Origin of the sequence: Chryseobacterium fluminis, assembly GCF_026314945.1 — a bacterium.
In the GTDB taxonomy this organism is placed as follows: domain Bacteria; phylum Bacteroidota; class Bacteroidia; order Flavobacteriales; family Weeksellaceae; genus Chryseobacterium; species Chryseobacterium fluminis.
This window is the reverse complement of record NZ_CP111121.1, coordinates 1-922,746: the sequence shown is the minus strand read 5'-3', so window position 1 is coordinate 922,746 and position 922,746 is coordinate 1. Positions and strand designations below refer to the sequence as shown.

Annotated in this window: 811 protein-coding genes, 7 tRNA genes, 1 other RNA gene and 18 pseudogenes (1 of these 837 only partly in view); 410 read left to right on the top strand and 427 right to left on the bottom strand. The window is 38.2% G+C overall.

Annotation, left to right across the window (positions count from 1 at the left end; translation table 11 throughout):
- The 6 genes and pseudogenes from ODZ84_RS04200 to ODZ84_RS04175 form a co-directional block, all read left to right on the top strand.
- Window positions 1–41, top strand: the end of a protein-coding gene (locus ODZ84_RS04200; RefSeq protein ID WP_266175755.1) for a hypothetical protein. It extends 178 nt beyond the left edge of the window; only the last 41 of its 219 coding nucleotides appear in the window; the start codon falls outside the window, past its left edge; it ends in the stop codon at window positions 39–41.
- Between the two features lie 69 nt (window positions 42–110).
- Window positions 111–626 (top strand): lanthionine synthetase LanC family protein, encoded by a 516-nt coding sequence (locus ODZ84_RS04195; protein ID WP_266175754.1) that lies wholly within the window; start codon window positions 111–113, stop codon window positions 624–626.
- Window positions 627–637: 11 nt separating this feature from the next.
- A pseudogene (locus ODZ84_RS04190) lies at window positions 638–1,285 on the top strand (lanthionine synthetase LanC family protein); the annotation flags it as partial.
- Window positions 1,286–1,301: 16 nt separating this feature from the next.
- Complete coding sequence (locus ODZ84_RS04185) at window positions 1,302–2,129, top strand: carboxypeptidase-like regulatory domain-containing protein (RefSeq protein WP_266175753.1); 828 nt, start codon at window positions 1,302–1,304, stop codon at window positions 2,127–2,129.
- Entirely contained in the window at window positions 2,119–2,892 is a 774-nt protein-coding gene (locus ODZ84_RS04180; protein ID WP_266175752.1) for a peptidase associated/transthyretin-like domain-containing protein, read from the top strand. Before ODZ84_RS04185 ends, ODZ84_RS04180 begins: the two co-directional genes overlap by 11 nt.
- Before the next feature lie 300 nt (window positions 2,893–3,192).
- Window positions 3,193–4,995, top strand: a complete 1,803-nt coding sequence (locus ODZ84_RS04175; protein ID WP_266175751.1) for a BamA/TamA family outer membrane protein — start codon at window positions 3,193–3,195, stop codon at window positions 4,993–4,995.
- An 85-nt stretch (window positions 4,996–5,080) separates the two neighbouring features.
- On the opposite strand, the gene ODZ84_RS04170 is transcribed toward ODZ84_RS04175, so the two are convergent.
- Both ODZ84_RS04170 and ODZ84_RS04165 read right to left on the bottom strand, forming a co-directional pair.
- Window positions 5,081–5,566, bottom strand: coding sequence for a hypothetical protein (locus ODZ84_RS04170; RefSeq protein ID WP_266175750.1), 486 nt, complete (start codon window positions 5,564–5,566; stop codon window positions 5,081–5,083).
- Between the two features lie 167 nt (window positions 5,567–5,733).
- Window positions 5,734–6,663 (bottom strand): YihY/virulence factor BrkB family protein, encoded by a 930-nt coding sequence (locus ODZ84_RS04165; RefSeq protein ID WP_266175749.1) that lies wholly within the window; start codon window positions 6,661–6,663, stop codon window positions 5,734–5,736.
- A 735-nt stretch (window positions 6,664–7,398) separates the two neighbouring features.
- Between ODZ84_RS04165 and ODZ84_RS04160 the strand changes: the two genes are divergently transcribed.
- The 3 genes from ODZ84_RS04160 (at window position 7,399) to ODZ84_RS04150 (ending at window position 12,362) form a co-directional block, all read left to right on the top strand.
- Window positions 7,399–8,718, top strand: a complete 1,320-nt coding sequence (locus ODZ84_RS04160; protein WP_266175748.1) for a PQQ-dependent sugar dehydrogenase — start codon at window positions 7,399–7,401, stop codon at window positions 8,716–8,718.
- Between the two features lie 346 nt (window positions 8,719–9,064).
- On the top strand, window positions 9,065–10,195 hold the full coding sequence (locus ODZ84_RS04155) for an alpha/beta hydrolase-fold protein (protein ID WP_266175747.1): 1,131 nt from the start codon (window positions 9,065–9,067) through the stop codon (window positions 10,193–10,195).
- 181 nt (window positions 10,196–10,376) lie between these two features.
- Window positions 10,377–12,362, top strand: coding sequence for a PAS domain-containing sensor histidine kinase (locus ODZ84_RS04150; RefSeq protein ID WP_266175746.1), 1,986 nt, complete (start codon window positions 10,377–10,379; stop codon window positions 12,360–12,362).
- Between the two features lie 2 nt (window positions 12,363–12,364).
- Here the strand turns inward: ODZ84_RS04150 and ODZ84_RS04145 are convergent, their stop codons facing one another.
- Window positions 12,365–13,309 carry an MBL fold metallo-hydrolase gene (locus ODZ84_RS04145; protein WP_266175745.1) on the bottom strand — a complete coding sequence of 315 codons (945 nt, stop codon included), beginning with the start codon at window positions 13,307–13,309 and terminating at the stop codon, window positions 12,365–12,367.
- A 406-nt stretch (window positions 13,310–13,715) separates the two neighbouring features.
- Between ODZ84_RS04145 and ODZ84_RS04140 the strand changes: the two genes are divergently transcribed.
- The 15 genes from ODZ84_RS04140 to ODZ84_RS04070 all read left to right on the top strand — a co-directional run bounded on the left by ODZ84_RS04140 (window position 13,716) and on the right by ODZ84_RS04070 (window position 41,462).
- Complete coding sequence (locus tag ODZ84_RS04140) at window positions 13,716–15,095, top strand: rhamnogalacturonidase (RefSeq protein WP_266175744.1); 1,380 nt, start codon at window positions 13,716–13,718, stop codon at window positions 15,093–15,095.
- Window positions 15,095–17,950, top strand: coding sequence for a glycoside hydrolase family 2 protein (locus tag ODZ84_RS04135; RefSeq protein ID WP_266175743.1), 2,856 nt, complete (start codon window positions 15,095–15,097; stop codon window positions 17,948–17,950). Before ODZ84_RS04140 ends, ODZ84_RS04135 begins: the two co-directional genes overlap by 1 nt.
- Window positions 17,951–17,952: 2 nt before the next feature.
- The gene (locus tag ODZ84_RS04130) at window positions 17,953–19,275 is read left to right on the top strand and encodes a rhamnogalacturonan acetylesterase (protein ID WP_266175742.1); all 1,323 of its coding nucleotides are present in this window, start codon (window positions 17,953–17,955) and stop codon (window positions 19,273–19,275) included.
- 140 nt (window positions 19,276–19,415) lie between these two features.
- The gene (locus ODZ84_RS04125) at window positions 19,416–22,187 is read left to right on the top strand and encodes a glycosyl hydrolase (protein ID WP_266175741.1); all 2,772 of its coding nucleotides are present in this window, start codon (window positions 19,416–19,418) and stop codon (window positions 22,185–22,187) included.
- Between the two features lie 151 nt (window positions 22,188–22,338).
- The gene (locus ODZ84_RS04120; RefSeq protein ID WP_266175740.1) at window positions 22,339–23,136 is read left to right on the top strand and encodes a DUF4350 domain-containing protein; all 798 of its coding nucleotides are present in this window, start codon (window positions 22,339–22,341) and stop codon (window positions 23,134–23,136) included.
- A gap of 219 nt (window positions 23,137–23,355) precedes the next feature.
- Entirely contained in the window at window positions 23,356–25,236 is a 1,881-nt protein-coding gene (locus tag ODZ84_RS04115) for a rhamnogalacturonan lyase (protein WP_266175739.1), read from the top strand.
- A gap of 2 nt (window positions 25,237–25,238) precedes the next feature.
- The gene (locus ODZ84_RS04110; protein WP_266175738.1) at window positions 25,239–26,015 is read left to right on the top strand and encodes a rhamnogalacturonan acetylesterase; all 777 of its coding nucleotides are present in this window, start codon (window positions 25,239–25,241) and stop codon (window positions 26,013–26,015) included.
- A 55-nt stretch (window positions 26,016–26,070) separates the two neighbouring features.
- Window positions 26,071–27,219 carry a glycoside hydrolase family 88/105 protein gene (locus ODZ84_RS04105; RefSeq protein ID WP_266175737.1) on the top strand — a complete coding sequence of 383 codons (1,149 nt, stop codon included), beginning with the start codon at window positions 26,071–26,073 and terminating at the stop codon, window positions 27,217–27,219.
- Between the two features lie 802 nt (window positions 27,220–28,021).
- Window positions 28,022–29,110 (top strand): L-rhamnose/proton symporter RhaT, encoded by a 1,089-nt coding sequence (gene rhaT / locus ODZ84_RS04100; protein WP_266175736.1) that lies wholly within the window; start codon window positions 28,022–28,024, stop codon window positions 29,108–29,110.
- 295 nt (window positions 29,111–29,405) lie between these two features.
- A complete protein-coding gene (locus tag ODZ84_RS04095; protein WP_266175735.1) occupies window positions 29,406–32,447 on the top strand; it encodes a SusC/RagA family TonB-linked outer membrane protein in 3,042 nt (1,013 codons plus the stop codon).
- Window positions 32,448–32,465: 18 nt separating this feature from the next.
- Entirely contained in the window at window positions 32,466–34,547 is a 2,082-nt protein-coding gene (locus ODZ84_RS04090) for a RagB/SusD family nutrient uptake outer membrane protein (RefSeq protein ID WP_266175734.1), read from the top strand.
- 414 nt (window positions 34,548–34,961) lie between these two features.
- On the top strand, window positions 34,962–37,064 hold the full coding sequence (locus tag ODZ84_RS04085) for a bifunctional aldolase/short-chain dehydrogenase (protein WP_266175733.1): 2,103 nt from the start codon (window positions 34,962–34,964) through the stop codon (window positions 37,062–37,064).
- Between the two features lie 175 nt (window positions 37,065–37,239).
- Window positions 37,240–38,520 carry a sugar isomerase gene (locus tag ODZ84_RS04080; RefSeq protein WP_266175732.1) on the top strand — a complete coding sequence of 427 codons (1,281 nt, stop codon included), beginning with the start codon at window positions 37,240–37,242 and terminating at the stop codon, window positions 38,518–38,520.
- Between the two features lie 403 nt (window positions 38,521–38,923).
- Complete coding sequence (locus tag ODZ84_RS04075) at window positions 38,924–40,309, top strand: FGGY-family carbohydrate kinase (RefSeq protein WP_266175731.1); 1,386 nt, start codon at window positions 38,924–38,926, stop codon at window positions 40,307–40,309.
- A gap of 4 nt (window positions 40,310–40,313) precedes the next feature.
- Window positions 40,314–41,462, top strand: a complete 1,149-nt coding sequence (locus ODZ84_RS04070) for an alpha-hydroxy acid oxidase (protein WP_266175730.1) — start codon at window positions 40,314–40,316, stop codon at window positions 41,460–41,462.
- Between the two features lie 1,061 nt (window positions 41,463–42,523).
- Here ODZ84_RS04070 and ODZ84_RS04065 read toward each other — a convergent pair.
- The 13 genes from ODZ84_RS04065 to ODZ84_RS04005 all read right to left on the bottom strand — a co-directional run bounded on the left by ODZ84_RS04065 (window position 42,524) and on the right by ODZ84_RS04005 (window position 61,214).
- Entirely contained in the window at window positions 42,524–42,967 is a 444-nt protein-coding gene (locus ODZ84_RS04065) for a nuclear transport factor 2 family protein (protein ID WP_266175729.1), read from the bottom strand.
- A 195-nt stretch (window positions 42,968–43,162) separates the two neighbouring features.
- Window positions 43,163–44,209 carry a GntR family transcriptional regulator gene (locus tag ODZ84_RS04060; RefSeq protein ID WP_266175728.1) on the bottom strand — a complete coding sequence of 349 codons (1,047 nt, stop codon included), beginning with the start codon at window positions 44,207–44,209 and terminating at the stop codon, window positions 43,163–43,165.
- Window positions 44,210–44,736: 527 nt separating this feature from the next.
- Window positions 44,737–46,872, bottom strand: coding sequence for a glycoside hydrolase family 65 protein (locus ODZ84_RS04055; protein WP_266175727.1), 2,136 nt, complete (start codon window positions 46,870–46,872; stop codon window positions 44,737–44,739).
- Between the two features lie 119 nt (window positions 46,873–46,991).
- Window positions 46,992–50,576 carry a DUF4450 domain-containing protein gene (locus ODZ84_RS04050; RefSeq protein WP_266175726.1) on the bottom strand — a complete coding sequence of 1,195 codons (3,585 nt, stop codon included), beginning with the start codon at window positions 50,574–50,576 and terminating at the stop codon, window positions 46,992–46,994.
- A 4-nt stretch (window positions 50,577–50,580) separates the two neighbouring features.
- Complete coding sequence (locus ODZ84_RS04045; RefSeq protein ID WP_266175725.1) at window positions 50,581–51,981, bottom strand: glycoside hydrolase family 28 protein; 1,401 nt, start codon at window positions 51,979–51,981, stop codon at window positions 50,581–50,583.
- A 401-nt stretch (window positions 51,982–52,382) separates the two neighbouring features.
- Complete coding sequence (locus tag ODZ84_RS04040; RefSeq protein WP_266175724.1) at window positions 52,383–53,351, bottom strand: NAD(P)H-quinone oxidoreductase; 969 nt, start codon at window positions 53,349–53,351, stop codon at window positions 52,383–52,385.
- A gap of 207 nt (window positions 53,352–53,558) precedes the next feature.
- Window positions 53,559–53,786, bottom strand: a complete 228-nt coding sequence (locus ODZ84_RS04035) for a hypothetical protein (protein WP_266175723.1) — start codon at window positions 53,784–53,786, stop codon at window positions 53,559–53,561.
- Between the two features lie 440 nt (window positions 53,787–54,226).
- Complete coding sequence (locus ODZ84_RS04030; protein ID WP_266175722.1) at window positions 54,227–54,586, bottom strand: prevent-host-death protein; 360 nt, start codon at window positions 54,584–54,586, stop codon at window positions 54,227–54,229.
- A 348-nt stretch (window positions 54,587–54,934) separates the two neighbouring features.
- Window positions 54,935–55,630, bottom strand: a complete 696-nt coding sequence (locus ODZ84_RS04025; RefSeq protein WP_266175721.1) for an ABC transporter ATP-binding protein — start codon at window positions 55,628–55,630, stop codon at window positions 54,935–54,937.
- A complete protein-coding gene (locus ODZ84_RS04020) occupies window positions 55,624–56,970 on the bottom strand; it encodes a DUF3526 domain-containing protein (RefSeq protein ID WP_266175720.1) in 1,347 nt (448 codons plus the stop codon). Before ODZ84_RS04020 ends, ODZ84_RS04025 begins: the two co-directional genes overlap by 7 nt.
- 1 nt (window position 56,971) lies before the next feature.
- Window positions 56,972–58,417 carry an ABC transporter permease gene (locus ODZ84_RS04015; RefSeq protein WP_266175719.1) on the bottom strand — a complete coding sequence of 482 codons (1,446 nt, stop codon included), beginning with the start codon at window positions 58,415–58,417 and terminating at the stop codon, window positions 56,972–56,974.
- 3 nt (window positions 58,418–58,420) lie between these two features.
- Entirely contained in the window at window positions 58,421–60,637 is a 2,217-nt protein-coding gene (locus ODZ84_RS04010) for a TonB-dependent siderophore receptor (protein WP_266175718.1), read from the bottom strand.
- Between the two features lie 223 nt (window positions 60,638–60,860).
- Window positions 60,861–61,214 carry a hypothetical protein gene (locus ODZ84_RS04005; RefSeq protein WP_266175717.1) on the bottom strand — a complete coding sequence of 118 codons (354 nt, stop codon included), beginning with the start codon at window positions 61,212–61,214 and terminating at the stop codon, window positions 60,861–60,863.
- A gap of 421 nt (window positions 61,215–61,635) precedes the next feature.
- On the opposite strand from ODZ84_RS04005, the gene ODZ84_RS04000 reads away from it, so the two are divergent.
- Window positions 61,636–62,772, top strand: coding sequence for a 1-acyl-sn-glycerol-3-phosphate acyltransferase (locus ODZ84_RS04000; protein ID WP_266175716.1), 1,137 nt, complete (start codon window positions 61,636–61,638; stop codon window positions 62,770–62,772).
- A 69-nt stretch (window positions 62,773–62,841) separates the two neighbouring features.
- On the opposite strand, the gene ODZ84_RS03995 is transcribed toward ODZ84_RS04000, so the two are convergent.
- Window positions 62,842–63,063, bottom strand: a complete 222-nt coding sequence (locus ODZ84_RS03995) for a hypothetical protein (RefSeq protein WP_266175715.1) — start codon at window positions 63,061–63,063, stop codon at window positions 62,842–62,844.
- A gap of 475 nt (window positions 63,064–63,538) precedes the next feature.
- Between ODZ84_RS03995 and ODZ84_RS03990 the strand changes: the two genes are divergently transcribed.
- Window positions 63,539–64,105 carry a TetR/AcrR family transcriptional regulator gene (locus ODZ84_RS03990; RefSeq protein WP_266175714.1) on the top strand — a complete coding sequence of 189 codons (567 nt, stop codon included), beginning with the start codon at window positions 63,539–63,541 and terminating at the stop codon, window positions 64,103–64,105.
- A 36-nt stretch (window positions 64,106–64,141) separates the two neighbouring features.
- Window positions 64,142–65,575, top strand: coding sequence for an MFS transporter (locus ODZ84_RS03985; RefSeq protein WP_266175713.1), 1,434 nt, complete (start codon window positions 64,142–64,144; stop codon window positions 65,573–65,575).
- Between the two features lie 167 nt (window positions 65,576–65,742).
- Here the strand turns inward: ODZ84_RS03985 and ODZ84_RS03980 are convergent, their stop codons facing one another.
- Window positions 65,743–68,925, bottom strand: a complete 3,183-nt coding sequence (locus tag ODZ84_RS03980) for a TonB-dependent receptor (RefSeq protein ID WP_266175712.1) — start codon at window positions 68,923–68,925, stop codon at window positions 65,743–65,745.
- A gap of 380 nt (window positions 68,926–69,305) precedes the next feature.
- Between ODZ84_RS03980 and egtD the strand changes: the two genes are divergently transcribed.
- From egtD to ODZ84_RS03955, 5 genes are all read left to right on the top strand, one after another.
- Entirely contained in the window at window positions 69,306–70,289 is a 984-nt protein-coding gene (gene egtD, locus ODZ84_RS03975) for an L-histidine N(alpha)-methyltransferase (RefSeq protein ID WP_266175711.1), read from the top strand.
- A 22-nt stretch (window positions 70,290–70,311) separates the two neighbouring features.
- Window positions 70,312–71,487: an ergothioneine biosynthesis protein EgtB gene (gene egtB / locus ODZ84_RS03970; protein ID WP_266175710.1), complete on the top strand. Its 1,176-nt coding sequence runs from the start codon at window positions 70,312–70,314 to the stop codon at window positions 71,485–71,487.
- A gap of 7 nt (window positions 71,488–71,494) precedes the next feature.
- Window positions 71,495–72,415 (top strand): ABC transporter ATP-binding protein, encoded by a 921-nt coding sequence (locus tag ODZ84_RS03965; protein ID WP_266175709.1) that lies wholly within the window; start codon window positions 71,495–71,497, stop codon window positions 72,413–72,415.
- Window positions 72,412–73,977 (top strand): ABC transporter permease/substrate-binding protein, encoded by a 1,566-nt coding sequence (locus ODZ84_RS03960; RefSeq protein WP_266175708.1) that lies wholly within the window; start codon window positions 72,412–72,414, stop codon window positions 73,975–73,977. Before ODZ84_RS03965 ends, ODZ84_RS03960 begins: the two co-directional genes overlap by 4 nt.
- 137 nt (window positions 73,978–74,114) lie before the next feature.
- On the top strand, window positions 74,115–74,420 hold the full coding sequence (locus ODZ84_RS03955) for a hypothetical protein (protein ID WP_266175707.1): 306 nt from the start codon (window positions 74,115–74,117) through the stop codon (window positions 74,418–74,420).
- 62 nt (window positions 74,421–74,482) lie between these two features.
- Here ODZ84_RS03955 and ODZ84_RS03950 read toward each other — a convergent pair whose 3' ends face one another.
- The 6 genes from ODZ84_RS03950 to ODZ84_RS03925 are packed head-to-tail and all read right to left on the bottom strand — an operon-like array spanning window position 74,483 to window position 81,768.
- A complete protein-coding gene (locus ODZ84_RS03950; protein ID WP_266175706.1) occupies window positions 74,483–74,845 on the bottom strand; it encodes a response regulator in 363 nt (120 codons plus the stop codon).
- 39 nt (window positions 74,846–74,884) lie between these two features.
- A complete protein-coding gene (locus tag ODZ84_RS03945) occupies window positions 74,885–75,457 on the bottom strand; it encodes a chemotaxis protein CheB (RefSeq protein ID WP_266175705.1) in 573 nt (190 codons plus the stop codon).
- Between the two features lie 9 nt (window positions 75,458–75,466).
- The gene (locus tag ODZ84_RS03940; protein ID WP_266175704.1) at window positions 75,467–76,297 is read right to left on the bottom strand and encodes a CheR family methyltransferase; all 831 of its coding nucleotides are present in this window, start codon (window positions 76,295–76,297) and stop codon (window positions 75,467–75,469) included.
- Entirely contained in the window at window positions 76,298–76,663 is a 366-nt protein-coding gene (locus tag ODZ84_RS03935) for a response regulator (RefSeq protein WP_266175703.1), read from the bottom strand.
- Between the two features lie 15 nt (window positions 76,664–76,678).
- The gene (locus ODZ84_RS03930) at window positions 76,679–80,287 is read right to left on the bottom strand and encodes a response regulator (protein ID WP_266175702.1); all 3,609 of its coding nucleotides are present in this window, start codon (window positions 80,285–80,287) and stop codon (window positions 76,679–76,681) included.
- 5 nt (window positions 80,288–80,292) lie between these two features.
- Window positions 80,293–81,768 carry a hybrid sensor histidine kinase/response regulator gene (locus ODZ84_RS03925; RefSeq protein WP_266175701.1) on the bottom strand — a complete coding sequence of 492 codons (1,476 nt, stop codon included), beginning with the start codon at window positions 81,766–81,768 and terminating at the stop codon, window positions 80,293–80,295.
- 1,135 nt (window positions 81,769–82,903) lie between these two features.
- Between ODZ84_RS03925 and ODZ84_RS03920 the strand changes: the two genes are divergently transcribed.
- Together ODZ84_RS03920 and ODZ84_RS03915 are read left to right on the top strand one after the other, a co-directional pair.
- On the top strand, window positions 82,904–83,080 hold the full coding sequence (locus tag ODZ84_RS03920; protein ID WP_266175700.1) for a histone H1: 177 nt from the start codon (window positions 82,904–82,906) through the stop codon (window positions 83,078–83,080).
- Window positions 83,081–83,216: 136 nt separating this feature from the next.
- A complete protein-coding gene (locus ODZ84_RS03915) occupies window positions 83,217–84,779 on the top strand; it encodes a M20/M25/M40 family metallo-hydrolase (RefSeq protein ID WP_266175699.1) in 1,563 nt (520 codons plus the stop codon).
- Between the two features lie 601 nt (window positions 84,780–85,380).
- On the opposite strand, the gene ODZ84_RS03910 is transcribed toward ODZ84_RS03915, so the two are convergent.
- Window positions 85,381–87,504: a Tex family protein gene (locus ODZ84_RS03910; RefSeq protein ID WP_266175698.1), complete on the bottom strand. Its 2,124-nt coding sequence runs from the start codon at window positions 87,502–87,504 to the stop codon at window positions 85,381–85,383.
- 219 nt (window positions 87,505–87,723) lie between these two features.
- On the opposite strand from ODZ84_RS03910, the gene cas9 reads away from it, so the two are divergent.
- From cas9 to ODZ84_RS03880, 6 genes and pseudogenes are all read left to right on the top strand, one after another.
- Window positions 87,724–92,010, top strand: coding sequence for a type II CRISPR RNA-guided endonuclease Cas9 (cas9, locus tag ODZ84_RS03905; protein WP_266177321.1), 4,287 nt, complete (start codon window positions 87,724–87,726; stop codon window positions 92,008–92,010).
- Between the two features lie 2 nt (window positions 92,011–92,012).
- The gene (locus ODZ84_RS03900; protein ID WP_266175697.1) at window positions 92,013–92,534 is read left to right on the top strand and encodes a DUF6155 family protein; all 522 of its coding nucleotides are present in this window, start codon (window positions 92,013–92,015) and stop codon (window positions 92,532–92,534) included.
- Window positions 92,535–92,545: 11 nt separating this feature from the next.
- Window positions 92,546–93,438 (top strand): annotated as a pseudogene (gene cas1, locus ODZ84_RS03895) (type II CRISPR-associated endonuclease Cas1).
- A complete protein-coding gene (gene cas2, locus ODZ84_RS03890; protein ID WP_266175695.1) occupies window positions 93,435–93,773 on the top strand; it encodes a CRISPR-associated endonuclease Cas2 in 339 nt (112 codons plus the stop codon). The pseudogene cas1 and the gene cas2 overlap by 4 nt, the downstream one beginning before the upstream one ends.
- 724 nt (window positions 93,774–94,497) lie before the next feature.
- The gene (locus ODZ84_RS03885; protein WP_266175694.1) at window positions 94,498–94,719 is read left to right on the top strand and encodes a hypothetical protein; all 222 of its coding nucleotides are present in this window, start codon (window positions 94,498–94,500) and stop codon (window positions 94,717–94,719) included.
- 968 nt (window positions 94,720–95,687) lie between these two features.
- Window positions 95,688–96,368, top strand: coding sequence for a YceI family protein (locus ODZ84_RS03880; protein WP_266175693.1), 681 nt, complete (start codon window positions 95,688–95,690; stop codon window positions 96,366–96,368).
- 134 nt (window positions 96,369–96,502) lie between these two features.
- Here the strand turns inward: ODZ84_RS03880 and ODZ84_RS03875 are convergent, their stop codons facing one another.
- A complete protein-coding gene (locus ODZ84_RS03875) occupies window positions 96,503–96,859 on the bottom strand; it encodes a hypothetical protein (protein WP_266175692.1) in 357 nt (118 codons plus the stop codon).
- Window positions 96,860–96,883: 24 nt separating this feature from the next.
- On the opposite strand from ODZ84_RS03875, the gene ODZ84_RS23385 reads away from it, so the two are divergent.
- The 6 genes from ODZ84_RS23385 (at window position 96,884) to ychF (ending at window position 103,836) form a co-directional block, all read left to right on the top strand.
- A complete protein-coding gene (locus ODZ84_RS23385) occupies window positions 96,884–97,219 on the top strand; it encodes a DUF1294 domain-containing protein (protein ID WP_323670681.1) in 336 nt (111 codons plus the stop codon).
- Window positions 97,220–97,461: 242 nt separating this feature from the next.
- The gene (locus tag ODZ84_RS03865; RefSeq protein ID WP_266175691.1) at window positions 97,462–98,010 is read left to right on the top strand and encodes a type 1 glutamine amidotransferase domain-containing protein; all 549 of its coding nucleotides are present in this window, start codon (window positions 97,462–97,464) and stop codon (window positions 98,008–98,010) included.
- Between the two features lie 204 nt (window positions 98,011–98,214).
- Window positions 98,215–100,023 (top strand): translational GTPase TypA, encoded by a 1,809-nt coding sequence (gene typA / locus ODZ84_RS03860; protein ID WP_266175690.1) that lies wholly within the window; start codon window positions 98,215–98,217, stop codon window positions 100,021–100,023.
- Between the two features lie 130 nt (window positions 100,024–100,153).
- Window positions 100,154–101,764, top strand: coding sequence for a family 10 glycosylhydrolase (locus tag ODZ84_RS03855; RefSeq protein ID WP_266175689.1), 1,611 nt, complete (start codon window positions 100,154–100,156; stop codon window positions 101,762–101,764).
- Window positions 101,765–102,017: 253 nt separating this feature from the next.
- On the top strand, window positions 102,018–102,569 hold the full coding sequence (locus tag ODZ84_RS03850) for a ferritin (RefSeq protein WP_266175688.1): 552 nt from the start codon (window positions 102,018–102,020) through the stop codon (window positions 102,567–102,569).
- Between the two features lie 175 nt (window positions 102,570–102,744).
- Complete coding sequence (ychF, locus tag ODZ84_RS03845) at window positions 102,745–103,836, top strand: redox-regulated ATPase YchF (RefSeq protein WP_266175687.1); 1,092 nt, start codon at window positions 102,745–102,747, stop codon at window positions 103,834–103,836.
- 430 nt (window positions 103,837–104,266) lie between these two features.
- Here the strand turns inward: ychF and ODZ84_RS03840 are convergent, their stop codons facing one another.
- The 3 genes from ODZ84_RS03840 to ODZ84_RS03830 form a co-directional block, all read right to left on the bottom strand.
- Window positions 104,267–104,458, bottom strand: coding sequence for a hypothetical protein (locus tag ODZ84_RS03840; protein ID WP_266175686.1), 192 nt, complete (start codon window positions 104,456–104,458; stop codon window positions 104,267–104,269).
- Entirely contained in the window at window positions 104,409–104,570 is a 162-nt protein-coding gene (locus ODZ84_RS03835) for a hypothetical protein (protein WP_266175685.1), read from the bottom strand. The genes ODZ84_RS03840 and ODZ84_RS03835 overlap by 50 nt, the downstream gene beginning before the upstream one ends.
- Before the next feature lie 209 nt (window positions 104,571–104,779).
- Window positions 104,780–104,956 (bottom strand): hypothetical protein, encoded by a 177-nt coding sequence (locus tag ODZ84_RS03830; RefSeq protein WP_266175684.1) that lies wholly within the window; start codon window positions 104,954–104,956, stop codon window positions 104,780–104,782.
- A 155-nt stretch (window positions 104,957–105,111) separates the two neighbouring features.
- On the opposite strand from ODZ84_RS03830, the gene ODZ84_RS03825 reads away from it, so the two are divergent.
- Window positions 105,112–106,050 (top strand): helix-turn-helix domain-containing protein, encoded by a 939-nt coding sequence (locus ODZ84_RS03825; protein WP_266175683.1) that lies wholly within the window; start codon window positions 105,112–105,114, stop codon window positions 106,048–106,050.
- 88 nt (window positions 106,051–106,138) lie between these two features.
- Window positions 106,139–106,903 (top strand): SDR family NAD(P)-dependent oxidoreductase, encoded by a 765-nt coding sequence (locus ODZ84_RS03820; RefSeq protein WP_266175682.1) that lies wholly within the window; start codon window positions 106,139–106,141, stop codon window positions 106,901–106,903.
- Window positions 106,904–107,441: 538 nt separating this feature from the next.
- Here the strand turns inward: ODZ84_RS03820 and ODZ84_RS03815 are convergent.
- The 4 genes from ODZ84_RS03815 to ODZ84_RS03800 all read right to left on the bottom strand — a co-directional run bounded on the left by ODZ84_RS03815 (window position 107,442) and on the right by ODZ84_RS03800 (window position 111,200).
- Window positions 107,442–108,590, bottom strand: a complete 1,149-nt coding sequence (locus tag ODZ84_RS03815) for a methionine aminotransferase (RefSeq protein WP_266175681.1) — start codon at window positions 108,588–108,590, stop codon at window positions 107,442–107,444.
- 100 nt (window positions 108,591–108,690) lie between these two features.
- Window positions 108,691–109,308, bottom strand: coding sequence for a YiiX/YebB-like N1pC/P60 family cysteine hydrolase (locus tag ODZ84_RS03810; protein WP_266175680.1), 618 nt, complete (start codon window positions 109,306–109,308; stop codon window positions 108,691–108,693).
- 43 nt (window positions 109,309–109,351) lie between these two features.
- Window positions 109,352–110,062 (bottom strand): hypothetical protein, encoded by a 711-nt coding sequence (locus ODZ84_RS03805; protein ID WP_266175679.1) that lies wholly within the window; start codon window positions 110,060–110,062, stop codon window positions 109,352–109,354.
- Between the two features lie 421 nt (window positions 110,063–110,483).
- Window positions 110,484–111,200: a LytR/AlgR family response regulator transcription factor gene (locus ODZ84_RS03800; protein ID WP_266175678.1), complete on the bottom strand. Its 717-nt coding sequence runs from the start codon at window positions 111,198–111,200 to the stop codon at window positions 110,484–110,486.
- A gap of 293 nt (window positions 111,201–111,493) precedes the next feature.
- On the opposite strand from ODZ84_RS03800, the gene ODZ84_RS03795 reads away from it, so the two are divergent.
- The 5 genes from ODZ84_RS03795 (at window position 111,494) to ODZ84_RS03775 (ending at window position 117,777) form a co-directional block, all read left to right on the top strand.
- Window positions 111,494–113,377, top strand: a complete 1,884-nt coding sequence (locus ODZ84_RS03795; protein WP_266175677.1) for a DNA topoisomerase IV subunit B — start codon at window positions 111,494–111,496, stop codon at window positions 113,375–113,377.
- A gap of 70 nt (window positions 113,378–113,447) precedes the next feature.
- Window positions 113,448–113,933 carry a hypothetical protein gene (locus tag ODZ84_RS03790; protein ID WP_266175676.1) on the top strand — a complete coding sequence of 162 codons (486 nt, stop codon included), beginning with the start codon at window positions 113,448–113,450 and terminating at the stop codon, window positions 113,931–113,933.
- A complete protein-coding gene (locus ODZ84_RS03785) occupies window positions 113,930–116,521 on the top strand; it encodes a DNA gyrase/topoisomerase IV subunit A (protein ID WP_266175675.1) in 2,592 nt (863 codons plus the stop codon). The genes ODZ84_RS03790 and ODZ84_RS03785 overlap by 4 nt, the downstream gene beginning before the upstream one ends.
- Before the next feature lie 3 nt (window positions 116,522–116,524).
- Window positions 116,525–117,166 (top strand): rhomboid family intramembrane serine protease, encoded by a 642-nt coding sequence (locus ODZ84_RS03780; RefSeq protein WP_266175674.1) that lies wholly within the window; start codon window positions 116,525–116,527, stop codon window positions 117,164–117,166.
- A gap of 458 nt (window positions 117,167–117,624) precedes the next feature.
- Complete coding sequence (locus ODZ84_RS03775) at window positions 117,625–117,777, top strand: hypothetical protein (protein WP_266175673.1); 153 nt, start codon at window positions 117,625–117,627, stop codon at window positions 117,775–117,777.
- On the opposite strand, the gene ODZ84_RS03770 is transcribed toward ODZ84_RS03775, so the two are convergent.
- The 5 genes from ODZ84_RS03770 to ODZ84_RS03750 all read right to left on the bottom strand — a co-directional run bounded on the left by ODZ84_RS03770 (window position 117,767) and on the right by ODZ84_RS03750 (window position 123,713).
- Complete coding sequence (locus tag ODZ84_RS03770) at window positions 117,767–120,259, bottom strand: pectate lyase family protein (RefSeq protein ID WP_266175672.1); 2,493 nt, start codon at window positions 120,257–120,259, stop codon at window positions 117,767–117,769. The genes ODZ84_RS03775 and ODZ84_RS03770 overlap by 11 nt on opposite strands.
- A gap of 484 nt (window positions 120,260–120,743) precedes the next feature.
- On the bottom strand, window positions 120,744–121,592 hold the full coding sequence (prmC, locus tag ODZ84_RS03765) for a peptide chain release factor N(5)-glutamine methyltransferase (protein WP_266175671.1): 849 nt from the start codon (window positions 121,590–121,592) through the stop codon (window positions 120,744–120,746).
- 1 nt (window position 121,593) lies between these two features.
- Window positions 121,594–122,352, bottom strand: coding sequence for a peroxide stress protein YaaA (gene yaaA, locus ODZ84_RS03760; protein ID WP_266175670.1), 759 nt, complete (start codon window positions 122,350–122,352; stop codon window positions 121,594–121,596).
- A gap of 4 nt (window positions 122,353–122,356) precedes the next feature.
- A complete protein-coding gene (locus ODZ84_RS03755; RefSeq protein WP_266175669.1) occupies window positions 122,357–123,067 on the bottom strand; it encodes a CPBP family intramembrane glutamic endopeptidase in 711 nt (236 codons plus the stop codon).
- Window positions 123,068–123,101: 34 nt separating this feature from the next.
- A complete protein-coding gene (locus ODZ84_RS03750) occupies window positions 123,102–123,713 on the bottom strand; it encodes an L-threonylcarbamoyladenylate synthase (protein WP_266175668.1) in 612 nt (203 codons plus the stop codon).
- 101 nt (window positions 123,714–123,814) lie between these two features.
- On the opposite strand from ODZ84_RS03750, the gene ODZ84_RS03745 reads away from it, so the two are divergent.
- The 6 genes from ODZ84_RS03745 (at window position 123,815) to ODZ84_RS03720 (ending at window position 125,422) form a co-directional block, all read left to right on the top strand.
- Window positions 123,815–123,887: transfer RNA gene (locus tag ODZ84_RS03745), tRNA-Met, on the top strand.
- 39 nt (window positions 123,888–123,926) lie between these two features.
- Window positions 123,927–123,999 (top strand) — tRNA-Met (locus ODZ84_RS03740).
- A 39-nt stretch (window positions 124,000–124,038) separates the two neighbouring features.
- Window positions 124,039–124,111: transfer RNA gene (locus ODZ84_RS03735), tRNA-Met, on the top strand.
- Window positions 124,112–124,149: 38 nt separating this feature from the next.
- Window positions 124,150–124,222: transfer RNA gene (locus ODZ84_RS03730), tRNA-Met, on the top strand.
- A 236-nt stretch (window positions 124,223–124,458) separates the two neighbouring features.
- The gene (locus tag ODZ84_RS03725) at window positions 124,459–124,932 is read left to right on the top strand and encodes a hypothetical protein (RefSeq protein WP_266175667.1); all 474 of its coding nucleotides are present in this window, start codon (window positions 124,459–124,461) and stop codon (window positions 124,930–124,932) included.
- Between the two features lie 214 nt (window positions 124,933–125,146).
- Window positions 125,147–125,422 carry a site-specific integrase gene (locus ODZ84_RS03720; RefSeq protein WP_266175666.1) on the top strand — a complete coding sequence of 92 codons (276 nt, stop codon included), beginning with the start codon at window positions 125,147–125,149 and terminating at the stop codon, window positions 125,420–125,422.
- Window positions 125,423–125,538: 116 nt separating this feature from the next.
- Here the strand turns inward: ODZ84_RS03720 and ODZ84_RS03715 are convergent, their stop codons facing one another.
- From ODZ84_RS03715 to ODZ84_RS03690, 6 genes are all read right to left on the bottom strand, one after another.
- Window positions 125,539–126,318: a GLPGLI family protein gene (locus tag ODZ84_RS03715; protein ID WP_266175665.1), complete on the bottom strand. Its 780-nt coding sequence runs from the start codon at window positions 126,316–126,318 to the stop codon at window positions 125,539–125,541.
- Window positions 126,319–126,385: 67 nt separating this feature from the next.
- A complete protein-coding gene (locus ODZ84_RS03710; RefSeq protein ID WP_266175664.1) occupies window positions 126,386–126,595 on the bottom strand; it encodes a hypothetical protein in 210 nt (69 codons plus the stop codon).
- Window positions 126,596–127,457: 862 nt separating this feature from the next.
- Window positions 127,458–127,811 (bottom strand): N-acetylmuramidase domain-containing protein, encoded by a 354-nt coding sequence (locus ODZ84_RS03705; RefSeq protein WP_266175663.1) that lies wholly within the window; start codon window positions 127,809–127,811, stop codon window positions 127,458–127,460.
- The gene (locus tag ODZ84_RS03700) at window positions 127,792–128,310 is read right to left on the bottom strand and encodes a hypothetical protein (RefSeq protein WP_266175662.1); all 519 of its coding nucleotides are present in this window, start codon (window positions 128,308–128,310) and stop codon (window positions 127,792–127,794) included. Before ODZ84_RS03700 ends, ODZ84_RS03705 begins: the two co-directional genes overlap by 20 nt.
- Window positions 128,311–129,300: 990 nt before the next feature.
- Window positions 129,301–130,086, bottom strand: coding sequence for a GLPGLI family protein (locus ODZ84_RS03695; protein WP_266175661.1), 786 nt, complete (start codon window positions 130,084–130,086; stop codon window positions 129,301–129,303).
- Window positions 130,087–130,158: 72 nt separating this feature from the next.
- Window positions 130,159–130,365, bottom strand: coding sequence for a hypothetical protein (locus ODZ84_RS03690; protein WP_266175660.1), 207 nt, complete (start codon window positions 130,363–130,365; stop codon window positions 130,159–130,161).
- Window positions 130,366–131,347: 982 nt separating this feature from the next.
- Between ODZ84_RS03690 and ODZ84_RS03685 the strand changes: the two genes are divergently transcribed.
- Window positions 131,348–131,420, top strand: a tRNA-Met gene (locus ODZ84_RS03685).
- A gap of 102 nt (window positions 131,421–131,522) precedes the next feature.
- Here the strand turns inward: ODZ84_RS03685 and ODZ84_RS03680 are convergent.
- The 5 genes from ODZ84_RS03680 to ODZ84_RS03660 all read right to left on the bottom strand — a co-directional run bounded on the left by ODZ84_RS03680 (window position 131,523) and on the right by ODZ84_RS03660 (window position 136,071).
- Window positions 131,523–132,467, bottom strand: a complete 945-nt coding sequence (locus tag ODZ84_RS03680; protein WP_266172842.1) for an ISAon1 family transposase — start codon at window positions 132,465–132,467, stop codon at window positions 131,523–131,525.
- 28 nt (window positions 132,468–132,495) lie between these two features.
- Complete coding sequence (locus tag ODZ84_RS03675; RefSeq protein ID WP_266172843.1) at window positions 132,496–132,849, bottom strand: ISAon1 family transposase N-terminal region protein; 354 nt, start codon at window positions 132,847–132,849, stop codon at window positions 132,496–132,498.
- Window positions 132,850–132,888: 39 nt separating this feature from the next.
- The gene (locus tag ODZ84_RS03670; protein ID WP_266175659.1) at window positions 132,889–134,337 is read right to left on the bottom strand and encodes a DUF1254 domain-containing protein; all 1,449 of its coding nucleotides are present in this window, start codon (window positions 134,335–134,337) and stop codon (window positions 132,889–132,891) included.
- A 99-nt stretch (window positions 134,338–134,436) separates the two neighbouring features.
- Complete coding sequence (locus ODZ84_RS03665) at window positions 134,437–135,186, bottom strand: DUF6515 family protein (RefSeq protein ID WP_266175658.1); 750 nt, start codon at window positions 135,184–135,186, stop codon at window positions 134,437–134,439.
- Window positions 135,187–135,489: 303 nt separating this feature from the next.
- Window positions 135,490–136,071 carry a hypothetical protein gene (locus tag ODZ84_RS03660; protein WP_266175657.1) on the bottom strand — a complete coding sequence of 194 codons (582 nt, stop codon included), beginning with the start codon at window positions 136,069–136,071 and terminating at the stop codon, window positions 135,490–135,492.
- 300 nt (window positions 136,072–136,371) lie between these two features.
- Here ODZ84_RS03660 and ODZ84_RS03655 point away from each other — a divergent pair, with 300 nt between their 5' ends.
- From ODZ84_RS03655 to ODZ84_RS03645, 3 genes are all read left to right on the top strand, one after another.
- Window positions 136,372–136,539 (top strand): bacteriocin-like protein, encoded by a 168-nt coding sequence (locus ODZ84_RS03655; RefSeq protein ID WP_266175656.1) that lies wholly within the window; start codon window positions 136,372–136,374, stop codon window positions 136,537–136,539.
- 299 nt (window positions 136,540–136,838) lie between these two features.
- A complete protein-coding gene (locus ODZ84_RS03650; protein WP_266175655.1) occupies window positions 136,839–137,681 on the top strand; it encodes a transporter in 843 nt (280 codons plus the stop codon).
- 173 nt (window positions 137,682–137,854) lie between these two features.
- On the top strand, window positions 137,855–138,265 hold the full coding sequence (locus tag ODZ84_RS03645) for a hypothetical protein (protein WP_266175654.1): 411 nt from the start codon (window positions 137,855–137,857) through the stop codon (window positions 138,263–138,265).
- A 212-nt stretch (window positions 138,266–138,477) separates the two neighbouring features.
- Here ODZ84_RS03645 and ODZ84_RS03640 read toward each other — a convergent pair whose 3' ends face one another.
- The 4 genes from ODZ84_RS03640 to ODZ84_RS03625 form a co-directional block, all read right to left on the bottom strand.
- A complete protein-coding gene (locus ODZ84_RS03640; RefSeq protein WP_266175653.1) occupies window positions 138,478–139,608 on the bottom strand; it encodes a serine hydrolase domain-containing protein in 1,131 nt (376 codons plus the stop codon).
- A gap of 153 nt (window positions 139,609–139,761) precedes the next feature.
- Window positions 139,762–140,136, bottom strand: coding sequence for a response regulator transcription factor (locus ODZ84_RS03635; protein ID WP_266175652.1), 375 nt, complete (start codon window positions 140,134–140,136; stop codon window positions 139,762–139,764).
- A gap of 1 nt (window position 140,137) precedes the next feature.
- On the bottom strand, window positions 140,138–141,991 hold the full coding sequence (locus tag ODZ84_RS03630; protein WP_266175651.1) for a PAS domain-containing sensor histidine kinase: 1,854 nt from the start codon (window positions 141,989–141,991) through the stop codon (window positions 140,138–140,140).
- A gap of 284 nt (window positions 141,992–142,275) precedes the next feature.
- Window positions 142,276–142,533, bottom strand: coding sequence for a hypothetical protein (locus ODZ84_RS03625; protein ID WP_266175650.1), 258 nt, complete (start codon window positions 142,531–142,533; stop codon window positions 142,276–142,278).
- A gap of 321 nt (window positions 142,534–142,854) precedes the next feature.
- On the opposite strand from ODZ84_RS03625, the gene ODZ84_RS03620 reads away from it, so the two are divergent.
- Window positions 142,855–143,451: a Crp/Fnr family transcriptional regulator gene (locus ODZ84_RS03620; protein ID WP_266175649.1), complete on the top strand. Its 597-nt coding sequence runs from the start codon at window positions 142,855–142,857 to the stop codon at window positions 143,449–143,451.
- Between the two features lie 462 nt (window positions 143,452–143,913).
- Here ODZ84_RS03620 and ODZ84_RS03615 read toward each other — a convergent pair whose 3' ends face one another.
- The 4 genes from ODZ84_RS03615 to ODZ84_RS03600 all read right to left on the bottom strand — a co-directional run bounded on the left by ODZ84_RS03615 (window position 143,914) and on the right by ODZ84_RS03600 (window position 147,206).
- On the bottom strand, window positions 143,914–144,372 hold the full coding sequence (locus ODZ84_RS03615) for a PA2169 family four-helix-bundle protein (RefSeq protein ID WP_266175648.1): 459 nt from the start codon (window positions 144,370–144,372) through the stop codon (window positions 143,914–143,916).
- Between the two features lie 205 nt (window positions 144,373–144,577).
- Complete coding sequence (locus ODZ84_RS03610) at window positions 144,578–145,024, bottom strand: hypothetical protein (RefSeq protein ID WP_266175647.1); 447 nt, start codon at window positions 145,022–145,024, stop codon at window positions 144,578–144,580.
- A gap of 178 nt (window positions 145,025–145,202) precedes the next feature.
- The gene (locus tag ODZ84_RS03605) at window positions 145,203–145,793 is read right to left on the bottom strand and encodes a YciE/YciF ferroxidase family protein (RefSeq protein ID WP_266175646.1); all 591 of its coding nucleotides are present in this window, start codon (window positions 145,791–145,793) and stop codon (window positions 145,203–145,205) included.
- 144 nt (window positions 145,794–145,937) lie between these two features.
- Complete coding sequence (locus ODZ84_RS03600; protein ID WP_266175645.1) at window positions 145,938–147,206, bottom strand: NAD(P)/FAD-dependent oxidoreductase; 1,269 nt, start codon at window positions 147,204–147,206, stop codon at window positions 145,938–145,940.
- A gap of 341 nt (window positions 147,207–147,547) precedes the next feature.
- Here ODZ84_RS03600 and ODZ84_RS03595 point away from each other — a divergent pair, with 341 nt between their 5' ends.
- The 4 genes from ODZ84_RS03595 to ODZ84_RS03580 all read left to right on the top strand — a co-directional run bounded on the left by ODZ84_RS03595 (window position 147,548) and on the right by ODZ84_RS03580 (window position 150,705).
- A complete protein-coding gene (locus ODZ84_RS03595; protein WP_266175644.1) occupies window positions 147,548–147,997 on the top strand; it encodes a ferritin-like domain-containing protein in 450 nt (149 codons plus the stop codon).
- 72 nt (window positions 147,998–148,069) lie between these two features.
- A complete protein-coding gene (locus ODZ84_RS03590) occupies window positions 148,070–149,764 on the top strand; it encodes an FAD/NAD(P)-binding protein (RefSeq protein ID WP_266175643.1) in 1,695 nt (564 codons plus the stop codon).
- 90 nt (window positions 149,765–149,854) lie between these two features.
- Window positions 149,855–150,169, top strand: a complete 315-nt coding sequence (locus ODZ84_RS03585; protein WP_266175642.1) for a hypothetical protein — start codon at window positions 149,855–149,857, stop codon at window positions 150,167–150,169.
- 119 nt (window positions 150,170–150,288) lie between these two features.
- On the top strand, window positions 150,289–150,705 hold the full coding sequence (locus ODZ84_RS03580) for a hypothetical protein (RefSeq protein ID WP_266175641.1): 417 nt from the start codon (window positions 150,289–150,291) through the stop codon (window positions 150,703–150,705).
- A gap of 130 nt (window positions 150,706–150,835) precedes the next feature.
- Here ODZ84_RS03580 and ODZ84_RS03575 read toward each other — a convergent pair whose 3' ends face one another.
- On the bottom strand, window positions 150,836–151,066 hold the full coding sequence (locus ODZ84_RS03575) for a hypothetical protein (RefSeq protein ID WP_266175640.1): 231 nt from the start codon (window positions 151,064–151,066) through the stop codon (window positions 150,836–150,838).
- Between the two features lie 489 nt (window positions 151,067–151,555).
- On the opposite strand from ODZ84_RS03575, the gene ODZ84_RS03570 reads away from it, so the two are divergent.
- From ODZ84_RS03570 to ODZ84_RS03555, 4 genes are all read left to right on the top strand, one after another.
- Window positions 151,556–151,921: a BlaI/MecI/CopY family transcriptional regulator gene (locus tag ODZ84_RS03570; RefSeq protein ID WP_266175639.1), complete on the top strand. Its 366-nt coding sequence runs from the start codon at window positions 151,556–151,558 to the stop codon at window positions 151,919–151,921.
- Between the two features lie 2 nt (window positions 151,922–151,923).
- On the top strand, window positions 151,924–153,798 hold the full coding sequence (locus tag ODZ84_RS03565; RefSeq protein WP_266175638.1) for a M56 family metallopeptidase: 1,875 nt from the start codon (window positions 151,924–151,926) through the stop codon (window positions 153,796–153,798).
- Window positions 153,799–153,859: 61 nt separating this feature from the next.
- The gene (locus ODZ84_RS03560; protein ID WP_266175637.1) at window positions 153,860–154,765 is read left to right on the top strand and encodes a GLPGLI family protein; all 906 of its coding nucleotides are present in this window, start codon (window positions 153,860–153,862) and stop codon (window positions 154,763–154,765) included.
- A gap of 83 nt (window positions 154,766–154,848) precedes the next feature.
- On the top strand, window positions 154,849–155,415 hold the full coding sequence (locus tag ODZ84_RS03555; RefSeq protein WP_266175636.1) for a sugar O-acetyltransferase: 567 nt from the start codon (window positions 154,849–154,851) through the stop codon (window positions 155,413–155,415).
- Between the two features lie 77 nt (window positions 155,416–155,492).
- Here ODZ84_RS03555 and fsa read toward each other — a convergent pair whose 3' ends face one another.
- Both fsa and ODZ84_RS03545 read right to left on the bottom strand, forming a co-directional pair.
- A complete protein-coding gene (gene fsa, locus ODZ84_RS03550; RefSeq protein ID WP_266175635.1) occupies window positions 155,493–156,146 on the bottom strand; it encodes a fructose-6-phosphate aldolase in 654 nt (217 codons plus the stop codon).
- A gap of 183 nt (window positions 156,147–156,329) precedes the next feature.
- A complete protein-coding gene (locus ODZ84_RS03545) occupies window positions 156,330–156,893 on the bottom strand; it encodes a tetratricopeptide repeat protein (protein ID WP_266175634.1) in 564 nt (187 codons plus the stop codon).
- A 184-nt stretch (window positions 156,894–157,077) separates the two neighbouring features.
- Between ODZ84_RS03545 and pepE the strand changes: the two genes are divergently transcribed.
- The 3 genes from pepE to ODZ84_RS03530 all read left to right on the top strand — a co-directional run bounded on the left by pepE (window position 157,078) and on the right by ODZ84_RS03530 (window position 160,465).
- Entirely contained in the window at window positions 157,078–157,773 is a 696-nt protein-coding gene (gene pepE / locus ODZ84_RS03540; protein ID WP_266175633.1) for a dipeptidase PepE, read from the top strand.
- Between the two features lie 157 nt (window positions 157,774–157,930).
- On the top strand, window positions 157,931–159,304 hold the full coding sequence (gene dacB, locus ODZ84_RS03535; protein ID WP_266175632.1) for a D-alanyl-D-alanine carboxypeptidase/D-alanyl-D-alanine endopeptidase: 1,374 nt from the start codon (window positions 157,931–157,933) through the stop codon (window positions 159,302–159,304).
- 3 nt (window positions 159,305–159,307) lie between these two features.
- A complete protein-coding gene (locus ODZ84_RS03530; protein WP_266177318.1) occupies window positions 159,308–160,465 on the top strand; it encodes a sensor histidine kinase in 1,158 nt (385 codons plus the stop codon).
- A gap of 83 nt (window positions 160,466–160,548) precedes the next feature.
- Here the strand turns inward: ODZ84_RS03530 and ODZ84_RS03525 are convergent, their stop codons facing one another.
- From ODZ84_RS03525 to ODZ84_RS03510, 4 genes are all read right to left on the bottom strand, one after another.
- Window positions 160,549–162,405, bottom strand: a complete 1,857-nt coding sequence (locus ODZ84_RS03525) for a M61 family metallopeptidase (protein WP_266175631.1) — start codon at window positions 162,403–162,405, stop codon at window positions 160,549–160,551.
- A 148-nt stretch (window positions 162,406–162,553) separates the two neighbouring features.
- Window positions 162,554–164,185: a M1 family metallopeptidase gene (locus ODZ84_RS03520; protein WP_266175630.1), complete on the bottom strand. Its 1,632-nt coding sequence runs from the start codon at window positions 164,183–164,185 to the stop codon at window positions 162,554–162,556.
- A 273-nt stretch (window positions 164,186–164,458) separates the two neighbouring features.
- Window positions 164,459–165,286 (bottom strand): twin-arginine translocase subunit TatC, encoded by an 828-nt coding sequence (gene tatC / locus ODZ84_RS03515; RefSeq protein ID WP_266175629.1) that lies wholly within the window; start codon window positions 165,284–165,286, stop codon window positions 164,459–164,461.
- Window positions 165,287–165,416: 130 nt separating this feature from the next.
- A complete protein-coding gene (locus ODZ84_RS03510) occupies window positions 165,417–166,376 on the bottom strand; it encodes a KpsF/GutQ family sugar-phosphate isomerase (protein ID WP_266175628.1) in 960 nt (319 codons plus the stop codon).
- A gap of 158 nt (window positions 166,377–166,534) precedes the next feature.
- On the opposite strand from ODZ84_RS03510, the gene recQ reads away from it, so the two are divergent.
- From recQ to ODZ84_RS03455, 11 genes are all read left to right on the top strand, one after another.
- A complete protein-coding gene (gene recQ, locus ODZ84_RS03505; protein ID WP_266175627.1) occupies window positions 166,535–168,739 on the top strand; it encodes a DNA helicase RecQ in 2,205 nt (734 codons plus the stop codon).
- A 1-nt stretch (window position 168,740) separates the two neighbouring features.
- Window positions 168,741–169,283, top strand: coding sequence for a hypothetical protein (locus tag ODZ84_RS03500; RefSeq protein ID WP_266175626.1), 543 nt, complete (start codon window positions 168,741–168,743; stop codon window positions 169,281–169,283).
- Between the two features lie 10 nt (window positions 169,284–169,293).
- Window positions 169,294–170,379, top strand: coding sequence for a glycosyltransferase (locus ODZ84_RS03495; protein WP_266175625.1), 1,086 nt, complete (start codon window positions 169,294–169,296; stop codon window positions 170,377–170,379).
- Between the two features lie 59 nt (window positions 170,380–170,438).
- On the top strand, window positions 170,439–170,789 hold the full coding sequence (locus tag ODZ84_RS03490; protein ID WP_266175624.1) for a hypothetical protein: 351 nt from the start codon (window positions 170,439–170,441) through the stop codon (window positions 170,787–170,789).
- 288 nt (window positions 170,790–171,077) lie between these two features.
- On the top strand, window positions 171,078–171,404 hold the full coding sequence (locus ODZ84_RS03485) for a hypothetical protein (RefSeq protein ID WP_266175623.1): 327 nt from the start codon (window positions 171,078–171,080) through the stop codon (window positions 171,402–171,404).
- A 125-nt stretch (window positions 171,405–171,529) separates the two neighbouring features.
- Window positions 171,530–172,933, top strand: coding sequence for a dihydrolipoyl dehydrogenase (lpdA, locus tag ODZ84_RS03480; RefSeq protein ID WP_266175622.1), 1,404 nt, complete (start codon window positions 171,530–171,532; stop codon window positions 172,931–172,933).
- Window positions 172,934–173,196: 263 nt separating this feature from the next.
- Window positions 173,197–175,938, top strand: a complete 2,742-nt coding sequence (locus ODZ84_RS03475; RefSeq protein ID WP_266175621.1) for a TonB-dependent receptor — start codon at window positions 173,197–173,199, stop codon at window positions 175,936–175,938.
- Window positions 175,939–175,956: 18 nt separating this feature from the next.
- Window positions 175,957–177,342, top strand: a complete 1,386-nt coding sequence (locus tag ODZ84_RS03470) for a DUF4876 domain-containing protein (protein ID WP_266175620.1) — start codon at window positions 175,957–175,959, stop codon at window positions 177,340–177,342.
- Between the two features lie 6 nt (window positions 177,343–177,348).
- Entirely contained in the window at window positions 177,349–178,920 is a 1,572-nt protein-coding gene (locus tag ODZ84_RS03465; RefSeq protein ID WP_266175619.1) for a DUF6850 family outer membrane beta-barrel protein, read from the top strand.
- Between the two features lie 6 nt (window positions 178,921–178,926).
- Window positions 178,927–180,057 (top strand): cytochrome-c peroxidase, encoded by a 1,131-nt coding sequence (locus tag ODZ84_RS03460; protein ID WP_266175618.1) that lies wholly within the window; start codon window positions 178,927–178,929, stop codon window positions 180,055–180,057.
- An 879-nt stretch (window positions 180,058–180,936) separates the two neighbouring features.
- Window positions 180,937–181,761, top strand: a complete 825-nt coding sequence (locus ODZ84_RS03455; RefSeq protein ID WP_266175617.1) for a CvfB family protein — start codon at window positions 180,937–180,939, stop codon at window positions 181,759–181,761.
- Between the two features lie 104 nt (window positions 181,762–181,865).
- On the opposite strand, the gene pdxR is transcribed toward ODZ84_RS03455, so the two are convergent.
- Complete coding sequence (pdxR, locus tag ODZ84_RS03450; protein WP_266175616.1) at window positions 181,866–183,293, bottom strand: MocR-like pyridoxine biosynthesis transcription factor PdxR; 1,428 nt, start codon at window positions 183,291–183,293, stop codon at window positions 181,866–181,868.
- A gap of 99 nt (window positions 183,294–183,392) precedes the next feature.
- On the opposite strand from pdxR, the gene ODZ84_RS03445 reads away from it, so the two are divergent.
- The 3 genes from ODZ84_RS03445 to ODZ84_RS03435 are packed head-to-tail and all read left to right on the top strand — an operon-like array spanning window position 183,393 to window position 186,333.
- Entirely contained in the window at window positions 183,393–183,893 is a 501-nt protein-coding gene (locus ODZ84_RS03445; RefSeq protein ID WP_266175615.1) for a cupin domain-containing protein, read from the top strand.
- A 56-nt stretch (window positions 183,894–183,949) separates the two neighbouring features.
- Window positions 183,950–184,834, top strand: a complete 885-nt coding sequence (locus ODZ84_RS03440; RefSeq protein WP_266175614.1) for a dihydrodipicolinate synthase family protein — start codon at window positions 183,950–183,952, stop codon at window positions 184,832–184,834.
- 38 nt (window positions 184,835–184,872) lie between these two features.
- The gene (locus ODZ84_RS03435) at window positions 184,873–186,333 is read left to right on the top strand and encodes a catalase (protein WP_266175613.1); all 1,461 of its coding nucleotides are present in this window, start codon (window positions 184,873–184,875) and stop codon (window positions 186,331–186,333) included.
- 171 nt (window positions 186,334–186,504) lie between these two features.
- On the opposite strand, the gene ODZ84_RS03430 is transcribed toward ODZ84_RS03435, so the two are convergent.
- Window positions 186,505–190,413, bottom strand: coding sequence for a DUF7948 domain-containing protein (locus ODZ84_RS03430; RefSeq protein ID WP_266175612.1), 3,909 nt, complete (start codon window positions 190,411–190,413; stop codon window positions 186,505–186,507).
- 182 nt (window positions 190,414–190,595) lie between these two features.
- Between ODZ84_RS03430 and ODZ84_RS03425 the strand changes: the two genes are divergently transcribed.
- From ODZ84_RS03425 to ODZ84_RS03405, 5 genes are all read left to right on the top strand, one after another.
- Window positions 190,596–191,189, top strand: coding sequence for a TetR/AcrR family transcriptional regulator (locus tag ODZ84_RS03425; protein ID WP_266175611.1), 594 nt, complete (start codon window positions 190,596–190,598; stop codon window positions 191,187–191,189).
- 95 nt (window positions 191,190–191,284) lie between these two features.
- On the top strand, window positions 191,285–192,637 hold the full coding sequence (locus ODZ84_RS03420) for a TolC family protein (protein WP_266175610.1): 1,353 nt from the start codon (window positions 191,285–191,287) through the stop codon (window positions 192,635–192,637).
- Window positions 192,638–192,646: 9 nt separating this feature from the next.
- Window positions 192,647–193,708, top strand: a complete 1,062-nt coding sequence (locus ODZ84_RS03415) for an efflux RND transporter periplasmic adaptor subunit (protein ID WP_266175609.1) — start codon at window positions 192,647–192,649, stop codon at window positions 193,706–193,708.
- Window positions 193,709–193,714: 6 nt separating this feature from the next.
- Complete coding sequence (locus ODZ84_RS03410; protein ID WP_266175608.1) at window positions 193,715–196,903, top strand: efflux RND transporter permease subunit; 3,189 nt, start codon at window positions 193,715–193,717, stop codon at window positions 196,901–196,903.
- Between the two features lie 640 nt (window positions 196,904–197,543).
- Complete coding sequence (locus tag ODZ84_RS03405; protein WP_266175607.1) at window positions 197,544–198,521, top strand: IS110 family RNA-guided transposase; 978 nt, start codon at window positions 197,544–197,546, stop codon at window positions 198,519–198,521.
- Between the two features lie 329 nt (window positions 198,522–198,850).
- Here the strand turns inward: ODZ84_RS03405 and ODZ84_RS03400 are convergent, their stop codons facing one another.
- The 3 genes from ODZ84_RS03400 to ODZ84_RS03390 all read right to left on the bottom strand — a co-directional run bounded on the left by ODZ84_RS03400 (window position 198,851) and on the right by ODZ84_RS03390 (window position 200,222).
- Entirely contained in the window at window positions 198,851–199,297 is a 447-nt protein-coding gene (locus ODZ84_RS03400; RefSeq protein WP_266175606.1) for a KTSC domain-containing protein, read from the bottom strand.
- A gap of 231 nt (window positions 199,298–199,528) precedes the next feature.
- Window positions 199,529–199,855: a hypothetical protein gene (locus ODZ84_RS03395; RefSeq protein WP_266175605.1), complete on the bottom strand. Its 327-nt coding sequence runs from the start codon at window positions 199,853–199,855 to the stop codon at window positions 199,529–199,531.
- Between the two features lie 88 nt (window positions 199,856–199,943).
- Complete coding sequence (locus ODZ84_RS03390) at window positions 199,944–200,222, bottom strand: hypothetical protein (RefSeq protein ID WP_266175604.1); 279 nt, start codon at window positions 200,220–200,222, stop codon at window positions 199,944–199,946.
- Window positions 200,223–200,699: 477 nt separating this feature from the next.
- On the opposite strand from ODZ84_RS03390, the gene ODZ84_RS03385 reads away from it, so the two are divergent.
- Window positions 200,700–201,092 (top strand): helix-turn-helix transcriptional regulator, encoded by a 393-nt coding sequence (locus ODZ84_RS03385; protein ID WP_266175603.1) that lies wholly within the window; start codon window positions 200,700–200,702, stop codon window positions 201,090–201,092.
- 237 nt (window positions 201,093–201,329) lie between these two features.
- Here ODZ84_RS03385 and ODZ84_RS03380 read toward each other — a convergent pair whose 3' ends face one another.
- Window positions 201,330–202,121, bottom strand: a complete 792-nt coding sequence (locus ODZ84_RS03380) for a GLPGLI family protein (protein ID WP_266175602.1) — start codon at window positions 202,119–202,121, stop codon at window positions 201,330–201,332.
- Between the two features lie 39 nt (window positions 202,122–202,160).
- On the bottom strand, window positions 202,161–202,427 hold the full coding sequence (locus tag ODZ84_RS03375) for a hypothetical protein (protein WP_266175601.1): 267 nt from the start codon (window positions 202,425–202,427) through the stop codon (window positions 202,161–202,163).
- A gap of 285 nt (window positions 202,428–202,712) precedes the next feature.
- Here ODZ84_RS03375 and ODZ84_RS03370 point away from each other — a divergent pair, with 285 nt between their 5' ends.
- Window positions 202,713–203,105: a helix-turn-helix transcriptional regulator gene (locus ODZ84_RS03370; protein ID WP_266175600.1), complete on the top strand. Its 393-nt coding sequence runs from the start codon at window positions 202,713–202,715 to the stop codon at window positions 203,103–203,105.
- 254 nt (window positions 203,106–203,359) lie between these two features.
- Here ODZ84_RS03370 and ODZ84_RS03365 read toward each other — a convergent pair whose 3' ends face one another.
- The 6 genes from ODZ84_RS03365 to ODZ84_RS03340 are packed head-to-tail and all read right to left on the bottom strand — an operon-like array spanning window position 203,360 to window position 206,863.
- Complete coding sequence (locus tag ODZ84_RS03365; protein ID WP_266175599.1) at window positions 203,360–203,941, bottom strand: hypothetical protein; 582 nt, start codon at window positions 203,939–203,941, stop codon at window positions 203,360–203,362.
- Window positions 203,942–203,966: 25 nt separating this feature from the next.
- Window positions 203,967–204,548: a GDP-mannose pyrophosphatase NudK gene (gene nudK, locus ODZ84_RS03360; protein ID WP_266175598.1), complete on the bottom strand. Its 582-nt coding sequence runs from the start codon at window positions 204,546–204,548 to the stop codon at window positions 203,967–203,969.
- 29 nt (window positions 204,549–204,577) lie between these two features.
- Window positions 204,578–205,483 carry a TIGR01777 family oxidoreductase gene (locus ODZ84_RS03355; RefSeq protein WP_266175597.1) on the bottom strand — a complete coding sequence of 302 codons (906 nt, stop codon included), beginning with the start codon at window positions 205,481–205,483 and terminating at the stop codon, window positions 204,578–204,580.
- 24 nt (window positions 205,484–205,507) lie between these two features.
- On the bottom strand, window positions 205,508–205,852 hold the full coding sequence (locus ODZ84_RS03350) for a hypothetical protein (RefSeq protein ID WP_266175596.1): 345 nt from the start codon (window positions 205,850–205,852) through the stop codon (window positions 205,508–205,510).
- Window positions 205,849–206,451: an HPP family protein gene (locus ODZ84_RS03345; RefSeq protein ID WP_266175595.1), complete on the bottom strand. Its 603-nt coding sequence runs from the start codon at window positions 206,449–206,451 to the stop codon at window positions 205,849–205,851. The genes ODZ84_RS03350 and ODZ84_RS03345 overlap by 4 nt, the downstream gene beginning before the upstream one ends.
- 40 nt (window positions 206,452–206,491) lie before the next feature.
- Entirely contained in the window at window positions 206,492–206,863 is a 372-nt protein-coding gene (locus ODZ84_RS03340; RefSeq protein ID WP_266175594.1) for a hypothetical protein, read from the bottom strand.
- Between the two features lie 245 nt (window positions 206,864–207,108).
- Here ODZ84_RS03340 and ODZ84_RS03335 point away from each other — a divergent pair, with 245 nt between their 5' ends.
- The 7 genes from ODZ84_RS03335 (at window position 207,109) to ODZ84_RS03305 (ending at window position 213,915) form a co-directional block, all read left to right on the top strand.
- Window positions 207,109–207,441: a single-stranded DNA-binding protein gene (locus ODZ84_RS03335; protein ID WP_266175593.1), complete on the top strand. Its 333-nt coding sequence runs from the start codon at window positions 207,109–207,111 to the stop codon at window positions 207,439–207,441.
- Window positions 207,442–207,455: 14 nt separating this feature from the next.
- On the top strand, window positions 207,456–207,914 hold the full coding sequence (locus ODZ84_RS03330; protein WP_266175592.1) for an HRDC domain-containing protein: 459 nt from the start codon (window positions 207,456–207,458) through the stop codon (window positions 207,912–207,914).
- Between the two features lie 436 nt (window positions 207,915–208,350).
- Window positions 208,351–209,709, top strand: a complete 1,359-nt coding sequence (hisS, locus tag ODZ84_RS03325) for a histidine--tRNA ligase (protein WP_266175591.1) — start codon at window positions 208,351–208,353, stop codon at window positions 209,707–209,709.
- Window positions 209,699–210,793, top strand: coding sequence for a leucine-rich repeat domain-containing protein (locus ODZ84_RS03320; RefSeq protein WP_266175590.1), 1,095 nt, complete (start codon window positions 209,699–209,701; stop codon window positions 210,791–210,793). Before hisS ends, ODZ84_RS03320 begins: the two co-directional genes overlap by 11 nt.
- Window positions 210,794–210,888: 95 nt before the next feature.
- Complete coding sequence (locus tag ODZ84_RS03315; RefSeq protein ID WP_266175589.1) at window positions 210,889–211,848, top strand: PH domain-containing protein; 960 nt, start codon at window positions 210,889–210,891, stop codon at window positions 211,846–211,848.
- A 262-nt stretch (window positions 211,849–212,110) separates the two neighbouring features.
- Window positions 212,111–212,941 carry a PH domain-containing protein gene (locus ODZ84_RS03310; RefSeq protein ID WP_266175588.1) on the top strand — a complete coding sequence of 277 codons (831 nt, stop codon included), beginning with the start codon at window positions 212,111–212,113 and terminating at the stop codon, window positions 212,939–212,941.
- Between the two features lie 173 nt (window positions 212,942–213,114).
- On the top strand, window positions 213,115–213,915 hold the full coding sequence (locus tag ODZ84_RS03305; protein WP_266175587.1) for a class I SAM-dependent methyltransferase: 801 nt from the start codon (window positions 213,115–213,117) through the stop codon (window positions 213,913–213,915).
- 52 nt (window positions 213,916–213,967) lie between these two features.
- Here the strand turns inward: ODZ84_RS03305 and ODZ84_RS03300 are convergent, their stop codons facing one another.
- From ODZ84_RS03300 to ODZ84_RS03290, 3 genes are all read right to left on the bottom strand, one after another.
- A complete protein-coding gene (locus ODZ84_RS03300; RefSeq protein WP_266175586.1) occupies window positions 213,968–214,234 on the bottom strand; it encodes a YtxH domain-containing protein in 267 nt (88 codons plus the stop codon).
- Between the two features lie 100 nt (window positions 214,235–214,334).
- On the bottom strand, window positions 214,335–215,177 hold the full coding sequence (locus tag ODZ84_RS03295) for an isoaspartyl peptidase/L-asparaginase (protein WP_266175585.1): 843 nt from the start codon (window positions 215,175–215,177) through the stop codon (window positions 214,335–214,337).
- A 103-nt stretch (window positions 215,178–215,280) separates the two neighbouring features.
- A complete protein-coding gene (locus ODZ84_RS03290) occupies window positions 215,281–216,168 on the bottom strand; it encodes a cyanophycinase (RefSeq protein ID WP_266177317.1) in 888 nt (295 codons plus the stop codon).
- A gap of 200 nt (window positions 216,169–216,368) precedes the next feature.
- On the opposite strand from ODZ84_RS03290, the gene cphA reads away from it, so the two are divergent.
- The gene (gene cphA / locus ODZ84_RS03285) at window positions 216,369–218,999 is read left to right on the top strand and encodes a cyanophycin synthetase (protein WP_266175584.1); all 2,631 of its coding nucleotides are present in this window, start codon (window positions 216,369–216,371) and stop codon (window positions 218,997–218,999) included.
- Window positions 219,000–219,563: 564 nt separating this feature from the next.
- Here the strand turns inward: cphA and ODZ84_RS03280 are convergent.
- The 8 genes from ODZ84_RS03280 to ODZ84_RS03245 form a co-directional block, all read right to left on the bottom strand.
- Window positions 219,564–220,748 carry a hypothetical protein gene (locus ODZ84_RS03280; protein WP_266175583.1) on the bottom strand — a complete coding sequence of 395 codons (1,185 nt, stop codon included), beginning with the start codon at window positions 220,746–220,748 and terminating at the stop codon, window positions 219,564–219,566.
- 103 nt (window positions 220,749–220,851) lie between these two features.
- Window positions 220,852–221,685: a type 1 glutamine amidotransferase gene (locus tag ODZ84_RS03275; protein WP_266175582.1), complete on the bottom strand. Its 834-nt coding sequence runs from the start codon at window positions 221,683–221,685 to the stop codon at window positions 220,852–220,854.
- 31 nt (window positions 221,686–221,716) lie between these two features.
- Window positions 221,717–222,835, bottom strand: coding sequence for a carboxylate-amine ligase (locus ODZ84_RS03270; protein WP_266175581.1), 1,119 nt, complete (start codon window positions 222,833–222,835; stop codon window positions 221,717–221,719).
- A gap of 25 nt (window positions 222,836–222,860) precedes the next feature.
- Window positions 222,861–223,817 carry an ATP-grasp domain-containing protein gene (locus ODZ84_RS03265; RefSeq protein WP_266175580.1) on the bottom strand — a complete coding sequence of 319 codons (957 nt, stop codon included), beginning with the start codon at window positions 223,815–223,817 and terminating at the stop codon, window positions 222,861–222,863.
- Window positions 223,818–223,863: 46 nt separating this feature from the next.
- Window positions 223,864–224,577, bottom strand: a complete 714-nt coding sequence (locus tag ODZ84_RS03260) for an alpha/beta hydrolase-fold protein (RefSeq protein ID WP_266175579.1) — start codon at window positions 224,575–224,577, stop codon at window positions 223,864–223,866.
- A 26-nt stretch (window positions 224,578–224,603) separates the two neighbouring features.
- On the bottom strand, window positions 224,604–225,815 hold the full coding sequence (locus ODZ84_RS03255) for an ATP-grasp domain-containing protein (protein ID WP_266175578.1): 1,212 nt from the start codon (window positions 225,813–225,815) through the stop codon (window positions 224,604–224,606).
- 142 nt (window positions 225,816–225,957) lie between these two features.
- Window positions 225,958–227,373: a M17 family metallopeptidase gene (locus tag ODZ84_RS03250; RefSeq protein WP_266175577.1), complete on the bottom strand. Its 1,416-nt coding sequence runs from the start codon at window positions 227,371–227,373 to the stop codon at window positions 225,958–225,960.
- 63 nt (window positions 227,374–227,436) lie between these two features.
- Window positions 227,437–228,558 (bottom strand): alpha/beta hydrolase, encoded by a 1,122-nt coding sequence (locus ODZ84_RS03245; RefSeq protein WP_266175576.1) that lies wholly within the window; start codon window positions 228,556–228,558, stop codon window positions 227,437–227,439.
- A gap of 213 nt (window positions 228,559–228,771) precedes the next feature.
- Between ODZ84_RS03245 and glgB the strand changes: the two genes are divergently transcribed.
- The 14 genes from glgB (at window position 228,772) to apaG (ending at window position 244,849) form a co-directional block, all read left to right on the top strand.
- Entirely contained in the window at window positions 228,772–230,736 is a 1,965-nt protein-coding gene (gene glgB / locus ODZ84_RS03240) for a 1,4-alpha-glucan branching protein GlgB (protein WP_266175575.1), read from the top strand.
- A complete protein-coding gene (locus ODZ84_RS03235; protein WP_266175574.1) occupies window positions 230,717–232,123 on the top strand; it encodes a glycogen synthase in 1,407 nt (468 codons plus the stop codon). Before glgB ends, ODZ84_RS03235 begins: the two co-directional genes overlap by 20 nt.
- Window positions 232,124–232,654 carry an FEKKY domain-containing protein gene (locus tag ODZ84_RS03230; RefSeq protein WP_266175573.1) on the top strand — a complete coding sequence of 177 codons (531 nt, stop codon included), beginning with the start codon at window positions 232,124–232,126 and terminating at the stop codon, window positions 232,652–232,654. It begins immediately after the preceding gene.
- Window positions 232,655–232,670: 16 nt separating this feature from the next.
- Complete coding sequence (locus tag ODZ84_RS03225; RefSeq protein WP_266175572.1) at window positions 232,671–233,939, top strand: glucose-1-phosphate adenylyltransferase; 1,269 nt, start codon at window positions 232,671–232,673, stop codon at window positions 233,937–233,939.
- Window positions 233,940–234,257: 318 nt separating this feature from the next.
- Complete coding sequence (locus tag ODZ84_RS03220; protein ID WP_266175571.1) at window positions 234,258–235,676, top strand: hypothetical protein; 1,419 nt, start codon at window positions 234,258–234,260, stop codon at window positions 235,674–235,676.
- A gap of 16 nt (window positions 235,677–235,692) precedes the next feature.
- Window positions 235,693–236,184 carry a hypothetical protein gene (locus ODZ84_RS03215; RefSeq protein ID WP_266175570.1) on the top strand — a complete coding sequence of 164 codons (492 nt, stop codon included), beginning with the start codon at window positions 235,693–235,695 and terminating at the stop codon, window positions 236,182–236,184.
- Between the two features lie 51 nt (window positions 236,185–236,235).
- Window positions 236,236–236,730, top strand: a complete 495-nt coding sequence (locus ODZ84_RS03210; RefSeq protein ID WP_266175569.1) for a hypothetical protein — start codon at window positions 236,236–236,238, stop codon at window positions 236,728–236,730.
- A complete protein-coding gene (locus ODZ84_RS03205) occupies window positions 236,731–237,222 on the top strand; it encodes a hypothetical protein (RefSeq protein WP_266175568.1) in 492 nt (163 codons plus the stop codon).
- 122 nt (window positions 237,223–237,344) lie between these two features.
- A complete protein-coding gene (locus tag ODZ84_RS03200; RefSeq protein ID WP_266175567.1) occupies window positions 237,345–237,839 on the top strand; it encodes a hypothetical protein in 495 nt (164 codons plus the stop codon).
- 38 nt (window positions 237,840–237,877) lie between these two features.
- Window positions 237,878–238,369: a hypothetical protein gene (locus tag ODZ84_RS03195; RefSeq protein WP_266175566.1), complete on the top strand. Its 492-nt coding sequence runs from the start codon at window positions 237,878–237,880 to the stop codon at window positions 238,367–238,369.
- A gap of 779 nt (window positions 238,370–239,148) precedes the next feature.
- The gene (locus ODZ84_RS03190; RefSeq protein ID WP_266175565.1) at window positions 239,149–240,153 is read left to right on the top strand and encodes an SRPBCC domain-containing protein; all 1,005 of its coding nucleotides are present in this window, start codon (window positions 239,149–239,151) and stop codon (window positions 240,151–240,153) included.
- Between the two features lie 123 nt (window positions 240,154–240,276).
- Entirely contained in the window at window positions 240,277–243,093 is a 2,817-nt protein-coding gene (locus ODZ84_RS03185; protein ID WP_266175564.1) for a 2-oxoglutarate dehydrogenase E1 component, read from the top strand.
- A 38-nt stretch (window positions 243,094–243,131) separates the two neighbouring features.
- Complete coding sequence (odhB, locus tag ODZ84_RS03180; protein ID WP_266175563.1) at window positions 243,132–244,379, top strand: 2-oxoglutarate dehydrogenase complex dihydrolipoyllysine-residue succinyltransferase; 1,248 nt, start codon at window positions 243,132–243,134, stop codon at window positions 244,377–244,379.
- Between the two features lie 80 nt (window positions 244,380–244,459).
- Window positions 244,460–244,849 (top strand): Co2+/Mg2+ efflux protein ApaG, encoded by a 390-nt coding sequence (gene apaG, locus ODZ84_RS03175; RefSeq protein WP_266175562.1) that lies wholly within the window; start codon window positions 244,460–244,462, stop codon window positions 244,847–244,849.
- A gap of 65 nt (window positions 244,850–244,914) precedes the next feature.
- Here apaG and ODZ84_RS03170 read toward each other — a convergent pair whose 3' ends face one another.
- Genes ODZ84_RS03170 through ODZ84_RS03155 form a run of 4 tightly spaced genes read right to left on the bottom strand, consistent with a single transcriptional unit; the run spans window position 244,915 to window position 247,851 of the window.
- Window positions 244,915–245,469 (bottom strand): 3'-5' exonuclease, encoded by a 555-nt coding sequence (locus ODZ84_RS03170; protein ID WP_266175561.1) that lies wholly within the window; start codon window positions 245,467–245,469, stop codon window positions 244,915–244,917.
- A 1-nt stretch (window position 245,470) separates the two neighbouring features.
- Window positions 245,471–245,986, bottom strand: a complete 516-nt coding sequence (locus ODZ84_RS03165; RefSeq protein WP_266175560.1) for an endonuclease V — start codon at window positions 245,984–245,986, stop codon at window positions 245,471–245,473.
- Window positions 245,987–245,991: 5 nt separating this feature from the next.
- Window positions 245,992–246,960, bottom strand: coding sequence for a glycosyltransferase family 2 protein (locus ODZ84_RS03160; RefSeq protein ID WP_266175559.1), 969 nt, complete (start codon window positions 246,958–246,960; stop codon window positions 245,992–245,994).
- A gap of 6 nt (window positions 246,961–246,966) precedes the next feature.
- Window positions 246,967–247,851 (bottom strand): lysophospholipid acyltransferase family protein, encoded by an 885-nt coding sequence (locus tag ODZ84_RS03155; protein ID WP_266175558.1) that lies wholly within the window; start codon window positions 247,849–247,851, stop codon window positions 246,967–246,969.
- A gap of 79 nt (window positions 247,852–247,930) precedes the next feature.
- Between ODZ84_RS03155 and ODZ84_RS03150 the strand changes: the two genes are divergently transcribed.
- A complete protein-coding gene (locus ODZ84_RS03150) occupies window positions 247,931–248,500 on the top strand; it encodes a thioredoxin family protein (RefSeq protein WP_266175557.1) in 570 nt (189 codons plus the stop codon).
- Window positions 248,501–248,630: 130 nt separating this feature from the next.
- Here the strand turns inward: ODZ84_RS03150 and ODZ84_RS03145 are convergent, their stop codons facing one another.
- The 3 genes from ODZ84_RS03145 to ODZ84_RS03135 all read right to left on the bottom strand — a co-directional run bounded on the left by ODZ84_RS03145 (window position 248,631) and on the right by ODZ84_RS03135 (window position 252,779).
- Window positions 248,631–250,193, bottom strand: coding sequence for an MFS transporter (locus ODZ84_RS03145; protein ID WP_266175556.1), 1,563 nt, complete (start codon window positions 250,191–250,193; stop codon window positions 248,631–248,633).
- 278 nt (window positions 250,194–250,471) lie between these two features.
- Window positions 250,472–251,536 carry an HlyD family secretion protein gene (locus tag ODZ84_RS03140; protein ID WP_266175555.1) on the bottom strand — a complete coding sequence of 355 codons (1,065 nt, stop codon included), beginning with the start codon at window positions 251,534–251,536 and terminating at the stop codon, window positions 250,472–250,474.
- Entirely contained in the window at window positions 251,523–252,779 is a 1,257-nt protein-coding gene (locus ODZ84_RS03135) for a TolC family protein (RefSeq protein ID WP_266175554.1), read from the bottom strand. The genes ODZ84_RS03140 and ODZ84_RS03135 overlap by 14 nt, the downstream gene beginning before the upstream one ends.
- Window positions 252,780–252,895: 116 nt before the next feature.
- On the opposite strand from ODZ84_RS03135, the gene ODZ84_RS03130 reads away from it, so the two are divergent.
- Window positions 252,896–253,801: a helix-turn-helix domain-containing protein gene (locus tag ODZ84_RS03130; RefSeq protein ID WP_266175553.1), complete on the top strand. Its 906-nt coding sequence runs from the start codon at window positions 252,896–252,898 to the stop codon at window positions 253,799–253,801.
- Between the two features lie 191 nt (window positions 253,802–253,992).
- Here the strand turns inward: ODZ84_RS03130 and rplI are convergent, their stop codons facing one another.
- Complete coding sequence (gene rplI, locus ODZ84_RS03125) at window positions 253,993–254,514, bottom strand: 50S ribosomal protein L9 (RefSeq protein WP_266175552.1); 522 nt, start codon at window positions 254,512–254,514, stop codon at window positions 253,993–253,995.
- Between the two features lie 114 nt (window positions 254,515–254,628).
- Here rplI and ODZ84_RS23585 point away from each other — a divergent pair, with 114 nt between their 5' ends.
- Entirely contained in the window at window positions 254,629–254,751 is a 123-nt protein-coding gene (locus tag ODZ84_RS23585; RefSeq protein ID WP_408612426.1) for a hypothetical protein, read from the top strand.
- On the opposite strand, the gene rpsR is transcribed toward ODZ84_RS23585, so the two are convergent.
- The 6 genes from rpsR to ODZ84_RS03095 all read right to left on the bottom strand — a co-directional run bounded on the left by rpsR (window position 254,696) and on the right by ODZ84_RS03095 (window position 260,235).
- Window positions 254,696–254,998: a 30S ribosomal protein S18 gene (gene rpsR, locus ODZ84_RS03120; RefSeq protein WP_027382072.1), complete on the bottom strand. Its 303-nt coding sequence runs from the start codon at window positions 254,996–254,998 to the stop codon at window positions 254,696–254,698. The two genes, ODZ84_RS23585 and rpsR, sit on opposite strands and share 56 nt — an antisense overlap.
- Window positions 254,999–255,028: 30 nt before the next feature.
- Window positions 255,029–255,370, bottom strand: coding sequence for a 30S ribosomal protein S6 (gene rpsF, locus ODZ84_RS03115; RefSeq protein WP_266175551.1), 342 nt, complete (start codon window positions 255,368–255,370; stop codon window positions 255,029–255,031).
- A gap of 152 nt (window positions 255,371–255,522) precedes the next feature.
- Window positions 255,523–256,875, bottom strand: coding sequence for a chloride channel protein (locus ODZ84_RS03110; protein WP_266175550.1), 1,353 nt, complete (start codon window positions 256,873–256,875; stop codon window positions 255,523–255,525).
- Window positions 256,876–257,353: 478 nt separating this feature from the next.
- Window positions 257,354–258,664 carry a dihydrolipoamide acetyltransferase family protein gene (locus tag ODZ84_RS03105; protein WP_266175549.1) on the bottom strand — a complete coding sequence of 437 codons (1,311 nt, stop codon included), beginning with the start codon at window positions 258,662–258,664 and terminating at the stop codon, window positions 257,354–257,356.
- Window positions 258,665–258,727: 63 nt separating this feature from the next.
- Window positions 258,728–259,555, bottom strand: coding sequence for an SAM hydrolase/SAM-dependent halogenase family protein (locus tag ODZ84_RS03100; protein ID WP_266175548.1), 828 nt, complete (start codon window positions 259,553–259,555; stop codon window positions 258,728–258,730).
- Between the two features lie 179 nt (window positions 259,556–259,734).
- Complete coding sequence (locus tag ODZ84_RS03095) at window positions 259,735–260,235, bottom strand: YagU family protein (protein ID WP_266175547.1); 501 nt, start codon at window positions 260,233–260,235, stop codon at window positions 259,735–259,737.
- 199 nt (window positions 260,236–260,434) lie between these two features.
- Here ODZ84_RS03095 and ODZ84_RS03090 point away from each other — a divergent pair, with 199 nt between their 5' ends.
- The 6 genes from ODZ84_RS03090 (at window position 260,435) to ODZ84_RS03065 (ending at window position 265,324) form a co-directional block, all read left to right on the top strand.
- Window positions 260,435–261,391, top strand: coding sequence for a PhoH family protein (locus ODZ84_RS03090; RefSeq protein ID WP_266175546.1), 957 nt, complete (start codon window positions 260,435–260,437; stop codon window positions 261,389–261,391).
- A 318-nt stretch (window positions 261,392–261,709) separates the two neighbouring features.
- Window positions 261,710–262,384 carry a porin family protein gene (locus tag ODZ84_RS03085; RefSeq protein WP_266175545.1) on the top strand — a complete coding sequence of 225 codons (675 nt, stop codon included), beginning with the start codon at window positions 261,710–261,712 and terminating at the stop codon, window positions 262,382–262,384.
- A 133-nt stretch (window positions 262,385–262,517) separates the two neighbouring features.
- Window positions 262,518–263,027: a hypothetical protein gene (locus ODZ84_RS03080; RefSeq protein ID WP_266175544.1), complete on the top strand. Its 510-nt coding sequence runs from the start codon at window positions 262,518–262,520 to the stop codon at window positions 263,025–263,027.
- 211 nt (window positions 263,028–263,238) lie between these two features.
- Window positions 263,239–263,895 carry an outer membrane protein gene (locus ODZ84_RS03075; RefSeq protein WP_266175543.1) on the top strand — a complete coding sequence of 219 codons (657 nt, stop codon included), beginning with the start codon at window positions 263,239–263,241 and terminating at the stop codon, window positions 263,893–263,895.
- Between the two features lie 70 nt (window positions 263,896–263,965).
- On the top strand, window positions 263,966–264,634 hold the full coding sequence (locus tag ODZ84_RS03070; protein ID WP_266175542.1) for an outer membrane protein: 669 nt from the start codon (window positions 263,966–263,968) through the stop codon (window positions 264,632–264,634).
- A 39-nt stretch (window positions 264,635–264,673) separates the two neighbouring features.
- Complete coding sequence (locus ODZ84_RS03065; RefSeq protein WP_266175541.1) at window positions 264,674–265,324, top strand: outer membrane beta-barrel protein; 651 nt, start codon at window positions 264,674–264,676, stop codon at window positions 265,322–265,324.
- 74 nt (window positions 265,325–265,398) lie between these two features.
- Here ODZ84_RS03065 and ffh read toward each other — a convergent pair whose 3' ends face one another.
- Window positions 265,399–266,760 (bottom strand): signal recognition particle protein, encoded by a 1,362-nt coding sequence (gene ffh / locus ODZ84_RS03060; RefSeq protein WP_266175540.1) that lies wholly within the window; start codon window positions 266,758–266,760, stop codon window positions 265,399–265,401.
- A gap of 107 nt (window positions 266,761–266,867) precedes the next feature.
- On the opposite strand from ffh, the gene ODZ84_RS03055 reads away from it, so the two are divergent.
- The 30 genes from ODZ84_RS03055 (at window position 266,868) to ODZ84_RS02910 (ending at window position 297,186) form a co-directional block, all read left to right on the top strand.
- The gene (locus ODZ84_RS03055) at window positions 266,868–267,140 is read left to right on the top strand and encodes a hypothetical protein (protein WP_266175539.1); all 273 of its coding nucleotides are present in this window, start codon (window positions 266,868–266,870) and stop codon (window positions 267,138–267,140) included.
- Window positions 267,141–267,219: 79 nt separating this feature from the next.
- Window positions 267,220–268,347 carry a F0F1 ATP synthase subunit A gene (gene atpB, locus ODZ84_RS03050; RefSeq protein WP_266175538.1) on the top strand — a complete coding sequence of 376 codons (1,128 nt, stop codon included), beginning with the start codon at window positions 267,220–267,222 and terminating at the stop codon, window positions 268,345–268,347.
- A gap of 45 nt (window positions 268,348–268,392) precedes the next feature.
- Window positions 268,393–268,611 carry an ATP synthase F0 subunit C gene (locus ODZ84_RS03045; protein WP_056031560.1) on the top strand — a complete coding sequence of 73 codons (219 nt, stop codon included), beginning with the start codon at window positions 268,393–268,395 and terminating at the stop codon, window positions 268,609–268,611.
- A gap of 100 nt (window positions 268,612–268,711) precedes the next feature.
- The gene (locus ODZ84_RS03040; protein ID WP_259106441.1) at window positions 268,712–269,206 is read left to right on the top strand and encodes a F0F1 ATP synthase subunit B; all 495 of its coding nucleotides are present in this window, start codon (window positions 268,712–268,714) and stop codon (window positions 269,204–269,206) included.
- A 2-nt stretch (window positions 269,207–269,208) separates the two neighbouring features.
- The gene (atpH, locus tag ODZ84_RS03035) at window positions 269,209–269,748 is read left to right on the top strand and encodes an ATP synthase F1 subunit delta (protein ID WP_266175537.1); all 540 of its coding nucleotides are present in this window, start codon (window positions 269,209–269,211) and stop codon (window positions 269,746–269,748) included.
- Window positions 269,749–269,765: 17 nt separating this feature from the next.
- Window positions 269,766–270,260: a hypothetical protein gene (locus ODZ84_RS03030; protein WP_266175536.1), complete on the top strand. Its 495-nt coding sequence runs from the start codon at window positions 269,766–269,768 to the stop codon at window positions 270,258–270,260.
- A 32-nt stretch (window positions 270,261–270,292) separates the two neighbouring features.
- Window positions 270,293–271,870 (top strand): F0F1 ATP synthase subunit alpha, encoded by a 1,578-nt coding sequence (gene atpA / locus ODZ84_RS03025; protein ID WP_266175535.1) that lies wholly within the window; start codon window positions 270,293–270,295, stop codon window positions 271,868–271,870.
- 76 nt (window positions 271,871–271,946) lie between these two features.
- Window positions 271,947–272,816 carry an ATP synthase F1 subunit gamma gene (atpG, locus tag ODZ84_RS03020; RefSeq protein WP_266175534.1) on the top strand — a complete coding sequence of 290 codons (870 nt, stop codon included), beginning with the start codon at window positions 271,947–271,949 and terminating at the stop codon, window positions 272,814–272,816.
- A gap of 363 nt (window positions 272,817–273,179) precedes the next feature.
- A complete protein-coding gene (locus ODZ84_RS03015; protein WP_266175533.1) occupies window positions 273,180–274,535 on the top strand; it encodes a hemolysin family protein in 1,356 nt (451 codons plus the stop codon).
- Between the two features lie 12 nt (window positions 274,536–274,547).
- Complete coding sequence (locus ODZ84_RS03010; protein WP_266175532.1) at window positions 274,548–274,850, top strand: ATP-dependent Clp protease adaptor ClpS; 303 nt, start codon at window positions 274,548–274,550, stop codon at window positions 274,848–274,850.
- A gap of 752 nt (window positions 274,851–275,602) precedes the next feature.
- Window positions 275,603–276,217, top strand: a complete 615-nt coding sequence (udk, locus tag ODZ84_RS03005; protein WP_266175531.1) for a uridine kinase — start codon at window positions 275,603–275,605, stop codon at window positions 276,215–276,217.
- A gap of 11 nt (window positions 276,218–276,228) precedes the next feature.
- The gene (locus ODZ84_RS03000) at window positions 276,229–276,585 is read left to right on the top strand and encodes an FtsB family cell division protein (RefSeq protein WP_266175530.1); all 357 of its coding nucleotides are present in this window, start codon (window positions 276,229–276,231) and stop codon (window positions 276,583–276,585) included.
- 42 nt (window positions 276,586–276,627) lie between these two features.
- On the top strand, window positions 276,628–277,791 hold the full coding sequence (locus tag ODZ84_RS02995) for a methylmalonyl-CoA mutase family protein (protein ID WP_266175529.1): 1,164 nt from the start codon (window positions 276,628–276,630) through the stop codon (window positions 277,789–277,791).
- Window positions 277,788–278,231 (top strand): DinB family protein, encoded by a 444-nt coding sequence (locus ODZ84_RS02990; protein ID WP_266175528.1) that lies wholly within the window; start codon window positions 277,788–277,790, stop codon window positions 278,229–278,231. The genes ODZ84_RS02995 and ODZ84_RS02990 overlap by 4 nt, the downstream gene beginning before the upstream one ends.
- Entirely contained in the window at window positions 278,231–278,635 is a 405-nt protein-coding gene (locus tag ODZ84_RS23375) for a GxxExxY protein (RefSeq protein ID WP_323670680.1), read from the top strand. The genes ODZ84_RS02990 and ODZ84_RS23375 overlap by 1 nt, the downstream gene beginning before the upstream one ends.
- A gap of 50 nt (window positions 278,636–278,685) precedes the next feature.
- A complete protein-coding gene (locus ODZ84_RS02980) occupies window positions 278,686–279,834 on the top strand; it encodes a class I SAM-dependent methyltransferase (RefSeq protein ID WP_266175527.1) in 1,149 nt (382 codons plus the stop codon).
- Window positions 279,835–279,970: 136 nt separating this feature from the next.
- The gene (locus ODZ84_RS02975) at window positions 279,971–280,270 is read left to right on the top strand and encodes a hypothetical protein (RefSeq protein ID WP_266175526.1); all 300 of its coding nucleotides are present in this window, start codon (window positions 279,971–279,973) and stop codon (window positions 280,268–280,270) included.
- Between the two features lie 278 nt (window positions 280,271–280,548).
- On the top strand, window positions 280,549–281,928 hold the full coding sequence (locus ODZ84_RS02970) for a dipeptidase (protein ID WP_266175525.1): 1,380 nt from the start codon (window positions 280,549–280,551) through the stop codon (window positions 281,926–281,928).
- Between the two features lie 288 nt (window positions 281,929–282,216).
- Window positions 282,217–285,270, top strand: coding sequence for a M60 family metallopeptidase (locus ODZ84_RS02965; RefSeq protein ID WP_266175524.1), 3,054 nt, complete (start codon window positions 282,217–282,219; stop codon window positions 285,268–285,270).
- Window positions 285,263–285,796, top strand: a complete 534-nt coding sequence (locus ODZ84_RS02960; protein WP_266175523.1) for a hypothetical protein — start codon at window positions 285,263–285,265, stop codon at window positions 285,794–285,796. Before ODZ84_RS02965 ends, ODZ84_RS02960 begins: the two co-directional genes overlap by 8 nt.
- 241 nt (window positions 285,797–286,037) lie before the next feature.
- A complete protein-coding gene (locus ODZ84_RS02955; RefSeq protein WP_266175522.1) occupies window positions 286,038–286,745 on the top strand; it encodes an SDR family oxidoreductase in 708 nt (235 codons plus the stop codon).
- Window positions 286,746–286,939: 194 nt separating this feature from the next.
- A complete protein-coding gene (locus ODZ84_RS02950) occupies window positions 286,940–287,686 on the top strand; it encodes an electron transfer flavoprotein subunit beta/FixA family protein (protein WP_266175521.1) in 747 nt (248 codons plus the stop codon).
- A gap of 37 nt (window positions 287,687–287,723) precedes the next feature.
- Window positions 287,724–288,671: an electron transfer flavoprotein subunit alpha/FixB family protein gene (locus ODZ84_RS02945; RefSeq protein ID WP_266175520.1), complete on the top strand. Its 948-nt coding sequence runs from the start codon at window positions 287,724–287,726 to the stop codon at window positions 288,669–288,671.
- A gap of 165 nt (window positions 288,672–288,836) precedes the next feature.
- A complete protein-coding gene (locus ODZ84_RS02940; RefSeq protein WP_266175519.1) occupies window positions 288,837–289,436 on the top strand; it encodes a bifunctional nuclease family protein in 600 nt (199 codons plus the stop codon).
- Between the two features lie 21 nt (window positions 289,437–289,457).
- Window positions 289,458–290,738 (top strand): MFS transporter, encoded by a 1,281-nt coding sequence (locus ODZ84_RS02935; RefSeq protein ID WP_266175518.1) that lies wholly within the window; start codon window positions 289,458–289,460, stop codon window positions 290,736–290,738.
- Window positions 290,739–291,216: 478 nt separating this feature from the next.
- Window positions 291,217–291,612, top strand: coding sequence for a hypothetical protein (locus tag ODZ84_RS02930; protein ID WP_266175517.1), 396 nt, complete (start codon window positions 291,217–291,219; stop codon window positions 291,610–291,612).
- A complete protein-coding gene (locus ODZ84_RS02925) occupies window positions 291,609–292,058 on the top strand; it encodes a hypothetical protein (RefSeq protein WP_266175516.1) in 450 nt (149 codons plus the stop codon). The genes ODZ84_RS02930 and ODZ84_RS02925 overlap by 4 nt, the downstream gene beginning before the upstream one ends.
- A 49-nt stretch (window positions 292,059–292,107) precedes the next feature.
- Window positions 292,108–293,286, top strand: coding sequence for an acetyl-CoA C-acyltransferase (locus ODZ84_RS02920; protein WP_266175515.1), 1,179 nt, complete (start codon window positions 292,108–292,110; stop codon window positions 293,284–293,286).
- An 81-nt stretch (window positions 293,287–293,367) separates the two neighbouring features.
- Window positions 293,368–294,858 (top strand): MFS transporter, encoded by a 1,491-nt coding sequence (locus tag ODZ84_RS02915; RefSeq protein WP_266175514.1) that lies wholly within the window; start codon window positions 293,368–293,370, stop codon window positions 294,856–294,858.
- Window positions 294,859–295,032: 174 nt separating this feature from the next.
- A complete protein-coding gene (locus tag ODZ84_RS02910) occupies window positions 295,033–297,186 on the top strand; it encodes a T9SS type A sorting domain-containing protein (RefSeq protein ID WP_266175513.1) in 2,154 nt (717 codons plus the stop codon).
- Between the two features lie 140 nt (window positions 297,187–297,326).
- Here the strand turns inward: ODZ84_RS02910 and ODZ84_RS02905 are convergent, their stop codons facing one another.
- Window positions 297,327–297,857 (bottom strand): hypothetical protein, encoded by a 531-nt coding sequence (locus ODZ84_RS02905; protein ID WP_266175512.1) that lies wholly within the window; start codon window positions 297,855–297,857, stop codon window positions 297,327–297,329.
- Between the two features lie 180 nt (window positions 297,858–298,037).
- Here ODZ84_RS02905 and ODZ84_RS02900 point away from each other — a divergent pair, with 180 nt between their 5' ends.
- From ODZ84_RS02900 to ODZ84_RS02855, 10 genes are all read left to right on the top strand, one after another.
- On the top strand, window positions 298,038–298,970 hold the full coding sequence (locus tag ODZ84_RS02900; protein WP_266175511.1) for a mevalonate kinase family protein: 933 nt from the start codon (window positions 298,038–298,040) through the stop codon (window positions 298,968–298,970).
- A gap of 10 nt (window positions 298,971–298,980) precedes the next feature.
- The gene (locus tag ODZ84_RS02895; protein ID WP_266175510.1) at window positions 298,981–299,910 is read left to right on the top strand and encodes a UbiA family prenyltransferase; all 930 of its coding nucleotides are present in this window, start codon (window positions 298,981–298,983) and stop codon (window positions 299,908–299,910) included.
- Window positions 299,911–299,976: 66 nt separating this feature from the next.
- Entirely contained in the window at window positions 299,977–301,143 is a 1,167-nt protein-coding gene (locus ODZ84_RS02890) for a proline dehydrogenase family protein (protein ID WP_266175509.1), read from the top strand.
- Window positions 301,144–301,357: 214 nt separating this feature from the next.
- The gene (locus ODZ84_RS02885; protein WP_266175508.1) at window positions 301,358–301,501 is read left to right on the top strand and encodes a hypothetical protein; all 144 of its coding nucleotides are present in this window, start codon (window positions 301,358–301,360) and stop codon (window positions 301,499–301,501) included.
- Window positions 301,502–301,696: 195 nt separating this feature from the next.
- On the top strand, window positions 301,697–301,921 hold the full coding sequence (locus ODZ84_RS02880) for a hypothetical protein (RefSeq protein ID WP_266175507.1): 225 nt from the start codon (window positions 301,697–301,699) through the stop codon (window positions 301,919–301,921).
- A gap of 96 nt (window positions 301,922–302,017) precedes the next feature.
- Entirely contained in the window at window positions 302,018–302,182 is a 165-nt protein-coding gene (locus ODZ84_RS02875) for a hypothetical protein (protein WP_266175506.1), read from the top strand.
- 448 nt (window positions 302,183–302,630) lie between these two features.
- Complete coding sequence (locus tag ODZ84_RS02870; protein WP_266175505.1) at window positions 302,631–303,707, top strand: BAR domain-containing protein; 1,077 nt, start codon at window positions 302,631–302,633, stop codon at window positions 303,705–303,707.
- Entirely contained in the window at window positions 303,704–306,343 is a 2,640-nt protein-coding gene (locus tag ODZ84_RS02865) for a hypothetical protein (protein WP_266175504.1), read from the top strand. Before ODZ84_RS02870 ends, ODZ84_RS02865 begins: the two co-directional genes overlap by 4 nt.
- A 63-nt stretch (window positions 306,344–306,406) precedes the next feature.
- Window positions 306,407–307,549 (top strand): glycoside hydrolase family 19 protein, encoded by a 1,143-nt coding sequence (locus tag ODZ84_RS02860; RefSeq protein ID WP_266175503.1) that lies wholly within the window; start codon window positions 306,407–306,409, stop codon window positions 307,547–307,549.
- Window positions 307,524–308,087, top strand: coding sequence for a hypothetical protein (locus ODZ84_RS02855; RefSeq protein ID WP_266175502.1), 564 nt, complete (start codon window positions 307,524–307,526; stop codon window positions 308,085–308,087). The genes ODZ84_RS02860 and ODZ84_RS02855 overlap by 26 nt, the downstream gene beginning before the upstream one ends.
- A 929-nt stretch (window positions 308,088–309,016) precedes the next feature.
- Here the strand turns inward: ODZ84_RS02855 and ODZ84_RS02850 are convergent.
- Window positions 309,017–309,256 (bottom strand): annotated as a pseudogene (locus ODZ84_RS02850) (hypothetical protein); the annotation flags it as partial.
- On the bottom strand, window positions 309,219–309,434 hold the full coding sequence (locus ODZ84_RS23580; protein ID WP_408612425.1) for a DUF4158 domain-containing protein: 216 nt from the start codon (window positions 309,432–309,434) through the stop codon (window positions 309,219–309,221). The gene ODZ84_RS23580 and the pseudogene ODZ84_RS02850, both read right to left, overlap by 38 nt.
- A gap of 542 nt (window positions 309,435–309,976) precedes the next feature.
- Between ODZ84_RS23580 and ODZ84_RS23370 the strand changes: the two genes are divergently transcribed.
- Both ODZ84_RS23370 and ODZ84_RS23575 read left to right on the top strand, forming a co-directional pair.
- Window positions 309,977–310,123 carry a recombinase family protein gene (locus ODZ84_RS23370; RefSeq protein WP_266177313.1) on the top strand — a complete coding sequence of 49 codons (147 nt, stop codon included), beginning with the start codon at window positions 309,977–309,979 and terminating at the stop codon, window positions 310,121–310,123.
- Between the two features lie 8 nt (window positions 310,124–310,131).
- Complete coding sequence (locus ODZ84_RS23575) at window positions 310,132–310,269, top strand: T9SS type A sorting domain-containing protein (RefSeq protein WP_408612382.1); 138 nt, start codon at window positions 310,132–310,134, stop codon at window positions 310,267–310,269.
- Window positions 310,270–310,325: 56 nt separating this feature from the next.
- Here the strand turns inward: ODZ84_RS23575 and ODZ84_RS02840 are convergent, their stop codons facing one another.
- Window positions 310,326–310,865: a helix-turn-helix domain-containing protein gene (locus tag ODZ84_RS02840; protein ID WP_266175501.1), complete on the bottom strand. Its 540-nt coding sequence runs from the start codon at window positions 310,863–310,865 to the stop codon at window positions 310,326–310,328.
- Window positions 310,866–311,666: 801 nt separating this feature from the next.
- Here ODZ84_RS02840 and ODZ84_RS02835 point away from each other — a divergent pair.
- Window positions 311,667–312,776, top strand: a complete 1,110-nt coding sequence (locus ODZ84_RS02835) for a M14 family zinc carboxypeptidase (protein ID WP_266175500.1) — start codon at window positions 311,667–311,669, stop codon at window positions 312,774–312,776.
- Between the two features lie 97 nt (window positions 312,777–312,873).
- Here the strand turns inward: ODZ84_RS02835 and ODZ84_RS02830 are convergent, their stop codons facing one another.
- Window positions 312,874–313,383, bottom strand: coding sequence for a DUF4920 domain-containing protein (locus ODZ84_RS02830; RefSeq protein ID WP_266175499.1), 510 nt, complete (start codon window positions 313,381–313,383; stop codon window positions 312,874–312,876).
- Window positions 313,384–313,730: 347 nt separating this feature from the next.
- Between ODZ84_RS02830 and ODZ84_RS02825 the strand changes: the two genes are divergently transcribed.
- The 3 genes from ODZ84_RS02825 (at window position 313,731) to ODZ84_RS02815 (ending at window position 317,814) form a co-directional block, all read left to right on the top strand.
- The gene (locus tag ODZ84_RS02825) at window positions 313,731–315,146 is read left to right on the top strand and encodes an APC family permease (RefSeq protein ID WP_266175498.1); all 1,416 of its coding nucleotides are present in this window, start codon (window positions 313,731–313,733) and stop codon (window positions 315,144–315,146) included.
- A gap of 325 nt (window positions 315,147–315,471) precedes the next feature.
- Complete coding sequence (locus ODZ84_RS02820) at window positions 315,472–315,912, top strand: GPW/gp25 family protein (RefSeq protein ID WP_266175497.1); 441 nt, start codon at window positions 315,472–315,474, stop codon at window positions 315,910–315,912.
- Window positions 315,913–315,939: 27 nt separating this feature from the next.
- Entirely contained in the window at window positions 315,940–317,814 is a 1,875-nt protein-coding gene (locus ODZ84_RS02815) for a type VI secretion system baseplate subunit TssF (protein ID WP_266175496.1), read from the top strand.
- 225 nt (window positions 317,815–318,039) lie between these two features.
- Here ODZ84_RS02815 and ODZ84_RS02810 read toward each other — a convergent pair whose 3' ends face one another.
- Window positions 318,040–318,612 (bottom strand): Crp/Fnr family transcriptional regulator, encoded by a 573-nt coding sequence (locus tag ODZ84_RS02810; protein WP_266175495.1) that lies wholly within the window; start codon window positions 318,610–318,612, stop codon window positions 318,040–318,042.
- 237 nt (window positions 318,613–318,849) lie between these two features.
- Here ODZ84_RS02810 and uvrA (ODZ84_RS02805) point away from each other — a divergent pair, with 237 nt between their 5' ends.
- The 3 genes from uvrA (ODZ84_RS02805) (at window position 318,850) to ODZ84_RS02795 (ending at window position 322,624) form a co-directional block, all read left to right on the top strand.
- Window positions 318,850–321,681 (top strand): excinuclease ABC subunit UvrA, encoded by a 2,832-nt coding sequence (gene uvrA / locus ODZ84_RS02805; protein WP_266175494.1) that lies wholly within the window; start codon window positions 318,850–318,852, stop codon window positions 321,679–321,681.
- Window positions 321,682–321,947: 266 nt separating this feature from the next.
- Entirely contained in the window at window positions 321,948–322,346 is a 399-nt protein-coding gene (locus ODZ84_RS02800; protein ID WP_266175493.1) for a hypothetical protein, read from the top strand.
- Between the two features lie 143 nt (window positions 322,347–322,489).
- A complete protein-coding gene (locus ODZ84_RS02795) occupies window positions 322,490–322,624 on the top strand; it encodes a bacteriocin-like protein (RefSeq protein WP_266175492.1) in 135 nt (44 codons plus the stop codon).
- Window positions 322,625–323,024: 400 nt separating this feature from the next.
- Here ODZ84_RS02795 and ODZ84_RS02790 read toward each other — a convergent pair whose 3' ends face one another.
- The gene (locus ODZ84_RS02790; RefSeq protein WP_266175491.1) at window positions 323,025–323,561 is read right to left on the bottom strand and encodes a hypothetical protein; all 537 of its coding nucleotides are present in this window, start codon (window positions 323,559–323,561) and stop codon (window positions 323,025–323,027) included.
- Between the two features lie 63 nt (window positions 323,562–323,624).
- Complete coding sequence (locus tag ODZ84_RS02785) at window positions 323,625–324,704, bottom strand: acyltransferase family protein (RefSeq protein ID WP_266175490.1); 1,080 nt, start codon at window positions 324,702–324,704, stop codon at window positions 323,625–323,627.
- 125 nt (window positions 324,705–324,829) lie between these two features.
- Here ODZ84_RS02785 and ODZ84_RS02780 point away from each other — a divergent pair, with 125 nt between their 5' ends.
- The 4 genes from ODZ84_RS02780 (at window position 324,830) to ODZ84_RS02765 (ending at window position 326,763) form a co-directional block, all read left to right on the top strand.
- Window positions 324,830–325,342: a DUF421 domain-containing protein gene (locus ODZ84_RS02780; protein WP_266175489.1), complete on the top strand. Its 513-nt coding sequence runs from the start codon at window positions 324,830–324,832 to the stop codon at window positions 325,340–325,342.
- A 5-nt stretch (window positions 325,343–325,347) separates the two neighbouring features.
- Entirely contained in the window at window positions 325,348–325,842 is a 495-nt protein-coding gene (locus ODZ84_RS02775; protein ID WP_266175488.1) for a GNAT family N-acetyltransferase, read from the top strand.
- Window positions 325,843–325,949: 107 nt separating this feature from the next.
- Window positions 325,950–326,240 (top strand): hypothetical protein, encoded by a 291-nt coding sequence (locus ODZ84_RS02770; protein WP_266175487.1) that lies wholly within the window; start codon window positions 325,950–325,952, stop codon window positions 326,238–326,240.
- A 334-nt stretch (window positions 326,241–326,574) separates the two neighbouring features.
- Entirely contained in the window at window positions 326,575–326,763 is a 189-nt protein-coding gene (locus ODZ84_RS02765; RefSeq protein ID WP_266175486.1) for a hypothetical protein, read from the top strand.
- Between the two features lie 74 nt (window positions 326,764–326,837).
- Here the strand turns inward: ODZ84_RS02765 and ODZ84_RS02760 are convergent, their stop codons facing one another.
- Entirely contained in the window at window positions 326,838–327,152 is a 315-nt protein-coding gene (locus ODZ84_RS02760; RefSeq protein WP_266175485.1) for a DUF4286 family protein, read from the bottom strand.
- Between the two features lie 148 nt (window positions 327,153–327,300).
- On the opposite strand from ODZ84_RS02760, the gene gyrA reads away from it, so the two are divergent.
- The 5 genes from gyrA (at window position 327,301) to ODZ84_RS02735 (ending at window position 333,951) form a co-directional block, all read left to right on the top strand.
- Window positions 327,301–329,892 carry a DNA gyrase subunit A gene (gyrA, locus tag ODZ84_RS02755; RefSeq protein WP_266175484.1) on the top strand — a complete coding sequence of 864 codons (2,592 nt, stop codon included), beginning with the start codon at window positions 327,301–327,303 and terminating at the stop codon, window positions 329,890–329,892.
- Window positions 329,893–329,920: 28 nt separating this feature from the next.
- Complete coding sequence (locus ODZ84_RS02750) at window positions 329,921–330,949, top strand: tetratricopeptide repeat protein (RefSeq protein WP_266175483.1); 1,029 nt, start codon at window positions 329,921–329,923, stop codon at window positions 330,947–330,949.
- A gap of 154 nt (window positions 330,950–331,103) precedes the next feature.
- Window positions 331,104–331,940, top strand: coding sequence for a 1,4-dihydroxy-2-naphthoyl-CoA synthase (locus ODZ84_RS02745; protein WP_266175482.1), 837 nt, complete (start codon window positions 331,104–331,106; stop codon window positions 331,938–331,940).
- Window positions 331,941–332,028: 88 nt separating this feature from the next.
- Window positions 332,029–332,958, top strand: coding sequence for a 1,4-dihydroxy-2-naphthoate octaprenyltransferase (gene menA, locus ODZ84_RS02740; protein WP_266175481.1), 930 nt, complete (start codon window positions 332,029–332,031; stop codon window positions 332,956–332,958).
- A 306-nt stretch (window positions 332,959–333,264) separates the two neighbouring features.
- Window positions 333,265–333,951: a metal-dependent hydrolase gene (locus ODZ84_RS02735; RefSeq protein WP_266175480.1), complete on the top strand. Its 687-nt coding sequence runs from the start codon at window positions 333,265–333,267 to the stop codon at window positions 333,949–333,951.
- Window positions 333,952–334,057: 106 nt separating this feature from the next.
- Here ODZ84_RS02735 and ffs read toward each other — a convergent pair.
- Window positions 334,058–334,155, bottom strand: an RNA gene (gene ffs, locus ODZ84_RS02730) — signal recognition particle sRNA small type.
- Between the two features lie 131 nt (window positions 334,156–334,286).
- Here ffs and ODZ84_RS02725 point away from each other — a divergent pair.
- The 11 genes from ODZ84_RS02725 (at window position 334,287) to ODZ84_RS02675 (ending at window position 344,348) form a co-directional block, all read left to right on the top strand.
- Window positions 334,287–334,886: a DUF4199 domain-containing protein gene (locus ODZ84_RS02725; protein ID WP_266175479.1), complete on the top strand. Its 600-nt coding sequence runs from the start codon at window positions 334,287–334,289 to the stop codon at window positions 334,884–334,886.
- A 17-nt stretch (window positions 334,887–334,903) separates the two neighbouring features.
- A complete protein-coding gene (locus ODZ84_RS02720) occupies window positions 334,904–335,854 on the top strand; it encodes a glycosyltransferase family 2 protein (RefSeq protein ID WP_266175478.1) in 951 nt (316 codons plus the stop codon).
- 297 nt (window positions 335,855–336,151) lie between these two features.
- Window positions 336,152–336,880, top strand: a complete 729-nt coding sequence (locus tag ODZ84_RS02715; RefSeq protein ID WP_266175477.1) for a DUF3667 domain-containing protein — start codon at window positions 336,152–336,154, stop codon at window positions 336,878–336,880.
- A 4-nt stretch (window positions 336,881–336,884) separates the two neighbouring features.
- Window positions 336,885–337,586, top strand: coding sequence for a GIN domain-containing protein (locus ODZ84_RS02710; protein WP_266175476.1), 702 nt, complete (start codon window positions 336,885–336,887; stop codon window positions 337,584–337,586).
- A 77-nt stretch (window positions 337,587–337,663) separates the two neighbouring features.
- On the top strand, window positions 337,664–338,020 hold the full coding sequence (locus ODZ84_RS02705; protein ID WP_266175475.1) for a four helix bundle protein: 357 nt from the start codon (window positions 337,664–337,666) through the stop codon (window positions 338,018–338,020).
- A gap of 259 nt (window positions 338,021–338,279) precedes the next feature.
- Window positions 338,280–339,995 carry a phospho-sugar mutase gene (locus tag ODZ84_RS02700; protein ID WP_266175474.1) on the top strand — a complete coding sequence of 572 codons (1,716 nt, stop codon included), beginning with the start codon at window positions 338,280–338,282 and terminating at the stop codon, window positions 339,993–339,995.
- Window positions 339,996–340,227: 232 nt separating this feature from the next.
- Window positions 340,228–341,481, top strand: a complete 1,254-nt coding sequence (locus ODZ84_RS02695) for a pyridoxal phosphate-dependent aminotransferase (RefSeq protein WP_266175473.1) — start codon at window positions 340,228–340,230, stop codon at window positions 341,479–341,481.
- Window positions 341,482–341,623: 142 nt separating this feature from the next.
- Window positions 341,624–342,214: a hypothetical protein gene (locus tag ODZ84_RS02690; protein ID WP_266175472.1), complete on the top strand. Its 591-nt coding sequence runs from the start codon at window positions 341,624–341,626 to the stop codon at window positions 342,212–342,214.
- Window positions 342,215–342,240: 26 nt separating this feature from the next.
- Window positions 342,241–342,963 (top strand): 3-deoxy-manno-octulosonate cytidylyltransferase, encoded by a 723-nt coding sequence (kdsB, locus tag ODZ84_RS02685; protein ID WP_266175471.1) that lies wholly within the window; start codon window positions 342,241–342,243, stop codon window positions 342,961–342,963.
- A gap of 113 nt (window positions 342,964–343,076) precedes the next feature.
- Window positions 343,077–343,739 carry a histidine kinase gene (locus ODZ84_RS02680; RefSeq protein ID WP_266175470.1) on the top strand — a complete coding sequence of 221 codons (663 nt, stop codon included), beginning with the start codon at window positions 343,077–343,079 and terminating at the stop codon, window positions 343,737–343,739.
- 33 nt (window positions 343,740–343,772) lie between these two features.
- Window positions 343,773–344,348, top strand: coding sequence for a glutathione peroxidase (locus ODZ84_RS02675; protein WP_266175469.1), 576 nt, complete (start codon window positions 343,773–343,775; stop codon window positions 344,346–344,348).
- Between the two features lie 128 nt (window positions 344,349–344,476).
- Here ODZ84_RS02675 and ODZ84_RS02670 read toward each other — a convergent pair whose 3' ends face one another.
- Window positions 344,477–345,133: an NAD(P)H-binding protein gene (locus ODZ84_RS02670; RefSeq protein WP_266175468.1), complete on the bottom strand. Its 657-nt coding sequence runs from the start codon at window positions 345,131–345,133 to the stop codon at window positions 344,477–344,479.
- Window positions 345,134–345,233: 100 nt separating this feature from the next.
- Here ODZ84_RS02670 and ODZ84_RS02665 point away from each other — a divergent pair, with 100 nt between their 5' ends.
- Window positions 345,234–345,587, top strand: coding sequence for an MmcQ/YjbR family DNA-binding protein (locus ODZ84_RS02665; RefSeq protein WP_266175467.1), 354 nt, complete (start codon window positions 345,234–345,236; stop codon window positions 345,585–345,587).
- 50 nt (window positions 345,588–345,637) lie between these two features.
- On the opposite strand, the gene ODZ84_RS02660 is transcribed toward ODZ84_RS02665, so the two are convergent.
- Window positions 345,638–346,558, bottom strand: coding sequence for a bifunctional riboflavin kinase/FAD synthetase (locus ODZ84_RS02660; protein WP_266175466.1), 921 nt, complete (start codon window positions 346,556–346,558; stop codon window positions 345,638–345,640).
- A gap of 204 nt (window positions 346,559–346,762) precedes the next feature.
- Between ODZ84_RS02660 and atpD the strand changes: the two genes are divergently transcribed.
- The 3 genes from atpD to ODZ84_RS02645 all read left to right on the top strand — a co-directional run bounded on the left by atpD (window position 346,763) and on the right by ODZ84_RS02645 (window position 349,534).
- Window positions 346,763–348,271: a F0F1 ATP synthase subunit beta gene (gene atpD, locus ODZ84_RS02655; RefSeq protein WP_266175465.1), complete on the top strand. Its 1,509-nt coding sequence runs from the start codon at window positions 346,763–346,765 to the stop codon at window positions 348,269–348,271.
- Window positions 348,272–348,352: 81 nt separating this feature from the next.
- The gene (locus ODZ84_RS02650) at window positions 348,353–348,634 is read left to right on the top strand and encodes a FoF1 ATP synthase subunit delta/epsilon (RefSeq protein WP_266175464.1); all 282 of its coding nucleotides are present in this window, start codon (window positions 348,353–348,355) and stop codon (window positions 348,632–348,634) included.
- 78 nt (window positions 348,635–348,712) lie between these two features.
- Window positions 348,713–349,534 (top strand): hypothetical protein, encoded by an 822-nt coding sequence (locus ODZ84_RS02645; RefSeq protein ID WP_266175463.1) that lies wholly within the window; start codon window positions 348,713–348,715, stop codon window positions 349,532–349,534.
- 51 nt (window positions 349,535–349,585) lie between these two features.
- Here ODZ84_RS02645 and ODZ84_RS02640 read toward each other — a convergent pair whose 3' ends face one another.
- A complete protein-coding gene (locus tag ODZ84_RS02640) occupies window positions 349,586–350,752 on the bottom strand; it encodes a TlpA disulfide reductase family protein (RefSeq protein ID WP_266175462.1) in 1,167 nt (388 codons plus the stop codon).
- A 167-nt stretch (window positions 350,753–350,919) separates the two neighbouring features.
- On the opposite strand from ODZ84_RS02640, the gene ODZ84_RS02635 reads away from it, so the two are divergent.
- A complete protein-coding gene (locus ODZ84_RS02635) occupies window positions 350,920–351,951 on the top strand; it encodes a sensor histidine kinase (protein ID WP_266175461.1) in 1,032 nt (343 codons plus the stop codon).
- Window positions 351,948–352,664, top strand: a complete 717-nt coding sequence (locus ODZ84_RS02630; protein WP_266175460.1) for a LytR/AlgR family response regulator transcription factor — start codon at window positions 351,948–351,950, stop codon at window positions 352,662–352,664. Before ODZ84_RS02635 ends, ODZ84_RS02630 begins: the two co-directional genes overlap by 4 nt.
- A 12-nt stretch (window positions 352,665–352,676) precedes the next feature.
- Here ODZ84_RS02630 and ODZ84_RS02625 read toward each other — a convergent pair.
- Window positions 352,677–354,861: pseudogene (locus ODZ84_RS02625) on the bottom strand (B12-binding domain-containing radical SAM protein).
- A 254-nt stretch (window positions 354,862–355,115) separates the two neighbouring features.
- Here ODZ84_RS02625 and ODZ84_RS02620 point away from each other — a divergent pair.
- A complete protein-coding gene (locus ODZ84_RS02620; protein ID WP_323136844.1) occupies window positions 355,116–355,439 on the top strand; it encodes a GLPGLI family protein in 324 nt (107 codons plus the stop codon).
- Window positions 355,440–355,484: 45 nt separating this feature from the next.
- Here the strand turns inward: ODZ84_RS02620 and ODZ84_RS02615 are convergent, their stop codons facing one another.
- Window positions 355,485–356,756, bottom strand: coding sequence for an aminotransferase class I/II-fold pyridoxal phosphate-dependent enzyme (locus ODZ84_RS02615; RefSeq protein ID WP_266177445.1), 1,272 nt, complete (start codon window positions 356,754–356,756; stop codon window positions 355,485–355,487).
- Window positions 356,757–356,837: 81 nt separating this feature from the next.
- Complete coding sequence (locus ODZ84_RS02610; RefSeq protein WP_266175458.1) at window positions 356,838–357,875, bottom strand: PLP-dependent cysteine synthase family protein; 1,038 nt, start codon at window positions 357,873–357,875, stop codon at window positions 356,838–356,840.
- A gap of 221 nt (window positions 357,876–358,096) precedes the next feature.
- On the opposite strand from ODZ84_RS02610, the pseudogene ODZ84_RS02605 reads away from it, so the two are divergent.
- The 8 genes and pseudogenes from ODZ84_RS02605 (at window position 358,097) to ODZ84_RS02570 (ending at window position 372,349) form a co-directional block, all read left to right on the top strand.
- Window positions 358,097–361,581 (top strand): annotated as a pseudogene (locus ODZ84_RS02605) (glycosyltransferase family 117 protein).
- An 82-nt stretch (window positions 361,582–361,663) separates the two neighbouring features.
- Complete coding sequence (locus ODZ84_RS02600) at window positions 361,664–363,151, top strand: hypothetical protein (protein ID WP_266175457.1); 1,488 nt, start codon at window positions 361,664–361,666, stop codon at window positions 363,149–363,151.
- 39 nt (window positions 363,152–363,190) lie between these two features.
- Window positions 363,191–363,718, top strand: a complete 528-nt coding sequence (locus tag ODZ84_RS02595) for a DUF1697 domain-containing protein (protein ID WP_266175456.1) — start codon at window positions 363,191–363,193, stop codon at window positions 363,716–363,718.
- A gap of 1,285 nt (window positions 363,719–365,003) precedes the next feature.
- The gene (gene kdsA, locus ODZ84_RS02590) at window positions 365,004–365,813 is read left to right on the top strand and encodes a 3-deoxy-8-phosphooctulonate synthase (RefSeq protein WP_266175455.1); all 810 of its coding nucleotides are present in this window, start codon (window positions 365,004–365,006) and stop codon (window positions 365,811–365,813) included.
- Window positions 365,814–366,011: 198 nt separating this feature from the next.
- The gene (locus ODZ84_RS02585) at window positions 366,012–368,231 is read left to right on the top strand and encodes a TonB-dependent receptor plug domain-containing protein (protein WP_266175454.1); all 2,220 of its coding nucleotides are present in this window, start codon (window positions 366,012–366,014) and stop codon (window positions 368,229–368,231) included.
- 166 nt (window positions 368,232–368,397) lie between these two features.
- Complete coding sequence (locus ODZ84_RS02580; protein ID WP_266175453.1) at window positions 368,398–368,775, top strand: HYC_CC_PP family protein; 378 nt, start codon at window positions 368,398–368,400, stop codon at window positions 368,773–368,775.
- A 101-nt stretch (window positions 368,776–368,876) separates the two neighbouring features.
- Window positions 368,877–369,350: a DUF3347 domain-containing protein gene (locus tag ODZ84_RS02575; protein ID WP_266175452.1), complete on the top strand. Its 474-nt coding sequence runs from the start codon at window positions 368,877–368,879 to the stop codon at window positions 369,348–369,350.
- 176 nt (window positions 369,351–369,526) lie between these two features.
- Window positions 369,527–372,349 (top strand): multicopper oxidase domain-containing protein, encoded by a 2,823-nt coding sequence (locus ODZ84_RS02570; protein WP_266175451.1) that lies wholly within the window; start codon window positions 369,527–369,529, stop codon window positions 372,347–372,349.
- 128 nt (window positions 372,350–372,477) lie between these two features.
- Here the strand turns inward: ODZ84_RS02570 and ODZ84_RS02565 are convergent, their stop codons facing one another.
- The 6 genes from ODZ84_RS02565 to ODZ84_RS02540 form a co-directional block, all read right to left on the bottom strand.
- Window positions 372,478–373,596, bottom strand: a complete 1,119-nt coding sequence (locus ODZ84_RS02565; protein WP_266175450.1) for an FAD-dependent monooxygenase — start codon at window positions 373,594–373,596, stop codon at window positions 372,478–372,480.
- On the bottom strand, window positions 373,596–374,189 hold the full coding sequence (locus ODZ84_RS02560) for a hypothetical protein (protein ID WP_266175449.1): 594 nt from the start codon (window positions 374,187–374,189) through the stop codon (window positions 373,596–373,598). The genes ODZ84_RS02565 and ODZ84_RS02560 overlap by 1 nt, the downstream gene beginning before the upstream one ends.
- Window positions 374,190–374,204: 15 nt before the next feature.
- Window positions 374,205–374,423: a hypothetical protein gene (locus tag ODZ84_RS02555; RefSeq protein WP_266175448.1), complete on the bottom strand. Its 219-nt coding sequence runs from the start codon at window positions 374,421–374,423 to the stop codon at window positions 374,205–374,207.
- Window positions 374,417–374,677: a hypothetical protein gene (locus ODZ84_RS02550; protein WP_266175447.1), complete on the bottom strand. Its 261-nt coding sequence runs from the start codon at window positions 374,675–374,677 to the stop codon at window positions 374,417–374,419. Before ODZ84_RS02550 ends, ODZ84_RS02555 begins: the two co-directional genes overlap by 7 nt.
- Window positions 374,678–374,740: 63 nt before the next feature.
- Window positions 374,741–375,607: a sigma-70 family RNA polymerase sigma factor gene (locus tag ODZ84_RS02545; RefSeq protein ID WP_002979276.1), complete on the bottom strand. Its 867-nt coding sequence runs from the start codon at window positions 375,605–375,607 to the stop codon at window positions 374,741–374,743.
- A gap of 567 nt (window positions 375,608–376,174) precedes the next feature.
- Window positions 376,175–376,966, bottom strand: coding sequence for a S1/P1 nuclease (locus ODZ84_RS02540; RefSeq protein WP_266175446.1), 792 nt, complete (start codon window positions 376,964–376,966; stop codon window positions 376,175–376,177).
- Between the two features lie 288 nt (window positions 376,967–377,254).
- Here ODZ84_RS02540 and ODZ84_RS02535 point away from each other — a divergent pair, with 288 nt between their 5' ends.
- The 4 genes from ODZ84_RS02535 (at window position 377,255) to ODZ84_RS02520 (ending at window position 381,631) form a co-directional block, all read left to right on the top strand.
- A complete protein-coding gene (locus ODZ84_RS02535) occupies window positions 377,255–378,172 on the top strand; it encodes a type VI secretion system baseplate subunit TssG (RefSeq protein ID WP_266175445.1) in 918 nt (305 codons plus the stop codon).
- A 54-nt stretch (window positions 378,173–378,226) separates the two neighbouring features.
- Window positions 378,227–379,126: a TssN family type VI secretion system protein gene (locus ODZ84_RS02530; RefSeq protein ID WP_266175444.1), complete on the top strand. Its 900-nt coding sequence runs from the start codon at window positions 378,227–378,229 to the stop codon at window positions 379,124–379,126.
- Between the two features lie 23 nt (window positions 379,127–379,149).
- Window positions 379,150–380,289: a hypothetical protein gene (locus ODZ84_RS02525; RefSeq protein ID WP_266175443.1), complete on the top strand. Its 1,140-nt coding sequence runs from the start codon at window positions 379,150–379,152 to the stop codon at window positions 380,287–380,289.
- A 169-nt stretch (window positions 380,290–380,458) separates the two neighbouring features.
- On the top strand, window positions 380,459–381,631 hold the full coding sequence (locus ODZ84_RS02520; protein ID WP_266175442.1) for an aminotransferase class V-fold PLP-dependent enzyme: 1,173 nt from the start codon (window positions 380,459–380,461) through the stop codon (window positions 381,629–381,631).
- Window positions 381,632–381,669: 38 nt separating this feature from the next.
- Here ODZ84_RS02520 and ODZ84_RS02515 read toward each other — a convergent pair whose 3' ends face one another.
- Window positions 381,670–382,326, bottom strand: a complete 657-nt coding sequence (locus ODZ84_RS02515) for a metal-dependent transcriptional regulator (protein WP_266175441.1) — start codon at window positions 382,324–382,326, stop codon at window positions 381,670–381,672.
- A gap of 82 nt (window positions 382,327–382,408) precedes the next feature.
- Between ODZ84_RS02515 and ODZ84_RS02510 the strand changes: the two genes are divergently transcribed.
- A complete protein-coding gene (locus tag ODZ84_RS02510; protein ID WP_266175440.1) occupies window positions 382,409–383,443 on the top strand; it encodes a threonine aldolase family protein in 1,035 nt (344 codons plus the stop codon).
- A gap of 42 nt (window positions 383,444–383,485) precedes the next feature.
- On the opposite strand, the gene ODZ84_RS02505 is transcribed toward ODZ84_RS02510, so the two are convergent.
- Both ODZ84_RS02505 and ODZ84_RS02500 read right to left on the bottom strand, forming a co-directional pair.
- Window positions 383,486–383,989, bottom strand: a complete 504-nt coding sequence (locus ODZ84_RS02505; RefSeq protein ID WP_266175439.1) for a hypothetical protein — start codon at window positions 383,987–383,989, stop codon at window positions 383,486–383,488.
- Between the two features lie 191 nt (window positions 383,990–384,180).
- Complete coding sequence (locus ODZ84_RS02500; protein WP_266175438.1) at window positions 384,181–384,738, bottom strand: DUF4256 domain-containing protein; 558 nt, start codon at window positions 384,736–384,738, stop codon at window positions 384,181–384,183.
- 1,215 nt (window positions 384,739–385,953) lie between these two features.
- Between ODZ84_RS02500 and ODZ84_RS02495 the strand changes: the two genes are divergently transcribed.
- From ODZ84_RS02495 to ODZ84_RS02475, 5 genes are all read left to right on the top strand, one after another.
- Window positions 385,954–386,490 carry an RNA polymerase sigma factor gene (locus ODZ84_RS02495; RefSeq protein WP_266175437.1) on the top strand — a complete coding sequence of 179 codons (537 nt, stop codon included), beginning with the start codon at window positions 385,954–385,956 and terminating at the stop codon, window positions 386,488–386,490.
- 120 nt (window positions 386,491–386,610) lie between these two features.
- Window positions 386,611–386,898, top strand: coding sequence for an HvfA family oxazolone/thioamide-modified RiPP metallophore (locus ODZ84_RS02490; protein ID WP_266175436.1), 288 nt, complete (start codon window positions 386,611–386,613; stop codon window positions 386,896–386,898).
- Window positions 386,899–386,973: 75 nt separating this feature from the next.
- On the top strand, window positions 386,974–387,813 hold the full coding sequence (locus ODZ84_RS02485; protein WP_266175435.1) for an HvfB family MNIO-type RiPP peptide maturase: 840 nt from the start codon (window positions 386,974–386,976) through the stop codon (window positions 387,811–387,813).
- Window positions 387,791–388,552 carry an HvfC/BufC N-terminal domain-containing protein gene (locus ODZ84_RS02480; RefSeq protein WP_266175434.1) on the top strand — a complete coding sequence of 254 codons (762 nt, stop codon included), beginning with the start codon at window positions 387,791–387,793 and terminating at the stop codon, window positions 388,550–388,552. Before ODZ84_RS02485 ends, ODZ84_RS02480 begins: the two co-directional genes overlap by 23 nt.
- Window positions 388,553–388,662: 110 nt before the next feature.
- Window positions 388,663–389,070: an HvfX family Cu-binding RiPP maturation protein gene (locus ODZ84_RS02475; RefSeq protein ID WP_266175433.1), complete on the top strand. Its 408-nt coding sequence runs from the start codon at window positions 388,663–388,665 to the stop codon at window positions 389,068–389,070.
- Window positions 389,071–389,216: 146 nt separating this feature from the next.
- Here the strand turns inward: ODZ84_RS02475 and ODZ84_RS02470 are convergent, their stop codons facing one another.
- Entirely contained in the window at window positions 389,217–390,170 is a 954-nt protein-coding gene (locus tag ODZ84_RS02470) for a manganese catalase family protein (protein ID WP_266175432.1), read from the bottom strand.
- A 304-nt stretch (window positions 390,171–390,474) separates the two neighbouring features.
- Window positions 390,475–391,230: an SDR family NAD(P)-dependent oxidoreductase gene (locus tag ODZ84_RS02465; RefSeq protein WP_266175431.1), complete on the bottom strand. Its 756-nt coding sequence runs from the start codon at window positions 391,228–391,230 to the stop codon at window positions 390,475–390,477.
- A 107-nt stretch (window positions 391,231–391,337) separates the two neighbouring features.
- Here ODZ84_RS02465 and ODZ84_RS02460 point away from each other — a divergent pair, with 107 nt between their 5' ends.
- From ODZ84_RS02460 to ODZ84_RS02440, 5 genes are all read left to right on the top strand, one after another.
- Complete coding sequence (locus ODZ84_RS02460) at window positions 391,338–391,700, top strand: winged helix-turn-helix transcriptional regulator (protein ID WP_266175430.1); 363 nt, start codon at window positions 391,338–391,340, stop codon at window positions 391,698–391,700.
- A gap of 105 nt (window positions 391,701–391,805) precedes the next feature.
- Window positions 391,806–392,489: an XRE family transcriptional regulator gene (locus tag ODZ84_RS02455; protein WP_266175429.1), complete on the top strand. Its 684-nt coding sequence runs from the start codon at window positions 391,806–391,808 to the stop codon at window positions 392,487–392,489.
- 194 nt (window positions 392,490–392,683) lie between these two features.
- Window positions 392,684–393,448, top strand: coding sequence for a type I methionyl aminopeptidase (gene map / locus ODZ84_RS02450; protein ID WP_266175428.1), 765 nt, complete (start codon window positions 392,684–392,686; stop codon window positions 393,446–393,448).
- A 237-nt stretch (window positions 393,449–393,685) separates the two neighbouring features.
- Window positions 393,686–396,577, top strand: coding sequence for an AsmA-like C-terminal region-containing protein (locus ODZ84_RS02445; RefSeq protein ID WP_266175427.1), 2,892 nt, complete (start codon window positions 393,686–393,688; stop codon window positions 396,575–396,577).
- A 131-nt stretch (window positions 396,578–396,708) separates the two neighbouring features.
- Complete coding sequence (locus ODZ84_RS02440) at window positions 396,709–396,921, top strand: hypothetical protein (RefSeq protein ID WP_266175426.1); 213 nt, start codon at window positions 396,709–396,711, stop codon at window positions 396,919–396,921.
- 141 nt (window positions 396,922–397,062) lie between these two features.
- Here ODZ84_RS02440 and ODZ84_RS02435 read toward each other — a convergent pair whose 3' ends face one another.
- The gene (locus tag ODZ84_RS02435; protein ID WP_266175425.1) at window positions 397,063–398,031 is read right to left on the bottom strand and encodes a P1 family peptidase; all 969 of its coding nucleotides are present in this window, start codon (window positions 398,029–398,031) and stop codon (window positions 397,063–397,065) included.
- A 768-nt stretch (window positions 398,032–398,799) separates the two neighbouring features.
- Between ODZ84_RS02435 and ODZ84_RS02430 the strand changes: the two genes are divergently transcribed.
- The 3 genes from ODZ84_RS02430 (at window position 398,800) to ODZ84_RS23570 (ending at window position 400,051) form a co-directional block, all read left to right on the top strand.
- Window positions 398,800–399,600 carry a Cof-type HAD-IIB family hydrolase gene (locus tag ODZ84_RS02430; RefSeq protein ID WP_266175424.1) on the top strand — a complete coding sequence of 267 codons (801 nt, stop codon included), beginning with the start codon at window positions 398,800–398,802 and terminating at the stop codon, window positions 399,598–399,600.
- Window positions 399,601–399,736: 136 nt separating this feature from the next.
- Window positions 399,737–399,907: a lmo0937 family membrane protein gene (locus ODZ84_RS23365; protein ID WP_266175423.1), complete on the top strand. Its 171-nt coding sequence runs from the start codon at window positions 399,737–399,739 to the stop codon at window positions 399,905–399,907.
- Window positions 399,908–399,964: 57 nt separating this feature from the next.
- Window positions 399,965–400,051 carry a lmo0937 family membrane protein gene (locus tag ODZ84_RS23570; protein ID WP_408612453.1) on the top strand — a complete coding sequence of 29 codons (87 nt, stop codon included), beginning with the start codon at window positions 399,965–399,967 and terminating at the stop codon, window positions 400,049–400,051.
- A 168-nt stretch (window positions 400,052–400,219) separates the two neighbouring features.
- Here the strand turns inward: ODZ84_RS23570 and ODZ84_RS02420 are convergent, their stop codons facing one another.
- Entirely contained in the window at window positions 400,220–401,209 is a 990-nt protein-coding gene (locus tag ODZ84_RS02420) for an aldo/keto reductase (protein WP_266175422.1), read from the bottom strand.
- A 388-nt stretch (window positions 401,210–401,597) separates the two neighbouring features.
- Between ODZ84_RS02420 and ODZ84_RS02415 the strand changes: the two genes are divergently transcribed.
- Window positions 401,598–403,442 carry a chloride channel protein gene (locus ODZ84_RS02415; RefSeq protein WP_266175421.1) on the top strand — a complete coding sequence of 615 codons (1,845 nt, stop codon included), beginning with the start codon at window positions 401,598–401,600 and terminating at the stop codon, window positions 403,440–403,442.
- A gap of 67 nt (window positions 403,443–403,509) precedes the next feature.
- Here ODZ84_RS02415 and ODZ84_RS02410 read toward each other — a convergent pair whose 3' ends face one another.
- On the bottom strand, window positions 403,510–404,454 hold the full coding sequence (locus tag ODZ84_RS02410; protein WP_266175420.1) for an aldo/keto reductase: 945 nt from the start codon (window positions 404,452–404,454) through the stop codon (window positions 403,510–403,512).
- A gap of 153 nt (window positions 404,455–404,607) precedes the next feature.
- Window positions 404,608–405,519, bottom strand: a complete 912-nt coding sequence (locus ODZ84_RS02405) for a DUF3078 domain-containing protein (RefSeq protein WP_266177444.1) — start codon at window positions 405,517–405,519, stop codon at window positions 404,608–404,610.
- A gap of 221 nt (window positions 405,520–405,740) precedes the next feature.
- Here ODZ84_RS02405 and ODZ84_RS02400 point away from each other — a divergent pair, with 221 nt between their 5' ends.
- The gene (locus ODZ84_RS02400) at window positions 405,741–406,022 is read left to right on the top strand and encodes a hypothetical protein (protein ID WP_266175419.1); all 282 of its coding nucleotides are present in this window, start codon (window positions 405,741–405,743) and stop codon (window positions 406,020–406,022) included.
- Between the two features lie 207 nt (window positions 406,023–406,229).
- Here ODZ84_RS02400 and ODZ84_RS02395 read toward each other — a convergent pair whose 3' ends face one another.
- A complete protein-coding gene (locus ODZ84_RS02395) occupies window positions 406,230–406,937 on the bottom strand; it encodes a DUF421 domain-containing protein (protein WP_266175418.1) in 708 nt (235 codons plus the stop codon).
- Window positions 406,938–407,183: 246 nt separating this feature from the next.
- Here ODZ84_RS02395 and ODZ84_RS02390 point away from each other — a divergent pair, with 246 nt between their 5' ends.
- The 7 genes from ODZ84_RS02390 (at window position 407,184) to ODZ84_RS02360 (ending at window position 417,044) form a co-directional block, all read left to right on the top strand.
- A complete protein-coding gene (locus tag ODZ84_RS02390) occupies window positions 407,184–407,519 on the top strand; it encodes a hypothetical protein (RefSeq protein ID WP_266175417.1) in 336 nt (111 codons plus the stop codon).
- A 488-nt stretch (window positions 407,520–408,007) separates the two neighbouring features.
- Window positions 408,008–410,239 (top strand): TonB-dependent receptor, encoded by a 2,232-nt coding sequence (locus ODZ84_RS02385; RefSeq protein ID WP_266175416.1) that lies wholly within the window; start codon window positions 408,008–408,010, stop codon window positions 410,237–410,239.
- 174 nt (window positions 410,240–410,413) lie between these two features.
- Window positions 410,414–411,931, top strand: coding sequence for a pyridoxal phosphate-dependent decarboxylase family protein (locus ODZ84_RS02380; protein WP_266175415.1), 1,518 nt, complete (start codon window positions 410,414–410,416; stop codon window positions 411,929–411,931).
- Complete coding sequence (locus ODZ84_RS02375) at window positions 411,909–412,958, top strand: IucA/IucC family protein (protein ID WP_266175414.1); 1,050 nt, start codon at window positions 411,909–411,911, stop codon at window positions 412,956–412,958. Before ODZ84_RS02380 ends, ODZ84_RS02375 begins: the two co-directional genes overlap by 23 nt.
- A gap of 11 nt (window positions 412,959–412,969) precedes the next feature.
- Window positions 412,970–414,334 carry a GNAT family N-acetyltransferase gene (locus ODZ84_RS02370; protein WP_266175413.1) on the top strand — a complete coding sequence of 455 codons (1,365 nt, stop codon included), beginning with the start codon at window positions 412,970–412,972 and terminating at the stop codon, window positions 414,332–414,334.
- 77 nt (window positions 414,335–414,411) lie between these two features.
- Window positions 414,412–415,725 (top strand): lysine N(6)-hydroxylase/L-ornithine N(5)-oxygenase family protein, encoded by a 1,314-nt coding sequence (locus tag ODZ84_RS02365; protein ID WP_266175412.1) that lies wholly within the window; start codon window positions 414,412–414,414, stop codon window positions 415,723–415,725.
- Window positions 415,701–417,044 (top strand): MATE family efflux transporter, encoded by a 1,344-nt coding sequence (locus tag ODZ84_RS02360; RefSeq protein WP_266175411.1) that lies wholly within the window; start codon window positions 415,701–415,703, stop codon window positions 417,042–417,044. Before ODZ84_RS02365 ends, ODZ84_RS02360 begins: the two co-directional genes overlap by 25 nt.
- Before the next feature lie 34 nt (window positions 417,045–417,078).
- Here the strand turns inward: ODZ84_RS02360 and ODZ84_RS02355 are convergent, their stop codons facing one another.
- From ODZ84_RS02355 to ODZ84_RS02335, 5 genes are all read right to left on the bottom strand, one after another.
- Window positions 417,079–417,600, bottom strand: a complete 522-nt coding sequence (locus ODZ84_RS02355) for a GNAT family N-acetyltransferase (RefSeq protein ID WP_266175410.1) — start codon at window positions 417,598–417,600, stop codon at window positions 417,079–417,081.
- Between the two features lie 323 nt (window positions 417,601–417,923).
- The gene (locus ODZ84_RS02350; RefSeq protein WP_266175409.1) at window positions 417,924–418,718 is read right to left on the bottom strand and encodes a helix-turn-helix domain-containing protein; all 795 of its coding nucleotides are present in this window, start codon (window positions 418,716–418,718) and stop codon (window positions 417,924–417,926) included.
- A gap of 73 nt (window positions 418,719–418,791) precedes the next feature.
- The gene (locus ODZ84_RS02345) at window positions 418,792–419,373 is read right to left on the bottom strand and encodes a 5'-methylthioadenosine/S-adenosylhomocysteine nucleosidase family protein (RefSeq protein WP_266175408.1); all 582 of its coding nucleotides are present in this window, start codon (window positions 419,371–419,373) and stop codon (window positions 418,792–418,794) included.
- 12 nt (window positions 419,374–419,385) lie between these two features.
- Window positions 419,386–420,084: a DsbA family oxidoreductase gene (locus tag ODZ84_RS02340; RefSeq protein ID WP_266175407.1), complete on the bottom strand. Its 699-nt coding sequence runs from the start codon at window positions 420,082–420,084 to the stop codon at window positions 419,386–419,388.
- A 168-nt stretch (window positions 420,085–420,252) separates the two neighbouring features.
- Window positions 420,253–421,449: an MFS transporter gene (locus tag ODZ84_RS02335; protein ID WP_266175406.1), complete on the bottom strand. Its 1,197-nt coding sequence runs from the start codon at window positions 421,447–421,449 to the stop codon at window positions 420,253–420,255.
- A gap of 891 nt (window positions 421,450–422,340) precedes the next feature.
- On the opposite strand from ODZ84_RS02335, the gene ODZ84_RS02330 reads away from it, so the two are divergent.
- Window positions 422,341–423,129, top strand: a complete 789-nt coding sequence (locus ODZ84_RS02330) for an SDR family oxidoreductase (protein ID WP_266175405.1) — start codon at window positions 422,341–422,343, stop codon at window positions 423,127–423,129.
- Window positions 423,130–423,208: 79 nt separating this feature from the next.
- Here ODZ84_RS02330 and ODZ84_RS02325 read toward each other — a convergent pair whose 3' ends face one another.
- The 4 genes from ODZ84_RS02325 to ODZ84_RS02310 form a co-directional block, all read right to left on the bottom strand.
- A complete protein-coding gene (locus ODZ84_RS02325; RefSeq protein ID WP_266175404.1) occupies window positions 423,209–425,344 on the bottom strand; it encodes a DEAD/DEAH box helicase in 2,136 nt (711 codons plus the stop codon).
- Window positions 425,341–426,657, bottom strand: a complete 1,317-nt coding sequence (locus ODZ84_RS02320; protein WP_266175403.1) for an ATP-binding protein — start codon at window positions 426,655–426,657, stop codon at window positions 425,341–425,343. The genes ODZ84_RS02325 and ODZ84_RS02320 overlap by 4 nt, the downstream gene beginning before the upstream one ends.
- Window positions 426,650–428,137, bottom strand: coding sequence for a tellurite resistance TerB C-terminal domain-containing protein (locus ODZ84_RS02315; RefSeq protein WP_266175402.1), 1,488 nt, complete (start codon window positions 428,135–428,137; stop codon window positions 426,650–426,652). The genes ODZ84_RS02320 and ODZ84_RS02315 overlap by 8 nt, the downstream gene beginning before the upstream one ends.
- A gap of 138 nt (window positions 428,138–428,275) precedes the next feature.
- Window positions 428,276–428,902, bottom strand: a complete 627-nt coding sequence (locus tag ODZ84_RS02310; protein WP_266175401.1) for a chloramphenicol acetyltransferase — start codon at window positions 428,900–428,902, stop codon at window positions 428,276–428,278.
- A gap of 57 nt (window positions 428,903–428,959) precedes the next feature.
- On the opposite strand from ODZ84_RS02310, the gene ODZ84_RS02305 reads away from it, so the two are divergent.
- The 13 genes from ODZ84_RS02305 (at window position 428,960) to pdeM (ending at window position 440,265) form a co-directional block, all read left to right on the top strand.
- The gene (locus tag ODZ84_RS02305; protein WP_266175400.1) at window positions 428,960–429,091 is read left to right on the top strand and encodes a hypothetical protein; all 132 of its coding nucleotides are present in this window, start codon (window positions 428,960–428,962) and stop codon (window positions 429,089–429,091) included.
- A 111-nt stretch (window positions 429,092–429,202) separates the two neighbouring features.
- Entirely contained in the window at window positions 429,203–430,189 is a 987-nt protein-coding gene (locus ODZ84_RS02300) for an aldo/keto reductase (RefSeq protein WP_266175399.1), read from the top strand.
- A gap of 20 nt (window positions 430,190–430,209) precedes the next feature.
- Window positions 430,210–430,500 carry a DUF3861 domain-containing protein gene (locus ODZ84_RS02295; RefSeq protein ID WP_266175398.1) on the top strand — a complete coding sequence of 97 codons (291 nt, stop codon included), beginning with the start codon at window positions 430,210–430,212 and terminating at the stop codon, window positions 430,498–430,500.
- Between the two features lie 21 nt (window positions 430,501–430,521).
- Complete coding sequence (locus tag ODZ84_RS02290) at window positions 430,522–431,376, top strand: NAD(P)-dependent oxidoreductase (protein WP_266175397.1); 855 nt, start codon at window positions 430,522–430,524, stop codon at window positions 431,374–431,376.
- A gap of 63 nt (window positions 431,377–431,439) precedes the next feature.
- On the top strand, window positions 431,440–431,721 hold the full coding sequence (locus tag ODZ84_RS02285; protein ID WP_266175396.1) for a cupin domain-containing protein: 282 nt from the start codon (window positions 431,440–431,442) through the stop codon (window positions 431,719–431,721).
- A complete protein-coding gene (locus tag ODZ84_RS02280; RefSeq protein WP_266175395.1) occupies window positions 431,694–431,984 on the top strand; it encodes a cupin domain-containing protein in 291 nt (96 codons plus the stop codon). The genes ODZ84_RS02285 and ODZ84_RS02280 overlap by 28 nt, the downstream gene beginning before the upstream one ends.
- Window positions 431,971–432,357 (top strand): DoxX family protein, encoded by a 387-nt coding sequence (locus ODZ84_RS02275; RefSeq protein WP_266175394.1) that lies wholly within the window; start codon window positions 431,971–431,973, stop codon window positions 432,355–432,357. Before ODZ84_RS02280 ends, ODZ84_RS02275 begins: the two co-directional genes overlap by 14 nt.
- Before the next feature lie 75 nt (window positions 432,358–432,432).
- Window positions 432,433–433,014, top strand: a complete 582-nt coding sequence (locus ODZ84_RS02270) for a Crp/Fnr family transcriptional regulator (RefSeq protein WP_266175393.1) — start codon at window positions 432,433–432,435, stop codon at window positions 433,012–433,014.
- Window positions 433,015–433,166: 152 nt separating this feature from the next.
- Window positions 433,167–434,243, top strand: a complete 1,077-nt coding sequence (locus ODZ84_RS02265; protein WP_266175392.1) for an SDR family oxidoreductase — start codon at window positions 433,167–433,169, stop codon at window positions 434,241–434,243.
- A 105-nt stretch (window positions 434,244–434,348) separates the two neighbouring features.
- The gene (locus tag ODZ84_RS02260; protein WP_266175391.1) at window positions 434,349–435,371 is read left to right on the top strand and encodes a ligase-associated DNA damage response exonuclease; all 1,023 of its coding nucleotides are present in this window, start codon (window positions 434,349–434,351) and stop codon (window positions 435,369–435,371) included.
- Between the two features lie 68 nt (window positions 435,372–435,439).
- On the top strand, window positions 435,440–437,020 hold the full coding sequence (locus tag ODZ84_RS02255; protein WP_266175390.1) for an ATP-dependent DNA ligase: 1,581 nt from the start codon (window positions 435,440–435,442) through the stop codon (window positions 437,018–437,020).
- Between the two features lie 130 nt (window positions 437,021–437,150).
- A complete protein-coding gene (locus ODZ84_RS02250; RefSeq protein ID WP_266175389.1) occupies window positions 437,151–439,604 on the top strand; it encodes a ligase-associated DNA damage response DEXH box helicase in 2,454 nt (817 codons plus the stop codon).
- A 16-nt stretch (window positions 439,605–439,620) separates the two neighbouring features.
- Entirely contained in the window at window positions 439,621–440,265 is a 645-nt protein-coding gene (pdeM, locus tag ODZ84_RS02245) for a ligase-associated DNA damage response endonuclease PdeM (protein ID WP_266175388.1), read from the top strand.
- 227 nt (window positions 440,266–440,492) lie between these two features.
- On the opposite strand, the gene ODZ84_RS02240 is transcribed toward pdeM, so the two are convergent.
- On the bottom strand, window positions 440,493–440,834 hold the full coding sequence (locus ODZ84_RS02240; RefSeq protein WP_266175387.1) for a helix-turn-helix transcriptional regulator: 342 nt from the start codon (window positions 440,832–440,834) through the stop codon (window positions 440,493–440,495).
- Window positions 440,835–441,474: 640 nt separating this feature from the next.
- Here ODZ84_RS02240 and ODZ84_RS02235 point away from each other — a divergent pair.
- Window positions 441,475–441,933 carry a PPC domain-containing DNA-binding protein gene (locus ODZ84_RS02235; RefSeq protein WP_266175386.1) on the top strand — a complete coding sequence of 153 codons (459 nt, stop codon included), beginning with the start codon at window positions 441,475–441,477 and terminating at the stop codon, window positions 441,931–441,933.
- Here ODZ84_RS02235 and bioA read toward each other — a convergent pair.
- The 5 genes from bioA to ODZ84_RS02210 all read right to left on the bottom strand — a co-directional run bounded on the left by bioA (window position 441,898) and on the right by ODZ84_RS02210 (window position 446,601).
- Window positions 441,898–443,196 (bottom strand): adenosylmethionine--8-amino-7-oxononanoate transaminase, encoded by a 1,299-nt coding sequence (bioA, locus tag ODZ84_RS02230; protein WP_266175385.1) that lies wholly within the window; start codon window positions 443,194–443,196, stop codon window positions 441,898–441,900. The two genes, ODZ84_RS02235 and bioA, sit on opposite strands and share 36 nt — an antisense overlap.
- Window positions 443,184–444,179: a biotin synthase BioB gene (gene bioB, locus ODZ84_RS02225; RefSeq protein WP_266175384.1), complete on the bottom strand. Its 996-nt coding sequence runs from the start codon at window positions 444,177–444,179 to the stop codon at window positions 443,184–443,186. Before bioB ends, bioA begins: the two co-directional genes overlap by 13 nt.
- Window positions 444,179–444,823, bottom strand: a complete 645-nt coding sequence (gene bioD, locus ODZ84_RS02220; protein ID WP_266175383.1) for a dethiobiotin synthase — start codon at window positions 444,821–444,823, stop codon at window positions 444,179–444,181. Before bioD ends, bioB begins: the two co-directional genes overlap by 1 nt.
- A gap of 70 nt (window positions 444,824–444,893) precedes the next feature.
- The gene (locus tag ODZ84_RS02215) at window positions 444,894–445,985 is read right to left on the bottom strand and encodes an aminotransferase class I/II-fold pyridoxal phosphate-dependent enzyme (protein ID WP_266175382.1); all 1,092 of its coding nucleotides are present in this window, start codon (window positions 445,983–445,985) and stop codon (window positions 444,894–444,896) included.
- Entirely contained in the window at window positions 445,978–446,601 is a 624-nt protein-coding gene (locus ODZ84_RS02210; RefSeq protein ID WP_266175381.1) for a hypothetical protein, read from the bottom strand. Before ODZ84_RS02210 ends, ODZ84_RS02215 begins: the two co-directional genes overlap by 8 nt.
- A gap of 64 nt (window positions 446,602–446,665) precedes the next feature.
- Here ODZ84_RS02210 and ODZ84_RS02205 point away from each other — a divergent pair, with 64 nt between their 5' ends.
- From ODZ84_RS02205 to ODZ84_RS02175, 7 genes are all read left to right on the top strand, one after another.
- Window positions 446,666–448,150 (top strand): aminotransferase-like domain-containing protein, encoded by a 1,485-nt coding sequence (locus tag ODZ84_RS02205; RefSeq protein WP_266175380.1) that lies wholly within the window; start codon window positions 446,666–446,668, stop codon window positions 448,148–448,150.
- A 42-nt stretch (window positions 448,151–448,192) separates the two neighbouring features.
- Window positions 448,193–448,783, top strand: a complete 591-nt coding sequence (locus ODZ84_RS02200; protein ID WP_266175379.1) for a TetR/AcrR family transcriptional regulator — start codon at window positions 448,193–448,195, stop codon at window positions 448,781–448,783.
- 28 nt (window positions 448,784–448,811) lie between these two features.
- Complete coding sequence (locus ODZ84_RS02195; protein ID WP_266175378.1) at window positions 448,812–449,159, top strand: hypothetical protein; 348 nt, start codon at window positions 448,812–448,814, stop codon at window positions 449,157–449,159.
- Window positions 449,138–449,311 carry a hypothetical protein gene (locus ODZ84_RS02190; protein ID WP_266175377.1) on the top strand — a complete coding sequence of 58 codons (174 nt, stop codon included), beginning with the start codon at window positions 449,138–449,140 and terminating at the stop codon, window positions 449,309–449,311. Before ODZ84_RS02195 ends, ODZ84_RS02190 begins: the two co-directional genes overlap by 22 nt.
- Window positions 449,312–449,313: 2 nt before the next feature.
- On the top strand, window positions 449,314–449,616 hold the full coding sequence (locus ODZ84_RS02185; protein ID WP_266175376.1) for a DUF3817 domain-containing protein: 303 nt from the start codon (window positions 449,314–449,316) through the stop codon (window positions 449,614–449,616).
- Window positions 449,613–449,972: a rhodanese-like domain-containing protein gene (locus ODZ84_RS02180; RefSeq protein WP_266175375.1), complete on the top strand. Its 360-nt coding sequence runs from the start codon at window positions 449,613–449,615 to the stop codon at window positions 449,970–449,972. Before ODZ84_RS02185 ends, ODZ84_RS02180 begins: the two co-directional genes overlap by 4 nt.
- Before the next feature lie 317 nt (window positions 449,973–450,289).
- Window positions 450,290–450,799, top strand: a complete 510-nt coding sequence (locus ODZ84_RS02175) for a pyridoxamine 5'-phosphate oxidase family protein (RefSeq protein ID WP_266175374.1) — start codon at window positions 450,290–450,292, stop codon at window positions 450,797–450,799.
- 262 nt (window positions 450,800–451,061) lie between these two features.
- Here the strand turns inward: ODZ84_RS02175 and ODZ84_RS02170 are convergent, their stop codons facing one another.
- Window positions 451,062–452,195: an Atu1372/SO_1960 family protein gene (locus ODZ84_RS02170; RefSeq protein WP_266175373.1), complete on the bottom strand. Its 1,134-nt coding sequence runs from the start codon at window positions 452,193–452,195 to the stop codon at window positions 451,062–451,064.
- A 69-nt stretch (window positions 452,196–452,264) separates the two neighbouring features.
- Between ODZ84_RS02170 and ODZ84_RS02165 the strand changes: the two genes are divergently transcribed.
- Complete coding sequence (locus ODZ84_RS02165) at window positions 452,265–453,068, top strand: helix-turn-helix domain-containing protein (RefSeq protein ID WP_266175372.1); 804 nt, start codon at window positions 452,265–452,267, stop codon at window positions 453,066–453,068.
- Here the strand turns inward: ODZ84_RS02165 and ODZ84_RS02160 are convergent.
- From ODZ84_RS02160 to ODZ84_RS02105, 12 genes are all read right to left on the bottom strand, one after another.
- A complete protein-coding gene (locus tag ODZ84_RS02160) occupies window positions 453,065–453,721 on the bottom strand; it encodes a DUF6766 family protein (protein ID WP_266175371.1) in 657 nt (218 codons plus the stop codon). The two genes, ODZ84_RS02165 and ODZ84_RS02160, sit on opposite strands and share 4 nt — an antisense overlap.
- 10 nt (window positions 453,722–453,731) lie before the next feature.
- Window positions 453,732–454,478: an SDR family oxidoreductase gene (locus ODZ84_RS02155; RefSeq protein WP_266175370.1), complete on the bottom strand. Its 747-nt coding sequence runs from the start codon at window positions 454,476–454,478 to the stop codon at window positions 453,732–453,734.
- A 10-nt stretch (window positions 454,479–454,488) separates the two neighbouring features.
- Entirely contained in the window at window positions 454,489–454,989 is a 501-nt protein-coding gene (locus ODZ84_RS02150) for a CinA family protein (RefSeq protein WP_266175369.1), read from the bottom strand.
- A 150-nt stretch (window positions 454,990–455,139) separates the two neighbouring features.
- Window positions 455,140–455,517, bottom strand: a complete 378-nt coding sequence (locus ODZ84_RS02145) for a hypothetical protein (RefSeq protein ID WP_266175368.1) — start codon at window positions 455,515–455,517, stop codon at window positions 455,140–455,142.
- A 13-nt stretch (window positions 455,518–455,530) separates the two neighbouring features.
- Window positions 455,531–455,833, bottom strand: coding sequence for a hypothetical protein (locus ODZ84_RS02140; RefSeq protein ID WP_266175367.1), 303 nt, complete (start codon window positions 455,831–455,833; stop codon window positions 455,531–455,533).
- 273 nt (window positions 455,834–456,106) lie between these two features.
- Complete coding sequence (locus ODZ84_RS02135; RefSeq protein WP_266175366.1) at window positions 456,107–456,721, bottom strand: Crp/Fnr family transcriptional regulator; 615 nt, start codon at window positions 456,719–456,721, stop codon at window positions 456,107–456,109.
- A gap of 281 nt (window positions 456,722–457,002) precedes the next feature.
- Entirely contained in the window at window positions 457,003–457,260 is a 258-nt protein-coding gene (locus ODZ84_RS02130; RefSeq protein WP_266175365.1) for a hypothetical protein, read from the bottom strand.
- A 295-nt stretch (window positions 457,261–457,555) separates the two neighbouring features.
- Entirely contained in the window at window positions 457,556–458,152 is a 597-nt protein-coding gene (locus ODZ84_RS02125; RefSeq protein ID WP_266175364.1) for a Crp/Fnr family transcriptional regulator, read from the bottom strand.
- 4 nt (window positions 458,153–458,156) lie between these two features.
- Window positions 458,157–458,534 carry a bacillithiol system redox-active protein YtxJ gene (gene ytxJ / locus ODZ84_RS02120; RefSeq protein ID WP_266175363.1) on the bottom strand — a complete coding sequence of 126 codons (378 nt, stop codon included), beginning with the start codon at window positions 458,532–458,534 and terminating at the stop codon, window positions 458,157–458,159.
- Complete coding sequence (locus ODZ84_RS02115; RefSeq protein WP_266175362.1) at window positions 458,531–458,989, bottom strand: DUF1569 domain-containing protein; 459 nt, start codon at window positions 458,987–458,989, stop codon at window positions 458,531–458,533. The genes ytxJ and ODZ84_RS02115 overlap by 4 nt, the downstream gene beginning before the upstream one ends.
- On the bottom strand, window positions 458,986–459,522 hold the full coding sequence (locus ODZ84_RS02110) for a YfiT family bacillithiol transferase (RefSeq protein WP_266175361.1): 537 nt from the start codon (window positions 459,520–459,522) through the stop codon (window positions 458,986–458,988). Before ODZ84_RS02110 ends, ODZ84_RS02115 begins: the two co-directional genes overlap by 4 nt.
- Before the next feature lie 150 nt (window positions 459,523–459,672).
- Window positions 459,673–460,815 carry a DEAD/DEAH box helicase gene (locus ODZ84_RS02105; RefSeq protein ID WP_266175360.1) on the bottom strand — a complete coding sequence of 381 codons (1,143 nt, stop codon included), beginning with the start codon at window positions 460,813–460,815 and terminating at the stop codon, window positions 459,673–459,675.
- Between the two features lie 243 nt (window positions 460,816–461,058).
- Between ODZ84_RS02105 and pncA the strand changes: the two genes are divergently transcribed.
- Complete coding sequence (gene pncA, locus ODZ84_RS02100) at window positions 461,059–461,664, top strand: bifunctional nicotinamidase/pyrazinamidase (protein WP_266175359.1); 606 nt, start codon at window positions 461,059–461,061, stop codon at window positions 461,662–461,664.
- A gap of 145 nt (window positions 461,665–461,809) precedes the next feature.
- Here pncA and ODZ84_RS02095 read toward each other — a convergent pair whose 3' ends face one another.
- Complete coding sequence (locus ODZ84_RS02095) at window positions 461,810–462,964, bottom strand: pseudouridine synthase (RefSeq protein ID WP_266175358.1); 1,155 nt, start codon at window positions 462,962–462,964, stop codon at window positions 461,810–461,812.
- A gap of 103 nt (window positions 462,965–463,067) precedes the next feature.
- On the opposite strand from ODZ84_RS02095, the gene aroB reads away from it, so the two are divergent.
- The 6 genes from aroB (at window position 463,068) to ODZ84_RS02065 (ending at window position 468,907) form a co-directional block, all read left to right on the top strand.
- Entirely contained in the window at window positions 463,068–464,114 is a 1,047-nt protein-coding gene (gene aroB, locus ODZ84_RS02090) for a 3-dehydroquinate synthase (RefSeq protein WP_266175357.1), read from the top strand.
- A gap of 458 nt (window positions 464,115–464,572) precedes the next feature.
- Window positions 464,573–465,211, top strand: a complete 639-nt coding sequence (locus ODZ84_RS02085; RefSeq protein ID WP_266175356.1) for a porin family protein — start codon at window positions 464,573–464,575, stop codon at window positions 465,209–465,211.
- A 217-nt stretch (window positions 465,212–465,428) separates the two neighbouring features.
- Window positions 465,429–466,010: a porin family protein gene (locus ODZ84_RS02080; protein WP_266175355.1), complete on the top strand. Its 582-nt coding sequence runs from the start codon at window positions 465,429–465,431 to the stop codon at window positions 466,008–466,010.
- A gap of 279 nt (window positions 466,011–466,289) precedes the next feature.
- Window positions 466,290–466,910 (top strand): porin family protein, encoded by a 621-nt coding sequence (locus ODZ84_RS02075; protein ID WP_266175354.1) that lies wholly within the window; start codon window positions 466,290–466,292, stop codon window positions 466,908–466,910.
- Between the two features lie 292 nt (window positions 466,911–467,202).
- Window positions 467,203–467,877, top strand: a complete 675-nt coding sequence (locus ODZ84_RS02070; protein ID WP_266175353.1) for a porin family protein — start codon at window positions 467,203–467,205, stop codon at window positions 467,875–467,877.
- A gap of 316 nt (window positions 467,878–468,193) precedes the next feature.
- The gene (locus ODZ84_RS02065) at window positions 468,194–468,907 is read left to right on the top strand and encodes a porin family protein (RefSeq protein WP_266175352.1); all 714 of its coding nucleotides are present in this window, start codon (window positions 468,194–468,196) and stop codon (window positions 468,905–468,907) included.
- An 83-nt stretch (window positions 468,908–468,990) separates the two neighbouring features.
- Here ODZ84_RS02065 and purF read toward each other — a convergent pair whose 3' ends face one another.
- From purF to ODZ84_RS02035, 6 genes are all read right to left on the bottom strand, one after another.
- On the bottom strand, window positions 468,991–470,490 hold the full coding sequence (gene purF, locus ODZ84_RS02060) for an amidophosphoribosyltransferase (RefSeq protein WP_266175351.1): 1,500 nt from the start codon (window positions 470,488–470,490) through the stop codon (window positions 468,991–468,993).
- A 200-nt stretch (window positions 470,491–470,690) separates the two neighbouring features.
- The gene (locus tag ODZ84_RS23565; RefSeq protein ID WP_408612369.1) at window positions 470,691–470,861 is read right to left on the bottom strand and encodes a four helix bundle protein; all 171 of its coding nucleotides are present in this window, start codon (window positions 470,859–470,861) and stop codon (window positions 470,691–470,693) included.
- Between the two features lie 87 nt (window positions 470,862–470,948).
- Window positions 470,949–471,668, bottom strand: coding sequence for a phosphoribosylaminoimidazolesuccinocarboxamide synthase (gene purC, locus ODZ84_RS02050; RefSeq protein ID WP_266175350.1), 720 nt, complete (start codon window positions 471,666–471,668; stop codon window positions 470,949–470,951).
- A 21-nt stretch (window positions 471,669–471,689) separates the two neighbouring features.
- Window positions 471,690–472,385, bottom strand: a complete 696-nt coding sequence (locus ODZ84_RS02045; RefSeq protein WP_266175349.1) for a DUF3307 domain-containing protein — start codon at window positions 472,383–472,385, stop codon at window positions 471,690–471,692.
- Window positions 472,386–472,387: 2 nt separating this feature from the next.
- Window positions 472,388–472,993 (bottom strand): SatD family protein, encoded by a 606-nt coding sequence (locus ODZ84_RS02040; RefSeq protein ID WP_266175348.1) that lies wholly within the window; start codon window positions 472,991–472,993, stop codon window positions 472,388–472,390.
- A 175-nt stretch (window positions 472,994–473,168) separates the two neighbouring features.
- On the bottom strand, window positions 473,169–475,034 hold the full coding sequence (locus ODZ84_RS02035; RefSeq protein ID WP_266175347.1) for an endonuclease: 1,866 nt from the start codon (window positions 475,032–475,034) through the stop codon (window positions 473,169–473,171).
- Between the two features lie 192 nt (window positions 475,035–475,226).
- On the opposite strand from ODZ84_RS02035, the gene ODZ84_RS02030 reads away from it, so the two are divergent.
- From ODZ84_RS02030 to ODZ84_RS02005, 6 genes are all read left to right on the top strand, one after another.
- Window positions 475,227–476,366 (top strand): acyl-CoA dehydrogenase family protein, encoded by a 1,140-nt coding sequence (locus tag ODZ84_RS02030; protein ID WP_266175346.1) that lies wholly within the window; start codon window positions 475,227–475,229, stop codon window positions 476,364–476,366.
- Window positions 476,367–476,576: 210 nt separating this feature from the next.
- Window positions 476,577–479,504 carry a reprolysin-like metallopeptidase gene (locus ODZ84_RS02025; protein WP_266175345.1) on the top strand — a complete coding sequence of 976 codons (2,928 nt, stop codon included), beginning with the start codon at window positions 476,577–476,579 and terminating at the stop codon, window positions 479,502–479,504.
- Between the two features lie 514 nt (window positions 479,505–480,018).
- Window positions 480,019–480,486 (top strand): nucleoside triphosphate pyrophosphohydrolase family protein, encoded by a 468-nt coding sequence (locus tag ODZ84_RS02020; RefSeq protein ID WP_266175344.1) that lies wholly within the window; start codon window positions 480,019–480,021, stop codon window positions 480,484–480,486.
- 1 nt (window position 480,487) lies between these two features.
- The gene (locus ODZ84_RS02015) at window positions 480,488–481,054 is read left to right on the top strand and encodes a TlpA family protein disulfide reductase (protein WP_266175343.1); all 567 of its coding nucleotides are present in this window, start codon (window positions 480,488–480,490) and stop codon (window positions 481,052–481,054) included.
- A 2-nt stretch (window positions 481,055–481,056) separates the two neighbouring features.
- Window positions 481,057–481,662, top strand: a complete 606-nt coding sequence (locus tag ODZ84_RS02010; protein ID WP_266175342.1) for a DUF4230 domain-containing protein — start codon at window positions 481,057–481,059, stop codon at window positions 481,660–481,662.
- An 11-nt stretch (window positions 481,663–481,673) separates the two neighbouring features.
- Window positions 481,674–481,862, top strand: a complete 189-nt coding sequence (locus ODZ84_RS02005; RefSeq protein ID WP_266175341.1) for a hypothetical protein — start codon at window positions 481,674–481,676, stop codon at window positions 481,860–481,862.
- A 139-nt stretch (window positions 481,863–482,001) separates the two neighbouring features.
- Here ODZ84_RS02005 and leuB read toward each other — a convergent pair whose 3' ends face one another.
- From leuB to ODZ84_RS01985, 4 genes are read right to left on the bottom strand one after another with little or no spacing between them, the layout of a single operon-like run.
- Complete coding sequence (gene leuB / locus ODZ84_RS02000) at window positions 482,002–483,123, bottom strand: 3-isopropylmalate dehydrogenase (RefSeq protein ID WP_266175340.1); 1,122 nt, start codon at window positions 483,121–483,123, stop codon at window positions 482,002–482,004.
- Window positions 483,107–483,712, bottom strand: a complete 606-nt coding sequence (leuD, locus tag ODZ84_RS01995) for a 3-isopropylmalate dehydratase small subunit (protein WP_266175339.1) — start codon at window positions 483,710–483,712, stop codon at window positions 483,107–483,109. The genes leuB and leuD overlap by 17 nt, the downstream gene beginning before the upstream one ends.
- Window positions 483,713–483,741: 29 nt before the next feature.
- The gene (gene leuC / locus ODZ84_RS01990) at window positions 483,742–485,130 is read right to left on the bottom strand and encodes a 3-isopropylmalate dehydratase large subunit (RefSeq protein WP_266175338.1); all 1,389 of its coding nucleotides are present in this window, start codon (window positions 485,128–485,130) and stop codon (window positions 483,742–483,744) included.
- Window positions 485,131–485,156: 26 nt separating this feature from the next.
- Window positions 485,157–486,320, bottom strand: coding sequence for a 2-isopropylmalate synthase (locus ODZ84_RS01985; protein WP_266175337.1), 1,164 nt, complete (start codon window positions 486,318–486,320; stop codon window positions 485,157–485,159).
- Window positions 486,321–486,467: 147 nt separating this feature from the next.
- Here ODZ84_RS01985 and ODZ84_RS01980 point away from each other — a divergent pair, with 147 nt between their 5' ends.
- The 7 genes and pseudogenes from ODZ84_RS01980 (at window position 486,468) to ODZ84_RS01950 (ending at window position 494,644) form a co-directional block, all read left to right on the top strand.
- Window positions 486,468–488,012 carry a hypothetical protein gene (locus ODZ84_RS01980; RefSeq protein ID WP_266175336.1) on the top strand — a complete coding sequence of 515 codons (1,545 nt, stop codon included), beginning with the start codon at window positions 486,468–486,470 and terminating at the stop codon, window positions 488,010–488,012.
- Window positions 488,013–488,182: 170 nt separating this feature from the next.
- Window positions 488,183–490,101 (top strand): annotated as a pseudogene (gene thrS / locus ODZ84_RS01975) (threonine--tRNA ligase).
- A gap of 143 nt (window positions 490,102–490,244) precedes the next feature.
- Entirely contained in the window at window positions 490,245–490,745 is a 501-nt protein-coding gene (infC, locus tag ODZ84_RS01970) for a translation initiation factor IF-3 (protein ID WP_172625635.1), read from the top strand.
- 646 nt (window positions 490,746–491,391) lie between these two features.
- Window positions 491,392–492,213 (top strand): alpha/beta fold hydrolase, encoded by an 822-nt coding sequence (locus ODZ84_RS01965; RefSeq protein WP_266175335.1) that lies wholly within the window; start codon window positions 491,392–491,394, stop codon window positions 492,211–492,213.
- Between the two features lie 477 nt (window positions 492,214–492,690).
- Window positions 492,691–492,888 (top strand): 50S ribosomal protein L35, encoded by a 198-nt coding sequence (rpmI, locus tag ODZ84_RS01960; RefSeq protein WP_002979658.1) that lies wholly within the window; start codon window positions 492,691–492,693, stop codon window positions 492,886–492,888.
- Window positions 492,889–493,008: 120 nt separating this feature from the next.
- A complete protein-coding gene (gene rplT / locus ODZ84_RS01955) occupies window positions 493,009–493,353 on the top strand; it encodes a 50S ribosomal protein L20 (RefSeq protein ID WP_266175334.1) in 345 nt (114 codons plus the stop codon).
- Between the two features lie 115 nt (window positions 493,354–493,468).
- On the top strand, window positions 493,469–494,644 hold the full coding sequence (locus ODZ84_RS01950) for a M28 family peptidase (protein WP_266175333.1): 1,176 nt from the start codon (window positions 493,469–493,471) through the stop codon (window positions 494,642–494,644).
- A 473-nt stretch (window positions 494,645–495,117) separates the two neighbouring features.
- Here the strand turns inward: ODZ84_RS01950 and ODZ84_RS01945 are convergent, their stop codons facing one another.
- Complete coding sequence (locus ODZ84_RS01945; RefSeq protein ID WP_266175332.1) at window positions 495,118–496,158, bottom strand: zinc-dependent alcohol dehydrogenase family protein; 1,041 nt, start codon at window positions 496,156–496,158, stop codon at window positions 495,118–495,120.
- Between the two features lie 603 nt (window positions 496,159–496,761).
- Here ODZ84_RS01945 and ODZ84_RS01940 point away from each other — a divergent pair.
- Entirely contained in the window at window positions 496,762–497,136 is a 375-nt protein-coding gene (locus tag ODZ84_RS01940) for an XRE family transcriptional regulator (RefSeq protein ID WP_408612452.1), read from the top strand.
- A gap of 102 nt (window positions 497,137–497,238) precedes the next feature.
- Here ODZ84_RS01940 and ODZ84_RS01935 read toward each other — a convergent pair whose 3' ends face one another.
- The 39 genes and pseudogenes from ODZ84_RS01935 to hisG all read right to left on the bottom strand — a co-directional run bounded on the left by ODZ84_RS01935 (window position 497,239) and on the right by hisG (window position 532,905).
- On the bottom strand, window positions 497,239–497,664 hold the full coding sequence (locus ODZ84_RS01935; protein WP_266175331.1) for an ankyrin repeat domain-containing protein: 426 nt from the start codon (window positions 497,662–497,664) through the stop codon (window positions 497,239–497,241).
- 15 nt (window positions 497,665–497,679) lie between these two features.
- Complete coding sequence (locus ODZ84_RS01930) at window positions 497,680–497,883, bottom strand: helix-turn-helix domain-containing protein (protein ID WP_266175330.1); 204 nt, start codon at window positions 497,881–497,883, stop codon at window positions 497,680–497,682.
- Window positions 497,884–497,886: 3 nt separating this feature from the next.
- Complete coding sequence (locus tag ODZ84_RS01925) at window positions 497,887–498,450, bottom strand: DUF2975 domain-containing protein (RefSeq protein ID WP_266175329.1); 564 nt, start codon at window positions 498,448–498,450, stop codon at window positions 497,887–497,889.
- 320 nt (window positions 498,451–498,770) lie between these two features.
- The gene (locus tag ODZ84_RS01920) at window positions 498,771–499,613 is read right to left on the bottom strand and encodes a hypothetical protein (RefSeq protein ID WP_266175328.1); all 843 of its coding nucleotides are present in this window, start codon (window positions 499,611–499,613) and stop codon (window positions 498,771–498,773) included.
- A 1,046-nt stretch (window positions 499,614–500,659) separates the two neighbouring features.
- Window positions 500,660–501,514 (bottom strand): IS5 family transposase, encoded by an 855-nt coding sequence (locus tag ODZ84_RS01915; RefSeq protein WP_266173844.1) that lies wholly within the window; start codon window positions 501,512–501,514, stop codon window positions 500,660–500,662.
- 640 nt (window positions 501,515–502,154) lie between these two features.
- The gene (locus ODZ84_RS01910) at window positions 502,155–502,865 is read right to left on the bottom strand and encodes a hypothetical protein (protein ID WP_266175327.1); all 711 of its coding nucleotides are present in this window, start codon (window positions 502,863–502,865) and stop codon (window positions 502,155–502,157) included.
- A 420-nt stretch (window positions 502,866–503,285) separates the two neighbouring features.
- Complete coding sequence (locus tag ODZ84_RS01905; protein WP_266175326.1) at window positions 503,286–503,588, bottom strand: NTF2 fold immunity protein; 303 nt, start codon at window positions 503,586–503,588, stop codon at window positions 503,286–503,288.
- Complete coding sequence (locus ODZ84_RS01900; RefSeq protein WP_266175325.1) at window positions 503,588–503,764, bottom strand: hypothetical protein; 177 nt, start codon at window positions 503,762–503,764, stop codon at window positions 503,588–503,590. Before ODZ84_RS01900 ends, ODZ84_RS01905 begins: the two co-directional genes overlap by 1 nt.
- An 841-nt stretch (window positions 503,765–504,605) precedes the next feature.
- Window positions 504,606–505,235 (bottom strand): hypothetical protein, encoded by a 630-nt coding sequence (locus ODZ84_RS01895; protein ID WP_266175324.1) that lies wholly within the window; start codon window positions 505,233–505,235, stop codon window positions 504,606–504,608.
- 640 nt (window positions 505,236–505,875) lie between these two features.
- Window positions 505,876–506,184 (bottom strand): annotated as a pseudogene (locus ODZ84_RS23560) (RHS repeat-associated core domain-containing protein); the annotation flags it as partial.
- 290 nt (window positions 506,185–506,474) lie between these two features.
- Window positions 506,475–506,831 carry a hypothetical protein gene (locus ODZ84_RS01885; RefSeq protein ID WP_266175323.1) on the bottom strand — a complete coding sequence of 119 codons (357 nt, stop codon included), beginning with the start codon at window positions 506,829–506,831 and terminating at the stop codon, window positions 506,475–506,477.
- A 4-nt stretch (window positions 506,832–506,835) separates the two neighbouring features.
- A complete protein-coding gene (locus ODZ84_RS01880) occupies window positions 506,836–507,180 on the bottom strand; it encodes a hypothetical protein (protein ID WP_266175322.1) in 345 nt (114 codons plus the stop codon).
- Between the two features lie 73 nt (window positions 507,181–507,253).
- On the bottom strand, window positions 507,254–507,445 hold the full coding sequence (locus tag ODZ84_RS01875; protein ID WP_266175321.1) for a hypothetical protein: 192 nt from the start codon (window positions 507,443–507,445) through the stop codon (window positions 507,254–507,256).
- Window positions 507,446–507,650: 205 nt separating this feature from the next.
- Window positions 507,651–508,145: a hypothetical protein gene (locus ODZ84_RS01870; protein WP_266175320.1), complete on the bottom strand. Its 495-nt coding sequence runs from the start codon at window positions 508,143–508,145 to the stop codon at window positions 507,651–507,653.
- 2 nt (window positions 508,146–508,147) lie between these two features.
- A complete protein-coding gene (locus ODZ84_RS01865) occupies window positions 508,148–508,780 on the bottom strand; it encodes a JAB-like toxin 1 domain-containing protein (protein ID WP_408612451.1) in 633 nt (210 codons plus the stop codon).
- Window positions 508,781–508,801: 21 nt separating this feature from the next.
- Window positions 508,802–509,047: pseudogene (locus ODZ84_RS23555) on the bottom strand (RHS repeat-associated core domain-containing protein); the annotation flags it as partial.
- A 139-nt stretch (window positions 509,048–509,186) separates the two neighbouring features.
- Window positions 509,187–509,942: a hypothetical protein gene (locus tag ODZ84_RS01855; protein WP_266175319.1), complete on the bottom strand. Its 756-nt coding sequence runs from the start codon at window positions 509,940–509,942 to the stop codon at window positions 509,187–509,189.
- A gap of 442 nt (window positions 509,943–510,384) precedes the next feature.
- Window positions 510,385–511,116: a hypothetical protein gene (locus ODZ84_RS01850; protein ID WP_266175318.1), complete on the bottom strand. Its 732-nt coding sequence runs from the start codon at window positions 511,114–511,116 to the stop codon at window positions 510,385–510,387.
- The gene (locus tag ODZ84_RS01845) at window positions 511,098–512,717 is read right to left on the bottom strand and encodes an RHS repeat domain-containing protein (RefSeq protein WP_266175317.1); all 1,620 of its coding nucleotides are present in this window, start codon (window positions 512,715–512,717) and stop codon (window positions 511,098–511,100) included. The genes ODZ84_RS01850 and ODZ84_RS01845 overlap by 19 nt, the downstream gene beginning before the upstream one ends.
- A 143-nt stretch (window positions 512,718–512,860) precedes the next feature.
- The gene (locus tag ODZ84_RS01840; protein WP_266175316.1) at window positions 512,861–513,382 is read right to left on the bottom strand and encodes a hypothetical protein; all 522 of its coding nucleotides are present in this window, start codon (window positions 513,380–513,382) and stop codon (window positions 512,861–512,863) included.
- A complete protein-coding gene (locus ODZ84_RS01835) occupies window positions 513,375–513,704 on the bottom strand; it encodes a hypothetical protein (protein WP_266175315.1) in 330 nt (109 codons plus the stop codon). Before ODZ84_RS01835 ends, ODZ84_RS01840 begins: the two co-directional genes overlap by 8 nt.
- Window positions 513,705–513,948: 244 nt before the next feature.
- A pseudogene (locus tag ODZ84_RS01830) lies at window positions 513,949–514,158 on the bottom strand (RHS repeat-associated core domain-containing protein); the annotation flags it as partial.
- Between the two features lie 368 nt (window positions 514,159–514,526).
- Window positions 514,527–514,991 (bottom strand): hypothetical protein, encoded by a 465-nt coding sequence (locus ODZ84_RS01825; protein WP_266175314.1) that lies wholly within the window; start codon window positions 514,989–514,991, stop codon window positions 514,527–514,529.
- Between the two features lies 1 nt (window position 514,992).
- The gene (locus ODZ84_RS01820) at window positions 514,993–515,472 is read right to left on the bottom strand and encodes a hypothetical protein (RefSeq protein ID WP_266175313.1); all 480 of its coding nucleotides are present in this window, start codon (window positions 515,470–515,472) and stop codon (window positions 514,993–514,995) included.
- Between the two features lie 3 nt (window positions 515,473–515,475).
- Window positions 515,476–515,937: a hypothetical protein gene (locus tag ODZ84_RS01815; protein ID WP_266175312.1), complete on the bottom strand. Its 462-nt coding sequence runs from the start codon at window positions 515,935–515,937 to the stop codon at window positions 515,476–515,478.
- 227 nt (window positions 515,938–516,164) lie between these two features.
- Window positions 516,165–516,469 (bottom strand): annotated as a pseudogene (locus ODZ84_RS23550) (RHS repeat-associated core domain-containing protein); the annotation flags it as partial.
- Window positions 516,470–516,817: 348 nt separating this feature from the next.
- Complete coding sequence (locus tag ODZ84_RS01800; RefSeq protein WP_266175309.1) at window positions 516,818–517,231, bottom strand: hypothetical protein; 414 nt, start codon at window positions 517,229–517,231, stop codon at window positions 516,818–516,820.
- A 22-nt stretch (window positions 517,232–517,253) separates the two neighbouring features.
- Window positions 517,254–517,862, bottom strand: coding sequence for a hypothetical protein (locus ODZ84_RS01795; protein ID WP_266175308.1), 609 nt, complete (start codon window positions 517,860–517,862; stop codon window positions 517,254–517,256).
- A 65-nt stretch (window positions 517,863–517,927) separates the two neighbouring features.
- Window positions 517,928–520,675 (bottom strand): DUF6443 domain-containing protein, encoded by a 2,748-nt coding sequence (locus ODZ84_RS01790; RefSeq protein WP_266175307.1) that lies wholly within the window; start codon window positions 520,673–520,675, stop codon window positions 517,928–517,930.
- Between the two features lie 5 nt (window positions 520,676–520,680).
- Window positions 520,681–524,118, bottom strand: a complete 3,438-nt coding sequence (locus ODZ84_RS01785; protein ID WP_266175306.1) for a hypothetical protein — start codon at window positions 524,116–524,118, stop codon at window positions 520,681–520,683.
- Window positions 524,119–524,130: 12 nt separating this feature from the next.
- Window positions 524,131–525,693, bottom strand: a complete 1,563-nt coding sequence (locus tag ODZ84_RS01780; protein ID WP_266175305.1) for a T9SS type A sorting domain-containing protein — start codon at window positions 525,691–525,693, stop codon at window positions 524,131–524,133.
- Window positions 525,694–525,974: 281 nt separating this feature from the next.
- Window positions 525,975–526,562, bottom strand: a complete 588-nt coding sequence (gene hisIE / locus ODZ84_RS01775) for a bifunctional phosphoribosyl-AMP cyclohydrolase/phosphoribosyl-ATP diphosphatase HisIE (protein ID WP_266175304.1) — start codon at window positions 526,560–526,562, stop codon at window positions 525,975–525,977.
- Complete coding sequence (hisF, locus tag ODZ84_RS01770; protein WP_266175303.1) at window positions 526,559–527,311, bottom strand: imidazole glycerol phosphate synthase subunit HisF; 753 nt, start codon at window positions 527,309–527,311, stop codon at window positions 526,559–526,561. Before hisF ends, hisIE begins: the two co-directional genes overlap by 4 nt.
- Window positions 527,304–528,026, bottom strand: a complete 723-nt coding sequence (gene hisA / locus ODZ84_RS01765) for a 1-(5-phosphoribosyl)-5-[(5-phosphoribosylamino)methylideneamino]imidazole-4-carboxamide isomerase (RefSeq protein ID WP_266175302.1) — start codon at window positions 528,024–528,026, stop codon at window positions 527,304–527,306. The genes hisF and hisA overlap by 8 nt, the downstream gene beginning before the upstream one ends.
- Window positions 528,027–528,028: 2 nt before the next feature.
- On the bottom strand, window positions 528,029–528,607 hold the full coding sequence (hisH, locus tag ODZ84_RS01760) for an imidazole glycerol phosphate synthase subunit HisH (protein ID WP_266175301.1): 579 nt from the start codon (window positions 528,605–528,607) through the stop codon (window positions 528,029–528,031).
- Window positions 528,608–529,702, bottom strand: coding sequence for a bifunctional histidinol-phosphatase/imidazoleglycerol-phosphate dehydratase HisB (gene hisB / locus ODZ84_RS01755; protein ID WP_266175300.1), 1,095 nt, complete (start codon window positions 529,700–529,702; stop codon window positions 528,608–528,610).
- A 38-nt stretch (window positions 529,703–529,740) separates the two neighbouring features.
- On the bottom strand, window positions 529,741–530,766 hold the full coding sequence (gene hisC, locus ODZ84_RS01750; protein WP_266175299.1) for a histidinol-phosphate transaminase: 1,026 nt from the start codon (window positions 530,764–530,766) through the stop codon (window positions 529,741–529,743).
- Window positions 530,763–532,046 carry a histidinol dehydrogenase gene (gene hisD, locus ODZ84_RS01745; RefSeq protein WP_266175298.1) on the bottom strand — a complete coding sequence of 428 codons (1,284 nt, stop codon included), beginning with the start codon at window positions 532,044–532,046 and terminating at the stop codon, window positions 530,763–530,765. The genes hisC and hisD overlap by 4 nt, the downstream gene beginning before the upstream one ends.
- A gap of 1 nt (window position 532,047) precedes the next feature.
- Window positions 532,048–532,905, bottom strand: a complete 858-nt coding sequence (gene hisG, locus ODZ84_RS01740) for an ATP phosphoribosyltransferase (protein ID WP_266175297.1) — start codon at window positions 532,903–532,905, stop codon at window positions 532,048–532,050.
- Window positions 532,906–534,294: 1,389 nt separating this feature from the next.
- Here hisG and ODZ84_RS01735 point away from each other — a divergent pair.
- Window positions 534,295–535,122 carry a hypothetical protein gene (locus ODZ84_RS01735; protein WP_266175296.1) on the top strand — a complete coding sequence of 276 codons (828 nt, stop codon included), beginning with the start codon at window positions 534,295–534,297 and terminating at the stop codon, window positions 535,120–535,122.
- Window positions 535,123–535,164: 42 nt separating this feature from the next.
- Here the strand turns inward: ODZ84_RS01735 and ODZ84_RS01730 are convergent, their stop codons facing one another.
- From ODZ84_RS01730 to ODZ84_RS01695, 8 genes are all read right to left on the bottom strand, one after another.
- Window positions 535,165–536,274 (bottom strand): glycosyltransferase family 4 protein, encoded by a 1,110-nt coding sequence (locus tag ODZ84_RS01730; protein WP_266175295.1) that lies wholly within the window; start codon window positions 536,272–536,274, stop codon window positions 535,165–535,167.
- The gene (locus ODZ84_RS01725; RefSeq protein WP_266175294.1) at window positions 536,271–537,047 is read right to left on the bottom strand and encodes a polysaccharide deacetylase family protein; all 777 of its coding nucleotides are present in this window, start codon (window positions 537,045–537,047) and stop codon (window positions 536,271–536,273) included. The genes ODZ84_RS01730 and ODZ84_RS01725 overlap by 4 nt, the downstream gene beginning before the upstream one ends.
- A gap of 1 nt (window position 537,048) precedes the next feature.
- Window positions 537,049–537,978: a glycosyltransferase family 2 protein gene (locus tag ODZ84_RS01720; protein WP_266175293.1), complete on the bottom strand. Its 930-nt coding sequence runs from the start codon at window positions 537,976–537,978 to the stop codon at window positions 537,049–537,051.
- Window positions 537,979–537,980: 2 nt separating this feature from the next.
- On the bottom strand, window positions 537,981–539,153 hold the full coding sequence (locus ODZ84_RS01715) for a glycosyltransferase family 87 protein (protein WP_266175292.1): 1,173 nt from the start codon (window positions 539,151–539,153) through the stop codon (window positions 537,981–537,983).
- A 30-nt stretch (window positions 539,154–539,183) separates the two neighbouring features.
- Window positions 539,184–539,996, bottom strand: coding sequence for a 2,3,4,5-tetrahydropyridine-2,6-dicarboxylate N-succinyltransferase (locus ODZ84_RS01710; RefSeq protein WP_266175291.1), 813 nt, complete (start codon window positions 539,994–539,996; stop codon window positions 539,184–539,186).
- Window positions 539,997–540,176: 180 nt separating this feature from the next.
- Entirely contained in the window at window positions 540,177–540,746 is a 570-nt protein-coding gene (locus ODZ84_RS01705; protein ID WP_266177441.1) for a C40 family peptidase, read from the bottom strand.
- Window positions 540,747–541,223: 477 nt separating this feature from the next.
- Window positions 541,224–541,297 (bottom strand) — tRNA-Ala (locus ODZ84_RS01700).
- Window positions 541,298–541,334: 37 nt separating this feature from the next.
- A complete protein-coding gene (locus ODZ84_RS01695; protein WP_266175290.1) occupies window positions 541,335–542,156 on the bottom strand; it encodes a hypothetical protein in 822 nt (273 codons plus the stop codon).
- 205 nt (window positions 542,157–542,361) lie between these two features.
- On the opposite strand from ODZ84_RS01695, the gene ODZ84_RS01690 reads away from it, so the two are divergent.
- Window positions 542,362–542,730 (top strand): hypothetical protein, encoded by a 369-nt coding sequence (locus ODZ84_RS01690; protein WP_266175289.1) that lies wholly within the window; start codon window positions 542,362–542,364, stop codon window positions 542,728–542,730.
- 498 nt (window positions 542,731–543,228) lie between these two features.
- Here the strand turns inward: ODZ84_RS01690 and ODZ84_RS01685 are convergent, their stop codons facing one another.
- From ODZ84_RS01685 to amaB, 8 genes are all read right to left on the bottom strand, one after another.
- Entirely contained in the window at window positions 543,229–544,644 is a 1,416-nt protein-coding gene (locus ODZ84_RS01685; RefSeq protein ID WP_266175288.1) for an efflux transporter outer membrane subunit, read from the bottom strand.
- Window positions 544,645–544,735: 91 nt separating this feature from the next.
- A complete protein-coding gene (locus ODZ84_RS01680) occupies window positions 544,736–547,882 on the bottom strand; it encodes an efflux RND transporter permease subunit (protein WP_266175287.1) in 3,147 nt (1,048 codons plus the stop codon).
- 1 nt (window position 547,883) lies between these two features.
- Window positions 547,884–549,068 carry an efflux RND transporter periplasmic adaptor subunit gene (locus ODZ84_RS01675; RefSeq protein ID WP_266175286.1) on the bottom strand — a complete coding sequence of 395 codons (1,185 nt, stop codon included), beginning with the start codon at window positions 549,066–549,068 and terminating at the stop codon, window positions 547,884–547,886.
- A 1-nt stretch (window position 549,069) separates the two neighbouring features.
- Window positions 549,070–549,525 (bottom strand): transcriptional regulator, encoded by a 456-nt coding sequence (locus tag ODZ84_RS01670; RefSeq protein ID WP_266175285.1) that lies wholly within the window; start codon window positions 549,523–549,525, stop codon window positions 549,070–549,072.
- Between the two features lie 117 nt (window positions 549,526–549,642).
- Window positions 549,643–550,155 (bottom strand): GNAT family N-acetyltransferase, encoded by a 513-nt coding sequence (locus tag ODZ84_RS01665; protein WP_266175284.1) that lies wholly within the window; start codon window positions 550,153–550,155, stop codon window positions 549,643–549,645.
- A 183-nt stretch (window positions 550,156–550,338) separates the two neighbouring features.
- Window positions 550,339–550,569 (bottom strand): DUF2007 domain-containing protein, encoded by a 231-nt coding sequence (locus tag ODZ84_RS01660; protein WP_266175283.1) that lies wholly within the window; start codon window positions 550,567–550,569, stop codon window positions 550,339–550,341.
- A gap of 62 nt (window positions 550,570–550,631) precedes the next feature.
- Window positions 550,632–551,957 (bottom strand): L-lysine 6-transaminase, encoded by a 1,326-nt coding sequence (lat, locus tag ODZ84_RS01655; protein WP_266175282.1) that lies wholly within the window; start codon window positions 551,955–551,957, stop codon window positions 550,632–550,634.
- A gap of 101 nt (window positions 551,958–552,058) precedes the next feature.
- The gene (amaB, locus tag ODZ84_RS01650; RefSeq protein ID WP_266175281.1) at window positions 552,059–553,609 is read right to left on the bottom strand and encodes an L-piperidine-6-carboxylate dehydrogenase; all 1,551 of its coding nucleotides are present in this window, start codon (window positions 553,607–553,609) and stop codon (window positions 552,059–552,061) included.
- Between the two features lie 137 nt (window positions 553,610–553,746).
- Between amaB and ODZ84_RS01645 the strand changes: the two genes are divergently transcribed.
- Window positions 553,747–553,944: a hypothetical protein gene (locus tag ODZ84_RS01645; protein WP_266175280.1), complete on the top strand. Its 198-nt coding sequence runs from the start codon at window positions 553,747–553,749 to the stop codon at window positions 553,942–553,944.
- Between the two features lie 110 nt (window positions 553,945–554,054).
- Here ODZ84_RS01645 and ODZ84_RS01640 read toward each other — a convergent pair whose 3' ends face one another.
- The 3 genes from ODZ84_RS01640 to ccsA form a co-directional block, all read right to left on the bottom strand.
- Entirely contained in the window at window positions 554,055–554,243 is a 189-nt protein-coding gene (locus ODZ84_RS01640; protein ID WP_266175279.1) for an Arc family DNA binding domain-containing protein, read from the bottom strand.
- Window positions 554,244–554,316: 73 nt separating this feature from the next.
- On the bottom strand, window positions 554,317–555,183 hold the full coding sequence (locus ODZ84_RS01635; protein ID WP_266175278.1) for an SPFH domain-containing protein: 867 nt from the start codon (window positions 555,181–555,183) through the stop codon (window positions 554,317–554,319).
- 189 nt (window positions 555,184–555,372) lie between these two features.
- Window positions 555,373–558,639: a cytochrome c biogenesis protein CcsA gene (gene ccsA, locus ODZ84_RS01630; protein WP_266175277.1), complete on the bottom strand. Its 3,267-nt coding sequence runs from the start codon at window positions 558,637–558,639 to the stop codon at window positions 555,373–555,375.
- 563 nt (window positions 558,640–559,202) lie between these two features.
- Between ccsA and ODZ84_RS01625 the strand changes: the two genes are divergently transcribed.
- The 4 genes from ODZ84_RS01625 to ODZ84_RS01610 all read left to right on the top strand — a co-directional run bounded on the left by ODZ84_RS01625 (window position 559,203) and on the right by ODZ84_RS01610 (window position 564,811).
- Window positions 559,203–561,770 (top strand): FtsK/SpoIIIE family DNA translocase, encoded by a 2,568-nt coding sequence (locus ODZ84_RS01625; RefSeq protein ID WP_266175276.1) that lies wholly within the window; start codon window positions 559,203–559,205, stop codon window positions 561,768–561,770.
- A gap of 63 nt (window positions 561,771–561,833) precedes the next feature.
- Window positions 561,834–562,481 carry a LolA family protein gene (locus ODZ84_RS01620; protein ID WP_266175275.1) on the top strand — a complete coding sequence of 216 codons (648 nt, stop codon included), beginning with the start codon at window positions 561,834–561,836 and terminating at the stop codon, window positions 562,479–562,481.
- Between the two features lie 121 nt (window positions 562,482–562,602).
- Window positions 562,603–564,057, top strand: coding sequence for an LptF/LptG family permease (locus ODZ84_RS01615; RefSeq protein WP_266175274.1), 1,455 nt, complete (start codon window positions 562,603–562,605; stop codon window positions 564,055–564,057).
- A 130-nt stretch (window positions 564,058–564,187) separates the two neighbouring features.
- Complete coding sequence (locus ODZ84_RS01610) at window positions 564,188–564,811, top strand: hypothetical protein (RefSeq protein ID WP_266175273.1); 624 nt, start codon at window positions 564,188–564,190, stop codon at window positions 564,809–564,811.
- 54 nt (window positions 564,812–564,865) lie between these two features.
- On the opposite strand, the gene frr is transcribed toward ODZ84_RS01610, so the two are convergent.
- Both frr and pyrH read right to left on the bottom strand, forming a co-directional pair.
- On the bottom strand, window positions 564,866–565,420 hold the full coding sequence (frr, locus tag ODZ84_RS01605; protein WP_266175272.1) for a ribosome recycling factor: 555 nt from the start codon (window positions 565,418–565,420) through the stop codon (window positions 564,866–564,868).
- Window positions 565,421–565,515: 95 nt separating this feature from the next.
- Window positions 565,516–566,223, bottom strand: coding sequence for a UMP kinase (gene pyrH, locus ODZ84_RS01600; protein WP_266175271.1), 708 nt, complete (start codon window positions 566,221–566,223; stop codon window positions 565,516–565,518).
- Window positions 566,224–566,635: 412 nt separating this feature from the next.
- On the opposite strand from pyrH, the gene porQ reads away from it, so the two are divergent.
- From porQ to ODZ84_RS01575, 5 genes are all read left to right on the top strand, one after another.
- Window positions 566,636–567,628, top strand: coding sequence for a type IX secretion system protein PorQ (porQ, locus tag ODZ84_RS01595; RefSeq protein ID WP_266175270.1), 993 nt, complete (start codon window positions 566,636–566,638; stop codon window positions 567,626–567,628).
- A gap of 148 nt (window positions 567,629–567,776) precedes the next feature.
- Window positions 567,777–568,451, top strand: coding sequence for a (d)CMP kinase (gene cmk, locus ODZ84_RS01590; protein WP_266175269.1), 675 nt, complete (start codon window positions 567,777–567,779; stop codon window positions 568,449–568,451).
- 93 nt (window positions 568,452–568,544) lie between these two features.
- Window positions 568,545–568,895 (top strand): YtxH domain-containing protein, encoded by a 351-nt coding sequence (locus ODZ84_RS01585; protein WP_266175268.1) that lies wholly within the window; start codon window positions 568,545–568,547, stop codon window positions 568,893–568,895.
- A 78-nt stretch (window positions 568,896–568,973) separates the two neighbouring features.
- Window positions 568,974–569,282 carry a phage holin family protein gene (locus tag ODZ84_RS01580; protein ID WP_266175267.1) on the top strand — a complete coding sequence of 103 codons (309 nt, stop codon included), beginning with the start codon at window positions 568,974–568,976 and terminating at the stop codon, window positions 569,280–569,282.
- A 3-nt stretch (window positions 569,283–569,285) separates the two neighbouring features.
- A complete protein-coding gene (locus ODZ84_RS01575; RefSeq protein ID WP_266175266.1) occupies window positions 569,286–569,786 on the top strand; it encodes a phosphoribosyl-ATP pyrophosphatase in 501 nt (166 codons plus the stop codon).
- Window positions 569,787–569,851: 65 nt separating this feature from the next.
- Here the strand turns inward: ODZ84_RS01575 and ODZ84_RS01570 are convergent, their stop codons facing one another.
- A complete protein-coding gene (locus ODZ84_RS01570) occupies window positions 569,852–570,574 on the bottom strand; it encodes a TrmH family RNA methyltransferase (RefSeq protein ID WP_266175265.1) in 723 nt (240 codons plus the stop codon).
- Between ODZ84_RS01570 and tamL the strand changes: the two genes are divergently transcribed.
- On the top strand, window positions 570,560–573,160 hold the full coding sequence (tamL, locus tag ODZ84_RS01565) for a translocation and assembly module lipoprotein TamL (RefSeq protein ID WP_266175264.1): 2,601 nt from the start codon (window positions 570,560–570,562) through the stop codon (window positions 573,158–573,160). The two genes, ODZ84_RS01570 and tamL, sit on opposite strands and share 15 nt — an antisense overlap.
- On the opposite strand, the gene ODZ84_RS01560 is transcribed toward tamL, so the two are convergent.
- Both ODZ84_RS01560 and ODZ84_RS01555 read right to left on the bottom strand, forming a co-directional pair.
- On the bottom strand, window positions 573,157–573,774 hold the full coding sequence (locus ODZ84_RS01560) for a SanA/YdcF family protein (protein ID WP_266175263.1): 618 nt from the start codon (window positions 573,772–573,774) through the stop codon (window positions 573,157–573,159). The two genes, tamL and ODZ84_RS01560, sit on opposite strands and share 4 nt — an antisense overlap.
- Window positions 573,771–574,895 (bottom strand): flavin reductase family protein, encoded by a 1,125-nt coding sequence (locus ODZ84_RS01555; protein ID WP_266175262.1) that lies wholly within the window; start codon window positions 574,893–574,895, stop codon window positions 573,771–573,773. Before ODZ84_RS01555 ends, ODZ84_RS01560 begins: the two co-directional genes overlap by 4 nt.
- Window positions 574,896–574,927: 32 nt before the next feature.
- On the opposite strand from ODZ84_RS01555, the gene ODZ84_RS01550 reads away from it, so the two are divergent.
- The 17 genes and pseudogenes from ODZ84_RS01550 to ODZ84_RS01470 all read left to right on the top strand — a co-directional run bounded on the left by ODZ84_RS01550 (window position 574,928) and on the right by ODZ84_RS01470 (window position 593,745).
- Complete coding sequence (locus ODZ84_RS01550) at window positions 574,928–575,482, top strand: TlpA family protein disulfide reductase (RefSeq protein WP_266175261.1); 555 nt, start codon at window positions 574,928–574,930, stop codon at window positions 575,480–575,482.
- A gap of 15 nt (window positions 575,483–575,497) precedes the next feature.
- Entirely contained in the window at window positions 575,498–576,469 is a 972-nt protein-coding gene (locus tag ODZ84_RS01545; RefSeq protein ID WP_266175260.1) for an iron ABC transporter permease, read from the top strand.
- 506 nt (window positions 576,470–576,975) lie between these two features.
- Window positions 576,976–577,245: a hypothetical protein gene (locus tag ODZ84_RS01540; protein WP_266175259.1), complete on the top strand. Its 270-nt coding sequence runs from the start codon at window positions 576,976–576,978 to the stop codon at window positions 577,243–577,245.
- Window positions 577,246–577,266: 21 nt separating this feature from the next.
- Window positions 577,267–578,049 (top strand): GLPGLI family protein, encoded by a 783-nt coding sequence (locus ODZ84_RS01535; protein WP_266175258.1) that lies wholly within the window; start codon window positions 577,267–577,269, stop codon window positions 578,047–578,049.
- An 89-nt stretch (window positions 578,050–578,138) separates the two neighbouring features.
- Window positions 578,139–579,683 (top strand): annotated as a pseudogene (locus ODZ84_RS01530) (IS1182 family transposase).
- Between the two features lie 889 nt (window positions 579,684–580,572).
- Complete coding sequence (locus tag ODZ84_RS01525; RefSeq protein ID WP_266175257.1) at window positions 580,573–581,496, top strand: ABC transporter ATP-binding protein; 924 nt, start codon at window positions 580,573–580,575, stop codon at window positions 581,494–581,496.
- Window positions 581,497–581,661: 165 nt separating this feature from the next.
- A complete protein-coding gene (locus ODZ84_RS01520) occupies window positions 581,662–582,111 on the top strand; it encodes a MarR family winged helix-turn-helix transcriptional regulator (RefSeq protein WP_266177439.1) in 450 nt (149 codons plus the stop codon).
- A 21-nt stretch (window positions 582,112–582,132) separates the two neighbouring features.
- Window positions 582,133–584,526 (top strand): 3-hydroxyacyl-CoA dehydrogenase/enoyl-CoA hydratase family protein, encoded by a 2,394-nt coding sequence (locus tag ODZ84_RS01515; RefSeq protein WP_266175256.1) that lies wholly within the window; start codon window positions 582,133–582,135, stop codon window positions 584,524–584,526.
- A gap of 39 nt (window positions 584,527–584,565) precedes the next feature.
- Window positions 584,566–584,919, top strand: a complete 354-nt coding sequence (locus ODZ84_RS01510; RefSeq protein ID WP_266175255.1) for a four helix bundle protein — start codon at window positions 584,566–584,568, stop codon at window positions 584,917–584,919.
- Between the two features lie 44 nt (window positions 584,920–584,963).
- Window positions 584,964–586,142 (top strand): thiolase family protein, encoded by a 1,179-nt coding sequence (locus ODZ84_RS01505; RefSeq protein WP_266175254.1) that lies wholly within the window; start codon window positions 584,964–584,966, stop codon window positions 586,140–586,142.
- 35 nt (window positions 586,143–586,177) lie between these two features.
- The gene (locus ODZ84_RS01500; RefSeq protein ID WP_266175253.1) at window positions 586,178–586,534 is read left to right on the top strand and encodes a four helix bundle protein; all 357 of its coding nucleotides are present in this window, start codon (window positions 586,178–586,180) and stop codon (window positions 586,532–586,534) included.
- Window positions 586,535–586,583: 49 nt separating this feature from the next.
- On the top strand, window positions 586,584–588,362 hold the full coding sequence (locus tag ODZ84_RS01495) for an acyl-CoA dehydrogenase family protein (RefSeq protein WP_266175252.1): 1,779 nt from the start codon (window positions 586,584–586,586) through the stop codon (window positions 588,360–588,362).
- 301 nt (window positions 588,363–588,663) lie between these two features.
- The gene (locus tag ODZ84_RS01490; RefSeq protein ID WP_266175251.1) at window positions 588,664–589,110 is read left to right on the top strand and encodes a phosphohydrolase; all 447 of its coding nucleotides are present in this window, start codon (window positions 588,664–588,666) and stop codon (window positions 589,108–589,110) included.
- 604 nt (window positions 589,111–589,714) lie between these two features.
- A complete protein-coding gene (locus tag ODZ84_RS01485) occupies window positions 589,715–590,461 on the top strand; it encodes a hypothetical protein (RefSeq protein WP_266175250.1) in 747 nt (248 codons plus the stop codon).
- 14 nt (window positions 590,462–590,475) lie between these two features.
- Window positions 590,476–591,228: a hypothetical protein gene (locus tag ODZ84_RS01480; RefSeq protein WP_266175249.1), complete on the top strand. Its 753-nt coding sequence runs from the start codon at window positions 590,476–590,478 to the stop codon at window positions 591,226–591,228.
- Between the two features lie 18 nt (window positions 591,229–591,246).
- Complete coding sequence (locus ODZ84_RS01475) at window positions 591,247–592,002, top strand: hypothetical protein (protein WP_266175248.1); 756 nt, start codon at window positions 591,247–591,249, stop codon at window positions 592,000–592,002.
- Window positions 592,003–593,016: 1,014 nt separating this feature from the next.
- Window positions 593,017–593,745, top strand: a complete 729-nt coding sequence (locus tag ODZ84_RS01470) for a hypothetical protein (RefSeq protein ID WP_266175247.1) — start codon at window positions 593,017–593,019, stop codon at window positions 593,743–593,745.
- A gap of 102 nt (window positions 593,746–593,847) precedes the next feature.
- On the opposite strand, the gene ODZ84_RS01465 is transcribed toward ODZ84_RS01470, so the two are convergent.
- From ODZ84_RS01465 to ODZ84_RS01450, 4 genes are all read right to left on the bottom strand, one after another.
- Window positions 593,848–594,564, bottom strand: a complete 717-nt coding sequence (locus tag ODZ84_RS01465; RefSeq protein ID WP_266175246.1) for a DUF2490 domain-containing protein — start codon at window positions 594,562–594,564, stop codon at window positions 593,848–593,850.
- A 75-nt stretch (window positions 594,565–594,639) separates the two neighbouring features.
- Window positions 594,640–596,451, bottom strand: a complete 1,812-nt coding sequence (locus ODZ84_RS01460; protein WP_266175245.1) for a TonB-dependent receptor plug domain-containing protein — start codon at window positions 596,449–596,451, stop codon at window positions 594,640–594,642.
- 429 nt (window positions 596,452–596,880) lie between these two features.
- The gene (locus tag ODZ84_RS01455; RefSeq protein WP_266175244.1) at window positions 596,881–597,072 is read right to left on the bottom strand and encodes a hypothetical protein; all 192 of its coding nucleotides are present in this window, start codon (window positions 597,070–597,072) and stop codon (window positions 596,881–596,883) included.
- Window positions 597,073–597,311: 239 nt separating this feature from the next.
- Entirely contained in the window at window positions 597,312–598,280 is a 969-nt protein-coding gene (locus ODZ84_RS01450) for an IS1595 family transposase (RefSeq protein ID WP_266175243.1), read from the bottom strand.
- A gap of 251 nt (window positions 598,281–598,531) precedes the next feature.
- Here ODZ84_RS01450 and ODZ84_RS01445 point away from each other — a divergent pair, with 251 nt between their 5' ends.
- Window positions 598,532–599,614, top strand: a complete 1,083-nt coding sequence (locus ODZ84_RS01445; protein ID WP_266175242.1) for a hypothetical protein — start codon at window positions 598,532–598,534, stop codon at window positions 599,612–599,614.
- Window positions 599,615–599,621: 7 nt separating this feature from the next.
- Entirely contained in the window at window positions 599,622–602,414 is a 2,793-nt protein-coding gene (gene uvrA / locus ODZ84_RS01440) for an excinuclease ABC subunit UvrA (protein WP_266175241.1), read from the top strand.
- Window positions 602,415–602,468: 54 nt separating this feature from the next.
- On the opposite strand, the gene ODZ84_RS01435 is transcribed toward uvrA (ODZ84_RS01440), so the two are convergent.
- The gene (locus ODZ84_RS01435; protein ID WP_266175240.1) at window positions 602,469–603,104 is read right to left on the bottom strand and encodes an NAD(P)-dependent oxidoreductase; all 636 of its coding nucleotides are present in this window, start codon (window positions 603,102–603,104) and stop codon (window positions 602,469–602,471) included.
- An 860-nt stretch (window positions 603,105–603,964) separates the two neighbouring features.
- Here ODZ84_RS01435 and ODZ84_RS01430 point away from each other — a divergent pair.
- From ODZ84_RS01430 to ODZ84_RS01420, 3 genes are all read left to right on the top strand, one after another.
- Window positions 603,965–605,386 carry a transcriptional regulator gene (locus ODZ84_RS01430; protein WP_266175239.1) on the top strand — a complete coding sequence of 474 codons (1,422 nt, stop codon included), beginning with the start codon at window positions 603,965–603,967 and terminating at the stop codon, window positions 605,384–605,386.
- A gap of 287 nt (window positions 605,387–605,673) precedes the next feature.
- Window positions 605,674–607,395, top strand: a complete 1,722-nt coding sequence (locus ODZ84_RS01425; RefSeq protein ID WP_266175238.1) for a hypothetical protein — start codon at window positions 605,674–605,676, stop codon at window positions 607,393–607,395.
- 68 nt (window positions 607,396–607,463) lie between these two features.
- Window positions 607,464–610,163 (top strand): hypothetical protein, encoded by a 2,700-nt coding sequence (locus ODZ84_RS01420; RefSeq protein ID WP_266175237.1) that lies wholly within the window; start codon window positions 607,464–607,466, stop codon window positions 610,161–610,163.
- A 187-nt stretch (window positions 610,164–610,350) separates the two neighbouring features.
- Here ODZ84_RS01420 and ODZ84_RS01415 read toward each other — a convergent pair whose 3' ends face one another.
- Together ODZ84_RS01415 and ODZ84_RS01410 are read right to left on the bottom strand one after the other, a co-directional pair.
- Window positions 610,351–611,265, bottom strand: a complete 915-nt coding sequence (locus ODZ84_RS01415; protein WP_266175236.1) for a helix-turn-helix domain-containing protein — start codon at window positions 611,263–611,265, stop codon at window positions 610,351–610,353.
- Between the two features lie 82 nt (window positions 611,266–611,347).
- Window positions 611,348–612,144 (bottom strand): annotated as a pseudogene (locus ODZ84_RS01410) (SDR family oxidoreductase).
- A gap of 139 nt (window positions 612,145–612,283) precedes the next feature.
- Here ODZ84_RS01410 and ODZ84_RS01405 point away from each other — a divergent pair.
- A tRNA-Arg gene (locus ODZ84_RS01405) sits at window positions 612,284–612,355 on the top strand.
- Between the two features lie 58 nt (window positions 612,356–612,413).
- On the opposite strand, the gene ODZ84_RS01400 is transcribed toward ODZ84_RS01405, so the two are convergent.
- The 14 genes and pseudogenes from ODZ84_RS01400 to ODZ84_RS01335 all read right to left on the bottom strand — a co-directional run bounded on the left by ODZ84_RS01400 (window position 612,414) and on the right by ODZ84_RS01335 (window position 628,098).
- Window positions 612,414–613,208 (bottom strand): phosphatase PAP2 family protein, encoded by a 795-nt coding sequence (locus tag ODZ84_RS01400; protein WP_266175235.1) that lies wholly within the window; start codon window positions 613,206–613,208, stop codon window positions 612,414–612,416.
- 27 nt (window positions 613,209–613,235) lie between these two features.
- Window positions 613,236–613,817 (bottom strand): HD domain-containing protein, encoded by a 582-nt coding sequence (locus ODZ84_RS01395; protein WP_266175234.1) that lies wholly within the window; start codon window positions 613,815–613,817, stop codon window positions 613,236–613,238.
- A 296-nt stretch (window positions 613,818–614,113) separates the two neighbouring features.
- On the bottom strand, window positions 614,114–616,075 hold the full coding sequence (locus ODZ84_RS01390) for an LTA synthase family protein (RefSeq protein ID WP_266175233.1): 1,962 nt from the start codon (window positions 616,073–616,075) through the stop codon (window positions 614,114–614,116).
- Between the two features lie 287 nt (window positions 616,076–616,362).
- Window positions 616,363–617,646 (bottom strand): sensor histidine kinase, encoded by a 1,284-nt coding sequence (locus tag ODZ84_RS01385; protein WP_266175232.1) that lies wholly within the window; start codon window positions 617,644–617,646, stop codon window positions 616,363–616,365.
- A 4-nt stretch (window positions 617,647–617,650) separates the two neighbouring features.
- Window positions 617,651–618,328 (bottom strand): response regulator transcription factor, encoded by a 678-nt coding sequence (locus tag ODZ84_RS01380; RefSeq protein WP_266175231.1) that lies wholly within the window; start codon window positions 618,326–618,328, stop codon window positions 617,651–617,653.
- 605 nt (window positions 618,329–618,933) lie between these two features.
- Window positions 618,934–620,205: a threonine ammonia-lyase IlvA gene (ilvA, locus tag ODZ84_RS01375; protein WP_266175230.1), complete on the bottom strand. Its 1,272-nt coding sequence runs from the start codon at window positions 620,203–620,205 to the stop codon at window positions 618,934–618,936.
- Window positions 620,189–621,250 (bottom strand): ketol-acid reductoisomerase, encoded by a 1,062-nt coding sequence (gene ilvC / locus ODZ84_RS01370; RefSeq protein ID WP_266175229.1) that lies wholly within the window; start codon window positions 621,248–621,250, stop codon window positions 620,189–620,191. The genes ilvA and ilvC overlap by 17 nt, the downstream gene beginning before the upstream one ends.
- A 67-nt stretch (window positions 621,251–621,317) precedes the next feature.
- A complete protein-coding gene (ilvN, locus tag ODZ84_RS01365; protein ID WP_266175228.1) occupies window positions 621,318–621,857 on the bottom strand; it encodes an acetolactate synthase small subunit in 540 nt (179 codons plus the stop codon).
- A gap of 11 nt (window positions 621,858–621,868) precedes the next feature.
- Window positions 621,869–623,608 (bottom strand): biosynthetic-type acetolactate synthase large subunit, encoded by a 1,740-nt coding sequence (gene ilvB / locus ODZ84_RS01360; RefSeq protein WP_266175227.1) that lies wholly within the window; start codon window positions 623,606–623,608, stop codon window positions 621,869–621,871.
- A gap of 9 nt (window positions 623,609–623,617) precedes the next feature.
- Window positions 623,618–625,296 (bottom strand): annotated as a pseudogene (gene ilvD, locus ODZ84_RS01355) (dihydroxy-acid dehydratase).
- Window positions 625,284–625,925 carry an aminotransferase class IV gene (locus tag ODZ84_RS01350; protein WP_266175226.1) on the bottom strand — a complete coding sequence of 214 codons (642 nt, stop codon included), beginning with the start codon at window positions 625,923–625,925 and terminating at the stop codon, window positions 625,284–625,286. Before ODZ84_RS01350 ends, ilvD begins: the two are co-directional and overlap by 13 nt.
- Window positions 625,926–625,934: 9 nt before the next feature.
- Window positions 625,935–626,189, bottom strand: coding sequence for an aminotransferase class IV (locus ODZ84_RS01345; protein ID WP_266175225.1), 255 nt, complete (start codon window positions 626,187–626,189; stop codon window positions 625,935–625,937).
- A 365-nt stretch (window positions 626,190–626,554) separates the two neighbouring features.
- Window positions 626,555–626,920: a VOC family protein gene (locus tag ODZ84_RS01340; protein WP_266175224.1), complete on the bottom strand. Its 366-nt coding sequence runs from the start codon at window positions 626,918–626,920 to the stop codon at window positions 626,555–626,557.
- Between the two features lie 149 nt (window positions 626,921–627,069).
- The gene (locus ODZ84_RS01335) at window positions 627,070–628,098 is read right to left on the bottom strand and encodes a M28 family metallopeptidase (protein ID WP_266175223.1); all 1,029 of its coding nucleotides are present in this window, start codon (window positions 628,096–628,098) and stop codon (window positions 627,070–627,072) included.
- An 87-nt stretch (window positions 628,099–628,185) separates the two neighbouring features.
- On the opposite strand from ODZ84_RS01335, the gene ODZ84_RS01330 reads away from it, so the two are divergent.
- Both ODZ84_RS01330 and ODZ84_RS01325 read left to right on the top strand, forming a co-directional pair.
- Entirely contained in the window at window positions 628,186–629,325 is a 1,140-nt protein-coding gene (locus tag ODZ84_RS01330) for an aminotransferase class I/II-fold pyridoxal phosphate-dependent enzyme (RefSeq protein WP_266175222.1), read from the top strand.
- A gap of 106 nt (window positions 629,326–629,431) precedes the next feature.
- Window positions 629,432–630,220, top strand: coding sequence for a GH25 family lysozyme (locus ODZ84_RS01325; protein WP_266175221.1), 789 nt, complete (start codon window positions 629,432–629,434; stop codon window positions 630,218–630,220).
- 141 nt (window positions 630,221–630,361) lie between these two features.
- Here ODZ84_RS01325 and ODZ84_RS01320 read toward each other — a convergent pair whose 3' ends face one another.
- The 3 genes from ODZ84_RS01320 to ODZ84_RS01310 form a co-directional block, all read right to left on the bottom strand.
- The gene (locus ODZ84_RS01320; protein WP_266175220.1) at window positions 630,362–633,085 is read right to left on the bottom strand and encodes a sodium-translocating pyrophosphatase; all 2,724 of its coding nucleotides are present in this window, start codon (window positions 633,083–633,085) and stop codon (window positions 630,362–630,364) included.
- Window positions 633,086–633,308: 223 nt separating this feature from the next.
- A complete protein-coding gene (locus ODZ84_RS01315) occupies window positions 633,309–633,920 on the bottom strand; it encodes an inorganic pyrophosphatase (protein WP_266175219.1) in 612 nt (203 codons plus the stop codon).
- Between the two features lie 21 nt (window positions 633,921–633,941).
- Window positions 633,942–634,454 carry a DUF7935 family protein gene (locus ODZ84_RS01310; protein ID WP_266175218.1) on the bottom strand — a complete coding sequence of 171 codons (513 nt, stop codon included), beginning with the start codon at window positions 634,452–634,454 and terminating at the stop codon, window positions 633,942–633,944.
- Window positions 634,455–634,639: 185 nt separating this feature from the next.
- Between ODZ84_RS01310 and ODZ84_RS01305 the strand changes: the two genes are divergently transcribed.
- A complete protein-coding gene (locus ODZ84_RS01305) occupies window positions 634,640–635,422 on the top strand; it encodes an FkbM family methyltransferase (protein WP_266175217.1) in 783 nt (260 codons plus the stop codon).
- 1 nt (window position 635,423) lies between these two features.
- Here ODZ84_RS01305 and ODZ84_RS01300 read toward each other — a convergent pair whose 3' ends face one another.
- From ODZ84_RS01300 to pdhA, 6 genes are all read right to left on the bottom strand, one after another.
- Window positions 635,424–636,317 (bottom strand): hypothetical protein, encoded by an 894-nt coding sequence (locus ODZ84_RS01300; RefSeq protein ID WP_266175216.1) that lies wholly within the window; start codon window positions 636,315–636,317, stop codon window positions 635,424–635,426.
- Window positions 636,314–636,991 carry a RadC family protein gene (radC, locus tag ODZ84_RS01295; RefSeq protein WP_266175215.1) on the bottom strand — a complete coding sequence of 226 codons (678 nt, stop codon included), beginning with the start codon at window positions 636,989–636,991 and terminating at the stop codon, window positions 636,314–636,316. The genes ODZ84_RS01300 and radC overlap by 4 nt, the downstream gene beginning before the upstream one ends.
- Window positions 636,992–637,029: 38 nt before the next feature.
- On the bottom strand, window positions 637,030–637,611 hold the full coding sequence (locus tag ODZ84_RS01290; protein WP_266175214.1) for a murein L,D-transpeptidase catalytic domain-containing protein: 582 nt from the start codon (window positions 637,609–637,611) through the stop codon (window positions 637,030–637,032).
- An 11-nt stretch (window positions 637,612–637,622) separates the two neighbouring features.
- Window positions 637,623–638,291: an ABC transporter ATP-binding protein gene (locus ODZ84_RS01285; protein ID WP_266175213.1), complete on the bottom strand. Its 669-nt coding sequence runs from the start codon at window positions 638,289–638,291 to the stop codon at window positions 637,623–637,625.
- A 296-nt stretch (window positions 638,292–638,587) separates the two neighbouring features.
- Window positions 638,588–640,204 (bottom strand): pyruvate dehydrogenase complex dihydrolipoamide acetyltransferase, encoded by a 1,617-nt coding sequence (locus tag ODZ84_RS01280; RefSeq protein WP_266175212.1) that lies wholly within the window; start codon window positions 640,202–640,204, stop codon window positions 638,588–638,590.
- A gap of 107 nt (window positions 640,205–640,311) precedes the next feature.
- Window positions 640,312–641,313 (bottom strand): pyruvate dehydrogenase (acetyl-transferring) E1 component subunit alpha, encoded by a 1,002-nt coding sequence (gene pdhA, locus ODZ84_RS01275; protein ID WP_266175211.1) that lies wholly within the window; start codon window positions 641,311–641,313, stop codon window positions 640,312–640,314.
- 126 nt (window positions 641,314–641,439) lie between these two features.
- On the opposite strand from pdhA, the gene ODZ84_RS01270 reads away from it, so the two are divergent.
- Both ODZ84_RS01270 and ODZ84_RS01265 read left to right on the top strand, forming a co-directional pair.
- Window positions 641,440–642,042 (top strand): phosphatase PAP2 family protein, encoded by a 603-nt coding sequence (locus tag ODZ84_RS01270; RefSeq protein WP_266175210.1) that lies wholly within the window; start codon window positions 641,440–641,442, stop codon window positions 642,040–642,042.
- A 9-nt stretch (window positions 642,043–642,051) separates the two neighbouring features.
- Window positions 642,052–642,531 (top strand): BlaI/MecI/CopY family transcriptional regulator, encoded by a 480-nt coding sequence (locus ODZ84_RS01265; RefSeq protein ID WP_266175209.1) that lies wholly within the window; start codon window positions 642,052–642,054, stop codon window positions 642,529–642,531.
- A 180-nt stretch (window positions 642,532–642,711) separates the two neighbouring features.
- Here ODZ84_RS01265 and ODZ84_RS01260 read toward each other — a convergent pair whose 3' ends face one another.
- Window positions 642,712–644,214, bottom strand: coding sequence for a choice-of-anchor J domain-containing protein (locus ODZ84_RS01260; RefSeq protein WP_266175208.1), 1,503 nt, complete (start codon window positions 644,212–644,214; stop codon window positions 642,712–642,714).
- Between the two features lie 170 nt (window positions 644,215–644,384).
- Window positions 644,385–644,783, bottom strand: a complete 399-nt coding sequence (locus ODZ84_RS01255) for an RNA recognition motif domain-containing protein (protein WP_266175207.1) — start codon at window positions 644,781–644,783, stop codon at window positions 644,385–644,387.
- A 307-nt stretch (window positions 644,784–645,090) separates the two neighbouring features.
- On the opposite strand from ODZ84_RS01255, the gene ODZ84_RS01250 reads away from it, so the two are divergent.
- From ODZ84_RS01250 to ODZ84_RS01205, 8 genes and pseudogenes are all read left to right on the top strand, one after another.
- Complete coding sequence (locus ODZ84_RS01250) at window positions 645,091–645,486, top strand: acyl-CoA thioesterase (RefSeq protein ID WP_266175206.1); 396 nt, start codon at window positions 645,091–645,093, stop codon at window positions 645,484–645,486.
- Window positions 645,483–646,043 carry a helix-turn-helix domain-containing protein gene (locus ODZ84_RS01245; protein ID WP_266175205.1) on the top strand — a complete coding sequence of 187 codons (561 nt, stop codon included), beginning with the start codon at window positions 645,483–645,485 and terminating at the stop codon, window positions 646,041–646,043. Before ODZ84_RS01250 ends, ODZ84_RS01245 begins: the two co-directional genes overlap by 4 nt.
- Before the next feature lie 202 nt (window positions 646,044–646,245).
- Window positions 646,246–649,085: pseudogene (locus tag ODZ84_RS01230) on the top strand (heavy metal translocating P-type ATPase).
- A 94-nt stretch (window positions 649,086–649,179) separates the two neighbouring features.
- Window positions 649,180–649,908, top strand: a complete 729-nt coding sequence (locus tag ODZ84_RS01225) for a DUF72 domain-containing protein (protein ID WP_266175204.1) — start codon at window positions 649,180–649,182, stop codon at window positions 649,906–649,908.
- Window positions 649,909–650,037: 129 nt separating this feature from the next.
- A complete protein-coding gene (locus ODZ84_RS01220; RefSeq protein WP_266175203.1) occupies window positions 650,038–650,904 on the top strand; it encodes a polysaccharide deacetylase family protein in 867 nt (288 codons plus the stop codon).
- A 201-nt stretch (window positions 650,905–651,105) separates the two neighbouring features.
- Window positions 651,106–651,768, top strand: coding sequence for a YggS family pyridoxal phosphate-dependent enzyme (locus tag ODZ84_RS01215; protein WP_266175202.1), 663 nt, complete (start codon window positions 651,106–651,108; stop codon window positions 651,766–651,768).
- A 52-nt stretch (window positions 651,769–651,820) separates the two neighbouring features.
- On the top strand, window positions 651,821–653,005 hold the full coding sequence (locus ODZ84_RS01210; RefSeq protein ID WP_266175201.1) for a sigma-54-dependent transcriptional regulator: 1,185 nt from the start codon (window positions 651,821–651,823) through the stop codon (window positions 653,003–653,005).
- Between the two features lie 90 nt (window positions 653,006–653,095).
- Window positions 653,096–654,457, top strand: coding sequence for an MATE family efflux transporter (locus ODZ84_RS01205; RefSeq protein ID WP_266175200.1), 1,362 nt, complete (start codon window positions 653,096–653,098; stop codon window positions 654,455–654,457).
- A 407-nt stretch (window positions 654,458–654,864) separates the two neighbouring features.
- Here the strand turns inward: ODZ84_RS01205 and ODZ84_RS01200 are convergent, their stop codons facing one another.
- The 19 genes from ODZ84_RS01200 to ODZ84_RS01110 form a co-directional block, all read right to left on the bottom strand.
- The gene (locus ODZ84_RS01200) at window positions 654,865–655,398 is read right to left on the bottom strand and encodes an RHS repeat-associated core domain-containing protein (protein ID WP_266175199.1); all 534 of its coding nucleotides are present in this window, start codon (window positions 655,396–655,398) and stop codon (window positions 654,865–654,867) included.
- A gap of 212 nt (window positions 655,399–655,610) precedes the next feature.
- Window positions 655,611–655,835, bottom strand: a complete 225-nt coding sequence (locus tag ODZ84_RS01195; protein ID WP_266175198.1) for a DUF2283 domain-containing protein — start codon at window positions 655,833–655,835, stop codon at window positions 655,611–655,613.
- 12 nt (window positions 655,836–655,847) lie between these two features.
- A complete protein-coding gene (locus tag ODZ84_RS01190; protein ID WP_266175197.1) occupies window positions 655,848–656,018 on the bottom strand; it encodes a hypothetical protein in 171 nt (56 codons plus the stop codon).
- A 444-nt stretch (window positions 656,019–656,462) separates the two neighbouring features.
- Window positions 656,463–657,107: a hypothetical protein gene (locus ODZ84_RS01185; protein WP_266175196.1), complete on the bottom strand. Its 645-nt coding sequence runs from the start codon at window positions 657,105–657,107 to the stop codon at window positions 656,463–656,465.
- Window position 657,108: 1 nt separating this feature from the next.
- On the bottom strand, window positions 657,109–657,624 hold the full coding sequence (locus ODZ84_RS01180) for a hypothetical protein (protein WP_266175195.1): 516 nt from the start codon (window positions 657,622–657,624) through the stop codon (window positions 657,109–657,111).
- A 231-nt stretch (window positions 657,625–657,855) separates the two neighbouring features.
- Window positions 657,856–658,119 (bottom strand): hypothetical protein, encoded by a 264-nt coding sequence (locus ODZ84_RS01175; protein ID WP_266175194.1) that lies wholly within the window; start codon window positions 658,117–658,119, stop codon window positions 657,856–657,858.
- A 162-nt stretch (window positions 658,120–658,281) separates the two neighbouring features.
- Entirely contained in the window at window positions 658,282–658,626 is a 345-nt protein-coding gene (locus ODZ84_RS01170; protein WP_266175193.1) for an SMI1/KNR4 family protein, read from the bottom strand.
- A gap of 323 nt (window positions 658,627–658,949) precedes the next feature.
- On the bottom strand, window positions 658,950–659,363 hold the full coding sequence (locus tag ODZ84_RS01165; RefSeq protein ID WP_266175192.1) for an SMI1/KNR4 family protein: 414 nt from the start codon (window positions 659,361–659,363) through the stop codon (window positions 658,950–658,952).
- Complete coding sequence (locus ODZ84_RS01160) at window positions 659,353–659,676, bottom strand: hypothetical protein (protein WP_266175191.1); 324 nt, start codon at window positions 659,674–659,676, stop codon at window positions 659,353–659,355. Before ODZ84_RS01160 ends, ODZ84_RS01165 begins: the two co-directional genes overlap by 11 nt.
- Before the next feature lie 23 nt (window positions 659,677–659,699).
- A complete protein-coding gene (locus tag ODZ84_RS01155) occupies window positions 659,700–660,017 on the bottom strand; it encodes an HNH endonuclease (RefSeq protein WP_266175190.1) in 318 nt (105 codons plus the stop codon).
- Between the two features lie 301 nt (window positions 660,018–660,318).
- Entirely contained in the window at window positions 660,319–660,615 is a 297-nt protein-coding gene (locus ODZ84_RS01150) for a hypothetical protein (protein ID WP_266175189.1), read from the bottom strand.
- Between the two features lie 21 nt (window positions 660,616–660,636).
- On the bottom strand, window positions 660,637–662,058 hold the full coding sequence (locus ODZ84_RS01145) for an RHS repeat-associated core domain-containing protein (protein ID WP_266175188.1): 1,422 nt from the start codon (window positions 662,056–662,058) through the stop codon (window positions 660,637–660,639).
- A complete protein-coding gene (locus ODZ84_RS01140; RefSeq protein WP_266175187.1) occupies window positions 662,021–664,579 on the bottom strand; it encodes a DUF6443 domain-containing protein in 2,559 nt (852 codons plus the stop codon). The genes ODZ84_RS01145 and ODZ84_RS01140 overlap by 38 nt, the downstream gene beginning before the upstream one ends.
- A 12-nt stretch (window positions 664,580–664,591) precedes the next feature.
- Complete coding sequence (locus ODZ84_RS01135) at window positions 664,592–667,462, bottom strand: hypothetical protein (protein ID WP_266175186.1); 2,871 nt, start codon at window positions 667,460–667,462, stop codon at window positions 664,592–664,594.
- A 5-nt stretch (window positions 667,463–667,467) separates the two neighbouring features.
- Window positions 667,468–667,968, bottom strand: coding sequence for a T9SS type A sorting domain-containing protein (locus tag ODZ84_RS01130; protein WP_266175185.1), 501 nt, complete (start codon window positions 667,966–667,968; stop codon window positions 667,468–667,470).
- Window positions 667,969–667,982: 14 nt separating this feature from the next.
- Complete coding sequence (locus tag ODZ84_RS01125; RefSeq protein ID WP_266175184.1) at window positions 667,983–669,026, bottom strand: hypothetical protein; 1,044 nt, start codon at window positions 669,024–669,026, stop codon at window positions 667,983–667,985.
- A 477-nt stretch (window positions 669,027–669,503) separates the two neighbouring features.
- Complete coding sequence (locus ODZ84_RS01120) at window positions 669,504–669,902, bottom strand: helix-turn-helix transcriptional regulator (RefSeq protein ID WP_266175183.1); 399 nt, start codon at window positions 669,900–669,902, stop codon at window positions 669,504–669,506.
- Window positions 669,903–670,108: 206 nt separating this feature from the next.
- On the bottom strand, window positions 670,109–670,633 hold the full coding sequence (locus ODZ84_RS01115; RefSeq protein ID WP_266175182.1) for a GNAT family N-acetyltransferase: 525 nt from the start codon (window positions 670,631–670,633) through the stop codon (window positions 670,109–670,111).
- A gap of 56 nt (window positions 670,634–670,689) precedes the next feature.
- A complete protein-coding gene (locus tag ODZ84_RS01110; RefSeq protein ID WP_266175181.1) occupies window positions 670,690–671,268 on the bottom strand; it encodes a Crp/Fnr family transcriptional regulator in 579 nt (192 codons plus the stop codon).
- 90 nt (window positions 671,269–671,358) lie between these two features.
- Between ODZ84_RS01110 and ODZ84_RS01105 the strand changes: the two genes are divergently transcribed.
- The gene (locus tag ODZ84_RS01105) at window positions 671,359–672,048 is read left to right on the top strand and encodes an HAD family hydrolase (protein WP_266175180.1); all 690 of its coding nucleotides are present in this window, start codon (window positions 671,359–671,361) and stop codon (window positions 672,046–672,048) included.
- A 36-nt stretch (window positions 672,049–672,084) separates the two neighbouring features.
- On the opposite strand, the gene ODZ84_RS01100 is transcribed toward ODZ84_RS01105, so the two are convergent.
- Complete coding sequence (locus ODZ84_RS01100; protein ID WP_266175179.1) at window positions 672,085–674,487, bottom strand: alpha/beta hydrolase family protein; 2,403 nt, start codon at window positions 674,485–674,487, stop codon at window positions 672,085–672,087.
- A gap of 459 nt (window positions 674,488–674,946) precedes the next feature.
- On the opposite strand from ODZ84_RS01100, the gene ODZ84_RS01095 reads away from it, so the two are divergent.
- On the top strand, window positions 674,947–675,114 hold the full coding sequence (locus ODZ84_RS01095; RefSeq protein ID WP_266175178.1) for a hypothetical protein: 168 nt from the start codon (window positions 674,947–674,949) through the stop codon (window positions 675,112–675,114).
- 90 nt (window positions 675,115–675,204) lie between these two features.
- Here the strand turns inward: ODZ84_RS01095 and ODZ84_RS01090 are convergent, their stop codons facing one another.
- The 6 genes from ODZ84_RS01090 to ODZ84_RS01065 all read right to left on the bottom strand — a co-directional run bounded on the left by ODZ84_RS01090 (window position 675,205) and on the right by ODZ84_RS01065 (window position 680,998).
- Entirely contained in the window at window positions 675,205–675,633 is a 429-nt protein-coding gene (locus ODZ84_RS01090; RefSeq protein WP_266175177.1) for a DoxX family protein, read from the bottom strand.
- A gap of 67 nt (window positions 675,634–675,700) precedes the next feature.
- On the bottom strand, window positions 675,701–676,576 hold the full coding sequence (gene era, locus ODZ84_RS01085) for a GTPase Era (protein ID WP_266175176.1): 876 nt from the start codon (window positions 676,574–676,576) through the stop codon (window positions 675,701–675,703).
- Between the two features lie 223 nt (window positions 676,577–676,799).
- Window positions 676,800–677,642 carry a sugar phosphate isomerase/epimerase family protein gene (locus tag ODZ84_RS01080; protein ID WP_266175175.1) on the bottom strand — a complete coding sequence of 281 codons (843 nt, stop codon included), beginning with the start codon at window positions 677,640–677,642 and terminating at the stop codon, window positions 676,800–676,802.
- Window positions 677,643–677,658: 16 nt separating this feature from the next.
- Window positions 677,659–678,915: a sugar MFS transporter gene (locus ODZ84_RS01075; RefSeq protein WP_266175174.1), complete on the bottom strand. Its 1,257-nt coding sequence runs from the start codon at window positions 678,913–678,915 to the stop codon at window positions 677,659–677,661.
- 129 nt (window positions 678,916–679,044) lie between these two features.
- The gene (locus ODZ84_RS01070) at window positions 679,045–679,962 is read right to left on the bottom strand and encodes a carbohydrate kinase family protein (RefSeq protein ID WP_266175173.1); all 918 of its coding nucleotides are present in this window, start codon (window positions 679,960–679,962) and stop codon (window positions 679,045–679,047) included.
- A 34-nt stretch (window positions 679,963–679,996) separates the two neighbouring features.
- On the bottom strand, window positions 679,997–680,998 hold the full coding sequence (locus tag ODZ84_RS01065; RefSeq protein ID WP_266175172.1) for a LacI family DNA-binding transcriptional regulator: 1,002 nt from the start codon (window positions 680,996–680,998) through the stop codon (window positions 679,997–679,999).
- A 329-nt stretch (window positions 680,999–681,327) separates the two neighbouring features.
- On the opposite strand from ODZ84_RS01065, the gene ODZ84_RS01060 reads away from it, so the two are divergent.
- Together ODZ84_RS01060 and ODZ84_RS01055 are read left to right on the top strand one after the other, a co-directional pair.
- Window positions 681,328–681,894 (top strand): Crp/Fnr family transcriptional regulator, encoded by a 567-nt coding sequence (locus ODZ84_RS01060; protein ID WP_266175171.1) that lies wholly within the window; start codon window positions 681,328–681,330, stop codon window positions 681,892–681,894.
- Window positions 681,895–682,008: 114 nt separating this feature from the next.
- Entirely contained in the window at window positions 682,009–682,338 is a 330-nt protein-coding gene (locus ODZ84_RS01055) for a DMT family transporter (RefSeq protein WP_266175170.1), read from the top strand.
- 136 nt (window positions 682,339–682,474) lie between these two features.
- On the opposite strand, the gene ODZ84_RS01050 is transcribed toward ODZ84_RS01055, so the two are convergent.
- The 5 genes from ODZ84_RS01050 to gpmI form a co-directional block, all read right to left on the bottom strand.
- Window positions 682,475–683,242: a class I SAM-dependent methyltransferase gene (locus tag ODZ84_RS01050; RefSeq protein WP_266175169.1), complete on the bottom strand. Its 768-nt coding sequence runs from the start codon at window positions 683,240–683,242 to the stop codon at window positions 682,475–682,477.
- Window positions 683,242–684,051, bottom strand: a complete 810-nt coding sequence (map, locus tag ODZ84_RS01045; protein ID WP_266175168.1) for a type I methionyl aminopeptidase — start codon at window positions 684,049–684,051, stop codon at window positions 683,242–683,244. Before map (ODZ84_RS01045) ends, ODZ84_RS01050 begins: the two co-directional genes overlap by 1 nt.
- A gap of 100 nt (window positions 684,052–684,151) precedes the next feature.
- Window positions 684,152–684,583, bottom strand: a complete 432-nt coding sequence (locus ODZ84_RS01040) for a BT0820 family HAD-type phosphatase (protein ID WP_266175167.1) — start codon at window positions 684,581–684,583, stop codon at window positions 684,152–684,154.
- 94 nt (window positions 684,584–684,677) lie between these two features.
- The gene (locus tag ODZ84_RS01035) at window positions 684,678–685,658 is read right to left on the bottom strand and encodes an acyl-ACP desaturase (protein WP_266175166.1); all 981 of its coding nucleotides are present in this window, start codon (window positions 685,656–685,658) and stop codon (window positions 684,678–684,680) included.
- Window positions 685,659–685,798: 140 nt separating this feature from the next.
- Window positions 685,799–687,340 carry a 2,3-bisphosphoglycerate-independent phosphoglycerate mutase gene (gpmI, locus tag ODZ84_RS01030; RefSeq protein WP_266175165.1) on the bottom strand — a complete coding sequence of 514 codons (1,542 nt, stop codon included), beginning with the start codon at window positions 687,338–687,340 and terminating at the stop codon, window positions 685,799–685,801.
- Between the two features lie 580 nt (window positions 687,341–687,920).
- On the opposite strand from gpmI, the gene ODZ84_RS01025 reads away from it, so the two are divergent.
- Window positions 687,921–688,244: a translation initiation factor gene (locus ODZ84_RS01025; protein WP_266175164.1), complete on the top strand. Its 324-nt coding sequence runs from the start codon at window positions 687,921–687,923 to the stop codon at window positions 688,242–688,244.
- Between the two features lies 1 nt (window position 688,245).
- Here ODZ84_RS01025 and ODZ84_RS01020 read toward each other — a convergent pair whose 3' ends face one another.
- From ODZ84_RS01020 to ODZ84_RS01010, 3 genes are all read right to left on the bottom strand, one after another.
- Window positions 688,246–689,145: a leucine-rich repeat domain-containing protein gene (locus ODZ84_RS01020; RefSeq protein WP_266175163.1), complete on the bottom strand. Its 900-nt coding sequence runs from the start codon at window positions 689,143–689,145 to the stop codon at window positions 688,246–688,248.
- 52 nt (window positions 689,146–689,197) lie between these two features.
- On the bottom strand, window positions 689,198–691,351 hold the full coding sequence (locus ODZ84_RS01015; RefSeq protein WP_266175162.1) for an alkaline phosphatase PhoX: 2,154 nt from the start codon (window positions 691,349–691,351) through the stop codon (window positions 689,198–689,200).
- A 576-nt stretch (window positions 691,352–691,927) separates the two neighbouring features.
- Entirely contained in the window at window positions 691,928–693,763 is a 1,836-nt protein-coding gene (locus ODZ84_RS01010; protein WP_266175161.1) for a cytochrome-c peroxidase, read from the bottom strand.
- Window positions 693,764–694,109: 346 nt separating this feature from the next.
- Between ODZ84_RS01010 and ODZ84_RS01005 the strand changes: the two genes are divergently transcribed.
- Window positions 694,110–694,964: a nucleoside phosphorylase gene (locus tag ODZ84_RS01005; RefSeq protein WP_266175160.1), complete on the top strand. Its 855-nt coding sequence runs from the start codon at window positions 694,110–694,112 to the stop codon at window positions 694,962–694,964.
- Window positions 694,965–695,013: 49 nt separating this feature from the next.
- Here ODZ84_RS01005 and ODZ84_RS01000 read toward each other — a convergent pair whose 3' ends face one another.
- Both ODZ84_RS01000 and ODZ84_RS00995 read right to left on the bottom strand, forming a co-directional pair.
- Entirely contained in the window at window positions 695,014–695,847 is an 834-nt protein-coding gene (locus tag ODZ84_RS01000) for a hypothetical protein (RefSeq protein ID WP_266175159.1), read from the bottom strand.
- Window positions 695,848–696,043: 196 nt separating this feature from the next.
- Entirely contained in the window at window positions 696,044–697,423 is a 1,380-nt protein-coding gene (locus ODZ84_RS00995) for a hypothetical protein (RefSeq protein ID WP_266175158.1), read from the bottom strand.
- Between the two features lie 567 nt (window positions 697,424–697,990).
- Here ODZ84_RS00995 and ODZ84_RS00990 point away from each other — a divergent pair.
- The 7 genes from ODZ84_RS00990 to ODZ84_RS00960 all read left to right on the top strand — a co-directional run bounded on the left by ODZ84_RS00990 (window position 697,991) and on the right by ODZ84_RS00960 (window position 702,292).
- On the top strand, window positions 697,991–698,290 hold the full coding sequence (locus tag ODZ84_RS00990) for a hypothetical protein (protein ID WP_266175157.1): 300 nt from the start codon (window positions 697,991–697,993) through the stop codon (window positions 698,288–698,290).
- 309 nt (window positions 698,291–698,599) lie between these two features.
- On the top strand, window positions 698,600–699,409 hold the full coding sequence (locus tag ODZ84_RS00985) for an enoyl-ACP reductase FabI (protein WP_266175156.1): 810 nt from the start codon (window positions 698,600–698,602) through the stop codon (window positions 699,407–699,409).
- Between the two features lie 248 nt (window positions 699,410–699,657).
- Window positions 699,658–700,161 carry a hypothetical protein gene (locus tag ODZ84_RS00980; protein WP_323136829.1) on the top strand — a complete coding sequence of 168 codons (504 nt, stop codon included), beginning with the start codon at window positions 699,658–699,660 and terminating at the stop codon, window positions 700,159–700,161.
- A 223-nt stretch (window positions 700,162–700,384) separates the two neighbouring features.
- Complete coding sequence (locus ODZ84_RS00975) at window positions 700,385–700,558, top strand: hypothetical protein (RefSeq protein WP_266175155.1); 174 nt, start codon at window positions 700,385–700,387, stop codon at window positions 700,556–700,558.
- Between the two features lie 169 nt (window positions 700,559–700,727).
- Complete coding sequence (locus ODZ84_RS00970; protein ID WP_266175154.1) at window positions 700,728–701,294, top strand: hypothetical protein; 567 nt, start codon at window positions 700,728–700,730, stop codon at window positions 701,292–701,294.
- 53 nt (window positions 701,295–701,347) lie between these two features.
- Entirely contained in the window at window positions 701,348–701,932 is a 585-nt protein-coding gene (locus ODZ84_RS00965; RefSeq protein ID WP_266175152.1) for a hypothetical protein, read from the top strand.
- Window positions 701,933–701,938: 6 nt separating this feature from the next.
- Window positions 701,939–702,292 (top strand): hypothetical protein, encoded by a 354-nt coding sequence (locus ODZ84_RS00960; protein ID WP_266175150.1) that lies wholly within the window; start codon window positions 701,939–701,941, stop codon window positions 702,290–702,292.
- A gap of 325 nt (window positions 702,293–702,617) precedes the next feature.
- Here ODZ84_RS00960 and ODZ84_RS00955 read toward each other — a convergent pair whose 3' ends face one another.
- Window positions 702,618–702,782, bottom strand: coding sequence for a hypothetical protein (locus ODZ84_RS00955; RefSeq protein ID WP_266175149.1), 165 nt, complete (start codon window positions 702,780–702,782; stop codon window positions 702,618–702,620).
- A gap of 189 nt (window positions 702,783–702,971) precedes the next feature.
- Between ODZ84_RS00955 and ODZ84_RS00950 the strand changes: the two genes are divergently transcribed.
- Entirely contained in the window at window positions 702,972–703,325 is a 354-nt protein-coding gene (locus ODZ84_RS00950) for a hypothetical protein (protein ID WP_266175148.1), read from the top strand.
- On the opposite strand, the gene ODZ84_RS00945 is transcribed toward ODZ84_RS00950, so the two are convergent.
- The 7 genes from ODZ84_RS00945 to ODZ84_RS00915 all read right to left on the bottom strand — a co-directional run bounded on the left by ODZ84_RS00945 (window position 703,303) and on the right by ODZ84_RS00915 (window position 714,906).
- Window positions 703,303–704,742, bottom strand: a complete 1,440-nt coding sequence (locus ODZ84_RS00945; protein ID WP_266175147.1) for a glycoside hydrolase family 30 protein — start codon at window positions 704,740–704,742, stop codon at window positions 703,303–703,305. The two genes, ODZ84_RS00950 and ODZ84_RS00945, sit on opposite strands and share 23 nt — an antisense overlap.
- 35 nt (window positions 704,743–704,777) lie before the next feature.
- Complete coding sequence (locus ODZ84_RS00940; protein WP_266175146.1) at window positions 704,778–705,581, bottom strand: glycoside hydrolase family 16 protein; 804 nt, start codon at window positions 705,579–705,581, stop codon at window positions 704,778–704,780.
- Between the two features lie 244 nt (window positions 705,582–705,825).
- Complete coding sequence (locus ODZ84_RS00935; protein ID WP_266175144.1) at window positions 705,826–708,048, bottom strand: glycoside hydrolase family 3 N-terminal domain-containing protein; 2,223 nt, start codon at window positions 708,046–708,048, stop codon at window positions 705,826–705,828.
- Between the two features lie 9 nt (window positions 708,049–708,057).
- Window positions 708,058–709,518, bottom strand: coding sequence for a glycoside hydrolase family 30 protein (locus tag ODZ84_RS00930; protein WP_266175142.1), 1,461 nt, complete (start codon window positions 709,516–709,518; stop codon window positions 708,058–708,060).
- Window positions 709,519–709,539: 21 nt separating this feature from the next.
- Complete coding sequence (locus ODZ84_RS00925; RefSeq protein ID WP_266175141.1) at window positions 709,540–710,418, bottom strand: hypothetical protein; 879 nt, start codon at window positions 710,416–710,418, stop codon at window positions 709,540–709,542.
- A 16-nt stretch (window positions 710,419–710,434) separates the two neighbouring features.
- Window positions 710,435–711,985 (bottom strand): RagB/SusD family nutrient uptake outer membrane protein, encoded by a 1,551-nt coding sequence (locus ODZ84_RS00920; RefSeq protein WP_266175139.1) that lies wholly within the window; start codon window positions 711,983–711,985, stop codon window positions 710,435–710,437.
- An 11-nt stretch (window positions 711,986–711,996) separates the two neighbouring features.
- Complete coding sequence (locus ODZ84_RS00915) at window positions 711,997–714,906, bottom strand: SusC/RagA family TonB-linked outer membrane protein (protein WP_266175138.1); 2,910 nt, start codon at window positions 714,904–714,906, stop codon at window positions 711,997–711,999.
- A 176-nt stretch (window positions 714,907–715,082) separates the two neighbouring features.
- On the opposite strand from ODZ84_RS00915, the gene ODZ84_RS00910 reads away from it, so the two are divergent.
- The 3 genes from ODZ84_RS00910 to ODZ84_RS00900 all read left to right on the top strand — a co-directional run bounded on the left by ODZ84_RS00910 (window position 715,083) and on the right by ODZ84_RS00900 (window position 718,389).
- Complete coding sequence (locus ODZ84_RS00910; RefSeq protein ID WP_266175136.1) at window positions 715,083–716,276, top strand: MFS transporter; 1,194 nt, start codon at window positions 715,083–715,085, stop codon at window positions 716,274–716,276.
- Window positions 716,277–716,292: 16 nt separating this feature from the next.
- Window positions 716,293–717,081, top strand: a complete 789-nt coding sequence (locus ODZ84_RS00905) for an NUDIX hydrolase (RefSeq protein ID WP_266175135.1) — start codon at window positions 716,293–716,295, stop codon at window positions 717,079–717,081.
- 129 nt (window positions 717,082–717,210) lie between these two features.
- Window positions 717,211–718,389 (top strand): acyl-CoA dehydrogenase family protein, encoded by a 1,179-nt coding sequence (locus ODZ84_RS00900; RefSeq protein ID WP_266175133.1) that lies wholly within the window; start codon window positions 717,211–717,213, stop codon window positions 718,387–718,389.
- A 68-nt stretch (window positions 718,390–718,457) separates the two neighbouring features.
- Here ODZ84_RS00900 and ODZ84_RS00895 read toward each other — a convergent pair whose 3' ends face one another.
- The 4 genes from ODZ84_RS00895 to rsmG form a co-directional block, all read right to left on the bottom strand.
- On the bottom strand, window positions 718,458–721,151 hold the full coding sequence (locus ODZ84_RS00895) for a PD-(D/E)XK nuclease family protein (RefSeq protein WP_266175132.1): 2,694 nt from the start codon (window positions 721,149–721,151) through the stop codon (window positions 718,458–718,460).
- Window positions 721,148–721,690: a DUF922 domain-containing protein gene (locus ODZ84_RS00890; RefSeq protein WP_266175130.1), complete on the bottom strand. Its 543-nt coding sequence runs from the start codon at window positions 721,688–721,690 to the stop codon at window positions 721,148–721,150. Before ODZ84_RS00890 ends, ODZ84_RS00895 begins: the two co-directional genes overlap by 4 nt.
- Complete coding sequence (locus tag ODZ84_RS00885) at window positions 721,691–722,098, bottom strand: hypothetical protein (RefSeq protein WP_266175128.1); 408 nt, start codon at window positions 722,096–722,098, stop codon at window positions 721,691–721,693.
- Window positions 722,099–722,159: 61 nt separating this feature from the next.
- Window positions 722,160–722,795 carry a 16S rRNA (guanine(527)-N(7))-methyltransferase RsmG gene (rsmG, locus tag ODZ84_RS00880; RefSeq protein ID WP_266175126.1) on the bottom strand — a complete coding sequence of 212 codons (636 nt, stop codon included), beginning with the start codon at window positions 722,793–722,795 and terminating at the stop codon, window positions 722,160–722,162.
- A gap of 135 nt (window positions 722,796–722,930) precedes the next feature.
- Here rsmG and ODZ84_RS00875 point away from each other — a divergent pair, with 135 nt between their 5' ends.
- From ODZ84_RS00875 to ODZ84_RS00860, 4 genes are all read left to right on the top strand, one after another.
- Window positions 722,931–724,124 carry a pyridoxal phosphate-dependent aminotransferase gene (locus tag ODZ84_RS00875; protein WP_266175125.1) on the top strand — a complete coding sequence of 398 codons (1,194 nt, stop codon included), beginning with the start codon at window positions 722,931–722,933 and terminating at the stop codon, window positions 724,122–724,124.
- A gap of 224 nt (window positions 724,125–724,348) precedes the next feature.
- The gene (locus ODZ84_RS00870; protein ID WP_266175124.1) at window positions 724,349–724,981 is read left to right on the top strand and encodes a peroxiredoxin; all 633 of its coding nucleotides are present in this window, start codon (window positions 724,349–724,351) and stop codon (window positions 724,979–724,981) included.
- Between the two features lie 121 nt (window positions 724,982–725,102).
- Window positions 725,103–725,408, top strand: a complete 306-nt coding sequence (locus ODZ84_RS00865) for a thioredoxin family protein (RefSeq protein WP_266175123.1) — start codon at window positions 725,103–725,105, stop codon at window positions 725,406–725,408.
- On the top strand, window positions 725,408–725,656 hold the full coding sequence (locus ODZ84_RS00860) for a DUF6952 family protein (RefSeq protein WP_266175122.1): 249 nt from the start codon (window positions 725,408–725,410) through the stop codon (window positions 725,654–725,656). Before ODZ84_RS00865 ends, ODZ84_RS00860 begins: the two co-directional genes overlap by 1 nt.
- Window positions 725,657–725,776: 120 nt before the next feature.
- On the opposite strand, the gene ODZ84_RS00855 is transcribed toward ODZ84_RS00860, so the two are convergent.
- The 3 genes and pseudogenes from ODZ84_RS00855 to ODZ84_RS00845 form a co-directional block, all read right to left on the bottom strand.
- Complete coding sequence (locus ODZ84_RS00855) at window positions 725,777–726,463, bottom strand: Bax inhibitor-1/YccA family protein (protein ID WP_266175121.1); 687 nt, start codon at window positions 726,461–726,463, stop codon at window positions 725,777–725,779.
- A 71-nt stretch (window positions 726,464–726,534) separates the two neighbouring features.
- The gene (locus ODZ84_RS00850; protein WP_266175119.1) at window positions 726,535–726,984 is read right to left on the bottom strand and encodes a peptidylprolyl isomerase; all 450 of its coding nucleotides are present in this window, start codon (window positions 726,982–726,984) and stop codon (window positions 726,535–726,537) included.
- Window positions 726,985–727,021: 37 nt separating this feature from the next.
- Window positions 727,022–728,057: pseudogene (locus tag ODZ84_RS00845) on the bottom strand (acyl-CoA reductase).
- Window positions 728,058–728,116: 59 nt separating this feature from the next.
- Between ODZ84_RS00845 and ODZ84_RS00840 the strand changes: the two are divergent.
- The 6 genes from ODZ84_RS00840 to ODZ84_RS00815 all read left to right on the top strand — a co-directional run bounded on the left by ODZ84_RS00840 (window position 728,117) and on the right by ODZ84_RS00815 (window position 734,798).
- Window positions 728,117–728,467 carry a 4Fe-4S binding protein gene (locus ODZ84_RS00840; RefSeq protein ID WP_048510542.1) on the top strand — a complete coding sequence of 117 codons (351 nt, stop codon included), beginning with the start codon at window positions 728,117–728,119 and terminating at the stop codon, window positions 728,465–728,467.
- A gap of 121 nt (window positions 728,468–728,588) precedes the next feature.
- On the top strand, window positions 728,589–729,650 hold the full coding sequence (gene serC, locus ODZ84_RS00835) for a 3-phosphoserine/phosphohydroxythreonine transaminase (protein ID WP_266175117.1): 1,062 nt from the start codon (window positions 728,589–728,591) through the stop codon (window positions 729,648–729,650).
- A gap of 121 nt (window positions 729,651–729,771) precedes the next feature.
- Entirely contained in the window at window positions 729,772–730,737 is a 966-nt protein-coding gene (locus ODZ84_RS00830; RefSeq protein ID WP_266175116.1) for a D-2-hydroxyacid dehydrogenase, read from the top strand.
- A 3-nt stretch (window positions 730,738–730,740) separates the two neighbouring features.
- Window positions 730,741–731,985: a DUF1015 domain-containing protein gene (locus ODZ84_RS00825; protein WP_266175114.1), complete on the top strand. Its 1,245-nt coding sequence runs from the start codon at window positions 730,741–730,743 to the stop codon at window positions 731,983–731,985.
- Between the two features lie 52 nt (window positions 731,986–732,037).
- Window positions 732,038–733,441: a M28 family peptidase gene (locus tag ODZ84_RS00820; RefSeq protein WP_266175112.1), complete on the top strand. Its 1,404-nt coding sequence runs from the start codon at window positions 732,038–732,040 to the stop codon at window positions 733,439–733,441.
- Window position 733,442: 1 nt separating this feature from the next.
- Window positions 733,443–734,798, top strand: a complete 1,356-nt coding sequence (locus ODZ84_RS00815; RefSeq protein WP_266175110.1) for a M20/M25/M40 family metallo-hydrolase — start codon at window positions 733,443–733,445, stop codon at window positions 734,796–734,798.
- A 301-nt stretch (window positions 734,799–735,099) separates the two neighbouring features.
- Here the strand turns inward: ODZ84_RS00815 and ODZ84_RS00810 are convergent, their stop codons facing one another.
- Window positions 735,100–735,345 (bottom strand): hypothetical protein, encoded by a 246-nt coding sequence (locus ODZ84_RS00810; RefSeq protein WP_266175109.1) that lies wholly within the window; start codon window positions 735,343–735,345, stop codon window positions 735,100–735,102.
- Window positions 735,346–735,921: 576 nt separating this feature from the next.
- Between ODZ84_RS00810 and ODZ84_RS00805 the strand changes: the two genes are divergently transcribed.
- Window positions 735,922–736,179 (top strand): hypothetical protein, encoded by a 258-nt coding sequence (locus tag ODZ84_RS00805; RefSeq protein ID WP_266175107.1) that lies wholly within the window; start codon window positions 735,922–735,924, stop codon window positions 736,177–736,179.
- A 189-nt stretch (window positions 736,180–736,368) separates the two neighbouring features.
- Here ODZ84_RS00805 and ODZ84_RS00800 read toward each other — a convergent pair whose 3' ends face one another.
- From ODZ84_RS00800 to ODZ84_RS00785, 4 genes are all read right to left on the bottom strand, one after another.
- Window positions 736,369–736,578, bottom strand: a complete 210-nt coding sequence (locus tag ODZ84_RS00800; RefSeq protein ID WP_266175106.1) for a hypothetical protein — start codon at window positions 736,576–736,578, stop codon at window positions 736,369–736,371.
- 526 nt (window positions 736,579–737,104) lie between these two features.
- On the bottom strand, window positions 737,105–738,142 hold the full coding sequence (locus ODZ84_RS00795; protein ID WP_266177435.1) for a peptidylprolyl isomerase: 1,038 nt from the start codon (window positions 738,140–738,142) through the stop codon (window positions 737,105–737,107).
- Between the two features lie 78 nt (window positions 738,143–738,220).
- Window positions 738,221–738,736: an FKBP-type peptidyl-prolyl cis-trans isomerase gene (locus ODZ84_RS00790; RefSeq protein WP_266175105.1), complete on the bottom strand. Its 516-nt coding sequence runs from the start codon at window positions 738,734–738,736 to the stop codon at window positions 738,221–738,223.
- Between the two features lie 359 nt (window positions 738,737–739,095).
- A complete protein-coding gene (locus ODZ84_RS00785; RefSeq protein WP_266175104.1) occupies window positions 739,096–740,166 on the bottom strand; it encodes a branched-chain amino acid aminotransferase in 1,071 nt (356 codons plus the stop codon).
- 84 nt (window positions 740,167–740,250) lie between these two features.
- Between ODZ84_RS00785 and mnmD the strand changes: the two genes are divergently transcribed.
- A complete protein-coding gene (gene mnmD, locus ODZ84_RS00780) occupies window positions 740,251–740,934 on the top strand; it encodes a tRNA (5-methylaminomethyl-2-thiouridine)(34)-methyltransferase MnmD (protein ID WP_266175103.1) in 684 nt (227 codons plus the stop codon).
- A 126-nt stretch (window positions 740,935–741,060) separates the two neighbouring features.
- Entirely contained in the window at window positions 741,061–741,477 is a 417-nt protein-coding gene (locus tag ODZ84_RS00775) for an NUDIX domain-containing protein (protein ID WP_266175101.1), read from the top strand.
- A 40-nt stretch (window positions 741,478–741,517) separates the two neighbouring features.
- Here the strand turns inward: ODZ84_RS00775 and ODZ84_RS00770 are convergent, their stop codons facing one another.
- A complete protein-coding gene (locus tag ODZ84_RS00770; RefSeq protein ID WP_266175100.1) occupies window positions 741,518–742,222 on the bottom strand; it encodes a DUF4294 domain-containing protein in 705 nt (234 codons plus the stop codon).
- A gap of 51 nt (window positions 742,223–742,273) precedes the next feature.
- Here ODZ84_RS00770 and chrP point away from each other — a divergent pair, with 51 nt between their 5' ends.
- The 3 genes from chrP (at window position 742,274) to ODZ84_RS00755 (ending at window position 746,335) form a co-directional block, all read left to right on the top strand.
- On the top strand, window positions 742,274–743,347 hold the full coding sequence (chrP, locus tag ODZ84_RS00765; protein ID WP_266175098.1) for a chryseobasin maturation metalloprotease ChrP: 1,074 nt from the start codon (window positions 742,274–742,276) through the stop codon (window positions 743,345–743,347).
- 80 nt (window positions 743,348–743,427) lie between these two features.
- Entirely contained in the window at window positions 743,428–744,078 is a 651-nt protein-coding gene (rpe, locus tag ODZ84_RS00760) for a ribulose-phosphate 3-epimerase (protein ID WP_266175096.1), read from the top strand.
- A gap of 415 nt (window positions 744,079–744,493) precedes the next feature.
- Window positions 744,494–746,335: an alpha-L-fucosidase gene (locus tag ODZ84_RS00755; protein WP_266175095.1), complete on the top strand. Its 1,842-nt coding sequence runs from the start codon at window positions 744,494–744,496 to the stop codon at window positions 746,333–746,335.
- A 64-nt stretch (window positions 746,336–746,399) separates the two neighbouring features.
- Here ODZ84_RS00755 and ODZ84_RS00750 read toward each other — a convergent pair whose 3' ends face one another.
- The 12 genes from ODZ84_RS00750 to ODZ84_RS00695 form a co-directional block, all read right to left on the bottom strand.
- A complete protein-coding gene (locus ODZ84_RS00750) occupies window positions 746,400–746,816 on the bottom strand; it encodes a nucleoside-diphosphate kinase (protein ID WP_266175093.1) in 417 nt (138 codons plus the stop codon).
- Window positions 746,817–747,195: 379 nt separating this feature from the next.
- Window positions 747,196–747,477, bottom strand: coding sequence for a hypothetical protein (locus tag ODZ84_RS00745; protein ID WP_266175091.1), 282 nt, complete (start codon window positions 747,475–747,477; stop codon window positions 747,196–747,198).
- Window positions 747,449–748,375, bottom strand: a complete 927-nt coding sequence (gene rsgA, locus ODZ84_RS00740) for a ribosome small subunit-dependent GTPase A (RefSeq protein ID WP_266175090.1) — start codon at window positions 748,373–748,375, stop codon at window positions 747,449–747,451. The genes ODZ84_RS00745 and rsgA overlap by 29 nt, the downstream gene beginning before the upstream one ends.
- Before the next feature lie 123 nt (window positions 748,376–748,498).
- Entirely contained in the window at window positions 748,499–749,578 is a 1,080-nt protein-coding gene (locus tag ODZ84_RS00735) for a chorismate mutase (protein ID WP_266175089.1), read from the bottom strand.
- A gap of 548 nt (window positions 749,579–750,126) precedes the next feature.
- Window positions 750,127–750,759 (bottom strand): porin family protein, encoded by a 633-nt coding sequence (locus tag ODZ84_RS00730; protein ID WP_266175087.1) that lies wholly within the window; start codon window positions 750,757–750,759, stop codon window positions 750,127–750,129.
- A gap of 16 nt (window positions 750,760–750,775) precedes the next feature.
- Window positions 750,776–751,231, bottom strand: a complete 456-nt coding sequence (locus ODZ84_RS00725) for a hypothetical protein (RefSeq protein ID WP_266175085.1) — start codon at window positions 751,229–751,231, stop codon at window positions 750,776–750,778.
- On the bottom strand, window positions 751,186–751,665 hold the full coding sequence (locus ODZ84_RS00720) for a hypothetical protein (RefSeq protein ID WP_266175084.1): 480 nt from the start codon (window positions 751,663–751,665) through the stop codon (window positions 751,186–751,188). The genes ODZ84_RS00725 and ODZ84_RS00720 overlap by 46 nt, the downstream gene beginning before the upstream one ends.
- A gap of 2 nt (window positions 751,666–751,667) precedes the next feature.
- A complete protein-coding gene (locus tag ODZ84_RS00715; RefSeq protein WP_266175083.1) occupies window positions 751,668–752,045 on the bottom strand; it encodes a hypothetical protein in 378 nt (125 codons plus the stop codon).
- Complete coding sequence (locus ODZ84_RS00710) at window positions 752,042–752,716, bottom strand: hypothetical protein (RefSeq protein WP_266175082.1); 675 nt, start codon at window positions 752,714–752,716, stop codon at window positions 752,042–752,044. Before ODZ84_RS00710 ends, ODZ84_RS00715 begins: the two co-directional genes overlap by 4 nt.
- Window positions 752,710–755,394, bottom strand: coding sequence for a polymorphic toxin type 23 domain-containing protein (locus ODZ84_RS00705; protein WP_266175081.1), 2,685 nt, complete (start codon window positions 755,392–755,394; stop codon window positions 752,710–752,712). Before ODZ84_RS00705 ends, ODZ84_RS00710 begins: the two co-directional genes overlap by 7 nt.
- Window positions 755,315–759,181, bottom strand: coding sequence for an FG-GAP-like repeat-containing protein (locus ODZ84_RS00700; RefSeq protein WP_266175080.1), 3,867 nt, complete (start codon window positions 759,179–759,181; stop codon window positions 755,315–755,317). Before ODZ84_RS00700 ends, ODZ84_RS00705 begins: the two co-directional genes overlap by 80 nt.
- A gap of 38 nt (window positions 759,182–759,219) precedes the next feature.
- Window positions 759,220–759,660 carry a T9SS type A sorting domain-containing protein gene (locus ODZ84_RS00695; RefSeq protein ID WP_266175079.1) on the bottom strand — a complete coding sequence of 147 codons (441 nt, stop codon included), beginning with the start codon at window positions 759,658–759,660 and terminating at the stop codon, window positions 759,220–759,222.
- A 150-nt stretch (window positions 759,661–759,810) separates the two neighbouring features.
- On the opposite strand from ODZ84_RS00695, the gene ODZ84_RS00690 reads away from it, so the two are divergent.
- Window positions 759,811–760,782, top strand: a complete 972-nt coding sequence (locus ODZ84_RS00690; protein ID WP_266175078.1) for a hypothetical protein — start codon at window positions 759,811–759,813, stop codon at window positions 760,780–760,782.
- Window positions 760,783–760,873: 91 nt separating this feature from the next.
- Here ODZ84_RS00690 and ODZ84_RS00685 read toward each other — a convergent pair whose 3' ends face one another.
- The 5 genes from ODZ84_RS00685 to ODZ84_RS00665 all read right to left on the bottom strand — a co-directional run bounded on the left by ODZ84_RS00685 (window position 760,874) and on the right by ODZ84_RS00665 (window position 765,594).
- Window positions 760,874–761,512 carry a hypothetical protein gene (locus ODZ84_RS00685; RefSeq protein WP_266175077.1) on the bottom strand — a complete coding sequence of 213 codons (639 nt, stop codon included), beginning with the start codon at window positions 761,510–761,512 and terminating at the stop codon, window positions 760,874–760,876.
- Entirely contained in the window at window positions 761,460–762,566 is a 1,107-nt protein-coding gene (gene dnaX, locus ODZ84_RS00680; RefSeq protein WP_266175076.1) for a DNA polymerase III subunit gamma/tau, read from the bottom strand. Before dnaX ends, ODZ84_RS00685 begins: the two co-directional genes overlap by 53 nt.
- 98 nt (window positions 762,567–762,664) lie before the next feature.
- Window positions 762,665–763,291 carry a TetR/AcrR family transcriptional regulator gene (locus tag ODZ84_RS00675; RefSeq protein ID WP_266175075.1) on the bottom strand — a complete coding sequence of 209 codons (627 nt, stop codon included), beginning with the start codon at window positions 763,289–763,291 and terminating at the stop codon, window positions 762,665–762,667.
- A gap of 194 nt (window positions 763,292–763,485) precedes the next feature.
- A complete protein-coding gene (locus tag ODZ84_RS00670) occupies window positions 763,486–764,553 on the bottom strand; it encodes an aminotransferase class I/II-fold pyridoxal phosphate-dependent enzyme (RefSeq protein ID WP_323136825.1) in 1,068 nt (355 codons plus the stop codon).
- A 297-nt stretch (window positions 764,554–764,850) separates the two neighbouring features.
- Window positions 764,851–765,594, bottom strand: a complete 744-nt coding sequence (locus tag ODZ84_RS00665; RefSeq protein WP_266175074.1) for a response regulator transcription factor — start codon at window positions 765,592–765,594, stop codon at window positions 764,851–764,853.
- Between the two features lie 102 nt (window positions 765,595–765,696).
- On the opposite strand from ODZ84_RS00665, the gene ODZ84_RS00660 reads away from it, so the two are divergent.
- Window positions 765,697–766,344, top strand: coding sequence for a DUF1349 domain-containing protein (locus ODZ84_RS00660; protein ID WP_266175073.1), 648 nt, complete (start codon window positions 765,697–765,699; stop codon window positions 766,342–766,344).
- A gap of 172 nt (window positions 766,345–766,516) precedes the next feature.
- On the opposite strand, the gene ODZ84_RS00655 is transcribed toward ODZ84_RS00660, so the two are convergent.
- From ODZ84_RS00655 to ODZ84_RS00635, 5 genes are all read right to left on the bottom strand, one after another.
- The gene (locus ODZ84_RS00655) at window positions 766,517–767,779 is read right to left on the bottom strand and encodes a hypothetical protein (protein WP_266175072.1); all 1,263 of its coding nucleotides are present in this window, start codon (window positions 767,777–767,779) and stop codon (window positions 766,517–766,519) included.
- 414 nt (window positions 767,780–768,193) lie between these two features.
- Window positions 768,194–769,453: a hypothetical protein gene (locus ODZ84_RS00650; protein WP_266175071.1), complete on the bottom strand. Its 1,260-nt coding sequence runs from the start codon at window positions 769,451–769,453 to the stop codon at window positions 768,194–768,196.
- A 414-nt stretch (window positions 769,454–769,867) separates the two neighbouring features.
- Complete coding sequence (locus tag ODZ84_RS00645) at window positions 769,868–770,875, bottom strand: hypothetical protein (protein ID WP_266175069.1); 1,008 nt, start codon at window positions 770,873–770,875, stop codon at window positions 769,868–769,870.
- A gap of 420 nt (window positions 770,876–771,295) precedes the next feature.
- On the bottom strand, window positions 771,296–772,300 hold the full coding sequence (locus tag ODZ84_RS00640) for a hypothetical protein (RefSeq protein WP_266175068.1): 1,005 nt from the start codon (window positions 772,298–772,300) through the stop codon (window positions 771,296–771,298).
- Window positions 772,301–772,985: 685 nt separating this feature from the next.
- Window positions 772,986–774,569, bottom strand: coding sequence for a Na+/H+ antiporter (locus tag ODZ84_RS00635; protein ID WP_266175066.1), 1,584 nt, complete (start codon window positions 774,567–774,569; stop codon window positions 772,986–772,988).
- A gap of 431 nt (window positions 774,570–775,000) precedes the next feature.
- On the opposite strand from ODZ84_RS00635, the gene ODZ84_RS00630 reads away from it, so the two are divergent.
- Both ODZ84_RS00630 and ODZ84_RS00625 read left to right on the top strand, forming a co-directional pair.
- Window positions 775,001–775,417 (top strand): hypothetical protein, encoded by a 417-nt coding sequence (locus tag ODZ84_RS00630; RefSeq protein ID WP_266175065.1) that lies wholly within the window; start codon window positions 775,001–775,003, stop codon window positions 775,415–775,417.
- A 320-nt stretch (window positions 775,418–775,737) separates the two neighbouring features.
- Window positions 775,738–776,844, top strand: coding sequence for a pectate lyase family protein (locus ODZ84_RS00625; protein ID WP_266175064.1), 1,107 nt, complete (start codon window positions 775,738–775,740; stop codon window positions 776,842–776,844).
- A 65-nt stretch (window positions 776,845–776,909) separates the two neighbouring features.
- Here the strand turns inward: ODZ84_RS00625 and ODZ84_RS00620 are convergent, their stop codons facing one another.
- Together ODZ84_RS00620 and ODZ84_RS00615 are read right to left on the bottom strand one after the other, a co-directional pair.
- Window positions 776,910–777,710, bottom strand: a complete 801-nt coding sequence (locus ODZ84_RS00620; protein ID WP_266175063.1) for a Cof-type HAD-IIB family hydrolase — start codon at window positions 777,708–777,710, stop codon at window positions 776,910–776,912.
- Window positions 777,711–777,868: 158 nt separating this feature from the next.
- Window positions 777,869–778,741: an AraC family transcriptional regulator gene (locus ODZ84_RS00615; protein ID WP_266175062.1), complete on the bottom strand. Its 873-nt coding sequence runs from the start codon at window positions 778,739–778,741 to the stop codon at window positions 777,869–777,871.
- Window positions 778,742–778,885: 144 nt separating this feature from the next.
- On the opposite strand from ODZ84_RS00615, the gene ODZ84_RS00610 reads away from it, so the two are divergent.
- Window positions 778,886–779,482 carry a T9SS type A sorting domain-containing protein gene (locus tag ODZ84_RS00610; RefSeq protein WP_266175061.1) on the top strand — a complete coding sequence of 199 codons (597 nt, stop codon included), beginning with the start codon at window positions 778,886–778,888 and terminating at the stop codon, window positions 779,480–779,482.
- A gap of 259 nt (window positions 779,483–779,741) precedes the next feature.
- Here ODZ84_RS00610 and ODZ84_RS00605 read toward each other — a convergent pair whose 3' ends face one another.
- The 6 genes from ODZ84_RS00605 to ODZ84_RS00580 all read right to left on the bottom strand — a co-directional run bounded on the left by ODZ84_RS00605 (window position 779,742) and on the right by ODZ84_RS00580 (window position 790,042).
- The gene (locus ODZ84_RS00605; RefSeq protein WP_266175060.1) at window positions 779,742–781,226 is read right to left on the bottom strand and encodes a xylulokinase; all 1,485 of its coding nucleotides are present in this window, start codon (window positions 781,224–781,226) and stop codon (window positions 779,742–779,744) included.
- 13 nt (window positions 781,227–781,239) lie between these two features.
- On the bottom strand, window positions 781,240–781,965 hold the full coding sequence (locus ODZ84_RS00600) for an NUDIX hydrolase (RefSeq protein WP_266175059.1): 726 nt from the start codon (window positions 781,963–781,965) through the stop codon (window positions 781,240–781,242).
- Between the two features lie 538 nt (window positions 781,966–782,503).
- Window positions 782,504–784,231, bottom strand: a complete 1,728-nt coding sequence (locus tag ODZ84_RS00595) for a DUF4041 domain-containing protein (RefSeq protein WP_266175058.1) — start codon at window positions 784,229–784,231, stop codon at window positions 782,504–782,506.
- A 347-nt stretch (window positions 784,232–784,578) separates the two neighbouring features.
- A complete protein-coding gene (locus ODZ84_RS00590; protein WP_266175056.1) occupies window positions 784,579–785,745 on the bottom strand; it encodes a cytochrome-c peroxidase in 1,167 nt (388 codons plus the stop codon).
- Between the two features lie 83 nt (window positions 785,746–785,828).
- Complete coding sequence (locus tag ODZ84_RS00585) at window positions 785,829–787,247, bottom strand: RagB/SusD family nutrient uptake outer membrane protein (protein ID WP_266175055.1); 1,419 nt, start codon at window positions 787,245–787,247, stop codon at window positions 785,829–785,831.
- Between the two features lie 11 nt (window positions 787,248–787,258).
- On the bottom strand, window positions 787,259–790,042 hold the full coding sequence (locus ODZ84_RS00580; RefSeq protein ID WP_266175054.1) for a SusC/RagA family TonB-linked outer membrane protein: 2,784 nt from the start codon (window positions 790,040–790,042) through the stop codon (window positions 787,259–787,261).
- A 311-nt stretch (window positions 790,043–790,353) separates the two neighbouring features.
- On the opposite strand from ODZ84_RS00580, the gene ODZ84_RS00575 reads away from it, so the two are divergent.
- Window positions 790,354–790,965: a hypothetical protein gene (locus ODZ84_RS00575; protein ID WP_266175052.1), complete on the top strand. Its 612-nt coding sequence runs from the start codon at window positions 790,354–790,356 to the stop codon at window positions 790,963–790,965.
- A gap of 184 nt (window positions 790,966–791,149) precedes the next feature.
- Here the strand turns inward: ODZ84_RS00575 and ODZ84_RS00570 are convergent, their stop codons facing one another.
- Window positions 791,150–792,958, bottom strand: a complete 1,809-nt coding sequence (locus tag ODZ84_RS00570; RefSeq protein WP_266175050.1) for a hypothetical protein — start codon at window positions 792,956–792,958, stop codon at window positions 791,150–791,152.
- Between the two features lie 285 nt (window positions 792,959–793,243).
- Here ODZ84_RS00570 and ODZ84_RS00565 point away from each other — a divergent pair, with 285 nt between their 5' ends.
- The 4 genes from ODZ84_RS00565 (at window position 793,244) to ODZ84_RS00550 (ending at window position 796,353) form a co-directional block, all read left to right on the top strand.
- The gene (locus ODZ84_RS00565) at window positions 793,244–794,302 is read left to right on the top strand and encodes a 3-oxoacyl-ACP synthase III family protein (protein ID WP_266175047.1); all 1,059 of its coding nucleotides are present in this window, start codon (window positions 793,244–793,246) and stop codon (window positions 794,300–794,302) included.
- Between the two features lie 614 nt (window positions 794,303–794,916).
- Window positions 794,917–795,681: a DEAD/DEAH box helicase gene (locus ODZ84_RS00560; RefSeq protein WP_266175045.1), complete on the top strand. Its 765-nt coding sequence runs from the start codon at window positions 794,917–794,919 to the stop codon at window positions 795,679–795,681.
- Window positions 795,682–795,696: 15 nt separating this feature from the next.
- Window positions 795,697–796,128 (top strand): cold shock domain-containing protein, encoded by a 432-nt coding sequence (locus ODZ84_RS00555; protein WP_266175043.1) that lies wholly within the window; start codon window positions 795,697–795,699, stop codon window positions 796,126–796,128.
- Window positions 796,129–796,158: 30 nt separating this feature from the next.
- On the top strand, window positions 796,159–796,353 hold the full coding sequence (locus tag ODZ84_RS00550) for a cold-shock protein (RefSeq protein WP_266175041.1): 195 nt from the start codon (window positions 796,159–796,161) through the stop codon (window positions 796,351–796,353).
- Between the two features lie 219 nt (window positions 796,354–796,572).
- Here the strand turns inward: ODZ84_RS00550 and ODZ84_RS00545 are convergent, their stop codons facing one another.
- Together ODZ84_RS00545 and ODZ84_RS00540 are read right to left on the bottom strand one after the other, a co-directional pair.
- Window positions 796,573–797,403, bottom strand: coding sequence for an anti-sigma factor (locus tag ODZ84_RS00545; protein ID WP_266175040.1), 831 nt, complete (start codon window positions 797,401–797,403; stop codon window positions 796,573–796,575).
- Between the two features lies 1 nt (window position 797,404).
- Window positions 797,405–797,974: an RNA polymerase sigma factor gene (locus tag ODZ84_RS00540; RefSeq protein ID WP_266175038.1), complete on the bottom strand. Its 570-nt coding sequence runs from the start codon at window positions 797,972–797,974 to the stop codon at window positions 797,405–797,407.
- 245 nt (window positions 797,975–798,219) lie between these two features.
- Between ODZ84_RS00540 and ODZ84_RS00535 the strand changes: the two genes are divergently transcribed.
- From ODZ84_RS00535 to xth, 4 genes are all read left to right on the top strand, one after another.
- Window positions 798,220–798,789, top strand: a complete 570-nt coding sequence (locus tag ODZ84_RS00535; protein WP_266175036.1) for a fasciclin domain-containing protein — start codon at window positions 798,220–798,222, stop codon at window positions 798,787–798,789.
- A 104-nt stretch (window positions 798,790–798,893) separates the two neighbouring features.
- Window positions 798,894–799,604: a ferritin-like domain-containing protein gene (locus tag ODZ84_RS00530; RefSeq protein WP_266175034.1), complete on the top strand. Its 711-nt coding sequence runs from the start codon at window positions 798,894–798,896 to the stop codon at window positions 799,602–799,604.
- Window positions 799,605–799,629: 25 nt separating this feature from the next.
- Complete coding sequence (locus ODZ84_RS00525) at window positions 799,630–800,445, top strand: ferritin-like domain-containing protein (RefSeq protein WP_266175032.1); 816 nt, start codon at window positions 799,630–799,632, stop codon at window positions 800,443–800,445.
- A gap of 139 nt (window positions 800,446–800,584) precedes the next feature.
- Entirely contained in the window at window positions 800,585–801,358 is a 774-nt protein-coding gene (gene xth, locus ODZ84_RS00520) for an exodeoxyribonuclease III (protein WP_266175030.1), read from the top strand.
- Between the two features lie 65 nt (window positions 801,359–801,423).
- Here the strand turns inward: xth and ODZ84_RS00515 are convergent, their stop codons facing one another.
- Together ODZ84_RS00515 and ODZ84_RS00510 are read right to left on the bottom strand one after the other, a co-directional pair.
- On the bottom strand, window positions 801,424–801,924 hold the full coding sequence (locus tag ODZ84_RS00515) for a hypothetical protein (protein WP_266175028.1): 501 nt from the start codon (window positions 801,922–801,924) through the stop codon (window positions 801,424–801,426).
- Window positions 801,925–802,031: 107 nt separating this feature from the next.
- Complete coding sequence (locus ODZ84_RS00510; RefSeq protein WP_323670690.1) at window positions 802,032–802,949, bottom strand: IS982 family transposase; 918 nt, start codon at window positions 802,947–802,949, stop codon at window positions 802,032–802,034.
- A 337-nt stretch (window positions 802,950–803,286) separates the two neighbouring features.
- On the opposite strand from ODZ84_RS00510, the gene ODZ84_RS00505 reads away from it, so the two are divergent.
- The gene (locus ODZ84_RS00505) at window positions 803,287–805,635 is read left to right on the top strand and encodes a TonB-dependent receptor (RefSeq protein WP_266175026.1); all 2,349 of its coding nucleotides are present in this window, start codon (window positions 803,287–803,289) and stop codon (window positions 805,633–805,635) included.
- Between the two features lie 3 nt (window positions 805,636–805,638).
- On the top strand, window positions 805,639–806,445 hold the full coding sequence (locus ODZ84_RS00500) for a DUF4249 domain-containing protein (RefSeq protein WP_266175024.1): 807 nt from the start codon (window positions 805,639–805,641) through the stop codon (window positions 806,443–806,445).
- A 243-nt stretch (window positions 806,446–806,688) separates the two neighbouring features.
- Here the strand turns inward: ODZ84_RS00500 and ODZ84_RS00495 are convergent, their stop codons facing one another.
- Window positions 806,689–807,921 (bottom strand): PQQ-dependent sugar dehydrogenase, encoded by a 1,233-nt coding sequence (locus ODZ84_RS00495; RefSeq protein WP_266175022.1) that lies wholly within the window; start codon window positions 807,919–807,921, stop codon window positions 806,689–806,691.
- Between the two features lie 852 nt (window positions 807,922–808,773).
- Between ODZ84_RS00495 and ODZ84_RS00490 the strand changes: the two genes are divergently transcribed.
- Window positions 808,774–809,274 (top strand): hypothetical protein, encoded by a 501-nt coding sequence (locus ODZ84_RS00490; protein WP_266175021.1) that lies wholly within the window; start codon window positions 808,774–808,776, stop codon window positions 809,272–809,274.
- 11 nt (window positions 809,275–809,285) lie between these two features.
- Here the strand turns inward: ODZ84_RS00490 and ODZ84_RS00485 are convergent, their stop codons facing one another.
- From ODZ84_RS00485 to ODZ84_RS00455, 7 genes are all read right to left on the bottom strand, one after another.
- A complete protein-coding gene (locus tag ODZ84_RS00485; protein WP_266175019.1) occupies window positions 809,286–809,564 on the bottom strand; it encodes a hypothetical protein in 279 nt (92 codons plus the stop codon).
- Window positions 809,565–809,571: 7 nt separating this feature from the next.
- Entirely contained in the window at window positions 809,572–810,933 is a 1,362-nt protein-coding gene (locus ODZ84_RS00480) for a S41 family peptidase (protein ID WP_266175017.1), read from the bottom strand.
- Window positions 810,934–810,948: 15 nt separating this feature from the next.
- Window positions 810,949–811,689 (bottom strand): hypothetical protein, encoded by a 741-nt coding sequence (locus ODZ84_RS00475; RefSeq protein ID WP_266175016.1) that lies wholly within the window; start codon window positions 811,687–811,689, stop codon window positions 810,949–810,951.
- 152 nt (window positions 811,690–811,841) lie between these two features.
- Window positions 811,842–812,759, bottom strand: a complete 918-nt coding sequence (locus ODZ84_RS00470) for a T9SS type A sorting domain-containing protein (protein WP_266175015.1) — start codon at window positions 812,757–812,759, stop codon at window positions 811,842–811,844.
- A 76-nt stretch (window positions 812,760–812,835) separates the two neighbouring features.
- A complete protein-coding gene (locus tag ODZ84_RS00465) occupies window positions 812,836–814,146 on the bottom strand; it encodes a hypothetical protein (RefSeq protein ID WP_266175013.1) in 1,311 nt (436 codons plus the stop codon).
- A gap of 308 nt (window positions 814,147–814,454) precedes the next feature.
- Window positions 814,455–817,742 (bottom strand): TonB-dependent receptor, encoded by a 3,288-nt coding sequence (locus tag ODZ84_RS00460; RefSeq protein WP_266175011.1) that lies wholly within the window; start codon window positions 817,740–817,742, stop codon window positions 814,455–814,457.
- 51 nt (window positions 817,743–817,793) lie between these two features.
- Window positions 817,794–818,747 (bottom strand): FecR family protein, encoded by a 954-nt coding sequence (locus ODZ84_RS00455; protein WP_266175010.1) that lies wholly within the window; start codon window positions 818,745–818,747, stop codon window positions 817,794–817,796.
- Window positions 818,748–818,986: 239 nt separating this feature from the next.
- On the opposite strand from ODZ84_RS00455, the gene ODZ84_RS00450 reads away from it, so the two are divergent.
- The gene (locus ODZ84_RS00450) at window positions 818,987–819,604 is read left to right on the top strand and encodes an RNA polymerase sigma factor (protein ID WP_266175009.1); all 618 of its coding nucleotides are present in this window, start codon (window positions 818,987–818,989) and stop codon (window positions 819,602–819,604) included.
- 379 nt (window positions 819,605–819,983) lie between these two features.
- On the opposite strand, the gene ODZ84_RS00445 is transcribed toward ODZ84_RS00450, so the two are convergent.
- The 21 genes and pseudogenes from ODZ84_RS00445 to ODZ84_RS00345 all read right to left on the bottom strand — a co-directional run bounded on the left by ODZ84_RS00445 (window position 819,984) and on the right by ODZ84_RS00345 (window position 853,080).
- Complete coding sequence (locus tag ODZ84_RS00445; protein WP_266175008.1) at window positions 819,984–821,474, bottom strand: hypothetical protein; 1,491 nt, start codon at window positions 821,472–821,474, stop codon at window positions 819,984–819,986.
- 1,061 nt (window positions 821,475–822,535) lie between these two features.
- Complete coding sequence (locus ODZ84_RS00440) at window positions 822,536–822,748, bottom strand: hypothetical protein (RefSeq protein WP_266175007.1); 213 nt, start codon at window positions 822,746–822,748, stop codon at window positions 822,536–822,538.
- A 322-nt stretch (window positions 822,749–823,070) separates the two neighbouring features.
- Entirely contained in the window at window positions 823,071–824,045 is a 975-nt protein-coding gene (locus tag ODZ84_RS00435) for a hypothetical protein (protein ID WP_266175006.1), read from the bottom strand.
- A 944-nt stretch (window positions 824,046–824,989) separates the two neighbouring features.
- Window positions 824,990–825,988, bottom strand: a complete 999-nt coding sequence (locus ODZ84_RS00430) for a hypothetical protein (protein WP_266175005.1) — start codon at window positions 825,986–825,988, stop codon at window positions 824,990–824,992.
- A gap of 14 nt (window positions 825,989–826,002) precedes the next feature.
- Window positions 826,003–826,809 carry a hypothetical protein gene (locus ODZ84_RS00425; protein ID WP_266175004.1) on the bottom strand — a complete coding sequence of 269 codons (807 nt, stop codon included), beginning with the start codon at window positions 826,807–826,809 and terminating at the stop codon, window positions 826,003–826,005.
- A 66-nt stretch (window positions 826,810–826,875) separates the two neighbouring features.
- Complete coding sequence (locus tag ODZ84_RS00420) at window positions 826,876–827,061, bottom strand: hypothetical protein (RefSeq protein ID WP_266175003.1); 186 nt, start codon at window positions 827,059–827,061, stop codon at window positions 826,876–826,878.
- A 31-nt stretch (window positions 827,062–827,092) separates the two neighbouring features.
- Window positions 827,093–827,278, bottom strand: coding sequence for a hypothetical protein (locus ODZ84_RS00415; RefSeq protein WP_266175002.1), 186 nt, complete (start codon window positions 827,276–827,278; stop codon window positions 827,093–827,095).
- Between the two features lie 31 nt (window positions 827,279–827,309).
- Entirely contained in the window at window positions 827,310–827,495 is a 186-nt protein-coding gene (locus ODZ84_RS00410) for a hypothetical protein (protein ID WP_266175001.1), read from the bottom strand.
- A 30-nt stretch (window positions 827,496–827,525) separates the two neighbouring features.
- Complete coding sequence (locus tag ODZ84_RS00405) at window positions 827,526–827,711, bottom strand: hypothetical protein (RefSeq protein WP_266175000.1); 186 nt, start codon at window positions 827,709–827,711, stop codon at window positions 827,526–827,528.
- Window positions 827,712–827,742: 31 nt separating this feature from the next.
- On the bottom strand, window positions 827,743–827,928 hold the full coding sequence (locus ODZ84_RS00400; protein ID WP_266174999.1) for a hypothetical protein: 186 nt from the start codon (window positions 827,926–827,928) through the stop codon (window positions 827,743–827,745).
- A 31-nt stretch (window positions 827,929–827,959) separates the two neighbouring features.
- Window positions 827,960–828,133 carry a hypothetical protein gene (locus tag ODZ84_RS00395; protein WP_266174998.1) on the bottom strand — a complete coding sequence of 58 codons (174 nt, stop codon included), beginning with the start codon at window positions 828,131–828,133 and terminating at the stop codon, window positions 827,960–827,962.
- Between the two features lie 23 nt (window positions 828,134–828,156).
- Window positions 828,157–829,242 (bottom strand): hypothetical protein, encoded by a 1,086-nt coding sequence (locus ODZ84_RS00390; RefSeq protein WP_266174997.1) that lies wholly within the window; start codon window positions 829,240–829,242, stop codon window positions 828,157–828,159.
- Between the two features lie 27 nt (window positions 829,243–829,269).
- A complete protein-coding gene (locus ODZ84_RS00385; RefSeq protein ID WP_266174995.1) occupies window positions 829,270–829,887 on the bottom strand; it encodes a hypothetical protein in 618 nt (205 codons plus the stop codon).
- Between the two features lie 1,541 nt (window positions 829,888–831,428).
- Window positions 831,429–831,968, bottom strand: coding sequence for a hypothetical protein (locus tag ODZ84_RS00380; protein ID WP_266174993.1), 540 nt, complete (start codon window positions 831,966–831,968; stop codon window positions 831,429–831,431).
- Window positions 831,969–832,032: 64 nt separating this feature from the next.
- Window positions 832,033–834,186 carry a Hint domain-containing protein gene (locus ODZ84_RS00375; RefSeq protein ID WP_266174992.1) on the bottom strand — a complete coding sequence of 718 codons (2,154 nt, stop codon included), beginning with the start codon at window positions 834,184–834,186 and terminating at the stop codon, window positions 832,033–832,035.
- A 32-nt stretch (window positions 834,187–834,218) separates the two neighbouring features.
- Entirely contained in the window at window positions 834,219–842,384 is an 8,166-nt protein-coding gene (locus ODZ84_RS00370; RefSeq protein ID WP_266174990.1) for a Tc toxin subunit A-related protein, read from the bottom strand.
- Between the two features lie 30 nt (window positions 842,385–842,414).
- Entirely contained in the window at window positions 842,415–848,372 is a 5,958-nt protein-coding gene (locus tag ODZ84_RS00365; RefSeq protein WP_266174988.1) for a toxin TcdB middle/N-terminal domain-containing protein, read from the bottom strand.
- Between the two features lie 14 nt (window positions 848,373–848,386).
- Window positions 848,387–849,889 carry a SpvB/TcaC N-terminal domain-containing protein gene (locus tag ODZ84_RS00360; protein ID WP_266174986.1) on the bottom strand — a complete coding sequence of 501 codons (1,503 nt, stop codon included), beginning with the start codon at window positions 849,887–849,889 and terminating at the stop codon, window positions 848,387–848,389.
- Between the two features lie 677 nt (window positions 849,890–850,566).
- Window positions 850,567–851,085 (bottom strand): CPBP family intramembrane glutamic endopeptidase, encoded by a 519-nt coding sequence (locus tag ODZ84_RS00355; RefSeq protein WP_266174985.1) that lies wholly within the window; start codon window positions 851,083–851,085, stop codon window positions 850,567–850,569.
- Between the two features lie 165 nt (window positions 851,086–851,250).
- Window positions 851,251–852,354, bottom strand: coding sequence for a linear amide C-N hydrolase (locus ODZ84_RS00350; protein WP_266174984.1), 1,104 nt, complete (start codon window positions 852,352–852,354; stop codon window positions 851,251–851,253).
- 275 nt (window positions 852,355–852,629) lie between these two features.
- A pseudogene (locus ODZ84_RS00345) lies at window positions 852,630–853,080 on the bottom strand (hypothetical protein).
- 68 nt (window positions 853,081–853,148) lie between these two features.
- Here ODZ84_RS00345 and ODZ84_RS00340 point away from each other — a divergent pair.
- The 3 genes and pseudogenes from ODZ84_RS00340 to ODZ84_RS23345 all read left to right on the top strand — a co-directional run.
- A complete protein-coding gene (locus ODZ84_RS00340; protein ID WP_266174983.1) occupies window positions 853,149–853,514 on the top strand; it encodes a lantibiotic dehydratase C-terminal domain-containing protein in 366 nt (121 codons plus the stop codon).
- Window positions 853,511–854,131 carry a DoxX family membrane protein gene (locus ODZ84_RS00335; protein ID WP_266174982.1) on the top strand — a complete coding sequence of 207 codons (621 nt, stop codon included), beginning with the start codon at window positions 853,511–853,513 and terminating at the stop codon, window positions 854,129–854,131. The genes ODZ84_RS00340 and ODZ84_RS00335 overlap by 4 nt, the downstream gene beginning before the upstream one ends.
- A 48-nt stretch (window positions 854,132–854,179) precedes the next feature.
- Window positions 854,180–854,386, top strand: a pseudogene (locus ODZ84_RS23345) (cysteine peptidase family C39 domain-containing protein); the annotation flags it as partial.
- 48 nt (window positions 854,387–854,434) lie between these two features.
- Here the strand turns inward: ODZ84_RS23345 and ODZ84_RS00325 are convergent.
- Window positions 854,435–854,650 carry a hypothetical protein gene (locus ODZ84_RS00325; protein WP_266174978.1) on the bottom strand — a complete coding sequence of 72 codons (216 nt, stop codon included), beginning with the start codon at window positions 854,648–854,650 and terminating at the stop codon, window positions 854,435–854,437.
- A gap of 43 nt (window positions 854,651–854,693) precedes the next feature.
- Window positions 854,694–855,353, bottom strand: a complete 660-nt coding sequence (locus ODZ84_RS00320) for a tetratricopeptide repeat protein (RefSeq protein WP_266174977.1) — start codon at window positions 855,351–855,353, stop codon at window positions 854,694–854,696.
- 187 nt (window positions 855,354–855,540) lie between these two features.
- Here ODZ84_RS00320 and ODZ84_RS00315 point away from each other — a divergent pair, with 187 nt between their 5' ends.
- Window positions 855,541–855,936: a transposase gene (locus tag ODZ84_RS00315; RefSeq protein ID WP_408612367.1), complete on the top strand. Its 396-nt coding sequence runs from the start codon at window positions 855,541–855,543 to the stop codon at window positions 855,934–855,936.
- A gap of 40 nt (window positions 855,937–855,976) precedes the next feature.
- Window positions 855,977–857,334 (top strand): IS3 family transposase gene (locus ODZ84_RS00310; RefSeq protein WP_408612347.1). Its coding sequence is split into 2 segments (ribosomal slippage): window positions 855,977–856,312 and window positions 856,315–857,334, totalling 1,356 coding nucleotides; the frame shifts between segments, so codons are not numbered across the junction.
- A gap of 14 nt (window positions 857,335–857,348) precedes the next feature.
- On the opposite strand, the gene ODZ84_RS00305 is transcribed toward ODZ84_RS00310, so the two are convergent.
- The 3 genes from ODZ84_RS00305 to ODZ84_RS00295 form a co-directional block, all read right to left on the bottom strand.
- Window positions 857,349–858,962, bottom strand: coding sequence for an AAA family ATPase (locus ODZ84_RS00305; RefSeq protein WP_266174976.1), 1,614 nt, complete (start codon window positions 858,960–858,962; stop codon window positions 857,349–857,351).
- A 384-nt stretch (window positions 858,963–859,346) separates the two neighbouring features.
- On the bottom strand, window positions 859,347–859,667 hold the full coding sequence (locus ODZ84_RS00300; protein WP_266174975.1) for a hypothetical protein: 321 nt from the start codon (window positions 859,665–859,667) through the stop codon (window positions 859,347–859,349).
- Between the two features lie 28 nt (window positions 859,668–859,695).
- Entirely contained in the window at window positions 859,696–859,953 is a 258-nt protein-coding gene (locus ODZ84_RS00295; protein ID WP_266174974.1) for a helix-turn-helix domain-containing protein, read from the bottom strand.
- Between the two features lie 570 nt (window positions 859,954–860,523).
- On the opposite strand from ODZ84_RS00295, the gene ODZ84_RS00290 reads away from it, so the two are divergent.
- The gene (locus tag ODZ84_RS00290; RefSeq protein ID WP_266174972.1) at window positions 860,524–860,739 is read left to right on the top strand and encodes a hypothetical protein; all 216 of its coding nucleotides are present in this window, start codon (window positions 860,524–860,526) and stop codon (window positions 860,737–860,739) included.
- 143 nt (window positions 860,740–860,882) lie between these two features.
- Window positions 860,883–861,954: pseudogene (locus ODZ84_RS00285) on the top strand (DUF932 domain-containing protein).
- A gap of 837 nt (window positions 861,955–862,791) precedes the next feature.
- Here the strand turns inward: ODZ84_RS00285 and ODZ84_RS00280 are convergent.
- The 15 genes from ODZ84_RS00280 to ODZ84_RS00210 form a co-directional block, all read right to left on the bottom strand.
- The gene (locus tag ODZ84_RS00280) at window positions 862,792–863,232 is read right to left on the bottom strand and encodes a DUF3872 domain-containing protein (protein ID WP_266174971.1); all 441 of its coding nucleotides are present in this window, start codon (window positions 863,230–863,232) and stop codon (window positions 862,792–862,794) included.
- Window positions 863,233–863,241: 9 nt separating this feature from the next.
- Complete coding sequence (locus ODZ84_RS00275; RefSeq protein ID WP_266174970.1) at window positions 863,242–863,802, bottom strand: conjugal transfer protein TraO; 561 nt, start codon at window positions 863,800–863,802, stop codon at window positions 863,242–863,244.
- Between the two features lies 1 nt (window position 863,803).
- Window positions 863,804–864,706, bottom strand: coding sequence for a conjugative transposon protein TraN (gene traN / locus ODZ84_RS00270; RefSeq protein WP_266174969.1), 903 nt, complete (start codon window positions 864,704–864,706; stop codon window positions 863,804–863,806).
- 15 nt (window positions 864,707–864,721) lie between these two features.
- Entirely contained in the window at window positions 864,722–866,014 is a 1,293-nt protein-coding gene (gene traM, locus ODZ84_RS00265) for a conjugative transposon protein TraM (protein WP_266174967.1), read from the bottom strand.
- Entirely contained in the window at window positions 865,977–866,285 is a 309-nt protein-coding gene (locus ODZ84_RS00260; protein WP_266174966.1) for a hypothetical protein, read from the bottom strand. The genes traM and ODZ84_RS00260 overlap by 38 nt, the downstream gene beginning before the upstream one ends.
- Window positions 866,286–866,294: 9 nt before the next feature.
- Complete coding sequence (traK, locus tag ODZ84_RS00255) at window positions 866,295–866,918, bottom strand: conjugative transposon protein TraK (protein WP_266174965.1); 624 nt, start codon at window positions 866,916–866,918, stop codon at window positions 866,295–866,297.
- 13 nt (window positions 866,919–866,931) lie between these two features.
- Window positions 866,932–867,924 (bottom strand): conjugative transposon protein TraJ, encoded by a 993-nt coding sequence (traJ, locus tag ODZ84_RS00250; RefSeq protein WP_266174964.1) that lies wholly within the window; start codon window positions 867,922–867,924, stop codon window positions 866,932–866,934.
- 1 nt (window position 867,925) lies between these two features.
- The gene (locus ODZ84_RS00245; protein ID WP_266174962.1) at window positions 867,926–868,558 is read right to left on the bottom strand and encodes a DUF4141 domain-containing protein; all 633 of its coding nucleotides are present in this window, start codon (window positions 868,556–868,558) and stop codon (window positions 867,926–867,928) included.
- 29 nt (window positions 868,559–868,587) lie between these two features.
- Window positions 868,588–871,095, bottom strand: coding sequence for a TraG family conjugative transposon ATPase (locus ODZ84_RS00240; protein WP_266174961.1), 2,508 nt, complete (start codon window positions 871,093–871,095; stop codon window positions 868,588–868,590).
- Window positions 871,092–871,424, bottom strand: a complete 333-nt coding sequence (locus ODZ84_RS00235; RefSeq protein ID WP_266174960.1) for a DUF4133 domain-containing protein — start codon at window positions 871,422–871,424, stop codon at window positions 871,092–871,094. Before ODZ84_RS00235 ends, ODZ84_RS00240 begins: the two co-directional genes overlap by 4 nt.
- A 10-nt stretch (window positions 871,425–871,434) precedes the next feature.
- Entirely contained in the window at window positions 871,435–871,740 is a 306-nt protein-coding gene (locus ODZ84_RS00230) for a DUF4134 domain-containing protein (protein ID WP_266174959.1), read from the bottom strand.
- A gap of 190 nt (window positions 871,741–871,930) precedes the next feature.
- Complete coding sequence (locus ODZ84_RS00225; protein WP_266174958.1) at window positions 871,931–872,458, bottom strand: hypothetical protein; 528 nt, start codon at window positions 872,456–872,458, stop codon at window positions 871,931–871,933.
- Window positions 872,459–872,515: 57 nt separating this feature from the next.
- Window positions 872,516–873,136, bottom strand: coding sequence for a hypothetical protein (locus tag ODZ84_RS00220; protein ID WP_266174956.1), 621 nt, complete (start codon window positions 873,134–873,136; stop codon window positions 872,516–872,518).
- Window positions 873,137–873,146: 10 nt separating this feature from the next.
- Entirely contained in the window at window positions 873,147–873,542 is a 396-nt protein-coding gene (locus ODZ84_RS00215; protein ID WP_266174955.1) for a DUF3408 domain-containing protein, read from the bottom strand.
- Window positions 873,532–874,314, bottom strand: coding sequence for a ParA family protein (locus ODZ84_RS00210; protein ID WP_266174954.1), 783 nt, complete (start codon window positions 874,312–874,314; stop codon window positions 873,532–873,534). The genes ODZ84_RS00215 and ODZ84_RS00210 overlap by 11 nt, the downstream gene beginning before the upstream one ends.
- A gap of 623 nt (window positions 874,315–874,937) precedes the next feature.
- Here ODZ84_RS00210 and mobA point away from each other — a divergent pair.
- The 3 genes from mobA (at window position 874,938) to mobC (ending at window position 878,720) form a co-directional block, all read left to right on the top strand.
- The gene (gene mobA / locus ODZ84_RS00205; protein ID WP_266174952.1) at window positions 874,938–875,378 is read left to right on the top strand and encodes a conjugal transfer protein MobA; all 441 of its coding nucleotides are present in this window, start codon (window positions 874,938–874,940) and stop codon (window positions 875,376–875,378) included.
- Window positions 875,368–876,612: a conjugal transfer protein MobB gene (gene mobB, locus ODZ84_RS00200; protein ID WP_266174950.1), complete on the top strand. Its 1,245-nt coding sequence runs from the start codon at window positions 875,368–875,370 to the stop codon at window positions 876,610–876,612. The genes mobA and mobB overlap by 11 nt, the downstream gene beginning before the upstream one ends.
- A 107-nt stretch (window positions 876,613–876,719) precedes the next feature.
- The gene (gene mobC, locus ODZ84_RS00195) at window positions 876,720–878,720 is read left to right on the top strand and encodes a conjugal transfer protein MobC (protein ID WP_266174949.1); all 2,001 of its coding nucleotides are present in this window, start codon (window positions 876,720–876,722) and stop codon (window positions 878,718–878,720) included.
- A 32-nt stretch (window positions 878,721–878,752) separates the two neighbouring features.
- On the opposite strand, the gene ODZ84_RS00190 is transcribed toward mobC, so the two are convergent.
- A complete protein-coding gene (locus ODZ84_RS00190; protein WP_266174947.1) occupies window positions 878,753–879,598 on the bottom strand; it encodes an RteC domain-containing protein in 846 nt (281 codons plus the stop codon).
- Window positions 879,599–879,644: 46 nt separating this feature from the next.
- Window positions 879,645–881,351 carry a helix-turn-helix domain-containing protein gene (locus tag ODZ84_RS00185; protein WP_266174945.1) on the bottom strand — a complete coding sequence of 569 codons (1,707 nt, stop codon included), beginning with the start codon at window positions 881,349–881,351 and terminating at the stop codon, window positions 879,645–879,647.
- 275 nt (window positions 881,352–881,626) lie between these two features.
- Here ODZ84_RS00185 and ODZ84_RS00180 point away from each other — a divergent pair, with 275 nt between their 5' ends.
- Genes ODZ84_RS00180 through ODZ84_RS00165 form a run of 4 tightly spaced genes read left to right on the top strand, consistent with a single transcriptional unit; the run spans window position 881,627 to window position 883,847 of the window.
- On the top strand, window positions 881,627–881,848 hold the full coding sequence (locus ODZ84_RS00180) for a hypothetical protein (protein WP_266174942.1): 222 nt from the start codon (window positions 881,627–881,629) through the stop codon (window positions 881,846–881,848).
- A gap of 10 nt (window positions 881,849–881,858) precedes the next feature.
- Window positions 881,859–882,026 (top strand): hypothetical protein, encoded by a 168-nt coding sequence (locus tag ODZ84_RS00175; protein WP_266174941.1) that lies wholly within the window; start codon window positions 881,859–881,861, stop codon window positions 882,024–882,026.
- Window positions 882,027–882,044: 18 nt separating this feature from the next.
- Window positions 882,045–883,526, top strand: coding sequence for a MauE/DoxX family redox-associated membrane protein (locus ODZ84_RS00170; RefSeq protein WP_266174938.1), 1,482 nt, complete (start codon window positions 882,045–882,047; stop codon window positions 883,524–883,526).
- 45 nt (window positions 883,527–883,571) lie between these two features.
- Window positions 883,572–883,847, top strand: coding sequence for a DUF6520 family protein (locus ODZ84_RS00165; protein WP_266174935.1), 276 nt, complete (start codon window positions 883,572–883,574; stop codon window positions 883,845–883,847).
- 35 nt (window positions 883,848–883,882) lie between these two features.
- On the opposite strand, the gene ODZ84_RS00160 is transcribed toward ODZ84_RS00165, so the two are convergent.
- Genes ODZ84_RS00160 through ODZ84_RS00150 form a run of 3 tightly spaced genes read right to left on the bottom strand, consistent with a single transcriptional unit; the run spans window position 883,883 to window position 890,719 of the window.
- Window positions 883,883–886,312 carry an alpha/beta hydrolase family protein gene (locus ODZ84_RS00160; protein WP_266174933.1) on the bottom strand — a complete coding sequence of 810 codons (2,430 nt, stop codon included), beginning with the start codon at window positions 886,310–886,312 and terminating at the stop codon, window positions 883,883–883,885.
- The gene (locus ODZ84_RS00155) at window positions 886,312–887,700 is read right to left on the bottom strand and encodes a RagB/SusD family nutrient uptake outer membrane protein (RefSeq protein ID WP_266174931.1); all 1,389 of its coding nucleotides are present in this window, start codon (window positions 887,698–887,700) and stop codon (window positions 886,312–886,314) included. Before ODZ84_RS00155 ends, ODZ84_RS00160 begins: the two co-directional genes overlap by 1 nt.
- A 10-nt stretch (window positions 887,701–887,710) precedes the next feature.
- Window positions 887,711–890,719, bottom strand: a complete 3,009-nt coding sequence (locus ODZ84_RS00150) for a SusC/RagA family TonB-linked outer membrane protein (RefSeq protein WP_266174929.1) — start codon at window positions 890,717–890,719, stop codon at window positions 887,711–887,713.
- 643 nt (window positions 890,720–891,362) lie between these two features.
- On the opposite strand from ODZ84_RS00150, the gene ODZ84_RS00145 reads away from it, so the two are divergent.
- From ODZ84_RS00145 to ODZ84_RS00120, 6 genes are all read left to right on the top strand, one after another.
- On the top strand, window positions 891,363–891,671 hold the full coding sequence (locus ODZ84_RS00145; protein WP_266174927.1) for a hypothetical protein: 309 nt from the start codon (window positions 891,363–891,365) through the stop codon (window positions 891,669–891,671).
- A 578-nt stretch (window positions 891,672–892,249) separates the two neighbouring features.
- Entirely contained in the window at window positions 892,250–892,738 is a 489-nt protein-coding gene (locus tag ODZ84_RS00140) for a hypothetical protein (protein ID WP_266174925.1), read from the top strand.
- 201 nt (window positions 892,739–892,939) lie between these two features.
- On the top strand, window positions 892,940–893,812 hold the full coding sequence (locus tag ODZ84_RS00135; RefSeq protein WP_266174923.1) for a hypothetical protein: 873 nt from the start codon (window positions 892,940–892,942) through the stop codon (window positions 893,810–893,812).
- A gap of 54 nt (window positions 893,813–893,866) precedes the next feature.
- On the top strand, window positions 893,867–894,364 hold the full coding sequence (locus ODZ84_RS00130) for a hypothetical protein (RefSeq protein WP_266174922.1): 498 nt from the start codon (window positions 893,867–893,869) through the stop codon (window positions 894,362–894,364).
- Window positions 894,365–894,423: 59 nt separating this feature from the next.
- Complete coding sequence (locus ODZ84_RS00125; protein ID WP_266174920.1) at window positions 894,424–895,593, top strand: hypothetical protein; 1,170 nt, start codon at window positions 894,424–894,426, stop codon at window positions 895,591–895,593.
- A 72-nt stretch (window positions 895,594–895,665) separates the two neighbouring features.
- Entirely contained in the window at window positions 895,666–896,016 is a 351-nt protein-coding gene (locus ODZ84_RS00120; protein WP_266174918.1) for a hypothetical protein, read from the top strand.
- A gap of 156 nt (window positions 896,017–896,172) precedes the next feature.
- On the opposite strand, the gene ODZ84_RS00115 is transcribed toward ODZ84_RS00120, so the two are convergent.
- On the bottom strand, window positions 896,173–896,697 hold the full coding sequence (locus ODZ84_RS00115) for a YozE family protein (RefSeq protein ID WP_266174916.1): 525 nt from the start codon (window positions 896,695–896,697) through the stop codon (window positions 896,173–896,175).
- A 229-nt stretch (window positions 896,698–896,926) separates the two neighbouring features.
- Here ODZ84_RS00115 and ODZ84_RS00110 point away from each other — a divergent pair, with 229 nt between their 5' ends.
- From ODZ84_RS00110 to ODZ84_RS00080, 7 genes are all read left to right on the top strand, one after another.
- The gene (locus ODZ84_RS00110) at window positions 896,927–897,448 is read left to right on the top strand and encodes a hypothetical protein (RefSeq protein WP_266174913.1); all 522 of its coding nucleotides are present in this window, start codon (window positions 896,927–896,929) and stop codon (window positions 897,446–897,448) included.
- Between the two features lie 14 nt (window positions 897,449–897,462).
- Window positions 897,463–898,275, top strand: a complete 813-nt coding sequence (locus tag ODZ84_RS00105) for a hypothetical protein (RefSeq protein ID WP_266174911.1) — start codon at window positions 897,463–897,465, stop codon at window positions 898,273–898,275.
- 116 nt (window positions 898,276–898,391) lie between these two features.
- Complete coding sequence (locus ODZ84_RS00100; RefSeq protein ID WP_266174908.1) at window positions 898,392–899,534, top strand: DUF3800 domain-containing protein; 1,143 nt, start codon at window positions 898,392–898,394, stop codon at window positions 899,532–899,534.
- A 28-nt stretch (window positions 899,535–899,562) separates the two neighbouring features.
- A complete protein-coding gene (locus ODZ84_RS00095) occupies window positions 899,563–900,765 on the top strand; it encodes a phospholipase D family protein (RefSeq protein ID WP_266174906.1) in 1,203 nt (400 codons plus the stop codon).
- Between the two features lie 39 nt (window positions 900,766–900,804).
- Window positions 900,805–901,914, top strand: coding sequence for a putative phage abortive infection protein (locus ODZ84_RS00090; RefSeq protein ID WP_266174904.1), 1,110 nt, complete (start codon window positions 900,805–900,807; stop codon window positions 901,912–901,914).
- A gap of 194 nt (window positions 901,915–902,108) precedes the next feature.
- On the top strand, window positions 902,109–904,676 hold the full coding sequence (locus ODZ84_RS00085; protein ID WP_266174902.1) for an AAA domain-containing protein: 2,568 nt from the start codon (window positions 902,109–902,111) through the stop codon (window positions 904,674–904,676).
- A gap of 78 nt (window positions 904,677–904,754) precedes the next feature.
- Window positions 904,755–905,876, top strand: a complete 1,122-nt coding sequence (locus tag ODZ84_RS00080) for a DUF4236 domain-containing protein (protein WP_266174900.1) — start codon at window positions 904,755–904,757, stop codon at window positions 905,874–905,876.
- Between the two features lie 40 nt (window positions 905,877–905,916).
- Here ODZ84_RS00080 and ODZ84_RS00075 read toward each other — a convergent pair whose 3' ends face one another.
- From ODZ84_RS00075 to ODZ84_RS00055, 5 genes are all read right to left on the bottom strand, one after another.
- Window positions 905,917–908,013, bottom strand: coding sequence for a type IA DNA topoisomerase (locus tag ODZ84_RS00075; protein ID WP_266174898.1), 2,097 nt, complete (start codon window positions 908,011–908,013; stop codon window positions 905,917–905,919).
- 15 nt (window positions 908,014–908,028) lie between these two features.
- On the bottom strand, window positions 908,029–909,489 hold the full coding sequence (locus tag ODZ84_RS00070) for a DUF3945 domain-containing protein (protein WP_266174897.1): 1,461 nt from the start codon (window positions 909,487–909,489) through the stop codon (window positions 908,029–908,031).
- 98 nt (window positions 909,490–909,587) lie between these two features.
- Entirely contained in the window at window positions 909,588–909,869 is a 282-nt protein-coding gene (locus ODZ84_RS00065; protein ID WP_266174896.1) for a helix-turn-helix domain-containing protein, read from the bottom strand.
- A gap of 884 nt (window positions 909,870–910,753) precedes the next feature.
- Entirely contained in the window at window positions 910,754–911,599 is an 846-nt protein-coding gene (locus ODZ84_RS00060; protein WP_266177432.1) for an IS3 family transposase, read from the bottom strand.
- Window positions 911,600–911,620: 21 nt separating this feature from the next.
- Window positions 911,621–911,773 carry a transposase gene (locus tag ODZ84_RS00055; RefSeq protein ID WP_266174894.1) on the bottom strand — a complete coding sequence of 51 codons (153 nt, stop codon included), beginning with the start codon at window positions 911,771–911,773 and terminating at the stop codon, window positions 911,621–911,623.
- Between the two features lie 150 nt (window positions 911,774–911,923).
- Between ODZ84_RS00055 and ODZ84_RS23540 the strand changes: the two genes are divergently transcribed.
- Window positions 911,924–912,151 carry a DUF6876 family protein gene (locus tag ODZ84_RS23540; RefSeq protein WP_408612366.1) on the top strand — a complete coding sequence of 76 codons (228 nt, stop codon included), beginning with the start codon at window positions 911,924–911,926 and terminating at the stop codon, window positions 912,149–912,151.
- Window positions 912,152–912,400: 249 nt separating this feature from the next.
- Here the strand turns inward: ODZ84_RS23540 and ODZ84_RS00050 are convergent, their stop codons facing one another.
- The 5 genes from ODZ84_RS00050 to ODZ84_RS00030 all read right to left on the bottom strand — a co-directional run bounded on the left by ODZ84_RS00050 (window position 912,401) and on the right by ODZ84_RS00030 (window position 922,595).
- Window positions 912,401–913,234: an IS5 family transposase gene (locus ODZ84_RS00050; RefSeq protein WP_266174892.1), complete on the bottom strand. Its 834-nt coding sequence runs from the start codon at window positions 913,232–913,234 to the stop codon at window positions 912,401–912,403.
- A gap of 420 nt (window positions 913,235–913,654) precedes the next feature.
- The gene (locus ODZ84_RS00045) at window positions 913,655–914,092 is read right to left on the bottom strand and encodes a hypothetical protein (RefSeq protein ID WP_266174890.1); all 438 of its coding nucleotides are present in this window, start codon (window positions 914,090–914,092) and stop codon (window positions 913,655–913,657) included.
- Window positions 914,092–917,577 (bottom strand): DUF6443 domain-containing protein, encoded by a 3,486-nt coding sequence (locus ODZ84_RS00040; protein WP_266174889.1) that lies wholly within the window; start codon window positions 917,575–917,577, stop codon window positions 914,092–914,094. The genes ODZ84_RS00045 and ODZ84_RS00040 overlap by 1 nt, the downstream gene beginning before the upstream one ends.
- A 5-nt stretch (window positions 917,578–917,582) precedes the next feature.
- Window positions 917,583–921,020, bottom strand: a complete 3,438-nt coding sequence (locus tag ODZ84_RS00035; protein WP_266174888.1) for a hypothetical protein — start codon at window positions 921,018–921,020, stop codon at window positions 917,583–917,585.
- Between the two features lie 12 nt (window positions 921,021–921,032).
- On the bottom strand, window positions 921,033–922,595 hold the full coding sequence (locus tag ODZ84_RS00030; RefSeq protein WP_266174886.1) for a T9SS type A sorting domain-containing protein: 1,563 nt from the start codon (window positions 922,593–922,595) through the stop codon (window positions 921,033–921,035).
- Between the last annotated feature and the right edge of the window lie 151 nt (window positions 922,596–922,746).

Sequence of the window (922,746 nt, the reverse complement as noted above, 5' to 3'; positions counted from 1 at the left end):
ACAGTCCAGGAAGTGGTACAATATTCTGTGATATATTCTAAGTTTACCAACTAAAAAATTATGATGTGCTATATAATTTTTTGTATAGCACATTTTTTAATTATGTTACAATGGAATACAGTCAAAAAACAATAGATTCAATAAAAATTATTAAAGATTTTGTTCTATATATTCAAGAGCCTGATGATTTTTCAATTGGTTCAGGTTTATCAGCTAAAAATCTTTTCTTATATAATTATGCAATAGCGTTTAAAGATGATGAGGTATTAGAGTATGTAATAAGTAGTTTTGAAACAGTGTATGAATCTTTAGAAAATAAGCTTAGTAATTCTGGACTTATTAGCGGCTGTACAGGAATTGTTTGGTTCTATCTATATTTATGTAAGCATGGAGCCTTCGAGCTAGACTCAAATCTTGTTGATTTTTTCGATGAATTTTTTATAAAAGGTACATTGCTCGAAAAAAAAAATGGAAACTATGATTTATTCTATGGCTTTTTAGGATATGCTGTTTATTTTTTGCAAAAATCTAAAATGAGACTATCTAAAAATAATAACCATCTTAATTTTTTTGTTGATTCTTTAGAAGAAATTGCTCAAAAAGATAAAAATGGGATTTTTGGTTAGATAAATATGATAGTACTACTATAAATTTAGGCTTAGCCCACGGGATTCCTTCAATAATATCATTCCTCGGAAAGGTTTACTCACAAACAAAATATGAGAAAGCAAAAATATTAGGTGAACAGGCTGTAAATTGGCTTATTTCTCAAAAAACAGATAAAATAGATTATTGTTACTTCCCAAGCAAAATTAAAATTGATAGTATTCCCAATGCAACTCATACTGGATCACGATTAGCTTGGTGTTATGGAGATTTGAGCATAGCTCATTCTTTAATTACCTTTGGAAAAAACGTTGATAATGAATATATTCAAAAAGAAGGAGAAATTATTTTGCTTAAAACATTAGATCGAAAAGTTTATGATGAGAATTCAAGTATTAATGATAAAGGGTTTTGTCATGGTACATCAGGCGTTTTCTATTTATACAAAAAAATAAATGAATCCTTAAACAAGTACGATGTTACGGAAAAATATTGGAGGAATGAGTTGGTTAAGCAAACAGATTTAGAATCTTTTTATAGCTATATTTTTTATGAAAATAAATATAAATACGCACCTGATATTGGATTAATAACAGGGTTTTGTGGTATCGGTCTTGTATTGCTCAGTATGATAAATGAGAAGCAAGACAATAGCTGGGAAGACATTTTTATGATATAATTAAATAGTAAAATTTATGAAAATTTGTTTTTTCTCTTTATTTATTGGTGTATTTTTAAGTGCACAAACAATAACAGGCAAGGTATTATCTCAATACGACAACAGTCCTGTTCCTTATGCAAGGATTGGTATTGGTAGTGAAGAAAACGGCGCTATTGCGGATGAAAATGGTAATTACAAACTTGATTTAAGTAATATAAATAAAGATTTAAATTTAAATGTACATGTTGGAGGTTTTGAAAAATTTTCAGTGTCAATTAATAGCTTTTTACAAAATAGCAGTCATAATATTCTTTTAAATGAGAAAATAAGGGATATTGCAGAAGTTGTTATTACCCCTAAACAATTTAAAGATAAGCATTGGGGAGTAGACTCTAAATCGAAGAAGATTTTGTTTGCGACATATCCTGAAAGAAAAAAAGAAAAAGAAGAGCAATCTCGCGAATTGGCAATTAAATTTTCAAACAACAAAAAGGTAAAGATTCAAAAAATAAACCTCAATATTTCGGATTTTCAAACAGATGTGCCTGTTAGGTTGAGAATTAATGTGTATGACGAAAAAAATGGTATTCCTAATCAATCTGTTCTGTACAAGGATATTACAGGGATTGTGACAAGAGATTCAATTGTAAATAATACATTTACTCTTGATGTGAGTGATGACGATATTTATGTAAATAGTAATTTTTTTGTTAGCATACAATTTATGAATTTTTTTAAAGGACATATTTTCATTAGTGGCGCATTCTTTAAAACTGTATTTAAAAGAAAGTACTATGGTAGTTGGGAAAAATCAACAATAGCTTCTCCTGCTATTAATATTTATGTAAAAGTTGAAAAGTAAATATATCATTTTCTTTTGTTTTATATTTTTATGTATTGCAAAAACAGTATATGCCCAATCTTTTGTCAGTGGTACAGTCTTATCAGAAGACGGCTTTTTTATTAGTAATGTATTAGTCTATAATATTTCCAATCAAAAAAGTACTTATACCGATTCGGAAGGGAAATTTAATATTGAAGGAAATCTTAGTGAAGAACTTAGATTTATAAAAGAGGGGTATGAAAGAAAATCCGAGAAAATTAGTAATTTATATCCTTTAAAAGTTTTACTTATAAAGAAGCCCTTTGAAATAGAAGAAGTAAGACTAAATGTTCTTTCAGGCAATTTGCTAATGGATTCCAAACGGATCAAAATTGATAATTCTAAAGAAAAATTAGAAAAAGAGATTGGGCTTCCAAAACTCAAAGGAGTTCAAAGGGAAAGAGTGCCTACAGTAAGCAATGATGTTATTGTACCTCTATTATTTGGATCAATAAAAATTGATGCTGTTTATAAATTAATTAGTGGTGATGCTAGAAGAATGAAATCTTTATACAAGTATCAAGATTTACAAGAAAAGGTTAAATGGATCAGAGAAAGAATTGAAGATGATTATTTTGTGAAATTTAAAATTCCAGAAGAGAAAATAGGCGAATTTTTAGAATTCGCAATCCGATCCAATCCTAATATAATTTCAAGCATAAAATCAAATAAAATAGAAGCTGTTCGTTTTGAATTGAATATTTCTATAGATATGTATAGTTCTAGATTAAATAAAAAGTGATGATAGTTTTTACTAGACTTAATCAAGGTTATTTATCATCATAATAATTGATATAGCCATATTGGTATCAAGGATACATCATATTATTTTGAACAAGCAAATCAGATGGTGAATACCCTCCCACAAAAGTGCCCCACCTAATCTCTCTTAAAAAATCAAATAATCCTTTATAGTAGAATTTATGACAATTTAATCCGATAACGGCTGCCTATATTCTCATCTGAAATACTTTTATACTTAATGGGTTTTCACCGTATTGGCTTGTAAATTGATGCGTTGATTTTAATGAATTTTTAATTGATGATGAATAAGTCAGTTGTAATTTTAATTTTCTTTTTAAATTGTTTTGCATATTTGCAGGCACAGGAGAAAAAGGATTCGCTCTATTACAAGATAGAAAAATTTTCAGATCAGCGGAAGGTCACGAAATTTATTTACCGTTTTATTTTTCGTAGAGAAGCAGACTCGGTTTCCGTAAAATCACGAGATGAAAAACTGTCGCAGAAAACGTATCAGGGTAAATATATAAGAAATATTCATATAGAAACCATTGACCCTTTTGGATATCGTTCTGAAGACAAAAAAGAAAACACGAAATGGTATGATTGGTTTACGAACCATCTTCATTCAAACACAAAATCTTCTACGGTTAATAATTATTTACTTTTTAAGGAAGGTGAAGAATACAATGCCCAAAAATTATACGAATCCGAACGTTTGCTGAGAACGATGCACTTCATCAACAGAGTTAATATAAGTGTATCCGACAGTACATCAACAAAAGACTCGATCGATGTTTTGGTTAAAGTTCTGGATTCCTGGAGCCTGAAGCCAAGGCTCAGTTATTCCGGAAGCAGAATAGGCGTTGGGGTTACCGAAGAAAATATATTGGGCTTAGGACACGAACTGAATCTTCTGTACAGGAATGATTCAAAAGAAAAACAGGATTATGTTTTAGGAAGCTATACGGCCTATAATATTTTGGGATCGTATATCAATGCCCAGGTTTTGGGAGAGCGGGATTTTTTTAAAAATGAAAGGGTCAACTTCAATGCCTACAGAGACTTCTTTTCACCATTAACAAAATGGGCCGGTGGTTTTACTTTTGAATATTTTATGCGTAAGGTACTGCTCCCAATAGAGACTGATACAGCGTTCCCGGAAGTTCAGATCAAAGTCTACAGTCAGGATGTATGGGGAGGATATCAGATTCCGGTCTCATCTCATACACATGAAAAAATAACGGGGAATATTGCATTGATCGGGAGATTTCAGAATTATCAGTACAAAGACCGTCCGGAAACAGATCAATACCAGTACTTCAGTTCTTATACCAGCTTTTTGATGTCTGCGGGTTTTATAAAGCGGAACTTCTCGGTTCAGAAAAATATCTTTCAATATGACCTGCCGGAAGATATTGCATATGGCAACTCAGTGAACCTGACGGCAGGGATGCTGTCGAGAAGTCATGAGGTATTGCCGTATGCCGGAATTTCCGCCTCTTACGGAAGTTTTACAAAACTCGGCTATTTTAACGTGAAAGCCCAATTTGGAAGATTTTTTAATGAAGATCCCCGGAACCGGGAATCTTTTCGTCTGGATGGAACGTATTTTACAAACCTTTCGGATTGGAAATTTGCCAAAACAAGGCATTTTTTTTCTCCTACCTTAGCCCTGGGAAATCCACAGCATAATTATTCTTATATCAACCGGATCAACCTTTCTGCGGCGGATGAGTTCCCGGTTTATGATCCGGATTATATCGGGACAAAAAAACTGGTATTGAGATATCAGTTGCAGCTTTTTGTCAACAAAACATGGAAGAATTTTCATTTCAGCCCGTATCTGACTGCGGCAGTGGGCTGGCTGGGTTTACCCGATGATGAGCTGCTGAAGACCAGAACAAATACAAAAATAGGAATCGGTGTTTTAATTAATAATCCTTACCTGGTTTTCAACAGGCTGCAGATTTCTTTTACGTATTATCCCCATGTACCTTTTGATAATAATGCTGTTTTTGATTTTAACAGTAACCGAAATAATACTTTGCCAATCAATACCCTGGCAACTGAGGTACCGCATTTTGTGAATTTTGCAAATTAACCATCGGAATAAAGAATAAAAAACCGCCTGGTCTAAAGTCAGAAGACAAATAAGACCAGGCGGTGATATCCGTAGTTTGGTATGGTTATTTTTTAGGCTTCAGAGAAATATTATCCACGTAAACTGCTTGGTGTACACCATTAAGTAAAACTTTAATTCCTACATGACTGTCTTTTTTCAGAGAGATATAAAATGTTTTTTTATCACCCGTTATTTTGGATGGTTTAGCTATTGAAACAAAGGATTTCGTATCAGCCGGATTATTAATGGCGAACAGTTCAAGACTTGTTTCACCTCCGTTATCTAAAGCATCAAAATTAAGGGTATAAGTTCCGGCACTGATCTTTGGGGTTATCAGATACATATTTTCCCGGGGATCGTTCATCGAATAAAAGATAATTTTCTTATCATTAGGATAAAGCATTGCTTTTCCTGACTTTGCAGTCCAGCATTTATTGATGTCTTTCCATGTATCAAAGTTTTCCGTAATTGTTGTTACCGTTTTGCACTGTGCATTCACTGCTACAGATGTCCCTAGCACAGTCATTCCTGCCAATATTATTTTTCTCATGTATTATTTACTTTTTCTAAGTAAAAATAGTGAAAAAATAGATCAGAGAGTTATTTAGTGATTATTTTAAAGCCAGACTTTAATTTGTTCGAATTTTTTTCATAAGATCATTATTCAGGTTTCGGAAAGTAGGAATCATACGCATTATTTACCTGGTGTTACAAAGCCTATGATTTTGGAAGTTTTTCTACGGTTTCTTCCTCATACAGTTTGGCTTTACTCCATTTGGCATGTTTTGACGGAACGATTTTGTAACCTTTTTTGTAACTGTACACCTTTGTAAATTCGACACCGAAGAAAACAAGCATACAGGAGTAATTGATCCACAACATAATCAGGATCACCGTTCCTGCAGTTCCGAAAGTTGAGGTAGGCTTAAATTCGCTGAAATATAAACTGAGTAAAAATTTACCGAGCGTGAACAAGATGGCAGTTAAAAAGGCACCTCTCCAGACAGGCTTCCAGCTGATTTCGGCATCAGGCAGCATTTTAAACATAAGTGCAAATAAAATCATAACCACTCCAAAACCGATGGCAAAATTGATAATCTCAACAATGATATAAGTTTCTAATCCAAAATACCGTGTAATAAAGTTATTAAATAAGCTGATGGCAGATGACAGTACCATCGTCACCATTAACAGGAACCCCAGAATAAGAATCATTCCCAGGGAATTGGCTCTGTCTAAAATGAATTTTTCCCATGCTTTCTTCGGTGCGGCTTCCACATCCCAAAGGCTGTTCAGTGACTTCTGCAGTTGAAAAAATAGTGTAGTGGAACCAAAAACCAGTGATCCGATCCCTACAATCTTCATCACAATGTTTTCTTTGTCGATGAGTGCTCCCGTTACCATTCCTTCGACACTTTCGGCTGTATCATTTCCCATCAGACCGCTGATCTGATTGCTGATCTCGCCCTGTATGGCTTCCTGTCCGAAAAAATATCCTGCAATCCAGATAATAATGATCAGCAGTCCCGGGATGGAAAAAATGGCATAATAAGCGAGACTTGCTGAGTTTTCGGAGGCCGAAGACTTATTCCATTCGGCAAAGGTCTCTTTTAAAACTTCCCAGAAGAATTTAATATTTTTAATCATATCATATATTTTAAATGGTGTGGTCACTACAGTATGTATTCATCGAAAAACTGAATCTTACTGGTAAATACTCTAAAGTCTTAGCAATGTTTTTGCCATTTTGCAATAATCAATATAAAAACAACTGTTTTTTGGCAACAATGAAGAAAATTGGAAAAGTAAGGAATTGAAGTAATAGAATTCGCCTGGTTATCATATTGCATTGGACTGCCTAAATAATAAGAATCGTAATCTTTATTAAAATGCCGGAGCAGATTAAATAAAAATCCCCGATTGGATCGGGGATAAAAACTAATAACCATGAAAACTCAAATTAAACATGAGAATCAGGTGCAAATTTAAAACAAAAAATAATACTACGCAATCCAGCTTATCTATCGGCGATATTGCCAATTTCATTTGCGATTTTTGACTTTCATCTAAATGGGGAAATAAGATGAATATATTTCATATTTATTTTAAAATATCATTAGATCTTATAATTATAGAATAACATCTATAATTGATCATCAATAGGACAATTTGATTTTATACTGCAACTATATGATATAAAGCAGCTCATAGACCTCATACGGATCTGGGGAATAGTGAAGTGAATTAATGGATTATCCTATACGGAAATGTATCCAGATAAAGTCTATGCCACTAAAATTTAATATATGATTGCTAATTGGCTTATTTTAAGGAATGGTTTTTGTTTTTAACGGAATATTTTAAATACCACATCATAATATTATGAAAAATTACCTTTTACCGGCAGCCGCGCTGCTGATGTTCAGTTGCAACGAAAATAAAAATAAGCCAGCTACAGCAGGTCAGACAGATGAGGCGGTCACCCAAACGGATACATTAAAATTACCTCCTCCGGATGAGAAAAGTGCCAAAAATAAATTCAGTAACGTAATAGGATGGGGGCATGACAAGGCTCCTGCCGCTCCTGCAGGATTTACAGTGACACGGTTTGCAGAAAATATAAAAAGTCCCAGAAATATCATTCAGGGAGAAAACGGCGATGTTTTTGTGGTGCTTTCCAACTCGGAAAGATCGGCCACCGAAAAAATAAAAAATGATATCAGCGGAAAAAGCGATGCTGAGGTCGGGGGAAAATCGGCCAATAAAATATTAGTGTACCGTGATGCCAATAAAGACGGTATTCCGGAATCTTCATCTGTATTTTTGGATAACCTGAACCAGCCTTATGGTATGCTGATTATTAAAGACCGGTTTTATGTAGCCAATACCGACGGACTTTGGGTATATCCCTATAAACCGGGAGAGATGAAACTCACTCAACCCGGAAAAAAAATCGTAAATCTTCCGGCTGGAGGATATAATAACCACTGGACCCGGAATTTAACGACCAACAAGGATCAGTCAAAAATTTATATCTCCGTAGGATCTGGGAGTAACGTCGGGGAAAACGGAATGGAAAATGAGGTAAGAAGAGCCAACATTCTTGAGGTAAATCCTGACGGAACCGGCGAAAAAATATATGCTGCAGGACTCAGAAATCCTGTGGGAATGAGCTGGAATCCTGCAACAGGAGAGCTCTGGACCGTAGTGAATGAAAGAGATGAGCTGGGAGATGAGCTGGTTCCGGATTATCTGACGAGTGTAAAGCAGAATGCTTTCTATGGCTGGCCATACGCTTATTTCGGTAAGAATGAGGATCCGAGACGCAAAGGAGAGAAGCCTGATCTTGTATCTAAAACCATCGTTCCTGATGTGCCGTTGGGAAGTCACACGGCGTCTTTGGGACTCACGTTTTATACCGGTGCCCAATTTCCTGAAAAATATCAAAACGGTGCCTTTATTGGCCAGCATGGGTCGTGGAACCGCTCCTCACTGGTAGGGTACCAGGTGGCATTTGTCCCCTTTAAAAACGGGAAGGCTGCGGGTCCTTATCAGCCATTTCTGACCGGTTTTATAGCGGATGAAGCAAAAGGTGACGTGTACGGAAGACCCGTCGGTGTTCTTCAGCTTAAAGACGGATCATTGCTGGTAGCGGACGATGTCAGCGGAGTTGTCTGGAGAGTATCCTACGGTAAAAAATAATATTTCTAGTAGAATGTTAGATATAAGGAAACCATCTTAAATTGAGATGGTTTCCTATTTTTACTGGACTTTTTCACGATAATGAATGAAGCATATTATATTAAATAACAAAAGCTGTAAGCCATGTACAATTGCAGACAGAGACAATTCGGCTGTTTATCAAGATAATTTATTTATATCTGGCAACGAATAAAAAACGCCTATCCATCTCAACCTATAAAAGGATGGTCGGTTAAAGATCTGTTATTACCAGACTGTTTTGTGATTTTTGTTTAAGTTAGCTTATAAATAATCATTTTTACTACAAATGAATAATTAAGAACTTTTTAAGGTTAAAAGAAATAAAATGAGAAATATTAAAACAATAACTACTATGCTCGGAATGTTTTCAGCGATGATGTTTTCTCAGGAGTTTACCACTTCAGTTACTGCATCAAAAAACAACGGGTTTCCCAAAGTTGATACCAAGGGACATGCATTGTTCAGAGTGCATTTCCCGAAAGCAAATTCAGTGATCCTGGAGGGCGGAGACGGAATGAAAAATATAAAATCGACCACAAAGAAGGAGCAGGATGGCTTCTGGGAAATTTCTGCTGAAGGAATGGAGATTGGATTTCATTACTACTGGTTTAATGTGGATGGCCAGCGTACTAACGATCCGAATTCACAACTCTATTTCGGATACGGCCAGCCCACGAGCGGAATCGAAATCCCGTCAGGTGAAGATTTTTTTCAGGAGAAAAATGTGCGGCACGGGAAAATTGTAAATGACAGTATTTATTCAAAAATTACAGAAAGTAAAAGGAACTTAAAAATTTATCTTCCACCGGGTTACAGGACTAAAAAGTTTCCGGTTTTATACCTTTATCATGGTACCGGAGAAGATATTACCGGTTGGGTAAAACAGGGATATATCAACAATATTCTTGATCATCTTTTTGCAGAAAAAAAAGCACGGGAAATGATTGTGGTGATGGATTACGGCATTGCCCTCAGTTCTGCTGAGGAAAAATTACCGGATAATTATGAAAGAACCGTTATTTCTACTAAAAACCTGGATAAAATTATGGTTGATGAGTTGATTCCATATATAGAAACTAGATATAAAACTAACGGTAAAAGGGCTGTTGCCGGACTGTCCCGCGGAAGCTACCAGGCGATGTACATCGGAGCTGCTCATCCTGAGCTGTTTTCAGCCGTTGGATCCTTCAGTCCTGTTATTTATGAAGGTACACCAGATCATCCTTTTAAAGAACTACCTTTGGATAATGTATTGAAATCAAAACAGAAACCCCTGTTTTTTATCGGAATCGGTGAAAAGGAAGATGCCCGCTTTGTTAAATTTAATCAGACGATCGTTAGTTATCTTTATAAAAATAACTATCCCTATCTTCAGTATACCTCACCCTCTACCTATCATGAATGGCTTACATGGAGAAGATGTCTCTATCAGTTTGCGCAGAAAATTTTTAAATAATCCGGCGTGCATTCAGAAATATAGGCCAATTTAGTTAATTCAGCAATAACGTACCGGAAACCGGACCTGAAGTTCAGAGTTAATGGCCTGAAGATGAGGTTATTCATTTAACTTATTGAAATCAGGCTGTTATATGTGTGCGTAGGCCTTTTAATAATTATATTTGTATAGTTTTAAAAATATGAATTCACCTGATTTAATCGAGCCTGAAGAGTTACTTTCAATCCTTTTTTATTCCCCGAATGCTACTGCGGTCTATACTGGAGCAGACATCAGAATTGTAAGTGCCAACCAGGCCATGCTGAATTTCTGGGGCAAAGACAGATCCGTGGTAGGAAAATTTTTTATCGATGCCATCCCGGAATTGCATGATCAGCCTTTTCTCAGCATGTTAAAAAAGGTTTGGGAAACCGGTGAAACCTATCTGGCGAATGATTATCCTGCCACTCTTGAGATTGAAGGCGTGCTGCAGACCTTTTATTTCGATTTTGAATACAAAGCAATAGTAAATGCCGAAGGTCAGACGATTTACATTCTGCATACCGCCTTTGAAGTTTCGGAGCGGATGCAGTCCCGTAAAATAATTGAAGAAAAATCAAATGCCGAACAGAAGCTGATAGACAATCTCTCTGCACTGAACGAAGAATATATGGCCACCAATGACGACCTGATGGCTAAACATGACGAACTGCTGCTTATAAAAAAAGAGCTGCTCTCTGTAAATCATACATTGGCTGAAAACGAAAAACGATTTAGAATCTTAGTGGAGAAAGCGCCTGTAGCGATGGCCTCATTAAAAGGCGAAGATTTTACGGTGGATATTGTGAATGATATGGTGCTTGCCATCTGGGGAAAAGACAGATCCGTTATCGGTCTTCCTCTGGAAAAAGCATTGCCGGAACTGGAAGGACAGGAATTCATCAGCATTTTACAAAATGTGTATACTACGGGTGAACCATTCTACGGACATGAACTGAAAGCAGTGCTGTCCATTGAAGGTAACATGACCGATCATTATCTTAATTTTGTATATCAGCCTATTCTCGATGAGAATAACCGGACCTCTTCTATTCTTATTGTGGCCAGTGATGTAACAGAGCAGGTGATGGCCAGGGAATCAGTTACTGAAATCAATAATCGTCTCCAGATTGCTCTTGATGCGAGTAGTTTAGGCTCCACAGAAGTGTATCTCCCGACAGGAATCATGCAGAGCAATGCACAGTTTAAAAGGAATTACGGATACGCTCCGGATGAGGAGTTCAATTATCCGGACCTTTTCGAATCCATGCTCCCTGATTACAGGGAAAGTGTCCGGGCACTCGTTCAGGAAGCGATCAGGACGAACGGTGTTTATAAGGCAGAATATCCGGTGAGATGGAGAGATGGCTCCATCCACTGGATCCAGGCCCATGGCCGTCCGCGGTATGATGAAAACGGAGTCGCCAACCGGATGGTGGGTATGACCGCAGATATTACAGACAAAAAGCTTGAAGAACAGCGTAAGGACGATTTTCTGAGTGTAGCGAGCCACGAGCTTAAAACTCCGCTCACTTCTGCGAGAGCTTCAGTGCAGCTTCTGAGTCGCATAAAAGACCGGCCGTATTCATCTACACACCTCAAGCTCATTGATCAGTCACACAGAAGTATAGAAAAAATGTGCAGCCTGGTGGATGACCTGTTGAATATGAGCAGGATGAGCCAGGATCAGCTCATGCTGGAGCCTGTCCATTTTAATGTATATGACCTGCTGAGTAAAAGCTGCAGCCATGTAAGATGGGAAGAAGACTACGAAATGATCTTAATAGGAGACCAAAACCTTGAAGTCTTTGCTGATGAGCACAGAATTGAACAGGTGATTATTAATTTCGTCAATAATGCCATTAAATATGCCCCGGATTCCAAAAAAATTATTTTAAACACGGAGTTTTCCGGCGATTATATCAAAGTATCAGTACAGGATTTCGGGCCCGGTATCGAAGAGCATATCATTCCCCATCTTTTTGACCGCTATTATCGGGCCAACCATCTGGGTAAATCGTATTCCGGCCTCGGTCTGGGATTATACATCTGTTCGGAAATCATCAGAAAGCATTCAGGTGAGATCGGCGCGGAAAGTATCATAGGAGAGGGAAGTACTTTCTGGTTTAAGCTTCCGCATGGAAAGTAATCTTATGGCACACTGATTTTCTTTCCCTGTTCAGGAAAAATATAGTTTATTTTTAAGGGATTATTTTTCAGAAGTTCATTTTTTATCGTCTCAGGATTATTGCCCGTTGGTTTTCTGTGGGTGACAACGATATTCAGTTTTTCAAGATTTCTAAGACCTGTTTTTTCCTTTAGTTTTTGCAGTTCTTCCAACAGCAGGTCAGGCGTTAGATGGCCGAATAATGACTTTTCAGGCTGACTATTGGGGAAAGAAACTTCTATTAAAAGAGTATTGAGCTGTCCTTTCTTAATCAGTGGAGCAATATCGGTCCAGATGTGGTTCAGCCGGTCAGACTTTTCAACCCGGTCAGCACCGGTATCCCCAAAATAAAGCAGGTAATGATGGTCTTTTCTTACAAGAACCGCACTGCTTTTGTAAGGATTCACATGACTGAGTTCATAGGGCTTTAAGAAAAATGAAGTGTTTGTGGCGGCCATTTCTGTTCCTGCCTGGAGCTCATGATAATGATACTTTCCGAGCATGGGTTTCTGTCCCTGATCCGCAAAGTTAATCCAGGTATCCGAGATAAAATAATGATCCTGCAGAATCTGAAGCACCGGTGCAATCGCGTAAATATCCTTTTTGGAATCAGCAGGAGAATTGATGATCATTCCCGAAAGATGATCCAGGTGGCCATGAGAAATAAAATATCCTCTGATCTGGTCTTTCAGAACCGTTTCAGCATTTCCGTTGAGACTTTTTAATTCAATACCTTTTCGTATGCCCGCATTTACCGTTCCTGCATCAAGGCAGAGAAAGGCATTTTCTCCCGGCGTTCCGACAAGATAAGCCGATAAATTATCTTCCTGCTCACCCCCGTAGATTCCCAGAGGAATAACATCAAAATTTTGTGACTGAGAAGCAATTGATAAAAAAACAGCGAATAAAGAAAGTCTTATTTTTTTCATAACAGGTAAAATTAAAAATGAATTTCAGCAGGAATTCAGCGCAAATTTACGTTATTTATCTGATGCTATCTGACTGCATTCGGTGCATTGCTGCTCTTTTATTTTGAAGGAGCAATCTGATTATCCTGGAAAGTCATATTTTTTTGAAGCATTTTCCCGCTTTCTGCTGTATCTTTTTGGTTTCGGGCACATCCTGAGTCCTGAAATTTAATATTTGCTTGGCCCGAAACCAAAAAGGATGTCGCGTCAATCGGGGCTAGGCGGGGCGTTGAGTTCAGAACCTGTCATTGAAAATAAGTACACACGATCTCCATGAAAGAGCAGGATGCTGTACGTTGGTAAAATGTATATTTTTATTTTTGTTAATTGGTTTAATTAAAATAATTCAGGATTTACTGAAAAGACTATGAAATTTCATAATATATCAAAACTCTTCTATACTTCATGTGTTCTTCTTTTTTTTACAGCAAAAGTAAAAAGTCAGGATAAATTTCCGGACGGGACCTTGATTCCGAAATGGTTTAAAGAAAATAAACCTACCAACCTTAATACGTTAGGGAAAAAATACCTTGTTACAGACAACGGCTTGAAAAATGACAGCACTGTTCTTCAGACAAAACAGCTTCAGGCGGTAATCGATCGGGCAGCGCAGAATGGAGGCGGCATCATCGTGATACCCAAAGGAACATTTTTAATAAGCTCGGTGTTTTTTAAACAGGGAACCCATTTGTATCTCGAAAACGGGGCAAAATTAAAAGGAAGCGATGATATCAACGATTTTCCCGTAGTTACAACCCGAATGGAAGGACAAACTGTAAAATATTTTCCGGCTTTAATTAACGCGGACGGATTAGACGGCTTTACCATTTCAGGAAAAGGAACCTTAGACGGAAACGGACTCAGATTCTGGAAATCATTCTGGAAAAGACGAGAATGGAACCCCAAATGTACCAATATGGACGAAATGCGCCCGAGAATCATTTATGTTTCCAATTCCAGAAATGTTCAGATTGAAGGAATTACCGTTAAAAATTCACCATTCTGGAGTACCCACTACTATAAAAGTGATTTCGTAAAACTTTTGAACCTAACCATTTTAGCACCGAAAGAACCCGTAAAAGCACCCAGCACCGATGCGATCGATATCGATGCCTGTACCAATTTCTTAGTCAAAAACTGCTATATGTCTGTGAATGATGACGCCATTGCTTTAAAAGGAGGAAAAGGGCCTAAAGCAGACAGAGCTCCCGAAAATGGAGAAAACAGAAATATTATTATTGAGGACAATACTTTCGGGTTCTGTCATTCTGCATTAACCTGCGGAAGCGAATCCATTCACAATTACAATATCATTTTCAGAAATTCAACGGTAAAAGATGCATCAAGGCTGCTGCATCTGAAAATGAGACCCGACACACCGCAACATTACGAATATATTACGCTTGATAATATCAAAGGTAACGTAAAAACGTTTCTGTACGTAAAAGGATGGAACCAGTTTTTTGATCTGAAAGGCGAAGAAAGACCGAGAACGGGCTTAGCCAATAATGTGGTTTTAAAAAATATAGATATCAGCTGTGAGACGGCATTTTCCGTTGAAAAATCAGAGTTATATGATTTAAAAGATTTCACTTTTGAAAATCTTAACATTAAAGCATTGAAGCCTGAAGTACAGAATCTGAATGCCGTTCAGAATTTAAAGCAAACCAAAGTAAATATTGTCAAAGTAGCTTCCTTAAGCCAGGCATACGATAAAAAAGATGATTCTGACATTGCTGCAAAATAATGAATTTACTATCCAAAATATTCTTTCTCGTATACATAGGTTCACAGATGCTGCAAGCGCAGTCTAAGGAAATTCAATTTCTTAGCGGAAAAGATGCAGAACATACCAAAGAATGGGATTTTTGGATCAGCGGAGGCCGGAAAGCCGGTAAGTGGAGCACCATTAACGTCCCATCTCACTGGGAACAGCAGGGTTTCGGCTCATACAACTATGGCCGGGATTATGTGACGTACGGCCGCAATTTCAGGTTTAATGATGAAACAGGCTTATACAAACATCAGTTTACCGTACCGGATTCCTGGAAACGGAAAAAGATTAGTATCGTCTTCGAAGGTTCGATGACCGATACTGAAGTGAAAATTAACGGGCAATCTGCAGGAGCGATCCATCAGGGTGCTTTTTACGAATTTAAATATGACATTACGGATAAAATAAAATTTGGAAAAAAAAATACCCTCGAAGTCAAAGTTTCCAAAATGTCATCCGATAAATCGGTAAATAATGCAGAACGACTCGCTGATTACTGGATTTTAGGAGGAATTTTCAGACCCGTATATCTTGAAGCAAGCCCACAGGAACATATTTCCTCAACAGCTATTGATGCCAAAGCAGACGGAACGTTCCGGGCAAATATTCATTTGAAGGGAATCAATTCTGCCAATACGGTAAAAGTAGAAATTTTGGATGCCGACAATATAAAGGTCGGTGAATCTCTGATGACCATCAAAAAAGGGGATACCCTGAAGCAGATTCAGCTTTCCGTTAAAAATCCACAGCGCTGGACCGCCGAAACCCCTAATTTATATAAAGCGAGATTTACCTTACATAAAAACAGAAAGATCATCAGTAAAACCGATGAAAAATTCGGGTTCAGAACCATTGAAATCAGAAAAGGGGAAGGGATTTTCATCAATGGAACCAAAGTAAAGATGAAAGGCATCAACCGACATGTCTGGTGGCCCGAAACCGGGCGGGCTGTTACCGCAAATATCGACTTAATGGATGTTCAGCTTATTAAAGAAATGAACATGAATGCCGTTCGGTGCTCCCATTATCCCCCCAATAAATCGTTTTTAAAGATTTGTGATTCTTTGGGATTATATGTTTTGGATGAATTGGCAGGCTGGCAGAAAAAATACAGCACGGAAGTCGGAAAAAAACTTGTGAAAGAGATGGTAATGCGGGATGCTAATCATCCTTCGGTCATTTTCTGGAGCAACGGAAATGAGGGCGGACATAATTTTGATCTCGATGGAGAATTCGCGAAACATGACTTATCCGCACGCCCGGTAATTCATGCCCATCATAAGCCCGGAAATGCTTTCAACGGAATCGACTGCAATCATTACGAAGATTATTACAGTACAAAAAAAATCCTTGAAGGAGAAAATATTTATATGCCCACCGAGTTTTTACACGCTCAGGATGATGGAGGTGGTGGGACTTCACTGGCCGATTACTGGGAACTTCACTGGAATTCCAAAAAAGGGGCGGGAGGTTTCCTCTGGGCCTTTGCCGATGAAGGCCTGGTGCGGACAGATTTTAATAATCAGATCGATGTGAATGCCATTAATGCACCCGACGGAGTTGTGGGACCGCATCGTGAAAAGGAAGGCAGTTTCTATGCCATCCGGGAAATCTACAGCCCTGTCAAAATTGATCTTAAAAAACTGCCTGATGACTTTAAAGGGAATATTCCTGTGGAAAACCGCTATCACTTTACCAATGTAAACGAATGTAAATTTGAATGGAAATTAATGAAGTTTAAAACCCCATTTTCAGCCGATTCCGGCTTTGATATCAATGCAACAGGCAAAATGGTAGCTCCGGACATACATCCTACAGAAAAAGGAATCATACAGCTCAATCTTCCTTTGAACTGGAAAGAGAATGATGCTTTGCTGCTGACCGCAACTGATCCTTCCGGAAAAGAAATCTATACCTGGACCTGGAAAATTTCTTCTAATGATATAATTTCAAAACAGTTTCAGCATACGTTAAATAAGGAATTTCCTGTTTCAGTTTCAGAAAATGATTCTTTATTTATTTTAAAATCAAATGAAAAGGAATTTGCCATCGGGAAAAAGGACGGATTGCTGAAATCAGTTACTGTCGATAAAAAAGGCAAAAAAATGACCTTTAAAAACGGGCCGGTTTTCGTCAACGGGACCATGGAATTATCTTCCGCCCGACTTTTCACAGAAGGAGAAAATCAGTTAATCGAATTGAAGTATAAAAACGGAAACAAAATAATATGGAAACTGAATTCCAACGGAATTTTAGAATTACATTATGAATATTCGATGTCCGGAGATCATCAGTTTTCAGGCGTAAGTTTTGATTATCCGGAGAACTATGTTATCAGCGCAAAATGGCTTGGAAAAGGACCGTATCACGTCTGGAAAAACCGTTGGCAGGGACAGACTTATAATGTGTGGCAGAATCTGAAAAATTCAATACGGACAGGCTCTTCACCGTGGATTTATCCTGAATTTAAAGGCTATTTCGATGATATTTCGTGGCTGCAGCTTGATACCGCTGAAGGAAAAATTACTGTGGGAACCAAAGAAGAAAAAATGTTTGTCAGACTTTTTGATTTTTACGGAATTAACGGAGCAGAAGGGTATCCGAAACTGCCACCGGGAAATATTTCATTCCTGGATGCCATTCCGCCGTTAGGAAATGTCCTCGCATTTAACATTAACGATAAAACCCAATCTTTAGGACCGGAAAGCGAGCCGAATCATCTTGACGGAACTTTTAAAAGAACCCTGTATTTCTATTTCGGTATACCGGAATCGGGTGATGAAAAGAAACAGTTTACCATGCCTGAAGTCAATATTTTAACAGATTAATTATGGGAAAGACGACAGGTTTTTTACTTCTTTTTATCAGTTCGCTGATTTTCGCGCAGCAAACGACTTTCAAATTTGATTTTGGGGGTCACAGAACTGAAAAAGGATTTATTCCGATTAGTCCGGATTCACGATTTGACCCAAAAACAGGATACGGATTTATGGATGTATCCGGTCTTGAATCTGTTGACCGCGGGGGAAATGCATTGACAGGAGATTTTATAACCGGCAAAAAACCTTTTTATTTTTCAGTAGTGCTTCCCGAAGGAAATTATGATATTAAACTGAACCTCGGAGATCCCAAAGGCACTTCCGAGACAACAGTTAGGGTCGAAAACCGCAGGTTGATGTTGAACGATGTTAAAACAAAAGCAGGTGAAGTGATGGAAAAGACAATCACCGTGCACGTAAAAGACAGCATCCTCAGAAATCAGAATGGAGAAAAAATCGGAGTTGTCAAATTAAAGCCGAGAGAAAAAAAATATTTACATTGGGACCGTATGCTGACGATCGAATTCAATGATAAAGCTCCTAAAGTATGCTCAGTAATGATTCAACCCAACAACACCGCAAAAACAATCTATCTGACTGGCGATTCAACGGTAGTGGATGCGCAATATGAACCCTGGGCTTCCTGGGGACAGATGCTGCCTTATTTTTTTGTTTCGAATGAAGTGGTTGTTGCCAATTACGCTGAAAGCGGCGAAACGTTGAAAGCATTTGAAGATCGTCATCGCATCGATAAAATCTGGAACAAATTAAGGCCAGGAGATTATCTGTTGATTCAGTTCGGACACAACGATCAGAAGTATGGAAAAAGTACAAAATCGGGATATGGAAAAAGATTAAAAGAATGGATTCAAAGGGCAAAACAACTGGATGCGATTCCTGTTCTGGTGACCTCAATGAACCGCAGAGTTTTTGATGAAAACAATACAATAGTGAACACGTTGGATGATTTTCCTGATGCGATGAGACAAATTGCAAAAGAAGAAAAGGTTAATTTAATCGATCTTAATGTATTAAGCAAATCACTTTTTGAAGCCATGGGCCCGGAAGGCGCAAAAAAAGCATTCGTATACTATCCCGCAAATACTTATCCGAATCAGCCGGCAGCCCTGGCAGATGATACCCATTTCAATACTTATGGAGCGTACGAACTGGCACAATGTGTCGTAAAATCTATTGTTGATCAAAACCTGTCTCTGAAGAAATACATTTCAAAAAATGATAAGAATTTTAATCCCGATAAACCTGATGATGCTGAAAAATTTCATTGGCCGGAATCTGTTTTTATGGAAGCTTTAAAACCTGATGGAAATTAGATACCGGGAACTTAAAAAAGCAGAACCACGAAGTGGTTCAATACAAATGCCCCGGGCGAAACCCACGGTGTATATAAATAGCATCGGGAAACCGGTAAAATATAAATCGAAGATCATTCGTTTTAAAATCGTCGTTCAAAATGAAAATTAAAAATATAGTCACACTCAGCGTTCTCTGTTTTGCCATCGGAAACCTTTCCGCCCAAAATCCATGGCCGAAATCCACCAATACGGCAAAACCGTGGACACGCTGGTGGTGGATGGGAAGTGCTGTTGACGAAAAAGGTCTGGATAAACAACTGACCGCACTTTCCGGGGCAGGCTTCGGAGGGGTGGAAATTGTTCCGATTTACGGAGCAAAAGGTTATGAAAACCGATACCTCAGCTATCTTTCCCCTGAATGGATGAAGATGCTTCAGTATACCACGGCTAAAGCCAAAAATCTGAACATGGGCGTGGATATGTCTGTAGGTACAGGATGGCCGATCGGAGGTCCACAAGTAAATGAACAGGACGCGGCTACAAAAATGACCGTTCAGCAGTATACCCTGTCAACAGGCCAAAAATTAACGAAAAAAATAGTACTGAAAGACGAAAAACAAAAGAATTTAAAAAACGTAAAACTGGATATTGTAACCGCCTATAATGAGAAAAATGAAGCTTTGGTGTTAACGGATCAAGTTTCTGTTGACGGTTCTCTCCAGTGGAAGCCGGACACGGGCACATGGACCATTTATGCAGTTTTTACAGGTAAAACATTACAAAAAGTAAAACGGGCCGCTCCCGGCGGAGAAGGATATACCCTTGATCATTTCTCGCCTGAAGCCACCAAAGATTATCTGAAAACTTTTGATAAAGCACTCGGAAACTCAAACTACGGAATCCGTTCATTTTTCAACGACAGCTATGAAGTTTATAATGCAGACTGGACTCCCGATTTTAAAGAAGAATTCAGGAAGAGGAGAGGATATGACCTGAGTCCGTACATCAGATATCTGATGACTGATGACGATCATGAAACAACCAGGAGAATAAAATCCGATTATCGCGAGACCATGAGCGAGCTGATTCTGAATAACTTTACCGTTAATTTTACCAAATGGGCCCATTCTAAAAATTCAAAAAATACCAATCAGGCACATGGTTCACCGGGAAATCTGCTGGATTTATATGCTGCCGTCGATATTCCTGAATCCGAAACGTTCGGAAGTACGGTTTTTGATATTCCGGGACTTAAAAGAGACAGCGCAGACATCCAGAAATCCGATACTCCGGATATCAATATGCTGAAATTCGCTTCATCAGCGGCCAATATCACCGGAAAACCATTAATTTCAAACGAGACATTCACCTGGCTTACAGAACACTTTAAAACCTCGTGGTCACAGGCAAAACCAGAAGTGGAGCAGGTTTTTTTATCAGGAATCAATCATGTCTTCTATCACGGGACGACGTATACACCCGCTGATGTACCGTTTCCGGGATGGCTGTTTTATGCTTCCGTAAATTTCGTTCCCGAAAACAGTCTGTGGCCCCATTTGAAAGGTCTCAACTCTTATATTGAAAGAACGCAGTCTGTGCTGCAAAACAGTAAATCAGACAATGAGATCCTGATGTACTGGCCTGTTTATGACCAGTGGGCAAGTCCGAAAGGAAAAGATATGGCTTTTAAAATTCACAATATCGAAAAGTGGCTGCATCCGACTCCATTCTATGAAAACCTGACGAAATTAGGAAAAACAGGCTATTCTATCGATATGATTTCAGATCACATGATTTCTGAATCCGGGGTTGAAAGCCAGAAAATCAAGACGGCAAAAGGGGTTTCATATCAGGTTTTAATTATTCCTGCACTTACCTATTTGCCAGATTCTACCCTGAATAATATTTTAGAATTAGCTAAAAACGGTGCATCAATCATCTTTCAGACTGAGCCGAAAGATATTCCGGGATATTTCGAAGCAGAGAAAAAAAGAAATCACATGAAATCTTTATGGCATTCGATTCCCTTTATCCAACAAGGAACTTTAAAAGCGGCAACATTCGGAAAAGGAAAAATCGTTTTGAGTTCAGATGTTGAAAAAGGACTGGAATATGTAAAGATAGAAAGAGAAAGATTAACAGATACCGGACTGAAATTTATCAGGAGGCAGTTTGAAGACGGAAAATACTATTATATCGTCAATCATACTTCAAAAAACATTAACCAATTAATTCCACTAAATTTTACAGGAAAGCAGGTCGTCCTGATGAATCCTGAGAACGGAGATTCCGGCATGGCGGAAGTTAGAGGAAATACCGTCAGGCTTCAGTTGAAATCGGGAGAATCTGTGATCGTAAGGGCCTCAGAAAACAAGGATTCTTCCCTCTCAAAGTGGAAATACCTGGAAAAAACAGGCAAACCGGTGATATTAAACCAACCCTGGCAGCTCACCTTTAAAGAAGGCGGTCCGGAAATTCCGAAATCCCGGACTTTAAAGAAGCCTGAGCCCTGGACAAATTTCTCCAATGATTTATCAGCGCAAAGCTTTTCCGGAACAGGAACCTACTCATCAACAGTCAGTATAAAAAATAAGAATGCGGATGATTATACTTTAAAATTTGATAAAGTATATGAGAGTGTGAAAGTGATAATTAATGGCCAGGATGCTGGGATTGTCTGGAGTATTCCGTTTGAATTGAATATCGGAAAATATCTGAAAAAAGGAAAAAATACCATTCAGGTTGAAGTCTGTAATCTCATGGCAAACAGAATCCGGTACATGGATCAGCATAAGATCCAGTGGAGGAACTACCACGAAATTAACTTTGTTAATATCGATTATAAGCCTTTTGATGCATCCAACTGGAAAGTACAGCCTTCAGGATTGGATGGTGAAATCCGGATAATACCAATCTATTATTCAAAATAATATTAATGAGTCACCGTGTAGGGCTGAGCTTTTCGAAGCCTTAGTAAAAATGCAGGTAAGTATAGATAATGGATAAAAAAATATACTCTTTAAAAAGAATAATCGCAGCCTACGTTTAAGAAAATAGTCAGTTAAAAGAAATAAATAAAATATGAAACAATACCTGTTAAAAATATTCACAGCAGGAATGCTGATAACATTCGGAGTATCCAATGCCCAAAATAAGCCAAAAGTCGTGTTAGATCATTTTTTCAACAACGAAAAAAAGGAAAACAAGGAAACCAAAGTGCTGGAACCGTGGCATTACACGTGGAACGACACCAGCAACGGCGGCTTTTCTTTACTGGGGGAAATCTTCACAAAGCAAGGTGCCGAAATCAGCATGCTAACAAAAGATCCTTCAAAAAAAGACTTAAAAAATGCGAATATTTACATCATTGTGGATGCAGATACAGACAAGGAAGCCTATGGCGGAAAAGCCAATCTGATCGATCCCACAACGATCGGAAATCTGGAAGAATGGGTGAAAAAAGGAGGGGTCCTGGTCCTGATGAGCAATGATAACGGCAACTCCGAATTCGAACATTTTAATAAGCTCGCCGAAAAATTCGGAATCCACTTTAATGACGACAGTATCAACCGGGTGAAAGGCCGGGAATTCGAACAGGGTAAAGTGATGGTTGAAGAAGGAAATCCAGTGTTTTCAGCTCAGAAATTATACATGAAAGAAGTAAGCACCATTGAAGCACAGTCTCCGGCCAAAGCTTTTTTATCGGCAGAGGGCAGAAATATCGGGGCTGTTGCAAAAGTGGGAAAAGGTACCGTCTTCGCATTAGGAGACCCGTGGTGTTACAACGAATATATCGACGGAAAAAAATTACCCGCTGATTTTACCAATTACCAGGGAACTGAAGAATGGGTCAAGTGGTTGTTAAAACAGGTAAAATAAACTGAACTCGTGCAATCGATTGAATATTTGTTAAAAACTCAATTAAAATTCAGTTTTCATTGACAATGATGATTTAGAATTTAACTTAAATCCTTGTCAAGGTTCAAAACCTTGACAAGGATTGCAATCAACAGGAACTGGCTTTAGCCCTTTTAAGAAAGATGAGTCCAAATTCGGCTTTAGGCAATGCATAAAAATAATAGTTATTAAGTTAGAATTATGAAAATCAAGTACATTTTTATTACCACGGCAATCTTTCTTTCGCAAACAGGTTTCGCCCAAAGACAGATGGAATATCTCAAAAGAGGCGTTGTTGCAATGCCCGCAGAATCAGGGGTTTTTGTTAGCTGGCGTCTTTTGGGAACAGAAGCCCGGAATACGCAGTTTGATGTATACCGCACGGAAAATAATTCTACTGTAAAATTGAATTCAAAGCCATTGCTTAACGAAACCAATTTTTTAGATAAAACCGCAGACAAAGCAAAAAATTACACCTATTTTGTTAAATCCAATACCCGGGATCAGAGTGTTAACCGTGATTCTGCTCAATATACAGCCAATCAGAAACCCTATTTTTCAATCCCTCTGAAAACGCCTGCAGGATATACACCAAATGATGTTTCAGTTGCCGATCTTGATGGTGACGGGGATTATGAAATCATCCTTCACCAAACAGGAAAGTCTCGCGATAACAGCCAGAAAGGCATGACCGATCCTCCCATTATTCAGGCTTACAAGATGAACGGAACGTTTCTGTGGGAAATTAATTTAGGAAGAAATATCAGGGAAGGAGCCCATTATACACAATTTTTGGTCTATGATCTGGATCAGGACGGAAAAGCCGAAGTGGTGATGAAAACGGCAGACGGAAGCAGGGACGGAACGGGTAAAATAATCGGGGATGCCACAAAAAATGAGGTAAATGAAAATGGGTTTATCCTCTCGGGACAGGAATATCTCACGGTTTTTGACGGACAGACCGGAGCGGAAATCAATACGGTAAATTATCAGGTTCCAAGATTTGCAGGCAGCTTAAATCCAACGGATCAACAAATGACGGAAACCTGGGGCGATGCCAAAGGAAACCGGATCGACCGTTTTTTGGGGGCTGTGGCTTACCTGGACGGAAAAACGCCCAGTGTAATTATGTCCAGAGGCTACTACACCAGAACGGCCATTGCGGCCTGGGATTTTAAAGATAAAAAGCTCAGCCTCCGATGGTTATTCGATACCGAAAGTTCAGAAGAAAATAAAAAGTACAGAGGACAGGGCAATCATAACCTGAGTATTGCTGATGTCGATAACGACGGAAAAGACGAAATTGTATTCGGTGCCATGACGGTGGATGATGACGGAAAAATACTGAACAGCACAGGGTACGGCCACGGCGATGCGCTGCATGTAGGAGATCTCGACCCTTCCAATCCGGGATTGGAAATTTTTGATATTCAGGAAAGGTTTGATGATGCAGGAGCCCATTTCAGGGATGGGAAAAGTGGAAAAGTATTATGGAAATTACCCTCCCTGGAATACAGCTCAAAAAGCAAATTTCAGGGTCCGGGAAGAGGCTTGTCTCTAAATATAGATCCTCGCTATGAAGGTTCAGAATGTTGGGCCGCGGGAGCCGGGATCAAAGGACTTTACGATGCCAAAGGGAATAAAATAGGCGATAAAAGTCCGGCCTGCAATATGGGAATTTACTGGGATGGAGACTTTTTAAGTGAAATTCTGGATGGAACGTCTGTTTCAAAGTGGGACTGGAAAAACTCGAAATCAACCCTTATTTTTGATGCTAAAGATTTTAATTGTGAATCCAATAACGGAACAAAAAAAAACCCGTCTCTGGTAGCCGATTTATTTGGAGACTGGCGTGAAGAGCTTATTTACAGAACATCGGATAATCAGGAACTTCGCATTTTCAGTTCTGCGATACCTACGAAACACCGCTTATATACCTTAATGCACAATCCTCAGTACCGGTTAAGTATTGTCTGGCAAAATGTAGGGTACAATCAGCCACCGCACACCGATTATTATCTGGATGAATCGGTGAAAGAAGTTCCAAAACCACCTATTTTCACCATAAATCCTGAAAAATAAATATGAAAATTAAAATTGCTTTTCCGCTTGTAATTCTGATTCTGTTTTTTGGAGTTTCATTTCAAAAACCTCAGCATAAACCTGTCCTCTACATGATCGGAGATTCTACGGTGCAGAACGGTTCAGGAAAAGGATCAGATTCGCTCTGGGGCTGGGGAAGCTTTATCGGTTTATATATAAATTCAGATAAAATCGACATCCGGAATCACGCGAAAGGCGGAAGAAGCAGCCGGACATTTTTAACGGAAGGCCGGTGGGATTCGATTATGAAAACCCTAAAAAAAGGGGATTACGTCCTGATGCAGTTCGGCCATAATGACGAGGGAGAACTGGCAGATACATTGAGAGCGAGAGGTTCGATCAAAGGCATTGGGGAAGAAACAAAAGAAATATATAACCCGATCCGGAAAATAAATGAAACAGTGTATACCTATGGACATTACATGAGAAAATATGTTGATGACACGAAAGCCAAAGGAGCGATTCCCATCATTCTTTCTCCGGTTCCGAGAAATAATTTTAATAAAGACGGGAAGATTGAAAAGGATAAATACGGCGTTTGGGCAAATGAAGTCTCCAAACAAACCGGAACTTATTTTATTGATTTAAATGCGACGGTCATCAAAGAATATGAAGCTATGGGTCCTGAAAAAGTAAAAGAATTCTTCCCGAAAGATCATACGCATACCAACAGACAGGGAGCTGTTCTCAATGCAGAGTCCGTCATAAAAGGAATCAGAACACTGAAAAGTTGCGGACTGAGAAAATATATTAAATAAGCGTTTATAATATAACGTTAATTCCAGCAGAAAATAAAAAATTAAATATTTACGAATGAAAAAACTATTAACAGCCAGCTTTTTTGCTCTAATGATAGGAAGTGCTTCTTCCTGCTCGGCTCAAAAACAAAAAACGGCGCTTCCGGATAAAAAGGAAGTCCTGGAAGTAGCAGAACGGACGAACCGTTATTTTATGAATAAATGGCCGGACGCAGGAAAAGAAATCGTAGGAAAGAAAGTGTGGCCCAGTAACCTGTGGACCCGTGCAGTCTATTATGAAGGATTAATGGCTTTATATAAAGTAGATCCTAAAAAAGAATACTACGACTATGCCATGGAGTGGTCGCAAAAGCATAACTGGGATATGATGCGTGGTACTTATACCCGGAACGCCGATCACCAGGCCTGCGGACAGACGTATATTGACCTTTATGAAATAGACGGTAAAAAGAATCCGGAAAGAATAAAATTCGTGAAGGCCTCGGTAGACAGCATGATGGCTACCACAAAGGTAGATGACTGGTGGTGGATTGATGCGTTGCAGATGAGCATGCCCATTTTTACCAAGCTGGGAAGAATTACCGGTGATAAAAAGTATTTCAATAGAAATTATGAAATGTATGCATATACCAAATACAAACATGGCGGAAATGGGCTTTATAATGCGAAAGACAAGCTTTGGTGGCGGGATAAAAGCTTCGTGCCGCCATATAAAGAGCCGAATGGTGAAGACTGCTACTGGAGCCGTGGGAATGGCTGGGTTGTAGCAGCCCTGGCACGTACATTAGATGATACTCCGAAATCAGATCCTCACTATAAAGAATATCTTCAGGATTATAAAGACCTGCTGTCGGCACTGCTTCCGATCCAGAGACAAGATGGTTTCTGGAACGTAAGTTTACACGATCCAACCAATTTTGGCGGAAAAGAAACCACGGGAACGGCTTTATTTGTATACGGAATGGCGTACGGGATTAATAAAGGTCTGATTGATAAAAAAACATATTTACCGGTTGTAATCAAAGCATGGAATGCTATAGTAAAAGATTCCGTGCAGCCGAATGGCTTTTTGGGATGGGTTCAGGGTACAGGAAAAGAACCCAAAGACGGTCAGCCACTTTCTGTAAACAAAGAACCTGATTTTGAAGATTATGGCCTGGGTTGCGTTTTGCTTGCTGCAAGCGAGGTCTATCAGTTAAAATAAATAATAAAAATCTGTTTGGTTCTATAAAAGATAATCTGTGAATTCAAATAGGATAGAATAAATCATCGATCTGATACTTCAAACCTAACGGGTTTCTAAAACCCGTTAGGTTTTTTAATAGCCGATATTCAACGAGGTTCTCATGTTTAGTATAGGAATTCAAAAGGACAGCATATATTCTGAAACAGGCTAGGATATATGGTAAAACATCAATAAGGCTTTATCCAAATATAAAAACGGGTCAATCATTCCTCGTCTATTAAATCTTGCGATAAATAATGCTCTTCAAACCTAACGGGTTTTCAAAACCCGTTAGGTTTTTTAATAAACCATATTTTACAGGGAGAGGCTGAAGGCCGACTAATTATATTTAATTCAATAAAGCTTTAGCCGAACATAAAGACGGATCAATCATTCCTCGTTTATTAAATCTTGCGATAAATAATGCTCTTCAAACCTAACAGGTTTCTAAAACCCGTTAGGTTTTTTTATAATTTCATGTCGTAACCCGGTTTTTATAAGGACAGACTATTAAAAATGTAAACTATTTTCTAAACAATTATTCTGAAAACGGATATTTACGCTCACGAAAATCCTTTCAATAAATTTAGAATACTGAAAATCTTTACATTAAAAAACTGACCAACTCAAAATAAAAATTATTTATCTGCTATTACCGATATCCGGAAAAAACCTTAGTTTTATTACCGAAATGAACAAAATAAAATATTGGGCATGACACTACCAGATGCGCAATCGATTCCATAGTGTTAATTTTCAAATTCAATCATAAGACAAAAGTATGAACGCATTATTAGGAGTTTTTTTCCATTTCCTAGGAGGTTTTTCCTCGGGAAGTTTTTATCTGCCATATAAAAAAGTTAAAGGCTGGTCTTGGGAAACCTATTGGCTGATCGGAGGGATTGTTTCCTGGATTATTGTACCGCCATTGGCTGCCTTTTTAACGATCCCGAATTTCTGGGAAATTATTCAGAACGAAAGCTCATCGATATTAGGACTTACATTTTTGTTTGGTGCCTTGTGGGGGATCGGAGGTTTCACCTATGGTTTGGGCGTTCGGTATCTCGGTGTGGCATTGGGGAGCAGTATTATTCTGGGACTTTGTATGGTGTTCGGATCCCTGGTACCCTCCATCTACTACGAATTTTCTCCGCAATCAGGAAAAGACAATATCGGCCTGATGTTTTCCAGCCAATGGGGACAGTTTGTTCTACTGGGACTTCTCGTCTGTGTGATCGGAATTGTCATCAGTGGAAAAGCAGGTATGATGAAGGAAAAAGAATTGAAGACCAATTCTTTGGATCCCCACGGAACAGAGGTGAAAACAGAATATAAATTCGGTTTAGGATTAATAGTTTCTATCATTTCAGGTGTTTTGAGTGCCTGTTTCAATTTCGGACTGGAAGCCGGAAAACCTATGGCTGCAGTAGCCAATGAAGCGTGGAAGCTGACGCACACGGGACAGGGAGAATTTCTTTTTCAGAATAATGTTACCTATGTCGTAGTTCTATGGGGCGGAATGGCAACCAATCTCATCGGTTGTCTCTATCTCTCAGTGAAAAACAAGTCGTACACCGATTATAAGAAAAAAAATGTTCCTGTATTCACTAATATTATTTTCTGTGCGTTGGCCGGAACGATGTGGTTTTTACAGTTTTTCTTCTATGGCATGGGAGAAAGTAAAATGGGAAATGGACCAAGCTCATGGATCCTGCACATGGCATTTATTATCTTAATCGCCAATTTGTGGGGCGTTATTATCAAAGAATGGAAAGGCGTTTCGAAAAAAACTATTTCTACCATTGTCGTAGGGATGGCCGTGATGTTTATTTCTATTCTGATCGTAGGGTATGGAAACTCTCTCCGATAGAAATTCACATTTATTTCATTCATATAGTTTCAGAGTTAGAATTTTAACTCACCCAAAGGCGCTGATCTCTTTCAGTGGCCTTTTTTGTATTAATAAGGAAATGAGCTTTTCCTTGATTTTTAATAAATCAAAAATAATATCCTAAAATTAGAGTTATTTTTATTTTTTATTTCAAATATGGTCTCTATTTATGTTAAATTATGAATATTCATAGGCAGGATATTGCAGGATGCCGGAATTTCTTTAACAGTGTACATTGGCTCCATAATAATCGAATGTTACTAAAACTTAATATATGTCTTTAAAAATTACAAATAGGAATTTAAAGCCATTAATTGCCCCTTTATTTCTGCTTGCATCTGGTTTTGTCTTTGGACAAACACAAATTAAAGATACTGCAAAAACAGGAACGAAAGAGATCGATGAGGTGGTGGTTATCGGCTATGGGAAAGTAAAGAAATCTGATCTTACAGGTTCCGTATCTTCCGTTTCTGCAAAAGAACTGGCTGCCACACCGGCGATGAATGCCTTGCAGGCGTTACAGGGAAGAGCGGCAGGTCTGAATATCGTTACGGCAGGCGGTGCTCCCGGAGCTACGGCAAACGTCACGGTAAGGGGAGGCTCTTCCATCACCCAGAGTTCGGATCCGCTTTATATTGTAGATGGTTTCCAGCTGGATAACGCATTGAATGTAATTAATCCTAACGATATTGAAAGTATCGATATTCTCAAAGGTGCTTCCGCCATTGCCATTTACGGAGCCCGTGGCTCAAACGGAATTATTGTAATTAAAACCAAAAGCGGGAAAAAAGGAAGAACGATTATCAATTACAATACTTTCATGTCATTCGACATGCTTTCCAAAAAACTGGATATGGTTTCCAATTCAGAACAGTTTGTAAAATACCAGTACGAGCTGGCACAGCTGCAGGGAAAAACAACACAGTGGAGTAACGCTTTTGATAATAGCCTGGGAACGGATATCCCTGGATTCTATGCAGGAGCATACCAGAGAATAGCAGACCGCTACGGATCCGCGTATGCCTTAGACTGGCAGGAACAGATGCTGGGCGGAACCGGGGTGACGCAGAATCACAACGTTAATGTCTCTGCAGGAAATGACAAGACACAGGCATTCATCAGTTATAATTATAATAAGCAGGAAGGACTTCTCCAGAATTACAGCGAAACAAGAAACTCATTACGTGCCAATATCAATTCAGAATTATATAAAGGCGTAAGAGTAGACTTCAATACCATGTTTACCAATAATTCTGTAAACGGCGGAGGGTCTTATTCCGGAATGAAAAAGATCCTTCTTCAGCCTATTAACGGGGGAACACTATTTACACAGGATCAACTGTTCAATACGCAGACCTTTCCTGATTATTCAGCCCTGGATTCCGGATTTGACACAGAAAATCCATTCATAGAAACCCAGGCGTCAACATCCAACAAACGCACCCGGACATTCGTAGCCAATGCAGGGATCGAATTTGATTTCCTGAAAAACTTTACCTGGAGAACAGCTGGACAGTACAGCTGGATCAACAGCAAGTCTACTTCATTTTCAGACCAGAATTCAAGAGCCTTCCTTACGGATCCTGTAAATACAGGAATCAACGGGAATATAGCCAATGCAGAAACGTTCCGGTACCAGATTACCAATACATTAACGTACAATAAAACGTTCGGGGAAAAACATAAAATAAATGCTCTACTCGGAAACGAAATATGGTACGAAGAGTCAGAAGGAAGCAGCATGAGACTTACCCGATTTCCTTATCCTAACTTCGGACTGGATGATATCGCAAATGCTACCGTTGCCGATAAAAATACAGACCGATCCAGCAACAGCTTGCTTTCCTATTTTGCCCGTGCCAATTATAACTATGACAACCGTTATTTAATTACGGCAACCATACGTGCGGACGGTTCTTCAAAATTTGCAGAAGGCTCACGCTGGGGATACTTTCCGTCAGTCGCAGGAGCATGGCGTGTTTCACAGGAAAGTTTCTGGCAGGATCACAAGATCAATAAAATTGTCAACGATTTTAAATTCAGGATAGAATACGGGGTTACGGGAAACAATGGTGTTTCGAATAATTTATGGAGAACCAATGTTTTGCTTACCGATTATCCGATGAATAATACACAGGGACTGCCTGCCTACGTTACCGGTACAAACTGGGGGAACCGTCCTCTTCAGTGGGAGGAACTCAGAACCACCAATATCGGGGTAGACCTCGCATTTTTTAACAACAGGATCAAGCTGACTTCCGAATGGTATTACAACAATGTCAGCAAAATGCTGTTTGAAAGTCTTCTTCCTGTTTCTACAGGATATTCGAGACAGTACCAGAATATCGGTTCTATGAGAAACAGAGGGATGGAATTTACGCTGAATACGGTAAATATCAAATCCGAAAATTTCAGATGGACGACCGATCTCAATATCTCATTCAACAAATCTAAAGTTCTCTCTCTTGAAAACGGACAGCTGAACAAAACATTCAGTGTCGGAGGAAGCAGGACGGGAATGGTAACGTATTATGCGACCGTAGGACAGGAATTGGGAGATATGTACGGATATGTTTATCAGGGCGTGTACACCACCGATGATTTTACCCAGAATCCGGACGGATCATTAAGTTTAAAAGCAGGGGTCGTAAAACCTTCTTCGGGAACCCCTAAACCCGGGGATATGAAATTTGCTGCTGACAATGAAGCCGGAGATCAGTTCACCAGAAAAATGCAGAAAATAGGAAACGGAACTCCCGACTTTTTCGGAGGAATCAGCAATAATTTCTCTTACAAAGGTTTTGATCTAGCCGTATTTATGAAGTTCAGCGTGGGTAATGATATTTATAATGCTACCAAGCAAAGTTTAAGTCCGTATGCCATGTTCCAGAATGTACCATCAGAATTCGGAAACAATTACTATCATTTAATAGATCCGAATACCGGGCAGGCCACTACAAACCTGGTAAGATTAAAAGAATTAAATCCAAACGAAGGATCAAGCCTTTGGAGTTTAAGCAATACCAACACGGCGAATATCGCTTATCCTTCATCATATTACGTAGAAGACGGCTCTTTTCTGAGGATTTCACAGGTTACCCTGGGATATTCTCTTCCTAAAGACTTTTTAAATAAAGTAATGTTAACCAACGCACGGATCTATTTTACAATTAATAATTTAGCAACCATTACGGGATATTCAGGGTATGATCCGGAAGTTGCGGCTGCAAGCGGTGTAACGGTAACTCCCGGGTACGACAGCTCTACTTTTCCCCGCTCAAGAAGCTATGTGCTTGGTCTTAACTTAACTTTTTAACACCTAATTATTTAAATCATGAAAAATACATATATAACTTCCGGGTTTTTAAGAAAATTAGTCATCATTCCCTCGGTTTTTGTTGCCGTCTCAATGATGAATTCATGCAGCGAAGATTTTCTGGATCAGCCTGCTTACAATTCATTAGATACAGAATCGGTATTTAATAATATAGATACGGCAGAGATGTTTGTTCTGGGCTGCTACAGAGGCCTGGTTCCGACGGAAATGTACTATCAGCTGGGCGCAGGGGATACCGTTATTCACTCTTCAGAAGACGGATCAACGAACAATTCGAAATACAATATCTGTAATTATCAGTATGATGCTTACACTCCCAATACGGTAACCGGGATCTATTCAGCCATGTATGCGGTGATCGAAAGAACCAATATTGCAGTCAGCGGACTGAGCAAAATGGAAGCAAGCACTAAACGTGATATTTTATTAGCTGAAGTAAAAGCGATTCGTGCTTTCTGTTATTATAATTTAATTCGTGTTTACGGAGATGTGCCGGCGGTATTCAAGCCATTGGACGAAATGGATCCGAATGATCCTGCTACACTTTATCCTAAACGTGCGTCAAGAGACGAGATCTACGACCGGATCATTGCTGATCTTCAGGAATCAGCAGCCACCTTACCTAATTTCTCGCAAAGCGGATATGCTACTACAGAACGTTTAGCCAAACAGTCCGCCAATGCATTGCTGGCAAGGATTGCCCTGTACGCAGCAGGATATTCTCTTCGCTGGGACCTCAATACCGGCAGCGGTGCGATGATGTCCCGCCGCAATGACAATGCAAGAGTTCAGCAATTATATCAGATTGCAGATAATGCCTGTGGTGCTATCATTAACGGGGGAACCAACTCGCTGGTTCAGGCGCAGGGCGGCAAAAGCGGCTTTGAGGCCCTGTGGTACAATTTCTGTCAGAGAAAATTTCCGGTGACCAATTCAGAGATCATGTGGCAGATTGCGGAGTATGGAGCCAATACCAACTCTGCCTTCGGCGTATATGCGCATGAGGGTTCCCGTGGAGGAACGTACGGATCAAGAAAAGCACTTCAGTTTGTACTTCCTACCTACTACTTATCTTTCAATCAGGGAGATACGCGTAGAGATGTTTCATGTACTTCTTACAGCGTCTATTTCCTGAACACAGGCAACGCAAGTGATACCTGGGTAAATGCCGGAACCACTTTTTCGTGTATTATGGCCGGAAAATTCAGGATGGGATGGTGTGTTGCCCCTCAGGCAGCCGATGCCCGTAATCTGAATATTCCTATCTTGAGATATGCAGATGTTTTATTAATGTATGCGGAAACTCAGAACTATTTGAACGGAGGACCAACCGCGGCAGGAACCGCAGCACTTATGCAGGTAAGAAACCGTGCAGGAATCGGATCTCTGGCAGTTCCGTCTGGACAGCAGGCCTTTGAAGCGGCCCTTGTTCAGGAGCGTAAATGGGAATTTGCGGGAGAATTTAATCTCCGTACAGATTTGATCAGAATGAATCGTCTGGCCAGTGAAATCAACGCCACGAAGCAGGCCATGAAAAACTTATCAAACAAAACCGGGCCATATGCCAACACCCCTGTTTACCGTCTTTATAAACTCGAAAAGAATGCACAGATTTATGGAGATCCGTATTTGGCATTAAAATATATCGACATTACAAATCCTACGGAAATTGCAACGATCCTAAGTGTTCCTGTTAATGGAAATGCCGCCGCTTTACAGACCTATCAGACCGCTTTGGCAAATATTGTGACCGCGCACGGACAGACGGTATCTGCGGGTGACAAATGGTATCCTACGAATATGTTCCAGGCCTATACCAGTACCTTCAACGGCAATGCAAGAAAAGCAGCAGGGTTTTTAGCAGGGTTTAATCAGTTGCAGATAGGAAATATTATTTACACCAAGCCCACAGGTTCCGCAGAAAACGGAGGAACATATCCGAACTGGATAGAAGGTGGAGGAGATGGCCTTTTCTATGGGTTTGTACCCAATAAAACAGAATTGCTGCCTTTCGCCGCTGCTTCCGCAGGACACCCATTGGTTGATAATCCGAATCTGACTCAGCTTCCGGGGTACTAATTGATGTAAGAAATAAGATTCATTAATCCTGCTTCGTCATCCAACAGATCTGAAAAATTAGGATCGGGAACCGACGGAATGTTGTTCTGACCAGGATCGACGAAAGGAACCATCTATAATGAAGTTAAATATTGAGAAACTTAAGCCTGATGTATAGATATCATTAAATGAAGCAATTTTAATATCTATTTAATGAATACTTTACCTATTCTTAAAGATCATTTTTGAAAAATCACCAAATCATAAAATATTAACCATGAATAATTCCAATCAGATTGATATAAATATAAATTACCATAAAAAAATCAAACGTTAATTTATCTTTAAATTCAGTATTTAGCAGTATAGTACGGGATGCTGTAAAAAATATAACAGTCTAATTTTGGGATACAATTTAGAAATATAAGACCAACAATGGAAAAAGTAAAAACATTCAAATACGTAGACTACCTATGGGATGAAAACAAAGCATCGGCTTTAGGAAACGATCAGGTTGCTTTATTTTTATACCGCTCAAATATTCTCGGGGCAGACTTAAGAATCACCAATTACGGAGGAGGAAATACCAGTTGTAAAACCATCGAAAAAGACCCTTTAACCAACGAAGAAGTGGAGGTAATGTGGGTGAAAGGTTCAGGAGGTGATATCGGAACACTGACAAGAAAAGGCATCGCAGGATTATATACAGAAAGACTACGGAATTTAAAAAATGTTTACCAGGGATTAGAAGATGAAGACAGAATGGTAGGTTTGTTCAATCACTGTATTTTTGATCTGGAAAGCAAAGCACCTTCTATCGATACGCCTCTTCACGGGCTTCTTCCATTCAAACATATCGATCACCTTCACCCGGATGCTTTGATAGCTGTAGCTGCTGCTAAAGACAGTGAAAAAATTACCAAAGAAATCTGGGGAGATACGATGGGCTGGGTGCCATGGCAACGTCCGGGTTTCGATTTAGGACTACAGTTAGAAAAATGTCTGAACGATAATCCGGGAATCCGCGGAATCGTTCTGGGAAGTCACGGGTTATTCACCTGGGGAGATACTTCGTACGAATGTTACATCAACAGCCTTGAAGTTATCGAAATGGCTTCTGAATATATTGCCAGTAAAATAGAAGAAAACGGACAGGTGTTCGGAGGACAGAAAGTTGAAGCCCTGCATACTGTTGACCGCAAAATCAAAGCAGCACAGATCATGCCTCTACTGCGTGGTCTGGCATCTTCAGAAAGCAGAATGGTAGGGCATTTCACAGATAGTGATACCGTGCTGGAATATATTAACAGTAATGACCTGGAACGTCTGGCGCCTATGGGAACGTCTTGCCCGGACCACTTTTTACGGACAAAAATCCAGCCGCTGATTTTAAGTCTTTCCCCTAACGAAGACCTGTCAGACTCGGCATCTATTCTTGAAAAACTGACGCCCCTGTTTGAAAAATACAGAGAAGAATACAAAGAATATTACGAAACATGCAAACATCCGAACAGTCCCGCAATGCGTGATCCGAATCCGGTGATCATCATTTACCCGGGAGTAGGGATGTTCAGTTTCTCAAAAGATAAACAGACCACGCGTGTGGCCAGCGAGTTTTACGTTAATGCCATTAATGTAATGCGCGGCGCAGAAGCTATTTCTGAGTATACCTCTCTTCCGAGACAGGAAGCATTTGATATTGAATACTGGCTGCTTGAAGAAGCAAAACTCCAGAGAATGCCTAAAGAAAAGCCTCTTTCAAGAAAAATTGCGGTAGTTACAGGCGCCGGCGGTGGAATCGGACAGGCCATTGCTGATAAAATGGTTCAGGAAGGGGCTGTTGTAGTTTTTACAGACCTTAATCAGGAAGCACTGGCGTCTGTGACGGCAAAATACAGCAAAGATCAGGCAGTAGGGGTTTCTTGTGATGTGACCAGTGAGCAGGCAATCGCAAATGCCTTTAAAGAAACCGTTTTAGCTTTCGGAGGGGTAGATATTATCGTTCATTCTGCAGGACTGGCCATTTCAAAATCTCTGGAAGATACAACAACCAAAGACTGGGACCTGCTGGAAGACGTTTTGGTAAAGGGACAGTTCCTGATGGTAAAAAACGGTGTTGAAATCATTAAAAAACAAGGTTTAGGAGGAGATATCGTGAACATTGCCAGCAAAAACGGCCTGGTGGCAGGACCCAATAACGTAGCCTATGGAACTGCAAAAGCAGCCCAGCAACATATGACAAGATTACTGGCGGCAGAGCTGGCGGCGGATAAGATCCGTGTGAATGTCGTAAATCCTGACGGAGTAATCGTAGGAAGTAAAATATGGGAAGGTTCATGGGCAGAAGGCCGCGCTAAAGCAAACGGAATTTCTGTAGAAGAACTGCCTGCATTCTATGCAAAAAGAAATTTACTGAACGAAATTATTCTTCCTGAAGACATTGCCAACGGAGTTTTTGCATGTGTCGCTATTTTAGATAAAAGTACAGGAAATATCATCAATGTAGACGGAGGGATGGCCAATGCATTTCCAAGATAAAATCTCAATGCTGAAAAAGAATTATGATTAAATTGGAGGCTTGATATCAATATTAAGCCTTCCATTAATAAAATAAACAGTCCGGAAAGGAAGCCACGGAGTCATAACCTATCATAGTTCATGATAAAGAACAATATTCCGGATAAAACCAATAAATCAGATCAAAAATCAAATCATGATTATAGGAAAAGATATTATAGAACAGTACAATAAAAATGAAGTTGAAAATTTTAATACCGATTTTGATTTTCTACAAAATAAATTAACAAAAACCGGAGCCAACGTTACCGAGATCGTGAATAAAATTGCTGATTTTCAGGTAGCTATTCCGAGTTGGGCATTAGGAGCCGGCGGAACCCGTTTCGGAAGATTTTCTTACGGTGGTGAACCTGCTTCTTTGGAACAGAAACTGGATGATATAGGGCTTATTCATCAACTTACCAATACGGCAGGAGCCGTTTCGTTACATATTCCCTGGGATATTCCCGGTGATGTGAGCGCCATTAAGGAAAAAGCAGCCTCCCATGGACTTCTTTTTGATGCCATGAATTCCAATACGTTTCAGGACCAGCAGGGAGCAGAGCAATCTTATAAATTCGGTTCGCTGAACGCGGTGAATGAAGATTCCAGGGTCTATGCCGTAGAACACAATAAAGAAGTGATCAGAATCGGAAAAGAATTAGGTTCGAAAAGCTTAACGGTTTGGCTGGCAGACGGTGCAAGTTTTCCGGGACAGCTTAATTTCCAGACGGCTTTGTCAAAAACCGAACAGAGTTTAAAGGAAATCTATGCAGGAATGCCTGAAGACTGGAAATTATTCATCGAATATAAACCTTACGAGCCTAATTTTTATTCTACTACTATTCAGGATTGGGGCACCTCATTTATGCTGGCCAATGCCTGCGGGGAAAGAGCGTACACTTTGGTAGATTTAGGACATCATTTACCGAATGCCAATATAGAACAGATCGTTGCTACTTTAATGTATAAAGGAAAATTGGGTGGATTTCACTTCAATGACAGCAAATACGGAGATGATGATTTGACGGTAGGTTCCATGAAGCCATATGCTCTGTTCTTGATATTTAACGAACTGGTGTACGGAATTGAAAACAATCCCCAGAATCCTTATCCTGCCTGGATGATCGATGCAAGTCATAACATCAAGGATCCCCTGGAAGATTTGATCCAGTCGCTGGAAGCCATCTTACTTGCTTATGCTCAGGCACTTTTGGTTGACCAGAAAGCATTGAAGGAGGCACAATTAAATAATGATGTGGTTCGTGCCCAGGAAATTTTGCAAAATGCGTACAGAACAGATGTTCGTCCATTATTAAAAGCAGCACGATTACAGACAGGTGCAGCCCTGGATCCAATCGCAGCTTACAGAAGCCTTAAGGTAAGAGAAAATTTAATTTCTGAAAGAGGTTTAAAGGTGAAAGCAACCGGATTATAATCTTTATAAAATGATAATTTCAACTTTCAGGTGCAATTGAAAGTTTAATTATAAGTATCCTTATATTTTTAATCATTAAGGTTGAAGGTGTTTAGATCATTAGGGTTTTAGGCAGCGATGTCTCGGAAATTAGTGGATTTTTTTCTTTGTAAATTTTAATATCTGAACACTCCTTAATGGTGTGAAAAAAATAAGGTAAACTGAATGCAAAATATAATTTTATGGTTTGTGTTATTAGGTAAGTGAAGACCTTTCCGAACATACAAACATACAGAGAAAACAATCTTTGCGGACTCTGCGTTATGATAAAAAATAAGCAGATACAGACTGTTTCGTCGCTTGTGAACTACGTTCGCAGAACTTCAGTCTGTTGGCAATGACAAAAAATAAATTCATCTCAAGAATGTCTAAAAAAAAGGTAACCATTGTATTTGATATTGGAAAAACCAATAAAAAATTCTTTTTGTTTAATAAGAATTATAAAGAAGTCGTTCGTGAATATACCGAATTACCGCTCACAACAGATGAAGATGGTTATCCCACAGAAGATCTTGTTGCATTGCAAAACTGGATAAAAGATAATTTTAATGCCATTCTTGAAAACGAGAATTTTGAGGTAAAAGCAATTAATTTTTCCACGTATGGTGCAAGCTTCGTCCATCTTGATCAGAAAGGAAACGTTCTGACACCGTTGTACAACTATACCAAACCGATGGATCAGGAAATCCTGGATCTTTTTTATGAAAAACACGGCAGCAAAATGAAAATTGCCCGCGAAACAGCGTCTCCCCAGGCAGGAATGTTAAATTCAGGACTACAGCTGTTCTGGCTGAAATACAAACATCCGGAAACGTTTAAAAAAATCCGTTACAGTCTTCATCTTCCTCAGTACTTATCCTATCTGTTTACCGGGATCTGTGTATCGGAGTTTACCTCCATAGGCTGCCACACCAATTTATGGAATTATGATAAAAATGATTATCACGACTGGGTGTATGAAGAAGGTATTGACAGTCTGTTGGCTCCGATAGTTCCTACTTCGGCAAGTATGAATACTTCTTACAAAAACAAAAAAATTAAAATAGGAGTCGGTATTCACGACAGCTCCTCTGCGTTGTTACCCTATATTTTAAGCAAGAAAAATCCTTTCTTACTTTTGTCAACAGGAACCTGGAGTATATCCCTGAATCCTTTTAATGATGAAAGCCTGAATGATGAAGATATCGAAAACAATTGTCTCAATTATATGCGAATCGATGGGAAGCGGGTAAAAGCGTCCCGTTTTTTCATGGGAAATGAATATAAAATCCAGGTTGAAAAGCTGTGCGCCCATTATGGAAAAGAATATGGTTTCCACAGAGAAGTGCAGTTTGATCAGGAACTGTATCTCCGCCTGATGAAGCATAAAGCCGTTTATTTCCGTTTTGAAGGGATTATTCTGAAAAGAAAAATGATCAGCGAAACAGATTTAAATTCTTTTGCTACATTTGAGGAAGCATATCATCAGTTAATGATAGAATTAATGGATTTACAGATTCATACTATTAAAAACGCGATCGGGAATTCGGAAATAAAAACCATTTATATCGATGGCGGATTTACAGATAACGACGTATTTATGAAGCTGATGTCTCATCATTTTCAGGATTACAGCGTGATGTCTACGCACTCTCCGCTGGGTTCTGCATTGGGCGCAGCCATGGTAATTTCCAATAAAGAGATAGACGAAACTTTTCTGCAGCAGCATTATCAGATGAATTTGCTTCAACCTTTAATTTTTAATTATTAAAATCATGTCATTTCCATTTGATACCCGTTACGCTTCGCTTGAACTTCTCATTGAAAAAGCTAAAAAAAGAATGCCCCGTTTCGCCTTTGAATATCTGGATGGAGGCTGTAATGAAAACATCAACAGGGATCGTAATACAAGCGAACTGAGGGAAGTTCTGCTTCGTCCGCGTTACCTGAATAATTACGCTGAGTCGAGTATGGAAACCGAATTATTCGGGGTGAAATATTCTGCTCCCTTCGGCATTTCTCCTGTCGGCTTACAGGGGCTGATGTGGCCCAATGCTCCTGAGATCTTAGCAAAGGCAGCTTTTAAACATAATATTCCTTTTATATTAAGCACGGTAACGACGAGCAGTATAGAGAGAATTGCGGAATTAACAGAAGGAAAAGCATGGTACCAGTTATACCATCCAAGAGAAGAATGGCTGAGAGATGATATTTTAGACCGCTGTGAAGCTTCGGGATATGATGTTCTGGTTGTTTTGGCAGATGTTCCTACTTTCGGATACAGGGCTAAAGAAATAAGAAACGGATTGGCCATGCCTCCTCAACTGAATTTCCGGAATGTTTCCCAGGCTCTGGCGAAACCGGAATGGTGCCTTGAAATACTGAAGCACGGAGTTCCTGCCTTTAAAACTATGGAAAAGTATATGGATAAGAATATGAACGTGAAACAATTGGGACAGTTCATGAACTCTACCTTTTCCGGGAGATTAAATCCGGACAGAATAAAAGCAATCCGCGATCAATGGAAAGGGAAGTTGGTCATCAAAGGAGTAGCTTCTGATGAAGATGCCGAAGAAGCGGTACGTTTAGGATTTGACGGGATGATTATTTCCAATCACGGGGGAAGGCAGCTTGATGCAGGAGAGTCTACCATTGCCGTTGTAAAAGAAATCAGCGACAAATATAAAAACCAGATCAAAATTATGATGGACAGCGGGGTAAGAACCGGTCCTGATGTAGCCCGTGCTTTGAGCTGTGGCGCTGAATTTACTTTTATGGGAAGAACGTTTATGTATGCCGTCGGTGCCTTGGGTGAAAAAGGCGGTGATCACATCATCGAAATGCTTAAAATGCAGTTCAGACAGGTGATGGAACAGGTTTGCTGTGAAAAACCGGAGGATTTGCAAAATTTCAGAGTAAAATAGTTTTCCTTGAAATGAAAGCCAGCTTGGTGAACTTTAAAATAAAAAAAATTAAAGAATAATTTTATCAATAGAAACGGGCTTCAGCCCGTTTTTTTATGTCAATTTTCGAATTGGCTTCAGCCACAACTTAAACAAAGTTTGAATAAAGATTTAATTTAAAAATTGTCAGATTATAAAGTAAAAAAGTGATAAAGTCGCATATAAAGTCCGTTTCATCAGAATCAATATATTGATTTTTTTTTGCTCATTAAATGATTATGCCTCAAAATAAGACTTTGCGTCAAAAATATATTTTTAAACGCTCCATACAATAAACTCAAGTCATGTATAAGACTCGATATCGAACAGTTGAAGAAGGCAGCTGAAATTATGATTGTGAATATCAAATTTATCACATATATCATCAATAGGAACGGGCTTCAGCCCGTTTTTTTATGGCAATTTTCGAATTGGCTTTAGCCAAAACATAAACAAACTCAATAACAGAAATTAACATCAGAACATACAATTTGAAGGATCAACGCCAATGAAAATTCGCATATAAAGTCAGTTTCAGTGGAACCAAATTGCTAATTCCTTCTTTGCTCCTTAAATTATCGTATTTCAAATTAAACTTTGTGTGAAAAAAAAATTACGGATTATATTTATTATGTAAGAAATTTAACGAAAAGTTTTTTATAACATACCATAGCATTAAAGAGGCAATGGCAAATAAATTTGCTTCGCAAAGCTGACATGCAGCTTCATCATCAATTTGTTGATTCCTCTTTGCTCCTTAAATGATTATGCCTCAAAATAAAACTTTGCGTCAAAAATATTTTTAAACTTTCCATACAATAAACTCTAGTCATATATAGGAATGGATATTGAGCATTTGGAAAAGGGCAGCTGAAATTATGATTTGTGATTATTAGATACATCATATATATCATCAATAGGAACGGGCTTCAGCCCGTTTTTTATTGCAAATTTACAATTGGCTTTAGCCGAAAATTAGGCAATCCTACACGCAGAGATTAAAGCTAGCCCGCGATTCCTATCGATGATAAAAGGTGGATTAATTATTTTTTCTTCTCAGATTTTACGGCCTGTCTTGCCAATAACTTCCAGTTGTTCTTCACTTTTGCCCATACCAGTAAAATATCCAATGTGACATCACCTGGAGCTTTTCCTGCATCAGCAGTGGCAGCATAAAAGTGGTGGCGGACCACCGCTGTATTGCCGACAATATCAATTGTTTGGTTTGTAATGTCAATGGTTACGAAATCTGATTTTTTACTGACCAGTTTTTCGACAAACTCTGTTGCATTGTCGATATGGCCTCCGGAGTGTCCATAAGTTAGTTCCGGTAAGATCAGAGCCTCTAACTCTGTTTTTTCACCATTGACCATGGCTAACCGTAGCTTTTCTGCGACGGCGGAAACGGCGTCTTTATCATTCATTTTCTGTGCGGAAATAGCACTTACCATAAAAAAGCCCAGGGCAAATATTGATTTTTTAATCATATTGAATATATAAAATTTTAATCAAAGTAGTGTAATCGATTACACTGTTCAAAAACTAACTGAAAAAGGGTAGTCTCCTAAATGTCACTTAAAAAGTATTTGAAAATTGTATAAAGCAGTTTTTTAATTAAATGAATAAGTCATACTTTGCTGCGAAATACATTCTGACTAAGTTTAAACCTGTATCGGATCAGTCTATAAAGAATCCCTTTGGATAAATTTGAAAACATTGTTCACCGATTCTTTTTTATTTTTCAGGATCATGTAGGCCGCAGATTCTCCCATGGCTTTAAAATCTGTGGTGATCACGGTAATTCCAAGCAATTCTTTCAGGGGAGTCTCATTATAGGAAATAATTCCGATGTCCTTGCCCAGCTCCAGATTTTTCTGCCGGATCTGTTTCACCAGGTTCACCAGATCACGTTCACGGATGGTGATGAAAATGTCTCTGTCCTGCAGCTCCATATCGGGATAAATCTCATCCAGGATCTCAAAATCAAGTTTAAAGTCTGTACAGAATTTTTCGAAACCGCGGACAATACGGAAAGGGTAGGGATGAATGGACTTATCGGGATAAACCAGAATGATCTTTTCGTATTTCTTAATTTTATCCAGTCCTTCCAGTAAAGCATTGTAAATATCATTTTCAAAATCCTGGAAAATAGAACCATAATCTCCGGAAATATCAGGTTTTGTATTGTCCAGCATCAGCAGTTTGTTTTTCGGAATCTTTTCAATCATTTCAATCACTTCCTGTGTTGAACTCGTGTGTTTTGACTGTTCGTCCCGGAAATGCGGCATAATCACATAATAATCAAATCCGCCAAGGTTCTTTTTAAGAGAATTGATAAAAAGTGTTTCATCACAATGATAGATATACATCTCCACATTACCTTTGGAACCGATTGCATTAACAAAATAATTATAGATCATCATTTTGTAAGTACTAGGCTTATTGATTAAAAAGAAGATATTGATGATGTCATTTTTATTGACCCTTGAAATATAGTAGCCTTTCCCTTTTACAGACTCGATAATTTGTCTTTTCCGTAGCTCTTTGTAAGCTTTTTCAACGGTATCTCTCGACAGAAAACATGATTCGCTCAACTCATTGATGGATGGGATTTTTTCTCCGATCTGGATTTCTCCGCCATCAATTCCATTAAGGATAGAATCTACAATCTGCTTATATTTGGGAACTCTGGAATGTTCATTGATGTTTATTTCAAACGTTTCTGCCATAACTTTTCGGTACAGGGATATTGTTTCTTGTTGGTCAAAGTCAGCTCATGAAAACTGATCATTGACACAAGACAAGGTACAAAAATTTACAATAACTGATAATTATCAGTGTTTTTTATCAAAATAAACATAATTCAATGATTTTCAGTTATTTATTTTTAACCTTAGATTAATGTGTAATATTTCAAAATTACCAATTTATTAACCGAAAATTAAAAATATGCTGTTTTCAGCTTTAAATGACGTCATTCTTTCACAATTCTGAAGCTATTGTCCGGGGTCTTTTAATGATGTTTAACCATGCCATCTTTTTCCTCACGTTGAGAAGATTACCTTGACCCTAGCCCGGATCGTAGCATCTGTCTGAGCTCATTTTCTGTATTTCGGGGCGGCTCGTCGCAGACGAGCCGCCCCGAAATACAGAAAATAGCGAGTGCGAAGAGCCGGAATAGCTCCTGATAAAAAATGAATACAAAAAAAGCCTGCCCCTTTCGGAACAGACTTCAACTAAGTATGAATGTAAAATTTTAAGGCATTTTTTTGAAACCTTCCGCTTTTATTTTCCAGGTTCCATCCTTTGGAAATCCCGGAAATTCGCCGGTAGACTGGTCCCAACCCTCCAGCATCATCGCTACGGTTATTAAAACACCGCCATTCCCCGGAAGATAAATCCGGAGTCTGCCATCCTGGAAATTATGTCCGTTTTTAAGGTAGTTATTGGTTTGAATATTCATAAAAAGAGCATCCAGTGCTTTATCAGGTAGTCCCAATCTTGCAGCATTCATGGCAGTCATCGGAAAATCCCAACCCCAGGTATGGCTCCAGTTCCAACGTTCCCACACGATATCCAGTGTATTCTTCATAATTTTCTTATCGAGTTTGGGAGATTCGGGAACCATTCCCAATGCTCCTAAAACGGCCGGATGATCGGTCATCCATTTAGGATACGTAAAAGAGTCCTTGGCAGACTCCGTAGACAGGTATACACCGTCCTGAACCGGAAGTGGAGCCAGTTTTGTGATGACGTCGTCCCACTTTTTATCTCTTGGCTGGTTTAATCTTTCCTTCCACTCCTGCGCCACCTTCAGGGCCCAATCCCAGTAGGCTACTTCGTAAGTCGGGTTATAGGTATCTTTGGCAGGGAAGACTTCCTGCGCGGGAATCACGCCTTTGCCAAGGTCATAACGCTTTTTTTCTTTATTGTAAGTTGCAAAATCTGCCATAAAATCCGCTGTTGCAAAAACCAGATCCTTATACTTTTCCAGTACCTTTTTATCTTTATGATGACGGTACAGCAATTCAGTCATATAAATGAGATGGGGCTGTTCCCAAATCAGAAAGGCAGCCACTGAAGACGGACTTTCATTCCCCTCATTATCCGACATTTTAATCCAGCGAACTCCTTTATAACCTTGTCTTTCAGCCAGTTTTTTTGCTTTTTCGAATGACCTGAAATAATAATCCAATTGTTTCTCCAGAATTTCCGGTCTTCCCCATAAAGCATAATGAACGCCATGCCACCAATGCATTTCCGTATGAGGCTTACCGTACCAGCTGTTGAAGGTAAGACCTGTTTCCTGCGGCGGATTGCTGCCTCCGCACTGTACTTTGGTTAAATATTCAGATAAGACAACTCTTCTTTCCAGCTCACCGGCCCGGGGATCTGTACTCCCTTCAAAATCAACGGCGGCACCGCTTTCCCAGAAGTTTTTCCATCCCAATGTGCTTTCTTTTTCGGCGTCTGCAAACAGACTTCTGTTATTTTTCGGTTTTGCAGCTGAAAACTCCACACTCAGTTCTATGATTTTACTTTTAGCCGTGGGTTCATATACAAAATGATGCGTTCCTGATTCGCTTAATTTACCTTCCGTAAAATACAGTTGGGTGTAGTAATCAGCAGTCTGCAGCTTATGTTCGATCAGTCCCTGATTAAGACCTGATGAAATTATTTTTGTTGAATGCTGCGCTTCATTTCCGTAAAAAGCGGCTTCATCTAAAAACTGTCCGCTGGGATACGGATAGCGTGCAAAAATCTTTAATCTTTTCTGGCTGATCAAATCTGATTCTATTTTAACTCCGATTTTATCGGAATGCTGGAAAGAAGCGGTCCAAACCTTTACAGGCGTTCCTTCCAGTGAAAATTCGCTGGTAATAATTCCTGTCCACAAATCAATTTTCTGATTGATGTCCTGCAGATCTGAAATCTCAGCTTTTTTACCGTCTTTTTTATAGAGTTCAATCCCGATATTTCCCAATTGCAGGCGATGTTGGTTTACTCTGAAGTATTCCACTGCCTTTTTATTGCGTTCCGGTTCTTTGATCTGTACACTGTATAAGGCTTTCCTGCCGTCATTATTGAAGTCGTATGGTTTCAGCGTTTCTTCAAAGGTATACTTTTCCTTATTGGGAAAACTGTTCCAGCCCCATTCGGATTGGGTTCCCAGGGAAACTCCGTTCTTATAATATTCAGGAAACGACTGCATGCCGGTGATGTCAACCGTGTACGCAAATTTTCCGTTGCCGACCGTTAATGTCGACAGAGTATCTGCCTTTATATTGACTACATTATGTCTCTGAACCACTTTTTTACGGTCGATTTTCTGTGCATGCAGGGACGAAAATCCGAGGCTGAAAAGACTTAAACCTATAACCAGTTTTTTCATTTTTAAATTTATTTAATCTATATTACTGAGACTCCCGCAGATTCAGCCTGATAGCTCTGATACCGGAAGCTTATTCTGATATCGTATAACTTAGCTCGTGAAGTCTATATTATAAAATTTTATTTTAAAACAGTAGCACTCATCATCCCGATGACGACGTCATTACTTACTGCCGTTAGTTGTATATTTTTTAATTCTTTATTCGGATCAATCGGTAGGTCAAGGATTGTAGCAGCGCCACCATCCACCTGTCGGTCTGTAAATCCCTTGATACTGGAATATTTGCTTAAGGTTCCGCCTTTGTATAATTCTCCCGTTTTCAGCTGTACCCGGTACGGAATTTTATCATCCGGAATATCAAAAGCAAAATGATCATCAAACAGATCCTGCTCAATAGGCCACCAGTTGATCGGGTTTTTGAGTTCCAATTCCGTTTCTGAACCATCGGCATACTGAACGGTTATTTTTCCGTTAATAATCTGTGACTGCATCGGGTTGGTAGATCCTGCCATCAGAAAATAGACCTTCCTTCCTTTTCCTGAAACCGGAATATCAACCGATTTCGGGAAATTATCCCACTGGCTGGTAAAGACGATATTTTTATCTGAATGGTCTATTAAAAAAGGAATTCCAAGAAAATCGACGCTGCCGTTCTTTCTTCTGTTCATCAGTCCGCTGTCGTCCAGCGGCGCCGTGATGAGGGGATAACACCAGTTTCCGATTCCCTGCCACGGGAGCTGAAGTGTAGGGACATTCAACCTCGGTGAAATATATTTTTGGTTAAAAATCTCCGTTACCTTTTCGTTATATTTTGTAGCTAAGGAAATGTTGGTGAATTCGCCCCGGTTTTCAATTTCCCAATTGGTAATTTCCGTATTTTGCTTAATTCCGTTGTATTCAAGGAGGACAGAATTGGTGCCTTTGCTTAAAATATCTGCGGGAAGCTCCACATCTGTGGTCTGATCATTCTGAACGGTAAAAGTTTTATTGAACCCGTTAATATTAAGTTTTCCGGTAATCGGACCCGCTGATCCCGACTGGATCTGAAGTTTTTTACCGGCCCATTTTACGTGTAAAGGATAACGGATATCCACATTCACCGGTTGCCACCAGGAGGTTCCGCCTTGTTCCACCTGAACGAAAAATGTTCCTTTTCGCTCTTCATTAATAAGTTCGAGCTGATGAGTGTTTAGCATCCCCGCCAAAGGAAGTGAATTTTTAATCAGTCCCTGGGGATCAGCTACCTGCTTGATTTTTTTCTTTGAATCAAAATTTAATGGCAGAACTTCAGAAATATAATGAACATAATCCGTCTGTTCGGTTTTAAATTCTTTTCCTGAATAAATGATTTCAACTTTAAATTCTGTATCCCTCGGCGTTTCAAACTGCAGAAATGGCTGTAAAACAGAATTAGGATTAATTTTCCAGTTCATCTTTTTTCCATTTACACGCACCGATTTGATTTGAGTATGGCTTACGGGAATCTGCATATCCAGAGCGACCGGTTTCGAATAATTTGATTTGAAATAATAATCAGCTTTTTTTGAACTGCGGTTAAATTTTAATTCCCAATCCGGAAGTTTCAGTTCTGCAAAATTCCATTCTCTTGGAAAGCCGGGTTTTATTTCGATTTTATTTTCCAGTAATTTTGGGTATACCCCGAAAAGTCCTTCCGTTAAAGTTCTTGCGGCCACTCCGACCGGATCAGCAAAATCCCGGTACAGTTCACCCCGAAAAGCATCGTAGTGGGATAATTGTTCAAAATTTCCCGGGCTGATTCCGTAATACATACTTTCAGCCAGATTTCCCTTCCAGAGGCGGTAAGCATCTTCATTTCTTCCGGCCTGCCAATAGGCCAGTGCAGTCTGTAAATTCTCCGCTAAGGCCACATTATTGATTGACCAGTCATATGGCTGCCAGTTGGTGGTCGAAAGGGTATAATAATTATGATCAGCTCCACCTTTCACTTTTACCGGGATCTTCGGAATATGATTGTTGATATACTGCAGGTTCTGATAATCTTCAAACTCATTCAGAATATACGCGTCGGAAACATGATAAACAGACCAGATTCCCGGTTTGTCATGTACGATCTGGTTTCCCAGTGCATCTTTATATTCAGCAAAATACCCTTTGTTTCTGATCCAGAGCTGGTTTTTCATCGCTTTTATAATGCTCTCAGCTTCTTTTTCATAAGGCTGAGGATTTTGACCAATAAGTTTTGCCAGTTTCGCCATCTCACGGTTGGCCCTGTAATGATAAGCAGACGTATGCGTTACTTTGCCACCCGAATATTGCAGCGCATCACTCGCCCATATCGAAGCGTAAGCATCATAAAGATCTCCTCTTTTGAAATTCCGTTTTTCCCAGTCCATGTGGCGAACCATCACCGGCCACATTTTTTTTAAAAATTCAAGATCTCCGGTGTAATTGAAATGCGTAAACATCTGGTCGAAAAATACCAGATTCATGTCATAATGATGCGGTTTGGTATTGTCATTCGGATTCCTTGAAATATAACCGCTTGAAAATACCGAATTCCCCATTTTTTCGGCATGTCTTGCCAAATGTAACGTCGTATCCATTTCTACAGGAGCAAAATCAGGCTTCAGCACCTGCGAATGGGCATAACTTTCAAAGTGTTTTTTTGCACGGTCGTGCCAGCTGAGAACATCCGCCACATACGCACCGCGCCAGGCATTGAGTCTCATTCGCCAGGCCACAGCCCCGTGGAGGTAGGTCGGACTTTCCCAAATTCCGTCTGCAGCGACCGCTAAAGTAGCGCCGAAATTATTTAAATCCGAATCGGGAGTCTTCAGCTGCACCCGGCTGGTTAATTGTATGCGTGATTGCTCTGCTTTATTAAAGAGTGTTTTCAACTCTTCATCTGAAAAGTTTTTGGATGATTTTCCTTTGGCCACCTGGATATAAACCGGATTTTTTTGTGCGGCATAGGTAGCGTAAACAATAGGGGACTGTTTTTTTGTATTTTGAGTAAGTTCAGAAAGTTTTTCCAGTGTCTCAGCATCGGTTAACTGCAGTGAATCCACATTCGAAAAGCTTCCGCTGACGATCTGAGTTTCTTTTTTCCTGTTTACATAATTGAGCTGAAACTGGTTTCCGGTAATTTCATACTGATTGTTGGTACAATATTCCGGAAGCAGGTAGAACCCCGACTCCGGATCGGCGCCGATGTCTCCGTTTCTGCTGAATGTGGTGCCGCTTGCACCCCCATAAACTGCATAAATTTTGGTTGATGTATCTACATGCTCTGTTTCTATTTTTACCACAAGACCTTCTTCTTGGGATTGGGCTAAAACGGTCAGTTTTAAACTTCCGGATCCCAAAGCAGGATCTTTAATCGTATAGAGCATTGATCCCGGACGATAACGGGTTTCAATTTTTTCTGCATGAATTAATTTTTTAATAGAATTTCCTTTTTGAATAACAAACTGGAGATTTCCGCCCATTCCCGGAAGATAGAGTGCAAATTCCGGTAAATCTCCGGCTTCTACCCGGGAGGCGCGGTTATCCCCATACAGCGCACGGTTGAAGCGGTATTTTCCGTTAACTAATAAAAAATCGCCTTTATCTTCTTTATAATGCAGTTCACGCTCATTTTTCTGCCAGTGTTTCGACTGGGAATAGGTAGGGGAGAAGGCTGATAAGACAAGCAGTCCTGCGAGAATTATTTTTCTTCGCATCCTTTTATTTTAATTCGGTTAAAGGCTTACCGTTAACGGTAACGTTCTTTAAAGTCACATTTTTCAGATAATCAACTTTATACGGAATTTCAATTCCGCTCATGGTAGCGTTGATCATGGTAAAATCTGTTACCGGTGAAGATTCGTAGGCATCTGAGAATACCGCATATTTTCCGCCTTTATCCACCGTTAGATTTTCGACCCAGATATTTCTGATGGTCGGAATGTGATTTCCGGGTTTCTCATAATGCATGTTGAAACGTACTGCCGCTTCCTTATAAGCACCCACTTTTGTATTGTAAAAAAATACATTTTCGATGGTTCCGCCACGGCTTGAGCTTGTCTTGATTCTCAAAGCTCTGTCGAGATTCTTACTGTCCATTACATTTCCGACGGCATAAATTTTTTTTGCGCCACCTGCAATTTCACTTCCGATGACCACGCCGCCGTGACCGTCTTTCATTTCGCAGTTTTCGATAATATGATTTTCGGCAGGTCTTCCGATGTCTCTTCCGTCTTCATCTCTTCCGGATTTAATCGCGATACAGTCATCTCCGGTATCAAAATAAGAATCTCTGATCCACACATTTTTACATGCTTCAGGATCAAAACCATCGTTATTAGGGCCATGGCTGATCACTTTTACTCTTTCTACCAGTACATTTTCGCAAAGTACAGGATTCAGATTCCACATCGGCGAATTTTTAACCAAAACATCTGCCATATAAAAGTTTTTGGATTCGTACGGCTGAACAAAATTGGGCCTCAGATAATATCCGTCACCAAAGATTCTTTCTCTTGCAGGTTTTCGCTGAGCCATATATTCGTGAAGCTTGGCACGGGCAGGATTCTGTCTCCCGGGACGGGATTCGTTATACCCATATTTGGTGGCACCACACCAGAACCACCAGTGGTCCAGATCGGCATTTCCGTCTAAAGTTCCTTTTCCCGTAATGGCTATATTCTCTTCTTTATAAGCATAGATAAGAGAAGAGTAATTCATACATTCCATGCCTTCCCATCGTGTGAGAACAATAGGATAGTCGTTGCTGTCCTGACTGAATAATAAGGTGGAGCCTTCGCTCACATGAAGGTTGACGTTGCTTTTTAAATAAATAGCACCCGTCAGAAAGATCCCTTTTGGTACGACAACGCGACCGCCACCTTCTGCATTACATCTTTCAATTGCTTTTCTGAACGCTTCTGTATTTTTGGTTTTTCCGTCACCGATGGCACCAAAATCGGTAACCAGATAGTCTTTTTTTCTGAATTTAGGTTTTACGATCTGTTTTTTCAGCGCCTTGATTTCATTTAAAGGCTGCTGTGATGAGGTCCACGGTTGATATTGAGCGAATCCGGGAGTCGACAGCAAAAGGGCAAAAAGAAGCAGAGCATATTTTTTCATATCGTATGGAATTGTTAAGTTACAGGTCAGCTTACTATTATTTTAATACTTTCCTTTAATAATCGCAATCTATACTATTTGTCGGTAACAATTATCCTGCACTGTCGGCAGTTTACAATTTATTATATGTTTTTGTGTAAAAACAATATCACCATTGTAATCGATTGCATAATTTCAAAGATAAATAATTTATGAGTAAAGGCTTCTCTTAAAATTAAACCGGATACCGTAGAGTTAATTTTTTCCGATATTGCTGATCATTAACATTTCACAAGAGCGTTTTGCTTTTGTATTTCTCTGTAATTCCTAATAATTGTGTTATAATTAATATTGTCTGTTTTGTAAAGGTCGGCCGAAAATCATTCGTATTTATTTTAAATTCGGAGAAACCGCCTTGACACTTACCGGACAAGCACAATTTTGCCCGTATGAGTGCTTTCCTCAAGCAGTCGGTGAGCTTCCGCTGCTTCAGAAAATGGAAAAGTCTTAAAAATAACGGGTTTAAATTTACCGGATTCTATCAGTGGCCAGACATTTTTCCGCACCTCTTTGGCAAGCTGCTTTTTAAAATCATATTCCCTGCTTCTAAGAGTACTTCCGGTGATAGTGAGACGCTTCTGCATCATTTTGGGGATGTTGAGATCCACATGGCTGCCATCTACTGCATTGATGTGCACAAGTCTGCCGTCCGGCCTCAGAATATTCACATTTTTACTTAGATAGCTTCCCCCGATCATATCTAAAATAACATCCACTCCCTTTTCCTGCAGCTCCTGTTCAAAATCCTGTGTCTTATAGTTGATGTAAGCGTCTGCTCCCAGCTCAAGGCATTTGCGGCCTTTTTCTTCTGAACCTACGGTTACAATTACTTCTGATCCCAGTGCATGAGCCAGCTGGATGCCGGTAATGCCAATGCCGCTGTTTCCGCCGTGGATTAAAAGACGCTCACCCGATCGGAGCGCCCCGCGTTGAAAGACATTTGACCAGACGGTAAAGACGGTTTCCGGAAGACTTGCAGCTCCTGTAAAATCCATTCCGGAAGGGACAGGTAAACACTGACCTTCCCGTACGCTGACATATTCTGCATAGCCACCGCCCCCCAGAAGTGCACACACCGTATCACCTGTTTTAAATTCAATAACATCAGGTCCGCACTGAACAATCGTTCCCGAAACTTCAAGACCGGGAATCTCTTGGGGTACGCCTGGAGGAGCAGGATAGTTACCTTCCCGCTGAAAAATATCCAGGCGGTTAAGACCTGCCGCTTTCACTTCAATCAAGACCTGATCTCCACTGATCCCGGGAGTCGGGTATTCTGATAATTTAAGGACGTCCGGAGCGCCATATTTTGTAATAAGTACTTCTTTCATATGAGATATTATTAAGTTAAACTCTGTTCAGAACGGTCACTGTCCGGGAAAAGGTCTTAATCAGAAAAGCACAGGGTCCCGTATATTCATTCTTCAAGGCATACATTCCTCCAGTGTTTATGAATATTTTTTTTGCTAAAACCATCCGTACCTGTTCCAATTATACTTTTCCATATTCATACATGAAATGAACATACCGAAATGGGTTTATTTCTGTTTTTTTAAAAAAAGAATGATTAGATTTTCCTGTAAGTGCTGTTTTTTCGATAATTTTTGTGAAGTTGGGAGTCTCTTCGTGGTGTGAGCATCGGAAGAAGCCTGTCTTGTGGCAGCTGCATCGGCTAAACTGACACCGTGTTCATTAAGGTATCTAAAAAGCGCCGGGGTAGGAGTCGTATGAATTTCGTTGGTGCAAATCCATGTAATATCATCCATTTTTGCAGCGCTTAATTCTTATCGAACCTGAATTTTGTGTGAACGTTTTTAGGAATTGAATCTGAGATGGAAAGCATGCAGCACTAATCTGAACGATGAACATCCGCTAGATAATGCTGTACCATTAAAGCGTCACTAATGATTTGTAAAGTCAACGAAATGAGTTCACCGCCAAAGGAGTAGAAATCGCGCCGATGTGCTGAATCAAATCATTTTTATTTTACATCCAATAAACAATAACTATCAATCATCCCGATCCCGAAAAATAGAACACATGGGTGGCTGTTTTCCGGTTAATAAGACATTTTATATCCAACCAAAAACCAACCAGAGATCATTTAACATCCGGTTCAGAAAAGTTTAATATAAAGCTATCCTGTAAGACAGCCTTAAGATCCGGGCTTTGTATAAGCCCGGTTCAGAAGATTATCAATATCAATCTAATTAAGCTGATAGTTTAAAATGACCAGACTCAGAATGAAATGAACATATTCCTCGTCAACCTCCTTTCTGTTGATCAGTTTGTTTTTATAATCATACGAGTTCAGCTTAGTCGTCAGCCTATGGTACGTTTCAAAATCGGCATCTTTTATCTTTACCTTTACGTTACCGTCTTTTTTATTGATGAGTTCGTCATTCAGCGTTCTGACCTTAAATATAACTTCAAATAATTTCGGATTAAAATTCATCCGTCCTATATATCTTTCCACTATATTTACCTTGAACGTATCGAATACGATTGTATTAAAAACAATGTTAGAATTAGGCTCTTGCGTATTGAGCTCAAGTGTATAGTTCATGAATGTAAATTTTTACAAATTTAATCAGAAGCTGAAAGGATTCAAAATAAAAAAGGCAGTAAGTACAAATAAATCTTTTTTCATAAATCTGTAAAAACTGCCTTTAAGATTTGTTTTGTTATTTTATGTTGCTGATATTGAAATTATTAAACCGTATTTTTTAAATATTTTAAGTTAAAATATGAATTAAAAATATGATCTTAAAAATGAAGATAGCTACCACAAACGGAAAAATTTACGTTAAAATTTCATAAAATATAGAGATTATACGGCTCGGAATTTCTGAATTCACCGGTGAGTGATCCATTTGTTGAGGCACGGAAAGGCGTTTCCTTATGTACTTTAAAACTAAATCGTTTCAAGATATAAATTCTGTAATTCCTCCGCTGAGAATGCTTTAGATGGCAGATTCTGCACCAGTTCGCCCTGTTTCATTATTCCGATATTGGTGGCAACACTCACCGCATTAAAAATATCATGAGTGGCCATCAGTACGGTTCTTCCTTCTTTTCCAAGCTGACGTACAATTTCCGTAAACTCTGCCGTAGCAATTGGATCCAATCCGCTGGTAGGCTCATCCAGCAGCAGGACTTTAGCATCTTTAGCCAGGGCAATGGCAATACCCACTTTCTGGCGCATTCCTTTTGAATAGCCTCCCAATGCTCTGTCGTGGGCAGTTCCCTGCAATCCGGTACGGTGTAACAGAACCGACAGTTCGTTTTTAGTATAGCTAAATCCTGCAATTTTGGAGAAGAAGTCCAGGTTTTCTACTCCTGTAAGGTTAGGATATAATAAAACTGTTTCGGGAATATAAGCGATATGCTTTTTTATTTTCTCGGGATGATTTCTTACAGATATATCATTGATGAATGCGTCACCGGAGGTAGCCTTAATGAGACCCAGAAGAATATTGACCGTTGTGCTTTTTCCGGCACCATTCTGTCCCAGCAGGGCGAAAATTTCACCTTTCTGTATTTCCAGGTTAAGAGACTGAAGCGCTGTAAAATCGTTGTATTTTTTATGTAAATTAATTGTTTTTAACATAGTTTTCTGTATTTAATATTGGAAAGAATAATCAGCAGACCTATAAAAAGCAGATAGGGTAAAAGGAGCTGAATAAAATTTATTTTTTCTGAAGACCTGAAAATGGCTACTTCCTGTAAGGACCAGTTGACAGAATCTGCATTTTTTCCGGAGAAAATAAGGGGATAGAAAAACAGCCGCTTTTTTTCATGAAATTCTTTCAGGGCAGAAGCGTACTGCAGGTGATTCGTCATATCGGTTTTCGATAGGTAGCTCTCATTCAACTGAGTGTGGATATTAGGAAGAAGATAGCCCAGGTAGGTGGAAGCCTGGTTTCTGAGAAGCATCTTTTTTGTGTACTGCTTTGAAGTCGATGCCGCTTCTACATCACCCATATGTTGCATAGCATAATACCAGGTCCAGGTGAATGCTTCATTTTCCTCTATCTTAAATCCTCGGAATTGAGGATATTCTCTGTAAAATTTTTTCATCGTCGGGCCTTTGGCTTCATCCCACTTGTTGTGATAGCCCTCCCTCTGTTGCATAACGGCTTTCAGAGACTCGTGCACAGGATAAAGCTTCTGAATCACCATATTGGTACTCATCGGAATAATAAAATTCATGCCCAGCCATAAGAGCAGAAGGAGTAATGCATTCCGTGCTGAGGATTTTCTGAAAGATATGACCCACCGGCATAAGGTGAACCAAAAAAGAACATAGAGCCATCCGCTTATTACAAAAGCTGCGAAATAGAGATCGGGAGGAATTTTTATCCAGATCGCTGCAACAGCAATCAGTGTACCATAGACCGCACTTACCGCGGTGCATCGGATAAGGATTTTCATATCCAGGAGTTTTCTCAGATTTACACTTTGCACGGAAAGAAGCTTCCAGGTCCCGCGTTCTTCTTCTTCAGAAATCAGATTATAACAGAATGCAATGATGATTAAAGGAAAAAGGAATACCAGAACAAAGCTGAAATCAAAATTTCCGGCAGCCGCACCGGCAGGATTATAAAAATCCGAATTGTAGCGCTGCTCTTCCAGATTTCTTATCGTAACACCCTGAACGGAAGGGTTTAAATCCCTCATTCCGATATTTAAGGCTGCCAGTTTCGGTACTTCGTTCACCAAATTGAATTTAATATAATATAACACAAGCCCTAAATCATCCTGGTGAAACTGAGTATTTCTCCCGATGCTTTCTTTCTGAAATTGGCTGCTTTTTATCATAATGTCTTCATGCCGGTCCAGAAATTTCTGTCCGGTATATATTGCCATTAATCCGGCAAGCAGTAAAAACAGTAAGGCAGCCAGATAAGCTTTGTTACGGTAAAACTGTTTTAATAAATAGTGATTCATTTTACATTAATTTTAATTTTCTTCCGCTTGTTTCTATGATTATAATGCACGCAGCCAGCCAGAAAAATAATGCTGCAATGGGCATCCATTGCTTTTTCATACTCTCTGAAACTGAGGTGTAATGGTAACTGAAGTCGGGGAACTTTTTCCAGTTTTCTCTACCAATAATGGCTGGAGGACCGCCTTTTTCAGGCTTTACATTGCTGATGTGATCAATTTGCAGGTTATTAAGCCTTTGCGCCATTGTATAGCGGTATTCTTCTGCCTGCTCCTGAAACCTGCTGTATGAGTAAAGATCCGTTCCCGTCACGATCATTGAAAAATTTTTAACAGCCATTGCAGGATTCACAAATCCTGAAAGATCGGATAATATCTGTTGGCTCTTATAAATCTCCTGTAATTTTTTCTGATGCCTGATATAGATCCGGGAGCTTATTTTTTCACCCTCTTTCATGATAAAACCGCTGTAGTTAAATGGAAGTTCATTGGTAGTGCTTACTTTATAACGGTTCAGCAGCGAGTCTTTAATCCTTTTAAAATGCGGATCGTCAGGATTGTGGCTGTCCCCGGATTTCAGAATGTCTTTTTCAAGGCCGGTTTCAAAAGCAATACGGGACGGAATGGGATGTACATTCTGAGCTGCAAACTGAATGCCTTTTGGCAGAAAGATAACCAGAAGAAGCCAGCTGCCTATAAGACTGATAAGAGCAGACGACGAGGTTTTGCTGTTGGCAGATACGGCAACCGCTAAGGTGCTGATAAAAAAGTAATAAAGCATATAAGCCTGCAATAATACCAGCACTCTTAAAAAAATGTCGGCTGGGGCTGTCGTCTCTGCCATGAATGCTGCGATAAAAACAACAGGAATGACCGGTAGGAGAAAAATTAATGAAAACTGCCATATTCCCAGGATCTTACCCCAAATAATAACCCTTCCTGAAGCTCCCTGAACGCTCATTATTTTTAGGGTGGCATTTTCACGCTCCTGAACAACAGATCCGAATCCTGAGAATAAAATGATGAGAGGAACGATAGCCTGCAGAATAAAGGCAGCGGTGAAAGCACCGAACCTTACCAGTGTTCCTGAACTTCCGGCTTCAGAAAGATTTGCGGTGTTCTGTTTGTGCGCTTCAAGAAATATGACATTTCCCAGGTAATCATCCAGCCCGTTATCGAAAATACTCAGAGGATGTGCATTTCTGAAAACAAGATAACCGTAATGAGCCATGCGGTGTGGATGCTTATCGGGTCTGTGTTCCCAGCCTTCCCGGATCTCTTCCCGGTACTCTTTTACTTTTGAAATGGTATCGGTATATTTTGTATATCCTATACCGATACTGAATATGCAGAATAGGAAGACCATGATGATCATGATCCGGTTTTGCCTGGTCCTGAGGAGGTCATGTCGGGTTTTCCGCATGATCAGCTGTAGTTTTGAAGTAGCCATAGTTTAAAATTTATAAGTAACTGTTAATAAGTAATTTCTCGGTGCTCCGGGAAAAAGCCTGAGGTAGTTCTGAGCTCCGATCCAATACGTTTTATTGGTCAGGTTATTAATATTGAAAGCCAGCTGAACTGCTGACTTTACAGGAGTATAGTACAGTGCTGCATCTACCGTTGCATAAGCAGGAAGTTTAAAACTTCTTGTAAACCAGGGTATCCTGGAACTCTGATATCCTATTCCTGTTCCGATTCCAAAGTTTCTGACAGCCTTGATCCCTGAAAAATTATAGCGTGTCCAGAAATTCACAGCATTTTTCGAGGTATTTTCTTTTCTTTTTCCAATGAGATTTATATCTGCATCATTGGTAATTTTCGCGTCGATATAGCTGTATCCGCCGTGTATATGCCATTGCGGGAGAATATATCCTGTAAATTCAGCTTCAAAGCCGCGGCTCCGGTCGGCACCACGCTGTATCAGCTCATCAGGCTGAGACGGATTGTTGGCATTGATTAAAATATTTTTCTGATTGATTTCATACGCCGCCATACTCACAGAAATATTCCTGAAGATTTTTGCTTTTATCCCGATCTCTTTCAGATCAGAGGTTAGAGGTCTGAACCTTGCAGCCGATACCGCCCCTGTGAACCCAGCGGTATTGGGCATGAGTGTTACCGTATTGGACTGCGGCTGATACCCGGTGAGATACGTTCCGTAGAGATTGATATTTTCTGTCAGGCTGTACGTAAGACCAAATCTGTACAGCAGTTTGCTGTTTCGGAACGACGATGCGTCAGGTTCTTTAAAACGGGTGATGTCCTTAAACCATTCCTGTCGTATTCCGGATAATATTTTAAATTTTTTCCAGGTAAAAAGATACTGAATATAAGCAGCATGAGTGGTTGTAAGGGCTGAAGGCAGAGGGGTAATGGCATTAAGATGATTAAAGGAAGTATCCTGGTGATTCTGTGCTCCCGGACTTAAATCAAATGGGGTAACATTGGTTTTGGGAAGCAGAATTCCGTTGTAATCCACCGTTTGATAGAGATCTGCATGGGCAGGATCGTAAGAAGAAACTGCCGAGCCGTTTTTTAATAAAAATCCTCTTGCAGCATTCTGCTGACCTCCTTTCCGTTTTTCCCAGGCGTGACTGTCATAGCCGATCAAAGCCTGATGTTCTGTCGGTCCTTTTGTAAAACGAAAATTAAAATAGGCACTGATGTTATCGACTTCCCAACGCTGTTTTCTCTGGATAAACTGCATCATGGCGAGGCTGGGAACCGGATTGTTATTGATATCAGGAACGAAGGAATTAGTGGTGCGGTGCTCCTGCAGATCTTCATTCCAAAACTGCTTCATATAGGAGGCATTGAAGCTTACATGATTATTGAAATTATGTGCAAAACTTCCCATCAGAATCCACTCGCGGGTTTTAAAAAAATCGTCGGGAGCACCAAGATTTAATGTTTTTGGAGTACTGTTAAGATCTGTTCTTCCTGCGACAGCACCAAAAATAGGCTGTCCTCTGTCGAGATTTCCATGCAGATCACTGAAAATCATTTCGATATTTACAGAGGTCTTCCCGTTGGGAACAAAGGTAATAGAGGGAGATATTAAAGTGCCACTGTTATTCACCTTATCTCTGAAGGAGTCAGCCTTCTGATAGGCACCGTTAAAGCGGTACAGCAGCGTTTTGCTCTTATTCAGAGGTCCTGTAAGATCAGCGGCGAGACGATAGGTATCAAAACTTCCTGCCGATGCACTGATTTGGTGGCGCGGACTGGTGAGCGGTTTTTTAGTTACCATATTGATTGTTCCGCCCGGATCTACACTGGACATCGTAATACTTGCAGGACCTTTGAAAATTTCAACACGTTCTATATTGGAGGTCATAGGCTGCAGAAAGTAATACTGCCGGGTACGCATTCCGTTGATGATCTGGCCTTCTTCGTTCTGGCTGATGCCCCGGATGTTATACTGATTGTAATAGCTGGAAGGGGAGACCCCGCTTACATTTTTCATGACATCACCAAGCTGAAAAGCCTGCCGCTCATTGATAAGCTCTTTGGTAACCGTATTGAGGGTGAGCGGAAGATCTTTATTCTTCATGGCTGTTTTAGTGGCCGCAAAAGAATAATCTGAGGTATATTCTTTTGATTTTCTGCCGATAATTTCTACTGTCTGCAGGTTCGCTACAGCAGAATCCTCTGCCGTCTGTGCATTCATCGACGACGAAATAATGATCCCAGCATATAATACCTGCCGGGTAAGGTGGAAATAAAATTAATTATTCCCGCATAATACAAATTATGGGTATGCATAGAAATTTTTGAAACAGGCGTTATTGCCTTATTAATAATTGAATGTATCTGAAATATAAATCCAGATCATCACGAAATGAGAATACAGATTACAGAATAACCTGCAGAGATCTTAGAAGTATAATTTTTTATACTACAACAGAAAAAATGGCGGGTGGTGCCCGGGAACTGAAAAAGTCGAGCAGGCAGCGATACGTAACAGCCTTGGGCTGGGGCAGTTCACTGTTATTAAGAGTATTCAGGGAAAAATCGATGGCCATTGCCTCCGGAAGAATACTTGTGTTCATGTGCATATGCAGCATACATTGGCATTCATCATCCTGAGAAATGGTAGGAGTATTGTCTTTTTGTGAGTCTTTTTTAGGAAATACTTTAGAAGTACTATGTTTGGAATGATCCAGGCTAACCGTTAATCCGCTGATATGGGAAACAAATATCAGCAATAATGAAAAAACAAGAAAACACCTCAGAAATTTTTGCATAACCTAAGCCGCAAAAATACAATTTAATTCTTAAATCTGTTTAACTTTTTAGTTTTATCCGGGTAAAGATGTTTAATATAGACTGTAATAAAGATGCGGCTATTTATGAAGAACCTTCCGGATAAGGCTTACCAAAGCCATATCCATTTGAGTATGATCAGACAGGAAGTATGTATAAGTTTTGTTCTTTTTTCCTCTGTCATAGAAAAAACATATCCTTTGTAAATCATTTACAGTTTCAGGTTTATTGCTAAAAACTTATGTCAGAGCTTATAATGCTGTCCAAAATGGCAGGATTGTATTTCCAGCATAGTTATTGTATCCAGATTTTAAACAATATAAATGGAATTGAACCTGTAAACACTGTTTTTGATCAATATTTTTTTGTTCTTTTGCACTGCGTTTAATTTTAAATAGAAGTATGTCGAAGTTTGATGATATAAGGCCTTTTGATGATCATGAAGTAAATGATGCTCTGATGAGTATTGCCGGGCATCCTATGATGAAATCCCTGATGAATTTTACTTTCCCCGATGAGGATGACCATTTCTGGCTTGAGCTGTTTGAACAGATTCATTCTATTAATGATTTTCAGCAGCACTGTATCTCCCATACCATCCGTCAGATTCTTAAGCAAAGTTGCGAGAATTTAAGCACTTCCGGGTTTGACAGGCTTGAAAAAGACTCCGCCTATTTATTTATATCCAATCACAGAGACATCGTTCTGGATACGTGTCTGCTCAATTTGGTACTATTGGACAAGGGACTCGTAATGACCTCTTCGGCCATAGGAGATAATCTTGTACAGAAGCGTTTCCTGAATATACTGGCCAAGCTGAACCGTAATTTTTTAGTCCAGAGGGGACTGCCGCTCCGTGAACAGCTCAGCAGTTCAAAAGTAATGTCAGAATATATTAGCACTCTTCTGAAGCATGAAAACCGCTCCGTATGGATTGCACAACGTGAGGGAAGGACAAAGGACGGGAACGATACTACGCAGCAGGGTGTTTTAAAAATGCTTGCCATGGCGGCAGGCGATCAGCCGGTAGCCGATTATTTTAAGACCCTGAAAATAATTCCGTTGTCTATTTCATACGAATATGACCCTACGGATGTTCTTAAAATGCCGCAACTGATGGCAGAGTCCCGCAATGAAGTGTATATCAAGGATAAAAATGAAGATTTTACAACAATTCTGAGCGGCGTCCTGGGTCAGAAAAAACGTATTCATCTGCATGCAGGTGAATTGCTAGACCACGAACTGGATACCATAGGATCAGAATCTGACCCTAAAAATAAGCAGCTGCAGGCGATTTCGCAGATTATTGATAATTCTATCATTAAAAACTACAAGCTCTGGCCGACTAATTTTATTGCTTTTGACTTATTTCACAATACAAAGCAATGTGCAGAATATTATACGGAAGACGAAAAGCAGTTATTTGAAAGAAGGATGGAAATGAGGATAGACATCTCAGACACCTTGTTGAAAAACAGCTTTTTAGCCATGTATGCCAATCCTGTTATTAACAAAATGAGACGCAACCTCTTAAACTAATTCTATCTGATCACGAAAGTGGAAAATCCTACACAAAGATGATGCCGGATTCGCTGTGTGCGGTTGATTTTAGGTTGAATAGACAGACCTGTTCTGAAAAATAGTCATTCCTGCGAGCTTATTGCTCTTGGTATTGTAAACAATTTCCACAGTAAAGCATGATATTTCGTAAAGGGCATACTTTAAGTTATCGATAACTCTTTCATTCATGATACGGCCCTGATTGATCACAAGATTATACTGTGTCTGCTGATCCGGTAAGTTCTGAAAATCGTAGTAAGAAATATTCATAGATGGTCGCTTTATAAGATGAGATTAGTTCTGTGAGTAAGTATACAATTTCTTTACCAATTTTATGTTAAAATTATAAATTGATTAATATTTTTCTTAAAAAATTGAAAAAAACTTTTTATGTAAACTACCAAATATATTATTGTTGAAAAATTACCATTCAAAATATCAAGCGGTATGACTGAGGTCATATATTTATAAAGCAATTGAACGTAATTTAGTTTTATAAAATTAAAAACTATTTGACACCTATACTTGTTCCTCTTCAGAAAAAATATATTACTGTTGATATTTCGAAATCTTTTTCTTGTATTTCTTGAATCATTGGTAATCTATTTATCCACACCATTTATTTAGTAGCTTTCAGAATTCCCCTTGAATTTTCAAAGGGAATTTTTGTAAATTAAGGATAAAATAGACATAAATAAAATAGATAGATCTATCTATTTTATTATCTTTGCAGAAAGAGAAAAAAATGAAAAGTAGTAATGGTGTCAGGGAACGGATATTGGAGACAGCATCCCGGTTATTTTATCAGCAGGGATTCAACAGTACCGGAATTAACCAGATTATTGCCGAAGCAGGCATCGCGATCGGGTCACTGTACAAACACTATCCATCAAAGAATCACTTGTTGTACCACTATCTGCAGCATCAGGAAGTAGTCTACTTCAGTGGACTTGATGAATATCTTGCAGAAGTCAGGAAACCTATACAGAAACTTATAAAACTCATCGATTATCGTATTGAAATTCAGGAACAGAGCCACTGTTTTGGATGTCATTTTATTAAAATAAATGCTGAAGCAGGGCGCCATGACGAAAAGGTAACACAACTTGTCACAGAGCATAAAAAAAAGCAGCGCGATTATCTTGAAAGAATAATTTCGGAAATAGAATCGGTACAGGATCTTCCCATGAAAAAACAGAATCTTACAGACGCGGTCTTCCTGATGATTGAGGGAGCGATAGTTTCTGCGAGCATCAACGGAAATGCAGATGATCTCAGAACAACAAAAAAAATAATAAATCAGATGTTCTGATTTATTTTCCCTAAAATAGATAGATCATTCTATATAATGAAAGATAAAAATAAAAATTGGATTCAGCTGGCCATCCTGTTGCTGGTACACCTGATGACCATTGTCGATATATTTATCGTCAATATCGCCATTCCGTCTATTCAAAAGGATATGCAATCTTCCGACAGTATGACTCAGCTTGTGGTGGCGATGTATATGATCGGGTTTGCTTCATTTTTAATAATCGGCGGAAAAGCAGGAGATTATTATGGACGGAAAAATACATTTATTCTGGGTCTCGTATTTTTTATGATCAGCTCCGCAGGATGTGGTTTTGCCCAGACACCCGGACTGCTTATTTTTTTAAGATTCACCCAGGGGGTCAGTGCCGGGTTTATGTCTCCCCAGGTGCTGTCTTATATACAGATTCTGTTCAATGAGCACCGAGAACGCACCTACGCCATGGGTTGGTATGGCATCGCTATCGGAGCAGGAACCATGTTGGGACAATTTCTCGGTGGCTTTCTGGTGGAGCTAAAACCGGTATTTGTGGAACAGGCCTGGCAGTATATTTTTCTGATCAATATTCCGGTTTGTATGGTTACGATAATTCTGGCAAGATCCTATCTAAGCCCTTCAAAAAACGTCGGATCCTATGAAATGGATTATACGAGTGCCTGTATGGTATGCCTGGGGCTGGTGATGCTTATCTTTTCATTAACATTCGGTCTGGAGCAAAACAGCTCTTTCATCATCATTTCTTTACCCTTGTCATGTGCTATTCTTCTGCTGTTTGTCTTCAGGCAGAACATAAGAAAATCAAAAAATAAAGAACCTCTGCTGGATCCTGAACTATTTAAAAACCGGAATTTTAATCTGGCGATTTCGGCAGCTGCTCTTTTTATGATGATGCTGGATGCTTATTTTTATATTCTCGCTCTATATTTGCAAAGAGGATTAGGTTTATCGCCGGGTCATGCGGGATATTTTATTGTATTTCAGGGGGCCGGGTTTATTTTTGCATCGTTATTTTCTGCCAGACTGGTACTTTATTTTGGGAAAAAAATCCTGATTGGAGGGCTGCTGATGATTATGCTGACGCTTATTGTTCAATTGGTTTTATTTTATTTTCGCACCGTAAATGCCGCAGGGTATATTGTCATAGCACTGCATGGATCAGGAGTGGCATTGGTACTGCCGTCATTGGCTACCATTGCTCTTAAAGGTATGCCTGAAAAATTCACAGGAAACGCATCAGGTGTTTATTCTACAGTACAGCAGCTGTTTGGAGCATTAGGAATCGCATGTACAGGTAGAATTTTTTATTATTTTACAGAGAATCATTATGGGGATCAGTCATTATATACCGGTCTTGTATACAGTACCTGTGTGCATGTCCTCTGCCTGACCGGTGTACTGATCATTCTGGTCAGCGTGTCCACATCTATTTTACCGAAGCGTAGAGCATTAAAAAGGCATCCTGATGAATAGAAGATTTTTATTCATGGATACATAACAATCAGCGCTGGTATGACAAGTATATCGTGGGATATGGTCCTACAATACTTTCAGCTGCAGGAAATAAAAAACGAAGAAGCCCGGAAAGAAAATCCGGACTTCTTCTGAAAGAATCTATAGTAAGTAATGAAAGACAATGATTAAAAATTGTATCGTATACCGAGCTGAGCCTGGAATCTTGACGCAAACTGATCAATAGTGTATGGCAATGTCGGTGTTTTAAAATTATAGGTAGGGTCACCTGCGGACGGCTGTCCTGCAGCAATATTTCCTACTTTTGTTAAACCGGCACTGGCTGTCGAATTAAAAGTATTCGGAACGAAATATACTTTCCCCCAGTCTTTATTTAATAAATTGGTAAGGTTAATGATGCTCAATGAAATCTGAATGCTGTTTTTAGATTTTTCACTCAGCCTGATCTCATCCATGATTTTGAAGTCAGCCTGAATGTTCCATGGCGTCACATCTCCGTTTCTTTCCGTGAATTTTCCTCTCCGACTGTTCAGATATTCGTTACTGCTGATGAATTTTTCGTAATCAGCCACCTGCTGTGCGGTGGTCACGGTAATATTGCCTGACGCATCTTTTATCGGAGTGAGATATTTTGCCGCCTCAGCAGCATCTTTGAAAACATACGCAAGACCTGCCGCCTGTCCCGTATTGGCAATGGTGCTGTTGATGAATCCCCAGGAGAACGGATTTCCGGATTGGGCATTAAAATAAACGTTGGCAGAAAGCCTGTTGGACTTTGATATATTGAGAGCATAACCCAGATTCGCGACAATTCTGTTTTTGATCGCAAAATTTGAAGTGGAAAGCTTAGGATCATTAGGAGTCAGGGACTGATTCATCTGCCAGTTGCTTTCCATGGAGTTCCTGATCCCATTGGTAATATCTTTAGCATCTCCGTACGTATAGGCCACGAAGAAATTTAATCCGAACTGGTAAGACTTGGAAAGCTGAGCCGTCAGGTTATACCGGTATCCTTCTTTGGTATTCGACAGCATATAGGCATTTGAAAAATTAGAATTGATATTGGTCGTGTAAACCGGCATTTCATGATTCGTATCGTAGCTGAAATAAGTAACATTGTCCGTTTTGTTGACCTGCTGAAATTTCAGATCATAGAGAACCTTGGTGTAAATACCTTCCAGCGTCAGTTTATACCCTGAAAAAGTATAGTCAAAAGCCAGTGAGCTTCGCCAGACTCTCGGCATTTTAAAATTATTATCAATTAAATCCACCTGCACTTTTGAAGAGTTCTGCCATTTCGGGAAATTTCCGCTTACCAGGGGATCTCCGTTGGCAGCCAGCTGAGCTGCAGTAGGCGCATTATAATCATAACTTCCGAAGCCGACTCCGTCATTATAATAGGCATAACCCAGCCATGCAAAAGGTATTCTTCCGACGAAAATGCCGGAACCTCCGCGCATCACAACCGATCTGTCCTGCGTAAGATCTAATGTAAACCCTAATCTCGGAGAAAAGGTGGGCTTATTCAGATAGTCATTGGTAAGCTGGCTTAGAGGAGTATAGGTATAGGTGTTCCCAAAATTTGGATCCTGAGGAGAGCTGGTTACCTGAGGGCTCATGGCAGGTTTGTCCGGCAAATCTGTGTAATCCACCCGTACTCCCGGAGTCAGTCGTATTCTTCCTAAGTTAATTTCGTCCTGGAAGTACAAGGATAGCAGATTAACTTTATACTGCGCGTAAGGATTATCAAAAAGCGCCTGTCTGTCGGCTCCGTTGAAGGGGTAGGTTCCCCGGATTCTGGATGGATTTGCATTGTAGAAATCATTCAGGCTTTTATACGAAATTCTGCCGTTCAGGGCATTTACAAAACCATAATCAATATTGTAAAGCTCATTATGAGTTCCCAGTAAAAAGGTATGATGACCTGTCTTATAAGTCAGATTATCGGTGATTTCAAAAGTTTTCTGTTTCATATTGAAAACCGTTGCTTCTCTGTCATTTCCCAGCAGGATAGTTCCTCCGTTGTAAGCAATTTCCACCTGTGGAAACATGGAATTTTCTGAAGAGGGATCTCTGTAATCGTGGATTGAAGAATAGCCGACCACCAAATTATTATTCCATCGGTCATTGAAGCGGCTTTTCAGTTCTAGGGTAGTGGTAGATGCATTGTTTTTCTGAACAAAATCCATGCTCGAAAACCGGAAATTGGCGCCGTCTCTTTCCAGGTTGGAAGCTTGCGAAAATACCGTATTGTTTTTAATGGAAAGGGTATGCCTGTTGCTGATTTTCCAGTCTAATTTATTAAAGAGTTTTGCACTTTCGGAGAAATTATTATACTGATTAAAGCTTCCTGCATTAAAATTATATTTATTGCGTACAAAATCAGAAATCTGCTGCGCAACACTTTCGTTCACCAGTGCATTCGGATCGTTGGCATTATAAAAAACAGGATCAGTTCTTTTTGTATACTCCAGATTGGTAAATAAGAAGACTTTATCTCTTACAACGGGTAATCCAACTCTGCCTCCATAAATAAAATCTTCAAAAGAATTCGGCATTTTTGAATTGTCGCCGATCCTGTTTCTTCCTGTGATCGAGGCATTTCGTCCGTAGGCATACAAGGAACCTTCTACGGTATTGCTTCCGCTTCTTGTCACCGCATTAATGCTTCCCCCAAGGAAGTTTCCTAATTTTACATCATAAGGAGCAATATACACCTGCACATCCTGAATTGCGTCCAGGCTGATGGAGTTGGAACGGGTACTGCTTCCAGGCATTCCCGAAGTTCCGGTTTGCCCTCCCAACGACGGACTGAAGCCGATTGCATCATTATTAATGGAACCGTCAATGGTTACGTTGTTGTATCTGAAATTGGTTCCGTTGAACGAGTTATTGGCACTCTGAGGAACAAGTTTCGTGACATCCTGGATTCCCCTGTTGATGTTCGGAAGACCGGAAATCTGAGCCTGACTGATTCCCACCCCGTTTTTAACGGTGGTCCTTTTTGAAGTCAGCTTTACCTCATCTATTGTCTTTTCCTTGTCGCCCAGATCCACTACAGGAAGGTCATTGCTTCCTAATGAGAGCTGAACATTATCGCTGGAGTAGACCAGCATGGAACCATCCCTGATTTCAATATGATAAGGACCTCCCGGCTGAAGATTGTCTAAGCTGAACTGACCTTTGGTATCACTTTTAGTTTCAAAAGTACTGTTGGTAGGCACATGCACTACTTTAACGGTCATTTCGGAAGTTGTTCCTCTTAACCTTCCAAAAATTTTAGAACTGGTTTCCTGCGAGAAAGCAAGGCTGAAAGATAATAATGCGACAGCACAGATTATTTTTTTCATTGTTTTAATACTTCAAAATTGTACTGCAAAAGTATTCTTAACCTCCGGTCAGATACGTTAACATACAGATAATATTACATGACATAATATTTAACATTTCCTTAAAAAAAAATTAAAGGAATTTGATCTTTTAATAATTACTCTTTGTTTTTTATAATTAGGATCTTGTTTTATTTTTTCAGTCTGAAGAAATAAGATGAAATAAAAGCTGCTGTTTGCCAACAGACACCGGAATCTGTAAAAAGTTTCTTTTGTTGATGAAAACAGAAATCTCATCAGAATTATTTTATATATTAATACCACCAAAACAGAGACTTTTAAATTGAACAGCTGACGGCAAGAAAGTTGCAGCGATCTTATAACCACACAAATTAAAACATATGAATCTAATGTTAAATCAACAGCCTCAGGTAGAGTTCAGTTCTGCGGATAACTTTCGCAGAGACGTCCTGGAAGGGTTAAAGACTAATCCAAAACGATTATCCTCAAAATATTTTTATGATAAAAGGGGGGATCACCTTTTTCAGGAGATCATGGCCATGCCGGAATACTATCTTACCAAATGTGAGCTGGATATCTTTAAAAATAAAACGGCAGAGCTTGCTCAGCTCATTATTCCGGGAAATGAACCTTTCGATCTGATTGAATTGGGAGCAGGAGATGCTATGAAATCCACTTATTTACTGCAGTACCTTGTAGATCAGGATATGGATTTTACATACATGCCTATTGATATTTCCGGAAACATACTGTCGGTACTCAATGAAAAATTAAACACTCAGCTACCATCTTTACCTGTCGTATGTCTCGAAGGAGAGTATTTTGAAATGCTTCAGAAAGCAGCTTCAATGTCTTCACGGAAAAAAGTTATTCTGTTTCTGGGAGGAAATATAGGAAATATGAGCATCGAAGAAGCTGAAAGTTTTTGTTTTGATTTAAATAAGAATCTTACCTCTGGAGATATTGTCCTCATGGGGTTTGACCTGATGAAAAACCCGCAGCTTATCCTCGACGCCTATAATGACAAAGCGGGAATTACGGCTGCCTTTAATCTCAATCTGCTGACCCGTATCAACAGAGAACTGAACGGTAATTTTGATATAGAACAGTTTCAGCATTATGAAACGTATGATCCCCAAAGCGGTGCCTGCAAAAGTTATCTGGTAAGCCTGATTGCTCAGGAGGTGCAGATAAACAATGAAACTATTGTATTTGAAGAAAATGAACTTATTGATATGGAGATCTCTCAAAAATTTTCGGACGAGAAAATAAAAGAATTGGGTGAAAAATCCGGATTTCAGGTGATCGGTGAAATTAAAGATTCAAAGAAATGGTTTGTAGATACTGCCTGGCAGGTAAAATAGAACACTGGAAAAACGAAAAAAGATGACACCCAATACTACCATCACCATAGATTTGGTGAAAAAATTTACAGAGATACGGCAGCATTCTGAAAAGATATGTGCCCCTTTAGAAATAGAAGATTATGTTGTACAGCCCATCGTGGATGTCAGTCCTCCCAAATGGCACCTGGGACATACCACATGGTTTTTTGAAACCTTTATATTACTCCCTAACTACCCGGGTTATAAAGTTTTTGATGCACAGTATAATTTTGTATTTAACAGCTACTACGAAACGATAGGATCAAGAGTGATCCGAACCGACAGGGGAAACCTCAGCCGTCCGTCCGTTTCGGATATTTACAGATACCGAAAATATGTAGACCATGAAATGGAGATTTTTCTGCAGAGTGAATACATGACTGAAGCTATTGAATCTTTACTGGAGCTGGGTCTTAATCACGAGCAGCAGCACCAGGAATTACTGATGACGGATATTAAATATATCCTGGGACACAATCCTCTATTTCCAGCTTACAATGCTGAGGAAAAACCAATCACAAATCATTCAGCAGGTCAGAATATGATTGCATTTTCCGCAGGCGTTTATGAAATAGGTTTTCAGGGAGAAGGCTTCTGTTTTGATAACGAGCTGGGAAGACACAAGGTATATCTCGATGATTTCAAAATAGCCGCTCAGTTGGTTACGAATAGAGAATATCTGGAATTTATGGAAGATGGAGGATATCACGATTTTAGATACTGGCATGCGGAAGGCTGGGATTGGGTGAAACAGAACAATGCAGAATCCCCGTTATACTGGCACCTTATCGATGGAGAATGGATGAATTATACGTTAAATGGACTTCAGCCTATCGATCACGATGATGCTGTCTGTCATATCAGTTTTTATGAAGCTTCCGCTTTTGCCGCCTGGAAAGGGATGCGTTTGCCTACCGAAGCGGAATGGGAAATTGCTTCCGCACATTTTGAATGGGGAAGCCGGTGGGAATGGACAAATTCTGCCTATTTACCATATCCCGGTTTTAAAAAAGAACCTGGGGCCGTCGGAGAATATAATGGGAAATTCATGGTTAATCAGATGGTATTGCGCGGCGCGTCTGAAGCAACACCACAAGCACACAGCAGAAATACCTACCGGAATTTCTTTCAGACCAACCTGAAATGGCAATTTACAGGAATACGGCTCGCTCAATAACAGAAAGATGATTAAAGTAGAATCAGTTTCCAAAAGTTTTAACGGTAAGCCTGCCGTAGACTCTATTTCCTTTCAGGCCAACGATCGTGAAATTCTGGTGCTTCTGGGAACCAGCGGGTGCGGAAAAACAACAACACTGAAAATGATCAACCGCCTGGTTGAGGCTGATTCAGGAAACATTTTAATTAATGGCGAGAATATCCGTAACCGGAAAGTCGAAGCGCTCCGGATGGGAATAGGTTTCGTCATGCAGCATTCCGGACTGTTTCCTCATTATACCGTTCAGCAGAATATTGCCGTAGTGCCAGAATTATTACGGTGGGAAAAGAAAGTGACGAAAAGCAGGACCGAAGAGCTTTTGCACAAACTTCATCTTTCCGAAGACGTACTTACCCGTTTTCCCGGTGAGCTGAGCGGAGGGCAGCAGCAAAGAGTAGGAATTGCCAGGGCGCTTATTGCCAATACCCCGGTCCTGCTTATGGATGAACCTTTCGGCGCTTTGGATAATATTACGAAGGCCGATATTCATGCCGAATTTAAATCGCTGGAAGAACTGAAAAATAAAACCATAATCCTGGTAACCCATGATGTGCAGGAAGCATTTGAATTAGGACACCGGATCTGCCTGATGAACAAGGGTAAAATTATCCAGACAGGAACGCCGAAAGATATGTTGTATCATCCTGAAAGTCAATTTGTCAGCGATTTTTTTGCAGAAAACCGTCTTTTACTCGAATATAAAACAGCTAAGCTGAAAGATGTTTCACCCTTTATGAAGGCTCAAGACACATATGAAGGGTTTGATTTCAATGAAACAACAAGTGTCTGGAATGCGCTTCAGAAATTAAGTGCGGATCATAAAGATACGACGCATTATGAGAACCTGATCCGGGCATTCAATGATTACCGAAAATTACAGATCCTATGACACAGCAAAGTTTCTGGCAGTTTATGATGGAGCAGCACGAAAAACTGCTTACCCAGATCGCACAGCATCTCGGATTGACTTTTTTATCCCTGCTTCTGGCGATCGTTATCGGCGTTCCATTAGGAATATTCATCGCCCGGAAAAGAAAATTGTCTACGCCTGTCCTCGGATTGGCAGGAGTTTTACAAACCATCCCGAGTATAGCCCTCTTAGGTTTTATGATTCCGGCATTCGGAATAGGGCCAAAACCGGCCATCATTGCCTTATTGATTTATGCATTATTACCGATCATCCGTAATACCTATACGGGAATCACAGAGGTGAGTCCGGCTGTTGTGGAAGCTGCCAAAGCTCTTGGAATGAATAAGAGGCAGCTTCTGCTCAGGGTAGAGCTTCCCCTGGCAATGCCCGTTATCATTGCAGGGATAAGAACAGCAGCCGTTATCAATGTCGGAGTGGCGACACTGGCTTCATTTGTAGCCGCAGGCGGACTGGGCGAATTTATCTTTGGCGGAATTTCACTCAATAATACAAATATGATCCTGGCAGGTGCGATTCCGGCAGCATTACTGGCTATCGTACTGGATCAGGCCATTGCTGTTCTGCAGAAATCAGGATACAAGCTCTTTCAAAAGTTAAAATATATTATTCCTGCAATAGTTGTCGGGGTAGGAGTAGTCTACGGACTAACCTCTGTTTCGGATGAAAAAATAAAAGCCGGTTTTACTCCTGAATTCATGGGAAGACAGGATGGCGATCTTGGTTTGCGTTCTGTATATGGCCTTCATGTAAATCCTGTCGTGGTCAGCGATGCCATTATGTACAAGGCTGCCTATGAAAGAGAACTTGATCTCATCAGCGGATATTCTACGGATGGGAGGATTAAAGCTTTTAACCTGTATGTCCTGAATGATGATAAAAAAATATTTCCGCCTTACTATGCAGCCCCGGTTATTAAAACCAAAACGCTGGAGAAATTTCCGGAACTGGAAAGAACACTGAATCTGCTGGCCGGGAAATTTAACGATTCCATCATGACGGACCTTAATTACCAGGCCGATTATCTTCATCATACCCCCGAAAAAATTGCTAAAGATTTTTTAATTAAAAATAAATTATACAGAAAGCCAAACAAAGGAAATGCAGGAGCCGTACGTATCGGCTCGAAGATATTCGGTGAGCAGTATATTCTTGCAGAGATGTACAGGATGTTGATCGAAGGCTATACGCAATACCAGGTACAGACCAAGACCGGCCTTGGAGGAACGAAGATCTGTTTTGATGCATTAATGAATGACGCCATAGATTTTTACCCTGAATATACAGGAACCGGGCTTCTTGTCCTGCTAAAACCATCAGCAGAAGACCTTAGAAAAGTGACGCAGAGCCCGGAAAAAACTTACCGGTTTGTTGATTCCGAATTTCAGAAGCAGTATGGAATTCAATGGCTCAAGCCGTTAGGATTTAATAATTCCTATGCATTGATGATGCGGAAGAAACAGGCTCAAGAACTTGGTATTAAAGGAATCTCAGATCTCAAAAAATATTTTGATTCAAATTAAATCTCAAAATCATCATTATGGCACAGATATTACTTATATATGATTTAGGATAAGTCAGAAAAGAGCGCATGCGTTCCGCCTACTTTCCTTAATACACAAAAGCAAATTATTTCGAACACAGCAAAAAAACTCACAGAATGATTGACCACAGAGAAAGTAGAGATCTGGTGTATGAATATTTAATTTTAAATATCAAAAAGAATTTTAACCTGGAGATGAACCTCCTGAATGAATATATCCTGGCAAGCAATATTGTTTCCAAAAGAAAAATTATTGTTCCCACCTTTTCAGATAAAGTTACTGCCCATCCTAATCTGAAAATATTCTTATCTACCCTCATTTTTCAGCTTAACAGTATTGAATACAGCCTTGAGGAACTTAAAAATAAGGTACATTACCTGAGAAACAGGGATTCGGAACTGGGAGAACGCACTGCTGTATAAACAGACAGCCATAATGAAAGATAAAAAGTCCCTGCATCAGGGACTTTTTTGTATAAAGATGATTAGTTTAAATATTTGGCCACTTTCTCTTCCAGGTCATCCAGGTTAAAAGGTTTGGCAACGTAGTCATCAGCCTGGGCCTGTTTTGCCAAAGCTACTATATCGTTATTGGCGGTGACGTAGATCACAGGAATTGTTTTGAATTTCTCATGATTTTTTAAAAGCTTTGTTGCTTCCACACCTCCGATTTTTGGGATCCAGTTATCCATTAGGATAACATCCGGCTGAAAACTGGAAACCCTTTCCAATATGTCATGGGATGTTTCTGAAATTTCGACCTGATAACCGTTTTCTTCAAAAATGATCGTAATCACCTCTAAGATAGTCGTGTCATCATCAAAAATCAAAATTTTCTTCTTGCTCATAATAAGTTCTATTTAATTCTTAATTTATTTCTTTATTTCTTACAACTGATTGATAAAATTAGCCAGATTATCTGGTTTTATTAATAAATCATAGTCAATTTTATCCGCTGCATGTTTCGGCATATAGTCTACCTCTGCCGTTTCAGGATCCTGAATCCATACTGTGCCGTTGTTTTTTTTAATATAATGCAGACCTTCAACGCCGTCGGCATTAGCTCCCGACAATAATACTCCCACGAGATGTTCACCATAAATCTTTGCTGCGGATTTAAAAGTTACATCTATCGATGGGCGTGAGTAGTTCATTTTTTCCGAACTGTCCAGAGACATGATCTTTTTATTTTCAAATAATAAATGATAATCCGCGGGGACGATATATAATGTATTATTTTTGATCTCTGTCTTATCTTCGATTTCAATCACTTCCATTGCTGAAAACTGCTGCAGCAAAACCGGCAGAATGCTCGTAGACTGTGCCTTACGGTGCATGATCAGCAGAATGGGGAACGGTATTCCGGTATCCAGCTTTTTAATCATTTCAAGAATGACCTGCAGGCTTCCCGCAGATCCTCCTATCACAACCATTTCAGTAGTGGTGTTCTGTTTCTTCATGGGAATATTTTAGTTGTGATCTATTTTTTTCCATATTTTCTGATCTTCCACCTGATGATAATTTTTGTCTAATTTAGAAAACCTCAATGTTTCTTTGGACCCTAAGGCCAGAAAACCCAGATTTTCAAGACTGTTGTCAAAAAGCTTAAAAACGCGTTCCTGCAGGCCCCTGTCAAAATAGATCAGCACATTTCGGCATACAATCAGCTGAAAGCTGTTAAAAGAGCTGTCAGAAACCAGATTATGCGTAGATAAAATTAATTTTTCCTGTAAACTTTTATCAAATTTCACACTGTCATAATTGGCAGTATAATAATCTGAGAAATCCTTTTTACCTCCGGATAACATATAGTTTTCAGAGTATAATTTCATTTGCTGCAGAGGAAAAACGCCTGCTCGGGCTGTTTCCAGAACAGAGGGATTAAGATCTGTTCCGTAAATCAGCGACTTATGATAAAGATTGGCCTCTTTTAGTAAAATAGCCATAGAATAAGCCTCTTCTCCTGTAGAACAGCCTGCGACCCAGATTCTGATCAGGGGATACGTTCCTAACTGGGGTAGGATTTTCTCTCTCAACGTTTTAAAAAACTGCGGATCGCGGAACATCTCTGTAACATTCACCGTAATTTCTTCTACAAAACGTTTTAAATATTCAGGGTCATTCAGAATGGTGTATCTGAGCTCTGCAAAACTGGTAAACCTGTCGATCAGGCAAATACGGTTTACCCTGCGTTTAAAAGAAGCCCTGCTGTACTCGGAAAAATCATATCCGTACATATCATAAACATCCTTGATCAAGTATTCTACCTCTTCATCTTTTACGACACTTGGTTCCAGCATTTATGATAATTTTTCTATAGCAGTTATTAATTGATCCACATCGATGGGCTTTGATATATAATCCTGTGCCCCGGCATCCAGGCACTTCTGACGGTCTTCCGGCATGGCCTGGGCAGTTACGGCAATCACCGGAATATGGCTGATGTGTGGCGTGCTCCTTATCATTTTAGTTGCCTCATATCCATCCATTTCCGGCATCATCATATCCATCAGTATAACATTGATCTGGTTATCTTCCTTCAGCATTTCAAGAGCTTCCTGAGCCATCGTACTGCTTACGATCTGAAAACCACGGGATTTCAATGTGAGTTTTAAAGCAAATATATTACGCGGATCATCGTCCACGATTAAAATTTTTTTATTCATCAGAATTTTAGCTGTTTAATTTTCATATAGCCAAACACGCAGCAAAGAGAGTAACTGATCGATATCCACCGGTTTGGAAATATAATCTGAAGCTCCGGCTGAAATACATTTTTCACGTTCGCCGATCATAGATTTTGCAGTGATGGCAATAATAGGTAGCCTTGAATATACCGGCATCTTCCTGATCTCCTTAATCGTTTCATAGCCATCCATCTCCGGCATCATCATGTCCATAAGGACAACATCGATATCTGGATTTTCTTTCATCCTTTCCAATGCCTGCTTGCCGTCCATGGCCAGTACAACTTCTACCTTATATTTTTCCAGCGCTTTTGTTAACGAGAAAATATTCCGGACATCATCATCGGTGATCAGTATTTTTTTACCGCTCAGTACTTCCGTCAAAGATCCTAAAACTTTATTCTTTACGGTTTCCGTATTGTTTTTCTCTTCCACCAGATGTAAAAACAGACCTACCTCATCCAGGATTCTCTGATAGGAATGCGCCGTTTTAACGACAATGGAATCGGCATATTGCTTGATTTTAAGTTCTTCAGATTTAGACAAATTTCTTTCTGTGAAAATGATGATCGGCAGATTTTCCAGACCTTCATAACTTTTAATAGATTCCACAATCTGATATTCATCACCCTTTGAAGTTCCGATATCTAAAATAACACAATCTACCTGATTTCCCGTTAAGGCCTTTACACTGTTTTCCACATTGTTTTCTACCGATAACGAAATGTTAAAGTTGCCCAGGAAATAGGAGAGGGCACTGGCATGTTTTGCATTTTCCTCAACAATCAAAACTTTCTGAGGAGATTTCTGCAGCGCTTCTTCAATTCTTCTGAATACATCGGTCATCTGATCCAGCGCTACAGGTTTGTTGATGAAATCAATAGCACCCTTCATCAGACTTTCCTTTTTTACATGAAGAACAGACATCATGTGAACAGGAATGTGCTTGGTCTGAGGATTTGATTTTAACTCATCCATCACCTGCCAACCGTCTTTTACTGGAAGCTGAACATCAAGTAAAATAGCGGAAGCATGGTACTGAATCGCTGCTGAAACAGCATGATCTCCTCTTACGGCTACTACTCCTTTGTAATTCTGTAAACGGGTATATTTTAACAGCGCTTTTGCAAAATTAGTATCATCTTCAACGATTAAGATTACTTTATCGTCTTTTGTAATCGTGTCACGGTCATCTGCTACATCCTCCGGGATTTGAAGGGTATTTTCTTCCGGTACATGATGTATTTCATTTTCATCTAAAATATTCTGAATTTCCTCAACATCCCCGCGAATGGTTTCTACCAGATTCTGATCCGTTTCATGGTGAGGGGTCTCCGGGACTGCTTTTACAGGAATGATCAGACTGAATTCACTTCCTTCATTCACCTTACTTTTCAGAACCAGCTCACCTCCTAAAAGCCGGGCAATTTCCCTGCTGATAGAAAGCCCCAGACCGGTACCCCCGAATTTTCTGCGGGTAGATCCGTCGGCCTGCTGGAAGGCTTCAAAAATAATTTTCTGCTTTTCTTCTGCAATTCCTATTCCGGTATCTTTAACACTGAAAATAAGAAAATCCTTATTTTTCTGATCTTTTGTAATATTTAAATTAATGCTTCCCTCTTCAGTAAACTTGAGGGCATTGGATAAAAGATTACGTAAAACCTGGTCCACCCGTAGTCTGTCTGTCTCGATCTCCTTTTCAACATCCTGATCTATTTCAATATTGAACTGCAGCTTTTTTTCCTGGAAAACAGGATTAAATAAGTTTTTTAGATCCTTCACCACATCTTCGATCAGAACCTCCAGATATTCGAGGGTCATTTTTCCGGATTCAATTTTTGCCAGATCCAGAATTTCATCAATCAATGTTAAAAGACTGCTTCCCGAGCTTTGGATGACTTTGGCAGATTCTATCTGATCCTCATTTAAATTTTCATCAGGATTTTCAGCCATTAATCTTGAAAGAAGAAGAATGGAATTTAACGGGGTACGAAGTTCGTGTGACATATTAGCCAGGAATTCGGACTTGTATTTCGTGCTTAGCGCAAGTTCTTCCACTTTCTTCTGGATTTCATTATTGCGTTCTGCGATAAGATGGTTTTTATCTTCCAGTAATCTAGAACGTTCTTCGAGCTCGGCATTGGCCTGCATGAGTTCTTCCTGCTGAACTTTAAGCTCTTCTTCCGAAGCCTGGAGTTTCTGAGTCTGCGCTTCCAGCTCGGTGTTCAGGTTTTCCAGCTCAGAATGCTGTACCTGTAATTCTTCAGACTGAGCCTGAGTCTCTTCCAGTAATTGCTGTTCTTTTTCGCGTCCCTTCGCTGCGCTGAGAGCGATTCCGATATTTCTGCTGCACTCTGTAAAATAATCGATTCTGTCGTCTTCAAAATTGGATGTCGCTCCCAATTCCAGGACACCGATATTATGACCATCCGAAAAAATAGGGAGTAATATAATTCCGTAGATCTGTATCGTACTGCTGGCAAAAGTAACCACGAAATCATCTTCATGAAGGTTATTGTAAACCTGAACTTTTCCGCTGTTAAATACCTGGCCTACCATACCTTCTCCGGGTTCGAAAGTTTTTTTCATATTGTTTTCCAGTCCGAAAAACGAATTCAGCTTTAAAATGCCTTCATCATAAAGGTATACTGAACCATTGATACAGTTTCCGTATTCTACCAGCTGATTCAGAGATTCCTGAGCTACCTTTTTAACTGATTTGTTGCCTACCAGAGATTCGTTCAGTAAAGCAAGACCCTTCTGACGCCAGTCACTTTTATTAATCTTGTCAAATGATTTTTTAAGGGAATCTGTCATATGATTCAGAGACTCTACCAGATCACCAAGGTCATCCTGCGAATTGTCGACCGCTCTCTGGCTATAGTCTCCATTAGCCACCCGGTTGGCAATCTGCTGAATAGCACTTACCCTTCTGCTGATCTCAAGATCTTTTGCTTTCAGCTGTCTTTCAAGCTTATCTCTTCGGATTAAATCAGATCTAAGTTTGAAATAAAAGAATGCCGTTACAACGATCGCTGCAATGGCTGAAAAAAGGATAAATAAAACCGTGGTACCAGAAGAGCGGTTAAGGTCTTTGTTCTTAATAGCAAGCTGCGTCTCTTCGTACTGCACAAAATCCCGGGCGATCTGGCGGCATTTGTCCATATAAGTCTTACTCGACAATACCTGTGACTGAGTCATCACAATCCCCTTATGTCTGTTTTCGACAAAATATCTCAGATTGTCGATATTGCGGGTAACGTTTTTTTCCAGACTGTTCAGACGATTCAGCTGCGACTGATCTTTAATATCTAAAGATTTCGCGCGTTCAAATGCCTTAGGATAGTCCACCAGGCTTCTGTTATAGGGTTCGAGAAAGCTTTCTTTTCCCGTTAACTGATATCCTCTGTTTCCTGTTTCTGCATCCAGAAGAGCAATAAGGACATCTTTTACCGCAGTAATGGAACGCCGGCTCTGAGACAGGCTTTCTCTGTGCGCCATCTGATTCTGGATGCTCATATAGGAAGCTATTGAGCTGGCAATGAGAATAACCAGTGAGAGACCCACTCCAAACTGAAGATTTCTTATAATTTTTTTCGGCATGAAAATTAATTTAAAGGTAAAGTGAAATAAAATGTAGATCCTTCATCTACTTTACTTGACACCCCGATATTTCCGTGGTGCTGCTTAATGATTTCTGCACAGATGAACAGTCCGATTCCCATTCCCTGAAACTGAAGTGACGACTCTTCCACACGGTAAAATTTGTGAAAAACGGCATCCTGTTTAAAGTCGGGAATTCCGATTCCGAAGTCGGTCACATTTACCTTTACTTCCTGCTCTTCTTCATCCACAAAAGTCGTAACGATAACCTGATTATTCTGAGGAGAATATTTGATGGCATTGGTTAAAAAATTAATTAAAACCTGCTCAATACGGATTTCATCCAAAGGTATCAAAACATCCGGTTTGATGCCGTGACGTTCAATTTTAATCTGGCGGGTTTCATGGGTCTGCAATATGGTTTCAATCGAATTATGAATGACGCTCTCCAGATTCGTAGGCTTTTTATTGATTTTAAGTTTCCCGTTTTCGATTTTGGAAACATCCAGAAGGTCTGTGATCAGGCTGTTCAGCTTTTCGATCTGATCCTGAACCTTGACCATAAAACCGGCTTCTGCAGTTTCTTTTTCAAGTTTTAGTTTCCGGTCCAGCAGCTGAACATAGGCTTTAATACTCGTTAATGGAGTTTTAAGTTCGTGGCTTGCAATACTCAGGAATTCATCTTTTTCTTTTTCTACTTTCTTCTGGTCATCAATATCCGTAAAGCTGCCTACCCAGTTTTTGATGATGTGGTCATCATAAACGGGAGTGACCCGCAGAAGATGATATCGGAAATCTCCGGTTTTTATATTTTTTATTCTTACTTCCAGCTCAAGGGCTTTACCTTTCTTTCTGCAGCGTTCAAATTCTTCCGTAATACTGAAGTCATCGGGATGTGTTTCCGGAAACTCCTGTTCCGAATCTGAATATTCATGCCATTTGGCATTCACAAAATCTACAACGCCCTCTTCATTCAGGGTAAAAGCAATCTGCGGCAGAGACTCCAGCATCAGATGAAAATGATCGATCTGGGATTTCATGGTAACCTGGGATTCCCTTCTTCCTTTAACTTCCAGCTCCAGGCTTTGCTGCGTTTTTTTCATCGCCAGGCTCTGTTCCTGAAGGTTGTAGAAGGTTTTCACCTTAAGCAGAAGAATTTCGGGATCGATAGGTTTGGTTACATAGTCCTTTCCTCCTGACGCATATCCCCGCGTTATGAACTTTTTTTCGGTACTTACAGCGGATAAAAAAATAATCGGAATTTCTTTGGTTTTACTGTAATCAGATAATGTTTCCGCTACTTCAAAGCCATCCATATCGGGCATCTGCACATCTAAAATGATTAAAGCATAATTATTTTTCAATGCTTTCACCAATGCTTCTTCACCGGAACTGGCTATATCAACCTGAAAATCTTTAGATTCCAATAATTTTTTGAGAGAATAAAGATTGTTTTGGTTATCATCAACAATTAAGATCATAGGGTTTGAAAATAAGTAATTGGATTTGTCATTCTTATCGATTCAAAAATACTCACAAATTTCCAAAAAGCAGCTATTTTTTAATTGTTTTGATTGTATATAGTACGTTTATAAATATTATTACGTTTATTTTAGAACAAATTTCAGTAAAGAAAATCATTGTGAAAATAAACTTGCAGGCAATCAGTAGGTTATCGCTGAAAGCCCTGAAAATCGCTCTGGCAAAGGAAAAAAAGTCTATTCGCGGCATAATGTTTGAATAAATCCAGGCAACACACTTTTCACTTAAATATATTTTCAATGTTAAACTCCTGATATTTTTCAGGAGTTTAATTTTTTTGAAGCAATATGTAGACAAATATTTTTCAGACCGGATTTTATTTCTTATCTGCAAAGAAAAATATAACATTAATTTTATGAATTTTTAAATCTGATCTTTCAAAATATACCTGAAGCGGCACTGCATCATTTTATAGAAAATTGGTCAGGATGGATTACTTTTTAAGATCTGACACCAAGACAGAAGAAGACAGCGAGAAACAAACAGTCTGAGAATCCTAAATAGCAGTAAACTCTACTTTTCCGGGAGATCTTCTCATTCCGCAAAAGACTTTAATTTTCATTAAACTACAACAGATATTTTAAACCGCTACTGCACGAGTCCTTCCCCTACTACCGCGTGGCTTTCTGTATTACCCCTGCTACCGCACGAATCCTTTCGTGTGGTTGTCTGTAGTAAACTCTATTTATATGTTCTGCATGTGATTGAGGTAATAAATACCACACGATAGAATCGTGCGGTAGCGGTTAAAAGATAAAAAATGATTTAAACTTTTATTAATACTTCTGCGGTATTCCTTAATTTGCTGAAATGTATTAATGTCTAAAAAATGAAAGCTGTTTGATTTCCAAAATTTTATCTGCTTTTAAATGCAATCCAAAATTCCTGATTTTCTCAGAACTCTTTTTAAGTTAAAAGTATTATCAGGCTTACGCAAAAACAGATTTTATATAGTTAAAAATCCAGCAAGATTAAAATAAGCTTATAAATTTCCATAATTATGCTAAAGTTTTTACATCATAGTTGGCTGGAATCACCATAAAACCTATATTTGCAGCCTAAATTTTAAAAATAATGAAAGAACTAATTGAAAAAATCAATGCGGAATTTGAAGCATTCGCATCTGAAGCAAACCAACAGGCAGAAAAAGGAAATAAGGCTGCAGGAACAAGAGCCCGTAAATCAGCTTTGGAATTGAGCAAGTTGTTCAAAGAATTCAGAAAAGTTTCTGTTGAAGAATCTAAAAAATAATTTTTTAAACCGGCTACCTGTAGCCGGTTTTTTTATTTTTACCGTGAATGGTTTACGGCGTAATTTCCCCGATATTTCCATTAATTTCATTTAATTTCTTTAAATTCTGTTATCTTTAAGCCCATCAATATATGCTATGAAGATAAACAGATTTTTTACTGTGCCCGCAGTGGTGCTGGCCACGCAGTTTTCTTTTGCCCAGGCAACTGCAGACTCCCAAAATCCAATAATACAGAATTTCGTCAATGAAGTAAGTAACCGTTCTCAATTGGAAGATATGGCGTATGAACTTCTGGACGGGGTAGGGCCGCGTCTGGTAGGAACTCCGGAAATGCTGGCTGCCAATGAGTGGACGGCCAGTAAACTTCGGTCATGGGGAATCGAAGCCCATTTACAGCAGTTCGGCACCTGGAAGGGATGGCAACGAGGAATCACCCATGCAGATATGACGTACCCGAGAGTGAAATCTTTGTCTGCAACTCAGCTGGCGTGGAGTCCGGAAACCAGAAAACCAATTGAAGCAGAAGTGGTGATTCTTCCGCAGGTATCTTCAAAAGCTGAATTTGATCTGTGGCTGTCTTCTGCCAAAGGTAAAATCGTGCTGATGTCCCAATATCAGAAAATCGGCCGTTCCGATGAGCAGATCAAAGAATTTGCAACACCTGAACTTTATGAGAAACTAAAGAAAGAAAAAGAGCAGGCTACCAGAGATTTCCAGAATTATGTGAAAAACATCGGATACGATAATGCAACCCTTCCCGAGGCTCTGGAAAAAGCCGGTGCTGCGGGAGTGGCAATTTCAAACTGGACGGGAATAATGGGAGCCAACAGGATTTTTGGTGCTAAGACCGTCAAAATTCCGATGATCGATATTGATGTGGAGGATTATGGAATGCTGTACAGGATGGCCCGGAAAGCAGCAAAACCCAGAATTAAAATAGAAACCCAGTCAAAAGTTCTTCCTGATGCCAAAACATTCAACACCATCGGGGTGATCAGAGGAAAAGAGAAACCGGACGAGTATGTTATTCTCTCTGCCCATCTGGATTCCTGGGATGGTGCTCAGGGTGCTACCGATAACGGAACTGGAGTATTAACCATGCTTGAGACGATGAGGATCCTGAAGAAATATTATCCGGACAATAAAAGAACCATAATTGTCGGGCTTTGGGGAAGTGAAGAGCAGGGACTGAACGGCTCGCGAGGTTTTGTTGCCGATAACCCCGAAATCATTAAGGGAGTGCAGGCCGTTTTCAACCAGGACAACGGGACTGGCCGCGTAGTGAATATCAGCGGCCAGGGATTTGCAAAGGCTTATGATTATATCGGGAAATGGCTGAATGCCGTTCCGAAAAATATAAAAGACCAGATTAAAACAGATTTTCCGGGAATGCCGGGCGGAGGCGGTTCGGATCACGCTTCATTTGTAGCGGCCGGAGTTCCTGGCTTCTCCTTAAGTTCACTGAACTGGGGATATTTTGGTTATACGTGGCACACAACAAAAGATACGTATGATAAAATTGTTTTTGACGAGGTTAAGAATAATGTCATTCTTACGGCTACTTTAGCATATATGGCTTCTGAAGATCCTGAATTTACCAATCGGGAACGGAGAGTCATGCCGGCTGATGAAAAGGGAGAAGTAGCGAAATGGCCTGAGGCGAAACAGCCGAGAAGGGATTCTAAAAATTATAAATAAACTCACTTTCTATTTTATTAACTTCGTCACTTCGAGTAGGTTTTTGAAAAAAAACCGTATCGAGAAGTGCTGCATCAGGGAAGTAGTTATAATAACTTACTGTACGAACTTCTCGATACACTCCGCTTTGCTTCGCTACTCGAAATGACGAAAGCTGTATATTATTTACCCAAATATCTAATAAGACACCATCGTCACTTCGAGTAGGTTTTTGAAAAAAACCATATCGAGAAGTGCTTCAGGGAAATAGCTATAATAACTTACTGTACGAACTTCTCGATACACTCCGCTTTGCTTCGCTACTCGAAGTGACGGAACGATGTTTTACAGAATAATGGATCAACTTAAATTAACAAAGCTGTATTGATGAACTCCTATATTAAATCAAACACCACCGTCACTTCGAGTAGGTTTTTGGAAACCGTATCGAGAAGTACTGCATCAGGGAAGTAGTTATTACTAAAGTTTTATTGTATACAAAACTTCTCGATACACTCCGCTTTGCTTCGTTACTCGAACTGACGGAACCGAATTGACAATTTAATATTAAAAATTTTCGAAGTTCAGAGGGGTTTGTATAATAATTTTGCTCCAGGAAAAATTATAAAATCATGCTCAACTGTATTCTTTTTCTCGCCTCATCCACCTCAGTAACCCTGACCTGAACGTGCTGGTGAAGTTTTACCACTTCGTTGACATCGGAAACAAAACCTTCTTTAAGCTGGGAAATATGAACGAGACCGCTTTCTTTAATTCCCAGATCGACAAAACATCCGAATGCCGTAATATTGTTGACAATTCCCGGCAGGACCATTCCTGTTTTAAGGTCTGTTATTTTTTTTACCTGGGGATCAAACTCAAAAACTTTGGCTGCTTTTCTGGGATCCAGGCCAGGTTTTTCAAGCTCTTTTAAAATATCTTTAATACTTAAAATTCCGATATCCTCCGTCGTGTATTTCTCAGGTTTTATCTGAGCAATTTTTTCTTTATTGGCGATCAGTTCATGGGTTTTGATGCCCAGATCTTTTGCCATCTGTTCAATAATTCCGTATGCCTCGGGATGGACGGCGGAATTATCAAGCGGATTTTTACCGTTGGCGATTCTCACAAATGCGGCTGCCTGCTGAAAAGCTTTCTCGCCTAATCGCGGAACCTTTTTCAATTGTTTACGGTCTTCGAAAGCACCGTTTTCAGCGCGGTAATTCACGATATTTTCAGCCATCTTTTCTCCGATCCCGGAAACGTAGCTTAACAACGACTTGCTGGCGGTATTTAAGTTAATTCCTACGGAATTTACACATTTCATTACGGTAGAGTCCAGTTCGTTTTTCAACAGGGTCTGATCGACATCATGCTGATATTGTCCCACTCCGATAGATTTAGCGTCTATCTTCACCAGTTCTGCCAGAGGATCTGCCAGCCTTCTTCCGATCGATACGGCCCCGCGGACCGTAACATCATATGTTGGAAATTCATCCCTCGCAATTTTACTGGCAGAGTAGACCGAAGCTCCCGCTTCTGAAACGACAAAAACCTGTAACGGTTTATCAAAGGCAATTTTTTTGATAAAAAACTCAGTTTCGCGGCTTGCCGTTCCGTTTCCGATGGATATGGCTTCTATATGATAGGCATTCACCATAGAACGGATTTTTTTCATCGCCATTCCGGACTCATTCTGCGGAGCGTGGGGATAAATTGTTTCATTATGTAATAAATCTCCCTTTTCATCGAGGCAGACAATTTTGCAGCCGCTTTTATAGCCGGGATCGATGGCCAGAATTCTTTTTTCCCCTAAAGGCGGGGCAAGCAGAAGCTGGCTTAGGTTTTCCGAAAAGATTTCAATCGCTTTTTTATCTGCTTTTTCTTTCGCTTCCTGTAATGTTTCATTGGAGATAGCTGGTTCCAAGAGTCTTTTGTAGCTGTCTTTTACCGCTAAGGAGATCTGTTCTGCCGATTCATTGTCAGATCTGATCACTGCATTTTCGATCAGGTCGATGGCTTCTTCTTTGCCGATGCTGATGCCCGTTTTTACAAAACCTTCCGCTTCTGCTCTTAACATGGCCAGCAGCCTGTGAGAAGGTGTACGGCTGAGGCTTTCTTCCCATTCAAAATACTGGGCGTATTTCTGTGCGCCTTCTTCATCTTTCTTGGCTTTAACCACTTTTGAGGTCACGACTGCTTTGCGCTGAAACAGGCGGCGCAGATTTTTGCGGACATACATATTTTCATTGATCCACTCTGCCACGATATCGCGTGCTCCCTGTAGCGCTTCTTCCTCACCGGAAACCTGGTCATTCAGATACTTTGAAGCCACAAACTGGATATCCTGGGCTTTCTGACTCATTATCATTTTAGCCAAAGGTTCCAAGCCTTTTTCCTTTGCGGCATCCGCTTTGGTTTTTCTTCTTTTTCTGAATGGTAAATAAAGATCTTCAAGCTCCTGAATATCGAAGCTTTCATTTATCTTCTGTCTCAGTTCGGGCGTTAACGTATTTTGCTCTTCAACAGATTTTAGAATAGATTCTTTTCTTTTTACAATGTCCTCAAACTGCTTGTTAAGTTTTGAAATCTGTTCGATCTGGATTTCATCCAAGTTTCCGGTTTTATCTTTTCGGTAGCGGGAAATGAAGGGAATGGTGCAGTCTTCAGAAAGTAATTCCAACGTTGCCCGAATACTTTTTTCCGTTATATTGAGAGTTTGCCTGATATAGCTGATTGTGTTCATTTATTTTTTTGAAAGTGCTAAATTAGCGATTTGAAATAAAAAAGGCGAGTTGCCCCGCCTTAAATGTTTTCACAACGGAATAATCCTTATTGTGAATTGCTTTCAAATTTATTGATACAAATATAGGTGAAAAACTCCAGAGATGATTTACGGGAAATCTCATTTTTGCTGTTTTTTTTCTTTTTATTTTTAAGACAATTTCAAAGAACGTAAAAAATGATGAAAAATATATTAGGCTTAGATTTAGGAACCAACTCCATCGGATGGGCTCTTATCAGACAGGATTTTCAGAATAGACAGGGAGAAATTCTCGGGATGGGAAGCAGGATCATCCCGATGTCACAGGATATTCTGGGAGAGTTCGGAAAAGGAAATTCGGTTTCACAGACAGCTGTAAGAACGGGATATCGGGGGGTAAGAAGATTGCGGGAAAGATTTTTACTGCGAAGAGAGAGACTTCACAGAGTTTTGAATGTTCTCCGTTTTTTACCTCAACATTACGCTTTACAAATCGATTTTGAGAAAAGGTTCGGGAAGTTTAAAGAAGAAACGGAACCTAAGCTGGCGTATGATAATGAAGGTTTTATTTTCAAAAATTCTTTTCAGGAAATGCTTGAGGAATTCAAGGATCATCAGCCTCAACTGTCAGAAAATAATAAAAAAGTTCCTTATGACTGGACCATCTATTATCTGAGAAAAAAAGCACTTACCCATAAAATTGAAAAGGAAGAGCTGGCCTGGATTCTATTGAATTTTAATCAGAAACGGGGTTATTATCAGCTGCGTGGTGAGGAGGAAGAAGAGAACCCGAATAAACGGGTGGAGTTTTACGCTTTAAAAATCACAGATGTTCTGGCAGACGAGCCTCAAAAAGGAAAGTCTGAGATCTGGTATTCTCTGGTTTTGGAAAATGGGTGGATTTACAGGCGTCCCAGTAAAATACCTTTATCTGACTGGAAAGATAAGACAAGAGATTTTATTGTCACCACCGATCTGAATGACGATGGAAGCGTTAAAACCGATAAAGATGGAAATGAAAAAAGAAGCTTCCGTGCGCCGGGTGAAAATGACTGGACGCTGATAAAAAAGAAAACCGAACAGGAAATCGATAAATCCCACAAAACCGTAGGGACCTATATTTATGAGACGCTGCTTGACAATCCGAAACAGAAAATCAAAGGAAAACTGGTCCGTACCATCGAAAGAAAGTTTTATAAGGCAGAATTAAAGCAAATCTTAGAAAAGCAGAAAGAATTTCACCAGGAGCTGCAAAATGATGATCTATACAGTGACTGTATTCGTGAACTGTACCGAAATAACGAATCCCATCAATTGATCCTGAGTAAAAAAGATTTCGTCCATCTTTTTATGGATGATATCATCTTTTATCAGAGGCCTTTAAAAAGTCAGAAATCTTCTGTTTCCAACTGCACCCTGGAGTTCAGAAAATATAAAGATGAAAGTGGATCAGAACATATACAGTACCTGAAAGCGATTCCCAAATCTAACCCATATTACCAGGAATTCCGTCTATGGCAATGGATCTTTAATCTTACCATTTATAAAAAAGACGATGATGAGAATGTGACAGGAGAATTTTTAAATACTACTGAAGATTTCGAAAACCTTTTTGAATTTTTAAATAACCGGAGGGAAGTTGACCAAAAGTCATTACTCAGACATCTTAAATTAAGTGAGAAAACGCATCGCTGGAATTTTGTAGAAGATAAAAAGTATCACTGCAACGAAACCAGGGCAATGATTTCATCCAGGCTGGAAAAGGTCGAAAATATTTCTCAGGATTTTCTGACAAGAGAAACCGAACAGAAGATCTGGCACATCATCTATTCCGTAAATGATAAAACAGAATATGAAAAGGCGCTGAAATCTTTTGCCGCAAAAAATAATCTGGATGAAAATGCATTTTTGGAAGCCTTCAGAAAATTCCCGCCGTTTAAAAGTGAGTATGGTTCTTTCTCAGAAAAAGCAATTAAAAAATTGCTGTCCCTGATGAGATTGGGGAAATACTGGACCTATGAAAATATCGATCATGGTTCCAGGGACAGAATTCATAAAATAATTACCGGAGGATATGATGCAGATATTAAAGATAAAGTAAGAGAAAAAGCAATATATCTGACGACTGAGAATGATTTCCAGGGTCTGCAGCTATGGCTGGCCCAATATGTTATTTACGGCAGGCATTCGGAAGCATCAATGACCGGCAAGTGGAATTCTCCTGATGACCTGGAAGAATTTTTGAAGGAATTTAAGCAGCATTCGCTCCGTAATCCGATAGTAGAACAGGTGATTACGGAAACACTCCGGGTGGTAAAAGATATTTGGATGAAATACGGAGGCGGCACCAAAGACTTTTTCAGTGAAATTCATATCGAGCTTGGGCGGGAAATGAAAAATACGGCTGAAGACCGTAAGCAAATCACCGGTATGGTTATGGATAATGAAAACACGAATCTCCGTATTAAAGCTTTATTAGCTGAAATGATGAATGACCGTTCCGTTGAAAATGTCCGTCCTTACTCACCGATGCAACAGGAAATCCTGAAAATTTATGAAGATGGAATTTTAAAATCCGATATTGACATTGAGGATGATATTCTCAAAATCAGCAAAACGGCACAGCCATCTCCTTCAGACTTAAAAAGGTATAAACTCTGGCTGGAACAGAAATACAAATCTCCGTATACGGGACAGATCATCCCGTTAAATAAACTTTTTACCCCGGAATATGAAATTGAACATATTATTCCGCAAAGCCGTTACTTCGATGACAGTTTCAGCAATAAGATTATATGTGAATCTACGGTGAATAAACTTAAAGATAACTATATCGGTCTTGGATTTATCAAACAATTCGGCGGAACGGTGATTGAATTAGGATTAGGAAAAAGGGTAACAGTTTTTAAGGTGGATGAATATGAAGATTTTGTAAAAAAGCATTACGCCCATAACTGGAGCAAAAGAACGAAACTTCTTCTGGAGGAGATTCCTGAAAAAATGATTGAACGTCAACTGAACGACACGCGCCACATCAGTAAGTATATTTCGGGTGTCCTTTCTCATATCGTGAGGGTGGAAGACGGAACAGATGAGGGGATTAATTCTAAGAATATAGTTCCCGGAAACGGAAAAATTACGACCCGCCTTAAGCAGGACTGGGGTTTAAATGATATCTGGAACGATTTGATCTTGCCCCGTTTTGAAAGGATGAATACACTGACAGATTCAACAGATTTTACTTCGTGGAATGAAAATCACAGGAAGCTTTTACCAACCGTTCCTATTGAATTTTCAAAAGGATTTTCGAAGAAAAGGATCGATCATCGCCATCATGCTCTGGATGCTCTGGTGATTGCCTGTGCTACCAGGGACCACGTAAATTTACTTAACAACCAGTCGGCAAAATCAGATACCCGACGTTACGATCTGAAAAAGAAACTGATGAGCTTTGAGAGAGCGGTTTATCATCATCCGCATACCGGAAATATAGTAGAAAGAGAAATACCGAAACATTTTTTAAAGCCCTGGGATCACTTTACGGTTGACGCTAAAAACAGTTTGGAGAAAATTATTGTCAGCTTTAAACAAAACCTCCGTGTAATTAATAAAGCGACCAATTATTATGAAAAATATGTAGAAAAGGATGGCGTAAAATCCAAGGAGAAGGTGGAGCAGACCGGAACAAACTGGGCCATAAGAAAACCCATGCATAAAGAGACGGTTTCCGGAAAGATTGATTTGCCGTGGGTAAAGGTTCCTAAAGGAAAAATATTGACCGCCACAAGAAAAAGTCTTGATTCTTCTTTCGATTTGAAGTCGATTAATTCTGTCTCTGACACAGGAATTCAGAAAATTCTTAGAAATTATCTGAATGGTAAAGGAAGTCCGGAACTGGCATTTTCTCCCGAGGGAATTGAGGATCTGAATAAAAACATAGAAAAATATAACGACGGAAAACCTCATCAGCCCATCAATAAAGTCAGGGTTTTTGAAATGGGAAGTAAATTTTCTTTGGGGCAGTCAGGAAACAAAAAAGATAAATATGTAGAGGCTGCCAAAGGAACCAATTTATTTTTTGCCGTGTATGAGGATAAAAACAGAAAGAGAAGTTACAAAACAATTCCTTTAAATGAAGTCATTGAAAGACAAAAACAAGGTCTGTCTGTTGTTGAGTTAAAAGGACCCGGGGATTTTTATCTGTGTCCGAATGATTTGGTATATGTTCCTTTAGAGGACGAGCTTGAATATGTTAATCATATTGATTTTAAAAATTTAACACCGGAACAGAGCGGAAGAATATATAAAGTGATAAGTTTTTCGGGAAGTCAGATGTTTTTTTTACGGCAGGACATTGCCACATCCATTGTTAATAAAAAAGAATTTTCTACTTTAAATAAAATGGAGCGTTCGATGGATGGTTTTATGATCAAAGAACACTGCCTGAAACTTAAAGTTGATCGTTTAGGAAATATTATAAAAGCATAATTATGTCAAAAGCAGCATTAAAGAAAGAGCTTCAGAAGCTCACAAAAGAGCAGATTATTGAGCAGATTTTAGACTTGTATGAAAAGAATAAGGCCGTCAAAGAATTTTATCAGTTCTACCTTAATCCTACCAGCGGAAAACAACTTGCCGATAAGTATAAAAAGCTTATCCGTAAGGAGTTTAATGTTGAAAATCCTATGAAAAGCACAGAACGTTTTTCCGTAGCCAAGCGAGTCATTTCAGATTTCAAAAATCTGCAGCCTTCGCCTGAAGATCTTGCGGAAGTTATGCTTTATCTCTCTGAGAGTGCCTGTGAACTTACAGCCCTGTACGGTGATTATTCTATGCAGTTTTATGATTCTGCGTTTAATAATTACAAAGCAGCCCTCGAATTTTTAAAGAAAAACAGGTTACTGCAGCAGTTTCAGGATAAGGCATTGCAGTGTGTAAAATGGTCTTCCTGCTGCGGTTATGGCTTTGCAGACGATATGGAGTATTTATACGCTCAATACTATCCGGAATAAAATCAAAATCAATGATCACCCGTTCCATCTATATCGGCAACCCTGCCTATCTTAAACTCAAAGACGGGCAGATGAAGATTCTCTGCCCGGAAGCAAGAACGGAAAAGGGAAGTATTCCTGTGGAAGATTTGGGGCTACTGATGCTCGATCATTTTCAGATAACGATTTCCCACAACCTGATTCAGAAGATGATGGGGAATAATGTCGTGGTGATAAGCTGTGATGCCCAACATTTACCACACGGAATCATGCTTCCTCTTTACGGACACACCGAACATTCAAATCGGGTGAAGGATCAGCTGGAAGCAAGTGAACCTCTAAAGAAGCAGCTCTGGAAACAAACCGTCGAATGCAAAATTGAAAATCAAAAAAATGTTCTGATGAGGCTGGGAAACTATTATGAACCCATGATCGGTTATCAGAATAATGTGAAAAGTGGCGATATGACTAATATGGAGGGGATCGCGGCCCAGCATTACTGGAAATACCTTATCAGCTTAGATTTTCTCAGGCAACGCTTTGGGGACTCCCCGAATCAGTTTTTCAATTTCGGTTATGCGGTGCTTCGAAGTATTGTGGCAAGAGCAATTGTGGAAACGGGTTTGCTTCCAGTCATGGGAATTTTCCATAAAAACAAGTACAATCCTTACTGCCTTGCAGATGATTTAATGGAGCCTTACCGGCCGTTTGCAGATCTTCTGGTAATGCAGTGGCTGTCGGAAAACCCCGGTTCTGAAGAACTTACCAAAGAATTTAAAGCACATATTCTTCAGATGGCCACTAAAGACGTTTCAATTGATGGTAAAATAAGGCCTTTGCTGGTCGCAGTAAAAACGACTGCAAGTTCATTATACAAATGTTATAAGGGGAAAAGCGCCTGTTATCTTATCCTGAATTAATATGAATGCCGAGAGGTTTAATGCCTACCGAATTATGTGGGTTCTAGTATTATACGATTTACCGACGGAAACCAAAGCCAATATGAAAGATGCCAACCGCTTTCGTAAGGGCCTGATCGATGACGGCTTTACTTTGTTTCAGTTTTCGATGTACGCAAGGCATTGCCCGAGTCGTGAAAATGCTGAGGTACATATTAAAAGAGTAAAGTTTATGCTGCCGAAGGCTGGAAAAGTCGCGATTATGTGTATAACCGATAAGCAATTTGGGGATATTGAAATTTTCTTTGCCAGGAATCGGGAAGAACCTCCACCCACGTTCCAACAGCTCGAATTATTCTGATTTTTTAATTCTAAATATAAAAATAATCTACTGATTTTCAGTAGATTATTTTTTGAGGCTGTGACTGATCACGAAGATAATAAATTTTGAAAGCAATTCACAACTCGTTTCCTAATATTCTTAACTGTTGTAAAGCTGTGACTGATCACGAAGATAATAAATTTTGAAAGCAATTCACAACATACGAAAGCTGGTTTCGGATGGTTATACTGCTGTGACTGATCACGAAGATAATAAATTTTGAAAGCAATTCACAACAGGAGCGGGCGAGGATGCAGGCGGAGCCGAGCTGTGACTGATCACGAAGATAATAAATTTTGAAAGCAATTCACAACAGGAGCGGGCGAGGATGCAGGCGGAGCCGAGCTGTGACTGATCACGAAGATAATAAATTTTGAAAGCAATTCACAACAAGAAGGTCTTACACAGACAGAAATATCTAGCTGTGACTGATCACGAAGGTAATAAATTTTGAAAGCAATTCACAACTGCATCGATGGACGGCTTGAATCAGGTTCTGCTGTGACTGATCACGAAGATAATAAATTTTGAAAGCACTTTACAACAATGTCTCCATGACGAAAATTAATGGTTATACTGTGACTTATCACGAAAAAATTGTTTAAACTTATTCAGGAAAAAAGAGTTCCGAGAAAATTAGTAATTTTGGATTGCAATGAAAAGACTAATAATCTGGAAATCAACATAAAAGATAAATAGAGAAATGGATTTCACCCATTTAAGCAGAAGGAAAAGAGGATTTTCTACAAAGTTTAACTTGGTAAAAATAATTCAGACCATTATAAAACGGCTGAAAACCAGTTGCCAGTGCGGGGAACTTTCGTTAAAGGACTATTTCGGGGAAGAAAATACTGCAGAATTAAGTGTAATTCAGGAGAAAATCAAAGATTTTCAACAAGACTTCAATGTGCTTCTTTCTACGTAAAGCATATTACTTTTATTAACTTAAATGTTTAGAAATCTTTCGGATCTCCTTTGTGGTTTACTAGAGACAATCACACCAAGGGATTCGTAAGGTCGCAGTTTGTAGTTGTTCTCCCACACTTAAATACATTTTAAAAAGTTTAAAAGACACCGCAGAATTAAGTATACATCAGAAGAAAATCAAAGATTTTCAAAAAACTTAAGTGTGCTTCTTCTGCGTAAAGTATATACCTTAATTAACTAAAGTGTTTAGAATCTTTTGGATTTCCTTTGTGGTTTACTACAGACAACCACACGAAGGGATTCGTGCGGTAGCGGTGCAGTTTGTAGTTGTTCTCCCACACTTAAATACATTTTAAAAAATTTAAAAGACACCGCAGAAATAAGTGTACCTCAGAAGAAAATCAAAGATTTTCAAAAAACTTAAGTGTGCTTCTTCTGCGTAAAGTATATTACTTAATTAACTAAAGTGTTTAGAATCTTTTGGATTTCCTTTGTGGTTTACTACAGACAACCACACGAAGGATTCGTGCGGTAGTGATGTTTAAACAGCTGAAGATAATAAATTTTGAAAGCAATTCACACCATTTTTTCTACAATACGATTGAAATCATAAACGGATGTATCTCCTGTCATTTATTTTTGTAACAGAATAATCAATCGGTTTATTCTCAGTTATTAGTTTTTTCCCCGACTTTATCGTTGGGGATTTTATTTTTCTGTTGGATAATATTAAATATCAATCTGATAATGCGTTTAAAATGAGAATGTTATTTGTTTTAAAGCAATTTTTTAATCAATATTTAATCTTATTTCTTTTCCGAATCCAATCGCATTTCTTGATCTATGGTAAGTGGGCACACGGTCTAATTGTTTTATTTTTGACCTGTTAAAAAAAATGATATTCATATTTCTTCTTGAAATTTTAATATCTTAGATTCAATAAATAAACTTTTTACAATAAAAAATATGAAAAAACTTAGCGTCATTGCGTTAGTCGCAGTAGGATTATTGGCAGCCTCATGTAATAAAGAAAAATCAGCGGATACTGCTGCAACTTCAGCTGAACAGACTGTTGCCGAAGGTAAAGGGGAAGTTTTACCCGTAGATGTAGCTGCTTCCGTGGTAAACTGGAAAGCATTTCACAAAGGAGGTTTTGCACCACGTTGGGGGACCATTAATGTAAAATCCGGAGATTTGAATATCGAAGGCGGACAGCTTTCTGCGGGAAGCTTCGTGATCGACATGACCTCAATTAAAGTAGATCCGGCTTCCGTAACGGAGAAAGACAAAAAACCGGCAGACCTTGAAGCTCACCTTAAAAATCCTGACTTCTTTGACGTTGCAAAAAATCCGACTTCTGATTTCAAAATTACAAGCGTAACAGATCTTAAAGATGCTCCGAAAGAGGGCGCTGTTGCCGGAGCCAATAAAACAGTAAGCGGAAACCTTACATTATCCGGGAAAACAGTTAATGTTACGTTCCCTGCAAAAGTGGACGTTACGGAAAACTCAGCAGCAATCCAGGCTAAATTTACCGTAAACAGAACAGACTGGGGTATTAAATTCGGAACAGATGAAACAGACCCTGCAGAATGGATGATCAGCAAAGACATCGAGATCGCAGTAGACGTAAAAGCAAAAAAATAATTGTTAGACCCTATAGTAATGAAGCCGCCTCTTTTGAGGTGGCTTTCTTTTTATCATTTGGGTTTACAAAATTCAGGTTTGTTTATTTATCTTATAACTTCTCACAGATAAAATCACCCATTACAAGGAACAGATCAATTCAAAAACTCAGAGATCTGAATCCGGGTACAGTACTCACTTCCAAGATACAGTGGATTTCCGTGTTTCTCAGACCAGAAGCCGTCTAGAATATCTTTGTTTAAGCACCGGTACACCGCCACTCCCTTATAAACCTCGTGATCATCCCCTTCATAGTTGAAATTGATGACCAGAATCTGGTCTTTGTAGAATCCGGTACCGTTCTGAATATGATCACCAATCATCCATTGGGCAATAATACGGTTATTTTCATCAACGGATAACGTTAAAAAGCCGTGATAGGTAATGTGATCGCCCTCTTCCTGATTGCTCCCCTGAATAGAATAGTTGCCTGCCAGATCCTGTATGGTCATTGATTTGTTTTTTATGAATAACAAATGTATAAAATCTTATGGAAAGCAGTAAAAAGAATACCGCTTCTTACCTTTCTTTTTTTGTTTAGATTTGTACTTATGCTGTATGTCCTGTTAATCATTAACCTCCTCGCTTTTTCAGTCTTTGCCATTGATAAAAGGAAAGCCGTAAAACACACACGAAGAATATCAGAACTTGCTCTTCTCACTCTGGTGTTTTTGGGAGGAACCTTGGGAGCGATTCTGTCAATGATTATTTTCAGGCACAAAATTTCAAAAAAATCTTTTTTACTGAAACTGGGATTGATAATTTTAATGCAGATTGTATTATTATACTTTTTAAATATTCAATTCAGATAAATTTGCCGCGTGAAATTTCGTTCACAGGAAAAAGTTATCATTGTGATGCTCAAGAGCCCGGATAGCAAAGAATTTCCGAATCCTCATAAAATACTTTACTCTACACGCAAAAACGGTGTCAGACCTGATGCCATCTGGGAAGAATTACATTTAAATTTTTAACAAAATTTTATCTTTTACAATCCATGCCACGGCATTATTTTTTCTTGTACTGATATACACACTTAAAAATCATTAATATTATGTCAAAGAAAATTGCGATTTTAGCAACCCATGGATTTGAAGAAAGCGAATTATCATCACCAAAAGAATATTTGGAACAGCAGGGATGGACGGCTCACATTATTAGCCCTGAATCAGGATCCATCAAAGCGTGGGCAGAGAAGGACTGGGGGAAAGAATATCCGGTAGATAAAACGTTGGACGAGGCAAGTGCTTCAGATTATGATGCGCTGGTTTTACCTGGCGGAGTCATTAACCCCGATCAATTGAGAACCAACGAAACGGCTTTGAGTTTTGTGAAAGATTTCTTTCAGCAGCACAAACCGGTAGCCGCAATATGCCACGGTCCGCAAATTTTAATTAATGCCGAGGTAGTAGAAGGCAGAAATCTGACTTCAGTAAACTCAATCAGTAAAGATCTTAAAAATGCAGGGGCCCAGTGGGAAGATAGTGAAGTAGTGGTGGACAAAGGATTGGTAACCAGCAGAACACCGAAAGATTTGCCCGCGTTCAATGCTAAAATGGTAGAGGAGATCAAAGAAGGCAAGCACCAGGAACAGACCTTATAAATGTAATTCTATAAAAATATCCGGGGTTTAAGTTGAAAAACTTAAACCTTTTTTATATTCCTGGTATGCCCGTATGAAGCCCTTGTGACAGGGTACTTTGTGATGATTTCTGATAACGGGCTCATTATGAAATTGTTAAATATTGCATAATCTTTTTAATTAATTCATTTAAAATCACTATTTTTGCCCCCGTAAAAATCATTCATGCAAAACATTAGAAATATTGCGATTATCGCACACGTTGACCACGGGAAGACGACTTTGGTTGATAAGATCATTCACGCTACTAATATTTTCAGAGAAAATCAGGAGAGTGGGGAATTAATTATGGATAACAATGATCTTGAAAGAGAAAGAGGAATCACCATTTTATCCAAGAATATTTCTGTTACTTATAAAGACACAAAAATTAACGTAATCGATACTCCTGGTCACGCCGATTTCGGTGGGGAAGTAGAAAGAGTATTGAAAATGGCTGATGGAGTTATTTTGTTGGTGGATGCCTTCGAAGGACCTATGCCACAGACAAGATTCGTACTTCAGAAAGCATTGGAGCTGGGCTTAAGACCATTGGTGGTTATCAATAAAGTAGACAAGCCAAACTGTCGTCCGGACGAAGTTCACGATCAGGTATTTGATTTATTCTTTAACCTGGAAGCTACCGAAGAGCAATTGGATTTCCCGACGTTCTACGGATCTTCTAAACAGGGATGGTTCAATACTTCACTGGAGCAGACTGAAGATATCTTACCGTTATTAGATGGTATTCTGAAATATGTTCCTGAACCGAAAGTAGAAGAAGGAACATTACAGATGCAGATCGTATCTCTGGATTTCTCGTCTTTCTTGGGAAGAATTGCCATCGGGAAAGTGATCAGAGGGGAGATCAAGGAATCTCAGTGGATCGGATTGGCACAGGCTGACGGTAAAGTGCTGAAAGGTAAAGTAAAAGAACTTTATGTTTTCGAAGGATTAGGAAAGAAAAAAGTGACAGAAGTAAAAGCAGGTGATATCTGTGCTGTGGTAGGTTTTGATGCCTTCCAGATCGGAGACTCTTTTGTAGATCTTGAAAATCCTGAACCATTGCCAAGAACTGCAATTGATGAGCCAACGCTGAACATGACGTTCTCGATCAACAATTCACCTTTCTTCGGTAAAGACGGAAAGTATGTAACTTCAAACCACCTGAAAGAAAGATTAACAAAGGAATTGGAGAAAAACCTGGCATTAAGAGTTCAGCAGACGGATGATGCCAACACTTTCCTTGTATTCGGTAGAGGGATTCTTCACTTGTCAGTTCTAATCGAAACCATGAGAAGAGAAGGGTATGAAATGACCATTGGACAGCCGCAGGTTATTTTGAGAGAAGATGAGAACGGTCAGAAACTGGAGCCGTATGAATCTTTAGTTGTTGATGTTCCTGAAGAGTATGCTTCAAGAGTAATCGATTTGGCAACGCAGAGAAAAGGTGACCTTCACATTATGGAAACTAAAGGTGAAATGCAGCACATGGAGTTTGAAATTCCTTCAAGAGGTTTGATCGGACTGCGTTCTCAAATGTTGACGGCTACTGCCGGAGAAGCAATTATGGCACACCGTTTCACAGAATACAAACCTTTCAAAGGCGCTATTCCGGGAAGAAGTAATGGAGTATTGATCAGCAAGACTCAGGGTCCTGCTACAGAGTATTCTATCGCAAAATTACAGGATAGAGGTAAGTTCTATGTAGATCCGGGTGAGGAGATCTATGCAGGGATGGTAATCGGTGAGCAGAACAAACCGGGTGACCTTGTAGTAAACATCGTAGAAGCAAAACAGCTTAATAACATGAGAGCTTCGGGTAAAGATAAAGATACCGGTGTTGCACCCAAAATCTTATTCTCTCTTGAAGAGTGTATGGAATATATTCAGGCTGATGAAGCAATTGAGGTAACTCCGAATTTCATCCGTATGAGAAAGAAAATCCTTTCTGAAGAAGAAAGAAAAAGAATGGACAGAGGAGCGAAAGCATAATCCCATTCTTAAATATAGATCAGAGCCCCGAAATTTTCGGGGCTTTTTCTATAGAATTAAAAGAAAATGTTTATTTTTTTCCTACGGATTTTGAATAATAAAAAAATAATTTAAAGTAGTTTTGCAAACTATGAGAATGAACAGATTAAAGCTTACCGTTTTGTTGGGAATTTTCGCATCTTACACCAGTTGTTCTGTTCAGAATAACACGGTAAAAACAGCGGCTCCCTCTAAAAATTCTACAAAACCCACCAATAATACTACAAAGCCAAAAGAGCAGGCCGGAACGCCAAAACCTGCCGTAACAGCACCCGCTGAAGAAGTATTCAGGACAACGCTTCCAGAAATCAAAAGAGAATTCCGCGGCGCATGGATTGCCAGTGTGGCCAATATCAACTGGCCCTCTAAGAATACCTTAACCGTTGACCAGCAGAAAGCAGAAGCCATTAATATGCTGGACGTGCTTCAGGAAAACAATTTCAATGCGGTCATTTTTCAGATCCGGCCATCTGCAGATGCCTTATACACCAGCAATATCGAACCCTGGTCTTATTTTTTATCAGGTCGCACAGGCCAGGCTCCTTATCCCAACTATGACCCGTTACAGTTCTGGATCGACGAAGCACATAAAAGAGGTCTCGAACTTCATGTTTGGTTAAATCCATACCGGGCCCATCATACAGGTGGCGGAGCAGTAACAGACCAGTCCATGGTCAATAAACTCTCAGATATGATCGTACGACTTAAAAACGGTACGTACTGGTTCGATCCTGCTGATCCCAAAACACAGGGACATGTCTCTAATGTCGTGAAAGATATTGTCAGAAGATATGATATCGATGCGGTACATTTTGATGATTATTTCTACCCTTATGCAACCTATAATAAAGGCGCAGATTTCCCGGATAATACTACCTGGAATGCTTATGTAAGCGCTGGCGGAACCCTCTCAAGAGCAGACTGGAGAAGAGATAACGTCAATAAATTCGTAGAAAGGATCTATAAAGAAATTCACGCCGAAAAAAATAATGTTAAGTTCGGAATCAGTCCGTTTGGAATATGGAAACCCGGATATCCTGCCGGAGTGGTCGGTTCATCTCAGTACGATGAATTGTATGCAGATGCCAAATTATGGCTTAATAAAGGCTGGGTAGACTATTTTTCGCCACAGCTTTACTGGCCCATTGCTTCCAAAGGACAGCCTTTTGAAGCTCTTTTAAACTGGTGGAAATCCGAAAATACGATGAACCGCCACCTTTGGCCGGGACTCAATACCGTAGAGGTGAAAAGTTCAGACCGTCCTACAGAAATTAAAAACCAGATTGAAATCTCAAGACAGATCCTGGGAAAAGATGCCGGGGAAATTCATTGGAGTATTGCAGGATTAACGAAGAATCCGAACATGCTTCCTGCCTTGAAAAACGGACCTTATAAAGAAAAAGTTCTGGTTCCTGCAACGCCCTGGATAAAAACGGTTCCTCTACAGGCTCCTACATTATTTACCAATGAAAACGGCAGTTTTGTACAGACCAGCTGGAGTACTAAAAATCTAAAAGATGTTTTCCAATGGGTACTTTTTTCACAATATAACGGAGTCTGGGAAACTGAAATTCTAACGCTGGAGCAGCTGTCAAAAGAAATTCCAAAATTTAAAGACGGAAAAAAACTGAACGGCGTCGCCATAAAAGCCATCGACAGACTTGGAAATGAAAGCGATTATACCGCGAAAAAAGTAAAATAGTGGCCTTCCGGGATCAAGATACTAAAAAACCAGTTCCCGCAGAACTGGTTTATCTATTGATAGCCTTTCATGTTGTTTTTAACAGGATCACTCTTTCAATCCGGATCGTTATTTTAGAATAACTATAAATTATTAACTTAAAATATTGTAATTCAATAGATTGTTAGGTTTTTTCTGCAGGCTAGAGCGTTTTCAGGCATATTCTCGGAATCATTTTTGTATCATTATCTCCATCACACAAAAAATATGCATTATGAATACTAAAAGACTTTCCGATATGATGGAAAAAGCACTGAGTGACCAGATGAATAAAGAAATTTTGGCATCACACGTTTTTTTATCGTACGGAATCTGGGCAGATGACAAAGGTTATGGGGGAATTGCCAATTTCCTGTACAGACATGCACAGGAGGAAAGAAACCACTCAATAAAATTTATGGAATACGTACTGAACAGAGGTGGAAAACCAAAAGTAGAGGCCATACCGGCTCCGCCACAGGATCCTGAATCTCTTTCTGCCTGCTTTGACGGTGTTTTCCAGCATGAAGTAGATAATACCACGTCCATTTACAGACTGGTAGACCTTGCACTGGAAGAAAAAGACTGGGCAACCTGGAATTTCATGCAGTGGTTTGTTCAGGAGCAGATCGAAGAGGAAACACTGGCTCAAAACCTTATTGATAAACTTAAAATTGCAGGGGGAGACCGAGCATCGGATGAATCTCTTTTTACTTTGGATAAAGCGTTACAGGATGCACCCAATGACGTTCCACTTGCTCAGGAAGCGACAGGAGCTAATCCTTAGATTAAAATACACCTTACATTATAAAAATCTGTCATCTTCGGCAGATTTTTTTTATTATGAATCTCCCTTTAAAATCACTATCTTTGCCCACTCATAATTCAGGGTTCTGTATGCAGCATATAAGTCTGCAGAAACCTCGAATAAAAATTGAACCTTAAACTTTGAATTTTACAATATGAAATGTGGAATCGTAGGCTTACCCAATGTAGGTAAATCAACTCTTTTTAACTGTCTGAGCAACGCAAAAGCTCAGTCGGCAAACTATCCTTTCTGTACCATCGAACCAAACCTGGGAACCGTTTCTGTACCGGACCAAAGATTGTTTGAACTGGAAAAAATAGTAAAACCTGAAAGAGTTTTACCGGCTGTTGTTGAGATCGTAGATATTGCAGGTCTTGTAAAAGGAGCAAGTAAAGGTGAAGGTTTGGGAAACCAGTTTCTGGCTAATATCCGAGAGTGTGAAGCAATTATCCATGTTCTGAGATGTTTTGATAATGGAAATATTGTTCACGTAGAAGGTTCTGTAGATCCGATGCGGGATAAAGAGATCATCGATATCGAGCTCCAGCTGAAAGATCTGGAGACAGTGGGTAAAGCCGTGGAAAAAGCAAAAAAATTCATCAAATCAGGAAAGAAAGATGATATCCAGACGTATGAAACCCTTCAGAATCTTCAGAAGTTTTTAGAAGACGGAAAAAATGCAAGAGAATTTGAAGCAGATGATTTTGCGAAATCTGTGATTGCAGAAGTTCAGCTTTTAACCAATAAGCCGGTTCTCTATGTTTGTAATGTAGATGAAAATTCTATTAAAAACGGAAACGACTGGATCGGAAAGATTGAAGAAATGGCTAAAAATGAAGGCGCAGAAGTAGTGGTCTTAGCGGCTCAGATCGAAGCAGATATCAACGAACTTGAAACATTCGAAGAGCGCGAAATTTTCCTGGAGGAACTCGGTCTTACAGAGCCGGGAGTAAACCGTCTGATCAGAAAAGCCTACGACCTGTTAAAACTTCAGACGTATTTTACAGCTGGGGTAAAAGAAGTAAGAGCGTGGACGATCGGGCAGGGATGGACGGCTCCTCAGGCAGCCGGAGTGATCCACACTGATTTCGAAAAAGGCTTTATCCGTGCTGAAGTTATTAAGTACGATGACTATATAACCTATGGTTCAGAAGTAAAAATAAAAGAAGCAGGAAAGCTTTCTGTAGAAGGTAAAGAATACATCGTCAAAGACGGTGATATCATGCACTTCAGATTCAACGTATAAGAATTATTAAAGTTAGTTATATAAAAAAAACGCTTCCGATGTATTTCGGGGGCGTTTTTTGCGTCTGCCTGCAAACCCGGAAGCGCAGTGTTTTTAAAAATCTTATGCTAACCGTACAACAACACACGGTTAATGTGTACGAATGACGCCGAATGTCTTTTAGATTTTAGTAAATAATAACGACACCAGCTAAAAGATCATCTCCCACATATTTATTAATCAAAAACTTAAAACGATCTGCGCAATCAGCGTAATCAGCGGGAAAAAAGTATGTAGTTTAAAAATAATTTCCGACGATTTATCAATCAACAATAAATACTGTTATAAAAAACGCCACCCGATGTAATCTGAGTGGCATTTCTGAAAATATTATAAAAGACTTGTTATGGTTCTATCGGAAGTTCAGGTCTGCACTGCAGTTGTGCGCAGTTTATTGAAATTCTCCTGCAGCCGCCAGAGCCGGATCTATGCAGTCTAACAGACCTCCTGTAACCCCTCTTAGCTGTTTCTTACTCAGTTTTTTTCCGTTGGGTAAATCTTGATTTTTGATAAGGTTGATTTTAGTTGGAGAATTAAGGTTCGATCGGAACACGGCACTCAGATTCTGCACATTGTCTTCCATACGCTTTGCACTGGTTGGTCCACGGATCGATACACTGCATCAGGCCTCCGGTGATTGACCTTAGTGCCTTATTGTTTAATTTTTTTCCTCTGATAAGATTTTGGTTTTTCATAGCTGTTGATTTTTAATGACTTAGTGTAAACTAAGATATGAAAATATTTATTATAAATCACATAATGTAGAAAAAAAATACAATGCTATGAATAATATACGGATATGTTTAAATTTAAAAGTATCAGCAATTCTTCAGTTGAAAGGATTCTGACAAAAAATACCGCCCGGTTATCGGACGGTATCTTCTTTCATATATATAAAGTGTGGTTATGGTCTGCATTGTTTCTGAGCGCATGCCGGATGAATCTTTGTACAGACAGGAGCCGGGTCACAGGGCGGATCCGTGCACAGTACAGCTTCCATACAATCATAGAGGCCTCCGGAAATACTGCAAAGCTGTTTTTTGTATAATTTTTTCCCGTGAAATAAATTTTGATTTTTCATGGTTTCTGTTTTGAGTTTGGTAACGCTAATATAAAAAATAATCTTTATATATCACAATAATAAGAATAATTTTAACATACAAAGAAAATTTCAGGAATACTGCTTATAACTGCAAATTTTGTACATTTGATTTATACAAATTGCTGATATAAAGGATGGCACATACTTCATATACTTCACTGGATGATTTCTACAGAGAAATGACGGCAAAATTGGGGAAAGATCTTGAGAGTATTTTTCCGCAAGGTCTTCACAAAGATATTGGACATTTCAATGTTTTCGATATCGCCCAGACCATCGAGAAAGTGAAAACGACTTCCGAGATGCCTTATAATAGGAGGAAATATTATAAGATAAGCCTCATCAGGGGCAAAAACAGGGCAGAATATGCAGATAAGGTCATTCAGATTAAAAATAACGCGCTGCTTTTTGCCACACCAAGGGTTCCTTACCATTGGGTTCCGGAAGATCCTGACCAGTCAGGAAGTTTCTGCGTCTTTACAGAAGATTTTTTTATCAAGGACAAATCCCACAGTACGCTGGAAGATTTACCGATTTTCCGGCCCGGAAGTGTACCGCTTTTTGAAATTGGTGACGAGCTGGCCGATGAGATTGCAGATCTGTATGCTAAAATAAAAAAAGAGATCAGCTCCGATTATATTTTTAAATATGATCTTATCAGAAATTATGTGCTTGAGCTTATCCATTACGGTCAGAAGCTACAGCCAGCTACCAAATTGTCAACCTCAAATGATGCCTCATTACGAGTAGTTACCTTATTTATAGAACTGCTGGAAAGGCAGTTTCCGATAGAAAATTACGAACAGAGGCTGCAGTTGCGGACAGCAAAAGATTATGCCGACAGACTGTCTGTTCATGTGAATTATTTAAATAAAAAATTAAAAGAGAACACAGGAAGGACCACTACTGAGATTATTGCGGAAAGAATCATTCAGGAAGCGAAAATCCTGCTTAAACAGACCCAGTGGAATGTATCAGAGATTGCTTATGCATTGGGATTTGAAGAGATTGCTCACTTCTCCAATTTCTTTAAAAAGAAAACATCGCTGGCACCCTTGGAATTTAGGTCATGATTTGAATTTTGCAAATTTCAGTTTGATTGAAGCAAATGCTTCATCCGTAAAATACAGGATCTTTGTCTTATTAAAAACAATTAGAAAAATGGAAGCAAGAACAAAAATTGCATTAGTAACAGGCGGAAGCCGGGGATTAGGAAGAAATTCCGCGATAAAAATCGCACAAAATGGTCTTGATGTCATCATTACCTACAGAAGTAATAAGGAAGAGGCAGATAAAGTGGTAGCAGAGATCCAGGCAACAGGAAGAAAAGCAATTGCCTATCAGCTGGACACTAAAGATATAAAGAGTTTTGACTCTCTTATCAAAACTGTAGGAGATCATCTTGAAGAAAATACAGGAAGCAGAAACATTGATTATCTTGTCAACAATGCAGGAACAGCCTTATATTCACCGATTTCAGAAGTAACGGAAGAGCAGTTGGATGATGTAGTGGATATTCATTTCAAAGGTGTTTTTTTCCTGACCCAGAAGTTTTTGCCATTCATCAATGACGGAGGCGGCATCATCAACATTTCTTCAGGGCTGGCAAGATTTGCCTTACCGGGATCATCGGTGTATGGTTCTGTAAAAGCAGGCGTTGAAATGTTAACGAAATATATGGCGAAGGAGCTTGGGTCGAGAAAAATAAAAGCGAATGTCATTGCTCCCGGAGCTATCGAAACAGACTTTGGTGGCGGAAGGACAAGGGATGATAAAAATGTCAATGATATGATTTCAGCGAATACTGCTTTGGGAAGAGCAGGGCTTCCTGATGATATCGGTGGGGTAGTAGCTTTTCTATGTACGGAAGATGCCCGTTGGATTACAGGACAGAGAATCGAGGCTTCCGGCGGAATGTTTTTATAATATCGCCATCATAAATATAAAACCGGAGATGTATAATTTCCGGTTTTCTAATATAAGTCTGTTTAAATAATGTATCAAGCCCATTAAGATGTTGAGGTTATAGGAATATCAACGAGATATTTCAGCAACTCAAAATCTTCTTTCAAACAAAACTTTGCGTCAAAAGATCAGTATTATACTTATGAGATAAAGTCTTTCTAAAATTATTTTAATGCAAATATGATGTGACATACTGCTGATTTTTATGAAGCAAAGGCAAATAAATTTGCTTCGCAGAGCTAAATGCATCTTCATCAATCAACTAATTGATTCCTCTTTGCTCCTTAAATAATCATACAGTAAAATAAACTTTGCGTCAAAAAAGATTATGATAAAGATTTAGCTTACCTGCTATGAAATAAGCTTTTAATCAAAAGTTTATCAAACCAATACCATAAGATCTAAAGGTGTAAATACCACTCTGATGAGTAGCAAATAATTAAATATTTGATAACTTACACATGATCGGAAAATAATCACCCGAATGATTAAGATAGGACTATAATCTGGATAGGTTTTCAATAGCCTTTTCCAAGGTTTCCTGTTTTTTGGCAAAACATAAACGGATTACATTCTCATTCAGTTTATTTTTATAAAAAGAAGAAAACGGGACAGTGGCTACTTTATGCGTGACCGTTAATTCACGGGCGAAATCAAAATCGTTTTTGTCAGAGATTTTATCATACCGCAAAGCCTGGAAATAGGTTCCTTCACAATCCAGTAATTCAAAAGAAGTGCCGGCCAGCCCCTGTCTCAGGAAATCTCTTTTTTCCTGGAAAAACCGGTTTAACTGCTTATAATGTTCCTCATGCTTCATATATTCTGCGAGGGCCAGCTGAATTGGGGTGTTCACCGAGAAAACATTGAACTGATGTATTTTCCTGAACTCATCCGTCAGAATTTTTGGTGCGGCACAATATCCGATCTTCCAGCCCGTTACATGGAAAAGCTTTCCGAAGGAAGCCACCATAAGGGTGCGGTCTTTCAGCTCCGGGTATCGGCAGATGCTTAAATGCTGTTTTCCGTCGAAGACGATATTTTCATACACTTCATCACTTAAAATTAAAATAGAGGTTCCCTTTACTATTTTTATTAACTCCTGTAGATCATTTTCTTTTAGAACTCTTCCCGAAGGATTGTTGGGGTTATTCAGAATAATCATTTTGGTATTCTCTGAAACGAGATCTCTTACTTTATTCCAGTTAATTTCATAATCTGGAGCTCTCATTTCGAAACGTTTCACAATGCCTCCGAACAATTCCACGGTGGGCTCATAGCAGTCATAAGCCGGTTCAAAGATGATCACTTCATCATCTTTTTTTACAAAAGTGGCAATGGCGGTAAAAATAGCCTGGGTTCCGCCTGCCGTTATGGTGATTTCAGAATCCGGATGATAAACGGCCTGATGCGAATTTTCGATTTTTCTTGCAATTTCCTCTTTTAAGCTCATCATTCCGCCCATAGGAGCGTATTGGTTAAACCCTTCTTTCATAAAATGGTCTGCCCAATTCAGCAGTTCTAGATCGGGCATAAAATCAGGAAATCCCTGGGATAGATTGATGGCTTCATTTTCATTGGCCAATTGGGTCATCTGGCTGAAAATTGTAGTTCCTACATTGGAAAGTTTCGATAAAGGAAGTTGTATCATGAAAGCGGATGTTTTAGAAGATCGAATTTAATTCATTTTTTGCAATAAAAAAAGACTATCACCAGTGGAGACAGTCTTTTAGATCAGGAAGCTTTAGAAATTATTTAATCCATTCCAGTATTTTTTCAGCCCGGTGGGTATTTTCGAACCCGTCTACCGGAAAATAAGTAAGCGTATCTTTCTGTAAGATCTGTCTGGCCATTCCCGTTACTTTTTTCCGATGTTCAGACATGATCGTAATGTTGTTACGTAGAAGTGTTTTCACTATGAATTCCGAGCAGTAGTATTCTTTATCGCTTTTATCGAAAACATAGTCGAAATTAATATTTTCTTCTTCAGATTTTCTGAGAGATTCGCGGATGCCGTGAAGTTTTTCGGCATCAATATCCTTAAGTCTCCATACCGAAAGATAGTTCAGGTCTTCAGGTTTAATGAAATCGCTGATGTTCTCGATGAATAAATTATGATGGTTCTTTTTATTTTTATCTACATAAACATGGTAAATGATCAGTTGATGATTTTCCACGAAGCCGATTCCAAGGTGGGAGGCATATTTATTTTCAAGATTGAAATCTTTAGCCAGGTTTCCTAATTTTCCTGTCGTACCCCTCTGAATCAGATAAATACTATGATCATTAAAATCAAGTTTTTTTATTTTATCGTCCAGCGTCGGCGTTTTATGAAAAGAAAAAATTACTATTATGAGCAAAGCGCTCATAATAGCAATTACAAAGTTTATTTTTTTTGGAAATGAAATCATATTATTTATCAGTGAATGCTCCGACAATAGATCCTACAAGAATGCCAATGGCTCCTCCGATCACCATACCTACAGGAAAAGCAATGAATCCTCCGACGGCAACACCTACGCCAAAGCCGATCATTCCGCCCCAGATAAAGTTGGCTGTTTTTCCATATACATTTTTCCCGTAATTTCCTTTTTCATCATTTAATTTAAAGTCATTGAGGTTTTTGATGATGGTTTTCTCATAACTCGGGAGCGATTTGAAATCCGAATTCAGATCCAGGTTGGAAACGGAATGCATATTGATCATTTTTGCCAGAGTTTTGGCTCCGGGAGATATGTTGGCCTGCTGTATAAGTGTATCAAAAGGCGTATTCATATTATTGATCGTATTAGTGATAATCTGATTCACCTGGGCTAAGGTAAATCTCTCATCCATCGGAATCTGGGCTTTACTGTAAAATTCATTAAGATCACTTTGAGTCAGTACATATCCCGGCCCGGCAGCCTTTATTCTGTTTCCGATGTAGTTTGCCGCAGAATTAAAAGGATCTGCATTGGTGAAATAATCACCATCGCTGAACTTGGACGAAAGCGTGGTTACATCAGGAAGCGTGTTTACGATTTCCTGTTGTGATTCCGGAGTAACATTGTCTTCGCTGCACGAATAGAAGATCGTAGGTGATGTCACAAGCCCGATTACGGTTAAAAGAGTTTTTGTTTTCATATATTAAGTCGTTTTGTGTCTTAAAGGTATTGGTAAATAGCATGTTACGGTATCGTGAACACGTAAGTATCTATACCTTTTGATTAAGTGTATTTATTTTCCGGATAAATGATTTTTAAGAATGGTTAACCAGTCTGTAAGGTGGGTAGGCAACTAAAGATCATCCGCAGATGATCTTTAGTACATGAAAAACTGAAAATGAGGTTTGATTTTTACACTGATAAATAGTGTTTTAAATGTTGATTCTACATTGCTACGGCTCACAAATTTAAACGTCCGCAGCTATGGTTAGGTATAATGAATAATTGCCTGATAACTGTTTTTTCAAAGATACCAATGTATCGTAATCAGCCTGTTTAAAGCGATAAGTGTCTGTAGTATCATGAGCGGTTGTTGCTGCTTTTTCAGTTCTTGTGAAATATCATGCTATTTTGTGTAAAAAATCATGCTTTTTCCGGACTGAAACATCCAGGACAGAATTATCCGTCATTACGACCTGTCCGCCTTTTCCTTTAATATACTCTTTCAGATGTTCAAGATTGATCAGGTGTTTGTGGTGTATTCTGAAAAAGTTATGATCTGAAAGATGCTTTTCAAAGTCATACAATGTTTTGGAAACAATGACTTTGGTTTTGTCGGCCAGATAAATAAAGGTATAATTGGAATCGGCCTCACAGCGGATAATTTCATCAATATTCACTCTTTTAAAACCCTGTAAAGTCGGAAGATTGATTTTACTCTGGAAAGCATTGGTAATTGCGGTAATTTTATTTTTTCTGAAGTTTTCCGAAGCTCTGTTAACGGCTTTTACGAAATCAAGTTTTTTAACAGGCCTCAGAAGATAGTTGGTGACGCCTTTTTTGATGGCTTCAATCACAGACTTTTCAGAATCTGTGATCAGTATAATCTGTGAATTTTCATAATGACGGATTAAAAGATCGCCGGTATGGTCATCAGTTAATTTTGAATTCAGGAAAATCAGATCTGAAGGTTTTCGTGACAAAAATTCAAAAGCCTGCAGAATGTTATTGGTTTTGAAAGAGATTTCAAATCCAGGAAACTCACTTTTTAATAATAATGAAATATTATCGGCATGATCGTGGTCATCGATGATGCAAGTTTGTAAATTTTGTTCCATAATGCTTTGAGTTTGGTTTGTTAGTTTAGTTAATGTTTGTGTTTAGTAGTAATTTTTCATCTTGTTTTATTGTTTTTCTGTGTTATCATGAAATTGTTTAGTAAATATCGTGTAATTTAATAGATATTAATAATATTTTAAAATCATTTATGCCGATATATTGAATAATGTAAATATAGGATTTCATTAACAATAATGCAACACTTAAACTAAAAAGATATCAAAAATGAATTAAAAATAGCTGGTGTATTTTTACGCAAATTCGTATTTTTGTATGTTTGCTTAAATAACGTATGTCACAAGAAATAAACCCGATCTATTCCGAAGATAATATCAGAACACTGGATTGGCAGGAACATATCCGCTTACGCCCCGGCATGTATATCGGGAAGTTAGGAGACGGATCCTCTGCCGATGACGGTATTTATATTTTACTGAAAGAGATCCTGGACAACTCCATCGATGAATTCAGGATGAAATCCGGTAAGAGAATTGAAATAAAAGTAGACGATGGTAAAGTTACCATTCGTGATTTTGGTCGTGGAATCCCATTGGGAAAAGTAGTTGATGCCGTTTCCAAAATGAATACGGGAGGTAAATACGACAGTAAAGCCTTTAAAAAATCGGTAGGTCTGAATGGAGTAGGTACAAAAGCGGTAAACGCGCTTTCTGATTATTTCAGGGTACGGTCTTTCCGGGAGGGAAGAATGAAAATCGCCGAGTTTTCCCGCGGAATTATTACCGAAAACCATGATGAAAAGGATACCTCAGACAGAAACGGTACTGAAATATCTTTCATTCCTGACGCTGAAATTTTCCAGCACTTTAAGTACAGAAAAGAGTATATTGAAAGGATGCTGCGTAACTATGCGTATCTGAATCCTGGTTTGAAAATTCTTTTTAACGGCGAAATATTCTTTTCCGAAAACGGTCTTAAAGATCTTTTGGATGAAGAGCTGGAGAATGAAACCCTGTATCCGATCGTTCATCTGAAAGATAATGATATTGAAGTAGCGATTACACATACCGATAAGTCTCAGACGGAAACCTATTTTTCTTTCGTGAACGGACAGAATACCACGCAGGGTGGAACGCATTTGAATGCCTTCCGTGAAGCCTATGTGAAAACGGTTCGTGAGTTTTTCAATAAATCTTTTGATGCCTCAGACGTTAGAAAATCCATTGTTGCCGCTATTTCCATTAATGTAGAAGAACCTGTTTTCGAATCTCAGACAAAAACCAAGCTGGGGTCCAATGATATGGGACCAAACGGACCTACGGTGAGAACGTTTATTATCGACTTTCTAAAAAATAAGTTAGATAATTTCCTGCATAAAAATCCTGAGATTGCAGAAGCCATTCAGAGGAAGATTCTGATCTCTGAGCGGGAAAGAAAAGAACTTTCAGGAATCCAGAAGCTCGCCAGAGAACGGGCAAAAAAAGTGTCTCTTCACAACAAAAAGCTCCGGGATTGCAGACAGCACTATAATGATCAGAAAAATGAAAGAAAGGGAGAAACCCAGATTTTTATTACCGAGGGAGATTCCGCATCAGGATCGATCACAAAATCCAGAGATGTAGAAACCCAGGCTGTTTTTTCGCTGAAAGGAAAGCCGTTGAACTGCTACGGATTGACAAAGAAAGTAGTATATGAAAATGAAGAATTTAACCTTCTTCAGGCTGCTTTAAATATAGAAGAAAGTCTGGAAGATCTCAGGTACAACCAGGTTATTATTGCTACCGATGCAGATGTAGACGGTATGCACATCCGCCTGCTGATGATTACATTTTTTCTTCAGTTTTTTCCCGATATCATAAAGAACGGACATTTATTTATTCTTCAGACTCCTTTATTCAGAGTACGGAACAAAAAAGAAACAAGATACTGCTATTCGGAAGCAGAAAGGGTAAAAGCCTTAAATGAACTGGGAAAAAATCCGGAAATAACCCGATTTAAGGGACTCGGAGAAATTTCCCCCGATGAATTCAAGCATTTCATCGGAAAGGACATACGTCTTGAGCCTGTAGTATTAGGAAAAGATCAGACCATCGATCAGCTGCTGGAATTTTATATGGGGAAAAACACCCCGGACCGGCAGGTATTTATCCTTGAAAATCTGGTGGTGGAAGATCCGGATATCGATAAAAAAGAGATATTGGATGAGGTAGAAAGCTAAAATACTCAAAAACTAAAATCAAAAACTAACCTGAAAAACTAAATTAACGAATCAAAAAGAATATAGATATATGAGACTTAGTAACCGAAATAAAGCATCGGCGTATAACATTATCAATACACTGCTGCTTATCCTGCTGGTGTTTGGAATCGCAGCATTTTTGCTGGAAGAGTTCAGATTCCACATTCTGGGCGCGGAAGGTTATCTGCTGATTATCATTCCGGTAATCATGTTGGTAGCTTTCCACCTTAACGGCAGGCAGATTTTTGAATATGACAGTGATGGAGAAGCGCTGCATTTCAGAAACAGAAATATTATTCCGTTTTTGGATAAACCGCTGAGTGATGAATTTCCCAAGTATAAACTGATAAGCTATGAAGTGATCGATATTTTCTTTATGAAAAGATTATATATTAAAATTTCCAGTAAAAATAACGGATCCACCATGCTCAAATACGAAATTTCATATTTAACAAAAAAAGAAGTTAACGACTTGAAACTCTCTTTAAATAAAGTCGTGAAAGCAAATAACGAGAAAAGTACTACACGTAAATGACGACAGAAGAATACTCGCATGAAGGTGAGAGCTTAAAAAAGGTATCGGGGCTTTATAAGGACTGGTTTCTGGATTATGCGTCTTATGTAATTTTAGACAGGGCTATTCCTTCGGTATATGACGGGTTTAAGCCTGTTCAGCGAAGAATCATGCATTCCATGCGTGAACTGGAAGACGGACGATACAATAAAGTCGCCAATATCGTAGGAAATACGATGAAATATCACCCTCATGGTGATGCTTCCATTACAGATGCAATGGTAGGAATAGGGCAGAGAGAACTTCTGATAGATACCCAGGGAAACTGGGGGAATGTTTTTACCGGAGATTCTGCGGCTGCGGCAAGATATATTGAAGCAAGACTTACTCCTTTTGCACTGGAAGTTGTTTTTAATCCCAAAACAACGGAATGGGCCAAATCATATGACGGACGAAATAACGAACCTATTGATCTGCCCGTAAAGTTTCCGCTGTTGCTGGCTCAGGGAGTAGAAGGTATCGGAGTGGGACTTTCCACAAAAATTCTTCCCCATAATTTTAATGAACTGATCAGCGCTTCCGTTGCCTACCTGAAAGGTAAGAAATTTGAGCTGTTCCCGGATTTCCTGACTGCAGGTTATCTGGATGTATCAGAATATAATGACGGGCAGAGAGGCGGAAAAGTAAGAGCCAGAGCCAGGATAACCCAGATGGATAAACATCTGCTGGTTATTTCTGAACTGCCGTATTCAAAAACGACAAGCGACCTGATCGACTCTATACTGAAAGCTAACGAAAAGGGGAAAATTAAGATTAAGAAAATTGAAGATAATACCTCCGATAAAGTCGAGATCTTAATTCATCTTCATAATGATGTTTCGCCCGATAAAACTATTGATGCTCTGTATGCCTTTACAGATTGCCAGGTGACCATTTCCCCGAATGCCTGCGTTATCGTAGGGGATAAACCGATGTTCCTCAACGTATCGGAAATCTTAAGAATGAATACGGACCATACCGTTTCATTGCTTAAGAAAGAACTTGAAATAGAGCTTCATGAATTACAGGAAAGCTGGCATTTTTCTTCTTTGGAAAGAATTTTTATCGAGAACAGAATTTATCATGATATTGAAGAAGTAAAGACGTGGGAAGACGTCCTGAAGACCATTGATATTGGATTAAAACCTCACACGGGACATCTTTTGAGAGCTGTTACCGAAGAAGATATTTTAAAACTGACCGAGATCAGAATTAAGAGAATATCCAGGTTCGATTTAGATAAATTTAAGCAGAACATTGCTTCTCTGGAAGATAAGATAGAGCAGGTAAAACACCATTTGCAGAATCTTATTCAGTATGCTGTTGATTATTATCTGAATATTCAGAAAAAATACGGCAAAGAAAGACAGCGAAGGACGGAACTGAGAATTTTTGACACCATAGATGCTACCAAAGTAGCGGTTGCCAACGAGAAATTCTATGCCAATTTTGAGGAAGGATTTATCGGAACCTCTCTGAAAAAAGACCAGTATTTATTTGACTGTTCGGATATCGATGATATTATTACTTTCAGAAAAGACGGAAGTATGAAGGTGGTAAAGGTTGAAGCTAAAACGTTCATCGGGAAAGATATTCTGCACGTGGCCGTCTGGAAGAAAAATGACAGGAGAACGGTATATAACATGATTTATCGTGAAGGTCGCGACGGACCTTACTATATGAAACGTTTTTCGGTCACCGGAGTAACCCGAAATACCGATTATCCTTTGGCTTCAGATAAAAAAGGTTCGGAGACCCTGTATTTCTCCGCCAATCCCAATGGAGAAGCTGAAACAGTAACCATTTTATTAAAACCGAATCCAAGAATCAGAAAAAATAAAATGGATGTCGATTTCTCAGAATTAGCCATTAAAGGGCGTGATTCTAAAGGTAATCTGGTGACGAAATATTCTATTAAGAAAGTAGATTTGAAGGAAGAGGGAGTCTCTACTCTGGCTCCGAGAAAAATCTGGTTTGATGATACGGTAAGAAGGCTGAATGCAGACGGAAGGGGCACTTTGCTCGGAAATTTCAAGGGCGATGATAAAATATTAACGGTGAACACAAACGGTGAAGCGAAGCTGATCAGTTTTGATCTCGGAAACCGTTTTGACGACCAGTATCTTATCCTTGAAAAATGGAAACCTGCACAGCCGGTGACCTGTATCTATTATGACGGAGAAAAAGACATCTACTTTATCAAAAGATTTTTATTTGAGAATACATCCAATATACAGACCTTTATGCCTTCTGAGCATCCGAAGTCGTTTATTGAAAATGTCATCGTTGCTAACGGGGTGACGGCAGAAATTATTTTTGCCAAAGATAAAGGAAAAGAGCGCGATCCTGAAACGGTTAATGTGGATGAGTTTATCGCAGTAAAAGGAATTAAAGCGATCGGTAACCAGTTTACGAAGTTTAAAGTAAAAGCGATCAACATTACCATACCGGAGCCTGAGGAAGAAGAACCTGAGGTATACGAAGAATCTGAGCCCACCGCAAGTGCGGATGAGGACGGAATGATAGGGGACTTATTTCAAAGCGATGAAAGTCCGGACATTAAAAAATAAAAGATGAATTCAATTGTTTTAGTTATAATCGGAATCACTTGTATTGTCAGTTATTTAGGATTGAACAATATAAGAATGTTTGAAAAATATAAATTTAATGTCAGTGCTATTACTGGCAGAAAAGAATATTTCAGACTGATAAGTTCTGCATTTCTGCATGCAGATTTTATGCATTTGTTTTTCAATATGTTGTCACTGTACTTTTTTCAGGGAGCCATTATCAGTTTTTTTGGTAACGTAGGCTTTCTGATTATTTATTTTGGGTCAATGATATTAGGAAACCTGTTTAGCCTGCTTATTTATAAAAACCAGCCATGGTACTCTGCAATTGGAGCTTCAGGTGCGGTTTCAGGAGTTATTTTTGCATCTATCGCAATGGCTCCCAATGAAATCAGTATTAATTTCCTTCCGGGTTGGCTTTTCGGAACTTTATATTTCGGATACTCGGTTTATATGATGCTTAATCCTAAACAATGGGACAACTTAGGGCATTCAGCACACTTGGGAGGAGCTTTCTTTGGATTAGTTTATTCTATAGTGATGCACCCGGATCTTGCGATGAGTAATATATTATATTTAGGGGTTATGGCACTTCCATTAGCTTATCTCAGTTATCAAATTTTTATAAAAAAGAAGATAAGATAAATTCACAATACATAACCCAATGGCCAGCCATTGGGTTTGTTGTTTTCTAGACCGATTCAATTTTAATATGATCAGCCAGATATTTTGGGAGTTTTTTTACAGAATTCATCAGTTTCGCACTATTTATTTTTTTCTCTGTTTTGCTCTTTGTATAATAATTACAGTTCTTATAAAGAAAATAGGTCAGGACCCTGTTGTAGTCATCAAGCTTTTCGTCCTCAATCATGGAAAGCATTTGAGTTAAAAATAAGTTACTGTCTTTAGATTCAGAAATGGCGCGCCCCAGTCTTCCGATATTTCCGAAATAATGGTTTTTTCAGGGTTCTCGGTCTGGAAAATGATACAGAATAACAGATCATAAAAATTAATATCCAGTTCTTCCAGCTCCCTGATGTAAGTCGGTCGGTCCTTCCATGCGTAGCTGGCATCCTATACCCTTTCAAAAACGGTCATTCATAATGTCGAGATGTGATTTCAGAAAGACCTCCCAGTTAGCCACATCTGCTGACAGTAATGCCATGTTGATACCCTGTATCCGCGGAAATAAAAAAGCCGCTCCGAAAATCCTGGAACGGCCAAACAAAAATGTTGAAGACTATTTTATTTTTTAATTAAAGTCTGACTGAAAATTCCTTTACCGGTTTTAACCGACAGAAAATAAATTCCAGAGTTCAAATCACTGATATCAATGGTTTTTATATTTCCCTTTATTTCTCTGACAATTTTTCCTGTATTATTGGAAATCAGGATCTGTTCGATGGAATTTACGCTTGAAATTGTAAATGTTGTCTGAACAGGATTCGGATAGATAACGGGTTTTTCCGTCACGGTTTCTCCTGCCGTTGATTTTGCCGTTGTAGAATATTGTGTTTTAATATAATACAGATTGGCCACACTTCCTTTGGTAATGGTATGTGATCCGGCTGCCAGATTCTGGACGGTAACTATTCCCGATGCAGCGATGTACGAATTTCCGTCCACTTTTACTGTTCCGGTAAAAGCGGAATCAAAAACTAAATTTAAAGTTGATAAAGCGGTCGTAGTATAGCTAATCGTTGTTGAAGATTCTAATTTCAGTCTTTTCGTTAAAGTAAGTCCGTCGTACGTTGCAGACCCATCCGTTGAGTTCATGTTGGCACTGGAGAAACTGTAAAAAGTACTGCTCAGGTTTGAGGTGGTAAAATTATGAATTTCGCTGCCCTGAGGATTGGGAGTGGTAGAAGTCACCGATATACTTCCTGTTCCGGAAACGGGAGTTCCGGACAGTCCGGATGTCGTCAGGGTAAAATCCACATCAGCAGTCGGAGTTCCCGAAATTGTGACTGTTTTGGCAGACATATTTTTAACAAAACTGATTCCCGAGGCAGGAAGTCCGGTTACCGTAACATCCGCAGCGGTTCCTCCCCAGGTAAAGATCATCGGTGTGATGGCGCTCCCCGGTATCACGGTCTGGTCATTATTGGAAGCTATCTGTAAAGTTTGCTGACTCACCGGTGCTGTAGATTCTCCCTGTACAGAAACCAGAGAAGAAGTGTAATTTTGCAGCAAAGCCATCAATCCCGGATTTACCGCATCAGAAGTATCGTCTGTTGCGTTATTGAAGGTCCACGAAATATCTCCGCCTGAAACTCTTCCGGAATACTGCATTGTTTTATCTCTTGCCACTGCCGGCGCGTCAGGAACCAGTGAACTGACATATAAAGACGCGCTGGTATCAAAATTATTATAGGTTCCTCCGCCCAGGAAAGCTTTGATATTTGTTCCTAAAGTTTCATTTCTTGAGGACGAAACATAGGCATCAAACTGGCTTGAAGCAGTTGCAGAATAAGGAATAAATGAATTCTGTCCCGTCATAAAGTTGTTAAATGCTTTAACAACCCCTCCGTTTTCACCGGAAAAGGTGCCTACCGATCCATTGGCAACATCAGTGCCCTGTTTTGAAGTCAGGATCGGATATTTACAGTTTCTGAAATAGTTTCCTTCCACAAAAACAGAAGAGCCCATCGTAGAGCCTACCCCGTATTTGGAATTTCCGTCATAATAATTGTTGTATACATGAGCCGAATAATACCGGATGCGCGGATGCCTGGAATCAGAATGGTCGAACCAGTTATGATGGTACGTAATATATAATCCTGAAGTGGTTCCTTCGCTTAATCCCAGGAGACTGCTTTTTCCGTTGTCCCAGAAATGGTTATAAGAAAAGGTGATGTAGGTGGACTTCTTAGCATCCAGAGCGCCGTCACCTTTTGCCTGATCAGCATCACCACCGGGTTTTCCGTAAAAGAGATCATTGTTGTGAGCCCAGATATACGTATTGTCCTGCTGTAAGCTTAAATTATCGCCTTCCCCAGCATCGGTGAGCATAAATCCAAGGTTTCGGATCTCAATATTAGTTGCATTTTTAATCCTGATTCCCCATCCGTTGATCACCGCATCTGAGCCGATTCCTTCCAAAGTGATCGACCCTGAAGCATTACTTTTATTTTCAACCACGATATCTCCGTTAAGCAGATAGCCCGGATCTTTTATATTTCCGATAAATCTGATTACCAGCGGACGCGTGTCATTTCCCTTTTTAAATCCGTCAAGAATGGTCTGTAATCCCACGCAAGGATTGGAATTTGCCCCCGTTACATTCAGGGAAACCGTATTTTTCGTAGATTCAGTGATATACAGCACCACTGCGTTAGACTTCAGGGTACCGTCTAGTTGATATGCGCCGGGAACTCTTCCGTTACTGTGGGCGAATCCTGACCTGTCGTGGGGAAGAACAGTAACCGTTGAGGTCGTAGCGGCCGGACCTTCTGCATTACCGGTTACGGGAACAACTTTAATGGTGTAATTTCCTGCAGCTAGTCCGGGAATATCAGCTCTGAAATAAGATCCGTAGTTTCTGATAAGCTGGTTGTCAATGATTTTATTTGTAAGTCCGCCTCCGCTGTAATATACCCTATAACTTTCAGCACCGCTTACCGGAGCCCATTTTACATATGCAGACTCCAGCCAGCCGGTGGCCTGTGTAATCGAAACCTGGGCTTTCAGCATAACAGAACTGGACAGCACCATAAAATAAGTGAAAATTCTTTTCATGATTAATAATTTTTGGATTGATTTAAAATGTATTTGATAATATGTAATCGATTACACACAAATATATATAAATAATTCAATTAAATCATTTTGTTGTGAAATTTCTTTCAAATATGCTGTTAAACCCTTTATTTCAAATAGTTTTAGACAGATCCTTAAAAATATGTTAATCGTATAACCAGTAAGGAAAATATATATCATACATTCCCCAATAACCGATATAGAATCAAAAAAGACATTAAATTATGAAAAATTAAATGTCTCTTTATTGCCGGAATGTGTCTGAACCGGTTGTTAATTAGAAATAAATTGTATGATGATTATATCCTGACATTCAATTGTATTATTTTCTATTATAAAGGCTTTATATCCGTGTCATTTTTATTTGAGTTCATATAGGGAAATGTGATGTCCCGATATATAATATAAGAACATACATTGCTGAATATTAATAGCGTAATAACGTCAGAACCGATTCTTCTTTCTATTTGATACCGAAAATAAAACGGTCATTTCCGGACAGATCTTTTATTAATTGTACCTGTGTAAAATGGTCCTGATACAGCGCCAAAGTTTCAGGACCTAATTTCTGATTGATTTCTAGAAAAAGAAACCCGTTTTTATTCAGATATTTTTTTGAATCTTCAGCGATTTTCCTGTAGAAAATTAAAGCGTCGGAAGTAGGAGAGAAAAGGGCCATCAGAGGCTCGAAACCTTTTACGGAATATTCGATATCCTGTTGTTCATCGATGCCGATATAGGGGGGATTTGAAATGATAACATCAAAGTTTTCCCTAAGGTCATAGCCCAGATAATCGGTGTGGATAAAATGGATGTCGAGCCTGTGAAGATCTGCATTTTTTTGAGCAACCTCAAGGGCTTTTTCTGAAAAATCAATACCGGTAATCTGAGCTTCAGGAAAATATTTTTTTAAGACAAGAGGAATGACACCACTGCCGGTTCCGATATCCAGTATTTTTAAACTTGTGATATCAGTCAAATCCTGAATTTTCCGGATGGTTAACTCCAGAAGTTCCTCTGTTTCGGGGCGTGGAATCAGGACGTTTTCATTGACAAAAAATGACATTCCGTAAAACTCTGTTTCCCCCAGAATATGCTGATAAGGCTTAGAGGTTTTCAGCTCTGAAATGATGTCGAGTAATCTTTTTTCATCTTCCATTAACAGCTGCTGTTCAGAAAATCTTCTCTGCTGAAAAGAATTGAAGCCTACTGTTTTTTCTATAAAAAGAGCACTCAACAAAGCAATTTCCGAATCGGTATACAACCCGGAAAGCACTCTGTTAAAATGGTTTTTAAATTCTGAAATTGTCATATTACCGTGTGAATACCAATTTTACATCAGTTGATTTTTCTTCATCAATTCTGTACCCCTCGTAGTTGAATGCCTTCATTTCGTCCAGAGTCTGAACATTGTTTTCTGCACAGAATCTTACAGCTAAGCCTCTGGCGTGTTTTGTGTAAACCACGATGGTTTTTAGTTTTCCTTCTCTTAATTCAAAAAACTCAAAATCAATGACGGTATGGTTTAATTTTTTACGGTCGATAGCTTTAAAATATTCATTGCTTCCAAGATTTAAAAGAATTTCGTTCTTTTTCATTTCAGAATTAAGCTGTTCTGTAATTCTGTCCCTCCAGAATTCATACAGGTTCTTGTATTCATCAAATTGAAAAGGTCTTCCCATTTCGAGCCTGTACAGCATTACTTTATCGGAAGGTCTCAACAAACCGTATAGTCCGGAAAGAATTCTGTAATTTTTCTGTAGATAATCTACGGCGCTTTTATTCAGTGTTTTGGCATCAAGACCTCTGTAAACTTCGCCTGTAAAGGCAAACATCGCCGGTGCAGATTCTTTTGCTGTAGGTTTTGCTTTCCATTTCTGGTTTCTTTCCCAGTTTTCATCCGCCAGTTTAGGTGAAATTTCCATAAGTTCGGAAAGATATTTAGGTGATTTCTCCTTTAAATGAGAATGGATAAGGGCTGCCTCTTCAATGAATGCGGGACTTGTAGTCTTTAAAAGGTCTGTTGTGTGGTCGACATTCATTAATTTGGCAGGAGATGTTACTATTTTCATAATGTTAAAATGCAGATAAATGTTTAAAATCAATAAAATTCATGATCATCAGGGATATAAAGTCGTACATGAAATGGCAGATTATAAGGATTTTAATGTTGGAGAATTTTTTATAAAAAACGGCAAAGACGATTCCTATAAAGGTTGGTACTGCCACCTGACCCACTGTTCCGTATGTGCTGTGAAGGATACCGAACAAAAGGGCTGAAATAGATATTCCGAGATACCGGCTGTTATAAATTTTTTCAATTCTCGGCTGGATGTATCCTCTCATCAGAAGCTCTTCAACCATTCCCGCTGTTAAGCAGGTAAAAATAATCAGTAAATAATTATTTTTAAATAACAAACTCAGCTTAATTATCTTGTCACTGTATTTTTCGTGCGTGAGCATTTGAATAAAAGCATTTAAAAAAGCGCCCCCGAATAAACATATAAAGTAAAGAGAGACAAGGGCTCCGATATAAAACCCTAATGAATGCTTTTTCTCTTGCCAAAGCAGAAAAGTTTTTTTTTCAATATACAGACTGTAGAGAAAAATAATCAGCAACACCGCCCAAAGAGCGATTCGTGAATAGAAAAATTTTTCAGACGTCATATAGACCGTTCCGGTAATGAAATTAATCAATGGAAAAATAAACAGCATTGCCGAAGCAAGTAAGACAAAGGTAAAAATGATACCTAAGGAATATTTTCCGTTCAGGTTCCGATCGTGCATAAAAATGTATTAACTGCTTTAGAATTGGGCTACCTTAAATAATTCCTTTGCCCTGTCTGATAATTTCGGGCTCTCCGGAAGTAAGGTCCACTATCGTGGATGCCGTATTATCACCATAGCCTGAATCGATAACGATATCTACCAGGTGGTCGTATTTTTCAGCAATAAGTTCAGGGTCCGTAGAATACTCCAAAACCTCATCATCATCCTTAATGGAAGTGGAGGCAATGGGGTGGCCCAGTTTTTCCACGATCAGCTGCGGAATAGGATGATCAGGAACGCGGATACCGATTGTTTTATGACCTTTGTAGGCAAGCGGCAGGCTTTTATTGGCATCAAGAATAAAAGTATATGGCCCCGGAAGATGGCTTTTTAAAAACCTGAAGACAGAAGTATCGATAGGTCTTGTAAAGTCAGAAAGATGACTGAGGTCGTTACAGATGATCGAAAATTTGGACTTTTCAAGCTTTATTTTTTTTAGCTGAGCCAGTTTTTCCATGGCTTTGATATCAAAAATATTGCAACCTAACGCGTAAACGGTATCAGACGGATATATAATCAGTCCGCCGTTGTTTAAAGTTTTAATGACCTCATTAATAAGATTTTCCTGTGGATTATCAGGATAGATTTTCAGTATTTTTGCCATGGATCAAAGATACAAATTATAAAATAGTTTTTATAAAAGTCCTTTATTTAAAAGGAAAATTAGGATTTTAAAAAAATAGCCGTATATTTGCAATCCAATATCGCGGGATGGAGCAGTAGGTAGCTCGTCGGGCTCATAACCCGAAGGTCATCGGTTCGAGTCCGGTTCCCGCTACTAAGATAAGTGCTTTCGGTAAGCACTCTAAAGATACACCGCGGGATGGAGCAGTAGGTAGCTCGTCGGGCTCATAACCCGAAGGTCATCGGTTCGAGTCCGGTTCCCGCTACTAAGATAAGTGCTTTCGGTAAGCACTCTAAAGATACACCGCGGGATGGAGCAGTAGGTAGCTCGTCGGGCTCATAACCCGAAGGTCATCGGTTCGAGTCCGGTTCCCGCTACTAAGACAGTGCTTTCGGTAAGCACTCTAAAGATACACCGCGGGATGGAGCAGTAGGTAGCTCGTCGGGCTCATAACCCGAAGGTCATCGGTTCGAGTCCGGTTCCCGCTACTAAGATTTCTAAAATATAAATGTCGGTTTAACAACAAGTTACACCGATTTTTTTATGTTATCTTTACTTCAGATTTTAAAGACTATACAGTATTGAAATGCCTAACGTACCCTATAAACTACCGAAGATTTATCACGGCGGACAGGACTATGATCTTTCTCAAAGATAGTACGTTTAATACTCTCACGCAGATCCGAAAACTGGGAAGATGAAAAGACAGCCCCAATTTACATGAATGTCAATTAGGGTCTATACAACGGTAAAAGAGAGGTTGGCCAGACTGAAAGCAATCAGAAAAAGTCTTGCAGAATTATTGAAAAAAGGTTATTCTCCATATCCGAGTGAAGATTTGAAAGATGAATCTACGATCAAAAGTTCAATTGAATGGATGTATAAAATAAGAGGCTACTTTGTCAGAAACCTGTATTCCAGATTTCCGGTCAAAAAAAACCAATTTATTAAATATCTTGAGAAAAATGGATATGATGTTATTGCTGCAGATGAATTTCCAAAAAAGTACGCTTTGAATTATCTAAATGAAATAATATTGAAAAATTCAGGGAAATCGCATAATAATCACAAAGTAGCATTATCTTTTCTTTTTGATGTTCTGGAAAGAAACGAAATGATCAAAGATGATTTCATCAAAGAAATTGGAACCAAAGCTCCACGCCAAAAAAAAATTAATCTTATTCAAGCGAACAATTAGAGACACTTTTTGAAGAAATTTCAAAGGATGAAAATTTATTATTGTTCATTCAATTTGTGAGTTATAATTTTTTACGTCCTATTGAAGTAGTGAGGCTAAAATTCGACGATCTAAAAATAAATGAGCAAACCAGCCTTACTTATGGGTTAAAGCTAAAAATAAGCCATTTAAAACGAAGCTGATTCCGAACATCTTATTGAAAGATCTGGAAAAAATGAAATTTGGTGATCCCAATGAACTCATTTTTAAAACAAATGAAAAGGGGATTCAGACAAAAGAGGTAAATCGAAGAAATAATTTTTCTGCAAAATTCAAAGAAATCAAGGATAAACTTCATTTGGGCGAAGAATATACAATTTATTCGTTCAGACCTACATTTATTACAAAGTTATTCCGGGAGTTGAGAAAGGAAAGAACGGAGTTAGAAACTTACGATTTATTGATGAAAGTTACCGGGCACACAACATTAAAGGCATTGAAGGCATATTGACGAGATATTGATGCGGAACTTGCCGAAGATTATTCAAAATTTTTAGAAGAAAAAGAAGATGACAGCCAATAAAAAAGCACCTCTTGAAAAGGTGCTGTCCAACTAATACCATGATCCTAATAAATATTCAGCTCAATAGGATTATATTTTTTTAATGCTTCTTCTGCATTTCGCCTCATATATTCACGATCTTCCGCATTTTCTATATATTGCTCATTCAACCTTAGTTTCCCGGCAAGCCTATTTTTGAAAACTTCAGCTACTTTTTCTTTGGATAAATTTTTGACATTGGTTGCAACGTTGGCCGATTTGCAGGTATATTTTCTTTTTCTAAAGGTATAGAGTGTATAATGATATTCATCCTTAGTATCATATACTTCAGCAATCAAACCAGGCAACCCATTAAATTTATATGGCCCAAACGGGAAAGAGATATCAGTTGAAAACCAAGCGATCCAAGTCCTGCCATATTTTGTTGTCTCTGCTCTCTGACATTTATATCCTGCGACAGTTTTAAATTCATTTTTAATTTTCCAATTTATGTTATTGGGTTCTTCGTAAGCAAAATATGTGTAATTGATTTCATCTGTTACATATAATTTTGCTGATGTTGTTCCAACATAACCGCGAAAATCTGTATTATATTTCATAGCTTCCTCAATCGTATTCAGTTTTTTTTCAACGAGGAGAGAATCAGAAATATATCTATGTAGATCTTTAAAAAAAGAAGAGTTTTCATTGATAAGAAGGGCAAAAGTGGTCTCTTTTTTAGAATTGCTTCCCGTCGATAGCTTATAATTTAACTTATAATCCGCCTCATAAACAACATCAAATTTTTTTTGTGAAAAAACGACAATAACAATTAGTAAGTGAAATAATAATAGAATCTTTTTCATTGTAATATTCTTTTCTAAAATAGAAGACCGCCACGTTTTATGGCGGTCATACATTTTTCTTAATTTCTTAGTGATAATAGATGCGAACAACTACAGCCCCAGATCCAGGACATTGCTCACCATTAACGTCACCAAGATAATTTGCCAATTGATCCATTGACATATGGTTAGCGATTGTTTGGCTAACTTGAATAACTTTTCCGCAAGATGTTCTAAAAGGGAAAGCAGAAACTACACCTGCTACAAATAAAGCTCCTAATAAAATTGCTTTTTTCATAATTGTCTTTTTTTAAAAATTAGTTATTAATTAGACTCAAAATAAAAAATAAATCTAATATAGTGAGAATTATTTTTTTATGTTAAGTCCCTTTGTTTGTTACATTTGCATAGATACTAAAAATGCTATTAAAAAAAAATAAGGTTTTCCGTAATGCTTAATATTAAAGAATAAATTTTATATTTGACATCTTAAATAATTAAAAATGGCAGACAATACAAATAATGACACAGAAAGAATTTCTCATTAAATTGAACAAGCCATTACTCAACTTGAGTATAAAATTGTTGAGCTTAAAACATTAAAGATAGAGCCAGATTTAAGCTACATAAATTCATTTTACAAGGAAAAGACTGAAGAAAATATTAATCAGCTAAATTCCCGAATTAAAGTACCAAAATTAAGCCTCTATTTGTGGATATCATCTTTTGCTATGCTTATTGTTAGTTTTACGGTTTTCTTTTTTGTTTTCTCCAAAATCGAAGAATCTAAAGCAAATGCCATAAAAGAATATAAAAATCAACTTTCTAAAAATAGTGTGATCATGTCTAAAGAAAACGCAGAGCTTTTAAAAGACATGGATTTATGGTTTAAAAGTGATCTTCAGTCTACGAGCAAATTTATTCATTGGCGACATAATCAAAAGTAATGATTATTAAGTATAACGTTTGTATGCCTTTTCCATGCTGATATTATGCGGTTCTCGGCCGTACTGTCTTGCTATCTTCAAAAAACCTGATCCATTGTAATTTTAGCAATGGTAAACCAATCTTTTTCCAGAATAGCATTTTTCAAGTTCCTATCGGTATCAATGAATTTTGCCAGTTGCCAGATCTGATTTTTCAAAGAGACTTTTGCATGATCACATGTCACCAACGGAAGCAAATCCTAATCTTTTGTAATGTATGCCTAAAATCTGAGAAAGGCCAATTGAAGTACTTTTCATTGCTGCATCTTTATCTTTAGCAAAAGCATCATTAAAAGCCTCCCATTCTTTTGTTTGAATATCTACCTTATTGATAGACCATTTACCAGACGGGGCGTAGGGAGCATTTTTTTTGAACCAGGAAGGTTCAAACTGGATCATGATTTTTCCTGTTTTAGAGTCGAATCCTTGTCCTCCGGTTTCTACTTCAATAAAAGAAAGCATGACAGCAAGCTCAAATCCAAACTCCGCTGCGACTTTTTTTGTTAAATCAATTATTTGTTGTTTCATCGATTTTTATTTTAAATATTTTTCTGAATAATTCTGTTTTTCTAAACCAAAGAAAAAATGCAATCAAAATAATAATGATAGATCCCCAGATGATAATTATGGAATAAGCCCCGAACTGCAACCTTTGACCTTTTTCTGTTTTTTTCATCAACTTTTTTAATCCTGGAATTATCACCTTTTTCCATGAGGTTATTATTTTTAGAGTTTTGCTGTTGATTTTCTGAGCTTTTTTTACTTTTTCCTTCGGTTTTCTCCGATTTTGAATTTTCGTTTGATTTGAAAGTGAACTTTGCTTTACCCGATATTTTAAGATACTTTTTTGCGCCTCCTTCCTTAATGACCTGCATTTCAGATGGTTTATCAATTTCAGTTTCACCCTCAATGTCAATATCCGTTTGGTTTTATTCTGTATGTTTATCGAGTTTAGTCTCATTAATTTCTTCCTTCTTATTTGTAAAAACTTCATTATCTGCCTCAGAAATAGTTTTTGAATATTCATTTTGCTCAATTTCCTTTGATTTGGATTGAGTGACGGTTTTTGTTTTGCAGCCTAAGAAAACAACACTAATGATCAGTATTTTTATCAGTTTCACCGGTAAATATTTTTTTATATTGTTTTGGAAAATATTCTTAAAGCAACAATAAAATGAGGCCTATTGAGATCAGGACATTTCCAACCGTCCACGAGAAACGTGTACCATCTGGATTGTAGAAATCGTAACCATTCCAGATATCTACCACAATAGCATACCAGAAAAAGCCTAAACCAATAATAATGAAGGGAAAAGTTTTCTTATAGAAGAAAAAAGAAGCAATAAAGGCCGTTGAAATAAAAACAGCACTATATAAAGTTTCTGAACATGCCCCGCAAAAAATACTCCAATAATTGCCAAAGCGACAATTATCAGATTATGAAGTGATCTTGACTTATTAAAAAAAAAATAGATTAGTTGTTTGCTATAAAAAAAGGGATTAGGAAATTAGTGCCGCTAAACAAAAAAAATCCTATCCCTTGTACCAAGTACTAAGCAAAGATACAATAGAATTAGAAATTGCACCTTATATTCCAATTGGAAAAGAGGTTTCAAATCAAAAGCACCTATTTGTGAGATTATTAACTGTATTTTATATAAACTTAAAACAGGCATTCAGACAAAAGAGGTAAATCGAAGAAATAATTTTTCTGCAAAATTCAAAGAAATCAAGGATAAATTCAATTTGGGCGAAGAATATACAATCTGTTCGTTCAGACATACATTTATTACAAAGTTATTCCGGGAGTTGAGAAAGGAAAGAACGGAGCTTGAAACATATGATTTATTGATGAAAGTTACCGGGCCACAACATTAAAGGCAGTGAAAGTATATTGACGAGATATTGATGCGGAACTTGCCGAAGATTATTCTAAATTTTTAGAAGAAAAAAAAGATTACAGCCCGTAAAAAAGCATCTTTTAAAGAGGTACTTTAAACTAATAACCATGAAAATCCTAATTTATACTTAGTTCAATAGGATTGTAATTTTTTGCTCTTTCCTGAGCTTTTTTCATTAAAAAACGAAGTGTCTCAGCATCAGTAACTAATTTATTATAAGTGTTGGGATCTGCAATCTCCTTTCTTTGATAGTCAAAAATTTTTGATTTTTTAACGGGGGTAGCTTTCGCTTCCATATTTGCAGATTTAGCAAAATATTTTCTTTTTCGGAAACTATACATTGAAAAAACATAGTCCTTTTTATCATCATAAACTTCTAAAATAAGTCCTGGTAATTTATTAAATTTATAAGGACCAAAAGGAAAAGGTATTTCTTTTGTAAACCACGCTATCCAAGTCCTGCCATACCTTTTACAAACGGCTTTTTGACATTTATATTTACCTATCTTTTTGGATTCATTTGAAAGCCACCAATCAATATTATTTACTTCTTCATATTTAAAAGCTTTATTTGATACGGGAACTGTTACATATAGTTTTCCACTAGTTGTACCAATGTATTCTGAAAAATCTGTCGCGTACTTCATTCCAAGTCTAAAATCAGACTTATCATTTAATTTTTTTTCAAATTTTAAAGAATCCTCAATATATTTTTTCATATTCTTATAATATGACTCTTTTTCATTTATTAATAGAGCGAAAGCATCTTCCTGCGTTACTGCATTAACAGTCTGATCTTTGTATGTTAGCTTATAATCAGCTTCATAAACAACATCAAATCCAATTTGTGCTTTAATGAGTGCGACAAAAAAAACTAAAATCAATGTATAATATAACTTCATTGTTTGTATTTTTAATTAAAAAGCAAAATGCAGATAACTCCGCATTTTGCCAAAATCATTTGTTAAATTTAATTAGTGATTGTAAACTACAATACCAACGTCTGTTGTACCACAAGTAATGCCATTCATTAATTTTAACGTGTTTACAACTTGTCCATATGACATTCCATCAATACCAGCTTCATTCACCTGTAATACTACACCGCAAGATGTTCGGAATGGAAATGCTGAAACAACACCAGCTAACAAAATAGCTCCTAATAAAATTGTTTTTTTCATAATACTGTATTTAATAAAATCGTTTCCAATATACTCAATAATTCTATGTATGTGAGAATTATTTTTTTATGTTAAGTGTCTTTACTACTTACATTTGCATATGTGTAAAAAATGTTAATAGAAAATTAGTGGTTCCCGTAATGTTTCAAATATTCAAGAATAATTTTATATTTGACCTCTTAATATAATTGGAATGGCAGAATATACAAACGAAGAAATAGCAATTCAGTAGATGCAATTTTAGATGGTGATAAATTGCTGCTTAGAGAGATTCCAAGAATATATTGGAAAGACAAGTTTCACACTCATAAATGGGATTTTACTTTTTTCCCATTACAATAGGGGATTCATAACAAAATTAAAGAACATAAAGTAGAAGCCGGAGACCTTTTATTATTATCCAGAAACCCTGAGAAAGAATTATATCCTGATTTTTAGATTAATTTAAAAGAATGCGCGATAGCAGTTATACCTGGAAATATGAAGATCCAGAGGATTCAGGTTTAAAAACCTGAGTATTTTAAAACTATAAACAACAGTATTATAGTCAGATTATTGGATAAAATAAAGATTCCCGTAAAAGTGAGAAGATCAGGACGTAAATGTTGAGTTTTCATTCAATTCTAAAGCCGAGGAATTGAATACAATATCCTTTGAAAAATTCAACGGATCATTGACTATTCAAGAGACTTCGTTACCATAGGGCTCAAGAATAAATATTCATTCATTCCGAGAAAAGTTTCGATCTATTATAGTAATGATCGTGGAGGATGAGCTGTAATTTGGGATTATACATCAAAAAAAAATTATGGAGGAGAAGTTCAGTGCAGCAGTGTAGTTATGTTTGATAAGGAGCTACTAAGGCCTACGATCTTCTTGGTTTTCCCAAGAAAAAATAATACAACAAAACGAATACTAACGCGAATATAAAAAGAATATTTGTAGTTTAGGAAAAATAGCTCTATCTTTGCACTCACAATATCGCGGGATGGAGCAGTAGGTAGCTCGTCGGGCTCATAACCCGAAGGTCATCGGTTCGAGTCCGGTTCCCGCTACTAAAATATGAAAAGCCGTCTCTAACCCAGAGACGGCTTTTTTACTTTATTGATTTTCATTATTTTACCTCTTCAATATGGATCATGAACAAAAGTTGGGGACTATGCAAAAAGTTGAGAGAGTCTGAACAGGAAAAATGCTTTGTCTTTTACTCCCCGAAGCTGTAATCTGAAGTTTTTAATTTTAGCATTAAAAGATTCTGCCGAAGCGTTGGTACTTCTTCTGTCGAAAAAGTTTAAGATGCCGCTGTAATGATTCATTATTGTTTTTCTTAAAACTGAGAATGATTTAAAACCTGATGTTTCAACATCCCTGAACCAATGCGCTAACTTTGTCATGGCAATAGATTTGGGAATATTCTGATTGTAAATCTTTCTTAATCCATCCGATAACCCATATGCCTTCTTTAAATCAGGATATTCTGTAAATAAAATTTCAGCTCTCTGCATTTGAGAAGGCGTCCACTTTTCCCTGCTTTTGTAGAGTAAATACCTGCTTCTTGCCAGAAGCTGTTTGCGGGTATCACCGTTTTCAAACGTTTCTATCTCAATAGGCTCCCTGTTTTTCTTTGCTTCATCGAGCAGGCTATTTTCCCATTCTATAGCTTCCCAACGGTAGTTGATCCTTAATTCCTGAAGGGCTTCAGTGGCGAGCTTCTGAACATGGAACCGGTCTATGACCTTAATAGCATCAGGGAAACAGCGTTTGGCAATAAGCTTCATAGACCCGGCCATATCAAGGGTAATTTCCTTTACATTTTTGCGAAGCTTCCTGTTTATTTTCAGAAGCTGCTCAATGACCTCTTCACTCTGTGTACCTTTGATAATGGCAACAATACTGCCTTTCCTGCCTTTTGCTTTTTTGGAAGTAAGAACCGTGTATAATTCTCCCTGGGAAAGAGCAACTTCATCCAGAGACAGAGAAGAGGAGCAATTTTCCGGATAAAGAATCCAATCTTCCGCATGGGGCTTTTGGAGCCAGTCTTTGAACCCGCTTAATGATTTTTTGTATTGCCTGCGGAATGTCTTTCCCTGTACCCCATACATCTCACCGATGGTTTCTAAGGGAAGGGCTTTAGTATCGGCTGATTTTTTTTAAGAACTCCGCAAAGTCCTTTGTCATGCGGGTTCCAACGGCAATGAGATTCCAGTCTCTCTGCAGGATCTTACCAGATTTTATATCGGTCCATCTTCTTCGTCTGATGTGAAGTTTTACAGGTTTTCCACGGAGAGGAAAGTCATTAACCGTGATTTCTTCATGAAAGCCTTTGGATTGTAGATGCAAAGAGGAAAGCTCTTTGGGAACAGTATTTTTTTCCTCAAAATAAAGATGAAGCAATCCTTCTTTTTCTTCAAAATGGGTAATATCAAAGTATTCAACCAGATATTCCGGTAACAGTAATTTTAATAATTCTTTCTCAGATGACATCTGGTAAAATTACATTTATTAATTTTTCTCCCCAACTTTTTATACTGATCCTTCAATATCGGCCATTTTCCAGGCTTTATCGAAAAATCCTTTTTCCGGTCCATAGAAACGGGCTAATAATTCAAATTCCCTGTTCGCTTTTGTAGGTACCCAGTTAGATTCTTTTCCTGCCGGAGCCGTAGCTCCAAAGTAAAGATCTACAGAACCATCACTGTTTTTTTGAAGTCCGGGGGTTGTTGAAGCTCTGCTAAAATATGGAGTGTCCGAAATCAGAGCATGAGTTTCTCTGTCGTATGCAGTAACCGACCAGTATAATTTAACAGGAACATTGGCAGGCAGGTGCAGTTTGTATAACTTTGATCCGTCCAGCGGCCTGTTTTGTTTATCTTTTGTACTCATCAGATAAAACTGACCTGAACCCAGACTCTTGGCACTGAAGTAAGCCATCGAATAACTGGTGGCCCTGTCATCCACCGGATATATGTCCGGTATTTCATAATTACCGGATATTGCTTTTACTACATCCGGTGAGGCAGGCAGAGCCCAATGTGTATCCTTGTAAAAAGGAGGTGTGAAAATAGCTTCATACTGATTATCCACCAGCTGATGTGCATCCCGAATGGCTGCGTTAAGGATTTCCTTTGTTCTGGAATCAGGCGCAAAGGCTTTTCCCTTTTCGATACCGATAGATTTTAATTGGTCAATCATTACCATATCTCTGGTCAGCCAGGGTTCTCTTTGGACAAATTCATTCAATAATTCATAAAACTTTAGATTATAAGGAATTACGTTGCTAAATGGCTGATTAAGTAAATCCAGAAATTTTGTGGCTGGAGGGTTAGCTGCTTGTGAAAATGGATATATTTTAATTTTTTTGCCGTATTCTACAGCTCTTTTAATATCCTGCGGACCTCCGTCCGTAAGATTGGACCTCAATATAGCATATCCTGTAAACGTAGATGAAGGCATAGGAATATAGCCTTGCGGTACTTTTTGATTATAACCTGGAGGCAGAATCAGGTATTTACCCCCTTTTCCTTTATCCACTCCGACAGGTCCAATATCCTGGATTGCCGTCTGCCAGGCATCATCCAGACTTCCGGTCAGGGATGAAGCTCCTTCTGCTGCAGGAATTTCCAAAACTACAGGTCCTTTTCTCACATCATATAGCGGATTGATGTAAATAACATCGGGATTGGGCGTTAAGGTCTGATTCTTAGAATTAATAAGTGCTGACCAATAGATAATTTGGTTAAAACTTCCGTTTGCTCTGACCATGCTTTCTTTCATTAATTCAAAATTAACGGCTGGGATTCCCCAGATTACTGCCTGAACGGCACGGCTGTAAACCAAATGTTCCTTTAGGTCGGCTGGTTTAAAAATTGCCGTCTGTGTAGTGCTGGCAACAGCAGTAGTTTTATTTTGTGCAGTGGTGGTGTTAGAGAATGCCAGCAGGCAGACTGCAGCAATGGTTATGTATGATTTCATATATTATTCTTTTGTTTTATAATGGTGAAAAATTAATTGAGGGAATACTACGATTATTTTGTAGTAATTAAGAAGTGTATAAATACTTCAAAAATGGGTTTATTTTTCCTGCATCACAACATAACTGTTCTTGCCGTCTTTGGAAATAGGCTGATAGTATACATTATCATAAGTCATATATTTCTGTCCGTTTATTGTTTTTTCTTCGGCCCCGTCAGGAAGATGCGGGATTACAGCCCCGACCGGTGCTTTTACGACTTTATATTTCCCGGATGACTTTGCATAATAGGTGCCGCCATAGTAGTAATAGTTGACTCCGGATACAGGGATGGTGATGTATCCTTGCGGGAGTTCTGCAATGCTTGCTCCCATAGGCGCCGGCACTACTCTGTACCCGTTAGATTCTTTTGTGTAATAAACGCCTTTATCATAGTGGTATTGATTGTTTTCCACGGTAATGATAATTGCAGTGGTCGTTAAGGTAGCCAAAAAGAAGCCTATAGGGTGCCAGGTCGGTCCCCAGTAGTAGGGTACAAAAGGATGGTAAAAATAGGGATATGGTACGGGACGAAATCCTACAGGTACCACCCGAACGGGAGTAATAACGTTCACAGGCCGTACTATGCGAGCCGGTGGAACAACATGAGGCGGCGGCGGAACAGGATGCGCGGGCGGAACAACATGAGGCGGCATAACAGGGTGCGGAGGCGGAACTGCACGTGCCGGTCTGACAACCCTGGCAGAACGTACCTTGCGCTGTGCTGAAGCCGTACCCGGAATGAGAATTATTAATAATAACAATCTGATAATACCGGCTGACAATCCTTTTTTTTGTTGATTTATTTTCATATCACAGAGGTGTAAAATATCGTTAAATGGTGGCTGACTAATCCTTTAGAAAAAGAATAAACTCCAATTGTAAATCAAAAATAAATGAAAATACATCGAAAAAAGTATTCTTAAGATAGTTTAACGGTAGATATTGAATCATCCTGAGGCCTTATAAACATTAGTTTTTGAAATCCGAAACTGAAGATAAAATAGATGTTTCCTGATAACCTTAAATTAAAATTATCGGTTCCCAATCATGTAACCGTATAAAAAAAACCTGCTTTATAAGCAGGTTTTCGGATCATTTAATATAAGTAAAAATTATTGTGCCAATTGGCTAAACGGCTTAAGGGCATTGTCATCCGCCGTAGCCTGGCCTAAAAATTCCTTTTTCTGTCCCAGCTTCATTCTTCCTGCAGCATCACTCCCGTTAAAGTATGCTTCATTTAATTTGGTAGCCAATTCAGTCGGTTTGAAGTCGAATTTAGTATCACCCTCTACCCCAAGATATCCGTTCTTTCTGGTAAGGTTAGTGATATAATTATTATAGTTGATCATTGTATCTCTGAACATATTATTATGATACTCCATGCATTTTTTTGCTTTTTTGGAGGAGTTGTTTAAGATACAGTTATTCATATTGCCTCTGTATAAACGCCATTCCAGCTCTACTTTTCCGTATTCGCTGGCTAATGCCGTTTTTCCGTTAGATAAAATATTGGGATCACCTTCCTTGTTGCTGATTTCCTGCAGAGCTTTAATAACTAATGGAACGGTATTTTCAATTTTGCTTTTTGCTTCTCCTATCGTACTGAAATCTGCAGCAGGTGAACCTTTTTTCTGTGCTGTAGTTACATTAAAAATAAGGAGTAATAGTACAATCAATAAATTATATCTTTTCATGAGAAATTTTTAAAGCACTAAAATAAATATATTTTCTCACTTTAAACAAATAGATTTTAATTTTATTTAATAAATTTTAACAATTCTATAATATAAATTGTTCATTATTATAAAAATGATGTTTTCCAAGGCCAAATCATAATGGTAATTCTCTTCATAAAATATTCAGACTAATTTTATTCTTTTACCACATCTGTTAATTCTACATTCTTTATGGAAAATATATAGTTTTATTTATATTAAATCACTTTACTTAGAAATTTATTATATTTGATTACCAAATAATTTAAAAATATCATTATGAAAAATCTAAGAAAGCTAAACAAAGACGATCTGAAAGCTATTCAAGGCGGCAGACCTCCGCTTGGATGTAACGATTGGAACCCACTGGCAACCTGCTGCAGAGCATGGGCGCCTGATTACTGTGGTAATACAACCTGTCCGGATTCACCTCCGCCATTTTGCTAATAACAATTTGTTAATGATTTATTGAGTCTTACAGCTAAAGAATCAATGAATTAAACCAGTGCACAGCCGATGTGACACTGGTTTTTTATGAAGCCGGCTTAAAAGTGAAGCTTTATTTTTAAGTGATATCCGATTGTGCTATGGCGATTCCAAGCTCCATTGAGACATATGACTGAAAGTCAGAATTCGATTCCTTAATCGACTAAAAATAATAAAATACAGCAAAACCATTCAGAATGGCATACCTTTTAATCTACCGACAGATATCAATAAACTTTCTATCATTAAAAAAGATCGATATGAGAAAAAACAGCAGTATTTTAATAATGGTATTCCTTGGAATAGTATTGCCTCTGAAAGGCTTCGGTCAGCAGACTTCCCCTAAAAATTATTCGTTGTTCAATCCTGTTCCGCGTGCAGAAATGAGAGAAATGGAAACAGACCGTCCTGACGTCACAGAATCACCCTATACCGTTGATGCCGGGCATTTTCAGTTAGAGACAGACCTGGTCAGAAATACCATAGAAAGAAGCGATTCCCAGAAGACCAACACTTTGCTTATTAATCAAATGAATATTAAAATAGGGCTCACCGGTTCTACAGCTCTGCAAATAGGCTTTCAGACCTATGGCAGACAAAAAGAAACGGAATTGGACTCGGGTACAAAAACCTTGACGGAAGGGCCCGGAGATCTTACTTTGAGGATTAAGCAAAATATACTAGGCAATAACGACGGTAATTTTGCTCTTGCATTGCTGCCTTATGTAAAGCTGCCTACTTCCCGGTTCGAAGACAGCCGTTTCGAAGGAGGATTGATTGTGCCGATGCAGTATAAGCTTCCCGGGGAATGGAATCTTGGATTTCAGGTCGAACTGGACCGGCTGAAAGATCAGGATCAGAACGCTATGCACACTGAATTTCTGCAAACCCTGACGGTCAGTCACTCTATTACTAAAGGCATTGACGGCATCGCAGAAACATATTACACTTATGATTTCAAATCGCATCATTTTTCAAATTATATCAATGCAGCCGTACAGATGGAAGTCGCAAGAGACTTTAAGCTTGATGCAGGATTAAATTTGGGAATTCAGCATACCGCGGCAAAGCATTATTTTATCGGTGCTTCCTACCGTCTGTAAAATATTGCCTGCTATCTCTTGATTGAACAAGAACGGATGTTAAGCCTGATTTAAAATTGGTAAACGCTAAGACTAAATAATCATATTAATAAAATCAAATTATTTACTGAAATAATTCATCTATAATGGCGCAATTTGTGTATAGAGTTAATCACACCAAAAATTCGAACGATATGTATAAGAAAATTCTTGCAGGTTTAGGTGGAGCAATTGCCCTTAACCTTTTACACGAAGTAATAAGAAAAAATTTTGATAATGTGCCCCAGGTTAATAAAGTGGGAGAGGAGGCTTTAGATAAAGCTTTGACAAAGGTGGATTTAAAAATAACGGATCAGGACCAGCTGTACGCTGCTACGCTTGCGGGGGATGTCATCAGTAACGGATTATATTATGCTACGACGGCTACAAGCGGATATAACATAGCTTCGGGTGTTGTTGCCGGACTAGGAGCGGTTATGCTGCCTCAGAAAATGGGATTGGATGATAAACCTGTTGCTGAAACCAACCAGAAAAAAATTATGACGGTTGCGTATTATCTTTTTGGTGCAGTCGTTACAAAACTCATTTACGACAAAATAAAGTAACACTTTACTCATATATCCCCGGTTCTGGCCGGGGTTTTTATTTTATGGTAATTACTGCAAATAGCGGGATAAAATTTACGATTTTTCTTTTCCATTTGTTGCAGATATGGTTCAACTCTGAAAACCAGTATTCGGATAAGAAGAAACTAACATTCGGATTAATTAAAGGCAATCCTTAATGTGGTTCGGAACTCAATAGTGATCTTGAATGCTCAAGAAAAACGGCTTAACTCTTCTGCCAGTATCTGTACCTGATGAGGTCGCATCTTTTCATCGACACTCAGCCTGTTGTAGAATCCTGTTTTAACGATGACCATGTTTTTTTCAGGTATCATAATAATAAACTGCCCGAGAAAACCATAAAAGAAACGGTATTTCAGATCTTGGTCATCATTGGCCCAGAGCGTAAAACAAAAAGCATCATTGACTTTTGTTGGAGTAAGCAGTTTTCTACAGTATTTTTTACTGATTAACTGTTTACCGTTCCAGTTCCCTTCCTGCATGATGAGCTGCCCTAACTTTGCAAAGTCCCTCGGAGTTGCATGAATGCAGCAGAACGCCTTCTCCATCCCTTTTTCATCAATACTCCATTTGGCAGAACGTTCCATGGCTAATGGTTTCCATATTTTTTCTGAAAGGTAGCCGGCCAGCTCTCGACCGATCGCTTTTTTCAGTGCGATACCCAAAAGCTGTGCTGCAGCACTTTGATATTCATATTCCTGACCCGGCACTTTTGTAATTTCAATATTCAATGCCTGCTCCTGGAGATCGTCTATAAAATACTGCTTGGAGTTTTCTGCAAAAGGATGATGGTATTCTTCTTTCCAGTCCATCCCCGCCTGCATCGTCATCAGATGGCGAAAAGTCAGGAGTTTCCCATATTTGCTGTTCAGATAGCAGGGCAGTACCGAACTGATGAATTGATCTTCGGATTCTAAGTATCCGTCATCAACCGCGCATCCAACCAGGACAGACAGGATGCCTTTAGCCATTGAAAAAGAATTCATTCTTGAAAAAGAAGAATGTTCTTTCCAGTACTGTTCATACAGAAGCTTCCCGTCCCGGATGACAACGAGTGATGATGCTCTGGTTTTTTCAAGTTCCTTACTCAGCGTTTCAGATAGGGAGACTTTATTATAGTTAATATGCCTTTCCCATGCTATTGGATGCAGTGTAGGTACAGTAAGTGAAGGGAATTTTTCCTCATCGTCAGTTGAAGGGGTCAGCGGCCCTTTCTTCAGATTAATAGCCATCGCCTTAAAAATATATCCGTATCCTGAAAGATAAATTACAGCCGCTGTCGCTGAGATTCCGGCTATCAAAGCAGATAATATTTTCTTCATATTTTGTTTGAGCGTTGGATTTGTTACCATGCATACCAGAGAAATAAAAAGACAAACATGGTTTGCCTTTTTATATTCAAAGGTTGTGCCGCGTACATGGTAACGAGCACAAATTTTTACTCTTTTATCATAAGCTTAAAAATATAGATCTTATTAGTCTGTCTTTATATAACCCCGGATTTTGCTCACCATATGATCCATATCAAATGGCTTGGCGATAAAATCATTAGCTCCGGCGTCTAAGGCGGACTGTTCAAGGCCTCTGCTGGCAGACATAATAATGACAGGAATTTCGGTGAGGCTCTCATCTGCCCGTATATGCCTGCAAATATCCCTCCCATCTTCACCGGAAAGCCACATATCCATTAAGATAACATCGGGTCTGGCCCCGGCATACAAAACATCAAGCATATCGGATCCTTTATAGAATTTGGAAACAGTCAGGCCCTCAAACTCCATCATCATTTCGATCGAATCTACGATTGCAGGGCTGTCGTCCAGCACCATAATCTGTGTGGTATTAATCATTTTAAATTTTTATTTTAGGTATTTCGAAAGAAAATTCAGAGCCCTTTCCCTCTACAGAGTGGACATAAATTTTACCTCCGGTTCTTTTTATAATTTCGGATGAGATATACAGACCAAGTCCCAGGCCCGGGAAAGTATATTCTTTTGAACCGCTAACCCGGTAGTACTGTTCAAAAACTTTCTCCTGCTTATCCTGCGGAATTCCTATTCCAAGGTCTTTAACACTAAATCTGACCCTATTGTTTTGTAATGCTGCAGATACAAATACTTCATCCGCATCAGGGGAATATTTAATCGCGTTGCTGATCAGATTGCTCATCACCTGAGAAATTCTGTGCCGGTCTGCCGTTACCATTCCGATACGGTGCTCATGGAAAATGATCTTATGCCTTGCCGTCATTTGTTGCTCGGTAATGACCTCTTCGACCAGCCGGTCAAAATCGAATTCAGATTCACTGAGCTGAATTTTTCCGTTTTGTATTTTTGTAACGTCCAACAGATCGTTAATCAATTCTGTAAGTTTATCGATCTGATCGTTCATCCGCCTGGCTACTTCGGCATTTTTGGGATCCTGCTGCTTTTGCAGTTTCATTTCTATAAACTGTGCATAAAGCTTCAGGCTGGTAAGCGGTGTTTTAAGTTCGTGGCTGGCAATACCGAGAAAATCGTCTTTCTGTTTTTGAAGTTGTTTAAAGTCATCGATATCAGTAAAAGTACCGATCCACTGCACGATTTCTCCATTATCATCAAAACTGGCGACCGCTCTTCCTAAAAACCACCGGTAGGTATCCGGCTTTTTTGGATCCTGAAATTCGTATTCCACCTCGAAAGGTTTTCCTGTTTTTGCGCTTTTTTCCCAGATTTCAAGAATATGCGGGTATACTTCAGGTTTTATGATTTTTCTGATGGCTTCATTGGGGTTTTCCTGTTTGCTGAATCCCGTATAGCTGTACCAGCTGTCATTTATATAGGTAATATGTCCGTATTTGTCACAGGTCCACACAAACTGAGGCATAGAATCTGCCAGATCGCGGTATTTCTTTTCACTTTCCTGGATAGATTTTCTTGCCACAACCTCATCGGTAACATTCACCGCCATGTTGTGGATAGCATACACTTTACCTTCGGAATTTTTTAGCGGTTTATAGGAGAAATTGTAATAGAAAGACTGAAGTTTTCCATCTACAACAAGTTCCACCATATCTTCAGTTGCAGTATAGGTATCGCCCGTTCTGAAAATATCTTTCAGAATTCCGATAAAAGGCTGCCCTTCCAGTTCAGGAAGAGCATCTTCAAGTCTTTTTCCGATTACCGAAGCATCTTTTCCCCAGGTTTTAAGCATGGGGTCGTTAGCAAACTCAATATAAAGGTCTTCAGACCGGTAAATAGCAATTGAGTATTCGGACTGCCTGATCAGATCCTCAAAGCGATATTCGCTTTCTTTAAGTTTTTTCTCGTAAATAATCTGGTCTGTAACTTCTGTAGCGACGATACTGATACCTATTATGGCTTGATCATCATTATAGACAGGCGCGTAAATGAAGTTAAAGAAATGTTCTTCGTACTGGCCGTACTTGTGTAAAAATACAGGCCATTTGTTTCCATTAAATATTTCGCCCTTTTTATATACCTTTTCGAGTATCGCTTCAAATCCTTGTGATTTTATCTCCGGCAGGACCTCAAATAAAGGTTTTCCTATGACCGAACGGTCTCTTCCCCAAAGCTCCAGAATCTGCGGATTGGCATTACTGATCACAAAATTGTCACCCAAAAGCAGAGACATGGCAACGGGTGCCTTACTGAATAAGGTAAGCAATGAATCATGAGAAATATTGTTCGTACTGAAATTTTCCATGCAGAGAGATTATTCTTGCAAAAGTAATTTATATTTCACTTTTTATAAAGACTTTTAGTGCCACTTTTGAAAATCTTTTGCAGCCTGGTAATTGAGAGGTTTATTCGCAGGATTCAGAATTTGCAAAATTTAACAGTCAAAAAGGATTTATTTAAATGAAACTACTCAGTCTTCTATTGGATTAGAAATTAACCTTACCTGTTTTCTGATAAAAATTCCGTGTAAAGAGGCATCAGTCACCTGTATTTGAATAGTGATTACCGTTAAAATCAAATACTGGGATATTAATTTAAACTTGCCGTCTTTTCCAGAGCACGCTGTATCAGTTTAAAAGTCTTTTCAGGAATGTCATCAGAATCTACAGTAATGGTCATATTCTTCAAATCAATAGTAATAGGGATGTCCATGTTTCGGAGTTCCGGACCAAGCGGCTCTAAATCTTTTCTGATAGAATCCTTAAGACCGATAACGGCTGTTTTATAGGCCGTTTCCAGCGGGTGGCTCAGTGAGGCCGGTTTTAAGGTAGTAAAGATAAGGTTCATAAAATAACTTTAATCTTTAAAGCTAAAAAGATAGAGGCTTATAATCTTATGACCCCAGACATATTTATGCAATTTTTATCTGGTAGGCAGTGGCAGCATCGTATTACCGATGCTATCGCTTGTTAAGAATCTATTTCCGGATGCACATTCTGTCATCAGGCACGGGGAAAAAACCGTAGATCTTAAAAAAATGAAACAGATTTTTACTCAGATGCTTATGCTCTGGTCTTTAATCAGTAGTTGCTGTAAAGCAATTTCTTGCCGGTGACTTGTTTTAATTTTTTGAAAAAATAGTACTTTTATAAAAAAATTGATATTAGTATGATTATCCATGAGGATATTTTATTGGAAAGGGGTGCGGTAATAAGAAAATTTAAGGAAGATGAATTCATATTTAGTGAAGGTAATTCTCCAATGTATTATTTTCAGATACAAAGCGGAGTAGTAAAAATTAATAATTTTTTTGAAAATGCTAAAGAATTTGTCCATGGCTTTCCCTTTATAGGACACTGTTTCGGGGAATCGTATCTGCTCACCGAAAAGAAATATGCCATTAATGCAATTGCTTTTACGGACTGCACAGTGCTGAGACTGGATAAAAAATCATTTATTAACCTGATTTATGAAGATCCGGAAATATTTTTTAAGGTGAGCCGGTATACTGCAGAACGTCTTCATTTCCGGTATCTTATTTCATCTTTCCTGGCAATACCGGAACCTTTCATTAAGATTCAGAAGCTACTGGATCATCTTAAGACCTATTTCGGATACCATGAGAAATACAGTTTTCTTGTCCCTTTTACAAGGCTACAGTTGTCATTATTGACTGGGCTGAGAATCGAAACAGTGATCCGTACTTTAAAAAAAATGGAAAAAAACGGGTCGCTTAAAATAATACATTCAAAAATTTATTGCTGATTATAGTTCCTAAGGAGGAAAGATTTAGACAAGTTCATTCCCGGTTACCGCACGCATCCTTACCCCGCTCCCGCACGAATCCTTACTCCGCTACCGCACGAATCCTTTCGTGTGGTTGCCTGTATTACACATAGACTCTAAAAACAACAATATCATCTTAAAGTCTTTTTATAAGACTAATTTTTGCACTGCTGCATCTAAATCTTTGCGTGGAAATCCAAACCTGGTTTTACAGGATTTTGATGCATGTAATAAGTTCTGCAGATGTGATTGAGGTAATAAGTCCCGCACGAAAGGATTCGTGCGGTAGAGGTGAGGTAATATGTCCCACACGAAGAATTCGTGCGGTAGCGGTGAAAAAAAAATACCGGTATCACACCGGTATTTATATTTTTAATGTTTGCTATCCTTCAAATTTCGCATCAATTTCTATTAAAAGGCGGAAAAGATAAGGTTGTGTATCTATTTGCTTTTATAATCTTCAATTTTTTTAAACTGATTGTAAGAGATGTTAAGCTGGTGAAGCTGCTCTGCTACGATCTTTGTGCTTTTTTCACAGAGATCACCACTGTCAAGGGCATTCTGATAGGCATCAATGGCTGCCTGTTCGCCAAAGACAACATTTCCTAAAGTGGATTCTTCACGGTTTCCCATAGTAAACGAATTTTTGATATCGATCCATGTTCTGTGCAAAGCTCCGGCAACAGAAGGAGAATCCTGCGGCGTACCTCCTTTTTCATTAATCAGATCAATCAGTTCATTCTTCATGATCTTTGACTGGGAGATCATGCGGTCGTATTCATCTTTGATATCCGGATACATTTCCCATATCTTTCCCTCGACCTTACCAAACCCTTCAATCCTGTCATTCGTGATCTGCAGCAGATCATTTAAGACGGCAACTGTTTCTGTAGTTTTCATAACATATTTTTTGTGATTAACTGTTTTTGTACAAGAACTGTGCCCTGCCAGGTTTAGATACCTCCCTACGCATTCGGTGATGAGCTGCAGGGCAGAAAGATTTGATCTAACATGATACAGGAGTAAGACTTTTCAGACCCTATTTCAATGGTCTTTCAAATACTGAAAGAATGCTGTTCGAGTGTTCCTGATTTAATAATGACTTCTATCTGCACATCCACACGACCTGATGAGCAGGCACCGGTGCGTCAGTCTTTTTGATAATGACAGAGAAACGGTCCCGGACAAACTTTTTAAACAGTTTACCATGATGATCTCTGTACTCACTGACCATAAAACCTTCTTTGATAAGATCAGTGTGGAAATGATTGATCTCTGCCTCATTATGAGTTACGAGTGATAGGGCAGGGCAGTTTTTTGCGTTAATAAAAACAGTCAGAACCTTAAAGTTTTCATGTGAGTGGTCATTGGAATATACCCTGTTATCCTTATCTTCCATTGCCGGATTTCTTTTTAAGCTGAAGTGGTCGGCAAGCTTGCGGTCAAGATGATGCAGAGGACTTTGGGTTAAGTTTTCGAGATTGTTAACCGTTAATAACTGAGCTGCTAAAAGTTTAGACAAAATAATTAAACAGAATGTTAAAACTTTCATATGTATCATTTACAGCAAAACAAACAAAATAACCAGATATATTTAATGATCGAAGTCATAGAAGTTAAACGATTTCATCAAAATTTTGATTTCCTAGACTATTTTAATGATGTCCTTGCATAAAAAAAGGAGATCCTGAAATATGATCTCCTTTTATTGTTATATGAAGCAGCAGTACTTACAATGCCTTACTGTTGAGATTAGTATCTGCCACTTTGGTAAGAAGCTGATCACATTTTTTCTCCTCATTCAGGGTAGCTAATATATTTTTAAGACATCTGTCTTCTTTTAATACCTTTGCAAACGCAGCCAGTGTGCCGTAAGTAGCAATTTCATAATGCTCCACCTTTTGAGCTGCGGCGATGATTCCTGCGTCCCTTACATTTCCTGCTTCTGTTTCCTCAATGATACTTTTTCCTTCTTCAAGAAGCCCCTGCATCGCATCGCATTTCTTTGCCTGTGCCTTTTTTCCTAGAGCTTTAAAGCAGTCTTCCAGCCTTTCTACCTGACCTTTTGTCTCTGTAATATGTTTGTCGATCGCTTTCTTAAGTTTTTCGCTGGTGGCGTTTTTCATCATGGTAGGTAAAGCCTTTAATAAAGCTTTCTCTGCCCAGTAGATGTCCTTTAACGAATCTTCAAACAAATCCTTCAGTTCTTTGGCGGCATCTTTCTTAGCAGGCGTTTTTTTGGATTTAGCTGCTGTTTTTGCAGATGATTTACTTGCTGCAGCCTTTTTTACGGGAGCTTTCTTTTTTGTTTTAGTTTCCATAATACTATTTTAATGATTTCAGATACGTATCTTCTGCAACTATAAGACCATTTCTCAAAAAATGCTGATTAGTTAGGTGAAAAACGACCAAAATATTTCAATTTCATATCGGTTGGCATTTATTCTGAAGGTTTTATAATAGCTTTATTCCAGATCTGTATTTCTCTTAGGATAAAGAATCAGCCGTATCGACGGGTTATTGGTAATAAACAGCCTGAACCAGTCCAGACCAAGCCTGATTTTGCTTCTGAAAGTAACAAGAGGTAAGATGTGAATAAAAAGCCAGGTAAGCCATGCTACAAAACCTTTAAAAGAAAATTTGGGAAGATCTACCACTGCATTGAATTTCGAAATAATAGCCATACTTCCTTTATCATTATAGCTGAATGCCTCCGGCGTTTTACCTTCTTCAATCCTCACAAAATTTTTGCCAAGATTTTTTGACTGTTGAATAGCCACCTGTGCCAATTGAGGATGGCCCTTAGGAAATTTTTCATCTGAAAATTGGAGACACAGGTCTCCTAATGCATAAATATTATCGGTTCCTTCCACTTTATTATGCTGATCTACCAGAATCCGTCTGCCTTTCCCGATACTTGTGGCCGGAATTCCAGGTGCTTCCCGCCCAATGACGCCCGAAGTCCAGATAAGTGTTTCGGTTTCGATGGTGTTTCCGTCCGATAAAATGACCTTTCCCTCCACATAATCTTTTACAGAAACATTAAGGATAATTTTTACTCCCAGTTTTTCCAGGGTCTCATACGCTGTTTTCTGGGCTACCTTACTCATAGGGCCGAGAAGAGAGGGAAGGGCATCGATCAGGTACAGGTTGGAAAGATTTAGTTTAATCTCAGGATATTCTTTTTTTGCGATATAATTTCCCATTTCTGCAAGCATCCCCGCTAATTCCACTCCTGTAGGCCCTCCTCCTGCGATGACGATATTCTGTAGTTTCTTAGCCTGTCTGATGTCTTTATTTCTGGCCGACTCCTCCAGAGTGAGCAGCATATGATTTCTTAAATAGAGCGCTTCTTCTATACTTTTCATCGGAAGTGAACATCGCTTGACATTTTCCATTCCGAAAAAATTGGATTCGGTACCCATAGCAAGAACCAGATAATCATAGGACAGATCGCCCGTGTCTGTTTTAATGCTCTTTCCGGCAGTATCTACCTCAACAAGGCTGCCCATATGGAAGCTTACATTTTTATAATTTGAAAACAGTCTTCTGAAGGGATAACTGATGTTCGAAGCCTGAATAAATGAAGTTGCAACCTGGTAAATAAGTGGTGGAAAAAAATGATAGTTATTTTTATCAACCAGAGTGATATGAAATCTTTTATCGTTTTTTAAAGATTTGATAAGGTTAATCCCGGCAAATCCTCCTCCGACAATTATAATATGTTTTTTCATAATGATTTATTAATGAATTGGCCTTAAACCAACTTCAAGAATAAGACCAAATTACTGCTATTGAAGGCCTGGTTATTACTTTCATTCGGTGTTTCAGGAATAATTTAACGTACAGCCCGCTTTCAGCCCAATCCCTTTTTATTAACAATAACCATTATGCAGGCTCAGTCAGTCAGATTCCTATTGTCAAAAAATGAAACAGGTAAATGGGAAGCGTTTACTGTTCGATGGCGAATCTCTGAATTTTATTTAACGTTAAAAAAAATCATATAAATTTTAAATTTGTTTAAAATAGGCATGCTTATTGTAAATTATGATGTACACTAATTAAATATTTTAATATGAACAACGAAAACACAGTATCAGTATTAAACGATTTACTGAACATTACAAATGACAGAATTGAAGGATTTTCAAAAGTAGAGGATAAGGTATGGGAAACTCATTCCGCTTTAAAAAGTGATTATGATCAGATGGTTTCACAATCTCAGGTAATGAAAAATGATCTTATTAAGCTGATCACTGAAAAAGGAGGTGAACCTGATAATACGACAAGTACTGCAGGAGCACTTCACAGAACGTGGATTGATGTAAAAAATACATTCACTTCAGATAAAGACGAATCTACCCTTGAAAATGTGGTTTTTGGAGAAAAAGCTGCAATCGACGCTTACCAGGATGCACTGGACAGCGGAAATCTGTGCCCGGAAAGCACAAGAGTAGTATCCGATCATCTACATCATCTGAAAGCTTCTTATAACACCTTCAAAAGTTTAGAAGACATCAAATAAGATAAAAGTAATTTATTGTAAAGAGAGAGTTTTTAACTCTCTCTTTTGCATTTTGTGAAATTAGAGAAACATATGAAAAAAAATGACAGTATTGCTCTGATAGGTGGTGGCCCGGCAGCATTATTTGTGTTCAAACATGTATTATCCGAAAATAAATATCCCCAGAAAATTTTCATATTTGAAAAAAACAGCAGGCTGGGAGCGGGAATGCCTTACAGTACATGCGGATCCAATAAGGAACATGTAGCCAATGTTTCCGCTAACGAGCTTCCTGACCTCTATGAAAGTTTTTCGGATTATCTTCAACGGAAGCACATTCATGATTATCCGGGATTTATGATCTCGCGTAAATTCAATGAATATCAGGTTATTCCAAGACTGTTGCTGGGCGATTATCTGGAGGAGCAATTCAGGAATTATATAAACAAAGCCATACGGGCAGGCATTAAGGTCATAGTCTGTACTGAAACAAAAGTTCTGAATATTATTAAAAAAGCAGATCAAGAGGAGTTTTCAATTATTACCGACAGAGAAAATACAGTCGTGGGTAAAGTGATTATCTGTACAGGACACCATTGGCCCAAAAGGCACGAAGAAATAGTGAAGGGATGGTATGATTCTCCGTATCCGCCGTCAAAATTCACCGGACAGACAGATTTTCCCGTAGCCATACGCGGAACCTCACTAACTGCCGTCGATGCGGTGAAAACATTGGCCCGTCTTAATGGGGAATTTGTATCGAAAAACGATGAACTTGAATTCAAAATTGATGAAAATAGTAAAAATTTTTCGCTTACTCTTTTTTCCAGGAACAGTTATCTGCCTGCATTGCGGTTTCATTCCGAGGGAAGCTCCTATTCAGAAGGCTGGATCATGTCGCCGGATGAGATATACGAATATAAAGAGCGCCACCAGGGATTTGTAGATTTGGAATATGTATATGATCGCCATTTTAAACAACCCCTCAGACAAAGAAACGAAAATTTCTACCATAAGATCAAAGATCTTACGATTGAACAGTTTGTGGAAAAAATGCTCAGTATCAGGGAGGAACTCGATAGTTTTGAGCTTTTTAAAGCTGAATATAATGAGGCCCGAAAATCCATCAGCAGACATGAAAGTATAGCCTGGAAAGAAGTTTTATCAGCATTCAGCTACGCCATTAATTATCCTGCCAAGCACTTCTCGGCAGAAGATATGCTGAGGCTGAAAAAAACACTGCATCCTCTTATTTCCGTTATTATTGCGTCTCTTCCACAGGATTCATATAAAGAGATTATTGCACTGTATAATGCAGGAATAATACAGCTCGTAAGCGTAGGTGATGAGTGCCATATAGAACCACATGATGATGAAGGAGGAATTTTTCACTACAAAGATAAAGAAGGAAATGAGAAGTCCGAACATTATAAACTATATATAGATGCGATCGGGCAGCAGCCTGTTCAGTTTAATGATTTCCCTTTTCAGGGGCTTCGCGACGGCGGTTATATAAGCTCCGGGTACCTCAGATTCAACGATAACAGGACCGGCTACTCGGAATATAGGAAAAACAGTACAGACATTCTGAACCTCAGTCCGGAAAACTACTATCTGAGAGTGGACGGCCTTAATATCAATGATAATTTTCAGGCATTGGATCATTACGGGAAAGCTACCGAAAACCTGTTTATCATGTCCGTCCCATTGATCGCAGGACTGAATCCTGATTATTCAGGTCTCGATTTTTGCGATACGGCAGGCAGGAGAGTCGCAAAAGCGATATAAAATCTTCGGATCACAAATTATTCAGCTGTTTAATAGTGTAAAGAACACCGATTGGCAGAGGATTTGTTTATTACAATAAAAATCACCATTATGAACAACAAAGTTAAAATAGCATTAGCAGTACTTACGGGGTCTGCCATTGTACTTGCCTTCAGAAAGGCTAAAAAAAATAAGGAAGAATTATTTACGGCACCAGATGGGATAAGCTACCGCAAAGATCAGATTTACCGCACGTTTGAAGGGGATCTGTATAAAAACGGTAAGAAGTTCCATTTTAATGTCCCGGAAACTCAGCCTGAAAATAACCTTAAAACTCTAAGTGAGGACTCAGGAAATGTCATCAATAACTATGATTCGCAGATCAAAGAGGTCAATTATCATCAGAAGGGCGCCCGACATCAGTAAATCTTTACGAAACTCCTGTAGAAGGCTGCTACAAACAGATTTTTTTTAAATTTACTGTTCTTTAAAAGGTTTATGGCATAACTTCTGATATAGAGTAGATACACTATAAATCATATATTATGTCGTTGAAAATTAAAGTAGCATTCTGTACACAATGCAAAGGATATCGTTCATCAACTCCTGAAGGTAAAATATCGGTTAACCATCCGGAATTTATTGATCACTTCTTTTACCATGGTGAGCCATGGGTTACATTGGATAGTGATACTTTCGAGAGATGCAGCAGTGATGAAAATGTAGATGTACGGACGGTTGCCCTTGAAAAGCATGCGGAAAATGATAAAATATACTGTCATTGTCAGAAAGAGAATAGTGTACTGAAATTGATCTATCCCGGGTATGAAGCGAAGGAAATAATCGAGCGGTTTGAAGTGGAGACAGATCCCTATTTTAAAGACCTTTATTACACAGCCCGTAATTTTCACGGATTACATTCTCTTCACGGAAAGAATAACGGTTTAGGAATTACCGGATGAGTAAATCATTACTTTTATATCCGGTATAATACACAATTTATGTAAATCTTTGTTATTGCTAAATAAAATAGAACCCAACTTAGGGTTCTATTTTTATTGGTAATCAATAGGACTAAAAGAGATTTTCAAGCTATTTCGTTTCGTCTTTTTTGAAACTTACTACTTCATAGTCATCATCAGCAGTATATTTCTGACAGCTTTCATCGCTAAAGGCCTCCGGATCTTTTAAAAAGTCTTCTATGTATTTTGTACTGTCATCCGTATTGGATGGCGTAATAATGATGTGGTAATTTTGCAGTACAATTTCATCCGCATTCTGAACAGATTCTTTCTTATGCTTTACAGCTTCGTCGTATTTCATAGTATATATTATTGATTTAAATTTCCTTTACCGTAACAATTATTCTAGATATGGAACATGAAGAAACTATGCCAATATATACTTAGTTTTAAAAGATATATTAAATATCTACGACTCTCTGCAGATATGCCTCAAATGAAGCTTACGATTAAAACCGGAGGAGTAAACTTGATTAATCTTATACTAATGCAGCAGATTTCCGTAATCCATTTATACAATAGAAGTTAGCAGTCTCCTAATACGAATTTACAGTAGTTTTTCGATTGTTTTAATCTTCTGAAAATATTTCATACTGCATAATATTAAAATTTAACAAATTTTAATAAATACTAATCAACTGGATAACAGAGGCTTATAAAATTACAATTTTTATCACTAAAAAAATAGTTGTTTTAGTGATTTTTATTTCTACATTTGTATAACTAATTAATTAGTGATATCAATTTTACGTCGATTGTTGTCATCAATAAAGATAAAAATAAACGGGATATGAAAATTCAGACCTTAACGAAAGCAGAGGAGCAGGTAATGCAGTATTTATGGAAACTCAAAAAAGGATTTCTGAAAGATGTCCTGGATCTTTATCCTGAACCTAAGCCGCATACCAATACAGTATCTACGATATTAAAAGTATTGAAGGATAAAGAATTTGTAGATTATAATGTATATGGAAGACAGCACGAATATTTCCCCCTTATTTCTAAGGAACAATATTCGGGAAAAACGATGAAGAGCCTTGTAAAAAACTATTTTAAGGGCTCTTATAAAAGTGCCGTTTCATTTCTGGTGGAAAAAAATGAAATGACTGTAGAGGATCTTGAAATGCTGTTAGACGAACTCAAAAAGAAAGACTAGTCATGGAAGCAATTCTGTATTTCGGAAAAGTAATACTATGTTCCGGTGTAATGTTTCTGTACTATCAGTTGTCTTTAAAAGACAGGACATTTCATCATTATAACAGATTTTATTTGCTATCTGCTCTGTTGATATCGCTGCTGCTTCCTTTGATAAAGGTAGAAGACTTCACCATCGAGGTAAGTGGTGACTGGTATAAACTGATAGACCATGTACAGAATTTTAACATCCATAAAAAAGATAACAATGATTACATTTATTTTCAGAGTATTTTTTCAGCTTTGGGATTGGTTTCTCTCTATTTTGTAGGAAAATTCATTTTTGGGGTCTTTAAGATTCATAAGCTTAAGAGGCAGTTTCAAAAAGAAAGTTTTAACGGTATTAACTTTTACCGTACCAACTTATCGGAAGCGCCATTCTCTTACTTTAAAAACCTTTTCTGGAAGAATTCCATTATGCTGGATTCGGAAGTAGGGGCGCAGATTTTAAAGCATGAAATGGTACACATTGAGCAGCGACATTCATTGGATAAGATCATGATCGAGATCATTACCTCTGTTTTCTGGTTCAATCCTTTTTTTCATATCATTAAAAAAGAAATTAATTTAATTCACGAATATCTGGCTGATAAAAAAGCCGTAAAACAATCGGACACAAAAGCATTTGCGCAGATGCTTTTAGCAAGCCACTTTTCCGGAACACAGTTGCCTGCGACCAGTCCGTTTCTAAGTTCAAACCTTAAAAAAAGACTTAAAATGTTACAAAAGCCTAAAACCCAATTCGGATATGCGCGTAGAATTTTTGCGTTACCGGTATTATTTTCAGTAGCCTTTGCCTATCTGGTAAATGCTAAGAATACGGAAATTAAAGAAACGAATACGGAGATTGAGAAAGCTGTTTTTCAGATTCACGGGAAAAACAAAATAAAACAGGATACCATCACTCCGGAGCCGTCAAAACAGGATGCTGTGGTAACTCCGAAATATAAAAGAGCGGATGATGACAAAAAGATTGCTGATCTCAACAGAAAAATCCAAGAGCAGAGTAAAGCTCTCAAAAATTTCAGTCCTGAAAGTAAGGAGTACAGTAAAAGTCTTGAAGAAATAGGGAAGTTATCCGGTGAAATAGGGAAAATTGCCAGTTCTCAGGATTTTCTTAAATCTGCAATGGTCATTCGGATGGATGGCAAAAATGTGAATATCAATGATTATTTCAAATCTAAAGAATGGAAAGATAAAGTAAAAGGATTGGAAGAAATGAACATCTATATGCCGGATATTCCTGAAATAAATATTGATTTCCCGGATGCTCCACCGCCGCCGCCAGGCTATCCGGATGCTCCCAAAGCACCCGACGCATCGAGGCTGAAAGTATATAAATTTAAGGACATGAAGGATATGAAGTGGACTCCTGAAGCCGATATGGTTTACAGATCAGCCGAACAGGCAAAAGGATCTGCTGCCAGCATAAAGAAAAGAGCCGAACTCGACCGGAAGAGAGCAAAATTAGATCAGAAAAGAGCAAAACTGGACGGGCAGAGGGCGAAGCTGGAAGCTGAAAGAAGAGTTCTGGAAGGGGATCGCGGCAGGGTGTATATGTACGGGAACAATACATTCAAAAATTTTCCTGATGATCAGTTTAAAAAAATCAACACCAATTATAATTATACGATGAACAGTGATAAAAAAGCCATTATCCTTTCGAGTATAAACAATATGAACGGTGATGATATGAAGATTTTTATTGACGGTAAAGAATCTACCAAACAGGAAATGGATGCTTTGAAACCGGACCAGATATCTTCTGTTACCGTAAATAAAAATTCGACAAACGGAGGTGCAGTAACAGGTAAAATTCAGATTCAGACCAAAAAATAAGTTCCAACCGGCTTTGTCTGTATAAAAGATTACACGGACAAAGCCATTTTAAATTAAAACCATGAAAAATATTCTATTTCTTTTAATCTTCCTGAGCATGTTTGCTGATGCACAGGTCAACCGGTTTTATTACGACTATAGATTTATTCCCGACTCCAATCATAAAGAAGATGTAAAAAAAGAAATGATGTATCTGGATATCGACGAAAAAGGATCCATTTACTACAGCAGAGACCGGTTTATAGCAGACTCCACATCCATGGCAGATATCCGCAGGCAAATTAAAAGCGGTTCAGGAAGCCTTAATGTTACCAGAAACGAAAGGGCAGGGCAGGTATCTTATAAAGTGACTAAAGAATATCCCGAGTTTAAAACCTTCCTTTTTACAAGGGTTTCTATGGACCTGTATAAAGTAAAAGAGGATCAGAAACCGGAATGGAAAATCCTTGCGGAAAAGCAGAAAATCGGGGAATACGATACTCAGAAGGCAACTACCACTTACGGGGGAAGAGAATGGATCGCCTGGTTCAGTACAGCGATTCCCTTTCAGGACGGTCCCTATAAATTTTACGGACTTCCGGGGCTCATCGTAAAGCTTGAAGATACAACGGGAAGTCACATCATGACTTTGGTCGGAAACAGGAAAATAGATAGTCCGGTAGTGGAGACGGAATCCGGAATAACGGGAAATTTAAAAATTGTGGGAATTGGCGGAAAAGAACTGGAAATAAGCAAAGATCAGTACCGAAAAGTCTGGAAAGCCTATGTGAATGATCCGTCAAAAAATATGAGAGAAATGATGATGAGAAACAGCGGGGGCGATAACACAAAAATGTCCTTTAAGGTAAAAACTTCAGACGGAAAGGAAATTTCAGATCCTAGTCAGATGTTCAGAGAGATGGAGAAAAAAACGAAAGAATCTTTAGCTAAAAATAATAATCCGATAGAACCGGATCTGGTAAAATAATCATAAATTTTAATATAATGCAGGATGAACGTCATGGTCATCCTGTTTTCTTTTTTATATATTTAAGAATAAATTATCTACTTATGACAGAAAAAGAAAAATGTGCCGCCGGGCTCTTGTACGATGCAAATTACGATCAGGAACTTATTAATGAAAGAATTGTATGCAAAGATCTATGTCTGGAATATAATGGTTTGAAAAATTCTGACACTCAGAAAAGAGAAGAACTTATTAAGAGGATCGTTGGTAAAACAAAAGATAATATTTGTATAGAGCCTTCCTTCTGGTGTGATTACGGCTATAATATAGAAGTCGGAGAAAACTTTTATGCCAATCATAATCTGGTGATTCTGGACTGTGCGCCGGTGAAATTCGGGAATAATGTTTTTATCGGTCCCAATTGCAGTTTCTATACAGCCGGACATCCTTTAGACGCACAACGAAGAAATGAAGGACTTGAATATGCACATCCCATTACTGTGGGTGATAATGTATGGCTGGGCGGAAATGTCGTGATCCTTCCGGGAATTTCAATAGGGAATAACTCCGTCATAGGTGCAGGAAGTGTTGTAACAAAAAATATTCCTGACAATGTAGTGGCTGTGGGTAATCCATGCAGGGTTGTAAAAAATATAACAGAAGAGAACTGATACAGGTAAGCGGATCTGCTGAATATAAATTCCCCCGAAACAAAGTTTCAGGGGAATTTATAATTTATCATTAAAATTTAGGCAAGTTTCTGAGAATCTGCAACGAACTGCGCCAAACCGCTGTCGGTAAGAGGATGTTTTAACAGACTCAAGATCGGAGGAAGCGGAGAGGTGATCACATCAGCGCCGATTTTTGCACAGTCGATAATATGCATTGAATGACGGATCGAAGCTGCTAAAATTTCAGTTTCATACATATAATTATCAAAAATCAATCTGATTTCCTGGATCAGGTTTAATCCGTCAGTTGAAATATCATCAAGTCTTCCCAGGAAAGGAGAAACATAGGTTGCCCCCGCTTTAGCTGCCAGGAGTGCCTGTCCCGGAGAGAAAATTAAGGTACAGTTTGTTTTTATTCCCTTGTCGGAAAAATATTTTAAAGCTTTGATTCCGTCTTTGATCATGGGAATCTTAACTACAATATTCGGGTGAATGGCTGCCAGTTCATCCCCTTCTTTGATCATTTCTTCGTAAGTTGTTGAAAGTACTTCAGCAGAAATATCACCGTCTACGATTTCGCAAATGGCCTTATAGTGGTTTCTGATTGCCTCAGCGCCCTGGATTCCTTCTTTTGCCATTAATGAAGGATTCGTTGTTACCCCATCCAGAATTCCCAGATCTTTCGCCTCCTTGATTTGCTCTAAATTAGCCGTGTCAATAAAAAATTTCATTTGTTTACAGATTTATTTTTACAAAGATAATCATTCCTTTCTGAGTGGGAAATTTTTTAATTTTAGTTATGAGTTATGAGTTATGAGTTATGAGTTATGAGTTATGAGTTAGAAGGTATTAAGATTGATGTGCTACTTTCGGTATATAGCTAAAAAAGATCCGGAAATTTCCGGATCTCTGTTTTATGAATTTAAAGTTTTATTAAGTTTTACAGCGTCCTGGTTGGTAGGATCATATTCTACTGATTTGGCGATATGCTGTTTAGCTTTAGCCGGATCAGTAGTCTGTTCCGAGAAAGCTAAATAGAAATAGGCATACGCCAGGTTTTTCTTATTTTGCTCGATCTCTTCAGGTTTCACAGTGGCAATATACTTTTCATAGGCTAATTTTGCATTGGCATCATCTTTAGCCGACTGATAGGCATACGCCTGGCTGTAATATGACGGAGCCCAGTCTGGTAGAAGTACCGATATCTTTTTCCATGTTTCTACGGCATTGGTCCAGTCTGCAGATTCCTGATAGGCACCTGCCAGTTTAGCTAATGATTCTGTATCTTTGGGATTAGCTTCGATTTGTTTCTTAAGACCTTCGATCGTAGAGTTACCGGTTGTCTGAACTGTTGCTGCCGTTGTAGCTGTATTGGTTGTCGTGTCCGTTTTGGTGGTTTGCGCATTGGCAAAACCCGCGGTTCCTACTAGTATCAAACCTAAAAAAAGGTTTCTCGTATGCATTTTAGTCATTTTCATATTCTTATATTTTTCAATTCGGTAGTTTAAAATTCAATAATAATTCCATAATGACTCAGATTTTAGAACCTTTAAGGTTTTTTAGAAAATATTAACGGATACAGAATTTATTTTATCTTAATTTTTGATTCGTGCAGGTTTCACTTATCTTTGTTACTCAACTATTCTAATCAATATATTTTATATGAATATTATATTAGCCTCAACATCCACTCTTTTCGGGGGAGAATATCTGGAATACCTGAGAGAAGAATTGATCAGATTGTACAAAGGCATAGATGAAATACTTTTCGTTCCGTTTGCAAGACCCGGTGGAATATCTCATGACGAATATACCGCAAAGGCCCGGACGTTCTTTGAAACCATCAACATCAAAGTGACAGGTCTTCATGAATTTGAAGATAAAGCAGAAGCTCTGAATAATGCCCAAGGTTTTTTTACGGGGGGTGGGAATACCTTTTTACTGGTAAAAACTTTACACGAGGAAGGGCTGATGTCTGTTCTGAAGAAGAACGTTGAAAGCGGAAAACCATACCTCGGATGCAGTGCGGGAAGCAATATTGGCGGGCAAAATATGAAAACGACAAATGATATGCCGATTGTTTACCCTCCGAGTTTCGACTGTATGGGACTGGTGCCTTTTAATTTAAATCCACATTATCTCGATCCCAATCCTGATCTGAAACATAATGGGGAAACCCGTGAAACCCGGATCAGAGAATTTTTGACCCAGAACGATCTGAAAGTGGTAGGACTTCGCGAAGGAAACTGGATCAGAAGAAAAGGTGATCAAATAACCGTTGAAGGCAAAGAACTGACCCGGATTTTTGAGAAAGATAAAGCGCCTTACGAGATCGAAGCAGGCAGTGTCATCGAGTAGATATGAAAAGTTCTGTACGGATCTATTAGCTGACTTTTTATATTTTAATTAATTTTAATCGGTGCTTCGACAGGCTCAGTATGACAAAGCTGAAAAGTGCGTCCTGTCTCTGAATGCTCCTGCATAAACATCCTCAACTATTACGCAAACAAATTCAATGAAAAAAACAGTTGCTGTCCTTACCCTGTCCACCCAAATATTTTTTGCCCAGAATATTACCCAGAAGCTTGATGAAGCGACAAAGAATCTGATCAATTCTTCCGGAGCATTGTCTTCCAGTGTTTCTTTTTATGTAGCCGATGAAAATGGAAACCCGATCTACGATTATCAGGGAAATAAAGGGCTCTCTACGGCTTCTACCCAAAAGATATTCACTGCTGCCGCAGCTTTGGAAACGCTGGGTAAAGATTACACCTATCAAACAATTTCAGGATATTCCGGAACGATCTCGGGAGGTCAGCTGAACGGAAATCTTATGATCAGTTCAAATGGTGATCCTACCTTAGGAAGCTGGAGATATGATTCATACAAACCGGAAGATTTTAAGAAAAAATTACTGGAAGCTGTAAAAAAATCCGGAATCAAAACAATCTCCGGAGATCTGGTCGTTGATGATTCATATTTTGACCATCAGACCATTCCGGGTGGCTGGCCTTGGGATGATCTCGGGAACTATTATGGTGCCGGGGTCTGGGGAATCAACTGGCGGGAAAACCAGTTTGATATCCATATTAACGGAACAGATTTTAAAAGCTTTTCTTATCCACTGGAGGGAGTACAATGGCTGAATGACCTGAAAACAGGCGGCAGCTCTGACCAAAGCCTTATTTTTACAGCTCCTCATTCGCAGGTGGCATTAATCAACGGGACTTTACCTGCCGGTAAAACAGTTACCGTGTCGGGAGCTGCTCCAAATCCGCCTTTGCAACTGGGAATGGAAGTAAAACAGTGGCTTAAAGAATCGGGAATTGAGTTTTCAGGAAGGGTAGTCACCAGCTCTCAGCTGGAGATCGAAGGAAAACGGCCCGTCATACTTTCGGGAGATCATACGATTCTTACCTATCAGTCGCCCACACTGGATAAAATTGTATACTGGTTTTTAAGAAAAAGCATCAATTTATATGGTGAGACACTCATTAAAACCTTAGGAAAAGAAAAGAAAGGCAATCCCGGATTTAAAAGCGGAGTTGCTTTCCTGAAAGAATTCTGGAAAGGAAAGGGAATTAATGCAAATATGATCAATTTTGCAGACGGCAGCGGGCTTTCGCCACAGAATTATGTTGCCGCAAAAGCAGAAGTCCAGGCATTACTTTATGCTCGGAAGCAATCATGGTTCGAAGCCTATTATGACGGTTTCCCTACGCAGGATAACGGGATGAAAATGAAAAGCGGAACCATGAGAGACACCAAATCATTTGCAGGATATCATACGGCTAAAAACGGACAGAAATACGTATTTTCGATTATTATCAATAACTATCAGGGAAGCGGAAGTACCGAATTGCAGAAAATCCTGAATGTTTTAAAATAAATTATTTTGAGGAAATCCATCTTTGCCAGGCTGAATAACTGGATTATTTTTACTTTAATGACGATTGTGGTGTTAACGATTGTTATTGCCTCTACCATTCTGATCAATTTTTTACGTAAGGAAGAGATCAAAAGGGTGGATATTCTGGTCAGTGCCCTGAAATTTCAACAGGAAGTACAAAGTCCCAATCTGGAAGTGCAGGCCCTGCTTCTGCAGATCTACAGTTCCAATACGACCATTCCGCTGATCATTTTAGATCAGAACAACCAGATTATCGAGCATAAAAATATTCCCCAGGATGTCGGAGATCATCCGGAAGCAATAAGAGCCCTGGCCAACAAAATGGCTAAGAGTTACGCTCCAATTGAAATTGAACTGGTAAAAGGAAATAAACAGATTGTTTTTTATGACAATTCTCCCTTGCTGAATAACCTTCAGTATTCCCCTTTTATACTGGGCTTTTTTATCCTCTGCTATTTTCTTTTTTCCTTCTGGTTCTTACGGACGATCAAAAAAACAGATGAGGGCTACCTTTGGGCAGGTCTGGCAAAAGAAACAGCACACCAGATCGGCACTCCGCTGTCTTCGATGATCGGATGGATGGAAATCATGAAGCTGGATACGCCTGATTCTGAAGGTGTACATGAAATGGAAAAAGATATAGAGAGACTGCGTACCATATCGGAGAGGTTCTCTAAGATCGGTTCTGTACCTGAGCTCAATGATACCGACTTTAATAATACGATCCGGGAAAATTATGATTACTTAAAGACCAGAATATCCAGGAAAATAAATTTCGGACTCCATCTACCCAATGATAAAATTCTGGTTCCGCACAATAAAATACTGATGAGCTGGGTGATAGAAAATCTGGTTAAAAATGCGGTGGATGCTATGAAGGGAGAAGGGGCGATCTCGATGTCTGTTCTGGAAAGAAATAAAAATATTGTAATCGAAGTGCAGGATACCGGAAGCGGAATGACAAAACAACAGGCAGTAAACGCCTTTAAACCGGGTTATTCGACTAAAAAGAGAGGCTGGGGACTTGGATTGTCACTCGCCAAGAGAGTCATCAAGGAATATCATAACGGTGATATTAAAATTGCGCAGACCGAAGTAGGAAAGGGGACGACTTTCCGGATAACGATCAGGAAAGCATAAAAAAAGTTTTCATGTGAGATTATATTATTCTCCAAATAAAAAAGCGGGGAAATTTCCCCGCAGATTATCTTCTTGTTATGATGTTATTTTTTGCCAGTCAGCCACTGAGTCTGTAATTTCAGTTCTGCCGGAGTAGGACTGGATTTGTACTGCAGTGTTTCTACCGTCAGTTTATCTAACACCGCTTTTCCCTTGAGATCGATTTTCTCAGTTTTGGCGCCGTTTTTTCTTAAGACGGTAACGGTCACATTCTGACCATCCTTGATGGTTTTTGCATATTCTATAAAAGCCTGTACGTTTTTGATATCAATGGTCTTACCATCCAGTGCTGCCACCTCATCTGTAATCTTGAATCCGATACTTTTAGAAAATGGAGACAGTGCTGAGCTTTCGTCAAAGACAAAGGTGTTGTTCTTTTCATTGTATCCGGTCTGGTTAGGATCTTTGACAAACCAGAAAATAGGAGGTGTTTCCTGCTTTTTGATTTCTACTCCCACCTGATTAAGATAGTCTGCATACGGAGTCGGCTGATTCCCTGCAATATATTTAGTGTAAAAATCCTTAATTTGCGGATATCCCGTAACCGTTACCAGTTCATCGATCAGCTTATCATCTTTAAAAGGTTTATTTTCCCCGAATCTCTGGGACAGTTTTCTGATCATATCACGATACCCCATTTCACCATTGGACAGCTTTCTAAGCTCAATATCAAGACACATGGTTAAGAGGGTTCCCTTTTCATAGACATTACGGTACTGGTCTTTATAAGGTTCTTTCAGGATGTTTTTGCTCATGACCGTGAATGGCATGGTGTCATCGTAGTTCTTTGAATTGGTTATTTTTTCGTTGATTCTTTGTAAAAACTCATCCTTGTCGATTAATCCCTCCTGAATCTGGAACAGATTGGCAAAATATTCTGTTCCTCCTTCATACATCCACAAGTGCTGAGACATTTTCGGATCTGCATAATCGAAATAGTGAATTTCTTCGGAATGGGTTTTCAGAGGATTTACCGTATGAAAAAATTCGTGGGAAACAACGTCTGTCAAAGTTTTGTCAATGGCATCTTTCGGCATCATTTCAGGAAGCACAACGCTGGTGGATTCATGATGCTCCAATGCTCCGAAACCTTTGATCTGAGGTCCGTCCGTACCTGCAAGATAAAGCATGATCGCGTATTTCTTATTGGTGTTCATATCCCCTAAGAACTTCTTCTGGGCCATCACCATTTTTTCTAAATTATCTTTAAAATCGGCAGCTTTATATTTTCCGGATGGTGAATACACGCCCAGTACCAGATCCATTCCTCCTGCATTGAAAGTGATGTAGTCAGGTTTGGTGTACATTAACGGAGAATCGGTCACTTTTGCATAATTAGCCAGGGTATACGTGTCAGTAGCATCGGATTTATCCTGATCGACCAGTGCTGTCGTTCCGTAGAAGTCAGCAGGTTTCCGGATCACCAACTGATAAGGTACATCCTGCATCTGATCAATATATCCGACAAATCCATGCGTGTTGACCAGATAGACTTTTCCCTGTTCGATATCTGTTCCCGACGGAGAAAATACAGCTTTATGTTTGGAAGTGTCCATTTCTTCATCAAAACTGTCATTAACCAAGTAAGTCACTTTCGTTAAGTTCTGTGCATTTTTTAAAACGTACGTATTGTCGTTAACTTTGGTATAGGTTAGCTCTTTTCCTTTATTATCATAAAACTTAATCCCTTCGACGAACCTTCCGTAATCGTCTTCTGAATAGGTTCCGGGAACCGTTTTTGGAAAATGGAATTTTACATCACCGGATTTCATCTTTGGAAATTCCATGGTAACGGCTACTTTATCATCTTTTACGTTCACCAGGTCAATCGTCGTCCTGATCGATTGGGCGTTTGATGCAAAAGCAGCCAGAATTCCTACGCTAAGTGCTATTTTTTTCATTGATTTTTGAATTATACTTAAATAGTTGTTGTAAAGATGATTTTGTTACGAACCATCGTATTAAATTTTTCTTAAAATTGTGAAAGATTAATGCAGTGAACTAAAAAAGGCAGCTTCATGGAGCCACAAATCTGCCTTTTTTCTTCAATTACTGTACTTTTTTATAATTGATATAATAATTCCTGTTGAATGTCACCGGCGTTCCCTTTTTAAGCTTTACCGTCTGCCACTGTTCAGTCGGATTAATGATCTGTTCACCATTAATCCGGATAGGGAGCTTCAGATCTTTAACTATATGCGTATATCTGAATTTCAGCGTTTCCCCTTTTTGAGAATATTCCAGCGTCGGAATTTTTACAGTCCTTAAATACTGATTAAAGACACCTGAAAAATCAATCCCGGATTTTTTGTTAATATAATTTTCTATCTGTTCGGTCGTAACCGTCTGATGATAAAAGTCTTTGCTCAGACCTCTCAGAATCTGTCTGAATTTTTCATCATTATTAATCACCTGCCGGATTGTATGGAGCATACTGGCTCCTTTAGGATACATATCGCCACTGCCTTCGTTTCTAACTCCGTACTTCCCGATGACAGGCACATCATTTTCAATTTTATTTCTAAGCCCGATGGCATAAGTTTCTGCGGACTTTTTATCCATATACTTTTCGGTGAATAGCACTTCGGAATACATGGTAAAGCTCTCATGAATCCACATATCTGCCTGATCTTTCGCTGTAATATTGTTGGCAAACCACTCATGGCCGCTTTCATGAATAATAATATAATCCCAGTTCAGACCAATCCCGGTTCCGGAAAAATCGGTTCCCCGATATCCGTTCTGGTAGCCGTTTCCATAAGCTACATTACTCTGATGCTCCATTCCCAAATATGGTGAATCTACAAGTTTATAAGAATCTTCATAAAAAGGATAAGGACCAAACCAGTATTCAAATGCCGAAAGCATCGGTTTTACCTGTTGGAACTGTTTTTTTGCTTTCTCCAAATTATAATCCAGCACCCAGTAATCCAAATCCAATCGGCCTTTCTCTCCCTGAAAAGTATCTTTGAAATTCACGTATTTTCCGATATTCGGGATGATAGAGTAGGCATTGATAGGGTTTTTAACTTCCCAGGTATAAATTGTTTTGTTTCCATCCGTTTTTTTTCCGGTTAATCTTCCGTTTCCGACTCCCACCAGATCTTTTGGAGTAATAATTTTCATAACCATACCATCATCAGGCTCATCACTCCAGATATCTTTTGTCGGAAGCCATACAGAAGCTCCGATTCCTTCATCAGCAACACTCATCCACGGATTTCCGTTCTCATCTTTGGTGAAAACCCAGCCGCCATCCCAGGGAGCATTTTTTGCGATGAGAGGATTTCCGGAATAGGTGACATCAAGGGTGTATTTTTCTCCTTTTTTAAAACTTTTTTTAGTTTTTATCCAAATAAAATCACCTTCCTGCCTGAATTCGGTGACAGGGAAATTGGCCTTCACCTGATCGGCTTTCATCGGCTGTTGAAGATCAATCTGAAAAGTCGGATCAGTAACGTCTTTTACGATTTCGAAACTGATTTTGTTATTTCCTTTAATGCTCTTACGATCAAAATCAGGCTCTACAGACAGATCATATTTTTTTACATCCCAAAAATTACGGAATGCGGTGTTGGAACCTTTTAAAGTGTCCTGCCGGGTGAATGATTTATCTTTTTCGAAGAATTGTCCGAAAACCAGTCCCGATGCAAATAAAAGGGTATATGACAGCTTTTTCATTTGAAATTAATTATTCTTTTCAAAAATAGAAAATTTATGATTGTAATCAGGCAAAACACTAAAATATAATACCTATAGGATTAAAACAAAGCCGGGATCTTTCGCTATACCACAAAACCGAAAGTTATTTATTTAAACTGATCCATGCCTTCCTGTAATGAGCGTTTAAAGTGACCCCATTGACAGAGGCTTTTTAATCTTTTCGATTACTCTCGACAAAAAAATCCCGCAAAAAAATCTGCGGGAATATAGAGTATTCTTTAATTTTTAAATTTACTGCTTGACGGCGGGAAGATTTCCTGCGGCTTTCTGCACCCTTTTATACGTGTATGCACACATCAAGATGCTGAATTCATATAATAATAAAAGCGGAAAGGCTGCCATCATCATGCTCAGTACATCGGCTGGAGTTATGATTGCGGCTACGACCATAATAAGAACGATCGCATGTCTGCGGTAAGTTCTCATAAACATCGGCGTTAAAATTCCAATGCCTGTCAGGAAATAAATAAGAACAGGGAAAAGAAAAATGGCCCCCATCCCTAAAACAACCTGTAAAAACAGAGTTGTATAATCACTCAAGTCATAAAGAGGAACAATAATATCTGATATCTTAAAAATAACTCCGAAATTAACAGCAAAAGGCAGAATTAAGTAATATCCGCACAAAACTCCGGTCATGAATAATATCCAGACCGCATTAATGATAAATATCGAGTTTTTTCTTTCTTTCGGATGCAGGGCAGGGCTGATAAACCGCCAGAGCTCCCAGACAATATAAGGAAAAGCAGCCACCATACCTCCGAAAATAGAAACCGCCATCATGACATTAAACTGCTGATAAAGCTTGCTGGCACGTACCGGAAAATCTTTGGGAAGATGAATGCTGTTTTCTCCTAAAAGCATTCTGGAAAAGTGATTGACAAGCTCAAAAGTAGGAAAATCATTTCTCGTGGGACCAAAGAAAATATGATCCATAATCCAGTTGATATTAAATCCGACAATAAATGCCGCCACAACAATAGCAAGAATCGAGCGGATGAGGTGACCTCTTAATTCTCCAATATGTCCAAGAAAGGACATGTCTTTACCTTCACTCACAGAATAATATTTTTAAGGCTTCAAATTTATGAAATATTTAAAGAAGTTAGAGGATAGAATCCAGAAGTTAATTTTATTGTATGGCATAGCTCCTGATGATCCTGCTTTGCTGGCTCTTTATCTCTGAATTCTAATTAATTCCTTCATCCAGTAACTTATGCAGATCGATAATCCCGAAATATTTTCCGTTTTCGGTAACGATGAGCTGACCGATATTATTATCTTTTAAAATCTTCATGGCTTCCTTTGCCAATGTATTTCTTTCCACTGTCTTAGGATGGGAAGACATAATGTCTTTTGCAAGGACCTTGGTTACATCATCCCCTTTCATCAGCATTCTTCTCAGATCTCCGTCTGTGATCACCCCAATGATCTCATCACCATTGGTTACCACTGTGATCCCGTGTCTCGAGGCACTGATCGAAATGATAACATCTCTCACGGGAGCATCTTCCGTGACCTGAGGTTTTTGCGAAGACAGAAAATCATCAACTTTCGAGATCAGGTTCTTTCCTAAACTTCCCCCGGGATGAAATTTTGCAAAATCATTGGCTTGGAAATCATTCATTTCCATTAAAGAAACGGCTAAAGCGTCTCCCAAAGCCATCTGTAAGGTCGTTGAACTGGTAGGAGCCAGCTTATTCGGACAGGCTTCCATATCTACATGAGTATCTAAAATAACTTCAGAAAATTCTGCCAGTTTGCTGTTTTTATTTCCGGTCATTCCAATAAGCGCAGAAGAATATTCTTTCAGATAAGACACGAGGTTTACAATCTCAGGAGAGTTTCCGGAATTGGAGATACATAAAACCACATCCTGTTTCTGGATGACACCCAGATCTCCGTGGATGGCTTCCGATGCATGTAAAAACTGGGACGGAGTACCGGTAGAGTTCAGGGTGGCCACGATTTTATTGGCCACATGGGCAGATTTTCCGATGCCTACAATGATTAATTTTCCTTGTGCATGGTGTATGATTTCAACGGCTTTTACAAAATCTTCGTCAATTCTGTTTTTTAATTTTTCAAGTTCCGAAATTTCTATTTCTAAAGTGCTTTTTGCTATTGAAATGATCTTGGCTTTTTCCATTTTAATTTTATAGGGTATACAAAAAATCTCTTAAAAAATGTTATATTTTAAAAACAATATTTAATATAAATTTTATTTTTAATAAATTCGTTCGCTTTTATTTTAAGCAAAAAAGTTATAACTTTGGGTGAGATGCAAATTTAGCAATAGAAAATTAGATGAGCGCAAAAAAAGCCAATTTATCAGGCGAATTGAAAAAATATTTCGGGTTTTCTACTTTTAAAGGACAGCAAGAAGAAATTATAGAAAACCTGTTAGAGGGAAAGGATATATTTGTCTTAATGCCTACCGGAGGTGGTAAATCCTTATGCTATCAGCTTCCGGCACTTATTTCCGAAGGTACGGCCATCGTCGTTTCACCACTGATAGCGTTAATGAAGAATCAGGTAGATGCAGTAAACGGTCTTTCATCTGATGACGGAGTAGCACACGTTTTAAATTCATCATTAAACAAAACGCAGACCAAGCAGGTCTTCGACGATATTAAAAGGGGCAAGACAAAACTGCTGTATGTAGCGCCTGAATCTTTGATAAAGGAAGATTATCTGGAATTTTTAAAAGAGGTGAAGATATCTTTTGTTGCCATTGATGAGGCCCACTGTATTTCAGAATGGGGCCATGATTTCAGACCGGAATACCGGAATCTGAAATCCATTATCGATAAAATTGCAGATGTTCCTGTAATTGCATTAACGGCTACGGCAACGCCTAAAGTTCAGGATGATATTCAGAAAACATTGGGAATGACCGATGCCCTGGTTTTTAAAGAAAGCTTCAACAGGCCTAATCTTTATTACGAGGTACGTCCGAAAGTAAATATCGACAAGGAAATTGTACGGTTTATTAATCAGTATAAAGGGAAATCGGGAATTATCTACTGTTTAAGCAGGAGAAAGGTTGAGGAATTTGCTCAGCTCCTCCAGGTTAACGGTATTAATGCACTGCCTTATCATGCCGGTTTAGATCAGAAGGTCAGAGTCGCTAACCAGGATAAATTTCTGATGGAAGAAGTGGATGTGATCGTAGCAACCATTGCTTTCGGAATGGGAATTGATAAACCGGACGTACGTTTCGTCATCCATTATGACTTTCCGAAATCTCTGGAAAGCTATTATCAGGAAACAGGACGGGCAGGCCGTGATGGTGGGGAAGGATACTGTCTGGCATTCTATGATCCAAAAGATATCGAAAAGTTAGAAAAATTTCTGGCTCAAAAGCCGGTTTCCGAGAGAGAAATCGGATTGCAGCTTTTAAATGAGGTAGTAGGTTATGCTGAAACTTCAATGAGCAGAAGACAGTATATTCTGTATTATTTCGGGGAGAATTTCGATCCCGAAAACGGAGATGGAGCGAAGATGTGTGACAATGCATCCCATCCGCCAAAACTCAAAGATGCGACGGATGATCTGAAAAAAGTTCTGCAGCTGATAGACGATAATGCAGAGAAATTTAAATCTAAAGACCTGATCTCTGTTATTGCAGGAAAGGAAACAGCGGTCACCAAATCGTACAAATTAGAACAGAGTTCTTATTTCGGGTTTGGAAAAGAGCAGGCAGATAACTATTGGAAAACGATCATCAGACAGGCCACGGTACAGAACTTTCTGCAGAAAGATATAGAAACCTATGGTGTTCTGAAAATTGCAGAAAGGGGAAGGCTGGTTTTAAACGGAAAACTGGAACATTCTTTTATGATTGCAGAAGACCGCGAGTTTGATCTCTCCCAGACAAAAGCTGAGAGTGACCAGATCCAGATGCAGTCAGCAGGTGGACTGGATCAGAATTTATTTAACTTATTAAAAGAATTAAGAAAAAAGGTAGCCAAGAAATACGGAATTCCTCCTTACACGGTATTTATGGATCCGAGTCTTGAAGACATGACGGTACAGTATCCCATAACGGTGGAAGAAATAGCCAAAATTTATGGGGTAGGAGAAGGAAAGGCTAAAAAATACGGTAAAGAATTCGCTGATTTTATTAATACATATGTAGAGGATAACAATATTGAACGGACTCAGGATATGGTACTGAAACAGGTGGCCAATAAGTCCAGCCACAAAGTTTTTATCATCCAGAGCACCGATAAAAAAATTGATCTTGAAGACATTGCAAGAGCGAAAAACCTTTCCATGGACGACCTTCTGAAAGAAATGGAGCGTATCGTGTACCAGGGTACCAAGCTGAATATCGATTATTATATCGAAGATAATTTTGATGAAGACATTGTAGACGGCTTCATGGAATTCATGAATGAATCTGAAAGTGACAGCATGAAAGTTCTGCTTGACGAATTCGGGGATGAACTTTCTGATGAAGAAGTAAGAATGCTGAGAATAAAATTTATCAGTGACGTAGCTAATTAATATGATTTTAAACAGCAATGAAATAATATTAAAAGAAATTCTTCCCCGGAAGAGTTTCTTTTTTAGTTTAACGGAGAAGCTCAGGATACTGATTTCTTTTGGTTATTTAATTTTTGTGGTGTTTTTTGCAGTAGTTACTTTTAAAACGATTGTATTTTTATTTACCATTCCATTACTTGTCGCGGCATTTTATAATTCATTCTTACGATGGATTCCCGTTTTTTATCACTTAAAAAACAATTATTATCTGATCACCAACCAGAGAATCATTATAGCATCAAGATCAAAGAAAGAAATCATCAGATACAGGAAACTGGAAGAGATCGATCAGGTACATGCTGATATGAATGACCGCTTTTATGGCAATATTATTTTCGGAAAACCTGAAGGCGTCGTAGATAATGCTTCCGGTTATTTGGGAGGCAACCGTGGAATCCTCACTTTTAAAAACGACAGATATGCCTTTCTGAGCATTGAAAATATAGATGAAATTATTGTTTTAATTAATGAATTGGGATTAAAGGTTAACAAAACTTTTTACTAACTTTACACTGATGAAAAAGATCTCCGTTATATTTATTCTGCCGGATCTGGAGACTGGAGGCGCAGAAAGAATCGTTACCACCATTGCCAATCATCTCTCCCGGGATCGGTTTGAACCTAAGATTTTGCTTTTACGTAAGCAGGGAGGCTATCTTAATCTGCTTAAAAAAGACATAGAGGTTATTGATATCAATACCGAAAGAATCAGGCATTCCCTGAAACCTATCCTGAGGGAAATATACAGAAGAAAACCCGATATTGTATTCTCCGGCTTTGGCGAAGTGAATGCATACCTTTCGCTTTTTATAAAACTATTTCCAAAAACAAAATTTATTGCCCGGGAAACCAACGTTGTTACTCAGCATGTGACGCGAAAGGAGATTAAATTTTTCTATAATTTTTACAATAATTACCATAAAATCATCGCACAGAGTGATGATATGATGAAAGACCTTACTCGGAATTTCGGGATAAAACCCGGCAAAGTCGTGAAAATCAACAATCCCGTAGATTTTGATTTTATTGATGAAAGAATGAGGACATCCGTAAGGCCTGAGAGTTTTAGATACAATTGTAAAAATGTAGTGGCTATAGGAAATCTATCGGCAAGAAAAGGGTTTGACAACCTGCTGAAAGTATTTTCAAGGCTTAAAAACGAAAATGTGCTGCTGCATATCCTCGGTGACGGACAGGATCGGGAAATTCTGCATCAGATGAAAGATTTCCTGGGGCTGAAAAATGTGATTTTTCATGGCAGACAGGAAAATCCGTACCAGTTTCTGAAGTATGCGGACCTCTTTATTCTTTCGTCAAGATACGAAGGTTTCCCCAATGTCTTACTGGAAGCGGGGGCCTGCGGTACCTATTCTTTGGCCAATAATTGTCCCGGCGGAATTAATGAGATCATTCAGCATCATATCAACGGAGAGATTGCAGACATCAATAATCATGAAGATTTTTCACAGGCTGTTATGAATATTCTCCATAAAACCTATGATAAAGATGCTATTAAGGACGCTATTAAATCCAGATTTTCAAAAAATATTATTTTAGACCGCTACGAAAAGGTTTTAATGGATTTGATGACCAAATTTTAGTATTGTAGTATGGGTGCTTATTTTCTTACCTTTGGACTTTAAGAAATCCCAATCGATCAATGAATAAAATCCCTAAAATCGGATGTCTTTGCGAAAAACCGACTTCAGACTATACCGAATACAGAAGTTCTGCATTAGGAACAGACACCACCCACGGAAGAAATGCGCAAGTAGCGATTCAGCAGTGCAAACTTTGTCAGAGAATATGGATTCATTATTATGTCGAATTTGAAGGTTCTTCCGGTTCCGGACGATGGTATAAAGGAGTGGTCTCAAAAAAAGACCGCCCGCATATCACCCCGGAAAATGCCGTAGAATATTTGGAAAGCCTCGAATGGTATGTCTATGGAGGGCCGTTTTTTGAAAGTGCAGGTATGTTCGGCCACGGAAAATTGCAGGTCGATGCTTAAGATTTTATTACCACCGTTAATTGCCGTTCAACAGAAGCTGGCAATTATTTTAAAAGCAGTCTTTTTTACATCCAAATAGCTTTATACAGTCTCAATTAATAATATTCAGACTTCTTGTTTTGTATTTGTTTACCGTAAATTTATTAAAGGAGATTAACAACAAAGCTGTTATAATTATTTACCTGAATGAAGATTAATAACACTTTTCATCTGCTTAGAAAAATAAATCTGGCATACGAGCAATTGTAGTTACATTAAATATAATTAAATTGCTGAAATTTTTTAACCATGAATACCGAACTGAAAGAAGAAATTTACCAAAGATATACCCATTATCTGGCCGGCAATTATAATGAAAAATATATCTATCGTCTGATCATCCAGGAAGGCTATCACCAAAACGATGTAGATGAGGTCATGAAGGATATCCATACGGATAAACAGAGAGTCTTGAAGAAAAAAAATAAATACAGATCTGTCATTAGCATTATTTTATACGTATTGGGTACGGTCGTCCTTCTTGCAGGAATACTGCTGACGATTGTGGGAGGCTTCAGATTTGGAATTGCTTTATGTGTCCTTGCAGTCATTATATGGATCAATGCCAACCGGTAATCCCTGTTTTTTTCAAAATACCGGCTTCATCCTTAAACTTGACAAAACTCACTTGGGGGTGTGGCAATTTATCAGTAAATTTGTAATAACTAAAGAGATAATAATAAATAAATTCATATAATAACATGAGTCAATTCGATGTTACCGTAATCGGTTCCGGGCCTGGTGGTTATGTTGCTGCAATCCGTGCTGCACAATTAGGTTTTAATACAGCAATTATTGAAAAATATCCAACTTTGGGAGGAACCTGTCTTAACGTGGGATGTATTCCGTCAAAGGCACTTTTAGACAGCTCTGAACATTTTGAAAATGCCAAGCACAATTTTGCCAGTCATGGAATCATCATCAACGAACCTCAGGCTGATATCGCAAGAATGATCGAGCGTAAAAATGAGGTCATCAAGCAAAATACTGACGGAATCAGCTATCTGATGAACAAAAACAAAATCACTGTTTTTGAAGGAGTCGGAAGCTTCGAATCTGCCACTCAGATTAAAGTGACGAAAAACGACGGTTCTACAGAAACGATCGAATCCAAATATACCATCATTGCAACAGGTTCTAAACCTACTTCTTTACCTTTTATTACATTAGATAAAGAAAGAGTGATTACTTCTACCGAAGCTTTGAATCTTAAGGAAATTCCTAAGCATCTGGTCGTGATCGGTGGAGGAGTGATCGGTCTTGAACTGGGTTCTGTGTATCTGAGATTGGGTGCCCAGGTAACCGTGGTTGAGTTTATGGATAAAATTATTCCGGGAATGGATGGAGCCTTAAGTAAAGAATTAACCAAAGTTCTTAAAAAACAAGGGATGAAATTCATGCTTTCTACAGCGGTTTCTGCGGTTGAAAGAAACGGAGATACCGTGAAAATCACGGCTAAAGATAAAAAAGGAGAAGAAGTAACCGTAGAAGGAGATTACTGCTTGGTTTCGGTAGGGAGAAGACCTTACACAGACGGTCTTGGACTGGAGAAAGCAGGGGTGGAACTGGACGAAAGAGGAAGAGTAAAAACCAATGATCACTTACAGACCAATGTTTCCAATATCTATGCGATCGGAGACGTGATCAAGGGAGCCATGTTAGCCCATAAAGCTGAAGAAGAAGGTGTATTTGTTGCTGAAACTCTGGCCGGACAAAAACCTCACGTAAACTACAACCTGATTCCGGGTGTGGTATACACATGGCCTGAAGTGGCAGGTGTAGGTAAAACCGAAGAGCAACTGAAGGAAGAAGGCGTTGCTTACAAAGTAGGATCTTTCCCGATGAGAGCATTAGGAAGAAGCCGTGCCAGCGGTGATGTAGATGGTTTGGTTAAAATCATTGCCGATGAAAAAACAGACGAAGTTTTAGGAATGCACATCGTAGGCGCAAGAGCGGCTGACCTTATTGCAGAAGGAGTAATTGCTATGGAATTCCGTGCAAGTGCCGAAGATATCGCAAGAAGTTCTCATGCACACCCGACGTATGCCGAGGCTATTAAAGAAGCAGCTTTGGATGCTACAGGAAAGAGACCGATTCATATGTAACATCTGATTTTACACCATTGATATCAATTTAAGAGAGACGAATGTCTCTCTTTTTTTGTTTGAATTTTAGAAATGATTAGTGCCTAGCATGATTAACATTTGCTCGCAGTCGTTAGTTACTGTCTGCTTAGCCAATAATTTGAGTCATCTATCAGCTCTTAGCAAACCCGCAAAATTCTTTTTATGAAATAAATCAAGTTTTAAAAGTAAAATATTATTTTTATTTAGAAAAATTATAAATAATTTTGCCCAAATTTTTAAAATTGAAGAAAAAAGTTTTACTCGTTGCTTTTCAGTTTGTAATTATATCTGTGAGTGGGCAGGCTCTGACAGGAATTGTGGTAGAAGCAGAAAGCAGGAAGCCTGTTTCAGGAGTTAAAGTCGGGATAGAAAATACCGGCATCTGGACCGTTACCGATCAATCCGGAGCTTTTCAGATTAATTACAATGCCAATCAGACTTTGGTCTTCTCCAGGGCGGGTTTTATTGAAGATAAAAAGACCTATACGGTTGTTCCATCTTCCCTGCAAACGTATGCAATGCAGGTGGCTTCTATCAGGATCAAGGAGATTTCATTGGCCGCCAAAAAGAAAAACTATTCTGAAATTGAGATCAAAGAAGAAGCCCTGAAGAACATCCAGGCATTTTCTCTCAATGAAGTTCTGGAACAGATTCCTGGGCAGAAATTACAGAATCTTAACCTGAATGAGTTTAAACCTATCGTCTTCCGTTCGACTCAGCCCACCAGCGTATCTGATCAGGGATTTGGGAATAAGTCTTTCGGAACGGCCATCGTTGTTGACGGTATTCCGATTTCCAATAACGAAAATATGCAGAGTTATACCGGGAATTATTCACCCATCGGAAGATCATGGCAAAATGAAGGTTCTGTTTTTATGCCTAATCTTATCGGTTTCGGAGCGGAAGGCGGATATTTTTCGAATACCAACTACGGTGCAGATTTACGTGAAATTCCGGTTGAAAATATCGAAAGTGTAGAAGTTGTCCAGGGAATTCCTTCTGCAAAATACGGAGATCTGACCTCAGGTCTGGTGACCATTCAGCAGAAAAGCGGAAGAGCGCCTTACAGAGCGTATCTGTCGATGCGGGACGGCACCCAGGAATATAATCTGAATAAGGGATTTCAGTTGAATGAAAAACTGGGATTTTTAAATGTTAATCTTAATTATCTGAGCTCCAATTCTGAACCGAGAACAAAATTCAACAGATATCAGAGGGTTGCGACCAATCTGATGTGGACGGTTTACAGTAAGAATAAAAATATTAAAAACTCGTTATCCGTAGACTACGGGAACAATTTTGACAATGCCAATTTTGAGGAAGAAGATGTTACGAATTTAATTGTAAAAAATAAGAAGAGGGATATCCGCATTTCCAACCGCTTTAACTGGAGATTTAAAGACTGGTTTTTCGATAACCTGGATGTCAATGCCAATTATTCTCAAGGATACCAGAACACCTACCGATCAAGCATTCTCAATAACGGGGGAGATCTTGTGGGAACCAGCATTACTGAAGGGGTTTATACCGCTACCTATTCCCCGCCAAGCTATACCCAGGTTCAGGAAATTGAAGGAAAGCCGGTCTCCATGTTTTTTTCTGCCGATTTAAAAAAGAATGTAAGGACAAAATCCGGCTGGAACCACAATTTCCTAATCGGAACTTCCATGAGAAGCAGCGACAATAAGGGAGCGGGCAGGCTGGGAAGCCCGGAAACCATTCTCAGTCAGTTTGCAGGTGGTGGACAGGCTTTCAGACCTTATAATTACGGAGAAAATGTGAAAGCGGAATATCAGTTTTCGGTATATGCCGAAGATAATATTTTCAGGAAATTCGGAAACTATATTTTCAATCTGAATGCCGGATTGAGATATGATAACCAGTTTGGAGCTTCTGTGCTTCAGCCAAGGGTAAATTCTTACCTGATTTATAAGAATTTCAAGTTCAGAGGCGGATTTGGAATCGCTTCAAAGGCACCTTCTATTAATATGATCTATACAGGACCCAGGTATTATGATATGATTCTGGCAGATTTACGTTTGCCCGGATATTATAACCTGGGCGTGATGCAGACCTTCATTGATTATGCAGACAATAAAAATCTGAAACCTTCTAAAAGTATGCGCTCGGAGGTGGGGATTGATTATAAATTTGCATACGGAAATATTGGTCTAACTGCGTATTACAATAATCTTTACGATGGGTTTACCAATGAAAGTTATGGTGCGAAAAGACAATTGGCGAATCTTCAGATCAATGATAACGGAACGAATCTGCCGACCTATACTATTGCGGGGTATACCAATTATTACTACCTGCAAAGCAGAATGGTGAACGCTTTACAATCCAAGGATAAGGGTCTGGAACTGATGTTGGGACTGGATAAGCTTCCGGTTAGAAATATCAGCATCGATCTGAACGGAGCTTATGTCGAAACCACCAACAGATCTGAAATAGACCGGTATTTTAATAAGAGTGTAAGTCTCGACGGAAGTGTGAAAGGAGATGTGATCTGGGGACTATACAGACCGTTTGATTCAAAATACAGACAGTTTAATGTCAGTGCTGCCTTAAATTATCATCTGCCGAAAGCTGGATTGGTCATTACCTTAAGAAGTCAGCACTATTTAATTGATGATCAGTCGATTTTTAATCCTAAAGACCTGTACGCGTATATCAACAGCAATTTAGACAAAGTATTGCTGACCGGGGAACAGATTGACGATCCCAACCAGTTTGCCAATATCAAAGACACCGGATATCTGGAGGATAATAAAAGTCTGGATAAGGTTTTTCATAATATCAACCTGAAGATCTCCAAAGATTTCCGTAACGGGTTCAGGTTTTCTTTCTATGCCAACAATTTTCTCGACTTAAAACAGACACAGACTACGTTCTCTGAAGTGACCGGAAGATCTACAACGAACCTGAGAGCGGATTTATTAACCCTTTCTTTCGGTGCCAAAATCGAATATCAATTTTAAAATATAATGTCCATCCATATGAAACAGTTATTAAACTATTTTGCAGTACTGATGTTGCTTTTCTCCTGTCGTGATGACGATTTTGGAAATAACAGCAATACCCTGCAGCCAACAAACTTTAAAGTTGAAGTAAAATACGATGCTTCTTACAACGATACAAGCGGCAATGCGAGACGTGTAAAGAATGCTACCGTGGTGATGGTCAACAACAGTTCCGGAGACACCTACACTATCTCTACGGATGCTGACGGTTTTGCCAATTTTTCCAATATCATCCCTGGAACCTACAAAATTACAGTTTCCAAAAAAATGCTCTCCGATGAATTTTATGCTACATTTAATTATGTATCTCCTGCAGCAGAGCTCAGTTTCAACGGAACGCAGGAAGGAGCCACCATTAATGTAAATGTTCAGAGCACGGTAATAGAAGTGAGATCGGCGCGAATCGGTGATTTACTTATCAAGCAGATTTATTACGGCGGTTCCCACATCACACAGGGAGCAGGAATAAGAGATCAGTTTATAGAGCTTTATAACAACTCCAACGAAGTGATCTATGCAGACGGTTTATATCTGGGGCAGCTTTATGGAAAAACAAATACCACCGTTAACAGCTATACCCAGTCAAACGGACAGTTCGACTGGAGCAAATCTATGGGAATGACCATGGGAAATACTGCCAATACAGATTTTGTCTACGCAGATTATGTGATGAGAATTCCGGGGACAGGAACGCAGTATCCGATTTTACCGGGACAGAGCCTGGTTATTGCCCAAAATGCCTTAAATCACAAATCTCCCTTAGTAGACAATACAGGATCACCGATAAATATTTTAAATCCTTCATTAACTATTGATTTAAGCGGATCAGATTTTGAAGTGTATCTGGGAACATTTAATAATTCGATCGGTGAGGCCATTTATAAATTTGATATCCAGAATCCTGCCGTAAAAGACCTGGAAATTGCGTATTGGGGAAGACCCGGAAACTGGAGCGGAAATAATGATTTTATCATGGACAGCCCGGGAAGGGACAGTTTCATTATTTTTAAAATGGATCCAGCAGACTTTACCTCGCTTTCCGACTATTCAGATCCTTCGGTAACCAATGCCACTGTATCAACAAGATATTTTAAACAGATCCCGATCAATGTTATTATAGACGGGGTAGACCTTCAGCATTATAATCCGAACTCGCAAAGACCAAAAATGCTGAATGCTTCCGTAGATGCCTCATTTATCGCAGGTGATCAGGCTTACATTTCCCAGGCAGTGATCCGGAAGACCAAAACGACTATTCCGGCGCAGGGAAATACCCCGGCAAGGAAAGTATTGGAAGATACCAACAATTCAGCAAACGATTTTATAAGACAAACGGCAAATCCAAGAGGTTTCCAACAATAAGAAGTAATGAATTTTAAGATTTTACATGTAGTTTCATTTCTGGCATGCGGTTGTGTATCGGCACAGCTTCACGACAGTATTTTTATTCCGGAAAACCAGATGTATTATAAACAGCTCAATCAGATCTGGGAAAATCCGGTTCAGTTTTCAAAACAGAAATTTTCGGACTTCACGGAAACGGAGCTGAGCGCTGTAGTGAAAGATCTGAATATGAAAAGAACCCAAACTGCCGAAAGCTCAAATGAATTCGGCTTTAAAACGCAGGGGATTTTCAATATTTCTGAAAAACTGAGACTCCTGGGAAGCTTTGATTATCAGTTTGTGACGGAAAAAAATGTAGGCTATAACCTGACGAATGGAAGAACCGAAGACCAGTTTGTACTGAATCCCAATTATCTTTTTGTTCCCAAAAAGGCGAATTGGGAAAACCAGAACTACCATATAAAAGGAGGGATTTCCTATCATCTCTGGAAAGGACTGGAACTGGGAGCAACGGTAGATTACAGAAACCAGAATTCGTTCAGAAAATCAGACCCGCGACCTGAAATCAATACAGCCGATTATTCAGGGAAAATTTTTGCCGGATACCGTTACGGAAACCATCAGTTATCCGTATTCGGAGGATTAGGGAGAAAATCTGAAACATACGATATTATGGCTGTGAATGAATTCATCAATGCACCCGCTAATCCCGAATACTATGTCAGGTTTTCCAATGGTTACGGCAGAATCGTTTATTTTCCTTCTTACACAAATTTCAGTTACAGAACAGTCGACAGGAATTTTGGAGCCGGATATGCATTCGAAAATCAGAAGAATTTTTTCAACATCAATTTTTCGTACAGCAAAGCGATGCAGAATCTCTATGGAAACACCGGAGAATTATATAACCTTCCTACCGGTTCAACGTATTTTGCGGAAAGTCTGGAAAAAATGAAATACCGTCTTGCTAATTATAAGACCGATGCCAATTATTGGTATAAAAGTGAGACAGCAGATTTCATGTCAAACGTAAATTTCCAGAGCATCACCGGGGATAATTACAATAACGCAGAATTCGGGCAGAATTACAGGATGACACTGGACCGATTATCCACAGCAAATAATTTCCTGCTGAAAGATGGAAAAAAAATAAAATTCGGAGCAGTTTTAGAAGGGGTTTATAACGATTTTTCAGCCATTGATCTGTTGGGAATTACCTATAAATATGTAACAAGCCTGAATCTAAATCTGAAGTTCAATAAAGATATTTTCTACAGAGAAACGCAAAAAGTAAACCTTGAAATGGGAGCAATGTCTTATTTTCCGTTAAAGGAAAGCCTGCAGTACACTCCGGCATCATCCAATACTTTGCTGTATGATCATGTAATCAAAAACGATCATGAGTTTGACCGCATGTCGAAATTGGGTCCGCAGTTCGGATTACAGTTTTATCAGAGGGTAAGTGCTAAGACAGACCTGAAAATATTTACTAATTTTGCAGCGCTGTTTCCTTTAAGCATAGATTTAGAGCAAAGCACAGAGTATAACGGAAATCCTAATCTTTATTTCAACGCAGGGATATCATTATTTTATTAGAAGATTATGAAGTATTTTTTATCACTTTCGGCGGTGTTATTTTTAGTGTACTCCTTTTCGGGATTGAATGATCGCCCTCAGAAGGGATACACCCGGCAGGAATTGAGAGATTTATATGGAAACGGAGATCAGAATCTCTGGCCAAAACCTCATCTTTTTGATGAAGCAAAAGAAGGATTCAGGGATATCGGACCCCTTTCAAAACCTGAGTTTCCGAAAGATAATCCTTACTCTGAAGCTAAGGAAGAACTGGGAAAAATGTTATTTTTTGATCCTAGGCTCTCAAAGTCAGGTCAGATTTCATGTGCCAACTGCCATGACCCGGAACTGGCCTGGGCAGACGGAAGAAGGGTAGCGTATGGCCACGACAGACAGCTTGGAACCCGGAATGCACCTACTGTTCTGAATATTGTCTACGCTAAAAAATATTTTTGGGACGGAAGAGCAGCCACCCTGGAAGATCAGGCCAAGGCGCCGATTGAAAATCCGCTGGAAATGAATTTCCACTCGCGACTGGCCGTAAAGACCATCGCTAAACTGAAAGGCTACAAAGAATATTTTCAGAAAGCTTTTGGAGATGATAAAATAACAGAAGAGCATATAACCAAAGCGATAGCCACTTTTGAAAGAACTCTGGTAAGTCCGAAATCAAAGTTTGACCGGTTTGTATCAGGAGAAAAAAAAGCAATGAATGATTCTGAGATCAACGGACTACATTTATTCAGAACAAAAGCGAATTGTATTAATTGTCACAATACACCTTATTTTTCGGATCAGAAATTTCACAATTTAGGATTGACGTATTTCGGAAGGGAATATGAAGATCTAGGATTGTTTGCTGTCTCGAAAAAGAACGAAGATGTAGGAAAATTCAAAACACCTACCTTAAGAGAGGTCAGCCAGACGGCTCCTTATATGCACAACGGGTTGTTTCCCAATATCAGGGGCGTTCTGAATATGTATAATGCCGGAATGCCCGACGAAAAAAGAAACAGGGATAATCCTCTGGCTCCTCACAAATCCAAAATGCTTGAAAAGCTGAACCTTACGGATGATGAGCTTACCGATCTGGAGAATTTCCTGAAAACATTACACAGTTACCAGTATAAGATGCGGGCACCGCAATTACCGAAATAATGAATAAGAAGATCGATCCGGTCTTCTTTTTTCATTAAGCTGTTTAACCTTTTCTATTATCACAAAGGAGATCCGAAAGATTTCTAAATACTTAAGATAATTAAAGTAATATACTTTACGCAAAAGAAGTACACGTAAGTTTTTTGAAAATCTTTGATTTTCACCTGATGTAAACTTAATTCTGCGGTATTTTTTAAACTTTCTAAAGTGTACTTAAGAGTGAGACAGTAAATACCACACACCGCTACCACACGAATCCACACCGCTACCGCACGAATCCACACCGCTACCGCACGAATCCCTTCGTGTGGTTGTCTGTAGTTAACCACAAAGGAGATCCAAGAAATTCTAAACACTTAAGTTAGTTTAAGTAACATACTTTGCGCAGAAGAAGTACACTGAAGTCTTGTTAAAAATCTTCTGATTTTCTTCTGAAGCACACTTAATTCTCTTCCCGAAATAGTCCTTTAACGTAAGTTCCCGCAATTGGCATGCAATTCAAAAATTGCTGAATTTTCGACCTCTTTTTTAAACGACTTCATTGAATACATTTAGTTTTTTTTGGAGCTTTTTCCCGCTTTCCACTGTATCTTTTGGGTTACGGCTCCGCTTCGCTCCGCCGCAACCCAAAAGGATGTCGTTTCAATCGGGGCTAGGGTAGAGGCCTTTTTAAAGAACATCGGAAGAATTGTTGATTCCGGGAGTTCTGAATAAAAATGTCATTTCTATAGACGGGTCTGTTCTTAAAACCGTAAACTATTCAAACCAGGATTCGTATGACTGGCAGTGCTGTGTTTTTGAGTTCTTGCAGATCAGCAGGTGTGGATTATTGCAATTTCACTTTATATTTCCGTACCTTTGCCAACTAATTTATCATACATGCTACTCGGACAGACTCAAACTTTAAAAATTTCAGAAAAAAACAATTCAGGATGGATTTTAACTGATGAATCAGGGGAAAAGGCCTTTTTACCCAAGATTTTCGTTCAGGATGACAAAGAAATCGGAGATGAAATTGAAGTTTTCGTGTACCAGGATGATCATAAGCTGAAAGCCACCACCGAAGTTCCTTTGGCCGAGGTAGGGGAATTTGCAGTAATGAGCTGTGTACAGAGTCTTCCAAGTGGGGCTTTTATGGATTGGGGTATCATTAAAGATCTTTTTATTCCTTACAAACAGCAGAAATCAAAGATCGTTGAAGGAAAAAGATATCTTGTCAACCTCTATATCGATGAAGACCTTGAGTTAATTACCGGAACTACAAAATTCAAAAGAAACCCGCAATATCAGGATTTACCTTTCAAAAAAGGGGATAAGGTGGATCTAATCATGATGAACGAGAGTGAGCTGGGATGGAATGTGGTGATCAATAAAAAATACATCGGACTGATTTATACTTCCGATGTCTTCAAAAAATTATATCCTCTGTCGGAAGAAGGAGGGTATATCAAAGCCATTCGGGAGGATGGTAAAATAGATGTGTCTCTTCAGCCTGAAGGTTTTGAAAACATCGATGAATTCAGACAGAAAGTTCTGGATAAGCTGGAAGAGAACTACGGGTTGCTTCATCTTTCGGATAAATCTACACCGGAAGAAATCAAAGATGAACTTCAGATGAGTAAAAAGAACTTTAAAAAAGCCATCGGTGGCCTTTACAAAGATAAAGTGATCGATATCATGGAAGATAAAATTAAATTATTATAGAAAGACCCGGCCGGAAATTTAAAATTTCCGGCCGGCTTGTTTTTGCAGATGAATAGAATTTCTTCTTATGATTTGTGATTCAACCATTTCTTATGAAGAATTCTTTAATTTTTAAAAAGCAGATCAGCGAGAACTTTTATTCCCGTTTCCAGCTGTGCTTCAGAAAGCGAACCATAGCTCAGGCGGATCCCATTAACCGGCTTACCATAGCTGTAACTGTCCGGAGTAATGATCTTAACGCCTTTGCGCTGAAGTTTTTCGGAAATATCCATCCAGTTTACTTCCTTTCCGGGAACTACCCAAAAGGCTAAACCACCGTCCGGGATATCATAATCTGCCCTGTCGGTAAAATATTTTTTTAATAAAGAGTCGGTAAAATCACGCTTGTTCCTGTAATAATGAGTAGCCTTCTTCAGATGCCTTTTGATAGTACCGTCATTGATCAGCTGGAGAACCGCCTGTTCCATAATAGCGTCGCCCTGTACATCAATAATCTTTCTCAAAGAACCTACCTTGCTTATTAAGGCTATATCGCTGCTGATCAGATAGCCGATCCTAAGGGCCGGAGCTACGACTTTACTCATGGTGCCGATATACACATAATTTTCAAGTTCCGGAAAGCTTACCAACGGAAGTAACGGGCGGTAGCCAAAATGAAATTCATTGTCGTAATCGTCTTCGATGATGGTAAATCCGTATTGATTGGATAAACGGATAAGCTCAAGTCTGCGCTGTAAGCTTAACGTTACCGTAGTCGGGTACTGCCGGTGCGGGGTGGTATAAAGCGCTTTTATTCTTTTACCGGATTTCAGATGAGCGGTCATATCTTCAATAATGAGTCCCTCTTTATCTACCCTTACAGGCAGCAACTTAGCGCCGGCAAGTTCAAAGGCATTCCATGCAGGCTGATACCCGGGATTTTCAATCATTATATAATCGCCGTTTTCCAATAAACATTGTGCCGTAAGATACATCGCCATCTGGCTGCCCCGGGTGATGCAGATTTCCTGCTCATTCACCTGCATTCCTCTCTGATGATTAAGCATATGCACGATGGCTCTCCTGAATTCAATATCTCCCAGTTCGCTGGTATATCCCATCATCTGCCATTTGCCTTTGCGGTTGAAAATCTGGCGGTAGGCTCTCGCCAGTTCTGTAATAGGAGCAATTTTACTGTCGGGGTGCCCATCATCAAAATTGACTTCAAAGATGCTTTTGGGCGCCTCATTGCTCACCAACGTAAAACCGGACTTTCTTGTCAGGGAAAAAACAGGCAGGGTATCGGCAACGAAAGTGCCTTTCCGTTCTTTCGAAACCAGCCATTCCTCATTGAGCAGGACATTTAAAGCCTCGACAATAGTATTCCGGTTAAGATTCAACTCAGCCGCCAAGGTCCTGCTGCCGGGTAAGGCCGTACCGCTTTTTAGTCGTCCAGACTGAATCTGGGCAATGATGGCATCCGCGATCTGCAGATAAATGGCCTTTTCAGAATAATGATCTAAGTGTATTTCTAATTTCCAAGGTCTTAACATCTGGACTAGCTGTTTTTAAATAATCTGTACCATTATGGTAGTCCAAATATAAGGTACTTTTGTGATGCAATAAAGCAAAAATAAAAAAAAATCTATCGTATGTCAAAAACAGAAGTAAAAACAGAAATGGAAAAATCAGTTCAGACAGAGCAAAAACATTTTAGCTCTAAAGATTTTCATCAGACGTTTGCAAGACCGCAGTATGTAAAACCATCGCACGTTATTCACAGAAATGTAGAAAAGGCAGGCGTGCACGACCAGTTTTCTACTGAACGGAAACATCCGGTATTCTTTGTAGACCTGCCAAGCAAAAACGTGAGTATGACTATTGGTGGACTCTTACCGGGTCAGACCACCAATCGTCACCGCCATACCTACGAAACAGTACTCTATGTAGTAGAAGGAAAAGGCTGGACGGAAGTAGAAGGGGAACGTGTAGAATGGCAGGCCGGTGATGCCGTATACATCCCGTCTTGGGCATGGCACAGACACAGAAATCTGAGCGATACAGAATCAGCAAAATACATTGCCTGTGAAAATGCACCGCAACTACAGAATCTTGGTGTGGCCCTTCGTGAGGAAGAAGGCAGAGATCTCTAAACAAAAATCAAAGTCCTCATTCCAGAGGACTTTTCACTTAAAGAAAAATAAATTAAATGAAAAATACACCATTCAAAGGCGTTATCGCTTATCCTATAACACCACTGGACGCCAACGAAAAAGTCAATATTCCTTTATTCAAAAAATTGCTTGAACGCCTCGTGGTTTCAGGTTCACACGGAATTGCTCCGCTGGGAAGTACCGGCGTACTGCCATACCTTACCGATGAGGAAAAGGAAGCCATCACTGAAGCAACCGTTCAGCAGGTAGCAGGCCGTGTTCCTACTTTGGTAGGCGTATCCAATCTGACAACCGAAAAAACCATCTACCATGCTCAGTTCGCGGAAAAAGCCGGAGCCACGGCAGTGATGATTATCCCGATGAGCTACTGGAAACTGACAGATGACGAAATTCTACAGCATTATGATGCGGTAGCTTCTAAAATTTCTATTCCGATTATGGCTTATAACAATCCTGCAACAGGAGGTGTGGACATGTCTGCTGCTTTACTGAAACGTTTGCTGGAAATTCCGAATGTAACCATGATTAAAGAAAGCACCGGTGATATTCAGCGTATGCACTATCTCAGAAAAGAGCTGGGCGAAGAGGTGGCTTTCTATAACGGATCCAATCCCTTGGCTTTGGCTGCCTTTTCAGCAGGGGCAGCAGGTTGGTGTACGGCTGCTCCCAACCTGATTCCTGAATTGAATATCGGCTTATACAATGCGGTACAAAATAACGATCTGGAAACAGCAAGAAATATATTCTACCAGCAGGTCGATTTACTGAATTTTATTGTCGCTAAAGGTTTGCCAAGAGCGATTAAAGCAGGTCTGAACATTTTGGGCGAAGACGGCGGACAATTACGAAGCCCGTTGAAGCCTTTATCCGAAAGCGAGACCATGGAACTGAAAGACATTCTTACAAAAACACGAGGATGATCCTGATTCATTACTATTAAAACAAAAGAGATATATCAATGGAAGAAAAGAAAAAACTGTCGTCTGTTTCAGGCAGACCGATATCCGAAAATCAAAATGTTAAGACCGCAGGAAGGCGCGGTCCTATGCTCCTGGAAGATCATTGGTTCCTTGAAAAATTGTCCCATTTTGCCAGAGAGGTCATTCCGGAGAGAAGGATGCATGCCAAGGGGTCGGGAGCCTTCGGGAAATTTACGGTAACTCATGATATTACAAAATATACCCGTGCAAAATTATTTTCTGAAATAGGAAAAGAAACGGAAGTATTTGTCCGTTTTTCTACAGTAGCAGGAGAAAGGGGAGCTGCAGATGCAGAAAGAGACATCCGCGGGTTTGCAGTAAGGTTTTATACAGAAGAAGGAAATTGGGACCTGGTGGGAAACAATACCCCTGTTTTCTTCATCAGAGACCCTTATCGTTTTACAGATCTGAATAAAGCCGTGAAACGCGATCCGCAAACCAACCTCAGAAGTGCCAATCATAACTGGGATTTCTGGACTCTGTTGCCCGAAGCCCTGCATCAGGTGACAATCACCATGAGTGACAGAGGAATACCGAAATCCTATCGCCATATGGATGGTTTCGGGAGCCACACGTTCAGTCTTATCGATCACCAGAACAAAAGGTTGTGGGTAAAGTTTCATTTTAAAACCGAACAGGGCATTCAAAACCTGACCAATGAAGAGGCGGGAGCCATTATAGCAAAAGACAGGGAGAGCCATCAGCGTGACCTCTTTGATGCGATCCAGAGAGGGGAGTTCCCAAAATGGAAAATGAAGATTCAGATCATGACCGAAGAACAGGCAAATGCCTGCCCTTTTAATCCGTTTGACCTTACAAAAGTATGGCCTCATGGAGATTATCCGCTGATCGATGTAGGAGTTTTGGAACTCAACAGAAATTCCCAGAATTACTTTGCCGATGTAGAACAGGCTGCATTTAACCCTGCCAGTGTGGTGCCGGGAATCAGCTATTCTCCCGACAGAATGCTCCAGGGAAGATTATTTTCATACGGTGATGCCCACCGTTATCGGGTGGGTGTCAATCATCATCAGATCCCTGTCAACAGTCCGAAGTGTCCTTTCCATAATTTTCACAGGGATGGTGCCATGCGGGTAGACGGTAATGAAGGTTCTACGATTCATTATTTCCCTAACAGCTATGGGCAGTGGGAAGAAAGCAAAGAGTTTACCGAACCTCCGTTGGAACTGACGGGAGATGCTTATCATTATGATTTCCGGGAAGATGACAACGACTATTATACCCAGCCTGGCAACCTCTTCAGACTGATGACACCGGAACAGAAAGAAGTGCTGTTCAGCAACACAGCCAATGAGGTGGGCGGTGCAGAGCGCTTCATTCAGGAAAGACATATTCAGAACTGCTACAGAGCGGATGCAGATTATGGAAGAGGAGTGGCAAAAGCTCTGGGAATTGACATATCCGGTTTAAACTTATAAAGCATAACACTCAAACAATACAAAGTAAAATTCTTACAGTGGTATTCACAACACAACGGATAGAATTGTTACCTGTTCATACCTGGAGGTTTACCAGAACGAACGACGCAACCGTAAAAACACATTCATTATAGATAAACGGGCAGAAATTTAAAATTTCTGCCCGTTTTTTTAGTCTCTGTTTTTTACCAGAAGCCATCCCGTATAGATCCTGCCGTCCGAAACTTTAATGGTGTACCAATAGCTTCCTGTAAGAACAGGACTGCCATTAAGTTTTCCGTTCCATTCAAAAGGTTTTTTGATGGTTTTTTCTTTAAACACCAAAAGACCCCTGCGGTCATAAATGTGGATTTCCGTTCCCGGATAGTTTTCAATACCTGCGATTTTCCACAGATCATTTTTTCCGTCGCCGTTCGGAGTAATGGCATTGGGAATATTAAAAATAGAAAATCTTTTTTCTCCGATAATAGATCCTGATTTCGTCCTTACATAAACGATGTACTCTCCCATAGGCAGATTACTGAATACATTAGAATCCTGCCATACAAGATGATCCAGAGAATATTCATAATTCCCGGATACAGACATGCTGATTACTGCTGAGCTGTTATTGATGTTAACAGCCGTAATTTCACCCAGTACAGAATAATTTACCTGAATATGATCCGTAGCATCACAACCGAAATTGTTGGTTACTCTTACAGAATAGGTCCCCGGTGTTGAAACGATGATGGTTTGAGTAGTGGCTCCGGTACTCCATAAGTAGGATGTGAAACCGCTGCCGGCATCTAAAGTTACTGTTTTACCGTTACAGAATTCAATAGTTTCGGGCAGATTAATAACCGGTTTAGGATTTAACGTTATATTTAACCGTATCTTCTTAAAGCATCCGTCCGGAGTCGCTACTTTTACAAAAACGAGTGTGGTGCCGATAGTCAGCGTATAGGCAGATGGATTGGATATCGTATTTCCCGCATTATCAGTAAAAGTAAAAATATAATTGTTCGGGTTGGCGATGATATTGCCTTCATAATGATGAAGATTAACAGTCATTGAATTCGATGTTGTTGCATTACAGAAAGCCTCTGCATAATCGTTGGCAGGAACATTATTGGTAGACAGGGTGACAGAAATCGCTGTTTTTTCAGATTCGCAGTTATTTAAAGTCTGGCTTACAAAATACGTCTGTCCATGAACAAGCAGAGTTGTTAACGGTAAAGTATTTCCGGCTCCGTTATAAAACTGCAGTGCAGCTCCCGTAACTGCCAGATTCGCCAGGGCAGGATTAGCAGATGCGCAGAACTCCTGTGTGGAATTCGCTGCAGGCTTGGGTGTGGTATTTACAGTTACCTGAACAGCTGTTTTATTACTTTCACAGCCATTGATGGTCTGGCTGGCATAATAGGTCTGTCCGTTTATCAGAGAAGTCGTTACCGGCAGAACAGTATTGGCAGCATCATACCACAGTATATTCTGACCCGTTATCTGAATATCTGATATTCTGGGCTGATTTGTTGCGCAGAAAATCTGTGTCTGATTCACAGTGAACGGCAGAGCAGGAGAGGTAACCACTACATTTTGGTTTTGTATGGCTGTATTTCCGTTTCCGTCCTGATATGTCCAGTGGATTGTATATGTTCCCGGGGCTGTATAAGAAAGAGGATCGGTTGTAGTAGCAGTTACAGTTCCCGAGCAATTATCGGTTGCCGTCGGAAAGCTGGAAACTACGGTGTGACAGTCGCCGGTAATATCTGCGAGGTTGGCCACATTCGGAACCGGAGCAATATTGTCACCGACAAATACATTCACGGTGAAACTTCCGTCACAGTCTCCCAATCCCGAGATCTGACAGGTATAGGTTCCCGAAAGGGCTGCTGAAGCATTGGGAATTGTCGGGTTTTGCTGAGTTGAGGTAAAGCCGTTGGGCCCGGTCCAGTTGTAAACAGCTCCACCGGTTGCATTGAGCTGTAGTGTTGAATTAATACAGACCGGAGAATTAGACGTAACTGTAGAATTGGCTGTACAATCCCTGAATTTAGCAACAAACAGGTCGTTAGACGGATGCGAACCTTGTTGCTGGAATGTTCCGGGGGTTGCTATACCCGTTGTATTATTGCTGGACATCCCTGTGAAATAGATATAATCTTCATTATCCTTCGTAATTTCACCTAATTGTGTTCCTCCGTTTCCACCATAAAAAGTTCCCCATTCTTTTACGTTATTAGCATCATATTTGATCATAAATGTTTTGATGTAGGGACCTGTGGAGGTCATGTACGCATTAGGCGTGGCAATATCCGTTTGCCCTACATCCGATAAACCGCTGTAAAAAATATTTCCGTGCGTATCAATATGAGCATCCAGTCCCATTGTGTAACTAAAGGGAAAATAGGTCTTATCTATTACATTTGTACTTAAATTTACTTTCCAGACGCCTGCATTTTTAGCAGGAATATTCAGGTCAAAAAATTCCCCGGCCAGTATCAGTGTATTGTTTATTATTCTGGCCTCTCTGATAAGATCCTGTCCGCTTCTGCCGTAGTAGCTCGATCGCAAAAGAGTGCCTGTTTTGGAGAATTTTAAATACAATCCGTCCGTCACTCCCGAATTGGTTGCCTGAAATGGATTGATCATTTGTATGTTCTGAGATTGAGTGGCTCCGATAACTTCCAAATGGTCAACAGAAGAAAATATTTTAAAAATTGATGTTGCATGATCTGAAGCACCAAAGAAAGTAGACCATTCGGTATTTCCTGAAGGATCCACTGAAGCCAGAAATGCATCCATATATCCTGAGGGGCTTGCCTTGGAAGGTTGTGTAGGATTAAGGACAGGAAAATTAGCACTCATCGTTTCTCCTCCGATATAGACGTGATTCTGATGGTAGGAAATACCTCCGATATTATCATGATGACTTCCGATAAAATCCTTTTGGAAGAGCAGGTTTCCATTAGTATCAAATTTTACCAGGACTACATCTCTGTTTGACTGATAACGTTCTCTAAAACCTGCGGCATAAATATTATTATTTTCATCAAAAGCAACGTCCATAAAAGCGTCATTACGGTCAAAGCCATAATACGTTCCCCAAAGTCTTTGTCCATCTTTAGTTAATTTCATTAAAAAACAATCACTATAAGCGCTTAAACTTTGCTGATACGCTCCGGAAGTCGCGATGTGCGTGAAACTGGTTGTGCCTCCCAAAAGATATCCTTTATTATCTATATCCGTCCGGATTCTTCCCCCTTCTTCTCCGTAACCTCCGGCGTAGCTGCCCCAGATTCTTGTCGGAACCGGATCTATTACGATTGTTTTGTCTGAATGGTCGACCGGAGCATCAAATCCAAAGGTCTGGTTACCCAGATCTTTAAAGGCAACATCAATGTTTTCGATTTCGTTTCCTGAGATCCAGCTGCTTGGAATATTTTCATGCATTTCTCCAAAGCGGATACTCATAGCGATTTTACCATTTTTTATAGCAGTGGCGGCACCACTGAATTTCATCTTAATATCGGAGATTTTTCCACCCGGATTAATAATGAAATTATATTCAACAGGCTTTAAGGAATCGACAGGTTTAAAAAATAATAGGTCGATGTTCTGATAGATATTCCTGTACACGACCTTTTGAAAACGGTGCACGTGCGTTATACCTTTAGGTTTACCAGGAATATTGAAGTAGTTCTCATAATCAGCTGATTTTCCCTGTGCGGTTATTTCAGCATTTTTATTTGAACCGATAAGCTCAATATCGATTCTGTGAACTAATTTCTGGTAAATAAATTCGTCCCAGAAATAGCTTTTTCCATCAGAAATTTTATTCTTATCGTTTTTTGAGAAGTTGGGATTTGATGTTTTTTTAGTTTCATACACATCATAAGAAAATCCGTTGGATCGCAACTGCACGTTCAGTCCCGCAGAATGATATAAATATTTTACATCCGTGTTTTCTTTTCCGTCCTGGTCAATGATCTGTCCTTTGTTTTCGTAGAAAAAATAATCATTGTTTTGTAAGGGCCTGGTTTGAGAAAAAAATAAAGCACAATACATCAGTGTGGAAAGAAATAAAGTTTTTTGCATCGGTTTTTGATTTTCCGGCAAAGATATAAAAACACTTTGTTTATGAAGGATTAACGCTTCTTAATATTAAATAGCAAACTCAAAATATGATGCAAATCATACAAATTTGTTTAATTATTTTGTTTAACAATTTTGTCAAAAATGAAAAAAGATTTAAATTTGCACAAATTTGTTTAACAAAAATGTCAAAACAGGCAAAAAAAGACCAAACACAGGAACTCATCAAAGAGACCGCGAAGAATTTATTCTTCGTCAAAGGAAAGTTTGATGCAACCACACAGGAAATTGCTGATGAAGCAGGAGTGAACAGAACGCTGATTAATTATTACTTCCGTTCAAGAGATAATCTGATCCAGATCATTTTTGATGAGGCTCAGAAAGTGGAACAGGAAAAATCCAAAGTGATTCAGAACTCAGATCTTCCTTTTAAGGAAAAAATGAGCCAGTTTATAGAGCACAGCTTATCGACAAGCCTTCAGTACCCTTACCTGGAAACGTATATCGTCTCCCAGATCAATAAGGGAAACTGCCATAAAAGAGACATTGAAGAGGAGGAGCTTAAAAAACTGTATAAAGACATCAAAAAAGAAATGGAACTGGGAAATATTGAAAGGATGGAACCCATTCAGTTTGTCCTGAATATGGTTTCGTTACTGGTATTTCCAAGTGCAATAAGACCGTTACTGATGGAAAATCTGATGATCAGTGAAAAGAAATTCGATCAGATTATAGCTGCAAGGAAGAACATCATTCTGAATATACTTTTCAAAAACTAATAAAATGTTAAAGTATTTTAAGAAATGATCCGTCCTTTAGAAATAAAAATCATCGAAGATAAAAATTTACAAAAAAATAAACGAAGTATAAAATTATGAAAGGAAAACGTATAACTGCAAAAAAGCTAAAATTGGGTATAGCTGCTGCATTTATGATTTTCGGTTTTTCATCAGTGTCTGCGCAACAGCAGGTTTCTCTACAGGAAGCTATCAAACAGGCGCTTCAGAACAAGGCAGAGGCAAAGAAAGCTGCTTTACAGATTAAAAAAGCCGAATATAAAATTGATGAAGCAAGAGCCGGAGCTTTACCACAGATCAGTGCAACGGCAGGATTAACTTATAATCCTCTCATCCAGGAATCTTTGCTGGAATTCGGAGGAGAAAGAATCAGAGCTCAGCTGGGGCAGCCATGGATTTCCACGGCTTCCGTACAGGTGCAGCAGGCAATTTTTGATCAGAGAGTTTTCACAGGCCTTAAAGCCGCAAAGTCAACAAGAGAATTCTATGTACTGAATGCGCAGCTGACCAATGAACAAATCATTGAAAATGTAGCGACCGCTTATTATCAGGTTTTTGTTCAGGAAGAAAACCTCAAAACGGTAGAGGCAAGTTATGCCAACACGGAAAGAACAAGAAATGTAATCAAGAGTTTGGTGGATAACGGATTGGCAAAAGCCATTGATTTGGACAGAACAAATGTACAGCTTACCAATATCGGGTCAAACAGACAGACATTGATCAATGCTGTAGAGCTCTCAAAAAATTCCCTGAAATTCTATATGGGAATTCCGATTTCTACCGATATCGAACTGGAAGAAAAAACCATAGAGCCGAGACCTGAGCTTATTGCAAGTACCATTAATCTTAATGACCGTACGGAAATTAAGGTTTTAAATAAAAACAGAGAACTTCTGGTATTCAATAAAAAAGCGACGGAAGCTTATCTGTATCCTACCGTAGGTCTGGTTGCCAACTATTCCTGGGGAGGACAAGGCCGAAATTTCCCTTTGATAAGCGGGACAAGCAAGGGCGTGCTGTGGAGCGATTACTCTGCATTGGGACTGAATATCAATATCCCGATTTTCACCGGCGGTGCTACCAGAGCAAAAATCAATCAGGCTGAAGTGGATATTCAGGATCTGGATGTGGATATCGAAAACACCCAGCTGAGCTTAAGTTTAGATTATAAAAATGCGGTTACCAATATCGAAAACGCATTAATCAATATCGAAAGCATGAAAGATAATGTGGGACTGGCTGAAAGAGTTCAGAAAAATACCCAGGCCAATTATCAGTACGGCTTAGCAACCCTTACCGAAGTTCTGGATGCCGAAAATGCTTTAACAGACGCAAAACAGAATTATGCCAATGCACTGTTGGATTACAAACAGGCTGAGATCAAGTTAATAAAAGCAAAAGGAGAGTTAAACACATTACAAAACCCATAATAAACTATAATGAAAAAAACTTTAATATATATCATCGTGGCAGCGGTACTTGTCGGTCTGGCAGCATATAAAATCGCTGATAACAAAAAGAAGCAGGACACCGAGGTAAGAGAAGTGGCCAAGCAGGTAGATAAGATCAACGTAAATGTTGTAACGGTAGCAAGAGAAAATATAGACACCGATTATACGGCAAATGGAACTTTTATCCCGAAGCAGGAGATGAACCAGTCGGCCGAAATCTCAGGACGTATCGTCAATGTTTTGGTGAAAGAAGGATCCAGGGTAGGTGCCGGCCAGGTATTGGCAACCATTAAGAAAGATGCCATCGAGGTAGATATTTCCCAGGCTCAGAATAACTTACAGAACGCCATTATCGATAACCAGCGTTATGAAAATGCCTTTAAGACTGGAGGGGTTACAAAACAGCAGGTCGACAACTCAAGACTACAGCTGAAAAATGCTCAGGCTGCCGTAAGAGCGCAGGGTGTAAAAGTAAATGATACAAGCATCCGTGCCGGAATCAGCGGTACGATTAATAAAAAAATGGTAGAGCCGGGAATGGTAGTAGCTCCTGGAACAGCACTTTTCGAAATCGTGAATATCAATTCTCTGAAACTTTCTGTTTTGGTGGATGAAAGCCAGATCGGAAGAATCGCGTTGGGTCAGGACGTGGCCATTAAGGTCAATGTTTTGCCGGATGATGCGTTCAGCGGAAGAATTACCTTCATTGCTCCTAAAAGTGATGCTTCTTTAAACTTCCCTGTTGAAATTGAAGTTCAGAACAGAGGAAACCTGAAAGCGGGAATGTATGCAACGGCTACTTTCAAAACCAATAACGGTGCCGAAACCCAGAATATGCTTACCGTGCCTGCAGAAGCTTTCGTTAATGGAGTGAGCTCAGGACAGCTATTCATCGTTACCAACGGAACGGCCAAATTAATAAAAGTGCAGACCGGAAAAGTGTATGGCGATAAAGTTCAGATCTTAAGCGGACTCAATGGCGGGGAACAGGTCATTACCAGCGGACAGATCAACCTTGATAACGGTTCAAAAATCAATATCGTAAAGTAAGAGCAGATGAAGTTAGCAGAAATATCCATTAAAAGACCGTCCCTCGTTATCGTACTGTTTACGATACTTACGCTGGGAGGTTTATTAAGTTACTCCATGATGGGGTACGAATTGATTCCGAAGTTTGAGACGAATATGGTGACCATTTCTACGGTATATCCGGGAGCTTCCCCTGCTGAGGTGGAAACTTCGGTTACCCGTAAGATTGAAGACGCCGTTGGTTCCCTGGAAAATGTAAAAAAAGTAGAATCTTCATCATACGAAAGTTTATCGGTCATCATGGTTCAGCTGAACACCGGTGCCGATGTAAACTATGCACTGAATGATGCCCAGAGAAAGGTAAATGCTATCCTGGCAGACCTTCCGGACGATGCAGATCCGCCATCACTGCAAAAATTCTCACTGGATGATCTACCGATCATGACGCTGAGTATCTCGAGTGATAAACTGAATAATAAAGATCTTTATGACCTTTTAGATAAAAAGATAGAACCTATTTTCTCCCGTGTCAACGGGGTAGCCCAGGTGGATCTTGTCGGTGGACAGGAGAGAGAAATCCAGGTAAGTTTAGACGAAAAGAAAATGCAGGGATATGGTCTTGCCATTGCTGATGTACAGCAGGCTATTCTTTCTTCCAACTTAGATTTCCCGACGGGTGCTCTGAAGACCAGAACCTCAAGATCTACGATCAGACTGTCAGGGAAGTACCGTGATATTGCTGAAATGAATAATCTTGTGGTTTCCAATAAAAGCGGGGCACAGGTACGTTTATCAGATATTGCGACAGTTTTCGATACTCAGAAAGATGTAGAGAAGGTTGCGAGATACAACCAGAATTCAACAATTTTACTTCAGGTTAAAAAACAATCTGATGCGAATGCGGTTTCGGTTTCGGAATTAGTTCAGAAAACCATTGCTGATGTTCAGAACAATTATAAAAATCAGGGTATTAAGATCAATATTGTAGATGATACTACAGATTTCACCCTGGAAGCCGCGGATCACGTGATCTTCGATTTATTCTTAGCGATCATTCTGGTAGCCGTTGTAATGTTATTATTCCTTCACAATATCAGAAACGCATTTATTGTAATGGTTTCTATTCCGATGTCGTTAATTGCTACGGTAATCGGGATGTATCTGATGGGATATACGTTAAACCTGATGAGTTTATTAGGACTGTCATTGGTAGTAGGTATCCTTGTAGATGATGCGATCGTAGTACTGGAGAACGTATACCGTCACATGGAGATGGGGAAAAGCAGAATCCGGGCAGCCTATGATGGAGCTTCGGAGATCGGGTTTACCGTAACGGCGATTACATTGGTAATTGTGGTGGTATTCTTGCCGATCGCGATGAGTTCAGGATTGGTATCGGATATCCTGGCACAGTTCTGTGTTACCGTAGTGATTGCAACATTATTCTCCTTATTAGCCTCATTTACCATCATTCCGTGGTTGTCGTCAAGATATGGTAAACTGGTACACCTTTCGGGTAAAAATCCTTTTGAGAGATTTATCCTTTGGTTTGAGAAGCAGTTGGAAAAATTTACCCACTGGATTACAGGAATTTTAGAATGGGCACTGAAAACAACACTGAGAAGAGTGATGACCGTAATCGTAACCTTCATTATATTGGTGTCTTCATTCATGTTGGTAGCATTCGGATTTATTGGAGGAGAATTCTTCCCTAAGATGGACCGTGGACAGTTCCTTGTTCAGATGGAGTTACCAAAAGACGCTTCTGTAGAAAAAACCAATCAGCTGACCCTGGAGGTAGAGAAATACCTTAGAAATGATAAAGACGTAGTAGATATGATTACGACCGTAGGTCAGCAGTCATCAGGTTTCGGGGGAGCGCAGGCTACCTTGTACCAATCTGAGATCCAGGTAATTTTAGTAGATAAATCCGAGCGTAACGAAAGTACAGATATTAAGTCTGCCAAAATAAAGAGAGCGCTGGAAGAGAAATTCACCGGTGTAGAATTTAAAACCGCCCCGATCGGATTAATGGGAGCAGATAATGCCCCTATTGAAATGGTGGTAACGGCTCAGGATAACGAGACGGCAAACAAGGAAGCCAACAGGATTCTTGCATTGCTTAAAAAAGTGCCTGGATCTGTAGATGCAGAATTATCTACCGACTCTGGTAATCCGGAAGTGCAGGTGAATATCGACAGAGATAAAATGGCTTCTTTAGGTTTAAATCTTTCAGGAGTAGGACAAACGATGCAGACTGCATTCAGTGGAAATACCGACGGGAAATTCAGAGCCGGAGAATACGAATATGATATCAATATCCGTTTTGGTGATGCCAACAGACAGTCTATCGACGATGTAAGAAACCTGATGTTTACAAATCCTCAGGGACAGCAGATCAGATTAAGCCAGTTTGCAGACGTAAAAATGGGTTCAGGGCCAAGTTTATTGGAGCGTAGAGACAAGTCGCCTTCTGTAAAGGTGAAATCCAAAGTAGTAGGTCGTCCTGTAGGGGATGTGGCCAACGAATGGGCAGCACAGTTTATGGATAACGAGAAAACAAAACCTGCCGGTGTAAGCTACATCTGGAGCGGTGATATGGAAAACCAGACCGAAGGTTTCGGAACCCTGGGTATTGCATTACTTGCTGCAATTGTACTGGTTTATCTGGTAATGGTTTCGTTGTATGATTCATTTGTCTATCCGTTTGTGGTATTATTCTCCATCCCTCTGGCATTGATCGGGGTTATGGTGATCCTCGCCATCACCGGAAATTCACTGAATATCTTTACAATGTTGGGGATGATCATGTTGATTGGTTTGGTTGCGAAAAATGCGATTATGATTGTCGATTTCGCCAATATGAGAAAAGCAGCAGGGGCCAATACCCACGATGCTTTGATTCAGGCGAACCATGCCCGTCTGCGTCCGATCCTGATGACCACCATTGCGATGATCTTCGGTATGATTCCGATCGCAATTGCAAAAGGAGCAGGAGCAGAGATGAACAACGGATTGGCTTGGGTAATTATCGGGGGTCTGACCTCATCATTATTCCTGACGCTGATCATTGTACCGGTAGTATACTCACTATTCGATTCTATTTTAAGAAGAATGGGTAAACACGAAAAACCGGATTATGAAGCTGAAATGAAAGCTGATTACGAGCACAAAGAACTAAGTGAAGACGGGTATACCCCAAAACACATAGACTAATATCATAACCTTTAATTAACTGTAGAGCGTATCAGAAATGATGCGCTTTTTTTGTCTCTTTGTTATATTTTACTATTACGTTCATTCATCCATGAGCTACGATAAACCACCAACGTCACTTCGAGTAGGTTTTTGAAAAAAACCGTATCGAGAAGTGCTACATCAGACAAATAGCTAATAGAGGATCATGTACAAAACTTCTCGATACACTCCGCTTCGCTGCGTTACTTGAAGTGACGGAAGTGATTATTTTACTATGGAACTTATTTCAATTAGAAAATTATAAATGTGCCTAAATATTTAATGAGATAAGACCGTCACTTCGAGTAGATTTTGAAAAAAAACGTATCGAGAAGTGCTACATCAGACAAATAGCTAATACAGGATCATATACAAAACTTCTCGATACACTCCGCTGCGCTGCGTTACTCCTTTAGATTTGTAGAAATAAAAATAATATATTTATTAACAAGAGAAAAGTGTTTAAGTAAACTATCAAATACTCCGAGTAAAACTCATACTTCGATTAAGACTTAAACACTTTCTTATCAAAAAACTCAGATAGAAATTCGGGATTGTAGCCCATTATTAAGGAGTTAGATAATGATAAGTTTCTCTTTCAATTATCAAAAACAAATTTATGGAAAAAATTTTTATTGGAATTGACATCAGTAAATTAACTCTGGATGTTTTCGTTAATAGTTACTCTACAACACAACATTACCAAATTGAGAATTGTTCGAAAGCTATCAAAAAGTTTTTTAAGAGCTTTCCCAACGATGCAAATACCGTTGTAGGAATGGAGAATACAGGAAGATATAATTTTGAACTTTACGAAATTTTAAGCAGTATGAATCTGCTGGTTTTTGTTATAAATCCACTTCATTTAAAGAAAAGCATTGGTCTTCTAAGGGGTAAGAATGATAAACTCGACAGTCAGAGGATTTGTATTTTTTTAGAGAAAAACCATATGGATTTAGACCCTTGGACTCCTAAATCGTCAGATATTCAAAAAATAAGTTTATTGAATGCCGAACGCAGGCACAGAGTAAAAATAAAAGCAGGTTTATTAAGACAGATGAAAGATTTAAGTTTTCTTAAAAATCATACAGATAAGGAAATTATAAAACTTAATAAGCAACTCATTTTACTTTTAGATAAACAGATTAAAACAGTTGAGAAAAAGATTGTAGAGATTATTGAATCGAATGTAGAATTGAAGGATCAATATAAAAGAATACAGACTGTCCCAGGTGTTGGAAAAGTATTGGCTAGTATGTTAATTGTCAAAACTAATGGATTTACAGAGATTCAATCGGCAAGAAAGATGGCTTGTTATTCAGGAGTAGTTCCGTTTGATCATCGCTCCGGTTCATCAATCTATTACAAACCTCGAGTCTCTACAATGGCTGACAAGGAGTTAAAAAAGATTTTACATTTAGCTGCTTTAAGTTCTATAAGATTGAAAAATGATCTAGCTTCATACTTTCAAAGAAAAGTTTTGGAGGGAAAGAATAAGATGTCTGTGTTAAATGCAATTAGAAATAAAATCATACACAGAGTTTATGCTCTTATAAAAAATAATTCTGTTTATAAAAATAAGTTGCTCACGTCATAGAAATCGAAGTGACGGAAGTGATTATTTTACTATGGAACTTATTTCAATTAGAAAATTATAAATGTGCCTAAATATTTAATGAGATAAGACCGTCACTTCGAGTAGGTTTTTGAAAAAAACCGTATCGAGAAGTGCTACATCAGACAAATAGCTAATAGAGGATCATGTACAAAACTTCTCGATATACTCCGCTTTGCTGCGTTACTTGAAGTGACGGGAACGGTAAACCTTGTGATTGAAAGTAATGGCATGTTATACCGAGGCTAATGGTAAAATAAAAAAAGCTTACGGAATCCTCCGAAAGCTTTAGTATATCTTGTATATGAAAATTAATCAGCCATTACTTCGCCGGACTTCCTATAGACAAAACTTCCATAGATATGTCTTCTCGCAAAACGGCTTGGAGAATCAGAATTTACCATTTTAATATAGGTATTTCTTGGTACTCCGATATATTCGTACATATTTCCGTTCAGATGCTGAACCGTCAACACCGATTTTTCTAAATAAAAATCCTGAATATTAGATTTGGTTACCGTCTCTGTATATTCTTCCTTATATTTTTCCTGGGTTTCCGGATTGATACTTACCAAAAAATGGTAGGCTTCAATCACAGTCTTACTTTTTTCTTCTGCTTCCAGCTTTCCCGCTTCATCATTGATGAATTTATCAGGATGCGTATCTTTCATCGTATTCCTGTAAATGGTTTTCAGTTCTTTCAGTGTAACATTTTTATCAACCTCAAGAAGCTTTCTGTATTCGCCTAATTTTTTCATATGTTCTATCCCTATTTCGGGGTGCAAAATTAAGCAAATTAATTGATAAAGTGTATGTTATTCATTATTAATTTATACAGATTTATGATTCGCTTCATATTTGAAAAGGATATTTACAATTTATTTAACTTATAATTCTTAATTTGTCAGGTGATGCTTAATCAAGCCTCTTTCTTATGCAACGTAATTAGGTGTAAGATATAAGTCTAAGGCAGGCTTATATCTTACAAATTAATTATCATGAAAATATTCATAAGCATATCCTTCTAAATCTCCGCCTTCGGAAATTAAATTATCATTCTCATCAAATATTTTAAAACTTTCCTGCGAATTTCCAATGCTTGCAGAACCATCTAAAGCAAGTAAGATAGTATAGAAAGTATCTGTCAAAAGATCAGAAATCACTTCTTTTAATTTCTCAGTTTGAATTTCACTCAGATTTAATTCTTCGATTTTTGTTGAAACAAGAGTTCTATATTGTGGTTGGTAATTAAAAGTTGAATAGAGGATGTTTTGTTTTTCTTGGTAAAAGTTTTTTACAAATTCTTTGGTCGTCATTATTATTTATTTTTTTCTAAAATTTTTATTCTCCTTTCAAAAGCCTTAACATTAGATTGTTCTTCTTTTTGCACAACTTTCAAACTCCTTAATTCATTGTGGGTATGTGATAATTCTTTTTTAAAGATTCAATTTCAGATGAATCTGAATCTTTAAAAAGTTGAATTCCACTAATAAGTAAAGCTAGTATAGAAAGGATTACAGTAATTAAATTCCATTTTTTTGATTCCCATAAAATTTTCTTTTGATACGATGAATGCCCACCAGCCTTTATAGCTTCTAAACCAAATTTTGTTATATCAAAATATCCCTTTCCTGTAGGAAGAAAATATTCATATCTTTTTCCAAAATTGATAGTGTTTTCCATTAATTTTAGTTCTTTAAGATTGTCTGAATTGAGATTAAATTCTTGGTAATAATCTCTAACATAAAAATTTGTTTTACCCTCAAGCAATTTTAAATAGCTTATTTAATCTCTGTTCATTCATTACTACTATAGTTAAATTTTTAATTACGAAAGTATGTAATATTATATATTCCTAAAAAGAAAATATCAGATTTTCAGTAACAATACCACAAACCAATTCGAAACACTGATATTCAATCTTTTCAAACTCATCAACCATTCAAAAAGATTCGTAGACAAAGTATAAATGATAGAAGCTGAATCTTTATACTTGTTACAGGGAAGGTAAGCAATTTTTAAAAACCATTTCAAATACCCTTAAAAAAGGGCAATAAGTATAAAATACCTGGCTAACAAAAACAAACATTATCCAACCAAAAAACAGCCAAAAAACACAATTTTGCTGTTCTAATTTTTTATATTTGTAAAAAATCAAATATGCAAAAAGAAAAATTACGATCAGTACGAAAGAGAAAAGGCTACACACAGCAGCAGATTGCGGATGTGCTGGCAACGGATGTTTCCAACTACTGCAGAAAAGAAAGCGGAGATGTGAAAATCATCCATGAAGAATGGGCAAAAATAGCCGATTTCCTGAATGTTCCTTTAGAGGAAATCTACGAAGAAGAAGGAGCTTTAACTGTTATTAATAACAATAATTCGACATTTAATGACAGTCCTGGCTCCGGTGCTAGTGCAGGAGGTCAAAATACGAACACTTTCAATAATGAAATGAGTATTGAAATGATCAAGAACTTGCAGGAATATATTACTCTGCTAAAAGAAAAAATCAGCCATCTTGAGGAGAAAGGAAATAATCCGGAGAAATAATAAATCTAAATTCATAAAATAAAAAACACGTCAGACCCGATGTGTTTTTTGTTTTATTGACAGGTAATATCAATAGGAGCGGGCTTTAGCCCGCTTTCCCGGAAACAAGGTAATTGGCTTTAGCCAAAACATAAAATATAAGCAGTCAGATCGTGATTTATAATCTGTGATGAGTGTTTAGTAAAAAAGCATCCCTAGGACTGCTTTTAAAAGATCATAACTATAGTGCAAAAGATATTAATCAAAATAATTGTTATATCGTCTTGCATTTTCATTAATTCGCGCCATATTTTGTGGTGAAAGAGCCATTCCGGTTTGATTGGAAACTGCACCGGCAGGATCGTCTAAAAAGTTTTTTCGGGCCTTTTTATAAGTCTTATAATCCGTGGAAAAGACATCTTTCATAATAAGTATGGGCTTTTCAACTTTTTTCAAGCTTACTAACGTAAATCTTAAAAAATCATTCGTATCATAAACTTCCAATATTAAACCGGGTAAATTTTTAAAGATATAGGGGCCATCCGGAATAGGTACAGCACTTGAAAACCATGCAACATACGTTCTGTTTTTGTACTTTGTTGTTGCTTTTTTGCAAATATAGTTTTCTATTGTTTTTGTCTCATCTTCTATTTTCCAACCCAGCTGATCCTCCAACGGGAAAGAGAACTTTGTTTTAAGTAATTCTTTGAAAATGGTTTGTTTTCCTTTATCAAGATAAACTTCATCTTTGAAATTAACCTTGGGTACATTACGAAGGTCCACAACGATTTTCCCATCAATAGGATTTTCCCACTGTTTCTTGCCTAGTGCTAAGGCTATTGAATCGCTTTTTGCTTTCTGAGTACTTTTAAACAAAGATGTATTGTCTTTTATAAGTAATGAAGAATATTCCTGTAATACATTTGTCCGGTTCAGAGTATCAGGATGGATTTTCACTTTATAAATGACTTCATATTCTGATTGCAAGGTTTGTGACTGCGCTGAAAAGAACTGTATTGAGACTAAGAAAAACAGAAGATAACATTTCATCAGGTAATAGATTTAAAACACAAATAAGAGTGAGAACTATTAAGGACACAAAAATTCATTTAGCAATTGAGCATTGTGAATGTGATCTGCATGAGCCTGGGCATATGTATCAGTCCCGGAGCCCTCACCCCAACAAATAGTGTCGGTAAGGATTTCATTAGTACAGGTAACTAGAATGCCGATAGACTGACATTGCATTTTAGAAACTTCTGTTTTTTCACCAGTCTGCGGCTTGATTTCTACTGTGTTTTTAGCACTTACTAATCCAGCAACTCCAAAGGATGCTAATAAAATGAGTTTTTTCATAAATTTTTAGTTTTTTGGTGTGATAAAGTTATTGAATAATTAGTGTAAATTATCATACAAATATGAATTTAATTTACATAATTTTCATTTTTTATCCTACTATCTAATGAAGTCGGTAAAGTGTTAAGAATTTTTTGATAATATTTGATATAAAAGACATCAGGCCTTGAGATGTTCTTGTATTAACGACAAGCAATATCAATGGGAGCAGACTTTATCCAACCAAAAAACAGCCAAAAAACACAATTTGCTGTTCTAATTTTTTATATTTGTAAAAAATCAAATATGCAAAAAGAAAAATTACGATCGGTACGAAAGAGAAAAGGCTACACACAGCAGCAGATTGCGGATGTGCTGGCAACGGATGTTTCCAACTACTGTAGGAAGGAAAGCGGAGATGTGAAAATCATCCATGAAGAATGGGCAAAAATAGCCGATTTTCTGAATGTTCCTTTAGAGGAAATCTACGAAGAAGAAGGAGCTTTAACTGTTATTAATAACAATAATTCGACATTTAATGACAGTCCTGGCTCCGGTGCTAGTGCAGGAGGTCAAAATACGAACACTTTCAATAATGAAATGAGTATTGAAATGATCAAGAACTTGCAGGAATATATCACTCTGCTAAAAGAAAAAATCAGCCATCTTGAGGAGAAAGAGAAGAATCAGGGTACATAAATACTGACCTACCAGATACAAAGCACATCAGATCCTGATGTGTTTTTTGTTTTATTGACAAGCAATATCAATAGGAGCGGGATTTTGAAGTAACAAACCTTTAAGGTTTAACAGTAACAGATAAATTACTTGTCATTTAAAAATCTATTTAAAAAGATAAAACTCATGAATGATTTCCCGTTTACCCGGACTGATTTTTAATATTGCTGACATGAACGAATTAAGGATTGGGTATTGCTGTTTCGGCTAAGTTCTTAATTAAACTTTCTCTGAAGGACAAAAGTCAGCCTGGCATTTTTTATAAAATCCTCCACCGGAGTATCTTTATTGGCTTCTTTATTTGTGAGTTCTATTAAATACTGAATAGGACCCGGCAGTTTTGTGTCTTTACAGATAAGGTTAAATGCTCTTACTTTCGGATCTGTTTCCAGAAAATCCAGATAATTCATGTCATTGATTCTCATATTATTAACATCAAAAGATGCGCGTGGATCTTTCTGAAGTTTCAAAAATCTTTTCTGTGTCCTGTCGGTGGTTTCAGCAATGAACTTATCCATCTGATAGTCCGTGAGAAGTTGCGGATAGATCAGTCCCTCCTGCAGAATCAGTTTTACCGCTGGGTTTGCTTTATCATAAAAAATAGTTTTATCGTCAAACTCTGCCAGACCATCTTTAACGGATATTTTGCCTTCGAATTTCTTATAATTTTTCTTTTTATAGGCATTTTTATATTGTTCGGTAATGGCTTTGTTTTTTGCAGCAGCCGTTTCTTTTTTTTGGGCAAAAGCTCCGGCAGACAATAGCAGGGACAGGCTTAGGGACAATAGCAGTTTCATAAGGTATGGATTTTAATAAGGGTTTCTATAAAATATTTTTAATTCGAAGGTATTGGATAAGCATAATGGTTTTGGCATCTCTGATTTCGCCGTTATCGATCATTTTTAAAGCTTCCTCAAAAGAAAATTCGAGTACTTCTATATTTTCACCTTCATCGGCGAGTCCGCCGCCCTCTGTCATTTTCATTTCTGCAGCATATTGGGCTATAAAAAAATGAAGAATCTCTGTCACGGAGCCCGGCGACATATAGGCTTCGAAGATCTTTTCTGCTTTCGAAATTTTGTAGCCGGTTTCCTCTTCGGTTTCCCTTTTAATGCATTCTTCGGGATTGTCATTATCCAGCAGCCCGGCGCAGGCTTCGATCAGCATTCCGTCCGGATTTCCGTTGATGAAAGTAGGCAGTCTGAATTGTCTGGTCAGGATAATTTTACCTGAAGCTGTGTTGTATAATAAAATAACGGCTCCGTTTCCCCGGTCATAGGCCTCTCTGCTTTGGGTTTCCCCGGTTCCGTCTTTTTTTGAGATATTGAACGTTACTTTTTTTAAAGTATACCAGTTATCAGATAAAATTTCAGTTTTTTCAATGTTTACTTTTATATCCTGCATTATATTGTATGTATTAATCAGTTTTTTAATTATTGGTTGAGCAAATCTTCCAGCGCCTTTTTCAGATCGGGGAATTCAAAACGGAAGCCTTTCTGCTGTATTTTTTCCGAAGATGCCCTGGAGCCTTCCAATACAGCATCTGCCAGGTCCCCAAAGATAAGTTTTAATACAAAACCAGGAACATTGGGCATCAACAAAGGCTTTTTTAAAACTTCTGCTATTTTTTTTGTTAGATTTTCGTTGGTAGTATGCTGCGGCGAAGTGGCATTATAGCTTCCCTGTACTTCTTTGTTTCTCAGTGCAAACTCGTACATCGAGCAGATATCTTTTATATGAATCCATGGCATATACTGTTTGCCTGTTCCCAAAGGAGAGCCTATGTAATTTTTGATCGTGGGAACCATTTTTTTTAAAGCGCCGTCTTTTTCCGAAAGAACAACGGCTGTTCTCATTTTTACCACCCGCTCTGCGATATTCTGTTCTTTAAAATCATCAGCAGCCTTTTCCCACAGGATAACGACTTCGCTTAAAAAATCATTTCCGGGAGGATCCTGCTCCGTGAAAATTTTCTCGGACGTCACGGTGCCGTAATAATTGATTCCGGAAGCGGAAATGAAGGATTTTAATCTGATGTTTTTCTTCCGCAGGATATTCAGAAGTAGTTTTGCAGATTCTACGCGGCTTGAAATCAACTGCTTTTTTCTTTCGTCTGTCCAGCGCTTTTCGGAAATATTGGCGCCTGCAAGATGAATGATGTGGGAAACATTTTCAAAAGCAGATTCATCGATCGTCTGCCGGTCGATATCCCATTCAAATTCGTTGTGATGTTTCTTTTTTCGGGTCAGAAGCCGGACTTCATATTCTTTACTCAGTTTTTTGGACAGTTCCTTGGCAATCATGCCGCCCGCACCCGTGATCAAAACAACTTCCTTCATACTTTTACAATTAAATTGGTATATCTATGCCTGATTTCTTACGATCAGCACAAAGTCTTCATCCAGAAGTTTATAACCGTAATCGTAAATAAATTTATATTCCGAACCGTTTTTATAAACCTTAATATTGGTGAAATAGTCAAAATCAAAACCTAAGCCATCAAGCTTGGATTTTGAAATTTTTGTTTTTCCGTCGATATTGGTCTCCTTTAATATTCTGTAATTCCTGCGAAGCTTATTGTTGACATTCCGCATCAGATTATTAGAGTCCTTGTTCTGCTGATTGTTGTACGTGTTGCGACAGGCATCGTTGCAGAACTTCTTGTCGGATCTTCCGATGATTTTTTCGCCGCATTCTAAGCAATTCATAATTTATTTTTCATTTTGGGTTTGTGTTTTTTCTGAAGCAGACGCTTAAGCCTGCTGTGGGTAGGGTAGCTTCTGTTGGAGGTAAGGTTGTTAAAAAATAAGGCAACCAGTAATAAGATGATGCATCCGGATAATACCGGGGATATTACGTACCAGTATCCCAGTTCAGGAATTTTTCCTGTGGAGCTTACCGCGATCAGGGCGGTGGCTCCGCCCGGTGGATGAAGCGTTTTTGTATACTGCATCAGTATGATAGAGAACGCTACTGCCAACGGAGCAGAAAGCCAGATGATATCCGGGACGATCTTGTAGACCGTTACCCCTACAATTGCTGAGATAACATGTCCTCCCACCAGATTTCGCGGTTGGGCCAGCGGACTCTGAATCGCGCCGTAGATCAGAACACTCGAAGCTCCGAAAGAACCGATTAAAAAGATATTTTCTGTAGCTGCCAAAGTATGGGACTGCATAAAGGCAATAATTCCAATACCGAAAAATGCTCCCAGAAATGACCAGAAATGTTCTTTATAATCTACCAGTGTTTCCCTGTAAATGACGTATTTTGAAACCCTGAATGTTCTTTTGATGGTCTTCTTCATTTTTATTCTTCTTTATTTATTATCTGAATTAAAAGGTCGGTTAAAATCTTTGTATAATCGCCATTTTCGTCATCGTCAGGATCCGGAATTGTAATTTCGATCCCAAAACATTTTCGTGATAAATTAAAGGGCTTAATATAAGATCTGGATCATCTATCCCATTTCCGTTCTGCTGTCGACACAGGATATATTTTTCTTCCGAAAAGTGAGGTTTTAGATCATTAGTATAGGTCAGTCTTTTATAACCCAATCCCGCAACAAGCCAGATAGTATTCCGAGGATGTATTCTTGGATGAAAACCGAATTTCCGGAGCCAGCCCGGAAGTTTTCTGACGCAGGGCTCAGCTTCATGTTCTTTTTTTATCAGGCCCAGATTGGAAGAGAACTCAAAAATATTAACATTTTTTTTCATAATGAATACTTTATCAAAGATACATAATTATCCGTTTTCAAACGGCTGAACGGAACAATTATATTCGGTAGAAATCATCCGGAATTTTGTATAAAGCAGACCTTCTATCCGTTTTCAAACGACTACAAACGATTTTAAACAATTTATCACCGACTCTGTTTTTCGTAATCCCCAATCTTTGCAACAGAGATTTGAGAAAACAGTGAGCCTCTCAGATCTGAATATTAATCTTAAATTAAAATATTATGTCACTAAGAAACACCGTAACATTAATAGGTTACACAGGAAAAGAAGTAGAAACCGTAAATTTCGATAACGGAAGTTTAAAAGCAAGTGTATCACTCGCTACCAGCGATCACTACACCAATGCAAAAGGGGAGAAAATAGAGGAAACGCAATGGCATACGCTGGTGGCATTCGGAAAAGTCGCCGAAATTTTTCAGAAGTATGTTTCTAAAGGGAAAGAAATTGCAGTAGAAGGCAAATTAACCTACCGGTCATATGACGATAAAGACGGCGTAAAAAGATATATCACCGAAATTAAAGTGGATGAGATTCTGCTTTTAGGAAGTAAATAACGGCAAAAATATACATGATGAAAGTAGAAGTTTTTAAAATCAGACTCGCCCGGGATTTTCTGCACAGAGATCAGCAGGCGCTCAACGCTTTCCTGGAGGGAAAAGAAATTCTAAAAGCAGAAACCGCTTTTGTGAATGATGACAATTACTGGTCTGTCGTTCTGTATTTCGATGAGCCAAAACCCATACAGCAAAATACGGTGAAAGATCCCAAGACCATCAAGTACTCTGCTGAAAGCGACGCGCTGAATTCGGACGAAGAAAAAATTCTGGATGCCCTGAAAGAATGGCGGTCCGAAAAAGCCAGAAAGCAAAGCCTGCCGACTTATTTTATCGCGACTAATAAAGAACTGATTTCCGTGGCTAAATATAAACCCGCCAAAAAGGAAGAATTGCTGGATATCAAAGGTTTTGGAAAACATAAAATCGAAAACTACGGCGAAGAAATTTTAGAAATTCTTGAAAGTACCTGACTTAATATGAGCAGAAACACAAATGATTGAAGTAATGAAATCCGGGGAAGATTATTTCCCGGGTTTTATGATGTTGATAATGAGGTTGTCCAGGTAATACGTCCGGCTTGTCTATCCACAGCTGACGTTTTGAGATAGTAATTTTTGATGTCAATTTTATGATAGCAATATTTATTTGAACTAATAAAACTATTTGCAAGTCAATGAGTTACACTTTATCTCAAATATCATTAAGCAACCTTGGTGAATCTTACCTCTTTGAATGGGCAGAATGAGATAAAGCCCAACATATAAATAAAATATACCTCCGATAAATAAAGACAAAAAACTTTTAGAAAAGTAGTAAAGTAGGGATGAATTGAATATGAAAAAGTCTTTGCAAATCACTATTTTTGCATTCTTATCAAATAGTAATCATCATTTATCAATTATAAAAATGAAACCAGGTTTAGCAAAAGGAACGAGAGATTTTACAGCAGTAGAAGTGTCAAGAAGGAGATTTATTATCAATACGCTGCAGAAGAACTTCGAGCTGTTTGGATTCCAGCCTTTGGAAACTCCGAGCTTTGAAAATCTTTCTACATTAACAGGTAAATACGGAGAGGAGGGAGATCGCCTGATTTTTAAGATATTAAATTCAGGAGATTATACTTCAAAAGTGAACCAGGAAGAATGGGAAAACAAAAACCATCAGAAACTGATTTCTCAAATTTCCGACAAAGCCCTTCGTTATGACCTTACGGTACCTTTTGCAAGATTCGTGGCGATGAATCACAATCAACTGACTTTCCCCTTCAAAAGATATCAGATTCAGCCGGTCTGGAGAGCAGACCGTCCCCAAAAAGGCAGATTCAGAGAGTTCTACCAGTGTGATGCCGACGTAGTAGGAAGTGAAAGCCTGATTCAGGAAGTAGAGCTGATTCAGCTGTACCTGAAATCTTTTGCGGATTTAAAAGTTCCGGTTACCATTCACCTCAACAACAGAAAAGTCCTTTCAGGTCTGGCTGAATATGCCAAAATTACCGATCAACTGATTGATTTTACCGTGGCTCTTGATAAATTGGACAAAATTGGGAAAGAAGGGGTTGTAAAAGAGCTTCTGGAAAGAGGGATAGCCCAGGAATCTGTTGATAAGCTGGATTTCCTTTTTACTCAATCTGATGATGCCCTGGAAAACCTACGGCAACTGAAAGAAAAATTCACAGGAAACGAAGTTGGATTAAAGGGAGTGGAAGAACTGGAGTTTGTTTTAACACAGTCAGTTAATCTGGGGGTTGATATTCGGAATCTGGTTTTTAATATTACTCTGGCTAGAGGTTTAGATTATTATACCGGAGCGATTTTCGAAGTGAAGGCGGATGAAGTGCAGATGGGATCTATCGGAGGCGGTGGACGATACGACAACCTTACGGAGGTTTTCGGTGTGAAAAATATCCCGGGAATCGGAATATCATTCGGATTGGACAGAATTTATCTCGTGATGGAAGAATTAGGACTTTTCCCTGAAGAAGCAGCCTCGAAAGTAGATTACTTATTTGCCAACTTCGGTGGTGAAGAGACTTTGGAGGCTTTAAAATTAATCAAACAGTTAAGAGAAAAAGGGATTTCTGCCGAAATCTATCCTGAGGCTGCAAAAATAGGGAAGCAATTTACCTATGCAGAAAAAAAAGGAATCAGAAATCTTGTTTTTTTAGGAGAAGAAGAGATCAGAAATGGAAATGTAACGTATAAAGACCTCCAGGCCGGAGAACAGAAAACCGTTTCTGTAGAAGAATTTTTAAATAATGAAAAATAGTTTTATTGCGATTCTTATTTTGGCAGGAAGCATCGCAAATGCTCAGTACGTATCTGAAACGATGCCGCCACCACCTCCTGCATTAGACCTTTCTAAACCAAAAGACAATGTCATTTTACACGGAGATGTTAAAGAATTTCCCAGGGAGATTCTGAAATGGGATATTAAAACATTGAGCATTTCGGCTGATAAAGGATTTACAAAAATTCCTGAAGAAATTAAAAACTATAAAAATCTCACTCATTTCAGCATGAGCGGAGGAACAGAGGTTTCAGTCTTTCCGAATGGTTTCAGCAAACTTGAGAATTTAAGAAATATATCTATATACTCTAATTACATTAAGGTTTTCCCACAGCAGTTTCTTAAACTGAATTTAGAAGAACTCTATCTGTTTTGTCCGTATTTGGAAAAACTTCCGGATAATCTCGGAGATCTGGAAAATGTGAAAAAGCTTTCAATTATCGGCAGAGAATATAAGAGTGTCTTTATAAATGATAAAGAGGTTTTTCTTCAACCCTTAAGTCTTCCGAAAAGTATAAAAAAGTTAAAAAAGGTTGAAAGCTTTATGCTTAGTAAAAATATGCTGAAAAGCATTCCTGAAGAGATCGGGGAAATGGACAACCTGGTGAGACTTTATCTGGCAGATAATGATTTGGAAACTCTTCCGGGTAGTATTGCCAGGCTTAAAAAATTAAAAAGCATAGACCTGAGTAAAAATAAATTTAAAGTTTTCCCGGCTGCACTATATGACACTGAAAATGTAGAAGCCGTATATTACAGTGAAAACAGTATTGAATCTTTTCCTGTCGGCATCGATAAAATGAAAAATTTGAAGCACCTTTTTGCAGATAAATGTAAGATATCTTCTCAGGCGCTGGCAGAATTGTGGAATGCGTCGAGTCTGCAAACCCTGGATTTGTCGAATTGTCAGATTCAGAATTTACCTCCCGGATTGGAAAAGCTTACCCACCTGAAAAGCTTAAGCTTTTGGGGAAATAAACTATCCCCAGCTGATCTGGAAAAGCTGAAAAGAAATTTGCCTAATACAAAAGTAACGCTCGTTAATCCATACAAGCCTTTTTAAAACTGAAGGAAGCTCAAAAATTTCCGCCAATATTAAAATACAATTTGTAATTTAGGGTACATCAAGTTATAAAAAACTATTAAACATAAAACCTTATGAATAACATTTGTGGATTGTGCGGAGCGCTTTTAACACCTATGGATACGATTTCAGGTGAAAATAAACTGGCAGACAGCCATATTCTGTGCAATAAATGCCTGAATGAAGCTACCCAAATTAATAAAGATATCATTAATGATCTCAGCCAGTTTTTTCTCCCGGAGATCAGAGGGATTATTCTCCAGGGAAAAATTGAGGGAACCGCTCAGACCGTAACATCACAGTCTGTAGGCTTACAGGGCAATAGTACTCCGGGTTTTGGATTCGGAGGAACGCCGACAAGGCTAGATCATATTCAGGATCAGATCGTCGCGCTCAACGCCAGGCTAAGTATTTTCGTTAATGATGAGGTAAAGGAACTGGTAAATATATTGGAAAACGACGAAAGACTGACCGCCATTGCAGAAGGTCTCGCCATGCCAGGAAAAATAGAAGGTCTTATTTTTTCTACACAGAAAAGAGTGGTTTTTATTGATAAAAAATTCTTTGGCAATGTGCAGAAGGACGAATATTTGTATCAGAATATCTCTTCTGTAGACCACATCGAAAACCTTTTGTATTCTACCCTAAAAGTATTTACCAAAAGTGGTTCGACGGCAAAATTCAAACTTCATAATAAAAATGACGGGAAAACTTTCTGCAATGCGGTCAACTCATATCTTAACGGCTCTGCAAAACCATATATTCCACCTGTGCAACAACAACAACAACAACAACAACAACAACAACAACAGATTCAGGCTTCTTCTTTTAATCTGTATACTCTACAGACTTCAGAATCACCATTTCAGCAGGAAGTTTCAAAACCCGCCGGACAGCATGCGGCAGATAAGGAAAAGGAATCCCCGGAAGTTATTTTCGAGCAGCTGGAAAAACTCGGGAAGCTGAGGGAACTTAGAGTTTTAACTGAAGATGAGTTTGCCGAACAGAAGAAAAAATTATTAAGCAGAATTTAAAATAAATATTAATTTTCAGTCAAAAATTAAAACTCCTACGAAACACTGTGCCCATAGATAGGGTGAGAAGTTATTATGATTGAGATATTTCCGGACGGAAATAAAGGATCAGGTAAGAATGGATTTTGCACTGCGGAGTAAATATTTTCTGGCATCCTTAAGGTTGGGATTGCTGAAAAACGCTGAATTTTAACTGTACGGGAAAGATCAAACACAGAAGACTTGCCGGAAAAGCTTTAAAGATTTAATTAAAATAAAAAAAATGAATGATCATTGCGGATTATGCGGACATCAACTGACCTCGATCGATAAAATGCTTGGTGAAAACAAACTTTCAGACGGTACAGTTCTTTGTAATACCTGCCTGGAAAAAGCAAGTAACATCAATGCAGAACTGCTTTACAATCTTTCTCATTTCAATCTTGATGATATTAATCGTTTATTTCAAAATGGCAAACCGGCTCAGGAAAGAACGGACGAAATCCCAGTTGAATATCTGCCTGCATCCATTAGTTGCCAGCATGGTTTTCTATCCAAAGACCTTTACAGAAAGAGGCTGAAGGAAATAAAACAGCAGCTAGATCAGTTAAAAGCCAATCTTTCTGTTTTTGCCAGAGGTGAGATCAAAGAACTACCCAATATGCTTGCTCCGGACGAGAAAATTTTAGCCGTTACCGATGCACAGTTTTCAAAAACCGTAGATGCAGGCATTTTAGTGGTCACGCAGAAAAGGATTATTTCTCTTTCGAAGGCGATGTTTTCTCCTTCTAAAATTAATGAATACCCTAATGAAAATATTATAAAGGTAAGTTTCGTAAGAAGTTTTTTATCACCCATCATTAAAATTCATACGGACGATACGGTTGTGGAATTTGAATCTTTTCTGAATAAAGACTATGCAGAAGATTTCTATCATTTTATTGAAAAAATCTACAATAAAGAAGAATCTCAAAAAAAGTCGCACAAAGTAGAAACGGTCTCAGCAGAAGCTGTGTTTGAGCAGCTTGAAAAATTAGGACGGTTAAGAGAAAACGGGGTTCTGACAGATCAGGAATTTACATTACAGAAGAAAAAGCTTTTAGATAAACTGTGATACAGATCTTTCGATCATCAAGATGCTGAGTGCCGGGGAACAGTTGTGTATTGAGCGGCTGTAATTGGTGCTTTTCTATCCATCTCAAAAAAGGGCAGCAACAAAAAGTTTTTGAAAATTATATTCAAGGGGGAGCGAGATGATAAATTATAAATTAACTTTAAAATCAAACAATGGAAAATTATTTAGAAGTAAACAAAAATTCGTGGAATGCCAAAGTAGAGACCCACTTGAAGTCAGATTTTTATTTCGTTGAAGAATTTCTTAAAGGAAGAAGTTCACTGAATTCGATTGAGCTGGAACTTCTGGGGGATATTAAAGGAAAAAGCATCCTCCACCTGCAATGTCATTTCGGACAGGATTCTATTTCACTGTCGAGACTGGGAGCAGAGGTTACTGGAATAGATCTGTCGGATAAGGCGATTGAAACAGCAAAAGACCTGGCTGAAAAATGTAATATGGCTACGGAATTTATCTGTACGGATTTATATAGCCTTCCTGAGATATTAGATCGGAAATTTGACATTGTTTTTACCAGTTATGGTACCATAGGCTGGCTGCCGGATCTTAGCAGATGGGCAAATATTATTAATACTTTTTTAAATCCTGGCGGAAGATTTATAATGGCGGAATTTCATCCTGCGGTATGGATGTTTGATGAGGATTTTACAAAAATTTCATATAATTACTTCAATGAAAGCCCAATAATAGAAACTTATGAAGGGACGTATGCCGATCAGTCTGCTAATATTGTTCAGGAGTATGTCATGTGGAATCACTCACTGGCTGAAGTCCTTCAGAATCTTATTCAGAATCATTTCGAAATCAAAGTATTTCAGGAATTTGACTGGTCTCCTTATCCTTGCTTCAGGCATGTCGATGAATTTGAGAAGGGCAAATGGAGAATTCCGCAGTTCGGAAATAAACTTCCTTTAGTATACGCATTAGAAACACAAAAAAAATCATCGCAATAAAAATTGCGATGACCTTTCCCTATATATGAATGTTAAAAAAAACGATTTTTGTTTATACAGTTTCCTGCGCCTGATTTTTTACATCTTCTGCTTTGTTCTGAACCTGAGAAGCAACATCGTTAGCTTTGCTCTGAACCTGAGAAGCAACGTCATTTGCTTTGCTTTTCAAATCGCTTCCCCACTTGTTAAAGTTGTCCTTTGCTGTATTTAACTTATCTTTTACAGCTTGCTGCTCTTCCGGAGTAGATTTTTTGTACTTGTAGTAAGCTAATGCTCCTATACCTAATAAAGCTAACAGTCCTTTAGTCTTATTTCCCATGATTTCTATTTTTTTAAGTGATTAATATTAAAATTTGTTATTAGTAAGTATGTAAAATACGTGCCAAAAAAATAGATTCACTTATAAAATAATGTTAAAATTAACTGAACACTGTAAAATCTGTGCCGTCAAAGCTTGCAAAAGCCATGGTAGGATGCGAATCCTGATGGTAGAGCGTTCCATCTTTATCGATTGCAATAGCACCAGCAAAGCCGTCAATTTTTTTTAATTCTTCAAAAGTTTTATCGAAAGCATTCTTTAATGACATTCCATCTACAACCCTTGTAACAATTTTTGCTGCCGTTGCATTGCTTACAATATCCTCACCTACACCCGTACAGCTTACTGCACAGAACTCGTTGGCATAATTTCCGGCCACCGTTGCCGAATCAGAAATTCTTCCGGGTATTTCAAATCCTTTTCCTCCCGTGGACGTAGCAGCTGCCAGTTTTCCATTGCTGTCCATGGCCACACAGCCTACCGTTCCTTTTCCGCCGTTCTGTAGTTTTTCTTCATATTCTTTTCTCCTCTGTGGAATTTCAGTTGAAAAATTTTCAAAACCGTGTGCTGTTGCATAATTTTTTGCTCCGTTGCCTCCTAAAACGCGGTCATCTTCATTCAGCAAATGTTTAGCCACTAAAACCGGATTTTTAACATCCTGTATGTTTATAACACCGCTTAACTTCTGGGTTTCGCCGTCCATAACAGCAGCACTCATTCTGATGATGCCGTCACTCTGGATCTGCGAGCCTGTCCCGGCATTGTATAACTCATCATCTTCCAATAAGGAAACGGCATACGCCGCCGTATCAAATGCTGAATTGGTCTTCAGATATTCAAAAGCCTTTTGGGCAATGTTTTTCAAAGAATTTTGTTTGGCTGTTTTTACCTCCTGGCTTTGATCGCTTTCGGAAAAAAAACCGCCGTGGATGATTATTTTCATATATATAAAGTTATGACTGGTAATTTAGGGATTATAAGTTCTGATTACGCGAATTCGGGATTAATTTTAATTTTTAATCCTAAGCTATTATTCAAACCCTACTTTATTTGTCCTGAGGAATGGGATTAAACTGCGAGTTTTCGATCGTCAGTGTTTTAGTGGTTAAATCATAGTGATCGTTCATCGACAGGACATGGACGGTTAAGTTGTCAATAGAAATAGGCTCTCCTAAATTGATATTGGTGAGATTTGTATCTTTAATGAACCTACCGTCTACTAAAATGACAAGTCCGGATCCTACAGCAGTCATCACATCATTATGAATGAAAAGTCCCGTATCTTCACCTAAACCGATTCCCAGAGTTCTGGGATTGTTGACAACAGCCTGGAAAAGACGCCCGATTCTTCCTCTCTGTACAAAATGGGTATCAATAATAACATTATCAATTAATCCGAGCCCCTGCGTAGTCTTAATTTCACCTTTCAGCAAGGCTTCGGAGCTGCTACCCTGATAGATCATGTTTTCAGATGCCGCTGCGGCTCCGGCAGAAGTTCCGGAATAAATAAAATCCTGCTCCTGGTATTTTAATAAAATGGTATCATGAAATCTGGTTCCGCCGAGAATTGAGGTCAGCCTCAGCTGGTCTCCACCGGTGAACATCACTACATCCGCGGCATTGGCTCTGGCCACCATCGCATCAGAATTGGCCTCCTCACGGTTGTGAATATCGAGAATATTAACATTCTTAGCACCCAGGAATTCAAAAGCTTTTTTATACTCCGAGCCCACAATCTGCGGAATCTGAGAGGCAGTAGTCACCACTTCGATCACAGAATTTTCTTTGTGCTTAGATTCATTTATAATTTTTCTCAGGATACCTCTTTCAAAGAAATTAAGGTTTTTTTCTATATTCTGATCAAAATCGGTTTCTGCAAAACTTCCTTTATTTACAGCACCTCCGATCACAATCAATTTTCCAACTGGTTTCATCATAGTATGCAAATTTAAAAAATAATTAACATGTGACGAAATCTACGGCAAGATAACTTGATTTTGAGTATTTTATAAATATTCATCATATTCTCACTTTTTTAGTAAATCTTTAAGTGTGGTATAGTTTCGTTTAGGGTTTTGCATTATCTTTGATTTTACAAGGAGTTATTGTTAACTATTAAAAATGCAATTTGATTATGAAAATTGAAAAGATACAGGCATTGCGTGGCCCGAATATCTGGAGTATCAGAAGAAAGAAGCTGATACAGATGAGGTTGGATCTCGAAGAGATGGAAAATTTCCCGACAAATAAGATCGACGGTTTCAGAGAAAGAATAGAAAAATTACTCCCGTCCCTGTTTACCCACCGCTGCTCAGAAGGAGTGGAAGGCGGCTTTTTCCATAGGATAGAAACGGGAACATGGATGGGACATGTTATCGAACATATTGCTTTGGAAATTCAGACCCTGGCAGGTATGGAGACAGGCTTTGGGAGGACCCGTGAAACAAAAACTCCGGGTATTTATAATGTTGTCTTTGATTATATTGAAGAAAATGCAGGAATTTATGCTGCAGAAGAAGCTGTGAAAATCGCAGAAGCTTTAATAGAAGGAAAAGAATATGATATTAATGCCTGTATTCAGAAATTAAAAGAGATCCGCGAAAGAGTACGCTTAGGCCCGTCTACGGGAAGTATCGTGGAAGAAGCGGTTTCAAGAAAAATTCCCTGGATCCGTTTGGGCAACAATTCCCTGGTACAACTTGGATACGGCGTAAATCAGCAGCGTTTTCAGGCTACCATCACAGGAAATACAAGTTCTATTGCGGTAGATATTGCCTGTAATAAGGATCTGACCAAGCGGATGCTTCATGATGCAGCTATTCCGGTTCCTATAGGCGAACTGATCATCGACGAGGAAGGATTGGACAGTGTTGTCAGAAAGATTGGTTATCCTGTTGTCATCAAACCTCTGGACGGAAATCACGGGAAGGGTTCATCCATAAATGTCAATGATTGGGCAGCGGCCAAAATAGGGTTGGAACATGCTCAGAAATATTCAAAAAAAGTAATTGTTGAAAAATATATTACGGGATACGATTTCCGTGTTCTGGTTATCAATAATAAAATGATTGCAGCAGCAAGAAGGGTTCCGGCTCATGTTGTAGGGGACGGCGAATTAAATCTGCAGCAACTGATTGATAAAGAAAATAAAGATCCGCGGAGAGGCTACGGTCATGAAAATGTCTTAACCGAAATTGCAGTTGATAAAGATACCATAGAACTTCTGGAAAAGCTGGAGTATACCCTGGACACTGTGCCCCATAAGGGGGAAGTTGTTTTTTTGAAATCAACTGCAAACCTGTCTACCGGAGGAACTTCCATAGATGTTACAGACATGGTGCATCCTGAAAATATTACTATGGCTGAAAGGATTTCAAAAATTATCGGCTTAGACGTCTGCGGAATTGATATCATGGCGGAAAATCTTACCCAGCCGTTAAAAGAAAGTGGCGGTGCTATTATTGAAGTCAATGCTGCCCCGGGATTCAGAATGCACCTGGCGCCGAGTGAAGGACTGCCGAGAAACGTTGCTGCGCCTGTGGTTGATATGCTGTACCCGCAGGGTAAACCTTTCACTATTCCTATCATTGCGGTAACGGGAACGAATGGTAAAACGACAACGACAAGATTAATTTCACATATTGTAAAGAATAATGGGTACAGAGTAGGATTTACCACCTCTGACGGTATTTACATTCAGAATACCATGCTGACCAAAGGAGATACTACAGGGCCTCTTTCTGCAGAATTTATTCTGAAAGACCCAACAGTAGAGTTTGCCGTCCTGGAAACAGCAAGAGGCGGAATTCTGCGTTCCGGATTAGGTTTTTCACAATGTGATATCGGTGTCCTTACCAATATTAAGGAAGACCATCTGGGCTTAAATGATATTCATAACCTGAAGGATCTTACCAAAGTAAAAAGAGTGTTATTAGACAGCGTTAAGAAAAATGGCTGGAGTGTCATGAATGCTGATGATGAATATTCCATGCGCATTCTGAACGATCTGCATTGCAATGTAGCGATTTTCAGTATGGATGAGAATAATAAATATATCCAGAAATTTGCCAAAGAGGGAAAAATTACCTGTGTGTATGAAGAGGGATTTGTAACGATAAAAAAAGGTGACTGGAAGATCAGGATCGGAAAAGCAAAAGATTTCCCGATCACCATGGAAGGGAAGGCTAAATTTATGATAGAAAATGTTCTGGCTGCCTCTCTGGCAAGTTATCTGCAAGGTTTTGGTATTGAAGATATTTCCAATTCACTGAGAACATTTATGCCAAGTGCCCAACTTACTCCGGGAAGACTGAATGTATTTAACTTTAAAAGTTTTAAGGTTTTAATAGATTTTGCCCATAATCCAGCGAGTTATGAAGCTATTGAAGACTATCTTAAAAATATAGAATCTACCAAAAAAATAGGAATTATTTCCGGCGTGGGAGACCGCAGAGACGAGGATATAAAATTATGCGGAAAAATTGCCGGCAGAATGTTTGACTATATCATCATCAGAAATGAAAAGCATCTTCGTGGTAGAAAAGAAGAAGAGATTAACGGGTTAATTATCGACGGAATCAATGAAGCCGGAAGAGATGTCAGTTATGAAATTATACCTAAAGAAATAGAAGCTCTGAAACATGCCATGGGAATGGCTGAGGAAGGAACTTTCATTACAGCATTAAGTGATGTCATCTCTAATGCAATAGATCTGGTACAGGAATACCAGGCCAGGGAATTTCTGGAAGACACTAAAAATTCTTAAAAAAATACAGGCTGACGATTCGTCAGCCTGTATTTTTTATATAATTACTCGCTTGTTCATACTGAAGTCGTTTAAACTTATATAGGAAAAGAGGTCGCTAAAATTTAGCAATTTTGAATTGTAATTAAGGACTAACAATCGGGAGCTCATCAGCAAAGATAAAATAGAGAAATGAATTTTACCCATTTAAGCAGAAGGAAAAGAGGATTTTCTGAAGTTTGACTTGGTAAAATAATTCAGTCCACTATAAACGGCCGAAAACCGGTTGCCAGTGGCGGGAACTTTCGTTAAAGGACTATTTCAGACAACCACACGAAAGGATTCGTGCGGTAGCGGTGTGTGGTACTTACTGTCTCACACTTAAGTACACTTTAGAAAGTTTTAAAAAATACCGCAGAATTAAGTTCACATCAGGTGAAAATCAAAGATTTTCAAAAAACTTACGTGTACTTCTTTTGCGTAAAACATATTACTTTAATTATCTTAAGTGTTTAGAAATCTTTCGGATCTCCTTTGTGATAATAGAAAAGTTTAAACAGCTTTACTGTTTAAGGGGTGAAAAAGTTATTCTTCTGCAAAAAAGGCATTAGAACTTCCGATCCAGATCGCATCCTTTTTGTTAAAATCTACATTTACCATATCAGCTTTTGTCATTCTTCCCAAATTTTCCAGTAGGATAGGGTGCTCATCATTTTCACGCCAGATATATAATAACCGGATCTCGGCTTTGGAAAACTCACCGTTGATATCCCTGAAAATGGGTTCATACGTTACTTTTCTCTGTAAGATATAGTTTTCTTTATCCTGTATAGCGTCTGTGATTTCTTTTGTCGGATACAGGTCTACGCCACTGCCTGCGAATGAAAATAGGGGTTTTAAAACAAAATCTGCGAGATTTTCAGTTTCCGGAAATTCGTGTAAAAAATAACTCTTCGGCACATATGGATGATCAAGAAGAGGCAGCAGAAATTTTGAAATTTTAAAAAACCAGTTGGGATGCGTAACCCAGGTTACATCAACCTCTTCATGGAAATCGAATTCAGTCTTAAGGTCCGGGATCCGGTCCAGCTCGTCAAAAATAACACGATTATAGATTCTTTTGATTTCAGTCAGTTGTCCCTCATTTTCATAGAATAATGTTCTTCCCTTTTTCTTCACTTTAGTGAGGCAGACGGTTTTTATTCCCAATAATTTTTGTGTTAAAAGAAAATCAATGGCTGTTTTCTGTTTTTCGGGATAAATTTCCAGCAGAATTACATTTTCCGGTTTTTCGTCACCTACAATGAGATCCTTCATATAAGTTTTAAAGTCATCATCAGACAGAGTATTCCTGATGTCTGAAAGAAAAGGATACAGCTCGCAAAAAGTGTCTTCGTAGACTCTCTGGAAAGCATACAGAGAAGGGAAGGCCTGCAGCTCTATCAATTGAGGTTCCGGTTCTCCGTTTCCATTTTTACAGATTCCGAAGTCGATGGTAAAAAAGTGGGGTTTATCCGTATCACCGGGAACCCTGCAATGATCAGGAATGGCTTTTTGTAATACTTTGGTCGGCAGATTTTTAATCTGACCAATAATGCTCTCACTGGCACTCAATAGTTTAGACTCAAAATCCTTCGTTAAAAATAGAGGACTCTCAGAAATTCTGAATCCGGGTTCGATACCGCTTTTTAATTTTAAAATATCTTTGAACTGCTGATATTTTTTCTGCGAAAATTCATGATTAAACTGTGTTCTATATTTTGAAATCATATTTTTTCTGTTGTGATTTTAAAAAATCGGACCATTGTTGTCCGATTTCATAGTGATTTTTTTATATCAATCCCGGCTACATGAGTTGCCTGAACGTCTTTATTTAAACTGTTGCTTCTGTCTGTTGTACAATTCTTCTTCTTGCCAGATCTAAAAATCGGGGTAAAATCTGAGCCTGTGTCAGAATAATTTTATCTTCATCATCCATTCTGTCCATCGTTTCCAGATATTTTTCCATTCCGAAATTTTCAATCATGGCTTCTTTATTTCTGATGTCTTTCAGGTTTTCGATCATGCCTTCAGGATTGGCTTCGGGATGAAACTGGGTTCCGAAAATCTCTTCAGAAAAACGGATGGCCATAACGGCTCTTTCTAAATTGATATGCGGACGGGCCTTTTCGATGGCAACGATCTTCATTCCCAATTCTTCGAAACGCCGGTAATCAGGCTGAATAAACTGAAAAGCCCTGGAATCTACCGCGTAAAAAGGATCCGGAAGGTTTTTAAATAAAAACTCCTGCTTACCCCCTTCCGTTTTGTGAACCGGCATGACGCCGAAAGAATACGATTTTCGTCTGCAGATATTTCCCAATTTCCAATGGATGCTCGCCAGCTGAAAAGAGTGACAGATTAAAAAAAGGTACTTTTTGCAGTCATTATATTGATTGTGTTCAAGAACAGCATTTAAAAAATCTGCAAATTTTTCTTCCCACTCATGTCCTTCCCTGTGTGGATTTCCGGGACCTCCTGAAGAAATAAAGATGTCGAAATCCTGAATATCCGGCACTTCGTTCCTGTATCGTACATCAAAGGTCCGGATGCTTACATTTTCTTCAGCATTTTTCCGGAAGGCTTCGGCGATTTCCCCTATATTTTTAAAGCCCTGATTAACCTGATTATTGTTCATGTCCATTAAAGCAATTCGAATATTTTTCATACCTTATAATTTGTACAAAGTTACCAAATTATTACAGAGAAGGTAAACCATGGGTAATACCATATTCTGTCTCTGAGATCATATAGTCGACAACTTTGGTCAGATCACCGGTCTCCTTAAAGATTTGCAACTGCCGGTCTGCTCCGGTTCCGTTCTCCAAAATTTTCCAGGCATACTCCACCTCATTCCGGCATCCTAAATCGTCTACCACATCATCAATGAATTCCAACAGTTCTTTCAGTAAAAGGGGATAAGGCACCGACTCTTCTTTGCCAAAGTCAATGAGATGAGCTTCGATACCGCTTTTGGAGGCCCGCCACTTATTTTCATTTAACAATAACCTTCGATAACTTCTGAAGCTGAGGTTCTGCTGGTGAAGTTTATAAATTTTTGCCACCAGACTTTGCATAATGGCCGCCAAACAAACTGTTTCCTCGATTCTCAGCGGCATGTCGCAGATCCTGAATTCAATCGTAGGGTAGAAGGGGTGAACCCGAAGGTCCCACCATATTTTTTTGGCGTTATCAATGGTTCCGGTTTTCACCAGAAGATCCACGTAGCTGTCAAATTCCGCTAACGAGTTAAAATAACTCGGAATACCCGTTCTCGGAAATTTCACAAAAATTTCCTGCCGGTATGATTTGAAGCCTGTATTTCTGCCGATCCAGAAGGGCGAATTGGTTGAGAGGGCATACACATGAGGAAGAAAATACCGCATCACATTCTGGATTCTCACTCCTTCTTCACGATTCGGTATTCCTATGTGTACATGGAGTCCGAAGATCAGATTTCCGCGCGCAACGTCTCCCATATCATCTACAATTTTGTTGTACCGCTCTCCGTTGGTGATGGTGTTGTGCTCCCAGTTTGAAAAGGGATGCGTCCCTCCTCCGGAAACCCGGAGACCCTGTTCATGGGCAATTTTTATCAGATGTCTTCTGAGATTTGTTAACTCAGCTCTGGCCTCCTGGATATTCTGGCAGATGCCGGTCTCCATTTCGATCATGGATTCGTGCATTTCATGCTTTAAATTTTCACTTAAAACCGCTTTTCCGCCTTCAATGATTTTTGAAACGTGAGAAACCAGATCTCTGCTCTCAACATCGATGATCTGATATTCTTCTTCGATGCCTATGGTAAACTGATGCATTTTTTTTCGTGTTTTTATTGAGGTTTTATTTTTTTAAGGAATCTTTTACGAAGGTTCCCCAGGCGATATTGGGTTTTCCCGGAACATATACTTTAGCTTTTTCGATGGCCAGTTTTGCTGAATGTTCTACGATCCAGGCAAAATTTTCTTCTCCCACAGAGTTTCTGTCGGCATCAGGAGCCGGATTACAGAAGTCGATGGCATAAGGAATTCCGTCTCTTATAGCAAATTCTACCGTATTAAAATCGTAACCCAGAGCCTGATTCATTTTAATCGTATAGTCATGAATCGTTTTTAGCAGTTTTTCCAGTTTCTTACCCTGTGTCTGGTGAGTCGTAGCGTATCTTAGATGATGGTCATTTCTGGGTTCGTAAGGCATAATGTGAACGTATTTCTGTCCCAGACAATAGACTCTGTAATAATCATCAAACACGATTTCTTCCTGCACCATCATCACCAGCTGCTCTGTTTCACTTAATTTATTCCACAAATCTTCAGGGTTTTCCACGCGGTAGACACTTTTCCAGCCTCCGCCATCATGGGGTTTCATATAAGCAGGGAATCCTACATATTCAAAGATATATTCCCAGTCATGAGGAAATTTTAAATTTCTGAATGATGTTTCGGAAGTGTCTGTGGGTCTTTCATATGAGGGAAGTAAAACTGTTTTGGGGAGAGGTATTCCCAGTTTCGACATCAATGCGTTATTGAAAAACTTTTCGTCAGCACTCCACCAGAAAGGATTGTTGATGACATACGTTCCGTTCAGCGCTGCATTCTTTAGATAGGCTCTGTAGAAAGGAACATCCTGTGAAATCCTGTCGATAATCACTGCATAGCCATAATCTGCTCCCTGTTCAAGCTTATCGATCGTAACTGCCTCTGCAGTAATTTCCCCATTTCCCAATTCGTTCACTTTATCAATAAAAGCCCAGGGAAATGTATCCTCCATACCGAATAGAATTCCTACTTTCTTTGCCATAATTGTATTTTTTATTGTTTTAATATTAATGATTTGAAATTAAATTCTAGGAAAAGAAAGCCCCGATAAATGTTGGAAAAGCCATTCTCCAAAGGGGCCAGTCGTGGCTGATCCAATTTTTTTCATCATACCAGCAATCAATTCCTTTGGCTCTTAAAATATCAGCCATTTCTACATTTTTATCTTTACAGATATCCTGGTCGGAAGTGCTTAAAACAATATGCATATGCTTGTATTTCCAGGCTTCGTCATTTTTTACAAACTCCCTCGGACAATTGAAATAAACCAGTTCGTCAGAATATCCGTCCATAAAATTTCTGATGCTGAAAGCACCTGACAGGCTGAATAAGTGTGACACAACATCCGGAAACCGAAAAGCAAAATTGGCAGCATGATATCCTCCGAAGCTTGCTCCTGCTACAGCGACCCGGTGTGTTTTATGAATTTTCTGAATATATGGAACAAATTCCTGGATCAGAAACTGAACATACTTTTCGTAATTTCGGATCCTCTGCTGTGGAGGAATCTGCTCATTATAAAAACTCTCGCTGTCAATGGTCTGGATATTATATAATTTAATTTTTCCCTGTTCTACAAACCAGTTGACACTTCCGTTTAAATGGAAGTCGTGGTTTTGAGTATACTGTCCCTGTGAAGTCGGAAACATAATAACAGGATATCCGAAATGTCCGGTTATTTCGACTTTAATGCTTATTCCTAATAGGTTTGAATAATAATCTGTGTGTTCTATATGAGGCATATGATGAGATTAATTGAAAATAACGGTTAGCTGGTAGGTTTGCTTTGTGGAGGAATGATGTTGAGAAAATGAGCATGAATTTTTTCTGCTGCCAGATCTAAACGTTCCTGTATTTTCGCAGAATCATCTGATCGGTAAACAATACCGATATGATAATCGATCGGGATGAATTTTACGGCTTCCTCGCATTCAAACTCATGATAATCCGGTTTTTTTTCTTTTATCAAAGCGACGATCAATCCTGAATAATATCCGGCAGGTTTTGCCACGTTATAGTGTTTACCCCTCAACAGGGCATCCTCTATTTTTGCCCATTCTCTCCAGATGTTAATATTGCTGGAAGCTTCCACGAGGTCAGGAATGTGAGCACCGCCCACTCTTGAAGAGGTTTCCAGAAAATACCATTTTCCATCTTCTTTCCCCCGGATAAACTCTGTATGAGTAGCGCCGTTAAGTAATCCGAAACTCTGGAGTACTTTGGCATTTGCTTCTTCAAGGGCTTGAAATTCATCGGAATGTCTGCCTAAAGTTTTTGTTCTGAAAACACCCCCTTCATGGGAAACCTGCATAGGAGGAGCCAGATATTTTGAAGCGGAAGTAAATACAATTTCCTTATTGAATGTCAAACTGTCAACATGGAAAACGTCGCCCGGTTTAAAACTTTCCAATAAAAACAGATGACGCTCTTCTTCCAGTTGGTTTAATGCTTCCCAAAGCTGATCTTTGGTGGTAACTTTTTTTATTCCTGATGCCGAAGCCTCGGAACGGGGTTTCAAAACCCATGGTCCCGGAATCCGGTCAATAAAATGATTCACCTCATCATTGTTGAAAACGGCTGTAAATTCGGGCACGCTGATTCCTGAATCTTTGGCTTTCTGCCTCATCGCCAGTTTATCTCTGAAATAACGATGGGTAGTCTGTCCCATGCCTGGAATTCTGAAGGTTTCCCGGATCAAGGCTGCTTTTTCTACATCGTAATCATCAAGAGCAATAACGGCATCCACCTTTCTGGTCTGCATGAGGTGAGAAAAACCTTGTATTAGATGATCCAGATTCCAGACAGATGGCTTCTGTTCCGGCATATAAAATACTTCATCAATAGCGTGCCATGGCCAATTTCTGTCTCTGAGATTTTCTGATGTTACCAGGATGATTGTATTACCCAGCTCTTTCATCTCGTCCATGAAATCATAGCCTTTGTAATAGCACGAAATACATACTACAGTTTTCTTCTCCATACAATGTTTTTTAATAATCTGTAAATTTTCAAAAACGATATCATGTATTTTTTGGTTATATTATACCTAATATTGCCTGAGGGGGAGGTTTTTGATAATTTACATATCAATGATACAGAGAATTTTTGTAATAAACTAATTTTTAATGATAATTTTCAATTACATCGGTCAGTAGCTGCACGCCAAAGCCGGTGGCAGCCTTTTCTTTCGCATATCCTACATTCCCGAAAGCCACCCCGGCGATATCTAGATGGGCCCATTTCGGATGGTTTTCAATAAATTGCTCAAGGAATTTCGCTGCAATGATACAGTCCCCAAACGGTTTCATGGAAATATTCTTCAGATCGGCTACATCCGACCGGATATCTTCCTGCCAGATATCCCATAAGGGAAGGTTCCAGAGTCTCTGATTGGTTTTGTCACCGGATTTTATAAGCAGGTTTTTCAGTTCCTCATTATTGGAAAAAAGAGCTCCGCAGGTATCCCCGAACATTCTGACGGAACTTCCCGTGAGGGTGGCAAGGTCAATCAGAAAATCCGTTCTATAATTTTTAGCAAGGTAGGAAAGTCCGTCTGCCAGGATCATTCTTCCTTCGGCATCTGTATTCAGAACCTCTATTGTTTTACCATTATAAGCGGTAATGACATCACTGGGAAGAAAAGCATCTTCAGAAATTGCATTATCTGTGATCGGTAAAATAGCAATGATATTAACGGGAAGCTGCATTTCTGCGGCATAGATCAATGTTCCCAGGACTGCCGTAGCCCCTCCCATATCCGACTTCATATAGTGCATATTGTCCGGGTTTTTCAGTGAAATACCTCCCGTGTCAAACAGCACGCATTTTCCTACAAGCCCGAAAGTTTTAGCATTTTTAGCCGTCGTTTTATATTCCAGAATGGTGAACGCGGCATCAAAGGCACTTCCCTGATTAACCGAAAGATAGGCTCCCAATCCCAGTTCTTTACACTTTTTCCTGTCAAATGAAGTATATTTTAAGGCATGTGTTTTAGCAAGATTTTTAAGATAAGAACTGAATATATCAGGCTTCTTAAGGTTAGCAGGTTTATTCAGCCAATCCTGACAGGCGATCTGGCCGTGGCTTAAAGCCAAAGCTCTCTTTTTGACGGTATCTAATTTTTTCTGACTTATGTTTTCAAAATGAATTTCAAATTCTGAATCCCAGAAAGGATGACTGGTATCAGAAGGATATTGATAGGTCCCTATTAATAAACCTTTAATAAATTCTTCAAATTCTTTCTCACTTAAAAAATCTGCGACCATCAAAGTAGGAACCGCACGGATGCTTTTCTTTTGAGCCTGTGTAAATCTGGTGGCTATCTGCTGGATTTCAAAACTTTTAAAACCGGATTTACCTACTCCGATAAAATAGGCAATCCCTTCTTCCTGTGCATTAATAAAAACTTCGTTCTTCTTTCCTGTGAAGAAAACAGAGATATTTTTATTGAAGTTTTTTCCGGATTTTGCCCATTCTTCTTCAGTGAACAGGTGAAATATCTGAGTATAGTGTTTGTTCTTTTTGTTGATTAATTTCATAAGTACTTGTAATATTTCAATTTTTTGCAGCCTCGATCCTTAGTATGACCCGTATGGAGCCTGTTAATTTTTAAAACTTTTTTGTTGCGGTTTTACCTCTACCGGATTTTCTGTATTGTTATAAAAAAGCCATTCGATCGCCCTTGGAAATTCCTGTGACCAATAAAATTCCTGATGAGTACCTTCAGGGTTAATGCTTGTTTTAAACTCAAAATCAAACAGATTTTTTTTCTCCCATTTTTTTAGATATTCCTCAAAAATCCGTATTCTCTTCACCATCTTTGATCCTTCCTGAGCGCCTCCATATAAGTAGATCTTGGTGGTAAACGGTACTCTGAAGTTCATCATCGGAAAATTATTATTGGGCTCAACCCACAGGGACGGAGAAAAAATAAGCAGCTTTGAATAAACTTCAGGATACAGAAAGCCACTGTAGATGCTGATTAAAGCGCCTAGCGAGCTTCCGCCGATCCCGGTGTTGTCCCTGTCCTTTTTTGTGCGGTAATGTTCATCAACGAAAGGTTTTAAAGTGTCGGTGATGAAGCGGATGTATTTCTTTCCCTCTGATCCGTTCGCTACATGGTCATTATCAAAAATATATTCTTTGATTCTTTCTTCGCTTCCATGTTCCACGGCAATGATGATAACATCTCCACGGCCGTATTCTGCCAGAACGGAAAGTTTTTTATCAATTTCCCAGTTTCCGTATCCACTTCCTTCATTGAACAGATTCTGTGCATCCTGAAGGTATAAAACCGGATATCTTTTATCGGAAATATAATAATCATAGGGAAGAAGGGCCCAGATTTTCCTGTAGCGTTCAAGTTGCGGAATGTAAAATTCTTCTGAAATAATTTCTGCGATCGGGAAATATTCTTCTTTGAAAGGACCCCAGTTAAGCCTCCATTTTTCAACTGTATTCAGAGATTTTCCTTCCCATTTTGAGATCTTTCTGTTCGGAGTGATATTCCCATATTTGTCAAGCTCCACATTCTCCCAACCTCCTTTGGTGAATTTATATTCAATGATATCAGGAAGCATCTGCTCGTCTATATCTATCAGAAAAGTGTTGTCATTTACCTGTCTTAGTAGGTATTCGTCATCTTTGGGATTCCAGCCGTTGAAATTTCCTGTAATATAGACTGCTCTGTCATCAGGTTCATCACTATAAAGTTCAAATCGCATCACGTGTGTTTAATCATTTAACCTTTAAAGTTATAAAAAAATATTTTAGATTAATATTTTAAAACGCTGAAACCTTGAATAAAAAAATGATATATTTGATCAATACACTATGAATAGGGAGTTTGTATTAATAATTATTTCAATGTAAATTAACTGTTTTTATTAATATTTTTCGTAGTTTCAAACAATGTATAAATTAAAATTAAAACCGTGATGAATTCGGTTAAAACTTTTTCTCTTTTTACGGACCTTGACGTCTATCTTTTTAAAGAAGGAAGACATTATAAGCTCTATGAAAAATTTGGTGCACATTCTTTAAAAAAAGATGAGGTACAAGGGGTTTATTTTTCAGTATGGGCTCCAAATGCAAAAGAGGTTTCCGTAATCGGAGACTTTAATAACTGGAATGCTAAAGACCATATTCTGTTTCCAAGATGGGATGGATCAGGAATTTGGGAAGGCTTTATTTCAGGACTGAAATGGGGAACACTCTACAAATATGCAATTAAGACTTCTCAGGGAGAAATTTTAGAGAAAAGTGATCCTTATGCCTTAAGCTGGGAACAGAACCTTCAGGCTGCTTCTTTGGTTTCTACCACCTGGTATGAATGGAGTGATAAGGGATGGATGGAAAACCGATGGAAAAAAAACAGCCTGAAAGCTCCATTATCAGTGTACGAAATGCATCTGGGTTCCTGGATGAGAGATGATAAAGATCCGGACCGTTTCCTGAACTATCGTGAAATCGCGCAGAAACTCATTCCTTATATCACTGAAATGGGCTTTACGCATGTAGAATTTATGCCTCTGATGGAATATCCTTATGATCCGAGCTGGGGATACCAGATTACCGGCTTTTTTGCCGCCAATTCACGTTTTGGCTCACCACAGGATCTTATGTTTTTAATCAATGAACTTCACACTTATAATATTGGTGTAATTCTAGATTGGGTTCCATCGCATTTTCCCGGTGACGCCAATGGCCTGCACCGATTTGACGGATCTTATGTATATGAGTACGAAGATCCGCGAAAAGGCTTTCATCCGGACTGGAAGTCTTATATTTTCAATTACGGAAGAAGTGAGGTTAAATCATTTCTGATTTCCAACGCCATGTTCTGGTTGGAGCGATATCATGCAGACGGATTGCGTGTAGACGCAGTAACATCGATGCTTCATCTGGATTATTCCAGAAATGAAGGCGAATGGGAGCCTAATATTTATGGAGGAAATGTAAATCTTGAAGCAAAATCTTTTTTACAGGAGTTTAATACAGCTGTTTATAAAGAATTTGGTGATCATATCATCACTATTGCAGAAGAAAGCTCCGATTTTCCGATGCTTACAAAACCTGTTCATGACGGTGGAGTAGGCTTTGGAATGAAATGGATGATGGGCTGGATGCATGATACCCTGGATTACTTTAAACAAGATCCTCATAACCGGAAGTTTTTTCATCATAAGCTGACCTTTGCTTCGATGTATATGTATAACGAAAATTATATGATGCCTTTATCCCATGATGAAGTGGTGCATGGAAAAGCAAGCCTGATCTATAAAATGAAAGGGGACGAATGGCAGAAGTTTGCCAATCTTCGCGCTTTGTATGTGTATATGTTTACCCTTCCCGGAGCGAAATTACTCTTTATGGGCGATGAATTCGGCCAGACCGGAGAATGGAATTTTAAACAGAGTCTGGACTGGCATTTGTTGAAGTATCCGGTACATAGAGGTTTACAGAACTTGGTAAAAGATCTGAATCATTTGTACAGAGAACAGACCGCTTTTTATGAGAATCAGTTTAACAGCAATGGTTTCGAATGGGTACAGGCAGACGATGTTGAAAATTCGGTCTATATCTATCTCAGAAAAGGAAAGAAAGAAAATGATGTCCTGATGGTGATTTTAAATTTAACACCCAATGCACTGGATTATAAAATTGGCGTGAGTGAAAATTCATCATGGGAAGTTATTTTTAATTCTGATGACGAAAAGTACGGAGGAAGCGGCGTGGTATCAAATATATTTAATGAGCGGGATGCAGAATACGGAGGTTATCCAAAATCAATCGGCATCAATTTGTCACCGCTTGCCGGTATAATTCTTAGGCAGAAAAAAGATAAAAAATATAAACGAAATACATTAAAGATAAGTAATAATGATCATTTATCATCTTAGTACGGAATGTTATCCGATAGCGAAAGTAGGAGGTTTGGCGGATGTGGTGGGTGCTTTGCCTAAATATCAGAACAAAATTAAAGGGATTGATGCTAAAGTCGTTATGCCATGGTACAACAAACCTTTTGTACATCAGCATGAGTTTGACATAGTTTTTGATGGGTTCATTCACCAGGGACCCAATATGCTTCAGGTGCAGGTCCTCAAAGAGAAAAGTGATGCATTGGGATTTGAGTTGTATATGGTGAGAATTCCAGGACTGCTGGATCGTGATAACCCATACGGATATCAGGATGAGAACTTCCAGTTTCTGGCTTTCCAGCACGGGGTTCTGCACTGGCTGAGCGCGATGGAGATTCTTCCGGATGTATTGCACTGTCATGATTATCATACGGGACTCGTTCCCTTCATGATTGAATACTGCGGTGAATTTAAGTTTCTGAAAGGGGTAAAAACCATTGGAACCATCCATAACGGTGAATACCAGGGAATGATGAGCTGGGACATGGCGAATTATATGCCGCATTTTGATTCCTATAAATGGGGACTGCTGGACTGGGACGGGCTATTAAATCCTCTGGCCAGTATGATCAGATGCGCTACCGCTTTTACTACTGTTTCTCAGGGCTATCTCGAAGAACTGTTTGTGAGTTTCAGAGGGCTGGAAGGCCTTGTCCGGCAAGAATTCGGAAAAGCCCATGGAATCATCAACGGGATAGATGCCGAAGTATGGAACCCTGAAACGGACCCTATGCTTGATTTTAATTTCAATATTAAAAATGCGGTTGCCCAGAAGAAGAAAAACAAAGAGAAACTTTGTAAAGAATATGGTTTAAGACCGGAGCTTCCCCTGTTTGCATTCATCGGAAGGTTTGCTACAGAGAAAGGAGCCGATTTTCTTCCTGACGTGGTCTGGAGAAGTATTAAGCAGACGTACGGCGCCTTAAATATTATGATTTTGGGATCCGGCAATACCTATATTGAGAATAAGCTGAAGGAATTTGATTATACCTATAGCAATTTTGCATTGGAGCTGGGATATAAAGAACATCTTTCGCATCAGATCTATGCATCGGCAGATTTTTTACTGATGCCTTCAAGGGTAGAGCCTTGTGGATTAAACCAGATGTATTCTATGAAATACGGCACAGTTCCTATTGTCAGATATACAGGCGGTTTAAGAGATACCGTAAAAGATATTTCTACAGGAGGAGCAGGGATTAATTTTACATATCCCGGAGTAGACGATATTATCCATGCCATTAACAGAGCGTTGAGTATATATAGCGAAAAAGACCTTATGGAAAATCTTATTCATGCTAACATGAATTTTGACTTTACATGGGAAAAATCAGCGGAAAAATACATAGCTTTATATCAAAAGTAAATGTTCAGTAAATTCTCTTTAATATGTTTTGCAACCATGATCATTTCCTGTGGAAATGCTGGAAACCGGTACGGTGACTATTATTGGATTTACAGCTATGGCTATCCCAGATCAGATTTTTATGATGCTGCAGAAGGGATCTCAGAAAAATGGAAGATCAGGTATCATTCAGTTTCAGGATGTGTAATTGATCAGAAGCTTATGGACCGTGTGAATGCCGGGAATAAAAAAACATATGCCGCCATCGAAGAAAAATACGGAAAAGACTGGCGTATCCAGTATGATAGAGAAATAGAGGAATTCATGATGAAGAAGGTAGATGTTATGGATGTGCTTATTTCCAATACATTATTCAGAAATGAGCTCCGAAAATATGGTATACCGATTGATGATGTAAATAAAGAAGTGAAAGAACAGGAGGATGATATTTATAAAGTTGTGGTTTATAATGAAAAGCTCACTGCTGAAAATAAAGTATGCTTCACCGTGCGTGTAAACACTAAGGACAGAACAGTAAATTTAATAAGATAAAAACTCAAGATAAGTTATGAATCACAATGTTATATCCATTGTTTTGGGAGGAGGAAGAGGAACCAGACTTTTTCCATTAACGTATACAAGGTCCAAACCGGCTGTTCCTATCGCCGGAAAATACAGATTGGTAGATATTCCTATTTCAAATTGTTTAAACTCAGGTTTAAATAAAATTCTGGTGCTGACGCAGTTTAACTCGGCATCTTTAAATTCACACATTAAGAATTCCTATCACTTTGATATTTTCAGCAAAGGATTTGTGGATATTCTTGCTGCCGAACAGAATGTGGAAAATGAAAACTGGTACCAGGGAACAGCAGATGCCGTTCGCCAGTCGATGAAGCATCTTGAAAAATACGATTACGATTATATCCTGATTCTTTCCGGCGACCAGCTTTATCAGATGGATTTTAAGGAAATGCTGGACTTTCACATAGAGAAAGGGGGAGACGTAACGATTGCAACCATTCCGGTAAATGCTAAAGATGCTACAGGTTTTGGAATTTTAAGTTCCGACGACGAAGGAAATATCACTTCCTTTGTTGAAAAACCGGGATATGATCTTCTCGATGGCTTAAAGTCTGAAGTGTCAGAAGATAACAAGCATAAAGGAAAAGAATATCTAGCTTCGATGGGAATTTATATCTTTACGAAATCGATTCTGAAAGAGATGTTCGATGAAGGCGCGGGAGATGATTTCGGAAAAGACATCATTCCGAATTCCATCGGAAAATATACAACACTGAGCTACCAGTATGAAGGATATTGGACAGATATAGGAACCATTGAATCATTCTTTGAAGCGAATATCGATCTTTGCCAGGATCTGCCTCAGTTTAATTTATTTTCTTCTTCACCGATTTATACCAGAGCGAGGATGCTGCCACCGTCAAAAATTAACGGTTCATACGTGAGTAAAGCAGTTTTTGGTGACGGATGCATCATCATGGCAGATAAGATTGAAAATTCTGTAATCGGAAACAGAACAAGGGTAGATAAAGGAAGTACGATTGTCAATTCATATGTCATGGGAGCGGACTTTTATCAGAATACTGCTGAAATTGTAGTTAATGATAACGAAGGTCGTCCCAATATGGGAATTGGCAAATACTGTTATATTGAAAAGGCCATCTTAGATAAAAACTGCCATATCGGAGATAATGTAAGAATTATCGGGGGGAAACATCTTGGAGACGGAGATTACGGAACCTATTCGGTACAGGACGGTATCGTAGTAGTGAAAAAAGGAGCGGTGCTCCCGGCGGGTACACATATCGGATGAAATTCCGAGGCCGAAAGATTAAAGCTGCTTAATCCCTTAAAAGGTGTAAAGCTTTATCCGAACTGAAAAGAACCAGGAATGAAATGAATAAATTTAAAACAAGAGTGACCTACAATGGGTCACTTTTTTTCGCTTAGTTGCTATGCCTACTGTGACTAATCTTTGGCTTCATTGTATTTTTTACTTTACTTTTATTTATCATTTTTAGTGTCATTTTTCCATTAAATAGCCAAAATTGGAATTGTTTTGTTAATAAATAATTATTTTTTTATAATTATAAATAATTTTATATATTAGCGATACTAAAAACAACCAAAAATGATGAAGAGAAAAATTATTCTCAGGCTACTGCTATTGCTGGCCTTCAGTGTAACGCTGTATTCCTGCGTACATGATGAGATCAACTCATCTGCCAACCCTTCCAATTACGAATATACCTCCAAAAGTCTCTGGAAAGAGAATGAAGTCTACATCAGGAATGTGATGAAAATCTATCTTGAACACGAGACGGAAATCAAAAAATTAAGCGGAATACCTTATTGGGACTATGCCACCACACTGGAAAGCTATGACGAAAGCTTCCTTATGGTGCCGATTGTAGAAAATAATAAAGTGACCTCTGTACTTCAGGTTCCGAGGCATGGAACAAAAGTGTACTATTATTATACGAATTACAAAAGTCATCTTGACTTTTTTCAAAATTTAATTTTTTCTGAGTATAAAAAAGTTTTACCAACAGAAAAGTCATCTGCTGCAAAAGGAAAAGGAATGAAATGTACAAGAACATTCTATTCTGTTTGGATGCCCAATAATGAAGGAAATTATAATCCCGGAGGTGGTGATGGACATTGGAATACCTATTCTATCGTGAAATGCAGACAAATGATAGATGAGTGCATGGGTGCTGTGAATGAATACGGAGAGTGCCAGGGAGGAGGAGGCAGTAGTTCTGGTGGTGGATACGGTTATCCGGGCGGCGGTGGAAACAACCCCGAGCCACCGAAACTGGATCCTTGCCAGAAAGCAAAGATTCCTATGACACAGGCAAATGCCACTCTGAAAAATTCAGCTTCTCAGCAAAAGATGGATGCCGTTTTAAAAAGTAAGATTCAGAATGCAAATGAGTTTGGAGTAGCCCTGGGAACTGCTGCTAATGGACAGATAGAAATAACTCCGCCGAAAGAAGGGACTTCATCCAGTGTATCTCCTCCGATTGATCAGCTGTCTAATCCTAATTCGGTTTTTGCAACTGCGCATTCAAATGCAGGAGCTTTTGGTGCCCCATCGGGAGGCGACATGTTTTCCCTGTTGGAAAGAATGATAATGTATCCGAACATGCGATATAGCTATGTATATGGAATTGCGAATGGAGTTTCCGAGATCTATGCGTTAGTTATCAACGATCCAGCTCTTGCTGCTGATTTTTTAAACCAATATCCCAGAAGCCAGAATTATGATACGGTGACTCATGATTTTAAGGAAGGAAGTAATTTGTATGAAGATTTTACAGCGATGAGATATATGTATGGATTTGATTCTTCAGGAAATACATCGGGAGAATCTTATGATAAAGATGCAATTGCAATAGCACATATGTTGGAGAAATTCGGTTCAGGAATCAGTATAGCAAAAGCTGATGCAAATGGTAATTTAAAAACAATAAATGCATCAATACAAACAATAACAAAACCTAATGGTACGATTGAAGAAAAACCAACAGTTTCTAAATGCCCATAAATAAATTTAATACCCTATGAAATCAATATTTAAAACAACTCTTATAGCAAGTATATTAATTATATGCAGCAGTAAAGCCCAAACTACAACAGACTATATTAATTTTTATAATACTGTAGTTCCTAAGTTGAAGTCTATAACACCCGGTAAAACACAATTTTATGGACAGCCGTTTTCAATATTTTACAATGAGTTACAAAATAGAAATATAAATTTAGTAGGTTTAGTGTATGATACCAAAATAAAGCCTAGTACAAAATATCATGTTGTTTCATTATTCTTTTGTGATGCAACTATGATTAGTATTGCATCAAAAAACTCATTTCGATATCCTATTATAAATATTACATTTGAAGATGAAATACCTTCACACATTATTAGTGCAATAGAGCAGAATAATTCTCGCTGGAATACATCTCTTATTCAGCTTTTTTCAAACTTAAAGATAGAAAATATTAAATTTATTGGAATAAATGGATACGAAAGTTCAGATAGAACAATAAAATAGAAATATAAGATCGTCATTACTTGGCGGTTTTATTTTGTAAAATAAAGATATATGAAATCAATATTTTTTAAAGTCATGTTAGTTACGAATTTATTTTTAATTTGTAATTGTAAAGCACAAATAGTAAATAATTATATTAATTTTTATAATCATACTATCTCAAATCTAAACCCAATAATTTCCACTAAAAGCCAATATTATAATCTACCCTTTTCAAACTTCTATAATGAATTACAAAATAGGAATATAAACATTCAAGGATGGTTTTATGATACAAAAATATCACCAAGTACAAAATATTATGTTTTAAAATTATTTTTATCAGATTTGAATATGCTTAATATAGCTTCCGAAAACTCTTATCATGATCCTCGTATTTCTATTACTTTTAAGGATGAGATACCAAATCAGGTACAAACTTTGATGGAGCGAAATCACTCCCAATGGAATCCAGTCGTTGCGCAATTTTTTTCTGATATAAAAGTTGAAAGCATTAGATTTATTGGTGTTCGAGGCTATGATAGTACAGATTATTCTGCTAAATAGATGAAATCAACAATATTAAAAACAGTACTTTTATTAAATATATTATTTATATTTAACTGTAGAGCCCAAACTACAACAGACTATATTAATTTTTATAATACTGTAGTTCCCAAATTAAATTCCATAATACCCAATAAAACTCAATTTTATGGACAAAATTTTTCAAATTTTTATAATGAGCTTCAAAGTAAGAATATAAGTATAGTAGGATTTATTCACGATACAAAAATCAAACCTAGTACAAAATATTATGTTATTGCATTGTTTTTCTGTGACAAAGGAATGCTCAATATCGCATCAGAAAATTCATATCAATATCCATGGGCAAAAATAACATTTGTAAATGAAATACCTAATCAAATAGAAGATATGGTAAGACAATACAATGCTCAATGGAATCCAACTTTTACTCAATTTTTCGCAAATATGAAAATAGAGAAAATAGAATTTACGGGAGTAAAAGGATATAGTGTTGAGGATTATTCCGAGTAATTTGATTGTAGATCGTCATTTGATAGCGTTTTAACATCTTTTATTCAGCTCAATTAGTAAAGGCTTTTTTATTATAAGTTGCAACTTGGATTTTTTAATGCCCATAATTAAATTTAACTTGTATGAAATCGACAATGTTAAAAACAGTGCTTCTATTAAATATATTATTTATATTTAACTGTAAAGCTCAAACAACAACTGATTATATTAATTTATATAATAATCTAGTCCCAAAACTAAACTCTATAGTACCAAATAAAACTCAATTCTACGGACAAAATTTTTCTAGTTTCTATAACGAAATACAGAGTAAAAATATTAGTATAGTGGGTTGGATGCATGATACTAAAATTTCACCAAGTTCAAAATATTATGTTTTAAAATTATTTTTTTGTGATATGAATCTAATTAATATTGCAACAGATAATTCATATCAATATCCACGAGTAATAATAACATTCGAAAATGAAATACCTGGTCAAGTACAAAATTTAATGGTACAACATCATTCGACATGGAATACTAATGTGGCACAATTCTTTTCAAATATGAAAATTGAAAATATTCAATTTGTTGGTGTTAACGGTTATAATAGTTCAGATAGAACAGTAAAATAGAAAATAGGCCCCACAATATTTGATTGCTAAATACAGACATGATGAAATTAATATTCAAAATGACTCTTTTTGCAAGTATATTAATTATATGCAGCAGTAAAGCCCAAACTACAACAGACTATATCAATTTTTATAATACTGTAGTTCCTAAGTTGAAGTCTATAACACCGGGTAAAACACAATTTTATGGACAAAATTTTTTGAGCTTTTACAATGAAATGCTAAGTAAAAATATAAGCCCAGTAGGTTGGATTTATGATTCTAAAATAAAACCTAGTACAAAATATTATAAATTAACTTTATTCTTTTGTGATATGGGAATGCTAAGAATTGCTAGAGAAAACTCATTTCAACATCCATGGGTTACCATAACATTTGCAGATGAAATATCTAGTCAAGTAGAAAGTTTAATGACGCAGCAGCATTCTCAATGGAATCTAACTACCGCACAATTTTTTTCAAATATGAAAATAGAGAAAATAGAGTTTACGGGAGTGAAAGGATATAATGTTGAGGATTATTCCGAGTGATATTGAATTTAATATTGAAGTTGTTTGAACTTATTCTGGAAAAAAGAGTTCCGAGAAAATTAGCAATTTTAGATTGCAATGTAAAAGACTAACAATCTGGAATTTCATTAGCAAAGATAAAATAGAAAAATGGATTTTACCATTTAAGCAGAGGGAAAAGGGGATTTTCTAAGAAGTTTGATTTGGTAAAAATATTTCAGATCATTATGAAACGGCTTAAAACCGGTTGCCAGTGGCGGAAACTTCGTTAAAGGAGTATTATAGGGAAGAAACTACCGCAGACTTAATGTGCTTCAGAAGAAAATCAAAAGATTTTTAACAAGACTTGCATTTACTTCTTCTGCGCAAAGTATATTAATTAAATTAACTTAAGTGTTTAGAAATCTGGGATTTCCTTTGTGGTTTGCTACAGACCACCACACGAAGGGATTCGTGCGGTAGCAGGGATTGTGCAGTAGCGGTGTGTGGTACTTATTGTCTCTGTAATCTCACCCATTTTAAGTACACTTTAGAAAGTTAAAAAAAAAACACATAATTAAAGTTCATATCAGTGAAATCAAGATTTTCAAAAAACTTACGTGTACTTCTTTTACGTAAAGTAGATTACTATAATTAACTTAAGTGTTTAGAAATCTTTCGGATCTACTTTGGGATAATAGAAAAGTTTAAACTGCTTTATTATAATTTAAAACAAGAGTGACCTACATATTGGTCACTTTTTTTATTTGTACTACATTTGTGCAATGCGTTTTTTTAAGGTTATAATCATAATTGTTGTCATGCTGGTAGGAGCTTATGCTGCTTCCATGTATTATTTTGTAGATGACAGTAAGAGTTTTAAGATAGAAAAAGAGATAGATTATCCTGTAGACAAGGTATTTGCGCAGTTTAATAATCTGCAGCATTTCACCCGGTGGAATAATTTCTTCACAAGCTCCCAAAGTATGGATATTGATTATTATACTCCATATGAGGGGCAGGGGAGTTCGATCAGCTATGTAGATCCTAAAAACGATACCCAGGGAGAAATGTTTATCCGTTATGAAAACCAGAATAAAACCCTGAGATATCAGCTGTTTGAAAACAAAAATGAAAATCCAACGCTGGTGGATGTTAAATTCAAACCCGTTTCTGCAGAGAAAACAAAAATTATATGGTCCGTTCACACTCCGAAATTATCCGTCCTCAGGAGGGTTGAAAATTTCTGGACAGAAGACCGTTTTGCTGAAAATATTACAAAAAGCATGAACAGTCTCAAAAATGTTTTGGGAAATAAAGTGGAAAAAGACAACCAGATGGCTGCTATAAAGTACGACAGCCTGGTTGTTGAAAGTAAAGAATCATCACTCCTGTTGGGCATTAATGTTAGTACATCCAACAAAAAAGATGCACTGTATAAAAATATTGTGATCAATTATAATAAAATTTATAATTATACGACGATGGATCTGGGTAAAAAAGACGATGAATTCGGTTTTCCGGTCTTACTTACCGATGCGGATAATTATAAAGATAAAGAGGTATCTTATTTTCTTGGAATTCCCCTTTCCAAAAAGTTCGGCGTTACCGATAATAATTTCAGTTTCAGGACCATAAATGCATCCCGGGATTATGTGATTTATTATAAAGGAACTTACGAAGGAAGAGTAAAGGCAATACAACAATTAATCCAGAAAGCAAAGAAGGATAACATGCGTTTTAATGACATCCGTCAGACTTTCTTAGAACGTCCGATGGAAGGGCAGGAAGTCAATATGAAGCTCTCTTTATCCGTTTATCAGTAAATTGTTTACATTTATTTCTTTTATAGTTTTTTTAATAGTCTGAAACGGTTCCAACTCGGTTTTTTTTATTAAATTTGAAGTTTAATTCTACAAACAAATTTTAATAATAGATACACTGTAATAATGGACAGATTTTCATTCCTAAACGCAGCTCATTCTCAGTTAATTGAGGATTTATACCAACAGTACTTAAAATATCCGGATTCTTTGGAGCCATCATGGAAATCCTTCTTTCAGGGATTCGATTTTGCTTTGGAGAACTATGGTGATGACGAAAATATTCAATATATCCAGGCATCATCCAGTTCAGCTCCTGCAGTTCAGCAGGCAGCCCAGGCGGCAGCTAACGGCGAGGTTCCTGAGCACATCAAAAAGGAATTTAAGGTGGTAAACCTTATTGAGGCGTACAGAACGAGAGGGCATTTGTTTACCAAGACAAATCCGGTTAGAGAAAGAAGACATTATACTCCGACATTAGATATCGAAAATTTCGGTCTGGACAGATCAGATTTAAATACAAAATTTAACTGTGCCGTTGAGACTGGGATGAAAGGGCCTGCAACGCTGCAGGAATTAATTCAGCACCTGGAAAATATCTACTGTGATTCTATCGGTGTTGAGTACATTTACATCAATAACGTTGAAGAAAAGGATTTCATCAAGCAGTGGCTGCAGGTCAATGAAAACCATCCGGTCCTTTCTGCCAATGAAAAAACAGAGATCTTACTTAAATTAAATCAGGCGGTAGCTTTTGAAAATTATCTACACACAAAATTTGTCGGGCAGAAAAGATTCTCCCTGGAAGGAGGGGAAACTCTGATCCCTGCTTTAGATCAGCTGATCTCAAGATCGTCGCAGTTGGGAGTTGATGAAGTGGTTTTAGGAATGGCCCACAGAGGAAGACTGAATGTTTTGACGAATATTTTCGGAAAGTCTTATAAGCAGATTTTCTCGGAATTTGAAGGTAAGGAATTTGAAGAAGATGTATTCTCCGGCGATGTGAAATATCACTTGGGATCATCCAAAAAAATAAAGACAGCTTCGGGAGAAGAAGTTTCAATCAACCTGACACCGAATCCATCTCACCTGGAAACAGTGGCAGCCCTTGTAGAAGGAATCTGCCGTGCAAAAGTGGATGATAAGTATAAAGGAGACTATTCTAAGATCTTACCGATCGTTATTCACGGTGATGGTGCATTGGCCGGACAGGGTATTGCTTACGAAGTGGCCCAGATGATGACGCTGGAAGGATACAGGACAGGAGGTACCGTGCATATTGTTGTTAATAACCAGGTATCTTTTACCACCAACTATATGGATGCAAGGTCTTCTACGTACTGTACCGATATAGCTAAGGTTACGGAATCACCGGTAATGCACGTGAATGCTGATGATGCAGAAGCGGTAGTACATGCCATCCACTTTGCAGCCGATTTCAGAGCCAAATTCGGGAAAGATGTATACATCGACCTGTTAGGATACAGAAAATATGGTCATAACGAAGGTGATGAACCAAGATTCACGCAGCCTAACCTGTATAAATTAATTTCCAAGCATCCGAACCCAAGAGAAATTTATAAAGATAAACTGTTAAAGGACAGCATCACTTCCAACGATGTGATTGCTAAAATGGAAGCGGATTTTAAAGGTCTTTTAGATAAAGATTTTGATGCATCCAAAGAAATAGAGAAAAACGTCATGGATGTTTTCATGGCAGATGACTGGACAAACTATCCGATTGGAAAAAGAGGAGCGGTTCAGTTACCGGTAGATACAACATATGACCTGGCAAAACTGAAGGAACTGGCTGTTAAAATGTCAACACTTCCGGCAGATAAAAAGTTCATCAATAAAATCACAAGGCTTTTTGAAAACCGTCTGAAAGCGATTGAAGGAAATTCTCTGGATTGGGCTTTAGGAGAATGGCTGGCTTATGCCACTCTGCTTACTGAAGGGCACAACGTCAGAATTTCCGGAGAAGATGTAGAAAGAGGAACCTTCTCTCACAGGCATGCTGTGGTAAAAACAGAAGATACCGAAGAAGAATATATTCCTCTGAGACATATTTCTGAAACAAGATTCGATGTCTACAATTCTCACCTTTCAGAATATGGGGTTTTAGGTTTTGATTACGGATATGCTATGGCTTCTCCTAATACGCTGACGATCTGGGAAGCGCAATTCGGAGATTTCGTTAACGGAGCGCAGATTATTGTTGACCAATATTTAGCGGCTGCAGAAGAAAAGTGGAAAATCCAGGATGGTCTCGTGATGTTATTGCCACACGGATCAGAAGGTCAAGGCGCTGAACACTCATCTGCAAGACTGGAAAGATTCCTTACCCTTTGTGCCAATGAAAATATGGTGGTTGCTAATATCACTTCACCGGCCAACTATTTCCACCTGTTGAGAAGACAGTTGAAATGGTCGTTCAGAAAACCATTGATCGTGATGAGTCCGAAATCATTGTTAAGACATCCGAAAGTGGTTTCTCCATTGGAAGATTTCGCAACGGGAACATTCCAGCCGATTTTAGATGATCCGACCGCAGATGCCGGAAAAGTGGAAAAAGTAGTGCTTTGTTCGGGTAAATTATACTTTGAGTTGTTAGCTAAAAAAGAAGAGTTAAATGCTGAAAATATCGCTTTAGTCAGATTCGAACAGCTGTATCCGCTTCAGAATGATGCCATAGAGGCGATCTTTAATAAATATGAAAACAGAAAGCAGCTTATATGGGCTCAGGAAGAACCTGAAAACATGGGAGCATGGTCTTATATTTTAAGAAACTTCAGAGATACGGGAATTCAGGTGGTTGCTCCGGTACCAAGCGGTGCTCCGGCTCCGGGAAGTCACAAAATGTTTGAAAAAAATCAGAATGCGGTCATCAACAGAGTATTCGATACCAACGATTCTCCTGTAAAAAGACCTGTAACGGCTTAATTTAAAATAATAATTAATAAAAAAATAAAAAATACGATATGTCAGTTTTAGAAATGAAAGTTCCTTCGCCGGGCGAATCAATTACAGAAGTTGAAATTGCTACCTGGCTTGTAAAGGATGGTGATTACGTAGAAAAAGACCAACCGATTGCTGAAGTGGATTCAGACAAAGCTACCCTGGAATTGCCTGCTGAAGAAAGTGGAATTATTACGCTTAAAGCGGAAGAAGGTGATGTAGTACAGGTAGGTCAGGTAGTTTGTTTAATTGATAGAGATGCTGCAAAACCTGCAGGTGGCGCTGCTCCTGCTGCTGAAACTCCAAAACAGGAAGAAGCTCCAAAAGCGGCAGAACCGGTAAAGCAGGAAGCTCCAAAGCCTGCTGCTCCAACTCAGACTTATGCGACAGGTGCTCCATCTCCAGCGGCTAAAAAAATCCTCGACGAAAAAGGGATTGATGCTTCTCAGGTTTCAGGATCAGGAAGAGACGGTAGAATTTCTAAATCTGATGCCGAGCTGGCAGCGGTACCTGCAATGGGAGGAAATTCATTGACGGCTACAGGCTCAAGATCTACAACCACCACTAAACTTTCAGTTCTTAGAAGAAAAATTGCTCAGAGATTGGTTTCTGTGAAAAATGAAACTGCCATGTTGACCACATTCAACGAAGTTGACATGTCTGAGATCTTTAGACTAAGAAAACAATATAAAGAGGAATTTGCTCAGAAGCACGGTGTAGGACTTGGTTTCATGTCTTTCTTCACTAAAGCAGTTACCAGAGCATTACAGATGTATCCGGATGTTAATGCATCCATTGACGGAGATTTCAAGGTAAACTATGATTTCTGCGATATTTCAATTGCTGTTTCAGGTCCTAAAGGATTAATGGTTCCTGTACTGAGAAATGCTGAAAATATGTCTTTCAGCAGTGTGGAAGCCAATATTAAAGATCTGGCAGTTAAAGTAAGAGACGGTAAAATAACTGTTGACGAAATGACAGGTGGTACCTTCACCATTACCAACGGCGGTACTTTCGGATCTATGTTGTCTACTCCGATTATCAACCCTCCTCAGTCTGCGATCCTGGGAATGCACAACATTATCCAGAGACCGGTAGCCGTAGACGGACAGGTAGTCATTCGTCCGATGATGTATGTAGCCATGTCTTATGACCACAGAATTATCGACGGAAAAGAGTCCGTAGGGTTCCTTGTTGCGGTAAAAGAAGCTATCGACAATCCTGTTGAAATCCTAATGGGAGGAGACGAAAGAAAGGGTCTTGGCTTATAAATTTTAAGTAAATTATAATATAAATTTCTAATCTCGCCTTAAAAAGGCGAGATTTTTGTATTTATTTTAAAAATATTAAGATGATATTTTCAAAAATGACCTCAGATATCAAAGTTTCAGTAGTTCCTGAATATGATAGTAAAAACAGTTATCCGTCTGAAAACCGTTACGTTTTCAAATATAATATTACCATTGAAAATGATGGAAGTTTTCCTATAAAAATCCTCAAAAGAAAATGGTTGATCTTCGACGTCGGTTTCGGATATACGGAAATAATCGGTGATGGAGTGATCGGGCTGACTCCCGAAATCCAGGTAAATGAAAATTTCGGTTATTTTTCAAATGTTATGTTACGTTCAGGAGTAGGGAATATGAGTGGAAAATACCTTGTCAAAAACATGGAAACCGAGGAAAGTTTCGAAATAGACATACCGAAGTTTAACCTTCTGTCCGAGGTTCTGAGTAATTAATTACTCCTTTTTTTCAATATTCAAGATAAGTAAGCTGACGAGAGTTGCCTTATATCCAATAAAGATCAGAGTTTTTTTATCTTAAGCTTCATAAATTCAGAAACTTCCTCATTACTCGTCAGAAATAATTTTTCAAAAGCCAGAAGAGAAATCTTGGCGCAGGCTTCGGCATCGTCTCCTGCTCTGTGGTGATTAAACTGGATCTGGTGATACTCGGCAAGATGTTTTAGGCCATATTTAGGAAGATAGTTCCAAGATTTTTTTGCCAGCTGAATACTGCAGAGATAGTTTAAACTTGGTTTAAACATGCCGTAGTAGTCCAGACAGCCTTTTAAAACACCTGCATCAAAACTCGCGTTATGCGCAATCATAAGAGTTCCGTACATCATTTCCTGTACTTCATACCAGATCTCATCGAAAGATGGAGCATCTTTTACATCTTCCGGCTGGATACCGTGTACCGCCACATTAAATTTATTAAAATAGGGAAAACTCGGAGGCTTTATCAGCCAGGTTTTAGTTTCTACAATTCGCGAATTCTGCACAATGCATATGCCCAGCTCACATGCAGAGCTCCGGTCATGAGTGGCTGTTTCGAAATCTAATGCGCAAAAATCCATTTTAATTAATTTGTCGGGTTAAATGATCAACTTGTTTCAGAAGGGTAGGAATTCTATAGCTTCCGTGCATCATTCTGATCAGATCAGAGGCCATATCCATTTCAATTCCTGCACTTGAAATATAAAGAGGATTTGCACTCATTCCTCTTATCAGAGGTAATTTATAATGTTCTACCGTGGCAAAATTTGTTTTGGCAACTCCTATTACGGGAATTCCACCATTCAGGTAGTCATAGAGATGTTTTCCCAGTCCCGGACCCTTTTCATCATCTACGTAGACAAAACCATCAATAATAATGCATGATATTTTCTGGATCCGGGTTTTTATTTTCTCTAAAAGACTGACAATACAGGGAAGCTCTCTTTTATAAAACTGTCCGGGAATATATTCTTCGACCCCGTTTTTAATTTCAGAAAACTCGAAATCCGGACGGGCCGATTTCCAGTCTTCGAAAGCCAGGCAAATGGTATTGGCCCTGTTTCCGTCAAAATAATAAGTATCAAAAACCAGATTCATCCGTATTATAAAAAATGTTTAAAAACCAGCCATTTGGTCTGATAAAAATGGCTCTTCTGATGCTTTTGCCGAAGCTTCCATGTTCCCGGAGCCTGGGCATAAAAACTAAAATGTGCTCTCAGTACTGCCAAAAAATGCGGAAAGCCCAGTTTTAAGCCAAAATAAATCCCGGCAATACTGTCAAGGCATAATCTGAACAGTATCAGTACGATCAGTTTTGGAAAAGGTAGATTTTTCAGCATCATTGAAAAATTATTCCGGATATTCAGATAGGTTTTCTGAGCACTCTGTTTATTCAGTGTTCCGCCGCCTACATGATATACAGTAGATTTCCCGGTATAAAATATCTTTTTCCCGGTATTGATTAACCGCCAGCACAGATCAATTTCTTCCTGGTGGGCGAAAAATCTCGCATCAAAACCATTCTGTTCCCAAAAATCGTCAGAACGTATGAACAGACTGCATCCCGAAGCCCAGAAAATCTCAGTTTCATCATCGTACTGTCCCTTATCTTCCTCAACGTCATCGAAAATACGCCCTCTGCAGTACGGATAGCCTAGGTTATCCATTAGCCCGCCGGCAGCACCTGCAAATTCGAAATAATTTTTGCGGTTAAAAGACAGAATTTTAGGCTGAACCGCTGCAATAGCAGGATTCCCTTCAAATAGATCCAAAACCGGCGTAATCCAGTTTTCCGTAACTTCCACATCTGAGTTCAGCAGACAGTAGAACTCATTATTTATTTTTTTTAATCCTTCATTATAACCGCCCGCAAAACCATAATTTTTATCATTCCTGATGATTTTGACCTCAGGAAAACGACTCTGTAAAAACGCTGCTGAACCGTCGGTAGAAAAATTATCAATAACATAAATATCAGCTTCCGGAGAATATCGGATAACACTGGGTAAAAATTTCTCAAGCCAGTTTTTACCATTCCAGTTTAATATGGCAACGGCTATTTTTTTCGACATATTGATCTATTTTTTTTCAGCATCATATTTTTTTATCGAGTCCTGATATTTCCACTTTCTATGTGACCACAGATAGTTGTCAGGTCTCTTATGTAAAGTATTTTCCAGCAGCTTATGAAATTTTTTTACCACTTCATTTTCTGTGAATTTTTCCCCGTCAGGATAGATTCTGTGGTAATTCACCTGGTAAAAACCTCTTTTCACCTTCTTCATCTCACAATAAATAAAAATCAGATCCATTCTGGTGGCCAGTTTATCGTAACCGATAAAGGCAGGCGTACGCTGATTTAAGAATTGCAGGCCATAATTTACATGGGCAACATGGGGCGTCTGATCTGCAACAAACATGTAAATAGATTCTCCGTCATTTTTATTTCTGAAAATATTTAAAATAACTTCATTGGCTTCTAAAGCTTCGTTTCCGAATTTATTACGGACTTTCTTCATCTGATCTTCCCAAAAACTGCTGTTGACTTTTCTATATACCGGATGCGAGTTTTTCTGGGGCGTCAAAGTAGCCAGTGCATTCATCCATTCCCAGTTAAAAACGTGTCCTGCCATCAGAATGATATTCTTCCCTTCGTCTTTAGCCTCATGAAATAAGTCCTGATTAATGTGCTGCATTCTTACCCTGGCTTCCGTTTCACTGATGCTGAAGGATTTTATCGTTTCTACAAGATAATCCGAAAAGTTGCGATAAAACTTTTTCCGTATTTCGCCGATCTCTTTTTCAGATTTTTCCGGAAAAGAATTCTGTAAATTCTGTGTGATCACATTTTTTCTGTAACCTACGATATAATAGTTGAGAAAAAAGATGATATCTGAAAAAATATACAATATTTTCAGTGGCAGCTTGGAGATTAAATATAATATTTTGATCAGAAAATTCATAAAACACGCAAATTTACGCATAATAACATTATGGTTCTGTTTTTGCTTTGAATTAGTATTATTTTTTTATTTTTATATTATGAAAAAAATATCGTTAATCGCATTTTTGGGTTTAAGCTTTCTGGCTTTTTCCCAGAAAGTATCCAATACATCAGCAGATAAGACCAAAAGTTCAAAAGCTTTAATTACCAAAGCCGGGTCTGATGCAGAGGCCAAGAAGAGATCTGTGGAGGAGAAGGCAAAATTACCGAAACCTTATGATCCTAAAGCCGATGCAGAAGCCGATCTTACCAAATTGATCGCTCAGGCAAAAGAGGAAGGCAAAAATATTATAATCCAGGCAGGGGGAAACTGGTGTATCTGGTGCCTCAGATTCAACCAGTATGTGCAGACCACTCCTGAACTGAAAGGAATTGTAGACGCCAATTATCTGTACTATCATCTGAATTACTCTCCTGATAACAAAAATGAAAAGGTTTTCGCTCAATATGGAAATCCGGGTGAAAAATTCGGATATCCTGTTTTTATTGTATTAGATAAAGACGGAAATATGATTCATATACAGAGAAGTGATGTTTTGGAAGAAGGGAAAGGATACAGCTTCGAAAAAGTGAAAAATTTCTTCAACGAATGGACTCCAAAGTCATAAAAATAAACCGGGAATATCCCGGTTTTATTATTTAAGGCAGCTTTCTTTATTTTATTAATTTCCTGCTTCTGTAGGGTAGCCCAAACTTTCTTGATTCCCATAGTTTAGACTACAGCAAGTTTTTTTAAAATTACATAATATTTCTCACCGCAATTTTTACCGGATGATATAACAGAATAACGAAAGCCGTTATTAATGCCAGCCAGAATAATCCCGTAAAAATTTCCATATTGGACAGGAGTATCGCCTGTGCATTAATTTTCGACTTGAAAGCTGCGGCGGTCATGGACAGAGATTCATTGACAGGAAGTCTGGTCATGTTTGTTCCGAACAGCTCATTCCATTTTGAGTAAAATAAAGGATTGGTATCCAGCAATGTTGAGCTTAATGCGTCCGAATGTTTTAACGTTAAAAATAACATCAGGTTTTGCATCAAGGCATATCCGATCGCTGTCGTCCAGAATCTGGTGGCCGTTCCTACTGCCGTAGCATTGGAAACATATTGTTCGGGTGTTCCTGCAATTAAAAAGAAAACCAAAGGGGTAAAAAGCAGTCCCTGCCCGACGCCCTGAAGAAATAAAGGCGGACAAATCGTGCTCAGGGTTGTGTCAGGATAAAAAGTATAAGTAAACCATGCACAGTCAATCGCCAAAATGAGAAATCCCGTGAAGAATACCAACCTTGAAGACGCTCCTTTTGTGATACATATTGCAGAAAGGAAAACACCCAGAATGCTTCCCGCAACATTCCAGTACTGGATTTCAACAATGTAGTCCCACGGCCATTTCCAGACGGTTGTCATCACACTGTATACATTATTGATCGATGATCTCAGAATGTAGAAAATAAAAAAAAGAATAATCCCTGCAATCAGGTTTTTAGAGCTGAATACTTCAAAATGAAAAAACGGACGCTGTTGATTTCTCTGTTTTAGCATAAATAATCCTCCAAAAATCAGGAATATCAGAAAACATCCCACAATGATGTCAGATTCGAACCACATCATTCTCTTTCCGTAAATCAACGCGTATCCGCCGGCCTGAAGGCAGATCCAGAGCAGAAACCAGCTTGTAATATCAAGCTGATACAGTGGCTTTTTAGGGAAAAATCTGTTTTTATTAAAAATGGCAAAGGCAATCATCAAAACAAAGACGTGGAAATAGACCATCATTAAAATCATATGTTTAAAATCGTAATCTTCAATGCTGGATTTCATCAGGGAAGTCGTTAATGTGCCCCCGGTGAGAATGATGGTGTACATGAAGGTGTAAGCAATTTCTTTGGCGTGTTTTGTCCTGAGCTCCGCAATGATGAGCGGTAGAAAAATAGCTCCTTCCATCACTCCGAAAATACCTTCCAGAAAGCGGATAACCAGAATAATATGATAATCATTGGTTACCGAAAGCCCGTAAAGAATGAGAATGGAAACGGAAGACATTAACAGTGTATAATATTTTACGCTGAAATAGGCCATAAACCGCTGGATTACTAAGAGGGTAACTACAAATGTCCCGTACATCAAAATCATTAAATACTGGATATCATCTGAGTCTACATCCATAAAAGAAGAGGTGAAGGCGCTGTTCGAGTGTAAGATCGACAAGAGCATCAGGTGGGGAAACAGCGCTACGATCAGAAGCGGAAGTTTCAGCCATTGAGGCACCCATTTGTGATAAATAGTATTATGTTGCATAAGGAGTATACATAAATATAAATAAAAAACGTACTGATCGCATTGAGTCCGTTCCAGGCAAATAATTGCCAGGCGATTTTTAGTAATGAAAATGCGAAAAGACAAAAGGCAATGGGTAAAAAAGTAAAAGATAAAATGGCAAAATTGCTGTTCTGCCTTTTCGCTAAAAATATAATTTAATTGGTTGATTAAATTTGAGAATGAGGGATTGAAAGTTAAATCGATGACCATGTATCTAACTACTACAGAAAACGCTCAAACCCTCTCACGCTCAAACTTTATATTTTCTTTGCACTCACCAGAACATTCATTCCGGAAAGCAGTTTATCGTTGTTCTGATTGTGATCAAGAATAATCTTTACGGGAAATCTCTGTTCGATTTTTACAAAATTTCCCGTTGCATTGTCTGGTTTTATTAATGAGAACTGCGATCCGGAGGCTGGAGAAACCGATACGATTCTTCCTTTAAACTCTATATCGGGATAAGCGTCGGCTGTTATTATGACCTCCTTATTCCGGTCAATCTGTCCCAGTTGGGTTTCTTTGTAATTAGCGATGATCCATTTTTCTTGGCTGACCATCTGAACCAGGGCCTGACCTTCTTTAATCAGCTGACCTTCCTGAATCGTCTTTTTGCCTACCCAACCGTCATAAGGGGCGGTGACTACGGTATACGAAAGAAAAAGTTTAGCATTATTTAAACTTGCCGAGCTTTGCTGAATCTGGCTTTTTACAGGAGCTACTTTTGTTTCCTGCTCATCTACGCTGGCACGGACCGCATTTTTCTGCTGTTCTAAAGCTAAAAGGTTTGCTTTTGCCTGTTCGTACGATGCCTTTACATTTTCAAACTGCTGTTCGGTTGCGGCATCTTCTGAAACCAGGTTTTTATATCGTTTAAAATCCTGTTCGGTTTTCCATATATCAATTTTGGCAGAAGCGATTTTTGCATCAATGATTTTGGTATCGCTTGCCTTTGTACTGACGCCGCTTTCGATCGTGGTAATGTTGTCGGCATTAGCGTGAAGACCGGCTTCAGCCATTTTCACCTGGTTAACGAATTCACGGTTATCAATCACAATCAGGGTATCCCCTTTATGAACAAACTGGTTTTCGTTAAACTTAATTATTTTAATGAAACCTGAAACTTTACTGGAAACAGGGGTAATGTACTGCTCGATTTGTGCATCATTTGTCGTTACATTTTTCTCGAAAAAAGATAAAAGCTGACCATCCCTGTCATTCCGCTGATAATGAGGATCCAGGCGAATACAGTAATGGTTTTGTTGATCCTTTTTTCCTTTCGTGTCAGTTGCTTTCGTGCCATAGTTTTTAAAGGTTTCCAATCGTGTATTGGAGTTGATAATATTTAAGTTGTCGGTTAATTTTTACGGAAATGAGATTAGACTGAGCTTCCAGATATGCATTATCAGCATCAATTAATTCTGTAATTAAGCTTAATTTATTCGCATATTTTGTTTTGACGATACGGTAATTTTCCTTCGCCTGGATAATCGCTTCTTCTGCTATTTTCACTTTCTGATCGGTCTCTTCAAACTTTTTGTACGCTTCATAGACTTTATGCCTGATGTTTTCTTCATTTTCACCGATCTGCAGTTTAGCGAGGTCAATGTTTTCCTTAGCCTCTTGCACTTTATATTTACTTTTATAAAGATTTCCGATAGGATAGGTAAGATTTACCCCGATCATTCCCAAACGGTAAGCATATGGCTCCGGAGGGAAAAACATCATATTCGGATATTTTAAAAAATATTCTCCTCCCGCTGTAATTTCCGGAAGGTAGTCCGCTTTTGTGATCTTTTGATCCAGTTTCTTAAGAGACAGGTTTTTCGTTGCCATTTCAACAGATTCATTTTTATGAAGAGCAGTTTCCGTTAATTCATTAATATAAGGGATGTCCGCATTTTCCGAGATCAGATCTGCTGTATCCACATGCATTTCCTGACTTTCGGGAAGCGAAAGGAGCGTCTTTAACTGATGTTCGGCAATCTGTATATCATTATCGAGTTCGGTCCAGCTCATTTTATGATTCGAAAGCTGTAAAGAGGTTCTCAGGACTTCATTTACGGTAACAACACCATTGGCTTTCAGGGATTTCACTTGTTTGATATTAACGGAATCCTCTCTCATCTTATCGTTAATCAGGCTTTGCTGTTCTTTTAAATGATGGATCTGAAGAAAGGCGGTGATGATTTCCATTGTCAGTTGCCTTTCGTCCCAATGGGTTTTCAATAAAGAAATTTCTGTATCAATGGCCGCTTTCTTTTCATTATTTTTAATCCTTCCGCCCATATACAGAGGAACCGATGCTGAAAGGGTAAAATCATACATGCCGTTGATCACATCATATTTTGTTGCTTTACCGAATACGCCGTTTTCATGCTGAAAAAGATTGGAAACCTGGTGATAGCTTGTATGGAATTCTATGTCCGGAAGTTTTTCCATCTGAAGATCCTTTTCTTTGGTTTCGGACATTTTATGGTTCAGATGACTGATCTGAATTTTTTTATTGTTTTTTAATCCCACTTCTACGGCCTGCTGCAGGCTGAGCTGGTGAAAATCTATCATCTGTGAGTGTAGAAAGTTACTTATCAGTAATAAGCACAACGCAATCCGGTGATATCGGGATACGTTAAATGTCATTTTCATAAATTTATTGAAGGTTTTTTGCTGAATTGATTTCGATGGGGCAAAGTTACGATGCCCGTACAGGGACACGATTTGTGAAAACAGAAAAAGATTTGCTCATTTACGCCAGATCGAAATTTTCTCTATATCTTTATTCTATGAATGACAGTCATTTTGGAGCCGTTGAAGAAACTGACGCTGAGTTTTATATTTACCACGTTCTGACGGGAAGTGTTAAAACGGAGATTCATCATCACAGTTCTGCACAGTTAGTGTACGCAGAAGGAGGTATTGTGCATATTTTTACGGATTCAAAGCACTGGTATCTGCCGGCCAGATGTTTTATGTGGATTCCTGCAGGCACTCCGCATTATATTTTTTCCACGAGTCCGAAAGTAGATCTTTATAATTTTTATTTTAAAAAAGAAGAAGGCGAAAATGGCTTTTATGATGAAATCAATATCTATTCGGTCAGCCATCTACTGAGGGAGATGATTTTATACACAAAAGAATGGGATGGTAAAATAACAAAAAATGATGCGCCTCAATATTATTTTCTTAAAGCACTGAAAGGTATTTTACCCGAAAAGAGGGATAAACAGCTTGCGTTCCCGGTTCAGCATCCTTTTCCCAGTGATGAAACGCTTTTAAAGATTGCACAGTACATCCATGCTAACCTGGAAAAGCATTTAAGCATAGAATCTACGGCAAAGGAGTTTGGGATGAGTACAAGAACCCTTTCGAGAAAATTTAAGGAAATTTTGGGGATGAATTATGTTCGTTTTTTGCGGGCATTAAGAATTACAAGATCATTGGAACTGATGATTGAAGGAAAGTATAATATGTATGAAATTGCGATGATGGTAGGGTACAACAGCCTTTCATCATTCAGCAATATCTTTAAAAAGGTTATCGGGATTCCGCCTACGGAATATCAGCAGAAACTAAAAGGAAACGCTTAAGGCTGAGCGCTGAAGAATTCTACTGTTCAATATTTGATGCTATTGCCAGAAGCGAATGACAAAACAGTCTCAAGCTTTGGGTGAAAATTGAAATTTTCTTTTAAACGGTGACTGGAGTTGCTTTTATAAATACCCATAAAAAAACCACTTCGAGCGAAGTGGTTTATATATTTAAGAAATTTCTTAAAATCTTAAGCTTCTTCAGAAGGAGTTTCTTCTACTTTAGCTACTGGTTTAGGAGCAGCTGGTTTAGGAGCTTCTACCGGTGCGTCAGATACGATGTCGAACTCAAAGTTGTATTCAACATTTCTGTGTAATCTGATGTTAGCCGTAACTTTACCTGTTCTTTTGATCGTGTTTCCAGGAATTTTGATATATTTCTTCTCTACAGAAACTCCGGCTTTCGCTAGAGCAGCAGAAAGATCTGCATTGTTGATAGATCCGAATAGTTTATCTCCTGAACCTACTTTTGCAGGAATAGTGATAGAAGTCTTCTTCAACTGATCTACTACCGCGTTAGCAGCAGCGATTAATTTTGCTTCTTCTTCTTTTCTTGATTCCAGGGTAGCTTCTAAAGCGGCTACGTTTTTAGGAGTTGCTAAAAGTGCATATCCCTGAGGAATTAAGAAGTTTCTTGCGTAACCAGGTTTTACGTTTACCGTGTCGAATTCAAGACCTAAGTTTTCTACGTCTTTTTTTAGAATAATGTTCATTGTTGTTGTCCGTTTTTTAGTTTTAGAGAAAAGAACAAAGAAAAAAGAAGAAAGACGGATGTCTTAAAAATTATTTCTTTTCTTCAATCTAAAAATCGTTAGAATTAATTATTTATTCAGCAACTTAAAAAGAGAAAAAGACCGGAGTCTTTTCTCTTTTCTCTTGTTTCTTTATTTTGTCTTATTTTAACAAGTCAGCTACGTACGGCATCAAAGCAAGGTGTCTTGCTCTTTTGATCGCTGCAGAAACTTTTCTTTGGTATTTCAAAGAAGTTCCTGTGTATCTTCTTGGTAAAATTTTACCTTGTTCGTTTACAAACTGTAATAAGAAATCAGCATCTTTGTAATCAACGTGCTTAATTCCGAATTTTTTGAATCTACAATATTTCTTTTCAGATTTTGTATTGATATCAAGCGGAGTAAGAAACTTTACTTCTGATTCTCCTCCAGCTGAGGCTTGTTTAGCCATATCATCTATTGCCATGTCTTTGTCTTTTTTAAAATTGGGTTAATATTAAGCCTTAGCTGTCTTTACTTTAGTTCTTCTGGTGATCGCATAATCAATAGCATGCTTGTCCAGTTTTGTAGTCAGGTAACGGATTACTCTCTCGTCACGTTTGAATGCTAATTCCAGATCAGCAACTACAGTTCCTTCACCTTTAAACTCGATTAAAGTGTAGAATCCGTTCTTTTTTAATTGAATCGGATAAGCCAGCTTTTTCAGTCCCCAGTTTTCTCTAGCAACGATTTCGCAGTTCTTTTCTTTGATAAGATCTACATACTTGTTCACTGCTTCCTCCACCTGAGATTCAGATAGAACGGGAGTTAAAATGAAAACAGTTTCGTAATTGTTCATAATGTTAAATGAATTTGTTAATTATTTCGAGGTGCAAAAGTAGAGAATATATTTGTAATATACAATATGGAAGCTAATATTTATAAAAATTATTAGCGGTTTGCGAAGGTCAGAATCGGTTTCTATCCATGAATCCTGCGAACCGCTAAGCGTTACGGCTCCTTTCTTATTTCCGAAAGAAAATTTACCTTAATAACATCATACAGAGAATGCCTGCTGACCAGAATAGAAACAATGGAAGAAACCATTCCAGCCAACATTAAGTGGAAGATCAGCGAGTGCCTGTCTGTCATTTCCAGAACGATAATAGCAGAGGTAAAAGGCGCTCTGGTTATTCCTGTGAGAAAAGCCACCATTCCGGCTAGGATCACCACATTGGTTTCATTCGGGGTGAGGCTGATGGCTCCTGAAATTACAGATCCGATACTGGCGCCGGCCGTAAGTGCGGGTGCAAAAATACCTCCCGCGCCACCGGAAGTGAAGGATAGGGCAGGTCCCAGCATCCTGAGAAGGGGAACATACCAGGGTTCATGTTTGTCCTTTGTAAAGAGAACCCGCTCCATAATTTCCTTCCCCGAACCCAAAATTTCCTGATTAATAAAAAAGGCAATAGATGCTATAATAAGAGCACAAACTACCAGAAATGCCACATTTGCCCTGTCTGTTTTCAGCTTTCTCTTTTTCCAGTTGTTCATTCTGAGCATCGTAACGGATAGCTGACTCGCTAAAATACCGGCAATACCGCTCACCAGGATAATGGGGAACATCACCATTAATGATACCTCATTTGTTTTTGGATAACCCAGGTATAAATACGAACCTGCTAAAGTCTGAGCGGTTAATCCTGCGATGATCACTGCGGTGAATAGAGCGGTTTTGAAATAGTTGATATGGGTTTTCGAAAGTTCCTCTACAGCAAATACGATTCCGCCGAGAGGTGTATTGAAAGCTGCGGCAAGGCCTGCTGCCGCCCCCGTCATAATCATATTCTTCTTGGATATTTTCGGCCACCATTCGGGAAGGTATTCGTTAACTTTTCTGAAAACAGAGCCTGCAATCTGAATAGTAGGACCTTCACGGCCTACGGCTCCTCCGCCAATGACCAGAATGACGGAAGAAAGCATTTTAAAAACAATGATCTTTACACTTAATAAACTTCTTATTTTTCTATGTTCTTTGGGATTAGCAAGCTCAACAGCAGCCATGACCTGAGGGATGCCACTCCCTTTAGCATTGGGTGCAAATTCTTTCACCAGCCACCACGACAAGACAAAACCAATCGGAGCAATAACGAAAATCATCCATGAATGCCAGTTCATTATTAAATGCAGAAGACCTTCACCCCACGCAAATATTTTAGCATACAAAACAGCCAAAAAACCAGTAATTACAGATCCGATCCAAAAGGGAATCGCCTGAAGAAGATTGTTCTTCAGCTGTTCGTTCCGGATGTTGTCGAAGGATTTTTTGAGACTTTTTCGTAGGAGAATGAATATTTTCAGCATTTGTTAATTTTGAAATGTGAAAATACGGAAATTTTGCGTCTTTATATTTTCAGTAATATTTTAAATAATTAAATCCGCATCTGCAGTTTGTCTTAAATTTGATATTAATCAATCAACAATTCGGAAAAGAGTATCATGTGATTGGATGTAATTAACCTGTTTTATTAATTAAAATTTGATCTCTTTGAAATGAATAAAGGATAGTTGAAAAATTTAAGAATAACCGGACAAATGTATGTTACGAAGTAATAGCGAGACGTGAAAATAGCAGAAGACTATTGAATGTTCTTTTAGGTTGTGCTTCTCTTTATTTATGAAGATTTTTTTCGATCCGGATGGTATCTGCGGCAGGAGCTTAATATTAATTTTAAACACAAAAAAAACCTCCGAAGAAAATCGAAGGTCTATATTTTAAAAATGTTCCGACAAGCTCATCATGATTATTTAAATCATTTAACTTATCATTCCTCATTTACAATTAAATTTCCGTGTTCAGGTCCCAGTTTTCAAGGTAGTCATGAACATGTTTCAGCATCATTCCACCCAGAGATCCGTCTACCACTCTGTGATCGTAAGAGTGAGACATGAACATCAGCTGACGGATGGCGATTACATCACCATCTTTAGTTTCAAGAACTGCAGGTTTTTTTACAATGGCTCCGATGGCCATGATGGCTACCTGAGGTTGAGGAATAATCGGCGTTCCCATAAGGTTTCCGAAGCTTCCCACGTTAGAAATCGTATAAGTCGCACCCTGAGTATCTTCTGGTCTTAATTTTTTATTTCTTGCTCTGTAAGCCAAATCATTAATGGCTTTCGCTAAACCTGAAAGCGATAGCTGATCTGCATTTTTGATTACCGGAACGATAAGGTTTCCGTCTGGTAAAGCAGTGGCCATACCGATGTTGATGTTCTTCTTTTTAATGATATGATCACCGTTGATAGAAACATTGATCATCGGAAAATCCTGAATCGCTTTTACGATCGCTTTTACAAAAATCGGCATGAAAGTAAGTTTCTCACCTTCACGCTTTTCGAACATATCTTTGTTTTTAGCTCTCCATTTTACAACATTGGTCACATCTGTTTCGATGAAAGAAGTCACATGAGGAGCAATCTGTTTTGCTTTCACCATATTTTCAGCGATGATTTTTCTCATTCTGTCCATAGGAATGATTTCATCACCTGCAGCAGCTGTTATGGTAGCAGCAGGAGCGGAAGCAGCAACGGCCTTCGGAGGTGATGATACCTCTTGTGTCGGAGCAGCCTGTGGCGCCGGCTGGTTTCCTCTGTTCTTAACGTAAGCTAATATATCTTCTTTTGTAATTCTTCCTTCTAAACCGCTTCCTTTAATTGTCTTAAGTTCAGTTTCAGAAATATTTTCCTGTTGGGCAATTGATTTTACCAGTGGAGAAAGGTAAAGATCTCCTGAAAACTCTGTTGATGCAGGGGTCTGAAGTGGCTGCTCAATAGTTTTAATGGTTTCAGGATCCGGAACTGCAGGCGTCTCAGGTGTTGTCTGTTCTTCAGCTGTGTTTCCGCCATCTCCTTCAATTTCTAAAATAGCAATGGCTTCACCCACTTTTGCAACCTCGTCCTTCTGTTTCAGAATCTTGACGATTTTTCCCGAAACCGGTGTGGGAACGTCCGAATCCACCTTATCTGTTGCAATTTCAACTACGGAATCATCTTCTTTTACATTATCGCCTTCGTTGAACAACCAAGTGATAATCGTCGCTTCCATAACACCTTCTCCCATGGAAGGAAGCAATAATTTGTATTCTGCCATTTTTAATTTTTAGATTTTGACAAATATATAAAAAAAATCGGTTTTTTTATGAAATAGATAATTTTAGAAAAATTCAATGTAAATATTTTCTCCGACATTCAGCCCAAACAGAGATTTTGCACCGTTTTTTTTGCTTCCTTTATAGATCGTGAGTTCCAATAGCTGACTGTCATTGAAGATTGCGGCAGACTGTCCGTGATATTCGGTTTCTCTTTCCCAATCTGAAACGACTTCCGTATGGCTCGAAAATACTTTTGAAAGGCTTAGGTTTCTGAATTTTATCGTAAAATTGTCATAGCCTTTGCCCAGCGTTTCAAAGAAATCTTTATTGATATTCGAGATTATATTTCCGAAATTATCAATATACGTGACCTCTCCAATGATCATTTTTTCAGATTCATTATAGACCGGCTTCGGGAACATAAGCTGCTTTATAGAATCGATCTTCCTGCCGATTACTTCCGGGAGGCCACCGTTTGCGAGGTGAACAGCCGCAGGAACAAAAACATCCGTTGAAGTAAAGTTAACAATATCATCAAACCTGTTGTTTAAGGTAATCTCATAGATGGCTTCAGGTTTAATATCAAAAAAAACCAAGCTCAAAATCCCGTTGTCCGCCGCGATAAAATAGGAGCCGTCTGCCTTAAATACGATATTTTTTCTCGATTTATGGTGAAAACTGTCAACGGAGATAATATGGATAGAGCCTTTCGGAAAGTGTTTGTAAGCATTTCTTACAATATATGATGTCTGTATAAGATTAAATGCCTGAATATCGTGAGTAATATCAACAATATTAACCGTCTCATTCAGAGAAAGAATGCTGCCTTTTACAGCGGCAACTCTGTAATCCAAATTTCCGAAATCTGAAGTTAGGGTAATAATTGACATTAGTGGTTTGTAGAATAATAGTATTGCAAATTTATCTAAAATAAAGGAATTAACAGGAATTTAAATCCTTAAAAATATACTAAAATAAAGGGTATACGGGTGAATTGGTTTAAATTAAACAACAGATCTTCAAAACCACAAAAATAAAGAATGATGATATTTACCTTTTGAATTATGTTTTACATGACTGAATTCTGTTTACTCTTAACATATATTCTGACGATTTCTATGGACCAGGCCCATACGATATGACCGAAAAGTTCGGAAAAATGTTCTTCCCAGGGCTGATGGAGCGGAGAGGGGACAATTCCCATTAACGGCATGATGATGACGTGAAAAAGAATATAAATACTTAAGCCATATAATGCTCCCCCTCCCCAGGTTATCATTTTAAAGCGTTCTGCCAGCCGGTAATACATCCATGCAAAGAAAAAGCTGAATCCAAAATGAACGATGAAGCTGAAGACAGGTCTGGCATTTTCATTGTATAGATAAGAATAGTGAGACATTTTTTCAGATACTCCCAATTGTTCCAGTAGGGCCTGAGGTGGATTGGTAAGGTCCCTCTGCGGCGTTCGGGGAGGAAATGGGACTTCCCATCCGAATTTCACGATAGCTGAAAGAAAGCCTCCCAATACTGTGGCTTTATAAAGCCGGAATTTCTGATTTGTATTTTTCATGTCAATGTGATTTTACAGGGATCAATTTACAATAATTGTTTTATATTCCATTGATACATCATCGTGATAATACTTTCATAATGTTCCGTTTAGAAGAGGCGTTCTAATGAATAATGACTAAAATAGCAATTATGGCTAAAAACTTTAAGTTGTATTTGAAAAAAAACTTTAAATTTAAAATCTAAAATAAAAATACTGCATGTTTGAATTAACATATGATCTGGAAGATATCGATGCGAAAATCTTCTATGGGGTGAGCAACCAATATTTCAATTTAATCAAATCAAGCTTTCCTACGCTTAAAATTACGGGGAGAGATCACTATATCTTTGCTGTGGGAAATCAGGAGGCACTAGATATATTTAAACAGAAACTGGATGACATTGTAAAATTTATTTCCAAAAATAATTCGATCGATCTTAAAGATGTTGAAAATATACTGAATATCAGAGACGAAAACGAAAAACAGCTGGTTTTTGACCAGGATATTATCGTAAAGGGAGTTAATGGTAAAATTATTAAAGCCAAAACAACAAATCTTAAAAAGTTAGTAAAGGAAACGGAGAAGAAAGATATGGTTTTTGCCATCGGGCCTGCGGGAACCGGAAAGACCTATACGAGTGTGGCATTAGCTGCCAGAGCATTACGGGACAAACAGGTGAAAAGGATCGTTCTGACAAGGCCGGCTGTAGAAGCCGGAGAAAGCCTGGGTTTCCTTCCAGGAGATCTTAAAGAGAAACTGGATCCGTATTTACAGCCTTTGTATGACGCACTTCGCGACATGATTCCGCATGAGAAACTTGAAGGTTTTATCGAAAAGAAAGTTATTGAAGTGGCTCCGCTGGCATTTATGCGAGGAAGAACACTAGATGACGCTTTTGTGATCCTGGATGAGGCGCAGAATACCACCCATTCTCAGATGAAAATGTTTCTTACCAGAATGGGAATGAACGCAAAATTTATCATCACCGGAGATCCAAGCCAGGTCGATCTGCCTCCGAAACAGCAGTCCGGACTGAAAGAAGCAATGAGGATTCTGAGAGATGTTAAGGAGATTGGATTTGTGCATCTTACGGAGGAGGATGTTGTACGACACCCGGTGGTCAGAAAAATTATCCTGGCCTATAATGAAGAAGATAAGCGGGTAAGAGATTAAGTTTTCGCTATTCATTCATAAAAAGCTACATTCGGAATCAGACCTTTCTGTAAATGTTCAGTTGAGAACGTATTGAAGGATCTGGTTCCGTTTTCTATCTGGAGAGAAAGATGCTGAGTACATGTGCCTAATGTTTGCAGGTTCAAGGCTTTCTTTCAGGAAAATAAATATCTGAAAAATTAAAGATCTTATTTGGAAGAGTGGAATCTTTTATTAATATTGGAGAATCCTGTAAATAAAACAGATTTAATTTTATTAAAATTTGTTAATTACAAAAATAGTATTAGTTTTGCGGCAATTAATTTAAAAACTAATACAATGAAGAAAATTCTACTTCTGGCAGCTGTTGCTGTAATGGGAATTTCGTTAAACGCACAGGAATTTAAATTCGGACCTAAAGCAGGTTACTCTTTATCAATGCTTAAAATAGAAGGCGAGGGAGAGTCTTATAAATTCGATTCAAAATCAACTTTTTACGCAGGAATTTTAGCTGAATATAAAATCAGTGATAAATTTGCAGTACAGGGTGAAGTTCTTTATTCTCCACTTGGAGGAAAGCAGGAAGAAGCTGTTTCTTATACTGAAATGGGGGTTACCGTAACGGGAACTCAAAAATCAGACTGGAAATTCGGAACGGTACAGATTCCTGTGAGTGCTAAATATTATGCGACAGAAAATTTGGCTTTTGGTTTAGGTCTTAACGTGGGGATTGTTACTTCTGCAAAAGTGGAGGTTTCTGCTACGGTATCAGGATCAGCACTGGGACAGTCTTTCTCTGAAACCACCGGCTCTACTGAAGATGTGAAGGATAATATCAATACGTTGAACCTTGCGCCATTTATTGGTGCAGAGTATACATTGGAAAACGGATTGTTTTTTGATGCAAGATATAACTTAGGTGTTTCAAATCTTATTAAGAACCCGGAAGGCAACGAAACCTTAAAAAACAGCTTTTTCCAGATCGGAGTAGGCTTTAAGTTCGGAGGCAACTAACATTATTTTTTTTAAATAAAAGCAAAGCGGTACAAAATTTGTTCCGCTTTTTTCTTGTATTAAATAATATGGTACTATGATCTTTTGTATTTACAGAAGATTTTTAATTTCAATATTTAAAACTTATTAAAAAATGAAAAAACTATTATTGTTGGGTGCTTTTGCACTGTTGGGTGGTGCAATGCAGGCACAGGAAGGTTTCAGATTGGGTGGTCACGTAGGAGCTCCGCTGGGAGACGCAAGTGATGCGGCAAGTGTAACCTTGGGGATTGATGCTGCTTATATGTGGAACATTACCAAAGGACTGGATATCGGAGTCACTACAGGATATTCTCACTTTTTCGGAAAGGATAATGTGGATGATTTTGGTTTTATTCCTGTGGCAGCTTCTGCAAAATATAAATTTAATAAAATTCCTCTATTTGTGGGATTGGACCTTGGAGCAGCTATTTCTACCAAAGATTATATCAATAGTGGTCTGTATGTGGCACCCAGAGTAGGATATCAGATGAAAAAGGCTGAACTGTATTTAGGATTCCAGAATATCGGCAGTAAATATAAAGATCATGGATATCACTGGCACGGTGACGACAGATTTAATTTCGGAGCTGTTAACTTCGGAGCTAATTTCTTCTTAAATTAAGAATATTAAAAAATAATAATTTTCACACTCCGATTGAAAAATCGGAGTGTTTTTGATGAAAAATTTATAGAAAAGTCAAAAGCCTTTATTTAATAGGCTTTACAGCCGAAAATCGCTAATATTTAGCAATGATATTAATCACATTAACAAATTTTAATATTACACTTGCCCAGTGTAATTTTGCTGTCAGAAAGTATTAAAATTTTTTAAAATGAAAAAAGTATTATTAGCGGGTGCTGTTGCACTTTTCGGTTTATCAAATGCTCAGATTGCTCAGGGGACTGTATATTTATCAGGATCTGTTGGATATTCTCAACAAGAGACAAACAACGGGAACAATAAAACGGAAAACTTCAATGTATTACCGACTGTTGGATATTTCGTAGCTCCAAACGTAGCAATCGGTTTAGGAATCGGATACCAGACGCAAAAAGATACAAATATTACAACAACACAATTAGGTGGTACTACTATCGTTACTACTAACGAGGTGAAAGAGCCTGCTTTCGTTGTTGCTCCTTTCGTAAGAAAATACTGGACTTTAAGCGATAAATTATTTATTTTCGGACAATTGGCAGTGCCAATGCAGTTTGGAAAAACTGAAATTGAAAACAGTACAGTAGCTACTACAGGTGCTACAACGTCTACCAATTCAACTTCTACAGAAGCTAAATATACTCAGGTAGGGGTAACAGTAAAACCAGGTTTGGATTATTTCCTAAACAAAAACTGGTCTATTGAAGCGACTATCGGTGAGTTTGGTTATAACAACTACAAGCCAAAAGACGGTGAGGCTACAAATAACTACAGCTTCGGCTTGAACTTATCTTCAGTAACTTTCGGAGTTAAGTATGTTTTCGCTAAATAATTTCAGCTAAAAAGCATTAAAAATAAAGTCCTGGGTTTCTCAGGGCTTTTTCTCATATTAAAACTATACCATGAAAAAATTTAAGTTAGCCTGTGCCATCGTACTTTTCGGGCTTTCCAATGCCCAGATCCAAAAAGGAACAGGATACCTATCCGGGACCATAAATTATACTCAGCAGGAAGATAAAAACATAGATCTCACTGAAAAAAACTTTAAAGTAATCCCGACAGCCGGTCTGTTTGTAGCACCAAATCTGGCGGTAGGAGCAGGGCTAGGGTATATCAACAGGAGAACTGAACATAACTATGATAGCTCTTACGGTTCTTTCGTCAATTTTTTCGACTATACCGGAAAAACAAATGCCGTTGCGGTAGCTCCGTTTATCAGAAAATACTGGAATTTATCAGATAAATTATACTTTTTCGGACAACTTGAAATCCCGATGGAATTCGGAAAAATAAACCAGGATGCCATCGTCACTACTATGGACGGAACGTCCGGATTTATATCAGTACAGACCTTATCCGTTGAAAGAAAATATACTTCAGTGGAAGTGAATGTAAAACCGGGTTTGGATTTTTTTTTTAGCAAAAACTGGTCTGTCGAAGCAACAGTGGGTGAATTCGGATACAGAAATTTTAAGTATAAGAATGAAGACGATACAGACCGTAAAAACTATAAAGCCGGTCTGAACTTATCGGCGGTCTCCTTTGGGGTAAAATATGTATTTGCGAAATAATCAAATTAATATCAACAATAATTTTTTAAATTAAATAACATGAAAAAACTATTATTAGCGGGTGCTGTTGCACTTTTCGGATTATCAAATGCCCAGATGACAAAAGGGGACTGGGTTATAAGCGGAAACACAGGGTTGGGTTTTAATAACACAACCACGACTGTAAAAGTAGGAAGCCAGTCTGCAGACGGGCCGAAAACAAATATCTTTTCAGTTTCTCCTTCAGCAGGGTATTTCGTTATTGACGGATTGGCAGTAGGGATCGATTTGGGTTATATGAGTACGACGACCAAATATGAAGGAAATAAAACGACCAATTCTACTTTTTCTGCCATGCCTACGGCCACCTATTATTTCATGAATTCCAGTAAGCTGGTGCCTTTTTTAGGAGCAGGAATAGGGTATGCTTCCAATAAAACAAAAGTGAACATAACTAACGGAGGAACTATTTTTGATCCTTTACTGATGCAGGATGAAGTGACGACAGACGGTCTTGCCTGGAAAGTGAAAGGAGGAGTAACGTACATGGCTACACCGTCTCTGGGAATTAACCTTGGAGTTTCTTATGACCAGTTTTCAAATAAGGAAACCATCATGAATACGGATGTAAAAACCAATGTAAAAACTTTTGGGGTGAATGTAGGTTTTTCCTATTTTATCAAAGCTAAAGCTCAGAAAGGAGATAAATAATCTGTTTACGTACAATTAAAAAAATCCGGCTCAACACTGAGCCGGATTTTGTATTGTAAATAGTCTGATTGAAATTATTTTCCAAACATTCCTCCCATTCCGGGCATATTTGGCATTTTGCTCATCATCTGCATCATTTGTTTTCCCTGAGGTCCCTGCATCATCTTCATCATTTTACCCATCTGATCAAACTGTTTCATCAGTTGGTTTACATCTTCCACTTTTCTTCCGGCACCTTTTGCAATTCTGCTTTTTCTCTGGGTATTGATAATAGAAGGTCTTCTTCTTTCATCCGGTGTCATAGAATAGATGATCGCCTCAATGTGTTTGAAAGCATCATCACTGATTTCCACGTCTTTGATTGCTTTGCCCACTCCGGGGATCATTCCCATCAGATCCTTCATGTTACCCATTTTCTTGATCTGATTAATTTGTTTTAAGAAATCATCGAAACCGAATTCGTTTTTAGCAATTTTCTTATGAAGTTTCTTAGCTTCCTCTTCGTCAAACTGTTCCTGAGCTCTTTCTACCAGGGAAACAACATCTCCCATTCCCAGAATCCTGTCTGCCATCCTTTCCGGATAAAAAAGATCCAAAGCTTCCATTTTCTCACCTGTAGAAATAAACTTGATCGGCTTTTCAACTACAGAACGGATCGTCAGCGCCGCACCACCACGGGTATCACCGTCTAATTTGGTTAAAACAACACCGTCAAAATTCAAAGCTTCGTTAAATGCTTTTGCTGTATTCACGGCATCCTGACCTGTCATGGAATCCACAACGAAAAGCGTCTCGTTTGGCTTGATAAAATAATGAACCGATTTGATTTCGTTCATCATCTGCTCATCTATGGCCAAACGTCCCGCAGTATCCACAATCACGACATCGTGACCGTTTGATTTTGCAAAACTGATCGCATTCTCCGCAATAGTGGAAGGATTGGTAGAACCTTCTTCTGTGAAAACAGGAACCCCGATCTGGCCTCCCAGTACTTTCAGCTGGTCGATCGCAGCCGGACGGTAAACGTCACACGCTACCAAAAGAGGTTTTTTATTTCTTTTTGTTTTTAAATAATTGGCCAGCTTTCCGGAGAAAGTGGTCTTCCCGGAACCCTGAAGTCCCGCAATAAGAATTACAGAAGGCTTTCCTGAAAGATTGATGCCTTCCTGGGAACCTCCCATAAGGCCTACCAACTCGTCATGAACAATTTTTGTCATTAACTGTCCCGGGGTAAGCGAAGTAAGAACATTTTCTCCCAATGCTTTATCCTGGACTCTCTTGGTAAGATCTTTAGCCACTTTATAATTAACATCGGCATCCACCAATGCTCTACGAATCTCTTTTACGGTTTCCGCAACGTTGATTTCCGTGATTTTTCCTCTTCCTGAAATATTATGAAGCGCTTTGTCTAATTTATCCTGTAAACTATTAAACATATGTATTGTAATTATAGGTCTGCAAAAATAAGGAATTTTTAATAATATATATTATATAACCTGTTGAGATTTGCTTTCTTTATGGATTATAATTTTATTTTTGCAGAATGAATTTATGGGATCATTTGATTGTTGTACTTTTAATAGCAGTTTTTAATGTTGCAGTGTACATCATTTTTAGAAAATATTTGTATCAGAAACCTGATGCAGGGATGAAATTTATTGCCGTAAATATTGTAAAAGATATTATCTGGCTCATCGTTTCGCTGGCAGTTATTGATAAGACAAGAGATAATTTTCTCTTTATTGTTATCTGCTTTATTATCGCATCATTCCTTATATATATGCCTATAATAAAACTCATTAACAAATCTCACTAAAATTGATGATAAAAATCAATTTTTAATATTGGTAGAGTTTAATAAAATCGATATATTTGCACACGATTAAAAAAGAGATATGAACAGAAAAATTTCTTCATTATTTTTCGCATTTTTATTTATGTTTATGAGCAGTTTAGCGAGTGCACAGCATGAATCGGAGGGTGAGAAATCAGCTGAAAAAGTAGAGCACAAAGAAGCAGGAGAGAGCTTTAATGCAACCAAGATGATCATGGAACACATCGGGGATTCCAATGAATGGCATTTATGGACTACAAAGGATGACAGTGGTGAAGAGCATCACGTTTCTGTTCCGTTGCCTGTTATTATTAAAGATAATGCGGGTTGGCATACTTTTCTTTCCAGCAGTATTGCTCACGGTCATGAACATGTCGGGTATACGTTAGAAGAAGGTCAGGTGGTTTCTACTAAAGGAACTGAAAAAGCAACGTTATTTTCAATCATCAGCGGAAAGCAAAAAGCAGATCAGGTATTTTTTGATCTATCCATTACCAAAAATGCAGCTTCCATGTTGTTGTCAGTGATTTTTATGGCGGTTATCTTTATCGGAATGGCCAGAAACTATAAAAAATCTCAACTGCCGAAAGGTGCCGGGAAATTATTGGAGCCTGTTATCGTATTTATCAGAGACGAAGTGGCCATTCCAAACATTGGTTCGGTTAAATATAAAAGATATATGCCTTATTTATTAACGGCTTTCTTCTTTATCTGGTTCAACAATTTATTCGGACTGATTCCTTTCTTTCCTTTTGGAGCAAACCTTACAGGAAATATCGCCATCACTGCGGTACTGGCAATCATTACCTTATTAATTACATTATTCAGTGCCAATAAAGATTACTGGAAACATATCTTTATGCCGCCGGTTCCTCTTTTGTTGTACCCTATTATGGTACCAATCGAGATTATCGGAATCTTCACAAAGCCTTTCGCTTTAATGATGCGACTTTTCGCTAACGTTACAGCAGGACACATTATGATTTTGGCGATCATTTCACTGATCTTCATTTTCAAATCTCCGCTTTTAGGATTTGCTTCGGTACCACTGGCATTATTTGTTTCAGTACTGGAATTACTGGTAGCGGCATTACAGGCGTATATCTTCACAGTATTATCAGCATTATTTATTGGTATCGCTGTGGCGGAACACGAGCATGAGCACGGACACGAGGAGCACGCTCACTAATTAAACAAAATTTAAAATAATTTTAACTAATATAATTTATTTATTATGGACATGTCAACTGGAGCAGGTTTAGTTTACGTAGGTATCGGTTTAGCAGTACTAGGTGTAGGTCTAGGTATCGGTAAAATCGGAGGTCACGCAATGGATGCTATCGCGAGACAGCCAGAGCAGGCTGGTAAGATTCAGGGAGCAATGCTTATTGCTGCTGGTCTTATCGAAGGTGCTGGTCTTATTGCGATTATCTTTGGTGCTTTCATCAAGTAATCTATCCTCAAAAAAACATTCTTAGCAGTGAAGCGGTTGGCTGCTGCTAAGAATTTTAAAAACAATCCATAAAATAACACTTAAAAAAGAATTTACAGATATGGGAATTATTGAACCTGGAATTGGACTTTTGTTTTGGATGACTCTTACGTTTGTTATCCTATTGTTTCTTCTTGCAAAGTTCGCTTGGAAACCAATTGTTAATGCCGTAAACGACAGAGAAACTTCTATTGTTGATGCATTAAACCAAGCTAAACTGGCTAAAAAAGAAATGGAAGAACTTAAAGCGGATAACGAAAGAATCATTCGTGAAGCTAAAGTCGAAAGAGATGCTATCCTTAAAGAAGCTAGAGAAATTAAAGATAGAATCGTAGGGGAAGCTAAAGATGCTGCAAAATCTGAAGGAGATAAAATGATCGAAGCTGCGAAGCAAACCATCGATGCTGAGAAAAATGCTGCGATGGCAGATATCAAAACTCAGATCGGTGCTTTATCAGTAAACATTGCAGAATCTATTTTGAAGCAGAAACTGGATAACAGTGAAGCTCAAAACGAATTAGTTCAAAATTATTTAAACAAATCTAACCTTAACTAATAATGCTTACATCTAAAGTAGCTAAAAGATACGCACAAGGTTTACTTGATTTCACTAATGAGTCAGGGCAAACGGCTACTGTATTTTCTGAAATGAAAGATGTAGTAAAGATCATGGCTGAATCTCAGGATTTAAACAAATTCTTTAATACGCCTTACATCGATTCTAAAAAGAAAGCAGAAGTAGCCAAGGAGATTTTCAAAAGTTTATCTCCTTCTTCACAGAATTTGATTACCTTGGTGATCAGACAGGGAAGAGAAAATCAATTGAAAAATATCGCTCAGGAGTTTATCAATAAAGTGGAAGATATCAACGGAGTACAGAGAATCACTCTTACGACAGCGACTCAGCTTTCAAAAGAAAACCTTGACCAGATTTTAAAATCTACCAACCTGGTGAATGCTGATTCCAACTACGACTTGAAATTGCACGTAAAACCAAATATTCTTGGAGGTTATATTTTGAGAGTGGGTGACCAGTTAGTAGATGCTTCAGTGAAATCTAAACTTAATCAGGTTAAAAAGGATTTCCAGTTAAACTAAAAATACATTCTTGTATTATGAAGAAAATTTTATTTAGTTCAATGCTTGTCGTCTCTTGTTTCGCTTTTGGACAGGATATAAAAATGAAAAAGGGCATTATTACCATAGACGGTAAAGAATGGGCTAAGTATGACGGTTGCGGAATGTTTGATTCTGAATGCAACATTCAGTATAAAGACAGTGAAGTCGCGGTGATTCTTCATAAAACCAATGATATTGCGAAGAGGGATAAATATAATAAAGAAGGTGAAGTATCATGGTGTGAGGTAAAGTTTTTGGGAACAAACTTATCATATGAAGTAATTGAAACCAATAAATCTACCGTTAAAGCCCTTTATAAAACCGGAGTATTCAATGAAGACGGAAGTTTTAATATGGAAAAAGTGAACAGGCTTGTTGAAAAATACGGCCAGCAGTTTTCTAAGCGGTATTACCAGAACAATGCTACCCAGACCGTAATTATTCAGGACACAAGACCCGCAAGCGGTGTTAATATTAGTATAGGAAAATAATATTATTTTAAAAAAGAAAAAACAACCATACAATGGCAGAAATAAATCCGGCAGAAGTATCTGCGATCTTAAAACAGCAATTGGCCAACTTCGATACTCAATCAAACGTTGAGGAAGTAGGTACAGTTTTAACCATCGGTGATGGTATTGCTCGTGTATACGGGTTAGAAAACGTACAATACGGAGAGTTGGTGAAATTTTCTAGTGATGTAGAAGGTATTGTACTGAACCTTGAAGAAGACAACGTAGGGGTTGCTTTGTTAGGGGAAAGTAAATTAGTAAAAGAAGGAGATACAGTAAGAAGAACAAACAGAATCTCTTCTATCAAAGTAGGAGAAGGAATGTTAGGAAGAGTAGTGGATACTCTTGGTAACCCTATCGATGGTAAAGGTCCTATTACTGGGGATTTATACGAAATGCCACTGGAAAGAAAAGCGCCTGGAGTTATCTTCAGACAGCCGGTAACTGAGCCTTTACAGACAGGTATCGTTGCAATCGACTCTATGATCCCTGTAGGAAGAGGTCAGAGAGAGCTAATCATCGGTGACAGACAGACCGGTAAAACGACTGTTGCGATCGATACGATTATCAACCAAAGAGAATTTTTCGATGCAGGTAATCCTGTATACTGTATATATGTAGCTATCGGACAGAAAGCGTCTACGGTAGCACAAATCGTTAAAACACTTTCTGACAAAGGCGCTTTAGCCTATACAGTGATCGTTGCTGCTAACGCATCAGACCCGGTTCCGATGCAGGTATACTCTGCAATGGCAGGAGCCTCTATCGGTGAGTTCTTCAGAGACACCGGAAGACCGGCTTTGATCGTTTATGATGATTTATCCAAACAGGCGGTTGCCTACCGTGAGCTTTCCCTGCTATTGAGAAGACCACCGGGCCGTGAAGCTTATCCTGGAGACGTTTTCTATCTTCACTCAAGATTATTGGAAAGAGCGGCAAAAGTTATCGCTGATGATAAAATTGCAAGCCAGATGAATGATTTACCTGAGTCTTTAAGACCAATTGTGAAAGGAGGCGGTTCATTAACAGCACTTCCGATCATTGAAACGCAGGCAGGTGACGTTTCAGCTTATATTCCTACAAACGTAATCTCTATTACAGACGGACAGATCTTCTTGGAGTCTGATCTATTCAACTCAGGGGTACGTCCTGCGATCAACGTAGGGATCTCTGTATCAAGGGTAGGAGGTAACGCTCAGATCAAATCAATGAAAAAAGTGTCCGGTACACTTAAATTGGATCAGGCGCAGTATAAAGAACTGGAAGCATTTGCTAAATTCGGTTCTGACCTTGATGCTTCTACTTTGGCAGTAATCTCCAAAGGAGAAAGAAACGTTGAGATCCTTAAGCAGCCGGTAAACTCTCCGCTTCCTGTAGACAGCCAGGTAGCCATGATCTACGCCGGAACTGAAAACTTACTGAGAAACGTTCCTATCAGAAAAGTAAAAGAATTCCAAATCGAATATATCGAGTTCTTAAGATCTAAGCATCCTGATACCATGGCTGCTATTAAAGCCGGGAAAATCGATGATTCTATCACAGGTGTTCTTAAGCAGGCTGCTAATGATTTAGCTTCTAAATATAACTAAAAAATTCAATGTTTAAGGTTTAGAATTCAATGTTTTAAACCTTAAACTTTAGACCTTAAACCTTGAACCAAAATTAATGGCAAACTTAAAAGAAATACGAGGCAGAATTACTTCAATTTCATCTACGATGCAAATTACACGTGCTATGAAGATGGTTTCGGCAGCGAAACTTAAAAAAGCACAGGATGCAATCGTGATGTTAAGACCTTATTCTGAAAAACTACAGGAGATCATCCAGAATGTAAATTCCAGCTCAGATCCTGACCAGGTTTCTATTTATGCTCAGAAAAGAGAGGTTAAAAGAATACTTTTTATTGCCGTTACTTCAAACAGAGGTTTGGCAGGTGCCTTTAACTCTTCTATTGTTAAAGAGCTGAATGCACAGTTTCAGAATAAATCACAATATGAGGTTGAAGTACTTTCTATCGGTAAAAAAGCTTACGATGCAGTAAGAAAGACCCGTACAGTATACTCAAACGAAAGTGCTGTTTTTGATAATCTGAACTTTGATAGGGTGGCTAATGTTGCAGACGCAGTAATGACCAGCTTTAAAGAAGGTAAATTTGATGAAGTGTATGTTATTTACAATAAATTTGTGAATGCAGCTACGCAGGAAGTAACGACAGAGAAAGTTCTTCCGATTACCATGGCTGACGTTGATGATGCAGAATCTCATGTAGAAACTGATTATATTTTTGAACCGAACAGAGCCGAAATCTTAGATAATCTGATTCCGAAATCTATAAAAACTCAGATTTTTAAAGCGGTTTTAGATTCAGTAGCATCAGAACACGGGGCTAGAATGACTGCGATGCATAAAGCAACGGATAATGCTCAGGCTCTTAAAAATGATCTTGTCATTTTCTATAACAAAGCAAGACAGGCAGCTATTACAAACGAAATCCTGGAAATCGTTTCAGGAGCAGAAGCTTTAAAAAATTCATAAAGAATTATTTTAAAAATACTGAAGCATCGATTTAATCGGTGCTTTTTTGTTGCTTATGGCCGTAGACTTAAATTTTCGTATTAATTTATTGATCACATCAGTAAAATGGTCTATCATGTCAGAATATTTTTTCTGTACGGTTTAATCAAAATTCAGCCGAAGTGACAAAATCTGATGATGAAAGCCTTTTTCATGAAATCAGGAATTTAAAATTTAATTAAAAATTAAATTTCATCGCAAATATAGGTTAAACAGCTGTAGCGGGCATTATCATACTTCTAATATTGAGGAATTATCTTTGCATGGGCGCAGGTTATTTTTATTTTATATATCTTTGTACCAATAAATTTATATAATTTCTAAATGGACTCGGACATAGTCAGGCTTTTGGTAGCCTTATTACTTGTATTATTAAATGGCTTTTTCGTAGCCGCAGAATTTTCAATTGTTAAAGTTCGTTACTCTCAAATCCAGCTAAAGGCAGCCGAAGGAAACTCAATGGCTAAGCAGGCTGAGCATATCATCAAGCATCTTGATGAATATCTTTCTGCCACTCAGCTCGGAATTACATTAGCCTCTCTTGCCTTAGGTTGGGTAGGGGAAAGCGCTCTTCATCATGTTGTGGAAAGTCTTTTTCATTCCCTGAACGTAGAGATGGCCCAGGCTACGATCACCACGATCTCAGTTGTTACCAGTTTTGTACTGATTACGGTTATGCATATTGTATTTGGAGAATTGATTCCTAAATCAATAGCCATCAGGAAATCGGAATCAACAACCATGGCAACCGCTGTTCCGTTGCGTGTTTTTTATACGGTTTTCAAACCATTTATCTGGTTGATGAACCTGATGTCGAATACCTTTTTGAGATTGGTTAAAATTCATCCTGCCTCAGAACAGGAGATTCACTCTACAGAAGAACTACAGCTTTTGGTAAAACAGAGTGCTGACAGTGGAGAGATTGAAGAAGAGAATTATGAGATCATCAAAAATGCATTTGATTTTACCGATCATTCCGCGAAACAGATCATGGTTCCCCGCCAGAATATCACTTCGATCGATTTTGAAGAAGATATTAATGAAATCATCAATAAAATCATGGAAAGCGGCTATTCCCGTATTCCGGTATATGTGAATTCCATTGATAATGTGATAGGAATCCTGTATACGAAAGAAATCATCCGGGAATTCGTTAAACGGAAAGGTGAGCTTAGTCACGATGATCTTAAGGAATTAATGCGGGATGCATTTTTTGTAGTGGGAAGCAAAAAGATCTCAGACTTACTGAAGATTTTCCAGCAGAAAAAGCAGCATCTTGCGATTGTTATTGATGAGTTCGGAGGTACGGAAGGTATCATTACCCTTGAAGACATTCTTGAGGAGCTGGTGGGAGAAATTCAGGATGAAGAGGATGATGAAGAAAAAATAGTTGACAAAATAGGTGATGATACTTATTGGGTTCAGGCGACGCAGCCTCTTGACGAAATCAATGAATTTCTACCGAAGAAACTGCCCCTTTCGGAAGAAAGTGAGTATAACTCATTAGCAGGCTTCATTCTTCATGAGCTTGAAGATATTCCGGAGGAAAACCAGGAGTTTGACCTTGAAAATTATCATTTCAAGATTCTGAAAATGAATAATAAGAGTGTTGAGATTGTAGAATTGGTTTATAAACAGCCAAACAATTTAAATGATCTGATTGATATCGTGGAAGTTTAAAACTAACTAAAAATGGTTTATAACAATATAAAAGATTACGAAAACCCAAAACGTCAGTATGAAGAGGAAGTACTGGTTTTGGATGAAACGGATGATGTCTACAAATTGATTTTACATAATGACGAAATTCATACTTTTGATTATGTGATTGATTGTCTGATAGAAATCTGCAAACATACAACAGAACAGGCCGAACAATGCACCATGTTGGTTCATTATAAAGGCAAATGCACCGTAAAAACAGGCTCTATGGATATCCTGAAGCCGATGCATGAAAGATTAATTTCAAGAGAATTAACAAGCGAAATCGTATAGAAAGTCCGGCAGAAATGCCGGATTTTTTTGTGGACCGCTTACAGGACTTTTCTCTGACTGAAAGTTACTGTCCCGGTTATCATACGCAAAGCGGGAACAAAGCATCTTTTAAATTAAAATATTCTATGATCCTGTGCAGGGACAATCCTTAATATCAGTTTCTTCCTGATAGCATTAAAACACCGCTACCGCACGAATCCTTCGTGTGGTAGAGCTTATTAAACAGAGTTTCGGATTTCCAAGCAGTGATTTTAGATTCCGCAGTGCAAAAATTATTCTGATAAAAGATACTTTAGAAGACAGTGTTGTCTTAGAATCTATGGGTAATACAGGCTACCACACGAAAAGATTCGTGCGGTAGCGAGGAAAGGATTCGTGCAGTAGCGAGGAGAAATGCTTGGGCTAATAGTTTTACTGTCCTGTTAGTTAGGTCTATAATCTGGAAAAATCTACAAATTAAAGAATAGCCTTATCAGAAAAAGATCACCGCTGCCGCACGAATCCTTTCGTGCGGTACTTATTACCTAAGCCCATCACATTCGAATCTGCAACGCAGTATTATAGTCAAATATAACAGTCCTGAGTACAAAACTGATTAATACCATAATTTTATCCGCTGTATCATTAAAAATTATCGCCACTTCTTCGCCTGATTATATTTTTCAGAATAAACCTTCCATCTTGGTGCTTCCTTTTTCCCGCTTTTAAATAAAATAGTATATTTGTACCAACTATAAAGAAACTCAATAAGAATGCTTGTAATAGGAATTGCAGGAGGTACAGGATCCGGCAAAACTACAGTTGTTGACAAAATACTTCAACAGCTGGATATCGAAGGAATGAATATCCTTTCTCAGGATAATTATTATCACGATAATCATAATCTGACCCTTACAGAAAGGGAAGCCTTAAATTATGACCATCCAAAATCGATCGATTTTGAACTCATGTTAAAACATGTAAAAGCACTGAAAAATAATGAAGCGATCGAGCAGCCGATTTACAGCTTTGTTACCCATTCCAGAACAGGCGATCATGTCACGGTAGAACCAAAAAATGTACTGGTGGTAGAAGGAATTCTGGTGCTTACCAACAAAGAATTATTAAAAGAGTTTGATCTGAAAGTATTCGTTCATGCAGATTCTGATGAAAGACTGATCCGAAGAATCAGAAGAGATACCCAGGAAAGAGGAAGAGATCTGAATGAGGTATTACACCGCTACCAGACGACACTCAAACCTATGCACCAGGAATTTATCGAACCTTCTAAAAATGAAGCAGACCTGATTATTCCGAACATGAAACAAAATTCAGTAGCGATCGATTTTCTGACTACTGTAATTAAAAATTCGTTGAGAAAGCACTAAAAAATACGGTAATGGCTGAAAAAAAATTAATAAAAGACATACAACCCACATCAGATACAGTGAGGTTTATTAAGCATTATGTACTTAATAAATATGTGCTGACGATCTGTCTGTTTCTGGTGTGGATGATTTTTTTTGATAAAACTTCTTTTCTTGTGATTAATGAACTCAACGGTGAGATTAACAAGTACGAAGAACAGCTGGAGTATTATAAAACAGAATACGAAAAAAATGATGCTTTCTACAAGAAGCTGATGAACAATAAATCTGAAAAAGAAAAATACGCACGGGAAAATTATTTTATGAAAAAACCGAATGAAGAAATTTTCATTCTGGTGGTCGACAGTACAGAAGTCGCAAAAAAATAAGCACTCATCACGTATAACCCTGAACGCATAACTCTACCCTAAATGGCAAATACAGATACCTTCTCAGGCTGGGAAAATTTAGTAAAAAAGCAACTTAAAACTGAAGATATTTACTCCATTCTCAAAAAAGATAATTTGGAAGGAATTGAGGTGAAGCCTTTTTATGATTCCGTAAAAAAGCCTTTGGTAAACCTTCCGAAAATAGAGGAAAACACACATCTGGTTGCCAGATATCACGAGAGTCTGGAAGAGGATGTATTTGCATTTATTCTGGATCATAATGTGGAGGGGCTTCAGCAGAAGACTATTTTCGTTAACAACAAAGATCTGGCTGGCCATATCAGTCCCACAGAGGAAGATCAGTATTTTTCTCTCATCAATGTCTTTGATGAAAAAAATGCACTGATTGATGATCAGCTCGTCAAAGAACTCTTAGCAAAGCAGTTTAAAAGAAATATCTGTATCGATATCGCGCTTCACCAGAATGCAGGAGCAGCTATTGACCAGCAGTTAGGATTCGCTCTTGCCCAAACCAAAGAACTGGTTGAATTATACGGACCTGAGATCATCAGTAAACTCGTTTTCAGACTGGCAGTGGGAGGGAATTACTTCTTTGAAATGGCGAAATTGAGAGCCTTTAAGATTGTTTTCAACCAATTCTCAAAAGAATACGGTTTAGATGAAATACCTTATATTTTCGCAGAGACTTCATTGAGGAATAAAGCGGTTTCAGATATTGAAAATAATCTGATCCGTTCCACACTGGAGCTTGCTTCAGCAATGATCGGCGGTGCGGATGCCGTTTTCAGCAATAATTATCTGGTAGACAGAAGTACGGATAATTCTGAGGAAATATCTTTTAAACAGCAGATCGTTCTGGCGTATGAAAGTATCATCAACGTTTTTGAAGACGCGGCGAATGGAAGTTATTATGTAGAAGATATTACGCAGCAGATTGCAGAAAAGGCCTGGGCATTGTTCGTGGAAATTGAGGCGGATGGTGGCTATCTTGAACTTTTAAAGAAGGGAATCATACAGAAAAAGATCTATGATCATGCAATAGAAGAGCAAAAGTGGGTAGAAGAAGGAAAGATAAAGCTGATTGGCGTTAATTTATATCCTAAGCTGGACGTCAGAAAGTCTGTTGAAGATCTTTATGACGAGAAAGAAATAAGAGCAGTACGTTGGGCAGAAATGTATGAATGATGAGAGAAAAATTAATTGATTTATTTGAATATACTTTTCATTTTAACAATGAAATGATCAGAATTATCTCTGACAATCTTCCCAAAGCTGATGAAAAGACCGTACGCTTAATCAACCATATCCTTAATGCCCAGCAGATCTGGAATGCAAGGATTCTCGGTGAAAAAACATTTGAAGTCTGGCAGATTAATCCTTTTGATAGTTTGGAAGAAATTAATCAGCAGAACTTTAAGAACAGCATTCAGATTATTGAAAATTATGATCCTGATCAAAGGAGAGAATATCATAATTCAAAAGGAACAGCATTCGAAAACAGTATCTTTGAAATGCTTTTTCAGGCGGTCAATCACTCGACCTACCACAGAGGGCAGATCAATTCTCTGCTAAGGCAAAATGGCATTGAGCCTGTAGTAACGGATTATATTTTTTATAAAAGATAATGTCACTCCTACGGATTTCGCAGATTTCCACAGATTTTTTACATTTTTCGGAAACAGACACGAATGAGAGAAAATGTATTTTTTCTGTTTATAACGAGTTGGGGCCAGGATTATTAGAAAAAGTATATGAGAAAATAATAATCTACGCATTGAAAAACTTAGGATTACATGTTAATAGTCAAGTTCCTATTTTTATCCATTACAAAGATATGTTGATCGAATCGAGCTTTATTGCTGATATTATAGTGAATGACAAATTTATTATTGAAATAAAATCAATTTCAGAAATTAATAATGTTCATCACAAACAGTTGTTGACTTATTTAAAGCTGACAGGACTAAAGTTAGGAATATTAGTTAATTTTAATACCGATCATATAGATAAAAATATTTTCCGGAAGTAAATGGAATATTCTAAAATAAGCATAATGATCTGTGAAAATCTGCGAAATCTGTGGGGAATACAATATTAAACAAAGAAATTCAGGAATATATCCATGCAAATCTGTCTGCCGATCTGCATTCCTTATTATTAAAAAAATCTCCGTTTCCGGAAGTCTCTATGTCGGAAATCGTTCAGCAGATCAAAGGGAAACAGGTAGCAGAGAAAAAATTTCCTTTTCTGTTGGAAAAAGGCATTATTTTCCCTCCACAGCTAAGCCTGGAGCAATCTTCATCAGAAAAAACGGCCGTTTACAAATCCGGAATTTTAAAAGGTAAAAAACTAATTGACCTTACCAGCGGTTTTGGAATAGATGCCTATTATATGTCCCGGAATTTTGAAGAAACCATTTTGGTAGAGCAGAATAAGGATCTGTTGGAAACCGTAGCGCACAACTGGAATGTCCTGGGCAAAAAAGCAAGGTTCATCAACCAGAAACTGGAAGATTTTTTACCTGCACATCAGGAATATTTTGATACGGTGTATCTGGATCCGGCCAGAAGGGATGCTCAGAAAAATAAAGTCTTCTTATTAGAACATCTATCTCCCAATATCATCGAAATACAGGAAAAACTGCTTTCTATTTCCAAGCAGGTAGTTGTAAAATTATCACCGCTGATTGACCTTAAATATTTGATCTCGGTTCTACCGGACATCTTCAGAATCGACATCATCGCTGTAAAAAATGATGTGAAGGAAGTCGTTATTTTTTTATCCCGGGAAAATTCCGGAAATATCAGCTGTACCTGTGTAAATCTTGAAAGTGGTGAATCTGACTTTGAGTATCGGTTTGAGGATGAAGAAAATGCAGTTTCTGAGTATGCTGAACCCGGAAAATACATCTATATTCCCAACAATTCCATTTTAAAGGCCGGTATTTTTAATCTGATTTCACAAAGTTTCGGATTGAAAAAGCTTCACCCGAATACTCATCTGTACACTTGCGACGAAAAGAAACCTGATTTTCCGGGGAGAATTCTTGAAATGGAAATAATTGAAGCCAGGCAGATTAAAAAGAAAGAACAGTTTAATATTATCTCCAAAAACTATCCTTTAAAACCTGAAGAAATTAAGAAAAAATATAGTTTAAAGGATGGAGGCAAAGAGTATCTTATTTTTACCCAATCCAAAAAAGGCAAAATAATTTTAAAATCAGTATAAAAATGTTGCCGAAAAAAGGAGGATTTCTTAATTTTGGGCAGTTAAAAAATTAAACGTGAAATCGCCTGCTGTAAAAACAATGGTAACCGGCTAAAATGATGCGATTCCATATGACCTTTAAAAATAAATTTTACATATGAAAAAATTAGTTATATGTTTAGCCCTTGCTACAGTAGCGGTAAGCTGTAAAAAAATTCAGGCTGGCGGAAATAAGAGTGTTATTAAGCTTGAAGAAGGTGTTGACAGATATTCTGACGATGAGCAGACCAGCGGTGAGCAGGACAATCTTTCTGAATACAGAGGAGATGCACATGATGGGCACGAAAGGTCTGATAGTACAGATACTACCCGTGCTGCAGCTCAGCCGCAGGACGGAAGACATTCTGACGCGACTCCAATTCCGGAAGGATCTCAGAACCCTAAGGCTGAACATTAATTATTCAGTAACAATATAAAAGATGTCCTGCAGAAATGCAGGATATTTTTTTGGAGCTTTATCCCGCTTTCCATTACAATTCCTCATGACGCGGCTCCGCTTTGCTCCGCCGCTTCATTGCGGGATTTTCATTACAATCGGGGCTAGGGTGGCAGTAACCCGTTTCCTGTTCAGGAAATGAAAACAAAGTCTGTACAAAATCAACCTGAGGAAAATTATATGTTTTTGTTTGCTCCTGCTCGGCATTTTTTTTACTTTTAACAAAACAAAATTTTACAATGCAAGAGACATTAAATTACATTAACGAAAACAAACAGCGTTTCGTGGATGAATTATTTGAGTTATTGAGGATTCCTTCTATTTCTGCAGATCCGGCCTATAAAGATGATGTATTGAAGTGTGCGGATGTGGTGGCAGAATACCTGAAGAATGCAGGTGCAGATCAGGTCGAAGTTTGCCAGACCAAGGGATATCCCATTGTTTTCGGAGAAAAAATTTTAGATAAAAGTTTACCAACTGTGCTGGTATACGGACATTACGATGTTCAGCCTGCCGATCCTCTGGAATTATGGACAAAGCCACCTTTCGAGCCTTATATTGAAAAAACGGATCTCCATCCGGACGGAGCAATCTTTGCAAGAGGTTCCGCAGATGATAAAGGACAGTTTTTCATGCACTTAAAAGCTTTTGAAGCAATGATGAAGACCAATGCGCTACCTTGTAATGTTAAATTTATCCTGGAAGGTGAAGAAGAAGTAGGTTCGGTGAGCCTAGGAGATTTCGTTAATGAAAATAAAGAGAAACTGTCTTGCGACTGTATTTTAATTTCGGATACCCACATTTACAGCAATGAGCAACCGACCGTTACAACAGGTTTAAGAGGTTTAAGCTATGTAGAAGTCGAAATTGAAGGACCCAACAGGGATTTGCACTCCGGACTATATGGCGGGGCAGTTCCGAATCCTATTCATGTGCTTTCCAGAATGATCGCAGAATTAATCGATGAAGACGGGCAGATCACGATCGACGGTTTTTATGACAACGTGGAAGATGTTTCGGATGCAGACAGAGCAGATATGAATAAACTGAAGGATAATCCGGAAGAATTCAAAAAATCGATCGGTTTAGAAGACGTTGAAGGTGAGAAAGGATATACTACCCTGGAAAGAACTTCTATCCGTCCTACCCTGGACTGCAATGGGATCTGGGGCGGTTATACAGGAGAAGGAGCTAAGACGGTGATTCCTTCAAAAGCATCTGCAAAAATTTCCATGCGTTTAGTTCCTTACCAGACTCCGGAAGAAATTACTGAGAAATTCACAAAATATTTCAATAAAATAGCTCCGGATAATGTGAGGGTTAAAGTGACTCCGCATCACGGCGGGATGCCTTATGTGTTACCGACTGATACCAAAGAGTTTTTAGCCGCTAAAAAAGCCATGGAATCTACATTCGGTAAAGAAGTTCTTCCGTATAGAGGAGGGGGAAGCATTCCCATAACTTCAATGTTTGAGAAGGTTTTAGGCGCCAAATCCGTGTTGATGGGCTTTGGTCTGGATTCCGATGCCATCCATTCTCCAAATGAACATTATGGGCTATTCAATTTCTACAAAGGGATTGAAAGCATTCCGCTGTTCTTCGAGAACTATTCGAAATAACAGATTCCTGATATCATGAACGCTCCCGTAAAACGGAGCGTTTCTTTTTTGTAATGCATACATTATATTACTGTTAACGAAGAAATATGATCCGGCTTATAAGTATCAGTATGTCGTGATAAGTGTTTTCATATTAATTATGTAGCGTTGCACTGCCGTATAATTTAAATAACTCCGGAAAATTTTAAGAATAATCTACACAACTTAATAGGCTCATAGATAAAAAGTTAATTCTTCTTTGCAATAAATAATTTTCATATGCTAAATTTGCATACAAAAAACAGATGTATGAAAAAATTGTTATTATTATTCCTTCTGATCATTGGATTTCAAAGTTTCTCACAGCTTGTGCAGGTTCCCGTGTATACGGTCAAATCTTCACAGCCGGCACAGCCAGGGAATGAAATAGACAAACTGCTCGACGGAAACACTGCGACCATGTATCATTCGAAATGGTCTCAGAACGGTATTCCGGATGAGCTGCAGTTTTATTTTACGTCCAATGTCACCAGCATAAAAAAACTGGTTTATACGCCGAGGCAATCTGGCGGGACAAACGGGATGTGGACCAAGATCAATATTTCTTACAGTACACAGGTGGCACCTAATACTTTCATTCCGGTAACCACCGATTTGATCTGGGCTGCTACTATACAGGATAAGGAAGTTATTTTTCCAACGGCCATTCAGAATCCTTACAGTATTAAAATTTCTGTAAATGCAGGAGTGGGAAACTTTTCGAGCTGCGCAGAAATGAGATTCTTTTCAGAATCACAACCTGTGATCAATGATGGGACAGACTGCATAATCAATACATCGGAACTGAATGTAAATGGCGCCAGTGATATAAAGGCTACAATTATACCCGCCGGAACAACGGCATCATCTTACCAGTCCGGAGAAAACATAGATAAATCTTATGATAACGACGTAAATACACTGTATCATTCTTCATATGGCAGTACCACTTTCCCGGTAGTGTTAAATTACAGATTAGACGGTGCTACCCCTGTTGATTATCTGAAATATACCCCGAGAGTCAACGGAACTAATGGTAGATTCGGAGGCGTGACCATCAGTTATAATACCTTATCAGACCCTACGTTCATCACCCTGATGTCGTTCGATTTTCAGAATTCTTCTGTTCCGGTAAATGTTTATTTTCCCAGCCAGATCACGCCTCTTAATATAAGAATTACAGTAAACAGCGGACTGGGAAATTTTGCAAGCTGTGCCGAAATGGGCTTTTATACAATAGGAAATGCGAACCCTTATACCCATATTTTTGCAGATAATATTTATTCGACATTACGGCCATCTGTTACACAGGCAGATATAGATGCCATGACCTCGCCATTCTATAAAGGTTTGGCACAATGTCTTTTCAACGGGACTTATGTCCGTAAATATAGAGTTCAGAATTATAAGGTTTATCCAACCATAGCTGCTACTACGGGTAATTTAAAGGTGGGAACCGGCTACGACAGCTTTGAAAATCCTACAGGAATTGTATTTGCCGAGGGGAACAAGGTGGCGCTGTTTGTTCAGAATATCCCTTCAGGAGTCAATGTTTCATTGCAGGTAAAGGATTTTTCTACCACCATTAATGGTATTACATCCTACTATGAGCTGCGTAATGGTCTGAATGTATTACAGCTTACCAACACCGGATTAGGATACATCAGCTATTACAATACCGATACGACATTGCCTGATATTAAAGTCAATATTGTTTCGGGTAGGGTAAACGGTCTGTATCACTATCAGAATTCTACACTGAGTGACTGGCAGGCAAATTTGACGAATTCTGCGTACCATATGATCGATGTTGTGGGGAACCATTCGCATTTGGTTTATAAAAAAAGCATGCTGAAAACTTATGCCGCTTTCAATCCTGACGAACTGATTTCAAAATATGACCTTATCGTAAAAAATGAATGGCTCGTGATGGGGCTGTATAAATATAATTTGGTCCCAAAAAACCGAATGTTCAGCTATAGTAATAATGGCGGGGGCTGGTACGCAGGTGGATTAGGCATAAATATGGATGCTACATGGGGCGAAGAGAGTCTGGCTGGTGCCGGTAAGTTGTCGCTTTGGGGAATTGCTCATGAATTTGGCCATGTAAATCAGGTGAGACCGGACCTCAAGTGGATCGGTACTACGGAAGTTACCAATAATATGCATAGTGCCTGGGTAGATTATCAGATGAATCCCGAAAACGACGGGATGTCCCGTCTGGAAAGAGAATCTTTACCACCACAGACAGGAATGGCCAGTGTGGTGGGAGGAAGAATAAATGGAGCCATTTTAAATACAGTTGTCAACAAGGAAGCCCTGCAGGGAAATGCCGATACGGATGTCTTTAAAGTACTGGTACCGTTCTGGCAGCTTGAATTATATTATCAATTGGCCGGAGCTTCACGCAATGCACCCGTCCTCTCCTTTAATTACCCTTCCAGTTATACGGGCGTAGATTATGCACATTGGTTTGGAATAGTGGCCAATATGGCAAGGAATTATAATGCTTCAGGCGTTTCAAACGGGGAACTGCTTCTGAATTTTGTGAAAAATACCTGCTCTGCCGTACAGGAGGACCTCACTGAATTTTTTACCAAAACCGGGTTTTTAAAACCGATAGACAGAGCTATTGATGACTACGGTATCGGACAGCTTACCATCACCCAGGCTCAGATCGATGCAACTATAGCGCATATAAAGGCTCAGAACTACAAAAACCCTGTGTCGCCGGTCATACATTATATTTCATCGCGGAATGTTGCAGCTTTCCGGGATCATCTTTCTCTGAGCGGACAGACAGGGCAGGGAGTGGTCTTAAGTAACAGCTATCTTACCGTACAGCACAGTGTCTGGAAAAATGCAGTTGCTTATGAAACTTTGAATGCTAATAACGAACTGATCTATGTATCCGTCAAAGGTACAGGAGATACCACCGACCAAACGACAAAAGTTTACTATCCTTCTGATGCGGCCGCCGTATATGCAATAGGGTATAATGGAGAGAAAATCCGGGTCTATCCCTCCACCTGCACAAAACTTCCTGCAGGAGGTACGCCTGATACCTATACTACAATAGGAATATCGATTCAGGAAAAACAGCCAGGCTGGCAGGATAAAATTTCGAACGGGCACCTTGCAATGCAGTCCAAAGCAAAAGGATTCGTTGTTACAAGGATAAATCATGTAAGTACCATACCGGCTGCCTCAGACTCTATTTCGGATCCGAAAGCAGGAATGCTCTTATACGACATACAGGATAAATGTACAAAATTATTTAACGGAACCACGTGGAACTGTATTAAAAAAAGCTGCAATGATTAAAAATATAATATATATAGCCACAGTACTGAATGTGTTTGGTTTTGCTGATGGCCAGATTGCCATATCAAAAGATAAAATTAACGGGAACAGTACCATACTGGATTTTGAAGATTCCCCTTCTAACAGGAAAGGAATTATTCTTCCTTCTGTAGAGAATGTTTCAGGAGCCCTGGCAACAGTTACTTCTCATAACAACGGCACATTTTTGTTTGATACAAGTGATGATAAGGTAAAAATGTATGAAAATGAAATTTGGGTCGATCTGAGTGACAGCGGAGACGATTCTCAGATAACCCCTAATCCCTCACCTGATTATTCGACTACACAGGGAATCATTATCAACTCTCACACCAGCAATGCAAAAGGAGTCATTGTTCTGGAATCCGACAATAAAGCGATGATTCTTCCTAAGATACAGAATCCGCACTTAAACGTCAAAAGTCCTTATCCCGGGATGATGTGCTATGATACGGCAAGCAATTCCCTGGCTATTTTTAACGGCAGGGAATGGAGTTACTGGAAATAAACTATTGAATCTTTCCTACAAAGCGATTGCTTCTTTCATGGATAAAAAGAAAGTCCTGCAAATCTTTCTTTGCCTGCTTTTCAAATGGAAATATGGATTCAGATGATCCGCTGAGTTATTTCCGGAATGGCGGGTAACTTTCGAAAAATTCACTGAAAATAAATTACTGATAAATCTTAGGTTAATAAAACGCTCTATTTGGGGCGTTTTTATTATTTTTAAGAACTTAAATCCATAAATTATGATCGAAAATAAAGTTGCCTATATAACAGGAGGAACCAAAGGGATCGGTTTCGGAATTGCCAGGATATTACTTGAAAATGGAGTTTCAGTGGCATTTTCCGGAAGGAAAAGAGATGACGTTGAAAAAGCTGAGCATGAACTTCAGCAGTATTCCGATAACGTTCTGGGAATTGTTTCGGATGTCAGAAGTCTGGAAAGTGAAGAAGAAGCCATAAGGTATATTAAAGAGAAATTCAGAAGACTGGATTTTGTTATTGCCAATGCCGGCTTAGGTATTTTCAAGCCTGTAGACCAACTTTCCGCTGAAGAATGGAATGATATGATCGACACAAATCTGACAGGCGTTTTCTATACCTTAAAAGCTTCAGTGGAAGAACTGAAAAAGACACAGGGGTATTATATTACCGTATCAAGCCTGGCCGGAGCCAATTTCTTTGAGAACGGAACAGGTTATAACGCTTCAAAATTCGGAGTCGTAGGATTTACCCAGGCCGCAATGATCGATTTAAGAAAATACAATATCAAATCAACCGTCATTATGCCCGGATCCGTAGCCACCAACTTCAATGGAAATGTTCCTTCAGAAAAAGACGAATGGAAGATTCAGCCCGAAGATATGGGAAATCTGGTTTTGGATATTTTAAAAATGAATCCCCGTGTTTTGCCGAGTAAGATCGAATTTAGGGCAACAAAACCAGCAAAGTAGAGATTTTAATGCATTGAATAGTAAAATAATAAGTGCTATGCATGCATAATATTTTTTTTATTTATATTAGCAACAATTAATTAAAACAAAATCTCTGTATAGAATCCCCGATTTTATACTGGAAGAGAAACAAAAAAATAGGAAACATGAAACCGTAAGGTCTCATGTGGCGGGTAAAAAAATTAAAACAACATATGAAAATATTAGTTTGTATAAGTAGTGTTCCGGATACTACTTCCAAGATTAACTTCACAGCAGATAAATCTGCTTTCGACAAAAATGGAATTCAATGGGTAATTAATCCTTTGGATGAATTTGCATTAACAAAAGCAATAAAGCTGCAGGAAGCTCAAGGCGCTACCGTAACCGTGATGAATGTAGGAGATGCAGCTACTGAGCCTGTGATCAGAAAAGCACTGGCTATCGGTGCCAATGATGCGGTAAGAGTAAACCTTGATCCCAAAGACAGCTATTCTACGGCAAAAGAAATCGCTGCCGTTGCTCAGAACGGTGCCTACGATTTGATCCTTTGCGGTAAAGAATCTCTTGATTATAATGGAGGTTCTGTTCCGGGAATGGTTGCTCAGTTATTAAATCAGCCTTTTGTCAATGCATCAGTAGGTCTGGACGTAAACGGAACTGAAGCTACTGCTGTAAGAGAGATTGAAGGAGGAAAAGAAACTATTTCTGTGAAACTTCCGGCCGTAATTGCCGGTCAGAAAGGATTAGTGGACGAAAAAGATCTTATTATTCCGAACATGAGAGGAATAATGTCTGCAAGAACCAAACCTTTACAGGTGGTAGAAGCTACTTCTTCAGAAGTGAAAGTTCAGGGCGTATCTTACGACAGCGTTCCTCCAAGAGCAGCTGTAAAAATGGTTTCCCCTGATAATTTGGATGAACTGGTGAGGTTACTTCATGAAGAAGCTAAAGTAATCTAATCTTAACCCCAAACATTAAACTTTAAACAAAAAAATCATGGCAGTATTCGTATACGCAGAAAATATAAACGGAGTTTACAAAAAAGCAGCTTTCGAAGCAGTTTCTTACGCTAAAGCTGTTGCCGATAAGGCAGGAGATACCGTTACGGCAATCTCGGTAAACCCCACAGATTCTTCAGATTTACTATATAAATATGGAGCATCTAATGTCATCAATATCAAAGACGAAGGTCTTAAAAGTTTCTCAGCCAAAGCTTATGCCCAGGCTGTAAGTGAAGTGGCAAACGGTAATATCATTGTTTTCCCTCACACTACAGATGCTTCTTCCATAGCACCGATGCTGGCAGTAATGAACGGCCACTCTTTAATTACCAATGTTTTGGAAGCTCCGGAAAGTCTTGCTCCTGTTCAGGTAAAAAGAAGAGCATTCTCAGGAAAAGGGTTCATGCATGCAAAATCTGAAGCGGCAGGGGTCATTCTTACTGTTTCTCAGAATGCATTCGGAGTTAAAGAAAATGCCGTGTCAGGTTCTGAAGAAGTGAAAAACCTTTCAGTTGCCAATGAAGATACCAAGGTGATTTCTCACGAGCAGAGCTCAGGAAAGCTGGATCTCAAGGAAGCTGAAATCGTAGTTTCTGCAGGAAGAGGACTGAAAGGCCCTGAGAACTGGGGAATGGTAGAAGATTTAGCTAACGTTTTGGGTGCTGCCACAGCCTGTTCTAAGCCAGTTTCAGATATCGGATGGAGACCTCACACAGAACATGTGGGACAAACCGGGAAAGCGATTGCTCCGAATCTGTATATTGCCATCGGTATTTCCGGTGCCATTCAGCATCTGGCCGGAGTAAACTCTTCTAAAACAATTGTTGTGATCAACAGTGATGCGGAATCTCCTTTCTTCAAATCAGCTGATTACGGTGTTGTAGGTGATGCTTTTCAGATAGTTCCTGCATTAACTGAAAAAATTAAAGCTCTTAAAGGATAAATAAGAGAATGACAATAGCCGCTCAGTCTGCTTATCAGTTTTATGTACTGCAGGTAAACCGACAACGGAGCTCATTCACAATTCACATATAAAAGCCCTTTCCGGGCTTTTATTTTTGTCTAAAAGTAAATCCTACAATAAAAAAAATGATTTATATTTGTAGCTATGGATTATAAACAGCTAATTATTCGCGGAATATCGTACAGCCAGACCCAATCCGGGGCGTACGCATTATTATTGGAACATGAAGAGACACATATAAAATTACCTGTTGTTATAGGAAATTTCGAGGCTCAATCCATTTCTCTCGGTCTTGAGAAAGACATTCATCCGCCTCGTCCTCTTACCCATGACTTATTTACAAAGTTTATTGTTTCTGCCAATTACGAATTGGTCTCCGTGATCATTTATCAGATCGTAGACGGCGTTTTCTTCTCAAATATCAATTTCAGAAACAAAGAAAATGATGAAGAATTAATTCTTGATGCCAGAACTTCAGATGCGGTGGCTATGGCCGTAAGATTCGATGCCCCTATTTTTACAACGCAGCAGGTCTTGAACGAAGCCGGAATACTTCTGGAACTGGAAGACGTTTCCAAAGAAGAAGAAGCATTTTCTGAGACCGTTCCCGCTGAAGATAATTTGAGATCTATCTCTATGGAAGAGCTCCAGAAATTACTGGATGAGGCCGTTAAAGAAGAAGATTACGACACGGCCCTTGAAATTCAGGAGGAGATCAAAAGGAGAAAGAAAAGAATTGACTAAAAGATATTTTTTATACTAACTATGAATTTAAAACTACGACTTACCATCCTGAGCTTTCTCCAGTTCGCGGTTTGGGGAGCTTATTTAACCTCTATGGGGAATTATTTAGGCTCAGTGGGATTGGGATCTAAAATAGGACTGTTTTATGCGATGCAGGGAATCGTTTCTATTTTTATGCCTGCCCTGATGGGAATTATTGCTGACAGATGGATACAGGCTCAGAGATTACTGGGAATATGCCATCTTTTGGCAGCCGGTTTTCTGGTAGCAGCCGGATATTACGGGATGGCAGCGGGTGCTGATGTGGAATTCCCTAAACTGTTTCTTCTGTATAGTTTAAGTGTGATGTTCTATATGCCTACGATAGCGCTTTCCAACTCAGTAGCCTATACCGTGCTCGTTAATAATAATTTTGATACCATCAAAGCCTTTCCGCCAATCCGTACTTTTGGGACCATCGGTTTCATCTGTGCTATGCTATTTGTGGATTTTACAGGATATCAAAATAACTATTCTCAGTTTTTTGTGTCGGGGATTTTAGGAGTTGTCCTATTCATTTATTCCTTTACATTACCGAAATGTCCTACCAATAAAAGCGAAGAAAAGCAGAGCCTTTATGATGCCCTGGGATTAAAAGCCTTCAGTCTGTTTAAAGACAAAAAAATGGCCGTCTTCTTTATTTTTTCAATGTTATTGGGTGTTTCACTTCAGATTACAAACGGATATGCTAATCCGTTTATAACAAGTTTTAAAGATATTCCTTCTTTCAGCGACTCCTGGGGAGCCAATCATGCCAATGCGTTGATTTCTCTCTCTCAGGTATCCGAAACGGCCTGTATTCTTTTAATTCCTTTTTTCCTCAAGAGATTCGGGATCAAAAAAGTAATGCTAATGGCGATGTTCGCATGGGTACTGAGATTCGGACTATTCGGACTTGGAAATCCGGGTGGAGGAGTATGGATGTTTATTTTATCAATGATCGTCTACGGAATTGCATTTGATTTCTTCAATGTTTCAGGATCCTTATTTGTTGACAAAGAAACAGATAAGAGCATCCGTTCAAGTGCACAGGGCGTTTTCATGATGATGACGAATGGGTTCGGAGCTACAATCGGTATGCTGGGAGCCCAGGAGGTAGTTAATCATTACGTCTTTTCACAGACAGATCCTACCTTACAGCTTCAGGGCTGGCAAACCTCATGGTATATTTTTGCAGGATATGCCCTGGTCGTGACCATCTTATTTGCGATTATTTTTAAGCATAAACATAATCCGGAAGAATTATCTGCTATAAAACATTAATTTATTTAATTAATTTTCAAAATATTGAGATGCGCTTTTCCAGAAAAGCGCATTTTTTTATGGGTAAAACCTTTAAGTTTCTATCGTATAGTTACTGAAACTGATCCTGAAGAATAAACACAGATGTCATTATTCTCATAAGTATTATACAGAGTTTTCCAACAGTATTATTGCATATAAGCAGAACGAACTCTCTTATTTTCAATTCAGTCTGAAAAGATTTAATGTATTGATGTAAAAATATATTACGGCTATATTAATAATAATGTCCGGTCGAACAGCAAATATGGATTGCAGTCCGGATCGGGAAGTGTAGATTCAGATTTTTAATTAATTAATATTTTGATATTTTTATTAAAGAATAATTAAATTTTGCCTGTTTTTTTTATCATCTGTAGATCATTGAAGCCAATCAGTTAATTTTAAAACACACTCATTTAAAGTGTGTTTTTTTTTGTATTTTGGTACTTTAAGAATTATGAAAAACATTCAGTTATTAGCATTAATAGTCGTTGTAGTTGGCAGTTTTCTTCCATTGGTTCATGTTCCGGTCATCGGAAACTGGGATTACTGGAAGTTAGACCATTCGTTAGCGATTATATGCTGGATTCTTTCTGCAATTGCCTTATTGGGGATTGTGAATAATAAATCTAAAATAGTAAGAGCATCAGGAATTGCTCTGGTTCTGTTCTTTATTTTCACCCTGGCAGCTGTAAAAATGCAGTCACTGCAGTATTTCAGTTTTCTTCCATTTAAATCATGGCAGGAAACTTTCGCAGGAGTAGTAAAATTAAAATGGGGCTGGATCGTAGAATTTCTAGGTGCTTTCGTACTGATTTTCGTTAAAAATAATAATAAAAAGACACAGATATGAATGATGTAAAAACAATTTCCGTTGCCCTGTTGTTGCTGGGAATTTCCTCCGTTAATGCTCAGAAAAAAAACGATCCTAAAAAACATGAAACCGTACAGAAAAAGCCGGTGGATAGTCCTGCCAAATGCAGTAATATAAAGGAAGGAACATTTTTGCGGACTAACTATCCAAAAAATCTCTGGTATATGACTGTAAAGAATAACGTGCAGACAGAGTTTTATAATGATGGTAAAGACTACATTAAATCTACAGTCGTTTTTATAGATGACTGTAATTATAAAGTAATTGTCCTTGAGAAAACAGAACAGAATAATCCGATAAAGGTGGGTGATGTTTACAATAATAAGGTCATTGCCACTCAGGATAACTATATCAAGATCAATTCTCAGCTCAATGGAGAGCAGTTTGATCTGGTATTGATGAAAGTGAAAGAAAACAAAAAATAGAAATATAAAAATGAGATCGAAAGACCTCATTGATCAAAAAAGTATACACATGAAAGAAGTATTCATCGTTTCCGCAGTAAGAACTCCAATGGGTAGTTTTCTGGGAAGCTTATCCACTGTTCCTGCGACGAAATTAGGAGCTGTTGCCGTGAAAGGAGCATTAGATAAAATAGGTCTTGATCCGAAAAATGTTCAGGAGATCTATATGGGAAATGTACTGCAGGCTGGCGAAGGACAGGCTCCTGCCCGTCAGGTAGCTATAGGTGCCGGACTTTCTATTGAAACGCCTTCTACGACGGTAAATAAAGTTTGTGCATCGGGAATGAAAGCTGTGACCATGGCTGCACAGGCAATAAAAGCCGGCGATGCTGATGTAATCGTTGCCGGTGGTATGGAAAATATGTCTTCTGTTCCGCATTATTATAATGCTAGAAATGCCACCAAACTAGGAGATGTAAAGATGTTGGACGGAATGGTTTTAGACGGTCTTACGGATGTTTACAATAAAGTTCATATGGGTGTATGTGCAGAAAAATGCGCTACAGACTATAGTTTTACAAGAGAAGATCAGGATAATTTTGCTGTTGAATCTTACAGGAGATCGGCAAAAGCATGGAGCGAAGGCAGGTTTGCTGATGAGGTTGTTCCCGTTACCATTCCTCAAAGAAAGGGCGATCCTGTTATTTTTGCGGAAGATGAAGAATACAAATCCGTAAACTTCGACAGATTACCGACTCTTCCTACCGTATTTAAAAAAGAAGAAGGAACGGTAACAGCTGCCAACGCTTCTACACTGAATGACGGTGCTTCTGCCCTGATTCTTGTTTCTAAAGAAAAAATGGAAGAATTAGGTCTTAAGCCTTTAGCTAAGATCATCTCTTATGCAGATGCTGCTCAGGCACCGGAAGATTTTACAACAGCCCCTTCGAAAGTACTTCCGATTGCTCTTAAAAAGGCAGGGTTAGCACTTACAGATATCGACTTTTTCGAATTTAACGAAGCTTTCTCTGTGGTAGGTCTGGCCAACAATAAAATCTTAGGATTAGATGCCTCAAAAGTGAATGTAAACGGTGGTGCGGTATCGCTTGGCCACCCGCTTGGAAGTTCCGGCTCAAGGATTATTGTTACCCTGATCAATGTATTAAAGCAAAACAATGCCAAATACGGAGCTGCAGCGATCTGTAACGGCGGCGGCGGGGCTTCTGCCATTGTCATTGAGAACCTGTAATTTTAACAAAATAATAAAAGAAAATAAAAACCGCCGAATATTCAGCGGTTTTTATATTTTTGTGCTACTAATATTTAATGAATGTCTGAAATTGAAAATCAACAGCCTAAACATATAAAGAACAACCCAAAGATTATGAAGGCCTGGGCCGTATATGACTGGGCCAACTCTGTATATTCACTGGTTATTACCTCTACTATTTTTCCGATTTATTATTCTATCCTTACCACGGCTTATGAAAAGAAAGAATATGTAGAAGAGACAAAATCCTGGATCGACGTACCGGTAAGGCATATGATTAAAGTTTTCGGAAGAGAATATCAGCCGGATGCGGTGTACGGATATTCACTTACCATCTCTTTCTTTATTGTTGTTTTATTGTCTCCGTTTTTATCTTCGCTGGCAGATACGATCGGAAACAAAAAATCTTTCCTGCAGTTTTTCTGTTATCTGGGTGCCACATCCTGTATGGGATTGGCCATGTTCACGGGAATGCACAATGTATTTTTAGGTTTGCTGTTCAGTATCACGGCGAGTGTAGGATTCTGGGGAAGTCTGGTGTTTTATAACTCTTTTCTGCCGGATATTGCAACAAGGGATAAGCAGGACGCGCTTTCTGCAAAGGGATATGTTTACGGATATATCGGTTCTGTAGTGCTGGTGGTGATCTGTCTGTTATTGATTCAGGTATTTGCTAAAGGGGCAGCTCAGCAGCTGTTATTTACAAGAATCAGTTTCTTACTGACCGGGGCCTGGTGGTTTGGTTTCTCTCAGTATACCTTTAAACATCTTCCCCAGTTTGGTGATGTAAAAGAAAAGCTTCCGAAAGATCTGGTATTGTTAAACTATAAAAATATTTTTAAAACACACCAGGACCAGGGAGGTTTCTTTGAGGTTCTGAAAGATAACCTGAGCTTTTATAAAGATATTGCCAAAGAAAGTTTTCATGAGCTTTTTAAAGTCGGAAACGAATTATTTAAAGATAAAAACCTGAAGTTTTTCCTTTCAAGTTTCTTTTTTTACAGTGTAGGGATGCAGACTATTTTCCTAATGGCCACCTTATTCGGAAAAAGCGAAATTAATCTTGCACAGGATAAATTGATCGCGACGCTTCTGGTAATTCAGATTGAAGCGATTATCGGGGCCGTTATTTTCTCAAGACTGTCAAGAAAAATCGGGAATAAAAATGTCATTTCTATTGCGATTGTCCTATGGATCGTAGCTTGTTTATGGGCATATTTTCTCAATAAGGAAAATCCGACAGTAGAGTATCAGTTTTACGGGGTAGCGGCAGTGGTAGGTCTTGTAATGGGAGGTCTTCAGGCCATGTCGAGATCTACGTATTCCAAACTTCTTCCTGAGGATTCCATGGAGAATACCACATTTTTCAGTTTCTATGATGTTCTGGAGAAAATGGCCATCATCTTGGGAACTTTCATTTTTGCAACGCTGATTGAGCATTTTAATAATATGAGATATGCAGCTTTGTCCATGACTATATTTTTTGCCATCGGATTAGTTCTGATACGCTTTCTTAAGGTCAAGATGCTAAAAGACAGAGATACATTATAAATTTAAAGACGTTACAAATAACGTCTTTTTTTAGTTCCGTACTGAAACAACGGAGAATGATCATGTACAATGATATGCTTTTGTGCTTTTTTTTTGATAAAATGAGTAAATAATCATATTTATTTTTCAGATGTATATTTTTTTTGTTTATTTGTACTTAAATAAAATACAGAAATGATAAAAAAAATTCTACTCTTATGCATTTTACAATGCTCAATGCTTGGTCTTTCTCAGAATTTAAGACCGGTTGCTCAAAAAATTTCAGAATATCATAATCGGGGAAAAGCTTTCCAAAGATATGAGCTGTTTGAACTGAATTCCCAATCTGAAAAACTATCCGAGTACAGAAAATCAGCCACCGACATCACGGTTATCAGAGTAAAACCTAAAGAACTCAAACGGATTGTATCTGATAAACCTGAGACTGTTGAAATTTCGTTCCCTTTTGACGGGAAACTGTTAACAGTTGAGCTTTATAAAAACCAAATCTTTACTAAAGATTTCAAAGTGACGACAGACAAGGGAGAAATTGTTAATTATAATCCCGGAGTCTATTACCAGGGAATCGTGAAAGGGGATAACAGGTCGGTTGCAGCGTTCAGTTTCTTTGATAATGATATCGTAGGAGTAGCTTCCACTCCTGAATTGGGAAACATAGTTGTCGGCAAAGTCAAAAACAGTGAAGATTTTGTAAGTTATTCAGAATCAAAACTGACCGGACTTAATCCTTTTATCTGCGGGGCCGATGAATTGAAGGAAAATCAGATAACAAAAGGTTCTTTTGATCCTGATAAAAAGGTGATTACCCAGAACTGCGTAAGAATATACTATGAAGTTTGTTATAATCCTTATCTCAATAACGGCTCGGATCCTGTTACAACGACCAACTGGTTAACGGCCGTTCATAACAATATCGCTACCCTTTATACAAATGATGACGTCAGAATTGCACTAAATGAAATTAATATCTGGACAACCCAGGACCCCTACACGGGATCTCCGAATGATAATCTTGATAGTTTCAGAACCAACAGGCAAATATTTAATGGTGATCTCGCTCATTTGGTCAATTCACCAACTACGACGAGTGTTGCTTTTCTGAATTCCTTATGCAGTTCCTATAACCATGCATACTCCGGGATATCACAAAACTATAATAATGTTCCTGTATATTCCTGGACGATCGGGGCCATGACACATGAAATGGGGCACAGTTTCGGATCACCTCATACTCATGCGTGTGTCTGGAACGGAAATAATACCGCGATTGACGGTTGTGGTGCACTGGCAGGCTACAGTGAAGGCTGTACGGGACCTATTCCATCAGCAGCCGAAAAAGGCACCATGATGAGTTATTGTCACCTGATTTCAGGAGTCGGCATCAGTTTCAGCAACGGGTTCGGACCGCAGCCGGCAGCCTTAATACGGAATACCATAGATTCAAAAGCCTGTATCGGTACAAATTGTACAACTGCATGTCCTATTACCGTAACAGAAATCAATATTTCGGATATTACCGATAACTCTGCCACCGCTGCCTTTACAGATGCTGTTTCTTCTTCATGGAAATATAGATTAACGACAATAGACGGTACCGTAATTTCTTCAGGAATTACCACTATGCAGACATTAAACTTTACAAATCTTCAACCGGCAACTTATTATATTTTCTCCGTAGGAACAGACTGCTCCGCCGGATATCAGAGAACACAGATATTTTTGACCGATACAGACTGGTGCAGCGGTACCTTATTTACTGACTCGGGAGGGGAGACCGGAAATTACGGAGATAATGAGACATTTGTCAAAACATTTTATCCCACAGCCGGAAATTCTCTTACTATGACTTTTACGGAGTTTTCATTAGAACAGGGATATGATTTTATGTATATTTATAATGGTCCGTCTGTTTCTTCTCCATTATTCGCAACCGGGGGCAATTTGACCGGAAATTCAATACCAGGGACCTTTACTTCTACCCATTCTTCGGGAGCTATCACCGTAAGGTTTGTTTCTGACCCTGCAGAAAATCACAGTGGCTGGAAGGCCAATTTTTCGTGTGCTGTTTTAGCGGTAGAAGATGTCGACACAAAAGACAATACAGTACATATTTATCCGAACCCTGCCAAAAATATAATGATAATCACTTCGAAGAGTGCTTTAAAGGCGTTTAAAATATATGATGAAGCAGGAAGATTAATTAAGTCACAGTCATCCTTAAAGGGAAATAAGCAGGAAGTAGATATTTCTTCGATACAGACAGGAAGTTATGTTGTAAGCGTAGAAACGGAAAAAGATAAGGTTATTAAAAAACTGATAAAACATTAACAGCGCTTCCGATATTATACAGAACAAGGCCGTCTCACAACTCGTGAAAACGGCCTTTTCAATGAAATTTACGGTACCCCTAGACATGAAGGTTTCGTATGTACGATTCTCAACACACATCTATCAGTGAGGCTAATCCTTTATATTTTATAATGGAGATAATAGTCTTCAATAATAATAAGACCATTTTCAAGAAAGTCGTCTATACCGAAATCCAGATCTTTTTTATCATCATCATTCTCATAAAATACAGTAATATACAGAACAATAAACCGGTCCTTCAAAGGAAAATAGACCGACTTAAAAATCTTTTTCTCCTTTTCAAAATATTCGGTGTACACCAAGGATTCCCTGCCACTGATCTCCGGTAGGGATTTTACCCATTTTCCGTCTTCATCCATATCATCAAACCGGGCTTTTATATACGCCTGTGGTTTCATTTTCATGGCAGCAGATTCGAGTCTGATACTGATATACGGGGTATCCTCAGAGGTATAAGAACCGTCTTTCTGCTGAATATAGGGTTTCTGATCAGATTTTCTCATGATATAGATCTTATGTTTTCCAAGCTTTATAATGGCGACAGGAGTCTTTTCGATAATGGTATCCCTTGACCTGTTCTGACCGAAAACAAGACCTGATAACAATAAAAAAAACAAAATTTTTTTCATTAAAAACAGATGTTAGATTAATTTCGGCAAAAGTAATGATTAATTAACATATTGATCTTTATTGCATCTTCGTGAGAATAGGGGAATGAGAAATCTGTTAAAAAAATATGAAATTTCGGCGTGAATTTTGCTAACATTGAGGAGAATAATTTTTAACTTTGTAAAAAGATTTATTGTCAGATGACGAATCCTCTATTTTATGCAAAAATAATTTTGTTTGGAGAATACGGAATGATCGAAGATTCCCAGGGTCTTGTGGTGCCGTACAGCTTCTACAAAGGGACCTTAAAGTTTTCTGATTCAGAAACCGCTTCCCAATTTGAAGAAAAATCAAATAAACATTTACAAGAATATTCCGGTTATCTTACAGAATTAGATCTTCCTGCAGGGTTTAAATTAGACGTTGAAAGGTTCAAAAATGATATTTCAAACGGTCTTTTTTTTGACTCCAATATTCCGCAAGGGTATGGTGTAGGAAGTTCCGGAGCTCTGGTTGCTGCAATATTTGAAAAATATGCTGTTCAGAAGCATGAGCCGGAAAGCATTTCCAAAGATAATCTGAAGGCTTTGAAAGCTGTTTTTGGACAGATGGAAAGTTATTTCCACGGCAAAAGTTCCGGAATGGATCCGTTGATCTGCTATATGAATCTGCCGATTCTCATCGAAAATAAAGAAAACCTCGGCAGGGTTTCTATCCCTAAAGGAGAAGAGGGAAAAGGGGCCATCTTTCTGATCGACTCTGGAATTACCGGTGAAACGGGACCTATGATCCAGATTTTCTTTGAGAAAATGAAAACTGAAGGCTTCCGTAAAACGATGAAAGAAGAATTCATCCGCTATAACAATGCATGTATTGATTCTTTTCTGAAAAAAGATATGAATCCGTTCTTCAGAAATCTGAAAAAGCTTTCCTATTGGGCATATGAACATTTCCGTCCGATGATTCCTGAAAGTATTTTTAATATCTGGAAAAAAGGATTGGATTCTAATGCGTATTATCTGAAATTATGCGGAAGCGGCGGCGGCGGCTACATCTTAGGCTTTACCAAAGACTATGAAAAAGCAGAAAAAATGCTTGACGGCTTCCAGAAAGAGGTGATTTACAGATTCTAAAATGTTGTGAATGAATTCTGAAAAAGAAACTTCCCAACAGAAAAATTATATCCAAAAATCTCTGTTTTACAGATTTTCACAATTTGTGGGCTTTCTTTTGGGAGCTCGCTTTTTTGTTGCCTTATTACTTACTTTTGCCCTTTATGTTTCAACGTTTTTCCTATTTAATCAGGATGAAAGTTTCAGAAAATTTGTCTTTGATTTTAAAGTGCACGGGATTATTTTCTGCACCGTCTTAACCATTTTGGCAGGAGGAACGATTAATCAGTTTTATGATTTTGAAAAAGATCATATCGTGAAACCTTTCAGAACCAGAATTCAGAGTTTCATTAAACAGAAATACTTTTTGTATGCCTATCTGGCCCTGACTATTATATCGCTGAGTGTTGCCTGGCTGATCTCTCATAAAGTATTTGTGTTTTTTCTGATCTATCAGTTTTTTATGTGGTTTTACAGTCACAAATTAAGCAGGATTCTATTGGTCAATAACCTTACTTTCGTCAGTCTTACCTTATACCCGTTCTTCGGAATGATGGTTTATTACGAAACTTTTTCAAAGAAAGTGCTGCTTATGGCTATTTTCTTGTTCCTGATACTTTTATGTATTGATATCGTAAAAGATGCACTGACCAAGAGTGTCGATAAAGCTTTTGGATATACTACGATTCCCAATTATTTTAACAGCAGGACCTACAAAGGAATTATAATTTCTTTATTAACGGTAACGATTGCCGTATCCATGAAACTCATTATGAGAACAGGCATCGCCGGATTTATGGCATATTATTTTACAGGAGGATTATTTGTAATGATTGCCTGTGTTTACCTGCTTTTAAATTCCTCCAGAAAAAGTAATTTCCTGACGCTCAATATTCTGCGGCTTTGGGTTTTTGTAGGTATTATTGCGATGCTTCTGAACGGGATCGAAGGTAAATTGTAGAAGATTTTCTTTAAAAAGACTGAGGTTATTCTTACATTTGCAGAACCTTAAATTTATATAAAAGTAATGCCCATTTTTAACGATACTAAAGTTGCATTTGCAGATAAATCTGATGCACAGTTAAAGAAAGCGTACTGGATGTTCAAAATGATTGAGCAGCCTACTCTTACCACTCTAGGAACTTCTGTTCTTAATTTTTCTATTCATAACAACCTTCCTTTCGTTACCGGAATTGTTAAAAACACTTTGTTTGAGCAATTTTGCGGCGGAGAAACACGTGAAGAAAGTATGAAAGTAGTAAAGCAGCTTTTTAAAAGAGGCGTTGGAAGTATTTTCGATTATTCAATTGAGGGAAAAGAGGATGAGGCAACTTTTGATGCCGTTTGTAAAGAAATTAAAGATATTGTAAGGTTTTCTGTCGGAAATCCGGCCATTCCCTTTATTGTTTTTAAGCCTACCGCTTTTGGACGGATTGATCTTTATGAAGCCGTAGGGAAAAATGCCGAACTTACTTCCAGTCAAAAAGAAGACTGGAGCAGAGTTGTAAAAAGGTTCGATGAGGTATGCAGGCTGTGCCATGAAAATGATAAAAAAGTAATGGTGGATGCGGAGGAAACCTGGATGCAGGATGCAGCAGACCGGCTTTGTGAGGAGATGATGGAAAAGTATAACCAGGAAAAACCCATTGTCTGGAATACCATCCAGATGTACAGAACCGGCAGGCTGGAATATATGGAACAACACCTGAAAAGAGCCCGCGAGAAAAATTATTTTATCGGATATAAGATCGTCCGCGGAGCATATATGGAGAAAGAGCGGGCAAGAGCGGGAGAAAAAGGATATGCAGATCCTATTCAGCCTACGAAGGATGCTTCTGATAAAAACTATAATGCCGGAATTGATTTTGTGATGAATCATCTGGACAACGTTTCCGCTTTCTTCGGAACGCATAACGAGATCTCTTCAGAATTGGTGATGGATAAAATGAAAGCAGCATCTTTGGAAAACGGTAATCCGCATGTATATTTCGGACAACTTTACGGAATGAGCGATAATATTACATTCTACCTTTCTGATAAGAGGTATAACGTAGCTAAATATCTTCCTTACGGACCTGTAAAAGATGTCGTACCATACCTGACCAGAAGAGCTCGCGAAAACACCTCCGTAGCAGGTCAGACCGGAAGAGAACTGGGGCTTATTAAGAAAGAACTGGAAAGAAGAAAGAAATAGTCATCCTTCCCTTATGATATAAAACTTCACATAAATCTGTGAAGTTTTTCTGTTTTTTATAGGTCTAGAGCAGAGATTATTCCCTAAAGTTCAAATATTCTAAAATTAACAAATCATATGAAATATTGCAATATTGGTAATTATTATTTATTAAATATAAGTTTTAATTGTTGATATAATTATATTTTATTACCACTATAAGAATTAATATCCCATGAAAAAAACTTTACTTGCCGCTATAGGGCTTATAGCACATTTAACCTTAGCACAAACTTATAATAACGGAGGTTTAAGTACCGGTGCTACGACTAAAAGCGGAGTTGCCGCACCCGCAGGATATACCTGGTCTGAAGTTTAGAATAATACAGGAAATACAACAGAATCCAATACAAGTGCCGGTTATGGAGGGACGTACAGTTCTGCTACAGCCAGTTTTTTCCTGGCGGACGATTTTACCATTCCGGCAAATACACAATGGCAGATCACCAGCATAGATTTCTTTGCATACCAAACCGGATATACAGGACTTGCAGCTCCGTTTACGACTGCCAGAGTGAATATCTACAGCTCGGATCCGTCAGTAACGGGTGCAGTTAGTGTTTTCGGTGACGATACGACCAACCGGTTTGCTTCGGGAGCAGATTCGAATATGTACAGAATCTTTAATACCCAGGTTCCGGTGGGTTCAACGCCCGGTACCACCAGAAAAATCTGGAGAATAACCGCTAATACTCCTGTAACGCTTACTTCAGGAACCTACTGGGTGAAATATCAATAACAGAATACAGTATCTGCAAGCTCAGGATTCTCACCTGCCGTTACGATTCCGGGAACCCGCGGTTTAGCTGGTTTTAATGCTAAGCAGTATGATGCGGTGGCCGGAACATGGGCTCCTGTCATTGATGACGGAAATCCATCAACAGCAGTGGATTATCCTATGGATATGCCGTTTATAGTGACTTTTACTACTTCCGGCTCGTTAGGAACAAATGAGGTGATGCAGTATGATAACCGAATTCAGGTATATCCAATCCTGTAAAGGGGTCAGTCGACGAAACGGAAAATATAGCACGTTAAGAATAAAACCTATTGGGAATGAATATTTGATAGATAAAATCAAAATCATCTTTTTTCTCTACAGAGGAATTCTGAGTTCACATAAAAATTACTAAGCTTTAAACTTCTAAAATTAAAGCCTGCAAGAAACTTAATTATATCACCAAGGCTTTTTCAAGCTAATTTTCAAAATCTTCAAATTTTTTCAAAAAATTTCCACCAAAATTATAACACGTCAAGTTTCGTCGCTTTCCTGATTGATATTTACAGTATAGAAAAACACAGAAAATGAAACTCGAATTTAAAACTCATGGTGGACATATCTTAGCCTGAATACCACCTAAAAAAAATAAGGCTAAAACCTGAAGATACTCTAATAAAAAGAGGCTTCAAATCTTAACCTTTTATAAAACTAAAACAAATTTACACAAATGTCTACAAACAACAATGCGTCACAAACGCTTTTCAGATTCGTAAGTTTAAGAAACCCACAACTTACAGAAACCAAAGAAAGAAACTTGGGATTTATTCACAGACCGAAAGGGGCAAAAGGAGTTTTTGACACAGCCGTTACCGGAATGTCTTCAAGATCTTCAAAATTTGTAGAAATGGCAAAAGCAGCCAGAAATTTCAGTAATGCCGGATTCGAAACCGAAAAGAAAATTGAAGAGGGAGTTTTCGGAGAACTTCTTAACATCGGAAGGAAGCTTTCAAAGAGAGAAGTTCTTGATAATAGCGAATTAATTTTTGTTAAAGATTATTATAAAAATCTTATTGACACTAACAAAGAGCTTACTGCTACAGGTATTAAAATCTTTGTTCAACTTTGGGACAATTATATTTATCAGATCGTTACTCAGGGAGATTTTTATGTTAAGGAGGCGATCAGTCATGTTTTAATGGCAATTCATGTTGGTTTTGCCCAAAGTCTGGATTTATTTGATCAGGTAGCCGTAGATGTGAACTTAGAACAACTATTGGAAAAAGCATTCGACGGTAAAATCGTATTACCAAAATATCTGTTTTCTGAGGATTTAGGAACAGCAGGTTCAGTTTCTTCAGGAAGGTCTGGAGAAGATTTAAATCCTGATTTGACAGCGAAAACAACACAAAGATTGGAATCCGAGGCAAAAGCTGCATTAACCGCAAACAAAGCACTCCACAAAAAAGAAGCTTTGGAAAAACTGAATGCAGAGTTGGAGAAACTTCAGAGAAAATATCATAAATCCCGTGAGCAAGCGTATCAGGAAGAATATGCAAAATATCAGGAAGAAAACAGGGATGCCTTAGAACTATATGAAAGAAAGTTAGCTGAGGTCGACAGTAAAATTACAGAGGCAACTCCGGAAGAAGAAAAAATCCGTCTTTACGAAGAATTAAGAAAATATGAAGTGAAACCTTTTGAATTTTCATATCAGAATGAAATTAATATAGGAGAATTAAAAGAGAAACTTTCCCGGAATCTTTTGCGCTTTTCGTATCACTTTTTGCAGAATTTGATGCATTGACAGCTTTTGAGGTTGCAACTGAAGAAGGAATCAGAATTCTTTCTGAAAATACATTAAGAGTAGGAGCCCAGACTATTGTTCTTGACGATGAGATTCAAACCTATTCAGATGTTTTGAATGTTATTGCGAATAATATTTCAACAAGCATGCAAATAGCTTTGGAAAATTCTCCTCTTTCACAACAGCAATATGTGAATATTGGTGGAGCATCTGTTCCTGTTGTTAATACTACAGCAAGAACACCGATGGCGTATAGCTTTTTTGCTCACAGTGTCTTAGGACTTTCCGGATCAGGAGGATTTATTAATTTCTCTTTTGAAGTTGAAGATGCTTCGTGGAACGTTGCCAATGCCAAAATTATGGCTACAACAGACACCGCAGGAAGCTTTGAAGAAAGCTACAGCAACATTTCTGTAATAAATAATAAAATTACTTTACCTTTAAGTTTAGTAAATAAGTTCAGGGTAGATGTAGTTTTCAAGATAGAAATTATTTTCGATAACGGAAGTGTAGCGTATGCAGACCTTGGTCAGCAATATATAAAAGGAGATGTAACTCTTACCGGAATGCTTACCCTGAAAAGAGCTGCCATTGAAAATCCTCAAGAACCTGAAACCGTAACCATTCAGAAACGTAAAAATTTCGGAATTAAAAGATTGGGAATTGCAGATTACCTGAAAGTAGTACAAAGTGTTCACGCCTACGTTCCGGGAGAGGTTTCCAATATCGAGAATGTTATGGCAAGTGAGTTGAGACACAAATCTTCCGTAGCAAGGGATTATTCCGAAATTACCGATACGACTTCCAAATCTCAGGAAACCGAAAAAATTTCCGATACTACTAAAACCTCCAGAACAGATATGCAGACAGAGGTTGCCAAAGAACTGAATAAACAGCAAAGTATTACAGCATATACAAGATATAGCTACGGAACTGATGCTATGAAATTTGAAATTGGAGCCGATTATGCCAATAATACAGCGCAGCTCGACAGTACAAGACAGGCGATGATGAAATCTCAGGAAATCACGGAAAGAGCAATGGAAAGAGTTCTTACTAAAATCTCCGAAGAAAGAATACAGAAAATCATCAAGGAATATACGGAAACCAATGTACACGAATACGATAACCGTGGAAAAGTAACCAATACGGATAATCCTGATGCGGCACAGCCAAAACACATAACCGGTGTTTACAGATGGATTGATATGAAGTATAAGAACCAGATTTACAACTACGGAAAACGTACGATGTTTGAATTTATGGTTCCGGAACCTTCAAGATTACACCGTCTCGCTCTTACTGTAGCCAAAGCACAGGTACTTACCGCCCCCGTAGATCCAAGAACTGCTCCGGAAAGAGCATGGACAATGCCGAACCCAAAATCTGCTACAGTGGAACAAATCCAGCATTGGGCGCAAATCTATGGAGTGTCGTTAGGTGCTTTCCCTGCTGCTACAAAACAGGTAATACACAATGCTGCAAGTGTACCACAAACCAATGATGATTTTGGGGTAGATTATTCTCAGATAACAATTCCGGATAACTATGCTGCAAAAAATGCAAGTTTTAGCTGTAGATCATCCAGAAACCGAGGTGGTGGATGGGAAGGGTCACGTTATTCTGAAATTGTTTGCTCTAATTTAAAAGGGGATATGAACGGACTCTCTACTCGTGGAGATGTTAATTTTGATTATGGAGTATCCGGTCTTAATCTAACGGGAAATGTCTCTTTCCAGGTAAAAGGACATAATGTTAGAAATTATAACATTAAAGTAACGGTAAACTGCGAGCTGAGTGATGAATTCATCAATGAATGGAAAACAGAAAGCTTTAATGCAATTATAAGGGCTTATGAAGAAGCTTATCAAAAATTCTTAGAAGAACAGTCAAGATTGGATGCCGAACAAAAGGAAAAAGAAGAGGCAGCGAAAGAAAGACAGGGGAATTACTACCGTTACATGGAGCATGATACCTTGAAACACAACTGTATTGCTTACTTATTACAGGATTATCTTACTACGCTTGGACAGGTAATGACCAACGGAGCTCAGGATACTACCAGAATGGATAATTTCCAGGTATATCTTAATGACAATCTGGATCAGTACGCGGCTTTAGCGAAGTTTATGGAACAGGCTTTTGAATGGGAAATAATGGATTATACATTTTATCCTTACTATTGGGCAAACCGTAAAAGCTGGCAGGAATTTTACCTGACTGAAAGTATGGATCCATTGTTCAGAAGTTTCTTACAGGCAGGTATGGCAAGAATTATTGTTACCGTAAAACCGGGCTTTGAAGCCGCTGTGCAGTTCTTCCTTGAAACAGGATTGATCTGGAATGGAGGCGCGGTTCCTGTCATTGGAGATCCTATGTATATGTCTATTGTGGATGAAATGAGACAGCCAACCGGAGAGCCTCAAGGGAAATACTGGATCACAAGAGTTCCTACGACACTTACTATTTTACAGGATAAATCTACCGGATTGCCTGTTGATAAGCCACTTCCGATCTTCCCTGAAGATGACCCTAAGAATTGTGAAAATCCTAAGGAACTGGAGTTTGAAACGAGTTTTGAGCAGAGAGATATTCAGTTATCTCATGGAGATAAGGAAACAAGTACTTTGGATTAAACATAACGAAATGGTGGTGTAACTGCCACCATTTCTATTTTTTTAACAATTAAAATTTACAAAATGAGTATAATAAAACCATTAGGAATTCATAAAATAAAAGCGTTAGGCCTAAATAATACTGATGGTGTTGAAAATCCACCAAATAAAAAACTAAACATTAAATATATTTCTTGCTCAAAAGATAACGATTTTATATATTTAAATTTTGAGATTGAAACAAAAAAATTAAATAAAGGAAATGCTACGATTTTTGTTCAAGAAATGAATGCAACCAATGAATTTGCCGTATCTCCGTACAATTTAAATGTTCAATCTAATGGAAAAACTAATGTAAAAACATCGTTTCCAATAAATAAAAAATTTGATAGATACTTATGGCAAGATGGCTTTGTATATCAAGCAACAGTTACTTGTGATGGGCTTTCTGGAAAAACAGAAGAATTTAAGTTAGTGTTTTCAAACCAAATTACAAAAGATAAAACCTGCTTTTGTAATAGAGGAATAACATCTGAAGAATTAAAAAATATTATTATTGAATTACGAAAGCAAGAAGTTTATATTGAAAATGGTAAATTAATAAGAGATGTAAAAGGGAATCCCATTTTAAAAAATGGCAAAAAGCAATTTAGAGATATTACAATGTATGATGAGTTACATGAAGATTTATTTAATTTAGACTATCCAGAAAAGTTAAATTCTTCGGATGCTAATTTTAATAAATTTGCTGAAGCTTTGAATAAAGTTTTTAAGGACTACGATATAAATACTTGTATTAGAAAAATTCATTTTTTAGCACAATGTTATCATGAAACTCAAAGATTTACCATTACTTATGAAAAGAATCCCAATTCTAATGTTAGTGGAGGAGCTTTTTATAGAGGAAGAGGTTTGATACAGCTTACTCATGATTATAACTATGAGAAATTAAGAAAGGCCTTAAAAATCAATTCAACATTGAATGAATTCGTTCCGAGAGTTGCAAAAGAAATTAATTTTGCATGTCAGGCATCTGGATACTTCTGGAAAAATATTGGTGCTAAAACAGGCAATATAAATCAATATGCTGATAAAGATGATGTTTTAACTGTTTCAAGAGAAATTAATGGCTATGTAAGTGTCCCAAATGGCTTCAATGATAGAAAATTATTTACTGATATTTTAAAAAAAGTAATGAGATATGACACATGTAAAAATAAAAAATAGTGTTATTGTATTAGCCATATTATTATTCAATGGTTGTAAAAAACAAAATGAATATTCAATCCAAAAACAAGAGGTTAAGAAACCTCTTGTTTTCAATGTGCAATTTCAAAAATTTGAAAATATGCAATTGGCCTATAATGAAAAAAAGATTCTGGTGGACTCAGCTATTTGGAAAGATCATTTGCAGGATAATATAGTATATTTTAAAATCAATTTTGAAAACTTAAAAAAAGAGGCTGTAATATTAAAAACAACTTTAGCCGCATCTAAAATTCCAATTTTTTTAAAATATAGAAAAGGCGCAGAAGATAAAGTAATATTAGAGATAGTTCAACAGGCCAATACTGTATATTCAGATTCTATCATTCTTAAAAATGATAAAACAATTGATTTCCCAATTGTTGAAAATGCTTATAGAATAGGTTATCAACATACTGGCATTGACGAAATCTGTCAACTAAAGGTAAATCAGCATCATGATACTATTGATATTTCTAGCCAGAAAATGGAAAATTGTATTGAGAAAAAAAGAAAATGAAAATAATTATTGGATTATTCACCGTTTTTATGGTTTGTTCATGTAGCCAACAGAAAAAAATGAAAGATATTAAAGATAATATACTATATGAAGACCAGCAAGGTAATATTTATTTAAAGAGAGAAATTGATATTATTAACGGGAAAAATTCACAAAATAATCAATTTCGATTTTTTGATTTGGTTTTTTATAAGGATAGTACTTATCAATTAAAGAATATTGTTGATATTAAAACTTTCATTTTGTTAAATCTGTTACAGATACAGTTCCATTGAGTAAATTTGATGTTTTTGAGGATAAGATGCATACTTATAAATTTCAACATTTACCGCCAACTTCACCAGAAATTAAAGCGATGGATAAATAATAGTAAGTCGCCACATTTTAATATGAGGCGACTCGTTATCATTATTTTGGGGACATTATTTAATTATTTGTTCAGTACATTCGAATCATTTTTTTTCTTTATCAATATCATTTCATAAAGAGCAAAATTAACCAATACAATTAATTTAAAATCGTATAAGAATGTTGTAGGTAGTAAAGATCCTGTAATAGCTACAAAACAAAGATCCGATGTTTTTATCATTCATTTCTATAATTTCATCGATAATAGAAGCTTTGGTCCAGAAGTATTGCGACTAAAGTTGCATATCTCCGGGATTTTTCAAAATCCCTTAGATGTTGTAGTATCATCTGTCACTTCTCTGGCTATTTTTAGTAATCGGTTTTGATGAATATTCGTACAAATGTCTTTCGGGAGATTAATTTCTTTTATTGTCTCAACCTCTTTATATGAATCAGTAAAAATTTGGAATTGACTGCCTGTGGGGATTGCCTGAGCCAATTTAGTTGACTAATACTGCTTTTTTCCTGTAAGTTGAGAAAAGCATCTAATAACTGTTTCTGATGATTGGACAATGAATAACTCAGCGCATCATAGATTTGCTTTTCTGCATTAATAAGAACTTCTGAGCAAAGCCTTTCAACTGTTCCAGTTGCAGGAAGTAAGATTTTATTTTTACGAAGAAATTAACTAATTCTTCTGCCACAACAAATCCTTTATCTGTTTTGAGAGCTAATTCTTGTAACAACCCTTTGTAGACAGTATAATCTCTGGTTGTAAATATTCTAAATCCATAAACAGATTGCAGTATTCTTATATGTTCTCTCCTTTTTTGTTAGTTTTCCCATTCTAAAACATTTATTCCTAGTTGACTGCCAATAAACTGTAAGATTTTTCGAAGGATATAACTCAAGAGCTAAAATAATCCCCGGATATCTCATATAACTAAGATTGACTGCAAATCCCAACTTATTGGTGTTTGTTCTACATTGATTTTTAATATTGAAAAATCATTTTCCGATAAAAAATAGTTGATGATTAATTCTTCGTCAGTTTCTGGAATTTTAATTAACTCTTTTATCTCAAAGTCTGATAATACTTGTTTCTAGAGATACAAATATTTTTTCTTCAGTAAATTAAAACGTCCGTTACTTGTACTTTTTTGTGTTTTCTGAAAATTACGTTTTAAAATAAAACTAAGTAAAAAAAACTAATATAATAAATTGAGTATATTTATTAAATTTTTAACGAAATTATCTATACTTATGAAAATTGGACATATCAGAATATCAACACAGGACCAAAATTAAAATCTGCAGGAAGGCGCTTTAAATAAATTAGGATGTGAAATGATTTTTTTAAGGAAACAGTTTCGGGGAGCTAAAAAGGAAGACCACAACTCAAAAAATTATTAGAGCAAATTCGTAAGGATGATGTTGTTGTTATATAAATTGGACAGACTTGGAATATTTTTAAAACATCTGTTAGAAATTGTCGAAATATTAAATCTAAAAATGTAGCTCTATAAAGCTTACATGACAATATAGACACTACGACTCCGCAAGGAAGATTATTTTTTAATATTTCTGCATCCTTTGCAGAATTTGAAAAGGATTTAATCCGGGAGAGAACAAAAGGAGGATTGGAGGCAGTTCCGTTTCGTCGACTGACGCCTAAAGGACTATTTTAAAATTAATAATGGATGTATCCGGTAAACTTATAAGAACATTAAAAGGGGCTGATGAATATAATGTTTCTGATCTGCCAAAAGGAAATTATATTTTAAAAATAAAGAGCAGCGAGCTGACAAAAATTACAAAACTATTAAAGCAATAGCTTTAGTTTTCTTCTTCAAATATTTTTTACCTGGTCATTTCAGTGATCAGGTTTTTTTATGGTTCAAAACTTTCAAATTTTCCATTTTCGTAGAATATTACAATACGCTTTATCTTATTATTTTGATTACCAATTGCTTGATTAATGATCTGATCATTTGAATTCTCTAATCGCTGAGAATTGGATATTTTATCTGACGACGTATCATGATCACGAATAAACGATTCTGCGGGATTCTGTTTTCCGGGTTCCGGCTGAGCTTCTTCGCTTCCAAAGTCGTCATCATTATTCATCATCATGAAAAGGTCGGGTAGAGAAGTAGGAACGGTCTTTTCAACTTTAGGCTCTTCTTCCAAATCTTCTGTTACTTCGGGTAATTCGGACTTGAGCATATCGCCTTCTCCCGTTACCAGCCAATCCCAAAGAATTTCCGGAAAGCGGGACTTTATTTTTATGATGAATTCTAACGAGGGTTTATTTCTCCCTGAAGTAATATGTGAAATTGACGAACGCTGAACATCGATCTCATCGGCAAATTCCGATGGCGTAAATCCTGAATACTCGATAACTTTTGAAATTCTTTCATTTAGACTCATATAACGATCATTTAATCACTTTACAAATGTAAAAAATATAATTTACAAATGCAAATCATATCTATGTACAAATGTAAATAATAGCGGGATACAAATGTAAACATTATATAACATTGATTAACAGTGTTTTATAATACTGTAAACAAGTCCTTCTAATAATAAACCCTTTTATACTCTATGTTTTTTCTGATAAAAGCTTATAAGTTATGGATAAGTTTCCAGCGATAATTTTAGATCTGCAGCCATAAAAGATATCTTTGTACAACAATTTTTATGAATGGTAAATAAGAGGAAATAGGGAACCAATAGCCCTGTCCATAGGCCCAAGAGCACTATTTACGGGTGTAATTTATATTTAATTTTCATTACGAGATACTTTTTAAAGACGATATCTAAAGTTTGGAGATATAGTTGTATTATGTTCTTTAGGGTGAATTTACATCATTAAATTAGCGAAGTTATCAGAGGATAAAATTACAAATGTTCTAAAATAACACTTAATTTACATTTGTATACTGTAACTTTTTAGGAATTTATCCACAAACATCTGTTTAATATTTAATTCCTCAAAACTCATTAATACCATTTTTCAGATCTTCAAGTTAAGTTTAAAATTTAATTTATTTAAAGTCTGTAAATAACTGATTTTAAATAAATTATATACTATATATTATATAATTGGCAATCCACAATTTTATCCACAGACAAAATGTCACACAGCTCTGTTTTATTAATTTACATATGTTAATTTTAATTTTTCCTTAAAAATGATTAAATTTGACTCTTGTAAACTCTTAAGCAATGAATTTTGAACAGATTTATCAGCCGCATTCTGATTTCCCCAATCGTTATATTTCTCCCGAAAAATTATTTTCTTATCTACAGATGAATCTCAAGGATTATATTCAGGAAATTGGAAAATCCTATTTGAATAAGCCCATTTACAAATTAACAATGGGGACAGGAACGATTAATGTTCTTGCCTGGTCCCAGATGCACGGAAATGAATCTAATGCGACCCACGCCATGCTCGACTTACTGAACAGTCTGGACAAAGCTCCTGAGTTGAAAGAAGGATTATTCAGTAAAATAAAACTGGACTTTATTTTTATGCTTAATCCGGACGGCTCTGAAAAATGGACCCGACTGAATGCAGCCGATATAGATCTGAACCGGGACTTTCATAATGAATCCAGCAAGGAGATTAAATTCCTTAAAAATACCGTAGCTTTAAAAAAATATGATTATGCTCTGAATCTTCACGAGCAGAGAACTATTTTTACAACCGACGGAATTCATCCTGCGACCTTGTCTTTTTTAGCACCCTCGGAAAATGTGGAACGCACAGTTACCGATAACCGGAAAAAATGCATGGCCGTTATAGCGGAAGTATATCAGCAGCTGAAGGAATTAATTCCCAATCAGATCGGAAGATATTCTGATGAGTTTTATCCGACCTCAACAGGAGATAACTTCATCAAGGCAGGAATGCCTACTATTTTGTTCGAAGGGGGACATGTTGCAGAAGACTATACCAGAAAAGAAACCCGGAAATATTATACCATTGCCTTATACTATGCATTGAAAGCGATAGGTAATTTAAACTCTGATATTACAGGTTGGGAAACCTATCTGGATATTCCTGAAAATCAGGAAACGCATTACGACATCGTGTACAGGAATGTAAAACTGAATACGGACCATGAATGTATTCTGGATGTTGCTGTACAGTACCGCGAAATTATAGAGCCGGGAAAAGAGGAGATTTCATTTGTTCCGTTTGTTATGGAAGTAGGAGATATTAAGAAAAGAAAAGGCTGGCTCGAGATCGACTGTACCGGAAAGAAATTTGTCTCCGCGACTAAATATCCTAAATTGGATACCGAAGTAAGCTTTACAATCGAAGAATAAAAAAAGGCTGTCCGGATTTGGGACAGCCTCTTTTGTATATAAGTTTTTTAATGCAGTAATTAAATATAATAGGCGGACATTAAAAATTTATCAAATCTTAGTTCACGACTTTAATTCCGTTAGCTACAAATCTGATCTCTTCTTTGGGAGTTGTGATCGCATCGATTTCAGATTGCGGTTTTTTAGCATCTTCAGCATAGTGCTTCTGCTCATCTACAGAAGTTACTTTTCTTTCAGCAGTTCCGTCAAGAACAACCGTCTTGCCTTTCAGAGCAGTAGGAACAAAGAATGCATAATCTTTCATTTTTACAAAAAACTGGGAATTATCCTCAGTCTGGATTGTTAACCAGCATCCCTTTTTTTCGCAGACATCGGTCACCTTTCCTTTTACCGCTATATTTTCAACTTTTTTATTGTCTTTTTTCAGCTTTTTGCTTAATTTATCTACAGAAATGGCCTTTGATTCAGCACCGGAAGCGACTCCGCCTCCATAGACATCACCTGCCAATGCATTTCCTGCGGGAGGTCCTGATTTTTTTGTCTCCTGGGCAAAAGCCAAAGTAGAGATATTTACTGCTATGACAAATGCTATCGATTTGAATTTCATTTTTAATATTTTTTCAAAAATACTAATAAATATCGAATCATAAATCTTTAAAATCTGAGAAATGAAAAAATTCATTTTTTATGCACACTGATATCATTAAAATAAAATTTTCTAAGGGACTGGGTGGATCGTAAACTTTCCACTAAATAAAATAACTCGTTTTACGGCAAGAATTTATTTGCAGTAAAACTGCTGAATCTTAAAACCAGAATCTGCTTATGTCGTAAAAACCGGATTAAAGCTCCGGCATTTTGTTATACGAGCAAAAAAATATAGTTTTCTCAATTATTCAAACAAAATAAAAAAACAATCTTAGATTTATTTATATTTGACCTCTATACTCAGCTATGCAAAAAAAACTAAAACTTTGGGACGCCATTATGTTGGTAATGGGTTCAATGATAGGCAGCGGAATTTTCATCGTAAGTGCCGATATGATGCGAAACCTGGGCTCGGGCTACTGGATGATCGTAGTCTGGGTGATCACAGGAATTATGACAGTAGCTGCAGCGATAAGCTATGGTGAACTTTCTGCCCTGTTCCCGAAAGCCGGCGGTCAGTATACCTATCTGAAAGAAATCTTCGGAAAAAAGATGGGCTTTCTGTATGGATGGGGACTATTTACGGTAATTCAGACCGGTACCATTGCTGCAGTGGCGATGGCATTCGGGAAATTCACAGCTTATCTTGTTCCCGCACTTAATGACGCGGCGCCCATTTTCCAAAGTGGAACATTTAAAATTACATGGATTCAGATTCTGGCAATAGCAACGATTATATTATTGACACAGCTGAACACAAGAGGGGTTGAAAGCGGAAAGATGCTTCAGAATATTTTTACAGGCTCAAAAATAATTGCCCTTTTGGGATTAATTGCTGCCGGATTTATTCTGGTTGATTTTTCTCATTTAGCAGAAAATTTCAGCTTAGGCTACGATTCATTTAATAATCTTAAAAAGGACAGCTTAGGGAATTTTCTGAGAGCAGGCTGGGAACCTATCGGTGGAATGACTTTGTTGGGAGGAATTGCAGCTGCAATGGTCGGTTCCGTATTCAGTTCGGTGGCCTGGGAAAGTGTAACTTTTGTTTCAGGAGAGATCGAAAACCCGAAGAAAAATGTTGTAAAATCAATGATTTACGGAACTACTGCCGTCATGATTTTGTATATTGCCGTAAATTATGTATATCTGAACGCCCTGGATAGAGATGCTATTGCATTTGCTGAAAATGACAGGGTAGCAGTCGCTGCGTCCCACTTTATTTTCGGAAGTGCGGGAACCGTAATTATTGCCGTTCTGGTAATGGTATCTACATTCGGCTGTAACAACGGGCTGATCCTGGCCGGAGCCAGAGTTTTTCAGACGATGGCAAAAGACGGAATGTTTTTCAGGCAGGCTGAAAAAAATAATAAGAATGAAGTTCCCGCCAATGCCTTGTGGATGCAGGGGATCTGGGCATCTTTATTATGTCTCAGCGGACAGTATGGGAATCTTCTGGATATGATCTCTTTCGTAATTGTTTTATTTTATATGATTACTGTGTTTGGAGTCATTTATTTACGATTGAAGCAGCCGGATTTAGAAAGACCCTATAAAGCCTGGTTGTATCCGGTGACGCCGTTTATTTATCTTCTGATCGGGACCGGATTCTGTATTTTACTGCTAATTTACAAACAGCAATATACCTGGCCGGGGTTTGTAATGGTGTTACTGGGGCTCCCGGTATACTATTTTATTAACCGGAATAAAAAAGCTGTAGAATAAATGGTAGCAGCATCATCTAACCGGCAGTTTTCTATTTTTAGTATTCTTCATTCATGGTTGGAAGCTCCGTTGGATTACCCGATCTGAAACAATTAGTTCTTAATCTTCCGGCATCTGCGGATTGATCCGGAAATAATATTTTCACAATTGCCACTTTTTTTTCATGACAGCCTCAATCAAGGAGGTGACCGATGAAGTCCCGGGTCATTCCTGAAAATTTCTACCATCATTTTAAAATTTTATCTTATCCGATTTTGCTAAAAATTGTTTAATTTGGTATTGAATTTTAAACAAGACTGTGAAGTAAAATTAAGAAGTTGAAATCATGGACACACCAAATTACAGAATGCCTTTTGTGCCGTCAGCATTAATGACAGATGGGGGAAGTATCGACACCTGCGATATGGGTGAAAGTATTGCCCACAATATTATGCTGCTGATCACTACCAAAAAAGGTGAAAACAGATATGACGAAAATTATGGAAACGATGTTTGGAATCTGGAATTCGATAACGGTATTACCAGTGCTGTCTGGGAAAACGTTTTTATTAAAAGCTTAAGAAGGCAGATACACGAATATGAACCCCGGATTGTTCAGCCGCAGATCGATGCCCATATCCAGATTGTGGAACATAGTTATGACACAAAAGAACACACCGAAATCAAAAAAAAAGTAAAAATTGCGATCAATGCAAAAATGGAAGAATCCGGAGAACGCTTCAGCTTCATGACAGAATTGTTTTTGAGCCCAATGTCGATCGATTAATCCCTTCCTTTAACTGTAACCCAACTTATGAATTTAGATCAGAATATATATTCGAAAGAATCGGTAAAAGCCAGAATGCTTCAGAATGCAACCAAAGTATGGGGGCTGAAAAGTCCGCAGTCTCTGGATCCTTTTGTTAAACTGCTGATTGATGCATTCAGTACAGAAGTTTTCAAAGCCAATAATGAAATACAAACCGTTAATGCCAGAATTCTGGAGAAACTGGCCAAACTGCTGACGCCGTCTATTTATACCCATCCGATTCCGGCACATTCCGTAGCATTTACCCAGCCTTACGACTCTTCGGAAGTTCTTTTGGAACATACTGAGTTTTTCTTCAGGAAACAGATGACTTCCACCGTAAAATCAGAATCTGATAAACAGATCAATATTCCTTTTACGCCTATTGGAAATATAAGAATCAATAAGGCACAGACTTCAATTATGTTTGTCGGAAATACCTGTTATAGTATTGATGACAGACTGAATAAAATTCCGATCGCACGATTTCAGGGAAAACCTGAAGATTACCGAAAGGTAACCATCGGAATAGATGTTACCCAATATTCTTTTGAAACATTTCCGAAATATTTAAGCATTTATTGCCTGAACCCTGCATTTGAGCACCTGGATTTTGTATATAAGCTACTGCCGTATATTTCCGTAAAAAGTAATGATAATCCTTTATTTATCAGGGAAGGGCTTAGCTATCTTCCAAATCCTCAGGCAGAGGGATATGAGCAGATGTTCCGGGAACAGTCTATTCAGAATAAAGTGATCGAAGATGTTAAAAGTATTTATCACCATAAATTTATTGAAGTCACAGGACTTTCAGAGTATTTATTTTCGGATGCCGGAAAGCTACCGGGCAATCTTGAATTTGTAGATTACAAAGAAGAAATATTAAAATATATTGACGGGAAGCGTTATTTATGGCTGACATTTGAATTTCCTCCTCAGTTTTCAGCAGAAATTCTTGATAATTTTTCTTTTGTGCTTAATGCTTTCCCAATTTATAACCGGGGCTGGAAAAAAACAGAATACAGTTTGGATATTATGGGAAATAATATACCATTGGTCACCGATGAAGGCGAACATTTTTTATATGTTGATGAGGTTCAGGACGGAGAAGGCAGAAAATATACGGAAATCCCTTTTACCCCGAATGATGATCTTAAAAAAGGATTGTATACGGTACGAAAAGGAGGTATGGAGCGCTTTACCAATAGAAATGCCGTAGATATGATTGCCAATGTCCTTGAATTAACCCGCGATGAAATTGCTGCGTTTTCGTTGCTGAACAGAGATAATGTAAAAGGGGTCTTAAGCGAGATGTCCGATAAGATGAAGTCGATGGTACAGAAAGTAAACAACGCCAAAAGAAGTGTTAAGCAGGAACTGAACTATGTTATCATGGAGCCTGTAGACAAAACCGATCATACCTATGCTTCATTTTGGATCACGCACTGTACTCTGGCCAATCATATGCGTCCCGGAACGGAACTTTCCAATCAGCTGAAATCGCAGACGCTGGTACTTTTGACAGAAACCATCGGCGGTGCTGAAGAACAAAAAGGAACAGACAGCATCCAGGCTTATAAATATGCCTTAACGACCAGGGACAAAATAATCTCTCTGGAGGACGTGAAGAACTACTGCAGAATGATTTTAAAGGATGAACTGAAGGAAGTAAAAGTGGTCCGTGGGACCATGATCAGCAATAAACCCAAAGAAGGTTTTGTAAGGACAGTGGAAGTGGAAGTAATTCCCCAGAATTATTCGTTCTACGGCAGAAGCTATTGGGAAAATATGGCCAATATCCTCAGGAACCAGATCGTTTCAAAAGCCATTGACGGTATCGAATATGTGGTGAAGGTAACGAATGAAGATTCGGAATTCTAAGATCACTATGGTCTTTTCCCATGGCTATAAATAATTAATAAGTTTCGGGCAAACCGAAGGTTTGCCCGAAACTTATGTAAAGCAACCTATCACAATTAACGATTCATAAGAATCACCGCTCTGTTTTCCAACAGAGGAACTACCTGTTACAGAACACTCGTTTTAAAATGTCCAGAACTACGGTGTATTTCCCACAGTTATAGATTCAAAGAATAGTTATAGCATTTATTTATGAGTATTCGAATATAATCTGCTCAGCGTTTCCCTGCTTACCCCAAGATATTCCGCAACATATTTTTTCGGAATTTCAGAGATAAGGTCCGGATATAATCTTACAAAATCTTCATACCGTTGCTGGGGTGTACTGGAAAGAAGAACAATGATTCTCTGTTGTAATGCAATATAGCCATTGGTCAGTTTTACTCTGAAGAAATGCTCCATTTTATGAAGCTCTGAAGATAATTTTTCCCGCCCTTCCAGTGTAAGACAGGCCACGGCTCCGTCCTGTAAACATTCTACAAACATGGTGGCGTTGTTTTGCTTAAAAAATCCGATGTAATCCGTCATCCACCAGTCTCTTTTCGCAAACTGAAGAATATGTTCTTTCCCGTTAGGATCGATGTAGAAAACCTTATAAACTCCTTCTAAGGTCAGAAATTCATATTTTACCTCATCACCTTCGTGAACCAGGAACTGATTTTTCCGGACGTTTTTAAGTATAAAAAAACCTTTGATATAATCAAACTCCTCATCCGTAAGTGGAGTTATGGCTTCAATATGTGCACGGAGTCTGTTCATGACAGTAAATGTAATTAAATTTTGATTAAGTCCCTACATAATTTAAATCGCAGGATCCTTCCGGTAGCTTAGGAGAAGTGTTCAGGAAATGAATGCTTCTGTATTGAATATTGAAATGGATTTTAAATAAAAACCCCCGTCTGTTCCAATAATAAACTAACATTTTTTAACACAAAGAATTCCTAAAAATTCCGTAATTTTGCCCTTCGTGATTTTCAGGTAAAATCACACCAAATTATGAGTAAATCAACAGAATATATAGAAGTCTACGGCGCACGAGAGCATAACCTTAAAAATATCAATGTTAAAATTCCACGAAATGAACTGGTCGTCATTACCGGACTTTCAGGAAGCGGAAAATCATCATTGGCATTTGACACTATTTTTGCAGAAGGTCAGCGTCGGTATATTGAAACTTTTTCTGCCTATGCAAGGCAGTTTTTAGGAGGCCTGGAACGTCCTGATGTCGATAAGATCGAAGGGCTGTCACCGGTAATTGCCATTGAGCAGAAAACAACCAACAAAAATCCGCGTTCCACCGTAGGAACAGTGACGGAATTATATGATTACCTGCGTCTGCTGTACGCAAGGGTTTCCGATGCCTACTCACAAACGACAGGTCAAAAGCTGGTAAGCTATACCGAAGATCAGATCCTGGAAACCATTAAGGAAAATTATAAAGGCGAAAAAATTATGCTGATGGCACCCGTCGTTCGTTCCAGAAAAGGTCATTATCACGAACTTTTTGTGCAGATGGCAAAGAAAGGATACGGACAGGCAAGAATAGATGGTGAACTGCAGGATATTGAATATGATTTGAAGCTGGACCGTTACAAAACCCATGATATCGATATCGTAATCGACCGTTGGATCATTGGAGAGAGTGCTTCCGAAACCAGAATGGAAAAATCGTTGCGAACAGCCATGGAAATGGGGGAAGGCCTGATCGGAATCCAAAAACTGGGAGACACCGCTATTGAATATTTCTCTAAAAACCTGATGGATGCGCAGACCGGCCATTCACTGGCTTTACCGGAACCGAATACTTTTTCCTTTAACTCTCCGAAAGGAAGCTGCCCGGGATGTAAAGGCCTGGGGACGATAAAGAAGATCAATACCGATTATTTTGTAGAAAACCCGAAATTATCAATCAATCAGGGAGGCTTATTGCCTTTAGAAGATATTAAGTCCAATAAATGGATCCTTGCCCAGATCAAAAATATTCTTGAAATTTTCGGCTTGGGACTGGCGACGCCTTTTAAGGACATTCCGGAAGAAGCATTGGATTACATCTACAACGGTTGTAATAAAGAATTTAATAAAGACTTAAAATACGCAGGAATTACAAAAAAAATCAAGATCAGTTTTGACGGTCTTATTCCTTTTATGGAAGAACTGATCGAAGAAAGGGAATCTTACGAAGCTATTTTACTGGAAAGACACTTTACCACTGAGGAAACATGTCCGGAATGTAAAGGAACGCGCCTTCAGTCTTCCAGTCTGAGTTTTAAAATCGATGGGAAAAATATCGCTGAAGTAAACGGGCTGAGCCTGTCTGATCTGAAAGAGTGGCTGGCAGATGTTAAAGATACGTTTTCCGAAAAAAATAAAATCATTGCTTACGAGATCTTAAAGGAAATAGAAACCAGACTGCAGTTTTTACTGGATGTGGGTCTGGATTATTTAAGTCTCAGCAGAAGCTCTAAAACCCTGTCGGGCGGTGAGTCTCAGAGAATCCGTCTGGCTACACAAATTGGTTCTCAACTGGTAAATGTTCTGTATATTCTCGATGAACCCAGTATCGGACTTCACCAGAGAGATAATGAAAGACTTATTGCTTCCTTAAAGAATCTTAGGGATATTGGCAATTCTGTCCTGGTCGTTGAACACGACAAAGATATGATCCTGGAAGCCGATGAGGTACTGGATATCGGTCCGAGAGCCGGAAAATTCGGCGGAGAAATTCTGTGGCAGGGAAAACCGAAGGATCTGTTGAAAGCAGATACCATCACGGCCCAGTATATTAACGGAAAAAGAAAGATTGCCATTCCCGAAAAGCGAAGAGAGGGAAATGGTAAAAATATCCTGTTAAAAGGAGCGACAGGGAACAACCTTAAAAATGTTACCCTTAATATCCCGCTTGGAAAACTGGTGGTGGTTTCTGGAATTTCAGGGAGCGGAAAATCTTCACTGATCAACGGAACGCTGTATCCGATCCTGAACAAACATTTTTACAGGGCGGTTCAGGAGCCATTACCCTATAAAAAGATTGAAGGCCTCGAAAACATTGATAAAATAGTAGATGTCGATCAGACTCCGATTGGAAGAACACCCCGCTCCAATCCTGCGACGTATACCGGAATGTTTACGGATATCAGAAATCTGTTTGCCGAATTACCGGAAAGTAAAATCCGAGGGTATAAACCCGGAAGATTTTCTTTCAATGTGAAAGGTGGAAGATGTGAGACATGTCAGGGTGGCGGTCTGAAAGTTATCGAAATGAATTTTCTACCCGATGTGTATGTTCACTGTGAGACCTGCAACGGAAAACGTTTTAACAGGGAAACACTCGAAGTCCGTTACAAAGGGAAGTCTATTTCAGATGTTCTGGACATGACGATCGATGAAGCGGTAGAATTTTTCCAGCCTATTCCTAAGATTTTTGCAAGAGTGAAAACCCTTCAGGATGTCGGTTTGGGATATATTACACTGGGACAGCAGTCGACAACGCTTTCAGGTGGAGAAGCCCAGCGTATCAAGCTGGCAACGGAACTGGCAAAAAGACAGACTGGAAATACCCTCTATATCCTTGATGAGCCTACGACAGGACTTCATTTTGAAGATGTGAAAATTCTCATGGATGCTATTAATCAATTGGTGGAATTAGGAAACTCATTCATCATTATTGAACATAATATGGATGTGATAAAACTGGCAGATCACATCATCGACGTTGGTCCTGAGGGAGGAAAACATGGCGGACAGATTGTTGCACAGGGAACTCCTGAGGAAATTGTAAAATCCAGAAAGAGTTTAACAGGGAAGTTCCTGAAAAGAGAATTGGAATAAGATACAATTTGACCTGCATTATAAGCATCCGCTTATAAATTCATTTAAAAAACAAAAAGCCACTCTTAAAAGTGGCTTTTTTGCGGTAAGTATAACGGCCAATATTAATTTTTCACATATTTTATAAAATAATACATTGTAAATCAGTGTGTTAATGCTTTATGTTAACCCAATGTTAACTGATTGTGAATTTAATGTAAATTATTTTATTAACTTTGGTTATAGGTACAAAATAATCTTAGTATAATATTTAAAACCAAATCATTATGAAAAATAAAATTCAGGCATTAGTTTTTTCTCTTCTTGTTTATGGAGGAATTGCTGTAATCAATACCGCTAAAGCACAAACAACCAATAACAATACGATTCAGGAAATTAAGCTTAATAAAAGTGATGCTTTGGATGAGGTCCGGAATGAACTGATTGGTAATTTTGATTTTACCAATGAGGAATATAAGCAGGGTACGGTGAATTCAGAGGTGAAGTTTGCTATTTCAGAAGATGGGAAAATAACCAATGTTCATTCTACAGGAGACTGCAAAAATGTGAGTAAGGAAATAGAAAATGTTCTGACTAATCTAAAGGTTAACCGTAAAAAATTAAAAGAAAATATGACGGCTTATACTTATGTGATGCCGGTAACCATTGAAATCTATAACAGGTAAAAAAATATAAAATTTGCATAATAAGCCACGTAGAATAAATCCTGTGTGGTTTTTTTAGTGTAAATAATGAAATTTTTGAATAAAAATCTGTAATAAAAAGTAAATGTTTTCGTTTTAACTTTAACCAGCAAAATTAAAACAATATGAAAAATTTAAAGAAACTTAACAAAGCAGAATTGAAATCCGTGTATGGCGGACAGCCGAAAAAGTATTGTGTTTATTGTGAATGGATGAACCAGGTTGTTTGCAGTGAAGTTCCAATTTCACAATGTCCTTAAAGTGTGGTATCTCACTTACCGCTAATTCCACAGGTGAGAATTCTAAACCATTTTGGCACAGCAAGTAAATGAAATAATGAGAGAGGCCGTTTTCACAGTTGTGAAATGGCCTCTTTTAATTAATAAAATATATTACTTTTATGTCCTTTCATGAGGTTCTTTATTCGCTTCCAGAATGAAAGATTCCAATTGCTGTTTAAGGGTAGGTTTCTCATTGAAAATAATATTATCAACCTTCCATCCTCCATCATTAATGAGCTGAATTGTATTATCTCACTTACCGCTAATTCCACAGGTGAGAATCCTAAACCATTTTGGCACAGCAAGTAAATGAAATAATCAGAGAGGCCGTTTTCACAGTTGTGAAATGGCCTCTTTTAATTAATAAAATATATTACTTTTATGTCCTTTCATGAGGTTTTTTATTCGCTTCCAGAATGAAAGATTCCAATTGCTGTTTAAGGGTAGGTTTCTCATTGAAAATAATATTATCAACCTTCCATCCTCCATCATTAATGAGCTGAATTGTATTTTCCCACCTGACAGCCGGATATAATTTGTCCTCTGATTTATATTCATCAATCTTAAGTTCTACAATAGCCTCCGCATTATTTCCTGTTACGGTTATCTTTTCTAATTTTTGTGTTGTAGTATCAGGCACCCCTGTAAAGATAAAACTTTCAATTGCTGCGGGCTTATCACTTGGATTTTTACTCTTTTTTATATTTTCAACATCTGCATCAGCCACTTGATTGGCGGCCTTAAGCAGATCTTTTAAGCCAGGAGAAATCAATTCTTTTAAAACAAGAGAATCCTGAGAGGATGCATATTTATAGAATTGATCAATAGCAGAGGTAATTTCAGTTTCATTGGATTTTCTGTTTGTACAACTGCCTAACAGCAAGAGAATGCTTAGGCAAAAAATAAGTTTTTCCATAATTTGTATGTTGTGTTTTTAAATAATCGGAACAAATTCAAAATGAATGCCAATTTCTGAAGATCATGATTTGTTAATCTCGTATTTCTTTTTCAGATTCAGGAAAAACCGTTCATAAGTTACAAAAGAAATCCAAGAGACAGATATAGTCAGCAAAAATACGCAGGAGTATAGCGCAGCATTATAAATATATCCATTATCTATTCTGGGAATATATTGTATAAGCAGGATAATAATAATCCAATGAAAAAGATAGATTCCATAAGAGATCTTTCCTAAGAACCTGGTGATTGGAAGGTCTATATTGATTTTGGAGTGATGTACGATTTGATATATTGAGAAGGCAAATAAAACAGCGTACAGTTCATCATTTAAATGACCTGTATGAAATTTAAAGAACCACAGTACGAAGGGCAATGCGGTTAAAAAATAAATAACCAACCTGTTTTTTAGAACAGCCGGGAATTTAATTTCATTTCTTTTAAAATAAATAAAACCTAATAACACCCCTATTCCCATACAATTGAACTTTGTCCCGTAAAAGAAACGGCTGATGAAAATTCCGAAATCAGTATTTTTTACAAAAAACAGATTAATAAATTTTAACCCAAACGGTAACAGGGTAAACAAAAGGGTCAATAAAATAATATAGCTGAAAATTCTTTTACTTTTAGAAATAATAATAAATATCAGAGGCCAAACCATATAAAACTGCTCTTCAACGCCGATAGACCATATCTGCGGGCTTACATCCCAGGTCTCGCATATAGCATAACTGATATTCGGGGCTATAAACAGAGGCAATAAAATTCTTATCAATGAATAATCAGGGGTAAAAATTACATAAGAGAGGAATAAAATGAGATAGTAAAGCGGCCAGATTCTTAAAATTCTTCTCAGATAAAAACTTTTAAGGTTGATTGTTCCGGTTTTATTTTCTTCAATGAGCAGGAGATAAGTAATAAGAAAGCCGCTGATCACAAAAAATAAAATGACCGAAAGATGTCCGTCCGGATAAATCAGGCTCGGATGGTCAATAAGGTTGCTGATGTGGTGATTCTGTTTTATAATTTCGATATGGTCTACAACCACAATGGTTGCTGCTAATGCCCTTAGTGTATCTAATCCTTTTAAATATTTCATTATTACTACCTGATTGAAGGCAAATTTAATGTTTATATTTAGAAACAAAGAAATTCATTCATGCCAGAAATTATTCTGAAACGAAACGGTAAAAATTAATACATTTGATTGATAAATAATATTTCATGGACCCGATTCTTAGTGTCGTTGTGCGCTCACTTTGCGTTTACCTTTTCATGGTAATTGCCATCCGTCTGTTTGGTAAGAACCAGCTCTCCCAGCTTAATGCAGGAGATGTGGTATTGCTGTTGCTGATCTCGAACGCGGTTCAGAACGCCATGGTAGGTCCGGATACCTCTTTGCAGGGAGGTCTTATTGCTGCTTTGGTTTTATTTGTGGCTAATTTTATTTTAAAAAGACTGATGTTTTCGAGTTCGTCTTTTGAAAGCTTTATGGAAGAAGACCCCGTGATTCTTATAAAAGACGGGGTACTGGACAAGCAGGCTTTAAACAAAGTTAAAATTACCAAAGATGAACTAGAGGAGGCCATTAGAGAACATGGAGCCGATAAAATAGAAAATGTGAAATTATCCATTTTAGAAGTGGACGGAAATATCAGTGTGATCTCAGAAGATGAGAAGAATAAACAGACTCGCTATTCAAGAATTAAAAGAAAAAATAAAAGAAAATATTACTGAAGATAATGAATTACGAATTGAGAGAGATGCTTCCTTCCGATGAAGCCAGAGTATTGGAAATTTTTCAACAGGGCATAGATGGAAAATCAGCTACTTTTGAAACAACCGTACCTACTGCCGAAGCGTGGAGTATGGATTATTTCAAAGATTGCCGCTGGGTTCTGGAAAATGAGAACAATGAAGTGGTGGGCTGGTGCGCTTTGAAACTGATCAGCAGGAGAGAGGCTTATAAAGGAGTAGCGGAAGTAAGCATCTATTTCGATAATAATTACCAGGGCAGAGGATTGGGTTCGGTTTTACTCAAAAAGATCATTTTGGACAGCGAAAGCCATGGTTTCTGGACTTTGCAGACGAGCATCTTTTCGGATAACGAAGCATCATTACAATTTCATCTTAAAAATGGATTTCGTACGGTAGGGATTAGGGAAAAATTAGGCAAATTAGATGGAATATGGAAAGATGTTATTCTAATGGAAAAAAGAAGTGAAATAATTTCTTAAATCAGAAAAAATAATAAAATTTCTTAAAATTTCAAAATGATTTAATAATAATACTTTATTGGCATTTGTATTGCTGATTTTTTCCATGAAATTTGAAATATTTTGTTATGAATTTTTTAACTAAAGCATTGGGATTTTTCCTGATCATTTTCTGCTTTGCTGTTTATGAAGCTTCACCCATGCAGAGAGGGCATGGCCGGGGTCACGGTCACGGTCCTAAATATTCGAAACACCGTTATCACGGTCCGCACAGACCTCATTACAGACCGGTAGCCTATCACAGACCGCCGGGACACTTTTATAAAAAACGGTATTATAAACCTGTAAGACACCGACATTACTCTCACCGGCCTCAAAGGGTCTATCACAGCAGACCTGTCGTGATTGTCAACCTATAAATAACACAATGACTGCTATCCGGCAGTCATTTTTTTAGGAGTTAAAGCTGAAATCCCGGAAAATAGTATTATTAATATCTCAAAGTTCAATCTTAATTTTTTAAAGCTTAATCCTGCTTTTGCTACTCGCTTTTGGCTTTTCGGGTTTCGGCGGCGGCAGAGCCGCCGCCGAAACCCGAAAAGCGCTTACATATATACTCAATAGAGGTCAGTTAAAACCGCAAAAAAAAGCTTAAGAATTTCAATATTAATAGAATCACAGATGTTTTTGCCTGCAGAAAATAATTTGGCATCGGTATTGGTTAATGTACGTAAACCAAAAAATAAAAATAATATGAAATCTGTTATCAAAATTTTCGGAGTATTTATTTTGGCTTATGCAACAAGTGCCTGTCATCCTCCGCCACGTCCTCCGCGTCCTCCGCAACCACCGAGAAGACCTCACGGAATGCTGGAGAAAAATTTAGAGCAAGCTAAGGCGGATCTTATCTTTGAAAAAAAATCTGTGAATAAACCATCGTGATTTAATGCATAGAAAAAGTCCTGAATATTTTCAGGACTTTTATATTTATAAAAATTTCAGTTTAAAGATTTAATCTAAAACCTGGACGTTCTCGGGTTCAGAAATGTATTGAATATCATCACCTCCTGGCCGAACCTGGCTTCAATTCTTTCCGAAATATTTTCTAACTCACTTTTAACGAAATCTTCCCGCAGATCATTATTATCAAACATCAGCAGAAGATTGTAATTTTTGCCCTCATCAATAAAATCACTGTGAACTTCAGAAAGAATATATTTGTCGACATCCATCAAGTTTTCGGTCATCAGAATCAGGGTCTCATCGATATAATTTTCCCATTCTTCAAGATTATTTTTAGTACAGTGGAAAGTTATACTTAATACGCTCATATTTTATGATTTTTTAAGATTTTATGGATAAATTCTGCTGCAAAAATCGACAAATTTTTCGTAAATTAGCACGTTAATAAAAAAACGAAATAGATAATTTTCAGACATACAGCTAAGGGTCTGATTATCATTATAATAAAATTTGTTTATGCAAAAAGAAGGAGAAAGACTGATTCCTATCAACATTGTTGATGAAATGAAGTCATCTTATATCGATTATTCGATGTCGGTTATCGTATCAAGAGCGTTACCTGATGTAAGAGATGGCTTGAAACCCGTTCATAGAAGAGTGCTTTATGGTATGTATGGATTAGGGGTTTTTTCTAATCGAAAGTATTTGAAATCTGCGAGAATTGTTGGAGATGTTTTAGGTAAATACCACCCGCACGGAGACTCCTCTGTATATGATGCAATGGTGAGAATGGCTCAGGACTGGAGCTTACGCTACCCTCAGGTAGATGGTCAGGGTAACTTCGGTTCAATGGACGGTGATCCGCCTGCAGCAATGCGTTATACCGAAGCCAGACTGAAAAAAATCTCCGATGAGGTTCTTTCGGATTTGGATAAAGAAACGGTAGATTTTCAAAACAACTTTGATGACAGTTTAACAGAGCCAACCGTAATGCCTACAAAAATTCCAAATCTTTTGGTAAATGGTACTTCAGGTATTGCAGTAGGGATGGCAACCAATATGGCGCCTCACAACCTTACAGAGGCTGTGAATGCAATCTGCGCTTATATTGATAATAGAGAAATTACGATTGATGAACTCATGCAGTATATTATTGCTCCGGATTTTCCAACTGGTGGAATCATCTATGGTTATGATGGAGTAAGAGACGCTTTCCACACAGGAAGAGGAAGGGTGGTTCTGAGAGCAAAAGTAAGTTTCGAAGAGATCGGAAACAGAAATGCGATTATTGTTACCGAAATTCCTTACCAGGTAAACAAAGCTGAAATGATCGCACGAACAGCTGAGCTGGTGAAAGATGAGAAAATACCCGGAATCTACGAAATCAGAGACGAATCTGACAGAAAAGGTCTCCGTGTTGTTTATGAATTGAAGAATGATGCTATTCCCAATGTTGTTTTAAATTTATTATACAAATATACTTCCCTTCAGACTTCATTCAGCGTTAATAATATTGCTTTGGTTCATGGAAGGCCGGAACAGTTAAATTTAAAAGATATCATCCACCATTTTGTGGAACACAGACATGAAGTTATTATAAGAAGAACTCAGTTTGAGCTTAAGAAAGCGAAAGAAAGAGCACACATCTTAGAAGGTTTCATGAAAGTGATCGGATCGCAGGATTCTTTAGACAGAGCGATTGCCATCATCCGTCATTCTGCAAATCCTCAGGGAGCAAAAGAAGGATTGATTGAGGCTTTTGAACTTTTCGATATTCAGGCTCAGGCTATTCTTGATCTGCGTCTTGCCCGTCTTACAGGAATGGAGCTTGACAAAATCCGTGATGAGTACGATACCATCATGAAGGAAATTGCCAACCTGGAAGATATTCTCGCTAATGAGCCGAGAAGATTTGAGATCATTAAAGAAGAGCTGGTGGAGATCGGTGAAAAATATGGTGACGAAAGAAGAACTGAAATCGATTATTCTGGAGGTGAAATGTCTATTGAAGATATCATTCCTAATGAATCGGTGGTTCTTACCATTTCGCATGCAGGCTATATTAAAAGAACATTACTTTCGGAATACAAAATCCAAAGTAGAGGCGGTGTCGGAAATAAAGCAGCGACAACGAGAGATGCTGACTTCCTTGAGTATATTGTTTCCGCGACCAATCACCAGTATATGTTGTTCTTCACAGAAAAAGGAAGATGTTACTGGTTAAGGGTATTCGAAATTCCTGAAGGCTCTAAAACGGCTAAGGGTAGAGCGGTGCAGAACTTAATCAACATCGAACCGGATGATAAGATTAAAGCTTATATCAGAACCAATAACCTGAAAGATTCTGAATACGTAAACCAGATGAGCGTCGTAATGGTTACTAAAAACGGAACGATCAAGAAAACATCATTGGAAGCCTATTCAAGACCTAGGATAAATGGGGTGAATGCTATTGAGATCAGGGATAATGACCAGTTATTGGGTGCCTATCTGACCAACGGAACTTCCCAGATCATGATTGCTACGAAAAATGGAAAATGTATCCGTTTCCCTGAAGAGAAAGTAAGAGAAGTTGGAAGAGGATCAATCGGAGTGCGTGGTATCAGTATGGAAGATGACGATGAAGCGATCGGCATGATCGTCGTGAACGATATTGAAAAAGAAACAGTGCTTGTAGTATCTGAAAAAGGTTACGGTAAAAGAACTGCCGTAGAGGATTACAGAATTACCAACAGAGGAGGAAAAGGTGTAATCACCCTGAACATTACTGAAAAGACAGGAAATCTAATCGCAATTCAAAATGTTACCGATGAAGATGGACTGATGATTATCAACAAATCTGGTGTGGCGATCCGCATGAATATGGACGAGATGAGAGTGATGGGTAGAAATACACAGGGTGTAAAAATGATTAACCTTAAGAAAAATGATGAGATTGCCGCTATCGCAAAAGTGGAAATGGATAAAGATGTAGAAGACGGTTCTGAGGAAATTGAAGAAGGCGTAGAAACTGCGACTGATAATCAGGAAAATGATACAGAATCAGCACCGCAGGCAGACAGCCAAGACTCTGCAGAAGATACTGAGAATTCTGATTCGGAACAATAAATTGTACAATTAATATAAAATAGTGATTATGAGAAAGCTAATTTTGGGTATGGCTATCGTAGCATCATCTTTTGTTTTTGGACAAAAAGAAGATGTGAATAAGAAGCTACAGGATGCCAACAAAGCAGCGATGGATGCATATAATGCAAAAAACTATACGGTTGCAGCTCCTAAGTTTACAGAAGTTTATGACTTGCTGAAAGCAAATGGACAGGAGGACAAGACTTATATGTACTATGCAGGGTTGAGCTACGCATTGGCCAACAGTATTGATCCGGCTATTAAAATCTACACAGATTTAATAAATTCTGGATATACAGGAGTTCAGACAACCTATACTGCAAAAGACAATAAGTCAGGGCAGGTGGGTACCTATGATAAACAAACCTGGGAACTCTTAAAGAAAAATCCGAAAGATTATTCCGAATTCAAGACAGAACAGACCAAAAGTGTTGAGTCTGATTTGTATGAAACTTTAAGTACATTATTGTTAAATGCCAAAAAAAATGATGAAGCCATAGCGATCATTGAAAAAGGACTGGCGAAATTTCCCAATAATGCAAAGTTGAAAGAATTCCAGGGGACTGCTTTGTATGCTTCCGGAAACACAGATAAATTTATGCAGAACCTGAAAGAACAGTTAGCCAAAAATCCAAATGACGCGACAAACTGGTATAATTTAGGTGTTCTGCAATCTAAAAATGAAGCTACAGCTGCCGATGCAGAAACTTCATTCAAGAAAGCAATTGAGCTTAAACCGGATTTCTTCAATGCATATCAGAATTTAATTTTCACTATCATAGGTGATGATGCTAAAGTTGTTGAAAATATCAATGCTCTCAGAAAGACAAATGCTGATGAAGCCAGTAAATTAATCGACGCAAGAAAAGAGCGTTTTACCAAAGCTTTACCTTATGCCGAAAAATGGTACCAGGCGGACGCTAATAATATTGACGCTGTTTCAATGCTGAAGCAGATTTATATCATTACCAAAAACAATGAGAAGGCTAAAGAAATGAAAGCTAAAGAAGATGCTCTTGCAGCAAAAGCTAAATAATCTTAAGATCAATATGAATGAAACCGAAACATTATTGTTTCGGTTTTTTCATGGACTTATGTGGTTAAAGATTGGATTTATTTCCGTGATATTCGTCTTTTTTGAACTTAAAAATTCTCTGTAATTCCGTATCTTTGGGAAAAATTTTTACAATATGATCGAGTGGAAAACCGTCAAAGAATATGAGGACATTACTTATAAAAAATGCAACGGGGTGGCAAGAATTGCTTTCAACAGACCTGAAATCCGCAATGCTTTCAGACCGAAAACTACTTCAGAATTATATGATGCTTTTTATGACGCTTCAGAAGATCCTTCAATAGGAGTGGTTTTGCTTTCAGGAGAAGGGCCGAGTCCTAAAGATGGTGGTTGGGCTTTTTGCAGCGGAGGCGACCAGAAGGCGAGGGGGCATCAGGGATATGTAGGAGAAGACGGAAGACACCGGTTGAATATTTTAGAAGTTCAGCGCCTGATCCGGTTTATGCCAAAAGCGGTTATTGCAGTTGTACCTGGATGGGCAGTCGGTGGAGGTCATTCTCTTCATGTCGTCTGCGATCTTACGTTAGCCAGTAAAGAGCATGCCATTTTTAAGCAGACTGATGCTGATGTTACCAGTTTTGACGGAGGATATGGTTCAGCCTACCTTGCCAAAATGGTCGGACAGAAAAAAGCACGTGAAATTTTCTTTTTAGGCAGAAACTATTCGGCTCAGGAAGCTTTTGAAATGGGAATGGTAAATGCTGTAATTTCTCATGATGAACTGGAAGATACTGCTTATGAATGGGCGCAGGAAATTTTGGCAAAATCTCCGACATCAATACGAATGCTGAAATTCGCCATGAATTTAACGGATGACGGAATGGTAGGGCAACAGGTTTTTGCAGGAGAAGCAACCCGTTTAGCATATATGACAGAGGAGGCGAAAGAAGGTAGAAATGCATTCCTGGAAAAAAGAAAGCCGGACTTCGGGAAGGATAAATGGATATCATAAACTGTACAAAGTATAATGTAAAATGTATTAATGATTCAATACATTAGACTTTACATTGTACATCATACAATTTACATCATACAAACTTATGACTGATTGGATAAAGGCCGCAAGGCTACGAACGTTGCCGCTTTCTTTAAGCGGAATTATAATGGGAGCTTTCATTGCAAAATGGAGGCTTTATGGTGAAGGTGGAATTTGGGACTGGAAGATTTTTGCATTGGCACTTCTGGTGACTTTGTTATATCAGATCTTATCAAATTATGCCAATGATTACGGAGACGGCATAAAAGGGACAGATGCCAAAAGAGCGACGGAAGCAGAATCCAGGGCTGTAGCATCAGGAAAAATTACGGCAGGACAAATGAAAAATGCCGTTATTCTTTTCTCAATTTTATCTTTTACAGCGACTGTTGCTCTTCTTTATATGGCTTTCATTCCTGATCATATGAATGAATTTTATATCTTCATCGGATTGGGGGTAGCCTGTATTTTAGCGGCGATAGGATATACGGTTGGTAAAAAACCTTACGGATACATGGGATTGGGAGATCTTTTTGTGTTTATCTTTTTCGGATTGGTATCGGTCTGCGGAAGTTATTTTCTCTTTACAAAAACATTCAGCTGGGATATGCTGTTGCCGGGAACAGCCATCGGAATGATGAGCATGGCTGTTTTGAATCTGAATAATATGAGAGACATCGAAAGCGACAGATTGTCAGGTAAAAACAGTTTTGCATTAAGAATTGGTTTCAGAAATGCAATGATTTACGAAATGGTTTTACTGCAGCTTCCTTTGATTTTAATCTTGATTTTCTTTGGAATTAACGGATTTTTCCAGTCTCAAAACTATTACGTGTTCATCGTAATGATTTTATTGATTCCGATTGCCAAGCTGAGAAGAAAAATTATGGAAGTTAAAGAACCGAGACAACTGGATCCTTTTTTGAAGCAGGTAGGTATCATTACTTTCGTAATGGCAGTGCTTACTGCTTTCGGACTTAACTTTTTCAGTTAATGATAACTAATCTGATTTAGATTTTTTATGGTCATCCGTTGTTATATTCATCAGCTATGTATCATTATTAGCGATGCAATTGTTTAACGAATTATTGTTATCAGAACTTGATACCGGTTATTTTGGGAATACTGTTCCTGATCAATTTCGTAGTTTCTGTACTGACCATCAGAAAGGACCTAAATACAATATTAATAATCCAATTTTAATCATGATCGTCGGTTTATATCTGATTTACTATTTTAATTTCGGAGCAGTAAAAGTAGATCATATGATAAATTCATAAAACAAAAAAAATAAATTAAAATGAAAATACAATATCTGGGACAAAACTGTTTTTTGTTCACTTACAATGACAAAACAATTTTATGTGACCCTTTCTACAACTACAAAAAAGCTGAATCAGGTTTTGATATAGCAGCACAAAAAATCGATTATATATTATTGACCCATGCGCACGGCGATCATATTGCAGATGTGGAGGAAGTATTACAGTTTCATCCCGAAGCAACAATTATCGCGGTACCGGAAATCTGTGCTCATTTTAAAGATGCTAAAAATACAGATGATGTAAACTTAGGAGGATCCGCAAAAATCGACGATCTTAAAATCTATATGGTTCCGGCGCATCATACCAGTTCGTTCCCTGACGGGAGCTACGGAGGCGTTCCTGTAGGATATGTTTTTACTCTTCCTGAAGGTAAAAACATATATCTGGCTGGCGATACCGGAGTAATGGCAGATATGGAGCTGTTTCCAAGATTATATGGTAATTTAGACCTTTCTATTCTTCCTGTTGGCAGTCATTACACCATGTGTCCTCAAAAAGCAGCTTTTGCAGCAGCAGAATTATTGAAAACACCAAAAGTGATCGGATGCCATTTTGATACATTCCCTGCTATTGAAATTAATCACGAAAGTGCGCTGAAGCATTTTGCAGATAAAAATGTAGAACTTGTTTTACCGAAATTAGGAGAGGAATTCGAATTTTAAATAAAACTGAGAAAGGTAATTTGAAAATTAAAATAGAAATGTTGGAAAGTTTAGACATAAAAAAAGATAATCTTCAAATTACCTCTCTTCAATTTAAACCAAAAAAAAATGGCAAGCTACCTAAATCACACCGCTACGACCAATTACCTTTGCTGCGTTCCCACCCTGGAGGATTCTCAGGAGCTGGTTGTTTAGGACTTGCCGTTGCAAAGGTAGGAATATTTTATAAACTTCAAAACATTATTACAGAAAATTAATTGAAAAAAACAACTGATAGAGGTACATTGCTGAAATTCAGGACAATAATTTTTCAAAAATTTTCAAAAAATTTAGATATGACGAAAAGCCCTTCCACATTAGGAATTTTACTGTTTGGAACTACGATGATTGTTTTTTTCGTGGTGTATTACTTCTTTTCAGGAGTTGAGTATTTTGATATTTCACTGAAAGCCAATGCTTTCGTTCTGCCGTTAATTTATGCTGGAGCAGCATTCTGGTCGGTGAAATCATACTGGAATAAAAATAAAGTAGTATCTTTTAAAGATGCTTTTAAGAGGTCATTCGTTCCGATGTTCATCGGGGGAATCCTGTCTGTTTTCAGTATTTATGCATTCCTGAATTTCGCGGATACCGACGCAAAAAAGCTGCTGAATTATCAGTATGTAACCAGACAAAAAGCAGAAATGGACAAGGAATATCAGTCTGCAAGAAAGGTGTTGAAACATCAGAAGGACATTGATGAACTGGACCAGAAGTACAAAGAAAGGCTGCCGAGCTTTTCTCCTGACGCTGTAAAAGGAAAAGATATGCTTACGGTAAGTCATTTTTCAGGATATTTTGCAGCAATTCTTATATTTTACGTAGTTTTGTCGGTGTTTTTTGGAGCGTTTTTCAGAACCAGGACGATTTACCAGGAAACAACAGATCAAGAATAATTTTTTATCAAAATTAAATGAATTTATCTATAGTTATTCCGTTACTGAACGAAGAAGCTTCTCTGGAAGAGCTTTTTTCAAGGATAGATCATGTTTGTAAATCAAACGGGTTATCTTTTGAAATATGGTTTGTAGATGACGGAAGTACAGATTTATCGTGGAGTATCATTGAGAATTTAAAAGTTCAGCATCCTCAGATCCACGGTATTAAATTTTCCAAAAATTATGGAAAATCCCAGGCGCTTCATGCCGCTTTTGAAAGAACAAATGGAGAAGTAATCATCACGATGGATGCTGATTTACAGGATTTTCCGGAAGAAATTCCTGAACTTTACAATATGGTTGTTCAGGATAATTACGATATCGTTTCCGGATGGAAGAAAAAACGTTTTGATAACGTAATGACGAAAAATGTCCCGTCAAAATTATTCAATGCGGCAGCAAGAAAAGTTTCGGGAGTCGAGCTTCATGATTTTAATTGTGGTTTGAAAGCCTATAAAAAACAGGTCGTTAAAACCATCGATGTATATGGAGATATGCACCGGTATATTCCTGTTCTGGCAGCCAATGCCGGTTTCAGAAGAATTACGGAAAAAGAAGTTCAGCACCAGGCAAGACCATACGGAACTTCAAAATTCGGAACCGAAAGATTTATCAGGGGTTTTCTGGACCTGATAACACTTTGGTTTGTAAGCAGGTTCGGAGGAAGACCGATGCATTTTTTCGGAGCCGTAGGTACGCTGATGTTTATCGTAGGCTTTCTGTCTGCACTTTGGTTGGGAATTTCAAAATTAATTGATGTGGCCCGTGGAATTTACGGACATTTAATTACCAATAATCCGTGGTTTTTTATTGCCTTAACCATGATGATTATGGGAACCCTGCTTTTTATTGCGGGATTTTTGGGAGAAATGATCATCAGAACAAACAGGGAACATAAGAATTATAATATCGATGAAGTGATTTAAAAATGCTTAAAAAACTGATTCTGATATTGGTAAATATGGTAATTATTATTACCTTTTTAGTTCTGTATGGACATTATTTTAAAATAATAGAATCCGTTACCGGAGTAGCTGAAAGGAAATTTTTCATATTTTTAATACCAGTTTTACTTTTTATTTTCAATTATTGTTTTGAGAAACATATCATAAGAGATCTCAAATTTACCTTAAGTAAAATTGTAATAGCGGTATCTCTAATGATTCTTATGATTTTTATAGGATATCCTATGTTTAAGAAAATTTCACCTTAAAGAATGAAGAATGAATAAAAAAAGTTGTCTGAACTGCGGCCATTCAATCTCCGGTGAGTTTTGTGCTCATTGCGGACAGAAAGCCGACACAGCAAGAATAACGGTTCATTCACTCATCAAAAATGATATTTTGGGATCGATCTGGCATGTTGAAGCCAGATTTTTCAATACTTTAAAAGATATTTTACTGAGACCCGGAAAAACGGCGAAAGATTATATTTCAGGAAAAAGAATCAGATACAGCAATTTTATATCGCTGTTACTGATTCTTTTTGGTTTTAATGTGTTGGGACTGCATTTTTATGAGAAATTTGCTCCTTCAGAAACTCTGGCGAATAATTCTGACATTAAAGACTTCTTTTCAAAATATTCGAAAACAATCCTTTTTGTGATCATTCCAATGTTGGCCGTTAATGCCTATCTGTTGTTTAAAAAGGTAAAATTCAACATTGCAGAGCATTTTATCATCGGAACAGTGAGTCTTTTAGGAATATTAATCTTATTTTTGTTGGACGATATCGTAAGTTTAATAGGTTTATGGAAGCCTGTTTCAAAGATTTTCGATATTTTTGGTAAAGTTATATTCGGTCTTTTTATTCTCTTCCCCGCAGTTACGTATTGGAATGCTTTTAAAAATTCATACTCAAAAATAGGATTACTGTGGAGAGTATTAATTCTTTATGCTTTAATGGGAATAGAAAGTTTCGCTATAATTATTATTTTATACAGAATATTTTAAAGTAATGAGAACTATAGTATACGCAATCTTGCTTTTAGCGATGGTTGCCTGTGGGAAAATTTCTCCGGAAGGCACTATTGAGAGAAAAGATGTAGATGTTTCAGAATTTGTAAACCTTGACCTGGATGGAAAGTTCCGGGTGTTTTATGCAAGGGGAACAAAAAACTTTGTAGAAATAGAAACATATCCGAATGTTGCAGATAATCTTGATGTGGATGTAAATGATAAAACATTGTCAATCAAAGAAAAAAGGGGGACAAAGGGAGTGGATTTTTATAATGTAACCATCTATTCAAAATATAATCTTGAAAAAATCTCGATTTCTGATTCGGTAGAAATGAATATTTCCAGTGAAATTAAAACCGATAATTTCAAACTGAATTTAAAAAACTATGCAACCTTTATGGGTTCGGTAAACACCAGAAGAGCAGAAGTCGAAATGATGAACCGAAGCAGGGCCAATTTTTTGGGACAAACGAAAGATGCTATAATCAAAATTTCAGACACGGCAAGCCTGATTGCTCCCTACTGGAAAATAGATAACCTGAAAATTGATTCCAAAAATGGAAACTATGCAGAAGTGAATGTAAAGGACTCATTAAAAGGCCATGTTCAGAATACGGCAAAATTTATATATTACAATGATCCTATTCGTGCTTTTAAAATCGACAGGGAAACGAGAGTAGAAAATAAAAAATTAGATTAAGCAAAGGCTGGATGCGGGAAGATGGAGGATAGAAGTTAAAATAGACCCATAACAAATGATGATAAAAGTATTAATTTATGAGTTTCAAATTTGAGAAACTGATTATTTGGCAAAAATCTATGGATTTTGGAGAAAGAATTTTTAAATTATCTAGAAACTTTCCGAAAGATGAAGTGTTTAATCTAACTTCACAAGTTAGAAGAGCATCGGATTCTATCGCATTAAATATTTCTGAAGGAAGTATTTTGCAATCAAAATTAGAGTTTAGAAAATTTCTAGGATATTCAATTCGTTCTTTGGCTGAAGTGGTAACCTGTTTATACAAAGCAAAAAACAGAAAATATTTTTCAGAAGAAGATTTTAGTAAATTATATAGTGAGAGTTATAGTCTTATGCATCAGATTATAGCATTTAGAAATCAAATAAAAGAATAATAAGGCTGGAAGCCTGAAGCAGGATGATTGGAAGACTCCAACTCCCAGCCTCTAGTATCCAACCGAGTAAAATTTAAAAAATAACAGGAAAGAATATTGGAAGGTAAAGGTGGAAACTTCCATCCTCCGTCTCCCAGTTTCTAACTAAAAAATAAAGAAACTTAAATTTAAATAACGGGCAAGAAGCTTGGAGCATGAAGCTGGAAAACTTCCATCCTCCATCTCCCAACTTCCAGCCAAAGAATACCAAAATACAAATATGTCAACATTAGAAAAAGCAAAACTGTGGTTAAGTGACACATTCGATAAAGAAACGAGAGATGCGGTTCAATTATTAATTGACAGCAATTCGCCTGATTTTGAAGACTCTTTTTACAGAGAGCTTGAATTCGGAACTGGAGGGATGAGAGGAATTATGGGAGTCGGAACCAATCGTTTAAATAAATATACGTTAGGTCAGGCTACACAGGGACTTGCGAATTACATGTTAAAGCAGTTTAAAGGGGAAGAAATCAGCGTAGCCATTGCTTACGATGTTCGAAATAACTCAAGAGAATTTGGGAAATTAGTGGCGGACGTTTTAACGGCAAACGGAATTAAAGTATTGCTTTTCAAGGATCACAGACCGACTCCGGAATTATCTTTCACAGTACGCGACAAAAAATGTAACGGAGGAATTGTACTGACTGCGTCTCACAATCCGCCGGAATACAATGGCTATAAAGTATACTGGAATGACGGAGCACAAATTGTTCCTCCTCATGATGAAGCGATTATAAATGAAGTTTATTCTGTAAAATTTGACGAAATTAAATTTAACGGAAATGATGCTTTAATTGAATGGATCGGAGAGGAGCAGGACGAAGTGTATATCGATGCCTGTATCGAAAACTCGACCTATCAGAATGTCGGTAAAGAAAACCTGAATATTGTTTTCACATCAATTCACGGTACAACCTATACAACCGTTCCTAAGGCACTTAAAAAAGCAGGTTTTAAGAAAATTGACCTGGTTACAGAGCAGATGATCCCGAGCGGAAATTTTCCAACGGTAAATTCTCCGAATCCTGAAGAGCCGGCGGCGTTGGAGATGGCGATGGATCTTGCAAAAATTACCAATGCTGACATTGTTATCGGAACAGATCCTGATGGCGACCGGTTAGGAATTGCAGTGAGAAATCTTGAGGGTGAAATGCAGTTGCTTAATGGAAATCAAACCAATACGATACTTACGTACTATATTCTGAATGAATGGAGAAAGCTTGATAAAATTACGGGCAAAGAGTTCATTGGCTCTACCATTGTAACCTCAGATATTTTCTTTGATATTGCTCAGAAATTCGGCGTGCAGTGTAAATCTGGTCTTACCGGATTCAAATGGATCGGAAAAATGATCCGTGATTTTGAGGGCAGAGAAAAATTTGTTTGTGGCGGTGAAGAAAGTTTCGGATTTATGACCGGAGATTTTGTAAGAGATAAAGATTCCTGCGGAAGTATTGTCCTGGCTTGTGAAATTGCGGCCTGGTGTAAAGCCAATGGCAGAACGATGTATCAATATCTTATCGAAATTTATCAGGAAACCGGAATGTATTATGAAGGATTGGTTAATCTGGTAAGAAAGGGCCGGGATGGTGCTGAAGAAATTCAGGAGATGATGAAAAACTTCCGTGAAAATCCTCCGAAAGAATTGGCCGGATCACTGGTGGAAGAAGTAAAAGACTTTAAAGAGCAAACCAATTTCATCGTTTCAAAAGGTGAAAAACAGGTTATGAATGATATTCCAAAATCAAACGTTTTGATCTACTATACTCAGGACGGTACAAAAGTTTGCGTAAGACCTTCAGGAACAGAGCCGAAAATTAAGTTTTATATTTCTGTGAAAGATTCAATTTCGTCTGAATCAGACTTCAGAGATAAATTAAAATCTCTGGATGAGAAAATTCAGGAGGTAAAAAAAGATCTTCAATTGACATAATATCATGAGTTATAAGTTTTGAGTTATGAATTATAAGTGACTTTGTTAATGGAAAAATAGTTTCTACTTGCAATAAAATTGTCATTCTTACAGAAAAGTTTGACGGTTTATAAATTCATCAGTGGAAACTTTCAAACAGTCAAAAGTCATAAATATGAAAGAATTAAACTCATCACTCATCATTAATACCTTATAACCATACTTAACATAATTCTAATAAAATAAAAATAAAGTGAAAGTTTCAAAATTAGCGGCGAACCTGATCGGTTCAGAAATTGTAAAAATTGGTAACGAAGTAAATGATTTAAAGGCAAAAGGAGCGGAAATTGCGAATCTTACCATTGGTGATTTGAATTCTAATATCTATCCGATTCCTGCAAAGTTAAAGGAAGAAATTCAGAAGGCTTATCAGAACAATCTGACGAATTATCCGCCTGCTAACGGGCTTTTATCTTTAAGAAAAGAAGTTTCTAAAGACCTGATGACAAGATGGAATTTAGACTACGCTCCTAATGATATTTTGATTACTGCTGGGTCAAGACCATTGATTTATGCTGTTTATAAAACCATTGTCGACGAAGGGGATAAAGTCGTTTACCCTACACCGTCATGGAATAATAATCACTATGCATACCTCACTTCGGCGGATGCAGTAGAAGTGAAAACAACTCCCGAAAACAATTTCCTTCCCACTGCAGACGATTTGAGACCTCATTTATCAGGAGCAGTTCTGGTAGCGCTTTGTTCACCACTGAATCCAACCGGAACCATGTTTACAGAAGAGCAGCTTTCCGAGATCTGCGAATTGATTTTAGAAGAAAATAAAAAAAGAGGAGAGGACGAAAAGCCATTGTATTTAATGTACGACCAAATTTATTCGAACCTTACTTTTGGAGCAAAACATGTAGATCCGGTGTCTCTTTTCCCTGAAATGAGAGATTACACCATTTATATTGATGGTATCTCCAAATGCCTTGCTGCAACAGGAGTCAGAGTAGGTTGGGGATTCGGTCCGGCTCATATTTTAGATAAAATGAAGGCGCTTTTAACACACGTTGGGGCCTGGGCACCAAAACCGGAGCAGGAAGCCACAGCCAAATACTATGAAAATCCTGACGATGTAAACACTTTCGTAGAAGATTTCAAAAATAAACTGGAAGCAAGCTTAAAAGTACTTCATAATGGAATCCAGGATTTAAAGGGTAAAGGGCTTGCGGTGAATAGTATCGAACCGATGGGCGCACTGTACCTGACCATCAAATTAGATTATATCGGAAAAACCAAACCTGACGGATCCGTTATTGAAAATTCTTCTGATTTGGTATTTTATTTAATTAATGAAGCGGGAGTGGCGTTAGTTCCTTTCTCAGCTTTTGGAGAAGAAAAATCCGAGCCCTGGTTCAGAGCTTCTGTCGGAGGTGTGGCCACAGAGGAAATTTCAGCCATGATGCCGAAATTGGAGAAGGCTTTGATTGCTCTAAAGTAACTTTTCTTACATAACTTAGATGCTTCGGATTTGTTTAAGCATGATCTTACTAAGCAACTGTTAAAATCAACAGATCGTATTAGGATTGTCATGCTGAGCGGAGTCGAAGCATTTTAATAAAACATTTTCTATTCACGAAAAAATGAAATTTCAAAAAAAATCTTTCATCGAAACAAAATCGTTGAGCTATTTAACAGTGGGAATTATCATTTTGGTTATCTTAAGTGTTTGGTTTTCAGGAATGGATTCTCACAGATCACTATTCCAAAATTCTATTGTTTCAACTTCAATTTTAGCCATTACTTTTTTCCTTTTCATTAGTTTAGGATTGTTCTATGGCATAAAATTAAAAGATAATATTGGGGTTATATTAAATTATGAAAGAATAAAGAAAGTTTCAGATAAAGGTCTAACAATTGACGGATTTAATTTTGAGCCCCCTATTCATGGAGACGGATTTGGAGGAATTATATTCTCAATTATTCTTTGGTTTATTTTTTCTGTACTTATTATGTTTTTAACATTCATATTGGGTGTTTTCTTTTGGGTTGTAATTTTAGTATTTACAGCTATGCTATATTGGATTTTTTTCCGAGCTTTGCGCTTTGTATTTAAAAATTCAAAACATTGTAAAGGAAATTTCTTTAAAAGCTTTGGTTTTGGTTTTCTTTATTCATTCCTGTATGTCTCATGGATTTACGGAATGATCTTTTTGATTAATTATTTAAATTAAAAAAATCATCATTAATATATTTTAAAATGAAGATTATAGCAGTTATTCCAGCACGTTATGAAGCCAGTCGCTTTCCGGCTAAGCTTATGCAAATGTTAGGCGAGAAAACCGTTATTATAACAACTTATCAGAACGTTGTGGAAACAGGTTTGTTTGATGAAGTTTTTGTAGCTACAGATTCAGAAATTATTTTTAATGAAATCGTAAACAACGGCGGAAAAGCAGTAATGACCGGACCACATGAAACAGGCAGTGACCGGATCGCAGAGGCGGTGCAAAATATTGACTGTGATATTGTGATTAACGTTCAGGGTGACGAACCTTTTTTAAAATTAGAACCTCTGCAACAATTAATTGACGTTTTTAAGGCGGATGAAAATCAGGAGATTTCATTAGCATCATTAAAAATCAGACTTACGGAAAAGGAAGAAATTGAAAACCCTAATAATGTAAAAGTTATCACGGATAATAATGGTTTCGCCCTATATTTCAGCCGTTCTGTAATTCCTTTTCACAGAGAAATTTCTTATCAGATCGATTATTTCAAGCATATCGGCGTGTACGCTTTCAGAAAGCATGCCTTATTACAATTTTCAAAACTGGAAATGAAGCCCTTGGAAATTTCTGAAAAAATAGAATGCATCCGTTATCTTGAATATGGCATGAAAATCAAGCTGATAGAAACTAATTTCATCGGAGTTGGTATCGATACTCCTGAAGATCTGGAGAAAGCCAGAAAGTTAATTTGAAAATTTTCAATTAGATCATTTGAAAATGTGATGTTAGCATTGTATTTTCAAATTGCTTCAATTTCAAATTTTCAAATTAAAAAAGCCTTATATTTGAATTATAAATTGAATTAATGAAGAAATTAGTCTTAGTATTTATCCTTTTATTTTCACAGTTATCTTTCGCTCAGACCGCAAAGGAAATTATAGATAAAAATATTGAACTTTCCGGAGGATTAACGAATTGGAAGTTGTTAAATTCAGTCTTATTACAGGGAAAAGTAATTTTAGGTATAAAAGACGAGTATCCTATCAAAATATTTCAGCAGCGTCCGAATCTTACCAAAACAGTGATTACCATTAACGGAAAAGACACTGCCATTGAAGGATATGACGGATCTAAAGGATATGCGATGAACTATGCCACTAATAAAGTTCAGGAATATCCGGATTATACAGCTGAAAGTTTTGATAATGATTTTATAGACTGGGAGAATAAAGGTTTCGAAGCGAAATATCTGGGGAAAGAAAAAATAGGAGATATCTACTGCCACAAAGTTGAACTTACAAAAAATGTAAATAAAAATATCTATTATTTCGACACAAAAAGTTTTATGCTTTTAAAAGAAATTAAAAAAGACGAGACGCTCATCTATTCAGATTATAAAAAAGTAGGGAATTTGGCGATGCCTTTCAGAATAGAATCGTCCAGTGCTAAAAAAGATGGTGATTATGTTATGTTAATCAATAGAATAGATATTAACAAAGTATTTCCGGCCAATACCTTTAAATTTTAAATGGCAGAACCGCTGCAAAATAAATAATCTAATATGAAAAAGATTTTTTTAGTAATGCTTTCATTTGTCGCTTTTTTACAAAGCTGCATGAATCAGAAAAGTGAAAATTCTAAAGCAAAAACCACCGAACTTATGGGAAAGACAATATACGATTTTAAAGTCGAAAGCCTTGACGGAAAGGAAATCAACTTTGCCGATTTTAAAGGAAAGAAAATTCTTATTGTCAATACGGCATCAGAATGTGGATTTACGCCCCAATATGCTGATCTTGAGAAGGTATCTGAAGAGTATAAGGATAAAGTGGTTGTAGTCGGATTCCCTGCTAACAATTTTGGAAGTCAGGAGCCGGGGACAAACACAGAGATCGGCGCTTTTTGTCAGAAAAATTATGGAGTCACTTTTCCCCTGGCTGCCAAAGTTTCTGTAAAGGGTGATGACACCGCTCCGATCTTTAAATACTTAACCGAAAAAGAACTGAATGGCGTAAAAAATACAACTATTCTCTGGAATTTTACAAAATTCCTGGTTGATGAAAACGGTAAACTGATCGATACTTTTGTGAGTACCACGAAACCCACGGACAACGCGATTACGAAGTATTTTAAGTAGAAAATAACAACAATATATTAATGTAACAATATAACAATATAACAATATAACAATATAACAATGTAAGAATGTATCAATGTATCATACTTTGAGTGGTCAATTAGTAAACTGTTATATTGTTACATTTATTAATCATTAGTTTTCTCCGCAAAAGAGAAAATATTTCCCAGCTTTATGCTTGAATAGCCATTGCTTTTTATCTTTGAAGAATTAACCATTGCTGTGGCTAAAATGTGTGTCGGTAATGGTTTCTGACTTTCTAGTAAGCCTATTTTATTCGCGAATTTTATAATTCTGCTTCCCAAAACTTCCCCGGTCCGGTCAGAATCTTTCCTTTCCAGCATTCCGGGTTTAAAAATGGTGATTTTATTGAAATGCAGCTGCTTTACGGCTTCTTCCAGTTCTCCCTTCATTTTTGAATAAAAAATTTTTGATCTTGGATTAGCTCCATAGGAAGACACTAAAATATAATCTTCTACCTCATTTTCTCTGGCAGCCTTTGCAAACTGATACTGATAATCAAAATCAACCTTTCTCTGGGCTCCCTTACTTCCTGCGGTTTTCAGGGTGGTTCCGAGACAGGAAAATGCAACATCACCTTTTACCAGAGACCTCCATTCCTCAGGTTTTTCAAAATCTACGATGTGAACTTTAAGTTTATCATTTTGAATATCAATAGGTTTTCTTATAAAAACATTAATTTCCTCAAAATCTTTATCGTCGAGTAGCTGATTGACCAGATCTTTTCCTGTAGCGCCTGTAGCACCGATTACGAGAGCTTTCATAATAATGTCATTTATGTGATGTTTGTTTCTTAAATTTACTAAATTTGAATTAAAGTAAAAAATATTATTGATTATCAATTACTCATCACCTGTTTAAAGTATGGATGCCAACGAAATTTTAGATTATTGTCTTGCTAAAAAAGGAGTTACAGAAAGTTTCCCTTTTGACAATGAAACTCTTGTAATGAAAGTCGGAACAAAAATGTTTTTATTGATGGCTTTGGAAAAACAGCCTTTAAGTATTAATGTGAAAACCGATCCGGAATGGAGCGCAGAACTTCGTGAGCAATACCCCCAGATTACAGGTGCCTATCACATGAACAAAATACACTGGAACGCAGTGATGACAGATGGTTTAAAAAGAGATTTAGTTTTTAAAATGATCGATCAGTCGTATGAATTGGTATTTAATTCATTAACGAAAAAAGCAAAAGAAGAGATTTTAAGTACTTAATAATGTAATTGAAGGTTTTACATCATAATTAAAAGTAATTATTTATTTTTTTAAAAGTCAAATTCTCCAGTTAATCTTTTATCCTCGTCCAGCCTTTCAACCAGTTTTTCAATACCTTCAAATTTAATTTCGTCGTGAAGAAACGCTCTGAATTTTACGGTGATTTCTTCATCATAAATGTCACCTTCAAAATCCAGGATATACACTTCTACGGTTAATTTTTCTCCGTTTACGGTGGGGTTTGTTCCGATGCTCAGCATGCCTCTGTACTGCTGACCTCTGACAGTGACTTCCACAATGTAAGCTCCTTTTTTAGGCAAAAGCTTAATAGACTCTGTCTCAATATTGGCCGTTGGATATCCGATGGTGCGCCCGATTTTCTTTCCGTGAACAACAGTTCCGGAAACAGAGTACGGGTATCCCAGCATCTCGTTGGCTTCCTGAATATGACCTGCTAAAATGGCGTTACGGATTTTGGTAGAGCTGATATTGTTTTCATGGATATTAATAGCCTCCATCTGTTCAACCTCAAAGTCCAGTTCTTTGGATAATTTCTGAAGCAGTTCAAAGTTTCCGCTTTTATTTTTTCCGAAAGAATGGTCGTAGCCAATGATTAAATATTTTACGTGAAGCTGACCCACTAAAATCTGACGCACAAACTCTTCTCCCGTTAAGTTCCTGAATTCTTCATCAAATTCTTTTAAAAATAAATTTCCGATATTATATTTTTCCATCAGAAATTTTTTCTCATCGATCGTATTAAGAAGTTTAAGATTTTCATTTGGGTTAAAAACAAATCTCGGGTGAGGCCAGAAAGTAAGTACGCCAGTCTCCAGGCTGTTTTCAGAACCTACTTTTATTAATTCATCAATAATACTTTTATGACCGAGATGCACTCCGTCAAACATTCCTAAAGACAGTGCTAAAGGCTTTTGTGAAGTATAATCTTTAAAATTCCTGAAAACTTTCAAAATGAAAAAATTTTGACTGCAAATATAGGTATAATGTAGCAATCTGTCAATATTACACCATGTCAATATTTTAACCAGACATTATTTGTTATACTCCAAAATGACAGACCGGGACATTAATAGAAAAGTATGATAAAAATCTTTTTTTTAGCAATTGCGGGTTAATGAAGAATCATTATATTTGCACCAAGAAAAAATTTAGCAATGGCAAACCAAATTAAAGGTAAAATTTCTCAAATTATTGGTCCGGTAATCGACGTTGTCTTCAGTGATCTGGAAGCAGTTCCAGCGATCTATGATGCATTGGAAATTACAAAAGAAAACGGTGAAAAAGTAGTTTTAGAGGTAGAACAGCATATTGGCGAAGATACAGTAAGATGTATCGCAATGGACGCTACTGATGGTCTTAAAAGAGGGCAGGAGGTAATCGGATACGGAAATCCTATTACCATGCCGATCGGTGAGGCTGTAAACGGAAGACTTTTCAACGTAGTTGGGGATGCTATCGACGGACTTCAAAATATTTCTAAGGAAGGTGGTCTGCCTATTCACAGACCGGCTCCGAAATTTGATCAACTTTCAACTTCTGCGGAAGTTTTATTTACAGGTATTAAAGTAATCGACTTAGTGGAGCCTTACGCAAAAGGAGGTAAAATTGGTTTGTTCGGTGGTGCCGGAGTAGGTAAAACAGTATTGATCCAGGAGTTGATTAACAATATTGCAAAAGGACACGGAGGTCTTTCGGTTTTTGCCGGAGTAGGTGAAAGAACGAGAGAAGGAAATGACCTTTTAAGAGAAATGCTGGAATCAGGTATTATCAAGTATGGTGATGATTTCATGCATTCTATGGAAAACGGAGGCTGGGATCTTTCTAAAGTAGATTTGGAAGCGATGAAAGATTCAAAAGCAGCATTCGTTTTCGGACAGATGAACGAGCCACCTGGTGCAAGAGCGAGAGTAGCACTTTCGGGTCTTACATTAGCAGAGTACTACAGAGACGGAGGTGAAAGCGGACAGGGTAGAGACGTACTTTTCTTCGTAGATAACATCTTCCGTTTTACACAGGCAGGTTCTGAGGTATCTGCACTTTTGGGCCGTATGCCATCTGCGGTAGGTTACCAGCCGACATTGGCATCTGAAATGGGTGCGATGCAGGAAAGAATTACTTCCACTAAAAACGGTTCAATTACTTCTGTACAGGCGGTTTACGTACCTGCGGATGACTTAACTGACCCGGCTCCTGCAACAACGTTTGCTCACTTGGATGCGACAACAGTACTAGACAGAAAAATTGCTTCGCTGGGTATTTATCCGGCAGTAGATCCATTGGCTTCTACTTCAAGAATCCTTGCTCCGGAAATCATCGGTGAAGAACATTATAACTGTGCTCAGAGAGTAAAAGAAATTCTTCAGAGATACAAAGCACTTCAGGATATCATCGCCATTCTTGGTATGGAGGAACTTTCTGAAGAAGATAAATCAGTAGTTTACCGTGCCAGAAAAGTTCAGAGATTCCTATCTCAGCCGTTCCACGTAGCAGAACAGTTTACAGGGATTCCAGGATCATTGGTAGATATCAAAGATACCATCAAAGGATTCAACATGATCATGGACGGTGAATTAGACCACTTACCGGAAGCAGCTTTCAACCTTAAAGGAACCATCGAGGAAGCTATCGCGGCCGGACAAAAAATGTTAGCTGATAACGCTTAAGAAAATTTTAAATGTTAAATTTTAGATTTTAGATTGAAAAATCATTTAAAATTTAAAATCTATAATCTAATTCATAAAAAAATGAATATAAAAATTTTAACACCAGAGTACGTAGTTTTTGAAGGGGAAGTAGAATCTGTATTGTTGCCTGGAAAGAATGGTGAATTCCACATCATGAAAAATCACGCAGGAGTCGTTTCTTCTTTAACCGGTGGTAAAGTGAAGCTTTTTGCTAAATCTGTTGATGAAGCTTATGCTAAAAACTTAACTAAAGAAAATGAGAAAGATTCAGTTTTTTCTTATTCTATCAAAAGCGGTGTTGTAGAATTTAATCATAATAAAGGAATCATCCTTTGTGAATAATTAAATGATAAGCTAAATATATTTTCAAGAAAGTGTAACTTTGTTACACTTTTTTTATGCCTGTAAAAATCTGATTGTATGAGGAACAGTATCATCATGTTGTTTACATTTATAAGCGTTTTCTGTAATTCCCAGTTGATCAAAACCAAAAGAGGTATCGTAAGCCTCGACGGGGTGCATGTGGCAAAGATCTCCAGCAAATCAAATGTATATACTTTTATGGATTTAAAGGAAACCCCGATATATACTATAGAATTTGTTGATAAAAGTATTGTAGATTCAGTCCGCGACAGTTATATTAAACTCAACAGGGTATACAACCGCGATAAGGTCTTAGAGCTCGATTATATTTCTCCTTCTGCATTTTCAGGAGAAGAAAAGTCGGCTGTTTATACCTGCATTAAAGCACTTAAAATTATTGATAATAAAGGGATTAATATCAGGTCACTGGACGAACTTTTCAAAAATGTTCCCAAACGGAAACTTGATGCAAAAACAAAAGAAGCATATACCACCCGTAGTAAGATTGATAAAATGAATATTACGGTAAATAATGTAGGTGAGATTTTAAGTAATGGTAAACCTGTAGGATATTTTACCAATCTGCCGGTAAGCTTCGGATCTGACAATACTATTTCTGAAAAAACATTTGTTGATATTGAAATATATGATGCCAACAGCAAATATATCGGAAAATATAGTACCACCACCAAGCAACTGAAGACCGCGGGCGGTAAAACATTTACCATCTATAAAGAATTATCCGGAAGAGCGTCCCTTTTAAAGTTTCCTACCTATCAGGCCATTGCGGAAAGAATGGCAATAATGGATCCCAATTTCATTAAAATTCAGGAAAAAGTAATTGTTGGAGAGGTTGTTAAAGATACTGCCCCGAAATAAGACATTGCCTGTATTGTAAAGGTATTAAGAATACAGGCAATATTTTTATTATTATTTTAACAGGTTTTTTAATTTTTTTTCCAAACCGTCTCCCCGGATTTCATCTCCTGATGACACAATGGTTCCATCCTGGGCAATCAGAAACCCGGCAGGAATACCATCTACGCCATAAGCAGTAGCGCAATTTCCTTTAAAAGCCTGTATATCAACGGTGTTATACCAAGGTGTGTTCTCTTCTTTCATAGCTTTAAGCCAACTGTTCATCTTATCATCTAAAGACACCGCATAAATTTCAAAGCCCTTTTTATGATATTTTTCGTAGGCTTTCTGTTGGTACGGAAATTCTGCACGACAGGGGGAGCACCAGGAAGCCCAAAAATCCAGCAGGGTATATTTATTTTTACTGATAATTTCTGAAAGCTTAATTTTTTTTCCATCTGCTGTTGTAGCTTCAATATCTTTAAAAGGATTGCCTGTAGCTACTGTCTGCGCCTGTTCCTGCTGTTTCTGTTCCTCAAGATACATGTTTCTAAGTTTTGTAATGCTTATATCTTTTCCAATCTCTTTTTCATATGTATCTAATAAGGCTATACGATTCTCAATAGAGTATTCAGGCGCAGCATCATAATAATTGTTTAGTGTAAATACTTTCGCCAGTACAGGATAATGACGGGTTAATATATTTTTCTGATATTGACCCTGGATAGCCATCAGTTTCGTTAGGATTCTTTCATACTGTGCCAAAACAGAGTCTTGTGACTTTTTCATTTTTTTTGCTTCAAATCTGTCATACAGATCACTTAATTCTCTAGATTTTTTAAAATTATCCCGGAAATTTTCCATGTAAGTGAATCCATATACTATTTCGTTCAGCTTTCCACCTTTTACCATAAAAGCTTTATCACCTAATGTTGCCTGAAATGTGCCGTTTTCCAAAATAAACTCCGCTCTGCTATTTCCGGCTGTGACCATAGCAATCTCAGGATGCTTCATGTGTCCTTTGATAATAAATTTACCGTTAATAATATCCACACTGTCTGCCGGATAGCCCATATCATTCATTAAATATGCCTTTTTCGGAGTTTCTTTCATCTCTGTGATTGTTCCATTAATGGTAAAGCCCTGTTCATCTGCATTTTTACAGGATAGAATAAACAACAGTACTGCAATAGGCAGTATTCTCCAGAAGTACCATTTTCTCTTCATTTCATTTTTCATACTTGTATATTTTAATTATTAAATATCGATAGACAAACTTATTATTTTCTTTAATACGAGCTCAGAAATTATGATCAACGCATCTATTTTGATGATGAAGTGCATTTGTCATTTCTTTTTGGTATTTAAAATTAAAATATTGTATTTTGGATCTGAAAAATTACACAATGAATGAAAAAACAAAATGGCAAATTGAAAAATATACCTATGAAATTATCTTTGTCATTACAGTATTTCTACTCGCAGGTTTATATCAATGGATCGCATTAAACAGCGCCGGCTTTTTTTTCCCGGCTGTTGTATTCTTTTTTATCATTTATCTGCAGGCTCAGCTTTTCAGAATCATCGTTTTTCCACTATTCAGAAACAAAAAATATCTGAAGGTTATTATCATGACAGTGGTATATTTAAGTATTGTCATATCCATATTCTATATCCTCTGTCATTTTTGGTTAAATCATGAATTTCATCTCGGTAAAAGGAAATCAATGAAATTTATAATTTATCATGTCGCCACCTGCTGCATCAGTACCATCATACTCATGTGCCTTTTATTTATCCGGCAATACTACGGGGAAATGGAAAAAAGAAACAAAGATCAGCTGTTGCTTAGAGAAATAAAGGTTAAATTACTGCATGCTCAGCTGAACCCGCATTTCTTCTTTAATATGTTTAATAATCTCTATGGGGTGAGCTTAACAGATCCGGATAAAATTCCTGATCTGATTCTGAAACTTTCCCATCTTATGAGATATCCGCTCGAAAACGGTGATAAACGGTTTGTAAACTTGAAAGATGAAGTAGAATATATCGAAAGCTATATCGAAATGGAACGGGTACGAGTAGGAAAACGTTGCCAGATTACATTGTCATTACCTCCGGACACGAAACTTCTTTCCAATTATCAGATTGCGCCGCTATTATTAATCACACTCGTTGAAAATGCCTTTAAACATAGCTATGGATCTGCAGGAACCTGGTTTATTCAGCTTCAATTTATGCTTACCGGAAATGAATTCAGTATGCAGATAATCAATTCTGTATCAGAAAATGATACCGGTAAGCAGTCTTTTGGGATGGGCCTTTCCATTATTCGTAAAAGGCTATCGTTATTATACTCAGATAAATATACTCTGGGAAGCTACCTGTCAGACGGTGAGTATCAGACAAAATTAACCCTCCAATTAAATGCATTATGATTGCCGGTAGACCTTTAAATTGTATTATTATTGATGACGAAGAGGGTGCTCATCTTGTGATCGGACATCATCTGAAGGGATTGGAAGTTGTAAAATTATGTGGTAATTTTTTCGGTGCTAAAGAAGCATTAGAATATATCTATACCAATTCTGTTGACCTGATATTTCTGGACATCAATATGCCCGGATTCAGCGGTATTGAAATGTTGGCTGCTATGACAAAACCGCCATTGGTCATACTGACAACTGCCTACAGCGAATTTGCACTGCAAAGCTATGATTATCAGGTAGTAGATTATTTAATTAAGCCTGTTTCTTTACCAAGATTTCTGGTTGCTATCGATAAAGCTCTGGCCTTATTTGAAATAAAGAAGATTCATAGTGATGATAAAGCTGATGCGCCATCAGAATTAATCACTCTGAAAGTTGATGGAGATTACCTCAGGATAGATCCTTCCGAAATTGAATATATACAGAGTTGGGGGAATTACGTCAAAGTATTTATAAAAGGAAGTTTTGTCCTTGCTTCTATTACGACCCATGAGTTGGAGAAAAAGCTGGATGCCACAAAATTTATCCGGATTCACAAATCATATATTGTCGCATGGGATCAGGTCCGGAAAGTAAAGGGTAATCAGGTATATTTATTGCGGGAAAATTCTCTTCCTATCGGAAAAACATTTCGTAAGCAGCTCATGGAAAGATTGAAATAATATGATTCAAAACTAAAGACTCAAGATCACCCCATTTTCCTTCAGCTGTTGGATCGGTTTAGAAAACCAGAACAGCTCAAAATTTTCAAAATTTTCTTCAAAATCAGTCTTTAACTGCTGGAGCGTAATTTTCTTTGTCTGGTCCGTAAAACTCTTTTCCAACATGGTCATTAGCCAACCGGCGTGCTCCTGGTCCAAATCTACACTCACAATATTAGTTTTTAAGTGGATTGTAATTCTCGTGTACGGGTAATTATACTTCTTTTTATTTTTTACGCGATTCTCAGCGATTACGTTTTTGGTTAAAAAGATGATTTTTGAACTTCCTTTAAATGTAAAATCATTATCTTCCAGTAAAGCGTCATGAATGTAATCCGGATGAACCGTAGTTCCGGGAATTTTGAAATCAAACCACTCCTGGAGGGGCAGCTCGAAATTAATTCCGTGCATATAATTAAACAGTGATTTTTTTAATCCGAAACTGAACTGGCTGTGGTCGATTCCTGTTATATCTATAAAGTCGATATCATTGTTGGCAAATAAAACTTCATTTTCGACCGGAGTCACTCCAAATTCTTCAGGATTTATTCCTACGGGGGAGTGTGCTGTCATCGCAAACTGATGCCAGAAACCACTTTGTAAGATCCCCATTTCAAATAATTGCCGGACCATTTCCAGAGAGTCGATGGTTTCCTGCACCGTCTGTGTCGGATAGCCGTACATTAAATAGGCATGAACCATAATTCCGGATTCCGTAAAATTGCGGGTCACCTTTGCAACCTGGTCTACAGAAACTCCTTTATCAATTAATTTTAAAAGACGGTCACTTGCTACTTCGAGACCACCGGAAACTGCAACGCAACCGGAAAGTTTCAATAAAAAGCACAGGTCCCGGGTGAAGCTTTTTTCAAAACGGATATTGGTCCACCAGGTGACCACAATATTTCTCCTTAAAATTTCCAAAGCCACTTCACGCATCAAAGCAGGAGGTGCCGCTTCATCTACGAAGTGAAATCCTGTTTCACCGGTGGTGAGGATCAGTTCCTCCATTCTGTCTACCAGGATTCTTGCGGAAACAGGTTCATAGATTTTAATATAATCTAACGAAATATCACAGAATGTACATTTTCCCCAATAGCAGCCATGGGCCATCGTCAGCTTATTCCATCTTCCGTCGCTCCATAGGCTGTGCATCGGATTGGCAATTTCAATGACGGAAACATATTGGTCCAAATGTAAATCGGTGTAATCGGGTGTTCCGACTTCTGCCTGCTTATAATCCTGTCGTTTGGAATTGTTTTTATACGTAACTTTATGGTCTTCAATAAGAAATGTTCTTTTAAAATAAGATTCATCGCCTTGCCCGGGATGACAGATGTTTTCATACAGCAATTCAATCGGAAGTTCCCCGTCATCTAAAGTAATAAAATCGAAAAATTCAAATACTCTTTCATCTTTTACTTCCCTTAATTCTGTATTTGGAAAACCTCCACCCATAGCAGTTTTAAGGTGAGGATAATTTTCTTTGATAAATTTTGCACATCGGAAAGCCGAGTAAAGATTCCCAGGAAAAGGGATAGAGAAACAAACCAGCTTAGGCTGTACTTCCTCTAATTTTTGCTGAAGAATCTTCAAAGTAATTTCATCAGTAAAAGTCTGACTTTCCGATAACTTTGCATATAACTCATCAAAGGAATTCGCACTTTTCCCTAATCGCTCAGCGTATCTGCTGAACCCAAAATCCGGATCAATATTTTCAATAATATAATCTGACAGATCTTCTAAATATAAAGTGGCCAGATGTTTGGCTTTATCCTGTAATCCCATGTTGCCGAAAGCAAATTCCATATCATCCAGGTGGTTAAATCTTGATGCTTCCGGTAGAAAATTCATGGAACAGATTTGCCGGGCGAGGGTAGGGTTTTTTCCCTGTAAAAAAGAAACAACCTGAAATATATTCATTTCTCAGTGTGAAAATTCTTTGGGAATTTTCTGAAACATTCTGAATAACTATTTCTATGTCAAAAATTTTCTGAATTCCCTCTTTTGAAAATAATTGAAGAATCACTTCGATTCCTAAATCAACCTGATAGCTTGAAATATTTTTTATATTCAAAAAACCTTTGATATACGCTGTCGCAGGATAAGGAGTATTGAGTTGGGTAAAGGGCGGAGTGATAAGAAGCAGATCTTTCAACAGAGAAGTTTTATAATTATTTAAAAAGAGTTTCATCAAAACCCGGTGTCAAAGATATAAATTTTTCAGCTATTTGCCATTTTCATACAATTTGTTTTACTTTTTTAATAAAATATTTTGTTCAGTACGCCGATCGAAGTATGGCTTTAAAACTGTCTGCTGACGGTTGTTTCCCGAATTTTACCAATACACTGAATTATTAAATAATTATTGCTGGTGACAGACCACCTGAAAATATGACTGGAAACTCACGAATGAAGAGAAAAAAAATAAGTACTTACACCGTAAAAAAAGCCAGTACTGTAATCAATGGTGAAAATATCTCTGTGTGGTACACTGAAGAATTACCGGTAAAAGAAGGTCCGGAAGACTATTACGGACTGCCGGGATTAATTATTGAGGCCAGTTCAGAAAATAAAACCTTTCTTGCAGTCGCCATCAATAGGAAAGATACTGCATTTAATATTACCAAGCCTTCACGTGGAGAACCTATCAGTAAAGACCAATATGATCATCTGGTGAGTGAAACCATCAACCGGCTTAAACAGCAGGGAATGGGACGACCTCCGGCAAACTAATATAAAAAGAAAGAGACTGTTTTGATGACAGTCTCTTTCTTTTTATTATAAAGGTTTAAAACTTAAACCCTGTTCTTCCAATAGTTTTTGTTCCTGCTCTTTATAATAGCCATTGACTAATTTATCGTGAATGGCTTCAAACGCTGCCAGCGTCTCATTAATCTCAGAATCCGTATGAGATGCTGTTGGGATTAATCTCAACAAAATCATTCCCTTAGGAATTACCGGATATACAACGACAGAGGTGAAAATTCCGTAGATTTCCCTCAAATCTTTTACCAGAAGAGTAGCTTCCACAGGAGTACCCTGCATCATAACCGGAGTTACACAAGTATTGGTATCACCAATATTGAATCCTCTTTCCTTAAGCCCGTTCTGTAATTTGTAGGTGTTTTCCCAAAGCTTTGCTTTAATTTCCGGTCTTGATCTCAATAATTCCAACCTCTTTAAACCGCCAATTACCATTGGCATTGTTAGAGACTTGGCAAAGATCTGAGATCGCAGGTTGAATTTCAGATATCGGATAATATCTTTCTCACCGGCTAAAAACGCTCCGAAACCAGCCATTGATTTTGCAAAGGTAGAAAAATATACATCAATCTGATCCATACAGTTCTGCTCCTCACCAACACCTGCACCTGTTTCTCCTAAGGTCCCGAATCCGTGAGCATCATCCACTAAAAGTCTGAAGCTGTATTTTTCTTTTAAGGCGCAGATTTCTTTAATTTTTCCCTGCTGACCTCTCATTCCGAAAACTCCTTCGGTGATTACTAAAATCCCACCGCCGTTTTCTTCCGCTACTTTCGTTGCTCTCTGAAGATTTTTTTCAAGACTTTCGATGTCGTTATGTCTGTAGGTGAATCTTTTTCCTGCGTGCAGTCTTACACCATCTACAATACAGGCATGAGAGTCCACATCATAAACGATCACATCATTTCTGCTTACCAAAGCATCAATGGTAGATACCATTCCCTGGTATCCGAAGTTCAATAAATATGCTGAATCTTTTTTTACGAAATCTGCCAATTCTCTTTCCAACTGTAAATGCTGATGCGTTTCACCGGACATGGCTCTAGCTCCCATAGGATAGAACATTCCGAATTCTGCAGCAGCTTTGGCATCGGCTTCAATGACTTCAGGATGATTACATAATCCCAGATAATCATTGGCACTCCAGAAAATTACTTCTCTTCCTTGAAACTGCATTCTCGGGCCGATAGGTCCCTCTAATTTTGGGAAAATAAAATAACCTTCACCATAATCTGCAAATTGTCCAAGGGGTCCCGGATTTTCTTTTATTCTTTCAAAAATATCCAACATTTTTCTAGTAATTTTTAAGTGAAAAAGCCTTTTATGGTCTACAAAAAAGGCTTGATTTGTATCGTGATTTAATTAATTCTATTTAATAAATTCTGTCTTGAAAACCTCATCGTAATTGTGTACACAGTTATTGACAAAACCCTGTTCGGCCATCCATTTGTCACTGTACACTTTCGTAATATATCTTGATCCGTGATCCGGATAAATCAAAACAATCATATCATTCTCCGCGAATGGATGAGACTGTGCGTACTGAATAAGTCCCTGGGTTACGGCTCCTGTTGTATAACCGCCCATAATTGCTTCTTTCAGGGCAATCTCACGGGTTCTGTAGGCTGACATTTCATCATTTACCCTGACAAATTCATCCACTTTATCAAAAAGAAGGGCAGAAGGGATTAAATTTTTTCCCATTCCTTCAATCTGATATGGGTGCACATCCTCTTTATGAATCTCGCCTGTTTCATGATAGCTTTTAAGAATCGATCCGTCTGCATCTACTCCGATGATTTTGATGTCCGGATTTTTCTCTTTCAAAAACTTTGCTGATCCCGATAAGGTTCCACCAGTTCCAGTACAGGCAAAAAGGTGAGTGATCTTCCCATGGGTCTGTTCCCAAATTTCAGGACCGGTAGTTTGGTAGTGTGCATCAATATTTAGTTCGTTAAAATACTGATTGATGTAAACTGAATTTGGTGTTTCTGAGGCGATCCTCTTAGCAACTTCATAATATGATCTGGGGTCATCTGCCGGCACATTGGCAGGACAAATATATACCGTAGCACCTAATGCTTTAAGGTAGGCAATTTTCTCGGGTTTGGTTTTATCACTTACCGCAAGGATACACTTATATCCTTTAATAATGCAAACCATTGCAATTGAAAATCCTGTGTTCCCTGAAGTAGTCTCTACAACTACGGAATCTTCTTTTAATAAACCTTTTTTCTCAGCGTTGTCTATAATATGAAGGGCGATTCTGTCTTTGGTGGAATGTCCAGGATTATATGATTCTAACTTGGCGTAAACGGTTGCAGGAATATCTTTTGTAACAGTATTTAGCTTCACCATTGGAGTGTTCCCAATTAGGCCAAGGATATTATCGTAAACATTACTCATTATTTGTTATTTTTCAATAAAAATCTGACCGCAAAAATACAAAAAAATAAATAATTACTAAACTTTTGTTTTAGATGTAAGCGATGAATCTTAAAATTTATTTTTTTCATGCAATCTCAGGACCGAAAGTTTTCAAAAAACGCGCCAAATTTTTTAAATTTTGTTAAAAACACCATGAAGTAAGATAAAAGCCTTATTTTCGCGTAATTGATATTAATACTATGAAAAATTGGACTTTCAGGCAATGGAACACCGTCGTAGGATGGGTGGTGTTTGTCATTGCATTTTTCACGTACTTGTCCACCATTGAACCCAATTTCAGTTTTTGGGATTGTGGCGAGTATATCTCTTCTGCGGTAAAATTGGAAGTAACGCATGCTCCGGGAGCAGCTTTGTTTCAGATTGTGGGTGCTGTAGCAGCCATTTTTGCTTTAGGGAAGGGTGAAAATTATTCTGTGGTGATCAATGCGATGTCTGCATTGTTCAGCGCACTTACGATCTTGTTTCTGTTCTGGACGATCACTCATTTCGTGAGAAGACTTTTAAACAAAGATTTCGAAGATGTTACGAAGCATCAGGAAATCTCAATTCTCTTTGCCGGAGTAGTGGGGGCATTATGCTTCACATTCTCTGATACCTTTTGGTTTTCGGCAGTGGAGGGTGAAGTTTATTCGATGGCCTCTATGTTTATTGCCCTTCTGGTCTGGCTGATTACCAAGTGGGAAAATGAATATAACGCGCCGGACAGTGAAAGGTGGATTATTCTTATTTTCTTTATCCTCGGATTATCAGTAGGAGTTCATATGATGTGTATGCTGGCCATTCCTGCGGTTTGTCTGGTATATTATGCCAGAAACTACACCTTTACGTGGAAGAATTTTATCTGGGCCAATCTTATTACCCTGTTTATTTTAGCAATGGTTTTCAAATTTATCTTCCCGTTCATCATGACGATGTTTGGCAAGCTTGAGATCTTCTTTGTTAATGGGTTGAACTTACCTTTCCACTCAGGGACTATTGTTGCCTTTATCATTATGGTGGCGATCTGCTATTTCATTATTAAATATGCCAGGAAAGTACAGAAAAAAGTCTATCAGACGGTAGCACTTTCCCTTGTTTATATGATTATCGGTTTTTCATGCTGGATGGTCATTCCGATCCGTGCGAATGCAAATCCTCCGATGAACTTAAATGATCCTGATAATGCCATCGGGATGCTGGATTACTATAACAGAGTACAGTATGGAGATTGGCCTACAGTATACGGTCAGAATTACACTGCCTTTCTGGATGCCAATGGAATTGAAAAAAATGAGGACGGAAGTTTCAGGACCGAAAAAACAGGAGAGGTTTACGAAAAAGATGAGAAAACAGGAAAATATCTGAAAACAAATGACCGATTCAATTATGTTTTCAGTAAATCTCAGGTAAGCTTTATGCCGAGAATGTTTAATGAAGATAAAAATGTAATGGCGAACTACATTTCGATGTATGGCGCTCCTGACTTTACCTTTAATTATGACAATGAAGATGTTGCGGATAATCCTCAGGCTAAACAGATTTTTGAGGAGCTCCGTGGAAAATACGAAGATAAATCCATTACAGCTGCGGATTACCTGAAGGTAAAGCCTTATAACCTTATTAAAGTTCAGAGGCCTTCTTTAGCTCAGAATATGGATTATTTCTTCACCTTCCAAAATGGATATTATTTTGTGAGGTACCTGATGTGGAACTTTGTCGGAAGACAGAATGATCTTGAAGGAAATATGGAAAGTACAAGAGGTAACTGGGTATCAGGATTTTCGTTCATTGATAATGCTTTGTGGGGAAATCAGGATAAAATGCCTGCCAAATTTCAGAATGAGAGTACGGTAAAGTTCTTCTTTTTACCGTTAATTTTAGGATTGATAGGATTTTTCTTCCAGCTGAACAGAGACTTTGGTAGGTTTTACGCTTTGTTATCACTATTCGTTTTAACGAGTGTAGGAATTGTTTTCTATACAGGAGTAAAGCCTTTTGAACCGAGAGAGAGAGATTATGCCATGGTAGGTTCATTTTACGCTTTCGCAATCTGGATCGGCCTGGGCGCAGGAGCTATTCTATGGTTTCTTCAGTCAAAGGTAAAATCAAACGCAGCCAATATCGTTGCCGGGGTTGTTTTACTTGGGGTACCTTTTATGATGGGTTTCCAGAATTACAATGTACATGACAGAAGCAACCGATATACGGCCTATGACTATGCTTATTCCATGTTGAAGTCATTACCAAAAGACGATATCCTTTTTGTATATGGCGATAACGATACCTATCCGGTTTGGGCCATTCAGGAGACTGAAAGATTCAGGGATGATGTGAAAGTAGTCAATTTTACATTGGCATCAACACCGTGGAATATTGACCAGGTAAAGAGAAAAACATACAATGCTAATGCAATTCCAAGCCAGCTGACTCATGATGATTACAGAGATGGAGTAAATGACCAGATCTACATGATGAAAAAGGATGACTGGGAGGGCGTGTTTTCTATGCTGAAAGAACAGGGAGCACCTGAAACTGAGTTTGCAGAGTTCAGAAAGTATCTTACTCAGGATTCCATGACATTAAAAGAAGCCATGAGCTTTATTAAGCAGAAATCTCCTGCGAAGGACGAACTGTTAAAGATGTATTTCGGAGAAGAAAAATATGAAAAGTATAATATTCTTCCGGTAACCAAATTCATTCTTCCTGTAAATAAAGATAATGCTTTAAAAGCCGGAATTATCACTCAGGCAGAGCTTTCAGGTACCGTGAATCAGATTATGATCAATTACAAAGGAAATACACTTTTTAAAAATAATCTTATTTTAATGGATCTTTTGGCGAATTTCGACTGGAAAAGGCCAATCAGCTTCTCATCAGGAGGGATCTATGACAGTGAGAATATTTTCTATCTGGACGAATATCTTCAGTTTGACGGCTTCAGTTACAGATTAATTCCTATTCATACCCCTCAGACTCCTGACGGTGAAATGGGAAGAGTAGATGCCAACTCATTATATAATGTCGTTAAAAACTTCAGATGGGGTAACTTTAAAGACCTGAATACTCATTTTGATGAAACAGCTACTTCTAACATCATGAGCTACAGAAGTTCGGCGAGCAGAGCTGCAGCAGCACTGGCTACGACAGGACAAAAAGCAAAAGCTGTTGAAGTGCTGGATCTTGCAGCCAGAGAAATTCCTGCTGAAAAATATAATGATCCCGCTCTCTAAGTTCAATGGTGTACGGATACATCGTTGCAGGACAGGAGCAGAAAGGTCTTCAGCTGGCAGAAGTTCTTAAAAAAGGAATTTTTGAAGAGTATGACTATTACGCAGGCCTCACAAGAGAAGAGCAGAACTATCTGAAAAGACAGATGAGATCTAAACCAATGGAATACTCGCTGGTCGTTTCAGCAGTTACAGATGCCTACAAAAGACTGGGCCAGAATGATAAGGCCTATGCTTATCTGGTAAAGTCCATTGAGCCGATCGATAAAAAGTTCAATGTTTTTGTGAAAGATCTTCAGCAGATGGGTAAAGATAAAGCCCTCAAAGAATCTGAAAACGTTCAGAAGATCACGCCATTCTACCAATATTTATTTGATATTATGGAGCCTTTTGATTCTACCTATTCGAAAGAAAAAGAAAGTCAGATTACCAATGCGATTATCAACGCCACTAAATAAAAACTAAACGGAACTTCGGTTCCGTTTTTTTATTGGGATTCAGGAATATTAGAATTATATTTGTGCAACATAAATAAGCACGATGGCTGAAACAAAAAACAACAAAATCCCAATGTATGCTGTAGTTCTTACAGTTCTTTTTAAACTTCTTTTTTTATTAACACACTATATTCAGGAGGATGCCTTCATTACCTGGCGTGTTGCCCAGAATCTCCTTGATTACGGCGTCATAGGTTTTAACGGCGATACGAAAATATCTGCATCCACAACGCATCTGTATGTCTTTGTTTCTTATTTCTTTAATCTGGTTTTCGGAAAAGAACATTTTATAGAACCTATTCTCATCTTCAATTCGGTTTTATTTACCATAGGAACCCTGTTTTTGTCTCATTTGGTATTGAAAAAACCATGGCATAAGGCACTATTTATATTTTTGATCGGAATACTTCCGCCTGCTATTAAAATATCCATTTTAGGAATGGAGTATGGGATTCTGTTCTTTTTAGAAATGGCCCTTTTATATTATGGCTTTAAAAAAGAAAAAAAGTGGGCACTGCTCCTGTTGCCGGTACTTATTCTGTTCACAAGGATCGATACGGTCATTTTCCTGGGAACCGTGTTTTTGGTTGACCTGTTCTGGACAAAGAAGATCCGGTGGAATTATGTGGTCGGAGGTATTTCAGCCGTTTTATTTACCGTTTCTTTCAACTGGTTCTATTTTGGAGAACTCGTTAATAATACGATTGTCGCTAAAAAGCTTCTGTACGATCACAATTTTACGTTTATGCAGAGTCTGGAGTATTTTGGAGTTAACTTCGGAAACTTTTGGGGAATGCTGAAGCTGCCGGGAGATTTTAACCCTCTCACCATCTTGCTTTTAATTTTCGAATTGCTTTGTTTTATTTACCTGATCCGCCAGCGGGAAAGAAGGAATTATTTTCTATGGATGATCTTCATGTTCGGATGGGTAAAACAACTTATTTTCCTGTCACAGAAGAGCCTTTTTGACTGGTATTACTGGGTTCCGCAATTACTGCTTTTTGTCCCTGTTTTAATTTTTGTGTTGGAACAGAAAGAAAAAAGAAATCTCTGGCTGTCTCTGCTGATCGTATTTTATATCGTCCCGATGCTCGCTTTCCAGACAGTACACTCAATTGCAACCGGAAACGGGGAATGGAATTACAGAAGAACAATAGGATTGTTTTTAAATCAGTATGAGAAAGATAAAAAACAATGGATCCTGTTGGAGCCTGCCGGATATGTTCCTTATTTTTCAGGATTGAAAACAATCGATGAAGTAGGACTCGTTGATAAAGAAGTTCAGTCTGAAATTAAAAAAGATAAAAAAAATTACTGGGTGAATACCGTTAAAAAGAGAAATCCCAAATATCTGCTTTCTTATGATGACCTGTTTGAACGGACAGATGCTGAATACTATAAAACGCATTATAAATTACTGAAAGAGTTCAGGATAAAAGATCATCTGAAAAGTGACCATAAAATTCTTCAGAAAATATATGTTTTGAAACCGTCCGGAACAGATTATAACCTTTATGAAAGAGTTGATTAATCGTTGAAAATAATAAACTTTTAACCAAAATAGGAGTGAATGATGTACTGTGCTTTTCTTAGAGGAGTGAATGTAAAAGGAACCAATATGAAAATGGCTGAAGTCGGCCAGGTTTTCAAAAATGCAGATATGGAGGAAGTAGCATCGGTTCTGGCTTCCGGAAATATTATTTTCTCATCGGATAGGACACCCGGTGAATTAAGACAAATTCTTGAAAAAGCAATGTCTGATCACTTTTCTTACGAAGCCTTCCTCTTTATCAAGTCGAAGGAAGAAATAGAAAATTTTTGGAACGGCAATCCGTTTGAAAGAAATAATGATTTTCATACCTATTCTTTTATCGGTAATGCGGGCGTTGAAAATACTTTAATGCAGGAATTTGAGAATTCTTTAAAAGCCGAAAATGAAGATGCCCAAATCGTAAATGAAATTTTCTACTGGCAGGTTCCGAAAGGGAGTACTTTAGATTCCGGTTTTGGGAAAATTTTAGGCAAAAAAAGTCTTAAAGATCAGTTCACCAGCAGAAACATCAATACGTTTGAAAAAATTTTAAAAAGGATGAATTGATGTAACTGGAATAATTTTCCTCTTAAGTGATCTGAATATTTCTATAGCTAGGAATAAGCTTATGTAACTGATGTGTTAAAGCGAATTCATCTGTCATACTGCAGAATTTTTAACACATAAGAATTTTGTAAGATGACTTTTGTACCGCACAGAAGAACACTTTAGTCTGTAAAAATCTTCGATTTTTCTTAACTGATGTAAATATTTTCAAAGTTTGGGATAAACTTATTTGACTAATGTGTTAAGGAGACTCATCTGTAATACTGTTGAATTTTTAACACATGAGAATTTTGTAAGATGACTTTTGTACCGCACAGAAGAACACTTTAGTCTGTAAAAATCTACGATTTTTCTTAACTGATCTAAATATTTTCAAAGTTTGGGATAAACTTATGTGACTAATGTTTTAAAGCAAATTCATCTGTAATACTGCAGAATTTTAACACATAAGAATTTTGTAAGATGACTTTTGTACCGCACAGAAGAACACTTTAGTCTGTAAAAATCTACGATTTTTCTTAAGTGATCTAAATATTTTCAAAGCTAGGAATAAGCTTATGTGACTAATGTGTTAAAGCAAATCCACCTGTAATACTGCAGAATTTTTAACACATAAGAATTTTGTAAGATGACTATTGTACCGCACAGAAGAACACTTTAGTCTGTAAAAATCTACGATTTTTTCTTATTTGATCTGAATATTTCTACAGCTAGGAATAAGCTTATGTGACTGATGTGTTAAAGCAAATTCATCTGTAATATTGTAGAATTTTAACACATAAGAATTTTGTAAGATGACTTTTGTACCGCACAGAAGAACACTTTAGTCTGTAAAAATCTACGATTTTTTCTTATGTGATCTGAATATTTTCAAAGTTTGGGATAAACTTATGTGACTGATGTGTTAAGGAAACTTACCTATAATACTGTAGAATTTTAGCACATAAAAATTTTGTAAGATGATTATTGTACCGCACAGAAGAACACCTTATTCTTTAAAAATCTACGATTTTTTCTTATTTGATCTAAATATTTTCAAAGCTAGGAATAAACTTATGTGACTGATGTGTTAAAGCAAATTTTATTGTAATGCTTTCAAAATTTGAACACCTTAAGAATTTGAACATGATTATATCATTTGTGGACAGGTGAGTATTCTGAAAACTGAATTCGGACAATGTCCAAAAGACGGCAGCTATCGTAACAATACGTATTAAAGCCATAAAATAATTTCCGGTTTTGAAACTTTATAAGTATTTTTACTGAACTTTTAATTTACAACAAAATGATTCAATATTTAGATAATATTCACCACAAAGATTCAAAAAACTTTTTTCTGATTGCCGGACCATGCATCATCGAAGGCGAAGATATGGCATTGAGAATTGCTGAAAAAGTGATTGAGCTGACCAACAAATATAATATTCCGTATATTTTTAAGGGAAGCTTCAAAAAAGCGAATAGAAGCAGGGTAGATTCATTTACAACCATTGGTGAAGAAAAATCTTTAGAAATTCTTAAAAAAGTAGGAGAGACGTTTAACATTCCTACCACTACAGATATTCATGAGAATGAGCATGCGGCTTTAGCAGCGCAGTATGTAGATGTTTTACAAATTCCTGCTTTCCTGGTACGTCAGACCGACCTTTTAGTCGCTGCAGCCCAGACGGGAAAATGTGTTACCCTGAAAAAAGGACAGTTTCTGTCTCCGGAATCAATGAAATTTGCGGTTCAGAAAATTACAGATTCTGAAAATCAGAAAGTAGCCATTATTGAGCGAGGAAATTCTTTCGGATATACTGATCTGGTAGTAGATTATAGAGGAATTCCTACCATGAGAGAATATGCTCCCGTAATTCTGGATGTTACCCATTCCTTACAGCAGCCCAATCAAAGCTCAGGAGTGACAGGAGGAAGGCCGGACCTGATCGAAACAGTAGCTAAAGCAGGAATCGCCGTAGGAGCAGACGGAATTTTTATTGAGACCCATCCAACGCCCGAAACAGCATTGTCGGATGGCGCCAATATGTTGAGACTGGATTTATTGGAAGATCTGTTACAAAAACTGACACGGATCAGAGAAGCTGTTTTATAAATTTTAATCAAATCATAGATACGACTGTTTAAATTTCTTTTTACTGGCACCAATAATTTACGGCTGTTTTATTTCTTTAGTAAATAATACACAAAGCCAGTAAGAATGGTAAAATCATTTTTAATAAATGTTAAATAAAGTTTAAATAAGTTAAAATAAAATGTATATATTCACGTTTGAAATTTTAAAACATTTCTTTTGAAAAAACTAGTTTTACCGCTGAGCCTTATGGTTCCCATGTTAGTGTTCTCTCAGGTTAAAAAGAGAGACACGACAAAAGTCACCGATATTGAGGAAGTTGTTTTCCAGAAAAAGATAATAGGAAAAACAACAGATCTTACCACAGTGAAGATTTCTGCAAAAGATGCAAAAAATGCAGCGACTATTTCGGGAGGTATCGAAGGCGTTCTTAAAACCCTTCCCTCTGTAAACTCAAATACCGAGCTTTCTTCACAATATATGGTGCGTGGCGGAAATTACGATGAAAATCTTATCTATATTAATGATATCGAAATATACAGACCGTTCCTGATCAGAAATTCACAACAGGAGGGTATGAGTATCATCAATCCGGATATGGTTTCAACAGTCAATTTCTCTGCAGGGGGCTTTGAACCCAGGTACGGAGATAAAATGTCTTCTGCACTGAATATCTATTACCGGGAGCCTGAAAAATTTGAACTTTCAGGAGAAGGCAGTTTAATCGGAGGAAGATTAACGACTGGTTTTGCCGGCGGAAAAACGAGTGATGACAAAAAAAGATTTACTGCTTTATTCTCCGGAAGATACAGGAATACTAATCTTGTTCTTAATACTTTAAAAGAAGACACCAACTTTAATCCTACCTATTGGGATTTCCAGACCTATTTAAACTACCACATCAGTCCTAAATTTTCACTTTCATTCGTCGGTTATTACTCTAAGAATGATTATGAAATGATTCCCAAAAGCCAGAGTGTAGATTTCGGAAGTCTGCAGAGACCGCTTAATCTTACGGTCTTTTACAACGGAAAAGAGGATGATAAGTATAAAAATATGATGGGAACTTTTTCCATGAATTATAAACCGTCTGATAAATGGAGATTTACATTAGACAGTTTTTCATATCAGAACAGGGAGAGAGAATATTATTCCATTGCTTCGGCATATATTTTACAGACTTTTGACCCCATTACCGGAGCACCGATCACCTCGTATGATACAGGAGGACAGATTGAGCATGCCAGAAATGATCTCTTTGTAAGAACCTACGGAACACAGTTCAGAGCACGTTTTTCACCTGATGTGAATACCGATATCGAATTGGGATTTAAGTATGAGAAGGAAAATTTGAAAGATCTGACCAATGAATGGAAACTGAAAGATTCTGCCGGATACAGCATGCCAAGACCGATCGATGATCCCAGATTCGGGACGCCGGGAGATCTTGACCTTCTGTACCATATTTCAGGGAACAATCATATTGAACCTACCAGAATGTCTGCTTATGCCCAGTATTCTAAAAAGTTTTTCTGGGGAACCAACAAAATATTTGTCAATGCAGGAGCCAGGGTTTCGAACTGGAGTTTTAATAAGGAAACCATTTTCTCCCCGAGATTCCAGGTAGCTGTAAAACCGGATTGGGATACCGATATGTTATTCCGACTTTCAGGAGGAGTATATTACCAGGCTCCTTTTTATAAAGAAATTAAAGATCTTGAAGGTAATTTTAACCAGAATATCAAATCGCAGCGTTCGCTACAGATGATTTTGGCCAATGATTATGAATTTGAGATGTACGACAGACCATTTAAATTAACAACGGAAGCATACTATAAAAAAATGGATGACCTCATTCCATACTATATGGATAATGTCAGAATCCGTTATTCAGGTAAAAATAATGCTTCAGGATATGCATACGGACTTGATACGCGACTATACGGAGAATTTGTTCCCGGAATAGACTCATGGTTGTCTGCAAGTTATGCAAGAGTTTACGAAAATATTGATGGGCGCGGGGATATTCCAAGACCTACGGACCAGAGGTTCAGATTTGCGATGTTCTACCAGGATTATATGCCTGCTTTCCCACAGATGCGGGTTAATTTAACCTTAGTTTATGCCATGGGACTGCCTACCGGAGCACCGGTTTTTACAGACCCTTACCAATACCAGAAAACATTACCATCTTATAAAAGAGTAGACCTGGGGCTGTCTTATGCATTTATAGATCCCAAAGAAAAAAATAAAGCCTATGGATTTTGGGGTAATTTTGATGAACTGACGCTGGGTGTTCAGGTTTTCAACGCCTTTAACATCAGGAATACGGTAGCCAATCAGTGGATCACAGATGCTAATACCAACCTTATGTATCCGGTTCCGGTTCGTCTCACAGGACGTTTCTTCAATGTAAAACTTGAATTTAAGATTAAATAGATTAAAAGTTCTTCAGTACCTGTAAATTGGCAAGGTCCGGAGAAAAGATTAAAATAAAAACTGAACTCCTGGGTATCTCAGGAGTTTGTTATTTTCTTAATTCTATAACAATAATACAGAATTCTGTAACATCTTTATTAAAGATATTTTTAACTTTGTCCCATCAATGAAAAAGATTCTGGCCATACTATTCTCTATTTTCTATTTCGGATTTTCTTCCGGAGCAGTTTTTAGCGTTCATTATTGTATGGAAGAATTGGTTTCAGTAAGCCAGAAAACGGATGACCTGTGTAGTAAATGTGGTGTCAAAACCAAGAAAGACTGTTGTAAAACAGAAATAAAAATTGTAAAAGTTGATGATTCCCAAAAATCAGATTTACTTAAAATTAATCTCTTACAACAGATCTCCGGGATTCGGAATCCAGAATCTTTCTTTACAGATACATCTTTTTCGGCAACCAGGTTTACCCGTATTCAAATTAACGGGCCTCCGGAAACACGTTCGGTTCCGATTTTTATCCATCATTGTAATTTTAGAATTTAGAATTCGTCAGTCGCTTGATTCCTTATTATTCAGGACGACATGATCTGTCGCGTATGCGCTCTTATTCAACAAATTCTTTATTAATTCTAAAATATAAAACAATGAAAAAGTATATCATTACAGCAGTTTTCTCTATATTCTCAATTATTTCATTATCAGCACAATCTAAAAAGGATGTGCAGGTTTCAAAGCTCTATGAAAATTATATTGCTGTAAAATCAGCTCTGGCTTCAGATGATGCGGATAAAACCTCCAAAGCAGCTGCGGAATTTATTAAAACGGCATCTTCAATCGATGTGAAATCTGTTTCTGAAGGTAATTTAAATATCCTTCGGAAAGATGCTACCGCCATTTCAGAAGCAAGAAGTATCAGTGCTCAGAGAGAATTTTTCTACAACCTCTCAGATAATATGATCGCAATGACGAAAGAATTTAAGCTTTCAGAAAAGCCGGTTTATATTCAGTATTGTCCGATGGCTGATGGAAACTGGCTAAGCGACGAATCAAAAATCGTGAATCCTTACTACGGAAAATCCATGCTTTCTTGTGGAAGTGTAAAATCTACGATCAACTAATTACAGACTAAAAAGTAGCAGAAATGTTCTGCAAATTATAAGCTGTACCGTTTAATGTACGTTGCTAATGATCCGTCAATAGAATGACTCTGTCACATCAGACAGTAAGTTCAAGCGCCGCTATGAAATAAAATTCCGGTAGTCCTTAGACAGTACAGCTTTGAAATAGAGATATTATGAAAAAATTAATGATGTTTCTTATGATTTCATTCTCTGTAATCAGTTTTTCACAAGTAGCAAAAACCTATTATACATGTCCCATGGATCCGGAAATTGTATCTTCAAAGCCCGGAGACTGCCCAAAATGCGGAATGATATTAAGGAAAAAAACGGTTGTCATACAGCAAAAGACTGTTACAAAACCGAGCGTGAAACCTACACCGAAAACAGAAATAAAATCAGCGGAAAAGAATACTAAAACAATAAATACATCGAAGGCCGGAAAAAAAGAAGGTCTTAAAAAACTGAAGAATCGCGCCGCATCCGGAACAATTAAGGCTGAACCGACTTCCCGGGACAAAATACCTGAAAAAACTCAGATCGTATCAAAATCTGATGTTCAGTCTCAAAAGTATAGCTGCCCGATGCATCCCGAGGTTGTTTCCGGTAAGCCCGGGAAATGCCCAAAATGCGGAATGGATTTAGTTGAAACTGAAAATAAGGCGACTCCGGTAGAAGCGCAGAATACTTTTTTAAAAAGAAATACAGAAAACGGAAAAATAAGCTTTGGAGGAAAAACGGTACGTTATGATTTATATGTAAAAGATACGATTGTAAATTTTACAGGGAAAAATCGCCGTGCCATTGCTGTAAACGGAAAGTTGCAGGCCCCGACATTATATTTTACGGAAGGAGATACTGCTGAAATTTACCTTCACAACAGGTTAAAAGAGAATACGGGATTTCACTGGCATGGGGTCATCTTACCGAATGAGCATGACGGTGTTCCGTATCTTACGACAAAACCGGTGAAACCGGGAGAAACACACCTGTACAAATTTAAGATCTCTCAAAACGGAACCTACTGGTATCATTCTCATGAAGGTTTGCAGGAACAGATCGGAATGAACGGGATTCTGGTATTCAATAAACGGAAAGAAGAACCCAAAGCTGCCTATACCAAGGAAATACCCGTGCTGTTGGGAGACTGGAGCGATGAAAATCCTATGCAGATTGCGAGAAGGCTTCATATGGCGAATACAGATTGGTATGCTATTAAAAAAAATGCGGTGCAAAGTTACTGGGAAGCTATAAAATCCGGGAACTTCGGAACAAAAGCTCTGAATGAATGGAAAAGGATGGAAGCGATGGATGTGAGCGATGTGTACTATGACCGTTTTCTGATTAACGGGCAGCCAAGTTCAGATGATGCTCAATTAAAGGCAGGAGATAAGGTCCGGCTCAGAGTTGCGAACGGAGGTTCTTCCACCTACTTCTGGCTGAATTTCGGAGGCGGAAAAATAAAAGTTGTCGGGAATGACGGGAATGACGTCGTTCCGGTAGAAGTCGACCGCCTTATTATAGGAGTTTCCGAAACCTATGATATTGAAGTGACCATTCCTGAAAACAAAAGCTTTGAATTTAGGGCAACTTCAGAAGACAGAGTCGGTCACGCTTCACTCTGGCTGGGTTCTGGCGAAAAAATTCAGGCTCCTGAACTTCCGAGATTAAAGCTGTTCGAAGGGATGAAAATGATGAACGGAATGATGGAAATGAGCGGAAATATGAAACCCATGAACATGACCATGGGAAATCAGATGATGGATATGAATGAAGTGATGTATCCTGAGCTTCCTGAAAGCCAGAGAAAAATGACTTTGAAGCATATGAATGAAATGATGGGGATGAAAGAGAAAAAACCAAAAGGCGGGAAGGATCATTCTCAGCATTCTGAAGTAATGCCAGGTGTCCCGGCAGACAACCATTCGGAAATGGGTATGCAGGAACAGAAAACAATTAAAAGACTGTCTTATAATATGCTCAAATCTCCTGAGAAAACGGTGTTGCCCACAGATAACGTGCGAGAAATGAAGTTTACCCTGGAAGGAAATATGAACCATTACCTGTGGACCCTGGATAACAAAACAGTTACGGAAACAGATAAAATTCTGGTGAAAAAGGGAGAAATCCTGAGAATTACCATGTACAATAATTCGATGATGCGGCATCCGATGCACCTGCACGGTCACGATTTCAGGCTCATTAATGCAAAGGGAGAGTATTCGCCATTAAAAAATGTAGTTGATATTATGCCGATGGAAACCAATACCATCGAATTTGCAGCCAACCAGGATGGAGACTGGTTCTTCCACTGCCATATTCTCTATCATATGATGGCAGGAATGGGAAGAATTTTCAGCTATGAAAATTCAAAACCGAATCCTCAGCTTCCGAACAGGAAGTTAGCATGGAAAGATTTTATGAAAGATAACAGGATGATAAGCTCTATGGCCATGCTGGATATTCAATCTAATAAGCTGCATGCGGAGACCATGACGATGTTCGGACCAAGATGGGCTAATCTGAATGAATTTCACTCCAATTGGGACTTCAATCATTTTGACGGAAATTTTAAAGTCGGAAGATTTTTAGGAAAATTTCAGTGGGCCCTGCCATATGCCGGTTTCAGGATCCAGAAAAATCATGAATTGATGGAAAGACAGATGGCAGAAGATATGGGAATGGAATTTAGAGGTAAGAAAACCTGGTTTGGACAGCAGAAAGCTTCTAAAAACAGTGCTGCACTTATTGTCGGTATACAGTACCTTTTACCGATGCTGGTTACTTCAGACGCAAGTGTGGATCAGAATGGAAAGGTTTTGCTGGAGCTGAGCAGGGAAGATATTCCGCTTTCCAGGAGACTCAGGGGGAATTTCAGCATTAATTCTGATGGAGAATTTACCACCGGATTACGGTATATTCTGCAAAAATGGTTATCGGTTTCAGGAAACTATGATAACGAAATGGGATGGGGAGCCGGACTTACTTTAACTTATTAATAAACAGGCTGTTTCGATTTTGAGGCAGCCTTTTATTTTTGCCCAGGATTTACATAAATCAGTATCGATGATCAGGGCGTATTTTTTAGCTTTGTTAAGGTTTGAAACCTTAATAGGGCTATTACAAATTACATTTCCAGTTGTATGACCCTTTCCACCATCTTACGGGTTATACGCTCAGGAACTGATCTCATCAATGCATTGCGCAGATAAGTCGCTTTTTCCCATTGGGAAAATTTTCCCAGCTTCCAGCTTGTACTTACCACATGATCGACCTTTTTTCGTCTGATTTTCTGAAAGTTTTCAAATATACTGTTGAAATTTGTATTTTTTTCCAGCAGTTTCCCGATAATATAGGCATCTTCGATAGCCTGGCAGGCTCCCTGCCCAAGATTAGGGGTTGTGGCATGGGCTGCATCACCGATTAAACAGAGGTTCTGAGTGTGCCACTTTGGGATCGGTGAAAGATCAAGAAGATCATTGAGTATGATATTTTCTTCTGAAGTAGATTCAATAATCTCATTAATTAACGGATGGAATCCGTGAAAATTTCCCGACAAACTACTGTTAGGATTGTATTTCCCTTTATTGATAACCGCATACCAGTAGAGTTTATTGTCAGTCATTTTAACAAAACCAAAACGTTTTCCTTTCCCCCAAGCTTCAATGGCTTCATGATAAAATTTCTCAGGTAAATTGAAATCCACTAATCCCCGCCAGCACATTTGATGGGTATTGCGTAACGTTCCCGTTCTGAATATCTGATTTCTGATTCTGGAATGAATGCCATCTGCTCCGAAAACAATTTTACTTTCAGTCTGATGGCCGTTTTCAAACTGTAAAAGATAATTGTCATCCTCTTTAATGGTATTTATTGAATGGTTGAGTCTAATATTTTCAAAGCCCAAACTCTCAGCCAGAATCTTCTGAAGTTCTGCTCTGTGAATGGCGACATTGCAAGAGCTGTATTTCTTTTCGAGTTCCGAAACATGAGTTTGCGAGATCAGTTTCAGTTTTTCATCTGTAATAGAAATTCCGTGTATTTTATTTCCTGCCTTTTCAATTTTTTCTTTCAGACCCAATTTATCAAAAATCTGCATCGCATTGATAGCCATCATAATTCCTGAACCCACGGGCTTTATTTCAGGGGCAGATTCGTAGACCGTAAAATCGAGATTGTGCTGTCTTAGAATATTCCCGAGTGTTAAACCTCCGATTCCCGCTCCTATAATTGAAATTGGATTCATTATTTTAAATTTTTCAGTTCGTTCAATAGCTGGTTTTGTTTCTTAACAAAATTTTCCAGACTGTCAGTTTTCAAAGGATGTGCATTTTGGTATTTTTCAATCTCCGGTAGGGTCTTTCTTATTTTGAAGATCGTATATAAATCATTTATTCTCTCCATATTTGTATTCAATTGAGAAATGAGATTTTTTACATTTTTTATTTTGAGTTCATACTGATCAGAACTCATTTTAATTTCATTTTGTACCTCATGCTTCAGAAGTGAGTCTGTTATTGCATTTGCCTGATCATTTGCATCCCTATAATAAGATGCTGATTTATTTAGAATATCATCATAATTCTTAAGAACTTTTCCGGATTGATCATATATTTTTAAAATTTTATCGTCAAGAGCGGATAATTTTTTATCATTTTTAATGATTTCAGAATAAATCTTATCAATCATATTGTCGTTGCGTCCGCTTTCGAAAGAACCCTTTATCGAAGAATCTGCATGATCTACGGCATTCTCTATTAAGGGTTTATTTTCAGATCTGTTTTCCCAGCATGAAGTGAGCATTAAGAGCAGAATAGCAGGGATAAGTATTTTTTTCATGGATGTTAATTTTATTTATGAATAAAGATCTTTTACTTTTTCAGATGGGGTTAAATATTCTTCAGGACTAAAGTTTCTGTCTTTTAAATTAAGGGATATTATATAATCTGTCTTTATAAAACCTTCGTAGAAAACTCCTTTAATTTTAAGATGATCATTAATTTTTCTTTTCGAGTTAAAAGAAAATTTTTTAAAAACACCTGGAAATACTTCCTTACTTTTTTGAATCAGCATGGTGGGCTTGTTATAGGTAAGAATAAAAATTCGTAATCTAAAAAGACGATATTCGATTTCCTGTACAACAGTTTTGTATTCACCTTAGAATATTTTTCAATCTGCGTTTCCACTTTCTCCAATAAAACATATTCTCTGCCGGCAATAAACCTGAAAAATTTTTTGTGCTGTCTCTTTATATAAAAATAGAGTATAGCATTGATGGAAACAAATAAGGTGATAAATCCTATCACTAAAATATATAAATCATTCATCTTAACAAAAATAAAAAAACGGAGCCTGAAATCAAGCTCCGCCTATACATTGTTTCGTTAAAATTATTTACCTAAATAAGATTTTAAGATCTTACTTCTGGTATTGTGTTTCAATCTCTTAATCGCTTTTTCCTTGATCTGACGAACTCTCTCTCTTGTAAGATCAAAAGTTTCACCGATTTCTTCAAGGGTCATCGGGTGCTTTCCGTTCAGTCCGAAGTAAAGTCTTACCAAATCCGCCTCTCTTGGAGTCAGGGTATTTAATGCTCTTTCGATCTCAATCTGAAGAGATTCCAGCATCAAATCTTTATCGGGACTTGGAGATTCTCCTGAACGCAATACGTCATAAAGATTAGAATCTTCACCTTCTACCAAAGGTGCATCCATAGACAGGTGTCTACCGGAGTTTTTCATAGATTCTTTAATATCTTCCTCGCTCATGTCAAGAACTTCAGCCAATTCTTCCGGGGAAGGCGGTCTTTCATTTTCCTGCTCAAGGTGAGCGTATGCTTTGTTGATTTTATTGATAGATCCGATTTTGTTCAATGGCAATCTTACAATTCTTGACTGTTCTGCCAAAGCCTGTAAAATGGATTGACGGATCCACCACACTGCGTAAGAGATAAATTTGAAACCTCTTGTTTCATCATACCTTTTTGCCGCCTTCATCAGCCCTAAATTACCTTCATTAATTAAATCGGGTAAAGAAAGACCTTGATTTTGGTACTGTTTAGATACGGATACTACGAAACGAAGGTTGGCCTTGATTAATTTTTCAAGTGCAGCTCTGTCGCCCGCACGTATTCTTTGTGCCAATTCTACCTCTTCGTCCGCAGTGATCAGCTCTACCTTACCAATTTCCTGCAAATACTTGTCTAATGAAGCAGTTTCCCTGTTGGTTACCTGCTTAGTGATTTTTAATTGTCTCATCTATTTTTTCCTCAAAAAAGAGTTACTATACTATTATACGCTTGGGAAGGGGAAAAGGTTACACCTATTTTAATTATTTTTATTAATTTAAAACAAAATTGAAAAATTAGTTGTAAATTATGGCTCTCACTGCGTACAAAAGGGATTTCATCAGTTGTGATCTCAAGCTGATCAGGAAAAAAGACAGCATCTTAAAGCATTTTAATTAAATGCATTAATTTTTTAAAGTGTGATCCCACTTTTATCTTGTTTCAATTCATACATCAATTTACCGTTTATGCAATCTATGCCCACATAAACCTAACGGGTTTTTGAAACCCGTTAGGTTTGATAGTAATCCAGATAGAATAATTGACATACAATCTATCATTCAAATACTCTGATATTAAATCTAAAGACCAAACCTTAAAGGTTTAAAACGCTACTACAAAAGCTTTATTCCATATAGATTCCGGATGCCTCGTATAATAATTTTAAAAAAATAACAGCATAAAAAAAAGCGAAACCAAAGTTCCGCTTATATTAGTAGTATGACCATCCAATAAGATGATCAAGCTGTTGGTATCTTTAAAAAAGGTCATTCAGCATTTTTGCCAGTCTCAGGCCACCGTAAAGAAGTTGTCTTTCCATGGTATCATAGAATCTGTACTGATAATCGTAAGATAATTTTGAATCATTTGGGGTCTGCGCATAGATTTTGTTCGCGATTTTGTGAGAATCATACAGCCAGTCTTCTAAAGTTCCGGTCTGGATCTGCTTAACCTCGTCGTCTGATTTAATATCCAGTAATTTTGAGTATTCTGTATAGCTGTATTTTTGAGAGTCTACTAATTTCCCATCCCAGACAGAGTGTAGATTTGTTTTCTCCCCAAAATAGGTTACATTAATTTTATTTCCTCCCAGATCTTCAGATCTTCCCACATGTAGAGGCTGGGCCAGATCTCCCATCATATGAATCAAGAAAATCAAAGCGATTTTTCTATCTTTTTCAGAAGTTTTCACATCTTTGATCTGGCTGGATAATACCTTCACCTGAGTATATAAACTCGGACCGGCCTGAGCTTCCAGGTTTTTCTCAAATGCTTTGAAATCTGTTTGTGGATCGATGTTTACGTAATGCCATGCTGAAGCCTGCTTCCATGCTCCCGTCGTATCGGATTTGATGAAATCCGGCCAGTTTGCCCAGTAGGCGAGACGCTCTCTTCCCATAATCTTTTTAATCTCTCTTCTTGCCTTTCCCGAAAGATGATTTTCTGCAATTTCTGCAATAATTCTGTGCCCCGTCAATCCCCATGCATAGGAATAAAGCGAAGAGGTGATGAATGCTAAAATCAAAATTTTAGAATAAATACTTTTCATTGTAAATAACATTTTCAAAGTGCAAAGATACGGTTAATTTAAAGTTTATCTTAATGGTAATGTAATGATTTAAAAAATTAACTTAATCATTAAATCGGACTAATAAAGCCGCGAATGATACCCGTAACTTTTTTTTTACTTTTTTTGCCGGATATTATTCTTTTTACTGCCGATAAATTAGTATTTTTAGGTTAAAATTATTGATAAATGCTTTTTCAATAATGAGAGATATATTACCTTTACAGGCCAAATCGCGGAAACACTATGTATGAGAACAATATTGTAGAGATGAATTACAATAAGCTGCAGACCGACTTCAGGGCAGAAGCCGTGGCAGTTAACCTTTTAAAATACCACCGGGCAGTCAGTAATATTTTTATTGAAAGGATAGGAATAAACGACCGGGCCTATCTTAAGGATATCAAAAGTATATCGAGCAGTTTTCTGGGTTTTGATGAAGAAGTTTTTACCATCGAAACCTATCGGGAGGGTATTTACGACTATCTTCCGGAAGGATTGTTCCATCCGCCTTCATTGGGTGCTTCCAGAAAAAACGTCGATACGGTCGTCCGTGAGATCCGGAAACAGAAAAGGGTAGAAGAAGACGCCCGGAAATTTTTCCGTCCTTTTGAGCTTGAGATTTTCTTTACAGAAATCAGTGCGCTGCTTAAGGAATTTGAATTCGAAATAACAAGTGATACAGATACGTTGCTTGAAACGGTAAGTGAGCTCTGGCCTTTGATAAAAATGCTTGATCCGCAAAATGCTTATATTTTCATTTATATATTACCGTTTTTTCACCAGATCAGAGGGGATAAAAAGTGGTTTGAACGATGTATGAGTGCTCTTCTGCAGGTACCTGTAGAAGTCTCCTTTACCCCAAATATTATTGATGGTATTGAAGAGAGCAATGACTCTCTCTTACTGGGAAACGCCAGATTGGGAGTAACTTACATTCCGAGCGGAAGACATATGGACGGACTTAGAAATTGGGTTGTTAATATCGGACCAATTCCTTATCATGAGATGAAAAAATTTATCGATGGCCATCCCTTCAGAAAAGTGCTTCAGGCTTTATATGATTATTTTTTACCTGTCAATGTAGATGTGGAGGAAAATTTCATTACCGAAAAGAAAGAATATTCATTCGCTCTGGAAGATGATGAAAGAAATGCCAGCCGCCTCGGTTACTCTACTTTTCTGTAAAATATTTTACTATATTTACAAGCACCAATACAATATAAATTTGAAAAAAGACCAATGGAAATTTCTTCAGTAAAAGGTATCTTCTTAAGGTATATTCTAATGCCTTTATTTGCAGTAATCATGATGGTGATTTTAGGAGTCATCAGACGGAATAAGCCTGCCATAAAAATCAAAACCATTATCATATACGTGCTGCTTTGCAGCCTTTGTCTTGCCCTTCCGGGATTTTTCGGATTTGCTGGAAATCTATTTAACCCATACTGGTATCTGATCGCGCAGATTATATATCTTATTCTGGGGATTATCCACGTTAACTTATTGGATATTTATTTTAAAAAGCATTTTGAATCGCAGTCTAATAGTATCTTATTCGAATCGATCCTGACCCTTACCTGCATAGGCTTTGGAGGATATCTCTTCTATCTGATTTTTAACTGGATGAGTAAAGGTATGGGGTATCCTGTTATGGCTGCTACCAGTATATTTATCTTTGTAGTGCCCATGGTATTCCATTACTGTTATGTACAGTTTATCAGTATTCCGGTTGATATCTATAAGACCTGGAGATATTCCCCTGATCAGAGGCTTCCGGATTTTGAAGGCGCAGATTTTGACCGTCTGATGGTACTCAATGTAGAACTCAGCAAAAATCTTGAAGATGCCAACAGATTTAGAATTAAAGCTAAAACTTTACCTACCGGCGTAACTTTCGGAGATTGGTTTTACAGGGTGGTAGATGACTATAACCATAAAAACCCAAATTCTATTATCCATCTTTCAGATCAGGAAAAAGACCCGTACTACTGGATATTCTACACCAAGAAATCATTTTTCAGTTTCCGGAAATATATTGATTTCGATCAGGATATCTCCGCAAATGATATTTCAGAAAATGAAGTTGTTATTTGCAAAAGAGTAATCCAGCATGAGGAAGAAGGACTTAGAAAAGCATAATCACATATATTAAAAGTATTACTATGATACAGTCTATTAAACATTTTGCAATCAACTGGGTAGACGGGATGAAAGTTTCCCAGCGCCACTTGAATGATCAGGATAACTTTTTAATTGATACCATCAGAGATGCCAATTCATTGGGGATCACTACATATAATTACGGGCTGTTACCCATTTCGAACGAATTTACGGACCGGACAATTTTTGATGTTCATAATACGGCAACCAACGATGTACAGCTGGTGATCAAGCACTGCAGTGCCATTACGATGGCCGGTTATAGGATTGAATTGAATGACAGAAGAGTAAGCGTAAAATCACTGGCGAAATCAATGAACGAAGAGCAGGCAGACGGAGATTATTATATATTAATTTCTGTAAATCCTTTTGATAAGGTGCCTTTTGGAGATATTGATCCTGAAGAAATTCCGCCACGCCATCCGAATACGCAATCCAACCATCATATTGAATTATTACCTGTCACTTCTCTGAACAGCAGTTATTCGGGAGGTAATTATCTGATTATCGGAAAAGTGGACTTACGCGGAAATATCGCTCAGGTGGATTCTAATTTCATTCCTCCGTGTACCTCGGTTCAGAGCCATCCTTCAATATTGGATTTTTACAACAGTTTTGCTAAGTCCATCGGAAATCTGCAGCAGTATGCCTTTAAAATTATCCAGAAAACATCGCACAAGAATCAGAATACCGCGCTGGCACAGAACGTTAAGTTTTTGTGTAATACCATGATCGATACATTTGGTGACATGTACTTTCAGTTCAGAAACGTTACCCCGTACCAGCCGCCGATTTTTTTGATTGAATCTTTTGCGAAACTGGCCCTTCGACTGTATAATGCAACGCAGGTCCTGGTTCCCGCTGAACTGGAAGAGATGCTGAATTATAGCCTGGAGTGGAGTGAGATTGCTCCCCACACCTTATTAAATCAACTTTCTATTGTCGCTGAAACCAATTATGACCATCACAATTGTGGCGAACCTATGCTGTATATTCAGCAAATGCTGAAAAGTCTGGAAACGATCTTCTCCAAACTGAGCGAACTGGATTATATCGGTCAGCGAAAAGAAAACATCATTGTTAACGAACAGGAAGTTTCTTCAAACAACAATCCGAAAAGGGGCTGGAGCGTTCTTGACTAAACCTATCCCCAACTTAAACTTTATATATCCCGATAACGAATTTCGGGATTTTTTATGGAGAATGTCTTTCCATAACCGGAAAATCGTTTAGACAGGGAAGATACTTGTCAACGGATATTTTACATTCAGCAAATTGTCAGCAAAATATGGCATTAATAATAACTCACAAATGGATATAAATAAACTACGAGCAGATATCAGAGGTCTTGAGGATGGTAAAATTTTCCTGAATAACGCAGGATCCTCACTGATGCCAAAGATAGTGGTGGATTCGATGACTGAATACTCACACCAGGAAGAGCTTTATGGCGGTTATGAAGCAGCTCATATAAACGCACATATGTTGGAACAGTTTTATGATGAAACGGCGAAATTAATTAACTGCAAATCCTCCAATATTGCTTTTGCAACCAGCGCTACAGATGCCTATGCAAAAGCTTTGTCCAGTATTATTTTCAAAGAGGGAGATTGTATCATCACAACGGCAGATGATTATATATCCAACCAGATCGTTTTTATTTCCCTGCAGAAAAATCTGAAGGTGAAAGTGTTCCGTACAAAAAATCTTCCTGATAACGAACTGGATCTTGAAGATATGGAAAACCTGATCAGAGAACATCATCCGAAATTAGTGGCAGTTACCCATATTCCTACCAATTCAGGTTTGATCCAGGATGTCGAAGCAGTCGGTAAGATCTGCCGGCAATATGATATTTTATATCTGGTGGATGCCTGTCAGTCTGTGGGGCAAATGGTGGTGGACGTACAAAAAATAGGTTGTGACTTTCTTACAGCGACAGGAAGGAAATTTATGCGTGGGCCGAGAGGAACAGGCTTTTTATATGTCTCTGACAGGCTGCTGGAACAGAGTTATGCGCCTTTATTATTGGATATGAGAGGAGCCCATTGGTCAGAATATGATGATTATGAATTATTTCAGACGGCAAAAAGATTCGAACACTGGGAAATTTCTTACGCTTCACTATTAGGTTTTATAGAAGCTGTGAAGTATGCGAATGCGGTCGGAATGAAAAACATAGAAGAGTATAACAGGAAATTATCAGAAAAACTAAGAGCTGATTTACAGGATAATGGTTTTCAGACCTGGGATATAGGCAATCACCTGAGCAGTATTGTCACTTTTTGTAGCCAGGATGGAGATCTGGAAAATATCCAGAAAGTTTTGAAAAAAAATAATGTATTTTTTTCAGTGACCTATAAAAATTCGGCTCTGATAGATTTTACTAAGAAAAACATCGATGGTATTGTACGATTGTCACCCCATTATTACAATACATCCAAGGAAGTAGAAACCGTTTCCGGGATATTAAAATCAATATGACTTTGATGAATTCCGGACAGCGAAAAATATCAACGGAACTATTTTTTAACCAGAATTTTTTCCGTCGCTTTTCTGCTTAAAATTTCATGCTTCCCGTGGACTTCCACTGTGACAGATTTGTCGAAATTTTCTATTTTAACAATTTTTATTTTAGTATTTAACAGTAATTTCCTTTCGGTGAGATAATTTAAAAACGCATCATCAGAAAGAGTAACCGACGCAAAGATCACCTGTTCACCCACCTCGCAGTTGCTCAGCTTCTGTAAATCCTGGTCGATAATATTCCCGTCCTTATCAGGAATAGGTTCTCCGTGAGGGTCAAATTTCGGATAATTAAGAATTTCATCCATCTTATCAAAAAAAATCTGCGAATGTACATGCTCCAGCTGTTCGGCAATTTCATGAACATTTTCCCAGCCGAAATTCATCTTTTGTACCAGAAACATTTCTGTAAGTCTATGTTTTCGTACCACCAGAGCAGCCTCACATCTTCCTTTTTCAGTGACGATCAAAGGTTTATAGGTTTCGTAAATAACCCATCCCTTATCAGCAAATTTTTTCATCATATTATTAACACTCGGCATTTTAACATTTAAAAATTTGCTAAGTTCATTAATCGTAACTTTCTTTTCCTTGTCTACCAAGTGGAATAAAGCTTTCAAATAGTTTTCTTCTGTAAGTGTTATTTTTAGCATGTTAGATGATTTTAATGACAAATCTAACAAAATATTATGAATTATTAATGATTGTTCTTTTAACTTTTTTTAATTTTACCTAATGAAATTTTCATTTAAAAATGATTATTCGGAAGGTTGTCATCCCAATATTTTAGATGCACTTGTCCGTTATAATGTTGATCAGCAGGCCGGATATGGAGAAGATGCATATTCTTTAAAGGCTAAAGAATTAATCAGAAAAAAAATTAATAATCACAATTCAGAGGTCTTTTTGGTCTCCGGAGGAACTCAGGCCAATCTGATTGTCATTTCTGCTGTTCTCAGACTATACCAGGCAGCTGTTTCGGCATCTACAGGACATATTTTAAACAACGAAACCGGCGCCATAGAAGCTACAGGGCATAAGATTTTAAGCATTGAAAAACAGGATGGCAAACTTACTCCGCAGGATATTATCCCGGTGTTGGAAAATCACCGGAACATTCCTCATCAGGTTATGCCTAAACTGGTTTACATCTCCAATTCTACAGAGCTGGGAACCATCTACGGTCTTCAAGAACTGGAAGAACTGTCCGCATTCTGCCGGGAAAATAAGCTTTATCTTTTTATGGACGGAGCGAGAATGGGGCATGGCCTTACGTCTGAAATCAGTGACCTGACCCTGGAAAAAGTTGCGGAGCTTACCGATATTTTCTATTTAGGCGGTACCAAGAACGGGGCGCTGATCGGGGAAGCAATTGTAGTTAATAATAAGGAGCTTCAACAGGACTTTGCCTTCAGTATAAAACAGAAAGGTGCGTTGCTCGCCAAGGGCAGGCTCCTGGGCATTCAGTTTTTGGAACTGATGAAAGATGATCTGTATTTTGATCTGGCCAGGCAGGCCAATCAACAGGCCATGAAAATGAAAAAAGCAATGGCAAAAAGGGGAGTGGCGTTCCTGGCAGATACCTATACCAATCAGATTTTCCCAATTTTAAATAATCATCTGATCGAAATTCTGTCCGAAAGATTTGAGTTCTATGTCTGGAAAAAAATGAATGAGGAATATTCTGCGATACGCCTGATCACTTCATGGAACACCAGTGACATCGCTGTCAGGGAATTTATAGAAATTATTGAATCTGAAATGATATAAAATACAGCCTCAAATGGCTGTATTTTTTATGAATTACCTTATTTATTTTAAAGCTTTTGCAACTACCTTACAGTCAGCGATCTTTAACAGTCTTCCGTTTCCGTATTTTACGTTGCTGTCATTCGCATACTTTGTTCCGGTCTCCTGATCCCGTTCACCGATTCCTTCGCTAAGGCCATCTTTGGTCTGAAGAAAATAAATATCATTTGTATTTCCTGTTTTGCCTTCAGCAGCAAAATCATAAGTCAGCTTAAGCGTGTCTCCCGACTTAAAGCCGGATAAATCACCTTTATTACTGTCTTTTTCATTGTTTTTAGTGGCCATTTTACCGGAGATTGTTCCCAAATTGTCATCGATAGTCACAAAAACAGTATCTTTTCCGGCAATGCCCATATAGCAGAACGATTTTGTTCCCAGAGTATCAGCGACACGTTCTGTCGCAGCAGCGGTATCCTTACCGGGAATCTCTGTTTCAGGAGCTTCGGTTTTCTTATTACAGCTCATCACAAAAAGAGATAATGACCCTAATATGATTAATCTTTTCATACCTTATATAATGTTTATTCAAATTTCTATAGGCTAAAATAACAATACTATTTTGATGTGAGTGTAAAATGATGTCAATAAAAAATTAATTTTCTATCCAATCGGACATTTTATAAGCATATCAATTAAACTGTAGTTCTGAAGTCTGCATGTGAAAGTTACATCTCCTGTATAAGGTGCAGGCGCCTGTTTTACACTCTTAAAACTCCGCGAAATCCCCTTGCTGCATAATAGGAATCAGCACCGTTATGGTACGTAAAAACAGTGTTATACCTTCTGTCACAGAATAATGCACCTCCGAGTTCCCGGATGTGGGAGGGTGTCTTTATCCAGCTTGAAGTTTTCAGATCAAAATTCCCTAATGCCTGAAGTTGCCGGTATTGATCTTCCGATAAAAGTTCGATTCCCATTTCCGAAGCTTTATCAATAACATTATTTTCCGGTTTATTGGCCTTTCTGCTTTCCCAGGCCTGGTAATCGTAACAGAGACTTCTGCGTTTCGGACTCTCAGGGGAGCAGTCAAAGAAGATATATTCATCGTTTTTTTTATCATATCCAACCACATCAGGTTCGCCCTCCGTTTGTTCCATCTCATATAATGACCATATTTTCTCAGGATTCTGCTCCAGTCGGTACCTGATTTTTCCCCAGTCAAGCCCCTGGTGACGGGATTTATTTTTTTCAAATCGATCTTTTAAGATCTCCAGTAATTCATTACTCTGTTCGGAAGTTATATGGCTGTTTTTCATTGTAAGGATAAGTTGAGAGGTGAAGTAAATGTAATAAAAATAACGATAGCACTGCATCTGAAATGATCACAAATCGCTCTCAAACCGATTTTTCAGTAAAATTTCAATTGTAATCAGTGATTTTAAAAAGATTAGCAAGCGTCAGGAATAATTTAAAAGGGTAGCTGTGATTAAGATTAGCATTATATATTGATTTTCAATAGATTAAGTATTTATAAGTTTGGATTACAAAATGATATTATTTTCAGATTCATTTTCATGGAGTATCTGAATTTTGCTGCTATTTTAATCATAAACTTAAATGATGAAAACCTATGAAGAGTGAACATAAAAAATTACCGGCATGATACGGAAAATCAAGGTAACTATCATCAATCTGAAGAAATGTAGCCAATTGTAATACAGCATAGAGGAAGGGCCGAAATGGATCATAGAGCTGAATATCAGAAGCATACAGGCACTTAAAAATAGTATTAATAGCTTAAAAGGCGAATGATTGATTAAAGGCTTTAAAAGGGCTTAAAATGAGGAATAATCAATAAATTAAATACTAATCGGACTTCATATTAAAAGTCCTATAATTTATATTATGTTAAATTGTATATCTTTCAGCATTCTGAATTTCCGCTTCAGGATTCACGTTTGGTCCAGATTATTTAAGTCATTCTTTTTGAAATTATGCATCAAGAACTTTACAAGCTGCTCTGCCATTTTATTTCCGGGAAGACTTTTAAATCACTCCCACTTTCCATAAAATTTCATCAGTAGCTTGGTTTTCTAAGCTCTACTGTTCTCTGATATGATTTATTTGAAAATAATGATTTCTATGAAATTGTCTGATGAGATTGTTCTACCGGCGCAAAAAAAATACTTTTATTTAATAAATCTTATGAAAGTTAAATTCACGCACTTATGATACAATCGTTCGTAACATGCTATTTAATAAATAACTTAGGTTCCTTATTGCATATTGTTAATCAGTTTTCTGTGAGCAGCATCAAAATCATTAAATAAAATATATTTTACTTATATTTGATAATCAATGGAATAAAATATTTTACAGGACCTGCTAGTGAATCATACCCATTCATACTTCGGCGATTCTGTAATCAATATAGTTAATTAATGCGTGCGTGAATCGGAATTTCTGATAATGATTCCAAGCATCTCGTATATTACCATGTTCTCTTGATGAAAATTCAGTAAAAACACATAATGAAAAATATAATTCAGGATCTAAAAGGTGAAAACACCAATGCTTTCGGGAATCTTTACAAAGAGTATTTTCCGGTGGTTAACCGCTTTATAATTCACAATAAAGGGAATATTGAGGACGCAGAAGATATTTTCCAGGATACGATGATTGTCCTTTTAGAAAAGTTACGGCAGGATAATTTTCAGTTGACCGCCTCAATCAAAACCTATATCATGGCCATTTCAAAGAATCTATGGCTCAAAAGACTTAAAAATAACCGTTATGAAACGGAATTTTCCGAGACTTACACCAATAGATTTTACGAAGAAATCAGCCTTGCCATTGAAAGTGAAAAATCATACATGGACAAACTGCAGAATCTGTTGCACAAAATAACAAAACATTGCCAGGGACTTATTCATGACATGTTTTTTAAGGAAAAAACAGTAGAGGAAATTCAGAAAAATTATGGTTATTCTAATAAGCATACGTTACAGAACCAAAAGTACAAATGTGTCGAGCAGATTAAAAAAGTGAAAGCAGAAGAAAATTTATAATTTTTGTATTTGATTTTCAAATACTTAAAAAAAATCATCCGATCTCCGGGTGATTTTTTTGTTTTGTGGGTATTAATATACAGACAGCAATTTTGCTACACAATTTTAAAATTTAAAACAATGAAAAAACCAGCAATTTTAGTAGGAGCTCTTGCATTAGGAGCATTTACATTGGGAACCAACACCGCTTTTGCAAATGTAAAATCTTCAGATGCCCACTCGGTCGAAGCTACCTGCGGAGGCAAAGAAAAAAAGAGTACTGAAGCAAAATGTGGTGACAAAAAAAAGACCGAAGCCAAGTGTGGCGACAAGAAGATGGATGCTAAAACCAAAGATGCCAAGTGTGGCGAAGGAAAATGTGGCGGCAAAAAAACAAAAAAGGAAATGAAAAAAGCCAAAAAGGCTTAAACATTGGTCATCTGACCACCGGCAGATCATGAATCTGATCTGCCGGTTTTTATCCATTCATAAAATGAAATTAAAATGGTAGGAATTGGTTATAGAAAAGAATTCTCGCAGACATTTTTGAACAATGGTGTCCTGCAGCCGGATTTTATAGAAGTAGCGCCGGAAAACTGGCTTGGAATAGGCGGCTACTGGAAACAGGAACTGAAAAAAGTATTGAAGAAATATCCGCTCTACTGCCACGGTCTTTCCCTTTCCATAGGCAGTCCGGAAGGTGTGGATATCGGCTTTGTAAAACAGGTCAGACAGTTTTTGGAAGATACTGATGCTGTTCTCTATTCCGAACATCTCACTTTTTCAAAAGTAGATAATGCTCATTTGTATGATTTATTGCCTATTCCTTTTACGCAGGAAGCGATAAACAGAGTTTCTGAAAACATTCTGCAGGTACAGGATATTTTAAAGAAACCATTGATTTTAGAAAACGGAAGCTACTATACGGTTTTGGAAGCCGAAATGACTGAAGAGGATTTTATTAACGAGATTCTGGACAAAACCGGATGCGAGCTGTTGCTGGACGTCAATAATGTCTATGTGAATGCATTTAATCATCAATATGATGCAGAAGAATTCATCACACAGATGCCGTTGGATAAAGTGAAATACATTCATATGGCAGGACATTACCAGGTAAATGAGCAATTAATTATCGATACCCACGGCGCCGATGTGATAGACCCCGTATATGATTTATTCCGGTTTACTGTAAAACAAATCGGAAAAGACATCCCTGTTTTACTGGAAAGAGATTTTAACATTCCGGAACTCAATATTCTTCAAAATGAGATCAGTAACCTTAAAGCTATAAAAAATGAAATCCTAAACGCTGAATACCATGTCGTACAGAAAGAACAATAAAACATTTTCTCTGCAGACAGATCTCGCCCTGTATTGCAGGACCGGAATGAATGAGCCGGAAACTACCATTCAGCAGCATACGGTTCATTACAGAAGACTCGTGTATAATGTTATAAAGGATACGCTCAGCACGGCATTCCCTTTGACCAGAAGGCTTATCGGAAAAAAAAGATGGAAAAAAATGATGTTTCATTTCTTTAAAAACCATAAATGTCAGACTCCACAGGTATGGAAGCTGCCAAAAGAATTTTCAGACTACTTTCAGAAAGAGGAATTTCCTTTTAAAAAGGTTTTCCCGTTTCTTAAAACCCTGCTGCAGTATGAATGGCTGGAAATCGAAGTGTTTATGATGGAAGATCTGCCGGTAGATGAATTCAGGACAGAAAAAAAGTCTGCAGATGACATTATTATTCCCAATCCTGAAATCAGAATTCTATGCGCCGAATACCCTGTTCATCTGAAAAATATCAAGGAAATTACAGAAGAAGACCGGGGACAGTATTTTATTTCTATTCACAGGGATTTTTACTCCAAACAGGTAATGTTTAACGATCTTACCTATCCGGTTGTGGAAATTATCCTGAAAGCTAACGAAGACTACTCCACCGGTAATGACTTCATTAAATTACTTTCCAGATATGATAAAGACATTCAAAAATCAACTTCCTTTTATACAGATTTTGAGCAATTCGCACTACAAAACAATATTTTTTTAGGCTTTCGGGATAAAACAACATAAGAAGTATGAATATAATCAAAAGGGTATTTCAGATCTTGCCCATGAAGAAATATAGATCACCTCTTACTTTAATACTCTGACATCATTAATTTCGATAAAAAATACAGAAAATGATTAATCCGCCTCATAAAATACAACACATTGTACTGCTCACCATACGCTTCGTCCTGGCCTACGGATTTTTCAAACCAGCCTTGATGAAAATAACCAATATCCATAGTATTGCCGACTGGTTTACAAGTATTAACATCCCCTTTCCTGCCCTCAGTGCCTACATAACGGCAGGAACAGAAAGTATCGGCGTTATTTTCCTTACACTCGGATTGTTCACGAGATGGATTTCTATCCCTCTGATCATAACAATGACTGTTGCCATTGTTACGGTACATCTCGAGAATGGCTTTGAAGCCGGAGAAAACGGTTTCGAAATTCCGTTATACTATATCATAATGCTTGTGACACTTTTTAGTTTCGGCGGTGGAAAATACAGTTTAGACCAGTTCTTAAAATCGAATTGATAATAACATTTAAATCACAACTACAGAAAAAAATACAAACCTAAGTGATAAATTTAAAGTTTCCTGATCTAATTCCAATATAAAGCCCATAAAAACATGTTTTTATGGGCTTTTTAATATATTATATCGACAAATTAAGGTGCAAACTATTCATCTTTAGTTCCGTTAATGCCAATATTCTGGTTTGTTTTACCTCCGGATTCCTTAAATTCCGTAAAGGCATCCGCTAAAGCCTGTAATTCCGCATCGAGCCCTGGAGCAAATTCTTCAGGACGTTCCGGTGCCTGCGGGATTGGGAATGATTCACGGGGTTCTTTCAACGTGGTAAGTTGGGTACCATCATTAAAAGGCGATGGGCCGCTGAAAATCTGTTCCATCATCGATCCGTCTAATCGGAAAGTGTACTGCTCTCTGTGCAGTCCGAGATCCATTAATCTTCTCACTTCCGGAAACTGTGAAGAGTCGAATTTAGGAGCAGGCAGAATCTTACCCCAATCGACACCCAGTTTCTCCAATGCCTTCGCAAAAGCCGCCTGATGAGCTTCATCACGCACAATAAGGAATGCGATGGTGGCACGCAAGGTTTTATTGCTGCTCATCTGATAAATCCGGCTCTTCTGGATTCTTCCGGTAGCTTCAAGTACCAGGTTATCCATAAGATCCAGCACGAGGTTTCCGTGGTTATGAACATAGCTTCCACTCCACGGATTCCCGGCAGCGTCTACCGGTAATGCCGACTGAGCTCCCATAATGTAATGATGCGGGTTTTGCTGTTCTTTCGCCATATTAAGAGCTACACTGCCCTCCTCGTCGGATGATCCGAACTGGTCTTCCTGGAATCTCGCGGACCCGTCCAATAACTGTGAAATCGTTTTTGTTATCAGTTCCACATGGGAAATTTCCTCAATACCTACTCCCTGAATCAGATCCATATAGGGGGTAGCATTCCCCCGGAAATTAAAGCTTTGGAACAGGAACTGCATCATGGTACGCATTTCGCCGAACTGGCCTCCCAATCCTTCCTGCAAAGCATTAGCTGCTGATGGATCCGGTTCGTCTGGTACAATAGGGTTGATCAAATTTTGTGAATGGTAAAACATATATTTTATTTTTTGGTTCACTTTAAATCAAGCTAACATTGTGCCATTTATCACGTCTTTAGCAGCCTAACAATTTGTAAATTAATACGTTATGATTCAGGTCATAAAATGAGACATTTTTGAAATATGCTGATTAGATGCAGTTCTTACTATGTGTCCGATCAGTCATATTTTGCTCAGATCATCCCGAAGATTCCGGATAACGACATCCGATGAAATTTATCCGGGTCTTAAAAGAATTTTTAAACTAAAAAAAGTGCAGTCTTATCGAAAGTACTTTAATTACAGTGAAATTTAAAAAAAATTAAAATCCAAAGACTCCTCCTGACACGGAAATAAGCTCCCCGGTGATCCATCCTGCATCATCCGAAGCAATGAATACGACTGCTTTGGCAATATCATCGGGCTGACCTGTACGTCCTAACGGTGTATTGGCAACGAATTTTGCTTCTGCCTCACTTCCGATAAATCCGGCAGCGCTGGATCCCTCTGTTTCTACGATACCCGGTAAAATAGAATTGATGCGGATATTTCTCCCGCTGAATTCTTTAGATAACGAAACCGTTAAAGCATCCAGCGCCGTTTTTGTTGCGGAATATACCGAGCCGGTCGGAAGCGGGGATTTGCTGGCACCTGAACTGATATTAATAATATTCCCACCTTTCTCACCAAATAATTTTAAAGATTCCTGAATCGTGAAAATAGATCCTAAAACATTAATGTTGAACTGACGATGAAAGGATTCTTCCGTGATCTGTTCTACCGGAAGGTAATCATAAATTCCCGCATTGTTTACCAATATATCCAGTCCTCCGAATGTGTTTTTTGTTTCCTCAAAAAGTCTGATCACTTCTTCTTTTTTCGAAACGTCTCCCTGTATGGCAACAGCTGCTCCACCATCATCGGTAATGGATTTGACCACTTTATCAGCATCCTCTTTACTGGATGCATAATTGACGACGACCTTTGCACCTGCTGCTGCAAAATGTCTGGCAATAGCTGCCCCGATTCCTTTTGACGCTCCCGTTACTACGGCTGTTTTGTCTGTAAGCTTACTCATTGTTGTATATTGATTTAAGTTTGTGATGCAAATTTATACCGTTAAAATTTATTTTAGTAACTTTGTTACGAAAAGTAACAGTAACCTCCAGGTAACAATATAACATTATGGTAACTACAGAATGCATCAACCGTGAAGAAAAACAGCATAAGAAAGAAATGATGGCCGTTCAGGATTCCATGGACGTACTGAGTGGAAAATGGAAAATTTCCATTCTTTCTTCCGTGTGCTACTACAATAAAAGAAGATTTTCAGATATTCTGAATGATGTGGAAGGCATTTCAAATAAGATGCTTAGCAAAGAACTGAAAGAACTTGAAATCAATAAACTGGTTAAGAGAACGGTCCTGGATACTCATCCTGTTACTGTTCAGTACGAACTTACGGCACACGGTTTGACATTAAAAACCATCATTAACAACCTGGTAGATTGGGGAATTCAGCACCGAAGAGAAATTATCGGAAGTTAGTTCTTAAAGTAAATGTGTAAAAAACTGCTTTCACAGGCATTTTTTATCCGCAATCTATCGTCAGGCCATCAAACTATTTGTATTTTTACCATCTAATTTTAAATAATGTCAGTTTTTTCAGATAACATAAGACTTTTAAGGGGGAAATCAGGAAAAACCCAGCGCGAACTGTCGCAGCAGATCGCCATCAATACATCAAGATACATCTCTTATGAAAGTGGACGGTCTAAACCTCCGGTCGATATACTCATCAGGATTTCCAGGTTATTTCATGTCAGCATCGATCTTTTATTGTCGGTGGATTTAAGGAAATATCCTTTGGAGGATATGCTTAAGCTTCCGGATAACAGAATTGTGCTGCCCGTTGTCGTCGATCAGAGTGGAAATGAAAGTATAGAAATCGTTCCTCAGAAAGCTACCATGGGCTATCTGAGAGGGTACAGCGATCCCGGATATATCGAAAGTCTTGAGAGAATTTCGCTTCCGTTCCTGAAAAACGGAAAGTTCAGGGCATTTCCTGCGGACGGAGATTCTATGCCTCCATTTAAAGACGGTTCTTTTATTATCGGAAAGTATATAGAGGGAATTGATGATTTAAAATCCGGCAATACCTATATTTTTATTACTGTAAATGACGGTATTACCTATAAACGTTTAAAATCAAAGAATAACGACTCTATTACAGTTGCCGCGGACAATACGTTTTATGAGCCTTATAATATCCCTTTGGAGGAAATTGTGGAAGTATGGCAGTATGCATCAGGTATTTTTCCGCAGGATTTCTCGTAATATTTTTTAGCCGTTAAGTGATAAAAAACAAACGAAATTTGATTCGGAATGCCAGAATAGAGCCGTATTAATCAATCGGATTAAATCGTTCATGATCTGTATCTTATTCGGATCTGTAAATAAAAAATAACAATACTTATCCTTAATTTTCCTAAAATAAAAGTTTACTCCCTCACAATTAAAATAAAGCGACAATGTCTATAACGAATGAATCAGATTTAGCCGGAATGCAGAAAATAAGCGAAGCGGTCGCTTATACGCTCAGGGAAATGATCAATTATGCTCAGCCCGGTATGACTACAAAAGAGCTGGATGAATATGGAGCCGGAATACTTTCGGGGTTCGGAGCAAAATCAGCTCCCTATCTAACGTATGGTTTTCCCGGATGGAGCTGTATAAGCGTAGATCAGGAATTCTGTCATGGCATTCCTACAGATCAAAGGGTATTGAAAGAAGGGGATTTAGTCAATATTGATGTTTCTGCAGAACTCAACGGATATTGGGCCGATAACGGAGGTTCTTTTGTGATTGGAAAAGACATTCACGGACATCAGAAACTCGTTAATGCCTCCAAAGATATTTTGCGGAAGACCATCGAGCAGATTAAAGGCGGTGTGAAAATAGCAGATATCGGTTTTCTTATGGAAACTGAGGCTAAAAAAAGAGGGTATAAAGTGATCAGAAATCTGGGCGGACACGGTGTGGGGCGAAGGTTACATGAAGAACCCGATGAATTGCTCAACTACAGAAACCGTTTTGACTCAAGACGCTTTAGAAAGAATTCTGTAGTGGCAATTGAAACCTTCATTGCAACCGATTCTACACTCGCTGTAGAGTTAAAGGACGGATGGACCATGGTAGGTAATAAAGGAGGATATATGGCGCAACATGAGCATACGATCCTGATCACCGATGGAAAACCTGTGATTTTAACACACATGAATGAAATTCTAAACTGATCAGACTGTAATAAAATAAAAAAGGAGTAATCAATAAAAAGGTTACTCCTTTTTAGTACAGGATATTCATAATATATTAATAAATGAACAAAGAACTTTTTATCGACTTTCTATAAAATATCTGAAAAGCAGGATTTTATTCCGATTCTACCGGATATTTGGTGAAAAATGGCTTGATTTTAGTTTGTGATTTCTTGTTTGTGTACCTACTCTACCATCAAAATTATCATCGTATTTATGGAAAAGTTTAAAAAAATAATTTTGAAAATTCTTAAATGGACAGGAATTTCTCTGGCATCGATTCTTTTTCTGATGTTTATTATCCCGATTCTTTTTCCCGGAACCATTTCCAAACAAGTGAAAATATTTGCTAACCAGCATCTTGCTGCCAAATTGGATTATAAAAAGACAAGATTGACATTTTTCAGGCATTTTCCGTCACTGACGGTTTCTGTAGATGATCTTCTGCTTCATGGTTCCAAACCTTTTCAGAATGATACCCTTCTGATGGCTAAAGAAGTGGCAGTTGGAATCAATTTGAAAAACTTAATTTTCAACCGTGAGGTAAAAATCGATGAGATATATGTTACGGATGCCTCTGCTAATATTTTTGTTAATTCCAGGGGGATGGCCAATTACAATGTATATGTTTCCAAGCCTTCTAAAAAACCTCAGGATACGACAGAAGCCGGAGCTTCTATTAAACTGGATCTTATAAAATTCAGAAATTTTCATATTAGATATAACGATCATGCAGCAAGGGTTCTTGTGGACGCTAAAGGATTGAACTACACAGGAAAAGGCGGATTGAGCGAAGATATTTTCGATCTTGAAACCGATCTTGATATTGACAAATTAGATTTCAGCTTAAACAGAATTTATTATGCTAAGGAAAAGAAACTGCACGCAGATCTAATTACCAGAATTAATACCAACGCGCTTACTTTCGTATTAAGGAAAAATGAGCTGAGAATTAATGATCTTCCCCTTAAATTTAATGGTGCATTAAGTATCCTGAAAGATGGGTATAATATGGATATCAAAGCCGCATCAGAAAAAACGACAATCAGGGAAATGATTTCCGTCCTGCCTCCGCAATACCTGGATTGGGCAAAAGACACAAAAATTGAAGGCAACAGTAACCTTTATTTTCATATCAAAGGAAGATTCAGCGAGCCGAAGAATATTAAACCACGGGTGAAAGCAAGACTTCTTGTTGAAAACGGGTTCGTATCCAATGGCAAAGCACCGGTTCCTATGAGCAATCTCAATATGGATCTCAATGTGGATCTCCCGTCATTAGATACCAATCAGCTTGCGATCGATTTAAGGAAATTAAATTTTGATCTCGGTCCCAATAATAATTTCAGAGCGTATGTGAAAACGAAAGGTCTGGACGAAATGCAGGTGAACGCCAATATGAAAGGTGCAGTAGATCTGCAGATGTTAGATCAGGCATTGGGCTTAAAAGATATTGATATCCGTGGTTTAATTGATACTAATATCATAGCGAATGGGATCTTCAGTCTTGATAAAAAACTGTTCCCTAAAACCGATGGTTATTTAAACCTGAAAAATGGATTTGTCAAAACAAAATACTACCCCAACCCTATCCAAAACATCAATATGGCTGCCCGAATTATTAATACGGACGGAACTTTCCGGAGCCTCGGTGTAAAAATGGATCCTTTCAGCTTTGATTTTGAAGGAAATCCGGTGTATGTGAATGCCGATTTACAGGATTTTGAAGATCTTCTATATAAGGTGAAAGCAAAAGGAGTCCTGAATGTAGGCAGAATCTACAAAGTCTTTGCGAAAAAAGGACTGGATATCAGTGGTCTGATCATGGCTGATCTTTCTCTGAACGGCAGACAGAGCTATGCGACCACAGGACAGTACAGCAAGCTTGACAATCGTGGAAATCTTATCCTGAAAAACATTAAAGCCACTACAGAATATCTTCCCAAATCGTTCTACATAAAGGAAGGAAATTTCCAGTTTGAAAATGAAAAAATGTGGTTCAGAAAATTCTTTGCCACCTACGGAAAGTCTGATTTTGCCCTGAATGGCTATCTGCTTAATACCATTAATTATTTTATAGAAAGAAAAGGGACGCTTCACGGAAAATTTGTTCTGAATTCCAATTATATCCTTATCGATGAATTTATGGCTCTGAAAAGTGGAGATAATACCGATAAATCTATAGAAGTTGAGTATGCAAAGGTGGAAAATCCTAAAAGCAGCGGCGTTGTCATTATTCCGAAAAATCTGGATGTTTCGCTGGATGCCAATGCGAAAAAAGTAGAATTTAAAGGTCTGGGGCTAAATCATTTGAAAGGAATGGCTTCAGTAAGTGGCGGTCAGGTTTATATGAAGAACACCTCCTTTGATATTATCGGCAGCCATATGAATATCGATGCGCGGTATCAAAATGAGTCTCCGCTGACTGCGAACTATGACGTTGCTCTCAAAGTTCAGGATTTCGATGTGCAGAGAGCCTACAAAGAAATAGATATGGTTCGTGAAATGGCTACTGCGGCAAAAGATGTCAAAGGAATTGTATCGTTGGATTATAAACTAAAAGGCGATTTTGATAAAAATATGCGCCCTATTTATCCTTCCCTGGAGGGAGGCGGTATAGTAAATCTCCGTGATGTGGAAGTTAAAAATCTTAAGATGCTCTCTGCCGTCGGAGATAATATCGGCGCTAAAGCTTTTAACAATCCTGATATGAAGGGCGTGAATATTGAGACCCATATCAAAAACAATCTTATTCACGTAGATAAATTTACGTTCAAAGTTTCAGTATTAAGACCTTCTATCAGCGGAACAACAAGTTTCAATGGTCTGCTTGATTTACAGGTGAGGGTTGGTCTTCCTCCTGCCGGATGGATCGGCTTCCCGATTGTAGTAACCGGAACCCACGAAAAACCTAAAATCAAAATTTTCAGTAAGACCGGTCAGGGAATTATTGAAGCCCTGTATAACAAAAAGTCAAATAAAGTGATCCGCGAAGAAAAGCGTGCGGCGAAGAAATCCCGTGCAGAGCAGCGCAAACTTAGAAAAGCTCAGGAAAAGAAAGCAGAAAATGCAGAGAAGCAGATTGATAAAAACCTTAATAAAAAATAATACTGAGATCTGCATAACCAAAAAGAATTAATTTATTTAAGTACTCTTCGGGATTATGTGAAATATTTTCATTAATTATCAATCTTGGCATACTTTATTCTTTAATACAATTAACATTAAAAATAAATTATATGGCCCAGAAAAATTTCAGAAAAGAAGACTTTGAAGACGGAAGCTTCGGCAGATACCACATCGAATATAAAAAAGGAGAGATTGGAGAAGGCTCCAATTTAATTGTTGAAAAAAAGATCAGTCGGACAAATATGAAGTTGTACAGGCTGAAATCAAAAGACAGGATGACAGCATATTCATTGTCTGGAGTGAGCCGTTTGACGGAAGGCTGATTTTTGAAGACTAAAATCAGGAGCATTACAAGGTGCAGATAAAGATGCTGTAAACATATGCTTCTGGAGATACAAATAGATTAAACTTCCTTTCATACAGGGAAGTTTAATTTTTTTGTGGCATCTGTCATTACAGTGTTTCTAGTGATTCCCACCGCTGTCGGCATATCCTGGTATATTGAGAGCTGTATGTGCTGATCTCACACCATCCAGGACTGCCTGAGCCATAACTTCTGCAGCAAGCATACCGACAATATTTACAGTAGTGGCTACGTTTCCTGTTGTCGCGGCAAAAATCGTATCACCATCATGCATTGTATGGACAGGATAAATTGTTCTCGCCAGTCCGTCATGGGCCATCTGTGCAATTTTATTCATTTGGGTTTTGTTGAGCCCTGCATTACAGCAAATAATTCCGATTGTTGTATTGGTTCCGGGTTGGGTAGATTCATGCTCTGCCTGTTGTAAAAAAAGAGCCTGTATATCTAAAATATTACCTTCTTTATTACGTGCGCCCGCAATCCTTTGCCCTGTAGAGGGATCCCGTATTTCTCCAAAAGCGTTGACAGCGACCATGGCGGATACGATTAATCCATTTGGCCCCTGAATAGAAGCTGTGCCTAATCCGCCTTTCATAGCTTTATCCATACCAAGCATCTTTCCAATTGTTGCCCCCGCTCCCGCACCAGTATTGCCCGACTTAAAAGATTTTCGGGAAGCGGCTTCCGCTGCATCAAATCCCATTTGGGCATCCGGTCTGACAGCAGGATCTCCAAAATTCAGATCAAAAAGAACGGCTGAAGGAACGATCGGTACGATATTAATCCCTACCTGGTATCCGATTCCCTTTCTTTCCAGCCATTTCATAACTCCGGTGGACGCCTCCAGCCCATAAGCGCTTCCTCCGGTAAGCACAATGGCATGGATGCGTTCCACAGCATTTACAGGATTCAACAGATCTGTTTCTCTTGTTCCCGGTGCCGAGCCCCGAACATCCACCCCACATACCGCACCGGATTCGAACAAAACAACACTACATCCTGTCTGATGTAAACGGTCCTCCTTATGACCGACTTTGACTCCCGGTACATCAAGAATACTTCCTCTCATTTTTTTTATTTTAATATTACATATTTTTAAGATGGCACATCTTTCAAAAAGAAACAATATCACTGTTCCCCCTCCCACAATTAATGCGTTTATCAGAAACTTCCTTCTGTTATACTTTTTATTACTCTTAATTTCCATTTTTAAAATGGTATATTCTTATAAATTACTGTTTTCCAATTTATTAAAGAAATAATGATGCCTTGGTTATACTGGCTTATAACTTTCATTAAATTACTGTTACTAATAGCAGCTGCTCCTGCTATTTGCCTGTGATTTGAAGTAATTTCTTTGTAAAGTTCCCGTTCACATTGCTTAGAACGGCAGTTCCGAAATCTATATTTGCCAAAGAAAAAGATATCTTTTAATCAGAGACATTCTGCAGGAGAAAGATATTCTTCATGTTAACACGGTATTATATGGTATGACTTATAGATCAAAAGATAGAACTTTTATTCAGATCATGCAAAAACTTAACATTATTTTTTATGGTTTTCAATATTTTGCCGCGCCCAAATGATGAATTAAAAATAATTGGTATAACTCCCGTTAATAATTCCGGATTCGGAGTACTACGATTGATCCGTTACCGGAAAATTAAGCTTTTTAATCGATCAGTTTCTGTATAGAAGCTAGATACCCCGGAATTTCAGCACTCAAAATCAATTAAATAAATGAATTTTAATTTTATAGATCATAATCCACCTTCATCCTAAAAAAATATAATTGTATTTTTGAGTAACCAACGCAAACATTATTACTTTCAGGATCATGAAGCACACAGAAAATAATCCAGTCATCAATGCCGTATTTTTTGATATTGACGGAACTCTTATCAGTTTTAAAACCAATACAGTTCCTGAATCGGCACAGAATGCCATCACAAAGCTTCGTGAAAAAGGCATCAGAGTAATTGTGGCAACCGGGCGTTCCATTAACTCTCTGTCTCATATTTCCCATTTGGAATTCGATGGTTTTATTACATTTAACGGAGGCTATTGCGCAACGACTGATGGTCATATATTATTTAAAAAGACTATTGATCCGGATGATATTAAAAGCCTGGTACATTATGCAGAAGATGCCGCATTAAGTTATTCGTTGATGTACGAAGATAAAGTGGAGATTAATGATGCCACTCCTGAACTGGTCGGTATGTATGCTCACATCAATGTTCCTGTTCCGCCGATTCATAATAAAGAAAATATTGATTGTGAAAATGTCCTGCAGGCTAATATTTTTCTGGGACCTGAGAAAGAAAGTGAATTTATGAAGACCGTAATGCCAAATTCTGAAGCTTCACGCTGGACTCCTCTTTTTGCAGATGTGAACCCTGGCGGAGTGAGCAAACAGATCGGAATTGAAATTTTTTGTCAGCATTTTGGAATCAACAGTTCCGAGACCATGGCATTTGGAGACGGAGGAAATGATATCACCATGCTGAAGTTTACCAAAATCGGTATTGCCATGGGAAATGCCAATGAAAATGTTAAGGAAATAGCCGACTATATTACTGATGATGTAGATAATAACGGAATTGAAAATGCTCTAATTCATTTTAACATCATTTAATAAAATTCTGATTACCAATACTTTATTTGTAAAATATACACTTACACTATTTTTGTGGTATAATTTTTAAAGATTTTTTCAGAATAAAGGCATGATATATGCTATTATCTAATAAATCACTTAAAATATTACAGTTATGAGAAGTTTATTATGGTTAGTCGCAGTCATCTGCATCGTCGTTTGGCTTTTAGGAATGCTTAACATCGTACCGGGAATGAGTACAGGTTACTTAGTTCACGTTCTATTGGTTATTGCTATTGTTGTAATATTATATAATATTATTACCGGCAGGAAGCCATTAGATTAAAGTAATACAATATTAAAAAAATAAACCACTGCATGGGCGGTGGTTTTATTTTTTTGAATGAGTACAGGTTATTTAGTTCACATCCTATTGGTTATTGCTATTGTTGTAATATTATATAATATTATACTGGCAGGGAGCCGTTAGATTAAAGTAATACAATATTAAAAAATGAGGCCGTCTCACAACTCGTGAAAACGGCCTTTTTTATGAAATTCCCCTGTATCCCTATACGACAGGGTTTTCGTTTAAACGATTCTCAACCCACATCGTTTAGTTGTGATACATCTTCTATTTTTTTTAATACTTAATTTTTTATTGCGGAATCTGTGCCTTCTCATAAATCAGACCTTCCGATTTCAATTCTTTCCAGAAATCGGAAGGAATATTTCGGTGTAAGGCATCTACATTTCCCTGTACCTGTTCAGGTTTACTCGCACCGGGAATGATAGAGGCGAATTCATCTGCTGCCAATACAAACTGTAAGGCTGCATCTACGATATCAATCTGATATTTTTGTGCGACCGCTATTATTTTGTCACGCTTTTCAGTCATGCCTTTCGGAATAACGTCTTTATAATTATAACGGGGTCGTCCATTGATGAATCCTGAGTTGTATCCGGCACCTGAAACAAGCTTTACGCCCGCACTTTTTACAGCGGGAAGCAGCCGGCCTACCGCATCTTCGTGCTCCAGGATCGAATACTGTGTTGCGGAAAGACAGATGTCAGGATCTGCAGCTTCCAGACAGTCGAGAATGGGTTCTATTTTATTGACTCCCATTCCCCAGGCTTTAATTACGCCCTGATCTCTCAGTTCTGAAAGGACTTTAAAAGCTCCTTTTTTTGCCTGCTCCAAATAATAGGGATAGCGGTCTCCTACCTGGTCTTCTGATAAATCATGGATATATACGATATCGATATGGTTTAAACCTGTTCTTTCCAGGCTTTCATCAATAGATTTTCTGATCGCATCAGCCGTATAATTGTGTTCAAAATCATAATGAAGCGGTGCCTTCCACATGGTAGGCGGAACTTGGGATTCAGGAACTTCTGTAAATAATCTGCCCACTTTGGTAGAAAATACAAATTCGTCTCTATTCTGATCCTTCAGAAAATTGCCGAATCTTCTCTCACTTTTGGTCAGTCCGTACCACGGCGATGTATCGTAATATCTGATCCCTAAGTCCCAGGCTTTTCGGAGCACCTCATAGGACTGCTCATCAGTAAGTTTTTCAAAAGCGGTTCCTATTGCTACTCCTCCCAGTCCAAGCTGGTGTTTTTCCGTTAAAATGTCTGATTTCATATGTAAATATTTTAGATTTGATGAGATACAGAAATGCAAAGATCATGCAGACCTGGTGATCTTATCGCTGATTGCACATTTTACGGATTCAGATACAAAAAAAGAATTGCGGCCAGGTGAATTCAGCAGCAGTTGCAGAAAAATCAATTCCCGCTTCAGTTTATGTGAAAAATTTTCCGGCTCTGCAACCGGGTAAAGATTTTACATACCCAATATGTAGTGAGGCGTTATTACGGCGGCTGAAAAAGGTCTCAAAGATTTTACAATGCAGATGTCCGGATCCACTCCGAAAGGGTTTACTACCCTGCACGGCCTGTTTTTTATTATATATTTCATACATTTACAAAAGCATCATTGATCATGAGAATGGAATACAAATCTTAAACAAGTGAAAATTTATCATAAGAGAAAGTTTCTGAGCTTTCTGAAATTCAAAAGAGACTTCCAAAAATACGGTTTGGAAAAAGCCCGCAGCTATGAACTGATTCTTCATTGGCTGAACAGCAGGCTCAGCCGGAACCAGTTTCTCCTACTTTCAGGAATTATTGTGGGCTGTAGTGCAGGTCTGGCAGGCGTTTTACTGAAAACCGTGGTTCATACCATTCATAATTTTATTACGACTAAAGTCCATTTTGAATACCAGATTTTATTTTACATTATTTTTCCGTTCCTGGGAATTGTACTCACTACGACCGTAGTTCTGACTTTATTTAAAGGACAGGATAAAAAAGGAATCGGCGCTATCCTGTATGAAATTGCACAGAATTCCAGCGTTGTTTCTTCCGTAAAAATGTATTCCCAGATGGTGCAGAGTGCGATTACCGTGGGACTCGGAGGATCAGCGGGTCTTGAAAGCCCGATTGCGGTAACGGGTGCAGCCATCGGGTCCAATTATGCCCGGACCTATAGGTTAAGCTATAAGGAACGGACTTTATTACTGGCGGCCGGTGCCACCGCGGGGATCGCTTCGGCATTTAATGCTCCTATTGCGGGGATTATGTTTGCATTCGAAATTTTACTTACGGGTGTCGTTTTTACAGATTTTATCCCTTTGGTGGTAGCGGCAGTCTGCGGTAGCCTTCTGTCCAGAATTTTGCTCCAGGAAGATATATTATTCAGGTTTTATACAAGGGAAGCCTTTAATTATAAAAACGTGCCTTATTATCTTGCTTTGGGAATCGTAACCGGTTTATATGCAAGATATTTTGTGGTTATTTCTCAGAAAGTCGAGCATTTCATCAAAGGACTCCGGATGTCACGTCTGCGCAAAGCCATGTTCGGAGGGGCAGTTTTATCATTTTTGTGCGTTCTTTTTCCTCCTCTGTTCGGAGAAGGATACGAAACGGTAAAAGCATTTACGGGCGGGAATACCCTGTCTATTATCGAAAACAGCCTGTTCAGGTATTTTGAAGTAAGAGAGTGGACGATCATTATATTTCTTATCCTGATCTGCCTGTTAAAAGCTTTCGCAACTTCCTTCACGATTTTCAGTGGTGGAAATGGCGGAAACTTTGCGCCTTCTTTATTTGCCGGCGGAACCGTAGGGTTCTTATTTGCGGTCATTTGTCAGCATCTAGGCTTTGAGGGCGTTCCGGTTACCAATCTTGTACTGGTTGGAATGGCCGGAGCCATGAGCGGAGTCCTTTATGCACCGCTGACCGCCATATTTCTTATTGCAGAATCCAGTTCCGGGTACGATCTTTTTATCCCGCTGATGATCGTTTCCGTGATTTCATACCTTATTGCCAAGTGGTTCTCCCCTATTTCTCCAGAGCTCAAATCTCTGGCAGATCAGGGAAAAATTTTCACCAATAAGCATGATGAGAATCTTTTATTTTCATTAAACACTAAAAATTTTATTGATTTTAATTCTCAGATCATTAACGAAGATGCTCCTGTTAATGAGCTGTTTGATGCTGTAAAGAACGGAGATAAGAATATTTTTGCCGTTGTTAATGATTTCAAAGTTTTAAGAGGAATACTCACATTAGATGATATCAGGCCTTATTTATTTAATGACAACAAGAATGATCTTAGTATCGTTCAGTTAATGAAGGCGCCGCTGGCTGTTATTAGGTACGAGGATAAACCTTTGGAAATTCTTCAGATTTTTGATGATACGGGAGTCTGGGATCTACCGGTTGTGGACGACAAGAATATTTTCATCGGATTTGTTTCAAAATCAACAATATTAATGAGTTACAGGCAGTTATTAAAAGAATATTCAAATTAATATAGCCAAAAATAAAAAGCCGTTCACAATTATATGGAACGGCTTCTTCTTTCACTTTTTATAAGATTTATTCGCTTGCGCTGTTTAAAAGTTCGATATCTTCCGGGCTTAATTTAATTTCCGGTGCCTCAAATAATGTTTTAAGCTGTGATGCATTGGTCGCACTTACAATCGGTGCCGTAATCATAGGATTCGCCAATAACCATGCTAACGCTACCGAAGCCTGCTTTGTACTGTATTTTGCACTTATTTCGTCCAAAGCTTTTAAAACTTCCTGTCCTTTAGGATTTAGATATTTTCTTACGCCTTCTCCCCGCTGGCTTTGATTTAGGTCTGATTCTTCGCGGTATTTCCCCGTCAGAAATCCTGCGGCCAGAGACCAGTACGGAAACACGCTCAGATCATATTTTTCTACCAGTAGAGCGTAATTCTTCTCAAATTTTTCTCTTTCCAGTAAATTATAATGCGGTTGTAAAGCTATATATTTAGGAAGATTATTTTTTTCTGCGGTTTCAAACGACTCCTGCAGACGTTCCGGTGACAGATTCGAAGCTGCAATATAGCGCACCTTTCCGGCTTTTATAATCTCATCATAGGCAGCCAGCGTTTCTTCTATGGGCGTAGTATGATCATCAAAATGAGTATAGTACAGATCAATATGGTCTGTCTGTAGTCTTTGCAGGGATTCGTCAACAGATTTTAAGATATGTTTTCTGCTGATATCGAAACCATGCTCTTTTGTTTCAGAACCTACTTTCGTCGCAATAACCAGATTATCTCTGTTCGCACGGCTCTTCATCCATTTTCCGATAATTTCTTCGGACTGGCCTCCTTTTCCGTTGACCCACCATGAATACGTATCTGCTGTATCAATAAAGTTAAACCCTCCGTCAACAAACTGATCCAGAATTTCAAAAGAGGCCTTCTCATCTAAGGTCCAGCCAAAAACATTTCCTCCGAAATTAATCGGTGCGACTGATAAATCGGTATTTTTTATCTTCCTTTTTTCCATAACTACAAAAGTTAAATTTATTACAGAAAACTAAGGTAAAGAATATTACTCACGATTTGCATCAAGTTTTGTTTATTCTGTCTATGATCATCATTAAAAGACTAATCTTCTGATTAAATTTTACCACATCTGCATTTATAATCTTTCTCCATTCTATTTCAGCCAGGACTGATTTTGTTTGTTGTCAGTCCGTTTCTTTCCCTTATCAATATTATAGGCAAAGCCGACTCCAAGGGTTTGCTTAAGCTGGGTTTTCCAGATCTGGTTATGATCATACAGTAAATCCAGCGTAATATTAGTGGAAATAAATTTATTGATTTTCATGTTTAAAACGCCTCCATAGGATAATACAAGCCTTTCAGGATGATCCAGATAATTTGAAAATACCGACGCTGTATTGATAAGGGTTATATTATCCATGATTTTGATTTTATAAATCGCAGATCCCAGAAAACCAAACTGAAACAGGGAAGAATCTCCATCATGTTTTAAACCGTAATTTCCCGCGTACTGCAGCTCATCATCCAGTACAAAAGTTACTCTTGCATTGGCAGGACGTAATGTGACGGTAAGATTATCATTAGGACGATACGTAAAGCCTACCCCTGCATTGAGATAACCGGGCGCCATAAAGTTTGATATCTTTTTTGCCGCTGGATTATTACCGTCCTCATATCCGGCAGCAAACTGGCTCTGCAAACCGATACCACCGGAAATATACCAGTGCTTTGCAAATTCTCTTCCATAATTGGTGGAAATATTAATGACATCCTGTGTTTTTCTTGTTCCTATACCCTTGGTATTATTCTGTCCGTATGCCAATATGATAATATTTTCCCACAGGTCTTTTCCTTTTTCATAGGTCATATTATAATTGACTCCGGCGATCCAGCCGATATTGTTGGCTCCTCCGCCGACCCAATTGGAAAATGCGGCCTGATTAAGCATCAGGGTGTTCTGTCCATGGATGCTCCAGGCCTTTACCGTATCAGCAACAGGTGGATTCTCCTGTGCAAAAGAATGTATTCCCATGATAATGGAAACGGATAATAAAATTTTTTTCATCATGTCATAATTGATACCACAAAAGTATAAATATATACACCGTTAGAAAATATTAAACGAACTTAAAGGAACTTAAAATGGAGAGCCCTTTTATCTGGAATGTTTGTGTGGTGTTAAAGCCTTTCTTATACAAAGGATATCCTCTGCTTATTAAGTGTTTACAGATTCAATATTACTTATCAATAATCTTTTTACGGCCTGAAATTTGCTGCATTTACCTTATGAATACGACGAAAAAATTACCAGGAATTTCCAGAAGAGAGGTCATTAATCATGACGATTTTTTTTCTGCTATGATCCGAAATATTTCTTCGGTGATAGGCTTTAAGAACAGTGATCCTGAAGAAAGCAGTTCATCAGATTCTTTAAAGAGTGATAGAAAGTGTGATAGAAACCCGGATGCCCAAAATATTAAAAGGATACTGCAATATACGGCAGTAGGCTGTTTAGGATTAATTACACTGGGGCTATTTACTTCATCCCGGAGCATAAATGCCGGATAAGTACAGTATGAGTATAAAACCAATGCAGATAATATATCTGCATTTTCAATTTAAAACTGCAAATAAATAGACAATATGTACAGCAACTGATGAATTATTTGTTTATTTTACACTTGTGACAATAATAATTTATTATATTTGCGGATCGAAATAATTTTTTTTCATCATTTGTGTTTTTTTTAGGCTCCTTCGGGAGCCTTTTTTATTTTAGGTGACCCGTTTTTTATTGCTGGCAGGAATCCATTCTTTTTTACGGCATTTTCTGCATCTGCCTGCATCACCTGTTTGCTTTTCCTCAGTATATCCACAAAATGTACAGGAATAAAACCCGCTTTTTTCTATATATTCTAAAGTGTTATTTAATGAACCGGGCATAATGGGCAGTCCGTATTTTACATTTTCATTTTCGTAAAAAAATATACTGATCTCTCCGGATATTTCTTCTATGGCTATTTCTATCTGCCCGAGCTGTGAAACTCCCTTTAGTCTTAATTCAGCAAAGAATTCATCACTTCCCAGATTTTCTTTTTTAAAATTTTCAATAGAAAACTCCCCTTCTTCAATAAGGCATGTGGATTTTCCCTCTACCAGCTTTTCAAATTTCTTGCTTTGACCGATAAAATAAGTGACACCGGTGTACAAAAGAATAATAACGATAAAAACAATCAGGGATGAAACAATTCCGACATCTTTGTTAAACATCGGATCCCCGGCAGCTGATCCCAAACCGATAATAACGACCAGCTCAAAAACAGAAAGCTGTTTTACACCTCTTTTTCCTAAAACCCTCAGTCCCATGATGATGGCTAAGAACATAATAGCCGTGCGCAGAATGATTTCGAGAATGAATGACCATTCTTCCTGACCCATAAATAATTCTTTCCAATCAATTTTTAACAGAAAAATAGATATCATATAAAGTATTTAAAAGCTGACGTTCAAAAAATGAGCCAATACCACATCTTCTATGCTTCCTTATATCCCGGCGTTATAAAGAATAAAACAGTCAGTTTTAATCAGAAATCGATGATATCTCTTACTGATTTCTCAAATCATGCGAATATGTATCATATATTTAATCAGAAATCGTCAGCAGTTTTATTTTCAAAACAATACGTTGATACCATTTCCGATACACAGGACTGAATTTATTTTATGAAGTTGTTTAAACTTATTCAGAAAAAAAGTTCCGATAAAATTAGCAATTTTGGATTGCAATGTAAGACCAATAATCTGGAACTCATCAACAAAGATAAAATAGAGAAATGGATTTTACCCCATTTAAGCAGAGGGAAAAGGGGATTTTCTATGAAGTTTGACTTGGCAAAAATAATTCAGACCATGATAAAACGGCTGAAAACCGGTTGCCAGTGGCGGGAACTTTCGGTTAAGGACTATTTCGGGGAAGAAAATAACGCAGAAGTAATTGTGCCAGAAGAAAATCAAAGATTTTCAAAAAACTTACGTGTACTTCTTCTGCGTAAAGTTATTACTTAAATTAGCTTAAGTGTATGGAAATCTCTTTGATTTCAGACAACCACACGAAGGGATTCGTGCGGTAGCGGTGGATTCGTGCGGTAGCGGTGGATTCGTGCGGTAGCGGTGGAAAAGTTTAAACAGTTTTTATGTAAGACTTTCATTTCTGGCAACGATAACAACAATAAAATTTTATGAAAATAAAAAATGGTGGGTTCGACCGCATTTTCGGGAATTCTGAAAACAGGATTTTAATGCAGTCAGCGGATCAGATAAGTCAGCGGATCTTATCTTTTTATGAATTTAAGACGGATATTCAACTTTATTTTATCAGTTTGAGACCGCTTCGAACAGCAATTTAACGACAAGTAACCGATTGCATAACCTGTTAGCATACAGACGACAGAAGTAAATTCACCTGACATTGATTTATATGATAAAAATCATGGTGCTGTGTATTTAAATAATCTGTTATATTTGGAATTATTATTTTTAATTATTCTAAATAAATGAAAAAGATATATACGCTTTCACTATTAATCCTGGCATCCGCAGCCTCTACTCTATCTGCCCAGAACGAACCGGACAGTATAAGAACGAACCGCATCCGTGAGGTTATTATGGTGTCGTCCCGTGCTCCTAAACAAATCAGCGATATTCCTGGAACAGTCTGGATCCTCACTGATAAGGAACTTCAGACGCAGATCAGAGGCGGCGCAGGATTAAAAGAAGTGTTGGGAAATCTGATCCCGGGATTCGACTTTGGAAATCAGGGGCGGACCAACTATGCCCAGAATATGCGTGGCAGAAATGTGCTGGTTATGATTAACGGAATTTCTATGAACAGTACCAGAGCCACAAGCAGGCAATTTGACGCCATCGATCCTTTTAATATCGACAGGATCGAGGTGCTGTCCGGCGCTTCTTCTATTTACGGTGGAGATTCTACGGGTGGTATCATTAATATCATTACTAAAAAACCCAAGTCTGAGCAGTTGGCGTTTGAAACCTCGGTCGGACTGAAATCAGGCTTCCGCAGTGATGATCTGGATAAAAGGATCGCTCAGTCTGCAGAAGGTGGAAATGATAAAGTAAAATTCAGGTTGGGAGCTGCTTTCACTCAGAACGAAGGAGCATTTGACGCTAATGGTGATCAGGTTATTATCGATGTGAAACAGTCTGACTTCCAGTACAACCGGTCAATCGATTTATTAGGAGGAGTCAGTGCAAAACTAGCATCAGACCAGGATTTAAATATTGATTTACAATACTATAATTCAAAAGTTAGAAATAAAAAATGGCTGTCTTTCGGAAATGATTTTATAGGATATACTACAAAAGACCCGGATCTCATCAATGTATTAAGTGGTGCCGATTCTGATGTTGTTCCGAGAACGGAGCGCTTTATGGCCAACCTTCAGTACCAGGCAAGAAATATCTGGGGTGGACAAAACCTTTTGGTACAAGCCTATGGCAGACGCGAAGAAATAGATTTCGGAGCTTCATTTGCAGAAATTCCCAAACCGCCTGCAGGAATTGTGCTTCCGCTTTTCTTATCATCCGCAAGAGGGAATACCAATACGTACGGAACAAAAATCGTTTTAAATAAAAAATGGAACTCTTTTAATTTCACTTACGGGATAGATGGTGATCTTGAAAGTTTTACCGGGGATCAGGCGATTTTTAATCCGGCAGTAAGCGCTGACTCCGGCGGGCTTATAAATCATACCGATGCCTTTGTGGGGAGATATCCTGATACGAAAACAGGAACACTTGCAGGCTTTATCCAGGCAGACTGGAATATTACCGGTAAATTAACCCTTTCCGGAGGTATCCGTCAACAGTTTATCAATGTAAAGCTGGATGATTTTGTCGGGTTTAAAGAACAGGTCTACATGCATTTTGGGTACGGAACTTCTGCAGATGTAGTGAAGGGTGGAAAAAACAATTATGATGTTACCCTGTTAAACGCCAGCTTACTTTATAAATTCACTTCAGCCTGGCAGACATGGTTTAATTTTTCCCAGGGATTTGCCGTGCCTGATGCTGCCAAATCGTATGGCTTCGGAAAATATCAGCTGGTCAGCGACCGATGGAATTTACTTAACAGCATCAATATTTCAGAACAGCCATTAAGCGGAATTAAAACAAATCAGGGGGAAATAGGTTTCCGGCATAACAAAACTTCCGGATCAGGATTGTATGCCCAGGGGTCCGTATTCTACGCTGTTTCCAATAAGACCTTAAAAATTGACAATGCATCTTTTACCGTTTCTTTACTTGATCAGAAATTAAGAAACTACGGTTTTGAAGGGGCACTGGGCTACAGATTTTCTCAGGGACCTGAATTCGGGGGAAATATTTTGTTGATGGATTCGGAAACCGAAACGGTTGACAAAGGATGGCAAAACCAGTCGGTGTACACTACGAATCCCTCAAAGTTTATGATATATGCAGGCTGGAATGCGAGACCATTTTCATTAAGACTTCAAATGCAGAATTCTATGAATTATACGGATCTGGCGAATCTGAGAATCACAGGATACACTCTTTTTGATTTAGTCGGCGATGTTAAACTGAATAAAGGAACCATTAATTTCGGAGTGCAGAATATCTTCAACAGGCAATACACGACGATTTGGGGGCAACGCTCCGAATTTTTCTACGGAGCACCCGAAAAGGCCTTTGCGTACCAGGGGCGGGGAACTACAGTCTCTGTAGGATACACGATAACCTATTAATTGTATAATTAAAAAATGAACTATTTCGTCAATTCGGCTGGAGTCAAAAGAACCGACCGGTGTGATGTTAAATTTTGATCAGGAAGTTCTGACTATTTATTATTACTGAATGTAACTGAACGGACGAAATTTTAGAGAAAACATTTAAAAGTAAAAAAACCAATCCAGTATTTTATGAACTTATCTATTACCGAAAATGAGGTTTCGGAAAGGGAGCTCCTTTTCCCAAATCTGGAAAAAATATTCTGTGATATCAACATTCACGAATATCAGAATGTCATGCAGAAAGCACAGGAAAGTGTGATTGCATTTCTGGAAGAAAACATTCAGCCTTTCAGCGGAGTTTCCCCGAAAGAACTGAAGAACCAATTCGAAGATATAAACTTTAACGACGATCCGAAATCTTACGATGAAGTTTTCGAAGAAGTAAGAACACTGTACACACAACATGCTGTAGCCTTTCATCATCCAAAATATATTGCTCATCTCAATTGTCCGGTCGTTATTCCGGCAGTGGCTGCAGAAATGTTAATCAGTTCTATTAATTCTTCCCTTGATACCTGGGATCAGAGTGCCGGAGGAACATTAATGGAGCGGAAATTAATTGAATGGACCTGCAGCGAAGTCGGATACGGGAAAAATTCAGACGGAATCTTCACCAGTGGCGGATCTCAGAGTAACCTGATGGGAATGCTTCTGGCGCGGGATCATTATGCTGCCAAACATTTCAGCCATCCTGTCAGAAAAAACGGATTGCCGGAAAACGCACGTCATTTCAGAATATTTGTTTCTGAGATGTCCCATTTCAGCATTCAGAAAAGCGCCTCAATTTTAGGGCTTGGGGAACAGAGCATTGTGAAAGTGAAAACAGACCGTTCCTTCAGAATGAACGTTGTTTTGCTGGAAGATGCGATAAAAAAAGAGATTGAAAGCGGAAATATTCCTATTGCCGTTGTTGCAACAGCAGGAACTACTGACTTTGGAACTATTGACCCGCTCACCGCAATTGCAGCGATGGCGAAGAAGTATCAGATGTGGCTTCACGTGGACGCAGCCTACGGATGCGGATTGCTGCTTACTGACAAGTACCGTCATCTGATCAACGGAATTGAAGATGCAGACTCTGTGACTGTAGATTATCATAAATCTTTCTTCCAGCCTGTCAGCAGCAGCGGATTTCTGGTCAGGGACAAAAACTATTTCTCTTTAATTACCCATTATGCCGATTATTTAAATCCAAAAGATCATGATGAAGATCAGATTCCGAACCAGGTTAATAAATCGATCCAGACCACCAGACGGTTTGACGCATTAAAACTTTGGTTTACCCTGAGAATTATCGGAAAAAAAGGACTTGGAAATTATATTGAAAGAATTATTAACACCGCTCATCAGACGGCGGTAGTACTGGAAAATGACCCGTATTTTGAACTTCTGAACCGTTCTGATATTTCGGCTCTGGTGTTCAGGTATTCTGCCGATCCTTTTAAAACCTTTGATCTGAACAGAATTAATACGTTCATTAAATCCCGGCTCTATAAGCAAGGAAGTGCCCTGGTCGCAGGAACAAAAGTGAACGGGCAGTTTTACTTAAAATTTACTATTCTGAATCCTTTAACCACTATGGAAGATATTCGGACTATTTTAAATACCATTAAACAATACGGACATGAATACACCGAAGTCAATTAATCTGCAGGAATATGCAGAAAAGATCAGCTATACAGCACTGATCAACTGTTATATGAAAGAATTCACCAACTGGAGCCGTTACCTGGGAATTCCCGAATATGATCCGGCGATTGCTGAAAATTTAAGAAAGACGCAGACAGATCTTCATATCAGAATCGATTTTTCATCCATCGGATGTGATGTGTATATTCCGGTAACTTATTTCTCAGAAAGCGGCAGACATCTTTTTGATTTCCCGGTCTTGAGAAGGGTTCTCGAAACGGATGAAGTTTCTGAAGTTGATATTTACGGATTTATGGCTTTAACTGCTGAATATTCAAAAAAGATCTATCAGGATATTGAGGCTTCAACGGTCATGGACCGACTGAACAACAGTATCCAAAATCTTTACGCCTATTTAAAGCATATGGCTGAAAATAATAAATCCGTCAACAATTTGGAGATGTCTTTTATCGAAGCTGAACGATCTCTTATTCTGGGACATATTTTACATCCTGTTCCAAAATCCAGGCAGGGGTTTAACGGACAGGATTTATTCCTCTATTCTCCGGAAACATCGGGCCGGTTTCAACTTTTTTACTTTTTAATCGATCGTAAAAATATTATTGAAAAAAATGCTGACGGGGAGCCTGTTTCTAAAAAATTGGGAGAAAAAATCTATCTGCTTTTAAATCCCGAACATCAGAAATTGTGGGACCGGTTTCCGAATCATAAGCTTGTTCCGATGCACCCCTGGCAGGCCAAACATCTACTGAGTCAGGAAGATGTTCAGATCATGCAGGAACAGGGAGCTCTTTTTGCTTTAGGGCATTACGGAGAGTACTTCACTCCTACTTCCTCTGTGAGAACGGTGTACAGTGAAGACAGCCCGTGGATGTTTAAATTTTCGCTGCATGTAAAAATTACAAATTCGGAGAGAATTAATTTATATCCGGAATTACACCGTGGTCACGATATCAGCAGGCTGTTAAAAACCGACTGGGGAAAAATTTACAGAAAGATTTTCCGGAGATTGAATTTATGGTAGATCCTGCCTTCATGGCAGTAAAATTCAATGGCAGAATTATCAACGGATTTAATATCAGCATCAGGAGAAATCCTTTTTATGGAAGTAATACAGGTAAAAATGTAACGCTGTTGGCAGCACTTTGCCAGGACGGGATTTTGGGTCAGCCATCAAGACTCCGGAATATTATAGAAAATGCAGCAGGAAACCTTGATCTCCCCGTCGAACAGGTTGCATTGGACTGGTTTAAGCAGTATCTTCATATCTGCATACGACCCATTGTCGGGATTCTGAATATCTACGGACTGGCGTGCGAGTTTCATCAGCAGAATGTAATGTTGGAACTGGATAAGACCGGTTTCCCGGCGAAAGTTTACTTCCGGGATAATCAGGGGTTTTTCTTCAGGGAAGGCCGGAAAGATCTGGTTTCCGCAGCACTTCCCGGTGTTGCGGACGAGAGTCAGTCCATGATCGATGAAGAATCTCTGGCTCCTAAATATACGTATTACCTGGTGACCAATAATATTTTAGGAGTTGTAAATGCGCTGGGCTGCTGTCAGTTGGCAGATGAACGCAAATTAATCAACCTGGTCTACAAAGCATTCAGAGAACTTGAAGATGAGGACGAAACAGGGCTGGTAAGCTATATTTTGCATAAAAGAAACTGGTACACGAAGGGGAACCTCATCACCAGTCTCCGGAACATCAATGAGGCAGACGAAAACCTGGAATATCCAGCTGTTTTTCTGGATACGCCGAATCCTTTACATAAATACTTCTTTTCGGATAAATTAATTAAACCGCAAACAAAGGATATTGTTTATTCAAGATATTTTGAAGAAGAAAATGTAAACATCAGCATCCGCCCTTTCGACATCGAAAAAGATTTTGAAATGGTTCATGAATGGTTTAACAGGGAACATGCCAAACCTTTCTGGAAAATGGACGGGCCTAAAAGAGATCTTGAGCTTTGGTTCAGAACCATTCTTCCGGGTGACGAACAGCACAGCTTCATAGGCTGTGTAAACGGTATTCCGCAATTCAGTTTCGAGCCTTACTGGCCGATGAGGGATATTGTGGGGGCATATTACGAATCTGTTCCCACAGATTACGGCACCCATTTTTTTGTGGCAGAAACTCAAAAGGATAAGAAATTCTCTTTTCAGTCCTTTCAGGTAGCACTGGATTATATTTTCATGATGCCTGAAGTGGGAAAATGTATTGGTGAGGCATCTGTAGATGCTGTTCCGACGGACAGAATCATCACAAGATTAGGATATACCCGTGAAGGAGTGATCGAAATGCCCCATAAAACAGCTTACCTGACCTTCTGTACGCGTGAGGGATATTGGGAAAAATGTCCTGAAAGCAGATTTGAAGCAAAAGTATCTGACTGAACCTGCTAAACTATTATTAGCCTTACAGGTTTCAATAACCTGTAAGGTTTAAACAACCACATTTATAAACAAAAAAAATGGAAAATAATAAAATATACGATATCATCGGGGTCGGGATCGGTCCTTTTAACCTAGGATTAGCAGCGCTCTTACAGCCTTTGGAATCTGTTGACTCCTTATTTCTGGATCAGGCAGAAAGTTTCGACTGGCATCCCGGGCTGATGCTTGATCATGCTACGCTTCAGGTTCCTTTCATGGCCGATCTGGTTACCATGGCCGATCCTAAAAGTAAATTCAGCTTTCTGAATTTCCTGAAGGAAACCGACCGTCTGTATAAATTCTATATCAGGGAAAATTTTTACATCTTACGAAAAGAATATAATCTGTATTGTCAATGGGTTTCAGATCAGTTACCCAATTGTCTTTTCGGAAAGAAGGTGGAACATATCAGGTTCGATGAAACTATGGAAATCTACACCATCGAAGTTTTGGATTTAAGAAATAAAGATGTTGTAAAATACTGTGCCAGAAACCTGGTTCTGGGAACCGGAACACAACCTCATCTTCCTGATTTTATGGAGGGTAAAAATTATCTGAACGTGCTGCATACCTCGGCATACCTTGACCGTAAAAGAGACATTCTAAACTCAGCTTCCGTATCTATTGTGGGTTCAGGACAAAGTGCAGCGGAAATATTCCGGGACCTGCTCCCGGAAACCCAAAATACGCTTAAGATAAATTGGTTGACAAGAGCGGATCGTTTTTTCCCGATGGAATATTCAAAATTAACACTGGAACTCACTTCTCCGGAATATGTAGATCATTTCTATCGGATGCCTCCGCAGCAGCGTAAAAACATACTGGCAAAGCAACCGCCGCTTTATAAAGGGATCAATTTTGATTTGATTAATGAAGTATTCGATACGCTGTACGAGATGAGCGTTGGTAATACGCCGCTGAATGTAGAATTAAAGCCCAGCTGCCGGCTGGATGCTATCAGCCCCGAAGGAAATTCTTACCTGTTAAGTTTCACCCATCTGCAGGATGATGTTGCTTTCACAAATATTTCAGATTATGTGATTCTTGCAACGGGATATAGGTATAAAGAGCCTAAGTTTTTGCAGGGAATCGAACATTTGATTCAGAGAACAGAAGACAGGCTTTTTGAAGTAAGCCGTTACTATACCGTCGATCACAAAAAGAGTATTTATGTACAGAATGCGGAGCTTCATACCCATGGTTTTGTAACACCGGACCTGGGAATGGGTGCTTACAGAAATGCGATGATCATTAATTCTTTGGCCGGGAAAGAAATTTATAAAGTAGAAAAGCGAATTGCCTTTCAACAATTTAATACTTCGGAGCTGTGGACCGCAAAACATTCATCTTAACGGGAGATTTAAAAAAGGTCATGTGGGAAACTTCATGGCCTGCCGTTGCGGCGATTGTTTTATACGGAATTAATAATTTTCTGGATGCACTTTTCGTAGGATATTTAGTCGACACGAAAGCTCTCGCAGCCGTTGGGATGGCTTATCCCCTGTCCCAGATTGTTTTAGGGTTCGGAAGATGGGTGGGAACGGGAGCCGGAGCAGCGGTAAGTATGTGGATTGGTAAAAATGAGGAGAATAAGCTTTATCATTTATTCGGAAACTTCAATGCTCTGTGTTTATTATTCTCTGTGATCTGTACCCTTCCGGCTTATATCTATGCACATGAATTAATGGCAATGATGGGAGCAAAAGGAGAACTTCAGGCAATTGCTGTCGACTATTTCAGAGCCACTGTCATCGGAGCGGTTTTCTGGATTTACGGACTGGCGCTCAATATGCTGATCCGGGCGGAGGGAAAAATGAAAACGGCAGCGAAGATGATTGCTGCAGGTCTTGTCATTGATATTATTCTGAAGCCTGTCTTTATTTCAACATTGGAAATGGGTGTAAAGGGAGCGGCCTGGGCAACGAATATCGGGATGATCATTTACACCGGACTCGGAATTTTGTATTATGCTAAGGGAAAAAGCACGTTCAAAACTCACTGGAATTCCGTTTCAATGAAGCTAGACACAGGAAAAAAAATACTGAAACTGGGACTTCCGGAAATGGTCTTGTCGGTGATGAGTGTTGTGCAGAGTATTATTATTTTTAATGCAATTGCACGTTACGGAACAGAGAGTGACCTCTCCTTCTTCACGGTCGTAAACCGGTTTTTTCTGTTCTTAATGACTCCCTTATTTGGTCTGATGCGTGGCTTACAGCCTGTTATCGGAATTAATTACGGAGCAGGAAATAATATACGGGCAAGGAAATTTTTAAAAACCTATATTCTGGCGGGAGTTGCGGTTTTGTTTCCTTTTTTTATGATTGCTTTATTTCTTCCGCAGCAGCTCATTGGTTTAATGTTACCCGGATATATTGCAGATGCAGGCCAGATTCTGGATTTCAGGTTATTTTTTTCCATACTTCCCCTGCTGCCGGTTACCGTACTGGCTCTTTCCTATTATCCTGCTGTAAATAACAGTAAAAACGCAAGCTTTCTGGTCTTTTTAAGGCAGCTGATTTTATTTATTCCCCTAATGCTGATCCTGCCGTTGTATTTTGGAGTAAAAAGTATTTACTGGGGAAGTGCATTAATAGAATTTACGGTAGGGATCATCACTTTAGCTTTACTGAATAAGGATCGGATTAAGAAAAAAGTAATTTCAGCATAAATCTGTCAAAGAATTCTATTAGACCGGTTTATTTTTAATCCAAAATTTTCTTCATCATCAGATCGGTTTGTTCTTCGTTACCCAATCGGAAAATGTGTTTATCAAACTCTACAAATCCATTTTTCCTGTAAAACTGTAAAGCTTTGTGGTTTTCTTCCCAAACTCCGAGCCAAAGGTAGCTTTTGTTGAGATTTGCAGCGGTTTCGCAGGCTTTGTCATAAAGAATCTGACCTATTTTTTTGCCCTGGTGGCTGCTTTTTACATAAATCCTCTCTATTTCCAATGCCTTCTCATCCTGAAGTTCCGTCTGGGCATCACCGGAATTGACTTTAAGATATCCTACGGGGGTATCTTCTTCCCAAGCGATAAAAAAATAAGAGTCGGGATTATTTAACTCATTCATTACTTTTTCCGTTGCAAAACTTCGGTCAAGATATTCCTGCATGGCTTCCTGTGAATTTTCTTGTGAAAAGGTTTCCCTAAAAGTTTCAATACCGATTTTCTGTACGGTTTCCAGATCTTCAATGCTGGCTTTTTTCGTGATAATTGATGTCATTTTTATATTTCTTGTGCTTATGTATTCATAAAATTCTTATTCCGGATCTATTTAATTCTGTCTTTATTTATCGCTACAATTACTTTTACCGGTTTCACTGATAAAAACAGAGGCTGGTCTTGTATACGTCTATAAGCGTAGGTATTCGGCTTATCTTCTATTCGCGGTATTTTTTTAAGCTCTGGCAATTATTAACTGCAAGGCAAAACAAAGCGTTTTTTAGAAGATTATCGAAAATAAGTAATCAAAATTTTATATACTCTATATAATCGTTTCAGCAAAGTTAAAGTAATTACAAAAAAGTAAATTGTAAAAATGGAAACTTAAATAAAAAGCCAGATGTTATTCTGCTCCGTATTTACATTTTCAAAGAATTTCCGGGGACTTATTCTGGTGAGTTCTTTAAAATCTTTAATAAAGTGAGACTGATCATAAAAAAGATTATCATAAGAAAGTTCGGTGAGATTCCTGACGTTTTTACTTGGGATGAGAGACTTTCGGAATCTCTGAATCTTCCGGTATTCGGAAGCGGGTTTGCCCAAATACTTCCTGGAAATTTTATTAACATATTGCCGGGTAATCTTATTTTTAGCAGCAATTTCTCCAATGTTGAGTGCTGAATCTAAATCAGCTGCTATGGCAAAGGCTAACATCATACTTCTGGGCCTGAATTTTGAGAGCCAGTATTCTTCCAGCAGCTGTATCTGCTTATTTCTGTCCTGTTCGTTTAGAATTTGGACCATACGGTCTCTGAAATCGGAATTCTGAATTTTATCCCTGAGACCCGCTGTAGAATCTGCTTCAAAAAACTGATACATCCCTAAAGGTTTAAAGTAAACCGTCACTTCATCAATCATATTCCGATAAAAAATTTCTGTGGGTACAGAACATTGAGAGACAAAATCAATCATCAGATTATCCGAGGCGGACTCATGAATTTCCAGCCCTGCTCTCTTTTGAATGACAGATGCATTCCTGCAGGCTGATACGATAAAATAGTTATCCGGAAAGGTAAGATATCTGAGAGTCTTGTGAGACTCATCTTTAGCCATAAAATAGTAACCTTCCAGGTATTTTTGAAGAACAGGATCAACAGGTTTACAGAAACTGACTTTCATAGACGATAATTGAAATGTAAAAATACAGACAGAAAACAAAATCCTGAAATTTCTTCAGGATTTTTATTAATATTTATGAGAATAATATTTTTTTAAAAGCTTCGGAAGCCAGGTGAACCTGTATTGCCCAGTCTTCTGCTGCATCACTTCCTGCATCATCCGAGATATATTTTAGACACAGAAAAGGAATATTTTCTTTCATGGCAATGAGTGCTAAAGGATAAGCTTCCATATCTACAATATTGTAAACCGTTTCAGAGTGGTTCATCTCAAAACTGTCACCGCTGCCGCAGATCCCTTCTTTGAGATTTTCCATTTTCAGTCCATATTCCAGAACTACGGGAACCCCTGAAAGAGGAGTTTCATACAGTTTGAAGCCCAACCCGCGGACATCCATATCTCTCTGGATAAATTTTGTACAGCATACCACGTCACCTTTGCTGAAGCCCTTACTTCCTGCGGATCCGAGATTGACAATCAGTTTTGGTCTTCTGGAATAGATTTCTTTGGTAAGTTCCATCGCTGCATTCACCTTACCGATGCCTGTAATCAGCTTATTCTTATCATTAAAAACCTTGCCTGCTTCGGAATCCAGCGCGAACACAAAAAGCGTATCATCAACGGAAAAATTAAGTTCTTCGTTTATTTTTATCATAAGTCTGAAATATTATATGCTGCATCCGTCTGCGTTACAGGATTGGTCACCGCCTGAAAGGTCTTTCAGCGGAGAAACTGTTTCGTTATACGTTTGCTGAAGTGCATTTTCAAAGAGTTCAACAGGCTGAGCTCCCGACACGGCATATTTTCCGTTCAGTATAAAGAAAGGAACGCCTGTTACACCATGTGCTCCTGCCTCACTGATATCCTGATTGATATCATCATTAAATTCATCCGAAGTCAGCACTCTCTCTGCTTCTTCCTTGTCAATACCTAAAGATTCTGCCAGAGAAACCAGGGTTGAAAGATCACCAATATTTTTCCCGTTAATGAAATGAGCGACAAAGAGTGCTTCTTCCATTTCGTTGGATTTGTCGTATTTTTTGGCTAAGTGCAAAAGCTTATGTGCTGCAAAAGTGTTTGTGATAAGGGCTTTTTCAAAGTTAAAATCAATTCCGGCTCCTTTTCCCATTTGTGCAACCTGCCCGATCATCTGTTGGGCTTGCGCATCTGGAAACCCTTTTTTTTCTTTAAAATACTCAAGGGTATTCTGAGTCTTTGTAGGATCCAGTGAAGGATCCAGCTGAAAACTCTTCCACTCTACCGTGATCTGATCTTTAAAAGGCAATTTCTCCAGAGCCTTCTCAAAATTATTTTTTCCTATATAACAGAACGGACACATTACATCCGACCATATTTCTACTTTCATTCTATTCTTATTATAAACCTGTTAATGAATGTTTTATTTAAGATTCGCTATTATTTTAAGCATTATCAAAGTTAGTACATCTCCTGACAGCAGCCAAATAGTATTGTTTTTCCGAACCGATACGACATGCTTATTTGAAGGTAAAAGCAGTTTAATTATGATCAGGCCTCAAATCCGGCTTGCTTTTTCCTTATTAACTCTACTACTGAAAAGGAGATGAGCAATCAGAGCCAGTACCCCAAATAATGCTCCGACGAAACAGACCCCGTCCCATTGTGCATACTGCCATCCGATCGAAGCCAGCAGCGTTCCTAATGATCCACCGATAAAGTAACAGACCATATATACCGTATTCAACCGGTTTACGGCATTGGATTTAATTAAGAAATAATTGGTCTGATTCATAATGTGGCTCGACTGTACGCCTAAATCCACAAGGATAACGCCCACAATTAATCCCCAATAAGTTTCTCCTGCAAAATAAGTGAAAGCCCAGCTTCCCAGAACAACCAGCAGGGAGTACGATATAATCCGGTTTATATTCAGAAATTTCTGCAGTTTCCCAACCTTTGCAGCAGCCAGTGCGCCCACCGCTCCGGCCAGTCCAAAACTTCCAACCACCGATGCTCCGGCATTGAACGGTGGTTTTTCCATATGAAATACCAACGTGGTAAACAAAGCACACATTGATCCGAATGCCATCGCTCCCCGGAATGAAGCGAGCTGTAAAATAGGCTGTGTCCTGGCCAGGTGCCCTACAGAGCGCATTAATTCTTTATACGTCCCTTTAAAATTAGGCTGCATTTCTGGTAACATTCTGTACACGGCAAACCATACCAGAATCATGATCCCTGAGGCAATTCCGAACATTGCTCTCCATCCCCAGACATCTCCTACAATTCCGCCGATAAATCTTGATAAAAGAATTCCCAGTAACAGTCCCGACATCACGGTCCCGATATTGGAAGATTTTTCTTTATCAGAAGACAGCTCAGCGGCGATCGGGATAAATAGCTGAGGAATTACAGACGTTACTCCGATCAGCAGACTTGCGGCATACAGCATCCATAACTGAGTCGCAAATGTCATCCACAGCAATGACCCAAATACTAAAAACAGATCAGTCAGGATTAATTTCTTACGGAAAAATTTATCTCCCAAGGGAACAATCAGCAACAATCCGGTTGCATAACCGATCTGCGTAAGTACAGAAATTCTGCCGGCTGCACTTTCAGAAACATTTAAATCTTTGGAAATAAGCCCCAATAAAGGCTGATTGTAATAGTTATTGGCCACTACAAGTCCGGAAATAACAGCCATAAGCCAGATTACAGTGCGCGAAATACGGGAGGGAGATTCCTGCATGAATAAATTTTGTGAGTTAAAATAAACGCAAAATTAGTACAAATTGTAAAAATTTAATTGAAAAGTTCTGATTGATTTTAAATTTTAATATGCTTATGACATTGGTTTAATGACGAGGTTGTTTAAACTTATTCAGAAAAAAAGAGTTCCGAGAAAATTAGCAATTTTGGATTGCAATGTAAACGAATAACTATCTGGAACTCATTAGCAAAGATAAAATAGAGAAATGGATTTTACCATCTAAGCAGAGGAAAAAAAGGATTTTCTACGAAGTTTGACTTGGTAAAAATAATTCAGATCATTATAAACGGCTGAAAACCGTTTGCCAGTGGGAGAAACTTTCGTTAAAGGACTCTTTAGGGAAGAAAATACCGCAGAATTAGTGTGCTTCAGAAGAAAATCAAAGATTTTCAAAAAACTTACGTGTACTTCAGACAACCACACGAAGGGATTCGTGCGGTAGCAGGGATTGTGCGGCAGCGGTGAAAGGATTCGCGCGGTAGCGGTGTGTGGTACTTACTGTCTCACACTTAAGTACACTTTAGAAAGTTTTAAAAAAGACCGCAGAAATAAAGTTCACATTAGATGAAAATCAAAGATTTTCAAAAAAACTTACGTGTACTTCTTTTGCGTAAAGTATATACCTAAATTAACTTAAGTGTTTAGAAATCTTTCGGATCTCCTTTGTGATAATAGAAAAGTTTAAACAGCTTCGATTAATAAATTATATAGATCAGAATTATTGCGAAGCAGAAAGCCTGTCTATATCTATCTGTATCGTCTTTAGGATAACGCTTTGAGTAAAACCTCTGTCATTACAACCGTAAGTTCACCCGTTGTCATTTATTTTGATTAAATTAGAAAGTATATTTAAATCATTAATCTACATTCATGAATATTCAATTGATATCGAAAAATGCATTGGTAGGCGCTGCGACACAGGGAATCGGGGCCGGAATTGCAACAGAACTGGCGAAGTGCGGGGCCAATGTTACCGTTATGGCCAGAAATGAAGTGAAATTGAAAAATTTTGTCGCTTCCTTACCCATTATCACTGAGGAACAAAAACATCAGTATCTGGTGACGGATTTTTCAGATTTTGAAAGTTATAAAAAGGTCATCTCGGAATATTTTAGAAATAATCAGGTAGATATTCTGGTTAATAATACCAATGGCCCGGAGCTTGGGGTAGCGCTGAAAAAAAATGTTGATGATTATCAGAAAGCTTTTGACCTGGTCTTTAAAACTGTGTGTGAAACTACCAATTTAGCTTTGCCTCATATGATCAGACAAAATCACGGGCGCATTATCAATGTTTCTTCGCTGTCGGTAAAATCGCCGATTGATAACCTGGTGCTATCCAACTCTATCCGTTCGGCAGTGGCAGCCTGGGCAAAAACACTGGCCAACGAAGTCGCGCAATATAATATTACGGTCAATACTGTTCTGACCGGATATTTTGATACGGAACGAATTAAAAAACTGATCGATCACGAAGCTGAGCAGAATAATCAATCCGTAGAAGAAATAAAAAAAGCACGTGAAGATAAAATTCCTATGAAAAGATTGGGAAAACCTGAAGAATACGGTCATCTGGTCGCGTTCTTAGCTTCTGATTATGCTTCTTATCTCACCGGAGCCGGTATTCCTCTGGATGGAGGGTTAAACAATACCTACTGATAGGGTTTTTAACAAAATGTATGATACCGGTAGCTATAGAAACAAATAGCTTTAACAATTTTCAGTTAAAGCTATTGTATTAATTTTCTACGAAATTGAGGTTTTTCAGAAAAGCATGGCAGCCTTCAAAATCAAAATAACTTTCCTTCAGCAGCTTTGCCTGATAACGTAAAGGAAGATATTTCGCCCATTTTGAAAAATCTAACATTGCAGGTTTTTCCTGAATCAGTTGCTCCAGCATCTGATCGGTAGTGATCTCATCCAGATGAATACCCTCCAAAACGCCTGCAAAATCACCATCTGTACTTTTTATAATCATACTGCTGCTGTTGTCGTGAATCTGATGCTCAACTCCAACACTGTCCATCATAAAACTCAACGTTCTGTTTATCTTCGAACTGGTAAAAGTGTAAAAAGTACTGTTCGTCTGACCATGATGCACAATCCGTTCTGTCTCCGGATTTTTTACCTCAAAAACGGAAAAGTATTTTCTTAATTCCCGGATCGTTTCTTGACCTGCAACATCCAGAAAATCGTATTGATCTTCCGCAAGTATGATTTCCAGCATTTTTTCCCTGATCTTATGGACTGTATCTGCCGGATCACCGGAAAAGATCGGTTTTTTACCGTCCTTTGCGGGGATAACTTCTATTTTCTTGGTTTCATAATCAATATCCTTTATCTTCCAGATCTTTGCAGACAGATAAACATTTTCATCTATCCGTACCTGAGGCGACAAAGGTAATTCCCCGATCTTCACTCCCTGACAGGACACTTTAAAAAGTACCGGGGTCTGAAAGAGACTGTAGAAATCTTTATTGTTCACCAGTTTTTCACCCTCAATGCCAATGATATATTCATTTCCTATTTTCTCAAGCAAATCTGTTTCAGCCAGATGTCTGATAATGGCTTCTATATCATTTTTTTCAATTCGTGAAAAAGTGGAATTCGCACAGATTTCTTCTAAAAGTTCGGAAAACATCATGCCTGAATGTGCCTTTACTATAGATAATATCTGATGCAAAAGGACATCATACGGCTTTTTATTGACCGAAATTGGCTCTATATACTGTTCCTGATATAATAGCCAGCAGGCGACTGACTGCAGCAGACTCCAGGGATCTGTCGCATAAAGAAAGAGATTGCTTGCTCTGTCTTCACGCCTTCCGCTGCGTCCGACTCGCTGGATCAGAGAGGCAATACTGTGGGTCGCGTCGATCTGTACCACTTCGTCTACATTTCCGATATCAATACCCAATTCCAATGTTGAGGTACAGGAAATACAGAAGTTCTGAACAGAACTGTTCTTGGCAAAAAACTCCACATATTCGCGGACTTCCTTATCTACGGAGGAATGATGGGAAAAATAATTCTGATGTCCACCCAGCCTATCTGAAATTTTTTTAAGCCCTACGGCAACTTCTTCCACTCTCCCCCTCGCATTCGGGAAAATAAGAGTTTTGCTGTTCTTCGTGCTTACATATACATCGTTCAGAAGATCAGAAGAAAGATCGGGGGATTTACTTGCAAAATATCTGAAAACAGCATTGATGGGTTTAGGCGTTTTATCGCGGATAATTTTTGTATTTTCCGGATCTCCAAGAAATTCTTTCAGTTCGATATATCTGTTAACATCACTTACCGTTGCAGAAAGTCCTACAATACAGAATTTTCTACTGTTAATATTCTGCAGACGGCTTAGTAAAGACTGTAAATGAGTTCCCCGGGCCGAGCCCAGAAAAGAATGGATCTCATCAATCACCACATATTCCAGGTTGGCAAACAGATGCTTAATCTGGTACGGTTTATTCACAAACATTGCCTCCAGGGATTCGGGTGTGATGAGTACAATGCCTTCCGGATGTTTAAGAAGTTTTTCTTTGGCTCCTTTAGCGGCTTCTCCATGCCATTTGGTTACCGGAACATCCAGATATTCACAAAGCTTCTCCACCCGAAGAAACTGATCATTGATCAATGCGATCAATGGGGAAATATACAATACTTTTACGCCTTGTTCCCTAAAATTAACTTTCGATAAAATAGGCAGAAAAGCAGCCTCCGTTTTACCTGAAGCTGTTCTTGATATTAAAACGTAATTGTTGTCCGTGGGTATAATTCTCTGAATGGCTGCCTCCTGGATAGGTCTCAGACGGCCCCATCCTTTGTCATAAATATATTTCCTGATAGGCGCAGAAAGCATGTCAAATGAGGTCATATTTCTTCAATATTCATTTCAAAAGGCTTCTCATCGGGTCTCTCGTCGGAAATTTCAATTTCCCCGAAAAGCTGTCTTTTGTCGACATTCGGATTCTGCCTGATGATGTTTAAGATATTCAGGAAATCCCGGATTACCTCCCGTGGCGTAAGGAACTCGGAAGCACCCGGTTTATTGAATATTTCTTCCATAAAAGATGAAATCTCATGATCAGAAATATTACTTTCAGTCTTATAATTAAAATCGAAAATCAGTTTTAATTTTTTAAGAAGAACGAAAATTTCATTGTGATCAAGCGGAGTTAGTTTAATGACGGGTTGGGCAAAATCCCTGATCTCCAGGGTTTCAAATTTATTGCTTTCCAGTCTTGATTTTAAAGCCTGGTAACTGAAAAGTCCTCTCCTTTCATTTTCCAGAAACTCTTTTGTTCCGGCAAAATTGATGAAAAGATTGGAGATTTTTCCCTGAAAGCAGTCGTTATAAATAGATAATATTTTTTCATAATTTTTTTCCCGGACCGCACGCGTAGAAATTTTGTAAAGATTGATCGCTTCATCCAAATTGATCATAAAGCCGCTGTAGCCCATGCTCACAAAAAACTTGCAGAAGTTTTTCAGCATATCATAATAATTAGAATCATTTATGATTTCCCGCACGCCAAGATCCTGCCTCGCTTCCGTTTTGGTATTATATTCTCCTTTCAGCCATTTTAGGGCATTCCTGCGCAGCAGTTCATCATTTTTAATGTATCCTTCATAATATTTTACAATTACAGATCCGAAATCGAAACCACCGACTTCCGTAATTTCATTCACTGTCTTCATAATTGAATTCCGGATCAGGTTCAGATACTGTTCATTTCTGATTTCCGATAACGAGATCCCGTTTTCTTCAGCTGTTTTTGTAATGACCTGCTCGATCCATTTTTCAAGTAATGTCGGCAGAGCACCTCCTTCAGGTTTCGTTTGTATCGCAATATTATCCATGATCGCCGAATACAGGATCACACTCTTCCCGTCATTCGCATACAGTCTGTTGTCCGGGGTGAAATCCGCATTGGCAACGACGAATTTTTGTTTAAGAGCTACGGTATTCAAAAGGTGGAGCATAAAAGATTTTCCGCTTCCGAAATCTCCGATCCAGAATTTTACAATGCTGTGTCCGTTTTTAACATCCTCCAGAGCGCTGATGAAGGCATTCACTTCTTCCGAACGGCCTACCGTTATATGCTGGACTCCGGTTTTCGGAACAACACCGCCGATGAGGGAATTTATAATGGAAGTAGCTTCTTTCGGTTTAATATGATCAATCATGATTTAAAAGTTGTTTATAATAATTGGGATTAATGGTAAAATATTCATCTTCTTCTTCGATTAAGATATCATCAAGAACTTCATAACAGACATCATTAATGCTGTCGATACTGGAAGCGATAAACAGTTTTCTGGACTTTAAAAAATCGGAAAAATCGGCTTGCAGCACCGTAAAACTGTGCTTTTCAAATATCTCTAAAATTTCTTTTTGTATGGCTGTAAAACTGAACTCCTCAAGATATTTTGAAGCCCTGATGTCCTGGCTTTTATTTTCGATGTTAAAAATAATTTCATTTTCATTTTTCGCCTCTTCAACAGTAATGGAAATACTTTCATCTTCATGATCACTGAGCAGATCCGTAAGCTTTTGGGATACTTCTGAATCCAGCTTCTGAACATTTTCAATAGCCGCCCGGTCTATCATTATTTTTTTTCTTTTAGGAAGATAAAAATGATTCACGGCTTCTATGGCCGCTTCCAGATTTCGGGTTGCCGTAAAATCGTTCAGTATTCTTTCAAAATCCTTAATCTGTTCAGGGGTAGAAAATAAACTTTTCTGAATGGCTTTCGCCAGTTGCTTATTATCAGATTGCATCAGAAGAGATTTGTCCAGGTAATGGATGTAGAGTCTCAACGCACAGTTTTTATCTAAATCGGCGGCAAATTTTGAAGCTTCAAAAAATATGGTTTCCACTGAGGGATTTTTAATATTCACATCCGCCAGCCTGAAAATTTCTCTTTCAAAAGCAAACGGATTCGTGTAATCCTGCCTGATAAGATCAAATCGGGATTTCCATCTGTTCGTATTATTTTCGTTGAGAATAATATTGGTTTTCGCATCTGCATCCAGGATCTGGTATTGATTTTCGGTCAGGAACACCTCAACTTTAGAAACGATTTTTTTATGATACTTCTCGAGAATATCAGGATGGGTGTATGGAAAATCAGTGCTGATTTTCCTTTTTATTCCGTAAAATTCGCGGACATTATTTTCACACAATTTTAAAATATGATTGAAAATTTCCCCTTTAACTGAATCATAGGTATATTTATAATTCAGGCTCTCCTTCCTGTAATTGTACTGGAGGACAACGATAATTTCAGATAATTCGTCGATGACGGTCGCATAGGATTTATTAACGGGAATACAATATTTATGAAGATATTCTGTCGTTCTTAAAAACTGCTTTAAAATCTGAATCCTGCAATAGTCGATCTCGTTGAAAACATTTTCTGTAAATCTTAATTGGTCAAGGATGTCAACCTGATGTTCTGAAAGATTAAGTTTCCGTCTATATTTCTTCCCAACTTTCCAGGAATCCGGACTGTTTTGAGACGGGTTTTGCGGAACAGCAGCATTCTGGTCTCTACTGAAAACTTCCGAAAAAGCAGAATTTCCAAAATCAATCGGAGTATCCTTATTTCCGGAAACATCTGTAATAAAGTCATCATTTTCATATGGGGGAATATGACCGGGCATTCTTAAATAAAATTGAGTTATGGTTGATATGAGTTCAAGCGTTCCGATTGTTAAAATCAGATTCTAAGATACTAATATATTTGCACCAAATTTAGATAAGATTAAAAAATATCCTTTACGGTTTCCCGTAATGTGTTCCTAAAGGTCAAGCTGTTTCTGAAATTCTTCAAAATATTTTGCCAGATGAAAGCCGTCTGCCAGTCCATGGTGAGCCTCTGCGGAAACAGGCAGAAACTTTTTGCCGTCACGCACGCTGAATTTTCCAAATGTAATTTTCGGGACAGATTCGGTTTTATCCAACGGTGTCGGATGAAGCAAAGCACTGAAAGAGTTCCATGGAATGGTAGAATGCCGGATCAGGTCTTTACCCAGTTCCCCATTATTCATTCTGAGGCCGGAACAGTTACGGACCTCCATTATTTCTTTCTGCAGTTCGGCATTGAAGATCTCAAAATTTTCAGAAAAGCGGACAAAAGCAAATCCAAAAGTACCGTCTGCCCGTCCGATGGTAGTTCCGGCATGAATGATGTCGTACAAAACAACCCGGTTATCCAGAATACGAAGCTTTAATTCGTTTACTGAATTAATTGCAAGCATAGATTTATGAAGGTACGCCGCAAAAAAGGAATGTCCATCTTTTTTAGCCTTCTCATAAGCTGTTGTACAGTCCACTTCAGTGGTAAATCCAAAATACGGACTGGCCATCCTAGAGAAAAATTCGAAATGTTCTTTTCTGTTCCAGTTTTCAATATCGATGATCTTCATTACTTTTATTTTGCCGTAAATTTCGGGAAGTTTTATTGTTTTTAAAACTGTCGGGGTATGAAATTTTACCAGGTCGGATTAATTCCTATTCAGGAAGTGAGTCAGATTAAATATCATTATAATATTTACGGTTTATTTTTTGCAGTATTAAGCTCCGGTAAATCAGGAAGCATGGGAACGAAAATGTAACGAATACTTTCTTGTCATGATCATTTCAATATCAAGGTCGGATATGATATCTAAGACTTTGTGATTTATGCGCTACTCAACAGAAATTAAATACATATACAGAATACACCTATGGAATACAGAACATTAGGAAACAGCGATTTGGAAGTATCGGCAATCACTTTCGGAGCATGGGCTGCCGGTGGATGGATGTGGGGAAGTACTGACAGAAACGAGGCTGTAAAAGCGATTCAGTCATCGTATGATGTCGGCGTCACCTCTATCGATACGGCTCCGATCTATGGACAGGGAACCAGTGAAGAGCTTGTAGGGAAAGCAATCAAAGGAATTTCGCGGGATAAAGTTCAGATTTTAACCAAGTTCGGAATGAGATGGGATCTTGCGAAGGGAGATTTTGCCATGCACAGCCACGATAACAGCGGAAAAGCCATTGACGTTTACAAATTCGCAGGTAAAGAAAGCATCATGTATGAGTGCGAACAGAGTCTGAAAAGATTAGGGACAGATTTCATTGATCTGTACCAAATCCACTGGCCGGATTCTACAACGCCGATTGACGAGACTTTCGAAGCGGTTTCAAGATTAATTGAGCAGGGAAAAGTCCGGTATGCCGGTGTCTGTAATTACAATGCTCAACAATTGGCAGAAGCGGAAAAGACATTAACCTTAGTTTCTAACCAGATTCCTTTCAGCATGGTCAATCGCGGAGTAGAGGAAGAAACCGTTCCTTACTGTATTGAAAATAACAAATCGGTTTTAGCGTACAGTCCTTTGGAGAGAGGTTTACTGACCGGAAAAATTCACAATGGATATCAGTTCCAGGAAGGAGATCACAGGGCCACTCACAAACATTTCCAACCTGAATTTATTGAGCGCACCAATGCTCTTTTAAATAAAATCAAGCCCATTGCCGATGCTCATGGCGCTACTTTGGGACAACTGGTTCTACGATGGACTATTGAAAGGCCGGGAATTACCATTGCTTTGGCCGGTGCCAGAAATGCAGATCAGGCGGTGCAGAATGCAAAAGCAATTGAGATTAATCTGAGCCAGGAAGAATTGGCCGGTATTGATGATCTGGTCAATCATTTTTATTAAATGTAACTCATAATTGAAAAATGGAAAAAAGAAATAACCAATACCATCTCCAACTTCAGGAATTATCATTAAAGGACGGGTCAGAGGGTCAGAAAACACTGGATTTTGACTTTGACAACCATGACGATTTGTTTCAGATTATTGAAAGCGTAAAATCAAATAAGATATTTGACAGTGAACAGACCGCTCATGAATTTTCACTGGGTCTGAAACTCTTTACAGAAGTAATGCTTAAAAATAGACAACATCCATTGTTTGAAGAATTCAGACCGGCCGTTACCGAGTTTATGAAAAAACTGAAAAGTCAGTAAAATTAAAAACAGAAAAATAATATGAATACAGAAAAAATAGGATTCGCAGGTCTTGGAAATATGGGTCATCCGATGGCCAAAAATCTTGAGAAAGCAGGATTAACTCTTTCCGTTTACAACAGAACAGCAGAGAAGGCAGAAGATTTTAAAGAAAGGTCCAGCGTCTGCAGTTCAGTTTCTGACCTGCTGAAAAACAGTGATATCATTTTTACGATGCTCACGGATGACCATGCTGTAAAAGCGATTTACGAAGAGGTTTTAGCTTCGGATATTACCGGAAAACTATTTATTGATATGAGTACTATTTCACCTGAAACGAGCAGTGAAATTTCAAAAGCTGTTAAAATAAAAGAAGCCTCATTCATCGATGCGCCCGTAGCCGGAAGCACAAAGCCCGCATCAGAAGGTACTTTAATGATCATGGCAGGCGGTGAAGAGAAAGATGTACAAAGAGCACTTCCCTATCTGAAGATATTGGGAAAAGAAATCAGGCACCTGGGTGAAAACGGAAAAGGAATTGCTGCCAAGCTCGCGGTAAACTATTTTATTTCAGCTTTATATCAGGGACTCGCAGAAACGGTTTTACTTTCTGATAAACTGGGGATCGACAGAAAAGAAATTCTTGAAATAATAAATGAAAGCGCTAGTGGCAGCGGTGCCACAAAAGTAAAAACACCACTCCTGATTAATGACGATTACGAGCCGGCATTTGCTCTTGATCTGATGTTAAAGGATGTTCTCCTGGCAAAAAATGCCGGGGCAGATTTTCCCCTGTCCAAAACACTGATGGAAACCTATCAGGCTGCCCATGATGAAGGCTTCGGAAAAGATGATGTCATGGGAATCATTAATTATCTGAAAAATAATCACAGATAGAAAACATCTGTAAAACCGGTGCCTTTGATTTTGCATCGGTTCTTTATATTTAAAATACATGCTATGAAGAAACTGTCCTTTACTCCTGAAGAGTTTTTTTTCGAAGACGACGGAATTATTCCCAACAGTCCGTATCCTTTGCTGGTATATCGTAATGCCTTTGCAGAACGCGGTACCGCCGGAGCCGAATTTCTGGAGAATATATTCCGAAAAAACAATTGGTCCAATTCCTGGCGCGGGGGAATATATTCTTTTCATCATTACCACAGCAATACCCACGAGGTGCTGGGTGTTTTTCAGGATCTGCAGAAGTTCAGATGGGAGGACCGAACGGTCAGAAAATAGAAATTTCTTCAGGGGATATGATCGTGATTCCGGCAGGAGTCGGTCACCGGTGTCTCTCCCATTCTGATGATTTTACGGTAGTGGGAGCTTATCCGGATGGCATGAAGCCCGATTTGATCAAAGAGGAAAAAGATCACTATACAGTTTCACTCCGGCACATTCAAAAGGTTCCCAAACCTTCCTATGATCCACTGTCGGGAAAAGACGGGGATTTAATTAAACGGTGGAAACACCAGAAAACAGATACTCATGAAAGATTTTAAGACATCATTTTTCTTTTTAAGATTGCCCGTTGCCGTTTCATTGGCAGGACACGGGCTGGTAAGAATTCCGAAACTTTCAGTATTCAGTGATTGGATGACAGCTTCTATGGAGAAATCTGCCATTCCGGACTTCCTGATCATTCCTTTCAGTTACCTGTTACCGGTCCTGGAAGCTGGTTTAGGAATTTTAATGCTGATTGGATTTAAAATTAAATATACCCTGTATGCCTCTCTGGCTGTCATGAGCATCCTTATCTTAGGAAGCAGCTCCGTTGAAAACTGGTCTGCCATCGAAGCACAACTCCTGCATTCCTTTTATCTGTTCGGATTATTTTGGTTTTATGAAAAATATAACCCCGAAAAAACGCAATAATAAATTTTTTAAATCACATCCTGTAAGCAGTATACCTTAAGTTTAGAAAACAATATTTTTAAACAAATTATTCTGATGTTTGAAGTCCTCATTGCCCATATAAAAAACAAAGTTGATTTGAGTGAAGTTCAGGAAGCCCGGCTTGCATCGTTCTTTATTTCAAAAAAACTGCGGAAAAAACAATATTTGCTGCAGGAAGGTGATGTATGCAGACATTTGTCTTTTGTAAGTAAAGGTCTGCTTAAATCTTTTTTTTCGGATGAAAAAGGAAATGAGCACATCAATATGTTTGCGTTAGAAGGATGGTGGATTTCAGATTTTAACAGTTTCATCAATCAGGAACAGGCCGTCCTCAACATTACTGCTGTTGAAGAAACCGAACTTTTACTGATCAGCCGTGACGATTACGATACAATGATGCTGCAGATTCCTGTGATGGACCGGTATTTCAGAATCCTGTATCAAAACAGTTTGGTCACAAAAGATTATCGCCTGATCGTTTCAAGTGGTTATACTGCTGAAGAAAAATATTCCCAGCTGGCGCAAAATAATCCTGAACTCATCAGAAGGCTTCCCCATAATCTGATCGCTTCTTATCTTGGACTTGCTCCGGAAACCGTCAGCAGAATCCGTAAAAAGCTTTCCCTGAAAAAATAAACAGAAATCGAAGATCTCAATACACAGTAATTTAAACCTAAAACTTTAAACTTTCAATCTCTGTTCCATGATCCATATCAATCAAAACCCATGATCTGGATCAAGTATTTTAATAGCTGCCATTCATAATTTTACAATAGAAATTTTATAGAATGAAAAATACGGAAAATATTGCATTGGTCGTCGGTGCTACGGGAATTACAGGAAGTAATCTCACTCAGGAATTGATTTCACAAGGTTGGATTACCTATGGACTGTCCAGAAATCCCGATAATAATATAGAAGGACTGCAATCTGTAAAGGCAGATCTGCTGAATGAGCAAAGTCTTGTTGAAGCCCTGGAACATATTTCACCTACGCATATTTTTTTTACCACCTGGATGCGTAATGATACGGAAGATGAGAATATCCGCGTGAACAGTGCCCTGGTCAGAAACCTGCTGAATGTTGTAGCTCCGAAAAAATCGGTACAGCATGTCGCTTTGGTTACCGGGCTCAAGCATTATCTGGGACCATTTGATGCCTATGCCAAAAGCGGAACCCTGCCTGAGACGCCGGTCAGAGAAGAACACCCACGTCTCCCGCTTCCCAATTTTTATTACGCGCAGGAAGATGAGGTTTACAAAGCTTCAGAAAGAGACGGATTTACCTGGAGCATCCACAGGCCGCATACAGTGATCGGGTACGCTGTAGGAAATCTAATGAACATGGGAACAACATTAGCAGTGTATGCCAGTATCTGTAAAGAAACGGGCAGAAAATTTATCTGGCCGGGATCTCCGGAACAGTGGAACGGTATTTCCGATGTTACCGATGCCCGAATATTGTCAAAACAGATATTATGGGCTTCTACTACAGAATCCGCCAGAAATCAGGCTTATAATATTACCAATGGTGATATTTTCAGATGGAAATGGCTTTGGCAAAGGATTGCAGACTGGTTTGGTATTGAAGCAGAAGGTTTTGGCGATCCGATAAGACCTCTGGAAAAAGAAATGGAAAAGGATGCTGAAGTGTGGAAGGATATTGCTTTAAAATATCATTTAAAGGAAGAAAAATTACACCGGCTGGCGTCTGCATGGCATACCGATCTGGATCTGGGAAGACCGCTGGAAGTAATGACGGATATGACGAAAAGCCGGAAATCGGGTTTTACAGCGTTTCAGAGTACAGAAGATTCATTTATTGATTTATTTAAGAAGCTGAGAGAAGAAAAGATTATTCCATAAATCCCGGAACAGAAGGAGTTGTATCAGCAGCTCCTTTTTTTGTGGTTTTACACCGGTTTGGTCAGCTTTTTGAACTGTGAAAGGTAATCAAATTACATCATATCCTTGAAACTTATCACATTTACAAATAAAGGTATTTACTGTCCGCAGGGAAAATTTTATATTGATCCCTGGCGACCTGTGGATCTCGCAGTTATTACCCATGGACATGCAGATCATGCGCGATGGGGCATGAAAAAATATCTTTGTCATCATTTTACAAAGCCCATATTGCACCGCCGGATCTCACCGGATATCGAATGTCAGAGCATTGAATATGGAGAGGTCATCAATATGAACGGTGTAAAACTGTCCCTTCATCCTGCAGGTCACATTATAGGTTCGGCACAGATCCGTTTGGAATATAAAGGCTATGTATCGGTTATTTCCGGCGACTATAAAGTTCAGGATGACGGATTGAGTACCCCGTTTGAATTGGTTACCTGTAATGAATTTGTTACCGAAAGTACCTTCGGACTTCCGATTTACAACTGGCTGGAGGTGGAAGATTTAAACAAAAAAATGCAGAACTGGGTGTTAAAAAACAAAGAAAATCAAAAGACTTCCGTGTTTATCGGATATTCACTGGGTAAAGCCCAGCGGATTATGAAAGCCGTGGAAGGATTGGGAAAAATTCATGTTCACTATTCTATCGGGAAACTCAATATCGCTTTTGAAGAAGTTGGAATTGAACTTCCCGATTATGAAATTCCGGATTTCAGAGAAAATATAAAACACGTTCAGGGCGATATCGTTATTGTTCCGCCTGCTTTGCTGGACAGTAACGTAATCAAAAAAATTCCTGATGCAGCCACAGCCATCTGCTCAGGATGGATGCAGGTTCGTGGTGCAAGACGGTGGCGAAGCGCGGATGCAGGTTTTCCGATGAGTGACCATGCCGATTGGAAAGGGCTTTTACAGGCTATCAAAGCTACGGAAGCGGAGATTGTTCATGTAACGCACGGACAGACCGAGGTTTTTTCTAAATATCTTAATGAAATAGGAATAAAATCTGATGTTGTGGAAACGCTGTATGGTGATGATGATGATGATGAAGTACCTGAAAAAGAAACCCCCGAGAACCCGTAGTATCAGGATAAACTTCTGAATTCTGATGAGAAGACAAGTAGCAGCAACCGGAATACCCATATGAAATTATGAAACATTTTGCAGATTTAATCAATGCTCTGGAGAGCACTAACAAAACCAACGCAAAGATCGATGCCATTATCGATTATCTTGAGCGCGCTCCGGATGAAGATAAAGTTTGGTTTATTGCTCTGTTTACCGGTAAAAGGCCAAAACGAAATGTCAATACCAATTACATGAAAGAATGGGCTCTGGACATCACAAAATTGCCATTCTGGCTGTTTCAGGAAAGCTATTCGTCGGTTGGAGATCTAGGTGAAACCCTGTCATTAATACTCCCTCCGCCTGCCGAAAAAATTGAGCGGACGCTCTCTGAGTGGATGCAGGATATTATCAGCCTGAAAGGAAAAACGGATGACGAAAAAAAAGAATTTGTTCTGAATTCATGGAACGGACTAGATTACACCGAACGTCTGATTTTTAATAAGTTATTAGGCGGAAGTTTCCGTATAGGTGTTTCCGATAAAACACTGATCAATGCGCTGACGAAATTTTCCGACCAGGAATCCAGTGCATTGACCCATAGTTTAATGGGAAAATGGCAGCCTGACGAAATCTCCTTTAACGAGCTGATTTCGGCAGAAAAAATTAATCCTGATAATTCAAAACCTTACCCTTTCTGTCTCGCCTATCCCCTGGAAAAAGAACTGGAAGAACTCGGTAGTCCCGAAGAGTGGCAGATTGAATATAAATGGGACGGAATCCGCGGACAGATTATCAAGAGAAATGATGAAGTTTTTATTTGGTCGAGAGGTGAGGAACTCATTACAGAGCAATTTCCTGAAATTGCAGAAACCGTAAGACAGATGAATGGAAACTTTGTCCTGGACGGGGAAATTCTTGCCGTAAAAGACGGCAAAGTTTTAAATTTTAACGAACTTCAGAAAAGACTGAACAGGAAAACGCTGACTAAAAAGATGCTTTCCGAAATCCCTATTGAGGTCTTTGCATATGATCTTTTAGAACTCGAAAATAATGACCTCAGAGAAAAACCTATATCTGCAAGACGTGCCATGCTGGAAGAGCTTTTATTAAACGAAGATCCCGAAAATATTAAACTCTCGGAAATCATCAGTTTCGAAAGCTGGGATGCTCTGGACACCATCAGGGAGAATTCAAGGGACATCAACAGTGAGGGCTTAATGTTAAAACAAAAAAAGTCATATTATCATTCCGGAAGGAAAAAAGGCGACTGGTGGAAATGGAAGATCAATCCTTTAACCATAGATGCAGTTCTTATCTATGCACAGAAAGGAAGCGGACGAAGGAGTGCGTACTATACCGATTATACCTTTGCCGTTAAAAAAGACGATTCCCTGGTCACCATTGCAAAAGCCTATTCCGGATTAACGGACAAGGAAATCATGGAGGTCAGTAAATTTGTGAATAAAAATGCCATCGAAAAGTTCGGGCCGGTGCGGACCGTCAAAGCAGAGCTGGTTTTCGAAATCGCGTTTGAAGGAATAGGATTCAGCAGCCGTCATAAAAGTGGCGTGGCTTTGCGTTTTCCAAGAATTGTCAGATGGCGGAAAGATAAAACAGTCAATGAAATAGATGACCTGGAAGAAATCAAAAAACTGATACAATAATCGTCTGCAAAACACGGCACACATCTTTTATGATTGTTGAGTATGTGATCCTATAAGTTAACTCATTATTCTCAGATATTTTACAGAAATCAGATGAAATATATTAATTCATATTTTAAAAAAATATAACTTGGCAGCTTTTGAAAATACCGACGGGTTTAAGATCATTCTTCAATGGATGGCAGATAAAGGTAATGTCCCCTTTAAATTTCAGACCGATACCTGGAAAAAATTCGGAAATGGCTACAGCGGAATGGTTGTTGCGCCTACAGGCTTTGGAAAAACCTATTCTGTTTTCCTGGGCCTAATTTCAGATTTTTTGAATCATCCTGAAAAATATAAGGATGGTCTCAAAATGATCTGGATCACTCCCCTCCGGTCGCTTTCAAAAGATATCGCTAAAGCTATGCAGGAGGCAATAGACGAAATTGGACTGGATTGGACGGTTGGGGTCAGAAATGGAGATACAGATCCCAAAGTAAGACAGCAGCAGGTCAGAAACATGCCGGAGATATTAGTCGCCACCCCGGAAAGTTTACATTTGCTTCTCGGACAGAAAAATCATGACCGGTTTTTTCAGAACCTGCAGAGCATCGTGATCGATGAATGGCACGAACTGCTAGGCTCGAAACGAGGTATCCTGGTGGAGTTAGGCATTTCACAACTCCGAAAGTACGTTCCGAAGCTTAAGATCTGGGGAATCTCGGCAACCATCGGAAACCTTGATGAAGCTATGGATGTACTTATTCCATACGCAATTAAGAAAACAAAGATCACTGCCAAAGAACATAAAAAGATCGATATTATTCCCGTGTTTCCTGACGAAGTTGAAATTCTTCCGTGGGCAGGACACCTTGGGCACAAACTTGCAGATAAAGTAGTACCGATTATTTTAGAATCCAATTCCACCATTGTTTTCACCAATACCCGGAGCCAGAGTGAAATGTGGTATCAGCTGCTGCTGGACGCCTACCCTGATTTTGCAGGTCAGATTGCCATTCACCACAGTTCTATTGATGCGCATTTAAGGATCTGGATTGAGGAAAATCTGAGCAATGGGAAATTAAAAGCAGTAGTTTCTACCTCATCATTAGATTTAGGAATCGATTTCAAGCCCGTAGACACTGTGATACAGATCGGTTCTGCAAAAGGAGTAGCCCGGTTTTTACAGAGAGCAGGACGAAGCGGGCACTCCCCTTTTGAAACCTCAAAAATTTACTGTGTTCCTACGCATTCTCTGGAACTGATCGAGGTGGCTGCGCTGAAAGAAGCCATTAAACAGAATGTGATCGAGCCCCGGGAACCTCAGGTATTATGTTTTGATATACTGGTTCAGTTTTTAATGACTCTGGCTATTGGAGACGGTTTTTATCCTCAGGATACCTATGAAAGGATAAAACAGGTATATACATTCCAGGAAATGACCGCCGGCGAGTGGAAAAATATTCTTGATTTTCTCACGTTGGGCGGAAGCGTCCTGCAAGGTTATGAAGAATACCATAAAGTAGTGGTCATGGAGGACGGACTGTTTAAAGTAACATCAAGAAAGATCGCGATGCTTCACCGGATGAACATGGGCGCTATCGTAAGCGATGCCATGCTGAAAGTGAAGTTTATTTCAGGAGGATACATCGGTATGGTAGAGGAATATTTTATTTCAAGATTAAAAAAAGAGGAAAAATTTATACTGGCAGGCCGTGTACTTGAGATCGCGATGGTAAAAGATATGACTGTTTATGTGCGGTCATCCAAAGGAAAAGCTTTAGCTCCGAGCTATTTGGGAGGCAGATTACCGCTAAGTACCAATTTAGGTCGTTTTTTGAGAGAAAAACTTTCAGGAGCGCTCAATCCCAAGGCTTCTGAAAAAGAGCTCAAATTCTTACATCCCCTGTTAATCAACCAGGAGAAACGTTCTCATATCCCCAAAGAAGATGAATTTCTGGTGGAACTGATTAAAAACCGGGAAGGTTACCACCTGTTTATGTATCCTTTTGAAGGACGTCTCGTCCATGAAGTAATGGCTGCACTGATCGCCTACCGGATTTCAAAACTGGCTCCTATCTCGTTTTCCATGGCGATGAATGATTATGGTTTTGAATTATTCAGCGATAAAGAAATTCCTCTGAATGATGATAACCTGCATAAAATTTTAACCCGGGAAAACCTCATGATTGATGTCATTTCAAGCATTAACTCTGCGGAAATGGCCCGAAGAAAATTCAGGGACATTGCTGTCATTTCCGGAATGGTGATTCAGAATCTTCCGGGGCAACAGCGTTCCAATAAAGCGCTGCAAAGTTCTGCAGGGCTTATTTTCAAAGTATTGGAAGATCATGACCCCAACCACTTTCTGGTAAGACAGGCGTATACGGAAGTTTTTAATATGCAGCTGCAGGAACAGCGACTGGTAGAAGCCTTCAAAAGAATTGAAAAATCAAAAATTATTCTGAAATTTGCCAATACCTTTACCCCTTTAAGCTTCCCGATTAAAGTTGACAGTTTACGGCAGACCCTGACCAGTGAAAGTCTTGATGCAAGAATACAAAAACTGATCAAACAATCCGGGAGAAATATAACAGATTAATACATTACCTCTACCAGTGAATATTGCTACAAAAAATATATCCGTCCACAATGAAACCTTTACCCTTACCAACCAGCGAGCCCTTTTTTGGAAAAAGGAAAAAGCACTTATCCTCTCCGATCTTCACATCGGTAAAACGGCCCATTTCAGAAAAAACGGGATCGCTCTGGCCAATCAGATTATGAAAAATGATCTGGAACGGTTATCGATCCTGATTGAATATTTCCAACCTGAAAAATTCATGGTTGTAGGTGACCTGTTGCATGCCGGAGACAATTCTGATGTGGACGAATTCTGTAGCTGGCGAAATCAGTATCCGGATCTGCAATTTTATCTGATTGAAGGAAATCATGACCGGATTTCCAAAAAATTAGAATCAAAGCTATGTCTGAATTTCAAAACAAAATTATTGGAGATGAATGATTTTCTCTTTATTCATGATTTTGAAAAGGGGCATGAGAAATTTCAGATTACGGGGCATATCCACCCCGGATTTATTATTAATTCTTCGGTCAGAAAGATTAAGCTTCCTTGCTTTGCGATGTCTGAAAATCAGCTGCTGCTTCCGGCATTCAGTGAATTTACAGGTCTTGATACCCGGAATATTCCTAAAAAGGGAAAGTTCTTTGTGTTTACCGATGCTGAAATTTACGAAATCTGATCCTCAGGCGAAAGACTGATGACTCACGGACTATAAATCCGCGAGTCGGTAGTGACGATCTTCCGCAGGCTTCTTATCTGAAGTATTGTTTAGCCTGTAAAAGGGATTTTGCGGGAAGAAAAGCCATGTAACTCAGATTAAAGTGGCAGCATGATGCTGCCGCCTAACAATTGGAAAATACTATTGTATCACGACCTGGACCAGCCGGTTATACAATAAAAAATGGTTTAAATATCATTAAACCATTTATAAATATCTAAGTCAGAAGGGATTCCCAGTTTTTTCCGAAGTCTGTTCTTTCTGTTCTGTATTGCTTTAGGCGTCACAAAGGTATATGTGGCAACCTCTTTTGTGGTAAGGTTCAGCTTTAAATAAATACAGAAAATAAGTTCAGAATTTTTAAGATTGGGCTGGATGCCCGAAATTTTATCAAAAAAATCAGGGTGAACCAGTCTGAATTTGTTTAAAAGACGAGGAGAATTTTGTTTAGCCAGCGCTAATATTTCGTCCTGCACAATAATTTTTTCGCTTAAATCTTCTAAATTTTGTTTAGGTTTTTCGTTTTTCATAATATTTTCTCATGTAACTTCTGCTGCCGCTTTTTCAACAGAATGATCTGCTTTCTCTTTATACCTCGTCCGAAAGTTCCACTCTATATTTTTTCTTCATTGAGGTATCATTTATTTTTAATTTACAGCATATCTTATTTCTACTTTAATTATCGATATTACAAACTTGTATGTATTATTTTTTATTATATTCAAAATTATTCCTGCACAATATATTAAGGAATTTTAATGTAGACAAAGAAATAAAAAATGATTAAAAATATACTTAATTACAATACCACATACATACCACGCAAGATTGATAAATAAATGATCTATTCTATATACTCAGGGACTTCAAATGTATGGGAAAGTTTAATTTCTTTTTTATGATTATAATCAATAGGAGCACTTCTGTTGTGTCTCCGTCATGTACAGACAGGTACCATTCTGTACATAGCGATTGTTTAGCTTATCATTCTTTAATTCGTAATAATTATATACTTTTGTTAAAAATAAAACATGTTTTCTGCTTTAATTTATGTTTTTTAACAAAAAATGAATTTATTAAATAAGTATACTATAAAACTACAAATAAGCAGAAATATATAAATGATAAAGAAAGATTTATATTAAAAATTTTAATTAACTAACAATTAATATGAATCTACAGTTTTTTACGGGTAACCTTTGGTATGCTCAGAAAATAGAAAACACTTATATAGTAAGTGTGAATGAGGAAGAAAATATCCTTCGCGGTCTTTCGGATTTTCTCAAAACCCAGGAAATTAAAAGCGGAAAGATCTCCGGAATCGGTTATCTGAGTGAAGTTGTCATTCGTTATTTTGATCCGGCCTCTCAAAAGCAGGTGGATCACATACTGAACGGCTTGGTAGAGTTATCGGAGATTTCCGGAAATATTTCAGAAATAAACGGAAAGCCAATGTTGTATCTCCGCATCAACCTCAATATTGACGGATATACAACATTGACCGGTCAGCTCTTAGACGCAAAAGTATGTGGTAAAGCCGAATTTTTCGTGCATCCTCCGGAAGGCAGCATCATCAATTTTAAAAATAAAATTTTAAATGTAAACATGAACAATTGGAGTTGCAGTTAATTTTTCTGCAACTTCAATAATATTTTTATACACAAACTCCAGTTCTTCTGCAGTAATGCAATAAGGGGGAACCAGATACATGGTATTGCCGAGAGGTCGTATTAAAATTCCCCTTTCTAAAAACTCTTTATAAAACACCTTTCCTATGGCATTAAAGTATGAAGTTTCGTAGACGGTTTTAATTTCCCAGGCAATGATCGTTCCGGTTTGCCGGATATTTTCGAAGCTTTCATGCTCTTTTAGCCTTTGAGAGAATTGAGAATGCTGTTCTGTAATTCTCCGGATATTTTTTTGGGTCTCTGGCTTTAACAGCAGATCCATACTTGCAAGGGCTGCCGTACAGGAAAGCGGATTGGCCGTGAAAGAATGCCCGTGAAACAGGGTTTTGGACTGGTCATCGGATAAAAATGCATTATAAATACCATTGGTACACGTAGTGATTCCCATTGGTAAAGTACCTCCTGTGAGACCTTTAGAAAAGCACATGATGTCAGGTTTTTCCGAAAGGTGACCGGCTGCAAAAAATTCACCTGTTCTTCCAAAACCTGTAAAAACTTCGTCCTGAATCATTAAAATTCCGGATTTCCTGCACAATTTCATCAGGCGGACAAGGTTTTCCGCCTCATACATCAGCATTCCTGCCGCTCCCTGTATCAGAGGCTCAAAAATAAAACAGACCACCTCATCCGCTATATTTGTAATTTGAGACTGTATGCTTTCCCAATTTTCTGAAGTAGGCGTATCGATAAAAACGACTTCAAACAGCATTTCGCTGAAAGGCTGCGTCCAGGTTCCCCTTCCGCTTACCGCCATGGCTCCGAAAGTATCTCCGTGATAAGCATTTTTAAAAGCAAGGATTTTTGTCTTCTTTTCACCTTGATTGTTAATATACTGAATACTCATTTTTAATGCAACTTCAACGGCGGTAGATCCGTTGTCTGAATAGAATACTTTTCCCTGATTGTCAGGAAGCAGCTGCAGCAGTTTTTCGGAAAGCCGCGTGGCAGGCTCATGGGTAAAACCCGCAAAAATCACCTGCTCTAAAGTATTCAGCTGCTCTGATATTTTACGGGCTATATAAGGATTAGCGTGTCCGTGCAGGGTCACCCACCAGGAGGAAACAGCATCAATGTATTTTTTCCCGGTGTCGTCAAAAAGATAAACGCCTTTTCCTTTTACAATAGGAATAATATCGTCTGCGGTCTTCATCTGAGTGTAGGGATGCCAATTGACTTCCCGGTCTCTTTCTTTTAAACTGGGCATGATTCTTTTTTATTTTCTTTCACCATGGGTTTTAATCCTAAGGTATTCAGCAACTGCATATCTTCTGAAACTCCCGGATTGGGAGTTACTAACAGGGTTTCTCTTTCTCCTGTAAAGATTGAGTTGGCCCCTGCCATAAAGCACCACCCCTGTTCAAATTCTGACATTTCTACCCTTCCTGCGCTTAGTCTTACCATAGAGGAAGGCATTACTATTCTTGCAGCTGCAATCATTCTTACCATTTCCCAGGTGTCTACTTTCAGATTATTTTCCAGGGGTGTCCCTGCTACTCTTGCCAATGCATTGATCGGAACAGATTCCGGATGCCTGGGCATGGTTGCCAATGTCAGAAGCATTGAAATTCTGTCATGATGCGTTTCTCCAAGACCGATAATTCCTCCTGAACAGACAGTTATTCCTGCTTTTCGTATATTATTGATGGTATTGACCCTCTGATCAAAGGTTCGGGTAGAAATAATTTCGTCATAATACTGTTCTGAAGTATCAAGATTATGGTTATAAGCATATAATCCGGCTTCCTGAAGGCGGATCGCCTGCTCTTCTGTAAGCATGCCGAGTGTACAGCAGACCTCCATTCCCAACTCATTGACGCCTTTTACCATTTCGATCACGCGGTCAAAGTCCCGGTTATTACGGACTTCTCGCCAGGCTGCCGCCATGCAGAAACGCGATGAGCCATTGTCCTTTGCTTTCTGCGCATGTTCGATTACTTTTTCCGTAGGCAACAATGCCTGAACTTTAATGTCGGTGTGATACCTGGCTGCCTGTCCGCAATAAGAACAATCTTCAGGACAGCCGCCGGTTTTAATGGATAATAAAGTAGACATCTGAATTTCTTCGGGATTATGCCATTCGCGGTGTACAGTCGATGCTTTGTAAACCAATTCCAGTAGCGGGGAATGATAAATTTCCTCTACTTCCTGTCTGGTCCAGTCGTTTCTCAAAGTTGTTTTTTTGTCCATTATCTAATTTTTATTGTTTTTGATACTCTCTCTATGTTTTCCTGATCAATAGGTGTGAGGTCAGGAATTTTTATAATCTCTGTATGCATTGGCAGGAAACTGCAGATGACCCTTTCTGTGTCTGCCGGAAGTTCCCCGTTCAGAATCAGATACTTCAGATGGATCCCGTTTTGACGTAAGACCATAACAGACAGCAAAGTATGATTAATACATCCTAAATAATTTCTGACCACCAGGACGGCCGGAATATTTAATTTTTTAATAAGATCTATGATAAATTCCTGATCCGAAAGGGGCACCATCAAGCCTCCTGCACCTTCTACGATAAGGTTTTTTGTCGTTTCAGGTAAGGTAAAATCGTTGACAGATATGTGTACGTTCTCTTCTGCTGCCGACTGATGCGGGGAAGCTGCCAGTTGCAGCCGGTACGTTTCAGGATGACAGATGCTGTTTTTCCCTATCCATTCTTCGATTTTCATAGTATCGGAATAAGACAGATCACCGGACTGGATCGGTTTCCAGTAATCGGCGTTAAAATATTTCGTTAAAACTGCCGAGCAGACTGTTTTGCCGACCCCGGTTCCGATCCCTGTGACAAAGAGTATTTCAGGTTCGGATTTATTTGGTTTAAATGGTATGCTCATGGTGTTGGACATTTCGATCAGGATTTCTGATGTTCTGTTCTATTTTAAGTTATTGTCGTTAATAAACTGTTTAATTAAGCTCGTAAGCTGTATTATTTCCTTTTCTGTGTTGAAACTGTGGAGGCAGAGTCCTTAAGCGCTCACTCCCTTTTTGAATGGCAGGATTATAGACCGCATAGGTAATGAATCCGTTATCAGATAAATCCTGTTGTATCTTACGTAAACATCCGTCGCTATCAGGAATAAGAACAGCCTGAACCGGACTGCTTTCTGATGATGGAGATAATATGTTCCGGCTTCTGAAAATTTTAATATTTTCCTGTAAATGCATTCTGTTTTTTGGGTCAACTGCTAAATATTCATAGCCTGTTTTGATGCTTATCCACTGGAAATCCGGTGCGGCAGTGGTATAGATAAAAGGAGAAGCAAAATTGATGAGATAAGACCTGATCAGATCTCCGCTTAAAATGGCTGCTCCATGCATTCCTAATGCTTTTCCATAGGTAACGACCGTTGCAAAGACCCTGTCCTGCAATTGATGTTCGGTAATCAATCCTTTTCCGAAGACTCCAAAAGCATGGGCTTCATCTACAATAAGATGAGCACCATATTTCTCGGCCAGCTCACAGATTCCCTGCAAAGGAGCTACATCTCCATCCATGGAATACAGGCTTTCAACGGCAATATAACATGGACCTTTCTGTCTTTTAAGAATATGCTCCAGACTTTCCATATCATTATGCCTGAACCTGATTTTTTTTGCGTAAGACATCCTGCAGGCATCATGAACGGATCTGTGAATACGCTCATCGATGATTAAAGTATCATGACGGCCGGGCAGTGCTGAAAACAATGCTAAGTTGGCCAGGTAACCCGAAGGAAAAAGCAGGGCGGACTCATACTGATGTTCTTTTGCAATGAATATTTCAGTTTCAGCGGCCACGATACTGTTTCCGCTGATGAGCCGTGATCCTGTACTCCCCGCAAGAATTTCAGGGTTTTCACAGATTTTTTTCAGCAGCAGATCCCGTAATTCATGATTTCGTGCAAAACCCAGGTAATCATTTGAATAAAAATCGGTTCCTGCTTTTTTGAGGTTTAACATCCGTAATGTTCCTTCCTGCCTTCTCTTATTTAGAGCTTTCCCAAAATCATTAAGCATACTTTACTTCAGAAATTTCTATAGCAATAGCGCTGATCCACTGCTCATACAACGCATGTTCAATGGTCAGGATTTTTTCTGCATGGATCCGCCAGTCATCGGAAAACCTGTTCAGCTGGCTGATCATTTCCTCCAGATGACCTTCTTCCTCCAGAATAATGGATTTTACCATGATCTTTGAAGAGGTCCTCGTAAGGATCTCCTGATAAACAGGATATAGTTCATCGGCACGTACCTCTATCGCATAGGTCACAAACAGATAAGCCGCAAACTTCAGCTCCTCTTTTGTCAGGGAAAAAACATGCTGCAGGTATTTACAGACTTTTATATCCAGAGCGTGCAGATAGTGGCGGGTAGATAACGGCGCAAGAAGTTCTTCTGAAGTGTAGTGCTTACAAAGTGCAGGATCGATCTTGATGATTTGTTTTTTGAGATAAAATGCATGACGATGTTCTTCTGCGGCATGTTTCAGCTGAATAAGATCTACTGTGAACGGGTGCTCACAGGCCGATATTTTCCGTGCTCCGGCATTCTCCATAAAGGACAGCGTATTCAGCCACTTGGCATGTGTCCTGTCAATTGTAACAATTTTTTCTAAAAGCTGATCAAATTCCATTATTCTTTGTTTGCTTCAAAAGTAGTATATTGCCGGATGGTTCATTGGTGCCAGTTTTAATATTATGAATAGTCCGGTTGAAATACCTTATAAAAGTTTTGTTAAAATCGACAGGAAATCAAACAGTCCGATCTATATGCAGATCGCCAATCAGCTGGTGAATGCCATTCAGAGAGGCTACCTGCCCTTCGGTACAAAGCTTCCGGGAACCCGTTCTTTCAGTCAGATCCTAGAAGTTCACAGGAACACCATTGTTTCTGTTTATGATGAGCTGCTTGCCCAGGGATGGATCGAAAGTTTTCCAAATAAAGGAACCTATATCATCGGAAAAGAGGATCATGATCTGCTGCGGAAAAACTTTGAAGAGAGTCATCTTAATCATTATCCAGAATCTACAGGATTTGCATTTAAAACATCAAATATTTTAGATAATCCCTTTGAACATTCAACCTGTGAATATGTTTTTAATGATGGTTCTCCTGATATTCGTCTTACACAGATCGATCAGCATTCCAGGATTTACAGCGCTGCCCTTAAAAGAAGAGCACATAAAACCGGACATTACAATCAGGACGGAAGTGAATTTTTTAAGAAAAATCTCTCTAAATACTTAAATTTATCCCGCGGACTTCCCATTTCTAAAAACAATCTTCTGATCACCCGAAGTACCGAAATGAGTATCTACATTGTCTCGGAAATCTTGCTCTCTGAAGGCGATACGGTGCTGGTGGGAGAACTGAGTTATTTTTCCGTCAACATGATTTTTCAGCGCAAAGGTGTTGATATAATCTCTATCCCCATGGATGACGAAGGAATCATCGTGGAAGAAGTACGGAAAATCTGCCAGAAGCAAAAAATACGGATGCTGTATCTTACGCCCCATCATCACTATCCCACCACCGTCACTCTAAGTGCCCAGAGACGGTTGGAACTGCTGAACCTTTCGAACACGTATGGTTTTGTTATTCTTGAGGATGATTACGATTATGACTTTCGTTATGATAAAAGTCCACTTCTGCCCCTGGCAAGTGCAGATACCGGCGGAATGGTTATTTATATCGGCTCGTTTGGAAAATCCCTGGCACCTGGATTCCGTACCGGATTTATTGTAGCCCCGGAAAACCTGATGACTGAAATGCGCAAATACCTTGGGATTATCGACCGGCAGGGAGATGTTGTCATGGAACATGTTTTGGGTGAGATGATCGATGAGGGTGAAATCAACCGTTATCTGAAAAAATCGATAAAAATATACCGGGAACGCAGAGATTATTTTTCATTGCTCTTACGGAAGTATTTAGAACATGACATCTGTTTTCAGATACCTTCGGGAGGACTTGCGATCTGGATTGAATGGACCCGTCCTGTAAATTTAATGCAGCTCAGCCGCCTTTGTGCACAAAACAATCTTTTTATTCCCAGAACCCTGCTCTATCAGAGTAAGGACCTTACCGCCATGCGGATCGGTTTTGGAAATTTAAACTTCACTGAAATGGAAAACAGCCTGAAAATCCTTTCTGACTGTGTTTCTGAGCTCAGAGGAAATTAAGATAAAAATCGTTTCTTTGTATAAATTTTTCAGCGGTATTTTATGAAAAAGTCTGAAGCTACCCGGCTTAATATTCTACAGAAAGCGTTCGAACTGATCTATGTAAATGGATATCAGACGACCAGCGTGGATGAAATTATTGCGACCACCCAGGTCACTAAAGGAGCTTTCTATTATCATTTTAAAACCAAAGACGAAATGGGTCTTGCGATCATTAATGAACTAATGATTCCCAATTTCAGAAACACCTTCATTGAACCTTTTAAGACGACTGTCCATCCGCTGGATGCCATTTATAATTTACTCTATCATCTGCTCATTGAAAACGAAAGTCTTAAAGTGGAATATGGCTGTCCTGCCTCTAATTTCACTCAGGAAATGGCACCCTGGAATATAGATTTTACAAAAGCATTAAATCAACTTTCCCAACAGTGGGAAAATGCAATGACAGAAGCTATTGAAAAAGGAAAAGAAAACGGAGTAATCAAGCCTGATGTCAATGCTCGTGAAGTTGCCGTTTTTGCTCTGTCTGGCTATTGGGGAGTCAGAAATCTGGGAAAACTGGAAAACACAAAAACAGTTTATCTTATTTATTTAAAGGGACTTAAATCTTATTTCAACAGTCTGAAATAATTTTTTATTCAAAAACATACTAATTAGTATGTTTTTATTCTATCTTTGTCCGGTTCATAAAAATGAAATAATGTATCAGACCCTTACCTTTCTCCACTCTACTTTTCGATGGCTGGTTTTACTGAGTTTAATTTATGCCGTATTCAGGTCTTACCGGGGATATTTTTCGAAGAAAGTATTCTCTCAAAGTGATAACTCAGTACGTCACTGGACAGCTACCATTGCGCATATCCAGCTCATTCTCGGAATTATACTGTACTCCCAAAGCCCGATCATTGCTTATTTCTGGAAAAATTTCAATACAGCCAGAGAATCTTTTGATCTTCTTTTTTTGGGACCATTCACATTTTCCTTATGCTGTGTTCTATTATTTTAATAACGGTGGGCTCAGCAGTCTCTAAAAGAGAAATAAGTGATCACGAGAAATTCAAAGTGATGTTTATCTATTTTACCCTGGCACTGATCATTATTTTTATCGCCATACCCTGGCCGTTTTCACCTTTTGCCAACAGACCTTATTTCAGATAATTATGATTAATTTACTTAAAACCAAAACCGGGCGTTTTAGAATTATTGCTATTCTTGAAGGCATCTCATTGTTAACTTTAGTATGCATAGCCGTACCGTTGAAATACGGATTTGATAATCCTTCACTTGTAGAGTTCATGGGACCTGTGCACGGGTCGCTGTTTCTTCTCTTTTTAGTGAGCACTTTAAGTGTCGGAGTGGAAGAAAACTGGAAGTTCAAGGAAACCACCTGGAAAGTTCTTCTCGCATGTATCATTCCGTTTGGAACATTTTATATTGACCGGAAGATTTTAAGCAAGTTATGAAAAATGCATTTATATTTGGCGGAATTATCCTGATGATTTACGTGGTTTACCGGGTCTACACGTATCAGACCCTCGATCGTGGTTTAAACCGACTTATTAAAAACGGCGCCATTATCCTCGATGTAAGGACGGAAAAGGAATTCGAAACAGGACATATCAAAGGTTCCCGGAATATTTCTCTAGGAACAATCCGGGAAAAGTATACGGAACTGGATTCCCGCAAAACGTATATTACGGTCTGCTCTCATGGCTTACGAAGTGTAAAAGCTGAAAAGATTTTAAAGGAAAAAGGATTTAAGAATGTTTACAACGGCGGTGCCTGGAGTGATCTGCAGAAGAGCTTGAATTTAAAATAATCCGGTTCCCGGTTTTCTTTGTTTCGGATCTATTGCAGTCCTCTATAGCGGTAAGCCAAGTATTTCAATATCGGAAAGCATTAATTCCTTCCTGATATGATTCCCGACCAGCGAAAAAAAACAGAGTGTCAGATGTCAGGTACCCTACGTTTATGTAGTGCTTTATGCATTTATATGAAGATGAACTTAATTTAATCCTAAGGTTATAGCCCGATTCTTTCTTTTTGGTCAGGTTTTTGAATGTTAAAAAATATAAATGTTTTAATGTTTTTTAATTCATTTATATTCAAAAATCAATCACTTAAAAATATATTATTATGTCAAAAGAAAATCTTACCCACCTGGAAGCTATTAAAAAAATTAAAGAATTATCTGAAAATGCGAAAGTCTGTATGTTTTGTACAGAACTTGAGACCCTTCCGATCAATTCGCGACCGATGAGCTTACAGGAAACGGATGAGGAAGGAAATCTTTGGTTCATCAGCAGTGATGACAGCAATAAAAACTTTGAAATCAAAGATGACCGCAGAGTACAGTTGTTTTTTATGAACAATAGTGATTATCAGTATCTGTCTGTCTTTGGGGAAGCTACTATTTATAAGGATAAAACAACCATTGAAGATAAATGGTCACCTATGGCGAAAGCATGGTTTGAAGAAGGGAAAGACGACCCGAAAGTTTCCATTATCCGTGTAGAACCTAAGGATACTTATTACTGGGATACCAAAGTCGGCAAACTGGTAAGTCTTTTTAATTTTGTTTCAGCTGCCGTTACAGGAAATACAACTGATAATTCCGACGGTGTAGAAGGAAATGCTAAAGTTTAAGCATATTTTTATATAAAATCATATAAAGCAGTGAATTTTTTCACTGCTTTTATCTTATCAGAGGCAGAATAGCCTTTCATTGATCTGAAGACAGTCAGATTGACGAACTGATGTTCACCCATAAGTTGATTAAAACTTCATTTGGGAATTACTATAATTATATAATTGCTTTGGTTCTCTGTTTACGTTTATTATGAAACGGAAAATGCCCACAGATCATACAGATTGACGGACATTTAACAAGATTAAAATTATTGAGAAACTACTCAACTTCAAAAATGGCCTGAATCTCCACTGAAGAGTTTACAGGAATGGAAGCAGCTCCTAATGTTGCCCGGGCATGTTTCCCTTTCTCACCAAAAACTTCAACCGCAAGATCTGAGGCCGTATTCATAAGGCCTGCATGATTGATATACCCTTCTTCAGTGTTAAAGATTCCCGTTAGCTGAACACATTGTTTTACTTTACTCAGATCTCCTCCTACCGCTTCATTCAGTACAGACAGAACATTCAGCATGGTTACCCTTGTAGCGTCTTTTACCTCCTGCTCAGTGACCTCTACACCTAATTTTCCCGGATGAAAGATTTCCCCGTCCTTCAGGGCAACCTGATTGATAAAAATCAGATTTCCGGTACGCACAAAAGGCTGGTAATTTCCTGCCGGTTTCGGAACCTCCGGAAGAATGATGTTTTTTTCTTTCAGAGCCTGATTAAATAAGCTTTTTGGTTTTGCCGTAAATGTAAGTTCTTCCCGGTGATAAGTTCCTTTAAGTGCAGATGCTACTTTCGCGAAATTCTTTCCCTGGATCTGAGCAAGCTGCCGCTCATCATGCGTTGGTCTTTTGACCCCATTCAAAGACGCCATCGTTGTGGTTCCCAGCACCGTGTTTCCCTGAGGAATAGATTTATCAATCCCTTCAGTACCGCGGATCCCGTTTGAAACCAGCACCATCCCGTGTACAGCAAGACTGTTCCAGAATGACTTTAGGGCAAGTTCCTTTCCGGCACCGCTTCCTGCAGACATAAAAACCGTAGCAGGCATTCCTTCCAAAGCGTGATTTGTCCAGAGATTAACGGTTTTAGACAGGAATTCACTCATTCCCGTGCTTATATTCCCGAAATAAACAGGAGATCCGAAGGCGATCCCGTCATAATCCGGAAGTTCTTCCACCGTAGCTACCGGAAGATTTTTAAGTTCAGGATGCTGAGAAGATCTCACCTGTTTGATGATGGCTGTAGCATTATGATCATATTCAATACCTTTGGCCAGTTCTTTAGCCATTTCATAAGTTCCCCCCTGATCCGAATGAATAAGAACGAGTATCTGAGTTTTATTCTGTGCCATGATGTTGCTGATGTTTAATAATACAATAAAAAGAATATTTATTTTTTTCATGCTGAATACAATCTATATTTACTCTGCAAAATTACTATTGACGTTTTTATTAAATTTGCCAAAAATACTATGCAGAACGACAGAATCAAATGTGGCTTAACTGAACAGACCAACCATCAGTTTGTAGATACCATTCAGAAAGAAGCGTATGTGTGGTGCGAAAAAGACTGGAATCATGACCAATATGAGCATTTTCATCATCGCTCACAGCTTACCTTCGTAGAAGAAGGCTATCAGTATTTTCATATTGGCCATACGATCTATCTTGTCCCCCAGAATCATATCATCTGGATCCCCTCTGAAGTTCCTCACCGGATAACGTCAGAAGCCAGAACAGTAAATCTTATGGTGTTTCTCTTTACCTCTGTTTTTAAAGAAGATTTTTACAGGCATGTTCATGTTTTTGCTGCTCCTGCTGTGCTGAGGGAAATGCTGCTGTATGCTTCAAAATGGAATAAATCATTACACGAGGATGAAGAACAGGATATCTTTTTTAAAGCTATTTTAAAAAGCCTTCCTAATTTCTGTAAAGAAAGCAATGATCTGCAAATTCCTGTCCCTTCTGATGAAAGATTGCTTCCCGTCTGCAACGATATCCATTCAAATTTTAAATATCACCTGAATATGGAAGCACTGGCACATAAAGCCCGAATGTCTGTAAGGAGCCTGCAGAGGATTTTTAAAAATGAAACGGGAATTACATTGCAGAAATATCATCAGCTCGTCAGAATTTTAAAAAGTATTGAGCTTATCGATACCCGTCAGTATACCCTAAGTCAGATCGCTTACTTAATAGGATACCAGAGTTTATCGGCCTTTACCGCATCTTATTTTTCCGTGATGAAAACAAAACCTAAGATTAATAAATCCTAGGCATTTTCATCATGCGGTGCATCTACAGGTTTTGATTCCGGAGACCCTTTTTCACGCAGCCAAATCGACAGGATAACAAGAGAGGCAACAGCCAGAAATTCACTCTGCCAGTTCTGGAAAGACTCGAACCAGAATCTTGACTTCGATAGGTAATCGTATGCCGAAACAGCAGGTTGATTTTTCATGAACTGTTCTTCATTAAAATCTTTGAGACTCCCGTAGAAGTGTAATGAAAAGCTGATAAGAAATAAGATACCGAAAGCTAAAGATAAAGAATGCTTATAAATCTTCAGCCAGATCCCTCCTTTTTTAACGGGCCAGGGAGCTTTGGAATGAGGCCTGGGTTCCCGGTCAACATCTTCCTCCTTATCCAGTGATTTAGACTCACTTGATCCTTTCTGTCTCAAAGAAACCGTAAGCACGACATACAGCATCATCTGCAGAAACTCGCTTTCCCAATTCTCAAAAGTAGCCTGAATAAAGTGTCCGCTATGGATGTACTCGCCAATACTCAAAGCTGCTTTACTATGTTCTGCCAGTTCCTTATTTTGAGTTTCCCAGCCTGTAAAAAACTGGCCGCAGAGGCAGAGCAGCATTAACGTTAATACGACAATGCTTAAACTGTTGCGGTAAAAAAAGCTGTTTTTAGACATTGTTAGCATTTTATCCGTTAACAATAATTCCTCCGTTCGGATGAAGTACCTGGCCTGTAATCTGGGCGGCATCGTCACTTACAAGGAACAGAAAGCTGGCCGCCACCTCTTCAGGAGAAGCATTTCGCTCCAAAGGAGGTTTTGTCTGATCCTCTTCTTCCTCACCAAAGGTTTTCTCGGTAAGCGGTGTCGCTACCGGACCGGGTGCTACGGCATTTACTCTGATTCCTTTCGGTTTAGCCTGAAGCGCCAACGATCTCGTAAAAGAAACAATGGCCCCTTTCGTTGCAGAATAATCAAGCAACTCGGCATGTCCCTGATAAGCGACAGCAGATGTCGTATTAACAATACTGCTGCCCTCTTTCAAATAAGGAAAAACAACTTTGGTGAGTAAGATCATTCCTACGATATTGGAATCAAACGTTTTCCGGATATTTTTTTCTTCTAATTTTTCAATATTATCTGATGGAAACTGAACTCCTGCGTTATTAATCAGAACATCGATACCTCCGAATTCATCAGCAACCTTACGGGCAGTTTCTTCACAGAATTCGTAATCGTTAATGTCTCCCTGTAAAATAACTGACTTTCTGCCCAGTTTTTCTATTTCTGATTTGGTTTTCTCTGCATCATCCCTGTTAGAATGATAAACAATAGCAATATCAGCTCCGTTTTTTGCAAGAAGTAAAGCGACAGCTTTACCAATTCCGCTGTCTGCACCGGTGATAAGAATAGATTTTCCTTCTAATTTCAACATATGATCCATCCTATTTCAATATTAACATCTGATTCATCTCGCTTTTAAAACACCCTAAAATGAATTCGGTATAATAGATCTGTGCATTAAGAGCCTGTGTTTTGGGATGAAGTTCCAGCTTTTTAGTTAAAATAATTTCTCCTTTATAGGCGAAAGAGAAATACGCGAAAATCCTATATAAGGAGTTTCTGATGGGTGTGCAATAGCCTGTTGTAGCGATAGCCCAATCCGATTCGAAAAGTTTGGACGCATTAAGGGCCATTGTTTCAGCTATATTTTCAGATACGCAGTCACATTGTTCAGCCTCAGTCCTATCCACTTTCAGCAGCCTTACTTTTTCGGGTAAGGTATAAGCGGTCATTCCTCCTTTGTAAAAAAGAGAGGCGTTAGGCATCTGTGAAAAGGCAAGCTGCAGGCATCCTGAAGTAACACTTTCTACAATAGAAATGGTCTCGCCTGACGTCAGTAATGACTGACTGATATAGTTTAAAAGATTTTTTTGAAATTCCATAATTTTAATATTTAAAGGTGAGTGGTTTATTTAATTTACTGATTCTGCATTATCCGGCTTCGCATTGGCTTTCAAACACATCGTCATATTTTGTTCAGACAGTTATTTTCTCAATCGGTAACCATCATAGCGGATCCATTTAAGGATGAGTTATCCTTTGTCCTTTTCTAATGAACTGAGCAGCTTTGTGAGATACTCTTCCTCCTTGAGAACTTTATAATAAGCTGTTTTAGCATATAAGGTAAACGATGGAGTTTCAACAGCAATTTCAGTATTCATTTCAGACGGAACAACCGCTGATTCATTATGATAGGTGCTTATTTGAAGAATATACTCCTGAATATAGGTGTTGATCACCTCTTTCATGATCTCACATTTTGAATTGCTTTTTATTTTTTCTAAAGACTTAATCAGAAATGCGGTGACTCCATATGAATTAATTACACCGGGAAACAACGATTCATTTTCAATCACATTGTTCTTATCATACATGCCGGAACCCATAAATGTATCGTTTTCAAAAATCATAGTTTTACGTTTATTAATTATCAGAAATTTTCATATACTTTTCAAAATAATGCAGATCATCTTTGTCCCTTATTGAAAGGTAAAACATCACCTGCTCCGGTTTCTTCATTCCGATACTGCCGAAGCTGTCAAAATGGGCAATGAGCGCCTGAATATTCTCTATCTCTATATCTTTTAAAATAATAAACAGTAAAAAAATATTCTGTTTTATTTCTTTGGCGTAGATGGCAGAACCTTCTTCAAACCATTTCCCGGCATTGTCCACCTTGATGAACTGATCCTGTTTCAATGATCTCACGATTCTCTTACAATCCATATTGATATTTTGAATGATGAATAACTTTATTTGAACAGCAGGATCAGGCTTATGATGTACAATAACTCCTCCTTATGTTATCTCTAAACCGATAGACAGCCCGCATAAATTCTTCCCATTGCCGTATGCATTTGGCACTGCACAACAACTCGACTCCTAGGTGAAGAATTACAAATTATAATCCCAAAAAGTACAAACGGAATTATAATTTTTATTATCATTACCTCAAATATAAACAATTAGAAATCAAATAACTATGACCACAGTCACATATTAGAAAAAAATCACTCTTTTTTCAAACTTAAGTGAATTTTCCTGTTCCATTTTTTTAAGGGTGCGGATTACAGTCTCCACTCTCAGTCCTGTAAAGTCAGCAATCTGCTGTCGCGTCAGCTTTACAGGAAAAGAAAATGCGGAACAATCCTCCTGAAAGCTTTTGAGATAATCCATCAAACCTCTGATCCTGATAACAGGACTGGCCGATGCGATACTCTGCATCATGATCATTTTATGATATACCCTGTGAGAAAGGCAGCTGTTCATCTCAAATGAAATTTCCGGGTTTTCCTTGAGGATAGAAAAAAGCTTATTTTTGGGTAGTTTTATAACAGTACACGGGGTAAGCGTATAAGCATTCATCGGATAGGTTTTCTCTACAAAAAGGCATGCATCGCCAAAACTCTGATTTTCTCCCAGAATATTATGAACAAACTCTTTTCCGTCTTCATTATAGTGGTTAAGCTTTATTGTTCCTTCGACGATCTGCCAATAATACAAAGGTTTGTCTCCGCTACGAAAAATAAAATCCTTTGAATTGTAATTTTTAATTTCACCGCCATTTGATTTCAGAAGATCTTCATCAATCTTCATGCAGCTTATTGTTTTCATAGTTGTATGGTTTTTATATTAAAGCTCATTGAAAATTCTTTTTTATGAACTGCACATGATCATCTGTTTGTGATTTCAAAATTTAACATTTATGATGTGAAATTTCTTAAAAAGATCATTAAATGATCCTACTTTCCTCTGAAAACAACCTCTGCAAGAAGTGAACCGTATTCATTCTTATAAACGTTAAAATGTGTTAATTTCCTTAATTTCATCAATATAAAAACAAAAAAAATATCCGCCTTTTCAGGTGGATATTTTTAAATGCAGTAAAATATACTTTATTTTCTGGTTACAGCAGTATCTCTGGTATCCTGTGCACTGTTCGCAGCATTAATTTTAGAATTAGATGTTGGAGAAACAGCAGTGTCTGCTGTAGCAGTAGTTGCAGTAGTTGCGGTATCAGTAGTTGCAGGCATCGTTGTCATTGTATCAGCTGCAGCTGTATCTACATTTGAATCAACACTGTTTTCAGTACTTTTTTTACAACTTACGACTAGTAAGCCAGCGACAAGGCCTAATGTTAGGATGTTTTTCATAATATTTATTTTTGTAATGTGAAATGTCAGAAATCTTTTATATTTAATTTTATGACTGCCCAAAAGTACACAAACCTACTGCTGGCAGATATGATTCTGATCATATTTAAAACATTTTTTTATAAACGATATTGTTCTGCACCATAAAGATACTGCCTTTCATTATTCCGCTGACTATACGTTTACATTATTAAGGGAAATCACGAAATCAACCGTTGCCACAGAATAGATTACCTATCGACAGAACGCTGAGAACAGATATTGTAACATCATTCTTCCGGTTCCGTTCCTTTGCTTATTTATTGTCCGTAACAAAATTTTTCCGGGCCAGTTCTTTTCTGACCCTGCTTAAGCTTTCAGGAGTGATTCCAAGATAAGAAGCGATCATCCATTGGGGAACCCTTAACAGCAGATCAGGATACATCCTGATGAATTTCATGTAACGTTCTTCTGCGGTCTCCCCCAGTAAAGAATTGATCCTGTCCTGAAGGCTTTTAATATGTTTCTGGACCAGAATATCACTTTTTTCAAGACTGTTTGGAAACTCTCCGACCAGCTTACTGATAAAATCCGGATGCAGCATAAGAATTTCAGAATCTTCTACCGCTTCGATATAATAAATGGATTTTTCATTAAAGTAAAGACTGCTCCGGTCTGAAATCAGCCAGCTCTCCGGAGCAAACTGTATAATATGTTCCTTCCCGTTTTTATCAATAGAATACATTTTCAAAAGCCCTTTTTCTACAAAATAAATATGTCTGCAGACCTCACCATATTGTAAAACAAATTGGTTTTTAGGGATCTTTTTCACTTCATAATGTAAACTGCAAAGATTTACCTTTTCCAGAGGGACGTCCAGGACTTTTGCCAGGTAATTATTAATATTTTTCATTCTCTTATACAAGCTGGCTTAAGGAAATATCCTGGTGAGAAGCATTGTTAATGGCTTTTCCGTTTTCCAAGACGATGAATTGCGGACTTTCGTGCCGGATCCCGAAATCTTCTGCAATCTTATTGGAAAGAGGCCGGTGAGCCAGCAGGTCCAGATAGTAAACTACCGGATTTCCGTCCTGTCCTTCAAGTTCTTTTTCAAAATTTCTCAAGACCGTCTTACTGATAAAGCAGCTTGTCGAATGTTTGAAAATACCGATTTTATGTTGATAAGAGGCTTCAATAGCAGCCTTCAGATCTTCTTCATTTTCTATATTTTTCCAAAAAGATTTCTGTTCAGAATCTTCCTGCTTACCGCCAAATATTTTATCAAAAAAACTCATACTTTAAATTGTTTTAGGTGATGGTGAAGATGTTTATATTCCAAAAATCCCCAGTCTTTTTCTCTCATCTTTCCAAAAAGAACATGCCTGTCAGGCAGATTATTGTTCTGATAAGCAAACCAATACTCTTCCAGTGTTTTCAGCAAGCCTTTTCTGGAATCATTAAAATCACACTCAAAATTAATGATTAGTTTTTGAAAAGTAGGCATATTTCTGGGAATTCCGTTATTGAAAATCTGCATTTCTTTTTTCGTTAAAAATCCTATGGCTTCAAAAAGAGGATTAATCTTCGGAATATCAATCTTTTTCAAGGCAATCTGCAGAACAAGGTCACAATGTCTGAGCATCTGGGCGGCATTCATTTTCCCCCATTTTCCTGAGGAATTTTCTGAAAGTCTGGAAATACGGGTTACTATCTCTTCAAAAAACAAGCGGTTGTGAAGTGTTTTTCTCACCAGCCTCTTTCGGTTTTCAGGTTTTCGATGTGGGCATAATGATGGTTGCAATGCCAGGCATACATCGCCAGATAAAATCTCAGATTATTGCTTTTACGATGTTCAGGATGATTAAACGTTCTTTCGAACTGTTTGTTGGTTAAGCTTTTAAGCAATGCCACCCATCTCTGATGAGTTCCTTTAATCATTCTCATCGCAGGTTTTACAGGCATATTGATGCTGTCCTGCAATTCAGCCCATCGGGCTTCATCGTAGGGTTTTATGGTAGGGTTCTCTTCGGTTAAAGCCAGTTTAAAACGCATAAAACTGTTGATGTGGCTGTCCGCAAGATGATTCACGAGCTGTCTTACGGTCCATCCGCCTTCACGATACGGAGTGTCTAACTGATCATCTGAAAAATCCTCGATAAGATTTTTTAATCTGCCCGGAAAATCCCTGATCACTTTTATATGCTCATCAAGCATGATGTCACAGATGTTTTCAGGAGCCTCAAACGGACCTATCGGAAATTTCTTTTTTTCTAAATCGCTCATTATATTCGTTTTAATTCTGTTATATCACAGGAAATCATCTTTTGTAAATGTATCAAAAAAACACTGATTCTGACAGAACTGAAGTTTAAATTCATCATTAAAAAAGCTTCAGTTCTGTTAGACTGAAGCTTGTATGATGAAGTGGGCTGATTAATAACCATGTAGGTCAATGCCTTCCGTTCGCTGTAAAGTTACCCTCTTTCCCATTTTCTTTTGAATGACCCTGAAGTGCTGTAATTCATCATCCGTAAGAATGCTGATGGCAGTCCCCTTTTCATGGGCACGGCCTGTTCTTCCGATCCGGTGAACATAATCTAAAGGGGAGCGTGGTAATTCATAGTTGATGACACAAGGCAGCGCATCAATGTGGATACCACGGCCAATTAAGTCGGTAGCGACTAAGATCTGAGCACCATTTACCCTGAATTCTTCCAGATTATTTCTACGGGCACCCTGCGATTTCTGGCTGTGAATAGCCACCGCTTTTATTTTGTTTTTTTTCAGTTTTTCGACTAAATTATCCGCAGCTCTGGTAGATGAAACAAAGATCAGTGCTTTCTCCACTTTTTTTTCTTTGATCAGATAACGCAGAAAAGGTCCTTTGTTTTCCGGAGAAACATGATAAGCCAGCTGTTCGATATGATCAATTTCCACTTCCTGTTTCCTGATCTCAATGATCACCGGGTCAATCGCTAAACGTTCCTTCATCTCAGAAACTTTATCATTGAGCGTAGCTGAAAATAAAGTGGTCTGTTTTATCACCGGCATTAAGGAAAACAGTTTATTCATTTCCTCCTCAAATCCCAGCTGAAACATTTTATCTGCTTCATCAATCACCAAATGCTGAATTTCTGAAATACTTAACGCGTTATGATCTATCAAATCCAGCAAACGTCCCGGTGTGGCAATTAGAACTTCCACGCCAAAAAGGCCTTTCATCTGCGGATTAATTGAAACTCCACCATATACAGCCATGGTACGGATCTCACGCTTCAGATTTTCTGTAAACGCCCTGAAAACCTCATCGATCTGGATGGCCAGTTCACGGGTTGGTACCAATATCAGCACCTGAACATTACGGTCCTTTTTTACTTCTCCATTCTGTAATTTTTCTAATATCGGCATCACAAAACAGGCGGTTTTTCCGGATCCGGTCTGTGCAATACCCATCAGATCCTTCCCTTGTAAGATCACAGGAACAGCCTGCTCCTGAATAGGAAATGGCTTAAGATAGCCTAGCTTGTTAACCGAGCGAATAATATGGTGTGATAATCCTAAAGACTCAAATGACATAAAAATACTTATTTGGTGCAAAGATAAGCTATTGGCATTTGGTTTATCTGAAAATTAACATCAGGCTGTAAAAATTTTGTTAAACAGATAAAGATACTTTACCATCTCTAGCTGCTTTTTAAGGTTGATAAAACATCAGCCAGAGTTATCGCTGTCAATGCCTTTTTGTCCGACATTTTTAATTTGGATATATTTTTGAAGAATAGTTTTTATATTTTTATCAAAAATTCGAGAAATCAAAATATGAAAAAAGCGTTAATCGTCGTAGATGTACAGAATGATTTTTGCGAAGGTGGTGCATTAGCAGTTCCGGGAGCGAATGAAGTGATTCCCTATATTAATCTCCTCATGGAAGATAATGAGTATGATCAGATCATTTTAACACAGGACTGGCATCCTTCCAATCATAAAAGTTTCGCCAGCAATAATGGCAGGAAAATCGGAGAAAGCATTATTTTAAATGGTGTACCGCAGTTTATGTGGCCGGATCACTGTGTTCAGGGAACCTCCGGAGCCGAGTTCCATAAAGATCTGAACAGAGATAAGGTGACGCACATTGTACAAAAAGGAAAAAATACTGAAATTGATTCATACAGCGGTTTTCAGGATAATAATCACTTTATGAAAACCGGGTTGGATGATTTCTTAAAATATCACGAAATTCAGCTGGTGGAAATCGTAGGTCTTGCGATGGATTACTGCGTGAAATTTACCTGTACCGATGCTGTGGCCAACGGATATGTAACCTGCCTTCATTTCAACGGAACACGCGCTGTCAACGTAAAACCGGATAATGGCAGAGATGCGATTTATGAAATGATCCAGAAAGGGGTAACCGTTTTAGGTTAATTCTTTTTCAGTTAATAAAAGAACTCACATAAAAAAGACGTAGAAGTCAGTCTCTACGTCTTTTTTTATTTTAAGCTCAAAATAAACTTTATAAGGGATCAAATTATGAGCAATGGTAAAATTCATCACTCATCACTTATCACTGTTAAAGCATTTTCAGATTATTCACTTCCAGTTCTGTAAGAATTCTCCAGTGTCCTCTTTTGATGTTCTTCTTCGTTAATCCTGCAAACATAACTCTGTCTAATGCCTCTACTTCGTATCCTAATCTTTGGAAAATCCTTCTGATCACACGGTTCCAGCCGATGTGGATTTCTATTCCGATCTCATTCTTTGGTTTTCCTTCGATAAAAGAGATCTGATCCACTACCGCTATTCCTTCATCCAGACGGATACCTTCAGCAATCAGCTTCATGTCTTCGTTCGTCAGTTTCTTATCCAGCGTCACATGATAAATCTTTTTGGCATCAAATGACGGATGCGTTAATTTTTTGGTCATGTGCCCGTCATTCGTCAAAAGAATTACTCCGGTTGTAGAACGGTCCAGTCTACCTACCGGAAAAACACGGTAAGGAGAAGCATTAGCAACTAAATCCATCACCGTTTTTCTTGCTTTGTCATCCTTAGTAGTGGAAATATATCCTTTGGGTTTATTTAAAAGTACATACACCGGCTTTTCAGGAGTAATATTCTGTCCGTCAAAAACCACCTTATCCACTTTCTGAACCTGGTATCCCATCTCCGTAACCACTTTTCCGTTAACTTCTACAAGTCCCTGAGTGATTAATTCGTCTGCTTCTCTCCTGCTGCAGATTCCGGAATTGGCAATATATTTATTAAGACGGATTGTATCTTTATGAATATCTTTCTCTATTTTATTCAGTCTTCTTTTCTGCACAAAAGATTTTGCGCCATCCTGATTTCTGTCATCTCCGCTTCCCGGCCTTCTTCCGTATTTTAAACTGCCTCTTTCATATTTATCTCTGGTGTCAAAACTTTTTGTTGGTCTGCTTCCTCCTCTTTTCGGAGCAGATTTGGCAAATGGCTTCTTTTCCTCACCCGGATTGGTAATAAAAGGCTCTTGTTCGGTTTTTCCAAATTTCTTATCCATACGGGCCTGGTAACTTGTGTCACCACTTCTTTTTGAATCAGAATTTCTCTCTCCGGCCTTTGGGAATGGTTTTTTGAAAGGTTTAGATCCTGAAGAATTTCCGGATCTAGAAGCACGAGAATCATCAGAATTATTTCTTGTTGAAGTTCTTGGTCTTTTTGGTTTTCCTGAATTATTGTCTCTGCTCATGCTAAAATATTTTTGCAAAGATAGTAATTTAGTTACGAGTTAAAAATTAAGAATCATAACTTTGCCATATAGTTTTAATTCTAACGTCATAGACAAACCGAAAATGATAACAATAGCAGATGATAATTTTTCTCAGTTAAACGACTTTTTACAAGAAAAAACTTTCAGCAAAATCTTTATTTTAGTTGATGAAAATACACACGAATATTGTCTTCCTGTTCTTTTAGGGAACCTGGAAACCGATCTCGCCTTTGAGATCCTGGAAATTGAGGCGGGTGAAGAAATGAAAAATATTCAGACGGCCAATCAGCTTTGGGAAATACTGACGGAAATGCAGGCAGACAGGAAAGCGCTTGTTATTAATCTTGGCGGTGGTGTCATTACCGATATGGGAGGTTTCGTAGCTTCTACCTATAAAAGAGGAATTAAATTTATTAATATTCCTACTACGCTGTTGTCCATGTGTGATGCTTCTATAGGAGGTAAAACAGGTATCGACCTGATGCATTTCAAAAATATGGTGGGAACATTTGCATTTCCTGAAAAAATATTCGTTTATCCTAAGTTTTTAGAAACCCTTCCTTTTAAAGAATTGCGGAGCGGATTTGCAGAGATGTTGAAGCATGGCTTAATTGCCGATAAAAAACATTGGGAAGCTCTTATTCAGATTCAGAAGCTGGATGCAGAATCGCTTGTACCCTGTATTCAGCAGTCAATGGACATCAAACAGGAAGTGGTACAGCAGGATTTTTATGAGCAGAATATCCGTAAAAGTTTGAATTTCGGCCATACCATCGGCCATGCAGTAGAAAGCTTATGTCTGGAACAAGGCAATCCTGTACTTCACGGTGAAGCGGTAGCGGCAGGAATGATCTGTGAAGCCCATCTCTCCTATCTTGAAGGATTGGTATCGGAGGAAGACCAGTCAATCATTGTGGACAATATTCGGAGATACTATCCTTATTTAGATATCAGCGATTTCAAAGATGAGGAAATCACCGCATTTTTATTAAATGACAAAAAAAATACGGAAAACAAAATTAATTTCTCGCTGATTACCGGTATAGGATCATGTGGATTTGATATCCGCTGCAGCGATAAAAATATTGTCAAAGCAATACATTTCTACAGAAAACTGATTGATAATTAATCATCGCTTTCACCATATATTATATAGTGTTGGAACAATTACCCGCAGACTAACCCTGCGGGTACTACAGTGTCAGGAATGTGACAGCTATGATATCGATTATCTTAAATTATAACCGGTCTTGTTTCTTATCGAAAAAATAGATAAGGTTTTCAATAAGGTTTCAATTATCAATCTGACGTCAATTCATAGCTGATTGCCACTTTTTCAGTTTCACAGTAAATGCAAAATATCCGACGGTATGAATATCATAATCTGTCCTGCATCATTATTTACAAACAAGTGTTTAATTTTTACTCCGTGAGTATCAGTATTTTAAACGAAATTAATTATTTATCAAAGCTGTTTCTGATGAAAAATATCAACTTTGGCAAACAATTTGAAAGATACTCTGCGTCAAACGGAACATTTGGCAGTAGTAAAATTTAGAACAAGAAAGTAAATTAAAAAAATAAGTTATGAAAAAGTTAATTTTAGGATTAGCAGTAACAGCAGGTTCATTGGCTTTTGCTCAACAGACACCTGTAACCTCATCTAGTCCGGTAGCATTTGGTGTTAAAGCTGGAATGAACGTATCTTCTATTACTAATGACAGCGGTCTTGATGATCAGGGCTCAAAAATAGGATTCAATGCAGGTGTTTTTGCCAATATTCCTATTGCAAGCTCTTTCAGTATTCAGCCAGAGGTTTTATACTCTCAGTACGGAGATAAATACGACCAGACCGTTCTGGGAACAAGATATTCTTCTTCCAGACATCTTGACTATATTGCCGTACCGGTAATGTTTCAGTACAACGTAATTCCAAACCTTTATTTAGAAGCAGGCCCTGAATTCGGATTTATGGTGAATGCTAAGAATAAAGCAAAAAATGAAACGAATAACGAAACAATTTCAGAATCCGGTGATTATAAAGACAGCCTAAACAAATTCAATTTTGGTATCGGAATCGGGGCCGGATATTATTTTACGGATAATATCGGAATCACCGCAAGATATGTTGCCGGTCTTACTGATATAGCCAAAGACAGACCCAGCGGATCTGATGCAATCAGAAACAACGTATTTCAGGTTGGTTTAGCTTTTAAATTCAGATAAGCCAGTCTTAACAACATTCATGTAACAAATTTTAATTCAATAGAAGATCAGGTTTATTCGTAAGCCTGATTTTTTTATTACCCGTCAGGAGCCGCTTAGTTCGGGATTGTATACTTCACCAGACTCAGAAATTTCATGTAATCATCAATAATTTTCAAGAAGAAATTCTTATTTTTGCGAAAACGAACTGATCGTTTATATTAATACTATAATAACTATGAAAAAATTATTTCTGGGACTGGCTATCTCTGCCGGCTCACTTATTTTTGCACAGGAAACAGTGAAAACCAGCACCTCTCCCGTAAAATTCGGCATTAAAGCAGGACTTAATGTTTCTTCAGTCAATGCCGATGATTCTAAAGCAAAAGCAGGAATTTACGGTGGATTTTTTGCGAATATTCCTGTTGCTACTTCATTCAGTGTTCAGCCTGAACTTTTATACAACGGAATGGGGGCAAAACACAAAGATCTTTCTGATGTAAGGCTGAATCTTGATTATATTTCAATACCGGTGATGCTGCAGTACAATATCCTTCCTGAGCTATATCTGGAAGCAGGTCCTCAATTCAGTTTTGCCATTAACAGAAAGATCAAGGGTGACGGCGGATCTGCAGACGTGCAGAACTTTTACAAAGGATTTGATTTTGGGGTTGGCCTGGGTGCCGGATATTATTTTGCTCAGGGATTCGGGCTTACGGCCAGATTTGTTGCAGGAGCTACTGATATCATCGAAAACAATAATAATAACGATGCTGTAAGAAACAGTGTTTTCCAGATTGGGATTGCTTATAAGTTTTAACCATTTTAAATAATCAATAAAAAAGGCCGGGTTTCATTGTAAACCCGGCCTTTTTAATGTTAAAAAAAATATAAAAATTTTAATTTTCTATATTTATTATATTCTAATTGATAATTTAAACGAGATAGTAATTTTTTACTATATATTTTTATTAAAACTAATTAAATAACGAATTTTAATTTTTCAATGAATCCTGTATATACCTGTATATTAATCATTTGGCAGGCGTTTTGTTGAATAATTCAAATCACCTTGAAATAAAAATTAATTAAATACATTATGACGAAATTATTTTTAAGCTTAGCTGTTACAGTTAGCACATTAGTATTGGCACAGGAAAATACTAAACCTACGTCTTCTCCGGTTTCATTTGGATTAAAGGCAGGTTTTAATCTTTCCAGAGTTTCCTCAGATTATGCAGAATTCAAAGCCGGATTTAATGGCGGGGCATTTGTAAACATTCCTGTATCATCAAAATTCAGCGTTCAGCCGGAAGTCATTTATAACGGATTGGGTGCACAGCATTATACGTATTATTACTACTCTGATTATTATGCGTATTATGTGGATTATACAGATGCCCGATTAAATCTTGATTACATTTCAGTACCTGTTATGTTGCAGTACAATATCCTGCCTGAGCTTTATGTGGAAGCAGGACCACAATTTGGGTTTTTAGTGGGTACTCATGTACGGGTTAATGGAGAATCTGTAAAAGTTAAAAAAGATTACGAGGGGTTTGATTTTGGAATCGGCTTAGGAGTAGGATATTATTTTACACCCAATATAGGTATTACCGGACGATATACTGCGGGGATAACTGATATTCTTAAAAACAACCCCGGAAGTTCCGTAAGAAATAATGCATTCCAGATAGGGATGGCATACAATTTCAGATAACAGATTTACTTTCAATAGAAAAAGCCGGGCCTCTGTGAGACCGGCTTTTTCGTATTAAAAAATATTTTTGCAAAATTATGTTTTCATCTACAAACTGGTTTCGGTGGAAAGTTTTAATATCGTAATAATTTCCTGTTAATTTTTTTTCATAAATCAACAATTAGGCTGTAATTTAAAATTTGAAATTTCTGTCATCACCTGGGTATCTGATTATCTATGAGTATTTTGGCAGGAATCTTGCCAGGTAGTTGAAATCTGATTAAGAAAACAAATGATAGTAAATACAAAAATTATGAAGAAATTATTTCTAGGACTTGCCATGACAGCAGGAGCATTATTGTCTGCACAGCAAACATCAGGACCGGCAGGAACAGGACCTGTTAGATTTGGTATCAAGGCTGGTGCTAATGCGGCTTCTTTTAATGAGCAAAAGTTCGGTACCAATGTCATGAAGCTGGGATTATACGGTGGCGTCTATGCCGACTTCCCTATTTCTCAACTTTTCAGTTTTCAGCCGGAAGTATTATACAGTCAGATGGGCGCGGAAAGTGTTGATATAGAGAAAACGGAAGTTGATGAAAATATTAAAGGATCAAAAGTTTCTTTAAATTATATTTCTGTTCCGCTGATGCTTCAGATAAGGCCGGGCAAAAGATTTTATATAGAAGCAGGACCCGAGTTCAGCTACTTTCTAAATGGAAAATCCGAGGGAGAAAAAGCAGTGACCACCGTTGTAAATGGCGTTACCGTTACCAATAGCGAATCCTTCTCAGAGAATATTCAGAATGATGATATCAACAAGTTTAATGTAGGTCTCGGATTAGGTCTCGGATATTATTTTTCTGACCATTTAGGGATCAATGCAAGATATGTAAATAGTCTGACTGATATTGGCAAGGATAGAGTCGATGGACAGAGTATTGTGACCAACAGAGTATTCCAACTCGGTTTAAATTATAAATTTTAAACGATACACGATAGTCTGCTCTATATGAAACAAGGGTAGAGACTGATTCAAATAAAATAACTGACTTTAATATCAGAAAAGGCTGGATCGATTAATAGAATCCGGTCTTTTCGTTTCTGATTGGCTCATTTTAGCAAAATTTTAGTGTAGCCGGTGATGAACATTAATAGGATATTCAGAATAAATACCAGAATTTATCATATAGAGAATATATCATATTGATAATCAACAATATAATTATTTGGCAAGACTTTTGCAAAATAACTGACGTCCGATTGAAAATCAGGCGGAAGATTAAATAGTAAAATTAAAAATTATGAAGAAGTTATTTCTAGGACTGGCGATGACAGCAGGAACTATGGCATTGGCCCAGGAACAGGTAAAAGAAGTTGTAAAAATAGCAAATGAAAAACCACCGGTTAGATTCGGTATCAAGGCAGGGGCCAATGCCGCTGCTTTCAGTGAGCAGAAACTGAGTATTGATAACCAAAAGATAGGTTTTAATGCCGGGCTTTTTGTTAATATTCCTTTAGCGGATAAAATAAGTTTCCAGCCGGAGGTCTTATATAATCAGATGGGAGCCAAAAGTGTAATTACATCTAATGAAGTAACCACAGGAAGCACGACTGTAAAAACAGAGGCCAACAGTAAAGTGGAACTTAATTATATTTCAGTACCGCTGATGTTCCAGTTCAGACCTGCTAAAAGCTTTTATTTTGAGGCAGGACCTGAATTCAGTTACTTTTTAGATGGTAAAAATAAAGGAGAAACTACGATCACCACCACTAACGGAAGTACCACCGCGACCCAATATGCATCAGCCTCTGAATCCATTGACAAAGATGATATTAAAAAATTTAATGTGGGTTTAGGTTTAGGAGTAGGACTGGATATTACGGACAATCTGGGCATCAATGCCAGATACATAAGCAGTTTGACTCATATTGCTGATAATTCCGATGTTCCGGAAGCCAATAAAAACATCAATACCAACAGGGTATTTCAGCTGGGTTTAAGCTACAAATTTTAAGATAACATAACCTATTAATTTCAATATGAAAAGGTCGGATTTAAAAGCTAAATCCGACCTTTCGTTTTATATGACAGAAAATCCTAACGGAATAATTCTATCTCTTCTCCTTTTTCTACCGGATATTGTTCTGTAAAACATCCGAAACAGTGATTAGAAGAACCTAAAATAACCTTTAAGTTTTCCGTACTCAAAAACTCCAGAGAGTCTACTCCCAAATAGTCCCTGAGCTGCTCAGTAGACATATTTGCTGAAATTAAGTCGTCTTTGGACGGGGTATCAATTCCCAAATAGCACGGTGCAATAATAGGTGGTGAAACACTTCGGAAGTGAATTTCTTTCACCCCGGCATCTTTAAGGATCTTTACCAGTCTTTTGGATGTCGTTCCCCGGACAATGGAATCATCGATAATGACTACCCTCTTCCCTTTGATTTCGGAAATAATAGGATTCAGTTTCAGGTTCACTACCCTTTCTCTCATTTCCTGAGTCGGGACGATGAAACTTCTCCCGATATATCTGTTTTTGATCAGAACCGGGCGGAAAGGGATGCCTGATGCTTTAGAAAAACCAATAGCAGCAGGAACTCCCGAGTCAGGAACCCCGATAACCACATCCGCTTCCACAGGAGCCTGTTCCCAGATTTTCTCTCCCGATTTCTCTCTGATTTCGTAAACATTGATATTTTCCAACGAAGAATCCGGTCTTGCAAAATAGATATACTCGAAAGAACAGATTCTCTGTTTTGCCTTTTCTTCATCTACCATAATCGAATGGAGCCTTCCCGGTTCATTCTCATTGGTATAAATGATCTCTCCCGGTAAAATATCACGCACATACTGAGCGCCTACGGCATCTAAAGCTACAGATTCAGAAGCTACCACATAAGAATTTTCGTTAATGGCTCCTAAGACCAAAGGTCTGATACCATTGAAATCTCTGAAAGCAAAGAATTTATTTCTTGTCATACCGACCACGGAATAAGCACCTTCAATCTTCTCCATGGTTGCTTTTATCGCTCCACGAAGACCCAGATCAAGATTTTTCTGGATTAATCTTAAGATCACCTCAGAATCCGAAGTTGCCCTGAAAACAACACCTTCAGCTTCCAGTTCCATTTTTAATTCTCTGGCATTGGTCAAGTTACCGTTGTGAGCAATAGAAAGAATAATCTGGTCATATTCGTTTTTCGCGAAAAATGGCTGGAAATTATACTTCTTTTTGTCTCCCGCTGTTGTATAACGGGTGTGCCCGATCGCAGAATTTCCCATGAAAGTTTCCGGATCCTGGATCTCTTTGTAAACATCTAAAACCAATCCTTCATCTTTCATATTGGTGATTTTCCCATCTTTTAAAACGGAAATCCCACAAGCCTCCTGACCTCTGTGCTGTAAAGCAAAAAGCCCAAACTGAGAAAGAGAAAACGTATCGAGATCATTATCGGAATACATTCCGAAGATTCCGCACTCCTCATTCGGAGCATCCAGTCTTTCTTCTTCCTGCGTTCTGAAAAGATTTCTTCCGTAGGTTTGGGTTTCAAACTGTTTTAAATATTCACTTTTATGAATGTCTAAACTTTTCATTTCTATTTTTTCTAAATTAGAAGTTAGATATTAGATGTCAGAAATCAGTCTAAGTTAACTTCAATTATAATTTTAAACGTGTCTTCAATGAATAAATCATTTTCTGTATCTCAGTTAAAAGTGTTTTTAAAGGAACGATGTTGTGTCCGAAATAAAATTTAAATCTATTAACAGCTGTAGCTGAGTCTGCAATTCGTAGGTTAATCCAAACGCAATTCCAAGAAACTGGTAAATTCATTTTTATTATTTCTTCCTGCTCCTTCTGCAATATTTGATGGTATTGAAACAGCACATCTTCTCATCTGAGAAATTAAACCAAATTTTTCTTCATCTGGCAATTCTGAGGTAACCAGATAAACTTCTTTTACCAAAGCCATCGATTTACTCCAAACTTTAAGATGTTCTATCCGGTGCGATTTCATACTAACTTCTAATATCTAACTTCTAACTTCCCAAACTTACTTCTTAAGTACAGTTTTCAGTCTGTTATAGATTTCAACATAGGCTTCAGTTACCTCTCCGAGGTCTCTTCTGAATCTGTCTTTATCTAATTTCTTCATGGTATCTTTATCCCAGAGTCTGCAGGTGTCAGGAGAAATTTCGTCTGCCAGGATGATCTCCCCGTCAGAAGTTTTTCCTAATTCAATTTTGAAGTCAACCAGGATGATATTCATTTTATCAAAAAGATCGATCAGGATCTCATTAATATCGGAAGTAAGTTCATACATCTCATCAAGTTCCTCATACGTTGCCGCCCCTAAAAAGACAGCATGGTGATCATTGATAAGCGGATCTCCCAATTCGTCTTTTTTGTAGCAGATATCGAAAATCGTCACCGGCGATTTGATGCCTTCTTCTACTCCTAATCTTTGAGCCATACTTCCGGCGGAATAGTTTCTTACCACCATTTCCAGAGGAATGATGGATACTTTCTTTACCAATTGCTCTCTTTCGTTCAATTGTTTAATGAAATGAGTCTTAATCCCTTTTTCATTTAAATATTCAAAAATTAAGGTGGTGATGGCATTGTTCATCTCACCTTTAAGATCGACAGACCCTCTTTTTTGAGCATTAAATGCTGTAGCGTCGTCTTTAAAACGTACGACTACCTGATCAGGATTATCGGTAGCAAATACCTGTTTTGCCTTACCTTCGTACAACATTTCTTTCTTTTCCATTTCTTACTAGATTTATTTTTATTATTTAATTAAAATTCCTGTTAAAACAGCCATTCCAAAGCTCAGAAGTGTACCGATGAGTACATACTCCGTTAATTTTCTCTGTTTGGCCTGGGCGAGGTCACTGAACCTGAAAACAGATTTTGCAGCTACCATAAAACCCACGCCCTCCCAGTGATTCACCAGAATAAAAGTGAATACCAGTAAACGTTCTAAAATGCCGATATATTTTCCGGCGCTTGATAAAGATTCGGTCTGCAGATTCCCCGGAGTTTCAGGAGCCGGAGTCCATGAAGACAATAATATCTTAATAAAGATGGATGCAGGGGTCGTCAGAAACAGAGCTGCCATGATTATTTTTAAACTTTCCTGATTTTTAAAGAACTCTAAACTGAATTCTTTGAAATAATAGGAAACTCCTGTAATCACTAAAAGGTGCAGCGTCTGATCGATAAAGAACCAGTTCTTTTTATTTTTAATGGTCTGAAAACTTAATTTTGCAGCATCGATCATATAATGTAAAATTCCTACCAGAACAGCAACCCACCAAAGCTCTACATCCCCGATGAAAATAAAACTTAAGGCAGTATGAATCAAAACATGAAGATACAGATATCCGCTCTTCAGTTTTTTGCTTTCTTTCTCTGCAACCCATGAATTTGGCTGGAGAATAAAGTCTCCAAGTAAATGTGCCAATATGAGTTTAATAAAAATCATGCTTACAGTTCTGAGATTTTTTTTCGGAAATACTGATTGGTTTCTACGATAAGATCATAGTTTGCGCGTTTAAGTCTCTGGCTTACGGATGACTGTGAGATGGCAAATTTTTTGGCAAGATCTTCCTGTGTGATATCTTTATTCATGATCATTTCATGAATGATTTCCGAAGTTGCCACCGTCCAGCTATCAAAATCTTTGGATGACCATTTCAGTAAAATGTTGAGATCTCTGTCTACAGAATTGTTGGAAGTTTTGATCGCGACCGTATGTCCGTCATTTTGGAGGTCATTCAGAAGCCTGCCGGAATGTACATATGCAGTTCCGTTGGATTCCGTAATTCTTTCGGATGAAAAATTTTCTTCACCAATGCCGATGGCCATTCTTACGTCCAGATTTTCCTGGCTCCTAAGTAATGATTTTATGGCTAAGAAACGCCAGAAAACCTCATCGATACTACATTTGAACTGAAATTCGTCGCCTCTGTAGATTTCCCATGTATGAGGAGCGCTTCCCCAAATTCCGAGAAGATTTTTAAGCCTGGTCATCCAAACTTCCGTATCTGCATGTTGTGAATTTATAATATCTCCGGTAATGACCGCTATCATTTTGCAAATATAAGCATAATTACTTATAAATAAAACATAGAATTGTAAACTCACATAGATATTGCGTATTGGCCAATATGCTTATATCAATCAGAAGATAACTATGCTATTTTGTGCCACTTACATTAGCCTACCATTTACGTAAGAGCTTAAAAATCTTACACTCGCACCGTATTTATCTTTTGATAAACTTAAAAACTTTATTGTCGAGTTTCAGGATATAGTAACCGGCGGTCAGATTCTGTACAGGAAGATATTTGCTTTTTTTAAATGGTGAATTTTTATTTAAAATTACTTTTCCCGAAAAATCTAAAATCCGGGCATTCTTTATATCTTCAAATTTTCCGCTTACATAAATCGCTTCACCAGCAGGATTTGGATAAATGTTTACCTCATCACCCTTCGCATAAACAGCATCTGAAGACGAAAGGAAACCTAAATTCTGACAATAATTACTTGCATAAGCATCCCATTCCGCCAAATTAAAGGTTGCTGCGGGCTGATTAACGCCAGTCTTTCTGTACAGAGAAATATTGGCCAGCGTTGAAGAATTGGATTGCCCCGGGATCCCGATGGCATCTAATGTTAAAGATTTATATCTTAGTTCGATATACTGACTTCCTGAGAAAGTCATTTGGGGCGCTGCTGTGACAAATCTAGCCTGATCAACGGGATAACATGAAAATACGGCATCCGGATTTACAATAACGAAGGTTTCATTATTCTGCACCGTCCCTTCGAGTTCATATGGTGCCGGGAAATAATAGTTGCTTGCGCCCGGAAGCTGAACCGACAACCTGTAATCATTTAAATTGACAGCATGTCCTGTCTTATTCGTGATTTCCAGAGCTTTATTGTTGGAAGTCCCTTCCAGGTATTTTGAAACAAACAGGTCCCTGGCATACATATCTGTTGCCAGAGTAGCTGTTGTAACGGTATTGCTGTCCGGAGATAACAGGTAGCCTGCATCATATGCTCTTACGGTAAAGCTGTAAGCAGTAGAAGGAGTCAGATGATCAATGCTTATAAAGTTCTCTTTTGTTGAACCTATTAAAGTTCCGTTCTGATATATTTTATAACCCAGAACATCCGTACTTGGGCTGGGAGTCCAGCTGAGTGTCATAAAATAGGCACTGTTCTGCGTTACCGCTAAATTCGCGGGTGCCTGCGGTGCAACTGCATCTGCCGTCTGTCCCCAAATTGCATTGACCCAGGCAGGATGGTCAATGAAAGGATTTCTGTTTTTCTGTATACTGAAAACGGCATTATTTCTGTCGACTTCTCTCGCAGATACCGGATCCTGCTGATGCCACTGAATAAGCATCGCGATATAGGCCGGATCAAAAGCCCGTTCTTCCGTTCCGTCCAGTGGATTGGAGTCGGAAGCAGGGATTGTATTGTTATTATAATTAAACGTTCCCAACTTCCCCTCATATCTCACCGCAAAATACAGCAGACTTCTTGCGATATCCCCTTTGAATTCATTCACAGGCTCATAAACCCTTCCCGTATAAACCGACCCCGGAATGGCAGAATTCCCGATCCTGGAAGAATTGGTAAACGTATAATAAATATCAGAACCTGTTATTCCGTAAGGAAAATTGCTTCTTAACTGGTTAATTTTCGCATCCGTAGGAATTACATAGAACAGGTCAGAATACATCGGGTAATTGCTGTAAAATGTACTTTGAGGCATCATGTGTTCTCTGTTCCATCCCAGGCCTTCTCCTCCTGCACTACCGATAATATCAGCCGTTGTATATTCATAAGCATCGGGTCCCGTCGGAATTTCCGAATAGACATCCAGTAATATACTCGTATTTGTAGCATCATGATCGTAATACAGATCCAGATCTGTCTGATTATAATAGTTGGTCAGGTCACCATAATGCCGGGAAATATTTTTTGCTGAAATAATATCATGTAATTTAGATTTCAACGCATAGCCTGATAATCCGGCGGTACCGTCATAATATCCGGCCGGAACCTGAGCAGAGATAACGGATGAAATTAATATTACAGGAAGTAGAAGTTTTTTCATGCTTTAAAAATTGGGACACTAAAATAGTCAATTCATCAGATCAAAGTTCCATAAAATTTATTAAAAAATCATTAAATATCCTGATATAAAAAATTGAATATGAAAGTTTTGTACAGTTCTTACGGCGTGGAAAATAATTTTTTTGGGTGTTCGGTCAATTTATTTATCTTTGGGAACTAACTATTTATCTATATGAATACAGAGACTATTGACAACATTAAAATGATAGCGGAAACAGCAAAAGAATTTGCTGAGAAAAATATTAGACCGAACATTATGGAATGGGACGAAAGCCAGACTTTCCCTAAAGACTTATTCCATGAGTTGGGAGAGATGGGGTTCATGGGAATCGTTATTCCTGAACAATATGGCGGTTCTGGTCTGGGTTATCATGAGTATGTTACGATATTAGACGAGATCTCCCAGGTTGATCCGTCAATCGGGCTTTCTGTAGCGGCACACAATTCACTCTGCACCAACCATATTTACGAGTTCGGAAATGAAGAGCAAAGACACCGATGGCTCCCTCAGTTAGCTTCCGGTAAGGTAATCGGGGCATGGGGACTTACGGAACACAATACAGGTTCTGACTCAGGAGGAATGTCTACAACTGCCGTAAAAGATGGCGACGAATGGATCATTAATGGAGCTAAAAACTTCATTACCCACGCTATTTCAGGAGATATTGCTGTGGTAATGACCAGAACAGGAGAAATCGGCGCTAAAAATAATTCAACCGCTTTTGTACTGGAAAAAGGAATGCCTGGTTTTACTTCAGGTAAAAAGGAAAATAAACTGGGAATGAGAGCTTCCGAAACAGCAGAATTAATTTTTGATAATGTCCGTGTACCGGATGCCAACAGACTGGGAGAAGTAGGAGAAGGATTTAAACAGGCTATGAAAATTCTGGATGGCGGCAGAATCTCGATCGCTGCTTTGAGTTTAGGTACCGCAAGAGGGGCTTATAAAGCTGCTTTAAAATATGCTAAAGAAAGAAAGCAGTTCGGAAAATCGATTTCAGAATTCCAGGCAATCAATTTTATGCTGGCAGATATGGCCACCGAGATCGATGCAGCAGAATTACTGATCCAGCGAGCCTCTACACTGAAAAATGCGAAGCAGAAAATGACCAAAGAAGGCGCTATGGCAAAGCTATATGCATCCGAAGCCTGCGTAAGAATTGCCAATAATGCAGTTCAGATTTTCGGAGGATATGGATATACGAAAGATTTTCCAGCTGAAAAATATTACAGAGATTCTAAATTGTGTACCATCGGTGAAGGGACGTCAGAAATCCAGAGACTTGTGATCGGCAGAGACATCACAAAATAACTGTAGGAAATTTAGAATTATTTCATCAATAAGTGAACAGCATCCGTATTTTGCGGATGCTGTTTTCTTTTTCAAGACGATACAATTTAAAGCATATTCAATGTATCGCATAATTATTTAAACTAAATTCTAAATTTTCCTTAAAATTTTTTGTTTTTCATCACATAATTTTTATTAGATTTGATATTCCATAATCAAAATGATATTTATATGAAAAAACAATTATCGTTGATTGGAATGCTGTTTTTATCAGGCATTTCTTTTGCGCAGACAGATCGTCTCTGGACAGTAAGCTCCGGAAAATCATCAGAAATTATTGAAAACAAGGCTAACATCAATAACCCGAGGATTTACAGTCTCGACATCAACGGGTTGAAAAACGCTTTGGCAAAAGCTCCTAAAAGATTGGCCGCGGGAGAAAAATCGGAAATCATTATTTCCTTTCCGAATTCAGAAGGAAGAATGGAAAATTTTAAAGTAAGGGAAAATTCAAACTTTGATCCTGCCCTTGCTGCAAAATATCCGGACATTAGATCTTACGTGGGAGAAGGACTTGAGGATTCCAATTCTACAGTCTATTTCAGTATTTCACCGCTGGGACTCTCTTCGATGGAAATTTACGGTGATAAGTCTGCTGTCTTTATTGAACCCTATACAAAAGATCTTTCGACGTATGTCGTTTACCGAAAATCAGACAAAAAAGACGATCTTAATACATTTGAATGTACCGTGATCGATGTTGCCCAGAAAGGAACCGTCAATACCAATGTTGCTGCAAGACCGAATGCGGATGATGCCCAATTGAGAACGTTCAGGCTTGCCCTTTCCTGCACCGGAGAGTATACCGCATATTTCGGGGGAACAAAAGCCAATGCTTTGGCAGCAATGAACAATACCATGACCCGTGTAAACGGCGTTTTTGAAAAGGACTTTGCCGCCAGAATGGTTTTAATTTCCAATAATGATGCGGTTATTTATACGAGTGCTTCCACAGATCCTTATTCTGCTGCTTCGGGAATGAACAGCTGGAATTCACAGTTGCAGTCTACTTTAACATCGGTTATCGGTGAAGCCAACTATGATATCGGACACTTATTCGGAGCCTCCGGAGGCGGAGGAAATGCAGGATGTATCGGCTGTGTCTGCACCAACGGCTCAAAAGGCAGCGGATATACCTCTCCGGCAGATGCTATTCCTTCGGGAGACAATTTTGATATTGACTATGTTGCGCATGAAATGGGGCATCAGTTTGGCGGAAATCATACATTTTCCCATACCAATGAAGGCACAGGGGTGAATATGGAGCCGGGCTCAGGATCTACAATCATGGGGTATGCAGGAATCACAGGTCAGGATATCCAGCCGCATTCGGATTCCTTCTTCCATGCAGTCAGTATACAGCAGATTACTAATAATATCAAGAACAAAACCTGTCCGGTAAGCACAGGCACCGGAAACTCAATTCCAACCGCCAACGCAGGTGCTGATTACACCATTCCTAAAGGCACACCGTTCATGCTTACAGGATCAGGAACCGATGCCAACGGAGATTCTTTAACGTATATCTGGGAGCAGATGGATAACGCATCCTCTTCCCAGACGGGCGCAAGCTCAGCCGCAAGTGCCACGAAAGCCACAGGACCTACTTTCAGATCATGGACACCACAGACGACGCCTGTGAGATATTTCCCGAGAATGGCTTCCATTCTGACAGGAGCTACAACAACGGCAGGTTCAGAAATTACAGTTGAAGCGCTTTCCAATGTGGCAAGAACCTATAATTTCAGATTTACTGTTCGTGATAACAGAGCCGGAGGTTCAGGAAATAATTCTGACGATGCAGTTATTACCGTTAACGGTACCGCGGGGCCATTCAGTGTAAGTTCTCAGAATTCAGCAATCACGTATGCCGGAGGAAGTTCTCAGACCGTGACCTGGAACGTAGCAGGAACTACAGCCAACGGTGTAAACGCAGCGAACGTAGACATCCTGTGGTCTGCCAACTCAGGTACTACCTGGACTACCCTTCTTGCCGGTACTCCCAACGACGGAACACAGACTGTTACCGTCCCGAATGTTACCACGACAACCGGCAGAATTATGGTAAAGGGCTCCAATCATATTTTCTTTGATGTCAATAACGCAAATATTACTGTAAATGCAGGATCAGGAGGATCAGATACCACTGCTCCGACAGCACCTGTACTTGCAGCTTCAGGCACTACTTCTACAAGCACAAATCTTTCCTGGTCAGGAGCAACGGACAATGTCGGGGTTACAGGATATGAAATTTATTTAAACGGAAATTTATCCGGCTCCACAGCTTCCACTACCTATACTGTAACAGGTTTAACTCCCTCTACGACCTACAGTTTCACGGTAAAAGCTAAAGATGCAGCTGGAAACCCATCTACTTCAAGCAATGCCGTAAGCGTAACAACGCTGGCAGGAAGTTCTGTTTCCTATTGTTCAGCATCGGCAAACAATACAGCAGATGAAAGAATCGGAAATGTCAAGTTCGGAACCATCAACAATACCTCGACAAGTACTGCGGGCTACGAGAATTTCACCTCCGTTTCTACCAGCGTAAACAGAGGTACATCGTATGCAATTTCTGTGACTCCGGCCTGGACATCCACCGTATACAGTGAAGCTTATGCTGTTTATATCGATTATAACGGAGATGGCGATTTTACAGACAGCGGAGAATTGGCATGGTCTAAAACAGGATCTACGACCAGTCCGGCCACGGGATCTATCACCATTCCGGCTACAGCAGCATTGGGCAGCACCAGAATGAGAGTCATGATGCAGTATAGTTCTGTTCCTTCCTCCTCCTGCGGAACATACACCTACGGACAGGTTGAAGATTATACACTGAATATTGTCTCTTCAGGACGCGGAGATCTTTCCGGAACGAAAGAACTGATCACCGATATTAAATTATATCCCAATCCGGTACAGAATGTTCTGAATATTTCAAACACCACCTCGGAAGAATACAGAATCTTCGATATGGGTGGAAAGTTAATTGATTCAGGAAATCTTCAAAGAGGATCTGTGAACGTAAGCAATCTTATCAAAGGTGCCTACATGATTCAGATCGGAGAAGTCAGCAAAAGATTTATTAAAAACTAATACTTCTCTCGAATTTAAACACGGGATTAGAGGCTGTCCGGAAACGGGCAGTCTTTTTTATGGGTAAATTTTAAAAATTTACCGGCTTCAAACAAGTTTTGAGGCACAAACCTGACGGGTTTTCGAAAACCCGTCAGGTTTATTCAAATTTCAGATGCCTCTTCCTGAAAGATTTATATTATTTAAACCTCATAGGTTTTAAAAACCTATGAGGTTTATGTGTTTCCAACAATCACAGCAGCCCTAGCCCCGATTGCAGAGAAAATCCCGCAGTGGAGCGGCGGAGCGGAGCGCAGCCGCGCAATGAGGAATTGCAACGGAAAGCGGGATAAAGCTCCAAATAAAAATGTGCGGCTTACATCAGTAATTATTTATTAGTTTCCGGCAGACAAATACTCACTGCCCTCTACTCACAGTACCATATCGTCTGTAAAAATAATTAAGTAAAAACCCACACCCCGATTCCCTATATCTAAAACCGAATTTTTATATTTGCCTTAAATAAAAAATATTCATGGATAAAATTGACAGTCTGAACCAGGTAGCAGAATTCCACACCACTTTTAAAGCCCCGATTTTAGATACCCCACAGATCCCTTCCCCGGAAAGATGCGCTCTCAGAGTTGATCTTTTACAGGAAGAGTTAAACGAACTAAAACAGGCCATCGCAGATCATGATATCGTAGAAATTGCTGATGCTCTCTGTGATTTACAGTATGTACTGAGCGGTGCGGTCCTGGAATTCGGCCTTGGCAGCAAATTTGTAGAGTTGTTCAACGAAGTTCAGCGTTCCAATATGTCCAAAGCTTGTGATAACGAAGAACAGGCACAGGAAACCGTTGAATTCTACAAGGCTAAAGAAGTGGAATCTTTTTATGAAAAGTCCGGAGAAAAGTATAATGTCTACCGAAAAGCAGATCATAAAGTGCTGAAAAATAAATACTACTCTCCTGCCGATTTAAAGCAAATTATCGAAAAATAACATGAGAAAACTGATCACAAATATCACCGTCATTTCAGGATTGTTTTTAACTACTCAACAGTTCCACGCCCAGAAAGTCGTAGTAAACCGGGAAGTCGAAACAGCGAACGACGGTAAAATGCTTCTGGGAAACCAACTGAAAGAACAGTTTTTAAAAGCACCTTATGCGGATTGGTATGTAAAGGAGCACGACGAATATGTCCTTGACCAGAAAGCAATCGGTGAACTTAAAAAGCAAAAGATAAACTCTTATTCGATTACCGTTTTTATGGGAACCTGGTGTGAAGACAGTCACAGGGATTTTCCGAGACTGATGAAGATCCTGGAAGAGGTAAAATATCCCGATAGCAAACTGACCATTATTGCCGTGAACCGCAAAAAGGAAGCTCCGGGTGGCGAGGAAGGAAGATATAACATTCACAAAGTACCTACGATCATTGTTCAGAAATATGGCAAGGAAATTGGAAGGATCATAGAAATGCCTGTTTCAGGATATATTGAAAGAGATCTGGTGAACATCTTAAAGAAAGATGACCAATCTGTGATCAAAGAAATATTTAATAAGTAGATTTGAAAAATTATAGAATCATCATCCCGTTTATTGCAGGAGCAGCGATTATGCTACTTCTGTTTCTAGGGTTAAAATCATGCCTCAATCCCAGCAAGAAAACTGAAAAATCAGATTATTATATTCTGACCAATCAGATCTCGAAAATGAATAAAATGGTCGTTCTCGAGCAGAATACCTCTGCGATGCAGAAGACTAAAATGGGTTATGAATTTTTCGGAAAGGAAGTGACGAGTAACAGTATCATCACCTATACCAAGACCAACGCACAGGTGTCTTATGATTTAAATAAAATGAAAATCAAGGTGGATTCTGTCAATAAAAAACTGGTGATCACGGAACTGCCCAATGCTGATATAAGAATTACACCTAGCGTTGAAATCCAGTCGATGGATGATTCTTTTATCAACAGGATTTCTGAAAAAGATATAAAAAACGTTACTCAGAAGGCTAAAGAAACGGCCCTTAAATCTATTGATCAAAACAAATTACGAGATGAAGGCCATAAGCAATTAATGGAAAATCTCAATAATATTTTCGTTTTGGCAAAGGCTTTGAACTACAGTATAGAAGACCAGACCGGTAAGCTGGGTATTTTAGGACTTTAAAAAATAAAGCGATGGACTCTAACGAAAAAGACAAAAACAAAGAATCTGCAAATTCGGCAGAAACCAAAAAACAGAATCAGGATTTCCAGAACATCCCTGCCTCATCAGATAAAACAAATCCGCCTGATATCGATAAAGAGGATGTAGAAAAATCATCAGAGAACAATAAATCGGGAAAAACCGATGATATTAATGAATAAGTAAAAGGTTCTGTCTCAGTAGAGACGGAACCTTTTACCTAAAAATAGGTAAATAATAACAGTAAGGTCAATCCGCTTCGCCAGTAATTTAAGAACTCTAATTATTAATTTGAACCTGCGAAGCACAATTGACCGTGATTTAAACAATTGTAGATTTTCCGATCTTTACGTTTTCAAAATTGTAATATGACTTTTCAGAAAATTTAATATGATCCGCAATAAAACTCCCTACCTCACCTGTAGAATACGGCTGCTGAGCATTCAGATCTATCGTAACATACTTATTGTCAATTGCAAATTCTACAGAACTTCTCAATTTGGAAGCCGCCTCATCCAGTCCCAGATAGTCAAGCATCATGGCCGTACTCAGAATAGATGCTATAGGGTTGGCAATTCCCTTTCCTTTGGCCTGAGGATAAGAGCCGTGAATAGGTTCAAACATCGCATTTTCATTCCCGATGGAAGCAGAAGGGAGCAATCCTATTGAACCTCCGATCACACTCGCTTCATCTGAAATAATATCACCAAACATATTTTCGGTTACAATAACATCAAATTGTTTGGGATTTAAAATCAACTGCATGGCTGCATTATCCACGAACATAAAATCAAGCTCAACATCAGGATATTCTGCAGCAATTTCTTTACTCACCTTCCTCCATAACCGCGAGGTATCCAACACATTGGCTTTATCAATTAGGGTCAGTCTTTTTCTGCGCTTTTGTGCCTCCTTAAACGCCATATGCACAATAGGGGCAATTTCTTCGCGACTGTACTTACAGACATCATAGGCGTACTGTCCTTCTTCATCGGTGTACTTTTCTCCAAAATAAATTCCGCTTACCAGCTCCCTGAAAATCTGAATATCAGTCCCGTTCATGATTTCATGTTTTAACGGACTTTTATCCATTAGTGAAGCATACGTTTTCAAAGGCCGGATATTGGCAAAAAGCCCCAGTTCTTTTCTGAGCTTTAAAAGGCCCTGCTCCGGTCGCACCTTTGCATCGGGGTTATTATCAAAAGAAGGATCCCCGATGGCTCCGAAAAGTACTGCGTCAGATTCTTTACAGAGTTCCAGCGTTTCATCAGGCAGCGGATTTCCTGTTTTAAAGATCGCATCAGCACCCACAAGTCCATATTTAAATTCGAATGTGCAGTGAAAAACTTCACTGATAGCGTCTAAGACCTTCATGCTTTCCCCGATTACCTCCGGACCGATTCCGTCGCCAGGAAGCACTGCTATTTTAAAATTTTTGCTCATACTGTTTTTGTGTTTTTAGTTCAAATTCTTTTATCGCCTGTTTCCTGCTGATTAAAAAGTCGATATCATCATAACCATTCAGCAGGCATATTTTTTTATACGAATCAATTTCAAAGTTTTCCGTCTTACCACCGAAAGTGACGCTCTGCTGTTCTACGTCAATCATTATTTCACTTTCCGGATTTTCTGTTATGCCCTCCAATATTTCTTTTAAGAATATCTCAGAGACTTTCACGGGTAATAATCCGTTATTCAGGGCATTCCCTTTGAAAATATCTGCAAAAAAACTGGATATCACTACCTTGAAGCCGTAATCCGTCAAAGCCCATGCTGCATGTTCGCGACTGCTCCCACAGCCGAAATTATTTCCTGCAACGAGAATTTCTCCACTGTATTCCGGTTTATTGAGGACGAAATCAGCATTGGGCTCCTGGGTGTGTACATGATACCTCCAGTCTCTGAAGAGGTTATTTCCAAAACCTTTTTTGTCAATGCTTTTTAAAAATCTTGCCGGAATAATCTGATCCGTATCTATATTTTCTACCGGCAGAGGAACCGCCCGGGATTGTATTACCACTAATTTCTGCATTTTATTTCAATCAAATCGTTTTACTTCGCTTAATTTAAATTTTCAAATATTGAAATCCTGCCTTCGACGGCAACTTTTGCAGCCGTGAGAGGACTTGCCAGGATCGTTCTCGCTCCCTGCCCCTGTCTTCCTTCAAAATTTCTGTTGGAGGTCGAGACACAATATTCACCATCGGGAATTTTATCATCGTTCATGGCCAGACAGGCAGAGCATCCCGGCTGCCTTATCTGAAAACCGGCTTCGTTAAAGATCTTATCCAGACCTTCCTCTAAGATTTGTCTCACCACCTGTTGAGATCCAGGAACAATAAGTGCCTGAACATGCGCCGACTTCCTTTTCCCCCTGATGTAATCCGCTGCAGACCGGAAATCTTCGATCCTTGCATTGGTACAGCTTCCGATAAACACGTGATTGACTTTGATATCGGAGAGTGCCTGTCCGGCCGTCAGGCCCATATATTTCAAAGCTTTCTCTTCAGATTCATTCTGAGGCACCGGAATCTTCTGATGAATGGAAATTCCCATCCCCGGATTGGTTCCATAGGTAATCATCGGGTAAATGTCTGAAGCATCAAAATTGTATTCGGCATCAAACCTGGCTCCTTCATCAGTTTTCAGAGTTTTCCAGTAGGCTGATTTTTCTTCCCATTCTTCTCCCTCAGGAGCAAAAGGTCTGCCCTTTACGTAGTCTAAGGTTGTATCATCAGGCGCGATCATTCCGCCCCGCGCGCCCATTTCAATGCTCATATTGCAGACGGTCATCCGCCCTTCCATAGACATTTCTTCAAAAACATTTCCGGCATACTCACAGAAATACCCTGTTCCGCTGTCGGTTCCTATTTTTGAAATAATATAGAGAATCACATCTTTGGGCTGGACGTTTTTATTGAGTTTCCCGTTGACATTCACTCTCATGGATTTAGGTTTATTCAGCAACAGGCACTGACTTGCAAAGACCTGCGCTACCTGGCTGGTGCCGATTCCGAATGCGATAGAACCAAAAGCGCCGTGTGTGGAAGTATGACTGTCGCCACAGACAATGCTCATTCCGGGCTGCGTAAAGCCTAATTCCGGGGCGATAATGTGCACAATTCCCTGGTACGGGTGCCCTAGTCCGTACAATTCAATATTATTTTTCCTGCAGTTTTGCGTTAACTGCTCCACCTGATTCCGTGAAGAGTCATCGCGTATCGGTTTATCCTGATCCAGCGTCGGTACATTATGATCTGCTGTCGCCACAATCTGCCGGGGCCTGAATATTTCGAGATTCCTGGTTTCCAGCTCAGCAAATGCCTGTGGACTTGTTACTTCATGGATCAGGTGTCGGTCGATATATATAATCTGTGGTCCATCCGGGATGGTTTCTACAACATGGGCATCCCAGACTTTGTCAAAAAGTGTTTTTTTACTGTTATCCATTTTTACCTTTCTAAATGTTGATCAAACTACCCTATTTTTCGCGTTACATTTTCAATAATCATGCTCAGATCATCATCATTAACCTCTTTTTTGCGGTCTGCGATTTTTAAAAACTCCTGATATAGAAAATCCAGCTCGTTTTTGGTAACTTCAAAACCGATATGTTTAAATCTGTAAGCCAGAGCTGACCTTCCGCTCCTGGCTGTTAAGACAATAGATGAAGCATTGACACCTACATCCTCAGGATTAATGATTTCATAGGTTTCCCTGTTTTTAATCACGCCGTCCTGATGAATTCCCGAACTGTGCGCAAAAGCATTAGCGCCCACGATCGCCTTATTGGGCTGCACGGGCATTCCCATAAGATCTGAGACCAAAGCACTCATATTGTTGAGCATTCTGGTGTTCACATCCGTATGTAATTTCAGGTGTTCATGTTGTTTAAGCACCATCACTACTTCTTCCAGTGCCGTGTTTCCGGCTCTTTCCCCCAATCCGTTGATGGTACATTCAATCTGCCGGGCTCCGTTTATCACGCCTGAAACTGAATTGGCAGTGGCCATTCCCAAATCGTTATGACAGTGACAGGATAAAATGGCGCGATCGATTCCTTTCACATTTTCTTTCAGGTATTTTATTTTTTCACCATACTCGTCAGGCAGACAATAGCCGGTGGTATCCGGAATATTTAAAACCGTAGCCCCGGCTTTGATTACTTCTTCACAAACCCTTGCCAGGTAATCATTATCAGTTCTTCCTGCATCTTCGGCATAAAACTCAACGTCTTCAACGAAAGTTTTGGCATATTTTACAGCCTGGACCGCACGTTCGATGATATCTTCCCTGTTTGAATTGAATTTGTATTTAATATGAGCATCGGAAGTTCCTATTCCGGTGTGTATTCTTGGTCTCTTTGCCCATCTCAAGGCCTCGGCAGCGGTATCAATATCTTTCTGGTTGGCCCTGGTCAATCCGCATACTTTGGCATTTTTCACCAGCTTTGAAATCTCCGAAACGGAATGAAAATCTCCAGGACTTGAAATTGGAAAACCCGCCTCAATTATGTCTACTCCAAGTTCATCCAGTTGTTCGGCAATCGTTAATTTCTGCTCTGTATTTAATTTACAGCCCGGAACCTGCTCTCCATCACGCAGTGTGGTATCAAAAATTTCAACTTTTTCGGAATTCATAATGAAGTTTTTTACTTAATTTTGATTCAAAACTACAGAGTCAGATGATCATTTAATTTTCATTTTTCCTGAAATTACAATATTCGAAATGGTTAAAAATGATTTTATTTAGCTGTTAATCAATATTTTAAATAGCAATAATTTACAATGGCAGAATTGCAAAAAGATTTTTTATTTGTATTAATCAAGTCGCTTACGACTTCTGAAAAACGACAATTCAAACTGTACGTCAACCGTCTTGGAATTAATGCAGATGCAAAATTTCTTCTTCTTTTTTCGGAAATGGATAAGATGCGTGAATATGACGAACATCATATCATCGGAAAAAATATTTCAAGCAAGCAGCAGCTGTCCAATCTGAAAGCACATCTGTACAAACAGATTCTGGTGAGTTTAAGGATGAATCCCAGTCACCAGAACTACAGGATCCAGCTCCGTGAACAGCTCGACTTCGCAAATATTTTATACCAGAAAGGACTTCACAAACAGGCTTTAAAAATTTTAGATAAAACAAAGCATTCAGCTCTTGAATTGGACGAAAAAAGCATTGCATCGGAAATTATTGACCTGGAAAAAGTAATTGAGTCCCAATTTATTACCCGGAGTATTGAAGGACGCGCCGAAGAACTGATCAGGCAGTCAACGGAGATCAGCTTACAAAATCAGTATACCACGGAACTTTCCAATCTTTCCCTGAAATTATACAGCGAAATGCTGACCCATGGTTATGTAAAAAACGATGAAGACCGGGCTGAAATCATGAAGATCTTTGAATCTCAAATTCATAAAATAAAATTTGAAAAGCTGAATTTTACCGAAAAATTATGGTATTTTAAGGCTCATGTCTGGAAGAATCAGTTACTTCAGGAGTATAAATATACGTTGAAATATGCGTTCCAATGGGTTGACTTATTTCACAAAAATCCGGATATGATCCTGAGCCATCCGGTGTGGTACATCAAAGGGAATACGTACCTGCTTAAAATTTTGTTTTTATACGGAAATATTGATATTCTTGAAGACCGGTTTGATACCTTTAACAAAGTCATTTCGTCTTCGGGCTTTACTCAAAATGAAAATATACAATCTCTTGTTTTTCTGACCTGTTACAATACTTTAATGAATATTCACTTTGTAAAAGGTGAATTCTTTTCCGGCACCAAGTTGATTCCGGAGATCGAATTGAAAATGGAAAGGTTCCGGGATAAAATTGATGAGCACCATTTTATGATTCTTTACCTGAAAATGGCAGCCATGTTTTTTGGAAGTAAAAAATTCCATGAGTCCATCAGATATTCTCTGAAAGTTATCGAGTCGAAAGGAAATGTGCAGGAAGACCTTCTGTTTCATACAAGGATTCTGATTTTAATGGCTAAATACGAATCAGGTAATGATGAGGATTATGATGAATTTATTAAAGCTACTCTGAAGTTTGCTAAAAAAATGAAAAAGCCGGATGATTTTCATTTTCAAAGTATTCAGTTTTTTAAAGATGTCAATAGCTTACAACCGGATAAGCAACTGCAGGCATTCAGGGAATTTGATCATCAGCTGAATATTTTTTCGCATAACGAATATTACCGGAGATCTTTATTATATATAGATATCCACGGTTGGGTCCAATCTAAAGTAAAAAATGTGGACGTCATTGAAATTATAAAGAAAAAAGTACGATATAAAAGAAAAAATTAATGCTCACAATAGCTTTTTCACCGTTTCTATTGTTGGAATCCGGCCGGATCCTAATAATATAAAACGATTTTATATTGTTTTTAGTATTAATTCTCGGTTCAAATATACGTCAAAGTAGTTTATTAATTAAAAAATGCGTATTTTTGCATCTTAAAATTTCTTAGTAAACAATGATAAAAATTACACTTCCAGACAGTAGCGTCAAAGAATTCGAGGCGGGAGTTACTCCGCTAGATGTGGCAAAATCTATAAGCGATGGATTGGCTAGAAACACCATTTCCGCAGTTGTAAATGACAGACAAGTAGAGACGACCACGCCTATAACCACGGATTCTACGGTACAGCTGTTGACCTGGAATGATGATCTTGGAAAGAAAGCTTTCTGGCATTCTTCAGCCCACCTTCTGGCTCAGGCTATCCTTGAATTTTATCCTGATGCTAAGCTGACCATCGGTCCTGCCATCGAAAGCGGGTTTTATTATGATGTAGATTTCGGTGATGAGAGCTTATCGGAAAAAGATTTTGAGAAAATCGAGAAAAAAGTATTGGAAAATGCCAAAAAAGGCTCTACTTTCTCATTATATCCTGTTTCTAAAGCTGAAGCTTTAGAAACCTATGCTGACAATCCTTATAAGGTAGAATTGATCTCTAATCTAAATGATGGTGAAATCACTTTTGTAACCCACGATAATTTCACAGATCTATGTCGTGGAGGACATATTCCTAATACAAGTATTGTAAAGGCTGTTAAGATTTTAAATGCTGCAGGTGCTTATTGGAGAGGGAATGAAAAAAATCCTCAGCTAACAAGGGTGTATGGTGTATCTTTTCCTAAACAGAAAGACCTGACTGAATATCTTGAAAGATTAGAGGAAGCAAAAAGAAGGGATCACAGAAAATTAGGTAAGGAACTTGGAATTTTCGCTTTTTCTGAAAAAGTAGGTGCCGGGTTGCCGCTTTGGTTGCCAAAAGGAACTGCTCTGAGAAGAAAGCTGGAGAATTTCCTTTCTGATGCCCAGAAAAAAGGAGGTTATGAATTTGTCATGTCTCCACATATCGGGGCCAAAGAACTGTATGTAACTTCAGGCCACTGGGATAAGTACGGAGCAGACAGCTTCCAGCCCATTAAGACACCGAACGAAGGAGAAGAGTTTTTACTGAAGCCGATGAACTGTCCTCACCACTGTGAAATTTATAAAACTTCACAATGGAGTTACAGAGACCTGCCTAAAAGATATGCAGAATTCGGAACGGTGTACCGTTATGAGCAAAGTGGAGAACTTCACGGATTAACAAGAGTACGTGGTTTTACTCAGGATGACGCTCACCTTTTCTGTACTCCGGATCAGCTTTCTGAAGAATTTGAAAAGGTAATTGATTTAACGCTTTATGTTTTCAAATCTTTAGGTTTTGAAGATTTTGTAACTCAGGTTTCTTTAAGGATCCTGAAAACAAAGAAAAATATATCGGTTCTGATGAGAACTGGGAAAAAGCAGAAAATGCGATCATCAACGCAGCTCAGAAGAAAGGTCTGAAAACCGTTGTTGAATATGGTGAAGCTGCTTTCTATGGTCCTAAGCTGGATTTCATGGTGAAAGATGCATTAGGCAGAAAATGGCAGTTGGGAACGATCCAGGTGGATTATAATCTGCCGGAAAGATTTGACCTTCATTATATCGGAAACGATAACGAAAAACACAGACCAGTGATGATCCACAGGGCGCCATTCGGTTCTATGGAGCGTTTTATTGCGATTCTTCTGGAGAATACGGCAGGAGATTTCCCGCTATGGTTAAGCCCTGACCAGTTTATTATTCTACCGATAAGTGAAAAATACGTAGATTATGCAAAAAAAGTTTCACAATTTTTAGAAAATCACGATATTAGCGGTCAGATTGATGACAGAAACGAGAAAACCGGTAAAAAGATCCGTGATGCAGAATTGAAAAAAATTCCATTTATGCTGGTTGTTGGAGAAAATGAAGAGAACGATGGCACAATTTCTGTACGAAGACGTGGTGAAGGGGATCTTGGCGTGATGAATCTGGAGGACTTTGTTTCTTATTTTAAGAAAGAAGCTGCCATATAAAAGCAATAAAAAGTAAGGTATAGAGATCTCTTGGTACCTTATCTGAGAAATAATAGAAAGTTAACCAATAAAATTATAATACAATAGCACAACGATTTAACAACAGGGGCCCACAAAGACGTCCTGTACAGGAGGACTTACACTTGATCAACGATAAAATTCGTGTGAGAGAGCTTCGTTTGGTGGGCGATAACGTAGAGCCGGGAATTTATCCAATTGACAAAGCAAGACAGATTGCTGCGGAACAGGAATTGGATCTTGTAGTGATTTCCGACAAGGCTGAACCGTTTATTGCAAGAATATTAGAATATAAAAAATTCTTATATGAGCAAAAGAAAAAGCAGAAGGAATTAAAAGCTAAACAGGTAAAAGTTGTCGTTAAAGAGATCCGCTTCGGACCTCAGACAGATGATCACGATTACGAGTTTAAAAAGAAACATGCTGAAAAATTCCTTGAAGAAGGTTCAAAATTAAAAACCTACGTATTTTTTAAAGGACGTTCAATTATCTTTAAGGATCAGGGTGAGATCTTACTTTTAAAACTAGCTCAGGAACTTGAGCACGTTGGAAAGGTAGATCAGCTTCCTAAACTTGAAGGAAAGAGAATGATTATGATGATGAGTCCTAAAAAACCAGCTAAATAGCCTCCGTAATCAGATGTAACGGTCTGATTTAAAATATAAACCTCAAAGCAATTTGAGGTTTTTTTATGTATTAAAGTATTTCAAATTACCACTTATCATATATTAGATACCTGCGTTAAATTTTTAGAAAGAATTTATCTAATAAATAGAATAATATTTTTTGACGCAAAATTTTATTTTGTAGCAGCAATATTTAAGAGGCAAAGAGGAATCAACAAGTTGATTGATGAAGTTATATGATAGCTTTGCGAAGCAAATTTATTTGCCTTGTCGCTTTTAAATCAGTAATACAGAGTATAACCTCTGCAATAATGTTTTTGAAGTTTTATAAAATAAATAGAATGACCACCTGCGCAATACTTTTAAAGACTTTACCAAAAGCAGTCATTTCTTTATTTTCCTGAACGACCTTAGTACCAAGGCGAGCATGACGTGCCTACATTTCGTTTTTATTAAAGTAGTTAAACAAGTATTAATATTTTATGCATTATTTTATATAATCTATAAATAGTTATTAATTAATTATTAAAATTTACCATAGATCAATATTACGTGAAAAGTTTTGTTATACTTTTGCTTTAGAAATAAGGGAGACTCCTATTCGATTCAAATAATAAATTATAACAACAAATTAAACAGCACTACAATGAGCACACTGAAATTAAAAGACGGAACTGAAATTTTTTATAAAGATCAAGGCGAAGGACCTGTACTGATGTTTCACCACGGATGGCCTTTATCATCTGATGACTGGGATTCGCAGGTTATCTTTTTCTTACAGCGAGGATACCGTGTGGTCACTCACGACAGAAGAGGACACGGCCGTTCCAGCCAGGATATCTATAATCACACCATCGAACAGTACGCTTCCGATGCGGCTGAGCTGGTAGAATTTCTCAACCTTCAGGATGTGATCCATATCGGTCATTCTACCGGAGGTGGCGAAGTGATCCGATATGTAAATAAATATGCCAATGGCAGAGCCAAAAAAGCAGTATTGGTAAGCGCAGTCCCTCCTGTGATGGTGAAAAGTGAAAGTAACCCGGATGGTGTCCCTATGGAAGTTTTCGACAATATCAGGGATCAGACGCTGAATAACAGACAGCAGTTCTATATAGATCTTACCTTCCCTTTCTATGGCTACAACAGAGAAGGTGCGGAAGTAAAAGAAGGCGTACAGAGAAACTGGTGGAGACAGGGAATGATGGGAGGTATCGTTGCTCATTACGATGGTATTAAAGCTTTTTCAGAAACTGATTTTACAGAGGATCTTAAAGCAGTGGATATTCCGGTTCTGGTATTGCACGGAGAAGATGATCAGATTGTTCCTATCGAAAACTCTGCTATTAAATCTGCCAAACTGCTGAAAAACGGTACACTTATTACATACCCGGGATTTCCTCACGGAATGCCTACGACCCATGCTGATGTGATTAATAAAGATCTTCTGGAGTTCATTAATTCCTAATTTCTGTACATCATAAAAAGCGGCAATCAAAATATTTTGGCTGCCGCTTTTTTGTTTATATGTCCGGTTACTTATTTAATTCTGATGCTCCCCTTTCCTGTCCGGTGTACCCGTCTTAAACAGCACATCAAGAGCTGTCCGGTATTTCTGACCATGATGATTTGGTATCTTTCCTTATTGTCTGTCAGGATGACCTCCACCCTAGCCCTGATTGCAATGGCATCCTTTGGGGTTGCGGCCGGAGCGGAGCGGAGGCCGTAACCCCAAAGATATAATGGAAAGCAGGAAAATGCTCCTTACTCAAAATTTACGGACTAAACACATAACTATTCTTTACAGTGGAAAAAACCATTTCCATTTCCCTTAAAATCTCTTTCGGGTCTCGGTTTTTTTTATTAATTTTGCAGCCTAGTATTCCTGAACGGTCTTTAGGATAACCAAACAGATATTGATAACAAAATAATAAAAAGCAAAACAATGCCAAAATTAAAAACGAAATCAGGTGCTAAAAAGCGTTTTGCTCTTACCGGTTCTGGTAAGATCAAAAGAAAAAATGCTTATAAAAGCCACATCTTAACTAAGAAAGAAACGAAGCAGAAGAGAAATCTTACGACTACTTCTTACGTAGCTAAAGTGGACGAAAAAAGTGTTCAACGTCAATTAGCCATTAAGTAGTTTTTATAAATCTATATCCGGTTTATAAGAATTCAAACAAATTCAACAATTTAACCCTGAAATGGAGCCCCTAAGAGTAATGAAACAATTGCCGCACATTTCAAAAAAACAATTTAAATTATGCCAAGATCAGTAAATGCAGTAGCTTCCAGAGCTCGCAGAAAGAAAATTATTAAGCAAGCTAAAGGTTTTTTCGGTAGAAGAAAGAACGTTTGGACGGTAGCTAAAAACGCGGTAGAAAAAGCAATGCAATATGCTTACCGTGGCAGAAAAGAGAAGAAGAGAAACTTCAGATCTCTTTGGATCACTCGTATCAATGCGGGAGCCAGAGAGCACGGGATGTCTTACTCTCAGTTTATGGGAGCTCTTAAACAAAACAACATTGAGCTTAACAGAAAAGTTTTAGCAGATTTAGCAATGAATCACCCTGAAGCTTTCAAAGCAGTTGTAGATCAAGTAAAATAATGTAGAATTTTTTGTTATCAATATAGTCCCGGGTTTTTTTGCCCGGGATTTTTTTATTAGTACATTTGCGATACTATTGATAATAATATAAAGAATTGCTAAATTTTATAAAAAAGTGAAAAAACTGACTACTCTTTTATTTCTTTCATTTGCTGCAGCGGGAGCACAGGCTCAGTCATTTATTCAGGCCTATCAGACCAGGGCCAACCTTGTGACTCAGACGAACATCACTTCATCTCTGCAGGATTTTCAGAACCTGGGTGTAAAGACTACAGGATCTGCCAATAATACGGCTACTTTAAACTGGATTAAGAATAAGTATCTTTCCTATGGCTACTCGGCCAGTCAGATTGTTGAAGATCCGTTTACGTTTGGAAATACGAGTTCAAAAAATTTAGTGATCACAAAAACGGGAACGGTTTATCCTAATAAATATGTTATCATCTGTGGGCATTTCGACAGTATTGTGGGCCCGGGAGTAAGTGATAACGGAAGCGGCACTTCTATCATTCTTGAAGCAGCAAGGGTTTTAAAGAATGTCCCCACGGAATACTCGATCAAGTTTATCCATTTCTCAGGTGAAGAGCAGGGTCTGTACGGGAGCAGTCACTACGTTAACACTGTAGCTTACCAGAACGGAGTGCGCCAGCTGGATATCAAATTAGTCTTCAATATCGACCAGGTGGGCGGTCAGCTCGGAAACAACAGTACTGTGGTTTTCTGTGATGAAGATCAGGGTTCTCCTTTAAGCAATAATTCGGCATCACAGGCTGTTACCCAGCAGTTAGCGACATGTACCTCTTTATATTCTCCTCTACAGACCGATATTGACCCGGCTTATGCATCCGACTATATGCCATTTGAGGCTAAAGGTGAAGTGATTACCGGTTTTTATGAATATGACAGAAGCTATAACGAGCATACGACCAACGATACTTTCGCCAATGTAGATCCGGTGTATGTTTACAATGTAGGAAGGGCTGCAGTAGGTGCATTACAGCATTTTGCCGTTGCCACGACATCCATTTTAAGTGTGGATGATGTAGCTTCCCAAAAAACACTGGAATCCCTGAAAATTTATCCTAATCCTGTAAAGGATATTCTTCATATTGAGCTTCCTCATAAAGTTAAGAATTTCAGCTTTGAAATTACCGACCTTCTCGGGCATTCTTTAATTAAACAGGAAGACCAGACTCAGATCGATACTTCGGCTCTGGCGAACGGTGCCTATATCGGTGTTCTGAAGGCAGAAGACCAGACCGTGGTCAGAAAGATTTTAATTGCAAGATAAGCGGCTGAATGATTCCGCAATAGGAATGACAGCGTTAATTAATATAATAACATCAGAATAGGATTTTTTTCTATTCTGATTTTTTTTGTTCCGGGGTATTACTATAGCTCTCCCTTTGCAATTTCCGGACTTCTATCATAGATTTTCCAAACCCTGTTTTCACTGCATGAAGTACTGCTGTTATTTGAATTCTCTCTTTTATTTTTTATCATCCCAATGAGCTTCCAGGTCTTATGCTGACATCGGTTCCATTAATCCGAATGTAGGTAAAAGGCGGCAAATCCTGTGTTTAGGCTGTTTTGAAACACTGTTTTCTTCAATAATCTTTTTAAATCTTTTTTCGTAAAACCGTATTCATAAATTATAAAAAATAAGATGAGTTTTCACCCATCTTACTTTCTATCTATATAGGTAACGAGACTGCCACTGAATTTTTTTTTCAGATAACATTCGTTCAACGACCTTACCCGTTACTAGTTTAATTCTATTGAAATTTTCATCGCATTTTCTTTTGCGGCATTCATAAAAACAGCATAGGCATCCAATATTTTTTCGAACTTGAATCGGTGTGTAATGAGTTTTTCGGGTGCAATTTTTTTTGATTCGACAGACTTCATGAGTTGAGGGATGGTGGAAGTACTGACGAGCCCCATGGATATATTGATATTTTTTATCCAGAGATTTTCCATCTCCAGCTCTACCGGAGCACCATGTACACCTACATTAGCAACATTACCTCCCGGATTTACCAGCAATGTACACAGCTGTAAAGTCGCAGCAATTCCTACGGCTTCTATAGCAACATCCACACCTGCACCTGTAATGCTTTTAATCACTTCAACAGGGTTTTCCTTTGCTGAATTTATAAGATGTGTTGCACCTAGACTTTTTGCATACTCCAATCTATTCTCATCCATATCAACAACAATTAATTGAGAGGGAGAAAAAAACTGAGCTGTCAGAAGGGATGCCATACCAACAGGACCTGCCCCGACAATCACCACGGAATCTCCGGGTTTTACCTTTCCGTAGAGCACGCCTATTTCATATCCTGTAGGCAAGGCATCTGAAATCATCAGAGCAGCCTCTTCGTTGATAGAATCTGGAAGCTTGTATAGACTGCTGTCTGCATAAGGAATACGTACGTACTCAGCCTGAGTACCGTTAATCAGATGTCCTAAAATCCAGCCGCCACCGTTTTCACAATGTGCGTATAATTGTTTTTTACAATTTCCACAAGTGCCACATGAAGTAATGCAGGAAATAATAACTTTATCTCCTTTTTTAAAAAGCGTAACCGCCGAACCTACTTCTTCCACTATTCCCACTCCTTCATGCCCTAAAATCGTCCCTTCTTTCATATACTGGTTTTTACCCTTATAAATCCCCAGATCCGTTCCACAAATGGTTGTTTTAACCATTTTCACCAGCACATCTTTACTTTCTTTGATGGTAGGTTTTTCCACCTCTTCAAAACGGATATCGTGGTCTCCGTGATAAACTAATGCTTTCATAATGTTTTTTTAATTATTTAATTATTATACCGTCAGATTAAATATTTAACCTGAGTTCAGGTTACGTGTTTTTATGTGAATACCGTTAAACAATATTTAAAATGGATTTATGTTCTTACTGCATTCCTGTAGTTTTGGGAACAGAAAATAAGCGTAGGCAGAAATCCGGTGATTATTTTAGAAAATAAAACCTAAATACATAGAAATATAATATTTTATTCGTTGTCAATGACTTGTGAATGCCCCTATGTAACAATTGCTGTACGTCTCCCTCAGCATTCGAATGCTGCCGGTTACTGCTATAGTCGATCCCGATCTATAAAATATTCTCAAAAATGATTGGACAATAGTCAATTATTACTATTTATATAAGTTTAATATTTAATTCTACTTTCGGACATAAAAGTATTAACACTATATACAGAAAAGGTAGTCCAGAAATCTAAAAAGAGAGTAGTCCAATTCGCTTTCATTACTTTGATATATTCAGGATTTGAAAAATCGCCGCAGCTATTTCAAGAGTCTGTTTCTGGATGAATTATGGATGATAAATCTGTAGGATCCGGTTTAAAAAATCGGCTTTGAACGACCGCATTTCCCTGGATATTCTTACTTAAACAGGAAGACCGGACTCAGATCGATACTTCTGCTCCGGAGAACGGTGCTTATATCGGTGTCCTGAAAGCAGAAGACCAGACTGTAGTCAGAAAGATTTTAATTGAAGGATTATATAAAGGTGCCGAAGTCTTGAAAATTCCTGTAGAAGCTTTTCAGAATTTTGATGAGGAGCAGGCGGTGAATGTTATTGCAAATACTTTTGGAGAATATGCGTTTAATAATTCTTTTAATTATGGCACAATTAACTTTCATCCCATTGAAAAGATCATTGAATTACATGAAGAAAAGATCTCATTATATGAGCGTATGTTGAAGGAAAAGGATGAGATGATGGCAAGGCTAGAAAAGCTAATCTCCTGATATAGAATATGGAAACAGCAATGTTTTAAAGTTCCAGGTATTATTTGTAATACTCATATAGTGATTACAATTACAAATAATACCTGATTAAAACTTATGATTTTATTCTAAAAGTTTGACAAGATCAGCCTTCTCATATTTTTTAGCATAATCCAGTGCCTGATATCCTTTTTCTGTTTTCGTTTCTTTCTTTGCTCCGTTTTCCAGTAATTTTTTTGCAAATTCTAAATTTCCGTATTTGGCAGCAAACATCAAAGGCGTTTTTCCGTCACATGCTTTTTCCAGATCGGCTTTCTCATCCATTAACTTTTGAAAAATCTGCTTACTGTTTAACTTGATTGCCAAGCCCAATAGCGAGTAAGAGTTTTTTTCACTTTGAAAGCAGGTATTTATATTTTCCTTGTTGACCAATGATGAAAATTGTGTCATGTCATCATAAGTTACCATCCGCTTGTATTCAACAGTTAATTCCTGCGCGGAAAACAGGCCACATATCATCATAGATACTGCCAGAAGTTGTTTTTTCATTTTTATACTATTTAATTAAGGTTTAAATTCCAATATATCACCAGGCTGACAATCAAGTATTTTGCAGATGGCTTCCAGCGTTGAAAGTTTTACCGCTTTTGCCTTCCCTGTTTTGAGGATAGAAAGGTTGGCCTGTGTAATTCCTATTTTTTCTGCGAGTTCCTGAGACTGCATTTTCCTTTTCGCCAACATGACGTCGATGTTAATTATTATTGGCATACATTATATTGTTAAATCATTTTCATCCTGCATCATTTTTCCTTTTACGAAGATTTCTTTCAGAAACATAAAGATCAAACCGGTAAGTATAAACAGAAAAGAAGAGGTCAGATCCAAATTGTGTGATGCTATTAACCAATTTACTATCAATTGAACAGCACCAAACATCAGCAGGCCCAATCCCAGGATTTTAAAGTTCTGAATGGCTTTACCGGTAAAAAAATTATCTTTAGAGAGTTCAATGATTATTTTTAACACGGTGACCAGTATAAAACATATTGAAAGCAGACCCAAAAAAGCTAATAAGATACCTTCCGAAGAATTCTCGGTTGCCAAAACCATTCTGGAAACCGGATAGTGAAACCGCACTGTTTCTACCTGTCTTTCATGATCAATGTATCCGGTTTTCCATTGGCCTATTGATATAAACCCGTTTGTTTTACCGGTAACTGAATAAACTGCCATTAAAATAAATATCCAGACGGATACTGATATAAACCCTACCGTATATATTCCAAAAGGATATTTAAGCCAATACAATAGCGCGTTTTTACCCAATAATTTCATTTGATTTAATATTTTATTATTGCAAAGATATAAATATTTATTGTTTTACGATAAATATTTATTGAAAATTAATTTTATAAATGTAGTGGGCTTTGATATACACGTATCTGCGTTAGAAGATTTTAATCCTTTCTTTTGCGACAATTCAAATCAGACTGAAAATTTTGCTGTGTTTTATCCATTCCATATTGAAACTATCACGCTGATTTTCCTATCTCTGTTATAAAAATGCCCCTAAAAAGTATTTAGCTTTTTGGGGGCAGGTAATAACTCGCGGATTATAATCCGTGAGATCGTTATTATAAACGTTTATCCGGATTTTATAACAGCTTACTGATTTCTAATTTACAAGCATTTCTATCAATGGTTAAATCAGACAGGTTGCCAACCATATTGGGTGTTCCGTAGGTTAAAAACTTATACGTGACTTTCTGTCCTACTTTTAGCCATACGGTACTGCTGCAAAAGAGAACCATCGTATTGTTGGCATTGGGTGTCTTAATGCCTCTGAGGATAGGTACTGTCGATGATGCAATCCTGCCATTGTCTATGCTGATTGTTGAGTATGCCACTCCTCCCGTTCCGTCAAAAGTTCCTGATCCTGTATTGGGCAGATTAAAAGAAACAATTCCATATATCAGATAGAGACCATCCGAAGGAACCGTAAATTCTCCTGTAGATGCATCATAAGTACTTAAAGGATCATACGCAGAATTAAGGATAAGTGTAGTAAATACATTATTAACCCATCCGGTTGATGCATTGAGGATTGTCCCTCCCTGACTCCTAAAAACTCTGTTTCCACTATCTGAAGTAGAAAAAGCTGTTCCGGATGCCGCTCTTAAAACGCCATTAGAATCTGCCACCACTACTCTATCCGATCCGCCGGTTGTACTGGAAGCAATACCCCGCACTCTGATATTGCCATTGACTACATCCAGGCTTTGGGTAGGGGCTACGGTACCGATGCCGATGGCTGCATTTCCCGAAATGGCAGTGATTGAAACATCATCTCTCTGTTCAGTTGTTGAAGGAAATGTTCCGATAGGATTGTTTTTGGATGAATCTACATGCAGTGAGCTTATTGGATTAGCAGTTCCCACTCCAACCTGAGCCTGTGTGAAGCCAATAATGAAGGTGGCAACAGATAGTAATCTTTTCATTTTTAATAGGTTAAATGTTTTGGCAAATATAATGTTATTTCCATCAAGTGTAATATTCATATAATTAAAGCCTCACTTAACCTGATTTTGACTCATTGTATTCAATATATTGACTTTTACCTATTTCTCACAGTAGTAGTTTGAAAGCTATTTAATAATCTGTATGATAACGGCTTCAGGGTTATTTTTAGATATGTGGTAAGTATACTTTTTTTCTCAGTTTTGTTTCGTTTACAGCAAGAAATATTGGAATCTGAAATCGAGTGCAGCTGTTCATATAGCTAAGTTTTAAATTTCTTAAATGATAATTATAATATACCGTCTAATAGTTACAAAAACTTAGAATTTTTGAAGACATCTTTCTTTTCTGACACTTAAAAAGTAAACCCCAGCAATTCTATCGAGGTTATTTTATAATTAATCACCGATTATAATCCGAGTGAGCGGGTTTTAGTTTAAGAATAGCTTTACCATTTTTCAATTTTGTTCCATTATTCAGAATTTTAAACTTATTGATCCTGTCTTTCATATATGTACTTGACATGCCCGCCAGCCAGTCCTCATTATTACATTTTAAAACTAAGGTATTTTTTTCAGCAGCTTGACCTTGACTCCATTTGCCATTGCATTTTGAAATTAGAGTGCCCTTAAATCCAATTAAGTAAGAATAAGTACTATCATTCCTTAATGTCAGATTGTATTCAGACGAAATTTCCTTAGAATGATACTGGCCGCTTATTATGTTTGGGTAGCTTGTACATGATAACAACAGGACACAAAAGGGAATCATAAAAATTAGCGATTTCATATTGTATTTATTTTTTTTATGCTTTAAACCTTGAAGTCTTTTGATATTAAATATTAACCAAGACTTTTGAATGCGTCGTTGTGTTGAGAATATGCATAGGTAAACTTCCGTGTTAAACTTCCTGTTTTTAAGACGAATTAAATAATTAAATTCATTTTTAAAAATTATTGAAAGGTCAGACTTTCAGAAATATAAAAATTATCCTTGGATTATACTCTATAATTTGTTTTGATTGAACTCATCTCGACTTTTTCATCATCTTTTTACAGGCAATAACAATAAAAGCTAAATAATTAAATCCTATCCAGCTGGTAATGGTGGTATCAAACCTGTTGAGCACCGATCTGAAACTATCCAGCCAGGCATTTGTTCTTTCTATGGCGTATCGCTCTTTGTATAGTTGATGATCAAAATAATGGTCATTATCTGTATTAGAGTTTCTTTTATTATGAGCAATATTGGCTATTATCCCCAATTCTGACGCTCTTAAACGTAGATTCTCCGCATCAAATCCGGCATCAAAATTCACAAAAAGACCATCCAATGAGATACCCGACTCCTGTAAAAAATTGGTCATTTCTGTAAAATGTTTTTCAATATTAAACAAATCGTTATGATTTCCACACACAGGGATCGACATGGCCAGTGGCAAGCCATTTCGATCCGACAAATAAAGGGCATTAGTTGTTTTACGCTTTTTCCTACCCTGATATCCAACGGCTTCACCTCCCCTTAACGCCGGAGTGTGGCTGCCGTCTACATCTGCGCTGGACAAATCGATCATTGATTTATTGTTTTGTAAAATACCACTCCAGCAGGCTCTCCATATTCCGGCTTTACACCATTGACGGTAGTAGCCGAAAACTGTCTTATAATGTAGAACTTCTTTACTGAACAATTGTAAAACAGGTAAAAGATACCATTGAATGCCTGTTTTAAGTTTATATAAAATACAGTTAATAATCTCACAAATAGGTGCTTTTGATTTGAAACCTCTTTTTCCAATTGGAATATAAGGTGCAATTTCTAATTCTATTGTATCTTTGCTTAGTACTTGGTACAAGGGATAGGATTTTTTTTTGTTTAGCGGCACTAATTTCCTAATCCCTTTTTTTATAGCAAACAACTAATCTATTTTTTTTTAATAAGTCAAGATCACTTCATTGTGTAACATCATAATGATACAACTTAAATTAAATAATATAAAGCCAATAATTGGAAAGAGTACTGCCAATAAGCTCTTTTTACTTTTGATTTTATCATTATTGATAATTTCTCGATATCTCATATTATATACTAATAATATGTACAGTAATAATAAAATAAGAAAGAAAACACTAAAATAAATTTCCTTCGAAAATTGAAGAAAATTAACTTTGAATAATATTTTAATTAATAACAAAAAAAATACAACATAAAAATTTAGAAAAAAAGTTATTAATAGCAGTGGTGTATATTTCGCAATGTCTGCATTTCCAACTTTAATTTGAAAATAATAATATTTAGAGTACAGGTATCTCAAAAAATTCATCTTTATCTCATTTAATTTATTTTTCCGAAATCTTCAATCCGGTATTATAAAACAGATCCTACAGTAAATCAACTATCATAAGTTTTTTCATTACTCATGTCACAAATTTAACTTTGGTTTCTTCTTTTGGATTTGACTTCCATGTTTTGACTATTTGTGAGTGAAAATAATTAGAAATAAAAAAAGGGCCTTATCTTATAATTTAGTCCCATCGCAGTACATTACTTCGCAAATAACCCGAAAAAAGCTGATAGCCTGATAATTTGTCTTTTTGCTTTTGCGTTAAATATTGATAAATTTTGTAATCTACACAATAATTCAAAGAAAACAAATAGTATTCATTTAAATTAAAATTATAGTAATTATAATTGCCTGTTATCGAATCAAGATTAAACTTTTCGGGACTGAATATTTTATAATATATGATTTCCTGTTTAGGTTTAAGAATTAAAATATTCGAGTATAAAAACTTATTTTTAGCTGCCCAAATAACACTCTTACCTATTTTATTTTTCTTTTTCCAAAGTTTGGTTTCTCTCTGTTGTAATTCTACCCGTGATTTTCTACGCTGCATTTCTTTAATGACTTTTTTATCATTCTCATCAATTGTACCCAATAATGTAAAGCCTGGAATAGCCATTGAGGTCTCTCCTCTTTCGTTTTCAAAATTATTTGCAAGCATTAAGTTATCCGGTTCAGAAAAATCAGTACAAGATTCATCCTGATAAAATGGTTTGAAATCAACAGTATCTATCGGTAAGGCGTAACTAACTTCCGTTTCATTTTTTATTCTAATTTCTAATCGCCTGCCGTTATTGGGTCCTGAATTTTTACCAATGATCTTCAGCGTTATGCTAATTTGAGAAGTACATAATGATGAATAGAAAAAAATGATGTATATAAGTTTCCTCATGGTTATGGATTTATAAAAATTTTGAAAAATAATGGATATTTTATTTAGCAGTCTTGACTACGAGTTGTCACTTGCAAATTTCCGCTTTTTCTTTTGCTTTAGCATAAAAACGATAAATTTTATATCATTCAAAAACTATTCATTCTCTTTAGTTTCCCATGATGTTCTTAAATTCTTATACCGACTGTCCGGCAAGTTCTTATAACTGATCATTTCCATTAATGATATTTTTCAGGATTTAAATAAAAACCCCAGCAATTTGTCAGGGTGATCTTTTAAAATTATAAATTTGTAAGATCTAGTAAATTCTGCCTTATTAGAGAATCAGATTACTGCAGAATAAAGATACTTGCGGTAGTTAGAAACTGCCCAAGCGAAATTTCGCACTATCAAGGGTTGATAAATTACCTATGATATTTATTATTCTCCGTGAGTATATTTAATAACTTCCCTTGTCTTTACATTCACTTCTGCATAGGCTACCCCAGTGATTTCATCTTTTGGATAAGAGCCTTTAATAATGTATATGCTATCATTTTTCTTTTGTACTCTAAATGGTTTTTCTTTGTTTATTGTAGGTTTCCCATAAACTTCACTCCATTTGTTTTCTGCAAGAGTTAAAGCAATATTTTCATCAGAACCTGTAATTTCAGTAGGCTTTAGTGGTCTATTTTTAGAACATGACATTAAAATAGCGCAGATGAAATATAGATTTTTTTTCATTATCTATGGTATTTTTGGGATTCGTCTATTATTATTCCCTTTCCCTTTGTATCTTTTACTGATTTGAAAAATCCATCAAGTTTTGGTTCCATCCATATGAAATGCCAACCTTTTTTATATTCGACGTCATTGATTGAATCAACTTTCTTTTGAAGATTGTGTCTTCCTTCACTCATTTTTTCTCAGATACTGTTTTTATAGTATCATGGGGATACGGATAATAAAGTGTAGCACTAATATTTATGCTATCATTACTTTTAAATATATCTGTAAGTCCAACAATTACTTAATCCATCTATACCGGCTTGGAAGCTATCGGGCTTAAATTTACATATTTTATAGCTCTACAATATTCATTGATTATATATTCAAATATATTAATCGCTTCGATATTATCTCATAAGTTTTTTCAACACTTCAGTATCATAAATTTGCGAGATCAAGACTGAAAAAATACTATATTTTAGATAACCCACCGCAATACGGTGAGTTATCTATTATTGCTCACAGAATAAAACCCAGTAATATCAACGTTTTTGTTTATTTAACCTTTTATGAGAGGAAGAATATAGAAATAAAAAATAAACATCAATAATGGTAAAAAAAGTATTATTTCCCAAAAATTTTTCTTTTTAGAAAAAAATTGTCTGAAAATGTATATAGATATTATAAGTCCCAATACATTCATCGGAAAACAAAAGAATAAATATATTTTCTTCGCAGTACTACTATATGTATAAATTACTCCAAAAATTTCTATCAATAAATAAATAATAAAATTGATAGCAAATATTACTAGTGGAATAAAAGCAATTTTAGATATTTTTATTTTTTCCATCCTACTCTGTTATAATTATAACCAGCTGTTATTGCTTTCTGGTCTGACGCAGTATTTTTCCCCTTTCCAGTTAGTATACTGCTCCATTTTTATATTCTACACCAAACGGAGACCCATCATTATTACGTAGAAAATTACGTCTCGTCTCTGTCATCCGCGAAATATGATCGGGTTATTATTTACTTTATAAACATTCTATCTACAGCAAGATTTACACTATCTTTCTTCTTAAAATCTGAAAAATTGGTCACTATTCCAATTATACTTTCATTTTTACTAATTGGTACTGAACAATAATAATGGTCAGTTTTATTAATACAATTTAATTTTCCTTCTTTAATTATCTTCCTTTCAATTGTGTCAGAAATAGCATAGTTAAAATTTACTTGACTAGTATTAAATTTTGAAACGGGAAAGTAGAAATTAAAACTTAATTTATTATTATTAATCGATTTAGTATAAAATTTACTTGCCCTTTTGTAGAGTTTTCCATTTTTGTATACTTTAATTTGATTTTCAATTTGTTTATCAAGATATACATATTCTATTTCATATTTTTCATTAATAATCTGATTATTTATTTTCCACCAATTTTGTCTGGAACTATCATAAATATTCATGTTGCCTTCAATAGTATAATCCTTGCTACTGCCATTAATCTTTACTATAGAATCATTAATTTTAGTAGTAGTAATTTTATAATTTTTTAATTCAGCTAATTGAAACAGATTTTCTTTTTTATCATTATTACAATTAATAAGTATTAATAGAATAAATGAACCTACGATTATTTTAATTTTACCATTCATATGTCTTAAAATGCCAACCTTTTTTATATTCAACGTCATTGATTGAATCAACTTTCTTTTGAAGATTTTGTCTTCCTTCACTCATTTTTTTCTCAGATAGTGTTTTTATAGTATCATGGGGATACGGATAATAAAGTGTAGCACTAATATTTATGCTATCATTACTTTTAAATATATCTGTAAGTCCAACAATACTTAATCCATCTATACCGGCTTGGAAGCTATCTGGGCTTAAATTTACAGATTTTATAGCTCTACCATATCCATTGATTATATACTCAAACATATTGTTAGCTTCAATATTATCTCCCGGCCTAAGCTTTTTTAATGTTTCAGCATCAGGATCATTTGTTCCACCCGAGAAACTATAAAAAGTTTCCTTATTATTACGAAGACCACTAATCCATCTCATCAAATCAAAACTTTTTTCTTTAGTGATACTTATTTCTTTAATGTTAGTTTCAGGGTTAATTTCCTGGCCTTTACCTTCAGGAGAATCATCATAAACTTTGCCATCAGATGCATAATTTAAATTTCCATCTTGTACTGAATTTCCTAGATGTTTGTACCCTTCAATTTCTTTATTTCCGTCAAACCATTCTTTATTATTAGTTTCAATATTTTCGTACCAATCCTCATTCCTCCCATCCGGATCAATAAATATAACAGGATTATTATAAGCATAGCGATAAGGAGTCCATCTTCTATCTTTCTCTGCCAAAGGATCCACCACACCCCATCTCCCTAAATCCGGCATATAAAATCTTGCTCCATAGTCATACATACCACTTTCTTTCTGTAATTCCTTGCCATTATATTGATATTGATAGGCAGGGTTTCCGGCCAAAGCATTATATCCCTGGTGCTTTAATCCAAAAGGATAATAGTTGCTTTCTTCTATGACTTCAAGTCCAGTGCTGCTGTTCATATAGCTTAATCTTACATTTCCTCTATACTTATCTCAAATTATAAATATTATCTACAGTCGTGAGAAACTCAGAATTTTAACGTTTGAAAAGTATTTTTAAAATTAAACCCCAGCAATTCTACCAGGGTTGTTTTTATAATTAATCACGGATTATAAATTCGCGAGATCGGTTTACAGAATACTTTTTAATTTACACATTTAAAATACACTAACTTTTCATTTTAGTTTCTTATTTTCTTCTTATAAAGCCTAAGTTTGCTATTCTAGTAATGCGAGATTTATTATTGTTCTGTTTTTTTATCAGTTCAAAGTCAAAGATCTTTTATCGCAGAATCTTTATTTATATCTTCAATTACAACCTTTGTAAAGTCTACGATTTCTTTCCATTTTGGATCATCAAGAATAATACTATCATCATAATTTTCATCATAAGAAGGGGGTTCTTGATATTTCTCTAACATTTCTTTTAATTTAAAAAGATTTTGCTTTAAATTATTGTTGTCTATATCTTTTATTTCATAATCATAATCAAAATCACCTAATAAAGTATTAAACAATTCCGAATAAGAAGATACCAATCCCGTAGTATTATCAATATTTAACCATAATTTCTTTTGAAGATTTATATCTGACAATTCTATTAATCTTTCTTTAAATTCTTTATACATAATATTATTTATTAATCAAATGGTGGCATTTTAGTTTGATCAAATTCTGTTTTTGGAATATGAGATTCTGGTGTTCTCCCTCCATTTGTCGGCTGCCCATCTTTATCGTAAAGTACTCCATCTTTTTGATATCTATATAATCCTTTTGTTGTAAAGGGTTGGGGCTATTTTCATTTCCTTCCATTTCCCGAACATTGTTACGTGGATTATTTGGATCTTTATGTTGTACACCAGGACTTTTAGTCTGTTTCGTGTCCCAACCTTCAGGTTTTGTAAATTCATTGCTATTTTCAGGTTTTACTTGTTCAGTAATACTTTCAGGTTTTATTTGGTCTATAGTTTTATCCATAGTATTGGTAGTTTCAGGTTTATTATTACCTGTAAGAGAGTCCCAACCTTTGCTGATAGCATTTCCAATTCTTTCAAAAAATCCAATTTGGTGGGGTCGCTCTTCCAGTTAATATAATTCCTTCAATCTGAGTTTCCCGTATCATCGTTTCCGCAATAGGAGTAGTTGGCCTTACCACAGAATTAGACATCATCAGAAATTCGATAGGAACTAGTTCAAGACCTTCAATTCCCTTCCATTCCCATTTTATTTTCTTGAATGGCATAAGTGCTGTTATATGGGAATTTTTCAGCCAAAGGATCTATGTTGAAAAATCGTCCGACTTCAGGCATATAATTTATCCACTTAAAACTATATCAATTTTTTTTTTTTGGAGCTCCTGCCCTACTTCAAAACAAAATCTATCAAAATGTAGCTTAACTGATACTGGAATTTTTATTTGCATATCCACCCATAACCAGTTTATCATTTTAGTTACAATCATAAGGATAACATTCTTTTAAAAGATTTTCCGAATCAAAATTTAACACCCATGATTTAGGATCATATCCAGTAGTAGAATTATAATTGATATCAAGAACTGATAATTTATTTTTCTTCAATCTTTTTAAAAATTCCGAGTTACTACTTCTATCAAAAATATAAAATATATTTTTTGATGTTGAATAAACATCAAAGTCTTTAGCAAATGCGTTTACTTGATCCTGATGTTCGAATCTGTAAATAGTAGCAGTGAATCCATCATAAATTTGTTTATTTTCTATACCACCTTGTACTTCTGTGATCTCAGGGTTTTCTTTAAAATATAATGCAAAAACAGAATTTTCATTTTTTATTTTTGCTTTTTCACTAAACTGAGTTACAATATTTTCGATCAAATTCTTATCATCTAGTGATTTTATAATTTTTTGAGCAGTGCAAAAATGGAACATGCTTACTATTAATAATAATATTATCTTTTTCATTTCTATTTTTTTCCTTGATTAGTTATTGAAATAACTTTCTCATTATTATACTGTAATCTTAATGCCCCTCCACTATAATTCGGTGCATATAATAAAAATTTTGTATTTGGATTTTCTTTCGCTGTAATAACGTCACCTGTTGGTATACCTTGATCAGATCTAAACTTACCTGTAGAGTCATTATAATATACATTAAGTCCACTTGGCCAAAATGTATTTGCATCAGGATGACTATGTTCACTTTCTTCTAATGTAGCTCCTAAATGTACAAGGGGAACTTTATCTTCTTTATAAGATGTACCTACAAAATTAAACTTATCATTTCTATTATTTGTAAATATGTTTCTATTAAATTCTACACTTGTATTCTCTGCTACATAATTAAAAAATTGTTGTGCACCCTCAGTATTTCCTCCAAATTTTATGTAATCATATTTCATCTTTATGGTTTTCCCTGCATCTAAAACTTCTACTTCTTTACTGAAAGAATTTTTTGCAATATATCCTTTTTCTCCAACATCAACACCTCCATCGTTTTCGGATTTAAGATTACCACTACTATCAAAATTCTTAGAAGCATAAACAACATCTCTATTTGATTCTGCTTTCCAAGTTAAGTTTGCATTTTCGTCTATTTCATAAATATCCTCATTTCTCCCATCCGGATCAATAAATATAACAGGATTATTATAAGCGTAGCGATAAGGAGTCCATCTTCTATCTTTCTCTGCCAAGGGATCAACAACACCCCATCTTCCCAAATCCGGCATATAGAATCTCGCTCCATAATCACTCCAACCTGTTGCCTCCTGCAGTTCCTTTCCGTTATAACCATATTTATAAGCAGGATTTCCAGCTAAAGCATTATATCCCTGGTACTTTAATCCAAAAGGATAGTAGTGTAGTTGCTTTCTTTAATAAATTCTGCAGACAAGAACCATTATTGAAATAGATAAAAGCAGAATACTTTTTCAAGATATTCTGCTTTATTTAGAATCACAAGCGAGATGCTCACGCGAACCAGGGAACATAATATTTTATCTATTCATATCTATTAATTACCTCTTTAATCAATTCTTTCTTTTTGTCATTAATAATAAATACTTTTGATAAATTTCCTTTTGAATCTGTTTCATTTTCATAATAAGTAATTTGCTTTGGCATAACTTCGGTACCTTCTGTAAGCACTCCTTCTGATTCAATATAAAAAGGGAATCCTCGTTTATCAATCTTTGTTTTTACAATAGTTTTATATTTAAGATCTGTATAAGTCTCTGTTTCATTTATTTGATAATCATTTTCCCTGTAGTAAATAGTTCTTTTATGTAAAACAAGATCACCAACGGAAACACTAAAATTCTCAACCAATTCTTTTTTATCGTTATAAATAAAATATTCTTTGAGATACAATTTGTTTTTTTTATCATAAAATGACATAGTTTTATGAGAATCAAAATATTCGAACTTTATAATTTGCGTCATATAAAGATTAGAATCATAAGGATCAGATATTTGGATTTCTTCTTTCACAATACGATTTTTAGAATCTAAAAAAAAATTAATTTCTTTACGAATATTGCCATCCAGTAATATTTGATGTGTTGTTAATTTTAATATTGAAGAATTCTTATCGTAATAAAATCTTTCGTTAAGCTCTAATTTTCCATTTTTCTTACGATAGATTTCTTTTGAAATTCCTCCAGTTTGTATAAATTTTGAGATATCAAAATCGGGAGTATAATCTTGTCCATAACATAAACTTCCAATTACAACTAATATAATATAAAGTATTCTCATTCTCTGGGTATTATTTTATAAACTCCTTTACTTGATACTTGAAATGTTCCTAGTAAGCAACTTGCTCTTGCTGTATTTCTGTCAGGTACAGATGCTTCCGGATTACCATGATCTCCGGGATGTGAATGACTAAAAATATTTTTGCTTGTATCTACACCAGGCAAATTGGAAAGACGATGATAATACCAGACATTACGTAACAGAAGGTATAAAGGCTCCAAAGTTATATTGACCATCTTTACCAGGAACCTCCGTGTATCTAGGTAAATAACCGTTTTGCCCATTTATACCAACAACAGCCTTATCCTTTCCATATTGGGAATAGGTCACTCCTTCTAAAGAGAAATAGTTTCGGTATTGTACCGAACTCTTTCCTATTAAATATTATTTAATCTTGTTTAAACTTGTGGGTGCAATTTAAATAAGTAATTTTTTTTGCATTTTAATTCTTATAAATAAATTCTTTTCGTAGTTTATTAGTTGGGTCAGAACTTATGTAAGTTATTTTTTTGATTCTCTTGTTTTCATAAAAATATTTTCTTTTTAAACTCTGATTATTCTCCAGTAAAAAGGTTTCCTTTATTGGCAAACTATCTTTAATTACCAAATTATACTCTTTGATGATTTCGTCTTCAGGAATAAATAACGTAATATAAGAAGGATAAAAACGGATTTTTTTATTAAAGCTTTTATAAATTATAGTCTTCTCATTTCCGTTTACAATAGAGTCTTTTTTAAAGTCTTTATAACCATCCCCAATAGATAAGAGATTAGACAAATCACCAATTTCGCTACCGACTATTTCAGGATGCTCAATTTTAATTCCTTTGCTGGATAAATATTTAGCTTGGTACAAATAATTTAATACAGATTGGGTATAATCATCATCTTTCAAATTATTTACAGAAACATAACTAAACTTTCCATTTTGATAGTTAAATTTCGATTTAGATTCTAAATTATTTGTTTGTGTATTATATAATATTGATTCAGTAGGTAAGTTTTGCTCGTTATACACATAAGTGAAAAATCTTTTCCCATCTTCCAGAATATCTATGGAATTATTTTTTTGGACTTTTACATCTTCAATAGGTTTACCATCATTTTTTTTTGAACAATTAGTCAATAAAATCGCTGTTAAAATAATTACTATTCTCATTTCGTTACTTTCCAAAAAATTGTTTGATTATACACTGCTGTAGAGTTAAGTCTAATTTTCCCCTGATTCATACCTGTTGTAGCCGCTTTTACTTGTGGTGCTTTAAAGCTTGGACCTATAGCACTTCTCCACTTGGAATAATGAGCATCCGAAATATTCCAACCCATCGTATTCATATGTAATTCTATCTTTGCACCATTATTCATTTTAGTATGAGCTGCATCAATATTATACTGTCCTTGCTCTTTCCCATCCCATTGTGAAGCACCATTACTGTAATCAGGTCCTCCTGTTGTAGCATTAATTACTGCACCAACAGCAATCTGCATTTTAGTTCCATTTCTATCTATTTTATCAGTATCTCTAAATGATTCTGCCTGTTCACTGTTATTTCCATATGCCGTATCATTTGTTTCGTGAACACTTGCGATAGAATACATTTCTTTTTTCAATTCATTTCCCATCTCAGATTTAAATGCAGTACTTTCGCCATATACGGTAGAAGCCTTCTGCTCCAATTTACTCTGAGTTATATTAATTTCCTTAGCATTAGCAAAAAAGGCGTTACCTTTTTTATCTTTACCAATACCATCAGAGACATAAACCTTTCCATCATTTTTTCCATCATTTCCTAAGTATCTACCAAATTTTGTGTAATAATCACCCTCTGGGGCCATCCCATCTGGGTCTATGAATCTAATTGGGTTATTGAACGCGTAATTATAAAGACTGTGCCTTGTCATCTTCTCCGCCAGCGGATCCACCACACCCCATCTTCCAATATCCGGCATGTAGAATCTTGCTCCATAATCATACATCCCACTTTCTTTCTGTAATTCTTTACCATTATACTCATATTGATAGGCAGGGTTTCCGGCCAAAGCATTATATCCCTGGTGCTTTAATCCAAAAGGATAATAGTTGCTTTCTTCTATGACTTCAAGTCCGGCGCTGCTGTTCATATAGCTTAGTCTTACATTTCCCAGGTGATCTGTATAGTTGTAAATATACCTATTATTTTCAAAATTATAATACCCTTCCGAAGTAGGAATAAATTTTAAAATTTGTGGAACAATACTTGTCAGTATACCCTGCCCTTCATATTGAAAACCATCTAAATAATCTGTAACGGTAGCAGCTTCCGAATTATTTTTAGATACGCCGTAAGTGTATGTTTTTTTCAGTTTTGTTCCGTCTGCTGCATACAAATATTTGGTTGTAATATCGCGGGTTTCGGTTGTTCCACCAAAAAAATTCCTTACAAGGTACGTCTGATCAAATGTCTGGTGATCCGGGAGACTTAAATAATTATATTTGATCTGCAATATCCCTTTGTCTTTATGGTCGATCATATTACCGTTAAGATCATATGCAATGGTATTTCCTGACGCATCCGGATATCCGTTGTAATTGGTGGAGGCGTCCGTAACAGTTTTTAACCTGTTTCCCTCGTTGACATACGTAAGGTCATCAATATACAGGGTCGTAGGGTTTCCCGTAGAAGCATCCGCAGACCTTTTGAGTCTTTCGATATTTCCGTTGAGATCGTAATCCAGTTTTTCAAAAAATTCTTTTGCTGAAGGATTGTTGTCTCGTTGGTAAAAACCGGCTAGCATTCTGTTTAATTTGTCATAGATCGTAACGCCTGATTATAAATTTAAAAGATTACATTTCTGCTTACTTAAACTAGAAAGCAAACTCTCATACTATTGAATGTAGTTTAATATTTCAAATAGTCCTCTATAAATTAGAACCTGCATTACGTACCGATTGAAATATAATTACTATATATAATATGCCAATATTTTTTTTCACGGTTAAAATATAAATTGATAAAATGATAATTTTCACTAGCACTGATTATAATACTATTTCCATCAGACAATTGAATTAAAAAAGAGTTTTTCTTCTTCTTTTGATTTATAATAAAACTAACTCCCGCGGAACCACTAAGTTTATCTGTTGTAACATTATCAAAAAAAATAATTTTCTTCAACTGCGGTTCCTTTAAATCAAAAATATCCTTCTCTCCCAAATCATAAACTGAAATTCTATCATTTTTAAATTTTCCTTCAAAATTTAGAATTGTTGGATAGTTTATACTATCCCATTTCGTATTGGCAACGTAGGATTTAAATGACTTTCGATATGGGTTATCTAAATATATAGAATCTTCGAAAGTGACTCTTACCGTATAAAATATAGCTTTTTTTAATATTGGGTTTACCTGTGCTTTAAAGTAAACAGTTGATAAAAATAGTATTAAAATAAATTTATTCATTTTTTTCTGGAATTTTAGGATTATTAAATATTTTATGAATTTGTTGTTGCGTTATTGTCATATTAGAACCATTAGAGACAGGATATACTGATTCTTGTTGTCCTGAATTCAAAGCATTGGATTCTTGAGATGCTTTATCTAGAGGTACTCCAGAATTTTTCTCCCAAGAATGATCTAGTCCTGCCGAATGTCCTCCTTCATGAACTGACCTTTGCCCAATTTTAGATAAGTCTTCTAATGCCGGATTTTTTTCACTTTTAGTAATTACTACTTTAAGATCATTATTTTTGGGGTTATTCATATATGCTTCACCAGCTTTCAATACAGTAGTAGAGCCAATTATTGTTCCTTTCTCATCTGATACTTATTTCTTTAATGTTAGTTTCAGGGTTAATTTCCTGGCCTTTACCTTCAGGAGAATCATCATAAACTTTGCCATCAGATGCATAATTTAAATTTCCATCTTGTACTGAATTTCCTAGATGTTTGTACCCTTCAATTTCTTTATTTCCGTCAAACCATTATTTATTATTAGTTTCAATATTTTCGTACCAATCCTCATTCCTCCCATCCGGATCAATAAATATAACAGGATTATTATAAGCATAGCGATAAGGAGTCCATCTTCTATCTTTCTCTGCCAAAGGATCCGCCACACCCCATCTCCCTAAATCCGGCATATAAAATCTTGCTCCATAGTCATACATCCCGCTTTCTTTCTGTAATTCCTTGCCGTTATATTTATACTGATAAGCAGGATTTCTGGCTAAAGCATTATATCTCCGTGCTTATGACTTCAAGTCTGGCGCTACTTTCTATATAACGTAACTTACCTAAATTCTACGTCAAGATTCTTGATTTTTAATTATTACTACCTGTATTTCCTTTATTTTTCAGATTCATCTTTTTTTGAACTTTTACTTTTCTCATTTGTAAGATTAATTTATAGAATTTAGAAAAATAACACGAAGTTTTCAGAGCAAAAGTTGCTTAGAATAAATTTTCATTATGATTACTAAATCTATAGCAAATAAGAAGAGCATTCCATTATTTTCATCATTTGATATTTTCATGATTGTAAAATCAGACCCCAGCACAATTACCAGGGTTGTTTTATAGTAAATCAAATCCGCGGGATTAAATTTTAATTATTATTTTTACCCGGATCTACTACATAAGAAGAATCTCCATTTATCTGATAAAGTTTTTTTGAATGTAAGCTGCCATCAATATTATGAAATTCAAAATACCCGGTCTTCAATTTACTTTCATAACATTTTCTCGGATCAGAAGATTTTTTAAACCTATACACTCCCTTAGAAAAAAGTTTATGTGTTTTTTTTTCTTCCACAATTTCAGTACCATAAAAACAACTACCTTTTGAACTATCTATGATTATCAAAGTATCAAAATGATCATTATAGATATCAGTATCTTTTTCTTTATAAACATAAATTGTATCTATAAACTGATCTCCTTTAAACTTTCCATCTGCTTTAATAAAGCCATTTTTATCATAAATACTATAAGGTAAATCGTTTTCTTTTGTGCATGATTTTATTAAAAAAACAGAAGATATTATTATTAATAAACGTATTTGACAATTCATTCTACAGAGCAATTTTAGTGTTATATATAGTGTCATTTACAATGGTATATTCGGTCTTTCCAATAATAGCCCCTTTCATATCAAAGGTATTATGAATACCAAATGGTTGTATGCTTTGTAATGCTTTTCTAAAATCTAAGTTTCTTTTGTACCTGTAAGATCCCATGATCTTAGCACTTGTTTCAAAAAAAACATATTCAGTACTATAAAAATATGCTCCTTTCATACTATCAATAACAATAGAATCTTTAAATGGTAAATTGGAATTTTTACCATAAGAAAAATTACCGATAATATGATCTTTATAAAAATTCAGATACATCGCAGCTTTCTCATTTTTATCAAAAAACGTAATTTTAGTAGTATCTGTTTGCTTATTTAAAATATAATTAAGCTTTCCGTTCGGATAGTATATTTTTTCAGAGATTTCTTTTTTACATCCAAAACAGATGAATAAGCTGCATAACATAATATATCTCATAATCTACTTAATTAATTGCTTATTCCAATAATTATTAGAGTCCTTAATCACTTTATTTAATGAATCTAATGTTCTTTTACTTAGTCCTTCTCCTCTTACATTTTTATATTCTACACCAAATGGAGATCCATCATTACTACGTAAAATTCCCGTCGCTTGTCTGTCCCAAATGCCAAATGTATCTGATTTTGCAGGCTCTGGTCCTGATAAACCTTTTACAGGATTTCCAATACCTTCTACATCAAGACCAAACTGTACAAGAGCTTCTTGAAACCCTGTAGTACCACCACTAAGTCTTGTATTTCTACCATAAAACATAAATATCATATAAAACATGTCATTAGCTTCAATATGATCTCGTGGTCTAAGCTTCTTCAATGTTTCAGCATCAGGATCATTTGCTCCACCCGAGAAACTATAAAAAGTTTCCTTATTATTACGAAGACCACTAATCCATCTCATCAAATCAAAACTTTTTTCTTTAGTGATACTTATTTCTTTAATGTTAGTTTCAGGGTTAATTTCCTGGCCTTTACCTTCAGGAGAATCATCATAAACTTTGCCATCAGATGCATAATTTAAATTTCCATCTTGTACTGAATTCCTAAATGTTTGTACCCTTCAATTTCTTTATTTCCGTCAAACCATTCTTTATTATTAGTTTCAATATTTTCGTACCAATCCTCGTTCCTCCCATCCGGATCAATAAATATAACAGGATTATTATAAGCATAGCGATAAGGAGTCCATCTTCTATCTTTCTCCGCCAGCGGATCCACCACACCCCATCTTCCTAAATCCGGCATATAAAATCTCGCTCCATAATCATACATCCACTTTCTTTCTGTAATTCCCTACCATTATATTGATATTGATAAGCAGGGTCTCCGGCCAAAGCATTATATCCCTGGTGCTTTAGTCCAAAAGGATAATAGTTGCTTTCTTCTACAACTTCAAGTCCGGTGCTGCTGTTCATATAGCTTAGTCTTGCATTTCCTCTATACTTATCTTAAATTATAAATATTATATACAGTCCTGAGAAACTCAGAATTTTAACGTTTGAAAAGTATTTTTAAAATTAAACCCCAGCAATTCTACCAGGGTTGTTTTTATAATTAATCACAGATAATAGATTCACGAGAGCGGGTTTCCAGAAATCTTGTTGTTTAATAATTCTTTCTTGTCCATCGTAAAACTATGCAGATTTAAAATTAATAAAGAGTTATTTCCGAAAAATTTCTAAGCTTTAAAGGCTAAAATTCTCCAGAATACCTTTTTTTTCTTACAGTTGGAAACGCTGCCTATTCAGAGTTTTCAAACACTGAATAAGATTTAAAAACGAAAATTAATCATATTCAAAAGGGCGATTAATTTGTTGAAATTTAAACTGATCCTTTTTTATATTTTTACTTAATCCTATATATTTTCCTTTATTAACATTAATAAGTATTTTACTTTTATTATTATTTAAAATTAAATGTAATTTTAAGTCTTTATTTAGATTTAAACTACATTTTTCCTCATAGATAATATTCCTATTTTCAAATACTGTAATTTTATTTGAATAAAATTCTATCCTCACTCCTGTAAAACCTATTTCTCTTGATTTTAATATCTTATTTCTAATAACACCACAGTTTTCTACTTTTAAAGAGACTACGTCATTGTCAAAACCATCTTGAAAAGATACTTGAAATTCATTATTTAAATCCTGAGCAGAAATATTTAAACTTATAAAAAATATAAAAAACTTTATCATGATCATTTTTGATTAATAAAAATTATTGTCCGACTGATAATTCTTGAATACCACTGTTAAGCTTTCCACTATCAAATGCATCCATCATTTGATAAATTTGATCAGGTAATATTGTTTTGCCAGCCTTAGGATCATTGGTTGGTAACATTGTATTTCCATTTGGCCAATCATGGTTTTGAAGATTCGCAGAGTGACCAAATTCATGGGAAATAGTACGATCCAAGGTACCTTTTCCATCAGTAGTTTTCCCCGTACCAGCAAACTCTCCAGTTGCTGCTGGCTCTCTATCTAAAATTTGTTCCCCAATATATGCAACATTATCTCCAAAAGTAGCCTTTCCTAATGTTCCTTTTTCTTCATACCCACCCTGCCCATTTGGGATATCTCCATCTTTGACAAGTCTAATAGCATGATCAGTCTTTGAAAGAGGATTATTTTCTGATACAACTGAAATATCTGTAATTACATTTACTTCAAATTTGCTGTCTTTTATTCCATATGTACTTTTTAATGATTCACTTATTCTATTAGTATAAGAATTCATTTGTTCAGATGTAAAATTTTTACCTGTCTCATTAATAACTTTTCCAGTAAAAGTCATTGTTACTATAGTTGTACCATCGTTTCTCACTATTTGAGTGAATCCAATGTGTTTCGCTTCTCTACCGTCAGGATCAATAAACCTTATAGGATTGTTTACAGCATAGGTATATGGTGAAAATCTTCTGGAAGTTTCCGCCAAGGATCCACCACACCCCATCTTCCCAAATCCGGCATATAGAATCTCGCTCCATAATCACTCCAACCTGTTGCCTCCTGCAGTTCCTTTCCATTATAACCATATTTATAAGCAGGGTTTCCGGCCAGAGCATTATATCCCTGGTGCTTTAATCCAAAAGGATAATAGTTGCTTTCTTCTACAACTTCAAGTCCGGTGCTGTTGTTCATATAACTTAATCTTACATTTCCCAGGTGATCTGTATAGTTGTAAATATACTTATTATTTTCAAAATTATAATACCCTTCCGAGGTAGGAACAAATTTTATCAATGGATCGGAATTGGTAGAAATCACTTCATATTGGAAACCATCCAGATATTCTGTGATTTTTTGTTTATACACAGCATTTTCACTGTATTTATAAACCTTCATGAGTTTTGTTCCGTCTGCTCTATAGGTATAATTCAGGTTAACATTCTGCCAGACTCCTCTTGTGAAGTAAAGCTGGTCAAACTTTATATAACGGGGAAGGCTGAGTATATTATAGCTAATCTGCAATATCCCTTTGTCTTTATGATCGATCATATTACCGTTAAGATCATATGCAATGGTATTTCCTGATGCATCCGGATATCCGTTGTAATTGGTGGAGGCATCCGTAACAGTTTTTAACCTGTTTCCCTCGTTAACATACGTAAGATCATCAATATAGAGAGTTGTAGGATTTCCCGTAGAAGCATCCGAAGATCTTTTGAGTCTTTCAATATTTCCGTTGAGATCGTAATCCAGTTTTTCAAAAAATTCTTTTCCCGAAGGATTGTTGTCTCTTTGGTAAAAACCGGCTACCATCCTGTTTAGTTTATCATAGACATAGCCGTACCTTCTGGTATAATCATTGGAAGCGGTGGCGGTTTTCCAGTCTACTTCTGCAATATTACCGTTGTATCTAGGCTTTACTTTCAGCTCCATAAAATCATTATTCGGGTTTTCCATCCCTTCTACCTGGTTGTATTTGATTTTATATCCGAACAGATCACTTCCTAAATTCGCAGGATCATTAATTCCGGTCATCCATCCCCTGATGTTGTACTGGTAATCGATTGTCTGGAGCGGAGAACCCGGATTGATGCCTCCTACTTTCTTCTGTTCCAGCTGGGAGAGTTCGTTGTATTTATTCTGGGACAGAATTTCTTCAGTATTGTTATCTACTTTATGTTTGTGGACCAGGGGCCTGTTCTGATGATCATACGTGAAATTTTCGGTGATCACCTTTTCCGTATCGGTATTTAATCTTTTGTGCCGTGTGATGCTCTGCTCTGTGAGACCCGCAAAATTAAGCTTCATATCGATATGGGTAGATCCTCCTAAATGATTGACGGAACGGCTGCCTATCAGGCGTCCTTTCGGATCGTACAGCATAAAATTCCGGGTCCAGTCATCGTTTTCTATATTTTTAACATAGGAAGCGAGCAACAGCCCTTTTACATTTCCGCTCTGGCTGTTAATGATCACCTTCTGATTAAGGATGGTATCGGGAAGATCATTGGGAAAATACGGATCTCTCGGGAAGGTATCGTAATAATTGATCGTTAAAATCTTAATATTCGAGGTAGGGTACGCTGCATTATTATAATTAAGCGATGCCACGGTTGCATCCGGAGAAGAGCCGCCGCGGGATTCGTTATTGCTGCCTTTGGTTTCCACATTTGCCTGCTCCGCTGCTCTTCCCTGGGGACCATAGGTCTGTGTTCCGGTATACATTCCGGTGTAGACGGGTCTTCCGAACGCATCATATTTCGTAAACAGCCACTGGCTGGCTTTCCCCAGCTCGGCATCCTGAGTCATGACCAACCGGTCCTGTTTATCGTATACCATATATTCCCAGCCTTTTCCCGGAAGCTTTTTCCCTGCCAGCCTGTTTCGCCCGTCATAGCTGTACTGGTAGCATAAATCATCCAGCGTCAACTGGCTGATGTTGAGCGGGACCGCTTTCGGAGGGATTACCGCGGCAAGCTGGTCATATTCATTATAGAGGTAGTACGTGTCGGCATTCTGAGTATCACTCAGGGCTTTTCTGACCAGAATTACCTGCCCTTTTGTATTTTTAAATTCTGTGGTGGCGTTACCGTCTTCATCCGTTACTGTAGTTTTGTACAGCTGGTTGGCTCCATAATCTACCGGCGCGGCTATGGATGAATTGGTAGCTCCATAAGACCATGTGGTGGTGACCCCATATTTTTTTACCTCGGTACCGGTATTCGTGCCGTATTCAAATTTTACGGGTTTATCGTTCCATGCTGTTCCCGGCTGTTTCTGTTCCAGAACCCGGTCCAGAGGAGAGCTTTCCAGCAGCTTCTCACTGTAGATTTTTTCATTTCCGTAAGGTGTACCTGTTAGGTTGGATAGAGGATTGGAGTAAATCGCTCCATTCTGGGTGCCTCCCTGGGGAACCGGGAGATATTCGCTGGCCACTCTTCCGAAGGCATCATAGACGATATGCGATACCACATCCCGGCCCTGCGGAGTTGCCTGTACACTGACAGTCTGCTTGGGTCTTCCCAACCCGTCGAAATACTGAACGCTCACCGCCTTTTTCGCCGCCTGTCCTGCAGGATAATCGATGTAAGTGGTGGACTGGACATAATTCTCATTCGTACTTGCCTGCGCATGCAGGAGACCAGAAGAAGAGGATAGTATAATAATGGGTAGTATGATTTTTTTCAAGATGATTAGTTTTTGTAATGGTAATTAAATTCTTTGACCGTTTTGTACGACACTGCATTATTGGCATCGGTTTCTTTCTGCCTGATTGCTTTCAGACGGTTTGCTGAATCATAATCGTAATATTCCTGTGCTCCGGAGGGCTGCGTGATGGTTCTCACGCCAATCAGCGGATCGTACGTATAGGTAGTCACCGGAATACTCAGGTTGATAAGTCCTGCTCTGAGGTTATCCAATTTTGATAGTAAGGCTGTCTCGTCTCCGCCTGACGGGGACTGTGCATCGGTATCAGAAGCCCATACCGCTTCGGCAAGCGGTGTGGATACGGCCTGTTCCAGTTCTTCATAGGTAATTCCTTCTATCTTGGCTATAGGTTGTGTAAAATTATATCCCCAGACGATCGATACAGAAACTCCGTCCTTGGTTTTGTACTGTTTTAAATTACCGTAAGCATCATACTTCTCATACGTTACTTCCGTGTAAGAAGCACCGGTCTGTACATCTGAGGATACTACCGAACTCGGAAGCAGATAAATAAGATGATTATACTGTGTTTCTACTTTCGATACTACCCGCCCGTTCTTGCTGGATTCTGTTTCCAGCGGAATTCCCAGCATATTGGCATCAATGAGTCTTTGATTGGCTTTTTCCTTAGCATATTTATATCCCGACACATACGTATCTCCGCCCTGGACACTTTGTGTAACGCCCACCGGATAGTCTTCAGGATTGTAAGTAGTATTGGTAGTGGTCACCACGGAACTCTGAACCCCGTTTTTATAGAAATAAGATTTCTGCTGCTTCTGGGTGGGTAAAGTCACCCCGAATTTTTCAAAATTCTTATAAGGAGTGGTTAATGCAACGCCAAGTTGCAATTGGTTAACCATAGCCTGATAACTGCTGAATCCATAATATTCACCGATCATATTTTTTTCAAAATTATCTCTTAATTTAACCCCGTCATTCTTTTCAAATTCAGCACTTGTATATTCTGTACTGGTTTCCGACAGAATTTGTCCTGCATTATTATAGATTTTTTCAGAGACAGACTGTCCTCTAAGATAATCCAGATTGGGAATAGGAACCACAGGCAGAGTGGCTGATAAATATCCTTCATTAGGAAAATCCAAAGGAGACCTGAACGTATGAACCGTTTTTCCTTTACTGTTATTATCCTTATCCAGCTGCTCTACGGTTACATATTTGTATCCAACATCCGATCCCTGGGTTTTCTGCACGGGTAGGATATTATAATCAGTGGTTACTTTGAAATTAGCGCTGTAATTTATGGTAGCGCCGTTAAGCTTATTTCTGTAAGAGTAAGAATCAACAAAACTGGTTACGGGCTCGGGGAATACCAGAGCGCCGCTGCTCCGCTGAGCATCATTAATGTTTTGATAATTATAAGCATAGGTTTTCGAAGGTATTCCTGATGCCGGATTTTCATAATAAGTAATTGTATTGATCCTTAATCCTCCACCTGAACGGATTTTTTCATTCACAAAAATATCTTCTGAAGTGGATGCTTCAAAGAAATCTAAGGTATCATCAGGATTTGAAGGATAGTAACTGCCTTTTAATGCAGCGTAATAAACACCGGGTTCAAAATATTTCTGTTTGGTTAATTCAGTCTGAATGACTCCATCAGCACCTAAGCCTAAAACAGGACAAGCCGGAGGTTGAGGTTTGTTACAGGTTTGATTGCCCATACCAATATGCTCCACTTCCGTAAATGTATTGTCGGCATTTTTTTTATAAATGTAAAAATCCCACCCAAAATTAATTAAATTACCAAATGTATAATGCAGATTGACAGTTTGAGCCGTATTCACCGTAAAAAATTCTTTTTTAACCGTATTGCTGAACTGTCCGAAATTTACATTGAAATTATAGCCCTGGGTCCTCCAATAGCCTTCAACCTGAGACATTCCTGTTGCATTATAATAATGACTATACGTATTGAGTCCGAAATCAAAAACTGTTTTTCCTTGGGTAGGATACGTTAATGACTGTAGAACATCGGCTTTGTAAGCATCATTCAAACCTGTATAATATCCCCATCTGTCCTTTTGAAAAACTCCGGAAGGCGCAGAATAGTCAAGGATATATTCCTGGTTTTGGGTATTAGGTGCCGTTTTGGTGACTTTGGTCAGGATCATTTTCTGTAAGGTCTGCATCGCTCCGCTTTCAGGCTGAAAATTGGTGTTTGAGTACCCGTAATCCAAAATATATTTATCAGTATACTGCTGGGCATTCTGGCCGACATAATTGCTCTGTACAGATTTCAGTTTATAAAGTTCTGAAGGTTCCGTATAGTTAGAATCCTGTCTCCCTTTTTCATAGTTCAGATAGATCGTTCCTTTTCCTCTCACCTCAATACTGGTCAGTAGTTTGGTAATTGAAGTATTAAACACATATTGGGTTTCACTGGCTCCCGGCATGCTTCCGTCAGGATTTTGCAGAACTCCGTTGGCGGTCTGTGAGTTATTGGTATAGTATACATCGCTTGCCAGTCGCCTTGTGGTCGTTGGCGTTTCTTCAAATTTTACCGTTGAATCGGTTCCGTAATTGAAGGTCGCAAGAAGAATTCCATTCTGGTCTTTAATCGTTGTTAAGTTATATCCCGCCCAATAATTGCTGATTTCCGTGCTTGGATTTGGATTTCCGATCCCTGTGGTAAGGCCGGTCTTAACACTATTAATTGTTTTCTGGGATTTTTCCATTCCCTCAAAAGTATACCGGATTCCTTTATCATCCACTACCGTAAAACTGGTAATCTCGTTGGGAACAGTATTATTAATAATGATCTTTAAATTATTTTTATCCAGCTTTTCAGCCTTATATTTTCCATTATCATCTTTTACAATATAAAATCTGCCAGATTGTCCCATGAAATTATACTGATACAGATCATATTCTGTGTCATACATTCCCATCGCTGCATTAAAACTATAATCATTCAGATCGATAGTCTGATCCTTCATCAGTTTCGAGGTGGGATTCAGTGCTTCAAAATAAATTCCATACTTGGCTTTCGGTGGGTTCGAAAATGCGATCGTTCTGTTCTTTTCATCAGGATTTCCTCCTCTCACTGTTCTGGAAATAGTTCCCCCTGCAATAAGGCTCCAGCCTAACCCGGTTTCACTTGCTCTGTCATCAGGTTTGGCACTTAACGGGTGATATTTCAGCTGAACACCGACAGAAACTTTGGAATTAGTTGTCGGAATACTCACCAGCGGAATACTGATATCCGGAATTCCCGTGTAATAACTCACCGGAACCTCCTCAAATTTCATCAGATTATTGGAAGTTGGAGCAGAAGCAAACATCTGGTTGATATCTCCAACATAACTTTTAGGATCGTCCCCACCTGCTCCCGCCTGTGCATTGACGGCACCATGTAATGAAGCCAGTAATAAAATTACAGCTATTGTATTTTTCTTCATGAAAATTAGTTTTTACTTTTTAATCAGTTTAGCACTCGCCGTTTTATCCGTATCCGTTTTTATGACCACCAGGTAAGCCCCCTGAATCAAATTCTGTGTATTGATCTTGGTCACCATATTTTTAGTTTTTAAACTCTGCAGCTGTCTTCCTCCCATATCATACAACACAATCTCAGCTTCTGTAAAGTTCATTCCGATTTCCACATACGCATAATCCGACACCGGATTCGGATAGATTTTTATATCCTGTTTCTCAATGAGCTGATCAATCTGCTTGTCACCCAGCTTTACAATCTTCCAGTTCTCTTTTCCCAATTCCTCGGCGCTGGTTCCTGCCAGGATAATGGAACCATCCCTATTGAGCTTAATATCAGATAACCGTTCCTCTTTTTTAGAAGACTGACCTTTCACATGCTTTCTCCACTGCTCACTTCCATTCTCATCCAGATACAGCATCCAAAATTTTTCATCATCGGCCTCTATCCTGCCTTCCGCCTGGGTATAACCACCCAATAAAATCCCTGTCGTCAGGTCTTTATTCTTTTCTCTGTGTTCCTGGCTCTTTGTGAGCACGCTCATTCCCATCAGCACATCCCTGTTTTTGAAATTATAGGACTTCTGCCAGATTTCTTCTCCCCTGTCATCCAAGGAAATCAGCCACAAATCCGTTCCTTCCGTGATCCCAACTGATTTATTTCCCGATCTTTCCGATCTCGATTCTCCTCCGATTAAATATCCCGATGAGGTAAGCGCCAATGTTCTTAAATGATCATCTCCTTTTCCGCCGAAGTTCTTTTCCCATTCTACTTTTCCGTCTTTGGAAAGTTTTATGATCCAGTAATCGCCTTCACCGAAATTTTCGGTTTTCTTGGAGCCACCGGCTGTGCTTCTGGAGTAAACGCCTAACAGAGTCCCGCCGTCTTTTGTCGGAATCATTTTCTCCACTTCATCCAGTCCTTTCCCGCCTAAAATGAGTTGGGAGAGTTCTTTGCCGTTTTTATCGAGTCTTATCACCAGAACGTCTTTCGATCCGTATCCTCTGGCTGAGTTCTGGATGTTTCCAGATACGAAGAATCCTAAATCGGTGGTCTGGATCACCGCTCTCGCTTCTTCATCAGAAGCGGTGCCGATGGTTTTCTGCCAGAGTTCATCTCCAAACTCATTTAGACGGATCAACCATAAATCCGATCCTCCTTTAGAATCCTCCTTCTTATCCAGTCCTTTATTGCTGTACGAAGTTCCTGCAACTAAAAATCCGCCTTCCTGTGTATTGACCGTCGCGGTCAAAAAATCGTGATTCTGTCCCGAGAAATATTTTTCCCAGACTTCTTCACCCTTTTCGTTTAGTTTGACTAAATGAAAGTCGTAACCTTTGTTCTGCTTACCCGCCCCGGCCTGAAGTTTACTGCTCTGAATGCTGCTTCCCGAAATTAGGTATTGCCCGTCGATGGTCGTAGTGACCTGGCTCAGGAAATCCTGGGTGTTGGACCTGATATCTTTCTGCCAGATTACTTCCTGCGCAGAAAAATTTAAAATAGTGCATAAGAATAATGCACCTGTATAGAATTTTATCATATGTAGAGTTTACCAGTTAATTAGTTAAAATTTTCCGCAAAAATAGTCTTTTTTTTCATCTGAATACTGATTATTAAAAATATTTAATAAAACAAATGCTGTATTTCGTATTCGCTATGCAAAGCTATGACAGCACTACGACAAAACGCGTCATAATATATAAGATGCAATAATTTACCAGCAGGTTGGAAATTCAAATATCCCTATTTAAAATAAGCTAGCTGACTGTAGGTAACTCTTTTAAATAGGGATATTTATAAATGATGATGAATGCGTTAAAGTCAGTGGCTCCTTTCTTTTAAAACCGCTTCAATTTCCTCTAAAGTGAAACCTTTAGCCTTCAGTAAAATTAAAAAGTGATACAGAAGGTCAGCCGCTTCATTTTTAAAGAGACTTTCATCGTTATCTTTGGCTTCAATAACGAGTTCTACTGCTTCCTCGCCCACTTTCTGAGCCATTTTATTCATTCCTTTTTTATAAAGAGAATAGGTGTATGAATCTTCGGTTTTTTCATCAATTCTCTGGGAAATCTTAGTTTCCAGTTCATATAAAAATCCTTTATTGCTTTTATCGCCAAAACAACTGAAGCTGCCGGTGTGGCAGACTATATTCTTAGGAACAACCCTAATTAAAAGGGTATCCTGATCACAATCCAGGTCCATACTTTTTACTGTCAGAAAATTTCCGGATTCTTCACCTTTGGTCCAAAGCCTGTTTTTTGAACGGCTGAAGAAAGTCACTATTTCTTCTTTTTTTGTTTTTTCAAAGGCTTCTGCATTCATATACCCAAGCATCAGGATCTGTAAGGTTCTGTCATCCTGGATTACAACAGGGACTAATCCGTTTTGCTTATCAAAATTAATGTTCATCGTACTTCAATTTTTTTAGATTTTAATTCATTTTTCAGATCCGGAATCTTTATTTCACTGAAATGAAAGACACTGGCCGCCAGAGCTCCTGTAGCAGCTGTTATGGTAAATACTTCTTCAAAATGCGCTACTTTTCCGGCTCCTCCGGAAGCGATTACCGGAATAGATATGCTTTCAGAAATCAATTGTGTAATGCTCAGATCGAAGCCATTTTTGGTTCCGTCACCATCCATCGAGGTCAGAAGAATTTCGCCGGCTCCCAGTTCTTCCGCTTTCTTTGCCCAATCTAATGTATTGAGATCGGTTATTTCCCTTCCTCCTTTGACAAATACCCGATGGGAACCGTTGACAAACCGGGTATCGACCGCAACAACAATACACTGATTCCCGAACTCTTCAGCCAGTTCAGCAATAAGCCCCGGGTTTCTGACTGCCGAAGAATTGATACTTATTTTGTCTGCCCCGGCTTCCAGAAGTCTTCTCACATCTTCGGCCGACGATATTCCGCCTCCTACCGTGAAGGGAATGCTCAGTTCTCTGGCGATCTCTTTAACGAGACCAGCGAAAGTTTTCCGCTCTTCCACCGTGGCGGTGATATCCAGGAAAACAAGTTCGTCAGCCCCTTCTATTTCATATCTCTTGGCAAGTTCAACAGGATTTCCAGCGTTGATAAGTCCTTCAAAATTGACGCCTTTTACCGTGGTGCCGTCCTTAATATCCAGACACGGGATGATTCTTTTCTTAAGCATGGGTAATAAAATTTTGAAGTTCTTTCAGACTTATTTTCTCTTCATAGATCGCTTTTCCGATGATCGTTCCCGAACATCCGATTTCTTTCATTTTGTATACATCTTCAATCCCTGAGATCCCACCGCTGGCGATGAGCCCGACAGCCGTTTTATCAATAATTTCTGCATACAGATCCGTGGACGGCCCTTTGAGCATTCCATCCTTTGAAATATCTGTACAGATCACATTACTGATGCCTTTCTGCTGATAGTCCAGGATAAAATCAATTATTTCCTTATCGCTCTCTTCCAGCCATCCCGAAGTTTTTATTTTCCGGTCATCACAGTCGGCTCCAAGAATAATTTTTCCGGAACCGAATTTTTCGATCAGCCCGAAGCAAAACTCAGGATCCTGAACAGCAATACTTCCGATGGTGATTTGCTTCGCGCCTGAATCAAAAGCGGTTTCAATATCTTCCAGGGTTTTTAAACCGCCTCCGAAATCAATATGCAGCGAGGTTTCTCTGGCAATGGTTTCCAGCACTTTCCGGTTAACGATATGTCTGGATTTTGCCCCGTCCAGATCGACCAGATGAAGAAATTGTATTCCGGAATTTTCAAATTCCTTTGCTATCTCCAGCGGATTCTCACTGTAAATTTTTTTTGTTGCATAATCTCCCTTGGAGAGACGGACACATTTTCCGTCTATAATATCAATCGCAGGAATAATCTTCATCCTTATAATTTTAAAAAATTGTTTAACAGCAGGCTTCCTGTCGCTCCTGATTTTTCAGGGTGAAACTGCATGGCAAAAAAATTATCTTTCTGCAGAGACGCGCTGAAAGGCAGAATATAATCGCACACAGAAGTGGTATTCCGGGATAGCTCACAATAAAAACTGTGCACAAAATAGACATCACTACCCTGCTCAACGCCCAAAAAAACGGGCGAATCAAGGCTTGTGATGGTATTCCAGCCCATATGGGGAACCAGATCCCGGGCAGGAAATTTTTTAACATTAATATCAAAAATTCCCATGCCTTTTGTATTTCCTTCCTCATTATTTCCACACATCAGCTGCATGCCCAGGCAGATTCCTAAAACGGGCTGCTTTAAGTCCGGAATCAATTGATCCAGCCCTTTTACCTGCAGGTTTCTCATGGTAGAAGAAGCTTCTCCCACCCCCGGAAAGATCACTTTATCCGCTTTTTTAATGATTTCAAAATCATCCGTAATCACAGACTCAGCATTGAGCCTGTTTAAAGCATTCTGCACAGAATTGACGTTTCCGCCGTTGTATTTTATAATCGCAATCATTTATAAACTTCCTTTTGTTGACGGTACATTAAAATTCTGGTCGGTCTGGCGGGCTGCCATTTTTATAGCTTTGGCAAACGCCTTAAACACAGATTCGATTTTGTGGTGCTCATTTTCACCTTCTGAGGTAATGTTTAGGTTACATTTCGCAGAATCGGCAAAGGATTTAAAGAAATGCCCGAACATTTCAGTAGGGACGTCCCCTATTTTTTCTCTTGTAAAGTCTACTTTCCACACCAGCCACGGCCGGCCGCCAAAATCTATGGCTACCTGTGACAGACAATCATCCATCGGAAGCAGAAAACCATATCTTTCAATTCCTTTTTTACGGCCTAATGCTTTTGCGATGGCCTCTCCCAGGACAATTCCGGTATCTTCCACGGTATGGTGTTCATCCACCTGTAAATCTCCTTTCACTTTAATTTTCAGATCTAAATTTCCGTGTTTAGAAATCTGTTCCAGCATGTGATCGAAAAAGAATAAGCCTGTTGAAATGTCTGCTTTTCCGCTTCCGTCAAGATTCACTTCAATTTCAATATCGGTTTCGTTCGTTTTCCTGGAAACAGATGCTTTTCTTGGAATTTGTTTCAGATACTGATAAATTTCACTCCATTTCTCCGTGGTCAGCTCAACATTACTGTTTGAACTTTTATTTATGAAAATAGCTTTCGAACCTAAATTTGCGGCCAGCTGAATATCAGTTTCCCGGTCGCCGATGACAAAAGAATTTTTCAGGTCATAATCACCATAGATATATTTGGCCATCATTCCCGTTCCCGGTTTTCTGGTGGGCAGATTTTCATGTTCAAAGCTTCTGTCGATCAGTATATCATTAAAAACAATACCTTCATTTTCGAAAGCCTGCAGCATTTTTTCGTGGGGCAGCCTAAAATCTTCAAACGGAAAACTTTCTGTTCCCAAACCATCCTGGTTGGTTACCATAACCAGTTCATAATCCAGTTCCTTAACTATTCTTGAAAGATTTTGAAAAACCCCGGGATAAAACTCCAGTTTTTCCAGCGAATCTACCTGAAAGTCTGTGGGCGGCTCCATAATCAGAGTTCCGTCCCGATCTATAAATAATACTTTTTTCATGTTTTCTGTACCTATTTTATTATTGAAACCTAACAGGTTTACAAAATGTTCATTAGTTGGACCAATTTTATATTTTCATCCCTGCTTCCGACATTTATACGGATGCAATTAGGAATCTGTGGGCTTCTTTTGCTCGTCAGCACTTCTTTTTCCAACAATGCCCGGTATACGTTTTCAGCGTCTGTACATTCGATTAAAAAGAAATTGGCGTCACTGGGAAATATTTTCCGGACACACGGAATGCTTTCCAGTTCTTTTTTCAGCCAGTCTTTTTCCTTTATAATATCCTGAACATTCTCTTCAAAATCAGAAATGTTATCAAGACATTTTAAAATGAGATCCTGACTCAAAGTATTGACATTATAAGGTGCTTTGACCGTATTGATGAAACGTATGATTTCCTTCGAAGAATAAGCAACTCCTACCCTTGCCCCGGCCTTTCCCCAGGCTTTTGAAAAGGTTTGAAGAACAATGATATTCGGATATTTGCTTAATAACCCGAGGCTTGATTTTTTTTCTGAAAATTCGATATAAGCTTCGTCAATAACAACGATTCCATTGAAATTCTGAATAAAAAACTCAAGATCTTCAATACTGTTTCCAGTAGGATTATTGGGCGAGCATAAAAAGAATATTTTCAAATCATTTTCACTGATCACTTTTAAAAAATCGTCTTTTACGATCTCAAAATTTTCATTTAAATTTAGTTTTACTACCGGGTTTTCATTGATTGAAGCATAAAAACCATACATGGCAAAAGACGGATTCATCATCAAGACCGAATCTTTTTTAGGTTCGCAGAATACTTTAATGATGAGGTCAATGAGCTCGTCGCTTCCGTTTCCTACAGCAATCTGATCCGGAGATACATTTTTGAGATTCCTCAATTTTGTTTTTAATTCTTTCTGGGTAGAATCAGGATAGCGGTTATATGCTCCGAACGGACTTTCATTGGCATCCAGTAAAACAGGAGCATTAAATTCATTATGATCTCTGAAGCTGATATAAGGCTGTAGCTCCAGAATATTTTTCCGAACGAGATTTGTTATTTTTATTGTTGTCATTTTAATTGATTTAGTCGGAGGGTGACCGCGTTTTTATGAGCAAAAAGTCCTTCTGCTTCTGCCATTACTTCTATTGTTTTTCCTAAATTCCTGAGCCCTTTGTCAGATAAGTTCTGAAAGGTAATCTTCTTCACAAAGCTGTCCAGCGATACCCCACTGTAATTTTTCGCAAAACCATTGGTCGGAAGCGTATGATTGGTCCCGCTGGCATAATCTCCTGCGCTCTCACATGAATAATTTCCAAGAAAAACAGATCCTGCATTCTGAATATCAGAAATATGGGATTCCCATTTCCCTAATGCCAGGATCAAATGTTCAGGAGCATATAAATTACTGAATTCCAATGCTTTTTCTATCGAATCCAGAAGAATGAAATGACTGTTTTTCAAAGCTTCTCCGGCCAGTTCATTTCGTGGCAGCACTGTCACCTGTTTTTCTATTTCCGAAATGGTTTCACCGAAAACATGCTCATCGGTTGAAATAAAAATCACCTGGCTGTCACTGCCATGTTCCGCCTGTGATAATAAATCGGCCGCACAAAATGAAGGAACCGCTTGTTCATCGGCAATAACCAAGACTTCACTAGGTCCTGCAGGCATGTCGATGGCCACTCCGTAGCGTTGGGCGTATTCTTTTCCGGCCACGACAAACTGATTTCCAGGTCCGAAAATCTTATATACATTCGGAATACTTTCTGTCCCTATTGTCATCGCAGCGATGGCCTGTGCTCCCCCGGTTTTGAATATCTGTGTAACTCCGCAAAGCTGAGCCGTATAAAGAATCGCGGGATTGATATTTCCGTTTTTATCCGGTGGTGTACATAATATTATTTCCTTGCAACCCGCTAAATTGGCAGGAATTGCCAGCATCAGAACTGTTGAAAATAAAGGGGCTGTCCCTCCGGGGATATAGATTCCCACTTTCTCAATAGCGCGGTTTTCCCGCCAGCAAATGACACCGGCTGTAGTCTCGGTTTTTGCTTCCGCGACCTGTTGTGATGCGTGAAATGTTGTGATATTTTCTTTCGCCGCTCTAATTGCTGCTTTAAGTTCATTACTTATTAAATCTGCAGCAGCAGACATTTCTCTTTCTGAAACACTTAAGACTTCAGTATCAGCCCCATCAAATTTTTTATTAAAGCGGATCAAAGCCTGGTCACCATTTTTTTCAACTTCATTAAAAATATCAAGGATGATTCCGGTCAATTCTTCTCTTTTGATGACCGGTCTTCTGATAAGCTCAGTCCAGCTGCTTTTTTCAGGATATCTGTTAATTTTCATATTATATAACCATTTTATCGATTGGAATGATGAGAATATCCTGGGCTCCTTTATCTTTAAGCTCATCAATAACCTCCCAGAATCTCTCTTCGTCGATAACAGAATGAATACTGCTCCATCCTTCCTGAGCCAAAGGAATAACCGTCGGACTTTTAAGAACCGGAAGTGTTTTTGAGATCGTTTCTATTTTATCGTTGGGAACATTCATCAGGATATATTTTGAATTCTTCGCCCTTAGGACGGCCTGGATCCTGAAAAGGAATTTTGACAAAATTTCAGATTTCTCCTGATTCAGATCAGCGGTTTTTGCGAGGACGGCTTCAGATTTCAGTAAAGTGACGGTCTCCCTTAAGCCATTTTTGAATAAAGTGCTTCCGGAGCTTACAATATCACATATTCCATCTGCCAGACCTATGTTGGGCGCTATTTCCACTGAACCGGAAATGATGTGAATCTCTGCTGAAACGTTATTTTTTTCAAGAAAATTCTGAAGCGTATTCGGATAGGAAGTTGCAATTTTCTTCCCCTGGAAATACCGGATATCATCGGTATCTATTTCTTTAGGAATCGCGAGTGAGACGCGGCATTTTGAAAACCCCAGATTCTGGATAATGTTGATGTTTTTCTGTTTCTCTACCAAAAGATTTTCGCCAACGATCGCAATATCTACGACACCGTCTTCCAGGTACTGAGGAATGTCAGAGTTCCGTAAATACATGATTTCCATAGGAAAATTATCGACAGAGACTTTTAACTGGTCTTTTCCGTTGTTGATGAAAATCCCGCAGTCTTTAAGGAGTTGCAGAGATTCTTCGTACAGCCTGCCGCTTTTTTGTATTGCAATTTTTAATTTACTCATTGTACTTCTGTTGAGTCTGAGCAAATAAAAACTGGTTGAATTGAAAAAATTTCCCGGGATAAATTAAGAAACAAAAAAACCGTCTATTTACTCAGACGGTTTTTAATTTATTTTGATTTTTTACATAGTAACTTATCAATCAATTCCGTCTAGCAGAGATGATGATGATAATGATGTACTGTTAAAAAATTCGGTTTCATTGTTGAAATTTGAATGACAAAGGTAAGATTTTATTTTTCAACTGTACAAATTTATTTCAAAAAAAAATTATTTGACGGCTTTTAAATTTTAGCATAAACGGAAAAATCTTTTGTAAAGCTCCGATAAATAAAGCCTTTAAAGCTGTTTAAATTTTCTATTACCACCGCTACCGCACGAATCCTTTCGTGTGGTTGTCTGTAGTAGACCACAAAGAAAATCCAAGACATTTCTAAACACTTTAGTTAATTTAAGCAATAGCTTTACGCAAAAGAAGTACACGTAAGTTTTTTGAAAATCTTTGATTTTCTTATGAAGTATACTTAATTCTGCGGTATTTTTTAGACTTTCTAAAGTGTACTTAAGTGTGAGACAGTAATAACCACACACCGCTACCTCACCGCTACCGCACGAATCCCTTCGTGTGGTTGTCTGTAGCAAACCACAAAGAAAATCCAAGACATTTCTAAACACTTTAGTTAATTTAAGTAATAGCTTTACGCAAAAGAAGTACACGTAAGTTTTTTGAAAATCTTGATTTTCACCTGATGTGAACTTAATTCTGCGGTAATTCTTCCCCGGAATAGTCCTTTAACGAAAGTTTCCGCCACTGGAATCGGTTTTCAGCCGTTTTATAATGGTCTGAATTATTTTTACCAAGTCAAACTTTGTAAAAAATTCTCTTTTACTTCTGCTTAATGTGGTGAAATCCATTTCTCTACTTTATCTTTGTTGATGAGCTCCCGATTATCAGTCCTTAAATTGCAATTCAAAATTGCTAAATTTTCTCGACCTCGTTTTCCTCTATAAGTTTAAACGACTTCTTTCTTTAAATATTTGCGTTTTATCATAAAAAGAATTTTATGTATGGGATCACATCGGTGATATAAGCTGTTCAGGTCCTAATGAACATTAATTTTAAACAGGATTTAAAATAATTTAAATAAATATAAATCAAAAATTAATTATAGAATAATATATTTTTAAATATCAGCAATATTAGTTTAATATTTTCATTTATTGATCCTGATTTAATATATTTGCGCCTTTCAATAAAATCTGAGATACGATCAAAACCAATGAGTCCGGAATTTCTGGAATTAGCCGGTCATTATTTATTTTCAGGACGTCTATAGAAATACACCGAATCACTATCTGTTTTCAATCAAATTAATTGTAATATAAAAACTAATGAAAAAACAGTTAGTGCCATTAACATGTCTGCTGAGCTCAATTGTATTCGGCCAGGTCGGAATAAATACCCCAAATCCCCAAGCTGTTTTTCACGTGGACGGAATGAAGGATAATCCTGCGGCAGGAACACCAAGTGCCGCACAGCAGCTCAATGATGTGGCAGTGGATATGAACGGAAATGTAGGAATAGGAACTACTGCCCCTACTGCAAAACTCGAAATTAACTCGACCACCGGAAATGCTTTGAAAATTTCAGATACCAATCAGGGTTTAGGGAAAGTTTTAACTTCAGATTCAAACGGAAACGCCAGATGGCTGACTCCCGGAACAAGCCTTGCCAGATTGGCTACCATTCCTACTGCCGAACAAACCGTAGCAACCATTGATGATCCGCAAATATCTGGCGACCAGAGAATTGCCTATTCCGGAGCTTATATTACTCTGACTCCCGGAAAATATCAGGTAAATTTTACCATGTGGTGCGCTCCGACCGGTGCTAATGCATCGAGCAGTAATGTAAATGACGGCTTTACCTCATTATTCTTATCAACTTCGCCTACCAATAATGTTTCTCCTGCGTATCTTTCTCCTATAAAATCAATAATTATCCCCCGTTTATATAACAGCGCTTCGGCGAGTCCGGATTATTATGGTTCAGGAAATATTGCAGTCAGTATTACAGCGCCTACTACGTTATACCTTTGGGTATATATGTCAAACGGGAACTGGACCAGTACGGCGACCAGAAGTATAAGATTCCGTTTTGATCCGGGAAGTTACGGACCGTATGTTCAGATGTATGCGGTTCCTTTTGAAGTGGAATAATCAATCCTGTTATACACATAAAGTCTTCTGTTACAGAAGACTTTATAACTTATTTTTTATTAAGGCCTGATACAGACTCATCAATTCGTTGGCGATAGGTTCGTCATTAAACTTCTGAACATATTCAAAGCTTTTTTCAGCACGGCGTTTGCGCTCCGCCTCATTATCCCAAAGGAATTTTATCTTGGACTGAATATCTGAATAATTATGGGGATTCACATAGACAGAATCCGGCCCGCCTGCTTCCGGCAGGCAGCTGGTATTACTGGTAACCGTCACCGTTTTAGAAAACAGTGCTTCGATCACCGGAATTCCGAAACCTTCAAAAAAACTGGGATAAATAAAAATATCAGCCAGTTTGTAAATTACGGCCAATTCTTCCATAGAAACGCCTTCCAGAAAATAAACCTGTTTTTGAAGCTTATTTTTCCTGATGAATGTTTCGATTTTTTTAAAATATTTTGTCTTTTTTCCCACCACTACGAGCGGAATCTCACTGCCGTTAATTCCTTTAACAACATTCAGAAGATTTTTCCTTTCTTCAATGGTTCCCACATTTAATATAAACCGGTCGGGTAATCCGAACTTTTCTTGGGTTTCTTTTATCTGCTGCCCGGTCTGCTGTTCCTTAAAAGCCTGATGACAGCCCTGGTAAACCACCTGAATCTTTGCCTCCGGAACTTTCAAAAACCGGACAATATCCCTTTTGGTCTGTTCTGAAATAGCAATAATTTTATCGGCAGCCTGGGCCGCTTTCCTGAATTTCCAAAGATGAATGGTACGGTCGAAAAAAGAGTAATACTGAGGATATCTTACAAATATGAGATCATGGATGGTGACCACTTTTTTAATGGGAAACGCATCCCATTTCAGAGGTAGTTCTCCTGATAAGCCATGGAAAATATCTGCCTGCTGCTTTTGGGCATCCCTGCCCATTTTGAGCTGTCTGGACATGCTTCCAACGGAAGTCTGGACAAAATGAGTACTCGGATTCTCCAAAATATCTTTTCCTCGCTCCGATTTATTTTTGTTTAATAAAATATAATCGTTTTCTGGGAAATATTGTGTTAAAATACGTACAAGATCGCGGGAATAGTTTCCCAATCCTGAAGTATTGTGAAAGAAACGTTTGGCATCAAAGGCAATCTTCATGATTCTGTTTGTTTTTGAAATTCCTGGAACGTTCCAAAGCTATGGTTTTTATTTTTAAGCCAGCCTATGAATTCATCAAATCTTTCTACCATGGCTCTTCCCGAGTTTTTCACGGTAAACCCCGGCAGCTTAAAGGCATCCTCTTTTATTTCTGCAAATTCCCAGGGATGAAAATAAATATTGAGATACTGATCTTTCTTTAATACATCTGAAGCCAGCTTTTTGTAAAAGGATAAGGGAAAATTATGGAAACTCAGCCAGAATAACGGAATTCTGAAGTTGGGAGAAACCGAAGCCGGAATCTGCGTCACATTTCCCTCTTTAAAACAGGTTCTGGAAACCTTTAAATTATTATACCTTCCGGGCAGAAAAGTAGGATTTATGGATGAATTATAAGAATATCCTGCATTTTCAACAGCATTTTTGCTCACGGGCATCATCCTGGGCATTCTTAATCCTGTAACATCTGTTGAAAAAAGTTCTTCCAGCCGGTCTTTGGACTCCTTCAGGTGTTCTTCCTTAAAATCGGAATGAAACCAGGTATGGGAAGCCAGCTCATGTCCTTCACTTAAAAGCCGGTGAATAAGATCTCTGCTTTGCTCTGCAAAAACTACGGTCGAAAAAAAAGTAGCTTTTGCATTGTGTTTTTTCAGGATATCTAAAATTCTTTCTAATCCTGTCTGCGAAATGGAAATCTGCTTTTCAAAAGAAATTGTTCCGTTGTATTCTAATGGCATATCAAATTCCTCAATATCAAAACTCAATAAAACCATGCTAAAAATTTTTGTTTTTAATGATGTAATTCGGCCGTTCTTTCGTCTGTTTAAATATTTTCCCTAAATAAATCCCGATGATTCCCATGATAATCAACTGTAATCCACCGAAGAAAACAATGGTCATAATGAGTGAGGCCCAACCCGATATTTCGGTATGGGCAATAAAAGAATGGATGACGTACGCTCCGTATCCCAAAACGGACAGGGCAGAAAATAAAAACCCCAGGTAAGCAGCAATATAAAGCGGTTTGACACTGAAAGCGGTAATTCCGGTAAAGGCGAAAGTGATCATTTTTTTAAGATTGTAACTGCTTTCTCCGGATAATCTCTCGCAGGCGGTAAAGTTGATACCCACCTGTCTGAATCCCATCCAGCTTGTGAGCCCTCTCAGAAACAGATCATCTTCATTAAGACTTCGCAGAACCTCTACCGCTTTGGCATCCATGAGTCTGAAATCTGAGCCTCCTCCTTTCGTAAGATTTACGTCAGAAAGACTGGACAGTATTTTATAAAAAAAGTCTGATGTTTTTCTTTTAAACCATGAGATTTCTTTAGGATAAGTTCTTACCGTGAATACAATATCATAACCTTCTTCCCATTTTTTAATCATATCAGGAATAAGTTCCGGCGGATGCTGTAGATCGCCATCCATAGAGATGACCGCATTTCCCTGCGCATGGTCCAGTCCGGCTTTTACTGCGGGCTGGTGTCCGAAATTTCTCGAAAATTCAATAAATTTCACCTCATCATATTTCCGGGAGAGTTCTTCTAACTGATGTTGTGTATGGTCTCTGCTCCCATCATTCACAAATATGATTTCAAAACCATAATGATCCAGATCATCAAAAATATCTTTAATTTTCTGATGGATCATGGCGACATTTCCTTCTTCGTTATACGCGGGAATTACAATTGAAATTTTTTTCATATTTATGAATTCAGGCTATAATTTTTTTCAAAATCTCCGGTTAACAGTTCATAGGTAACCCTGAGCCATACGATGATGCAAGGTACCGCTTTCAGAGAATATTTGATAATGTAGTTTTCCTTCACAAATTTCGGAAAAAGGTCTGAGGTTGAGAAACAGGTAAATATCATTACGAAAACCAACAGTCCGATAATAACCGGGGTTCTTTCCTTCTGGAGGAAAAACCAGATCAAAACGCCAACAACGGCAATGATATAGGTCGGAGATTCTGAACTTGAGCTGAACAATACTAAAAACAGTAATGAAGAAGCTAAAATCATCAGCTGAAATGCATAATGCTTATATTGTCCGATCCTGATGTAGGGTGCTGCAAATAACGGTAAACCCACTGCTAAAAATACAAGATTTGAAATCGATGCATCTCCTAAAATTCTTCTGAAAAATCCCATCAGTGAAATGTCCTGCATATTTCCCAACACCTGGTTCTCACTGTTTTTTTCAACGATAGACTGGAACCAGTCTGTGTAGCTCTGAATAACGAATGCGGGGCTTGAGTACGCCATCGGAAGTGCAAAGAATATAACGGCAATCACTAATCCGGAAAGAATAAATTTCGCCTTGTTTTTAATGAATAAAAACTGGGTAAGCCCTACAATTCCGTAGATTTTCACAAATACTCCTATTAAAATCGCGGTGGCGGACTGTACTTCTTTTCTTTCGTAAATGAAAGTTGCTGACAGTAATAAAAGACCTGTTAAAGCAACATTAAACTGTAAACTTAAAGCTGCTGTAATGTATTCCTGAAGACAAAGCAGCCCGAAAACCGCCTTTTTTGAATCTGAGAACGGAAGTTTATAAATTCCATACACAAAGATAAAAGTATTGGCAACGTTCCACAGAGAAATACCCAGCCAATCCGGCATTAAAGCAAAAGGAGCAATCAGCGCACTGAAAAAAACACCGTAGTGGTTAAGATCAAAATAGAGATCGGGGTAATGAATAAATAAATTTTTCTGACTGACCGTGTTAAAAAATACATTTTTAAAAATCAGATAATTATTAATCGCGTAGTCACCTCTTAAGTATTTGGAAATGGCAGTAACCACTGATATAATAAGATAAACCCCAAATATATATTTAGGGTTTAAAAGTATTCTAAGAAATTTTTCTTTCAAGATGGTAGGTTTTAGTTTAAAATAGTAATCTTAAACAGCAACATTATTCTCCCTCAATGCATCATTTAGCGATGTTTTTTTATCGGTAGACTCCTTTCTCTGACCGATGATCAAAGCACACGGAACCTGATATTCTCCGGCAGGATACTGTTTCGTATAACTTCCCGGGATTACTACCGAACGGGCAGGAACTCTTCCTTTGATTTCCACAGGAGTATCTCCGGTTACATCAATAATTTTAGTGGAAGCAGTTAGTACAACATTGGCACCCAATACGGCTTCTTTTTCTACGTGTACTCCCTCTACAACGATACATCTTGATCCGATAAAGCAATCATCCTCGATAATTACGGGAGCAGCCTGAAGAGGTTCTAATACTCCACCGATTCCAACACCTCCGCTCAAATGAACGTTTTTACCGATCTGAGCACAGCTTCCTACTGTCGCCCATGTATCTACCATCGTTCCGGAATCTACATAAGCCCCGATATTGACATAAGAAGGCATCATAATAACGCCCGGCGCAATGTAAGCTCCTTCTCTTGCCACGGCATGCGGTACAACTCTCACCCCTTTTTCAGCATAATTTTTCTTTAGAGGCATTTTATCATGAAATTCGAACGGACCTACTTCGATCGTTTCCATTTTCTGGATCGGAAAATACATGACCACCGCTTTTTTTACCCATTCATTTACCTGCCATCCGTTTTCAGTAGGTTCTGCGGTACGAAGTTCACCTTTGTCAACCAAAGAAATTACTTCTCTGATCGCTTTCTGGCTGTCTTCATTCTGCAATAATTCTCTGTTGTCCCAGATATTTTCAATTGTTTGTTGTAACGACATCTTTCTAGTTTAAAATTATTCGCGCCAAAGATACAAAAAAGTTCAGCAAAACATTTTGAAATCGGAGATGTTGAAATGATTTAAATCAACCGCCATACTTGTGTTACCAATGAGATTGCCGGATCCGCGATCGTAATGAAAAGCAGCCTGACCTCTGTGGACCATTGAAAATATGACCCGCTATAAAACTCTTTGTGCGTGAAGATAAGCTTTGTTCCAGTATTTTTCGTTTAGGGAAGAAATAATAACCCCTTTGGTCGTGGAGGCATGAATGAATTTTACTTCACCATCGTTTCCGATATCATGTACAATTCCTACATGCGAAATTCTGCTTCCTCCGGATGTGGCAAAAAATAAAAGATCGCCGGGTTTTACCTCTTTTATATCGATTTTATTTCCGGCGTCAGCCTGATCAGAAGATCTTCTGGGAAGCTGGAGATCATTTTCTCCAAAAACTTTTACCGTAAACCCGGAACAGTCGAATCCTGAAGATGTGTTCCCCCCAAATTTATAAGGGGCTCCCAAATATTTTTCTGCGTCTTTTAAAATATCAGCGACAGATCGTGAGACTTTACCATTAAATTTAGAATCAAGTTTACGAAGGTTTTCTGTTTTGGCGATGGTTTTTCCCGCATTTTTCTTAGTGACAACATGTTTTGAACTTCCGCAGGAAATAATCAGTAAAGAGATAATCAGTAAAAAAAACTGCTGCTTTATTTTTAATTGATGTTCAAATACTCCCGTTTTCATATCCTTCTGATTGGTAATAAAGGTGATAATTCCAAACAAATATATAAATTTATATATTAATGGTAAAGTCATCCCGATTTATTAAGGGTGTATTAAAATACGGTAATCTATATTCAGATGAGGCTATTCTGACAATGAATTTTCAATGCTAAAATTAAAAACTTCAGATTACAGCTTCGAGGAGTAAAAGACAAAGCATTTTTCCTGTTCAGACTCTCTCAACTTTTTGCATAGTCCCCAACTTTTGTTCATGATCCTATGTCTTGTGTATAATTTTTTGAGAAAGATTGTCATAAACGTAAATATACCATCGATCGTTAGGATTCGATGGTATAAAAATTTTAACTTCGAAATTTTTCATATCACAATTATTGATCGTGAACACTTGGGCAAGAGTGAAAAATTTTACTCATTTTTTACTCATATGGTAGTTGTAAAAAATTAAAACTACTAATATCAGCACGTTATAAGACTGAGTGGAGAATACGGGGATCGAACCCGTCACCTTTAGACTGCCAGTCTAACGCTCTAGCCAGATGAGCTAATTCCCCTAATGCGTTGCAAATATAGAAATCTTATTTGAATTTATCAATTTATTTTGAGATTAATTCGGGTTTTCATAGGGTCTTCATAGGTAAAGTCGTCAATATCAAACCTTTTATTTTTCCATTCGGATGAAATCACTTTATAATGAGTTTCATCAGAGTACTGCCGGTAAGATAGAATTTTAGTCTCCGGATTAAAGAATATTTTCCGGGACTCTGCAGGATAAGTCATTGCTGTTCTGTAATCCAGTTCAAAATATTTTCTCTCTTCTCCGAAAGTTTTGGTATGATAGGGCTCACTCATGGTCATTCCGAAGCCTTCTCCACGGAAAGCTTTCGCATTTTCCCATTTTTTATCCTTGGTCAGAATATAGACCGAAGCTGATTTACTGTCCGAAGAATTTTGAATAATCAGATAATGCTGCTCATCAACAGCAAATATGCCATCTACAAAAATTACACTATTCCCACTGCTGTAGACGACCGTATCAAGTGAATGATCGACAACGAAATATCTGTTGGCATGGTCGCTTTTATAACTGTAAGCCGAAAAGCTTTTACCATTGTTGCTGAAATCAGCTCTATAAATAATCTTTTTCGAATCAATACTGTATTTTCTGTAAACATCATTATAAGACTCTTTAAATATTTCATCAGTATCAGTCAAAATCAGTTTCCTGAAAGAAGCGGCGATATTTTCATGCCATACTTTACCATCCTTAACGCACTCATTCCTGTAACGGCATTCATTGAAATCCGTTAGGATTTTTGTAAAATCTTTAAGCTCTTTGTCCTGTGCATTGATATTGCAGAAAAATACAAGGCCGGGAAGCAAGGTTAGCATCTTTATCGGTATGGTCTTCATTCAGAATATTTGGATTTCAAAAATAGGATATTTATGGGATAATAAAAATCGGAAATAATAAGATTATTAATTTCATTATAAATAGGAGAAAACAGAAAAATTTTATAAACTGACACAAATAACCATTGCAAAAAGATAAACAGATTAAATTAAAATTATATATTTGCGAAATTCAAAATTTAACATCAACTGATTTTATAAAACTATGAAGAAATTTTTTTTACTCTTACTGACTGCTTTTTTATGTATTGGCTGCAGCTCTGATGATGATACCATTTACGACTATGTTGGAACATGGTCCGGAACCTATGAAGGAAGCGATAAAGGAATATGGAATTTTGTAGTTGCCAGTGATGGAAAAGTTAAAGGGACGATGCATTCTGACGTTAATGACGAAAACTATAACATTTCAGGAAACGTTTCAACAACAGGTGAGCTTACCGGTTCGATCGGGTTGCCTTCTGACGGAACTTTTCGCGGAACATTGACTACGGAGAAAAAAGCTGATGGCAGCTGGGTAAACTCAATTCCCAATCCGGACAGATCAGGATCCTGGAAAGGAGAAAAGAAGTAATAACAATTATAACAAATAAAGACTATCTAATCATTTTGATAGTCTTTTTTTTGTCCGAATTTAAAACTCTCACCGTGTACAAGTCCGGTTGTATTTATATTTTACAATCATAAAGTATCCAACCTTGACTGAGAATTGTATATCTGATTTTTATCGTATGTTTTCCAAATGAAAAATCCCCACTGTTAAATGAGGATTTATTTTTTCATGTAAATATTGTAGTGATTGGTATTTTTATTACTTCAATTATTATGCCATAAATAATATTGAGCTGTAAAAATTTATTTTTTATTGAGAATTGGTAGGATTTTTTTCACACGACGGGATTTGATCGTATTATTCCATTTTCCTGCTGTGACGGAGATCATGAGATTAGAATTTTCTCCTGCCTGACAAGGTAAACCCTACTTTCAATAATATAACGTGCATACATTATTCTTAAATAAAAAAACGGATGCTTGCCGGCATCCGTTTTTGTTAGGTTATCGTTGGAGAAGATTATTTCCAGCCTCCTCCTAAAGCCTGGTAAAGCTCTACGGCAGCTTTCATTTTGCTGTATTCCGCATTGGCGATATTCAGTTCTGCATTCAATGAATTGACACTTGCATTTAAGACTTCAAGATAATTGGCCATTCCATAATTTACCAACTCCTGGGAGTAGTCTACAGAATTTTTGTATGCATTCAGCTCTCTCTGTTTTAAGTCAATATACTGATCCTGTACAGAGAAAACCCTGATGGCATCAGACACTTCTTTTCCGGCTGTAAGAACTGTTTTTCTGAAATTAAGATAAGCAGTTTCCTTATTAGCCAGGCTCACGTCGTAATTTGTCTGGATTGCTCTTCTATTCAGAATAGGCTGAGCCAGACCACCAACAACTGTTGCAAACAAAGAGTTCACGCTGAATAGATGGTCTATATCCACCGACTGGAAACCTCCGCTTCCGGTAAGTTTTAGGGTTGGATAAAACTGGGCTTTTGCCGAATTTGTTAATTCAAAAGCATTCATCAGGTTATACTCAGCTTCCATAACATCCGGCCTGTTGGCCAGCAGCTGGGCAGGATATCCTAATTTGAGATCTATCGGTACGTTCTGGGATTCCAGGGTAGATCTTTCAATAGAGTGGGAAGACTCTCCCATCAGCATACTCATTGTATTCTCCAGCAGCTGGATCTGGGTATCAATGTCTATTAACAGAGATTTTGCATTCAGCACAAGAGCTTCACTCTGCTGAACGGCAACTTCAGTTACGGTACCTGCAATTTTCAGTGCCTGATTGGTCTCCAGATTCTTTTCACGGACTTTAATGGTCTCCTGAATAATCCTCTTTTGGGCATCGTAAGTCAGCAGCTGATAATAAGAAGTAGCAATAGATGCGACCAAATCGCTTTTTACCGCTTTATGCGCTGCTACTGTTCCTAAATAAGAAGCCAGCTGCGCTTTTTCCTGTGCTTTCAGTTTGCCCCAGATATCTGCCTCCCAGGCAAGACTGGCTGTAATATCAAATTGGTTAACATATCGTCTTTCTCCAATGATCTGTCCGAACTGCGTATTGATAGACTGCGTCTGAAACGTATAGTTCGGGCCTACCGCTAAGGTCGGCTGGTAGGCAGCTCTACTCTGCTTTAAATAAGCTTCTGCAGAATTAATGCTCTGCAGGGCAATTCTTATATCAAGATTGTTGTTTAACGCTTTATTGATATGACCCTGGAGAATAGGGTCTGTAAAAATCTCTTTCCAGGAAATATTGGCAATACTGGTGCTGTCCGAAGGAAGCATATCGGTACGGAACAGCTTTTCGTCCACAACATTCTTCGGCCTTTCATATTCTTTTCTTGCCATACATGACGATACGGCTGCAAGAAGGGCGACAGAAAAAGTGATTCCTTTTATGATGTTTAATAAACTCTTCATTTTATAGTATTAGAAGTTAGCGTTCAGAAATCGGAACTCGGTTTAACCAGACTAATCTGATTTGTGAGTTCCGGCTTCTTTCACTTTAATTTTATTCTGCTAGGTTGATTTCTTCTTTTTTAAGAGGTTTTACTTTTTCCTGTAAGTATTCAAAAATGACATAGAGAACAGGAATGACAAATAATCCTAAAATGGTTCCTATCAATAATCCTATGGCGGCTCCCGTTGCGATGGATCTGTTACCTACCGCACCGATTCCGCTTGCCAGAACGAGTGGTAATAAACCGAAGATGAACGCAAACGAAGTCATCAGAATCGGTCTTAATCTCGCTTTTGCAGCATTAATGGCAGACATGACAATGGTTTCACCGTGATGTCTCCTTTGGACCGCAAATTCAATGATCAGAATGGCATTTTTAGCCAATAATCCCACCAACATAATCAGGGCAATCTGGAAATAAATATTGTTTTCCAGACCCATGATTTTCTGTCCGAAATAAGCTCCCATCACCCCTAAAGGAAGTGAGATAACCACCACCAGCGGAAGAATATAACTTTCATACTGGGCAGAAAGGATAAAGTACACAAAGATCAAACTTAAACCAAAGATTAGAAGCGTCTGTGAGCCTGAGCTCAATTCTTCTCTGGTTAATCCCGTAAACTCGACATCATAATTCTGATTCAGGGTTTCCTGTGCCACCTGCTGTACGGCTGTAATGGCGTCTCCGGAACTGTATCCCGCAGAGTTAGCTCCTGTAATTTTCACTGAAGTAAACAGGTTATAACGGCTTACTGCCTGAGGTCCGTATGCTTTTTTCATAGATACAAACTGCGAAATCGGTGACATCGCTCCTGAGCCTGTTCTCACATACAACTCATTCAGGTTCTCGATATTCTGTCTGTTTTCAGGAAGAGCCTGAACCATTACCCTGAACTGTTTTCCGTATTTTGTAAAGTCAGCGGTATAAACCCCTCCGATGTATCCCTGCATGGTTGAAAGGATATCGCTTACTGAAACACCCATTTGCTTCGCCAGCGGTACATTCACCTGCATTTCGTACTGAGGATATTTTGTATTGAACGAACTTTGGGCAAACTCAATTTCCGGCCGCTGCATCAGCTTTCCGATGAACTCATTGGTTTTATCATCCAAAGCTGAATATTCACCTCCCGACTTATCAAGCAGTACCATCTCAAAACCGGCACTGTTCCCGAAGCCCGGTACACTTGGCGGCTGAAAGAATACAACCTTTGCATCAGGAACCTTCCCTGAAATACCAAATAAGTTCTTGGTAATATCTTCAGAAGTCTGTCCGCCGTCTTTTCTCTCATCAAAAGGTTTCAGCTTGATAAATGCAAGACCGTTATTACTTCCGTTTCCTGAAAGGAATCCTCTCCCTGTGGAAATAGTAACATTCTGTACTCCCGGAACTTTTAAAGCATTCGCCTGAAGCGTTTTCAGGGCATTATAGGTTCTTTCCATAGAAGCACCCGGAGGAAGCTGAACATCGGTAAAGATAATACCTCTGTCTTCCGTAGGCACAAAACCTTTTTTCATCGTGGTGCTTGCCCAGAATAAAATTCCTCCCGTAACCGCAAAGATGATTAAGGTTACCCATTTATGTCTCAGCAAAAATACAAATCCTCTTCCGTAACGTTCCGTGGCTGTTTTAAAAGCAATATTGAACTTGTAGAAGAATTTCTGAAGAATATTCAGGTTTTTATACTCGGCATGATGAGCATCATGAGGTTTCAGGAAAAGAGAACATAACACCGGGCTCAGCGTCAAAGCGTTAATAGCAGAAATGATGATCGCAATGATCAGCGTGATACCAAACTGCTGATAAAATACTCCCGTAGGCCCTGTAATAAATGTTACCGGCACGAATACCGCAGCCATTACCAGCGTAATGGAGATAATCGCTCCCGTAATTTCGTCCATTGCCTCTACCGTTGCTTTTTTAGGATCAGCAATACCATGCTCCATCTTGGCATGTACTGCTTCTACGACGACAATGGCGTCATCCACCACAATACCGATCGCCAGTACCAGGGCGAATAAAGTCAATAAGTTTAATGAATACCCAAATAAATTCAGGAAGAAGAAAGTACCCACAATCGATACCGGAACCGCTATCGCCGGGATCAGGGTGGATCTGAAATCCTGTAGGAAGATAAACACCACGATAAATACCAGGATAAATGCTTCAATTAAAGTATGAACTACCTTCTCAATCGATGCATCCAGGAATTCATTGGTATCAAAGTTAAAAGTATATTTTATTCCTTCAGGAAAGCTTCCCTCTGCTGATTTAAGGTAAGTTTTGATATTTTTAATAATCTCCTGGGCATTGGATCCCGGCGTCTGAAAGATCCCCATACTGATTGACGGGCTGTTTCCGTTTTCTCCGATCCCTGTGTAGGACTGGCCTGCCAGCTCCACTTTGGCCACATCCTTCAGCATGAGGTTCTGTCCGTCTGCAAGAGATTTAATGATGATATTGTCGTATTGTTCCTTATCATTGAATTTACCTACATATTTGATGATATATTCAAATGAGCTTCCGCTATTCTGTCCGATAGATCCTGCGGCCGCTTCCCTGCTCTGCTCATTGATGGCATTGGTAACGTCAGCCGGGGTTACACTGTAGGCCGCCATTTTGGCAGGGTCCAGCCAGATTCTCATGGAATAGTTTTTACCTCCGAAAACGTTGGCATCACCCACCCCGTTAATTCTTTTCAGATTAGGAATAACGTTGATATTCAAAAAGTTCTGAAGATATACATCATCTAAATCTTTGTTTTCAGAATAGAAAGACATATACATCAGGGCACTCGTCTGCTGCTTCTGGGTGACTACCCCGGAACGGGTCACTTCACTCGGTAATAGCGGCGTCGCTCTGGCGACACGGTTCTGTACGTTTACAGCAGCAATATCCGGATCGATCCCCTGTTTAAAGAATACCTGAATCTGTGCAGAGCCGTCATTTCCGGCCGAAGAAGTTATGTAATCCATACCTTCCACACCATTGATCTGCTCTTCCAAAGGCACAACAACACTCTTCATCACCGTTTCCGCATTCGCACCCGTGTAACTTGTGGAAACACTTACCGTGGGCGGTGCAATATCAGGGTATTGGGTGACCGGCAGCGAGATAAGTCCTAAAACCCCGAGAATCACAATCAGAATTGAGATTACCGTGGATAAAACCGGTCGGTTTATAAAATTTTTAATCATTTTAGAATTTCGGTTTTATAGATTGAACAAGACTATCCATTTTCACAGGTTTAGGCTTCACGGCAGTACCGGGCTTTAAACCTCCGATTCCTGCAGCAATAATGGTTTCCCCTTTATTGACTCCTGATTTTAATAAAGCCATATTATCGATTCTGTCGATCACGTTAACGACCACATTTTTCGCGGTATCCTTATCCACTTTATAGACGTACACGATTCCTTGCTGCTCATAGGTCGCACTTTCCGGCACCACCAGAACATTGTCATAAGATTTCGGAAGTCTGATCGAGCCGCTGTTTCCGTTACTTAAGAGTCTCTGTGGATTTGAGAAGCCTACCCTGAACTGGATGGTTCCCGTTGTATTGTCAATCTGTCCCGTAATAGCTTCCACTCGGCCTTTCTCAGCATAAATACTTCCATTGGCCAGTTCTAATTCTACCATGGGAAGATTTTTGATCTTTTCCGGTAATGTAGCGCCCGGAGATTTTTCAAGAAAATCAAAATATTCTTTCTCATTCATTGAAAAATAAGCGTATAACTGAGATGTATCCGAAATAGTCGTCAAAGCGGTCTGGTCAGTAGGTCCTACCAAACTTCCCACTTTCAGAGGAAGTTTTCCGATCACTCCTGAAATAGGAGCACGGATCACGGAATAATCAATATTTGCTTCTACTCCTTTATAATTAGCCACCGCCTGTCTTTTGGCAGCAACGGCCTGCTGCAGCTGAGCCTGGGCCTGAGCCAGATTTGCCTGAGCAGTCTGTAATTGTACATTGCTGATGATATTTTTCTGAACCAGAGGTTTCAGCTTATTTACTTCTACATTGGCCGCATTCACCGCGGCCTGAGCTGCAGATATATTGGATTCTGCCGCACCGATTCCGGCTTTGGAAGCAGCAGCATTTTCAGTTAAGATATTGGTTTCTAAACGGAATAAAGGCTGACCCTTCGTAACATATTGTCCTTCATCCACTAAAACCTGTGTAATATATCCCTGTATTTTTGCCCGGACATCATTGTTTACCCTACCCTGAATGGTAGCCGGAAAAGTCTGGTATCCCACTATATTTTTGGCCTCCACGTTTACTACAGGATAAGGTTTCGGACCATCCTGTTTTGGAGCTTCTTTTTTGCAGGCAGTCAGTGAAAACGCTGCAACAGAAAGTATAACTAGCTTATTGTTCATTTTATAGTTTATTAAGAGATTCTTCGATATTCATTATATTTTTATTTAAAAGAGCGATATAAGCATCAGTTCTTTCATTATATCCATTATCCCGGACTTTTTTAAAATTGTTTAAATCATCCAGCAGTTTTAATTCGTCCCGCATTTTCTGAACTATTTTTTCAAATCTTATTTTCTTATATTCCTCATTAATGAAAAAATAACGCTTTCGTTCGTCCATTTTATTGTGATCAATGATCAGTTCGGCATTCAGGAGCAGTGAAATACTGGTAGAAACAGAACTTTTACTCGCAGCAAACACATCGACAAATTCATCAAAAGTAATCCCGACTTTCTCGTAATCGAAAAGTAAGTAAGAATAAATTTTTGAAGCTAATGGAGGAATATTGAAAACGGTACCGTAGAATTTTACGGCATCCTGAAAAATTTTTTCATTAATTTCTATACTTTTATGCATGGTATACAAATTTTAGGCAAAACTAATTATTAGTTCAGAACTAAACGAACAAACCCGATAGAGTTTATAAATGCATAGTCTTTTAAAAATTCAATGAAAATAGATTTAACCTTTCGGTTAAAATATAATCTTCTCAAATGCTTTTCGCATCCCACCTGCCAGAAAGACCTCTCCACAGTATGAATATCCTTTACTTTCGAGAATCCGGAGCATAGCTAAATTGTCAAAATTCGTATCCACTTTTATGCTTTGTATTCCCTGTTCTCTTGTAAAATCTTCAATGTGATCGAATAATTTTTTCACCATTCCCCTGCCGGCAAACTTCTCATCTACCGCTACTCTGTGGACAACAACAAATTCACCGTTGCTTAACCAGGCTCCTTCAATGGTACTGTAGGCCGGTTCATCATTAAGAATTAAAGCAGTATACACTGCAATTTCACCATCCACTGTCATGACATATCCAAACCCTTTTTCAATGTCGGTTTCCACGGTACCAAGATTGGGATATCCCTGCTGCCATTGGGTACTTCCATCCTGTCTTCTTCTTTCAATTGCCTGCTGAATAATTTCCCATATCAGGTCCCTGTCCTGACTTTCTGCCTTTCTTAGTTTAATTTCTGAATTCATTGTAGTGAAAAATTTTTATTAAAAGATTAATCATTTAGAATTAAAAATGCATTCAGCATCAAAATTTGCTAAATCTTTCAATATTAGATAAGTAAGATTAAAATATTTGAACCAAAAAACCGAAAATTAATTAAAATTAATTTTCGGTTCGAAGTAGTAAAATTTAAAATTATGAAATTGTTTTTATTGGTTCTGATTCTGCTGAAGATAGCCGTCGATAATTTCGAATGCTTTTTTCTCATCTTCTAACTTAACCATTAGTTTCAACGATGTTGCCGTGGGTGTGGTCGTAAAAGTAAGATAATTGTTCTCGACCGCATTTCTGATCTGTGCCTCGTCTAGTTTGGATTTGATTAACTGTATTTCTGAAGGCTTATCGCTTTCAAAAACCGATACTCTTGTACTTCTTTCCATATTCTATCACGTTTGAGTATCTAAATATATAAAGTTTTTTTGAAAATTACAAATATTGACTTTTAAATTTTATTAATATTATTTTCAATTTTATTCAAAGCCAATTGGATTTCTTCCTGTGAAACATTGAGATGCGGTCTGAAACGTAGTGACAGATCTCCGCAAGCCAGGATGATCATGCCGTCATTCCAAAGCTCATCTCTCAGTAGGTTCCGCTGTTCATGAGTGGGTAAATCTATCGCACACATCAGTCCCCTTCCTCTTGCATTTGAAAGTTTTTCAGGATACTTCTGCTGCAGTATCTTCAGCCCTTCCAGTAAGTAATCTCCTACAATTCTTGCATTTTCCACAAGGTTTTCTTTTTCGATCACTTCCATCACCAGCTGAAAACGCAGCATATCGATGAAGTTGCCTCCAAATGTGGAATTTATTCTTGAGCTCTCTCTGAATACATTGTCCGGAACTTCGTCAAATTTTTCTTTATTGGCCAGCACCCCACAAACCTGTGTCTTTTTGCCAAAGGAAATGATGTCCGGCTTTGCCGTGAAATGTTCAAAGCCCCACATTTTACCTGTGATTCCGATTCCTGTCTGTACTTCGTCAAAAATTAACAGGATATCGTGCTGATCACAGATTTTTCTGAGTCCCGAGAAGAACTCATCCCTGAAATGATTGTCTCCGCCTTCAGCCTGAATAGGCTCGATAATGATGCAGGCCACTTTATCAGGATTCATCAGAATGGCCTCTTCAATATTTAATAATGCCAGCCTTTCATTTCTGATGGTTTCTTCAAGGTTTTCTTCCGTAAGGGGAAAAGTCAGTTTCGGATTCAGAATCCTCGGCCATTCAAACATCGGGAAATACTGATATTTTCTGGGATCTGAAGTATTGGTTAAGCTTAAAGTATACCCACTTCTGCCATGAAAAGCCTGTCTGAAGTGGATGCATATTCCGGCTTCTGTATCAAGGCCTTTTTCAAAATTCTTTCGTGTTTTCCAGTCAAAGCACGCTTTCATCGCATTCTCAACGCCTAAGGTTCCGCCTTCAATAAAAAATGCATACTGTAACTCTTCAGGAAGGACGACTCTTTCAAAGACTTCCAGAAAATGAGCATATTCTTCGGAATAAACATCAGCCAAGGTAGGCTTGTTAACAGCCATTTTCCCCAGCCACGCGGATTTTTCAACAATATAAGGATGATTGTAACCGACTGATGCCGAAGCGAACATCGAAAACATATCTAAATATTCTTTATGAGTAAGTTTATCATAAAGCCATGATCCGTGGGATTTTTCAATATCCATTACAAAATCGAAACCGTCTGCCAGGACGTGTTTTCCTATGGTTTCTTTAACTTTATTAGCTTTTATATCAATTGTTTGTTCCATAATTAAATGTGTTTGATTTAAAAATTGAATGATTAAAAGATTTAAACATTCACGGTTATTAATTTTTAAATTCTTAAATCTGAAATAATTTAAAGTGAATTTTACAGATCAAACTTAATTCCCTGTGCTAAAGGAAGTTGAGCTGTATAATTTATGGTATTGGTTTGACGTCTCATATAATATTTCCAGACATCCGATCCAGATTCCCGGCCCCCGCCTGTTTCTTTTTCTCCTCCGAAAGCGCCGCCAATTTCCGCACCGGAAGTTCCGATATTCACGTTGGCAATTCCGCAGTCTGATCCTGCTTGAGAAAGGAATACTTCCGCCTCTCTTAAATTCTGTGTCATGATTGCTGATGATAATCCCTGAGGGACATCATTCTGGATGGCGATCGCCTCTTCCAGCGTGGTGTATTTAATTAAATATAAGATAGGCGCAAAAGTTTCATGCTGAACAATTTCATAAGCGTTTTCAACTTCAGCGATGGCCGGTCTTACGTAGCAGCCGGATTCATATCCTTCTCCTTTTAACACCTCACCTTCAACGATGAATTCTCCACCTTCTTTTTTACACTTTTCGATGGCTGCTGTATACTGCTCTACTGCTGCCTTATCGATTAGAGGCCCTACATGATTGCTTTCATCAAGTGGATTCCCTATTTTCAGCTGACCGTAAGCTTTTACCAATCTGTTTTTAATTTCTTCGTAAACACTCTCGTGAATGATCAGTCTTCTTGTCGAAGTACATCGCTGTCCTGCTGTGCCTACTGCCCCAAAAACAGCTCCGATGATGGACATATCTATATCTGCATCTTTAGAAATAATAATGGCATTGTTACCACCCAGTTCAAGGATCGATTTTCCGAATCTTTCAGCCACTTTAGAAGAAACCATCCTTCCGACTCTGGTGGAACCGGTAAAAGAAACAAGAGAAACTCTTTTATCATCCACTAATTTCTGTCCGATCTGATGATCCGCCACCAAAACACTTGAAATACCTTCCGGCAGACTGTTCTCCTTCAATACTTCGTTCATGATATTCTGACAGGCAAGAGCACAAAGCGGTGTTTTTTCTGAAGGCTTCCAGATCGTTACATTACCGCAGATCCACGCTAAAGCTGTATTCCACGACCAAACGGCTACCGGAAAATTAAATGCCGTGATGATTCCCACCACGCCAAGCGGATGGTACTGCTCATACATTCTGTGTCCCGGTCTTTCCGAATGCATCGTATACCCGTGCAGCTGCCTGGAAACGCCTACGGCAAAGTCGCAGATATCGATCATTTCCTGGACTTCTCCCAGACCTTCCTGTAAGGATTTACCCATTTCGTAAGAAACAAGTTTTCCAAGATCATCTTTATATTGTCTTAATTTCTGACCCAGCTGCCTTACCATTTCTCCTCTTTTGGGAGCCGGAATCATTCTGAATTCCTGAAATGCTTTCTGAGCGGTTCCGATCACCTGGTCATAATCACTTTCTCCGGAAGTTTTTATTTTGGCGATCAGATTACCGTCGACCGGTGAAAAACTTTCTATTGTTTCCCCTGATGCAAAATATTCTCCCCCTACTGAAGTTCCTTTATTTTCATCTTTAATTCCCAGATTTCTGAGGGTCTGTTCGATTCCGAAATCTTCTGTTTTTCTAGACATAAAAATTTTACTTTTCGTTTTCTCTAAAGATAAAAATATTATACGAACTGCAAAATTTTAATTTTTTTAACAGATTTTTTATTTGGACTAATTATAAACATGATTATCTTTGTATAGTAATGATTTGAATTTCAGGAATGGAAAATAATAAGGCGGTTAATGAACCTGTAAACGAAAAGAAAAATTCTAAATGGAAAAGTTTAGTTAAGAAATTTGGAATCGGCGGAATTATATTCTTTACCGTAAAGGGTATTATTACTTCAACACTTATTTATTTCCTGGGAAAAAATTTCTGGACGGTAATCAGTAATTACTTTACAACAATATTTAACTAAATAATTGATAGATCCATATAAAAAAAGCAGTGAAAATTGATCACTGCTTTTTTTATGGCTTCCTTTTATAGGGGAAGCCTCTTTCATATCCGTTCTGGAGTGAGATACATTCATTCTTTTTTCTTTCTTCCTGACTCTGTTAATTGCTGATGAAGCAAATACTCAATCTGTCCGTTCACACTGCGGAATTCATCATGAGCCCATTTTTCCAGAAGCTTATAGGTAGACTCATCAATCCTTATAACAAAGGATTTCTTACCATTTTTTTCGGGAGCGTTTTGAGCTTTTTCTGATTTCATTTTATTATTTTCTTATGATCATCTGTTATCATGCCGGATATTCATTAGGAAATTAGCTGTTATAGCTGTCCGGTTAATTATACAGGGTTCCGGCATTAAGGATAGGCTGTGCTGCTTTTTCACCGCAAAGAACGACCATCAGGTTGCTTACCATCGCTGCTTTTCTTTCATCGTCCAGCTCCACAATATTTTCTTCTGAAAGCTTTTTCAATGCTAAATCCACCATTCCTACCGCACCTTCAACAATTTTTGTTCGCGCCGCGACAATTGCTGTCGCCTGCTGTCTCTGAAGCATCGCGCCTGCAATTTCTGAGGCATATGCCAGGTGCGAAATTCTTGCTTCCTGGATGATAATTCCTGCCTTCGATAGCCTGTCTGTCAGTTCCTGCTCCAGGATCGCATTAATCTTATCTCCTCCTTCTCTTAATGTAATAGGTGCATGATCATCTTCCAGGTTATCGTACGGAAAGCTCATCGCAAGATGACGTACTGCCGCCTCACTCTGCATTCTCACAAAGTCTGAATACCGTTCAACATCAAATGCTGCTTTATAGGTATCTCCAACTTTCCAGACCATTACAACGGCAATTTCAATTGGATTTCCCATTTTATCATTTACTTTAAGCGTCTGCCCCTGCAGATTTTCTGAACGTAAACTGATTCTTTGTGATGAATAGAGCGGGTTAATAAAGAATAATCCGTTGTCTTTTACTGTTCCTACGTATTTACCGAAGAAGTTCAGAACCCTTGAATGGTTGGGCTGAATAATCATTAATCCTTTCAGGAAAAAGCAGGAAAGGATAAAACACAGAATGGCTAACACGACATAGATAATGCTGTCGTCAATTCCCGTTATAAAAAAATAAACGGACGCTACAAACAGTATTAAACAGAAAACTAATGTCAAGTACCCTGAAATAGGTTTTAAGATTTTTTCCATAGTATGATATTTAAAATGATATTATTTTGATATCATAAAGATATGAATAATTTTTTAATAAGTGATGGGTTGTGGGTTATGGGTTATGGGTTGAATCTAGTGAAATCCGGCATCTGATTTTTAATTAAAACTAAACATAAAAAAATCCCTGAAAAGTTAATTTCAGGGATGTAATGATAAGATTTTAAATTATTTTCTATTTAATGTTCTGAATTTAAAATAAGAGGCTGCTGATAAAAGTATCATTGTTGCCAAGCCTATATAAACCCATGCCGGAACCGGAACAGGATCTCCCGCTGCGTAAGAGTGAAGTCCGCTCAGGTAATAGTTTACTCCGAAATACGTCATTACCATAGAGCAGAAAGCGAACATGGTCGCTACGTGGAAGGCCCATTTGCTTCTTAAGCCGGGAACCAGTCTCATATGGAGCACAAATGCATATACCATGATCGAGATAAAGGCCCAGGTTTCTTTAGGATCCCAGCTCCAGTATCTTCCCCAGGACTCATTGGCCCAGATTCCTCCTAAGAAGTTTCCGACTGTCAGCGCAAATAAACCGATCGTCAGAGACATTTCTGAAACGATCACCAGTTCTTTCAGTGTCGTATCGTGGTGAATCTTATAGGTATCTTTATTGGATATAATATAAAATACCAGACTGATCACTGCGATAATCATCGAAAGGGCAAAGAAGCCGTAACTCGAAGTAATAATCGCTACGTGAACGATCAGCCAGTAAGACTTCAGTACCGGAACCAGCGGTGTGATCTGCGGATCAAGCGCTGACCCCCCGTGGGCAAATCCCATCATAATAACGGCCACCATAAATCCTGCTGCAGGAATCAGTGCATTGGAGTTTCTGTATAATAGAAGACCCGCTGTAATACCTACCCACGAAATGAAGATAATCGCTTCATACCCGTTACTCCAGGGAGCGTGACCTGAAATATACCATCTTGCAACAAGTCCCAAGAAATGGAAAGCATACCCAACAATTCCAAGAACAATAATGGTCTTAATGATTTTATTTAAAACCTTATTGGGTCTGAATAATTCTACAAAACCTAAAATCAGCAATAATCCTCCAACCAGTGTATAGAAAATTAATAATTTGAAGTTGATATTCACTTTATTCATGAACACTTCAAGATCTACTTTAGATTTTGCAGGAACTACCGCTTTGCCCCATTTCTGCTGATATTCTGAAAGTTTCGCCAGCTCAGCATCAGCCTTACTCCAGTCTCCGGATTTCTGTGCCGCCAGCGCTTCTGCAAAATACGGACCCATCACCTGCTGAGATTCCATATCCGGTTCAAATTTCTGATCAAGCCATGAATGCCAAGTGTGATTGGCATCATTTTTAACAGGAACAATTCTCATAAACTGCCCGCTGAAAAACTCATTGAAGATCTGAACTCTTTCATTTACGGAAATGACCTCTTTGTCATAGTTCGTCTGCTCAGAAGGTTTCTTACGGAATGCCGTATTGTAATCGTGTTCTAAGATATAAGTAAGGTTTCCGTTGGCATCTGCCGGGAAAAGGTTCATTAGTGAAGTATAGCCTTCCTCATCCGCCTTTGTTTTCTTCTTCAGTTCATCACCTCCTTTTGTTCCGACCTTAATCATTGGGACCATGGTCCAGCTCGGCGTATCTGTATTGATCGAAAGGAACCACTGGTTTGCCGTGAGAGACTTTCCGTCTGTTCCCTTAAATTCGTCTTTTTTGTATAGTTTTCTTAAAATATCCAGTGCTTCCGTATTAATCGGAACAATTCTTCCTTCAAAATTCTGAACCAGAAGATATCCGAATTTGTCTGCATGCTCCCTGCTGATTTTATTTCTTGCAATGATTTCATCAGGAGAAATGCTTCTCATTTTGGACAACGGAGCGGCCAGCGAATTCTGCTGAGGACGCTGTTGAGCCTGTGCAGACTCAGGTGCCGGAGCATGATTATGAGTTTCTCCCTCTACGTGGATGTGTTCCCTGCTTCCGTCCGTGGTCCCGTGCGTTTCAATTTTCTGAGCATTAAGCCCTAGACTCAGGAACAGCAAAAGTACAGCCGCACCCCTTTTCTTATTAACGTCGGTCAGCATCTTATTAAGCTTCCAGAAGTGAGTTCCTTTCCAGAAGAAGATCACAAACATTCCTACGAATAAAAATGCATATCCTATATACGAGATCAAAGTTCCCCAGAAGTCATGATTCACAGATAAAACAGTTCCCATTCTGTCCGGATCAAAACTGGACTGGAAGAAACGGTAACCTCCGTGGTTCAATACATTGTTCATATAAATTTTATAGGGTGTCTGTTTTCCCTGATCAATAATTTTGACATGACTTTCATAAGCACTCGGAGATGAGCTCCCCGGGTAAGTTTCCATCACAAAATCATCCAGTTTCAGGGCAAATGGTGTTGTGTAGATTTTAGGACCAAAGCCCACCATAATATTCAGACCGTCCATCGTAACCTGCTTATAGGCATTCGGGTTTCCTTTTTCAACAGAAAGATCAACGAGTTGTTTTGTTTTAGGTCCCTGAAGCTCTACCGTCAACACATCAGGCACCATCTGGTCCTTCTTTCTGTCGCCTTCAAAAGCCATTAGTTTACCTTTTTTCAGTCCTTCAGGAATAACCAGTTTGAGCTCATTGATGGTGTATAAACTTCTCAATACCAAAGGCTGAAATTCGTCTTTCACCGTATTTCCCGTAGCTTGGGTAGCCATAGTCATATAAGCCGCATCGACAGGAGTTTTGATGAATAGTTTCCCACCTTCATTTTTAAACTCTACGGCACCATCGATGGCTCTGTTGAAAGTGACCAAAGTTCCGTTGATGGATTTTGTTTCGCCGGGCTTGATAAAAATATTCTGTCTTCCTGTATTTCCCGTTGAGACCAAATGCAGATATTCGACTCCATTCGGATCAGCGATTAAGCTGTCTTTTTTTCTCTGAACATATTCTTTAGCCGTTACTTTCACTTCTTTACCCCGGAAGTCGTAGGTAGCTTTCAGATCTTTATGCAAAGGGGACATCAGATAAGGAATGTCCTGGTAATTTAAAATATCGCCCTTCTCTTCGATCTGTATTTTGAGAAAATTTTTATCGGTTACGATTTCGTTTGAGGTTTCTCCTTCCCTGATGTGCATGGTTCCTTCAAAACTGATGTATCTTGTGATCGCACCTCCGATGAAAATAAGAATGAAGGCGAGGTGAAAGACCAAAACCGGCCATTTTTCTCTTTTCCAGAGTCTGTATCTTCCGATATTTCCTATGAAGTTGAGAATGAGCAGAAACATGATTAGTTCAAACCATATTGCTTCATAAATTAATGCTTTCGCTGTGGGAGTTCCGTAGTCATTTTCTAAGAACGTTGCATAGGCCATGGCAAATGCATACACCAGTAACAGCACAGCCATTGTTCTGGTTGAGATAAGAATATCTTGGATCTTCTTCATGATTTATTTACTTGACATGCAAAAATAAGCATGATTAACTACAAAGAGGATAAAAAAAGCTGTTTTTTATCACTTTGCAGCCTATAGCCGTTATTTTGAATGATTCAAAATAATTAAATTATCATTCACAAAAATACAAAGATTGCCACTGATCTGATACAGCCGTAAAGAAGCCATCCTGATTGAAATTATCCCGTACGATCACGCTGGATTAAATATTTGAGCCTGATTAACAGGTTTTCTTTATCGCACCATGACAAGCGGAACATTCTTTGCTGCATGAAATTTCTTATAACTCCGATATCGAACCAGTACCATAAAATAATCAGCAGGAACAGTTGCCACTACAGTCAGACAGATCATCAGATACAATCCATCCGGTATCTGAACAAAATTGAAATGTATTTTAACTGAACTTTCCTTTATTTTAAATATTTTTAATCATTTAAATGAAAAAAGGGGGAATATTTACCGCTTGCGATCTGGAGAAAAAATAAAGTTTTTAAGCAAAAAAAAGCATTCATTTAATGTTTAAAAAACATTAAATTTGTCATATTGATATTATGAACAAAAACACACAAAACAAACAGCAGGAATCGCCTGATAAGGGCAAATTTTTATCTAAGCCCCGCGTATTTTTCGGGCTTACCTTTATCCTTTTTTCTATCGTTCTGACCCTCTCCTTTATCTCTTATCTGATGAATTGGAAAGCAGACCAGAGTCAGGCCGGAACAATGATGGATAAAAGCATACAATCTTCAAATCTTTTTGGAAAACTGGGAGACTGGCTCGGGAATATTTTTATTTTCGAAAGCATCGGCGTCGCTTCATTTATCATCGCATTTTTATTTCTGGTTTTCGGAACCGTGATCCTGAAAAAGAAAACATTCAAGCCCTGGATGACTGTCGGGCATTCTCTGTTTTTTATCTGTTGGCTCCCTATTTTCTTCGGGGCAGCATTCACAAAGGAACAGGGAGGTGTTTTAAGCGGAGTGTACGGATATCAGATCATGGATTCTCTTAATGCCATCATCGGTACCGTAGGTCTCTGGCTTGTACTGGCATCGAGTATTCTGTTATATTTCATTCTTGAATTTAATTTAAGACCGAGTTCTGTGAAAGCGAAGCTGGATCAGATCAACGATAACACCATCGGAAAGGTAAAATCAATGATGCCGAAGTCCGATGAACACTTTGAAGCTGATAAAGAGCTTGAAGAGGAAGCCGAAACAGCAGAGGAATATGTACCTAAAGTTACCGTAACGGAAACTGTAATTCCTAAAAAAGTTCAGGAGCCAGAGCCGGTAAGTGTACCGAAAGGATTTCCGGAAGTTCCGGTTTCTGCCAATTTAGATACCATCGTTACGCCCAATCATACTTCATTTGAAGAAGAGCCGAAACATGATTTTTCACCTTCCGTTAATTTAAATTTAAATACAAAACCAAGCTTCCCGACCTCCACTCCGGAAGAGGCTTTTGATATCAGGCCTGTTCCTACTCCAACGCCAGTGGCTTCTGAACCTGTAAAAGAAGAAATTAAATTCAATGTGGAAGTCGCTCCCGTTATTGATGTTTTGGATGAAACTGACCGAAAATCCCAGGATCTGATTGATCAGCACGGACTTTATGATCATAAACTGGATCTGGCTAAATTTCAGATGCCGCCTGTTGAGCTCCTGAAAGAGTATGGAAATGAGGAGATTTCTATTAATAAGGAGGAATTAGAAGAAAACAAAAATAAAATTGTCGGCTTACTGAAAAACTTCAATGTGGGTATCTCAGAAATTAAGGCAACGATCGGACCGACAGTAACTTTATATGAAATTGTGCCGGAAGCAGGGATCAGAGTATCTGCCATCAAAAAGCTGCAGGATGATATTGCCCTGAACCTCTCTGCACTGGGCATCAGAATTATCGCTCCGATGCCCGGGAAAGGAACCATCGGAATTGAGGTTCCCAGAAAAAACCCTACCATGGTATCGATGCGCTCGGTAATAGCTTCCCAAAAATTTCAGAATACAGATATGGATCTTCCTGTTGTTTTCGGAAAGACTATTTCAAATGAGATTTTCATGGCCGACCTGTCAAAGATGCCTCACCTGCTGATGGCCGGAGCTACAGGTCAGGGTAAATCGGTAGGTATTAATGCCATTCTTACTTCATTGCTTTACAAAAAACATCCCAGCGAGCTCAAATTCGTAATGGTAGATCCTAAAAAAGTGGAACTTTCTCTGTATTCCAAGATTGAAAGACATTATCTGGCCAAACTTCCCGATTCTGATGATGCGATTATCACGGATACGAATAAAGTAATCAATACCCTGAATTCTCTTTGCGTAGAAATGGACACAAGGTACGATCTGCTTAAAAATGCTTTCTGTAAAAACTTAAAAGAATACAATAAAAAATTCTCTGAAAGAAAACTGAATCCTGAGAACGGACACCGTTATCTGCCATATATTGTTTTGGTAGTAGATGAATTTGCAGATCTGATCATGACCGCCGGAAAAGAGGTCGAATTGCCTATTGCAAGACTTGCCCAGCTTGCCAGGGCAGTAGGTATTCATCTGATCGTAGCCACCCAGAGACCTTCTGTTAACGTTATTACAGGTATGATTAAGGCCAACTTCCCCGCGAGAGCTGCTTTCAGAGTGATCTCAAGTGTCGATTCAAGAACGATTCTGGATTCGCCGGGAGCAGATCAGCTGATCGGTAAAGGAGATATGCTTTATTTTAACGGAAATGAGATCCTGAGACTTCAGTGTGCCTTTGTAGATACACCGGAAGTGGAAAGGCTGGCAGAATTTATCGGCGAACAGAAAGGATATCCTTCCGCCTTTATGCTTCCTGAATATGTTTCCGAAGAAGCAACAAGTTCAGTAGGAAGCTTTGACGCCAACGAGAAAGATGCTTTATTTGAGGAGGCGGCAAGAATTATCGTCTCGACGCAGCAGGGCTCTACCTCGATGCTCCAAAGACAATTGAAATTAGGATACAACAGAGCCGGAAGAATTATGGATCAGCTTGAGGCAAGCGGCATCGTAGGAGGTTTCAACGGAGCAAAAGCAAGAGAAGTCATCATTAGTGATCTTCATTCTTTGGAACAGTTTTTGGAAGATTTGCGCAGGTAATTTAAAATCCATGATTTTAACTTTTATAACGGAATAAAGTCTAAAAATTATTAAATAAAAGAAATGAAAAATATACTATCAAAAGTTGTACTGAGCGGATTGGTTGCGGGAGCGGTAGGATTGGCAAGCGCACAGAAAATTGACGCAAAAGCCAAAAAGATCCTTGATGACATTACGGCTAATTATAAGTCTAAGAAAAATTCTTATTTCAAATTTTCTTTCGGAACAGGCGTAAACGGTCAGGTGACAAAAACAGAGCCCGGAATTTATTATACCGCAGGTGACAAGTACAAACTGAAGATCATGGACACCGAACAGATTTTTGACGGTAACAAAATCTACAACATCAGTGTGGATGATATGGAAGTTACCACGGCGCGGCCTAATGGCAGTTCCACAATGTTCTCCCCTATTAATTATCTTTCTACGTACCGGAATGATTATAACGTAACATATGGAGGAAAAAAAGCGGTGAACGGCGTAAAAGCGGATTTCATAAAGCTTACCCCTGTTAAATCAAACGGCATTAAATACGTATACCTTTTTGTAGATTCTGCCAAAAAACAGATGGTAAAGATCGAGCAGCACGGAAATAATAAAGATGTAGCCGTAATTGCGATCAAGGACTATAAAGAAAATCAGGATCTGGATCCTAATATGTTTGTTTTCGACAAAAATAAATATAAGAACTATGTCATTACAGACCTTTAAGTCTAAAAAAAGTCTTAGACCTATACGTGATGAATCACCCCACTTACGTCTAATTATAAAAATTTCATAAAATATAAGAGCTGCAAAGAAAACTTTGTGGCTTTTTGATTAATTTTGGCGAATGTTAAAAATACTAGACCGATATATCATAAAGACCTTCTTTGGACCGTTTTTCTTTATATTCAGTGTATTGTTTTTCATCTTTATTGTAAACATTATCTGGGTTCAGTTGGGACAATTTATGGGAAAAGGATTAAGCTACTGGCAAATCCTGAAACTCCTTTTTTATCTTGGCGTAAGCGTTATCAGTATGGTACTGCCGCTTACCATTCTTCTGGCCAGTATCATGTCTTTCGGTGAATTTGGCGAACGGTACGAGCTCGCTGCCATGAAGGCTGCCGGAATCTCTCTGACGCGGGTGATGTTTCCGCTTTTAGGGGTCACCATGGTACTCTCGGTTATGCTCTACTTTTTTTCCAACAATATTATTCCCGATTTTCAGCGGAAGGCCAAAAATATGCTTTTTAATATTGCACAGACCAAGCCTGCTCTGAATTTCACTCCCGGACAGTTTATAGATCAGATTCCGGGGTATATGGTGAAATTTGATAAAATCTACGGGGAGAGCGGGGAAAATATTGAAGGCGTATTTGTCCACAGAAAAGCCAGCACTTTCGAAAACCAACAGTCTATTGTAGCTGAAAAGGGAAAATTTGTGCCCGCTGCCAATAAAAACTTTCTGAAACTTGTTTTGTACAACGGATATGTCTTTGAAGATAATATTGCAGGGAAGCCTGACAATGTAAGATTAAAACAACCTGATCAGGCCATTAAATTTGATACGCTGGTTTCCCATTTTGACGTCAGTGAGATCATCAATAAAGCCATAGAAGAGGAACAGATCACAGATGACTATCGTTTTCAGACTTATAATAAACTGGAAGAAACCATTGATAAAAATAAAAAGGATAACGTCAGGTTTTTTGAAACCGTAGGAGGTGATGTTCTGAATCAGGCCAACCCTGTGATCAGCTATATGGACAAAAACAAAGCCAAAGCAGCTCCGAAATCTCAGATCAGACTTGACACCCTGAAAAAAGATAAAAAGCTTGAAATGATCTACAATGCGTATAACAGGCTTGACAACCTTAAGACTACTGCAGAATCCAAAAACGGAGAAATCAGTCCGAATGTGAAGTATTTCAGCAAAGTTGTCATCTACCAGCAGAGAATCCTTACCTATTCTTTTACCTGTATTATTTTCTTCCTGATCGGCGCCAGTCTGGGATCGATCATTAGAAAAGGAGGTATGGGTCTTCCGGTGATCATCGCCATAGTCATTTTCATTGTTTTCTATGTCATTAATGTAGGGGTAGAAAACGTAGCCTGGTCAGGAAAAATGAATCCGTATCTGGCCGCATGGATTCCCAATATGGTACTCTTTCCTTTCGGAGTATGGATGACGTATAAAGCCCTTACGGATTCCCAGCTGTTTGATGCAGAAAAGTATAAAGCTTTATTCAAGCCTATTACCAAAAGGTTCAGTAAAAATAAAGAACATAAGAGATATCAGTAATCTCTTTTAAAATACCTCTTAAAGATCCGCCTTGCCGGATCTTTTTCTGTTTAAACTTCTTTTAATAACCGAAGCCGTTCCTCATTTAAATAATTTTTATATTATTGTGAGAACCAAATCATTTTTAAATATGAAAATATTACCTGCTATTCTTATTATAACGTTATTTATTTCATGCACTCAGGAGCCCGGTAAAAGAATTCGGACTGAAGACCACCGTTCAGTAAGTAAAGAAACTTCTGCAGTAACAGAAAGTGCACCACAGACCATCGATGAAATAAAAAAGGAATTCACTGTTTTAAATGATAAATTATTAGCCAGAAAGCTTGATTCCTCAGGGTTTAAATATAATTGTGAAGAAATTGAGGGAGAAGTTTATCTGTATTACGAAAATAAGAAATTAAAAATGGTTAAACATTTTTTTGCGGACAGCCACTTTTCGTCCCTTACAAAATATTTCGTAAAAAGTGATCAGGTATTCTTCATTTTTAAAGATGACACTTTGTGGCAGTTTGACGGAGGCACGCCTGAGAAACCCATTACAAAGGACAGCATTAACCAGCAGCGAATATACCTGAAAGATGAAAATCCGATCCAGTGTCTGGAAAAAAATTACACCATACGGTCAGTCGGTAAAAATGCAGATCCGGAGAAAATCCCGAACAGAGAAGTAAAATGTGATGTCAAAGAACTGATGACCAGATATCATCATCTTCTGAAAAATAAAGATCAAAAAAGCGTGGAATGCCTTTAAAAGCAAAGCGGTCTCAAAATTTGAGACCGCATTTTTATTAAAAAAAACTGCAAATTATACTTTCATAATTTCAGCTTCCTTCACTTTAAGATGATCGTCACAGGCTTTTACGTATTTATCGGTCAAAACCTGGATTTCTGCTTCTGTACCTTTAATAAGGTCTTCAGAAACACCATCAAGTTTTTTAAGCTCTTTTAAACCGTTCTGTCTTGCATTTCTGACAACGATTTTGGTATCTTCAGTTTCTCCTTTCGCCTGCTTTGCCAGATCTCTTCTTCTTTCTTCTGTTAAAGGCGGTACGTTAAGGATAATATTAACACCGTTATTGGAAGGCGCAAAACCCAAATTCGAATTAACGATCGCTTTTTCGATATCATTAATGGCTTTTGAGTCCCAAGGTTGAATAGAAATCGTCATTGCATCCGGTACAGAAACATTCGCAACCTGGTTGATAGGAGTAAGTGCTCCGTAATATTCTACCATAACATCCTGAACCATATTCGTGGACGCACGGCCCGCTCTGATTCTTTGAAATGCATGATCCAGGTGCTTAACAGCTGCTTCCATGTCATGTTGTACTGACTCTACTATAAGATCTAATTCTTCCATTATATAATTAAAATTTGATAGGTTACACATATTTTATAAATAAGTAATGTCCGGAACGTAAACTTTTCATATAAAAACTTTACATCCTGAACTTATTACAAATCAACTAAAGTACCAACATTCTCTCCATCTACGATCTTCACCAGATTTCCGTCTTTGTTCATATCAAAAACAATGATTGGTAATTTATTTTCATGGCTTAAAGTAAATGCTGTCATATCCATTACTTTAAGGTTTTTTTCAAAAACTTCATCGAAAGACAATGAGTTGTACTTTACCGCATTTTCGTTTTTCTCAGGATCGCTGTCGTAGATTCCGTCTACTCTTGTTCCTTTCAGGATAACATCGGCACCGATTTCAATAGCTCTTAATGTGGCTGCGGTATCAGTAGTAAAGTAAGGATTCCCGGTTCCTGCGCCGAAGATCACTACCCTGCCTTTTTCAAGATGTCTTACAGCTCTTCTCTTGATGAAAGGTTCCGCTACTTTGTCCATTTCGATGGCAGACTGCAGCCTGGTTTTAATTCCCACATCTTCCAGAGCTCCCTGTAAAGCCATACCGTTGATGACGGTGGCAAGCATTCCCATATAGTCACCCTGCACCCTGTCCATTCCTTTTGCAGCTCCGGCTACTCCGCGGAAAATATTTCCTCCTCCAATTACAATGGCAACTTCACAACCTTTTTCCACCACTTTTTTGATCTCTACAGCATACTCTTGCAGCCTGTCGTTATCAATACCGTATTGTCTGTTCCCCATTAAGGCCTCACCACTAAGTTTTAGAAGGATTCTTTTATATTTCATCTTTAATTTTTAATAACTTTTTTAGTTGTGCAAATATAATCATTAATAATATTGATTGTAAATTATAGATTATAATTTTTGATTGTTGTGTCAAATCCTTTCCCAGGGGCTTTCTCATTCAATAACGAAAAATATTTTCAAGGTCATCGGCGGACCAGATTAATCCGGTCTGTTTTTATTTAAAGCTTCCATGATTATTCCAGGCGGTTCATCTGAAAAATGTTGAGATTTATATTCGATTAGCCTATAAACAAAAAATTTATAAAACGAACTTTCTTTCAGTGATGAAAAGCAGCACGCTCACCACTAAAACCACAATTTTCACAAAACTTATATATTTACCTATAAATAATGTCATAAATATTTTGAAAAGTACGAAAAAGGATTATTTTTGCATTAATAATAAACTGAATTGAAGAAAATTATCATTTTTTCATTATTTCTGTCAGGAATTGTTTCTTATGCACAAACAGGAACAAATGTTTACCCGTTTTTAAATATTCCTGTATCGGCAAGACAGGCTGCTTTAGGCGGTGATGCAATTTCCATAAGAGATCATGATGTTTCCTTTGCTATTGCCAACCCGGCTTTGCTGAATAAAGATTCTGATAAGCAGCTGTCTGTAAATGCTACCGCTTATCTTGCCGACTCCAAATACGGGACAATTGCTTATGCCAAAGATTTCGATAACGGCCATATGGCGACCATCAATGCCCGTTATATGAGTTATGGAGATATTCCCAGAACCGATGAAAGCGGTTTCGAAAATGGCACTTTTACAGCGTCGGATGTTTCTGTAGGTGCCGGCTATGCCTACCAGTTTGAAGAAGACTGGACGATCGGAGGAGGCCTTAATTTCATTACTTCAAAAATCGATAACTATACTTCATCAGCAATCTCCGGAACAGCCGGTGTTACCTATCACAATAAAAAAAGAAAAGAAGTTCTTTCACTGGTTGCAAGAAATTTCGGATATCAGTTTAAATCCTTTAACGGAACAAGAGAAAATCTTCCTTTCAGGGTGGATGTAGGGTATACTAAAATTTTAAAAGTAATTCCTCTTGCCATTACCGTTACCGCACACGACCTTCAGCAGTTTGACATCTCATCTGAATATAATGTAAATGGTCAGGAAGTAAATACCGGAAGAAAAATTGCAGATCACTTTTCTGTCGGAGCCGAACTTTTTCCTGAAAAAGGTTTTAATATAAGGCTGGGATATAATGCAAAACGGGGCAATGAACTTGCGGTAGCCGATCAGCGCAACTTTTCGGGTCTTTCGGCTGGTTTTGGAATCAAACTTTCGAGATTCCGGGTAGATTATGCCCACATCAGATATCACAATGCTTCAAATGTCAATCAGATAGGTGTTTCCGTAGACCTTAGCAGTCACGCAGGATATTAACAGTATTAAAATCTGTTTTAAAATTTTTACCATTTGTTTTTTAGTTAATGAATTAATTTAAAACAGATTCCGGGATAATATAAAAGAAACCTTAAGAAAATATCTTGAGGTTTCTTGATTTTTAAGAAAATTTCTTGAAATTTGCGGTATGAAAAAACCTGTAATTGCTATCGATGGGTACTCGTCTACCGGGAAAAGTTCAATTTCTAAAGTTATTGCTGATAAACTGGGACTTATTCATCTGGATACCGGCGCGCTGTACCGTGGTGTTACCTGGTTTGCCCTTCAGAATTGCCTTTACGATGACGGCTCCATTGATCTGCAAAAATTATTTGCATCATTTGATCAGATTGAGCTAGAATTCAGGAATAACAACGGAGAGCTTGTCCTTTTCCTGAATCATATTGATATTTCAAAAGCCATACGTTCTAATGAAGTTTCCGAACAGGTAAGCCTGGTAGCCAAACAGAAGGAAGTCCGTGATTTCTTATTACAGTCTCAGCGCAGCCTGGCAGAGAAAGGCGGTATTATCATGGACGGACGTGATATCGGGACCGTAGTTCTGCCGGATGCAGACTTTAAATTCTTTCTTACCGCCAGTATCGATGAGAGAACAAAAAGAAGGTATAAGGAACTTATTACGTTGGGCATTAAGGCAGATGAACAAAAGGTAAAAGAAAACCTAATTGAGCGTGATAAGATCGACAGCGAACGGGAAATCGCTCCTCTGAAGCAGGCCGATGACGCTATTGTTATTGATAATACAAGCTTAAGTAAAAAGGAAACTATTGAGAGCATCTTGTTGCACATTCAAAAGATTTAATAATTTTTAATAGGGATAACGATCCTTTGGTATATTAATTGTTGTTATGACAGCAAGGAAAACTAATATTATTAACTATTAAAAGAAACGAAAATGTCTAGAAAAGGAAACAATACAGCGGGTTTATTAGCGGGACTCCTTGCAGGTGCTGCAGCAGGTGTAATCTTGGGAATGCTTTATGCTCCTGAAGAAGGTAAAGAAACAAGAAAGAAAATTAAAACCAAAGCTAACGATCTGAAAGATCAGGCAAAAAGCAAGTATGAAGACGTATCCGAAAAAGTGAAGGATCAGTACGGTAATATCTCTTCTACTTTCAAAGAAACAGCTAATAATGTAGCAGGTACCGTGAAAGACGGATATGATAAATATAAAGATCAGATCGTTTCTAAAACTACAGACGTAGTAAAAGATGTAGAAGCAGGATTGAATGATCTAAAAAAATAAATAATTTATTTTTTAGGTAAATTATGGAAGGAACTTTGTACAAGAAAGTTCCTTTTTTTGTAACTTTAAATAAAAACAATGATTGAAACTATAAAAGAATATGCTTCCAAGAGAATAGATCTGCTGAAAATTGAAGCCACAGAAAAGTCTTCACTGTCAGCGGGAATGATTACCTACTTTGTCGTATTATTGGTTACCTTCACTTTTTTTCTCATCCTTTTCAACTTCGGGATTGCATTTCTGATAGGAAGAGCACTTGGTGATCATTCCTACGGATTTTTAGTTGTCGCTGCATTTTATCTTCTGATGATGATTTTTATCCTTGTATTTAAGAAGAAAATCGTAAATTATGTAGCAGATCAGGTTATTAAATTTTTAAATCATTAAGCTATGGGCAGAAAGTATGAAAGTTTAGAAGAGCTAAGGAGAAAGAAAAACTTACTAAAAAGTGAAATTAGTGATTTAGAAAGCCTCCTTACGTTCAAAAATACGAAAGAGAGTTTAAGCGCTTTTACCAATGGCTTTACCGATGATTACCTGCAGGAACAGGTTGATGAAAATGGTGAAGAAAAAATCGTTCTCAGAAAAGATGTTATTGTGAAGCAGCTTACTTCAGAGATGAAGGATACATTTATCAATAAAAATACGGCTAAAGAACTGGCGGGATCTGCTCTCAAGAGCTCAGGAGCAGTTGACACTCTTGTCAGACTAGGAATTACTGCATTAATAGGTAATTTTGCCAAGAAGAATATGAAAAGTTCCAACTGGAAGAAAAAACTGGTGGGCGCGGTTCTGATTTATCTTGCTCCTGTTGCCTTAAAGTTTCTTCGAAAGAAATTAGAAACTTATCAGAAAAATAAAAGTGTTTCGAGTATGGAACAGCTTATATGAACTGGAGACTGGAGGTCAGATGAATAAAGTATCATTTAATTGCTGACTTCCAGTCTCTCTTTTTCTCAGGAATATAATTGTCCTAAAATAATTCCCGCGGCCATCGACACATTGAGACTTTCTGTAGACTGTGCCTTTCCAAATCGTGGGATGCTGATGCTTTTGTGAAGTAATTTTTCAGTTTCAGGCCGCATTCCGTTGCCCTCATTTCCCAGAATCAGATTTAATTTTTCAGGCTTATCGAAGGAATAAAGATTTTCCCCTTCCATATCGGTTCCGATATTGATATTGTCCGTGTTGGAGAGATAATCGACAAGATCTGTATACACAATGTTCACCCGGGTAAAAGATCCCATCGTTGCCTGAATAACTTTAGGATTATAAAAATCGACGGTATCTTCGCTGCAGATGATCTGTTCAATACCGAACCAGTCTGCAAGTCTTATGATCGTGCCCAGGTTACCCGGATCCTGAATCCCGTCTAATACCAGCTGCACTTCTCTGTCTTCCAGTTTTTTCTCCTCATTAAGATAACAGATCGCTATTGAATCCTTCGGCGTTTTAAGGAAACTTATTTTTCTGAGCTCATTTTCAGAGATATGAGTAACAGGCGTATCTGTGCGGTCCAGTTTTTGCGGATCGGTAGATAAAATTTCTTTAATTTTAAAGTTAGATTTAAAAAGTTCGGAAATGATTTTATTACCTTCAACCAAAAACAAATTGTATTTTTGTCTGAACTTCTTTTTATCTAAAGACTGTAAAATTTTTATTGTATGAGCTGTAAGCATTATAAGAATTCTCCTCAAAAATATTATAAAATTATTTCATTTGCAACATTTGTTAGTCTCCTTTATGCTTGCAGTACAACTAAAAAAGTTCCGGATGGTGAGTTTCTGCTGACTTCCAATACCTTTGAATTTGAAGATAAAAAACAGCCATTTGACAGTGAGTTAAAAGGTTATGCCCAGCAAAAACCCAATAAAAAGCAGTTACTTTTCATGCCGTTGAGTCTCTGGCTGTACAATGCTGCCAACCCAAAATATGATACGATTCTTAATGAATATATGACCTATCCGGGCGAAATGAGAAATCAGAAATTAAGAGATTCCCTGTTTCTGAAATACAATATGAAAAGCAGTGTCGGCAAAAGCCTGTTCCTCGACAGACTTTATCATAGCTGGGGTTCTCCTCCTGTCATCCTGGATCAGACAAAAACTGAAAAAGGAGCCGAATCCATAGAAAAAAGATTAACATACAGAGGATACTGGGATGCAGAGGTAAAATTTGAGCACAAGCTTGATTCTGCAGCTAAAAAGGCTGCCGTCAATTATTTTATTACCCACAATGATCCCACGATCATTAAAGAATATTATTATAATATTACCGATCCTACCGTTAAAAACCTCTATCAGCAGAAGATACATGAAAGTCTTATACGATCCGGTAAAATTCTTGATCAGACGGTTCTCGAAAAAGAGGTGACCAGGATCAACGATCAGATGCGGGAGTTCGGGTATTATAAATTCAACAGTCTCGGAGATGAAATTTATTTTGTCGCAGATTCTTTAAAAAGCAGAAAGCAGGTTCCCCTGACTCTGGAAATACACCGTGATTCTACAGACTCACCATATAAGAGGGCAACTATCGGTAATATAGATGTTGCGATCGTTGATGATATGGCCGATTTCCCCAGAAAAACCAGAAGAGACAGCTTAAGGGGAATTAATTTTCACAAGATGAACGATAAATATAAAACACGCTCATTGTGGAGGGCTGTTATCGTTGGGAACAAGCAGGTTTATGATCAGAAAAAACTGGACCTTACCAAAAGAAATCTTTTATCGATGAACAATTTCAGTATTCTGAAAGCGAAGGATTCCTTAAGAAGGGGCGGCGGAACCGCTCCCAATGACAGTATCGTAGATGTAATGTATGTGTTAAAACCACTTCCGAAATATGAATTAAAGGTAGGAACTGATGTAAACTATTCGCAACTGTTGAATCTCGGTGTATCACCTTCTATTGACATTACAACAAGAAATGTTTTTAATGGTGCCGAAAACCTTTCTACCAGCCTTGCAGGAACTTTCGGTTCGATTCGAAGCACCAAGGATATCAGTAAAAGAGTTTTAGCCTACGAAATATCGGCCCAGGCGTCTCTGAACTTTCCAAGACTGCTGTTGCCGTTTGATTACTATAAATGGCTTCCGAAAAGATACAGCCCGACTTCGTCTATTGTCCTGGGAGCGTCGGTTCAGAACAATATCGGCTTGGGAAGAGTAAATTTCAATACCGGCTTAAACTATATGGCCACGGTCAATGATAAAGTTTCTCACCGGCTTACCCTTTTTAATAGCCAGCTGAGTTTAACGAAAAATAAAGCGGCCTACTACGATTATTTCCCTAATGACAACAGTATCAGAGAGGAGATGTTTAATGATTATTTCGTCACTCATCCTGTCATAAAGCAGGATTTTGAGGCAGGCATATTTTCCATAGATCAGGTTTCCGAATTGATCATCCGTGACCAGGACTATATTCAGAATCTGGATCAGCAGGGTAAGGATCTTTACAGCGCTTTTGCCGGAACATTGATCAATAAGGAGAGACAGACGCAGGATGTGATTATTTCTTCGATGATTTATAATTTTGTTTATAACGAAATCGGAAACAAAGACTATCCGAATGCCTTTTATTTCAACGGAAAAATAGAATTAGCGGGTAACATTCTGAGTATTTTCAATCAAAAAAGAGATGACGGAGGCGGTATCTTTACCAGTCCCCAGAGAACCATTTTCGGGATTCCTTATGCCCAGTTTGTCAAGTTTGATATCGATGTAAGAAAATATTTTAAAATGAACAGAAATACGTTGGTGCTCCGTCAGTTTGTCGGCGTTGGTGTTCCGTACGGGAACTCCTCTACCATGCCTGTTATCAGATCTTATTTTAACGGAGGATCCAATGATATCAGAGCCTGGGTTGCTTTTGGCGGTTTGGGGCCTGCGGATTCTCAGGTGGATGAAAGAGTTAGGACCTATATGACAGAGAACGTTAAATTAACCACCAATATCGAATACCGGATGCCGATTACGGATATGTACGAGGCAGCTGTTTTTACGGATATCGGTAACACATGGAGTCTGAAAAACTATAACAACAGCTATAATGATGAATTTAAATTCAATAAATTTTTAGGGCAGGTCGGTGTCGGCAGTGGGTTTGGTTTAAGGGTAAATGTAGCTTATATCACCCTAAGACTGGATCTGGCGTATAAAATATATGATCCGAATAAGCCGGACGGTGAAAAATGGAGACTGAAAAGTTTTCAGCCTTTCAAACCTACATTAAATATCGCCTTCGGATATCCTTTCTAATCCGGAGAAATACCCAATGTAAAATATACTACAGCAGCCACTCTGGCGAGAACTTCCCTGAATTGGTTTCTGTAGTAGCTTTCTGCCTTGGAAACGTCCTGAGCATCGAAACCCAGTGCATTCATATTGTTATTCCGTGCAAAAAACAGGGCTCGTAAATTATGAAACCCCTGCGAGACGATGATCACGTCATCTTTCTTATAAACATCCTTACAGCGAAGAATACTTTTGTAAGTATTGAAACCTTTGGGATCTTCTATGATAATGTCTGCGGGAACACCTTCCTGATAAACCAGATAAGTCTTCATCGCTGCCGGCTCATTATATCCCTTGCTTTTTTCACCGCTTACGATAATCTTTCTTATTTTTCCGTGATGATAAAGTAAGGCTGCAGCATCCATCCTTTTGGTAAAATATGGGTTGGAAAGCCCGGATCTCATTTTTGGGGAGGTACCCAGTACCAACGCTATTTCCCGGGGTGGTATTTTTGAAATCTTCGTGTAGGTTCTTCCTCCGGTGAGGGCAAAAACCCATGCATTGGCAAGGCATATTAACAGTATACCAATTTCTACCGATATCAGGCCAAGATTAAATATGTTCTTAAGAATTTTCAACTCAGATCAAAGTTAAGCTTTATTTTTTTGCTTTTCGCAATCGACATACAAGCTAAAATATGTCCTTTCTGTTCCTCACCTTCCGTTAAGTATTCATTTTCAAGTAACTCCACCTCACCTTCTTCAAGAATACATTCACAACTTCCGCAAATTCCCGATTTGCATGAATACGGAACAGGAAATTTCTGAACTAACAATTGCTGGAGAATTTTTTCCGTATTATCCGGTAACGCTGTATGATACTGCATTCCCGATATCCGGAAATCCATTTCAACATTCTCAATTAACGGAAATTCTTTTTCAATAGGATAAATATCGTCATTAAATTCTTCGAACAGTTCAAAATGAATATTTTTTTTCGGGATGCCATGGTGATAACATGCGTTGGCAAGGCTTTTAATCATCTCCCCTTTTCCACAGATCAGCACTTCATCCACGGCGTCCCAAATGGTAGACTCTTCATCGGTATCATCAATATGAAGAATCTGATTAATGATTAAATTTAACTTTTTCTCATCCAGCCTTCCGTAAAAGAAATGATTGAAGGTCTTCTCCTGTGAAAAGAAATAAAAAATCTGCAACCGGTCACCATACATCCGGACCAGCTGATCCAAAGTTTCTTTGTAGACAAGATCTTCGGAACTTTTATTCCCGAAAAATAAAAATAACCTTGTCCGGGGCTCATTATGAAGAATATTTTTAAAGTGGCTTAAAACAGGAGTAATTCCTATGCCGGCGGCAAATCCTACAATCGTCCGGAATTCATGAGGCTTTGCTACCAAAGTAAACCTTCCGGCCGGTTCGCTTACCAGCAGCATATCTCCAGCTCCGTAATTCCTGAATAATTGTGCAGCCGCGCCGTCGGCAGAACTGATCTTTATTCCTAATGTTATTTTTTTCTCATAGGGAGCCGAAGTCATCGAGTAATCCTTAATGACCTGCTCACCATGCGACTTAAATTTTATACTGACAAACTGCCCTGCTTCAAACTGAAATGTATTCTCTAAATTCCCAGGAATCTCAAGTTCCAGGGAAAAAGTATTTTTGGTCAGTTCTTCCTTTTTCGTTATTTTTAACCAGTGAAACTGCGTAAGTTTCCCTTTATAGATTTGTTGTTCCATAACTTCAATTCAAAAATAGATAAAAAATAATTATGAATAAGATAATTTTATCCACGTTTGTTGTATTTGCACTCTCAAGCTGTAAAAAGGAAAGTCCCAAAACTGAAGACCTGAATGCTGCAACGGATTCCGTTTCAGTAGCCGAACCTGTCAGTACTCCTGCAGCTTTAAAAATAGTAACACCTCAGCAAACTTCTGAATTTTTGGGTAAAAAGAATGATACGCTGTATGTAACCAACTTTTTTGCTACCTGGTGTGGCCCGTGTGTAAAGGAAATTCCGCATTTTAAAAATAAAATTCAGGAACTTAATGGCAAACCTGTAAAAATTACATTTGTAAGCCTTGATAATAAAGATGTCTGGAATACAGATGTTCCGAAGTTCACAGATGAGCAGGGAATCCGTAATAATACGGTTATACTGGATGGGGATCTGTTGGATGGAAAATTCTTTTCCACCCATTTCAAAGAATGGACCGGCAGTGCCATTCCTTTTACCTTCATGAGAAAAGGCGATAAAACTGACGAAACTTTGGGAATGATCAGTGAAGAACAGCTTAATGAGAAAATTAATTCCCTTTTAAAATAAACTTGAGACTATTGTATGTCGAATAGGTTTAAAATCCTGTGTCTGGTTTTATTGATCACTATTGTACTGACTGCGGTGATCAACCTGAACACAGGATTTTTGAGTTTGAATTTTTACGATTTTTTTCAGGATTCTTCCAACAGCCAGATTGCTGAAATCCGTATCAACCGGGTGTTGGTCATGATGTTGGCCGGAATTTCAATTCCCACGTCAGGTTTTCTGATGCAGGAATATTTTCAGAACCCTTTAGCCGGGCCCGATATTTTAGGAATTACTTCCGTTGCCAGTTTATCTGTTGCATTTTACATCTTCTTCTCCCATGACGTTTTGCTTCCGGATTTTCTTCAGAACAGCTTTTTAAGCTTATCCGCCATTGTCGGAAGTTTAGCGTTGATGTTGGTGTTGTTATCGATGTCCAATAAATTCCAGGACAAATCCTACTTAATTATTTTCGGTTTTCTGGTTTCAGCTTTTGCGGGAGCTATCGTTTCACTGCTGCAGTTTTACGCGGAGAATCAAAGTTTAAAAAACTATATTTTATGGTCTTTCGGAGCCAATAATATGGTGTCCCGAAACCAGATTTATGTATTGGCATTACTGGTACTGTCCGGATCATTAATCTGTTTCAGAAGCATAAAACCGTTGATCGGTAATTCACTTGGAAGTTCCTATGCACAGAGTTTAGGAGTTAATTTAAACCAGTTAAAGCTTCTGATTATTGTAGCCTCTTCCCTGCTTTCTGCATCGGTAACGGCTTTTTTAGGACCTGTTTTATTTATTGGAATTATTGTTCCTCATTTTTGCCGTTTGATCTATAATCCTGCAAAACTCTGGCAGCAATGGATTTTAAATATGTTTTTAGGAATGCTGATGATGCTTCTCTTCTCAATTATAGCGGAAAAATCTCAGATTCCTCTGAATGTGATAAGTTCAGTATTTGGAATTCCTGTAATTTTGATGATGCTGTTGAAACAAAATAAAGCATAGTTATTGGCTCGCAAAGGCATAAAGTTATTCTTTAAGCTTACGTTCTGAGGCACATGGATTTTATCTTTGATAAAATGTATAACCTGTATTTTTAAAAGAAAGTCAACGAAAGATTATATGAAAAATACAGAATACAAATGACAGAAAACGAATGATCAAAGATTGTCTTTGAGACTGGGCTTTCAGATTAGATCAGCATTTAAATTTGACGGATATAATCGCGAAAACCAAATGTACATAAATTAGAAACCAAATGCCCAAAAAATCACTTACACTACTAAAATTTAAAAGCGTCCAAATTGATGCTTTTTTTATTTTTAACCACGGTTTAAAAGCTATTGAAACAGTAATAAAAAAAATTTCCAAACTACATTACGGTTATCCGTAACGAATAAATAAATCTTTGCTATAAATATGCAAATGTAAATTATGTAAAGTTTCATGGCTTTTATATAAAATACAGGTGTTTAATATTAATACATTTATCAAACCAAAAAATTAATGTAATGAAAAAAATCATTTTGTTAGCAACCGTTTGTGTTGCTGGATTAGTAAGCGCAAAGAGTGCCGAAGTTAAAACAGAAACAAAAGAAGTTAGAGTTGTTTCCAAAGCAAAGTATCATCCAATCACTATTACTTCATCATGTGGCTACACTCAAGTAATTGAAATTACTGCACAAGATGACCCACAATGCTGGCTGGTTGATGCTCAGCAAATGGAAGATGATTGCTCAGCACCTTTTACTAATCCTATTATGGCAGGAATGTGGCCATAAACCAACAACTAAAATTTCACGATGCGTAAATACTTTTTAATTTTATTATTGCTTTTCTTTGGATTTGTTTATTCTCAAAAAAATGACAGTTCAATGTCTGATATAGAAGTTCAGTATGAATATTATTTTGTTAGAGATACAACAGATACAGACCCCACTCACAGGTTAAAAGAACTTATGATATTGGATTTTAACCCTAATTCATCGATATATTACAGTCAGCAGTATATGGCTGTGAAAAAGGTTTTTGATCAGGCGTCAATTGATGCCATGAACAATAAAAATGTTAATATTAACACTGGTGATCTACCTAAATATAAAATTGGTTATACAGTGTATAGAAAAGGTTCACAGATATTTGTGACAGCAAACATAAATAAAGATTTTTTCACATTTGAGAATAATTATTTAAATTGGGACACTAATTATACGGATGTTAAAACCATACTTGGATATAAGTGCAATAAAGCCACAACAAAATTTAATAACAGAATTTATACAGCTTGGTACACAAAGGACATTCCAATATCTGAGGGGCCGTATAGGTTCAAAGGTTTAACAGGTTTAATATTAGAAGTCAACGACGAAAAAAGTTATCATGCTTTCAAAGCAATAGGCCTTGAAAAGAAAAAAATTGAAATCAAACCTTTGCAAAAGGGAGTTCCAGCCACAAGGGAACAATATTTAAAAAAGAGAGAAGAATTTAAAAGCAATCCGTATCCTGAAAGGAAAAATCTCCCTAAAGACACAAGGGATAAAATGATTGAGGCATTTAAAAAAGATAATAATTCAATCGAAAGCTAAAAATGAATCCGTCTCACAACTGAGGCGGATTTTTTTGTATATGATTGTAAGAATTTGTAAATTTATGTTTGATAATCAGATAGTTGTTTATGAATTTCAAGCATTATAATCAGAACCAGACCGTGTTGTTTCCCTACAGTTTTGATGATTTGATTCCTGAGAATCATCCGGTACGGGTTGTAAACGGCATTTTGGAAAGAATAAATATGGCTCCGCTTCTAAAAGCGTACAGCAAGGAAGGCAATCCGAGCTATCATCCTGTCATGATGCTTAAAGTGATGGTTTATGCCTATATGAACAATGTGTACTCGTCACGGAAAATAGAAAAAGCCCTTCGGGAGAACATCAATTTAATGTGGCTCTCCAATATGAGCATTGTAGATCATAATACCATTAACCGTTTCCGTACCAACAAGCTGGAAGCTGCCTTTAAGAATATCTTTTCGCAGGTTGTTTTGCTTTTGGCAGAAGAAGGCCTGATAAGCCTGAGGCAGGCTTTTGTGGACGGGACCAAAATCGAAGCCCAGGCTAACCGCTATACTTTCGTCTGGGCCAATTCCATTAAAACCAATAAGGAGAAGATGCTCGGTCAGCTGGAAGAGCTCTGGAAGTACGCCCAAAGTGTTGCCCAGGAAGAGGATAAAGATCCTGAGTCCCCTGAATTTAAAGAAATCAGCAAAGAAAAAATCCGGCAGACGGTAGAGAACATCAATGCCAAATTAAAAGGCAGGGGAACTAAGACCGATTCTGATAAAAAGGCCAGGGCCAAGCTGAATTACATGAGAAATAATTTTGAGAAAAACCTTGACAAATACCAGGCGCAGGAAGCAATTCTGGCAGAAAGGAATTCTTACAGCAAGACCGACCCTGATGCTACCTTTATGCGGATGAAGGATGACCATATGCAGAACGGCCAGCTTAAAGCCGCTTATAATGCGTAGATCTCCACGGAGAATCAATTCATTTTAAACTATACGGTTCATCAGCACACCAATGACTTCAACACATTAAAAGGCCACCTTGAGAATTTTGAAAGGTTATACGGAAAAGAAAAGATGGCTGATCTGAAAGAGCTCACTGCCGATGCAGGTTATGGAAGCGAAGAGAACTACGAACTATTGGAGGGAAAAAACATGACCCCGTATGTAAAGTACAATACTTTTGATAAGGAACAGGATGCCTATTATCAGGCTAAACACAAAACTTTCAGTAAAGAAAACCTGCATTACAATGCTGAAGAGGATTTTTATGTCTGTCCAATGGGGCAGAGAATGGAAAAGACACATGAGAGCACCAGGACAACAAAAACCGGCTGTGTTCAGAAACTCTCGCATTACCAGGCAAGGAACTGTAACGGATGCCCGATAAGAGGCGTCTGTCACGGATCTAAGGAAAACCGCAGCGTGGAAAGGAATCATCATCTGGAACAGTACAAAGAAAAAATACGAAAACTTCTAACCAGTCAGGAAGGCATCAAAAAACGAAAACAACGATCGGTTGAAGTAGAACCTGTGTTTGCACATCTGAAACATTGTAATGGATTTAAGCGTTTTACCCTAAAAGGCCTTAAAAAAGTAGAACTGGAGTTCGGATTACATGCTTTAGCACACAATTTAAGAAAGAGAGTTGCCTGAAAGGACAACTTTTTCCTTTGTTAATAACAAATTAAAAATTTATCCAAACGATGCCTGAATAGAATTAAAATATATAATAATCTTATTTGTAAGTCAGATACTTTGGATAGAAGTGATTATCCCAATATAAGTATTGATCCAAGTTTTATAAAGGAAGTATGGGAGCTTAAAGGAGCTTTCAAATTTGATTTTCCCGACCCGTCTAACTTATTCAAAAGAATTGATGATCTTGAAGCTAATTATCAGCAATTGTTCTCTTTATTATCCCAAAACAAGTTAAAAAACCAGTAATATTTTATAATTTATTGAAAATCAATGTTTTGTACATTTACATAGTCTTTATTTTGGGTATTTTGGGGTGTTATTCTAAAGGAAAACAGTGTTTTTATATCTATTTTGGTATATTTTGATGTAACTTAAAGGACGTTTTAAGACCTAAAAAGTACATCCATTAGTACACCCATTGGTACACCCATTTTAGAAATTAAGCTATTTTTAGCCAATTTTACAGGACTAATTTTGTTAAACTTTAATTGTATTTCATTGGAAACGGATAACGATTTTTAAAGCCTCAAATCCTTTATTTTAAGGGTGTTTAAGTATTTATGGTAATTGATTTACCTATATAAAAGAAAAAGCCCCTTTAAGGGCTGTAAATTGTAATTAAAGAATGTTTAAACAGTAATTAAATGGTATTTATTGGGCATTTCGTACTAATTCTTAATTTAGAGCTTTTTATTAAGAAAACCTTTATTAATAGGACTTTTCAGCCTTTTTTAGCCTTTTATTTTTGGCCTTTTTGTTTTAATGCCCATACGGAGTCAAATTCTTTGTGCCTAAAATAGTATTTTTGTAAACGAACTTTGCGACTTTGCGAAAACCCAACAGAATGCACCTACAAATTAACCAAGCAAATATCGGTCACAACCAAGTCTTGATTTCAAATACAACTGCCAATTTGAATTTAGGAGAGGTATGCCTATTGATTGGTAACAATGGTGTCGGGAAAACTACTTTAATTAAATCTATCTTACATCAGATTCCTCTTTTAGGCGGAGAAATTTCTATCAATAAAAAAAACATAAAAAACCTCTCTGTTAAAGAAATTGCAGAAAATATCGCGGTTGTATTTTCAAAGTCGGTTATCCCACAGAACCATACGGTCGAAGATCTTATTTCTCTTGGAAAATATATTTACTATCCTTTTTATTTTGAGCTTAAAAAAGAGGACAGAGAAGAGGTTTCCGGGATTATTACCGAACTGGATCTGGACCGGTACAAACATACTTTATTGAGAAATCTTTCAGACGGCAATCTTCAGAAAGCGTTTATTGGCAGGGCATTAACTCAGAATTCCCCTATTATTATTCTGGACGAACCAACGACGCATCTGGACGAAAGAAATAAAATCATCATTCTTAAAACACTCAGAAAACTGGCACGTGAACAAAATAAACTGATCCTCTTTTCATCGCACGACTGGCGCCTGGCGAAAGAATTTGCCGATAAGATATGGTATATAAAAGACAGCGGTTTATATTCGGGAATGGTTGAGGACATTTTATTACGACATGAAGAGCTGACCAGTGCTTCTGTATTTGAGATCAATGCCAACTTTGTAGCACCACAAATCAGTGCACCGGAATTTTATAAGGAAATGCTATATTCTCTGCTTCAGAAAAATTTCCAGAAAGACCTTTCCGGTCTGCATTTTGAATATTACGATAAGAGTTGGGTAATTTCCGGCGATTCATTAAGACATCAATGTGAATCTTTCGAAGAAATAGCTAATTTCGTTAAAACCATTTATTAATACCGCTTTTTACTTAGCAAGTTTACATACTATGCATGCATAGTATTATGCTAATCATACAATTTAACCTGTTTGTTTTCAGATTATTAACAAATTTTAACGTTAATAAATACTATGCATGCATAATATTTGCTACATTTGGATTAAACCATTTCAACGAAAATGATGGATAATAATAAAGACAAAATAGAAAATGTAGATCTGATTTTAAAACAGACGTGGCTGGCTGTTTCTAAAATGTACACTGATCTTGCCCAGGAGCATGATTCTACAGCCGTTCAGGCGCTTACCCTCCTTAAAATTGATCCTAAAGAAGGAACACGCAGCACTAATTTAGGCCCTAAAATGGCTATTGAACCGACTTCTCTTACAAGAATTATTAAGCTTTTAGAGGATAACGGATACATTTATAAAGAAAAAACAACCACGGACAAACGGGAGGTGATCATCAAGCTTACCGACAAAGGACTGAATTCCAGGAATATGTCTAAAGAAGTGGTCGTTAATTTCAACAAAAGGGTTATGGATAAAATTGCTCCTGAAAAGCTTGAAACATTCAAGGAGGTCATGTGCGAAATTATGAAGATCGCCACTGATTTGAACAACAAAAAATAATATAAAAAATCAATAAATCAAATGAAAAGAAGAATCAAACACGTAACGGTTCTTGGTTCAGGAATTATGGGAAGCGGTATCGCAGCGCATTTTGCCAATATCGGCGTCGAAGTGTTGCTTTTGGACATCGTACCCTTTGAACTGACGGAAGGAGAGCAGAAAAATGGTCTGACCAGGGATGATAAAGCGGTAAGAAACAGAATTGCTTCTGAAAACTTTGAAAAACTCAAAAAAGCAAGTCCTGCGCTACTCTACTCTCCGAAATTCGCAGATAGAATCAAAGTTGGAAATTTTGATGATGATTTACCAAAAATAAAAAATACAGACTGGATTATTGAGGTGGTGGTTGAAAGACTGGACATCAAAAAATCGGTTTACGAAAAAATCGAACAGTTCAGGAAGCCGGGAACTTTAGTGTCTTCCAACACTTCAGGAATCCCGATCAATATGCTGGTAGAAGGAAGAAGCGATGATTTCAGGCATTATTTTGCAGGAACCCATTTCTTTAATCCTGTAAGATATCTTCCTCTCTTAGAGATTATACCAACCAATGATACTGCTCCCGAAGTAATTGATTTTTACATGAATTACGGAGCCAAATTCTTAGGTAAAACCACTGTTTTAGCAAAGGACACCCCTGCATTTATCGCTAACAGAATAGGAGTTTTCTCTATGATGGACTTACTTCACAACGTTCAGAAATTAGGGCTTACCGTTTCTGAAGTGGATAAATTAACGGGCCCGGTGATCGGCCGCCCGAAATCAGCAACATTCAGAACAGCGGATGTTGTAGGTCTTGATACTCTGGTAATGGTAGCCAATGGGGTTCACCAGAGCGGTTTTGAAGCTAACGATTTCAATAATGTTTTTGCCCTTCCCGACTACATCCAGAAAATGGTTGATAATAAATGGTTAGGTTCAAAAACGGAACAGGGTTTCTATAAAAAAATAAAAAATTCGGAAGGAAAATCAGAAATTCACGGACTTAATCTTGATACCCTTGAATATGAGCTTCAGGGAAAATCTTCTTTCCCCACTTTAGAATTAACAAAGAGTATTGATAAGCCGATTGACCGGTTTAAAGTACTGATCGGCGGAAAAGATAAAGCAGGAGAACTGTACAGAAAATCGTTCGGCGCACTGTTCGCATATGTTTCGCATAAAGTACCGGAAATTTCCGATGAAGTTTACAAAATTGATGATGCGATGAGAGCAGGTTTCGGCTGGGAAAACGGCCCGTTTGAAATCTGGGATGCCGTCGGTATTCAGAAAGGTATTGAATTAGCCACAGATGCAGGATATGAAGTTTCAGACTGGGTTAAAAATGTGGAGACCTTCTATAAGGTTAATGACGAAGGACAAAGCATCTATGTAGATAAAAATTCAGGTGACTATAATAAAATTCCCGGACAGGATTCTTTCATCATTTTAGACAATATCAGAAAAAATAAAACGCTCTGGAGCAACTCCGGTGCTGCTATTGAAGATCTTGGCGACGGAATTATCAACTTTGAAATCCGTTCTAAAATGAACTCTCTAGGAGGTGAAGTTTTAGACGGGTTAAACAGAGCAATCGATTTGGCTGAAAAAGAATATGACGGATTGGTCATTGGAAATCAAGGCACGAATTTCTCTGTAGGTGCCAATTTAGCAATGATCTTAATGATGGCGATTGAGCAGGACTGGGATGACTTGAATATGGCCATTGCCTATTTCCAGAAATCAATGATGAGGGTTCGCTATTCTTCTATCCCCGTGGTGGTTGCACCTCACGGCATGACCCTTGGCGGTGGTTGTGAAATGACCATGCACGCGGACCGGGTGGTTGCCGCAGCAGAAACCTACATCGGATTGGTAGAAACCGGAGTCGGAGTAATTCCTGGCGGCGGCGGAACAAAAGAACTGACCTTAAGAACTTCAAGAGAATTCCACAGTGATGATGTAAAAAACAACAGACTTCGTGAAGCTTTTATGAATATCGCCATGGGAAAAGTGGCCACTTCTGCCTACGAAGCTTATGATATGGGAATCCTTGAAAAAGGAAAAGATATTGTTGCTGTCGATAAAAGAACACAGATTAAAACAGCAAAGATGTTGGCCATAAGTCTGGCAGAACATGGTTACACCCAACCGATCGAACAGAAGGTGAAAGTCTTAGGTAAAGATGCCTTAGGAATGTTTTACGTAGGTACCGACCAGATGCTGACCGGGAAATACATTTCTGAACACGACAAAAAAATTGCTGACAAATTAGCCAACGTCATGGTTGGAGGCAACCTTTCCGAACCGACAGTCGTAACTGAACAATATCTCCTGAACCTCGAAAGAGAGACATTCTTACAGCTTTGCGGAGAGCGAAAAACGCTGGAGAGAATTCAGTACATGTTGCAGAATGGAAAACCTTTGAGAAATTAATTTGTACAATGTCGGATGTAAAATGTAAAAAGTATTGACATGCATAATTTTAGGGAACTGGAAGTTTGGAAAAAGTCGATTTTGCTTTGTAAGCAGTATTATATTATTTCTAAAAACTTTCCCAAGGATGAATTATTGGGACTGACTTCACAGTCAAGAAGGAGTCTTTATTCAATTTCTTCAAATATTGCAGAAGGAGCAGGAAGAGATACCAATCCTCAATTTTGTCAATTTTTAAACATTGCATTAGGTTCGTCTTTTGAATTTGAAACGCAGATTATAATAGCGTCCGATCTCGAATTCATTAAAAAAGAAGATTTTGACTCACTAATGACAGAAATCAGACATGTTCAAAACATGATTATCAAACTAAAACAAAATTACTCTAAATAACGTACACTGTACATTTTACATTGTACATAATACATTTTACATAAATGAAAACAGCATATATAGTAAAAGGATTCAGAACGGCCGTCGGAAAAGCTCCGAAGGGAAGTTTAAGATTCACAAGACCAGATGTAATGGCAGCCACCGTGATTGAAAAATTAATGGCTGAACTTCCGCAACTGGATAAAAACAGGATCGATGACCTCATCGTTGGGAATGCGATGCCGGAAGCAGAACAGGGCTTAAATGTAGCCCGTTTAATTTCCCTGATGGGATTGAATACCGATAAAGTTCCCGGAGTTACGGTTAACAGATACTGCGCATCCGGAAGTGAGGCGATTGCGATCGCTTCTGCAAAAATTCAGGCCGGAATGGCGGATTGTATCATTGCAGGAGGAACAGAATCGATGTCCTACATTCCGATGGGTGGTTACAAACCGGTTCCTGAAACCGATATTGCAAAAACCAACCCTGATTATTACTGGGGAATGGGTTACACGGCGGAAGAAGTAGCCAAACAATACAACATCACAAGAGAAGAACAGGATCAGTTTGCTTTTGAATCTCATACGAAAGCCTTAAAAGCGAATCAGGAAGGTAGATTTGCCAGCCAGATCGTGCCAATTCCTGTAGAATACAACTTCCTGGATGAAAACCAGAAAATGCAGACTAAAAAGTTTGACTTTTCGGTAGATGAAGGTCCGAGAGCAGATACTTCTCTACAGGGTTTAGCCAAATTAAGACCTGTCTTCGCCAATGGGGGAAGCGTAACGGCCGGGAACTCTTCTCAAATGAGTGACGGTGCCGCATTCGTGATGGTGATGAGTGAAGAAATGGTTAAAGAATTAGGGCTTCAGCCTGAAGCAAGACTGGTCGCGTATGCAGCAGCGGGTCTTGAGCCACGAATTATGGGAATGGGACCTATTTATGCCATTCCGAAAGCCTTAAAACAGGCCGGTTTAGAATTAAAAGATATCGAATTGATCGAACTGAATGAAGCCTTCGCCTCACAATCAGTGGCCATCAAAAAAGAATTAAACTTAAATCCCGACATTTTAAATGTCAACGGAGGCGCCATCGCGCTGGGTCACCCGCTGGGATGCACCGGAACCAAATTAACCGTTCAGCTCCTTGACGAAATGCGAAAACGCGGAAACAGGTACGGAATGGTTTCCATGTGCGTGGGGACGGGCCAGGGAGCAGCGAGTATTTTTGAACTACTTTAATAATTATAGATTTTAAATTATAAATTTTAGATGAAATGAGTTTTAAGGAAGATAATCTGATCCAGATAAAAACATTTGACTTTGCACTGAAAATTATTAAATTTTATACTCAATGTAAAGCTCAAAATGAATTTATACTATCAAAACAGATTCTTCGTTGTGGCACTTCGATTGGAGCAAATGTTGAAGAAGGAATTGCGGCTCAGTCTAAGAAAGATTTTATCTCGAAACTTTCTATTGCAAACAAAGAAGCAAGAGAAACACGATATTGGTTAAGACTTTATCAATCTTCAGACTTGGTGCAGATTGATATTAATTCTTATTTAAAGGAAATTGAAAGTATAATTAATATTCTGACCAAGATCATTAAAACTTCATCTGAAAATTTATAACTGAAATCTAAATTTAAAATTTATAATCTAAAATTTAAAATAAACAACAATGAGCAATATATTGAAGGGAGGGGAATTCCTGATCAGAGAAATTCCTGCAAACGAAATTTTCAGTCTTGAAGAACTGAGCGAAGAACAGAAAATGCTTCGCGATTCTGCGAAAGAATTTATTGACAGAGAAGTAATCCCGCACCACGACCGTTTCGAAAAGAAAGATTATGCTTTAACGGAAGAGACCATGCGTAAATTGGGAGAAATGGGGCTGCTGGGAATCACAGTTCCTGAAGAGTACGGCGGTCTTGGAATGGGATTCGTGAGTACGATGCTGGCCTGTGATTACGTTTCAGGAGGAAACGGTTCACTGGCAACGGCGTATGGAGCGCATACCGGGATCGGAACCTTACCTACGCTGCTGTACGGAAGTGAAGAACTGAAAAAGAAATACCTTCCGGATTTAGCGACCGGAACAAAATTCGGGGCGTATTGCCTTACGGAGCCGGACGCAGGTTCTGATGCCAACTCCGGAAAAACGAGAGCAAAACTTTCTGAGGACGGAAAGCATTATATCATCAACGGACAGAAAATGTGGATCTCCAATGCAGGTTTTGCAGATACCTTCACACTGTTTGCCAAAATTGATGATGACAAAAACATCACAGGATTTGTCATCAACCGCTCAGAGCTTGAAAATCCTGAAAGCTTAACTTTCGGCGAAGAGGAGCATAAATTAGGGATCCGCTCTTCTTCCACGCGCCAGGTTTTCTTTAATGATATGAAGGTTCCTGTAGAAAACATGCTGGGTGAAAGAAATAATGGTTTTAAAATCGCTTTGAATGCCTTAAATGTCGGAAGAATTAAATTGGCGGCGGCTAACCTTGACGGGCAGAGAAGAATCCTGAATCACTCTATTCAATATTCCAATGAAAGAAAGCAGTTTGGTGTTTCTATTTCAACTTTCGGAGCGATCCGTAAGAAAATTGCTGAAATGGCAACCGGTGTTTTCGTAAGCGAAGCTGGATCTTACCGCCTGGCGAAAAATGTTGAAGATAAAATTGCAGAGCTGGTTGCCGGCGGAATGGATCACCAGCAGGCTGAATTAAAAGGCGTTGAAGAATTTGCTGTGGAAGCTTCTATTCTTAAAGTATTCGTTTCCGATCTTACTCAGAATACGGCAGATGAAGGAATCCAGATTTACGGGGGAATGGGATTCTCCGAAGACACCCCAATGGAAGCGGCATGGAGAGATGCGAGAATCGGAAGAATTTATGAAGGGACCAACGAAATCAACAGGCTGCTTGCGGTAGGAATGTTAATCAAAAGGGCTATGAAAGGAGAATTGGATTTATTATCTCCGGCCATGGCCGTCAGCAAAGAACTGATGGGCATTCCATCTTTTGAAGTTCCGGATTATTCTGAATTCATGAGCGAAGAAAAAGCGATTATCGCTAATCTTAAAAAGGTCTTCCTGATGGTTTCAGGAGCGGCTCTTCAGAAATATATGATGGATATCGAGAAGCAACAGCATTTATTACTGAATGCCTCTGAAATTCTGAACCAGATCTACATGGCAGAGTCTGCCGTTCTGAGAGCTGAAAAACACTTTTCAGCCGGTTCTGTGGAAGCGGCCATGGCTCAGCTGAACCTTTATAAAGCGATTGAAAAAATCATCAGTTCTGCTAAAGAAGGAATCGTTTCTTTTGCCGAAGGTGACGAACAGAGAATGATGCTTTCCGGACTAAGAAGATTTACAAAATATACGAATCATCCGAATGTAGTGGCACTGACTGAAAAGGTAGCCGCTCATTATATTGGAAAAGGAGCCTACTAGGCATCCTGTACATAAAATTGATTTCAGCGCCTCAAATGAGGCGCTTTTTTGTTGAAAAAGTTCACCAAGCTCAATCTCCAATCATCACAGAAACCTGAAATGATAACGATGAAAACAATTCACTATATAAACAGACCGGATGAATAAATGAAATAGGTATAAATACCATTAAACTGATAGGGAATCATACTCCGTTTGTTTTACCGGTGGATACATTCTACCTAAATATTATGTAAAATAAAATGAATAAAATGTCTTAAATCATGTGGCATTTTTTATTTTTGTAGTCTATTTCCCAGAAATGACAAAAGACGAATTACTGCACAGAGCAATAAAGATAGCCGATAAGGCGCACAAAGGTCAGACAGACAAATACCATGCTCCTTACATTGCTCACGTAATGAGAGTTATGGAATACGGTAAGACCATGGATGAGAAGATCGTCGGAGTCCTGCATGATGTCGTGGAAGATCATCCGGTGGAATTCAGTCTGGATTATCTGAGAGATCAGGGTTTTCCGGAGTATATTATCTTTGCCATCAGCTGTCTTACAAAATTTGATCCTGATGAAGAATATGATGATTTTGTCAGAAGAACCGAACGCTCTCCCCTTGCCGTTGCCGTTAAATTAAATGACCTCCGTGACAATATGGATCTGAGAAGGGTTAACCGGGAACTCACCCCAAAGGATCTTAAAAGATTCAATAAATACCTGAAAGCTTATCATTATCTTATCGAAAAATATTAAAAATGTGGCAGCTGCATTTTAGCCACCAATGCCTCAATTATCGGATAAGCACATCGCTTTTTATCTGTTGCAAATCTGATTATGCAGGATAAATTTGTCAAAGAATGCAAAATAATGAAGAGATTATCCGGCAATTTACAAGTATTTATTGAATTAGCTTGCGGTATCCCGATATAAGATAATTGATCCCTTATCATCTTATTACTTAATTTATAATTAACATTTTTACATTTCTATTAAGAATGTTAGTTTTATCTAATAAAAATCATATCTTTGGAGAGAAAAAAAGATAATCCCACTTAATTTAATGAATTAAGATAAATTTTAACACAACACAATGAAAAAATTCTTCCTTACTTTCCTGTATTCCTGCAAGTCATTAGTTATAATCGTTTACAAATCATTACCTTAGGATATATCAAAAGCAATATATTCTTAGACTTATCCGGACTTTTACTGCCCAGCTGTTTTTTTTAAGGACCAAAATCATCTGTTGCAGAATAGAATAAAACATAAAACAGATCAGACATTTCTTATTGTTTGAATCACAGTTTTGCTACCAGCCAATTAAAAATAATTTTAAACTTACTAAAAAACGAAAAAGATGAAACACAATCTATTTCTAATCGGAATTACAATGCTTTCTCTGACTGCCAATGCTCAGGTAGGAATTAGAACATCCTCACCTATGGCGACATTAGATATAATGGCAGAAAATAGAACAGGAAGTATGACCAATGTAGACGGATTTTTACTGCCAAGAGTAGACAGACAAAGAGCTCAGAGTATGATTTCCACCCCACTTTCTACGATAATTTATGTCAACAGTATTGCTACCGGCACAGCAACAGGGACTGCAGTCAATATTACCGATACAGGATATTATTATTTTAACGGCACGGTCTGGGAAAAACTAAATTCAGGGTTCTCAGCTTCTTCTTTTTCCGTAAACAGTACAGAAAGAACAGCATTCACAGTAAATGATGTGTCTGTTACTATGATTCCCGGAACTTCGCAATCTATTACGGTTCCAGTTGGCGGAAAGGCCTTGTTTATTAATTTCATGCTAGGAATAGACTATACTAGTAATCCAGCCGGATCAGGGGCAGGATATTATGAAGCCCGGTTGTATATCGACGGGGTACAGACAGATTGCTATCTTCGTACCCAGGAATATAAAAGCGGAGGGCTTAATGCACAATTTACATTAAGCACGGTAAAACCTTTAACAGCAGGAAATCACACATTAGATATCCGAATGACCAGAACAGCTAATAATGGCACAACCAGTGGGGCCAATATGACCTGTCGCCCGATTTCAATGTCTTTTAATGCCAGTTATATTAATTAATTATAAGTAAAAAAATGATGAAAACAATTATTATATCAATAGCTATTACCTTATTAGCTTTTTCAATGAAAATGAAAGCTCAGATTGGCATAAATACCAATACTCCTGCTTCTACTTTAGATATAACCGCAAAAAATGCGACGGGTACGACAACCAATGTAGACGGATTGCTGATACCCAGAGTAGACAGACAAAGAGCTCAAAGTATGACAGGGATTCCAATTTCAACTCTAGTTTATATCAATAACATTGCTACCGGTACAGCTGCCGGAATTGCTGTAAATATTACGAGTACAGGATACTATTACTTTAATGGCAGTGTCTGGAGCAAATTAAATGTGGGAGCATCTGCTTCTTCCAATTCAGTAAACAGCACTACAGGAGCGAATTTTAATGTAAATGACCTCTCTTCCACTATTGTTTCAGGAACTGCACAGAGTATTACTGTTCCTACCGGTGGAAAAGCACTTTTTATTAATTTCATGTTGGGGATAGACTATACTTCTGCTCCTGCAGGAGGAGGATTTGCTTTTTATGAAGCCAGGTTGTATATAGATGGTGCACCGACGGATTGTTATATGCGTGTGCAGGAAATATTGGAAGGAGGGAATGCACAATATACATTAAATACTGTAAAATCTTTAACAGCAGGAAATCACACATTAGACATCCGGATGACCAGAACAACTAATAATGGCACAACCAGTGGGGCCAATATGAACTGTAAACCCAATTCAATGTCTTTTAACGTCACTTATATCAATTAATTATAAAGAGAACATATCATGATAAAAATTATTGTAACTATAGTCATCATTACATTTGCTTTTTCACTGAAACTCAACGCGCAAGTTGGTATAAATACAGATGTGCCCAATTCAACTATGGATATCGTCGCAAAAAATACAACCGGTGCAAGCAGCAACGTAGATGGATTACTGGTACCCCGGGTAGACCGACAAAGAGCTCAAAGCATGACGGGCGTATCTGCTTCTACGCTAATTTATGTGAACAGCATTGCTACCGGGACAGCATCTGGGACGGCTGTAAATATTACGGATACAGGATATTATTATTTTAACGACAACGTCTGGGTAAAACTCAATACCGGGACTTCTATTTTCTCTTTATCCGTAGACAGTACCACAGGAGCGGACTTTAATGTCAATGATCTCGCGACTACTATCGTTCCGGGAACTTCCCAATCTGTTACAATACCTGCAGAAGGAAAAGCACTTTTCATTAATTTTATGTTAGGGATTGATTTCGTAGGAACGGCACCAGCAGGTTCGGGAGTAGGATTCTACGAATCAAGATTATATATAGACGGAACTGCTACTGACGCTTTTCTGCGTGTTCAGGAATATGGGCAGGGAGCATTAAGCACACAGTTTACTCTGAATACGGTAAAATCTTTAGCGGCTGGCCCACATACCTTAGATATACGAATGACCAGAACCAGTAACAACGGGACTACAAGCGGAGCTAATATGAATTGTCGCCCGATTTCAATGTCATTTAATGCAAGTTATATTAAATGATATTCCGACAACCCATTGAATATGACCTTTATATTGTATTGGCAAAAATTCAATAAGAATAAGCTATTACCGAAGTATATTATAAAATGCTTCAAATTTGGACTGTCCCCAAAAAGTTAGATCCCTTTTTGGGGCTTTTTAATTATATCATTGACTTTGTCTGTAATGATAAAACGGATTCTTCGATAGAAGATCAGACTGACCGTCATAGTAAAAAAAGCATGAAATGATTATTGGAGTCCTGTATGCATGAGATCATCCGGTGGAGTTCAGTCTGGATTATCTGTGAGATCAGGGTTTTCCGGAGTATATTATCTTTGCCATCAGCTGTCTTGCAAAATTTGATCCTGATGAAGGATATGATGATTTTGTCAGAAGAACCGAACGCTCTCCCCTTGCCGTTGCCGTTAAATTAAAGGACCTCCGTGACAATATGAATCTGAGAAGAGTTTACCTAAACTCGCTCCCAAGGATCTTAAAAGATTCAATAAATACCTGAAAGCTTATCATTATTTGATCGAAAAATATTAAAATGAGGCAGCTGCATTTTAGCCATAAACACGTCAATTAAGCTGTGTTCCTATATAAAATAATTCTCCTTTTAGCATCTTATTGTTGAATTTACAAATCATATTTTTATATTTTCTATTAAAAATGTGATTTATATTTAATAAAAATCATACCTTTGTACTGAAAAAATGATAATCCCACTTAATTCATCGAATTAAGGTAATTTTAACACAACACAATGAAAAAAAATTCTTCTTTACTCTCCTGTATTTACCGACAGGTCATTAGTTATAATCATCAATAACTCCTCAGGATATATCAAAAGCAATATATTCTCCAAACTTATCAGGACTTTTACTGTGCAGCTGTTTTTCTTTTAAGGACAAAAACCATCTGTTGCAGAATAAAATAAAATATAAAACAGATCAGACATTTCTCATTGTTTGAATCACAGTTTGTTACCAGCCTATTAAAAATAATTTAAACTCACTAAAAATGAAAAAGATGAAACACAATCTATTACTCATCGGACTTTTAATGTTCCCTTTAACAGTATTTGCCCAAGTAGGGATTAATACATCAACCCCTCAGAAAACGCTTCATGTTAACGGTTCTTTACAGGTGACCAATGAACTGAATGTAGGAGGAAATGCTTCAACGGCAGGAAATGCCGGTACCGCCGGACAGGTTTTAAAATCGAATGGTCCCGGCGTGGCTCCTACCTGGCAAACCATTGCCGGTGTTCCCAATGCTACAGGAACCGTTATTGCAGTGAACGGCCAGTTTGTAGTGGCTCAGGAAATAAGTGTGCAAATGACTGCTGATTTTGTTTCTAGCTCTGCTCCAAATGCTGTTGCAATAGGAAATCTCACCAATGAAATCATAGACAATGAGAATTTATTTGCCGGTACAGCAACAACTAATTCTTTTAAAGTGTCAAGTGATGGAACCTATGCGGTGACAATCAATGCACAACTCAGTACCGCAACAGGGACGGTACCTGTAGTTGGCATATGGGATGACACCAACAATAGCTGGGTGGCACGTGTTAATGATACAGTAGCTTCTACACTACAAACTTACACCCTGATCACTTCAATCCCAATGTTGGCTGCCAATACCTATTCATTTAGAGTAGCTCCTAATAGTGCAAGTGTTACTGTCAGAGCTTTCAGTTCCGGTAGTACAGGTACAGGGCCTATCACTCAAATGTCTGTAAAAAGATTAAAATAAAGAGAAAACAATAACAGTGTTAAACAATCTTCAGGTAAAGGCGGACCGTCAGGTTCGCCTTTGCTTTGTATTTTAAGACTTTCAGATCCTGTTAAACCAATGCTAATCTGCTCCCGGGAAATGATAACTTTTCGAAGAATCATCCGTACCATCAATATTGATGTTCAGCGCAAGATAGACAAAGTGAACATTTTTATTTCCCTTAGCTTCAAACTCTCTCTGCCACAGGTAACCTCCCAGAATACCGAAGTTTTCATCAATCTGGTATCCGAAGCCGCCGTACACCCTGTTTCTGGCAAAAGCAGGCTTGGTAGGAGTAACGACAAAAATTTCGTCATATACATTTGCAAACAGGGTACCCGGTTCTATCTTTTTGGCATTCAGGGGAACAGAAATATTTAAGCGGTAGCGGTAGCGCATTCTCTCGGAGTTCTTGTCGGTCTGCGGTTCGTGAAACCACGATTTTTCAATACGGAACCTGTTTTCAAATTTAACCACGCCTTTTTTGAAGTCGATGACATCCTGAAGCCATACACGAAATTCTTCCCTGCTGATCGCATGGTCTTTGTAGGTGGCATATCTTCCCAAACCGATAAAAGGTTTATGGTTTTTGGTGAGATTGTATCCCAATCCACCTTTTATTTCGTAATAATCAGGATAGGTGTACTCTTCAATGCCCCGCATCTGCCCTTCGGCATAAAGAAAAAATTTTGGATGAAACTTATAAGTGACGGTCAGTGCATTGAAGCTTGAAATATGTTCCTGCGCCTTAAGAAAACTAAGCGTAAAAAGTAAACTTATGCTTAATAAAAGTTTCATTTAAATTTTTTTTTTGCAAATGTAGCTGAATTAACAATTTCGTAATATTAACTTTAATTCACGCTGAATTAACATTTACTTAATATTGATCGTATAGGTAAAACCTACATGGAACCAACGATTCGGCATTTTCACTCCAAAAGTTTCCGTATATATTGTATTGGTGACATTATTGACTAAAATATACACTGAAAAGTCTTTTTTAACAAAACTTAATTTTGCATCTAACAGGTTGTAGCTTCCCAGATTCAGACGGTCATTATACCGGTATACCAATTCATTGGTGAAATATTCTAAAAATTTTGTTTCCAGTTTGGCGATCAGCTGGTGTTTCAGATTATCAAGTACATATCTTGAAACAAACGTATCAGAAGATTTAATGGTATTATCCAGGTAGGTATATCCTACAGAATACTTTAACCAGCGCAAAACCCGGTGATTCAGCTCTGCTTCAATTCCTTTTACGCTGGTGTCTCCAACATTCTGCGCATACCAGACGGCATCATTTAAAGACGTTTTGGTCCAGTCGATCGAATTGTTTGCGCTTCTCAGAAATCCACTCACCTTTGCCAGAACATTCTGAGTCCTGAACTGGTATCCTACTTCTGCATAGACTGCGTTTTCAGGAACAAGATCCGGATTTCCCTGTTCAGTCTTGCTCACATAATACAGATCGGTAAAAGTCGGAACGCGGTGAACCTTAGCGACATTTCCGTAAATTTTATGATTCGGGTTAAAATCGTACCCCAAATCAATTCCCGGATAGAAAAAATTTCCTTCGCCGGAATAGTTGGCCCACGAAACTCCTGGGGTAATATTCAGTTTTTGATCTAATAACGAAAAGTGATGTTCAAAAAACACTTGTGAAACAAAACGTTCCCTGTTTCCTAAATTATTGCTCGCCAGAAATTCCTTTCTCAGCTCTATGCCCAATCCTGTAGTTCCTAAAGAAGATTGGTAGCTTCCGTTTACCTCACCACCTATATTATTCCCGATGTGCATATTCCTGTAAATTTCCGGTTTATTACGGTTGAACAGGTACATATCCTGACCTCTCCTCCAGTAGACATTGGAATTAAGTCTGAATTGGCCAAAGTTCTGCTGGTGAGCCAGGCTGACAACTGAAGCCTGTACTTCCTCATACTGCTCTGTAGCAAGGGGCGAGGAGTAAAAGCCGTTGGCCCCGAATTTCTTCTCTGAAAAACCGGCCTGCAGTCTGAGATCCCCGTGTTTAATATTCAGTTTCCCCTGATAGAAAACATTGCGGATCTCGTAGTCGGTGTTATGCATATAGCCTTGTGAAGAAGCGGAATTCGCCTGTAATGTGTTCGAAAATTTTTCATTTCCCAGTTTCGCATTAAATCCCAATCCATAAGTTTCATAGTCACCGCCGTCGGCACTGATCTTCACTTTTTTTCCGGGCCCTGTCCTGGTAATAATATTAATGACTCCTGCATAGGCATTCTGTCCGAACCGTCTTGCTGCAGGGCCTTTCACGACTTCTATCCTTTCTACATCATCCAGATCTACAGGCACATTCATCGTATTATGTCCCGTCTGCGAGTCATTCATCCTGATGCCGTTCAAAAGCAGGAGAACCTGCTCCGAAGAGCTTCCTCTGAAGCCGATATCACTCTGTACCCCGTTGGCCCCTCTCCTTCTGATATCCATTCCCGGAATCTGCTGAAGAATTTCGTCAATACTTTTTGCAGGAGAATTGGCAATCTCCTCCTTTGTAATCACAGCAATATTCTGGTTGGCATTCTTATAAGGAGTAGCGGTAAACTTACCCTGAATTTCAACCGTTTCAATATCGGAGTCATTATTTTGGGCATGAGCGAGAAATAAAGTTCCCAGAAAGAAAACAGGAAGTAACTTTTTAGTCATATGATCAAATTCGCAGTTAGATTTTTGAAGGACCAAATGTAGCAGACTTCTTTAAATATAAAAAATGATTATTGTCATAAAAAAAGATGCAGTAGGGCTGCATCTTCTTGGGACTAACGTCATTTCTTTTATCTTTTTCTCATTAAATGTGTAACCAGATCTCTGAAAAGTTTTCTCATTCTATATTACCTATTTATGAATACAATTTTAAATAATTTTAAAATATAAAACAATAGGCAAATGTTAAAAAATGAAAAAAAATAAAAAATTTAACATTCGGATCGCGTGGTATTCAGGAGGTTATTCACAATAAGTCCACTTTGTTTAATTTCTATATCATAAAAACATCAATAGAACCGGTTTGTTTGTATAATTACCTGCCGCTATGTTTAATAAGGTAAGTATATACAATTCTACACCGCGTGATATTTATGGCTTTCGATTAAATAAATCCCTCATCGTCATATCAAAATCCGTTAATAATGTAACATGCTCAGCCTTAATCAGTTTAACTCCTCCTTCAGTAATCATTTCCCGGATATCAATTTTAAGGTCCCGGTGATTTTTTTTGATATCCGACACGTCAAAATACTCAATATCATTGATGATTACACTCTTCACATTTTTTTGTTTTAATAGATTGGGTGTCATTTTCGTGGTTAAAAAAGTTATTTCTATAGTATCTTTAATAAATTAATTTTTTATACAGATCTCGCATAGTTTCAAATAACATCGGCAAAAATGAGAAAATTTCAGATATGATCGTATGACTGTAGCCTCGTTCATAAAATTAATTCTCTTATTAAAACAAGCGTTGAGATTTCCGGTCAACTTTCAGCATCACCGGGTTCATTTAATTTTTAGTGGTAAGGCTTCGGAATATTCGGTAATTTATTACAATTTTCTATAAAAATCAAATCTTTGTATTTTGTCCGCACATCACTGTTAAGAATCAGATATCTGAACTTATCACTATCCGAAATCTCCCTCAGATTAAATTTATACAGAAATTCATCCACATACTTCTGGAGATGCTTCCGGGAAACGTGGTTGTACATTCCGGATACGGAGCTTTTGAGGATCTTCCAGCAGCCTTCTATATTATTCGTATGTACCGTGCTGTCCCGGAGACTCACATATTCCTTTCTGGAATGATCAACAACCTGATGGTTATAATTTTTATCCAGACCGCTATAGCCCCACCATTCATCACTGATCAGCCGGGTATCCCGGCTCACATACTTATAAATCAGGGGCTGTATGCTGTTTTTCCGGGTATCGGTAACCACAAAGGCATTCATCTTTCCTCCCCGCTGCAGCATTCCCATAACCGGTATTTTATCAGTAAAGTTCCTGCCCTGTGCTTTTTTTGCTTTCTTGTCCTTGTGCCGGTTTTTATTTTTTCCGCCGATAAAAGTTTCATCACATTCTACAACACCTTCGAGTTCATTGCTGTTTTCGATCCCGAAACAGCTCCGGATCCTCTGGAGTAAAAACCAGGCTGTTTTTTGGGTAACATCAATGTCCCTGGCCAGCTGAATGGATGTAATTCCTTTTTTATAGGAGGTGACCAGCCATATGGCCAGGAACCATTTCTGCAGTCCTACTTTCGTATTTTCAAACATGGTCCCGGTTTTAGCATTGAAATATTTACCGGTATTCTTACATTTATATCGGTTCTTACTGCATCGGTATACTTTAGATTCAGCATCGAACGGGCTCGAAATAATTCCGCCCCATCTCATTTGTTCCAGGTAATCAATGCATACCTGCTCTGTCGAGAAAGTCTGTAATAATTCTAAGACAGATTTAAAATTTGTGTTAATCATGGTCCTGCAATATTACTGAATATTTGAGCTAAAATATTTTAACATATTTATTAATTTTTAGTTAAAATTTACATCAAATAATCAAAAACAGAGATATAATTTTGTTTAAACTATCTAAATACTGTGAATATTACAATTTTAATTTCCGGTTTTGTGCTTAATAATTCGGGGTGTAGAATTGTATGTAGCTGCCAATATTTATAATGAATTTTTGTTTAAAAATTCGTATTTTTGTGGGTCTAAATTCTGCGATGAAAATACTCTTATTGTCTGTACTTTTGGGAACCATTTCCGTAAATGCACAATTCATCTACCCGGATGTGAAAATCCATGATCCTGTACAGGAACTCGAGGCTGGGGATGACTATATCAACAGGATGACCGGCAGTAAAAAAATTATGCAGATCGATAAAATATACCGGTCTTCTCCGGAAACAACGACAGATATCATCAAATTTGACAGGGAAGGAAATATTACCTTCAGCAGTAAGACCGTAACCCTTGATAGAGATTACAAAGCTTCTTTTGGCCCGGGCTCAGGTTATATTCCCGGAAACCGGGAAATTATTTATAAAACAGTTCTGCAGGATGGTAAAACAGTTTACTTCGGATATGAATCTCCGGGAATACCGTTTGAGAAAAATAGAATCACCTATGACAGGGAAAATAAGATCTACCGAATCACAGAAAAAGATAAAGAATCTGAGTATTTTTATAAAGATGGAAAATTAGGAAAAATAGTTTCCACCGGCATTCTTTGGAACGGAGGCAAATATGAGGAAACCTCTGTTTTCACCTACAATAATGCCGGAAAGGTTATAGCGTGTATTTCAAAAACAGTTATCCCTAACGGACCGGTCCAGGAAAATATAAAAACGTTAACGTATGATGCATCGGGTAATATTACTTCCAATCAACATAAAACCAGGGACGGAATTTTGGAAAAAAAGTATATATATACGAATAATCTTCTGACCCATTATGAATATATGGGAAGTTTTAAATTTGAGGACAGGTCTTATGAATATGATGCCGAAAAAAGACTAAAAAAAACCGTAATAACAAAATATGAAGAAGGTAAAATGATCAATAAATTAACGGTAAGCTATTTGTACAAAAATAATCTGTTATCTGAAAAAGTTTCAGAATATAGTGAGAATAATTATCAGTCGACCGATCATAAGGTTTATACATATGACAGCCGGAACAGGCTGGTAAAAATACAGACCCAAACCCCTGCTTCCCTGTATACAGATTCTGATATTGCTTACGAAAAAAACACCATTAAGCTTAAAAGCGGCTCTCTGGAATCAGTTTACACTCTTTATGAATAAATAAAATATGGCAAAAACAATAGATATAGATATAAAAAAACAGGTGTTCGTTAAAAATGCACACCTTAATAATCTGAAGCACATTGATGTTCTGATCCCGAAAAATAAGCTGATCGTCATCACCGGAGTTTCCGGCAGTGGAAAATCTTCCCTGGCGTTTGATACGATTTATGCGGAAGGACAGAGAAGGTATGTAGAGAGTCTGAGCTCTTACGCCCGCCAGTTTTTGGGGAAACTCGAAAAACCGAAAGTAGATGACATCAAAGGATTGGCACCTTCCATTGCGATTCAGCAGAAAGTGATCTCTTCGAATCCGCGTTCTACTGTAGGAACATCCACGGAGATTTACGATTATATGAAACTGCTCTTCGCAAGGATCGGGAAAACATTTTCCCCGGTATCCGGACAGGAAGTAAAAAAAGATTCGGTAACGGATGTAGTAGATTTTATTAAAGACTCGAAAAAAGACACGTCATTCTTGTTAACGGCTCCTTTGGAATATGATGCCGCCAATTTTGGGGAAAATCTGAATGTTTTAAAACTGGCAGGTTTCACAAGGCTGGAAATCAACGGAAATGTGGCGGGAATAGAAGATCTGGAGAGCTTTGGGTTTACTCCTGAAAAAGGAATGATGATCAATCTTGTGATTGACCGTTTTTCCTATGAGGAAGATGAGAGTTTTCTCCAAAGACTGGCAGATTCTATCCAGATGGCTTTTTATGAAGGCCGTGGATACTGTTCGTTAAAAAATGCTGACACCGGGAAAGTGAAAGAATTTTCAAATAAATTTGAGCTGGACGGGATAGAATTTCTGGAACCAAATGTTCATTTTTTCAGTTTTAACAATCCTTACGGTGCCTGTCCTACCTGCGAGGGATACGGAAAAGTGATCGGAATAGACGAAGACCTGGTCGTTCCGAACAAAACATTATCTGTTTTTGAAGATGCTGTAGCGTCTTGGAGGGGCGAATCGATGAGTGAATGGAAAAAAGATTTCATTAAAAGATCGAAAGACTTCCCTATTCACAAGCCGTATCATCAATTAACCAAAGAACAGAAAAAATACCTCTGGAAAGGTGATGGGAAAAGTACATTCCCGAGTATAGACAATTTCTTCAAAATGCTTGAAGAAAATTTATATAAAATTCAGTACCGCGTTATGCTTTCGCGATATCGCGGAAAAACCCTCTGCCCGACCTGTGAAGGCCTGAGGCTCCGTGAAGAAACTACTTGGGTAAAAGTAGGCGGACACAATATCCAGTCGATGATTGAGCTTCCCCTGGATGAGCTCTCTCCTCTGATAAACAGCCTGGAATTATCCGCTCATGATAAAGAAGTAGCCAAAAGACTTTTGTATGAAATTACCACCCGTCTTGAATTTTTATTAAAGGTAGGTCTAGGATATTTAACCTTAAACAGAACATCCAACACGCTTTCGGGCGGAGAAAGCCAGAGAATAAACCTGGCCACAAGCTTAGGAAGTTCATTAGTAGGTTCTATTTATATTCTGGATGAACCGTCGATAGGGCTGCATTCCAGGGATACGGAAAATTTAATAGAAGTTTTAAAAAATCTCCGGGATCTTGGAAATACGGTGATTGTCGTAGAGCACGATGAAGATGTGATGAGGGCAGCAGACTATATTATCGATATTGGCCCTGAAGCGGGGTATCTTGGTGGAGAACTTGTTTTTGCCGGAGATTATAAGGCACTTAAAAATGCGGATACGCTGACTTCAAAATACCTGACCGGCAGAATGGAAATTGAAGTTCCTGCCAAACGCAGAAAAGCGAAGGAATGGATTCATATCAAAGGGGCACGCCAGAATAATCTAAAAAACGTGGATGTAGACGTTCCTTTAGAAAGCCTGGTTGTTATTTCCGGGGTGTCGGGAAGCGGAAAATCTACCCTGATGAAGGAGATTCTGACGAACGACATCATGATTCAGCTGGGAATGGGCGGGAAGAAAGGCGATTATGATTCTGTGGAATTTCCTAAAAAACTGATTAAAAATATCGAATTAATTGATCAGAACCCTATCGGAAAATCCTCGCGTTCCAATCCCGTGACCTATCTCAAGGCATATGATGATATCAGAGACCTGTTTGCCAAACAGAAGATGGCAAAAATGATGGGCTACAAACCGAAACATTTCTCTTTCAACGTTGATGGCGGAAGATGTGACGAATGTAAAGGAGAAGGAATCATTAATGTGTCGATGCAGTTTATGGCGGATATCGAACTGGAATGTGAAGTCTGCAAAGGAACCCGTTTTAAAAATGAAATTCTCGAAGTAAAATTTGATGAGAAAAACATTTCTGACATCCTACATATGACGGTAGATGAAGCTATTGAGTTTTTTAAAGATAATCACGAAGAAAAAATCGTAACCAAATTACGGCCTCTGCAGGAAGTTGGTTTAGGGTATCTTCAGCTGGGACAGAGCTCTTCTACCCTTTCGGGTGGTGAGGCGCAGCGTGTGAAACTGGCTTCTTTTCTGGTGAAGGGTGTAACAACGGATAAGACGCTGTTTGTATTTGATGAGCCGTCAACAGGTCTTCATTTCCACGACATCCAGAAACTGCTGAAGTCTTTACAGGCCCTGATTGATCTAGGCCATTCGGTGATCGTGATTGAACACCAGCCGGATATCATTAAATGTGCCGACTACATCATCGATATCGGCCCTGAAGCAGGGAAATATGGCGGTGAAGTTGTTTTTACAGGAACTCCCGAAGATTTAACCAAAAATAAAAAATCTCATACGGCTAAGTATATAAAAGAAAAGCTGGAGCGTTAAAACAGAAAGAGAGCCTTGTGGCTCTCTTCTTTTATTTACTGATGTAAGTAAGGTTTACCTATTGTATAAAAACGGGCTCTTTTTAATAAAGGTCCTATCATCAATCTGCGCAATCAGAAACCCGGCAAGATCGGTTGCGCTGATATTTTCTCCCTGACAGTCTTCCAGACTGGCTTCCGTAATCCTACTCTCATTCGTCAGATCGATTAAGGGGAGTCTCATCAGGGTCCAGTCCAGGTTACTTTCTGTGAGAAGTTCGTATTCTTTCTGTTTGTCATGAGTCGTTTCCGGATAGTTCTGATACATCCAGCCGGTGGCCAGCTGTACTTTTTCATTTTTACGGTCTGAAGGAGTGTTGACGCTCAAACCCGTAGTAACGATATATCTTTTCAATCCACAGACATTCATGGCCTTCATCACATTTTTTGTGGCATCACTGAATATCGGAGGCTCTCCCTTAGGCTGTCCCAGTGTACTGATTACAAGATCGGTGTTTTCAACTGTTTTTATAACCGACTGATAGTCTCTTGCATCTCCTTTCACGATCTCTGCCAAAGGATTGGAAAGAATTACGGTTTCAGGGTTTCTGACTAATAATTTCACTGAATAGCCATGATCCAGCAGATGTTGAACAAGATATTTTCCAGATTTTCCTGTTCCGCCGATAACGGCAACGGTATATTTTTTCATAATGATTTCTCTTTATTGTTAACCAGGTATTGCAGCATATTGCTTACTACCTTTTGTATTTGATATAGGAATAATAGAATCCATGGTTCAGAATGAATCTGAACCCGTGGTCTTCCGGTACAGCCGTGTAACGGAATAAGGGATTTTATTTATAAAGAGATTTTGATGAACTAAATGTAATCATTTTTTTAATACCACGTTATGAAATCTTACTTTTAGCTTATCTATATTATATTTTGAAATGCCGCTCTTCGGACAAAATAACTGATTATGTTCATCTCGATTAAAGTAATTTTAGCAGCAGGCAACTTATTATCATCAGTTTTATTTTAAATGGACAACCGTTCGTTCTTCTGTGATGCTATGTGCACCGATTATTAACTTCTCCGATTTTATAAGAATGGACAATGATCACATGATACAAAAAGTAATAAATACTTTATAATAAAAAATTTCCGGGTGAAAAAGAATTAGCGGAATGACTGATTAAAAAACAAAAAGAACCCTGAATTTTAACATTTAATTCATGCTTTGTATTAAATTAATCGCTACATTTACTCTGTAATACAACTGAAGTGGAAACATATCTTGCTTTTTTCAGCTTTGAAATTGCAGTTAAATTTGTAAAAATTTAAGCATAGCATTGTCGGCTATGCTTTTTTATTGTTGTCTAATTAAAAAAATGAGATGTATTTATCTACTGGATCCGCTCCTAAAGGGCGGATTCTTTTTTATCACCATATAATCGGGCAATTATGAGCAGTATATATAGATGAAATTCCTTATCTTTTTAATCAAAAGTATTTCAAACCCTTTAATTTAACTGTAAATACTTATTTTTGATTAAAAAATTAAATACTATGCCGCTCAAAAGCTTTTTGACATTTCTTATGCTGTTGTTTTTCGGCCTGACCTCTGTTGTCTCCGGGCAGCAATATGATCTGCGTACACTGGGCAGGATCAATGAGAAATATGCTGCTGAAGGGAAATTCGAAGAAGCACTGGAATTTAATCTGAGCGCCCTGGAGTTTTTTAAAAGCAATAAAAACAACGAGGGTATTGCTTCTGCAGATATTTTCATCTCCAACTATATGGATCTGCTCGGAAAGTATGATCTCGGCCTGAAATATCTGGATGATGCAAAGAATCATATCGATGCCGGACAAAACCCGTTTCTTTATTCAAAATTATATACCAATTACGGCGTTTATTATTCAAAAATTCATTTATTCAGAGAGTCCAATAAAAACCTGGATAAAGCGCTGGTCTCTCTGAAAAAAGTAAAAGATCAGGAAAACCGGAAAAAATTTCTGTATCATAACTATTCCTGGAAATGGTATAATTTTGAGATGCTCAAAATGCCGGATTCTGCCTACAGCATGCGGGACCGATGCCTGAAGTATGCCACAGACCCCACGATGACATACATTAAAATAGCAGATGATTTTATCACCCGGAAAGTTCATCTCGATTCCGCAGAATATTATCTTAACAAGTCATTGTCGAGCAATCTTACAAAGGCTCAGTACAGCACTTCCAAAACCCTGGAGAATTTCGGGCATTTATTTAAAGTGAAAGGCGATTATCAGAAAGCATTATCCTATTATCTGCAGTCTCTTGAAATCTCCCGAAAATCTAAACATAAGACAGATGTAAGAGAGGGATTTAAAAATGTTTCCGACATCTATAAACTTCTTGGCAATTCCGAAGAGTCAGCCCGCTACTTTTTAAAGTTTACCGTGCTGAATGACTCCATTAACCTGAGTGAAAAGAAAGTAATGGCTCATGCCGTTGAAAGAATCCTTCAGGAACAGAAGCAGGAGGAACAGAAAGAAAAAAAAAGGCTTTACGCAATCGCGGGAGGTATTATTATTCTGTTGCTGACGGTCTTTTTTGTAATCCGTAGGAAATACCTGAAACATCAAAAAAATAAAGACCGCCTTATTGAGACCCAGACCCAACAGGTAGAGGTGCTCAAAAAGAAAGCCGGTGATGCCTACGATGAAATTATTCAGCTGGCCAAAGAAGGCGATCCTTTTTTAATGGTAAAATTTAAAGAAATATTTCATGAATTTTACGAAAAGCTGATGGCCCATACTCCTGACCTTACCGATCATGATCTGAAGTCCTGCGCCTACATCAAATTAAATCTGGACAATAAAGACATCAGCAGACTGGAAAATGTTACCGTGCGTGCGATCCAGACCAAAAGGTACCGGCTAAAAAAGAAACTCAACCTTCCTGCTGAGGTCGATCTTGTGACATGGATCAATACATTATAAAAGATGACCGATTTTATAAATTCTTTTGCCTCAAAACAGATATATTTCCCGGATATGATCTGAGAAATTAAAAATCTGCACCTGCTACAACAGAACTACAATTAAAATACAAATAACTAAAAATCAATCATTTAAAATCCTGTAGTATCCATGTAGTAGCTCTTTTTCCTTGTTTTTTTTCCAACTTTGCCCTGTCAATATGAAAGACAGAAACATAAAATAAAGGATCCCACCTGATCTTATATTTTGAATCATCAAAGCAAATCAGAAAATCAAAACAAGACACTATGAAAAAGAAATTGGGTTTAGCATGTATTCTATTAGTAACCGCAAATGTGGCTTACGGCCAGGTCGGAATCAACACCCCAAATCCTCAGTCTACTTTAGACATCACGGCTAAAAATGCCAAAGGCAATACAAAAGCCCCGGAAGGCCTGCTCATTCCCAGAGTAGACCGGCAGAGAGCCCAGTCGATGGATGGCGTAATCCCATCCACGATGATTTATGTAGATGATATTGCTACCGGATCGGCTACCGGATCGGCGATCAATATCGATGCAACCGGTTTTTATTTCTATGAAGGCAATACATGGGTAAAGATGAAACCGGAATCTACCGCGGCGCTTTATGATGCCGACGGCGCCCTGAAAAGTAACCGTACCGTAGCACACGGAACGCACAAACTCGCTTTTACGGCGACTGAAACCAACGCCTTCTCGGTAGACGGAAATACTTTTTCCGTGGATGCCGCCAATAACAGAGTGGGTATCGGAACATCAACTCCGGCAATTAATCTTGCCATTCCGGCGGCGGAAATGACCGGAAACGCTGTTACTCCAGAAGGGATTCTTATTCCAAGGGTTACCAGGTTAAGGGCACAGTCGATGCAAAACATTCCGCTATCAACCTTACTTTTTGTAAATAGTATTGATACAGGAACACAAACCGGAAACGCTATCCATATCGATGCTCCCGGATATTATTATTTTGACGGAAATGTATGGGTAAAAATGCTGAATCAAAATGATAAGGAAGGCAACATTTATGATGAAGACGGAATTCTTTCTTCAAATCGTACCATTGATCAAACCAATAAAAATCTGGCATTCAAAGCTACTGAGACCAATGCATTTTCGGTAGATGGAAGTACTTTATCTGTAGATGCGAAAAACGACAGAATCGGTGTCGGAACAGCCGCCCCGACGCATAAGCTGCACGTGGCAGGCTCTGTGAAAATTGCCGACGGAACCCAGGGAAATAACAGGGTCTTAACTTCTGATGCCAACGGGGCTGCTACCTGGAAAGACCTTCCCGCAGATATAAATACAAATTTATATACGGATAACGGAATCCTTACGGCGAACAGAACCATCGCACAAACTAATAAAACATTAGCATTCACAGGAACAGCTACGAATGCATTTTCAGTAGACGGAACAACCCTTTCGGTAGACGCTGCCAATGACAGAATCGGTGTCCGCACAGCCGCCCCAACCCATAAGCTGCACGTGGCAGGCTCTGTAAAAATTGCCGACGGAACCCAGGCAAATAATAGGGTCTTAACTTCTGATGCCAACGGAGCGGCCACCTGGAAAGACCTTCCCACGGATAAGAACACAAATTTATATACCGATAACGGAACCCTGACCGCGAACAGAACCATCGCACAGACTGATAAGACATTAGCGTTCACAGGAACCGCAACCAATGCCTTTTCGGTAGACGGAAATACTTTCTCTGTGGATGCAAAAAATGACAGAATCGGATTAGGAATAGCCACACCCATGGGTAAGCTGGATATGGTAGCGGATAATAAGACGGTAAGTACTGATAAAGAAGTATTTTTAAGGGGATATGGCACCTCCAAATCACCCATTCTTTACATCAGCTCTGCCAATGGTACCGCGGCAGCTCCTACCAATCTCGTCAATAATGAAGATATCGGGTCTATCAGCTTTACACCCAGAGCCAATAATAATTTTGCCTGGGATCAGGAACCGGAATTATAGCTAAATATAAAGGCAACGGAACTACTAACCTGACGGACCTCAGTTTAAAAACTTCCGGTACCGACAGAATGAAAATCGATGAAAACGGAAATATCGGAATAGGGACAACATTGCCTAAAGCTAAAGTTGACGTTGTAGGAAACGGAGCAATCTTGGGAGTCAGAAATGCTGAAAATCTCGGCAGTTGGGATAACCTTTGGCTGAAAGCAGACGGGGCCAGTCCATCCATTAATGTATCCGGAGCGGAGAAAGGACTCCAGTTTAATGTAGGAAATAATGCCAAAGGCACTTATGGAGATGCTGATCAGGATTTAACCACGGTTGCTACCATGTTGCCAAACGGAAATATAGGAATTGGAACCGATGCTCCTACCCATAAATTACATGTAGAAGGAAATATAAAAATTATAGACGGAACCCAGGGAAATAACAAGGTATTAACTTCTGATGCTAACGGAGCGGCTACCTGGAAAGATCTTCCCGCGGATAAAAACACAAATCTATATACCGATAACGGAACCCTTACGGCGAACAGAACGATCGCGCAAACTGATAAAACATTAGCGTTCACCGGAACGGCAACCAATGCTTTTTCGATAGACGGAAATACGCTTTCCGTGGATGCCGCCAACGACAGAATCGGTGTCGGCACAGCCGCCCCAACCCATAAGCTGCACGTGGCAGGCTCTGTAAAAATTGCCGACGGAACCCAGGGAAATAACAGGGTCTTAACTTCTGATGCCAATGGTGCTGCAAGCTGGAAAGATCTTCCCACGGATAAAAACACAAATTTATATACCGATAACGGAACCCTGACCGCTAACAGAACCATTGCACAGACTGATAAGACATTAGCGTTCACAGGAACCGCAACCAATGCCTTTTCGGTAGACGGAAATACTTTCTCTGTGGATGCAAAAAATGACAGAATCGGATTAGGAATAGCCACACCCATGGGTAAGCTGGATATGGTAGCGGATAATAAGACGGTAAGTACTGATAAAGAAGTATTTTTAAGGGGATATGGCACCTCTAAATCACCGAAAATCTATTTCAGCTCTGCCAATGGAACTGCAGCAGTACCCACCAACCTGGCCTATAATGATGACATCGGAGGATTAGATTTCACTCCACATGCAGGAAATATATTTCCATGGGGAAATGGGTCAGCCATATCTGCAAAATATAAAGGAAACGGTACAACACGCCTTACCGATTTGAGTCTGAAGACTTCAGGTACAGAAAGACTTAAAATTGATGAAAACGGAAATATCGGGGTTGGAACCGCCACCCCTGCAACAAAACTGGATATTATGACAGGTACAAAACAATATGGTCTACAGCATTCCGACGGAACCATCAATTTAAGAACCTATCTGGGAAAAGGCGTATCCAACGGACAAACCGATGCTGCCTGGATAGGAACACAAAGCAATCACCCACTTGACCTGATGACCAATGATGTTGTAAAAGTGAGAATTGCGGCCAATGGAAATATGGGAATAGGAACAAGTGCTCCAACTCATAAATTAGAAGTGGCAGGCTCTGTAAAAATTGCCGACGGAACCCAGGGAAATAACAAAGTCTTAACTTCTGATGCTAATGGAGCTGCTACCTGGCAAGACCTTCCTACAGACAAAAATACAAACCTATATACAGACAACGGAACCCTTACCGCTAACAGAACCATCGCACAAGCTGATAAAACATTAGCTTTTACAGGAACGGCAACCAATGCTTTTTCGGTAGACGGAAATACTTTCTCTGTGGATGCAAAAAATGACAGAATAGGATTAGGAATAGCCACACCCATGGGTAAACTGGATATGGTGGCAGATAATAAGACCGTAAGTACTGATAAAGAAGTATTTTTAAGGGGATATGGCACCTCCAAATCACCCATTCTTTACATCAGCTCTGCCAATGGTACCGCGGCAGCTCCTACCAACCTCGTCAATAATGAAGATATTGGGTCTATCAGCTTTACGCCCAGAGCCAATAATAATTTCGCATGGGGAACGGGAACCGGAATCTCAGCCAAATATAAAGGCAACGGAACCACTAACCTGACGGACCTCAGTTTAAAAACTTCCGGTACCGACAGAATGAAAATCGATGAAAACGGGAATGTCGGGATAGGAACTTCCACCCCCGACAGCAAACTTCATGTAGCAGGAAAAGTAAAAATTGCCGACGGAACCCAGGGAGCCGGAAAGGTATTAACTTCTGATGCCAATGGGGTGGCAACATGGCAGGCAACATCCACCTCCGGTAAATGGGTTTTAGATGAAATCTATGAAGAAGTCCGTACTAGACCTCTCACTGGTTATCCTTCAAGAAACGGAGTAACAGATCTTGATCTTACTCAACGAGTTTACGTAACAATACCCGCCTATTCGAAAGCAAAAGTCAATTTATATTATAACGTTCCTGTAACATTCCAAAATTCAAGTAATCTTGCACATTATGGATATGTAGGAGCAAAAGTAAAAAAGGAGAATGTAGATATTCCAAAATCAGCAAGGAGGGTCATTATACCTTCGATTTATAGTAACAGTAATCCTGTTGTCCTGTTTACATCTAATTCTTTTGTCGATGAGGTTACTAATAATACGGCCACTCCCATGTATATCAGATATAGGGCTTATGGTGTTGTAGATATAACCACGGTAGGCAGCGGCGGAGGTATCCCGGTCTTTTACTTTGGTAATCAAAATAATGCAGGTGAATCTATTATAAAAGCAGAAGTGTACACCAAACCATTATAATTATGAAAAGATTATCCAACTTTATTTACAAGATCAGAATTCTGTACCAGTACAGAAATCTCAGCAACAGGATCGAAAATGATGACAGATCCTGAAATCTAATATTAGATTTTTTTTCATCAGTGTGTTTTATGACTGTCTCTCCTACGTTATGCAGGGGAGACAGTATTTTTATATCCACATTATATTACATAAAAAGCTGCTTATAGCTCAGCGGCGTGGTGTCGGTCTTCTTTTTGAAGAGCTTGTTAAACGACTGGGAATGCTCAAACCCAAGCCGATAGGCAATCTCCGATACCGAGAGGCCGGTTGTGGTCAGATATTCTTTTGCTTTTTCAATTAATTTTTCATGAATGTGCTGCTGTGCATTCTGCCCGGTAAGATTTCTCAGCATATCGCTCAGATAATGCGGTGAAAGATGGAGCTCAGAAGCCAGGAACTCCACCGTAGGAAGTCCTTTTACCAGAGATTCCTGCTGATCGAAATAGCGGTTGAGCACATCTTCCATTTTGGAGAGAAGGTCGCTATTCACTGTTTTTCGGGTGATGAACTGCCGTTTATAAAACCGGTTGCTGTAGTTCAGCAGTACTTCAATATAAGAGACCATGATATCCTGGCTGCCTTCATCAATGGCCGTATTCAGCTCTCCTTCTATGGTCTGAAGCAGACCGACAACCTTGGTTTTCTCTTTATCGGAAAGATGTAACGCTTCATGCGTATCATAGGAAAAGAAGCCGTATCTTCTAATCGTCTGCGCCAGAGGATAATTCCGGATAAAATCCGGATGAATAAGTAAAGTATACCCAAAATACCGGGAATTTTCATCGGTGGACAGAATCTGATTCGGCGCCGTAAACATCATCCCGCCCTCATTGAAATCATAATACCCCTGCCCATACCCCATCTTTCCGTTCTCCGAGAATTTATAGGATATTTTATAAAATCCGAGATGAAAACTTTTGTAAAGAAATTCTTTATGAATGGTCATTTTGGTATTATCCACAAGACTGATCAGCGGATGCATCGGTTTTGGAAGCTGCAGGATGTCGTGAAGTTCCGATATGGAGGATATTTTCAAAGGCTGGTGGTCTTCCTTTTCCATGATTTAAAGGTAGGTAATTTATGAACAGCATGAATTCCGGGACCGGAATCTGCTTTCTTTCCGGTCCCGAAACACAGCCCGGTTAGATAAACTGTTTTCCGAATTCCTGCCTGAAGGCTTCAGCTCCCACGGCAAGGCGGTGGGCATAAAGTTCTCTGGCATCTTCTCCCGCCATATACCTCAACTGTTGTTTGCCGTCTGTCGCGGCTTCATACACCACCTCCGCGATCGCTTCAGGTTCTGAAGCGCCTTCCATCATGGCTTCCGTGCTGGAGAACATTTTTTGAATCATCGGCTCATATTCCGGCTGGGTGGCCGTATCTAATGAACGGCTGATAAAATCGGTTTTTATACCGCCCGGAGATACCGTTTTTATATCAATACCGAACGTATTCAGCTCAAAAGCAAGACTTTCGCTCCATCCTTCCAGGGCCCATTTTGTGGCATGGTACGTAGATCCTAACGGAAATGCAATTAATCCGCCGATAGAGGTCGTGGTGATAAACATCCCCTGCCCTTTCTTCCTGAAATACGGAATAAAAGCTTTGGTCACCCGGATGACCCTACCAGGTTGGTATCAATCTGCCGCAGAATCTGGTCGTCATCCAGGGCTTCCATGGGACCGATCAATCCGTATCCTGCGTTATTAAACACCACATCGATCTCACTTATTTCCAAAGCTTTTGTGACGGTATCTCGTATCTGCTCCGGATTTGTAACATCCAGAGGCAGAAGCGTGACATTGTCCAATTGTGAAAGTCCGGTGGCGGCTTCGGTGTTTCTCATGGTCGCAATGACGTTCCACCCTCTGCCCGCGAATAATTGTGCCGCTGTTTTCCCCAGTCCTGTAGAGGCACCTGTTATGAAAATTGTTTTCATTATTGTATTGTTTAAAATTAACAGGACAAAGTTCAGTTTTCGGAAAATATTTAAAGTTGCCAAAACGGATCATGCTGTAGCCAAAACGGAACGTACCCTATTGCTTTATCGGTGAGTATTTAATATCTTTGGACCCACAGGCCTCATAGTTCAACGGATAGAATAGAAGTTTCCTAAACTTTAGATCCAGGTTCGATTCCTGGTGAGGCCACAAAACGCTAAGGAAATAACGCAAAAATATTTTAGTTTTTGCGGTTCCGGGATATTTATTAAAAATTTCTGACCAAGCCTATGCCTACCGCTTTGTTCAGATAGAAGGGCATTACCATGGTTGCAGAATTTTTATTTTTTCCTCCTAAAAGATGATTGATCTTAGGGTACAGCCAGTAGGACAATTCGGTGGAAAGAATTCCGAAACCCGCGCCTGCCACCACATCCCCGAACCAGTGTTTGTCATTCAGCATCCTGTAAACACCGGTAAAAACAGCAAATGAATATCCTGAAATTCCCAGTAAGAAACTGGTGTCTTTGTATTCCCTGAACATAAACTGAGCAGAAGCAAATGCAATGGCAGTATGTCCTGAAGGAAACGACAGGTTATTGGAGTGGTCGGGCCTTTCTTCTTTCACAATATGTTTTAACGGAAGTGTTATTGCCGACGTTATCAGCATGGAGGCTCCGTAAATAATGCTTCTGTCGCGGAAATTGTGTTTTCCCTTAACCCCGAAAGCGTTTAAACCGTACACCAATGCAGCGGGCGCAAACTGCGTATAGTTGTCCAGCCTGATATGATCCGGCTGGTGCTCATTGATCTCGTCCCGGGTAGAAAAATTCAGCTGCTGAATGCCTCTTACCGACAGACTGGCCACCCCGTAACCGATAAGCGCAGTGGGGATTATCAATCTTTTATAATTGAAATGGCTGGCCTCGGCGTTTACGGTAACCACACTGTCCTGTTTCGCTTCCTGAACCTGAACGGTATCTTTGGTTTGTGCACCAACTTTCCCGAGTGTTGAGAATAAGATGAAAATACTGAAAACTGCTTTTTGTATGGCTTTTGACATCTGATGTTTTTTAATCTGATTAATAATTTATTGGGGACAATTTTTCTGAATGTTGATCTCTTTAAACTTTGAGAGGACCTCCCGGCCGCAATCTGTATAATAAGTATGGTCGGTGAGAAAACTACAGTTCTTCCTGAGCCATTCTTCATCTGAACAGGTCAGTTTAAGGAATATTTCAAATTCCTGCCTCAGTGCCTTTTCATATTTTGGATAATTAGGTTTTGCCAGGTGACAGAGATCGGCATCACACAGCACCTTTTCAATTAATGAAGAAGGGTTTTGCGGATATTTTGTGGATTCGATTGCCTTTAAAACAGCCTCTGTAAAATTTTCGTCACATCCGAAGTTTTTCAGAAAATCACCGGCTATCTTTTTGCTTGCATTTTCATGCCCCAGATATGTATTGGCATATCCACAATTGTGAAACCACGCAGCTACTTCCAGTACGATCATTTCCTCTCCCGAAAGACCGCATTGCATCCCGATTTCTTTTGCGGCAGCAACGACTTCAAAAGTATGATTGATGTTATGAAAAGTCAGCTCATCCGAAAGATTCTCCGAAAGAAATGAGGTCACGTAAGCCCTTAACGCTTCTATGATGTTATTCATTACCGATGATCATTAAAATTTATAATGATAGCCAACTCTAAGCACCTAACCGGGCAAAAGGACATCGCAGAAAATATAATCGAGATCGGGAAAAATAATCGTTTCATCCTGTTCATTACATCTAATTTCATACAATATTCTGTTATGATTTGGAAGAAATTTTGAATTTTAACTAATGATTACCAGCCTTGTAAATTATTCTTTTAATGAATACTCAGCTGATGTGAATGGTGACGCATTGTTAAACAAAAAAGACTGACATTGCTGTCAATCTTTTTCTTTCTTTATTTTAAATATTATTTCGCTTTCATCTTCCCGTTTTTAAATCTCACACTTGCCGTCTGATAATACGAAATGGTTTGGGAAGCCAATTCCTGATCTTTTGTTTTTATTTCTGATAAAGTCTGTTTTTCATTGCCTGAAACAATGAATTGTTTTACCCTCTTTCTGTCATCAATCTGGGTGAAGACCTTTTCCCTCAGCATTCCCAATGTTCGGTAGTTCCCTATAAATGCTCTTTCTTCTCCAATTTTCATTTGATTGATGTCTTTTCCATACAGACTTGTGGTGTAACTCCAGCCGAGATACCCGAATAAAGTCGGCATCAGATCGATTTGCGATGTCAGACGATTAATCCTCGTTGGTTTTTGATCTGGAAGATTATAAATGATAGCCGGAATATGATGCCTGTCGATATTGATCTCCCATTTTCCGGCACTGCTTGCACAATGGTCTGCAACGATAACGAATACCGTATTTTTGAACCATGGTTTTGTCTTCGCATCTGCAATGAATTTTCCTAAAGCATAATCGGTGTATTTCACCGCCCCATTTCTGTCCCCCTGCGGAAGATCTATTTTTCCGGCTGGGAAAGTATACGGTTTATGATTGGAAGTCGTCATGACAAACTGGAAAAATGGCTTGTTTGCTTTGGCATTTATATCAGCGTATTTGATGGATTGGTTATAAAGATCCTCATCACAGATTCCCCAGGCATTTTCAAATTTCACTTCGTTATCCGGAATGGCAAATCTCTGGGTCTTAATATGGTCAGATAACGGATTTCCACGGTCCCGGTCTACGATGTCGAATCCCTGTCCGCCAAAAAAGGTGTTCATATTATCAAAATAACCATCACCTCCATAGATAAAATAAGGCTGATAATCTTTTGATTTTATGATGGTAGAAACGGAGAATAAATCCTGATTATCGGGTCTTCTGACAATACTGTTTCCGGGAGTTGGAGGAACAGACAATGTCAAAGCTTCCATTCCGCGCACGGTTCTGGTTCCCGTTGCATATAGATTGGTAAAGAAAATACTTTCTTTGGATAATTTACCGTAATTAGGCGTAAGATGGTCTTTATTCCCAAATTCTGTCAGAAAATCTGCACTGAAACTTTCGATGGCAATGAGGATAATATTGGGTTTCTGTTCCTGATTTCCTGTTGTTAATCTGGAGATATCATCATAGGCTGCCGTTCTGTATTCCTGATTTTCCTGTAAAAGATCTTTTTTCACCATCGAGTACGCTTCTTTTTCCGGAAGTTTCGGATAAAATATTTCATAATCCAGCTCATTTGACTTAAACGCCGTTAAAAATGAAAAAGCTCCATTTTTACCCAGCTCACTAACGACCATATTATTACTGAAATCCGCATGTTTATTTTTCATCCCCCATCCCAAAACAACAGCGATGGTCAAGACCGGAAGCGCAAAAAAGAAACGATGACGGAGAGGACTTTTGTCTGAAAAAGTTTTTTTGAAAATATCCAGCTTTTTGAATAAAACAAATGTGATAACAATTAACCCTACCAGAACCACACCTATTTCAGGCAGAGGATAAGACTGGTTAATATTTTCAACAACTTCATACGTGTAAATAAGATAATCTACCGCAATGAAATTAAATCTCACCCCAAACTCATCCCAAAAAGGAATTTCCGCCAAAAGACTGAAATAAATAATGATGAAAATTAAAGTCAGATAAAAATAGGAAAAGCATTGATCAAACAAAGATCCTGTCCATCTTTTCGGGAAGACCAGCAGATAGATGGCGTACAAAGCCAAAAATAACGAACCCATGGTAAGATCGAATACAAATCCTGTAAAAAATGCTCTCAGAATATCTATCGGATTGAGATCAAGATCTTTTACAGACCAGATCAGCAGGACAATCCTTATGACAAATGATAGCAAAATATACAGGCATAAAACACTGAATAGTGTTGAAAATCGACCGTTGAATAACTTTTTCATAAATGAGGGGAAATATAGAAATGGGGGATCAGAAATTGGGTCCACATTGAAATTCACTGCTCCTAAAAGCGCAGAATTTCTGCTTCAGCATTTGAAACTGTAACAAAGGTTATAATTAAAGCCTTGATTTTGGATAAAACACCATTAAAACACTACACCTTAATGATTTAAGATGTAAAAAGCATTTTTTATGAAAAGTTTTTTTGCTGTTGAGGAGCACCAATAATTTCTGCATAAATTAAATTATGCCGTAAAAATATAAGTGAATTTTGAAGAAATTTTGAATTTTACAGCTTTACGGAAAAGATATGTAAATTATTTTCAAACGTATAACTAATGCTCCAGTGGTGAAATTTGCAGATCTCACGGATGATGGCCAGTCCTAACCCACTTCCGTTCCCGGTACCGGAAAGCTTTGAAAATCTTTTAAATAACAGATCTGTATTCAGTGCTTGGTTACCGGAATTGGCAACCTCAAATAGTGAATCGGTTAAATGTACGGAGATCGACCCGTTCCGTAATGTATGACGAATGGCATTTAAGATCAGATTGTTGATAAGAACTTCTGCCAGTCCACGGTTTCCGTAAACAAGGACACCGGACGAAATGGTTTCCGTAACCGAGATATTCTTTTGCTCAAAATGCTCACTGAACAGCTCCATACTCTGATGAAGCAATTCATCAAACTGAATTCGCTCCGCATTATCAAACTGGCTATTATCGATTTTAGCCAACAATAACAGATTTTTGTTGATTCTTGAACTTCGTGTTAAAGCCCTGTTCATTTCCTCTGCGATATCGTACTGCTTATCAGTCAGGTTTTCGTCCTGCAGCAACAGATCCAGTTTATTTTTAAGAATCGCCAGAGGAGTCTGCAGCTCATGAGACGCATTTTCTGTAAACTCTTTTTGTGTTTTGTAGACGGAAACATTATGGGTGATCAGTTTTTTCAATGACTGATTCAGTTCTTCAAATTCTGTCGTATCCGTGGCTTCAAATTCAATATGGGTCTGGGTATACAGGTTAAAGTTCTTCAGTTTGTCCAGTGTATCTCTGAAAGGTTTCCAGATCGTTTTGGATAATCTCCTGTTCAGAATAAACAGACCGGTAACGATCAGAAGAAAAAAGAATAACGTGATGAGTCCGATGATCATAACCGTTCCTTCCGTTTCCTCGATGTTGGTTTCTATGGTAAAAAGGTAAGGCTGGTTTTTGATATAAATTATTTTTTTCAGGCATCGGTAACGTTCAATCCTGGTATCAGCAGAAAAAGGTTTGTATTTTTCAGTCGTAAATACAGAATCTCTCAGATGACCTGCAGGGACTTTTTCAATATTGGTTCCGGGCTGGATCTTATTCCACAGCGATATGTTACGCCGGATATTTTCATCAGAAATTTTCATCCGGTTAAACTCATAGGAAGTCTTTTCTGCAACGATCTCATTATGCTCATCCAGCTCATCCAGCCAGATGGCATCCACCACAAAGTAATAGACCGGAATACTGATCACCAGTACCATCATGACAAAAATCAAAAACGGCCTGGTGGTTTTACTTAATAGTGGCTTCATCAGCTTATATATTTTCCCATTTATAGCCCGTGCCATACACTGTTTTCAGGTAATGGTCGCATCCGGCTTCGTATAATTTCTTTTTCAGATTTTTTACATGAGCATACACAAAATCATGATTATCCAGCATATCTGCAAAATCACCGGAAAGATGTTCTGCCAAAGTGCTTTTGGAAATTACCTTATTTTTATTGCCTACAAAATAAATTAACAGATCAAATTCCTTTTTGGTAAGGATAATGGTTTTGTCATTGATGCTCACCGTTTTTGCCAGAAGATCGATCTGCAACTCGTTTTGCTTGATGACATTGGCGCTATTGAACTGTTTTCTTCTGATAACCGAATAAATTCTTGCCATCAATTCTGAAAGGTGGAACGGCTTCGTCAGGTAGTCGTCGGCGCCCAGTTGCAGTCCCGTTATTTTATCTTCCAGGGCATTTTTAGCGGAAATAATAATAACTCCATCCTGTTTATTCTGTTTTTTCAGCTCTTCCAGAATGGCGAGACCACTGCCATCAGGAAGCATAAGATCCAGTAAAATACAGTCATACTCAAAAGTTTCTGTCTTCTCCATAGCTTCTTTGAATGTGATTGCAAATTCACAGATATAATATTCTCCGGAAAGGTATTCGGAGATGCTTTTTGCCAATTCGGTTTCGTCTTCTATAATCAGGATTTTCATCAGCGATATCTATTATGTAATGGTCCGCCCAAATAATTTATACAAATTTATTATTTGAATTCTGAAGAAATTTCGAATTTAAAGAATCCTGTCGAGATCAACACAATATTTATCAGAATTCAAAGCAAGAAATAATTTCTTTTTTGGCTCATAAAATTACTTCTCTTTAATACCCGATCCCTAAATCGATAAAAATAAAACAAATATGGGCAAATCGTACTGTTGAAGATTTCCAAAGGACCTGCTTGTACTTTGCCGCGTAGAATTTCAATCCGATAATCAGATAAAGTCAACGGAACTGACTGGTTTTTCATTTGGTGAATGGTAAAACGGTTACCTCATACAACATAAGAAAAACCGGCGTTATGACCCGCCGGTTTGAAAAAAAACAAAAATTGATATGGATATGAGTTCTAGACTCGAAACAATAATATCCGTCAAATCATTGGTGTTAATAGAATCGATGTTTCCTCTGTCATTAATGTTGATACAAATTTATATTTATTTAGAATTAATAAAAATAGTAATCTTATGATATTTGTCATTTTTTAAATATTTCAAATATCAATTGTAATTGACCACTTTGTGAGGCAGTTTTACCTTTATCAAACCAGAAGATTCATCATCGAGGGAGTTCCGTTGAGATAAGACTCAAAGTACCCGAGTGACTTCATTCTCTGTAACAGCCCGTCAAAATCTGAGGCGCAAGCCAATTCAATTCCGACAATGGCCGAAGCTGTTTCACGGGAGTTTTTTTTGGTATATTCGAAAAAGGTAATATCATCCTTTGCTCCAAGCACATGTAAAACAAAATGTTTAAGGGAACCCGGACGCTGGGGAAATCTTACAACGAAATAATGCTTCAGACCACGGTACAGCATGGCTCTTTCTTTAATCTCCTCCGTCCGGGTGATGTCATTATTACTCCCGCTTACGATACATACCACATTTTTACCTTTAATTTCACCGGCATACTGATCAAGCGCTGCCAGCGTTAAAGCACCTGCAGGTTCCAGCACCATTGCCTCCTTATTGTACATTTCAAGCAGGGTTTCACAAACTTTCCCCTCATGAACGGATATGCAGTCGGTCACATGATCTTTACAAATCCCAAAAGTAAGATCTCCGACCTTCTGAACAGCCGCACCGTCTACAAATTTATCGATCTCTTCCAGGGCCACAGTTTTCCCGGCCTTCAGTGAGGCAGCCATGGATGCTGCCCCTGAAGGTTCTGCCAAAATAATATGAGTGCGCGGAGACAGCCGGGAAAAAACGGTGACCATTCCCGCCGCCAGGCCTCCGCCACCTACGGGAACGAAAAGATAATCTATTTCATCATTTGCCTGTTCAAGAATTTCCAAAGCAAGGGTCGCCTGCCCTTCAATAATCTGAGGGTCATCAAAAGGATGAATGAAGGCGGCTCCCCATTTCTCACTGAATTCTATCGCAGCGTTTTTAGAATCATCAAAGGTGTCACCGTATAATTTTATCTGTACAAAACCTTCCCCAAACATTTCCACCTGTTCCAGCTTCTGCCGGGGCGTTGTTTCAGGCATGAAAATAACACCGTTGATCTTAAGTCTATGACACGCGAAAGCCACTCCCTGAGCATGATTTCCCGCACTTGCACACACCACTCCCCTGCGTACCTTGTCCTGCAGGAATAGCTGATATATCTTGTTGTATGCTCCCCGTATTTTATAGGAACGCACAGGCTGCATATCCTCTCTTTTCAGAATGATTTCCGCAGAAAATTTCTTTGAGAGTCTGAGACTTTTCTGAAAGGGTGTCTTATGAACTACACTTTCAAGTATTTTCCTGGCTTGTTCAACATGTTTAAGAGTCGGAACGTTAGTCTGTTTATTTTTCGTATTCATAAGCTTTATCCGGGCGAAGCGATCTTACGACTTTTCCGGCCTGCCATAATTCACTTTCTCTTAGTTCTTCCAATTCTTTATTCAGACTTTTCCTGTAATCCTCTTTGCTATTGCTCAAGATTGATTTCTGGGATTCGTGACCGGCAGCTACGCTTTCATACAGCTCTTCAAAAACGGGTTTGGTGGCTTCATAGAACTTTTTCCACCAGTCCAAAGCGCCCCGCTGGGCCGTAGTAGAACAATTAGCATACATCCAGTCCATCCCGTTTTCGGCCACCAGAGGCATTAAAGACTGGGTCAGTTCTTCCACGGTTTCGTTGAATGCCTCAGAAGGGCTGTGTCCCTGCGCTCTCAGAACTTCAAACTGTGCCGCAAAAATTCCCTGAATCGCGCCCATCAGGGTACCTCTCTCCCCTACCAGATCACTGTACACTTCTTTTTTGAAATTGGTTTCAAAAAGATATCCGCTTCCGACTGCAATTCCTAAAGCCACTGCTTTATCCTTTGCATTTCCTGTAGCATCCTGGTGAATGGCATAGCTGCTGTTTAATCCTTTTCCTTCTACAAAAAGTCTTCTGAGTGAAGTTCCGGAACCTTTGGGAGCTACTAAAATGACGTCAACATCTTTTGGAGGGACGATGCGGGTCTGGTGATTGTAGGTAATTCCGAAGCCATGTGAAAAATATAATGTTTTGCCCGGTGTCAGATGCTTTTCAAGGGTCGGCCAGAATTCGATCTGGGCCGCGTCGCTCAGCAGATAGCAGAAAACAGTCCCTTTGCGGGCTGCTTCCTCCAGTTCAAATAAGGTTTCTCCCGGTACAAAACCATCTGCAACTGCCTTATCCCAGCTTTTTGAGTTTTTTCTCTGACCGACGATAACGTTGATTCCGTTATCTTTTAAATTTAAAGCCTGGCCAGGCCCCTGGATTCCGTAGCCTAAAACGGCTACCACTTCATTTTTCAGAACTTCCCGGGCCTTTTCCACCGGAAATTCTTCTCTTGTTACTACATTTTCTTCTACGCCTGCAAATTTAATTAATGCCATAATTGTAATTTTTTATGATTAAATGTGATCGACTTCTTTAAAGTCTTTTTTTAATGATCTGTATTTTTTAATGTGAAGAGGTCATTTCTTCAAATGAATTGAGTTTTTTATTAAATCCTTCGCTGGATTTTATGATGGCTACTCTTCCACTTCTGATAAATTCTATAATCCCGAAAGGCTCCAGTGCCTTTAAAAAGCTGTCGGTCTCCTCTTGCTGACCCACTATTGAAAAAACCGTGTAGTCATTTCTAAGGCAGACAATTGCTGCTCCGTACTGCCGCAAAATTCTTTCTACAGAGACTTTTTCGGAGACTATTTTGGTTTCGATTTTAAACAGAGCCAGTTCCTGCCAGATGATATCTTCATCTGTATTATAATAGACTTTGATCACATCTACCAGCTTCTGAATCTGTCTCGAAATCTTTCTGACCATTTCTTCCGTATCATTAATGACAATGGTAAACCGCGAAATGCTCACGACCTCTGTCGGTGAAGTATTCAGGCTGATCACATTGATATTCCTCCTGGAAAAAACGGTGGATATTCTGGTTAACAGTCCCACCTGGTTTTCGGTGAAAACGCTGATGGTATAATCTTGTTTATTCATGTCTTTTTACATTATTTTAAACGGATTTCACTAACGCTGCAACCTTGGGGAACCATAGGAAATACATTATTTTCTTTACTTACTTTAACCTCCAGAAGATAAGCGCCGTCTGACTGAATCATTTCTTCCAGTGCTGCTCTGAGCTCTCTTCTGTCGTTCACCTGCTTTCCTTCAATTCCATATCCTTTCCCGACCGCTGAAAAATCGGGACTGGTGATGTCTACAAATGAATATCTTTTATCATGAAAAAGCTCCTGCCACTGGCGAACCATTCCCAGAAAAGAATTATTCAGAACGATCATCTTGACACCGATGTTAAACTGGGCAATGGTCCCGAGTTCCTGAATATTCATCTGAAATCCTCCGTCACCCGCGATACAGAATACATGCCGGTCAGGATTTGCTGCTTTTGCACCGATGGCAGCCGGAAGCCCGAATCCCATGGTTCCTAAACCTCCCGAAGTCACATTTCGCCTGGAATTTTTAAATTGTGCATACCGGCATGTAATCATCTGGTGCTGGCCGACGTCGGTACAGATAATATGATCTCCATTGGTGATTTCGTTCAGGTATTTTAATACTTCACCCATCGTTAATTCATCCGAATCCGGATTCAGTTCTTTTTCGATAACCTCCGTCTGTTCGTCATGCTGTAGTTTCAGAAACTGATCCAGCCAGTGATGATGCTTATTTTCTTTGCTGAGATCAGTCAGTAAGGCCAATGTTTCTTTGCAGTCTCCCAGCACCGGGACATCGGCTTTTACATTTTTATCAATTTCCGCAAGATCGATATCCAGATGAATGATCTTAGCCTGTTTCGCATACTGATCCAGTCTGCCCGTAACCCGGTCGTCGAAGCGCATGCCCACTGCGATCAGTACATCGCATTCATTCGTCAGTTTATTCGGGGCATAATGACCGTGCATTCCCAGCATTCCGACATATAACGGATGGTCTGTAGGAATGGCGCCCAGCCCCAGGGCTGTTGCCGCAGACGGAATCCCTGTCTTTTCAATGAATTTTTTAAACTCTTCTTCTGCTTTTCCCAAAATCACTCCCTGTCCAAAAAGGACAAACGGCCTTTGGGCATTGTTAATCAGGTGTGCTGCTTTTTCAACATATTCCAACCTTATCTTAGGTTTGGGAAGATATGATCTTATGAATTCACAGGATTTGTACTCCTCAAAATCCATTTCCTGCAGCTGCGCATTTTTAGTAATATCAATCAAAACGGGTCCCGGCCGACCGGATTTTGCAATATAAAATGCTTTGGCCAATACTTTTGGAAGATCCCGGGCATCAGTAACCTGGCAATTCCATTTGGTAACCGGCATGCTCATATTAAGAACATCAACTTCCTGGAAAGCATCCGTTCCCAAAAGAGAAGCGTATACCTGACCTGTAAGGCAGACCAGCGGCGTGCTGTCAATCATGGCATCTGCCAATCCTGTCATTAAATTCGTTGCTCCCGGGCCACTTGTTGCCAGTACAACTCCGGTGTTTTGAGAAGATCTTGAAAATCCCTGTGCAGCGTGGATCGCTCCCTGCTCATGCCGTACCAGAATGTGACGGATATGCTCTTTATAATCATACAGTGCATCGTAAATAGGGATCACTGCTCCGCCCGGATATCCGAACAGGGTCGTTACTTGTTCTGCCTTCAGGATTTCCAGAATTACTTCTGCACCCTTCAGTTTCCGCCCTGTTGAAGACTCTTTTTTCGGCGGGGTATCTCTTAATGATAATTCCATTTTTTACAATTAAAAATCTGTTATACAACCTTGTGAAGCATCTGAAACCAATTTTGCATATTTGTACAGAACACCACTTTTAACTTTGAAATCCGGTTGTTTAAAACTCCGTTTTCTTTCTTCAAGCTCTTTCTCGTCAACCATCAGATTGATCGTATTTTTCACGGCATCTATTTCAATGAGGTCATTATTTTTAACCAACCCGATCAGGCCTCCTTCAAAAGCTTCCGGCGTAATGTGGCCCACTACGAAACCATGGGTCCCTCCTGAAAAACGGCCGTCTGTAATTAAGGCAACATTTTTACCTAAACCGGAGCCCATTAATGCTGAAGTCGGTTTCAGCATCTCCGGCATTCCGGGTGCGCCTTTTGGTCCCTCATTTTTGATGACAATGACATCTCCGTCACAAATAAGCTGGTCTTCAATTCCTTTGATAAATTCTTTTTCACCATCAAAGACTCTGGCTTTCCCTTTGAAAAAATCACCTTCCTTTCCCGTTATTTTTGCAACACAGCCTCTCTCGGCAAGGTTTCCGTACATGATCCGTATGTGTCCTGTTTTCTTGATAGGATCATTAATTTCGCGGATGATATTCTGTTCGCGTTCTATAATGGAAGTAACATTCTGAAGATTTTCAGCAATGGTTTTTCCGGTCACGGTGAGACAATCTCCATGAATCAGTCCGATATCCAGCAAATATTTCATCACGGCCGGAACTCCTCCAACTTCGTGTAAATCCTGCATCAGGTATTTCCCGCTCGGCTTCAGATCTGCCAAAAGAGGGGTGGAGTCACTTATTTTCTGAAAATCATCAAGGGTCAGCTCGTGCCCTATACTTTTCGCTATGGCAATGAAATGAAGAACGGCATTGGTACTTCCGCCCAAAACCATTATTATTCTTAATGCATTTTCAAAAGCTTTGTAAGTCATAATGTCCGAAGGTTTAATGTCTTTTTCCAGCAAAATTTTGATATAATGTCCCGCGTAAAAACATTCTTCTTTTTTTCTTTGCTTAAAGCGGGATATGACGACGAATAAGGCAGGCTCATTCCTAAAGCTTCAATGGCAGAAGCCATCGTATTGGCGGTATACATGCCACCACAGGCTCCGGCACCCGGACAGGAATTTTTGATAATTCCGCTGTAATCTTTGTCAGAGAGATTTCCTGCGATCTTATTTCCCAATGCTTCAAAGGCGGAAACAATATTCAGGTCCTGCCCTTTGTACGAGCCTGCTTCTATACTTCCTCCATACACCATAATAGAAGGCCTGTTAAGTCTTGCCATGGCCATCACAGATCCGGGCATATTTTTATCGCAACCCGGAACCGTAATTAAACCGTCATAATATTGTCCCGCACAAACGGCTTCGATACTGTCTGCGATGAGATCCCTGCTAACCAGAGAATATCTCATCCCGTCTGTTCCGTTGGTCATTCCGTCACTGATGCCTATGGTATGAAACATCAGGCCCACGAGGTTCTGTTCTTTTACCCCTTTTTTCACAATCTCAGATAATCCGTTAAGATGCATGTTACAGGTATTCCCGTCATATCCCATACTGGCAATCCCGATCTGTGGCTTTGCAAAATCTTCTTCCGTAAATCCTATCCCGTAAAACATAGCCTGGGTGGCTGGTTGTGTCGGATCCTGGGTAAGGGTCTTAGAATATTTATTTAGTTGGCACATTGCAGTTGTGATTTTAGGTACGTGTAATCTTCTTCTGATACGAGATGTCTGTAAGCTTTCTGGACAAGTGCAGAAAGGCTATCTTCCCAATTCATCCGGAAAGAGATCTCATCCAGAGATTCCAGTGCCACGATTTCGGCGGCTGTCCCACAGAAAAAACCGGCATCCGCGCCCCTCATTTCTTCAGGTTTAAACAGCTTTTCTTCGTAATAAATCCCTAGCCGCTCACATATTTCAAAAACCGTGGCTCTTGTAATGCCCGGAAGAATGCTTCCTGCAGGAGGCGTATATAATCTTGAATTTTTTTCAAAAAAAACATTAGCTCCGGAACTTTCGGCAACATATCCGTCAGCATCGAGCAGAAGCGCTTCGTCAAAACCCTTATCTTTTGCTTCCTGGCATGCCAGAATTGAATTGACGTAATGCCCGCTTACTTTCGCTTCCACTCTGAAAGCCTTAGGATTGGGACGCTCAAAGGATGAGGTCATGATCCGCATATGATTGGCAAGATATCCGTTATTCCAGTTCCAGACTTCAATCACCAGCGAGCTTTTGTGACTTTTGGAAAGTGACATATTGGGAGAGCATATAATCAGGGGACGGATGTAGGCATTGCTGAGACCGTTCATTTCCAGCAGCTAATACGTTATTTCAACCATCTGTTCGGAAGTATAGTTAAAGGGAATCATCATCAGTTCTGCGGATTTTTTCAGGCGGTCATAATGTTCTTTCGCTTTAAAGATCCTGGTTCCATTCTTTGTTTTGTATGATTTAATGCCTTCAAAAACAGCGTAGCCATAATGAAGAGACTGGCCATACAGATCGGTTTTGGCCTTCGTTGCTTCTACAAATTCACCATCGTAATAAAGAATGCTTTTCTCGTTGTAGTACATATTCTGTGTTTTAAATAATTAATTACCTGATTTCAGACATAAAAAAACCATCCTCGGATGAGGATGGTTTTTTATTTTAAGATTTATAAAATATCAACAATACCACCGCTCATCACCGGAACCGATAATGATAATAATGATAGTAATAATATTGTTGAATGTTGTATGCATTTCTGTTGTTTGACAAAGCAAATGTATAATTAATTTTTAAACTAAAAAATTTTTTAACAATTATTTTTAAAACAGTTATTTTATTATGAATTAATCATTAAATTCAATATTTAAGCGTATAATTAATAATTTAAATCTACTCTATAATATGTAAGTAAATTTATTCATTAAAATATTCAAAATATATTAAATATTTACTTAGCAAATTGTCCGAAATGCCATAAAATTCCGGATGGATCATGCAGGAAACATTCGCTGCCCCATTCCATTGTTTTTATCGGTGACAGTCTAGCCGTTGGATATTGATCACCAAGCTGCAAATCCACAAGCTGACTCCAGAATTCTTCTACATTTTCGACTTCAACAAAGATCATGGTATTATCCACCCAATCTTTTGTATAGTAATCCTGAAGATAAAAAGCTATATCCTGCTTTTGAAAAAGGGAAAGCTTTGGTTCTAAAACCACTTCTTCAAAGCCGAGATCTCTGTAAAAATCTCTGCTGATATTAAAATTTTGAGCCCCTATAAATGGGCGGATCGATTTCATGTTGAGTTTCATTTTATCTGTTTTTAAAAGGTTCGGGACTCATTTTATTTCTTTTCTGTATAATGCTGTTTCATTTCAGTGCAATCGTACCGATATCGCTCCTTTTTTCCTTCAGGATAAGCAGCAAAAAATCTGAACTACTTTTTATCAACCACAATCCGCTAAGGTCTGTTGGCAATTTCCCATGCTGTGGCAAAGACAAGCTGTGTTCTTTTTTCGAGAAGAGCATAGTCAATTTTTTCTACATCATCAGTAGGTTTGTGATAGTCTTCATGGATCCCGTCAAAGAAAAATGCCACCGGAACGTTATTTTTAGCGAAGTTATAATGATCTGATCTATAATATAATCTTTCAGTATCATTAGGGTCATCATACCGGTAATTCAGTTCCAGGTTATTGGTTTTTCTGTTCGCCGCTTCATTGATGATTTTAAGTTCGGAGCTCAACATCTCAGAACCAATGACATAGACATACTGCTTCCCTCTGTTTTCAGGGTCATCACGGCCGATCATATCAATATTTAAATCCACAACAGTATTGGCCAGAGGAAAAACAGGATTATCCGTATAGAATTCCGAACCGAATAGGCCATGTTCTTCGCCTGTTACATGAAGAAAGAGGATCGATCTTTTCGGACCTTTACCTGCTTTTTTTGCACTTTGAAAGGCTTTTGCAATTTCCATCACCGCGACTGTTCCGCTTCCGTCATCATCCGCCCCGTTATAAACCACTCCATTCCTGGTGCCCACATGATCATAGTGTGCAGAAACAACCACAATTTCTTCCGGCTTTTCCGAACCTTCGATGAATGCTAGAATATTTTCAGAATCAGGCAGATTTCCGCCGCCTCTTTTTTTCATAAAGTCGGCAGGAACTTTCTGGTAGTAGGATCCCAGAGCTTTAGGGAAAGAAATACCCAGCCTTTTATAATAATCCGTCATATACACTCCCGCTTTTTTCTGACCCGGGCTTCCTGTATCTCTTCCTTCCATTTCATCAGAGGCGATTACATATAGATTCTTCTTTAGATCATCAGCTTTAATCGTCTTATAGGCAGCAAGAAAATCCCGGTCACCTTTCCCATCAGATGAAGATGCTGAGGCTGGCGAATTTCCGTTACGGGACACTTTGGCAGATTCGCAACTTACCAGAACTGCTATGGAAAATAAAGGAATGAATAGTTTTTTCATTATCATATAATTTCACTAAAAATAAGATTTTTTTTTAATCCGTGAAGCATCAATATTTTTATTATATTTGATAAAAACACAACGATTATGGATCATATTTACGGATTTAATCATCATTCTTTTTTCATTACCATGTCTGAACTTGCTTCAAAGCATCATAGTTTTGACCTGTCTTTAGGCTTACCTGATTTCGATATCGATCCCCGTTTAAAAGAATGGCTGAAGGAATCTTCTGACCTGAATTTTCATAATTATGAACCCCTTGCCGGAAATTCTTTACTGATTGAGCGTATTATCCGGTTTAACAATCAGCGAATAAACAGGATTTCTGTCATCCAGGATGAAGTTACGATCGTTCCCTGCGCAACTTTTGCTTTATACACTTCGCTTAAATCCGTTATAAACCAGGGAGATGAGGTTATCGTCATACAACCGTCGTACTATACTTACGGGCCTTCGATCATGATGAACGGAGGGATTCCTGTCTATTATAATCCTGAACATGGTTTTGCTACAGACTGGGACGAACTGAAAGCTTGTATTTCCAAAAAAACCAAAGCCATCATTGTTAATTCTCCTCAGAATCCCACCGGAAAAATCTGGACGGAGCATGACTGGGGCCAGTTGTATGAAATGATTAAAGACCAGGAAATTTATCTTATTTCAGAGGAGATTTATGATTTATACTGCTATGACGGAGTTTCCCATTACAGCTCATTTATGCATCCTGAATTAAGAAAGAGAACATTCTGCATATTTTCATTTGGCAAGATGTTTCATACCACGGGCTGGAAGGTAAGCTATGTATTGGCTCAGAAAGACTTAACCGCGAGGTTCCAGTGTCATCAGCAGTACATTTCTTACGGTGCCAATGCGCCCTGTCAATATGCGATTGCAAAATATTTAGAGGTTTTTGATCCTGTTGAAACGGGTCAATGGATGCAGAAAAAAAGAGATCTTTTTAATGAATTGATCCTTGAAACTCCATTTAAGGTGGAACAGAAATCTGAAGGCTCCGTTTTCCAGATCGTGAATTTCAGAAATATTTCAGAGACCATGACGGATGTGGAATTCTCCAAATGGCTGACCATAGAGAAGAAAGTGGCGTGTCTGCCGCTTTCTGCCTTTTATGATTCCCGGAATAATTCTGATTACATCCGGTTTAGTTTTGCCAAAGATGACGAGCTCATCATCAATGCATTGGAACATCTTAGGAAAAACTTATAAAAATGATCAGACATCCTTAATTCCCCCGATTTTAAAATTCAGGTTTTTCTCTTACGGCTGATTTATTCAGATATATGATATTTGTATAATAAAACCACCTAAAACCATGAATACCTTTTCAAAAACCATCATGGGACTGATGATGATCAGTCTTGTCATTATCACCCTGATCATGTATAATATCCTTGAGACCATCCGGGAAAACAATCCATTATATACCCAATCGCAACTCACCTGGCCATCTCCTGCTGCTACACCTGTCCGTCCGGGAGTCACCGCTGAAAAAAAACCATCTCCTAACGACCTTACGCTGTGTGGAATAGATGTATCTCATTGGGATGGTACTGTTACAGAAGATTTACTCTCAAACGACCAGATAAGTTTCGTGATCTGCAAATCTACCGAAGGAACGCACGGAACCGATCCAGATTTCAGGAATAACTGGAATTTTCTGACCGAAAATCATATTACCAAGGGAGCCTATCATCTGTATGTATACTCTGAAAGTCCTGTACAGCAGGCCCTTCACTTTTCAAATACCGTAGGCGAAGTCAACCATCCGGACTTTCCCTTGATTATCGATATCGAAGAAGCGAGCCTACCGAAAAAATATATCGATCAGCGCCGGCTTAAGGAGGATGTACTGAAATTCCTGGAATATATCGAACAAAAAACCAAAAGGACTCCGATGATCTACTCTAATTACGCATTTATCGATACCTATCTTGATGATAAAATATTTTCGAAATACCCGTTGTGGCTGGCAGAATATTCCCACGCCCCAAAACCGCTCATTCCGAAAGCATGGAAAAAGAAGGGCTGCCTGATCTGGCAAAAGACCGATCGGTATGACATCAGTTCTAAGGAATTGGATCTTGATGTTTATTACCCATGAAAGAGGCCGTCTCACAACTCGTGAAAACGGCCTTTTTATGAAATTTTCCTGTATCCCTATACAAGCAGGGTTTTCGTTTAAACGATTCTCAAACCACATCGTTTAGTTGTGATACACGTTCATCTGTATAATGGATATTTTCTAAAGAGACAGGACTCTTACATCTATTCTTCTGTTCTGAGCTCTGCACTCATCGGAGTCATCTGCTTCACAGACCGGATGCTGAGCCCCGTATCCTTCCGCTTCTACCCGATCTGAGGCAATCCCAAGTTCCAATAATTTGAGTTTTGCCGTCTGGGCTCTTAAGTTCGACAGTTTCTGATTGCTTTCTTCATTTCCCGTATCATCTGTATATCCGCCTATTTTTATTCTAACGGACGGATAAGCCGTTAAAATTTCAACAAGATTCAGCAACTGGACTTCAGAACCGGCTTTTAAATCACCAGAACCCGTTTGAAAATAAAGATTTTCAATGGTATACCATGTATTGGGATCTAGAACTTTCTGATCGTTATTTTTCACGGAATGATACATTTGATACAACTGACTTCCTTCCCCTATTTTAATGGTTTTCCCGTCTTTAAGTTTAATCTCCTGAATATTTCCCGTTTCGTATACGAAATCTCCTTCTTCATTCAGGTGCCCTTTAATCTCCGCCGGCAATACAGCAACAGCAGTTCCTGGAGCTATCTGCGCACCTTTGACTCCGGTTAAACTCTCGATCTTAGCCTGTCTGTTCGCTTCGATTTTATCTTTATGCAAAACGGCTAGTGTAGGAGCAATAACCAGGGAGACAATTGACATAAGTTTAATCAGAATATTCATCGATGGTCCTGAAGTATCTTTAAAAGGATCACCCACCGTATCTCCTGTCACGGAAGCTTTGTGTGGTTCTGAACCTTTGAAGTACATTTCCCCGTTTATTTTTACTCCTTTTTCGAAAGATTTTTTAGCATTATCCCAGGCACCTCCTGCATTATTCTGGAACATTCCCATCAAAACCCCGCAGACCGTAGCTCCGGCAAGAAATCCACCCAATACTTCGGGCCCGAAAATAAAACCGATCAACAGTGGCGAAATAATAGCAATGGCTCCCGGCAGCATCATTTTCCGGATAGAAGCATCTGTAGAAATAGCGACGCATTTTTCATATTCGGGCTGTGCTTTTCCTTCTAAAATTCCCGGAATCTCCCTGAACTGCCTGCGAACTTCCTCTACCATAGCCATTGCAGCCTGGCCTACAGCTGTGATCGCCAGTGATGAAAAGATAAAAGGAATCATTCCTCCTACGAACAATCCTGCCAGAACATCAGCTCTGTAGATATCAATCCCATCAATTCCTGCAATTCCTACAAAGGCTGCAAACAGAGCTAATGCTGTTAACGCTGCAGAAGCTATGGCAAAACCTTTACCTGTAGCGGCTGTTGTATTGCCTACCGCATCTAAGATATCGGTTTTTTCACGGACCTCTTTCGGCAGTTCACTCATTTCAGCAATTCCACCCGCATTATCTGCAATGGGTCCGAACGCATCAATCGCAAGCTGCATGGCTGTAGTGGCCATCATACCGGCTGCTGCAATAGCAACACCGTACAGTCCCGCACACAGGTAAGAACCATAAATTCCTCCTGCCAGTACAATAATCGGCAGTAAGGTAGATTCCATACCCACAGAAAGACCGCCGATAATATTGGTGGCATGACCTGTAGAAGATTGTCTTACGATGCTTGAAACCGGCCTTTTGCCCATGGCCGTATAATATTCTGTAATAATACTCATCAGGGTTCCCACCACCAAGCCGACCATAATCGCTCCGAATACGCCCATTTTAGTAAATTCAAGTCCACGCAGGATCATTTTATCCGGCAAAAGATAGGTAACCAGGAAATAAGAGGCAATGGCTGTGATGACGATACTTCCCCAGTTTCCAAGATTCAGAGCATTCTGAACACTTGAGGTGGAGGAATCTTCATTATCATTAATTCTGACAAATAAAGTTCCTATCATGGAAAATATAATTCCTGTTCCTGCAATTAACATCGGTAAAAGAATCGGCGCAAATCCTCCGAAAGAATCTACGGAAACCGTTTCTCTTCCCAATACCATTGTGGCTAAGACGGTTGCTACATAAGATCCGAATAAGTCGGCTCCCATCCCTGCGACGTCACCGACATTGTCTCCCACATTATCAGCAATGGTTGCCGGATTTCTCGGATCATCTTCTGGTATTCCTGCCTCTACTTTTCCTACGAGATCAGCGCCTACGTCTGCAGCCTTTGTATAGATACCACCGCCTACTCTGGCAAACAAGGCAATAGATTCAGCACCGAGAGAGAATCCGGTAAGAATTTCAATGGTTCTTTCCATTTCATGAGAATCCACCGGAGCATCGGGGGCAAAAATCTGTTTGATAATCAGAAATAAGGCACCCAAGCCTAAAACGGCCAGTCCGGCTACTCCCATTCCCATAACAGAACCTCCGGTAAAGGAAACTTTTAAGGCTTTCGAAAGTGAGGTTCTTGCTGCTTCTGCAGTTCTTACATTGGCTTTTGTGGCAATTTTCATTCCTATAAAACCTGCCAGTGCAGAAAATACAGCTCCTACAACGAATGCCACACCGATGGTCCAGTGTGAATTTGCATTGGTCATTCCCATAACCGCTAATAAAATAGCGACGATAACGACAAAATAGGTTAAAACTTTATACTCTGCCTTCAGAAAGGCCATGGCACCGTCGGCGATATGACCGCTGATCCATTTCATTTTTTCATTTCCGGGATCTTGCTTATTTACCCAATTGCTTTGAAGAAAGGTATACACTAAAGCAATCACACCAAAAATTGGTACTAACACAAATAGATTCATAGTTTAATATTTTTTTTGGTAAGAGTAATAAATATACCAAATAATTCTCTTTGGCGGGTGTAAAATATAACGGCGGGTTGAAATAAGTTTGTTTAAACGGTTAAGCAGGCTGGAAGTTATGAGTTATGACTTATGAGTTATGAGTTATGAGTTATGAGTTATGGAAAATAAAAAAGGATAGGTGAAATTCACTTATCCTTTTTTATGATTAAATCGAAAGGGATTATCCTCCGAATTTATCTGCATAATCCTGTTGGGAAGCTTTGATTACCACTTTGGCGTGCTCTGCTCCGTATACTTCCTGAATTCTGCATTTTGCAGGTTCGTCCGGTAAGTTTTTATAGGTAAGGAAATAGTGCATTAATCGTTTCACTTCTGCTTCAGGCAATTCTGAAATATCTCTGAAATGTCCGAAAGCATGATCGTCCACCATTACCGCAACAATTTTATCATCTGCTTCTCCGCCATCGATCATTTTGAAACCCCCGATCGGAATAGCCTGCATCAATAATCCACCTGAATGAATATTGTGAGAACTTAATACACAGATATCCAATGGATCGTGATCTCCCATGGTAACGTCTGTAGCCCCTCTTTCGATGGCCAGATTCATCACGGCTTCGTTACAGTATGTTCTTGGAACAAAACCATACAGAGCCGGAATGATATTCGAGAACTTCTGAGGTCTGTCTACCTTTAAATATCCTGTTTCTTTATCTATTTCATATTTGATAGTATCTGAAGGAACGATTTCAACGAAAACGTTGACAACATCTGGCGCATTTTCTCCTACAGAAATTCCATGCCATGGATGCGCTTTAAAATTTGGAATCATTATTTTAAATTTATTTTTTAGTTAAGCTATTATTAAAATCTCTCGTCTTAAGTCCTCAATAGTCGCCCCGATATAGTCTTCGTGCTCCATATAATTCATGATGAATATGGTTTTGAACTCATCAAGATCGGCATTTTCATTCAGGCCTTCGTATGTTTTATGAAGCAGTTCTATCACTGCGTTTTTTGAATCTACAATATTTTTCCAGGAATTCTTTGTGATATACAGCTGTTGTGATGAATTGTATTCAAATTCTTCATTCACTGTTTTTTCCGTAAGAAAAATAAATTCATGAGGGGCTAAATTTTTGTCAAACTTCTGAATAAGATTAGAAGGTTTTATCCGATCCAGAAAAAGAGTCATTCTTTCGTACGAATGGGTTTTACTTTCGGAATTGGATTTTACCGAAAGCAGCTTGATTTCCTGATTTTTAAGTGTTATGTAGGTATGTACAAACTGTCTCAGCAAAACCAGAAAAGGAATTGCAATGATCAATGCAAATGCGTACGGCAGATATCCTGAAAAATTTGTCATAATTTTAGGATGCAAAATTACTAAATATTTGCTTTCTGTACATCATTTTAGAAGATTTAAATTTGTGGATTAATTTTGGTGCCGATGCCGTAGCAGAAGTTTATGCGTAATAAATTAATGATAAAATACATTTTATAAAACAGGGTTCAATAATTACCTTAATTTTGCACCAAAATAATGTTATAATGCCTTTCAATAATTATATATCAAAGTTAGTTTTCTGTGAAAAAATAAGCTTCGGATTCAAAACATTTACGGCTCTCCTCATTAATTCCAAGAGATACAGTTCAGGATTAAAGAAAAACAAACTGGATTTAAAGAATAATGAGACTTTTGTGTATCATATTGAAAAGAATAAAAAGAAATTCGATCTCTATCTTAGGACTTTTAAAGGTGACATTGATATTTTTTATGAGATATTCTGGAATAAAACTTATGATGAACATCTCAAATTAACAGATAAAGAGCCAAAAATCATTGTAGATCTGGGCGCTCACATAGGGATGACTTCTATTTATCTTGCATTACAATATCCGGATGCCAAAATTTATGCGGTAGAAGCTTCGTCCGAAAATTTTGAAATGTTAAAAGCGAACACGAAGTCTTTCAGAAATATTGTTCCGATCAATGCTGCAGCTCATTACGAAGACGGCACCGTTAATTTTGGAAACAATGAGCTTTCGTATAATCAGAAAGTCTCTGAAAAAGGGATCCCGACGCAAGCCCTTTCTATTCAGAAATTCATGGATACCTACCAGATACATCATATCGATCTTCTTAAAATAGATATTGAAGGGGCAGAAACTGATCTGTTAAGCAAAAATAATTCATGGCTGAATATGGTGGGAAATATCATTATCGAAATTCATCAACCTTACACTGCAGAGGGATTGGCAAATGATCTTACGCCGTTTAATTTTAAGATAAAACTTGATCGTGGCGCTGTATTAACAGCCGGTAAAGAGTAAACTACGAAAAATTCATCGCTTTTTTGATCATTTCTTTTTTAGTGTTGGAAATAACTGGATACATTCTGAGTTCAGGACGAAAACCCCTGAAAAACTCTTCAATTGCGGGTACTTCACTACCTTCGAAATCAAATATCTTATCTTCAATATTAAGGGCTATAAGATAATCGATGATCACGGATGAACCTGAAAGTTTCACGAAGTTCCGGTCGTTAAACGTCCCAAGCAGTGCCAGTGTTTTATGGTCAAAATAAACAGCAATGGCATTAATCGGGATATTCTTATAGAAAAAAGCAATGATCTTCAGATGTTCTGCTTTTTCAAAATCACTGAATGTCTGTAAAAACTGTCGTTTATCATGCTCATCTTTTGCACCAATCGTATTTTCTGAAATAAATTCATAAACATCTTTAATTTTGACTTCCCTAATCTCAGATTGTTGTAAGACCTCTTCTTCCAGTCTCAATTTACGTTTTCTTTTGGGAGAATATCGTTGTCTGACCGTTTCGTAGCTATCAGGAAAAATTAAAAAGTTCTGTCTCTTTTTCAGAGATTTTGAGAACTGATTGACATCATTAAATGCATAGTACCAGATATTGTATTTCTTTTCAAAAAATTTCAGAAATAAATTATTGATTTCGACCGAATCCTGTTTTGAAAATATACCGAGCTGCTGGCAGAGTTTAGGATTAATCGCGATCCTGAATCCCATCTTTTTAATATACGGAACCGGCATCACAGCTTCATAATCATTAAGAACCAGAATTTCCCAGTGTTTATCGGAGGTGATATCCAGAAATTCCTTGGTCGCAGAATATTTTCTCTGTGCAGAACTTTCCAGACATTGGCTGTATTTCTCAAAATCAATTTCGTGATATTTCAATCTTCTAATCATAATAATCCTTCGTCCGAGAAACTAAAATATGAATTTTGTGTAATTATTAAATGGTCCAGAAGCTGAATACTGAAAAAACTTCCCGCTTCTTTGATTTTCTGCGTGATTCCGACATCTTCTCTGCTGGGTTTCAGACTGCCTGAAGGATGATTATGGGCAATAATGATTCCGGTAGAATAATAATCCAGAGCCAATCTGAATAATATTCTCACATCGACTATAGACTGATTGATTCCTCCTTCAGTAAGTTTAGCGATATGCACTATTTTATTGCTTTGATTAAGGTAAACAGCCCAGAATTCTTCAGTATGCAAACCTGATAACTGATTTTTTAGAATCAGGTACGCATCTTCACTGTTGGCAATAACTGTTTTTTTTAAAATTTCCTGTGCGGCTCTTCTTTTTCCGATCTCCAGAGCAGTTACAATGGTAATGGCCTTTACTTCACCTATTCCTTTAAATTTCATCAGATCTTTTACGGAAAGCAAATTGAGCTGGTGCCAGTTGTGGTCTACGGATGCTAAGATCTTTTGAGCCAGTTCTACTGCTGTGTCATCTTTGTTTCCACTTCCCATGATAATGGCCAGCAGTTCGGAATCAGAAAGAGAATTAATCCCTTTAAGTAAAAGTTTTTCCCGGGGCCTGTCGTCTTCAGCTAAATATTTAATGGACATTCTAAGTAAATTTGTGTTTTTATAAAAATAATAATTGATCAGTAAAAAGCGTATAAAATTATGGTTTTTTTCGATTGATCGATATACTTTGCAGATTGATACAAAGCATTCTTTGAAAGCATCGGACAACCAAAACTTAAACAGGCGGGATTGGCAGATTCCTGATCAGGGACGCAGTAATAAGAATGGAGAACAATAGCTCTTGAGCTCGCGTTACGGTTGGTCTGGTCTATACCATTCAGACGGTAGGCCTTTCCGAATTTTCCGTTGTAACTTTCCTTAATTTCGTATTTTCCCAATGATGACTGATGGGACCCTTCTGTATCACCGAACTGCAATACATTAGAATTTTTTATTACAGAACCTTCTCCATGGGCAACAACAGCTTTCTGTAATACTCTATCATTTATCAGATCATAAACAAAATACCTGTACTTGCCCGAATGAATCTTAAAATTGATAAAAACTGCCAATTCCTGATTGTAATTTTTCCCTTTAAGATAGTTTTTAATTTCCAGAATTTTCGATTTAGGTAAATAATCAATTGTAATATGAGCCTGAGATTCATATTTTGAACAGGATATTATCAATAGAAAGAGAAAAAGAATCTGTTTTATCATTTACCGAATTTTTATTCGATGATCATTCCGTCTTTCATAACTAATTTTCTGTCGGTAATTTCGGCAAGATTAGGATTGTGCGTTACGATCACGAAAGTCTGGTTGTATTTATCTCTTAAATCAAAGAATAACCGGTGCAGATCGTCTGCATTTTTAGAATCTAAATTTCCTGTCGGTTCATCAGCAAAAATGGTCTTCGGTGAATTGATCAGAGCTCTTGCTACGGCTACTCTCTGGGCTTCGCCCCCCGATAACTGATTCGGCTTGTGATGCAGACGCTGTTCGATCTTGAGATCTTCAAATAACGCATGGGCTTTATCCAATGCCTCTTTTTCGTTAGCTCCTGCTATCTTTGTCGGTAAAAGTACATTCTCCAAAGCTGTAAATTCCGGAAGTAACTGATGAAACTGGAACACAAAACCGATATTCTGGTTTCTGAATCTGGAAAGCTGTTTGTCATTCATATTAATAAATGACTCGCCGGCAATTTCAATTTCAGTATCAAATTTTTTGGAATTCGAAGGTTGATCTAATGTTCCTAAAATCTGTAAAAGCGTAGATTTTCCCGCTCCTGATTCTCCGACAATAGAAACTACTTCTCCTACTTTGATATGAATATTAACTCCTTTTAATACCTCTAAATTTCCATATGATTTATGGATATTCCTTGCTTTAATCATAATCCAAAAATAGTAAATTGATTTGAAATACGGGAGGTTTTTAAAATGAATTGTGGGTGAGTGACGATGCTATTTCCTTTGTAAGGGTGCCGCTACTCATTAGGATTTCATCTCTGATCAAAAAGATTATTGAATTCATTTAATTCTTTCAGTCTTCGGCGGCTTTGCCGCCGAAGACTGAAAGAATTAGTACCTAACTTGCAAAACATGAGAGATTGAGATAAAATTCAGGCATCACCGATAAAAAAACGCTTCTCAAAATAGAGAAGCGTTTGTAGTATATCCAAATTAGAAAATTACAGTAACAGTGTTAAAGGACTTTCCAAATAAGTTTTTAAGGTTTGTAAGAACTGAGCACCTGTAGCCCCGTCTACTACTCTGTGATCACAGGCTAATGAAAGCTTCATGATGTTTCCTACCACGATCTGCCCGTTTTTCACGATTGGCTTTTCGATGATGGCCCCTACTGAAAGGATCGCAGAATTCGGCTGATTGATGATGCTTGTGAACGTCTCAATTCCGAACATGCCCAGGTTTGAGATGGAGAAGGTGGAACCTTCCATTTCATTCGCCTTAAGACCTTTGTTCTTAGCTCGTGAAGCCATATCTTTTACAGCAGCAGAGATCTGCGTATAATTCATCTGGTCAGTATTCTTAAGTACAGGCACAACCAATCCGTCAGGAATGGCAACTGCTACCCCTACATTAATGTTTCCTCTGTGGATAATCTTATCACCTGCCCAGCTTGAATTCACCTGAGGGTGTTTTCTCAAAGCGACAGCAGTAGCTTTAATGATCATATCATTGAAAGAAATTTTTGTATCCGGTAAAGAATTGATTTCTTTTCTGGCCTCAATGGCTTTATCCATATTGATCTCCACCATCAGATAATAGTGAGGAGCAGAGAATTTACTTTCAGCAAGACGTTTCGCGATGATATTTCTTACCTGAGAATTCGGAGTTTCTGTATCTTCACCCTGTACGAAGCTCAATGCAACCTGGGCAGCAGCAGGACTTGCTGTAGATTCAGAAGCAGCTGCTTTTGCAGATGGCTGATAATTTTCAACATCTTTTTTAACGATTCTTCCGTTTTCACCAGAACCCTGAAGACTGTGAATATCAACCCCTTTTTCCTGAGCAATTTTTTTAGCTAAGGGAGAAATGGCAACTCTGTCATTGTTGCCGGCTTCCGGTTGTTGTTTTTCAGATTCCTGTTGAGGAGTCTCAGCTTTTTGTTCGGCAGGTTTTTCTGAAGACTGAGCGGCAGCTTTAGGAGCACCGACTCCTGAAACATCAGTTCCTTCCGGTCCGATAATTGCCAATACAGAATCTACCGGTGCAGCACCGTTTTCTTCAACACCCTGCTTTAATAAAATCCCATTGAATTCAGATTCAAAATCCTGAACTGCTTTATCGGTTTCGATCTCAGCAAGAAGATCTCCTTCTTTTACGGTATCGCCAACATTCTTATGCCATTTAGCCACTTTTCCTTCTGTCATGGTATCAGAAAGTCTCGGCATCGTAATTACTTCAACACCTGCCGGAACTTCCGCAGAAGCTTCTTCTACGCTTGTTGATTCATTTTCAGTTTTATGTTCTTCTTCGGATTTTTTCTCTTCAGAACCTCCTGCAGCCGGAGCAGCAGCTCCACCCGTTAATCCTGAAATATCTTCTCCTTCATTACCGATAATTGCTAAAACCGAATCCACAGCAGCTGCGGCACCTTCTTCTACACCTACGTATAAAAGCGTACCTTCCATCTCAGATTCAAAATCCTGAACAGCCTTATCTGTTTCAATTTCAGCTAAAATATCACCTTCTTTTACTTTATCGCCTACTTTTTTATGCCATTTTGCCACTTTCCCTTCCGTCATTGTATCGGAAAGACGTGGCATTGTAATAACTTCTGCCATAATTTATTTTAATTTGAAAATTTGGTAATTTGTTCATTTGAAAATTAAAAAAGGATGTCTAGCTCATTTTCAAATTTTCAGATTTCCAAATTAACTCATTATTTTTTTTAGTTTTCTAATTGATCTAAGAACGGATAATTCTCCTGTGCATATACATACTCGTATACTTTTTCAGGATCCGGGTAGGGTGAGTTTTCCATAAATTCGATACATTCTTCAACGAAGTCTCTTGACTTGTTATCCGTAGCTTCCAACTCCTCTTCAGTAGCCCAGTTGTTTGATAAAATTCTTTGTTTGATCAATTCGATAGGGTCATCATTTTTGTGAAGAGCCACTTCTTCTTTAGATCTGTACGGCTCAGCATCAGACATCGAGTGACCTCTGTAACGGTACGTTCTGGCCTCAATGAAAGTAGGCCCGTCTCCTCTTCTTGCTCTTTCAATCGCTTCATAAGCAGCTTCAGCCACTTTTTCAGGATCCATTGCATCTACAGCCAGACAAGGCATTTCGTATCCTAATCCCAATTTGTAGATATCTTCGTGATTAGCGGTTCTTTTCACTGAAGTACCCATGGCATACTGGTTGTTCTCAACAACAAAAATCACAGGTAATTTCCAGTTCATCGCCATGTTAAACGTTTCATGTAATGAACCCTGTCTTGCAGCTCCGTCTCCGAAGAAGCAGATGTTTACCGCTTTTCTGTCAAAAAACTTATCTGCAAAAGCAATACCGGCTCCCAAAGGAATCTGTCCTCCCACGATACCGTGACCTCCATAAAATCTATGTTCTTTGCTGAAAATGTGCATAGATCCACCCATACCTCCTGACGTTCCTGTAGCTTTACCACAAAGTTCCGCCATGATTCTCTTAGGGTCTACTCCCATCGCCATCGGATGGATGTGGCATCTGTAAGCAGTGATCATACTATCTTTGGTTAAATCCATTGCATGGGTAAAACCTGCAGGAATCGCTTCCTGACCATTGTACAAATGTAAAAAACCTCTGATTTTTTGTTTTAGATAAAGAGAACGGCATTTGTCTTCAAACCTTCTCCACATTGTCATATCTTCATACCACTTCAGGTATACCTCTTTAGAAAATTCTTTCATGTGTTAGCCTTTGCTTATTTATGATGAAATAGTTGAGCAAAATTATAAAAAAAACTTTGTTTTTATTGTATACAGACCCATTGTTTTTTTAGTTATAATATTATATTTACATGATCAAACTTAATTATGGAAGAAAAACAGCCTACATTATTACATAAAATTTCAAAAATTATATCTGATTTTTTCAATCCCCTGGTTTCTCTGTTTATATTTTTCGTTTATATGAGTGCAAGAAATTATTCTTTTGAGGATTCGATTACGTATTTTCTTCCTGTTTTAATAATGATCATCATTCCTGTTGTTGCGTGGCTGGTATGGAATGTAAAGACCGGAAGATATACAAATATGGACGTCTCCAACCGTATTCAGAGAAAGACTTTATATGTCTTCATTGCAGTTTGTGTCATCGCCTATCTTGTGTATAATTATTTTAAAAACGGATATATTGATTTTGTTATGCTTTTTATTCTGATTCTGCTTTTTGCCATGCAGATCAGCAATTATTTCATTAAAAGTTCAATGCATACGTCATTCAACATATTCGTAGCATCCCTTTTCTTTGCTTTAAGTGTAGAGATGGGAATCCTTTGGCTGGGGATTTCCTTACTGGTAGGAATCACCCGGGTTATTTTGAGAAGACATACGGTAAGGGAGGTTATGATGGGCGCCGGAATTGCTTTTATGGTATCTTTTCTTTACCTTTATTGCAACATACAATTTCAACATTAAGAACATTCAATGAAAATAAATCATCTTACTTCTGCCGAAGAGAATTTAATGAAACTATTATGGAAGCTGGAGTCCTTTTATTTAAAAAACATCATGGAGCAGCATCCGGATCCGAAACCTCATCAGAATACCGTTTCCACGTATCTGAAAATACTGGTGGAAAAAGGATATTTATCAACAGCAAAAGAAGGAAGGATTTTTAAATACAGCGTTACCGTTCCTCATGAAGAATACAGAAAATTTCTTTTAAAAGAGCTTTCTCTTCATTTTTTCGGTAATTCGGGGAAAGAAATATTAGAGTTATTGTTGAATGAAAAATTAATTTCCCAGGACGACCTGAAAGGATATTTTGATCTTAAGATTGAAATAAAGCCTACAAGGATACAGGAGCCTAAACTGGAGCTGGCAAATGAAATTTTAAATCCGAAAAAGGATAAAAAAACCAAAGAAAAAGACAAAAAGAAAAAGAAGAAAAAGGATATGAAATGATACTAAAATCATTCAATCATATACTAGAATTCCCTGAAATCTGATTTTAACTATCTATTCATAAGGTACTTAAAATATAAAAAAGGCCGTTTCACTGATTGTGAAACGGCCTTTTCCGATATACAGAATACTATTCTTTAATAATTTTGAATGACTGATCCGATCCTTCAGACTTTAGTCTTAAAAGATAGATCCTCTTTTCAATTCGGAGATATCAGCCTGTTTGGAATCTTTATCAACTGTTTTTATAAGCTGTCCTGTTAAAGACAATATTTCAATACTGCTTATCTTTTTATCGGAGGCTATATTGACAAAATCTCTGGCAGGATTCGGATATACTTTGATACCATTACTGTTTTTTACAACGTCATTTACGCCTAATACAGATGCATCCACCACCGATACATCGTCTACATTAATGCCTCTTGCCCAGTTGGATGTGCCTTCGAAAGCAATCATATAATTGGCAGATTTATTGGGTAAAGGGATACTTACATCCAGCCATGCTGCATTTTCTGTTGTATAAGAACTTCCTATCTGCGTCCAAGCATCGCCGGCATTAGCTTTATAGAAAATTCTTAATTCATCTACATCGCCAAACCAGTTAGTATTGGCCAGGCTGAACCTCAGTTCAGGGGTGGCAAGGCCTGAAATATTTAACGGAGGCATTAGCAATCTAGCTTTATTTCCAGCTGTTGTTGTTCTGAATTCTGCCATTCTCGGAGCAGATTTAGGCGTGATACTGCTGTTTCCGTTTGCGGTCATGTAAGTCCAGGTATCTGTTCCGCCGCCTGTTACCGCTTCATTTGCCCAACAGGATGGTATGGTAGTGTTATCAAAATTCTGCGTGTATGGGAAAGCCGTTACTGAAGCACAGGTGGTTGCAAAAGACTGCACCGGCGTCCATACGCTGAATCCATTTGTACCGCAGCTGGATCTTACATAAAACTGATAAGCGGTAGAAGCAGACAAAGGTGAAATCGTCGCAGAAGCTGCCGTAGAATTAATAACGGTTCCGGAACCTTGTGTAAATCCTGTAGGGCCGTACTCTACCTGATAAGTAGCTCCTGCAGTAGATGAAGCAGTCCAGCTTATATTGGCAGAATTGGAACTGACACTGTTTACCACGATCGAAGTCGGTACATCACATGCCGGTATCGCTCCATTGAAGACATCATCGATATCAAAAAAGAACATATCCGTTGTAGAAGAATAAAAGCCGATATAAATGGTTTGTCCTGCGTACGCTGACAGATCATAGCTATATTTATAGAAGCCTGCTCCACTGGCGGGAGCCACAGAAGCCGCTAACGTATTGGTGAAGGCCGCTGCTGTAGGGGTAGTAGTGGATACCTTCACGCTGATGGTTTCCGGGTACAGGGGATCCCTGCTTCTTGCGTAAAAAGAAAGGAAGTCACTCACTCCTGCAGTAACGGTAATCGCCGGCGTCACCAGATAATCGTCATGGGCAGTAGAACCATAGGCTATGGAAGCAGTGTTGGTTCCGCTGTAAGCATTGATATTTCCGCCCGTGTAATTTACAATGGCCCACGTGTCCGTATCACCACCATTTAAGGCAGTCCAGCCTGCAGGAAGTGTTGTGGCGGCATCAAAATTCTGAAAAAACTGTGCATTCGCAATAATTGGAATTGCAAATAATGCTAAGAGTAATTTTTTTCTCATGGTAATAGTCTTAAATTTTGAGTTAACTTACGAATTTCAGGCGAGTTAACCAAAAAAAAGGACGGGCATGAGAAAGCAATATATTATGTTAAACCAGCTGTATAATTATTAATTTTCTATAAAATGAAAGATTTGCATAAAAAAAGCGGCTTAAAAGCCGCTTATATTTTTTAATAACGATTTCCACCGCCACGGTTGTTTCCACCACCGTAACCGCCACCGCCGCTACGATTTCCACCACCGTAGCCACCGCCACCGTTTCCACCTCTGCTGCTGTTTCCATAACCACCACCACTTCTGTTGTTATCGAAACTTCTTCTTGGCTTCTCTTCTCTTGGCTTAGCTTCAGATACGTTAAGAGTTTTTCCATTGAATTCTTTCTGATTAAGCGCTTCGATAGCCTGTGTGCCTTCTTCGTCACCCATTTCTACGAAACCAAAACCTCTTGAACGGCCAGTTTCCCTGTCCGTAACAATTTTAGCAGATGTTACATCGCCAAATTCTGCAAATAAATCGTGCAACTCATATTCTTTAGTTGCGTAATTGATGTTTGAAACAAAAATGTTCATTTTAAATAAAATTAAAAAATTAATAAAAATTTGGTATATAAAAGAAAAGCAACATAAATTAATGAACAAATATTGATTCCAAATATAAACTATCGCAAGATACAATTAAAATTTTCAAATCAAAACATTTTTTTTCAATATTTTATTCCATAAATTTTAATCGGTAAAGAGGATATAATCTGATCGTTTCGTGTGTGATAGCCGAAGCTGATCGAGAAAATAAATAATCCTTTTCAGAACAGTAAATCCCATAGGTTTGATAAAGCCGGTTTTAAACATTAAATTTGTCTTTTAAAAAAATAAACACATGAATTATCATACAAGAAAATGGGTAAAACCGGAAGATCTTAATCCTAACCAATCCCTTTTCGGAGGAAGACTGTTGCAGTGGATCGATGAGGAGGCTGCGCTTTACGCCATCATTCAATTGGAAAATACGAAAGTCGTTACAAAATTTATTTCAGAAATCAATTTTGTAAGTTCAGCAAAACAGGGTGATATTGTCGAAATAGGGATCGAAGTGATAAAATTCGGTTCCACATCGATCACATTAGCCTGTCAGGTGAGAAATAAAATGACCCGCCAGACCATTATTACTGTTGACAGGATTGTTATGGTAAACCTGGGTGAAGACGGTAACCCAACACCTCACGGGAAAACACAGGTTGAATTTGTAAAAGACCGGCTTAACAGTCAGTTATGAAGATCTTCATAAAAAATATGGTGTGTGGCAGATGTATTTCCGCTGTTTCTGCTATTTTCATTGAAAATAATATCCAGATTAAATCAATTGGTTTAGGTGAAGTGGAACTGGAAACGAGGATCCCGGAACAGCAACTCGAGGTCATTGAGAAAATTCTTATAAAAACAGGATTTGAAAGAATAAAAGATTCTTCCCGTAAGCTTGTAGAGAAAATTAAAAATTTAATTATTATCAAGATCAGCGAACTGGATATCGCAGAAAACTTTCTGTTATCAGAATATTTAAGTTCTACATTTCACAAAGACTACAGCGCACTGTCAAAAACATTTTCACAGAATGAAAATATTACTCTTGAGCAGTTTTTTATTCTTCAGAAGATTGAAAAGGTTAAAGAACTTCTTTTATATAATGAATTTACCTTAACAGAAATTGCGGGCAAGCTGGGCTACAAAAGTGTACAGCATTTATCATCACAATTCCGTAACAGTACGGGGTTTACCCCTACTGAATTTAAAAAACTGAAAGTTCATAACCGTAAACCTTTAGATTCTTTATAATTAAATCCTGAACTTACTGGGTATGGTATATTTATTAATTATTCTGAAAAAAAATGGGTGTGTTCATTAATCTATAAGATAGAAAATCAGGCTCTTCCTGAAACAAGCATTAAGGGCAGACAAAATTCTGTAAACATTATCCTTAAATTTATAACAGGTATCAAATTGAAAACCGGAAATTTGTAGTATAAATTAAAGGATCATGCAAAAACAATATAAAGTTCTCGGAATGACCTGTTCCGGCTGCCAGAAAAAAATTTCTGAAAAGCTTAACAGTCTCGAAAACATCAGTGCCGATGTACAGCTTGATAACAGCACCGTGACTATTAGTTCGGATAAAGAATTTGAATTAAATACTTTAAACAAGGCACTCGGAGAAATCGGAAACTATCAGCTGGAAGATCCGCACCATCCCGCACCCTCTTTTATAAAAACTCAGGACAGAGTTTCAGCATCTTCTGTATACTATTGCCCGATGGAATGTGAAGGCGAAAAAGTCTATTTCCAGCAGGGAAAAAGATGCCCGGTCTGTCAGATGTACCTGGTTCCGATTGAGGAAAAACAGGCTAAAGACCCTACTTTTAAACCGGTTTACTCTTCAGCCCATCTTCCTGAGAATTTCCAGGACAATATTGGAAAATATTACTGTCCCATGTTTTGTGAAAGTGACAAAGTCTACAATGAGAAAGGCGACTGTCCGGTTTGCCATATGCATCTGGAGGAAATCACTGAAGATCTGGTTAAAGATTCCTCTTTTAATGAACACCATTCCCACCATTCGGGCCATCATCATGAAACTCCGGAAGTAACAGATGAAATGGCAGGAAAATACTATTGTCCCATGTATTGTGAAGGTGACAAAGTGTATGATACCAACGTAGGCTGTCCTGTCTGCGGAATGGATCTGGTGAAATATCCTGAAAAAAAGCTGCACAATATACCTGTCCCATGCATCCGGAAATCATCAGAGACGAACCCGGAGATTGTCCGATTTGCGGAATGGACCTGGTGAGAATACCTGATAAAGGTGAGGAAGAAGATGAGACCTATACGGTTTTAAAACGGAAATTTACAGTTTCTTTAGCATTTACAATTCCGGTTTTCATCCTTTCGATGGGCGGGATGTTTATTGATTTCCCTTTCAACCATCAGATTCAGGGTATTTTTGAATTGATCCTGACGCTTCCGGTTGTGTTGTACTCCGGTTGGTTTCTGATGAAGAGAGGCTGGGTTTCTTTTAAAACCCGGAATCTGAACATGTTCAGTTTAATTGTACTTGGTGTTGCCGCTGCATTTATTTTCAGTTTGGTAGCCTTAATATTTCCGGATTATATTCCTCACGAAATCCGTGGTAATCATCATGAAATCCCGCTGTATTTTGAAGCGGTGTGCGTTATTCTGACCCTGGTTATTCTCGGTCAGCTGATGGAAGCTGCAGCGCACAAAAAAACAGGAAATGCAATCCGTGAACTGATGAACCTGTCACCGGATGAAGCCAATCTGATCATTAACGGGGAAGATAAGAAGGTGCTGTTATCCCAGGTGAAGGCCGGAGACTTATTAAGAGTAAAACCGGGTGAAAAAATACCTGTGGACGGGAGGATTACAGAAGGCAATTCAGTGGTGGATGAAAGTATGATTACCGGCGAGCCTATGCCCGTTGAAAAAACCATGGGCGATAAGGTAACCTCGGGAACCATCAACGGCAATCAGACCTTTATCATGAAAGCTGAAAAAGTAGGTGACGAAACACTGCTTTCGCAGATTATAAAAATGGTCAATGAAGCGAGCCGCAGTAAAGCGCCGATTCAGAAACTGACTGACAAAGTTGCCAGGGTTTTTGTTCCCGCTGTCATACTGACTGCCGTTTTAACGTTTATTTTATGGCAGATATTCGGTCCGGAAGGTCAGAGAACACTGTTTGCTTTTGTAAATGCGGTTGCCGTTCTTATTGTTGCCTGTCCATGTGCTCTCGGCCTTGCGACGCCGATGTCTCTGATGGTCGGAATCGGTAAAGGTGCAAAAAACGGTGTTTTAATTAAAAATGCTGAGGCACTGGAACAAATGCATAAAGTAAATGTTTTAATCACTGATAAAACAGGAACTTTAACTGAAGGAAAACCCTCTGTAGAACATATTGAAACAGCAGAAAATGATCAGGATTTAATTTTAAAGCTTGCTTATTCACTAAATCAAAATTCAGAACATCCTCTCTCAGGTGCGGTCATTAAAAAAGCAAAAAGCGAAAATATTTTGGCTGAAAAAGTTGAAAACTTTGAGAATATTTCAGGGAAAGGCGTTAGAGGAAAAATCAACGGAACAACCGTTTATCTGGGAAATGAAAGTCTCTTGAGGTCACATCAGATTTCAATTCCTGAAACCATAAAACAAAAAGCTAAGGAGGTTCAGCTAAAAGCCCACACCATCTCTTATATTGCTCAGAATACCGATGTCTTAGGGTTTATAAGCTTTACCGACAAAATCAAAGAGACTTCTAAACAGGCCGTCCGACAGTTAATGCGTGAAGGAGTGGATGTTATCATGATGACGGGTGACAATGAACATACCGCGAAAGCGGTTGCGGATGAGCTTGGAATCAGACATTTTAAAGCGAACTGCCTTCCTGAGGATAAATTGAATGAAGTTAAAAAACTCCAGCAGCAAGGGAAAATAGTAGCCATGACCGGTGACGGAATTAACGACTCTCCTGCCCTGGCTCAGGCCAACGTAGGCATTGCCATGGGTACGGGAACCGATGCAGCTATTGAGAGTGCAGAAATTACTTTATTACAGGGTGATATTTTAGGGGTAGCCAAAGCTAAATTACTGAGTGAAAAATTATTGAAAAATATTAAAGAAAACTTATTTTTCGCATTTATTTACAATGTTTTGGGAATACCGGTTGCGGCAGGATTATTGTATCCGTTTTTTGGAATCTTATTATCTCCGATGATTGCTGCCGCAGCAATGAGCGTAAGTTCTTTATCGGTGATTTTAAATTCGCTTCGGTTAAATTCTGTGAATCTGAATCATCATGAATAATCTCCTGCAGATTATATGCAGGCGGCCGGATAACAGGAAAAACTAAGTAACATCAGCGCAAGATCAGATCTACGTGCAATCTAAAATTAATATAATGGGAAAAGGAAGTCTTTATATCGGATGCTCAGGTTTTTACAATAACGATTGGAAAGGATCTCTGTATCCTGAAGATTCGAAAAGTAAAGATTTCCTGATTCTGTATTCGGAGACCTATAACAGCGTGGAAATCAACTCCACTTTTTACAGAAAACCCACGCAGAAAACATTGCAGAAATGGTTCGATGAGACACCTGAAGATTTCCGGTTTTTTATTAAAATTCCCAAAACCATTTCGCATGAAAAGCGGCTGAAAGATTGTAAAGCTGAAATTTCAGAATTTTGTGATCATATCCAGTCCGGTCTGAAAGAAAAGCTTGCAGGATTTCTCTATCAGTTCCCACCTTCTTTTAAAAATACGCCGGAAAATACTGACGTTATTCTTGATAACATTAATTTTAATTTTCTGAATGTGATCGAATTTCGCCATGAATCCTGGTGGAAGGAGGAAGTCTTCCATCTTCTACGTGAAAATAATATCGTATTTTCAGGAGTGAGTTTTCCGGGAAGCCTTCCGGAAGAGGTGATTATGAACCATCCTGATATCCTGTATTACCGCCTTCACGGAAAACCTGTCCTGTACAAATCAGAATACTCTGAAGAATTTCTTAAAGACTTAGCTGAAAAAATTGAAAAAGAACAACATAAAACGTTTATCTTTTTCAATAATACATGGGGAACTGCTGCTATTCATAATTCCCTGTATCTTAAGAAAATACTGGAATAAAAACAGACCGAGAATAAATTATTAAAATATCCTTAAAAAGTGAAATTTCATTGAAATCGGCATGTATTTTGTTAAGAAAAAGTTAAGGAAAATTAACAATTTTTAACAAAACAAATTCCATTACATTTTATGACAAAAAACTTTGCGGAAAAGTCGAGAAATATGACTTTTTCTGGGATGCTTGCATTGATGAGTGCAACTTCAATTTTATTTCACAGCTGTAATCAAACCAAAACAGGGAATGAATCTGACAAGATTATTTCCGATCACCATCCCACTGCAAAAGTTGTCCCCGACATTGATGATGAAAATGTTCCTTCTGATAAAAGAGTGATCTATCTCACCTTTGATGACGGTCCCAATCGCGGAACCGAAAACCTTCTTAAGATCTTACATAAAAGAAATATCTGTGCTACGGCCTTCCTGGTCGGAAAACATGCCTATGGCAGTAAAAAACAAAAAGATGATCTGGAACTTTTAAAAAGTGACCATCTGGTGGAACTGGCTAACCACAGTTTTACCCATGCTCACAATAAGTATACGGACTTCTATAAAAATCCGGTAGCTGTGGTTCAGGATTTTGACACGGCCAAAGACAGTCTGAAACTGTACAGTAAAATTGCCCGGACTCCCGGAAGAAACATATGGAGGCTGAATAATATTACCGTTACGGATCTTAAAAGTTCTACAGCAGCTGCCAACAGCCTGAAAAAAGCAGGCTATAAAGTAATCGGATGGGATCTGGAATGGAAACCCTCGAATAAAATGGCGCTGAAAGGTAATCATGAAGCCATGCTTAAAAAAGTAGACAGTATTTTCTTTAATGATTTGGAAAAAACATCCAGACATCTTGTTTTCTTAACACATGACCAGTATCTGACTGACACCGATTCTGTGAATGAACTGGACCTATTCCTCGAGAAATTACAGAAAACCAATAGGTTTGAATTCAGAAAAATATCGGAATATCCTAAAATCAATGAGGTTCTGAATTAATTTTTGAATACAGATGCATAGACCTCACTCAGTATGATATCCCGATGTTATTGTTTTAGAATAACAATCAGCTTCCGGTACATCATATTGGGCAAAGTTTGAGTATTTTAAAACAATTATTTATCCGCTGAAAGCAGTCAGCCATTAACTAAAATCATATTTCATTCGTTTTTTGCTTTAAAAATTCAGAAATTTGCGATTATGAGTATTCAGGAAAATTATTACGATACAAAAAACCGGCTTCCGGAGCATGTACAGCTGGTTGCCGTTTCAAAAACCCATCCCGTGTCTGCTATTCAGGAGGTGTACGATTTGGGGCAGAGAATCTTTGGTGAAAATAAAGTTCAGGAAGTGATGGAAAAGTACCCGCTTCTTCCGAAAGATATTCAGTGGCATATTATCGGCCATCTTCAGACCAATAAAGTGAAATATATCGCTGAATTTGTTGATACCATCCAAAGTGTTGATTCTGAGAAACTGATGAAAGAAATTGATAAGGAAGCGGCAAGACATCAACGCACCATTAAGATTCTGCTCCAGGTAAAAATTGCGAGAGAAGAAAGCAAATTCGGCCTGGATAATGAGGAGGCAAGAGATTTATTTCAGAAATATATCCACGGAGATTTTCCGAATATTGAGATTACGGGTCTTATGGGCATGGCGAGTTTTACAGACGATAAAGATCAGGTGAGAGGAGAGTTTTTAACCCTGAAAAAATTATATGATGAATTCAATCAGCATAAGAAGTTAGGTACCCTATCGATGGGAATGAGTGATGATTTTCCGGTTGCGATAGAATGCGGTGCCAATTCCGTGAGGGTGGGCTCAGCAATTTTCGGGAGACGGGATTATTCAAACCGTTGATTTAGGTATAGTTTTTGCTAATAATTCAATCAAAAAATCTAAATTTGCAACTATGCAAAAAATCCTTATTGTAGAAGACGAAAAAGCAATCTCAGGTGTACTCCACAGTATTCTTTCTGATGAACTTACTGACTATGAATTTGTTATTGCCGAAGACGGCCTTGAAGGCTACAAACATATTGAAAAAGAAGACTTCGCGCTGATCATTTCTGATATCAAAATGCCAAAACTTTCCGGAACGGAACTTTTAAAGCAAAGCCTGATGCTGAAGCCTGAAAGTACCTTTATCATGATTTCGGGACATGCAGACATAGATTCAGCAGTATCCTGCTTAAGAGACGGTGCATATGATTTTATTTCCAAGCCTATTGACATTAACCGTCTGATCACCAGCGTTAAAAATGCTCTGGCTAAAGAAACCCTGAAGAAAGAAAACAAAAATCTTCAGACCGAAAATAAAACCCTTAAGAAAAAAGTAAGCAAGAAATATCAGATGATCGGTGAATCTGCAGGTTTGAAAAAGATTCAGGATATGATCGAAAAGGTAGCTTCTTCTGATGCGAGAGTGCTTATTACAGGGCCCAACGGTGCGGGAAAAGAATTGGTAGCTCATGCGATTCACAATCAGAGTGACAGAGCAAGAGGTCCTATGGTAGAGGTAAACTGTGCGGCCATTCCTTCTGAACTGATCGAGTCTGAATTATTCGGACACGTGAAAGGTTCTTTCACCGGAGCTATTAAAGATAAGCAGGGAAAATTCGAGCAGGCTAACGGAGGTACGATTTTCCTGGACGAGATCGGTGATATGAGCTTAATTGCTCAGGCAAAAGTATTAAGAGCTTTACAGGAAAGTAAAGTTTCTCCTGTGGGGAGCGATAAAGAAATAAAAGTTGATGTAAGGGTACTTGCAGCAACCAACAAAAATATGCAGGTCGAAATCGAAGCCGGAAGATTCCGTGAGGATTTATACCACAGACTTTCGGTAATTGAAATCTATGTTCCGCCATTGGATGAGAGAAAAGAAGACATCAAAATGTTAGTAGACCATTTTTCGGGGATGATCTCTGATGAGCACGGCACTGCTGTGAAAAAATTTGATGACAAGGCTATTGAAGCTTTAAAAGCCCTATCCTGGACCGGAAATGTCAGAGAATTAAGAAACGTTGTGGAAAGGTTGATTATTTTAGGTGGAGCTACGGTTTCTGCTGATGACGTTGCAAGTTTTGTAAGGAAATAATACTGATATTATTTTAGCGATATAAAGATTTGCAGGTAACACTGCAAATCTTTTTTTTTGAATCAAACGAAATGAATTGAATATAAAACGATGAACTTTTTAAATAAGAATTACACAAAAGAGTGCCTTACCCTGGCGCTTCCGGTTATGTTGACGCAGGTGGGACAGGTCTCGGTGAATTTATTCGACAATATTATTGTCGGGAAACTATTGGGTGCCGACGCCCTGGCATCTGTTTCTCTGGGAAATGCGGTATTTTTCTCTATGTTTGTCCTCGCACTGGGATTTTCTTTTGCCATTCCGCCGCTGGTTTCAGAGGCACATTCCAAAGGGGATCACAAAACCATCAATTCGGTATTCAGCCATGGATTTGTCATCAATATGACAGTGGGGATTATTTTAATGGGTGTCCTTCTATTGGGCCTCCCTCTACTCTACCATTCCGGTCAGCCAGCTAAAATTGTTCCGGATACTGTTGACTTTTTAGGAATCATGGCGATCAGCATCATTCCTTTTATGGCTTTTCAGACTTTGAGAGAGGTTTCGGAAGGACTTTCTTATACCATCGGGGTGACCAAAGCTACGATCATCGCCAATGTTATTAATATTGTTTTGAATTATGTTTTCATTGAGGGACTCTGGATTTTCCCAGAAATGGGGGTAAAAGGATCAGCCCTGGCAAGTTTGATCGCCCGTATTTTTATGGTGGTTTTCTTATACTATGTTCTTCTGAAAGAGAAGAAGACAAGACGATACATCAAAGATTTTTCATTAAAAGTTGAAGTGTTTACGAAGGCTATGTTCGAAAAAATGGTGAGACTGGGCTTTCCGACGGCTTTACAGATGTTTTTTGAAGTCACCGCTTTTGCGGGAGCGGCATTTATCTGCGGATTAATTTCAGCTCATGACATCGCTTCACACCAGATTGCACTGAGTATGGCTTCATTTACCTTTAATTTATGTATCGGTTTCAGCGTTGCGTCTACCGTTATGATTGGGAGGAAGCTGGGTGAACAGAATTATGCTGAGCTTCGAAACGTAGGCATCAATAATCTCAAGATCGCCTTTATTTTCATGATTATCTGCGGAATTATCTTTGTCCTGGGAAGAAATATCCTGCCGACTTTTTTCACAAAGAAAGAAGAAGTTGAGGTGATCATGCTGGCTTCTAAACTCATGATTATCGCTGCTCTGTTTCAGCTTTCAGACGGCATTCAGGTAACGGCACTTGGCATGCTGAGAGGATTGCAGGATGTGAAAATACCTTCCATCTATACATTTATCGCTTACTGGGTTATAACGATTCCTTTGGGATATTTACTTTGCGTAACTTTAAAAATGGGCGCATTCGGAATGTGGATTGCCCTGGGATTGGGCTTAACGGTTTCTGCGGTAATGCTTGTCCAACGATTTTTAAACAGGTCTGCGATGAAAGTAAAGCAGAATTTATGATATTGAAAGCGGTCTTAGGATCGCTTTTTTTATTTATGGATCTTTATCCAACTTTCAATGATTTGAATTAAATGGTTCCAAAAAAGATAAAGTTATTATTCAGTTTTCCTTGTGGACTTATTCTGTTTTACAGCTTATACCTAATTTCCAAATACAATGACATACCTTACACCATTCCGATCCATGGGTATGGTGAAAAAGCAGATATCTGCAGTAGTAAAGTTTATTTATTTCTGACTATTGGAATTAATATTATTTTATTAACCTTTTTCTGGTTTTTAATAAAAAATCCACACAAACTGAATCTGCCCATTGAGATTACTGATAATAATAAGGAAATAATCTATAAAAACATACCGGTATTTTTAGTCTGCACATCCATTTTTACAACAATAATATTTTGCATTCTATTTAGTGATGTTGTCTTTTAATCCATAAGCCTGCCTAAACTTATGTTTAAAGGAATTCCAAGAAAATTCTACGACATCTGCCAATAAAGAGCTGTTCTGATCAAAAGTAAAACGTCCCAGAACTCCGGTGAACTTGCTATACATTTGCAAGCTGTTTGCACCCAGATTTACCGTATTATTCCAGGTTGAAGAATTTCCCTGAGGATTAATGATTACCGGAGGTAAGGCATACGCCCAGTCTCCCATGGTAAAATGACCATCATAACTTACTGTAGAGTTGTAGGCAAGACCGGCTCCGCCCCCACCTCCCTTGCCGCCTCCATCATAGCTGGTAAAGCCATTACCGTCATTATACCAATAAGAGTTGGTACCTTCAGGGGTCTTATCCCACATGACCGTCCATATTGCGGTTGCCCTTCCGTCGGGATCAAACCTATTGATAGGATTATTCAGCACGTAGGCGTAAGGACCTGCAAACAGATAGTCTTCTGCTAACCGGTCTATCCCATTCCATATTCCTATATCCGGCATGAACTACCGCCAGCCATAGCTGTATATTCCGGTTTCCTAAGTCTTTTTATAATACTAACACATTTGATTATCTTCAATATTGTAAATAGTCTATTTTAATTCCTATGCTACCTAAATATCATTTTAAGTTTTAATTTCAATTTAATTTTAAAAATATAGTGTTAATTTTCAACGCTATATTCTTCATCATCATGTTTGATACATTACAAACATCAATCTTTTTCACTCAATTTCTCTATTTTTTTTTCGTCAATATATTTTGAAGCAGGCATAATTTCTATACCCATAATTTTACCTTTTTTATTAAAAAGTAATCCTATCTCATTTTTCAATTCCAGTGGCCAAATTTCATTTTCATAATTTATCTTCTCTTTTTCTATATCATCTACAATCCATATATAGAGGCCATCTACTTCTTTATCATATTCAAATTTCATAATTTTTAATTTTTAAGGTAATTTAAATCCCGTTTCGGGTCTTATGCTCATAATTAAATTTCTAGTCTCATCAATAGCAACCTTTACTCCTCCATGATTATAAACTTTTATAATATTTCCTGAAAATTTTCCTGTACCAATTTCAGTTACCACAGTGTTTGCTGTTTTTGCCCCATTTATCACTGAACTTACCAATTCTTCTGTTGCTCCTCTTCCTAAACCGCTTTTCCTCCAAGCGTGATTTGATATTTCAAAACCATCAATTATAGAATTTTTTGTAATTGGAGTACCTAATTTTGAAAAATCAGCTACAATCTTAGAAGCGACATTCGCATAAGCATTGTTAATTACACCTTATAAATATTCTCCTACACCCGCTGCCTGCCATCCCGCAGCCAGAAGTTCTCCGCCGGCCATAGAAGCCGGCAGTTCCAGAAACAGAAAATTTTCTGCCGCGGATACAGATCTTTACTTTAGTATTTTCTACGGCATCGGCCAATAAATAGCGGTTCTGATCATAAGTACATTCGCACAGTTTGCCAGAAAATTACCAATATTTTAAAATTAGAGAATTGATTTTTCAATACTCTAATTTATTAACAACTCGTTTTGAACATTACTAGAATATTATTGAAGTAACTCTTGTATGTTCGATGCTCTCTTTTTTACAATATACGGATCGTGCAGAAGTTCGTAAACTGTACCTTTACTATCAACAGCTAAATAATCCCCATCTCCCAATATCTTAATGGTGTAGAAAACTCCTTCGGGAATTTCAATTTTAAATGCATCATCAATATCTAATTTTGAAAGCTGATCTTTATTTAATTTTCCGATGATCTCTAACAGTTCATCCTTATCTTGATTTCTAAAATGTTTTTCATTAAGTTTTGATAAATTTATTTTTGTAAAGTCAAAATTTTCAAAAGCTATACTTTCTGATTTAAAACCTCCAAAGAAACCAGTCAAAATATCCAATTCAATACTGACAAACTTACTTAATGTTTTTTCCCAAACTTCAATATTCTGTATAATAAAAAATTGGGGGAAATTTTTTCTTTCAAACTTTTTCTCAAGAGCTGCATTGAGCAAAAAAGTATATGAATTTTCATACCCCAGTGGGTTTGGTTTCCAACCTAAAATAAAATCTTTTGTAAGTTGCTTTTCTAAATATAAGTATCTCTTAGGCAACACATTAATAATATTTTTAAAAAAACAAATCTCTCGATCTTCAAATTTGTACTCTTTTTTTCTTTTAAAAAATTCAAACATATTATTTCCATGTTAAATTATATATTTCTTTTACCCATTTTGGAGCTGTTCTTGCTCTATACGGATCCACCATCGCATGTCCTAAACTACTAATAGGCTGCAAATTAAAACGATTATTTAAAAGCCAATTTGGCGCCCACTTAGCTCTCTGAGGAATAAATCTATGATGCAATTCCATATACTGTTTCCAAACCTGTCCTGTTTCTCTATTAATTAGTGGATCTAAAGACGGTTTTACATTTTTTGCCCAATAAGCAGCCCTATATTCAGCAAAAGTAGGACCTCCCTTAGTTACATAATTAAATGCCTGTCCTAAATATTTGCTTATCCCGGCAGCCCGCCATCCCGCAGCCAGAAGTTCTCCGCCGGCCATAGAAGCCGGCAGTTCCAGAAACAGAAAATTTTCTGCCGCGGATACAGATCTTCCTACTTTGGTGTTTTCTACGGCATCCGCCAATAGAGAACTGTTCTGATCAAAAGTAAAACGTCCCAGAACTCCGGTGAACTTGCTATACATTTGCAAGCTGTTTGCACCCAGATTTACCGTATTATTCCAGGTTGAAGAATTTCCCTGAGGATTAATGATTACTGGAGGTAAAGTATATTATCCTACTAACATTTTTCGCTGTATTTATAAAACTTTTCTAAATTAAAATTAGGGCACTGATTTCAATACTTTGACATATTTCACATCTCAATTAAGTATAAAAGGATAAGCTTTTGTCTCAGAAATATATAATTCCAAAATCTATAAATCTTCGAAATCAGCATTATCTATATTATATTTTTGCAATAATAAATATGCACGTTCTGATACTGCCAATCCATTTTTTTCAGTAATAAAAAAATCATCTTTGTTTAACTCTCCACTTATTTTAGCCCAAAAGAAGTTTGGAAGTTCTCTATTTGGATAAAGATCTAAAAAATTTTCAGATTTCGATACTAATACTTCATCAAAGTTAATACCTGTAAGTCCTTCAGATTCTATCCCTTTCCTTAGTTGCTCTGTCACTATATAACATGGAAAGGATTCTAAAATATCATTTCCTAACCAACCTTCAAATTCATAGTTAAGATTTTTAATAAGAGGAGGAAAAAAAGAATTATCTATTTGTGTTTTTTCTCCTAAACTTCCAGCTACTTCTGGTTCAATAAGTTTATACGTAGATACCGGCTAATATATTTCTAATTCACCGTTTTCAAACTTATATAAAAATTCTGAAAATGATTTAGCAAGTAAAATAGCATCACTTTCTTGCATCCCTATAAATGGTATTGAATAAATGCTATTATTTTCTCTATTAATGAATATCCCGACACCACCACCATTAGTTCCAATAGCGATATAATTTGGAACGAATTTTTCTGTTTCGTAATCATTATTAATTTCCTTTAATTCGTCTAATGGAAATAATTCAATATATCCGTTTTCAGAATTTATTTCGTTAGCTTGTAAATTTTTTATAAAAGAAACATAATCTTCTGAAAACTCAAACATTGTATTCATAAAATCAGGCATTATTAATCATATAATCCAAGAGCCTTTTTGCAATATATTCATATGAATATCCCCGATCCTTTAACTTTAGATCTGATTCAATCAAATCAACAGCATGATCGACCGGAAATAACTCAATATATTTACTACCATCTTTTTCAAAAACAAGGTCACCATCCGTTTCTTCGATTCCAAAAATTGCAATTTCCTAATTTATATCTAATGAATCTTTTAAGCAAACGATAAGTGCTTCACATTCCTCATTTACGTGGATTTTTCTATATAAACCCTCAAATTTTTCTGGATTAATTAAATTATCAATAAAATTTAAATAAATCATTTTATCATTGTTGATTAAGTGATATTAAAAAATCTTTAAATGAATTTCCCCTTACTTCAGGAGAAACATCACCTATATCTAAGAAGTCTATACCAACAATATTTCCTGTAACCTTATCAAAGGCATAGCCATAATTTGATCCATCTGTGCCAAAAAAAAACAGGTTAAAACATTCCTTCACATCCTCATAATAGGGATTGCATGATAAAATATTTTGAATATCCCATAATGTTAGGTATTGTTCCAAACCAACAATCCCCTCAGCACCATTATATTTAGCAATAAAATCCAAATATTCTTTGTCTATATTGAAATCAATTTTTTGCAAAAGTTTTTCATATAATAATTGACTGGGAATTTCATTTTTAGCTTCAACCCTTTTACGTAAGTTAATTGAATTCATATCATCAGGCATCATTTATTCTATATTCTATAAGTCTTTGAGCTATTTCGTAACTCGTAATATTGTTATACATATTAATATATTCTTCTACCATTTCCTGAGCCATTTCCAAAGGAAATAGTTGGACAAATTTCAACCCATTATTTTCATAAGCTAAATAATCATCCGTTTGTTCAATTTCAAAAATATATGTATCTGATTCCAAATTTATTTGGTCTTCCATATAAATCAACAATGCTTCTGACTCTTTATTTAATTTAAGCAAATCATATAATTCCTCAAGTTTTACAGAGTCTCTAAGATATTTCACCAAATCTTCTAATTTCATTTTTTAAATTATTTAAATATTAATTACTTGCCCCAAATCGACATACCTCCTTTACCATTATTAGGATGCATAATTTTCCAAAAAGAACCTCCGGGTATACTTGGATGCTGACTTTTTGGAACTAATTGCATAACTCCCTCTCCAATATCATGATGCCAAACCCAGTTTGTTGGAGATTTTCCTAAAATATTTCCTGTTGCAGATGTTGGAATTTTAATTCCTAGATCTGAAATACCTGCTGCAAATTTGGCATCTGATGCTATGGCATTTGCCAATGATGTATTAGCTGATTTGAAATGCGTATAATACCCTCTTTTTAATAAATCATTCTCTAACTTCATCTCATAAGAAGCTCCGTCAGCTTCTTTAAAGCAACTACTGCAAAAAGTCCGACTTCCTTAGCAAGACACCTATTTTCAGGCTCCCGGTTACCAGCATTTACTCTTCCATTGATCATTACCGGGTAATCCATATAAATTCTCTTATAGCATTTCCGCTGTTTTACAAACTTCAAAGTTAGCTAAGGAATTGATTCAGCACCAGAATTATTTGACTTCTTAATGAAGATAAAAGATAGCAACTCCAATCCTGATGGTTTTTGTTTAATCAATACAAATGTACCGTTTATGATTAATCTGGAGTTTATTTTTCTAATTCTCTTTTAATCATATTTAGCCATTTAAATGCTTCTTGAGAATTTTCAAAATATATGTTTGCTTCATCTCTTATATATTCCCAATAAGCTTCTATACTATTTATCAGAGCAGGTAACTCTTTTTCTTTTACTATTCTCAATACTCTTTCAGAAGCTTCTGATTTATTACAGTCCGCAATATAATTTGAAACTACTTCTTCATCTGTTAAATTTTCAAAATCAGCATCAGGAAAATAGGCTCCAAAAAATTGAGTTAATTGAGGAAATTCATTTTCAAAATTCATATATATATTATTTTTGCTTTATTATCTTGGGAATGATGTTAATATAAAATAGCCTCCATTTCCATTTGACTTTAATATAACTCTAGCATTCGTCAAATCGTTCACAACATTCGTTGTTCTCATAATTCCTCTACCAATATTTGTTGAACCAGAGTATTCTAACCTTAAGCTATTAGTCATTCCTGATCGCAACCAAGATTTAATAGCTCCTCTATTACTTTTTATGGTTGAAGAAATAACAGACTCTGCTATTGCTTCGTTAGTAAAAGAACTTGCGCCTGTAATTCTTCTTTGAGTAGCTAGACGACTAATTAAATCAGCATCAGTTTTACCAACATGTCTAGCTAATGTATGCCCCAAGGCAGAGCCTTCATGATAGGCTAACCAACCTTCTGCTTTTACCAATCCCGGTTTCTTTAAAGCAACTGCCGCAAAAAGCCCTACTCCCATAGCAAGGTACCTGTTTTCAGGCTCCCAGTTGCTTATGACCTGGCCTGCCACATCAAGAACACCTGCAGGATCACCGAAGCCGCCAATCATTTTTACCGGACCGTCATTCCTCATCCACGCCATCCGATCCATATTGCCACCACCATTCCGATAGCTCCAGCTTGCCAGGGATTGATCGAATGCCATTCCCATGGCAAAGATATTAGGGAAGTAATTATCGCCTTTATTCCAGTTACCGGCATTTCCGCTTCCATTAATGATTACCGGAGGTAAGGCATACGTCCAGTCTCCCATGGTAAAATGGCCATCATAACTTACTGTAGAGTTGTAGGCAAGGCTACCCCAACCGCCTCTACCGCCTCCATCATAGCTGGTAAAGCCATTACCGTCATTATACCAATAAGAGTTGGTACCATTAGGCGTGCTTGCCCACATAGACTGCACCGGAGCCGGCATCCCCCAGAAATCTATGGGAGCCTGTATTACAGGATTATTCTGCCTGCCATCAGGATCAAACATATTCACCGGATTGTTGGCTACGTAGGAATAGGGAGCAGTAAAGTGATAGTTTTCCGCTAATGGGTCTATGCCGTTCCACTTTCCAATATCGGGCATATAATCTCTCCAGCCGTAGCTGTACATGCCCGTCTCCTGAAGTTCCTTACCATTATACTTATTGTTCTTATAGCTTACATTTCCGAAGAATGCATTTCCTGTTTTTAAATGATTCATTCCGAAGGGGTAATAATCATTAGCATCCGTAATCTCAAGAGCACCTGCGCTGTTTCTTGCATAAGAAACCCGTATGTTTCCTAAATGGTCAACATACTGGTAAATATACTGATCTTTTTGGTAGTCATAAAACCCTTCAGCTGTCGGAAAATATTGAAGGTCGGGGTTTTTTACAGATGTCATAACACTAACGTTTCCTCCAAAAGGCGAGTCACTGGTAGGATCAGGCACACTGATAAGGCTGAACGTCTCTGGCTGCATTGCCCTTGCAGATAATGAAGAAACCGAGAAGAAGCTCTGTGCGATCCCAACCCACACCGGAATTTGTGGTGGTTTTAGACTGGTACTGAAAGCCGTCCAGATAATCTGTCACACTCTTAGTGATCATCTGCCCACTAAAACCGGAAATGATTGTGGTATTTTCTTTGCGTAGCTTTGTTCCGGATGAATTATATTTTGTATCTATGGTAATATCTTCCATACCCGGCTGCATTTTGAGCTGATAAGGAAGGTTCAGGTAGTTGTATTGTATCACACTGATGCCTTTGTCCGGTATGATGACTATATTCCCGTTTGCATCGTACCCGATATTACTGCCCACACTTCGATATCCTGTCGGGTTTTGTGTAGCATCGGTAATTTTTGTTGCCTGGTTTCCGGTGTAGGTGTAGCTCAGGTTATCTATTACCGTTGCTGTATTGCTTCCGTACTCTGCCACAGAAGTCCTGTAGAGGCTTTGGATATTACCGTTCAGGTCATAAGATAAAGATTCTGTATTTTCTCTGCTGTAAGGATTATCAGGATTTTGATAATACCCTGCAATCAGCCTGTTTGCATGGTCATAAGAATATCCATACCGCTTTGGTGTAAGAGATGGGTTTACGCCCAATACTTCCACCGTTTTCCAGTCTATCTCTGCTATAGTACCGTTATATTTTGGCTTTACATTTTTTCCTGCAAATTTTATAGGGTCAGGATTATCGATGCCATCTTTCTGATTGTATTTTATGCTGTAAGCAAATAGTTTTCCACCCAAATCAGACATTTGCATCTGATTTTTATTGATATCTGTAAGCCAACCCCTAATGTTATATGAATAATCGATGCTTTGGAGGTTATTTCCTACTTTTTTGTTGATCAATTGAGATAAGTCATTATAAGTATTTTCTGATAAGAGCACCTCCGGCTTATCATCTACTTTATGATAATACTGCTTCAGCCTCATCTGGTTATCATATACAAACCGCTCCCTGATGGTAACTCCCGGCTCATCAGGCCTTCGTGCATGATAAGTGAAGGTTTTCTTTGGAAATCCTGTAAAATCCAGCTCAGTTTCTGTTTTAGTGTATCCTCCCAGATGATTCACCGAATGGGTCCCTATCGTCCTGCCCAAAGTGTCATACCAAATAAAATCCGATGACCAGTAATCATCTTCAATATTTTTTGTATATGAAGCGGTAGGAAATGTCTGTGTACTTCTTACAGAAGAAAGACCATGAGAAACAACCGTAGCAGGAACAGATGCTAAAGTGGACTGATTCTGAATTTGTCCGGGCTGGATGGGAGAACCTGCAGGATAAGTGTCATAATAGTTCAAAGACAGTAAAGCAATCCACTTTGAGGAATAAGGATAAGTAGTATCCGGATTGTCATAATAGACATCCATTCCCTGCCTGTTAAAAGACACGTAGTTAACCCTGTTAAGGTTATTAAGTCCCATTGCGTCAACTATACTTTGTTCTTCAGCTCTTGACGCTCCCGTACTAAGGCCTGTAATGGCTATTCTTCCAAAACTGTCATATTTGGTATAAAGCCATTGTCCCTTTGCTTTTAAATTGGCATCCTGCGTGGCTACAAGTCTGTTTTGATTGTCATAAACGAAATATTCCCAACCTTTTCCCGCTATCTTCCTTTCTGCCAATCTATTATATTTATCATATTTATACTGGTAGCAAAGCTGATCTAAAACCGATGCTGTTATCTCCGAAATGGAAGCTTTTGGAGGAAGTATAAAAGACAAATTACCAAACTCATCATAAAGATAATATGTGTCCAATTTTTCGGTACTCCCATTTGGTGTTTTATTAATCTGACGTATCAGTATACTTTGGCCTGAAGAATTGGTAAACGTATGAGTTTCATTAGTATCTTCATCCTTTGTTATTAGCTTATTTAAAGAATTTATACCATAATAACCCCCTGAACTATAAGCATCATCAGGTGCAAGGTTCAAAGTAACGTCATTAACCTTTGAAGATGAGTTCCAGGAGGTGGTTACCTTATATTTTTTTACTTCATTAGATCCGTTAAAATAATATTTTAGGCTTTGCACATGATTTCCGCCTATCTGCCAATCCGTACCTGGAGAAGCTTTCTTTTCTGCCCTTCCTAATGGTGATTTTTCATAAAGGATTTCAGAGTAAGCATTGGAAACACCATAATAACCATTCACGGAACTTTCGCCGATACCCAAAAAATGGGCTCCATTTTGGGAATCTACCGGCAAAGGAAGAAAACTTTTGGTTTGTCTTCCCAAATCGTCATACATTACCGGAATAACAAGGTCTTTCCCGTTCGGTGAAGATTTGATGCTTATATTTTGAGTTACTCTCTGTAACCCGTCCAGATATTGTACATTTTGTAATTGTTTTGCATTTGAAAAACTAACAGTAACAGGCTCCAGGTAAGTTCTGGAATATATAAAATTCTCTGATGTAGATAGCGTCTGGGAATCGAACAAAGAAACTGCCAGCGAAGAGAATATTAATAATATTTTTTTCATAGTGCGCTTATTTTAAAAGTTCTTTTTTACATTATAACGATAATCTTTTATAATATTTCCATTCACATCCACCACCGATTTTAATTTGTTATTATCATCATATTTATAAATTTCTCTAATACCGCTTGGTGGTGTTACAGAGGTAATACCTACCAATGTATCATATGTATAAGTAGTAATCTGATATTTTTTTAAAGACGAGTTTGTCCTGAAGGCATCTAAAGCATTAATAAAAGTCTTTTCAGAAGCTTCATCCTTATCGAGATCTGATTTCGTAACAATATCTGACACCATAGAACTAATATCGTTAATAGTGGCGCCCTGGATTTTAGCAATAGGGAGAGATTGATTGTATCCATAAATAATCGTTACAGGATTGCCTGCTGTTCCATCAGGATTCTCTGTATATTGTATAAGATTCCCGTTGGTATCATAAACATCATAGCGAACAGAGGTCTTTGTAGAGTTATCTAATGGGTTTATTACTGTTTGTGATAATGGTCTTGGCGGATTCGTACTGAAAATGGTCTCTGATTTTCGGACGGTTTTACCATTATACTTGCTTTCCGTCTCCAATGGAATATTAAGCATATTTGCATTGAGAAGCACTGCATTATTCTTTTCAAAAGCATATTTGATTGCTTGCTCCTTTATCGTATGGTCAGCATTTATGATTTTTAATGAAGACAATCTAAAATTATGAGGATTAAAGAGGCTCTCTGTACTACTTTCAACAAAATTTTGTGTTCCCGCTTCATATAGCCTTTCAACAATCTTTTCTCTTTGGGTCCACGCCGGTTTTGTTTTATATATTAAATCAATCTTATATTCGGGAGAGTCGGGAACATTTTCAAATGTATAATCAAAAGTTTTGGAGGCTACAATCTGATTATAAACATTGTACACCTCCTTTTTCTCAAGCACTCCATTTTTTATAAGGCTGTAAAAAGGCGTGAACTTTAACTCCTGGTCGCTAATCCAATCATATGGGAGCTTGAAATAATACTTTGTATATCCGCTATTTGACTCTTTAACTTTAACATTTTTATAGAGTATCACGGCAGGATGATAGGTTTTTACGTCACCATTATTTTCACTGTAAAACCGAAAACCGGCTGCATTTAAAGGATTATCAAATTCATTATAAGTATATTCTGTTACTTTAGGATTTGTATCATAAATTGCATTATCTTTCACTGTAATTTTCTTGATTCTCACCCCTTTTACTCCAATGATTTCTGCATTTTTATACGGTGGAGGGATTGTTTTGACTTCGAAAAAACTAAAGGCTCCTCTTCCTCCTGTTCCTTTTATATGTAAAGTATAGCTACCTGCATCTAGTGAAGCTGTTTTTACGTTTGGATTAGTTCCGCAATGGGTAACAAAGTCAAGAGTCTTGCCGTTTGCATCCGAAGTTATGGTGTAGTGTAAAAAATTTTCATTTTCGTTTCCCGTGATTGGATCCTGCCCTCCGGGCATTTCCCCATTGGTATACAAATGCTCTACCTCAAATTGTATGTATAATTTTGACCCATTTGCCGTAAAAGGAAAGTCTTTTTGTATATTAGTATCAAAAGATGTTGTTGATTTGCTTTTTATATACTGTCTCATCGGATCAAAAACATCTACCTGCTCCAATATACTTAGCTGATATTGACTATTTTTGTCACTATAAAGCTCATGTGCTTCATAATCATATTCGATGCTTCCTTTCGTTGGAAAAATAATTTTTCCTAAAATTCCATACGTATTAAATGCCGGGTTTCTATTATCCGGTTTATCTGAACATAAATACTCTCCGAATGGCACCTCTGGGTTTGGCCTGTAATCCGTTGTAGAATTTCCGGAATATACAAAGGTGGTTTCTTCAGGATTGGTGGTATTATTGTATGTTTTTTTTATTGCCGTTAATATTCTTTTAAACATATCCACAAAGTAATATTCCTCATTAGCAAATGGCATGTAATTATACTCAAAAGTATTTTTTTCTTTAACCTCGCCATTTTTATTTTTCAGATAAATTGCAGAAATGCTATAGGGATCGTTCATACTATATTGATCCGTTTGTTCTACATAGTTATAGTCTATCGATATGATTCCAAGACTGGTTTCAATAGTCTTTAATTTACACGTAACTGTTTTAATAGTAAATCCTGTAGCTGGCGTCTCTTTTTGATCTTTCCTATAAGTAAGATTACTCAATTCTGTATTATCAGGTTTTGTGAGCTTCGATAGAAAAAAAGCTGACTTGTATTGTGAATGTGAATATGAATTTGTAGCTATACTATTGTCATTAAAATAATATTTATAACCTAATTCATCAGTAAGAGTAAAAGACTTTATAATTAAAGTAGCATTGTTATTCTCCCGGGTAAATTCAATTTTAAAATTATTTGATGACAAGTTTTCAACCTGAAACGTATTATTATCAATATTTCTTTTGAAGCGAAACTTTCCTGTCCCGCCACCCACATTGTAATAGTAGATATCATCAAATGCATTTTTTTTGTAATCTGATGAAGAAGGATTATCATATATTTCATCTAAGTCACCCACAATTTCCCTCGAAATAACTCCTCCTGCAAATAAAGACCACCCTAATCCTGTTTCGCCTGCCGGTTCATAAGAATTTACATTTGCCGGATGATAACCCAAGCCAACTGACATATTTATACGACTGTCTGCTGTTGGAAGATGAGCTAACGGAATAGAAATTTCTGGTACCCCAGATGCAACTGATGTAGGGTTTTTCATATATGTTGACAGGGATGAAATTGATGGAACAGGCTTTTGGAAATCTCCAAAATTAATTCCTTCCTGAGCTTTCATATTATTCAGAATAACAAGAAATGTCAAACCAAAAATTTTTGCAATTTTTCTCATTTGTGTTATTTTTTAATCAATTTAGCATTCGCCGTTTTATCCGTATCCGTTTTTATGACCACCAGGTAAGCGCCCTGAATCAGATTCTGCGTATTGATCTTGGTTACCTTATTCTTGGTTTTCAGACTCTGCAGCTGTCTTCCGCCCATATCATACACTATAATCTCCGCATCCGTGAAATCCATCCCAATCTCTACGTATGCATAGTCCGACACCGGATTCGGGTAGATTTTAATATTCTGCTTTTCGATCAGCTGATCAATCTGCTGATCACCCAGCTTTACAATTTTCCAGTTCTCTTTTCCCAGTTCGTCGGCACTGGTGCCTGCCAGGATAATGGAGCCGTCCCGGTTGAGCTTAATATCAGATAACCGTTCCTCTTTTTTAGAAGACTGACCTTTCACATGCTTTCTCCACTGCTCATTTCCGTTCTCATCCAGATACAGCATCCAGAATTTTTCATCATCAGCCTCTATCCTGCCCTCTGCCTGCGTATAACCTCCCAATAAAATACCTGTCGTTACATCTCTATTCTTTTCTCCTTTCTCTTTTTCTCAATGACACTCATTCCCATCAGCACATCCCTGTTTTTAAAGCTGTAGGACTTCTGCCAGACTTCTTCTCCCCTGTTATTTAAAGAAATCAGCCATACATCCGTTCCTTCCGTGATCCCGACTGATTTATTTCCTGATCTTTCCGATCTTGATTCTCCTCCAACGATATAGCCGCTGGAAGTCAGTGCCAGGGTTCTTAAATGGTCATCTCCTTTTCCTCCGAAGTTCTTTTCCCATTCCACTTTTCCGTCTTTGGAAAGTTTTATGATCCAATAGTCGCCTTCCCCGAAGTTTTCGGTCTTCTTGGAGCCTCCCGCTGCACTTCTTGAGTATATCCCTAGCAGTGCACCATCATCTTTTGTCGGGATCATTTTCTCCACTTCATCCAGTCCTTTCCCTCCTAAAACGATCTGGGACAATTCTTTCCCGTTTTTATCGAGTCTTACTATCAGAACGTCTTTCGATCCGTACCCTTTAGCTGAGTTTTGGACGTTTCCTGCGACGAAAAATCCCAGGTCAGTCGTCTGGATCACCGCTCTCGCCTCTTCATCGGAAGCGGTGCCGATCGTTTTTTGCCACATTTCCTCAGCAAAAGGACTAATTCTGACCAACCATATATCGGATCCTCCTTTAGAGTCTTCTTTTTTATCCAATCCTTTTCCTGAAAATGAAGTTCCCGCCAAAAGAAAACCACCTTCCTGCGTAGCAACTGTTGCCGATAAAAAATCGTGATTCTGTCCCGAGAAATATTTTTCCCAGACTTCTTCGCCTTTTTGGTTGAGTTTAACCAGATGAAATTCATAGCCCTTGTTCTGTTTACCGCCTCCAGACGGTATCTTCGTACTTTGAATGCTGCTTCCCGAAATTAGGTATTGCCCGTCAATGGTGGTGGTAACCTGGCTCAGGAAATCCTGGGTGTTGGATCTGATATCTTTCTGCCAGATTACTTCCTGGGCAGAAAAATTTAAAATAGTGCATAAAAAAAATGCACTCCTGTAGAGTTTTTTCATATTCGTATTGATTAATGATTTATTTTACTGATGATGGTGGATGGATGACGATGCCGCAGAAAGGCATCCCTCTTAAGGTAATTTTCATCGTTATAATTTTTTTTTGTGTTGTTTACATGGTAAATATAATTTTAATTATTGTCCCGGCCAAGAGATTTATGCTTTTTCTGCATGCTAACTTATTGATTTTTATCATGAACGGTAAAAATACTCATACAAAACACCGTCTTCATTTTTTCCTGCCAAAATTTTCACAAACAATAAATATACGACGACAAAAGGTGTCGCATCTTACTGTAATAAATTTAATATCGTAAGTAGAATAGAGAATTCTATAGTTATTGACTTAAAAAGGTGTAGTTTACAAGCAAAGTCGGAAGGACTCTGCCATCGTTTCGAAATAGTATTTAAGTGTATTCTGTAACCACAGTTTATCATCATTTTAAATTCCAAACGTCCGGGAAAAAATAAAACATCCTAATGGGATGTTTCATTTTCAGGAGCCGATTCATTTTCTGACTTCAGGCGTTCATTTTCTGTTTTCAAAAGGTCTATATAATCCTGTAAATGCTTTAAAAGTGACATACTCATATCATTTGTAAAATTATTTACATTGTTTCCGATTACACCGGCTGATCCCGGGCTGTCATTAAATACCGGATGGTCAACAATTATATTCATTTCCTCTTCTTCATAAATATCTTCAAAAGGAACATCTAAAAAATCTGCAATTTTATTCCACTCTGTTTTTGTTATTGACACAGTGCCGGCCTCTTTTCTGCTATAATTAGACACATCAGTCGGAAGTACGTCAGCAATTTGCTGCTGGGTGTAGCCTTTTCGTTTCCTTACCTCTCGTAATTTTACTTTTTGCATGATTCATATTTTGTACAAAAGTGCAAAAAAAAACTATAATATTATAAAAGTTTTATTTTTTTAATTAAATAATACCTGACCCTTAAATACTTTATTTAATTTGCATCCATCGGAATTTTTTTTAAAAAAAATGTAGAAAAAAGCAGGAAATAATTTCCAATTAAATAATAAAATAAATGGATAGGAATAATATTTTTGAAATTATTTTAGCAATTCGCCTTAGATGACTCATTGATTCTCTTCCCTAAAATCACCAGTGTTCTCTCCACACCATCCAGAACAGCTACGTCAGGAAAGACGCCCCAGTCTTCGAAGCCAAAATGTCTGAAAAGCTTCAGGCTGGGTTCGTTATGTAAAAAGATAAATCCTAAGATGGTTTTAACCCCAAATCTCCCCGCGTTATCAATACAGTATTGCAGAACTTTCTTGCCATAGCCTTTTCCGCGGCTGTTTTCATGCATATAAATGCTGAGCTCTACCGTTCCGTTATAGGCAGGTCTTCCATAGAATGATGAAAAGCTTACCCAACCGGCCATATGCTGATCCTGATCCTGAATGATCCAAAGAGGTCTCGTTTCGGCATTATGATCATGAAACCACTGCATCCTGCTTTCAACAGAAATATTTTCGGTATCAGCAGTAACCATTCTCGAGGGAACGGTAGAATTATAAATTTCAACAATTTCCGGTAAATCTTCCAGGGTGGCATTCCTGAATATCAGTTCTTCCATTTTATGACCGTATATTTCTGCAAAGATACAGGAAGATTTATTTTATTTCCCAGGAATTATTCTTCCGAATTGTTTTCTTTTATCTCTTTCAAAGCCCGGTTGAGGCTTCTCACCGTAATTCCCAAATAGGCAGCCATATCTTCTTTTGAAATTTCCATTTCTTTGGACTTCATCTCCAAAAGCTGGGATAAGGTATGCTCTGTCGTATGCAATTGCTGATAAGATGCTCTGCTGGAAGTATTAACGATACGTTCTGCAAATACATCAAGCAGCAGATTATTGAGGGTGATATCACTTTTAATGAGAGACTGAAAATAAGGGATCGTCATGGAATATACAGTAACTTCTGTAATTGCCTCAATACTGCAAAGGCAGGAGACATTCTTAATTACTTCAATCTCCCCTATGATCTCTCCTTTTCCCAAAAATTCTACGATATACTCTTTGTCATTTTCCTCAACAAAAAAGCATTTGGTAATTCCGCTTTTCACGAGCATTATTTTTGTTGATATTTCACCCTGTGTCAATATCTTATCTCCTTTACTATAAGATTTTAAAATGATATTGTCCTTATGCTCCTGATGAGTATACAGTGCTTCTAAGTAATCTAAAAATGGCTGATTGGTTCTTAACATAATTTTATCCGGGACAAATGTCCTTTCGCAGGTTATTATTTATACTGAATTTTGTCGGCAGGAAATTACAAAAACTAAAGTAAACAGAATATGAATAATGCGATAACGACGATTGCTTTTGATGCAGATGATACGCTTTGGATTAACGAGCCGTATTTTCAGGAGGCAGAAAAACAGTTCTGTCTTCTTCTCGAAGACTACCTTCCCTATCATTCTGTATCTCAGGAATTATTTAAAACGGAAATGCAAAACTTACCCCTGTATGGTTATGGCGTAAAAGGCTTTATGCTGTGTATGGTAGAAACCATTTGCCGGATTTCAGGCAATACCGCTCCGTCAGCATTGATTGATAAAACCATCGGGATCGGTCATGAACTGCTCCAGAAACCCATCGAAGTACTGGAGGGTGTCCGTGAAACATTGGAAAGTCTAAAAGGTAAATATCGGTTAATCGTTGCTACCAAAGGTGATTTGCTGGATCAGGAGCGAAAATTAAAAAATTCCGGATTGCAGGAATATTTTCATCATATTGAAATTATGAGTAATAAAAAAGAATCTGACTACAGAAAACTGCTGAAACATCTGGACTGCCGGCCTGAACATTTTCTGATGCTCGGAAATTCCATAAAGTCTGATATTCTTCCGGTCCTGGAAATCGGAGGCTCTGCAGTACACATTCCTTATCATATCACCTGGAGCCATGAGCAGCATAGTCATCATCCGGAACATGACCGTTTCACAAAACTGCAAAGTATGATTGAGATTTTGGATTATTTATAAAAAAACCCGTTCGGAATCCGAACGGGTGGTATGGTATTATTTTTTAAGACACTTTTCCAGGAACTGATCCTGTTCCCAAAGAAGATGGAAAATATTTTCTTTGGCCTGGTATCCGTGGGCTTCTTTAGGAAGAAGAACCATCTTTACCGGAGCCCCGAGGTTTTTCAGTGCCTGGAAATATCTTTCGGTCTGCAGGGTGAAAGTTCCCGGATTATTATCTGCATCACCATGAATCAACAGTAAAGGGGTCTTCATCTTATCGGCGTTCATGAATGGAGACATGGTATTATAAATTTCCGGAACGTCCCAGTAATTTCTCTGCTCACTCTGGAAACCGAATGGCGTAAGTGTCCGGTTATAAGCACCGCTTCTGGCGATTCCACAGGCGTAATCTTTGGAATGTGTTAAAAGGTTCGCGGTCATAAAAGCACCATAGGAATGACCTCCCACAGCAACTTTTTTCCTGTCGATATAGCCCAGCTGATCCAGCGCGTCAATCGCCGCTCTTCCATTGGCTACCAGCTGAGGGATAAAGGTATCATTGGGTTCGGTTTTTCCTTCTCCGATGATCGGGAATGCCGCATCATCCAAAACAGCATATCCTTTTGTCGTCCAGTATACGAAAGATCCGTAATACGGGAAAGTGAAGTCGTTAGGATTCTGGGTATTCTGACCGGCGGTGTTCTTGTCTTTATACTCTGTAGGGTATGCCCAGATTAGCAGAGGAAGCTTTTCTTTCTTCGCTTTTCTGTCATAGTTGGCAGGGAGATAAAGAGTACCCGTTAATGTCACGCCATCATTTCTTTTGTAAGTAATTACTTCTTTATAAACGCCTTTAATGCTTTCGAAAGGATTGGCAAACTGGGTTACGGCTTCTGCTTTGCCGGACTTGATGCTTTTTTTGAAATAGTTCGGATACTGGCTTGCCGACTGCTGCGTCGTTAGGATCTCCCCTTTTGACGGATTTAAGATATCGATAATTTCTTCTTTGGCATTTTTGACATTAGAAGTATAAAGTCTTTTTTTCTTCAGCGATTTCATATCCAACTCATCAATAAACGGATGCTGACCGTCTTTGGTAAAGCCGTCGCCTATAAGGTAGGATTTGCCTCCTTTTATATCAACCACATATCTTCCGTACTGGTTTTTTGCCGTATTGAAGTGTCCCGGATCGCTGTAAACGTCCTGGTAGTTTCTGTCGTCAATGACTTTTGATTCGCCGTTATTGAGGTCTACTAAAAAAGATTTCGTATTTCTCGTGTCATACCATCCTTCTGAAACAATCGCATAATGATCGTTCGTCCAGCTTACGTCTTCATATCTCTGTTTCGTTTTGAAAAAAGATTTCGGAGTACCGGTAAACGGAGCCTCCCATGTAAAAATTTCGTCTCTGAAATCTACTGTTTTCGACTGATCGCCTCCATCTAACGCTTCCGCATATACTAACGTTGCGGGCTGGTCACTTCTCCAGCTCATGGCTCTTTTACCGGTTCGTACAGACGAGAAACCTTTCGGCATGATTTCGTTCAGAGGAACTTCGTTAACTACTTTTATCACATTTCCGTTTACGTCATAAACCGTTGTGGTCATCGGAAATCTGTTAAGAGGAACGATATAGGAGAATGGTTTTTTAATGGTTGTTGCCATCAGATAATTTCCGTCCGGCGAAAAGCTCAGTCCGGAATACAGATCCTGCTCTTTCACCTTTTTAAGGCTTCCGCTTAGATCTACATTATAAATATCTGAGGCGGTAAGAATTTCGAAATTCTTTTCATCCTGCGGATTTTTCAGAAGATCCTGATAGGTTCTGTTCTGGGAAACTTTTCCGTCTGCCGTCGATACAATGGGACCTGTCGGAAGATCTTTACCTGCATCGATGAGGTTAGCTCTGTTTTGAGGAAGGGTTTTAATCAGCAGATGCTGCGAGTCTTTATACCACACATAAGGGCTTCCTAGATTGGCATTCAGGTTATCGCTGGTGATTTTCTTTGCGGTAGCGGTTTCCAGATCTATCACCCAAAGTTCCACTCCTTTGCCGGTGGTATGGGTAAAGGCCATTTTTTTCTCGTCAGGAGAAAATGATGTGTAGGTAATTTTAGGATCAGACGGCAGATTCTTAACCTGGACTTCGGTTTTATCATTCATTTTCCGAACCTTGATATTGTTGGAATATGTCGCTGAACTGGAAATATTCGTTACGGGATTGATTCTTAATCCACCCAGCTTCATTTCCTGCTGGCTGAGATCTTCTAATGTTTTATAGGTCGGACGGTATGTGAAGACAATCCAGTCTTTTTTACTGTTCATTAAAACACTTGGAGGCCTCTGATAATCTGCCAGTTTAAGAATTTCCGCAGATGGCTTCTGATAGGTAATGCTTTCCTGCGCACTGTAGAAGTTCAGAAATGCAAGAAGACATATCGTTAGTTTTATTTTCATTAAATTTCAATTTTCACGAAATTACTGAAAATTAAAGATAAGTCTGCTTAAAGTTTTTACAGAAACGGGAAATTGTTTTTGCAATACGTTGGAGAAGCACATTTTTTATCAAATATTCGAAACTTATAACTTTTATATGAGGCCTGTCTAAAACAGTACGGATGGTCATTATCCGGATGCATAAAGGCTAACTGCTTTTTATTTTTCCAAATAGCAAAAGGGATAACCGTTATCCTAGCCCTGATCGCAGCAATTGTCTGAGCTCATTTTGTGAATTTGTTGCGGGCCGTCTGCGACGGCCCGCAACAAATTCACAAAATAGCGAGTGCGGAGAGCAGGAAAAAGCTCCTGAAAAAAAATAAAAGGTTCTGATCTGAAAAATACCATAAAATAAAACACAATAAGGTGATTTTATGAAATAAACAGTATCTTAGGAACTCCAAATAAAACAAATATTCTATGAAAAATTCAAAAAAATTGCTGAAGAGGAATTTAAAAGCCATCTATGGCGGCAGTGCTCCGCAGTGTCCGAACGGATATAAACCATGCCTGACCGGCATTGATGACAATGAAAATCCAAAATGGGCATGTATACCGGGAAATCTTGTATGCAGCTTTACCTCATAAAAAAGCAGGCCGCAAAATTTTGCGGCCTGCTGTATTTTATATTCTGTCTGATTCATCCGTAGTATAAACGATGCCTGCCTGAGATCATCGCTACCAGTCTGTAGCCCGTTTCCTTTTTGCGATCATCTCATCGACAGAAAATTTTCCTACTCCGAAAGTCATTAAAAGGAGATAAACCGATAAATAAATCATGCTTAATTCTCTTTTTTCAAACGGATCGGCTCCATGTACGACAAAGCCTGCAATAATCATTGTAAAAATCAGAAACCCCAGGGCCACTCTTGAAAACAGTCCTAAAATCAGAAGAATCGAGCAGACAAATTCAGCAATAATAGTAAGAATCAGTGATATCTGCGGGCCCATTCCCAGGAAGTCAAAAAATTCGATCTTACCGCCTTCCAGCAGCATCTGAAGCTTTGGAAAACCGTGAGACAGCATGGCAAATCCTACAAAAACCCTTACTATTAATAAAACAATATCTCTTATTATCGCGCCAGAATTTGAATTTGTGTAATTCATGAAATGGAAAATTTAAATTAAAGTTAATGAAAATCTTTTATACAACGATGAATATTGACTTTTTAGTCTACCTGTATCCGAAATTTTTCAGATCTCTGTCGTTTTTACGCCAGTCTTTTTTCACTTTTACAAATAGATTTAAGTGTACTTTCTTGGTAAAGAATTTCTCTAAATCCAGTCTTGCTTCCGTCCCTACTTTTTTAATGGCTTCTCCTTTGTGACCGATGATGATTCCTTTCTGGGTATCCCTTTCTACATAGATGATAGAATCGATAAAAATAATTCCTTCCTTTTCTTTAAACTGCTCTGTGACCACTTCTACAGAATAGGGAATTTCTTTATCATAGTTAAGAAGAATTTTCTCACGAATAGCTTCATTTACGAAAAACCGCTCAGGCTTATCGGTATACTGATCTTTGTCATAATACGGAGGACTTTCAGGCAACAGAGATTTTAATTTCGGCAGAATGATATCCGTATTAAAGGCATTCAGCGCTGAAATAGGAAGAATTTCCGCCTTTGGAATTCTTTCATGCCAGTCTGCGACCAGTTTTTCCAGTCCTTCCTGCGTGGTCTGATCTACTTTATTAAGTAAAAGCAGTACAGGCACCGGAATTTTATTCAGTTTATCAATTAAAAACTCTGAAGGCTCTGCTTTGTCCGTAACGTCAACAATAAATAAAAAAACATCTGCATCCTGTAAAGAATCCTTTACGAAATCCATCATTTTTTCCTGTAAACCGTACTTTGGATCAAGTACCCCGGGAGTATCCGAAAAGACAATCTGTAAATCGTCTTCATTATAAATTCCAAAAATCCTGTGTCGTGTTGTCTGTGCCTTTTGGGTTACAATCGCCAGCTTCTCTCCCATTAACTGGTTCAGAAGGGTAGATTTTCCTGCATTGGGCTTTCCAACTATATTTACGAATCCTGCTTTGTGCATAAAAAATTATATTACAACTGCAAAGTTAATAAAACAAAATCGGTCTTAAGGATTAATATAGAAGTTTTAAAAATAAAACCTCCCGTGACAGAAAGGTTTTATTTGAATTGATAAGGATTTCCCTGAGTTTATCCTACGGATTTTGTTTTCCTTGGGCTTGAAGAGATCATTGGTCATCTGCAACAGCTTCCTGTCTTTTTCTTCGAACCTTGGTTACCATAATTTACCCGCGGAGATGTCTTTTAAGGAATCGGAGGCTTCCTTCTGCAAGCTCACTGGCATCATACGGCGATTTTTGCCACAAAGACACCATTTCCTGCATTCCCGGAACTGAAGATGAGAAGTTCTCCAGCACCAGATTTCCTTGAAAATCAATTTCTCTTAAAGCAGTAAACAGTTCCTGCCAGTTGATGGTTCCCTCTCCCAGCATTCCCCTGTGGGATTCAGTGATATGAATATGTTTCAGCTTGTTTCCCGCTAAAATCACGGGATCATAGAAATTATTTTCTTCCATATTCATATGGAATGTATCGAGATGCAGAAACAAATTGTCTTTTCCCGTCTTTGAAATCATATCCAGTACATTTTCGGCGGTATTGCAGACATACGTTTCATACCTGTTTATAGGCTCAATTCCGATATTAACACCCTTTTTTTTTGCATAGTCTGCTACGGCTGCCCAGACTTCAACAATCGTTTCAGTCTCAGTTTCGGTTAAAGGACTGCCTGAGAACACCCCGATTCCGCCGTGGAGAACACCACCCAGAAAGTCGGTTTCCAGTTCAGACGTTTTATCCACTGCCTTTTTCATCAGCTTTTCAGCGACTTCCGGGTAGCTCGCGATGTGTGCTTCTTTAGGAAGATTTAAAGAACATACGGCTTCAAGATTATGGTCATTCAGCTGTTTCTTTACTTCTCCGGCATTAAAATCCATAGAGACCGGCAGCAGGATTTCGATAAGATCAAAACCTGCTGCTGCCGTTTTTTCAATCGCATACTTCCCTGCTTGCGGGCTCCAGAGTGGAGTAATCCATGAGAGAAGAGAAGCTCCGAATTTTATATTCATTGTCAATTGTTTTATGTTATTTCCTTGTCGGATGTATTCTTTTCGGCTTATAGAATTTCAGCGCAAACAGAATGATGACTACATAGCAGATGATCGGAAGCAGATACGAATGCGCCACATCTTTTTCAGCCAGCATTCCCATAATCGGAGTAAAAAATGCTCCCCCGAACATGGCCATTACCAGAAAAGAGGAAGCCTGCTGTACTTTCCCGCCTAATTTTTTTAATCCGAGACTGAAAATGGTAGGATACATGACACTTAAAAATAAATTAAGCAAGATCAAGCTGATGTAGGAAACCCAGCCGAAACTTTGGGACACTATTAAGCACAATACAATATTACAGGCCGTAAAAATGGCCAGAACTTTATTGGGCGCTATATATTTCATCAGAAATGTTCCGATAAATCTTCCGCCCATCATCAGGGCCATACTTATGGAGAAATAATAGGTCGCCTGAGATTCCTGCATCTGCATTTTTTCAACGCTGTAATTGATAAAAAATGCCCACGTACCTCCTTGTGCCGCCACATTGAAAAACTGGGCTATCACGGCAAATACAAAGTGTCTCTGTTTCCAGAGCGGAACTTCGGAATGTACGGTTTCTATTTCCCGCTCCAGTCCTTCCCGCTCAAACTGTTCCGCTTCTTTTGCATGCGGATCTTTTAAATCGGGAACTTTTATAAACGAAAAAATAACTGCCAGCATCAGAATGATAATTCCAATCCATGTATACAGGCTTTTTACCGAATCCAGAGAATGATCTTCAGCAGAACCACTGAATATAAACAGACCACCCAGCAACGGGCCTGCGATGGCTCCCAATCCGTTAAAAGACTGGGCAAAATTAACCCTTTGATCACTGGTTCGTTCGTCACCCAGAGCCGCCACAAAAGGGTGAGCTACGGTTTCCAAAGTTGCCATTCCCAATGCTAAGATAAACAGGGCAATGCGGAAGAATCCGAATGAGGCCGTGTCTGCAGCGGGTATAAAGAGAAAACATCCGCCTGCAAATAGCGTTAATCCCAGAATCACACCCATTTTATAGCCGAATTTTTTCATGAAGAGTCCTGCAGGAATTCCCATCAACGCATAGGCGCCGAAAATAGAGAGCTGCACAAGCCCGGACCTGGATTTTGAGATATGAAGGACGTTCTGAAAATGTTTATTCAGAATATCACCCATGGTAAGTGCAATAGCCCAAAAAAAGAATAGTGACGTGACAAAAGCCAATACCACGAGGTATTTTCTTTCGGTAAATTTTGCTGTACTCATAGATTTGTTTATTTGCCTGTTGAATATGAATCAGGGTGTTGTTATTTTAGCCTGATCATAAGATAGAGGATATGAACCTAAAAAAAACCGGGGGCAGTATGAGCATTACTACCATACCGTCTTCCGGTTTTACTGTTTACCGGGGATGCCCGTTTGTTTATTTTTGAAGGCTTCAAATTCCTGAAGGTCATAGCCGGGACAGGCCCCGTATTTTGATGTAATCCATGCACCAAGGGATACAGCATTATTCATCATCTCTTCAGGAGATCCTCCCAGGATTCTTTTGGATATAAAACCGGAAAGAAACGCATCCCCGCTTCCTACCGTATCTGCAATTTCAATGGGAACGGCTGCAAAATCATAATGAGTGTCGCCTGTGAAATACCGTGCTCCTTTGCTGCCTTTTGTAAGAATGATTTCTCTGATGTCAAAATGCTTTTGGATAAAAGCAGCTGTTTCTTCTTCACTTTTGTATTCTTTCCCAAGGAATTCCATAATCTGTCTCATTTCCGATTTATTCATCTTTACTATATCAGCATGGTGAAGCAGTTGCCTGATAAGATCCACATCAATAAATGGAGGTCTGAAATTGACATCAAATACTTTGAGTTTTGCAGACTTTAAAAGCTTCAGAAGGGTTTCCCTTGTTTTTTCGTTTCTTGCCGACAGACTTCCAAAGATGAAGGCTTCAGCCTCCGATACGAGTTTTTCATGTTCAGGAAGGAATTCTATATAGTCCCAGGCTACGTGGTTAATGATTTCATAACTTGCTTCATGGTGTTCATCAATTTTCGCGAGTACTGTGCTCGTGGGATGCTCAAGGTCTTCCTGGATATAACTGGTGGTAATTCCCCAGCCCTTCATCCGGTCTGTCAATTTCTTTCCAAGCTCGTCATTCCCAATCCGGCTCAGCATTTTCACTTCGATTCCCATTTTTTTAATATGATAAGCTGCATTGAACGGTGCTCCGCCAGCCTTCTCACCATCCGGAAAGATATCCCAGAGAATTTCGCCGAAACAGACTATATATGTATTTTTATTATTCATCAGGTTAAACGTTTAAGCTAATATATAATTTTTTTTATTGTACCGAATTTTTTTCAATTAATTTAGCCGGAAAGGTAATTTTCCTGCCGTCAGTAGCATAATTGCTGATTTGATCATCAAGTAATTGTACTGCTTCTTTTGCCATTTCTATCAGCGGCTGCCGGACAAAGCTTATTTCTGTAGGGAAAAGTTTATATGCCTCCGTTTCATCAAATGCAATGACAGAAATATCATCCGGAACTTTGATCTGATGTTCTGTAAAATAGCTCAGTCCGGCAATGGCAAGTTTATTACTGGAAAAATAAATGACTGTTTTCTTCGATGCGAGATCAAGGTTTTCCTGGAGAGCAGTCTGAACATCAGCAGTAATACGATCTATACCGACCAGTAATCTTTTTACTGAAATTTGAGCACCGGCCATTCCCTTCTCAAAACCTTCCTGCCTGTCTTGCAGGTGAGGAAGTTCAGTATCGTATCCCACATAAATGATTTCCTCAAAATCTTTTTTAAGGACATAGCGGCAAATATATTCCGATATTTCTGAATTATTAATCATCACGCCGGGAATGTTTACATTTTTCAGGTAACGGTCAATGGTGATGATAGGATATTCTTCTCTGATCAGTTTTAAAATAGATTCGTCTGAATTTACCACCGGGGCTACGATCATTCCGTCTACCTGCTGTTCGGAAAAAAGTTCCGTCAGTTTTTTGAATTTATCGGGATTTTCGTCTGAACTGCCGATCAATATAGTATATCCGTACTTCATGGCTTCGTCTTCGATACAGCGGGCAATACTGGAGTAAAAGTCATTTGAAATATCCGCCAAAATCAGTCCTATCAGTTTGCTTTTGCTCATTTTCAGGCTTTTTGCGATTTTATTCGGAGTATAATTAATCGTTTCAGCTATATCGAAGATTTTCTGCTGTGTGGCTTCACTGATTCTGCTTCCTTCTTTTTTATTTAAGACATAAGAAACGGTTGCTACGGAAACCCCTGCAATTCTTGCTATGTCTTTAATAGAAGCTCTTTTCATACGATTGACTTACAGCGCAAAATTATCTTATAATATACATATAAAACAATAGCCTGGTTTTCTTGGCCAATTCAAAAAAAAATGTATTTTCGCACTTTTTTTTTGCAGTATGTTTAAAAATATTAACTCATTACAAATCAAACATGTATATTTTATTGTTACTGTTCTATTAACCAAAGATTACCTGCTTATTAACAGTTTCGTCATCGTTTACCGTTAATTTAGGTTAAACGTTTATCCTATAATTTTTGAAATTCTTTTCAAATTTTCTGTCAATTCTTTTTTATTCCATATTATAAACCGATAATTTTGAACGGAGAAATTCCTGTATGAGTATTGACGAAATAATTGACAACATAGAGCCGCTACCGGATGATTCGAGAAATAACCTGAAAAAGTATATTACCGAAGTCTCGTATCCTAAAAATTTCTGCCTGATGCAGGCTGAAAAAGTGATTCCCTATCTCTATTTTGTAAAGAAAGGGATTTTGCGTGCGTATGCGACAAGGGAAGAAAATGAAATTACTTTCTGGTTCGGAAGCGAAGGGGAAACAGTGGTATCCATGAAAAGCTATGTGGAGGATAAGCCGGGTTACGAAAATATAGAACTTCTGGAGAATTGTGATCTCTACCGGCTTGAAACGGAGAGCCTTCGAAAATTATTCAGTGAAGATATCCATATCGCGAACTGGGGAAGGAAGTTTGCAGAAAAAGAACTCGTAAAAACAGAAGAATTGATTATTTCCAGACAGTATAAAACGGCACTTGAACGGTATTCTGACCTCATGAGGAACAAGCCGCATCTTCTGAGAAGGGTTCAGCTGGGCCATATTGCGTCTTATTTAGGCATCACACAGGTGAGCTTAAGCAGAATCCGGGCAGAGGTCAAATTATGATGGATCTGAAAACCGAAGTTTTATGGATCGATGCAATAAATAATTTTATTTTTTAACAATTGTAAAATTTTTCCGAGCTGGAAATAGGGAACTTTGCAGCAGAAAAATTAAAAAATGAATTGGATTATCTTGGTTATCGCGGGACTATTTGAAGTCGCTTTCGCTTCGTGTTTAGGAAAGGTAAAAGAAACTTCGGGAACAAGCATGTATTTATGGTTTGCCGGCTTCCTGGTATCCCTCACGGTAAGTATGCTGCTACTGATAAAAGCTACGCAGACACTACCCATCGGGACGGCTTATGCGGTCTGGACAGGAATAGGTGCGGTAGGAACGGTTTTAATGGGAATTTTCTTTTTTAAAGACCCTGTAAGCTTCTGGAGAATTTTTTTTATCGTCACGCTTATCGGTTCCGTGGTAGGTTTAAAAGCTGTTTCATCTCACTGATCATATAAAACACCGGAACACAAAAATTTAACCGTTTTCATTCTGAGAACGGTTTATCCCGTTCCATCGCTTTATTTTTATCCTCCCGGCAAATTGAGTACAAATAAAGACCGTCTCCATTATGAAGACGGTCCTTTTATTTTTTGAAAACCAGAGGTAAGATTTCATTTTTTCTTAACCCGTATTTTTCAATTTCTTCTTCTGAAAACTGCTGAGAATATAAGTTGGCTTCAGCTTCAAAGCCTGCTTTTCTCAAACGGTCAAAATAATCCATTCCGTACCACCGGACATGATCATACTGACCAAAATGTTTCTGACGTTCTTTAGGATCTTTAATGGTAAAGTCTTCATAGGTTTTTTCATGAGAATTTCTCATCGGCACCTGAAGTATTCCCCACCCTCCTGGCCGCATTACCCGGTAAAGCTCACTCATTGCTTTAGCATCATCTTCAATGTGTTCCAGCACATGGTTACAGAATACAATATCAAAGCTTTCATCCGGAAAAGGAAGATCCAGAATGTCTGCCTTTACATCTACAATGGGCGAAAACAGATCTGCAGAAACATAATTCAGATTGCTCATTCTCTTGAATTTCTTCAAAAACTCCTGCTCGGGTGCGATATGAAGCACTTTATGGTTTTTAATAAAAAAATCGGTTTCGTTCTGAAGATAGAGCCACATCTGGCGATGCCGTTCCAGGCTTAAAGTTCCCGGAGACAGTGCATTTTCACGCTGTTTTCCATATCCGTAGGGAAGAAATTTGCGGTAAGATCTCCCATCGATAGGATCATAAAACTGATCGCCTTTAAAAAACTGATAAATCAGAGGTCTCGCCCAGATACTCATTTTGATAAGCCATGGACGCGGAATTTTATTTAATAAAAACTTCGTTACCTGTTTCATTAAAAATCCATTTGAAATGGCTTTTCTTCATCACTTACGATCCCTAAGGCATCATAGATATATTGGAAGGTAGAAAGCAACACCGGTTTTCCGTTATAAACAGCCACGTCATGCTCAAAGTGCGCCGAAGGCTGGTTGTCCAGGGTAGTGACTGTCCATCCGTCATTATGGAATTTCACTTTTTCCGTACCAAGATTGATCATTGGTTCGATAGCAATGGTCAACCCGTCTTTGATTACTTTACCACTTCCCTGTCTTCCGTAATTCGGAACCTGCGGATCTTCGTGCATTTTTCTTCCGACTCCATGTCCTACGAGCTCTTTAACAACACCATAGCCTTCTTTTTCACAGTGGGACTGAATGGCATGGGAAATATCTCCGATTCTCTTTCCTCTCACACATTGTGCAATTCCTTTGTAGAGAGATTCTTTGGCTACTTTCAATAATTTTTTAGTCTCAGGCTTTACTTCTCCTATTTCGAAAGTGTAGGCATGATCACCCACAAACCCGTTTAAGACAGCACCACAGTCTACAGAAAGTACATCTCCTTCTCTGATCTCTTCGTTGCTTGGAAAGCCATGAACGACCTGTTCGTTCGGAGAGATACACAGCGAATACGGAAAGCCTCCATATCCCAGGAATGCAGGTTCTGCACCGTGATCTTTAATAAAATCATGCGCTAATTTATCCAAATATAAAGTGGTAATCCCAGGTTTTATTTCTTTCGCCAGCATTCCTAACGTTCTGGAAACTAACTGGGCACTTTCTTTCATAAGACGAAGCTCGTCTATTGTTTTTAATTGAATCATGTTCTAATTTATAAATGTAACCCTATAACAGTGCATCAGCGTGACGATAACGGTGTGTTACGATTAATTGCTATATTGTTAAATTGTTAGATTGAATATTCTACCAGAATAATCCCTTTTTCTTTTCTTTTTTAAGCTTTGAGTAGGCCAGGACTTCTTTGCCTTCTACCCGGAATTCTATTCTTTCCTGAATAATATTGTAGATCTCGCCCCAACCCGGAAAGCCACCTAAATTTCTGTCATCAATAAACCAGTCTGCATCCAGTTTTCTGGACTGGCTTGCAGAATCAAATACTTCACCATCGAAACTTGAATTGACGGCATAAAATTCTATTCCGTTCTTTTTACAGAATTCTACCGCCTCATCCAGTGTTTTTCCGTGTCTGTACGTCCAGAGAATTAATCGGTATCCTTCAGCCTGAAGTCTTCTCAATGTTTCGAAGGCAAAAATTTTTGGTTTGCCAATTGCCGGATATGCATCATCCACTATAGTTCCGTCAAAATCAACAGCAATTTTCTTATTGTTCATCATGTTTTTGATTATGATTTAGATTGGCAAAGATAAGAAATAAAAAGAGTGCTAAAAAAATTAGCACTCCACTTTATCATTTAATTATAATTTATCACTAGCTTTTTACCCATTTGAACTCAAACTGTAAATCAGGTGTCGAAATCCTGTCGGTAATCTTCTGCAGTCTTCCCGGTAATTTCATCAGGTATTCCTGAGCTTTTTCTGCTTTTTCATTAAGCCCTTTTACATGTTCGATTTTCCATTCGTCAAGAAGATCTTTCAGAATATTGATATAATCCTGACCGGTATACACCATACATCTCTGTGCAGCGTCTGAAAAATGTCCCCACAGTTCACCGGCTTTCTGTCCGGACTGTCTCATCATATGCGCCGGCATAACGATCTTCTTACGCATCATATCTTCGAATGCCAGGATCATTTCCGATGGATCTATTTCTAAAATCTTAGTTACGAAATGCTTATAAGCTTTTGCGTGTCTTGCCTCGTCAGCCGCAATCACACCGCACATTTTCGCTAATTTTCCGTTTCCGGACTGCTTTGCTAATGTTCCTACTCTTCTGTGAGAAATATTGGTGGCTGTTTCCTGGAAACTTGTATAAACAAAATTTCGGTACGGATCCATGCTTGTTCCAAGATCAAAACCGTCATTAATCAGATACTGGGTCGTAACTTCAAGTTCTCTCATATTCACCCTTCCGCACAGATACAGATACTTGCTCAAAAGGTCACCGTGCCGGTTTTCTTCACCGGTCCATGCTCTTATCCAGTTGGCCCATCCTATTTCATTTTTTTCCTGATCTATTCCGTCTACTCCCATTAACCATGATTCGTAAGACGGCAGAGCTTCCTCAGTGATACAGTCTCCGATTAATGTGACGAAAAGATCATAAGGCATCTCGCGGGCGAAAGTCTGGATCTCTTCCAAATCGTATTTAAAATCTGGGCTTGAAGGATCAGGAAGATAGTCTGAAGGCTGCCAGATCTTTTCGATCGGCGTTAAAAATTTATCCAGGAAAGAACCAACTTCCTTTTCCAGAATCCCCATTACTTCTTTTCTGACAAGCTTTTGATACATTTTTACTATTTAGATTTTAATTTGCAAAGATATGATTTATTTATTATTGTAAGCATAACAACAATCGTGCCTGATATAAATCATAAATAAATGCCGTTACTCATATTATAACGGCATTTATATAACATTATTATTTAATTTTAGCTAACTAAAATATCTCCGTTCATAATTTCCGGAATTTCCACTCCCATAACGTTTAAAATCGTTGGAGCCACATCACCCAGTTTACCCGGTTTTAAATTCCAGGTACGGTCTTTATCCATAACGATGAAAGGAACAAGATTAGTAGAATGCTGTGTGTTTGGTGATCCGTCTTCATTAATCATGACGTCTGAATTTCCGTGATCCGCCAGGATAAAAACGGCATATCCGTTTTCATAAGCAGCAGTCGCTACCTTTTCAATACAGCTGTCTACCACTTCCGCTGCTGTTACGGCTGCCGAAAAAACACCGGTATGTCCTACCATGTCTGTATTTGCAAAATTCAAACATACAAAATCAGCCTTTCCGTTTTCCAGTTCGGGAATGATGGCGTTGGTAATATCATACGCTGACATCTCAGGTTTCAGGTCATAAGTCGGCACATCCTTCGGGCTTGGACAAAGCAATCTTCTTTCTCCTTTAAATTCTTCTTCTCTTCCTCCGGAAAAGAAAAATGTCACGTGAGGATATTTTTCGGTTTCAGCGATTCTGATCTGCGTTTTTCCGTTTCTTTCCAAGACCTCACCCATCGTTTCATGAAGCACCTCTTCATCAAAAACAACATGTACGTTCTGGAATGTTTTATCATAATTGGTCAATGTAACATAGTAAAGGTCGAGATTTCGCATGAAATATTCCGGGAAATCCTTCTGGGATAGTACTTCTGTAATTTCCCTTCCTCTGTCTGTACGGAAATTGAAACAGATAACCACATCATGATCCACGATCTTCGCTACAGGCACTACGTTTCCGGTTTGCCTTGAATCGATCATAATGATAGGCGTTAAAAACTCATCTGTTACGTTATTTTCGTAGGAATGCTTAATAGCAGTAAGCGCATCGGTAGTACGTGTTCCTACCCCTGCAGTCATTGCATCATACGCCAATTTTACGCGCTCCCATCTTTTATCTCTGTCCATGGCATAATAACGTCCGGTCACAGTGGCCAGTTTTCCCGTAGTAAGGGTCATATGCTTCTGAAGTTCATCAATAAATTCTAATCCGGAATGAGGGTCACAATCTCTTCCATCTGTAAAAGCGTGCACAAAAACATTCTCATGCAGGCCAAACTCACTGGCGGCTGTCAGTAATCCTTTTAAATGATTGATATGTGAATGTACGCCTCCATCTGAAACCAAACCGATGAAATGTACTTTTTTGTTTTCCCTTTTTGCGTATTCAAAGGCATCCTGAATTACTTTCTGCTGGCCTAATGAACCATTTTCCACAGCCATATTAAGCTTTACCAGATTCTGGTATACTACCCTTCCTGCTCCCAGATTCATGTGCCCGACTTCAGAGTTTCCCATCTGTCCAAAAGGAAGACCTACTGCCAGACCACTTGCTTCGAGCGTCGTGTGGGGAAAATTTTTAAGACAACCATCTATAAAGGGAGTGTTTGCTTTATCCAGTGCAGAAACATCCGGATTGATACCCAATCCCCATCCGTCAAGGATCGCTAATATTGCTTTTTTCGACATTATGTAAACTTTTGTATGACAAATTTATTTATTTTGAAATGAATTTAAGAACGGACAGACTTAAATTTTGTTTAAAATTTGTTTTCTTGTGGGGGTTTTGGGTTATTTCTGAAGTTCTGCATATCTGAATTTATAAATCTGACTGGCTTCGGAAACGTATCAGATTTGAATTACACTGATTTTATACCGGCAATTTTTGGATACGGAATTTTTCATGTAAATCACATCACATACCTCATCTTCCGCAGCCTATTGTTGAATATAAGGATCGAGGAATCCACTGTCTTTTAAGAATAAAAAAGGATCTTCAATATTCAGAATATCATGTAAGGCCTTACGCTTATCAGTCTGCTTATTGAAGTAAGCTTTACACATTTTATATCCAAAGATTTCGCTGATTTCTGCAATTTCATTTTTAGAATTTATTTTTCCTGAATAAAGGACGCAATAGATCTGCCTGCATCCTTCAGAATGAACGGTGTACCTGCTGATTTGCTATATGTGCAATTTACCCATCACAAACAGTCTTTTTTTACGGGACTGCTTGTTCCCGACTTAAATATTTTATTAATTTTGCTTTATGGATTTAAGAGATCAATTGAAAAACCTTTTTCCTGAGCACGATGAGCAGGATTTTGAGATGCCTAAGGATGAATTTAAGCAGCAGGAGCCTCTGGTATGTAAATTTGAGAAAAAAGGAAGAAACGGAAAGCCTGTCACGATTGTTGAAGGCTGGGAAGGCAGTGATGAGGACCTGAAGAAAATTTCGAAAAAAATAAAAACCACACTGGGAATCGGTGGTTCTGAAAAGGACGGAACGATTATCATTCAGGGAGATAACCGTGATAAAATAATGGATATCCTTAAGGAAATGGGATATAAAACTAAAAGAGTCGGCGGATAATCTAGAAATAGATCTGTGTCTGGGGCATCAGGCCTTTCAGTTTAGCAATTGTGTTTTCAGTCATTGGATTGCCTATGAGAATCAGTGTTTTCAGATTTGTCAGATATTTGAATTCCACCGGAAGATCTTTGAGATCATTATGAGCCAGATTCATGCTGACCACAGACTTTAGCCCTTTTACACGGGGTGAGATTTCTTTGATCCGATTATCGCTTACATTTAAAAATTCCAGCTTTGCCGAGCGGAATAAATGGTCAGGAAGTTTTACAATGGCATTCTGCTGAAGCTCGAGGTATTTAATATTTTTGGGAAAGGCAAGGTTTCCAAGATCGTTAATCTGGTTAGAAGAAAGGTTTAATGATTTTAAGTTTCGAATTTTATAGAGATCTTCGGCAATAAAACTGATCTGGTTTCCCTGTAAGTTAATCTCTTCCAGAGAAGGAATTCTGAGTAAAGCTTCGGGAAAAACATTCAGGCTGTTGGCGTCCAGGTGAATTGATTTTAAGTTTTGAAGTTTCGCAAGATTAGGATTGATATCCGTCAGGCTGTTCAGGTTGATCGAAAGTGTTGTCAGCTTTGTCAGTTCCCCTATTTCGTCGGGGATAAATTTGATGCTGTTTTCATTGGCATTTAAAATCTCAAGCTCTTTCAGCATAAATATCTCAGCATCCATCTTCTCTAATTTATTGGCCATGATATTCAGAAAAAATATAGAAGAAAGCTCTTTGATCCGGGGAGGAATATTAAACAGTCCTTTTTCTCTGAAACTCATGCTGTAAACCGTTTTTCCGCTTTGTAAGGCTTCATCGATATTGGTATACGTAGGATATTTTACCGGATCAATCTGTGCATTGACCTCAGCAAGAGAAAGCAGGGAAATAATAACAAAAAGTTTTTTCATACTTAAAAAAGCCGCCGATAATAAATTACCGGCAGCTAAAATTATTAATAAGTTATTTTTTCAGAAGCTTAACGGTCTGCTGGAATCCGCCCTCTGCTTCAATATTTAAGATCAACACTCTTGATGCTTCCAGCTGAGAAGTGAAATCAAGATCCAATGATTTGTTTGTTCCCTGGAATTTCCTGCTGAAAACAATTTTCCCGTCGATGCTGTAGGCTGTTACTACGATATCTTTCAATCCTTTAGGAGAATTGATTTTTACAACTCCTGAGGTCGGGTTCGGAGCAATGGTTACCGTATTTTCTTTCTGTACATCTACAGTTCCTAAAGAACCTGTTGTTCCCAGATTATTTTTAAGGGCCACTACGATGGTTGCCGATTTCCCTTTATAATCGATGGTATTTCCTGTTGCATCTACATCTGTCGCAATGGTAGAATCCGGATGCTGAATAGAGAAGAAACCAAATTTATGGTCAGGCGTAAAGGTAAGACCGGTCGGTTCTGAACCTGCAGGCATGGAAGCAAAAAGCTTCACTTTAGGATTGGCGGCAGTATGATCCGGAGCAATTACCCAGATATAGTTTTTGCCACCGTCCTGTAATACCCAAAGGTTTCCAAGTTCATCAAACGTAAGGTTATCGTTTCCGTCTCCCCAGGCTTCAGATTTTGTTCCCTGAGCGGTATCGAAAGAATAAACCGTGGAAGATCCTCCTGCAAAGGTTTCCATCTGGGTAACGGTAGTTCCGTTGTCCTGCATACGGTATACCCTGTCTAAACCTTTGGCTGTAAAATAGATTTTACCATCCAGCGGGCTGATGTCTACATCCTCCACTCCATTGAATCGTGTTCCCCCAAGAGATTGCGCCAATGCAGTTGTATTGTTCTGGTCTGCTTTCATTTTGTTAGGAACCTGAACCCACGTAGCGGTAGTTGTTACCGGATCTCCTGCCGTTGTCAATCCCTGATCCAGTTTCAATACATAAAGATTTCCAGATGCAAGGTTGTTCGGCGTATCCATTACATATTTATATACCATGTGTGTTCCGCCGTCTTCTCCGTAGTAAGCGGTGGTTCCCGCGTTATTGATCACCACATTTTCATGATTCATGATCCCCATCTGCCACAGCTTTCCTTTTGATCCGTCTGCATTTTTAGAAACTACCTGAGCAGTTGTGGGATCTATTTCGACCAGCCATCCGTAGTCTTTCATCCCATCGGCATTCACGTCATTGGATGTTACAGATTCTTCCGCTGTGACTACGGTTCCCCAAGGTGTTACCCCTCCTGAACAGTTTCTGATCGTCTGGACCAGACTTGGATCTGAAAAGCTTACCGCTCTTGACCGTGATAACTGCCAAAGTTTTGATGTTGCGTTATAGTTGATCTCCGCCATCGTTACCCCACCAGGATTGGTTTCGTGGTTTACTGACAGAAATCCGTTGGTGCTGCTTCCGGTTTTAGGAACATAGGCTGTAAAATCGTTCTGACCGCCAACCAGTCCACCGCCCTCTGTATAGCTGTCGCCTTCTTTCAGGATGAGCTGATACTTATGCTCCGTAGGAATAATTAATTTATTGGTCTGCGCCGTGGGAACAATAGAGGTAAAGCAGCTGATATGCGCTGCATTACAGGCTACCGGCGGATTTGTTGTATTGGCTACGGTTTTAAGGTAAGCATCGATCCTGAGATCAGAACTTGCGGCACCTCTGTTGTGTAATTCAATAGAAATCCTGTTGGTCCCGTTTACAAATTTTGATTTCGGTATAGAGAAGATATTATAGGTACTTTCTGCAGTCCCGTCGATGGTAGTACTGGACCAGGTATCGAAAGTAATCGTTCCCGCCGGCATATTGTCTCTTACGATTTCTTCGCCGTTAAGGTATACGACAATACCATCATCCCTCATGATTCCCAGTTCCATGGTATCCGTAAGGTCTGAAAGGTTTACGGTGATATCCTTAGCAAAGTAAGCGGTTACCAGTCCTGAGCTGATGGTGGTCGTTACCGGATCGCCATATCCAAGAGGTCCGTTACCCGTAGACCACGAAGAAACATCATAGGTCTTTTCTTTCCACTGAGCAGGCTGAGCCACATTGTTGTCTTTATAGCTCCACGCTGAGTTTTTGTTGAAAATAAAAGTCTGCGCCTGAAAAGCAGAACTTGTCATCAACGCCAGAGTCGCAATTGAGAGTAGTTTTTTCTTCATTTTATTTTTAGATGTATTAGATGCTGCAAAGCTATCTGAATGTTGCGAACCCTCTATTAATAGGAGTTTAAATAAATCAGGACCAATATTAATTAATAGAAAACCGAACGTTAATTAAATTAATTTTATGTTAAATTAAAAAAAGCTTAAAATTCCGGTCGGAATTTGAAATTGTTTTTAAAACTCATTAAAGCTGTTTAAACTTTTCTATTATCACAAAGCAGATCCGAAATATTTTAAACACTTAAGTTAATTTAAGTAATATACTTTACGCAAAGAAGTACACATAAGTTTTTTTGAAAATCTTTGATTTTCACCTGATGTGAACTTAATTCTGCGGTTTTTTTTAGCTTTCTAAAGTATACTTAAGGTGAGAAAGTAAGTACCACACACTGCTACCACATTGCTACCGCACCAATCCACACCGCTACCGCACGAATCCACGCCGCTACCGCACGAATCCCTTCGTGTGGTTGTCTATAACCACAAAGAAAATCCCAGATTTCTAAACACTTAAGTTAATTTAAGTAATATACTTTGCGCAGAAGACACAGATTTTTCAGAATCATATTCCTCCTATTTTGCTTTGGTTTCGCTAATGTCTGTTAATGAGTTCAAAAATGCAATAATCTGCTTCATTTCCGTTGAGGTAAGATTCAGTTTATCCGGAGAAAGTGTCTGATTTTTTATTATCAGTCCCAATCCTTCCCCACCGCCTTCATTGTAGAAATCAAGAACTTCTTCGAGGGAACTGAAAGCTCCGTTGTGAAAATACGGTTTTGTAAGGGCAGTATTTCTTACTGTAGTGGTCTTAAATGAATTTTCGTAGATCCATGAATTTTCTTTTTTTACCGGACTGTCTATTCGTCCCTTATCTCCGTCAAGTTCGAGAGGTTTGTGGTTAATCGGTTTTTTGGTGACCCCGAGCACTTCAGATTCATTTTCATTGAAAAAAGGAGGAACCAATCCTGAAAAATGAGGCGCAAAATGACACGTGCCACAATTGGCTTTTCCCATAAAGAGATTATATCCTTTTCGGGCATCGTCTGAAATCTCTTTTTCATTCCTCATAAATTTATCAAAATCACTTTCAAAAGAATACAGTGAGGCCACGTAAGAACTCAGGGCTTTTGAAAAGTTTTCTTTAGTAATTTTCCCATCTTTAAAGGCGGCTTTAAAGGCTTTTTTATATCCGGGCTTTGTTTTTAACTTTTTAATGATGCTTTCGTAGCTGGTATTAAACTCCTGATCATTGTAGATCACATGTTCTGCCTGCTGCTCCAGATAAAAAGCCCTGAGATCATAGAAAAACCTTTTTGCAAAAACAGCATTATACAGTGACGGCGCATTCCTGAGCACTGTTTTGCCTTCAAGATTGCTTTCGGATTTTGGTTTAAGGTCTGTAAAGGCATTTTCAGGCAAATGACAGCTTGCACAGCTCATCTTTGAATTTTCACTCAGATACTGGTCATAAAAGAGATCTTTTCCTAATTTTCTGAGTTCAGCATTATCTTCACCGGATTTCAGGAGCGTGTAGAAATAAGGATCAAGAAAATCACTGCTGAAAAAGTTTGTACTGTTAACATTCCATCCTGAAAATTCTTTCAGATCATTTTCATTTCCGTCCCAGCTTCCGAATTCCCGGTACAGTGGCTGAATGTACAGTTTGTAGAATTCTATCCTGTCGAAAGTTTCAAAATCTGTATTTTCTGATAAATAAGCGACCCCGTCAGTCAAAATCCGATTGGCGTTCTGAAGATTATAATTTTTAAAATAGATATCATTATTAATATACTTTTTCATCCCTGAAAATGCATGACCGGCTTCTTCCGATATATTTAAGGATCCGGGGGTATCAAAACCTGTTACGCCCAGACTGTAGATCCTGATCAGCTCAATTCTGAGAGGCAGTGTTTTATTTTTCCCCCGGCTGAGGCCGTTTTTGACTGAACTTAAGTAAAATCCGGAATAGCTGTTGTATAAAAAGTCGGTCATTGTTTTTATTTTCTCTTTTTCAGCTGTGGCTTCATCGGAGAATATAAGTTCATCCAGAACCTGCAGCCCTTCGGGAGGAAGCGTATACGCACTGGTTCCGGCCGCTTCAATATGAAACAGCGGTGCTGCATTAAGATGGGTCTTTGTAAACTCAGGATAGTGGTATGCGACATAAAATTCAATTTCCTTAAAAGAATTCCGTGTATTCCTTAATGATTTCCGGAGTTCTTCAGGAGAAATTTTATCTTCCGAAAAATGGTATGCATCAATTTTCAGGCGTTCCAGTTTGCTTTTAAAATCGGCAAGCCCCTCGGTGACGGCAGTATTTTCAGTTTCTGTACTTTTGTAAACAGGATTGAATGACATGACGGCAAAGCCTATCAGAAGAAGAACAATAAATATCGGATAAAACCTCATCAGTTTTTTGCGGCAAAAATATCTTTTCTAAGCTGTTTCAGTTTTAACGGTGGGTTAAATAATAATTACATTTCCGTACCATACAATTTATGGGATAAAAATAAAGTTCAAACCGACAAAAAGCTGTATCTTCACTTCTTCTTTCGTCCGTAAAAAGTAAATTAAGGACATCAGACATCTGAAAAACAAAAAATAATCGTAAAATATAACATTTTGCGGAGTTTGCAGTAAGCCTTTTATTAATCTGTGCTTTTTTAAAAAATATAAACAAATGCAAACAACAGCATTTATAAAGAGCAGACTCCGGACAAAAGCCATTTTTATTAATTAAATTAAAAAACATATCATGCTGAATAAACTAGCAGCTTCAGAACTGGTTCTGAACGACGACGGAAGTGTTTATCACTTAAATCTTTTACCGGAAGATATTGCAGAAAAAATCATTCTTGTAGGAGATCCTGACCGGGTAGCCAAAGTGTCAAAATATTTTGACAAAGTGGAAGTTCAGAAAAATAAGAGAGAATTTTATACCCATACGGGAACCCTGAGAGGGGAAAGGATAACGGTAATGTCAACAGGTATTGGTACCGAAAATATCGATATTGTTATGAATGAGCTGGATGCCCTGGTAAATATTGATCTTAAAAATAAAGAATTCAAAACAGAACATAAGACTCTTCAGCTTTTCAGAATGGGAACATGCGGAAGTGTGAATCCTGATGTACAGGTTGACAATATGCTGGTGACCCAAAATGTGGTGGGATTAGACGGTCTGATGCATTTTTATCAGGACTATTCGTTCGAAAATGAATTTTCTAAAAACTTCCTGGAAAAATTCCCTTATACGAAGATTAAACCGATGCTTTATTTTGCCGACTGGTCTGAAGATTTGGGAGAATTGTATAAAGATGCCAGATACCACGGCAATACGGCTACTTTCCCGGGATTTTATGCTCCCCAGGGTAGACAGCTCCGTTTAAAAGCCTTGGATGATCAGTTTCTGGAAACCCTGAATGATTTGGGGGTAACCAATTTTGAAATGGAAACTTCTGCGATCTATGCGCTTTCAAAATTATTGGGCCACCAGGCGATTACCGTGAATAATGTGATTGCCAACAGAAGACGCGGAGAGTTTTCAGCAGATCATCACGCTTCTGAAAAAAATCTCATCAACTGGGTTCTGGACAGAATTATCAGATAAAAATCAACAACAATAAAAAGGATTTCAGTGAATTGAAATCCTTTCTTTTTTAAGGGCAGTTTTTTTCATATTCTTTAACAATACCGAGATAAAGTGCGGCCTCATATTCAAACATCTTACGGCTGATGTAATCAAGGGTTTCTCCGGTATCCAGATCATTGTCCTTCGCCTGTTTTATGACCTGTTTTTTATACTCTGTTATTCCCTTTCTCATCTCTTTCTGAAAGTTGCGGTCTTCCATTTTCCCGCGGAAGGAGGCAAGATACTTTTCAAATGCAGGACAGTCTTTTCCGGCTACTTTAAAGGCACCGACGAAATTATCAAAACTTCGCTGTACATCAAAAAGATTGATATCCAAAGGCATCACTGCAAAATTTTCCCCGTTATTTTTAAGATAGAATGTAGAATAGGTATATTCACACCGATATGGACCGACCTGACCATTTTTCGTACATAGAATATTCGGATGACCATATACTCCAATTTTACCGTCATAGATACGGGACAGGAAAACATCATTGTCAGCATCTTTCAGAACTCCGTTTCTGTCGAATTCTTTTATTTTTAATTTTTCAAAAGACACTGCTTCTTCATGACCTTCGTCCAGATAAACTATTTTTGCAATTTCCTTTGCTGCTATTTTTTCCACAGGTGATGACTCTGAGGTTCTGAATTCTATTTTCGTTTTGGTATTCACATCTCCGCCTCCCAGTACATCTTTGAAAGTACTGATTTTCGGGATCTGCACCCGGCTCACCAGAACATTCATTCTGTTGCCGTCGGTTTTTGTAATCTCTACAGGAATGTAAGCACTTTTCTTCTGGTTTTGTCCGTACAAAAAAGTCATAGAAAGCAGTAATAGAAAAGTAAAATATAATCTCATGTTGTATTGGTTATCAGTTTGAATATTTAATTCCGCGAACTTATAAATTTTTATACAAAAAATGATGGTTATTGAATTGTTTTAGTGCATCAAGACGGTTGGACGATAAAATTACCATTCTATGATTTCAACAGTAAACAAAAAAGGAGACTTCAAAAAAATTGAAATCTCCTCCCTTTATCATCCTCAGTATAGTTTAAAATTCATTGATCATCACATAGAAATGTGCAGAATAAAGGCTCTCCGGACCTGACGATATATTTGTGAGATTTATCGTAATATTCGTCGCCGACGTCATTCTCGGATTTGAAATAGAGAAAGTAGTATTTCCTGCAAAATCCCCTGCCGGAGTTACCACAATGGTTGCTCTGGTAGATCCGGGCTGCAAATTAGCCGGAACAGCGATATTCATCGTTGTGGACTTTCCTGGGCCGATATTGTAGATTGAGACACTTGGCCACACCTCAAAACTCATCTGATTTTTGTTGACTGTACCCTTTTCTCCCAGTTTATACTGTCCGCTCACATCCAGTCTTGCCGACGTATTAGGAGTGCTGGTACCAATGCCTACATTCGCATTATTATTACCTAATACAACAGCATTAGCCTGTGAAGTGGCTGCTCCATATCCAAGGGCCGTAGAAAACTGCCCTAAGGCGCTGGCTCCTGAACCTAATGCCGTAGAGTTCTCATTGCTGGTTACGGTACTGTATCCCACTGCCGTCTCACTGTTGGAGTTGGTGGTGGCTTTATATCCTAAAGCAATCGACTGGAATCCATTGGCAACTGCATTGTTACCGATAGCAGTGGTTTCGTTATTCGTTGTTTTGGCATTATACCCTATCGCCGCAGACTGAAACCCGTCTGTAAGAGAATTGTTCCCTATAGCGATGGATTCATTTTTATTCGTTTTCGCATGATATCCTACTGCGGTAGACTGGTATCCTGCAGCAGTGGACTTATTACCTACGGCTACGGCATCATTAGCCGTTACAGAAGTTTCGTTTCCTACAGAGACTCCCTGGTACGCGGAACTTCCGATTCCGATGGCAATACCGTTCTGACCTGCATTGGCACTTGTTCCCAAGCTTATTGAATTGTCTGTTCCCAGCCTTCCTGCTTTTACAGAATTTACTTTGAAGACCAGGTCGTCATGGGTACAGGTCCCCAGTGAAAGATTCGTATCGGCGCCCCCGTAATTACCAGTGTTTGTTCCCATATTGTTCCAGGTGGCACTTGCAGTTCCGCTGCCGGAATTGACCCCATTCCCGGAACTGGCTCCAGTCACTGAGATCAGGTTCCATTTCAGGTTATTCCAATAATAGAAACCGGTTTCAGCAAGGCCTCCCGTTCCGGTATTCCACACCATAAGGCCGTCTGCCGGAGAAGGAATTGTAAGTTTATCAGTTAATGAGCTTAAAGCAATATTCGGGAAAAGAACGCCTTTGTCCTTAGCACTGATCTGCAGCATGGCAGAAGAGTCCGGATTTGGGGTGCCTATCCCTACTTGAGCGAATGCCAAATGAGAGAATAAAGAAAATAGAAAAATAAATTGCAGTATTAGTTTTTTTTGCATGGCTTAATTATTAATAGTTAATTATTTGAGGATGCAAATGTAATAATTTTCAATAAATAAGGCAAATTTTTAAATATTTTTCAATAAAACCACAATATAGTGATAAAACGTTAACTTAATCACTGTTTAATGACACATAATTCAATATTAACTATATCTTAAATCGTGTACTGAAGCACTTCTACACGGGTTCTTAATTCTTTAAGGCGTGTATTAAAATTGAAAAATTATCAAAAAACATCACTTTAAAATGAATAAAATTAAATTTATCACTGTTTGAGGAAGTTGATTTTGAGATAATCTCTGCAGTTTCCTCTGCCTAAAAAGTGCGCAGACATTTAAAAAACGTTAATTTAAAATTTATTTCGAATGCTGTTAATGTTAAATTGTAAGACAAATAATAATGTAATATTGTTCCGGGTTTTTGCTCATAAGCAGGTATCAGTAAATTTGATCCTTAACACTTACTCTGGTACCACAAAAATTAAGAAAATTTTAACAGCGTACTTTTTCTTTTAGGAATAGTTCTTGTTTATATGTACTTAACAACACAAAAATATTAATGTTATGAACAATTCAGATTACAACAAAGCGGAAAATGCAGTAGATAACACCAAAGACTCTTTAAAAGGGGCAGCCAATGATGCAAAATGGAAAGTTGAAGATTTAGCTGACAGAGCTAAAGAATACATCAATGAGAAAAGAAACAATGATGAGGAAGCGAGACAGGAAGACTGGTTAGACAGAGCAAAAAATAATTTTTCAGATACATGGGAGGATGTAAAGGACAAAGCCAATGACGCATGGGAAAAAACAAAAGATGCTGCAGAGGATGTGAAAGCAGAATGGAATAAAAAGACCAATTAAAATTTCAGTCATATAAATATTTTCAAGATAGAAACGGAATCTCACGAAGATTCCGTTTTTATTTTTTGTTCATTATTGAATTCAGAATGTGAGTTTATCCTGCTGTGAGTTTATGTTAAATTTCATTTTCCTCTATATTATAATGTAGACAGTCATCAATTTAAAAATTATCAATTCTGATCAGATTATTAAAATTTACAATAACAGAAATATCACGTTGGGTTAGTCTTTTTATCAAGGCTTCCTTTTTTATTAGGCTTTAAATACAAATTATTCCTACATTTGTACTATTAATAAACATTAAAAAATATGTCATACGGTTTACTTAAAGGCAAAAAGGGAATTATTTTTGGAGCCCTTAATGATCAATCAATCGCATGGAAAGTTGCTGAAAGATGTCATGAAGAAGGTGCTGAATTTATCTTATCAAATGCTCCTATTGCTTTGAGAATGGGAGAACTTAATGGATTAGCGGAAAAAACAGGTTCAGATGTGATTGGCGCAGATGCTACTTCAATCGAAGATCTTGAAAAACTTTTTGATGCTGCCATTGCCAAATTTGGGAAAATCGATTTCATCCTTCATTCCATCGGAATGTCTATCAACGTAAGAAAAGGAAAACATTATACAGAGATGAATTATGACTGGTTGGAAAAAGGCTGGGATATTTCTGCCGTTTCTTTCCATAAAGTAATGCGTGTAGCTTATCAGAAAGATTGTATGAATGAATGGGGAAGCATTCTTGCACTTACGTATATTGCTGCTCAGAGAACATTCCCTGATTATAATGATATGTCTGATAATAAGGCTTATCTTGAGAGTATCGCAAGAACGTTCGGAAATTATTGGGGAGAAAGAAAAGTAAGGGTAAATACCGTTTCCCAGTCTCCTACTCCTACTACAGCCGGCAGCGGTGTAAAAGGTTTCGGAGGTTTCCTCGGATATGCAGAAGATATGTCTCCACTGGGCAATGCTACTGCTCTTGAATGTGCCGATTACTGTGTCACACTTTTCTCCGACCTTACGAAAAAGGTAACCATGCAGAACCTGTTCCATGACGGAGGTTTCAGCAGCTCCGGAGTTACTCAGAAAGTTGTGAATAAATATAATGTAGAATAATTTTCTATTATTGAAGATACGATACAACCGAAGCTTTCAGCTTCGGTTTTTTTTTGTTTTAATAATGAAAATTTGGCTGCATCACCAATGCTGTCATCTCAAACAGGAAGGCATATATCTTGTTTAAGCAGTTGAATAACAACTGGTATTATTTTTTCACGCGCTGAGAATTACTACAAATCTTTATGCCGGACATTATATTTTTGTCTATATTTATTGATTCAAGATCAAAAACACATACACAAATTATGAAGAAAAGCACCTTCAATTCTGCCCTGATTTCGGAGAATTACATTCCCGGCATACACCGCACGGTGAAACTCGATATTGTGATTAAAGGAAAACCTGTCAGCCACTTTAAGCACTTCCACCTACAGCAGAGTGCAAGAAGACATCATTACTTTGAACTTACTTTAGCACATGATTCTTTGAGAGAAGCGCAGAACCACCATCTTGAAGAAGCGAGACAATTTCTGGGAAAACGGCTCACCGTTACCTTTAAATATAAGGATGCTGAAAATGAAAGTCCTGAACGGACATTTGTAGGTATCGTTACAAAAGTGGCATTCAGTCAGGAAAAAATGAATCTTGGAAATATTGTATTGAAAGGATACAGTCCGACAATACTGATGGATTCCGCTTCCCATACTCAAAGTTTTGGAGGAAATCAACCGGTAAATACATCCATCATTGCAGACAGGATCATTAAGAAGAGTTTAGGAATAAACAAACTGAATAACCAATTCCCATAAATCTTTCCCGAGTGAAAAAAATTTGATTAAAATTAATTTAATTTTTAAATTTGAAAAAACATAAAAATGATGAAACCCCTAACTGAAGTAGCAGATAATTTCAAGCTTGGTAATTATCTGCTATAAAGAAAACAAGCTACAAATTTTAGTAATTATCATAACAAAATCAATATTATATATCTATCTGTAGTTATACACAAATGAGATAAAACAATCAACACAAATGAAAAAATACAATTTATTAAAAATAGCAATATTCAGCTTATTGGTATTTACAACTTCTTGCCATGAAGAACTTACGGAAACATTATCTGATAAGTCGACTATAATTGAGCAAGCAAGTGTAAAAAATGGAAGATTATATTTTCCTAACAAAGCATCATTAGCAGCAACTTAAAGAACTAAAGACTATAAATCGTGAAAGAGTTCAGAATTTTATTGATAAAAAAGGGATTGAATCACTTGTTCCCATCATTACAGAAAAAAATGAAGCTGAAGTTTTTTCAAAATTAAAAATTCGAAAAATTGAATATTTGCAAAAGCAGTCATCTAGTACGGCTAAAATTATGGCTATTAACAATGACGATATTTATGACGATTTAGATGATTTAGAAGAGGTAGTTGGTGATGATGTATTTGCAGCAATGTTAAATGGAAATGCAGAAATACAAGTTGCAGATAATATATATAAATATACTGATGTTGGATTATTCGTTACCCCTGCTGACAATTATATCAATCTTGAAAATTATCTTGAAGTAAGACAAATTTCAACTAACCTTTTAGAGCCTACCGAACAAGCCGTTAGAGAAGATTTTGTTAATGACAGAATAGCAGATAAATTAACGCCATTATCTGATGCAAGCAATATTGAGTATTTTGTATCTAAAATACAACCAATGGTATTAGATGGTGATGGATATAGTGGCGGTGGTACTTACACCACTCCTGCGGAAACATCTATTGCAGCTATCGTACAAAAACTCCCTATTGGAACTGTAAGAAAACCCTGGTTAGGAAATCTTTTTGGGAAAACTTGGGAAACAGATGATAAATATGAAAGCAGAAGAAGAGTAAAGGTCAAGTTTTATTCACAAAATTTATTTCTTGTCTATGCAATAGGCTGTAAGTAAAACATCAATACAAAGGATGGACAGGATTATGGAGAAAAGAAAATGCAGATCAATTGGGCATAGGTGTTAATTCAATAAAATGGACATTCAATCATTCAATGAAGATGAGTTCTCCTGCTGGAGTTCCCAAACAAGCATATTGGTTTGGCAGTAACATGTATTCCTCATCCGACGGTATATCTTTTGCCTTCTCGCAAAACCAAAACATTCCATCATTACCATTTGCATCTAAATTAGATGGAATTATTCAATTCACAGTTGACTTTACTGGGCTTACAGAAGAGCAATTAGATAAATTATTTTGGGATAATGCATGGAAACAGGCGAATAAATTTCTTGAAGGACAAAATAAAAAGCTAAACAGAGTCGCTTTTGTTGTAGATTCTTTTAGCGTTTCATATGTATGCTACTATGATTTCAGTCAGGTACAAAATAATCAGGATGTCATTGAAAGAGTTTTTGACTGGGGGGTGGCTTCTCCGCAATTCACTTATACTTTTGGTGGAGGCACTGGCAATGGACTGGCTTTGACAAGCTATAAGTGGAATTTTTCAAAACCCGACGCTGTTGCTGTGAACATGTATGGGATAGCCAAGAAAAATGGCGCTTGGCATGGAGTAAAACTTAACGCTAATTAAAATATTATGAAATATTTTTTTCTTACCCTCTTCTTTGTATTCACCTCCTGCATTTCCGATGAAAATCTAAAATTACAATCAAATTCTAAATTTCAGGGGAATTATATGGGAAACTTTAATGGAGGCTTATCAGGAGAAATTAAATTTAACGTTTCTGATACAGGCAACATTGAAGGAACTGTATATTATACTGCATTGAATACCTCTGAAGGCTTATCAGGATATGTAATGATTAGTGGGAAATTTGATGCAAGTACAAAAACCGGATTAAGTTTTTCAGGATATTTAAATGATAAATCCATGAATGGTAAATGGACAAAAGGTAATCTAAATGGAAATTATGACTTCTATAAAAAATAATATGGTGAAAAAATTATTTCTAATTTTAAAGCTGTTTGAACTTTTCTATTATCACAAAGGAGATCCGAAAAGATTTTTAACATTAGGTTTATTTAAGTAATATACTTCGCTTAAAAGAAGTACACGCAAGTCCTGTTGAAAATCTTTGATTTTCTTCTGAGATAGACTGAATTCTGCGGTATCTTTTAAACTTTTTAAAATGTATTTAAGTGTGAGAGAATAACCACATACAGCTACCGCACGAATCCCTTCGTGTGGTTGTCTGTAGTAAACCACAAAGGCAATCCAAAAGATTCTAAACACTTTAGTTAATATAAGTAATACTTTACGCAGAAGAAGCACACTTAAGTTTTTGAAAATCTTTGATTTTCTTCTGATGTACACTTAATTCTGCGGTATTTTCTTCCCCGAAATAGTCCTTTAACGAAAGTTCCCGCCACTGGCAGCCGGTTTTCAGCCGTTTTATAATGGTCTGAATTATTTTTACCAAGTCAAACTTCGTAGAAAATCCTCTTTTCTTCTGCTTAAATGAGTAAAATCCATTTCTTTATTTGATCTTTGCTGATGAGTTCCAGATTATTATTCTTTTAAATTGCAATCCAAACTTGCTAATTTTCTCGAACTCTTTTTTCCTATATAAGTTTAAAGAGCTTCTTTATTAGTATATACCGGAACTTTAATGTATTCGCAAGAAAAATCGTTAACATACAACTCATTTTTTGAAATCCAGGCAGGACTTTTCGGTTTAGATATCTATAATGAGTCTGGTCTTTCAGAACAGTTTGTACTTAGAAGCGAAGTTGATTTAACAGCAGGAATGTGGAGAGGAGATTTATATTCTGAAACAGGCTTTGCATTAATACTTGCCTTGTCCGTAGCGCACTATAATATCAATCAAAGGAATAATAAAAGCAAGAGTAATCTTTATACCGATCACGATAAATATGACAGTAAAAACCCGGCGGCATCTGCGATGCCGCCGGGTCATAAAATAAATGTTAATATGAAGTCTATAAAATTACGGTCTGTATAGAGTGTGCCGGTGCTGACAGCTTGGCAGCCATTCCTTCGATCCAAAGGTGGGTATCGATATCATTTTCAGAATCATTCATGATCACGGTCACCAGCTGTCCGTTTTCATTCATAAAAGTAGTGGACGTTAAAGCTGCCCGGTTGGAAGAACTACCAATTCTCTGAGCATTCGGTTTGATATACTTTGAAACATGGCCTACATAATAATATTCATAGGTGTATTGAACCTCACCTGTTTTTGTATCCGCAATAATGGGGGCAAAACAGAAATTCCCGACATGGTTGGGCCCGCCCGTCTCATCAAGAAGAACGTTCCAGTCTGTCCATAATGCAGTTCCTTTATTGAAATCGTTGATCATATTTCTTCCGTACAGTTCGCCTAAACTCACATCATAAATTTTAGACCTGTCGAACTGCTCTTTACAGCCTTCTGTAAAAGCCAGAAATTTATCCGGGAAAGCGCGTTGCGTTTCTGACAAATTATCAAACAGCTGGGTTTTGTTATTCCATGTTTCATACCAGTGATATCCTATTCCCGCGGCATACTTTGAAGTTTCAGGATCACTTAAGGTCGTTGTTGCTCTTTGGAAGATCAGATCGCGGTTATGATCCCAGATCATCACTTTTTTATCTTTAAAACCATTTTTCCAAAGGGTCGGACCTAAATTATTTTTCAGAAACTCCCCTTCTTCTTCGGCAGTATAAATACAGGATTCCCACGTCTGAGTGGCCATTGGCTCATTCTGAACAGTGAGTCCCCAAACATGAATTCCTCTTTTTTCGTATTCTTTAATGAATTTGATGTAATAATCTGCCCAGGTCTGATAAAAAGTATTTTCAAGCCTTCCTCCTTTCAGCATGCTTTTATTCGATTTCATCCAGGCCGGCGGGCTCCACGGAGAGAAATAAAACGTAAAGTTATTTCCAATTGCTTTTTGGGCTTCTTTAATGAACGGGATTTTATATTTTTCGTCATGAGCTACGTTAAATGATTTCAGAGATTTATCATTCTCCGTTACATATGTATAAGAATCGCTGGAGAAATCACATGAGTTCATATTGGTGCGAACCACAGTATATCCCAAACCATTTTTTCCGTAATACGCATCAATAATTTCTTTCTGCTTATTTTTTGAAAGTTTGTAGAAGGTCTCCGCAGAAGCATCGGTAATTGCTCCTCCGATTCCTATGAGTTTTTGATATCTAAAATCAGGATCCACAAAAATGCAGGCATCCGTTTCTTTAGGCTGAGCCATTTTTTCAAATTTCACCACTCCTTGATCGACCATTTTTTCATTGGTTTTGGAGTGGGTAAGGATTACTTTTGCTGTTTTTCCTGTATTTTTCTTCCAGTAGCTCTGTGCATGGGCATTCATCACCACTCCTACTACCAGACAACTTACCACAAGTTTCTTCATAATTCTTCTATTTTTCTGAGCAATCGCCCATTTCATTATTTGTTCTGATAAACCCTTACGTAATCGATGACATATTTCTGCGGAAAAATACGGTCATCTATTCCTTCTTTTCCACCCCAAAACCCGCCTACGGCAAGATTTAAAATAATAAAATACGGCTGATCAAAAGGCCACGCTTCATTTGTCTTTTCTTTATTTTCGTACGTGAAAAATTTTCTGTCATCAATATAAACATCGATCTTTTCAGGGGTCCAATCTGCTTTATAGACATGGAATTTTTCACTTGCATCCTTTACAATTAAGGTATCGGTTTTCTGCGTTCCGATGAGGTGATTAAACTTCTTTGTATGAACTGACGCATGAATATATCCCTGATTAAACCCTACATGTTCCATGATATCCAGTTCTCCGTCATCCGGCCATTTTTTCATGTTTTCGCTCATCATCCAGATGGCTGGCCAGGTACCGCGACCCTTAGGTAATTTAGCCCGGACCTCAACAGTTCCGTACTGAAAGGAAAAATTACCTTTCGTCAGAAGTCTTGCAGAGGTATATTTATTATTTTTCCAGTTTTCTTTCCGTGCTTCAATGACCAGGTTTCCTTTTTCAAGCCTGGCATTTTCCAGCCTGTTTTTGGTATAGAACTGAGCTTCTTCATTTCCAAAGCCGTCACCTCCAACATCATAGTTCCATTTTGTAGAATCCGGCAGCCCTTTTCCGTTAAACTCATCACTCCAGATTAATTTCATTCCCGAATCAGGCTTATGCGACCCACAGCTTAAAACAGAGAAAAATAAGGTCACTTTAACTGCAGCTGTCATACTATTCCGGATTTTCATACGCAAATTTTAGGTTCTGGGTTTAAATTAATGATTATCTGAATTTTTCTAATACAAAATTGTCTGTTTCATTTTCAGTAGACAAACCATCCTGAACAATGATTACCCATATTCTGCTTCATATCATTAACGGAACTGGTTATTCCCCGAAGATTAATGAGTTCTATCAGATAACATCATCTGACTAACTGTTCTTTACCACCAAAAGCGGGTATTATCCCGCTCTTAGTAATGAAAACTTATATTATTGTAACCAACTGATTCTTTTTGTCTGAACATGCTGAGAGTCGGTTCCGATCATGATATCGAAATCTCCTGCTTCCCAGTCATAATTCAGTTCATCATCATAAAACTTTAAATTTTCCGGGGTTAAACTGAAACTGACTGTTTTAGTCTCTCCTTTTTTAATGAATACTTTTTGGAAATCCTTCAGTTCTTTTACAGGCCTTACCACTCTTCCCACCAGATCCCTGATGTACAACTGCACGACCTCTTCCCCATCATAATTTCCGGTATTGGAAATACTGACACTGATCGTTAAGGTTTGATTTCCTTTAAGATTTGCTGAACTTAACTTCATATCGGAGTATTTAAACTGTGTATAGCTCAACCCGTATCCGAATGGAAATTTAGGATCGTTATCCAGATCAATATAGGCGGAAACATAATTTCGGTCTGTATTATTTTTTGCGGGTCTTCCGGTGTTGTAATGATTGTAATACACAGGAATCTGTCCTTCCGTTCTGGGAAAAGTCATCGGAAGTTTTCCTCCGGGATTTACCGTTCCGAAAAGAACATCGGCGATAGAATTTCCGGCTTCCGTTCCCAGCCACCAGGTGTAGACAATGGTGGGAATATGATCTGCTGCCCAGTCAAAAACCAATGGTCTCCCTGCATTGATCATCAAAACAATCGGTTTTCCGGTTTTAGCAATTTCTTTTAACAGATCTTCCTGAACTCCTGAAAAGTGAATGTTACTTCTGCTTTTTGCCTCACCGCTCATGGCATGACCTTCTCCTAATGTCATGATCACCACATCTGCTTTTTTAGCTGTTTCCACCGCCTCTGCAAACATAGACCGATCCTGATCATCGATATTCGCTCCTTTTGCATACAGCAGCGTTGAGTTTTTGTCCAGCTGATTTTTTATTCCGTCAAACTGAGTGATGATTCTTTGGTCGTCATCTTTAAAGGCCACCGACCAGAATCCGTGATTGGCAGAAGTTTCTTTCCCGAAAGGACCGATTAAAGCTACCGTTTTTGTAGATTTTGAAAGGGGAAGAATATTTTTCTCATTTTTAAGTAAAACGATACTTTTTGAGCCGAATTCTCTTCCGAATTTTCTGTTCTCCTGATTATTGAGCTGTTCTTTCTGTCTTTTTTCGTTACTGAACCGGTAAGGATCGTCAAATAATCCCATTTCAAACTTCTTGATTAGGATTCTTTTTGCAGCATCGTCAATCAGTTTCAGATCTACTTTTCCTTCCTGAACCAGTTTTGGAAGCTCCGCCATATAGGCACGGCTTTCCATATCCATATCGCTTCCTGCATTTAAAGCTTTTTCGGCAGCTTCTTTATTATCCTTCGCATATCCATGAGGCACCATTTCGCCAATACTGCCCCAGTCTGAAACCACAAAGCCGTGGTAATTCCATTTGCCTTTCAACAACTCCCTTAAAATATATTTGTTGGCCGTAGCCGGAATTCCGTTGATATCATTAAAAGAATTCATAAAAGTTGCCACACCCGCTTCTGCTGCTGCTTTGAAAGGCGGCAGATAGGTTTCGTGCAATTGTCTCAGACTCATATCTACGGAATTGTAATCTCTTCCTCCCACAGCTGCTCCGTAAGCGGCAAAATGTTTGGCACAGGCCATGATGGCATCAAGATTTCCAAGACCTTTACCCTGAAAACCTCTGATCCTGGCCAATCCGATCTGCATACCGAGATACGTGTCTTCCCCTGAGCCTTCCATTACTCTTCCCCATCTCGGATCTCTGGCAACATCTACCATCGGGGCAAAAGTCCAGTGAATTCCGTACGCAGATGCTTCGGTAGCGGCAATTCTTTCAGATTTTTCGATTAATCTTAAATCCCAGCTTGCCGCCTGACCTAAATTCACCGGAAACGTAGTTCTGTAGCCATGAATAACATCCTGACCAAACAGCAAAGGAATTTTCAGCCTTGATTTCAATGCCAGTTCCTGGAATTTCCTGGTTTCCTGTGCTCCCGCTACATTGAGCATGGAGCCAACCTTTCCTTGTTTTATTTCGTTTAAAACATTCGCAGAATTGGAATTCTGAGGACCCGTGGCATATTCAAAACCACTGTACTGAATCAGTTGCCCTACTTTTTCTTCCAGTGTCATTTTAGACAGCAGCTCAGAAACTTTCTGATCCACCGTCTTTTGTCCGTATGCATGCATTCCAAATGCTGATAATAGTAAAAAGAACGAAATTTTCTTCATGAATTTATTTTAAAAGATATAGGTCGCTGTTGAACTTCCGGAGATCATCACAGGCGCTGTTTTCTGATTATATTTAATCGTAAAGGTTTTATCCGTGGAATTGCTGTTCTGGACAATCAAAACCGTTTTTCCCGCAGGTGTTTTAAATGCTGCGGTAGAAAGATTTCCGCTTTGTGTGGACGCAATTCTCTGAGAATTCGCCGGAACAAACTTCGAAGCATGAGCAATGATGTAATATGCTACATTTTTTTCATAGCCGGTAGCTCCGTTCACGGTGATGGCCCCTTTACACTGGGTACAGCCACCCGGAGTATGAGGTCCAAACGATGCGTCATTGGCAACATTCCATTCCAATGCGGTCTTGCTCCAATTTCTCATGGATCCGATAATTACGTTTTTCACGTGCCAATCCAGATCTCCGGAAAAACCTCCTGTGGAGCTTGTCCATTGCTCTGTAAAATACACATTTTTAGCATGGAATAAATTATGAACTGTGCTTAATGCCGAAATATCTCCTGCGTATAAATGAAAGGCGGAACCGTCAACATAAGGATTTGCCAAAGGATCATTTAAAACAGCCAATGGATAAGCGGGATCGTCGCAGTTGTGATCATAAGCAATGATTTTTGTATTAATACTGGCAGCCTGAAAAGCAGGTCCTAAGCTGTTTTTAATAAAATTTGTCTGATCTGAAGCCGACATATACATGCTGGGATTATTTCCCGGATGTAACGGCTCATTCTGCGGGGTAACCGCATCTACTTTGATTCCCTGAGCCTGCATTGCCTGAATATATTTTACAAAATATTGGGCATATACATTATAATACTCAGGTTTTAAGCTTCCTCCAACGCTGTTTTCATTGGTTTTCATCCAGACAGGGGCCGTCCACGGGGTAGCCAGAATTTTAATGTTCGGATTAATAGCCAGAATATCTTTTAACATCTGAATTACGGCCTGATCCTTAACCAGGCTGAATTGTGAAAGGGTAAGATCTTTCTGACCGGCCGGCATATCATTATAGGTAAATACCGAACTGTTAAGATCTGATGCCCCGATGCTGATTCTTAAGTAAGAGACTCCAATTCCTGAACTGCCGAAAAGGTCGTTCAGTAATTCCTGTTTTTTAGCAGCACTTAGATGATTCATTACCTCAACACTTCCTCCGGTAAGGGTATATCCGAAACCGTCGACCGTCTGAAAAATCTGAGAAGCATCAATTTCAATCGTGGTTCCTGTATTGGCAGCATTGGAAAAATTAACAGAAGACTGCTGCTGAAGCTTGACAGATTGATCACCCTTTGTGAGCCAGACCTGAATAGGATCGCCCGCAGCAATCCCGTTTTCCGAATTTTCGTTATTGGAAACATCCGCAGCACTGCTGCAGTTAAGGTTTAAAAAACAAAGAAGCGCTACACCGCAAAGTGCAGCACTTCTAAGTACGAAACTATATGAATGTTGTGAAATCATATCATTTTGCTTGTGGAAAGATTAAGTGGTTTTTCTTAGTTCGACTTTGTCTACGCTGAGGCTGCTTACCTTTTCTCCACCGCATTTAATAAACAGGTAAACAGTTCCTGTAGCTGTTGCAGTATAAATACCACTATTCTTGTCATTATTACAGCCTATTCCTGAAACTTTACCTCCGAAAGCCGCTTTACCACAGCCATCCCAAGTATTGATATTTCTGTAAATAGTGCCGCTTACATCACCTCCCGGTGCCGGGATGCTGTTCAGCATATACACTTCAAACCATGCATCTTGTAATGCTGTTGCAGAAGACGCTACCATATCAATTGAATACTTTTGTCCTGCTTCAACATGTACAGCCTGATAAAAAGCCTGCTGATTTCCTCCTGATGCAACTATCGTAGCATAACCATTGCCATTGCCATCATTAGTAAATACCCACTGCGCCTTAGTTGGGCTAATGGGATGTATGGTCCATTTTGCAACTTCAGCCGGAGTATCGAATCTTCCTCCCTGAATAATATTTCCAGCCACAGGATCTGAAGTAGGAACAACAATAGTCTGACTCGCAGTACCGCCAATCTGTCCACCGATCCCCGCTGTATTACGCTGGACAACATAAGTTCCTGCGTCAGGTAGGAAGATATCTAATTCGTTTTTCCCATTATTAAAACCATCATAATCAATGTTCCATTGAGAATTAATAAAGTTTATATAATTATCATTCACAGCTTTTAAGTGATACCTGTTTTCACTTGTTTTCGTTACTGTGAAAGAAGCATCTACAGCAGGCTGCGTAAGACCGTTTCCGTCACCATCAATAGTATCCGGAGAACAACTTGCCAGGAAAAAAACTGCGGAACTCAATAATAAGCCCTTGTTAATATATTTAGTTATCATGTTTAAAATTTGATTGTTAGTATTGTGGGTTTTGTTTCAACGCGGTGTTTGTCAATTCATTAAATGGAATTGGTAAAATTTCGTTTTTACCCGTTGTAAATCCTCTGGCTCCTAATTTAGCCGGAGCATCACCCCATCTTACCAAATCGAACCATCGGTGGCCTTCGCCAGCCAGCTCTCTTCTTCTCTCATCCTTAATCGCCTGCATGGAAACCGGAACTGACGCCAAACCAACTCTCTGTCTTACCGCATCTAATAAGGCCTGAGCTCTGGCACCTGAGCCATTCAAAGCTTCTGCTTCCATTAAATACGTATCTGCCAGCCTGATCGCAATATAATTCTGACGGAAGTTTAGTTCTACCGCCCCCGGCAACGTTGTTTCGTCAGTGGTTCTCGGTAAGTATTTGTTTAAGAAGTACCCGGTATCTCTGAATCCCGGAGAATAGGTAATTTTACCCTGCTGTACTAATGCTTTCGCATTAAAGATTGTGGCATTCAAACGAGGATCTCCCTGCATGAAGCTGAATAAATCATCGGTCACCGGATTGAATCCCCATCCTTTATGGATGCTTGGTGCATCATTAACAGCAGGAGGCGTTAAGTTCACTTTACCATAAGAGACAATAGCAACCATCTGATTAATAGAATTCCCCTCATCCTTTCCTGTTCCCCAGAATCCCCAGTCCGCATTACTCGCATTGGTATGCATCACTTCCAAGATCGACTCTGTACTAAATTTATTATCAATTTTCCAAAGATCTGCAAAATCTGCAACCAGGTGGTAACCGTACTGGCTCGTTCCTCCCGGCGTACCATTGACCAACTGAAATTGTGCAGCGGCTAAATCTTTTTTGTTATCGTATAAGTAAATTTTACCCAAAATAGCACGTGCCGAACCTTGTGTTAATCTTCCCACTTCAGCTTTATTAGCCGGATTAATGGTGACAGGAAGGTCATTGATAGCAGCAAGAATATCACCTTCTATCTGCGCATAGACATCTTCCGGTTTTGCCTGGGGAATGTTATAATAATCGTCTGAAACTAAAATAGGCTTTAAAATCAAAGGTATATTTTTGAACATTCTTAACAATTCGAAATAATATAATGATCTCAATACTTTAGCTTCTGCAATGAATCTGTTTCTTGTCTGATCATTCATATTGGCAGCAGGGATTCTGTCCAATAACAAGTTGGCTTTAGCAATTCCCTGGTAATAATCCTTCCAATAGCTGGCTGGCATGATAACAGAGTTTATAGAATAATTTGAGAAACCCTGGATACCGGCACCATCTGAAGAATTCCCCCCTCCCGAATAGAAATCGTCTGAAGCCCCATTGAAAAATGTGACCATATTTTCGAATCCTCCTGAATACTTTCTAAGCATATCATAAGTGGCAGCCAAACCAGAGTAAGACTGCTCCTCATTTTGGAAATAATTGTTGGAATCGAAAGTTCCTGTATTTTTTACATCCTCAAGATTACTGTCATTACAGGATACAGCTCCAAAACTAATTCCTGCAAGCATTAAAACAGCAACACTTTTATATAGAAATCTTTTATTTTTCATTTTTCTTTTAATTAAAATTGAACATTAGCACCGAAAATGAAGGTTCTCGCCTGCGGATAATAAGCTCTGTCTATACCGAATGTATCACCACCTGCAATTTCAGGATCGTACCCGGTGTATTTTGTAAAGGTTACAAGATTTTCTCCAGTTACATAAAATCTGATTTTAGAAGCACCGATCGTCTTGGCAGCTTCTTTTGGAAGAGAATATCCTACCTGAACCAATTTCAGACGTAGATAATCTCCTTTTTGCAGATAATAATCCGACATTCTTGTGTAGTTCTGGTTAGGATCATCTTTTGTAACTCTCGCCATCGTATTTGTACTTCCTTCTCCTGTCCAGCGGTCAAGGATCGCTGTCTGATAGTTAGCTTCCGGAATGTCAAGTCTTCTCAGCCCCTGAAAAATTTTATTTCCGGCCTGCCCTTGTGCAAACACCATTAAATCGAAATTCTTATAGTTCATGTTTAAAGTGAAACCAAAAGTATATTTCGGCACAGAATTCCCAAGATTGATATAATCATTCTCATCGATTTTACCATCTCCATTAGCGTCTAAACGTTTGAAATCTCCGGGTCTGGCATTTGGTTGAATTAAAGCTCCGTTCGAATTTCTATATGCGTCAATATCAGCCTGATTCTGAAAAACCCCGATATTCTGGAAACCATAGAAAGAACCATACGACTGGCCAACCTGCAATCTCGAAACAGTACCTAATGTTTGGAAAGAGGCAAAGTTTACATAGTCTTTTCCTCCTTCAAGACGGGTAATTTCGTTTTTCAGATAAGAAAAGTTACCATTCGCCGATAAACCAAAGTCTCCCCAATTCTTTTTGTATCCAAGGCTAACTTCAACACCATCGTTATTCATATCTCCGATATTTCTCCATGGATTATTGATTAATCCCAAATATCCCGGCACCTCTACCTGTCTTAAGATATCTGTACTTTTCTTTCTGTAAACGTCTACGCTTAAATCAAAGTTTTTAAAGATCTTAAGATCTGCTGCGATATTTAACTGAGAAGTCCGTTCCCATTTAAGATCCGGGTTCTCCAATGTACTGGGTGCATATCCCACACGGATAATATTATCTCCAAATGTATAGTTGCTTCCGGAAACTAAAAAGTTGGCGTATTGGAAATCTGCAATCGCATCATTTCCCAATACCCCATAACCTCCTCTTAGTTTAAAACTGTTCACCACATTATTCTGAGGCCAGAAACTTTCGTTAGATATATTCCAACCTAAAGACATGGCAGGGAAATTTCCCCAGTGATTATTTCTACCGAATTTTGAAGATCCATCTCTACGAACCGTTCCTGTGAATAGGTATCGGTTGTCATAATCATATACTACCCTCGCAAAATAAGATGCTTTGTGCGTTTGTTTGCCATCCCACGCATTGGAAGATTTATCAGATGCTGCAATATCAAAATTAAATGAAGCCTCTTGCCAATCGTTAGTAGGAAGGTTCTTATAAGTTGTGTTCTGTCCGTAAGAAATATTATACTCATAATACCCCTGACCTAACAAGACACTTAAATTATGTTTCTCAAATCTATTCTGATACGTAAGGGTATTCTCAGTATTCCACTCAAATTTTCTCTGGATTTCACGAAATAAGCTGTTCGTATTATTAGAATTGGCAGAACTTAAGTAAGACTGTGGAGTAAATGCCTGGTTGCCCCAATACGCCAATTTTCCGTTTACACTGGATTTAAAGTTTAAATGCTTAGTAATTTTTAAATCTCCAAAAACATTTGCTACAATATCATCAGACCATCTGTATCTGCCTCTTTGCGTTTCCTGGAAAGCAAGTGGGTTGCTCATCTCCTTACTTACCCAGTGAGAAATCCCGTAAGGGTTTCCATTAGGATCTCTTATAATATTTGCATTGTTTGTATAATCACTTGGGAACGGCTGGCTCGCAATATCCGTTACGACAACAGGTGTCGTAGGATCTAAATTAATTGCAGAACTTAGCGGCCCGCCAAACTCATTATTATCATTGATTCCCTGCGCCTTTACATGAGTATAAGCAAAAGTCTGACCTATTGTTAAGAAGTCAAAAACTTTATGAGTCGAATTAAATCTTGCATTAATTCTTTTATAATTTGATATATTTCTCATTACAATACCCTCTTGGTCGTAATAACCGAATGAAGTATAGAATGTAGATTTGTCATTTCCACCAGTGATGCTGAATTCATGGGACTGACGCTGTGCACTGTTAAAAATCTGTTTCTGCCAGTCAGTACCGGTTCCCAAGGATCCTGGATTTGCAAATGTAGGCGCGTGTCCGTCATTTACATTGGCTTCATTCATAATGGTTGCATACTGTGTTGCATTCAGAAGATCAAGTTTTCTGGAAGCACTTCCCACGCCGAAAAATCCGTTGTAAGAAAGGTTCATTCTGCCTTTCGCTCCTTTTTTCGTAGTAATTAAGATTACCCCTTTTGCGGCAGAAACACCATAGATCGCAGCAGAGGCACCATCTTTCAGAATTTCCATGCCTTCAATATCAGATTGATTAAGCCATCCGATGTTGTCAACCACAATTCCATCAACTACCCATAGCGGATCATTGCTACCGGCTCCAAAACTGGTGATCCCACGAACCCTTACTGTAGGTGCAGCTCCGGGTTGCCCGGAATTTGATACCACTGAAACACCGGCTGCTCTTCCCTGAAGAACCTGCTCCGGTCTACCTGCTACGGGAGCGTTTTCAATATCGGAAGCCTTCACGCTCGAAATTGCTCCGGTTACATTGCTCTTCTTCTGAGTACCGTATCCAATCATCACCACTTCTTCAATCTGATTTTCTTTCGGAAGCGTGTCGTTGGCTGTGTTTTGGGCACTGAAATTTGCAGTAAAATAAAGCACTGCAACCATACCCAGACTTCTAGATATTTTTACATTCATATACAGTTAGTTTTTTAATTCTCAAATTGAGACAATAAAAATATATTTTTTTTTAAATAATTAACATTGTATTAATAATTATTTTAATATTTCGTTTATTTTTGGGGGTTTAAAGGCATAAATTTTATCTTAATTAACATAAAATTTTAATAAAAAGCGATAAAAAAATCCCCAAAATGAACAGCAAGCTTCCCAATATTTCCCTTCCGCTCCGACTGACCTTTCTGATTTTTTCGATGGTGTTAAACTGTATGGGCATTATCATACTGCAACTTTCAGAGGCGAAGATCACCTACGAAAAACTAGGATTTTTAGAGTCATTCAAGGATATTCCCATTGCTTTTATTTCCCTTTTTGCCGTTAATTTTATCAGCAGAGCGGGTACTAAAATATCCCTTATTACGGCTGTTTCCATCGTAGGAATATGCTCCGCAGTACTGCCTTTTGTCGAAGTTTTCTGGTTTTACAAATTATGGTTTGCCATTATCGGAGCATGCTTCGCTATCGGAAAAATCTGTGTCTTCGGCATTATCAGAAACAATATTTCAGACGAAAAATCACTTGCAAAGACCATGAATAGTGTAGAAGCCTCTTTTATGATCGGTATATTTGTGGTGAATACCATTTTCGGATGGCTGATTTCCAGCCGTTTTTCAGAATTATGGAAATATGGGTTTCTGTTCATTTCCGCACTTTCAGTACTGACCGTTATTTTATTTTTGAGAACGACTATCAGTGAACCGGAAAAAACTGATAGTAAAGGGATTTTCAGCGATCTCTCAGGCTTTGTAAACAAGCCTGTTCTAGTGTTTTTAGCAGTAATCTTTTTTATTGTATTCCTTGAACAGAGTTTTAATTCATGGTTACCTTCATTTTATAAAAACCACCTGAAAGTCAATTCATTTTTCGCTCTTCAGGCTTCCTCTTTTCTGGCACTGTTTTCTTATGCGGGGCGTACTATAACGGCAAATGTCATTCACAGGTTCCCGTTATCCACATACTTTATCACCTGTTTGGGCTGTATCATGGGAGTATTATGTATTATTTTAGGAATACAGTATTTTGAATCAGCAGACTCTAAAGCTCTTTTATATTTATTTCCGGTCATCGGTCTGTTTTTATCGCCCCTCTACCCGGTCATCAACTCCAAAATGATCGCTAAAATCGACAGGCAAAAAGCCAACCTGTTTACTTCTCTTATCGTTATTTTTTCTTCTTTGGGCAGCTCTCTGAGTTCTATCATCATGTCATTATTATTCGGAAAACAGCTGATCACCTACTATCCGTTGTATATCTTACTCGCTGTTATAGTGATATTTACAATAAGTTTAATTTATTTTAGGCTGGTCAGAGAAACATTTGAAAAATAATTTTATTTTTACTCTCATGAAAATCGAAGACACAAAAAACAAACAATCGCTTCAGGAACTTATTGATACAAAAGATTTTGTAGCACACGTATCTGTTGACTGCACCATCTTTGGTTTTCACGATAATATACTGAAAGTCTTACTCTTAAAATATCATGATCTCAATTTGTGGTCACTTCCCGGCGGGTTTGTATTTAATGATGAAGATCTCCGTGAAGCTGCCGCCCGCGTTTTATATGAAAGAACACACCTTAAAGATATTTTCCTGAAACAGTTTCACACTTTCGGAAGGATCGACAGAACCGAGAATAATGTCCACCAGATATTGCTTAATAACAAAGGGATTGAAATTCCGAAGGACCATTGGATCTTCCAGCGATTCATCACGGTAGGATACTGCAGTCTGATTGATTTTTCACTCGCCAATACCTTTCCGGATGCCTTTAATGAGACCTGCGAATGGTTTGAGGTCAGTAAGCTTCCTCAGATGGCATTCGACCACGACAGAATTATTGAGACCGGCCTGGAATATCTGAGAATGAACATCAATACGGAAGTGGCAGCCAGTAATCTGCTTCCTGAAAAATTTACGATGAAGGATCTTCAGTCGCTTTATGAAACCATCTTAGGCCAAAAATTCAGAAGAAACAATTTTCAGCGCAAAATACTCAGCTTAAATATCTTAGACAGACTGGAAAAACTCTATGACGGGTCTGCTAACAAAGCCCCGTACTTGTATAAATTTACCAATAAAGTTCATAATTCTGCCCATCAATATCCGATCTCGAATGACGGGGAATCGTAAATTCGCATCTCAAGAATTCCACAGGCACTTTTAAGACTATACAACATTGAAAATCAACAATTAAACTGATTCTTAAAAAAATTTTCTAAACACTACGAAAAGTGTTATTTTTAGCTAAATCAAAAAATCATGTCATACTATCCTCTTACCAGCATTCCCGACTATTTCGGAATCGATGCTTTACTTACCGAAGAACATAAACTGATCCGCCAGTCCATCAGAGACTGGGTAGAAAGTTTTGTGATGCCCCAGATCGATCAGGCAGCACAAAATCATACGGATATTCCTGGCTTAATGAAAGAACTGGGAAAAGCAGGTGCCCTTGGTCCTTATATTCCGGTAGAGTACGGTGGATCCGGTCTGGATCAGATTTCTTACGGTCTGATTATGCAGGAGCTGGAGAGAGGTGATTCTGCCGTACGTTCTGCCGCTTCAGTGCAGAGTTCTCTGGTGATGTTTCCGATTAACGAATTCGGTTCAGAGGAACAGAAAAAGAAGTACTTACCTCAGCTGGCATCAGGAGATATGATCGGTTCTTTTGGATTAACAGAGCCTAATCACGGTTCCGATCCGGGGTCTATGGAAACCTTTTTCAAAGATATGGGCGATCATTATCTATTGAACGGTGCAAAAATGTGGATTACCAATTCCCCTTTGTGCGATATCGCTGTCGTATGGGCTAAAAATGAAGAGGGAAAAGTTCAGGGACTTATTGTGGAAAGAGGAATGGAAGGTTTTACTACCCCGGAAACTCACAACAAGTGGAGCCTTAGAGCGTCCAAAACCGGAGAACTGGTCTTCAATAATGTGAAAGTCCCTAAAGAAAACCTGCTTCCGGGAGTCACAGGGTTGAAAGGGCCATTATCATGTCTTAATTCAGCAAGATATGGAATCTCGTGGGGTGTTATCGGTGCTGCCATCGACTGTTACTGCACTGCCGTTCAGTATTCTAAAGAAAGAAAACAATTTGGAAAACCGATCGGCTCATTTCAGCTGCAGCAGAAAAAACTGGCAGAATTCTTAACGGAAATCACCAAAGCTCAGCTGCTATGCCTGCAGTTAGGAATGCTTAAAAATGATCACAAGGCAACACCGGCACAAATTTCGATGGCCAAGAGAAATAATGTGAAAATGGCTATTGATATTGCCAGAGAGTCCCGCCAGATCCTGGGCGGAATGGGTATCATGGGTGAATTCCCGATGATGCGGCATGCGGCAAATCTTGAATCTGTGATTACATATGAAGGAACTCATGATGTTCACCTATTAATCACAGGATTGGATATTACCGGAATCAACGCTTTCTGATCCGGATAAAATTAATAATAAAGAGGAGCCTGATTTTTGAGATCAGGCTTTTTTATTGCTGAAGGCTTCTAGTAAGTATAAGATTTTATATTTTCAATAAAATTAACGTCAGGATTTAAGATTTCCCGGATCAGACTCTTAACGGACTTCATGGCGTCGTCTATATCCCCCTTCTCAAACTGTAACGAAACAACGCCTTTCTTCGCTTCGGCAAAACTCCAGATCCCCGTTTCAATAGGAAGTCCCCAGAATTCAGGAAGATTCTGAACCACATATTGGTAGATGCAGAGCTGCAAAGCCTGCTTTCTGTCACTGTTGAAAAAATATTCATCAGTGTTTTCAGCATCTAATTTTACGATGAGGTTTTTAATCTTCGCCGTTTTGTAATCGATGATTCTCAGTGTTCCGTTCAGCCGGTCTATCCTGTCAATAAATCCGAAAAAGGAGATTTTATCATTATCCTCAAGGTAAAAGTCTACATTCTCAAATCTTTTTTCAATATCAAGAATTTCAAGGCTGTTCCCGTCTTTTACAAGATCAAGATCATACGTAAGGATATTTTCAATAACCTTTTTAGCAATAGCCCGGTGAATGTAGTTCATTCCTTTTTCATAAAACTCCGGCTGATGCTTTAGTTTGTCAATTGCCTTTTCAATATAATGATCTATTGCTTTAATTGACTGCTTTAAATCATTTTCTTTTAACACCTTACCCTTTAATACTTCATAAACTTCTTGAAGGGTATAGTGAACTAAATTTCCATAATTTTTAATCGATAATTCCTCTTCAATTTCATCATTCTCAGAGGTTTTAAGAATCTTGGAAAGATAAAAATCTATCGGGTTATAAAGGTAACTGGTAAGGTGGGAAGCCGATACCTTTTCCTTCCACTTCTGTAGCCGTTCTAAAACAATATCTGTTTTTGAAATTTCGATAGGTTTGGTAAGAATCGGTTCAGAAGAATTTTCAATAATCAGATGTTCGATCGGATGTGAGCTTTCCATCTCAATCTGCGTAATAAATCTGCTTTTCTCCCCGGTATTGACTCCTGAGCTCAGGGCATTGAAAAGCAGGTGCACGTTTTCCGAGTCCTGAATCAGACGGTAAAAGTGGTATGCATAAATACTGTCATTTTCAAGAAAAGTATGCATATCAAAGAATCTTCTGATATCAAATGGGATATATGTATTCTGTGAATTTCCCAAAGGTAACTTTCCTTCATTAACGGAAAGCATGATTACATTTTCGAAATTAAGGAGACGGGTTTCCAACAGCCCCATAATCTGCAGACCACGGAGTGGCTCACCCTGAAAGTCGATACTTTCGGAATTAATATGCTGATTAATTAAAATCTCCAGAGTTTCCATCTTAATTTCGAAATGATAAGGGGAAAGCTGATTTTTAATGACTTTAAAAGCATTCTCAAAGTGAGAGACATTTTCATACTGAATATCATCGATATCCAGCCACTTTACCTCCTGACAAAAAAGAATCAATGAATCAAGATATACATTCGTGGATTCAGCTTTCTGAAGCAGGTTATAATAGGAAAGCCCGGATAGCAGTTCGTGCAGCAGCTTTTTTGAAATATAAACAATATTCCGTTCTTCGATCTGTGATCTGAATCGGGCAATAATCTCTTCATCTTCAGCCGATTTCGGAAGTTCTTCCAATATGGGGAAGATATCCCGGTAATAGTAGGATGATTTGTTTTTTTCCAGCTGCTTCTGAAGGTAAAACAGCTGTTTAACCGCATTCGAAAAAGAAAGGTTTTTCAACGGAAAGCCCATGGTGATATTCAGATTCCTTACATCATACATCACGTCCAGACTGGCAGGTAAAAGATTTTCATCCAGCAGGACAACTGCCGTATTGGAATAGGTTTTATTCTCTATTTCTTTAAAGATTTCAGGCAATACTTTGGTCTGCGTGATATTTCCTGAGACTTCGTAAACCTTGATATTTTTAGGCTGGTTAAAATCATCCTCAATCCATCGGAACGCTCTGATATCGGTAAATTCTTTCCAGGTTTTGTGATTTCTCAGAAACTTCCCGGCTTCCTGCCTTTCATCATCAAAATAATAACGATCCGCCTGGAAAAAGCACTGGGCCTTATCCCACTGCAGCAGACTTCTGACCAGTTTTTCTTCGACCGGCGTGAAAGCATTAAACCCACAGAACACAAAATTTCCTTTTGTATTTTTTGCAAAATCCACAATCTTCTTTTTGGCCGTCTCATGGATCATCCCGGAAGTCGCCCAGTTTTTCTCCTGCAGTTTCTGTTTCAGAACAGGAAGAAAAACATTCATATTCCGCCAGAAATTAAGGAACTTCTTTCTCGGCACATCATCGTCTTCGCCAAGATCCTGGGCCCATTCCTTAATCCTTTCTTCATCGAACATATACTCCAGTACCGCCTGATCACTTTCCGAAAATTTTAAAATATCATCCCAGTCTTTCTGTAAAGTGGGAAACCATTTTAAGAACTCTGCAAAATCATCATTAGGAATAAGACGCAGGCTTTTATAGACATCAAAAGCAAAGAGCCAGAGAGAAATTCCCTGGATCGGCTGTTTGTCGGCAATCTCATCTACCAGTTCTTCAATGGTAAAAAAGCTGGGAAGAAATCCCGAATAGTGATGATCCTCCAAGATCTGCCTTATGAAGACAATGGGCCGTTTTCCGGGTAACACGATGTTAAACTCCGAAAGGTCGGAATTTTGGGTAAGCAGTTCGTGAATGATTTTGTTGAGGAACTTCAAGAGTTTTTATAGCTTTTAAAATTTTCTAATTCTTTCGAAATGCGGGCATTATATTCTGCCTGTTTCTCTTTGTCATTCCCATGATTGGTTTCTTTATCATAGGACATCTGGAAATTACGGTATTCACTCATAATTTTGCTGTAAATGCCTTTAAAATCTCTGTCGTAGTCACCAGAAGTTTTTATTTTTTCAGCGACTTCTTTTCTTAATTTCCGGGAAAAAAATTCGGCAATATCAAAGTGTTTCTGCTCATGATTCAAGACGTAATCATTGATTCTTTTAACATCTTTCCATGATTTATCAATATTGAAAATAGTCTGGATTTCAATTTTTACAGGCGATTTGGGATTTGTAGATTTTACAACGGTATATTCCCAGCCACAGTGTGTATAGGCCACCACATCAGGATTGTTTTTTCTGTTGACCGGGCTCTGAAAATCATCCCAGGTAAGCTTTTTATCTTCCTTCCAAGACAGCTGTTGCGAAAACAGCATAGGGGTAAGCATAAAACACAATATAATAAGAAAAAGTTTTTTCATTTATTCAACGACAATGTTTTTTGTGATCCAGTTATTTCCTCCGTTCCAGAATTTAAAAGTATAGGTCCCTTTCTGTTGCGGACTGAAATTGATCTGATTGGTTCCCGTATAATTTCCCTGAATACAAGGCCCGTTGGAAATATATTTATAAGCAGTGACCGTTCTTGTCACGTTATCGCTATAAATGTAGTCGTAACCGTAGAATCCCTGACAGTTTGATGGATAGGTAGAATACGTCCGGATGCTCTGCACGGTAAAAACATCCATGGTGTCATTCGCCACTTTGACACTGTCAATTTTAATTTTTTCTACAGATTCAATAGTCTGATAATCCTCATCATCATGACAGGAAATAAAAAATAATCCTAAAAAGAAGGCAGAAAACCCAATATGGAAAAACTTTTTCATAACTAGATGTATTTGATTATAACTGAAGACAAGCAAAAATTATTCCTCAATCATTTGAAAATCAGGAACTGAAATTACCCTTCGATACATAAACCACTTTTTTGGTATCGAAGAATTCTTCATCAAAATAATTCTTAAGACTGTAAATCTCACATTTAAGCCCGGCAAGTTCCTCGGCGAGATCCCCTCCTTTCAGGTATAGGATTCCGTTATGCTTGGAATTAAATTGTTCTTTTTCAAATTTTCCTTTCAGCCATCTCAGAAATTCCGGCATCTGTGTTACTGCTCTGCTTACAATAAAATGAAATTTTTCCTTCAGTTTTTCAGCCCTTCCGTGGATGGCCGTCAGGTTGGTTAAGCCCACTCCTTCTGCAACAGCATTTACTACGGTTATTTTTTTTCCGATCGAATCTATTAAAGTAAATTCTGACTCGGGGAATAAAATAGCCAGCGGAATTCCGGGAAAACCGCCACCGGTGCCGATATCCAGAACTTTGGTTCCCGGGGCAAATTCCATTACTTTTGCAATGCCCAGAGAGTGTAAAACATGTTTTTCATAGAGAGACTCCATATCTTTTCTGGAAATAACGTTTATTTTTTCGTTCCATTCATGGTAAAGATGCTCCAGCTTCGCAAACTGCCCGATCTGTCTTTCTGTAAGATCAGGAAAGTATTTTAATAGTAACGTTGTAGACATGTGAATTATTATAATCTGCAAAAATAAGCTTTATTTCAGAGGTATTCAATTTTTGACTGACAAGGATCTTGCATTCTAAAAAATTTCACGAAGAAAGGTTTTTTTATATATTTGTTTCTTATACAAAAATACTATATGGACAAACTATCGGATAGAGTAAAAAGATTGGGCTTCTCACAAACCTTTGTAATGTCTAACAAAGTCAGAGAAATGAGAGCCGAAGGAACAGACGTCATCAGTTTAACACTTGGAGAACCTGATTTCGATGTTCCGGACAATATCAAGCAGGCAGCTTTTGATGCCATTCATCAGAACTACAGCCACTACTCTCCTGTACCGGGGTTTTTGGAACTTCGGGAAGCCATCGCCAATAAATTAAAAAGAGATAATAATTTAGACTATAAACCAACGCAGATCTGTGTCTCCAATGGTGCCAAACAAGCCATTATCAATGTCCTTGCCGCCATCCTTAACGATGGAGACGAGGTTTTGCTTCCGGCTCCATATTGGGTCAGCTACGATGAAATGGTGAAAATGATGGGCGGAAACTCCGTTATCCTTTCCACTTCATACGTTACTGATTTTAAAGTAACTGCCGAGCAGCTGGAAGAAGCCATTACTGATAAAACAAAAGCCATTCTTTTCAGCTCTCCGTGCAATCCTTCGGGCGGATATTATACCTATGATGAATTAAAATCAATAGCCGCAGTCGTTGCCAGATACCCTCATGTAACCATTATCTCTGATGAGATCTATGAGTATATCAATTACGAAACAAAAACCACTTCTATTGCTCAGTTTCCTGAAGTGTACGAACAGACCGCTGTAATCAACGGGATGTCGAAGGCATTTGCCATGACAGGATGGAGAATCGGATATTCTGCCTGTCCGCAATGGCTGGCAAAAGCTTGTGAGAAGATTCAGGGACAGATGACCAGCGGAGCAAATACAGTGGCACAAAGAGCCTCCATTACTGCTCTGCAGACCGATCCTGCTGAGTACAGATACATGATTGATGCTTTCCGGAAAAGAAGAGATCTGGTGTATGATTTGATGAAAGAAATCCCTGGCTTTAAAGTGGTGCTGCCTAAAGCTGCATTCTATTTCTTCCCCGATATTTCTTATTATCTGGGTAAAACAATTAACGGTACGGTAATCGAAAACGCTGATGATTTTGCCATGTTCATTCTGGAACATGCACACGTGGGATGTGTGGGAGGCGTTTCTTTCGGAAGCCCGGAATGTATACGGTTTTCTTATGCTGCTTCAGAAGAAGAATTAAAAGAGGCAATGAGAAGAATAAAAGAATTGCTGGAAAACGCCAAATAAAATTAAGAGGTTAAGCTTATTGAACATTGTTTTTGCTAATAAAGAAATTAAAGATGATATAAATCTTTTTTAAATTAAATTAATGAAATACATCATTTTAACGATATCTGTTCTAATTTTTAATCAAAAACTATTATAGATTTTATTTATCAAAACAGACTTGACTAATAGACTGTATATGTCTATCTTTGCACAAGAAAATTTAAATATAAAACAAGAAAATTATGTCTTTAGTAGGAAAAAAATTCCCAAATGTAACAGTAGACGCAATGTCTGAAATGGGTGACGATTTAAGAATTAATGTTTTTGAAGAAGCGACAGCCAACCAACAGAAAGTGATCTTATTCTGGTATCCGAAAGATTTCACTTTCGTATGTCCTACTGAGCTTCATGCTTTTCAGGAGGCTCTTGGTGAATTCGAAAAAAGAAACACTAAAGTTATTGGTGCATCTTGTGATACTAATGAGGTACATTTTGCCTGGCTGAATGTGTCCAAAGATAACGGAGGTATCGAAGGCGTTACTTATCCGCTTTTAGCCGATACACACAGACAACTGGCTAATATTTTAGGAATTGTAGATCAGGACTTCGAGTATAACGAAGAAGGTGAAGAAGTGTTCACAGGTTCTAATGTTACCTACAGAGCAACTTACCTTATTGACGAAACCGGAAAAATTTTCCACGAGTCTGTAAACGATATGCCTTTGGGTAGAAACGTAAAAGAATATTTAAGATTAATCGACGCTTATACGCACGTTCAGAAGCACGGAGAAGTTTGTCCTGCCAACTGGGAAGAAGGAAAAGATGCAATGAAAGCAGACAGAAACTCTACCGCTGAATATTTAGCTAAAAATTAATATCATAATTTTTAATATAACAATGTAGCAATGTAACCATGTAACAATTTTAAAAGCTTTTTGATTGTTAGAATGGTAAATTATAAGATTGCTACATTGTTAAATTTTTCAAATTTAACTTATGTATACAGAATTAACAGAAGATACCTTACAGAATATCGTAAAAGATAATGAAAAAGTAGTTGTGCAATACGGTGCTACATGGTGCGGAAACTGCAGAATCATGAAGCCTAAATTCAAAAAATTAGCTTCTGAAAACGAAAGCATTCCTTTCCTTTATGTAGATGCTGAAAAATTGCCGGAGAGCAGAAAATTAGCCAAAGTGGACAACCTTCCTACTTTCGCCATCTTTAAAAACGGTGAATTGGTCAATCAGGTTCAGTCTAACCAGGCAGAAAGTTTAATTAATTTATTTAACGAATTGTAATGAAGTTACCCGTAATCAGACAGTTTTATCAAAGCCAGACTCCTGAAAACCTTGAAAAAACCCTGGAGGTTTTAGAAAGCTTCAGTGAGTTCAGAGGAACGAGCGAAGAAGATTTAAATGTTGCCGGAGAGTTGATTACCAATATCTGCGGAGCATTGGAAGTGCACGCCAACGTACAGAACGGTATGAGCGAAAAAGATGCTTTAAATTCATTTGCTCAAAAGGTTTTAGGATCTATTGATAAATAAAACAGGTAAGAGATCAGCTTTTACCATAAAAAAATCCCGATGATCTACATCAGGATTTTTTGGGTTTATAAAAATGAATTTTAATATTATTCAGAAAAACTCATCATCTATACTTTTAAATTAGCTTCTTCTGCTCATTAAAATGCTCAAAATATACCAGAATAAAAGCATAATAGAGGCAAACAACTGTAAGGAAGCTCCTACATACTGGTTGGTCGCATAAGAATCTTTAAGCTTGCTGGTCTGATAGAGAATCGTGGCAGAAGCCAGAATTACCATTCCTACCGAGAACCACAACCCAAGATTGAAACCGAAGATCATTCCGGCAACAATAAGTCCGATTGAAATAAATCCGCCGATAACAATTATATTTCTTAAAAAAGAAAAATCCCTCTTGGAAGTGAAAGCCACTGCAGAAATTCCTGCAAACATAGCAACCGTTAAAGTGGCTGCCTGAAAAATCACCTGTCCTCCCGAATATGCCATAGCAATGTAAATCAGCGGAAGAAAGATAATCGCTTCCAGCAGAATATAAAATCCAAGTCCGAAATACTGAGTCGATTTGCTTTGGGAAAGCGACCATTTTGTAGCCAAAACCGAAGCCAGCCAAAACACCCCGATGATCAGTAACCAGACATATCTCTGGGCAAACATGGCTGCAATCAGCTCAGCAGGAACGGTATTCAGCAAAACAGCTTCAACCCCGATAAACGCAAGTATAGCCAGAGCTACGTGTACATAAGTCTTTTTGTAAAATTCAGCCTTTTCCACATCTTTGGCATGGGCGACTAAAACATCTGTCATCATAGTTATTTTTATTTAAATTATTTTGTTAATATAATATACCGTTAATATTCGTTACGGATCATTATCTGAAATTATTTGCTGTATTCCGGTTTTACCCCAAGAATCTTGCCGTCATTTTCAAATATTACAGTAATAATATCCTTAGGAGGATCTGACAGATCGTCGGAATATTTATACTGAATCGCAGGATACGTTTGCTTGTCCAGCAACTGCTGATTACCCGACTTGTACACTGCTGTTTTTCTGTCGAAACTTATTCCTCCGGACAGCTTCTGAATCATCTGATCATCTACAATATCTTTCACTTTATCCGAGATTAAAATATTAATAGCCTGTTTATCCGAAATTTTCAGGGCATTTACAAACTTCACAAACGACTGGTTGTAAAAATCTATTTTATCGTTACTTAACTCACCGGTTAATTCAATTTTTTTGCTTTCCGTAACTTTTATGGTGCCGGAATTCTGAGAAAAACCAAACTGGAACGCCAGAAAAGCCAGCGTAAAAAATACCTTTTTCATATGAGATTAGTGATTGTTGGCTGTAAGTTACGAAGAATTATATTACGGACAGAAATTTCATAGTATCTACATTATCTGCGTAGGTATCCAATCCCGGGTTCTGCGCGTCTCCAAATGCAACAGAATCAAGATCAAGGCCATCTTTAGCAACGACACACTGAATATGCTCCTCATTTTCCGTGATAAAATTTTTCACTTCATCCAGAGAAGAATACCTGCTAAAGTTGATTACTGACAGCGGGCTGAAAAGTTTATCATCTTCTTTCAGCATCACAAAATTATTGTCCCAGAACTTTTCCTGATTCAAAAGATAAACCGCCCGGTTGTAATCGTAGTTATTCGCATATTTATGGTGGTGGATCACATCCTGAAAATCAATAAAGCTTTCAAACAGTCTGTCGATCAGAAAATCCTGAGGAATAAATAAACGGGTCACATTTCTGCAGCCCAAGCCGAAATACCGGAAAATATCATTTGCCAAAAGTTTCAGTTCCTCTTCTGTTTCATCGCCTTTTAAAACAGCCACCGAAGTTCTGTTTTTACGGATTATGCTCAGATGATTTTTGAAATAATATTCTAAATATCTCGCGGTATTATTACTTCCCGTTGCTATTACCGCATCGAAGTTTTCCAATCTTTCCACAAATTCAAATTCTACCTGCACTCCGGAAAACTCATTCCATTTTTTCAATAAGAACGGAATGATATACCGGTCTTTTGATGATAATTTGATCACGGGAATATGATTGCTCAGCACGACTGAAATTACATCATGAAATCCTACCAAGGGTATATTTCCGGCAAGGATCGAGTCCTACCCTTTTGGAAATTTTTGAGATCGGATATTCTTTAATCCAATCATATATATTTTCGGGAGTGAGTAAATCTGCCCACTGCTGTAAAGCAAATTTCTGGTTTTCAATGGCAAACCACTGGTTTTCTATTTTTGACTTTTCCAGTAAAAGATCAAAGTCAGAATCACTTTGTTGGCTATCTTCCGGATTTTTTGCTAAATATGCCTTTATATACCCGCTTAGTTTCGTTAGTCCTAAAACTTTATTTTCAATGTTCATAATTACTGCAAAATTGGGGAATATTTTGTAATTTTGTGCAAATTTAAAAAAAATTAGCGATGGCTATTAAAATAACTGATGAATGCATTAATTGCGGGGCCTGTGAACCGGAGTGTCCAAATAATGCCATCTATGAAGGAGCAGTAGATTGGAAAGCTTCCGAAGGTACCGAACTTTCAGGTACGGTAACATTACCATCCGGTCTTACAGTGGATGCAGATGCCCCACAGGAGCCTGTAAGTGATGATGTTTATTTTATTGTAACAGATAAATGTACAGAATGTAAAGGCTTCCACGAAGAGCCGCAATGTGCCGCAGTATGCCCTGTCGACTGCTGTGTTCCGGATGAAGATCATGTAGAATCTGAAGAAGCACTGCTTAATAAAAAAGCGTTCTTACACGGAGAATAAAAACTGCCGTCTCATTCATTATGAGACGGTTTTTTATATACCCTATCCAAAAATTAAATAAAAATCTAAGAATGAAGCTGTAACGGCTCAAATTTTTAAAAGAAACCCAAAAATAAATAATATGAGTAAAAAGCACAACTTTAGCGCAGGACCATGTATCTTACCTCAGGAAGTATTCGAAAAGTCTGCTCAGGCAATTTTAGATTTCAACGGAATCGGGCTTTCTCTTCTTGAAATTTCCCACAGAAGTAAAGATTTTGTAGCGGTGATGGATGAGGCTCGCGCGATTGTAAAAAGGCTGATGAATCTTGGAGATGATTACGAAGTTTTGTATTTGGGAGGTGGAGCCAGCCTGCAGTTTGCGATGGTTCCGTACAATCTGATGAAAGTGGGTGGAAAGGCAGCCTACCTGGATACCGGAACCTGGGCCGCAGGTGCTGTTAAAGAAGCAAAAAAAGTAGGAACAGTAGATGTCGTAGGCTCTTCAAAAGAAGAAAACTACACTTCTATCCCTAAAAATTATACTGTGGGTTCAGAATATGATTATTTCCACTGTACTTCAAACAATACCATCTACGGAACTCAGATGAAATCTTTCCCTGAAGTGGATACCCTGATGGTTTGTGATATGAGTTCTGATATTTTTTCAAGACAGCTTGATTTTTCAAAATTCGATTTAATATACGCCGGAGCTCAGAAAAATATGGGTCCTGCCGGGGTAACCTTAGTAGTGGTCAAAAAAGAAATTTTGGGTAAGACAGGAAGAGAAAATATGTTCTCTATTCTGGATTACACTCAGCATATTGCTAAAGAATCCATGTATAATACCCCACCTGTTTTCCCAGTTTACGCGTCTTTACTGACTTTACAGAATCTGGAAAACAATGGAGGGATTGCGGCTGCCGAAGCAAGAAATGAAGCAAAAGCAAAACTACTATACGATGAGATCGACCGCAACCCGCTTTTTGAAACATTCTGTGCGAAAGAGGACCGCTCATTGATGAATGTTTCTTTCAGAATTACTGACGACAGTAAAAAAGAAGTCTTCGACAATGCCTGGAAAGCTGCAGGAATCAGCGGACTGAACGGTCACAGAAGTCTGGGAGGCTACAGGGCAAGTCTGTATAATGCTTTACCGATCGAAAGTGTACAGGTTTTGGTAGAGGTAATGAAGTCTATTTAATTATTTAAAAATCAATCTATTAAATATTATTGAGTGTTATTGTAAATTTTCTTAATTTGCACAGTTGTTCAAATGATTTGAAATCATTCATTCACTCAATATTCAGATTAAATAAAAAACCATGAAAGTTTTAGCTAACGACGGTATTTCGAAAGCAGGAGAACAGGCATTGAAGGATGCAGGAATTGAAGTGCTGAACAACAGAGTGGCACAGGACCATGTGATCAGTTTCATCAACGATAATAACGTAGATGTTCTTCTGGTAAGAAGTGCAACGAAAGTAAGGCAGAATCTTATCGATGAATGCCCGGGACTGAAGATTATCGGCAGAGGCGGCATCGGAATGGATAATATCGATGTTGAGTATGCGATTGAAAAAGGAAAATATGTGATCAATACGCCCACCGCATCTTCCAGATCGGTAGCAGAATTGGTTTTCGGACACTTCTTTTCTCTGGCAAGATTTCTTCATGAGTCCAACAGGCTGATGCCGCTGGAAGGCGAAACGCATTTTAATGCGATGAAAAAATCGTTCAACAATGCGTTTGAACTTTCAGGAAAAATATTGGGAGTTATTGGTTTTGGAAGTATTGGCCAGGAAGTCGTTAAAATGGGAATTTCTTTAGGAATGAACGTAAAAGTTTTAACAAGAAAACCCAGAACGGAAGTTTTGACTTTACATTTCTTTGACGGGCAGTCCGTCAACTTTGAAGTCACTTCAACCAATGATACAGATGAATTTTTAAAAGATACCGATTTCATCAGCATCAATACGCCAAAAACAAATGAATATATCATAGACACGCCCCAGTTTGAAAAAATGAAAGACGGAGTCTATATTGTCAATACGGCAAGAGGCGGCGTGATCAATGAAGTGGCCCTGATCGATTTTATAGAGTCAGGAAAAATTGCAGGAGCGGCGCTGGATGTTTTCGAAAACGAACCGAATCCGGAACTGCCCTTACTCATGAATCCTGCCCTCTCCCTTTCTCCGCATATCGGAGGAAATACGGTAGACGCACAGGAAAAGATCGGTGTTGAATTAGCAGAACAAATTATTAAGCTACAAAAAGAAACTATACAATAAAATATGCCTGTTTTTAAACCTTTCCGTGGAATAAGACCTCATAAAGATTATGAGAGCACTTTCCCTACTCACCCTCTGGATAATTTTACGCAGGAAGAAATAGCGGAAAAAGCTCAAGTGGAAAACACTTATATCAACATGATCAAACCTTATGTTGTAAGTAAGTCTAAAGATGTTGACAGAAACTTAAGAAAAATACGATCTACCTTCGAAGAACTGGTCAACGAAAATAAACTCGTACAGGACAACTCTTCATACTATCTTTATGAGCAGATCTATCCTAATAAACAAGTTTTCAGAGGCCTGCTCGGTCTGGCCAGTATTGAAGACTTCTGGAACGGAAAGATCAAAAGGCATGAAAGTACGATTCCTCAGAGAAAAGAAAAACTGGCTCACTATCTCGACAAAGTAAATCTTCAGGCAGAGCCCGTTTTACTGACGTATCCTGCCAATTCCAAGATTGAGCTGCTGATGAATCATGAGGAAAAAAATGTTCCTATTTTCAACCATGTCGATACGAAGGGAATCCGGCATAAAATCTGGAGAATCGATAACCGTCTGAAGCTTCAGCAGTTTAAGGAAGTGATCGATCAGATCGAATCTTTTTATATTGCAGACGGACATCACAGAATCGGATCGACAGCTCTTCACGCAAAACATCAGAAAGATAAAAATAAAAGGCATAACGGCACAGAACACTATAATTTCGTATACAGCTTTATTGTTTCTAACCAGTCGATTAAAATTCATGATTACAACAGGATCGTAAGTGATCTGAACGGTCTTTCAAAGGAAGAATTCCTGAAACAGCTCGAAAACTATTTCTTAATTCACGAGAAAGAAGAAACAGCCTATTATCCATCACAGAAATTTCACATTTCGATGTACCTGGAAGGGAAGTTCTACTCTCTTCACGTGAAACACGATCTTCGTTCTAAGGAGATGTCACTTGACAATCTGGATCATCATCTTCTGGATAAATATGTATTTAAAGATATTCTGAAAATCCAGGATCCGGACAGTTCCGACCAGATTTCATACGTAAAGGGAACTTCCAATCTGGAAGGAATCAATCTTTTAAAAGAAAAAATAGATAACGGAGAAGGCAAAGTAGGATTCGGGATCTATCCTGTAAGTTTTAATGATATGATTAAAATTTCAGACCTGAAATTAAGTATGCCTCCAAAGTGTACCTTCATCGAGCCTAAATTGGTTACTGCCCTACTTATGTATGATATGAAACCTTAAAAATCAGTATTTTTTGCTACTTTTATCGGCGGAAAAGAAAGGTCAATAAGAAATGAAAAAAGTCTTCATAATAATTCCACTCTTTCTGGGTGGAATTTTGTTTTCTCAGAAAAAACCTGTTAAAAAACCTGTTAAAAAAAACACTACCGTAAAATTCACCTATCACGATGAATTTAAAAAAATTTCTGACGAAATATTTACCAACGGAACCGCATATGATAATCTCGGGGAGCTCACCAAAGGAATCGGACCTCGTTTCAGTGCTACGTCCGGTTATACCAAAGCAACGGAATGGGCAGAAAAAAAATTCAAAGATGCCGGGATTGAGATGATCTGGAGACAGGATGTACGGGTTCCTGTCTGGATAAGAGGTAAGGAATCTCTTCAGATCAGAGCAGCCAATGGAGACTGGAAAAATATAAAGATGCTATCCTTCGGAAATTCTGAAGGTACGGGAGGAAAAGACCTCGTTGGTGAAATTGTTTTAATTAATACGACTTCTGAACTCAATGCTTTATCCCTAGGGCAGCTAAAAGATAAAATCGTATTTGTTAATTTACCGATAGACCCTAAAGTAATCAGCACAGTGGACTCCTATCTACAGGCGGCGAAATCGAAGTTGATTTCCTCTTCCGTCATTGCAAAAACCGGAGCAAAAGCCTTAATTATCAGATCACTCACTACTGCCCTGGATGATACCCCGCATGCAAAAATGGTCTATTATGAGCCTGATGACAAGGTAAAAATCCCATCTGTAACCATTGGTGTGAGATCTGCAGATGAACTTGAAAAATTACTTAAAAGGCAAAAAGTAACAGCTAAACTGAATATGGCCGCTGAATCAAAAGGGGAAGCCATTAATCATAACATCATTGCGGAAATTCCCGGAAAAAAAGATGCTAAGGTCATTGTTTTAGGAGCTCAGCTGGATTCCTGGGATTTCGCGGAAGGCGCCCACGATGATGGTTCGGGAGTTGTACAGTGCATTGAAGTTTTGAGAACACTTAAAGCGCTGCAGTACGCTAATAACCATACCATCCGGGTTGTTTTATACGCCAACAGTGAAAACGGCGGACAGGGCCGCGAAACGTACGCCGCCTATGTTAAAAAAAGGGATGAAAAGCACGTCTTTGCATTGGGAACTGACTCCGGAGGGTATTCTCCGCGGGGATTTTCTCTGGACATGGCTCCTCAGAGAAGGAAGCAGATCTTCGAATGGAAAAATTACTTCCTTCCTTACGGCGTGTACGATTTTGATCAGACCTATGCCATCCAGGACATCTCACCTCTTAAAAAACTGGATATTCCACTGGCTGAAATGGTAGTGGATACCCAAAGATATTTCGACTATCATCATTCCACAGAAGATACTTTCGATAAAGTAAATAAAAGAGAATTGCTGCTGGGAGCAACAGCGATGACACAAATGATTTTTATGATCGATAAAAATTGGTAAAATGAAAAAGATACTAGAAACATCACTGTTACTTCTGGGCATGACTGTTTTCGGGCAGGCCAAAGAAGATTCGGTACAGTTCAGTAAAATATCCGTTGAAATTTTAAATAATGGAAAAGGATATACCGAATTAAGAGACTTAACAAAAAATATCGGGCACCGTCTGAGCGGATCTGAAGCCTATGAGAAATCGGTACGATGGGCCGAACAGAAACTTCGCGATGCCGGAGCAGATAAAGTGTGGCTTCAGGAGGTAATGATTCCCGTATGGGAAAGGGGAAAGGAATCTCTGCAGATTCAGACTTCCAACGGAAAATGGAAGCGTTTAAAAATGCTCTCATTGGGAAATTCTGAAGGAACCCAGGGGAAAGATGTGTCCGGAGAAATTATTATGGTGAAATCTATGGAAGAATACGAAAAGCTTTCTCCCGAACAGGTAAAAGGGAAAATCGTCTTCTTCAACTACCCTTTCAGTCAGTCTTTCGTAGAAACATTCAGAGGATATGGTGATGCAGCAAAATACAGGGTAAATGCCGCTTCATTAACAGCTAAAAAAGGCGGTAAATTTGCGGTAATCCGCTCGCTTTCTTCTGCTTTTGATGACGTTCCCCACACCGGAGGCATGCGTTATGAAAATGAAAATAAAATTCCGGCTGTCGCGATTGGAAATACAACGGCTGATGAACTGGAAAAACTTTTACAATCACAGAAAGTCTCGGCAAAACTGAATTCCAATTGCGGAATGAGAGGCGAGAAACGCTCTCACTCGGTGATCGGTGAAATCACCGGAAAAAAAGACAAAAGCGTGATCGTTGTCGGCGGACACTTAGATTCCTGGGATGTAGGGGAAGGTGCTCATGATGACGGTGCCGGAATTGTTCAGAGCATTGAAGTGTTAAGAACGTTTAAGAAACTGGGAATTCAGAATAACCACACCATAAGAGTAGTGTGTTTTGCCAATGAAGAAAACGGAGTTAAAGGCGGTGTCCAGTACGGAAAAACAGCTAAGGCAAATAATGAAAAGCATCTGTTTGCATTGGAATCTGATGCCGGTGGATTTGCCCCAAGAGGTATTTCTCTGGAGATGGATGATGAAAAACGGAATCAGATCAAAGGCTGGACAAACCTGTTTTTGCCTTATGGAGTTTATAATTTTGAAAGAACCTATTCCGGAACGGATATTTATCCACTGCGTGATATGGGTGTTCCTACAGCGGAGCTGGTCCCGGAGTCTCAGCGATATTTTGACATTCACCACACCGAAGAGGATACTTTTGAAAAAGTGAACCGCAGGGAATTGTTACTCGGCGCGGTCGCCATGACCCAAATGATTTATATGATTGATAAAAACTGGTAAATTATATTACATGCCGCCTTTATGGGCGGTATTTTTTTTGGAAGGGATTTCTGACTTTCCTCTTTTTGAGATTAAATATAAAAGATTTCCGGAAATGAATAAGGCCTCCGTGTTGCCAATTGACATCAAATTTATCCCCTTCGCTTTTAGAATAGATCGGGAATGCGACTTTAGAGTGAAACGACGGTGAAGTATCTTTTATTTTATCATAGTAACCGATATCGAAACTTGATTTTCGGAAGTATTCCACTTCAATAATGGTCTCCTTTTTTCCGGCGTAAAAGACATACAGCGTGACATCTTAAAGATCTGCAGATTCCTTATGAAGAAAATTAATAATCGATGTTAAATCCTGCGGTATTTTTGTTTTATTATTTTTGTTTTTAAACTTTCGCAATTCATGAAAATTTAATCCTTTATTATATTGAAAGTCAGAAAGTATAAATTTATAATGGGGTAAAATTTTATTATCACAGAATTTCCCCGTTAATCTCAGTAAATCTGATAATGACTGGTTGATCGCTATTTCCAAATCCTTTTTCTGCATTTTGTAAAGTCTATTTATTAATTTAAAAGTGATCTCTTTTTTCTCAAAGGTAAAAATTCTGTTTCATAGTGATATTTCCATTATTGAATATCTCAAAAGCCCTTTTCTATCAGGCTTGTCGATACCTGACATATTATTAAATTCCGACAGTACTTATTTTTTTACTGAAAGCAATCTTTAAAAAAGTCATCAACAAACCAAAGTATTTAATTATTAATCACAAAAAATAGCGTTTTGGCATAAAATTCGCTACCATAATTCTCAAGAACATAAATTTAGATGAATTCTAATTGGATCTGCAAAGACTCCAAAGTGCTGAATAAGACCTATGGTCAACACTTTAAAATTTCAGCAATTCAAACAATTAGAAATGTATATTGACTGTGATTTTTATCAAACGCCATACCGTTTAGTAGGAATTACCACAATACGTCATGAACCTTAGCCCGAGTAAAAGATAATTCTTTTGCCATGATGTACTGCAGTCACATGTTTTGGAAGAAAACCAATCTTCCGAAATCATTCTTTTGAAAGGAAGAAAAAAAAGAGAAGTATAACAACTGTAAAAAATTAATTATGAAGAAGAATATAATGGGATTATTATTTAAGAATCAGGAAGATTCTACAAAAATGCGCGTTTTGAGTATGATGTTACTCATCGGATTTGCTTTATTTTCAGCATTGGTGTCTCTGACAAAAATCAGTTTCAGCAATCTGATCATCTATACGATTGCTTTAGTAGCTTATGTAGGTTTCAGCCTGGTATTTATCAGCTCGCTGACCGGAAACAGCTACCATTCTGATATCAGAAAAAGAGTCAAGAGACACTCATAATATTATAATTAGATTTAAATAGAAGTTCCGCCTTACTTTGTTGAGGCGGAACTTTATTTTGTACATTTGGATATTCAGTTCTCAGGTAATGTTTGAGATTTAATACTTACTCTTGATTTATATTATTCCAAGATTCTATCCGGAAACATCACAGAGCATTATGAAATCAAAGCTAACATATTTAACCTTCTAAAATTTATTCAGAATTTTCTGTGGCAATACATTTTTTAATTGCGGTTTATATTGCTTTTCAAGAATCATAAATTTCCAGTATTTTCTGTCTTTGGAAACAGCACAGGCTTTCATATTAGCCATGACGAAATAGGAGTTTTTTGCAATATATTTCACGTTATTCTGACCATATTTAGATATTAACGCATTACGAATCTTCTTTTTCATAGCTTCATTCATGGAACTGAGATCACATGTTAATTGAGCTGAATAATCAGTAATGGAAAAGTATTCTCCATTGATCTGTTCCGGGTTTTCGATATTTCCAAACTTTAAATTTTATATATCAACTTTTATGAACGGATTACTGTATGTTATTTCCAGCATCTGTTTCATCTGCTCTCTTGAAACAGTATTGAAGTATTTTGGGTAAACACAAGTAACTGCCTGATCAAACTTCTTCGCTTTAATACTGTTAATAAAGTACATCAGTGATTTTTTGATTTGCACGTTATCAGTATTTACGTTAGTCTGAGCAAAAGACAGCATAGAAAATAGCAGAAATAAGAATATAAATAATCGGGTTTTCATAATTTAGCTTAGATTAAATTTCTCAACACATTTTTTTAAACCTACCTTAAGGAACACCTGGTTTTTATTATATCTGTCGGTGGGTTGGTAAAATCGTCATACGTAATAGTAACAGTAAAAGCCATCCTTTCGGATAGCTTTTAAAGATTTTATAGAAATACAATTATTGTACTTTCACAAGCTCAACATCGAATACCAACCATGCATTTGGCGGAATAACACCTCCTGCGCCTCTTTCTCCATAAGCCATTGCCGGCGGGATAAGTAATGTAGCCGCTTCACCTTCTTTCAGTAAAAGGATTCCTTCGTCCCAACCTTTGATAACTCTCCCCATTCCGATTGGAATTTCGATAGGTTCATTCCTGTCGAATGATGAATCAAATTTGGTTCCGTCGATCAGCTTACCTGCGTAATGTACCGATACGTTATCACCAGCTTTAGGCGCTTTTCCGTCTGTTGTTTTTGTAATTTTATAATAAAGCCCTGACTCCGTTTTCTGCATTCCGGCTTTCAGATCTTCAACCATCTTCAACTGGTTTGCGTTGAATTCTTCTTCTTTCTTCTTTTTTTCAGCTTGTTCTTTTGCAAGAAATGCTTTATTATTTTCTGCGATTTTAGCTTTTCCTTCAGTAAAGGTTTTGGCAGGATCATAGTTTTTATACTCTTCTCCTTTGCTGAAAACAGATACTTTCTCTAAAACGATATCTGTTTTAGGCTTATCCTGTGCTCCTTTGTCTACATTAGCGATCGCATCGATCACATCATCTCCTTTTACCACTTTCCCGAAGATCGTGTGCTTTCCGTCTAACCACGGTGTAGCCACTTCCGTGATGAAAAACTGAGACCCATTGGTATTAGGTCCCGAGTTGGCCATAGAAAGGATTCCTTTTCCTGTATGGTGAAGGTCGTTTCTCTCGTCTTCGAATTTATAACCGGGATCTCCGGCTCCTGTTCCTTTAGGATCTCCCCCCTGGATCATGAAATCTTTAATCACTCTGTGGAAGATGGTTCCGTCATAAAAAGGAACTCCCTTTGCTTTAGCTTTGTTATCTATTTTTCCTTCTGCAAGGCCAATAAAATTAGCCACAGTTACCGGTGCTTTTTTATCTTCGAACTTTACGATTAAATTTCCTTTAGTCGTTTGAAGATTAGCATAAAGTCCATCATGAAGACCTTCGTAAGTTTCTTTGTCTACGTTCATTTTTTTATAAATTGGTGTACAACTCATCAGCGAGATACTTGCCGCTGCCAGAATTATATTTTTGTTAAACAATTTCATTTATTTTAAAGCTTTTAATTTTATGATCAGAGGAATATCGTTATCAATTTTCTTCTCATCGCCATAAGTTCCGTAGGCCAGAGAAGATGGAACTAAAAGTGTAACTTCCTCACCATCATGCATAAAACGCAAAGCATTTTCTACAGCTTTTAATTCATCAAAGTGTCCGAATTTGGCATCTCTTCTTTCAAAAGGCTGATCATAGATCTTCGTCTGATCAAAATCATACAGATCGTAAGAATAGGAGATCAGGGTATTATCCTGTCTTCTATCCCTTCTGTCGAAACCTTCTGCATTCACCCAATAGTTAAGCTGAGTGGGAAAAAATTTCACAGCCTGCCCATTGATCCAGTCCTGAATATGACTTCTTTCCTGAGCATTAAGATTTTTCATCCGCTCACGGGAAACACTAAGATCACCCTGACTCAGTACACCGCCTACGGGAGGATGTGCCTGCGGTGTATTCCTGTTACAGCTCAATAAGCCCAGTACTGATATGAAGAGTATTTTTTTCATAAACATCTGCGAAAATACGCATTTCAGGAATCAATTACAAAACTTGAAGGATTTATTGATTTAAAAAATTCAACATCTCCCCTTTTACCCTCAGAAGATAAAATTAATGACTCGCCGTATTATCAGATATACCGCAAGATCTGCTGAAATGTAAATTTATACTGGAAGTTTGCGTTTTCTGCATCACTGATTGTAAGACTTCGGCGGGCTTTGCCCGCCGAAGTCTTACAAAATAATTTAATAATCTTTTCCAGCGACCTCAGATTTCCATCCGGATTACTTAAACGACTACCTGTGGTAACCTCTATCTAAAAAAGGCCGGAAAAACTTCCCGGCCTTATAGTATTGTATGTTTAAAATTAAACTGTTTCCAAAACATGATCTACCAATACTCTCCACCCGAAAGAATCTTCAGCATGATTAGTCTGTAAACCGACCAGGTCGTTTTTAAGAAGTACCGCATAGCTTTCCTCATCAGAAAGTTTAGGCAATTCCAGCTTTTCATTGTTGTACCCTAATGCCTGGAAAACGGTAGTTACCACTGCGGTTCCAACTCCCCAAACTTCTTTCAGGGTCCCGTTTTTCTGAGCCTCCACTACTGTTTTTACAGGAATCGGCTCTACTTTCACCTCAATTCCTCTTTTCTTGGCCAACTGAATAAAGCTGTCTCTGGTTACCCCATCCAAAATCTTTTCAGAAGTAGGCGGCGTATAGATAGTATCGTTAATTCTAACAAAAACATTCATCGTTCCACTTTCTTCGAAATACTCATGAGTAGCATCATCGGTCCAGATAATCTGGTCATATCCTTCTTCAATAGCGAGCTGAGTCGGATAAAAAGAAGCCGCATAGTTTCCTGCCGCTTTAGCCGAGCCTACCCCACCGTTTGCCGCTCTTGAATAGTGATCGGAGATCTTTACGGAAACCGGCTCTGTATAATAGCTTTTTGCCGGTGTTGCCACGATCGCAAACATATATTTTTCTGAAACTCTTGCTTTCAGTGCCTCCTCAGTAGCGAAAATAAGCGGTCTGATATATAAAGACATTCCTTCTCCCTGGGGAATCCATTCTCTGTCCAGATCAACCAGGGCTTTTAATCCGTCCAGGAACATTTCTTCAGTAACCTCAGGCATCGCAAGGCGCTTCGCAGATTTATTGATACGTTCAAAATTCTTTTCAGGCCTGAAAAGGAAAACCTGCCCGTCTTTGTCTTTATAGGCTTTCATACCCTCAAAACAAGCTTGTCCGTAATTTACACCCATCATAGCCGGGGTAAAAGGCAACGGACCGTAAGGAACTAATTTCACATCACCCCACTTTCCATTCTCATACTCACAGATCACCATATGATCGATAAAAGTATTTCCGAATGAAAAATTGTTTGGGTCGAATGTAGAAATTCTGGAGTTTTCAGTTTTTTGAATTATCATTTCTAAAATTTTTTATGATGTTCTACAAATTTAACATAATTTTCTAAATATAAAAATTTTAGAGTAAATTTGTAAAAAAATAGCATGAAAAGAGAAATTAAGACCACCAATGACGGAAGCAAAACATTGTTTATCAATGATTTGAATGAAAACTACCATTCTCATCACGGAGCACTTCAGGAAGCCGAACACGTGTTTATCAAAAATGGACTTAATTTAATAAATGATTACGAAATTAATATTTTAGAACTCGGTTTTGGAACAGGTTTGAATGTTTTGGTAACAATTAATGAATATTTAAAAACTGACAAAAATCATGTCATCAACTATTTTTCTCTTGAAAAATATCCGATAAATGAATCCGAAATTAACGATTTGGCATATTTTGAGCATTTTGACAGCCCCGAATTCAAAAATATTTATCAAAAAATTCATCTGGCAGAATGGGAAAAGCCAGTTGAAATCGTTAGTGGATTTAACTTAACAAAGATAGAATGTGACTTTTTCGACCTGAAAGACATCGCATTACCTAAAATAAATCTTGTGTATTATGACTGCTTCGGGGCACGGGTACAACCTGACCTTTGGGAAAAACCACTGTTTGAAATGGTCTCCGACAAAATGGCAGTTAATGGATTATTAACAACCTATTCGTCAAAAGGAAGCGTAAGAAGAATCCTTAAGGAGCTCAGTTTTACAGTAGAAAAGAAGCAGGGTCCGCCGGGAAAGAGAGAAATGATTAACGCTTTGAAGAGTGATGAGTTATAAGTGATGAGTGATGAGTGGTGAGTCATAAGTGGTGAGTGGTAAATATATAATAGGTAGAATTAACCTGACATACATGCCTGATAACTTCCAACAATTTCTTACATTAGCTTTACAAAATATTATACAATGATTGATAAGATCAACATCAGAGTTTATGCTTGTGCAGTAAAAGACAAAAAAGTTTTAACATTATTTGAGGAGTATGCCGGGGAAGCGCTGATGAAATTTCCGGGAGGCGGATTAGAGTTCGGCGAAGGAGTAACAGACTGTTTACACCGTGAATTCGATGAAGAACTTAACGTAAAAATAGAAATCGTTGAACATTTATATACCCAGGAAAATTTTCTCGTTTCGAGATTCAGGGAAAATGAACAGCTGCTTACCATCTATTACTTAGTCAACATTACGAATGAAGAGGATTTCTTAATTCTTGATCCATGTATTGAAAAAACAGAATGGATCGATATCAACAGACCCGATAATCCTTTTCCTTTACCCATCGATCAGATTGCATTTGACAAACTGAAAGAAAAATTCCTGTAAGATCATTTCTTACAGGAATTTTTTTATAACGAATACTTTATTATTTCATAACCTTAAACTGATTGGCTCCCGGGTACGGCACCAAATACCCTGAATTCCAATTGGACTGTAAAAGTGATTCCAGAAACTCATCAGTCCGGTTTTTATGCGGATCATATGGGTCTTTTAAATCGATATCTGCCATTTTACCCTTTACATTCCACCAAAAGGCACTCCAGCCTCCTCTTAACTCCCGGATAATCTCATAGACATTTTTTCCGGTGGCCCTGTTCATCAGTTTTGCGAAAACCTGTCCTTCTGTTGTGGTCAGGTCTCTCAACTGTTTTTCATACTGGTCGGCGAGCATATTCTGACGGTCTTTGATAAACTTTCTTTTTGCCTTGGTGTCCATATCCGTCATGTCTTTCTGGATATCCCTGTACTGCTGAAGGGCTGTTACAAACAAAGGATATACCCTGTACAGTTTTTTATTGAGAAAGTAATAGTAATTTTTATCTAACTGATTATTAAACCGGGGTTTATTAATAAGAACCAGCTCGTCCAACACCATTACGGGTTCCCCGTTGATCTCATACACTCTCATCTTCTGTCTTTCATCATAATAATATCTGTTACCAGATTCATCTATCTTCAGAAGCTCGGGAGGATACTGGCTCAGAGGCTTTACGATGACAGAATCCCTCTGTCCGAAAACACTGGCCCCAAAAAAGAAGATGAAAAGACAAATAATCTTGCTAAAATTCATTATTTTTACCCGTATTAGAAGAAAAATTAAACGCAAAAATCATTCCTTTTTATGAAATTTGAAAAGAAATCCTTAAAATTTTTAGAAAAATATTTAAACACTTCGTCACCAACAGGTTATGAACATCGTGGACAGGAAGTATGGATGGATTACATCAGGCCTTATGTAGATAAAATTGAAGTGGACCACTACGGAACCTGTTATGGAATCATTAATCCCGATGCCGAATTTAAGGTAGTTATTGAAGCTCATGCTGATGAAATTTCCTGGTATGTAAATTACATTACAGAGGAAGGACTGATCTACGTCATCAGAAACGGGGGTTCGGACCAGACGATCGCACCTTCCAAAGTTGTGCATATTCACGGAGAACAGGGCATCGTAAAAGGAGTTTTCGGATGGCCGGCAATTCATACAAGAACGAATCAGAATGAGCCTGTCCCGAAAATTGAAAATATCTTCATCGACTGCGGGGCAACTTCAAAAAAAGAGGTTGAAGAACTGGGAATTTATGTAGGCTGCATGATCACATATCCTGACGAGTTTTTTGAAATGAATGACCGCTATTTTGTCTGCCGGGCCTTAGATAACAGAATCGGGGGTTTTATGATTGCAGAAGTGGCAAGATTACTGAAGGAAAACAAAAAAACGCTTCCGTTCGGATTATACATTACCAATTCTGTTCAGGAAGAAGTTGGATTGTATGGCGCTGATATGATTGCAGACACCATTAAGCCCAACATTGCTATCGTAACGGATGTTACCCATGACACGACCACTCCTATGATTGAAAAGAAAAAAGAAGGGGACCAGAAATGTGGTGACGGACCTGTCGTTTTCTTTGCTCCTAGTATTCACCATACGATCAGGGAACTGATCATAGCCACGGCAAAAAATAAAGAAATTCCCTTCCAGCGAGCAGCCTCCAGCAGAGCGACAGGAACCGACACTGATGCATTTGCCCACTCGAACGGCGGCGTTCCGAGTGCATTAATTTCATTACCTTTGCGTTATATGCACACAACGGTGGAAATGGTATCTAAAGAGGATGTGAGAAATGTTATTCAGCTGATTTATGAAACACTGTTGAAGATCACACCTGAAATGAAACTGAAGTATCATTAAGAAAGAAATTAGAATTCCATGAGGGCAATGGTATTGTAACCTCTGATTTCTGCTTTCTAAATCTAAATATTTAAGTAAAAATGAAAACGAAGCTTATCGCTCCTTCCCTATTATCCGCAGACTTTGGGAATCTGCAAAGAGACATTGAGATGCTGAACAACTCCCAGGCCGACTGGTTTCACGTAGATGTAATGGACGGCAGATTTGTTCCGAACATTTCATTTGGTTTTCCTGTAATGAAAACTGTTCAGCAGCATGCTAAAAAATTTGTCGATGTTCATCTAATGATCGTTGAGCCCGAAAAGTATGTAGAAGAATTCATAGAATATGGTGCGGATCTGGTTTCTGTTCATTATGAGGCCTGTACGCATCTTCATAGGACGATTCACCTTATTCAGAGTAAAGGAGCTAAAGCAGGGGTTGTACTGAATCCTTCCACCCCTGTTTTAATGCTGGAAGACATTATTGCTGATGTGGATCTGGTATTATTAATGAGTGTCAATCCGGGATTCGGAGGTCAGAAATTCATCGAGAATACCTATAAAAAAATCGCTGAGACCAAAGATCTGATCTTAAATAATAATTCTACAGCTCTGATACAGGTAGATGGCGGGGTCAATCTGGACAATGCCGGAAAATTATTTGAGGCGGGCGCAGACGTACTGGTTGCCGGGAATGCTGTTTTCTCGTCGGAAAGCCCTGAAAGAACCATTGAACTTCTGAAAATTTAGTTTTTCCTATCGGAACTATATAAAAAGGCAGCTTTTCAGCTGCCTTTTCTCGCTCTATTATGAGCTATGATGGTTATTAGTTTTTATACCGTATGGTGTATTTTTATCTATTTTTTCTGTTGTAAAGATGAATAAAATATCCATACCACACATCCGTATTTATACGGAATCTCTACTAGGTATTTATACCTAAATTTCATTAAGTACCTGTATTTGATGAAAAATATTCACCAAAACTCTCCTATTTCAAACATATACCCACATAAAAAAAATAGTACTTTAAAACATAACATTTTTATAAAAAAAAACTATTTTCCCTCGGCATTTAACTGAATAGTAAGAATTTAAAAAAAATGATTCATTTTAATTAGGGATTTACAGGTGGCTTTTTTATTTTAGTGATCAAACCGATTATATGAAAAACAAATTTATCGCCCTGTTTTTACTAAGCTTCCTTTCCGGAAGCGGAAAACTTGACGCTCAGCATCAATCCCCGGACAAAAAGAAAATGGAATGGTTTCAGGATGCCAAACTCGGAATTTTTATTCACTGGGGAATTTATTCTGTCAATGGAATTTCAGAGTCCTGGTCTTTTTTTAATAATTATATTAATCATGAAAATTACCTGAAGCAGCTTGATGGTTTTTCAGCTGCAAAATACGACCCTTCAGCATGGGTTAACCTGATTAAAAATTCCGGTGCAAAATATTCTGTCATTACCTCGCGGCACCATGATGGGATTTCACTTTGGGATTCTAAAGCGGATCAGGCTATGACGACGTCAAAAAATGCTCTCGTACAATCTGATGTTCTGACTCCTTTCGTTACAGCGCTTCAAAAGTCAGGCTTAAAAACAGGCCTTTACTATTCACTGACAGATTGGAGCCATCCTTATTATGACATTCATACACAGACAAAAAAAAGATATGAAATTAAAAACGATCCTAAACGATGGAACCGTTTTATCAAGTACTATCAGACTCAGCTGAATGAACTCTCTACCAGATACAACCCGGACGTGTTATGGTTTGACGGAGACTGGGAACATACTTCTGAAGAGTGGAAAGCCCAGCAGACCCTTGAAAATTTAAGGAAGTACAACCCGAATATTATTATTAACTCAAGACTTAGTGGTAAAGGCGATTTTGAAACTCCCGAACAGGGAATTCCCGTTATCAGTCCACAAAATGAATATTGGGAACTCTGCTACACGATGAACGATTCCTGGGGATACCAACCTTTTGACCAACATTATAAAACACCTAATATGATGATAAGAACGCTGGCCGATGTCATCAGCATGGGTGGAAATTTACTTCTGGACATCGGGCCTAAGTCCGATGGTACCATCCCGGAAAAGCAGGTTGAAATTCTTAAAAGCCTCGGAAGATGGACTTCCAAAAACAAGGAAGCAATTTACGGAACCAGGCGCGGATTACCTTTTGACAACTATAAAGGAAAATCAGCCTTTTCAAAAGACGGTAAAAAACTATTTCTTTACCTGGAAGAAGCTAAGGATTTTACGCAAATTGACGGCCTTATTTCTAATCCTGTCAGCGCAAGAATTATCGGAGACCCCAACGGGAAAGTTCATCTTCATCAAAGAAACAGAGGATGGCGCGTGAGTTTTTCGAATGCAACCTTTGACCAGGATGTCACGGTAGTGGAACTCAGTTTTAATGAAAAGATAAAATTTGACCCGGATATCCAAAAACCTATGATGACTTTATCTGAGATTTTGGATACTGAAGATTCTAAGTCTGCGGCCTACCGGATTTCTGAACAGCTTCACAGCGGAAATAATGTTTTTAATAATTCAGGATTAACCAGTGACGGCCTGAACATGAAGCTTCATAAGTCGAATAAAACCAATCCGGAAACCATACGCTGGATAAGTAAGCATGCCGAAGCTCTTTTTGAAACAGGAAAAGGACTTCCTAACGGACATTACCCTGGAAATTCGGTTCTGTCAAAAGACAGAAAGACCCTCTATCTTTTCGTAGAAGGAATACCTACCGGACCTGTTGCTTTAAAAGGGATTAAAAATACTATTTTCAAGACCAGGATAGTCGGTGAAGGGTCGTCGTGCCAGCACTCCGTTTACAACAAACTATACTGGAGTGACCGACCGGGAATTATTTATATTGATTTCCCCCGAGAGCGATTGGATAAAACAATGACCGTGATTGCGGTGCTTTTCGATACACCCGTTGAATTGTACAGAGAGAAAGTAGGTGCTATCGAAAGTAATTTATAATATGAGTTACCACAAAAAAAATCCAGAGAAAATTCTCTGGATTTTATATTGTAAGAGGTTGTTCTTAGAAAATTTCTCTTCCTGAAAAGTGAAACTGGGCTTCGATAAGAGCATTCTCATCAGAATCTGAACCGTGTACAGCATTTTCTCCAATGCTTCTTGCAAACATTTTTCTGATTGTTCCTTCAGCAGCTTCAGCCGGATTTGTTGCTCCGATTAAAGTTCTGAAATCTTCAACTGCATTTTCTTTCTCCAAAACAGCAGCCACAATGGGACCAGAGCTCATGAATTCTACCAATTCTCCGTAGAATGGTCTTTCTGCGTGTACTTCATAGAATTTTTTAGCATCAGCTACCGTAAGCTGGGTTAATTTTAAAGCTTTAATCTTAAAACCTCCTTCTGAAATTTTACCTAATATAGCACCGATATGTCCGTCGGCAACAGCATCAGGCTTAATCATAGTGAATGTAATGTTAGACATAAATGTATATTTTTTTTTAATGCCGCAAAAGTAAGAAAAAAATTCTGTTATTTCTACCTAAAGTTTTTTAACATAAAATTAACTTTAATTAACAAATTGTAAAAACTTTTGGCACAGTAATTGTTATTTGTATTGCGATTCTCATGTTTAATTTGAGTTTTCATGGTTATTAGTTTTTACCCAGCTTCGGCTGGGTTTTTTATTAAGTATAATCACTGAAAAATTCAGGCATTGAAGATAAATCTCCATTACCGCAATTCTTTATTATAATCAGAAACCTGCCGGTATGATATAATCTTTAAAAAGTGTTTTGAATAAAAAGTATTTGGTGCATCCATACATTGGTATGTTGGCAAATGTTATCGTTAATAAGTCGCAGTTAAAGTAGAAGTGGTTCTCCCTGAAGAAGCTTATCGTGCATCAAAATCGATATTTTCACGGAAAGAAACGGTAACCGTTGGTAGAATAAGCAGAGATCTACGAAACTGCTTTCGCCGGAAATATTATTGGATCCCAGCATATAAACTCCATTTTGCTGTTGCTGAAGTTTTATAAGATCGTCATTGTTATGGTCGGAACGAAATTTAGACAGGAAGACCTCTGAACGGAATCTAATTTCCAGCTTCAACAATTTATTGCCGGGAAGCCTCTTCCGCCTCATCCATCAGTTTTATGTATGTTGCATATCTGGAATGCTGAATTTCGCCTGTTTCCAACGCATCCAGCACGGCACATTTAGGTTCGTTGATATGAAGGCAGTTGTGAAATTTACACTCTTCCCTTTTTTTAAAAATTTCAGGAAAATAATGCTGCACTTCTTCTTTCTCAATATCTATCATTGCAAATTCACGCACGCCTGGAGTATCAATTACATTTCCTCCGAAATCCCAGAAATGCATCTGTGCAAATGTTGTTGTGTGCTTTCCTTTGAGATGAGTATCTGAAATTTCAGATGTTTTCAGATTTAAATTGGGTTGCAGCGCATTCACCAAGGTTGATTTTCCACATCCTGAATGCCCGAAAAATACAGAGGTTTTATCTTTGAGAAGATCCTGAAGCCCGTCGAGATTTAACCTTGAATATGAAGAAATTTCCAGGGAATTATATCCTATTTCCTGGTAAAGAAATTCTATATCTTTTACAATTTCAATTTCTTCTTCATGTAAAACATCAATTTTGTTGAATAAAAGTAACGGGGTAATATTATAAGCCTCGCAACAGGCTAAAAACCGGTCCAGAAATCCAAGTGAAGTTTCAGGATGTTTCAATGTAAAAATAAAACAGGCAAGATCAATATTGGAGGCGATGATATGGGCTTCCTTTGAGAGATTTACCGATTTCCTGATCAGATAGTTTCTGCGGGATTCGATCTTTGTAATCCAGGCAATATCATCCTGCTCCAGCTGAAATTCAACAAAATCACCTACAGCAAGAGGATTGGTAAGTCTTGTTTTGATCAACTTGAATTTTCCACGGATTCTGGCTTCGAAAATCCTGTCCGTTTCCATTTCTAAAACCTGATACCAGCTTCCTGTAGATTTAATGATTTTTCCTTTCATATATTAAGATACTGCAAATATAAGCAATTAGGGCTTAGGTTGTAGGACTTCGTTGATTTCATACGGTAATCGTCTTCTAAATTCTATTTCCTAAGCCCTGTGACTTTTATTTTTCCCTGATGATTATCTGTTAATCATAATACTGTTCTGCACTTCAATAGATTCTTCATGAATAGCTTTGAAGACTTTCTCAATAAATTCCTGAGACATCTGTGTTTCCCTGGCTTTCTGAGTGGCATATTCGGTAATCTCTTTCCAACGTTCCGGCTGGAAGATTGCGATATCATTTTCTTTTTTAAGCTTTCCTATTTTTTCCGAAATCTTCATTCTTTGCGACAGGAGCTCGATCAGCTGAAAATCGATATCAGAAATCAATGTCCGGTGTCTTCCCATATCGCCTTCGAAGCCTGCAAAACCTGTATTTCTGATTTTCAGGTTAGCGATCAGTTCAGCCAGCACTTCCGGTGTAATTTGCTGTGCGGCATCACTCCAGGCTTCATCAGGATTAGAGTGTGTTTCGATAATGGCGCCCTGGTATCCGACGTTTAAAGCTTCCTGGGTGATATCTGCCAACCCTGTTCTGTTTCCGCAAATGTGTGAAGGATCAATTAGCATCGGGATATCCGGAAACTGACTCTTAAAATCCAGTGCAATCTGCCAGTTCGGGTTATTTCTGTATTTTGTTTTCTGGTAGGTGGAAAATCCTCTGTGGATAACGCCCAAGTTTTTAATACCCTGTCCCAGAAGTCTTTCAAGAGCACCAATCCATAATGCTAAATCCGGGTTAACAGGGTTTTTTACAAGGACCGTCTTTTCGGTTCCTCTTAATGCCATTGCAATTTCCTGCACCGTAAAAGGGTTTACAGTAGAGCGGGCTCCGATCCAAAGAATGTCTACATCAGCTTCCAATGCGGCAAACACATGGTGGGCATTTGCTACCTCAGTGGCAGTTTTAAAACCATATTCTTCTTTTACTTTTTTCAGCCAGTTGAGGCCGATAACTCCTACTCCTTCGAATCCGTTGGGTTTTGTACGGGGCTTCCAGATTCCGGCACGGAAAATGGGAACATTGGCCTGGGTTTCTCTGATTCTCTTTGCCGTTTCCAGCATCTGAGCCTCACTTTCGGCACTGCAGGGGCCGGCAATCATCATGGGTTCGGAGAACTCATTAATCCAGTCGTTTTTTAAATCTTTTAAATTCATATCCATAATTTTTATTTATTCTTTATTTTAAAATTAAACACAGATCATTCCTGCATTATAAAATTTACTTTACAATTCTTTCAAAAAAATGCCGTTAAAGTTTTAAAGGAATCAGGAAATAATAAAAGAAGGTTTATGTATTCCTGTATTTTTTGAGAAAGAAATTTAGACTAGCTGTACCAATAAAATCGGTAATAACTTTTAAAATTTCTTTGATAACTAAACGAAAAGCCAAAATAACCGCTAAAATACTTAGCAGTTGCAAAACCAAAAAGGTTTCCTGAATCGGTTTTATGTGAGATAAATTGTTCCACGTTTATACGTTGAATCGTCTATTCAAGCTTTTCGAATGATGATTTGCAATTGTCAGAAAATGATTTTCCTGACAAATATCTCACAAATATATAAAATTTATTTAAATATTTAATTTTTTGATTGTTTTAAATCAATCGGCACCAACCATCGATTTATTGGTAGAAGCAAAACGCATTAAATTATTTAATTATTGATCAAAAGATTAAAAAAACCATCTAGACGTAAATAAAATATTAAAAAACATATCCCAGAGAGATCCCTAAATTAGAATTATAAATTTTAGGCGGTTCTTGTATTTGCCGATTGACCTGGGTATATTTATAGATCTTTGTCATTCCCCAGTAATACCCGACGGAAGCCAGATAATGTTCTACAAAAATATACTGAACTTTTGCTTTCAGACCGGCATCAAATTTCTGTACATTCTTAGGATTGCTTTTGGTTGATCCATTTATATTCTGATCATATTCCACCTGATTTTTTAATAAAACCCCAATTTCAGGACCCAATGCAACAGAAAACTCCTCTGTTGGATGATAATCGAAGAGAATCGGAAACCTTATGTAATCATTCTTTATTTTTCCGCGAAGTGTCAATTTTGTATCATCTATCTTAGGGACAGTCAATTCAAATTTAGCTCCCATTTGAGCATAATAGAGTTCTGCATCGATGGAAATTTTATCAGATAAATAATTCCATAAAAATCCTCCCATCTGAAACCCTGTTTTAGAAGAAAACCCGCCCGGTTTATCCGAACCGGAAAAGCTGCTGATGTTCAATCCGGCAGATAGCCCGTATTTAGATTCGATTTGGGCATATACTGAGGTGGCTAAAGCTAAAAAGCTTATTACAATTGTTTTTCTCATCGGATTATTTTTTAAGTTATTCTTTTACTTTTATTATTTTTTCCAATAAAGGGGGAAGTTTCGAATCCGGATGAATTTCATCATTATTCCAGAAACTCATGGTACAGCTTATATTTTTCCTTCTCACGTTTTCCGCAACATAGTAAATTGTCAGCGTCTTTCCTCCTGATATGCCTGCCAGAACTGATTTCCATCCTGTGAAATCATAGATAAGTCTCTTAGCTTTTACGGGAATGTCTTGAAATTCAATATCAATATCTTCTTCCGAAATTATTTTACCTCCTTTTCTCGATTTTGCTATTTTCAACTGATTTTCCACCGTTTCTTTTGCATCTTCTAATGTCTTATGAACAGACCAGTTCATCTCTCCAAAATAGGGGCATTGAACTGTATTCAGAAAAGTCCAATAGCAATTATTTCCCAATTCTATTTCTTTTCCTGCAAAATTGACCCTGCTGATTTCTCTGGACACGAAATTTTCCCCGGGAATTTTGTTTTCAATAATGCATTGACCAGGTATTCCTCCATATTTTTATCTGTTGTCCCATTCTTTATAAACCATACCAGAGTTATGGTCCTGTTAGGATTTTCTACAAAATAGTAAGAGTGGGACTGATAAATCTGATCTGTGATCTTTTTCTGCCTGATAACTGTCCAATTGTTAAAGCTGATATTGGTGTTTTTGTTTTTTACATCAGCATCTTTTATGGAATGCTTTTTAAACAGCTTTTTCAATCCTTTCTCATCAAAAGAATCATGAAAAACTTCACTGGTCACACTATAGCCATCAATATTATACCAGACCTTGTCATTATTTTCCAATGCTGAAAGCCTGTCAAAAATAGGATCATTCTGAGCGCCCACTACAGAATATGTAAAAAGGAACAATAATACTAACTGTTTCATTTCTATTTGTTTAATGTAAAGGTATAGGTTGGAACTTTGTCTTTTTCTCCTTTAATCCAGTTTTCAGATTTTTCAGGCTTGCTCATCATAATACCATCCACAGGAAATATTTCAAATTTGGTAAACCATCTTTGGGGATTATCTCCGTCTCTCTTAAAATAGGTCTGTCTTGCAATCATACTATCATGAGGTTTTACCGTAAAAGAGCGGGTAATCTCCTGAGTCCCGAATGTCACAGACATTTTGATGACACTTGCTGTAAAACTGATAGGTTTATCAGAAGTATTTTTTACAATAAAAGCTGTCATAGGAGTTTTTGTCGTGGATAAGCAACTCATCAAAATATAAGTTGTACAAAGTAAAAGAGTGAACTTTTTCATTTCCAGAATTTTTTCTTGTTTTGGTCAAAATAGTTCGGAATGTCATAATTTTTATAAGTTTTAAAAGTGTAGGTGACATTAATTTTTGTAATTTTTTTATTCCAATAATTATATTGTTCATAAAAGTTAATATCTCCATCTTTCAAGACGATTCCCTTTGTTTCCATTAAGTCATAATTTCCGAATTGGGTATGAAAATAATTCTGAACTAAAATACTATCATTGCGCACTCTATAAATACAACTATTGATAATACTTGGATTTTTATACAAATTACTATTTGGATTATGCAAAGATTTTTCAAAAGATAGGTGTAATCGTTCATGATTATAGAATTTCACAGAATCTATAGTCGAACTATATCCAGTGCTTTCATATCCTTTATAACCAAATCCGTCAGGCTTTAAAATAAAGAATTTAAAAGAGTTTATTAGAATCAAAGAGTTAGAGTCTGATGCATATTTCTCTTTACCCAAAGCTTCTTGTTCCACCGTATATTGACGACGCATAGAATCTCGTGAATCAACATAATAATATCCATATGGTTTTATATTTTCGTTATACTTTCCTAGTTCTTCCTGTTTAATTAAATACTGTTTATGATGGAAAATATTCCATACTACGCATAGAATTAAAAACAGATTTACTACTAAGAATTTAAAAGTTACCATAATGTAAATGAATTTATTGTTTGATATTGAAAATAATTATTATAACCATTGCTCATCATTGGAAAGCCAGGTTGGTCATTAATGTCATGTGCACCTAAATCTTGAATGCTATGTCTAAAATAATCAGAATCTTGTCCCATCCGCATCCCACCAACATTCATATACACAGCTCCCATCCTATAAGGAGTTCCTATTTCTTCTACAAACCCATGAGGATACGATTCTCCAAAAGTTCCATATTTTGGACCGTTTCTATTTGTCCATTCCATTTCTTGTATATCATGTCCATTATTTTCCTCATAAGAAGAAGCATATCTTGTACCTGTAAACAGATTAAACCCAATTCCAAACTGTTTATATCCAATATGTAAAGCAGCTGTTCTATTGCTATCATTACCATCTCCCCAAATTTTCTTAAAACCAAAACCAGTCAATTTTTTATCAAATGGCCATCCGTCATTTTCATACCTAAAACTAAAATCACCATGTCTTATTTTTAATCCTCCAACTCTTTGGTCAAACCCTCCTCCTCTAAAAGTTGTAGAATATAGTGATAGCCCAAACCTTCCGTCGTCATATCCAATGCCTCCTGAATATCTTCTTTCCCAAAATGAAGTTCCACTTCCCGCTGCTTTTCCCTGGTAAGCGATACTAAAACCAGCAGATAGACCCCAACGACCTTTATGGTAAGACATATTCAAGCTTAGTCCTAAACTACTACTATTTCCAAAGGCCATACTGGGTGAAATCCCTATACTAAAGCCACTTCCTAAATCCATATTATAACTTGGCATAAAAGATCCTGCAAATCCTGCAAAAGCAAATCCTCCTAACGTACCGGTAGGAACGGCGTAGGGTGCAATGGTTCCTAAAATGGCGCCGGTGACTGCACCTCCTACTATCGACATTCCGAATTGTCCCCAGTTCCAGTCTCCGGTCTGTATTGCCTGACCAATATAACTCGTAGCGCCCGTAACAGCACCAATAATAGCCCCTGCTAATATAGCCATCCAGAATAACTCTCCACTGGGATCAGTATACATCAATGGATTGTTCAGTACATATCCAAACCTGTTATAATTTTGGGTACTAAAAGGATCCTGAATATAATTATCAACTGATAAGAACGTGTGTAGCTTAGGGTCATACATCCTTCCGTTCATGTGAATTAATCCTACCTGAAAGAAATGTTCATGACCTGTATAACCTCTTTCAATGAGCAAATCAACTTTCTTAAGATCAGCTTTTACGCCATCTTTTTCAAAATATACTAAATTACCCCAGGCATCAAACAGTCTTCTTTCTTCCACTTTTCCTGCCTGATCTGAAATAGCAGAAATAGTTCCCTGATAATCTCTGTGCAGATAATGGATGCCTTCACTCATCACCTCTCCAAAACCATTGAAATCTTTGATGTATATCGCTGGGGCTGAATAAGGGTCACCTGCTATATACGTGATTATTCTTGTTCTGCGAGTGCCTCCGCTCACCTTACCAGCATAATTGTATCCTGCAATCTCAACAGTACTATCATCAGAATACATTTTATTCTTTCCATACATCAAAAACTTTTTATCATAGTTATATTGTGACGATGATCTTGTCTGATGGATGTTATAACCAAATTTCACCATTTCATACCCATCCTGCATGATACTGACAGGACTTTTGTATGCATTATAAGAAATTTTTTGCAGTTGATTTACGCTGTAATATGCATTACCGGATAGATTTAAATTAATTTCTTTTTTTCGGTATCTGTTTCCATCTACATATTTATAATCTCCAATATCACTATTATTGTTAATTCTTCCGTAATTATCATATGTTTGAGATTGTGTACCATTAGGATCTGCCCATGATATTAATCTTTGTAAGCTATCATATTCAAAATTTTCATACCAGCCATTCTGAACAGCCATATTATTTCTGCTTTTTAAAAGGCCTGTAACCGCTTCGAAAGCATAATGAGTCTCTAAAATAATCCCACTTACCGTATTTTTATGACGTACTGAACTTAAAAAATTATTTCCATTATAGGTATTGTTAATTTCTGTTCCATTTCCGAAGTAGGCTGATACTACCTGTCCTTTTTCATTAATATGGTTCAGCTTCCAGATTAATTTCCCATTGCTGTCAGTCATGCTTTCCAGCATTCCGCACGAGGCATAATTATTTTCAGTTTCAACAATACTGGAAGCAGAACCATAAAGGGTTTCTTTAATTTCTTTTTTTATTCTTCCAAAGCCATCATAAGTATAACGTTTTTTGAAAGTGGCAATTCCATTGTTTTCTTCTCTTTCAGATACACGGTAGAAGCTGTCATATTTGTAGGTGTAAGAGTTGTTTATCCCATTGGATGTTCCTGTTTCTGCTTCTATCAGCCCCTGGGCATTATAGCTGTAGTTTACTTTTATATCTGTGTCGTCACCAGTAACATTTTTCTTGCTTACCCTTCCATACTGGTCATAGGTATATTCTGTTCTGCCTTTAGGATTTTCTTCTTTCAGGATTTGTCCTAAATTATCATATAAATAAGTATAATCTCCTCCTACAGAAGGGTCTGACAGTTTTATATTTCTACCCCAGCCATCCTGCTCAATGCTTACGATGTGCCCTGCATAATTTGAAGATTTTAAACCTCCATTGGCATAGTAGGTATAAGTAATTTCCTCCATTATCAGACATTCTTATTTTATTTCCCCAAGAATCCTTTGTAATGGTTTGTGTTTTTTGCCCGTCAACTACAGTTGCAGAAAGACCATTGTAAGAAGAAGTAATGATTTTTCCCGATGGATAAGTAGTTTTTACAATTCTTCCATAGTCATCATATTCTGTAAGAGTCCATTTGCCAGGGGTAGAGATAGAAAAATAAGGTTCACTGACCTTAAAAGGCTGGTCCAGAATATCATAATCTGTTCTTTTCTCTATCCATTTATCATGTAAAGAGAGACCTCTTTCCACACGTATTCTTCCCCAATTGTCAGATAAAGTTTCTTTGGTCGCCCCGGTTGCTTCAGTTACTTTTAGTTTGATTCCACCCGAAAAATCTCCTGAAGTGATCCACTCATAAGAATATTGTGTAATATTATTATAAATGTCTTTATCCTGTACTTTTCTCTGCCAGTTGTCATAAGTGTATGATAATGTCTGGTTTAAATGGTTAGTTGTTGATAGCAGCAAACCAAAGGCACTATCATAATTATATGAAGTAGAAATTCCCTGAATATTCGTTGTTCTGATAGCAAATCTGCCTGAAGGATCATACTGATTTTTCTCCGTTCTTGAAGAAACACCGGTAGCAGACAGTGTTTTCTCTATATTGTTACCAAAAGCATCATATACAAAATCCTCAGAAATATAGTCTGTATTGTTTCCTTTTTTCTTGCTTTGGGATAATAAACCATGCGTGTAAGAAAAGAGTTCTTCCGTAGAAAAAGTATCATTTCCTAAAGTTTGAGTTTCTGTTTTCTTTACAGGTCTTCCAATGTAATATTGATTACCAATTCCCGAAGGGTTATCTTCGTAATCAATTAATGTAGTTTTCTCGCCTCCAGTAGCTACATTTCTTGTTTTTTTTGGATTATTATAAGTGTCGTAAATATCATAATATTGATTAGTTGTAACACCTGATAAATTGTCTGTCTGCTGTACCTGTGCTGGAAGGTTGATAAAAACTTTATCAGGTGATAAAGTCGTATTATAAGTCGTAATGGTCTTTGATATAAATGTGGCTGGTGAATTAAAATCAACGACAGACTTCAGGACATAGCTTTCAGTTACTGCTCCTCTTTTTTGAGGATTCTGTAAAGAGATTGTCCAGAGTGGCTGAACACTTGCTCCATATACAGATGATCTCGCAAGTCCTTTGAAGCCTATAAATCCTAAACCTTCCATATTGACTACGGCTCCTTTATATCTGTATTCCTGTATCTTGGATTCTCCATTGAAACTTTTTTCTATTTTCTTTACCAGCTTTATAGATGGGGCAATATTAAGGCTGACGGTTGGATATTGTTCAGAATCATCTGAAATATAAGTTCCGGAGGATGCTCCATTATTCATAACAGCATCATACGTAATATTTGTTACAAGGTCATTCTCCTTTATTCTTTTCAGAGAGGTGTCTACTCTGTTATCTTTCTTAAAGGAAATATATTTTATTTTATCTCCTCCGAAAAAAGCATAATCTAAGTTCTGATTGGCAATGCTTGGGCTGCTTAAAAATATCGGAGTTCCTTTATTAGTAGCGCCACCATGCGTATAATTATTCTGCCATCCTTCAATATAAGATGAAAAAGCTGGAAGACCATTGATATCAAGATTCATATTGTACTTAACTCCTCCCCGTTCTCTAATGGTATAATTATCCCCATAAGTAAGATACGGTGCAATCTCTGCCGTTCCTGCTCCCGGTTCATTATGAGGAGTAAGGATATCATGATAGAACATATCTGCTTTGCCATCTCCATTAATATCCGTAAAAGTGTAGTAATATTGCTGAAGCATAATCCCGCAAGGAACATTTGGATAACAGGTATTAATGACTTGAGGTTTAAAATAATTAGTTCCAATATCTTTTACAGTCCCTGAAAAATACTGCCCGTTAGATATTATAAAATACCAATTGGTACTTGCATTAGCTGTTGGGATTATTATATCTGTTTTTCCATCTCCATTAAAGTCTGCGAGGTAATAGGGATAATCGGGATTAATTAAATTACTTGAAAACGTGGCTTTCTGCGCAAAAGCTCCGTTTTTCATTCCATAAACATAAAGCTGTCCTTCATTCATAATAAACAGTTCAGCCTTTCCATCCCCTTCAAGATCCCCGACATAAATTCTGGAAGAAGATTTCACAACATAATTGACTCCAATATTTACAGGAGTTTGTGGTGAATTGTGGGTTAAATCCAGTAAATAGGTTTGTGAATAATCTACATTGCCATATTTCGTACAACAACCTGCAGGTACATTTTTAGCATTTGAATTCTCCTTGCTACAATCGGCAACATAACGATATTGGTATGGAAGCGTAATGGTTAGGATGTCAGACAATCCATCGCCATTAAAATCTCCCGAAAAATATCTTTTAGGAACTTTAGCCTGTCTGTCCTGCTGCCCTCCAGCACCTCCAAAACAATTACTATTTGTATAAGTAGGAAAATTATAGGTTTTGGTATAGGTTAAATCTAAAGAACTGTACCCTGAATTGGAAATATAATTATTAACTTTTATAACTTCCTGATCATTAATAATATCTCCGGTTCCAATTGTAGTAACTGCGTCAAGATTATTAAACTTATTATTGGTCAGAAGTAGTTTCGTTGAAAATATATCAGAAAATTTTTCTACGTTAATAAGGTTTCCTGAAACATTAGTATGGGTAGCTAATAATTGGCTGGAATTGAATCTATAGAGTTTATCCTTTGAATCAGGATAAGTAAAAAAGTCTATGGAGGCATCATTATCAAAATATCCTGCAAGATATTTCCAATTATTGGAATCATAAGCAGGTGAAACATTAATGATCGTAGCATTTGGGTTATTAATAATTCCATTTTCAGTCGTATCATATTCAAAGATTATGGGTTTTACAGATTCTCCATTTCCATTAAATTCCTGTACCTGAGTTAGTCTTTCGTAACCCAATGAGGTTGTATCATAAGTAAGCTGGTATTTTCTGAAAAGCCATCCGTTTCCTAAAACTTCAACCCTATCCAATTTTTTTGTTGTAACATAGCTGGTACTTCCATATACATACATCTGCTCATTTCTTGTCCTGTTTTTATAGACAAGGTTTATTATGTTCATAGGATTAGATCCAACAGACGAATTTCCACCGTATTTTACAGAAGACAGATAAATATTATTATTTTCTTTGAAGTATGAAAATTCAATCCTGTTGTATTTTATATCATCAATATGATTGACCTTCCATTCAAGCTGATTCTGGGAATCAGGATGGTTACCATAAGTGGCTGTACTTCCGTTGGGATAATGCACTATGAAATAAGAAGGACTGTAATTTACTCCATAAGAAGAAACTCCGTAAGAAATTACCTTAACATTGGAATAATTTTCAGTCTGATATTCTGCACCATCTCCTCCATATGTTCCGGACTTTAAAATTAATCTCTGACCATCTAATGCAAACCTGTCGTTATCATTGTAGTTGACTTCGTCAATTACTCCATCATGAAATTTTGTTGCTGAAATTCTGGTTATAGAGGATACTCCTGAAATATTCCATCCCCATCCGGCAATTCCATTTTTACTTTGACTGGAATAGTTTAAAGAGATATTGGGTACTGCATTTTTTACACTTGGAAGATTGGCAATAAGTATGGTATAGTTGGCGCCTCCTGTTGAAGATACAGAGAAATCACCTATCGTCTCCCCAACAGCTTGGGCATTGAATTGCGTTAACAAAAAGAAAAAGGCAATCAAATATATATTTCTCATTTTAAAACTTGGTTTATTGTTTCAAATTAAAACTTGGTTTATTGTTTTAAAACTTTATAGGTCAGTTTTTCTCCTGTATTCAGATGAAAAATGACGACATACATTCCTATAGGTTGACCAGATAAATCTAATGTGACCTTATTTTCCCTTTTGCTAAAAGGGATTTCTCTGTATTGTGTAAAGTTATAGGCTACATATTCAACTTTCTGAATCATATCTCCCAGTTCAGGAGACCACACAAGGTTGGCTTTATCCTTTGTAGGATTAGGATATATCTTAATCTGACCGATTCGGAGAGGAAATTCCTGGGTGCTGGTTTTTTGATCCTGAGCAGACGTTTTTTGTGATCTGGGACAAGCGGCACAATATTGTCTGATCACCTGGTTTCCTCCATCTTCATATTCAAAAGTGAGTGTCTGTGATCTTAATTCTCCACATGTGAAGGACAGGAGAAAAATAAAGAATAATCTTTTTTCCATCATGTTGTTTTACAGTACAAAAATCCCGAAAACAGATGGGATTGGAAAGGATAATGCGTCTTAACAGACATCATAGAACAGACAAATTATCTAAAAATACAGCCAAGCATTTCTTTTTTTGGATATATTTGTTGGTAAAGCACAATAAAAATGAAAAATTATCAGAAAAATCTTTTTGACCTTCTGCTAAAAGAATCCGGGGGAAGAAAGAAACTGGTTGACGTGATGACTGATACCTTAGCCCTATCTAATGATACAGCGTACCGCAGAATCAGCGGGAAAAGTCATATAACCCTCAATGAAGGCATCACCCTCGCTTCTCATTTCGGCATTTCCCTGGATTCATTACATGGTTCAGATCTCAACAATACGGTTGTAAACAAAGTGCATGATATCTATAATGTTGATGATCTGGAAAAGTACTTTGAATCCTCTATCGAAAAACTTCAAAGAATAAAAGCGATCCCTGAAGTAGAATTCATTTATTCCGCAAAGGATATTCCCCTTTTCTATTTCATGAGGTTTGAAAATCTACAGAAATTTAAAATATATACCTGGCTGAAGCTTATGGATGCAGATTTTTTTTCAAAAAGGATAAGTTTTGAAGAATTCCGGGTACCTGAAAAGGTGAAACAGAAAGGGCTTCTGCTTTCCCAAGTATATCACGATGTCAGTTCCACAGAAATATGGAGCAATGTCACTATTCATGCTATGCTCGAACAGCTTACCTATTTTCACCAGCTGGAAATGATCAGCACAGACAGTGTGATAAAGATCTGTGAAGAAATAATTAACGTGCTGAAACAGATAGAAAGTGAAGCAATACGTGAAAAAAAGAATGGAAAAGATGCTTATTTCAGATTGTACCAGAATGATCTGCTGATTATGAATAATACTGTTTTTATAAGATACCTTGACCAGAAAATCCTTTTCCTGCCCTATACCATTTTAAGCTATTATTATACTGTAGATGAAAAAGTCTGTCATAATTACGAGAAGAGTCTGGAGCTGATCTTAAAAAACTCCGAATTACTTTCGGCCAATAACAAAGCCAGAAATATTTTCTTCAATAAAATGTACAAAAAGATAGATGAGCTAAAGAGAGTGATTGAGGCCGGATGACAACAGCCGCACGTACCACTTGCGGTGCCGTCCGCCTGCAGGGTTTACATAGATATGATCCTATAACATCATCAGATATTGATCAGGCAAATCAGGAGAGATCAAATTTCATTAGATCATCCAGGTCTTTCAGCAATGGATTTTTCTCGATAAATTTTTCAAAGACTTTTCTTTTAGTCATCACTTCGATTTTAAGATTTTCAAAATCTCTTTTGTATTCGACTTCGATGGCAAAATTATGGACCTTCGTTTTGAAATGGTTAAAAAACTCCCTGCTGATCTTATCAAACTCTACTTTTGCGGAATCGGACGGGTACATCACGGTAATCAGATTTTCAGTAGATTTTATAAGCTTAAATCCTTTGATGGCATTAAAAACAAAGGTATCTTTTCTCTGAAGCTGCTGTAACAGAAGTTTCCATTCCTGCTGCAGATCGGTTTCGGTAAAGTGATTTTGCGGAAGATGATCTGTTTTTACGGTAACATTTTCATCTGCTTCCACCTTATCTTCTTTATTGATAAAAGAATTGATACTGAAGCCGGTAGATTTGCCGGATCTTGATAAGGGTTTTGAAGTCTTCTTTACTTCCTGAACAACGGTTTCTTCAGGAACAGGTTTTTGAGCGCTTTCTGCCGGTTTTTCGGGAGTTTTCGGAGCAGTGTTTACTTCGTGATTTTCATGGAGAAACGGTGCCCGTATTAAGAACTTTTTTTTTTGTAACGTCTCCATTAGCCGTCAAAGAAGACAATTGCATCAATGCAATCTCCACCGTTAATCTTGGGTTTTTAGAATTCTTATAATTGATGTCCGCATGATTACAGATCTCAATAGCATCGATAAGCTGTTGGGCATTCCAGTCCCGGGCCTGCTGAACAAACTTAATTTTGGTCTGCTCTCCCACTTCTATGAGATCTATGGTAGATTCGTTCTGTGCCATCATTAAATCCCTGAAATGGTTTCCGAGGCCGGCAATAAAAATATGAGGATCGAAACCTTTTCTTACAATTTCATTGAAAGCAGAAAGCACTTCCGGAATCTTATTCTCTTTGGAAAGATCTACGATCGTAAGATACTGATCGTAATCCAGAATATTTAATACCTCTGCCGCCTTGGCCAGGGTAATATTTTTCTGTGAAAACGTAGACAGCCTGTCAAAAATTGAAAGCGCGTCCCTTAATGCTCCATCTGCTTTCTGAGCAATAAGATACAGCGCATCATCTTCGTACTGAATATGCTCTTTCTGCGCAATTGTTTTCAGATGCCCCTGAATGTTTTCAATGGTAATCCGCTTGAAATCATAGATCTGGCAACGTGATAAGATCGTGGGAATGATCTTATGCTTTTCTGTAGTTGCCAGAATAAAAATGGCATGCGCAGGCGGTTCCTCAAGGGTCTTAAGGAATGCATTAAAGGCAGCAGAAGACAGCATATGAACCTCATCGATAATGTATACTTTGTATTTACCAACCTGAGGCGCAAAGCGTACCTGGTCGATCAATTCACGAATGTCATCGACAGAGTTATTGGACGCAGCATCTAATTCATAAATATTATAAGCAAAGCCATCTTCTGAGACAGAACCGTCTTTTTCATTAATCTTCCTGGCCAGAATCCTGGCACAGGTCGTTTTTCCTACACCACGGGGTCCGCAAAACAGTAAGGCCTGAGCCAACTGGTTTTCTTCAATTGCATGTTCTAAGGTATCTGTAATATGAGATTGCCCCACAACAGTATCAAACTCCTGGGGACGATATTTTCTTGCAGATACGATGAAATTTTCCATTGCCCAAAAATAAGAAATATAGTTCTAATCTGAAAATATAAAGTTTTCAAATTTTATACAATGTATCATTTTCTGAGCCCTGGAAAATTTCCACGCAGTTATTTTTTCTGATACGCAAAGTCTATAAGTTCAACGATTGCTTTTTCAACCTCCTGTCTGCCCTCGTCACTTTTCATATCAATGCCACAAAACTTATTGGCATTATAACCGGTGTAAAGATTTAAGTAATACGCTCCTGAAATGATAAGGGCCATAATTGCCCGGTATCTCGTAGCATCTTCGCCAAAGTAGGGATCGGTGATATTTTCAAACAACATTCCTCCTGCCTCTTCGCGCTGTTCCACTAATTTTCTGAGCATGGGTTTACTTTCGGAAAGTTCCCAAAGAATAATCTTCTGAAGTTCTTTATTTTTCTTTAAACTTTCAAATTGGTTTAACACCGCCAGTTTAGATAGTTCCTGACCGCCATCTGAAAGATCCACTTCAATATTCTGATTGATTTTACTCCAGTAATCCTGAGACCTGATATACTCATCGATCAGTTTTTCGGTGCTTCCGAAATACTCATAAATCAGTTTTTTATCAAAACCTGCAACGGCTGCAATTTTACTTACTTTAAGTCCTGAATACCCTTTAACTCTTAAAATTTTTCCAACGGCTGCAAGAAGCTTTTGTTTGGTTTTTTCCTTATCCCTTATCGGGCCTTGCACTACTTTTCTAGGCATATAATATTATTTTTTTGCAATATGCAATTTATTGTTTATATCTTCAAACGCATTTAGCGTTTTATCAAGATGTTCTTTCTCATGTCTGGCCATTACACTCATCCTGATGCGCGCATCTTTCCTCGGTACGGCAGGATACAGAATAGGATTTGTATAAATTCCTCTTTCTATTAGTAGCCTTCCGACGTCACCTGTTACATAAGGATCCCTATTTTTACCGGTACAATAGCCGAACAGGTAGTTCCTGTATCCAATCCAAGGTCATTTAGCCCCTTTTTGAAATAATTAATATTCCACCAGAGCTTTTCCCGCCATTCCGGTTCCTCATCAATCAGATCAATCGCTTTGATGATGCCTAAGGATGAAGGAGGTGCTGTGGCAGAAAAAATCTGCTGACGGGACTGGAATCTCACAAAGGCTGCAATTTTTTTATCTGCAATGACATATCCGCCAAGATTTCCAAAGGTTTTGCTGAAAGTCCCGGTAATGATATCCACTTTGTCCAGCAGATCCGTATCTTCCAGCGTTCCCCTCCCTGTCTTACCAAGAATACCAACCCCATGTACATCATCCACCATCAGGAACGCATTGTATTTTTTCACCAGTGCATAAATCTCTTTCACATGAGATGTATCACCATCCTGTGAATATACACCGTCGATTACCACAAGTTTTGTACGGTACTGGCCTTCTGAAATCTTCAAAATGTGTTCCAAAGCCTCCAGGTTATTATGAGGAAATGTTTTTTTATTGGTAAAAGCACATCCTTCATGTACGCTGGCGTGGACAGCCATATCTAAAATTGCGATATCTTCTTTCTGCAGCAAAGCCTGCAGTGTAGCACTATTGGCTGTATATCCTGTTGTGAAGATCGCTGCTTCGTCTTCATTTCTTCCAAAAAAGGAAGATATTTTTTTTTCCAGCTTATTGTGATAGTCAAAATAACCCCCAATAAGCGGTGTCGCTCCCGTTCCTGTTCCGTATTTTTCGATTCCCTCTATCGCAGCCTGTTTTACTTTTGGATGCTGGGTAAATCCCAAATAATCACTGGAAACGAAACTTACGTAATCTTTTTCCTGATTCCTGATATCTACATTCACTACAGAATTGGTACCGGTGGTATTTTTAAGTCTGTAATTCATGTGACCATTTGATTTCATATGATTCAGGAACTCATAAAATATCTCAGCCCTCTGGGACATATTATGGTCCGGAATATTCTCAAAATCCTTAAACGTCGCTGTTGTAAAGTCAATGCTCATCCTTAATTATTTTAGTTGTTTGAATAAACAAATATATAACATATAAGCGGGCGGAGCTTTGAATTTTTAATTAAAATTTATTATGCATACAACATTTAAATCATATTAGTTAAAAACCAATTTATTTAGCATATATAAGTCTCTTTTATTGTATATTTTTAATCAGAAACTTCACATTGGCGATTGCCTATTAAATTTAATAAAAAATATAATCTCTGCAACTGTTTACCGGATAAAATGTCCTGCATATCATAAAATACTGTCATACACTTATTTAAAAGGATCCGGAACCTAAAGTTAGTAAAGACTATCTTTGAATGCCTGTACCGAGTTTTTAACGTTCAGTTTTTCAATGATATTCTGCCTGTGCCGGCTCACCGTATTGATACTTATTGACAGAGTGTCTGCAATCTCTTTACTGGTAAAGCCTTCTCCCACGTACCTTAAAACTTCGAGCTCTCTCGCGGATAAAATATTTTTATAGTTTACCTGATCCTCAATGATTACCTTACCTTTAACAGCATTAACGATTAAAAATTCGGGGCCCTGAACCGGAGTCTGGTCGATCGAAACCGTATAAAGACAAATGGTAAATCTTAGCTTTTCATTATCGGGAGAATATACGTAAAACATTTTATGGGTAACTGATCTGTACTGATCATCTTTATCCTTCATCCGGATCCGTGACAGGACATGATACGCTGAACGCTCCTCACACTTTAAAGAATCTACCATTTCAAAGAAGCGCAATTCATGAATATACTTCTCAAGCTTATCATCCGGGTGGATCCTTTTCAGGATTTCTTCTTCCCATATGGAAGGAATCTCCAATGGGTTATTTTTAAATGTAAGGCCCAGTTCTTTGGCAGTCTCGGACGAATAAACATAACTCCTGTTTTCCTGCATGTCGCTCAGCACCGCCACCGCATTCTCGATCCGGGAATACATTAATGCAGCCTGTTTGTAAGTATCGATATCCAGCCGGCACGTTTTCAGACTTTTACTCAGTAATGTTTTATTGAGCTTTTCAATGATCTCCATAAAATGGTTATTTATAAGTATTGACAGACTATCTGTTTAATTATAATTTTGCAAAAATAACGATTTGCAATCAGTTATCCTTAATCGAAAGTCAATTACAGAATGAAAAGAATTATTTTAAGTTGTTTTCTCTTTTTCCTTACGCAAAACGCCTTTGCACAGACGCTGGAAAAAATGATATGGTTTAATGAACCCGAAAAGTGGGAAATCAAAAACAGCAGGATCTCCATGGCGGTAACGCCTCAAAGTGATTACTGGAGAATCTCACACTATGGTTTTACCGTTGATGATGCCCCTTTTTATTACACTACCTACGGAGGAGAATTTGAAGCAAAGGTAAAAATATCGGGGGATTATAAGGCCCGATTTGATCAGGCGGGCCTGATGCTGAGAATTGACAAGGAAAATTATATCAAGGCAGGAATTGAATTTGTGGACGGGAAGTATAATCTGAGCACCGTGGTCACCCATACGACAAGCGACTGGAGTGTGATCACCTTAGACAAAACGCCTCCTGCAGTCTGGATAAAAGCAGTCAGAAGACTGGATGCTGTTGAACTGTTCTATTCTTTTGATGATAAAAATTATGTCATGATGAGAAACGCCCATTTACAGGATAACAGTCCGGTGATGGTAGGTTTAATGGCAGCATGTCCGGACGGAAAAGGCTTTACCGCTGCTTTCGAACATTTCAAAGTAAAGCACCTTCCGGATGAACGACGTTTGAAGTGGCTGGAGACTCATCAATAACGTGAGATAAATCACATTTTACATAGAATCAATTATTTCGCCTCCCGACAGTATTGGGAGGTTTTTCATTATTAAAACAAAACCGGAAAAGATTCCGGCTTTGTTTTTGAATATTTAGATTTTATTTCAACCCCGGGATATCATCCCTAAAGGCTGATCATATATTGAAATATTAGTTCATTCTGGTAAGAACTACAGTATAAGCTCTGGATATATTACCGTTATTTATGATGTTAATTGTATTAGTCGATGACATGGTCAAAGTATAGTTGAATTCAGTCTTATTGCCTCCATCCTGACATCCCAAAGCTCCATCCCATGTTACAGAAACACTTGATTTACTATTATTGGTGATGGTAGGCGATTTTAATGTGGACGCACCAGCTACACTACCACCTAAGCCATTAATTGAATAATGCGCGTTTCCGTGGAAATTCATGATATAAAACTCTGCAACACTAGCATCGACACAGCCGTTATAAACTGTAACGGTGGCTTTATAGATAGCCTCATCTGACAAATTGGTTATCAAGGTACCGGTAGCCCCGCTTGCAATGGAAGCCGTTGTATTGGCAATCAAACTCCCATAAGTAGAGTTAGAAGCTTTAACCAGCACACCAGTAGGATCAGAATAAACAGGATTGACCACTGTTGTCCCGGGAGCCGGACTCATGGTCCTTACCCGTGCTTTACCGTCCACGTCAAGCTTTTCACTGGGTGCTCCCGTATTTATTCCCACATTCCCGCTTCTGACAGAAACAACCCCCGCGGAAGAATTATCACCAATACCCCCTCCTAATGATACGTCTCCGTTATCATTAAATACCATTCTTCTTACATTTTGGATACGATCAATAATTTCAAAGGAATTGGATGATCCGGAGGTTCCCCCTGTCGTGGGTGCCAGCGCCCAGCGGGATGTCCCTGAACTGAATCGGGATTCACCACCCTCTACATGCAGCTTCGCAGCCGGAGCGGTAGTTCCGATCCCCACATTCCCGGCAGGAGTCATCGTAGCTACCGTTGTCAGGGTCTGCCCGTTACCGTAAGTCCCGGTAGCATTGGCTCCTACTTTAAACTGTAATCCGTTGTCTGCACCGGAAGCATTGACAGCCGGCGCCTGGGAATCGGAAAGGTCAATCCAGAAATTATCCCAGCTTCCGCTGCCCTGGCTTCTTTTGATCCCGAAAGTATCCCCTACGATATCGAGCCTGGCGGCAGGGGCTACGTTTCCTATTCCTACATTTCCGGTTGCGGTTACTGAAAAGTCATTGAGCTGTTGCGTAGCGGTTGGAGTACCTGTTGCGGGATTATCTTTGGCGCCGTCCACGGAAAATGCGCCCTGCGGGTTAGCAGTATTAATTCCTACCTGTGCAGTCATTTTGCCGGTCATCAGTGTCGCAGCCGCCACAAGGATAAGTGCGTTTTTTTTCATAAATAATGTTTTATATTAAGCCACAAAGTTATTTAAATCTAACAAAAAATACAAATTCAAACTAACTATAATGCTGATTCATAAAAACTTACTTAAGTTAATTTTTTACAATAATAGACTACACCTTGCGAATTTTTTTCTTTAAAAAACGTTTTTTAATGAAATCAGCCTGGCTGAACTGACCAGATTTATTATATCGTCAGCGGATTTTTAATACTGTTATTCCAAATTTGCCACAATCTTTCACAGATACTTCCGCCCTCTCTTTTTTGAATCATGGCATTATTCAAATCCGGAAGGTTATTGGTAAGATTAAATAAAAAGAGCCGGAAGATGAATTCTTCCGACCCTGAATATTGAGTCTACTGTTTCCGGTGTATTCAGAATTCTTTCTAAATAGGGGAAATACCGGGATTAATAATATTTTGTAAGAATGATTCTGTAGGAGCGGGAAACATTTCCGTTATTGGTAATATTAATTGTAGAGGCATTAGGCATCGCTAAAGTATAGTTAAATCCGGTAGAATTGACACCATCATTACACCCAGGCTTTCCGGTCCAGGCTACTCCTGTGGTTGTACTATTCGTTTCTGTAAACGATGGAGCTTTAGTACCAATGGCCGTTATAAATCCATCTAGTCCTTTAACGCCATAATTACCATTAAAAGAGTCAGTAGCCACCATAAACTCAGCAATGCTAGTGTTACTACATCCATCACCTACGGTCACTACAGCTTTGTAAATTCCCCCATTCGGCAAACCGGAAATCAATGTGCCGGTAGCCCCACTCGAGACAGAAGCAGATTGATTTGAAACGATAGTGCCAAATGACTCAGCGCTCGTTTTAACGAATACCCCGTTAGCATCGGTATAAGCTGGACTGACAGCAGTATTATGTGACACCGGGCTTATGGTCCTTACCCGGATTTTACCGTCCACATCAAGCTTTTCACTGGGTGATGCGGTACCTATTCCTACATTTCCGCTTCTGATAGAAACAACCCCCGCGGATGAATTATCACTAATACCCCCTCCTAATGATACGTCTCCGTTATCATTAAATACCATTCTTCTTACATTTTGGATGCGATCAATAATTTCAAAGGAATTGGACGAACCCGAGGTTCCCCCTGTCGTGGGTGCCAGCGCCCAGCGGGATGTCCCTGAACTGAATCGGGATTCAATACCCTCTACATGCAGCTTCGCAGCCGGAGCGGCAGTTCCGATCCCCATATTCCCGGCAGGAGTCATCGTAGCCACCGTTGTCAGGGTCTGCCCGTTACCGTAAGTCCCGGTAGCATTGGCTCCTACTTTAAACTGTAATCCGTTGTCTGCACCGGAAGCATTGACAGCCGGTGTTTCGGGAGCGGAAAGGTCGATCCAGAAATTATCCCAGCTTCCGCTGCCCTGGCTCCTTTTAATTCCGAAAGTATCGCCTACGATATCGAGCTTGGCGGCAGGGGCTACATTTCCTATTCCTACATTTCCGGTTGCAGTTACTGAAAAGTCATTGAGCTGTTGCGTAGCGGTTGGAGTACCAGTTGCGGGATTATCTTTGGCGCCGTCCACGGAAAATACGCCCTGCGGGTTAGCAGTATTAATTCCTACCTGAGCGGTCACTCTGCCGATCATCAGTGTCGCAGCCGCCACAAGGATAAATGCGTTTTTTTTCATAAATAATGTTTTATATTAAGCCACAAAGTTACTTAAGTCTAACAAAAAACACAAATTCAAACTAACTATGATGCTGATTCATAAAAACTTCCTTAAGTTAATTTTTTACAATAATAGGTTGCAACTTACGAATATTTTTCTCCCAAAACGTTTTTTAATGAAATCAGCCTGGCTGAACGGACCAGATTTATTATATCGTCAGCGGGTTTTTAATGCTGTTATTCTAAATTTGCCACAATCTTTCACAGATACTTCCGCCCTCTCTTTTTTGAATCATGGTATTATTCAAATCCGGAAGGTTACTGGTAAGATCAAATAAAAAAGGCCGGAAGATGAATTCTTCCGACCCTGAATATTGAAGTCTACTGTTTCCGCTGTATTCAGAATTCTTTCTAAATAGGGGAAATACCGGGATTAATTGTATTTTGTAAGGATAATTCTGTAGGAGCGGGGAACATTTCCGTTATTGGTAATATTAATCGTCGAGGCATTAGGCATTGTTAAAGTATAGTCTAATGCAGTACTGTCGCCGCCATCCTGACACAAAATATTCCCGGGCCAGGTAACCCCGGTGGTTGCTTTATTAGTTTCTGTAAATGATGGTGCTTTAGTATCACTGCTGCTCAAAAGCCCGGTAACTCCTCTGATCCCGAAATAGCCATTAAAAGCATTGCAGATCACCCTAAATTCTCCTATCGTGGTATGAGCACATCCGTCACCTACGATAATCACGGCTTTGTAAATTCCCCTGTTTGGCAGACCGGAAATCAAGGTGCCGGTAGCCCCACTTGCAATAGAGGCAGATTGATTTGAAACGACACTTCCAAAAGTTTCCCCGGCACTCGTTTTAACCAAAACGCCGTTAGTATCGGTATAGACTGGATTCACCGTTGTATTATCGGTGACCGGGCTAATGGTTCTGACGCGGACTTTACCATTCACGTCAAGCCGGTCAGTGGGTGCCGCTACCCCTATACCGACGTTTCCGGCAGGAGTCATCGTAGCCACCGTTGTTAAGGTCTGCCCGTTACCATAGGTTCCTGTCGTATTAACTCCCACTTTGAACTGTAATCCCGCGTCTGCTCCGGAAGCAATGATCGCTGGCGCCTGGGAATCGGAAAGATTGATCCAGAAATTATCCCAGCTTCCGCTACCCTGACTTTTTTTGATCCCGAAAGTATCGCCTACGATATCGAGTCTGGCGGCAGGGGCCACATTCCCTATTCCCACATTTCCGGCCGGGGTCACCGAAAAGTCATTAAGCTGTTGCGTAGCGGTTGGAGTACCTGTAGCGGGATTATCTTTGGCGCCGTCCACGGAAAATACGCCCTGTGGATTAGCGGTATTGATTCCTACCTGGGCGGTAAGTCTGGCAGTCAGTAGTGTCGCAGCTACCATAAGGGAAAGTACATTTTTTTTCATAGATCATGTTTTATATCAGGCCGCAAAATTATACAAAAGCGACAAAAAAACAAATCAGGTATACCTATCGTTCTGATTTATAAAATCTAACTGGAAATCCGAATTCAAATATTATTTTTCTGATTCAGTAATAAATTCCAAATCGTATTCTCATATAAACGTCTCTAATAAAGTCAGCCTGGCTGAACCGACAAGACTTCTCATGCATCAGCGGATTTTAAATGCTGTTATTCCAATTTCATGCTATAAACTTTCGCAGACATTACCTGGTTTTTGGAATCATTGCAGTATTGGAATCCGGCACATTACGGGTGAAATTAAATAAAAAAGGCCGGAAGATGAATGCTTCCGACCCTGAATATTGAAATCTACTGTTTTCGTTGTATTCAGAATTCTAATTCCAGATAAGGGAATAACCGATCAATTATATTTTGTAAGGACGATTCTGTAAGAGCGGGCAACGTTTCCGTCATTGGTGATGTTGATCGTAGATGCGCTAGGCATCGTTAAAGTGTAGTCTAATGCTGTGGGAAGGCCACCATCCTGACACAAAATCTTTCCGGACCAGGTTACCCCGGTGGTTGTTTTGTTCGTTTCTGTAAACGATGGAGGCAGGGCACTGCTGCTTAAAAGTCCGGTAACTCCTCTGATAGCAAAATAGTCACCTGAAGCATTACAAATCACCAAAAATTCTCCTATCGCGGTATTAGCACATCCATCACCTACAATGACTACAGCTTTGTAGATTCCCCCATCCGGCAAACCGGAGATTAAGGTACCGGTAGCCCCACTGGCGATAGAAGCAGATTGATTTGACACGACACTACCAAAAGTTTCCCCGGCACTCGTTTTAACCAAAACGCCGTTAGCATCGGTATAGGCTGGATTCACTGTCGTATTGTCGGTCACCGGGCTTATGGTCCTGACCCGGGCTCTACCGTTCACGTCGAGCCGGTCAGCCGGTGCCGTGACCCCTATACCAATGTTTCCGGCAGGAGTCATCGTAGCTACCGTTGTCAGGGTCTGCCCGTTACCATAAGTTCCGGTAGCATTGGCTCCTACTTTGAACTGTAATCCCGTGTCTGCTCCGGAAGCATTAATCGCCGGCGCCTGGGAATCGGAAAGGTCGATCCAGAAATTATCCCAGCTCCCGATGCCCTGGCTTTTTTTAATGCCGAAAGTATCGCCTACGATATCGAGTCTGGCGGCAGGGGCCACATTCCCTATTCCCACATTTCCGGCCGGAGTCACTGAAAAGTCATTGAGCTGTTGCGCGGCCGTCGCAACAGCCGTTAAAGGATTATCCTTGGCACCGTCCACGGAAAATACGCCCTGTGGATTAGCGGTATTGATTCCTACCTGAGCGGTGAGTCTGGCAGTCAGCACTGTAGCAGCTACCATAAGGGAAAGTACATTTTTTTTCATAAATCATGTTTTATATCAGGCCGCAAAATTATACAAAAGCGACAAAAAAACAAATCAGGTATACCTATCATTCTGATTTATAAAATCTAACTGAAAGTCCAAATTCAATATTATTTTTGATATCATCCCGATGATAAGTCCCGAACCACATTCTTTTATAAAGGTCTTTAATAAAAATCAGCCCTTTTACAGGCAGCGTCCACTTTTGGATCTTGGTATCCGTAACCGGACACGTTACAGGTGGAACTAAATAATGAGGGTATATAAGTATTTTTCCGGCCCTACTTTATTAACCTGACACACTTTGATACGGAAGCTTTCTGCATCAACAGAATTATTCATCAACTTTAATAAAGCGTTTTTTTTCGGATCCTGTTAGAAACGGAGTATTCATCTCTTCTTTTACATTTTATCTGCTACAAAAGCATGTAATCAACAGATGGCCAGCTATTGTCGGAAATGAGGCAATTTTTCAGATCAAAAAAAGGATCCTGCCGCAGTCTGCTATACGACAGGTCTTAATAATAATTCATAATGAATTTAATTGATTGTTCACTAAAGGTTCTCATCGTATCCCACCGTCCATTTTAAACTGAATGAACGAACCGATAAGCAATACATATTTAAAGAAGTGAAAAATAATAGCCGGAAAAAACTGACAATTAAGCTTTGCATTTCTTATGAATTAATGCATCAGCCGTATTCGTTCTTCTTCCAGGTCAATCTGCAACAGATGTTTCCGGATGGTATGCTCATCATAGTGGTGGTTTTTCTCACTGTTCTTCGCGATAAGCCACCGTCGCTGCTCATTTAAAATCTCAAGATAAACCTTCCTGATCTCCTTAGATATCCTGATATCTTCAGTTGCTCCTGTCTTTCCCCGCCATTTTTCATGAACCTGCTGAAGAAAAGGACTTTTCCGGAATACTTCTTCATAATTATCTGCGATGTGTCCGAGCGTGAATTTCGCCATTTCTCTTTTCAGCAGTTCATTCACTTTGTCATCAGGAATATGATCATCAAAAGAGGATATATTTATTTTTTTAATTAAGTAAGGAAGCGTCAGTCCCTGCACCAGCAGAGTAGTCAGGATCACAATAAAAGTGATGAATAAAATCAGGTTTCGCTGAGGAAAAGCGGGACCTCCTGCATAAATCTGTGTGGGAATAGATAGGGCTGCCGCCAGAGAAACTACCCCTCGCATTCCGGTCCAGCCAATGACAAGTGGTGCTTTAAATCCGGGATTTCTGCTATCCGCAACAGGAATATAATTCCGGGCGATAAGAGTGACAAGTACTGCGCCGTAAGCAGATAAAATTCTGACAACAATTAAAACTGCCGTTACCAGCAATCCGTATCCGATGGCAGAAGAAAGGCTCACGCCCTCTAAACCCGAAGTAATTTCGGGAAGATCAAGACCGATGAGTACGAACACCAGACCATTCAGTACAAAAGTGAGGCTTTCCCAGACATTCACTCCGCGTATGCGTGAGGAAGTACTTAAAAATGAATGCCTGTTATTCGACAATAGCAAACCTCCGCTTACTACCGCTAAAACTCCGGAACTGTGTACTCCTTCCGCAGCCATATACATGACATACGGGGCCACAATGGTCAGGATGGTATCCATATTGGCATCTGTAGGAAGATATTTCTGACCTTTCATAAACAGCCATCCTATCAGAAGGCCAATCCCGACTCCGCCGATGACCATCCATGAAAAACTAAATGCCGCTTCATACCAGATAAACTGTCCGGTAGCCACTGCAATCATGGCAAATCTGAAAATAATCAGAGAGGATGCATCATTTAACAAACTTTCTCCCTCCAAAATGGAAGACATGCTTTTGGGAACTTTCACAAACTTTAAAATGGCGTTTGCGCTTACCGCATCCGGAGGAGAAACGATACCGCCTAACAGAAACCCGAGCGCAAGAGAAAATCCGGGGATAAAATAATTGGCTACCACAGCTACGGAAACCGCTGTGAGAAAGACGACCACAAAAGCAAAACTTCCTACAATACGCCGCCACTTCCACAACTCTTTCCATGAGATCGCCCAGGCGGCTTCATAGAGTAAAGGCGGCAGAAATATGATAAAAATAAGCTCCGGGTCTATCCGGACGACAGGAATTCCGGGAATAAAACTTATCAGTAATCCTGCCAGTACAAGCAAGACCGGATATGCCACCTTAATTTTATCAGCCAGCATGATGAGCAGGATAATGGCAACAATGAGTGATAAGTAGAAAGGAAAATTTTCAATCATATTGTGTAAAAATTTTGAAAGTACAATGATAAGAATTTTGATTTGTACAATCAAGCAGTTGTATGAGTTTGCGGTGATGTAATACTTTGACAAGATGATCGCTTACTGTAACATCTGGAGTAATGATCTGCGGTTTATGTCTGATAATAATTTTATGGGATATGATGATCTGTCATGAAACTAATTCATACCCTATCTCAACAATTGAAAAAATAAATACTCGAAAGTACCACACCCAATACTGCAAAACAAACACCAAAACTCCCAAGCACGGGAATTTTAATATATATTTTATTAAAAATATTTATGTATTTTAAAAATCAACACAATAATTAACATAACAGTTAAATTTATTTATGCGTAAGGCATAGTATTTGCAAGTGTTCAATTATCAATCACTCTTTACATTAATAACCTTAACACAAGATATTATGAACGTTGCCGATCTAAAGATTAAAAATTTAGTGGAATATAAAAATCAGATTTTTACCATTACTGAAATATTCCAGAATAATGAAAAAGATTATTTTGTTAAAATCGAAAATGACATCCACAGTGTTTCTGTACCTGCAGGAGCCATCACCCCAATACAGATCACAGAAGAATGGCTCGAAAAATTTGGTTTTTCAAGAACTTACAGCTCAGAACAGAGAATCCGTTATGAGAGACCTGAAAATTTCATCAAGTATGATATTGATTTGAGTTCAAGAAAAATTGTCGAAGGATTAAAAATTTACGGTAATTCAATACGATGCAAATACATCCATGAATTTCAGAATATTTTTTCATGCCTGTTCGGCAAAGAGCCGGTACCTGCCCATTACGGGTTGGTGAATGCTGAATCTTAGCGACATAACTACAATATAAGTATTTTTTCCGAGGCTGTCATTTTTGACAGTCTTTTTTTGCGTGCCACCCTATCCCATCATTTCCATAGTAACCTGATAGTATTACTCAATAAGCAGTAAAAACAGTATGATTTAATCAATTTAATATTACGCAATCGGTTGAATTAAAAATTAATTCAACATAAATTGATTTAATATGAAAAATTATTAATACATTCGTTTATCAATTTAAAAAAATACAATCACGTATATCATTAAACAACTAATAAGAATATCATGCACTAGTTATTAACCTCATCCATTAACAAAATTAATTTACTATGAAAATCAACATTAAAATGATGCTGTCTACAGCAGTATTCAGCGCAGCATTAGCCTTATCAGGCTGCAGCTCCGAAGATTTAAAAACTGAGATAGCCGGATCTTCCACAGATGCAGGCAATGAAGCTGCCGGAGATATTATTCCCCTGGGCAATTGTCTCGCACCGGGCTGGGCTTCACAGAATGGCGGGACTACAGGAGGCGGAACTTCTGCAGAAACTACGGTTACCACGTACATCCAACTGAAAGCAGCACTTGAAAATACTGCTGTAAAGGTCATTAAAATATCCGGGACCATTACGATTACCACCCGACTCAGTCTGCAGGACCAGACAGGAAAAACCGTGTATGGAGCGAGTGGCGCCAAACTGGTTTCTACGGATCAGACCGCAAGTGGATCGGGAATTATTAATATCAAAAGATGCAATAACATCATTATCAGGAACCTGATTTTTGAAGGCCCGGGTGCGTATGATACGGACGGTTGGGATAACGCCATCCTCGATGACTGCAGAAATGTATGGATCGACCATTGTGAATTCAGGGATGGTGTTGACGGAAATTTTGACATTAAAAACAAGTCTGATTACATCACCGTGTCCTATACAAAATTCCACTACTTAAAAACGCCAAAACCCGGCGGATCGGGTGGAACGGATGACCATAGATTCTCCAATCTTATCGGCTCCAGCGACGGAGCTACTGCTGACGCCGGAAAATTAAATGTAACCTTTGTCCGTTGCTGGTGGGCACCGGGCTGCAGAGAACGTATGCCAAGGGTAAGATTTGGAAAAATTCATATCCTAAACAGCTATTTTAACAGCACTGTAAGCAATAAATGTATTGCTGCCGGAGTTCAGGCTAATATTCTTGTTGACAGAAATGTTTTTGAAAATGTAAAAGAGCCGGTAAACTTAATGAGCGGATATACTGCCGTTACCGTTACAGGGAACAGTTTTATCAATACCACCGGAAATACTTCAGGAAGCGGCACTGCTTTCACCCCGCCTTATTCAATTCCTGCGCTGTCTGTATCTTCTGTAAAGGCAGATGTCACGGCAAATGCAGGAGCAACCCTGGGAGGGAATATCTGTAATACCTTATAATTTTAAAATATACACCTATAGTGCATAATAGATTTCGGGCGAGACTTTGTCTCGCCCGAAATTTTTCATCTGATATTTAAGTAATCCTTAATAATTTTCAGTACCCCGAAATTATCATTGGTACAAGCTTCGAAGCTTGCCGCCTTCTTTACAGACGGATGTGCATTTTTCATGGCGTATGAATATTTGGAGTTTTCCAGCATCTCAATATCATTCATATAATCTCCAAAAGCCATGGTCTGCTGAGGGGTAATATCCAGGGCCTTCTGTAACTTTTCCAAAGCATTGCCTTTGTTGATGTTTTTATTCATAACATCCAGCCAGTACTGTCCGGATACCACAATCTCAAGACCATATTTTTCAAATTCTTTCAGGACCGGATATACATATTTTTCGGAGCCTTCAGGATGGTAAACGGCAACTTTGAATATACTGTCATCGACAGCCTGTGTAAGATCTTCCCGTCTTTCATTACTGGTATAAAACTGTGAGATATAATCGATAAAATCCTGATTACCGGTTTCCACGTAGGCCTTCTTTTTACCTGACAACACAAGGGCAGCTCCTGAAATACCCCGGACAGCCGTAATGATTTCATTCATATGCTTCTGTTCCAATTTATCGGCAAACAGCTCTTTATTCTTATAAATGACGTAGCCGCCGTTTTCAGCGATGAATGCCATTTCATTTTCTATTTCACCAAAATATTTTGTAATCCCCAGCATCTGCCTTCCACTGGCAGGAACAAATAAAATATTTCTTCTTTTCAGTTCTTCATAAATTTCAGGAAATTCCGGACTTACTTCGTGCGAAGAATTCAGAAAAGTTCCGTCCATATCAGTTACAATTAATTTAATATCTTCCATATACTGTTGTAAAAAATAAATCTGTCAGGAGATTTCAGGGATAAAACTACTGAATTCATTTTTAAATTTCAGTTTTACCATGGTTTTTTAATCTTTTTTATGACCGTTAAACCATATCACTTCTCCATTATTATTCTCAGACCGTTACCACTCAAAACCTATTCCATAAAATGATGAAACTCTTTTCTATACTGCGAAGGACTTTTATGAATATACTCCTTGAATGTTTTATTAAAATAGCTGAAATTATTAAAACCTGACTCAAAACAGACTTCTGTGATGCTCAGCGGCTTTTCTGCCAATAATTTTAACGAATGGGTAATCCGGTATTCGTTCACAAACTGAGTAAATGTCTTGTTGGTTATTTTTTTGAAATAACGACAGAAAGACGGTACCTTCATATTGGCCAGTTCAGCAATTTCTTCGAGGGTAATCTGTTCTCTAAAATGATCTTTTACATAATTAAAGATATGGTTGATCCTCTCATTATCTTCAACCTGGGTCTGAAGATAGTACTTACCGGCATTCAGAATCCTGTAATCCTGAGTGGATGCTAAGATATCCAGTATTTCCAAAAACCTGACGAGTCTTTGCAGTGAAGAAGATTCGTGCATTTCCACAACAAGTGTCCCAACGGTTTTCTTTACATTTTCACCAAAAACAATCCCTGCTTTTGACCTTTCCAGTAATTGGGCAATCCTATGCAACTCCGGCAGCTCCCAGACAAATTCTCCTAAAAAGTCAGGTTTAAACTGAATCACCATCTCATAGTCGTTATTCGTATTTTCATTGGTCATCCCGCAATGCGGAAGATTGCTTCCCATCATAACGAGATCTCCTTCTGTAAAATAAGAAATATTGCTCCCGATCTGCCTTTTTCCTGAACCTCCGCAGACAAATATCAGTTCGACCTCAGGATGATAATGCCATACATGAGATTTAATATTTTCATTCCTTAAGAACCTGAGACTCGTAAAGCTGCTTCCGATATTGGGCTTTACCGCTTCAAAGGCGGGATTAGAATGTTTCATAAGCTACTTTTATTAATCTGTGCAAAATTAACAATTAATATTAAATAAAATAATTTAAAGGTTAACATAGAACATAAATATGAAAATTGTATTGTAGACTACGAAGATCTTCTATTATACATTTGCAGTATAAAACTTATTATTATGAACGCATTGCTAAAATCTGCTTTTCTTATAGGATTCCTTTGTACATCAGCAAGCCTGATGAGTAAGGATAAAGATTTTTCTCTTTCTTTTAAAAATACGGAAGCAAAAACGATAAGTTTTGAAGTGCTGAATGCACAGAATATATCCCTGGTCATCTACAATGATACCTACGGAGAATTATTTTCTGAAAAACTGGAGAAAGAAAATAATGTCACAAAATCATATGACCTGAAAGACCTGAATTCAGGGACGTATTATCTGGTGGCAGAATCTGACCAGAAAATAGAGAAATATAAAATAAATATAAGCAATACCAATACGGTAGAGATCGAAAAAACTCCTTTTGCCGAAATTTTTAAACCTGAATACACCATTGCAGGGAATAAGGCAAAACTTCATCTTTCAGGTCTTAAAAACAGCGCAACGATTTCAGTGTCCGACTTTTCAGGAAATGTTTATTACAGTGCTACTAAAACAGCTGCAGACGGAGCGCTCGAGATGACTTTTGATCTTAATCCCAAAACATCCGACAGATATGTTATCACCGTTGAGGAAATGGGTAATGTCTTCAATAAAATAGTTACTCTTAACTAAAACTAAGAGATTCATATATTTCCGTATTATATCGGAGTTAAAATTTTACGTACAGTTAGTACTGAGGCAACTTTTCTTTTTTAAATCACGAAGAATGAGTTGCCTCAGTTTTTTTTGAATCCGGTTAGTTGACAGATCTGTACATTTAAAAATGTCGCGCGGATTTTTGCATATGGCGCAGATGATTGATCTTTTGGTGTGCGTTGATTAAAGATTATTAGGGATTTTTAAGTGTAGTGGAACTCCGGTCCGGGGTGGATTATATTATTTCGTTAAGATGCTTGGTCCACCTGGAGTATGCTTCTAAATAGAGTTCTCTGTTTTCGCGTTCAGGCTCGATGACAGCTATTTTTTCAAGGGACGAAAAAGCTTCTTCAGAATCTGCATAATATCCTATTCCCATTCCTGCGGCCCGTGCCGCGCCTACTGCTCCGTCCGTATCGTAAAGCTCAATCACCGCATTGCTGACACTGGCAAGCGACTGGCGAAAAACAGGACTCAAAAACATATTGGTATTTCCTGCGCGGATCACCTGAATATCCATACCGATATCCCGCATGATATTCATTCCGTATTCATAAGAGAATACAATTCCCTCCTGCGCAGCACGCAGAATATCTCCTTTTGAGTGAATATTGAAATTGATGCCGTGGATCGAACAGCTGGTATCTTTATTTTCCAGAACTCTTTCTGCCCCGTTTCCGAATGGGATAATGCTCAAACCTTTCGAGCCTATTGGAGAAAGGGAAGCCAGATCATTCATATCTCCGTAAGATAACAGTGACGTTGCCAGATTATGCTTCATCCACGAGTTTAAAATTCCTGTTCCGTTGATGCAGAGTAAAACACCTAGCCGGGTTTCCTCCGGGGTATGATTTACATGAGCAAATGTGTTTACTCTTGATAATGGGTCATATTCAAGCTGATCCAGAATTCCGTATACCACTCCTGATGTTCCTGCTGTAGAGGCAATTTCGCCTGGATTAAACACATTTAATGACAGTGCATTATTCGGCTGATCACCTGCTCTGTAAGAAATGGGTGTTCCTTCTTTTAACCCTAATTCGTGTGACGTCCTGGCAGAAACCGTGGCCTGGATTCCGAAAGTAGGAATGATGTCAGGAAAAAAACTTTTGGGTATTCCGTAATAATTAATAATGTCTTCAGAGATACCGTTATTTTTAAAATCCCAGAAAATTCCTTCAGACAGGCCTTCGATGGTGATTCCGATCTCACCCGAAAGTTTCATCGCGATATAATCTCCCGGAAGCATTATTTTATCGATTTTATCGAAAATCTCAGGTTCATTTTCCTTTACCCAGGCAAGTTTTGAAGCCGTGAAATTACCCGGTGAGTTTAAAAGGTGTGATAAACATTTTTCTTCCCCGATTTCCCTGAAAGCTTTTTCACCATACGGAACAGCACGGCTGTCACACCAGATAATCGCAGGTCTCAGCAGGTTCTGATTTTTATCTGTCAGAATCAGTCCGTGCATCTGCCACGTGATTCCGATTGCTTTAATGTCATCCGGATGAATTCCGGATTTTTGAATCACCGCTTCGTGTGCCAGCTTAAGATGGGTCCACCAGTCTTCCGGATTCTGTTCTGCCCAACCGGGACTCACGGCAGTGATTTTCATCTCTTTTTTCGGTGAAAAGTCCGATGCAATGATCTTTCCACTGGAGGCCTCAATGAGACATACTTTTACGGAAGAACTGCCGATGTCATATCCAAGTAGGTACATAGTTAATACGGTATTATTTTATTAGTTTAGTATTGTTTTTCTTAAAAATTTTAGCATCAAAGCGGTAATATCTGGCTGCGCGATGCGAAACATTGGTTTGTGTTTCTTCCAGCGGGATAATATAGCTGAAGGATGAAATCTTCTTGTGAAAGTTTTTGATATCGATTCTTTTTTTACTTAAAGCATTGTACAGCTGATATAATTGTCTTATCGTAAATCTTTTTGGCAGGAGTTCAAAAATAATGGAGAAGTCAGATTCTATCCATTTTCTGATCTCACTTAAAGATTCGCTGATAATTTTATTATGATCAAACGGAAGCAACGGAACCTCATCGATCGGATACCAGTCTACTGTATCGTATTTCGTACAGTTGATCTTGTGATCAATTTTACATAGAGAAAGATAAGCGACGGTAATGATCCTGTCAATATGCTGTTTATATTCCTTTTCCATCCATTTCATATCATCCTTACTGCTGGCCCGTAAAGGGTCTGCAAAGCATTTGAACTGCTTAAGAATCATTTTTTTAATGCCTGTAAGCTCATGAAGTACCCTTTGCGCCGCATCATCTACATCTTCATCACTGAGTATTAAACTGCCCGGCAGTCTTCTTTGGCGTTCCGTAGGAACATCGTCCAGGTAACGCTGCACCAGCAATATGTTGAGTCTGTTTTCATGGTCAAAGCCAAAAACGACACAATCGACGGAAACATAAGTATGAATAAAATCCGGAACCATTGTATTTTAATATTTACGTGATCTAGCAAATATAAAAAATCGACTGAATAAAAAAAATAAAACTATAATGATCCGCTGCTTATCAACAGTTTACATATCTATTTATGATGATAAGAATACCCTATTGCATATGATAAGCTTATCATTAAAATTATGATATACAGGATAGAAATATTTAAGAAAGAGATCTTTAAGAAAATAAAAATTATATAAAAATTAAAATATTTTTTTGAATTAAAATATGATAAGAAAACCTTACAAATTATTTTATCAATCATCTCTAAAAGTTTCATTTCAGGGATAAAAACCGGGTTGATTAATAAATAAAATCACCAATTTTATCGCTAAGACTGTAGTTTTACCCGATAGATAAGAATTAATGAAAATCAAGAAATATAATTCATGCAACGATTATTTTACGCTCTCTGTCATGAAAAGAACCCTGCGACTCTTAAGAATGTTTTTGCAAAATCAGTTCATGGATAATTTTTTATTAATGGTAAACAAAAAACTCCGGAAACTGATCCGGAGCTGATTTTTATTGCAATTCTTCCAGTACTTCTTCATGATCTACCGGGTCTGCCACTTCCTGATAGTGTTCCCATTCGGCTTCACGCTGTTTATCGGTCCGCATCTCTTCTTCCAGTTTCAGGGTCTCATTATACTGCCTTGCTTCTGCCACCATAGTCCATTTGCAGCTGATATCCATTGAGTCCAGATAGGCCCTGACATCATTTAAGCCGAGCTTAAAAAATTCTTTTCTGGGATTGCATTTATTTACCTGTTTCTTTAAAAACTGTTTATGGATCTGCCTTTCCAGAGCAGGCGCATCTTCGGAATAGATCATTGCATGAACATCAAATTCAAAAGGCACACTTGCGTCTCCCAATTCCCGGACACGGTCCAACGGATCCAGACGTCTGGTCATTCCTATTTTATATACATTTTCTCCAAAAGAACCGATGTTCGAAATAACATACACATTACCCGTCTTGGTCTGCTGGGCCATAGAAACGGCACGCTGGTTCTTTTCCTCCGTCTGTTCAAGCTTATTTTGCAGTTCTTCCAGTTTCTGTTGGAAAAGTAACTTTTGTTCCTCATTAGCCCTGGCCACCTGGGATTCTGCCTTTTCAATTAATCTTTTTAAAGTCTGCTCTTCTTTTTCGGCTTCCTTCATTGCCTTTTCGAACTCTTTTCTGGCTTTTTCCTCTTCCCTGATCTGCTCTCTTATCTGTCGCTGTTCTTCCTGCTCCTGAGCTTTCAGTTCCTGCGCTATGACCGCCCATTTCAGTTCTTCGAGTCTCGCCTGGTGATATACATCGGATATCCGCGCATTTCTGAAAGCCTTGCCATTGAAATTAACCAACCGGAAGGCATCTTCCATTTTTTGTTTTAAAATTCCGAAATTGTCTTTTTTAACCGTAGACAGAATAGAATCAATTTTACCGTTGTAAGCATCAATCACAAAATCCACCGCCGTAATTCTCCTTTCATCATCCATATATTCACAGATTCCGGCCTGTCTGCTGATGATCATCATTTTATTATTCTGACGAAGTTTCTTAAGATTCTCGCCGGCCTCCTTATGACTGAAATCTTCGGCCAGTTTATCCAATAAGGTATAGCTCGGAACAAGGTATTCGTTGCCATATCCCTTGATCACATTTTGCATGGCTTTTATTCTCTCTGCCATTTCACCGGCCTCACGTATGCTTCTGTAGGCATCTCCGGCAATATTTTCGGCGTTATTTTCTGCATTTTGTATAATCCGTTTTGCTTCTTTTACTGCGTTTTCGTACAGTAACTCAATTTCGCGCTGCTTTTTCTCGGTATACTCACGGCTCATTCTGCGGGATTCTTTAGACTGTTCTTTTGCACCGGCAAGCTCAAGTTCTGCCTTTTCGGTGAGTTTCAGGCTTTGTCTCTGCGCTTTTTGGAGAAGATACTCACACTCTACCTTTACATCAATAATATCCTGGTATTTTTGCAATTCGGTATTTTTATCTTTCAGTGCTGCCATTTGGCTATCCAGCGATCTTTTATCCATCTGGAGATTGGAGACTTCACTTCTTAAGCGTTGATTTTTATCACTCAGGGATCTTCTGTCCGAATGTAAGGTAAGGTTTTCAGAATTCAGTCTTCCTATTTCCTGATTCAGACCGGTGATCTGAACGTCCTTCTGAACCAGGTTTTTCTTTAATTTGCTGATCTTGGTGAATGCAAAGATGACAAGACCAATCAGTACAATGATTAATACAGTTTCCATAGTTTTACAATTAGTTTTCGGATGCGAAATTATGCAATATTATTTAAAACAGGACGTTCTTCCTTACGGAAAACCGTAAATAATCTATTAGTTAGCTTTTCTTCAGTATTCTGCTTGAAATTTTAAAATAACAGAATTTGCGTGAAAATAGTTTGCATGTCATCCTGTCTCAATAACGGAACAGATTCCGGGAAAATGTCTATTGATAAATCACCGGACTTTAAAGCGTTCAGAATCGGTCCAATTTGAAAAGGTTGTCAGGATCTCTGCTGATCGATTTTTATATTGAAACAGCAGCAAAATTCTTCCGTTCTTTACCATACATTATCGATCCTTACTGCTGACTTTTATTCTGGTAATTCAGGAGGCGTAATCCTTTGGGTTCTCGTCGATAAAGTTCCCAAAAAAGCTTCCAGCTGGGAAATTTCTTCGTCTGTAAGATCCAACAGCCTCAATATCTGAGATTTTTCCGAATGCAGTGTTACGCCTTGGTACACGGTGGATTTCTTTTGCGGCGGCTCCGGATTTCCCTTATTGTAAAAATGGATGACATCTGCAAGCGGCATGAAGGATCCGTTGTGCATCCATGGTCCTGTTCTCGTCACTTCTCTGAGGCTGGGTACCCGAAACTTTCCGGCATCTTCAGGTTTATTTGTTACCAGATATCTTCCTAAATCTTCATGTTTTGATCCTAGCAGAGCCGTTCCTATATTTTCGAACCTGTTATTGGAAAAATATCCTGAATTATGACAGTTGATACAATTGGCTTTGGTCCGGAAAAGATGGAGACCCATTACTTCGTTATCGGAAAAAGCATCTGTTTTCCCGTCAATAAACAGATCAAATCTGCTTGGAGGACTTTTCACCGTTCTTTCGAAGGTGGCAATTGCTTTGGCAATCCTGTCCTTGGTCACGGTTTTATCTCCGAAAGCTTTTACAAATAACAGTTCGTAACCTTTGATTTTGGCAATTTTTCCGGCGGCAATATCGATATGCCCGCTCATTTCCTTTTTATCCTGAATCGGCATCTGGGCCTGCTCTTCCAGAGATCCGGCGCGTCCGTCCCAGAACAGAGATTGGGCGTAGGCAATGTTCAGGATGCTCATGGCATTTCTTGTTCCCAGCTGCCGGTCGTGACCGAAGGATAAAGTTCTGTTGTCACACCACGCCAACTCAGGATCATGGCATGAAGCGCAGGCAATCTGATTGGAACCCGACAGGCGGGGATCATAGAACAATGTTTTTCCCAAAAATGATTTATCAGCAGAATAAGGATTATCGGCAGGAAACGGTACTTCCGGGAGATGCCCGATCTCAGAAAAATAGGGCTTTGCTTCTTCGTCCAATAAAGGTGCCGGCCATTGCGAAGAATCTCCGGAAGAATAAATCTTCCTCAGCTTTGCAATAAAAGAGGTTTTCTGATTGATCTCTCTCTGAACCTTACTGCTGAAGCAATTGTTCAAAAGGGATACGGTGAGAAATAAAATTAAAATCCAGCTTAAAGCATTCTTCATTTCCGGCGAATTTCAGCAAAAATAAGTATTACATTTAAAATATTCTAAAAAACCTCCTGAAATATAAACAGGCGGTGATAAGGTCAGTACCCGGGATTCTGTACGATATTACTGTTTACATTCGTGGCCGCCTGGGGAATGGGTGCTGCGAATTTATTGTTCGGATAGGTGGGATTGCAGTTGCCCGAAAGGCACCCGTTGTTTCTTACAATATTTTTATGATTTCTCATCAGATCAAAAAAGTACTGATTCTCAAAGGCAAATTCCTTTCTTTTTTCTTCCAGAAGGATATCCTGCGAAACAGAGGATAATGAGGCAAGCCCTGCCCTGTTTCTGATTGTATTGATATCATTCAGTGCCTTTGCAGAGTTTCCTAAATGCAGGGCCGACTCGGCACGGATAAAATACAACAGGGACAGCCGGTATATTAAATTTGAGGTTGTTCCGTTATGTTTTTTTGTAAAACGGTACGGAGGATTTACAGAACTGCCGGCCGTTTTTAAAGTATAGGTATCGAAAAGTTTTTTTCTGAGATCATTTTCTGAGTACAGATTATAAATATCATCAGAGGCAACATACGCAGGCCAGGTCTGTGTACTGGTCGTCGATACGACATAGGTATAGATTTTCGAAAGAGGAGAATCATTATCATCCGTATTGGCAAGTTCCCAGATCGACTCAGCAGTTCCCCAATTGCTGACAAGCTGGTTTTGGGCAGTAAGCGGGATCCCTGAATGATCAATAACATCGGTGCTGTATTCAAAGGCTTTTTGCCAGTCATTTTTATATAAGGCGATTTCCGCGGCGATGGTTTTTACGGCAGCAGGACTGATGAAATTTTTGGTGTTCCCCGCCGGAATGGCATGGCCGGACTGAATTAAAGCTAAGGCCTCATCAATATCTTTCTGAAGTAAAGTAAAGGTTTCAGCAGCTGTTTTTCTTGCGGGATAATCGATCCCGACTTTCAGGGGTGCCGTATTGTACACAATTCCCGGATGAGAGGCATCAGGAGTGAAAGTGTAATTCTGGGCATAATATTTACAAAGCTGGAAGTGGGCAAACGCCCGTATCGCCAATGCTTCTGCTTTTATCTCACTTATTTCTTCCATTGTGGCGTCAGGAAGAGCATCAGCATATTGTAAAATTAAATTTACATTATTAATGAGTTGGTAATTTCCTGTATAGAACGTTGCAATATTGCTGCCTGTCTGAAGATCGTCGAAATTATAAACTGCCCTTATCTTCGCGGGGATACTCACAACGCCCGTGCTAGAAGGTGAAAATTTAATATTTCCGGCTAGCAGATCTCCGTAAGGATAGGTAAGTTCTGAATGGTAAGTGCTTCTCAACTGATAATAGGCTCCGTTCAAAGCCTGCAGCATCCCTGTTTTATGGGAAAGCTGATCTGTAATCGAAATTTGCTCTATAGGTTCATTGGTCAGAAAATCACGGCATGACGTGGCTGAAACCAGCAAAAAAGAGGCGAATATTATTTTTTTCATGATGTTACGATTTAAAAGTTGAATTTAAAGCCAAAGCTGAAGGTTCTCATTTCAGGATATAAATACCTGAATTCCCTGATCCCGTTTCTTCCGGCGGGAGATTTTTCCTTATACCAGTATAAGACGTTGGTGCAGTCCGCAAAAATACTGGCACTTTTCACAAAGCTGTTTTTAATCTTGTGTAATGGGAGCTGATAATTCAGATTGATATTCTGAAGCTTTACGTGTGTATTATCATAAAGATGCTTTGTGCTGTTGGCAATAATTTTGGCGTTGCTTTTAGGAATATGATTGACAGCAGATGCATCACCCGTACCTGTCCAGTAATCCAAAGCATTGACGCTCATATTTCTGTTGGAAAGAATATTATACTGATCGATAAGTTCTCCGGCGACCAGCACGTCGCCACCCAGCTCAAAATTAATAAGAAAGGAAAGGCTGAGATTTTTGTAGCGTATGCTGTTGCTTAGTCCTCCGATTGCCTTAGGTTGCGAATCACCGATAATGGTATACGTAGAAGCATTGGCCGTAAATTGATTGGCATCGGTAGGAACGTCGTTGACCATGAAAATATCCTGTCCGTTTTCCGCATTAATTCCCAGCCACTGATATCCCCAGATGGCAGAAGTTGGGGCTCCTATTTTCTGGGCCCTGGCTATGGCTGCTGTAGAAAATTTATCTTCCAGACCCAGAAGATCGGTAACTTTATTTTTTACCGTAGAGATATTAAAGCTTGTTATCCATTTAAAATTTGGTTTTGTCATCCAATTTCCTCTCATTGATATTTCAATCCCCTGATTATACATGGCCGCACCGTTGATCTCAGCAGATCCGTAGCCGGTTTCCACGGGAACTTCCCGGCTTACAATCATATCAGAAACCGTATTCCGGTAGGCTTCTATGGTAAATTCAAGTTTTTTAAACAGGGCAAAGTCAAGTCCCAGATTCAATTTTTCATTTTTCTCCCACGAAAGCATACGGTTAGGCGGTGAAGAAGATTCCGGATAGGCATAGTCAAAATCATAAGTAAATCCGCTTTGAAAATAGGTGTATATGCCGGATGAACGATAACTTCCGATTCTGGAATTACCGGTGATTCCCCAGGATGCCCGCAGCCTCAAAAAGCTTAAAACAGAATTTTTTTTCAGGAAGTTTTCCTGGGAAATAAGCCAGGATGCTCCTATTCCTCCGTTTACCGCAGCATTGGTATCAGGGCCAAAGGCCGAACTTTCATCCCGTCTTATGCTTCCCGATAGGAAATATTTTTTGTGGTAATCATAATTCAGCTGGGAAAAAAAACTTCGTCCGTTATCCTGTAATGTAAGGCTTTTATACGTGTAATTGCTTCCTCTCCATGGCTGCTGGTATTCGGCATAATTTTCGAAATTCGTCCCGCTTTCTGATTCTTTAAAATCTTTGTTCTGTCTCAGCTCCATTCCGATTAATGCATCAAGGTGATGTTTCTCCCCAAAGTTTTTTTCATACATCAGGTGCGAGCTCCAGTTCCATTTTTGTCCGTCTGAGGCGTTCAGCCTGCTTCTTCCCAAAATATTATTGGCGATTCCGCTTTGGTTAAGACCTGACCTAAAGTCTATATTTTCTTTTTTAGAAAGGTCAGCTCCAAATAAGCTGCTTATTTTCAAGCCTTTGATAATTTCATAGCTTACATTCAAACTTGAAATCAGAGAATTGTTTTTTACATTGACCCGATTTTGGTTTGCTGCAGCCAAAGGGTTCGGAATACCATTATTTCCTGATAATGCATAATTGCCATTCTCATCATAAGCCGCCCTGTCCGGTGCGAGAATAAAATTAAAATAGGTATTTGGCTGTATTTTACTGAAATTGTTATAAGCAGCATACAGATTGATCTGCCATTTTTTATTATTAAACCCGACTGAAGCATCAATTTCTTTTTTTTCCAGTGAATTCATGATCTTCGATTCATTATTGTTGGAATAGTCCAGACCTACACGATAGGTGAGATATTTTCCTCCTCCGCTGGCCGTAAAATTAGTGCGGAAGAAGTCTCCGTTTCCGTTCATCAGTTCAAACCAGTCCACATCCACTCCATTCCAGTCTGTTCCCGATCCTGGTTTGTTATTATTCTGGAAATCTTTATACAGCCGGGCATACTGCTGACCGCTTAAATATTTGATTTTATTGATGCTTTGTGAAATCCCGTACTGACTCATCAGCGAAAACTGAGGCTTTCCTTTCTTCCCTTTTTTTGTGGTAATGAGGATCACGCCGTTGGCTGATTCTGCCCCGTAAAGAGCAACAGCTGCTGCATCTTTAAGAATGCTGATACTCTCAATATTATCAGAATTGAATCTCGCGAGCGGATTAATATTCACTTCGGCTGTACTCGCGCCATCAAAACCGGCCACATCAAAGGGATTATCCTCTCTCATAATGACTCCGTCTACGACAATCAGCGGCTGTGTAGAAGTTCCAAGCCTCCCGTTAAGAGGTGCCAGCGAACCCAGTCCCCTGATATTAATACTCACCGGTTTTCCCAGTTCCGTGTTATTGACAATCTGAACTCCGGGCGCCAGTCCGGCAATCATTTTATCGATACTTTCAAATGGCTGGCTGGCACTGATATCTTTATCGGTGAGGGTTACCATGGAACCTACAACTTCTTCTTTCAGTTTTTTAGTGCCGTATGAGGAAGTGATGACCACTTCTTCAATCGATTGCACTTCTAAAGAATCTTTTTTTCCGGATGAGGTCTGAGCATGAATACCTACAGCTCCACAAACCATCAGAATGCTTGCAGCGAATTTCTTCATTGATCGGATTATAAATTTTGGATAGACTTAATTTAAGATTGGTAACTTCTGACGGAAAAAGAATCCTATAGGATAGATAAAATAACAACTGTCGAAACTGACGATCTGCCTCATGAAAACCTCTTTAATTAGAATTAATAAAAATAATGGCAAAAATAGTCATTATAATTTATTTATGCCGGTTCTGATCAGATAAAAATGGGAACTATTCAAAAGATTCCCGTTAAGGATTAATCCGGATAAAATCAAATTCATGATTTCAATCATAATTTTAGCCTTTTCAAACCAGTACTTTTATGTAAATCCTGATCATGATGAGAGCAAAACAGATTCCCGGCGTTCCCGAACAAGTGAAAGGAAGCTTTCATGACACTGAAAGCCAGCAGCATTTCGACGATCCGTTAACGGCCAGACAACATTTTGAGGTCTTAAAGGAAAGATTTTTTTCAATTAACCGATGGAACACCATCTGTGGTAAAAAACTTGCTGATTTCAGGCTTTATGATTCGTATGGCCAGCCGGTAGACCGAGTTCCCAGGACAGGCGATTTTATCAGAATAGACATTCCCGGTCCGGGCAATACTGAAGCAAAGGGATTTGATTGGGTTAAAATTACCGATATCCTTCAGGAAAAAGATGAGCAGTCGGAAAGAATACTCATTATTTGCAACCCTTCCCCGTCACCTCAGAATGACAGCTCACGCATTGCCCATTTCTATTCTTCGGAAGCGACTTCAACTTTTTTAATTTCCTGTCAGGCAAATACTTTAGAAACGGCTGTCTATGGAAGAAATGAAAGCCCAAATCTTAAAACTACTTTCATCAATACATTGAGAAGTTTACTAATTGCGCTCGGAGGAATGTGTGGTTTCTCCAAAATTCAGTGGAAAAGTCTCACTGACGGGCTACTGAACTTCAAATAATTTTTCCGCATATTTTAAGAGTAATTCATACGGCAGTAATGAGATTATTTCAGCATGTCCTTAATTAATTCAATCCGGAACCGGATTGATCGGAAAACTTCATCATTAAACAATCCAAAATCCGGAAGGCAGCTGTTTTTTATTTTAAAACCCCTTCAGATCAAAGATTTGAAGGGGTTTATTATTATTTTTCAACCTGAGGAATTTCTATTTCCAAGAGCATCATTTTATATTTCTGAAGCTGAGCGTTAACTGTACCTGATTCTTTTTTGAAAAAAACTGAACCAGTAAACAGGTCTTCGTAATACTGAATTCCTTTAAGAAGATTTTCTTTAAATGTATTCCACTTTTTATGTTGTGATTGGTTAATGGGGTCCGAAAAATCCGAAATCTCCTTTTTAAAATGCGCCACATACATTTTAAGCTCATTGATAAACATATGAGGACGGTTATTTTCGGGCAGAATGTTTGTCTTACCATAAATATGTTTCACCATCTGAGAAAGAGAAACTTCCTTATCAAAAAAAGCGAGGTTAGGCCCCGGACAAATGACAACGCCCTGTTTTTCACCTTTTATTTCCAGATCCTGTTCCATATAGGCTGCGTTCACAAGACCCACGCACAGACAGGCTTTTTCAGTAATCAATTCTTTCTTTTTTTCGAACTGTTCAGGAGTGAGAAGGTCTTTTTCGGATTCCAGCTGTTCAAGTTTGATATCCTGATATTTTCTGGATGCCGTACAGATGCCTTCCGGTGAAAATTCTTTATTCAGTGCCAGCAGTTTTTTAGGACATGAGCTGCCATAACGGCTCTTAAGATTGCTTTTTTTTCTTAAAATTTCGTTTGAAGTTCCTCTTACGGTATTAAAAGGAACGCCCAGCGGAGAAATATTGCTTAAATAAAAATCTTTTTCTCCGGACTGTACCAGCAATTTCCGCGTTTCGTCATCTACTGAAGTCGCTTCGGGAACCAGCAGAAACGGAGATCCCCAGCCCACACTGTCTACGGAATAATTTTTTAAAAGAAACTCATGTTCTTCGGAGGTTCCTACCCCTCCCTGTACCGTAATTTTCATTTCAGGAGGCTCTTCCACAGACCGTTTCCCTTTCTGTTGCAAAGCATGAGTCATCAGCCCATAGGCAGACCGAATCAATTCATCTTTTTTAAGCTTAAACTCTTCCAGGATAGGTCCCAGCAAAAGTCCTTCGGTGGCAAAAGCATGTCCGCCGCAATTTAAACCCGACTCGATCCTGTATTCGGAAACCCAGAGTCCTTTTTTGGCCAGAAAATTCCCCTGGATCATGGCCGACCGGAAATCGCTGACCTTCAGAATGAGTTTCTTTTTTAATGTTCCGTTTTCATCAGGAAAAAAATCATCAAACTCTTCGATATAGCTGTACAGGCGTGGATTCATCCCGGCAGAAAGAACCAGGGAAGAAGACAGCTTACTGTTTGCAAATCCGCGTAAAGAGGCATGTGCGTCATTAAAAATAACAGGCAACTGCTCTTCTTTTTTAAAGTTGTCTTTGTCTACCTTCGTCATTATATTGACATCTATACTTCCTGCAGTCAGATTTTTTTCAATAAAATGTTTTATGGAAGCGGTAAAATTTTCCTTCTGATTCAAAAGATTCTGGAATCCGTTTTTCAGCTCGGAAGTATTGGGAAGCATGTCTACAAAATCCTGGAGAGCCGCTTTATTTCTTGCAATCTCCTGTTTGAAGGCTTCAAATTTTTCATGGACAATATCGTCTACCATATTCAGGTAGGCGGTGATTCTTTTGGCGCGATAATCATCTGCTTTTGTCGAAATACTTTCATAGTTCAAATTAAATTTTTTACTGTAAAAGTTTTTCATTTTCTCTACAATCTCATCATCAATTATAGAGACAACGGAAGATATTCCGTATTGTGCCACACGGATAGGACTGTCTATCGTATAAGCTAATCCCATTACAGGAATGTGGAAATTGTGCAAAGGTCTTTTTATCATTTTTAATATTTAATTAAAATAATTGTTCCTTCTAAATTCCCATCAACTAAAATTCACTGCTGCAAAAATATGAGTTTAAAATTAACTATGTGTCAAATAATAATGATTTTATTCAAAGTATGCTTAAAATCATTCATTTAAATTTAAAAATTCTTTTAAGATAAAACAATTTTGCATATGAACTGTAAATATTTCTTGAGAAACCTGTAATTACTGTTTTATAATTGTTATATTTACCGAATTATTCAGTCTGCTCAACATAAAAGACTGAAAATCAAAGTTTAGATGACAAGCAAAATTACAGGTGTAGGAAACTGCATCCCTTCAGAGACTATTCCCAACGTATTTTTTGATAAACACTTATTCTTAAATCAAGAAGGGATCGCATTAAAAGAAAACAATGCTTCAATTACCAACAAATTACAGAAAATCACAGGTATTGAAGAACGGAGATATGCCAGTACCAATCAGGTAACTTCAGATTTGGGATTTATTGCCGCTCAGGCAGCTATCGATCATTCGGGAATTGATCCTGAAACTTTGGATTACATCATATTTGCTCATAATTTCGGGGATATCCGTTTTGGCACCGTACAGTCTGATGCCGTTCCGAGTCTTGCTTCCAGAGTAAAGCATCTTTTAAAAATCAGGAACAATTTCTGTGTTGCTTACGATGTATTATTCGGCTGTCCGGGATGGATCGAGGGCGTGATACAGGCTAATGCCTTTATCAAATCGGGAATTGCAAAAAAATGTCTTGTCATCGGTGCGGAAACGCTGTCCAGAGTAACAGACAGCCATGACAGAGACAGTATGATTTACGCAGACGGGGCTGGAGCCGTGATTTTGGAAGCTTCCGACGATGAGTCCGGCATCAAGGCGCATTTATCTGCTTCTCATACTTTTAAGGAGAAAGATTTCCTCTACTTTGGAAAATCGTACAATAATGAGAGTTGTCCGGATACGAAATATATTAAAATGGATGGCCGGAAAATATATGAGTTTGCATTGATCCATGTCCCTGAGGCGATGAAAAAATGCCTTGATAACAGTGGATACTCTATTGATCAGCTGAACAAAATTATCATTCACCAGGCCAATGAAAAAATGGATGAAGCTATTGTCGACAGATTTTATCAGCTTTATGACTATCCGGTGCCTGAGCATATTATGCCCATGGTCATCAATAAACTGGGAAACAGCAGTGTCGCCACCATCCCTACTCTTCTTACGATGATTCTAAAGGACGAACTTCCGCAACATCAGATCGAAAAAAATGATGTGGTTTTATTCGCTTCGGTGGGCGCAGGAATGAATATTAATGCCATCGTTTATCAATTTTAAAATATAAATTATAAAATTTTTATATTAAAAATAATTTTTCAAAAATAATAGGAAATCGACTCCTGACAGACCTGTCCGGGAGTTTTTCTGCTGTTTATATGATCTTAAAATCACTGCAATCAGAAGGAAATAAATATATTTTTGATAATCAATCAATTAAACTGGCTGTTATCCCGTTTATTTATCGTATATTTGCAGAGCATATATAAACAGGCCTCTGCCTTTGCTATTCTGTTACAGTTTAAAATCCCAATTTTTTCTTTCAGTTTTGCTCTTTCAGCTGCCCATTTCAAGCTTATACATGATATCAATGAAGATGAACAACGGCCCACTGAAATATCAGAATATAAACAGTAAATATAAAGTATGCCCCTTCCAAGAAAAGAAGGTGAAAATTAATTCATGACAGTATTATAAAAAAATCCTGTTTAGAAGAAAGATAGCTATTGCCAACGCCAACAATTTTATTCCGGACTGAATACTATTGTCTTAGTAAGCAAAGTAAATGATAAATGAAGAATCCCTGACTCTTGTTTAACATTTATAAAATACACCAATTTTAGATCCTACATTAGGGTTTAGTCCACAAAACCGGACATCCGGAATAATTTATAATGAATTTTAAAAATTTAAATTTAATAAATCCTATTATTCGTGCTGTTACAGAAACGGGGTATTCAAAGCCTACGGAAATACAGCATTCCGCGATTCCACATATCTTAATGAGAAGAGATATCTTAGGATGTGCACCCTCGGGTTCAGGAAAGACAGCAGCCTATGCAATGCCGGTCCTGCAGCTTTTGAAGAAAAACACGACCGAACATAAAGAAATAAGAACATTAATATTAACTTCAACCAGCGAAAGAGTCCTGCAGATTGAAGAAGATATTATGGTATACAGCAAATATTTACCTTTATCATTGCTTTCTATTACCGATGGAGCATCTACGGGAAGTCACCTGGCTGCCCTTAGAAAAAGAGTAGATATTTTGATCTCATCTCCGGAAAAATTACTAGATTTAGTCAATCAAAGACCTGTTGATCTTTCTAAAATCGAAATACTGATTCTGGATGAAACCGACCATATGCTTGATTTGAGGTTTGTAAGTGATTTAAAAGCGATCCTTGCACTGACTCCTAAAAAGAAACAGACCTTATTTTTCTCCACGGTAATGGAGGATCATATCAGAAAGTTTGCGGAAGGTATACTTAAAAACCCTGTAGAAATTACAGTAAGTCCAAAACAGCTAACAGATCAGGCCGATGAGCCGCCCGTTTATTTTGGTGAAAAAAAAAATGATCTGACTAGCGGTGCATTACAAGACTTGTCTATTTTGAGTACACCAAAACAAAATAAAACATTTCAATATATTAATTAAAAACAAATATAATTTATGGGGGATTCTTTCTCTAAAAAAGAAAATTTCAAGAAAAAAGTTCAAAAGCAAAAAGAAAAAGCAATAAGACGCGAAGAACGTAAAGAAAATAACAATAAAGGCAAAGATCTTACAGATATGTTTTTATACGTTGACGAATACGGAAGATTAACATCCACACCTCCTACGACAGACCGTGAGGAAATAAACCTGACGGAAATTCAGCTGGGAGCAGCTCCTATTGAGGAAGAAGAAGTGAGAAAATCAGGTATCGTTACGTTTTTCAGTGAAAAGGGTTATGGTTTTATTACAGAAGACAACACTAAAGAAAATGTGTTCTTCCATAATAACAATTGCAATGAACCCATAAAAAAAGGAAACAAAGTATCCTACGAAAAAGAAAAATCTCCAAAAGGTTTCTCTGCCGTAGATATACAGATCATAAAATAATTACAACAACAATTTTTAACAATAATTACAATGCAAGAAGGCACCGTAAAATTTTTTAACGAAACAAAAGGTTTCGGATTTATTTCTCCAACAGATGGAAGCAAAGATATCTTTGTACACTCTTCAGGATTAAGCACAAGAACAATTCGTGAAAACGATAAAGTAACTTTTGACGTTCAAGAAGGTAACAAAGGATTAAACGCAGTTAACGTAAAGTTAGCTTAATTAATCCTCACAACATAAATAAATAACAACTCGGAGCACAGCAATATTTATTCTGTATCTGAATATATTGTTCAAACGAACATTTGATTGTAAGTAACAATTATTTTTTATATTATGTTCATTTATCTCCTGCCTATGGCAGGAGATTTTTAGTTTCAAATAGTAAAAGTCGCTAAAAAACAGGCTGTCCAAATCCGGACAGCCTGTTTATTTTTAGTTTTATTTCAGTGTAATTCTAGATCGCTCCCATGACAAACATATTTTCCATAGTAGGAACTTCACTCCCCCCTGTTTTTCAAGAGTAATGGCAAATGCCTGAGCCTGCGGAATTTGGGCAAGCGCTGTTTTACTGTCCTTTTCTTCGGTATACATTCCGGCACTTACGGGTTTTCCGTCTGCGATCGCCCACAGCTGATACTGCATTCCTTCCGGAGCTTTAGGAAGTTCTTCAGCACTCAGATATACTTCTTTTGAATTCTTATCCCAGAAAACCATGGCTTTTGTATCAGGATGCTTTTCGACACCTTTCAGCATCACCATTTTCATATCAGGATTAGACATCATCTTCCATTTCTGCTCCATTTTCTGATAAGCAATATTCTGATACTGCTGTTCTGTCCTGAGTTTAGCCAGAGCAGACTTTGTTTCGGACTGATCATTCATCCAGAAAAGATTCCCGGCAACACTTACCAGAAACAGTGCTGATGCCGCAATCGCGTAGACTTTCCAATTGTTATTTCCATTTCCCTGAATTCTGATTTCTTCCTGCGGCGTTGCAGCCGGTATATCTGCAGAAATTACAGATGATATTTCTTCAACAGTCTGTTCCTGTTGAATTTTATTCCAGATTTTTGATTTCAAATCATCTGGGGGCCTTACAGCCTGAGCTGTAGCCAGGTTTTCCAATGTTTTTTGTGCTTCCTCAAAGGCAGCTTTCACCTCCGCATTGTTCTTCATCACACACTCCAAAATTCCTGCTTCCTCTGGGGAAGCAAAACCTAGAATATAAGATTCTATAATTCCGGATGATATGTACTCTTTAGTGTTCAATTTATTGATAATCTTTTAACAAATCCTTTAATTTTATCAGTGCATTCCGCATCTTCGTTTTAACCGTTCCCAGCGGTATTTTCAGTTTTTCGGATATTTCGTTTTGGGTATATCCCTGATAGTATGCCAAATCGATAAGCTCCTGTTTATCAACCTCCAGTTTTTCCAGGACATGATTGAAACCGATAAAATCGGAAGAATGATTGGTCGTTGAAAGCTCTGCAGAGTTATATACGAAATCCGGTAGCGGTTGGTTTTTTAATTCGTTCTGAAAACCTTTTGATTTTAGATAATCTATAGCCGTATTTCTGGCAATATTGATCATCCAGGTATAAAATCTTCCTTTCACAGAATCATACTGATGGATAGAATTCCATATTTTGACAAATACATCCTGAATTATTTCTTCGGTGTATTCTTTAGACTGTACAATTCGCAGAATCACTCCATACAACGCACCGGAATAGTTATCATACAAATGATGAAAACCGGTCTCGTTTTTTTCTTTCAATAAAACGATGAGTTGCTCTTCCGAATAGTTTGTTTTAATAGCGAATATTTTTCTATTCAAATTTAATAAAATAAAATTTATATCAAGCAATATTTAATAAATCTTTTAAATATTTAATAATTACCTCCAAATATTAGAAAATTAAACTACTAACACTGATTTTAATATTAAAAACAAAAATTAATACACTGTTTTTCAATAGTTTGTGATTTTTTTTTGAATTTTTTAAATCTAAAAGCAAACCGGGGTCGTAAATGATTTTAGAACAAGATCAAACCATTATAACAATTAAAAAAATCAATACAATGAACACTAGATCCACAATCGCAGTTTTTGCAATGATGACCTTATCATTCGCTTTCAGCGGAAACGTAGCTGCACAATCGATGAAAGAAAAAACGGTAATGGTAGGAGGCGCCGCCATGTATCCGTCAAAAAATATTATTGAAAATGCTGTCAATTCCAAGGACCACAAGACGCTGGTTGCAGCTGTAAAAGCAGCCGGATTGGTAGAAACTTTACAGGGAGCGGGTCCTTTCACCGTTTTGGCACCTACAGACGCTGCCTTTGCAAAACTACCGAAAGGAACTGTTGAAAATTTAGTTAAGCCTGAGAATAAGGAAATGCTTACCAAGATTCTGACATACCATGTTCTGGCAGGAAAATACAATGCAAAAGAGATATGGGCTGCCGTGAAGGCAGGAAACGGAATGAGCAGAATGAAAACAGTGCAGGGGGAAGAACTTACTTTCTGGACCAAAGGAAAAAATCTGTATGTAAAAGATGCCAAAGGAAACAGCGCAAAAGTAACAATTGCTGATGTTAATCAGTCCAACGGGGTTATACATGTGATAGATACGGTTTTGATGCCGTAAGTGGTTTATTAGTGAAACAGCATAATTTCTATGCTGTTTCTTTAAATTTTATCATTTCTAGAACATATTCATTATACACAAACCTAACACTTAAAAATAATATTATGAAAAAAACTATTAATGTTTCCAATCAGGGGGTAACCTTAGATACCGGAAGAAGAAATTTCTTAAAACTTAGCGGCATAGGACTCGCCATGGCAGGCCTCGCTCTTGTAGGCTGTGACGACAATGATGATTTCCTGATCATTGATGAAAATGTATTTGATCTTGGAGTAGGCGATGTGGGTATTCTGAATTATGCTTATGCTCTTGAGCAGCTTGAAGCCGATTTTTATACTAAAGTCGTTAACAATTTTTACACCGGGATCTCCAGTGCAGAGAAAGAGGTTTTCACAGACCTTTACCATCATGAAGTAATTCACAGAGATTTTTTCAAAGCGGCTATCAGCGGTGCCACTTCGAATGTATTGCCTACGCTGGAATTTCAGTATCCTAATGTAAACTTCAATGACCGGAATTCTGTCCTTGCTACAGCAAAAGCTTTGGAAGATACGGGAGTAGCCGCATATAATGGTGCAGGAAAGTACATTACCAACCCTACTTATCTGGTTATTGCAGGAAAGATTGTTTCGGTGGAAGCCAGACATGCTTCAGCGATAAGAAATTTAATCAATCCCGGATCTGCAGATTTTTCCGGTGATGATGTGATCGATGCCAACGGACTGGACGTGGCCAAAGAACCGAAAGATGTGGTAACGGCAGCCGGAGGTTTTTTCAAAACGCCTTTCACATGGAAAGAGAGAGGTATCAACTAATCATTCACTTTAAAAATCTATTATTATGAACATCTTAAAATTATTAGACAGACTTTCTAACGATAAATTCTTCACCACCGAAGCATCAAGATTAGAAACCCTTACCCATATTAAAGATTTCGGTACCAAAGCGGCTGTTGCAGCGGTTCCTCTTGGCTTGGGGACTTTAATGTCAACACCTGCGAAAGCTGAAACGGTAAATCAGACGGTTTCGGGTCCTACCTTTAAAAGTGCTTTAACGGACGCTTTACAACTGGCCCTGGTTTTAGAGTATCTGGAAGATGAATATTACAGGATAGGACTTTCGACCTCGGGTCTTATCCCAAATGCTGACCGTACCGTTTTCATGCAGATCTCCAAACACGAGTCGGCCCATGTTACATTTCTCAAAAGCACATTAACTTCTCTGGGAGTAACTCCGGGCGCAAAACCTACTTTTGATTTTTCAGCGGGTGGGAACTTTACGCCTTTCACCAATTACAGTCAGTTTTTGACGCTGGCCCAGGCATTTGAAGATACCGGTGTGAGAGCATATAAAGGACAGGCAGGAAATGTTATGTCTAATCAGGCTGTTTTACAGGCTGCTTTACAGATTCATTCGGTAGAAGCAAGACATGCTTCTCAGGTACGCCGGATGAGAGCCAACAAAGGCTGGATAGAACTGGCTAATGGAGGAAATATGCCGGCGGCAACCAATCCCGTATATGCGGGTGAGGATGTAACGATGCAGGCAGGCTTCAATACAGCCACTGCTTTTGGAGCAGCAGCAGGTTCAGCAGCTTATGATGAAGTCCTCAGTGGAAGTGACGCACAGGCAATAGCATCTTTGTTTATTGTTTAATGCTATCTTTATATTTAGTTGTTAATCCTATCCTTTCCGGATAGGATTTTTTATGAGTCGTTCTACAGTCTGTAATGCAGAAAATCTGTCCGGTTTGCCGATGGAATGTTTATTGCTTTTTTTCATTAAATATCTGATCATGAGAATAGCCACTTATAACGTCAATGGAATCAACGCCCGGCTGCCTGTTCTGCTTCAGTGGCTGAAAGAGACTCAGCCCGACATCGTATGCCTCCAGGAATTAAAAGCGCCTCAGGAGCGCTTTCCGATAGAGTCTATCCGGGATGCAGGATACCAGGCCATCTGGAAAGGGCAGAAAAGCTGGAATGGTGTTGCCATCCTGTCAAAAGATCATGAAATAACAGAAGTCCAGAATTCTTTACCGGGAGATGATGAAGATGTCCAAAGCCGTTATATTGAAGCGATCATTAATCAGATGGTGATCTGCTGTTTTTATGTTCCCAACGGAAATCCTTACCCGGGACCGAAATTCGATTATAAATTGTCGTGGCTGAAGCGACTGAAAAAAAGAACCGATAAACTCATCAAAATGGAACTGCCGGCTGTACTGATCGGCGACTTTAATATTATTCCGACCCCTTTTGACGTTCATAAACCGGAGCGCTGGGAAAACGATGCGCTGTTCAGACCTGAGGTCAGAAAAGCCTATCAGGACTTATTAAAAAAAGGATGGCTGGATTCTATCCGTACGCTCTACCCGGAAGAAAAAGTGTATACCTTCTGGGATTATTTATATAAAGCGTATGACCGGAATGCAGGAATACGGCTCGACCACATTCTGCTGAGTCCTTATCTTATCCCGGATTTACAATCGGGAGGAGTTGACAGTCATGTCAGAGGCTGGGAAAAAAGCAGTGATCACGCTCCCACCTGGATTGAACTTGACAGATAATAATAAAGCTGTTTAAACTTTTCTATTATCACAAAGGAGATCCAAAAGCTTTTTAAACACTTAAGTTAATTTAAGTAATATACTTTGCGCAGAAGAAGCACACGGAAGTTTTGTTGAAAATCTTTAATTTCACCTGATGTGAACTTGATTCTGCGGTATTTTTTAAACTTTCTAAAGTATAAAAAAATAAAAGCTAAATACCACACTATGGAATCGTGCGGTAGTATCTGGTTTTTGCGAATTTCCTGCTTAGATACCCCCGTTGACTCTCCGCCCATGCTACAACGGGTTTGGCTTCCATCGAGTTGAACGCACGACATCTCCAACAACCTCTTGTTACGATTCAAAAGATGAACCCCAATATTCCTGTCGTCTTTGCTCCATTTATTAAAAAAATAATACACACTTTGCCAGTTTATTTTTTCTTCCCCGAAATTGTCCTTTAACGAATGTTTCCGCCACTGGCAAACGGTTTTCAGCCGTTTTATAATGGTCTGAATTATTTTTACCAAGTCAAACTTCGTAGAAAATCCTCTTTTCCCTCTGCTTAAATGGGTAAAATCCATTTCTCTATTTTATCTTTGCTGATGAGTTCCAGATTATTCGTCTTTTAAATTGCAATCAAAATTGCTCGTTTCTCGGAACTCTTTTTCCTAAATAACCTGAGTTCGGTTTAAGCGAATTGTAAAAACAATTGGCCGTCATTTACTTTATTGAGGTTTAGTGAGGATTTTTTAGGGAAGAAGCAATATGCGGTTAATCCTCCCAAAATATTGATTATAAAATTGTTCACACTTCTATGTCTGGTATGTTCTATCTGGCAATGATTTTTAAGTTCATCATTTATAGTCTCAATTATTGCTCTTTTTCTTAATAAAATTTTGTCTTCCATCTTCATAATATGATTTTTCATATTTTTTCGGAGTTTGGTAAAAAGCTGAATGCCATCAGCGAAAAGCATTTCCCATAGAGCTTTTGAAAGATATCCTTTATCTGCAAATAATTTTCCAAACAGCTGCTGAGTCATTTTTTTTATATGTTTTGGATTTCGGTCATCTACATTTCCTTTTGTTAAATAGAAGGATAAGAGTTCTCCTTTTTCATTACAAACCAAATGAAGCTTAAAGCCATAAAACCAACCCATTGAAGATTTTCCACGTTCTGCCAAACCTTTGAAAACTTTATGATTGTGTATTCTTTGATTTCTGCAAACTCTCAGAGCTGTACTATCCATAAAACTTATTCCGGTGCATTTTCCCAAACATTTTTCTTTCAGAAACAAGGCCAAAACCACAAATTTTCTTTGCTGAAGTTCAATAAACCGATTGTATGAAAGACTGGTGGGAAATAAATCTTTCCAATACCCACAAACTATTTCTTTGTAATAATGCTTAAATGTTTTGTGGGCACCTAAGTGAAATCCTATCATGATGGTGATAATTTCAGAATCAGACATTCTGGATGTTCTGTTTCTTCTTTTCTTGCTATCCCCAAGGGCCTGTTTTTTCATTTTTTTAATTTGAGCAGCAAACTCTTTACAAAAATCATCAATTTGTACAAAAATATTTGTAATTTGGTCTTTCAAAATCATAAGTAATAATTCGTTTAAATATTTGAACATCAATAACTTAAATATACGAATTATTACTTTTTCATACAAATTTTATTTCATTTCCTTATCCCGAACTCAGGTTAAATAAGTTTAAGCAACTTCAATGTTAAGAAATGCTAATGCTGTAACTGCATTTTACACTGGATTTTCATATCAGATCTGCTCAATTTTTATCTTTCAGAAACCTATGATGAGAGAATTTCGATTGAAAAAGCACCTATTTATCAGGATAATTTAATGATTTATTCACTTAACTTAGATTAAATAAGAATATATTTATATTTTTAACGTTCTTAGTTTTCATTAAAAATAATAAATGCAGACATTATCCTTTAAAATTGCCACTTCCGCAGCAGCAATTTGTTTCAGCACCATCGTATTTGCGCAACAAAAGTACTCGATTAGCGGCACCGTAAAAGATAACAAAAATGGAGAATTACTGATCGGAGTTACGGTAAAAGTAGCAGAAGATCCCACGATCTCGGTTCTCTCCAATGAATACGGCTTCTATTCTTTATCGCTGCCACAGGGAAATTATACCGTCATCGTTTCTAACCCGGGCTACAAAGATTTTCAGCAGAGTGTAACAGTAGATACCAATACAAAACTGGATCTGCAGCCGGATCCTGCAGAAAGGCAGGATGAGGAAGAGCAAAAAATCGGGACAATAGATGAAGTTGTCATTTCCGGAATCAGGAAAGATAAAAATCTTACGTCTGCCCAGATGGGAACGGAGACTCTGAGCATTAAAAATATCGAAAAACTCCCGGTCTTATTCGGTGAAAAAGATATCATGAAAACCATTCAGCTTCTTCCGGGAATCAAAAGTAACGGTGAAGGCAGCAGTGGTTTCAGTGTAAGAGGGGGCGCCACAGATCAGAATTTAATCCTGCTTGACGAAGCTCCTGTTTATAATGCGTCTCACTTACTTGGATTTTTCAGTACGTTCAACAGTGATGCCCTGAAGGATGCCAGCATCATCAAAGGGAATAGTCCCGCTCAATATGGCGGCCGTCTTTCTTCCGTAATGGATGTTAAAATGAAAGACGGAAATAACAAAGGCTACAATGTCAACGGAGGAATCGGGCTGATCAGCAGCCGGCTGAGTGTGGAAGGACCTATCCAGAAAGAAAAATCATCATTCATCGTTTCAGGAAGGCGTACGTATGCCGATCTGTTTCTGAAGTCCACTGAAGATTTTAAGGACAGCAAACTGTATTTTTATGATCTTAATTTAAAAGCCAATTATCAGATCAATGACAACAACCGTCTGTATCTCTCGGGATACTTCGGAAGAGATGTTCTGGGGTTGGGAGATACGTTCTCTACAGACTGGGGGAATACAACAGCTACTCTGCGCTGGAACAGTATTATCAACAGTAAATTGTTTTCAAATACTTCTTTTATTTACAGTAATTACAATTATAAGGTAAGCCTTCAGAGCAATGATAATACTTTCGGACTGAATTCCCAGATCGAAGACTGGAATCTGAAGCAGGATTTCACCTGGTTTGCAGGAAATAAGCATTCTGTACGTTTCGGGCTGCAATCTATTTACCACACCATTACACCGAGCAGCGCATCAGGAACGAGTGTAAGCAGCTTCCCGAGAAATCCCAGAAAATCCTGGGAAAATGCTCTCTACATCAATGATGATTTTAAAGCTTCAGAAAAGCTTACGGTGAACTATGGCTTAAGACTTTCATCATTCAGTATTTTAGGCGGAGATACTTATAATACGTATGAAAACGGAATACTTACGGATTCTGAAGTTCTGGAAAAAGGAGACTTCGGAAAAACGTATGTTAATCTTGAACCGAGAATTACGGCCAATTACCGTATCAACGGGATCAGCAGCATCAAAGGAGGCTATTCACGAAATACGCAGAACCTGCACCTTCTCAGCAACAGCAGCAGCGGAAATCCTACTGACCAGTGGATCGGAAGCAGCTACAGCGTAAAACCGGAAATTGCTGATCAGGTAAGCCTCGGGTACAGCAGGAATTTTAAGAACAATAATTACGAATTCAATGCTGAAATATATTATAAAGCGTTACAGAATCAGATTGATTTTAAAAATGGAGCCCAAATTTCATTTGATACGGCGGCAGATGTGGAAAGTGAACTGTTATTCGGTAAAGGCCGGGCTTACGGTCTGGAACTTATCGCCAAAAAGAAGAGCGGGAAACTTACTGGCTGGATTTCTTACACCTTATCCAAAACAGAGCGAAAAATTAACGGGATTAATGATAACGACTGGTACAATGCCAGAATGGATAAAACGCATGATCTTTCCGTTGTGGCAACCTACGAACTGAATAAAAAGTGGTCTTTATCCGGATTATTTGTATACAGCACGGGAAATGCCGTTACGTTCCCAACCGGAAAATATGAGCTGAACGGGCAGACCGTATTTCAATACAGCAGCCGAAATGCAGACCGAATGCCGGCCTATCACCGGATGGATCTCAGTGCCACCTATGAGCCGGATCATCATAAACGCTTTAAAGGCTCGTGGTCATTTGGCATTTACAATATCTACGGAAGAGAAAATGCATACATCATTAATTTTGAAGACAATCCTGACAAACCCGGAACAACCCGTGCTATGCAAACTTCCCTTTTCCGTTGGGTTCCCAATATTACCTATAATTTTAAATTTTAGATCATGAAGAATATACTGTTTATACTAATATCGCTGTTTACTTTTACAGCCTGCGAAAAAGAAATTGATCTGGATCTGGAAGATAAGAGCGGGAATATCGTTATCGAGGGCAATATCACGGATCAGGCCGGACCTTATTTCGTTAAAATAAGTAAATCTGTCGCCTTTACGGAAGCGAACCAATATCCTGCCGTTGAAAATGCCACTGTTGTCTTAAGTGATGATTCCGGGCAAACGGAGACCTTACAATATATCGGCAACGGAATGTATCAGACGACAGGTTTCACCGGTGAATCCGGCAGAACCTATACTTTAAAAATTGATGCTGAAGGAAAGCAATATACGGCCCAGAGTACAATGCCTCAGGCTGTTTCATTTGATAATCTGGAGCAGGATTCTTTTATGATCGGCGGTGAGACGAGCTACACGCTTCTGCCTGTTTTTACGGATCCTACCACGCTGGGAAACCGTTATCTGTTCATTTTTACGGTGAATAACCATGCTAAGAAATATTTCCAGGAATTCTCGGACAACGTAAATAACGGGATGCCAAACCAGAGACCACTGTTGCTTCCTAATGATGATGAAGATGATAACATCAAGGTAGCTGCCGGTGATACCATTCATGTGGAAATGCAATGTATTGATGAGCCTGTGTATACCTTCTATTCTGCGCTGCTTCAGATTTCTGACGGTGGCGGTCCGGGTGGCGGAGTCACTCCTTCCAATCCCCCCAGCAACATCAGCAATGGCGCCCTGGGATATTTTTCGGCGCATACGGTACGGAAAAAAAGTATGGTGATCCAGTAAAAATAAATAATTGAATCCAGCTGTTCCGAACTTCCGGAACAGCTGGATATTTAATATACCAGTCCCCTGTATAAGCTAAAAGAAAAACTAGTGGAAATGGTAAAAGTACAATGCACTCAGATAAAAAATAAATAAAGCCGCTTGTTACCAGCGGCTTTATTATATGTATATTGCTCTTATCGTCAAAGCAATGAAACTGTTATCCTTTATTATCCGTCAAACCGGACCATCTGTACCTTCTTACTATTTACGGATGCGGTACAGTCTGCCGCCATCAGTAATCGCATAAAGAGCATTATCTCTTCCCTGGGTAATATCCCTGAAACGCTGGTTCTGATCACCAAGAAGTCTTTCCTCTCCCACTACCGTATTATTTTCAATCACCAACCGGGCAATATGCATCCCGCTGAGAGAAGCTACAAAAAGATTGTTCTGCCACTCAGGAATCTGACTTCCTTTATAAAATGTGATTCCGCTTGGAGAGATAACAGGATCCCAGTAATAAACGGGCTGCTGCATACCTGTCTGTTGCTGTATCCCACCGCCGATCACGGCCCCGCTGTACTCAATTCCGTACGTGATGGTAGGCCATCCGTAGTTGGCACCGCCTATAACACGGTTAATTTCATCCCCTCCTCGTGGTCCGTGCTCACTCTGCCACAATTCTCCTGTCACAGGATGGATCGCTAAGCCTTGCGGGTTTCTGTGCCCTATGCTGTACAGTTCAGGTAATGCTCCGCCCTGGCTGAAAGTTGGGTTTCCGGGAGCGGGCTGACCATCTTTTGTAATTCGGACGATTTTACCCAGAGCAGCGCTGACCGACTGTGCCAGAGGTCTTGTCGAGAGATCAGAACGTTCCCCTGAACTTACTAATAAATTTCCTGTACTGTCAAACAAAATACGTCCTCCGTAATGAAGTGTTCCGACATTAGCTGCAGGACCGGCTCTGTAAATCACGACAGGATTTTCGATACTGGTTTCAGCATTTGAAAGTCTGCCTTTGGCAACAGCCGTCAGATTTCCACCCGACACGTTTTCAGAAAACACCCAATATACCATTCTGTTGGATTCAAACTGCGGATCGACACATACCCCTAATAATCCGCCCTGCCCGCCGGAGTTTACGGCAGGAATTCCCGTAATCGGGTTACTTAATGTTCCCGTGGTACTCACAATACGCATTGTTCCGCCTTTTTGGGTAATGAGTAATCTTCCGTCCGGCAGACTGGTAATTCCCCAGGGTGCAGAAAGTGAAGACGTCAGAATATCCGTTTGATAAGGAGTGACTGTTCTTACTCCGTTCACCCGCGTCTGGTTAGGAAATGCAGGAGAATAGGCCGTATTGGCAGGATTGGCCTCAACAGGAGGCAGTGAAGGTCCTGCTTCAGGTTCTTCCGTATTTTCATCAATCGTTTCAGAACAGCTGGCAAAAAAAATGGATGATGCAATCATCAAATGATAGGCTTTGAATTTCATATTTTTGAATATTTTGGTGATTTATTGACAAAGTCAACAATTCTGATACAAATTACTTGCCGTAATTCTCCACTCAGTGGCTTTTTATTAAAAAATTAAAGAAGGTCCTATTTTTTATTCAATCGATTGCATCATTTCTGTCTTTTTTCGTTGATTTTACATGGCATCAAATGATCTTTCCCCGCGTTATTTAAACTGTTAATGTAAATTGTAACAGTGGTAAATCATAAAGGGTCCCGGCTTTTTGAACATCCGTAATGGAAAATCGACGTACTGATTATATTAGTCCATAAATTACATTCTTTTATCTCAAGGATTATGGTTCGCGCTGATTTTGTAGATTTACGCAGATAAGAAATGCATTATTAAAATCTATATTTGGAGTTAAATATCAATTTAGCAGTAAAGTTCTACAGCTGAACTTGGTAACATGACGCCCCTTTATCACGAAACATCATGGTTCTCGCTGGTTTTGCAGATTACGCAGATAAGAAAAAGGAATGCAGCATGGAAAATAGAATTTACAGAGGAATTAATTTAAACGACGAATTTTTAAATGGTGAATGATCATCGATTGTAACAGGTTCACACAAAAATCTTACAGATTACCGTTTTGTATTTTTCTTATAAAAACCAAGACTGGCAGGGGTAATAATTTTATTTCTGTAATCTTAGGACCGATTATTCTAGGTACATTTATTGCTGTTCCCTGTAATATCGGCACCAAATTTTTAATTATTCTAAACAAGAAAAGGCCTGTTGAGGTTAACAGAACAGTGATCGGTTCTTCTAAACTTGTATATTTGTGAAAAAAATCACACTAAGTTTAGATCAACTGATATAAAAATAATTATGCCGACCGATGCTTTCCACAAGCTTATCCCGATGACTGCTTTTGTCATCGAATATTATTCAAATGAAGGATATGCCGATCTTCAGACCTTAAATATGATGAAGAATTATGCGAATTTTCTGAAAAAACCTTTGACATTAGGAATGTTTATTCCTGTAGATTCCCATGGAACGCTCCTGAAAGAGCCAAAAAATTATGCGTCCTGGAACGCTCTGAAGCACAACCGTGAAGCAGTTCCCAATGAAAATGAAAGTATGCTCTTTGAAGAATATAAACGTTTCCAGAAAGCAGAAAAGAAATGTCTTTTCAAGGGATTTACCATGGAGTATAACGGGTATTCGCTGATCAGAATTGCCGCTTCTTATAACCGCGCTATCGAGCTTACCTTCAATACGAATGATCTGAAATGCAAAAATTTTGAGGATATCGAATCTCTTACCGTCCTGAATGATATTTATCTGGATACGGCAGCCCTGAAAATTATCGGAATAAAAAATTGATGGATCCTTGCTTACTGATCATCAATGGCTCTCATTTTTTTTCTTAAGTCCCGAATTTTTATGGTCAGTAATTTCCGGAGACGGGTATGATATTCCCTGTACTCTTTAATGCTTTTTTCCAGTTTTTTCTTATTGTTCAGGTATTCTTCGTACCGTTCACACAGTTCCGAAGCCTTGGCTATCGCATCATTGGAATGAAGTTCGGGATGATCGGTTTTCTGCAGCAAAAAACGGTAGTACTCAACCCTTTTGGTAAGATTGCTATGAATTTTCGGCTCTATACCCTGCATTTTTTATTTATTTAGAATTTAATTTTAAAAATCCGGTAAAGGGACGGTCACTTTCCACAATAACTTTTATCTTATCGGGTTGTAACGGGCTCTGGATTGATTTTGAATAGATTTTGCTTAAAACTGCAGAAAGCATATTTTCTTCAGCATCCCCCAACGGACGTAACGGTAAACTTACATATTCATTGACCGGGATCTGCGGTACAATGCCATTACTGTACCCTCCTTCTCCATTGGCATTGAATACCTTATAAATAACCGGATGCATCTGCCAGCTGATTTTTTTGGGTTTTCTTTTGTCTTCGATTACGAATCCCGCCATATCTTTTCCCAGCGTAATTCCACCAGCCTGGATGACCTGAAGATACGGTCTAAGATTATTAATGACAATTTCCGAAGCGGAAGCGGTACTCCCGGAGGTAAGGATATACACTTTGTTTAAGTTCAATGAATTGGCGCGTAGGGTATTAAAATCTAAAGCATTGGGATCGTAGGCGATCTGTTGGGAAAACGTTCTTTTCACTTCACCCCCGTTCTTATTTCCTTTATAGGTAATAAACTGGGAATTTGCAGAAATTCCTGCCGGAATCAGTGAACACAGAGCGGCTGCCGAGGATACGGAACCTCCGTAATTATAACGAAGATCAAGCACAAGTTCCTGTACGCCTGATGCTTTAAATTCTGTAAATTTTTGGTTAAGTGCTCCTGTCATCCCATCCGGAAAATCATAAATATAAAGATAGCCTGTCTTTTTACCGTTCTGTTCAAAGATCCTGGACATTAAGGGCTGTTCGAATGAGTAACCGTAGTATACCGTAATATTTTTTTCATTGATGACGGATCCGTTACTCCAGGTTCCGACGGTTAACTCTAGAATATTCTGGTTGGGAATGGATGAGGTCAGCTGCTCTGCATTAGAGGCTGTAACGGTCTGTCCGTTAATCTTCCTGATGATCATTCCTCTTTCCAGGCCGGCATTTAATGCGGGAGAACTTTTCAGCACCAATTTTATGACGGTTACCACTTCTCCGCTGCCCAATTGCAGCGTAGCATAGTCAAAACCATACATATTGCGGACTGAACGGGGATAAGTAGAAGAATCAGAGGTATTGACCATAAAGGAAAAGCGATCCTGGGGTGCCAGCAAACTTTTGTAGAAATCTTTCACCGGGAGATGATAGTCCGGTTTTGAAGGCATCTGATCTGCCCAATAATAATACCTTCTCATGCTGTCCTGTACCCAGACATTCACGGATTCTGTACTTCCGTCCGGAAAATCGGGCGTATCATCATCGTTACGGCTGCATGCGATCATTACTGCTGTAAGCAGCAATAAAACCAACCCCTGAATTTTTAAAAATTTCCGCATACCATTCAAATCATTTTATAAATAATCGGCAACATCTATTTCACCTTTCACAACCAAAGCTCCGTTTTCCATTTTTTCCTGCAAAACGATGAGATTAGCCCCGATATCCTGTTTTATCGTTGCCTTTATAACACTGCTTCCCGTATAAGGTTCTATGGTTCCGGGTTTATATAATTCCAGAAATACAGGTTCAGCAGCATTGAAAAATGGGTATATCTTTACGGCTGTAAAGTCTTTTTTCCCAATAGCGTCAAATTCAGCCAATACGGTTCCGTTTGCTCTTTTCAGAATTCCTTTTACACTTTCGGAGGATGAACCTGAAAATTCGCCGAGGTTAGGAAAGATGAATTCGAATCCTACCCTTCCGAGATTTACCTGGGGCTTTACGGCATACGTCTGCAGGAAAATCCCCGGTAAATTAAAGAAATACAGATTCTTATAATCATTGATATTATCATAAGTAATATTATATTTCGCGATCTGAGCGCCCGTCTGACTGTTGTAAAATCCCAATTCTTCAGTCTCACCCTGATCGAGAACGAAGTTGAGCTGGGTTTCTATTTTTTCGGTATAGGAAGAATTTCCGTTGACGGATACCGGAACGCCGCTCAATCTCATCTGGATCACATCAGGTTTGGAATATCCTTTAATGTTTACCTGTGCCGCTCTCTGCACTTTATCATAAAGTTCCAGATTACTGTTATCGGTGCATGAAAGAAGTAGGGTCAACAGCGTAAATGCTAAAATTTTTTTCATTGATCTTATTTCAGATTATAAACATTCAAATTCAGAAAAATCGCCCTGGCCCGAGAGCTCAGGACGATGTTTAATTATAAAAAAAGTATGTTGGATGTTCTTTGGTGATCGTTTTTGCTTTTCATGGTTATCCTTTTTTACCCAGGAAGAGGTTATTTTTTTATAAATTTCAATCTCTCAGTGATGATTCCGTTAGAAACTACAGCGATATACGTCCCTGCTGTGAGTTCTGATACATTTATGTTTTTAGAATATTTCGCCTTAAGGATTTGCTGACCGGTCATGTGATAAACCGTTACTGTGGTATTATTTTCCCTGAATGCAGAATTCAGTTTCAGCTGTAATGAATTGGTTACAGGATTTTCTTCTATTTGGGTTAATGCTTTTCCGGTCTTAACATCTTTGGTTCCTAAGACAGATGCGTAGATCGCCATTTCATCAATATTGATATTCTGAGAATTGGATGCTGCTCCTGATGAGATCCTGTTTGACCACAGGCCGATGTAGATTTTTTTTCCTGCAAACGCCGAAATATTAACCAGACATTCTGCAAACTGGGTAAGATCAGCAGGCAAATTAGCATTGGTCGCATTGAATTTGTATACTGCTCCACCAGAATTTTGGGCATCTGTGGCCATTTGCTGAAAATCTGCAAGTTGCGGAACTTCTTTTTCCGGAGTGCTTATAAAAATGTAAAGATCTCTGCTTACCAGCGTATGGGTAGATCTCTGTCTTCCGATATATCCTGCGAGGGTAATGGTTCCTCCCGCTCCTGAAAGATCAATCATCGGGGAAACGATCCAGTCGCTCTCAGTGGCAAAACCTGTAGCATTCCCTGTAGGTACGAGATTGATGGAGTGGCGAAGAACTCCTGACGTCCCGTACGTTAAAGCAGTTCCGTTGTGATAAATATTCTGCCCCTGCATCCATCCGTTACCATTATTATTTGTATCATAGAACGTCCATCCCTGAAGAGAAGCCGGAGAATCAAAGGTATTGCTCCACACAGGAACCTGTGCCCATGCAGCTTGTGCCAACAGGCCAACAGACAGTAAAATTATTTTTTTCATAACATCAATTATTACTATTAATTTAAAAAAGAAAAAAGCAGGGAAAGGAATGATATCTATTCCCTGCATGATAAGATTAATCGATTACTGAGAAATCATATTTTGTCCAGATTCCCTGGAAGTTTCCACAGTTTCTCGGAGATACATTCCATCCTCCATTGTTGAAGAAAGGCTGGCTCATTCCAAATAAAGCAGCAGATGAACCGGTTATTAAGTTGGCAGCAGGAATTCCTGATGTACCGGCACCGGTAACAGCCGTAGTAAATCCGTGTACTTTGATTGAGCTGTATACGGAAGCAGAAGATAATTCTGATCCTGTACCTTCTACTCTGATTCCTGTAGGATATCCTGTAATCACAGCGTCATTTAAGGTTAATCTACCGTTTCTTCTGATATGGATTCCGTTTTCATAAGCAGGTCCTACTCCTAATACTGAAGAAAGTACATTGGTGCTTGGTCCTACGATCGTAAGGTTGTTGATAACCGGATGTGTAAGCAATGCTGTAGAAGAACCGGATGCGTTGTTATCCAGCTCGATTCCGTTTGTATCAGAAACCCCTCCACTGGTGGTGTGTGAAGAATTGGTATCTGCTAAAGACAATGCACAGGTAATGGTTCCGGTGTATCCGTTATCGAAGTCAAAATTATCATCTTCAGCGGCAAACGAAACAAGGTTGGTTGCATTCACCGTACCTCCGAAGAATTCGAAAGAGTCATCCTGACCGTATGATACCTGGATGTGATCTAGGGAAGTTCCGTTTCCGACACCTGCCAGTGTAAGCGCGTTCACTTCGTTACCGGAATTGGCTCCTACAAAATCATATCCTGCAAATTCGATACGTACATATTTCAAAATTCCTGCGTTATGAGCTGCATTAGAACCTCCGAAATAATAGTCGCTACCTGTTAAACCTTCTACTGTAGTAGTCGTAGGGACATTGGTAGGTGCATCACCTAAAATAACAACTCCCCCGAAATCTCCCGGAACGGCTGTAGTATCTTCGTTACCGTCCAATAGTCTGTAACTTGTAAAAATAATCGGCTGAGATTCTGTACCTGTTGCATTGATCTTACCTGTTTTGGTAACGACCAATATCCCGGAACCTTCTCCGATAGCATTAGGCTTCGCTTTGATGAATGTTCCCGGCTGGATCGTTAGTGTTGCCCCGTTTTTCACAGCTACGGTACCATCGATTTCAATAACTCCGCTCCATGTGGTATTGGTCGTAATAGGACCGCTTACCGTTGTTACGGGAAGAGATGAAGCAGTGATATACTCAGCAGAAGTAGATTTCATATCAAAGTTGCTTGACGAGTCTGCTAAAGATTCATTTTGGCAAGCAGTTAGAGATAAAGCTGCCGCTGCGATTAGAGTTAATTTTTTCATTGTTACAATTTTTAGATGTACCCGGTTTTATTTTTACCGGATCGTTTTTTAGTTTTTTAGGAACATTCTCCTCTATATTCCTGCGATTTGGTTATTTTTTTATTGACTCTGTATCACGGGAGGAGCCGGGATGAAGAGTTCCCTGATGATTCGGTCATTGCTTCGGGAAGAGCAGCTGACCCCGGTTTTTATTTGAATCTCTGCGATGCTGCGCATTCATCAGCAGTATTTTTGATCCAGTTTCAGGTCACCGGAACCTGTACGTTGCCTAATGAGCTCTTTTTCTTCTGTTTTTTATTTAAATTCTGTTAAAAAGTATAGTTCACACTCAGCCCGAATATTCTTCCGCTGTAAGCCCGAAATACGATTTTATCGATATTTTTATCATATTTATCACTGGCGCCCGGTAGAAGTTCCCACATTTCCCTTTCGGTCTGGGAGGTTCCGCTCTTCGATACGGAATAGGAATTATTATTGTTATAATATTCTCTTACCCTGTTAAAAAGGTTTCTTGCATTTAATTTTACTTCAAGATTTCTGTCTTTAAGGAATCTGTAGGAAATCTGTGCATCTGCAACGGCATAGGGTCTTTGAATTTCTTCCGCATTATATGAATATCCTACCGTCATGTACTGATCTCCTTTGGCATTATACAAAAAGCTGAGTCCCAGACGCTCCCCATCATACAGTATACCGACATTATAGGCATAAGGAGTCTGCCCGTACAAAGGTCTTTCCACCTCATAAGTCGCATCTTCATCTGTCGTTTTTTCCCGGTCTTTAAAAGAGATCACTTTTGTCGTGTTATACGTGAAATTTCCGCTTATAAAGAGCTTTTCAAGAAAAGAATTATCTGAGATGAAACCCAGGTTTTTTCTCACTTCGGCTTCAACCCCTTTCAGCTTGGCATTTTTAGAATTCCCGTTGTAAAGGTGTAAGTTTCCTTCATTCGAAATGTACCCTTCTCTTTCAATCGGCCGGTCTATATTCTTATAGTAGAGTCCTGCTGAAAATATCTCTCCCAGTCCCGGAAACCATTCAAATTTAAAATCATAATTATTCACCACGGATGAGACCATGGCTGTATTATGAATCAACCCGTTGGCAATAGGATCAAAAAACGGCAGTCCGGTTCTTTCATTAAACTGGGGACGAATCACCGCCTTATTGTAGGCTAGCCTTACGTTGATCTTTGCGGTCGGGCTGTAGGTGAAGTTGGCCGAAGGCATCCATTGCCATGGTTTGTCTTCCACCTGGACTTTATTGACATTCTGAGGATCGTTAGGATCCATCTGCTGGGAAATAAGGTTATATTCAAAATATTCTGCCCGAAGCCCCCAGACCAATCTGAACTTATTTTTCCAGCGGTTGTCAAACATCGCAAACATCGCATGCTGCTCTACTTTACCCTCATATTTTTCATCACTGTATAAAGGTCTGGTTTCCCACCCTATACCTCCGGGGCCATAATGCGACCCGTCGAACCAATCGGAAAGTGCTCCTTCCAGGGTTTTGATATTCCCACCGCCATTGGATTCGTCTACTCTTAATAAAAACTTCTGCTGAATATTGGTATTGCTTTTTGAAGCGCCTGCATATCCTGCTTTAATATCATTTTTAAAGCTTCCAATATTGATATTCCATTTTAAGGAAGCGCCGTAATTATAATCGGTTTCTCTGTTTTCGATATACCCTCTTGCAAAATCGCTTGATGAATTGTTAATCTGATGATAGGCAATAGTCTCGTTTCCTATAAAATTATACAGCGTCTGATGAAGTGTATAATCTTTGGTATCTGCCGCTACTCCTGTCCGTGCTGCAAACCAGTCGATATCTATATTTCCGATTTTATGACTTCCTTCCAGCTTATTCTGCAAAAGCGTCTGATACACCGGATAATCGGCATTATCGGTATACGGCCGGTCTAAGGATTTTATTTGCCCGGGATCATTATTTGGAACAATTCCGTTGTAAAAGTAATTATAGGACAATTCTGCATTTCCCGGCAGTCCGGTACCCGAGGTATATTCGTTCCATCCGGTAATCCTGGTGAGTGTATTATCATAAATATGCGTATAAGAATTTCGGAACGAGAACCTGTTTTTTCCCAGCTGCAATCCAAAATTCAACATTCCCGCTAAGGTGGAATTGTAGGTGTACGAAGCACCCTTATTCTTAAAATTGTAAAACTTTACGGGTGACTGCTGATAATCCGGAGCATCAGAACTTGTGAGATAAGTTGTATCCAGCCAGTTTCCTCTTCCTGTGTGGTCTATTTCCAGCTTATTCTGTTCATTCCTTAGCACTAGGGCACCTGCAAAACCCCATTTATTATTATCTTTAAGCCTGTATGTTCTTCCTAATGCCAGCTGCATATTGCTCCCCGGGTCTGCTGTCGTTACATAAGTGGAGAAATTATCATTGGTAAACTGTTTCGACTGTTCAAAAAACATCGGATTCGTCCAGTTCATGGCCTGCAATCCTTTCGGAAAATCTCTCGTTCCGTCATCATATCCGAAATAATCGTATTTTCCGCGTTTGCGGGTAAGCGCTTCCTTAAAGGTTGCCAAATCGTTGTAAGAAGTTCCCGTGGTTACTGTTGTAAAGTTTTCATTGGGGATATCTTTTGTTTTTATTTCTACGAAACCTCCGGCAAAACTTGCATTCATGTCCGGAGTGGCGCTTTTACTTACCACTACACTTTCCACCATGGAGGTCGGAATAATATCGAATGAAAAATTCTGGTTATAGGCTTCCGTACTGGGAAGATTGATCCCGTCCATTGCCGCCGTGTTCCAGCGTTCTCCCATGGAACGTACTACAACGTATTTGTTATCAATGGTGGTAATTCCGGTTACTCTTTTTAAGGTTCCCCCCAGATCATTATCGGGTGTTTTGGCAATTTGTTCAGCTGAAATCCCATCGCTCATCTGGGCTGCTTTTTTCTGCTGGGCTAATAGCCCTGCCTGCGTATCTGCCTTACGGTTTCCTGTAATGACCACCTCCCTGATATCTGTTATTTTATCTGAAGCCGCCTTCATGGCAAATGAAACGGCATTGGTCTCATTGGGAATCACCTTCATTTTTTCTACCCGCAGAGCATTATATTTAGGAGCTTTTACCGTTAAAGTATATATTCCGGAGGGAAGTTCTATAGAGAAGTCTCCATTGTTGTCTGTTACGGTACTTTTCGCGGCCACATTTATTTCTGCACCTATCACAGGGTTTCCTACTTCATCAACGATCTTCCCTGAAATTCTTCCGTTTCCCAAAACGGCAACACTGCTTCCTTCATATTTTATTGAAATAAGATCTCCCCGCAAACGATAAACAACGGGCAATCCATTGGTAATATCTTTCAGACAGGCATTCACCGGCACATTTTCACATTTTACTCCTCTTACTTTTAATTCTTTAATATCTGATTTAGAATAAACCAATCGCATTCCTGTTTTACCGGAAAACTCTTCCAGAACATCAGTCAGCGATTTTCCGGATGGTGCAGAAAAAGACACCTTATGTACCAGTTCCTGAGCCTCTGCTGCCACCGTAAAAAATATTGCTGCTATCGTAAGACCACACTTCAAACTTTTCATTATCACACTCTCTTTAATTATATTTTATCTGATTATTAGTTTTTTTTTGGCTTATGGCTGTTTTTTAAGGATATACATCTGTTTTTCTTTCTGAACGTCCAATCCGAGGATAAATGCCAGCGCTTCAACATTTTCATCGGTACTTCCCCCTGTGAAATCGGCTGTTATTTTCTTATCTGCAACGTCCTTCGGATACACAATACTGATATTGTAATTCTCCTGTAAAACTTCGGCTACTTCTTTTAGGGTAACGTCATTAAAACTAAGAGACAACAATGACGGCAGTTCCTTCTGTGAATGATTTTCTTCTCTGAATGAAATGACGGCTGCCGTACGGGCCACACCGAAATTGGTCCATTTCTGATGAGGTTTCAGAAAAGTGACAGGCACACCTCCATAGGAAACGGCTACTTTTCCTTCATAAAGATCTACGGCTTTATCATTACCGGTCTGGGTGATTTTGAATACCGTACCTAAAACTTTGGTGCTGAAACCATCTGCCTGTACAATGAAGGGATGCTTCTTTGATTTCGCAACCGAGAAAATAGCATCTCCTTTCAAATCCACCACTCTTGTATCAGCAGGAAAAGATTTTTCAACGGTAAGCTCTGCTCCGGGAAATAAAGTTACCACCGAGCCGTCTGCCAGATAAACCTTTTGGTTTTCAGATTTTGCGACATAAACATCCGGCTTAAAGAAAGTGTGGTAAGTAAAAATTCCCCCTATTGAAAAAAGAAGTATGATAACGGCTGCGATTTGGTAAACATACTTTCTAAAGCTATTCGGATGACTAGTAATGCCGGGCTGAATAAAATAAGGCTCCAGTGAAAAGAAAACCCTTTCTGCGGATTTTTTCATATGGTTTGTATCCAGATTCTTTTCTACATGAATTTTCCATTGATCCAAAAGCTGGGTCTCTTTCTGAGATCTGTGCTCTCCGGAAACTTCTCTTTCCCAAAGTCTGAAGACAAACGCTTCAATATCTTTATATTTTAAGTTTTTCATAAATGCTTACCTCTGAATTCTCAGTTACATCTATAAAACAGCGGAAATAAAAAACTTCCCCAGCCTGCTTTTAACATTCTGTTCATATTACAGCGTACTTGTCAACGATTTTGAGTTTTCTTCATCATTTCTCAACATTAGCTTCACATTCCGGCTCTTATTTTCAGAAATAATTAATGTTGAATTCCCCAAAGTTCACAAAAAGTTAATTTTCCTTTAGGTAATTTTGTACCAGCAATATGAATCAGACAGACCATAGTTTATTAGCTAAGATAAAAACAGGCGACCGCCCTGCTTTTGTAATATTATATGAACGGTATTGGGATCTTTTTTACCGTTTTGTGTTTGCACGTACGAAAGACAAAGAGGCGACAGAGGAACTGCTGCAGAATCTTTGGATTAAAGTTCTTGAAGATACGGACAGTATTCATACGGATGACCAGGAAAGTGCAAAGGGATATCTCTTACGGTATCTCCATTACAGGGTGATCGATTATTTCAACACCTATAAAAAAACGTCATCTACCATAAGGATCGATGAATCTGAACACTCCATCGATATCACCGACACCGAATATTTCGAAATTCTTGAAGAGCATGATGTTTCAGCTTTATTTTCAATGATTGATGAGGTAGTTTCGCAGCTTCCTCTAACAGAGCAGAACGTATATGATCTCAGAATCCGAAAGAACAGATCTGTCGATGAAACTGCAGAAGCTTTAGGACTGAGCAATAAAACGGTAAGTAATAAATTGAGTAAAACCCTGGGCGAAATACGGGAACAGCTCAATCCCGAATATCAGTCTTCTAAAAAACTTATTTCTCTACTCATTTTAATGGAAATGCTCTCAAAATAAGAATTGACTACAGGCTACAGACAGATTCCTCCTGATCCTTTGGAAGGGATTTTCGTATATTAATATAGCTTATTGAATCATAGCTCTTGGGTTACATCCATTCACACGACAAAACCTGGCCGATAATTATTTTATCAATAACGTCTGCGTTGATACAACTCCTGAAAAAATAAAAGGTTACAGGTTTATCTCCGAGCACAAGAAATCCGGAGAAAAATATTCCTCCGGATTTTACAATTGATCAGTAAATATAAATTTATATAAAATGGTGCAATATCTTAATAGTCCAGCAAGAGATTCTTTTTGATACGGGCTTCAAACGCAAAAGCTGTAGTAACGAAAAGATCCAGACATCCGGTCGGACGGATAAGATTATTTGCTATTTTAAAGTAATGGTCATATTCGGGACTACAATATCACCGGTAGTTCCGGTATACCGCTGTGCGAAGATTTCAATATAATCATTTGTGGTAAGCTCGGTCGTCCCATTGATCGGAAGTACCACAATATCATTTACCGCCGTGCCTCTTCCATAGATCTTATATTGATTCAGAGGGGTACCGTTTTTTGCAATATAAATGATATAGGTTCCTGCACCGGGTACCTGAAAAGAAACCGATCCTGTAACCTGGAAAATTCTTTTCTTCTTACCGATATATTTTAATCGGTTGGGTACCCCGTCAGTAGCAAAGCGGAAAAGGTTGGAAGAGGAAGAGACAGAACTTGCAGTCCCTATTTTAACAATATTACTTGGATTTGAGGTATTAAAAGTGACTCCTATACCGGTTCCAACGGCATAATCCACAGAAAAGTCTCCCACCGCGTTTGTATCTGCTTCCGTGGGAAGTCCTGCCGCTCTCACCGTCCAGCTGTTATTGAAATTGTACCCGGCAAAGGTTCCGGTAGTATAAGGTCTGACATATCCTGCCGTAGTGTTCCCGGTGAAAACAACCGATTCTATAACTGCATCTCCTGTAATGGTAAGACCGGAGGCAGAAACATCAAAACCCACTGCAGAACCGTTAACCTGACTAAAGCCGCCTTGCTTTTCTACTAAAGTAAAGGTTCCCTGCAGTCTTTCGTAAGTCCCGAGATTGTTGGAGGCCCAGCCCATATTGCTCAGTAGCAGCTGACCGATATTATTATAAGTAATACCGTTAGAATTACCCGTATACTGAATGATACTAAAAAATACAAGCCCCAGTCCCGAAATACTTCCTACGCTGCTGGAATTGGCAACGATACAGTCTCTGAATATCAAATTTTGGGTGGCCGTTCCCGAAAGATTGAACACGCTACCTCCCGGAGCGCTCATGGTAATACTTCTGATACTACCACCGGTAGAGCCCTCCACAATATTACCACTGGTTCGCAAAATAATATCATTATTGGTATCATGCCCCTGGATATAGGCATTATTAAGTTCCAATGGACGGTCAAATGTAATCTGACCATTGATTTCGTACAGCGTATTGGCATCCAGCAGATATCGTGCTCCACCACCGGCACTTAGCTCGGCAGCAAGCACTGTAGACAGCACATCAGTAGATTTTATACGTTTAAAATTCAGTCTTTCCGAAACACCACTTCCCACCGGGGCCCAGATATTGGCACCCGCTGCATAATAATAAAATATTTTCTGTGTAGTATCGTAAACAATCAAACCATCTGCCGGAGATGTGATGGCTGTTCGCTGTGCACTAGTCATTCGCGGAGCCAGCAATCCGCGGGTTGTAGAACTAATGTCAAGCGCAGAGCTGGGATCCGGAGTCTGTGTATTAATTCCTACCTGTGCCGTCATTAATGAAGCAATAAGAATCATATAAAATGTCACCAATCTGCCCGAAAAAATTACTTTTTTTACTTTCATAATAATACCTTTTAGTTTTAAGGGAACAATATTAAACCCGGATTTTCGATCATTTGTTCTGTAAAAACTTATGTTTCAGTAACCAGATCAGAAACTTTAAGATCCTATTTCACAAATTCCAGATTTAATTTCACAAAACTATTAAATGCCGGCACTATTCTTTATGAGGCGGATCATAATGCTTGAAAAGATTTCGGACCGCGTAATTAAATACTTTATAATGAAAATATTAACCCTTTATTCATTCTAAGGAGCTCCATTGCTATTAGATTTACTACAACACATGAAGAGCCCGGCCCCTTTACAGATTGACGATTATATTTTAGCAGGAGCATAATCAAATTCGCAATTCTAAAGGATTCAGGGATACGATGGGGCGAGAATACTATATTGGTTGGTCAATGTGGGTTCGCTGTTTACCTGTACAGGACAGCAGCAGGTACGGAATATGTTTATGGTCAGAATATTCTGAAATGCAGTGGCAAGGTTAGTCTTTTCTAAAAGAACCCTCTGAAATGTATGTCAAAAATGAAATCAGCAAATCAGACTGCGATAGAAGGCCTCACCATTCTCCCGGGAGTTCAGTATCCGGTCAATTAGTTGATGATGATCAGAACATGAAACCTTCTTTAAGAAGATCCAATCTATTGATTACAGAATGGAGGTATGAAAAACTCAGTTTTAAATGTGTTAGAGAGAAGGACGAAATCACTGAGAATGATTTTTTTAAACTTTATTAAAATAAGTATATGGTTTAGCCATGTCTTTAAGGAGCGTTGTATCCGTACACATCGAGCTGTAGCTATCTAATGTCATTTGCACCCTTTCGCATCACCAATATTATTTTAATTATAAAATATGTCATTTTAAATCTTTATAGAAATGGACGGGAAATAATACAATCTATTTTCGGAAAACCCTTTCTTTATCATTTTCTAAGGGAATGAAAAAGATAGCAATCCTACCCTATCCATTTTAAAATCTACTTGTTGCCTCAGGAGTTGTTAAGGGAATATTTTGTATTCTATATTTAAAAGTATTCCATACATTATACTTATAACTTAATGGTACACATTCTTTCCATAAGTCGTTACCGTTTTTATGTGGGAAACCTTATTATCATCGAAATTGATTATCAGGACTTTCTTCCTTCCAAACCACTCCTTTTTTAAAATATAGGTCCAGACACTTGACTGATAAAAATTACATTCATCACCCAGCTCATGGAGAATATTATTCTTAGTCTTTCCGATTAAATGTTGATACTGATCCATTGTTAAACGATTTTAATGTATATTTATAAAATATGAGGGGCTCTTTTACCATAAAAAATAAATCAGACAAACACGGAGCCCCTCAATTAAAACCAAGCACCTCCTGTAATTCCCCCTTACAATAAATGGAGGCGCCTGATTTTATATGTCAATTGTAGCTATCGTTTATTTATATGGATAATTCATGCTGCGAATTCTGATAATATCACTCCTATTTATTATTTCTCAGTGAGAAGTATGGTTAGTATTATAAGATAACGCAATTGGTCTAATACCAGTGTTTTTGTTTTTCATCGTGTTTTTAGAATCTTAGTGTCAAATTTTAAGGAGCAAAGTAAGTTATGGTAACTGTGTTGATTAATGTTCTATTATAATTAGAACTCTCAACATTGATCGTATTTGTTGACGGATCAATAAATCTTGTCAGAAACACTACCTTTTCTCCGGCATTCATAAACATTGAGCCAAAACAATTTGAAGTATTTAAAAGAGCAAAACCAGTGGGACTTGTGATTTTATCTTCATCCTTAAAAAAAGCAAAAGAAGCATTACCCTGTTCTCGAAACGCACCGGTAAAAGGTTTAGAAATTCCCACTCTCATTGCTTCAATTGTACCGGTTACTGTTAAGCTAATTTGAAAATTATAATACCCGCTTTTGTTGGCTGTAAATTCATTGGTAGATACATTATAAGTTGCGATATCCCCCTGAACCAATACCTTATCAAATTTGATAATTCTGATCTTAGATCCTAAGTCAGGACCTAAGAATGTAGTATTGTTTCCTGAGGGTAAAAAACCTAAAATATTTGCGATACTTGCCGATTTTGAAGGTAATGAATTTTCATCAATTAATCTTACCCATTTCGTTAAGGTAGAATTATAAATATAGAATGTGTCTTTAATCACATTATCCGGATTAGAACCGGCGTTTACTGTATTGTATACTATTAATCCGTTAGCCGGACTAGGCACTGTTGTAATATCTGCCCTGCCGGTAAGAGAAACCTGTGGAAAGAGAATTCCTTTTTTATTATTGGCAGGAAGATTATTTACGTTAACGTCAAGTACTGCAGAGGAATTCGGAACCGTAGTTCCTATACCCACATTTCCGCTTCGGGTTACGACAACATCATTTGCCTGCTGTGCGCTTGCAGGAACGCCAGTGGCAGCATTATCCTTAGCGCCATCAATATGAAATGTCGCCTGAGGATTAGCGGTATGAACGCCAACTTGTGAAAAGACCGAAGTAGAGATCAGTCCCATAGCCATTGCCAGAATAATGCTATTTTTTTTCATTTTTCAAATATGTTAAATTGTAAGTATTTGTGTTTAAATCAACCTTAATTATAGTTAAAAGGCCTTATTTTCATAAATGTGCTCAGCTAATTGTGATTTAGAATTCCTTTTCTCTGATTAATGCTTATGTATACTGATAATTTGCTGTACGATCATTGGCAAACAACTTTAATCATGATTTATTTATTGTACGCATACCTGCGGATTATTACAGATCCGGAAGCACTTTTTTAAGCTTGTAAGATACTATGACGGGAGCAAAGATGCTAATTTTATCAACTTGGCTTTCTTTACGTATCACTTCATCATATAGAGTTGTCGATCTATATTTGTCACATAAAAAGGCAACGATTCCCTTCTGAGAAAACAACTAATTCCCTAGAAAATATAATCGACAAATTTGTTAATAATCTTAACAGGAAATCGCAAAGATCGAAGGTATAAAAATTTAATTCTTAAATGATTTACAGCTAGTATCTACCATTGAAAGTACAGCAGGTATTATATTCTTCTGATACAAAATATCTGATACGCTTTTTGAGGTTCAGACAGCTCTGTATAAAATCTTCGTATAGAATATACCCATCGAAATGGCAATGAATACCATTTATTATTGAATAATTTTTTCATCATTTGTGTTTTATTGTTCTAAAATTTCAAAGCCTCTTCAATAAAGCTTTTAAATTAGTAGTGCAAATGTAGAAAATCCACTTAATAAAAGACTAAAAAGTCTTCTATTTTTATTATGCGAAACATATTAATAATTTAATGATTATAAATGTCGGCAATCTGATCGTGTTATCATGACTTTAACAATTTTTTATAAATAGCATGAGCGTAGTTGATGCTGAGGATATAGAAAATAAGGATTGTAATTGAAATATCTGATAAAAAAGCCAACGAAAAATCCATAAAGATCAGTTGATCGGCTGCTCTCAAAAGCTTTACCGGAAAAGAAGAATTTCTCTCCAGTTAAAGATGAGCTGAGAAAGAATAAAATAGGCAAAAAGTGCATAATTAAATATACCATAGATAAGAATAAAAGTTTCTTTTTTAGTTTTCATTTTATTCCACCGAAAAGGATGGACAATCCAGCTGCCAAATTCCTTACTGGACCGCTGGTGAAGATTGGGGATATTGAAAATATCAGATAATAACCAATAGCCATCCGATCTTATAAAAGGGATGAGCTGAATCAATGAGTATATTGCTACAATATAGGCCAATTCTCCAAATACCGTTTTCTCAAAGAAAAATGACAGCGCATAGAAAGCAAAAACACAGATCAACTGCATATATATCCCTGCCAGATTACCGATAATCCTGTGTTCTTTTTTACAGTGCCATAATGCTGATATACTGGAATACAGAACGGGAAATATAAAATATATTCCCATGCCGATCTCTCCGTTTCTTCCTGCAAACCGTTTGCATGCTGCAATGTGTCCTAATTCGTGTAAAAACATGGTGGGTATATATAAAAGCATAAGCAAGAATACCGAGGCATTGCTTACTTCTATATCTACACTAAAAATGATAAAAAATGCCAGAAGTACTAAACCGGAAAATAAGGTCCAGAAAAACTTCGGTGCAAATAAGTTACTGAAAATACCCGCCAGAATTCCAGATACTTTCGGTGAAAACAAAGGAATCTGAAATCGGATAAAACTTTTTTCTTCTTCCCAGGTAACAGCACCCTTATTCAAAAGCTGCATTTTTCCCAAAACCTGATCAATAAAAAAAGAAAAATCTTCATGCGTAAGTTCTTCATTGAATTTTAAATTGAATGCCCTACACGCCTCATCTAAGTCCGAATTTTCAGAAAGAATATCGATCAGCTCCTTTGTGGAATGAGTAATTATAAAATTTCTCCCCTGCAATTCCAATATCCATTTTTTATCATCATAAGAAGATAAAATAAAATCTGTACGAATGACTGACATATCATTATGTATTACTAAGTGGTTAATAATTCTCTGTTCCGATGCAGATGAGCCAGTACAATATCAGCCCATCCCGCCAATTGGCTTAATGACAAATCTTCAGACTTCTTTTTGGCAGCAAGCAATTCCTGCTCTGCGTAATCCATTAACTCATATCCTATACCGGATACGTATAACAGTCTTTCATGAAATTTTTCAATATCCGGATCTTCCTCGATCCCCTCAGTATGCATCAGTTCGTATACTCTCGAATGTACATAGGTCCATTGGTTATCCTTTAGATCCTTATCAAAATCATCGAGATCGTCACACATTTGTATGGCGAGAAACAGATGGCTAAAAATATCTAAAATCAATGTACTGTTATGTCTGGCACTGAATAGAATATCAAGCCCGATAATCGGAATATAGGCTAATGAATGTTTTGCTATGGCATACTCCTTAAAATCCTCTAAAGAAAGGAAAGGCTTTTCGGCAGATCTGAATTTCTCTTTGTACAGAGCATCAAAGTACAATTTGCAGTAGTGATCATGACGATTCCAAAAATCACTGTCTTTTGGAAATAAGGTCAGTAAGCTTGTCAAAGAGTTTTTAAAACAATCTACTGCATTATACGTTGTATTGGTACCTGTTTTATAAAGGCTGACAAAATCAATACTATGGTCTATCAGCTTATCCATTTCAAGAATAAAATAACACATTCCTTTGGCCGCTATATCGAATTCTCTGACAAGAGGCTCGTCATGGATAACATAATTGTCTCTTATGTAATCAATTTGATTCTGGAAAAAGAATTCCGGTAAAAATGTTTTTTTCTCCATTTTAAACTAATTTAAAAGGAAGGACTTGAATTACTTCAGGTCCCTCCAGGATGTTTTTGTTATTCATTAAAACGGTATACCTCCTCCGGTATCTCCACGTGGTGGCGTTGGCGTTGGTGCTGGTGCAGGAGTGCTTCCTCCGTTTCTGTTAACTGCCGGTTTGGAGTAGCAATAAAACGTAAATTCTTTTCTCTGCTCCAATTGCTCTGCTGAGAAATTTTCTAATTTCTTTTTTAAACTTGTGTTCATCATGATACTATTTTAAAAGGTTAAACATATAAATTTAGAAAGGTATACCTCCTCCGGTATCTCCGCGAGGCGGCGTTGGCGTTGGTGTTGGCGCAGGAGTACTTCCTCCGTTTCTGTTAACTGCCGGCTTGGAGTAGCAATAACATGTGAATTCTTTTCTTTGCTCCAGTTGCTCGGCTGAGAAATTTTCTAATTTCTTTTTTAAACTTGTGTTCATCATAATACTATTTTAAAAGGTTAAACATATAAATTTAGAAAGGTATACCTCCGCCGGTATCTCCGCGAGGCGGCGTTGGTGTTGGAGCTGGTGCAGGAGTGCTTCCTCCGTTTCTGTTAACTGCCGGCTTAGAGTAGCAATAACATGTGAATTCTTTTCTCTGCTCCAATTGCTCTGCTGAGAAATTTTCTAATTTCGTTTTTAAACTGTTGTTCATCATAATACTATTTTAAAGGTTAAACATATAAATTTAGAAAGGTATACCTCCTCCGGTATCTCCGCGAGGCGGCGTTGGTGTTGGCGCTGGTGCAGGAGTGCTTCCTCCGTTTCTGTTAACTGCCGGCTTAGAGTAGCAATAACATGTGAATTCTTTTCTCTGCTCCAATTGCTCTGCTGAGAAATTTTCTAATTTCTTTTTTAAACTTGTGTTCATCATAATACTATTTTAAAAGGTTAAACGTATAAATTTAGAAAGGTATACCTCCTCCGGTATCTCCACGCGGTGGCGTTGGTGTTGGCGCTGGTGCAGGAGTGCTTCCTCCGTTTCTGTTAACTGCCGGCTTAGAGTAGCAATAACATGTGAATTCTTTTCTCTGCTCCAATTGCTCTGCTGAGAAATTTTCTAATTTCTTTTTTAAACTTGTTTTCATCATAATACTATTTTAAAAGGTTAAACGTATAAATTTAGAAAGGTATACTTCCTCCGGTATCTCCACGCGGTGGCGTTGGTGCTGGTGTACCTCCGCCGCTTCTGTTAACTGCCGGCTTAGAGTAGCCATAATATGTGAACTCTTTTCTCTGCTCCAGTTGTTCTACTGAGAAATTTTCTAATATCTTTTTAAACTTGTGTTCACCCAATGGCTTAAGTACTGTTTTCCTGATTAATCTACCGGGCTAGGTGCTGAACCATTTTCGGAACCACCTAAATCGACTTGAATATTATTATTTTCTCTAATTACTTTTTTAGGGATGATCAGTATCGTGATAATCCATTGCCCATTACCAAAAGTACTTATACAATTTTTATAATCTGCATAGAGCCTCCATGTAGTACCCTCCTTATAGGCATGGGAAGTATAAGAACAAAAATCTCCTCCCATATCAGCGGGTGGTTTAGATAATACCCTGTCAAACGAGCTCCCTACCACTACCACAGTATATTTTGAGGTAGGAATATTGGTGTCGAAATTCTTAAGAAAGTCTCTGTTAACATTACTTATCTGGTATCTCTGGTAATAGAAAGGAACCTGTTCGGGTGACGCTACTCTACTTTTATATACCTTGCCGTCTGCATTATTGATGACCAGGTTAAAATACTCATTCCCTACCGGGCCATTATTCAGATTGGTAATTCCTAATGGAGAGTTGGTGCCATCACCTGCGATGCGTAGTTTTTCTGCCGGATTTACCGTTCCAATCCCTACATTGCCATTATCTTTAATAACAACTTCAGTTCCTGCAGCTCTTGCCGTTCCGTCCGACTTTTTGCCCAGTTCAACCCTTGTGCCGGAAGCATTATCCACCCAGGCATCTGCGGTCTGGTCTCCTGTCACTGTCTGCACAGGCATTTTGGATAGCGGCCGCCATGTTCCTCCATTAATCGTTGTGGATTTGTTATCATAATACCAGTACCCTGCAGTTAAAGTTCCCTCTGTGGAACCTATACCCGCCACTCCCGAAGTTGATGTATTATAAACAATAAGTCCATCATAACGGCTCGGAAATGAAGTGGGAATTCCTGTTACACCTCCGCCAAATGAAGTAAATCCTGTCAGATCTGTTCTCGGAAACAACAATCCTTTTCCGACATTAGATGAACTGTTATACGTCGTATTAGAAGATGCATCAATAAAAGCAGAACTTCCTGCTGCTGCCTGATTATCTATACTGTTTGCTATTCTGATCTGGCTATAGAATAGCGGGCCCGCCACGCCTATTCCTAAAGTAAAAAGTGTTTTTAATTTCATATTTTTATTTTTCATCCTAAATTATTATTAAAATCCTGACACCCATTCCCAAGAACCACTGCCACTTCCTCCCAAATAAATTAAAGTACCATTTACTCCCCCTCCTATGGTTTGATAAGAAGACGTATTGGATGGCAAGGGCGAAAGCAGCATTGTGCCCATCCCTCTGTTTGAAACGTATATTTTCTTTCCAACCGGAACTCCCGTCACCGGAAGAGTTAATGTTGGCGTTGAATTTTGAGAAATATTAAGCTTGATGAAGTCATCTGTCGGCAATGCACTATAATCACTGGTCTTTTCTGCTACTACATTAAAACTTCTTTCCCCTACCAGGGTCCATTTTGCCTTCGGCGCATCGTAGTAATATAAACCTGCGCCCGTAATGTTCGATGTTTTTCCGGAAGCTCCTGTCCCGGAAGTCACAAAAATCAGCGCTCCGTTTTGATCTGTACCGTACACTGCATCTTTTGCGGCTAGCTCCGATACCGTAGACCGGGGAATTAACACCCCATCAGGAGAGGTGGTTTCTTTTTTTCCTACTACATCCAGCGTAGCTTTAGGTAATTGGGTATTTATACCAATTTGTCCTTTTGCACTTATACAAATTAAGGCAATGGAAAATAACGATAAAATTTCTTTTTTCATTTTTTTATGTTTTTGAAGGTCTATTATTTTGGTTTTATAGATTTAAATTAAATTCACACTGATACAAATAACAGCATCAGGGAAAAACTTTAAAGCATCGCTATTAGTATTATTCCTCAAAGAATAACTACCGCATTTTCATAGTACTGAAAATGTTATTTTAATCCAGAATATGATTTTCATGGAAATTCCGTACAAAACAGCAAGTCATGTCTGTATCGTAATTTATATTAGGTATTTACAAATACAGCTCAATTAACCCATCAGTTAATATGTGCTTATTATAAATCTGTACTGAAAATGGTAAATATATAATTACTTCGATACAACCTAAGCATTTTAAACAATCGTTTAAAATAGAATAAGTAATAATAGTGTATTATATTGCTAAGAAAATAGCCGGTGTGTAATTTCTAATTTTTTTTTCATAATTCTAAGCGTGTTACGTCAATGTGTTTTTACTAAAAATAAGAATTTAAGGGAGTAGATTCTCATTGATATTTCAGCAAATATAGCCTTATTTTTTTAATATCAAAAAAAAATTAACTAAAACTACACAATTAATATCGTAAACGACTGAATATCAAATAATAAATTTATCTGCTTTTATCTTATCCGTTTAAAGTAGATCATCTGTCTACCTTAATTTTTCATTGATAAAGGTTTTAAAATATACATATATTTTATTTTTTCTCATCTGACAATATATAAGATTAAAATTAATTTTCTCCCAAACTTCTGATCCTGACCCGTGGTTATGTAACACCGCTCAAAAACAAAAAACGCTGTAAACAATAATATTTACAGCGTTTCAGCTTATTTGGTCGAATCCCTTCACTGTTACCGCACGAATCCCTTCATTGCTACCGCACGAATCCCTTCGTGTGGTTGTCTGCAAACCACAAAGGAAATCCCAGATTTTTAAACACTTAAGTTATTAAAGTAATATACTTTACGCAAAGAAGCACACGTAAGTTTTTTGAAAATCTTTGATTTTCACCTGATCTGAACTTAATTCTGCAGTATTTTATTCCCTGAAATAGTCCTTTAACGAAAGTTTCCACCACTGGCAACCGGTTTTCAGCCGCTTATAATGATCTGAACTATTTTTACCAAGTCAAACTTCGTAGAAAATCCTCTTTTCCCTTTGCTTAAATGGTAAAATCCATTTCTGTAATTTATCTTTGCTGATGATTTCCAGATTATTAGCCTTTTACATTGCAATCCAAATTGCTAATTTTCTCGGAACTCTTTTTTCCTTGAATAAGTTTAAACAACTTCATCATAATCGAATTACACTACTATACTTTTCTCCTTGGTATTTCCGGTAGTCTAACTACTTCCTTTTTTGAGTTATTTTAACCTTTAAACCTAAATCATTTTTCAAGTATAAATAAAACAAAATCAACGAGATAAGTGTTTTACACAAAGTAAAAATCCAAAATAATTCAAAGAAATGCTTTTTTGATTAAATAACTGTATTTTCGATTAATATCGATTAAAAATACGATCCCTGCAAAGAATCTTTGCAGGGATCGTATTTATTCACCCCACCGATTAAATCCGGGATTTCCGGTATCTTCCCGGGGACAGGTATCGTTCGTTAACCTTGCTTTCCGGGCCACAACACAGCCACAGGTTTTGCAGGTGCGTTTATCTTCATTTTTCTTTAAGCTGATTTTATATATCAATTGATCGGGGGCTTCTTCTAATTGATCGCACGAAGCACAGGCCGCTAGTCGTTTGTTATAAATCTCTTCCGTTACGGTAGAAAAGCCAACCAAACCCCATTTCCACATCGATTTTCCTAACTTTTCAATCAATTGCAGGTTAGTATAGCCACGTTCCTTTTCTGCTTGCGGTACAGCTGTTTTCGGGCTGTAATGGGCCCGCTGGGCTAATAACATATTCATCAATTCAGGACTTCTGCGAGCCAGTAATAAATTCCGTGCATAATCCTCATCCTCAAGTGCGGCATACAGCACGCCGTCCGGAACGGGTTTCGACGATCCCAGAATTTCGCTAAAACGCATACAAGCCTCGTTAATATCGGTCATTTCTTTTAGTTCATTCAGTTCCATAAATTCAGGTTTTAGTTAAAAATCGCTGCCGGCAGGATTACCGGCAGCGAGAGTATCGCCTCTTTTAGATTTTAAAAGCAATAGATCGTTGTTGTAAATCAATTGTTGATCCGTTATACGAACGAACATTCGTCGACGAGGTCAACGTATATTCAACACCGCGTTTAATTTCGGCAGCAATTTCCACTACAGGAATATTGGTTTTGGGCACAACACTATCGATACGGGCATCCGGATCGATTGTAAAATCGTGGTAGCTGGAAGCCGAAGCCGGATTGACAAGATCATTAAATTCCAACTGAATAAGCCCCATCGCATGAACCAAACTACTGCGAACCTGTTCGATCATCATGCTGCGTTGATTTGTATCCGAAACCTGAGGGAATAAAAAGTTAAGGTCGGTATTCACTGTAAAGTCCGGAGAAACCTCACCATCGACAGTCACCACTTTGTTTTGTACCAACAAATGGAATGCGTCTTCTGATGCTGCTTCGTCAATATCCTGATTCACAAAACTAAACGCTCCTACCATTGGCGGGAATGCTTTAACATCTACAACTTTCAATCCACCGGCTGTTGGACCACCAATTCCATCAGGTGGGAAATCCATTGCTTTACCCGCATCCAGTGCATCGAAACGCGTATCTACTGTAGGCTGATACGGATCGTTTGTATACGCCTGATTTTCTGGCGAAATATATTTAAATAACGAAGTATCCAATTGTTTAATTCCAGGATTGTACATGGTTCCGAAATTTTTCCCGAAATAAACATCCATTAGGAAACCGATACTGTAATAATCGGCCATAGCCACAGAAGTCCAGCCATTAGCCCCGGTCGGATTCGATTTTTGAAGCGTAGAAATCATATGCGCCAATACAAACGACAAACCTTCCTGATCCATTCCTTTTAAACGCGTTAAACCACCCGTTAACACCACGTATTGCATGTCCATCAGGACAAAAGCATAGGCATTAGGCGTTACGTTTGACTGATCATAATAAAAATTGATATCCGGGAAAAAACCTCTGAACAAACGCAATACATATCTTATCAGCGAGCTGTTCATTCCAATATCTTCAAAACTCCAGCGCGGTGCATTGTTGTACACGTCCTCTGCCTGAGCATTGTCCAGATACGCCGCTGCTGTATTGGGAACATTGATCGATCGTTCGCCATGCAGATAGAATTTTTGCGGACGTTGCACTTTTTCTCTTTTTCCGTCACTTAATGCCGTAATATGCATTACACCATAGTATTCTTTCGATAATTGCGAATACTTGTTCTCGTAGTCTTCCGAACCGATTTTAGGCAGTTCTCTATGATCTTCCATTACCCCCATATCGATAAGATGCACCGAATTGGCCTGTAAGGTAAAATCGCCCGAAACAACACCTTCCGACAATAACAAGTGCCCGTCTATAACGCCATCGAAAGCAGCAGCAGTAGAAATATGGTGTACCCCACCGATATATTCTCCGATACTGATTTCGTGAATCGGCACCGCCTCGCCCCACTCATTTACCAATTCATCTACACCCGGAACCAAACGATCACTACGTTTTAATTTACCGGTACTCATCAAAAACAACTGATCCGGGGTTACAATAATCTGCCGGTCGTCCTCGCCAAAGTGCATATATACCATGGCCGACTGATGTCCGTCTGGCCCGGTACCCATACTATACGCCACTTTTCCGGTATTCCATTTCAGTGATCCTGTTGCCAGTGATGCCGTTAATACCTCATCTCCCGTTTGAAAATACTCAATCGTTTTGAATCCCGTCGGAATAGCAATTTTAGTACCGTTAGCATAACATGAACAACAACAGAAACACGTTAATGCATAATAGCTGTCACCTTGTTTGGTACAAGCCCGCCCGCGTTTGGTACTATAATCCGATGTATTGTCGATATTCAAACAGACTCCGCTTGGATAAGGATATAATACATTTTTAGGAACACAATCCGGAATTGGATTTCCGTTCACGTCTTTACAGTTACATAAAGCGTGTGCCTGAGGCGAGAAATCGCCATAATCCTGACAATGCCGATCCGGACAAATCAAGGCAAACGGTTTGCTTGCCGAGAAACTATCGGTTTCCAGATTGTCTTCTGTAACCTGTGCGTTTGGCCCTGTCCAGGTTACCTGATTTACTTCTTTTGCGTTAGGGTCAAGGTTTGCCCTAATTGATGTTACGCATTCTTCCCATGCCATAATTTTTTAAGTTTAAAGGTTAATGATAGATTTTATTGTTTAGCAAATACGTTAGACGTATAGTTAATAATAAAGAGCAGTCCGGTTAATTTGTTCGGATCCAGTTGTTTCTTATCGGCCGTAAGCAATTCATCCGGTGTATTGGCGATCGTAAACAGCAGTTCTGCTGTTTCTGCCTCAAAAGGCCCGCTAAGTGCAACCGTTCCTACATTATTCGTTATCGGAATGGTCAGATCGCTTTTACCCGATTGTTTTAAGGTTAAGAAGCTACCCGCTTGTTTATCGGAAAACGTTGTATTGTTTTGAGTTTGCACCACTACCGTTACCGATTGTAGTTCTACCTTTTTAAGGTTTGGCAGTACAATAGCATCGGTTAAACTAAACGCCATCGATTGTGTTACCGGACTCGGTTGCGGATGCATAAACTGATACCAGTTGGCACTAAAAGCCTGTTGCAATACAATTTGCTTGGCTACCTGATACGGGTATGGTGCATTCTGTGATTGCAACTGATTTTTTACATCGGTGGCAAACTGCCCCATATCTTCGTATGCCGTATAACTTATCTTTACGATAATGTCGGAAATCGAATTAAAATCGAAATGATTGGTTTCCGGCGGCAGGTTTAATTCCCATTCCGAAACAGCGCCGGTTCCTTCAAACGGCAGGTACATGCTATCGTTAAAGTTGAGCACAAACAAACCATTATCGTCCATACCTTTGGAAAGTGCGATTTTCTGGTTCGGAATCCAGTCTACGCGTACATTACCCGGATCGGGATTATTAACCGGATCCATAACATATTTAACCGCATTGATTTTAGGTTCCATCACGGTATAATTTTTGGTTTGTCGCAATACCGCATTAATATTCTGATAAGGCCCTACCACGGCAGGAATCGACACCGAGATGGTTTTTATTTTACGCAGATACTGTCCGGGGAAATCAAAATCGAACAACTGTTCCGAAAGTTTAAAACGAAGTGTTCCTTTTACTCCCGAATGAAGTCCTGTTTTAAATTCCATAAACTGTAACGGATCCAGTTGTAGCAAAGAAATTGTCTTTTCAATTTCGAAAGTACGGGTGTTTTTCAGCACATAACTGCGTTCCATTTGTTGTAACGATAATAATAAAGCTTCGCCCGACAACAATCCTTTGTGAAGTGTATCCCAGTAATCGAACTGAATAAACTGTTCGGTACTGTTCATCTCATTCTGATAAGCCGATTGTGCTGCCAACGCCATTCCCAGCGTGAGCTGATACGATTGGAAATAAATGGTCGATAATCGGCTGATCATCCACGAATAGAAATCCATGTTTGTAAAACGGGTCGTCAGGAATTGTTCGTAGGCATTCTCCTGATCAATTGTTTTTTTATGAATCACCAGATTTTGCTGGTTGATCAGTAATTGCGCATTGGCCGAATTAATCTGATCCTGAATTTGAGCTACATCATAGGCCGCCGTCTGCTGTTGCAACTTCCAGTCGTCACGTCGTCTGCTATACTGAGCAGTCGTCGCAATAATTCCGGCACTCTGGTTTAAAATAGACGAAGTTGTTTGTGCAATCTGAGCGCCCGCATTAATGGCATCTCCAAACTTCATCCCTCCATCAGCAAAACCAAAGATATTCGGCGCCAGATAACCGGCAATCGAAATTCCGTTAATTCCAATCGAAACCGATTCCGGATAAATAGCCGCGCCTTGTAACGAAAGGCTGGCGATTTCAAGAGCACTCAGGTTTTCGTCGTACTGCTGTTGGTAAAACTGTTCGCGATTTTGAGCACTTAGCAGATTTTGTTGCAAACCGGCAATGTTTTGTTGGGCCTCTTCGATTTCCTGCTCTTTAATCATTGTGTTAAGATTAAGCAGCACACTTTGTTGCGTGGCCTGTAATTTAGCCAGTGCCGAATCGTCTTTACGCTCCAGTGCATTTACTAAACCGGATCCCAACTGACTTAATGTAGCAGCGATATTTTTTACCCGATCGATAAGATATTCAAAGCGATAAGCCGGAATAGCCGCATTCTGCGTCATAATGCTTAACGGATTACCACCGCTTGCCGCGGCACGTGCCACTATGCCAGGATCGATAGGCGGTTCGAATAATTGCAATGGTTGCGGTACCCCATTAATATTTAAGCTATTGTTTATTTTATAAAGTCGATCAATAACAGTGTCCCAGTATTGTTCGAGTTTGTCGTTTTCCGGCACACAGAAATAGGCATCAATGTCGTTATACGGCTGGAAATTTAATCCGCTGGAACCACTTCCAACATGATCTTCGAGGGTTATTTTAAACTGCGGTATATTGTCGCCGTACTGAGCCACAATGTCGTTAAAATTCGCCGGATCCTCAGCCTTACACGGTACAAGGTCTTCCGGTTTTGGCCCCAGTAAATTATAAGCGTAGATGTACAGCATATTCGCCGTGGTATTACTCTCCCAGGTGTACTGCGAAAAATACCAGTCGCCCCATTTAATCAGGTTATCGATATATTGCATTACAATTGCTTTTTCGTAGGCGCCAATACGCAAACGGGCAATAGCATGCGGATCGAACGGATATTGATTGTAGGCCGCAATCTGTTTGGTGTTCGTAATGTTGTCGAGCAATGAAGCTACCGTATGGTTCCGGAAAGGATTAAACTGCCATACGCGGCAAATATCACGCGCTATCTGATGGTTGAGCAATACATTTTTTACCGATTGAATTTGTACCGGCTGAAGGAAAGAAAGAATTGAATTCAGATTTGTTTTGGCTGTAAATTTACTGCTCACATATCCCTCGCTATCAATCCATTTGTTGTCCAGTAAAACGGGGTAAATACGACTCGAATCGGTAACTCCTATCGTGGCACACACAAAAGAATCTGTTTCTACCAGATACGGAGCCGCTGTTGGATCATAAATATATTTATACCATTTTTCGGCCTGATCAAATACCTGATTTGTCTTTAGTAAACTGGCAATATACATGGGCGCGTGGAAAAACAATTCCCAATAGTACAGTTCATACGCCCCGTTAAAATCGACCTGACCACCATCGGGAGCTTCAGGAGCAATAACATACGGTTCTTCAAAGCCAAACCTGTTAAAAGGCAATTCCGGATCCACCGGGATCAATTGACTTTCGAGCGATAACAGTTTATCGACACCACCGGAAAAGATACGGGCACTAAGGTTATGAATTGCCCCTGTGGTAAGGCGTATCGCTTTAAAATTATATTCACACGCATAAGGAGTGGTGTTCAAACTTCGGAAGAATCCGATAGACGACGGGTATTCTGCCTGGTACAATACCTGGACTACAAAGCGTACTTTTTTATCAATATCCGGTTGCCCATCCAGAATATCGTAAAGTACTCCGGTTAACTCATTAAAATCAATATCCGTCATTAAGCGGCCGTTTTTATCGAGATATCCGCTCTGCATAAGCTGATCAAAAATATTTTCAGAACCACTGGTATTAATTCCAGCACTGTCTGAAATAAAATCTGTGTTATAAAAAAGCGGTTGATTGGTTAATATATCCAGAACCACATCTACCATATCGCTTTTATTGGGTTGTCCTTGCAGCATTTCATTGAGCGCCTTGGTCAGATCGTCAATTGTTGTACCGCGTTCCAGTTGTCCGTCGGCTGTAAAATACCCGTAATCAATAAGATTGTTATAAATCTGGCTGGATCCGCTGCCATCGATACCGGCTCCCGACGAAAGGAACGACGATTCCAAAAACATGGTATCGGCATTAAACAACAAATCGGAGATAAACACCGGATCTTTATCCGGATCTTCCATTAAAAATGCTTCTTTGTCGCCATAAAAAACAAAGGTCGCTACGGCGTTTTTAATCGTAAACAATCCGTAATTTTTATTCCGCACATTTTGGGATAGCCAACGGGAACCACCGGCCCTGTTTACGACTCCCATCACAAACTGTGTCTTTATAAGCTGACCAGGATCGCCTCCAAAAATATTCATCACATCGGTACGCATTTCCGCATAATCAGAACGTCCCAACATACCGCTACTATCGATGTAACCATAGTCAACCAACGTATTATAAACCGTTTTAGAACCGTCCGCATTAATACCGGCATCGGTCGAAATAAAAGAACTGTCCGTTAAGGAAGTCTGTGGTGTTGGAATGGCCGGAGTAATAATCTGTCCCGCAATATCATTATCGTAAATCGTACGGGAAGTACTAATCAGGTTCATTTGTCCTGATGTCGCGTCGATTTGCGGAGTAAACAGATCGTTACTCTTATCGCTGTCTTTTTCGAAAAACAGGATTTCGTCGGGGTTTACCAAATAACTGCTGTCCAGACTATCGTTTAAAACAATCGGCTTAAACAACGGCAACTGCCCTTTATAACCCAGGTTATAGACATAATTATAGTTTTGCCCTGTTTCAAACAATTGATTTTCAAAAATCTGAACTGCCGGATTGGAAGCATCCGGTGGATTATTGGCCGGTTGCGGATATTGCACCGTAGTATCAATCATTGGGCCGAAGGCAATCACCAATTGTTCAAATCGGTTGCCGCCATTAGTAATTTCCCAGAAACGATCCTGTTGTATTTTGAGCGGATATACTTTATTCCACCACAGACTATTGGGGTCGAAGAAATTGTCTGGAAAAAGTTTATTATTTGCAGTTCTATACGCACTTGGACTAACATCGATAACATAGTCTTTTACCAGCGATTGCGCCGGCACCCATTGATTTTGGAAATTATAAAACGTATAGTTTATTGAGGCCTTCACAATATTTTCGGTAGTGGTATTCGGTGTTTTATCGATCGCTACACTTTGCTCTACCCAAAATAGGAACAACTTATTAAAGGCATAAACCGGTGTAATTTGTACGGCATTAATGGCCAGATCAATTTTAATCCATTGCGACCAGGTACCTTCGCTCTCCCGGGTGATATAGTAATAGGTATACGGATTGGTAGCGGTGCGCGCAAACAGAAACAAGGTCGGCTGATTATCGCGGGTATCGTCAGAAACCCTACAATAATAGGCATCTACATAAACCAGTTTTGCCAGTTCTGCAAATCCTTCCAGGTATTTCATATAGGCCGATGTCACATTGCCTTCGGTAATGTCGTTCTGTTTCAGGTCGTTTTCCAGTTGTTTAAACAGATCGGTTTTGGAGCTACGGAAAGCCGGATCAAGATAATTTTCAGGATAGAGGAAAATTTCGCGGTTGGCTTCCCATATCCGATAATTCATCATCCATTCCCACCAAACTTCAGGGATCGGTAAAAGTACCACACCGGCTTCCAGTTTCGAACGACAACGGTTCATATACAACTGAACAGCATTAAGCGCTTCTTTGATATAGGAAATTTGCGCTGAATCCGACATATCTACATCAATAAGCAAATAGTCGTGTAAATCGCGGGTATTCTGGATGTAGGCAGTATCATCAGCCGAGCGAAGGGCAAAGATCGTTGCTCCAATCAGAGCGTCTCTTTGGGCCGATGCGGTTTTGCCCCCAATTTGTACGGCCAACTGATTCCAGTCACTTCCTACATTATATCGTGCCTGAATCGCAGTTAATAATTTGTTTTCCTGTGCTACCAATGTATCCCAGTCGGCAACACCTTTTCCGGCCAGACTAAGTAGCCCCTGAAAAGCATCCAGGTCTAAACCTGTTTTATTAAGCAATGTAATAACAGCCTGCATGCTGTAGAGGCGGTCGACCTGATTGGTATAGCTTAAGGTATATAATGCTGTGATTATCGACATATCCCATCCGGTTGCTTGCGATAAAATGGCTGCGGCCACATCATTTTTATTATCGGCAATCGCCGTCATATAGTCTGAAAACCGATTGTTTACATCATTATAAATACTTGTAAAAAACTGGAACTGAAGTAATACAATGCTATTGGCAAACGTTAGTTTTGTGGTATCGGTAATGCCATAAGCCGCTTTATTGACAGCAATATTATGGAGTAAATCCTGGCTGACTCCCGTTTTTTGTACCCATACCAACCAACGTGAAATTAGACTTAATGCTTTGATGGCGTTCGTCGTATCGGGATTCAGGAATACCGAAAGTGGATTGGTAACAGTAAGTGCCAAAACCGATTGCGCCAATGAGGACGGAATACCGAAGAATGCGCCAACCTGTTCGTAAAGTTTGATCAATTGATCGTCTTCAGAATCGGATACCGGAATAAGCATCGGCAGTGTTTTAAGCCATGCTTCACTTTTATCGGGATAGTATAAAATGTTAACGGTGGGCGATACAACTGCATTTACCGTATAATTGAGATCCTCTAACGTTAATCGGGTCACTGCAGCCAGTGTTTCTTTGTTATCAATTAGCGCCGTCAGCTCATCAACTGTAAAAACCAGCTGTACTTTTCCGGATAAGCTCAAGAAGCTCAGATAATTTTGGATACTTAATTTAAAATATCCTGCCAGGCGTACATGGCGCGACAAGGCCGAAATGGCAGGTACATTTAACACAATGGTTGGGGTACTCGTATATAAAGCCGAAACCAGCAGCTGCAAATCGTTTTGCGAAACGCCCAAGGCCGAAGCGACACGAACGGCGTTGGCCGGATTGTTTCCGCTGCTGGAGGCATATTCCCAACTTAGCGGCGTATCCAGATAGGTTTTATTCAGAGGATAGGCTACCGTTGCGCTATTTTTAGGGTGGTATAAAGTGGTTTGTCCGGTATTAAACACGACATCAAATGGCGCTGTCGACTGTGCCGGATCGTTCCCCATTCCGTAAGTTTTCAAATCAAACAAATAGGTACTTACCGTAGCGATGTCGCTATTCATCCGGGTAACCAGTTGTTGTAATTTTGGTACGAGTTGTAATATGCTTTCATCAATTTCCGGTGTTCCGTTATTCAAGGCATGTAAAGCCCAGTCCAGATCATCAAACGACCATTCGCTAAGCAACGTAAGGCGCAAATAGCGATTAATCTGATCCAGAGCCGTTGGCGTCAGGTTATCGATGGTATTTACCGAATCGGTATTCCCTGCTACAACCGGTTTGGTTAAACCCTTATTGATAAAGAACTGCGCATTTAGCCCGGCTGTAATTTCAGTACCGGATAAATTCTGGTATAGTAAATCCTGAACTTGCGTTACCAGTAAACCTGTTTGTTTAGAAAAGACTGTAAAACTATTCAGATCGTCCAGTTTCGCCACCCCAAAATAGGTTTGTAATTTCGTAGTATCTACCGTTGCCGTTTTAAGCAAATTCCAACCTTCGAGGGTGGTTTGCAATTGTTCGGCAGCCAATTGCGGTCCGGTTAACTGTTGGGAGGCAAATACCTCGGCCAGTGTTGTTTTGAGTTCCTCGAGATAAATCCGTACGGTGCTTAACGGTTGCAGGAATGGTAAGTTAAACGGATAATATGTCGCGGCAAGCTGCTTATACAAATCGGTCGTACCCGCAATTTTCCAACTGGTCGACAAACTTTGTTCCAGACGTTCAATGATGATTTGTAAATACGGGACGATTGTATTTGTTTTTTCACAGGTTAGCGGTATCGTTCCCAAATCGGGACGTCTTACAGCCAATGTACTGGCGTGTGGTATTGTAGCTGTATTGGGTTCGGTAATGTATTTTTGTACAATACGCATCAGATCGACAAAATAGGCTGCTGGTCCCAGTACCGATTTACATTCCGGGCAATCGCAATAGTTTAGACTTCCAAACAGCTCCTGGTAGCCTGCTAATCCGGTAAAATACCCGGTTACCTCTTCACTGACAGATGAAGTCGATATCGCTTTAGAAAGCGGCGTCGACATATTTAAAATTGCATTGGTGAGATTGGCCACATTATTGGTTACTTCGGTCGCTCTCTTGTATACCTCCGATGCTACTTTGGGGCAGCCAAAAGCATCGGTATATTGTTTTACAAACACTTCTCCGCTTTGTCGGGCAATGTCATGAGCCGAGTTTAATCCATCGAATTTTTCGTACAGAGTACCAATGGCGTCAGCCGTTAATTTTTTGCCCGTCTGCGCTTCCGGATGTAACCGAACCACCCGAGCCACCTGTTTGAGCTGTTCTACTGTGTCGGCTGCGGCGGCACGGGATTGGGTTTTGGGTAGCTTTACGGAGGCTAAGGTATCTTTCAGATGAAGATTGGTCGTTAGCAAATCTACGTCCGGATTTGCTTCATAAAAGTTATGAATCAGTTGTTTTACTTCCATGATTAATAGATTTACTTTTTTTAAATATCATTATTCACTATCGGTATCGTAATCGTGTACATGACGGGCAGACACCCCTAAATTTTTATAATATATTCCTGCATAGGTCGTCATACTCAGGTGTTCCTGATAAGGGCTTAACGAAAGAAGTGCCGCTACAGAATCCCAATAGGCACCCGGATGCTGACCATAGGATGTGGCAGCAATACCATGAATCTGGAAAAACAAGCTACAAGCCAAACAAGGTCGACGTGTACCGCCGATATAATTGAATTGTTTTCCGGCTTCCACAATTTTGGTTTCGGCATGTTGTTCTTCGTGTCCCTTAACAAATTCCAGTTTATAATCCTGATACGCTCCGTTGATCTCGGTTTCCAGTTTACCCAGATGTCGGGCTACACGCCCTGAATATTTCGTTTTATCCGGAACGGTAAAATTTTTAAGGGTGCCTGACAATAATTTATCGAGTTCACTTTGCTTTTTGTTACTGGCCACATAAATCGTTTTTTCAGTATGATTGATTGCGGCCTGCACTTCGGTAAAATCCTCGTTCTGAGCCAAAAGAGCCGTCGATAAATGGCGAACCAGTAACCGTTCGGGACTCATCCCTTTATTAGGAGCGACAATCTCCTCGGTTACTCCGGTATATAACTTAGACTGATGGACTCGTTTGGCTAATTTCATTTTGCTACCATGCCTGGAAGTTATTTGTTCTTTCAGCTTTTTACTTTTTTCTTTACGAATCTTTTTGGTGACATCCAGTAACCTGGATTTTTTAGGCGACTTTCCGCCATCCGATTCATCATCTCCATCGCTTCCCGAGCTGTCGCTTACTGCAGAAGCCCTTTTTCTCTTTGTTTTTTTTCCGGCTGTTCCCTTACTACTCGCACTTAGTCCGTCGGCATCTTTCATACTAACCGGATTACCGATACAAAAAGCATATAAATTGAGACCATCAACGCCACCGGCCGGATCGGGTTTATTCCAGCGCATCAGCCATGGAACGTAGTAGCGGTGCCCGTAGTAATATAATCCGGTAGTATCATCCCGTTCTTTTCCGGAATAGCGGTAATTTTTAAGACTCACCTCCTGCTGATTCGGGCCTGCGATAATAGACGTTCCGCCATACGGGAAATATTCTTCATAACTAATCAGCAGCGCCTGATCGTCGACTTCAACCGCTACGGAATCCAGTTTGGTACAAAGCTGCCAGCGGAATGAGCGGTCGCCTGTTTGTTTTTCCTTTTTATTGTCGTCGAGCTTCCAGTAATGCATAATTAATAAACACGTTTCGCCATCCATAATGCGTAAGGTTTCGCGTTCCAGGGTGATGGTTGTTGTATTATTGGTAACCGTTTGCTGTTGTTTTAAGGCATAGTTGCCAAAGTATACCGTACTTTCCATCATGTTTACAGTACCGCCGTTTGCCATTCTTTCGCTTACTTTTCGGGTACGTTGTTCTGCACTGTCATATACATAATAATCGGCATCATCTTCTTCTTCCGGACGGGTAATAATAGCAGCGCGCACCAGATTTTCGCAACAATTATAATCCAGCGCCACGGGTTTATTGATCATAACCTGACGCAAATTCCCGGAGTCGTCGTACGTAATACCGGTTAAACGATTGGAATTCACGTCAACCGGCAAATCGCGGGTCCAGGAGGCCGATTTGGCAATATGTTTTAACTGAGTCAGGTTTCCGGAATTATCGTAGGTATAGCTTTCACGATAGTTTTCCAGTTTGTCATAATCAGAGGGTGCAACCGAAAATTTACTTTGTTTAAAGTCGTTGTTAACCACGTTATTCTGATAGGTGTTGGCTAATATTCCGGGATGCTGACAGCCGTTTGCCGCCAACAAACGGTATAAAATATCGTAGGTATAATCCGATAGCGGTACCACCTTCTGATTGTTATAAAAAATAGTATCCCTGCTTAAATCCCGTAATCTTGTAATATTACCCACCGGATCGTATACATAGGTTATATTTTGCAACAGCGGATTCTCGCCTGAAGTTACCAATCGGGTATTTTTAAGGGTGATCAATCGCTGGGTAGTCGTTTCGTAAGTACAAACCGTCGATGAATTGTTGGCAAAAACAACCTGGTTCCGTTGGTTTGAAGCGTCATATTCAATTCGTTGGATAACCGGTTTTGACTTTCCGTCCGGTAATTTCAGATCGATCGTTGCCAGTAAGCCCGACTTCGAATAACTGCGCCGTGTTACAGTACCGTCGGCAGTTGTTTCGGTGAGTAAATCGCCTACAGCATTATAGATTTGTTCGAGTGATAAAGTGTTTGGATCTAACGGAACATTTGCCGGATCGCTCCAATCGACTGCATCTTTATAAACGGCAGTCATCTGGCGGCTTTTCGAAATCGATTGTCCGGTAAGTGCATACCTGCTAAACGTCACAATTCCCGATAAATCTTTTTGTTCGTACAATTTTCCGCGTAGGTTTAACGAGGCGGCGTCCTGAATTTCTTCGCCATAAGTACACACCTCTACTAAAGGATATTGATCGACCGGAACAATGGGATCGCCATCAACATATCGCTTAACCCGTAGCGTTTTCTGGCGTTGTAAACGATCGTAAGTAATGCGTTGGTTATACATTCTCGGTGTCCACGACCAACATAGCAACCCCATCATATTGTTAAAATGAAACTCCGTTCCGGCATCTGCACTTTCGGTGATCAGCGCACTCGTTTCATTCATCTGATAGGTGTTGCGCTGATTAATATAATCGGTACCCGTAGTCACATTCGTGTAATACAAACGTGGATCTATTTGCAGCAGTACCCGGCCCTGTATATCGGTTTCCGAATAAGATGTTAATACGCCCTGCAACAAGATTAGGGTTATCTGTTCTTCTATACCATAAAATTTCGGATCCAACTGCAATTCAAATCCGGCTTGATACGGCGTAAAAATCGCGGTAAGCCATCCTTCGGCAGTAATATAACCGGCAGTAACCAAAGCCTGTAAAATTTCGGCACTCGTACTGCCGGATCCGGTGGCAATGGCGTCGAATGTAGCGGCAGTAACTTTCCCCAGATTGTTTGTCTGAAGCAAAAACTGCGTTCCGGTATTATCGAAAACCTCGGTTGTGGGTGTATTATAACATTTGGCCGCCTTATCTAAAGCATTTTTTTCGTCCTGCTGTTCCTGGGTCGGATTGGCCGGATAATTAGCCGTAAACGTTTTATAGTAATCCGAATCCAGTACCGTATCGTTAGCATCGTAGGTTTTTTGTTCCCAGGCGGTAAAAGTGATTTGTGAAAAGAATCCTTTCGGATCGTCGGTACGGATTAACCGACCGAGAGGGTCGTAATGCATTACCGAAGGGGGCGGCATATTCCCTTCATCAATCAATGTCTGCTGATTTTCGTAATCGGATGTCGCACTAAAAAAGGGCAGGTATTGTTGTGCTACCAGTCCTTTGTTATTGTATACGGTTTGGCCGGACGTATTCCAGCGTTCTTCGACCTCAGCCAGTTTATTGTCGACATAAACCAATCCCGGATCCACTAATTCTTTTTGTTCGATAATCCGGCCCAAACCGTCAGAAAACTCAATCCGGATGCGGCACTCGGAATTTCCGGCGCCTTTATGAATAAAATTGGTTGCCGATAAAGATACAGCGGCCAACGGTTGTTTACGATCGGTCCAGTTATACTCGTCGTAGAAAAAATACGTCAAAGCGCCTTGTATATAGTAGTCGTGTTGGTCTAAAACCGGTTGTATTGTGATCGGTGTTCCATCCGGTGCTGTTGTTCGTGTTTGATATGCTGCCGGAAAACCGCCGTACGGATAAAGGAGCATGCTCCCTTCCAAATCGCCATTTTTAATTCCGAATAAAGATGAAACACGCACCTGTCCTAACGGGTCGTAAAGTACCTGCGACACATTACCATTAATATCCACCAACTGCTTGGGTGTACAGGTATGATAATCTAGTGTAAGTAGTTGTGTGTTTTTAATGTCGTTATCGGGATCGATGTATTCTATTAATTCTACCACCTGAATGTTATACGGTGTATCATAGCCCATCTTCCCGCAAACCGACAATTCTGAATCGGCCGGAACAAAAGGGTTGATCACTTCATTAGGCAGGAAAAACAGCTCCGGTGTATCGGATTTGAAATAAGTTTGTACCGTTCCGTTATTCCACCAGTAGCCCGTTTCTTTATCGAAAACAAATCCGGCATTGGTAACAACATCATTCGTTAATTTCCCTTTATAGGCCGAATCGATATAATTTTGGGTAAACTGTGCTGTGGCAGTATACGCCTGTAATCCCCGCGAGGCGATGGTGAGTAATGGTAAAAAATCATCTTGTGTTTCATTCCAGAAATAATTGCGGGTCCAGGAAAACTGCAAGGCCGCAACCGCTTCTCCGGGTGATACTCCATAAGGAATGATATTTTGCAGCGCCTCTTCTATGAGGTGATTACAGTAATCGAAATCCATGTATCCTTTACCCTTTTCCAGGGCAAAGCCCGACAATTGAAACGCCTTCTCCTGGCCTACGATTCCCGCCCAATACATTTCGCTGTCATCGGTATTGATCACATCGGTCGTTGTAAAAGTCGCCAAGAGCTGTTGTTGTTCTGGATATAACGAAACGCCTTTGGTTGATGATGTACGGCGCGGCAGATAAACGGTACAGGAGCGTTTTACTGTACCGCTTTGAGGATCTACTTCGAGTGTAAATTGTTGTTCTACCCGCGGATCGATTGCGTTGCGTTCGTAATGATAAGCAATATGTTCCCGTGGATCGACGCGGAAAATTGCATGTTCTTCATCGGATGCCGGCTGAATCAAAGCCACGGCATAATTAGATTGTTCTACCGCATAAGGCACGCTCGATTCGGGTTGATCATCTAACCCGTAAACTTCCGTCCGGATACTGCTTCCGTTTAAGGCTACAAAAGCTTCCCGAAGCGTTTTGCCATTGGCGGTATAAATATCGGCAGCAAACACATGGTCCGGAAAATCATAGGCATTAGCATCACCCTTAAAGAAATCGGCCCGGTATTGCTCCTGTAATGCATCATAACTTTCAAACACTCCGGTATTAAACCATTTTTTGGTGTATACCGGAGGGACAAACAATTCTTTATTGACCTCGTTTACTGGGAACTCCAGATTCTGGATGGTCGCGGTAAACGCTTCGTAGGTTTGTGTATCCCATGTTTCTACAAAACCAAATCCGCGGAAACTTCTTTCCACAGGATCATAATATCCGTCGTGATATGCAAACTCCTGAACGTAGCACGATTGCGAAACAGCATCCGTCTGCGTAATGCGGTCGATCACCTGAACCGGGAAAAACAAACGGGTTTTCCAGGGTTTTCCGGCTTGTTCGTCTTCCAGATAAAAGCGCACCGAACTGGAATAATGCAAAGCCGTGCGGCTACCGGTATTGTTATTGGTTTCGGTAAGCAAATAGGGTTTTAGCGTTACCATAGCGATGTCCAGTGGATCGACTCCCGAAAAATTCAGGTAATAATGCCGTGGCGTACCGGTTAGTTTCGAAAAAATCAGGCAACTCGTTCCGGTTCCCAGTATATCGGCAAAATGAAGGCTATCCAATGTATCGAACGATTCCGGTAAAGTAATAGTAATTGCGTCCGAAAAACTATTTCCACTTTTATTGAGAAATAGCTGAACCGTATTGTCTAATGCATATACAATATCCATAGTACCGGTTCCATTCAGATCGGCAAAATAGAATCGGGAAGCATCAAAACCGGCTTCAAAATATGGCGCATTTATTAATTCGATACGTTGCCCAAACCGGCCGTATCCTAAGTTAGGCCAACAATAAACCGTTCCGTTTGCCACGGCAACCCGATGCTGTAATCCGTCACCAAACAAATCGGCAAAAGTGACCGATGTTTTTCCTGAATTCTGACTTTGTAACGGGAAATCTTCCGGCGCCGGTACTTGTTGCGGTTTGCCATATCCAAAGGTTCCCAATCCGGGATAAACCGTCAGATAATCACCAGAAAATCCGATTTACCATTCCCGCTCAAATCCACCGATTCCGTTACGGCCAATGCACTTGGATATTGTTCAAACGGTTGGAACGGTTCCCAGCCTTGTCCGGTATTGGAATAATATCCGGGTGGACTGCTTACCATCAGGTCTTTAATTCCATTACCCTGTAAATCGGTAATGACACCCGAATCGCCCACGGCAAAATCAGGTACGGTTTCCGGTTCGGAATAATGGCCGCTTCCTTTCGGATTATAATACAACGATCCGCTATCGCGGGTATATAAAATGCCGGGTAAGCCGGCGCCGTTTAAATCAACCGGAAGGAAATCGCCTGCATCGAGGTTTCCGGGAATAGTCCCATCATCTGCAACAGTTAACGTACTAAACGTTGCAGTTGGTGCCACATCAAATACCGAAAAAGTAAGCTCCAGATCCGGTTTTGCTAATAACTCGTAACTGCCGTCACTTTGAATTCTACATCCTGTAATGGTTACCTTTTTCAGGCAGGAGATCACTGCGGTCTGATCCGGTACCTTACTATAATCTGTTGTATCATAATAGGCAAGTTGCAAACGGCTTACCAGAAAGGGATTTCCGTTGTTTTCGTTTTCAAAATGATGAAACAGCAGTATATTTTGGCACCTGCGATAAGTGCGCAGTTCGAAGCCACTCCTAAACGAAGAAAACGGATCCGGTCGGCATGCCGACGGACGTACCTCAGCATAGGGGTCGGCCGCAGTTGTTGTTAAATTATCCAGTTCATGCGATCCGTAGTCAAAAATAACTTCGAAGGCAAATTTTTCTTCTTTAGAAGTATTGTAATAATTGCCGTAAAAAATACGGTCAATATAATTTCGTGTAAAGGCGCCTCGGTTTAATACTCCTGTTTCCTGATCGTTTTCCCGTTGGTACCGAAACTGAACTTTATTTCCTTTGGGATCGGTTATCGAAACGATTTGCCAGCTAAAGATCCGGGCCGCATTATCGGGATCGGCAACACGCGCTTCGGGAACCGATCCGTATTCCGATACCGTATTATTGGTTGCGAATGTACGCCAGAAGCTCTCATCGGTGGTTTGGTTTTTATGATATTCGATACGGGAATAATCATCTTCCACACGTGGAAAATAAATACGAATACTCCATATATCACCTTGTTGATCAATTTCGGTGCGGGTCGCATTTTCTTTAGGTACCAGTTCTTTTCCGGAAAAGAGAAAAATATCGGTTCCGTCATATTTGGGGATTCCTTTTTCGGTTCGAATTGTAAATTCGGGGATTTCGACATCCCAGCCTACGCCAAAGATACTGTTACCCGATCCGGAATTGTAAGCCAACGAAAGGGACGGCGCTAACCCACGGCCAGTCGTTATGGGAACCGGGATTGTATAGGCGGCGGTTCCTGAAAATGAATTGGGCTGAAATGTTTCGCCTATTCCTTTTATTGCTCCTCCTCCACCGGGCAGGGAAGCACCAGAGATCGATACTTTTTCCATAGCTATCATTTTGACTGACTGCAATTAAAACACGTTTAAATGCAGAACGACCTAAAACAAACAGAATTCAAACAAAAAGTTTACATTTTTCCTTGCGATCTAGTAAATCAGATCAGTATATAGGGTTGCAAACAAAATAATTTCATAAGCAATTATACCCCCACAAGGTATGTACAAAAAAAAACATCAAATAGCGTAAAAGTACCTGATTTACAATTACGTATAAACACCCATTTGCGAAGAAATCTCTGTAACAGCTAATGATGTAGATGTTGGTAAGGAGGCCGGAAGAATCCGAAAATTTTTGAGTAAAAGAACTTAAGGGATTTTGAAATACCATCAGGCACCAGCAATGGCGGAAGTTAAAGTGGTTATAATTATTCAACGAAATTGAATATACAAAAGAAATTTATTAAGAATGCTTGATCAAAATGATCAAGGAGAAATTATGTTGTACGGTCAGCCAGGAGACATTTGTGGTGTCCAGCAACAATTCGGCGGCCCTGAATGTCCTTGAAAAACCGGAAAAGAACGGGATCTCTCTATCGCTGCGCTTTAGGAGCTCCCGGAATAATAAAAACGTTTATTGAGTTCCAGACTAAGATTCCGGATCTGTCAGACTGGAGACTATCAACTCAAAAAGAGAAACTTTTAAGAACATAATGAGAAACATAGGGCTACCAGATAAACTGGTAAAACTCGATGTATCCCAAGTAACTCAATGTGAGAAAGACGGTATCGATCAATCCGTGGATAATGATATTGATCCAGATATTTTTAAATTTGATATATAAAAATCCAAAAGCGATCCCAAATACGAATGTCATGATCAATCCCGCCATACCTTGATACAAATGAGGCAGGCAAAACATCAATGCAGAAAGAATGACTATAAGAATTTTCCTATCACCGAAGATATTTTTGAGTTGAGCAAAAGCAAATGCCCTGAATAGCAACTCCTCTCCTACCGCAGCACTGATCCACATTCTGTAAAGCCACTTGAGATACTGTGCCGTGTCACCTCTGATGTGTTCAAAAGTAGAATAATCCGCTGGCTCATTACAAAGCCAATTGACCAGCGGCTGGATCATAAAATCCACACTCAATTCTAAGACCAAATATGAAACTACAATGTTCTTAATGTCACCTGATTTGAGATTCTTGAAATTAAGTGGTTTCAGATTTCCATTCTGCAAAAAAGTGCTGATTAAGATAAAAATTATAATGACACAGAAAGTATACGGAAATTTGGTCAGTGGATTGTAGATCAGTAAAAAAGATATGGTAAGTAGCGCTAATGATACCCATTTAGTTTGTAATAGCAATGTCATTTTCATAATCCTAAAGTATAGTGTACAGCCTTAAGATGCCGGCAGAATATTTTCAAAAAACTTAGCAATATTCTTTTTCAGTTTTTCAAAAATGTCTGATTCGCCGAATTCCTTATTGTCATAGCCTATCGGGAATCCTTTCTCAACATATTGATTATTTTTCTCAGTCGTAAGATTTTGAAAATAGTCGTTAACAATTCCAGTCTTATCAGTATGGATATCCAGGTATTGTATAACAGCATTTTTGGAAAAATCCAAATTTCTGATATCTATGGTCTTTACCTCTTTCTTCAGATCAGACCTGAAATACAGGTTCATTTTCTTAGTATCAATGACCGTCTGCCATTCGCCGGGATGTATGGAATTCAAAATATTCCACGCATAGTCGACAGGCTTTTTATCGTACGTGTAATTTTTCAGCATGTAGTACGCACGGTTGTAGCGATCTTCCCAATTTTGGTTCTGTTCAAAATCAAATTTCTCATTTCCACCAAGAAAATCAAATTTTTTAGCAGCTGCCAGATCCTTATGATACTGATTGTTGCAAAGCAAAGGCATTGGCATTTCTTTATTTGTAAGTACTTTATACTGACCGTTCAATAGGGCAATTGTTGCAGAATTTCCACTTGCATCGGTCAGGAAAAAATGACTGCCGGCCGCATTGGGCCACCAGTTAATGTTTGGCCCATCATTCAGATGATCCACCACCTCTTCTACAGTTTTGTAGTTATCCAACTGATATTGGATCCATTGTGCCCAGAACATATCAGGCTGTTTTGGATTATATACTTTACTGGTTTCTTCCAGATATAATTCAACTAAAAAAAGACCTTTTTCATTGACTCCATAACAGGGAAGATCATATCCCAATAGATTGAACGTAACGGAGCCGAATTTTGAAGTCCATCTTTTCTCAGCCTGTAACTGATCAGTTGTTAAATTCTGCCAGCTGATGTTCCTTTTTGGAATATCACGCCTGTTGATTACGATCATTCCCGGCATTGTTTTCCAATTTTCATTGAAGCCAACGACGTTATAATTTTTACCGGTCAGCAAAAATGCCGAGCACGCTTTACTTTGAACTGAGTAGATGAGAACGCATATCAGGATACAGCGCAGAAAGAAAATTTTCATAAGAATAATATTATAATGTATACCAGGAATAGATTGATTGGCAGGCCTGGATCTTTTAAAGAACCCTTTGTTCTGTAATTTGAATATTTAACACTAAACAAATCTACAATTATTAACCAAGCAAAGTCAATGGTTATTTGTAACCAAATATGATCAGATTAAAAGCTGTCAATGTTATATAATAGTTTTGGGAAGTTCTGGGTTTGCCTCTATAGTGTAAAAATTCTATGGATCAGTTTCAAAAGTTGGGAGAAAATTAATATTAGTAATTGAACTCATCTCGACTTTTTCATCATCTTTTTACAGGCAATAACAATAAAAGCTAAATAATTAAATCCTATCCAGCTGGTAATGGTGGTATCAAACCTGTTGAGCACCGATCTGAAACTATCCAGCCAGGCATTTGTTCTTTCTATGGCGTATCGCTCTTTGTATAGTTGATGATCAAAATAATGGTCATTATCTATATTAGAGTTGACGGTAGTAGCCGAAAACTGTCTTATAATGAAGAACTTCTTTACTGAACAATTGTAAAACAGGTAAAAGATACCATTGAATGCCTGTTTTAAGTTTATATAAAATACAGTTAATAATCTCACAAATAGGTGCTTTTGATTTGAAACCTCTTTTTCCAATTGGAATATAAGGTGCAATTTCTAATTCTATTGTATCTTTGCTTAGTACTTGGTACAAGGGATAGGATTTTTTTTGTTTAGCGGCACTAATTTCCTAATCCCTTTTTTTATAGCAAACAACTAATCTATTTTTTTTCAATAAGTCAAGATCATTTCAACATGAGTATTTCATTCAGACAAGAATATTTATTTGATGATAATAATTCAAAAATTTTAAATAAATTATATCGAGAAAAAAGATATTTGATAGAAAACATTATGGATGGAGCTACGAACGATATTTTTATGGATAAATTAGGCGCAATACTAAAAAAGAGAGATAGAGAATTAGAAAAAATTATAAGCACTATTAAAAAGCAATGTCAGATTTCTAAATTGGATTATAGAAACTACTTACCAAGCTATATTCATATGAATATAAATAGGTTAATTCCTTCTAATAATAGGATACATGAACTGTTACTTTATGATTATTTAAAGAGATATTATGCTAGTTCAATCGCAAGAAAAAAAGTTCATCTATGAGAATTATAACTACAAAAAGTAAGGCTTATTTCATTTTATCTATTAGAATACTATTAGCTTATATATTTATCAGCTATGGCTTCTCAAAGATGATAAACAATCAATTTTCTATAAGTGAATCGGAGCTTTCTACACCCATAAGGGATTTAAGTCTATTCAAAATTGCTTGGCATTTATTTAATCATCAGCCTTTTAAATACTTTATCGGAGTTTCACAAATAATCTGTGGTTTATTGCTTATTTTCAATAGAACTATAATTTTAGGAGCTTTTTTATTTCTTCCTATTGCTGTAAATATTTTGATAATAGATTTAACTATCATGCCTCCTTTTATGGCACGAGGCTTTGCTTTTAGATTATCTTTTTATATCATTTTAGATTGTATAATTCTATACTCATTTAAAGAAAGGATAATAATTATTTGGAAATCAATGACAGATAAGGCAAAAGTAAATTATAAATTTTCGATTTGGCAATATCTTCTATTACCCGTTTCTGTAATTATTTTAGAAATAATGGGAGCCTTACCCCAAATCATTGTAAATATAATTATTAATCCAAGTTACATACAAGAAACATTTTCGCTTATTGAAAATTTAAAAGAAATTTTTAATTAATTCTCTAAAGTAACAATTTACTTATCGCATTACAATCTATAATTTAAAATGCAAAAATATTTTCCCTTTTATCGTCAACCCGATGCAAAATACTGTGGCCCTACATGCTTGCGGATCATAAGCAAATATTATGAGAAGAGCATTTCCTTACAGCAAATCCGTAATCTTTCTGAAACTTCACGGGAAGGCAGCAGTCTAATGGGCTTAAGCGATGCCGCCGAAAAATTAGGTTATAAAACGTTAGGATCAAAAATTGTTCTTGTTTTCATTAGCGAGATTCGAGTGTTTTAATAAAATCTTCGATTAATTGTCAATTTTTCTATCGTAAATCTTTACCGCATTTTCATATGTCTGATCTTCTGTAAGCTGAAGAAATTTTTCTTTATCATACTGTATTAAATATTCAATAAATGCTCCTGCAATCGGATAGATAATACTTTCTTCTGCTCTTCTGTTATTCTGCCATATTTCTTTAATATTGACAGGATCTTTTAGATATGCCTCTTTTGCTGCTTCCATCCTGTTATTTCCTTGTTGGTCAAAATAAACCCCTATGCCTTCATTAAGACTGGTTAAGCCTGTTATGAGAAATACAGAATTGGGCAAAGGTAAAGCCTAAGTTTGTTTTCAGATAAGAGTTATAGCTTTCCTCCGTGCCCCAGACAAAAAAGTCTATTTTTTTAGGAAGTACCGAATTAAAGAAACTATTAATCTTTTCAAAAGCTTTTTGTCTTGTATCAACAATATTCTGCATTTTTTCTGCCGGAATTGACTGTTGAAAATGAAAAATAATATTTTGTGTTTCTTTTATTTTCCAGTCATCATATATCGGATCCAGACCTGTAACTAGCCCAAATTTCAACAGCTCTTTTTTTAATACTTCATTTTTAGAATCCTTAATCAACTGGTCATATATTCTTTTTGCCTCTTTTGTGTTTCCTAAGCCATAATTGGTTTTAAGGGATTCTATTAAGAATTTTTCATCATTGCTGCACAACTTTGTCAATAATGCTCTCGCTGCCGAATAATCATTTTTTGAATTGTAGATTTTTAGAAGTATCAATTGGGTGTCAAGATCCTCTGGTGAAGATATAAGAGTTGTCTGGGCAAGTTTAATGGCTTTGTCATATTCCTTTTGGTTATAAAGATCTTTAAGATTGGCTTCCTGTGACAATCCTAGAGTAAAATACACTAAAAATAAAATAATATTAATTTTTTTCATCCTTTCATTTAGTTTAACTGCTAATCTAATAAAAAAAGAAGCTAAAACAATTTCTTAGTAAAATAATTGTCAGAAATGAATAAGCATCACAAGACTTTAGGTAATCTTGCTAACAGGAAAAATATAAGATAACAAATATAAAATAGGCAGGAAGCTTCGCAAAAATGTAAAGGAGATTACCCTTGATATGGCAGGGTCTATGAAGCTTATTGCCAAACGGTGTTTCCCTGATGCTATTAAGGTCATAGACCGGTTCCATGTTCAGAAGCTCGCCACTGAAGCCCTTCAGGAATTAAGGATCAACTACCGTTGGGAAGCTATAGAATGGGAAAATAGCCTGCTCGATGAAGCAAAGAAAAACAGGGAGCCTATTGAGATAGAAACGTTTGAAAACGGTGATACCCGCAAACAGCTTCTGGCAAGAAGCAGATATTTACTCTACAAAAGCAGGGAAAAGTGGACGCCTTCTCAAATGCAGAGAGCTGAAATTTTATTTACAGAATATCCTGATTTAAAGAAGGCATATGGGTTATCGGATGGATTAAGTGTAAATCGTCAGCAAAAAGTGGACATTAGACATTAAAAATTTAAGGAGTGTTTTCATAAAAAGAGTAATTTTAATTATGGCAACACCGAAAAAGAAACCGACCGAGAAATTCGTAAAAGATATTCGGCAGAACACCCGCAGAATATTCACTGCAGAGCAAAAGATTTTAATCGTGATGGAAGGTCTTCGAGCGGAGACTTCCGTAGCCGAACTTTGCAGGAACCATAATATTGCACAGTCGCAGTTTTATGCCTGGAACAAGGAGTTTATGGAAGCAGGAAAGAAGCGCTTAAATGGAGATGTCGCTCGCGAGGCTACGAGTGATGAAGTATCAGATCTGAAGAAGGAAAATGCACGTTTGAAAGAGATCGTAGCTGATCTGGTCGTTCGCTATGACATTGTAAAAAAAAGTTTAGACAGGCTGGATTAATCGATAAATACAGGAAATATATGAGATTATCGGCAGCTGAGAAATACGAGATCATTCAAACGGTAACCACAAGTGAACTCGGCGTGAAACGAACCTTGGAAAGTTTTGGAATTGCTAGAAGCAGCTTTTACAAATGGTATCAAAGCTACTTGGAAAACGGCTATGATGGCTTGGAAACTACGAAAAGAACAAACCATAGGCAATGGAACAGCATTCCTGAAAGACAGAAAGATCTGGTAGTAGAGATCGCTTTGGAACACACCGAATTATCTGCAAGGGAACTGGCCTACAAAATTACCGATGAGCAAAGTGTTTTTATTTCAGAATCTAGTGTTTACCGGATTTTGAAGCAAAGAGACTTAATCCCGGCACCGAATCATTTTCTTCTTTCGGCAGCAAATGAGTTCAAAGACAAAACGGAATTTGTGCATCAAATGTGGCAGACAGATTTTACTTATTTCAAGATCATAGGCTGGGGATGGTACTATCTGAGCACGATCTTGGACGATTACAGCCGCTACATCATTCACTGGGAGCTATGCGACTCAATGAAAGCCGAAGATGTGAAACGAACGGTGGACACAGCCATTAAAAAAGCAAAATTAAAGACCAAAGCCAAACCGAAACTGCTCTCGGACAACGGTTCCTGCTACGTCTCCAATGAGTTGAAAAGCTATCTGAAAGACGATTTAAGGATGAAACAGGTTCACGGAAAACCAATGCATCCGCAGACCCAGGGCAAGATTGAACGTTATCACAGAACGATGAAAAATGTAGTGAAACTAAATCATTTTTATCATCCCGAGGAACTCATCCAGGCACTGGAGAAGTTTGTAGAAAACTACAATAACAAGCGCTATCACGAGTCGATAAATAACCTCACTCCAGCAGATGTGTACTTCGGAAGATCAGAACAGATTTTGGAAAAAAGAAAGCAAACAAAAGCGGAATCCATCCGAAAAAGAAGACAAATATATAACCAACAAAAATTAGTAAGTTTATAAATCGAAAATCCTCCTTAAGGATTTAAACTAAAATGTCTAAGTTGGTTTGAAGACGTACAATATTCGCTATGCGTTTCGATAATTAATTGTATGTTATATTTTTCTGACGCATCCAAGAACATCTCTGCCAATATGGATTGCCATTTTGGATGAAGGTAGTTTTCAGGTTCTTCAATCACTAAGATGCTAGGTCTATAATTAATCTTAATCATTTCTCCATCTCCCCTGTAATCATAAATATGATTTCTTAGCTCATTCTTTTTAGAAAGAACACTTATCTGCATTAAAATTAAAATCAACTGTTTGATTCCGGAACCAAAATCAACAAGTTCCCTTACTTCTCCATCTAAAGTTTTAATAGAAGCTTTCATAAGTTGATAACTTAAAAGATGTTCAACTTTTATCTCTTTTCCTATTTCAAATTTTACAAGATATTTTTTTATGAAATTATTATACTCTCCTTTTAAAGAATCGAAGTTTCTTAATAATGTCGTAAAAGGTGTATTTACATTCGTACTGTAACCTCTTGAATTCTCCTCTCGAAGAGCTGAAATAATATGTATACTTGAGATTCTATTTGCCAGATTCTTCCAGCTTGTTTCAAAACAGTTGACAATCACATTGTATGTAAATTCATTACTTTTGGGTTCATATTCATTCCAAGACAGTTGATTTTTTAAAATATCCAGTGATTTTTTATATAAAATATGCTCTATCCCTAATCTTGCGTCAAAAATATCATCAATATCGAAATCGTATTCACCAATTGCTGATTTTCCTGTTTTAGTCTTTTCTTTCAATTTTTCATCTATAAATTCCTGCCACTTTTGAGTGTTAACAGCACCTTTGAAGGAATTAATAAATGTTGATGGAATAAAATGAATTGCTCCTTCATAAGCTACCTTATCACTATGCTCAAGCCAATCAATATTTCTATTATGTTTTTTATATAATTTATATATTTTCAGAAGTTGATCTAAATAATTTTTAAGCATCTTTGTATTAATGGTCCATTCTACAAATGAATCCAATGGGTTTCTCATTGGCTGAATTAACAACCTTGGGTTCATTGTAAAAATACTATATTCATTACCCTCAGCAAGCACCTCTTCACGCTTTCTATCAGCAATTATTTTTTCATCCTCGTATTCTTGTTGTTCTCTTTGAAATTCTTCTTCATATGCTTTTTTTTCATCCTGTGTGGCCGTTCTATATATGAAAGAAAAAAGTGTATTATAACCTTTAGCACTGTAGTCTTTAACTTCAATAGCTCTTAGTTTTGCCTTATAGCTATCATCATCCGCAACTTCAAATGTAAGAGATACATATAGCTTTGTCAGTCCTAAGAATGTAAATGGTAAGGATATATTTACGTGCTTATTTTCTTTATTGTGCAAAAGATTATTAAAGTCACCCAATAAATGTTCCTGTTCAGTTAAATCAAGATCAAATGGAAATAAATGCCCATTCATACTATTCCTTACCATTTGAAGTAACTTTGTAATTGAGCTCTTACCCGTATTATTCGCACCGGTTATTAGGTTGATACCTGCCATTTCGGTAAACATACCATCTTTATCATCAAATATCCTAAAGTTTTTTACTCCTAAAATGTCAATTGGTTTCATCGTTTTTTTAATTGTTGTAGTATATTTATTAAAAATAAATTAATTTCATAATACAAAGTAATTAAAAAACAGCGCAGTCTATTTGCGCAGTATAATCATTTTGTAAAATTTAATAAATGTTATTTTCATATCATTTTACTCTATTCAAACAGCTTCTCTCAGCGTATTATCAAAACATCACTGCAAAAGATTTCAAACCATTGTTTTCTAGATTAATGAAACTTCGTTAGAGTTAAGTATAAACAATAAATAATATCCCCTCAATTTACAACATACTATTTTATATTTTGATATTACTAAGATAGAGTACTATAAATGAAGTATAAATAATTAAAAAGTTACTTTCTCAAAAATTTGAAATTATTAAAAGTAAAAAAAATGTTTTTATTCTTCTTTAGAAGTCGGTATCAATTTCGCTGTAAAATCTAATATAACCACTTGGCTTCCCTGGAAGGGATTATAAGACGGCTGATAATCAATATAGCCCAAAGAGTGTAGATTCTTAATGCATTTGTGATAGGTGGCTTTTGAACGAATTTTACTAATACGCATCACTTCATCACGGGAAATACTGACCGGATTTCGAAAACGGCTGAAATTCCAAAACTGGAATAAGGCTAAATAGAGACTGATGTGCGATGGATTAAGCGTATTATCCTGAGCCACTTTTTCATAGAAAGCTGTGAGATGTTTGATATAATTCATAATTTGGTTTCCTTGTTGTGAAATATTATTACTTCTTCTTCAACATATCTTCGATGTCTTTGTAATTGTAATATAGCGTACCGCCAACACGGGTGTAAGATAAGGTTCCATTGATGCGCAGGTTTTGCAATGTTCCGGAAGAAATTTTCAGAAGTTCTTTGACCTCTGACGAACGCAGCCATAACTTCTGTTGGGAAATCTTAATTTGAAACAGATTTTGTATGTCTTTCAGCAATTCTATTTTAAATTCCTGAAGATCTTCTTTGGTAATTAGGTTTACGACCATATTTTTATATTTTTTCTTTTATACAAACGTCAATTTGATCAGCATCATAATCCAATTTAATAATTTATGCTGTCTCGAGATTGATGGTTAAAAGTATATTTTAGTCCGTTCCCATACAATAAAAGGTAAGAAATGGAGCCCTTTGGCATTGTGAGTCTAATCAAAAGACGATACGATGGTGTCATAGACGTGAGTCAGGAAATTTTCCATAACAAACCGGTAAAAAGGCAGCTAAGGTATTGTTGCCAGCCAACGCTTTACCCACCAAAAGACTACGGCATAAACGGTTTCCTCCCTGAAGGTGCCCTCCAATTATTCTGTTTCCTTTTGGTCAATTTTCTATGTCAACACTTCATATCTGCTTTCTTTTTTCCGGTTTTTCTTTTGAAAAATATTCAGCGAAGCCTGAAAGGCTTAAAGGAAATGGATCGGAAAAAGAGATTGAAAACAAATCAAAATGTACAATCTAAAAAATAACGGTTATGAACATGAGCGTAAGACTGGCAAGAGATGAGGAAGTGCGCACCCCCGTCCAATGAAAAAAAGTGATCATTTTCTTACTTGTTACGAATGGCAACTAACTGCAACCAACAAAGCAAACGAATCGAACAGACTACCTATTTCGATTTTGCCGATTGGATTTCTCCAAAAGTAGCGGACTTTCTGACAAAAGAAACTTTGGTCGAATTAAATGGAAGAATATGCACTTCTGTATGGTTAGGAAAAGACGGAGAACCCCATGCAGCGCTTAATTTCCACGTCAGAGATCAAAGTTCACAGCAGTAGCAAACGAACTGATAATAAAGCTGAACAATCTAAAAACAGAAAAGAAAGTGGTTTCTAATTCCAATTCTAAAACACACGAGGAACATAATGATCTTCCATTTAAAACAATTAAACAAGATTTCCAACAATTAAATATTAACATGATGGCACACAATTTAAATTTCAACAGCAGAACAGGAAACTATTCATTTTTCAGTGTTAAGGAAAAACCGTGGCACAATTTAGGGCAGATTGTAGAGAAACATCCGGCAAGCCAAGAAGCCATAAAATTTGCAGGACTTGACTATGAGGTCGAAAAATCTCCCCTATTTACTAGAGGTTCTGGAATTATAGAAAACAACAGCAGAATCGAAATAACGGATTCAGCGTTGGAAGTTCCCAACTATTTTGCCAATATCCGCACGGACAACAACACCGTTTTAGGAATAGTCGGAAAAGATTACCATATTGTACAAAACCGCGAAGCATTTTCATTTTTTGATTCCATTGTAGGCGGTGGAGATGGTATTTTGTACGAGACTGCAGGGGCTTTAGGAAATGGCGAGAGAATTTTTATCACGGCAAAACTCCCTGACTACATCCGTGTCGGAAACGGTGATGATATTACTGAAAAGTATATTTTCCTAACGACCTCTCATGACGGAAGCGGAAGCATTACCGCAGCATTTACGCCGATCCGCATTGTTTGCCAAAATACGTTGAATGCTTCTCTAAAAAACATTAGCAATGTTGTACGTATCCGACATACGTCAGGAGCAAAAGAACGTCTAGAGGATGCACATAAGGTCATGGGATTGGCCAACAGATTGAGCATTGAATTAGAAAGTACTTTCAATCATTGGTCAAAGATCACAGTTGGAGACGCTGAAATGAAAAGCTGATTCAATTGGCATTATGTCCCAACAAAGAAACATTAGATCATTTGAACAAAAGAAATTTTGATGATCTGTCAACCGTTTTTAAAAATACCGTTGATGATGCGTTTGCCTATGCGATGATAAGTGACACCCAACAGATGGAAACCACCAAAGGGACTTTGTTCGGTGCTTATAATGCCGTTTCTGTTTTTACCAAAATGTAAAAACCTATAAGGACGATGAAGCCAAATTACAATCCATTATTATGGGAGGTTCTGCGCAGATGAAGTCACAAAAAGCTTTCGAATTGTGTATAGGTTTTGCAAAAAATGGTAAAGAAATTCTCAATCTGAATTAATCATTTAGGTAACTGCTATTCAAGGCGGTTACCTAAAAAATTATTATGGTGATAATTTAAGATTTACGCGGCAAAAGCATTGTAGTCGCTGACTTGGATAAAGCCACCCAACAAGTGGAAATTTTTAAGAAGCATGCCCATTATGATATAAGCCTTGCGGAATTCGACAAAATGCAAAAAGCCTACTGGACAGACATTTATAACAAACTACTATTACTAAAAAAAATGAGCATCCTATTAGAAAAGACTAGTATAAAGCGTTGTCTATCCTTGGCAAAAGAATTTGAAAATCTTCATCTTTTGAATATGACCCGAATAGACAATGAAGATATAACAAGAGCAAGAAATTCCTTGGAAATGGTAATCCATTCCAATGACATAAGATCAATTACGGGAAAAATTCTAAAAAATCAATTCTAAAAATGATTTGTCTTAAAGATTAAGCTATTGCTATTTCGGCCAATACAAAACGTCTCAAAACTCTTACAGTTTCGAGACGTTTTTATTGGATTATTGAAAAAAAATTGGCAAAATGATACTTCCGATTCAGATCCGAAACATCTTTTTGCATCCACATGGTCACAACACTTTTAAGTCTCCTTGCAGATTCACAGCTGTTTAAAAAAGTTGTGGAATTATTATTTGTTGCTAACAATAGATTGTATCGTATTTCTATAAATGAGAGCAGCCTGCTTTTTGATCCGAGATAATTTATTTTTGGTTGCAAATTCTCTTAGATCAAGGGCTCAAGCACTGATGTGGCAGATTAAGTCAGCCTTTTACTTAGGCAGTCAAGTACAAAAACAGCCTGAAAAATACCAAACTGCTTTTCTAGATCTAATCTGAATGATCGAATTCAAAGTCGATCTGTTTTTTATTCCCAAAACTATCCTTAATCCAAATACTAAATTGTTGGGATCCTGTCGATTCGGAGGTATAGTACAGTCTAAACTGTTTATTGGGTAATAAATATTCATCATTAGGGAGATATGGTGTATCACTATTATATTGCAGTTTTCCATTTCCTTCATATTGAAAATAGCGAATGTAATATTTTGTTCCACTATAGTGAGATTCTGTCTCTAGTGAAATTCGAATTTCTACAGTTTCGTTTTCTTTTATCTTACTTGGAACCGGCATCACATTGACATTAAATGGAAAGTTCTGCTCTATTTCCAAATCATTGTCCTTACAAGAATTTAAAACAATACTCGCGAAAAATAGAATGAGCGAATATTTAAAGATATTGTAGGACTTATAATTAATTACATAGTTCATAAAAATAATTTAAAAGTTATACCTTATTCCAGCACCAATCAGCGGGTGCAAATTACCGAGCTGGCTATTCTGCAAAAAGCATAATTGTCCGTTAACGATAAAGACCAAATGCTCTGTCAGATAACTTTCTAAAGAAAGTTTTCCAGCTGTTCCGTAAACAAAATTTCCTGTACTGTTTAGTAATGAACCGTCATAAAGTTCTGACTGATCTCGATTGATCTTTTCATAACCGATAAGACCGCTGACACTCAGGTTAAAATTTACATTACGCATAGAATCTCCCCATATATACAAGCTGTATCCACCATTAAATAAAAAAGTATCGATGGGAATATCATACTCTCTGTATTCATAATATTTCCTGCTGTATTCTCCTATTCCAAATAAATAATTTCCGTTTCTTTTATAAGAAACAAGACCTGCTGCCAAAACATACTTTTGCTTTTCTGATGATCCGGAAAATACAGAGTAAGAGATTTCAAATCCTTTTTGTTTTGGAATCATCTGCTGCGCCAATGACTTTGAGCCCATTGTTAAAATCAATAACATTGCTATTAATAATCTCTTCATATCAGTTGATTTTAAAATTTAAACTGTTGATATATTTCGCATTGATCAACTCCCTGTTCTCAAGCTCTACTTTTTGGTGCCGCCCGCCGTTTTTTTCCAGAACTTCGATTTCCAAAACCTGATCATCTAAAAGCGTAAATCGCTCCAGTAAGTAAACTCCTATCACATTGGAATGGTGAGTTGCAGTCACCGTAGGTGAGTAAATCCTTACTGGTTGCAACAGCTTATCCTGGACAACCGTCCTTTTTAAATTCTTCTTATCGACGATCTTAAAGTTAATCAGTTCAATATCGTAATCCACATTGCTGTTGTTATCAACCTGTAAGGTAAAGTAGAATTTATTGTCATTCACATGTAAGGCACGAACAGAAAACTGAATCCCAAAACTTTTTGATGCGATATGCTTAACCGTTTTTCGACTCTTCCTATAAAGATTTTCCATAATCAACTGCGTCAGAGACGAAGAGCTTCCTTTCAAATCTTCAAAAAGTACGTCCGTTGAATATTGCTTCTCGACCGTTCTTTGCATTTTTACCAGATCATAACTGAGTACGTCAGGATAAGCGCTGTAAAAAACATCGAAGCTGTAAAATTTCCCATCATCTGTGATAACCGAAAAATTAGTTTCTTCTTCGAAATCCCGAACTGCCGCTTTTACTCTGAGAACATTACCAATAGGCTCGGCCTTATTGGCCACCAGTAATTCACTTCCAAGATCAACATAACGTATGGGCGATGGAAAGATCACATGACTGGTTTTACTGTAGGTCACCTGCATTCTGAAGGGATCCAATTTTGCTTGTTCCAGTGGGACGTAGGTTATCACGGAATCCTGCCCAAATACTTTGCTTACAATCAGCAGCAATAACATGATGAGAATATAATGACTCTTTTGTGTATTCATTTTTTAATTTTTTGATTAATTATTTTTAGGTACCAGCAAGACCTGATGACCTGTTTTTACGGTTACTTTTAGTTGTCTGACTCTCTTTTGAAAATAACCTGACAATCCCTGCACGACTCCCCTGCTCAAATCAGCGGCAACTTGTTGTCCTGCTGATTGCGTCATCATAATATTAGTCCCTGAAGTCTGGCTCATATTGGCAACAATATCACTGACCACATTTTGCTCCGGTGAATAAGGAATATATAAACCTGGCTGACCATCATTATCATGAACATTGATCTCTACAGCATAAATGTTTCCCTTGTACTCAATGGAAGAGATTTTTAGCTGAAGTCTTCCGCCCTGAATTTTACCAGCGGCAATTAAAAGGCTACCCCGAGGGATTTCAGTATGCCCCAACCTCATCCCCTCAATAAGTCTAATGGTTAATGTGCTTTCGTTCACTACCGTCTTTGTCTCATAGACCATACCCTTAATCACATTTTTGGATGGAGCTGAATTCTTTGAATCCTTTTGAGTCGCATAAAATCGATTCCGATTCAAACCTGCAATAAATACGCTATCTGACTGCTCTCTATACAATGAGGAAACAATGTTGGAATTTGCTGGAATTGCCGGTGTCAACTTAATCTTCTTCTCAGCTGGTTTTTCATCGTTTTCTTTTAGTGCTCGCTCCTCCTGTTTTGGAGTCGTTGGAAGATACTTGGCCGCCATCTGATAAGATTTTTCCATCAGCTGTAGCTGGTCATTCATTCCCAGACCTTCAGAAGCAGCATTGTTTTGCGTCATCTCGTTTTTTAATCTTGAAATTTCTTTCCTCAGATTATTGACTTCCTGATCATCCCGACCATAAAATAAACTTAAAGTCTGCTGAGCATTACGATAACTGTTCAAAGCATTCTGATCCGATTGTTGAAGCCCACTAATAGTTGGATTTGGTTGATTATTGGTAAAATTTACACCGTTTTGGTCATTCCAATAATCTGATAACGTAGTTACCGCATTCCTCTTCTCTTCATTACTTTGCTCCAACAACTGCTGCTCATAAGCCTTTTGCTTATCCGATTGCAACTGGCCGTCTTTTGCCTGTGGAATGGCTGCATTAAAGCTAGTTCCATCAGGGATAGGATTGCTATCTTTTGGCTTAAAAATAAGGTACAAACAAGATGCGCAAGCGGCAGCCATCAAAAAATAGATGAAAGGCTTCTTCAGTTTTTCCCATTCAGCTTTGGAATCATCACCCATTCCGTCAGAATTTTGAGGGAGATCATTTTCTGTAATTTTTATTTTCTCTGAATCTTTCATATCTATTTTTTAGGAGGTGATTTACGGTGTCATTATATACAGAAGCTTTTTCTACCGATTTCTTAGTAATACCGTCAATGTGGTTGATAAACATTGTATTGCTTTTTTGACCTGTTGAAATAATAATGTTGATAAGAACGATGACAGTTAGAAAAACATAACTGCCAAAGAAAACCTTTGTCATCAGTCGCTGTTTCTCTACAGAAAGAGCTTTCCAATAATCCTCTGCTTTTAAAACATAGTGTTCGACCTTGTCTCTTAGTTTTTTCATTATTTTTATTTAGCGTTCAACAGTTTCGATATCTCTATTTTCAATGACGTTGAGTTTTTCAATCGTAAATCCCTGCGGATTGCTGTCAGACCGTACAGAATTCACCAATGAACAGTTAGTCACTAACTTTCTGATGGTAAGGTTACTTGATCTGATAATGAACTGCCTGGCGTAAGTCTTTACGTCGTAAGGGTAATGATCAAAGTTGGCTACAACGCTGTCTACCTCAATCCTCTGCTGAATATTACCGGAAATGATTCTGTTATAATAGCCTTTTTCCTGAAGGTCTTTGTAGTAATTGAAGGCAGATTGGTCAGCCAGATTGAAAGCCCTTTTCACATTGCTTTCAATAGCATTCTTATCAGGGGCTATCGTGAAAAACAATTCATGAAAACGCCTGACATGCTCTCTTGCTTCAACGGGTCTGTTAATTGACATATCCTGTGATAAGGCTACCATTAAAGACTTGCCGTTGTCCAGCACATAAATTTTTTGACGCTGTTCTTCAGCGAACTGGTATGATTTGAATACGACTACACCTACAACTCCAAAACACAGCAATGCAAAAACAAACGTAAATAATCGAATCTGTTTGAAACTGCTCTCCATATTTCTTAAAGTTTTAAATTCCATAGAACTCTATTTTTTATTTTAATAATCTACCTGATATATTTCCTGTTGCGGAACCGGCTGCTGCTCCCGCAATATTGCTCGATCTTGTAGCCGTCTGGTTCACATTGCGCATGAAATTACCTGCTCCCCCTGCTTGGATCACCCAGCCTGTCACCGTTGGTACCGTAAAATAACCGATGATGCCAATCACCATATAAATAATATAAACCGTATTAGAGGTGTCAGGAATAAAAGTGGGATCAGCCAGCATCTCTATATCCCGTTCCAGGATCAGACTCTGGATTTTTGCCAGGATGGCACTGAAGATATCGGCAACCGGCAGCCACAGATAAACGCTGATGTACCTGTTCAGCCATTGGCTCAATGTGGTCTGAAAACCATCCCAGACGGAAATCGCAAAGGCTATCGGCCCCAGGATTGAGAGAACGATCAGAAAGAAGGTTCTGATGGTATCAATCACCAATGCGGCTGATTGAAACAGGATCTCCAAAAATTCACGAAAGCCGTCCCGGATATCTTTCTTAACGGCGAACATTTCCCTCTCAATATACATACCCGACATCGTGACAAGATCTGAAGGTGACCATCCGAGCTCTTCCAGCTTTTTGTCAAATTCTTCATTTGAAACGAGGTAGGCCATTTCAGGGTTTCTAAGCATCGCTTCCCGTTCCAAGAGATCTTTTTTTTGCTGCAGCTCATTCATATCCAACACCTGATCCTCGAGCATAGAATGACTTCCCTGAACAATGGGATTCATCACGCCGTTGAGGCTGCCCAAGACCAATGTTGAGAAAAACATAATGCAGATGCCAATGGCAAATGGTCTGAGCATGGGAAATAAATCAATCGGTTCTGCGCGGCTGAGAGACTGCCAGACTTTGATGGCTACATAAAACAGAGCTCCTAAACCTGCAACCCCTTTTGCTACAGCCGCCATATCCGCACACATCGGTATCATTTCTTGATAAACAGAACGCAGCACTTCGTGTAAGTTTGTTTCTTTCATCTTACCAGTATTTTTGATTGGCGGTTCCGTACAGATCCAAAACTCTTTGGGTATTGTTCTGTTTTTTGGCTCTCAGGTAGCTGACGGAAATATTCTTATTGGTGTAGTATCGTACCAGGTTATGGTATTCCCTCACCTCCTTATACACCCTGTCAACAACATCCATCCTTTCCTTATCATTAAGCGAAAGACCATTAGCGGTGATGATCTGTTTAAGTTCCTTTAACAGCTCCGTACTTTCCGTCAGAAGGGCAGAATAACCGTTGGCAATGGCCGCCAGCTCCTGGGCATTGAAATTCGGATCGTTCAGCATTTTCCCAAAATTCTTGACATATATCTCCGAGACATCCCCCACTAAAAGTACGGTCTGCTGAACCTTACGGGCATCCTTAACCAGGTTATTTATTGCTTTCAGCTTGTCGTAATATTCTTTACCCTGCTCATAGACCTTTTTGACCTCGTTGAAGTTCTTAATCACATTGGATACGGTTGATGAGGTCTGCACAATTTCATTGGCGCTGTTTAGAATTCCGGAAGCGAGATTGGCAGGGTCGGTTACCACGAATTGTGCTTTGGCATAGGTTGCAGTAGAAAAAATCGCTACCATTGCTGTTTTAATGATCAAATTTTTCATTGTTGTAAAATTTTAAATGATTGGATTAATTAATTTTCTTTGTTCGATTTGATTCTCTTGAGAGAGATCCTCTTGATGGCATGTTCCACATTGCCGTCAAGTTCAGAGGCCAGATTCATCACCTCCATCTTTTCGGTTTCCTCGGTCGTGTAGGCCAGGTATTCTTCGGTGGAAACCTCCGTCGCATAGACTGCAGAGTGCGTTCCGCCCAGTCCGATCCAGACTTCCTTATAAAGCCTCCTCGGATCATTGTTCATATTGATCGACAGCACCTGCGACTTTTCTTTATCAGTCAACCCCAGCATTGCCTGGATGTCGTCGAACTTGTTCATGTACTTGCGCTGGTCGAGCAGGATCTTGCAGTCGGAGTTGTTGATGATGCTCTCCTTTACAATAGGAGACTGGATAATGTCATCAACTTCCTGGGTCACCACGATGGCTTCCCCGAAGAATTTCCTGACGGTCTTGAAAAGATATTTGATATATTCTGCCATTCCCTCCTTGGCAATGGCTTTCCATGCTTCTTCGATGAGGATCAGTTTTCTGATCCCCTTAAGTCTTCGCATTTTATTGATGAAGACTTCCATAATGATAATGGTCACAATAGGAAACAGAATTTTATGATCTTTAATAGCGTCGATCTCAAACACAATGAATCGTTTGGACAACAAGTCAAGCTGCTTTTCTGAATTGAGCAGGTAATCATATTCCCCTCCTCTGTAATACGGTTCCAGCACATTGAGAAAGTTGGCAATATCAAAGTCCTTTTCTCTGACTTTTTTCAGTTCAAGCACTTTCTGATAATCATCTTTTACATAATCATAAAAGCCATTGAAAGAAGGATGCTGATCATCGAACTTAATCTTTTCTAGGTATCCGCTGACGGCATTGGACAATGCTACCTCTTCTGAACGGGTTGGTGGTTCGTCATCTCTTTTCCAAAGTGTCAGAATCAAGGTTTTAATACTCTCCCTCTTTTCAATGTCAAAAATGCCATCATCGGTATAGAATGGATTGAAAGCAATGGGATTGTCCTCACTATAGGTGAAATATACCCCGTCTGCTCCTTTGGTTTTTCCCTTAATCAGCTCACACAAACCTTGGTAGGAATTGCCGGTATCAACCAGAAGCACGTGCGCACCCTGTTCGTAATACTGCCGTACCATATGGTTGGTAAAAAAAGATTTTCCGCTTCCTGAAGGTCCGAGGATGAACTTATTTCTGTTCGTAATAACTCCCTGTTTCATCGGCAGATCAGAAATATCCAAATGAACCGGCTTTCCGGTCAGGCGGTCCGCCATCTTGATTCCAAATGGTGAGGGCGAATTCTGGTAGTTGGTTTCTTCTATGAAAAAACATAAAGCAGGTTCTATAAACGTGTAGAAGCTTTCTTCACTTGGGAAATCTGCTGCATTACCAGGAATCCCAGCCCAGTATAGAGTGGCCGTATCCGTTGTGTTATGCCGGGGCTTGCATTCCATCAAAGCCAAAGCACTGCCGGTATCATTTTTCAGTTGTTTGAGTTCAGAGGGATTGTCCGACCACGACATCACATTGAAATGGGCGCGGATGGATTGAAGACCGTATGAATGGGCTTCATTCAAATACTTTTCTATCCATTCCTTATTAATCTGGTTTGCCCTGCTATACCTTGCCAGCGAGTGCATGTTTCTGGCGGACTTTTCGAATTTGCTCAGATTCTCATCGCTGTTGTCTATAAACAGATATTGATTGTAAATATGATTGCAGCTCAACAGAAGTCCTACCGGCGAGGCAAATGATAACAGACAGTCACTCCGGTCGGTGCTTAGCTTTTCATAGCGACTGTGTGATGAGACAGTACCGGGCAGATCATCTGTATCGGATAAAGTATGCATACTGATCCTATTGTTTCCGATACGCATTTCTTCGGAACCAAGTTTGATGTCCTGTAATGAAGGATGGGGTTCCCGTGATAAGGTGAGATACTGTTCCAGTAGTCCTGACCTTTCAGAGGTTCCGGATATTTCATCTTCAGTCATCCTTTCGAGATGAATATAGCCGCTGTCATTCATAATTCTTTCGAACTGATCCACCGCTTCAAGAAACCGACTGATGACTTCTTTATCCTTAATCTCCTTTGGAATCAGCTTACCTTTACATAATGATGAAAAGTGGCTCTGCATCCGCATTCTCTCTTTACTGGTCTTTGTAATGAACAGATAACAGTAGTGGTTTAAGAAAGGTCTCTCGTTGAAATGCCTTTCAAAAGATTTTGACAGAAAACTCTGATCTCCTTTGGAAAGATCAGGACTGTAGTTTTCTTTGATAAACCAGTCTTGTTTGTGTACGACCGTAAAATCTGGCAGGGTCTTGATGGCCTTAAACCAGGCTGAATGCATCGCTTCATACTCTGCGGAAGCAATGGTAAACAGCTCAGGGAGTCTTACTTTAAAGCAAACCGTAACATCTGCATCCTTTGAAATGATACAATCATTTTCAATCGCAAGCAATGGAAATTTACTTTCCAGCGTTGCGGCTTTGGAGGAATTTCTCATACATCTGCACTTTTACGATTGGTTTTCAGATAGCGGTAGATGCATTTGCGGCTGATGATATATTTGGGGTGCTTCTTACGAGCTCCTAATTTCATCAGGCCATGCTCGCCGTATTTTCCATTCAATCTGAACGTCTGCCAGATGAGAATTCCACTGCTGGACCCGCCGAGAATCAGGCACAGATACGTACTAATCCCAGCCATGTACATGATCATCACGCAGATCAGTACTGCTAGTAAGCCACCTGAAAAAATAAAAAGGTACTGTGCTTTAAGTCCTTTAAATTCTACCGTCCTTCCTATTCCTTTGTTGATATGATAGGTGTTCATAGGCATCATTTTAAAGAAAGAATGATCGAAGGATCGTTGCTGCCACGATCAGAAAGATACACGCACCAAACCAGCTGGCAGCAGTTTTGCTGGTGTCGGGATCACCACTGCTGAACTTATTGTAGACCTTGACCCCACCGATCAGTCCGACGACCGCCCCGATGGCATAGATGAGCTGCGTAGCCGGTTCAAAATAAGAGGTGACCATCTGGGTGGCTTCATTGATTCCGGCTGTACCATTACCTTGTGAAAAAGCATACGGTACAATCAAGATTGCCGATAACACGCACAATAGTTTTTTTCTCTGTTTTTCCATTTTGTAAATATTTTTTTTATGAGAACTGCGCTCTGCAGAACCCAGAAGCAAATGTGCTTTGGAAAAACTGTCTTATAGAGAAATGTCTATGGAGGGAAGTGCTTGGCTTTGAAAGACACTTAAGTAAGATTTAGACATAAAAAAACGTCAGACTTTTAGAGTTTGACGTTAAGCAGCATTGTAATGTATTTTACATTTTCCTTCCTTTGGATTTATGATTTTCCTTCTTTTTTGTATGACCTCCGACGACCTCTCCTGACTTTAAATTACTCTGAATTAAATCCTTAAGAAAAGTTTTTTCCCAAGGAATTTGTTTAGCTTTAAACTCCATCTTAAAACCACTCTTTGATAATCCCTGGGTCAGTTCAAATCCATGATGTCTATTCCATCCAATTCTGTCAAGCTTATTTTCAATAGGAAACTGTACAGCAATTAAATCTTCAGGAAATTCCTTGATCTTACTGAAGTCGATTTCCTGAAATTGGTGTGTCTTAGGATTATAGGGTATCAGATAACTATTCTTCTCTTGATTATAGTAATTCTGTATATCCGAAAAAATGATGCCTTTTGATAAAAAATCATCTTTAGGTCTTAGCCTATCCATTCGGATATCCACAAAAAATGTGTGTCCTGCAATTATGATAGTGGGAAGCTGTCCTTTGTTAACACGTAAATCATAATAAACTTGTATATTGATTTTTCTTTCAGTTGAATCCATAGTATCGTATCTTTTTATTATCCACTTTCCGTAGTTCTTATAAAAACAAAGGGAAGTTTAAATAAACTCCCCAATGTCGAAACCTTCCGAAGAAATACTTCGTTTAGAAGAAATGATCTGGTCATCGTTCGAAATGCTCTGGTTTAATAAGCTGGCAATTCTCTTTGTAGCATCTCCTAATGAGTTCTCTAAAAGGTCAAAAAGCTCGGTTCCTTGAATTTTTTGAATAATATCGACTGCTTGCTTTTCTAAGTCAGGCTCCAGATCTTTCTGCTGAAGCAGCTGACCCGCAGTACTCAATTCCTGAAAGGTAACCCCTGTAGCAAACCCGCTTTCAGTAGTAAAGTCCTCGTATTTCCAATCTTCTTCTTCCGGGCCCCACTCATCATTTCTGACTAAAATATCATCGATGTTTTTCTGTACAACCACATTCCCAGGTATTTCCTCCTTGGTTTCTGAATTAAAATTATCCTTTATCAATACGTAAGATTTATCTTGTCCTTTGTCGGTACCGATTGGCAAAGCCTGACCTACTTTGTGCTTCGTTCTTCCCATAATAGATGGTAGTTTTTTCTCTGTATTATTGTGATTCTTTCTTTGGACATCTATTGAAAATTTTCTCTCCAGCAGAATCAGAATGATGATGATTAACAAACCGATTATGATTATTTGTTCCATTAAAATAGTATTAAAAAATTGGACGGTATTTATTATTAAAATCATCAGTAATTTCTTTTTCAAACACTTCAAAATGATTTGCAAGAATATTATCCAGGTATGCATACAAAGGAATCTGGTCGTCAGCAATGATTTGAATAATTCTTGAAAGCCGTTCGTGATATTCCTGCCGGATATAAATACTCTTGTCTCCCCGTTTCGTCATCCTATGATGAGTAAGAAATTGCTCAACATAGCTGATACCCGAGCTTTTCCTACTTTTCACCTGGGATTTTGTTACTTCTTTTTCCTTTTGAGACACTGTATTTTGAATCGGAGGTTTTTTTTTCGGATTTCCCGCCATAATAGACATCAGATATTGCTCATCAATACCATTTTCCTCATTGTTCTTTTTTTCATTTTCCATACTGCTGTAATTTGACAATTTTCAGAAATTCTTCAACAAATCTATCCAGCCTACATTGAGCTAACAACTTAGGATCGGCCGGCAGTAATGTAGATCGGAAAACCGTTTTTGCGGTCGATTCTCCTTCTTTCCGAAACCTTTTACTGTCCGTAATGGTTGTTTCCATAAGCTGCAGTCCTAAATCTGAAATCACTTTATTGTAATTCTTATACAATATTGTCCTTTCCCTTCCATCCACCTGATTCCAGAATAAATGTATGCCTCGAATTCCTGTTTGATTTTCTTTCATTATGACATTGGTCAGCACATCGGTAAAACTTAACGTACTTTCAAGAACGACGCGATCAGCAGTAATGGGAGAAAAAATGTAATTAACATATGTGAGTGTTTTTAAAATTCCAGCAGTATTAACCGTTCCGGGTAAATCTAAAAAGATAACATCAGGGGTTACCTCGGATTCATTTATATAAGTTCCCATCTCTCCTAAGACCTGTTCAGTCTTACTCTGAAAAATGGAATACGCTTTTTTATTGATGCTTGTAAATTGTTTGTGAGCCATCTTTTTCAAAATCTCATTCTGCATCACCATTTTTAAATCACGCTCTCTCATCTGTAATAAAGTGTACTGTGGAAAATCACAGTCAAAAACAGCAACCTGATAGCCCATTCGATAGTGAAGAATACTTGCCATAAGAGTTGTAAAAGTGCTTTTTCCCACTCCTCCTTTTTGAGTTGAAAATGCAATAATTGTGGGTTCTTTTTTTGTTTTCATATTTTTTGAATTTCTGTTAACATCCATTGAAAAAGTGAAGGATTGCAGGTCTTCAATCAGCACTGACTTCCGACCGGCTGCGAGTCCCGCATTACTACTAGCCTGAACTCCTGATCTCTGTATCGACTTCTATCAGTATTGACTGAATACCACCCGTCTTGTAATCCTGATAAGTTGACTTGCTGATGCCTATCTCTCAAAATTGTTATCCTGCACGCTTGAATTCTTGAACGCTGGATTTCAAGAATTCCAGAATCATATCCCCTCTGCAGTTTGTCAGTCCCGCATGCAATCAAATACAAATGAAAAACATTTCTGTTTCGTGACTTTCCTTAAGGTAATCTTTGGCCACCAATGTCCTGTTTTGGCCCCGTCAGATCTGCTGTATCTCTACATCATAGTGGCTTACTTTGTCCCATGAGACTGAGGAATCTTTTGAAATGGTAATGTTTTAATATTATCCTGTATTAATCTATTCTCGTAAAGACATTTCCTTTCACCCGAAAGGGGCAAGTTATGTTTTGAGTGCCTCATAACTTTTTTCGTGCCTCAAAACAACTTGCCCTGGATGGGCTTTAAAAACCACTCCGAAGTCGTGATTTTCTTACTATTAATTAAATGTTATGAATGAAAACAAAAACAATAAAGGCGGTCGTAAACCTAAACTGAATCCCAGTAAAAACAGATATGTATTTCGACTGACGGACGAAGAAAACACTAAATTTTTAAAATTATTTGAAGCTTCAGGATTGAATAACAAGGCAAAATTCATTACCTCAATATTGTTTCAGAAAGAATTAAAAGTTGTACAAGTGGATGTGTCGACGATGGATTACCATACTCAACTCACAAAATTCTTCTACCAGTTTCAGGCGATCGGAAACAATTATAATCAGATCATAAAAATTCTGTATCGAAATTTCACCGATAAAAAAGCTTCTTTTTATCTCTTTAAACTGGAAAGTCAAACCAGTAAACTGGCATCAATCTGTAAGCAGGTCATAGATTTAACAAAAAAGTTTGAACAAGAGCACATTCAAAAAAATACTGAAAATGATCGCTAAAATAGGAAAAGGTAATAACCTTTGGGGTGCCCTTACGTACAATCAAACGAAAGTTGACAATCAAAATGGAACAGTACTCCTCACAAACAAAATTCCAGACCTGTGGGATCGACCTTATACTGCCAAATTTTTCCATCAGTATTTTGAACCCTATTTGATTGCCAACAGCAAAACTGAAAAACCTTCAAGGCATATATCACTTAATCCTAATCCGGATGACAAGATTGATGATGATGACTATCGTAGAATAGCTCGGCAGTATATGCAGGAAATGGGTTACGCCAATCAACCCTATGTCGTTTTTAAACATACCGATATAGACAGGACACATATTCACATTGTGACTACCTGTGTTCAGCTCAACGGCAAGAAAATATCCGACAGCTATGACCACCCCCGTTCAATGGAAGTTTGTAGAAGACTAGAAAAACAATTTAACTTAAAAGTTGCCAATGAAAATAAAAGTATAAAGCAGAAGTTAACTTTTAAGCCCGTTGATTATGCTAAGGGAGATATTAAATCGCAGCTATCATCAATACTGAGACGTATGCCTCAAAACTACAGTTTTCAGAGTATTGGAGCTTATAATGCTTTACTTTCTCAATTCAATATAACGTTTGAAGAGGTCAGTGGAGAACTGCGCGGAAAAAAGAGAACAGGAATAGTCTACTTTGCAACCGATGAAAATGGTAAAAAAATAAGCCATCCTTTTAAATCATCCCTTTTTGGCAAGCATGCGGGAATCGAAAATATTCGGTCCATAATTGAAAAATCAAAAAGGACAATCAAAAATGATCCTTCAAAATTGACTTTAAAAAGAACTATAGAGATCGCAGTGAGCACCAGTAACTCTGAATCTTCTTTTAAAGAGCAGTTGATTGAACAGGGAATTGCAACGGTTATCAGAAAAAATGAACAGGGAAGAATTTACGGCATCACATTTATAGACTATCATTCAAAATCAGTTTGGAACGGCTCACAATTAAGCAAGGAGCTATCTGCAAATGCATTCAATGAACTATGGGATGAAATGAAGCCTCAAAGTACAGCCAACAGCCATCATAACGATGATTTATCGAAAGAAAAATCTGAGGAACATTACTTATCTGAAGATACACAGCAGATATTTGACGGATTCTTTGGCGGCTTATTATTTTCAGATATAGATTATCAGGAGGAGCAGATTTTCGAATCCCAAATGAAAAAAAGACAGCGAAAAAGAAGAAAGAACTAATTGATCTATCAACTCATCAAGTCAAAGTCCGCCAATTGATACCCCTAACTCAAAATGATTACCTGTGGTAGTCTTAACCTCTATTTATGCACGTAAAAAAATAGGATATGCAAGGAGAAGATGACTTAAGAGGGCTCGCCAAAATTATGGCATTTATGAGAGCGGTCAGCATAATTTTAGTACTGATGCATCTTTATTGGTTTTGTTACGGCTTTTTTGCAGAACATCAGTGGACTCTACAACTCATTAATAAGATACTGCATAATTTTAACAGGACAGCAGGACTGTTTTCCCATCCTATTTATACTAAGCTTTTTGCCACTGTCTTGTTAGGTCTGAGCTGTTTGGGTACAAAGGGGGTAAAGAATGAAAAGATAACGTGGAAAAAAATACTCATTGCTTCTTCTATAGGTTTCGTACTGTTTTTTTTGAACGTAATTCTTTTACAGTTAACCACCAGTCTTTCTGCCATACTTAACATTTTATCCACCGGTGCAGGATACATACTTTTAATGCAGGCGGGAGTGTGGATGAGTCGCTTACTGAAAACGAATTTAATGACCGATGTTTTTAATAGCGAAAATGAAAGTTTCTGGCAGGAAACCAAATTACTATACAATGAATATTCGGTAAATCTTCCCACCAGGTTTTATTATCAGGGGAACTGGCACCAGGGATGGATCAATGTGGTTAATCCTTTTCGTGCCACGATCGTTTTAGGAACCCCAGGCTCGGGAAAATCATATGCTGTGATAAACAATTATATCAGGCAGCATATCGAAAAAGGATTTTCGATGTACATCTACGATTTTAAATTCGATGATTTATCAACCATTGCTTACAACCATCTGCTAAATCACTCCAAAGGTTACGCTGTAAAGCCTAAATTCTATATCATCAACTTTGATGATCCCAGAAAAAGCCATCGATGCAATCCCTTAAATCCAGATTTTATGACAGATATAGCGGATGCTTATGAGGCGGCGTACACCATAATGCTGAATCTCAATAGAAGCTGGATACAAAAACAAGGCGACTTCTTTGTTGAAAGCCCTATAATCCTTCTAGCTTCTATCATCTGGTTTCTGAAAATTTACCAGAATGGAAAATACTGCACATTCCCCCATGCTATCGAACTATTAAACAAAAAATATGAAGATGTCTTTACAATCCTCACCTCTTATTCCGAATTGGAGAATTATCTCTCTCCATTTATGGATGCCTGGCAGGGAGGTGCTCAGGATCAACTGCAGGGACAAATTGCTTCGGCAAAGATCCCCCTCTCAAGAATGATCTCACCTCAACTCTACTGGGTCATGACAGGAGATGACTTTTCATTAGATATTAATAATCCAGATGAACCTAAGATTTTATGTGTCGGCAACAATCCGGATCGTCAAAACATCTACTCTGCTGCTCTTGGACTTTACAATTCCAGAATTGTGAAACTTATCAATAAAAAAGGACAGTTAAAAAGTTCAATTATTATTGACGAACTACCAACCATCTACTTCAGAGGTTTGGATAACCTTATTGCCACCGCTCGTAGCAACAAAGTATCCGTTTGTCTGGGATTTCAGGATTTTTCTCAGTTGACCAGAGATTACGGAGATAAAGAAAGTAAAGTAATACAGAATACGGTCGGCAATATATTCAGTGGACAGGTGGTTGGTGAAACGGCTAAAGCGCTGTCTGAAAGATTCGGAAAGGTTCTACAAAAAAGACAGAGCATTTCAATCAATAGAAATGATACCTCTACTTCGATTTCAACACAGCTGGACAGCCTGATTCCGGCCTCTAAGATCTCCACTTTGACTCAGGGATTCTTCGTTGGTGCAGTCTCCGATAATTTCGATGAAAGAATTGAACAGAAAATATTCCACTCGGAAATTGTGGTGGATAGCGCAAAACTTTCAGCAGAGGAAAAATCCTATCAAAAAATACCGGATATCGTATCTTTTATCGATGTATATGGAGTCGACCATATGAAACAGGAAATCGAAAATAATTACCGTCAGGTTAAAACGGATATTTTAAATATAATTCAAGAAGAAATGGATAGAATTTCAGCTGATCCTAATTTGCAGTATCTTATCGATAAAAAATGAAAAAACCTCAACTAACTTGAGGTTTGACTATTTTATTCACCTTCCGTATTTATAAAATACTGATTGAGGTTTTCGCTGACTAAATTCAGAAACTTGGTCGGACCTTGTTTTCTGTTTCGAATTTCAAATAGGGTCTTGTGAAAATTACCTAAATCCGTGTCTAACGACTTTTCAACAAATCTCACAACCTCACTCAGTTCGATATTTCCGCCATTGAAACAGCGCATTTGGTGTAACGCATACACAAGCTCGATCAGACCCACTTTTGATGCTGACCATACCAAAGGTGATAATTTTTTAACATTTCCGTTTTCATCTAAATCATCAAGCTGCTTTCTGAGAAATTTGTCCATCTGCTGGCTCGCTACGAAACGTGCGATCATATGATCGTGTGAAGTCGTAAAGCTGCTGTCAAAATTGTAGAAGCCAAATGATAGTTTCATTTTCAGATCATAGGAGTTCCTAACAAATATTTTATGGTCGAGATACGTGGCTTCACGCCTGTAGTAACTGTAAAATTCAGATTGTTCAGAATAGAAATTCTTGAGCTTTTCCTGCTCGGCCTCGTAATACTTTTTTACGGCTTTATTTCCCGCATTGGGTTTATGTGATTCCAGTTCCAAAATACTCGAATAGTAGATGAACTTTGAAATGAACTGCGGTTTTATCTTTTTAAAGAATAGAATCTCTTCAGCTACTGTATCGAATTGATGACTGACAATCATATCTTTTACTTTCCTGATCGCAGCATCCACCAGCAGCAGAGATTTTTCTGCCACCTTTATCAGGTCTTCATCATCGTGATATACGTCATTGATCTTTAACTCCAGATCATCATGCACTTGGGCAATTTTTCTAAAAATCGTTCTTGTTACCATGTCCTTTTTTCAGAAAATTACAAAAATTAGTATATTTTTCAGATGGCTAGGTCAATCCCAATTCCTGTTTTCGCTGCTTGATATAATCTGCCGGTCGTATACCGTTGATCTCAAAAAATAACTTTGAGAAATTTTGTCTTGCAGCAATTCCACACTCATCTGCCAAGGCTTCTATCCGATAGTGCAGGTATTTATTATCGGTATTGAGCATATGGGTAATATAATTGATCCTGAGTTCTGCCAAATACTTGTTGAAATTCATTCCCTTATTTTCATTTATATATACCGAAAGGTAATGTGAATTGGTATGAAGTTGGTTGGCCATGCCTTTTTGCGTAAGGCCTTTCTTTCTGAACTGCAGTTCTTTTTCAAACTTTGCAAGTTTGTTCCTGATCTCCAGGGTCATTTCTGGTGTTAAGGACGTCTTTCTCGTTGACTCCTCAGGGACCTCCTCCTCTACCCTCATCTCTATCTCGCTATCATGACGTTCAGAAATTTTTTTTTGTAGGAGATCATACTGCCTTTTGACTTTGCGGTCTTTAAAAAAGCGTATTACAAAAAAGCCCAGCACAATACTGCCGGAAATAATGAGGATCTTGGCAGTTCTGATTTTTCTTTTGCTGATTTTCTCTATATGTTCCTTCTCTTCCACTAAAGTGTTTCGGTCATAATCTCTGTGCAGCTTCGAGGAAAGATAGGGGTAATCCTTTGATATCAGGCTTTCAGCTTTGAGTAACTGATTGGTGTAATACAGTTGTTTATTCAGATCATTTTCCTGATAGTATTGTATAAGATAATAGTAGCTGTTATACACTTCCGGAAGTATAATCTGATGCTGGGCGAATATGGTGTCGATCTGACTGTAGTAATGGAGCGCATTCACCTGGTCGTCTTGTGCTTCTGAAATCTTGCCGAGATAATAATAAACCACCGATGCCCAGGCAAGGTCATTTCTGTTCAAGATTAGCGGAAGAGCACCTTCAAGATCTTTTTCGGCATTGCTATAATCTTTCTTATTGAATTTTGAAATGCCCATGCATTTCAGGAAATACCCCTTTTCAAGCTGGAAATCCTCATCTTTTGACGAGAGCTGAAATCCCAGACGGCTTAGACTGTCACTTTTTGAAAAGTTTCTAAGATACCTGTTAATAATAGTCATTTGGTGAAGACTGTTAAGATAGGCTTTCTTATAATTGAATTGCTCATTGTCGTGGAGTTTCTTTTTTAAATTCGCTCCGTAGAACGCGGCACAATCCTTAAAATGACCAAGGGCCTCGTCGTAATAGCCAAGATGCTCTTTAACGACTCCCAAGTGGTAGATAACTTTGTAATGCAGATACTGGTCCTTGGATCTCTTCGAATATTGATATGCTTTCAGATACTGATCTAAAGCAAGTTTGTATTTTTTCTGATAAAAATAGTAGATGATGCCTTTACTCAGATGGTCCTTGCTGATGTCATCATGGCTTCCGTATTTCAGACTTACCGCCAGGGCGCTATCGGCATATTGTATTTTATGCTCAAGATCGAACTGCCGCCCATCCCTATATCCCTGAATTAATCTGGAATATCTACCCTCATGTTTTGCCTTGTCTATATATAATCTGACATAAGGCATTGCGTCTTGGTCATCAATGGTCATTTTTTCGTAGTTTTTTCTGATTTCACTGAAAGTCATTTCTTTTTTTCGCTGTCCAAACAGAAGATGTGAAAATGCAGAGAATACAACGAGAAAGTACTTAAACTTTTTCATATCATGATTATTAGAACCTCACCCTATCAAAATTAAACATTTTACATTAAAAAAAGGGCAATATAAAGGGTTAGGAACCCTTTATAGCGGGGAAATGTATCAAAGAAGCATCTGGAAGGCTTCCACCACATTTTTAAATGTCTCAATTTTAAAATAGAGACGGATCTATTTTAAAATCGCACCAGTAAACGGTTTTTTTCCAGCTTTCAAGCCTATACCTTTGACTTCAGAATTCTAATTTAATCCGGCCGGGATAACCCCCAAAAATTATTAAAATGAAAAAGTATATCCCAATTTTCAGTATAACAGTTTCCTCATTTTTAATGCAAAACTGTACCCGCCAATACCAAGACCTTAACGCAGATGACTTTCCATCCGAAACGGTAAACACAGCCTTTATGATGCGGGGTGATTCTGCGAAGACCCCAAAGGATATTGTCCATCGTGATCCACCTGTAAGAGACGGTGATAATTGGCGCACTATGCCAGATAAATAAGAATAACCTTATGATTCCCCAAACCTCCATATCAGTTGTGACAGGCAAACCATGTCCGGAAAGCGGCATCTGGGAAAGTTTGGGGAATTTTAAAACAACCATAACCCTATTCAAAGGGGAGCCTATGCCTGATTATTGTGGGATGAAGATTAAATGGAAACTCATCATCGCCTGTTAAAATGTACAAATTTGTGCCATGAAAAAGAAGCAATCTCTACTCATCGATGTGATATTGTACTTTTTTGTAATCCTGTTTCTCTATGCAAGCGTCAGTAAGATGCTTGACTTTGAAAACTTTCAGGTACAGATTTCGCAATCACCGCTATTAAGTTCATATGCGGGTAGTATATCTTTTCTAGTCATCATCGTAGAGTTGATTATTGCTGCTCTGCTCATTACTCCGAAGTTCAGGAATTTTGGTTTGTATGGTTCTTTGAGTATGATGACAGCGTTCACCATGTACATCTACCTGATTCTGGAATACAGTGAATTTGTACCCTGTTCGTGCGGCGGTATCCTGGAGAATATGAGTTGGAGAACCCATCTTATTTTTAACGCCTGCTGCGTACTGATCTTATTGGTTGCGATCGTTTTGTCCGAGGCATGTGAAATACCGCGAAAGAAGTACTATATGCTATTGGTTCCTGTTGTCATCCTACTTAGTTCGCTGTCCATATTTTTACTGTATGTAAGATCTGAACATCAGTTAAGAAAGAACAACAATTTTACAAGACGTTATATCCCCCACGCAATAGAAGGTGAGAAAAGGTTAAACATCAATTACAATTCTTTCTATTTTGCGGGTCAGGACAGAGAGAATGTCTATCTTGGAAATACGACTGCTCCTTTAAACCTTACGGTGGTAAAAAAGGATCTCAGTAGTTTTTCAAAGTTCAGAATTCCTTTAGATCCAAAGTCTCATCAGTTTAAAAGCCTAAGGGTGGTAGTTAACCCATCGGTCTATTATATTTACGATGGTACCGTACCAGTTATCTATAAAGGAAACTTGGAACAGGAAGATTCGTTACAAACGGTCAGTTCCAATCAAATGTATTTTGATCAGCTGAACATCATATCAGAGAATTCTTTCCTTTTCAGATCCGAGAGTTCAACCTATAAAACTTTTGTGATCGGAACATATCAGGATCATAAAATACATCTTAACTATGACATTTTAAAAACACAAAATCCGGGGTATATCGAGAATGACGGCCTGCTGATCTCTGATTCTGATAAAAAGAATTTGATCTACCTGTATTATTACAAAAACGAATTCGTGGTACTAAACAGTATAACCGATCAGCACAGCAAATTTAAACTGATCAGCTTTAATAAAGGACAAAAAACACAAATGGTTAAGCTTCCGGACGGCTCCCATAAAATAAAAAATGCAATGCAGCAGAGTGCAAAAAGTGCAACTGTTGCCGGTAATCACCTTTTCGTCAATTCAAACGCCAAAGCGACTCATGACGGTATTATGCAATGGAATAAAGCAAGCATTATTGATCTATATAAGATTGACCAACAGTATTATGCAGGAAGCTTTCTGGTGCCTGATAGCGTAGGCGAAAAAGTTAAGGAGATGCTTGTCGATGGTGAATTCATCTATATTTTGATAGGAAATGAGATTGTCAAATATCATTTTGCGCAACCGATAATTGAACAGTTTCGCAGGTAAAGCCGAAAACCTGAATTAATTGTAGGCACATCAATACTCATTATTATGAAAAATCTTAAAACCATCATGATTCCCGTAGCCGTTTTAGTATTCGGCGTAGGAAGTGCTTTTGCAACAAATAAAGCAAAAACAGAAAAAAAAGCAGAGATTGCTTATTACTTCGATGCATCAGCACCCAATGAGAAATGTATCCTGGTAGGAGAAGTTGACTGCAACCCGACCAGTGGACCCATCTGCACAGAGTTAGTGGACGGATCTCCACGCGTAATGCAGCAGTTCCTGAGTGATACGGAATGTGGGGTAACACTTCACAGGAATTAAAAAGGAAGGATGCCTCGCGGCATCCTTTTTTATGATCACTTTATCCAATCAGGTTTTTGCTCACCTTTCAGGTAGTATCCAAACCACTGTAGTACTTTCTGATGAAGATCTTTGGCAGCCCCTTTGGAAGAAAAGGTATGCCCCTCTTCAGGATAAGCCAGCAAGGTCGCCTCTTTTTTGTTCCTTTTAAGTCCAATAAAAAACTCCATGACCTGGCCCCATTCGATGTTCTTGTCTTTTTTTCCCGTCCATAACAGTACCGGTCCTGCTACCTTTTCAGCGTAATGGATCGGGTTATTTTTAAAATAAAGTTCCTTGTCCTTCACAAACGGGATACCCATCTCATATTGACCGTTCTCGAACTGCCAGTAAAAAGGGCTCATGAATTCTTCATTCATCGAATAATAAGATGTGATGATATCACTATTGCCCGCACCGGACACATACGTAGCAAAGCGATTGGAATGCGTTGCAATAAAATTGGTGATATACCCACCGTGTGAATGTCCCGTCAACGCTAGTTTTTCAAAGTTGATTGATGGGTTCCCAGCTAATGTATTGATTGACCTGTTGACACAATCCAATGCTGAAATCCCTGTGCCCCTTTGGTCAAAAACAATATCAGGCATGTAGACAAAATAACCCTTTTCAATGAGTGTCCTGATATTAAATCCCGTATCTGTATCACGCTCCATAAACAAAGGGTATTGATTAATTTTATCACTTTGTACCTGATACACATGGACCACCATCGGGTAGGTTTTGCCGGTCTCAAAATCCAGAGGATAATACAGGATCCCGCTGAGAGAAATTCCTTGTGTATTTTGATAATGAACGGTTTCAACTTTAATTTTAGATTGTGCTTTATCGCTACGATTGGACCGGTAGATCACTTTTTTATTAGATAATCTACTGACGTTAATAATCTGCTTCGGAAGGTTATAATTTTCCTCTATTAATAGATAACCCCTCTCAGAATTATCCGTTTTTTGAGAGACTAGCCTTGATGGGGTCCGGTCTATCAATCTATAGTATTTTCTACCTTTCTTTTCAAATACTAATCTTGTGAAATTCTGCTCGTCCCTTATTTCAAATCTGTACTTATTCTCGTTAAGCATCCTGCAATAGAATGACAGTTCAAAGGGGTAATTTGCAAAATTGGAATCGTACATAAAATCCATGATTTTATAACTGCCTTTCTGCGTGTTGAATTTTTTGCCGAGCTTGCTGCCTTTTATATCATATTCCCAGATCCCGCCGGAGCCTTCGAAGTAGATCTTATGGGTCTCTGTAAAATAAGAATTCGAAAACCCGGCATCAGCAATATTCACAGCATACAGTGAGTTGACATCCACCACTTTCCAGTTTTTGCCTTTTTTGTAGATCAGATAATTTCCGTCAGGAGAATAGTTAACGTTGGAATCTATCGTATCAATATAATCATAACTGCCGCTTTTCAGATCATAACGGTAAACTTCCGCAGGCGCCTTTCTTAAGGTATAGTCCTGGAGCCCAGAACCAAATGCCAAAAGATAGGAAGTATTATTGATATCAACTATTCTGTCTTTATCTTCAGTCCCCAACCGATCCAGAGTACGTCCCTGGGGTGACCACAGGAATTTTTCAGTCACGGATCTTTTGAATCGAGCAATAATTTGATGATCGTTCGTGTTCCAGATTTCCGGAGCATCTGCCGGAATTTTATCTATCATTTTTTCTATGTTGACGATCACCTTTCCATCATTTCTTTGATAAGCCGTTGCAGAAGAAAAATTTTTGGATTGTAGCTCAGAAAATCGGTATTCTTTATTCGTGGGAACATCGTAGTAAACTATATCTTGTGATTGCTTATCCTTCTCAAAGATTAATAAGGCTTTCTTTGGTAAAATAAGGAGATTGGAAGCTTGCTGACCAGACGAATAAAGCTGTCTTGGTTTGGCTTTATCCCATTGCAGAAGCGTATACTTTTTATCTTTCAAGACCTGATAATACAGCTGTCCCTCCCGATAAAATACTTTTTCAATCCCGTTAAGTGTATCGATGATTCTTTTCTTTTGCAGATCATACAGTATCATCTGGTCCGAATGATGCAATGCCAAGATATGATCCTTGGTAATGACTTCAAATGATTGACAGTTGGGCAAAAGCGCTGTACGATTGTGGGTACAGTCAAACACCTCTGTTCTGTCTCGGTATTTAAGGATTAATTGATCCTTACTCCATTTGTGGCCTAACACCTTCGTCCTGCTGTATTGAATATCCGGGTTTTTACGGTTAACAATAACCAGGCTGTCAGTATTATCGTCATATATCTTTAAAATGGCCAGCCACTCACCATTTCCGGAAGTGCTTTTCAACTGTACATCATAGGCCTTATATTTTGTTACAGGCAGCAGATCGTTATTATTTTGTGCACAGGCCAGATGACCCATGCACATTAATATTACTATGATAATCCCTTTCATCAGTATCCCGGGTTTTGTGGGTTGAGGTTTGGATTGATGACCAGCTCTTTCTCCGGGATGGGGAGGGCACTGTGAAAGCTTTTCCAGCTCGGCTTGGAAGCAGCGATGAGGTCAAGTCTTTTCATTCGTTTGAGGTCATAAAAGCGGTGTCCCATTTCGGCAAAGAATTCATGCCTGAACTCTTCCATTATTTTAAGGAGCATGCTTTCCTTTGAAAGACCGGCCGGCAACGGTGCCAGTCCTGCCCTCTGCCTTAGTTTGTCAACCAAGGCCTTGGCCTCCTGAACCCTGTTTTGATTCGTCAGACTTTCCGCATACAAAAGGTACACTTCCTCGATCCGAAATACCACCGAATTCTCCGTGGCATTGGAATTAACGGGATTCCTGTATTTCATCGGGCGGTAATAGGTTTTCTGATTGATAACGGTGGAAAGGACCCAGGTCTGTTTCCTTAGATCACCGGCTTCAAAAGACTGTACCAAAGCCTCTGAAAGGGCAAAAGTTGTCGGCAGGCTGGTGGTAAAATTAAAGAGCAGGAATTCTTTTGTCGCATCGGTGCTGTTGGCCGGTCTTAACTGCCACAGAATATGTTTGCCGGTCTTGTTGAAAACTTTGTTAAGATCGTTTTCCCACCCATAGAGCGGAGATTGCAGTATTCGGGAAAACACATTTTCCGCTTCGCTCCACTTTTCAGTTACCAGAAGAACCTTTCCCAGTAAAAGTTCGGCAACCTTCCTATTGATGTAAATTCTTTCCTGATTGACGTATGAGTCGCTTATTCCGTCCAGAACAGATCTGAGATCATTTTCCAGAATCGCCATCAACTGAGCCTTTGATTGCTTTGTCAGCTGGCTGTTGTAAAGGTAATCCGTTGTATCGGTATAGGGAATATCATTAAAGATCATCGACAGGTTGTAGTAGAGCAGACAGCGAAGTACCGTGGCCTCCCCGATCAGCCGGTCTTTATTAGGCTGGGAAATAGAAGTGGACTCCCTGACACCTTTAATAATAGAATTGGCATAATAGATGTGCTTATAGGCTTTTGACCATAAGTTATATGCAATGGTATTGCTCGGGATCTGCACGTTATTGTACAGATCGATAAGGCCGTTCTGAATATAGGGCGCATAACAATCAAGATCATCCGTGTAGGCGCCGAGTATCGCGGCGGAACCGGTGACATCTCCCGAGATCATCGACGAGCTCCACAGCTCAGCATACAATCCCGCTAAGGCCGCATTGGCCGATGATACATCTGAAAAAACCTCGGTGGTTCCGATCTGGTTATAGGGCAGATCCGTGTCGATAAACTTTTCACAGGAAACTGCGCTGAGCATCATCAATGCAGTAGTCAGACATTTGATTCTATTGGTGATTATATTTTTCATTTTTTTTGCTTTAAAAGTTAATTTGAGTACCGATCGACCACGTTTTTAAAGGCGGCAAAAAACCGGTTGCCACAAACTCAGGGTCCAGTCCAAAGTATTTGGTCAGGGTCAGCACATTCTGTCCCTGTACGTAAATCATAACCTGGGTGGATGCTAAATCGACAGGGATTTTATAGGTAAGCTGTACATTCTTTAACCTGATAAATGAGGCATCGCCCACAGCCGCCGTGCTTCGCATAAAATTAGCATGAGCCGCATTTTTACCCGCGTTGGCTCCCGTGGTGTAGGGCATGTAATAGCCTGTCGGATTCGAAAAGGACCACACATCATTGACTTCTTTAGGCTGGTTGTTCATGGTTCCTGCTACAGGCATATAGCTATGGTAATTGTAATTGCGCTGTTTGGTAAATTGTACTAAGAATGAAAGATCCCAGTTTTTGTAACTCAACCGGTTGGACCAGCCACCATAAAACCTGACAGACAGGTCTTCAATACTCTTGTTATCGTCAGGAGATGAAATCTTTCCATCCCCGTTGATATCTGAAAACCAATAAAGTCCCGTTGCCGGATTGATACCTAAAAAATCATACAATTTCACGATGGAGGTACTGTATCCAATAACATATTGATTGGCGTAGGTCGAACCTTCCAGGTCCGGGAATGCCAGAAGCCTGTTTTTGGGAATCGTTAAGTTTATATCCGATTGCCAGGAAAAATTTTTGGTTTTGATGAGCGAAGTTCTCAATTCAAACTCCCAGCCTTTGTTTTCTACCGTTGCATCCAGGTTGGCCTGTACCGAATTAAAGCCCGTCGTGGATGGAAGCGGCAATCCGACCAGTTGGTTATCCGATCGGTTCCTGTAATGGGAGATATTGAAACCGATTCTCTCTTTAAAAAAGGCAGTTTCCAACGCCAGTTCCAGTTTTTTTGTTTTTTCCCAACTGAAATTCCCGTTGAACAGTCTCGTAGGAACAAGACCGACAACACCGTTGTAAATGCTTGATGAAGCCACTGAGTAGGTATCGCGGTACTGTGCATCACCTATATTATCGCTGCCCGTTATTCCATAACTCCCCCGCAATTTTCCTAAGCTTAACCATTTTTGGTCAGAAAGGAAGTTTTCTTTGGAAAATAGCCATGCAGCCCCTACTGCGCCGAAATTGGCAAACCTGTTGTTGGGTCCGAACCTGCTCGAGCCATCCCTTCTGGCGGTCAGATTGAGGATGTACTTATTGTCCAGCTGGTAATTGATCCTCCCAAATACCGCGACATACCTGTAGTCTTTGGAAATGATGTCCGAAAAGATCTTGGTTTTTGCGGCATTGATGTTCATCATTAACGCATTGCTTTCGAATCCTGAGACCTGGATCGAGGATTGTTTGGTCTCTGAAGCATTGAGTGTGGCACCGAACAGTGCGTTCAGCTTTCCTCTTCCGATCCTGTATTCTGCATTTAATTGTGGTTCGATATTGTAGGAAAAGGAAGAAAACGTACTGGTGAATGTACTTGATCCGTTCGCACTGGTAAAGTTGAATGCAGGATTGTACCTTGTATGGGGACGAAGGTTGAACTCTTCAAAATTCTGATAGTTAAAGCCCGAATTCACATTGAAGCTGATATGGGGCAAGATCTGATAGGATATATTCAGGCTGTTATTGATCTGCTTGGTATCATTCTGATAGGTAACCACCGTTGCGGCCATTGGATTGGTAAAGGTATTGTTCTGCCAATTGAGCGAGCCGTCCCCGTTGTATAATGCCGGTGCATTGGGGCTTAAAAATAAACTTACATTGGTCATGTCCTCATTGATCACATTATTGAATTGCTGCGAAAAATTATTGGCAAGCGAAATGTTTAACCGGTTGTCCTTTGAGCGGTGGGTAAAGCCCATCGACAGTACATTGCTTTTGTACTGATAGTCTGCCGGATAAACGGTCGTCTGCTCGTTGTGAGATACGTTGATCCGGTAGGTCCATCCATCGGAACCACCCGATAGTCCCAAACTCGTATTGGAGGTTGTTGCGGTTTTGCCGATGAGCGTCTTTTGCCAGTTGGTATAACGGCTGCCATCCCAGGCACCGTTAACATCATAGGCTGTTGCAGGATAGGACGAAATGTTGTCATTGGCCAATGCTGATTTTCGCATCGTGAGGTATTCTGCGGTATCCATCATTTTTAAGCGCGACGCCACACTGCTGAATGCCAGGCTTGAGCTGATGCTGATGTTTGATCTGTTCTTGCTTCCCTTCTTGGTCGTGATCAGGATCACCCCGTTCGCTCCCCTGCTTCCATAAATGGCTGTCGCATCGGCATCCTTTAAAATCTCCAGGCTTTCAATATCATTGGGATTGATGCTGTTGAGCGGATTAATGTTTTGGAAAGGCAGGATCTGTGCAGAGAATGTGGAGCTTACCGAAGGTGACATCGGTACCCCATCCAGGACATATAACGGCTGGTTACCGTCCACGGCACTGTTGGACAATGTCCGGAGACTGTTTCTTCCCCTGATCTGCACGTCATAGCCTCCTCCGGCGACCCCGGAGTTTTGTGTAATACTGACCCCTGCCATTCTGCCCTGCGCTGCTGAGAGGACATTGGTGACCGGTTGATTTTCGATATCTCTTGCTGAAACCTTGGCGATACTACCGGTTCTTTCTTTGTCTTTTACCTTGTAGTAGCCTGCGTTGAGAATAACTTCTTCGATTCCCTTTACTTTTTGTTCTAAGCTGATATTAATGACGTTCTGATTGGTGAGTGTGATTTTTCTGTCAGCATAATCAGGGTGTCTGAACAATAGAATAGGATTTTCTGCCGAAACCGTTAGTGTATAGGTTCCGTTTTCACTGGTGGTGGTTACCTGATCGCTTCCTTCTTGGGAGATGCTCACTCCTGAAAGAGGTTTGCCAGATGTGGTAACGGTACCGGAAATGGTGCGTGATTGGGCTTTTATATTAATGCTTAAAGTGGTTAGCATAAGGCCAAAGAAAATACCTCCTATATGGTAATAGGAATTTTTCATAGATTTGTAAAAGGTTTTTAATTTTTTTAAGATTAATTACTGAACTACGCTCTTTCCCGTTGGTCTGCAAACTGTATGGGAAGGGGCTTTTTCTTTCTTCTGATTTTTAGTTGAGTAGTTTTTTGATTCATTTTGGTAAGACTTCCCTGATGCCCTTTGGTATGAAAAAGACGGGTGAGGTTCTGTAATCAGTGACCGCCAGACACCGGAAAGAATTTAACATGAATGAATCTGTGTCCCGTGTAAGCTTTTTTAAAGCCGCAATAGGTTGTACCTTCCTATTGTATCGTGTAGTCTGATACTGTATTTTAGGAAGCGGGCTTAGATTGTTATGTAGAAAGCGCGAACTGCATGGAAAATAAAACGGCATGGGACTCTACATTATCCAATTCGGGGCACTGGTATGCCTTTGACACAGATAAAGAGAGCCCACGCCTAGGTCGTGAGCTTTCTGCTTATCGTCTCGTGTCATAAAATTACCAGTTTTCGAATTGAGATTCTAAGCAATAGCTTCTAATATTCTTTGAAGTATCGCAAAGTTAACAAACAAATTTCTATCTGTCAACAATAATTTCAAATATACAAAAAATATCGGTACGGCATAGCGTAACGATATTTTTTTTTGAAATTGTTAATTGCAATTGTGAATCCTGAACAAAATATTTACAAAATTAAAATCATTATTTCCTTAAAAAAACTTTTGGAGAGAGGTAAAAGCTTGCAAAAAGAACTGAAGGATAATAAGGTTGTTTACAGCTATCATGGAGTTGCTTCTAATGCACTCCTGCGAAAAGCAACAATTAATGATACCTTAAACGGTATCACATCACCGAAAGCCACAACTTTAATCAGTATTGTTGAAGCTATGGAATTTACTATGTCTGATTTTGGTAGAGAGTTTGACAGTATTTTGGATCAGGAAATAGAAACATATCAGAATGAAAACTCATAAAATATTTCATTCTGATTTGCCAATTTGTCGGTAATATCTATCAGAACATTGCTGTAGAACTTCCTTAGGTTCTTTTAATAGTTTCGCTTTCTCTTGTACGTCTGTTTCCTTTGCCTTAAGTCCTTCTCTGAAGCAGCAAGCTTGATTTTGCCTTGGTAAAAACTAATGATTGGTAATGTTACAATTACTCTGTAGATTTTTAATGTTTTCATAAATGTGCTTTTGTAAATTTAGGAAACCTTTGTAATAAGTGGAATAGTTTAATTTATTATTTTTATACAGCATTACAGCGTACTGTATCAACTTATTCCAATGTAATAAAAACCAGATGATAAATTACAAATTATGCCTTTTAGAAAAGAGTTTGATTAAAAAGTCACATATTTATCCTGATTTTTTGTATAAAGATTTATACGATAAAAACCATAAGATAATTAAAATCTCTACAGAAGAAATCATCAAAAAAAAATCCCAGAATTAGTAGACCCTCATCAGGAGTTTACGAAGGAAAACTATTATGTCGTGATTGTGAAAATAAAATAATTAGTGGGAAATATGAATCTTATCTAGCTTATATAATGTCAGGAAAAAATAAAGATGTAAAATTTACTAAAGGAAAATCAGTAAATATTGAAACTCTAAAAGTTGAAAATTTAGACTATGAAAGATTTAAAAACTTTTTTCTCTCAATTTTATTTAGAACTGACATTTCCACATTTGAAGAATTTAGTGACATTAATTTAGGACCATATCACGAGAAGATTCGAAAAATCGTTTATGAAAATATGATGACTGATGATTTAGAATTCCAATTAAATATACTCAAACTTGATAAAAATTCGGAATTTGATCAATTAATTGTTCAACCTTTTAGAAGTAAATTAGGAACCGAAACTTGCTATTCATTCCTTTTGAAGGGCTATCTAATCGTTATTAATTTTAAGGAAAATAAAATTTCAAAAACGATGAAAGAAAATAGACTTAAACAAAATGGAGAAATTATAATACCAGTTATACCTAAAAGTACAGAAAGAAAATTTTTCCTTACATATCTGGATTTGCAATAATTGAGTCCGTTTAAACCTGCGTAGCAAATCTACTTGCTGTAAAGAATTTATTCCTAACGACAGTTGGGATTTTTATTACCGATTCTTTTCATTAACGTATAGGTCTATTATTTGAGCTGATCCTTATAGTTTTAATTAATTCCATTTTCTTATTCCATCTAAAAAAAGATTTTTAGGTAAATTTGTCAAGCAAGAAAAAAAATGATAACAGAAAAAGTTAAAAATATATTTTATTTTATCGATTTTTTATATTCAAATATAATACACTTCAATAAGCAAAAACCGTTATTGGATCAGATTGACAATCTTAGGAAGGAATATAACGATTTGGATCCTAAAACCAACTTTGAACATAAATTTAAAAGGGAAAAAATAGCCAAAAAAGGAGATAAGCTTGTTAATACCTTTCGTAATAACTGCAAAAATTTAATAAATGAAAAAATAAGTAGTTTAGAAATAACAGACTTATCTAATATTGGTAACAATCATTTTTACAATATCGGTGAGTTGGTCGTACTTGTTGAAACTCAAAAATATGATCAAGAAGATGTAAAATTGATCTTAGAAGCAAAAAGTAAATATGTATCTATTCTAGAAAACTTAGAGCTAAGCTTAGATAATTTTTTACCATATGATCTTGTTAGAGATTTTCATGAAACTTTGTATGACTGTTTCAAACCATTCCTATCTTTTGATGACAAACATAAAATTGAGAAAAGCAAACAAATACAATTTAATAGACATCAAATTACTATTGAAACTCTAGATGAGAAAGGAATCAGAAATGCTGTAAATAAACTACAAAATAAATCTGTTGAATTTGAATTCGAAATAGATAACTGGATAATAAACAACGGAAATATTTTTGAAATCACTGAAGATTTTAGTCTGTCATTTTTTGCAATTCAAACGGAGATACTGAAGCAATGTAAAGCAAACAGCACGGGCAAATTCCAAGATTTTATAACCTACGGGATTGATATTTCGAAATTAATTACAGGAACTGATGGACTATCCATAGAAAACATTTTTAAGGAATTTTTGGATCTAGAAATTAACTCTGAAAAGTTATAATATCCTATAACCGTAAGTATTATACTTGGTTATTTAAAGATTGGGTTATTAAAAATGTATTTAGAAAATACATACAATTCGTTTCTTCATACTGAAAAGTATATTGAGAAATATGATGAATTACGAATTGACTTTACTAATACAAATATTGACACTGATGAGAGTGATTTTATTAAAAATGAATTGAAAAGATGCTTATCTTTTTTGCAAGAATTAAAAAAGCCTGTTTATAATGAGATTTCAATATTAGGTGATATGAAGGATGAATTTTGTAGTTTTAAAAAGCACCTCTTAAATACTGTTGATAAAAGACAATCTTTTCTGAATAGAAAATTATTGGAGTTTGAGAATTTATCGGAATCTGAAAAATATGAACGGTCTAGAAAAATTTTAAAAGAATTTACTGAAGAGGACATTGAAAGAATTGCATTTGCTAAACAAATAGGAATTAAAAAAGATGATGAATACTTGCAAATTCCAGAGCCAAAAAGTAAAGCAGAGGCTATAGAACGATTTAAAAACATGATACCCAGAAAAGATTTGAAACTCTAAAAGCACTTTTTTTAAAAAAATGCGGAAACTATCCAAACGATAAAATAATTGAAGATGAGTTGAACTCAATTTATAAATTCATAGATGAAGCCAATAAATTATCAACTATTGATGCTTTTAAAAACGAAGATAAATCAGATTACTTGGAATACTTACGATTAGCAAATGGTTTTTATGAGAATTCCGATTTACCATTCATAAATTATTACACCTATTTTAATTATAGTCAAGAAAGTAATTCATTGTTGATTTATGCAAAGTACTTTCTTTATAAAAAATGGCTGGAAGAGAAAAAAAGTATTCATAATAATGGCAAGGCATATAACGCCGTAAATACTTTAAGTAAAGAAGAAGGCGGAAATTATAAAAATTTTACCAAAATTTTGAACAAAATGTATGAGGACGATTTTGATTATAAGCCGGACCTCGAATATGTAGCAATTACAAAAGATACTATCAGTGAGATTAAGGAAAAACTTTTCGAATTGCAGAATAATGAACAAAGGACTGGCTTTTTAAAAATGGTTTTTAGAGGTTTTTTTGACTATGGCAAACATTATCATTTGTACCAAGTTAGTAAATTCGAACATACATTTAAAGATATCCCTTTGGAAAAAAGGGAATACTCAGAGGATCGATTTAATTTTATTTACGAATGTTTATTATGTTTAAGAAGCATAATTACTACCATTTCAGAAGAATCATTGGTTTATAACATAGATTTTGGTGATGTAATGCATTGGTCTTGGCGACATAGTGAAAACAGAAAACAAAATCCATATGAGGTATTTGTTTATCATATAAAAGGTGATTACGAGAAAGATAACGAGTCTAATCCAACTATTGATAAACCTGAGCAACAAAAAACAAAATCACAACTACTAAGTGAGAATTTACGTTTATATGGTTTTTTTGAGCTTGAAAAATTAAAAAATCTTTCAGATAAAAATAAAAATGTTTTGATTCAGTTGCTAACCGAAAATAAGTTACCATATGTAGTAGCTATGCTCGATTATCTCGAATATTTTACTTACCTAGAAAAGAATCATTTTAAGAGTAAGTATAAATTATATATTGAGGTTTCTAGATGGTTCAACAGTGATAAGGATGGCAGAGCTATCAAAGGTAATATTAGCAGTCTTTTGAACAATTCAACAGAAAATAAATCCCGTTATACTGCTTTTAAACATAAAGAAAGAGTAAATTGGGACTATGAAAAGCTATTATAGGGAGTACGCCCTTATTGTTGCCCCTAAATGCCCTCTTTAATATTGCAAAGTAAATAATAAATACTTTGTAAAATGAAAGAATTAACATTCAAGCAGTTAGTTGTAGCGGAAACTCCATTTGTTACAAAATTTGGAAAGCAAAAATCTTTACAGTTTCAAAAGAGCAGACGATTCTCATATTTCGAAAATCAATTGCATACGGTATTTCAATATCTACAAAATCATATTGCAACTGCCACTATGATAGCCGAAGCAACTGGAATTCCTCAAAAAAATATTTGCAGGTACAAAAGACAATTAGAAAAAGCTGGAAGACTCTGGGAAGTAGAGAAAAAGAAATGCAAGAAAACAGGGTTTGAAGCTTGGTATATTACTACCAATCCTATGTATCTGCCAAATTGTAAAAAATTAAACTTATTTTAATTTAAAAACTTAAGTACACAAAATGGCAAGATATCTAATGATTTAAATTTTTGAATATAAACTATGGCTCTGTAATAAACTGTGCACTGAAAAAAGCGCATTAAAAAAAATGTAAAATCTAATTCTGGAAATTAAATTTTACATTTTTAACATTTATTAATCTATTAATGAAAGTAAAAAGTTAAATTGTATTTCTTGACAACAAAAACGAAGCGGTATGCCATCTCCTAAATTAGGTCCATCAAATAAAAAACTTTGTACTTGTTCTCCATTCGAGATATCAACCCATTGCATATTCATTTCTCCAAGCTGATCCATATCTTTCGATATAGATGACGGATAATCATTTCCCAGAGGTATAGTTACTATATAACCGCAAGCCTCCACGTAGCCCATTGCTATTCCTTTTTCATTCGCATCATTGAGTGATTGTATATTATTCTCCTTTAAAAAATTTAAGACAATCTTTAGTGTTTTATTATTTTTCTTTCTAAATTCTGCAAGAAATCTTTGGAATGTACTGTTCACTCCTTCTTTTCGGCTTTCAAAATCTAAATAATCCAGCATTTGTCTTTCTGATTGCTCAGCTGGAAATCTCTCATCATCTAAGATTTTCTTTGCGAAATTGCCTGTAGAATTATCTAATGAAGAAAATTCTGCAATAAATTCATTGAGTGTCATTTTTTAGTTTTTTTAGTGGTTATTATATTCTAATTTTTACGAATATAAGTAAATCAATAAAGTTTTAATTAATAAAAGTAAATTTTCAGTGAAAATACGGATTTGAAAAACTCAGTTTATATATATATTTGCTTTTAAGGGAAACCGTAATGATTAAGAAAATATACAGGCTATATTTGCAATAGTTTCAAAATTTTACAATTTTATCATCATGTAGAAAATAAAAGAAATGAAATATTTTTATCAATTATTTTTAGCTTTTAACTCAACGTGGTTAATCATTGTTGTATTTCTGGTGAAAGATAAATTTGTTTTTAATTTTCTTGAACAATATTCAATGTATTTATCCTGGGGGCTATTTATTTTAGTTCCGATACTCTTTACAGCTTTAAGCTTTCTTATTGCTAGAAAACTGCCTCGAGATCAGTTACAAGCAAGTTCAGTTACGGAAATTGAATTAGCCAACAATAATTTCTTACCGACTTATTTAGGTTACTTTTTTGTTTCTCTAGGGATAAATGACATTCCGACACTAATAATTGTCTTTTTAATCATTTATATTTTTACATATTTATCACAGACACTTTATTTCAATCCAATTTTTTTATTATTTGGATATCATTTTTATTTTATAAAAACTTCGGCAAATATTAAAATCTTTTTAATAACTAAAAAACAACTGAAAATTCCTGACAATGATAGTTTTGATAGCTTAAGAAGAATCAATAATTATACGTTTATAGAACTTTAAAAATAATATTTTTTATGGCAACCTTTATTTATGGGAAAGTAAAAAGAAAAAATAACATCTTTCGTGTAATTGAAACCGAAGAAGATGTATATAATACTTCACAGTTAAATTTAACTGGAGTTGAATATAATCCTGCTACCATTATCGAAAATGAAGAACTTTATAAGGTTTCACAATTTTCTCAATCTGGATATTCTTTTGATTTCTTAGAAAACGATCTAAATTCTGTAAATCACGACCAGATTACAAGAACTGATCTAACAAAACTTTCGTTTATCTGTACGGTACAGAATAATCTCTATTTTTTCCAGATCATTAATTCTAGCATTTTTATAAGTAAAAAATGGTTTTCAATTGACGAGCTGACACTTGAAACAGAAAAACCTATTATAACAGTGAATCCGTTTTCCGACGCGATCTACGATAAACATTCTGATACGCTATATTTTAAAAGGTTAACGGCTGCTCAAAAAATTTTTAAAGGGATGGATCAGTTATATAAAGAAGCAACTGCTACAGAGACTGATTCTTTTTTACAAAAAGATTTTCTTGAAGTAGATTCTGATTTTGACCACAGAAGTGTTTCAGTGCTCAACAGAAAAAGAATTGCATTAGTTATGGAGACATTAAATAATTTATCGGATTCCGAAAAACAAGCTGTATATTCTTACACGAGCGAATATAGTCAAGTAGTCTTTGAAGATGGAAAGTTTAAAATTGAAACAGATGATGATCTAAAATTTGTTTTATGGGGAATACAGCAAAGATTTTATACAACACCAATTGGAGGGGAAAAAAGAATTGCAAATTCAATTATAAGTATTTAACTGATTTTGATTTGTAAAATATTGATTTTAGTAGATGAGCTAAACTGTTTTTAAGATTAGATGTTACTTTTCTGATAAACCATTTTTCAGTATTTTTATAGTATTACTTTATTGATATGAAACAGGTTATTGCCTTTGCCGACGAATTCGGAAATAATTCATTTAAATTTTCTACGGAAAGTTCTCACTTTATCATTGCTAGTATTATTGTCAATTATGAGGACTTGGAAGAATTTTATAATGAGGTGGAAAAAATCCGGTCAAAATATTTTCAGACCGGAGAAATTAAATCATCAAAAGTAAAAGATAATCACAGAAGAAGATTGCTTATTTTAAATGAGCTGTCAAAACTCAAGTTCAATATTTATTCTGTTGTGGTTGATAAAACAAAACTATATGGTGAAGGTTTTAAATATAAAAAATCTTTTTACAAGTATCTAAACGGTATTTTATATAAAGAATTATATAAAACATTTCCAAAACTTGAACTGAAAGTTGATGAACATGGAGGCAATGAATTTATGCTTGAATTTAAAGAATATGTACGACAAAATCACATTCGTACTCTATTTGAAGGCTCTGAGTTTTTTGTCAATAAAAGCGACAAAGAATTAGGAGTACAAGTTGCAGATTTTGTTGCCGGAACTTTAGGATATATTTTTGATGAGCATAAAAAAAGTGAATATTCTCAGCAGTTCCTAGATATTTTATCCGGAAAAATCATTAGTATTAATCATTTTCCAAAAGTTTATAAAATCAACGAATACAGCGAATCAAAGGCTGACGAGTTTTATAGCCAGGCAATAACCGATCTCAGTCTCCGAAGTATTTTCGATTATCTTGATACTGCATCTCCAGAAACTCAACAGATGCAGGATTCTATAAATTTTCTCAAAGTATTGGTACGGTATCATGAAGCCAATCATTATAAAAACTATACTACAGCTCAGGAGTTTATTGAACATCTTGATATTAATAGAGAATCCAAGCTGAGTAAAGAGCAATTCGTTAACATGGTCGGTAGCCTGAGAGACAAAGGCATTCTAATTGGTAGCAGTCGTGAAGGATATAAGATACCTGTTAACCATAGCGAAATAAAAAAATATGTTCAACACGGAAATTCGATCGTGTTACCCTTGCTGCGCAGGATAAGTCTATGTAGAGAATCAATATTATTGGCGACAAATAATTCTTTAGATATTTTAGACGATCCTGAATTTGAAATTTTGAAAGATATTATTACGGGTATGAAAAGATAAAGGAAAATAAAAATTCTTAGAATTTACAATGAAACTAATAACTAAACAACATTATTTAAGAAAAGAATTTAGACGTTTAATAAAAAAATACAACACTTTTAAATGGGCTACTGCATGGGCAAGTGCGGGAAATGAAATTTTCGCTGATCTGCTTGAATATAAATATAAAATAGATATGCTTTCAGTTGGCATACATTTCTACCAAACTCATCCTGATTTTATAAAAGAGTTCATTGATGATGAAACCGTTCATTTTGTAGAGCAGCCTGACGGAACATTTCACCCTAAAGTATATTTATTTTCTAATGATGAAAATGATTGGGAACTTATCATTGGTAGTGCAAATTTTACTACAAGCGCCTTTTCAAAAAACACCGAGGTTTGTGTTTTAATAAATAACTCAGATCATAATTCCTTAGATGTTTATAATACCGTATTACAGGTAATCAATGCTTCATTTGAGCAGGGAAAAACCTTCAATGATCAAGATTGGGAAAACTATAATAAGATCTGGAGAATTCAACAGCCAAAAGTTGACAGTTTATCAGGTCAATACGGAACAGTTAAAGACACACCTATACCAATCCATAAGGTTGAACTCCAAACAAAAACTTGGGATGAATTTGTTGACAATGTCTATGAAAAAGGGTTACAAGATGTGAAAACGAGAATCAGAGTAATAGAAATAGCAAAAGAATTATTTAATAAAGCCAAACACTTTAATGAATTGGAAGATGATGAGAGAAAATTTATTGCAGGAATTCCTAATAATTTAATGGTAACAATTGACGGTGCGGAAGATTGGGCATATTTTGGTAGTATGAAGGGGGCAGGCATGTTTAAAAAACAGATAAATGATAACAGTGAATTGATATCAAAAGCCTTAGACCAAATTCCGCTCAATGGACAAATTACAAAAACGAATTATGACAATTTTCTAGAGTACTTTCAAACGGCACTGCCCGGAAATTATTTAGCAACCAGTACAAGATTGCTAGCGATGAAGAGACCAGATGTTTTTATATGTTATGACAGTAAAAATAATTATGCTCTTTGTAAAGATTTTGGTGTCACTAGAAATGGTATGAACAATGAAAGATATTGGAACGAAATCATATTAAGAATTTATGACAGTGATTGGTGGCAAAGACCTGTTCCTCAAAGCGATATTGAAGTTAAAATAAGTTTGGCACGTTCTGCATTTCTGGATAGTTTATACTATGAACGATAAAAAGAAACGTGATTTTTAAGACATATTACATATTCTATTATGAAAAATTTAATTGTTTCAAAATGGGTTCTATTCCTAGCATTCATTTTATTCTTATCATCTACTTATTTTATAACAGACCTTTCAAAATGGACAATAAATCAATATTACAAATTTATCAATCATCCAACAAATTTTGACGTCTCAACAACAGGACAAATCGGAGATACTATAGGAGGGACGACAGGCCCATTTATAGCCCTGTTAGCCGGCTTTCTAACGTTTATTGCATTTTGGGTTCAGTTCAAAGCTAATATTCAAGTACAACAGCAATTTAAGATACAACAATTTGAATCACAATATTTTGAAATGATTAGACTGCATAAAGAAAATATTAGTGAAATGAGAATTACTGGATATAGCTATTTAATGTCAACTACTCATAATTCTTGTGATACTTTAAATGAAATTATAACAAAAACACAAATTGAAAGGGTAGTTGAAGGAAGAAAGACATTTGTTTCAATGGTTAAAGAGCTCAACGCATGTTTATCTTTTTGTAAAGATATTGGAGATTCTTTGCAAGTTCCAGATGATATTATTTTAAAAATCGGATATAGATTTTTCTTTTTTGGTTCATTTTCACAATTAATTAAAGAAGATAAATATAAAATATTTATAAAGGAATGTAGAGCTCAGCTAAAAAATGTGAGAAAGGAACACAAGGAAACTTTTGGTGGAAAGAAAGATTTTGATTTAAACTCGGGGAAAATTGATCTTCATATTAAGTATGCACCATTTACAGGCCATGAATCTAGATTAGCACATTATTACAGACATTTATTCAGTACTGTAAAATTTGTAGTGAAAAACGAGAAAGAAAAGCTATTTGATTATGATCAATCACGGGAATACCTAAAAATTCTTAGAGCGCAAATGTCTAATGATGAACAAATTTTATTATATCACAATTACATTTCAGGTATTGGTGAAGATTGGGAAAGTGAAGAAAATCTATTTTTATCCAAGTATCGAATGTTACATAATTTGCCAATTGATAGAGTAAAACATGTTGAAAAACCAAGGAAACATTTTGCCAAAAAAATTATATCGATTGCTAAAAAATCTAATAGCAAATCTGATCCTATGTTTGAATGGGGGGATTATTAATGTTTAAATTTAAGCCACTTCTGTAAGACTCCATTATGTTATCAAATATAGTAATTTAGCAGATTTTGCATTTTAATTTTACACCCTATAAGTTACATACACACAATAAATGCATGATAATACCCCATATACACTTAATACATTTTGTAACAAATTTGCTCCAAGTTGTTATATTTGTAAACAACCAATAGCCCATGCAAAATACGACAGCACATAACCGCAGAAAAGAAGCAATCTACATTGATGGTAAAGACAAAACTGATGAAATAGAATCTTATTCTTTTAAGGGCAATAAATGTGTAGTGGTATATAAAAATAGTGGGAAAGCCTATTCTTATCCTCAACATAGAATTAAGATGGTGAGATCTGCTATTAAAAGTGAGAGAGCCGGAAATATTTTTTCTTATCTAAGGGCGATTGCAGAAAGTGTTGGTTTGAAGACAGAGGAAGGTAATAACATTCTTGCCAGTAGCTATGAGAGTATTAGTTTTATTCCTGAGACTTCAATTCTTTACAATTATCTTAACGGAAAAGAACCCGAAAAGAATTACCACGCCTCTCCTATTAAAATCTTTCCTTTTGGATTTAATCTGAGTCAGAGAACGGGAGTTGACAATGCGTTTTCAAATCCTTTAAGTGTCATTGAAGGTCCTCCCGGAACAGGTAAGACCCAGACTATTCTTAATATCATTGCCAATGCAGTAATGAATAATCAAAGTGTGGCTGTTGTTTCAAGCAATAATTCGGCGACAAGAAATGTTTTTGAGAAACTGGAGAGCAATGGGGTTTCTTTTATAGCGGCATTGTTAGGAAGCAGTCAGAATAAAAAAGAATTTATCGATGCTCAGACTGAAATACCTGATCTATCAGATTTTAGATTAAAGGAAGAACAGGAACAATCTCTTATGCAATCTACCACCCTTCTTTTTACTGAACTTGCTGAAAAGTTGGAATTAAAGAATGAATTGGCTTTACTTGCGCTGGAAATCGATAAGATCAAAACTGAGCATCAGCATTTTAAGGATGATGTCGCTTTGGCAACCGAAATCCGTTTTAAAAAGAATGTAAGTTCAGATCAGCTGCTTTCTTTATGGGTTACGTTAGAAGACTATGAGAAATCTGGTAAGAGGTTTTACTGGTGGCGCAAACTGATATTCCCTTTTCTGTATGGGGTGAGAGATAAGATTTTTTACACTTTATCGTATGAAGAGATGATCAAAATTGTTCAGTCAAAATACTATGGGGTAAAAATTTCAGAGCTTGATTTCAAAAAGCAGGAGCTGCAAAATACTTTACAGCATTTTTCCTTCCATGATAAAATGAAAGAATATACTGAAGGATCCATGCAGCTGTTTAAAAACAAACTCCATCAAAAATATAAAGGAAATAAACGTTCAGGATATACTGAATGGGATCTTCGTTTTAATTCAGAAGAATTTATTAAAGATTATCCTGTCATTATGAGTACAACCTACTCACTAAGAAGAAGCCTTGCTGAAAATGTAGTCTACGATTATGTCATTGTTGATGAATCTTCGCAGGTAGATCTCGCAACGGGTGTACTCGCTTTGTCCTGCGCAAAACAAGCTGTAATTGTGGGAGATTTAAAACAGCTTCCCAATGTAGTGGATTCTGCAACAGCAGAAAATACAGATCAGATCTTTAAGAACTATGATATTCCGGAACCTTATAGCTATTCCAGTCACAGTCTGCTTTCTTCTGTCACGGAAGTATTTCCGGAGGTGCCTAAAACACTTTTAAAAGAGCATTATCGCTGCCATCCTAAAATTATTGATTTCTGTAACCGTAAATTTTATAATGATCAGTTGGTTATTCTTTCGGAAGAACAGACTGAAAGAGAACCTTTGTTAGTTTATAAAACAACTGAAGGCAACCATGCCCGCCAAAGAGAGAATCAGCGGCAGATTGATGTGATCATTCAGGAAATTATTCCACAACAAAAATTAGAAGGAGTAAATCTTGGAATTGTAACCCCATACCGCAATCAGACCTTAGCGCTGCAAAGAACATTTCAGGGAACAGATATCAAAGCCGATACGGTAGATAAATTTCAGGGAAGAGAAAATGATGTGATCATTCTCTCCACAGTAGATAATGAAATCTCTGAATTCACCGACAACCCGAATCGACTGAACGTAGCCATTTCAAGAGCCAAAGATCAGCTGATTCTATTGGTGAACGGAAATGAAAGTGATAATGACACGAATATCTCAGATCTGATCCGCTATATTGAGTACAATAATTTCAGCACGATCAAGAGTGAAGTACATTCTATTTTTGATTACCTGTACAAAGGATATGAAGAAAAAAGAAGAGCCCTTTTATCAGATCAAAAAAAGAAATCTGTTTTCGACAGTGAAAATCTAATGTATAGACTTATTAAAGAAATATTGTCTCAAGAGCAATTTTCAAAATATGGCGTTATTCTACATCATCCATTAAGAGATCTATTGTTAGATTTTTCCAAGTTAACTGCTGAAGAAGAACGATACGCCAGACATCACGCAACGCATCTTGATTTTCTGATCTATAACAAGTTGGGAAAAAATCCTGTATTAGCCATAGAAGTGGATGGGTATGAATATCATAAAATAGAAAGCAGGCAAGCTGAAAGAGATCGTATGAAGAATGGGATTTTGGCGAAGTATAGAATACCTTTAGTACGATTTTCCACTACAGGAAGTGGTGAGAAAGAGAGGTTGATTAGCAACCTCAATGAAATAGGGAAGAATAATTCTTGATAAGATTACGGTTTTCCGTAAACTTTTCTGTCTGTAGTAGTTTAGATTTGTGACTACAATCATCTTAAAAACTATATCATGGCTTGGTCATACAGAAAGAGAATCAAAATAATTCCAGGTGTACATTTGAATTTCAGCAAAAGAGGAATTTCAACGAGTATTGGGGTTAAAGGTATGAGTGTAAATTTGAGTTCGTCGGGCACGAGACTTAATACCAATTTTTCAGGTTTTTCAAATTCATACAGGCTTTCCGGTTCTTCATCACCAAGGACTCCCTTGCAATCTTATCCTGATCCACAACCTTTTTACACTGAGTTATCAGATAATATTTTTAGTGCCGATATTCACGAGATCACATCTCAAAATATGGCAGGTATCAAAGAATCTATCTTAATGGCTCAACAGCAAAAAGCGGAATTGAAGACGGATCTGAAGAAAATAAAAAAAGCGTTAATCTTTACCAAGACCAAGAAAGTTGCAAGTTATATCTTTATATATGGGTTGGTAAACAAAAATATTGTACAACAGGTAAATGAGGATATTAAAGCACAAAAAGAAGCTCTTAAAGAAACAAAGATTGTAATTGATAACTCGGCTGTTAATATAGACATACAGTTCGATGATCCCTCTAAGAGAAAGTATGAACAATTACAACATTCTTTTAAAAATCTAACCACAGCACATAAAATATGGGATATTACCGGAGCGCATTTTCAGGATCGTGTGGCTGCCCGGTCTAGCGCGAATACATTGGTTAACAGAAAAGATGCAAGAATTGGTTTTAAATCACTTCCCATCATCACATCAAACTATGAAGCCCTATATTTTCAAAATGTGAACGGAGCGGATTTATATTTTTATCCAACGTTTATACTGATGTATAAAAATGATCAGAACTTTGCAATTATTGGGTTTGATGAATTTAATGTTACATTCTCTTCTGTAAGTTTTACTGAAACCAGCAGTGTTCCTCGTGATTCAAAAGTTATTAGAAAAACATGGGCGAAAGTCAATAAAAACGGAACTCCTGACAAAAGATTCAAGAGCAATTATCAAATACCAGTCGTTCAATATGGAAGGCTGAGGTTTTCTTCCAGCAGTGGTATTAATGAGGAATATCAAATAAGTAATTTTGAATTCGCCCAAGAGTTTGCAAATTCATTTAAGGAGTATAAAATTTTGTGCAGAGAATTAGCTTAAAGTTGATTATAGAAAATGACAATATCTCATCATTAATTACTTAGCAAAATTTAAAAATCAAATTTAATTTATCATCTAAAGCTAAATAAGCATCAAACTTCTTCCCGTTTTTACTCTTCATGTTCTTGATTAATGATGTTTTGTTTTGAGTTAATAATAAAGTAAGATCTTTAATACTGAGTTGAACTCCGCATATCATTCTGAAGAGAATCCAACCGCATTGTTCATCAGGGCATTTGACAATTTTATCTTTGATGACAAGGTAATGCTGTTGGCATTTGGGGCATTTTAGTTGTGGGATATTTTCCTGGGGAATATGGAGTGATAAAAGTTCATTGGTGATTTCTGCTGTGTACTGTTGGATGTCATTGATGAATTGATTATTAGTGAGTTCTCCTTTTTCAATTTTATCCAATGCTATCTCCCATTCTGCGGTCATTTCAGCATTGGCTATTTTTTGGTCTTTGATGAGTTCAAACACTTGCAATCCTTTTATAGTCGGAACCAATGTTTTGTTTTTTCGGTTGATATAGCTTCTGCTAAGCAGGGTTTCAATGATTGATGCCCTAGTTGCTGGGGTGCCGATACCTATACTTTGAAGGATCTGCTGTTGATTTTTATTCTCGAGTTGTCTGCCTGCATTTTCCATAGCTGATAATAAATCGGCTTCTGTATAAAGTTTTGGAGGTGTTGTTGTTTTTTTCTGTAGTTCAGCATTTGAAATTTTAAGCTCATCACCAATTTTGAATTCAGGGAGATCAATAAGCGCTTCTTGGGTGTTTGTATTATTGTCCGTTGGATCGGGATTTGTATTGTCAGTAAGGATTCCTCTGACAGCCCGCCAGCCTTTTATCGTTATTTTTGAGGCTTTGATGTTGAATTGGTAATGATGGACTTTAATGGTGATGTGTGTGATTTCTTTTGAACAATGTTCGGACAAAGATTCCAGTAGCCGGTAAACGATCATATCATAAATACTTTTTTCACTGGCTGTTAACGCCGACGGAATTTTTGTGGTGGGTAACAGTCCGTGATGATCGGTGACTTTTAAGTCGTTGACTATGCGTTTATTGAAATTACCGAATTTTAATGTTGTAATGGCTGGCTTGAACTGATCGGTTGTGTTAAGGACTCTTATGAGTTCAGGAATCTCTGCCCACAGATCTTCAGGAATGTATTTGCTGCCAGTTCTCGGATAGGTAATGAACTTTTTCTCATAGAGGTTTTGTGCGATCTGCAAAACTTCATCTGCCGATAAACCTAGTTTGCGGTTAGCCTCTTTCTGAAGCTCTGTCAAATCGAAAAGCAGCGGTGAGGATTCTTTAACCGTTTCGATGGATACATCTTCAATAGTGGCCCTGCCCTCACGTTCTATGGCTTTTAAAATTTGGTTGGCGTGCTTTTCATCTTCCCAATATGTATCTGATAGGCTTGTGAAATCTAAATAGTCCTTACGGTGCTTGAGCTGAATCTGCCAGTATTTCTTTTTTTTGAAATTGTTGTGATCCTGAAATCGTTTACAGATTAAAGCAAGCGTCGGGGTTTGAACCCTGCCTAAAGAATAGACATCATTGTTTGCTGCGATGCTCAATGCCTGGCTGGCATTAATTCCTACGAGCCAATCAGCTTCGCTTCTGGCTTTTGCAGCGGCGTATAGGCTGTCGAAGTCTGAGCCGGGCTGAAGTTTTCTAAATCCTTCGGTAATGGCTTGTTCGGTAAGTGAACTGATCCAAAGCCGCTCAAATGGTTTGGTGCATTTCAGATACTCATAGATGTACCTGAAGATCAGTTCGCCTTCCCGTCCCGCATCTGTTGCAACGATAATGCTGTCGCATTGAGTGATCACATTTTTTATTACATTCAGTTGTTTTAAAGCAGATGGATCTGGCTTATAGGTGTTCGATTGTTTGGTTTTTCTTGGAATCAGGTGGAATGGATCGGGGAAAATGGGCAAAGAGGCTTTATCAAAGCCTCTAATACCGTAATCTTCCGGCATCCCTAGTGATATCAGGTGACCTAATGCCCAGGTCACGCAATAACCGTTTCCTGTTAAGTAACCTTCTTTTCTTTCTAATGCATTGAGAAGCTGTGCGATCTCTCGGGCTACACTTGGTTTTTCCGCAATAATGGCTTTCATGTCTGTTGATTTTAATTATAGCTTACGTCCTTTAGTTCGTGCAGGTTTCTTTTGTTGTTCTGCTTCCTGCTGCTTGCTGTCAGGTTGCTGTTGTTTGGAAGTCAGCGGCTCTTTGATATTCTTGGTCGCTTCATTCATCTTACCGTCGGTATTGACCGCTTTCTGGGTTTTATGATCCTCAGAAGTTTGGGCTTTTTCCTTAAGCTTGTTGGGATTGGTGAAAGAAAAATCGGTCTTGGAGGTTTCTTTGTTGAAAGTAATGTAACCCTGATATTCTTTTCCTTTACTGTCTGTAAGACCATCAATGTAGAGGGTTTGTCCTGCTTTAAATTTTTCATATTGTTTGTCGTCGAGTTCCTTACCTCTGAAAACCCGTGGCGCTTCACCGTCCGTATTTTGGCTTTGCTGATGCGTTGTTTTTTGCGCCTGATTGTATTGCTGCTTTTGATCGTTATTGAACATAAATTCAACATACCGCTTATCCGCATTGAACTGGACGGTCGCATCAAACAAATCGCCTTTGGTGGAGGTCATCCCTTCAAGATATAAAGGCTTTCCTTCGAGCAAGGTCTGTTTTTGATGGTCATCGAGTTTTATCCCCTTAATTTCATCGGGGACTTTCATGTACTCTGCCCGGTAAGCAACCAGTTCGTTGGTAAGCCTGTCACGGCTGATCACCGATGGAATAATTTCATCGGTTTTGGGATTGACCAGATCCACTACCCTACCCATATTCCCGCTCTCTCTGAGATTCTTTTGATCTTCATCACTGAACTCGTGACCCAGGAATTTCAGGTTATAGTTGGGTTCCCTGCGGATGGCATGGAGCTGGACAGAGACCCCATCCGTATCTGAGGGCTGCAGCGAAAGGCGCACGTCCATTTTGCTGACAGCACTCCCGAGCTGGATAGTAACAGGAACTAATGTATTAGTCTTGAATCCTCTGAGCAAAGGATCTAAAGCATTGAGCTTTTCAAGTTTCTCCTTGCTGAGACCAAGTTTTTCCATGGTCTTCCAGTCGATCTGTTCTGTTGAGTAACGGTATTCTGTTTCGGCGTTGGGTGTGTTTTCCATTGTATTCTGATTTTTTATTGTATTGTTTTCTTTTGGTACTGCTTCGTGGTCCTTTAGTTTCTCTTTTTCTTCAGATGATGCCTGGTCGGCATCGTGTTGGAGACTTTTTTCGGTATCGGTTGCATCGTACTCCGAAACCTTGAAAAAGTGGAAACGCGAAGGATTTTTAAGCTGCCGGTAAAAATTGGAGAAGAAGTTGGAGAACACATCACCGTGTTTATCCACTCTAATTAAAGGTTCATTGTCTTTCCTGTTTTCAGGAGAATGCTTTTTCAGCATACCGTTTTTATCTACTTCTTTAACCATCTCAATCGTATTGGTATCTTTATCCAAAACCAACAGCGTATCTGATGCAGGTTGGATCTCATCCTTTGAATCTTGATCCTGAACGTTTTCTTCCATTTCTAAAAGTTTAATGGTTTGAAATTAAATTTAAGGGCTTTATATTTTTAGAATATGGTACGGACTCAACCCATTTGGCTGATGCTGTCTTTCTTAGGTCAGGATTTTAAGGATTCCCTGATAAGCTGATGGACATCGGATAGCTTGTAATACAGCTTTCCGCTAATGGTATAATAAGGCAATTTTTTATTGGTACGATAGCGCTGTAGGGATCTTGAGCTTATTTTAAGTAACTGCAGGACATCCTGATTGTCGAGCAGTTGCTCGCCATCTACTTCAATAAATCTTGATTGGTTGTTTATTACCTGCTCTTTCAGAATGTCGAATCGTTCCATGATCCGTTCCATCCAGACTATAAATTCTGTTCTTTCAATATTCATAACGGTGATTTTTGATGTTAATAGGTTTGAACAGTTGATCAACTTTATTGAGGTAAAATTGAGTAATAGACATCACATAAAATCACTACCTTTTCGTAGTACCGAAAAGATATATTAGAATTAGATAAGAAAAAATTAAGACAAAATTGAAAATTCCGCTGCATCAATTAAAGTATACCATCTTGGGTATCCTAGGATTTAACAAGTTGGGAATTCTATTGTATTTAATAATCAGGATGCGACAGAATCTCTTTAAACATTATATAATTGTTCGTGTTATATAAAATTTAAGAGCCGTCCAACGGTAAAATATTGTAGAAAAAATGCAGTACAATCTCACTTGTTTCAGGAATTAATTCTTAGAAAACTCACAATGGACATTTTATTTATCCTGCATCGGGTCCTGATAAAAGGAAAATAAAGTTGGAGTAAATAAAACTTTACATCTCCCCGGTCCTGTGAAGTTCACGAGAATAGGTCTGAATATGGAAAAAAGAGCAGGTTAAATATCAACGATAATTAGATTTTTGTTACCACTATGCCCATTGAGTATTACCATCAAAAAAAAATATTATTGATAATTAATTAGAAAAAGAGATGAAATTTGAGAATTCTACCAATGAAAAAATATGATAGTATTAACTGTTTATTTTCTTTAAAATAAATACATTGTGACCAAATCACCGATCATATTATTCTAATTCCTAATAGAATGGTCATTTTGAGATTATTTAAAAGTTTAATTTCAGTCAACTTCATGTCCAAAATCTTTGTGCCATTTCTGAATTGTAGTACGGCTAATTCCATATTTAATCGCCGTAAATTTTTTAGATAAATTGTGTTTTTTTTGTTATTGGATATGCAAATAAAAATTCCAGTATCAGTTAAGCTACATTTTGATAGGTTTTGTTTTGATTGTTAAATTCTTCTATTGTTTGGTAATTCAGGGTGCTGTGACGTCTTTTTTTATTGTACCAGACTTCGATGTATTCGAAGATTTCCAGTTTCATCTTTTCTTTTGTAATAAGCTTGTTTCCATAGATGAGTTCTGTTTTTAGCGATTTGAAAAAGCTCTCAGCTACCGCATTATCCCAGCAATTTCCTTTGCGACTCATACTTCTTGTTACTTCATAAAATTTCAAAGTATTTGTAAATTTCCTGCTCGCATATTGAATGCCCCGGTCAGAATGGAAAATTAATACATCTGCTATTTTCCTATTTCCAACAGCCATTTTCCAAGCTGCAAGGCTTGTTTCTTCGGTGCTCATCCCATTACTCAAACTCCATCCGATTATTTTTCGGTCATATAAATCAATGACTGTTGTGAGGTATAAAAATCCTTCCTTGGTCTGAATATAAGTAATGTCTGAAACCCAAGCCTGCACAGGTTTCTCTGCAATGAAATTCCGGTTCAACAGGTTTTCTACTACCAAATAATTGTGTTTTGAATTGGTTGTCACTTTAAATTTCTTACTTAGCTTACTTCTCAAACCCAGCTCCTTCATATATTTTGCAACAGTGATTCGGGATATTTTATATCCTAATGAATTTAATTCAAACCTAATTCTGGGGCTTCCATAGCGTTGTTTTGATGAAAAATAAATTGAAGTTATCTGCTCTTTTATTTTTTCTTTCAAAAGCAATTTCTTGCTAAAGGACCTGTTTTTCCATTTATAATAACCACTGGAACTCAATTTTAAAACATGACACATCTTTTCAATCGGGAATATGGATTCATTATTATTATAAATTCATATTTCATCGACCGCTCTTGGAGAAGATGCCAGTAGTGTAACTGCAATTCCGAGTTCTCGTGCGAGTTCTGAGATATTAGTTCGCTCATTGCTCAGTTGAACGGCTTTGGTTTTAAAAGCTGGATCATAAATTTTTCGCTCTTTTTTCATACGTTAAAATTAAGGTTTTATGCTTAACTTTTACTGGACGCTAAGTTAGTATATCCAGTTTATTTGTGTTCGGTATACCAGTGCCTCTTGACAATAGACATAGCTCCACGCTTTTTTTGCCGTGTAATTAAAAACTTACCTAGAAATAGCATGAAATCAAAATTACGCAAGAGAACTTCTGCCAATGATTTATACAATCATTATACGGTTCGGGAAAACCTTATTAAGTACCAAAATGGTTTTTATTTAACAGAAGGTATTAATGACATAGCACTTTATGAAAATTGTTTCTGGCTCATTGATATTATATGCCATTATAAAATAAATTTTGATATCGAATTTTGGAAATTTTCGCGAGAAAATAATACCTACAAATAAACTTGATTCTAAATTTGTAGAATTACAGAATCTAGAATCAGATTTTTACTTTGATGATCTAACAATTATAAAAAAGGAAAAATTGCTGTGCCTACCAATTGAAGATTCTATTTATTAATTTACAAGTCACAGTATAGTGATAAAATAAGAATTACGATTACTAGGCGGATAGGGATATATCTTAATTATTATTTCATAAAAAAAACAAAAAACTATATAATCATTAATCTTATCTTGTTTTAATTGAAGTCATTTAAACTTTTTTGTGTTATAAAACTTTCTTAGTGCAATGACCATAAATGCTAAATAATTAAAAGATTTCCAACTAGATACTGTAGTATCAAACCTATTGAGCAATGATCTAAAGCTGTCTAGCCAAGCATTTGTTCTTTCTATAGCATATCTTTGATGGTATAAAAGCTCATCAAAATAAATTTCGTCCGTATCTGAGCCATTACGCTTATTGAGAGCAATATTAGCCATGATATCTTTATTTTCACAATGCTTTCTGAAGTTTTGAGCATCAAACCCTGCATCAGCATTCATAAATAATCCCTGTACAGCAATATCTGCCTTTTCTAATGTTTGAGTGATTTGATCAAAATAGATTTCAATATGATACAGATCATTATGATTTCCTGCAATAGGGTCTGACATTGCTAAAGGAAGTCCTTGCCTGTCTGTAAAATAAAGCGAAGTACTGGTCTTTCTCTTTTTTCGCCCCTGATAAGCGACCTCTTCTCCTCCCCGTAATGCCGATGTATGACTCCCGTCTAAGTCTGCACTGGATAAATCTAATTTCGATTTATTTTTTGATAATAGCTTTATCCAGCAATTTTGCCAAATATTCTTTACACACCATTTACGAAAATGATAGAAAACACTTTGATAGCTCAAAACATTCTCTTCAAAAAGACTTTTTACAGGTAAATAAGCCCATTGAACACCTGTTTTCAGTTTGTATAATATGCAATTTACTATTTCAGCCAGAGGGGCTTTGGGAAAAAATCCTCGTTTGGGCTTGGGAAGATTTGGTACTATTTCATTTTCTATTATATCTTTGTCTAGTACTTGGTACAACATCGGCTTGATTTGTTTTATGTTTCGCAACACAAAAATAAACAAGCCGTTTTTTATATTAAAAGTTTAAATGACTTCATTAAATAAACTTTCCAGTTTTCATAAGAATTATAATTATTAAATTTAGTTTTTAAAACATAATGTAGTTTTTAGGATGTATGATATAAAAATTACTTCCTAATGAAGTTGATAAATCCACTTTATGCATCACTATTTCATGACTAGAGAGACGTTTAAAGAGTCTAGAAGGCTTTGTAGCAGTGAAAGAGTCAATCAACCGCTATTATCCTGATATATTTCAGAATTTAAAAACAATCCTAGTAAAATGGCTAGGATTGTTTTTGACATCTTAAGGGTAGAAATCTGTGAGATTAGGTCAGGTCAGAATATAAATCTACAATATTAAGTTCAGGTTACGTTAACTTATTTTACGATCTCTCCATTGAGTTTGAATTTTATAAAAAATGTATTCTCGCGAATATTGATTGTCTTTGTAACCCCTTCTTCTGTGCCCAACTTTTTTAGTACTTCTTCACCTTTCTCCGCATATGAAAAATATTCGTCGCAATAAAAATAAAGAGGTATTAGTTTTCCTTGTATAAACGTAGATCTATTACTATGCTTTACCCAAAAATTTTCTGAAGAATTGGAGAGATTATTTAAATATATGGTGTAGATATCTGTATTTTCTTTATCCAAAACTATGTAGGTTTGATTATTATCTCCTCTTTTTTGGAGCTCTTTATTAAGAATCTCATTCACGGAGGAAGGTAAAAAATATATTATATCTGAATTTGATTTCTGCGAGTAACAATTCAGTAAGCAAAAATTTAATAATAGTATTAATAGAATATTTTTCATTATGGAGTTTTTTGTTTATCTATAAAATTTTTTAGAGCTTCCTGCCCTATATTGTTATTATTAGTAGTTCCAATATTATTTGTTTGTATACCATTTGGCATAACCTTATGTATTGTATTTCCGGCTGCTTGAGTTCCAGTATAAGAATCAACTGCATATATAGGAATATTAAAACTATTAGATGTAGATTTATCCAGATCAGATGTTCCGGGGTTATTTACTAGCCTAGGATCTTGCGCAGTGTTATGTGTATGTACTTGCGCAATTGGAAGTAATTTTGTGCCATCAAAAGTTTGTTTTACTGTTGCTCCTGATATATTATCCATAAGAGATTTTATAGATATTGTAGTTTTTCCATCTATACCGTCCGGACCCCTGACAGAAGTTACTTGTGCTGTAGGAATATCACCTCTTGTAACTTCTATACCAATCCAAGCCTGCCTTTCCTTCGTTTGGTCAGCTATGGTTTCGGTATTGGCATTATTAATATCTGAATTGATCTGAGTATTATTTACTGTTACTATAGAACTGCTTTTTATTAATGCAGCTGTAGCATCTGGTGACGTTGAACCTCCCTTTTCAGAAGTAATGTTACTCCAATCGCTCTTATATATTACTCTAGTATTAGTAGTTGATGCTCCATCACTTCCCAAATATTTTCCAGTGGAAGCATCTATATAATCATCTGGCGGAATTGCAAATCGTCCGTCAGGATCAATAAATCTGATAGGATTATTAAACGCATAATTGTAAAGAGTCCATCTTCTATCTTTCTCTGCCAAGGGATCAACAACACCCCATCTTCCCAAATCCGGCATATAGAATCTCGCTCCATAATCACTCCAACCTGTTGCCTCCTGCAGTTCCTTTCCGTTATAACCATATTTATAAGCAGGGTTTCCGGCCAAAGCATTATATCCCTGGTGCTTTAATCCAAAAGGATAATAGTTACTTTCTTCTATGACTTCAAGTCCGGCGCTGCTGTTCATATAGCTTAGTCTTACATTTCCCAGGTGATCTGTATAGTTGTAAATATACTTATTATTTTCAAAATTATAATATCCTTCCGAGGTAGGAACAAATTTTATCAATGGATCGGAATTGGTAGAAATCACTTCATATTGGAAACCATCCAGATATTCTGTGATTTTTTGTTTATACACAGCATTTTCACTGTATTTATAAACCTTCATGAGTTTTGTTCCGTCTGCTCTATAGGTATAATTCAGGTTAACATTCTGCCAGACTCCTCTTGTGAAGTAAAGCTGGTCAAACTTTATATAACGGGGAAGGCTGAGTATATTATAGCTAATCTGCAATATCCCTTTGTCTTTATGATCGATCATATTACCGTTAAGATCATATGCAATGGTATTTCCTGATGCATCCGGATATCCGTTGTAATTGGTGGAGGCATCCGTAACAGTTTTTAACCTGTTTCCCTCGTTAACATACGTAAGATCATCAATATAGAGAGTTGTAGGATTTCCCGTAGAAGCATCCGAAGATCTTTTGAGTCTTTCAATATTTCCGTTGAGATCGTAATCCAGTTTTTCAAAAAATTCTTTTCCCGAAGGATTGTTGTCTCTTTGGTAAAAACCGGCTACCATCCTGTTTAGTTTATCATAGACATAGCCGTACCTTCTGGTATAATCATTGGAAGCGGTGGCGGTTTTCCAGTCTACTTCTGCAATATTACCGTTGTATCTAGGCTTTACTTTCAGCTCCATAAAATCATTATTCGGGTTTTCCATCCCTTCTACCTGGTTGTATTTGATTTTATATCCGAACAGATCACTTCCTAAATTCGCAGGATCATTAATTCCGGTCATCCATCCCCTGATGTTGTACTGGTAATCGATTGTCTGGAGCGGAGAACCCGGATTGATGCCTCCTACTTTCTTCTGTTCCAGCTGGGAGAGTTCGTTGTATTTATTCTGGGACAGAATTTCTTCAGTATTGTTATCTACTTTATGTTTGTGGACCAGGGGCCTGTTCTGATGATCATACGTGAAATTTTCGGTGATCACCTTTTCCGTATCGGTATTTAATCTTTTGTGCCGTGTGATGCTCTGCTCTGTGAGACCCGCAAAATTAAGCTTCATATCGATATGGGTAGATCCTCCTAAATGATTGACGGAACGGCTGCCTATCAGGCGTCCTTTCGGATCGTACAGCATAAAATTCCGGGTCCAGTCATCGTTTTCTATATTTTTAACATAGGAAGCGAGCAACAGCCCTTTTACATTTCCGCTCTGGCTGTTAATGATCACCTTCTGATTAAGGATGGTATCGGGAAGATCATTGGGAAAATACGGATCTCTCGGGAAGGTATCGTAATAATTGATCGTTAAAATCTTAATATTCGAGGTAGGGTACGCTGCATTATTATAATTAAGCGATGCCACGGTTGCATCCGGAGAAGAGCCGCCGCGGAATTCGTTATTGCTGCCTTTGGTTTCCACATTTGCCTGCTCCGCTGCTCTTCCCTGGGGACCATAGGTCTGTGTTCCGGTATACATTCCGGTGTAGACGGGTCTTCCGAACGCATCATATTTTGTAAACAGCCACTGGCTGGCTTTCCCCAGCTCGGCATCCTGAGTCATGACCAACCGGTCCTGTTTATCGTATACCATATATTCCCAGCCTTTTCCCGGAAGCTTTTTCCCTGCCAGCCTGTTTCGGCCGTCATAGCTGTACTGGTAGCATAAATCATCCAGCGTCAACTGGCTGATATTGAGTGGTACCGCTTTCGGAGGGATTACCGCGGCAAGCTGGTCATATTCATTATAGAGGTAGTACGTGTCGGCATTCTGAGTATCACTCAGGGCTTTTCTGACAAGAATCACCTGCCCTTTTGTATTTTTAAATTCTGTGGTGGCGTTACCGTCTTCATCCGTTACTGTAGTTTTGTACAGCTGGTTGGCTCCGTAATCTACCGGCGCGGCTATGGATGAATTGGTAGCTCCATAAGACCAGGTGGTGGTAACCCCATATTTTTTAACCTCGGTACCGGTATTCGTGCCGTATTCAAATTTTACGGGTTTATCGTTCCATGCTGTTCCCGGCTGTTTCTGTTCCAGAACCCGGTCCAGAGGAGAGCTTTCCAGCAGCTTCTCACTGTAGATTTTTTCATTTCCGTAAGGTGTACCTGTGAGGTTGGATAGAGGATTAGGGTAAATCGCTCCATTCTGGGTGCCTCCCTGGGGAACCGGGAGATATTCGCTGGCCACTCTTCCGAAGGCATCATAGACGATATGCGATACCACATCCCGGCCCTGCGGAGTTGCCTGTACACTGACAGTCTGCTTGGGTCTTCCCAACCCGTCGAAATACTGAACGCTCACCGCCTTTTTCGCCGCCTGTCCTGCAGGATAATCGATGTAAGTGGTGGACTGGACATAATTCTCATTCGTACTTGCCTGCGCATGCAGGAGACCAGAAGAAGAGGATAGTATAATAATGGGTAGTATGATTTTTTTCAAGATGATTAGTTTTTGTAATGGTAATTAAATTCTTTAACCGTTTTGTACGACACTGCATTATTGGCATCGGTTTCTTTCTGCCTGATTGCTTTCAGACGGTTTGCTGAATCATAATCGTAATATTCCTGTACTCCGGAGGGCTGCGTGATGGTTCTCACGCCAATCAGCGGATCATACGTATAGGTAGTCACCGGAATACTCAGGTTGATAAGTCCTGCTCTCAAGTTATCCAATTTTGACAGTAAGGCTGTCTCGTCTCCGCCTGACGGGGACTGTGCATCGGTATCAGAAGCCCATACCGCTTCAGCAAGCGGTGTGGATACGGCCTGTTCCAGTTCTTCATAGGTAATTCCTTCTATCTTGGCTATAGGCTGTGTGGAATTATATCCCCAGACGATCGATACAGAAACTCCGTCCTTGGTTTTATACTGTTTTAAATTACCGTAAGCATCATACTTCTCATACATTACTTCGGTGTAAGAATTACCGGTCTGTACATCTGAGGATACTACGGAACTCGGAAATAAAGAGTTGAGAAGATTATACTGTGTTTCTACTTTCGATACTACCTGCCCGTTCTTCCTGGATTCTGTTTCCAGCGGAATTCCCAGCATATTGGCATCAATGAGTCTTTGATTGGCTTTTTCCTTTGCATATTTATATCCTGACACATACGTATCTCCGCCCTGGACACTTTGTGTAACGCCCACCGGATAGTCTTCAGGATTGTAAGTGGTATTGGTAGTGGTTACCACGGAACTCTGAACCCCGTTTTTATAGAAATAAGATTTCTGCTGCTTCTGGGTGGGTAAAGTCACCCCGAATTTTTCAAAATTCTTATAAGGAGTGGTTAATGCAACGCCAAGTTGCAATTGGTTAACCATAGCCTGATAACTGCTGAATCCATAATATTCACCGATCATATTTTTTTCAAAATTATCTCTTAATTTAACCCCGTCATTCTTTTCAAATTCAGCACTTGTATATTCTGTACTGGTTTCCGACAGAATTTGTCCTGCATTATTATAGATTTTTTCAGAGACAGACTGTCCTCTAAGATAATCCAGATTGGGAATAGGAACCACAGGCAGAGTGGCTGATAAATATCCTTCATTAGGAAAATCCAAAGGAGACCTGAACGTATGAACTGTTTTTCCTTTACTGTTATTATCCTTATCCAGCTGCTCTACGGTTACATATTTGTATCCAACATCCGATCCCTGGGTTTTCTGCACGGGTAGGATATTATAATCAGTGGTTACTTTGAAATTAGCGCTGTAATTTATGGTAGCGCCGTTAAGCTTATTTCTGTAGGAGTAAGAATCAACAAAACTGGTTACGGGCTCGGGGAATACCAGAGCGCCGCTGCTCCGCTGAGCATCATTAATATTTTGATAATTATAAGCATAGGTTTTCGAAGGTATTCCTGATGCCGGATTCTCATAATAAGTAATTGTATTGATTCTTAACCCTCCACCTGAACGGATTTTTTCATTCACAAAAACATCTTCTGAAGTGGATGCTTCAAAGAAATCTAAGGTATCATCAGGATTTGAAGGATAGTAACTGCCTTTTAATGCAGCGTAATAAACACCGGGTTCAAAATATTTCTGTTTGGTTAATTCAGTCTGAATGACTCCATCAGCACCTAAGCCTAAAACAGGACAAGCCGGAGGTTGAGGTTTGTTACAGGTTTGATTGCCCATACCAATATGCTCCACTTCCGTAAATGTATTGTCGGCATTTTTTTTATAAATGTAAAAATCCCACCCAAAATTAATTAAATTACCAAATGTGTAATGCAGATTAACAGTTTGAGCCGTATTCACCGTAAAAAATTCTTTTTTAACCGTATTGCTGAACTGTCCGAAATTTACATTGAAATTATAGCCCTGGGTCCTCCAATAGCCTTCAACCTGAGACATTCCTGTTGCATTATAATAATGACTATACGTATTGAGTCCGAAATCAAAAACTGTTTTTCCTTGGGTAGGATACGTTAATGACTGTAGAACATCGGCTTTGTAAGCATCATTCAAGCCTGTATAATATCCCCATCTGTCCTTTTGAAAAACTCCGGAAGGCGCAGAATAATCAAGAATATATTCCTGGTTTTGGGTATTAGGAGCCGTTTTGGTGACTTTGGTCAGCATCATTTTCTGTAAGGTCTTCATAGCTCCGTTTTCAGGCTGAAAATTGGTGTTTGAGTACCCGTAATCCAAAACATATTTATCGGTATACTGCTGGGCATTCTGGCCGACATAATTGCTCTGTACAGATTTCAGTTTATAAAGTTCTGAAGGTTCCGTATAGTTAGAATCCTGTCTCCCTTTTTCATAGTTCAGATAGATCGTTCCTTTTCCTCTCACCTCAATACTGGTCAGTAGTTTGGTAATTGAAGTATTAAAAACATATTGGGTTTCACTGGCTCCCGGCATGCTTCCGTCAGGATTTTGCAGAACTCCGTTGGCGGTCTGTGAGTTATTGGTATAGTATACATCGCTTGCCAGTCGCTTTGTGGTCGTTGGCGTTTCTTCAAATTTTACCGTTGAATCGGTTCCGTAATTGAAGGTCGCAAGAAGAATTCCATTCTGATCTTTAATCGTTGTTAAGTTATATCCCGCCCAATAATTGCTGATTTCCGTGCTTGGATTTGGATTTCCGATCCCTGTGGTAAGGCCGGTCTTAACACTATTAATTGTTTTCTGGGATTTTTCCATTCCCTCAAAAGTATACCGGATTCCTTTATCATCCACTACCGTAAAACTGGTAATCTCGTTGGGAACAGTATTATTAATAATGATCTTTAAATTATTTTTATCCAGCTTTTCAGCCTTATATTTTCCATTATCATCTTTTACAATATAAAATCTGCCGGATTGTCCCATGAAATTATACTGGTACAGATCATATTCTGTATCATACATTCCCATCGCTGCATTAAAACTATAATCATTCAGATCGATAGTCTGATCCTTCATCAGTTTCGAGGTGGGATTCAGTGCTTCAAAATAAATTCCATACTTGGCTTTCGGTGGGTTCGAAAATGCGATCGTTCTGTTCTTTTCATCAGGGTTTCCTCCTCTCACTGTTCTGGAAATAGTTCCTCCTGCAATAAGACTCCAGCCTAACCCGGTTTCACTTGCTCTGTCATCAGGTTTGGCACTTAACGGGTGATATTTCAGCTGAACACCGACAGAAACTTTGGAATTAGTTGTCGGAATACTCACCAGCGGAATACTGATATCCGGAATTCCCGTGTAATAACTCACCGGAACCTCCTCAAATTTCATCAGATTATTGGAAGTTGGAGCAGAAGCAAACATCTGGTTGATATCTCCAACATAACTTTTAGGATCGTCCCCACCTGCTCCCGCCTGCGCATTGACGGCACCATGTAATGAAGCCAGTAATAAAATTACAGCTATTGTATTTTTCTTCATGAAAATTAGTTTTTACTTTTTAATCAGTTTAGCACTCGCCGTTTTATCCGTATCCGTTTTTATGACCACCAGGTAAGCCCCCTGAATCAAATTCTGTGTATTGATCTTGGTCACCATATTTTTAGTTTTTAAACTCTGCAGCTGTCTTCCTCCCATATCATACACCACAATCTCAGCTTCTGTAAAGTTCATTCCGATTTCCACGTACGCATAATCCGACACCGGATTCGGATAGATTTTTATATCCTGTTTCTCAATGAGCTGATCAATCTGCTTGTCACCCAGCTTTACAATCTTCCAGTTCTCTTTTCCCAATTCCTCGGCGCTGGTTCCTGCCAGGATAATGGAGCCATCCCTATTGAGCTTAATATCAGATAACCGTTCCTCTTTTTTAGAAGACTGACCTTTCACATGCTTTCTCCACTGCTCACTTCCGTTTTCATCCAGATACAGCATCCAAAATTTTTCATCATCGGCCTCTATCCTGCCTTCCGCCTGGGTATAACCACCCAATAAAATCCCTGTCGTCAGGTCTTTATTCTTTTCTCCTTTCTCTTTTTTCTCAATGACACTCATTCCCATCAGCACGTCTCTGTTTTTAAAGTTGTAGGACTTCTGCCATATTTCTTCTCCCCTGTTATTTAAAGAAATCAGCCATAAATCCGTTCCTTCGGTGATCCCGACGGATTTATTTCCCGATCTCTCCGATCTTGATTCACCTCCGATTAAATAGCCCGATGAGGTAAGCGCCAATGTTCTTAAATGATCATCTCCTTTTCCTCCGAAGTTCTTTTCCCATTCCATTTTTCCGTCTTTGGAAAGTTTTATGATCCAGTAATCGCCTTCCCCGAAATTTTCGGTTTTCTTAGAGCCACTGGCGGTACTTCTGGAGTAAATGCCTAACAGAGCCCCGCCGTCTTTTGTCGGAATCATTTTCTCCACTTCATCCAGGCCTTTTCCGCCCAGAATCAGCTGGGAAAGTTCTTTGCCATTTTTATCGAGTCTTACCACCAGAACATCTTTCGATCCGTACCCTTTGGCTGAGTTCTGGATGTTTCCAGATACGAAGAATCCTAAATCGGTGGTCTGGATCACCGCTCTCGCTTCTTCATCAGAAGCGGTGCCGATGGTTTTCTGCCAGAGTTCATCTCCAAACTCATTTAGACGGATCAACCATAAATCCGATCCTCCTTTAGAATCCTCCTTCTTATCCAGTCCTTTATTGCTGTACGAAGTTCCTGCAACTAAAAATCCGCCTTCCTGTGTATTGACCGTCGCGGTCAAAAAATCGTGATTCTGTCCCGAGAAATATTTTTCCCAGACTTCTTCACCCTTTTCGTTTAGTTTGACTAAATGAAAGTCGTAGCCTTTGTTCTGCTTACCCGCCCCGGCCTGAAGTTTACTGCTCTGAATGCTGCTTCCCGAAATTAGGTATTGCCCGTCGATGGTCGTAGTGACCTGGCTCAGGAAATCCTGGGTATTGGATTTGATATCTTTCTGCCAGATTACTTCCTGCGCAGAAAAATGTAGAATAGTGCATAGGAAAAAAAATGCACCTGTATAGAATTTTATCATATTTAGAGTTTACCAGTTAATTAGTTAAAAATTTCTGCAAAAATAGTCTTTTATTTCATCTGAATACTGATTATTAAAAATATTTAATAAAACAAATGCTGTATTTCGTATTCGCTATGCAAAGCTATGACAGCACTACGACAAAACGCGT

Bases quoted from the DNA above. Each gene is read 5' to 3' on its own strand.
- ODZ84_RS03245 (WP_266175576.1), bottom strand. From the start codon at position 228,558: ATGCGATTTGAACTTTATAGTGATGAACCTGATGACAGAGCAGTCTAT.
- lat (WP_266175282.1), bottom strand. From the start codon at position 551,957: ATGGAACAAACAATTGATATAAAAGCTAATAAAGTTAAAGAAACCATA.
- ODZ84_RS01820 (WP_266175313.1), bottom strand. From the start codon at position 515,472: ATGAGATATATTATGTTATGCAGCTTATTCATCTGTTTTGGATGTAAA.
- ODZ84_RS02735 (WP_266175480.1), top strand. From the start codon at position 333,265: ATGAAAATACAATATCTGGGACAAAACTGTTTTTTGTTCACTTACAAT.
- ODZ84_RS03510 (WP_266175628.1), bottom strand. From the start codon at position 166,376: ATGGAAAAAGCCAAGATCATTTCAATAGCAAAAAGCACTTTAGAAATA.
- ODZ84_RS01845 (WP_266175317.1), bottom strand. From the start codon at position 512,717: ATGCTAGCCGGTTTTTACCAACGAGACAACAATCCTTCAGCAAAAGAA.
- ODZ84_RS03605 (WP_266175646.1), bottom strand. From the start codon at position 145,793: ATGGAAACTAAAACAAAAAAGAAAGCTCCCGTAAAAAAGGCTGCAGCA.
- ODZ84_RS04170 (WP_266175750.1), bottom strand. From the start codon at position 5,566: ATGAGAAAAATAATATTGGCAGGAATGACTGTGCTAGGGACATCTGTA.
- ODZ84_RS03995 (WP_266175715.1), bottom strand. From the start codon at position 63,063: ATGAATATTTCTTACTACGATTTTCAGAACTTACCGGATCAGCAGACA.
- ODZ84_RS02445 (WP_266175427.1), top strand. From the start codon at position 393,686: ATGGAAAAGTTTAAAAAAATAATTTTGAAAATTCTTAAATGGACAGGA.
- ODZ84_RS03865 (WP_266175691.1), top strand. From the start codon at position 97,462: ATGTCAAAGAAAATTGCGATTTTAGCAACCCATGGATTTGAAGAAAGC.
- ODZ84_RS03150 (WP_266175557.1), top strand. From the start codon at position 247,931: ATGAAAAAAATATCGTTAATCGCATTTTTGGGTTTAAGCTTTCTGGCT.
- ODZ84_RS01510 (WP_266175255.1), top strand. From the start codon at position 584,566: ATGCATAATTTTAGGGAACTGGAAGTTTGGAAAAAGTCGATTTTGCTT.
- ilvC (WP_266175229.1), bottom strand. From the start codon at position 621,250: ATGGCATTAATTAAATTTGCAGGCGTAGAAGAAAATGTAGTAACAAGA.
- ODZ84_RS01575 (WP_266175266.1), top strand. From the start codon at position 569,286: ATGGGCAGAAAGTATGAAAGTTTAGAAGAGCTAAGGAGAAAGAAAAAC.
- ODZ84_RS01980 (WP_266175336.1), top strand. From the start codon at position 486,468: ATGGCAGAATTGCAAAAAGATTTTTTATTTGTATTAATCAAGTCGCTT.
- ODZ84_RS04020 (WP_266175720.1), bottom strand. From the start codon at position 56,970: ATGAATCACTATTTATTAAAACAGTTTTACCGTAACAAAGCTTATCTG.
- ODZ84_RS01100 (WP_266175179.1), bottom strand. From the start codon at position 674,487: ATGAAAATAAAACTAACGATATGTCTTCTTGCATTTCTGAACTTCTAC.
- ODZ84_RS03650 (WP_266175655.1), top strand. From the start codon at position 136,839: ATGAGAAAAAACAGCAGTATTTTAATAATGGTATTCCTTGGAATAGTA.
- ODZ84_RS01300 (WP_266175216.1), bottom strand. From the start codon at position 636,317: ATGATTAGAAGATTGAAATATCACGAAATTGATTTTGAGAAATACAGC.
- ODZ84_RS01260 (WP_266175208.1), bottom strand. From the start codon at position 644,214: ATGAGAAAAAAATTACTCTTAGCATTATTTGCAATTCCAATTATTGCG.
- ODZ84_RS00245 (WP_266174962.1), bottom strand. From the start codon at position 868,558: ATGAAAAATTTGATCATTAAAACAGCAATGGTAGCGATTTTTTCTACT.
- ODZ84_RS00920 (WP_266175139.1), bottom strand. From the start codon at position 711,985: ATGAAAAATAAAAGATTTCTATATAAAAGTGTTGCTGTTTTAATGCTT.
- ODZ84_RS01505 (WP_266175254.1), top strand. From the start codon at position 584,964: ATGAAAACAGCATATATAGTAAAAGGATTCAGAACGGCCGTCGGAAAA.
- ODZ84_RS01725 (WP_266175294.1), bottom strand. From the start codon at position 537,047: ATGGTTTTATTGAGTTTTGATATTGAGGAATTTGATATGCCATTAGAA.
- ODZ84_RS03785 (WP_266175675.1), top strand. From the start codon at position 113,930: ATGACGACAGAAGAATACTCGCATGAAGGTGAGAGCTTAAAAAAGGTA.
- ODZ84_RS00730 (WP_266175087.1), bottom strand. From the start codon at position 750,759: ATGAGAAAAACAATTGTAATAAGCTTTTTAGCTTTAGCCACCTCAGTA.
- ODZ84_RS23385 (WP_323670681.1), top strand. From the start codon at position 96,884: ATGTATAAAATCTTATGGAAAGCAGTAAAAAGAATACCGCTTCTTACC.
- leuB (WP_266175340.1), bottom strand. From the start codon at position 483,123: ATGAGCAAAAATTTTAAAATAGCAGTGCTTCCTGGCGACGGAATCGGT.
- ODZ84_RS01115 (WP_266175182.1), bottom strand. From the start codon at position 670,633: ATGGAAGAACTGATATTCAGGAATGCCACCCTGGAAGATTTACCGGAA.
- ODZ84_RS03815 (WP_266175681.1), bottom strand. From the start codon at position 108,590: ATGATACAACTTCCTTTATCGAAACTTTCCAATGTAGGAACTACAATT.
- ODZ84_RS02945 (WP_266175520.1), top strand. From the start codon at position 287,724: ATGGCAGTATTCGTATACGCAGAAAATATAAACGGAGTTTACAAAAAA.
- ODZ84_RS03580 (WP_266175641.1), top strand. From the start codon at position 150,289: ATGTCGTTGAAAATTAAAGTAGCATTCTGTACACAATGCAAAGGATAT.
- ODZ84_RS02720 (WP_266175478.1), top strand. From the start codon at position 334,904: ATGAATTTATCTATAGTTATTCCGTTACTGAACGAAGAAGCTTCTCTG.
- ODZ84_RS03430 (WP_266175612.1), bottom strand. From the start codon at position 190,413: ATGCAAAAAACTTTATTTCTTTCCACACTGATGTATTGTGCTTTATTT.
- rplT (WP_266175334.1), top strand. From the start codon at position 493,009: ATGCCAAGATCAGTAAATGCAGTAGCTTCCAGAGCTCGCAGAAAGAAA.
- ODZ84_RS00595 (WP_266175058.1), bottom strand. From the start codon at position 784,231: ATGGAAACTGTATTAATCATTGTACTGATTGGTCTTGTCATCTTTGCA.
- hisF (WP_266175303.1), bottom strand. From the start codon at position 527,311: ATGCTTAAGAAAAGAATCATCCCGTGTCTGGATATTAAGGACGGCACC.
- ilvN (WP_266175228.1), bottom strand. From the start codon at position 621,857: ATGAATAAACAAGATTATACCATCAGCGTTTTCACCGAAAACCAGGTG.
- ODZ84_RS02475 (WP_266175433.1), top strand. From the start codon at position 388,663: ATGATTAATCCGCCTCATAAAATACAACACATTGTACTGCTCACCATA.
- hisC (WP_266175299.1), bottom strand. From the start codon at position 530,766: ATGACAACAATAAAAATAACAAATCTCGTTCGGAAAAATATTCTGGAG.
- ODZ84_RS00735 (WP_266175089.1), bottom strand. From the start codon at position 749,578: ATGAATTTAAAAGATTTAAAAAACGACTGGATTAATGAGTTCTCCGAA.
- ODZ84_RS01055 (WP_266175170.1), top strand. From the start codon at position 682,009: ATGAATTGGATTATCTTGGTTATCGCGGGACTATTTGAAGTCGCTTTC.
- ODZ84_RS01645 (WP_266175280.1), top strand. From the start codon at position 553,747: ATGGAAAATAATAAGGCGGTTAATGAACCTGTAAACGAAAAGAAAAAT.
- ODZ84_RS02315 (WP_266175402.1), bottom strand. From the start codon at position 428,137: ATGCCCGGTCATATTCCCCCATATGAAAATGATGACTTTATTACAGAT.
- ODZ84_RS01285 (WP_266175213.1), bottom strand. From the start codon at position 638,291: ATGATTAAAGCAAGGAATATCCATAAATCATATGGAAATTTAGAGGTA.
- ODZ84_RS02700 (WP_266175474.1), top strand. From the start codon at position 338,280: ATGTCAACATTAGAAAAAGCAAAACTGTGGTTAAGTGACACATTCGAT.
- ODZ84_RS03525 (WP_266175631.1), bottom strand. From the start codon at position 162,405: ATGAAAAAAATAGCACTTAGCGTAGGAATTCTGGCTGCTTTTGCATCA.
- ODZ84_RS01140 (WP_266175187.1), bottom strand. From the start codon at position 664,579: ATGAAAAAAATATTATTAATATTCTCTTCGCTGGCAGTTTCTTTGTTC.
- ODZ84_RS02610 (WP_266175458.1), bottom strand. From the start codon at position 357,875: ATGAGTAATGTTTACGATAATATCCTTGGCCTAATTGGGAACACTCCA.
- ODZ84_RS03465 (WP_266175619.1), top strand. From the start codon at position 177,349: ATGAATTTTAAGATTTTACATGTAGTTTCATTTCTGGCATGCGGTTGT.
- ODZ84_RS02440 (WP_266175426.1), top strand. From the start codon at position 396,709: ATGGCCCAGAAAAATTTCAGAAAAGAAGACTTTGAAGACGGAAGCTTC.
- aroB (WP_266175357.1), top strand. From the start codon at position 463,068: ATGATAACAATAGCAGATGATAATTTTTCTCAGTTAAACGACTTTTTA.
- ODZ84_RS03925 (WP_266175701.1), bottom strand. From the start codon at position 81,768: ATGATCTTAATTGTTGATGATAACCAAAACAATCTTTATTCTCTCAAA.
- ODZ84_RS02885 (WP_266175508.1), top strand. From the start codon at position 301,358: ATGAAAAAAACTTTACTTGCCGCTATAGGGCTTATAGCACATTTAACC.
- ODZ84_RS01385 (WP_266175232.1), bottom strand. From the start codon at position 617,646: ATGAAGCCACTATTAAGTAAAACCACCAGGCCGTTTTTGATTTTTGTC.
- glgB (WP_266175575.1), top strand. From the start codon at position 228,772: ATGAATTCGGTTAAAACTTTTTCTCTTTTTACGGACCTTGACGTCTAT.
- ODZ84_RS00370 (WP_266174990.1), bottom strand. From the start codon at position 842,384: ATGGAAGTAAAACAACTGATTCATAACTTTTATGAAGCAAATCCGGAC.
- ODZ84_RS03830 (WP_266175684.1), bottom strand. From the start codon at position 104,956: ATGAAAAATCAAAATTTATTTCACGGGAAAAAATTATACAAAAAACAG.
- ODZ84_RS04050 (WP_266175726.1), bottom strand. From the start codon at position 50,576: ATGCGAAGAAAAATAATTCTCGCAGGACTGCTTGTCTTATCAGCCTTC.
- ODZ84_RS03700 (WP_266175662.1), bottom strand. From the start codon at position 128,310: ATGAATATTCAAAAACTATTTCTGAGGCAGATAATGAAGTTTTTACAA.
- ODZ84_RS02940 (WP_266175519.1), top strand. From the start codon at position 288,837: ATGGATTATAAACAGCTAATTATTCGCGGAATATCGTACAGCCAGACC.
- ODZ84_RS00465 (WP_266175013.1), bottom strand. From the start codon at position 814,146: ATGAAAAAATTAACTCTAATCGCAGCGGCAGCTTTATCTCTAACTGCT.
- ODZ84_RS02895 (WP_266175510.1), top strand. From the start codon at position 298,981: ATGAATTCTGAAAAAGAAACTTCCCAACAGAAAAATTATATCCAAAAA.
- era (WP_266175176.1), bottom strand. From the start codon at position 676,576: ATGCACAAAGCAGGATTCGTAAATATAGTTGGAAAGCCCAATGCAGGA.
- odhB (WP_266175563.1), top strand. From the start codon at position 243,132: ATGTCAGTTTTAGAAATGAAAGTTCCTTCGCCGGGCGAATCAATTACA.
- ODZ84_RS00670 (WP_323136825.1), bottom strand. From the start codon at position 764,553: ATGAGCATTGACTTTACAACAGCGACGTTTAAGGATTTTGAGAATATT.
- ODZ84_RS03040 (WP_259106441.1), top strand. From the start codon at position 268,712: ATGGGAATTATTGAACCTGGAATTGGACTTTTGTTTTGGATGACTCTT.
- ODZ84_RS03195 (WP_266175566.1), top strand. From the start codon at position 237,878: ATGATGAAATTAATATTCAAAATGACTCTTTTTGCAAGTATATTAATT.
- ODZ84_RS00460 (WP_266175011.1), bottom strand. From the start codon at position 817,742: ATGAAAAGTTTGAAGTGTGGTCTTACGATAGCAGCAATATTTTTTACG.
- ODZ84_RS00750 (WP_266175093.1), bottom strand. From the start codon at position 746,816: ATGTCTAACATTACATTCACTATGATTAAGCCTGATGCTGTTGCCGAC.
- ODZ84_RS03570 (WP_266175639.1), top strand. From the start codon at position 151,556: ATGAAAATTCAGACCTTAACGAAAGCAGAGGAGCAGGTAATGCAGTAT.
- leuD (WP_266175339.1), bottom strand. From the start codon at position 483,712: ATGCAGAAATTAGTGGTAATACAATCCCGGGCGGTTCCTCTGCCGGTA.
- ODZ84_RS04075 (WP_266175731.1), top strand. From the start codon at position 38,924: ATGTCTAAAAAAAAGGTAACCATTGTATTTGATATTGGAAAAACCAAT.
- ODZ84_RS01390 (WP_266175233.1), bottom strand. From the start codon at position 616,075: ATGAAAAAGTTATTCAACGGTCGATTTTCAACACTATTCAGTGTTTTA.
- ODZ84_RS00830 (WP_266175116.1), top strand. From the start codon at position 729,772: ATGAAAGTTTTAGCTAACGACGGTATTTCGAAAGCAGGAGAACAGGCA.
- ODZ84_RS01420 (WP_266175237.1), top strand. From the start codon at position 607,464: ATGAAAATCGATGAAAACGGAAATATCGGAATAGGGACAACATTGCCT.
- ychF (WP_266175687.1), top strand. From the start codon at position 102,745: ATGAAATGTGGAATCGTAGGCTTACCCAATGTAGGTAAATCAACTCTT.
- ODZ84_RS02630 (WP_266175460.1), top strand. From the start codon at position 351,948: ATGATTGCCGGTAGACCTTTAAATTGTATTATTATTGATGACGAAGAG.
- ODZ84_RS03070 (WP_266175542.1), top strand. From the start codon at position 263,966: ATGAAAAAATTTAAGTTAGCCTGTGCCATCGTACTTTTCGGGCTTTCC.
- ODZ84_RS01435 (WP_266175240.1), bottom strand. From the start codon at position 603,104: ATGAAAAAATATACCGTTGCCGTTATCGGCGGAACAGGAAAATCTGGA.
- cmk (WP_266175269.1), top strand. From the start codon at position 567,777: ATGAAAAAACCTGTAATTGCTATCGATGGGTACTCGTCTACCGGGAAA.
- ODZ84_RS03075 (WP_266175543.1), top strand. From the start codon at position 263,239: ATGAAAAAAGTATTATTAGCGGGTGCTGTTGCACTTTTCGGTTTATCA.
- ODZ84_RS02855 (WP_266175502.1), top strand. From the start codon at position 307,524: ATGACACATGTAAAAATAAAAAATAGTGTTATTGTATTAGCCATATTA.
- ODZ84_RS02950 (WP_266175521.1), top strand. From the start codon at position 286,940: ATGAAAATATTAGTTTGTATAAGTAGTGTTCCGGATACTACTTCCAAG.
- ODZ84_RS02195 (WP_266175378.1), top strand. From the start codon at position 448,812: ATGTTTTTATTCTATCTTTGTCCGGTTCATAAAAATGAAATAATGTAT.
- ODZ84_RS01025 (WP_266175164.1), top strand. From the start codon at position 687,921: ATGGATTTAAGAGATCAATTGAAAAACCTTTTTCCTGAGCACGATGAG.
- ODZ84_RS00685 (WP_266175077.1), bottom strand. From the start codon at position 761,512: ATGGAGACGTTACAAAAAAAAAAGTTCTTAATACGGGCACCGTTTCTC.
- uvrA (WP_266175241.1), top strand. From the start codon at position 599,622: ATGGCAAAAACAATAGATATAGATATAAAAAAACAGGTGTTCGTTAAA.
- ODZ84_RS02020 (WP_266175344.1), top strand. From the start codon at position 480,019: ATGGATAAAATTGACAGTCTGAACCAGGTAGCAGAATTCCACACCACT.
- ODZ84_RS03315 (WP_266175589.1), top strand. From the start codon at position 210,889: ATGAATAACATTTGTGGATTGTGCGGAGCGCTTTTAACACCTATGGAT.
- purC (WP_266175350.1), bottom strand. From the start codon at position 471,668: ATGGAAAAGAAAGAAATGTTGTACGAAGGTAAGGCAAAACAGGTATTT.
- ODZ84_RS03820 (WP_266175682.1), top strand. From the start codon at position 106,139: ATGGAAGCAAGAACAAAAATTGCATTAGTAACAGGCGGAAGCCGGGGA.
- fsa (WP_266175635.1), bottom strand. From the start codon at position 156,146: ATGAAATTTTTTATTGACACGGCTAATTTAGAGCAAATCAAGGAGGCG.
- ODZ84_RS02965 (WP_266175524.1), top strand. From the start codon at position 282,217: ATGAAAAAATTGTTATTATTATTCCTTCTGATCATTGGATTTCAAAGT.
- ODZ84_RS04165 (WP_266175749.1), bottom strand. From the start codon at position 6,663: ATGATTAAAAATATTAAATTCTTCTGGGAAGTTTTAAAAGAGACCTTT.
- ODZ84_RS02325 (WP_266175404.1), bottom strand. From the start codon at position 425,344: ATGACCTCATTTGACATGCTTTCTGCGCCTATCAGGAAATATATTTAT.
- ODZ84_RS04155 (WP_266175747.1), top strand. From the start codon at position 9,065: ATGAGAAATATTAAAACAATAACTACTATGCTCGGAATGTTTTCAGCG.
- ODZ84_RS00860 (WP_266175122.1), top strand. From the start codon at position 725,408: ATGAAGTTACCCGTAATCAGACAGTTTTATCAAAGCCAGACTCCTGAA.
- ODZ84_RS00720 (WP_266175084.1), bottom strand. From the start codon at position 751,665: ATGAAACAGTTAGTATTATTGTTCCTTTTTACATATTCTGTAGTGGGC.
- bioB (WP_266175384.1), bottom strand. From the start codon at position 444,179: ATGGACAAAAAAACAACTTTGAGAAACGACTGGACCAGACAGGAAGTA.
- ODZ84_RS03660 (WP_266175657.1), bottom strand. From the start codon at position 136,071: ATGAAAAGATATAATTTATTGATTGTACTATTACTCCTTATTTTTAAT.
- ODZ84_RS02680 (WP_266175470.1), top strand. From the start codon at position 343,077: ATGAAGAAATTAGTCTTAGTATTTATCCTTTTATTTTCACAGTTATCT.
- ODZ84_RS02470 (WP_266175432.1), bottom strand. From the start codon at position 390,170: ATGTTTTACCATTCACAAAATTTGATCAACCCTATTGTACCAGACGAA.
- ODZ84_RS01945 (WP_266175332.1), bottom strand. From the start codon at position 496,158: ATGAAAGCATTAGTTTATCACGGAGACCACGATATCCGTTTTGAAGAG.
- ODZ84_RS00635 (WP_266175066.1), bottom strand. From the start codon at position 774,569: ATGATTGAAAATTTTCCTTTCTACTTATCACTCATTGTTGCCATTATC.
- ODZ84_RS02555 (WP_266175448.1), bottom strand. From the start codon at position 374,423: ATGCTGATTCAAAAAAGTAAGGAAGTATTTCCAGGTGTTTTTAAAAAA.
- ODZ84_RS00940 (WP_266175146.1), bottom strand. From the start codon at position 705,581: ATGAAAATCCGGAATAGTATGACAGCTGCAGTTAAAGTGACCTTATTT.
- ODZ84_RS02930 (WP_266175517.1), top strand. From the start codon at position 291,217: ATGAAAAACATTCAGTTATTAGCATTAATAGTCGTTGTAGTTGGCAGT.
- ODZ84_RS00445 (WP_266175008.1), bottom strand. From the start codon at position 821,474: ATGAAAGTAAAAAAAGTAATTTTTTCGGGCAGATTGGTGACATTTTAT.
- ODZ84_RS02770 (WP_266175487.1), top strand. From the start codon at position 325,950: ATGAATTTTTTAACTAAAGCATTGGGATTTTTCCTGATCATTTTCTGC.
- ODZ84_RS00945 (WP_266175147.1), bottom strand. From the start codon at position 704,742: ATGAAGAAACTTGTGGTAAGTTGTCTGGTAGTAGGAGTGGTGATGAAT.
- ilvA (WP_266175230.1), bottom strand. From the start codon at position 620,205: ATGAATACGAAAAATAAACAGACTAACGTTCCGACTCTTAAACATGTT.
- ODZ84_RS02790 (WP_266175491.1), bottom strand. From the start codon at position 323,561: ATGGAAAAACTTATTTTTTGCCTAAGCATTCTCTTGCTGTTAGGCAGT.
- ODZ84_RS02435 (WP_266175425.1), bottom strand. From the start codon at position 398,031: ATGAGAGGAAGTATTCTTGATGTACCGGGAGTCAAAGTCGGTCATAAG.
- ODZ84_RS03275 (WP_266175582.1), bottom strand. From the start codon at position 221,685: ATGAAAAATATTCGAATTGCTTTAATGGACATGAACAATAATCAGGTT.
- ODZ84_RS03960 (WP_266175708.1), top strand. From the start codon at position 72,412: ATGACACAGCAAAGTTTCTGGCAGTTTATGATGGAGCAGCACGAAAAA.
- ODZ84_RS04010 (WP_266175718.1), bottom strand. From the start codon at position 60,637: ATGAATGCACAGACGGCAGAGGATTCTGCTGTAGCGAACCTGCAGACA.
- ODZ84_RS00165 (WP_266174935.1), top strand. From the start codon at position 883,572: ATGAAAAATCTTAAAACCATCATGATTCCCGTAGCCGTTTTAGTATTC.
- ODZ84_RS00475 (WP_266175016.1), bottom strand. From the start codon at position 811,689: ATGAAAAAAATTTTAGCATTTACGCTGTTGACCCTACTTCTTTCATGC.
- ODZ84_RS03575 (WP_266175640.1), bottom strand. From the start codon at position 151,066: ATGAAATACGACGAAGCTGTAAAGCATAAGAAAGAATCTGTTCAGAAT.
- ODZ84_RS00290 (WP_266174972.1), top strand. From the start codon at position 860,524: ATGGCAACTAACTGCAACCAACAAAGCAAACGAATCGAACAGACTACC.
- ODZ84_RS00295 (WP_266174974.1), bottom strand. From the start codon at position 859,953: ATGGTCGTAAACCTAATTACCAAAGAAGATCTTCAGGAATTTAAAATA.
- rpmI (WP_002979658.1), top strand. From the start codon at position 492,691: ATGCCAAAATTAAAAACGAAATCAGGTGCTAAAAAGCGTTTTGCTCTT.
- ODZ84_RS03490 (WP_266175624.1), top strand. From the start codon at position 170,439: ATGAATAAAATCCCTAAAATCGGATGTCTTTGCGAAAAACCGACTTCA.
- ODZ84_RS01880 (WP_266175322.1), bottom strand. From the start codon at position 507,180: ATGGATAAAACTATAGACCAAATAAAACCTGAAAGTATTACTGAACAA.
- ODZ84_RS01425 (WP_266175238.1), top strand. From the start codon at position 605,674: ATGAAAAAGAAATTGGGTTTAGCATGTATTCTATTAGTAACCGCAAAT.
- ODZ84_RS00415 (WP_266175002.1), bottom strand. From the start codon at position 827,278: ATGATGAACACAAGTTTAAAAAAGAAATTAGAAAATTTCTCAGCCGAG.
- ODZ84_RS01610 (WP_266175273.1), top strand. From the start codon at position 564,188: ATGAAAATATTACCTGCTATTCTTATTATAACGTTATTTATTTCATGC.
- ODZ84_RS00140 (WP_266174925.1), top strand. From the start codon at position 892,250: ATGTCAGGAAAAAATAAAGATGTAAAATTTACTAAAGGAAAATCAGTA.
- ODZ84_RS03805 (WP_266175679.1), bottom strand. From the start codon at position 110,062: ATGAAAACAAAAACTCTTTTAACCGTAATCGGGCTTGTGACATCACCT.
- ODZ84_RS03775 (WP_266175673.1), top strand. From the start codon at position 117,625: ATGTCGAGATGTGATTTCAGAAAGACCTCCCAGTTAGCCACATCTGCT.
- atpH (WP_266175537.1), top strand. From the start codon at position 269,209: ATGCTTACATCTAAAGTAGCTAAAAGATACGCACAAGGTTTACTTGAT.
- ODZ84_RS03395 (WP_266175605.1), bottom strand. From the start codon at position 199,855: ATGACGACCAAAGAATTTGTAAAAAACTTTTACCAAGAAAAACAAAAC.
- uvrA (WP_266175494.1), top strand. From the start codon at position 318,850: ATGAGTAAATCAACAGAATATATAGAAGTCTACGGCGCACGAGAGCAT.
- ODZ84_RS03750 (WP_266175668.1), bottom strand. From the start codon at position 123,713: ATGGCAAAAATACTGAAAATCTATCCTGATAATCCACAGGAAAATCTT.
- ODZ84_RS02025 (WP_266175345.1), top strand. From the start codon at position 476,577: ATGAAAAAACAATTATCGTTGATTGGAATGCTGTTTTTATCAGGCATT.
- ODZ84_RS03965 (WP_266175709.1), top strand. From the start codon at position 71,495: ATGATTAAAGTAGAATCAGTTTCCAAAAGTTTTAACGGTAAGCCTGCC.
- ODZ84_RS00770 (WP_266175100.1), bottom strand. From the start codon at position 742,222: ATGAATTTTAGCAAGATTATTTGTCTTTTCATCTTCTTTTTTGGGGCC.
- rpe (WP_266175096.1), top strand. From the start codon at position 743,428: ATGAAAACGAAGCTTATCGCTCCTTCCCTATTATCCGCAGACTTTGGG.
- ODZ84_RS01335 (WP_266175223.1), bottom strand. From the start codon at position 628,098: ATGAAAAAACTATTCATTCCTTTATTTTCCATAGCAGTTCTGGTAAGT.
- ODZ84_RS02290 (WP_266175397.1), top strand. From the start codon at position 430,522: ATGAATACAGAAAAAATAGGATTCGCAGGTCTTGGAAATATGGGTCAT.
- ODZ84_RS01670 (WP_266175285.1), bottom strand. From the start codon at position 549,525: ATGCATAAAAGTATAGAAATTAATGAAAAAATTTTTCAGGATGCCGTA.
- ODZ84_RS00850 (WP_266175119.1), bottom strand. From the start codon at position 726,984: ATGAAAAAGGTATTTTTTACGCTGGCTTTTCTGGCGTTCCAGTTTGGT.
- serC (WP_266175117.1), top strand. From the start codon at position 728,589: ATGAGTAAAAAGCACAACTTTAGCGCAGGACCATGTATCTTACCTCAG.
- ODZ84_RS01920 (WP_266175328.1), bottom strand. From the start codon at position 499,613: ATGAAAAGATTACTATCTGTTGCCACCTTCATTATTGGCTTCACACAG.
- ODZ84_RS01105 (WP_266175180.1), top strand. From the start codon at position 671,359: ATGAATAATGCGATAACGACGATTGCTTTTGATGCAGATGATACGCTT.
- ODZ84_RS04145 (WP_266175745.1), bottom strand. From the start codon at position 13,309: ATGAAAAAAATAAGACTTTCTTTATTCGCTGTTTTTTTATCAATTGCT.
- ODZ84_RS00450 (WP_266175009.1), top strand. From the start codon at position 818,987: ATGAATCAGACAGACCATAGTTTATTAGCTAAGATAAAAACAGGCGAC.
- ODZ84_RS00905 (WP_266175135.1), top strand. From the start codon at position 716,293: ATGAAAATCGAAGACACAAAAAACAAACAATCGCTTCAGGAACTTATT.
- ODZ84_RS00210 (WP_266174954.1), bottom strand. From the start codon at position 874,314: ATGAAAACAAAAAAAGAACCCACAATTATTGCATTTTCAACTCAAAAA.
- ODZ84_RS03370 (WP_266175600.1), top strand. From the start codon at position 202,713: ATGCAAAAAGAAAAATTACGATCGGTACGAAAGAGAAAAGGCTACACA.
- ODZ84_RS02815 (WP_266175496.1), top strand. From the start codon at position 315,940: ATGAATTTAGATCAGAATATATATTCGAAAGAATCGGTAAAAGCCAGA.
- ODZ84_RS01570 (WP_266175265.1), bottom strand. From the start codon at position 570,574: ATGCTTACAGCTCATACAATAAAAATTTTACAGTCTTTAGATAAAAAG.
- ODZ84_RS02920 (WP_266175515.1), top strand. From the start codon at position 292,108: ATGAAAGAAGTATTCATCGTTTCCGCAGTAAGAACTCCAATGGGTAGT.
- radC (WP_266175215.1), bottom strand. From the start codon at position 636,991: ATGTCCATTAAATATTTAGCTGAAGACGACAGGCCCCGGGAAAAACTT.
- ODZ84_RS00625 (WP_266175064.1), top strand. From the start codon at position 775,738: ATGAAAATCAACATTAAAATGATGCTGTCTACAGCAGTATTCAGCGCA.
- hisH (WP_266175301.1), bottom strand. From the start codon at position 528,607: ATGATTGCGATTATAAAATACAACGGCGGAAACGTCAATTCTGTGCAG.
- atpG (WP_266175534.1), top strand. From the start codon at position 271,947: ATGGCAAACTTAAAAGAAATACGAGGCAGAATTACTTCAATTTCATCT.
- ODZ84_RS01840 (WP_266175316.1), bottom strand. From the start codon at position 513,382: ATGAATAAATTTATTTTAATACTATTTTTATCAACTGTTTACTTTAAA.
- ODZ84_RS01380 (WP_266175231.1), bottom strand. From the start codon at position 618,328: ATGAAAATCCTGATTATAGAAGACGAAACCGAATTGGCAAAAAGCATC.
- ODZ84_RS01095 (WP_266175178.1), top strand. From the start codon at position 674,947: ATGAAAAATTCAAAAAAATTGCTGAAGAGGAATTTAAAAGCCATCTAT.
- ccsA (WP_266175277.1), bottom strand. From the start codon at position 558,639: ATGAAGAAGATCCAAGATATTCTTATCTCAACCAGAACAATGGCTGTG.
- ODZ84_RS04070 (WP_266175730.1), top strand. From the start codon at position 40,314: ATGTCATTTCCATTTGATACCCGTTACGCTTCGCTTGAACTTCTCATT.
- ODZ84_RS03340 (WP_266175594.1), bottom strand. From the start codon at position 206,863: ATGAAAAAAAATGTTAATATTTTTGAGTTCTCTTCCAATCTGGGCCTG.
- ODZ84_RS02505 (WP_266175439.1), bottom strand. From the start codon at position 383,989: ATGAAAAGATTAATCATATTAGGGTCATTATCTCTTTTTGTGATGAGC.
- ODZ84_RS01965 (WP_266175335.1), top strand. From the start codon at position 491,392: ATGAGCACACTGAAATTAAAAGACGGAACTGAAATTTTTTATAAAGAT.
- ODZ84_RS03160 (WP_266175559.1), bottom strand. From the start codon at position 246,960: ATGTCGAAAAAAATAGCCGTTGCCATATTAAACTGGAATGGTAAAAAC.
- ODZ84_RS00400 (WP_266174999.1), bottom strand. From the start codon at position 827,928: ATGATGAAAACAAGTTTAAAAAAGAAATTAGAAAATTTCTCAGCAGAG.
- ODZ84_RS04030 (WP_266175722.1), bottom strand. From the start codon at position 54,586: ATGAACTATACACTTGAGCTCAATACGCAAGAGCCTAATTCTAACATT.
- ODZ84_RS01875 (WP_266175321.1), bottom strand. From the start codon at position 507,445: ATGCCATTCAAGAAAATAAAATGGGAATGGAAGGGAATTGAAGGTCTT.
- ODZ84_RS03725 (WP_266175667.1), top strand. From the start codon at position 124,459: ATGTCAATTAGGGTCTATACAACGGTAAAAGAGAGGTTGGCCAGACTG.
- ODZ84_RS01395 (WP_266175234.1), bottom strand. From the start codon at position 613,817: ATGAATAACATCATAGAAGCGTTAAGGGCTTACGTGACCTCATTTCTT.
- ODZ84_RS04110 (WP_266175738.1), top strand. From the start codon at position 25,239: ATGAAAATTAAAATTGCTTTTCCGCTTGTAATTCTGATTCTGTTTTTT.
- ODZ84_RS00660 (WP_266175073.1), top strand. From the start codon at position 765,697: ATGAAAAGAATTATTTTAAGTTGTTTTCTCTTTTTCCTTACGCAAAAC.
- ODZ84_RS02935 (WP_266175518.1), top strand. From the start codon at position 289,458: ATGAATTTAAAACTACGACTTACCATCCTGAGCTTTCTCCAGTTCGCG.
- ODZ84_RS00505 (WP_266175026.1), top strand. From the start codon at position 803,287: ATGCAGACATTATCCTTTAAAATTGCCACTTCCGCAGCAGCAATTTGT.
- ODZ84_RS02760 (WP_266175485.1), bottom strand. From the start codon at position 327,152: ATGAGCGTATTAAGTATAACTTTCCACTGTACTAAAAATAATCTTGAA.
- ODZ84_RS03445 (WP_266175615.1), top strand. From the start codon at position 183,393: ATGTCAAAAACAGAAGTAAAAACAGAAATGGAAAAATCAGTTCAGACA.
- ODZ84_RS02515 (WP_266175441.1), bottom strand. From the start codon at position 382,326: ATGCTAAAAATAACACTTACAGAAGAAAACTATTTGAAAGCTTTATTC.
- ODZ84_RS00480 (WP_266175017.1), bottom strand. From the start codon at position 810,933: ATGCGGAAATTTTTAAAAATTCAGGGGTTGGTTTTATTGCTGCTTACA.
- ODZ84_RS00675 (WP_266175075.1), bottom strand. From the start codon at position 763,291: ATGCCTAGAAAAGTAGTGCAAGGCCCGATAAGGGATAAGGAAAAAACC.
- ODZ84_RS00875 (WP_266175125.1), top strand. From the start codon at position 722,931: ATGGACAAACTATCGGATAGAGTAAAAAGATTGGGCTTCTCACAAACC.
- ODZ84_RS02860 (WP_266175503.1), top strand. From the start codon at position 306,407: ATGAGTATAATAAAACCATTAGGAATTCATAAAATAAAAGCGTTAGGC.
- ODZ84_RS02150 (WP_266175369.1), bottom strand. From the start codon at position 454,989: ATGGAATTTCAAAAAAATCTTTTAAACTATATCAGTCAGTCATTACTG.
- ODZ84_RS03110 (WP_266175550.1), bottom strand. From the start codon at position 256,875: ATGCTGAAAATATTCATTCTCCTACGAAAAAGTCTCAAAAAATCCTTC.
- ODZ84_RS03015 (WP_266175533.1), top strand. From the start codon at position 273,180: ATGGACTCGGACATAGTCAGGCTTTTGGTAGCCTTATTACTTGTATTA.
- ODZ84_RS00665 (WP_266175074.1), bottom strand. From the start codon at position 765,594: ATGGAGATCATTGAAAAGCTCAATAAAACATTACTGAGTAAAAGTCTG.
- ODZ84_RS00615 (WP_266175062.1), bottom strand. From the start codon at position 778,741: ATGAAACATTCTAATCCCGCCTTTGAAGCGGTAAAGCCCAATATCGGA.
- ODZ84_RS02455 (WP_266175429.1), top strand. From the start codon at position 391,806: ATGTCAGTTTTTTCAGATAACATAAGACTTTTAAGGGGGAAATCAGGA.
- ODZ84_RS02155 (WP_266175370.1), bottom strand. From the start codon at position 454,478: ATGTTGAAATTAGAAGGAAAATCTATTCTTATCACCGGTGCAGACAGC.
- traN (WP_266174969.1), bottom strand. From the start codon at position 864,706: ATGAATACACAAAAGAGTCATTATATTCTCATCATGTTATTGCTGCTG.
- ODZ84_RS02400 (WP_266175419.1), top strand. From the start codon at position 405,741: ATGAATACGACGAAAAAATTACCAGGAATTTCCAGAAGAGAGGTCATT.
- rsmG (WP_266175126.1), bottom strand. From the start codon at position 722,795: ATGTCTACAACGTTACTATTAAAATACTTTCCTGATCTTACAGAAAGA.
- ODZ84_RS02675 (WP_266175469.1), top strand. From the start codon at position 343,773: ATGAAAAAGATTTTTTTAGTAATGCTTTCATTTGTCGCTTTTTTACAA.
- ODZ84_RS02190 (WP_266175377.1), top strand. From the start codon at position 449,138: ATGCTGTGTTCTATTATTTTAATAACGGTGGGCTCAGCAGTCTCTAAA.
- ODZ84_RS00640 (WP_266175068.1), bottom strand. From the start codon at position 772,300: ATGAAAAAAAATGTACTTTCCCTTATGGTAGCTGCTACAGTGCTGACT.
- ODZ84_RS00690 (WP_266175078.1), top strand. From the start codon at position 759,811: ATGAAAAATTATCAGAAAAATCTTTTTGACCTTCTGCTAAAAGAATCC.
- ODZ84_RS03590 (WP_266175643.1), top strand. From the start codon at position 148,070: ATGAAAAAAAATGACAGTATTGCTCTGATAGGTGGTGGCCCGGCAGCA.
- ODZ84_RS03985 (WP_266175713.1), top strand. From the start codon at position 64,142: ATGAAAGATAAAAATAAAAATTGGATTCAGCTGGCCATCCTGTTGCTG.
- ODZ84_RS02295 (WP_266175398.1), top strand. From the start codon at position 430,210: ATGGAAAAAAGAAATAACCAATACCATCTCCAACTTCAGGAATTATCA.
- ODZ84_RS00455 (WP_266175010.1), bottom strand. From the start codon at position 818,747: ATGAAAAACTTAAAATATAAAGATATTGAAGCGTTTGTCTTCAGACTT.
- ODZ84_RS02465 (WP_266175431.1), bottom strand. From the start codon at position 391,230: ATGAGTAAGCTTACAGACAAAACAGCCGTAGTAACGGGAGCGTCAAAA.
- ODZ84_RS00220 (WP_266174956.1), bottom strand. From the start codon at position 873,136: ATGGAACAAATAATCATAATCGGTTTGTTAATCATCATCATTCTGATT.
- ODZ84_RS03350 (WP_266175596.1), bottom strand. From the start codon at position 205,852: ATGAATTGCTTAGAATGCGGCGAAAAAATCATCGGAAGATCCGACAAG.
- ODZ84_RS01185 (WP_266175196.1), bottom strand. From the start codon at position 657,107: ATGTTTGAATTTTTTAAAAGAAAAAAAGAGTACAAATTTGAAGATCGA.
- ODZ84_RS03280 (WP_266175583.1), bottom strand. From the start codon at position 220,748: ATGATTTCAAAATATAGAACACAGTTTAATCATGAATTTTCGCAGAAA.
- ODZ84_RS04135 (WP_266175743.1), top strand. From the start codon at position 15,095: ATGAATTTACTATCCAAAATATTCTTTCTCGTATACATAGGTTCACAG.
- ODZ84_RS02030 (WP_266175346.1), top strand. From the start codon at position 475,227: ATGAATACAGAGACTATTGACAACATTAAAATGATAGCGGAAACAGCA.
- ODZ84_RS01430 (WP_266175239.1), top strand. From the start codon at position 603,965: ATGCCGCTCAAAAGCTTTTTGACATTTCTTATGCTGTTGTTTTTCGGC.
- ODZ84_RS01545 (WP_266175260.1), top strand. From the start codon at position 575,498: ATGTCGAATAGGTTTAAAATCCTGTGTCTGGTTTTATTGATCACTATT.
- ODZ84_RS00535 (WP_266175036.1), top strand. From the start codon at position 798,220: ATGAACACTAGATCCACAATCGCAGTTTTTGCAATGATGACCTTATCA.
- ODZ84_RS00650 (WP_266175071.1), bottom strand. From the start codon at position 769,453: ATGAAAAAAAACGCATTTATCCTTGTGGCGGCTGCGACACTGATGATC.
- ODZ84_RS01340 (WP_266175224.1), bottom strand. From the start codon at position 626,920: ATGAAACTCAACATGAAATCGATCCGCCCATTTATAGGGGCTCAAAAT.
- ODZ84_RS03710 (WP_266175664.1), bottom strand. From the start codon at position 126,595: ATGAAAAAAGCAATTTTATTAGGAGCTTTATTTGTAGCAGGTGTAGTT.
- ODZ84_RS00115 (WP_266174916.1), bottom strand. From the start codon at position 896,697: ATGACACTCAATGAATTTATTGCAGAATTTTCTTCATTAGATAATTCT.
- ODZ84_RS03885 (WP_266175694.1), top strand. From the start codon at position 94,498: ATGGATTTCACCCATTTAAGCAGAAGGAAAAGAGGATTTTCTACAAAG.
- ODZ84_RS03225 (WP_266175572.1), top strand. From the start codon at position 232,671: ATGAATCACAATGTTATATCCATTGTTTTGGGAGGAGGAAGAGGAACC.
- ODZ84_RS02070 (WP_266175353.1), top strand. From the start codon at position 467,203: ATGAAGAAATTATTTCTAGGACTTGCCATGACAGCAGGAGCATTATTG.
- cas2 (WP_266175695.1), top strand. From the start codon at position 93,435: ATGAATGCCGAGAGGTTTAATGCCTACCGAATTATGTGGGTTCTAGTA.
- ODZ84_RS02990 (WP_266175528.1), top strand. From the start codon at position 277,788: ATGATGAGAGAAAAATTAATTGATTTATTTGAATATACTTTTCATTTT.
- ODZ84_RS00785 (WP_266175104.1), bottom strand. From the start codon at position 740,166: ATGATAATTCAAAAAACTGAAAACTCCAGAATTTCTACATTCGACCCA.
- ODZ84_RS01490 (WP_266175251.1), top strand. From the start codon at position 588,664: ATGACAAAAGACGAATTACTGCACAGAGCAATAAAGATAGCCGATAAG.
- ODZ84_RS02410 (WP_266175420.1), bottom strand. From the start codon at position 404,454: ATGGAAAAAAGGAAGATAAAAAATACCGATTTATCAGTCGCACCGATT.
- ODZ84_RS00790 (WP_266175105.1), bottom strand. From the start codon at position 738,736: ATGAAAAAAATACTCTTCATATCAGTACTGGGCTTATTGAGCTGTAAC.
- ODZ84_RS03640 (WP_266175653.1), bottom strand. From the start codon at position 139,608: ATGAAGAAAATATTATCTGCTTTGATAGCCGGAATCTCAGCGACAGCG.
- ODZ84_RS00230 (WP_266174959.1), bottom strand. From the start codon at position 871,740: ATGGAAAAACAGAGAAAAAAACTATTGTGCGTGTTATCGGCAATCTTG.
- ODZ84_RS03335 (WP_266175593.1), top strand. From the start codon at position 207,109: ATGTCACTAAGAAACACCGTAACATTAATAGGTTACACAGGAAAAGAA.
- hisA (WP_266175302.1), bottom strand. From the start codon at position 528,026: ATGAAGATTATTCCTGCGATTGATATTATAGACGGAAAATGTGTCCGT.
- ODZ84_RS00805 (WP_266175107.1), top strand. From the start codon at position 735,922: ATGAAGAAGAATATAATGGGATTATTATTTAAGAATCAGGAAGATTCT.
- ODZ84_RS02670 (WP_266175468.1), bottom strand. From the start codon at position 345,133: ATGAAAGCTCTCGTAATCGGTGCTACAGGCGCTACAGGAAAAGATCTG.
- ODZ84_RS03935 (WP_266175703.1), bottom strand. From the start codon at position 76,663: ATGAATAAAAAAATTTTAATCGTGGACGATGATCCGCGTAATATATTT.
- ODZ84_RS04045 (WP_266175725.1), bottom strand. From the start codon at position 51,981: ATGAAAAAATATGCTCTGCTTCTTTTTGCCCTTTTGCTGTCGACTCCC.
- ODZ84_RS03085 (WP_266175545.1), top strand. From the start codon at position 261,710: ATGAAGAAAATTCTACTTCTGGCAGCTGTTGCTGTAATGGGAATTTCG.
- ODZ84_RS02540 (WP_266175446.1), bottom strand. From the start codon at position 376,966: ATGAAAAGTATTTATTCTAAAATTTTGATTTTAGCATTCATCACCTCT.
- ODZ84_RS01895 (WP_266175324.1), bottom strand. From the start codon at position 505,235: ATGAATGGTAAAATTAAAATAATCGTAGGTTCATTTATTCTATTAATA.
- ODZ84_RS03910 (WP_266175698.1), bottom strand. From the start codon at position 87,504: ATGAACACAATCAGCTATATCAGGCAAACTCTCAATATAACGGAAAAA.
- ODZ84_RS02460 (WP_266175430.1), top strand. From the start codon at position 391,338: ATGGTAACTACAGAATGCATCAACCGTGAAGAAAAACAGCATAAGAAA.
- ODZ84_RS02820 (WP_266175497.1), top strand. From the start codon at position 315,472: ATGGACACACCAAATTACAGAATGCCTTTTGTGCCGTCAGCATTAATG.
- ODZ84_RS00045 (WP_266174890.1), bottom strand. From the start codon at position 914,092: ATGAAAAATATTCTATTAATACTATTATTAAATTTTTGCTTACTGAAT.
- ODZ84_RS02690 (WP_266175472.1), top strand. From the start codon at position 341,624: ATGAAATTTCAAAAAAAATCTTTCATCGAAACAAAATCGTTGAGCTAT.
- ODZ84_RS03485 (WP_266175623.1), top strand. From the start codon at position 171,078: ATGAATACCGAACTGAAAGAAGAAATTTACCAAAGATATACCCATTAT.
- ODZ84_RS00240 (WP_266174961.1), bottom strand. From the start codon at position 871,095: ATGAGAAATTCCTCCAAAGCCGCAACGCTGGAAAGTAAATTTCCATTG.
- ODZ84_RS00335 (WP_266174982.1), top strand. From the start codon at position 853,511: ATGAGAATTATAACTACAAAAAGTAAGGCTTATTTCATTTTATCTATT.
- egtD (WP_266175711.1), top strand. From the start codon at position 69,306: ATGAATCTAATGTTAAATCAACAGCCTCAGGTAGAGTTCAGTTCTGCG.
- ODZ84_RS01110 (WP_266175181.1), bottom strand. From the start codon at position 671,268: ATGTTAAGAACCAATCAGCCATTTTTAGATTACTTAGAAGCACTGTAT.
- ODZ84_RS03250 (WP_266175577.1), bottom strand. From the start codon at position 227,373: ATGAAATTAATCAACAAAAAGAACAAACACTATACTCAGATATTTCAC.
- ODZ84_RS02200 (WP_266175379.1), top strand. From the start codon at position 448,193: ATGAAAAAGTCTGAAGCTACCCGGCTTAATATTCTACAGAAAGCGTTC.
- ODZ84_RS03410 (WP_266175608.1), top strand. From the start codon at position 193,715: ATGAAGTTAGCAGAAATATCCATTAAAAGACCGTCCCTCGTTATCGTA.
- ODZ84_RS03375 (WP_266175601.1), bottom strand. From the start codon at position 202,427: ATGAAAAAACTCATTTTATTAGCATCCTTTGGAGTTGCTGGATTAGTA.
- ODZ84_RS02075 (WP_266175354.1), top strand. From the start codon at position 466,290: ATGACGAAATTATTTTTAAGCTTAGCTGTTACAGTTAGCACATTAGTA.
- ODZ84_RS01675 (WP_266175286.1), bottom strand. From the start codon at position 549,068: ATGAACAATAAGCTAGTTATACTTTCTGTTGCAGCGTTTTCACTGACT.
- ODZ84_RS01325 (WP_266175221.1), top strand. From the start codon at position 629,432: ATGAATACCTTTTCAAAAACCATCATGGGACTGATGATGATCAGTCTT.
- ODZ84_RS04035 (WP_266175723.1), bottom strand. From the start codon at position 53,786: ATGGATGATATTACATGGATTTGCACCAACGAAATTCATACGACTCCT.
- ODZ84_RS03675 (WP_266172843.1), bottom strand. From the start codon at position 132,849: ATGTCATCTGAGAAAGAATTATTAAAATTACTGTTACCGGAATATCTG.
- ODZ84_RS02835 (WP_266175500.1), top strand. From the start codon at position 311,667: ATGAATTTTGAACAGATTTATCAGCCGCATTCTGATTTCCCCAATCGT.
- ODZ84_RS00610 (WP_266175061.1), top strand. From the start codon at position 778,886: ATGAACGCATTGCTAAAATCTGCTTTTCTTATAGGATTCCTTTGTACA.
- ODZ84_RS03625 (WP_266175650.1), bottom strand. From the start codon at position 142,533: ATGAACCTTATCTTTACTACCTTAAAACCGGCCTCACTGAGCCACCCG.
- ODZ84_RS00120 (WP_266174918.1), top strand. From the start codon at position 895,666: ATGAAAGAATTAACATTCAAGCAGTTAGTTGTAGCGGAAACTCCATTT.
- ODZ84_RS01305 (WP_266175217.1), top strand. From the start codon at position 634,640: ATGCCTTTCAATAATTATATATCAAAGTTAGTTTTCTGTGAAAAAATA.
- pdxR (WP_266175616.1), bottom strand. From the start codon at position 183,293: ATGTTAAGACCTTGGAAATTAGAAATACACTTAGATCATTATTCTGAA.
- ODZ84_RS00935 (WP_266175144.1), bottom strand. From the start codon at position 708,048: ATGAAGAAAATTTCGTTCTTTTTACTATTATCAGCATTTGGAATGCAT.
- ODZ84_RS00910 (WP_266175136.1), top strand. From the start codon at position 715,083: ATGAACAGCAAGCTTCCCAATATTTCCCTTCCGCTCCGACTGACCTTT.
- ODZ84_RS03600 (WP_266175645.1), bottom strand. From the start codon at position 147,206: ATGAAAAAACATATTATAATTGTCGGAGGAGGATTTGCCGGGATTAAC.
- ODZ84_RS02905 (WP_266175512.1), bottom strand. From the start codon at position 297,857: ATGAAAAAAATTTTGTTTTTTTTATTGTTATCAGGTCTTGTTTTCGGT.
- ODZ84_RS00825 (WP_266175114.1), top strand. From the start codon at position 730,741: ATGCCTGTTTTTAAACCTTTCCGTGGAATAAGACCTCATAAAGATTAT.
- ODZ84_RS02640 (WP_266175462.1), bottom strand. From the start codon at position 350,752: ATGAAAAATGAAATGAAGAGAAAATGGTACTTCTGGAGAATACTGCCT.
- ODZ84_RS03470 (WP_266175620.1), top strand. From the start codon at position 175,957: ATGAAACAGTTATTAAACTATTTTGCAGTACTGATGTTGCTTTTCTCC.
- ODZ84_RS03620 (WP_266175649.1), top strand. From the start codon at position 142,855: ATGATTATCCATGAGGATATTTTATTGGAAAGGGGTGCGGTAATAAGA.
- ODZ84_RS02330 (WP_266175405.1), top strand. From the start codon at position 422,341: ATGAATATTCAATTGATATCGAAAAATGCATTGGTAGGCGCTGCGACA.
- ODZ84_RS02175 (WP_266175374.1), top strand. From the start codon at position 450,290: ATGTCAAAAGAAAATCTTACCCACCTGGAAGCTATTAAAAAAATTAAA.
- ODZ84_RS03680 (WP_266172842.1), bottom strand. From the start codon at position 132,467: ATGTATGGGGTACAGGGAAAGACATTCCGCAGGCAATACAAAAAATCA.
- ODZ84_RS01135 (WP_266175186.1), bottom strand. From the start codon at position 667,462: ATGAGAAAAATTGCAAAAATTTTTGGTTTGACATTTCTTGTTATTCTG.
- ODZ84_RS02310 (WP_266175401.1), bottom strand. From the start codon at position 428,902: ATGAAGATCATCGATATTGAAAACTGGAACAGAAAAGAACATTTCGAA.
- prmC (WP_266175671.1), bottom strand. From the start codon at position 121,592: ATGACAATTTCAGAATTTAAAAACCATTTTAACAGAGTGCTTTCCGGG.
- ODZ84_RS00225 (WP_266174958.1), bottom strand. From the start codon at position 872,458: ATGGATTCAACTGAAAGAAAAATCAATATACAAGTTTATTATGATTTA.
- gpmI (WP_266175165.1), bottom strand. From the start codon at position 687,340: ATGTCGAAAAAAGCAATATTAGCGATCCTTGACGGATGGGGATTGGGT.
- cas9 (WP_266177321.1), top strand. From the start codon at position 87,724: ATGAAAAATATATTAGGCTTAGATTTAGGAACCAACTCCATCGGATGG.
- ODZ84_RS01525 (WP_266175257.1), top strand. From the start codon at position 580,573: ATGCACCTACAAATTAACCAAGCAAATATCGGTCACAACCAAGTCTTG.
- ODZ84_RS00175 (WP_266174941.1), top strand. From the start codon at position 881,859: ATGATTCCCCAAACCTCCATATCAGTTGTGACAGGCAAACCATGTCCG.
- ODZ84_RS00035 (WP_266174888.1), bottom strand. From the start codon at position 921,020: ATGAAGAAAAATACAATAGCTGTAATTTTATTACTGGCTTCATTACAT.
- ODZ84_RS03920 (WP_266175700.1), top strand. From the start codon at position 82,904: ATGAAAGAACTAATTGAAAAAATCAATGCGGAATTTGAAGCATTCGCA.
- ODZ84_RS02500 (WP_266175438.1), bottom strand. From the start codon at position 384,738: ATGAAAAACAGCCATATAACTTCCGAACAGAGTAATGAATTACTGGAG.
- ODZ84_RS03835 (WP_266175685.1), bottom strand. From the start codon at position 104,570: ATGAAAAACCAAAATCTTATCAGAGGAAAAAAATTAAACAATAAGGCA.
- ODZ84_RS00855 (WP_266175121.1), bottom strand. From the start codon at position 726,463: ATGATGACAGATGTTTTAGTCGCCCATGCCAAAGATGTGGAAAAGGCT.
- ODZ84_RS01535 (WP_266175258.1), top strand. From the start codon at position 577,267: ATGCGTAAATACTTTTTAATTTTATTATTGCTTTTCTTTGGATTTGTT.
- ODZ84_RS04095 (WP_266175735.1), top strand. From the start codon at position 29,406: ATGTCTTTAAAAATTACAAATAGGAATTTAAAGCCATTAATTGCCCCT.
- ODZ84_RS04065 (WP_266175729.1), bottom strand. From the start codon at position 42,967: ATGATTAAAAAATCAATATTTGCCCTGGGCTTTTTTATGGTAAGTGCT.
- ODZ84_RS03500 (WP_266175626.1), top strand. From the start codon at position 168,741: ATGATTTTAAACAGCAATGAAATAATATTAAAAGAAATTCTTCCCCGG.
- ODZ84_RS03635 (WP_266175652.1), bottom strand. From the start codon at position 140,136: ATGATTAATACCACACAGATTATGGTGCTGGACGACAGCCCTGCAATC.
- ODZ84_RS03420 (WP_266175610.1), top strand. From the start codon at position 191,285: ATGAAAGGAAAACGTATAACTGCAAAAAAGCTAAAATTGGGTATAGCT.
- mobA (WP_266174952.1), top strand. From the start codon at position 874,938: ATGAATGAAAACAAAAACAATAAAGGCGGTCGTAAACCTAAACTGAAT.
- ODZ84_RS02405 (WP_266177444.1), bottom strand. From the start codon at position 405,519: ATGAAAAAAATTTTATTATCCGTTTCCATTATCATGGGAATACATTCT.
- ODZ84_RS00585 (WP_266175055.1), bottom strand. From the start codon at position 787,247: ATGAAAAAAATAATATTCGCCTCTTTTTTGCTGGTTTCAGCCACGTCA.
- ODZ84_RS02170 (WP_266175373.1), bottom strand. From the start codon at position 452,195: ATGAAAAAAATAAATATTCTTTTTATTGTATTATTAAACATCAGCAAC.
- ODZ84_RS02925 (WP_266175516.1), top strand. From the start codon at position 291,609: ATGAATGATGTAAAAACAATTTCCGTTGCCCTGTTGTTGCTGGGAATT.
- ODZ84_RS01480 (WP_266175249.1), top strand. From the start codon at position 590,476: ATGATGAAAACAATTATTATATCAATAGCTATTACCTTATTAGCTTTT.
- ODZ84_RS01075 (WP_266175174.1), bottom strand. From the start codon at position 678,915: ATGAGTACAGCAAAATTTACCGAAAGAAAATACCTCGTGGTATTGGCT.
- ODZ84_RS03385 (WP_266175603.1), top strand. From the start codon at position 200,700: ATGCAAAAAGAAAAATTACGATCAGTACGAAAGAGAAAAGGCTACACA.
- ODZ84_RS00495 (WP_266175022.1), bottom strand. From the start codon at position 807,921: ATGAAATTCAAAGCCTATCATTTGATGATTGCATCATCCATTTTTTTT.
- ODZ84_RS01640 (WP_266175279.1), bottom strand. From the start codon at position 554,243: ATGAAATCAGAAAAAGCTCAAAACGCTCCCGAAAAAAATGGTAAGAAA.
- ODZ84_RS01925 (WP_266175329.1), bottom strand. From the start codon at position 498,450: ATGAAATTATTGGGTAAAAACGCGCTATTGTATTGGCTTAAATATCCT.
- ODZ84_RS03810 (WP_266175680.1), bottom strand. From the start codon at position 109,308: ATGAGCGCTTTGCTCATAATAGTAATTTTTTCTTTTCATAAAACGCCG.
- ODZ84_RS03665 (WP_266175658.1), bottom strand. From the start codon at position 135,186: ATGAAAATAAATCAACAAAAAAAAGGATTGTCAGCCGGTATTATCAGA.
- lpdA (WP_266175622.1), top strand. From the start codon at position 171,530: ATGAGTCAATTCGATGTTACCGTAATCGGTTCCGGGCCTGGTGGTTAT.
- ODZ84_RS00190 (WP_266174947.1), bottom strand. From the start codon at position 879,598: ATGGTAACAAGAACGATTTTTAGAAAAATTGCCCAAGTGCATGATGAT.
- ODZ84_RS00800 (WP_266175106.1), bottom strand. From the start codon at position 736,578: ATGAAAAAGAAGATTCGTAATGCGTTAATATCTAAATATGGTCAGAAT.
- ODZ84_RS03720 (WP_266175666.1), top strand. From the start codon at position 125,147: ATGAAATTTGGTGATCCCAATGAACTCATTTTTAAAACAAATGAAAAG.
- ODZ84_RS01720 (WP_266175293.1), bottom strand. From the start codon at position 537,978: ATGAAAAAAATTTCAATTGTAATTCCCGCGTATAACGAAGAAGGAAAT.
- ODZ84_RS03855 (WP_266175689.1), top strand. From the start codon at position 100,154: ATGAGAATGAACAGATTAAAGCTTACCGTTTTGTTGGGAATTTTCGCA.
- ODZ84_RS02600 (WP_266175457.1), top strand. From the start codon at position 361,664: ATGGCTGAAACAAAAAACAACAAAATCCCAATGTATGCTGTAGTTCTT.
- ODZ84_RS04105 (WP_266175737.1), top strand. From the start codon at position 26,071: ATGAAAAAACTATTAACAGCCAGCTTTTTTGCTCTAATGATAGGAAGT.
- ODZ84_RS01080 (WP_266175175.1), bottom strand. From the start codon at position 677,642: ATGAATATAAAATTCGGAGCTTCTCTTCTCTCATGGATTACTCCACTC.
- ODZ84_RS03555 (WP_266175636.1), top strand. From the start codon at position 154,849: ATGACAGAAAAAGAAAAATGTGCCGCCGGGCTCTTGTACGATGCAAAT.
- ODZ84_RS03545 (WP_266175634.1), bottom strand. From the start codon at position 156,893: ATGAAAATGACTAAAATGCATACGAGAAACCTTTTTTTAGGTTTGATA.
- ODZ84_RS03595 (WP_266175644.1), top strand. From the start codon at position 147,548: ATGAACAACGAAAACACAGTATCAGTATTAAACGATTTACTGAACATT.
- ODZ84_RS02180 (WP_266175375.1), top strand. From the start codon at position 449,613: ATGAAAAATGCATTTATATTTGGCGGAATTATCCTGATGATTTACGTG.
- atpA (WP_266175535.1), top strand. From the start codon at position 270,293: ATGGCAGAAATAAATCCGGCAGAAGTATCTGCGATCTTAAAACAGCAA.
- ODZ84_RS02650 (WP_266175464.1), top strand. From the start codon at position 348,353: ATGAATATAAAAATTTTAACACCAGAGTACGTAGTTTTTGAAGGGGAA.
- ODZ84_RS02270 (WP_266175393.1), top strand. From the start codon at position 432,433: ATGTTTGAAGTCCTCATTGCCCATATAAAAAACAAAGTTGATTTGAGT.
- ODZ84_RS01320 (WP_266175220.1), bottom strand. From the start codon at position 633,085: ATGAATCTATTTGTGTTAGTACCAATTTTTGGTGTGATTGCTTTAGTG.
- ODZ84_RS02775 (WP_266175488.1), top strand. From the start codon at position 325,348: ATGAATTACGAATTGAGAGAGATGCTTCCTTCCGATGAAGCCAGAGTA.
- ODZ84_RS04195 (WP_266175754.1), top strand. From the start codon at position 111: ATGGAATACAGTCAAAAAACAATAGATTCAATAAAAATTATTAAAGAT.
- ODZ84_RS00170 (WP_266174938.1), top strand. From the start codon at position 882,045: ATGAAAAAGAAGCAATCTCTACTCATCGATGTGATATTGTACTTTTTT.
- ODZ84_RS01090 (WP_266175177.1), bottom strand. From the start codon at position 675,633: ATGAATTACACAAATTCAAATTCTGGCGCGATAATAAGAGATATTGTT.
- ODZ84_RS23375 (WP_323670680.1), top strand. From the start codon at position 278,231: ATGTCACTCCTACGGATTTCGCAGATTTCCACAGATTTTTTACATTTT.
- ODZ84_RS03300 (WP_266175586.1), bottom strand. From the start codon at position 214,234: ATGGGAAATAAGACTAAAGGACTGTTAGCTTTATTAGGTATAGGAGCA.
- rplI (WP_266175552.1), bottom strand. From the start codon at position 254,514: ATGAACATTATTCTAAAAAAAGACGTAGAAAACTTAGGTCTTGAATTC.
- ODZ84_RS02280 (WP_266175395.1), top strand. From the start codon at position 431,694: ATGGGAGGACCGAACGGTCAGAAAATAGAAATTTCTTCAGGGGATATG.
- ODZ84_RS01035 (WP_266175166.1), bottom strand. From the start codon at position 685,658: ATGTATCAAAAGCTTGTCAGAAAAGAAGTAATGGGGATTCTGGAAAAG.
- ODZ84_RS03460 (WP_266175618.1), top strand. From the start codon at position 178,927: ATGAAGTATTTTTTATCACTTTCGGCGGTGTTATTTTTAGTGTACTCC.
- ODZ84_RS03320 (WP_266175590.1), top strand. From the start codon at position 209,699: ATGAAAAATAGTTTTATTGCGATTCTTATTTTGGCAGGAAGCATCGCA.
- ODZ84_RS00390 (WP_266174997.1), bottom strand. From the start codon at position 829,242: ATGAAATTAAAAACACTTTTTACTTTAGGAATAGGCGTGGCGGGCCCG.
- ODZ84_RS00900 (WP_266175133.1), top strand. From the start codon at position 717,211: ATGTCATACTATCCTCTTACCAGCATTCCCGACTATTTCGGAATCGAT.
- ODZ84_RS00155 (WP_266174931.1), bottom strand. From the start codon at position 887,700: ATGAAAAATATAATCACCAATAGAATCAAATGTCTGACTACTGCATTG.
- ODZ84_RS00995 (WP_266175158.1), bottom strand. From the start codon at position 697,423: ATGCAAAAAAAACTAATACTGCAATTTATTTTTCTATTTTCTTTATTC.
- ODZ84_RS02535 (WP_266175445.1), top strand. From the start codon at position 377,255: ATGAATTACAATAAGCTGCAGACCGACTTCAGGGCAGAAGCCGTGGCA.
- ODZ84_RS03655 (WP_266175656.1), top strand. From the start codon at position 136,372: ATGAAAAATCTAAGAAAGCTAAACAAAGACGATCTGAAAGCTATTCAA.
- ODZ84_RS02560 (WP_266175449.1), bottom strand. From the start codon at position 374,189: ATGAAAAAAATACTTATCCCTGCTATTCTGCTCTTAATGCTCACTTCA.
- ODZ84_RS01315 (WP_266175219.1), bottom strand. From the start codon at position 633,920: ATGATTCCAAATTTTAAAGCGCATCCATGGCATGGAATTTCTGTAGGA.
- ODZ84_RS03670 (WP_266175659.1), bottom strand. From the start codon at position 134,337: ATGAAATCATACATAACCATTGCTGCAGTCTGCCTGCTGGCATTCTCT.
- ODZ84_RS01160 (WP_266175191.1), bottom strand. From the start codon at position 659,676: ATGAAATTAGAAGATTTGGTGAAATATCTTAGAGACTCTGTAAAACTT.
- ODZ84_RS02185 (WP_266175376.1), top strand. From the start codon at position 449,314: ATGATTAATTTACTTAAAACCAAAACCGGGCGTTTTAGAATTATTGCT.
- ODZ84_RS00075 (WP_266174898.1), bottom strand. From the start codon at position 908,013: ATGAAAGCCATTATTGCGGAAAAACCAAGTGTAGCCCGAGAGATCGCA.
- ODZ84_RS00070 (WP_266174897.1), bottom strand. From the start codon at position 909,489: ATGGAAGAAAACGTTCAGGATCAAGATTCAAAGGATGAGATCCAACCT.
- ODZ84_RS00405 (WP_266175000.1), bottom strand. From the start codon at position 827,711: ATGATGAACACAAGTTTAAAAAAGAAATTAGAAAATTTCTCAGCAGAG.
- ODZ84_RS00095 (WP_266174906.1), top strand. From the start codon at position 899,563: ATGAAACTAATAACTAAACAACATTATTTAAGAAAAGAATTTAGACGT.
- hisS (WP_266175591.1), top strand. From the start codon at position 208,351: ATGAAACCAGGTTTAGCAAAAGGAACGAGAGATTTTACAGCAGTAGAA.
- ODZ84_RS00280 (WP_266174971.1), bottom strand. From the start codon at position 863,232: ATGAACTATGTAATTAATTATAAGTCCTACAATATCTTTAAATATTCG.
- ODZ84_RS03565 (WP_266175638.1), top strand. From the start codon at position 151,924: ATGGAAGCAATTCTGTATTTCGGAAAAGTAATACTATGTTCCGGTGTA.
- ODZ84_RS02970 (WP_266175525.1), top strand. From the start codon at position 280,549: ATGCAAGAGACATTAAATTACATTAACGAAAACAAACAGCGTTTCGTG.
- ODZ84_RS03440 (WP_266175614.1), top strand. From the start codon at position 183,950: ATGAAAAATACACCATTCAAAGGCGTTATCGCTTATCCTATAACACCA.
- ODZ84_RS01705 (WP_266177441.1), bottom strand. From the start codon at position 540,746: ATGAAAACGGGAGTATTTGAACATCAATTAAAAATAAAGCAGCAGTTT.
- ODZ84_RS01310 (WP_266175218.1), bottom strand. From the start codon at position 634,454: ATGACAAATTTTTCAGGATATCTGCCGTACGCATTTGCATTGATCATT.
- tamL (WP_266175264.1), top strand. From the start codon at position 570,560: ATGAGCTGTAAGCATTATAAGAATTCTCCTCAAAAATATTATAAAATT.
- ODZ84_RS02645 (WP_266175463.1), top strand. From the start codon at position 348,713: ATGAGGAACAGTATCATCATGTTGTTTACATTTATAAGCGTTTTCTGT.
- ODZ84_RS00580 (WP_266175054.1), bottom strand. From the start codon at position 790,042: ATGAAGAAATTCGCTGCAAGCATTCTGATGGTTTGTGGAGCTGTAGGT.
- ODZ84_RS02430 (WP_266175424.1), top strand. From the start codon at position 398,800: ATGAAGCACACAGAAAATAATCCAGTCATCAATGCCGTATTTTTTGAT.
- ODZ84_RS01330 (WP_266175222.1), top strand. From the start codon at position 628,186: ATGGATCATATTTACGGATTTAATCATCATTCTTTTTTCATTACCATG.
- ODZ84_RS00695 (WP_266175079.1), bottom strand. From the start codon at position 759,660: ATGGAAAAAAGATTATTCTTTATTTTTCTCCTGTCCTTCACATGTGGA.
- atpD (WP_266175465.1), top strand. From the start codon at position 346,763: ATGGCAAACCAAATTAAAGGTAAAATTTCTCAAATTATTGGTCCGGTA.
- ODZ84_RS01040 (WP_266175167.1), bottom strand. From the start codon at position 684,583: ATGATGAACAATAAGAAAATTGCTGTTGATTTTGACGGAACTATAGTG.
- traM (WP_266174967.1), bottom strand. From the start codon at position 866,014: ATGAAAGATTCAGAGAAAATAAAAATTACAGAAAATGATCTCCCTCAA.
- ODZ84_RS02135 (WP_266175366.1), bottom strand. From the start codon at position 456,721: ATGAAAACAATAAGCTGCATGAAGATTGATGAAGATCTTCTGAAATCA.
- ODZ84_RS03990 (WP_266175714.1), top strand. From the start codon at position 63,539: ATGAAAAGTAGTAATGGTGTCAGGGAACGGATATTGGAGACAGCATCC.
- ODZ84_RS01265 (WP_266175209.1), top strand. From the start codon at position 642,052: ATGAAAATAAATCATCTTACTTCTGCCGAAGAGAATTTAATGAAACTA.
- ODZ84_RS00065 (WP_266174896.1), bottom strand. From the start codon at position 909,869: ATGAATATTGAAAGAACAGAATTTATAGTCTGGATGGAACGGATCATG.
- ODZ84_RS00085 (WP_266174902.1), top strand. From the start codon at position 902,109: ATGCAAAATACGACAGCACATAACCGCAGAAAAGAAGCAATCTACATT.
- ODZ84_RS00490 (WP_266175021.1), top strand. From the start codon at position 808,774: ATGCCGACCGATGCTTTCCACAAGCTTATCCCGATGACTGCTTTTGTC.
- ODZ84_RS00425 (WP_266175004.1), bottom strand. From the start codon at position 826,809: ATGGAGAAAAAAACATTTTTACCGGAATTCTTTTTCCAGAATCAAATT.
- ODZ84_RS02910 (WP_266175513.1), top strand. From the start codon at position 295,033: ATGATAAAAAAAATTCTACTCTTATGCATTTTACAATGCTCAATGCTT.
- ODZ84_RS02085 (WP_266175356.1), top strand. From the start codon at position 464,573: ATGAAAAAGTTAATTTTAGGATTAGCAGTAACAGCAGGTTCATTGGCT.
- ODZ84_RS04115 (WP_266175739.1), top strand. From the start codon at position 23,356: ATGAAAATCAAGTACATTTTTATTACCACGGCAATCTTTCTTTCGCAA.
- ODZ84_RS00325 (WP_266174978.1), bottom strand. From the start codon at position 854,650: ATGGAAGCAGCAAAAGAGGCATATCTAAAAGATCCTGTCAATATTAAA.
- ODZ84_RS01060 (WP_266175171.1), top strand. From the start codon at position 681,328: ATGAGTATTGACGAAATAATTGACAACATAGAGCCGCTACCGGATGAT.
- ODZ84_RS01580 (WP_266175267.1), top strand. From the start codon at position 568,974: ATGATTGAAACTATAAAAGAATATGCTTCCAAGAGAATAGATCTGCTG.
- ODZ84_RS03875 (WP_266175692.1), bottom strand. From the start codon at position 96,859: ATGACCATACAGGATCTGGCAGGCAACTATTCTATTCAGGGGAGCAAT.
- ODZ84_RS00180 (WP_266174942.1), top strand. From the start codon at position 881,627: ATGAAAAAGTATATCCCAATTTTCAGTATAACAGTTTCCTCATTTTTA.
- ODZ84_RS02350 (WP_266175409.1), bottom strand. From the start codon at position 418,718: ATGAAAGTCAGTTTCTGTAAACCTGTTGATCCTGTTCTTCAAAAATAC.
- ODZ84_RS02140 (WP_266175367.1), bottom strand. From the start codon at position 455,833: ATGGATTGTAAGAGAATCGTGAGATCATTGAAACAGGATCAGTTCATC.
- ODZ84_RS00605 (WP_266175060.1), bottom strand. From the start codon at position 781,226: ATGTACCTACTTGGATATGACATCGGCAGTTCTTCCGTAAAAGTATGT.
- ODZ84_RS03645 (WP_266175654.1), top strand. From the start codon at position 137,855: ATGTATAAGAAAATTCTTGCAGGTTTAGGTGGAGCAATTGCCCTTAAC.
- ODZ84_RS04160 (WP_266175748.1), top strand. From the start codon at position 7,399: ATGAAAAATTACCTTTTACCGGCAGCCGCGCTGCTGATGTTCAGTTGC.
- ODZ84_RS03940 (WP_266175704.1), bottom strand. From the start codon at position 76,297: ATGCTGGAACCAAGTGTCGTAAAAGATGAAGAGGTAGAATACTTGATC.
- ODZ84_RS01070 (WP_266175173.1), bottom strand. From the start codon at position 679,962: ATGAATAATAAAAATACATATATAGTCTGTTTCGGCGAAATTCTCTGG.
- pdhA (WP_266175211.1), bottom strand. From the start codon at position 641,313: ATGAAAGAATTTTCTAAAGAGGTATACCTGAAGTGGTATGAAGATATG.
- ffh (WP_266175540.1), bottom strand. From the start codon at position 266,760: ATGTTTAATAGTTTACAGGATAAATTAGACAAAGCGCTTCATAATATT.
- ODZ84_RS00105 (WP_266174911.1), top strand. From the start codon at position 897,463: ATGGCAACCTTTATTTATGGGAAAGTAAAAAGAAAAAATAACATCTTT.
- ODZ84_RS00975 (WP_266175155.1), top strand. From the start codon at position 700,385: ATGAAAAAATACAATTTATTAAAAATAGCAATATTCAGCTTATTGGTA.
- ODZ84_RS01935 (WP_266175331.1), bottom strand. From the start codon at position 497,664: ATGAAAAAACAACTTCTGGCAGTATCTATGATGATATGTGGCCTGTTT.
- ODZ84_RS03915 (WP_266175699.1), top strand. From the start codon at position 83,217: ATGAAGATAAACAGATTTTTTACTGTGCCCGCAGTGGTGCTGGCCACG.
- udk (WP_266175531.1), top strand. From the start codon at position 275,603: ATGCTTGTAATAGGAATTGCAGGAGGTACAGGATCCGGCAAAACTACA.
- ODZ84_RS01485 (WP_266175250.1), top strand. From the start codon at position 589,715: ATGAAACACAATCTATTTCTAATCGGAATTACAATGCTTTCTCTGACT.
- ODZ84_RS03415 (WP_266175609.1), top strand. From the start codon at position 192,647: ATGAAAAAAACTTTAATATATATCATCGTGGCAGCGGTACTTGTCGGT.
- kdsA (WP_266175455.1), top strand. From the start codon at position 365,004: ATGATTCAATATTTAGATAATATTCACCACAAAGATTCAAAAAACTTT.
- ODZ84_RS02780 (WP_266175489.1), top strand. From the start codon at position 324,830: ATGGACCCGATTCTTAGTGTCGTTGTGCGCTCACTTTGCGTTTACCTT.
- ODZ84_RS03080 (WP_266175544.1), top strand. From the start codon at position 262,518: ATGAAAAAACTATTATTGTTGGGTGCTTTTGCACTGTTGGGTGGTGCA.
- ODZ84_RS03790 (WP_266175676.1), top strand. From the start codon at position 113,448: ATGAGACTTAGTAACCGAAATAAAGCATCGGCGTATAACATTATCAAT.
- ODZ84_RS03425 (WP_266175611.1), top strand. From the start codon at position 190,596: ATGTCAAAACAGGCAAAAAAAGACCAAACACAGGAACTCATCAAAGAG.
- ODZ84_RS02840 (WP_266175501.1), bottom strand. From the start codon at position 310,865: ATGAGTCTAAATGAAAGAATTTCAAAAGTTATCGAGTATTCAGGATTT.
- ODZ84_RS03770 (WP_266175672.1), bottom strand. From the start codon at position 120,259: ATGAAAAGAATTTTCACTTATTTTATGGTGCTGTCCAGTTCTGTTATG.
- ODZ84_RS01800 (WP_266175309.1), bottom strand. From the start codon at position 517,231: ATGATAAAGTTTTTTATATTTTTTATAAGTTTAAATATTTCTGCTCAG.
- ODZ84_RS03390 (WP_266175604.1), bottom strand. From the start codon at position 200,222: ATGGAAAACACTATCAATTTTGGAAAAAGATATGAATATTTTCTTCCT.
- ODZ84_RS01215 (WP_266175202.1), top strand. From the start codon at position 651,106: ATGAGTATTCAGGAAAATTATTACGATACAAAAAACCGGCTTCCGGAG.
- ilvB (WP_266175227.1), bottom strand. From the start codon at position 623,608: ATGGAATTATCATTAAGAGATACCCCGCCGAAAAAAGAGTCTTCAACA.
- ODZ84_RS01020 (WP_266175163.1), bottom strand. From the start codon at position 689,145: ATGAAAAAACTTTTTGTTATTATTTCCCTGCTTTCTCTTGCTGAGGTC.
- ODZ84_RS03850 (WP_266175688.1), top strand. From the start codon at position 102,018: ATGAATACTAAAAGACTTTCCGATATGATGGAAAAAGCACTGAGTGAC.
- ODZ84_RS03170 (WP_266175561.1), bottom strand. From the start codon at position 245,469: ATGGATTTTTGCGCATTAGATTTCGAAACAGCCACTCATGACCGGAGC.
- ODZ84_RS02105 (WP_266175360.1), bottom strand. From the start codon at position 460,815: ATGTCATTTGAGTCTTTAGGATTATCACACCATATTATTCGCTCGGTT.
- ODZ84_RS01180 (WP_266175195.1), bottom strand. From the start codon at position 657,624: ATGTATAGCAAGTTCACCGGAGTTCTGGGACGTTTTACTTTTGATCAG.
- ODZ84_RS02795 (WP_266175492.1), top strand. From the start codon at position 322,490: ATGAAAAATTTAAAGAAACTTAACAAAGCAGAATTGAAATCCGTGTAT.
- gyrA (WP_266175484.1), top strand. From the start codon at position 327,301: ATGCAAAAAGAAGGAGAAAGACTGATTCCTATCAACATTGTTGATGAA.
- ODZ84_RS00710 (WP_266175082.1), bottom strand. From the start codon at position 752,716: ATGGTAACTTTTAAATTCTTAGTAGTAAATCTGTTTTTAATTCTATGC.
- ODZ84_RS02975 (WP_266175526.1), top strand. From the start codon at position 279,971: ATGAAAAAATTAGTTATATGTTTAGCCCTTGCTACAGTAGCGGTAAGC.
- ODZ84_RS01010 (WP_266175161.1), bottom strand. From the start codon at position 693,763: ATGAGGTTTTATCCGATATTTATTGTTCTTCTTCTGATAGGCTTTGCC.
- ODZ84_RS03800 (WP_266175678.1), bottom strand. From the start codon at position 111,200: ATGGAACAAAATTTACAAACTTGCATCATCGATGACCACGATCATGCC.
- ODZ84_RS01680 (WP_266175287.1), bottom strand. From the start codon at position 547,882: ATGATTAAAAATTTTATAAACCGACCGGTTTTATCCACGGTAATCTCA.
- traK (WP_266174965.1), bottom strand. From the start codon at position 866,918: ATGGAATTTAAAACTTTAAGAAATATGGAGAGCAGTTTCAAACAGATT.
- ODZ84_RS01255 (WP_266175207.1), bottom strand. From the start codon at position 644,783: ATGAACATTTTTGTTTCAAACATCAATTACGCAACTAAAGAATATGAG.
- ODZ84_RS03130 (WP_266175553.1), top strand. From the start codon at position 252,896: ATGGGGCAAAGTTACGATGCCCGTACAGGGACACGATTTGTGAAAACA.
- ODZ84_RS03825 (WP_266175683.1), top strand. From the start codon at position 105,112: ATGGCACATACTTCATATACTTCACTGGATGATTTCTACAGAGAAATG.
- ODZ84_RS02215 (WP_266175382.1), bottom strand. From the start codon at position 445,985: ATGCTTAATGATTTTGGGAAAGCTCTAAATAAGAGAAGGCAGGAAGGA.
- ODZ84_RS01555 (WP_266175262.1), bottom strand. From the start codon at position 574,895: ATGGAACAACAAATCTATAAAGGGAAACTTACGCAGTTTCACTGGTTA.
- ODZ84_RS04085 (WP_266175733.1), top strand. From the start codon at position 34,962: ATGGAAAAAGTAAAAACATTCAAATACGTAGACTACCTATGGGATGAA.
- ODZ84_RS01685 (WP_266175288.1), bottom strand. From the start codon at position 544,644: ATGAAGAGTTTATTAAACATCATAAAAGGAATCACTTTTTCTGTCGCC.
- ODZ84_RS02710 (WP_266175476.1), top strand. From the start codon at position 336,885: ATGAGAACTATAGTATACGCAATCTTGCTTTTAGCGATGGTTGCCTGT.
- ODZ84_RS02165 (WP_266175372.1), top strand. From the start codon at position 452,265: ATGCAGAACGACAGAATCAAATGTGGCTTAACTGAACAGACCAACCAT.
- ODZ84_RS02265 (WP_266175392.1), top strand. From the start codon at position 433,167: ATGAAAAATACGGAAAATATTGCATTGGTCGTCGGTGCTACGGGAATT.
- leuC (WP_266175338.1), bottom strand. From the start codon at position 485,130: ATGGATAACAGTAAAAAAACACTTTTTGACAAAGTCTGGGATGCCCAT.
- ODZ84_RS00715 (WP_266175083.1), bottom strand. From the start codon at position 752,045: ATGAAAAAGTTCACTCTTTTACTTTGTACAACTTATATTTTGATGAGT.
- ODZ84_RS03305 (WP_266175587.1), top strand. From the start codon at position 213,115: ATGGAAAATTATTTAGAAGTAAACAAAAATTCGTGGAATGCCAAAGTA.
- rpsR (WP_027382072.1), bottom strand. From the start codon at position 254,998: ATGGCAATAGATGATATGGCTAAACAAGCCTCAGCTGGAGGAGAATCA.
- ODZ84_RS00620 (WP_266175063.1), bottom strand. From the start codon at position 777,710: ATGGAAGATATTAAATTAATTGTAACTGATATGGACGGAACTTTTCTG.
- ODZ84_RS01165 (WP_266175192.1), bottom strand. From the start codon at position 659,363: ATGATGCCTGATGATATGAATTCAATTAACTTACGTAAAAGGGTTGAA.
- ODZ84_RS01205 (WP_266175200.1), top strand. From the start codon at position 653,096: ATGAACTTTTTAAATAAGAATTACACAAAAGAGTGCCTTACCCTGGCG.
- ODZ84_RS02825 (WP_266175498.1), top strand. From the start codon at position 313,731: ATGCAAAAAAAACTAAAACTTTGGGACGCCATTATGTTGGTAATGGGT.
- ODZ84_RS01005 (WP_266175160.1), top strand. From the start codon at position 694,110: ATGCTGAATAAACTAGCAGCTTCAGAACTGGTTCTGAACGACGACGGA.
- ODZ84_RS04120 (WP_266175740.1), top strand. From the start codon at position 22,339: ATGAAACAATACCTGTTAAAAATATTCACAGCAGGAATGCTGATAACA.
- ODZ84_RS04130 (WP_266175742.1), top strand. From the start codon at position 17,953: ATGGGAAAGACGACAGGTTTTTTACTTCTTTTTATCAGTTCGCTGATT.
- pyrH (WP_266175271.1), bottom strand. From the start codon at position 566,223: ATGAAATATAAAAGAATCCTTCTAAAACTTAGTGGTGAGGCCTTAATG.
- ODZ84_RS03190 (WP_266175565.1), top strand. From the start codon at position 239,149: ATGCTGGTAGGAGCTTATGCTGCTTCCATGTATTATTTTGTAGATGAC.
- cphA (WP_266175584.1), top strand. From the start codon at position 216,369: ATGAAAATTGAAAAGATACAGGCATTGCGTGGCCCGAATATCTGGAGT.
- ODZ84_RS02520 (WP_266175442.1), top strand. From the start codon at position 380,459: ATGGATATAAATAAACTACGAGCAGATATCAGAGGTCTTGAGGATGGT.
- ODZ84_RS03365 (WP_266175599.1), bottom strand. From the start codon at position 203,941: ATGAAACTGCTATTGTCCCTAAGCCTGTCCCTGCTATTGTCTGCCGGA.
- ODZ84_RS02550 (WP_266175447.1), bottom strand. From the start codon at position 374,677: ATGAATGATTTATATATTTTAGTGATAGGATTTATCACCTTATTTGTT.
- ODZ84_RS00315 (WP_408612367.1), top strand. From the start codon at position 855,541: ATGGCAGGGTCTATGAAGCTTATTGCCAAACGGTGTTTCCCTGATGCT.
- ODZ84_RS02160 (WP_266175371.1), bottom strand. From the start codon at position 453,721: ATGTCTAAAAACAGCTTTTTTTACCGCAACAGTTTAAGCATTGTCGTA.
- ODZ84_RS01150 (WP_266175189.1), bottom strand. From the start codon at position 660,615: ATGAATTTTGAAAATGAATTTCCTCAATTAACTCAATTTTTTGGAGCC.
- ODZ84_RS00655 (WP_266175072.1), bottom strand. From the start codon at position 767,779: ATGAAAAAAAACGCACTTATCCTTGTGGCGGCTGCGACACTGATGACC.
- ODZ84_RS02620 (WP_323136844.1), top strand. From the start codon at position 355,116: ATGAAGAGAAAAAAAATAAGTACTTACACCGTAAAAAAAGCCAGTACT.
- ODZ84_RS00555 (WP_266175043.1), top strand. From the start codon at position 795,697: ATGGGGGATTCTTTCTCTAAAAAAGAAAATTTCAAGAAAAAAGTTCAA.
- ODZ84_RS01280 (WP_266175212.1), bottom strand. From the start codon at position 640,204: ATGGCAGAAGTTATTACAATGCCACGTCTTTCCGATACAATGACGGAA.
- ODZ84_RS03065 (WP_266175541.1), top strand. From the start codon at position 264,674: ATGAAAAAACTATTATTAGCGGGTGCTGTTGCACTTTTCGGATTATCA.
- ODZ84_RS00590 (WP_266175056.1), bottom strand. From the start codon at position 785,745: ATGAAGAATGCTTTAAGCTGGATTTTAATTTTATTTCTCACCGTATCC.
- ODZ84_RS04040 (WP_266175724.1), bottom strand. From the start codon at position 53,351: ATGAAAGAAGTACTTATTACAAAATATGGCGCTCCGGACGTCCTTAAA.
- ODZ84_RS00865 (WP_266175123.1), top strand. From the start codon at position 725,103: ATGTATACAGAATTAACAGAAGATACCTTACAGAATATCGTAAAAGAT.
- dnaX (WP_266175076.1), bottom strand. From the start codon at position 762,566: ATGGAAAATTTCATCGTATCTGCAAGAAAATATCGTCCCCAGGAGTTT.
- kdsB (WP_266175471.1), top strand. From the start codon at position 342,241: ATGAAGATTATAGCAGTTATTCCAGCACGTTATGAAGCCAGTCGCTTT.
- hisIE (WP_266175304.1), bottom strand. From the start codon at position 526,562: ATGAACATTAATTTTGATAAGCAAAACGGATTAGTCCCTGTTGTAATC.
- ODZ84_RS01520 (WP_266177439.1), top strand. From the start codon at position 581,662: ATGGATAATAATAAAGACAAAATAGAAAATGTAGATCTGATTTTAAAA.
- ODZ84_RS01730 (WP_266175295.1), bottom strand. From the start codon at position 536,274: ATGAAGATTGCCTTTGATGCCAAACGTTTCTTTCACAATACTTCAGGA.
- ODZ84_RS03560 (WP_266175637.1), top strand. From the start codon at position 153,860: ATGAAAAATATTCTATTTCTTTTAATCTTCCTGAGCATGTTTGCTGAT.
- ODZ84_RS04140 (WP_266175744.1), top strand. From the start codon at position 13,716: ATGAAATTTCATAATATATCAAAACTCTTCTATACTTCATGTGTTCTT.
- ODZ84_RS02285 (WP_266175396.1), top strand. From the start codon at position 431,440: ATGAAGAAACTGTCCTTTACTCCTGAAGAGTTTTTTTTCGAAGACGAC.
- xth (WP_266175030.1), top strand. From the start codon at position 800,585: ATGAGAATAGCCACTTATAACGTCAATGGAATCAACGCCCGGCTGCCT.
- ODZ84_RS04025 (WP_266175721.1), bottom strand. From the start codon at position 55,630: ATGTTAAAAACAATTAATTTACATAAAAAATACAACGATTTTACAGCG.
- ODZ84_RS01145 (WP_266175188.1), bottom strand. From the start codon at position 662,058: ATGCAGCCAGAGACGTTCAGCCTTATCAGTGTGCCTGATCCTACCAGT.
- ODZ84_RS00645 (WP_266175069.1), bottom strand. From the start codon at position 770,875: ATGAAAAAAAATGTACTTTCCCTTATGGTAGCTGCGACACTACTGACT.
- ODZ84_RS03400 (WP_266175606.1), bottom strand. From the start codon at position 199,297: ATGAAAAAATTAGGCGAATACAGAAAGCTTCTTGAGGTTGATAAAAAT.
- atpB (WP_266175538.1), top strand. From the start codon at position 267,220: ATGAACAGAAAAATTTCTTCATTATTTTTCGCATTTTTATTTATGTTT.
- ODZ84_RS03095 (WP_266175547.1), bottom strand. From the start codon at position 260,235: ATGAAAAATACAAATCAGAAATTCCGGCTTTATAAAGCCACAGTATTG.
- ODZ84_RS02490 (WP_266175436.1), top strand. From the start codon at position 386,611: ATGAAAAAACCAGCAATTTTAGTAGGAGCTCTTGCATTAGGAGCATTT.
- ODZ84_RS01985 (WP_266175337.1), bottom strand. From the start codon at position 486,320: ATGAATTCCGAAAAAGTTGAAATTTTTGATACCACACTGCGTGATGGA.
- ODZ84_RS02565 (WP_266175450.1), bottom strand. From the start codon at position 373,596: ATGAATCCAATTTCAATTATAGGAGCGGGAATCGGAGGTTTAACACTC.
- ODZ84_RS02800 (WP_266175493.1), top strand. From the start codon at position 321,948: ATGAAAAATAAAATTCAGGCATTAGTTTTTTCTCTTCTTGTTTATGGA.
- ODZ84_RS00360 (WP_266174986.1), bottom strand. From the start codon at position 849,889: ATGGAAAAAGTATCGATCTCTGGTGCTTCCCTGCCCGGTGGAGGAGGA.
- hisB (WP_266175300.1), bottom strand. From the start codon at position 529,702: ATGAAAAAAGTATTATTTATAGATCGGGACGGAACTCTGATTATGGAG.
- recQ (WP_266175627.1), top strand. From the start codon at position 166,535: ATGAGCGCAAAAAAAGCCAATTTATCAGGCGAATTGAAAAAATATTTC.
- ODZ84_RS03200 (WP_266175567.1), top strand. From the start codon at position 237,345: ATGAAATCGACAATGTTAAAAACAGTGCTTCTATTAAATATATTATTT.
- ODZ84_RS00810 (WP_266175109.1), bottom strand. From the start codon at position 735,345: ATGCAGAAAAAGGATTTGGAAATAGCGATCAACCAGTCATTATCAGAT.
- ODZ84_RS02145 (WP_266175368.1), bottom strand. From the start codon at position 455,517: ATGATTTTTGAAAACGATACATTTATGGGTTCCGGCATGTATGATAAG.
- ODZ84_RS03900 (WP_266175697.1), top strand. From the start codon at position 92,013: ATGTCAAAAGCAGCATTAAAGAAAGAGCTTCAGAAGCTCACAAAAGAG.
- ODZ84_RS01195 (WP_266175198.1), bottom strand. From the start codon at position 655,835: ATGAAATTTGAATATGATAAAGAAGTAGATGGCCTCTATATATGGATT.
- ODZ84_RS02005 (WP_266175341.1), top strand. From the start codon at position 481,674: ATGGACTCTAACGAAAAAGACAAAAACAAAGAATCTGCAAATTCGGCA.
- ODZ84_RS03265 (WP_266175580.1), bottom strand. From the start codon at position 223,817: ATGGCAAAGAAAGTAGGAATTCTATTCGGTATGGAGGATACATTTCCC.
- ODZ84_RS03135 (WP_266175554.1), bottom strand. From the start codon at position 252,779: ATGATAGATTTTCACCAGCTCAGCCTGCAGCAGGCCGTAGAAGTGGGA.
- ODZ84_RS01050 (WP_266175169.1), bottom strand. From the start codon at position 683,242: ATGAAACAGGTAACGAAGTTTTTATTAAATAAAATTCCGCGTCCATGG.
- ODZ84_RS02765 (WP_266175486.1), top strand. From the start codon at position 326,575: ATGAAATCTGTTATCAAAATTTTCGGAGTATTTATTTTGGCTTATGCA.
- frr (WP_266175272.1), bottom strand. From the start codon at position 565,420: ATGGAAGAATTAGATCTTATAGTAGAGTCAGTACAACATGACATGGAA.
- ODZ84_RS03185 (WP_266175564.1), top strand. From the start codon at position 240,277: ATGGACAGATTTTCATTCCTAAACGCAGCTCATTCTCAGTTAATTGAG.
- ODZ84_RS03090 (WP_266175546.1), top strand. From the start codon at position 260,435: ATGTTTGAATTAACATATGATCTGGAAGATATCGATGCGAAAATCTTC.
- ODZ84_RS01785 (WP_266175306.1), bottom strand. From the start codon at position 524,118: ATGAAGAAAAATACAATAGCTGTAATTTTATTACTGGCTTCATTACAT.
- ODZ84_RS00340 (WP_266174983.1), top strand. From the start codon at position 853,149: ATGAGTATTTCATTCAGACAAGAATATTTATTTGATGATAATAATTCA.
- ODZ84_RS01620 (WP_266175275.1), top strand. From the start codon at position 561,834: ATGAAAAATATACTATCAAAAGTTGTACTGAGCGGATTGGTTGCGGGA.
- ODZ84_RS03435 (WP_266175613.1), top strand. From the start codon at position 184,873: ATGGAAGAAAAGAAAAAACTGTCGTCTGTTTCAGGCAGACCGATATCC.
- ODZ84_RS01930 (WP_266175330.1), bottom strand. From the start codon at position 497,883: ATGCCAATAATAATTAACATCGACGTCATGTTGGCGAAAAGGAAAATG.
- ODZ84_RS02595 (WP_266175456.1), top strand. From the start codon at position 363,191: ATGATGTACTGTGCTTTTCTTAGAGGAGTGAATGTAAAAGGAACCAAT.
- yaaA (WP_266175670.1), bottom strand. From the start codon at position 122,352: ATGAAAATAGTAACATCTCCTGCCAAATTAATGAATGTCGACCACACA.
- ODZ84_RS01250 (WP_266175206.1), top strand. From the start codon at position 645,091: ATGAATTATCATACAAGAAAATGGGTAAAACCGGAAGATCTTAATCCT.
- apaG (WP_266175562.1), top strand. From the start codon at position 244,460: ATGATATTTTCAAAAATGACCTCAGATATCAAAGTTTCAGTAGTTCCT.
- ODZ84_RS02525 (WP_266175443.1), top strand. From the start codon at position 379,150: ATGATACAGTCTATTAAACATTTTGCAATCAACTGGGTAGACGGGATG.
- ODZ84_RS00815 (WP_266175110.1), top strand. From the start codon at position 733,443: ATGAAAAAGATACTAGAAACATCACTGTTACTTCTGGGCATGACTGTT.
- dacB (WP_266175632.1), top strand. From the start codon at position 157,931: ATGAAAAAAACAGTTGCTGTCCTTACCCTGTCCACCCAAATATTTTTT.
- ODZ84_RS00050 (WP_266174892.1), bottom strand. From the start codon at position 913,234: ATGTTGTACCAAGTACTAGACAAAGATATAATAGAAAATGAAATAGTA.
- ODZ84_RS03380 (WP_266175602.1), bottom strand. From the start codon at position 202,121: ATGAAATGTTATCTTCTGTTTTTCTTAGTCTCAATACAGTTCTTTTCA.
- ODZ84_RS02370 (WP_266175413.1), top strand. From the start codon at position 412,970: ATGGCAGTAAAATTCAATGGCAGAATTATCAACGGATTTAATATCAGC.
- ODZ84_RS02890 (WP_266175509.1), top strand. From the start codon at position 299,977: ATGCCCATTTTTAACGATACTAAAGTTGCATTTGCAGATAAATCTGAT.
- ODZ84_RS01855 (WP_266175319.1), bottom strand. From the start codon at position 509,942: ATGAGAATACTTTATATTATATTAGTTGTAATTGGAAGTTTATGTTAT.
- ODZ84_RS23570 (WP_408612453.1), top strand. From the start codon at position 399,965: ATGAGTACAGGTTATTTAGTTCACATCCTATTGGTTATTGCTATTGTT.
- ODZ84_RS01345 (WP_266175225.1), bottom strand. From the start codon at position 626,189: ATGTACTACAACGAGAAAAGCATTCTTTATTACGATGGTGAATTTGTA.
- ODZ84_RS01495 (WP_266175252.1), top strand. From the start codon at position 586,584: ATGAGCAATATATTGAAGGGAGGGGAATTCCTGATCAGAGAAATTCCT.
- ODZ84_RS01735 (WP_266175296.1), top strand. From the start codon at position 534,295: ATGAAAAAACAGTTAGTGCCATTAACATGTCTGCTGAGCTCAATTGTA.
- ODZ84_RS03945 (WP_266175705.1), bottom strand. From the start codon at position 75,457: ATGAAGAAACAGAACACCACTACTGAAATGGTTGTGATAGGAGGATCT.
- ODZ84_RS03880 (WP_266175693.1), top strand. From the start codon at position 95,688: ATGAAAAAACTTAGCGTCATTGCGTTAGTCGCAGTAGGATTATTGGCA.
- ODZ84_RS00135 (WP_266174923.1), top strand. From the start codon at position 892,940: ATGATAACAGAAAAAGTTAAAAATATATTTTATTTTATCGATTTTTTA.
- ODZ84_RS02575 (WP_266175452.1), top strand. From the start codon at position 368,877: ATGAAAAAGTATATCATTACAGCAGTTTTCTCTATATTCTCAATTATT.
- ODZ84_RS01585 (WP_266175268.1), top strand. From the start codon at position 568,545: ATGTCTAGAAAAGGAAACAATACAGCGGGTTTATTAGCGGGACTCCTT.
- ODZ84_RS02495 (WP_266175437.1), top strand. From the start codon at position 385,954: ATGAAAAATATAATTCAGGATCTAAAAGGTGAAAACACCAATGCTTTC.
- ODZ84_RS01910 (WP_266175327.1), bottom strand. From the start codon at position 502,865: ATGAGGAAACTTATATACATCATTTTTTTCTATTCATCATTATGTACT.
- ODZ84_RS03210 (WP_266175569.1), top strand. From the start codon at position 236,236: ATGAAATCAATATTTTTTAAAGTCATGTTAGTTACGAATTTATTTTTA.
- ODZ84_RS02830 (WP_266175499.1), bottom strand. From the start codon at position 313,383: ATGAAATTCAAATCGATAGCATTTGTCATAGCAGTAAATATCTCTACT.
- ODZ84_RS02485 (WP_266175435.1), top strand. From the start codon at position 386,974: ATGGTAGGAATTGGTTATAGAAAAGAATTCTCGCAGACATTTTTGAAC.
- purF (WP_266175351.1), bottom strand. From the start codon at position 470,490: ATGAAAAGTTTAGACATTCATAAAAGTGAATATTTAAAACAGTTTGAA.
- ODZ84_RS02300 (WP_266175399.1), top strand. From the start codon at position 429,203: ATGGAATACAGAACATTAGGAAACAGCGATTTGGAAGTATCGGCAATC.
- ODZ84_RS00260 (WP_266174966.1), bottom strand. From the start codon at position 866,285: ATGAAAAAACTAAGAGACAAGGTCGAACACTATGTTTTAAAAGCAGAG.
- ODZ84_RS00435 (WP_266175006.1), bottom strand. From the start codon at position 824,045: ATGAAAAAAAATAGCATTATTCTGGCAATGGCTATGGGACTGATCTCT.
- ODZ84_RS02035 (WP_266175347.1), bottom strand. From the start codon at position 475,034: ATGAAAAAACTTCTACTTCCTGTAATATTAATTTCATCCGTTATCTCT.
- ODZ84_RS03230 (WP_266175573.1), top strand. From the start codon at position 232,124: ATGTTCAGTAAATTCTCTTTAATATGTTTTGCAACCATGATCATTTCC.
- ODZ84_RS03330 (WP_266175592.1), top strand. From the start codon at position 207,456: ATGATGAAAGTAGAAGTTTTTAAAATCAGACTCGCCCGGGATTTTCTG.
- ODZ84_RS03520 (WP_266175630.1), bottom strand. From the start codon at position 164,185: ATGAAAAAGCTGTCATATACCCTTTTATTTGCATCGGGACTGGTTTTC.
- ODZ84_RS00160 (WP_266174933.1), bottom strand. From the start codon at position 886,312: ATGAAAGGGATTATCATAGTAATATTAATGTGCATGGGTCATCTGGCC.
- ODZ84_RS02080 (WP_266175355.1), top strand. From the start codon at position 465,429: ATGAAAAAATTATTTCTGGGACTGGCTATCTCTGCCGGCTCACTTATT.
- ODZ84_RS02955 (WP_266175522.1), top strand. From the start codon at position 286,038: ATGATCGAAAATAAAGTTGCCTATATAACAGGAGGAACCAAAGGGATC.
- ODZ84_RS01000 (WP_266175159.1), bottom strand. From the start codon at position 695,847: ATGAGATTATATTTTACTTTTCTATTACTGCTTTCTATGACTTTTTTG.
- ODZ84_RS00930 (WP_266175142.1), bottom strand. From the start codon at position 709,518: ATGATTTCACAACATTCATATAGTTTCGTACTTAGAAGTGCTGCACTT.
- ODZ84_RS00090 (WP_266174904.1), top strand. From the start codon at position 900,805: ATGAAAAATTTAATTGTTTCAAAATGGGTTCTATTCCTAGCATTCATT.
- ODZ84_RS00440 (WP_266175007.1), bottom strand. From the start codon at position 822,748: ATGGATCAGTATCAACATTTAATCGGAAAGACTAAGAATAATATTCTC.
- ODZ84_RS02385 (WP_266175416.1), top strand. From the start codon at position 408,008: ATGAAAAAGATATATACGCTTTCACTATTAATCCTGGCATCCGCAGCC.
- ODZ84_RS02750 (WP_266175483.1), top strand. From the start codon at position 329,921: ATGAGAAAGCTAATTTTGGGTATGGCTATCGTAGCATCATCTTTTGTT.
- traJ (WP_266174964.1), bottom strand. From the start codon at position 867,924: ATGAAAGAAACAAACTTACACGAAGTGCTGCGTTCTGTTTATCAAGAA.
- ODZ84_RS02015 (WP_266175343.1), top strand. From the start codon at position 480,488: ATGAGAAAACTGATCACAAATATCACCGTCATTTCAGGATTGTTTTTA.
- ODZ84_RS03795 (WP_266175677.1), top strand. From the start codon at position 111,494: ATGTCACAAGAAATAAACCCGATCTATTCCGAAGATAATATCAGAACA.
- ODZ84_RS02715 (WP_266175477.1), top strand. From the start codon at position 336,152: ATGAATAAAAAAAGTTGTCTGAACTGCGGCCATTCAATCTCCGGTGAG.
- ODZ84_RS03255 (WP_266175578.1), bottom strand. From the start codon at position 225,815: ATGGAGAAGAAAACTGTAGTATGTATTTCGTGCTATTACAAAGGCTAT.
- rsgA (WP_266175090.1), bottom strand. From the start codon at position 748,375: ATGAAAGGAAAAATCATTAAATCTACAGGAAGCTGGTATCAGGTTTTA.
- ODZ84_RS23540 (WP_408612366.1), top strand. From the start codon at position 911,924: ATGAAATCAAAATTACGCAAGAGAACTTCTGCCAATGATTTATACAAT.
- ODZ84_RS01350 (WP_266175226.1), bottom strand. From the start codon at position 625,925: ATGAACGGTCTCAGCAATGCCTACATCCGTCCCCTGATTATATGCTCT.
- chrP (WP_266175098.1), top strand. From the start codon at position 742,274: ATGAAATTTGAAAAGAAATCCTTAAAATTTTTAGAAAAATATTTAAAC.
- ODZ84_RS03215 (WP_266175570.1), top strand. From the start codon at position 235,693: ATGAAATCAATATTTAAAACAACTCTTATAGCAAGTATATTAATTATA.
- ODZ84_RS02340 (WP_266175407.1), bottom strand. From the start codon at position 420,084: ATGAAAGTAGAAATATGGTCGGATGTAATGTGTCCGTTCTGTTATATA.
- ODZ84_RS00570 (WP_266175050.1), bottom strand. From the start codon at position 792,958: ATGATAAAAAGACCTTTGCACAATTTCCACATTCCTGTAATGGGATTA.
- ODZ84_RS02345 (WP_266175408.1), bottom strand. From the start codon at position 419,373: ATGATAAAAATAAACGAAGAACTTAATTTTTCCGTTGATGATACGCTT.
- ODZ84_RS01540 (WP_266175259.1), top strand. From the start codon at position 576,976: ATGAAAAAAATCATTTTGTTAGCAACCGTTTGTGTTGCTGGATTAGTA.
- ODZ84_RS02240 (WP_266175387.1), bottom strand. From the start codon at position 440,834: ATGAAAAACGAAAAACCTAAACAAAATTTAGAAGATTTAAGCGAAAAA.
- ODZ84_RS00320 (WP_266174977.1), bottom strand. From the start codon at position 855,353: ATGAAAAAAATTAATATTATTTTATTTTTAGTGTATTTTACTCTAGGA.
- ODZ84_RS02110 (WP_266175361.1), bottom strand. From the start codon at position 459,522: ATGAGCGATTTAGAAAAAAAGAAATTTCCGATAGGTCCGTTTGAGGCT.
- ODZ84_RS00470 (WP_266175015.1), bottom strand. From the start codon at position 812,759: ATGAAAAAAATAATTTTACTGTCTGTTGGCCTGTTGGCACAAGCTGCA.
- ODZ84_RS01245 (WP_266175205.1), top strand. From the start codon at position 645,483: ATGAAGATCTTCATAAAAAATATGGTGTGTGGCAGATGTATTTCCGCT.
- ODZ84_RS00795 (WP_266177435.1), bottom strand. From the start codon at position 738,142: ATGAACGTAGACAAAGAAACTTACGAAGGTCTTCATGATGGACTTTAT.
- menA (WP_266175481.1), top strand. From the start codon at position 332,029: ATGACTGATTGGATAAAGGCCGCAAGGCTACGAACGTTGCCGCTTTCT.
- ODZ84_RS02125 (WP_266175364.1), bottom strand. From the start codon at position 458,152: ATGAAAAATATTAATAATTACCTGGCAAAAGTCCTGGACGTCCCTCTG.
- ODZ84_RS03235 (WP_266175574.1), top strand. From the start codon at position 230,717: ATGATCATTTATCATCTTAGTACGGAATGTTATCCGATAGCGAAAGTA.
- ODZ84_RS03455 (WP_266175617.1), top strand. From the start codon at position 180,937: ATGCTACTCGGACAGACTCAAACTTTAAAAATTTCAGAAAAAAACAAT.
- ODZ84_RS02380 (WP_266175415.1), top strand. From the start codon at position 410,414: ATGAACTTATCTATTACCGAAAATGAGGTTTCGGAAAGGGAGCTCCTT.
- ODZ84_RS00745 (WP_266175091.1), bottom strand. From the start codon at position 747,477: ATGAGGCGGAAGAGGCTTCCCGGCAATAAATTGTTGAAGCTGGAAATT.
- ODZ84_RS02095 (WP_266175358.1), bottom strand. From the start codon at position 462,964: ATGAGCAGAGACAATAATTCAGGAAAACCAAAAAGACCAAGAACTTCA.
- ODZ84_RS03755 (WP_266175669.1), bottom strand. From the start codon at position 123,067: ATGCACGATCGGAACCTGAACGGAAAATATTCCTTAGGTATCATTTTT.
- ODZ84_RS04005 (WP_266175717.1), bottom strand. From the start codon at position 61,214: ATGCAAAAATTTCTGAGGTGTTTTCTTGTTTTTTCATTATTGCTGATA.
- ODZ84_RS03055 (WP_266175539.1), top strand. From the start codon at position 266,868: ATGAATTTATGGGATCATTTGATTGTTGTACTTTTAATAGCAGTTTTT.
- ODZ84_RS03690 (WP_266175660.1), bottom strand. From the start codon at position 130,365: ATGAAAAAAACAATTTTATTAGGAGCTATTTTGTTAGCTGGTGTTGTT.
- ODZ84_RS02320 (WP_266175403.1), bottom strand. From the start codon at position 426,657: ATGATTGATCATATTAAACCGAAAGAAGCTACTTCCATTATAAATTCC.
- ODZ84_RS02130 (WP_266175365.1), bottom strand. From the start codon at position 457,260: ATGAAAAACATCCTAACATTAGGCCTTGTCGCTGGCTTACTAGTCGTA.
- ODZ84_RS02665 (WP_266175467.1), top strand. From the start codon at position 345,234: ATGGATGCCAACGAAATTTTAGATTATTGTCTTGCTAAAAAAGGAGTT.
- ODZ84_RS00600 (WP_266175059.1), bottom strand. From the start codon at position 781,965: ATGGTTCCGGATTTTATTCATACTTATGTTTCCGTCGATTGTGTCGTT.
- ODZ84_RS01660 (WP_266175283.1), bottom strand. From the start codon at position 550,569: ATGGAAAGAAGTACAAGAGTATCGGTTTTTGAAAGCGATAAGCCTTCA.
- ODZ84_RS01290 (WP_266175214.1), bottom strand. From the start codon at position 637,611: ATGATAAAACAGATTCTTTTTCTCTTTCTATTGATAATATCCTGTTCA.
- ODZ84_RS03310 (WP_266175588.1), top strand. From the start codon at position 212,111: ATGAATGATCATTGCGGATTATGCGGACATCAACTGACCTCGATCGAT.
- ODZ84_RS03165 (WP_266175560.1), bottom strand. From the start codon at position 245,986: ATGAATCTGGTTTTTGATACTTATTATTTTGACGGAAACAGGGCCAAT.
- ODZ84_RS00915 (WP_266175138.1), bottom strand. From the start codon at position 714,906: ATGAATGTAAAAATATCTAGAAGTCTGGGTATGGTTGCAGTGCTTTAT.
- ODZ84_RS00420 (WP_266175003.1), bottom strand. From the start codon at position 827,061: ATGATGAACACAAGTTTAAAAAAGAAATTAGAAAATTTCTCAGCAGAG.
- pepE (WP_266175633.1), top strand. From the start codon at position 157,078: ATGAATATTATATTAGCCTCAACATCCACTCTTTTCGGGGGAGAATAT.
- ODZ84_RS00575 (WP_266175052.1), top strand. From the start codon at position 790,354: ATGATGAGAGCAAAACAGATTCCCGGCGTTCCCGAACAAGTGAAAGGA.
- ODZ84_RS04055 (WP_266175727.1), bottom strand. From the start codon at position 46,872: ATGAAAAAACTGGTTATAGGTTTAAGTCTTTTCAGCCTCGGATTTTCG.
- ODZ84_RS02365 (WP_266175412.1), top strand. From the start codon at position 414,412: ATGGAAAATAATAAAATATACGATATCATCGGGGTCGGGATCGGTCCT.
- ODZ84_RS00080 (WP_266174900.1), top strand. From the start codon at position 904,755: ATGGCTTGGTCATACAGAAAGAGAATCAAAATAATTCCAGGTGTACAT.
- ODZ84_RS02275 (WP_266175394.1), top strand. From the start codon at position 431,971: ATGAAAGATTTTAAGACATCATTTTTCTTTTTAAGATTGCCCGTTGCC.
- map (WP_266175428.1), top strand. From the start codon at position 392,684: ATGTCTATAACGAATGAATCAGATTTAGCCGGAATGCAGAAAATAAGC.
- ODZ84_RS01550 (WP_266175261.1), top strand. From the start codon at position 574,928: ATGAATAAGATAATTTTATCCACGTTTGTTGTATTTGCACTCTCAAGC.
- ODZ84_RS01415 (WP_266175236.1), bottom strand. From the start codon at position 611,265: ATGGAAAAGGAAGACCACCAGCCTTTGAAAATATCCTCCATATCGGAA.
- ODZ84_RS01400 (WP_266175235.1), bottom strand. From the start codon at position 613,208: ATGTCAAAAGCCATACAAAAAGCAGTTTTCAGTATTTTCATCTTATTC.
- ODZ84_RS03495 (WP_266175625.1), top strand. From the start codon at position 169,294: ATGAAAAAGATCTCCGTTATATTTATTCTGCCGGATCTGGAGACTGGA.
- ODZ84_RS01905 (WP_266175326.1), bottom strand. From the start codon at position 503,588: ATGAAAAAAAATCTATATTTCATCTGCGCTATTTTAATGTCATGTTCT.
- ODZ84_RS00705 (WP_266175081.1), bottom strand. From the start codon at position 755,394: ATGGAGGAAATTACTTATACCTACTATGCCAATGGAGGTTTAAAATCT.
- ODZ84_RS01015 (WP_266175162.1), bottom strand. From the start codon at position 691,351: ATGAAGAAAAAACTACTCTCAATTGCGACTCTGGCGTTGATGACAAGT.
- ODZ84_RS00970 (WP_266175154.1), top strand. From the start codon at position 700,728: ATGGCTATTAACAATGACGATATTTATGACGATTTAGATGATTTAGAA.
- ODZ84_RS01460 (WP_266175245.1), bottom strand. From the start codon at position 596,451: ATGACTAAAAAGTTACTTCCTGTTTTCTTTCTGGGAACTTTATTTCTC.
- ODZ84_RS02040 (WP_266175348.1), bottom strand. From the start codon at position 472,993: ATGATAGCGGTCATTACCGGAGATATTATAAATTCACAACATGCAGAT.
- ODZ84_RS03345 (WP_266175595.1), bottom strand. From the start codon at position 206,451: ATGAAGAAGACCATCAAAAGAACATTCAGGGTTTCAAAATACGTCATT.
- ODZ84_RS02725 (WP_266175479.1), top strand. From the start codon at position 334,287: ATGACGAAAAGCCCTTCCACATTAGGAATTTTACTGTTTGGAACTACG.
- ODZ84_RS03950 (WP_266175706.1), bottom strand. From the start codon at position 74,845: ATGAGCAAGAAGAAAATTTTGATTTTTGATGATGACACGACTATCTTA.
- ODZ84_RS00235 (WP_266174960.1), bottom strand. From the start codon at position 871,424: ATGAACACCTATCATATCAACAAAGGAATAGGAAGGACGGTAGAATTT.
- ODZ84_RS03355 (WP_266175597.1), bottom strand. From the start codon at position 205,483: ATGAAGGAAGTTGTTTTGATCACGGGTGCGGGCGGCATGATTGCCAAG.
- ODZ84_RS02480 (WP_266175434.1), top strand. From the start codon at position 387,791: ATGTCGTACAGAAAGAACAATAAAACATTTTCTCTGCAGACAGATCTC.
- ODZ84_RS03100 (WP_266175548.1), bottom strand. From the start codon at position 259,555: ATGTCAATTATTACCCTAACTTCAGATTTCGGAAATTTGGATTACAGA.
- ODZ84_RS02210 (WP_266175381.1), bottom strand. From the start codon at position 446,601: ATGGAATTTGATCAGCTTTTAGAAAAAATTGTTACAATTGACAGGACA.
- ODZ84_RS01695 (WP_266175290.1), bottom strand. From the start codon at position 542,156: ATGAAGACCATACCGATAAAGATGCTAACCTTGCTTCCCGGCCTTGTA.
- ODZ84_RS02785 (WP_266175490.1), bottom strand. From the start codon at position 324,704: ATGAAATATTTAAAAGGATTAGATACACTAAGGGCATTAGCAGCAACC.
- ODZ84_RS00885 (WP_266175128.1), bottom strand. From the start codon at position 722,098: ATGAAAAAGTTTTTCCATATTGGGTTTTCTGCCTTCTTTTTAGGATTA.
- ODZ84_RS01500 (WP_266175253.1), top strand. From the start codon at position 586,178: ATGAGTTTTAAGGAAGATAATCTGATCCAGATAAAAACATTTGACTTT.
- ODZ84_RS03145 (WP_266175556.1), bottom strand. From the start codon at position 250,193: ATGCAACATAATACTATTTATCACAAATGGGTGCCTCAATGGCTGAAA.
- ODZ84_RS00130 (WP_266174922.1), top strand. From the start codon at position 893,867: ATGTATTTAGAAAATACATACAATTCGTTTCTTCATACTGAAAAGTAT.
- ODZ84_RS03705 (WP_266175663.1), bottom strand. From the start codon at position 127,811: ATGAAACAACAAATAATTGATTTAACAAAAAAAGTCGCAGCGGAGTTT.
- ODZ84_RS01465 (WP_266175246.1), bottom strand. From the start codon at position 594,564: ATGAAACTTTTATTAAGCATAAGTTTACTTTTTACGCTTAGTTTTCTT.
- ODZ84_RS00215 (WP_266174955.1), bottom strand. From the start codon at position 873,542: ATGGAAAATGAAAAAAAGAACAATGAGGAAAATGGTATTGATGAGCAA.
- ODZ84_RS00300 (WP_266174975.1), bottom strand. From the start codon at position 859,667: ATGAATTATATCAAACATCTCACAGCTTTCTATGAAAAAGTGGCTCAG.
- typA (WP_266175690.1), top strand. From the start codon at position 98,215: ATGCAAAACATTAGAAATATTGCGATTATCGCACACGTTGACCACGGG.
- ODZ84_RS02355 (WP_266175410.1), bottom strand. From the start codon at position 417,600: ATGACATCAATTATCACGAAAAAAGCCAGCATTGAAGATCTGGAAACC.
- ODZ84_RS00630 (WP_266175065.1), top strand. From the start codon at position 775,001: ATGAACGTTGCCGATCTAAAGATTAAAAATTTAGTGGAATATAAAAAT.
- ODZ84_RS00305 (WP_266174976.1), bottom strand. From the start codon at position 858,962: ATGAAACCAATTGACATTTTAGGAGTAAAAAACTTTAGGATATTTGAT.
- ODZ84_RS23575 (WP_408612382.1), top strand. From the start codon at position 310,132: ATGGATGTATCCGGTAAACTTATAAGAACATTAAAAGGGGCTGATGAA.
- ODZ84_RS00550 (WP_266175041.1), top strand. From the start codon at position 796,159: ATGCAAGAAGGCACCGTAAAATTTTTTAACGAAACAAAAGGTTTCGGA.
- ODZ84_RS01450 (WP_266175243.1), bottom strand. From the start codon at position 598,280: ATGATTAACACAAATTTTAAATCTGTCTTAGAATTATTACAGACTTTC.
- ODZ84_RS01870 (WP_266175320.1), bottom strand. From the start codon at position 508,145: ATGAAAAAGATAATATTATTATTAATAGTAAGCATGTTCCATTTTTGC.
- ODZ84_RS00100 (WP_266174908.1), top strand. From the start codon at position 898,392: ATGAAACAGGTTATTGCCTTTGCCGACGAATTCGGAAATAATTCATTT.
- ODZ84_RS04175 (WP_266175751.1), top strand. From the start codon at position 3,193: ATGATGAATAAGTCAGTTGTAATTTTAATTTTCTTTTTAAATTGTTTT.
- ODZ84_RS03045 (WP_056031560.1), top strand. From the start codon at position 268,393: ATGGACATGTCAACTGGAGCAGGTTTAGTTTACGTAGGTATCGGTTTA.
- map (WP_266175168.1), bottom strand. From the start codon at position 684,051: ATGATTCAATTAAAAACAATAGACGAGCTTCGTCTTATGAAAGAAAGT.
- ODZ84_RS01270 (WP_266175210.1), top strand. From the start codon at position 641,440: ATGGAAGAAAAACAGCCTACATTATTACATAAAATTTCAAAAATTATA.
- ytxJ (WP_266175363.1), bottom strand. From the start codon at position 458,534: ATGAGTTTTTTTGATAAAATATTTGGCGGTAAGCAGGAAGATTCTGAA.
- ODZ84_RS01515 (WP_266175256.1), top strand. From the start codon at position 582,133: ATGAAAAGAAGAATCAAACACGTAACGGTTCTTGGTTCAGGAATTATG.
- ODZ84_RS00375 (WP_266174992.1), bottom strand. From the start codon at position 834,186: ATGGCATGGGAAGAATGCGTAACATCAATTAGGGCAAACCTTGACCCT.
- ODZ84_RS02420 (WP_266175422.1), bottom strand. From the start codon at position 401,209: ATGAAATCAGACATTTTAACGGAAAAACACCAGCTTGGACTGGGAGGA.
- ODZ84_RS03205 (WP_266175568.1), top strand. From the start codon at position 236,731: ATGAAATCAACAATATTAAAAACAGTACTTTTATTAAATATATTATTT.
- ODZ84_RS01900 (WP_266175325.1), bottom strand. From the start codon at position 503,764: ATGAGTGAAGGAAGACACAATCTTCAAAAGAAAGTTGATTCAATCAAT.
- ODZ84_RS01125 (WP_266175184.1), bottom strand. From the start codon at position 669,026: ATGAAAAAACTCTACAGGAGTGCATTTTTTTTATGCACTATTTTAAAT.
- ODZ84_RS01885 (WP_266175323.1), bottom strand. From the start codon at position 506,831: ATGTATAAAGAATTTAAAGAAAGATTAATAGAATTGTCAGATATAAAT.
- ODZ84_RS00410 (WP_266175001.1), bottom strand. From the start codon at position 827,495: ATGATGAACAACAGTTTAAAAACGAAATTAGAAAATTTCTCAGCAGAG.
- ODZ84_RS01210 (WP_266175201.1), top strand. From the start codon at position 651,821: ATGCAAAAAATCCTTATTGTAGAAGACGAAAAAGCAATCTCAGGTGTA.
- ODZ84_RS03260 (WP_266175579.1), bottom strand. From the start codon at position 224,577: ATGCCTCATATAGAACACACAGATTATTATTCAAACCTATTAGGAATA.
- ODZ84_RS00275 (WP_266174970.1), bottom strand. From the start codon at position 863,802: ATGAAGAGATTATTAATAGCAATGTTATTGATTTTAACAATGGGCTCA.
- ODZ84_RS02810 (WP_266175495.1), bottom strand. From the start codon at position 318,612: ATGAACAGACTCCGTGCACATATTGAAGCCATAACTCCACTTACGGAT.
- ODZ84_RS03270 (WP_266175581.1), bottom strand. From the start codon at position 222,835: ATGCATCAGTTTACCATAGGCATCGAAGAAGAATATCAGATCATCGAT.
- ODZ84_RS01780 (WP_266175305.1), bottom strand. From the start codon at position 525,693: ATGATAAAATTCTATACAGGTGCATTATTCTTATGCACTATTTTAAAT.
- ODZ84_RS01200 (WP_266175199.1), bottom strand. From the start codon at position 655,398: ATGCCGGATATAGGAATATGGAATGGGATAGACCGGTTAGCAGAAGAC.
- ODZ84_RS01170 (WP_266175193.1), bottom strand. From the start codon at position 658,626: ATGCCTGATTTTATGAATACAATGTTTGAGTTTTCAGAAGATTATGTT.
- ODZ84_RS03615 (WP_266175648.1), bottom strand. From the start codon at position 144,372: ATGAAAACTACAGAAACAGTTGCCGTCTTAAATGATCTGCTGCAGATC.
- ODZ84_RS00055 (WP_266174894.1), bottom strand. From the start codon at position 911,773: ATGAAAAAAGAGCGAAAAATTTATGATCCAGCTTTTAAAACCAAAGCC.
- ODZ84_RS03010 (WP_266175532.1), top strand. From the start codon at position 274,548: ATGGTTTATAACAATATAAAAGATTACGAAAACCCAAAACGTCAGTAT.
- ODZ84_RS00960 (WP_266175150.1), top strand. From the start codon at position 701,939: ATGAAATATTTTTTTCTTACCCTCTTCTTTGTATTCACCTCCTGCATT.
- ODZ84_RS00775 (WP_266175101.1), top strand. From the start codon at position 741,061: ATGATTGATAAGATCAACATCAGAGTTTATGCTTGTGCAGTAAAAGAC.
- ODZ84_RS00890 (WP_266175130.1), bottom strand. From the start codon at position 721,690: ATGAAAAAACTTTTTCTTATTATATTGTGTTTTATGCTTACCCCTATG.
- bioD (WP_266175383.1), bottom strand. From the start codon at position 444,823: ATGAGCATACCATTTAAACCAAATAAATCCGAACCTGAAATACTCTTT.
- ODZ84_RS02995 (WP_266175529.1), top strand. From the start codon at position 276,628: ATGGCAAATACAGATACCTTCTCAGGCTGGGAAAATTTAGTAAAAAAG.
- ODZ84_RS02255 (WP_266175390.1), top strand. From the start codon at position 435,440: ATGAAACATTTTGCAGATTTAATCAATGCTCTGGAGAGCACTAACAAA.
- ODZ84_RS02900 (WP_266175511.1), top strand. From the start codon at position 298,038: ATGACGAATCCTCTATTTTATGCAAAAATAATTTTGTTTGGAGAATAC.
- ODZ84_RS04060 (WP_266175728.1), bottom strand. From the start codon at position 44,209: ATGGCAGAAACGTTTGAAATAAACATCAATGAACATTCCAGAGTTCCC.
- ODZ84_RS02235 (WP_266175386.1), top strand. From the start codon at position 441,475: ATGAATCTACAGTTTTTTACGGGTAACCTTTGGTATGCTCAGAAAATA.
- ODZ84_RS04090 (WP_266175734.1), top strand. From the start codon at position 32,466: ATGAAAAATACATATATAACTTCCGGGTTTTTAAGAAAATTAGTCATC.
- ODZ84_RS03955 (WP_266175707.1), top strand. From the start codon at position 74,115: ATGATTGACCACAGAGAAAGTAGAGATCTGGTGTATGAATATTTAATT.
- ODZ84_RS00755 (WP_266175095.1), top strand. From the start codon at position 744,494: ATGAAAAACAAATTTATCGCCCTGTTTTTACTAAGCTTCCTTTCCGGA.
- egtB (WP_266175710.1), top strand. From the start codon at position 70,312: ATGACACCCAATACTACCATCACCATAGATTTGGTGAAAAAATTTACA.
- ODZ84_RS01665 (WP_266175284.1), bottom strand. From the start codon at position 550,155: ATGAATTCAGAAATTAAACTAAGAAAGGCAGAAAGTCAGGACAGGGAC.
- ODZ84_RS00110 (WP_266174913.1), top strand. From the start codon at position 896,927: ATGAAATATTTTTATCAATTATTTTTAGCTTTTAACTCAACGTGGTTA.
- ODZ84_RS03220 (WP_266175571.1), top strand. From the start codon at position 234,258: ATGATGAAGAGAAAAATTATTCTCAGGCTACTGCTATTGCTGGCCTTC.
- ODZ84_RS00980 (WP_323136829.1), top strand. From the start codon at position 699,658: ATGAAGAAAAGCACCTTCAATTCTGCCCTGATTTCGGAGAATTACATT.
- ODZ84_RS01825 (WP_266175314.1), bottom strand. From the start codon at position 514,991: ATGAATTGTCAAATACGTTTATTAATAATAATATCTTCTGTTTTTTTA.
- mobB (WP_266174950.1), top strand. From the start codon at position 875,368: ATGATCGCTAAAATAGGAAAAGGTAATAACCTTTGGGGTGCCCTTACG.
- ODZ84_RS00530 (WP_266175034.1), top strand. From the start codon at position 798,894: ATGAAAAAAACTATTAATGTTTCCAATCAGGGGGTAACCTTAGATACC.
- ODZ84_RS00925 (WP_266175141.1), bottom strand. From the start codon at position 710,418: ATGATAACTAAATATATTAACAAGGGCTTATTATTGAGTTCCGCAGTT.
- ODZ84_RS03930 (WP_266175702.1), bottom strand. From the start codon at position 80,287: ATGCCGAAAAAAATTATAAGAAATCTTCAGTTTGGAGTGGGTCTCTCA.
- ODZ84_RS03290 (WP_266177317.1), bottom strand. From the start codon at position 216,168: ATGAAACCAGTTGGAAAATTGATTGTGATCGGAGGTGCTGTAAATAAA.
- ODZ84_RS00840 (WP_048510542.1), top strand. From the start codon at position 728,117: ATGGCTATTAAAATAACTGATGAATGCATTAATTGCGGGGCCTGTGAA.
- ODZ84_RS04000 (WP_266175716.1), top strand. From the start codon at position 61,636: ATGTCGAAGTTTGATGATATAAGGCCTTTTGATGATCATGAAGTAAAT.
- ODZ84_RS01065 (WP_266175172.1), bottom strand. From the start codon at position 680,998: ATGAAAAGAGCTTCTATTAAAGACATAGCAAGAATTGCAGGGGTTTCC.
- ODZ84_RS00150 (WP_266174929.1), bottom strand. From the start codon at position 890,719: ATGAAAAATTCCTATTACCATATAGGAGGTATTTTCTTTGGCCTTATG.
- ODZ84_RS01635 (WP_266175278.1), bottom strand. From the start codon at position 555,183: ATGGAAAAAATCTTAAAACCTATTTCAGGGTACTTGACATTAGTTTTC.
- ODZ84_RS00510 (WP_323670690.1), bottom strand. From the start codon at position 802,949: ATGATTTTGAAAGACCAAATTACAAATATTTTTGTACAAATTGATGAT.
- ODZ84_RS01615 (WP_266175274.1), top strand. From the start codon at position 562,603: ATGTTAAAAATACTAGACCGATATATCATAAAGACCTTCTTTGGACCG.
- nudK (WP_266175598.1), bottom strand. From the start codon at position 204,548: ATGCAGGATATAAAAGTAAACATTGAAAAAACTGAAATTTTATCTGAT.
- ODZ84_RS00185 (WP_266174945.1), bottom strand. From the start codon at position 881,351: ATGAAAAAGTTTAAGTACTTTCTCGTTGTATTCTCTGCATTTTCACAT.
- pncA (WP_266175359.1), top strand. From the start codon at position 461,059: ATGAAAAAAGCGTTAATCGTCGTAGATGTACAGAATGATTTTTGCGAA.
- ODZ84_RS00985 (WP_266175156.1), top strand. From the start codon at position 698,600: ATGTCATACGGTTTACTTAAAGGCAAAAAGGGAATTATTTTTGGAGCC.
- ODZ84_RS01710 (WP_266175291.1), bottom strand. From the start codon at position 539,996: ATGTCGTTACAACAAACAATTGAAAATATCTGGGACAACAGAGAATTA.
- ODZ84_RS00525 (WP_266175032.1), top strand. From the start codon at position 799,630: ATGAACATCTTAAAATTATTAGACAGACTTTCTAACGATAAATTCTTC.
- ODZ84_RS00485 (WP_266175019.1), bottom strand. From the start codon at position 809,564: ATGCAGGGTATAGAGCCGAAAATTCATAGCAATCTTACCAAAAGGGTT.
- ODZ84_RS02870 (WP_266175505.1), top strand. From the start codon at position 302,631: ATGTCTACAAACAACAATGCGTCACAAACGCTTTTCAGATTCGTAAGT.
- ODZ84_RS00565 (WP_266175047.1), top strand. From the start codon at position 793,244: ATGACAAGCAAAATTACAGGTGTAGGAAACTGCATCCCTTCAGAGACT.
- ODZ84_RS03980 (WP_266175712.1), bottom strand. From the start codon at position 68,925: ATGAAAAAAATAATCTGTGCTGTCGCATTATTATCTTTCAGCCTTGCT.
- ODZ84_RS04125 (WP_266175741.1), top strand. From the start codon at position 19,416: ATGAAAATTAAAAATATAGTCACACTCAGCGTTCTCTGTTTTGCCATC.
- ODZ84_RS03030 (WP_266175536.1), top strand. From the start codon at position 269,766: ATGAAGAAAATTTTATTTAGTTCAATGCTTGTCGTCTCTTGTTTCGCT.
- ODZ84_RS01120 (WP_266175183.1), bottom strand. From the start codon at position 669,902: ATGCAAAAAGTAAAATTACGAGAGGTAAGGAAACGAAAAGGCTACACC.
- ODZ84_RS01220 (WP_266175203.1), top strand. From the start codon at position 650,038: ATGACAAAAAACTTTGCGGAAAAGTCGAGAAATATGACTTTTTCTGGG.
- bioA (WP_266175385.1), bottom strand. From the start codon at position 443,196: ATGCCCAGTTTAAAAGAAAGAGACCGGGAAGTCAATTGGCATCCCTAC.
- ODZ84_RS02570 (WP_266175451.1), top strand. From the start codon at position 369,527: ATGAAAAAATTAATGATGTTTCTTATGATTTCATTCTCTGTAATCAGT.
- ODZ84_RS00430 (WP_266175005.1), bottom strand. From the start codon at position 825,988: ATGTCAGTCATTCGTACAGATTTTATTTTATCTTCTTATGATGATAAA.
- ODZ84_RS03105 (WP_266175549.1), bottom strand. From the start codon at position 258,664: ATGGCAGAATACAAATTATTGCTTCCTTCCATGGGAGAAGGTGTTATG.
- ODZ84_RS02915 (WP_266175514.1), top strand. From the start codon at position 293,368: ATGTCTGAAATTGAAAATCAACAGCCTAAACATATAAAGAACAACCCA.
- ODZ84_RS04185 (WP_266175753.1), top strand. From the start codon at position 1,302: ATGAAAATTTGTTTTTTCTCTTTATTTATTGGTGTATTTTTAAGTGCA.
- ODZ84_RS04080 (WP_266175732.1), top strand. From the start codon at position 37,240: ATGATTATAGGAAAAGATATTATAGAACAGTACAATAAAAATGAAGTT.
- ODZ84_RS00350 (WP_266174984.1), bottom strand. From the start codon at position 852,354: ATGAAAATTTTCTTTCTGCGCTGTATCCTGATATGCGTTCTCATCTAC.
- hisD (WP_266175298.1), bottom strand. From the start codon at position 532,046: ATGAAAATTAACAGATATCCTGAAAAAAGCAGCTGGACTGAGCTTATC.
- ODZ84_RS01155 (WP_266175190.1), bottom strand. From the start codon at position 660,017: ATGAAGTTAGAGAATGATTTATTAAAAAGAGGGTATTATACGCATTTC.
- ODZ84_RS00515 (WP_266175028.1), bottom strand. From the start codon at position 801,924: ATGGATTTTACCCATTTAAGCAGAGGGAAAAGAGGATTTTCTACGAAG.
- amaB (WP_266175281.1), bottom strand. From the start codon at position 553,609: ATGTCTAGAAAAACAGAAGATTTCGGAATCGAACAGACCCTCAGAAAT.
- ODZ84_RS03780 (WP_266175674.1), top strand. From the start codon at position 116,525: ATGAATTCAATTGTTTTAGTTATAATCGGAATCACTTGTATTGTCAGT.
- mnmD (WP_266175103.1), top strand. From the start codon at position 740,251: ATGAAAAGAGAAATTAAGACCACCAATGACGGAAGCAAAACATTGTTT.
- ODZ84_RS02375 (WP_266175414.1), top strand. From the start codon at position 411,909: ATGAATACACCGAAGTCAATTAATCTGCAGGAATATGCAGAAAAGATC.
- ODZ84_RS03405 (WP_266175607.1), top strand. From the start codon at position 197,544: ATGGAAAAAATTTTTATTGGAATTGACATCAGTAAATTAACTCTGGAT.
- ODZ84_RS00870 (WP_266175124.1), top strand. From the start codon at position 724,349: ATGTCTTTAGTAGGAAAAAAATTCCCAAATGTAACAGTAGACGCAATG.
- ODZ84_RS02305 (WP_266175400.1), top strand. From the start codon at position 428,960: ATGAAATTTTACCAGGTCGGATTAATTCCTATTCAGGAAGTGAGTCAG.
- ODZ84_RS02705 (WP_266175475.1), top strand. From the start codon at position 337,664: ATGAGTTTCAAATTTGAGAAACTGATTATTTGGCAAAAATCTATGGAT.
- ODZ84_RS02335 (WP_266175406.1), bottom strand. From the start codon at position 421,449: ATGCAGGAATCTCCCTCCCGTATTTCGCGCACTGTAATCTGGCTTATG.
- ODZ84_RS03630 (WP_266175651.1), bottom strand. From the start codon at position 141,991: ATGGAAAATTTCAGTACGAACAATATTTCTCATGATTCATTGCTTACC.
- ODZ84_RS03610 (WP_266175647.1), bottom strand. From the start codon at position 145,024: ATGAAAGTTTTAACATTCTGTTTAATTATTTTGTCTAAACTTTTAGCA.
- ODZ84_RS00385 (WP_266174995.1), bottom strand. From the start codon at position 829,887: ATGAAAAAAGAAATTTTATCGTTATTTTCCATTGCCTTAATTTGTATA.
- ODZ84_RS03840 (WP_266175686.1), bottom strand. From the start codon at position 104,458: ATGGAAGACAATGTGCAGAATCTGAGTGCCGTGTTCCGATCGAACCTT.
- ODZ84_RS03585 (WP_266175642.1), top strand. From the start codon at position 149,855: ATGAACAACAAAGTTAAAATAGCATTAGCAGTACTTACGGGGTCTGCC.
- ODZ84_RS02580 (WP_266175453.1), top strand. From the start codon at position 368,398: ATGAAAAAGATTCTGGCCATACTATTCTCTATTTTCTATTTCGGATTT.
- ODZ84_RS01625 (WP_266175276.1), top strand. From the start codon at position 559,203: ATGAACAAAAACACACAAAACAAACAGCAGGAATCGCCTGATAAGGGC.
- ODZ84_RS01475 (WP_266175248.1), top strand. From the start codon at position 591,247: ATGATAAAAATTATTGTAACTATAGTCATCATTACATTTGCTTTTTCA.
- ODZ84_RS01445 (WP_266175242.1), top strand. From the start codon at position 598,532: ATGAAAATACTCTTATTGTCTGTACTTTTGGGAACCATTTCCGTAAAT.
- ODZ84_RS01470 (WP_266175247.1), top strand. From the start codon at position 593,017: ATGAAACACAATCTATTACTCATCGGACTTTTAATGTTCCCTTTAACA.
- ODZ84_RS00500 (WP_266175024.1), top strand. From the start codon at position 805,639: ATGAAGAATATACTGTTTATACTAATATCGCTGTTTACTTTTACAGCC.
- ODZ84_RS03295 (WP_266175585.1), bottom strand. From the start codon at position 215,177: ATGAAAATAATCATCCACGGCGGTTTTTTTTCCGAAAGCGATCAAAGC.
- ODZ84_RS00950 (WP_266175148.1), top strand. From the start codon at position 702,972: ATGTATTCGCAAGAAAAATCGTTAACATACAACTCATTTTTTGAAATC.
- ODZ84_RS03715 (WP_266175665.1), bottom strand. From the start codon at position 126,318: ATGAAAAAGATTCTATTATTATTTCACTTACTAATTGTTATTGTCGTT.
- ODZ84_RS03000 (WP_266175530.1), top strand. From the start codon at position 276,229: ATGGCTGAAAAAAAATTAATAAAAGACATACAACCCACATCAGATACA.
- ODZ84_RS23365 (WP_266175423.1), top strand. From the start codon at position 399,737: ATGAGAAGTTTATTATGGTTAGTCGCAGTCATCTGCATCGTCGTTTGG.
- hisG (WP_266175297.1), bottom strand. From the start codon at position 532,905: ATGAGTAAATTAAAAATTGCAATACAAAAAAGCGGCAGGCTGTACGAA.
- ODZ84_RS02960 (WP_266175523.1), top strand. From the start codon at position 285,263: ATGATTAAAAATATAATATATATAGCCACAGTACTGAATGTGTTTGGT.
- ODZ84_RS02745 (WP_266175482.1), top strand. From the start codon at position 331,104: ATGATCGAGTGGAAAACCGTCAAAGAATATGAGGACATTACTTATAAA.
- ODZ84_RS04150 (WP_266175746.1), top strand. From the start codon at position 10,377: ATGAATTCACCTGATTTAATCGAGCCTGAAGAGTTACTTTCAATCCTT.
- ODZ84_RS00820 (WP_266175112.1), top strand. From the start codon at position 732,038: ATGAAAAAAGTCTTCATAATAATTCCACTCTTTCTGGGTGGAATTTTG.
- rhaT (WP_266175736.1), top strand. From the start codon at position 28,022: ATGAACGCATTATTAGGAGTTTTTTTCCATTTCCTAGGAGGTTTTTCC.
- ODZ84_RS02205 (WP_266175380.1), top strand. From the start codon at position 446,666: ATGAATAGTCCGGTTGAAATACCTTATAAAAGTTTTGTTAAAATCGAC.
- mobC (WP_266174949.1), top strand. From the start codon at position 876,720: ATGCAAGGAGAAGATGACTTAAGAGGGCTCGCCAAAATTATGGCATTT.
- ODZ84_RS02510 (WP_266175440.1), top strand. From the start codon at position 382,409: ATGAAATTTTCATTTAAAAATGATTATTCGGAAGGTTGTCATCCCAAT.
- ODZ84_RS00380 (WP_266174993.1), bottom strand. From the start codon at position 831,968: ATGGAACTGAATGAACTAAAAGAAATGACCGATATTAACGAGGCTTGT.
- ODZ84_RS02045 (WP_266175349.1), bottom strand. From the start codon at position 472,385: ATGATTTTTATTAAACTCATATTGGCACATTTACTTGGAGACTTTATT.
- ODZ84_RS03155 (WP_266175558.1), bottom strand. From the start codon at position 247,851: ATGAATTTTCTGATCAAAATATTATATTTAATCTCCAAGCTGCCACTG.
- rpsF (WP_266175551.1), bottom strand. From the start codon at position 255,370: ATGAACAATTACGAAACTGTTTTCATTTTAACTCCCGTTCTATCTGAA.
- ODZ84_RS01690 (WP_266175289.1), top strand. From the start codon at position 542,362: ATGAAGAAATTTTTTTTACTCTTACTGACTGCTTTTTTATGTATTGGC.
- ODZ84_RS00560 (WP_266175045.1), top strand. From the start codon at position 794,917: ATGAATTTTAAAAATTTAAATTTAATAAATCCTATTATTCGTGCTGTT.
- ODZ84_RS01225 (WP_266175204.1), top strand. From the start codon at position 649,180: ATGGGAAAAGGAAGTCTTTATATCGGATGCTCAGGTTTTTACAATAAC.
- ODZ84_RS02545 (WP_002979276.1), bottom strand. From the start codon at position 375,607: ATGAGACAATTAAAAATCACTAAGCAGGTAACCAACAGGGAAACTGCT.
- ODZ84_RS00700 (WP_266175080.1), bottom strand. From the start codon at position 759,181: ATGAGAAATATATATTTGATTGCCTTTTTCTTTTTGTTAACGCAATTC.
- ODZ84_RS00030 (WP_266174886.1), bottom strand. From the start codon at position 922,595: ATGATAAAATTCTATACAGGTGCATTTTTTTTCCTATGCACTATTCTA.
- ODZ84_RS02530 (WP_266175444.1), top strand. From the start codon at position 378,227: ATGGAAATTTCTTCAGTAAAAGGTATCTTCTTAAGGTATATTCTAATG.
- ODZ84_RS02395 (WP_266175418.1), bottom strand. From the start codon at position 406,937: ATGATATCTATTTTTCTGTTAAAAATTGATTGGAAAGAATTATTTATG.
- ODZ84_RS02065 (WP_266175352.1), top strand. From the start codon at position 468,194: ATGAAGAAGTTATTTCTAGGACTGGCGATGACAGCAGGAACTATGGCA.
- ODZ84_RS02635 (WP_266175461.1), top strand. From the start codon at position 350,920: ATGAATGAAAAAACAAAATGGCAAATTGAAAAATATACCTATGAAATT.
- ODZ84_RS03695 (WP_266175661.1), bottom strand. From the start codon at position 130,086: ATGAAGTTATATTATACATTGATTTTAGTTTTTTTTGTCGCACTCATT.
- ODZ84_RS00990 (WP_266175157.1), top strand. From the start codon at position 697,991: ATGAACAATTCAGATTACAACAAAGCGGAAAATGCAGTAGATAACACC.
- ODZ84_RS04015 (WP_266175719.1), bottom strand. From the start codon at position 58,417: ATGGCTACTTCAAAACTACAGCTGATCATGCGGAAAACCCGACATGAC.